The organism is Shewanella sp. GD03713 (assembly GCF_029843705.1).
In the GTDB taxonomy this organism is placed as follows: domain Bacteria; phylum Pseudomonadota; class Gammaproteobacteria; order Enterobacterales; family Shewanellaceae; genus Shewanella.
The window spans coordinates 3,284,598-4,207,343 of the sequence record NZ_JAOCIW010000001.1 but is presented as its reverse complement, the minus strand read 5'-3'; the positions used below and the strand labels follow the sequence as shown (position 1 = coordinate 4,207,343).

General features: G+C 48.2%; 765 protein-coding genes, 4 tRNA genes, 3 rRNA genes, 2 other RNA genes, 12 pseudogenes, 4 riboswitches and 1 other annotated feature (2 of these 791 running past the window's edge). Of the genes and pseudogenes, 441 read left to right on the top strand and 345 right to left on the bottom strand.

Translation table 11 applies throughout. The annotated features are described in order from the left end of the window. The 7 genes from N5E87_RS18425 to N5E87_RS18395 form a co-directional block, all read left to right on the top strand. Positions 1 to 276, top strand: the end of a protein-coding gene (locus tag N5E87_RS18425) for a bifunctional aspartate kinase/homoserine dehydrogenase II (RefSeq protein WP_279775656.1). It extends 2,118 nt beyond the left edge of the window; only the last 276 of its 2,394 coding nucleotides appear in the window; its start codon lies off the left edge, out of view; its stop codon occupies positions 274 to 276. A gap of 303 nt (positions 277 to 579) precedes the next feature. Next, entirely contained in the window at positions 580 to 1,473 is an 894-nt protein-coding gene (metF, locus tag N5E87_RS18420; protein WP_279775655.1) for a methylenetetrahydrofolate reductase, read from the top strand. Between the two features lie 370 nt (positions 1,474 to 1,843). Then, complete coding sequence (slyA, locus tag N5E87_RS18415; RefSeq protein WP_086902296.1) at positions 1,844 to 2,317, top strand: transcriptional regulator SlyA; 474 nt, start codon at positions 1,844 to 1,846, stop codon at positions 2,315 to 2,317. A gap of 8 nt (positions 2,318 to 2,325) precedes the next feature. Further along, a complete protein-coding gene (locus N5E87_RS18410) occupies positions 2,326 to 3,384 on the top strand; it encodes an HlyD family secretion protein (protein ID WP_086902212.1) in 1,059 nt (352 codons plus the stop codon). A gap of 16 nt (positions 3,385 to 3,400) precedes the next feature. After that, the gene (locus N5E87_RS18405; protein ID WP_279775654.1) at positions 3,401 to 4,429 is read left to right on the top strand and encodes a DUF2955 domain-containing protein; all 1,029 of its coding nucleotides are present in this window, start codon (positions 3,401 to 3,403) and stop codon (positions 4,427 to 4,429) included. A gap of 187 nt (positions 4,430 to 4,616) precedes the next feature. After that, positions 4,617 to 5,243 (top strand): c-type cytochrome, encoded by a 627-nt coding sequence (locus N5E87_RS18400; RefSeq protein ID WP_086902210.1) that lies wholly within the window; start codon positions 4,617 to 4,619, stop codon positions 5,241 to 5,243. Positions 5,244 to 5,253: 10 nt separating this feature from the next. Next, positions 5,254 to 6,309 carry a c-type cytochrome gene (locus tag N5E87_RS18395; RefSeq protein ID WP_279775653.1) on the top strand — a complete coding sequence of 352 codons (1,056 nt, stop codon included), beginning with the start codon at positions 5,254 to 5,256 and terminating at the stop codon, positions 6,307 to 6,309. Between the two features lie 572 nt (positions 6,310 to 6,881). On the opposite strand, the gene N5E87_RS18390 is transcribed toward N5E87_RS18395, so the two are convergent. Then, positions 6,882 to 8,437, bottom strand: a protein-coding gene (locus tag N5E87_RS18390) for an IS3-like element ISSpu6 family transposase (protein WP_086937296.1) whose coding sequence is annotated in 2 segments (ribosomal slippage) — positions 6,882 to 7,975 and positions 7,975 to 8,437 — 1,557 coding nt in all. Because the reading frame shifts where the segments join, the coding sequence is not laid out codon by codon here. A 139-nt stretch (positions 8,438 to 8,576) separates the two neighbouring features. Here N5E87_RS18390 and N5E87_RS18385 point away from each other — a divergent pair. Both N5E87_RS18385 and N5E87_RS18380 read left to right on the top strand, forming a co-directional pair. Further along, a protein-coding gene (locus N5E87_RS18385; RefSeq protein ID WP_126512564.1) for an IS3 family transposase occupies positions 8,577 to 9,688 on the top strand; the annotation gives its coding sequence in 2 pieces (ribosomal slippage) (positions 8,577 to 8,829 and positions 8,829 to 9,688; 1,113 coding nt in all). A gap of 7 nt (positions 9,689 to 9,695) precedes the next feature. Continuing rightward, positions 9,696 to 9,893: a hypothetical protein gene (locus tag N5E87_RS18380; protein WP_279775652.1), complete on the top strand. Its 198-nt coding sequence runs from the start codon at positions 9,696 to 9,698 to the stop codon at positions 9,891 to 9,893. A 24-nt stretch (positions 9,894 to 9,917) separates the two neighbouring features. Here the strand turns inward: N5E87_RS18380 and N5E87_RS18375 are convergent, their stop codons facing one another. Further along, positions 9,918 to 11,033 (bottom strand): energy transducer TonB, encoded by a 1,116-nt coding sequence (locus N5E87_RS18375; RefSeq protein WP_279775651.1) that lies wholly within the window; start codon positions 11,031 to 11,033, stop codon positions 9,918 to 9,920. Between the two features lie 157 nt (positions 11,034 to 11,190). Beyond that, entirely contained in the window at positions 11,191 to 12,000 is an 810-nt protein-coding gene (locus N5E87_RS18370; protein ID WP_279775650.1) for a hydratase, read from the bottom strand. Between the two features lie 318 nt (positions 12,001 to 12,318). Between N5E87_RS18370 and N5E87_RS18365 the strand changes: the two genes are divergently transcribed. Both N5E87_RS18365 and N5E87_RS18360 read left to right on the top strand, forming a co-directional pair. After that, entirely contained in the window at positions 12,319 to 13,308 is a 990-nt protein-coding gene (locus tag N5E87_RS18365; protein ID WP_279775649.1) for a DMT family transporter, read from the top strand. Positions 13,309 to 13,316: 8 nt separating this feature from the next. After that, positions 13,317 to 13,937, top strand: coding sequence for an HAD family hydrolase (locus N5E87_RS18360; RefSeq protein WP_279775648.1), 621 nt, complete (start codon positions 13,317 to 13,319; stop codon positions 13,935 to 13,937). A 16-nt stretch (positions 13,938 to 13,953) separates the two neighbouring features. Here the strand turns inward: N5E87_RS18360 and dkgB are convergent, their stop codons facing one another. Continuing rightward, positions 13,954 to 14,796 (bottom strand): 2,5-didehydrogluconate reductase DkgB, encoded by an 843-nt coding sequence (dkgB, locus tag N5E87_RS18355; RefSeq protein WP_279775647.1) that lies wholly within the window; start codon positions 14,794 to 14,796, stop codon positions 13,954 to 13,956. 132 nt (positions 14,797 to 14,928) lie between these two features. Then, positions 14,929 to 15,810 carry a LysR family transcriptional regulator gene (locus tag N5E87_RS18350; protein ID WP_279775646.1) on the bottom strand — a complete coding sequence of 294 codons (882 nt, stop codon included), beginning with the start codon at positions 15,808 to 15,810 and terminating at the stop codon, positions 14,929 to 14,931. A gap of 182 nt (positions 15,811 to 15,992) precedes the next feature. Between N5E87_RS18350 and N5E87_RS18345 the strand changes: the two genes are divergently transcribed. Continuing rightward, the gene (locus N5E87_RS18345; protein ID WP_279775645.1) at positions 15,993 to 17,189 is read left to right on the top strand and encodes an MFS transporter; all 1,197 of its coding nucleotides are present in this window, start codon (positions 15,993 to 15,995) and stop codon (positions 17,187 to 17,189) included. 67 nt (positions 17,190 to 17,256) lie between these two features. On the opposite strand, the gene N5E87_RS18340 is transcribed toward N5E87_RS18345, so the two are convergent. The 6 genes from N5E87_RS18340 to uvrA form a co-directional block, all read right to left on the bottom strand. Further along, positions 17,257 to 17,628 (bottom strand): DUF6677 family protein, encoded by a 372-nt coding sequence (locus tag N5E87_RS18340; RefSeq protein ID WP_279775644.1) that lies wholly within the window; start codon positions 17,626 to 17,628, stop codon positions 17,257 to 17,259. Positions 17,629 to 17,695: 67 nt separating this feature from the next. Beyond that, positions 17,696 to 17,851 (bottom strand): hypothetical protein, encoded by a 156-nt coding sequence (locus tag N5E87_RS18335; protein ID WP_279775642.1) that lies wholly within the window; start codon positions 17,849 to 17,851, stop codon positions 17,696 to 17,698. Between the two features lie 168 nt (positions 17,852 to 18,019). After that, on the bottom strand, positions 18,020 to 19,879 hold the full coding sequence (locus N5E87_RS18330; RefSeq protein WP_279775641.1) for a DEAD/DEAH box helicase: 1,860 nt from the start codon (positions 19,877 to 19,879) through the stop codon (positions 18,020 to 18,022). 197 nt (positions 19,880 to 20,076) lie between these two features. Then, positions 20,077 to 21,117, bottom strand: a complete 1,041-nt coding sequence (locus N5E87_RS18325; protein WP_279775640.1) for a M28 family peptidase — start codon at positions 21,115 to 21,117, stop codon at positions 20,077 to 20,079. A gap of 83 nt (positions 21,118 to 21,200) precedes the next feature. Beyond that, entirely contained in the window at positions 21,201 to 21,542 is a 342-nt protein-coding gene (locus N5E87_RS18320) for a hypothetical protein (protein ID WP_220053949.1), read from the bottom strand. A 108-nt stretch (positions 21,543 to 21,650) separates the two neighbouring features. Next, on the bottom strand, positions 21,651 to 24,503 hold the full coding sequence (uvrA, locus tag N5E87_RS18315; protein WP_011718372.1) for an excinuclease ABC subunit UvrA: 2,853 nt from the start codon (positions 24,501 to 24,503) through the stop codon (positions 21,651 to 21,653). Positions 24,504 to 24,913: 410 nt separating this feature from the next. On the opposite strand from uvrA, the gene N5E87_RS18310 reads away from it, so the two are divergent. From N5E87_RS18310 to N5E87_RS18250, 13 genes are all read left to right on the top strand, one after another. Next, the gene (locus tag N5E87_RS18310) at positions 24,914 to 26,281 is read left to right on the top strand and encodes an MFS transporter (RefSeq protein ID WP_088210090.1); all 1,368 of its coding nucleotides are present in this window, start codon (positions 24,914 to 24,916) and stop codon (positions 26,279 to 26,281) included. 107 nt (positions 26,282 to 26,388) lie between these two features. Beyond that, positions 26,389 to 27,096 carry a single-stranded DNA-binding protein gene (gene ssb / locus N5E87_RS18305; RefSeq protein WP_011718370.1) on the top strand — a complete coding sequence of 236 codons (708 nt, stop codon included), beginning with the start codon at positions 26,389 to 26,391 and terminating at the stop codon, positions 27,094 to 27,096. 219 nt (positions 27,097 to 27,315) lie between these two features. Then, complete coding sequence (locus N5E87_RS18300) at positions 27,316 to 28,488, top strand: site-specific integrase (protein ID WP_113601976.1); 1,173 nt, start codon at positions 27,316 to 27,318, stop codon at positions 28,486 to 28,488. A gap of 5 nt (positions 28,489 to 28,493) precedes the next feature. Then, the gene (locus N5E87_RS18295; RefSeq protein WP_279775638.1) at positions 28,494 to 30,077 is read left to right on the top strand and encodes a site-specific integrase; all 1,584 of its coding nucleotides are present in this window, start codon (positions 28,494 to 28,496) and stop codon (positions 30,075 to 30,077) included. Beyond that, positions 30,070 to 32,079, top strand: a complete 2,010-nt coding sequence (locus tag N5E87_RS18290) for a hypothetical protein (RefSeq protein WP_279775637.1) — start codon at positions 30,070 to 30,072, stop codon at positions 32,077 to 32,079. The genes N5E87_RS18295 and N5E87_RS18290 overlap by 8 nt, the downstream gene beginning before the upstream one ends. After that, on the top strand, positions 32,072 to 32,548 hold the full coding sequence (locus tag N5E87_RS18285) for a protein kinase (RefSeq protein ID WP_113601979.1): 477 nt from the start codon (positions 32,072 to 32,074) through the stop codon (positions 32,546 to 32,548). Before N5E87_RS18290 ends, N5E87_RS18285 begins: the two co-directional genes overlap by 8 nt. Before the next feature lie 349 nt (positions 32,549 to 32,897). After that, on the top strand, positions 32,898 to 33,674 hold the full coding sequence (locus N5E87_RS18280) for a hypothetical protein (RefSeq protein ID WP_217894846.1): 777 nt from the start codon (positions 32,898 to 32,900) through the stop codon (positions 33,672 to 33,674). After that, a complete protein-coding gene (locus N5E87_RS18275) occupies positions 33,674 to 34,252 on the top strand; it encodes a hypothetical protein (RefSeq protein ID WP_220125469.1) in 579 nt (192 codons plus the stop codon). Before N5E87_RS18280 ends, N5E87_RS18275 begins: the two co-directional genes overlap by 1 nt. Before the next feature lies 1 nt (position 34,253). Further along, entirely contained in the window at positions 34,254 to 37,652 is a 3,399-nt protein-coding gene (locus N5E87_RS18270) for a UvrD-helicase domain-containing protein (RefSeq protein ID WP_113601981.1), read from the top strand. Between the two features lie 84 nt (positions 37,653 to 37,736). Next, positions 37,737 to 38,492, top strand: coding sequence for a multiubiquitin domain-containing protein (locus tag N5E87_RS18265; protein ID WP_113601982.1), 756 nt, complete (start codon positions 37,737 to 37,739; stop codon positions 38,490 to 38,492). After that, positions 38,467 to 39,642, top strand: a complete 1,176-nt coding sequence (locus N5E87_RS18260) for a ThiF family adenylyltransferase (RefSeq protein ID WP_088132040.1) — start codon at positions 38,467 to 38,469, stop codon at positions 39,640 to 39,642. Before N5E87_RS18265 ends, N5E87_RS18260 begins: the two co-directional genes overlap by 26 nt. A 77-nt stretch (positions 39,643 to 39,719) precedes the next feature. Next, on the top strand, positions 39,720 to 40,097 hold the full coding sequence (locus N5E87_RS18255) for a DUF6527 family protein (protein ID WP_347881488.1): 378 nt from the start codon (positions 39,720 to 39,722) through the stop codon (positions 40,095 to 40,097). A 618-nt stretch (positions 40,098 to 40,715) separates the two neighbouring features. Beyond that, positions 40,716 to 41,228 (top strand): DUF6037 family protein, encoded by a 513-nt coding sequence (locus tag N5E87_RS18250; RefSeq protein WP_279775631.1) that lies wholly within the window; start codon positions 40,716 to 40,718, stop codon positions 41,226 to 41,228. Between the two features lie 9 nt (positions 41,229 to 41,237). On the opposite strand, the gene N5E87_RS18245 is transcribed toward N5E87_RS18250, so the two are convergent. The 3 genes from N5E87_RS18245 to N5E87_RS18235 all read right to left on the bottom strand — a co-directional run bounded on the left by N5E87_RS18245 (position 41,238) and on the right by N5E87_RS18235 (position 43,760). Next, on the bottom strand, positions 41,238 to 42,446 hold the full coding sequence (locus tag N5E87_RS18245) for an IS4-like element IS10A family transposase (RefSeq protein ID WP_088585397.1): 1,209 nt from the start codon (positions 42,444 to 42,446) through the stop codon (positions 41,238 to 41,240). Between the two features lie 515 nt (positions 42,447 to 42,961). Then, positions 42,962 to 43,222, bottom strand: a complete 261-nt coding sequence (locus N5E87_RS18240; RefSeq protein WP_088132037.1) for a hypothetical protein — start codon at positions 43,220 to 43,222, stop codon at positions 42,962 to 42,964. Positions 43,223 to 43,517: 295 nt separating this feature from the next. Then, positions 43,518 to 43,760: a hypothetical protein gene (locus N5E87_RS18235; protein WP_000268227.1), complete on the bottom strand. Its 243-nt coding sequence runs from the start codon at positions 43,758 to 43,760 to the stop codon at positions 43,518 to 43,520. Between the two features lie 226 nt (positions 43,761 to 43,986). Between N5E87_RS18235 and N5E87_RS18230 the strand changes: the two genes are divergently transcribed. The 5 genes from N5E87_RS18230 to N5E87_RS18210 all read left to right on the top strand — a co-directional run bounded on the left by N5E87_RS18230 (position 43,987) and on the right by N5E87_RS18210 (position 51,844). Continuing rightward, positions 43,987 to 44,580: a hypothetical protein gene (locus N5E87_RS18230; RefSeq protein ID WP_279775628.1), complete on the top strand. Its 594-nt coding sequence runs from the start codon at positions 43,987 to 43,989 to the stop codon at positions 44,578 to 44,580. Positions 44,581 to 44,870: 290 nt separating this feature from the next. After that, positions 44,871 to 47,702 carry a M16 family metallopeptidase gene (locus tag N5E87_RS18225; protein WP_279775627.1) on the top strand — a complete coding sequence of 944 codons (2,832 nt, stop codon included), beginning with the start codon at positions 44,871 to 44,873 and terminating at the stop codon, positions 47,700 to 47,702. Positions 47,703 to 47,888: 186 nt separating this feature from the next. Then, a complete protein-coding gene (locus N5E87_RS18220; RefSeq protein WP_279775626.1) occupies positions 47,889 to 49,079 on the top strand; it encodes an MFS transporter in 1,191 nt (396 codons plus the stop codon). Then, positions 49,054 to 50,001, top strand: a complete 948-nt coding sequence (yidZ, locus tag N5E87_RS18215; protein ID WP_279775625.1) for an HTH-type transcriptional regulator YidZ — start codon at positions 49,054 to 49,056, stop codon at positions 49,999 to 50,001. Before N5E87_RS18220 ends, yidZ begins: the two co-directional genes overlap by 26 nt. A gap of 472 nt (positions 50,002 to 50,473) precedes the next feature. Beyond that, a complete protein-coding gene (locus N5E87_RS18210) occupies positions 50,474 to 51,844 on the top strand; it encodes a DUF4397 domain-containing protein (RefSeq protein WP_279775624.1) in 1,371 nt (456 codons plus the stop codon). 64 nt (positions 51,845 to 51,908) lie between these two features. On the opposite strand, the gene N5E87_RS18205 is transcribed toward N5E87_RS18210, so the two are convergent. Beyond that, positions 51,909 to 53,333: a LysM peptidoglycan-binding domain-containing protein gene (locus N5E87_RS18205; protein ID WP_279775623.1), complete on the bottom strand. Its 1,425-nt coding sequence runs from the start codon at positions 53,331 to 53,333 to the stop codon at positions 51,909 to 51,911. 168 nt (positions 53,334 to 53,501) lie between these two features. Here N5E87_RS18205 and N5E87_RS18200 point away from each other — a divergent pair, with 168 nt between their 5' ends. The 4 genes from N5E87_RS18200 to N5E87_RS18185 all read left to right on the top strand — a co-directional run bounded on the left by N5E87_RS18200 (position 53,502) and on the right by N5E87_RS18185 (position 58,608). Continuing rightward, complete coding sequence (locus tag N5E87_RS18200) at positions 53,502 to 54,851, top strand: leucine-rich repeat-containing protein kinase family protein (protein ID WP_279775622.1); 1,350 nt, start codon at positions 53,502 to 53,504, stop codon at positions 54,849 to 54,851. 93 nt (positions 54,852 to 54,944) lie between these two features. Further along, on the top strand, positions 54,945 to 56,720 hold the full coding sequence (locus N5E87_RS18195) for a sel1 repeat family protein (RefSeq protein WP_279775621.1): 1,776 nt from the start codon (positions 54,945 to 54,947) through the stop codon (positions 56,718 to 56,720). A gap of 162 nt (positions 56,721 to 56,882) precedes the next feature. Further along, complete coding sequence (locus tag N5E87_RS18190) at positions 56,883 to 57,881, top strand: NAD(P)H-quinone oxidoreductase (RefSeq protein WP_279770288.1); 999 nt, start codon at positions 56,883 to 56,885, stop codon at positions 57,879 to 57,881. A 322-nt stretch (positions 57,882 to 58,203) separates the two neighbouring features. Further along, complete coding sequence (locus N5E87_RS18185; protein WP_011718360.1) at positions 58,204 to 58,608, top strand: hypothetical protein; 405 nt, start codon at positions 58,204 to 58,206, stop codon at positions 58,606 to 58,608. Between the two features lie 109 nt (positions 58,609 to 58,717). Here N5E87_RS18185 and N5E87_RS18180 read toward each other — a convergent pair whose 3' ends face one another. The 5 genes from N5E87_RS18180 to cutA form a co-directional block, all read right to left on the bottom strand. Next, on the bottom strand, positions 58,718 to 59,749 hold the full coding sequence (locus N5E87_RS18180; RefSeq protein ID WP_279770286.1) for a galactose mutarotase: 1,032 nt from the start codon (positions 59,747 to 59,749) through the stop codon (positions 58,718 to 58,720). 125 nt (positions 59,750 to 59,874) lie between these two features. Beyond that, positions 59,875 to 61,020 (bottom strand): galactokinase, encoded by a 1,146-nt coding sequence (galK, locus tag N5E87_RS18175; protein WP_279775620.1) that lies wholly within the window; start codon positions 61,018 to 61,020, stop codon positions 59,875 to 59,877. Between the two features lie 285 nt (positions 61,021 to 61,305). Further along, complete coding sequence (locus N5E87_RS18170) at positions 61,306 to 62,961, bottom strand: cation:proton antiporter family protein (RefSeq protein WP_086902167.1); 1,656 nt, start codon at positions 62,959 to 62,961, stop codon at positions 61,306 to 61,308. A 152-nt stretch (positions 62,962 to 63,113) separates the two neighbouring features. After that, positions 63,114 to 64,955, bottom strand: coding sequence for a protein-disulfide reductase DsbD (locus N5E87_RS18165; protein WP_279770282.1), 1,842 nt, complete (start codon positions 64,953 to 64,955; stop codon positions 63,114 to 63,116). Beyond that, positions 64,952 to 65,275 (bottom strand): divalent-cation tolerance protein CutA, encoded by a 324-nt coding sequence (cutA, locus tag N5E87_RS18160; protein ID WP_088210103.1) that lies wholly within the window; start codon positions 65,273 to 65,275, stop codon positions 64,952 to 64,954. Before cutA ends, N5E87_RS18165 begins: the two co-directional genes overlap by 4 nt. 223 nt (positions 65,276 to 65,498) lie before the next feature. Here cutA and N5E87_RS18155 point away from each other — a divergent pair, with 223 nt between their 5' ends. Both N5E87_RS18155 and N5E87_RS18150 read left to right on the top strand, forming a co-directional pair. After that, on the top strand, positions 65,499 to 66,119 hold the full coding sequence (locus tag N5E87_RS18155) for an FxsA family protein (protein WP_088210104.1): 621 nt from the start codon (positions 65,499 to 65,501) through the stop codon (positions 66,117 to 66,119). 187 nt (positions 66,120 to 66,306) lie between these two features. Then, on the top strand, positions 66,307 to 66,702 hold the full coding sequence (locus tag N5E87_RS18150) for a hypothetical protein (RefSeq protein WP_088210105.1): 396 nt from the start codon (positions 66,307 to 66,309) through the stop codon (positions 66,700 to 66,702). A 175-nt stretch (positions 66,703 to 66,877) separates the two neighbouring features. On the opposite strand, the gene N5E87_RS18145 is transcribed toward N5E87_RS18150, so the two are convergent. Both N5E87_RS18145 and N5E87_RS18140 read right to left on the bottom strand, forming a co-directional pair. Further along, complete coding sequence (locus N5E87_RS18145; protein WP_088210106.1) at positions 66,878 to 69,958, bottom strand: efflux RND transporter permease subunit; 3,081 nt, start codon at positions 69,956 to 69,958, stop codon at positions 66,878 to 66,880. Between the two features lie 3 nt (positions 69,959 to 69,961). Further along, positions 69,962 to 71,044: an efflux RND transporter periplasmic adaptor subunit gene (locus tag N5E87_RS18140; RefSeq protein WP_086902162.1), complete on the bottom strand. Its 1,083-nt coding sequence runs from the start codon at positions 71,042 to 71,044 to the stop codon at positions 69,962 to 69,964. 129 nt (positions 71,045 to 71,173) lie between these two features. On the opposite strand from N5E87_RS18140, the gene N5E87_RS18135 reads away from it, so the two are divergent. Further along, a complete protein-coding gene (locus N5E87_RS18135) occupies positions 71,174 to 72,169 on the top strand; it encodes a LysR family transcriptional regulator (RefSeq protein WP_086902161.1) in 996 nt (331 codons plus the stop codon). A 218-nt stretch (positions 72,170 to 72,387) separates the two neighbouring features. On the opposite strand, the gene N5E87_RS18130 is transcribed toward N5E87_RS18135, so the two are convergent. After that, positions 72,388 to 73,746 carry an MATE family efflux transporter gene (locus tag N5E87_RS18130; RefSeq protein WP_086902160.1) on the bottom strand — a complete coding sequence of 453 codons (1,359 nt, stop codon included), beginning with the start codon at positions 73,744 to 73,746 and terminating at the stop codon, positions 72,388 to 72,390. Between the two features lie 226 nt (positions 73,747 to 73,972). On the opposite strand from N5E87_RS18130, the gene N5E87_RS18125 reads away from it, so the two are divergent. Beyond that, a complete protein-coding gene (locus tag N5E87_RS18125) occupies positions 73,973 to 74,263 on the top strand; it encodes a co-chaperone GroES (RefSeq protein WP_011071021.1) in 291 nt (96 codons plus the stop codon). A gap of 57 nt (positions 74,264 to 74,320) precedes the next feature. Next, positions 74,321 to 75,958, top strand: coding sequence for a chaperonin GroEL (gene groL / locus N5E87_RS18120; RefSeq protein ID WP_089066912.1), 1,638 nt, complete (start codon positions 74,321 to 74,323; stop codon positions 75,956 to 75,958). A gap of 674 nt (positions 75,959 to 76,632) precedes the next feature. Here groL and N5E87_RS18115 read toward each other — a convergent pair. From N5E87_RS18115 to N5E87_RS18100, 4 genes and pseudogenes are all read right to left on the bottom strand, one after another. After that, positions 76,633 to 77,298: a hypothetical protein gene (locus N5E87_RS18115; RefSeq protein ID WP_279775619.1), complete on the bottom strand. Its 666-nt coding sequence runs from the start codon at positions 77,296 to 77,298 to the stop codon at positions 76,633 to 76,635. Further along, the gene (locus N5E87_RS18110; protein ID WP_279775618.1) at positions 77,279 to 78,370 is read right to left on the bottom strand and encodes a hypothetical protein; all 1,092 of its coding nucleotides are present in this window, start codon (positions 78,368 to 78,370) and stop codon (positions 77,279 to 77,281) included. Before N5E87_RS18110 ends, N5E87_RS18115 begins: the two co-directional genes overlap by 20 nt. Further along, complete coding sequence (locus tag N5E87_RS18105) at positions 78,367 to 79,443, bottom strand: hypothetical protein (protein ID WP_279775617.1); 1,077 nt, start codon at positions 79,441 to 79,443, stop codon at positions 78,367 to 78,369. Before N5E87_RS18105 ends, N5E87_RS18110 begins: the two co-directional genes overlap by 4 nt. 203 nt (positions 79,444 to 79,646) lie before the next feature. Further along, positions 79,647 to 80,183, bottom strand: a pseudogene (locus N5E87_RS18100) (OST-HTH/LOTUS domain-containing protein); the annotation flags it as partial. 88 nt (positions 80,184 to 80,271) lie between these two features. On the opposite strand from N5E87_RS18100, the gene N5E87_RS18095 reads away from it, so the two are divergent. Further along, positions 80,272 to 81,885 carry an IS1634 family transposase gene (locus N5E87_RS18095; RefSeq protein WP_218558478.1) on the top strand — a complete coding sequence of 538 codons (1,614 nt, stop codon included), beginning with the start codon at positions 80,272 to 80,274 and terminating at the stop codon, positions 81,883 to 81,885. Between the two features lie 20 nt (positions 81,886 to 81,905). Here the strand turns inward: N5E87_RS18095 and N5E87_RS18090 are convergent. From N5E87_RS18090 to N5E87_RS18080, 3 genes and pseudogenes are all read right to left on the bottom strand, one after another. Continuing rightward, positions 81,906 to 82,181 (bottom strand): annotated as a pseudogene (locus N5E87_RS18090) (NYN domain-containing protein); the annotation flags it as partial. A gap of 584 nt (positions 82,182 to 82,765) precedes the next feature. After that, positions 82,766 to 84,052, bottom strand: a complete 1,287-nt coding sequence (locus tag N5E87_RS18085; protein WP_279775616.1) for a hypothetical protein — start codon at positions 84,050 to 84,052, stop codon at positions 82,766 to 82,768. Positions 84,053 to 84,397: 345 nt separating this feature from the next. Next, complete coding sequence (locus N5E87_RS18080) at positions 84,398 to 85,243, bottom strand: LysR family transcriptional regulator (RefSeq protein WP_279775615.1); 846 nt, start codon at positions 85,241 to 85,243, stop codon at positions 84,398 to 84,400. A 152-nt stretch (positions 85,244 to 85,395) separates the two neighbouring features. On the opposite strand from N5E87_RS18080, the pseudogene N5E87_RS18075 reads away from it, so the two are divergent. The 10 genes and pseudogenes from N5E87_RS18075 to N5E87_RS18030 all read left to right on the top strand — a co-directional run bounded on the left by N5E87_RS18075 (position 85,396) and on the right by N5E87_RS18030 (position 96,532). After that, positions 85,396 to 86,912 (top strand): annotated as a pseudogene (locus N5E87_RS18075) (arylsulfatase). 68 nt (positions 86,913 to 86,980) lie between these two features. Then, the gene (locus N5E87_RS18070; protein WP_279775614.1) at positions 86,981 to 88,288 is read left to right on the top strand and encodes an anaerobic sulfatase maturase; all 1,308 of its coding nucleotides are present in this window, start codon (positions 86,981 to 86,983) and stop codon (positions 88,286 to 88,288) included. Continuing rightward, entirely contained in the window at positions 88,272 to 89,273 is a 1,002-nt protein-coding gene (locus N5E87_RS18065) for a MoxR family ATPase (RefSeq protein ID WP_279775613.1), read from the top strand. Before N5E87_RS18070 ends, N5E87_RS18065 begins: the two co-directional genes overlap by 17 nt. Before the next feature lie 5 nt (positions 89,274 to 89,278). Next, positions 89,279 to 90,271 (top strand): DUF58 domain-containing protein, encoded by a 993-nt coding sequence (locus N5E87_RS18060; RefSeq protein ID WP_279775612.1) that lies wholly within the window; start codon positions 89,279 to 89,281, stop codon positions 90,269 to 90,271. Beyond that, a complete protein-coding gene (locus N5E87_RS18055; RefSeq protein ID WP_279775611.1) occupies positions 90,268 to 90,786 on the top strand; it encodes a DUF4381 domain-containing protein in 519 nt (172 codons plus the stop codon). The genes N5E87_RS18060 and N5E87_RS18055 overlap by 4 nt, the downstream gene beginning before the upstream one ends. Beyond that, positions 90,773 to 91,780 carry a VWA domain-containing protein gene (locus tag N5E87_RS18050; protein ID WP_279775610.1) on the top strand — a complete coding sequence of 336 codons (1,008 nt, stop codon included), beginning with the start codon at positions 90,773 to 90,775 and terminating at the stop codon, positions 91,778 to 91,780. The genes N5E87_RS18055 and N5E87_RS18050 overlap by 14 nt, the downstream gene beginning before the upstream one ends. Further along, positions 91,773 to 93,494 carry a VWA domain-containing protein gene (locus N5E87_RS18045; RefSeq protein ID WP_279775608.1) on the top strand — a complete coding sequence of 574 codons (1,722 nt, stop codon included), beginning with the start codon at positions 91,773 to 91,775 and terminating at the stop codon, positions 93,492 to 93,494. The genes N5E87_RS18050 and N5E87_RS18045 overlap by 8 nt, the downstream gene beginning before the upstream one ends. Continuing rightward, complete coding sequence (locus N5E87_RS18040) at positions 93,491 to 94,921, top strand: hypothetical protein (RefSeq protein ID WP_279775607.1); 1,431 nt, start codon at positions 93,491 to 93,493, stop codon at positions 94,919 to 94,921. The genes N5E87_RS18045 and N5E87_RS18040 overlap by 4 nt, the downstream gene beginning before the upstream one ends. A 34-nt stretch (positions 94,922 to 94,955) precedes the next feature. Continuing rightward, complete coding sequence (locus N5E87_RS18035; RefSeq protein WP_279775606.1) at positions 94,956 to 95,939, top strand: HAD family hydrolase; 984 nt, start codon at positions 94,956 to 94,958, stop codon at positions 95,937 to 95,939. Positions 95,940 to 96,127: 188 nt separating this feature from the next. Next, positions 96,128 to 96,532 (top strand): carboxymuconolactone decarboxylase family protein, encoded by a 405-nt coding sequence (locus tag N5E87_RS18030; RefSeq protein WP_088210119.1) that lies wholly within the window; start codon positions 96,128 to 96,130, stop codon positions 96,530 to 96,532. Between the two features lie 176 nt (positions 96,533 to 96,708). Here the strand turns inward: N5E87_RS18030 and N5E87_RS18025 are convergent, their stop codons facing one another. Both N5E87_RS18025 and N5E87_RS18020 read right to left on the bottom strand, forming a co-directional pair. Continuing rightward, positions 96,709 to 97,245: a hypothetical protein gene (locus N5E87_RS18025; protein ID WP_279775605.1), complete on the bottom strand. Its 537-nt coding sequence runs from the start codon at positions 97,243 to 97,245 to the stop codon at positions 96,709 to 96,711. A 169-nt stretch (positions 97,246 to 97,414) separates the two neighbouring features. Further along, positions 97,415 to 97,666, bottom strand: a complete 252-nt coding sequence (locus tag N5E87_RS18020) for a DUF2999 family protein (protein ID WP_007650566.1) — start codon at positions 97,664 to 97,666, stop codon at positions 97,415 to 97,417. A 382-nt stretch (positions 97,667 to 98,048) separates the two neighbouring features. Here N5E87_RS18020 and katG point away from each other — a divergent pair, with 382 nt between their 5' ends. From katG to N5E87_RS17995, 5 genes are all read left to right on the top strand, one after another. Next, on the top strand, positions 98,049 to 100,268 hold the full coding sequence (gene katG / locus N5E87_RS18015) for a catalase/peroxidase HPI (RefSeq protein WP_279775604.1): 2,220 nt from the start codon (positions 98,049 to 98,051) through the stop codon (positions 100,266 to 100,268). Positions 100,269 to 100,472: 204 nt separating this feature from the next. Further along, on the top strand, positions 100,473 to 101,213 hold the full coding sequence (locus N5E87_RS18010) for an arginine N-succinyltransferase (RefSeq protein WP_279775603.1): 741 nt from the start codon (positions 100,473 to 100,475) through the stop codon (positions 101,211 to 101,213). 96 nt (positions 101,214 to 101,309) lie between these two features. Next, positions 101,310 to 102,800: an ATP-binding cassette domain-containing protein gene (locus N5E87_RS18005; protein ID WP_220053905.1), complete on the top strand. Its 1,491-nt coding sequence runs from the start codon at positions 101,310 to 101,312 to the stop codon at positions 102,798 to 102,800. 175 nt (positions 102,801 to 102,975) lie between these two features. Continuing rightward, a complete protein-coding gene (locus N5E87_RS18000) occupies positions 102,976 to 103,272 on the top strand; it encodes a DUF134 domain-containing protein (RefSeq protein WP_279770237.1) in 297 nt (98 codons plus the stop codon). Further along, positions 103,269 to 103,781, top strand: a complete 513-nt coding sequence (locus tag N5E87_RS17995) for a NifB/NifX family molybdenum-iron cluster-binding protein (protein ID WP_279775602.1) — start codon at positions 103,269 to 103,271, stop codon at positions 103,779 to 103,781. Before N5E87_RS18000 ends, N5E87_RS17995 begins: the two co-directional genes overlap by 4 nt. 7 nt (positions 103,782 to 103,788) lie before the next feature. Here the strand turns inward: N5E87_RS17995 and N5E87_RS17990 are convergent, their stop codons facing one another. The 4 genes from N5E87_RS17990 to N5E87_RS17975 form a co-directional block, all read right to left on the bottom strand. Further along, on the bottom strand, positions 103,789 to 104,142 hold the full coding sequence (locus N5E87_RS17990) for a thioredoxin family protein (protein WP_279770233.1): 354 nt from the start codon (positions 104,140 to 104,142) through the stop codon (positions 103,789 to 103,791). A 183-nt stretch (positions 104,143 to 104,325) separates the two neighbouring features. Next, positions 104,326 to 104,910, bottom strand: coding sequence for an excalibur calcium-binding domain-containing protein (locus N5E87_RS17985; RefSeq protein WP_279770232.1), 585 nt, complete (start codon positions 104,908 to 104,910; stop codon positions 104,326 to 104,328). An 85-nt stretch (positions 104,911 to 104,995) separates the two neighbouring features. Further along, on the bottom strand, positions 104,996 to 106,975 hold the full coding sequence (locus N5E87_RS17980; protein ID WP_279775601.1) for a sensor domain-containing diguanylate cyclase: 1,980 nt from the start codon (positions 106,973 to 106,975) through the stop codon (positions 104,996 to 104,998). A gap of 245 nt (positions 106,976 to 107,220) precedes the next feature. Next, entirely contained in the window at positions 107,221 to 108,051 is an 831-nt protein-coding gene (locus N5E87_RS17975) for a hypothetical protein (protein ID WP_279775600.1), read from the bottom strand. A gap of 405 nt (positions 108,052 to 108,456) precedes the next feature. Between N5E87_RS17975 and N5E87_RS17970 the strand changes: the two genes are divergently transcribed. The 8 genes from N5E87_RS17970 (at position 108,457) to N5E87_RS17935 (ending at position 118,284) form a co-directional block, all read left to right on the top strand. Continuing rightward, positions 108,457 to 110,442 (top strand): TonB-dependent receptor, encoded by a 1,986-nt coding sequence (locus N5E87_RS17970; protein ID WP_347881492.1) that lies wholly within the window; start codon positions 108,457 to 108,459, stop codon positions 110,440 to 110,442. 235 nt (positions 110,443 to 110,677) lie between these two features. Then, positions 110,678 to 112,174: an alkaline phosphatase gene (locus N5E87_RS17965; RefSeq protein WP_279775598.1), complete on the top strand. Its 1,497-nt coding sequence runs from the start codon at positions 110,678 to 110,680 to the stop codon at positions 112,172 to 112,174. Between the two features lie 42 nt (positions 112,175 to 112,216). After that, positions 112,217 to 113,857, top strand: coding sequence for an alkaline phosphatase (locus N5E87_RS17960; protein WP_279775597.1), 1,641 nt, complete (start codon positions 112,217 to 112,219; stop codon positions 113,855 to 113,857). A gap of 108 nt (positions 113,858 to 113,965) precedes the next feature. Beyond that, positions 113,966 to 114,712 (top strand): hypothetical protein, encoded by a 747-nt coding sequence (locus N5E87_RS17955; protein ID WP_279775596.1) that lies wholly within the window; start codon positions 113,966 to 113,968, stop codon positions 114,710 to 114,712. 153 nt (positions 114,713 to 114,865) lie between these two features. After that, complete coding sequence (locus tag N5E87_RS17950; RefSeq protein ID WP_279775595.1) at positions 114,866 to 115,696, top strand: AraC family transcriptional regulator; 831 nt, start codon at positions 114,866 to 114,868, stop codon at positions 115,694 to 115,696. A gap of 111 nt (positions 115,697 to 115,807) precedes the next feature. Next, positions 115,808 to 116,512, top strand: a complete 705-nt coding sequence (locus N5E87_RS17945; RefSeq protein WP_279775594.1) for a LysE family transporter — start codon at positions 115,808 to 115,810, stop codon at positions 116,510 to 116,512. A gap of 134 nt (positions 116,513 to 116,646) precedes the next feature. Beyond that, positions 116,647 to 117,456, top strand: coding sequence for a hypothetical protein (locus N5E87_RS17940; protein WP_279775593.1), 810 nt, complete (start codon positions 116,647 to 116,649; stop codon positions 117,454 to 117,456). 93 nt (positions 117,457 to 117,549) lie between these two features. Further along, positions 117,550 to 118,284, top strand: coding sequence for a DUF1566 domain-containing protein (locus tag N5E87_RS17935; RefSeq protein WP_279775592.1), 735 nt, complete (start codon positions 117,550 to 117,552; stop codon positions 118,282 to 118,284). A gap of 50 nt (positions 118,285 to 118,334) precedes the next feature. Here the strand turns inward: N5E87_RS17935 and N5E87_RS17930 are convergent, their stop codons facing one another. Then, on the bottom strand, positions 118,335 to 118,877 hold the full coding sequence (locus N5E87_RS17930) for a hydrolase (RefSeq protein WP_220053894.1): 543 nt from the start codon (positions 118,875 to 118,877) through the stop codon (positions 118,335 to 118,337). A 309-nt stretch (positions 118,878 to 119,186) separates the two neighbouring features. Here N5E87_RS17930 and N5E87_RS17925 point away from each other — a divergent pair, with 309 nt between their 5' ends. The 5 genes from N5E87_RS17925 to aroG all read left to right on the top strand — a co-directional run bounded on the left by N5E87_RS17925 (position 119,187) and on the right by aroG (position 123,922). Next, positions 119,187 to 119,525: a P-II family nitrogen regulator gene (locus tag N5E87_RS17925; protein WP_011624095.1), complete on the top strand. Its 339-nt coding sequence runs from the start codon at positions 119,187 to 119,189 to the stop codon at positions 119,523 to 119,525. Between the two features lie 10 nt (positions 119,526 to 119,535). Further along, positions 119,536 to 120,786 (top strand): ammonium transporter, encoded by a 1,251-nt coding sequence (locus N5E87_RS17920; RefSeq protein WP_279775591.1) that lies wholly within the window; start codon positions 119,536 to 119,538, stop codon positions 120,784 to 120,786. A gap of 116 nt (positions 120,787 to 120,902) precedes the next feature. Then, entirely contained in the window at positions 120,903 to 121,250 is a 348-nt protein-coding gene (locus N5E87_RS17915) for a hypothetical protein (RefSeq protein WP_279775867.1), read from the top strand. A gap of 118 nt (positions 121,251 to 121,368) precedes the next feature. Continuing rightward, positions 121,369 to 122,556, top strand: a complete 1,188-nt coding sequence (locus N5E87_RS17910; RefSeq protein WP_279775590.1) for a hypothetical protein — start codon at positions 121,369 to 121,371, stop codon at positions 122,554 to 122,556. A 307-nt stretch (positions 122,557 to 122,863) separates the two neighbouring features. Continuing rightward, the gene (aroG, locus tag N5E87_RS17905) at positions 122,864 to 123,922 is read left to right on the top strand and encodes a 3-deoxy-7-phosphoheptulonate synthase AroG (protein WP_249556233.1); all 1,059 of its coding nucleotides are present in this window, start codon (positions 122,864 to 122,866) and stop codon (positions 123,920 to 123,922) included. A 50-nt stretch (positions 123,923 to 123,972) separates the two neighbouring features. Here the strand turns inward: aroG and N5E87_RS17900 are convergent, their stop codons facing one another. Beyond that, a complete protein-coding gene (locus N5E87_RS17900; protein WP_279775589.1) occupies positions 123,973 to 124,149 on the bottom strand; it encodes a hypothetical protein in 177 nt (58 codons plus the stop codon). Positions 124,150 to 124,598: 449 nt separating this feature from the next. Between N5E87_RS17900 and N5E87_RS17895 the strand changes: the two genes are divergently transcribed. Together N5E87_RS17895 and N5E87_RS17890 are read left to right on the top strand one after the other, a co-directional pair. Further along, the gene (locus N5E87_RS17895) at positions 124,599 to 126,395 is read left to right on the top strand and encodes an ABC transporter ATP-binding protein/permease (RefSeq protein WP_088210142.1); all 1,797 of its coding nucleotides are present in this window, start codon (positions 124,599 to 124,601) and stop codon (positions 126,393 to 126,395) included. Positions 126,396 to 126,477: 82 nt separating this feature from the next. Next, positions 126,478 to 126,735, top strand: coding sequence for a hypothetical protein (locus N5E87_RS17890; RefSeq protein ID WP_279775588.1), 258 nt, complete (start codon positions 126,478 to 126,480; stop codon positions 126,733 to 126,735). 34 nt (positions 126,736 to 126,769) lie between these two features. On the opposite strand, the gene N5E87_RS17885 is transcribed toward N5E87_RS17890, so the two are convergent. The 3 genes from N5E87_RS17885 to N5E87_RS17875 all read right to left on the bottom strand — a co-directional run bounded on the left by N5E87_RS17885 (position 126,770) and on the right by N5E87_RS17875 (position 129,216). Next, on the bottom strand, positions 126,770 to 126,976 hold the full coding sequence (locus N5E87_RS17885) for a hypothetical protein (RefSeq protein WP_011718310.1): 207 nt from the start codon (positions 126,974 to 126,976) through the stop codon (positions 126,770 to 126,772). A 144-nt stretch (positions 126,977 to 127,120) separates the two neighbouring features. After that, positions 127,121 to 128,611, bottom strand: coding sequence for an FMN-binding glutamate synthase family protein (locus N5E87_RS17880; RefSeq protein ID WP_279775587.1), 1,491 nt, complete (start codon positions 128,609 to 128,611; stop codon positions 127,121 to 127,123). Positions 128,612 to 128,622: 11 nt separating this feature from the next. After that, complete coding sequence (locus tag N5E87_RS17875; RefSeq protein WP_279775586.1) at positions 128,623 to 129,216, bottom strand: phosphoglycerate mutase family protein; 594 nt, start codon at positions 129,214 to 129,216, stop codon at positions 128,623 to 128,625. A gap of 170 nt (positions 129,217 to 129,386) precedes the next feature. Between N5E87_RS17875 and N5E87_RS17870 the strand changes: the two genes are divergently transcribed. The 3 genes from N5E87_RS17870 to N5E87_RS17860 all read left to right on the top strand — a co-directional run bounded on the left by N5E87_RS17870 (position 129,387) and on the right by N5E87_RS17860 (position 131,526). Then, positions 129,387 to 129,995, top strand: a complete 609-nt coding sequence (locus tag N5E87_RS17870; RefSeq protein WP_279775585.1) for a DUF5610 domain-containing protein — start codon at positions 129,387 to 129,389, stop codon at positions 129,993 to 129,995. 114 nt (positions 129,996 to 130,109) lie between these two features. Beyond that, on the top strand, positions 130,110 to 130,859 hold the full coding sequence (locus N5E87_RS17865; protein WP_279775584.1) for a ferredoxin--NADP reductase: 750 nt from the start codon (positions 130,110 to 130,112) through the stop codon (positions 130,857 to 130,859). A gap of 70 nt (positions 130,860 to 130,929) precedes the next feature. Next, entirely contained in the window at positions 130,930 to 131,526 is a 597-nt protein-coding gene (locus N5E87_RS17860; RefSeq protein ID WP_279775583.1) for a glutathione S-transferase N-terminal domain-containing protein, read from the top strand. A gap of 6 nt (positions 131,527 to 131,532) precedes the next feature. On the opposite strand, the gene N5E87_RS17855 is transcribed toward N5E87_RS17860, so the two are convergent. Continuing rightward, positions 131,533 to 131,955 carry a hypothetical protein gene (locus N5E87_RS17855; protein ID WP_220053885.1) on the bottom strand — a complete coding sequence of 141 codons (423 nt, stop codon included), beginning with the start codon at positions 131,953 to 131,955 and terminating at the stop codon, positions 131,533 to 131,535. A gap of 218 nt (positions 131,956 to 132,173) precedes the next feature. On the opposite strand from N5E87_RS17855, the gene N5E87_RS17850 reads away from it, so the two are divergent. The 5 genes from N5E87_RS17850 (at position 132,174) to N5E87_RS17830 (ending at position 138,938) form a co-directional block, all read left to right on the top strand. Further along, entirely contained in the window at positions 132,174 to 133,181 is a 1,008-nt protein-coding gene (locus tag N5E87_RS17850; RefSeq protein ID WP_279775582.1) for a Fe(3+) ABC transporter substrate-binding protein, read from the top strand. A 76-nt stretch (positions 133,182 to 133,257) separates the two neighbouring features. Then, positions 133,258 to 134,892, top strand: coding sequence for an iron ABC transporter permease (locus N5E87_RS17845; protein WP_279775581.1), 1,635 nt, complete (start codon positions 133,258 to 133,260; stop codon positions 134,890 to 134,892). Then, positions 134,889 to 135,938, top strand: coding sequence for an ABC transporter ATP-binding protein (locus N5E87_RS17840; protein WP_279775580.1), 1,050 nt, complete (start codon positions 134,889 to 134,891; stop codon positions 135,936 to 135,938). Before N5E87_RS17845 ends, N5E87_RS17840 begins: the two co-directional genes overlap by 4 nt. Before the next feature lie 139 nt (positions 135,939 to 136,077). After that, positions 136,078 to 137,790 carry a gamma-glutamyltransferase gene (gene ggt / locus N5E87_RS17835; RefSeq protein ID WP_279775579.1) on the top strand — a complete coding sequence of 571 codons (1,713 nt, stop codon included), beginning with the start codon at positions 136,078 to 136,080 and terminating at the stop codon, positions 137,788 to 137,790. Positions 137,791 to 137,996: 206 nt separating this feature from the next. Then, complete coding sequence (locus tag N5E87_RS17830; RefSeq protein ID WP_279775578.1) at positions 137,997 to 138,938, top strand: Dyp-type peroxidase; 942 nt, start codon at positions 137,997 to 137,999, stop codon at positions 138,936 to 138,938. 64 nt (positions 138,939 to 139,002) lie between these two features. Here N5E87_RS17830 and N5E87_RS17825 read toward each other — a convergent pair whose 3' ends face one another. Further along, positions 139,003 to 139,905 carry a LysR family transcriptional regulator gene (locus tag N5E87_RS17825; RefSeq protein ID WP_011718298.1) on the bottom strand — a complete coding sequence of 301 codons (903 nt, stop codon included), beginning with the start codon at positions 139,903 to 139,905 and terminating at the stop codon, positions 139,003 to 139,005. A gap of 103 nt (positions 139,906 to 140,008) precedes the next feature. Between N5E87_RS17825 and N5E87_RS17820 the strand changes: the two genes are divergently transcribed. After that, complete coding sequence (locus N5E87_RS17820; protein ID WP_279775577.1) at positions 140,009 to 140,641, top strand: NAD(P)-dependent oxidoreductase; 633 nt, start codon at positions 140,009 to 140,011, stop codon at positions 140,639 to 140,641. A gap of 223 nt (positions 140,642 to 140,864) precedes the next feature. Here N5E87_RS17820 and argR read toward each other — a convergent pair whose 3' ends face one another. After that, complete coding sequence (gene argR / locus N5E87_RS17815) at positions 140,865 to 141,335, bottom strand: transcriptional regulator ArgR (protein WP_011624073.1); 471 nt, start codon at positions 141,333 to 141,335, stop codon at positions 140,865 to 140,867. 290 nt (positions 141,336 to 141,625) lie between these two features. Here argR and mdh point away from each other — a divergent pair, with 290 nt between their 5' ends. Further along, a complete protein-coding gene (mdh, locus tag N5E87_RS17810) occupies positions 141,626 to 142,561 on the top strand; it encodes a malate dehydrogenase (RefSeq protein WP_011718296.1) in 936 nt (311 codons plus the stop codon). Between the two features lie 344 nt (positions 142,562 to 142,905). Here the strand turns inward: mdh and N5E87_RS17805 are convergent, their stop codons facing one another. After that, on the bottom strand, positions 142,906 to 143,295 hold the full coding sequence (locus tag N5E87_RS17805) for a DUF393 domain-containing protein (protein ID WP_279775576.1): 390 nt from the start codon (positions 143,293 to 143,295) through the stop codon (positions 142,906 to 142,908). A gap of 210 nt (positions 143,296 to 143,505) precedes the next feature. On the opposite strand from N5E87_RS17805, the gene folM reads away from it, so the two are divergent. Then, entirely contained in the window at positions 143,506 to 144,225 is a 720-nt protein-coding gene (folM, locus tag N5E87_RS17800) for a dihydromonapterin reductase (RefSeq protein ID WP_279775575.1), read from the top strand. 91 nt (positions 144,226 to 144,316) lie between these two features. Here the strand turns inward: folM and N5E87_RS17795 are convergent, their stop codons facing one another. The 3 genes from N5E87_RS17795 to N5E87_RS17785 all read right to left on the bottom strand — a co-directional run bounded on the left by N5E87_RS17795 (position 144,317) and on the right by N5E87_RS17785 (position 145,600). Further along, positions 144,317 to 144,994 (bottom strand): 5-formyltetrahydrofolate cyclo-ligase, encoded by a 678-nt coding sequence (locus N5E87_RS17795; RefSeq protein WP_279775574.1) that lies wholly within the window; start codon positions 144,992 to 144,994, stop codon positions 144,317 to 144,319. 7 nt (positions 144,995 to 145,001) lie between these two features. Beyond that, positions 145,002 to 145,182: non-coding RNA, 6S RNA (ssrS, locus tag N5E87_RS17790), on the bottom strand. A gap of 115 nt (positions 145,183 to 145,297) precedes the next feature. Then, positions 145,298 to 145,600: a cell division protein ZapA gene (locus N5E87_RS17785; RefSeq protein ID WP_279775573.1), complete on the bottom strand. Its 303-nt coding sequence runs from the start codon at positions 145,598 to 145,600 to the stop codon at positions 145,298 to 145,300. A gap of 225 nt (positions 145,601 to 145,825) precedes the next feature. Here N5E87_RS17785 and N5E87_RS17780 point away from each other — a divergent pair, with 225 nt between their 5' ends. The 6 genes from N5E87_RS17780 to gcvP all read left to right on the top strand — a co-directional run bounded on the left by N5E87_RS17780 (position 145,826) and on the right by gcvP (position 154,173). Then, positions 145,826 to 146,401, top strand: a complete 576-nt coding sequence (locus tag N5E87_RS17780) for a UPF0149 family protein (RefSeq protein ID WP_011718291.1) — start codon at positions 145,826 to 145,828, stop codon at positions 146,399 to 146,401. A gap of 104 nt (positions 146,402 to 146,505) precedes the next feature. After that, positions 146,506 to 147,729, top strand: a complete 1,224-nt coding sequence (ubiH, locus tag N5E87_RS17775) for a 2-octaprenyl-6-methoxyphenyl hydroxylase (protein ID WP_279775572.1) — start codon at positions 146,506 to 146,508, stop codon at positions 147,727 to 147,729. A 36-nt stretch (positions 147,730 to 147,765) separates the two neighbouring features. Beyond that, the gene (locus N5E87_RS17770; protein WP_279775571.1) at positions 147,766 to 148,989 is read left to right on the top strand and encodes an FAD-dependent oxidoreductase; all 1,224 of its coding nucleotides are present in this window, start codon (positions 147,766 to 147,768) and stop codon (positions 148,987 to 148,989) included. 663 nt (positions 148,990 to 149,652) lie between these two features. Then, positions 149,653 to 150,747 carry a glycine cleavage system aminomethyltransferase GcvT gene (gene gcvT / locus N5E87_RS17765; RefSeq protein ID WP_037428462.1) on the top strand — a complete coding sequence of 365 codons (1,095 nt, stop codon included), beginning with the start codon at positions 149,653 to 149,655 and terminating at the stop codon, positions 150,745 to 150,747. Positions 150,748 to 150,772: 25 nt separating this feature from the next. After that, positions 150,773 to 151,162 (top strand): glycine cleavage system protein GcvH, encoded by a 390-nt coding sequence (gcvH, locus tag N5E87_RS17760; RefSeq protein ID WP_099457001.1) that lies wholly within the window; start codon positions 150,773 to 150,775, stop codon positions 151,160 to 151,162. A 122-nt stretch (positions 151,163 to 151,284) separates the two neighbouring features. Next, complete coding sequence (gcvP, locus tag N5E87_RS17755; protein ID WP_279775570.1) at positions 151,285 to 154,173, top strand: aminomethyl-transferring glycine dehydrogenase; 2,889 nt, start codon at positions 151,285 to 151,287, stop codon at positions 154,171 to 154,173. Positions 154,174 to 154,493: 320 nt separating this feature from the next. Here the strand turns inward: gcvP and N5E87_RS17750 are convergent, their stop codons facing one another. Beyond that, positions 154,494 to 154,814 carry a hypothetical protein gene (locus N5E87_RS17750; RefSeq protein WP_279775569.1) on the bottom strand — a complete coding sequence of 107 codons (321 nt, stop codon included), beginning with the start codon at positions 154,812 to 154,814 and terminating at the stop codon, positions 154,494 to 154,496. 826 nt (positions 154,815 to 155,640) lie between these two features. Between N5E87_RS17750 and N5E87_RS17745 the strand changes: the two genes are divergently transcribed. Then, positions 155,641 to 156,972: an IS4 family transposase gene (locus tag N5E87_RS17745; protein WP_043015601.1), complete on the top strand. Its 1,332-nt coding sequence runs from the start codon at positions 155,641 to 155,643 to the stop codon at positions 156,970 to 156,972. A gap of 79 nt (positions 156,973 to 157,051) precedes the next feature. Here the strand turns inward: N5E87_RS17745 and N5E87_RS17740 are convergent, their stop codons facing one another. From N5E87_RS17740 to N5E87_RS17720, 5 genes are all read right to left on the bottom strand, one after another. Next, positions 157,052 to 157,762: a hypothetical protein gene (locus N5E87_RS17740; RefSeq protein ID WP_279775568.1), complete on the bottom strand. Its 711-nt coding sequence runs from the start codon at positions 157,760 to 157,762 to the stop codon at positions 157,052 to 157,054. A gap of 427 nt (positions 157,763 to 158,189) precedes the next feature. Next, positions 158,190 to 159,068, bottom strand: a complete 879-nt coding sequence (locus tag N5E87_RS17735; protein ID WP_279775567.1) for a RelA/SpoT domain-containing protein — start codon at positions 159,066 to 159,068, stop codon at positions 158,190 to 158,192. Next, on the bottom strand, positions 159,065 to 161,263 hold the full coding sequence (locus N5E87_RS17730; RefSeq protein ID WP_279775566.1) for a hypothetical protein: 2,199 nt from the start codon (positions 161,261 to 161,263) through the stop codon (positions 159,065 to 159,067). The genes N5E87_RS17735 and N5E87_RS17730 overlap by 4 nt, the downstream gene beginning before the upstream one ends. Beyond that, positions 161,242 to 162,153, bottom strand: coding sequence for a nuclease-related domain-containing protein (locus tag N5E87_RS17725; protein WP_279775565.1), 912 nt, complete (start codon positions 162,151 to 162,153; stop codon positions 161,242 to 161,244). Before N5E87_RS17725 ends, N5E87_RS17730 begins: the two co-directional genes overlap by 22 nt. Before the next feature lie 357 nt (positions 162,154 to 162,510). Continuing rightward, complete coding sequence (locus N5E87_RS17720; RefSeq protein WP_023268625.1) at positions 162,511 to 162,756, bottom strand: DUF3297 family protein; 246 nt, start codon at positions 162,754 to 162,756, stop codon at positions 162,511 to 162,513. 343 nt (positions 162,757 to 163,099) lie between these two features. Between N5E87_RS17720 and N5E87_RS17715 the strand changes: the two genes are divergently transcribed. From N5E87_RS17715 to N5E87_RS17705, 3 genes are all read left to right on the top strand, one after another. Continuing rightward, positions 163,100 to 163,489: a ribosome recycling factor family protein gene (locus N5E87_RS17715; protein WP_279775563.1), complete on the top strand. Its 390-nt coding sequence runs from the start codon at positions 163,100 to 163,102 to the stop codon at positions 163,487 to 163,489. A 102-nt stretch (positions 163,490 to 163,591) separates the two neighbouring features. Next, complete coding sequence (locus tag N5E87_RS17710; RefSeq protein ID WP_279775562.1) at positions 163,592 to 163,831, top strand: hypothetical protein; 240 nt, start codon at positions 163,592 to 163,594, stop codon at positions 163,829 to 163,831. Positions 163,832 to 164,044: 213 nt separating this feature from the next. Continuing rightward, complete coding sequence (locus tag N5E87_RS17705; RefSeq protein ID WP_279775560.1) at positions 164,045 to 166,231, top strand: OsmC domain/YcaO domain-containing protein; 2,187 nt, start codon at positions 164,045 to 164,047, stop codon at positions 166,229 to 166,231. 79 nt (positions 166,232 to 166,310) lie between these two features. Here the strand turns inward: N5E87_RS17705 and N5E87_RS17700 are convergent, their stop codons facing one another. Further along, a complete protein-coding gene (locus N5E87_RS17700) occupies positions 166,311 to 167,219 on the bottom strand; it encodes a GGDEF domain-containing protein (RefSeq protein WP_279775866.1) in 909 nt (302 codons plus the stop codon). Between the two features lie 246 nt (positions 167,220 to 167,465). Here N5E87_RS17700 and N5E87_RS17695 point away from each other — a divergent pair, with 246 nt between their 5' ends. Next, positions 167,466 to 167,948: a cupin domain-containing protein gene (locus N5E87_RS17695; RefSeq protein WP_279775559.1), complete on the top strand. Its 483-nt coding sequence runs from the start codon at positions 167,466 to 167,468 to the stop codon at positions 167,946 to 167,948. Between the two features lie 94 nt (positions 167,949 to 168,042). On the opposite strand, the gene N5E87_RS17690 is transcribed toward N5E87_RS17695, so the two are convergent. Further along, a complete protein-coding gene (locus N5E87_RS17690; protein ID WP_279775558.1) occupies positions 168,043 to 168,957 on the bottom strand; it encodes an alpha/beta hydrolase in 915 nt (304 codons plus the stop codon). 302 nt (positions 168,958 to 169,259) lie between these two features. Between N5E87_RS17690 and N5E87_RS17685 the strand changes: the two genes are divergently transcribed. Then, positions 169,260 to 170,630, top strand: a complete 1,371-nt coding sequence (locus tag N5E87_RS17685; protein WP_011625137.1) for an MATE family efflux transporter — start codon at positions 169,260 to 169,262, stop codon at positions 170,628 to 170,630. Between the two features lie 44 nt (positions 170,631 to 170,674). Here the strand turns inward: N5E87_RS17685 and N5E87_RS17680 are convergent, their stop codons facing one another. Next, positions 170,675 to 171,277: a DUF4274 domain-containing protein gene (locus tag N5E87_RS17680; RefSeq protein WP_279775557.1), complete on the bottom strand. Its 603-nt coding sequence runs from the start codon at positions 171,275 to 171,277 to the stop codon at positions 170,675 to 170,677. A gap of 83 nt (positions 171,278 to 171,360) precedes the next feature. Then, on the bottom strand, positions 171,361 to 171,786 hold the full coding sequence (locus N5E87_RS17675; RefSeq protein WP_011624048.1) for a CBS domain-containing protein: 426 nt from the start codon (positions 171,784 to 171,786) through the stop codon (positions 171,361 to 171,363). A gap of 270 nt (positions 171,787 to 172,056) precedes the next feature. Between N5E87_RS17675 and N5E87_RS17670 the strand changes: the two genes are divergently transcribed. Together N5E87_RS17670 and N5E87_RS17665 are read left to right on the top strand one after the other, a co-directional pair. Next, a complete protein-coding gene (locus N5E87_RS17670) occupies positions 172,057 to 173,823 on the top strand; it encodes an alkaline phosphatase D family protein (protein ID WP_279775556.1) in 1,767 nt (588 codons plus the stop codon). Positions 173,824 to 174,156: 333 nt separating this feature from the next. Beyond that, positions 174,157 to 174,723: a phosphoribosyltransferase family protein gene (locus N5E87_RS17665; protein ID WP_011624046.1), complete on the top strand. Its 567-nt coding sequence runs from the start codon at positions 174,157 to 174,159 to the stop codon at positions 174,721 to 174,723. A gap of 85 nt (positions 174,724 to 174,808) precedes the next feature. On the opposite strand, the gene N5E87_RS17660 is transcribed toward N5E87_RS17665, so the two are convergent. Continuing rightward, entirely contained in the window at positions 174,809 to 176,077 is a 1,269-nt protein-coding gene (locus N5E87_RS17660; protein ID WP_279775555.1) for a glycerophosphodiester phosphodiesterase family protein, read from the bottom strand. Positions 176,078 to 176,430: 353 nt separating this feature from the next. Between N5E87_RS17660 and N5E87_RS17655 the strand changes: the two genes are divergently transcribed. After that, complete coding sequence (locus N5E87_RS17655; protein WP_011625141.1) at positions 176,431 to 176,736, top strand: DUF3622 domain-containing protein; 306 nt, start codon at positions 176,431 to 176,433, stop codon at positions 176,734 to 176,736. A gap of 148 nt (positions 176,737 to 176,884) precedes the next feature. Here the strand turns inward: N5E87_RS17655 and azu are convergent, their stop codons facing one another. From azu to rihA, 3 genes are all read right to left on the bottom strand, one after another. Then, on the bottom strand, positions 176,885 to 177,361 hold the full coding sequence (gene azu / locus N5E87_RS17650) for an azurin (protein ID WP_011718270.1): 477 nt from the start codon (positions 177,359 to 177,361) through the stop codon (positions 176,885 to 176,887). Positions 177,362 to 177,529: 168 nt separating this feature from the next. Next, positions 177,530 to 178,441, bottom strand: a complete 912-nt coding sequence (rbsK, locus tag N5E87_RS17645; protein ID WP_279775554.1) for a ribokinase — start codon at positions 178,439 to 178,441, stop codon at positions 177,530 to 177,532. A gap of 19 nt (positions 178,442 to 178,460) precedes the next feature. Continuing rightward, entirely contained in the window at positions 178,461 to 179,417 is a 957-nt protein-coding gene (gene rihA, locus N5E87_RS17640; protein ID WP_279775553.1) for a pyrimidine-specific ribonucleoside hydrolase RihA, read from the bottom strand. 207 nt (positions 179,418 to 179,624) lie between these two features. Between rihA and N5E87_RS17635 the strand changes: the two genes are divergently transcribed. From N5E87_RS17635 to N5E87_RS17615, 5 genes are all read left to right on the top strand, one after another. Next, positions 179,625 to 180,986, top strand: coding sequence for a hypothetical protein (locus tag N5E87_RS17635; protein WP_279775865.1), 1,362 nt, complete (start codon positions 179,625 to 179,627; stop codon positions 180,984 to 180,986). Between the two features lie 3 nt (positions 180,987 to 180,989). After that, the gene (locus tag N5E87_RS17630) at positions 180,990 to 182,426 is read left to right on the top strand and encodes a hypothetical protein (protein ID WP_279770133.1); all 1,437 of its coding nucleotides are present in this window, start codon (positions 180,990 to 180,992) and stop codon (positions 182,424 to 182,426) included. 244 nt (positions 182,427 to 182,670) lie between these two features. Beyond that, entirely contained in the window at positions 182,671 to 183,339 is a 669-nt protein-coding gene (locus N5E87_RS17625; RefSeq protein ID WP_279770131.1) for a hypothetical protein, read from the top strand. A gap of 127 nt (positions 183,340 to 183,466) precedes the next feature. Next, positions 183,467 to 183,697, top strand: a riboswitch (cobalamin riboswitch). Between the two features lie 108 nt (positions 183,698 to 183,805). Then, entirely contained in the window at positions 183,806 to 185,767 is a 1,962-nt protein-coding gene (locus N5E87_RS17620; RefSeq protein WP_279775552.1) for a TonB-dependent receptor, read from the top strand. 280 nt (positions 185,768 to 186,047) lie between these two features. Then, positions 186,048 to 186,776 (top strand): HDOD domain-containing protein, encoded by a 729-nt coding sequence (locus N5E87_RS17615; RefSeq protein WP_011624036.1) that lies wholly within the window; start codon positions 186,048 to 186,050, stop codon positions 186,774 to 186,776. A gap of 59 nt (positions 186,777 to 186,835) precedes the next feature. Here N5E87_RS17615 and N5E87_RS17610 read toward each other — a convergent pair whose 3' ends face one another. Then, the gene (locus N5E87_RS17610) at positions 186,836 to 187,741 is read right to left on the bottom strand and encodes a LysR family transcriptional regulator (RefSeq protein WP_011624035.1); all 906 of its coding nucleotides are present in this window, start codon (positions 187,739 to 187,741) and stop codon (positions 186,836 to 186,838) included. Between the two features lie 200 nt (positions 187,742 to 187,941). On the opposite strand from N5E87_RS17610, the gene metE reads away from it, so the two are divergent. Beyond that, the gene (gene metE / locus N5E87_RS17605; protein WP_279775551.1) at positions 187,942 to 190,224 is read left to right on the top strand and encodes a 5-methyltetrahydropteroyltriglutamate--homocysteine S-methyltransferase; all 2,283 of its coding nucleotides are present in this window, start codon (positions 187,942 to 187,944) and stop codon (positions 190,222 to 190,224) included. A gap of 141 nt (positions 190,225 to 190,365) precedes the next feature. Here the strand turns inward: metE and N5E87_RS17600 are convergent, their stop codons facing one another. Next, entirely contained in the window at positions 190,366 to 191,028 is a 663-nt protein-coding gene (locus N5E87_RS17600) for a 3-oxoacid CoA-transferase subunit B (RefSeq protein ID WP_279775550.1), read from the bottom strand. A gap of 9 nt (positions 191,029 to 191,037) precedes the next feature. Then, complete coding sequence (locus N5E87_RS17595; RefSeq protein WP_011624026.1) at positions 191,038 to 191,745, bottom strand: CoA transferase subunit A; 708 nt, start codon at positions 191,743 to 191,745, stop codon at positions 191,038 to 191,040. 218 nt (positions 191,746 to 191,963) lie between these two features. On the opposite strand from N5E87_RS17595, the gene N5E87_RS17590 reads away from it, so the two are divergent. The 5 genes from N5E87_RS17590 to N5E87_RS17570 all read left to right on the top strand — a co-directional run bounded on the left by N5E87_RS17590 (position 191,964) and on the right by N5E87_RS17570 (position 198,833). After that, positions 191,964 to 192,764 (top strand): 3-hydroxybutyrate dehydrogenase, encoded by an 801-nt coding sequence (locus N5E87_RS17590; protein ID WP_279775549.1) that lies wholly within the window; start codon positions 191,964 to 191,966, stop codon positions 192,762 to 192,764. Positions 192,765 to 192,918: 154 nt separating this feature from the next. After that, complete coding sequence (locus tag N5E87_RS17585) at positions 192,919 to 194,970, top strand: PHB depolymerase family esterase (RefSeq protein ID WP_279775548.1); 2,052 nt, start codon at positions 192,919 to 192,921, stop codon at positions 194,968 to 194,970. 384 nt (positions 194,971 to 195,354) lie between these two features. Continuing rightward, on the top strand, positions 195,355 to 196,467 hold the full coding sequence (gene aguA / locus N5E87_RS17580) for an agmatine deiminase (RefSeq protein WP_279775547.1): 1,113 nt from the start codon (positions 195,355 to 195,357) through the stop codon (positions 196,465 to 196,467). A 77-nt stretch (positions 196,468 to 196,544) separates the two neighbouring features. Then, positions 196,545 to 198,251, top strand: a complete 1,707-nt coding sequence (locus N5E87_RS17575; protein WP_279770123.1) for an amidase — start codon at positions 196,545 to 196,547, stop codon at positions 198,249 to 198,251. A gap of 126 nt (positions 198,252 to 198,377) precedes the next feature. Further along, the gene (locus N5E87_RS17570) at positions 198,378 to 198,833 is read left to right on the top strand and encodes a hypothetical protein (RefSeq protein WP_279775546.1); all 456 of its coding nucleotides are present in this window, start codon (positions 198,378 to 198,380) and stop codon (positions 198,831 to 198,833) included. 119 nt (positions 198,834 to 198,952) lie between these two features. Here the strand turns inward: N5E87_RS17570 and N5E87_RS17565 are convergent, their stop codons facing one another. After that, the gene (locus N5E87_RS17565; protein ID WP_279775545.1) at positions 198,953 to 199,942 is read right to left on the bottom strand and encodes an alpha/beta hydrolase; all 990 of its coding nucleotides are present in this window, start codon (positions 199,940 to 199,942) and stop codon (positions 198,953 to 198,955) included. Between the two features lie 2 nt (positions 199,943 to 199,944). Further along, positions 199,945 to 201,120 (bottom strand): MFS transporter, encoded by a 1,176-nt coding sequence (locus tag N5E87_RS17560; protein ID WP_089066997.1) that lies wholly within the window; start codon positions 201,118 to 201,120, stop codon positions 199,945 to 199,947. A 157-nt stretch (positions 201,121 to 201,277) separates the two neighbouring features. On the opposite strand from N5E87_RS17560, the gene N5E87_RS17555 reads away from it, so the two are divergent. Continuing rightward, the gene (locus N5E87_RS17555; protein ID WP_279775544.1) at positions 201,278 to 204,784 is read left to right on the top strand and encodes a PAS domain-containing hybrid sensor histidine kinase/response regulator; all 3,507 of its coding nucleotides are present in this window, start codon (positions 201,278 to 201,280) and stop codon (positions 204,782 to 204,784) included. A 100-nt stretch (positions 204,785 to 204,884) separates the two neighbouring features. Here the strand turns inward: N5E87_RS17555 and N5E87_RS17550 are convergent, their stop codons facing one another. From N5E87_RS17550 to N5E87_RS17540, 3 genes are all read right to left on the bottom strand, one after another. Further along, positions 204,885 to 205,556, bottom strand: a complete 672-nt coding sequence (locus N5E87_RS17550; RefSeq protein WP_279775542.1) for a response regulator transcription factor — start codon at positions 205,554 to 205,556, stop codon at positions 204,885 to 204,887. Between the two features lie 130 nt (positions 205,557 to 205,686). Beyond that, a complete protein-coding gene (locus N5E87_RS17545; RefSeq protein WP_279775541.1) occupies positions 205,687 to 207,963 on the bottom strand; it encodes a TonB-dependent receptor in 2,277 nt (758 codons plus the stop codon). A 193-nt stretch (positions 207,964 to 208,156) separates the two neighbouring features. Further along, entirely contained in the window at positions 208,157 to 209,083 is a 927-nt protein-coding gene (locus N5E87_RS17540) for a PHB depolymerase family esterase (protein WP_279775540.1), read from the bottom strand. 351 nt (positions 209,084 to 209,434) lie between these two features. On the opposite strand from N5E87_RS17540, the gene N5E87_RS17535 reads away from it, so the two are divergent. Genes N5E87_RS17535 through N5E87_RS17525 form a run of 3 tightly spaced genes read left to right on the top strand, consistent with a single transcriptional unit; the run spans position 209,435 to position 214,057 of the window. Further along, on the top strand, positions 209,435 to 210,646 hold the full coding sequence (locus N5E87_RS17535; protein WP_279775539.1) for an efflux RND transporter periplasmic adaptor subunit: 1,212 nt from the start codon (positions 209,435 to 209,437) through the stop codon (positions 210,644 to 210,646). Between the two features lie 2 nt (positions 210,647 to 210,648). Beyond that, on the top strand, positions 210,649 to 212,619 hold the full coding sequence (locus N5E87_RS17530; protein ID WP_279770113.1) for a MacB family efflux pump subunit: 1,971 nt from the start codon (positions 210,649 to 210,651) through the stop codon (positions 212,617 to 212,619). A gap of 4 nt (positions 212,620 to 212,623) precedes the next feature. Next, a complete protein-coding gene (locus tag N5E87_RS17525; RefSeq protein ID WP_279775538.1) occupies positions 212,624 to 214,057 on the top strand; it encodes an efflux transporter outer membrane subunit in 1,434 nt (477 codons plus the stop codon). Between the two features lie 86 nt (positions 214,058 to 214,143). Here N5E87_RS17525 and N5E87_RS17520 read toward each other — a convergent pair whose 3' ends face one another. From N5E87_RS17520 to N5E87_RS17460, 13 genes are all read right to left on the bottom strand, one after another. Then, the gene (locus tag N5E87_RS17520; protein ID WP_086902809.1) at positions 214,144 to 215,268 is read right to left on the bottom strand and encodes a site-2 protease family protein; all 1,125 of its coding nucleotides are present in this window, start codon (positions 215,266 to 215,268) and stop codon (positions 214,144 to 214,146) included. 189 nt (positions 215,269 to 215,457) lie between these two features. Further along, positions 215,458 to 215,835 (bottom strand): DUF4144 domain-containing protein, encoded by a 378-nt coding sequence (locus N5E87_RS17515; RefSeq protein WP_279775537.1) that lies wholly within the window; start codon positions 215,833 to 215,835, stop codon positions 215,458 to 215,460. Positions 215,836 to 216,074: 239 nt separating this feature from the next. Then, complete coding sequence (locus tag N5E87_RS17510; protein ID WP_279775536.1) at positions 216,075 to 217,766, bottom strand: FapA family protein; 1,692 nt, start codon at positions 217,764 to 217,766, stop codon at positions 216,075 to 216,077. Between the two features lie 569 nt (positions 217,767 to 218,335). Further along, positions 218,336 to 218,734: a hypothetical protein gene (locus N5E87_RS17505; RefSeq protein ID WP_279775535.1), complete on the bottom strand. Its 399-nt coding sequence runs from the start codon at positions 218,732 to 218,734 to the stop codon at positions 218,336 to 218,338. A gap of 109 nt (positions 218,735 to 218,843) precedes the next feature. Then, positions 218,844 to 219,134, bottom strand: a complete 291-nt coding sequence (locus N5E87_RS17500) for a hypothetical protein (RefSeq protein ID WP_279775534.1) — start codon at positions 219,132 to 219,134, stop codon at positions 218,844 to 218,846. 447 nt (positions 219,135 to 219,581) lie between these two features. Then, positions 219,582 to 221,249 carry a diguanylate cyclase gene (locus N5E87_RS17495; protein WP_279775533.1) on the bottom strand — a complete coding sequence of 556 codons (1,668 nt, stop codon included), beginning with the start codon at positions 221,247 to 221,249 and terminating at the stop codon, positions 219,582 to 219,584. A 186-nt stretch (positions 221,250 to 221,435) separates the two neighbouring features. Next, complete coding sequence (locus tag N5E87_RS17490) at positions 221,436 to 222,464, bottom strand: methyltransferase (protein WP_279775864.1); 1,029 nt, start codon at positions 222,462 to 222,464, stop codon at positions 221,436 to 221,438. A gap of 239 nt (positions 222,465 to 222,703) precedes the next feature. Next, entirely contained in the window at positions 222,704 to 224,086 is a 1,383-nt protein-coding gene (locus tag N5E87_RS17485) for an alkaline phosphatase (RefSeq protein WP_279775532.1), read from the bottom strand. 73 nt (positions 224,087 to 224,159) lie between these two features. Then, positions 224,160 to 225,107, bottom strand: coding sequence for a glutathione synthase (gene gshB, locus N5E87_RS17480; RefSeq protein WP_278892980.1), 948 nt, complete (start codon positions 225,105 to 225,107; stop codon positions 224,160 to 224,162). An 84-nt stretch (positions 225,108 to 225,191) separates the two neighbouring features. After that, positions 225,192 to 225,923, bottom strand: coding sequence for a 16S rRNA (uracil(1498)-N(3))-methyltransferase (gene rsmE, locus N5E87_RS17475; RefSeq protein WP_249556185.1), 732 nt, complete (start codon positions 225,921 to 225,923; stop codon positions 225,192 to 225,194). Between the two features lie 8 nt (positions 225,924 to 225,931). Next, positions 225,932 to 226,708, bottom strand: coding sequence for an endonuclease EndA (endA, locus tag N5E87_RS17470; protein ID WP_279775863.1), 777 nt, complete (start codon positions 226,706 to 226,708; stop codon positions 225,932 to 225,934). A gap of 126 nt (positions 226,709 to 226,834) precedes the next feature. Beyond that, positions 226,835 to 227,446, bottom strand: coding sequence for a SprT family zinc-dependent metalloprotease (locus N5E87_RS17465; protein ID WP_279775531.1), 612 nt, complete (start codon positions 227,444 to 227,446; stop codon positions 226,835 to 226,837). Between the two features lie 166 nt (positions 227,447 to 227,612). Further along, positions 227,613 to 228,770 carry a hypothetical protein gene (locus N5E87_RS17460; protein WP_279775530.1) on the bottom strand — a complete coding sequence of 386 codons (1,158 nt, stop codon included), beginning with the start codon at positions 228,768 to 228,770 and terminating at the stop codon, positions 227,613 to 227,615. A 370-nt stretch (positions 228,771 to 229,140) separates the two neighbouring features. On the opposite strand from N5E87_RS17460, the gene blaOXA reads away from it, so the two are divergent. Further along, complete coding sequence (gene blaOXA / locus N5E87_RS17455) at positions 229,141 to 229,938, top strand: OXA-48 family class D beta-lactamase (RefSeq protein ID WP_279775528.1); 798 nt, start codon at positions 229,141 to 229,143, stop codon at positions 229,936 to 229,938. A gap of 301 nt (positions 229,939 to 230,239) precedes the next feature. Here the strand turns inward: blaOXA and N5E87_RS17450 are convergent, their stop codons facing one another. After that, a complete protein-coding gene (locus tag N5E87_RS17450; RefSeq protein WP_011621492.1) occupies positions 230,240 to 231,151 on the bottom strand; it encodes a LysR family transcriptional regulator in 912 nt (303 codons plus the stop codon). Positions 231,152 to 231,273: 122 nt separating this feature from the next. Between N5E87_RS17450 and N5E87_RS17445 the strand changes: the two genes are divergently transcribed. The 3 genes from N5E87_RS17445 (at position 231,274) to fusA (ending at position 240,012) form a co-directional block, all read left to right on the top strand. Next, positions 231,274 to 235,827, top strand: a complete 4,554-nt coding sequence (locus tag N5E87_RS17445; RefSeq protein WP_279775527.1) for a biotin carboxylase N-terminal domain-containing protein — start codon at positions 231,274 to 231,276, stop codon at positions 235,825 to 235,827. A gap of 190 nt (positions 235,828 to 236,017) precedes the next feature. Then, the gene (locus tag N5E87_RS17440) at positions 236,018 to 237,469 is read left to right on the top strand and encodes a diguanylate cyclase (RefSeq protein ID WP_279775526.1); all 1,452 of its coding nucleotides are present in this window, start codon (positions 236,018 to 236,020) and stop codon (positions 237,467 to 237,469) included. A 449-nt stretch (positions 237,470 to 237,918) separates the two neighbouring features. Continuing rightward, positions 237,919 to 240,012 carry an elongation factor G gene (fusA, locus tag N5E87_RS17435; RefSeq protein WP_279775525.1) on the top strand — a complete coding sequence of 698 codons (2,094 nt, stop codon included), beginning with the start codon at positions 237,919 to 237,921 and terminating at the stop codon, positions 240,010 to 240,012. A gap of 136 nt (positions 240,013 to 240,148) precedes the next feature. Here fusA and N5E87_RS17430 read toward each other — a convergent pair whose 3' ends face one another. Next, entirely contained in the window at positions 240,149 to 241,036 is an 888-nt protein-coding gene (locus N5E87_RS17430) for a LysR family transcriptional regulator (protein WP_088210210.1), read from the bottom strand. 94 nt (positions 241,037 to 241,130) lie between these two features. On the opposite strand from N5E87_RS17430, the gene N5E87_RS17425 reads away from it, so the two are divergent. Next, complete coding sequence (locus N5E87_RS17425; RefSeq protein ID WP_011627178.1) at positions 241,131 to 241,283, top strand: hypothetical protein; 153 nt, start codon at positions 241,131 to 241,133, stop codon at positions 241,281 to 241,283. A 242-nt stretch (positions 241,284 to 241,525) separates the two neighbouring features. On the opposite strand, the gene napB is transcribed toward N5E87_RS17425, so the two are convergent. The 13 genes from napB to N5E87_RS17360 all read right to left on the bottom strand — a co-directional run bounded on the left by napB (position 241,526) and on the right by N5E87_RS17360 (position 254,913). Beyond that, complete coding sequence (gene napB, locus N5E87_RS17420; protein WP_086902827.1) at positions 241,526 to 241,957, bottom strand: nitrate reductase cytochrome c-type subunit NapB; 432 nt, start codon at positions 241,955 to 241,957, stop codon at positions 241,526 to 241,528. Further along, the gene (gene napH, locus N5E87_RS17415; RefSeq protein WP_279775524.1) at positions 241,954 to 242,937 is read right to left on the bottom strand and encodes a quinol dehydrogenase ferredoxin subunit NapH; all 984 of its coding nucleotides are present in this window, start codon (positions 242,935 to 242,937) and stop codon (positions 241,954 to 241,956) included. Before napH ends, napB begins: the two co-directional genes overlap by 4 nt. After that, entirely contained in the window at positions 242,934 to 243,668 is a 735-nt protein-coding gene (napG, locus tag N5E87_RS17410) for a ferredoxin-type protein NapG (protein ID WP_279775523.1), read from the bottom strand. Before napG ends, napH begins: the two co-directional genes overlap by 4 nt. Before the next feature lie 52 nt (positions 243,669 to 243,720). Continuing rightward, positions 243,721 to 246,201 (bottom strand): nitrate reductase catalytic subunit NapA, encoded by a 2,481-nt coding sequence (gene napA / locus N5E87_RS17405; RefSeq protein ID WP_279775522.1) that lies wholly within the window; start codon positions 246,199 to 246,201, stop codon positions 243,721 to 243,723. Then, positions 246,198 to 246,467: a chaperone NapD gene (locus tag N5E87_RS17400; protein WP_086902831.1), complete on the bottom strand. Its 270-nt coding sequence runs from the start codon at positions 246,465 to 246,467 to the stop codon at positions 246,198 to 246,200. The genes napA and N5E87_RS17400 overlap by 4 nt, the downstream gene beginning before the upstream one ends. Before the next feature lie 240 nt (positions 246,468 to 246,707). Next, entirely contained in the window at positions 246,708 to 248,333 is a 1,626-nt protein-coding gene (locus tag N5E87_RS17395; RefSeq protein ID WP_279775521.1) for a collagen-binding domain-containing protein, read from the bottom strand. Positions 248,334 to 248,348: 15 nt separating this feature from the next. Then, a complete protein-coding gene (locus tag N5E87_RS17390) occupies positions 248,349 to 248,891 on the bottom strand; it encodes a prepilin-type N-terminal cleavage/methylation domain-containing protein (RefSeq protein WP_279775520.1) in 543 nt (180 codons plus the stop codon). A gap of 2 nt (positions 248,892 to 248,893) precedes the next feature. Next, positions 248,894 to 249,301 (bottom strand): prepilin-type N-terminal cleavage/methylation domain-containing protein, encoded by a 408-nt coding sequence (locus tag N5E87_RS17385; RefSeq protein WP_279775519.1) that lies wholly within the window; start codon positions 249,299 to 249,301, stop codon positions 248,894 to 248,896. Beyond that, positions 249,292 to 249,726 carry a GspH/FimT family pseudopilin gene (locus tag N5E87_RS17380; protein WP_279775518.1) on the bottom strand — a complete coding sequence of 145 codons (435 nt, stop codon included), beginning with the start codon at positions 249,724 to 249,726 and terminating at the stop codon, positions 249,292 to 249,294. The genes N5E87_RS17385 and N5E87_RS17380 overlap by 10 nt, the downstream gene beginning before the upstream one ends. A gap of 1 nt (position 249,727) precedes the next feature. Next, positions 249,728 to 250,099 carry a type IV pilin protein gene (locus tag N5E87_RS17375; RefSeq protein WP_279775517.1) on the bottom strand — a complete coding sequence of 124 codons (372 nt, stop codon included), beginning with the start codon at positions 250,097 to 250,099 and terminating at the stop codon, positions 249,728 to 249,730. Between the two features lie 221 nt (positions 250,100 to 250,320). After that, entirely contained in the window at positions 250,321 to 251,571 is a 1,251-nt protein-coding gene (locus N5E87_RS17370; protein ID WP_279775516.1) for a lipocalin-like domain-containing protein, read from the bottom strand. Beyond that, complete coding sequence (locus N5E87_RS17365; protein WP_279775862.1) at positions 251,568 to 254,234, bottom strand: ABC transporter permease; 2,667 nt, start codon at positions 254,232 to 254,234, stop codon at positions 251,568 to 251,570. Before N5E87_RS17365 ends, N5E87_RS17370 begins: the two co-directional genes overlap by 4 nt. A gap of 7 nt (positions 254,235 to 254,241) precedes the next feature. Then, complete coding sequence (locus N5E87_RS17360; protein ID WP_279775515.1) at positions 254,242 to 254,913, bottom strand: ABC transporter ATP-binding protein; 672 nt, start codon at positions 254,911 to 254,913, stop codon at positions 254,242 to 254,244. Between the two features lie 368 nt (positions 254,914 to 255,281). Then, positions 255,282 to 255,407: riboswitch (glycine riboswitch) on the top strand. Positions 255,408 to 255,558: 151 nt separating this feature from the next. Between N5E87_RS17360 and N5E87_RS17355 the strand changes: the two genes are divergently transcribed. The 3 genes and pseudogenes from N5E87_RS17355 to N5E87_RS17345 form a co-directional block, all read left to right on the top strand. Further along, positions 255,559 to 256,917 carry a sodium:alanine symporter family protein gene (locus tag N5E87_RS17355; protein WP_279775514.1) on the top strand — a complete coding sequence of 453 codons (1,359 nt, stop codon included), beginning with the start codon at positions 255,559 to 255,561 and terminating at the stop codon, positions 256,915 to 256,917. Between the two features lie 128 nt (positions 256,918 to 257,045). Then, positions 257,046 to 262,349 (top strand): PAS domain S-box protein, encoded by a 5,304-nt coding sequence (locus tag N5E87_RS17350; RefSeq protein ID WP_279775513.1) that lies wholly within the window; start codon positions 257,046 to 257,048, stop codon positions 262,347 to 262,349. A 62-nt stretch (positions 262,350 to 262,411) separates the two neighbouring features. Continuing rightward, positions 262,412 to 262,789, top strand: a pseudogene (locus N5E87_RS17345) (response regulator); the annotation flags it as partial. Between the two features lie 115 nt (positions 262,790 to 262,904). On the opposite strand, the gene N5E87_RS17340 reads toward N5E87_RS17345, so the two are convergent. From N5E87_RS17340 to N5E87_RS17330, 3 genes are all read right to left on the bottom strand, one after another. Then, positions 262,905 to 264,431, bottom strand: a complete 1,527-nt coding sequence (locus tag N5E87_RS17340) for an IS66 family transposase (RefSeq protein WP_279768420.1) — start codon at positions 264,429 to 264,431, stop codon at positions 262,905 to 262,907. A gap of 131 nt (positions 264,432 to 264,562) precedes the next feature. Beyond that, positions 264,563 to 264,880 carry an IS66 family insertion sequence element accessory protein TnpB gene (gene tnpB / locus N5E87_RS17335; RefSeq protein ID WP_086904928.1) on the bottom strand — a complete coding sequence of 106 codons (318 nt, stop codon included), beginning with the start codon at positions 264,878 to 264,880 and terminating at the stop codon, positions 264,563 to 264,565. Further along, on the bottom strand, positions 264,877 to 265,233 hold the full coding sequence (locus N5E87_RS17330) for a hypothetical protein (RefSeq protein WP_140374535.1): 357 nt from the start codon (positions 265,231 to 265,233) through the stop codon (positions 264,877 to 264,879). The genes tnpB and N5E87_RS17330 overlap by 4 nt, the downstream gene beginning before the upstream one ends. 81 nt (positions 265,234 to 265,314) lie before the next feature. Between N5E87_RS17330 and N5E87_RS17325 the strand changes: the two are divergent. Next, positions 265,315 to 265,965, top strand: a pseudogene (locus N5E87_RS17325) (HD domain-containing phosphohydrolase); the annotation flags it as partial. Between the two features lie 48 nt (positions 265,966 to 266,013). On the opposite strand, the gene ygfZ reads toward N5E87_RS17325, so the two are convergent. Both ygfZ and serA read right to left on the bottom strand, forming a co-directional pair. After that, positions 266,014 to 266,970, bottom strand: coding sequence for a tRNA-modifying protein YgfZ (gene ygfZ / locus N5E87_RS17320; protein WP_279775512.1), 957 nt, complete (start codon positions 266,968 to 266,970; stop codon positions 266,014 to 266,016). Between the two features lie 137 nt (positions 266,971 to 267,107). After that, complete coding sequence (gene serA, locus N5E87_RS17315) at positions 267,108 to 268,337, bottom strand: phosphoglycerate dehydrogenase (RefSeq protein ID WP_023266825.1); 1,230 nt, start codon at positions 268,335 to 268,337, stop codon at positions 267,108 to 267,110. A 155-nt stretch (positions 268,338 to 268,492) separates the two neighbouring features. Between serA and N5E87_RS17310 the strand changes: the two genes are divergently transcribed. Beyond that, on the top strand, positions 268,493 to 269,101 hold the full coding sequence (locus tag N5E87_RS17310) for a DUF2238 domain-containing protein (RefSeq protein ID WP_279775510.1): 609 nt from the start codon (positions 268,493 to 268,495) through the stop codon (positions 269,099 to 269,101). A 341-nt stretch (positions 269,102 to 269,442) separates the two neighbouring features. Here N5E87_RS17310 and N5E87_RS17305 read toward each other — a convergent pair whose 3' ends face one another. The 8 genes from N5E87_RS17305 to sfsA form a co-directional block, all read right to left on the bottom strand. Beyond that, a complete protein-coding gene (locus N5E87_RS17305) occupies positions 269,443 to 269,955 on the bottom strand; it encodes a DUF4124 domain-containing protein (RefSeq protein WP_279775509.1) in 513 nt (170 codons plus the stop codon). Between the two features lie 291 nt (positions 269,956 to 270,246). Next, a complete protein-coding gene (gene panC / locus N5E87_RS17300) occupies positions 270,247 to 271,092 on the bottom strand; it encodes a pantoate--beta-alanine ligase (RefSeq protein ID WP_279775508.1) in 846 nt (281 codons plus the stop codon). 76 nt (positions 271,093 to 271,168) lie between these two features. Then, on the bottom strand, positions 271,169 to 271,963 hold the full coding sequence (panB, locus tag N5E87_RS17295) for a 3-methyl-2-oxobutanoate hydroxymethyltransferase (protein WP_023266816.1): 795 nt from the start codon (positions 271,961 to 271,963) through the stop codon (positions 271,169 to 271,171). A gap of 56 nt (positions 271,964 to 272,019) precedes the next feature. Further along, on the bottom strand, positions 272,020 to 272,508 hold the full coding sequence (gene folK, locus N5E87_RS17290) for a 2-amino-4-hydroxy-6-hydroxymethyldihydropteridine diphosphokinase (protein ID WP_279775507.1): 489 nt from the start codon (positions 272,506 to 272,508) through the stop codon (positions 272,020 to 272,022). Further along, the gene (locus N5E87_RS17285; protein ID WP_023266814.1) at positions 272,508 to 273,815 is read right to left on the bottom strand and encodes a polynucleotide adenylyltransferase PcnB; all 1,308 of its coding nucleotides are present in this window, start codon (positions 273,813 to 273,815) and stop codon (positions 272,508 to 272,510) included. The genes folK (N5E87_RS17290) and N5E87_RS17285 overlap by 1 nt, the downstream gene beginning before the upstream one ends. 283 nt (positions 273,816 to 274,098) lie before the next feature. Continuing rightward, entirely contained in the window at positions 274,099 to 274,995 is an 897-nt protein-coding gene (gluQRS, locus tag N5E87_RS17280; RefSeq protein ID WP_279775861.1) for a tRNA glutamyl-Q(34) synthetase GluQRS, read from the bottom strand. A gap of 138 nt (positions 274,996 to 275,133) precedes the next feature. Beyond that, the gene (dksA, locus tag N5E87_RS17275; protein ID WP_011718198.1) at positions 275,134 to 275,577 is read right to left on the bottom strand and encodes an RNA polymerase-binding protein DksA; all 444 of its coding nucleotides are present in this window, start codon (positions 275,575 to 275,577) and stop codon (positions 275,134 to 275,136) included. Between the two features lie 162 nt (positions 275,578 to 275,739). Continuing rightward, positions 275,740 to 276,444: a DNA/RNA nuclease SfsA gene (sfsA, locus tag N5E87_RS17270; protein ID WP_279775506.1), complete on the bottom strand. Its 705-nt coding sequence runs from the start codon at positions 276,442 to 276,444 to the stop codon at positions 275,740 to 275,742. A 231-nt stretch (positions 276,445 to 276,675) separates the two neighbouring features. On the opposite strand from sfsA, the gene pepB reads away from it, so the two are divergent. Both pepB and N5E87_RS17260 read left to right on the top strand, forming a co-directional pair. Next, positions 276,676 to 277,968 (top strand): aminopeptidase PepB, encoded by a 1,293-nt coding sequence (gene pepB / locus N5E87_RS17265; protein ID WP_279775505.1) that lies wholly within the window; start codon positions 276,676 to 276,678, stop codon positions 277,966 to 277,968. Positions 277,969 to 278,178: 210 nt separating this feature from the next. After that, on the top strand, positions 278,179 to 278,691 hold the full coding sequence (locus tag N5E87_RS17260) for a GNAT family N-acetyltransferase (RefSeq protein ID WP_279775504.1): 513 nt from the start codon (positions 278,179 to 278,181) through the stop codon (positions 278,689 to 278,691). Positions 278,692 to 279,380: 689 nt separating this feature from the next. On the opposite strand, the gene N5E87_RS17255 is transcribed toward N5E87_RS17260, so the two are convergent. From N5E87_RS17255 to N5E87_RS17245, 3 genes are all read right to left on the bottom strand, one after another. Continuing rightward, positions 279,381 to 280,268 carry a phosphoribulokinase gene (locus N5E87_RS17255; protein WP_011621530.1) on the bottom strand — a complete coding sequence of 296 codons (888 nt, stop codon included), beginning with the start codon at positions 280,266 to 280,268 and terminating at the stop codon, positions 279,381 to 279,383. An 88-nt stretch (positions 280,269 to 280,356) separates the two neighbouring features. Beyond that, positions 280,357 to 280,602 carry a YheU family protein gene (locus tag N5E87_RS17250; RefSeq protein ID WP_011718194.1) on the bottom strand — a complete coding sequence of 82 codons (246 nt, stop codon included), beginning with the start codon at positions 280,600 to 280,602 and terminating at the stop codon, positions 280,357 to 280,359. Positions 280,603 to 280,611: 9 nt separating this feature from the next. Next, complete coding sequence (locus N5E87_RS17245) at positions 280,612 to 281,595, bottom strand: hydrolase (RefSeq protein WP_279775503.1); 984 nt, start codon at positions 281,593 to 281,595, stop codon at positions 280,612 to 280,614. 111 nt (positions 281,596 to 281,706) lie between these two features. Between N5E87_RS17245 and N5E87_RS17240 the strand changes: the two genes are divergently transcribed. From N5E87_RS17240 to N5E87_RS17230, 3 genes are read left to right on the top strand one after another with little or no spacing between them, the layout of a single operon-like run. After that, a complete protein-coding gene (locus N5E87_RS17240; RefSeq protein WP_279775502.1) occupies positions 281,707 to 282,213 on the top strand; it encodes a TAT leader-containing periplasmic protein in 507 nt (168 codons plus the stop codon). A gap of 43 nt (positions 282,214 to 282,256) precedes the next feature. After that, the gene (locus tag N5E87_RS17235) at positions 282,257 to 283,858 is read left to right on the top strand and encodes a GMC family oxidoreductase (RefSeq protein WP_279775501.1); all 1,602 of its coding nucleotides are present in this window, start codon (positions 282,257 to 282,259) and stop codon (positions 283,856 to 283,858) included. A 12-nt stretch (positions 283,859 to 283,870) separates the two neighbouring features. Continuing rightward, entirely contained in the window at positions 283,871 to 284,281 is a 411-nt protein-coding gene (locus N5E87_RS17230) for a GFA family protein (RefSeq protein WP_279775500.1), read from the top strand. A gap of 11 nt (positions 284,282 to 284,292) precedes the next feature. Here N5E87_RS17230 and N5E87_RS17225 read toward each other — a convergent pair whose 3' ends face one another. Both N5E87_RS17225 and N5E87_RS17220 read right to left on the bottom strand, forming a co-directional pair. Continuing rightward, positions 284,293 to 284,754, bottom strand: a complete 462-nt coding sequence (locus tag N5E87_RS17225) for a TIGR02444 family protein (RefSeq protein ID WP_220053808.1) — start codon at positions 284,752 to 284,754, stop codon at positions 284,293 to 284,295. 35 nt (positions 284,755 to 284,789) lie between these two features. Beyond that, the gene (locus N5E87_RS17220) at positions 284,790 to 286,703 is read right to left on the bottom strand and encodes an ABC transporter ATP-binding protein (protein ID WP_279775499.1); all 1,914 of its coding nucleotides are present in this window, start codon (positions 286,701 to 286,703) and stop codon (positions 284,790 to 284,792) included. Between the two features lie 391 nt (positions 286,704 to 287,094). Between N5E87_RS17220 and N5E87_RS17215 the strand changes: the two genes are divergently transcribed. The 5 genes from N5E87_RS17215 to dbpA all read left to right on the top strand — a co-directional run bounded on the left by N5E87_RS17215 (position 287,095) and on the right by dbpA (position 292,601). Then, complete coding sequence (locus tag N5E87_RS17215; RefSeq protein WP_011621538.1) at positions 287,095 to 287,295, top strand: YheV family putative zinc ribbon protein; 201 nt, start codon at positions 287,095 to 287,097, stop codon at positions 287,293 to 287,295. Positions 287,296 to 287,905: 610 nt separating this feature from the next. After that, positions 287,906 to 288,487 carry a hypothetical protein gene (locus tag N5E87_RS17210; RefSeq protein ID WP_279775498.1) on the top strand — a complete coding sequence of 194 codons (582 nt, stop codon included), beginning with the start codon at positions 287,906 to 287,908 and terminating at the stop codon, positions 288,485 to 288,487. 173 nt (positions 288,488 to 288,660) lie between these two features. Continuing rightward, positions 288,661 to 289,338 (top strand): DUF2971 domain-containing protein, encoded by a 678-nt coding sequence (locus N5E87_RS17205; RefSeq protein ID WP_279775497.1) that lies wholly within the window; start codon positions 288,661 to 288,663, stop codon positions 289,336 to 289,338. A gap of 612 nt (positions 289,339 to 289,950) precedes the next feature. After that, complete coding sequence (locus N5E87_RS17195) at positions 289,951 to 290,808, top strand: pirin family protein (protein ID WP_279775496.1); 858 nt, start codon at positions 289,951 to 289,953, stop codon at positions 290,806 to 290,808. A 416-nt stretch (positions 290,809 to 291,224) separates the two neighbouring features. Continuing rightward, on the top strand, positions 291,225 to 292,601 hold the full coding sequence (dbpA, locus tag N5E87_RS17190) for an ATP-dependent RNA helicase DbpA (RefSeq protein WP_279775860.1): 1,377 nt from the start codon (positions 291,225 to 291,227) through the stop codon (positions 292,599 to 292,601). 63 nt (positions 292,602 to 292,664) lie between these two features. On the opposite strand, the gene N5E87_RS17185 is transcribed toward dbpA, so the two are convergent. From N5E87_RS17185 to N5E87_RS17165, 5 genes are all read right to left on the bottom strand, one after another. Then, positions 292,665 to 294,938 (bottom strand): TonB-dependent receptor, encoded by a 2,274-nt coding sequence (locus tag N5E87_RS17185; RefSeq protein WP_279775495.1) that lies wholly within the window; start codon positions 294,936 to 294,938, stop codon positions 292,665 to 292,667. Between the two features lie 57 nt (positions 294,939 to 294,995). Then, positions 294,996 to 295,244 (bottom strand): hypothetical protein, encoded by a 249-nt coding sequence (locus N5E87_RS17180; protein ID WP_279775494.1) that lies wholly within the window; start codon positions 295,242 to 295,244, stop codon positions 294,996 to 294,998. A gap of 242 nt (positions 295,245 to 295,486) precedes the next feature. Next, complete coding sequence (locus N5E87_RS17175; protein ID WP_279775492.1) at positions 295,487 to 296,014, bottom strand: CbrC family protein; 528 nt, start codon at positions 296,012 to 296,014, stop codon at positions 295,487 to 295,489. A gap of 174 nt (positions 296,015 to 296,188) precedes the next feature. Next, positions 296,189 to 296,611: a VOC family protein gene (locus N5E87_RS17170; RefSeq protein WP_279775491.1), complete on the bottom strand. Its 423-nt coding sequence runs from the start codon at positions 296,609 to 296,611 to the stop codon at positions 296,189 to 296,191. 177 nt (positions 296,612 to 296,788) lie between these two features. Then, positions 296,789 to 297,829, bottom strand: a complete 1,041-nt coding sequence (locus N5E87_RS17165) for an NADP(H)-dependent aldo-keto reductase (RefSeq protein ID WP_279775490.1) — start codon at positions 297,827 to 297,829, stop codon at positions 296,789 to 296,791. 465 nt (positions 297,830 to 298,294) lie between these two features. Here N5E87_RS17165 and N5E87_RS17160 point away from each other — a divergent pair, with 465 nt between their 5' ends. Genes N5E87_RS17160 through nqrF form a run of 6 tightly spaced genes read left to right on the top strand, consistent with a single transcriptional unit; the run spans position 298,295 to position 304,167 of the window. Then, positions 298,295 to 299,665: a Na(+)-translocating NADH-quinone reductase subunit A gene (locus N5E87_RS17160; protein ID WP_279775489.1), complete on the top strand. Its 1,371-nt coding sequence runs from the start codon at positions 298,295 to 298,297 to the stop codon at positions 299,663 to 299,665. Further along, a complete protein-coding gene (locus N5E87_RS17155; RefSeq protein WP_220053798.1) occupies positions 299,665 to 300,879 on the top strand; it encodes an NADH:ubiquinone reductase (Na(+)-transporting) subunit B in 1,215 nt (404 codons plus the stop codon). The genes N5E87_RS17160 and N5E87_RS17155 overlap by 1 nt, the downstream gene beginning before the upstream one ends. Beyond that, positions 300,869 to 301,663, top strand: coding sequence for a Na(+)-translocating NADH-quinone reductase subunit C (locus N5E87_RS17150; protein ID WP_279775488.1), 795 nt, complete (start codon positions 300,869 to 300,871; stop codon positions 301,661 to 301,663). The genes N5E87_RS17155 and N5E87_RS17150 overlap by 11 nt, the downstream gene beginning before the upstream one ends. Beyond that, on the top strand, positions 301,660 to 302,280 hold the full coding sequence (locus N5E87_RS17145; protein WP_011621547.1) for an NADH:ubiquinone reductase (Na(+)-transporting) subunit D: 621 nt from the start codon (positions 301,660 to 301,662) through the stop codon (positions 302,278 to 302,280). The genes N5E87_RS17150 and N5E87_RS17145 overlap by 4 nt, the downstream gene beginning before the upstream one ends. 9 nt (positions 302,281 to 302,289) lie before the next feature. Next, entirely contained in the window at positions 302,290 to 302,898 is a 609-nt protein-coding gene (gene nqrE / locus N5E87_RS17140) for an NADH:ubiquinone reductase (Na(+)-transporting) subunit E (RefSeq protein ID WP_011621548.1), read from the top strand. A 51-nt stretch (positions 302,899 to 302,949) separates the two neighbouring features. Beyond that, positions 302,950 to 304,167 carry an NADH:ubiquinone reductase (Na(+)-transporting) subunit F gene (gene nqrF / locus N5E87_RS17135; RefSeq protein ID WP_011718172.1) on the top strand — a complete coding sequence of 406 codons (1,218 nt, stop codon included), beginning with the start codon at positions 302,950 to 302,952 and terminating at the stop codon, positions 304,165 to 304,167. A 357-nt stretch (positions 304,168 to 304,524) separates the two neighbouring features. Here nqrF and N5E87_RS17130 read toward each other — a convergent pair whose 3' ends face one another. The 3 genes from N5E87_RS17130 to N5E87_RS17120 form a co-directional block, all read right to left on the bottom strand. After that, positions 304,525 to 304,827 carry an ankyrin repeat domain-containing protein gene (locus N5E87_RS17130; protein WP_279775859.1) on the bottom strand — a complete coding sequence of 101 codons (303 nt, stop codon included), beginning with the start codon at positions 304,825 to 304,827 and terminating at the stop codon, positions 304,525 to 304,527. Positions 304,828 to 304,884: 57 nt separating this feature from the next. Then, on the bottom strand, positions 304,885 to 305,391 hold the full coding sequence (locus N5E87_RS17125) for a hypothetical protein (protein ID WP_279775487.1): 507 nt from the start codon (positions 305,389 to 305,391) through the stop codon (positions 304,885 to 304,887). 536 nt (positions 305,392 to 305,927) lie between these two features. Beyond that, on the bottom strand, positions 305,928 to 306,407 hold the full coding sequence (locus N5E87_RS17120) for a hypothetical protein (protein ID WP_279775486.1): 480 nt from the start codon (positions 306,405 to 306,407) through the stop codon (positions 305,928 to 305,930). A gap of 498 nt (positions 306,408 to 306,905) precedes the next feature. Between N5E87_RS17120 and N5E87_RS17115 the strand changes: the two genes are divergently transcribed. Beyond that, entirely contained in the window at positions 306,906 to 308,099 is a 1,194-nt protein-coding gene (locus N5E87_RS17115) for a serine hydrolase (RefSeq protein ID WP_279775485.1), read from the top strand. A 218-nt stretch (positions 308,100 to 308,317) separates the two neighbouring features. Here the strand turns inward: N5E87_RS17115 and N5E87_RS17110 are convergent, their stop codons facing one another. Beyond that, positions 308,318 to 309,298 carry a bifunctional helix-turn-helix transcriptional regulator/GNAT family N-acetyltransferase gene (locus tag N5E87_RS17110; protein WP_240520058.1) on the bottom strand — a complete coding sequence of 327 codons (981 nt, stop codon included), beginning with the start codon at positions 309,296 to 309,298 and terminating at the stop codon, positions 308,318 to 308,320. Positions 309,299 to 309,405: 107 nt separating this feature from the next. Continuing rightward, positions 309,406 to 309,945 (bottom strand): inosine/xanthosine triphosphatase, encoded by a 540-nt coding sequence (gene yjjX, locus N5E87_RS17105; protein WP_089067046.1) that lies wholly within the window; start codon positions 309,943 to 309,945, stop codon positions 309,406 to 309,408. Between the two features lie 255 nt (positions 309,946 to 310,200). Here yjjX and N5E87_RS17100 point away from each other — a divergent pair, with 255 nt between their 5' ends. Continuing rightward, positions 310,201 to 312,768, top strand: coding sequence for an acylase (locus N5E87_RS17100; RefSeq protein ID WP_279775484.1), 2,568 nt, complete (start codon positions 310,201 to 310,203; stop codon positions 312,766 to 312,768). Positions 312,769 to 313,211: 443 nt separating this feature from the next. Continuing rightward, positions 313,212 to 314,504 (top strand): serine/threonine transporter, encoded by a 1,293-nt coding sequence (locus N5E87_RS17095; RefSeq protein WP_086903754.1) that lies wholly within the window; start codon positions 313,212 to 313,214, stop codon positions 314,502 to 314,504. Positions 314,505 to 314,563: 59 nt separating this feature from the next. Here N5E87_RS17095 and N5E87_RS17090 read toward each other — a convergent pair whose 3' ends face one another. Then, a complete protein-coding gene (locus N5E87_RS17090; protein WP_279775483.1) occupies positions 314,564 to 315,007 on the bottom strand; it encodes a GNAT family N-acetyltransferase in 444 nt (147 codons plus the stop codon). 220 nt (positions 315,008 to 315,227) lie between these two features. Between N5E87_RS17090 and N5E87_RS17085 the strand changes: the two genes are divergently transcribed. The 4 genes and pseudogenes from N5E87_RS17085 to N5E87_RS17070 form a co-directional block, all read left to right on the top strand. Next, positions 315,228 to 315,524 carry a hypothetical protein gene (locus N5E87_RS17085; protein WP_279775482.1) on the top strand — a complete coding sequence of 99 codons (297 nt, stop codon included), beginning with the start codon at positions 315,228 to 315,230 and terminating at the stop codon, positions 315,522 to 315,524. Between the two features lie 161 nt (positions 315,525 to 315,685). Beyond that, a pseudogene (locus N5E87_RS17080) lies at positions 315,686 to 316,609 on the top strand (dicarboxylate/amino acid:cation symporter); the annotation flags it as partial. A 74-nt stretch (positions 316,610 to 316,683) separates the two neighbouring features. Then, positions 316,684 to 318,239 (top strand): IS3-like element ISSpu6 family transposase gene (locus tag N5E87_RS17075; protein ID WP_086937296.1). Its coding sequence is split into 2 segments (ribosomal slippage): positions 316,684 to 317,146 and positions 317,146 to 318,239, totalling 1,557 coding nucleotides; the frame shifts between segments, so codons are not numbered across the junction. Positions 318,240 to 318,279: 40 nt separating this feature from the next. Continuing rightward, positions 318,280 to 319,136: pseudogene (locus tag N5E87_RS17070) on the top strand (IS3-like element ISSpu6 family transposase); the annotation flags it as partial. Between the two features lie 38 nt (positions 319,137 to 319,174). Here the strand turns inward: N5E87_RS17070 and N5E87_RS17065 are convergent. Then, positions 319,175 to 319,762: pseudogene (locus N5E87_RS17065) on the bottom strand (integrase core domain-containing protein); the annotation flags it as partial. Here N5E87_RS17065 and N5E87_RS17060 point away from each other — a divergent pair. Both N5E87_RS17060 and N5E87_RS17055 read left to right on the top strand, forming a co-directional pair. Then, a pseudogene (locus N5E87_RS17060) lies at positions 319,761 to 320,042 on the top strand (IS3 family transposase); the annotation flags it as partial. The pseudogenes N5E87_RS17065 and N5E87_RS17060 overlap by 2 nt on opposite strands. Positions 320,043 to 320,077: 35 nt before the next feature. Continuing rightward, positions 320,078 to 320,485: pseudogene (locus N5E87_RS17055) on the top strand (cation:dicarboxylase symporter family transporter); the annotation flags it as partial. 55 nt (positions 320,486 to 320,540) lie between these two features. Here the strand turns inward: N5E87_RS17055 and N5E87_RS17050 are convergent. Further along, positions 320,541 to 320,957, bottom strand: coding sequence for an META domain-containing protein (locus N5E87_RS17050; protein WP_011718162.1), 417 nt, complete (start codon positions 320,955 to 320,957; stop codon positions 320,541 to 320,543). Positions 320,958 to 321,027: 70 nt separating this feature from the next. Here N5E87_RS17050 and N5E87_RS17045 point away from each other — a divergent pair, with 70 nt between their 5' ends. After that, positions 321,028 to 321,261: a hypothetical protein gene (locus N5E87_RS17045; protein ID WP_086903750.1), complete on the top strand. Its 234-nt coding sequence runs from the start codon at positions 321,028 to 321,030 to the stop codon at positions 321,259 to 321,261. Between the two features lie 13 nt (positions 321,262 to 321,274). Here the strand turns inward: N5E87_RS17045 and N5E87_RS17040 are convergent, their stop codons facing one another. Further along, entirely contained in the window at positions 321,275 to 322,288 is a 1,014-nt protein-coding gene (locus N5E87_RS17040; RefSeq protein WP_279775481.1) for a GGDEF domain-containing protein, read from the bottom strand. A 173-nt stretch (positions 322,289 to 322,461) separates the two neighbouring features. On the opposite strand from N5E87_RS17040, the gene N5E87_RS17035 reads away from it, so the two are divergent. From N5E87_RS17035 to N5E87_RS17025, 3 genes are all read left to right on the top strand, one after another. Further along, the gene (locus tag N5E87_RS17035; protein WP_279775480.1) at positions 322,462 to 323,010 is read left to right on the top strand and encodes a GNAT family N-acetyltransferase; all 549 of its coding nucleotides are present in this window, start codon (positions 322,462 to 322,464) and stop codon (positions 323,008 to 323,010) included. 117 nt (positions 323,011 to 323,127) lie between these two features. Next, positions 323,128 to 325,143: an EAL domain-containing protein gene (locus N5E87_RS17030; RefSeq protein WP_279775479.1), complete on the top strand. Its 2,016-nt coding sequence runs from the start codon at positions 323,128 to 323,130 to the stop codon at positions 325,141 to 325,143. Beyond that, positions 325,136 to 325,477, top strand: coding sequence for a hypothetical protein (locus N5E87_RS17025; RefSeq protein WP_279775478.1), 342 nt, complete (start codon positions 325,136 to 325,138; stop codon positions 325,475 to 325,477). The genes N5E87_RS17030 and N5E87_RS17025 overlap by 8 nt, the downstream gene beginning before the upstream one ends. A 6-nt stretch (positions 325,478 to 325,483) precedes the next feature. Here the strand turns inward: N5E87_RS17025 and N5E87_RS17020 are convergent, their stop codons facing one another. Both N5E87_RS17020 and metK read right to left on the bottom strand, forming a co-directional pair. Then, a complete protein-coding gene (locus N5E87_RS17020) occupies positions 325,484 to 325,933 on the bottom strand; it encodes a hypothetical protein (protein ID WP_279775477.1) in 450 nt (149 codons plus the stop codon). A 129-nt stretch (positions 325,934 to 326,062) separates the two neighbouring features. After that, positions 326,063 to 327,214, bottom strand: a complete 1,152-nt coding sequence (gene metK / locus N5E87_RS17015; protein ID WP_011621567.1) for a methionine adenosyltransferase — start codon at positions 327,212 to 327,214, stop codon at positions 326,063 to 326,065. A gap of 479 nt (positions 327,215 to 327,693) precedes the next feature. Between metK and tkt the strand changes: the two genes are divergently transcribed. The 8 genes from tkt to N5E87_RS16975 all read left to right on the top strand — a co-directional run bounded on the left by tkt (position 327,694) and on the right by N5E87_RS16975 (position 337,454). Beyond that, positions 327,694 to 329,688 carry a transketolase gene (gene tkt / locus N5E87_RS17010; RefSeq protein ID WP_279775476.1) on the top strand — a complete coding sequence of 665 codons (1,995 nt, stop codon included), beginning with the start codon at positions 327,694 to 327,696 and terminating at the stop codon, positions 329,686 to 329,688. Positions 329,689 to 329,816: 128 nt separating this feature from the next. Further along, positions 329,817 to 330,833, top strand: a complete 1,017-nt coding sequence (gene epd, locus N5E87_RS17005) for an erythrose-4-phosphate dehydrogenase (RefSeq protein WP_086902639.1) — start codon at positions 329,817 to 329,819, stop codon at positions 330,831 to 330,833. Between the two features lie 133 nt (positions 330,834 to 330,966). Then, a complete protein-coding gene (locus N5E87_RS17000) occupies positions 330,967 to 332,142 on the top strand; it encodes a phosphoglycerate kinase (protein WP_126511843.1) in 1,176 nt (391 codons plus the stop codon). Between the two features lie 199 nt (positions 332,143 to 332,341). Next, on the top strand, positions 332,342 to 333,409 hold the full coding sequence (gene fba / locus N5E87_RS16995) for a class II fructose-bisphosphate aldolase (protein ID WP_011621571.1): 1,068 nt from the start codon (positions 332,342 to 332,344) through the stop codon (positions 333,407 to 333,409). Between the two features lie 140 nt (positions 333,410 to 333,549). Beyond that, the gene (locus tag N5E87_RS16990; RefSeq protein ID WP_086902641.1) at positions 333,550 to 334,287 is read left to right on the top strand and encodes a DUF481 domain-containing protein; all 738 of its coding nucleotides are present in this window, start codon (positions 333,550 to 333,552) and stop codon (positions 334,285 to 334,287) included. 240 nt (positions 334,288 to 334,527) lie between these two features. Further along, positions 334,528 to 335,997 carry a sodium:proton antiporter NhaD gene (gene nhaD, locus N5E87_RS16985; RefSeq protein WP_086902642.1) on the top strand — a complete coding sequence of 490 codons (1,470 nt, stop codon included), beginning with the start codon at positions 334,528 to 334,530 and terminating at the stop codon, positions 335,995 to 335,997. A 166-nt stretch (positions 335,998 to 336,163) separates the two neighbouring features. Next, a complete protein-coding gene (locus tag N5E87_RS16980; RefSeq protein WP_086902643.1) occupies positions 336,164 to 336,913 on the top strand; it encodes a helix-turn-helix domain-containing protein in 750 nt (249 codons plus the stop codon). After that, complete coding sequence (locus tag N5E87_RS16975; protein WP_126511842.1) at positions 336,906 to 337,454, top strand: hypothetical protein; 549 nt, start codon at positions 336,906 to 336,908, stop codon at positions 337,452 to 337,454. Before N5E87_RS16980 ends, N5E87_RS16975 begins: the two co-directional genes overlap by 8 nt. A 67-nt stretch (positions 337,455 to 337,521) precedes the next feature. Here N5E87_RS16975 and N5E87_RS16970 read toward each other — a convergent pair whose 3' ends face one another. Together N5E87_RS16970 and N5E87_RS16965 are read right to left on the bottom strand one after the other, a co-directional pair. Then, positions 337,522 to 338,046 (bottom strand): hypothetical protein, encoded by a 525-nt coding sequence (locus N5E87_RS16970; RefSeq protein WP_126511841.1) that lies wholly within the window; start codon positions 338,044 to 338,046, stop codon positions 337,522 to 337,524. A 10-nt stretch (positions 338,047 to 338,056) separates the two neighbouring features. Continuing rightward, complete coding sequence (locus tag N5E87_RS16965; protein ID WP_164717971.1) at positions 338,057 to 338,878, bottom strand: cytochrome C; 822 nt, start codon at positions 338,876 to 338,878, stop codon at positions 338,057 to 338,059. A 444-nt stretch (positions 338,879 to 339,322) separates the two neighbouring features. On the opposite strand from N5E87_RS16965, the gene N5E87_RS16960 reads away from it, so the two are divergent. The 3 genes from N5E87_RS16960 to N5E87_RS16950 all read left to right on the top strand — a co-directional run bounded on the left by N5E87_RS16960 (position 339,323) and on the right by N5E87_RS16950 (position 342,071). Next, positions 339,323 to 340,066, top strand: a complete 744-nt coding sequence (locus N5E87_RS16960) for a helix-turn-helix domain-containing protein (RefSeq protein ID WP_089067065.1) — start codon at positions 339,323 to 339,325, stop codon at positions 340,064 to 340,066. After that, positions 340,059 to 340,589 (top strand): hypothetical protein, encoded by a 531-nt coding sequence (locus N5E87_RS16955; RefSeq protein ID WP_279775475.1) that lies wholly within the window; start codon positions 340,059 to 340,061, stop codon positions 340,587 to 340,589. The genes N5E87_RS16960 and N5E87_RS16955 overlap by 8 nt, the downstream gene beginning before the upstream one ends. A gap of 84 nt (positions 340,590 to 340,673) precedes the next feature. After that, positions 340,674 to 342,071 (top strand): hypothetical protein, encoded by a 1,398-nt coding sequence (locus N5E87_RS16950; RefSeq protein WP_055647408.1) that lies wholly within the window; start codon positions 340,674 to 340,676, stop codon positions 342,069 to 342,071. On the opposite strand, the gene N5E87_RS16945 is transcribed toward N5E87_RS16950, so the two are convergent. From N5E87_RS16945 to srmB, 5 genes are all read right to left on the bottom strand, one after another. After that, the gene (locus N5E87_RS16945) at positions 342,055 to 344,289 is read right to left on the bottom strand and encodes a PAS domain-containing protein (RefSeq protein WP_086902647.1); all 2,235 of its coding nucleotides are present in this window, start codon (positions 344,287 to 344,289) and stop codon (positions 342,055 to 342,057) included. The two genes, N5E87_RS16950 and N5E87_RS16945, sit on opposite strands and share 17 nt — an antisense overlap. Before the next feature lie 133 nt (positions 344,290 to 344,422). Beyond that, on the bottom strand, positions 344,423 to 345,127 hold the full coding sequence (locus tag N5E87_RS16940) for a TatD family nuclease-associated radical SAM protein (protein ID WP_279775858.1): 705 nt from the start codon (positions 345,125 to 345,127) through the stop codon (positions 344,423 to 344,425). Positions 345,128 to 345,314: 187 nt separating this feature from the next. Next, complete coding sequence (locus N5E87_RS16935; RefSeq protein ID WP_279775474.1) at positions 345,315 to 348,518, bottom strand: efflux RND transporter permease subunit; 3,204 nt, start codon at positions 348,516 to 348,518, stop codon at positions 345,315 to 345,317. Beyond that, positions 348,518 to 349,735: an efflux RND transporter periplasmic adaptor subunit gene (locus N5E87_RS16930; protein ID WP_037430327.1), complete on the bottom strand. Its 1,218-nt coding sequence runs from the start codon at positions 349,733 to 349,735 to the stop codon at positions 348,518 to 348,520. Before N5E87_RS16930 ends, N5E87_RS16935 begins: the two co-directional genes overlap by 1 nt. A gap of 254 nt (positions 349,736 to 349,989) precedes the next feature. Beyond that, positions 349,990 to 351,252 carry an ATP-dependent RNA helicase SrmB gene (srmB, locus tag N5E87_RS16925; protein WP_109286512.1) on the bottom strand — a complete coding sequence of 421 codons (1,263 nt, stop codon included), beginning with the start codon at positions 351,250 to 351,252 and terminating at the stop codon, positions 349,990 to 349,992. 400 nt (positions 351,253 to 351,652) lie between these two features. Here srmB and N5E87_RS16920 point away from each other — a divergent pair, with 400 nt between their 5' ends. Further along, positions 351,653 to 355,021 (top strand): MHYT domain-containing protein, encoded by a 3,369-nt coding sequence (locus N5E87_RS16920; protein WP_279775473.1) that lies wholly within the window; start codon positions 351,653 to 351,655, stop codon positions 355,019 to 355,021. A gap of 2 nt (positions 355,022 to 355,023) precedes the next feature. Further along, positions 355,024 to 356,019, top strand: coding sequence for a two-component system response regulator (locus tag N5E87_RS16915; RefSeq protein WP_279775472.1), 996 nt, complete (start codon positions 355,024 to 355,026; stop codon positions 356,017 to 356,019). Positions 356,020 to 356,076: 57 nt separating this feature from the next. On the opposite strand, the gene N5E87_RS16910 is transcribed toward N5E87_RS16915, so the two are convergent. Beyond that, positions 356,077 to 356,802 carry a methyltransferase gene (locus N5E87_RS16910; RefSeq protein ID WP_279775471.1) on the bottom strand — a complete coding sequence of 242 codons (726 nt, stop codon included), beginning with the start codon at positions 356,800 to 356,802 and terminating at the stop codon, positions 356,077 to 356,079. A 523-nt stretch (positions 356,803 to 357,325) separates the two neighbouring features. Here N5E87_RS16910 and brnQ point away from each other — a divergent pair. From brnQ to N5E87_RS16875, 7 genes are all read left to right on the top strand, one after another. After that, a complete protein-coding gene (gene brnQ / locus N5E87_RS16905; RefSeq protein WP_176399838.1) occupies positions 357,326 to 358,741 on the top strand; it encodes a branched-chain amino acid transport system II carrier protein in 1,416 nt (471 codons plus the stop codon). Between the two features lie 82 nt (positions 358,742 to 358,823). Then, positions 358,824 to 359,726: a site-specific tyrosine recombinase XerD gene (xerD, locus tag N5E87_RS16900; protein WP_279775470.1), complete on the top strand. Its 903-nt coding sequence runs from the start codon at positions 358,824 to 358,826 to the stop codon at positions 359,724 to 359,726. Positions 359,727 to 359,876: 150 nt separating this feature from the next. Then, on the top strand, positions 359,877 to 360,602 hold the full coding sequence (gene dsbC, locus N5E87_RS16895; RefSeq protein ID WP_011718133.1) for a bifunctional protein-disulfide isomerase/oxidoreductase DsbC: 726 nt from the start codon (positions 359,877 to 359,879) through the stop codon (positions 360,600 to 360,602). Positions 360,603 to 360,694: 92 nt separating this feature from the next. Then, complete coding sequence (gene recJ / locus N5E87_RS16890; protein WP_279775469.1) at positions 360,695 to 362,419, top strand: single-stranded-DNA-specific exonuclease RecJ; 1,725 nt, start codon at positions 360,695 to 360,697, stop codon at positions 362,417 to 362,419. 38 nt (positions 362,420 to 362,457) lie between these two features. Further along, positions 362,458 to 362,787: a hypothetical protein gene (locus tag N5E87_RS16885; RefSeq protein ID WP_011718131.1), complete on the top strand. Its 330-nt coding sequence runs from the start codon at positions 362,458 to 362,460 to the stop codon at positions 362,785 to 362,787. Positions 362,788 to 362,800: 13 nt separating this feature from the next. Continuing rightward, positions 362,801 to 363,220: a GNAT family N-acetyltransferase gene (locus N5E87_RS16880; protein WP_279775468.1), complete on the top strand. Its 420-nt coding sequence runs from the start codon at positions 362,801 to 362,803 to the stop codon at positions 363,218 to 363,220. Positions 363,221 to 363,279: 59 nt separating this feature from the next. Continuing rightward, a complete protein-coding gene (locus N5E87_RS16875) occupies positions 363,280 to 363,522 on the top strand; it encodes a DUF4287 domain-containing protein (RefSeq protein WP_279769952.1) in 243 nt (80 codons plus the stop codon). Between the two features lie 261 nt (positions 363,523 to 363,783). Here the strand turns inward: N5E87_RS16875 and ahpF are convergent, their stop codons facing one another. The 4 genes from ahpF to N5E87_RS16855 all read right to left on the bottom strand — a co-directional run bounded on the left by ahpF (position 363,784) and on the right by N5E87_RS16855 (position 368,856). After that, the gene (gene ahpF, locus N5E87_RS16870) at positions 363,784 to 365,361 is read right to left on the bottom strand and encodes an alkyl hydroperoxide reductase subunit F (RefSeq protein ID WP_279775467.1); all 1,578 of its coding nucleotides are present in this window, start codon (positions 365,359 to 365,361) and stop codon (positions 363,784 to 363,786) included. A gap of 234 nt (positions 365,362 to 365,595) precedes the next feature. Further along, entirely contained in the window at positions 365,596 to 366,165 is a 570-nt protein-coding gene (gene ahpC, locus N5E87_RS16865; protein ID WP_011718128.1) for an alkyl hydroperoxide reductase subunit C, read from the bottom strand. Positions 366,166 to 366,487: 322 nt separating this feature from the next. Next, positions 366,488 to 368,023, bottom strand: coding sequence for a leucyl aminopeptidase (locus N5E87_RS16860; RefSeq protein ID WP_279769947.1), 1,536 nt, complete (start codon positions 368,021 to 368,023; stop codon positions 366,488 to 366,490). Between the two features lie 89 nt (positions 368,024 to 368,112). Beyond that, positions 368,113 to 368,856 carry a methyltransferase domain-containing protein gene (locus tag N5E87_RS16855; RefSeq protein ID WP_220053770.1) on the bottom strand — a complete coding sequence of 248 codons (744 nt, stop codon included), beginning with the start codon at positions 368,854 to 368,856 and terminating at the stop codon, positions 368,113 to 368,115. A gap of 100 nt (positions 368,857 to 368,956) precedes the next feature. Between N5E87_RS16855 and N5E87_RS16850 the strand changes: the two genes are divergently transcribed. Both N5E87_RS16850 and N5E87_RS16845 read left to right on the top strand, forming a co-directional pair. Beyond that, positions 368,957 to 369,502, top strand: a complete 546-nt coding sequence (locus N5E87_RS16850; RefSeq protein WP_011718125.1) for a mechanosensitive ion channel family protein — start codon at positions 368,957 to 368,959, stop codon at positions 369,500 to 369,502. Positions 369,503 to 369,748: 246 nt separating this feature from the next. Beyond that, positions 369,749 to 370,294, top strand: coding sequence for a DUF3332 domain-containing protein (locus N5E87_RS16845; RefSeq protein WP_279769945.1), 546 nt, complete (start codon positions 369,749 to 369,751; stop codon positions 370,292 to 370,294). Between the two features lie 95 nt (positions 370,295 to 370,389). Here the strand turns inward: N5E87_RS16845 and N5E87_RS16840 are convergent, their stop codons facing one another. From N5E87_RS16840 to fccA, 3 genes are all read right to left on the bottom strand, one after another. After that, entirely contained in the window at positions 370,390 to 371,127 is a 738-nt protein-coding gene (locus tag N5E87_RS16840; RefSeq protein WP_011621601.1) for a dienelactone hydrolase family protein, read from the bottom strand. Between the two features lie 67 nt (positions 371,128 to 371,194). Continuing rightward, a complete protein-coding gene (gene ldhA / locus N5E87_RS16835) occupies positions 371,195 to 372,184 on the bottom strand; it encodes a lactate dehydrogenase LdhA (protein WP_011621602.1) in 990 nt (329 codons plus the stop codon). 245 nt (positions 372,185 to 372,429) lie between these two features. Continuing rightward, positions 372,430 to 374,220 carry a fumarate reductase flavoprotein subunit FccA gene (gene fccA / locus N5E87_RS16830; protein ID WP_089067079.1) on the bottom strand — a complete coding sequence of 597 codons (1,791 nt, stop codon included), beginning with the start codon at positions 374,218 to 374,220 and terminating at the stop codon, positions 372,430 to 372,432. Between the two features lie 504 nt (positions 374,221 to 374,724). Here fccA and N5E87_RS16825 point away from each other — a divergent pair. The 3 genes from N5E87_RS16825 (at position 374,725) to N5E87_RS16815 (ending at position 376,008) form a co-directional block, all read left to right on the top strand. Then, the gene (locus N5E87_RS16825) at positions 374,725 to 375,135 is read left to right on the top strand and encodes a hypothetical protein (protein WP_126511826.1); all 411 of its coding nucleotides are present in this window, start codon (positions 374,725 to 374,727) and stop codon (positions 375,133 to 375,135) included. Further along, a complete protein-coding gene (locus N5E87_RS16820; RefSeq protein WP_279775466.1) occupies positions 375,132 to 375,656 on the top strand; it encodes a class I SAM-dependent methyltransferase in 525 nt (174 codons plus the stop codon). Before N5E87_RS16825 ends, N5E87_RS16820 begins: the two co-directional genes overlap by 4 nt. Positions 375,657 to 375,717: 61 nt before the next feature. Next, positions 375,718 to 376,008: a hypothetical protein gene (locus N5E87_RS16815; protein ID WP_011621606.1), complete on the top strand. Its 291-nt coding sequence runs from the start codon at positions 375,718 to 375,720 to the stop codon at positions 376,006 to 376,008. A 117-nt stretch (positions 376,009 to 376,125) separates the two neighbouring features. Here N5E87_RS16815 and N5E87_RS16810 read toward each other — a convergent pair whose 3' ends face one another. The 3 genes from N5E87_RS16810 to N5E87_RS16800 all read right to left on the bottom strand — a co-directional run bounded on the left by N5E87_RS16810 (position 376,126) and on the right by N5E87_RS16800 (position 378,486). Beyond that, positions 376,126 to 376,311, bottom strand: coding sequence for a hypothetical protein (locus N5E87_RS16810; RefSeq protein ID WP_011621607.1), 186 nt, complete (start codon positions 376,309 to 376,311; stop codon positions 376,126 to 376,128). A gap of 98 nt (positions 376,312 to 376,409) precedes the next feature. Beyond that, complete coding sequence (locus N5E87_RS16805) at positions 376,410 to 377,834, bottom strand: cytochrome C biosynthesis protein (protein ID WP_279775465.1); 1,425 nt, start codon at positions 377,832 to 377,834, stop codon at positions 376,410 to 376,412. 226 nt (positions 377,835 to 378,060) lie between these two features. Next, the gene (locus N5E87_RS16800) at positions 378,061 to 378,486 is read right to left on the bottom strand and encodes an organic hydroperoxide resistance protein (protein WP_011627089.1); all 426 of its coding nucleotides are present in this window, start codon (positions 378,484 to 378,486) and stop codon (positions 378,061 to 378,063) included. Between the two features lie 128 nt (positions 378,487 to 378,614). Here N5E87_RS16800 and ohrR point away from each other — a divergent pair, with 128 nt between their 5' ends. The 3 genes from ohrR (at position 378,615) to rlmC (ending at position 381,702) form a co-directional block, all read left to right on the top strand. Then, complete coding sequence (gene ohrR / locus N5E87_RS16795; RefSeq protein WP_089067084.1) at positions 378,615 to 379,112, top strand: hydroperoxide resistance transcriptional regulator OhrR; 498 nt, start codon at positions 378,615 to 378,617, stop codon at positions 379,110 to 379,112. Between the two features lie 80 nt (positions 379,113 to 379,192). Continuing rightward, positions 379,193 to 380,368: an FAD-dependent oxidoreductase gene (locus N5E87_RS16790; protein ID WP_279775857.1), complete on the top strand. Its 1,176-nt coding sequence runs from the start codon at positions 379,193 to 379,195 to the stop codon at positions 380,366 to 380,368. Between the two features lie 179 nt (positions 380,369 to 380,547). Next, positions 380,548 to 381,702, top strand: a complete 1,155-nt coding sequence (rlmC, locus tag N5E87_RS16785; protein ID WP_279775464.1) for a 23S rRNA (uracil(747)-C(5))-methyltransferase RlmC — start codon at positions 380,548 to 380,550, stop codon at positions 381,700 to 381,702. Positions 381,703 to 381,716: 14 nt separating this feature from the next. Here the strand turns inward: rlmC and N5E87_RS16780 are convergent, their stop codons facing one another. Genes N5E87_RS16780 through N5E87_RS16765 form a run of 4 tightly spaced genes read right to left on the bottom strand, consistent with a single transcriptional unit; the run spans position 381,717 to position 384,919 of the window. Beyond that, positions 381,717 to 382,946 carry an ATP-binding protein gene (locus N5E87_RS16780; protein ID WP_279775463.1) on the bottom strand — a complete coding sequence of 410 codons (1,230 nt, stop codon included), beginning with the start codon at positions 382,944 to 382,946 and terminating at the stop codon, positions 381,717 to 381,719. Positions 382,947 to 382,957: 11 nt separating this feature from the next. Continuing rightward, positions 382,958 to 383,674 carry a response regulator transcription factor gene (locus tag N5E87_RS16775; protein ID WP_089067087.1) on the bottom strand — a complete coding sequence of 239 codons (717 nt, stop codon included), beginning with the start codon at positions 383,672 to 383,674 and terminating at the stop codon, positions 382,958 to 382,960. Beyond that, positions 383,671 to 384,090: a DUF3019 domain-containing protein gene (locus N5E87_RS16770; protein WP_089067088.1), complete on the bottom strand. Its 420-nt coding sequence runs from the start codon at positions 384,088 to 384,090 to the stop codon at positions 383,671 to 383,673. The genes N5E87_RS16775 and N5E87_RS16770 overlap by 4 nt, the downstream gene beginning before the upstream one ends. Then, complete coding sequence (locus tag N5E87_RS16765) at positions 384,080 to 384,919, bottom strand: MipA/OmpV family protein (protein ID WP_279775462.1); 840 nt, start codon at positions 384,917 to 384,919, stop codon at positions 384,080 to 384,082. Before N5E87_RS16765 ends, N5E87_RS16770 begins: the two co-directional genes overlap by 11 nt. Before the next feature lie 292 nt (positions 384,920 to 385,211). Between N5E87_RS16765 and N5E87_RS16760 the strand changes: the two genes are divergently transcribed. The 3 genes from N5E87_RS16760 (at position 385,212) to N5E87_RS16750 (ending at position 393,467) form a co-directional block, all read left to right on the top strand. Continuing rightward, positions 385,212 to 390,332, top strand: a complete 5,121-nt coding sequence (locus tag N5E87_RS16760) for a S8 family serine peptidase (protein ID WP_279775461.1) — start codon at positions 385,212 to 385,214, stop codon at positions 390,330 to 390,332. A 183-nt stretch (positions 390,333 to 390,515) separates the two neighbouring features. After that, a complete protein-coding gene (gene chrA, locus N5E87_RS16755) occupies positions 390,516 to 391,667 on the top strand; it encodes a chromate efflux transporter (RefSeq protein ID WP_279775460.1) in 1,152 nt (383 codons plus the stop codon). Positions 391,668 to 391,802: 135 nt separating this feature from the next. After that, positions 391,803 to 393,467 carry a methyl-accepting chemotaxis protein gene (locus tag N5E87_RS16750; RefSeq protein WP_086902671.1) on the top strand — a complete coding sequence of 555 codons (1,665 nt, stop codon included), beginning with the start codon at positions 391,803 to 391,805 and terminating at the stop codon, positions 393,465 to 393,467. A 119-nt stretch (positions 393,468 to 393,586) separates the two neighbouring features. Here the strand turns inward: N5E87_RS16750 and fdhF are convergent, their stop codons facing one another. Then, positions 393,587 to 397,885 carry a formate dehydrogenase subunit alpha gene (fdhF, locus tag N5E87_RS16745; RefSeq protein WP_279775459.1) on the bottom strand — a complete coding sequence of 1,433 codons (4,299 nt, stop codon included), beginning with the start codon at positions 397,883 to 397,885 and terminating at the stop codon, positions 393,587 to 393,589. Positions 397,886 to 398,412: 527 nt separating this feature from the next. Here fdhF and prfB point away from each other — a divergent pair. The 4 genes from prfB (at position 398,413) to N5E87_RS16725 (ending at position 404,104) form a co-directional block, all read left to right on the top strand. Next, positions 398,413 to 399,511, top strand: a protein-coding gene (prfB, locus tag N5E87_RS16740) for a peptide chain release factor 2 (RefSeq protein ID WP_279775458.1) whose coding sequence is annotated in 2 segments (ribosomal slippage) — positions 398,413 to 398,487 and positions 398,489 to 399,511 — 1,098 coding nt in all. Because the reading frame shifts where the segments join, the coding sequence is not laid out codon by codon here. Positions 399,512 to 399,540: 29 nt separating this feature from the next. Continuing rightward, positions 399,541 to 401,043: a lysine--tRNA ligase gene (lysS, locus tag N5E87_RS16735; RefSeq protein WP_086902673.1), complete on the top strand. Its 1,503-nt coding sequence runs from the start codon at positions 399,541 to 399,543 to the stop codon at positions 401,041 to 401,043. Between the two features lie 363 nt (positions 401,044 to 401,406). After that, positions 401,407 to 402,363, top strand: a complete 957-nt coding sequence (gene pbpG / locus N5E87_RS16730) for a D-alanyl-D-alanine endopeptidase (RefSeq protein WP_011621623.1) — start codon at positions 401,407 to 401,409, stop codon at positions 402,361 to 402,363. Between the two features lie 184 nt (positions 402,364 to 402,547). Beyond that, positions 402,548 to 404,104, top strand: a complete 1,557-nt coding sequence (locus N5E87_RS16725) for a rhomboid family intramembrane serine protease (RefSeq protein ID WP_279775457.1) — start codon at positions 402,548 to 402,550, stop codon at positions 404,102 to 404,104. A gap of 91 nt (positions 404,105 to 404,195) precedes the next feature. Here N5E87_RS16725 and N5E87_RS16720 read toward each other — a convergent pair whose 3' ends face one another. The 3 genes from N5E87_RS16720 to N5E87_RS16710 all read right to left on the bottom strand — a co-directional run bounded on the left by N5E87_RS16720 (position 404,196) and on the right by N5E87_RS16710 (position 410,696). Then, positions 404,196 to 406,505 (bottom strand): hypothetical protein, encoded by a 2,310-nt coding sequence (locus N5E87_RS16720; protein ID WP_279775455.1) that lies wholly within the window; start codon positions 406,503 to 406,505, stop codon positions 404,196 to 404,198. Positions 406,506 to 406,664: 159 nt separating this feature from the next. Beyond that, complete coding sequence (locus tag N5E87_RS16715) at positions 406,665 to 408,398, bottom strand: hypothetical protein (protein ID WP_279775454.1); 1,734 nt, start codon at positions 408,396 to 408,398, stop codon at positions 406,665 to 406,667. Positions 408,399 to 408,407: 9 nt separating this feature from the next. Further along, complete coding sequence (locus N5E87_RS16710; protein ID WP_279775453.1) at positions 408,408 to 410,696, bottom strand: hypothetical protein; 2,289 nt, start codon at positions 410,694 to 410,696, stop codon at positions 408,408 to 408,410. Between the two features lie 271 nt (positions 410,697 to 410,967). On the opposite strand from N5E87_RS16710, the gene N5E87_RS16705 reads away from it, so the two are divergent. The 3 genes from N5E87_RS16705 to N5E87_RS16695 all read left to right on the top strand — a co-directional run bounded on the left by N5E87_RS16705 (position 410,968) and on the right by N5E87_RS16695 (position 417,488). Then, positions 410,968 to 411,930 (top strand): dienelactone hydrolase family protein, encoded by a 963-nt coding sequence (locus N5E87_RS16705; protein WP_279775452.1) that lies wholly within the window; start codon positions 410,968 to 410,970, stop codon positions 411,928 to 411,930. 990 nt (positions 411,931 to 412,920) lie between these two features. Then, positions 412,921 to 413,343 carry a hypothetical protein gene (locus N5E87_RS16700; RefSeq protein WP_279775451.1) on the top strand — a complete coding sequence of 141 codons (423 nt, stop codon included), beginning with the start codon at positions 412,921 to 412,923 and terminating at the stop codon, positions 413,341 to 413,343. A 380-nt stretch (positions 413,344 to 413,723) separates the two neighbouring features. Then, positions 413,724 to 417,488 (top strand): SIR2 family protein, encoded by a 3,765-nt coding sequence (locus N5E87_RS16695; RefSeq protein WP_279775450.1) that lies wholly within the window; start codon positions 413,724 to 413,726, stop codon positions 417,486 to 417,488. Between the two features lie 597 nt (positions 417,489 to 418,085). Here N5E87_RS16695 and metH read toward each other — a convergent pair. Next, positions 418,086 to 421,820 (bottom strand): methionine synthase, encoded by a 3,735-nt coding sequence (gene metH, locus N5E87_RS16690; protein ID WP_279775449.1) that lies wholly within the window; start codon positions 421,818 to 421,820, stop codon positions 418,086 to 418,088. Positions 421,821 to 422,030: 210 nt separating this feature from the next. Between metH and N5E87_RS16685 the strand changes: the two genes are divergently transcribed. The 16 genes from N5E87_RS16685 to N5E87_RS16610 all read left to right on the top strand — a co-directional run bounded on the left by N5E87_RS16685 (position 422,031) and on the right by N5E87_RS16610 (position 435,693). Next, the gene (locus tag N5E87_RS16685; RefSeq protein ID WP_279775448.1) at positions 422,031 to 422,753 is read left to right on the top strand and encodes a histidine phosphatase family protein; all 723 of its coding nucleotides are present in this window, start codon (positions 422,031 to 422,033) and stop codon (positions 422,751 to 422,753) included. 180 nt (positions 422,754 to 422,933) lie between these two features. Beyond that, positions 422,934 to 423,093: riboswitch (cobalamin riboswitch) on the top strand. Positions 423,094 to 423,225: 132 nt separating this feature from the next. Then, the gene (locus tag N5E87_RS16680) at positions 423,226 to 424,191 is read left to right on the top strand and encodes an ABC transporter ATP-binding protein (RefSeq protein WP_279775856.1); all 966 of its coding nucleotides are present in this window, start codon (positions 423,226 to 423,228) and stop codon (positions 424,189 to 424,191) included. Further along, positions 424,188 to 425,336 carry an iron ABC transporter permease gene (locus N5E87_RS16675; protein ID WP_279775447.1) on the top strand — a complete coding sequence of 383 codons (1,149 nt, stop codon included), beginning with the start codon at positions 424,188 to 424,190 and terminating at the stop codon, positions 425,334 to 425,336. The genes N5E87_RS16680 and N5E87_RS16675 overlap by 4 nt, the downstream gene beginning before the upstream one ends. Positions 425,337 to 425,610: 274 nt before the next feature. Next, a complete protein-coding gene (cobT, locus tag N5E87_RS16670) occupies positions 425,611 to 426,663 on the top strand; it encodes a nicotinate-nucleotide--dimethylbenzimidazole phosphoribosyltransferase (RefSeq protein ID WP_279775446.1) in 1,053 nt (350 codons plus the stop codon). Between the two features lie 96 nt (positions 426,664 to 426,759). Then, positions 426,760 to 427,548 (top strand): adenosylcobinamide-GDP ribazoletransferase, encoded by a 789-nt coding sequence (locus tag N5E87_RS16665; protein ID WP_011621638.1) that lies wholly within the window; start codon positions 426,760 to 426,762, stop codon positions 427,546 to 427,548. Then, a complete protein-coding gene (cobU, locus tag N5E87_RS16660) occupies positions 427,545 to 428,147 on the top strand; it encodes a bifunctional adenosylcobinamide kinase/adenosylcobinamide-phosphate guanylyltransferase (protein ID WP_279775444.1) in 603 nt (200 codons plus the stop codon). Before N5E87_RS16665 ends, cobU begins: the two co-directional genes overlap by 4 nt. 192 nt (positions 428,148 to 428,339) lie before the next feature. Then, positions 428,340 to 429,860 carry a cobyric acid synthase gene (locus tag N5E87_RS16655; protein ID WP_279775855.1) on the top strand — a complete coding sequence of 507 codons (1,521 nt, stop codon included), beginning with the start codon at positions 428,340 to 428,342 and terminating at the stop codon, positions 429,858 to 429,860. Between the two features lie 28 nt (positions 429,861 to 429,888). After that, entirely contained in the window at positions 429,889 to 430,524 is a 636-nt protein-coding gene (cobO, locus tag N5E87_RS16650) for a cob(I)yrinic acid a,c-diamide adenosyltransferase (protein WP_011718082.1), read from the top strand. 148 nt (positions 430,525 to 430,672) lie between these two features. Further along, the gene (locus N5E87_RS16645; RefSeq protein ID WP_279775443.1) at positions 430,673 to 431,710 is read left to right on the top strand and encodes a DUF2235 domain-containing protein; all 1,038 of its coding nucleotides are present in this window, start codon (positions 430,673 to 430,675) and stop codon (positions 431,708 to 431,710) included. Positions 431,711 to 431,725: 15 nt separating this feature from the next. Beyond that, positions 431,726 to 432,550, top strand: coding sequence for a cobalamin-binding protein (locus N5E87_RS16640; RefSeq protein WP_279775442.1), 825 nt, complete (start codon positions 431,726 to 431,728; stop codon positions 432,548 to 432,550). A 71-nt stretch (positions 432,551 to 432,621) separates the two neighbouring features. After that, entirely contained in the window at positions 432,622 to 433,176 is a 555-nt protein-coding gene (locus N5E87_RS16635) for an ATP-binding protein (RefSeq protein WP_279775441.1), read from the top strand. A gap of 10 nt (positions 433,177 to 433,186) precedes the next feature. After that, a complete protein-coding gene (locus N5E87_RS16630; RefSeq protein ID WP_279775440.1) occupies positions 433,187 to 433,582 on the top strand; it encodes a GNAT family N-acetyltransferase in 396 nt (131 codons plus the stop codon). Between the two features lie 44 nt (positions 433,583 to 433,626). Beyond that, positions 433,627 to 434,010 carry an MAPEG family protein gene (locus N5E87_RS16625; RefSeq protein ID WP_279775439.1) on the top strand — a complete coding sequence of 128 codons (384 nt, stop codon included), beginning with the start codon at positions 433,627 to 433,629 and terminating at the stop codon, positions 434,008 to 434,010. A 53-nt stretch (positions 434,011 to 434,063) separates the two neighbouring features. Then, positions 434,064 to 434,378 (top strand): hypothetical protein, encoded by a 315-nt coding sequence (locus N5E87_RS16620; RefSeq protein ID WP_279775438.1) that lies wholly within the window; start codon positions 434,064 to 434,066, stop codon positions 434,376 to 434,378. 338 nt (positions 434,379 to 434,716) lie between these two features. Beyond that, the gene (locus N5E87_RS16615; RefSeq protein WP_279775437.1) at positions 434,717 to 434,941 is read left to right on the top strand and encodes a hypothetical protein; all 225 of its coding nucleotides are present in this window, start codon (positions 434,717 to 434,719) and stop codon (positions 434,939 to 434,941) included. Between the two features lie 413 nt (positions 434,942 to 435,354). Beyond that, complete coding sequence (locus N5E87_RS16610) at positions 435,355 to 435,693, top strand: carbon starvation protein CstA (protein WP_279775436.1); 339 nt, start codon at positions 435,355 to 435,357, stop codon at positions 435,691 to 435,693. 55 nt (positions 435,694 to 435,748) lie between these two features. On the opposite strand, the gene N5E87_RS16605 is transcribed toward N5E87_RS16610, so the two are convergent. The 4 genes from N5E87_RS16605 to pyrC form a co-directional block, all read right to left on the bottom strand. Continuing rightward, positions 435,749 to 436,042, bottom strand: a complete 294-nt coding sequence (locus tag N5E87_RS16605) for a DUF3144 domain-containing protein (RefSeq protein ID WP_011621652.1) — start codon at positions 436,040 to 436,042, stop codon at positions 435,749 to 435,751. Positions 436,043 to 436,287: 245 nt separating this feature from the next. Then, positions 436,288 to 436,644 (bottom strand): nuclear transport factor 2 family protein, encoded by a 357-nt coding sequence (locus N5E87_RS16600; RefSeq protein WP_279775854.1) that lies wholly within the window; start codon positions 436,642 to 436,644, stop codon positions 436,288 to 436,290. Between the two features lie 158 nt (positions 436,645 to 436,802). Beyond that, a complete protein-coding gene (locus N5E87_RS16595; protein ID WP_279769872.1) occupies positions 436,803 to 437,849 on the bottom strand; it encodes a hypothetical protein in 1,047 nt (348 codons plus the stop codon). Between the two features lie 130 nt (positions 437,850 to 437,979). After that, positions 437,980 to 439,011, bottom strand: coding sequence for a dihydroorotase (gene pyrC, locus N5E87_RS16590; protein ID WP_023269013.1), 1,032 nt, complete (start codon positions 439,009 to 439,011; stop codon positions 437,980 to 437,982). Positions 439,012 to 439,381: 370 nt separating this feature from the next. Here pyrC and N5E87_RS16585 point away from each other — a divergent pair, with 370 nt between their 5' ends. The 10 genes from N5E87_RS16585 to N5E87_RS16540 all read left to right on the top strand — a co-directional run bounded on the left by N5E87_RS16585 (position 439,382) and on the right by N5E87_RS16540 (position 449,459). Further along, positions 439,382 to 440,644, top strand: a complete 1,263-nt coding sequence (locus N5E87_RS16585) for an HlyD family efflux transporter periplasmic adaptor subunit (RefSeq protein WP_279769869.1) — start codon at positions 439,382 to 439,384, stop codon at positions 440,642 to 440,644. A 95-nt stretch (positions 440,645 to 440,739) separates the two neighbouring features. After that, positions 440,740 to 441,015, top strand: coding sequence for a hypothetical protein (locus N5E87_RS16580; RefSeq protein WP_279769867.1), 276 nt, complete (start codon positions 440,740 to 440,742; stop codon positions 441,013 to 441,015). Positions 441,016 to 441,113: 98 nt separating this feature from the next. Next, complete coding sequence (locus tag N5E87_RS16575) at positions 441,114 to 441,854, top strand: ABC transporter ATP-binding protein (RefSeq protein ID WP_011621658.1); 741 nt, start codon at positions 441,114 to 441,116, stop codon at positions 441,852 to 441,854. An 8-nt stretch (positions 441,855 to 441,862) separates the two neighbouring features. Next, the gene (locus N5E87_RS16570; RefSeq protein WP_279775435.1) at positions 441,863 to 443,167 is read left to right on the top strand and encodes an ABC transporter permease; all 1,305 of its coding nucleotides are present in this window, start codon (positions 441,863 to 441,865) and stop codon (positions 443,165 to 443,167) included. 11 nt (positions 443,168 to 443,178) lie between these two features. Beyond that, positions 443,179 to 444,378 carry an FtsX-like permease family protein gene (locus N5E87_RS16565; protein ID WP_279769864.1) on the top strand — a complete coding sequence of 400 codons (1,200 nt, stop codon included), beginning with the start codon at positions 443,179 to 443,181 and terminating at the stop codon, positions 444,376 to 444,378. A gap of 96 nt (positions 444,379 to 444,474) precedes the next feature. Beyond that, positions 444,475 to 445,911: a sigma-54 dependent transcriptional regulator gene (locus N5E87_RS16560; protein WP_279769863.1), complete on the top strand. Its 1,437-nt coding sequence runs from the start codon at positions 444,475 to 444,477 to the stop codon at positions 445,909 to 445,911. 40 nt (positions 445,912 to 445,951) lie between these two features. Next, the gene (locus N5E87_RS16555) at positions 445,952 to 447,607 is read left to right on the top strand and encodes an ATP-binding protein (protein ID WP_279769862.1); all 1,656 of its coding nucleotides are present in this window, start codon (positions 445,952 to 445,954) and stop codon (positions 447,605 to 447,607) included. A gap of 232 nt (positions 447,608 to 447,839) precedes the next feature. Next, positions 447,840 to 448,250: a curli production assembly/transport protein CsgE gene (locus N5E87_RS16550; protein ID WP_086902698.1), complete on the top strand. Its 411-nt coding sequence runs from the start codon at positions 447,840 to 447,842 to the stop codon at positions 448,248 to 448,250. A 7-nt stretch (positions 448,251 to 448,257) separates the two neighbouring features. Beyond that, positions 448,258 to 448,653 (top strand): curli assembly protein CsgF, encoded by a 396-nt coding sequence (locus N5E87_RS16545; protein ID WP_220053730.1) that lies wholly within the window; start codon positions 448,258 to 448,260, stop codon positions 448,651 to 448,653. Beyond that, positions 448,653 to 449,459: a CsgG/HfaB family protein gene (locus N5E87_RS16540; RefSeq protein WP_279769861.1), complete on the top strand. Its 807-nt coding sequence runs from the start codon at positions 448,653 to 448,655 to the stop codon at positions 449,457 to 449,459. Before N5E87_RS16545 ends, N5E87_RS16540 begins: the two co-directional genes overlap by 1 nt. A 58-nt stretch (positions 449,460 to 449,517) precedes the next feature. On the opposite strand, the gene N5E87_RS16535 is transcribed toward N5E87_RS16540, so the two are convergent. Both N5E87_RS16535 and N5E87_RS16530 read right to left on the bottom strand, forming a co-directional pair. Continuing rightward, positions 449,518 to 450,120, bottom strand: coding sequence for a TetR/AcrR family transcriptional regulator (locus N5E87_RS16535; RefSeq protein ID WP_279769860.1), 603 nt, complete (start codon positions 450,118 to 450,120; stop codon positions 449,518 to 449,520). Between the two features lie 21 nt (positions 450,121 to 450,141). Next, positions 450,142 to 451,566, bottom strand: a complete 1,425-nt coding sequence (locus N5E87_RS16530; RefSeq protein WP_279769858.1) for a coniferyl aldehyde dehydrogenase — start codon at positions 451,564 to 451,566, stop codon at positions 450,142 to 450,144. Between the two features lie 195 nt (positions 451,567 to 451,761). On the opposite strand from N5E87_RS16530, the gene N5E87_RS16525 reads away from it, so the two are divergent. The 3 genes from N5E87_RS16525 (at position 451,762) to N5E87_RS16515 (ending at position 453,212) form a co-directional block, all read left to right on the top strand. Continuing rightward, entirely contained in the window at positions 451,762 to 452,160 is a 399-nt protein-coding gene (locus N5E87_RS16525; RefSeq protein ID WP_279769857.1) for an STAS/SEC14 domain-containing protein, read from the top strand. A 19-nt stretch (positions 452,161 to 452,179) separates the two neighbouring features. Continuing rightward, on the top strand, positions 452,180 to 452,611 hold the full coding sequence (locus N5E87_RS16520; RefSeq protein WP_279769856.1) for a universal stress protein: 432 nt from the start codon (positions 452,180 to 452,182) through the stop codon (positions 452,609 to 452,611). Between the two features lie 163 nt (positions 452,612 to 452,774). Further along, a complete protein-coding gene (locus N5E87_RS16515) occupies positions 452,775 to 453,212 on the top strand; it encodes a universal stress protein (protein ID WP_279769855.1) in 438 nt (145 codons plus the stop codon). 2 nt (positions 453,213 to 453,214) lie between these two features. Here the strand turns inward: N5E87_RS16515 and N5E87_RS16510 are convergent, their stop codons facing one another. Together N5E87_RS16510 and N5E87_RS16505 are read right to left on the bottom strand one after the other, a co-directional pair. Next, positions 453,215 to 454,036, bottom strand: coding sequence for a transporter substrate-binding domain-containing protein (locus N5E87_RS16510; protein WP_279769854.1), 822 nt, complete (start codon positions 454,034 to 454,036; stop codon positions 453,215 to 453,217). Between the two features lie 160 nt (positions 454,037 to 454,196). Next, entirely contained in the window at positions 454,197 to 454,748 is a 552-nt protein-coding gene (locus tag N5E87_RS16505; protein WP_279769852.1) for a DUF924 domain-containing protein, read from the bottom strand. 198 nt (positions 454,749 to 454,946) lie between these two features. Between N5E87_RS16505 and N5E87_RS16500 the strand changes: the two genes are divergently transcribed. The 3 genes from N5E87_RS16500 (at position 454,947) to N5E87_RS16490 (ending at position 457,231) form a co-directional block, all read left to right on the top strand. Continuing rightward, positions 454,947 to 455,282 (top strand): winged helix-turn-helix domain-containing protein, encoded by a 336-nt coding sequence (locus N5E87_RS16500; protein ID WP_279775434.1) that lies wholly within the window; start codon positions 454,947 to 454,949, stop codon positions 455,280 to 455,282. Beyond that, positions 455,279 to 456,754, top strand: coding sequence for an FAD-dependent oxidoreductase (locus N5E87_RS16495; protein ID WP_279775433.1), 1,476 nt, complete (start codon positions 455,279 to 455,281; stop codon positions 456,752 to 456,754). Before N5E87_RS16500 ends, N5E87_RS16495 begins: the two co-directional genes overlap by 4 nt. A 111-nt stretch (positions 456,755 to 456,865) precedes the next feature. Beyond that, complete coding sequence (locus tag N5E87_RS16490; protein ID WP_279775432.1) at positions 456,866 to 457,231, top strand: hypothetical protein; 366 nt, start codon at positions 456,866 to 456,868, stop codon at positions 457,229 to 457,231. Here N5E87_RS16490 and N5E87_RS16485 read toward each other — a convergent pair. The 7 genes from N5E87_RS16485 to N5E87_RS16455 form a co-directional block, all read right to left on the bottom strand. Continuing rightward, the gene (locus N5E87_RS16485) at positions 457,228 to 457,569 is read right to left on the bottom strand and encodes a DUF2956 domain-containing protein (RefSeq protein WP_279775431.1); all 342 of its coding nucleotides are present in this window, start codon (positions 457,567 to 457,569) and stop codon (positions 457,228 to 457,230) included. The two genes, N5E87_RS16490 and N5E87_RS16485, sit on opposite strands and share 4 nt — an antisense overlap. Before the next feature lie 82 nt (positions 457,570 to 457,651). Next, on the bottom strand, positions 457,652 to 458,470 hold the full coding sequence (locus N5E87_RS16480; protein WP_279775430.1) for a heme ABC transporter ATP-binding protein: 819 nt from the start codon (positions 458,468 to 458,470) through the stop codon (positions 457,652 to 457,654). Positions 458,471 to 458,481: 11 nt separating this feature from the next. Beyond that, a complete protein-coding gene (locus tag N5E87_RS16475) occupies positions 458,482 to 459,498 on the bottom strand; it encodes an iron ABC transporter permease (RefSeq protein ID WP_279775429.1) in 1,017 nt (338 codons plus the stop codon). A gap of 17 nt (positions 459,499 to 459,515) precedes the next feature. Continuing rightward, the gene (locus N5E87_RS16470; RefSeq protein WP_249556094.1) at positions 459,516 to 460,439 is read right to left on the bottom strand and encodes a hemin ABC transporter substrate-binding protein; all 924 of its coding nucleotides are present in this window, start codon (positions 460,437 to 460,439) and stop codon (positions 459,516 to 459,518) included. A 92-nt stretch (positions 460,440 to 460,531) separates the two neighbouring features. Next, positions 460,532 to 460,969: a biopolymer transporter ExbD gene (locus N5E87_RS16465; protein ID WP_249556093.1), complete on the bottom strand. Its 438-nt coding sequence runs from the start codon at positions 460,967 to 460,969 to the stop codon at positions 460,532 to 460,534. Continuing rightward, positions 460,966 to 461,703: a MotA/TolQ/ExbB proton channel family protein gene (locus tag N5E87_RS16460; protein ID WP_249556092.1), complete on the bottom strand. Its 738-nt coding sequence runs from the start codon at positions 461,701 to 461,703 to the stop codon at positions 460,966 to 460,968. The genes N5E87_RS16465 and N5E87_RS16460 overlap by 4 nt, the downstream gene beginning before the upstream one ends. Positions 461,704 to 461,785: 82 nt before the next feature. Next, entirely contained in the window at positions 461,786 to 462,649 is an 864-nt protein-coding gene (locus tag N5E87_RS16455) for a TonB family protein (protein ID WP_279775428.1), read from the bottom strand. Positions 462,650 to 462,897: 248 nt separating this feature from the next. Here N5E87_RS16455 and N5E87_RS16450 point away from each other — a divergent pair, with 248 nt between their 5' ends. The 4 genes from N5E87_RS16450 (at position 462,898) to N5E87_RS16435 (ending at position 468,289) form a co-directional block, all read left to right on the top strand. After that, on the top strand, positions 462,898 to 464,985 hold the full coding sequence (locus N5E87_RS16450) for a TonB-dependent hemoglobin/transferrin/lactoferrin family receptor (protein ID WP_279775427.1): 2,088 nt from the start codon (positions 462,898 to 462,900) through the stop codon (positions 464,983 to 464,985). Between the two features lie 21 nt (positions 464,986 to 465,006). Next, on the top strand, positions 465,007 to 465,573 hold the full coding sequence (hutX, locus tag N5E87_RS16445) for a heme utilization cystosolic carrier protein HutX (RefSeq protein ID WP_279775426.1): 567 nt from the start codon (positions 465,007 to 465,009) through the stop codon (positions 465,571 to 465,573). Positions 465,574 to 465,591: 18 nt separating this feature from the next. After that, positions 465,592 to 466,149 (top strand): heme utilization protein HutZ, encoded by a 558-nt coding sequence (gene hutZ, locus N5E87_RS16440; RefSeq protein WP_279775425.1) that lies wholly within the window; start codon positions 465,592 to 465,594, stop codon positions 466,147 to 466,149. A 352-nt stretch (positions 466,150 to 466,501) separates the two neighbouring features. Further along, positions 466,502 to 468,289 (top strand): ABC transporter ATP-binding protein/permease, encoded by a 1,788-nt coding sequence (locus N5E87_RS16435; protein WP_279775424.1) that lies wholly within the window; start codon positions 466,502 to 466,504, stop codon positions 468,287 to 468,289. 101 nt (positions 468,290 to 468,390) lie between these two features. Here the strand turns inward: N5E87_RS16435 and N5E87_RS16430 are convergent, their stop codons facing one another. The 6 genes from N5E87_RS16430 to N5E87_RS16405 form a co-directional block, all read right to left on the bottom strand. After that, the gene (locus tag N5E87_RS16430; RefSeq protein ID WP_279775423.1) at positions 468,391 to 469,995 is read right to left on the bottom strand and encodes a long-chain fatty acid--CoA ligase; all 1,605 of its coding nucleotides are present in this window, start codon (positions 469,993 to 469,995) and stop codon (positions 468,391 to 468,393) included. 236 nt (positions 469,996 to 470,231) lie between these two features. Beyond that, positions 470,232 to 471,014 carry a type I methionyl aminopeptidase gene (gene map / locus N5E87_RS16425; RefSeq protein ID WP_279775422.1) on the bottom strand — a complete coding sequence of 261 codons (783 nt, stop codon included), beginning with the start codon at positions 471,012 to 471,014 and terminating at the stop codon, positions 470,232 to 470,234. Then, positions 471,007 to 471,231, bottom strand: coding sequence for a ParD-like family protein (locus tag N5E87_RS16420; protein WP_011621680.1), 225 nt, complete (start codon positions 471,229 to 471,231; stop codon positions 471,007 to 471,009). Before N5E87_RS16420 ends, map begins: the two co-directional genes overlap by 8 nt. 349 nt (positions 471,232 to 471,580) lie before the next feature. Beyond that, positions 471,581 to 473,014, bottom strand: coding sequence for a cytochrome c oxidase accessory protein CcoG (ccoG, locus tag N5E87_RS16415; protein ID WP_011718042.1), 1,434 nt, complete (start codon positions 473,012 to 473,014; stop codon positions 471,581 to 471,583). 160 nt (positions 473,015 to 473,174) lie between these two features. Further along, complete coding sequence (locus N5E87_RS16410; RefSeq protein ID WP_279775420.1) at positions 473,175 to 474,641, bottom strand: sigma 54-interacting transcriptional regulator; 1,467 nt, start codon at positions 474,639 to 474,641, stop codon at positions 473,175 to 473,177. Positions 474,642 to 475,152: 511 nt separating this feature from the next. Continuing rightward, on the bottom strand, positions 475,153 to 475,698 hold the full coding sequence (locus N5E87_RS16405; protein ID WP_088210347.1) for a thioredoxin family protein: 546 nt from the start codon (positions 475,696 to 475,698) through the stop codon (positions 475,153 to 475,155). A gap of 203 nt (positions 475,699 to 475,901) precedes the next feature. Between N5E87_RS16405 and N5E87_RS16400 the strand changes: the two genes are divergently transcribed. Further along, complete coding sequence (locus N5E87_RS16400) at positions 475,902 to 477,452, top strand: peptidase S10 (RefSeq protein WP_279775419.1); 1,551 nt, start codon at positions 475,902 to 475,904, stop codon at positions 477,450 to 477,452. A gap of 86 nt (positions 477,453 to 477,538) precedes the next feature. Continuing rightward, on the top strand, positions 477,539 to 478,153 hold the full coding sequence (locus N5E87_RS16395; RefSeq protein WP_279775418.1) for a LysE family translocator: 615 nt from the start codon (positions 477,539 to 477,541) through the stop codon (positions 478,151 to 478,153). A 121-nt stretch (positions 478,154 to 478,274) separates the two neighbouring features. Here N5E87_RS16395 and N5E87_RS16390 read toward each other — a convergent pair whose 3' ends face one another. Continuing rightward, a complete protein-coding gene (locus tag N5E87_RS16390) occupies positions 478,275 to 478,589 on the bottom strand; it encodes a DUF3144 domain-containing protein (RefSeq protein WP_088210350.1) in 315 nt (104 codons plus the stop codon). A gap of 395 nt (positions 478,590 to 478,984) precedes the next feature. Between N5E87_RS16390 and N5E87_RS16385 the strand changes: the two genes are divergently transcribed. Together N5E87_RS16385 and ung are read left to right on the top strand one after the other, a co-directional pair. Next, on the top strand, positions 478,985 to 479,419 hold the full coding sequence (locus tag N5E87_RS16385; RefSeq protein ID WP_249556081.1) for a hypothetical protein: 435 nt from the start codon (positions 478,985 to 478,987) through the stop codon (positions 479,417 to 479,419). 276 nt (positions 479,420 to 479,695) lie between these two features. Further along, entirely contained in the window at positions 479,696 to 480,361 is a 666-nt protein-coding gene (ung, locus tag N5E87_RS16380) for a uracil-DNA glycosylase (RefSeq protein ID WP_088210352.1), read from the top strand. A 76-nt stretch (positions 480,362 to 480,437) separates the two neighbouring features. Here ung and ispB read toward each other — a convergent pair whose 3' ends face one another. Beyond that, the gene (gene ispB / locus N5E87_RS16375) at positions 480,438 to 481,409 is read right to left on the bottom strand and encodes an octaprenyl diphosphate synthase (RefSeq protein WP_041413124.1); all 972 of its coding nucleotides are present in this window, start codon (positions 481,407 to 481,409) and stop codon (positions 480,438 to 480,440) included. Positions 481,410 to 481,682: 273 nt separating this feature from the next. Between ispB and rplU the strand changes: the two genes are divergently transcribed. The 7 genes from rplU to N5E87_RS16340 all read left to right on the top strand — a co-directional run bounded on the left by rplU (position 481,683) and on the right by N5E87_RS16340 (position 486,022). Next, a complete protein-coding gene (gene rplU / locus N5E87_RS16370; RefSeq protein ID WP_011073451.1) occupies positions 481,683 to 481,994 on the top strand; it encodes a 50S ribosomal protein L21 in 312 nt (103 codons plus the stop codon). Positions 481,995 to 482,008: 14 nt separating this feature from the next. Next, the gene (rpmA, locus tag N5E87_RS16365) at positions 482,009 to 482,263 is read left to right on the top strand and encodes a 50S ribosomal protein L27 (protein WP_007650346.1); all 255 of its coding nucleotides are present in this window, start codon (positions 482,009 to 482,011) and stop codon (positions 482,261 to 482,263) included. A gap of 212 nt (positions 482,264 to 482,475) precedes the next feature. After that, positions 482,476 to 483,642 (top strand): Obg family GTPase CgtA, encoded by a 1,167-nt coding sequence (gene cgtA / locus N5E87_RS16360; RefSeq protein ID WP_011621692.1) that lies wholly within the window; start codon positions 482,476 to 482,478, stop codon positions 483,640 to 483,642. A 27-nt stretch (positions 483,643 to 483,669) separates the two neighbouring features. After that, complete coding sequence (locus N5E87_RS16355; RefSeq protein WP_011718036.1) at positions 483,670 to 484,431, top strand: threonine/serine exporter family protein; 762 nt, start codon at positions 483,670 to 483,672, stop codon at positions 484,429 to 484,431. After that, entirely contained in the window at positions 484,428 to 484,901 is a 474-nt protein-coding gene (locus tag N5E87_RS16350; RefSeq protein ID WP_011621694.1) for a threonine/serine exporter family protein, read from the top strand. Before N5E87_RS16355 ends, N5E87_RS16350 begins: the two co-directional genes overlap by 4 nt. A gap of 22 nt (positions 484,902 to 484,923) precedes the next feature. Further along, complete coding sequence (gene folA, locus N5E87_RS16345; protein ID WP_279775417.1) at positions 484,924 to 485,406, top strand: type 3 dihydrofolate reductase; 483 nt, start codon at positions 484,924 to 484,926, stop codon at positions 485,404 to 485,406. 202 nt (positions 485,407 to 485,608) lie between these two features. Next, positions 485,609 to 486,022 (top strand): DUF3718 domain-containing protein, encoded by a 414-nt coding sequence (locus N5E87_RS16340; protein ID WP_011621696.1) that lies wholly within the window; start codon positions 485,609 to 485,611, stop codon positions 486,020 to 486,022. Between the two features lie 272 nt (positions 486,023 to 486,294). On the opposite strand, the gene N5E87_RS16335 is transcribed toward N5E87_RS16340, so the two are convergent. From N5E87_RS16335 to lptD, 7 genes are all read right to left on the bottom strand, one after another. Continuing rightward, positions 486,295 to 488,316, bottom strand: a complete 2,022-nt coding sequence (locus N5E87_RS16335) for a methyl-accepting chemotaxis protein (RefSeq protein WP_011718033.1) — start codon at positions 488,314 to 488,316, stop codon at positions 486,295 to 486,297. 96 nt (positions 488,317 to 488,412) lie between these two features. Continuing rightward, positions 488,413 to 489,237 (bottom strand): symmetrical bis(5'-nucleosyl)-tetraphosphatase, encoded by an 825-nt coding sequence (locus N5E87_RS16330; RefSeq protein ID WP_279775416.1) that lies wholly within the window; start codon positions 489,235 to 489,237, stop codon positions 488,413 to 488,415. A 21-nt stretch (positions 489,238 to 489,258) separates the two neighbouring features. Then, on the bottom strand, positions 489,259 to 489,639 hold the full coding sequence (apaG, locus tag N5E87_RS16325; RefSeq protein ID WP_011718031.1) for a Co2+/Mg2+ efflux protein ApaG: 381 nt from the start codon (positions 489,637 to 489,639) through the stop codon (positions 489,259 to 489,261). Positions 489,640 to 489,694: 55 nt separating this feature from the next. Then, positions 489,695 to 490,501, bottom strand: a complete 807-nt coding sequence (rsmA, locus tag N5E87_RS16320; protein ID WP_011627022.1) for a 16S rRNA (adenine(1518)-N(6)/adenine(1519)-N(6))-dimethyltransferase RsmA — start codon at positions 490,499 to 490,501, stop codon at positions 489,695 to 489,697. A 14-nt stretch (positions 490,502 to 490,515) separates the two neighbouring features. Continuing rightward, positions 490,516 to 491,502 carry a 4-hydroxythreonine-4-phosphate dehydrogenase PdxA gene (gene pdxA, locus N5E87_RS16315; protein ID WP_011718029.1) on the bottom strand — a complete coding sequence of 329 codons (987 nt, stop codon included), beginning with the start codon at positions 491,500 to 491,502 and terminating at the stop codon, positions 490,516 to 490,518. A 6-nt stretch (positions 491,503 to 491,508) separates the two neighbouring features. After that, entirely contained in the window at positions 491,509 to 492,813 is a 1,305-nt protein-coding gene (surA, locus tag N5E87_RS16310; RefSeq protein ID WP_011718028.1) for a peptidylprolyl isomerase SurA, read from the bottom strand. Positions 492,814 to 493,032: 219 nt separating this feature from the next. Further along, entirely contained in the window at positions 493,033 to 495,330 is a 2,298-nt protein-coding gene (gene lptD / locus N5E87_RS16305; protein WP_011718027.1) for an LPS assembly protein LptD, read from the bottom strand. Between the two features lie 115 nt (positions 495,331 to 495,445). Between lptD and N5E87_RS16300 the strand changes: the two genes are divergently transcribed. The 5 genes from N5E87_RS16300 to N5E87_RS16280 all read left to right on the top strand — a co-directional run bounded on the left by N5E87_RS16300 (position 495,446) and on the right by N5E87_RS16280 (position 499,789). Then, positions 495,446 to 496,537: a phosphotransferase gene (locus N5E87_RS16300; protein ID WP_279775415.1), complete on the top strand. Its 1,092-nt coding sequence runs from the start codon at positions 495,446 to 495,448 to the stop codon at positions 496,535 to 496,537. Continuing rightward, complete coding sequence (murU, locus tag N5E87_RS16295) at positions 496,534 to 497,202, top strand: N-acetylmuramate alpha-1-phosphate uridylyltransferase MurU (RefSeq protein WP_279775414.1); 669 nt, start codon at positions 496,534 to 496,536, stop codon at positions 497,200 to 497,202. The genes N5E87_RS16300 and murU overlap by 4 nt, the downstream gene beginning before the upstream one ends. Positions 497,203 to 497,300: 98 nt before the next feature. After that, positions 497,301 to 498,089 (top strand): co-chaperone DjlA, encoded by a 789-nt coding sequence (djlA, locus tag N5E87_RS16290; RefSeq protein ID WP_249556077.1) that lies wholly within the window; start codon positions 497,301 to 497,303, stop codon positions 498,087 to 498,089. A gap of 55 nt (positions 498,090 to 498,144) precedes the next feature. Next, entirely contained in the window at positions 498,145 to 498,789 is a 645-nt protein-coding gene (locus N5E87_RS16285; RefSeq protein ID WP_279775413.1) for an outer membrane beta-barrel protein, read from the top strand. Between the two features lie 46 nt (positions 498,790 to 498,835). Continuing rightward, a complete protein-coding gene (locus tag N5E87_RS16280; RefSeq protein ID WP_279775412.1) occupies positions 498,836 to 499,789 on the top strand; it encodes a D-2-hydroxyacid dehydrogenase in 954 nt (317 codons plus the stop codon). A 384-nt stretch (positions 499,790 to 500,173) separates the two neighbouring features. On the opposite strand, the gene N5E87_RS16275 is transcribed toward N5E87_RS16280, so the two are convergent. From N5E87_RS16275 to purT, 7 genes are all read right to left on the bottom strand, one after another. Further along, positions 500,174 to 500,878, bottom strand: a complete 705-nt coding sequence (locus N5E87_RS16275) for a DUF5677 domain-containing protein (RefSeq protein ID WP_279775411.1) — start codon at positions 500,876 to 500,878, stop codon at positions 500,174 to 500,176. Beyond that, positions 500,871 to 501,695 carry a hypothetical protein gene (locus N5E87_RS16270; RefSeq protein ID WP_279775410.1) on the bottom strand — a complete coding sequence of 275 codons (825 nt, stop codon included), beginning with the start codon at positions 501,693 to 501,695 and terminating at the stop codon, positions 500,871 to 500,873. The genes N5E87_RS16275 and N5E87_RS16270 overlap by 8 nt, the downstream gene beginning before the upstream one ends. 282 nt (positions 501,696 to 501,977) lie before the next feature. Beyond that, positions 501,978 to 503,533 (bottom strand): IS3-like element ISSpu6 family transposase gene (locus N5E87_RS16265; protein WP_086937296.1). Its coding sequence is split into 2 segments (ribosomal slippage): positions 501,978 to 503,071 and positions 503,071 to 503,533, totalling 1,557 coding nucleotides; the frame shifts between segments, so codons are not numbered across the junction. Between the two features lie 40 nt (positions 503,534 to 503,573). Next, positions 503,574 to 503,861, bottom strand: coding sequence for a hypothetical protein (locus tag N5E87_RS16260; RefSeq protein WP_279775408.1), 288 nt, complete (start codon positions 503,859 to 503,861; stop codon positions 503,574 to 503,576). Between the two features lie 607 nt (positions 503,862 to 504,468). Next, complete coding sequence (locus tag N5E87_RS16255; RefSeq protein WP_279775407.1) at positions 504,469 to 506,748, bottom strand: tetratricopeptide repeat protein; 2,280 nt, start codon at positions 506,746 to 506,748, stop codon at positions 504,469 to 504,471. Beyond that, positions 506,738 to 508,231 (bottom strand): DUF3142 domain-containing protein, encoded by a 1,494-nt coding sequence (locus N5E87_RS16250; RefSeq protein WP_279775406.1) that lies wholly within the window; start codon positions 508,229 to 508,231, stop codon positions 506,738 to 506,740. The genes N5E87_RS16255 and N5E87_RS16250 overlap by 11 nt, the downstream gene beginning before the upstream one ends. 238 nt (positions 508,232 to 508,469) lie before the next feature. Then, entirely contained in the window at positions 508,470 to 509,645 is a 1,176-nt protein-coding gene (gene purT, locus N5E87_RS16245) for a formate-dependent phosphoribosylglycinamide formyltransferase (protein WP_279775405.1), read from the bottom strand. Between the two features lie 217 nt (positions 509,646 to 509,862). On the opposite strand from purT, the gene N5E87_RS16240 reads away from it, so the two are divergent. The 4 genes from N5E87_RS16240 to N5E87_RS16225 all read left to right on the top strand — a co-directional run bounded on the left by N5E87_RS16240 (position 509,863) and on the right by N5E87_RS16225 (position 514,135). After that, positions 509,863 to 511,374, top strand: a complete 1,512-nt coding sequence (locus tag N5E87_RS16240; protein ID WP_279775404.1) for an AAA family ATPase — start codon at positions 509,863 to 509,865, stop codon at positions 511,372 to 511,374. 231 nt (positions 511,375 to 511,605) lie between these two features. Then, a complete protein-coding gene (locus N5E87_RS16235) occupies positions 511,606 to 512,061 on the top strand; it encodes a hypothetical protein (RefSeq protein WP_279775403.1) in 456 nt (151 codons plus the stop codon). Between the two features lie 510 nt (positions 512,062 to 512,571). After that, on the top strand, positions 512,572 to 512,988 hold the full coding sequence (locus N5E87_RS16230; protein WP_279775402.1) for a DUF3302 domain-containing protein: 417 nt from the start codon (positions 512,572 to 512,574) through the stop codon (positions 512,986 to 512,988). Position 512,989: 1 nt separating this feature from the next. Beyond that, positions 512,990 to 514,135, top strand: a complete 1,146-nt coding sequence (locus tag N5E87_RS16225; protein WP_279775401.1) for an HlyD family secretion protein — start codon at positions 512,990 to 512,992, stop codon at positions 514,133 to 514,135. Positions 514,136 to 514,258: 123 nt separating this feature from the next. Here the strand turns inward: N5E87_RS16225 and N5E87_RS16220 are convergent, their stop codons facing one another. From N5E87_RS16220 to cysP, 4 genes are all read right to left on the bottom strand, one after another. Next, positions 514,259 to 515,389 (bottom strand): TOBE-like domain-containing protein, encoded by a 1,131-nt coding sequence (locus N5E87_RS16220; RefSeq protein ID WP_279775400.1) that lies wholly within the window; start codon positions 515,387 to 515,389, stop codon positions 514,259 to 514,261. After that, positions 515,386 to 516,255: a sulfate ABC transporter permease subunit CysW gene (gene cysW / locus N5E87_RS16215; RefSeq protein ID WP_011627003.1), complete on the bottom strand. Its 870-nt coding sequence runs from the start codon at positions 516,253 to 516,255 to the stop codon at positions 515,386 to 515,388. The genes N5E87_RS16220 and cysW overlap by 4 nt, the downstream gene beginning before the upstream one ends. Before the next feature lie 9 nt (positions 516,256 to 516,264). Next, a complete protein-coding gene (cysT, locus tag N5E87_RS16210; RefSeq protein WP_011627002.1) occupies positions 516,265 to 517,110 on the bottom strand; it encodes a sulfate/thiosulfate ABC transporter permease CysT in 846 nt (281 codons plus the stop codon). A 183-nt stretch (positions 517,111 to 517,293) separates the two neighbouring features. Further along, complete coding sequence (gene cysP, locus N5E87_RS16205) at positions 517,294 to 518,301, bottom strand: thiosulfate ABC transporter substrate-binding protein CysP (RefSeq protein ID WP_086904228.1); 1,008 nt, start codon at positions 518,299 to 518,301, stop codon at positions 517,294 to 517,296. 207 nt (positions 518,302 to 518,508) lie between these two features. Between cysP and cysM the strand changes: the two genes are divergently transcribed. Further along, positions 518,509 to 519,387 (top strand): cysteine synthase CysM, encoded by an 879-nt coding sequence (cysM, locus tag N5E87_RS16200; protein WP_086904227.1) that lies wholly within the window; start codon positions 518,509 to 518,511, stop codon positions 519,385 to 519,387. 169 nt (positions 519,388 to 519,556) lie between these two features. Here cysM and N5E87_RS16195 read toward each other — a convergent pair whose 3' ends face one another. Next, positions 519,557 to 520,093: a DUF4136 domain-containing protein gene (locus N5E87_RS16195; protein WP_086904226.1), complete on the bottom strand. Its 537-nt coding sequence runs from the start codon at positions 520,091 to 520,093 to the stop codon at positions 519,557 to 519,559. A gap of 158 nt (positions 520,094 to 520,251) precedes the next feature. Between N5E87_RS16195 and N5E87_RS16190 the strand changes: the two genes are divergently transcribed. Beyond that, positions 520,252 to 520,560, top strand: coding sequence for a DUF1289 domain-containing protein (locus tag N5E87_RS16190; RefSeq protein ID WP_011626998.1), 309 nt, complete (start codon positions 520,252 to 520,254; stop codon positions 520,558 to 520,560). Positions 520,561 to 520,588: 28 nt separating this feature from the next. Here N5E87_RS16190 and N5E87_RS16185 read toward each other — a convergent pair whose 3' ends face one another. From N5E87_RS16185 to N5E87_RS16165, 5 genes are all read right to left on the bottom strand, one after another. Continuing rightward, a complete protein-coding gene (locus tag N5E87_RS16185; protein ID WP_126511763.1) occupies positions 520,589 to 521,857 on the bottom strand; it encodes an ATP-binding protein in 1,269 nt (422 codons plus the stop codon). An 8-nt stretch (positions 521,858 to 521,865) separates the two neighbouring features. Then, entirely contained in the window at positions 521,866 to 522,579 is a 714-nt protein-coding gene (locus tag N5E87_RS16180; RefSeq protein WP_011073412.1) for a winged helix-turn-helix domain-containing protein, read from the bottom strand. Beyond that, entirely contained in the window at positions 522,579 to 522,971 is a 393-nt protein-coding gene (locus N5E87_RS16175) for a DUF3019 domain-containing protein (RefSeq protein ID WP_164717969.1), read from the bottom strand. The genes N5E87_RS16180 and N5E87_RS16175 overlap by 1 nt, the downstream gene beginning before the upstream one ends. Before the next feature lie 26 nt (positions 522,972 to 522,997). Continuing rightward, positions 522,998 to 523,861, bottom strand: coding sequence for a MipA/OmpV family protein (locus N5E87_RS16170; protein ID WP_126511762.1), 864 nt, complete (start codon positions 523,859 to 523,861; stop codon positions 522,998 to 523,000). A 346-nt stretch (positions 523,862 to 524,207) separates the two neighbouring features. Continuing rightward, on the bottom strand, positions 524,208 to 524,444 hold the full coding sequence (locus N5E87_RS16165) for a hypothetical protein (RefSeq protein WP_011718003.1): 237 nt from the start codon (positions 524,442 to 524,444) through the stop codon (positions 524,208 to 524,210). 751 nt (positions 524,445 to 525,195) lie between these two features. Between N5E87_RS16165 and N5E87_RS16160 the strand changes: the two genes are divergently transcribed. Further along, positions 525,196 to 525,765 carry a GPR1/FUN34/YaaH family transporter gene (locus N5E87_RS16160; protein ID WP_089067174.1) on the top strand — a complete coding sequence of 190 codons (570 nt, stop codon included), beginning with the start codon at positions 525,196 to 525,198 and terminating at the stop codon, positions 525,763 to 525,765. Between the two features lie 73 nt (positions 525,766 to 525,838). Here N5E87_RS16160 and N5E87_RS16155 read toward each other — a convergent pair whose 3' ends face one another. The 3 genes from N5E87_RS16155 to N5E87_RS16145 form a co-directional block, all read right to left on the bottom strand. Further along, positions 525,839 to 526,309, bottom strand: coding sequence for a YcxB family protein (locus N5E87_RS16155; RefSeq protein WP_126511761.1), 471 nt, complete (start codon positions 526,307 to 526,309; stop codon positions 525,839 to 525,841). 145 nt (positions 526,310 to 526,454) lie between these two features. Further along, complete coding sequence (locus N5E87_RS16150) at positions 526,455 to 526,871, bottom strand: VOC family protein (RefSeq protein ID WP_086904221.1); 417 nt, start codon at positions 526,869 to 526,871, stop codon at positions 526,455 to 526,457. A gap of 50 nt (positions 526,872 to 526,921) precedes the next feature. Continuing rightward, entirely contained in the window at positions 526,922 to 527,536 is a 615-nt protein-coding gene (locus N5E87_RS16145; RefSeq protein WP_279775399.1) for an NAD(P)H-dependent oxidoreductase, read from the bottom strand. Positions 527,537 to 527,682: 146 nt separating this feature from the next. Here N5E87_RS16145 and N5E87_RS16140 point away from each other — a divergent pair, with 146 nt between their 5' ends. Both N5E87_RS16140 and N5E87_RS16135 read left to right on the top strand, forming a co-directional pair. Then, positions 527,683 to 528,303, top strand: a complete 621-nt coding sequence (locus tag N5E87_RS16140) for a metalloregulator ArsR/SmtB family transcription factor (protein WP_109287869.1) — start codon at positions 527,683 to 527,685, stop codon at positions 528,301 to 528,303. A gap of 14 nt (positions 528,304 to 528,317) precedes the next feature. Next, a complete protein-coding gene (locus N5E87_RS16135; protein WP_126511760.1) occupies positions 528,318 to 529,043 on the top strand; it encodes a 16S rRNA pseudouridine(516) synthase in 726 nt (241 codons plus the stop codon). A gap of 97 nt (positions 529,044 to 529,140) precedes the next feature. On the opposite strand, the gene hmpA is transcribed toward N5E87_RS16135, so the two are convergent. The 6 genes from hmpA to N5E87_RS16105 form a co-directional block, all read right to left on the bottom strand. Then, positions 529,141 to 530,334, bottom strand: a complete 1,194-nt coding sequence (hmpA, locus tag N5E87_RS16130; RefSeq protein ID WP_126511759.1) for an NO-inducible flavohemoprotein — start codon at positions 530,332 to 530,334, stop codon at positions 529,141 to 529,143. Positions 530,335 to 530,510: 176 nt separating this feature from the next. Then, complete coding sequence (locus N5E87_RS16125) at positions 530,511 to 532,136, bottom strand: methyl-accepting chemotaxis protein (RefSeq protein WP_279775397.1); 1,626 nt, start codon at positions 532,134 to 532,136, stop codon at positions 530,511 to 530,513. 163 nt (positions 532,137 to 532,299) lie between these two features. Next, positions 532,300 to 532,386, bottom strand: a tRNA-Leu gene (locus N5E87_RS16120). A 44-nt stretch (positions 532,387 to 532,430) separates the two neighbouring features. Continuing rightward, positions 532,431 to 532,517, bottom strand: a tRNA-Leu gene (locus N5E87_RS16115). 55 nt (positions 532,518 to 532,572) lie between these two features. Next, positions 532,573 to 532,648, bottom strand: a tRNA-Phe gene (locus tag N5E87_RS16110). 219 nt (positions 532,649 to 532,867) lie between these two features. Then, on the bottom strand, positions 532,868 to 533,629 hold the full coding sequence (locus N5E87_RS16105) for an outer membrane protein assembly factor BamD (protein ID WP_039978513.1): 762 nt from the start codon (positions 533,627 to 533,629) through the stop codon (positions 532,868 to 532,870). Between the two features lie 122 nt (positions 533,630 to 533,751). On the opposite strand from N5E87_RS16105, the gene rluD reads away from it, so the two are divergent. From rluD to clpB, 3 genes are all read left to right on the top strand, one after another. Beyond that, positions 533,752 to 534,723, top strand: coding sequence for a 23S rRNA pseudouridine(1911/1915/1917) synthase RluD (gene rluD / locus N5E87_RS16100; protein WP_011717993.1), 972 nt, complete (start codon positions 533,752 to 533,754; stop codon positions 534,721 to 534,723). A 3-nt stretch (positions 534,724 to 534,726) separates the two neighbouring features. Further along, positions 534,727 to 535,515 carry a peptidoglycan editing factor PgeF gene (gene pgeF / locus N5E87_RS16095; protein WP_011717992.1) on the top strand — a complete coding sequence of 263 codons (789 nt, stop codon included), beginning with the start codon at positions 534,727 to 534,729 and terminating at the stop codon, positions 535,513 to 535,515. 117 nt (positions 535,516 to 535,632) lie between these two features. Next, on the top strand, positions 535,633 to 538,206 hold the full coding sequence (gene clpB / locus N5E87_RS16090) for an ATP-dependent chaperone ClpB (RefSeq protein WP_011623737.1): 2,574 nt from the start codon (positions 535,633 to 535,635) through the stop codon (positions 538,204 to 538,206). A gap of 180 nt (positions 538,207 to 538,386) precedes the next feature. Here the strand turns inward: clpB and N5E87_RS16085 are convergent, their stop codons facing one another. Beyond that, a complete protein-coding gene (locus N5E87_RS16085) occupies positions 538,387 to 538,851 on the bottom strand; it encodes a DUF4124 domain-containing protein (RefSeq protein ID WP_279775396.1) in 465 nt (154 codons plus the stop codon). 91 nt (positions 538,852 to 538,942) lie between these two features. Here N5E87_RS16085 and pssA point away from each other — a divergent pair, with 91 nt between their 5' ends. The 7 genes from pssA (at position 538,943) to N5E87_RS16050 (ending at position 549,274) form a co-directional block, all read left to right on the top strand. Continuing rightward, positions 538,943 to 539,761, top strand: coding sequence for a CDP-diacylglycerol--serine O-phosphatidyltransferase (gene pssA / locus N5E87_RS16080; RefSeq protein WP_279775395.1), 819 nt, complete (start codon positions 538,943 to 538,945; stop codon positions 539,759 to 539,761). Between the two features lie 691 nt (positions 539,762 to 540,452). Continuing rightward, a 16S ribosomal RNA gene (locus N5E87_RS16075) occupies positions 540,453 to 541,995 on the top strand. A 305-nt stretch (positions 541,996 to 542,300) separates the two neighbouring features. Continuing rightward, positions 542,301 to 545,194, top strand: a 23S ribosomal RNA gene (locus tag N5E87_RS16070). A gap of 128 nt (positions 545,195 to 545,322) precedes the next feature. Beyond that, a 5S ribosomal RNA gene (gene rrf, locus N5E87_RS16065) occupies positions 545,323 to 545,438 on the top strand. Together the 16S, 23S and 5S rRNA genes form the textbook arrangement of a ribosomal RNA operon. Positions 545,439 to 546,075: 637 nt before the next feature. Then, positions 546,076 to 546,288, top strand: a complete 213-nt coding sequence (locus N5E87_RS16060; RefSeq protein ID WP_232015344.1) for an OadG family transporter subunit — start codon at positions 546,076 to 546,078, stop codon at positions 546,286 to 546,288. 11 nt (positions 546,289 to 546,299) lie between these two features. Further along, positions 546,300 to 548,135, top strand: a complete 1,836-nt coding sequence (oadA, locus tag N5E87_RS16055) for a sodium-extruding oxaloacetate decarboxylase subunit alpha (RefSeq protein WP_279775394.1) — start codon at positions 546,300 to 546,302, stop codon at positions 548,133 to 548,135. Positions 548,136 to 548,143: 8 nt separating this feature from the next. Further along, a complete protein-coding gene (locus N5E87_RS16050) occupies positions 548,144 to 549,274 on the top strand; it encodes a sodium ion-translocating decarboxylase subunit beta (RefSeq protein WP_011717987.1) in 1,131 nt (376 codons plus the stop codon). A gap of 48 nt (positions 549,275 to 549,322) precedes the next feature. Here N5E87_RS16050 and N5E87_RS16045 read toward each other — a convergent pair whose 3' ends face one another. Together N5E87_RS16045 and N5E87_RS16040 are read right to left on the bottom strand one after the other, a co-directional pair. Continuing rightward, a complete protein-coding gene (locus N5E87_RS16045; RefSeq protein WP_011623730.1) occupies positions 549,323 to 549,490 on the bottom strand; it encodes a hypothetical protein in 168 nt (55 codons plus the stop codon). Positions 549,491 to 549,648: 158 nt separating this feature from the next. Beyond that, the gene (locus N5E87_RS16040) at positions 549,649 to 550,902 is read right to left on the bottom strand and encodes a dicarboxylate/amino acid:cation symporter (protein ID WP_086903826.1); all 1,254 of its coding nucleotides are present in this window, start codon (positions 550,900 to 550,902) and stop codon (positions 549,649 to 549,651) included. 287 nt (positions 550,903 to 551,189) lie between these two features. On the opposite strand from N5E87_RS16040, the gene N5E87_RS16035 reads away from it, so the two are divergent. The 5 genes from N5E87_RS16035 (at position 551,190) to N5E87_RS16015 (ending at position 557,674) form a co-directional block, all read left to right on the top strand. Next, positions 551,190 to 551,615: a YqaA family protein gene (locus N5E87_RS16035; protein WP_089067188.1), complete on the top strand. Its 426-nt coding sequence runs from the start codon at positions 551,190 to 551,192 to the stop codon at positions 551,613 to 551,615. Between the two features lie 141 nt (positions 551,616 to 551,756). Continuing rightward, positions 551,757 to 554,606: a pitrilysin family protein gene (locus N5E87_RS16030; protein WP_279775393.1), complete on the top strand. Its 2,850-nt coding sequence runs from the start codon at positions 551,757 to 551,759 to the stop codon at positions 554,604 to 554,606. Between the two features lie 183 nt (positions 554,607 to 554,789). Continuing rightward, a complete protein-coding gene (gshA, locus tag N5E87_RS16025) occupies positions 554,790 to 556,439 on the top strand; it encodes a glutamate--cysteine ligase (RefSeq protein ID WP_126511753.1) in 1,650 nt (549 codons plus the stop codon). After that, positions 556,439 to 556,900, top strand: a complete 462-nt coding sequence (locus tag N5E87_RS16020; protein ID WP_011626979.1) for a hypothetical protein — start codon at positions 556,439 to 556,441, stop codon at positions 556,898 to 556,900. The genes gshA and N5E87_RS16020 overlap by 1 nt, the downstream gene beginning before the upstream one ends. A gap of 156 nt (positions 556,901 to 557,056) precedes the next feature. Beyond that, the gene (locus tag N5E87_RS16015; protein WP_126511752.1) at positions 557,057 to 557,674 is read left to right on the top strand and encodes a hypothetical protein; all 618 of its coding nucleotides are present in this window, start codon (positions 557,057 to 557,059) and stop codon (positions 557,672 to 557,674) included. A gap of 47 nt (positions 557,675 to 557,721) precedes the next feature. Here the strand turns inward: N5E87_RS16015 and N5E87_RS16010 are convergent, their stop codons facing one another. The 4 genes from N5E87_RS16010 to dauA form a co-directional block, all read right to left on the bottom strand. Beyond that, positions 557,722 to 558,984: a sensor domain-containing diguanylate cyclase gene (locus N5E87_RS16010; protein ID WP_126511751.1), complete on the bottom strand. Its 1,263-nt coding sequence runs from the start codon at positions 558,982 to 558,984 to the stop codon at positions 557,722 to 557,724. A gap of 154 nt (positions 558,985 to 559,138) precedes the next feature. After that, positions 559,139 to 560,236 (bottom strand): 5-(carboxyamino)imidazole ribonucleotide synthase, encoded by a 1,098-nt coding sequence (gene purK, locus N5E87_RS16005; protein WP_279775390.1) that lies wholly within the window; start codon positions 560,234 to 560,236, stop codon positions 559,139 to 559,141. Further along, on the bottom strand, positions 560,236 to 560,727 hold the full coding sequence (gene purE, locus N5E87_RS16000) for a 5-(carboxyamino)imidazole ribonucleotide mutase (protein ID WP_037429649.1): 492 nt from the start codon (positions 560,725 to 560,727) through the stop codon (positions 560,236 to 560,238). Before purE ends, purK begins: the two co-directional genes overlap by 1 nt. 255 nt (positions 560,728 to 560,982) lie before the next feature. Then, on the bottom strand, positions 560,983 to 562,743 hold the full coding sequence (gene dauA / locus N5E87_RS15995; protein WP_224021713.1) for a C4-dicarboxylic acid transporter DauA: 1,761 nt from the start codon (positions 562,741 to 562,743) through the stop codon (positions 560,983 to 560,985). A 225-nt stretch (positions 562,744 to 562,968) separates the two neighbouring features. On the opposite strand from dauA, the gene N5E87_RS15990 reads away from it, so the two are divergent. The 4 genes from N5E87_RS15990 to N5E87_RS15975 all read left to right on the top strand — a co-directional run bounded on the left by N5E87_RS15990 (position 562,969) and on the right by N5E87_RS15975 (position 566,965). Then, entirely contained in the window at positions 562,969 to 564,846 is a 1,878-nt protein-coding gene (locus tag N5E87_RS15990; RefSeq protein ID WP_279775388.1) for a VWA domain-containing protein, read from the top strand. Positions 564,847 to 564,890: 44 nt separating this feature from the next. Continuing rightward, positions 564,891 to 565,493 (top strand): sigma-70 family RNA polymerase sigma factor, encoded by a 603-nt coding sequence (locus N5E87_RS15985; protein ID WP_011626972.1) that lies wholly within the window; start codon positions 564,891 to 564,893, stop codon positions 565,491 to 565,493. Continuing rightward, positions 565,486 to 566,208: a hypothetical protein gene (locus tag N5E87_RS15980; protein WP_126511746.1), complete on the top strand. Its 723-nt coding sequence runs from the start codon at positions 565,486 to 565,488 to the stop codon at positions 566,206 to 566,208. The genes N5E87_RS15985 and N5E87_RS15980 overlap by 8 nt, the downstream gene beginning before the upstream one ends. Positions 566,209 to 566,428: 220 nt before the next feature. Further along, positions 566,429 to 566,965 (top strand): hemerythrin domain-containing protein, encoded by a 537-nt coding sequence (locus N5E87_RS15975; protein ID WP_109285562.1) that lies wholly within the window; start codon positions 566,429 to 566,431, stop codon positions 566,963 to 566,965. Positions 566,966 to 567,032: 67 nt separating this feature from the next. Here the strand turns inward: N5E87_RS15975 and N5E87_RS15970 are convergent, their stop codons facing one another. The 5 genes from N5E87_RS15970 to N5E87_RS15950 all read right to left on the bottom strand — a co-directional run bounded on the left by N5E87_RS15970 (position 567,033) and on the right by N5E87_RS15950 (position 574,026). Then, positions 567,033 to 567,218: a DUF3545 family protein gene (locus tag N5E87_RS15970; protein ID WP_007650190.1), complete on the bottom strand. Its 186-nt coding sequence runs from the start codon at positions 567,216 to 567,218 to the stop codon at positions 567,033 to 567,035. A 216-nt stretch (positions 567,219 to 567,434) separates the two neighbouring features. Further along, positions 567,435 to 569,072, bottom strand: coding sequence for a glucose-6-phosphate isomerase (gene pgi, locus N5E87_RS15965; protein WP_279775387.1), 1,638 nt, complete (start codon positions 569,070 to 569,072; stop codon positions 567,435 to 567,437). A gap of 20 nt (positions 569,073 to 569,092) precedes the next feature. Beyond that, positions 569,093 to 570,049, bottom strand: a complete 957-nt coding sequence (gene tal, locus N5E87_RS15960; RefSeq protein ID WP_279775386.1) for a transaldolase — start codon at positions 570,047 to 570,049, stop codon at positions 569,093 to 569,095. A 248-nt stretch (positions 570,050 to 570,297) separates the two neighbouring features. Beyond that, positions 570,298 to 571,416 (bottom strand): OmpA family protein, encoded by a 1,119-nt coding sequence (locus N5E87_RS15955; RefSeq protein ID WP_164717887.1) that lies wholly within the window; start codon positions 571,414 to 571,416, stop codon positions 570,298 to 570,300. Positions 571,417 to 571,656: 240 nt separating this feature from the next. After that, positions 571,657 to 574,026, bottom strand: coding sequence for a phosphoketolase family protein (locus N5E87_RS15950; RefSeq protein ID WP_279775385.1), 2,370 nt, complete (start codon positions 574,024 to 574,026; stop codon positions 571,657 to 571,659). A gap of 433 nt (positions 574,027 to 574,459) precedes the next feature. Here N5E87_RS15950 and N5E87_RS15945 point away from each other — a divergent pair, with 433 nt between their 5' ends. Both N5E87_RS15945 and yaaA read left to right on the top strand, forming a co-directional pair. Next, positions 574,460 to 575,926, top strand: a complete 1,467-nt coding sequence (locus N5E87_RS15945; protein ID WP_126511742.1) for a sodium:alanine symporter family protein — start codon at positions 574,460 to 574,462, stop codon at positions 575,924 to 575,926. Positions 575,927 to 576,034: 108 nt separating this feature from the next. Continuing rightward, positions 576,035 to 576,808, top strand: a complete 774-nt coding sequence (gene yaaA, locus N5E87_RS15940) for a peroxide stress protein YaaA (protein ID WP_279775384.1) — start codon at positions 576,035 to 576,037, stop codon at positions 576,806 to 576,808. A gap of 71 nt (positions 576,809 to 576,879) precedes the next feature. On the opposite strand, the gene N5E87_RS15935 is transcribed toward yaaA, so the two are convergent. Then, positions 576,880 to 578,286, bottom strand: coding sequence for a M28 family metallopeptidase (locus N5E87_RS15935; RefSeq protein ID WP_279775383.1), 1,407 nt, complete (start codon positions 578,284 to 578,286; stop codon positions 576,880 to 576,882). Between the two features lie 135 nt (positions 578,287 to 578,421). On the opposite strand from N5E87_RS15935, the gene N5E87_RS15930 reads away from it, so the two are divergent. After that, positions 578,422 to 578,718, top strand: a complete 297-nt coding sequence (locus tag N5E87_RS15930; RefSeq protein ID WP_006084975.1) for a metalloregulator ArsR/SmtB family transcription factor — start codon at positions 578,422 to 578,424, stop codon at positions 578,716 to 578,718. 60 nt (positions 578,719 to 578,778) lie between these two features. On the opposite strand, the gene rpsT is transcribed toward N5E87_RS15930, so the two are convergent. After that, positions 578,779 to 579,045 (bottom strand): 30S ribosomal protein S20, encoded by a 267-nt coding sequence (rpsT, locus tag N5E87_RS15925; RefSeq protein ID WP_011623708.1) that lies wholly within the window; start codon positions 579,043 to 579,045, stop codon positions 578,779 to 578,781. A gap of 252 nt (positions 579,046 to 579,297) precedes the next feature. On the opposite strand from rpsT, the gene murJ reads away from it, so the two are divergent. The 12 genes from murJ (at position 579,298) to N5E87_RS15865 (ending at position 593,188) form a co-directional block, all read left to right on the top strand. Then, positions 579,298 to 580,857 (top strand): murein biosynthesis integral membrane protein MurJ, encoded by a 1,560-nt coding sequence (gene murJ / locus N5E87_RS15920; protein WP_279775382.1) that lies wholly within the window; start codon positions 579,298 to 579,300, stop codon positions 580,855 to 580,857. 65 nt (positions 580,858 to 580,922) lie between these two features. Further along, positions 580,923 to 581,858, top strand: a complete 936-nt coding sequence (gene ribF / locus N5E87_RS15915; protein ID WP_011623706.1) for a bifunctional riboflavin kinase/FAD synthetase — start codon at positions 580,923 to 580,925, stop codon at positions 581,856 to 581,858. A 32-nt stretch (positions 581,859 to 581,890) separates the two neighbouring features. After that, a complete protein-coding gene (gene ileS / locus N5E87_RS15910) occupies positions 581,891 to 584,713 on the top strand; it encodes an isoleucine--tRNA ligase (protein WP_086903846.1) in 2,823 nt (940 codons plus the stop codon). Between the two features lie 9 nt (positions 584,714 to 584,722). Continuing rightward, positions 584,723 to 585,235: a signal peptidase II gene (gene lspA, locus N5E87_RS15905; RefSeq protein WP_011623704.1), complete on the top strand. Its 513-nt coding sequence runs from the start codon at positions 584,723 to 584,725 to the stop codon at positions 585,233 to 585,235. Beyond that, positions 585,235 to 585,657 carry an FKBP-type peptidyl-prolyl cis-trans isomerase gene (fkpB, locus tag N5E87_RS15900; RefSeq protein WP_011626961.1) on the top strand — a complete coding sequence of 141 codons (423 nt, stop codon included), beginning with the start codon at positions 585,235 to 585,237 and terminating at the stop codon, positions 585,655 to 585,657. The genes lspA and fkpB overlap by 1 nt, the downstream gene beginning before the upstream one ends. A gap of 1 nt (position 585,658) precedes the next feature. Further along, the gene (gene ispH, locus N5E87_RS15895) at positions 585,659 to 586,615 is read left to right on the top strand and encodes a 4-hydroxy-3-methylbut-2-enyl diphosphate reductase (RefSeq protein ID WP_011623702.1); all 957 of its coding nucleotides are present in this window, start codon (positions 585,659 to 585,661) and stop codon (positions 586,613 to 586,615) included. A 215-nt stretch (positions 586,616 to 586,830) separates the two neighbouring features. Continuing rightward, entirely contained in the window at positions 586,831 to 587,382 is a 552-nt protein-coding gene (pilV, locus tag N5E87_RS15890) for a type IV pilus modification protein PilV (RefSeq protein WP_086903847.1), read from the top strand. Continuing rightward, entirely contained in the window at positions 587,383 to 588,381 is a 999-nt protein-coding gene (locus N5E87_RS15885) for a PilW family protein (protein ID WP_086903848.1), read from the top strand. A gap of 4 nt (positions 588,382 to 588,385) precedes the next feature. Further along, positions 588,386 to 588,862: a pilus assembly PilX N-terminal domain-containing protein gene (locus N5E87_RS15880; RefSeq protein WP_086903849.1), complete on the top strand. Its 477-nt coding sequence runs from the start codon at positions 588,386 to 588,388 to the stop codon at positions 588,860 to 588,862. Further along, positions 588,859 to 592,485, top strand: a complete 3,627-nt coding sequence (locus N5E87_RS15875; RefSeq protein ID WP_086903850.1) for a PilC/PilY family type IV pilus protein — start codon at positions 588,859 to 588,861, stop codon at positions 592,483 to 592,485. The genes N5E87_RS15880 and N5E87_RS15875 overlap by 4 nt, the downstream gene beginning before the upstream one ends. Before the next feature lie 8 nt (positions 592,486 to 592,493). Then, entirely contained in the window at positions 592,494 to 592,892 is a 399-nt protein-coding gene (locus N5E87_RS15870) for a type IV pilin protein (RefSeq protein WP_086903851.1), read from the top strand. Beyond that, a complete protein-coding gene (locus N5E87_RS15865; RefSeq protein WP_086903852.1) occupies positions 592,889 to 593,188 on the top strand; it encodes a TapY2 family type IVa secretion system protein in 300 nt (99 codons plus the stop codon). Before N5E87_RS15870 ends, N5E87_RS15865 begins: the two co-directional genes overlap by 4 nt. A gap of 28 nt (positions 593,189 to 593,216) precedes the next feature. Here the strand turns inward: N5E87_RS15865 and N5E87_RS15860 are convergent, their stop codons facing one another. Next, positions 593,217 to 593,699, bottom strand: a complete 483-nt coding sequence (locus N5E87_RS15860) for a GspH/FimT family pseudopilin (protein WP_011623695.1) — start codon at positions 593,697 to 593,699, stop codon at positions 593,217 to 593,219. A gap of 152 nt (positions 593,700 to 593,851) precedes the next feature. Continuing rightward, positions 593,852 to 594,364, bottom strand: a complete 513-nt coding sequence (locus N5E87_RS15855) for a GspH/FimT family pseudopilin (protein ID WP_086903853.1) — start codon at positions 594,362 to 594,364, stop codon at positions 593,852 to 593,854. A 238-nt stretch (positions 594,365 to 594,602) separates the two neighbouring features. Here N5E87_RS15855 and glnB point away from each other — a divergent pair, with 238 nt between their 5' ends. After that, positions 594,603 to 594,941, top strand: coding sequence for a nitrogen regulatory protein P-II (glnB, locus tag N5E87_RS15850; protein ID WP_011073353.1), 339 nt, complete (start codon positions 594,603 to 594,605; stop codon positions 594,939 to 594,941). 192 nt (positions 594,942 to 595,133) lie between these two features. Next, positions 595,134 to 596,423, top strand: a complete 1,290-nt coding sequence (locus tag N5E87_RS15845) for an NAD(P)/FAD-dependent oxidoreductase (protein ID WP_086903854.1) — start codon at positions 595,134 to 595,136, stop codon at positions 596,421 to 596,423. Between the two features lie 60 nt (positions 596,424 to 596,483). Here N5E87_RS15845 and N5E87_RS15840 read toward each other — a convergent pair whose 3' ends face one another. Then, on the bottom strand, positions 596,484 to 597,500 hold the full coding sequence (locus N5E87_RS15840; RefSeq protein ID WP_086903855.1) for a LacI family DNA-binding transcriptional regulator: 1,017 nt from the start codon (positions 597,498 to 597,500) through the stop codon (positions 596,484 to 596,486). 426 nt (positions 597,501 to 597,926) lie between these two features. Between N5E87_RS15840 and N5E87_RS15835 the strand changes: the two genes are divergently transcribed. The 3 genes from N5E87_RS15835 (at position 597,927) to N5E87_RS15825 (ending at position 602,898) form a co-directional block, all read left to right on the top strand. Next, complete coding sequence (locus tag N5E87_RS15835; RefSeq protein WP_086903084.1) at positions 597,927 to 600,551, top strand: TonB-dependent receptor; 2,625 nt, start codon at positions 597,927 to 597,929, stop codon at positions 600,549 to 600,551. A 97-nt stretch (positions 600,552 to 600,648) separates the two neighbouring features. Next, complete coding sequence (locus N5E87_RS15830) at positions 600,649 to 602,172, top strand: tryptophan halogenase family protein (protein ID WP_086903085.1); 1,524 nt, start codon at positions 600,649 to 600,651, stop codon at positions 602,170 to 602,172. 36 nt (positions 602,173 to 602,208) lie between these two features. Further along, positions 602,209 to 602,898: a SapC family protein gene (locus N5E87_RS15825; protein WP_086903086.1), complete on the top strand. Its 690-nt coding sequence runs from the start codon at positions 602,209 to 602,211 to the stop codon at positions 602,896 to 602,898. Between the two features lie 18 nt (positions 602,899 to 602,916). Here N5E87_RS15825 and N5E87_RS15820 read toward each other — a convergent pair whose 3' ends face one another. After that, complete coding sequence (locus N5E87_RS15820) at positions 602,917 to 603,825, bottom strand: sulfite exporter TauE/SafE family protein (protein WP_086903087.1); 909 nt, start codon at positions 603,823 to 603,825, stop codon at positions 602,917 to 602,919. Positions 603,826 to 604,315: 490 nt separating this feature from the next. On the opposite strand from N5E87_RS15820, the gene N5E87_RS15815 reads away from it, so the two are divergent. The 8 genes from N5E87_RS15815 to N5E87_RS15780 all read left to right on the top strand — a co-directional run bounded on the left by N5E87_RS15815 (position 604,316) and on the right by N5E87_RS15780 (position 615,840). After that, positions 604,316 to 605,302 (top strand): transporter substrate-binding domain-containing protein, encoded by a 987-nt coding sequence (locus tag N5E87_RS15815; RefSeq protein WP_086903088.1) that lies wholly within the window; start codon positions 604,316 to 604,318, stop codon positions 605,300 to 605,302. Then, positions 605,302 to 606,789: a methyl-accepting chemotaxis protein gene (locus tag N5E87_RS15810; RefSeq protein ID WP_086903089.1), complete on the top strand. Its 1,488-nt coding sequence runs from the start codon at positions 605,302 to 605,304 to the stop codon at positions 606,787 to 606,789. The genes N5E87_RS15815 and N5E87_RS15810 overlap by 1 nt, the downstream gene beginning before the upstream one ends. Positions 606,790 to 606,817: 28 nt before the next feature. Then, entirely contained in the window at positions 606,818 to 609,508 is a 2,691-nt protein-coding gene (locus tag N5E87_RS15805; protein WP_086903090.1) for a family 20 glycosylhydrolase, read from the top strand. A 222-nt stretch (positions 609,509 to 609,730) separates the two neighbouring features. Then, the gene (locus N5E87_RS15800) at positions 609,731 to 610,639 is read left to right on the top strand and encodes a BadF/BadG/BcrA/BcrD ATPase family protein (RefSeq protein WP_086903091.1); all 909 of its coding nucleotides are present in this window, start codon (positions 609,731 to 609,733) and stop codon (positions 610,637 to 610,639) included. A 58-nt stretch (positions 610,640 to 610,697) separates the two neighbouring features. Beyond that, positions 610,698 to 611,696 carry an SIS domain-containing protein gene (locus N5E87_RS15795; protein ID WP_086903092.1) on the top strand — a complete coding sequence of 333 codons (999 nt, stop codon included), beginning with the start codon at positions 610,698 to 610,700 and terminating at the stop codon, positions 611,694 to 611,696. Between the two features lie 43 nt (positions 611,697 to 611,739). Continuing rightward, positions 611,740 to 612,876: an N-acetylglucosamine-6-phosphate deacetylase gene (nagA, locus tag N5E87_RS15790; RefSeq protein ID WP_086903093.1), complete on the top strand. Its 1,137-nt coding sequence runs from the start codon at positions 611,740 to 611,742 to the stop codon at positions 612,874 to 612,876. A gap of 138 nt (positions 612,877 to 613,014) precedes the next feature. Next, positions 613,015 to 614,202 (top strand): DUF5009 domain-containing protein, encoded by a 1,188-nt coding sequence (locus N5E87_RS15785; RefSeq protein WP_086903094.1) that lies wholly within the window; start codon positions 613,015 to 613,017, stop codon positions 614,200 to 614,202. 339 nt (positions 614,203 to 614,541) lie between these two features. After that, the gene (locus tag N5E87_RS15780) at positions 614,542 to 615,840 is read left to right on the top strand and encodes a sugar MFS transporter (RefSeq protein WP_086903136.1); all 1,299 of its coding nucleotides are present in this window, start codon (positions 614,542 to 614,544) and stop codon (positions 615,838 to 615,840) included. Between the two features lie 64 nt (positions 615,841 to 615,904). On the opposite strand, the gene N5E87_RS15775 is transcribed toward N5E87_RS15780, so the two are convergent. The 4 genes from N5E87_RS15775 to N5E87_RS15760 all read right to left on the bottom strand — a co-directional run bounded on the left by N5E87_RS15775 (position 615,905) and on the right by N5E87_RS15760 (position 620,078). Then, the gene (locus tag N5E87_RS15775) at positions 615,905 to 616,627 is read right to left on the bottom strand and encodes a TorF family putative porin (protein ID WP_086903095.1); all 723 of its coding nucleotides are present in this window, start codon (positions 616,625 to 616,627) and stop codon (positions 615,905 to 615,907) included. A 185-nt stretch (positions 616,628 to 616,812) separates the two neighbouring features. Then, entirely contained in the window at positions 616,813 to 617,178 is a 366-nt protein-coding gene (locus N5E87_RS15770) for a cupin domain-containing protein (RefSeq protein WP_086903096.1), read from the bottom strand. A gap of 17 nt (positions 617,179 to 617,195) precedes the next feature. Then, the gene (locus tag N5E87_RS15765; RefSeq protein ID WP_086903097.1) at positions 617,196 to 618,686 is read right to left on the bottom strand and encodes a CoA-acylating methylmalonate-semialdehyde dehydrogenase; all 1,491 of its coding nucleotides are present in this window, start codon (positions 618,684 to 618,686) and stop codon (positions 617,196 to 617,198) included. Positions 618,687 to 618,737: 51 nt separating this feature from the next. Continuing rightward, the gene (locus tag N5E87_RS15760) at positions 618,738 to 620,078 is read right to left on the bottom strand and encodes an aspartate aminotransferase family protein (RefSeq protein WP_086903098.1); all 1,341 of its coding nucleotides are present in this window, start codon (positions 620,076 to 620,078) and stop codon (positions 618,738 to 618,740) included. 280 nt (positions 620,079 to 620,358) lie between these two features. On the opposite strand from N5E87_RS15760, the gene N5E87_RS15755 reads away from it, so the two are divergent. The 4 genes from N5E87_RS15755 (at position 620,359) to N5E87_RS15740 (ending at position 624,014) form a co-directional block, all read left to right on the top strand. Then, positions 620,359 to 621,855: an aldehyde dehydrogenase gene (locus N5E87_RS15755; protein WP_086903099.1), complete on the top strand. Its 1,497-nt coding sequence runs from the start codon at positions 620,359 to 620,361 to the stop codon at positions 621,853 to 621,855. A 136-nt stretch (positions 621,856 to 621,991) separates the two neighbouring features. Next, a complete protein-coding gene (locus N5E87_RS15750; RefSeq protein WP_086903137.1) occupies positions 621,992 to 622,414 on the top strand; it encodes a septal ring lytic transglycosylase RlpA family protein in 423 nt (140 codons plus the stop codon). Between the two features lie 145 nt (positions 622,415 to 622,559). Then, positions 622,560 to 623,417 carry a sulfurtransferase gene (locus N5E87_RS15745; protein WP_086903100.1) on the top strand — a complete coding sequence of 286 codons (858 nt, stop codon included), beginning with the start codon at positions 622,560 to 622,562 and terminating at the stop codon, positions 623,415 to 623,417. An 84-nt stretch (positions 623,418 to 623,501) separates the two neighbouring features. Further along, a complete protein-coding gene (locus tag N5E87_RS15740; protein WP_086903101.1) occupies positions 623,502 to 624,014 on the top strand; it encodes a DUF2937 family protein in 513 nt (170 codons plus the stop codon). 44 nt (positions 624,015 to 624,058) lie between these two features. Here N5E87_RS15740 and N5E87_RS15735 read toward each other — a convergent pair whose 3' ends face one another. Beyond that, positions 624,059 to 625,366, bottom strand: coding sequence for an FAD-binding oxidoreductase (locus N5E87_RS15735; RefSeq protein ID WP_086903102.1), 1,308 nt, complete (start codon positions 625,364 to 625,366; stop codon positions 624,059 to 624,061). A gap of 234 nt (positions 625,367 to 625,600) precedes the next feature. On the opposite strand from N5E87_RS15735, the gene N5E87_RS15730 reads away from it, so the two are divergent. The 10 genes from N5E87_RS15730 to gabT all read left to right on the top strand — a co-directional run bounded on the left by N5E87_RS15730 (position 625,601) and on the right by gabT (position 637,800). After that, positions 625,601 to 626,149: a cupin domain-containing protein gene (locus tag N5E87_RS15730; RefSeq protein WP_039977919.1), complete on the top strand. Its 549-nt coding sequence runs from the start codon at positions 625,601 to 625,603 to the stop codon at positions 626,147 to 626,149. A gap of 392 nt (positions 626,150 to 626,541) precedes the next feature. After that, a complete protein-coding gene (locus N5E87_RS15725) occupies positions 626,542 to 627,303 on the top strand; it encodes a gamma-glutamyl-gamma-aminobutyrate hydrolase family protein (RefSeq protein ID WP_011623669.1) in 762 nt (253 codons plus the stop codon). Between the two features lies 1 nt (position 627,304). Continuing rightward, positions 627,305 to 628,660: a glutamine synthetase family protein gene (locus tag N5E87_RS15720; RefSeq protein WP_011623668.1), complete on the top strand. Its 1,356-nt coding sequence runs from the start codon at positions 627,305 to 627,307 to the stop codon at positions 628,658 to 628,660. Positions 628,661 to 629,276: 616 nt separating this feature from the next. Continuing rightward, a complete protein-coding gene (locus tag N5E87_RS15715) occupies positions 629,277 to 630,377 on the top strand; it encodes a polyamine ABC transporter substrate-binding protein (RefSeq protein WP_041408839.1) in 1,101 nt (366 codons plus the stop codon). Positions 630,378 to 630,536: 159 nt separating this feature from the next. Continuing rightward, positions 630,537 to 631,673: a polyamine ABC transporter ATP-binding protein gene (gene potA / locus N5E87_RS15710; protein ID WP_011623666.1), complete on the top strand. Its 1,137-nt coding sequence runs from the start codon at positions 630,537 to 630,539 to the stop codon at positions 631,671 to 631,673. Continuing rightward, entirely contained in the window at positions 631,670 to 632,575 is a 906-nt protein-coding gene (locus N5E87_RS15705) for an ABC transporter permease subunit (RefSeq protein WP_011623665.1), read from the top strand. Before potA ends, N5E87_RS15705 begins: the two co-directional genes overlap by 4 nt. Then, positions 632,572 to 633,387 carry an ABC transporter permease subunit gene (locus tag N5E87_RS15700; RefSeq protein WP_011623664.1) on the top strand — a complete coding sequence of 272 codons (816 nt, stop codon included), beginning with the start codon at positions 632,572 to 632,574 and terminating at the stop codon, positions 633,385 to 633,387. Before N5E87_RS15705 ends, N5E87_RS15700 begins: the two co-directional genes overlap by 4 nt. 279 nt (positions 633,388 to 633,666) lie before the next feature. Further along, entirely contained in the window at positions 633,667 to 634,953 is a 1,287-nt protein-coding gene (locus tag N5E87_RS15695) for an FAD-binding oxidoreductase (protein WP_086903103.1), read from the top strand. A 57-nt stretch (positions 634,954 to 635,010) separates the two neighbouring features. Continuing rightward, on the top strand, positions 635,011 to 636,459 hold the full coding sequence (gene gabD, locus N5E87_RS15690) for an NADP-dependent succinate-semialdehyde dehydrogenase (protein WP_086903104.1): 1,449 nt from the start codon (positions 635,011 to 635,013) through the stop codon (positions 636,457 to 636,459). Positions 636,460 to 636,522: 63 nt separating this feature from the next. Continuing rightward, entirely contained in the window at positions 636,523 to 637,800 is a 1,278-nt protein-coding gene (gabT, locus tag N5E87_RS15685) for a 4-aminobutyrate--2-oxoglutarate transaminase (RefSeq protein ID WP_086903105.1), read from the top strand. A gap of 52 nt (positions 637,801 to 637,852) precedes the next feature. Here gabT and N5E87_RS15680 read toward each other — a convergent pair whose 3' ends face one another. Together N5E87_RS15680 and N5E87_RS15675 are read right to left on the bottom strand one after the other, a co-directional pair. Then, positions 637,853 to 638,911 carry an LLM class flavin-dependent oxidoreductase gene (locus N5E87_RS15680; RefSeq protein ID WP_224020880.1) on the bottom strand — a complete coding sequence of 353 codons (1,059 nt, stop codon included), beginning with the start codon at positions 638,909 to 638,911 and terminating at the stop codon, positions 637,853 to 637,855. Between the two features lie 368 nt (positions 638,912 to 639,279). Continuing rightward, on the bottom strand, positions 639,280 to 640,830 hold the full coding sequence (locus tag N5E87_RS15675; RefSeq protein ID WP_086903106.1) for a peptide MFS transporter: 1,551 nt from the start codon (positions 640,828 to 640,830) through the stop codon (positions 639,280 to 639,282). A 419-nt stretch (positions 640,831 to 641,249) separates the two neighbouring features. Here N5E87_RS15675 and N5E87_RS15670 point away from each other — a divergent pair, with 419 nt between their 5' ends. Beyond that, positions 641,250 to 643,370 carry a methyl-accepting chemotaxis protein gene (locus tag N5E87_RS15670; protein ID WP_086903107.1) on the top strand — a complete coding sequence of 707 codons (2,121 nt, stop codon included), beginning with the start codon at positions 641,250 to 641,252 and terminating at the stop codon, positions 643,368 to 643,370. A 227-nt stretch (positions 643,371 to 643,597) separates the two neighbouring features. Here the strand turns inward: N5E87_RS15670 and N5E87_RS15665 are convergent. The 5 genes from N5E87_RS15665 to rpsU all read right to left on the bottom strand — a co-directional run bounded on the left by N5E87_RS15665 (position 643,598) and on the right by rpsU (position 648,423). Then, positions 643,598 to 643,674: transfer RNA gene (locus tag N5E87_RS15665), tRNA-Ile, on the bottom strand. A gap of 289 nt (positions 643,675 to 643,963) precedes the next feature. After that, positions 643,964 to 645,814 (bottom strand): RNA polymerase sigma factor RpoD, encoded by a 1,851-nt coding sequence (gene rpoD, locus N5E87_RS15660; RefSeq protein WP_086903108.1) that lies wholly within the window; start codon positions 645,812 to 645,814, stop codon positions 643,964 to 643,966. 135 nt (positions 645,815 to 645,949) lie between these two features. Beyond that, positions 645,950 to 647,674 (bottom strand): DNA primase, encoded by a 1,725-nt coding sequence (dnaG, locus tag N5E87_RS15655; protein ID WP_086903109.1) that lies wholly within the window; start codon positions 647,672 to 647,674, stop codon positions 645,950 to 645,952. 83 nt (positions 647,675 to 647,757) lie between these two features. Next, entirely contained in the window at positions 647,758 to 648,201 is a 444-nt protein-coding gene (locus N5E87_RS15650) for a GatB/YqeY domain-containing protein (protein ID WP_011717923.1), read from the bottom strand. Between the two features lie 6 nt (positions 648,202 to 648,207). Then, on the bottom strand, positions 648,208 to 648,423 hold the full coding sequence (gene rpsU, locus N5E87_RS15645; RefSeq protein WP_006080725.1) for a 30S ribosomal protein S21: 216 nt from the start codon (positions 648,421 to 648,423) through the stop codon (positions 648,208 to 648,210). 214 nt (positions 648,424 to 648,637) lie between these two features. On the opposite strand from rpsU, the gene tsaD reads away from it, so the two are divergent. Continuing rightward, positions 648,638 to 649,654: a tRNA (adenosine(37)-N6)-threonylcarbamoyltransferase complex transferase subunit TsaD gene (tsaD, locus tag N5E87_RS15640; protein WP_011623654.1), complete on the top strand. Its 1,017-nt coding sequence runs from the start codon at positions 648,638 to 648,640 to the stop codon at positions 649,652 to 649,654. 171 nt (positions 649,655 to 649,825) lie between these two features. Here tsaD and plsY read toward each other — a convergent pair whose 3' ends face one another. After that, positions 649,826 to 650,437, bottom strand: a complete 612-nt coding sequence (gene plsY, locus N5E87_RS15635) for a glycerol-3-phosphate 1-O-acyltransferase PlsY (RefSeq protein ID WP_086903110.1) — start codon at positions 650,435 to 650,437, stop codon at positions 649,826 to 649,828. Positions 650,438 to 650,698: 261 nt separating this feature from the next. Here plsY and folB point away from each other — a divergent pair, with 261 nt between their 5' ends. From folB to N5E87_RS15615, 4 genes are all read left to right on the top strand, one after another. Further along, positions 650,699 to 651,049: a dihydroneopterin aldolase gene (folB, locus tag N5E87_RS15630; protein WP_086903111.1), complete on the top strand. Its 351-nt coding sequence runs from the start codon at positions 650,699 to 650,701 to the stop codon at positions 651,047 to 651,049. A gap of 55 nt (positions 651,050 to 651,104) precedes the next feature. Continuing rightward, positions 651,105 to 651,608 (top strand): 2-amino-4-hydroxy-6-hydroxymethyldihydropteridine diphosphokinase, encoded by a 504-nt coding sequence (gene folK / locus N5E87_RS15625; protein ID WP_086903112.1) that lies wholly within the window; start codon positions 651,105 to 651,107, stop codon positions 651,606 to 651,608. A gap of 18 nt (positions 651,609 to 651,626) precedes the next feature. After that, a complete protein-coding gene (locus tag N5E87_RS15620) occupies positions 651,627 to 652,427 on the top strand; it encodes an undecaprenyl-diphosphate phosphatase (RefSeq protein WP_011717919.1) in 801 nt (266 codons plus the stop codon). An 84-nt stretch (positions 652,428 to 652,511) separates the two neighbouring features. Then, positions 652,512 to 653,351 carry a putative RNA methyltransferase gene (locus N5E87_RS15615; protein ID WP_086903113.1) on the top strand — a complete coding sequence of 280 codons (840 nt, stop codon included), beginning with the start codon at positions 652,512 to 652,514 and terminating at the stop codon, positions 653,349 to 653,351. Positions 653,352 to 653,974: 623 nt separating this feature from the next. Here N5E87_RS15615 and N5E87_RS15610 read toward each other — a convergent pair. Both N5E87_RS15610 and N5E87_RS15605 read right to left on the bottom strand, forming a co-directional pair. Then, entirely contained in the window at positions 653,975 to 654,241 is a 267-nt protein-coding gene (locus N5E87_RS15610) for an Lpp/OprI family alanine-zipper lipoprotein (RefSeq protein ID WP_011623648.1), read from the bottom strand. A 234-nt stretch (positions 654,242 to 654,475) separates the two neighbouring features. Further along, the gene (locus N5E87_RS15605; protein ID WP_086903114.1) at positions 654,476 to 655,726 is read right to left on the bottom strand and encodes a multifunctional CCA addition/repair protein; all 1,251 of its coding nucleotides are present in this window, start codon (positions 655,724 to 655,726) and stop codon (positions 654,476 to 654,478) included. Between the two features lie 173 nt (positions 655,727 to 655,899). Here N5E87_RS15605 and N5E87_RS15600 point away from each other — a divergent pair, with 173 nt between their 5' ends. Continuing rightward, the gene (locus N5E87_RS15600) at positions 655,900 to 657,588 is read left to right on the top strand and encodes an ExeA family protein (protein WP_086903115.1); all 1,689 of its coding nucleotides are present in this window, start codon (positions 655,900 to 655,902) and stop codon (positions 657,586 to 657,588) included. Then, a complete protein-coding gene (locus N5E87_RS15595) occupies positions 657,588 to 658,688 on the top strand; it encodes a general secretion pathway protein GspB (RefSeq protein WP_086903116.1) in 1,101 nt (366 codons plus the stop codon). Before N5E87_RS15600 ends, N5E87_RS15595 begins: the two co-directional genes overlap by 1 nt. Before the next feature lie 62 nt (positions 658,689 to 658,750). Here the strand turns inward: N5E87_RS15595 and nhaD (N5E87_RS15590) are convergent, their stop codons facing one another. Continuing rightward, entirely contained in the window at positions 658,751 to 659,998 is a 1,248-nt protein-coding gene (gene nhaD, locus N5E87_RS15590) for a sodium:proton antiporter NhaD (RefSeq protein WP_086903117.1), read from the bottom strand. A 533-nt stretch (positions 659,999 to 660,531) separates the two neighbouring features. On the opposite strand from nhaD (N5E87_RS15590), the gene N5E87_RS15585 reads away from it, so the two are divergent. Continuing rightward, on the top strand, positions 660,532 to 660,729 hold the full coding sequence (locus tag N5E87_RS15585) for a hypothetical protein (RefSeq protein WP_011717913.1): 198 nt from the start codon (positions 660,532 to 660,534) through the stop codon (positions 660,727 to 660,729). 87 nt (positions 660,730 to 660,816) lie between these two features. Here the strand turns inward: N5E87_RS15585 and hemL are convergent, their stop codons facing one another. The 3 genes from hemL to N5E87_RS15570 all read right to left on the bottom strand — a co-directional run bounded on the left by hemL (position 660,817) and on the right by N5E87_RS15570 (position 665,071). Next, positions 660,817 to 662,109 carry a glutamate-1-semialdehyde 2,1-aminomutase gene (hemL, locus tag N5E87_RS15580; protein ID WP_086903118.1) on the bottom strand — a complete coding sequence of 431 codons (1,293 nt, stop codon included), beginning with the start codon at positions 662,107 to 662,109 and terminating at the stop codon, positions 660,817 to 660,819. A gap of 26 nt (positions 662,110 to 662,135) precedes the next feature. Beyond that, a complete protein-coding gene (locus N5E87_RS15575) occupies positions 662,136 to 663,155 on the bottom strand; it encodes an aspartate carbamoyltransferase (protein WP_037427609.1) in 1,020 nt (339 codons plus the stop codon). 191 nt (positions 663,156 to 663,346) lie between these two features. Next, positions 663,347 to 665,071 carry a chloride channel protein gene (locus tag N5E87_RS15570; RefSeq protein WP_086903139.1) on the bottom strand — a complete coding sequence of 575 codons (1,725 nt, stop codon included), beginning with the start codon at positions 665,069 to 665,071 and terminating at the stop codon, positions 663,347 to 663,349. A 74-nt stretch (positions 665,072 to 665,145) separates the two neighbouring features. Between N5E87_RS15570 and N5E87_RS15565 the strand changes: the two genes are divergently transcribed. Both N5E87_RS15565 and erpA read left to right on the top strand, forming a co-directional pair. Further along, positions 665,146 to 665,952 carry a DUF6776 family protein gene (locus tag N5E87_RS15565; RefSeq protein WP_086903119.1) on the top strand — a complete coding sequence of 269 codons (807 nt, stop codon included), beginning with the start codon at positions 665,146 to 665,148 and terminating at the stop codon, positions 665,950 to 665,952. Next, a complete protein-coding gene (gene erpA / locus N5E87_RS15560; RefSeq protein WP_011623639.1) occupies positions 665,945 to 666,295 on the top strand; it encodes an iron-sulfur cluster insertion protein ErpA in 351 nt (116 codons plus the stop codon). Before N5E87_RS15565 ends, erpA begins: the two co-directional genes overlap by 8 nt. 126 nt (positions 666,296 to 666,421) lie before the next feature. Here the strand turns inward: erpA and N5E87_RS15555 are convergent, their stop codons facing one another. The 3 genes from N5E87_RS15555 to aqpZ all read right to left on the bottom strand — a co-directional run bounded on the left by N5E87_RS15555 (position 666,422) and on the right by aqpZ (position 668,129). After that, positions 666,422 to 666,877: a hypothetical protein gene (locus N5E87_RS15555; protein WP_086903120.1), complete on the bottom strand. Its 456-nt coding sequence runs from the start codon at positions 666,875 to 666,877 to the stop codon at positions 666,422 to 666,424. 19 nt (positions 666,878 to 666,896) lie between these two features. Next, positions 666,897 to 667,277, bottom strand: coding sequence for a DUF2750 domain-containing protein (locus tag N5E87_RS15550; protein WP_011717908.1), 381 nt, complete (start codon positions 667,275 to 667,277; stop codon positions 666,897 to 666,899). Between the two features lie 156 nt (positions 667,278 to 667,433). Then, complete coding sequence (aqpZ, locus tag N5E87_RS15545) at positions 667,434 to 668,129, bottom strand: aquaporin Z (RefSeq protein ID WP_086903121.1); 696 nt, start codon at positions 668,127 to 668,129, stop codon at positions 667,434 to 667,436. A 687-nt stretch (positions 668,130 to 668,816) separates the two neighbouring features. On the opposite strand from aqpZ, the gene N5E87_RS15540 reads away from it, so the two are divergent. Continuing rightward, on the top strand, positions 668,817 to 671,840 hold the full coding sequence (locus tag N5E87_RS15540; RefSeq protein ID WP_279775380.1) for a TonB-dependent receptor: 3,024 nt from the start codon (positions 668,817 to 668,819) through the stop codon (positions 671,838 to 671,840). Between the two features lie 602 nt (positions 671,841 to 672,442). Here N5E87_RS15540 and N5E87_RS15535 read toward each other — a convergent pair. Next, complete coding sequence (locus tag N5E87_RS15535) at positions 672,443 to 674,851, bottom strand: prolyl oligopeptidase family serine peptidase (protein WP_086903123.1); 2,409 nt, start codon at positions 674,849 to 674,851, stop codon at positions 672,443 to 672,445. Between the two features lie 310 nt (positions 674,852 to 675,161). Between N5E87_RS15535 and N5E87_RS15530 the strand changes: the two genes are divergently transcribed. Continuing rightward, positions 675,162 to 677,312 carry a winged helix-turn-helix domain-containing protein gene (locus N5E87_RS15530; protein WP_086903124.1) on the top strand — a complete coding sequence of 717 codons (2,151 nt, stop codon included), beginning with the start codon at positions 675,162 to 675,164 and terminating at the stop codon, positions 677,310 to 677,312. Positions 677,313 to 677,321: 9 nt separating this feature from the next. Here the strand turns inward: N5E87_RS15530 and N5E87_RS15525 are convergent, their stop codons facing one another. Both N5E87_RS15525 and N5E87_RS15520 read right to left on the bottom strand, forming a co-directional pair. Then, positions 677,322 to 678,431, bottom strand: a complete 1,110-nt coding sequence (locus N5E87_RS15525) for an anhydro-N-acetylmuramic acid kinase (protein WP_011623632.1) — start codon at positions 678,429 to 678,431, stop codon at positions 677,322 to 677,324. Positions 678,432 to 678,450: 19 nt separating this feature from the next. After that, on the bottom strand, positions 678,451 to 679,851 hold the full coding sequence (locus N5E87_RS15520) for a peptidoglycan DD-metalloendopeptidase family protein (protein WP_086903140.1): 1,401 nt from the start codon (positions 679,849 to 679,851) through the stop codon (positions 678,451 to 678,453). 127 nt (positions 679,852 to 679,978) lie between these two features. Here N5E87_RS15520 and tyrS point away from each other — a divergent pair, with 127 nt between their 5' ends. Further along, positions 679,979 to 681,175, top strand: coding sequence for a tyrosine--tRNA ligase (tyrS, locus tag N5E87_RS15515; RefSeq protein ID WP_011626902.1), 1,197 nt, complete (start codon positions 679,979 to 679,981; stop codon positions 681,173 to 681,175). A 166-nt stretch (positions 681,176 to 681,341) separates the two neighbouring features. On the opposite strand, the gene N5E87_RS15510 is transcribed toward tyrS, so the two are convergent. From N5E87_RS15510 to gltB, 8 genes are all read right to left on the bottom strand, one after another. After that, a complete protein-coding gene (locus tag N5E87_RS15510; protein WP_086903125.1) occupies positions 681,342 to 681,770 on the bottom strand; it encodes a hypothetical protein in 429 nt (142 codons plus the stop codon). A gap of 122 nt (positions 681,771 to 681,892) precedes the next feature. After that, positions 681,893 to 682,384, bottom strand: a complete 492-nt coding sequence (locus N5E87_RS15505) for a nuclear transport factor 2 family protein (protein WP_086903126.1) — start codon at positions 682,382 to 682,384, stop codon at positions 681,893 to 681,895. 1 nt (position 682,385) lies between these two features. Then, complete coding sequence (locus N5E87_RS15500) at positions 682,386 to 683,012, bottom strand: trimeric intracellular cation channel family protein (protein WP_086903127.1); 627 nt, start codon at positions 683,010 to 683,012, stop codon at positions 682,386 to 682,388. Next, positions 683,009 to 683,386 carry a DUF2721 domain-containing protein gene (locus tag N5E87_RS15495; RefSeq protein WP_011623626.1) on the bottom strand — a complete coding sequence of 126 codons (378 nt, stop codon included), beginning with the start codon at positions 683,384 to 683,386 and terminating at the stop codon, positions 683,009 to 683,011. The genes N5E87_RS15500 and N5E87_RS15495 overlap by 4 nt, the downstream gene beginning before the upstream one ends. Positions 683,387 to 683,441: 55 nt before the next feature. Then, the gene (locus tag N5E87_RS15490) at positions 683,442 to 684,431 is read right to left on the bottom strand and encodes a cobalamin biosynthesis protein (protein WP_086903128.1); all 990 of its coding nucleotides are present in this window, start codon (positions 684,429 to 684,431) and stop codon (positions 683,442 to 683,444) included. Positions 684,432 to 684,462: 31 nt separating this feature from the next. Then, on the bottom strand, positions 684,463 to 685,173 hold the full coding sequence (locus N5E87_RS15485; RefSeq protein WP_023266772.1) for a 5'-methylthioadenosine/adenosylhomocysteine nucleosidase: 711 nt from the start codon (positions 685,171 to 685,173) through the stop codon (positions 684,463 to 684,465). 247 nt (positions 685,174 to 685,420) lie between these two features. Next, positions 685,421 to 686,827, bottom strand: coding sequence for an FAD-dependent oxidoreductase (locus N5E87_RS15480; RefSeq protein WP_023266773.1), 1,407 nt, complete (start codon positions 686,825 to 686,827; stop codon positions 685,421 to 685,423). A gap of 6 nt (positions 686,828 to 686,833) precedes the next feature. Beyond that, entirely contained in the window at positions 686,834 to 691,282 is a 4,449-nt protein-coding gene (gene gltB, locus N5E87_RS15475) for a glutamate synthase large subunit (protein WP_086903130.1), read from the bottom strand. 586 nt (positions 691,283 to 691,868) lie between these two features. On the opposite strand from gltB, the gene N5E87_RS15470 reads away from it, so the two are divergent. The 3 genes from N5E87_RS15470 to oxyR all read left to right on the top strand — a co-directional run bounded on the left by N5E87_RS15470 (position 691,869) and on the right by oxyR (position 694,478). After that, positions 691,869 to 692,798, top strand: a complete 930-nt coding sequence (locus N5E87_RS15470) for a TIGR01212 family radical SAM protein (protein ID WP_086903131.1) — start codon at positions 691,869 to 691,871, stop codon at positions 692,796 to 692,798. 185 nt (positions 692,799 to 692,983) lie between these two features. Continuing rightward, positions 692,984 to 693,349, top strand: a complete 366-nt coding sequence (locus N5E87_RS15465; protein ID WP_086903132.1) for an Hpt domain-containing protein — start codon at positions 692,984 to 692,986, stop codon at positions 693,347 to 693,349. A gap of 217 nt (positions 693,350 to 693,566) precedes the next feature. Then, positions 693,567 to 694,478, top strand: coding sequence for a hydrogen peroxide-inducible genes transcriptional activator OxyR (gene oxyR, locus N5E87_RS15460; RefSeq protein ID WP_086903133.1), 912 nt, complete (start codon positions 693,567 to 693,569; stop codon positions 694,476 to 694,478). A gap of 24 nt (positions 694,479 to 694,502) precedes the next feature. Here oxyR and N5E87_RS15455 read toward each other — a convergent pair whose 3' ends face one another. After that, positions 694,503 to 695,570, bottom strand: a complete 1,068-nt coding sequence (locus tag N5E87_RS15455) for an adenylate/guanylate cyclase domain-containing protein (RefSeq protein WP_041412723.1) — start codon at positions 695,568 to 695,570, stop codon at positions 694,503 to 694,505. A 123-nt stretch (positions 695,571 to 695,693) separates the two neighbouring features. After that, positions 695,694 to 696,365 (bottom strand): DNA mismatch repair endonuclease MutH, encoded by a 672-nt coding sequence (gene mutH, locus N5E87_RS15450; RefSeq protein WP_086903134.1) that lies wholly within the window; start codon positions 696,363 to 696,365, stop codon positions 695,694 to 695,696. A 691-nt stretch (positions 696,366 to 697,056) separates the two neighbouring features. On the opposite strand from mutH, the gene rppH reads away from it, so the two are divergent. From rppH to N5E87_RS15400, 10 genes are all read left to right on the top strand, one after another. Further along, positions 697,057 to 697,581 (top strand): RNA pyrophosphohydrolase, encoded by a 525-nt coding sequence (gene rppH, locus N5E87_RS15445; RefSeq protein ID WP_086903135.1) that lies wholly within the window; start codon positions 697,057 to 697,059, stop codon positions 697,579 to 697,581. 23 nt (positions 697,582 to 697,604) lie between these two features. Continuing rightward, positions 697,605 to 699,839, top strand: coding sequence for a phosphoenolpyruvate--protein phosphotransferase (ptsP, locus tag N5E87_RS15440; protein ID WP_218558487.1), 2,235 nt, complete (start codon positions 697,605 to 697,607; stop codon positions 699,837 to 699,839). 58 nt (positions 699,840 to 699,897) lie between these two features. After that, positions 699,898 to 700,698 carry a sulfite exporter TauE/SafE family protein gene (locus N5E87_RS15435; protein ID WP_086903298.1) on the top strand — a complete coding sequence of 267 codons (801 nt, stop codon included), beginning with the start codon at positions 699,898 to 699,900 and terminating at the stop codon, positions 700,696 to 700,698. A gap of 45 nt (positions 700,699 to 700,743) precedes the next feature. Further along, a complete protein-coding gene (gene lgt, locus N5E87_RS15430; protein ID WP_011623612.1) occupies positions 700,744 to 701,550 on the top strand; it encodes a prolipoprotein diacylglyceryl transferase in 807 nt (268 codons plus the stop codon). Further along, positions 701,550 to 702,344, top strand: coding sequence for a thymidylate synthase (thyA, locus tag N5E87_RS15425; RefSeq protein WP_086903299.1), 795 nt, complete (start codon positions 701,550 to 701,552; stop codon positions 702,342 to 702,344). The genes lgt and thyA overlap by 1 nt, the downstream gene beginning before the upstream one ends. A gap of 117 nt (positions 702,345 to 702,461) precedes the next feature. Continuing rightward, a complete protein-coding gene (gene nhaA, locus N5E87_RS15420; RefSeq protein ID WP_086903300.1) occupies positions 702,462 to 703,631 on the top strand; it encodes a Na+/H+ antiporter NhaA in 1,170 nt (389 codons plus the stop codon). A gap of 2 nt (positions 703,632 to 703,633) precedes the next feature. Then, a complete protein-coding gene (locus N5E87_RS15415; RefSeq protein ID WP_086903301.1) occupies positions 703,634 to 704,020 on the top strand; it encodes a hypothetical protein in 387 nt (128 codons plus the stop codon). Between the two features lie 95 nt (positions 704,021 to 704,115). Further along, positions 704,116 to 705,024, top strand: a complete 909-nt coding sequence (gene nhaR, locus N5E87_RS15410; protein WP_086903346.1) for a transcriptional activator NhaR — start codon at positions 704,116 to 704,118, stop codon at positions 705,022 to 705,024. Between the two features lie 82 nt (positions 705,025 to 705,106). Continuing rightward, positions 705,107 to 705,355: a succinate dehydrogenase assembly factor 2 gene (locus tag N5E87_RS15405; protein ID WP_084294861.1), complete on the top strand. Its 249-nt coding sequence runs from the start codon at positions 705,107 to 705,109 to the stop codon at positions 705,353 to 705,355. After that, positions 705,336 to 705,776 carry a protein YgfX gene (locus N5E87_RS15400; RefSeq protein WP_176370316.1) on the top strand — a complete coding sequence of 147 codons (441 nt, stop codon included), beginning with the start codon at positions 705,336 to 705,338 and terminating at the stop codon, positions 705,774 to 705,776. Before N5E87_RS15405 ends, N5E87_RS15400 begins: the two co-directional genes overlap by 20 nt. Positions 705,777 to 705,880: 104 nt before the next feature. Here the strand turns inward: N5E87_RS15400 and nadB are convergent, their stop codons facing one another. Next, positions 705,881 to 707,494, bottom strand: coding sequence for an L-aspartate oxidase (gene nadB / locus N5E87_RS15395; RefSeq protein WP_086903302.1), 1,614 nt, complete (start codon positions 707,492 to 707,494; stop codon positions 705,881 to 705,883). A gap of 189 nt (positions 707,495 to 707,683) precedes the next feature. Here nadB and rpoE point away from each other — a divergent pair, with 189 nt between their 5' ends. The 12 genes from rpoE (at position 707,684) to N5E87_RS15335 (ending at position 717,762) form a co-directional block, all read left to right on the top strand. Further along, positions 707,684 to 708,262: an RNA polymerase sigma factor RpoE gene (gene rpoE, locus N5E87_RS15390; protein WP_011623604.1), complete on the top strand. Its 579-nt coding sequence runs from the start codon at positions 707,684 to 707,686 to the stop codon at positions 708,260 to 708,262. Positions 708,263 to 708,288: 26 nt separating this feature from the next. Next, positions 708,289 to 708,912 (top strand): RseA family anti-sigma factor, encoded by a 624-nt coding sequence (locus N5E87_RS15385; RefSeq protein WP_086903303.1) that lies wholly within the window; start codon positions 708,289 to 708,291, stop codon positions 708,910 to 708,912. Positions 708,913 to 708,924: 12 nt separating this feature from the next. After that, on the top strand, positions 708,925 to 709,857 hold the full coding sequence (locus N5E87_RS15380) for a MucB/RseB C-terminal domain-containing protein (protein WP_086903304.1): 933 nt from the start codon (positions 708,925 to 708,927) through the stop codon (positions 709,855 to 709,857). A gap of 11 nt (positions 709,858 to 709,868) precedes the next feature. Further along, a complete protein-coding gene (locus N5E87_RS15375; RefSeq protein ID WP_086903305.1) occupies positions 709,869 to 710,342 on the top strand; it encodes a SoxR reducing system RseC family protein in 474 nt (157 codons plus the stop codon). 167 nt (positions 710,343 to 710,509) lie between these two features. Further along, positions 710,510 to 712,300: a translation elongation factor 4 gene (gene lepA / locus N5E87_RS15370; protein WP_011717874.1), complete on the top strand. Its 1,791-nt coding sequence runs from the start codon at positions 710,510 to 710,512 to the stop codon at positions 712,298 to 712,300. Between the two features lie 179 nt (positions 712,301 to 712,479). Next, positions 712,480 to 713,397 (top strand): signal peptidase I, encoded by a 918-nt coding sequence (gene lepB, locus N5E87_RS15365; RefSeq protein WP_086903306.1) that lies wholly within the window; start codon positions 712,480 to 712,482, stop codon positions 713,395 to 713,397. Position 713,398: 1 nt separating this feature from the next. Further along, positions 713,399 to 714,079 carry a ribonuclease III gene (rnc, locus tag N5E87_RS15360; RefSeq protein ID WP_011626882.1) on the top strand — a complete coding sequence of 227 codons (681 nt, stop codon included), beginning with the start codon at positions 713,399 to 713,401 and terminating at the stop codon, positions 714,077 to 714,079. Next, on the top strand, positions 714,076 to 715,095 hold the full coding sequence (gene era / locus N5E87_RS15355) for a GTPase Era (RefSeq protein ID WP_011623597.1): 1,020 nt from the start codon (positions 714,076 to 714,078) through the stop codon (positions 715,093 to 715,095). The genes rnc and era overlap by 4 nt, the downstream gene beginning before the upstream one ends. 49 nt (positions 715,096 to 715,144) lie before the next feature. Next, a complete protein-coding gene (gene recO / locus N5E87_RS15350) occupies positions 715,145 to 715,846 on the top strand; it encodes a DNA repair protein RecO (protein WP_086903307.1) in 702 nt (233 codons plus the stop codon). An 89-nt stretch (positions 715,847 to 715,935) separates the two neighbouring features. Then, entirely contained in the window at positions 715,936 to 716,673 is a 738-nt protein-coding gene (pdxJ, locus tag N5E87_RS15345) for a pyridoxine 5'-phosphate synthase (RefSeq protein ID WP_011626880.1), read from the top strand. Then, complete coding sequence (acpS, locus tag N5E87_RS15340; RefSeq protein ID WP_011626879.1) at positions 716,673 to 717,056, top strand: holo-ACP synthase; 384 nt, start codon at positions 716,673 to 716,675, stop codon at positions 717,054 to 717,056. Before pdxJ ends, acpS begins: the two co-directional genes overlap by 1 nt. A 169-nt stretch (positions 717,057 to 717,225) precedes the next feature. Next, positions 717,226 to 717,762 carry an Mpo1-like protein gene (locus N5E87_RS15335; protein WP_086903308.1) on the top strand — a complete coding sequence of 179 codons (537 nt, stop codon included), beginning with the start codon at positions 717,226 to 717,228 and terminating at the stop codon, positions 717,760 to 717,762. A 65-nt stretch (positions 717,763 to 717,827) separates the two neighbouring features. On the opposite strand, the gene N5E87_RS15330 is transcribed toward N5E87_RS15335, so the two are convergent. Both N5E87_RS15330 and ccsA read right to left on the bottom strand, forming a co-directional pair. After that, positions 717,828 to 719,099: a CNNM domain-containing protein gene (locus N5E87_RS15330; RefSeq protein WP_011717867.1), complete on the bottom strand. Its 1,272-nt coding sequence runs from the start codon at positions 719,097 to 719,099 to the stop codon at positions 717,828 to 717,830. Positions 719,100 to 719,200: 101 nt separating this feature from the next. Continuing rightward, positions 719,201 to 719,989 carry a cytochrome c biogenesis protein CcsA gene (ccsA, locus tag N5E87_RS15325; RefSeq protein WP_011623590.1) on the bottom strand — a complete coding sequence of 263 codons (789 nt, stop codon included), beginning with the start codon at positions 719,987 to 719,989 and terminating at the stop codon, positions 719,201 to 719,203. Positions 719,990 to 720,277: 288 nt separating this feature from the next. Between ccsA and ffh the strand changes: the two genes are divergently transcribed. The 11 genes and pseudogenes from ffh (at position 720,278) to N5E87_RS15270 (ending at position 731,613) form a co-directional block, all read left to right on the top strand. Beyond that, on the top strand, positions 720,278 to 721,651 hold the full coding sequence (gene ffh / locus N5E87_RS15320) for a signal recognition particle protein (protein ID WP_011623589.1): 1,374 nt from the start codon (positions 720,278 to 720,280) through the stop codon (positions 721,649 to 721,651). A gap of 218 nt (positions 721,652 to 721,869) precedes the next feature. Beyond that, positions 721,870 to 722,118 carry a 30S ribosomal protein S16 gene (rpsP, locus tag N5E87_RS15315; protein ID WP_011071566.1) on the top strand — a complete coding sequence of 83 codons (249 nt, stop codon included), beginning with the start codon at positions 721,870 to 721,872 and terminating at the stop codon, positions 722,116 to 722,118. Between the two features lie 20 nt (positions 722,119 to 722,138). Next, positions 722,139 to 722,669, top strand: coding sequence for a ribosome maturation factor RimM (gene rimM / locus N5E87_RS15310; protein WP_086903309.1), 531 nt, complete (start codon positions 722,139 to 722,141; stop codon positions 722,667 to 722,669). Positions 722,670 to 722,684: 15 nt separating this feature from the next. Beyond that, positions 722,685 to 723,431, top strand: a complete 747-nt coding sequence (gene trmD, locus N5E87_RS15305; protein ID WP_011623586.1) for a tRNA (guanosine(37)-N1)-methyltransferase TrmD — start codon at positions 722,685 to 722,687, stop codon at positions 723,429 to 723,431. Positions 723,432 to 723,465: 34 nt separating this feature from the next. Continuing rightward, positions 723,466 to 723,819: a 50S ribosomal protein L19 gene (gene rplS, locus N5E87_RS15300; protein WP_006080791.1), complete on the top strand. Its 354-nt coding sequence runs from the start codon at positions 723,466 to 723,468 to the stop codon at positions 723,817 to 723,819. A 297-nt stretch (positions 723,820 to 724,116) separates the two neighbouring features. Further along, positions 724,117 to 725,208 carry a 3-deoxy-7-phosphoheptulonate synthase gene (locus tag N5E87_RS15295; RefSeq protein WP_011623585.1) on the top strand — a complete coding sequence of 364 codons (1,092 nt, stop codon included), beginning with the start codon at positions 724,117 to 724,119 and terminating at the stop codon, positions 725,206 to 725,208. A 62-nt stretch (positions 725,209 to 725,270) separates the two neighbouring features. Next, positions 725,271 to 726,410, top strand: coding sequence for a bifunctional chorismate mutase/prephenate dehydrogenase (gene tyrA / locus N5E87_RS15290; protein ID WP_086903310.1), 1,140 nt, complete (start codon positions 725,271 to 725,273; stop codon positions 726,408 to 726,410). A gap of 216 nt (positions 726,411 to 726,626) precedes the next feature. Beyond that, positions 726,627 to 728,291, top strand: coding sequence for a hydroxylamine reductase (gene hcp, locus N5E87_RS15285; RefSeq protein WP_086903311.1), 1,665 nt, complete (start codon positions 726,627 to 726,629; stop codon positions 728,289 to 728,291). 66 nt (positions 728,292 to 728,357) lie between these two features. After that, positions 728,358 to 729,485, top strand: coding sequence for a hybrid-cluster NAD(P)-dependent oxidoreductase (locus N5E87_RS15280; protein ID WP_256657259.1), 1,128 nt, complete (start codon positions 728,358 to 728,360; stop codon positions 729,483 to 729,485). Between the two features lie 443 nt (positions 729,486 to 729,928). Next, complete coding sequence (locus N5E87_RS15275) at positions 729,929 to 730,264, top strand: hypothetical protein (RefSeq protein ID WP_011623581.1); 336 nt, start codon at positions 729,929 to 729,931, stop codon at positions 730,262 to 730,264. 45 nt (positions 730,265 to 730,309) lie between these two features. Beyond that, positions 730,310 to 731,613 (top strand): annotated as a pseudogene (locus tag N5E87_RS15270) (sodium:proton antiporter). A gap of 148 nt (positions 731,614 to 731,761) precedes the next feature. On the opposite strand, the gene N5E87_RS15265 reads toward N5E87_RS15270, so the two are convergent. Together N5E87_RS15265 and pepA are read right to left on the bottom strand one after the other, a co-directional pair. Next, positions 731,762 to 733,765 (bottom strand): chorismate mutase, encoded by a 2,004-nt coding sequence (locus tag N5E87_RS15265; RefSeq protein WP_086903312.1) that lies wholly within the window; start codon positions 733,763 to 733,765, stop codon positions 731,762 to 731,764. A gap of 37 nt (positions 733,766 to 733,802) precedes the next feature. Beyond that, positions 733,803 to 733,921, bottom strand: a sequence feature (Phe leader region). Positions 733,922 to 734,097: 176 nt separating this feature from the next. Beyond that, a complete protein-coding gene (gene pepA / locus N5E87_RS15260; RefSeq protein WP_086903313.1) occupies positions 734,098 to 735,606 on the bottom strand; it encodes a leucyl aminopeptidase in 1,509 nt (502 codons plus the stop codon). 255 nt (positions 735,607 to 735,861) lie between these two features. Between pepA and lptF the strand changes: the two genes are divergently transcribed. Further along, positions 735,862 to 736,974, top strand: a complete 1,113-nt coding sequence (gene lptF, locus N5E87_RS15255) for an LPS export ABC transporter permease LptF (protein ID WP_086903314.1) — start codon at positions 735,862 to 735,864, stop codon at positions 736,972 to 736,974. Next, positions 736,971 to 738,029 (top strand): LPS export ABC transporter permease LptG, encoded by a 1,059-nt coding sequence (gene lptG / locus N5E87_RS15250; RefSeq protein ID WP_086903315.1) that lies wholly within the window; start codon positions 736,971 to 736,973, stop codon positions 738,027 to 738,029. Before lptF ends, lptG begins: the two co-directional genes overlap by 4 nt. Positions 738,030 to 738,137: 108 nt before the next feature. Here the strand turns inward: lptG and N5E87_RS15245 are convergent, their stop codons facing one another. From N5E87_RS15245 to N5E87_RS15225, 5 genes are all read right to left on the bottom strand, one after another. Then, positions 738,138 to 738,647 carry an RDD family protein gene (locus N5E87_RS15245; RefSeq protein ID WP_086903316.1) on the bottom strand — a complete coding sequence of 170 codons (510 nt, stop codon included), beginning with the start codon at positions 738,645 to 738,647 and terminating at the stop codon, positions 738,138 to 738,140. Between the two features lie 39 nt (positions 738,648 to 738,686). Continuing rightward, complete coding sequence (locus N5E87_RS15240) at positions 738,687 to 738,944, bottom strand: DUF2960 domain-containing protein (protein WP_011626864.1); 258 nt, start codon at positions 738,942 to 738,944, stop codon at positions 738,687 to 738,689. Positions 738,945 to 738,981: 37 nt separating this feature from the next. After that, positions 738,982 to 739,332, bottom strand: coding sequence for a DMT family protein (locus N5E87_RS15235; protein ID WP_037415674.1), 351 nt, complete (start codon positions 739,330 to 739,332; stop codon positions 738,982 to 738,984). After that, entirely contained in the window at positions 739,332 to 739,826 is a 495-nt protein-coding gene (locus tag N5E87_RS15230) for a GNAT family N-acetyltransferase (protein ID WP_086903317.1), read from the bottom strand. The genes N5E87_RS15235 and N5E87_RS15230 overlap by 1 nt, the downstream gene beginning before the upstream one ends. Positions 739,827 to 739,944: 118 nt before the next feature. Then, positions 739,945 to 741,450, bottom strand: coding sequence for a carboxypeptidase M32 (locus tag N5E87_RS15225; RefSeq protein ID WP_176370318.1), 1,506 nt, complete (start codon positions 741,448 to 741,450; stop codon positions 739,945 to 739,947). A 69-nt stretch (positions 741,451 to 741,519) separates the two neighbouring features. On the opposite strand from N5E87_RS15225, the gene N5E87_RS15220 reads away from it, so the two are divergent. The 5 genes from N5E87_RS15220 to N5E87_RS15200 all read left to right on the top strand — a co-directional run bounded on the left by N5E87_RS15220 (position 741,520) and on the right by N5E87_RS15200 (position 745,792). Further along, positions 741,520 to 742,086 (top strand): DsrE family protein, encoded by a 567-nt coding sequence (locus N5E87_RS15220; RefSeq protein WP_086903319.1) that lies wholly within the window; start codon positions 741,520 to 741,522, stop codon positions 742,084 to 742,086. 105 nt (positions 742,087 to 742,191) lie between these two features. After that, positions 742,192 to 742,827 carry a YqiJ family protein gene (locus tag N5E87_RS15215; RefSeq protein WP_011717852.1) on the top strand — a complete coding sequence of 212 codons (636 nt, stop codon included), beginning with the start codon at positions 742,192 to 742,194 and terminating at the stop codon, positions 742,825 to 742,827. Positions 742,828 to 742,860: 33 nt separating this feature from the next. After that, positions 742,861 to 744,639, top strand: coding sequence for a flotillin domain-containing protein (locus N5E87_RS15210; protein ID WP_218558488.1), 1,779 nt, complete (start codon positions 742,861 to 742,863; stop codon positions 744,637 to 744,639). A gap of 156 nt (positions 744,640 to 744,795) precedes the next feature. Beyond that, positions 744,796 to 745,356 (top strand): DJ-1/PfpI family protein, encoded by a 561-nt coding sequence (locus tag N5E87_RS15205; protein WP_086903321.1) that lies wholly within the window; start codon positions 744,796 to 744,798, stop codon positions 745,354 to 745,356. 127 nt (positions 745,357 to 745,483) lie between these two features. Then, positions 745,484 to 745,792, top strand: a complete 309-nt coding sequence (locus tag N5E87_RS15200; protein ID WP_086903349.1) for a ribbon-helix-helix domain-containing protein — start codon at positions 745,484 to 745,486, stop codon at positions 745,790 to 745,792. A 99-nt stretch (positions 745,793 to 745,891) separates the two neighbouring features. On the opposite strand, the gene N5E87_RS15195 is transcribed toward N5E87_RS15200, so the two are convergent. The 3 genes from N5E87_RS15195 to N5E87_RS15185 form a co-directional block, all read right to left on the bottom strand. Further along, on the bottom strand, positions 745,892 to 746,641 hold the full coding sequence (locus N5E87_RS15195) for a transporter substrate-binding domain-containing protein (RefSeq protein ID WP_086903322.1): 750 nt from the start codon (positions 746,639 to 746,641) through the stop codon (positions 745,892 to 745,894). A 118-nt stretch (positions 746,642 to 746,759) separates the two neighbouring features. Then, positions 746,760 to 747,395, bottom strand: a complete 636-nt coding sequence (locus N5E87_RS15190) for a DUF2913 family protein (protein ID WP_086903323.1) — start codon at positions 747,393 to 747,395, stop codon at positions 746,760 to 746,762. A gap of 128 nt (positions 747,396 to 747,523) precedes the next feature. After that, positions 747,524 to 748,171 (bottom strand): peroxiredoxin-like family protein, encoded by a 648-nt coding sequence (locus N5E87_RS15185; RefSeq protein WP_086903324.1) that lies wholly within the window; start codon positions 748,169 to 748,171, stop codon positions 747,524 to 747,526. Between the two features lie 360 nt (positions 748,172 to 748,531). Here N5E87_RS15185 and N5E87_RS15180 point away from each other — a divergent pair, with 360 nt between their 5' ends. Both N5E87_RS15180 and N5E87_RS15175 read left to right on the top strand, forming a co-directional pair. Further along, the gene (locus N5E87_RS15180) at positions 748,532 to 749,422 is read left to right on the top strand and encodes a hypothetical protein (RefSeq protein ID WP_086903325.1); all 891 of its coding nucleotides are present in this window, start codon (positions 748,532 to 748,534) and stop codon (positions 749,420 to 749,422) included. 218 nt (positions 749,423 to 749,640) lie between these two features. Continuing rightward, the gene (locus N5E87_RS15175) at positions 749,641 to 750,936 is read left to right on the top strand and encodes a DUF1254 domain-containing protein (protein ID WP_086903326.1); all 1,296 of its coding nucleotides are present in this window, start codon (positions 749,641 to 749,643) and stop codon (positions 750,934 to 750,936) included. A gap of 103 nt (positions 750,937 to 751,039) precedes the next feature. Here the strand turns inward: N5E87_RS15175 and N5E87_RS15170 are convergent, their stop codons facing one another. The 3 genes from N5E87_RS15170 to N5E87_RS15160 form a co-directional block, all read right to left on the bottom strand. Next, positions 751,040 to 752,341 carry a DEAD/DEAH box helicase gene (locus N5E87_RS15170; RefSeq protein ID WP_086903327.1) on the bottom strand — a complete coding sequence of 434 codons (1,302 nt, stop codon included), beginning with the start codon at positions 752,339 to 752,341 and terminating at the stop codon, positions 751,040 to 751,042. A gap of 305 nt (positions 752,342 to 752,646) precedes the next feature. Next, a complete protein-coding gene (locus N5E87_RS15165) occupies positions 752,647 to 754,215 on the bottom strand; it encodes a methyl-accepting chemotaxis protein (RefSeq protein ID WP_086903328.1) in 1,569 nt (522 codons plus the stop codon). 475 nt (positions 754,216 to 754,690) lie between these two features. Continuing rightward, complete coding sequence (locus tag N5E87_RS15160) at positions 754,691 to 756,508, bottom strand: aminopeptidase P family protein (RefSeq protein WP_086903329.1); 1,818 nt, start codon at positions 756,506 to 756,508, stop codon at positions 754,691 to 754,693. 361 nt (positions 756,509 to 756,869) lie between these two features. Between N5E87_RS15160 and N5E87_RS15155 the strand changes: the two genes are divergently transcribed. Next, the gene (locus N5E87_RS15155) at positions 756,870 to 757,661 is read left to right on the top strand and encodes an ROK family protein (RefSeq protein ID WP_086903330.1); all 792 of its coding nucleotides are present in this window, start codon (positions 756,870 to 756,872) and stop codon (positions 757,659 to 757,661) included. Positions 757,662 to 758,140: 479 nt separating this feature from the next. Then, positions 758,141 to 758,229, top strand: a riboswitch (cyclic di-GMP riboswitch). A gap of 108 nt (positions 758,230 to 758,337) precedes the next feature. After that, positions 758,338 to 760,944, top strand: coding sequence for a glycosyl hydrolase family 18 protein (locus N5E87_RS15150; protein WP_086903331.1), 2,607 nt, complete (start codon positions 758,338 to 758,340; stop codon positions 760,942 to 760,944). A 67-nt stretch (positions 760,945 to 761,011) separates the two neighbouring features. On the opposite strand, the gene N5E87_RS15145 is transcribed toward N5E87_RS15150, so the two are convergent. Next, positions 761,012 to 761,482: an FKBP-type peptidyl-prolyl cis-trans isomerase gene (locus N5E87_RS15145; protein WP_086903332.1), complete on the bottom strand. Its 471-nt coding sequence runs from the start codon at positions 761,480 to 761,482 to the stop codon at positions 761,012 to 761,014. A gap of 221 nt (positions 761,483 to 761,703) precedes the next feature. Here N5E87_RS15145 and N5E87_RS15140 point away from each other — a divergent pair, with 221 nt between their 5' ends. Continuing rightward, positions 761,704 to 763,032, top strand: a complete 1,329-nt coding sequence (locus N5E87_RS15140) for a short-chain fatty acid transporter (RefSeq protein ID WP_086903333.1) — start codon at positions 761,704 to 761,706, stop codon at positions 763,030 to 763,032. Between the two features lie 131 nt (positions 763,033 to 763,163). Here the strand turns inward: N5E87_RS15140 and N5E87_RS15135 are convergent, their stop codons facing one another. After that, positions 763,164 to 763,643: an HPP family protein gene (locus N5E87_RS15135; protein WP_086903334.1), complete on the bottom strand. Its 480-nt coding sequence runs from the start codon at positions 763,641 to 763,643 to the stop codon at positions 763,164 to 763,166. A gap of 252 nt (positions 763,644 to 763,895) precedes the next feature. Between N5E87_RS15135 and N5E87_RS15130 the strand changes: the two genes are divergently transcribed. Further along, positions 763,896 to 764,504, top strand: a complete 609-nt coding sequence (locus tag N5E87_RS15130) for a TetR/AcrR family transcriptional regulator (RefSeq protein WP_086903335.1) — start codon at positions 763,896 to 763,898, stop codon at positions 764,502 to 764,504. An 8-nt stretch (positions 764,505 to 764,512) separates the two neighbouring features. Here N5E87_RS15130 and N5E87_RS15125 read toward each other — a convergent pair whose 3' ends face one another. The 4 genes from N5E87_RS15125 to N5E87_RS15110 all read right to left on the bottom strand — a co-directional run bounded on the left by N5E87_RS15125 (position 764,513) and on the right by N5E87_RS15110 (position 767,399). Further along, positions 764,513 to 765,001: a DUF1294 domain-containing protein gene (locus N5E87_RS15125; protein ID WP_232015310.1), complete on the bottom strand. Its 489-nt coding sequence runs from the start codon at positions 764,999 to 765,001 to the stop codon at positions 764,513 to 764,515. Beyond that, a complete protein-coding gene (locus tag N5E87_RS15120) occupies positions 764,979 to 766,223 on the bottom strand; it encodes a DUF418 domain-containing protein (protein ID WP_164717882.1) in 1,245 nt (414 codons plus the stop codon). The genes N5E87_RS15125 and N5E87_RS15120 overlap by 23 nt, the downstream gene beginning before the upstream one ends. 144 nt (positions 766,224 to 766,367) lie before the next feature. Next, complete coding sequence (locus N5E87_RS15115) at positions 766,368 to 766,805, bottom strand: nucleoside deaminase (protein ID WP_086903337.1); 438 nt, start codon at positions 766,803 to 766,805, stop codon at positions 766,368 to 766,370. A gap of 99 nt (positions 766,806 to 766,904) precedes the next feature. Further along, complete coding sequence (locus tag N5E87_RS15110; protein WP_086903338.1) at positions 766,905 to 767,399, bottom strand: hotdog fold domain-containing protein; 495 nt, start codon at positions 767,397 to 767,399, stop codon at positions 766,905 to 766,907. 238 nt (positions 767,400 to 767,637) lie between these two features. Here N5E87_RS15110 and N5E87_RS15105 point away from each other — a divergent pair, with 238 nt between their 5' ends. Both N5E87_RS15105 and N5E87_RS15100 read left to right on the top strand, forming a co-directional pair. Beyond that, entirely contained in the window at positions 767,638 to 768,552 is a 915-nt protein-coding gene (locus N5E87_RS15105; RefSeq protein ID WP_011626843.1) for a DUF368 domain-containing protein, read from the top strand. Between the two features lie 200 nt (positions 768,553 to 768,752). Further along, the gene (locus tag N5E87_RS15100; protein WP_086903339.1) at positions 768,753 to 770,351 is read left to right on the top strand and encodes a hypothetical protein; all 1,599 of its coding nucleotides are present in this window, start codon (positions 768,753 to 768,755) and stop codon (positions 770,349 to 770,351) included. A gap of 106 nt (positions 770,352 to 770,457) precedes the next feature. On the opposite strand, the gene N5E87_RS15095 is transcribed toward N5E87_RS15100, so the two are convergent. The 4 genes from N5E87_RS15095 to N5E87_RS15080 all read right to left on the bottom strand — a co-directional run bounded on the left by N5E87_RS15095 (position 770,458) and on the right by N5E87_RS15080 (position 773,550). Beyond that, positions 770,458 to 771,081: a hypothetical protein gene (locus tag N5E87_RS15095; protein ID WP_086903340.1), complete on the bottom strand. Its 624-nt coding sequence runs from the start codon at positions 771,079 to 771,081 to the stop codon at positions 770,458 to 770,460. Between the two features lie 68 nt (positions 771,082 to 771,149). Next, a complete protein-coding gene (locus N5E87_RS15090) occupies positions 771,150 to 771,830 on the bottom strand; it encodes a PAS domain-containing protein (RefSeq protein WP_086903341.1) in 681 nt (226 codons plus the stop codon). Between the two features lie 41 nt (positions 771,831 to 771,871). Next, positions 771,872 to 773,146: an L-serine ammonia-lyase, iron-sulfur-dependent, subunit alpha gene (locus N5E87_RS15085; RefSeq protein WP_086903342.1), complete on the bottom strand. Its 1,275-nt coding sequence runs from the start codon at positions 773,144 to 773,146 to the stop codon at positions 771,872 to 771,874. Between the two features lie 20 nt (positions 773,147 to 773,166). Continuing rightward, positions 773,167 to 773,550 carry a RidA family protein gene (locus N5E87_RS15080; RefSeq protein ID WP_086903343.1) on the bottom strand — a complete coding sequence of 128 codons (384 nt, stop codon included), beginning with the start codon at positions 773,548 to 773,550 and terminating at the stop codon, positions 773,167 to 773,169. Positions 773,551 to 773,805: 255 nt separating this feature from the next. Here N5E87_RS15080 and N5E87_RS15075 point away from each other — a divergent pair, with 255 nt between their 5' ends. The 6 genes from N5E87_RS15075 (at position 773,806) to N5E87_RS15050 (ending at position 781,804) form a co-directional block, all read left to right on the top strand. Then, complete coding sequence (locus tag N5E87_RS15075; protein WP_086903345.1) at positions 773,806 to 775,077, top strand: amino acid permease; 1,272 nt, start codon at positions 773,806 to 773,808, stop codon at positions 775,075 to 775,077. Positions 775,078 to 775,325: 248 nt separating this feature from the next. Further along, positions 775,326 to 776,465, top strand: a complete 1,140-nt coding sequence (locus N5E87_RS15070; protein WP_086904591.1) for a transglutaminase domain-containing protein — start codon at positions 775,326 to 775,328, stop codon at positions 776,463 to 776,465. Positions 776,466 to 776,481: 16 nt separating this feature from the next. Continuing rightward, entirely contained in the window at positions 776,482 to 776,799 is a 318-nt protein-coding gene (locus N5E87_RS15065) for a hypothetical protein (protein ID WP_086904600.1), read from the top strand. Next, positions 776,796 to 777,098, top strand: a complete 303-nt coding sequence (locus tag N5E87_RS15060) for a heavy-metal-associated domain-containing protein (protein ID WP_086904592.1) — start codon at positions 776,796 to 776,798, stop codon at positions 777,096 to 777,098. The genes N5E87_RS15065 and N5E87_RS15060 overlap by 4 nt, the downstream gene beginning before the upstream one ends. A 761-nt stretch (positions 777,099 to 777,859) precedes the next feature. Further along, on the top strand, positions 777,860 to 780,094 hold the full coding sequence (locus tag N5E87_RS15055; protein WP_086904593.1) for a hypothetical protein: 2,235 nt from the start codon (positions 777,860 to 777,862) through the stop codon (positions 780,092 to 780,094). A 9-nt stretch (positions 780,095 to 780,103) separates the two neighbouring features. After that, the gene (locus N5E87_RS15050) at positions 780,104 to 781,804 is read left to right on the top strand and encodes a toxin-antitoxin system YwqK family antitoxin (RefSeq protein ID WP_086904594.1); all 1,701 of its coding nucleotides are present in this window, start codon (positions 780,104 to 780,106) and stop codon (positions 781,802 to 781,804) included. Positions 781,805 to 782,168: 364 nt separating this feature from the next. Here N5E87_RS15050 and ssrA read toward each other — a convergent pair. Together ssrA and smpB are read right to left on the bottom strand one after the other, a co-directional pair. Further along, positions 782,169 to 782,523, bottom strand: a transfer-messenger RNA (tmRNA) gene (gene ssrA / locus N5E87_RS15045). A 72-nt stretch (positions 782,524 to 782,595) separates the two neighbouring features. Continuing rightward, a complete protein-coding gene (gene smpB / locus N5E87_RS15040; RefSeq protein WP_011071661.1) occupies positions 782,596 to 783,087 on the bottom strand; it encodes an SsrA-binding protein SmpB in 492 nt (163 codons plus the stop codon). Between the two features lie 253 nt (positions 783,088 to 783,340). On the opposite strand from smpB, the gene N5E87_RS15035 reads away from it, so the two are divergent. Together N5E87_RS15035 and N5E87_RS15030 are read left to right on the top strand one after the other, a co-directional pair. Further along, positions 783,341 to 783,778, top strand: coding sequence for a type II toxin-antitoxin system RatA family toxin (locus N5E87_RS15035; RefSeq protein WP_011623526.1), 438 nt, complete (start codon positions 783,341 to 783,343; stop codon positions 783,776 to 783,778). Then, positions 783,768 to 784,103 (top strand): RnfH family protein, encoded by a 336-nt coding sequence (locus tag N5E87_RS15030; RefSeq protein WP_011623525.1) that lies wholly within the window; start codon positions 783,768 to 783,770, stop codon positions 784,101 to 784,103. The genes N5E87_RS15035 and N5E87_RS15030 overlap by 11 nt, the downstream gene beginning before the upstream one ends. A 75-nt stretch (positions 784,104 to 784,178) precedes the next feature. On the opposite strand, the gene bamE is transcribed toward N5E87_RS15030, so the two are convergent. Next, complete coding sequence (gene bamE / locus N5E87_RS15025) at positions 784,179 to 784,670, bottom strand: outer membrane protein assembly factor BamE (protein WP_039978606.1); 492 nt, start codon at positions 784,668 to 784,670, stop codon at positions 784,179 to 784,181. Positions 784,671 to 785,073: 403 nt separating this feature from the next. Here bamE and N5E87_RS15020 point away from each other — a divergent pair, with 403 nt between their 5' ends. From N5E87_RS15020 to N5E87_RS15005, 4 genes are all read left to right on the top strand, one after another. Next, positions 785,074 to 785,865, top strand: a complete 792-nt coding sequence (locus N5E87_RS15020; RefSeq protein ID WP_086904595.1) for an SAM-dependent methyltransferase — start codon at positions 785,074 to 785,076, stop codon at positions 785,863 to 785,865. A gap of 45 nt (positions 785,866 to 785,910) precedes the next feature. Continuing rightward, the gene (locus tag N5E87_RS15015) at positions 785,911 to 786,123 is read left to right on the top strand and encodes a hypothetical protein (protein ID WP_086904596.1); all 213 of its coding nucleotides are present in this window, start codon (positions 785,911 to 785,913) and stop codon (positions 786,121 to 786,123) included. A gap of 63 nt (positions 786,124 to 786,186) precedes the next feature. After that, the gene (locus N5E87_RS15010; protein WP_086904597.1) at positions 786,187 to 787,914 is read left to right on the top strand and encodes a GGDEF domain-containing protein; all 1,728 of its coding nucleotides are present in this window, start codon (positions 786,187 to 786,189) and stop codon (positions 787,912 to 787,914) included. A 223-nt stretch (positions 787,915 to 788,137) separates the two neighbouring features. After that, on the top strand, positions 788,138 to 789,907 hold the full coding sequence (locus N5E87_RS15005; protein WP_086904598.1) for a monovalent cation:proton antiporter-2 (CPA2) family protein: 1,770 nt from the start codon (positions 788,138 to 788,140) through the stop codon (positions 789,905 to 789,907). A 68-nt stretch (positions 789,908 to 789,975) separates the two neighbouring features. Here N5E87_RS15005 and N5E87_RS15000 read toward each other — a convergent pair whose 3' ends face one another. Beyond that, positions 789,976 to 792,423 (bottom strand): TonB-dependent receptor, encoded by a 2,448-nt coding sequence (locus N5E87_RS15000; RefSeq protein ID WP_086904599.1) that lies wholly within the window; start codon positions 792,421 to 792,423, stop codon positions 789,976 to 789,978. 835 nt (positions 792,424 to 793,258) lie between these two features. On the opposite strand from N5E87_RS15000, the gene aceB reads away from it, so the two are divergent. The 3 genes from aceB to N5E87_RS14985 all read left to right on the top strand — a co-directional run bounded on the left by aceB (position 793,259) and on the right by N5E87_RS14985 (position 797,117). Beyond that, complete coding sequence (gene aceB / locus N5E87_RS14995; RefSeq protein ID WP_011626816.1) at positions 793,259 to 794,908, top strand: malate synthase A; 1,650 nt, start codon at positions 793,259 to 793,261, stop codon at positions 794,906 to 794,908. A gap of 143 nt (positions 794,909 to 795,051) precedes the next feature. Further along, a complete protein-coding gene (gene aceA, locus N5E87_RS14990) occupies positions 795,052 to 796,374 on the top strand; it encodes an isocitrate lyase (protein ID WP_086904378.1) in 1,323 nt (440 codons plus the stop codon). Positions 796,375 to 796,748: 374 nt separating this feature from the next. Beyond that, positions 796,749 to 797,117 carry a hotdog domain-containing protein gene (locus N5E87_RS14985; RefSeq protein WP_011623516.1) on the top strand — a complete coding sequence of 123 codons (369 nt, stop codon included), beginning with the start codon at positions 796,749 to 796,751 and terminating at the stop codon, positions 797,115 to 797,117. Positions 797,118 to 797,154: 37 nt separating this feature from the next. Here the strand turns inward: N5E87_RS14985 and N5E87_RS14980 are convergent, their stop codons facing one another. The 3 genes from N5E87_RS14980 to yiaY form a co-directional block, all read right to left on the bottom strand. Continuing rightward, a complete protein-coding gene (locus N5E87_RS14980; RefSeq protein WP_086904377.1) occupies positions 797,155 to 797,367 on the bottom strand; it encodes a hypothetical protein in 213 nt (70 codons plus the stop codon). Between the two features lie 327 nt (positions 797,368 to 797,694). Next, positions 797,695 to 798,069, bottom strand: coding sequence for a cytoplasmic protein (locus N5E87_RS14975; protein ID WP_086904376.1), 375 nt, complete (start codon positions 798,067 to 798,069; stop codon positions 797,695 to 797,697). Positions 798,070 to 798,763: 694 nt separating this feature from the next. Further along, the gene (gene yiaY / locus N5E87_RS14970) at positions 798,764 to 799,912 is read right to left on the bottom strand and encodes an L-threonine dehydrogenase (protein WP_086904375.1); all 1,149 of its coding nucleotides are present in this window, start codon (positions 799,910 to 799,912) and stop codon (positions 798,764 to 798,766) included. 327 nt (positions 799,913 to 800,239) lie between these two features. Here yiaY and N5E87_RS14965 point away from each other — a divergent pair, with 327 nt between their 5' ends. After that, entirely contained in the window at positions 800,240 to 800,716 is a 477-nt protein-coding gene (locus N5E87_RS14965; protein ID WP_041408827.1) for a MarR family transcriptional regulator, read from the top strand. Between the two features lie 59 nt (positions 800,717 to 800,775). Here N5E87_RS14965 and N5E87_RS14960 read toward each other — a convergent pair whose 3' ends face one another. Next, complete coding sequence (locus N5E87_RS14960; RefSeq protein WP_086904380.1) at positions 800,776 to 801,411, bottom strand: peptidylprolyl isomerase; 636 nt, start codon at positions 801,409 to 801,411, stop codon at positions 800,776 to 800,778. 509 nt (positions 801,412 to 801,920) lie between these two features. Between N5E87_RS14960 and malQ the strand changes: the two genes are divergently transcribed. The 9 genes from malQ to N5E87_RS14915 all read left to right on the top strand — a co-directional run bounded on the left by malQ (position 801,921) and on the right by N5E87_RS14915 (position 820,406). Beyond that, entirely contained in the window at positions 801,921 to 804,326 is a 2,406-nt protein-coding gene (gene malQ, locus N5E87_RS14955; protein ID WP_086904374.1) for a 4-alpha-glucanotransferase, read from the top strand. 17 nt (positions 804,327 to 804,343) lie between these two features. Further along, positions 804,344 to 806,581 carry a 1,4-alpha-glucan branching protein GlgB gene (gene glgB / locus N5E87_RS14950; RefSeq protein WP_279775377.1) on the top strand — a complete coding sequence of 746 codons (2,238 nt, stop codon included), beginning with the start codon at positions 804,344 to 804,346 and terminating at the stop codon, positions 806,579 to 806,581. Then, the gene (gene glgX, locus N5E87_RS14945) at positions 806,578 to 808,836 is read left to right on the top strand and encodes a glycogen debranching protein GlgX (protein ID WP_086904373.1); all 2,259 of its coding nucleotides are present in this window, start codon (positions 806,578 to 806,580) and stop codon (positions 808,834 to 808,836) included. Before glgB ends, glgX begins: the two co-directional genes overlap by 4 nt. Positions 808,837 to 808,838: 2 nt before the next feature. Next, positions 808,839 to 811,352 (top strand): glycogen/starch/alpha-glucan phosphorylase, encoded by a 2,514-nt coding sequence (locus N5E87_RS14940; protein WP_086904372.1) that lies wholly within the window; start codon positions 808,839 to 808,841, stop codon positions 811,350 to 811,352. 118 nt (positions 811,353 to 811,470) lie between these two features. Next, on the top strand, positions 811,471 to 812,733 hold the full coding sequence (glgC, locus tag N5E87_RS14935; RefSeq protein WP_011623506.1) for a glucose-1-phosphate adenylyltransferase: 1,263 nt from the start codon (positions 811,471 to 811,473) through the stop codon (positions 812,731 to 812,733). Between the two features lie 67 nt (positions 812,734 to 812,800). Then, complete coding sequence (locus N5E87_RS14930; RefSeq protein WP_164717965.1) at positions 812,801 to 814,384, top strand: glycogen/starch synthase; 1,584 nt, start codon at positions 812,801 to 812,803, stop codon at positions 814,382 to 814,384. Positions 814,385 to 814,540: 156 nt separating this feature from the next. Then, a complete protein-coding gene (locus tag N5E87_RS14925) occupies positions 814,541 to 817,570 on the top strand; it encodes an EAL domain-containing protein (RefSeq protein WP_279775376.1) in 3,030 nt (1,009 codons plus the stop codon). Positions 817,571 to 817,799: 229 nt separating this feature from the next. Continuing rightward, entirely contained in the window at positions 817,800 to 819,185 is a 1,386-nt protein-coding gene (locus N5E87_RS14920; protein ID WP_279775375.1) for a DEAD/DEAH box helicase, read from the top strand. A 123-nt stretch (positions 819,186 to 819,308) separates the two neighbouring features. Further along, complete coding sequence (locus N5E87_RS14915; RefSeq protein ID WP_279775374.1) at positions 819,309 to 820,406, top strand: GTP-binding protein; 1,098 nt, start codon at positions 819,309 to 819,311, stop codon at positions 820,404 to 820,406. 36 nt (positions 820,407 to 820,442) lie between these two features. Here the strand turns inward: N5E87_RS14915 and N5E87_RS14910 are convergent, their stop codons facing one another. After that, entirely contained in the window at positions 820,443 to 821,219 is a 777-nt protein-coding gene (locus N5E87_RS14910) for a transporter substrate-binding domain-containing protein (RefSeq protein WP_086904367.1), read from the bottom strand. A 335-nt stretch (positions 821,220 to 821,554) separates the two neighbouring features. Between N5E87_RS14910 and N5E87_RS14905 the strand changes: the two genes are divergently transcribed. Next, the gene (locus tag N5E87_RS14905; protein ID WP_086904366.1) at positions 821,555 to 822,076 is read left to right on the top strand and encodes a DUF3087 domain-containing protein; all 522 of its coding nucleotides are present in this window, start codon (positions 821,555 to 821,557) and stop codon (positions 822,074 to 822,076) included. A gap of 116 nt (positions 822,077 to 822,192) precedes the next feature. On the opposite strand, the gene N5E87_RS14900 is transcribed toward N5E87_RS14905, so the two are convergent. Next, positions 822,193 to 823,737, bottom strand: coding sequence for an MFS transporter (locus tag N5E87_RS14900; RefSeq protein ID WP_086904365.1), 1,545 nt, complete (start codon positions 823,735 to 823,737; stop codon positions 822,193 to 822,195). A gap of 418 nt (positions 823,738 to 824,155) precedes the next feature. On the opposite strand from N5E87_RS14900, the gene N5E87_RS14895 reads away from it, so the two are divergent. Beyond that, complete coding sequence (locus tag N5E87_RS14895) at positions 824,156 to 825,508, top strand: MATE family efflux transporter (protein ID WP_086904364.1); 1,353 nt, start codon at positions 824,156 to 824,158, stop codon at positions 825,506 to 825,508. 228 nt (positions 825,509 to 825,736) lie between these two features. After that, on the top strand, positions 825,737 to 827,248 hold the full coding sequence (locus tag N5E87_RS14890) for a hypothetical protein (RefSeq protein WP_011717784.1): 1,512 nt from the start codon (positions 825,737 to 825,739) through the stop codon (positions 827,246 to 827,248). A 348-nt stretch (positions 827,249 to 827,596) separates the two neighbouring features. On the opposite strand, the gene N5E87_RS14885 is transcribed toward N5E87_RS14890, so the two are convergent. After that, on the bottom strand, positions 827,597 to 827,761 hold the full coding sequence (locus N5E87_RS14885; RefSeq protein ID WP_164717877.1) for a hypothetical protein: 165 nt from the start codon (positions 827,759 to 827,761) through the stop codon (positions 827,597 to 827,599). Positions 827,762 to 828,194: 433 nt separating this feature from the next. Between N5E87_RS14885 and N5E87_RS14880 the strand changes: the two genes are divergently transcribed. After that, on the top strand, positions 828,195 to 828,710 hold the full coding sequence (locus tag N5E87_RS14880) for a hypothetical protein (RefSeq protein WP_086904958.1): 516 nt from the start codon (positions 828,195 to 828,197) through the stop codon (positions 828,708 to 828,710). Between the two features lie 104 nt (positions 828,711 to 828,814). Further along, the gene (locus N5E87_RS14875; RefSeq protein ID WP_086902300.1) at positions 828,815 to 829,330 is read left to right on the top strand and encodes a DUF4145 domain-containing protein; all 516 of its coding nucleotides are present in this window, start codon (positions 828,815 to 828,817) and stop codon (positions 829,328 to 829,330) included. Between the two features lie 814 nt (positions 829,331 to 830,144). Here the strand turns inward: N5E87_RS14875 and N5E87_RS14870 are convergent. Then, complete coding sequence (locus tag N5E87_RS14870) at positions 830,145 to 831,200, bottom strand: hypothetical protein (protein WP_086902301.1); 1,056 nt, start codon at positions 831,198 to 831,200, stop codon at positions 830,145 to 830,147. Between the two features lie 425 nt (positions 831,201 to 831,625). On the opposite strand from N5E87_RS14870, the gene N5E87_RS14865 reads away from it, so the two are divergent. After that, complete coding sequence (locus tag N5E87_RS14865; RefSeq protein WP_197721453.1) at positions 831,626 to 833,059, top strand: PLP-dependent aminotransferase family protein; 1,434 nt, start codon at positions 831,626 to 831,628, stop codon at positions 833,057 to 833,059. Between the two features lie 135 nt (positions 833,060 to 833,194). On the opposite strand, the gene N5E87_RS14860 is transcribed toward N5E87_RS14865, so the two are convergent. The 6 genes from N5E87_RS14860 to nadK all read right to left on the bottom strand — a co-directional run bounded on the left by N5E87_RS14860 (position 833,195) and on the right by nadK (position 842,358). After that, positions 833,195 to 833,764: an LUD domain-containing protein gene (locus N5E87_RS14860; RefSeq protein ID WP_086902303.1), complete on the bottom strand. Its 570-nt coding sequence runs from the start codon at positions 833,762 to 833,764 to the stop codon at positions 833,195 to 833,197. Between the two features lies 1 nt (position 833,765). Beyond that, entirely contained in the window at positions 833,766 to 835,160 is a 1,395-nt protein-coding gene (locus N5E87_RS14855; protein WP_086902304.1) for a lactate utilization protein B, read from the bottom strand. A gap of 10 nt (positions 835,161 to 835,170) precedes the next feature. Continuing rightward, on the bottom strand, positions 835,171 to 835,914 hold the full coding sequence (locus tag N5E87_RS14850) for a (Fe-S)-binding protein (protein ID WP_086902305.1): 744 nt from the start codon (positions 835,912 to 835,914) through the stop codon (positions 835,171 to 835,173). Positions 835,915 to 836,216: 302 nt separating this feature from the next. Further along, positions 836,217 to 839,021, bottom strand: coding sequence for an FAD-binding and (Fe-S)-binding domain-containing protein (locus tag N5E87_RS14845; protein WP_086902306.1), 2,805 nt, complete (start codon positions 839,019 to 839,021; stop codon positions 836,217 to 836,219). Between the two features lie 62 nt (positions 839,022 to 839,083). Further along, the gene (locus N5E87_RS14840; RefSeq protein WP_086902307.1) at positions 839,084 to 840,730 is read right to left on the bottom strand and encodes an L-lactate permease; all 1,647 of its coding nucleotides are present in this window, start codon (positions 840,728 to 840,730) and stop codon (positions 839,084 to 839,086) included. Between the two features lie 749 nt (positions 840,731 to 841,479). Then, a complete protein-coding gene (gene nadK / locus N5E87_RS14835; protein WP_084789193.1) occupies positions 841,480 to 842,358 on the bottom strand; it encodes an NAD(+) kinase in 879 nt (292 codons plus the stop codon). Positions 842,359 to 842,457: 99 nt separating this feature from the next. Here nadK and grpE point away from each other — a divergent pair, with 99 nt between their 5' ends. Then, positions 842,458 to 843,069, top strand: coding sequence for a nucleotide exchange factor GrpE (gene grpE / locus N5E87_RS14830; RefSeq protein WP_086902308.1), 612 nt, complete (start codon positions 842,458 to 842,460; stop codon positions 843,067 to 843,069). Positions 843,070 to 843,195: 126 nt separating this feature from the next. Here grpE and dxs read toward each other — a convergent pair whose 3' ends face one another. From dxs to xseB, 3 genes are read right to left on the bottom strand one after another with little or no spacing between them, the layout of a single operon-like run. Beyond that, complete coding sequence (dxs, locus tag N5E87_RS14825; RefSeq protein ID WP_086902309.1) at positions 843,196 to 845,064, bottom strand: 1-deoxy-D-xylulose-5-phosphate synthase; 1,869 nt, start codon at positions 845,062 to 845,064, stop codon at positions 843,196 to 843,198. A 21-nt stretch (positions 845,065 to 845,085) separates the two neighbouring features. Next, the gene (gene ispA / locus N5E87_RS14820) at positions 845,086 to 845,967 is read right to left on the bottom strand and encodes a (2E,6E)-farnesyl diphosphate synthase (protein ID WP_086902310.1); all 882 of its coding nucleotides are present in this window, start codon (positions 845,965 to 845,967) and stop codon (positions 845,086 to 845,088) included. A gap of 2 nt (positions 845,968 to 845,969) precedes the next feature. Beyond that, entirely contained in the window at positions 845,970 to 846,209 is a 240-nt protein-coding gene (xseB, locus tag N5E87_RS14815; protein WP_011623480.1) for an exodeoxyribonuclease VII small subunit, read from the bottom strand. A 314-nt stretch (positions 846,210 to 846,523) separates the two neighbouring features. Here xseB and pomA point away from each other — a divergent pair, with 314 nt between their 5' ends. The 3 genes from pomA to thiI all read left to right on the top strand — a co-directional run bounded on the left by pomA (position 846,524) and on the right by thiI (position 849,886). Continuing rightward, positions 846,524 to 847,291 (top strand): flagellar motor protein PomA, encoded by a 768-nt coding sequence (gene pomA, locus N5E87_RS14810; RefSeq protein WP_011717762.1) that lies wholly within the window; start codon positions 846,524 to 846,526, stop codon positions 847,289 to 847,291. Positions 847,292 to 847,294: 3 nt separating this feature from the next. After that, positions 847,295 to 848,215, top strand: coding sequence for a flagellar motor protein MotB (locus N5E87_RS14805; RefSeq protein ID WP_011623478.1), 921 nt, complete (start codon positions 847,295 to 847,297; stop codon positions 848,213 to 848,215). A 216-nt stretch (positions 848,216 to 848,431) separates the two neighbouring features. Then, positions 848,432 to 849,886: a tRNA uracil 4-sulfurtransferase ThiI gene (thiI, locus tag N5E87_RS14800; RefSeq protein WP_011717761.1), complete on the top strand. Its 1,455-nt coding sequence runs from the start codon at positions 848,432 to 848,434 to the stop codon at positions 849,884 to 849,886. Between the two features lie 151 nt (positions 849,887 to 850,037). On the opposite strand, the gene N5E87_RS14795 is transcribed toward thiI, so the two are convergent. Next, a complete protein-coding gene (locus tag N5E87_RS14795; RefSeq protein ID WP_086902311.1) occupies positions 850,038 to 850,271 on the bottom strand; it encodes a hypothetical protein in 234 nt (77 codons plus the stop codon). Between the two features lie 176 nt (positions 850,272 to 850,447). Here N5E87_RS14795 and N5E87_RS14790 point away from each other — a divergent pair, with 176 nt between their 5' ends. The 4 genes from N5E87_RS14790 (at position 850,448) to rlmM (ending at position 853,730) form a co-directional block, all read left to right on the top strand. Further along, positions 850,448 to 851,359, top strand: coding sequence for a transcriptional regulator GcvA (locus N5E87_RS14790; protein ID WP_011626781.1), 912 nt, complete (start codon positions 850,448 to 850,450; stop codon positions 851,357 to 851,359). Beyond that, a complete protein-coding gene (locus N5E87_RS14785) occupies positions 851,340 to 852,011 on the top strand; it encodes an alpha/beta fold hydrolase (protein WP_086902312.1) in 672 nt (223 codons plus the stop codon). Before N5E87_RS14790 ends, N5E87_RS14785 begins: the two co-directional genes overlap by 20 nt. An 87-nt stretch (positions 852,012 to 852,098) precedes the next feature. Then, positions 852,099 to 852,491 carry a DUF423 domain-containing protein gene (locus tag N5E87_RS14780; RefSeq protein WP_011623473.1) on the top strand — a complete coding sequence of 131 codons (393 nt, stop codon included), beginning with the start codon at positions 852,099 to 852,101 and terminating at the stop codon, positions 852,489 to 852,491. Between the two features lie 153 nt (positions 852,492 to 852,644). Further along, a complete protein-coding gene (gene rlmM, locus N5E87_RS14775; protein ID WP_086902313.1) occupies positions 852,645 to 853,730 on the top strand; it encodes a 23S rRNA (cytidine(2498)-2'-O)-methyltransferase RlmM in 1,086 nt (361 codons plus the stop codon). A gap of 133 nt (positions 853,731 to 853,863) precedes the next feature. Here rlmM and N5E87_RS14770 read toward each other — a convergent pair whose 3' ends face one another. Beyond that, on the bottom strand, positions 853,864 to 854,874 hold the full coding sequence (locus N5E87_RS14770) for an isocitrate dehydrogenase (RefSeq protein ID WP_011623471.1): 1,011 nt from the start codon (positions 854,872 to 854,874) through the stop codon (positions 853,864 to 853,866). 254 nt (positions 854,875 to 855,128) lie between these two features. Here N5E87_RS14770 and N5E87_RS14765 point away from each other — a divergent pair, with 254 nt between their 5' ends. Further along, entirely contained in the window at positions 855,129 to 857,945 is a 2,817-nt protein-coding gene (locus tag N5E87_RS14765) for a prolyl oligopeptidase family serine peptidase (RefSeq protein ID WP_086902314.1), read from the top strand. A gap of 312 nt (positions 857,946 to 858,257) precedes the next feature. On the opposite strand, the gene N5E87_RS14760 is transcribed toward N5E87_RS14765, so the two are convergent. The 6 genes from N5E87_RS14760 to N5E87_RS14735 all read right to left on the bottom strand — a co-directional run bounded on the left by N5E87_RS14760 (position 858,258) and on the right by N5E87_RS14735 (position 867,409). After that, the gene (locus tag N5E87_RS14760) at positions 858,258 to 860,081 is read right to left on the bottom strand and encodes a DUF4365 domain-containing protein (RefSeq protein WP_176370282.1); all 1,824 of its coding nucleotides are present in this window, start codon (positions 860,079 to 860,081) and stop codon (positions 858,258 to 858,260) included. 711 nt (positions 860,082 to 860,792) lie between these two features. Beyond that, a complete protein-coding gene (locus tag N5E87_RS14755; protein ID WP_086902316.1) occupies positions 860,793 to 861,221 on the bottom strand; it encodes a DUF3192 domain-containing protein in 429 nt (142 codons plus the stop codon). A 110-nt stretch (positions 861,222 to 861,331) separates the two neighbouring features. Then, the gene (xni, locus tag N5E87_RS14750; RefSeq protein WP_086902317.1) at positions 861,332 to 862,114 is read right to left on the bottom strand and encodes a flap endonuclease Xni; all 783 of its coding nucleotides are present in this window, start codon (positions 862,112 to 862,114) and stop codon (positions 861,332 to 861,334) included. 14 nt (positions 862,115 to 862,128) lie between these two features. After that, the gene (ppnN, locus tag N5E87_RS14745) at positions 862,129 to 863,484 is read right to left on the bottom strand and encodes a nucleotide 5'-monophosphate nucleosidase PpnN (RefSeq protein ID WP_086902318.1); all 1,356 of its coding nucleotides are present in this window, start codon (positions 863,482 to 863,484) and stop codon (positions 862,129 to 862,131) included. 56 nt (positions 863,485 to 863,540) lie between these two features. Beyond that, entirely contained in the window at positions 863,541 to 865,097 is a 1,557-nt protein-coding gene (locus tag N5E87_RS14740) for a GGDEF domain-containing protein (RefSeq protein ID WP_086902319.1), read from the bottom strand. Between the two features lie 149 nt (positions 865,098 to 865,246). After that, positions 865,247 to 867,409, bottom strand: coding sequence for a tetratricopeptide repeat protein (locus N5E87_RS14735; protein WP_086902320.1), 2,163 nt, complete (start codon positions 867,407 to 867,409; stop codon positions 865,247 to 865,249). 140 nt (positions 867,410 to 867,549) lie between these two features. Between N5E87_RS14735 and N5E87_RS14730 the strand changes: the two genes are divergently transcribed. After that, complete coding sequence (locus N5E87_RS14730; RefSeq protein WP_279775371.1) at positions 867,550 to 869,361, top strand: PDZ domain-containing protein; 1,812 nt, start codon at positions 867,550 to 867,552, stop codon at positions 869,359 to 869,361. 212 nt (positions 869,362 to 869,573) lie between these two features. Here N5E87_RS14730 and rdgC read toward each other — a convergent pair whose 3' ends face one another. After that, positions 869,574 to 870,488, bottom strand: coding sequence for a recombination-associated protein RdgC (gene rdgC / locus N5E87_RS14725; RefSeq protein WP_086902322.1), 915 nt, complete (start codon positions 870,486 to 870,488; stop codon positions 869,574 to 869,576). Positions 870,489 to 870,780: 292 nt separating this feature from the next. On the opposite strand from rdgC, the gene N5E87_RS14720 reads away from it, so the two are divergent. The 5 genes from N5E87_RS14720 (at position 870,781) to N5E87_RS14700 (ending at position 877,493) form a co-directional block, all read left to right on the top strand. Then, entirely contained in the window at positions 870,781 to 871,755 is a 975-nt protein-coding gene (locus N5E87_RS14720; RefSeq protein ID WP_176370283.1) for a porin, read from the top strand. 185 nt (positions 871,756 to 871,940) lie between these two features. Further along, positions 871,941 to 872,630 carry a phosphate regulon transcriptional regulator PhoB gene (gene phoB / locus N5E87_RS14715; RefSeq protein WP_011623460.1) on the top strand — a complete coding sequence of 230 codons (690 nt, stop codon included), beginning with the start codon at positions 871,941 to 871,943 and terminating at the stop codon, positions 872,628 to 872,630. Positions 872,631 to 872,710: 80 nt separating this feature from the next. Next, positions 872,711 to 874,009: a phosphate regulon sensor histidine kinase PhoR gene (gene phoR, locus N5E87_RS14710; RefSeq protein WP_086902324.1), complete on the top strand. Its 1,299-nt coding sequence runs from the start codon at positions 872,711 to 872,713 to the stop codon at positions 874,007 to 874,009. A gap of 226 nt (positions 874,010 to 874,235) precedes the next feature. Beyond that, a complete protein-coding gene (locus tag N5E87_RS14705; protein WP_011626766.1) occupies positions 874,236 to 875,207 on the top strand; it encodes a phosphate ABC transporter substrate-binding protein PstS family protein in 972 nt (323 codons plus the stop codon). Between the two features lie 468 nt (positions 875,208 to 875,675). After that, positions 875,676 to 877,493 carry a M1 family metallopeptidase gene (locus tag N5E87_RS14700; RefSeq protein WP_086902325.1) on the top strand — a complete coding sequence of 606 codons (1,818 nt, stop codon included), beginning with the start codon at positions 875,676 to 875,678 and terminating at the stop codon, positions 877,491 to 877,493. 599 nt (positions 877,494 to 878,092) lie between these two features. On the opposite strand, the gene N5E87_RS14695 is transcribed toward N5E87_RS14700, so the two are convergent. Continuing rightward, positions 878,093 to 878,578 (bottom strand): glutathione peroxidase, encoded by a 486-nt coding sequence (locus N5E87_RS14695; protein WP_086902326.1) that lies wholly within the window; start codon positions 878,576 to 878,578, stop codon positions 878,093 to 878,095. A gap of 147 nt (positions 878,579 to 878,725) precedes the next feature. Between N5E87_RS14695 and N5E87_RS14690 the strand changes: the two genes are divergently transcribed. The 3 genes from N5E87_RS14690 (at position 878,726) to N5E87_RS14680 (ending at position 881,337) form a co-directional block, all read left to right on the top strand. Then, on the top strand, positions 878,726 to 880,096 hold the full coding sequence (locus tag N5E87_RS14690; RefSeq protein ID WP_011626763.1) for a magnesium transporter: 1,371 nt from the start codon (positions 878,726 to 878,728) through the stop codon (positions 880,094 to 880,096). 28 nt (positions 880,097 to 880,124) lie between these two features. Beyond that, a complete protein-coding gene (locus N5E87_RS14685) occupies positions 880,125 to 880,634 on the top strand; it encodes a GNAT family N-acetyltransferase (protein ID WP_086902327.1) in 510 nt (169 codons plus the stop codon). A gap of 163 nt (positions 880,635 to 880,797) precedes the next feature. Then, on the top strand, positions 880,798 to 881,337 hold the full coding sequence (locus N5E87_RS14680) for a YfaZ family protein (RefSeq protein ID WP_086902328.1): 540 nt from the start codon (positions 880,798 to 880,800) through the stop codon (positions 881,335 to 881,337). A gap of 57 nt (positions 881,338 to 881,394) precedes the next feature. On the opposite strand, the gene N5E87_RS14675 is transcribed toward N5E87_RS14680, so the two are convergent. Next, entirely contained in the window at positions 881,395 to 882,246 is an 852-nt protein-coding gene (locus tag N5E87_RS14675; protein ID WP_086902329.1) for a DMT family transporter, read from the bottom strand. Positions 882,247 to 882,443: 197 nt separating this feature from the next. Here N5E87_RS14675 and N5E87_RS14670 point away from each other — a divergent pair, with 197 nt between their 5' ends. Further along, a complete protein-coding gene (locus tag N5E87_RS14670) occupies positions 882,444 to 884,111 on the top strand; it encodes a diguanylate cyclase (RefSeq protein ID WP_086902330.1) in 1,668 nt (555 codons plus the stop codon). A gap of 113 nt (positions 884,112 to 884,224) precedes the next feature. Here N5E87_RS14670 and N5E87_RS14665 read toward each other — a convergent pair whose 3' ends face one another. The 5 genes from N5E87_RS14665 to N5E87_RS14645 all read right to left on the bottom strand — a co-directional run bounded on the left by N5E87_RS14665 (position 884,225) and on the right by N5E87_RS14645 (position 890,945). Beyond that, positions 884,225 to 887,350, bottom strand: coding sequence for an NAD(P)-binding protein (locus N5E87_RS14665; protein ID WP_086902331.1), 3,126 nt, complete (start codon positions 887,348 to 887,350; stop codon positions 884,225 to 884,227). A 239-nt stretch (positions 887,351 to 887,589) separates the two neighbouring features. Continuing rightward, entirely contained in the window at positions 887,590 to 887,748 is a 159-nt protein-coding gene (locus tag N5E87_RS14660) for a hypothetical protein (protein ID WP_011626757.1), read from the bottom strand. A 288-nt stretch (positions 887,749 to 888,036) separates the two neighbouring features. After that, positions 888,037 to 889,410 (bottom strand): RsmB/NOP family class I SAM-dependent RNA methyltransferase, encoded by a 1,374-nt coding sequence (locus N5E87_RS14655; protein ID WP_086902332.1) that lies wholly within the window; start codon positions 889,408 to 889,410, stop codon positions 888,037 to 888,039. A 178-nt stretch (positions 889,411 to 889,588) separates the two neighbouring features. Next, entirely contained in the window at positions 889,589 to 890,257 is a 669-nt protein-coding gene (locus N5E87_RS14650; RefSeq protein ID WP_037416621.1) for a glutathione binding-like protein, read from the bottom strand. Between the two features lie 61 nt (positions 890,258 to 890,318). Continuing rightward, positions 890,319 to 890,945 (bottom strand): glutathione S-transferase, encoded by a 627-nt coding sequence (locus tag N5E87_RS14645; RefSeq protein WP_086902333.1) that lies wholly within the window; start codon positions 890,943 to 890,945, stop codon positions 890,319 to 890,321. A 155-nt stretch (positions 890,946 to 891,100) separates the two neighbouring features. Between N5E87_RS14645 and N5E87_RS14640 the strand changes: the two genes are divergently transcribed. Then, complete coding sequence (locus N5E87_RS14640; RefSeq protein ID WP_086902334.1) at positions 891,101 to 891,712, top strand: TetR/AcrR family transcriptional regulator; 612 nt, start codon at positions 891,101 to 891,103, stop codon at positions 891,710 to 891,712. 87 nt (positions 891,713 to 891,799) lie between these two features. Here the strand turns inward: N5E87_RS14640 and N5E87_RS14635 are convergent, their stop codons facing one another. Further along, positions 891,800 to 892,507, bottom strand: a complete 708-nt coding sequence (locus N5E87_RS14635; protein WP_086902335.1) for a DUF2461 domain-containing protein — start codon at positions 892,505 to 892,507, stop codon at positions 891,800 to 891,802. Positions 892,508 to 892,737: 230 nt separating this feature from the next. Between N5E87_RS14635 and N5E87_RS14630 the strand changes: the two are divergent. The 7 genes and pseudogenes from N5E87_RS14630 (at position 892,738) to N5E87_RS14600 (ending at position 899,373) form a co-directional block, all read left to right on the top strand. Continuing rightward, a pseudogene (locus tag N5E87_RS14630) lies at positions 892,738 to 894,951 on the top strand (TonB-dependent receptor). Between the two features lie 134 nt (positions 894,952 to 895,085). Continuing rightward, the gene (locus tag N5E87_RS14625) at positions 895,086 to 895,649 is read left to right on the top strand and encodes an alkylphosphonate utilization protein (protein ID WP_011626751.1); all 564 of its coding nucleotides are present in this window, start codon (positions 895,086 to 895,088) and stop codon (positions 895,647 to 895,649) included. A 175-nt stretch (positions 895,650 to 895,824) separates the two neighbouring features. Continuing rightward, positions 895,825 to 896,361: a MarR family transcriptional regulator gene (locus N5E87_RS14620; RefSeq protein ID WP_086902336.1), complete on the top strand. Its 537-nt coding sequence runs from the start codon at positions 895,825 to 895,827 to the stop codon at positions 896,359 to 896,361. Positions 896,362 to 896,431: 70 nt separating this feature from the next. After that, entirely contained in the window at positions 896,432 to 897,445 is a 1,014-nt protein-coding gene (locus N5E87_RS14615) for a succinylglutamate desuccinylase/aspartoacylase family protein (RefSeq protein WP_086902337.1), read from the top strand. A gap of 48 nt (positions 897,446 to 897,493) precedes the next feature. Next, positions 897,494 to 898,120: a fumarylacetoacetate hydrolase family protein gene (locus N5E87_RS14610; RefSeq protein WP_086902338.1), complete on the top strand. Its 627-nt coding sequence runs from the start codon at positions 897,494 to 897,496 to the stop codon at positions 898,118 to 898,120. A 4-nt stretch (positions 898,121 to 898,124) separates the two neighbouring features. After that, positions 898,125 to 898,733, top strand: coding sequence for a Crp/Fnr family transcriptional regulator (locus N5E87_RS14605; RefSeq protein WP_086902421.1), 609 nt, complete (start codon positions 898,125 to 898,127; stop codon positions 898,731 to 898,733). Positions 898,734 to 898,866: 133 nt separating this feature from the next. Further along, positions 898,867 to 899,373, top strand: coding sequence for a YgjV family protein (locus tag N5E87_RS14600; protein WP_086902339.1), 507 nt, complete (start codon positions 898,867 to 898,869; stop codon positions 899,371 to 899,373). Positions 899,374 to 899,381: 8 nt separating this feature from the next. Here the strand turns inward: N5E87_RS14600 and N5E87_RS14595 are convergent, their stop codons facing one another. The 5 genes from N5E87_RS14595 to N5E87_RS14575 form a co-directional block, all read right to left on the bottom strand. Continuing rightward, entirely contained in the window at positions 899,382 to 899,624 is a 243-nt protein-coding gene (locus tag N5E87_RS14595) for a hypothetical protein (RefSeq protein WP_086902340.1), read from the bottom strand. 167 nt (positions 899,625 to 899,791) lie between these two features. After that, positions 899,792 to 900,562, bottom strand: coding sequence for a helix-turn-helix domain-containing protein (locus N5E87_RS14590; protein WP_256657312.1), 771 nt, complete (start codon positions 900,560 to 900,562; stop codon positions 899,792 to 899,794). Positions 900,563 to 900,569: 7 nt separating this feature from the next. After that, positions 900,570 to 901,070, bottom strand: a complete 501-nt coding sequence (locus tag N5E87_RS14585) for a sigma-54-dependent Fis family transcriptional regulator (RefSeq protein WP_256657264.1) — start codon at positions 901,068 to 901,070, stop codon at positions 900,570 to 900,572. After that, positions 901,060 to 903,384 (bottom strand): ATP-binding protein, encoded by a 2,325-nt coding sequence (locus N5E87_RS14580; protein WP_256657265.1) that lies wholly within the window; start codon positions 903,382 to 903,384, stop codon positions 901,060 to 901,062. Before N5E87_RS14580 ends, N5E87_RS14585 begins: the two co-directional genes overlap by 11 nt. A gap of 44 nt (positions 903,385 to 903,428) precedes the next feature. Beyond that, a complete protein-coding gene (locus N5E87_RS14575) occupies positions 903,429 to 904,643 on the bottom strand; it encodes an ABC transporter substrate-binding protein (protein ID WP_256657266.1) in 1,215 nt (404 codons plus the stop codon). Positions 904,644 to 905,067: 424 nt separating this feature from the next. Here N5E87_RS14575 and N5E87_RS14570 point away from each other — a divergent pair, with 424 nt between their 5' ends. The 6 genes from N5E87_RS14570 to N5E87_RS14545 all read left to right on the top strand — a co-directional run bounded on the left by N5E87_RS14570 (position 905,068) and on the right by N5E87_RS14545 (position 910,427). After that, complete coding sequence (locus N5E87_RS14570) at positions 905,068 to 906,411, top strand: MFS transporter (protein ID WP_197721452.1); 1,344 nt, start codon at positions 905,068 to 905,070, stop codon at positions 906,409 to 906,411. Between the two features lie 90 nt (positions 906,412 to 906,501). Next, the gene (locus N5E87_RS14565) at positions 906,502 to 907,545 is read left to right on the top strand and encodes a porin (RefSeq protein ID WP_086902343.1); all 1,044 of its coding nucleotides are present in this window, start codon (positions 906,502 to 906,504) and stop codon (positions 907,543 to 907,545) included. Between the two features lie 98 nt (positions 907,546 to 907,643). Next, positions 907,644 to 908,252: a hypothetical protein gene (locus N5E87_RS14560; protein WP_256657268.1), complete on the top strand. Its 609-nt coding sequence runs from the start codon at positions 907,644 to 907,646 to the stop codon at positions 908,250 to 908,252. Between the two features lie 69 nt (positions 908,253 to 908,321). Continuing rightward, on the top strand, positions 908,322 to 908,912 hold the full coding sequence (locus N5E87_RS14555; protein WP_086902345.1) for a histidine phosphatase family protein: 591 nt from the start codon (positions 908,322 to 908,324) through the stop codon (positions 908,910 to 908,912). A 164-nt stretch (positions 908,913 to 909,076) separates the two neighbouring features. Next, a complete protein-coding gene (locus N5E87_RS14550; RefSeq protein ID WP_164717874.1) occupies positions 909,077 to 909,886 on the top strand; it encodes a hypothetical protein in 810 nt (269 codons plus the stop codon). A gap of 124 nt (positions 909,887 to 910,010) precedes the next feature. Then, on the top strand, positions 910,011 to 910,427 hold the full coding sequence (locus N5E87_RS14545; protein WP_086902346.1) for a DUF3224 domain-containing protein: 417 nt from the start codon (positions 910,011 to 910,013) through the stop codon (positions 910,425 to 910,427). 148 nt (positions 910,428 to 910,575) lie between these two features. Here the strand turns inward: N5E87_RS14545 and N5E87_RS14540 are convergent, their stop codons facing one another. The 3 genes from N5E87_RS14540 to N5E87_RS14530 all read right to left on the bottom strand — a co-directional run bounded on the left by N5E87_RS14540 (position 910,576) and on the right by N5E87_RS14530 (position 911,861). Then, positions 910,576 to 911,124: a BON domain-containing protein gene (locus N5E87_RS14540; protein ID WP_011623427.1), complete on the bottom strand. Its 549-nt coding sequence runs from the start codon at positions 911,122 to 911,124 to the stop codon at positions 910,576 to 910,578. A 103-nt stretch (positions 911,125 to 911,227) separates the two neighbouring features. After that, a complete protein-coding gene (locus N5E87_RS14535; protein WP_164717873.1) occupies positions 911,228 to 911,389 on the bottom strand; it encodes a hypothetical protein in 162 nt (53 codons plus the stop codon). A gap of 7 nt (positions 911,390 to 911,396) precedes the next feature. Further along, positions 911,397 to 911,861: a hypothetical protein gene (locus N5E87_RS14530; protein WP_086902347.1), complete on the bottom strand. Its 465-nt coding sequence runs from the start codon at positions 911,859 to 911,861 to the stop codon at positions 911,397 to 911,399. Positions 911,862 to 912,114: 253 nt separating this feature from the next. On the opposite strand from N5E87_RS14530, the gene N5E87_RS14525 reads away from it, so the two are divergent. Then, complete coding sequence (locus N5E87_RS14525) at positions 912,115 to 913,527, top strand: sigma-54 dependent transcriptional regulator (protein WP_086902348.1); 1,413 nt, start codon at positions 912,115 to 912,117, stop codon at positions 913,525 to 913,527. Positions 913,528 to 913,601: 74 nt separating this feature from the next. Here the strand turns inward: N5E87_RS14525 and N5E87_RS14520 are convergent, their stop codons facing one another. The 3 genes from N5E87_RS14520 to N5E87_RS14510 all read right to left on the bottom strand — a co-directional run bounded on the left by N5E87_RS14520 (position 913,602) and on the right by N5E87_RS14510 (position 915,847). Further along, the gene (locus N5E87_RS14520) at positions 913,602 to 915,299 is read right to left on the bottom strand and encodes a diacylglycerol kinase family protein (RefSeq protein ID WP_086902349.1); all 1,698 of its coding nucleotides are present in this window, start codon (positions 915,297 to 915,299) and stop codon (positions 913,602 to 913,604) included. A 154-nt stretch (positions 915,300 to 915,453) separates the two neighbouring features. Continuing rightward, complete coding sequence (locus tag N5E87_RS14515; RefSeq protein ID WP_011623423.1) at positions 915,454 to 915,648, bottom strand: hypothetical protein; 195 nt, start codon at positions 915,646 to 915,648, stop codon at positions 915,454 to 915,456. A 22-nt stretch (positions 915,649 to 915,670) separates the two neighbouring features. Continuing rightward, a complete protein-coding gene (locus N5E87_RS14510) occupies positions 915,671 to 915,847 on the bottom strand; it encodes a DUF1328 domain-containing protein (RefSeq protein WP_011626732.1) in 177 nt (58 codons plus the stop codon). A gap of 401 nt (positions 915,848 to 916,248) precedes the next feature. Here N5E87_RS14510 and N5E87_RS14505 point away from each other — a divergent pair, with 401 nt between their 5' ends. Beyond that, a complete protein-coding gene (locus N5E87_RS14505) occupies positions 916,249 to 916,770 on the top strand; it encodes a DUF3592 domain-containing protein (protein ID WP_256657270.1) in 522 nt (173 codons plus the stop codon). A 280-nt stretch (positions 916,771 to 917,050) separates the two neighbouring features. On the opposite strand, the gene pfaD is transcribed toward N5E87_RS14505, so the two are convergent. Then, positions 917,051 to 918,718 carry an eicosapentaenoate synthase subunit PfaD gene (gene pfaD, locus N5E87_RS14500; RefSeq protein ID WP_086902351.1) on the bottom strand — a complete coding sequence of 556 codons (1,668 nt, stop codon included), beginning with the start codon at positions 918,716 to 918,718 and terminating at the stop codon, positions 917,051 to 917,053. Between the two features lie 128 nt (positions 918,719 to 918,846). Next, a protein-coding gene (locus tag N5E87_RS14495; protein WP_279775852.1) for a beta-ketoacyl synthase N-terminal-like domain-containing protein crosses the window boundary here: on the bottom strand, positions 918,847 to 922,746 show its 3' portion. Its footprint extends 2,019 nt past the window's final position; the window shows 3,900 of its 5,919 coding nt (coding positions 2,020–5,919); the start codon falls outside the window, past its right edge — the gene reads right to left on this strand; it ends in the stop codon at positions 918,847 to 918,849.

The following is a 922,746-nucleotide window of genomic DNA, read 5'->3' as shown; positions in this document are numbered from 1 at the left end:
TACGGCGCAGCGGCGGAGCAAAACAAAGTGCTGAGATATGTCGCCTCCTTGGACAATAGCGGCGCGGCCCTGAAAGCCGAGGTGGGATTACAGTGGATTGATGCGAATCATCCCTACGCTAACCTTACGCCTGGGGACAATGTGTTTGTGATCCGCTCTGCTTTCTACCAAGGTAATCCGCTGATTATCCGTGGACCGGGTGCGGGCCGTGAAGTGACGGCCGCGGCGGTGCAATCGGATCTGACGCAGATCTGTCGCGATCTGCTGCAAGAGTAGTCATAAACCCCGACACTTGAAGAACTTAACCCCCGTATCTTCAAGCTGATTCGGCCAATATTCATAGACGTAAAGGACTCATTCGAGTCCTTTTTTTATTGGCGAAGATCAGGACTAGAATCAAGGTGGTCAACGAGGGATAAGAAAATGCCAAAAAGGGGAATTTTTTGGCTTGACTTAACGGCCAGTTTCTCTAGTATATGGACATATAGACGTCCAAACGTCCATATGGATTAAATTACTGCACTTATAAGTCGTACCAGCGCGATGGAGCGTCGCACTTGGGCGGTTGAGGAAATACACATGGCTTTTCATCACGCACAACATTCACATTCGCTAAACCAAAGTTTGTCTGAACTTAATGGCGATATTAATGTTTCTTTTGAGTTTTTCCCGCCATCAACCCCCGAAATGGAACAGATCCTGTGGAACTCTATCCGCCGTTTAGAGCCGCTGAATCCTAAGTTTGTTTCAGTGACCTATGGCGCCAACTCGGGTGTGCGTGACCGCACCCATAGTGTGATTGAACGTATTCAAAAAGAAACCAATCTGGTTGCCGCGCCGCATTTAACCCTAGTGGATGCCAGCGACGAAGAATTGTTAGATCTGGCGAAGCATTACTGGAAATCGGGGATCCGCGACATAGTGGCGCTGCGTGGCGATTTACCAGCGGGCAGCCCGAAACCGACTCGCTTTGCGGCGGATTTAGTGCGCTTACTGCGCTCAGTGGCCGACTTTGATATTTCGGTTGCCGCTTACCCAGAAGTACACCCAGATGCGGCTAATGCTCAGGCCGATTTGATTAACCTCAAGCGTAAAATCGATGCGGGTGCCAGCCGTGCTATTACCCAGTTTTTCTTCGATGTTGAATCTTACCTGCGTTTTCGCGACCGCTGCGTTGCGGCGGGAATTGATGTCGAAATCGTCCCCGGCATTTTGCCTGTGACCAACTTTACCCAGTTAAAACGTTTCGCGGGCATGACCAATGTGAGTCTACCGAGCTGGTTGCATAAGCAGTTCGATGGCCTAGAGAATGATGCGGGCACGCGTCAGCTGGTGGGGGCTAACGTGGCGATCGATATGGTCAAAGTGTTATCCCGTGAAGGGGTGAAGGATTTCCACTTCTACACCCTTAACCGCGCCGAGCTGACCTATGCGATTTGCCATACCTTAGGGGTCCGCCCAAAGGCGGTATAACGCAGTAAACATCCATAAAAAACGCCGCTATTTAGCGGCGTTTTGCTTTTGGCTAGTGACTAATTCCTAAATCTTAAATTGGGAGAGCAGAGTCGTTAAGCGCATGGAAAGCTGCGCGAGTTCATCCCCCGCCCGCGCGGTTTGCACTGAAGTTACATTCGGAAAAATTGTTTTAATCTAATAGGTTAATGAGATTAATGTCACCATCTTCTGCGTCTATTCCCCCTCCCAAAGCGATATTACTACCGCCGTTTCATACCGTTTTGCGGATTTCGTGGCAGCGTGCACAGATCTTTTTTTCGTTACGAATATTTACTTAGCCTGCTAACTAAGTATAATGCTTAGCAGGCTAAGTAAATGAGTAAGCATGATGCAGAAAGAATTAGAGCGATTAAAGGAGTTATCCCTAGCGGAACATTTAGGCCGCTTGCACCGACTATGGCGCACCGTGGCGGATGTGGAATTAGCGCCACTCGGGTTAACTCATCCTCGTTGGACGGCATTGTGGAAGTTATTGCGTTTGGGCGACAACGTGAGCCAGAAGGTGTTGGCGGATGCGCTGGAAATTGAATTGGCTTCTTTGATGCGCACGTTAGGGCAGCTTGAGGAGCAAGGTTTAGTCGAGCGTCATTGCTGCACTAAAGATAAGCGCGCCCGAATCGTATCGCTAACGCCCGCGGGAAAGGATGTATTAAAGCAAGTCGAAGCGCGGATTATTCAAGTGCGCGCAGAGTTGTTGGCTGGGATCAGCGCCAGCGAGCTTGGTGAGTTTGAACGCATCATTAGCCTAATCAGTGATAACGCCTTAGCCAAGTTGGCTAAGAGCACAGAAATTCTTGAGTGAGAAATAAGATGACACCGGATCAACAATTTGCCCGCCTCGTAAAAATCGCCATGCTCGGTTTTGTGGCTGTGTTTGGCTATTTTATGTTTGCCGACGCTATGATGCCCTTGACCCCACAGGCCATGGCAACCCGTGTGGTAACTAAGGTGACCCCGCAGATCAGCGGCAAGATTCAAACCATTAATGTGAAGAATAACCAAGTGGTCGCCAAGGGCGATTTACTGTTTCAAGTCGACCCAGCACCCTTTGAGTTAGCCGTGTCTCAGGCAAAATTGGCCCTAGAGCAAGTGCGTCAGGACAATGCCGAGCTAGATGCTTCGTTGTTAGCCGCCAAGGCGGAAGTGAATGCCAGTACCACTACGGCTCAACTAAAACGCCGCGAAGCCAAACGTTTAGATGCACTGTATGCCACCCATGGTGTGTCGCAGCAGCAACGTGATCAAGCCGATAGTGATGCGGACGCCGCCGAGGCGAATCTGTTAGCCGCTAATGCTCGTCTCGATAAACTCAAAGTCAGCCGTGGCCTCTATGGCGAAGAAAACCTAAGGGTGCGCCAAGCGAAAAATGCCTTAGAGCAAGCTGAGCTGAACCTGTCTTACACCCAAATTCGTGCCGACCAAGATGGGGTGGTGACCAACCTGCAACTCGAAGTGGGCAGTTTTGCCGCAGTAGGCCAGCCGCTACTCGCCTTAGTCTCTGATAAATTAGATATTATTGCCGACTTTCGTGAAAAGACCTTACGTGGCGTTAACGCATCTTACCCTGCATTAATCGCCTTCGATGGTGAGCCAGGCCGTTTATATCGCGCCCAAGTGAGCAGTGTCGACGCCGGTGTGAGTGCGGGGCAGTTTGATGCCAATGGCCGCTTAGCGGCGCCGCAGGAGTCGGACCGTTGGGTGCGTGATGCGCAGCGCTTAAGACTGCATTTAGTGTTAGACGACGATGCGATGAATAATCTGCCTGCAGGTGCGCGTGCCACTGTGCAATTACTGCCTGACAATACGCTGTTTAGCCTGCTAGCCAAGGTGCAGATTAAGGTCATTAGCCTGCTCCATTACATCTATTAATCTCAAGGCCATTCGCATGTTGTTACGCCACAACCCTTTAACCACCAATGACTTACGCCAGTGTTTGCGCATTGCGACTGGCGGCACCATTGGCTTTACCCTGTGTAAGCTCTTTGGGTGGAGTAATGGGGTGTTTTTTACGGTAACCCCGATGTTATTGCTGGGACTCGTCCCTGTGATGAGTGGCCATGCGATGCGCCAGTTGCTGGCATCATCGGCCATGGCGGGGCTTGAAGTCGGCTTACTCGGAGGTTTCTTCGGTAGCCACCCCGGATTGATGACGCCGATTGTCTTTTTACTGTTTTTATATCGTTTTGCGGCTATGTCCCGCGGTAGCCTATTTCTGTTTGGTGCCAATGGCGTGCTGAGTTTGAGCATAATGCTGCACTTTGCCAGCTATCCGGGCACAGATCTCAATGACTTAATCTTCAGTAATTTCTGGGCGACGGGATTGTCTGTGGTTATTGCCTATCTGATGACGGCACTCTGGCCGGATGTCGAGCCTCGTCCAGCCTACAAACCCGGTCCTAAGGCGCCGCACCGTATGCGCCACGAAGCTTTACTCGGTGCCAGCATTGCCACGCTCTCTTTCTTAGTGTTTCAGATTTTCGATTTGCGTGACTCCATGTCGGCACAGGCGACCACGCTGTTACTCCTGTTCCCCATGCATTGGAACGGGGCGCTGGATTATGCCCGTAAACGTGCGCTGGGCACTCTGCTTGGGGTGTCGTTTGGGCTGATGGTGCAACTCTTCCTCTACGATTGGTCAGGATTACTGATCCTGATTGTGCCGCTGCTGTGGGTTGGGCTTATGTTGTTTGCGCAGGCCCATGTGAAGGAGGCGAGTGGCTCAGGGGTTGGCTTTGGTGCCATGACCACCTTAGGGATTTTGTTTGGCCAATACTTAACCCCTGGCAACGACCTAATTTTTAGTGCGCTGTACCGGGTGAGCAGTATTTTTGTGGCGATAGTGGCGACGTTATTCCTCTGTTACCTGCTTCATAAGTTATTGAATAGCTTCGAAGCGACTCGATTTGGTTATTAAGAACTTAATATTAGATTTTTTTAATGCTTGTTCAGTGGAGATTCGAGGAGTAAGGTACAAACTCGTTTAGTGTGGGCTAAACGTGTGAACGCACCACTCAATTATCTCTTTATAACGACCTAGGTTTAGGACTTGGCTATCACTAGAGCCGTTTAAGTTCTACTCAAGGTATGTTCAAGGATAGAAAATGAATATTAAAATTAGAACATTAGCCAAAGGCATCGCGCTGATCTACGGCTGTGCCTTGACCTCTGTAGCCATAGCCAATCCAACCGCAGTCCCGCCAGCGGGACAAATCTGTGTGACCTGTCACGGCGCCGAAGGCGAGGGCATAGAACCCCTCGGCCCCCGTCTCGCTGGACTCTCGAAAGAATACATCACCACTCAATTACAACATTTTCAGGCGGGTGTGCGCCAAAACGCGACCATGATGCCGATGGCGATGACATTGCAAGGTGATGGCATCGAGCAAGTGGCGAGTTACTTCTCCGCCAAATCACCTAAGACTGAGGTTAAGCCGGTGATCCGTGGTGAGCAGGTGACCTTTAGTGACGATACCGCGCGCTTAGCCTATCAAGGTGATTGGTCTCGCGGCTTACCGGCTTGCGTGACTTGCCATGGCCCCTCGGGTTTAGGTGGCGGCCTGTTCCCACGTTTAGCGGGTCAGCAGGCCAGTTATATCAAGACGCAACTGTTGGCGTGGCAAGCTGGCACTCGTAAGGGAGATGTGGACGGCATGATGGCCAATGTGGCTAACAAGCTGACCGCCGCCGAGGTGGATGCCTTAGCGAACTACTTTGCGAATTTGAAATAAGGAGCCGGCCATGAAATCTTCTGCCATCTTACTATTGGCCGCAATGGGCGTGCTAACCGCTCAAGTGCAGGCTGCGAATGAGTTACCCGACAAACAAGCGCCATTGCCCTCAGTCCCTAAAAATCCTGAGCAAAGTTATTTAACCCCAAGACCCTTAAGTGCGATTCCCGAAGGTGCCTTCGGCGATAAAGTACGCTTGGGTTATCAGTTATTTGTGAATACCCAGCAGCTGAGAGATAAGTATGTGGGTAACGAGCTTAACTGTGCCAACTGCCATATGGATGCGGGCCGTAAGGCGAATGCGTCACCGCTTTGGGGTGCCTATTTTGCGTATCCCGCGTATCGTAAAAAAGACGATAAAGTAAATACCTTTGAAGAAAGGGTGCAAGGCTGTTTTAACTATTCCATGAACGGTAAAGCCCCCGCTGCGGGCAGCCCCGAGCTGGTCGCGCTATCGGCCTATGCCTACTGGTTAGGGATGAGTGGTTTAATGGATGCGGCTAACCTTGATGGCCCAGTGCCAGAACTCAGCGATGCCGAATTGGTAAAAGGCGCCAAACGTGAGGATTTCCCGCTGCCTGACACGCTAGCAAAAGCCATGACAGTGGATCAACGCGCAAATCTGCCTGGCCGTGGTTATCCTGAGATCCCAAAACCTGAGCTCGCGTTCTCACCCGAGCGCGGCAAAGCCGTGTATACCGCTCACTGCCAAGCGTGCCATGGCGCCGATGGTCAAGGCCAAGCGATTGCGGGTGTTTACTCTCTGCCGCCATTATGGGGTCCTAAGAGCTACAACTGGGGCGCAGGCATGCACAGGGTCAATACGGCCGCATTCTTCATTTATGAAAACATGCCCTTCGCTAAGAGTATTCAGCTGACTAACCAACAGGCTTGGGACGTTGCGGCTTACATTAACTCCCATGAACGGCCACAGGACCCCCGCAATAAGGGTGATGTGAAACAAGCGCAGGAGAAATACCATAACGACAATGACTACTACGGTGTCGAAGTCGATGGCAAAGTACTTGGCACCGCCTCTTATCCGGTGTTTCCGAAAAAGTCTTAGTTGAGTCGCTTTGATTGACTGTTCTCGCGGTGAAATAAAGCGAGTGAATTAGTTAGGCAAAAAGCCAGCAAGTTTAAAGTTTGCTGGCTTTTTTATTGGGTAAAATGTGATGGGGTATTTTACTTAAAGCTGCTTAATATCAGAGTATTAGCCCATATAGATTTAGCTTGTGAGCATCGGGTTAGTGTCAGCAGACATGCTCAGCGTGTAGGCTTGTCATGGCATTCGCTCACCGACTCGCAGCCAGTCCATCCGTGGATGCTCGACCGCCCCGTCCTTGGGGCGGACGGTCGTCTCGCTAATCACCATGACTCGCCTTTCGGACATCAGTGTGGTCTGTTGATTTCAAAACCAATCTTGAATACATGAAACGTATCGAGGGAGTTGAACCCTCTCTACGTTTTCTAAGAAGCTGATTTACGCTGGTTTTGGTCAAAGGAAGTAAACTCTTGTTACACCATACTGTAATTTTTTATTGATAGGAATGTATTCGTAAAACCAAGTTGAATTATTAATTGTTTAGGTGCTAACCTCGGTGTTTTTCAAGATAGTTGTCACTCTTTGTTTAAATATTAAGCTGCATTTATTACGCCTTCTTCTGGTGCCTTATCTGGGTTGAGTGTTACAGCGCCAACCGCTTCACAATTTCTGATCTCTGTAGACCAACGCATCGGTTTTCTTTCCTTCGCCGCCTCAAGCACTTTCTTGCGCTTCGCTAAAATAGCGCCATCTTGCAGTGCATGACGTTGCCCTGGTGAGACAAAATTTAGCTGGCTGTGTTTATGCTCATCGTTGTACCAGGTTACAAACTTTTCCACCCATTCTCTTGCTGTTGCTAAGCAGCTAAAACCTGATGCCGGCCACTGTGGGCGGTATTTCAACGTTTTAAATAACGACTCTGAAAAGGGGTTGTCATTACTCACCCGCGGCCGACTTAATGATGCCGTAATACCAAGCTCTTCCAGCTTGGCTTTCATGGTCAGTGACTTCATCGGCGCCCCATTATCAGAATGCAGCACTAATGGCGTGTTAAAGCATTGCTCGCGTAACAGACAGCGTTGGATTAGCGCAGCGGCATATTCCCCACTTTCTTGCTCATGAACTTCGTAACCCACTATTTTTCTACTGTAAATATCTTCAAACAGGTACAAATAGTAGAACTGGCCTTTGACGATTGAGGCTAAATAAGTGATGTCCCATGACCACACTTGATTCGGCCCATCTGCCCGATAACTCAACGGTTTGCTTCGATTGACCGCAGCCTGAGTGCGGCCACGATGGTTAAGTTGACCATGAGCATTTAACACTCTGTAGAAGCTGGATTCCGAGGCGATATAAATCCCGTTATCTAATAATGTTGGCACAATTTGCGACGGGGGTAAGCTGGCGTACTCCGCTTGATTGCACACACTTAATATCTGTTGTCGCTCATGTTCTTCGAGTTTATTTGCTGGCTCTGGTCGAGCTGCTGTTGGCCTTAAATCAGCTTGCACTTGACCTTCTCGATACCAACGTCGATAGGTACGCTTACTGAGGCCCGTTTCAGCACAAGCCTTATAAAGGCGAGCACCATTGGTATAGGCCTCTTGGATTAAGGCAATCAATGCTATGCGCTCAGGCAAGGGGGTTAGCTCTCCTCGCTGTCGTCCCCCCAGAGCGCATTGAGCTTTTTTCTGAGCACCAGTAACGCAGCAGCTTCAGCCAGCGCTTTCTCCTTATAGCGCAATTCCCGTTGCAGCGATTTGATTTCGGCTTTGTCAGCCTTAGCCTGCTGTTTAATGGTTTTAGTTTGTACTTCTGAGGTTTGAAAACCAGCTAAACAATCCTGTTTCCACTGCTGTACTTGCTCGCGGAACAAGCCCTTTTCACGGCAATACTGGTTTATCTCCGCTTCCGACAGCGGCGCTGTTTCAATAATCACGGCAAGTTTTGCTTCAGCCGACCAATCATCGGCTGTTAATGTTTTACCTGGCACGGGGCGACCTTCTTTTCTGGCAATATCTCGCCAATGATACAAGGTTTGCACCGCGATGCCTTCTTCCCGAGCGACCTCTGCGACCGTTAAGTTGTGAGGAGGTAATAATTTTTTAAGGATCGCTTCTTTACGTTCTGGTGAATACCGAGCCATATCGTTCTCTTTTGCCGCACCCTGTCTTTAAACATAATGATTATTTAGGGGTGACAACAATCCTGACACAGGGGGATCCCGTAAATTAACTGGCGTCAAAAGTAGAATTTTCTCATAACATAAACGCAGGAGATTCTGCATGAAAACATCAAAATTTAGCGACAGCCAAATTCTGGCTATTTTAAAACAAGCCGAAGCGGGTGCGCCGGTTCCACAGCTGTGTCGTGAGCACGGCATCAGTTCGGCCACGTTCTACAAGTGGCGAGCAAAATTTGGCGGTATGGATGCCTCCATGATGGCACGGTTAAAAGAGCTGGAAACAGAAAATGCCCGGCTCAAAAAAATGTATGCCGAGGAGCGGCTCAAAGCCGAAATACTCAAAGAGGCTATCGAAAAAAAGTGGTAAAGCCGTCGTGCCGACGGGAGTTAGCGCAAAAGGCGGTGCGGGAGAAATCCATTTCGGTCAAATTGGCCTGTGCGGTGTTTCGTATCAGCGAAACCTGCTACCGCTATCAGACCAAACTGAATGACGAGAACGCAGAAATTGCGGACTGGCTGCTGCGCTTAACCACGACTTACCGGAATTGGGGCTTTGGCATGTGCTTCTACTACCTGCGCAATGTAAAACGTTGTGGCTGGAACCATAAGCGTGTGCTGCGCATTTACCGCGAGCTGGAGCTGAATTTAAGGATAAAACCCAAGAAACGGCTGACACGTGAAAAGCCTGAGCCTTTGGCGGTGCCACAGATGAAGAACCAGTGCTGGTCGATGGATTTTATGCATGACCAACTGGAAGATGGCCGCAGTTTCCGGCTGCTCAATATCATTGATGACTTTAACCGGGAAGGCTTGGCGATAGAGGTCGACTTCTCGCTGCCAGCTGAGCGTGTTGTCCGCACGCTTAATCACGTGATTGAATGGCGTGGCAAGCCCAAGGAAATCAGAAGCGACAATGGTCCTGAGTACATTGGCTCTGTCCTCAAAAGCTGGGCAGAAGCCAACGATGTGACACTGAAGTTTATTCAGCCAGGCAATCCACAGCAAAATGCCTATGTGGAGCGCTACAACCGTACAGTTCGCTACGAGTGGCTAAACCAATATTTATTCAGCAGTATTGCCGAGGTTCAGGAGTATGCGACAGAATGGCTGTGGTTTTACAACAATGAACGACCAAACAAAGCCTTGGGTGGGATACCACCCAAGTTTAAAGATAACTTAATAACTCAGACTTCTACTTCTGGCGTCCATTAAAAATGGGATGATTACCGCGGCAGGCTTATCGACAGGCGATACAGCGGGGCTGAGTGCTGATAAGTTAGCGCAACTATTATCGCTGCCTGCGACGGCTTGTATTTGTGAGACTTGTTTAAGCCGGATAAAGCGAGTGCTAGATACTTCTGAAGATAAAAACAGCCCATCGGGATTAGGCGATGGGCTGGGATATGAGGTGAAGTAACCTATTATAGGTGACTGAAACCAGTTAAGATTTATCGATGTAATAGTCGATGCGTACTCGGGTTTGAGCCGCGACAGGCTTACCATTTTCAAACTTAGGGGCATATCGCCATTTATCGATCATCTTGAGTGTGGATTTCTCAAATTGCATACCACCTTTGGATTCGATAACTTCAGGATTTCTGACAAATCCCATCTCATCAATAGTGAGATTTAGAGTCACAAAGCCATTTTTGCCTTGCTTAGCATAAGATACTGGGTAGTCTGGTGCAGTTCTAAAAATGGGTTGCTGTTCCTGCGTGTCCGCCCAAGGTCGCATCTTGCCGATAGCGATACAGTGAGCAGTAGATTCTTCGCGTTTTCCTTGGCGCTCATAAAGTTCGACTAGATAAGCATGGGCGCTTAACGCATAAGGGTGAGTATAGTTAAGGGCTTCAAACTGCTTAACCACCTCTAACAGTAATGGAATCGCCTTGTCATCATGCTTTTCTGCATATTCAACTGCACCAACTACATAGGTAGCTTTGACTCTGTCGAGGGCATTTTCGGGCAGGATTTCTTTGTAAGTTTCGTAGGCCTCGAAGGCATAGCTTCTTACGCTTCTTGTATATAGCTCAGTATTGGATAAGCGGTTAAAAGCGGCCATTTTTATATCGGCGATCAGTTTCTTGTTATCGGATTTTTCAGCAATTGTGATTGCATCAAGCAAATCATTTTTCGCATCTTTGGCTTCGGCGGCGGTTTGTGCTGCACCAAGTAAGGGATCGATAAGCTCAAGCGCTTCTTTACCATAATGAACTTTATAATTTGTGAGAGCGAGTTGGTATAACTCATTCGCCTTCGCTGTTTGTGGCAAATTCTTTTCTGCAAATGGGTAAGGGGCGACTTGCTTCTCTATTGCACCAGCCCAGTTCATTGCGAGGTTAGCTAAGTCGACACTGTCCTTCGCATATTGAGCTTCCCCCAGTTCGAAGGCTCTTTTGGCGCTGGCTTCTATTTGGGCGTGATCACCTTGTTTGAGTGCGGTTTGGTAGTCACTGTAGGCTTGGGAAAAAGTGTTTTCCGAGGCATTTATGGGTAACGAAGTACTTAAGGTTAAAGCAAATAGACTGGCTAAAGGCAATATTTTTCCGTCTAACATCTTGTATATCCTTATATTTAGTTCTATCGGATAGTACAAATGTTTCACTCTTGATACAAGCTTGTTTTCCCTCTGTTGGTCAGTAGGGATTGTAGAAGGTAAGCATTTGCCTACCTTCTGATTTTGCCGATTGGCTTGGCGCTCTTTAGGGGGTGACTTATTTAGCCACGAACTGCAAACCAAATTGACCTAACTCGCCGTAGTGGAATTGGCAGTGCTGATTGAGCGGCAGATCTAACACCCCTGCATAGGAGCCTGTGATCACATACTGTCCTCGGGTTAAGCCAATCCCTTGGGCAGATAAGAAGTTGACCAACCAGTAGAGTCCGGCCTTAGGGAAACCATTTGGATGAACGGCGGCTTTTTGCAGCGTCTCACTTGCTTGCTGTCCGCCAGCGGCGATTTCAACACTCAGGGCGAAATGGCCTGTTTCAGCCGAGGTTGAGATTTCTGGCCCTAACCACAAGCCTTGATTGACTAAGCCATCGGCGAGGGCATCGAAGTGGTTGGCTTCGCTTGGGTTTTGATAACGACTTTTGATCAGTTCTAAGGCGAGGCGCGTTTTACCTAGGGCGGCGTCGATTTCGGCTTCCGAATAAGGCGTGGCTCGTGGTGGTAAATCGCTGCCAATTTCAAAGGCGAGCTCGGGTTCGACACGGGCAAGCCCTTTGCTCGAAGGATAAAGTGGACACTCGGTGGTTTCGATATACACATCATGTTGATAGATAGGCGCTACCACGGTTTTTTCTGCGGTTGGGAGTAGGCACTTCCACCCCGCAATCGGGTTGCCTTGGGCGCTAAACTGCTGCGCAATGGTTTGCTGGATGGCAAAGGCCTGGGGGAAATCTTTCGGTCTTAGCGCTTCTTCCAATAGCGCGCCAGCTTCACCCTTGGCGCGGCGCTGCGCGAGTGCTTGTGCTGCTGCGTTAATGGACTCAAGCTGTGTTTTAGCGTCTGTTTGTGACATGTGTAATCCTAACTAACTTATTTAAAAGGCTTATGCAGAGTGGTTGATGCCGCAAAAACTGAGCGCATAAGGCATAACTCGACTCTGCAAATCCAATCTGAGCTAAAAGAGAAATTGCGCTCAATATACCTTTTTGTGCTGCTAAAGGCTTGATAAAACTTATCTTGAAATGCTCTACATTTATCGCTGGGCAAGATTGATTTAGTGTCAGCTTAACTATCCAATCCGGCTGAAAAGTTAATCGCTTTTTAGGCTAGATCTTAGCGCGCCGCGGTGCCAGAATGGCGTTCCTTTCTGCGGTACTACTGGGACTTTTCCGTGAATCAAAGCCACTCTGGAGCCTTGGCAACTAACCATGCTCAATTAGGATTATTGTTTATTTCTGTCGCTGTACTGTTTTGGGGCATGTTACCCATAGCGCTTAAGCTGTCGGGGAGTTTTATCGATCCTGTGACTTTGACTTGGTTCCGTTTTTTAGTGGCGCTCCTCGTCAGTATTTTGGTGCAGTGGAGTGCCGGGAGTTTGAAACAGTTTGCGGCGCTCGATGCCAAGGTTTGGCTCAGGCTTATCCTCGCCGGACTGTTTTTAATGCTCAACTATGTGTCATTCGTGTATTCCCTCGACTATCTAGCCCCCGGGGCCGCGCAGCTTAATTTTCAAACCTCGCCATTCTTTCTCGCCTTTGGCGGCGTATTGTTTTTTAAAGAACGCTTGAATGCGGTGCAGCTCAGTTGTTTTGCTAGCTTAGCTTTAGGGATGTTGATGTTTTTCCATCCCTATTTAGATTTTTCCGCCACCGATAACCATGAGATCTGGCTTGGGGTGATGATAGTGCAGTTTTCGGCATTATCATGGACTACCTATGCGCTGCTACAAAAGTCACTGTTGAACCGTTTATCCCCCGCTAACGTACTCTTAGTCATCTACGCCTTAGGGATCTTTGCGATGGCGCCCTTTAGCGACTTTAGCCAATTTGCGCAAATGGATAGCTTCGACTGGCAAGTGGCGCTGTTTTGCGCCGCCAATACCTTGATTGCCTACGGTTGTTTTGGGCAATCGATGAAGTACTGGCCGACGGCGCAGGTGAGCGCCATGCTGGCGTTAACGCCGGTATTTAGCTTTAGCGCCACAGCATTAGTGGTGAGTCTTGGTTGGTGGCCAGATGTATTTAAGGCCGATAAATTAGATGCGCTATCGCTATTCGGCATAGGTGTGATTATTGTGTCAGTGATGGTGGTGCAGTTACTGCCCATGTATCGCCAGCGCCGCGCACGACGTTTGCAACCCGCTTCACAGACTACTGAATAGGTACCCGAGTGATCACACGCCTGACTGATATTGAATTAGAACAGATCCGCGGGGTTATCTTTGATCTCGACGGCACGCTTGCCCATTCAAACCCCGATTTTAAAGGCTTAAGGGCGGCATTAGGTATTGGATCGGGTACCGATATTCTCGAGCATATCCATAGCCTCGAGACCACAATGGCCAAGATGCAGGCGCTGGAAATTGTTCATGACTACGAGCTTGAAAGTTCGCGTCAGGCGAGCTGGATTGAAGGTGCGCAGGCGTTGATTGCGTTTTTAAAGACGCGACAACTGCCGCTGGCGATTTTGACCCGCAATATGCCCGAGGCGGCGAAAATCACCATCGAAAAACTCGGTATTGATATCCCTTTAGTACTGACCCGTTACGATGCCGAGCCAAAGCCACATCCGCAGGGGATCCACTTGATTTGCGAGCAATGGCAGTTGAGTCCGGCGGATATCTTGTACGTGGGGGATTATCTATTCGATCTGCAAACCGCGCAAAATGCCGGTAGTCGCTGCGCCCTCTATTGCCCAGAAGAGGTGCCCGACTATGCCCAAGCGGCGGATTTGCTTATCGCCAATTATCAGAGCTTTATCGACGCTTGGGCATTAGAAGCTAAAGGCTAACTCAAGCGCGCTCGAGCTAATCCCAATGTGGGGCAAAGTCAGGATTGGCAACTCTATGATTGCGATCCAGTTGATTGATTTGCTCGATTTCTGCTGGCGTTAAGTTAATGCTTGCGGCCGCTAAGTTGCTGCGAACATTGTCTCTTTTGGTTGAGGAGGGAATGGTGGCAAAACCTAATTGTCGCAACCAGGCTAACACAATTTGTGCGGGAGTGGCTTGATGCACTGATGCTAAGTTGACTATGGTTTCATCCTGCAACACTGCGCCATAGGCAAATGGCATGTACCCAGTTACTAATACATTGTGTTGCCTGCAAAAATCCGTCACTTTGCGATTGATGAGATAGGGATGCACTTCTACTTGATTGGTATAAATAACGCCTTCGCCTAATATGGCAATCGCTTGCGCGAGTTGTGCATTGGTAAAGTTTGATACGCCAATGCGACGAGTCAGGCCTTTATCTAATACTGCTTTTAGCTCTGAGAGATACTCGACCATACTCGGCTCATCGCTGTTCAACGGCCAATGAATGAGTAACAAATCAAGATACTTGGTTTGTAGCGCCGTTAGGCTGTCGATAACGCTAGTCTCAAAGCGTTCCTTGGTCAGGTTTTCTGTCCACACTTTGGTCGTGATAAACAGTTCTTCACGTGGGATCCCTGAGGCGTTAATCGCATCCCCGACCGCTTGTTCATTGCCATAAATCTGCGCCGTATCGATATGACGTGAACCTTCTTCCAGTGCCATCAACACTGCATCGAACGCAGCTTTATCTTTAAGCCTGAATGTTCCTGTGCCCAGCATCGGCATGGCTGCTAGAGACTTTGGGTTTAATGCTGTGGTATTGGTTTGAGTCATATTCTTCCCCTTATTCTGTGGATGGGGTAACTGTCGCCGATCGTGCTTTGTCGATAAAGAGGCTAAAGCACAAATGATTTTTGCTATTACCGCAACAATCGACTGCACTTAACGCCCTAATCACTTGCATATTTATAGGGTTAGCCGAGGTTGAATAAAATCGATAAAGGCGGAGATCCGCCGAGCAACGGTTGAGGTCTTGTAATAGACGGCATTGACTTGTTCCCGCTCTATGTTTGCGACTCGCTCGTTTTCCAGTAAAGGCAATAAACGTCCGCTAGCAATATCATCGCTGACCATAAACCCAGATAGGCAGGCGATGCCGTTACCCGCGAGGGCTAATTGACGCACGGTTTCCCCGTTGCTCGCCCGCATAGTGGGGACGATTTGCTCCAATCCTTTGAGTGGCCATTGATTCAAGACCTTAGCGCCCGTAAAACCGATAAGGCTGTGGTGGTTTAGCTCGCTGACGCTTTTAGGTAACCCACGTTTGGCGAGGTATTCCTTAGAGGCGACGATATGCAGTTTACTCTTGCCTAAGGGCCTAGCGTGCAGGGTTGAGTCGGTGAGTTTTCCGATACGAATCGCCACATCGGTGCGCTTCTCAATCAAGTCGACAAAGCCTTCGTTCGAGGTCAGTTCTAGCTCTATCTCGGGGTAAAGCTGTTTAAACTCATGCACTAAGGGAACTATCTGGTGTAGCACAAAAGGGCTGGCAGCATCGACTCTAAGCTTACCCTTAGGTTGCTCCCCTCGGCTCATAAGCTCTTCTTCCGCTAACTGTATGGTTTGCAGCCCAAGCTTAACTGCATCGACAAATAGGCGTCCCTCATTGGTTAATTCGACTCGTCGAGTGGTGCGGTTGAGCAGGGTAACTTGTAGTTGACTCTCAAGTTTAGTCACGGCTCTTGAAACCCTCGCGACTTGAATATCGAGCGCTTCGGCCGCCGCGGAAAATCCGCCACTATCGACCACTGTGAGCAGTATCTGTAAGTCATCTGAGCGAGTCAGCATGTCAGTCTCCAATGAGGTAATTAGTTACGTTTATAGCAAAAATCATTTGTAAAAATCACTCTTTTTGACAATAAACTTTATCGTCAAGATAGCGCCATCTGAAGTTAAGCGAGCTGGTTTAACTTCAGCTCTATTAGCCCTTATCGAGCTTGCCGCTCGTTTAATACAGGATGGACGCCATCATGCCTTTAGCTTTACTCGCATTGACGCTAAGCGCCTTTGCTATTGGAACAACAGAGTTTGTCATCGTGGGATTAATTCCCACTATGGCGCAGGATTTACAGGTTTCTCTCCCTTCGGCGGGATTATTAGTGAGCCTCTATGCCCTTGGGGTAGCAGTTGGCGCTCCAGTCTTAACGGCCTTAACGGGGCATTGGAATCGTAAGCATGTATTGTTGGCGGTAATGACGCTATTCGTTGCGGGAAATGTGCTCGCATGGCAAGCCCCGAGCTATGAAACTTTGATTGCAGCGAGAGTGATTACAGGCTTAGCCCATGGGGTGTTCTTTTCGATTGGCTCAACCATTGCCACAGGATTGGTACCAAAGGAAAAAGCGGCCAGCGCCATTGCGATTATGTTTACAGGACTGACCGTCGCACTGGTAACAGGAGTGCCCCTAGGGACTTATATCGGCCAGAGTTTTGGTTGGCAGTCGACCTTTTTAGCCGTTGCTTTGCTTGGCCTTATCGCCTTGATAGGCAGTGCATTCTTAGTGCCGAACAACCTTCAGCAGACCCGTGCCGCCAGTTTACTGACCCAATCGAAAGTGTTGACCGAGCCAAGGCTGTTGTTGGTATTTGCCATTACTGCTATTGGGTATGGCGGTACTTTTGTTGCCTTTACCTTTCTCGCACCGATTTTACAGCAGATCAGTGGCTTCGATGCGAGTGCGATAGGGGGGATCATGTTGGTGTATGGTGTCTCGGTCGCTATAGGCAACATCTGGGGCGGTAAGATGGCCGATAATATGGGGCCAATCAAAGCGCTAACTTATATTTTTACTGGGTTAGCAGCAGTGCTGTTTATCTTCCACTTTACGGCGTTAAACCCGATTACCGCTGTGTTAACCATACTCGTTTGGGGCGCTTTCGCCTTTGGTAATGTCCCTGGATTACAGGTCTATGTCGTCAAACTGGCTGAAACCTATGCCCCAACCGCAGTAGATGTGGCCTCGGGACTCAATATCGCCGCCTTCAACATAGGGATTGCCTTAGGTGCCTGGGGCGGCGGACTCATTGTCGAGCAGATGGGATTAATGCAAACCCCATTGATTGGTGCGCTAGTGGTGATTGCGGCGCTGCTACTAACTCGCCTGAGTGGTTATTTGGATACTCGAACAGAGCCTGTTGATGCGTCAGTCGATGGTGTTAAGCAATAGGTTATCGTTGCAATATGGATTTGCTGGCCACACAGTGCTTGCAAGCCCATTAAAGTATCTAGTGAATCTAATGCCCTGCTGTATTCGTAGTTAAGGCATCTTGTTTATCTTGCTTGAGCCCAAGGCGAATACTGTCGAGCAATGCCACTAACCAGCAGAGCAAAAAGCCATAGAGCAGTTCATTGGCATTAGCCATGGTACTTTGGGTTTGGTGAGTGATTTCGGCGGATATCACCCCGACATCTAGGGGTAAGGTGCCATTTTGGATCTCTAAGGCGATCACTTGCGCTACTTGATAGATTTGCATAAGCAACAGCATAAGGCTGATGACAGCTAAGCAGAAAAACACCAGCGCCGAACGTTTATGTTTAAGGTAAAAGTGGCCGCTGCCGGGGGCTATAAAGGCGGATAACAGGCCAGCGGTGAGGGCTTTTTTCATCGAAATACACTAATTGTGTTGCTAAAGACTAAGCCGACACTAATAGACCTATTGGCTTAAGTGCAAGTTAATTTGCCATGGCGACTAACATTCCAATAAAGCCTGCAAACAGAGTACAACCGACAAGTACCATGATTAATAAGGTTTTATCTTGGCGGCATGATTTAGCCAGTGCAGGAAGTGTTGGGTTAAATAGGTCGGCTATCGGTACTGAAAAATCCATTTAGAGTCCTTAAGTTAGGCATCCATCTATTGACTATACCTGCTCGAAATATCAACTGGCCAGTGAAGTTTGAGCGGGAGCGATTTTAAGACAACAAAAAAGGAGCCTAGGCTCCTTTTTTAATGCGTTTGTTTAAATCTGCTTAACCTAACGGCTTAGGTTTGGCGATTACTCTTCGCGTGGTTTACGTGGTCTACGCTCGCCTGCTGGCTTGTCTGAACGTGGTTTGCGGTCAGCAAACGGCTTGTCACCAGAGGCTGCACGTGGTTTACGCTCGCCCATTGGACGATCACCACGTGGACGACGGTCGCTGCGTGCGCCACGGCCAGAGTCTACGAAGACTTGATCGCCAGCTTCACGGATGTTCAGTGGCTTGCCACATACGCGCACTTTCTTCAGGTGCTGCAGCACTTCTTTTGGCATGCCGTCTGGCAGGTCAACGGTAGTCACTGCATCATATAACTGGATGGCACCAATGTAACGGCTGTCGATGTTAGCTTCGTTTGCAATCGCGCCAACGATGTTGCCCACGCCCACGCCATTGTCACGACCTACGTCGATAACATAACGGCACATCTTCAGATCTGGGTTATCTTTTAACGCTTCAGCACTACCAAGGCTTGCTGGCATTGGACGTGATTCACGGCCACGACGTTCACCGCGCTCGCCACGTTCAGCACCACGTTCGCTGCGCTCATCGCGAGTACGTTCTTGAATCGCTGGTAATTGCAGTGGACGCTCTTGCTGAACTTGGTGCAGCAGGGCTGCGGCCAGCAGATCGGTATCCACTTCGAGTTGTTGACATAACTGGGCAACCGCTTCGCGCATAAAGTCCAGATCTTGAGTCATGGTTTGCGCTAACTGTTCACCTAAGCGAGACAAACGACGTTCTGCAACAGTCTCTGGGCTTGGTACTTTCATTGGTGAAATACGGCTGTTAGTTGCGCGCTCGATGGTGCGCAGCATACGCATTTCACGGCTGGTCACGAACAGAATCGCCATACCAGTACGGCCAGCACGGCCAGTACGACCGATACGGTGTACGTAAGCTTCAGTATCGTAAGGGATATCGTAGTTAACTACGTGGCCGATACGCTCAACGTCCAGACCACGGGCCGCAACGTCGGTCGCGATCAGAATGTCTAACTTACCGCTTTTCAGCTGTTCAACCGCACGCTCACGGGCTTGCTGGTTCATATCACCGTGCAGTGGTGATGAAGCGTAGCCGCGGGCTTCGAGTTTTTCAGCTAATTCAACGCATGAGTTACGGGTACGAACGAAGATGATGATACCTTCGGTATTTTCAACTTCTAATACGCGTACTAGGGCTTCTAACTTGTTGTGCTGAGACACTTGCACGAAACGTTGCTCGATAGAGTCAACTGTGGTGTGGCTCGCAGCGATGCTGATGTTAGTCGCATCTTTTAAGTGCTTGTTAGCAACACGCTTGATTTGTTCTGGCATAGTAGCCGAGAACAGTGCCAGTTGGCGCTGCTCAGGGGTGTGTTCCAGAATCCATTCGATATCGTCGATAAAGCCCATTTTTAACATTTCGTCGGCTTCGTCGAGTACCAGCGCTTGCAGGGTTTCCAGCTTTAAGGTGCCACGGCGCATATGGTCCATAACACGGCCCGGGGTACCCACGATAACCTGTGGACCACGCTTCAGGGCGTTTAATTGCTGATGCATGCTCTGACCGCCATAGATTGGCAGTACATGGAAACCTTTCATAAATTTCGCGTAGCTGCTGAATGCTTCTGCTACTTGCACCGCTAATTCGCGGGTTGGCGCTAATACTAAGATTTGTGGAACAGCTTGGCTGGTCACTTTGTTGAGCAGGGGCAGGGCGAAGGCGCCAGTTTTACCTGTACCTGTTTGTGCCTGACCTAAAATATCTTTGCCAGCCATTAATGGGTCGATACTGGCTGATTGGATTGGCGTTGGGTTTTCGTAACCTAGCTCGTCAAGAGCACGCAACAAATTCTCGGACAAGCCGAGTTCACGGAAAGTTCTTTCACTGGATGACATTGGGTTGTAGCCTTGTGGATGCGCCCGGATTGGCGCTTAAGTTTCACAGACAGAAAATCAACCCCGTGTCGATTTCCCGCACCGAAAACGCCAGATTATAGCAGCATTTTAGCCGCTTTACCAAGTGACTCTCGGATAAATACCGGGTTTTGCGTGGATTTTTTTGCCAAAACTGAGCAAGAAACGCGCCACTTCGCTTAATTTTTCAAAAAGTCGCCATTGAGTCGTAGGATTTCGAAGGCGGATTCCGTTACCGCTGCGAGAAACACATAATCCAAAGTGTCGGGGGTATCTTCCGGGGTATGGTATTGCGGATGAGTGGGAACGCCAAAATAGAGCCAAGGGATCTTAGCTTTATGGAAAGGATAATGATCCGAGGCTCTCAGCCAATCCGTACTCTGGATACTTCGTCCCACGGGTTTGGGATGGCTTAACTTAATACAGAGGCGATTATTCGCGTTTAGCATCGGTCTAAATTGCTGAAATTGATAGAAGTTGCGGCTACCCTCGAGGTAAATGGCGTAGGGGCGGCTCGGGTGGCCAATCATATCGAGATTGAGCATCAGTTCAAATTGCGCCTCGGGCATTCGCTGCTTGAGTTGCTCGACGAGTGCCGTACTGCCAAACAGTCCCGGCTCTTCGGCATCGGTGGCGACAAACATTAAGTTAATGTTGTGCAGAGAATCGGGGGCGGCGCTTAGTTGCGCTTGCCAGTGGGCAGCGAGAGCCAACATGGCGGCAACACCTGAGGCGTTATCATCGGCGCCGTGGTAAATCTTGCTGCCACTCATGCCGAGATGATCGTAGTGAGCCACCACAATGCGCCATCGATTTGTGGGTTGGCGTGCGGGGACTAACGCCACCATATTGCTTCCCGTCTCTTGGCTAAAAAGCGTGGCATATTCGAAGGGTACCTCGAAAGTCTCTCCCCAAGGAGTAAGCCCAAGTTGTTGAAACTGGCTGTGCAGATAGTCGCGTGTCTTGGCGGCGCCTTCCGTTTGGGTTTTACGCCCCATGAATTCTGCGGCGCTGAGTGTTGTTACTGTTTGCTTAAGATCGTCTGGTTCGGCCCAACTCAATCGAATCGCCTCAGGTGAGCAAGTGTATTCGGCGGGTTGATTGGCGCAGGCTGTAAGGCCTAAACATAAGCTAAGGATAGACAAGCGCAATAAGCTCAAGCCTCTGCGATGAGACTGGGGGCGAGTGATTGCTATGACTGGGTGCGCCAAATTGCCCATGGCTATCCTTAAGGTTGGCAATAGGATGATCAATCCTAAGCCTAACAGGGATTTAGCTTGGCTGCATGGGCCGTAATGCTGAATCAGTCTAAGACGCGGATCTCGGGGGAGAGTGTCGCTTCTTGATGGCGGCTTAAATGAAAGTGCTCCAAGCCAGAGACCAAATGGGTTCGTGAGCAAATAGTGACTTGGGCGTTTTTGGTGAGACCGCCTTGATCTAAGGTGGTGATCCGGCCATCGGGCAAGGCGAGCAGGCTACTATTGTCTGAGCTGTCTAACACTGTCACCTGTAAACGTGTGGGTTGACCGATAAGCGGATCGACCGCGGCAATAACCAGCGCCACAAGCGTTAACCCCAAGCAGGCAATCAGCAATACATTAGCGCGACTTAAGCTCGTCAAACTCGGGCGATGCGTTGGCAACATGTTCTCCTCGATTGATAACGGCGAATGGCCGACCTAGGATGGTTCTATACAGCAATAGGGCGTAATCACAGCGCCTTGGTGATGCCCAAGGCGCTGTTAAGCTTATCGCTATGACTGCTTAGCTAGCTTAGCATCCCGTTCCAGCAGCGGCTTTAAGAAGCGCGCGGTATGGGATGTCGGATGCTGCGCCACATCTTCTGGCGTACCTGTTGCGAGGATAGTACCGCCGCCACCGCCGCCTTCTGGGCCTAAGTCGATAATCCAGTCTGCGGTTTTAATCACATCCAGATTATGCTCAATCACCACAATAGTATTGCCGTGGGATTTGAGACGATGCAGTACATCGAGCAACAATTGGATATCGGCAAAGTGCAGACCCGTTGTCGGTTCATCCAGAATATACAAGGTCTTACCCGTATCGCGCTTAGAGAGTTCCTTGGCAAGTTTCACCCTTTGCGCTTCACCGCCTGACAGTGTGGTCGCACTCTGGCCTAGACGCACGTAGGACAAACCGACATCCATCAGTGTTTGCAGTTTACGGGCAATCGCTGGCACGGCATCGAAAAACTCTCGCGCATCTTCCACTGTCATTTGCAGCACTTCGTGGATGTTCTTACCTTTGTAGCGCACCTCTAAGGTTTCGCGGTTATAGCGTTTACCCTTACAGGCGTCGCAGGGCACATACACATCGGGCAGGAAGTGCATTTCGACCTTAATTAAGCCATCGCCCTGACAGGCCTCACAGCGACCGCCTTTCACGTTAAAGGAGAAGCGGCCCACCTGATAACCACGGGTGCGGGATTCCTGCGTCGCGGCAAAAATCTCCCTGATAGGCGTAAAGATGCCAGTATAAGTGGCGGGGTTAGAGCGCGGTGTGCGGCCAATCGGGCTTTGGTCGATATCGACCACTTTATCGCACTGTTCCATGCCGACAATGCGATCGTAAGGCGCGGGCTCATCGACCGTAGCACCGTTGAGTTGCTTATGGGCAATTCTAAAGAAGGTATCGTTAATCAGGGTCGATTTGCCCGATCCCGATACCCCGGTCACGCAGGTAAACAGGCCTACCGGAACCGTTAAGTCGACATTGCGCAGGTTATTGCCGCGGGCGCCGTAAAGCTCAATCACTTGTTTTGGATCGTAAGGCGTACGTGGGGTGCTGATATGAATGTTGCGTTTGCCCGAAATATATTGACCAGTGACGGACTCATCGCAGGCGACAATTTTCTCGATCGGACCGTCGCAAATCACTTCGCCGCCGTGTACGCCTGCGCCGGGGCCGATATCTATAATATGATCCGCGATGCGAATCGCATCTTCATCGTGCTCCACCACGATCACTGTGTTACCTAAATCCCGTAGGTGGATTAAGGTCTGCAACAACCGCTCGTTATCCCGTTGGTGCAAGCCGATTGATGGCTCATCGAGCACATACATTACGCCGACGAGTCCAGCGCCGATTTGGCTGGCGAGACGAATACGCTGTGCTTCACCGCCTGAAAGAGTTTCGGCTGAACGCGACAGACTTAAATAGTTGAGGCCGACGTTAACGAGGAAGCCTAAGCGATCGCGTACTTCCTTCAATACCTTCTCGGCGATCTGTGCCTTTTGGCCGCTGAACTCAAGTTTGTCGAAATATTCGAGGGCTTCACCTATCGACCAAACGGTAAGTTTCGGCAGGTTAAGATCGCCAATAAACACGTTACGGGCTTCTTCACGTAGGCGCGAGCCGCCACAGCTTTGGCAAGCTTGAGTGTTGATAAACTTGGCTAATTCTTCGCGCACCGCGTTGCTTTCGGTCTCACGGTAGCGCCGGTCCATATTATTTAAGATGCCTTCGAAGGGGTGATTACGCACCACCACATCGCCACGGTCGTTGATGTATTTGAAGGCGATGCTGTCTTTGCCTGAGCCGTAGAGGACGATTTTTCTCACCTTATCCGACAGCTGTTCGAAGGGGACTTCGACATCGAACTTATAGTGGTCGGCGAGCGAACTCAGCATCTGGAAGTAATAGAAGTTACGTCTATCCCAGCCGCGAATCGCGCCGCCCGCAAGGGATAACTCAGGATTCGTGATTACTCTGTCGGGGTCGAAAAATTGTTGTACCCCTAAACCATCACAGGTGGGGCAAGCGCCAGCCGGGTTGTTAAAGGAGAAAATCCGTGGCTCAAGTTCGGCCATCGAATAACCGCAGTGCGGACAGGCGAAGTTAGCCGAGAAGATTAATTCTTCTGTGGTGCCTTCATCCATACTGGCGACCACGGCAATCCCACCGGAGAGTTCGAGCGCGGTTTCAAAGGATTCGGCGAGACGTTGCTGAATATCGCTGCGGACTTTAAAGCGGTCTACCACTACTTCTATGGTGTGCTTAACGTGTAAGTCGAGTGCTGGTGGATCGGTTAAGTCGCAGACTTCACCGTCGATTCGGGCACGGATATAGCCCTGCGCCGATAAGCCCTCGAGTAATTTTACGTGCTCCCCCTTACGACCGTTGACTACGGGCGCCAGTAGCATTAAGCGACTGTCTTCGGGCATTTCTAACACTTTATCGACCATCTGGCTCACGGTTTGCGCCGCCAGTGGCTGGCCGTGAGTCGGGCAGCGTGGTTCGCCCACACGGGCAAACAACAGGCGCAGATAGTCATAAATTTCGGTGATCGTTCCGACGGTGGAGCGCGGGTTATGGGACGTCGATTTTTGTTCGATGGAAATTGCTGGGCTCAAGCCTTCGATATGGTCGACATCGGGCTTTTCCATCAAGCTTAAGAATTGGCGGGCATAGGCAGAAAGAGACTCAACGTAACGTCGTTGGCCTTCGGCATATAAAGTATCAAATGCTAGGGAAGATTTGCCTGAACCCGATAACCCTGTGATAACGATTAACTTATCCCTTGGGATAGTCAGGTTGATATTTTTGAGATTGTGGGTCCGTGCGCCGCGTATTTCAATCTTATCCATCTATCGCTCAAGTCTTATGCTTAAAAAAATGAGCCTAAGTATCGCACAGTTCGGCGGCCGAGTTTAGTCGATTCTGTGATCTTGCTGACATGCCGATTGGGCGCGGTTGTAGGGCTGGTATTGCTGATAAAAGGTGATGCAGTTAGCGGATTAACTAAGATTAATCCGTATAACGACTTTGAACTTACCCAACTTCTGTAAGCATCGAGTTAACTATTTGTAGCCAATGGGCTTTTAGATAAGCCTTAAAAATAAAGGCCTAAGCGTACGCTAAGGTGCGCGCATCAGCATTGGCGCGGGGCAAAATCCGCTGTTTTACACTCTTGGCGTGGGTGGTTTTTCCTTTTGAGCAAACGCTTTTGGGTGTGTTAACATGCGCCCCCTAAAAGACTTCAATCCAGGGCAAAATCATGGGTAACAACGGACTTTCAGGAACCGAGAAAAAAGTCGCGTTTTCTTTAGCCAGCGTATTTGGTTTACGTATGATGGGCTTGTTTATGATCATGCCCGTCTTTGCACTCTATGGTCAGCATTTAGAAGGTTTCTCTCCCCTTTGGGTGGGGATTGCCATTGGTGCCTATGGCTTGACTCAGGCCGTTTTGCAGATCCCGATGGGGATTTTATCCGACAAGTATGGTCGTAAACCTGTTATCCTCGCTGGATTAGTATTGTTCGCCATCGGCAGCTTAATTGCCGCCAATGCCGATACCATTTACGGCGTGGTATTTGGCCGCGCCGTGCAAGGTATGGGGGCGATTGCCGCCGCTGTGTTGGCCTTAGCGGCGGATTTAACCCGAGATGAGCAGCGTACTAAGGTGATGGCCATTATCGGCATGTGTATCGGCGGCTCCTTTGCCCTGTCGTTACTCGTCGGCCCAATTGTGGCGCAGCATTTAGGCTTATCGGGTTTATTCCTGCTAACTGCAGGCCTTGCGGTACTTGGCATGTTGATTGTGCAGCTATTAGTGCCGAATCCGATTTCCCATGCACCTAAGGGCGATACCTTAGCGGCGCCCGCCAAGCTCAAGCGTATGTTGACCGATCCGCAGCTGTTTAGGCTCGATGCGGGCATTTTTATTCTGCATTTAGTGTTAACCGCGGTGTTTGTCGCCTTGCCGCTCGACTTAGTCGATGCGGGTCTGGTGAAAGAAAAACATTGGATGCTGTATTTCCCCGCGTTTGTGGGCGCATTCTTCTTGATGGTGCCGTTAATCATCATCGGGGTGAAGCGTAAGAATACTAAGGCAATGTTCCAAATTGCGTTAGTGATCATGATGTTTGCACTGGCTGCCATGGCTATTTTTGCCAACAACCTCTGGGTATTGAGCGTGGCCGTGCTGCTGTTTTTTACCGGCTTTAACTACCTTGAGGCGTCGTTGCCGAGTTTGATTGCGAAATTCTGCCCAGTAGGTGAAAAAGGCTCGGCCATGGGCGTCTATTCGACCAGCCAATTCTTAGGCGCCTTCTGTGGCGGTATGCTCGGCGGCGGTGCGTTCCAATTAGTCGGCGCCGTGGGCGTGTTTATCGTCGCGCTGGTATTGATGGGTGTTTGGTTATTATTGACCCTAGGGATGAAAAATCCTGTGCTGCTTAAGAGTTACACCTTAGAGGCCGAAGTGAAAGACAAGGCCCAAGCGCGGGATATGGCGTCGCAGCTGTCACAATTGATGGGTGTGGTCGAAGCGATTGTGGTGCTAGACGAGAAAGTTGCTTATCTCAAAGTTGACGAGCATTTCGATTTAAGAGAAGCCCGAGCTGTGTTAGGCTCTGCTCAATAATATGTGTTATTGCCGCGAGTTTTAGGGAAGCGGATTTTCCCTTGCGGCAACAATTATAAACAACATACTGAATTAATAGATTATTTAAAGAATCGCAGGAGATTTCAATGGCCAGTCGTGGTGTTAACAAGGTAATTTTGGTTGGCAATTTGGGACAAGATCCAGAAGTACGTTACATGCCAAACGGTAACGCAGTCGCTAACATAACAGTAGCGACCAGCGAATCGTGGAAAGACCAACAAGGTCAACAGCAAGAGCGTACTGAATGGCACCGTGTGGTTCTGTTTGGCAAGTTGGCTGAAATTACGGGTGAGTACCTGCGTAAAGGTTCACAGGTTTACCTCGAAGGTAAACTGCAGACGCGTAAGTGGAAAGACCAAAGCGGTCAAGACCGTTACAGCACTGAAGTGGTTATCGACCAAAGCGGTAGCATGCAAATGTTAGGCGGCCGCAATCAAGGCCAAAGTCAAGGTCAAGGCCAAGGTGCTCCTATGGGCGGCATGCAACAAAACGCGGGTTACCAAGCGGCTCCGGCTCAAACTGCGCCAGCACAAAACCAATACGCACCAGCACAGCAAAGTTACCAAGCACCTGCACAGCAGCCACAATCTGGCTACAATCAGCAGCCTGCTCAGCAAAGCTATGGCCAGCAACAGCAATCCCATGCTCAGCCACAACAGAGTGGTTATGCGCCTAAGCCTGCTGCACCAGCGTATCAAGCGCCAGCGGCACCTGCACAACGTCCAGCGCCACAGCCACAACAAAACTTCACCCCAGATTTGGATGATGGTTGGGACGACGATATCCCGTTCTGAATGACATAAAGTAATTATTGTTAACTAATTCTTAAATTGTTCTAGTTAACTAATTGGTTTTAAAAAATATAAATGAAAATTTAAGCCCTTTAAGTGTGTAAGCATTTGAAGGGCTTTTTCGTTTTATGTGACTTTGTGTTTTTATAAAATCGTATAACTTTAAAAGTTGTGAAGATAAAAGTTTGTAGCTACTCTTATTTTGTCAATAAGGATGGTGCAATGAAAATAGAGCTAGTCACACACGAAACGGGCGAACAGATACCAATGATGCTGGATGATTCTGGTATGCCAGTTGTCTTACCTAATGAGTTTATTCTTGCCAGACGCTCCTTCAGTACAAATACATTGGTTCGGAATTTGAGAGAGCTTTCAGTGCTCTATCGCTGGCTGGATAAATCGAATTGTGACCTATCTACGAAATTGATGGCTCAGAACTCATTCAACGAAGCAGAATTAAGAGGTGGATTGGTCGAAGCGTTAAGAATTGATCAAGCCAATGGGCGTATAAATGTTGTAGCACCTAATACCTTCAATCAACGGTTAACGACTATCAGACAATTTATTAGTTGGTGCATGGATGTATTGATAAGTCAGTTGCCGTTGTCTTCCCTAGACTATGAACGTTTGAGAGAGCGAAAGTCATTTTTTCTAAAAATGCTGGATGGTAGCTTTATGTCTGCCACACCAATGAAAAAAAGTCTTCGTAAGGGGTTAAATGAGTTAGAGGTTGACTTCCTGCTTGCCGTGTTGCATCCCGATGCTGAGCAGGGATTTGGACGAGATCCTGCTGTAAAGTTTAGAAATTATGTATCTGTAGGGTTAATGTTATTTTGTGGTCTAAGGCCAGGTGAGTTGCTTAGCCTCAGGGTAGAAGATGTTCAAGTTGGTGCGATTTCGGCGATACAGGTTGAACGTAGGCCATCGGACCCCCTAGATGTAAGACGACCCAGGCCTCAAATAAAGCGTAATGGTAGACTTATTCCGATTGAGAGTCGGCAGTTTGCTTTTGCATTAAATGAGTACATTGTTACCTGGCGTGAAGTGCTTGAAAGCAAAAATAACTACGAATCAGACTATTTAATATTGAGTGATGAGGGAGCGCCCTTGTCACAATCCTCAATTACACAGTTTTTCCAGTTATTGCGAACGCAATATGTTGACCGTCTTCCCGAAAACTTAACGGCCAAGTCTCTTCGACATACATTCTCATCCCGGCTTGAGAGGGTTCTTAGAGCTTCAGGAATGGATGAGCAGCGTAGACGAGAAGCGCTGGCCTTTCTGCGTGGCGATAGTAGTTTAGATTCACAAGACATTTATATTGCCCAAGAAGTGGAGGAGCAAGCGGTTAAGTCATTGAGGCGGTATCAGGCAGATATGATGTCCGAGAGGTAGCCAAAGTGAACACGAAATTATCGAAAACACAAGCTGTAGAGCAGTCTTGGTCTGAGAAGCAGGTTCTAGTTACTCGAGAGGGGAAAACAATTGATATATCAGGCGATAAATGGTTGCTCCCCATAGTGATTCGTGCCCACTCAACTCTCGATTTTGGCAAAATCTCAAATTTACAGCTGAGAAATGCGTTGAAGCACTATGTATCTGACCAGGTTAGGCGTATTTCAACATCCGCTGGATACAGCGTTTATCAAGTTGTATGGAGGCTAGTTCTTAGGGATTGGGGAAAAGATAATCAACCGGAAAGTGCTAAAGAACATCTTATTGGTTTATTTGAGAAATCTATCAACATTCAGCGCTCTCGGCACAAACTTTGGACGATATATGAGCTAATTAGGTGGTATATCTGGTGTTCTGACAACATTTCAGATAGTACATTTTCAGATGCCTATGCGGCTGAACTTGAGGCAATGGTTATACCCGGAGGTCCAAAGGGCGAGGCAGTTAGGATGTCCGATCCCGATATGGGGCCATTACATAAATCATTAGAGCTCTCTCTTTTGATTGCTGCGCTAAAAGAGGACAAGAGTCTAGAGTTTGAGCATCTCCAACAAAAGGCTGTTATGGCTTTGTCACTAGCTTTCGGCCGAAACCCTGCAAACCTGACATACCTGAGGGAGGGTGATCTCGTTAAGCTTGATCCATTGAACGAAGACCCCTGTTATATCATTCGGATGCCGCGTATTAAGAAGAGATTTCTTAATCCCCGCGATGACCTGATAGATGAATATTTAGATCCCTATTTCGGAAGAATTCTAGAAAATCTTGTCGAGCAAAATAACTTATTGCCTCTTAGCTTTAATGGTACAGACTTCTCTACCCCAGATAATCGACCTCTTCTAATAAAAATAAGTGGTAACCGTGTTGCCATGTGTTCTCTAGATTCAGAGAATATTTTCAATATGACGAGCGGTGATATATCTCGTTTAATTACAGCCTTTATAAAACGTCATAATATCATTTCCCCTCTTACTGGTGAATTAATGCATGTCACACCAAGGAGGTTACGATATACCTTGGCAACAGGCCTGGCGACAGAGGGAATCAGCAGGCGTGAGCTAGCCAGGATATTAGATCATACGGATACTCAGTATGTAGGGGTCTATTTTGATGTTGCGGGAACTGTTGTTGAGCATCTCGACAAGTCGATGGCAAAAGGATTCTCGAAGTACCTCAATTTCTTCAAAGGTAAGCTTATTGATAATGATGAAGACGCTATCAATGGTGAGCGAGATGACAAGCACCTGACGTTTGTCGATGAGCAAAATCCAGATGATCAGTCTGATATTGGTGTGTGTGGGGAGTCTAGTGTCTGCCACCTTGATCCTCCTTATTCATGTTATTTGTGCCCTAAATTTCAGCCTTATCGTCATGCTGATCATGAGCATGTTTTGGAATGTCTTCTGGTCGATCGTGAAGAGCGTTTAAAAAAGTACGAGAATGCACGATTGGGCATACAGCTTGATGAGGTGATAGCTGCGGTTGCACAGGTGGCACAGCTTTGTGAAGAAGGAGGTAGCAATGTCTGATGGTCGCTCAAATCGTAAGGCCAAGGTTATTCCCTTCATTGATCGTCTTGAGCGCGATAGAAAGGCAAATACCCAGGCTTTGGTCGATAAAGCTAAGCTAATGAAGCAGGAAGGGTTTGAGTCGGTTTTTTGGGGTAATCCTGTGTGGCAAGTGAATGCTGGCCGCCTAGTCAAGCTTACGGGTAAAAACGCCAAAACTGCGTCGTTTGCTTTTACGCTTCCCCCTAAACTTGGCTCAGAACCTCTACGTCATGACTGGGAGGAGGTTGCCAAGGCATTACTGATTCTTCGATTCCACAGAAAACATCAATCAACACCCAATCAGCGTAACTTCATTACCGCTGTTGGGTATATCTCATTTGCAGCTAACCAACTGGGGCAGGAACTGACCAAACTCACGCCAGAAGCGCTAGACGATGCGTGTGGATTAATTTCAAAACACTACAGTGACACCACTGCCTACAACCTTCACAAGCATGTTGCAGAGTTCGCTGCACACTGTGATGCGAATGGTTTGTGCAGGGTGCTGTTGCAGTATAAATATTCGAAGATAGTACGCCCAGTGAATACAGGAGGTCTGAATCATAAAAGGCTGGATGATCCTGACGTTCTGGAGACCAAATCCGAGAAGCTTGTTGCTCCTGCCGTGTTTCGGGTTATCGGTGAGCTCTATTTGACGGTTCCAAAAGAACATAAATACAGATTGTATGTCCTGATATTGACTCTGCTTGCTTGTACTGGCCGCCGCTTTAGTGAGATTTCATTACTTCCGCTTCAAGAAGTTACGTTAGACCAAGACCAAAAAGCCTTCATAGAATATTTCCCTCGAAAGGCTAGTCTCGGTGATCTATTTACACCTAAAAGAAAACTCTACTTGCCGTCAGAGGTCGTAACAATAGTTAAAGATGTACTTGATGAGGTACGCGCGGCAACAGATTCGGTGAGAATTACCGCAGAGGAAATGCATCGTTCTCGCGGCCCCGATATTCGTTTTTTGAATAAAATTCCAGAGAAAAGAAAGTTATACATTGATGACCTGTTAAAAATGGGGATAAGCAGCAATACCATTTGTTCTACTGGATGGATTCGAAAGATTGGTCTTGTTTGGCAGGACCATGAGCGAGTGACCAAGCAAGGGAAAAAGCCTAATAACCCTATTTGCTACACAAATAAGGACGCTGTCAAAGCGTATTGTTTTAGAGACTTTTCTGAAAAACTACTACGAGCATTCCATATTGATCAATTTGGTAAAGAATACTATCTGAAAGATCTTTTATTTATTCGCTCATTGGGACTTTCTACTGGAAGCTATGCTCACTGGTTAGCTACAAGCTGTAGCCAGTCTATGTTCACCACATTTCTCCGTTATTTCCCTGCTCTTGCTGCTGAATACGCTTCCAATAGTATCGAGGTAGATTTTACCAGTCACCACTTCCGCCACACGCTCAATACTTTACTTGATGAAGGTGGGTTAAGTGATCTTCTGCAAACCGAATGGTTTGGGCGAACCAATCCCAGGGACACCAAAGCCTATCAGCATACATCCCGCGAAAAACGTGCACTGATGCTCCGCGAAGATATCAAAAAAGGCTTGGTCGGTGGTCTATTGGCTGAGCAACTCAAAGTAGTTCCGGTAGAAGTACAGGATACCATTCTTAAAGCACGCATTCAGGCTGTGCATGATGTCGGTACAGGTATCTGCGTCCACAACTTTTCTCAAACACCCTGCGAGCGCCATTTACAATGTTCGGCAGATTGTAAAGACTACGTGTGGGTCAAGGATGATAAGGGTAGGCTGGACGAGCAGAAGCGCCAATATGCCCTTACCGCATTGGCCCGAAAAAATGCTGAGAAACAGTTAAGTAGTAACAAGCCCAAAAAGAGCGCTGATTGGATAGCTGATAACGATAAAAAACTCAAAACGCTGGCTGTGCAACTGGCTGATAACGGGGTGGAGCACTTTGATCCCGAACAATATTTAAACGAGGTAGAGCATGGTTAAGCGCTTCAGACGCATGTCCGATAGTGACATCAATACAATCGTAGCTGATTTGGATCGCTGGGCACTTGGCGAGCTTGGAGCAAAACTCACCTGGGCTGTTCTAGAAGAACGTTTTGGCTTTAGTCGTCAGTCACTCCAAGCCAAATCTGAAATTAAAGCCGCTTATGACAATGCCAAACAAGCATTGTCGGGTGGTCTCGTGAAAACCAAAGCGCAGGCAACGAAAGAGGCGGAAGAGCTTCAGGTAGAGGTGGATCGCCTCAAAGCGGAACTAGAAGCCTACAAGAGAAAAGAAGCTCAATGGTTACGCCGCTGGCAGCAAATCGCCTTCCATGTGCGGCAGAAGGGCATGCAGATGATCAGCGTTGATAAAGCCCCGTTAGAGGGAGTTGAACTGCCTTCTAATACTGAAACTGCGAAAATCCTCCGGCCGTTTGATAAAGAGATTCCACCTTCTGGGAGGGGGTAGAACACCATGACCGGCGTGATATCCAGAACAGAATTGTTGCCGAGCTAAATCCCATTGCTTCAGACTGGGGCGTAGAATGATGACGATTACAATCAAGCTGATTGTCTAAAATGGAAGGCAATACTTGAGCCGGATCACCTCGTTCTCTTCAAAACTGAAAATGGACAACGGAATGAAGAACACACAGTGATGTAGTATTCATTAAAAATCCTAGGCTTACGAAAAAAGCTTCAATGCGGGATTAATTAAGATAATGTATTCTTGGATATAAATTTTCTTGGAATTGCTGTGCTAACTCTTAAAGCACAAAGCACTTTTTCTAAAAGCAAGTAATCAGATGGAGGTTGCATTGAACGTTCCTCTTCAAAAGAAAACTGAGGCTGGAGTGCTGTACACTCGTATACCTGTGATTGAATCCAGGTTAACGGAACTTAGCTCTCTTTCAGATGGAGATTTGGTAAAACTGTGTAAACAAAGTAGGGCACATCCGCAATACGTTCCCAGTGAATGCCTTCTTTACTTCGTTCGACGGTGTGTAGCAAACCCATCCCTTTTTGAACAGCTCTTCACGGTTCTTTCCGAACGAATTCTTAGGAAACTTCCGAGGCCTGAAAGCCAAGGTGGAAACACCATATCAATGACGAATAGCGATATTAGAGAGGGAGTGTATGATCGTTTCATTGAGATGCTTTTGAGCGACAAAGCTGGTTACGAGGAGCGATTGGACATGTTCGAAGTGCGTTTTGATCTGGCTTTATCGAGATTAAAAACAGATGCTCAAAGGAAATCTTATCGGGCTGAGAATCGAAATACCGATTTGGGATTTGATGATGATTCAGCCGACCTTAATTCAGAAGTTGAGACTGCATCTGAGGGGTATAATCCTTTTGAGGTAACAGATATCGATAACTATCTTTACCGTTGTAGGCTTGATGTAGCGATTGAGGCTCTACCTGGACTACAGAAAAGAATTATTGAAATGACCCGATTAGATATTCCAATAGACTCGATAGACCCAAATGAGGTGACTATTTCCAAAGCACTCAATAAGGCCGAAAAGACCATTCGTAATCAAAAAAAGAAGGCACTTGCAAGTCTTCGTATACTGCTTCAAGGGGACCTATAATGACAGGACTTTCACCTCAAGCATCCTTGGAAGAGGTACTAGAGTCATTCTCTATAGAGCATGATGTAGGTACAGCTACCTTGCAAAAATATCTTACTGCATATCCAGTATTTTCTAATGAAATCATCGATCTATCTCGCGAAATGGCAAGAACATTAGCGGAGGATGAGGAACCACTATCCGATTATGATCGCTGCTTGATCCGTTCGGCCGTCACACGCATCCAAAATGCGCCAGGAAAAGCGATAGTAGATCCATTCGCTGATCTGTCAGCTCAAAAAATGCGTGATATCTCTAAAGCACTAAACTTACCTCGACAGGTACTCATGGCATTTAGGGAACGAACTGTAGCTGTCGGATCTATTCCTCAGCGATTTTTGAGCAGATTAGCTGAACTGCTGCAAAGCACTGTACAGCAGCTGACAATCTCACTTGAACAGCCGCCCATGGAGGTTGCAGGAAGCTATAAGTCCGAAGGGAAACCGTGCAATGTCGAGAAGATTTCTTTCGAACAGACCCTTCGAGATGCTGATCTGTCTGAAGAGGATATCACTACCATAATGGAAGAGGACATTTAACGTGCAAGCCGTGGAATTAGCACGCGAGGCCGCTGCTGCTCTACATGATCAAGCTGTAGCTGCCGGACATGACCCATGGAAACCATACGAGTTTGCTGTTGCAGAGGCGGACAGAAGAGGCTTTGACGTAGAGAGCACAAAGAAAGGCTCACCCAGCCTCAGAGGCGCGCGAGCACGTTTCTTCCCAATGGAGAAGTTCATTCTCCACGAAAAATGCACAACCCGTTTTGAACAAGCGTTCCTAGTTGCCCATGAAATCGGTCACGCTGAACTTGGCGACGGCATTGAAGAGGAGGAAGACCAAGGTTATACTATAGACCCAACAAGAACCTCAGAAGCTTCTCCAATGGGGGCTGAGCGGGTTGTAGACTATAGTCGCAGGCAGCGTCGAGAGGTCCAAATGGATCTATTTGCGCGTGAGTTTCTGCTTCCCCGGCATGTAGTTAAAACGCTTTATCTGAACGGGATGAGTGCGTTAAGTATTGCAGAGAAGCTTGGTGCGCCATTCGATGTGGTTGCGCAACAGATCTTTGATGCATTGTTACTACCCCCACCTTTACCTGAAGATACAGAGCCCGCGATTGAATACCCATTGAATGCAGAGCAGGATAAAGCTGCCGCCCATCGAGGCCCCGCCTTTCTGCTTGAGGCCGGGCCTGGTACGGGTAAGACTCAGACTCTAGTGGGACGGGTAAAAGGATTGCTTTCCGATGGCGTAGATCCACGAAAAATTCTTTTGCTGACGTTCTCTAACAAAGCTGCGGGAGAAATGGCTGAAAGGATCGCTCGTATTGACAGGAAAGCTGCGGCTGCAATGTGGATTGGCACTTTCCACTCATTCGGCCTCGATCTGATTCGTCGATTTCACGACGAAATGAATTTGCCACTCGACCCTCGACTGCTGGACCGGACGGAAGCAGTAGAACTGCTAGAACATGAGTTTCCTGTATTAGATCTGGTTCATTATCGCAATCTTTACGATCCAACCCGGGTGATTGCTGACATCCTCACCGGCATCTCTCGTGCCAAGGACGAGGTAGTCGATGCAAATACCTACCTCGCGTTGGCACAGGCCATGCGCGATAGAGCTGTTGGTATTGAAGATATAGCAACGGCAGAAAAAGCCATTGAAGTCGCCAAAGTATACGCCACTTACGAAACCCTCAAAAGGCAGGCTCGATGCATTGACTTTGGGGACTTGGTTTCATTGCCAGTGACGCTTCTTGAAGAAAATGAAGCCATTCGATCTCACATCCAATCCACTTATGAGCACGTTCTAGTCGATGAATATCAGGATGTGAACCATAGCAGCGTAAGACTGCTAAAAGCCCTTTGTGGCGATGGCGAAAACTTGTGGGTGGTTGGAGACGCTAAGCAGTCAATCTATCGCTTCAGAGGCGCTTCGTCATTCAACATGACTCGTTTTGGGAATGAGGATTTCCCAGGCGGGTTGCGATATCGTTTAAAAACGAACTACCGGTCCGTACCCGAAATAGTGTCGGCATTTTCAAATTTTGCGCTGAATATGGCTGTGGGGAATGCTGACAGTGGCTTAAATGCAGAACGGGCAAGCGATGCCCATAAACCTGAGCTGCGTTGCGTAGATCAAGGATTTCTTCAAACGCCTTCTATTGCGGACGCGATAAAGGAGATGCAGAACTTCGGTTACAAATACAGTGATCAGGCAATCCTGTGCACAGGCAATGAGAAGCTTTCAGAAATCGGGCAACAACTCGAGCACTTAGGCATCCCTGTGCTTTACTTGGGAAGTGTATTTGAGCGCCCCGAGATTAAGGATTGGCTGACACTGCTCTCCCTCTTAGTAGACCGTCGTGCAATGGGCTTGGTGCGAATAGCTTGCCTGCCTGAGTTTACAATGTCACTAGATGATGTTGGCAGTATTCTTACACATCTGCATGAAGATGAAACCGGAAGTGACTGGAAAACCAAAATCGATGACTTCCAGATCTCAGACGATGGGCGCACAGCGTTAGTTCGGCTTGTCAAAACACTGAGCGGCTTTAGCGCAAATGACTCTCCCTGGAGCGTGCTGGCGACTGTACTTTTAGACAGGACGAGAATCGCGGCCCGCATGGCAATATCAACGGACTGCAATATCCGTTCCCAATGCATAGCAACTTGGCAGTTGCTCAATTTTTTACGAGCACAACCCTCCAGTGGTGAAGGGGCATTTATCACTCGTACATTAGATCGTATCCGCCGTTTGGTTCGGCTAGGGGATGATCGCGATCTTCGGCAGCTTCCGGCGGCAGCACAAAGCATTGATGCCGTGCGCCTCATGACCATTCATGGAGCAAAGGGGCTCGAATTCCCTGTAATTCACTTACCCGGCATGAACGCAGACACTTTACCAGGTAATACGCAGAAGCAGGTTTGCCCACCACCCAATGGCATGATTGCGGGGGGGGGGGAATCCAACGCCAAGGAACAATTTAATCTGGAGTATAAGGCGGAGAGAGAATGCTTATTCTACGTTGCCTTATCCAGAGCTGAAGATCGGGTATTTCTCTATGCTACTACGCGGAACGCTGCTGGTAGCGCCAGAAAGTTATCCGACTTTTTAAACCGTATTGGACCCAGCTTGGTTCAAAATAACGTGAAACCTCTACATGCGGTAACCGAAAAAACCGAATCATTACCAGTGGACTGGGTTGTCAGCGGAGACCTAGTTCTAAGTGGTGCTCAGATTTCCCTATATGAGTCCTGTCCTCGCCGTTTCTTCTATACACACATTCTCCAAATCGGAGGACGACGTACTCAAACGCCATTCCTAAAGATGCACGATGCAGTTCGTAATGTATTCCAAGAGTTGGTCAACACCGCCTCTATAAAAATGACTGACATAGAAGACCGAGTCACGCAGGCATTTGCTGTCGAAGGCCTAGCTGAACACGGTTACGCTTCTGAATTTAAGTCACTGGCTATTGGTATGGTTAGTTATTTCGCTTCGATTAGGGAAGGCCACAGCTCTGAAGCAACTTGTGCCTTTACAATGAAGTTTGGGGAAACCACTATCACCGTACAACCTGACGATGTTTTGGTTTATCCAGATGGACGCAAAACATTTCGCCGAGTGAGAACTGGACATAAAAGAGATAAAGAAGAATTTGACCTAGGCGCGGCTGCCTTTGTACTCGCAGCACGACAGGCTTTCCCTGATGCAATAGTGGAGCTAGTACATCTTTCTGACCAAACAGTCACCCCAATCGTTCTGACAGCTAAGCAGTTGGATAATAGGCATAAAAAAATCATTAACACCCTTGACTCAATAACTAAAGGAGTCTTTCCCGCAGAATCATCATCTCGAGTATGCCCCTCCTGCCCGGCATTTTTTGTATGCGGATTAACTCCTGCGGGTGTGTTTCAAAAAAAATCTTAAAAAAATTTACCGGTCTGATTGACCTGCATCGATTTAGTAGTAGAGCCAGACACCGTCTGGTCAAACTCAAAAGGTGATGCAAAAATGAATACTGGAAATATATACGATATTGACGATGTTGGAGAAGCAATTCGCGAAGGACGTGCGCTGCGTTCGGCACGTGCCTACCGCATCATGTTTGCACAAGAAAATCTGACTTTTCGCGCAATTGAGGTTAATGATCCTGTCCCCCTTGGTCGTCAAATCCTTATTGCTGCAGGTTTACGTGCAAACGATGATTATAGCCTGTTTGCCATTCTGGAAACGGGGGATTTCGAAGACTTACGTCTTGATGAACCTTTCGATTTACGAGGTCGTGGCGCAGAGCGTTTCGTGGCCTTCCAGACCGATCGCGATTTCAAACTTACAATCAATGAGAGTCAAGTATCATGGGGCAAGCCCGCAATTTCAGGCTCCGCGTTATACGACCTCGCGAAACCCAGTGACGGAGATGCCGTTTTCATGGTTATTCGTGGCGGAAACGATCGCCAGATTGAACCAAACGAGGCCGTAGACCTTACCACCCCTGGAGTTGAGCACTTCATCACTGCGCCAAAGCGCAAACCGAAGATTGACATCGTAGTTAATGGTCGCGAAGTCCAGGTATGTGATAGTCACCAAACTTTCGAGCAGTTAGTCGCTATCGCTTACCCAGGTGAAGCTCCAGCACCTGAGATTGTGTACTCAATTACATATCGCTGCGTGGCCTCAAAACCACATAGTGGTGAATTGGCCTCTGGTGGTTTTGTTGAAGTAAAAAATGGGAGCGTGATCAATGTCAGCCGCACTATTCAATCTTAATAGCGACCTTAAGCGTTTGCGCGAGGAAGGATACTACGTACAAATCGTGGGTGGCTTCTTGGTGATGCGTGAAGTGCCGTATGTTAACGCGCAGTTAGAAATTAAGACTGGCACACTCATCTCAAGCCTTTGCATGTCTGGAAACGTAACTCAAAAGCCAGAACCACACACGATTCACTTCGATGGAGACTATCCGTGTACATCCCAGGGTACACCTATCCAAGCTATTGCACATCAGAGCGTAGCGGTGGATCTGGGACATGGGTTGAGTGCTCAGCACATGTTCTCCAGTAAGCCCGGGCCTGAGGGTTACAGAGATTATCATCAGAAGATGACGACGTACGCGACAATCATTTCTGGCCATGCAGCTAATCTCAGACCTGACGCTACTCCGCGTGTGTTTAAAAATCCCGACGATGAGGATGGCTGCGCATTTAACTATCTGGAAACTGCTTCAGACCGGGTGGGAATAGGGGCGTTGGCCGCACGACTTGAAGGTCAGCGTATCGCTATTCTTGGTACTGGTGGAACAGGATCCTATGTGCTGGACCAGTTGGCGAAAACGCCAGTGAGCGAGATACGTCTCATCGACGGTGATGATTTCCTTCAACATAATGCTTTTCGTGCCCCTGGCGCACCGTCGATCGATATTCTCCGTGAGGTACCAAAGAAGGTGGATTACCTAGCGGGTATCTACAGTAAGATGCACCGCCATATCGTGCCACATGCGGTGCAGATGAACACAGATAACCTTCACCTTCTGGATGGAATCAACTTCGCTTTCCTTTGCATGGACGCAGGCGAGCCGAAGCGCCTAGCGGTACAGAAGCTAGAGGATATGGGAGCATCCTTCATAGACGTGGGAATGGGTCTCGAGCTGGTAAACGGCTCGCTTGGTGGTATTCTCCGTGTGACGGCAAGTACTCCCAATAAGCGCGATCACATTCGTAAGCGCGTGTCTTTCGACGGTGGGGGAGCAGAAAATCTTTACGCTTCAAATATCCAAGTCGCTGAACTAAATATGATGAATGCGGCACTTGCCGTAATTAAATGGAAGAAACTCCTCGGATTTTATCGTGACCTAGAAAACGAACATCACTGTTCCTATACGACCGACGGCAATATGCTGCTGAATGGTGACTCGCTATGATTCGTCATAACCAGCTTACCCCCTGCTTTGTAAAGGGGGTACCGCGTATACTTGAACCTGGCATTTTGTACGTTTCAATGGAATACGGTACTGTGGTGCACAGTTGCTGCTGTGGGTGTGGCCTTGAAGTAGTGACGCCTCTGACCCCAACAGACTGGAGACTTACCTATGATGGCGAAGCAATTTCGCTTTGGCCATCGGTCGGCAACTGGAATCTGCCCTGCCGCTCACACTATGTGATTCAAGGTAATCGAGTCATAGAGGCTGGGCCTTGGAACAAGGCTCAGATTGATGCGGAGAGGCGTCGCGACAAAGCGGCGAAGGCGAGCTACTACTCACAAGTTGAATCGATTAGAGGTGCTGAAGAGTTGAAACAGAAGCCTATCAACGTCCCCGCAAGAATGATGGCCATTAAGGTAACCATTTGGGCTAAGTTACGTCGATGGTTGGGTTAGGGCGTTAAAATTCGTTCAGTCGCAAGGACTGTATACTCGGGACGTTTCGATTACCGCATTTGTCACGTAGTGGTAATTTTGTAATTTATTGAAATGTATGGATAAAAAGTTGATCGTATTAAAAAAGTTAAAAATTTTGGACGAGTAATACGCACCCAAAAATAGAAGCTGATCAACCTTGCTGGACAAGTAGGAGAACCGGCTGCCGACACGCACTGGTCGAAACTTTCAGCTTTCAGGTTCAACCCTTTTATTAGAAACATGGCTAAAAATTACAGATGAGCCGCCATGATTTTCTAGAAGCAGGAGTTAGGAACTTAACGCTGATAAAACTGAACCTTGGATAGTTACTACTTGTTTAGATATAGTTCTGCGCTTCTAGCGAACCACTATAAAACATTAAATTTCATATGTGAAAGCTATAGATTCACAGCTTAAGCGTCTGTAGCGAGCTAGTACATGTGATCCGCATGGGAGATGATCAGAAAGGCAAGATGGAGTTTTACTAAGAAGTCTACATATTGACTGTTATAGCCTATGTGAAATTTAGTACCTAATAGCGGTATGCTAACTATTTATTTTTTCCTTTTAACATACTGAATATCAAGAGTTAAAGAAATGAGTGTATTTGAGAACTTCAAGTTATTAAAATCGGATATGGTTGCAAGCGGCTGGATTATAGAAGCATTCCCTTTCAATTACAAAAACCGTGATTACATTGTGTTGGCTAAACTGTACGAAGATGGAGAAAGAAAACCGAAATACGCTTTGATGAAAGTAGAGATATTGAAAAGTGAAAAAATTAATGAGCGACTAGTTTCTGCTGTAAACGTAAATGGATTCATTATCGAGGCGAAGCTGTTAAGGGCTTTTTTTGATATAGAGTATAGCGAAAACCTTGGAGATTTGTTGAGTCAGTTTAATGAGTATTTTTCTCTGTTTATTCCAACTCATGTTACTTTAGGTAAAAGCCCACATATTGAGGAAGCAATGGTGGCATCTCTATCGAAGAGTGATAGCCAAGATCCTAATAAGCGCTTCTGTTATGGTGTTATGAGGAATTCAGATGGGCGCCAAAGAACTCCTTTCAATGACAATAAAACTAGATTGTTAAGGCCCACTTTGTACTGAAGGATCCCCTCATAAATCAGCCATAGCATAGCCATATTTGAGCAACTGATTGGCGAATAATACCCAGGCCGCCAGCAATTCTTTCTCCGTGATTTGATAATCAGGCCGCCTGAGTACCTCCAATCCCAAGCGAATCGTTGAGAGTACCGTTCGATGCCCAATGGTATTGGCCTGAAAATGCTTATCCCAGCCCTGTTGCTGTGCGTGTAAACCAACTAGCCACAACAGGCATTGAACCATCAACGCTATCAGTAGGATGATGTCGAATCGCTCTGGACTGTTGGTACGACTTTGGCGTAAGCCAAAGCCGTATGCCGGGCTTTTGAGGTCACGAAAGGTTTCCTCTATTTGCATACGTTTGGCGTACAGGTTTACCAGCTGCTTTGGGCTCCGAGATTCTGGTGGTAAATTGCTGGCTAACACCCAAGGCTCTTTCGCCGATGTTGAGTACGTTTTTGCCGATGGATGGTGGCAATTAGTCCTCGTTGAACGCTGATTTGTACGCCCCTTAGGTTTGCTACGATAAAGCGTGAGATGGCAATTGATAGGGTTAGTTTTGGTCAAGGTCTTACAACCCAGGCTCTTCGCTTGACCGTTGGCCAAGTCATGTGTACTGCGAACTGCACGCCAATTTTCAGCGCCAATATCTGCAAATTGAACTGTACCGCGAATACGGCTTAGCCAAAACCAACCATGCGCCTCAACCTCTTTGTACCAAGGCACTTTGAACCCCGCGTCAGTCACGATGAGAGGGGTAACATGCAAAGGTAAAATCTTGGCTAAGTCCGCTAAAAAACCGTTGTGGGAGGCCTTAGAGCATTGTTCTGATAGGGGATAGGACTTCTCATACAGGGTAATAGAGCGGCCATTGAAGGCTATTGAGGCGCGCAGAGCCATGATGCGTTTATGCTCTCGGATGTCTGACCAATCGACGAGCACAATCGGCATAGGGTTACCAGAACAGATGAGGCGGGCATGCCATTGGTAGACAGCTAACCGTTCTTGATGCAGATGCGTGTTGCCGAGCAAACGATCAATGCGCTTGATGTTGTGCTTGGTTCGGGCCGTGGTTGGTAAATTTCGACCTAACTCAGTCAAGGTCAGTGTCTTACATTCAATCAGTGCCTTAGAGGCCAGCATCAAGCTGTTTAATCGTTTTAGGTGAAGTTCTGGGCAGTATTGGTGTAAAGAATGTTGTAGGATATTGGCTTCGCGCATCTTGTTGTCCAAGTGTAGTTTTTAGCGAAACCATTTGATCATGCAACAAGATGCGCTTCCACTCTAATTTGATGATTTATTTGTAAATCATCAGGGGATTCTTCAGCACTTTGTACCCAGAGTTCCGTAGTGATCTATCGATAAGCTTTTGCTACTCAACTGATGCTAATGATCACAAATCTGATGCAGTAATAATTCAAAATTTTTCTAATAGATGAACTTGGATAATTTATTGCGGGGAATATAACAAAATGCTTAGCTGTACTAGCTCGTTCCCTTCTGTCATTGGGACCGCAACGCAGAGGAATTCGTGATTAAGCTGCAACACCACTACCTGTTAGCTTAGCATTATAATTTTAAGGGGGCTATGTGAAGACTTTGGTACTAGATCAAGTGCCCAATCTATAAATGTCTGATCGTGTATGAGTCTGTGCATTCCATGTGATAGTTACATACGTACACTTTTGGGATTTAGAACAACGTTACCTTAACTTTCACATGTGAAAGTTAGCGAGTCACAGCTTAAAACCGTGATTTGAACCATCCGGCAGATCGATATGAAGGCGAAGTTTTCCTCCTGATGATTCAACAAGCTGTTTCAGTCTCTGTAGGCTATCGATCGTGCAGTTATCAATGTGGCAGTCTGCATCAGCCCCGATACGTTCTAGTAACTCGATTAAATGGATATGTATTAGCTGCTTTGAAGCTATTTTCTGAGCAGATTCAACAAGATTTTGAGGCTGTTCTGCAATAATATCTTCCAGTGTTCTACCCATCTTTTTCTCCTTAGGGGGCTAGCTGAAAAACTTTCACATGTGAAAGTTCTTCTTAGAACCTCATGTTTGGATAGTTTAACCCACTCATAAGTGAATAATCATACTTCTCATCTTATCCTTTGTTCAGGAAAACTTGTCTTTTGCACCTTAAAAGGGCAATTACAGAGTTTTATCCTTTTTGGTCCCTGTCATACTCTTTACTCACTGTCAGCGCTCGCTGGCTATAGCGGTAGCTGGCCCTAAACAGCAATACCCTTACCCTCGGGAGGCTATCTCTCAAGGTACTCCTCCATAATCACAGGAGATAATCATGGCCAACTGGATATTCCAAGATCCAGTTGGCGTTTTGTTGATTAGGTGCTGTCGCCGAAAGTGTCAAGATGCTATCTTTACGCTCAGCGGCGAACACTCCATAGTTCTTGCTCAAATCGTTGACAATATTTGAGTTTAACTTAACAAAATTGGCTTTTTTTACAATAAAAGGCAATACTTTTAATAGCTTGAATGGCTTTTGGCATAACTTTATGTGAACTGCCATTCTAATTTTCCTACTTTTACAGTGTAAATAATCGTTTTTTAAAAGCCCTGCCATATTGTGCAGGGCTTTTTGTTTATATATGCCTTGTCTGTCCTTGAATAATTTTCTTTGCGTAGTTGTTAACAGTTGTTATGATTTAGGGTGGATTGTTTGGGTTCACTAAAGGACTCTAACTTTTGAAAATAAATTAACGTTATGACAATTACTAAAAGAAAGGAATTCTTCCATGGAAGATGTAATAAGTCAGGAAAGTAATCCATTAAAAAGTGATGAAAAACAAATAACAGTAGATAACAATATTCAGAGAATTCCACTGTTTCACGTTTCTCTTGCTAAATTGACAATTATGTTTGTTGCCACCTTTGGTCTATATCAAATTTATTGGTTTTATAAGCAATGGCAGGCATTAAAAGAGTATTATGATTTAGATGCATGGCCTATTGCTCGATGCATTTTTACGGTATTTTTTACACACTCTTTGTTCGTTTATGTTAATGAATATATTAAAGAAGATAATAGAAGCTATCGTTGGAATCATTCAGCTTTAGCGACAGCTTACGTTTTACTTATCGTAGTCTCTAGTATTCTTAATAAAATTGAAGTTTTACCAACATTTTTTATTTTAATTTCTATTTTTATACCTTTAGCAGTTTTGTATCCATTGTATGAAGCTCAAAAAGCAATTAACTTTGCGCTTGAACCTTTAGACTATGAGGATAATTCAAGTTTAACTTGGTTGAATTGGATCTGGATTGCTCTTTTGGGTTTCTATTGGGCTATGGTTATCTATGCATTAACTGTGTTAGTCAGACTTGCTTAATTTAGAATAAAACAGGCTTTAATTAAGCCTGTTCTGAATTGCCAATGTGTGGCAGTGTGACAGAGGAATATTTTTATAAAGTTAACAACGAGTTTTCCCTCATATACTTTCAAGCTCTAATATTATTTTTTCTTATTGATTCATGGTTTTGATATTTTTGGTACGGTGTAAGGTATTGATTTTGTGACTTAAAGCCTTTTAGCGGCTATAGTAAAAAGTCAATTTATCAGTACTGAGGTAAGCATTTTCTCCGGTTAATGAACCCAATTGGGGGGAGAAAATGAATTTTTATGAATAATTTCAAGCGAATCCAGTTTAAACCCCTGTGGCTATGGCTGCTATTTATCAGCGTGGCCTTACCCCTAAGGGCGGTTGAAGCGCCGCTGTGGCCTGAGTCGGCCGATTTACCCTTAAGTCCGCGAGTACACACAGGCACCCTGGCTAATGGGGTGCACTATCTGTTGGTGAACAACAAAACTCCTGAACAGGCGGTTATCGTCCGTATGCGGGTAGATGTAGGCTCTGTGATGGAAACGGATGCCGAACAAGGTCTAGTGCATTTTTTAGAGCATATGGCATTTAATGGCTCTACCGGACTCGCGGCGGGGGAGATGATCCCGACCTTACAACGCTTAGGTTTAAGTTTTGGGGCCGACACCAATGCGGTGACTGAATTCCAGCAGACGGTTTATCAGTTTAATTTACCGAGCAATAGCCAAGATAAAGTCGATACCGCTTTGTTTTTAATGCGCGAAATCGCCAGTAATCTGTTGCTGGATCCCGCCCTTATCGAGCGTGAAAAGGCGGTGGTCTTGTCTGAATTGCGTGAGCGCAGTAGCGCCGATTTAGAAAACTATCGCCATCAGTTAACCTTTTTAATGCCGCAAACCTTGCTGTCGCAGCGCTTTCCCGTGGGAGAGGCGACGAGCATTCAAAATGCGAATCGTGACAAGTTATTGTCCCTCTATCAGCGTTTTTATACGCCATCCCGTACCAGCTTAATTGTGGTGGGGGATATTGATGTTGATCGTATCGAACAAAAGATCAAACAGCAATTTACCGACTGGCAAGCCGCGCCGCAGGCTGTTGGGGTGAAGGCACAATCCATAGGCACGGTACAGGCTAAAACCACTGTTGAGGCGGCGGCATTTTTTGACCCAAGCCTGCAAACCTCGGTTTCCCTCGGGCTGTTAAAACCGCAACCCCCTAAGCCAGATACGATTGCACTGCGTGAGCAGGAGATTTTATTAGAGCTTGCCCATGGTATTTTGTATCGCCGCCTAGAATCACAGTTGCTACACAGCCAAGGTTTATACGGCGTAAGCTTACAAATCGGCCCACAATACGATATTGCCTACGGCACGCAAATGACCTTGGGGACGCAGGAAAACAACTGGCAGCAAGGACTTGCACTATTAGAGCAAACCCTGCGTCAGGCGCTGGAATTTGGTTTTAGTCAACAGGAAATCGATCAGCAACTTAAGCGGATGCACAAGGGCTATCAGCTCAGTGCCGCTGGCAGTAACACCATCCACAGTGTCAATATTGCCGAAAGCCTAGTGAATACAGTGGCGAGCCGACGTGTGCCTGTGGAACCCGCATGGCAATTGGCGCTGTTTGAAAAGCTGATGCCAAGCATCACGCCGCAAAAACTGCAGCAGTCGTTTAAACAGGCTTGGGAAGGGATACCTTATCTGTATCTCACCAATAACAAACCCATTGAGCATATTGAAAAACAACTCTTAGCCGCCTACGACGCGAGCCGAAAGCAAGCCGTAAAAGCCCCCGAAACCAAGAACATTGCCGAGTTTGCCTATAGTCAATTTGGTGAGGCTGGGCGGATTGTTGCCGATCAGCGCGATACCGCAACTGGGATCCGTAAGCTAGAGTTTGCTAACGGTGTGCGCCTCAATGTAAAACCCACCCCCTTTAATCAGGGGATGACGCTGGTAAGTCTCAATATCGGCTTTGGCGAGGTGTCATTCCCTGAGCTAGATGGTTTGTCTTACCTGTTTAATAGCGCCTTTGTGCAGGGCGGTTTAGGGCTGCACGATTGGGACAGTTTGCAGGATATTTTGGCTGGGCAAGATATCTCGGTGGGCTTGAGTCTGCGTGAACAGAGTTTTGGCGGCGAGATCAGCACCAATGCTGCCGAACTTCGCACCCAATTAGGCGTGCTAACGGCTTACCTAGTCGATCCCGGTATGGATAAGCAAGCCGAGCAGTTATTCCGTGAGCAAGTGATTGCTGAGCAGCAGAGCATTCATAGCAATCCGCAACTGGAGTTTTCGAATCAGTTTGCCCGTATTGCTCACAATGGCGACAAACGTTATGGCTACGGTAATCCTGATGAAATCCTCAAGCGGCAGTTTGCCGAACTCGCGCCTAGCTTCCATTCTGCCGTTCAGCAGGGGGCGATTGAACTGGCGATTGTTGGGGATTTTGATGAAGACAAAGCGATTGCCGAGGTTGCACAAACCCTAGGAGCCATTGCGCGACAGCCGATCCCTAAGGGGCAGACGATTGTGCCTGTATTTCCCAAAGTGCCGGCACAAATAAGCCTGACCCATTATGGTCAAGTCGATATGGCGGCACTAGCGCAGGTATGGCCGACGACGGATATGAGCAATCCCCGTGAACTAGTGGGTTTAGGTTTGCTCGAGCAGGTACTAAACATCCTACTCACTGAAAATGTTCGCGAAAAAGCGGGGGCGAGTTATTCACCCTCGGCATTTTCATACAGTGACTTAAACCCAACGGGTTATGGTTATCTTGGCTTATTTAGCGTGACAACTAAGGCCATGTTGCCAGAGGTGGCTAAGTATTACGCCGTCGCAGTTAAGCAAGTCAAAACGCCTTCGGGGATCAGTGAGGATTTACTCAATCGCGCCCGCCAACCTGTGTTGGAGTGGATGCATATGGCGCCGCAAAGCAATAACTTTTGGTTAGATTTGGCCTCAACCGCCCAAAGCCAACCGGAGCGTTTTGCGGGCTTTAACCAACGATTGGCGCTGGTGCAGCAGATCACGCCTGCCGAGTTAAGCCAATTGGCGCAGAAATACCTCAAGGATGATAAGCGTTTAACCATCGAAACCTTACCTGCACCCATCACGGCTCAGTGAGCGATTAAATCATAATCCCTTTGAAGATCTCCCTCCTGTGATAGTCGTGTCACAGGAGGGTTGGTTTTATTGATCATTGCAATACCTCTCAGTCGCAATTGGAAATCGCTGTTGTCGAAAATGCCACTCACGTTTAAGCCACGCTCACATTAGGCTAAACGCAACTTTTTGCAGGGTGTTCATGTCATGTTTCGATATCTTTTGTGTTGCTTTGGTTTGGTCCTAATGTACCCGACAGGGATAGATATGTACTTGGTGGGATTGCCACAAATCGCCAATCAACTTGGGGCGACTGAGGCGCAGCTGCACATTGCGTTTTCTGTGTATCTTGCGGGCATGGCGACGACTATGCTGTTTGCGGGCAGTTTAGCAGATAGGATTGGGCGTAAACCTATCACGCTCTTTGGTACCTTACTGTTTGCGTTAGCTTCCTATTTTGCGGCGCGCTCGCAAAGCAGTGATCTGTTTTTAATCGCTCGCTTTGTGCAAGGAGTCGGGGCGGGTTGTTGTTATGTCGTCGCGTTCGCGATTTTGCGTGATGTCTTAGACGATAAGCGCCGCGCTAAAGTGCTCTCAATGGTGAATGGCGTGACCTGTATTATCCCTGTGATCGCGCCTGTCATTGGGCATTTAATTATGCTTAGGTTTCCGTGGCCGAGTTTGTTTTACACTATGGCGGTAATGGGATTGCTGGTGTTTGGACTATGTCTGTTCGTCTTGCGTGAGACTTATTCTAAAGCGTCATTTCACAGTCAAACTTTGCCTAGAGTACAAACTGAATCCTTTAAACAAGGCTTTTTTATCAGCCGCGTGGTTATAACGACCTTAGGCGTAACCACGATTTTAAGCTATGTGAATGTGTCTCCCATGCTGATTATGGGGCAGATGGGGTTTGACCGAGGCCAATATTCCAACACTATGGCGATGACTGCATTGGTAAGTATGCTGGCCTCATTTTCGACGCCCTTTTTGCTTAACCAGTTTAAAGAAAAATCGCTAATTTTGTTCTCTCAGACATTATTTGCCGCAGCAGTGCTGGTGTTCATCTTGACCCAATTGGGCTGGTTGGGTCAGTTATTCAATCTGCTCGGTTTTGGTTTGGTATGTTCAGGGTTTGCGATTGGATTTGGGGTGACCATGAGTCAGGCGCTCAGCCCATTTGTGGCGAGGGCTGGGGTGGCTAGCTCATTACTGGGGATAGCCCAAGTCTGTACTTCGGCCTTGTATATTTGGGTGATGGGGCTGCTCGAAGTGAGTGCGATTAATATATTATTAGTTATCCTCACCGTTGGAGCGCTGATAAGTATCACGCTAATGTTAGCTGTGCCTAAATTGTCGGAAATGGTAGCGAATGAGCAAATCCCTGAGTCGGCTTGACCTCAATCTGTTGTTTACTTTTCAGCTGTTATCGCAGGAGCGGAGCGTATCTAAGGCCGCCAAAAAGCTCAATGTTACGCCATCGACCGTGAGTAAATCGTTGGCGAAGTTGCGCGATTGGTTTGACGATCCGTTATTCATTAAAACACCTCAAGGATTGCAGCTCACGCCATTAGCCCAAAGCATGGAGCAGGACTTAGCCGATTGGTTGCAAATGGGCAAACAGCTTATGGGCAAGCGCGGGGACGATATGGCGAAAGGGCTTAGCTTCGAGCTGATGCTTGAGTCCCCTTTATCGCTCATTATGCTTAATCAATTAACGCAGGCCATTTACCAGCACTACCCAGATGCAAAAGTGAAGGTGCGTAATTGGGATTATGATTCACTCGAGGCCATTGTTCGCGGTGAGGCCGACATGGGGTTTACTGGCCGAGAGAGTCATCCCCGCTCGAAGGAATCCCTTGATTTACTGCCTTATTTTATCGATTTTGAGGTTTTATTTACCGATCTCCCTCGGGTGTACTTACGCCGCGATCATCCCGCCTTGCAAGAAGAGTGGAACATAGACACTTTTCTTAAATATCCGCATATCAATATCTTGTGGGAAAAGAGTGAAACTTGGGCCTTGGATGATGTGCTTATCGAACTTGGGTTAACTCGCAATATAGTGCTGACCTTAGCCAGTTTTGAGCAGTCTCTGTTTGTCGCGGCAGAGCCTCACCACAGCATGATGGCAATTGCACCGCAATATTGTGAGCAATATGCTCGTCAACTACACCCTGATTTAGTGAGTCGCCCAATCCCGATAAGTGGCGAATATCTTGATAAACTCGCCATTCCTTTTACCTTAATTTGGCATAAAAGAAACAGCTATAACCCCAAAATCACTTGGCTGCGAAACAGGATAAAAGCCATTTTTTAGCCACAGACGCAGGATTAAAGCTGATATTTACCGTGTTTACTTTATTGTGCAATGTCTAACTGCGGGCACAAAGGTTGTTTGGAGAGCATTAATTGTTGGTGCCGCAGACGGGGATAAATACTATCTCGGTATGCAGCAGGCGTTTATAGATATCAATATCGAAAGTTCGCCCACGGCCCTGATTGCTCGATTAAATATTGTTCAATAGTGGCTAGCATCACAGCATATTCAATTCACATGCTGAAATAACATAGGTACATCAGACGATACCGCCTTTGTCTTCAATCTTATTTGTATCAATTAAGCGCCTAAAAAATGTGATTTGTATCAACTTTGATATTGTTATTGAAATGTTTGTTAAGCTATTGAGTTTGTGAAATATTTGTTTGAGTTTTAAGTGGAAATTGCCGTTGTTGTCATTGTATAACTGCGTAGACTTAACTGAATTTTTTGTCTGCTAATGAGGGATACGATGCTCAACAATAAACTAAAAGGATTCGCGGTTTTAACCTTCGCCTGTTTGGGGGTGACCGCTTGTGGTGGCTCCGATAACAAGGATGAGGACACCTCGAAGACCGATACCTATGTGCAATTTTACAATGCCTCTGTGGGGAGCACGGCAACTGCACTGAAGATTGGCGATAAAACCTATGAGAGTGTGAATTACGCCGATGCCATGCCAAGGTTCATGTCGACACCCGGCGTGAGTGCCGTCGAGGTAATGGGTAAGGATGCGTCGAACAAAGATATTTCGCTCTATAAAGAGGATATCGATTTAAAAACCGCAACCGATCACTTCTTCATCTTACATGGGGATTTTGCCTCGCCATCGCTGCTGAATATCAATTACTCCCGCACTGAGTTAGATAAGCAAAATGCCGAAGCGGACAAGAGCAAAATGCAATTATTTATCGCCCATACGGCGATGGATGCGCCTGCCTACGATGCCTATATTGCCAAAGCCGATCAAAGCTTTGCCGATGCTGTGATGCTAGGCAGTGTAGCCTACGGTGAAGTTTCGACACCGCAGATTTTAGACACTGGGGATTACAAGGTTTACCTCGCCCCTGCGGGAACGGCCAACGTGAGCTACACCACGGCAAGCATTAACTTTAAGACTAAGGTGCCCTATAAGTTGATTTTACGGGAAAGCTTTGGCGCTTCGGATGCCAAAATCAGCTTAGATAGCGTGGATTCGACCACCAATGTGCGTAACCATGTAGCCCTCGAAAGCAGTGTCGATTTTAGGGTATTCAATGGCTTGGCTGAACATAATGTCGATGTCAAAGTCGTGAGCAACAAGCAAGAAGCCCTATTTAGCAATGTGGCTCCCTTTGGCGTGACGGCTTATCAAGGCGCTGAGTTTAATGACTTTGGCGTGAGCGTGTTTGACCATACTAGCCAAGCTAAACTGCTTGATAATGTGCTGATTACCCTTAATCAGGATGAGATCAAAACCATCTTTATCTATGAGCAAGCTACCGAAGAAGGTAGCCAAGTGAAAGCGATGGAGATGAAGCAAACGCAAACGCCGAGTCCCTACAGCTTCAAGTGTGATATCGTCAGTTTTGCCGACAAGAGTAACCTGACGCTGTACTTCTTAAAGGCGAACGACACTATTGAAACCGCAGCCTATAAGATCAGTGCGGTTAACCCTACTGCGCCGCAATCCTTAGTGGTACCAAAAGGGGAGTATTCTATCAAGGTGATTGCGGTGGAAAATGGCACTAAGACAGTGGTTTATGCATCAGAAATGATGGATTTTAATAACGAAGATAATGTCACTATGGTGCTGAATAAGGACGCTTCAACCAGCTTTGGCTATAACCTTGTTAAGCTTTAATCGCTAAATAGATTAGGCAATAAAAAAGCACTACCTTGGTAGTGCTTTTTCATCTTCACCGTTTTTATTCCGACAGTTTTAGCTCTTGGCCAGGCTTAATAATGCTCTTGGCATTGAGCTGGTTCCACTTCATTAAATCCGCGAGCTTCACTTTGTTTTTGCGCGCGATTTTATCTAACGAGTCACCGGACTTTACCTTATAAGTGCTGGCTTTCGCCGCGGGCTTGTCAGCGGTATTACTGCTGGTTTTAGCCTTAGCCGCTTGAGACGTTGTTTGAGCTTTGCTCTGTTTTGGCGTCTCGCTCGAGGCGTTATCTTCGCTTGTCATCGGCGTTAACAAGGTTAACTCTTGGCCGATTTTAATTCTATCGGAGCTGAGGTTGTTTGCCTGCTTTAACTCTTTGACTGAGATATCAAATTTCGCAGCAATTGTGCCTAGGCTATCGCCGGATTTCACAATATAGCTTTGGCTGTCGTAATGTTTTTGCGCGGACAACTGGTGCTGATTCTCTTGATATTGGCCGATGTTTTCAATCGGCAGGGCGATTTGGTATTTGCCCTTACTTGGGATCACGCTTTGGCGATAACCAGGGTTATAGGTTTTAAACTCCGCCTTAGTGAGTCCCGCAGCATTGGCGATTTGGCTGAGTTCAACGCCGTTAGGTGCAGGTAAACGCTCCAAAAATGGGCGATTGGCAATCGGCATCACCTTGAGATTGTAATGGCTAGGTGCGCGGATAATTTGAATAAAGGCCAGCCATTTAGGCACGGTTTGCACTTGGCGAGCTGGAATATTCAGCGACCAGAAATCCGTGGGTTTGCCCTTAGCTTTGTTTCTATCGATAGCGGCTTTGATCACTAGCTCGCCACTGTTATAACCCGCAACGGCGTTGATCCAGTCGTTACCTAAGGTGTCGTGTAAGTGCTGTAAATAGTCGAGTACGGCATCGGTCGAGGCCAGCGCATCTTTACGGCCATCGTAGGCCGAGTTGATGGTCAGGCCAAAATTACGTCCCGTGGCAGGGATCATTTGCCAGAGCCCTGCGGGGCCATTTGCCTGAGCGAGCGGGTTATAACCACTCTCAACAATCGGCAGGAGTGCCAGTTCGAGCGGCATGTTGCGGGCTTCGAGTTGGCTGACAATATAGTATAAAAATGGCTCGGCGCGCTGGGTCACCTGAGTCATAAACTTTTGCTTATCATCGAAAAAGTTACGCTGTTTGCGGACTTCGGCATCGTCATGCACATCAATGGTGCGGGCGTGTTGAATTTTTTCCCACACATCGGCGTAACGCTCGTCGATAACTTCCGTTTCAACATGCTGAGGTTGTGCAGTGTGTTCGCTATTGCCTTCGGCTTCTGGCAAGGCTGCGGCGTATTCCGTAGGCGACGTTTGCGCCGACGTGGTTGCGCAGCCGCTTAGCTGGCCCATCAAGATGGCGACCACGAGCGCAGCTAAGGCATGGGGTTGGCGAAAGGTTTTCCGCATGATTGTCCTGTAATCTGTGATGACTTGGTATTCCATGATTTGGCACATGCTAATCTGTTTTCGCATTTGTGAATAGCTTTGCTGGAAATTTGACCACCTAGGTCTCATTTAGATTTAGCCTCAAATGGGCTAAGATAGCGGTGATTTTTCATAGCAGTGGATTACAGAGTGCAGACGTTAGCGCAGTTAAAAGCGGGACAATTACAAGGGATTACTCGTTTACAATTGGTTGAAAATTTAACCGAGTTCCCGCGGGAGATCTTCGATTTAGCCGATACCCTTGAGATCCTCGACTTATCCAATAACCAGCTCAGTTCACTGCCTGAAGATTTACATCGCTTAACTCATTTGAAGATCTTGTTTGCTTCCAATAACCGCTTTGAAGTGTTGCCCGAAGTGTTAGGTCAGTGCCCTAAACTGGAGATGATTGGCTTTAAGGCGAATCAAATTCGTTCGGTTCCTGAGGCGTCATTGCCCTTGCATACCCGCTGGTTGATCTTAACGGATAACCAAATAACCGCCTTGCCCGAACGTATGGGGCAGTTGTATCGCCTGCAAAAATTAGCCTTAGCGGGCAATCGGTTAACCTCGCTGCCAGCATCCATGGCCCAATGCCATAACCTAGAGCTAGTGCGTTTGTCGGCAAATGCTTTAGCCGCGCTGCCGAATTGGTTGCTTAAGCTGCCTAAACTCACTTGGCTGGCGTTTGCGGGCAATCCCTTTAGTCATACGCTAGTCGACCCCCATGCCGATGTGGCCAGTGTACCCAATGTGTCATTAGCGGATATTGCCCTCGGTGACAAATTGGGTGAGGGCGCCTCGGGTATTATTTATCAGGGGCGTTGGTTAAATCCTGCGATGGTTGCCACCACGGGGACTGAGCAGATCGCGGTTAAGCTATTTAAGGGTGAGGTGACCAGTGACGGTTACCCTGCCGATGAATTGGATTGTTGTTTAACCACGGGCGAGCATCCAAATCTCATCAAGGTTTTAGCGCATATCAGCCAGAAGGATCAGCTAGGGCTAGTGATGGCGTTAATCCCCCAAGGGTTTTATAACTTAGGTTTACCGCCCTCCCTCGAAACCTGCACCCGCGATACCTTTAAGGCGGGGACCGAATTCAGCCTTAAGGACATAGTTAAGATAGCCTTGCAGTTGTCTGAGACTCTCGCGCATATGCACGCCCAGCATATCAGCCATGGTGATGTGTATGCGCACAATATGATGATTAATCAGCAAATGTCACTGCTGTTCGGTGACTTCGGTGCCGCCTCAAACTTAGCAAAATTATCTACATCGGAGCGTAGTGCCATGCAGGCCATTGAGGTGCGGGCGCTGGGTTGTTTGATTGAAGATTTATTGCCCTTTGCTGGTGCTGATAGAGCCGACGCGCTGCGAGCTCAATTGCGGCAGTTAACAGAGCTATGTATGCAACCTGAGTTATCTTGCCGTCCATCTTTTAGGGATATCGCGAAGTTATTAGCCAGATTGTGGCAAGCTCAAGCATGCGAAGTGTAGGAAAACTCAAGGGGTGGTTCCATTGGTGAAAACCGATGCAGAGACATTACAGCAAGAGCGACTAAATCTCATCAGCAATGGAGAGCTGGCATTATGAGTTCGATTTCAAAACTGTTTTGGCTAAGCCTCTGCTTAAGCGCGTTGCTCTCTGTATCTGTTTGGTTGGGATTTTCGGATAAGTTATGGCAGCGGGAACAGCCCGTCGACCAAACTACGCCGCCCAACACAGCGCAGCGTTTCGAGTTTACAGGGACTTTACCCGCCCACACTCAGCTCGAATTAGTGGGTTATTACACTTCCTCCGTGTGTACCCGCAAAGAAATCCGTTTTCCGAGTGGTGATATTGCCAACCCCTATCGCGCCACGCTGAATAAGAGTTCGGTTCTGCGACAGGCCATTGATACGACCGACAATGCCAAACCTTTTAACCTGACGTTAGCCCTGCAAGGGGGTGGAGATTGCGATTGGCAATTAGAGGATTTAGTCCTCGACCTTACCCTGCAGCCAAGTCATCCCATCTGGCAAAAGGTTAAGTCATTAAAAGATGACTATTTACATACGTCACCGCTATTAACATCGAGCGAACCAGCGACCAAAGCCTCGCCCCATGATGGCTTTTATTTGAGTCAGGAGCTGACTATCGAGCCCGTGCTTGCTGGCAGCGAAGAAGATACCAATCTGGTAGCGGCGTTGCCGCTTAGTCTCAATCCCGTGTATTACCCTGTGGTGATTTACAGCCCTAAGACCGATAGCCCCTTTGAGGTAAAGCTTAAGAGTAATCTGCAATCGAGCAGCCGTTTATGGTCAAGCGCGGCGACACAAATGGTGCGTTTTGATAAACAGCCAGTGCTGCGGGTGCAGTTTAATCCCGAAATTCTGCCAGATTATCAAGTGAATGTGTGGCGTCAGCCTGAGCATATCTCGGTTCATTATCCCGATGGCACTGAGTATCGTTATCCGCGCGGGGATGTTCATCTGTATGCCTATGGCAAGCCTGAATCTATGCTCAATACCTTAAGTAAGAGCAGCAAGGCCGAAGATAAGCGATTGTTAGCACATATCTATTGGGCTGGTCATGCGCTGGCGAAGGATGAAGAAAAAGCGCGCAAATACTACCGAGAGGCGGCCGAGGGCGATGACTTGATTGCGATTCAGTGGATGCAATCACAGGCAGCCTATGCGGGCGAGGTTGAGCAGAGCCGTTATTGGCTACAACGCGCGGCAAGGCTTGGGGATGTCGAGGCCAAGTTGGAACTGATTCGTCAGCCATTTGAGACCATACTGCAAGGCAAACCGAATACGGCCGAGGCGAAAAGCGTCCAAGACAGCGCTTGGGAGCAGTTAAATCAGTTGGTTAATCAAGGTGTTCCCGAGGCCATGAGTATGATGGCGCTGTACCAAGCATTGCCTTGGTCGCCCTACCATGATGCAACGGCAGCGTTAACTCACTATCGTATGAGCGTGCAGGCTGATCCAGCCTTAGCCCATAGCGCGGCCAGTGATTACTATTATTTGCTCGAGGATTTTGCACAAAGCCAAGAGTTTTGGCAGATTGCCGCCGAGCGCGACCTCTATGTTGCCGCTGAGTATGCGGATATTCTGTTAAAACCCGACACGCGTGATGCGCACCAAGCGCGCATCTGGCTCGAAAAAGTGGTTTCGCAGGGCGATAAACAAGGCATGCAGCGGGATGTGTTGGGGCGTGCCTATTTTCAGCTTGCGAGCCTACTCGATACGGGCGAAGGTGGCAGTGTTGAGCCAGAGAGCGCCCTTGCGCTCTATCAGCACAGCATTGAACTGGCTAAATCCTTTACGAATGATTACGAAGCTAAGGCCAAGGCAAGAGTACAAGCGCTTGAAAAGCTTTGAGAGTCATGCCAGTTTTAGTGTTTGAACTTGGGATAGTCTAGCCCTATCGTCGCTATGATTATCGATTTATCCCCATATCCAGCTATGCCTTAAATGGCTGCTAACGAGCAATGAAGACTGCCTTGTTAGCGGCAGTACTCTGTATTCTCCTAGGAGCACGTTATGTCCGAATTACCCCATGATTACACGCATATTTATCTTGAGCAGCCCGGCGAGCCTGAGGTGATGCAGCTGACACGCTCGCCATTGCCCGTACCGAGTGCTGGCCAAGTCTTGATTCGTAACCGCGCAGCCGGGGTGAATGGACCCGATATCAAACAAAGGATGGGAATGTATCCACCACCACCTGGGGCATCGCCGATTATTGGGCTGGAAGTCGCGGGGGAGATCTGCGCCTTGGGCGACGGCGTGACTCAATGGCAGTTAGGAGATAAGGTTTGTGCTTTAGTGCCCGGCGGTGGCTACGGTGAGTACACCTTAACCTATGCTGAGCATTGTTTACCTATTCCACAGGGCTTTTCTGAGGTGCAAGCGGCGGCGCTGCCCGAAACCTTTTTCACTGTGTGGGGCAACCTCTTTATGCGCGCGGGACTCAAGGCGGGTGAAACCGTGTTGATCCACGGTGGCTCGGGTGGCATTGGCAGCACGGCGATTTCCCTCGCTAAGCATCTTGGTGCGACCGTGATTGCGACCACGGGGCAGGATGCTAAGCGCGACTATTGCGCCGGATTAGGCGCCCATCTAGTGGTGAACTACAACACCCAGAACTTCGTGGAAGAAGTCATGGCCTTTACCCAAGGCAAGGGCGTCAATGTGGTGTTTGATATTGCTGGTGGCGACTTTATCAACTTGAATCTTCAAGCATTAGCGCTAGATGGCCGCATGGTGTCAGTGTCGACCCAACGTAGCGGTAAGGCAGAGGTGAACATTCTGCAGTTGATGGCCAAACGTATTGTGTGGACGGGATCAACCTTAAGACCGCAGAGCGTTGCGGCAAAAGCCGAAATCGCCAAGCAATTAAGTGAGCAGGTTTGGCCTTTGCTCGATAGTCAGCAAATCGTGCCGCATATCTGTGCCACCTTTCCACTGGCCGAGGCGGCCAAGGCCCATGCGCTGATGCAGTCGGGAGAACATAGAGGCAAAGTCGTATTAACCTTGTGATCCTACCTGGCTACATCTGTGTAAACGCACTCGCCTCAATCCTTTGATGGAGGCGGGCTGCCGAATTAAAACTTGCTGTGATGTTTTTTTAGACTAAAGTCGTTAATGACAAAATTTTTTAGAGACTTTGGCCGAAATTAATGCGTAATAAGTGAAAATTTCATGGTATGAGGCATTGATTATCGGAAATATTCTGTAAAAATACCCAGTTGAAAACGTCAGAGACTTTCCGGCGCGATTCGTGGATCAAAGCAAGCGACGCTTCGCTTATTCAGACTAAAAAACTCATAGTGTATGTGTTGATTTAAGGGTATTGGCATATATGTATAACACAGCAAAGAAACAGGTTTGGTATGGTGAGCTGAGAACATCGAAGGGCACCGCGATTGTCGTCCATGACAACCAGCTGCCAGAGGCTTCCCCTGGACGAATCTACCTCTACAATACCGAACGTGATGCTATTGTTGAGTATGTAGAAGACATCGTAAAAGTGAACCTACATGACTTAGATGATGCAGCGGTAAAAGCGGCTGAAGCTAAGTTTAGCGGCGCATGGAAAGCAGCTCGAGCTCAATTTATGGGCAAGCATCAAGCTCGTATCGACCTGAACAATGTCAAAGATTCAGGCCCTGTTCGTAAGGCTAAAGCTGAAGTTGAGCCTGAAATTGAAACCGATGCCATTGGCGCCGATTTTGATGAAGATTGGGGCGATGATTTCGACGATTAACACTGAGTTTGCCTAGGGCAAATTTGGTTAAGGTAAGGAATAAATCACTTTATTCCTTACCAGCTTTTCCTTCCTTTATTCGAAAAACCTATCCCAAAACGCATTCATTTTAGCCTTCAATATCAAATTGATAGCGGCTGATATGATGGTAGATTTTCCCCGGTACTAACCAAGCGTCATCACCCAGTAGGGGTTGATTAGGCGAGTCAGGTAATTTTTGCGGTTCAATACACACGCCCTGATAGGCATTCAAACTTTGTTGGTTTCGCCCTAGGGTTCCCGCTAAAAAGTTCGCGCAGTAGAGCTGCACGCCGGGCTGATTGGTAAAGACTGTCATGGCGCGACCACTGACGGGGCTCGATAGGCAGCCAAAGCGGCGCAGCGCGCCATCGGGATTGTCCAAGAGATAACAATGATCATAACCTTGGGTGCTGGCCAGCGCCGGATCTTGGAGTTTGTCCCCAAGAGTAACGCCTTGAGTTAAATCGAAAATACTGTTTTTGACCTCGGCAATTCCCGTAGGCACGCCCACCTCATTCATGGTGAGGTAGCGCGTCGCATCGATTTGCATCCGATGTTGATGATTATTCGGCAGGCCGTCGAGGTTGAAGTAGGAATGCTGCGTCAGACTGACGGGGCAAGGTTTATCCACCGAGGCGAGGATTTCCACATAGAGATTATTGGCTGCGAGGCGATAGTCTAACTGGACAGTGCAATTGCCGGGGAACCCCATGTCGCCATCAGGGCTGACTAACGATAAACGCACACCGTCGGGAAGTTGGCCTAAGTGCCAGTTTTTTCGATTAAAACCTTCGCGGCCGCCGTGCAAGCAGTTGCTGGCCTGATTGATATCCAGTTGATATTCATGCCCTTGATATTGCATCTTGCCCATCGCAATTCGGTTGGCAAAGCGCCCTGCGATAGCGCCAAGGTGGGCGTTTTGGGTTAGATAGTCTTCGGCACTGTCGCAGCCAAGCACGATATTGGCGCGTTGGCCCTGTTTATCGGGCGTCCAAAGTGAGCGAATAATGCCACCTAAGCTGAGCACTTCTAAGGCGATGATGCCATTGTCTATCCGCACACGTTCGATTTCACCGCCGCGGGGATCGGTCCAAGGATCGAGTACACTGAAACGCACCATTTAGTTTCCCTCTAATGTGATTTAACCGCTTGATTTTGCCTCTTAAAAACAACAAATACCATAGGATTCAAGGTTGAATTCGTATGGTATTTGTCTGGAAGAATGGATTGAGCGTGATTGACGGACTAGCTGTCGATGCGACCCGCGCCCGCGCTCGCCGAGCAGAGATACACAGTGGCATCGATTCCAGTCTGCTCATAAAATGCATGCTCGACCGCCGAGACTACGGCATCGGTGAGTTCGTGATCCACTAGGGCGACAACACAACCGTCGGTCATGCGAATGCCGCCACGCTCTCCAATCACTTGGCCGACTATGTCCACCAAAGTGTCAAATTCGGGCAGTGTCACCTCAAAATCATCCCGCAGAGATTGATGGGACTGTACCATTAACAAACTGAATTTAGATAGATTATTTTGCTCTAGCGCCCGAGCTGCACTCTGGGTGCGTTTGTTTTCGGTGACGACGTGTTTGGCTCGGCGATACAGGGTGTCATCCAATTGATCTTTAGCACTTTCGAGTTGGCGCAGGTCGAGGTGGCGCAGGGCATCGAGGCCAAAAAAGTCGGCAGCCTGTGCGCATTCTTCACGGCGTTGTTGATTTATCGCCGCCAGACGTTGTTTCTCGATATGGGCATCGATAATGATAAGGCTGAGGTTTTCAGGGATCGCAATAGGCTCGCTATCCAGATCCAGACAATCGATGAGCAGGGCATGATCCGGTTCGCCCATGGCGCAGATCATATGGTCCATGATGCTGCAAGCCGATGAGACATAACGATATTCACCGCGCTGAGCGAGTTGTGCTACCGCCATAGGAGATAAATGCAGTTGGCTGCTGTCGCTAATGGCGGTGCCAAAGGCGACGACTAAGGCGCCGGAGGAAGACAGGCCCGCGGCTAATGGCACATCGCCGACAACCGCTAAGTCTAAACCTTTGGCGATAAGCCCAGTGTTGGCCATGGCCACAGTTAGGCCTTTGAGATAATTGACCCAACCATCTTCGTGATTGATTTCGGTGTCTTTACCGAAGCTCCATTCCTTGATTTGTCCCGGAAAGGCGTCGGCAACGGCGCGAAACTTATTGTCCTCTCGGCGCTTAACGGCAATCACAGTATGAAAATTAATGGCGGCGGGTAACACGAAGCCGTCGTTGTAATCCGTATATTCACCGATCAAATTAACCCGACCTGGGGCTTGGTATAAATCATCGGCTTTAGTGCCAAAGGTTTGGACAAATAACTTAGTGGCGCGCTGCGCAGGGTTCGACATGCTGAGAAGACTTCCAAAAAAGCTGAGCTAAATTGCGTTCTTGTCTTCGATTTATATCACGACTAACTCGGCCTTGTAACTGAGATTTTGTAGGGTATAGACGATAGTCTCGTTAGGGAAAATCGATACAGAACAAGCAACCGATTAGTTTTGCCTAACGCATCACTGCAATTAGTTGATTTTGATTGTTTTTAACATTTTAAGGGGAGAGGTAAGTTGGCTCAGGAGGTTTAATTTCCTGAGCCAACATCAGCCTAAATAAGATGATTTTTATTCAAGGCTAGATTAGACCGAACCAGAGGTCGCGTTAGCGTTGATTGGTGACTTGTCGGCATTGGCTTCGGCCTCTGCGCGGGTTTCTGAATCGGGTAATAATTCATGGATCACATGGTCGACAAAACCCGCACCCGCCGCTTCGTACAAGTTATACACGCTGTGTACGCCAGAGGTTCTCAGTGAGGCGGCATCATCGCCATATTGTACGATGGCGCTGAGTTTACCTTGATAGTTCAGCTTCTTAAGCTGTTCAACGGCGAACAGATTACCCGCATGGTGCGGCATGGCCAGTAGCACTAACTCAAGATTTGGCGCTCTGTCGAGCTTCTCCCAAAAGTCGGTATCCGCGGCGTCACCTTGCACTACGTTGCGGCCATTGGCACGGTGTAAATCCACCAGTTCCTGCTTGTGTTCAATCCCGAGGATTTCACCATCGAAACGCGCGCGCAGTTCATCGTAGGCTCCGCTACCAATGCGGCCCATACCTAAGATCAAGAAGCGGGGATTACCAATGGCAATCGGTCGGTCTTCGGGGTGCAACGGGGGCTTCTCGAGTCGAATCAGACGTTGTTGGAAACGTTGATAAATATTGCCCACGGTAGCGTTGAGTGGCGCCGCAAATAAGAAGCTGAAACTTAAGGCGACCGCGATAATCACCAGCCATTGTGGTGGTAGCCAACCTTTGCTGGTGGCAACGGCGGCCACGATAAGGCCGAACTCAGAGAAGTTACCTAAGTTGAATGAGGCCAGCATAGAGGTGCGTGAACGCAGCTTGAATCGTGTCAGTAAGTAGACGAATAACAGGATTTTTAACGGCACTAATAGCACTAATAAGGCCGCGAGTACTACATCAGATACTGTGGGTAAGCCGTTGAGGCCAATGGTTAAGAAGAAGGCGACAAGGAAGAGTTCTTTAAAGTAGAACAAGGATTTGGCCAGCTCAGAGGCCTTTTTATGCCCCGCGAGTAAAATCCCGATGATCAGCGCGCCGAGATCCGGTTTGAGGCCGACGGATTCAAATAACCAAGCGCCGACAACCAGCGCCATCACTAATCCAAATAGCACTAAGAGTTCGCCGTGACCGACACGGTCGAAGGCTTTGTAAATTAGCGGTTTTGCCAGAGGCAACAGCAATAATGCCAGCGCCCAGACAGACGGAATTGCGCCCTTAGAAATAGTTAAGAAAACGACGGCAAAAATATCCTGCATAATCAGGATACCAATGGCGACACGGCCATAGAGGGACTGCACATCGCCTTTATCTTCCAATACCTTAATCGCGAATACCGTACTGGAGAAGCTGAGCGCAAAGGCGATTAATGACAGCTGTGCCACGCTCAAACCGTCGAGCTGGCTTAAGCCAATCAGGCCGAGGATTTTGAGGATGGGAATAAACAGCACCATGGAGAGCACTAAATGTATGCTCGAGCCCGCCCACACTTCGGCCTTAAAGAGGCTACGAATATCGAGTTTAAGACCAATGGCAAACAATAATAAGGTGACACCGAGATTAGCGAGTTCTTGCAGCAGCGGCAGGCTTTCTTTCTCAATACCAAAAACAAAGAGTACAAAGCCTGCCACTAAGTAGCCGATCAGGGGAGGCAGCCCTATGCGGCTAACCAGCATGCCGCAAATAAGTGTAATGATAAGAATAGCCGGTTCCATAATGCTCCAATCTAAAAAGTCCACGTTAAACAGGGATTGTATAAGAAATCGATGACAGCGTGATAAAAAAGCGGACTTTTAATGAAAAAAGTCCGCTTTTTATTGGTTTTACGCTAAAACGGCGCAGTGATAAATTGGCGTTTTAGCTGAGATTATTTCACTAAGTGATCTAAATGGGCGGCAAATTCCTTCGGTCCCATAAAGCCAGTCACTCTTAGATCTTCCCTCTGCTCACCTTGCTCGTTAAACATCAGCAGTGTAGGTAGGCCCAGCACGTTGTATTTCTCTAGCAGTGCGACATCTATGGCATCGCTCTTAGTCACGTCGGCCTGCAATAACACTATCTTGTTCATCCGTGCTAATACTTCGGCGTCCTTAAAGGTGATGGCCTCAAACTCTTTACAGGCCACACACCAATCGGCATAAAGATCCAGCATCACAGGTTTGCCCGCCGCTGTTGCTGCGGCGATTTCACGGTCTAAATCTTCAATAGATTTAATGCGTTTAAAGCCGTGCTCCTGCTCGGTTGTCGCCACTGTGCCCATTGACGTATGGGTAAAGCCAAACTGGCCCATGACAGCTTGGAAACCGTAGGAGAAACTGGCCAACAGCGTGAGTGTCAGTAGCACTGAGCGCACGGTTTGTTTCCAGTTGAAGGCGCTGAGTTTGTTTTGGTGCATCAGGTAACCGGTGAAGCTAATGCCCCAGAGTGACCAGAGCACATCGGAAACCACACCAGTCCAAATGCGGCCAAGCATCACAATCGATACCGCAATCAGGAGGAAACCGAACACGGTTTTAATGATGTTCATCCAAGCGCCAGCGCGTGGCAGTAACTTACCACCCGAGGTACCAATGATGAGTAGCGGCACACCCATACCCATACTCAGTACGTAGAGCGCGAGGAAACCTTGTAATAAATCGCCGGTTTGTGCCACATAGACTAAGGCGCCTGAGAGCGGGGCCGTTGTGCAAGGTGAGGCCACTAATCCTGAGATCACCCCCATCAAAAACACGCCAACTAAATTGCCGCCCTTTTGATTGTTGGAAATTGAGTTCATCTTCTCCTGCCAACTAGAAGGCAGTTTGAGATCGTACAAGCCAAACATGGATAAACTGAGTACAAAGAACAGGATAGCTAAAAAGATCAGCACGGCGGGATGCTGTAGCGCCGCTTGGTATTTCATCCCCGCAGAGGCAACCACTAGACCTAAAATCGAGTAGGTGATCGCCATACCTTGCACATAGGCCATCGACAGGGTGAAGGCCTTAGCGGTTGATAGTTTTTGCCCTTGGCCTACAATAATGCCCGATAGGATAGGGTACATAGGGAAGACGCAAGGCGTGAGCGCCAGACCAATCCCTAGGCCGAAGAAGATCACTAAGGTCCAGAGTAAACTGTCGTTAGACAGCATCTGGCTTAGGCTGTCCTGCTGAGTAATAGGTTGGCTTGGGGCGCTGCTAGTTTGCTTAGCGTCAGCAGAGGCGGCAGGTTCAGTCGTTTCGTTGCTGTCTGCGCCAGTTGCAATATTCCCATCATTGGCCGCGACAGCCTTTAGGGTCACGTCCCGCTTGGTCGGTGGATAACAGAGTTTACCCTCGGCGCAGCCCATAAAGGTCACGGTTAAGGTGCCGTTATCATCGGCTTGTTTCAGGCCAACGGGAATATCGATATAGGTGTAGTAAACCTCTTGCTCACCGAAATATTCGTCGTTGTGGGGCTTACCCTTTGGCAGGTCGATGGTGCCAAGTTCGGCGCCATTGACGCTAAATTTGAGCTTATCCCGATACATATAGTAGCCGTCGGCAATGACCCAATTGAGGGTGACCTTATTACCTTCTTGCTTAAAATCGAAGGCAAAGGCTTGATCGACAGGCATTAACTCGGGTTCGCTTTTTAGAAAACCAAAGCTATTGGCGAAGGCGTTGCCACTTAGGGTGAGAGGCGTAAAGAGCAGTAACGCGGTGAAAACAAGGCTAAGTAGTTTTTTCATGGCTGAGTGTTATCTTTTATCCAATCTAAGTAGGCTGGTAGCCCGTGAGTCACGGGTACGGCAATAATTTCAGGCACTTGATAAGGGTGGAGTTGAAGCACAAGCTGTTCTAACTCGGCATAGCGGCTTTGTAAACATTTAATGTGTAAGCTAATTTCTTGCTCCTCACAGATTTTTCCTTCCCATGCATAAATGGAGCGGATCGGCGCCGAAATATGTACACAGGCGGCGATGCGCGCTTCCACTAAGGCACGTGCAATGCGCTTTGCTTGAACTTCATCTGGGCAACTGGTGCTGACCACAAGATATTGAGCTTGCATGGTGTGAGGTATCGTCCCTTAACAATCTTAAACTTCGCTTAAGCCTATTAGGCTAAGCTACTTTACGTGTTTTTATGGTCTCATACATTAACCGGGTAATAAAAGAGTGAGCTAAATATCAGAAGTTTCACTCCCTTACCGACAGCGCCAGCCAAGAGACTTGAATTAAGACCGGATAGCCCCCATTTAGTTTTCAAGTAAGCGAGATAAATCTGAGGTCGGTATGTTTTTAATCCTGTTTTTATTATTTGTGCTGATCCCAGTTATCGAACTGTCAGTGTTAATTCGCGTGGGCGAGGTGCTCGGCACTTGGACCACTATTGGTCTGGTGTTATTTACCGCCGTGTTGGGTGTGTCCCTCGTGCGTAGCCAAGGGCTGAGCACGCTGATGCAAGTGCAGCAAAAACTCACGCGAGGCGAGGCGCCAGGGCAGGAAATTGTCGAAGGCATGATGTTAGCCATGGCGGGTGTATTGCTGGTTATCCCTGGCTTTGTGACTGATTTTATTGGCCTATTATTACTCACACCCTTAACGCGCCGCCCGATTGCCGCCTTAGTGTTTAAGCGTATGCAGCTGCGCGTGGTGTCTGGTTTACAGGGCGGAATGCGCGGCGGTTTTGGTACGGGTCCATTTGGACCTCATTCAGGCTCACAGTCGAATCCATTTGGCCAATCCCCCTTTGAGCAACATACTCACTCCGACGGCAATGTGTATGAAGGGGACTTTGAGCATAAGGCTGATCCGAGCGATAAACGCCCCGAGAGTCATCAATTGATCGACCAAGACCTTGATGCGAAAGCGAATGAGCCTAAAGACGCTCAGCCAAAAGATCCAAAACCTTAGTTACATATCCCGACAGCTAAGCTGTACTCAGGCATTATTCTGCAAGCTCCCATGGGTAACCCTCTGGGAGCTTGTTTTTATTTGGGCTTTGTCGCAATAGTCTGCGGTGGATCACTTGCCTCACCTTTGCTTCGATTTAGGGGCGTACTATAGTAAACCTCGAACATATTATTCATGGAGGTTGAATATGCACTTAACTAAGTTAAAGCTGATGTCGGGATTGTTGTCCGTCGTAACTTGCTCGCTGATCACCTATAGCGCCGTGGCAGGGCCTTTAGATCCAAATTGCGACCCTGAAAAAGTTGCCAAGAATGCCGCGGTCAAGGCTACTACTGGCGTGAGTGGTCGCTGTACTCCCGAGAAAGCCGCCGAGCGTACGGCGAAAGATGCCAAGGATGCCGTTGGGGATGCTAAGGATAAAGTGACGGATTCGGTCAGTGATAAGGTCGATGATATTAAACCCGACGATAAGCTATCCGACAAAGCCTCCGATGCGCTAAAGCAAGATAAGCACGAACACGACAAGCACGATAAGAAAGAGGGTGTCGATGCTAAGAAAGTCGTGAAAAAGGTCGTCAATTAACGCCGGGCTCGATAGTCATTCACTCTTACCGCGCCTAGATTTTATGCTAACCAAGCTGAAATCTAGGCGTTTTTGTATTCGGCTTAAGTGGATAATCAAGAGAAGGAAAGGGCCAATCGATGAGCAATACTACATCGATCGGCCACGCCGGGAAGCGTTTAGGGAGAGTGACGTGCTAGTTGGTGCTCGCCACTGCATTCGGTTTGATGTTAAAGGCCAAACTGTACATCACTGGCAGCACTATCAGGGTCAGTAATGAGGCAAAACCTAAACCAAAGATGATAGTGATCGCCATCGAGCCGAAAAAGGCGTCGGGGATCAGCGGGATCATCCCGAGCATAGTAGTGATCGCCGCCATTAATACGGGGCGCACACGACTCACACTCGAATCGACAAGGGCGGCATAGGCGGGTTTACCTTCACCGAGCTCGAGGTTGATTTGATCAACCAACACAATGCCGTTTTTAATCACCATGCCCGAGAGGCTCAGCAGGCCTAGCAGCGCCATAAAGCTAAAGGGGGCATCGAAAATCAATAATCCCGCCGAGACACCAATCAAGGCCAGTGGCACGGTAAACCAAATCACTAAGGGCTGACGCACAGAGTTAAACAGGAACACTGTGATTAAAAACATCGCCAAGTAACCCATAGGAATCGAGCTAAATACCGCGGTTTGGGCTTCGCCTGCAGTCTCATACTCGCCGCCCCATTCGAGGTGGTAACCAGCGGGAAGACTGATGGCTTCAACCTTATCCTTCACTTTACGCAGCACAGAATCGGCTGTCTCATCGCTGCCAAGCTTTGGATCGGCCAGAACCGCTAACATCCGCATCCGGTCGCGACGCTTCACCAACGGGTTTTCCCACTGGGTTTCGAACTGGCTCACCACTTGGGTGGCTGGCACGAAGGTGTTGTGCTCGGTACTCCAAATTTGCAGTTTCCACAGGCTGTCGGCCTGTAAGCGCTCTTCGGCGGGCGCACGGGCAACGATAGGCAGCAAATGGCTGGTTTCACGGTACAGGCCAATCTGTTTGCCGCTAAAGTTGATGAGCAGTGCGTTATCCAGATCTTGCTTACTGATCCCGGTTTCCCTCGCCTGAGCATTTTGCAGCTGCGGGCGGATCAGCGGCACTTGATTGCGCCAGTCATGGCGAACACCGTCCATCGTTGGTTCTGCATGGAAAATCGCTTCGGCCTGCGCGCCTAATGCACGCAGCACTTCGGGGTCATCACCGTAGAAACGAGCCTCAATCTTCGCGGCGGGAGACGGGCCGTTTTCCATATTCTTGAATCGATATTGCGCCTGCGGGAATCGTTTATTTAACTGTCCTTCTAACTCAGACATATAGACTTTGAGCGACGCTAAATCCTCCATCTCGATGATCAACTGGGCAAAGGCGGGGTAGCCTTTCTCGGGTTGATAGGGCAGGACGAAACGCTGCGCACCTTGGCCAATCACTGTGGTTAAGTGTTTTAGGCCGCTGTGTTGTTCCTCGGCTTGCTTGAGTAGCATCTGCTCAATATCGGCGGTAAAGCGTTCTGTGCCTTTGATATCCGTGCCTTCAGGCATCCAAATATCCACAAAGAAGATTGGCGTATTTGACGCTGGGAAGAACACATTTTTGATATGCCCAAAGCCAATTACCGCAGTAACGAGCATGGCACCGACCAAGAGAATACTGGTGAGCCTAAAACGCAGGGCAAAGGTTAAACTCGCGCGGTATAAGCTAAAGAACCAGCCCTTGTATGGGTCCTGTTCTTCATCGTCTGCTGGTGCATCTTTAAAGAGCAAGTGGCAGAAGAAAGGTGTCAGGGTGATCGCAGTAATCCAACTGATAAATAAAGAGATCATTAACACTTGGAACAGGGAGCGACAAAACTCACCGGCGGCATTTTGTGATAAACCAATCGGCGCAAAGGCGATAATCGCGATCACTGTGGCGCCAAGTAGCGGCCACTGGGTTTGCGACACAATTTGTTTTGCGGCTTCGAGGCGAGTCTTACCCCGGCGCAGGCCAATCAGAATACCTTCCGTCACCACAATGGCGTTATCGACCAGCATACCAAGCGCGATGATCAGGGCGCCGAGGGAGATGAGTTGCAGCTCAATGCCCAGTACTTTCATCACGATAAAAGTGCCGAGAATGGTCAGCAGCAGGATTAATCCCATCAGTAAGCCAGAGCGTAAGCCCATAAACAGCAATAGCACGGCAATAACGATGGCAATCGATTCTAATAGGTTGATTAAAAAGCCATTAACTGTGTCATCTACCGCCAGACTCTGGTTATAAACCGTGTCTAGGTTCATCCCAATCGGCCGCTGTGATTCTAGCTCGGAAAGGCGCTGGCTAACGCTTTTACCCACTTCAACCACGTTAACGCCGCTTGAGAAGGAAATCCCCAGTGATAAAGCTGTCTCGCCACGGTTGTGATAGAGCACACTCGGGGTCTCGTCGTAATCTTTCTCAATATTGGCAATATCCCCTAAATAAATGAGTTCGGTGCTACCCGGTGGGCTGACAATCAGACGCGCCAGATCCTGCACACTGCTGAATTCACCCGTAGGGTGGATACGAATGCGATTATCGCCAACGACTAAACTCCCGGCGTTGGATACTACGTTTTGGTTGTTGATAAGACCGTAGATATAGTTTTGATCTAGCCCCAGTGCCGAGAGTTTTTGCTGTGATATTTCAATCACCACTTGCTCGGTTACACTGCCCGCGACTGAGACTTTTTTCACCCCTGGCACTAGCACTAATTCGCGGCGCAAATAGTCGGCATAGTTGGTTAATTCGCGGTTGCTGTAATCCGGGCCTGAGAGGTTAAACAAAATCCCATAGACGTCGCCAAAGTCGTCATAGACCTTGGGCGAGGTGCTGCCGGGGGGCAGTTGTCCTGCGGTATCGTTAACCTTACGGCGCACTTCATCCCACACCTGTGGCAGGCTGGTTTTGTCGTAGGTTTCTTTAATCTCAATTTGGATCTGCGACAGGCCTGCACTGTTGATTGAGGTCACGTGCTTAACCGCATCGAGCTGCTGTAATGCATCTTCGAGGGGCAGGGTCACCTCCTCTTCGACTTGCTCGGGGGATGCGCCCGGGTAAGCGGTGATCACTAGGGCTTCTTTAATGGTAAATTCGGGAAATTCTAATTGCCCAAGGCCCGTAAAACTGACGCCGCCACCCACGAGTAGCAGCAACACAAACATCCAGCTGATGACTTTGTGGCGAATGGAATACTCAGCAATATTCATGAATTACACTCCGCGCTGCCAGCGTAGTGGTTTGACTTTCATCCCGTCGGATAACTGGGAAACTCCTGCACTCACAATCAAGTCGCCCTTGTTGATGCCGCCTAAGACTTCGATGCCTTGAGTAGTGACACGCCCTAAGGTGACGGCTGTGGGTTTCACTTCACCCGACTGAGACTGATACACCCACACTTGAACTTGGCCGTCTTGGTCGCGTTTATCGATGGCGGTGACTGGCACTATGGCCGACGCGGTTTGATCTGGTGTTTTTACTAAGGCGAGGGTTAACTCGGCGCTCATGCCAGGAAGTAACTGAATATCTTTAGGTTGCGGTAACGAAAACACCACTTCATAGGCCTGAGTACCCGGGGTCACTTGGGTCGAGTATTCTTTGAATTTCGCATCAAACTCCATGTCTGCTAATGCGCTAAAACGCACCTTAGCGGTAAAGTTTTGCTGCTGAATATAGTTGTTTAGGCTCGCCGCCATCGCTTCGGGGACTTGAATGCTGACATCAAGCAAACTGTTGTTTTGCAGCGTTAAAATCCCTTGGTTGGCCTGCACAATTTGGTGGTTATCCACTAAACGTTTGGCCACAGTGCCACTAAAGGGAGCGATAAGCTTGGTATAACTTAACTGGTCACGGGCGGCGGCTAAGGCGGCTTTGGCCGATTTAAGTTGCGCTTGGGCGCTATCAAACTCGGCTTGAGAGATTAATTTGCGTTTGAGGAGTTCGGTTTTACGCTGAAAATCCGCCTCTAAGAGCTCATGATCCGCTTCGCGGGTCATTAAATTGTTATAGGCATCCCTGTCATCGAGTTTAGCCAACAGGCTACCTTGACGGATCTGTTGTCCTTCCACTAATGCCAGAACCGTCAGTTCGCCGGAAATTCTAAAGGATAATTCAGCGCGGCTATTAGCACTGACGCGCGCCGGAAACGTCCTTAAATTTCCCCCTTCGAGTTGCTCAACTTCAAAGAGTTTTACTGGACGAATGGCACTCGCCTGTACCGAGCTTTCCGCTGGAGTGCAAGCTGTGAGCACGGCTGGCAATAAAGCCGCTAGGGGAAGCAGTCGATATGATTTCATGGTCAGGGAGTCCTCGATAACAATTTATCAGCATTTTAGGGACGCGAAGATAACAGCTAAATTTGTTGCAATAAACGGGATACTTTGGGATTATGAGTCCCACATAATGAGATTGAAATTAAGTTAAAAATGAAGACAGAGGACTTAGCGTTATTTCACCGCATAGCCGAAACTGGTAGTTTGATCGAAGCTGCTGATTTGCTTAACTTACCTAAATCGACCGTGAGCCGCCGTTTACAGGCGTTGGAAGATGAACTGAATATCAAGCTATTCCACCGCCAGAGTCGCTCGATGACGCTGACCTCAGCGGGAAGCCATTTTTACCATAGATCGCAAAACATTTTGGCGCAGCTCGACGAAACCCTGTTTGAGATGACTAACGAAGATGCTGAGATCAGTGGCCATCTTCGCATTCAAATGTTTCCTATCCACAGCATGAATGTACTGATGCACGCCATTTTCCGCTTTATGGATCTGCACCCTAAGTTGACCGTTGAAGTGATCAACAGCGCTGAATCCGTGGATATGGTGAAGAATAACCTCGATGTGGCCTTTGTGGTCGAGCCTGCATTGGACACCTTAGACCTAGTAGTGCGCCCCATCTTCACCACAGATCTGCGCTTTTATGCCAGTCCCCAATACCTCGCCGAGCACGGTACGCCGCGGACGCCACAGGAGATTGAGTCCCATAACGTGGCCTTGTTTAGGCTATCGAACGGCAAAATCTTCAATGAGTTATGGATTGGTGCCGAAGAAGAAGTGCGGGTCAGAGGCAATTTCTGCTCTAACAGTGTCGAAGTGGCGGTGGAGTTTGCTCTACAAGGCCGAGGCATAGTGTATGCCCCGACCGAAGTGGTGGTCGAGCATGTGTCTAACGGCCAATTAGTCACCCTGTTACCCGAGATTGACCCACATCCCGGGGAATGTTATTTGGCTTATCCTTCAAGACGTTATGTTAGTCTTGCCTGTCGCCGGTTTATCGACTTTATCATGCAAGAGTTGGCGCCAGAGGGCGTGCCGACCAATATGAGTGCCGAAGGTAATTTGGGGCGTCGCTCCTGCAAACCCTCGGAAGAACCGTTCCCGCCGAATGATGTCCGTTTTCGCCTGAAACACGCGGTGTAATCAGGCGTCTCTCAATGGCTAAGTTACCGCGGATACTGTGGCAGTGTGTGCAGTATGTGTGGCCACTTAGCCAGCGCCAGTGGCGCAGCAAATCGTCGCCGTTTGTGCCTTGATATGAGCCTGTTTTTCTTAACTTTCCTTAACGGCCGCGACCTTAGCTGCGGCCTTTTACGCTAAATCTTGCAGAGTTAGATCTTGCAGAGTTAGATCTTGCAGAGTTAGATTGCGTCGGCGGTTGTGACCTTGGTCGGCTCGCAAATACGCTGCGCAAGATAGTAACAGGCAATCCCCATCAAGAGATTCGTTATCGGCAGCGCCAGCAATAAGCCTTTCACGCCATCGATATAGGATCCCAGCGCCGCCAGTGGCAGCATCAGCAGCACTAAACGGCACAGGTTAATCACTAACGAACTCATGGGTCTGTGGTACGCATTGAGCGCCGTGGCAAAGATAATCACTATGCCCAAGGGGCCGTATGCGCAGGGCAGCACCAGAATATAAAAGCTTAACCACTCTAGTACCTGCGGATCAGTGCTGAATAAATGGGCGATAGGCTGAGCCAAAAACGCCAGCGGAATATAGAGTAAGGTTTGGAATACTAAGATAAATTTCAGCGATAACAGCAGTGCCTGTTTGGCCCTTTGCGGCTGCCCAGCACCGAGGTTTTGCGCGATAAACGGCATTAAGCTCGACGAGAGCGCCATCACTACAATCAAGAGCACCGACTCTAAGCGCGTGCCCGCACCAAAGGCAGCGACGGCGCTGTGGTCGATATGCGCCAGCATTGCCATAATCACCGCATTGGCGAGTGGATTGATTAAATTCATCAGAGCCGCTGGCTGGGCGATATGGGCGAGCTTACTCCAGTTGGCGCGCATTCTATCGATATCAAATGCCGCCCACTCCAACATATTGCGCTTAATAATCAACAAATAACCCGAGAGCGATAGGGCTACCAGCCAGGAGCACAGTGTCGCTATTGCTGCGCCTTGGATCTCTAAGCGCGGAAAAGGCCCGATACCGAAGATTAATAAAGGGTCGAGAATTAAGTTGATGATCGCCGCCAGCGCCATAATCATCGCGGGGGAGCGGGTATCTCCGGTCGAGCGTAATCCCTGATTCCCCACCATCAATAACACTAACAGTGGCGCACCCACATACCAATACACCATATAGTCGTGGATCAGCGGCAGGCTGGTGTCATTGGCGCCAAGCAAGCTAAACAGTGGCTTAATAAAAATGCTACCCAGGGCGGATAAACTGGCGATCAGGATAAAGGTCAGCAGAAGCGCATCGTGCAAAAACACTTTGGCACGTGGGGCATTGCCCGAGCCAATCAGCCTGCCAAGGTTGGTCGATACGCCAGCGCCAATCCCAATCGCAATGCTGGAAATAATCAAGGTCACTGGAAAGGTAAAACTGATCGCCGCTAAGGCTTCTGTTCCTAACTGGCTGATAAAAAAAGTGTCAGCGAGGCTAAAACCCAGAATGGTCATAATGCCAATCAAGTTAGGGAGGCTCATGTTGAGCAGTACACGACCAATTGGCGCGCTAAGCAGCCCGTGTCTGTCTTGCATGGGGAAATGGTGCCTTGTTTGCGAGCGGAGGCGGAATTCTAGCAGGATTGTGCTCGCTTGAAAAAACTGACATCAAAAAAATGAATTTTTTTTTGTAAAGGCACTTGGATCTGGCGAGGGCTAACCCCATATCACAGACATCAAAGGGGACGGCGAATACGCTTCCTCTTTTTCATCACAAAATCGCCTCGATTGTTGGGCATTAAATCATTAGGAGAGTTCATAGATGAATATTCGTCCATTACATGACCGCGTAATCGTTAAGCGTTTAGAAGTTGAATCAACTTCAGCGGGTGGCATTGTATTAACCGGTAGCGCCGCTGAAAAATCGACTCGCGGAGAAGTACTGGCAGTAGGCAACGGCCGTATTCTCGAAAATGGCACTGTAAGACCACTGGATGTGAAAGTAGGTGATGTAGTGATCTTCAATGAAGGTTACGGTGTGAAGAAAGAAAAAATCGACGGTCAAGAAGTCTTGATCCTGTCAGAAGCTGACCTGATGGCCATCGTAGGTTAATCCACGACATCAATTCGACATTCCAATTAATCATCAAAAATTTAAAGGATACTCAATATGGCAGCTAAAGAAGTTGTATTTGGTAATGACGCACGCGTAAAAATGCTGGCTGGTGTAAACATTCTGGCTAACGCAGTGAAAGTGACCTTAGGCCCTAAAGGCCGTAACGTGGTATTAGACAAGAGCTTTGGCTCACCACTGATCACTAAAGACGGTGTGTCTGTTGCAAAAGAAATCGAATTAGAAGACAAATTCGAAAACATGGGCGCGCAAATGGTGAAAGAAGTTGCTTCTAAAGCCAACGACGCCGCCGGTGACGGTACCACTACTGCAACCGTTCTGGCGCAAGCCATTGTAACTGAAGGCTTAAAAGCCGTTGCAGCGGGTATGAACCCAATGGACTTAAAGCGCGGTATCGATAAAGCCGTTGCTGCAGCCGTTATCGAGCTGAAAAACCTTTCTCAAGATTGCGCCGACTCAAAAGCTATCGCTCAAGTAGGTACTATCTCTGCTAACTCTGACGAGTCAATCGGCCAAATCATTGCCACTGCAATGGAAAAAGTCGGTAAAGAAGGTGTGATCACCGTTGAAGAAGGTCAAGCACTGGAAAACGAACTGGACGTAGTAGAAGGTATGCAGTTCGACCGTGGCTACCTGTCTCCATACTTCATCAACAAACCAGAAACTGGCAGCGTTGAATTAGATCACCCATTCGTACTGTTAGTAGACAAGAAAATCTCTAACATTCGCGAACTGTTGCCAATCCTTGAAGGTCTGGCAAAAACCGGTAAGCCATTACTGATCGTTGCCGAAGACGTTGAAGGCGAAGCCTTAGCAACGCTAGTTGTGAACAACATGCGCGGTATCGTGAAAGTGGCTGCGGTTAAAGCCCCAGGCTTTGGTGACCGTCGTAAGGCAATGCTGCAAGACGTAGCGATTTTAACTGGCGGTACTGTAATCGCTGAAGAAATCGGTTTAGAGCTTGAAAAAGCAACCTTAGAAGATTTAGGTACTGCTAAGCGTGTTGTGATCACTAAAGACAACACCACCATCATCGATGGTAACGGCGAACAAGCGCAAATCGAAGCGCGCGTTAGCCAAATCAAGCAACAAATCGAAGAATCAACTTCAGACTACGACAAAGAAAAACTGCAAGAGCGTATGGCTAAATTAGCTGGCGGTGTTGCGGTAATCAAAGTCGGTGCAGCTACCGAAGTTGAAATGAAAGAGAAAAAAGCTCGCGTAGAAGACGCGCTGCACGCAACCCGTGCTGCGGTTGAAGAAGGCGTGGTACCTGGCGGCGGTGTTGCTCTGGTACGTGTTGCTTCTAAGATTGCTGACGTTGAAGTGGCTAACGAAGACCAAAAACACGGTGTGGTTATCGCCCTGCGTGCAATGGAAGCGCCACTGCGTCAAATCGCAACCAACGCAGGCGAAGAAGCCTCTGTTGTAGCGAACAACGTGAAACACGGCAGCGGTAACTACGGTTACAACGCGGGCAACGACACCTACGGTGACATGTTAGAAATGGGTATCCTTGACCCAACTAAAGTGACCCGTAGCGCACTGCAATTCGCAGCGTCTATCGCAGGCCTGATGATCACCACCGAAGCAATGGTAGCTGAACTGCCAAAGGCTGATGCGCCAGATATGGGCGGTATGGGTGGAATGGGCGGAATGGGCGGCATGATGTGATCCTAGCTGGTTAAAATCGTTTATAGCTGCGTTACTTTGTTACTCGTGTAGAAAAACACTACACGTCGCAACAAAAAGCCTTGCTCTAAAACGATTTTTCCTGCGCTAGATTAGCAAAAACATCAGCGGTCTTTAGCTTAATCGCTAAACCCAAATTCATATAAATGAAAACCCCGATACTGGCAACAGTATCGGGGTTTTGTTTTTGGCGCTGATTGCGCCAGAGTGCCTGATAGTTTCTTTTTGTATTTGTGTTGCTAATAACGTGCAGCATCGCTGCTAAGGTCTGTGTCCCCTAATTGCTTGCCGCAGACTCTCGCACTGTTACACCAGTGATGGGTTTGGATTAGTTAATTCAAGTTGGAATAAGATTTAAATCAAAGTCGTGGGGCTTCACCCCACACCCGACCAAGGAGGACTGCTCGTCCTATCCTCCTTGGATGCTCCAAGACGCCCCAACGGAGTTGAAAGCCCCTTGGGCATTAAGCGTTCTTATGCTATCGCGTCAGACGCTCGTCCCTGATTCGACTGACGCTATCTCGGCATCCATGCCTCGCTCACGCAACGAACGCAAATGCCCAGCGGCAACTCCGAGGGGAGGGTGAACTTCTGGCATATTTGTATTGGCCGTGAATCACTAAAAGAGTGATACCTGCCCCATCATTCTATTTCATCTAAATTTGAGTATCTTTAAGAAATACATTTAGTATAAAATCGAAATAATCTTCGCTATACGAAATAAGTCCGATATTGTTTATTTCGAAATCAAACTTATCTCCTTGATGAAATATTGAACCTGCTACTTTGTCTAGTTTATATTGGGAATGTTTCGAGACTGCTTTTATTTCTGCTATAGCATCAAATGTTGACTTTACCTCAATGTTAGCAACGCCATTTTCACTAACTCTCACACCGCTAGCTTTTGCTCTTTTCAAAATTATATTGTTAAACTTTATTTTTACTCTATTAATTACATCTTCAATATTTATTTTAAGAGAACTTATATATAGTCTGTGATTGAATATTTCAGTTATATATTTTACTAGGCTTTTAATTGAACGAGGTGGAGAGGTAATCTCTATTAATTTATTACCTATAAATTTTAACTCAATGTGATTGTAAGTTTCTATGACTTGTTCTGACTCATTTCCGAATGGGTCTACAATGTATTGTGTTAACTTTATCTTTTCTACAAATGTTGTTTCAATAATGGCATCGGAATAAATTATGTTAATAAATCCAATTTCATTGTAATACTTGTTTTTTGATATTGTTGAGAATATTTCACTGATATCATAATCTGTTTTTATAGAAAGCCATCTACTCTTCACTATGTTCATTTTGGCTAACTCCCTTATATTCACTATGAATGGCTTTCATTATATCAAGGGCTGCATTTTCAAAAAGTGTAATGAATTTTGAGTTTTGATTGTTGTCCAACTGAGATTTACCCTTGTTATACTCACCATTTCCTTTGTATTTCCAGTAACCTTTTGATATATATGATAGGCCGCAGCAGTGTACTATATCGCTAAATTGAGCTTCAAATTCGAAAATATCAGGATCTGCTAATCTTTCTTCAACAGTCCATCTTATTCTCCAAATATAAAATCCTTTATCAAAAAGATCTTTTAGTTCTTGAGAATCTAGTACACTCTTTCCTTTGAGTGATACTCTCTTTATTTCTGGTATGTCATAGTTATCAAAGTCATTAATATCATCTACATCAACAGAGTTAGGATTGAATACAAATACATCTGAAACATCTCTAAGTTTATAATCATTCAAGATACTCACGAAATCAATAAAGAATTTCGATCTTAGGTTATGATCTGGAACACTAAAAAGACTAACTTCTTTTTTCTCTATCTTTCCATTTTTACCAATTTCTTCCACTATTTGGCTTACATAATCATCGAATTGATCATTATCAGGTCTTCTAATAATATAGGAGTTATCTTTACTTTTAACTATCTCAATATTGGCATTCTTTTTTACTACTTGATTAAATTCACTTTTGTCATAATGAAGTGATGAATAGGTAATATCAATAATGATCTTATCTGAATCTATATAGACATTACACTGATCGTTATCTGCAATTATTGATTCTTTTAGTATTTCTGCTGCATTCCAGAAATCATCTTTTGACGAATTACTTTCAATAAAGCTTGAGGTAATTTTCTCTTTTCTTGGATGTATACCTAGATGTTCTGCAATAACTTGATGATCATAATAATCGTGATGATATCTACAAAAGTTTCTTGCTAGTACTTTTTTATTCGTTTGCTTGCTAACTATTACACCACGTTTTAGAAACATATCAACAATATGATTAGATGTAATTTTGTACTGATTTAACGCATCATATAAAGCTTTATCTGTTACGCTATATAAATAATTATTTTTCATTCTATATCCCAACTCATTTCTTCTGGGCACATAAATTTCTTCACGGTATTGACGGATTCAATCTGTATATTAAATTGATTCATAATATCTTTGCTTTCATCATACTCAAGACCCCACGCATTTGCATAATTTTTTAATGCTCGAATAAATGTAGATTTAAGGCTAGGATTTCTATTTTCGCTTGTTACACGTATTCTTATGAGATTCCTTCCATCAAAAATTTGAAAATTAGATAGTGCATCTAAAAGATATAAGAACTCCATATCTTCATTACCTTCTCTATTGTAGTAGATGAGATAACCTTCGCAATAGTGAACTTGTTCTTTACCTTCTCTATCGTATGTCTTTGTTTTTTTGTGTTTTATTATTAAGTATGGCGAGGTGATTAACTCAATTGTTGCTGGTTTATTTAAGTGATTTTGGGATGATTTATGAAGTGTTAGTTGAGGGTAGTAAAAACCGTATTCATTATATTCACTGGGAAACTTCTTATTGGATATTAGATGTTCAATGTCTGCATTAATAGTTATCATATAATTGATTGCTTTAGGTTCTATTATATGAATCTGTATGTCTCTTTCGATACCTAGTTTATCTATTTTTATAGCAGCAGCTCTTTTTCCTTTAATAGGCTTAGGAGGGAAAAAGAAATCATAAAAATCTTTGTTTGATTGATTGTCGTGATTATATACAAAAAGAAGGCCTCGGATATCATAGCTTTCATCATCAATAATATATTTTCCTTTCCATTCTTGACTTCTTTTTGCACATGCAATTGTTTGACCTAAAGACTTCAGAGTCTTCTCTACCATCTCTTTCTTAATACTACTTTTACCGTAACTTTTTAAGTCCGTATTTAAATAGATAGTTTTGTTTAGGTATGGATCTTTATAGTAAAAAACAACATCCACAGGGTGTTGATGGGATTGTTCCTTTTCAGCAGGTTTGTGTTGCTCTTGCTTTTCACAGTGGAAGTCTTGATCTGCGGGTCCGTTTCTTCCCCACTTGAATCTGGTTAGAAGTTCTGCTGATATCTGTTTTGCAACGTCTTCTATTGGGCCATTCTCTGCCATCTTGTTACCTTTTCTTCTATTGTGAATAAACGAGAAGTTATGAATGATTTTTTACTTCCGCTTATTAATTGATATTGCGTTCAATTGATCTGAATGTTACAGCCCTTCAGTTTGGTTAAGTTAAGCAGGTTTATGTTTTGCACCTTACTGCTCTGGTTGAATATCTTTCTATAGAATCAGTATGGGCATAACTTTTCGGATGCCTACCTCCCATTCTTCTTTGCTCGCTTGATATCCCTAACCAACACTAATGTTTTGTTAGGTTTACGAATTTCAAAAAGATCTATGGCGGCAAATAAATCTATTAGTTTCTTAAAACCATAATTTCGTTGATCGAATGAGCTGTGATTGGAGATATGAGACCCAATTGGGCCGAGTTGTGCCCAGCCATCTTCCTCTTCGGTTGCTTCTATGGCTTGACGCAAAAGGTTGATCAGTTTGGTGTCACTTTTTAAATTACATTTTTGCGGTGTGGCGGTTTTGGGCTGAGTTTGCTCGGTTTTACTGACGGAGTCAGGTGTCGTTGGTGGAGGCTGAGTGGCTTCTGATATCACCTCAATTTCTTCTGCGACGACTACAGGTTCAGCGTCGAGGTAGAGGAAGCGAGAGCAACTATTCACGAAAGCGGCTGGTGCTTTACGTTCACCGAAACCAAAAACGGTTTTACCGTCGGCTAAGGCTCTGGTCACAAGGGGAGTAAAGTCGCAATCCGACGAGATTAAGCAAATAATGTCTATATCCGTCATTCCGCACCTAATTTTCGATTTAAAAAAACTTGACGGCGATCGGCCATTCTGATCTATTACTACTTTTTGCAGGTAGATCATTATGGCCACTCCCGCTATCGCTATTCGTAACCTCGACCACCTTGGTTTGGTCGCTGCACTCTGCCAAGAACTCGGCATTGCTCGCATGATTGATGCGGTGCTCCCCAAAACGCCGCCCTACAAAGTTTCACATGGTGAAGCCTTGGTGGCGATGATTCTGAATGGTCTTGGCTTTCATAGCTCCACCTTGCACATGTTCCCGCAATTCTTTGCCAACAAGCCTGTAGAGCGTCTGATTGGCCCTGGGATCTGTGCCGATGACCTAAATGATGACGTGCTCGGCCGCTGCCTTGATGCCCTCTTTGAGGCCGATGTCAGCACGCTTTATCAGGTGATGGCGGAACAGGTCGTCGAGCGATTGGAGCTCAAAAGTACCGCAGTACACCTCGATATCACCAGTTTCCACGTCGATGGTGCCTATGACCAAGTCGATGGCGAACAGCTCGGTAAGTTGCAATTGGTACGGGGCTACAGCCGCGACCACCGGCCAGAGCTAAACCAGGTTATCCTGGAACTTATCTGCGAAAATCAAGCCGGCCTGCCCATTTATATGCAAGCCTTGAGTGGCAATAGTAATGATACCAAGGCCTTTGCCCAGACCGTACGGCGCCACTTGAGCAGTCTCAAGGCCGCGCAGGAGAGTCGTTATCTGGTCGGCGATGCGGCGCTGTATTGCACCGACACCTTGCAACTACTGGCACAACAGCAACAGTTGTTCGTGACTCGTGTGCCTGTCACCCTCAATGAGGCCAAGCGAGCCGTGGCAACCATTGGCACCCAGTCGCTGGTTGCGCTGGGCAATGGCTATCATGGCTGTTGGCAAAGCGCCAATTATGCCGACGTCGCGCAGCGTTGGTTGCTGGTGCGCAGCGAACAGGCTAGCCACCGTGAGCAGCAAACATTAGCCAAAAACCTACTGAAAGACAGCACGCGTGAGCTGAAAGCCTTTGGCAAATTATGTGCTCAGCGTTTTGCCTGCGAGGCCGATGCGCAGGCTGAATTAGCCCGTTTTGCAGCCAACTTAAATCTGCTGCAACTGGAAGCAGAGGTCGTGAGTGAACCTCTCTATGCTGGGCGCGGAAGGCCGCAAAAGGGTGAAGTGCCGGTGAGCTACCAATTTCACATCAAGGGGTTAGCCGCAAGTAGCTTGGCGCGGGTAGCAGAGGCACGCAACCAGACTGGGGTGTTCATCCTCGCGACCAATGATCACAGTGAAACGCTCACCATGGCTGAGCTGTTGGCAATCTATAAAGCCCAGCAGAACGTCGAGCGTGGGTTTCGCTTTCTGAAAAGTCCCGAATTTTTAACCTCGTCGTTGTATCTTAAAAAACCAGAACGTATCGAAGCATTACTGATGGTGATGACCTGTAGCCTGATGATTTATGCGGCGCTGGAGCACCGTATCCGGCAGGGCTTAGTAGAGCAGAATCGCAGTGTGGCGGACATGAAAAAGAAACCCACGCAAAAACCAACTGCGCGCTGGATCTTTTTACGCTTTGGCGGGGTACACGAGTACCAGTTAGGAGAGGCGCCACCTCAGGTCACGGGGCTAACGGCCGACCAGCAGATCATTCTCGACGTGTTAGGTGAACGCTATCGGCAAATTTATTCCTAAATCAGGTGCGGAATGTCGGCTATATCCTTTGTGTAAAGAATATCCATAACATCAATAACTAAAGCGATATCGCTGGCATTTTTACCCTTGGTTAAATCGAATTGTTGAATAGGCTGAATGGCATATTCATGGAGAATTTCTTCCCATGGCTTTAGATTCGGACTCTTCCAATTCCCATAGGCCTTTCGAATACTGATGAGACCGTGTTTTGCAAGCTCAGCGAGTACCACGTCAAACTTTCTGGCTGGCGCATTATCGGCATCAATAAACACCGCAATTTTTTCTTTATTCTGCATGTGGGTTCCAACGAATGTAGTTGTTTTACTCGTTCATAAGCAGGGAGGTCGGTTTTAGCTTTGAAGTTAATGGCGGTGCTTTTATCCAAGTATGTAAGCACGCTACCGCCCATGGCACTTGCTACCAGACAGCAAATACAGACAATAAATTTTAAGAAAAACAATAATAAAGCTATCAGTTAATCGTCGAATGAACTTTAGCCAGAATCACAATTGTTTGAGAGGAGAGCATTGTTAAGGTGGGGATTGAAAACTTATCCTTGCATAGCTCACTTTTGATGAGCTGCTCTTCCCTGACTCATTTCATCGCTATTTTGATTAACGAAATTTAGCGTTAACACTAAATCGATATTGATTAAGTAACATCTTAACTACTGTTTGTTAATCAAAATTTAACCCAGCGTACAGCATGTGGTGAATAGCGGCAAGAGAGATTCAAGAGGAACTGTTATCACTTCTCTTAGGCAAGTTTCAGGTGTGGGTGTTCGCATTTTAAGTGGATATAAGTTTAGGCTTATATCCACTGATAAATAAAACCGAACGTTTTAAGTTCACCTGCCCTAGAGGATTACTAACAATCGCTCCTAAAGCTCATAGTGATTCATTGGTACTTGGCTTAGGTTGTCCAGTCGCCATGCGCCTTGTTCATAAATAAAGCTTAGGCTCTGTAGATCATCTTTAAAGTCATAGCGCTCGTTGGAAGGACTGAGTCTGTCATTAAACTCAATTTGGATATTTTTATAACCATCGGCCAATTTCTGCTGACCTAAGTGATTGGGGAGTGTGATAAGGCGAGAGAGGGCGCTATCCAGTGCCTTATCTTGTATTGGCAACCGTTCTTGTTTAAAGCGCTCGCTAAAAAGGGCGGAGAACTTTGGTTTATCTTTGCTATGACTGTAGGCGGCTAGCGTCCAGTTGGCGAGCACGAGTTCAAACGTACTGTCGGCTTGGTTTAGCGCTGCAAAGGGCGTTTTATCCTTGTTCGACAAATAATCTTGGAAGATAGGGGATGCATTTTGGTAGCTGTCTTTAAGGATTTTGATGATTTCGTCGAGTTTCGGCTGATTGTAGGTTTTAAACTGTGCGGCCAGCGCGTCGATAGCCTCACCTTTTTGCTCCCAGCTTAAGCGGCCTTCTGCAATTACTCTTAAATCTTTCTTGTGGGGGGTGACTAGTGGTTTGAGATCGGGGTTTTGATTCATGATGTTGCGGATGTTGTCACCAATCCCTTCCATAAAGGCAGTAGATTGTAAGTTGGCTTTACTCTCAAAGAATAATCCCGCGCCGCTATAAGGGTCGACCCAGAGATCTGGATTGTTGATTTCGGTCATGCGGTTTGCATCGAGCGTTTTTATATCAGCCACCTTAGTATACAGCTGGCTGAGTGCAGCTTGATGTTTAAGGGTGAAAGCGGAGCGTTCGGCTTTGGCTTTTGCATCAATTTGGCTGTATTGCTGAGCGAGTGATATTAGTGCTGCATCATCTTGGATCCGTTGGTGCGAGTAGTAACCGCAGCGGCTATCGCAGGCGTAGTTAGCCAGTGTTGAAATGCTGTCTAACTCTATATGCTTGGTTTGCACAAACACTAGGCTGCTATAAAGGTAAAGTGGTGTATCCATGCTCTTATCGAGCAGATAAACCTTATTATTGGGGTTATGTTGGCCTGTGACATTGAGATCTTTCTTGGTGGCACAGACACTAAATTGATGTGCACTTACGGGAATATCCCGCTGATAGACTGAGACAAACAGTTTATCTAGGCTGATGTGAGCCGGAACTTCACCTTTGATCTCGACATCGCATGTTTGTGCGAGGGCCAAGTGAGAAGAGCTGCCAAGGAGTATGGCTGAGAGAATCAGTCCTTTGTTCATAGAAAGCATCCTTATTTCTACCAATTTACTGTGTATCGGCGAGTGTAATGTCGCGTTGTTAAAAATGGTTCGTATCTTGTTAATCGCATCCCAATCAAGACCGGGACTAGGTGGAAACTGAGGCTATTGTGCGGGGGCGTTATCAGCAGAATCCATTCATAACTTGATAATAAACAGTCCCATAGTACCTAAGTAACAGCAAAAAGTTAAACTTGAGATTGAATTTGTGTAAACGGTAGCGTTATAGATTCATCTGCGACGCTCATACTGCAACTGTATTTCTGGGAAGTGTTTTACGGGTGCAATGGTTACATTGACACCCATTGTTGAAGCTCGAATTAGCAATTATTGCCTATATAAAGCCTTTATCTTGGCTTTTATTTCTTCTCTGATTTTTTTATGCAGGGGATTTTTAATTTGTCGTTTGTGATACACCAAATGATAGGGAATTAAATCGGTATTAATGGGGCAAGTTAATATTTGCAGATTTAATTTCGCTGCCCATTGTTCGGCAAAGGAGCGAGCGATAACGGCAATTGAATCACTCTGAGAAATATTCAAGGCAATGCTGGCAATCGAATGACAGATTAATGCCATTTTGCGTTCTTCAATGGGTTCGTTGGCAAAGAGTTCGAAGCCGCGGATCTTTTCCCACGTGCCGCTGTAAAACACATGCTCTTCACGATAAAAGGCGTCTTTGGTGATGCTTTGCTGAATCCGTGGATGGTCTTTTCGGCAAATCACTACTAAGGGCTCTAAGAGAATTTCCTCCACCATAAATGCACTGTCTCGGGTCAACATACTATCGACAATTATGTCGGTTTTCTCTTGGCGCAGGTGTTCAAACAGCTGGTTTTTCTCTGGTGGAGATTCTTGCAAGCTAATGTTTTCAATTGGAAATAGTGCGCTTATCAGCGACTCGTTGCAGCAAACATTAAATTGGGTACGCATGTTCATCGCATTTTCGATGATGCTGAGGGCTTGGCGAAATGCGGGGATCAATTGTTGCCCTTTACTGGAGAGTTCGATTCCTCGTCCTTGCTTGATAAAAAGGTTTTCGCCATAGCGATTTTCTAAGCGTTTAATTGCGGCGCTGATTGCGGGTTGCGTTAATTGTAAATGTTCAGCGGCTTTAGTGTAGGACTGGCATTCGGCCACGACTAAAAAGGTGCGCACTAAATTTAAATCCATAAATTTAAACCCATAATCTTCAATTCATAAATTTGATTTATGTATCTTAAAACATTTTGATGATTGTTTCTTGTACAAATTGGGTCTAGCCTGAGTGGGATGTTTATTTTTTGTGAGATGAGATCACCACCCACCGTAAAAATGGAGTCTTTATGAGTACAGGAAAAAAACCGCGCTCAAATAAGTTTGTGCTAAATGCCTGCACACTTGCCTTGGGCGCCGCGTCAGTGACAGCCTATGCTGCAGATAAACCAAATATTCTGGTAATTTTTGGTGATGATGTGGGTTACTGGAACTTAAGTACCTACAACAATGGAATGTTGGCATATAGCACGCCCAATATTGACAGTATTGCCGCAGAAGGAACTAAGTTTACTAACTTTTATGCTCAGCAGAGTTCTACCGCGGGTCGTAGTGCCTTTATTACTGGCCAGATGCCTAAGCGTACAGGTCTATCTAAAGTCGGTATGCCAGGCGCCCCCGAAGGGATTAGCGAAAAAGATCCCACCATTGCCACTATGTTAAAAAATTTTGGTTATGCAACGGGTCAATTTGGTAAAAACCATTTAGGCGACCGCGACGAGCATTTGCCGACTAACCATGGTTTCGACGAATTCTTTGGTAACTTGTACCACCTCAATGCCGAAGAAGAGCCTGAAAACGTCGATTATCCTAAAGATCCCGCCTTCCGTAAGAAGTTTGGCCACGCGGCGTCATCCATTCCTATGCCGATGGCAAAATCGAAGATACAGGTCCACTAACCCGTAAGCGTATGGAAACCGTCGATGGCGAGTTCCTCGATGCGGCCGAAACCTTTATCGAGAAGCAAGTTAAGGCGGATAAACCCTTCTTCACTTGGTTTAACACCACGCGTATGCACAACTATACCCACGTGCCTGACTCCTATGCCGGTAAAACCGGTGCCGGATTCTATGCCGATGGTATGAAGCAGCACGACGATGAGGTGGGTAAGTTACTGAAGAAGATCAAAGATCTGGGTATTGATGATAACACTATCATCATCTACACCTCGGATAACGGTCCAATGGTCGACATGTGGCCTGATGCGGGTGTGACGCCCTTCCGCAGTGAGAAAAACACTGGCTGGGAAGGTGCATTCCGTGTGCCTGGCATGATCAAATGGCCTGGACACATTAAGCCTGGAACTACTAAAAACGGTATGGTCTCTTTGGAAGACTTTTTCCCAACCTTAGTCGCCGCAGCGGGCGGTGAAGGGGTTGAGAAAGAATTACTCAAGGGTAAAAAGGTCGGTAAACAAACCTACAAAGTGCACCTCGATGGTTACAACCAACTGCCTTACTTCACCGATAAAACCCAAGAGTCGGCTCGTAAAGAGTTCGTCTACTGGAGTGACGACGGTGACTTATTGGCATTGCGTTACAACCAATTCAAGTTCCACTTCATGATCCAAGAACACGAAACGGGCTTTGCGGTTTGGCAATATCCATTCACTAAGCTGCGTGTACCTTTGATTTTCGACCTCAGTGTCGATCCATTCGAGAAGGGTGACAAAGGTATGGGCTACAACACTTGGATGTACGAACGTGCATTCTTGTTAGGCCCCGCCATGGCTAAGGTTGCTGAAGTCATGGAAAGCTTTAAAGAGTTCCCACCGCGGATGGAAGCTGGTACGTTTGTTCCTAGATAAACAAGCTGTTTTTTAAATAGAAATTGGCTGACGTTCATGTGAACGTCAGCCAATACAAGGAAGTCTGCATGGCGAAAACTTCAATGCGAGCATCAACGATACTCGATGTTGTACCGTTAAAATCAGCTGCAAAAGCGCTTGGAGAGCATCCCGATTACCAACGTCGTTTCCACGTGATGGCTAAACCCGGTGGGGCGAAATGTAACATCGATTGCCAATATTGTTTTTATCTGCACAAAGAAGGCTTATTGCATCAACCTAAGCAACCTGAGATGGATGATGCGACTCTCGAAGCCTTTGTTAAAGGTTATATCGAAAGCCAAGATGGCGACGAAATCGTATTCTCATGGCAGGGTGGCGAGCCGACCCTGTTAGGCGTGGACTACTTTCGTAAGGTAGTTCAGCTACAGAAAAAATATCAGCCACTAGGCGTTAAGATTGAAAACGATCTGCAAACCAATGGCATTCTATTAAACGATGAATGGTGCCAGTTTCTTGCCGAGCATAATTTCCTCGTGGGGTTATCCATCGACGGTCCCGAAGAACTCCATAACAAATATCGTGTGACCCGCAGCGGCAAGCCTACCTTTCATTTAGTGATGGCCGCAGTCGAAAAACTAAAACAATACAAGGTGCGTTTTAACGCTTTAGTGACGGTTAACCGCCACAATGTGAAGTACCCGCTCGAAGTTTACCGCTTTGTCACCAAAGAGTTGGGGGCGACCTATATCCAGTTCAATCCTGTGGTCGAACCTAGCGATTTTAAAACCACGGCGCCACAGTTTTGGAACTGCAGCATGATACCCACGGTCGGTAGCGAGCTGGCAAAGCCCGGGCATCCTATGTCTGTGGTGACGGATTGGTCAGTCGATGCCGATGATTGGGGCAAGTTCCTAATCGTCACCTTTGAAGAGTGGATTAACAACGATCTTGGCCGAGTACTGGTTAACCTGTTTGAGACGGCGGTCGCCCAAGTGATGGGTAAACCGGCGCAGCTTTGTATTACCGCTGAATTTTGCGGTAAGGGCTTAGCCATTGAACATAATGGCGATGTCTTTAGCTGTGACCATTATGTTTACCCCGAATATAAGATTGCCAATGTGCGCGAGCGTCCCTTAAATGAAATGGCGTTCTCAACCCGGCAATTAACCTTTGGTATGGCGAAGCGCGACTCGTTACCCCAATACTGTAAAGATTGCCCTTATCTCAAACTCTGCTGGGGCGAATGCCCTAAAAATCGCCTGCTGAAAACCCCAGATGGGGAGGACGGGCTCAATTATCTGTGTCCAGGGATTAAAGCATTTTTCGATTATTCGTTGCCAATTCTGACGGGATTGGCCGTATTGCTAGGACAACCACATGGAACCAATGGCTAACACACAAACGCGTGCCCACGGGGATATTCTCGCCTTAATTGAACAGGTTGAATCTCAAGTCGTTGGGCAACGCACAGTGATCCGCAGTCTGATTTTGGGCTTACTTTGCAGCGGCCATGTGCTGCTCGAAGGTTTGCCCGGAACGGCCAAAACCCGCTCGGTTAAAGCCTTGGCCAATGCCTTGGCGATTTCCTTTGGGCGGATCCAGTTTACGCCGGATCTCTTGCCCTCCGATGTGACTGGCACTGAGGTGCTCCACGAGGCTGAGGGTAAATCGACACTCAGGTTTCAGCAGGGGCCAGTATTTAACCAAATTGTGCTGGCCGATGAAATTAACCGTGCCCCAGCCAAAGTGCAGGCGGCGCTGTTAGAGGCCATGGCCGAAGGCACTATTACCGTGGCGGGGCAAACCCATGTGCTGCCTGAACTCTTTATGGTACTGGCGACACAAAACCCCATCGAGCAGGAAGGCACTTATCCGCTGCCCGAAGCGCAGATGGACCGTTTTCTGATCAAAGCGTCGGTGGAATATCCTACAAAAGAAGCCGAGCGTGACATAGTACGCCTCGTCCGCAGTGAGGAAAACGGCGTTTTTAGCGCCGACAAACCACAAACTATCACCATAGATCCCGCCAGTATTCTCAAGGCGCGGCAGCAAATTGCGGCCGTGACGTTATCGGAGATGGTGGAGAACTATATTATCGATTTAGTGATGGCGACGCGCCAGCCGGAGCAATATCCCCAGTCTAAGTTAGCCAGTTGGCTGATGATTGGCGCCAGCCCACGGGCATCGATTGCGTTGGACAAATGTGCCCGCGCCTTGGCTTGGCTCAATGGCCGTGACCATGTGCTGGTGGACGATGTGCGTGAGGTGGCGATTTTAGTGTTGAGCCATAGGTTGAGCCTCTCCTACGAGGCATTAGCGGACGGGGTCAATCAGCGCGATCTGGTGCATGAACTGCTCGATGTGGTCAGTATTGGATAACGGCTATGGCGCTCGCATCTCTGGCCGCATCCTCTCGATCTCAGTCGTCCCTATCTTCAGCTAAGCAAGAGGATCCCCGTATCTATGCCAGTTTACCGCAACTGGTGCGATTGCAGGGACAGACGACGCAAATCAAACTGCTTAGCCTGCGTTACTCTCGGGCGCACCTTTCTGGCCGTTATCAATCGCACCAACGGGGACGCGGGCTGAACTTTGAGGAGCTGCGCCACTACCAACTGGGTGATGATATTCGCCAAATGGATTGGAAGGTTACCCAGCGCACGGGTAAGCCCCATGTGCGCAGTTACACCGAAGAGAAAGATCGCCAGGTGATCCTTTGCGTTGACCAACGTAGCTCCATGTACTTTGGCTCGGTGAGCCATATGAAATCCGTCGTGGCCGCTGAAATTGCAGCCTTAATGGGCTGGCTCGCACTGGCCAATAACGACAGGGTCGGGCTGTTGATATCCGCGACTCAGCAGCTGCATTGGTGCTCGGCAAAGCGTGGTACGGCGCATTTTTTAATGGGATTAGATAGGCTTATCCAAGCCAATCATTCCCTGAGTGCGGCGAGTCGAGATAGCAAACGGGTAAGCTTCGCCCAGTGGATGCAAATATTAAGTCAGCGCCGCCTCAAGGCCGCAACGCTAGTGATTGTCAGCGACTTTGCCGATGCCGATAACCAATCCCTCAAACAGTTAAAGTACCTGCAGCAGCATAATGATGTGCTGTGTATTTTTATCTCAGATCCGATGGAAACCCATGTGCCCGAGGACAGTGTTAGCAGCACTTGGGTGGTGGGTGATGGCCAATATCAGCTGGTATTACAGAAGGGGAAACAAACGGCCGAGGTGAATAAGGCGCTGCAAAAACAATATCTTGAGAAACAAACCCAACTCAAAAATCTGATGGCAATGCAGCGTATGCCTTTTATTGAAATCGGCACTCAAGGCGATCATCTGCTGCAACTGGCTCGTACCTTGAGTGATATCCAATGACGGAAATCTTACTGCTTGGCGCAACTCAGTCTCCTCCTAGCAGCTACATGCTGAGGGAGTTAAAAGATGTGGCTCAGCCCGATCCTGTGAGCTGGTGGCCACAGACTCTAGGTTGGCAGATATTACTGCTGATGTTGCTGCTGTATCTGGGTTATCGACTGTATCTCAAGGGGATTTTCTGGTGGCGAAACCGTTACCGCCAAGAGGCGACAACGGCCTTGCTGAGTCTGTCGGCGGAGGACCCACATTGGCCGACGCAGATGATGAAGATTATTAAAATCGTGATGGTCTACTTAGAGCCGAAAAACGCCTCCCTCTACGGTGCTTCCTTGCTCGAGCAGATGGGGCGCTACCATGCAAAAGCTCACTTAGCGAATGATGAATCGTTTCAGCAGTGGCTAAAATGCCTTGAAGATCCTCATGCCGCTCGTCCCGATTTTAGCGCTATGCGCCAAGGGCTAAGCCAGTGGTTAAGCGGGCATCAATTGCCGGAGGCTCGCCATGGATCAGCTTGAGTTTGCCTATCCTTGGGCGTTTATCCTGTTGCCGCTGCCCGTGCTGGTGTACTGGTTTGTGCCCGCGTACCGCAGCCGTGAAGACGCGATCAAAGTGCCGTTCTTTACCGAAATCCTTCGGGCATTGAACGAGACTCCCAAAGTTGCCGCTGGTCTGCTTAGCCCGAAACATTGGCAGCGGGGCATGCTGATCCTCTCTTGGCTATTGATTGTCACCGCATTGGCTAAGCCCAGTATCCTCGGCGAAGTGCAAACCCGCGAAGCCTTCGGGCGGGACGTCCTGATGTTGGTGGACTTGTCTGGCTCCATGGATGAGGCGGATTTTACCACCGCCGATGGCAATACTTTAACCCGCTTAAATGCGGCTAAAAACGTCTTAAAAACATTTATCGCCAAACGCAGTGGCGATAGGTTTGGACTGATTTTGTTTGGGGATGCCGCCTTTATCCAAACGCCATTTACCGCCGATCAGCAGGTGTGGTTAAGCTTGCTAGAGGAGGCGCAAACGGGGATGGCGGGGCAGAGTACCCATCTTGGCGATGCGATTGGTCTTGGCATTAAAGTGTTCGAGCAAAATCCGCTGCCATCGGAGCAGCAGGTGATGATAGTGCTGACCGATGGTAACGATACTGGCAGTTTTGTCGAACCCGTGGATGCCGCCAAGATTGCCGCCGAAAGGGGCATCAAGATTTACACTATCGCCATGGGCGATCCAACCCATGTGGGCGAGCAGCCAATGGATATGGAGGTGGTCCAAAGGGTGTCGCAGCTCACTCAGGCGCGCGCCTTTATCGCCATCGACCAAGCGGAATTGGATAAGGCGTATCAGCTGATCGATAAGCTGGAGCCGCAGCAATACAGCAGTGCCAGTTTCCGCCCGAAAATTACCCTGCATTACTACCTGATTGCCATCGTACTCGCCTTACACTTGTTGATTTTCAGTTGGATGACGCTGCGGCAAATGTTCAGCCGCGCCGAGGTGGCCAATGAGTGATTGGCATTTAGAGCTGCAAATGTTGGCGCAATTTCATTTTATTCGGCCGCTCTGGTTATTAACCCTTATTCCACTCGCCGTTGTGCTGATGCTGCGTTGGCGCCGGGATGATGTGCAGCAGCGGCTGGTGTTTTTCCCCAATCATTTACGCAGTGCGCTTACACTCAATCAAGGCGGTTGGCGCAGTCAATTACCTTTGAAAATCTTAATGTTATTGCTGTTATTGGCAGTGATTATCTGTGCGGGACCGACCTGGGAGCGCGAAGCGTCGCCCTTCGGCGAGGACGATGCCGCGCTGATGGTGTTACTCGACAGCAGTGAGAGTATGAAACAGCAGGACGTGGCGCCGGATAGACTCAGTCGCGCTAAACATAAGATCTTGGATTTAATCGCAGCGCGAAGCGGCGGTAAGACGGGGTTGATGGTGTTTGCGGGGAGCGCCCATGTGGCTATGCCCGTCACCAGCGACGCTAAGGTGTTGCAGCCTTACCTTGAGGCGATCAGCCCTGAGGTGATGCCGTTATCGGGCAAGGCGGCGCAAACAGCACTGAGTCAGCTCGCTGAGCAATTACCCGCAAATGCGGGCAACAGTGTCTTACTGCTCACGGACGGCGTTGACCAACTCACTATCGATGCGTTTGAGCGGTATTTTACTGAGCAGTTTGAACAGCCTCCCTATCAACTGTTGATCTTGGCGATCGGCGATCCCGATATTCAATCACAGGTGCCGGTGGACTTTGACTCCTTGGCCAACTTGGCCGATAGCACGGGCGGTAGCCTGTATCCCATGACAATAGATGATACGGATATTCAGGCACTTGAGCGCAAAATTGAACGCTTTAGCATGCTCAATAATGACTCCAGCATGCCTTGGTTAGATGAGGGCTATTGGTTACTTTGGCCCTTAGCTTTGCTCAGTTTGTTGTGGTTTCGTCGGGGCTGGTTGGTGAAGTGGAGCCTAGTGTTAGCCTTAACGCTACCAAGTATTGCGCCGCAACAGGCCTATGCCGAAATCACCGTTTCTAAGGCGGCCACCGAGATCCAAGTGACACAAGTCAGCTTTGCCGAGCGGAGTTGGCAATGGTGGTTGGATCTGTGGCTAACGCCGGATCAACAAGGCGCATTCTGGTTTAATCAGGGCGAATTTGCTAAGGCGGCAGCGGCTTACCATTCGGTGCTCAACAAGGGCATCGCCTACTACTATGGCGGTGAGTATAAGCTCGCCCATTCGGCCTTTATGCAGGTCCAAACCGATCTTGGCGCCTATTACGCCGCCAGCGCATTAGCGCGGCAGCGGGAATATATTGCGGCGCGTAAGCTATTGAGGACGCTGGCGAAAAAGCAGGATATTGCTCCCGAGCTAAAAGCCGATATCGAACATAATCTTAAGGTTATTGAGGGGCTTATTGATGAAATCAATCAAGCGAGTGCCTCCCAAGCCAACAGTATGGACGATCAGGAAACCTCCATCGAGTTGCCGGACGATAAGCCGCAAACCGCCGAAGGCGCCGATGAACAAACCTCACAGGATAAAATGCAGTCGCAAAACCTGACGGCGGAGCAGATGTTGGGCGATCCTAAATTGGCTGAAGTCTGGCTTAAGCGAGTCGAGGCCAATCCCGAACAATTTTTGCGGGCGAAGTTTCAGCTGCAAAATCTGCAACCTAAGGGCGAACAAGGTACCGATAACGCCAAGGGAGGATTGCAGCCATGAGTTATGCAATCAGTGCACTGAGCTGCGTCAAAATATTATCTGGCGGCAGAGTGCTAGTGCCGATAAAGCCAGTCATCGACGGTGCGAGATTGATGGTCAGAAGAGTCATCGCTTTGATGTTCATCAGCTTGATACTGAATGGTTTGCTGCTTGCAACCCATGCCCATGCGCAGACGGACTATGCCCCACCAACCGAGCCCGCCAGCGCGGTCAAAGTGAAGGCGTGGTTGGGTGAAAAGCCGGATGCAAATCCCGATGGGGCTGAAAAGCTATGGGCGCCGACGGAGCAGATCTTGTTGCAGATTGAGGTGTCGACCAATCGCTGGTTTACCTCGGGCACTCAGATAAAGGGCATTGAAATTCCCAATGTGTTAGTGAAGCAACGCAATACCTTTGCCGTTAACTATACCGAGCAGGAAAACGGCCAAACTTGGTCGCGGCAGCGCTGGGAAATCGCCCTCTATCCACAAACCAGCGGTGACTTTTCCGTGCCAGAAGCCACAGTGATCACTCAGGTGGCTGGCGTCAATGGCGACAAACAAGCCGTCACGCTCACAACCCCTGCGATGGGATTTCGGGTGGCTCTGCCCAGTGCCGAGCTTGCCAGCACAAAGGCTTGGTTTGCGGCATCGGACGTCAAAGTGCAGCAGGAGTGGAGCCCAAATGAGGCTGAGGTACTCAAGGTGGGGGATAGCCTAGTGCGCACCATTAATATTGAGGCCAATGATTCCCTTTCGGTGCTGCTGCCCAATCTTATACCGGCGCAAGCTTCTTCCGATTGGAAGCTGTATCCCACTTCGCCCGAGCTGGTGGATAAACAAAGCCGTGAAGGTTATGTGTCGAGCCGAATCGATAGCCAAACCTATGTACTGCAACATGGCGGCGATGTGAGCTGGCCCGAGTATCGACTCTGGTGGTGGAACACTCAAAGCGGCCAGTTGGAGCAGATAGTGCTGGAAGGGAAGACGATTAAGGTCAAGCATACCCTGAGTTCTTGGTTGAAGTACCACGCATGGACACTGTTCACCTTGCTGTTAAGTGCGGCGATATTGGGGTTATTGATGCGCTGGGGGAAAGCGTATTACCAAACCCATCCCATTCCCGTGTGGTTAGTGTTTTACCGCGCTCTGCGCCGCGGTGAATGGCAAACCTGTCGAGTACTCTTGTACCGACGCTTACGTCGGCGCAAACAATTACTGTCGATGACAGCGGCATCCACAGAGCCCGATTGGCAGGCTGCTGCCCTGAGGTTACAAGCCCATTCGACTCCTCGAGCGGATTTTATCTATCTCTGGAAGCGCATTAAGCGAGTCCGAATGGGGTTGGTCTTACCTAAGGCCCTCGTCGCATTAGAGAAACAACCCTTACTAACCGAAAAAGTAGCCGCTGAAAAAGTGTTATCCGAACCCAAAGCCTCTGAGTCATAGAGGGACATTACAGATCGTAATAAGGAGATACCCTGTGAGAATCATACGACTATACCGCAATTGGATGTTGTTACTCGTTAGTATGTTGCTGGTGGGGCAAGCTTACGCCGCCCAGATTGACCCGTTGGCATCCTGGAACGATGGTAAGGCCAAGGCGGCGATTACCCAGTTTGTGCAGCAAGTGACGGATAAAAACTCCCCACATTTTGTGCCAGAGACCGAGCGGATCGCGACCTTCGACAACGACGGCACCCTATGGTCAGAGCAACCTATGTATTTTCAGGTGTTGTTTTCTCTCGACCGCCTCAAAACGCTGGCCCCAAGCCATCCCGAATGGCAAACCGAGGAGCCTTACGCCAGTGTGCTTAAGGGCGATGTGAGTAAGCTGCATACCGAAGATCTGATCAAGATCCTCTATGCGACTCATACGGGCATGACTACGGATGAGTTTGATGCAATAGTGAAGGACTGGATTGCCACGGCCAAGCACCCCACCACAGGGAAAAAGTACACCGAAATGGTGTTCCAACCTATGTTAGAGCTGCTGGATTACCTGCGCGCTAACGGCTTTAAGACCTTTATCGTCTCCGGCGGCGGCACTGGTTTTATGCGGGCCTGGGTGGAAGGCGTTTACCATATTCCCCCAGAGCAAGTGGTGGGCAGCACCTTTGAGACCGAGTTCAGCTTGGTTGATGGTAAGCCAACATTAAAACGCATGCCAAATTTCTTGGTGAACGACGATAAAGAAATGAAAGTGCAGGAAATATATGAACGTATAGGCCGCAGACCCATAGCCGCTTTTGGTAACTCGGATGGCGACCTAGCCATGTTGCAATGGACCGCCGCTGGTGACGGCCTACGCTTACCTATGTACATCCACCATACCGATGACAAGCGTGAGTGGAAATATGACCGTGACTCCCATATTGGTCAGTTAAACAAAGGTTTAGATGAGGCTGCGGCCAAAGGCTGGCCCATGGTCGATATGAAAGCCGATTGGAAGCGTATTTATCCCTAACGCCTCACATTGGCAGATGGGCTTTTAAACTCATCGTTTGAAAAAAGTTCGTCGTGAATGGGTTTATCCAATCGGAATAAACCCATTGTTATTTTTGCGCCCTAGCATCCACCTAAGGAGTATGGCGTGAACGCGCTATCTTCCATAGAGTAGGCTAACTGAGATTGGATAACACAGGGATTGAATTGATGAATGATGAACAATACGAGAAAGGGTTAGAGGTGCGCCGCGCAGTGATGGGCGATAGCTTCGTCGATAAGGCCTTGAGCAGCGCGACGGATTTTACGCGTCCATTACAGGAGTTGGTGACGGCGAACTGTTGGGGCGAGGTTTGGGTGCGTGAGGGGCTCTCTCGGCAAACTCGCAGTCTCGTGACCATAGCGACGCTTGCCGCATTAAAGGCATCGACTGAATTAAAAGGCCATGTGCGCGGCGCATTGCGTAACGGTTGCACTGTGGAAGAAATCCAAGAAGTACTTTTACATTCAACCCTGTATTGCGGTATGCCATCGGGCATTGAGGCCTTTCGGGCGGCAAAAGAAGTGATTGAAGAGTGGCAGGCTGAGCAGGCCAAGGTGTCGGGTCAGTCTTAGTATTTAACCCGTTTGGCATGTATCTTTCAATCGGGTGTGAATCCATCTTCTTCTCTGTGCGTACTTAAGCTGCCTTGTCTGAACGAGGGGATGCTATTTGTTGGATGTTGGATGTTCAATACGTTTGGCCTGAGTTTTTGGGTGTCGATTGCGACTCAGGCTCAGACCATGGCTTGTTAGAGTCGTGGATCCGCCGATTGACTCTCCACTTGGCCGATAACCGTGATGTCACTCAAACTCGACAGTGTGCCCCACTGCTGAATGGTCATCATGCCTGTGATTTCCTGCGCGGTGAAACTGAGGCGTAGCCCATCTTTGCGATAATCCTGCTGCAGATTTTTCGGCAAGATTTTTTGACCGTCGTCGGCGATGATGCCCCAGAATCCACCTTCTAAATTCATATATCTCACAGTGCCTTGCAGCATTACGCCTTCTCCTTGTGGTGAAATACTTGGCTTGATAAAACCTTTGTCGGCAGAACTATGAAGCTGCGGACTATCGCGCTTATCCACAGTGACCGCCTTTTCTTCGGTGGTCACTTTTTGGGGCGTGTCAGTTTGAGCTGCGCTTGTTTGTGCTGTGTCTGTTTTGGCAGAGCTTTGCGCGGCGGGTTCCACACTCGGCGGATTTTGCGCCTGAGTTTGCTCTTGGCAACCGAGCAACAATACGGGCAATAGTAATAGTAGTGCTAATAGGGGAGTATGTGGGCGCATCTTGCTTCCTCGTTGTCACTTTTAACCACTATGGCATGTCACAACACTCTAGCAAAGATTGTCCGCGAGGGGCGATAAGGTTTTTATATCTTTATGTAACAGGGTGGGATAGGAGATAAAGGTAAAGCGAACATCGCTTTACCTTTTTAAGCCATAGGCTGGAGCAGCATTATTTTTGTAGCTGCGCCTTGGCGGCTTCAACCTTAGCGAAATCAAGACCTAACTCGAGTACGGCTTCTTTGATTAACGCCGGATTTTGCATTACCAACGCCATCAGTTGCTGCAGTTTTTCGGGCGGGATCCCAAGCTGACCAATAATGCCCATCGCCATGAGAGGATTATCGGTTAATGCTTGAAAAAGCTCGTTAATTTTTGCATCAGTGACATTGTGTTCTTTTAAGATGGCAATAATGGGATTCATTGCAATACCTTGTCGAAGTTAACAGAAAACGGCGGCCATTTTATCACAGTTACGCCTAAGTGGTGGTACGGCCGTGAAGTAACGGCTTAATCGCTGTTTACCCCGATACCGTATGGATTGCCGTAAGTCGGGATTTTGATAATCCTTTCATAAATTAACAATCGTTAATCTATTTTGGCGATTCCAATCATCGATTTTAATCATTTCATATAGTTAGCACGCATCACTACACTTTCTGACATCGATTGTGGTGACGGTTTCATGCATTACCCGAGATTTACACAACGAGACATGGGGTTGATGTTTGCCCTAATGCAGCAAACAAACGACACACATCTGTGCAGGCAGATATGTCCTTAACGAGAAGAAATAGGTAATTATCATGAAGAAAAGCACTATTCCAAGCTTGTCAGCGCTGACTTTGGCTATGTCGTTGGCATTTGGTGGCACCGCTATCGCACAAGAGCAAGTCACGGGTAATCAATTTTGGTGGCCTGAACAGCTAAACTTAAGCCCGCTACGTCAAAATGCAGTTGAATCAAATCCTTATGGTAGTGATTACCACTACGCCGAAGCTTTTAAATCCTTAGATCTCGACGCCGTTAAAAAAGACATCAAAGCTCTGATGACTGAATCTCAGGATTGGTGGCCATCAGACTATGGTCATTATGGTCCTTTCTTTATTCGTATGGCGTGGCACAGCGCGGGTGTTTACCGGATTTTTGATGGCCGTGGTGGTGCCGCCGGTGGTCAGCAACGTTTCGAGCCATTAAACAGCTGGCCGGATAACGTGAACTTAGATAAGGCGCGTCGCCTGCTGTGGCCTATCAAACAAAAATACGGCAGCAAGATTTCGTGGGGCGACTTAATGGTGCTTACGGGTAACGTGGCGCTGGAGTCTATGGGCTTTAAAACCTTTGGTTTTGCCGGTGGTCGTGTCGACGACTGGGAAGCGGAACAGGTGAACTGGGGTTCAGAGAAAGCGTGGCTCGATAGCAAACGCCGCAATGAAAAGGGCGAACTGGCTAAGCCAATGGGCGCGACCCAAATGGGCTTAATTTATGTAAACCCTGAAGGCCCGAATGGTGTGCCAGATCCATTAGCCTCGGCGAAGGAAATCCGTGACACCTTTGGCCGTATGGCGATGAATGATGAAGAAACCGTGGCGCTGATCGCGGGTGGTCACACCTTTGGTAAGGCACACGGCGCGCATGATCCCTCTAAATGTGTCGGTGCCGATCCCGCCGCTTCCGGTGTTGAGGCACAAGGTTTAGGTTGGAAAAACAAGTGCGGTAAAGGCCACTCGGAAGATACAGTTACCAGTGGTTTAGAAGGCGCTTGGTCTGTTAATCCAACGGCGTGGACCATGCAGTATTTAGAAAACCTCTATGGTTTCGATTGGGTACAAACTAAGAGCCCAGCAGGCCATATTCAGTGGATCCCTAAAGATGGCAAAGGGGCTAACTTAGTACCGGATGCCCACGATAAATCCAAGCGCCATGCGCCAATTATGTTCACTAGCGATATCGCGCTGAAGGAAGATCCAAGCTATCGCGAAATCACTACCCGTTTCCTTAAAAATCCAAAAGAGTTTGAGCTTGCCTTTGCTAAGGCGTGGTTTAAGCTTACTCACCGCGATATGGGACCCAAGGCAAGATACTTAGGTGCCGATGTACCAGCAGAAATGTTGATTTGGCAGGATCCGATCCCAGCCCTTGATCACCCAGTAATCGATAACGCCGATATTAAAGCCTTAGGTAACAAAATCTTGGCTTCTGGCTTAACGGTCCCCGAATTAGTGAGAACCGCATGGGCTTCGGCCAGTAGCTTCCGGGGTACCGATATGCGTGGTGGTGCAAACGGCGCGCGTATTCGTTTAGAGCCTATGATGAACTGGCAGGCGAACAATCCTAAAGAGTTAGCTAAGGTGCTGGCTAAATTGGAAAAAGTCAAAAAAGACTTCAACGGCTCACTGAAAGGTGGCAAGAAGGTTTCGCTGGCCGATGTGATTGTGCTCGGTGGTAGCGTGGCGGTAGAAAAGGCTGCGAAAGAGGCGGGTGTGACTGTCTCTGTGCCATTTACTCCAGGACGTATGGATGCGACTCAGGCACAAACCGATGTGTCATCCTTTGCGGTTCTTGAGCCAACGGCCGATGGTTTCCGTAACTACTACTCCAAGGACAGCAGCCATTCTCCGGCCGAGATGCTGATTGAACGTGCGAACATGCTCAATCTGACCGTGCCAGAAATGACCGTGCTGGTTGGTGGTCTGCGCGCCTTAGATGCCAACAGTGCTGGCGTGAAACATGGGGTGTTTACCGATAAACCTGGCACCTTAAGTAATGACTTCTTCGTTAACTTGCTCGATATGTCGACCAAGTGGAGCAAGTCAGAGAAGCAAGAGGGCATCTACGAAGGGCAAGATCGTAAGAGCGGTAAACTGAAATGGACCGCGACCCCCGTCGATTTAGTCTTCGGTTCGCACTCAGAGCTGCGCGCCGTGTCTGAAGTGTACGGCGCCCAAGATGGACAAGACAGATTCGTGCAAGACTTTATCAAAGCCTGGAATAAGGTGATGAACGCCGATCGCTTCGATATCTAAGCGGCATTGACTCTGGGTTTCTTGCCCGCGAGTTCAGCTCTTATAAGTCCATCCGTGCCCTGTGCATGGGTGGACTTTTATCTTTCTATCCTCACTTAACTTGAAATGAGTTTTCGCTGAAGACCTCGCTTGTTGGCCTTAGGCGTTTCCTTATGCCGCTTAGCCAAGTAGTATCGGGGGAAATTTCTTTACAGCGAAACGAATATGCTCTCAACATCTCGCCCCCATTTGGCAAGGCCACAGCGCCGCTCACGTAAGCCCGTTAATGTGGGGCTGCGGCAACAGGGTTTTACCGGTGTTCAAGTCTTGTTGATGATACTGGTGACTATAGTGCTCACCGTGGGGATTACCTTTTTTGTAGTTCGCAGTTATATCTTCCCTAAACCGTTGACGCCTGTGAGTTTATCAACCAAAGAAGAGGCCAAGCTTGAGGATAAACTGAGTCAATTAGGTTGGCAGCCAGAGCGTAAGGCCTCGACTCAGGCAAAGGCTCCGACTAAGTCGTCCTCGAGTGACGATTTACAACCCGAGCCCTACCGCGAGCGGCCTGAAGATCGGCAAGTGAGTTTTAGCGAGCGTGAAGTCAATGCCATCATTGGCCGCAACCCTGACTTTGCCCAGCGTTTTGCCATTGATTTTTCAGATAATTTAGCCAGTGCCAAAATCCTCGTGCCGATCCCAAGGGACTTTCCTGTGATGGCGGGGGAGATTTTACGGGTCAATGCTGGGCTCGATATCCATCTCGATGCCAATCGCCGCCCGAGTGTGTCTTTGGTGGGCGTTAGCTTGATGGGTGTGCCTATTCCTAACGCTTGGCTAGGCAATATGAAGAATGTCAATCTTGTCAGTGAGTTCGGCGACAGAGGCTTTTGGAATGCCTTTGCCGATGGCGTCGAAGATATTCAAATTCGCGAGGGCGAGTTGTATATCAAATTACGCCCCTAAACCGTTTTATATCTGTCCCTTTGCATAAAGTCGAAGGGACAAAAACGATAACAGCTTGTTAGACTTGGATAAAAATCATCCCAAAGGACGTATTCAATGCAGCATCACACCACAGACTCTCAGGCGATAGCCGTTAAGGGATTACGCTACGGCCGCGGTAATGAATTGTTAGTGGTTGAAGATTGGCAGTTAATGCCTGGGCAGCATTGGGCGATTTTTGCGACCGACAGCTATAGCGGCTCACTGCTTGGGCGAATATTGGCGGGGGATATTCAGCCCGATGCGGGGCAAATTACCGGCTTGCCCGCGCGAATTGGCTGGGTGTCACTCGGTTTGCAACAGGCGCTGCTGGAGCGGGAATTAGAAAAGGATGAACTCGATTACGGTTCGACGGTCGAGTCACTGGTGCTGGAATGCTGCCTTCACGATGAACACTTGGCACTTATTTTACAGAAAGTCGAATTAACGCATTTAAAGCATCGCGGGTTTCGGCAGTTATCGACCGGTGAAACCCGGCGGGTGATGTTGGCGCGGGCGCTGGCAACTGAGCCCAACTTACTGATTTTAGATGACCCCTACGCAGGGCTTGATATAGAACATCAACTTAGCCTGTCGCAGCTGTTGGTAGAGGTTGCTAAACATACGCAGCTACTCATTATCACCTCACGCCAAGAAGAATTGCCGCCCTGTATTAGCCATGTGGCGCTGTTTAATAGCGATATGCTCAAATCGGGTCAGCATGTGCATCAACTGAGCGCGCCCATGTCGATTGAGCAGTGGCATACACATCCTGTGATGGCGCAGCTTAATGCGCTTTCGGCCAGCCGCAGCGCCGAACTTTTGGCATTGATGGAGCGTCAACGCCACAATGCCGAGGCCTTTGATCCCATAGTCGACATTAAAAACGGCAAGGTCGAATATGTCAGCGGCTTGATTTTTAAAGGAGTGAATTGGCAGATTCGTGCGGGTCAGCATTGGCAAGTAAGAGGCCCCAATGGCTGTGGCAAGAGCACTCTGCTCGGGCTGATTTTGGGCGACCACCCCCAGTGCTACAGCAATGACATTACCCTCTTTGGCCGACCCCGTGGCAGCGGTGAGAGCATTTGGCAAATTAAACAACGGATTGGCATAGTGTCGTCGGCATTGCATTTACAGTACCGCGTCAGTTGCTCGGCGCTCGATGTCTTGTTGTCGGGCTTTTACGATTCCATTGGCTTGTATCACAAGCCCACTAAACCCCAATTGGATCTGGCCAAGGAATGGTTGGCGATATTGCATATGAGCGAGTTTGCCAGCACGGGCTTTAAAAAACTGGATTACGGCCAACAGCGGCTATTGCTCATAGGTCGTGCCTTGATTAAACAGCCGTTATTGTTGATTTTGGATGAGCCATATCAAGGGCTCGACTTTATCAATCGCACCTTAGTGATGCGGGCTTTGGACATGATTGCCGAGCACCATCTTAGTCAATTGCTCTATGTCTCCCACCATAGGGAAGATGCTTTACCCGCCATCAAGAACTTTGTCGATTTTATCAAGCAGGATGAAGGTTATTCGGTGGAGGTGAGTTATGGAGCTGATTCATAAGCGATTTCATCTTTCGAACTAAAACTTATCATTTCTATAAACAAAACTGTGATGACTCCCTCGGTTTAGATGCCCTAAATGACAATAATAGTTTTTGGCGTACGCCAAAAACTATTCGAGGTGAACAGACTATTACTTTCTGTGCACCGACATTTGCCCTGAGGTGCAATCATAGATGCCAAGACCCAAAAAGTGCCGTCAATTATCGAGTTGCGTGCCCTGTAGCTTATTTAAACCTAATGGCATACCGGCGGCTAACTTACCTCAGATCCTCCTCGCCGCCGACGAGTTCGAAGCCCTAGAACTTGGCGATGTTCAGCGTCTGAGTCAGCTTGAGGCCGCCGCTCAAATGGGGATCTCACGGCAAACCTTTGGTTATCTACTTGCCAGTGCCCGTAAAAAAGTGGCGACCGCTGTCACCCAAGGGCTGGTGCTGAAGTTACCTGTTTCAAACGATAAGGACCCAGTATGATTATCGCCCTTCCTATTAGTCGTGGACGGCTTGCCAGCCATTTTACTAAGGCGCAGCAAGTGAGCTTTTACGATGAAAATCATCAGCTTTTACTTTCTATCCCTAATCCCGCCCTTGGCGGCAATTGCCAAGATAAAAAAGCCTTGTTAGATGCCATTCGCGCCCAGAAAACCGATATTGTGGTGGTGCAACATATTGGCGAGCGGATGTTAGGTAAATTGCTTGATGCCGGGATTAGCGTTAGCCAAGGGGATAATCAACTCTCGATAGTGGCTCTGCTCGCCCAGAGTCGGGACGTGAACTTGCGTTTAACTGCGGCATCACAGGGGCGTGCATCCCTAAAACATCTAGCCAAGGGTGGATGCTGTGGTACTAAAGGGGGCTGTGGTTGCAGCGGTAAAACCACTAACGCTAAGTTAAGTCCGGCAACGATGGGATTATCTTGCTTTACGCCGCCAATCTCTGGCTCGCCCATTCAGTACAGTGGCTTTAGACAGTTACAAAAATAGCGCTAACCTAAGGCTGGTTCTCATCGATTAATCCATAGGGGCGGGTAATCGCCCCTTTGAGCTCGCCGAGGGAAAACACCTTCGAAAAACGCCCAAAGCTTTTGCCGTAAAATACCGTTTCTACCACTGGCAAACTAAAGACATGGTAGCTGGCGGCAATCTCACCTTGGGCTTCACAATCGATATACGCCAGCACCATTTGGGGAAACTCCCTCGCCAACAAATCCGCAATCTGAGGCTTAAGGGCCTGACACACACCACAGCTTGGCGCCCCAAAGAGGAGTAAAACAGCCGCATAATGCTTTAGTAGAGTGTCGAGTTGCTCGGACGTTTCAATGGTATGGATTTGGGCGTTAGGCATGGAGTGTCCTGTGGAATACGGCTTACAAACTGATGGGGATAACCATCCCAAGCTTACTACACTGCAACGGCTAAATGTACTCAGAGCTGACAGGTGAAGCATAAGCCGTGCTGAGCTTTTCAACTCAGCGACTTAGTTTTTATTTGGTGTTGAGTCAGAGCCGGTATATCGCCTTCATGCATATTAAAACAAAGACTGACTGCACCATTGGCGCTCGCAGGGGATCCCATCGCCATCACCATCCATTTGGGTATTCGGACAGTTATTGATGTAAAACGTGGCTTCGGCGCAGGAACTCATTTGGCTGCAATGGGTTTTACCTGCCTCGCAGCGAAATTGAGTTTTAGGCGCTGATAGCGGCTGGGTTTGAGGCTCATACAGGGGCGTTGTTTCTATCTCTGTGTTATTAGGGCTCTGAGCTATCTCAAATTCGGTATATTTTTTAAAACCAAATATCCCGATGCCAAAGATTAATAACAGTGGCAGCAGGGTATTTGATAGGGAGCGACTCGGGGGATTTGAATTGCGGCGTGGGCTTTTACTGGTGTTAGCTAATACGGCGACCCCTTCGATAGAGGCCTTGATGGCTTTCACTTTGCCATCGTTTTGTACTTCGGTGCGATACAGAATGCTATCGCCAACCTGAGGTTTTCTCGCCATGTGCTTAAGCACGGTAATATGGATAAAGACGTCTTTACCCTGTTGTTCCGGTTGAATAAACCCGAACCCTTTTTCATCGTTCCAACGAACTAAAATGCCTCTTTCCATGAGTTTGCTCTAAGTGCTTTATTTGCGTTCTTTATATGTGGGATTGACCTTAAGGTCAATGATGATATTTGAGATGAGACAGAGATTATTGCACCAGCTTGTTGGCTTTTTTAACCACATACATGGCTTGATCCGCATAGTTGATCAGGCTCTTGGCATCGGTGCCGTGGCAGGGATAAATGGCCGAGCCTATGCTCACTCCAATATGCAATTTATGTTTATGGATAATGTAAGGTGCCGTGAGTGCTTGGGTGATTTTGCGGATCAAAATGGGCACACTTTCCTCATTGGGTAAGTGTTCCAACAGAATCACAAACTCATCACCGCCGAGACGAGTGATGGTATCTATTTGCCGAATGCTGCCTGTGAGCCGTTTCGCCACTTCCTGCAATAACTTATCGCCGACATCGTGGCCAAACTCATCGTTGACTGGTTTGAAGTTATCTAAGTCGAGAAACAGAATGGCAAAGATCCCATCGGATCGCTGCGCATGGACGATCGCCTGCTCCAATTTGGTATGGAATAACACCCGATTCGGAAGATTGGTGAGGGCATCATGGTGGGCAATGTGGCGTAAATGTTCTTCTTCGGCTTTGCGCTCCGAAATATCGGTTATCACAATCACGAAGTGAGTCAGTCGGTTATGCTCATTCCTTACCGTGTTTATCCGCATACTTAAGGGCAGATAACCCGATGCGGTTTCCTTGATAAGCTCACCCTGCCATTGCTCCCCCTGTTGTAACAGATTGCACATGGCCTGATAGGCATCTTCGTTCGGATGCCCCGTATTAATAAAGCGTGAGGCATCTTGATGTAAACTCAGCTCAGTCAATCCGGTTATATCGGTAAATGCCTGATTGATAGAGATAATGCTCATCAGCGGATCTGTGATTATGATACCGTCCGTGCTGGCATTAAACACGGTTGCAGCCAGTCTCAGTTTATCTTCGGCCTGCTTACTGCTGGTCAAATCCATAAAATAGGCGACCCCTTCCTGGGTGCTGCTATTTAAAAAGCTTGCACCAAGCATGACTGGCACATGGGCACCCGTTTTACTAATAAGCTGTTTTTCATACTGATGACAGTGGCCAAGTTCGATAAGCTCGGCGATTGCGATGTTATCCCTCGCCTCAAACTCAGGTGGCGTGAGTGAGCGCCAGTTGATCAGACCCGCGGCTAAGTCTTCACGGTCAAAACCTAACATATTGAGAAAATGATCATTGGCATCGTGGATGGTGCCATCGAGCTGCCATGAAATAATGCCTATAGTGTCGGAGTTTTTAAGACTGCTAAATCGTGACTCACTGATTAATAGCTGTTTTTCAGATTTTGCAATGTTACGGATGATCTGCCTGCTGGCCAAAATACCTATGCTGATAAAGAGTAAGACGACTCCTAAGCTGATTAGCCAGGTAATGCGTTTTACCCAGCGAGCGCCTTCGCTAAGCACTAAGGAGAATTCAATTTCTAAACTGAGTAGTTCTTCATTTAACTGGATAAGCTGCTGGCGATATTGGCTAAGGTCTGGTGGACTGCCACCAAATTGGGAAACCTCATCGTGCATCGAGTCTGCCAATAACATCATAGTGTTAAATCTTTCGTCGGCGAGGGTCCAAATCTCTACTGCCCGTTGCATATAGTGAGTGCGGTTAAAATGCCGAAAAAACCAAATTAAAGATTCAGTATCTCTTTCATCATTCAAACCTTGGATAAAGCCTTCTTTGGCCTTTAACTCATCTATTGGCGAGGCGAGTAAGGCCTCGCGAGCTTGTCTGTCACCTAGCATCACAGCAGTTGCTGCAAGATAACGTTGATAGTCGACTTCGTTTTTGTTGTAGGAATAGTGGATAAGGTAAAACGTGGCATCTTTTTGCGCTTTGGCCCAGAGTCCTTCGCCCCTGACATAGGTGCGCACACCATCGAAAATATTGCCCTGAATATAGACGAGGACGACGAGGGTGATACAGATCCCGATAAACATGCCAATAATCAACAGTACCTTAGCGACGGTAGAGCGCGACTGTTGCTGCAATGTACCTATGAGTTGCCTTAACTTGCCGCTCATCCTGAACTCCTAGCGCCACGGCTAGGTTGGCGAGGAAAAGATAGACGCATGTTAAGTTGAAGATGGTTATTAACCTGTTGGTTTTTCATCTGTTCCTTGGATAGTCTTTATCGCAGTAGGCGATAGTGGTCCCCATAATTAACTAATTTGGTCTCCCTATTTCGCAGAATTAAGTATGACTGTAGCAAAGGCTAAAGCACTTTCAAGTTAACTAGATGAAATACTGTAATTTATAAGCGAGTTACCTATTGTTCGTGGGCAATGCTTTGGTCGATTTCAGTATGGGCCTGCCGTTTGTAGCGTTCGAACAGACCTTCCTGCTTCATTTTTTTGAGGGTCGCGCTGAGTTTCACTGCCAGTGCTTTATGGCGTTTATGCAGGTAACCGAAGCTGATGAGTTCCTCCAGCTCACCCACGGGATGAATTTTACTGTGTTGGAATTCAGCATGTTGCAAGACGTTTTCCCCAATCGCTTCGGTATCTATGTAGATATCGATTCTGTCTCGCTGCATCCGGCGAAAGGAATTGATGGGGGAAGAGGAAGTGGTTAGCCGATCCGCTGGCACCAGTCCCTCAAGTTTCTGCTCGATATAGAAAATTCCTCGATAATATTCAATTCGGTAAGGATGATTGAGCAGTGACTCCCAGTCCGTTAGTTGGATATTGGGGTTGATGGCATAGGCGGTGAGTTTACTTTCAAGTATGGGTTCTTCTACACGAATTAAATTCTTATATTTCAACCCGTAGGCAAATACTCTGGCGGGTTCCCCATCGACTTTCCCTGTATCGGCCATCATGCTGGCGCGTATGGGCGGAACCACTTGATAACGAAATTGATAACCTAGGCGAGCAAAGGCCTCGGTATAAATTAATTCGCCCCAGCGAAAATACAGGTTATCGGAGGGATCTTCATAAAACGCCATGGTGATAGTGGGCAGATTGCCTGTGGTGAGTGTCTCGGCACTGGTGTTGTCGTTCGCCTTAATTGGCAAGCACAAGGCTAGACTCAATGATATCCCCAGCAGCATCTTTAACAGATAAGCCATGTTTCCCTCGGCGTGACTAGGTGTCTCCATACGGCATCCTTAACCTTTTTAATTGCTTAAAGTATAGCTAGTCCTACTTTTTCGGTTCAGGGATTTTTACCTCTTGTCGATTGCCTCCATGGCCGAAGCAATGGCGCGAGTGGCGCGAAGCAGGTAATAACTGTGATCTAGATACGGACATTTTGTCCTTTTGCTCATAATAACGTGCGATGTGGCACATAAATTTGAAACATAACTGCTGGTGGTGATTTTTTATTCAGCAGAGTTTGAGCTCGATCCGCTTTTTATCTGTGAAGACAGCGTTAAATCCGCGTCATCAATTCGTTGACTCGGGAAGGAAAAATGAAGTCGCTCCAGACAGTAGCAGGAAAGCGAGCCAAGGTTTATTTATCAGGTATTTGGTTATTACCCCTCTGTGGTTTATCAAACCTAGCCATGGCCGACAGCGCGGATAATATTGAGCGTTTAGAAGTGCGTGGCAGGCAAATTAATACCTTAGGCCATAGTACTTCGGCATCGGAAGGGATAGTGGGTGCGGCGGAAATCGAGAGTCGCCCGCTGCTGCGCACGGGGGAGATCCTCGAGTTTGTCCCCGGGATGATAGTCACTCAGCACAGTGGTTCGGGTAAGGCGAATCAGTATTTTCTGCGCGGCTTTAACTTAGACCATGGCACAGATTTTAATACCCGTGTCGAAGGTATGCCGGTCAATATGCGGACTCACGGCCATGGTCAAGGTTATACGGATCTTAACTTTTTAATCCCCGAGCTATTAGGGGAAATCCGTTACGCCAAAGGAGCTTATTATCCTGAAGTTGCGGACTTTTCCGGCGCGGGTGCGGCGCAAATTCAGCTCGCCGATGAACTCGCTTATCGCCAAGTTGGGCTGACCTTAGGGGAATACGGTTATCAACGGCTGGTGGCGACTCAGGATATGAAGACTGAAGTTGGCCGATTTATTTTAGGAACAGAATTACAGGCTTACGATGGCCCTTGGGGCGATATTAAGGAAGATGTCTGCAAAATCAATGTGGTAGGCCGCTATCTAACTAAGCTTAATGGCGGGAACTTTAGCCTCACCATGATGGCCTACGACAATAGCTGGAATTCGGCGGATCAAATTCCGGCGAGGGCGGTGGAGTCTGGACTGATTGATTTTTACGGTTCACTCGATACCGATGTGGGCGGTGATGCCAGTCGTTACAGCATTTCAGCCAATTATGACGCCGGCAACTGGCAGGCCAATGCCTACGCCATACGCTCGACCATGGATCTGTTTTCAAACTTTACTTACTTCTTAAACGATCCCGTCAATGGCGATGAATTTGAGCAGGTCGATGAGCGCACCATTTGGGGCGGCGATATTAAACGCGACTGGCAGATGAGTCTGGCGGGGACACAAATCAATTACAGTCTAGGTGCCGATGTGCGCTACGACGATATTGGTGCCGTGGGTTTATATAACACTAAAGCACGGGAACGCCTTAGCACTGTGAGGCTCGATGAAGTGCAGGAACTCTCTACGGGATTGTTTGGCAAGCTGGAGTGGTTGCCTGCTGACCAATGGCGTTTAAATTTAGGCTTGAGATACGACTATTTCGATGTGCAGGTCGATAGTGATAATCCCCTCAACAGCGGTGATGCTTCCGATGGCATGTTGAGCTTAAAGGCGGGCGCTTCCTATCTAGTAAACGATAATCTGGAACTCTACATGAATGCGGGGCAGGGATTGCATTCTAACGATGCCCGCGGTGCAACCATTAAGGTCGACCCTGTCACGGGCGATCCGGTTGAAAAGGTCGATTTGTTAGTGCGCTCCAATGGCGGTGAGTTCGGGGTCAAATACTATGATCGCGACTTTATTAACTTCTCGGCGGCGCTTTGGTATTTGGAACTCGACTCTGAACTACTCTTCGTTGGCGATGCGGGCAATACTGAACCCAGCCGCGCCTCTGAGCGTTACGGCGTTGAAGTCACGGCCTATTATTGGCTTAACGATGATTTGAGTTTAGATATGGAACTGGCCTGGACCCGTGCCCGTTTTACCGAAAATGAACTCGATGAAGGCAAATATGTCGATGGTGCAGTGCCCTTTGTTGGCAGTGCGGGCATTACCTATCGTCCCGATGGCGATGGTTGGTATACCAGTGTCAGGCTGAGATATTTAGGTGAGCGGATCCTCGATAGTTTTGATGAGCATAAAGCCGATGACACTACCTTAGTGAACCTTGCCCTTGGTTATCAGTTATCGGGCTTCGATACTAAGCTCGAGCTATTGAATATATTTGATAGTAAAGACCACGATATCGATTATTTCTACGAGTCTCGCCTAGCGGGTGAGCCTGCTGAAGGCGTGGAAGACTTGCATTATCATCCTGTTGAGCCGCGCATGGTGCGGGTGAGTGTCAGTTATCGTTTCTAACTTGAGTGACCATTCTTGAGTGACTATTGCTAGCACCAGCCGATACGCTAAGTTTATTCCGTCACTTGGATAAACTTAGCGTTTTCTATTCTGTTTACTGCAATCATTTCGACATCTTGCTGCAATAAAAACGCCATTAAAATCACGCCAGTTCGTCATATAAAGCATTGAAAATGTGGGCGCCTCTTAAGGGAATACCCTCATACACTCAATAATAAAATCGGTGATGAACGTGATGAATATTAAACGGATCGCTGCAGCTATCTCCTGCAGTTTAATGACGGTTGTAGCCCACGCTGCAGTCTTACCCGCAACCCAAACTGACAGTCAGTGGTTTAAAGACAGTGCAGCCAATGTTGCGGCTAAAGCGCAGGTTGAAACCAAGAAAACAGCTAAAAACGTGATTCTTTTTGTCGGCGACGGCATGAGTATTTCAACCTTAACAGCCGCCCGTATTCTGCAAGGACAGCAGCAAACGGGTAATCAAGGCGGTGAAGAAAACTTCTTAAGTTTCGAGCAGTTTCCTCACACGGCGTTAGTGAAAACCTACAACACTAACCAGCAAACGCCCGACTCGGCAGGTACCATGACCGCCATGGCGACTGGGGTAAAAACCAAAGCCGGTATCATCTCGATTTCTGACACCAGTTTACGTGGTAATTGTTTGTCTTCTAAAGGTAATGAGTTAGTTTCTCTGGTTGACCTTGCCAATGCTAAAGGCTTATCGACTGGGATTGTGACTACCGCCCGTTTAACTCACGCGACGCCTGCCGCGACTTACGCTAAATCGCCAGAGCGTGACTGGGAAGGCGATTTTAACCTGCCAGCCGAAGCCGTTGCGAATGGCTGTACCGATATCGCCAGCCAACTGGTAATGCGCGATGAAGCAAACTCCCTCAGCGTGGCACTGGGTGGTGGTCGCAGCTACTTCTTACCGAAAGAAGTCACTGACGGTGAGAACAAAGCTGGTAAACGTAAAGACGGCAAAGACCTGACTAAAATGTGGGTGGAAAACTTCAGCAAAGCGGCTTACGTGTGGGACAAAAAAGGCTTCGATGCTATCGATGCCGCCAATACCGATCACTTACTTGGCCTCTTTAACCCATCCCATATGGAATACGAAGCAGACCGCGCCGATGACGTTGGTGGTGAGCCATCACTTTCTGAAATGACCTCGAAATCCCTCGATATTTTAAAGAAAAACGATAAGGGCTTCCTGCTGATCGTGGAATCTGGTCGTATCGACCATGGTCACCATGCGGGCAACGCTAGCCGCGCCTTGAACGATGCGGTTGAGTTATCTAACGCCGTGAAAGCCGCAGTAGATGCAACCAGCAGCGATGACACCCTGATCATGGTAACAGCTGACCACAGCCATGTATTTACCATTGCAGGCTACCCAAAACGCGGTAACCCGATTTTAGGTTTAGTCCACGATGTGGATGGTTCGTTAGCCCTCGCTAACGACGGCAAGCCTTACACCACGCTGGCCTACACTAACGGCCCAGGCGCAGTGGTTGGCGTGCGTGACGACTTAACCTCAGTCGATACTCAAGACAAAGACTTCATGCAACAAGCACTTATCCCAATGGAAAGTGAGACACACGCCGGTGAAGACATCAGCTTACACGCAATGGGACCAGGTTCGAATCTGGTGCAGGGCGTGATTGAGCAGAACGTGATCTTCCACATTATCAACCAAGCCCAGCAGCTTGGCGGCACTAAGTACTAATAGGTCGGCTGCGACCTACAGTTCTCACTTTTGGAGTTAAAAATGAATAAGAAATTACTGGTACTCGCAATCTCTGCCATGCTGGGTTTAGCCGCATGCGGTAGCGATGGTGATAACGGCGCGGCAGGTACGCCGGGTTCGAATGGTTCTAACGGTTCCAATGGCAGCGACGGTAAAGACTGGACCGCTGTCAACCAATGGTATGTCGATGCACAGGCTCGTGTGACTAAGGCCGATGGCCTGAGCGTTAACAACGATGTGGGCGCGGCGAAAAACGTGATCCTGTTTGTCGGCGACGGCATGGGTGTCTCGACTATCACTGCAGCGCGTATTTTAGAAGGTCAATTAAAGGGCAAGACGGGTGAAGAAAACTCTTTATCTTTCGAAACCTTGCCTTACGTCGGTTTATCTAAGACCTATAACGTCGATGGTCAAACACCAGATTCTGCGGGCACTATGTCGGCGATGATGACTGGGGTGAAAACCGATGTGGGCGTGATTTCACAGGCAGAAGGCGTAGTGCGTGCTAACTGCGCATCGACTAAAGATCAAAACTTAGTGACATCACTGGAACTGGCCGCCATGGCGGGTATGTCGACTGGTGTGGTGACTACGGCGCGCTTAACCCACGCCACACCTGCGGCAACCTATGCCCACGTACCTGAACGTGACTGGGAAGCTGACTCAAACCTGCCTGCCGAAGCCGTGACCAATGGTTGTAAAGATATCGCCGCGCAAATGCTCGACTTTAACTATGGCAATGGCTTAAACGTGATGATGGGCGGTGGTCGTCGCAGCTTTATTCCAAAAACCTTAATTGATCCAGAAGGTAAAGCGGGCAAGCGTAATGATGGTCGCGATCTGACTGCCGAATGGTTAGCTAAGTACACTAATGCGGCCTACGTTCAGGACAGAGATGGTTTCCTCAATGTGGATGTTGCCAGCACTGACCATTTATTGGGCCTGTTCAACTCATCCCATATGGAATACGACTATGACCGCACCGAAGCGGGCGTGAAGGGCGAGCCATCACTTGCTGAGATGACAGCCAAGTCGATTGATATTCTGAAGAAAAACACCAAAGGCTATGTGCTGATTGTCGAAGCGGGTCGTATCGACCATGCGCACCATGCCGGTAACGCCGCCCGTGCCCTGTACGACACAGTTGCGCTTTCAGAAGCAGTCCGTGTTGCGATGGAAAAAACCTCGGCAAACGACACTCTGTTAATGGTGACGGCTGACCACAGCCATGTGTTCACCATCGCAGGTTATCCGACCCGTGGTAACCCAATCCTAGGTCTGGTGAAGAGTAACGATGCTAACGGTATCGCCGAAGTGACTAACTCAACCGACGCTAACGGTTTACCTTACACAACAGTTGGTTATGCCAACGGCATGGGGTATGCGTCATTAACAACGGGTGGCGATGAGCGTTATAACTTCCCTGTGGATGCTGGTCGTAAGGACTTGAACTTTGTGGATACCCAAGACGTTGGATTCCATCAAGAAGCCCTAGTGCCATTAAGCGATGAAACCCATGCGGGTGAAGACGTGGCGATTTTTGCCCGTGGCCCAAGCTCGGATCTGGTTCAAGGTACGGTTGAACAAAACCATATCTTCCACGTGATGAACCGTGCGGCAGACTTAGTCGTGAAAGCGGAAGCTGCAATGGCGGCGAAGTAAGCCAAATGCCGATGGCGGGCTGTCCTGCCATCGGCTTTTATCTAACTGTCAGTAAAGACGTTAGTCAGTAATGCGAGTCATAAAATTAGCGTGTAAGTGAGAAATAACATGAACAAACTCCTCTTAGTCACTCTGGTATCGACGTTAGCCTCCCCTGTGATGGCCTTAGCCACTCCCGTTAGCGCAGCTTCTGCCAATCAGGCCAATGCACAATGCGCAACACTTGAGGCCAGCCATATAAAAGCCCAATACCAAGTCACCAATGCTAAGGGGCAAAGCTGGCAGATGACACTGCTAAGAGACGGACAAGATTTTATTATTCAACGGGATAACACCACCTTTGAACAATGGGCACCCAATGGCGAATATGTGCGTTATTTCCCCGTTGAAAAACGCTCAGTCACCTATCGCAAGGGCGACTTAAGGGCGCTAAATATTCAGCACGACCGCGAGCAGTTGTACCATGTAGTGTCTCCGGCATTGCCCGCTAACTTGGCAAAAACTGAGCTAAAACAATTGCCTTGTTTTGCGGCTCAAGGCTTCGAAGGTAAGGTGAATGGCATGGACAGCCAGCTCGACTGGATTGCCAGCATTGAGCTGCCACAGCAATTTAATTTAGGTGAAGTTTTAAGTTACCAGTTGCTCAAGGTTGAGCCCTACAGCCACGAAGCATTTGCTGCTTTAACACAGAATTATCAAGACATTGACTTTGCCGATGTAGGCGACAGTGAGTCCGACCCCTTTATCGCTAAGATGATCAACCAAGGCTTTATCGAACACGGTAGCAGTGGTTTTTATAACAGTGAAGGTCATGCCATTGAGGCGCAAGGCGGCCACGGCAGTCATACGCACTAATCCAGCATGTTGGTTTTCACAAAACGCCCGCATTCGGGCGTTTTGTATTTTTGGGGAGTACGCTGCAATAATTTACTATTCGAGCCAAGATCTCGGCGGCTAGAATGAGTAGTATCTAAAGTTGCGTTTACCCTGTGAGATTAAGCTTGCCCTATGAGCCGTGTGACTCCCGTTGAAAATATCAATTACTGGCGCCATCCCAGCCTCTCGGGCATAGAACTGAGTCAGGCCGAATTTACGCATTTCAGTTTTGATAAACACGTGCATCTGGATTACCACTTAGGCGTGGTGACCCAAGGGGCGCAGCAATTTATCAATAAGGGCAGTCGTTATCAGTTAGGGCAACATGGGCTATCGACCCTCAATCCCGATGAAACCCACGATGGACAAAGCCGCGACGCCGAAGGTTATCGGGTTAAGGTGATGTCGATCCCTGTGGAGTATATGAACAGCATTAGCCAAGAGATGGGGCTCAAGGCCCATTTCTTTAATGCGCCCATGGTGGATGATCCTGCTTTATATCAATACTTTATCCAGTTACATGATGTGCTTATCCAAGGTCAATGCTCTGAGCTGGCGGCCGAGTCGCACCTGCTGAACTTTATGCAGCTGTTATTGACGCGCCACCCCACGGGAATGCTGAATTTACGGCAGGATAGGGGGTTATCATGGCAACAGTTAAATCGCATCAAACAGAAAATTCACGATGAGCCGTGGCAAAACACTCAGCTCGAGGCGTTGGCCGACGAGGTTAACCTGAGTAAGTTCCAGTTTTTACGCCAATTTAAACTGGCGACTGGAATGACACCCCACGCCTATCTAAAGCGAGTGCGATTAGAGTTAGCTAAAAAGTCCTTAACCCATGGCGCCTTAGTGGCGGATGTGGCGCAGCAGTTAGGCTTTTTCGACCAGAGTCATTTAAATAAGGCGTTTAAGCAGGCCTTTTTACTCTCTCCCATCCAATTCCAACGGCGTATGCTTTAATACCATTGGTATAATTTGTCTCGGTAAATTAGCCGCGTGCAATTTCTTACAATGCAGTTGCAGCAGGCTTGGGCATACTGGCGTTCTTATCTGTTTTGCGGAGCCCTATTGATGGATGTATCCCTGTTAGTCACTTTAGCCGTTATTCATTGTGTAGCCTTAGTCAGCCCTGGGCCGGATTTTGCCATTATGGTGAAGATTGCTACGTCGCAGCCGCGAAACACCGCAATTGCCACGGCGGCTGGGATATCGGTAGCGATTTTAGCCCATACCATTTTGAGTTTAACTGGCGTCAGCTTCGTGATTAAAAGCTCCCATACCTTGTATCTTTTAGTGCAATTGCTGGGCGCTTCGTATTTGGCGTGGATGGGATTTAGTGCGCTTAAGGCTGCGGTCGCCTTTTTCAGTAAACCCAAAACTGTATTGAACGGCGAGGGCGCTGGTCCCTCTGAATTCACTACGACGGCTGATACTAGCACTGATACACCCATGGCGGGTGCGGCAAACGCCTTATCACCTAAACAGGGTTTTATGAGGGGGCTTTATACCAATTTATTGAATCCCAAAGCCTTAGTGTTTTTCTTAACCTTGTTCTCCGCCTTGATCACCCCGGGCGTGACACCCGTGACTAAATTTGTCGCCGCGTTAATGTTATTTGCGTTGTCACTGCTCTGGTTTGGCTTTCTGGCGCTGATGCTCTCTAAAGCCAAGGTGCAGCAAAAGCTGCAACGACTCACGCCTATCATCGATGGTGTGATTGGGGTGATCTTTATGTCGGTGGCGGTGGCGATAGTCTCGAGTTTGCTGTTGGCTTAAGGTGCTGCTAGCGAGGCTGTGATTCGACTTTTAACACATTGGCTTGGGTGGGATTGTTTGTGTTTATCCCTCCTTAGCTATGGTATCCTTGCCAAGTCTTAATTTGGATGTTTTTGACTTTAAAGGAATAAATCATGTCTTGTCACCCGTTTTATCAAGGTTTTTCAGCGGTTAATCGACTTTCGCGTTTAGGGCTTTATGCGAGCTTGCTGCTGGGGAGTCTTAGCACTGCACCCCAGGCTCTGGCTGCCTTAGAGGCGGAATACGTGCCGCAGGTGCAAGCCTTGATTGATGCGGCCAAGGCGGGTGATCGTCAGGCGATTGCCGAGCAAATCTCTTATCCCCTCCAGCGGGAATACCCGCTCCCCGATGTGCAAAATCCACAGCAATTGCTGACGAGATTTCAGCAAGTCTTTGATAGCAAGTTGCTGAGTCAAATCGCCAATTCGACCACAGAGAGTAACTGGGAGACTATGGGCTGGCGCGGCATCATGCTCGATCACGGCAGTGTCTGGTTGGATTTTGATGGCAAAATCTCGGGCATTAATTACCAAAGCCCAGAGGAAGCCAAGTTAAGGGATGAACTGATCGCGCAGCAAAAAGCGATGCTACACGAGAGTGTACGCGAGTTTGCTAGCCCTGAGCTGGCGTGGGAAACCGCGCGATTCATCATTCGTGTCGATGCCCTCGACCGTCAGCAATACCGTTATGCCGCCTGGGCAAAGGGCAAATCCATGAGCGAGAAACCTGATTTAGTCCTCAAAAAGGGGAAGTTAGTTCTCGATGGTAACGGCGGTAATCATTCCTTCCAGTTTAAAAGCGGCCCCTATCTCTATGTCTGCGATGTAATAGTGCTGAGCGCCGAAGAAAGACCCATAGGTGAGCTGTTGGTTTACAAGAACGACCAACTGCTGGTGCAGGAAGCCGTGGTTAAAGCGCTATAGTCTAATCGAGCCAATCAGTTAAGGCTGATCTGGGAGGGAATTCTGGATTAGCTGTACTGTCTTTTTATCAACACTGGATTAAGGTTTGTTGTCATGATTAATCCCACTAAAATCGCCATGTTCAGCAGTGCCATAGTGCTGTTGTTTTTACTGACAGAATGTCGCCAAAATGAGCAAATTCCCCTATGTGGCCACGTCGAAGGTACGCCAATCGATACTAGCTTTGATGGTGGCCTCGATAATAACGACCGTACTCTTGCATCAACCTATTGCTTAAAAATCAAAGCGCTTTACGATAAAAGTGATCGCCAGACGAAATGGTTTAGCAGTTCACCTTCCATCGCCGTGATGAACGCCTTGGGTTATCTTAAGCAAGATGATGCCAACAACAGTGGCGATAGCTATGCGATGACGTTTAACGTGCAGGAGGAGTTTGTATTTGGCCCGAGCCGAGGGGAATATGCCCTGTTTCGTCAGGACGGTAAAGGCGTCATCTTACCCGGCACCGAAGCAGCAAAGGGTCATGAGGCCAAGGTTGGCGTCGACGGTCAGTTTGACCGCTGGTGCCAAAAATTGGCTTCACTCGAGTTTGCCGGTAAAGATAATTGGCGCAGGCCAACTGAGCAGGAGTTAAATACCCTCTACGGCTATGGCGTGAATCGCGCAGCCTATCAACGTGCGCAGTGGAGCTCGACGATTGACTCTTGGTCTAGTACTGTCAATGAGACCGAATTCTTGGCCGGCATTATCTCTGTCGCCCCCAGCGGCTATAGTTCTCGCAGCTATGCTAATAGTGCCAACTATGCCGTTTGTGTTGCCGCGTTTTGATTACGAAAGAGAGCTTGAACAAGCTCTCTTCTCACCTTATTTAATCAACCTTATTTAATCAATTTAATCAGCGCCTTAAATCTATCGCCCTGAGCTTCATGTTGCAGTTCAAACAACAGTGATTCCACATTGGTGAGGGTTGCCCCCTTGGCGGTCATCATTTGAATGCCCAACTGCTTATTGTCAACGCTGCGGGAAGAAACAGCATCGGCGACAAGATGCACCGAGTAGTGCTGGTCGAGCAGATCGCGGCAGGTTTGGTACACGCAAACATGGGTTTCTATCCCCGCCAGCAAGACCTGTTTACGCCGAGTTTGGGTTAATGCATTGGCAAATTCATCACAATACCAACCGCTAAAGTGCTGCTTGGCAATGGGCGAGCCAGTTCTTTCGAGCAAGGTTTTTAGCTCTTCGGTGGTCGAGCCAAGTTTGGCGGGTAATTGCTCGAGCCAGAGGATGGGGATTTCAAACAGCTGTGCGCCTTGGATAAGCGTACTCAACTGCTGATGAAGCTTGGCTGAGTTATCCATGATCTGAGCGAGCTTTCCCTGCACATCGACGATAACGAGTACACATTCTTCAGGTTTTAACATCGGGCGTTCCTTCTGCGCGGGTGGAATAAAGGCATCGTTTAGCGATTGCTCTGCTTGTTTTCTGCACTGTCAGTAAACCCTAATTGGGCAGCCTGACCAATAGGGCAAAGGTCGAATATGGCGTGCACTTAAATTGCTCACTAAAAGAGTGCGTCGCCCTCACGCTTGCACAAGTCTGGTGCATTTTTAATCGGTTAATTCAGGCGGATTCTTTATTATTTATTTAAAATCAAAGAATTAAAATTCTGGCCTAATGATTGAATTATCTTGGCTACAAGTTAATAACAATCGCGTTTTTTGGAGGTCAGGATGAAACTAGTCAGCGCTATCATCAAGCCATTTAAATTGGATGATGTCCGTGAAGCTATCGCCGGTATTGGTATTGAGGGGATGACGGTGACCGAGGTTAAAGGTTTTGGCCGTCAAAAGGGGCACACAGAGTTGTATCGTGGCGCCGAGTATCAGGTGGATTTTTTGCCAAAAGTAAAACTAGAAATTGCCACTAAAGCAGAAAATCTCGACATGCTGATTGAGGCGATTACCAGTGCGGCTCATACGGGAAAAATTGGTGACGGAAAGATTTTCGTTATCGACTTAGAACATGCCATCCGTATTCGTACGGGTGAACTCGACACTGAAGCGCTATAGGGGGCGGAAGATGGAAGAACTAACAAAATTAGGCGTGACAGTCTCTGAACTGCGCTTTGCACTCGACACCTTTTATTTTTTGATTTCAGGCGCTTTGGTTATGTGGATGGCGGCGGGTTTTGCCATGCTCGAAGCCGGCCTAGTGCGCTCTAAAAATACCACCGAAATTTTAACTAAAAACGTGGTGTTATACGCGATTGCCTGTGTGATGTACCTATTGGTTGGCTACAACATTATGTACGTCGACAATGCCGAAGGCGGTTGGTTGCCTTCACTCGGTACGCTGATTGGCTCACAAGCCGAAGATGCAAACCATGCTTTAGAATCTGACTTCTTCTTCCAAGTGGTGTTTGTGGCAACGGCGATGTCGATTGTCTCTGGCGCCGTGGCGGAGCGGATGAAGTTATGGGCTTTCCTGTTCTTCTCCGTGGTGATGACAGGCATTATCTACCCTGTTGAAGGCTACTGGACTTGGGGTAAAGGCTTTATCTCTAGCTTAGGTTTTGTGGACTTTGCGGGTAGCGGTATTGTGCATATGACAGGTGCCGCGGCGGCTATCGCTGGGGTGTTATTGCTCGGTGCTCGTAAGGGTAAATACGGCCCTAACGGCCAAGTGAATCCAATCCCAGGCTCTAACCTGCCAATGGCGACTTTAGGGATGTTTATTCTGTGGATGGGCTGGTTTGGTTTCAACGGTGGCTCACAATTAATGGTTTCAGATGCGGCCAACGCTAGCTCTGTCGCTAAGGTTTTCGTAAACACCAACACCGCGGCCGCTTTTGGTGCTATCTCTGCCCTAGTTGTGTGCAAAATGATTTGGGGTAAAGCGGACTTAACCATGATCTTAAACGGCATTCTGGCGGGCTTAGTGGCGATTACTGCGGATCCGCTGTCACCTTCGCTGCTGATGGCAGGGGTGATTGGTGTGGTGGCTGGTGGTTTAGTCGTGTTCTCTATCGTGGGTCTGGACAGAATCAAGATTGACGACCCAGTGGGCGCGATTTCTGTGCACGGTGTTGCGGGTTTCCTCGGTTTGATGTGTGTACCCTTATCGAATGCCGACGCGACTATCACAGCGCAATTAACTGGCGCAGCGATTATCTTCGCATGGGTATTTAGCGCATCGTTTGCGGTGTGGTTTGTACTCAAGATGACCATGGGCATCCGTGTTACAGAGGAAGAAGAATATAACGGTATGGATGCGTCTGACTGTGGTATCGACGCTTACCCAGAGTTTGTGACTGTCAAAAGTGCAGGCTAACTGGTGTTGATATGACTTGATGCCTCTCAGGGATAAGAGGATAGTAAAGCAGGGCCAAGTGCTCTGCTTTTTTTATGGGTCTTCGACTGCCACGCTGATACCACAAGGAGCGAATGATGCGCTTAATCTCTAATCTCACAGTAAAAATCAGACGTACCTGCTTGCTTGGGGGCATTTTGAGTACACTCTTAGCCTTGCCCGTTTTTGCGGGGCAAGTCGTAGTGACTCGTTCGGATGAGCCTTTCGATGCCTTTGCCGTGCGCGACCAAGTGCTAAAAGATTATGAATGGCAGGAATCCTTGAGGAGGCAGGAGCAAATTCAAATTTTGCAGGCTCTGCCACTCGGTTGTATCGCCCAGGTAAAGCCTTACCGCTACTTTACCTGCGGTCAGGATAACTACCGGCCTTATCGTTATCAGCAGCAGGATGTGTATATCAAGGTTGACCCTCCGGCGCAGCGTTAACTCTCAAGCTGCCGCAATCCTTTGTGGCAGGCCGTTATTTTTTGTAACCATTTTATGACGTCTTTTTGGCCAGGTGTAATAAGCTCAAATAGGAGCCTTATGGTCTGGGGGACATCTCATGATACAACTGCGCACCATCTCTAGCGGCATTATCTGCTCATTATTACTTTTACTCTTATGGGGTTGCAGCTCGACAGCCCCAAAACCTAGTGATGATGAGATAGATGCCCTATTTGCAGATTCGTTATTTAAATCTGTCAGCAATATTCCTAGCGTCGAGGATATTTTCAGCCTTCCGCCCTCGGTCGCAGCCGATGTCCGGCGCGCCTACGACCGCTACAGTTTATCGACTAAAAACCCCGTCGCGGTGCATGAATGGTTAGCCAGTTATATCAATGCCAATCAGCTCGGTGGTCACAGCGATTTTCACTATCAAGATAATTTGACTCAAACCGCCAGCGAAACCTACGCCCAGCGCGCGGGGAATTGTATGTCGCTGGTGGTGATGACATCGGCACTCGCGGATGTGTTTAAAATTGGCACTGAGTTTCAGGATATTGCGATTGAACCTGTATGGGACAAACAGGGCGAGTTTTATCTGATCAACGGCCATGTCAATCTACGCTTGCTACCCGCCGAGAGCGTGCACACTGTGTATCTGTCGGCCCATGCAATTCTGGTCGACTTTATGCCCGAGCGCGCCCTGCGAGGCTACAACAAAGTGCAAATTAATCGCCAGACCTTAACCAGTATGTTCTATAACAATATGGCCGCCGAATCCTTGGTCGAAGGGGATTTAGACCGCGCCTATGCGCTGATTAAAGCGGGCTTAAAATCAGGACACTTTATTCCAGCGCTCAACACCTTAGCCGTGATTTATCGCCACAAGGGCGATGAAAAGCGGGCCGAGCAAGTCTATCGCTATGCACTCAAATATGATGCCGATGATATGACGACGCTCTATAACTTGGCGGTGATTTTAGGTGAGCAGGGCCGTTTGGAAGAGTGGGCACAGGTCAATAAAGTGCTGGAGTTAGCGCGTATTCGTAATCCTTATTACTACTACGATATGGGTGAGCAGGCCTATGACGAGCACCAATACAGCGAGGCGCTCGCTTGGTATCAAAGGGCAGTGGATAAAGCCGATTATCGCCATGAGTTTTTCTTTGGCCTGTCACGCACCTATTGGGCGCTGGGGGATGAAAAGCGCGCCAAACTCAATATGGAAAAAGCCATGGCTCTAAGCCGCGAAGCCACAGATAAACATCGCTATCAGGCAAAACTGCAGGCCATGCAACAACATTAATCCTTTACTCAACCTCCTTTGTTTGCGTCTGACTAATGGCAAAAGAGGTTTTTTATTTCCGCTTTCACCACCGTTTGCTTCCAACCCCAACACTCGTTTGGCTTTAGTTTGCATATCACATTGAAATATTTGAATTTGTATTTTTTAAAAATATGTTAAAACAATACGTTATATTTGATTTCTTGAAATGGAGACAACTTGGTTGCATTAGCGGCGCAGACTGGATAAATTGAACTCAGTATTGCAGTTGAGATCCCCTATTGCAGCGATAAAAATAGCCTAAACACGAGAGTTGGAGCAGTAAATTATGTATTACCAAAATGATGACGTTCGCATTAATGAAGTCAAAGAGTTACTTCCACCGATTGCGATTCTAGAACGATTTCCTGCTTCCGAAAACGCTGCTGCAACTGTGTTTAACGCCCGTCAAAGTATCCATAACATTCTCGCTCGCCAAGATGATCGTTTGTTAGTCGTCATTGGTCCTTGCTCAATCCATGATCCTAAGGCCGCATTGGAATACGGCCAGCGACTGGTTGCGCTAAGAGAACGTTATCGAGATCAGCTCGAAGTGGTGATGCGTGTTTATTTTGAAAAGCCACGTACCACAGTGGGTTGGAAGGGACTCATCAACGATCCTTATATGGATAACAGCTTCAAACTGAACGATGGTTTGCGTACCGCGCGTAAACTCTTGGTCGATTTGAATGACTCAGGCATGCCTACCGCGGGTGAATTCCTCGATATGATCACCCCGCAGTATGTGGCGGATATGATGTGCTGGGGCGCCATCGGCGCGCGCACCACAGAATCGCAGGTACACCGCGAATTGGCTTCTGGGCTGTCTTGCCCTGTAGGCTTTAAAAATGGTACCGACGGCACTATTAAGGTGGCAATCGATGCTATTGGCGCCGCGAATGCGCCGCACCACTTCTTATCGGTAACCAAATTTGGCCATTCGGCGATTGTGTCGACCAAAGGTAATCCCGATTGCCATATCATTCTGCGTGGCGGCCGTGAGCCTAATTACAGTGCCAGCCATGTGGCGCAGATCAGCGAACAACTGAAAAAGGCCAAGCTGGTCGACAACATAATGATCGATTTCAGCCATGCCAACAGCAGCAAACAATATCAACGCCAAATGGAAGTCGCGAACGATGTGGCCGAACAATTGGCTGCGGGTAATAAGGCGATTTTCGGTGTGATGGTCGAAAGCCACTTAGTGGAAGGGCGTCAGGATCTGATTGAAGGTCAAGCGTTATGCTACGGTCAGAGCATCACAGATGCCTGTATTGGTTGGGACGATACCGAGCGTTTACTCGCAGTGTTAAATCAGAGTGTTATCGAACGTCGTCAGCGGGTTTAATCGGGTTTAAGACCAAAAATAAAGGCGCTATCCCGGCGCCTTTATTTTTATTATTTCTTGCTCATTTCGGCTAAGTATTCGTTAGCTTTGGCCAAGCTACCAAAAGCAGCAATCAGGTTATTTCTGCCTTTGTCCTGAATTTGTGGATTGCCTGATTCGATCATCATCCACACCCAAGTTTGGATCAGTGGTAATGGCGGGTATTGAACTTTAGCTGAATCCAACATAAAGCATCCTTTGATCTTGATTTATTTGAGTTATCTTTAATGTTATCGCAGAACGAGTGCGGAATTTGTTTGTACACACGGATCTGCGGCCAGATGTTTGCAAATCCTGCTGCTTGAAATCTTTAGTCCGAGGGACATTTTGGGTAAAACCGACAAAATAATCAACAGTCGAACCCTTGATGTTCTGGCCTATTTTAACGGTTACTGTTCTGATAAAGCCAAGCTTGTTTCAGAATTTTTTCACCTTAATATTCGCTTTGCGAACTCTCTGAGCGTAAGTCGTTAGCATGACACTTTTATTTCGGTAAGCCAGAGATATTTTGCCAAGCGGGCCGCTTTTTGTCTGTCAGATAAATCTGATTGATTTTATTCAAACTTTCCCTCTTTGCTTTCGCCTTAACGTGCGCCATGCTGCTACAATTGAGCGACTTTGGCAAAGGTTTAGACATATGCGCCCAACACTGTATTTTGAAGGTCCCATCGATAAGCTCAATTGGCACGTAGTTAAGTTGCTCTGGCCTTATTTGCTCGAATACAAGGGCCGGGTGGCATTGGCCATGTCTTGCCTTATCGTCGCTAAGCTTGCCAGCGTGGGTTTACCTTTTATTCTGAAAGACTTAGTCGATACCTTAGATGCCAATAAAACCGCGCAGGCCTTGAGTGTGCCCATCGGTTTAGTTTTAGCCTACGGCGCAGTGCGGCTATTAACAGTGATCACGGGTGAAATCCGCGACACCCTATTTGGCCGTGTCACAGAGCGGGCCATTCGCCGATTGGGCCTCGCGGTGTTCGACCACCTGCATCGACTCGATTTGGATTTTCACCTTGAGCGGCGTACGGGCGGCTTATCGCGAGATATTGAACGCGGTACCAGTGGTGTGAGCTTCTTGATGCGCTTTATGGTGTTTAACATAGTGCCGACCCTGCTAGAAATCGCCATGGTTATTGGTATTTTCTTTTTTAATTATGGCATTGCCTTTGCCGCTATCACCTTCACCTCTGTGATGGCCTACATTTGGTTTTCGGTAGTGGCGACTGAGTGGCGCACCGAATACGTCCGCGATGCGGCCAAGGCCGACTCCCTCTCCAACACCCGCGCTATCGACAGCCTGCTCAACTATGAAACCGTGAAGTATTTTAATAATGAGAAATATGAATCGGATCGTTATGACCAAGCCTTAGACCAATGGGAAGTGGCTAAACGTAAGAATCGTTTATCACTATTTGCCCTCAACGGTGGCCAAGCGCTGATTATCGCGTTGGCGATGACGGCGATGATGGCGTTAGCCGCCTATAAAGTGACCAATAATGAGATGACCTTAGGTGACTTTGTACTGATCAATGCCTTTATGATGCAGCTCTTTATGCCGCTCAACTTTTTGGGATTTGTCTACCGTGAAATCCGCGGAGCTTTAGCCAATATTGAGCGGATGTTCAGTTTGCTCGATAAGCACCCTCGCATAGTGGATAAACCCGATGCCTTAGACTTTGAGCCTAAGCGCGGCGAGCTCAGTTTTGAGCATGTGAGTTTTAGCTACGATGACAGGCCGATACTGCGCAACGTCAGCTTTAAGGTGGCGGCGGGGAAAAAAGTCGCGGTGGTTGGAGATAGCGGCGCAGGTAAATCTACACTCATCAAATTGCTATTCCGTTTTTACGATGTGGAGCAAGGGCGCATTTTGATTGATGGGCAAGATATTCGCCAATTAACCCAAGATGCACTGCGCCGCGCCATTGCGATAGTGCCGCAGGATACAGTGTTATTTAATGATTCCTTAGTGGAGAACATTCGTTATGGCCGTCCCGATGCGACGGATGAAGAAGTGCGCCATGCCATCAAACTTGCACATTTAGAGCATTTTATTGCGTCGCTCTCCCAAGGTTGGGATACCAAAGTGGGTGAGCGGGGCTTAAAGCTCTCGGGTGGGGAGAAGCAACGCGTGGCCATTGCGCGGGCGATTTTAAAAGGCTCTCCAGTGCTAGTGTTTGATGAGGCTACATCCTCCCTCGACAGCCGTTCGGAACAGGCGATTTTGTCAGCACTGCGTGAGGTCGCCAAAGGGCATACCAGTTTAGTGGTGGCGCATCGGTTATCGACCATAGTCGACGCCGACCAGATCGTGGTCTTAAGCCAAGGGGAAATTGTCGAGCAGGGGAATCATCAGTCTTTACTGGCTCAGGATGGTCTCTACGCTAAGTTGTGGCGCATACAAAATGAGCAACAACAGCTTTCGGTAGAAGTGTAACAGCGTTGGGACAATTCAGTTTTTATTCAGGTTCGGCTCTCTATACTCGAATCCAAGCAAATAACGATAAGAGGTGCTTGGCATGGAAAATATGGCATTAAGAGTCAATATTGAAGGCAGAGAAGAGAAAGTAAGCACAGATTGGTTTGCGATTATGGCAACCCTTAAAAAGCGCGGTGTAGATTATGATTCGCTACAACGCATTCACGCAGAGTTAAACGCAGGCCTTAAAGTGACCACAAGACGTTTAACGCTAGCAAAAATGAATCAAGAACTTGAATTGGCAGGGATTATTCGTAGAACTAATGAATATAACGCGGATGTTCGTGGTATGAATTAAGCGATGAGACAAACGAAATAGGGAATATAAGAAATTATATTCCCTTTGGTTTTCCAGCCTTCCAACCTTCACATAACAGATTGAATTTGGTGGTCGATTCGTCAATTTTAGTGAGTCGAATTACTTGGCCTTCACGAAAACACACTAATTCGCCTTCGATCTCAGTCAAGCGATTACAGCTCTTACAGCTTGTGCTGGCAGTTTTACTGTCTGGCATATGGCTTACAAAGCTTGCTTTCACAGTGTTTCCTTAACTTAATATGCAGTTGTTTAATCTCAAGCGTGTATCACGGATCTTACCCCTTTTGTGATACGCGTTCAAATTACCTTTTGCTAAATTAACTTTAGACGAAAGTCGTACGAAATGCATACAGTGTCAAGTTAACTATTGATTGATATGGGAATAGTACTTATCCAGCGAAACCGACAAGCCACTCTCGAGCACAATCCTCACATGGGACGGCTTGAGTTGCCTTGGCTCTGTCACGCCACAGGAGTGGGCGATCAGGGCTAAATCGTGGTGTAGGTTATGATTATAATTTGCGACGCGAGTCGATTTGTCTCTAGGATCAAGACCTTGTTGCAACTTCTTATTGTGAGTCGTGATGCCCGTCGGACAGGTATCCTTGTTGCATTGCAGCGCTTGAATACATCCGAGGGCAAACATGTTGCCACGGGCCGAGGCGATAAAGTCCGCACCCAAGGCCAGTGCCCAAGCAACCCTCGATGGCACTATAAGTTTGCCTGAGGCGATCACTTTAATGCGTTTACGCAGCCCTCGCTGAATTAAGATATTGACTAATATGGGTAAACTCTCTTTAAGGGGCAAGCCCACATAATCCATTAAGGGTTGAGGGGCGGCGCCCGTGCCGCCGTCAGCACTGTCTAAGGTAAAAAAGTCGGGGGCAGAGGCTTCGCCACGGCGCTCAATTTCATCGCAAAAATCTTCGAGCCATTGAACGTCCCCAAGTACAGCTTTAATGCCTGTGGGTTTACCCGTGACCTCACGTACTCTGGCAATCATATCCAGAATATCGCCCACATTTTTAAACTCGATATGACCATTGGGGCTAATGGAATCATGGCCCTGCGGGATACCGCGAATTTTGGCGATCTCCTCGGTGACTTTTATCCCCGGCAAGATACCGCCCTTGCCTGGTTTGGCTCCTTGGCTCATTTTGATTTCAAACATTTTAACTTCGGGGTGGGCGGCGATTTCTTTGAGCTTGTCATCGTCTAAATGGCCGTGCTCATTACGTACACCGTATTTAGCGGTACCAATTTGAAAGACTAAGTCGCAGCCACCTTTTAAATGGTAAGGGCTTAAGCCACCTTCTCCGGTATTTAACCAACATCCCGCCTGCGCTGCGCCGTGGGATAAGGCGGTGACTGCAGGGCGTGACAGGGCACCGAAGCTCATGGCGGAGATATGGCAAATGGCCTTAGTGGTGTAGGGTTCACGGCAATGGGGGCCAATGGTTTGAGGCAGAATTGGCGTAATATCTTCATCTTGAGTAGGAAAGGCGGTATTCATAAACATGATGGCACCCGTGCTGTCTAGTGGGCGTGTCGAGCCAAAGGCAATGGTTCTGTCGACGTTTTTCGCGGCTCGATATACCCAGCTCCGCTCGGCGCGGTTAAAGGGCAATTCTTCCCTGTCCTGTGCGAAAAAGTATTGTCTAAAAAATTCGCCTTGTTTCTCAAATAAATACCTAAAGCGACCTATCACAGGGTAGTTGTGGCGCACGGCCTGTTTGGTTTGTAGCTTGTCGGCGATATACATATACACAATCGCCAGAACGACAAAGCCCGCTAGGATTAAAAACAGCCCTGAGAAGAGATCCAGTCCCCACATAAACCAATTCAATTCTTGCATCTTGTTATCCTCTATTCGTGTCCATAACGGGTGGAGATAAGGCTCGCTGGCTGTCCATCATGGATGGAGAGTAAAAACAGCTGGCTGTAATCATCTTCTGCTATGGTGGGGATTTCTGGGCCGCCAAGAGCTTTGATGATCAGTGGGACGGTATTGGAATGCCCCGCAATTAAGCTGTTACCTTTAACAGCATGTACTTGTGCAACAATTTGCTGGATATGGGCTTCGAGTGGTTTTTCGGCCGCGACCACGGTAATAGGTAAATGCCGCTCCGAAGACATAGGCAACAAGGTTTGCTGGGTTCTTTGATATTGGGTCGCGATCAGTTGCGAAATCTGCGTCCTTTGCAAGGCGCCAATCAGCGCGAGGGCACGTGCATGGCCATCATCTGAAAGGGACGGATCGCCTGCTGGAGCGTCGGCTTTTTCGGAATGCCTCACCAAAATAATCAATCGATTATCGGCAAAAGCTTGATTGATGGGGCTGAGTCCCATGCTAGTAAAGAGCAACAGGCCTAATAGCAGAGTGTGTAATAGCCGAAGTTTATTTAAGCGGATGGTTCGCAAGGAGTGAGTAACCACTGCTAGCCATTGGGGAGTTGCCATGCCGTATATCCTTATCTGATGGGCGCATGCAAGTGCGACGCTGAGGCGAATAGATTCATTATGAGTATCATTGCCTTAGATTGTGATGGTACTGCAATTGAGAAAAATACTAAAGTTGCTCAAATTTTGGTCGATAATAGAGTCATCCCAAATTGAATGGATTTTGCATCATGGAAATCAACAACCCTGCGCAGGTACAGAACGCTTCTTCGTCCCACCGCAAGTATGCCGAAAACGTGCCTGCCAATGCTGAAAAGATGAAAAATGTGGAAGCGCCCGGCAAACAAACTGCGTATCAAACCAGTAAGCAGTTAATGAATCAGGCGATTCTGTCGGCGCAGGAGGAAGTGAGTTTAAAGTCCGGTGATCAATCCATGGCGTTACTTTATCGCGCGGCAATTGAAGCGATAGATAAAGAATTAGCGCCTTCGATGGGGCCAAATTCGACTCAAGCTAACTATGACAATCAGGTCGATTATTCCCCCGAGGCGACGGCTGGTCGGATTGTGAGTTTTGCGACCCAGTTTTTTAGCATTCACCAACAGCAGAATTCGAATATGAGTTTGGACGAGCAGCTCGACAGTTTTATGAGCATTATCGGCGGCGCTATCGACAATGGTTTTAAGGAGGCTCGAGATATTTTGTCCGGCCTTAAAGTGTTGCAAGGGGATATTGCCGATGGCGTCGATAAAACCTATGGCTTAGTACAAGAAGGATTGCAGGCCTTTAGGGATAGCTTCAATAAGAAACCTGATGAGGCGCAAACGGCTAGCGCATAATGCCCAATGTAGTTCCATCCTTCTTGTTTTAAGCCCCTTGCAATAAGGGGTTTTTGTTGTGCAGATAACAGTCTATGCTAGGGATCTATTTAACGTTGTGCTTGAGGACGAGTTATGTGGACTAGGGGACGGGTTATCGAACGTATTGATTGGAGTGATAAATTATTTTCGCTGCGGATAGCGGCCGAACTGGCGCCCTTTATTCCGGGTCAATTTATTAAACTCAGCCAAGTGCAAGATGATAAGCGTGTCGCCAGAGCCTATTCCCTCGTAAATTCCCCCGATAAACCCTATGCCGAAATCTTGGCTGTCGCCGTAGAAGAAGGGCTGTTATCCCCGCAATTACAAAATCTTGCCATAGGCGATGAAATTGAGATCACCCCAACCGCCACAGGCTTTATGACCTTGGATGAGATCCCTAAGGGAGCAGGGCAAGGCCGGCACTTATGGCTGTTAGCCACGGGGACGGCCGTGGGGCCATTCTTATCTATGTTAGATACGCCAGAGCCTTGGCAGCGTTTCGAAAAAGTCGTGCTTATCTATGGTGTCCGCGAAGCTAAAGACTTAGCCTACCTCGATAAAATAAAGGCTTATGCCACGCAATATCCTGATCAGTTTATCCTGTGTTTAACCGTCACCCGTGAAAAGGTCGACGATGCACTGCAATGCCGTATTCCCGATGGTCTCGTCTCGGGCGAAATTGAGCGTAAAGTGGGGTTAACTATCAATGCAGCGGATTCGCAGGTGATGATTTGTGGTAATCCGGGGATGATCAGCGGCGCGCAGGCTGCGCTGCTCGACAAAGGATTAGCTAAAAACCTACGCCGCGCTCCGGGACAAATTACCGTCGAGAAATATTGGTAATCGGTTGAGTGTTAATGATAAATAATTAGTCTTAATCGTTTTAATGTCAGTCATATAGAAGGATTTTTTGATGAAGTTGCTCTGCTCCCTCGCTTCACCCTATGCTCGCTGTGTTCGCACATTAATCCGTTATTTAGGGATTAAGGATATCGAAGAAGTCTTAGTCAATCCGATGGAAAACACCGCCGAGCTGCTCGATGTTAACCCGCTTGGGCAGATCCCTTGCCTCATCACCAACGATGGTGTGCCTATCTTAGATAGCGAAGTGATTATGCGTTATTTAGACGCCGAGTTAGGTGAGCAGCAGATGTTTGGCGGCCAAGTAAATAATTGGGTGTTGCAGTGCCAATATTCGATGATCAAAGGGCTGATCGACAGTGCGGTAAAATTGCGCCAAGAACAAATGCGTGAAGAGGAAGGGGTGAGATCGGCCTTTTGGACATCGCGTTTTGAGCAAGCGCTGCTGCGCGGTTTGATGCAAATGGAACATCAGAGTGTGATTACTCAAGCAACGATTCAGGCACCGCAATTAGCCTTAATCTGCTTATTAGATTATGTGGATTTCAGACATCCAGAACTCGATTGGCGTAAAGTGGCTCCCGCGACCTCGCTCTGGTTTAGTGAGATGCGCGATCTCCCCGCGTTTGTGGAAACTCGTCCAGCATAAAAGACATTAGTGGTCTGTTGAGCGGCGGCCTCTATGGGTCTCACGGCGATTATGTTCACCAAACGCGCCGTAGAGATCCTTAGTTATGCCGTAATCGACTCTACGGTCGTTACCCGTTTGGCGTCTATCATCATAGTGTTGATAGCGGCACTGACAATTGGCCATAGTGCATTCTTCCATTGGGAGTTCAGGGGCTTCCTTTGAAAGGAAACGTTTTCCTTTGAGCTCATCTACCTGCTCACAACAACTGCCGTCATTTTCGATGCTGACGCAATGGAAGCGCCTTTCTTGCCCTGCAAGCCGTTGATTTTTCTTTTTCGCGTTATCCATGAGTTTGACAAAATGCTTGCGCTTTTTAGGCCCCCGTTTGAGCACCATAAACGCGAGTAGCGCTATCACGACGACAAGCAGCAGTAACGCGCCTAACATAACGCCTCCTCATGTATTTTAAGCGAATTAAGGTTCAGTTTAGTTTGGTTTGAGATAATCTCCAGTTTTAAGTTTAATTTCATTAAAAACAAAAAGTTAATCAATCTATTGCCCTAGTTCATTTGATCTATTACTCTTGCGCAACTGATAACTATTATCATTAATAGTCTTGAGAATTGACTCACGCTTGCTGTCATCATTTTGAGGAGAAATCGCTAATGAAATGGGTAACTTGTGCCGCTTTACTTGGGTTAATGTCGGTTGCGCAGTCTGCACATGCGGATGAAAAATTAACGGTTTATTCCTATCGCCAAGCGTTTTTGGTTGAGCCTATTCTGAAGCGCTTCACCGATGAAACCGGCATTGCTGTGAATGTGGTATTTGCGAAAGACGGTATTGCCGAGCGGATCGCCCGTGAAGGACGCTTATCCCCTGCGGATTTAGTGTTAACTTCGGATTTCTCTCGCTTGGTCGAATTAGTCGACAAAGACCTGACTTCTCCCGTGAAAAGTGAGCAGCTCAATAGCAATATTCCCGCGCAATACCGCGATCCCGATGGACAATGGTATGCCTTAACGATGCGTGTGCGTAATCTCTATACGGCAAAAGATCGCCTCGGCCCACAAGCCATCAGCTACGAAGAGCTGGCCGATCCTAAGTACAAAGGCAAGATCTGTACGCGCAGTGGTAAGCATCCTTACAATATCGCCTTAGTCGCGTCGATGATCGCCCACCACGGTGAGGCCGATACTAAGACTTGGTTGCAAGGCGTGAAAACCAACTTAGCACGTAAGCCTCAAGGTAACGATAGGGCGCAGGTGAAGGCGGTTAAAGAAGGCTTGTGTGATATCGCTATCGGCAATAGCTACTACTACGGCAATATGCTGCAAGATCCTGAGCAAAAGAGCTGGACAGAGGCTGTGGCGATTAACTTCCCGAATCAAGCCGATCGCGGTGCCCATGTGAACGTTTCTGGTATGGTACTGACTCGCCATGCGCCGAATAAAGACAATGCCATCAAGTTGATGGAGTTCTTGTCTGCGGATGTGGCACAAAAAGCCTATGCCGAAGTGAATATGGAATATCCTGTCAAAGCCGATGTCGCGCCTTCAACCTTGGTTGCCTCGTGGGGCGAGTTTAAATCCGACCAATTACCGATTTTCAAGCTGGCGGAATACCACCAAGCGGCGGTGAAATTGTTAGATGAAGTTCAGTTCGATCTCTAGTTGAGCGGTTATAGCGACTAGAAATAGTAAAAGTGAAAGTGCGCCTTAAATGGCGCACTTAGGTTAAAGGATCCACATGATTTTAGGATTAGCCAGAAGCTGGTCGCTTACTGGTTATGCCATAGCCGCGCTACTGGTGTTACCCCTCTTTGCGTTAATTCTTCAGGCGGCGCAGCCCGATGAGGCCGTCTTTGGTCATCTGTTCTCCACCGTACTACCCACCTATATCTCCAACAGCCTATGGTTGATCCTGTGGGTGAGTATTGGCTCACTCTTGCTGGCATTGCCCTGCGCTTGGTTGATGGCGCGTTGTGAGTTTGTCGCTAGGCGTTATCTGCAATGGGCTTTATTGCTGCCCTTGGCCATGCCAGCCTACATAGTCGCCTACGTGTATACCGATTTACTCGATTACGCAGGTCCTGTGCAAACCTGGCTTCGCTCAGTGTTTGGTTGGAGTTCGCCGCAGGATTACTTTTTCCCCGATATCCGTACCTTAGGCGGCGCGGCGTGTGTGTTGTCGCTGGTGCTCTTTCCCTATATTTATCTGTTGGCGCGCACCGCGTTTATGGAGCAATCCTTAAGCTTGGCCCACGCATCGAGGATTATGGGCTGCTCGCCGTGGCAGAGTTTTTGGCGTTTATCCTTACCTATGGCAAGGCCCGCTTTGGCCGTGGGCGTGGCCTTAGTGGCGATGGAGACGGCGGCTGATTTTGCCACGGTTAACTACTTTGCCGTACCCACCCTGACCACGGCCGTGTACGACACTTGGCTGGGTTATGGCAATTTGACGGCGGCGGCTAAGCTCTCGGCCATTATCCTCTTGGTCGTGTTTAGCTTGATTGGGGTAGAGCGTTTTGCCCGCCGTAAACTGCAGTTATTCCAAAAGCAGTCCCGTATTCAAGCGAGCGATTTATATCGGCTCTCACCGATGCAAACCCTGCTTGCCCTCGGCTATTGCATCACCTTGCTCGTGCTGGCCTTTGTACTGCCAAGCGGGATTTTACTCTCCTATGCCATCGATTATTTTGAGCAGAGCTGGGATCCGATTTTCTGGCAATTGAGTGTGAATAGCTTGAGCCTTGCGCTTATTACTAGCCTAGTGTGCTGCGCGATTGCATTGATATTGATGTTCATCCGCCGCGTGAGCCCAAGGTCGAGCGATGCGCTGCCATCACGCTTGGCCTCGACTGGCTATGCCTTGCCTGGCACTGTGCTGGCGATTGGCGTGCTGGTGCCGTTAACCCTGCTCGATTTTGCGATCAATGATGTAGCCGATTGGTTGGGGATGACAGGCCCAGGGCTGTTGCTTACGGGCAGTACGGTCGCACTGGTTTTTGCCTTTTGTGTGCGCTTTGTGGCTATCGCCATCGGCAGTGTCGAGACTAGCTATAAACGTATTTCGCCGTCACTGGACATGGTGAGCCTGACCCTGGGGCAGAGCCCAAGACGACTATTGCAAAGAGTGCATCTGCCGCTGCTCACTAAGGGCTTATTTGCTGGGGCGCTACTGGTGTTTATCGAAAGCATGAAAGAATTACCGGCGGCATTGTTGCTGCGGCCCATAGGGTTTGAGAATCTCGCCACCTATGTATTTCAGTTTGTCTCAGACGAAAAGCTTGAACATGGCGCCTTGCCCGCCATTGTGATTGTGCTCGTGGGCTTAGTCCCGCTGATTTATTTAAACCGTTCCTTGGAGCAAGATAGCCGATGACCAGCACCCTCAATCTTCATCAAGTTCATAGCGATTATCAGGGCCAACAGGTACTCAAAGGCTTAGATTTAACCCTTGCTCAAGGGGAAATCCTTGCGCTGTTAGGCCCAAGTGGCTGCGGCAAAACCACTTTGCTCAGGACGGTGGCAGGATTGCAGGCTATCAGCCAAGGTGAAATTCAAATTAATGGCAAGACGGTCAGCGGTGCAGGACAATTTGTGCCGAGTGAGCAGCGGGGAATTGGGATGATTTTCCAAGACTACGCTTTATTCCCCCATTTGACCGTCGCCGAGAATATTCTCTTTGGCGTAGCAAAATTAACGGCTACGCAGCGCAAGGCGCGCTTGGATGACATGCTTGCCCTAGTGAAACTCGAAGGTTTAGCCAAGCGTTATCCCCATGAGTTGTCCGGCGGGCAGCAGCAGCGGGTGTCTATTGCCCGCGCGCTTGCCTATGAGCCGCAATTACTGTTACTCGATGAGCCTTTTTCGAATATCGATGCCCAAGTGCGCCACAGCATGATGGCGGAGATCCGCAGCATTCTCAAACAACGTAATGTCAGCGCGGTATTTGTGACTCACAGTAAGGACGAGGCCTTCGTCTTTGCCGATACCTTGGCCATTTTTAACCAAGGTGTGATAGTGCAGCATGGCCGCGCCGAAGACTTATATGCCGCGCCTAATAGCCGCTATGTGGCGGATTTTCTGGGCAGTGGTAACTACTTACCCGCTGAAGTGCTCGATGGTCATAGCGTTGTCACTCCGATTGGCGAGCTGCGCAGCCTGACCCCCTTGTCGCAATCCCATGCTTTCAATGGCCAAGTGTTTTTGCGGCCACAGCAATTGGCGCTCAGCGCCGATGATGCGGGTGTGGGGACGATTACCGAGCGGCGTTTCCTCGGGGCATTTTGCCATTACTGGGTGAAAGTCGAGGCGGCGTCCCACGCCCATTATGTTGAAGTGCGCAGTCAAATCATGCAGTTGAATGTCGGACAGCGAGTGGGATTAAGCACTGAGCCACATTCTCTGGTGCTATTTGAGTCTTAAGCAGGTCGCAGAGGATATGTCACTGTGTCAGCATAAAGTATGACATTTTTGCTTACGTTTAACTTGGTCAAAAAAACGCTAGATTGATGATATTTTCAGCCTTCCTTGTTACCTTAATTCCTCCAGAGTGGGAGGAATTATGATAAAAACAATAAAATCAATTTGTACCTTAGTCACAGTGGCGACAGCAATGTCGTCATCAGGAGTGTTGGCCATGGATAGGATCACGGGTAAAGCCTTTGCGACGCGCTCAGAAGTGTATGCCACCCATGGGATGGCGGCGACCAGCCAACCGCTAGCGACTCAGGTGGCGATTGATGTATTAAAACAGGGCGGCAGTGCTGTGGATGCGGCGATTGCCGCCAATGCCATGCTGGGCTTAGTCGAGCCTACTGGCGCTGGGGTTGGTGGCGATTTATTTGCCATTGTCTGGAGCGCTAAAGATAAAAAGCTTTATGGCCTCAATGCTTCGGGTCGTAGCCCCAAATCCTTAACCCTAGAGAAGCTCAAATCCCTCGGATTAGATTATTTACCTCCCTTTGGGCCGCTGCCCGTGTCGGTTCCCGGTGCGGTGGATGGATGGTACGAGCTGCACGATAAGTTCGGCAAACTGCCAATGGCCGATAATTTAGCCCCAGCCATTCGTTATGCCCGCGAAGGTTGCCCCGTTTCTGAGCTGATTGCCTATTACCTTAATGGCAGTGGTAAAAAACTCGCTAAATTCCCCGGTTTTAAAGAAACCTATATGCCCAATGGCAAAATGCCTGCGATGGGCGAAATCTTCAAAAATCCTGCATTAGCGAACACCTATGAGAAAATTGCCAAAGGCGGCCGCGATGCCTTTTACAAGGGTGATATTGCCAAAAGTATTGATAAATACATCAAGGCTCAAGGTGGCTATTTAAGTTATGAAGACTTAGCCAGCCATACTAGCGACTGGATTGAACCCGTATCGGCCAACTACCGTGGCTACGATGTGTGGGAACTGCCGCCCAATGGGCAGGGGATTGCTGCACTACAGATCTTAAAAACCATGGAGCCCTTCGATGTTGCGGCCATGGGCTTTAACAGCCCCGAATATGTGCATTTATTCGTAGAGGCCAAAAAACTCGCCTTTGCTGACCGTGCTAAATTCTATGCCGATATGGCTTTTAACAAAGTGCCTGTAAAAGAGTTGATTTCGCAGCAATACAATTACGAGCGCGCCAAACTTATCGACTTAAACAAGGCGGCTAAGAGTGTCGATGCTGGGAATCCTGCGCTGCAACATGGGGATACTGTATATCTCACCACTGCTGATAAAGACGGCAATATGGTGTCGCTGATCCAGAGTAACTACCGCGGCATGGGCTCGGGTATGACGCCACCGGATCTCGGCTTTGTATTGCAGGATCGCGGGCAGATGTTCGATCTCACCGAAGGTCGTTTCAACACCTACGCGCCGGGTAAGCGTCCCTTCCATACCATTATTCCCGCTTTTGTGACTAAAGACGGTAAACCTTGGTTGAGTTTTGGGGTGATGGGCGGTGCAACGCAGCCGCAAATGCACGCGCAGATTATTGTTAATCTGATTGATTTTAAAATGAACTTGCAAGAAGCGGGCGATGCCCCCAGAATTTTGCACACAGGTTCGACCGAGCCTACGGGCGAGGTGATGAATGACGGCGGCTATGTGAGCTTAGAATCAGGCTTCCCCGTTGAAACCCGCCGTGAGCTAATTAAGAAAGGCCATGTGCTACGCGATGGTCTCGGTGATTTTGGCGGATACCAAGCCATTGGTTTTAATGCCGAAACGGGCGTTTACCGCGGCGCATCAGAGAGCCGTAAAGATGGTTATGCCGCAGGTTACTAAGGCATAATTCGCCTTTGGCGTAATGAACGCCGAAGCTTGCGTAAGACGAATTGACGAGGCGTAATGGCCTCGTCAATTTTTATATTCCAGTCTACAAACGTGTTTACATTACAAAGACGGACAAACTGTGCGTTACTTAATGTCATTTTCAGGTAAAGTTGCGGATAATATTGCCGAAAATGAATCGACAAAAGGGTGATAACCAGATGGATATTCAAAATATGCCGCGTGAACAGTTGGGTGTGTGTGCAGAGGGAAACTTACATAGCGTCTATTTGATGTTTAATGCGAGCGACAACGATAACGTTGAATCGCAATTGCGTCCCTGTATTGCCAACGTTGCGCAGTATATTTATGAGTTGACGGATCAATACTCCGACAGCGCATTCAATGGTTTTGTGGGCATAGGCGCCAACTATTGGGACAGCCTCTATCCCGATGCTCGCCCCGAGATGCTCAAACCATTCCCAGCGATGCAAGCGGGTAACCGTGAGGCGCCAGCGATCGAATACGATCTGTTTGTGCATATTCGCTGCGACCGCTACGACATTTTGCATTTAGTCGCCAACGAAATCAGCCAAATGTTCGAAGACTTAGTCGAGTTAGTCGAAGAGGAACGCGGCTTTAGATTTATGGATAGTCGCGACTTAACAGGCTTTGTCGATGGCACTGAAAATCCGAAAGGGCGCCATCGTCAAGAGGTTGCCTTGGTCGGGGATGAAGAGCCTGAATTTAAGGGCGGCAGCTACATTCATGTGCAAAAGTACGCCCATAACTTGAGTAAGTGGCATAGATTACCGCTTAAAAAGCAAGAAGATATTATCGGTCGTACTAAGCAAGACAACATCGAATACGAGTCGGAAGATAAGCCATTAACCAGCCATATCAAGCGGGTCAACCTCAAGGATGACAACGGCAAGTCGATTGAGATTTTGCGCCAGAGCATGCCTTACGGTTCGCTCAAGGAGCAAGGGCTGATGTTTATTTCAACCTGTCGCACCCCAGAGCACTTTGAGAAGATGCTCCACAGCATGGTGTTTGGCGATGGTGCGGGTAACCACGATCACTTGATGCACTTTACCAGTGCCTTGACGGGGTCTTCTTTCTTCGCCCCAAGCTTAGATTTTTTGATGCAGTTCGATAATTAAGCCTTTGTAAACCGCGACTCAACGCACTGAGCCTTAAAGCCTCAGTGCGTTTTTGTTTGTGGGCTTAACTCGCCGTCGTCCACTTGCTGAGATCCTGCTGCCACTGCTGGGCGGTAAAATCGATAAAGGCGCGCACCAGCGCTTGTTGATAACTGCGGGAGAGGTACACCGCCCAGAGGGTTTGCCCTGGCGCCGTGTATTCGGGGAGCACTTCTTGCAGTTGGCCACTGGCGAGATAGGGATTAGCTAAGTCACAGGGCAAGTAGGCAATGCCATGCCCGCGCAATGCGGCGCTAACCAGCACTCCCATTTCATTCGCCATCAGATTCCCCATTGGTTTAATCAGCTCACTCTGTTGCTCCTTGAGTAGCTGCCAGTGTTGCTGCGAGCTATGAATAAGGCAATTATGGCTGAGTAGATCGTTAGGGACGGTTAGCGGCTCGGCTTGAGCCAAGTAACTGGGCGCGGCGCACAGCACGGCATCTATGCTCATCAGTTTGCGGGCAATCAAATTCTCATCGGGCTGCTCGGTATAGCGCAGTGCCACGTCCACCCGCTCATCCACCAACTGGGCAAAACTGTCCGACATTAACAGCTGAATATTGACCTTAGGGTGCAATTTTATAAAGCGATCGACCACATCAAACAGACTGTGCTGCCCAAGCCCGACGGGCGTAGCGATGCGAATACTGCCAACTAATTCGGTGTTATGACTATGGGCGCGGCTTTCCATTGCGGCGACTTCGCTCAGCACCCGCTGACAATATTGCAGGGCTTCTTCCCCCTGCAGAGTGAGGCTGACGCTGCGGGTCGTGCGGTGCAATAAACGTAAACTCAGCCATTGCTCAATTTCTTGAATATGACGTGAAACCTGTAGGCGACTGAGATCGAGGTGTTCTGCGGCCTTAGTAAAGCTGCCACAGTTGGCCACTTCGATAAAGCTGCGCATGGCGGCGATTTTATCCATTAGTATCTCAATCTGAAATAATCATGCTCATTTATCGATATTTATCACGTGAAGTGTCGCAAGTAAACTGGTCTCAATTTAAATCAGTAGCGAGACTTATCAAATGAAAATTGCAGTATTAGGTGCATCAGGTTGGATTGGCGGAACCATTTTTAACGAGGCGCTGAGCCGTGGTCATGAAGTGGTTGCCTTAGTGCGTGACCCAAGCAAGCTTGGCGAAACAGCAGCAGAAGTGCGTAGTGTTGACCTGACTCAGCCATTGGAAGCCGACACATTTGCGGGTGTCGATTTAGTGATTGCCGCAGTGGGTGCGCGCGCCGAGCAGAATCACGGCTTAGTGGCAAAAACGGTCAATAATCTATTAGCCGTGTTGCCACAGGCAAAAGTGCCACGTCTACTTTGGGTCGGTGGTGCGGGGAGTTTAGAAGTGGCACCGGGAGTGACCTTGGTTTCAAGTCCAGACTTCCCGCCTGCCTATAAGGATGAAGCCTTGGCTCAAGGTGAGGCATTGAAGGCATTTCGCGCCGCCAATACTATGGTTAACTGGACTTTTGTCAGTCCAGCGGCAGAAATTTACCCAGGCGCCAGCGAAGGTCCTTACCGTTTAGGCGGAGATAGCTTCTTTACCGATGCGAATGGTCAGAGCAAGATTTCAGTGGCCGACTACGCCAAAGCGATGCTCGATGAAGCGGAAAACGTGGCGCATCCTAATCAAAGGATCAGTGTGGCTTACTAAGGCTATAGACTCTGGTCGACGACTAATGTCGATGAGTTAAGGTCAATAAGCTAAGGTTTGTGAGCTCGGGGTGACGAGTCTTTGTTCCAAGCAAGCGTCATTCAAGCCAACAGATAGGTCTTATGCTGTAACGTAATCGGGACACTAGCCCTGAAATGAGGGCAATGTTGGACTGAAAAGCGTACAGATAAAAGAGAACAGGTCAGCAAGCTGACCTGTTTTTTTATTCTGCGTAGTTGAATAAAGATTTGATGGTTTCCAAGGTATCGGCGATATCTTGGATGCTGGATGGACAAATAAAGATAGTATCGTCTCCGGCAATGGTCCCCAAAATCCCTTCTGGCTTACCGATGGAATCCAATAAACGGGCAATTAATTGCGCGGCGCCAGGGCTGGTGCGAACGACAATCATGGCTTGGTTATGGTCAACATCGAGCACTAAGTTCTTTAACGGGCTGCCTGCGGTAGGCACGCCTAGTTCAGCGGGTAAGCAATAAACCATCTCCTGCTTAGCGTTGCGGGTGCGTACTGCACCGAACTTGCTGAGCATCCGAGACACTTTCGATTGGTTAATATTGCTAAAGCCTTCTGCTTGTAAAGCGGCGACAATTTCACTCTGGGAGCCAAAGCGCTCCTCTTTTAAAATCGCCTTAAAAATTCTAACAAGGTCATCCTGATTCTTGGTCGTTTGCATAGTCTTATTCTTTATTCAAAAAAACAGGCGTATTTTGAATAGTTTTGGTCAAACTGTCAACAAATAACCATTATGACTGAATAAAAATGCAATTAACGGATGGCTGGATAGCCGTGTTGTCGGTATTGATATTGAACTAGAGTAAATATTCAACATTGGAATGCTCAGTTTCGCTAAAACTTTGTCTCCACGACTAAGGGATAATTGAAATTAACGTGACATTCCAGTAATGTGACGCCAACGGAAATTAGATCCATGTCACACATATCCGAGAAATAACGGAGATAACTATGAAAGTTGCTGTACTTGGTGCTGCTGGTGGTATCGGCCAGGCTCTCGCCCTACTGTTAAAAACTCAATTACCTGCGGGTTCTAAACTGTCTCTATACGATATCGCACCGGTTACTCCGGGTGTTGCGGTTGACTTGAGCCACATCCCTACTGCGGTTGAAATCAAAGGTTTTGCTGGTGAAGATCCAACGCCTGCACTGGAAGGTGCTGACGTTGTTCTAATTTCTGCTGGTGTTGCGCGTAAGCCTGGTATGGATCGTTCAGATCTGTTCAACATCAACGCAGGTATCGTTCGTAACCTGATCGAAAAAGTGGCAGTGACTTGCCCTAAAGCCTTAGTGGGTATCATCACTAACCCAGTAAACACCACTGTTGCTATCGCAGCAGAAGTGTTGAAGAAAGCGGGTGTTTACGACAAGAATCGTCTGTTCGGTGTGACGACTCTGGACGTTATCCGTTCTGAAACTTTCATCGCTGAGTTAAAAGGCTTAAACGTTGCTGACGTTAAAGTGAACGTCATCGGCGGCCACAGCGGCGTGACTATTCTGCCATTACTGTCTCAAGTGGAAGGCGTGACTTTCTCTGATGAAGAAGTCGCTTCTCTGACCAAGCGTATCCAAAACGCGGGTACAGAAGTGGTTGAAGCTAAAGCTGGTGGCGGAAGCGCGACTCTGTCTATGGGTCAAGCGGCTTGCCGTTTCGGTATGTCTCTGGTTCGTGGTCTACAAGGCGAAGCTAACATCGTTGAATGTGCTTACGTTGACGGCGGCAGCGAGCACGCAGAATTCTTCGCTCAACCAGTGCTGTTAGGCAAAAACGGTATCGAAAAAGTACTGCCTTACGGTGAAGTGAGCGCATTCGAAGCTAACGCCCGTGATTCTATGTTAGATACGCTGAAAGGCGATATCAAACTAGGCGTTGATTTCGTTAAGTAATCCATCTGGATTATCAAAAACGGAGCCCAATGGCTCCGTTTTTTTATGGGCAGAATTTGAGTCTTTACTTGAGGCTAATACCAATCACATTAAATATCTAATCAGTTCAGAGCCTCACAGGCATTTCAATCCAAGGCGCATTGACGCAGAAATGGTCATTCCCTTTTAAGTCAATGCAACACCGGAGTGGGATGCCTGTGAGGCTCCCGAAGGGCGGGTTTCAACGCGCTTTATACTGCGTTTAAGGCTTTCGACAGAGCACCACTATGCCTTCAAGCCTTCGCCTTGTCTAAAGCGCGTTGAACTCCCGCTGAATGAACAGATATTTAATACGATTGGTATAACTACTTAGGCAGTTGGCATTGATTGTCGCAGCGCGCCTTGCCCGTCAGTAAGTAAGAGATGCGGTATCTGTGCTTGGCGAATCTCAGGTAGCACCAATCCGCGATAGGTTTGATAAGCGGTAAGCGTAGCACTTGTACCCAAGGGCGAGTGCCAGTTAGTGCCCATGCTTTGCAGGTGACATCTAGCCCTAGCAGCACGTCGCCAGAGGCGGTTTCGCCATGGAGAATGGTATTGGCGTAGTCTTTATCGATATAGCTGAATCGAGAGCTGAAATTGTCAGCATTAAGATCCACAAGTTCGATGCGATCATCGGGATCGCGCGCTTTAAGCTGACGCATTTCGGCGCAACATAAAGGGCAATTGCCGTCGTAAAAAATTCGCAGTTCCATAGGGCTTCCTCGATTAAACTCGCCTCGAGTATACGCAGGCGCCATCATTTTAGATCTAAATCGCGCAGCCTTTCATACCTTAATAATTAGGCGCAAGACAATAAAGACAGTAACATTCTGCGTATTACACTGCTTTATTGATAATTTAGCTAACTAGATTTGCCCTGCATTGAACGCACAAGCCCGTACTCGGCAAATAACAGGATGAATATGACAGCTCCCATTATTATCACTGGCGTGGGTAAACGCATTGGCTACGCCCTCGCGAAACACTTGCTCGCCCAAGGGCACAAGGTGATTGGCACCTATCGCAGCCATTATCCCAGCATCGATGAGTTGCAGTCTTTGGGCGCGACCTTAATCCAATGCGATTTTTACGATAATGCGCAGCTGCAAACCCTGATTGAGCAATTGAGCCAATACCCCAAAATCCGCGCCATTATCCATAATGCCTCTGACTGGCTGCCAGACAACAGCCCAAGCCTTGCCGCCCATGAAGTCATGCAGCGCATGATGCAGGTGCATGTGAGCGTGCCCTATCAAATGAACTTGGCCTTAGCCCCGCAGCTGCGAGCGGGAGCCGAGGGCGAGATTGGCGCCAGCGATATTATCCATTTCACCGATTATGTGGCCGAAAAGGGCAGTGCCAAGCACATGGCTTACGCGGCCAGCAAGGCGGCGCTGGATAACTTAACCTTATCCTTTGCGGCGCAATTGGCACCCGAGGTCAAAGTTAATGCGATTGCTCCGGCGATGATCCTTTTTAATCCGAGCGATGATGAAGCCTATCGGCAAAAGACCTTGGCTAAGGCCATCTTGCCAAAAGAAGCTGGAAATCAAGAGATTATCACCTTAGTGGATTATCTGTTGGCGAGCCGCTACGTTACAGGGCGTAACCACAATGTCGATGGTGGGCGGCATTTAAAGTAAAGCTGCGTGATAGCAGTGAACTTAATCAAGTTCTGGGTTTAAAAAAGTAACTGGATTTAAAAAAGTAGCTGGATTTAAAGGAATAAACGGCCTAGTCGAACCGCCATTCTCTGCTTGGGGTGATGATAAAGGGTAAAGGCACATCCCAATGCTCGCAGGGCAGGGCTGTCACTTGCTGGCAATCATGGGCGTAACCCATGGGCAGAGGTTTACCTTTGTTGTGCCAATTGGCAAGCGTTCTGTCGTAATAGCCGCCGCCCATGCCCATGCGATTACCTTTGATATCAAAGGCAACCAGCGGGGTGATCACCACATCGAGCCGTTCAATCGGCATCACGGCGCGCACATCCAATTTCGGCTCTAAAATGCCAAATTGATTCGGCTGCATTGGCGAGTCGGCTTGGTAATGCAAAAACAATAATTGCCCTGCATTAAAGGGGTGGAGCCGTGGCAGATAGGTGTGAATCCCCTGTTGCCAAAGCGCTTCGATAAGCGGGGCGGTTGCCAGTTCACCATCGTGGGTGAGGTAAAGTGCGACATGCTGGGCATTCAGCGTGCTGAGTTTTTCGAGCATTCGCTGACCTGCGGCAAGGCTTGCCTCTGCCTGCTGCTCTGTCGAAAGCGAGCGGCGAGCCAAGCGGATCTGTTTGCGTAATTCGTCGCGGCTTAGAGTTGGGTTTAGCGATTGGGTATCAATTTCAGACTGAGTGCCGTGTGGCCCCTTGACTGTTGGGGCTGATGTGTTCGAGACAGGTGAAGTGATAGACATAAATAAGATGCTCCCCAGAATGCCGCTACCGGTGTAGCCCTTGAACCGTAGGTTCAAGGCGGGTAAATGATTACCTCCTAAGGCTTCTCGGTACGAGCCGAGCATGCTCAATGTCAGTAAAGCATTCACCCTGAGATCAAAATTATCGGCACAGGGACATTACCAGTTGGCCTGCACCCCAGGGAGCAAAAACGGTATTGAATCGCTAAAATCTTGGCATAAAAAGTATAGGCCAGTTTAGCCATTCACTGTGCAACTCTTATCAGATAGATGGTGCTTGGCACCGAGTGGCACAGTCTAAATCTATTTGGTTGAACGCTCAACTAAGGCGTTTTCCAAGGTTGACTGCAACAGGCTGATGCGGTCATCCATTTGTTTCATATAGTGCTTATTCTTTTGCTTTTCTTGGAACAACTCGTGTCCAATATTCAGCGCCGCCATAATGGCAATTTCTTCGCGGCTTAAGCTATTAGTGCGATTTTTTAAGGTGGTTAGCTGTTGCTCAACCCCTTGCGCCACAACACGTAAGGCATCTTCCTGACCTTTCGGGCAGGCGATAGAGTAGGTGCGCCCTAGCAGGGTGATTTCAACTGCACTATTACTCATTCGAAGATGATCCTTTTGTTGGCATCGATAGGGCGGACTATATAGGGCTGATATTAAAAGTGCAAGGTGAGCCGCCGATGGATTGCACATTCGCCGTTTTGTTTGCTGCTTGTGTGAGCAGTTGCCGGAATTTTTATCTTCGCCCCCAAGAATGCCGGATCAGAGTTGGTTCAAGTCTTTATCTCTGCTAGCATTGCTGCTGGAAAATTCTGATTGGAATCTGATATGGCGACCCCTCCTTCGTTACGCATCGACAGCTTAAAAATCGCCCTCGATGCGGCTGAAATTGGTCAGCATCCCGTGGAAGTGCACGGTGCCCTTGTGGGTTTAATCTGCGGTGGCGTAGAGCAAACTGGTGATCTGTGGATTAAACCTTTATTTGACCTGATGAATGATGGTCAGCCTTTACCGGCGCCTCTGCATCAATTGGTGTGTGAGCTATTCCAAGACTCGGTTGCCCGTTTAGGTGATTTTGAGTTTGGCTTTATGCCACTGCTTCCAGAAGAGGAAGAACCGTTAAGTCAACGGGTTGAGGCCTTATCCCTGTGGACGCAGAGCTTCTTAACGGGCATCGCGATTATCCAGCCTAAGCTGAATAAAGCCTCGGCCGAAGTGCGTGAAGTGATTAAAGATCTGGCCGAGATCGCTCAGGTCGAATTCGATGTGGCCGACGATGAAGAATCGGAAACGGCTTATATCGAGTTACTGGAATTTGTGCGTATCGCCGCCATTATGTGCTATTCCGAGTTCGGCCCTGAGCCAAGCCACGGTGAAGGCGACGATCCAGCGGTGATCCATTAATCACTAACGAGAGAGGCGGAATCATTCCGCCTTTAATGAGTTTCAAATCTAACATCCTGATGGCGAAACGCTTTTAGCCATGCCATAGCTTGAATGAGAACCCCATGACGGTAGCAGAGCACATGGATAATTCAGTTCAAAATGTCGATATTGCCATTGTTGGTGGCGCCATGGCGGGGGCGACCCTGGCGCTGGCCTTAGCGCGTTTGTCTGGCACTGAAAAACCTTTATCTATTGCCTTAATCGAGGCGCATCTTCCCGATAACAGCCATCCCGGCTTTGACGCTCGCTCCATCGCCATTGCCCATGGTTCCATCTTCGAGTTATCCCGTTTAGGTTTATGGCCGAAACTGGCGCATTTAGGCACGGCGATTAAGGATATCCACGTATCCGATCGCGGCCATTTTGGCATGACGGAACTCAACGCCAGTCAGTTTCACTTAGATGCGCTGGGGCAAGTCGTCGAGCTTGAAAGAGTCGGCCAAGTGCTGTTTAGCGAGCTGCACAAGACTCAGGTTAAGCTCTATTGCCCTGCAAAACTGTCAGAGTTAATTCCTGCTAACGAGAGCCACACCCTAGTGCTCGATTCTGGCGAGCGCATTTGCGCTAAGTTGGTGGTCGCCGCCGATGGCTTGCTGTCTAAGGTGCGCAGCAGTTTTAATTTGCCCATCACCCAAGTGGCGTTTGAGCAAACCGCGATTATCGCTAATCTGCAAACCGATAAGCCGCACCAGCACTGGGCCTACGAACGCTTTACCGAGACGGGCCCACTGGCATTATTACCGATGGCAGATAGCCAAGGCCAACCGCGTTTATCCCTCGTTTGGGCACTCGACGATAGCCGTGCCCAAGCGATGCTCACAGCGCCCAAGGCCGAGTTTTTAGCGGCGCTGCAGCATGCCTTTGGCTATCGCGCCGGCCAGTTTATCGACGTCAGCGAGCGCCATGCTTATCCGTTAAACCTGTCCTACATGCCAAGGCCGATTCACCATAGATGCGTGTTTATCGGTAATGCCTCCCAGACTCTGCACCCGATAGCGGGGCAGGGGTTTAACTTGGGTCTTCGGGATGTCGTCAGCCTGCTCGAGGTGCTGCAACGCGCGCTGGCGCAGGGTGAGGATATTGGCGGTGTCGCCGTCACCCATAGCTATTTGCAGGCCCGTGAGGCGGATAGAAACAGCACTATTCGCAATATTGAATTTTTAGTCCGTGGCTTCTCTAACCAATACTGGCCCTTGGCCCTTGGGCGTAATCTGGGATTGCGTCTGTTATCTTGGTTCCCGCCACTGAAAACCCCCGTCGCGCAGAAGGCGATGGGCTGGAAATAATCATTACTGGTATCGCAACGCGAAAAGGATGTACCCATGTTAAGTTCACAAGCCTATGACATTGCCATTGTGGGTGGCGGCATGGTGGGACTCGCCACCGCGATAGGATTGGCGCAGGCCAACTTGAATGTCGTCGTGATCGATGCCCAAAGCACCCAAGCCGTGAGCGGTGAGCCAAGGCTTAGGGTCAGCGCCATCAATAAGGCGAGCCAACGTTTGCTCGAGCACCTCGGCGCTTGGCACTATTTAGATGCCAGCCGCGCGACGCCTTATCAAAAAATGGCGGTTTGGGATAAAGACGGCTTTGGCAAAATTGCCTTCGATGCCAGCAGCATCAGTGAACCTAGCCTTGGCGCCATTATCGAAAATGATGCCATCAGCTACGCCCTCGCCAAGCGTGCCAGTGAATTTGACAATATCACCCATATCGAAAACCAACGCATAGAGCGTATCGCCTTTGGTGAACGTGAAGCTTGGTTGACCTTAGCCAATGGCACCGATGCCGAAATCGAAAGTGTGAGCGCCGCACTCGTGATTGCCGCCGATGGTGCTAATTCTTGGGTGCGCGAACAATGTAAGATCCCATTAACTTTCTGGGATTATGGCCACCATGCGATCGTGGCGACCATTCGCAGCGAAATGCCGCACCTTGCCACCGCCCGCCAAGTCTTTTTGCAGGACGGCCCGCTGGCCTTCCTGCCGTTATATGAAGAAAACCTCTGCTCCATTGTCTGGTCAGTGCCGCCTGAGCGCGCTAACGAGTTACTCGAGATGGCGCCGGAGCAGTTCGAGCGTAATCTCACCGCCGCCTTCGATGGCCGCCTCGGGATCTGTAAGCTTGAAAGTGAACGTCACGCCTTCCCGCTGCGGATGCGCTACGCCCGTCATTTTGCCCGCCACCGTTTAGTGCTCGCGGGGGATGCGGCCCACACCATCCATCCATTAGCTGGCCAAGGGGTAAACTTAGGCTTCCTCGATGCCGCCAGCATTATCGAAGTCATCGGCGAGTTGCACGATGCGGGTAAAGATATCGGTGATTATGCCCAGCTGCGCGCCCTTGAGCGTTGGCGCAAGGCCGATGCGATGGAGATGATTGCGGCAATGGAAGGCTTTAAGCGTCTGTTCGAGGGTAGCAATCCCCTTAAAAAAGCCATTCGCGATCTGGGACTCAACCTCGTTGATAATGTCGCTGGGCTGAAAACAGTGTTCATGCAACAGGCCATGGGTAATAAGTCCTCACTCCCCAAGTTATGTCGCTAGCCTAGGTTGCGCTAATGTGATCAGAATTGCTGATAATATCCGTATACCCAAATAACCAGCAGATACGAGTTTCAGAGCGCCTAAGGTGCGCCAATTCAAGGCGCATCAATGAGAAAATGTCGGGCACCTTTTGAATTGATGCAACGCAGAAGTGGCGCGCCCTAGACGCTCCGTCCCGGCGGGTTTTAACGCACTTTATGCTGTGTTGGTTATTCTTAACTTAGCCCACTAGGTCCTCAAATAACCGCCTTGCCTAAAGTGCGTTAAATTCCCGCTGAATCCGGCATCTTCTGGTTATTTGGGTATATCTTTTGGTGGCAAGCTGCGCAAATCTCGCTTTCGTATGTAAAAAAATTACATGTTGAAGATGAGAAAATCTAATGACACTGGCTTCGGATTAGAAAAATCTCCTGTATACAAATTTGTGACGCAAGGTATAATTTCGCCGCATTTTAGACCCTAGTACTTATACCAATCACGATAAATATCTGATCAATTCAGAGCGAATCAGGCGTTGCAGTGACAGACGCATTGAGACCGAAAGAACCCCTTTCAAATTGATGCATCGTGGAAGTGAAATGCCGATTAGCCAGATATTTAGCCGGATTTGTATCACCCTACGCTAGGCAGAGACCTGAAAAAGGCCGCAAAAAAGGGATAACAATGGCTAATAAAACTGTTCTGTTTAACAAGCACTTAGAATCAAACGCTAAGATGGTCGACTTCCACGGTTGGGATATGCCCCTCAACTATGGTTCACAAATCGAAGAACACCACGCCGTGCGTCAAGACGCAGGTATGTTCGACGTGTCCCACATGACTGTGGTTGATGTGACCGGAACCGACGCTTGTGCATTCCTCCGTAAGTTGCTCGCCAACGATGTGGCCAAACTTAAAGTTCCTGGTAAAGCCTTATACGGCGGCATGTTAGATGACAATGCCGGCATCATCGACGACCTAATCACTTACTACCTCACCGACACTTTCTACCGTGTTGTTGTTAACAGCGCGACCCGCGAAAAAGACTTAGCCTGGATCGCCAAACAATCCCAAGGTTTTGATGTCACAGTGACCGAGCGTCCTGAGCTGGCGATGATCGCCGTTCAAGGTCCTAACGCTAAGGCCAAAGCCGCCGCCGTATTCAGTAGCGAGCAAAATGCCGCCATCGAAGGTATGAAACCTTTCTTCGGTAAGCAAGCGGGTTCTCTGTTCATTGCGACCACAGGTTACACTGGTGAAGCGGGCTACGAGATCATCGTGCCAGAAGCGGAAGCCGAAGCTCTGTGGCAAGCTCTGTTAGATCAAGGCGTTAAACCCTGTGGTTTAGGCGCCCGCGATACATTACGTCTCGAAGCCGGTATGAACCTCTACGGCTTAGATATGGACGAAACCATCAACCCGCTGGCCGCCAACATGGGCTGGACCATTGCATGGGAGCCAACCGACCGTGACTTTATTGGTCGTAAGGCGCTTGAAGCCCTGCGCGATGCGGGAACCGACAAATTAGTCGGCCTGGTGATGGAAGAAAAAGGCGTGTTACGCCATGATATGCCAGTATTTTTCACCGATGCAGCGGGTGTTGAGCAGCAAGGCGTGATCACTAGCGGTACTTTCTCACCTACATTGGGCTATTCTATTGCGATGGCGCGTGTTCCTAGTTCAATTGGGGATACGGCGGAAGTCGAGATGCGTAAAAAGCGCGTGGCTGTTAGAGTAGTAGCGCCAAACTTTGTGCGCAACGGTAAACAAGCATTTTAAAAAAACGGAACAAGGAACAAGAACAATGAGCAATATTCCGACAGAACTGAAATACGCCTCTTCACACGAATGGATCCGCAAGGAAGAAGACGGTAGCTACACTGTGGGTATCACTGAGCACGCTCAAGAGCTGTTAGGTGACATGGTTTTCGTTGAGCTGCCAGAAGTGGGTGACACTGTCACGGCGGGCGACGACTGTGCAGTGGCGGAATCAGTGAAAGCGGCTTCTGACATCTACGCGCCAATCTCTGGTGAAGTGATTGCCGTCAACGAAGCACTGGAAGATTCTCCAGAGCTGGTAAACAGCGACGCTTACGGCGAAGGCTGGTTCTTCCGCGTTATGCCTTCTGATGAATCAGAAATTGACGCTCTGCTCGATGCAGAAGGTTACCAAGCTGTAATCGACGAAGAATAATCGTCGACGCTAACGAAGCCCTCAGGGGCTTCGTTTGTTTTAGCGCAAGTTTGACATAACAATAGCCCGTTTATCAGTACCCTACAGTCCTGAGCGACGGCAAATCTGGAACAAGGTTTATCATGACCAAGCAAACCCTCACTCAGTTAGAACAGCACGATTTATTCTTACGTCGCCATATCGGCCCGGATAGCAGCCAACAACAAGAAATGTTGAACTACGTTGGTGCTGAGTCTTTGGACGATCTGACCGCGCAAATCGTGCCTGAGTCGATCCGTTTAAGCCAAGAGTTGAGTATTGGTGATTCCTGCGGCGAAGCCGAAGGCATTGCCTACATTCGTGGTTTAGCCAAACAAAACCAAGTCTTCAAAAGCTACATTGGTATGGGTTACTACGGTACCCAAGTGCCTAATGTGATTTTGCGTAACGTCTTAGAAAATCCAGGTTGGTACACGGCGTACACGCCCTATCAGCCAGAGATCGCCCAAGGCCGTTTAGAAGCCATTCTAAACTTCCAACAAGTGTCGATGGATTTAACCGGTTTAGATTTAGCCTCAGCTTCACTGCTGGACGAAGCGACTGCTGCCGCCGAAGCGATGGCGCTGGCTAAGCGTGTGTCTAAAGCCAAAAAAGCGAACATTTTCTTTGTAGCCGATGACGTATTCCCACAAACCTTAGACGTAGTGAAGACTCGTGCTGAGTGTTTTGGTTTTGAAGTGGTGGTAGGTCCTGCCCATGAAGCAGTAAACCACGAACTGTTTGGTGCTTTGTTCCAATATTCAAACCGTTTCGGTCAAATCACTGACTTCACCGACTTATTCGCCGAATTACGCGCGAAAAACGTGATTGTGACAGTGGCTGCCGACATCATGGCATTAGTGTTACTCAAGTCACCGGGTGCCATGGGCGCCGACGTGGTCTTCGGTAGCGCGCAGCGTTTCGGTGTGCCGATGGGCTTTGGTGGCCCACACGCGGCCTTCTTCGTGGCCCGTGACGAGCACAAACGCTCTATGCCTGGCCGTATCATCGGTGTGTCAAAGGACACTCGTGGTAACCGCGCACTGCGTATGGCGATGCAAACTCGTGAGCAACATATCCGCCGCGAAAAAGCCAACTCAAACATTTGTACCGCGCAAATTCTGTTAGCGAACATGGCGTCTTTCTACGCCGTATTCCACGGCCCACAAGGCCTGAAAACTATCGCATCACGCATCAACCGCTTTGCTGATATCTTAGCCGCGGGCTTACAAGCTAAAGGCGTGAGCTTAGTGAACAGCACTTGGTTCGATACCATCAGCATCAAAGGCTTAGACGTTGCAGCAGTCAATGCTCGCGCACTGGCCGCTGAAATGAACCTGCGTTTCGATGCTGACGGCATTGTCGGCGTGAGCTTAGATGAAACCACTATCCGCACCGATATCGAAGCGCTGTTCGATGTGATTTTAGGTGCAGGCCATGGCTTAGACGTTGCCGCATTAGATGCGCAAATCGTGGCGCAAGGTAGCCAATCGATTCCTGCCTCTTTAGTGCGTCAAGATGCCATCCTGAGCCACCCAACCTTCAATCGCTACCAAAGCGAAACCGAGATGATGCGTTATATCAAGCGTCTCGAAAGCAAAGACTTAGCATTGAACTACTCAATGATTTCATTGGGTTCATGCACCATGAAGTTAAACGCTGCGGTTGAAATGATCCCAGTCAGCTGGCCAGAATTTGCCAACATGCACCCATTCTGCCCACTGGATCAAGCCAAGGGTTACACCCAACTGATTGAAGAACTGTCTTCATGGTTAGTGAATGTCACAGGTTACGATGCCGTGTGTATCCAACCTAACTCTGGCGCACAGGGTGAATACGCGGGTCTGCTGGCGATTCGTAAATACCACGAGTCTCGCGGCGAAGCCCACAGAAACATCTGCTTAATCCCACAATCTGCCCACGGTACTAACCCCGCATCGGCGCAATTAGCCGGTATGCAAGTCGTGGTGACTGCCTGTGACAAGCAAGGTAACGTGGATTTAGAAGATCTGAAGGCCAAAGCGGCTGAAGTGGCAGAAAACCTGTCATGTATCATGATCACTTACCCATCGACCCACGGTGTGTACGAAGAATCTATCCGCGAGATCTGCAATATTGTGCACCAGCACGGTGGTCAAGTGTACTTGGACGGCGCCAACATGAACGCCCAAGTTGGCTTAACCTCACCAGGCTTTATCGGTGCCGACGTATCGCACCTTAACCTGCACAAAACCTTCGCCATTCCACACGGCGGCGGTGGTCCAGGTATGGGCCCAATCGGCGTGAAAGCGCACTTAGCGCCGTTCGTCGCGGGTCACGTAGTGGTGAAACCAGGCCGCGAAAGCGATAACAACGGTGCAGTATCGGCTGCGCCATACGGCAGTGCTGGCATTCTGCCAATCAGCTGGATGTACATTAAGCTGCTCGGTTCAAAGGGCCTGAAAAAGTCGACTCAAACTGCGCTGTTAAACGCTAACTACGTTATGAAGAAGCTGTCTGAACACTACCCAGTACTGTTCCGCGGCCGTAACGATCGCGTCGCGCACGAATGTATTATCGACCTGCGCCCCATCAAAGAAGCCTCTGGCGTGACCGAAATGGATATCGCTAAGCGTCTGAACGACTACGGTTTCCACGCGCCAACCATGAGCTTCCCTGTAGCGGGCACGCTGATGATTGAGCCAACCGAATCTGAGTCTAAGGTTGAACTGGACCGCTTTATCGACGCTATGGTGTCAATCCGCGCCGAAATCGCTAAGGTTGAAGCAGGCGAGTGGCCAGCGGACAACAACCCGCTGCACAACGCACCACACACTATGGCCGATATTATGGACCCAGCATTCGATTCACGCCCATACAGCCGTGAAGTGGCCGTGTTCCCAAGTGCCGCAGTGCGTACTAACAAGTTCTGGCCAACCGTTAATCGTATTGATGACGTGTACGGCGACCGGAATTTGTTCTGTGCGTGTGTGCCGTTATCAGACTATGAATAATAATTGCTGCTTAGGCTCGCTACTGCGGCGTTGAATCTCAGCTTTCGTGCTCATTGACAGGAGTCAACTCCGCGCGAAAGCTTTCAATCCGCCTTGCATTAGCTTCGCCAGCAACGCAATTATGGACATACAAAAGCGAACCCTTAGCGGTTCGCTTTTTTATTGGTTAGTTATTCATTCTGCCGAGATTGAGCAGCTAATTAGCTTTATAAGTCGCTGATAATGCGGTGTTGCTCATTGCCTGCCGCAGGCTTTAGCACTGTTACACCAGTGACTCGCCGTAAATACTTCCCTGTAGGCTCTGCTAAAACATCCATGTTTTAGAAGGTCACTGGTGCAACAATGCCAGTTCTGGTGTAACCGTTGAGTGGAGAGTTATGCCTGTCCTGTTTTTCGCTTACTGAGCTATTTAGAAGAAGCGAATTAATACCAATTGTCTTGTTGATCTTGGTTAGAACAAAAATTGCTTTGAACGAATTGCCCATTCTTTGTGTCTCTGCAGCGATACTCTCCACTGCCAGGGAGAAAATCCCACGCACTATCATAGTCGCAATAATACCCCTTGCATGACACGTCCGAGTAATTTGACCTGCTTTGAGAAGCGCCAGAGTAGTTTGAACCACCACCTTGCGATGCATCATAAGCGATTGCAACTACTCCTAATACAACTACTGGGAGCATAACTGTATTGAAGATACTGAACTCTTCGTTGTAAGCAAGGTCTTCCTCGCCAGTATAAAAGTTGCGACTGGTAGTACATCCTGAAATAACAAGTGCGAAAGCAATCCCAGCAACTAAGATCCTAATTCGATGCAAAACAAAATACTCCATAGTAAACGATACGGCATTCTATCGTCGGTTTAAATGTAGCTATTTGATTTAAAACAAAGAAAATGACTTATTGGGTGGGTTTGAGTTTTAATTCGACAGATCTCAATAGATCGACAAATATATCGGATATTCTAAATATATCATTATTAGACGATGATTATTTTTGCTCAATTTTAAAGCAAGTAAAAGTCCACATTTATGTTTTATGTGTATTATCTCTGACGAGTTGAGTCGTGCGAATTGGCTATTTTGTGGCTTCTGGCAACTGTATTCCCCAATTGCCTGCCGCAGGCTTTTGCATTCTCTTATATAAGCTACACCAGTGACACGCCGCCCATGATGTAAACATTAGTCGTCCCTGTAGGCTCTACTAAAACATCCTGTTTTAGAAGGTCACTGGTGCAACAATGCCAGTTCTGGTGTAACCATTAAGTGTTGAGTTATGCCTGTCCTGTCATTCTGTATTGCATTAGCTTCGCCAGCAACGCAATTATGGAATAGTTAGCTTCATCTGAATTTGAAGCATTAAAAAGCGACCGAAAGGTTAACACCGATCAGTTAAGGCATTGATCAGTTGAACGATCCTACGGATGGTTAACAATACCCTCAGTACACTAATTGCTGAGGGTATTTTTTATGTTGGCTCACTGGCTGATTGATGTCGATACGTTTGCTGCACCAGAATCACTGGCTCTCTTCCAAAAAGAACTCCCGCTCGAATGGATAGAGCAAGCCCTTGATTCTACCAATAAAGCCAGCATGAGACGGCGTAAGTTACCCGCCGAACTTGTCGTTTGGCTAATTGTCGGTATTGGCTTGTATCGGGATAAACCCATCACGGAAGTTTTAGATAAACTAGACCTCAAGCTTTCCAACCACTTAGGGGATTCTGTTGCACCAAGTGCTATTCCTCAAGCGAGAAAGCGCCTCACCGCCCAACCTTTGGAAGCGCTTTTTAAACTGACAGCAGCCCATTGGACCCAGCAGGAAGATAGCGATGACAAATGGTTTGGACTGAGTTTACTTTCTGTCGACGGCACTCAGTTCCGCACCCATGATACCGCCTGTCTTGCAGAGCACTTCCAATACATCAAGTACAATGAAAACCACCATACTGAATACCCGATTGTTCGATTATGTGCCCTCACATCGCTGCGAAGTCGTTTATTACATGATGTTGTCTTTGGGCCCAGCTCGACAGGAGAGGTCTCTTATGCCAAACAGCTGGCCGCTTCAGCCCCCGCTCACTCCCTGACGATTTTTGACCGCTGTTACCTCAGTGCCGAGTTGATGATTAATTGGCAACGGCAACATACGACGAGTCACTGGATGACGCCGATAAAATCCAACACGCAATATGAAGTGGTTGAGCAACTGGATAAGGAAGGGCGAGACCTTTTAGTGGAAATGAAAGTGTCAGCCCATGCTCGGAAACAAGACCCAAGCTTGCCGGAGAAATGGCAAGCCCGCCTTGTCCTGTACCCTAAGCCAGAACAACCTAATCACGTCATAGGTGTTCTCACCTCCTTAACGAGTCTGGAATATGGTACGCAGTCATTACTGGATGTGTATTTTGAACGATGGGAAATAGAGAACAGCTACGGAGAGATAAAGCACAATATGCTCGAAGATGAAGTGCTGCTACGAAGTCAGTCTGTGGAGGGGGTAATACAAGAAATCTGGGGAATATTGATAGCTTACAATTTGGTTCGCCTGGAAATCAGTCGTATTGCGAGAGAGGCGCAGGTATCGCCATTGCGTATAAGTTTTATGATGGCATTGAGAGATATTCAGGATGAGCTGATGTGGTGTGCGATAGCCTCCCCCGGCTCCATCCCGAGAAAGCTAAGGGCCATGCGGGAGAGAGTTAAACGCTACATACTGCCCCAAAAAAGAAAACGGCCCAAAGCAAGGACCGTTCGTATCAATAAAACTCGCTACCCTGTTCGCTCTAAACACCTTAAGTGATAGGTGTTAACCGAAAGGTCGCTTTTTTATTGCCTACCGCAGGTTATTTTGCGCTAGTGATACATATGACTTAAATAAATTAGCTATTAGCAAAAATACGATGCATTAATGCTGGAGAGTCAAGCGTAATTTTGTCGTCGTACATATATGCTTCATAATCAACACTTTCTTCTATGTCATCTTCGATAGTATTACAAACAGATACATAGGAATTTAACCAAAGCTTCTTCATGCCTGCACTAATACGAAAATAGCTATGATTTGAACATTCGATGAGATCTGGCAATGCCCAGCCAGTTTTTTGTAACTGAGCGACGGTCAAAATCAGATGTGCTAATAATGGTTGTTCTGGAACAATTTTTTTGTGGAAATCAGGCCAATATTCAGTATCACCATATTCGCCAGTCTCCTCTTCACTAGATGCTTCCCACCCCTTAATTCTATTTACATCATCCAATGAATCATAAGGATGAGAATGAAAAGTTCCGACCAACTCTAAGTGTGGCCAGTATTGTTGAATCAACGCTTTCTTAGTTTCAATACTTTCAACATCTGGTTGAACATAGTTCTCATGTCTAATGGCGGAGGTTTCTATAGTAGCAGAAGTAATAATAATCTTATCTTCACCATTTTCACCTTTTGCCGGAACAGAGTAGCCCCACAGCAAACCATATGTTTCAATTTTGTTTTTTCCTTTTGAACGTTCGGTCGCTTTATGAACAATATCGTATGCTTCAATTGCAGCCGACATCAGTACTGGCATGACGTGATCTTCAATTACTACCCTCATGAGTTAACTCCTTGTGTAAAAATCCATTGCATTGATTTTTAGTTTATACGTATTAGCGATTGAATATTATTAACTTGCTTTTATGTAATAGGCAATTTTATCTTAGATACTTAAATTTTTTGTAATGGCTAAATTGTGTCACTCATCTTAAATGGCTTTTCGATTTTTATATCTGTGATTTTTGGTTTTAACTTTTCTTCGGCTAAGTTCAGTGGTGCGAAATAGTTTGAGCATGGCTTTTAGTAAAGGTGTTTCTTAATTGCCTGCCGCAGGCTCTCGCACTGTTACACCAGTGACTCGCTGTAAATACATCCCTGTAAGCTCTGCTAAAACATCCATGTTTTAGAAGGTCACTGGTGCAACAATGCCAGTTCTGGTGCAACCATTGAGTGAAGAGTAATGATGCCTACCCTGTTTTACACTATGATTATGTCATTGCTTCGACCATTATGTCAGGAGTTAAAATATTAATTCTTTCGTCTTTTATTTTTGTAATATTTGCAAAGAATATTAAGTTTTGGAGGCTTAAAGGGAAGAAAAAACCTCTTTTGTTCATATCTATAATTAGCTCTGTTCTGTCAAGCCTGAAAAATGATTTCCCTAAAAGATTGTCAGAGTCAAAGATGGTTTTAATTTCTTCTGGTAAAGTATCGTTCGTGAATCTAAGCCTAAACTTTTGACGTAACATAGCAGACCATTCTTTATTTAAATAGTGAGCATAAGATATTTCATCAAATATCTTGATCATAGTCCACTCACTTGTTTCTAACGTTGCGTATACTCCATTTAATCGCCTGCTTTCATTATCTAATTTTAGCCAGTCATTTTTACACTTATATCTTAGGTCATGCTCAACTTCATGCCAACCCTCTGAAAAAATAGTTCTAATTTGTAGCTCGAATGTGTTATCAATTAAATGCTTGCAATCGTTTCTGTTTAGTGTTTTTGTTAGATTTTCATTTAGTTCATAAACTATATTAAAACGAGTTGCCTTGAACTCATCATTTTTATTTTTATCAATGCTTACATCATTTTCTCTTTCTTTAAACTCTGTAGATATAATATGACGAACAGTGTCTATGTCATCGTTAAAGTAAAGGACAACTCTTATTCCTATGATGTCCTGTATTTTTTTATTTATGCCATACTCGCTGTCTGACTTTAGTTTTTTATTCAGAGATTCTTCGCTCTTTGTCCTGGAAAATATTCTAAACATTAATCCGACATCGGATAATTTTGACGAAATTATATCTGTAACTTCTCTCATTACAGCTTCTGAATTCATTGATGCGTGTATTGAGTTCACGTACAATTCCTTCCTAATATTTCTTTTATTTCAGCAATTTTAGTTTTGTTGATAGTTATAAAACTGGCGTCATTTGCGCCTAAAATAAAATCTTCTTGTTTAAGCCTTCTAATTTCTTTGCTAATTTCCTTTTTACTAAACTCATCAGTTTTAAATAGATTGTTTGTAAAATAATGAAGTCTATCGATTGATGGGCTTCCAATCGGCCATATTTTTGAGAATATATAGTGTGCTATATTGGGTTGAGGGATTAACTCGTCAGTTTCCTCGAGACTTTCAATGTCCTCGATGAAATTGTTGTTGTCTTTACAATTGTAAAAGTTAATTTGAGGTTGCTCATCAAAGATATATGTGCAATCCCAAAATAAACAATTTAAAAAAGTAACATCTTCAAAATTATCTAAATTAAAATTAACATGGTTGAATGTGCATTCATTAAATATGCTGGAGCTAATTTTCCCAGATTTGAAAATATTTAATTTTTTGATGTTAATAGATGTTATGTCAGCTTTGGAGTATACATTATCTTCAATATGTTCCGTTAAAATTGCTTCAAATTTCATTCTTGTAGATAAGTCAAGGAACTCTTTCATTGTAGAAAGCTTGCTCCATAGAATACTTTTTTGATTACTGCTTCTCGGCATATACGATAATACTGCTGGCTCGACAAATCTCTCATCACTTGCAATCCAATCTTCACTCGATGATATGATGCTTTCGGCTATATAGTTACCGAAAACAAATTCATTAATGAATTGAATATTGTTTTCACCCTGATTACTTCGGTCAAAAAAAGCATGGTTTGATAATGTGGTTGCTAATTTGTCAATAGTGGGTCTATCCTTAGGGGAGTATAGTGTTCTAACGCTGTTTAATAATTCTGCTCCTCTTTCTTTTATTACTTTTATTATTTTTTCTTTACTATCAGCTGTGTAATTGTTATCACACATATCTTCTGCGACAAGTTTGAGCAATTCCATTTGCTGATCTGGATTCATTCTTAATTCTTGCCGATCCATCTCTCGATTTAACATTGATGAAAAATATTGTTCAACAATTTTTGATGGTTCTTGGCATAATGATTCGAACTTACTATCATTAACAAATCGTAAAAAGCTTAGGAGCACAGGGTTTGATAAGTTATTTATATCAATAGTTGTGTTTTTTAGTTTTTCTAGTCGTGTAGTTGTTATCCAATCTTGGACTTCTGGTTTTTCTAATTTGTATCGATTAATTGAGAATTTGTTCTCATATCTATTTATCCAATCGTTAAACATTTCACCATCAAAAATTGCTGATCTTCTTGATGTTAAAATTATTTTTGCGTTGTTTGTTAAAAGTTCTCCGATAGTTTCGAGCATAGGTTCTGCATTTTCAAACTTAATCGTTTCATCACGAGAATCACCTTTGTCGTGTAATAATTCATCAAAGCCATCTAATACAACAACAATTTTACCTTGTTTTACTTCATCAATGACAACATCTGAGTTTACCGAGTTAAAAGAACGATCGACTTCTCTTACAAATATATGGCTGAAAACCCGTGCTTGTCTGTCCCTTGAAAATTCTGTAAAGAATGGTATGGGGGCATTTTTATAGTTATTAACTAGGTTGTTTATAATTTCGTATGAAGTGCATGTTTTTCCAAATCCAGCTGGAGCCTCGATAATATTTAGTTGCGGGCCAGTAATTAGCAGGCTTTCACAAATGTCTTTTATTAAATCTTCATTTTCTTTTTTATTGTTCTTTAAATATGGAACCTTTATATATGAGTAGTTTTCAGCATCATCTGGTAGTACACTTAATGTTCTTTCGCAATGGCTTTTATATTCTAGCTGTATTTTTTTCTTCCACTCTGAAACATTGAAAAAGCCGTCGAATAGTGTTTTTTCTATTTCTTCAATATTTTTATAAAATGCTTTTTTAGTTGAAAATCCTAATGCTTCAAGTTGAGATGATACATTATCCATCTCATGTTCAATGTTCTCTTTTTCTTTTGTATTTAGAGATACTATTTCGGCGTTGTGAAAAAAACCTGATTTGAAAGTGAATGCTAAAAATTTTCCGTTTGATACATTTTTTCTAAATTCGAATCCATACTTTTTGTATAGTTGTATAATTTTCTCTTTTTCATTCATTTTATTATTTGTCTCTATTTTTTGTGTTTTTGATATTATTTTATAATGCTTAGGCATCTTTGGGCGACTTGGTAGATGATGGTGTCGACTTGTTGCTGGGTAAGATCTTGGGTTTTCAGTTTCGGGATCGTTCCGACTAATTGTTTGTGGTTGAGGATCGGGAACGGTGGTTTTGATTGACTGGTGACATACCAGCCGGGGAATACTAGGGCTGGGGTAGCGGCGACGGGTGAGCCTGTGGTTTTGGTTAACCATTGGCTGACCCATTGGGCTTGGCGCTGCGCTTGTTCGATTGGTTTGGTTTCTGTCCACGAGGGGAAGTTTAAGCACCCGTCTTTGTAAAATACTTCATAGCCTTTCTTACCAGAACTAGGGCCAAAGCCTCCGCCATTGGTTTGGCGTAGGTCTTTATTGCGCTTATGGCGGCCTTTGGTTTCAATCGCGAATACACCATTTTTGCCGATTACGAGGTGGTCGATATTAAAGCCGTCGGCTTGTACATCGTGAAACACTTGATAACCCAAGGCTTGTAGGCCGATAAGTTCATTAGCGGTGGCGATTTCGGCCGTATGCCCTAGGCGTAATTTGGTAAGTTTGGAGAAGAGTTTCCACGTTTTAAATCCAAAGTAAGTGGCGCCTACAGAACCTATTAGTGCGTAAGCCCAAGGGAATTTTCCGACAGTGATGTAGGCATGGACACTGCTAGCCGCAAATGGGAGGCATACCACCAGTATTCCCATCATCACACAGCCCATTAAATCTAATTGCAGATCATGGATTTGCAGTTGTAAGCCATAGGCGGGAATGCGGGTTAACTGCTCACGATCCACGGGCAGGGTGACTGTGGCATCACGGTGTTTTAGTAACGCATACATCACACCAATAGTGATAATAAAGCCTGAGAGAAGTATCCCGTAAGATAACAGGCCGTTAGTAAAATCTGCCATTTACATCCTTGAAGTAAAAAGGTTTTTTATTCCATAACGCACATATAACGAATGTGCTTTATACCTTGGTGACAGAGGTGGCTTTAAGAGGGGTGAGGCGGATAACTGAGTTGCTGCTTCATCCCTAAATAGCGTGCTCGATAGTGGTGTTCGAGTGTGGCTCTGCATTTCCCTTAGTGGTCACACTTTAACCCGCGTTATGCGGTTTAATCAATGCGTTTTATCACAAATACTTATTTTAAATAACAACTTGTGAATATTGGGGGAGATGAATTGGTGGGCGTTTTGGGGTTATACAGGGCAAATAAAAACGGCCAATCGAATTGGCCGTTATTATTTTCCGTTAGCAGTGGCTGCTTAACGATAAAATGCTTCTACTGTGCCTTTGATGGTTAGCAGCAGAGGTTGACCGCGACGGTCTAAAGATTTGCTTGGTACTTTAACCCAGCCTTCGCTGATGCAGTATTCTTCAACATCGAAACGTTCTTTACCGTTTACGCGAATACCCACATCGTATTGGAAGATTTCAGCCACATGGTGGCGGCTGCGTGGGTTAACCGAAAGACGATCCGGTAATGCGGGTTGTGAAGTTGTGTCAGTCATGGTCGTTATCTGTAGTGAACAAAAAGTGCGTTATTGTAGGCAATCCCGCCGCCTTGCTCAAGGACTGTTGTTGTCAGTCTGTGACGCCTGAGCCGCTATCTTGGGCGAGCGGCACTTAGTGTGTGTGGTTGCATAAGCCTGTATCGTCTTTTGTTCGCACCCGCCGCAGGGTAAACTCTGGCGGCGTTGGCTATAGGTTTCGCGCCTAAGGCATCGCACATAAGGCGTTACGCTTAAAGCTTAGTGCTCTTAGCGCTTACAACTTAGCATTTATGACTTATTACTTAGTGCTGCGCTCCGTTATTCACCCATATTCGACCCAAGGCACAATAGTTAACTTGCCATGCATGAAGATATCAGTATTCCCTTGCCATCCCTTATCCATCGCATCGGCCGCGAGGCGGTTAAGCGGGCGCAGGCGATTGCCGTGCAAAAGGGCTGCGAGCTTAAGCGGATTCGCCGTTCCCGCAATTGGAGCATCACTGGGCAGGCTATCGCCATTCAAAGCTGCTGCGCCGAGTTAACAGCCCAGAGTGATACTGCCGAATTTGCCTTTCTGATCAAAAAGATCGATACCGCTTTATTACAACACGCCGATAAGCTTGAACCACTCGGCGCAAAACTGGTTCGCCTGATCAACCAAAACCCCGCCATCACCTTAGGTGAGCTTATGCAGCAAACCCAATGCAGTATCAGCGAGGCGCGCCTTGCTCGCTTCGAGGCCGAACTCTAGCGCTTTACTTGCGAGAGTGAGCCGCCTTTGATTTGCATCAACACAGGCGCCTGCTAAAGCGGTCACTATATTAGCCAAATTTTATAAATGGCAGCGTAAACCATGACGGATGTTAGGCTGATTACCCTGTTAAAAATCTGTATTAGCATAGGGCTGTGCCTGATTGTGCTTGGCATTTATCTGCATAACTTTAATGAAACCGTCGAAGCCATGGGCGTTAAGGGGATTATTATCAGCGCCGTTTGCGTTGCCGTTGGCATGGCGTTATCTCTGCCGACAAAGATGTACCTCACCTTTTTACTGGTGAAACGCGAAGCGGATAAGCAAGGCAGTTCTGAGTAACCTTAGCCAAACCTCAGTGAATGTCGCAATAAATCCCACTTTTTGCTTGTTGCTCAAGGCATAAACTCCCGCTGGTGTTTTTTAACATAATTAACCCAAGACTAATGGGCGAAAAACACCGATAATTCCCCCCAGACGATAGCGCCCAAGGGCAATGCTGTGCGGTAACGAATGCGATTACCGCGTTTGAGCATATTGAGTGGAAAAATTCTAATGGAAATCAAAGTTAATTTTCTCGACAACCTGAGACTCGAAGCCAAGTTCGACGATTTTACGGTCACGGCCGATCAGCCCATCCGTTATAAGGGCGACGGCTCGGCGCCGAGTCCCTTCGATTATTTCTTAGCTTCTTCGGCGCTGTGTGCAGCCTACTTTGTGAAGGTATATTGTAAATCCCGCGATATTCCAACGGACAATATCCGCCTGTCGCAAAACAATATTGTCGACCCTGAAGATCGCTACAACCAGATTTTCCAGATCAATGTCGAATTACCCGATGATATTTCGGATAAAGATCGCGAAGGTATTTTGCGCTCTATCGACCGCTGCACAGTAAAGAAAGTAGTGCAGACTGGCCCAGAGTTTAGAATCGAAACTGTTGAAAACCTCGATGCCGACGCCAATGCCATGCTGATGGGCCACCCTGGCGATGACAGCAGCACCTATATTTTGGGTAAAGACTTACCGCTAGAGCAGACCATTGCCAATATGACCGGCATTTTGGCTGAGCTGGGGATGAAGATTGAGATCTCCTCGTGGCGCAATATCGTGCCCAATGTGTGGTCACTGCATATCCGTGACGCCGCATCGCCCATGTGTTTTACCAATGGCAAAGGCGCAACCAAAGAGAGCGCGTTGTGCTCGGCCCTCGGTGAGTTTATCGAGCGTTTAAACAATAACTTCTTCTATAACGACCAGTTCTTTGGCGTTGAGATCGCTAACAGCGAGTTTGTCCATTACCCGAATGAAAAGTGGTTTGCCCTCGAGGAAGACGACGCCCTGCCAGCGGGCCTGTTAGATGACTACTGCCTCGAGATTTATAACCCCGATGAGGAGCTTTGCGGTTCGCACCTTATCGACACAAACTCGGGCAATCGTGAACGCGGTATTTGTGCGATTCCTTATACCCGTAAATCCGATGGCGAGACTGTATACTTCCCATCAAACCTGATTGAAAACCTGTTCTTAAGCAATGGCATGAGCGCGGGTAACAATATCAAAGAAGCCGAAGTGCAGTGTCTGTCTGAAATCTTCGAGCGCGCGGTGAAACGCCAAATTATCGAGCAAGAAATCGTTCTGCCAGATGTGCCTATGTCGGTGTTAGAAAAATACCCCAGCATTCTTGCGGGCATTAAGGGCTTAGAAGAACAGGGCTTCCCTGTGGTAGTGAAAGACGCCTCCTTAGGCGGTCAGTTCCCGGTCATGTGCGTGACGCTGATGAACCCGAAAACCGGCGGGGTATTCGCCTCCTTCGGTGCCCACCCAAGCTTTGAAGTGGCATTGGAGCGCAGCCTGACCGAATTGCTCCAAGGTCGCAGCTTCGAAGGCTTAAACGATGTGCCAAAACCAACCTTTAACAGCATGGCGGTGAGCGAGCCTGAAAACTTTGTCGAGCACTTTATCGACTCAACGGGTGTGATCTCCTGGCGCTTCTTTAGCAGCAAGCATGACTATGAGTTCTGCGAATGGGATTTCTCTGGTACCAACGAAGAGGAAGCGGACCGCTTATTCGGCATTTTAGAAGAGCTGGGTAAAGAGGTGTATGTCGCCGAGTTTACCGAATTAGGCGCATCGGCTTGCCGTATTTTAGTGCCAGATTACTCTGAAGTTTATCCAGTAGAAGACCTGATTTGGGATAACACCAACAAGGCGCTGGATTACCGTGAAGATATTCTAAATCTGCATTCCTTAAGCACTAAGCAATTGGTCAACCTAGTCAATCGCTTAGAGGAAAGTCAGCTCGATAACTACACCGATATTCGTACCCTGATTGGTATTGTGTTTGATGAAAACACCGTTTGGGGTAAGTTAACGATTATCGAACTTAAGATCCTGATTTATCTGGCACTCGGCGCGCATGAAGAGGCACTGGAATTAGTCGGTGAGTTCCTGCAATTTAACGACAACACAGTGAAGCGCAATCTGTTCTTCCAAGCCATGAGCGCGGTTCTGGAAGTGACGCTGGATGAAGACCTTGAACTCGAAGACTTTAGCCATAACTTTACCCGCATGTTTGGCGCGGAAGTAATGGAACAAGTGGTCGGCAGCGTTACTGGTAAAATCCGTTTCAGCGGTTTAACTAAGACCAGCATGCAGCTCGAAGGGATTGAGCCACATTTACGCTTAATCGAGAGCTATAAGAAACTGCACGCCGCCCGCAAGGCCAAAGCGGCGCAATAATCGTGACACGTGTGATGTTTATAAAAAAGCGAACCTAGGTTCGCTTTTTTATTGGTGATTTGTCTGGGGGGAGGCGGCATCAAGCACTATTGGCGATAACGCGGTTTTTGCCATCTCGCTTGGCTTGATAGAGCGCGGCATCGGCGCGTTTTAGTGTGTCTTCATAGGATTTATCGCCCGCTTCTATGCTGGCGACACCTATGCTGACGGTGGCAAATAATCCCTTTACTGAGAGTTGCTGCAATGCCTTAAAGCAGCAGTCACAGAGATATTCGGCAAACACTATGGCTTGGTCATGGTCAACCCCGGGCAGGGCAATCACAAATTCATCGCCACCAAAACGGTAGGCGCTGTCGGTTTTGCGAAATTGCTGTTGGCAGGCTTCGGCGACCGCCATGATGACGCGATCGCCCGCTTGGTGACCCAGTTGATCGTTGATCCGTTTTAGGTGGTCCAGATCTAAGACTAAGATCGATGCCGGAATGCGGTGGCGGCTAAAAGTGTCGAAGAGTAGCTGTAAATCACGGTCTAAGCGACGGCGGTTATAGAGCCCTGTCAGTTGGTCGGTATCACTTAACTGTCGCAGTTGTAATTCCAGTTTATGACGTTTTGAAATATTACTGGCGACCCAGAGGACGACGGGTTCGTTATTCACCAGAAAATCTAACGCCTGAATGCGCCCCTCAAACCAGATGGGTTGCGATGGTCCTTCATCGGGTAAGCCTTTGACATCCTTGTTACTGAGCTCATATTCCTCGATCAGTAATTTACGGCTATCTAAGGCTTGCTGAATAATGTTGAGGTAGTAAGTGGTTTTTTCGTCGTTGAGTACATCGCTCAGGTAAAGGCCGACTAATCCACTGCCGTCGTGGTAATAACGCGCATCTTTACCGCCAAACACGGCAACATAGCGGCCGCTTTGGGACAGGATAAACGCCGGATCGGGTAGCGCGTCTAGCACTAAAGCCATTTGCTCAATACTGACCATCAAACAAGCTCCCCACAAAGGTTATCTGACTTATTCAAGGCTTTGACACTTGCTAAGAATGTCATCATTCGCCATTCAGTCTATGGTAAGAATTTAGCTTTTTTTATGGCGAAAACAAACCTTAACCACATAGTATTCGTGTTTATGTTCGACTGGCCGGTGAGAAGCAAGCAGGGCACGAGAGGATTAATTAAATTGGACTTAGGGTGTAGACTCTAGCCCGTATCAATTTAATGAGGGATGAGTATGCGCACGGCTGATGATTTTATTCAGTATTTAGAACTTGAGCAGCATGTTGAGGGCGGTTATTACCGTTCTTCCTATCGCTCAGAATCGGCTTTTGATCCGAGTCGTCAGCTGTGGAGCAGCATTTATTTCCTACTGCGAACCGGCGAAGTGTCGCATTTTCATCGACTCACGGCCGATGAGATGTGGTATTTCCATGCGGGTCAGTCCCTGACGATTTATATGATTTCCCCCGAGGGCGAGCTGACCACGGCGCAGCTGGGGCTGGATTTAGCCGCGGGCGAAAGGCCACAGTTTTTAGTGCCTAAGGGCTGTATTTTTGGCTCGGCCATGAATCAACCAGGTTTTTCGCTGGTGGGCTGTATGGTGTCACCCGGTTTTACCTTCGATGACTTTGAATTGTTTAGCCAAGAAGCTTTGCTGGACATGTATCCACAGCATCAAGACGTGATCCACAAACTGAGTCGGCCAGAGGCGAAATAGCGTCGTTAAATCATTGCGTTATCATGCAATGAGTTGTTCGTTGAATGGATTCGATAGCCGCATACCAAGCATTAAGGCATGCGGCTTAAGCAGGTTAAGCGCGAATAATATGGGTTACCTGCACCATGGCATCCCGCGCCGATTGACTGACTCCAGCGAGTTGGAAGAAGCCGTGGATCACCCCTAAATAGCGGCGGCAATGGGCATTTACGCCCGCATCCAACAGGTTACGGAATAGCTGTTCACCCTCATCTAGCAAGGGATCGAACTCGGCGGTAATAATATGGGTTTCGGGTAAACCTTCTAACTCTTGACTGCGCAGAGGGCTGGCTTCGACATCGGTTCTGGGGTGCCAATCGAGGTACATATCAAAACCCGTGAGCAGGGTGTCGCGGGTGATGATGTACTTGTCGCCATTGTCGATATAGCTCTGACTTTTGGCGGTCGCATCCAACATAGGATAGATAAGCACTTGTTTTTTAGGTAACCATTGCCCTTGTGCTTTTAACCGCAGGCAAGTGACTAGGGCTAAATGGCCGCCTGCACTGTCGCCCATCAGAGTGATATTGGTGTTGTCACCGCCCCATTGCTGGCAATGTTGCTGCACGAGATTGGCTGCATTGAAGGCATCGTCATGGGCGGCGGGGTATACATGCTCGGGGGCGAGGCGATAGCTGACCGCCACCACTAACGCGCCGGAATCATTGGCGATTTTACGCAGTTGTTGGTTATGGGTGGCTATGCCGCCACTGACAAAACAACCGCCGTGATAGTAAATGACCACGGGTAAGTTGTTGTCCGCCGAGGGCTTAAATAGGGTTAATTCTATGCCCTCAAGGGATAAGGTTTTGACCTCAAACACAGCTTCAGGCTCGCCAGCCAATACCGTGCTGGCGATGTAACCTTGGCGACGTTCCTCAAGGCTTTGCTCGCGCACCGAAGGGCAACCTGCGGCGATAAACTCGCTCACCAATTGTTTAATTCCGTCTTCTAAATAGAGTTGGCTCATGTGCAGTTTCCCTGAATATATTCGGTGAGCGCTTATCGCCCCTTGTGGTCGGCAAAGTGTATCGGCTCAATGTTGAAAAGGGTAGTGTATTGGCTGATTTGCTATTAACTCCATTTATTTCAGTTGATTAGCACTTGTTGATAAAACTTGTTGAGGGCGGCATCGCCAATGAATACGGTTGCAGCGGTCGGTTTGGTTGTAATGAAAGATTGAGCACAATCTAAAAATGTAAGAAAATTACCGTTCGCCAACCTTGGCGTGTTATTGCTATTTCACTTGTCTTCCAGCGGTAAGGATAGAACGTGGCCAAATCAGCTAAAACCCTGCAACAACGCATGGGCATCGTCGCCCTCACTTGGCCGATTTTTATCGAAACCTTGCTGCAATCTTTACTCGGGATCAGCGATATTTTTATGCTGAGCCATTATTCCGATAATGCCGTCGCCGCCGTGGGGCTCACCACTCAATTGATGTTTTTTATGATGGTGATGTCCATGATGGTCAGCACAGGCGCCAGCATTCTGATCAGCCAAAATAATGGTGCCGGGCAGACGCAGCAAGCGACCGATATTGGTGTCGCAAGTGTGGCCTTAAGCTTAGGCTTAGCCGTGATTATGGGGGCATCGATGTTTTTCGGTGCCCACGGCATTATCGGTTTGTTTGCCCTAGAGCCTGAGGTCGCAGGCTATGGTTATGACTATCTGCTGATCTGCGGCAGTTTAAGTATTGGGCTGGTGATGAACATCGCCTTTGCCGCCATCTTACGTAGCTACGGTTTTACCCGCTCGGCCATGTTAGTCACCTCCAGCACGGGATTGATGAACGTGCTGGGTAACTATATTGCCCTCTATTCTCCCTTTGGTTTGCCGGTTTATGGAGTGACTGGGGTGGCGATTTCGACTGTAACCAGCCAGATTATCGGTGCCTTGATTATGCTGGCGGTGATCCACCGTAAAGGTATCCCGCTGCCGATGCCAAGGTTGAAGTTATTGCCGCGCAGCACCTATTGGAGTGTGATGCGCATAGGTTTGCTCAATGCGGGCGAAATGCTCTCCTACAACGTGGCGCAGATGACCATCATCTATTTTATCAGCCAGATGGGCACACTCTCGCTGACGGCCTATACCTATGGCTTGAATATCAGCCGCTTTATTTACTGTTTTGCGGTGGCGCTCGGGCAGGCATCGCAAATTCAAACCGGCTACTACGTCGGTAAACAATGGTTCGATGAGATTACTGTGCGGGTGCAAAAATATTGCCTTGTGGGCTTTATTGCTTCCCTTGCCATAGTGTTAGCCTTTTATTGGCAGCGTTTTACCATAGTGGGCTGGCTGAGTGAAAACCCTGAAGTGATTCAACTTACCGCACTCCTGCTATTGGGTTCCATTGCGCTGGAAACCGGCCGAGTCTTTAATCTGGTGATTATTTCGGCATTAAAAGGCGCGGGGGATGTGGCGTTTCCGGTGCGCGTTGGCCTGTTTAGCATGTGGGGAATTGGCGTGCTATTGGCTTGGTTCTTTGGGCTGCATTTAGGTTATGGCGTGCTGGCCGCTTGGCTTGCTGTTGCGGCCGATGAATGGGTGCGAGGCTTGATTATGGTGCACCGTTGGCGCTCGGGTCGCTGGCAGCGTTTTACCCGTATTCCGCCAGCAACGCCTGTTTCATCTCGTTAATAGCTAGGCTTTAAGCGCTCTATTTAAAGACTGCTCGGGGCTTATTACTGGCCCCATTTGCCCGATTTCAGCTGTTCATTTTTAAATTGTAGATACCTTGAATGCCCTGCATCGGTTTCGATTTCCATGGTGCTGTAGGGGGCAAAAATAGCCCCTGGAATTTGGCATCCATTCGTGAGGACGTCCTCTAATGAGGGCATAAAACATTCTTTAAACGGATCAAAATGGATTCTATAACTGGCATAGTCGCGTGCAACAAATCGTTCGGTGATGGTTTTGAATAGCTGTCCAAAAGGCGTGTCGAGCCTCTGTGGCGTGGAGTAATAAAAGCCTTGTCCGTACCAGTAAAGCAATAAAGCGGTACCCGCATCGCAGAGCGGATGTTCGATAATCGCCCTCACCATATCGGGATCATGGTCATCCCAATTCAAGTTGCCCGCGACAAAATGCAATTCCTCCATACTTTGTAAGTCACTGATACAGACGATTTGTGTCGCCGCTTTACCAAAGTAGGCGCTGTATTCATGTAAAGCGTCATAATCGGGATCGTCGAGCAATTGGGTAAGTCGTTGTTGATTGGCGATACAGCCTAATTCGGCGCATTCATAGGCGCGGATAAATTGTTCTTGGGTTAATAACTTAGCCACGGGCGTCCTTGGGATTGTTAAATAATGACATTCGCCAGCCCTGATAACTGAGGGCCAGCGAGAAAGAGTGAGGATGTTAGGCGTTAAGCTTGCTGTTGCAGCAGGGTACGACAGAGCTTAATAAAGTCGGAAGAGGTGACAATCCCTAATACTTTCTTATCGTTATCTACTACGGGTAAGCAGCCGAGTTTGTTGTCGATAAAGTATTCCACTACCACGCTTAAGGGCTCATCGGCGGTTAAGTGCTGGCAGTCTTTGTCCATCACAGTCGCTATGGGAGTGTAGCGTTCCTTGCGATCCAATGCGCCTTGGCCGTATTTGTTCAACATAGACAATACGCTGGCGATCATCTTCTTATGGGTGAGTACGCCGACTAAGGTGCCGTCGGTTTCAGATATCACAGGTAAATGGCGCACGCCGCGGGTTTGCATTAAATGGTGGGCATCTTTCAGGCTAGCACCATCGCTAATGCAGATGACCTCAGTGCTCATAATATCGCTGACTTTCATCCTATAAATTCCTTTTTTAACAAGGCTCAGGTTTGATGCTCGACGAGCCAAAATCTGAGCGATTTGCCACTGATCCGATGTTAGCAGCTTACTCATAGCTTGTGCCAGTGCTGTACAAATAAAGTACGCTATCCAGTATAAGCTTATGAATTAAAAGAAATCATAAAAGGCTGACAAAGATGTCACAAATGTGTAACAGTGATGTCTCACAATCGGGGCCTCATTAGACCTCATACCAGTGAAACCTCATCTTATAAGGGAATAATAATAATGAAACGAACCGTGACTCGTCGTGATTTTTTAGCCATGTCGGCCAAAGGCATTGGTGCAGCAGTGATCTCCTACGGCCTAATGGGGTGTAGTGACAGTGATGATGATAAATCTGTTCCTGCGCAGTTTTTACATGGGGTAGCCAGTGGCGACCCTGCGCATGACGCGGTGATCCTCTGGACCCGTGTGACGCCAGATTCTGCTGGGGATGTTAAAGTCAGCTGGCAAGTGGCCAGTGATGCGGCATTCTCACAATTAGTGACCACGGGGGAGATGGTTACCAACGCTAACCGTGATTACACGGTCAAAATCGATGCCCGTGGTTTACGTGCGGGACAAACCTACTTCTACCGCTTTATGACGGGCGGAAAAACCTCTGAGGTGGGCAAGACCCGCACTCTACCCGAGGGTGATGTGAGTTCGGTAAAACTTGCCGTCATGTCATGCGCTAACTTTCCTGCCGGCTATTTTAACGTGTATGAATTAGCTGCGGCGCAGGATGACCTCGATGCCGTGGTGCATCTGGGTGACTATATCTACGAATATGCTCGCGGCGGCTATGCCAGCGAACATGCGGCAGAGCTTGGCCGTGAAGTGTTACCCGCCAACGAACTGCTGACCCTCAACGATTACCGTACCCGTTACGGCCAATATCATACCGATGCCAGCCTGCAAAAATTGCACGCGAAAGTGCCTTTTATTACGGTATGGGACGACCACGAAGTGGCAAACGATACTTGGCGTGATGGCGCCGAGAACCACAACGAAGGCGAAGGGGATTTTGCGGTTCGTAAAGAAGCCGCACTGCAGGCTTACTTCGAATGGCTACCAATCCGCCCATGGCGTGAGGGTAACCATGAGGAGATTTATCGCAGCTTCAGTTACGGCAACTTAGTCGACTTACATATGCTGGATACGCGAGTGTTAGCCCGCGATAAGCAGCTCGATTATGCCGATTATATGGATGCCAGTACGGGCGCCTTCGATGGCGAGCGTTTCCGCGCCGATGTGACATCGACTTCGCGCACTATGTTAGGGCTGACCCAGTTACTCTGGCTACAGGGTACCTTATTGCAAGCCACGGGTACTTGGCAGGTATTAGGACAACAGATCCTCATGGGCAAAATGTCTCTACCTGCGGCGATTGCTACCCAGCAAATGAGCATTCCACAATATGCCATGCTTGGTGCGTTGGCGAAGTTAGCCGCCCGCGCGGCGGCAAATGATCCAACCCTAACGGCGGCAGAATTACAGTACTTGCAGGCTAATCAAGCCCTGTTAACGCCAGAGGTGATTGCCCTGCTGCAACTGCCATCTATTCCCTATAACTTGGATGCATGGGATGGTTATGCCTATGAAAGGGAAGTGATTTTAGGCACGGCTAAATCGAAAAATCACAACCTAGTCGTGATTGCCGGTGACACCCATAATGCCTGGGCGAATGAGCTTAAAGATGTCAACGGCGATACCGTAGGGGTCGAGTTTGCCACAAGCTCAGTGTCATCACCAGGTTTGGAATATTACTTAAATCTACCAGCAGAACAGATCCCCGCGACCGAGGCGGCGATCGTCGAGTTGGTGCCAGATCTTAAATACACCAACCTCAAAGATCGCGGCTTTATGACTTTAACCTTCACCAAGGAAGCGGTGCGTAGCGACTGGCATTATGTCAGCACGATTCTGGCGAAGGAGTTTGAAGAGTCGAGTAGCCGCAGCTACAGCGCCATGACTAAGGTCGGTGAACCTATTATCAACCCTGTGAGCTAACTTAAGCGTCAAACTTAAGCGTCACACTTTGCTTTGAGCCTGTGCTCGTTCCTTGTTGGCCACCTTTGGGTGGCCTTTTTTGTACGCTTTTTGTTAGTTCCGTCCTAAAAATGCAAAATAAACGGCCGTTCACCTGCAACTTATGACTATAACTGCAGCACGGCGGTTTTTTTTGGTATAAAATTCGCTCCCAAAATTCGGCGGCTGCCTACACTTGCTAGGACTCTTATGAAGAGAATGCTGTTCTCGTGTTTTGGACGCCGAACAGACCTTACAGGGTAAAAGCTCGCGCTTTAACTCCTAAAATCAATAATTAAGATGGGGATCGGTGTCATGTCAGAAAAATATTTCGTTACCGCACAACAACTGCTCGAAGATTCATTTCTATTAGCTTCACAGGTTTATGAGAGTGGATTCCGTCCGCAGTTTATCGTGGGTATTTGGCGTGGCGGTGCTCCAATCGGGATCGCGGTACAAGAGTTTTTCGACTTTAAGAAGGTTGAAACCGACCATATCGCCGTGCGTACCTCGTCTTACTACGGTATTGGTACCGACAAGCAAAGCAAAGAAATCAAAGTCCATGGCCTGCATTACATTGTTGAAAATGCGAATGCTAGCGATAGCTTACTGATTGTGGACGATGTGTTTGACTCTGGCCGCAGTATCCACGCGCTGAAGGAAAAGTTAAGCCAACTGATGCGCTTAAACATGCCGCAGGATATTCGTATCGCTTGTCCTTATTACAAGCCAAAAAATACCGCAGTGCCTTTAAAGCCTGATTACTATATCCATGCCTCTGAAGACTGGTTAGTGTTCCCACACGAAGTGACGGGTTTAACGCCGGAAGAAATTGCCGAAGGTAAGGGCGATTTAAAAAATATTCAGCATCTTTTTAAGTAAAAAGAACCTGTTAATAAAAAGCGTTAGCAGTTTTTGCTAACGCTTTTTTGTTTCTCGGTTTTGAAATAGAGCCTATTGTTTTGGCCTATAAATCCATGCAGTTGGCATAGTAAGTGACAGTCGCCGGCCAGTCCGAAAACACGCCAATCACGCCCACATCTTTGGCTAGCACATCGAGCAGCTCATAGGTATCGCCTTCATTATCAATGGCATCGGTAATGCTTTGATAATACCAACCGCCGCCATCTTTCAATAATCCTGAGCGCTCTAAGCTCCAAGTGATGATCTTAAGTCCCGCTGCTTTCGCGGCTTTGGCATATTCCGATGGAATGATTTTTTTATCTGCATCTAAGGTCACCAGCACCCAGAGTGGCGGCGCGACAATCTCTACGCCTTGGGCTTTAAGTTCTGCCATTGATGGCGACCAGCTGGAGGAGTCCTGTGGGTCAAAACCCGTGTGAATATCGTATCTATCATCCAGATATACCGCTTGCTTGCCAAACTCGGGATCGTTAGCAATCCAGTATTTTACATCTTCCAAATTAAAGGACTGGGGGAATACCTGTGAGGCATCGACGCCCGCCGCGGTATATTCGTCGAGCATCTTCTGGGCGTACTCCTGCTGAGTAAAGCCATCGAAGGGCATAGCCACACTGGCCGCCTTTAGCTCGGGTGTCATTTTGACGCCGGCCTTTTTAAACATCTCAATACTCTCGGCGTGGGTCATCAGGGTACCGTTGCCCGCATAGAGATCGGTGCGCCACTTAGGCGTGGCATTTATAAATTCCTCGACATTGGTGGCCTTTGGATTTTCGCCCTCCATCTTACCCTTTAACATTTTAAATTCGGCGAGGGTGATATCGCTGGTACAGCAAGTTGCTGTGGCGGCAACGCCATTGGCCGCATCGGCGGGTGTAAAGGGGACTGAGCATTTATTGGCAAGTTCGGGAATAGCCAAAATATTGGTTGTGCTGGCGAGATCGCACTGAGAATGGCGACAGACTAAGGCTTTATCCGCAGTAAAAGTCACATCACACTCGACAATACCCGCGCCAGAGTCGATGGCGGCTTGGTAGGATTCTTTAGTGTGTTCAGGGAATTGCATTGCCGCGCCGCGATGACCAATGGCAAAATCGCTACGGTAGAAATGGTCGGTTTCGCACTGGGCTAAACGGGTTTTTAAGCTGCTGTCCTGCATTTGACGCACTAAAAACAGTGGTCGCTCTCCGACTTGGGCTGGCACCAGTTTGGCGGGCGGCGGTGTAGTGTCGTTATCTTTGTTATCGCTGTTGCAGCCTGCGAGCAGAGCCGTACTGGCGAGCAGCATGCAGAGTGTTACTGAGGAGGTATTCATCATCTTTCCTAAATTATGGATTACTTATTAATGGGGTCCCTCATACTCTAAAATTGCTATATGACTAAATAAGCTCAGTTTTATGACTAAAACAAGAAAAGATACCGTCCGCCAGCCGCTTTTGCGCTAGCTTGATACTGAGCTTAGGACTAAGATTAGGGCGAAAAATTATCTCGCATGCCGCGTTACTTTTGGATTCTTACGGCTGTGTGAAAGTGCTAAGTATGAAAATTTTCTCGCAAGCGATCTTTCTGTGCCGAAATCAAGTAAACTGCGCTCCTTTTGTTTTATGATGGCGTTTGTATCGCTTGATAAGACAAACGTGGCAAGCATCATTTAGGAAATAGAGCAGAATGAGCAAGGGTAAAAAATACGATTTTCGCGTCACTCAAGCTGAAAATGGTTGGAAGACGGAAATCACCCGTCGTATGACGTCGACTAAAACAGTAGTGTCGAAAAGCCATGACGGTTTTGCGACCGAGGCCGAGGCACAAGCTTGGGGTCAAGCCGAGCTGCAAGTGTTTTTAGGCACGCTGGCTGAGCGCAACAAGCGTCGCTCAGAGAAACAGGCTAAGGCCAAATTAGCGGCGGCTTTAGCGGCAGAAGCGGCAACCGATGCCGATGATTTTGATGATGAAGACGAGTTCGGCGAAGAATAACTCGCCCGAAGAATACATCTCGAAACAAAATCCTCGAGGGCAAGCTGGCTTATAAGCCAATATGCACTCAACAAAAAAGCGGACCAGAGGTCCGCTTTTTTGTTGTCTCACTTAAGGTATTCCCTTAAGTGAGCATTAGGCAATGGGATTAGCCTTGAATTTTAAAGCTACCTTGCATAATCGCCCAGTGGCCTGGGAAGCTGCAGAAGAACTGGTAAGCTTCAGTCGCGCTCATGCCCGCAGTGCTAAAGGTCACAGAAGTTGATTCACCGCCACCCACTAAACCAGTGTGGGCGATAACACGGGTATCACCGGCTTTAACGTAAGCAGCATCGGCGCCAGCGCCCATACCATCGGTCGCAACGGCAGACATATCAGCGGCTTTAGTTAATACCCAGTTGTGGCCCATAGCTGCTTTTGGCAGAGTGCCAGTGTGCGTTAGTGTGAGGGTCACTTCCTTACACGTTGCAGGAACAGACAGCTCTTTAGTGTCAAATTGCATAGCGTCAGTCGCAGCAATCTTGAGTTCACATTCGTTAGCACTCGCTTGGCTGGCGACGAATAATCCTAGGCCGAGTAAGCTAGCGCTAGTCATATTACGTAAAGTGGTGCTTTTCGCTTTCATCTGGTACTTCCTTATTCTGAACAAGGTGGGTCGAGCCGTTTTGGCTCGAACATGCGCTTGCCAGCATAGGCTGAATTCATTAAATGGGAATGAATTCGGTATGTAAATTATGTATATAGTACTTTTGAATGAAAGAGGTCGAGTGCGACAATTTGCCGCACTCATGGGTTAACGTTGGACTTCGTGGCGATAGGGAATCGCGCGCTGGGCGCCTTCTCGGGTAACGGTAATGGCAGAGGCGGCATTGGCAAACCCTACGGCCGCTGCAATTGACATCCCTTCACTTAAACCCACCACTAAGGCGCCATTAAAGGTATCGCCCGCGGCAACCGTATCTATGGCTTGCACTGTCAGCGCCGGAATTAACCCGGTAAAACCGGCACTGCTGATAAACGCGCCTTTACTGCCTAAGGTTATGACGACAGTTGCAACGCCCTGCTGATGTAGCCACTGTGCGGCAAGTTCGGCATCTTCTTCATTCTTGACCTCAATGCCTGTAAGCGCTTCGGCCTCGGTTTCATTGGGGGTAATGATGTCGACCCATTTGAGGTAATCCAACTCCTGACTGGTTGCAGGCGCTGGATTCAGCACTGTGGTAATACCGAGGCGCTTGGCGGTTTGCAATGCGTGGTGAACCGTCTCCATAGGCGTTTCGAGCTGGATCAGTAAGAATTGGGCATTAGCAAACAGGGCGTAATGCTTCTCTAATTCGCTCGGGGTGAGATGGGCATTGGCGCCCGCGGCGATCCCGATGGAGTTCTCCCCATTATCGCCGACAAAAATCAGCGCCGTGCCCGTACTCATATTGGCGACTTGGGTAATACCTTCGGCCTTAATGCCATCCTTGAGCCAGCTTGTACGCATGTCATTGCCGACACTGTCTTGGCCGAGATGGCAGATAAATGCTACTTCCGCATCCCCTTGGCATAAACGGGCACAGGCTACCGCCTGATTGGCCCCTTTGCCACCGTGTTCCAAGCGATAGGCACGGCTCATTAAGGTTTGGCCGGGAACGGGCAAATACTCAAAGTTCATCACATGATCGGCATTCGCACTGCCGATAACGAGGATCTGGCTCATGGAAGGTTCACTCTTAAGTTTATCTGCGATTGAGATAGGTTGGTGTGTAGGCCGCTAAGCTGTCAACTAACAAGTCAACAAAGCCCAGTCTATCAATGCCGAAGAGCACTGTCGCATTCGCGGGTTTGCCCGTTAGTTGATAGCGGTCGACCACCGTCATCCCCAGTGTTAACTCGCTTTGGGTTTCAATGCCGACCCAGCAGTCTTGGGCATCAAACAGCGCGGGGTTGAGTAACCAAGCGATAGTGCAAGGGTCATGCAGCGGCGCACCGACGAAGCCCCATTTAGGATCTCTATGGTAAATCATAAAGAAATCCAACAACTCGGCGACACACTTAGCCACGGGATTCGGAATAGCGCGAATACGTTCGATATCTTCATCCATGATCTGTGCCTGATGGGTAACATCGAGGCCGCACATGGTGATGGGAATACCGGATTTAAAGACGATATCGGCCGCCTCTGGGTCGACAAAAATATTAAACTCGGCGGCGGGTGTCCAGTTACCAACCCCGGCGGCACCACCCATCAACACAATGCGCTCAATCTTGGCGTGTAACTCGCCGTGGCTGGCGAGTAGCAGCGCGATATTGGTGAGCGGCCCAGTAGGCACTAATGTTACTGGCTTATCACTTTGGCGGATTTTCTCGGCCATCAGCTCGATTGCATTCACGGCTTGAGGTTGAAAACTCGGTGCAGGCAATGCCGGGCCATCGAGCCCCGTTTCACCGTGAACGTTATCGGCAATCATCAACTCACGGCTTAAGGGTTTAACCGCGCCGCCCGCGACCGGAATATCGCTGCGATTGAGCAGGGTTAAGATCCGCAGGGCGTTATTGAGGGTTTTATCTGGGGTTTGGTTGCCGGCGCTGGTGGTCACGGCCAGTGGGTTTAGCTCAGGATGGGCGAGGGCTAAAATGAGCGCGATAGCATCGTCATGGCCGGGATCGCAATCCAAAATAATCGGACGACTCATACTGTTACTCCTTTAAACAGCGGGAATGGAAACGTAGAATAGCATGCTCAAGTTTGCAGGCTAGGATGTGGCCGAGTCTTTAGGGCAAACTGTGAGCTTTTTCTGATTTCTATCAATAAGCTGCTACAATAGCGCCCCGCTTTAGGCAGAATCAAGTTCTCTAATGCCTTACCGATCATGGAATGATAAGGAAGTTCTGGCGTGTTGATGAATCGCAGTGAATTAACCTCGAGTGCACCCACGCGTTTTTGGGGTTGGTTAACAATACTCTTGACCTGTGTCCCTCTCCTTTTGATGAGTGTTGCCGCGCTGTTCCTCTGGGAAGGGGCGCAAAAGTGGTTTCTAGTCAATCAGTTGCTAGAACGTGGTGATGTGGCCATTGGTCGAGTGATTGAGACCGCCTATCGCAGTGAGCGCAGTTCGACGGGCGTTTATAACCAAAGATTGATTTGCTTGGTTGAGTATCGCACCGCCGAGGGCAAGCTCGTCCGTCAATGGGAGCTCGATGGCGTGAATTGCCAAGCGACCTATCAATTACGGCCACCGCAGGGCGACACCCCAGGCGCATTAGTGCCCAACTACGGGCAAAGTGTTGTGCATTATCTTCCCGAGGCGCCAACACGGGCGAGCGCCGATCTCGAATTAACCCGCGATCGCGCCAAGCTAGATTTGGGCTTTGGCATCGCAGGTATATTAGGCAGTTTGCTGGTCGGTTATTTCTGTTTGACGCTATTAAGGATCCGCTGGGCCGAGTCCCGTTATGTGCCAACACTCAAGCGGTTAGGGCTGCAACAGGATTACACCGGGATTATCAGTTTGCTCGAAACCTATCGCCAGCATCCTGCTGCGAATATCCTAGTCTGGGAAGCGGCTGAGCATATAGGTCATTGCCCTGAGCTCTATCCGCGTTTGGTCGATTTATTCGAGCAAATGCAAACTTCACCAAGCAAAAAAAAGCTGGAGTCGGTAGATGAATCTATTGCGATGATAAGCTTTTATCGCTTGAGTTCATTAGGATTTCACGACTTAGCGCTGGCGATGCTCGCCCGTAATAAACAGGCGCTATCGGCTAAAACCTTAGCCAGCTTTGTGCTGATGACGCGCACTAAGCAGTTGCCCTTTGCATTGGAATTAACCGCAGAAAAGTTAGCGGCATGGAAGGCGCTGTGTGAGGCCAAAGTACTCACATTCGGCTTGACGGATGAAAAGCAATGCTCCGTCGATTTTGCGGTGCACCTCGATTATTTACTCTGCTTAGTGACATTAGTGCTAGACAATACCGCACTGAACCGCCAAGTGGGGCAGGCTATCGGCCCAGTTCAACGGTTGATCTTAACAGCCTTAAAACAGGCAATGCCATTTGACGCACTCAGCCAAGACTGTGCGCAGACACTGGATAAACAAATTCAAGTGCTCTTAACCCGTTTAAATACGACTCAGGGTTTTGAATACGAACTCAAGCCGCTACTCGAGTCGATATCAGGCAAATTAGCACAACCCAATCAGCAACCCGCGTTTTCAGTAACCAAAGTATCAGCAACCAAAATTTCAGCAAATACAGGGAAATAAGTAATGCAGTCTTATCCTATATCACGCCCCTTGGCATTGGTGGCCGCCTTAGTGGCGTTACAATTAACCGCCTGTAGCCAACCTAAGCCCGTCGCCGTAGTCGAAAATGAAAAGGAATCCTTGCTGCAATTTGATAACGGCAAGCTTATCCAGTTTAAGGAAGAGGCAAATCCGAATTACCGCCATATTCCCTGCGATTTACCCGCAGTTGAGACTGTGGTGACCAACAGCACGGCCTTCGCCGCATTAACTAACTCGGATGAGGTGATCACTTGGGGCGACAGTTTTGCCGGTGGCGATAGCCGTGAGGTGACGCCAGAGCTCAAGCAAGTGAAGCAAATTGTCCCAGTTAAAGATGGGTTTGCTGCGCTGCGCCAAGATGGCACTGTGGTCTATTGGGGTAATGCGGGCAAGTTGAGTCTGGACAAGGTATTGCAAGCGCGCATGACCAATATCACTAAGCTATTCGCCAACCGAGAGGCCATAGCCGCCCTCGACGCCAATGGTAAGGTACATACTTGGGGCTACGGGCCTTACGGCGGCAATAGTTTGCAGGTGCAGGATGAGTTAGTCGATGTGGTCGATATCTTTGCTAAAGGGCGCAGTTTTATTGCCCTGAAAAAAGACGCCAGCGCCGTAGTTTGGGGGGAGGTTGAAAGTTCGACCAATATGAAGAAGTTGCAGTCGCAGCTGACGGATATTAAACATATCGAATATTTTCAAAATACCTATGCCGCCTTAAAAAAAGATGGCTCAGTGGTGAGTTGGGGCTGGCGCAGTGATGCTTATCCTATCCGCAGCGCGCTTAAGGATGTAGCAAGTCTCACGGCAAACAGTTGCGCGTTTGCGGTGTTAAGTCCAACGGGGGATGCCCATTTCTGGGGCGATGGCATTAACTGTGGCGTCGATTGGATCAAGAAAACCGATATCACAGGCGTGAAGGATATTATCAGCGTTGGCCCGGGATTCTTGCTACTGCGTGACAACGCCACGCCGCAAATTCTCGCCGACGATACGGATTACGCCTATCTGTTTGGCTTTCATCATGCTCAAGAGATCCTCGACAAATATTGGCAGCAAGGCAGCAAAATTACCCTAGGTAAGTCCTCCTTTGCCTTTACGCGCCCCGACGGCAAAGTGGTACCCGTCGGTTATCGGGCTGACCTTAAAAATGTCGAGCAACTGATTGAACGCATTCCGCGCCTCACTTGGTTAGCGCAGGCAAATGATGGTTTTGTGGGGATCAGTGAAAAAGGAGAATGGGTCTCTTGGTCGATGAATCTGGGAATGTTTGATAAATCGCCGGTACAACCTGCCGACTCCTTGGTGGTTAAGCCGCTGGAATTTACCCCCGCTGCCCAATGTGAGACCCCAGAGCAACGGCAGGCGATTTTGAGTCAGGCAAGGCCGCAGCGTAAAATCAATTGGTCATTTGACTAACTCATTGTTGGGCATGTAGGGCATTTCTCAGCTGGTGAAGGTTCATTCACCAGCTTGTTTATCCCTCACCGACCTATCTTTGGCTGCTATTTGCTGTTTTACAGTTGTTATGACTGTATAAGTATCATTTTGTTTTGCTTTTTAACTGTTATCTTATTTACATCTTCGCTAGAATGCTGGATGTTTTCTATGCAATTTCATATGTCGTATTAACCCATAACAATGCGATACAAGGATGATAATAATGAAATGTATACCCCATATGCAGATGAGGTTATGGCAGGGCGCGAGCGTATTGATGCTATGCAGCCTAATCGGTTCTGAATCCGTTGAGGCGAAATTGGATATGCCTCGCCATGAGAGCAGTGCTTCCCATTCCCATGTGCTCCCCGTCTTTAGCCAGCAATTAGGATTTAACCTGCCAGAGGGGTGGCGCAAAGCCTACCATGAAGAACGTGCGGGCATGTTTATGGCGGAATTTGTGCCGGAGCAGGAGGCGCTCAATCAATGGAGTGCGCTGTTTTGTGTGCAAGGCTTTAAGGATATGGCCGAAAGCGTGAGCCCCGAGCAGTTTTTAGATGCGATGGCCGAGACTTACCAAGCCTCCTGTGACGGTGAGGTGGTTTACCAAAAGCTGGGGGATACCCAAGTGGATGGTCACGACGGATTTCAAGCCATTCTTGGTTGTACCACTATGCCGAATCTCCATGGCGCGACTCAATTTAATCCTACGGCCTTTACCTCTCATCCCCAGGGCGAAATTGGTTATTACACTGTAGTGAGTGGCGACAAGGATTTGTATTTGCTGCATAAATCGATGCGTGGTGAGGTGTTTTCTGCCGATAAACCTCCTCTGCAAGCCGCCAACAGTGCCGACTTTATCTCTGCCTTAGCGCCCTTTTCCTTAAAGTAGTTGTCAGTCGATAGACGGATGATCATGGACTTTCATCCGTATAGACGTCTATAATGCGCGCGCTCAGGCTTGATATGCCACGAGCCTTGTTGGGCGTTAACTGGTTTTTTCGCCCTATGAACCTCATTTTTAGTCAACCTTCTGTGGTGCTTGCGACGCATTCGTCGCGAGATAATCGGGAAGCCAGTGAAATTCTGGCACTGCCCCCGCAACGGTAAAAGGTGAGAGACGACCGCATTCGTTAGGTAGCTCAAGATGAGCCAGAGAATCGAGTGTGCAAAGGTCAGTTTCGCGTTTATCTCTCGTTGAGATAGACATAGCCTAAGTCCGGAGACCGGCCCTAAAGGTGTTTTTGAGATTTCGGTGGGCAGATCTCAAAATGCGATAGTGACTGTCAGTATTTGTTACTGAATCAACGGTATCGTGGCGCCAATGCCCCGTTTTCCTTGCAGGAGTTAAAGGTAAAATGGGAACACATCCAACTAAAATCGCGCTGCTGATCGGCAGCCTTTGCAGCTTTTCTGTTATCGCCCCCGCCGTGGCGGCCGATGATGCCAGCGTTGCCAAAGTCGATGAGCATATTGTCGTCATTGGCCGTTCAGACAAGACCCCCTTAAATATTGCCGCTAATGTGAATGTGATTGATGCCGCTGCGATTGAGCAGAGTGGCGCAACCAGCTTGACCGAAGTGTTACGTGGTCAAAGCGGTATTCAGCTATCCGACAATAACATTGGTACTAGTTTCGCGATGCGTGGCTTTAGCGCGAGCTCTGCGGTTAACAACACCTTGATTTTGCTCGATGGTCGCCGCTTAAATAATATCGATATCGCCGCGCCTAGCCTGAATGCGATTCCGCTCAATTTAATTGAGCGTGTTGAAATTCTATCGGGCAGTGCCGGCGTGCTCTATGGCGACCAAGCGGTAGGCGGGGTGATCAACATTGTAACTAAATCGCCTGAGAATACGGGCGGCAGCGTGCAATTATCCGGCGGCAGCTTTAATACCTACGAAGGTCGCGGCGATGTGTCGGGCGCCATCAATAAAGATTGGCACTATTTCCTGACCGGTAGCTACAACCAAGGCGATAACTATCGTAAGCATAATGCCAATGAAACTGGCTCTATCTTAGGCCGTATTCAATATAAAACTGCCACAGATTCTTTCTTCGTTGAAACCAGCTATTACGATGATGACCGCGAGAATCCTGGGGCGTTGACCCCTAAGCAGTTCAAAGAAAATCCACGTCAGTCTTCTAATAGCAGCGAATATGTTCATGAGATGACCACTGCGGCGCGCAGCGGTTATCAGCATCAGCTTAACCAAAACTGGGCCTTAGCGGCGGATCTGGATTACAGCGATACCTTAGTGACCTCATTAAACTGGGGCGCGGGTAGCCAAAATACTCGCTCGCTGCTCATGTTTAGCCCTAAAGCACTTGCTAATTACAGCACCCGTCAAGGTGAGCTAAACCTAGTCACTGGTTTAGACATCAGCCGCGGTAAGGCCGAGTTTGACTCTACGGCACGCAGCAACGTGCAGGAAATGCAAAGTGCTTACTTGCAAGCCACTGTGCCATTAAGCCACACCTTAAGCTATGTGGTGGGCGGCCGTTATGCGCGGGTGACCGACGATCTGGTCGATGGCAATGTGTATCCAAACGGCATCGATTTAGATGAAGATGCGACCGCATTCGAGTTCGGTTTAAATTACCGTCCGAGCGCCGAGCACAGATTCTATCTGCGTGGCGATGAAAACTTCCGCTTTGCTAAGGTCGATGAGCAAGCTTACACCCCGAAAGATGTGTATGGCTTAAAGCCGCAGACAGGCCGCTCCTATGAGGCGGGTTGGGATTGGACTGTGGCCAGCCAAAGCCTACGCGTTAGCCTATATCGCCTCGATTTAGAAGATGAAATCGTCTTCGACCCAAGTGCTGAAAAACCTGTTGGCGGCAGCTTCCAAGGTGCCAACGTCAATGCCGATGCATCACGCCGCTATGGCGCGAGTGCCGATTGGGATTGGCAGGTTACTCAAGCCCTCACCTTAGGCTTGGAATATAACTATATTGATGCTGAATTTACCGATGGGGTGAATGATGGCAAGCAATTGTCTTGGGTGGCTGAGCATACGGGACGCGGTTATGTCAGTATGGATTTTGCCGAGCATTTCCAAGTGTTTGCCGAGGCGATTTACACGGGCGATCGTTTTATCGAAGGCGATAACGGCAACGAAGGCGATAAATTATCTAGCTATGTTTTAGGTAATCTAGCCCTTAACTATACCCGTGATGCTTGGTTAGCGAGCCTGCGTATCGATAACCTGTTTGATAAAGAGTATGTTAGCTCGGGTTACTACGGTGGCATTTGGGGCGATAGCTATTACTCAGGCCGAGGCCGTGATATTCGCTTGACTGTGGGTTACCGCTTCTAAGCTTGAAATTAATGCTTAACCGAATAAAGCCAGACTCAGTCTGGCTTTATTATTTCTGTTGTTTGGTTATGCGCAGAGAAAAATCCATTTTCTCGGTGTATTCTTTATAAGTTCAGCCTATTTTGAGATGGCCTAAGTCGTTGCTTGTGCTATAGATCACTTCATCTAAAGCATAGTCACAATTATTCTGCGACTTAGGGCTGAAATTCTCAGTAGTTTGGGTATGATGTGAGCGGTATTCGAATCATCTTATAGCTAATTAACAGGTGTAAAGTGTCTTATGACAGATCTTGAGCAACAGGTTTTTACTCAAGTGAGAGCCATCATAGCGAATGAAGAGCAAGTAATCGGTCGCCGTGGGATCTTAATTCCACTCAAAAAAGCGATCCTTGCCGAAGGCGACATTCGTAATGTGATCGATATTATTTCGAGCGATCCCGCATTAGCTGCCCACATGTTGATGCGCAGCAATTCGGCGCAGGCTTCAGGTGTAGTAAATCCTAAATCTCGCTCCTTAAAAGACGCCCTAATCCGTTTAGGCCAGGTCAATATTTATCGTTATGCCTTCACCTTCTATTTGAAAGAACGCCTCGATGAATTACCCCAACCCTATAAGAAGTTGGTACAAGGTTATTGGAAACTCACGGAAAATATCGCTACCGATGCGGTCGACAGCCTAGTCGATATGCCGGATGTCGATGTCGACCCCGATGAAGTACAAACCTTGGCGCTGTTTAGTGTATTCGGGCAAATCATTGCCTTAACGGCCTTTGCTTACTTAAATGCCAGCTCTGAGCAATCTTTCCCGTTAAGCGTGATTAAGTCATTGATTGATAATCAGCAGCAGACCTTAACCATCGAAGCCTTTGAGGCCTTAGATCTCGATCAGGATCTGCGCCAAGAGTTTATGATCGCCCATAACCTGCGCCAGACCCGTAATCAAAATTCTCCCGGGTTGATTCTGCGCCGTGTGCTCTCGATGCGCGGCATGTTACTTAACCCGCTCTAAGCACTGCTCATAAAAACAAAGCCTGCAATTGCAGGCTTTTTTATGCTCTTTTTACGACATTAATTGGATTTTTGCTGACGCGCTAAGCCTTCGCTTGCCACCAGTTGCAGCCAGTTTTGCACTAAGGCCGAGTTCGCGCTGTGGCGGCGATAGGCCCCAAATAGTGGGCGCTTTAAGCCTTCTTGGCCGAGTTTGACTGACGCTAAACTCAAGCCATGTCCCTCATTGATTGACCAGTTGGGCAGGGCGGCGATACCGTCCTTACAGGCGATGCGTTGCAATAACATCATGGTCAAATCGCAGGTCTTTTGCTCGCCGGCTTCAACGCCTGCGGGTTCTAAAAAGTGGCGGTAAATATCTAAACGCGCCAGTGGCACTGGGTAGCTGATAATGGGTAAGCGGGCCAATTGCTTAGGCGTAACATAGGCTTCTTTCGCTAAGGGATGATCCTTGGCAACCACTAACTTCACTTCAAAATCAAACAAATGCTGATAGGCGAGCGAGTGTCCCGGTACGGGATCTGAGGTCAGTACTATATCGAGTTCGCCCATCTCCAAGGCATTGAGCGAATCGAATAGATGACGGCTCGACAGATCTAACTCGGCCTGCGGATGATCTTGCCTAAATTGCTCCATCACTGGCATTAACCAGCGAAAACAGCTGTGGCATTCAATCCCCACTCTGAGCTGATTGGTCTCTGTCTCTAGGCCATTTTTCAGATCCGTTTCCGTTTCTAACACCTTAGGCAGGATCTCTTCGGCGAGGTGCAACAGCCGTGCGCCTTCCTGAGTAAAGGAGAGGGGTTTGCTTTTACGCACAAAAATGGGCGAATTAATTCGTTGCTCTAACTCCTTAATTTGATGGGAGAGAGCCGATTGAGTGACAAAACGTTTTTTGGCTGCGCCCGCCAAGCTGCCACTTTCCTTCAGTGCCATTAAGGTTCGCAGATGTCTTAGTTCGATCATGATCACTCCAAGTGAATTTCGCTCATGTTGTGCTTGAAATCAATTCGGTTGCTGGCATAGAGACTATCACAATAAACTTCTAGACGTCCAGACGCCCATTGTGATTTATCAAGGCTTAAATGCGAAAAATTGCCAAGAAAACACCATCAGCTGGGTGCTAGTGCCGAATATGGCTTATCTCAAATAAAGGAAGATATGGTATGCAATTAAACAGTCTTGGTTTTCCCCGTATCGGGCGTCGTCGTGAACTGAAATTTGCCCTCGAAAAATACTGGCGTGGTGAGAGCACTCAAGCTGAGCTGCATAAGGTGGCCAAGGAGTTACGCCGCACCCATTGGCAATGGCAAGTCGCCGCGGGGATCGAGCAAGTGCCAGTGGGTGATTTTGCCTTTTACGATCAAGTGTTAACCCTGAGTGCGACCCTAAACGCCATCCCAGATCGTCACCGTGGTGAGGGCGCTATCGATCTTGATACCTTATTCCGTGTTGCCCGTGGCCGTGCGCCAACTGGCACCGATGCGCCAGCCTCGGAAATGACTAAGTATTTCAACACTAACTATCACTACTTAGTGCCAGAGCTTAAGCAAGACCAAGTGTTCTCTATCGCCTATGAGCAGTTTTTTGATGAAGTCGCCGAGGCGCAGGCGCTGGGTTATCAAGCCAAGCCAGTGCTGTTAGGCCCTGTGAGTTACTTGTATCTGGCAAAAACCGTGGGTCAGGATTTCGATAAACTCAGCCTATTACCCAATCTATTAAAGGCCTATGCCGACATTCTGGCGCGTTTTGCCGCACAGGGCGTGACTTGGGTACAACTTGAGGAGCCGATTCTGGCACTCGAATTAGCCGCCGATTGGCAAGCAGCGATTAGCGAAGCTTATCAAGCGCTTAAAACGGCTCAAGTGAAGATTTTACTCACCAGCTACTATGGCAGTATCAGTCATCATCAGGCGCTGGTTTCTGCACTGCCTGTGGCGGGTCTGCACCTCGATTTAGTGACCGCCCCTGAACAATTGGCCTTGTTTGCCAATGCCTTAAGACCAGATCAAATTCTGTCGGCTGGTGTAGTTAATGGCCGTAACGTGTGGGCTGCAGAGGTTGACCTGATTGTTGAGCGTATCGGCAGTGTTGCCCGAGACTTATGCTCACAAGACGGCGCGCGCCTATGGATTGGCACCTCCTGTTCACTGCTTCACAGCCCTGTGGATTTAGAGGTGGAGACAACGCTCACGCCGGCGCTACGTCAGCAGCTCGCATTTGCTAAGCAAAAGCTGTTGGAGCTGGCTAATGTGCGCCAATTGCTGCTGGCACCTGAGTCTGTCGCGGCCAAAGAGATAGTTAACACCTGTTTGGCACGCCGTGAGGCTAAGGCGCAGGCGGCGGATGCTAAAGTGATCGCCCGTGTCGCTGCGCTGACTCAAGCCGACTATGAACGTGTGAGCGAATTTACTGAGCGCCAAGCGGTGCAACAGCGCAAGTATCGTTTGCCATTGCTGCCAACGACCACGATTGGCTCATTCCCACAAACGCCTGCTATCCGTGGCTTACGTAGCCGCTGGCGCAAAGGGGAGCTAAGCGATGCTCAATATACCGAGCAGTTGCAGCAAGTGACCCGCGATACCATAGACCGTCAGCTCAAACTCGGTATCGATGTACTAGTTCATGGTGAGGCCGAGCGTAATGACATGGTGGAATACTTCGGCGAGCAGCTCGAAGGCGTGGGCTTTACCAAAAATGGTTGGGTGCAGAGTTATGGTTCTCGCTGCGTTAAGCCGCCGTTGATTTATGGTGATGTGAGCCGCCCTAAGGCTATGACGGTTGAGTGGGCCGAATTCGCCCAAAGCCTGACGGACAAACCCGTCAAAGGCATGCTAACGGGTCCTGTGACGATTCTACATTGGTCGTTTGCCCGTGAAGATATCAGCCGCGATACCATTGCCACCCAATTGGCGCTGGCGATTCGTGATGAAGTGGTTGATTTACAAAATGCGGGCATTGGCATTATCCAAATTGATGAGCCAGCCTTCCGCGAAGGTCTGCCATTAAAGCAAAGCGAGTGGCAAGCTTACTTAGATTGGGCGGTGAATGCTTTTAAACTGAGTGCGGCGGGTGTTGTGGATGAAACCCAAATTCACACCCATATGTGCTACAGCGAGTTTAACGATACGATTGCGGCCATTGCCGCCATGGATGCGGACGTCATCACCATTGAGACCTCGCGTTCACGCATGGAACTGCTCAACGCTTTTGAAGATTTTGAATATCCAAATGAAATTGGCCCAGGCGTTTACGACATCCACTCGCCAAATACGCCAAGTGTTGAGGCCATGGTGCACCTTATCGAAAAAGCGGCGCAAAAAGTACCTGTACGCCAACTGTGGGTTAACCCCGATTGCGGCCTTAAAACCCGCACTTGGGATGAGGTAGAACCCGCGCTGAAGAACATGGTGGATGCGACCCGCGAACTGCGTCGCCGCCTCGGCTAAGCGCTGTACTATCTGCAATGAATGCCTCTTTGGCATAGCGTAAAAAAACAGGGATACCTTAGGTACCCCTGTTTTTTTACTGGCGATTTGAAAAGGCATAGTTGAATGCGCGCTTGAACCTGCTTATTCACTGAATTGGGCTTATTCGTTAAACATCATTTCGGGGACATGCTCTGGTACCACCAATTCGCCAGCGGTGAGCTTAATAATCTCCTCGACACTCACGCCGGGGGCGCGTTCGAGCAGATGGAACTTGCCTTCTTTGATTTCGATAAAGGCCAAGTCTGTCAGTACTTTTTTGATGCAGCCCTTACCCGTTAGCGGCAGGCTACACTCGGTTAATAGCTTAGACTCACCGTGCTTTGAGGCGTGGGTCATGGTCACAATAATATTGTCGGCGCCGGCGACAAGATCCATAGCGCCGCCCATGCCCTTAATTAATTTGCCCGGGATCATATAGGAGGCGATATTACCCTGAGTATCGACCTCAAAGGCGCCTAATACGGTGAGATCCACATGGCCGCCGCGGATCATGGCAAAGGACTCGGCCGAGTCGAAGATGGCGGCGCCCCTTGCCATAGTCACAGTCTGCTTGCCGGCATTGATTAAGTCGGCATCGACCTCTTCCATCGTCGGAAAAGGCCCCATCCCTAACAAGCCGTTTTCGGATTGCAGCATCACTTCAATGCCTTCGGGAATATAGTTGGCCACCAGTGTGGGGATACCGATGCCAAGATTCACGTAATAGCCGTCTTTGAGTTCTTGGGCGACGCGCTGGGCGAGTTGTTCTCTTGAAAGTGCCATAACCAAATCCTATTTACTGGAGGGGCGGGTAGTCAGTTGCTCGATACGTTTTTCGAAGCTGCCTTGGATAAGCCTATCGACATAGATGCCGGGCGTATGGATTTCATCGGGATCTAATTGACCCGGTTCGACAATTTCCTCCACCTCCACCACGGTTATCTTGCCCGCGGTGGCGGCAAGGGGATTGAAGTTACGGGCGGTTTTGCGAAAGACTAAATTGCCGAAGGTGTCGGCCTTCCAGGCTTTGACTATGGCAAAGTCGCCTGTAATCGATTCTTCCAGAATGTAATGGCGACCATTGAATTCTTTGACTTCTTTACCTATTGCCACGTCAGTGCCATAGCCGGTTGCGGTATAAAAAGCCGGAATGCCCGCGCCCGCCGCACGCATTTTTTCCGCCAGCGTACCCTGCGGCGTGAGTTCGACTTCCAGTTCGCCAGACATCATCTGCGCCTCGAAGTTGGCATTTTCGCCCACATAGGAGGCGATCATTTTTTTAATCTGTTTATCGAGCAATAAGATCCCAAGTCCGTATTCCGTAGTGCCGCAGTTATTGGAGACGACGGTCAGGTTTTTGGTGCCCTTGTGTTTGATTTCTTTGATTAGATTTTCAGGAATACCGCAAAGGCCAAAGCCGCCCGCAATCACCGTCATCCCATCTTCGAGTCCCGCTAACGCATCGCTATAGCTGGTAACCACCTTATTCAATCCAGACATGGAGTGCTCTCTTACGCTTGCTGAAAGTGTGGCGCTTACTATTACCCAATTTTTCGAGCGCTCCTATGGTACTAAGGTGCCAAATAAAACCGCGGCCAATTGCCATATTCTAATGGCATTGAGTCTGGGGCATTGGGAATGTGTGCCCCGCCATGCCTGTGTTCAGGGCATGGATAAAGGACTGTGACTGGATTTTAAAGCATCGGGAGACAAGCAATATGGCGGTTGAACACTCAAGCTTAAAGGGCAAGGTAGGGCTGATCACTGGCTCCACCAGTGGAATTGGTTTAGCGACGGCCCATGTGCTGGCGGAGCAAGGTTGTCATCTTATCCTGCACGGATTAATGCCCGAAGCCGAGGGGCAACGCTTGGCGGCGGAGTTTGCCGAGCAATATCACATCCACACTTTCTTCAGTAACGCCGATCTGCGGGATCCCGAGAGCATTCATGCCTTTATGGACGCAGGCGTTAAGGCTCTGGGCAGTATTGATATTTTGGTGAATAACGCCGGTATTCAACATACTGAAAATGTTGCTCATTTCCCGATTGATAAATGGAATGACATTATCGCTATTAACCTGTCCTCGGCCTTCCATACCATTCAACAAGCCGTGCCTGCGATGGCCGAAAAGCGGTGGGGCCGCATTATCAATATCGCCTCGGTGCATGGTTTAGTGGCCTCGGTCAACAAGGCGGCATACTGTGCGGCTAAACACGGGATTGTCGGTTTAACCAAAGTTGTGGCTATCGAGTGCGCCGAGCAGGGGATTACCGTCAATGCTATTTGCCCTGGCTGGGTGGATACGCCGCTGATCAACAAGCAGATTGAGGCTATCGCCAGCAATAAGGGCTTAAGTTACGACGAGGCTAAGTATCAACTCGTCACGGCAAAACAACCCCTGCCAGAGATGCTCGACCCGCGTCAGATTGGTGAATTTGTACTGTTTTTATGTAGCAGCGCGGCGCGGGGGATTACGGGCGCATCGCTGGCCATGGACGGCGCCTGGACTGCGCAATAGGTTTGCATCAAAGGCTGGCACAATCGTTTTTAGCTCAACAGGTTAGTGTTACTTTAGCATCTACTTCTAAAGACCCATATCCGTTTTAAGGCGATTCACCTAGGTTTAGTTTGATGTCTATTTTCAAACAAAAATAACCTTAAAGGTGATAACAATGAAATGGAATAAATCGTGTCTCGTCGCCCAATTTCTACTCCTTGTAATTGGGCTTTTTTCATCTCTGACGTACGCCGGAAGTTGGCAACAGAATGTGGCCATTGGTGGTTTTAACAAAGTACATATCTACACTCCGGATACTGACGCTAAGGTGGGCGACGGTAAGGCATTGATGTTAGTGCTTCATGGCTGCGTGCAACCCATCAACAACTATCTCACGGCCAACCTTGAACAGGCTGCAGAGGCTCACGGCATGGTCATTGCTGTACCCGATGCGATGAATAAGGCGGGCTACAGCTGTTGGTCTTATTGGCAGGGCAGCATTAATCGGACATCGGGGGATTATAAAAATCTGATTAATTTGGCCAATGCCCTGTCGGGTGATGTAAACCGCCATATCGACCCGACTCAGGTGTATATTGCAGGACTCTCCTCGGGCGCGGCGATGGCAATGCAAACTGCTTGCGTGGCACCCGATGTGTTTGCAGGGGTGGCCTCGAGCGCGGGGCCAAGCATAGGGACGAGTTCGAATGGGGCGATCTCTACCTGTGAAACCGTATCGACATCTACCTTTAAATCACGCTGCGAATCCTACGCGGGTAGCTATAAGAGTTATTTGGGGACTCAGTTAGCCGTGATTGGTCATGGTAAGGCCGACACTACGGTCAACACTTGCTATAACCAGCAGAATGCCGATGGTTTTGCCACGGTTTATGGCGTGACTAAGTTAAGCGGAACCAATGCGTTATCTGAGGGCGCTGGACATGCGGCATCGGAAACCCTATGGAGCAACAAACGGGTGGCAATGTTGTGGTTCGATGGCTTAGACCATTCATGGTCAGGTGGGGCAGGCGCATCGGGGGATTATGTCGCCGACGACAGCATTAACTTTGCCACCTATTTAGGGAAATTTTTTGCCGACAATAATCAAAGGGTAAACCGTAATGCCTTGCCTACCCTTGCCAATGTCACTGGTGCGGATAACGCGGGCGTGCTGACTGTTTCTGGCATGGCTAATGATAGCGATGGGTATGTCGCGCAGGTAACTATGGGCATTTATTTGCTCGATGGAGCGGGCCAAAGCCTGATCGGCAATGTGAGTACCACAAGCCTTGGTAGCGACGGCAGTTTTCAGCTATCTAGCCAGAGCTTGAGTTATGGTCTGTACAAGCTGGTGGTACAAGCAAGTGATGATGTGTCTGCGCTTAGCGCGCCAGTGGAGTTAACCGTACGTGTTGGGCCAGAGCCCGCGAATGCTGCGCCAGTACTGAGTAATATTCAGGTGAGTGTTTCAGGGCAATGCGCATCGGTGACGGGCTCGGTTGTTGATGCAAACCAAAATTTAGCCTCGGTGACCGTTGGTTTTAGTTCTGGTCAGCAAGTCAGCGCGAGCATTAATGGCACTCAATATAGCGCTCAAGGCTGTAATTTACCGGGCGGTGCGAATCTTGCGACCGTGATTGCGATGGATAGCACGCAACTCTCCAGCCAAGACAGCATTAACTTTACTATCGATGCGGGCGTGACGGGGGATTACAACACCCATATTAATCTTGGCCATATCACTTGGGGTGTAGGCTATTCCGCCTGTTATCTCGCCTTCGGCACAGGGCAATTTACCATGCGTGAATATGCGGTGGGCAGCTCGCAATGTCAGTGGGTTGCCGATGGCAATACTAGCTGCGCGGGGCCTCAGCAGGCATGTACTGGTAGCACAGGTGGCACCACTGAGCCTACAGATAGCGACAATGATGGTATTAGTGACAGCATAGATAACTGCCCCAATGTCGCTAATGCGGATCAGGCGGATAACGATGGTGATGGTATCGGCAATGCCTGTGATACCACGCCCAATGGCGATACTTATCAATGTACCCAAGTCACGGCGAGCAACTATGCCCATGTCACGGCGGGGCGCGCGACCAGCAGTGGCGGTTATGCCTACGCTAAAGGGTCGGGTCAATTAATGGGGCTCTATAACACCTTCTATAGCAGTACTTTGGCCAATACTGCTGCTAATTACTATGTGGTTGGTAGCTGTCCTAACTAAGTGAAGGTTGATTAGGGGGAGGCCCTGACTGGGTTATGTAGGCTTGATAACAAAGGCGAACCTTATGGTTCGCCTTTTTGTATTGGCTGGGATGGATATCGGGCGCGACTACTGACAGCAAATAGCGCATTATCCTGTAAATTCTCACCAATGCCCTGCATAGCACTATTCAGCGAAAGCCGTCTTAAATGATAAGATAGGCGCCAGAATTTTTATGAGGTGAAAACTCACCTAGTGAAGACGTGGCAATTTTGACCTAACGCGCCGCGTGAAGAATGCGGTTATTCGATTTATTTATTTGATTATGTTAGGTGTATTTCTATTCTGTCGTCCTTAATGGGGCGTACACCCTTATAGATTTGAGCATTACTGGAGACAAAACTCATGACAAACGCGAATGTGGATGCCACGCAGTTAACGACTAAGCCATCACAAGATGGTTTTTATATGCCCGCCGAATGGGCGGCGCAGCAAGCCGTATGGATGATTTGGCCATATCGTCCTGATAACTGGCGTTCTGCAGGTGCTTATGCTCAAGCGACCTTTGCTAAGGTGGCCGATGCCATTGGTGGTGCAACTCCCGTTTATATGGGTGTACCTCAGGCCTTTTTAGCAGAAGCGCAAAAAGTGATGCCTTCCCACGTGACTCTGGTCGAAATCGACAGCAACGACTGCTGGGCTCGCGACACTGGACCTACTGTGGTGGTTAATGCCGAGGGCGAATGCCGTGGCGTGGATTGGGGCTTTAATGCTTGGGGTGGTCACAACGGTGGTCTGTATTTCCCATGGGATAAGGACGAACAAGTTGCCGCACAAATGCTCAAGCAACATGGTTTTGCCCGTTATAGTGCACCGTTGATCCTCGAAGGTGGCTCTATCCATGTCGATGGTGAAGGCACCTGTATGACTACGGTCGAATGTTTACTGAACGCTAACCGTAACCCTGACCTGACGAAAGAGCAGATCGAAGCCTTACTGCGTGACTATTTGAATGTTAAGCAGTTTATCTGGTTGGAAGAGGGCGTTTATATGGACGAAACCGACGGCCATATCGACAATATGTGCTGTTTTGCGCGTCCAGGTGAAGTGATCCTGCACTGGACCGACGATGAAACCGATCCACAATACCCACGCTCGAAGGCCGCGCTGGATGTGTTGCAAAACACAGTTGACGCCCAAGGTCGCAAGTTAAAAATTCACCTGCTGCCACAACCGGGTCCGCTGTATTGCACCGAAGAAGAATCAAAAGGCGTAACAGAAGGCACTGGCGTACCGCGCACTGCAGGCGAGCGCTTAGCGGGCTCTTATGTGAACTTTTTAATCACCAACGACCGTATCGTATTCCCACTGCTTGACCCAGCAACCGACGATATCGCTGCGCAAAAACTGCAGGACATTTTCCCTGAGCACAAGATTGTGGGTGTGCCCGCACGGGAGATTTTATTAGGTGGCGGCAATATCCACTGTATTACCCAGCAGATCCCTTCTGGCAAGTAAGTACACCAAGGAGAACAGTATGACGCTTGATGTCACTGTTATTGCACCACAATTGGTTTTCTGCGGGAGGGCGTAAGATGTTTGAAGTGACTGAAGTTTCCATTGCCGAGCTGCGTGAAGCACTCGAATCCGGCCGCACGACTGCGGTTGAGTTGGTGAAATCCTATTTGGCTCGAGTAGCGGCTTACGATGGCCCCGCCACTGAGACTAAGTTGAATGCGTTAGTGGTGCACAATCCCGATGCGCTCAAAGAAGCCGAGGCTTCCGATGCGCGCCGTGCCCGTGGCGAAACCTTAAGCCCACTCGATGGTATTCCTTACACCGCTAAGGACAGCTATTTAGTGAAGGGACTGACGGCGGCGTCTGGCAGCCCGGCATTTAAAGATTTAGTGGCCCAGTACGATGCCTTTGCCGTCGAGCGCCTACGCGCTGCGGGTGCTATTTGCTTAGGCAAAACCAATATGCCGCCCATGGCGAATGGCGGCATGCAGCGTGGTCACTATGGCCGCGCCGAAAGCCCCTACAATGCGAACTATCTGACAGCGCCCTTTGCTTCGGGTTCTTCCAACGGTGCGGGCACTGGAACCGCGGCAAGCTACTCGGCGTTCGGTCTTGCCGAAGAGACTTGGTCGAGTGGTCGTGGCCCTGCGTCCAACAACGGTTTGTGTGCCTATACACCGTCTCGCGGCGTGATTTCGGTGCGCGGCAACTGGCCATTAACCCCAACCATGGATGTGGTCGTGCCTTATACCCGCACTATGGCGGATATGCTCGAAGTGCTCGATGTGATTGTGGCCGATGACCCAATCACCCGTGGCGATCTCTGGCGCCTGCAACCTTGGGTTCAAATCCCTAAAGCTTCTAGCGTTCGCCCAGAATCCTATCTGGCACTCGCCGCTAGCGCCGACACCCTGAAGGGTAAGCGTTTTGGCGTACCACGCATGTACATCAACAAAGATGAACTCGCTGGAACCAGCGAAAATCCGGGTATCGGTGGACCAACGGGACAACGCATCCATACTCGCCAATCGGTGATCGATTTATGGGAAGCGGCGCGTAAAGCCCTCGAAGCCGCTGGTGCGGAAGTGATTGAAGTCGATTTTCCGCTGGTGTCTAACTGTGAAGGCGACCGCCCCGGCGCGCCGACCGTGTTTAACCGTGGCATAGTCACGCCGCAATTCCTCCATGATGAATTATGGGAACTGTCGGGTTGGGCGTTCGATGAATTCCTGCGGGCGAACAACGACCCTAAACTCAACAAGCTTGAAGATGTGGTGGGACATTTGATATTCCCCCATGACCTCGGCACCTTGCCAAACCGTGAGGGTGACTTAGCGGCTGGCATGGAAGAGTATGTCAACATGGCTAAACGCGGCCTGAAATCCTATGACCAGATCGACAGTATTCCCGATGGTCTGCGTGGTTTAGAGAAGACCCGTAAGCTGGATCTCGAAGACTGGATGGATGGACTTAAGCTTGATGCCGTGCTGTTCCCTACCGTGGCCGATGTCGGCCCCGCCGATGCCCATGTGAATCCGGCCTCAGCCGATATCGCTTGGAGCAACGGGGTTTGGGTCGCAAACGGTAACCTTGCGATTCGCCATTTAGGCGTGCCGACTGTGACTGTGCCTATGGGCGTAATGGCCGATATTGGCATGCCAGTGGGATTAACCTTCGCGGGCCGTGCCTACGATGATAACAATCTGCTGAAGTTTGCCGGCGCGTTCGAGTCAACGGGTAATAAGCGTATGGTTCCGCCGCGTACACCGCCGCTGAGTCAATAAGCTTAAGGCGTAAGACTGAGAAATACAAAACGGGATGGGTAACAATACCCATCCCGTTTTTTTCGCGTTAATCTCTCATGCGTTATTTATCAAACCTATTCCAGCGTTAGGATTCTACATTTAACTATGTACCGCACTATCGAACTCACGCCTTTTGGTGTACTCAGAGCTAAGGGTAAGTCCAAAGTTTGGCAAACCTCACTGCCAATTCCTTACCTCGGGGGAGACTTTCAGCTGGTTATTCATGGTGATGTTAATGGGCCTTCGGCCAGTCAACGCACGGCTCTCTCACTACTCATTGAGCCAAGCGAGGCGCTGCGCGATGAAATAGCGACTAAAGTGGTCGAGTTTATTCATGCATGTAATATCGTGCCTGTTGAGTTCAAGGTTGATGTTGCCACAGTATGGTCATTTCTCACACCTGAGCTGATTGAGGTTCACACTAGTCACGAGTACGTCTATGGTGCGTGTGAATTGGGAACTAACGCTATATCAATTGGTTACCTTACACCTTGGACGAATGAACAATTAATCCAAGTGCCATTTTTAAATGGGAAAATTGGTGTGATTTATAGCGAGTAAGTTTGGGGTATCGCTGTATTTTTAAGGATGTTTTCCCGCTAATTGCTACTTAAAAAATAAGCACCTACAAGCATATCTTGGGTGTAGGTGCTTTGAGGGAGAGAGTCTGAATAGGCGAGCTAGCGAGTGGCTGCGGTTACGGGCTCTGCTAAAAACGCGGCAATCATGCGGTAGGTCGCAAGGCATTCTTGCGAAACCAAATCCTGCAGTAGCATATAGGCGTGGATCATGTCTTCAAATTGATGGTGCTGTACCTGCACGCCAGCCGCCGTTAAGGCGTTGGCATAGGCAATGCCTTCATCCCGCAGAGGGTCGCAGCCCGCGGTAAATATCAAGGTGCTAGGCAGTTTGGCGTTGAACTCGCCATGTAAGGGGGAAGCTTGTTTGACTCGCTCGGCATCCTTAGCCATCTCTTGAAAATATTGCTCGAAGTACCATTGCACCCTCGGGGTTTCGAGCAAGAAACCTGCACCATTACTCTGATAGGAAGCGCTCGCCATAGTGTAATCCACGCTGGGATACACCAAGATCTGTTTGGTGATGTTTAGTGTGCTGTCGCTGAGGCTACGTTGGCTAAGGCTAGTGCATAGCGCGCCACCGGCACTGTCGCCCATAATGCTGACACCTTGTTGGTATTGCACCTCAGTCAGCACGCTTTGATAGTGGCGCAGGGCGTATTCGCAGTCTTCAAGTCCCGCCGGATAGGGATGTTCGGGCGCGAGGCGATACTCAACACTGATCACCACACACTGAGCGATACTGGCAAGGTGACGACAGATAGGGTCGTACAGCTCGACACTGCCGCACATATGGCCGCCGCCGTGAAAATGTAATACCACGGGCAGCGCGGTGCTGGGCGCAGGGCTATAAACTCGGCAGCTAATCTCCCTGTCGCCATGCTGTGCATCCTTAACTTGCCATGCCTTATCGGCGATATAACTCACCTCAGGCTTAGCACTCATCAGGGCGGCGAGTTTGTTCAAGTTTTCCCGCACTAGCTGTGGGCTGTATTGAATATTTTGCTGTTTCGCGAGGGCGATATTCTGGTTCGCTAACTCAAGAAAATCCGTCAGCTTTGCTGAAGCGGTACCGCGTGGGGAAACTTGCATGCTTACTCCTTAGCTTGTCCGGTTTCGGGGAGAAAATAGCTGCCAACAAACACAGTGGCGCTTAACAGGGTGATCAGCACAAACGAGGCGAAGTAACTGCCTTGGTTGATATCCACAAGCTTGCCAAACAGCCACAGCACTAAGGTCGAAATCAGATAGCTGATGGACCAAAACAGGCTAAAAATCACGGTGATTTTTTGGCTGGTCATCTTAGGTAGCTCGTGGGGAATCGAGACTAAAGCGGTGACGGGTAAAAAGATGCAAAAGCCTAAGACGATGGCACACAGGGTTTGCAGCCAAGGCGCCGAGCCAAAGGAGAGCCCTAACACGGTCAAGAAAATAAGCAGGCCGCTGAGGCGAATAATTGGCAGGCGCAGGGGCTGTTTACGGCTGTAGAGTATCCCCGCTATGGTGCCGACAATCCCAAAACCAATCACCCACTTACTCTGGCTGATGCCCGCCTGCGGATAAAAGGTGAATAGGCAAATATAAAAGGATAATAATCCTGAGTAGGTGAGGGCATAGGCCCAGTTAAAGCCGTCTTTTAAGCCATCGAGATAGGAGTATGAGTGAGTGTCGTCTTGTTGTGCATGGGCTTGATGGCTAGGGGCTTGTTCGAACTTCACCAATAACCACAGTAGCGCCAGTACCAGACTGGCAATGGAAAACACCAACAGGCTGTGTTGCCAACCGCCGCTGATGGCGTTGATGCTCGGCATACCCCAAAGCACGATAGCCGTGCCCACATTAAAGGCCACCGCGTTTAATCCATTGATCACTGGGCGTTCTTCTGGGGCGAACCAGTGCATCACAATCGGGTTGAAATAGACAATCATAAAGGCGCCGCCCAGTCCCATTAAAAAGCGGCTCACCAGCAGTAACTCATAGTTTGGGGCGTAGGGTGTCATGATGCCCGTAACTATCAATAACGCCGCGACTAAAAACGCATACTTCACCCCAAATTTGAGGGTGAGATAGGCCGCAGCAAAGGTGCCGACAATTTTTGCTAAGGTGACTGCACCGCTCAGTAAACTGGCGGAGGCATAACTCTCGATATGCATCGAGGCCATGATGTTATTCATACTCGCGGTGCCACCAACCCATGCCATTGCAAATAAGACGTAACTGGTAAAAACCAAGCCTTCTACGAGATATTTATGGGTAATTTTTATCGGCATAGTTGTTTAAAACCTCGAGTCAATATTGGCCGTAGGTTAGCCGATGGGGGGGGATAAATAAGTACTACCTTAGTGCACCGTGCTGTTATCAAGTGTTTAACAATTTGTTTGTCTAGTGTAGTTTGGCTGGGTGTATACAGGTTGATTGGGGAATATCTTGCTGGCGTGGTTGTCTGTTGATACTTGGTGGATCAGCGTTATATCGATTGCCTATTTGGCTGTGCTGTTTATTGTCGCCCAATGGGGGCAAAATCAGGCAATAGATCAATGGCGTAAACGGCCTTGGGTGTACAGTTTGTCCTTGGGGGTGTGTTGTACTTCGTGGGCGTTTTACGGCACGGTTGGGCAAGCGGCGACCACGGGCGCTTGGTTAGCGCCCATCTACATAGGTTCGATAATCTGCCTAGTATTGGCGTGGCCTATGTTGATGCGCACATTGCAGATCATCAAAAGCCAAAACCTGACCTCGATTGCCGACTTTATCGCCTGCCGCTTCGACCGCTCGCCTAAAATTGCCGCCAGCGTTGCCATGGTGTCCCTCTTTGGCACTATTCCCTATATCGCGCTGCAACTGAGGGCGATAAGCACCAGCTTCGACCTCTTAACTGGTACTTTTCAATCTGGGATCAGCACGGCGTTTATCGTTACTATCGTGTTGATTATCTTTAGTATCTTATTCGGTACTCGGCAGCTTTCGGCCAGTAAACAAAATCAAGGCTTGGTACTGGCGATTGCCTTTAGCTCAATTGTAAAGCTGTTTGCGCTCACCACGGTTGGGTTGTTCGCGACTTTCTATGTGTTTGATGGTTTTAGTGATTTGCTCGCTCGGGGTCAGCATTTACCGCCGAGCTCTGAGGGGAATTCACTCTATTTTGTGCTGTCACAAATTCTGCTGGGCGCCATTACTATCTATGCGCTGCCACAGGAATTCCACATGATGATGATTGAAAATCATCATGCCAAAGAGTTAAAAGCCGCCCGTTGGATGGTGCCACTGTATCTGCTGCTGATTAATGCCTTTGTATTGCCTATCGCGCTTGCGGGACAGATTAGCTTTCCCGGTGGCAGTGTTGATGCCGACACCTACGTGCTGACCTTACCACTCTTCTATCAGCAGGCTTGGCTTGGGGTCTTGGTGTATATTGGCGGCCTTGCGGCGGCAACGGCCATGGTCATTGTGGCGGCGATTGTACTCAGCACCATGATTTCGACCGAGATCTTGACTCCGCTGCTGCTGAGATTGCCGAAATTTAGCTCGCAACAGACGCCGCAGCTCGCGGGGATATTGCTCAATTTACGGCGGATATCGATAGCGGCGATTCTGCTATCGGCCTTTGCCTTCGAACGTTATATCGATCAGCAGAATCACTTGGCTAGCATCGGTTTATTATCCTTTGTGCTGTTGTCGCAGTTTTTCCCCGCCGCAGTGGGCGCGCTCTATTGGCGCCGCGCCACCACCCAAGGTGCCTTTTGGGGCATGTTGATGGGCAGTTTAGTCTGGCTCTATACCTTGCTGCTGCCTGCGACCTTTCCCGATGCAGTTTGGGTCAGCCAAGGGCTTTTTAACATAGCGTGGTTAACTCCGACCGCGCTATTTGGCCTGACGGGGCTGGATAATATCAGCCACGGCCTACTGTATAGTTTGCTCGCGAACGTCGGTTGTTTTGTGCTGATTTCGTTGCTGAAAGAGCAGAGTGTGGGGGAGGTGCTCCAAGCCGATGTGTTTGTTAACCGCAAACAGGTGGCGCTGGAAAGGCACCTCTCGGTTGAGGATCTGGCGAGCCTATTACACCGCTTTATCAATAAGGAAGAAGCCGATGCCCTGCAGGCTAGGGCGAAGGTACTTGGTTCGGAGTTGCAATTAGCCACACGGCGCGAGGAGCTGGTGGACTACACCCGTCTTAAGTTATCGGGAGTGTTAGGATCTGCCTCGACGCGGATGGTGATGAATGCCGCCTCACGTTCCCAGCAAGTGCCGCTGGAGGATGTGGTCAGCATAGTCGATGAGGCGAACCAGATCTTCGAGTTTAACCGCGAGCTGCTGCAATCTGGGGTCGAAAACATCGAGCAGGGGATCAGCGTGGTCGATGCCGATATGCGCCTAGTTGCATGGAACAAACGCTATATTGAATTGCTTGATTATCCTAAAGATTACGTCAAAGCTGGTATACCGATAGAGACGCTGCTGCGGTTTAATATCGAGCGCGGCATTATTGTGGGCGATGAGGCCCATGAGCTGGTGGAAAAACGCCTCGCCCATATGCGTAGCGGCAGCCCACACCATTTCCAGCGCACTATGCTCGATGGCAAGGTACTGGAGATCCGTGGTCAAGCCATGCCGGGTGGCGGCTTTGTCAGTACCTTTACCGACATTACCGCCCATATTCAGGCCGAAAAAGCCCTGCAACTGGCTAACGAAACCCTCGAAAAGCGGGTCGAAAGCCGCACAAGGGAACTCGCTAAAGCCAAGGCCGAAGCCGAGGCGGCCAATAGCAGTAAGACACGCTTCTTAGCGGCGGCGAGCCACGATTTAATGCAGCCCTTTAACGCACTCACTCTGTTTACCGAGATGCTCAAACAGCGGGTGACGTCGACCGAACTTAAGGATCTCGCCACCCATATTGAAGCCTCCTTAAATGTGGTGGAGAGCCTGTTATCCGATCTGGTGGAAATCTCTCGCCTCGATAGCAGCAGCCTTAAAACTGAGCAGAGCCAGTTTGCGCTCAATGATTTACTCTCGACCTTAGTGAATGAGTTTAAAGTGCTTTCTGCCGAGCAGGGCATCGATTTTTCCTATCAGTTTTCCTCTTGCCTAGTGCAGAGCGACCAACGTTTGCTGCGACGGATTATTCAAAACTTCCTCTCCAATGCGTTCCATTATTCCCCAGCAGGCGCGGTGAATCGGCAAACGCCGCTGCCGCTCAATGCCAGCGCGGCTTTGCCTAAGCTATCACAAGCCGATTTTGTGCCTAAGGTGCTGCTGGGCGTGAGGCGGCTCGAACACAGCCTGCTTATCCAAGTGTGGGACAATGGCCCGGGCATTCCTCAAGATAAACAGCAGGCGATTTTCGGCGAGTTTGAGCGCCTCGAACAAACGCGGGAGATCCCTGGGCTTGGGCTGGGACTGGCGATTTGCGATCGCATCGCTAAGTTACTCGGGCTTAAGATTGCCTTGCACTCCGAGGTGGGTAAGGGCACCTGTTTTAGTGTTGAAGTGCCGCGCGTATTCGCCCAGATCAAACCCAGTAATGTGGTTAAGCTACGCAGCGAAGAGGAAGGCGCAAACGATAGCTTTAATATCAGCGTGTTAGTCATAGATAACGATGAGTTAATGCTAAAGGCCATCTCCTCATTACTGTTAGGCTGGGGCTGCCATGTACTCACTGCACGGGATAAAGCCAGTGCCGAGCAGCAACTGACGCAGCAGGTGTTGCCGAAGCTTATCATTGCCGATTACCACTTGGATGATGACCAGAACGGTGTCGATCTGGTGCAAAGCTTACTCACCCATCCTGTGTTTAGCGGCCAGCGTCCGACCTGCATTATTTGCTCGGCAGATCCGTCTGAATCCGTGCGACAACATACCAGCAGTGCACAGTTCAGTTTTGTGCGTAAACCCGTTAAAGCCACCGCCTTAAAACGATTGATTAAGCAATTGTCTTAACTCAGCACTATCGTGCGTTTGGCTTAATAAATACGGATAAAAAAACAGTGGCTTAGTGCCACTGTTTTTCTTTAGGTTTGAATTCTGGTGCCTAGGTTAGTTAGGCGCTGATCTGCGGTTTATCGTTGCTGGTTATCATCAACTGTTGGAAGACTAAGCCCGCCTGAGTGCGGTTGTAGACTTCGAGTTTGACCAGTATCGCCGACACGTGTTTCTTTACCGTGGTCTCTTTAATATCAAGATCATAGGCGATCTGCTTGTTTAAGCGTCCATTGGCAATGCTGGCCAGCACTGTGTACTGCTGCGGGGTTAATTGCGCTAGCTGCTTCGCTAAACGTTGATGCTCGGCAGCGGTTTGCTGATCGACATTGATATCCGTGTGTTCCGGTAGCCAGACTTCCCCTTCGAGTACAGTAGCAATCGCGGTGGAGATCTGGGTTAAGCTGGCGGATTTGGGGATAAACGCACTGGCGCCAAAGTTAATGGCCTTACGGATAATCTCGGGCTGATCATCGGAGGACACCATGATCACCGCGATATCAGGAAAATGATTCTGTAGTAGGGTTAAGCCGGTAAAGCCCTCATTGCCAGGCATATGCAAATCGAGAAAGATCAGTTCAATATCAGGATTATTCTCAACGAGCGTAATTAATTCTTGAAAGTTTTCCGCTTCCAATACTTCCGCTGTATTCACATTCTTGAGAACAGCTTGCGTTAAGGCTGTACGAAATAATGGATGATCATCAGCAATGGCGACTTTTATCTGAGACATAATCCGTTCCCTTTATTTTTTAACCCAGTTTAATCCTATTGGAAATTAATGCTAGATAATATTTAAAGCCGTTAAATTAATAACCGACTCATGGGAGTCGGTTATTATTATGCGTCAATAACATTATATTCTAGAAATTATAGCCAACGGTGAGAGAGATAGTCTCTGGATCGCCATAATAACCAATTAATGTATTGTCACCGCCTAAACCTGGAATATATCCGCCATTACCATCTGGGGTGACGAAGGCGTAGTTACCGACCAGATATTCTTCGTTAGTAACGTTTTTCCAATGCAGACCCGCTTGCCAGTGACCGTCGTTGCTGTACCAGTTCAAGCCGAGGTTTAGCAGGCCATAACCGTCTTGGCTCAACAGGTTATTTACTACGGCTAAGTCATAGTCGCTGCGATAGTAGTAATTACCGTTGGCCACAAAGCTGCCGATATCCGTGTCGATATTGTAGCTAAATCCAACGTTTGCTGTGGTATCAGGGGTGTTGGTGATAGTGTAAGTGTCGCTGATATCGATGCGGTTTCCATCGCTATCGTAGGAGATTACTTCCTCGAAGCTGGCATCGATTAAGCCCAGAGTCGCGAACAGATTTAATGACTCAGTCGCGGCGTATTCCACTTCGAGTTCTAGACCCGTGGCCGTCGATTTACCAATGTTGCCTAGACGTTGGTTAAGATCGGACGCATTTTCACCGGGTAATACGGTCACGAACTGTCTGTCTTTATGGTCTAAGTAGAAGGCGGTTGCGTTAACTCGCAGCCTGTCAAACCATTCACTCTTCATACCCAGCTCATAGGAATCAACGACTTCTGGGTCTACTGCGGGTTCTGGACCCGTTGCCCTTGGGTTAAAGGTGCCCGACTTGAAGCCCTGTGAATAGCTGGTAAAGAGCATCATATCGTCGCTGAGTTGGTACTCTAAACCTAATCGTGGATTGAGTTTCGACCAGGTTTCTTCATCATCTAACACCTTAGGAATACTGGCGTTGATAGCATCTTCATCGCGAACATATCCTGGGACCCAGCCTGTTTCGGGATAAAGCGTCGTAAACATGATGCCGTTATAGACAGTGGCATCCTTCGTTTCGCGGGTATAACGCAAACCTGCGGTCATCGACAATTTATCAGTGATGTCGTAAGAGCCCTGAGCGTAGGCGGCATAGCTTTCACTGTTGTTGCAACCACGAACTTCACGAGTGAGACCGCCGTAAGCTTTGTAATATTCATACAGGATGGAATCGAACATCCCGCAGGAATCGCCTTTAAAGTAATAAAGGCCTGAGACGAGTTTCAAGTTATCGCCGTCGTAGTTAGCTTGGAATTCCTGACTAAATTGCTCGTCATCGTAGATGGCTGGAACGTCCAAAATACGCAGACTGGTGTTGTCAAAGTCGATGTTGGTGGGCGAATAGCTCTCGCGGGATGAGGTCACGGATTTCAGTGTCCAATCATCGTTCAAGCCGTATTCAATGGTCAGCCCCCAACCTTCGGTTTCTACTTTGTTCCAGGTTGGCATACTGGTGTAAGAGTCGTATTTGCTGTCTGGTACTGGGGCATCGGTCAGGACACTGGGGAGCATACGGTAGCCCCCCTTTGAATTCGACTCATCTGTGGTTTTATCGTAGTTGAGGCGCATAAACAGATCGTCGGTTGGCGTATATTCTAAGCTCACACGACCTGCCATAACATCTTTGTTATAGTTTTCAGTATCTTGATCAGGTAATGCTGAGGTAATGAAGTCACCATAACCATCGCGATTTAAGCTTGCGAAGGCGCCGCCAATATACAGCTTGTTATCAATTAAAGGTAATTGACCTGCTATTTTGTAGTCTTGCTGGTTGTAGCTGCCGATGGTGGCATTGAGGTTTAACTCTGCGTCACCGCTCATCTTCTTGGTCACGTATTTGACCGCGCCGCCGATGGTATTTTTACCATAGAGGGTGCCCTGTGGGCCACGCAGTACTTCGATGCGTTGCACATCGAGGATATCGAGCACCGCGCCTTGTGGGCGGGCGATATACACATCATCGATATAGATACCGACGCCGGGCTCATAGCCCCAGAGCGGATCTTCCTGGCCGACACCGCGAATAAAGGCCGTGAGGGTAGAGTTAGTGCCGCGACTGGATTGCAGTGTAGTGTTGGGTGAAAATTGCTGGATTTCAGTCATCACGCTGATGCCATTTTCCGCCAAATCGTCAGCACTGACCGAGGTCACTGCAACGGGTACGTTTTGCAGGCTCTCAATGGACTTACGAGCGGTGACTTCAATGCGTTCTAAGGTAGCTTGCTTCTCCCCGGTGCTATTTTCATCCTCGGCAACAGCATATTGTGCTGCCAATGCAGATGAGATAGCTAAAGCAATGCAACTCATTTTGATAGTATTCTGTTTCATACAGATTTCCCGTTGTAGTATTTATTTTTTAAAGGTTGGTACTTACTACTATTTTTCTGATTCACATTGACTCTATAGTAATTATTTAAAATTTAAATCGGTACTATAGTAGTATGTGTTTTTAACTCATTGTTTTTATTTTTTATACCGATACGTTGAATATCGATACTCAGGGTTTATTTATTATTAAACCCTATATTCCCCAAAGATTGATTATTTCTGGCATGCTGCTGATAGGTGCTTTTAGTAAAAAGTCTCCCGTGTTGCCGCCGTTTTTAATATCCGGATTAACGGCAATGCCATGGCCCATATTATTTATTTCGACTAACGAAATAAGGTTATTGCCACTCGTATCGGACCAAGTGCTAACACTATAGTCGGCATATTGTTCGACTCTTGGTGTTTTATTCGCTTGGGTCAGTGCGACCCACTGGGCCGAGAGTTGTTTGGCATTTTCAGGATTCACCACCACATCATTTTGCCCTGTCCACACGGTTAAGGCGGGCCAGTGTTGTTGGTTTGGGTGCACCTGTTTGGCAAAACTCACCAGTTCTTCAACAGACTCTGCTGGGCCCTTTTTCATGCAGGAAATGGCTTTGGTCAGGTTATCGGCGCAGGGGTAAGGCAGGCCTGCGATCACCGCGCCTGCGGTGAATAAATCGGGATAGTTAACCAGTGCGGCGCTGGCCATGGCGCCACCGGCGGACAGGCCAATCACATAGACGCGTTTTGCGCCGGATTGGGATTGGGCTTTGGCTATCATGTTTTTCAGCGATAGCATCTCGCCGCTATCCACCTGAGTATCCTGCGCTGAAAACCAGTTATAACAACGCTTTACATTGTTCTCAAAACTCTGTTGTGGCACCAGTAAGCTAAACTTTTTCTCTTGGGCAAGGGCGGTTAAACCGCTATTGTTGGCCAGTTCCACGCCATCCTGCACACAGCCGTGCAGCAGCACTACGAGCGCATCTTGGCTTGGGCCTTCGGGCGATAAATAGGAGGCGGTTAACTCACCGGGATTGGCGCCAAATTCGCTAAATGCCTGATATTCACTCTGGGCATAGGCTGGGGTGAATAACAGTGCGCTGAGGCAAGTGGCAATGAGTGTCAATTTGCGCATAGGAATGCTTCCAAGTTCATGATAGTGAGAACTTGCTGAATTTTGCGGCGCCTGACAATGGCACTTTAGTTCCAGTACCGAATGATGCTCTGCGCTCGTTAGCGCGTTGTGGCGAATGCCAAGAAAATTGGGAGCAATACCCATAGCAAACGAATCAGGACTCGTTTGCGGGAATTGTTACGGCCGTGATCTCTGTTTCAAACTTCTACACAGATATTTGCAAATCTTTACCTGATATCGACATTTCCTTCGTCTACTGCGCTGAGCTAACTCTATATACTGACTGCACTATTTTTCCTCCCGCAAGATACACGCTTGCGCCCATTGGCATTGATGGACACCCAGATTTAGATGAAAAAATCCTCAAAACGTAAACTGATATTGATCTTAAGCGGCTTAGTCCTCCTCGGGGGCTGCGCTTATTTTCTGCTGCATAAACCCGAGGCGGCCCCAAGCTATGTGACTGAACCCGTTAAGCGCGGCGACATTGAAAACTCGGTGCTCGCTAATGGCATGTTGCAGGCCTCCAAGTTGGTAAGTGTGGGCGCGCAAGTCTCGGGGCAAATTCAGAGTCTGCCTGTGGATCTTGGCCAAGAGGTGAAAAAGGGCGACCTTATCGCGCAAATCGACAGCCTTGCCCAGCAAAACAACCTGCAAAATGCACTGGCTTCCCTTAAAAGTATCAATGCCCAGTACCGCGCTAAGCAGGCGCAAATTCATCAGGCAAAACTCGAATATACCCGTCAGCAGGAAATGCTTGCCGATAAGGCCAGCTCCCGCGCAGACTTTGAAGCCGCCGAAGCCACGCTGACGGTTTATCAAGCTGAGCTTGAGCAGTTACAGGCGCAAAAACAACAGGCTGAGATTAATGTCGACAGTGCCAGAATCGATTTAGGTTATACCAAGATCACCGCGCCCATGGATGGCACGGTCGTTTACTCTGCGGTTGAAGTGGGCCAAACCGTTAACGCCAATCAAACTACGCCAACCATAGTTGAGATGGCGCAGCTCGATACCATGACGGTCAAGGCACAGATCTCCGAGGCGGATATAGTCAATGTGCATCCGGGGCTGGCGGTGTACTTTACGATTCTTGGTCGTCCCAACCATCCTTATCGCGGCACCCTAAGGGCGATTGAACCCGGCCCCACCTCCATGGATGGTGACGATAGTAATATGAGTTCCAGCGATTCGGACGCCATCTACTACCACGGCTTATTCGATGTCGAAAACCCCGACCGTACCCTACGTATTGGCATGACGGCGCAGATCTCGATTGTGCTCGCTAAAGCCGATGATGCGTTGTTAGTACCATCACAGGTGCTACGAGCTAAACCGCGGGATAAAGCGGCATCGGCAAGCGATCGCAAATCCCGTGGGCCGCAGTATCAAGTGCCAGTGCTGGTGAATAACCAAGTGCAATATGTGGATGTGACTGTCGGTATTAATAACAAAATCAATGCCGAAATCCTGTCTGGCCTGAACGAAGGCGATCAAGTGGTGCTCGGAATGCCCGCCGACGGTTCGACCATGAAGTTCCGTGGCCCACCAATGAGGTTTTAAGCGTGAGTAAGCCATTACTGGAAGTCTCAGCTTGTTACCGCAGTTTTCAGGCGGGTGAGCAACAACTGACTGTACTCAAAGATATTAATCTTTCCATCGCCCGTGGTGAGATGGTGGCGATTGTCGGCGCCTCGGGTTCGGGTAAGTCGACCCTGATGAATATCTTGGGCTGTTTAGATAAACCCTCAAAGGGCTCGTACTTTATCGATGGCCAAGATACCTCGCAGATGGATGTGGATGAACTGGCAAAGCTGAGGCGCGAGCATTTTGGCTTTATTTTCCAGCGATATCATTTGCTTGGCGATCTTAATGCCGTGGGTAACGTCGAAGTGCCCGCCGTGTATGCGGGTAAAGATCGCTTAGAGCGTCGGGAGCGGGCGGAAAGCTTATTATCGCGTTTGGGTTTAGGTGAGCGCCTCGACCATAAGCCGAATCAGCTCAGCGGCGGCCAGCAGCAAAGGGTGAGTGTGGCGCGGGCGTTGATGAATGGCGGCGATGTGATCCTCGCCGACGAACCGACTGGCGCCTTAGATAGTCACAGCGGCGAAGAAATGATGCGGCTGTTACAGGAGCTGCACCGCGAGGGCCAGACCATCATTATCGTGACCCACGATATGCATGTGGCCCAGCATGCCGACCGTATTATCGAGATTAAGGACGGGGTGATTATCAGCGATGAGCCTAATCCCGCCTCCAATATTGCGCCTGTGCCTAAGACCGAAGTGATCCCCGCCAAGACTAAGGCACGCACCCGCGTGGCGGCATGGGACAGATATGCCGAAGCCCTGAAAATGGCGCTGCTGGCGATGTCGACCCATAGATTGCGCACCTTTTTAACTATGCTCGGGATTATTATCGGTATAGCCTCCGTGGTGTCTGTAGTGGCGCTGGGGGAAGGCTCGCAGCGGGAAATCTTAAAGAGCATTAGTTCGATGGGCACCAATACCATAGACATTCGCCCCGGCTCAGGCTTTGGTGATAGGCGCTCGGCAAGGGTGCGAACTTTGACCGCAAGCGATGCCAACGCACTGAAAAATTTACCCTATGTCGATAGTGTCACCCCGAGCATTGGCTCGAGTGCGACTGTGCGTTATGGCAATAAGGCGGTCACGGCGACTGTGAATGGCGTGGGGCCAGAGTTCTTTCGCGTTCGAGGCTATGAGCTTGCCCAAGGACAGTTTTGGGACGATGACAGTGTTAATGCGTTAGCCCAAGATGCGGTGATCGACGAGAACACCCGTAAACAGCTGTTCCCTAACAGTAGCGGCGCTATGAATTCTGCCATCGGGGAAGTGATCTTCCTCGGAGATTTGCCGGTGCGGATTATTGGCGTCACTCAGCCTAAGGAAAGCGCCTTTGGTAATAGTGATGCCCTCAATGTGTGGGTGCCATACACGACGGTTTCTGGCCGTATGGTGGGCAAAAAATACTTAGATGGCATTACCGTGCGGCTCGATGAGTCGGTGCCGAGCAATGCGGCGGAGCAGGGCATTATTAGCCTGCTGAAGATGCGCCATGGCACCCAGGATTTCTTCACCATTAACACGGATACCATTCGCCAGAATATCGAGAAAACTACCGCGACCATGACGCTATTAATCTCGGCGATTGCGGTGATTTCACTCGTAGTGGGCGGCATTGGGGTGATGAATATCATGCTAGTGTCGGTGACCGAGCGCACCCGCGAGATTGGGGTTCGCATGGCGGTCGGGGCGCGCCAGAGCGATATTCTGCGGCAGTTTTTAATTGAGGCCGTGTTGGTTTGTCTGTGCGGCGGCGCGCTTGGGGTGGCCTTGGCCTATCTGATTGGCGTGGTGTTTGCCCAAGCGGGAGGCAGTTTCCAGATGATTTATTCGACGACTTCTATTGTTGCCGCCTTCGCCTGCTCTACCTTAATCGGGGTGTTGTTTGGCTTCCTGCCCGCTCGTAATGCGGCGCGTTTAGACCCTGTTGATGCCCTAGCTAGAGAGTAACTGAATGAATAATCGAGTTTTAACGCATCAAAACGAAGTAAGCCGCCGTGTCGGTTCAACGCTCAAGCTCAGCGTGATTGCCATCAGCATTGCGCTGCTGTCAGGTTGTGGCGCGCTGATGCGCTCCGACTTTGAACCGCCTGCTTTACAGGTGCCTGAGCAGTGGCAGCACACCCAAGTGAATGGTCAAGTGAGCCTAGACCCTTGGTGGCAGAAGTTTAATCAACCCGAATTGAACCAGCTGATTAGCCAAGTGCTCAGCAGTAATAATGACCTGACGCTCGCCACCTTAACCTTGCAAAAGGCGCGTTTACAGGCGGGGTTAGCGCGGGATGATCTGTATCCACAGCTCAGCTCCAATAATACGGCCTCGGTGAATAAACCACTGGAGGGCGGCAGTTCGAGCAAGGCATTTCAGGCGAACCTGTCGGTAAGCTATGAGGTGGATCTCTGGGGCAAAGTGTCGGCCAATATCGACCAAGCTCAATGGACTGCGCTGGCAAGTCTCGAAGATAGGGAGAGCACGGCGCAGAGTCTCGTCGCGACGACGGCGTCACTCTATTGGCAGATTGGCTATTTGCATCAGCGGATTGAACTGAGCAATAAGAGTATTGAACACAGTCGGCAAACGCTGGCGTTAACCCAGCGCCAATATGCCTCGGGCGCTGTGACAGAGCTGAATGTGCTCGAATCCCAACGCAGTTTAGCGGGGCAAGAGGCCTCCCACAGCCAACTGCTGCAACAGTTGGTTGAAGCCGAGAATGCTCTGGCGATCTTACTCAATCGTGCCCCGGGGCAAGTGGCGGTTGAGATCAAGCAATTGCCGGACAGTGCGGTGCCTGAGGTTGGCGTCGGCATTCCCGCCGACTTGGTCGGCCGTCGTCCCGATGTGAAGGCGGCCCTGTATCAATTGCGCTCGGCGCTCGCCAGTAAGGATGCGACCTATGCCAGTTACTTCCCAAGCTTGAGTTTGACTGGCAGCGTAGGGGAGTCGACCTCAGAGCTAAAAGAGCTATTGCGTAATCCCGTGGGGAGTTTAGGTGCGGGCTTAGTGCTGCCTTTTTTGCAATGGAATCAAATGCAAATCAACAATGATATTGCCGATATCGACTATCAATCGGCCATCGTCAGCTATCGTAAAACCCTCTACAGCGCCTTCGAGGATGTGGATAACGCCATCTCGGCCAAGCAGCAATACGCTTACCAAGGTGAGAAGCTTGAGCTGCAATTTAGCGCCGCCGCCCAGGCCGAAGCCATTTATGAGAGCCAATATCGCCATGGTGCTATCGGCATTCAAAATTGGATCGATGCGCAGGAGAATCGCCGCAGCGCCGAGGCCGCATTGCTGGAGAATCGCTATAACCAATTAACGGCCCAAGCGACACTCTACCAAGCCTTAGGTGGGGGCGATATAGCGCCGCCATTAGCGGATAACTAATTGAATCATTCATAAATAAAAAACCGCGATGCCTAAGGCTATAGCGGTTTTTTATTATCTCGCTTTTATCTTAATGCGAGTCGTGATTAGCTGCGCAGAATATGCAGTGGCAGGCTTAACATATCATCGCCCGTGCCCGCTAAGTGCCAGATAATGCCGACGAGGGCGGCAACGGTGACCAGATACCAAATGGTCGAGAAAATCTGCCCATATCTATCTAGCGGCAATAGGTGGCTTTGATGGCGAGTGCGCCACTCGAACACTATCTCTAGGCTACCGATAAGCAATAGAAAACCGAGCAGGGCAAGTCCCAAGGTATAGCTGATATACACCCCAAAGGCGGCGCCAATCACACAGGCGATTAAGCCCATGATGCTGTTCATCGAGAAGCTAATGCTCTTTAAAATATGGCCGCCATCGAGGGGTAAAATCGGCAATAAATTAAATAGGTTAAGTAGCGCGTTAAAGGCCGCAAGCCCCGCAAAGAAGACATTGTCCGTCATGTGGTAAGCGATAAGCGAGCCTACCGACATCAACAGGCCAAAGGTCGGTCCCATAATCGAGATGACCACATCCTGCCAGCGGGTGTTAATCTTTTCATCGCTCAGCGCGAGTCCGCCCATAAAGGGGATGAGATAAATCCCTTTGGTTTTCATCCCAAAATACTTCATCGCGCGGATATGGCCGTATTCGTGGAAGACCAAACAGGCGATAAGCGCCAAGGCAAATTGGAAGGAAAACAGCCAAGAATAGGCCGCCACACTCGCGCCTGCGAGCACCACTTTAATTACTTTGGCACTCTTGAGCAGCTTAAAGCCGAGGGAGGCTAAGCCGACAAAACTGATTTTTTGTGGATTAGTCACGGGGACTTCAGGGGTTTGACGCTCGATATCTTTCTCGGTGCGAGTGCCTTGGGCAATCACTTCTTCATCGACCAACAGGCGGTAATCGAATCGAAACGGCTGCCAAACCACGTCGGTCTCGAGGCGTACTTGGATTTTGTGTTCTAAAACCTGTGTTTCGCCGGTATCGCTGGCCAATTGGCTCTGGTGCTGGGTGAGTTCAAATTCATGGACTTTGAGGCCGCCATTTTCGACCGATGCGGCTTTTTGTGAGACTAAGGTATTGTCCCAAAAGAGTTGTTGCCAACCTGCGAGTGAGCCTTCCAAACGCAGCGATTTGCCTAAGCAGTCAATCTTAAGTAGTTCCAATTTAGGGTCCGTTTGTATGTGTATCCGAATGATGCCCAGCGATAATTTGGCATATAAATATCAATCGCTTTGGGCAAAACGGCCTGCGCCGTGTATGACAAATTATGCCTGTGAAATGTGACTGAGGATATTAGCTTTTAGGATCATCTTAATTTTTATTGTGATCGCTCGCGATTTCTTTGAGCTGGGTTAGTCATCTAAGCTGCGAACGATTTCCATCCCTTGGGCCAAGGTGGTGAAGGCTAACTTAGCAACGCAGCACTGGCCTATGGCATTGGCGTGCTTTTGTACCCATTTGATAAAGTCGGTAAGCGGCAATTTTTGCTCTTGTTTGAGGAGCTTAGGTAGCTCGCCTATGGGATCTTCATGAATGGTGCTTGGAGTGGCGCGGATCAGATATTGGTTACCGAGACTGTCGAGTAATAAATCCGAGTCAACAAATTGATGTTGATACAGGCAGGCAAGTTCTAACCAATCCCGTTGATGGGCGAGGTAGAGTAGTTCGTCATTTTGAGTGAGTTTGACTACCGCAGGCCATTCAATGTCTGCCATTTTCACTTGAGTCATGCGCAATCCCGTAGGCTTTTTATGTGCTTAGCCTTTTAGCCGACAGAGTCTGTGCTAAAGGGCTGTATTGAGGTCAGTATGCCACCGACCTAGGCGAAGATGAAAGGCGTTGGGGGATTTTCTCTGGCAAGTCGCCTAAATGGGGGAGCATGGCGGGCAGCAAAGCATTCAGGCTAAGCATTCGCGCTAAGAGTTCACTCAATGGAATGAACCCTTAGCGGGTGTTGATGATTGCCCTGTTAATGGCTTGCCGCTTGCGCCTTAGGTTTAGCGTTGTAATCGAAGTTAATCTCTTGATTCAGATTGGTGATTGAGCAGGTACCGTGTTCGCGGGTGGTTCTGTGATTGGCTTGACCAATATGGAACTTGGCATTGAGGAATACGTGCTTAATCACATCGATACGATACTTGTCGTAATAGGTTTCGACTTCTTGCTTGAGGCTATCGAACTCTAATTCTTCGCGAGAACGTTCAGCTAAGATGCGATTCTTCTCATCGAGCATCATCTTGATCTGTTCGATCATGATAGGGTCGCTCTGCCATTCGGATTTCGGCGGCAGTTTTTTCAGGCGAGCCTCGATATCCAGCGTCGCCACCACCATAGCATGCACGCTCTCCTCCAGCTGCTTGAGATTCTGTTTGAGTTCGCCCTGTTCCATGGCACAGTACACTTCGGTTTTGGTGCCTGCGGTTGCGCCTATCACGACGGCGGTGAGGCCCTTTTCGGCATGCACGACACCACCCACTAAGTCACCACGGCGGCCGCTCTGATCGCTTACAGTGAGCGTGCCTGCGGTTTTGGTATTACTGTGGAGTAATTGCTTAGTGATCAGGATATTACCCTTAGCCGTTAACTGGGAATATTGCACGAACTGGGCGCTGATCTGCCCCTGAGCCGTGATATTGGTGGAGAACTCATTCACTCTGACTTGGCGACCAATCACGCCCTTGCTCACCGTAATATCGCCATCGGCCTCGAGAGTTGCCGAATCGACAAAGCCCATCACGGTAATATCGCCTGAGCTTTTAACCATCATGCCTTCGTGCACATCGCCTGTGATTAAAATACTGCCTTTAAAGTTGATATGGCCGGTACTGATATCCACATCTTTAAGTTGCAACACATCGTCGACATTCATGCCAGTACGGGTTTCAACGGGTTGGCCTGCCACTGTGGCGATGAGTTTATTGGGGTCTTTCGGGTGGAAGTCGGTACCAGTACCCGGTTGTAATACCAGATCTTTCCCCGGTTTTTGCTTAAGGACTTCGCCTTTAATGTTATAGCCGGGAGACCCTTCGGTCGCGGGATGCTTAATCATTAGCAGATCGTTGGGCTTGACCATGATCATCGCCCCGAGATTACGCATATCCACAGTACCGTCTTCCCGCTCCTGCGGCTGCAATAGGCGTTCACGGGCGAGGGAGACTTTACGCTCCAGCACCGCATTTTGACCATTGATCGCGGCCTTACCCTGAGCGATTTCACTCTGGCAGCTTTCACCCGGTTTTAACTTGGTCATTTTTTGCAGCAAGGTTTGGATTTTAAGCTTACTTAAGCCCATGCAAACATTGTCTTTTTTTAGCTGCGTGAGGATTTCGGGTAAATCGACGGCTTTACCTCCCCAAGGGGCGGTTAAGATCATGGTGGCTTGCATTTTATCTTGGCTGAGCTCGATTTTTACGCTGCCATCGCGGCGCTCTGCTAGTACGGCAAATAGCTCGTATTTACCATCTTCTTGATGGCATAGGGAATTGGTTTGCGCGATAACTTTATCTATTGCAGGCTCGAGGGGGAATAGGGTGGCGAACTCTGGCACGGACAATAAACGCATCACATCATCACGGGTAATGGGACCGTGTTCATTCGGAATCAAGCGTAATTCCGCCTTGGTTTTATCGCTGCTTAGCTCAAGAAGTTCAGGGGCCAACATAGAGCACTTCCTATCCATTTGTTTTATTTTTGTTTTAGTAGCCACCTGAGTATAACAGTAGAAACTTTGCTCAAAGAAGCCTTTTCGTCGCGAAAAAACGTAAATGTTGATGTTTTGTGGTGTGCTGTCTATTTGTTGATTTTTAAATAGATTTTTATTTGAGATATTACCGATAACTTAGTGTTATCTTTGGTTTTTTGCGGAGGATTTAGCACGGGGATAAAATTAGCTGACTTTTAATTTTAACAAAAAATCAAACTTTACAACTGTGCTCACTATGCTAGGGAAGGGGGCTAAAAGGTAAAGCACTCGGTAATTCAGCGCTTACTGCATTTGATACCGTTCACAAAACCATAAAAATCCTATCCACTCAGCGGCATATGATTGGCTGCGATGAGGCGTTCTTAAGGGGATAAGGCTTCTATCCCGGCGGGGGCTAATTAAAAGCTTCGAGTAATCTAAGTTTGGGCAAAGGTAAGCTAGGTGCTTTGCTTTAATTTGTGGGGGTTAGGATTAAATCGTGGAGTTAGGATTCAAAATTCTATGGCTTAACATTTGATTCCCCTTTTCTACTCACAGATTACACCCCCATGAGTCAGCTCAAATTGGGGTTCTTTATTGCTTGGCCATGTCGGCTTTTCTATGGGAGATTCAAAAGTCGTCAGCCAAACTTCAGGCTCACCTGAGTCTGATAAACATCCCATGTAGGAGAAACACATGCCGCTATCTATCATGTTATTGGCAAATTGAATTGCCTCTTCAAGAGAGCCTTCTTCCTTGTTATGGCTGAAGGTTTCATCGTCCCACACCCAGTTAATAGCTGCCCCATTTTCATCACAAGCAAAGTATCTTACGTTCTTATAACCTTCGCTTGCAGTTCTTAATGAATCCAAAAAGGATTCTCTGATTTCTGAGAATCTCTTTTTAAATTCTTCAATGCCTAAATCTTTACTAATAATGTGCTTCATACTTGCTCTAGAGGTTAACGCTTAGCTAACAGGCAAAATTGAATAAGCTAAAATCGAGCGAAGCGACGAGCTTATTTAACTTTGTCCTAGTTTAGCGCCTTGTTATATTTTAATTACGCTTAGCACGGATTAACGCACTATTTACTAAGACTGAACAAAAAGATATGACGTCAGTTACACTGCGTAATGAATATACAGCTCGATTATACTCTTCTCTATTTTCGTCCCACTGTTTGCATTGAATATATCCAGATGAATTAGCGCTTACTTCGAAATCAACTCCATGAAATTTACTTAAATGAAGTTGATATTTTTCATCACTAATTTTATCAACCGTAAATTCATTTTCTTCTGCAACATTTTTAATGATCCAGAATGCATTTTTTAATTTAAGTGCCACAATTACTCCTTAAAATATAACATTTTATTCATGCGCATGCGCATGCGCATGCGCGTTTGTCTCGTTGGAACAGTGAAAACGCGAACAGTTAACTATCTGTATGCAAAGAACTTATCAGCTTTCCATCAAATACACCATCTGTAAAAACGCGAAAAGCGACTTAAATTTGAATATGACTGTATACCCATCTGATTTGCTCATTCATGAAGAAACGCAAAACATAGGAATCGATGAACTGTTAAGGCAATTAAAGCGTCAGTTTTCGGTTAACTAAATGAGTGCTAGCAAGCTTTAAAGCAATATCTTTTAGCTGAACTAACAGCTAGAGGATAGTTAGGATTGGCATTATTGCCAACGCGACTATTAGTGCCATGGCCGCTTTTTAATATCTATATAAATGCCGTATTCGAATCTATTGGACTCCACCTTCTGCTTTAGCTGCGTTAATTAAGTACAAACCTTATTTCTGCCGGTGGTTTTGGCTAAGTAAAGGGCGGTGTCGGCTCGTCTTACGACATCGTAGGCGGTTTCATCCGCTTGCTCGACAGTCGATAAGCCAATGCTGGCGGTGACATTTTTTACGACAGAGAATTCGGTCGTATTAATGGATGCTCTTATTTTTTCTGCAAGGGTTAATGCATCACCACTGTCTGTGCCAGTCAGTATAATTAAAAACTCTTCACCGCCGTAACGAGCGACTAAATCGGCTTTACGTACCGATTGCGCTAATAACTTAGCGACTTCGACTAACACAATATCGCCCGTCTCATGCCCATAGGTATCGTTAATCTTTTTGAAATGGTCGATATCCACCATCAGGATCGAATAAGCCAATCCAAAGCGTTTGAGTCTCGTAAATTCGCTGTCGATATGTTCGGCGGCCGAACGACGATTGTGGAGATCCGTCAAGGGATCTCGTCTGCTTAATCGTTCAAGCTCTTGATTGGCCGATTCGAGTTCTTTGGTGCGCTCTAAGACTTTATTTTCTAAGGTCTGATTCATTTCCATTAAGCTCTTCTCATGGCTCAATAGCGAGAAGGTCATCTTTTGAATGGCATCAATTAAGAATGAAATTTCAATCAAACCATTCGATTTGGGGAATTTGACTTGCTCTTTGCCTGCTTGGATCTCTCTGGTGACGGTAATTAATCGCTCGAGCGGTAAGCTCATTGAAATCGACATGCGGTAGACAAACCACAGGCACAGCAAGACCGCAATGACGCTCACCCAGAGAAGTTGGCGTTGTAGTTCGGTGATCTCTTGCAGGGCAATATTTTTCGGGATGCGAACGACAATGCGCCAGCCCAATTGATCCATCAAGGTTGATTTTAGTGTGGTCACACCCGTTAAATATTCATGACCATCAGGCCATTGAATAAGCTGACTGCTGTTGTCTTTGGGGAGTAAATCCTGAGGAAGGTGCTGATCCGCCGAGGCTTGCGGGTACAAAATCCCATCGTCACGGCTTACGATTTGCACATCTATCCCTGTCTGTTGCTGGCTTCTTGCCAGCGCCGATTCAATCACAGTGTTAACCCATTTCCAGTTTGAATGGGTGGCAACGACGCCAAGCAAGTTGTTATTGGTATCAAACACTGGGGCGGCAAAATCGATTAGGCGCAGAGGATCATTTTTATCGATATTTAACACCTTGGCGAGCAATACGGCATCGTGTACATCGCCAATAAACACGCCTGTCTTGCCATTAATAAACCATGGGCGTTTGGATACGTCATGGCCTTCAAGCGTGCCATCGGCCGCGTATTGGACGACGCCATTGATATCGGCAAACCCAAGCCATGAGTAGTATTCGTAGGAGGCTTTTATATTATCGAGGTTTTGGCGGATCTGTGGATAGTTAGCGCTAGCGCCTGAAAAGAGCGCGCGTTTACTCAATAGCGATATTTCTCGGGCACGTTCGTCAATGTTGTTCGAGATGGTGGTTTCAATTGAACGGCCAATCATGGTTAATTGATTGGCATAGGCATTAAGCAGTTTGTCTGAGGTAATGGTAGATAAATAGCTGGTAAAACCAAGACAGAAAATAAGACTGATCCCACCGAAGAAAAAGGTTAATCGGTATCTGAGTGAGTTGAACCAGTTAAATTTGCTCAAAATGCTTAGCCTCATACTCATATTGGGAGTCGAGACTTATCATATCGAGGCTGCCCCAAAAATTCCAAATAATTGATTGTATTGGCAGCAATTTACCATGGCTAAGTTGAGGCTTAACCATAAAGGATATTGGAAGGTATAGAGGCGAAGGGTGTTGCCCCACTCACAATCGAGCGGGGCTTAAGATTAGGCCTGTTGGAAATAATAGAGTTTGTACTTGTTATTCTCCGCCGGCACGGTTAATTGGCCAAACTCGGCGGCGATGGTGTCCGAATAGGGCAAATGGCGGTTAGCGACGATTTGCCAAATCCCTTTTGATTGTAATTGCTTGGCGCTATCGGCAACAAAACCTTGGGCAATGCTGGTGGTGCTGGCAAGGCCATCGTGGAACGGTGGGTTGGAGATAATACCGTCGAATTTACCACTGGTTTGCGCCAGTCCATCTGAGGGGTAAACCTTGGCCGTCATGCCGTTTGCCGCCAGTGTAAGTTCGCAAGACGCCAGCGCCATGGCATTGATATCAATACATTCTAGCGACAGAGTCGGTTGTGCCTTTAACAGTGCAGCGGCAATCACACCGGCGCCGCAGCCAAAATCCAGTACTCGGCCAGAAAGCGTTGGCAAATGCGATAGCAATAGCTCTGTGCCTTGGTCTAAATGCTTTTCACTGAACACGCCGACTAAGTTGCAGATGGTGATATCGCCCTGCGGGGTGGCGAGTTGATACTGGCTAGTCCAATCGCGGAGTTTAATCTCAGGCGCGGTATCGATTAGGCTGCTGCCAAAGAGTAGGCAATGGCGCGCGTTATCGAGTTTAACGCCGGTGGCAAAGTATTTGGGTAGCAGTTTGACTAAGGATTTAACCCCGCCTTTGTTCTCTCCCACGACTAAGAGTTGACCATCGGCCACTAAGTGCTTAGCGGCTAGATTAAACAAGTAGGGCGCTAATGCCTTCGCCTTAGGAAAGTACACAATCACAGTGTCGTACTTATCCTGGTGGGGTAACTGATGGCCAAAATAGCAACGCAGTTTGGCATTGGCCTGCGGCGCTAAATGCAGGTAATGGTGGTAATCCAAGGCGAGGGCATCGACGGACTGGGCAACATCGAGCAGTGCTTTGGGCAATGAGTCTGCCTCATGGTTTAGCACTAAGACTTTATGTTGGCTCAGGGTTTCCTGATTGCGGATAATGACTTGCGATGGATTCGTTAACACTGCATGGCTACCGTAAAAAATAAGTGCGGGCATTATACCCCTTATTCGGCTACGAGCCAGCCTGCAAGCCGCCGACTTAAGGGATGCTGCAACACTGCGCTCACTTTAACAGTGCGGAGTGAAAGCCAATAAAAAAGGCAACTGTGTAAACACGGTTGCCTTTTATCTGTTAGCCAGCGTGATATTCGCGTGGGCTAACTCTTATCCCTTATCCCTTATCCCTAGCCAATAGCAGCAAATTAGCCCTGTGGCTGAACTGGTATAGGTGCTGGAGTCGATACCTGTGCGGGGGCTTTTGGCTTTTTAGGCTTAGGTAACAGGCTAAAAATCTTATTGGCGATATCTGTGTTGTCTTGATGACCGTTAAACAACTCAGAGGCAGGGCCTGCGGCAAAGACTTGCACGTCGGTCCCCGTGTGGCCGCCGGTAGTCCAACCCGTATCAGTACGTTTATCAATCACATGTCGAATCGCAACGGCCATGGTTTCTAAACCCTGCATTCTGGCAACATTTAACTTAGCCACTTCTTCTTCGGTCAATTCAAAGCCTAACCCGCGGGATAGGTCGGCTTGCCAAGTATCACCGCCAAGGGCTGCTTGAGCTAAGGTATCTGAGCTTGCCGAGATATTACGTAGGATCTCGGGATTCCAGTTGTAGTTGCCATCGGCGCCAATCGATAACCCGCCGGTGTTATGGTCGGCGGTGATCACCATTAAGGTATCGGGATTTTGGCGTACGAATTGCTCGACGACTTCAATCGTATTGGCAAATTCATCCATTTCGCCCATGGCGGCGGCGATATCATTGTTGTGTCCCGCCCAGTCGATAAGGCTACCCTCGACCAGTAGCACAAAGCCTTGCTCATTTTGCGACAGTAAACTAAGAGCTTTTTGAGTCAAGGTGCTGAGTTTTTTAGCATCTTTTTCATCTATAGCCCAAGGTAGTTGCACTTCGGCAAACAAACCTAAGACCTTAGGCTGGGTAATGCTGGCCAGATCATCAAAGCGGGTAATATGTTGGTAGCCCTTGGCGGTAAATTGGGCTAACAGCTCGGGTGGAAAGTACTTTTGCCCACCACCTAAAAACACATCTGCGTTGGTGTCGAGATAACTTAATGCCAGTGCATCATAATTTTTACGGCTCTCGTTATGGGATAAAAAGGCCGCTGGCGTGGCATGGTTGATTTGCGACGTGACTGCCACACCCGTGCTCAAGCCTAAGGATTTGGCTTTTTCAAGAATGGTGGGCAGTGGCTGTTTTTGGGTATCAACCGAGATGGCGCCGTTATAGGATTTGACTCCTGTCGCGAGGGCGGTTGCGGCGGCGGCCGAGTCGGTCACATAACCACTGACACTGGCGGGATACGTGCTTGCCATGCCAACCAATAAACGGTCAAAGACGGTTTGTTCGACTTCTTCGGTATCTGGATTGTCCTTGTAATAGCGATAGGCACTGGTATAGGAAGGCCCCATGCCGTCGCCAATCATAATCACAATATTTTTGGGGCGTGATGGCGCCTTGGCTGGGCCCGTCTCATTCGCCCCAGCTTCCGCTGCAAATACGGGGCTTGAGAGCCATAAACTCATACCAAGCAGTAACAGTGGCGCTTTGGTGAAACTCATATCAGATCCCTAGAAGTCGTAGGCGCTCTTAAGGCGCCTTCAATGAATATTATTATCTTGTAGGTGTACAAGCTTACTGGGCGAGATGGGCTTCGATGGCATCGAACAGCATGCCAGTAATGTCCACATCAAATGCCGCTTGGATTTCGCGGATACAAGTCGGGCTAGTGACGTTAATCTCGGTCAGCTTGTCACCAATCACATCCAGACCCACAAAAATCAGCCCGCGTTTTTTAAGCTCTGGGCCAATGGCGCGCGCGATTTTCCAATCTGAGTCAGATAACGGCTGGGCAACACCGCTGCCGCCTGCGGCCAAGTTACCGCGGGTTTCGCCTTTTTTCGGAATGCGCGCCAAGGCGTAGGGCACGGGCTCACCATCCACCACCAGAATGCGCTTGTCGCCCTTGGTGATTTCAGGAATAAAGGCCTGCGCCATTGCGTATTGGTTGCCGTATTGGGTTAAGGTTTCGATGATCACCCCAAGGTTAGGGTCGTCCTGCTTGACGCGGAAAATCGAGGTGCCGCCCATGCCATCTAGTGGCTTGAGGATAATATCGCCCTTGGCTTGGTGGAACGCGCGGATCCGGTTGGCATCGCGAGTCACAATGGTCTCTGGAGTAAATTCGCTAAACCATGCGGTGAATAGTTTTTCGTTGGCATCGCGCAAGCTTTGTGGCTTGTTGACGATTAATACACCTTGTTCTTCGGCGCGCTCTAACATGTAAGTGGCATAGATATATTCGGTATCGAACGGCGGGTCTTTACGCATTAACACCACGTTCAGATCGCTCAGCGGCGTGTCTTGGGCATCGCCCAGTTCAAACCATTTATTGGCATCGTTGATGACTTTTAATGGACGCATATTACCCATGGCAACGCCGTTGACCATAGCGAGGTCGGCCATTTCCATATAAAACAGTTGGTAACCCCTTTCCTGCGCCGCCATCAGCATGGCAAAACTGGAGTCTTTCTTAATGTTGATCTCACTGATGGGGTCCATCACTATGCCGAGTTTTATCATTAATCTGTTCCTTATTGATTGCCGTTGCAGGCAAAAACATTTATGGATTAGCCTGTAATCGATTTGCTAGTTAGCGGTTAACCTTTACCCTAAGTCACCGAATCTAAGTTGCAGCGCGGTAATCGCCGTGAGTGAGGCGGTTTCGGTGCGCAACACTCGGGGGCCGAGTAACACATCGGTAAACTGGTAGGTTTCCGTCATGGCGATTTCTTCCGCCGATAATCCCCCTTCGGGGCCGATCAGCAGGCGTACACGGGTATGGGATAAATCTAAGCCATTGATACCGTGTGCCGCCCTTGGGTGCAAGTTGAGTTTGAGCGCGCTGGTCGGTTCGCTGCACCATTCCTGTAATTCCATGGCGGGGCGAACGATAGGCACTTGGCTACGGCCGGATTGCTCACAGGCGCTGATCACAATCTTTTGCCATTGCTGGATTTTCTTTTCGAGACGCTCACCATTGAGCTTGACGCCACAGCGGTCAGAAAACAGTGGCGTAATGGTATTCACCCCTAGCTCAACGGATTTTTGAATGGTGAACTCCATCCGATCGCCACGGGAAATCACTTGGCCTAAATGCAGGTTGAGGGGCGACTCCGAGGGATTAGCCTCACAGGACAGCACTTTTACCGTGACCGACTTTTTACCCGCATCGACAATTTCGGCAAGATAATCATGACCATCGCCATTAAACAGGCTAATGTGTTCGCCACTGCCCATACGCAACACTTTGCCAATATGGGCTGCGCCATCCTCATCTAAATTCAGCTGTTGATTTACGGCTAATGGTTGAGGTTGATAAATTCTTGGAACTCTCATTGTCGACCTTATTCGGCTAATTGTTGGCGCAGTGGCGGCGCATTGCAGGCATTCTGCACAAAGGGATTATGATTACCTTGGATCTGCGCTATGGCGTTATCGCGTTTGCATTCAATAGTATCAACTGGATAGCTTTTATCCCATGCTTTGAACAATTTTAATTGCTGCGAGGCGATTTTAAGGCCGTAGGTTTGCTGCATATACAGGTAAGTGCGGGCTATTTTGCCTCGGGCATTAGCGGGCGGCTGGGCTTGGCGATTCTTAAAGTCGATGACCATAGTGCATTGACCATATTGCTCGGCCTTACCGTTCCATTGGCTAAAACGGAAGTTGCTGCGATCGCCGTTCACTTCACCAATCGCGGGCACCAGATTGTGCATGTCCGCTTCCATTTTATTGAATTCTTTGCTGTTATCAGCGCAGTTTTTACGGCCGCCCTTTTGCCAGCATTGTAATTGGTGACCAAATTCCCACGCCGGGACTATATGCTCCCACTCTATGCGGTTGGCGCGGGTTTCTTGTTTACGCACTTGATAGCCGCAGCTGTTGAGATCGGGCTTCCAGGATTTGCCCTTTATTTGAATATCACAACCACAATAAAAACTAACCGCGGGCAAGGTGCCCTGACGGCTGCCTTGATATAAGGATTGGGACAAGACCTTGGCTTGGCTGAAACTATTGGGGTGCGAAGGAGAGGCATTGACCGAGGCCGAAACCGCCAGCCAACTGAATAGGCACAGCAAGGCTTGCCGAGACCTTAAGGCTATCTTGGAGTTGTTCAATATTTATCCCAAAAAGTAATCTGTACTACGCGAGCCTGTGGCTCGTCTCTTATGCCTGAATGGTAAGGGAAATACCGCGCCTTATGCAAATCGCTCGTACTTTTGGCCAAGGATTTTGTGTATTGCGGATTATTCGGCGGCTTCGATAAAGGTGAGTTGGGTATGGCAGCGTTTGCATAGATAACGGGTTTCACCACGCAGCACTTTATTATGACGACGGATGCTCAGCCAAACTGGGCCGCAGGCGCAGCGGTACTCAAAGTCTTTCCCTTTAACCGACTGAGTATCGAAACTGTGGGTGGTATTGGGGCTCACCTTAAACAGCTTGAGCATGATGGATTGCCACTCGCGGCCATGGGGTTTGGTTTTACCAAAGAGTTGAAAGCAGAGTAAATGACTGATTTCGTGGGGCACCACTTCGGCTAAGAAGGCTTCGCTATTTTCCTTGAGTAATACGGGATTAAAGCGCAGGCGATTCTGTTGCAAATGGGCCGTGCCAGCACTCCGTCCTCGCAGGGTAAATTGGGTCAACGGCCGTGTAAATGGGCGCTTAAAGTAGATTTCCGCCTGCTGATAACAGTCTTCGATACGTACCAGGATTTGTTGCTGCAGTGGTGTCAGTGGCTTTGGCTGGCGTTGGGGCGTGCTGGCTTTCGCCGTATTGGCCACAGTAGGTGTGATACTCGCGGGTGAGATGGCTTTACGGCGCAGGCTATTGAGTAGGGATCTCGGGTTAAACATAGACTTAGGCGTTAACTCATTATTCGGCAAAGCATCAAGTAAACAATATCTCTCGCTATCGCAAGGCATCGATTAGGATTTCACGAGTCCAAATCCCTATTTAAGACGACTCGGCAAGCGTTTGCATCATAACCAACGCTTGCCGACAATGCCAGTATTGCGCCTGTTACAGGCTTGCTGCGGCCTGCATCACCATAGTGCGTACTTGCTCGACAATCGCTTGTTCGGTGGCGTTGTCGTAGCCCTTAACTCGTGGTGTGTGGATATGGCCAACCTTGGCAGGGCTGTTGAACTTTTGCTGTAACACAATGGCGCGGTAGGAAATCTCATTAGAGAGATAACCACCGCCAGAGCCTTCGACCGAGGTTTCATTTTGCAGCTCGCTTAGGGAGCTGGAATTAAATTCGCCGCGCGCTAGGGTCGTCACTGTATGGTTGTCGTTAACTTTCCATTGGCCGTCTTTGACCTGCATGGCCGCGACGGGCAGTGAAAACTCAACAAATTCTGGGCCGATAAAGTCTTTACCGTTGAGTTTGGGGGCGACAGGCGCAGTTTTGCTCCCGCCTGTGTAAAGATTTTGGTTATCCGGCGCGGCGGCGCTACGGTTACGGCCCGGGAAGCGTTCAATATCAAAGTCATTTCGACCCATGCTGACGGTAAAAACAAACTGGGTTTTAGGATCGCGATAAATCGGGCTGAGTAGCGACTCGATAATGCCTTGGTCAAAATCCTCGAAGCGCACTGGGATCATCGCGGTTTCGATTTGGGCTTTTTTGCCGTTGATATCAAACCTAAAACCATCGAAGGCGAGGGCAACCAAACCTGAAGGATTACTCTGGCTGATGTCTTTATCGAGGAAGAAAGGGTCGAATCCCGTCAGGAAGATTTTTATCTGTACATCGTCATCGTATTGAATATCACTGAAGCCTCGCGATGCTTTTTCGACGGCGCTGGCTAAAATCTGCTGTTGCCAATCGGCCATTTTGAAATTGGCACTATTACTCTTGATGCTATTTAACATTGAAAGTCGTGCCCAGTAGAGGGATCTGTCGTCAACGTGCCCTGACTGCACATCACGCACCGCCTGTTGCCACAGTCTGTGTCCCTGGCGAGCGGCAAGTTGGGTTGCATCGCGCTCATTCTTCTGTGCAGATAATTGATTAGCCAAGCCTTCATCCAAGGCTTGATAGCGATTGACTACCTCAGCCATGGCTTTTTCAGCGGTGGGAATGCGGGAAACTTCCACATCTCCTAGGAGTTGTACGGCAGCTGCGGTTTGCACCACTGTGCTGGCGAGGATAAAAGCGAGACTGGGCTTTAACATTGGCGTTTCCTTTTTATTTTAATCACTTATTTTGCTGGAAAAGGGCGATGTTCCTAAGGCGTTTTGGTTTGCTTCATCCTAGAGCGGATGTAACTTATGCCAAAAAGTCACAATGATTGCTTTGAGTATAAGAGTTTACCTAAAGTGATTCGAGGATCTTATTCCTGTTTTGTATATAGATGTTATCTAAGTGGCGTTTTTAGGTTGTGAGTTCGTTTCGTTGACTGCAAGCATTGGCAATCTCTCGCTTTAGCTGCGTGCCTTTTTTCTGCCACAATTGGTCAGCAGTTTGCTAGGGAAAGCGGGCCGAGACAGTGGTAACCTTAACGTCTTATTTTTATGGATTTATTGCCTTGAGCAAGGGGACGTTATGCGTGCATTAGCCTTATCGGCTGTGTTGTTAGTGGCATCGATTATCGGAATGCCTGCGGAAGCAAAGGAGTGGCAAGAAACTCAGAGTTGGAATACTCACTTTACGGAACATAAAACCCAAGGCGTGGTTGTACTCTGGAACGAGAATAAACAGCAGGGATATACCAACGATTTTAAACGGGCGAACCAAGCATTTTTACCCGCATCGACCTTTAAAATTCCCAATAGCTTGATTGCACTCGATTTAGGTGTGGTTAAGGATGAGCATCAAGTCTTTAAATGGGACGGGCAGACGCGCGAAATCGCCGCCTGGAACCGCGACCATGACTTAATTACCGCAATGAAATATTCGGTTGTGCCTGTTTATCAAGAATTTGCTCGCAAAATCGGCCAAGCACGTATGAATAAGATGCTGCATGCCTTCGATTATGGCAATGAGGATATTTCGGGCAATTTAGACAGTTTTTGGCTCGATGGTGGCATTCGGATTTCGGCCATCCAGCAAATCGAATTTTTACGCAAGCTGTACCATAACAAGTTGCATGTCTCGGAGCGTAGTCAGCGTATCGTTAAACAAGCCATGCTGACCGAGGCGAATGCCGATTATATTATTCGGGCTAAAACTGGTTATTCGGTCAGAATTGAGCCGAAAATCGGTTGGTGGGTGGGTTGGGTTGAACTCGATGATAATGTGTGGTTCTTCGCGACCAATATGGATATGCCAACCTCGGATGGTTTAGGGCTGCGCCAAACCATTACGAAAGAAGTGTTGAAACAGGAAAAAATTATTCCCTAGAAGTGGTTAGCGGCGCACTTTAGTGAAATAGCCGTCATATAAGCTGTAAAGTTATATGGACAAAATGCTCATGCTCGATGCGCTTATACCTAATGGCTCATATTTCATTCAGTCAGGCCAAATCGACTTAAGCTCTGTGCGTTAACCTTCAGCCTGAGCACTAGCATTTTATTTCTAAACGTAAAAAGCCTAGCCAATTCGCTAGGCTTTTTTGTTATCCCTGAAAATAGCTGTTCGCAATGGTGGTGTGAGTAAAGGCGTGGCGATGTAAGGAAAGGAGAAGACCGCTGCGATAAAGCGTCTAGCCCATCAAGGATTGCAGGCTTTCTTGGCTACTAAAGCGTTTGACGAAAAAGTCCAAGAAGGCACTGATATTAGTGGCTAATTGGCGGCGGCTGGAATACACCCCGTAGACCTTAAAGGGTTCGATTGGCCATTCTTGCAGTATGGGCACCAGTTGACCATTCGCCAATTCTGTCTTGCAGGCGGAGTTAGACAGCATGGCAATACCAAAGTCATCGAGGGCTAACTGTTTGACCATTATCGGGCTATTAACCCTGACCTTACGTTGAAAATTTACCATGGTCTTACGCGCGCCTTTACCTAGGGGCCAAATGGGCGCGGAGCGTGATGTCCCGAGTAAGATGCCGCTGTGCTCGCTTAATTCCTTTGGGGTTGCAGGTGTGCCTCGGGCTTTTAAATAGGCTGGGCTTGCCACGAGAATCGGTTGGCGCTCAAACAGTAATCTTGCAACAAGATCAGAGGATTGCAGTGGCCCATATTTGATAGCTATGTCATATCCTTCACCCACTAAACCGATATCGTTGTCGGTAAACTGGACATCCAATTCCACATTGGGATATAAACGCATGAATCCGCTACAGAGGTTAGCGATTAATTCTTGGCTAAAAGAGACTGGAATAGCTATCCGTAATGATCCTGACACATCATCATGGGTACTCTCGATAACCGCCTTGGCCGCTTCCACCTCATTGCGAATGGAATCACAGTGTTGATAAAAGAGGGCCCCGACTTGAGTCAGGCTTAAGTTGCGGGTGTCGCGTTGTAATAATCGCACGCCAAGTTCTTCTTCGAGCTGCGCGATTTTGCGACTTATGGTGGATTTTGGGTGGCCGGTTTCACGTGCAGCTTGGGAGAATCCCTTCGCTCTAACTACGGCTGCAAATAGCATCATACCGTTTAAATCTGGCATGTTTTTCCCACTGTCTCATATTTGGAACATAGCGTCTTATGCAGTTTAATGGCATTTGGCGGGATAACAAAGTTATATTTATTGGCTAAAAATTTTCAGAGGCTAAAGCAGAGGATCTTTTGATGACCAGCAATAATCAGCCCACACACATGACTCAAGCCCAAACGCCCGATCCGCTTTTTTTACAAGCCGAGCATTTGGCAAAAGATTTTTCTCTGTTTCCTAAACACAGTAAACAGAGCTTATCAGAAGAAATTAAAGGTCTTTTAAACGATGATGCCATTCAGGCAAATTTAAAAGACTTGGCATCGTTAGATGTCGATGGTTACGTCGCAAAAGTGATCCAGCCGACCCAAGATAAAGGTCGTCCTGGTGCAAAACGTATCATTGCTGACCTGAAAGGTCGCTTGGTTACCGAAACTCACTTGGGCTCTTTCTACAGCGCTGAGGTCGAGCTGAATTTCGGTTCACGTACTCGTCGTATCGGTTTTATTGCCCAAGAGCGTACTACGGCTAACGGCGCCTGGATGCCTGAGCATCACTACGCGGCCTGTAAAGCAATTCGTCACTTTGCCGAATTGTCTATGCCTATCGTTTACCTTATCGACACCCCAGGGGCCGATGCGGGCGAAGTGGCCAACAGCCAAAACCAAGCACATTCTATTTCTAAGGCGATCGCTGAGAGTGCTAACGTTGACGTACCAACAGTCGGTATCGTTATCGGTGCGGGTTACTCGGGCGGCGCGATCCCATTAGCTGCGGCTAACATCCTGTTATCGCTGCGCGATGGTATTTTCAACACCATTCAGCCACAAGGTCTGCAAAGTATTGCACGTAAGTACAACCTGTCATGGCAGGAATGTGCTAAGTCTGTGGGCGTGTCTCCAGAAGAGCTTTACACTGCGGGTTGTATCGATGGCATCATCGATTTCTCTCCAGGTGACCGTGACGAGCGTCAGCACAATTTACGCCGCGCTATCATCAGCAGTATCGAAGCTGTTGAACGTGCAGCTATCAACTTTGTGCGTGAATCTAAAGATTTACGTGAGCACTATGACCGCAGTTTAGCGCGTTTCCTTAACCCATCTAAAAACCTGATGGCGTTAGAGTTAAACGCAGAGTTGGCTGTGGCAACTAGCCCAACTAACCATCACAACCTGTTTGGTAGTGCTTACCGTTACCTACGTTATTTAACGCTGCGTAGCCGTATTCATTCAATCTCTCAGGAGCAATACGGACGTTTGTCACGTGTTAGCGTGCCTGAAGGTGACTTGTTAGCACGTATCCAGCAAGAGCAAGACCGTGTATTCCAAGCTTGGTTATCAAGCCCTGATAAGCTGGTTTACGATGAAGATCTAAACAAACTGTGGGCGAACTTTATTGCTAAGCGCGATGAAGTGTCTACCGAGCGTAACATGCTGACGCGTTTGATTTTGGGTGAACCAAAAGAGAACTACAAAAAAGCACGTAAGGCGCTGTTATTTAACATCGGTTGGTCTTTATATCACCGCTGGAAGAGCAACGCGGCAAACAACTTCAAGGGCTTAATCCAGCACCTTGAAAATCTGCCAAAGTCAGTGACTCAAGCCAAGTGGCCTGAACTGAATCAACTGACTGTGCTCGATGTGGTTGTGAACGACGAGCTGCGTGAAGACTTTATTTGGCAATGTCATAACATCCTGATCTTTAACTCTCTGTACGACAACGTTGTGGGCAGCTTAGCGTCTATCGCGAAAGAAGCCATGATGGCGAAGAGCTTGTCGCGCAACTCAGTGAACAATCTGCTGCACAAGTCAATTGACCATGCGCTGTCGACTCAGGATACCGCTAACGACAAGGCGAAATTCTACAAGTGGCTTAAGTACTTTATGGGCCAATCTAACCGTGCTGACTTGTTGGTGCGTGTCGAGCAGTGGAAGAGTGTGGGCTTCCCACAACTTAACGACAGTTTATTCGTTATCCTGACTTACTTCTTCGAGCGTTTACTGCCTGAATACTTCGACAGTGAAAGCGATAACAGCAAGTACACTGGCGCGATTAACCCTGTGCGTATCGGTCGTCGTAAGGACTTCTGGAACCGCTTGACCATGGGTTATCAGGACTTACTGATCCAAAAAGTATTACGTGACGAAAAACGTACCGGCAAGATGACGTGGGAAAATGTGATTAAGCAATTCTTCACTCACTTTGAAGAAATCAATGGCGACAAAATGTCGGCCAACTTGCTTAACTTCCCTGGTTTCCGTCTCTCAATCGAAGATGCGTTAGATAAAGGCATTCGTCCTTGCGGTCTGATCACCGGTATTGCTGACTTTAAAGAAAAAGGTCAAAAAGTCCGTGTGGGTGTGGCTGTGTCTAACACCGCATTCCAAGCGGGAGCCTTCGATATGGCGAGTGCTGAGAAATTCTCTGCGCTGCTGATCGAGTGTGCTAAGCGTAAGCTACCTGTGGTTTGCTTTATCAGCTCAGGCGGTATGCAAACGAAAGAAGGTGCAGCGGCACTGTTCTCAATGGCTGTTGTGAACGACCGTATCACTCGTTTCATCCGTGATAACGAATTGCCAGTACTGATGTTCGGTTTTGGTGACTGTACTGGCGGTGCGCAGGCGAGTTTCGTGACTCACCCATTAGTGCAAACCTATTACCTGTCTGGTACTAACATGCCATTCGCGGGTCAAATGGTGGTTCCAGCTTACTTGCCTTCGACTTCGACACTGTCTAACTACTTGTCGAAAGTACCAGGTGCAATGGCGGGCTTAGTTCACAACCCATTCAGCGAAACCTTAGATAATCAATTGGCGAGCATCGATCCTCTGATGCCAATGCCAACGGCGAAGATCAATGACGTGATCATCAACGCCCTATCAACACTGGTTGTTGAAGCGCCTGTTGAAGAAGAAGTGATTGTTCAAAACGATCCACGTAAGTTAATGAAACCAATTAACAAAGTATTGGTTCATGCCCGTGGTTGTACCGCTGTTAAGTTGATCCGTAAGGCTCACGATAACGATATCAATGTGGTATTAGTGGCGTCAGATCCTGACATGACCGCCGTACCTGCGGATATGCTGAAAGATTCAGACAAGTTAGTCTGCTTAGGGGGTAACACCTCTGACGAAAGTTACCTGAACGCTTACTCAGTACTGAAAGTTGCCGAATACGAGCAAGTTGACGCACTGCACCCAGGTATCGGCTTCCTGTCTGAAAGCCCACAATTTGCGGCATTGTGTGTGAACAACGGTGTTAACTTCGTTGGTCCTAGCGTGCATTCAATGACGACTATGGGTAACAAGTCGAACGCAATTAAGACTTCACAAAGCCAAAACGTACCAGTAGTACCAGGTTCACACGGTATTCTGACGAACGCAGAGCAAGCGGTGAACGTGGCCAATGAAATTGGTTACCCAGTGCTGCTCAAAGCGGTACAAGGCGGTGGCGGTAAAGGTATCCAGGTCGTTAAACGTCCTGAGGATATGATTGGTTTATTCCAAAAAACCTCTACCGAAGCGGCTGCGGCCTTTGGTAACGGCGACCTGTACTTAGAGAAATATGTAACCTCACTGCGTCATATCGAAGTGCAGTTACTGCGTGACAAGTTCGGCAACGCTAAGGTGTTGGGTTTACGTGACTGTTCGGTTCAACGTAACAACCAGAAAGTGGTCGAAGAATCTGGCTCAACTATGCTGCCAGAAGAACTGAAGAAACAAGTGCTGGATTACACCCGTGCTTTAGGTGATGCGACCGATTACATGGGCGCAGGTACAGTTGAGTTCATCTATAACTTAGATGCGAACGAAGTGTACTTCATGGAAATGAACACCCGTCTGCAGGTAGAGCATCCAGTAACGGAAGCGACTTCTGGTATCGATATCGTGAGCGCGCAATTTGATATCGCTGCGGGCCGTTCAATCGAGAACCTCGAGCCGAAAGAAATCGGTTATGCGATGGAAGTGCGTGTGACTGCAGAAAAAGCAGCACTGGACAGCCATGGTGTACTCCAACTGATCCCAAATCCTGGCAAGATCACTGAGTGTGTATTCCCAGACCATCCAGATGTGGAAATCATCTCGATTGCCGCAGCGGGTAAAGAAGTATCGCCATACTACGACAGCTTAATCGCTCAGGTGATTATGCGCGGTGAAAACCGTGAAGACGTTATCGCGAAACTGCACGCTTACTTAGATAGCGTAGTACTCAAAGGTATCGCGACTAACATTCCATTGCTGAAGCTAATCCTAAGCGATGGCACCTTCAAAGAGGGCGTATACGACACTAACTACCTGCCACGCTTTATGGCTGAGCTCGACATTCCAGCGCTGATCGCTGAAATGGAAGCCGCTGCCGAAACTGTGGGTGTAGACACTGAGTCACTGCGTGTGGGTGAAAGTAACGAACTGAAAGTATTAGCCCAAGGCGCAGGTATCTTCTATACCTCTCCAGCGCCAGGCGAACCTGATTTCGTGAAAGAAGGTGATATTGTGACTGCAGATCAGACGCTTGCGTTAACTGAAGCGATGAAGATGTTCTCACAAGTGAACTTAGCCGGCTTCAACCGTCAAGGCGCTGTGCTGTACTCAGAAGATAAGAAGTATCGCATCGAGCGTATTCTGAACAGCAATGGTCAGCAAGTATCGCAAGGTGACTTACTCTTCGTGGTATCGCCCGTAGAAGACTAATCAGTAAAGCAGACCGCTTAAACGAAATACCCGCCCATTGGCGGGTATTTTTTTATCCTAATGAATGTCACATAGACAAACCCTTAGGCTATTTCCATACTCAAATCAGGGCTTATTGGTATTATCTTAATATCGCGTATACACTTTTTTGACTTTGTCTGATTGCTAGCGGGTCGAATCGAGAGGTGCCATGGGTTGCAGATACTGGATTTTACTCCTCGGTTTATGCTCTCCATTATCTGGAAATGCCGAGCGTTTGGCCTCAACTTACCTCAATGCTGCTGAAGACGCTAACCATGCGACTCAGTTGGTGCGTTATTGCGTCGACCCCGATTGGTTGCCCTACGAAGCGATTCGTGATGGCCAGCACGTGGGGATTTCGTCGGATTATATTCGTTATATCGAAGCTCACTCGTCGTTAAAGTTCAGCTTGGTTCCCACGACATCTTGGACACAAACCTTGCATTTTCTGCAAACGGGGCGCTGCGATTTAACCCCGTTACTCAATAAGACGGCGACTCGAGAGCAGTTTTTACATTTCAGCCATGTGTATTTTCGCTCCCCCAATGTTTTAGTGTCGCTAAAGGAGCAACCCTTTTTACAGGGCTTTGAAAACATCGGTTCACGCACCTTGGCTGTGCCCGATGGCTATCGTCTTGCCGAGTATATTCAGCATTACTATCCCAATGTTCACACCATTAAAGTGGCGAGCGAGCCAGCAGGACTTGAGGCCGTGCTTGAGAAAAAAGTTGACCTCTTTGTCGGCTCGATGTTTTCGGTCAATGCCTATATTCAACAGACGGGCTTTAATCATCTTAAAATTGCCGGTTGGGGCGGCCCTGAGGATGAACTGCGGGTCGGAGTGAGCTTGGGGCATGAGGCGTTGCTGCCGATCATCAATCAGGTATTGGATAATGTGGACGAACTGGAGCGGATCCGGATATATCAGAAGTGGAACAATATCACCATTATCGATGAAACTAACTATCTGCTTATCTATCAGGTTATTGCCGGTACTCTGTTGGTGATATTTTTACTCGCGACTCGCACTTATGTTATCAGCCGTTATAATCGCCGTTTAACCGATAAAAACCAGCAACTTGAGGTTTTACGTTTGCAATTAGAGCAGAGTAATGCCGAGCTTGAATTTTTATCCACCCATGACCCACTCACTAAACTCTACAATCGGCATTACTTTAACCGCCAGTTTGTTCACGAACATCGCGCCGCTGTCTCCATGGATGGCGCTATTTGCTTGGTGATGTTAGATATCGATTTTTTTAAAGAGATCAATGACACCTTAGGTCATGCGATTGGGGATAAAATTTTAATGGAGTTGTCCTCGGTGTTGCAGCACTGCGTGCGCGAAAGCGATGTGGTGGCGCGCTGGGGCGGGGAAGAGTTTGTGATCCTCTGCCATCAAACATCACTCGATGCCGTTAAATCATTGTGTCAGCGAATAGCTCACGCCATCAAAGATTATCATTTCAGTGGTGATGTGCGGCTCACCTGTAGTTTTGGGATTGCCAAACTTGCGGTCAATGAGCCCATGCAGTCATGTTTTGAACGGGCAGATAAGGCGCTATACCAGGCAAAAGCGTTGGGACGGGACCAAATTTGTGTGGATGAGACGCACCTCTAGTCCGTGCCGAGCGTGATGAATAGACGGTATTCCTCAGTACATAGCGGATTTCATTCAGAAATCGGCTATTTATCCTAGAAAACCAGCGTCATCGAATCGATTTTAACGGGAATATTGCCCATAGGCGCATCGTCTGAGGGCTGGTTTTTTGCGATTAATGAACCGTTAAAGCATGGAAAAACATCAATATCAGCAAAAACACGCTTATTTTTAAGGTTTTTGGTAATTGATTGATAAATGAACTGAAAATTTTTATTTAATTGTTTTCACATATTTTTCTTATTTTTTTTTAATTTTTTCCGCGACTTTATCGTGAAAAATTGCAAGAGCCATTTGCGAAGAGCGGGGTTCCAATTTACAATATGCGCCTAAAATAATCTGATGTGCGGTGTGTCGGTGGTTTGTCGCATACTCCGTCTACTTCTTAAACTAATCATTAAAGTTGAATCATGACCGAATTATCCAAATACAGAAACATTGGTATCTTCGCTCACGTTGACGCGGGTAAAACCACGACCACCGAGCGTATTCTTAAGCTAACCGGTAAAATCCATAAGTTAGGTGAAGTTCACGACGGTGAATCAACAACAGACTTCATGGTTCAGGAAGCTGAGCGCGGTATTACTATTCAATCAGCTGCAGTTAGCTGTTTCTGGAAAGATCACCGTTTCAACGTTATTGACACCCCTGGACACGTTGACTTCACTGTTGAAGTTTACCGTTCTCTGAAGGTTCTTGACGGCGGTATCGCTGTATTCTGTGGTTCTGGTGGTGTTGAGCCGCAATCAGAAACTAACTGGCGTTATGCTAACGAATCTGAAGTTGCTCGTATCATCTTCGTAAACAAGTTAGACCGTATGGGTGCTGACTTCTTACGTGTTGTTAAGCAAACTAAAGACGTTTTAGCTGCTAACCCACTGGTTATGGTTCTGCCAATCGGTATCGAAGACGAGTTCAAAGGTGTTGTTGACCTGTTAACTCGCAAAGCTTACGTGTGGGACGATTCTGGTATTCCAGAAAACTTCACTGTAACTGACGTTCCAGCAGACATGGTTGATCTGGTTGAAGAATACCGTGAAATGCTGATCGAATCTGCTGTTGAGCAAGAAGACGATCTGCTGGAAGCTTACATGGAAGGCGAAGAGCCATCTATTGAAGACCTGAAGCGTTGTATCCGTAAGGGTACTCGTACTATGGCATTCTTCCCAACATTCTGTGGTTCTGCGTTCAAGAACAAAGGTATGCAACTGGTTCTAGACGCGGTTGTTGACTACCTGCCAGCTCCAGACGAAGTTGATCCACAACCTTTAACTGACGAAGAAGGTAACGAAACTGGCGAATACGCTATCGTTTCTGCTGACGAGTCATTAAAAGCATTAGCGTTCAAGATCATGGACGACCGTTTCGGCGCCCTGACTTTCGTACGTATCTATGCTGGCCGCCTGAAGAAAGGTGACACCATTCTTAACAGTGCAACTGGTAAGACTGAGCGTATCGGCCGTATGTGCGAAATGTATGCAAACGATCGTATCGAAATTGAATCAGCTGAAGCTGGTGACATTATCGCTATCGTGGGTATGAAGAACGTACAAACTGGTCACACTCTGTGTGATGTTAAGCACCCATGTACTCTGGAAGCCATGGTGTTCCCAGAGCCAGTTATCTCTATCGCAGTAGCGCCAAAAGATAAAGGCGGCAGCGAGAAGATGGCTATCGCTATCGGTAAGATGATCGCTGAAGATCCATCATTCCGCGTAGAAACTGACGAAGATTCAGGTGAAACCATCCTTAAAGGTATGGGTGAACTGCACTTAGATATTAAAGTGGACATCCTGAAGCGTACTTACGGTGTTGAGCTGATCGTGGGTGAACCACAAGTAGCATACCGTGAAACCATTACTCAAATGGTTGAAGACCAATACACCCACAAGAAACAATCTGGTGGTTCTGGTCAATTCGGTAAGATCGAATACATCATCCGCCCAGGTGAGCCAAACTCTGGCTTCGTGTTCAAGTCTTCAGTTGTTGGTGGTAACGTTCCTAAGGAATACTGGCCAGCAGTTGAGAAAGGCTTCGCGAGCATGATGAACACTGGTACTATCGCTGGCTTCCCAGTGTTAGACGTTGAGTTCGAACTGACTGACGGTGCTTACCACGCAGTTGACTCTTCAGCAATCGCGTTCGAAATCGCTGCTAAAGCGGCATTCCGTCAGTCTATTGCTAAAGCTAAACCACAACTGCTTGAGCCAATCATGAAAGTTGACGTGTTCAGCCCAGAAGACAACGTGGGTGACGTAATCGGTGACTTAAACCGTCGTCGCGGTATGATCAAAGACCAAGTTGCTGGTGTAACTGGTGTTCGCGTTAAGGCTGACGTTCCGTTATCTGAAATGTTCGGTTACATCGGTTCTCTACGTACAATGACTTCAGGCCGTGGTCAGTTCTCTATGGAGTTCTCACACTACAGCCCATGTCCAAACAGCGTTTCGGACAAAGTTGTTGAGCAAGTTAAAGAGCGTAAAGCTGCTGAAGCTAAGAAGTAATTCTTAACTTCCTCTAAATAGAAACCGCTGCTAAGCCTAGGCTAGCAGCGGTTTTTTTATGGGTGAAATTTAAGAATAAATGCAGGGTTAGTGGGACAGACTAAGGCTTAACCCTAGTTCAAACTTAGGGGCAGATTTAGCGCAGTGCTTTCTGTTTACTCAATTCCAATAACGCATTGGCCGCAGGGGTTAAAGGCAGATTTTGTCGCCAGATGAGGGCTAAATCCCAGGTCATAGCTGGTTGCATGGGTCTAAACACTAGCTTGCTGGTGCTGAGTTTTTGGCAAATAGGTTCGGGTAAAATCGCCAGTCCCATATCGGCCTCGACCATGGCGGCGAGAAAATCCCATTGACCGCTACGAAACGCGATATTGAGTTGTACTCCCGCCTTACGACTCAGGCGATTGATTAGCTTAGCCAAGGAAAAATCTTCGTTATAGAGAATAAAGGGATAGGGCTCAAAATCCTGCCAGCTGAGGTGTGATTTAGCGGTAAGTGGATGCCCATCGGGCAAACAAGCGAGCAGGGGATACTTGGTGAGCGGTTGGTTAACCAACTCGGTCTCATGGGTGGTTGGCAGCGCGGTAAAGGCGATGTCTAAGCTGTTATTCAGCAGCGCTTGTTCACAACCAAACCCGCCGTATTCATACATTTGCAGCTCAACGCCGGGATAGCGTTTCCGGTAACTGGTCAGCAGCCCGATAATTAAACTGCTCATCATAGGGCAGACACCTAATCTTAACCGTCCCGTCTTAAGTCCGCTTAAGTTGCTCATGTCCTCCTGCAATCTATGCCATTGCCCGAGAATTTCCCGTGCGCTGTGCTCAAACAGTTGTCCCGCTTGGGTCAGCTCGACTTTCTGATTGTTACGTATCAGCAGCGTCTCTCCTAAGCTCTCTTCGAGCCTTTGGATGATCTTGCTGAGCGTCGGCTGGGTGATAAAGCATTTTTCCGCGGCTCGAGTGAAGTTTTCCGTTTCGACGAGGATCAGAAAACATTGCAAGGTCTTGATTGGAATATTCATGCTTAAATGGAATCCATTGTATGGCGTTAATTCATTTTACTGATGATGGCCTAAGTATTACTTTGAGCTCGTTAACAGAAAAGGGGAATAACCAATGAAATCCACATCGAGTTTATGGGTAGGTGCTTTGTGGCAGGCGGCGATGCCTGAAGCAAAGAATGTGCAAACAGCTAAAGCGGTGCAAACTAGATTAACGGCTCCAGCGGGTGATTTGCATAAAGCAAAACAACAAGTAAACCCAGCCTAGGCTGGGTTTTTACTTTTCAATAGTTCGCGCTCTCTTCCCACTCATTTTCTTTCCCTCATCTCCTATCTTATTGCATGATTGTTTAGTCCTTGCATTGCACTCTCTGTGTCTGAATCTTCAGTTTTAGAAGCGCTCTTAACACAATGCTTTAAACACTTAGCGGGCAAAGCTTTGAGGTGTTATTGCTGAAAATAAAAAGCCACTGGCTTAGCAGTGGCTTTTGTGGGCAGGGAAGTGCTGTGTTATTGATTTGAGAACTTGTTCTCGACTAAAGGCGCCTTGTTCTCTGCCTGTGCCACGTGGCACTGGGTGCAGAAATAGTTATGGCCATTGAGCGTGCCCTTATCGTCGATAACGTGGGATTTCGCCACTGGCGTAGCCTTCATCCGTGGGGCTTTATCCCAGCTGTGGCAGGTTAAACAGCCATTCTTATCCATAGTGATTTTGTAATCATCCTTATGGGGAATGAGTGGCGGTTGGTCGGTAAAGCTGCGCTCTAACGCCTTGCCACGGCTTGGGTAGACTGGCATGGCATCTGCGGGGCGAATATCGGTTACCGCGCTATCGCCGGCGAGGGATTTAATGTTTACGGGTGTGGCTTGCGTGTCTGCTTGTTGGCCTGAGCAGCCGCCGATGGCTAATACAATCGCAGCTAAGGTGAGTATTTTTTTCATTGGTCATTCTCCGCCTTGGGGGCAATGTGTTGACGAATTGATGAAGTGGTTGATGGCGACTGACAATCGGTCGAATCGCCTGTACTGAGTTGAGCCTGAGAGGCCGTAAAGCGTGTTTGATAGCGAAATACGCGTTGTGCGCAGACATCGATACAGCGGCCGCATTGGGTGCAGTCTGTGCTAGTGATCACTGGGTTTTGCCCTTTTAACGCCGGCTTTAATACCTGGCGCTCTGGGCAAACGGCAAAGCAGTCCATGCAGTTATCACAGGCACTGGCTTTGCTGGCGACGATTTTGATGGGGCTCCATTTGCCGATTAAGCCAAACAGGGCGCCTGTTGGACACAGGTGACCACACCATGCGCGCTCGGCGATAAACAGATCCAGCAGAAATATCGCCGCTAAGATCCATACACCACTGAGACTGCCAAATAACACGGCGCGATAGACTAAGGGTACTGGGTTAATCCATTCCCAAATCAAGTTGCCCGTGAGCAGTGGCAATAACAGCACGAGTGCCAGCAGGTAATAACGTAAATTACGCGGTAACTCGCTAGTGCGAGGAAGGTTCAATTTACGTCTGAGCCAGCTTGCGGCATCGGTAACCAGATTGACTGGACACACCCAACTGCAAAACACCCGGCCACCGGCGAGGGCATAAAACAGTATGATCAAAGCTGCGCCTATCAATAGGCTAAGCTCGGGAATATGCCCGCTAATGAGCATTTGTAAGCTCACCAGTGGATCGGCAAAGGGAATGGTATCGAGCAGTAAACTGGCCGATAAATTACCTTTAAATAGCCAAACTCCCAGAAGTGGCCCCAGTGCAAATAGGCCTAATAAGCCTAATTGCACTGCGCGGCGTAGCAGCAAATATTTGTGTGCGCCAAACCATCCGAGTTCAGCAATGGCTGCGGCATGCTCGCCTTGCATGCGGGCTTTTGAGTTCATGGTCTGGTTATTCATAGACTTGTTACTCATAGCGTTAGCCCCTTATTCAACATCTCTAAGGTGGTTTCCTCGGTGTTGATATAAGTGTCATGCGCAGCCGCTTTACCGAGCGCCAGAGCGGTAGGTAACACCTTAATCGCGGCCGTGTCGAGCACGCAGGCATGCTCGCATTTACCGCAACCCGTGCAGGTATCGCTGTTGACTGTGGGTAGAAACATGGCGTGGTGATCGCTATGTTGATTGCGTTGGCGTTCTAAGGTGATGGCATTGTCGATTAACGGACAAACCCGATAACAAACATCACAACGTAATCCCTTAAAGTTTAGGCAGTTTTTCTCATCTATCAGTACCGCAACACCCATCTTAGCATCGCTAATTTGCTCAAGTTGAGGATCAAGCGCGCCCGAAGGGCAGGCTTTAATGCAGGGAATATCCTCACACATTTCGCAGGGAATGTGTCTTGCGGTAAAGAATGGCGTGCCAGTGGCGGTGCCATCAAACCAACGTGCCAGCGATAGAGTGTCGTAGGGACAAGCCTCGACACACAAACCGCAACGCACACAGGCGGAGAGAAAATCGCTTTCTTCAAGGGCGCCCGGCGGTCTGCAAGCTTGGGGGGCGAGTTGGCCTTGGCTTTTTGCCGTGGCCGTCAAGCCTAATCCTACGAGCCCCATCACGCAGCCAGCCTTAGCCGTCGTTGCCAAAAACTGGCGACGGTTGACTTGCTTGACTGTGAATGGACTCTTCACTTGCTGACTCACCTTAGCACTCCTTAATCGCTTTCAAATACGCTTATCGCTATCAAATGAGGGCTTAGGCCTTCATCACTTTTACGGGACACTTCTTAAAGTCAGTTTCTTTTGACAGTGGATCGGTCGCATCCAGAATCAACTTGTTAACTAACTGACGCGCATCGAAGAAGGGCATAAACACCACGCCGCGTGGCGGTTTGTTACGGCCTTTGGTTTCGACACGGGTTTTGACCTCACCACGGGGAGATGCGACTAGCACTTCATCACCACGTTGCAGACCACGGGCCTTAGCGTCTTCAGGATGCATAAAGATTTGTGCATCGGGGTAAGCGCGGTATAGCTCAGGTACACGGGCGGTCATCGAACCTGTATGCCAGTGTTCGAGTACACGGCCAGTAGACATCCACAGATCGTATTCTTCATTTGGTTCTTCTGCCGCAGGCTCGTAGGGCAGGGCGAAAATCACCGCTTTGCCATCGGGTTTACCGTAGAACTTGTAGCCTTCTCCCGACTTCACATAAGGATCGCTACCTTCAACGAAGCGGCGCAGGGTTTCTTTACCTTCGACCACTGGCCAGCGTAGGCCGCGGGTTTCGTGGTAACGGTCAAAGTCGGCTAAGTCATGGCCATGGCCGCGACCGAAGGCGGCGTATTCTTCGAAAATGCCTTTTTGTAGATAGAAACCAAAGTGCGCGCTTTCATCGTTTAAGTCGCCCTTACAATCTGTGGTCGGGAACTTGTTGATGACACCGTTGGCAAACAGCACTTCATAAAGTGTTTTGTCAGCGTATTCAGGCTGTTTGGCGATAAGCTCAGCAGGCCATACTTCAGACACTTTAAAGCGTTTTGAGAATTCGACTAATTGCCACAGATCCGACTTAGCCCCTTCTGGCGCTTTGACCTGTTGATGCCACATATGGGTGCGGCGCTCGGCGTTACCGTAGGCACCTTCTTTCTCAACCCACATGGCCGTGGGCAGAATTAAGTCGGCAGCCATGGCGGTGACGGTTGGGTATGGATCGGATACCACGATAAAGTTTTCTGGGTTACGGAAACCGGGGTAAATTTCATCGTTGATATTCGGGCCCGCCTGCATATTGTTGGTACACATGGTCCAATAGCAGTTGAGCTTACCGTCTTTGAGCATGCGGCTTTGCAGCACGGCATGGAAGCCAGGTTTTGGCGGAATCGTGCCTTCTGGTACCTGCCACAGTTTTTCTGTAATGGCGCGGTGTTTATCGTTAGCCACTTCCATATCCGCAGGTAAGCGGTGGGCGAAGGTGCCGACTTCACGGGCGGTACCACAGGCCGACGGTTGACCCGTTAATGAGAATGGGCTGTTACCTGGGGTGGCGATTTTACCTGTGAGTAAGTGGATGTTGTAGAGCATGTTGTTTGCCCACACGCCACGAACGTGCTGGTTGATCCCCATGGTCCACAGACTCATAACTTTGACCTTAGGATCGGCATAGGCCTTAGCTAAGGTTTCTAATTTTTCAGGCTCTACCCCACTCATTTTCGCCGCATATTCCAGCGTATAAGTGCTGACGAACTTAGCGTATTCTTCGAAGCTGATAGGACTGGACTTACCATTGCCTGGGTTTTTGGCTTTCTTCTCTAACGGATGATCTGGGCGCAGACCATAACCGATATCATCCACTCCGAGGGCAAACTTAGTATGTTTAGTCACAAAGTCGGTATTCACGGCTTTGTGTTGGATGATGTAGTTAGCGATAAAGTTGAGGATCACTAAGTCTGACTGTGGGCGGAACACCATAGGGTTGTCCGCTAAGTCGAAGCTGCGGTTCTCGAAGGTGGATAGCACATGTACGCGGCAGTCTTTGTGGCTTAAGCGGCGGTCGGATAAGCGCGCCCACAGGATCGGGTGCATCTCGGCCATGTTGGCGCCCCAGAGCACAAATTGGTCGGCGGCTTCTAAGTCATCGTAACAGCCCATTGGCTCGTCGATACCGAAGGTACGCATAAAGCCACCCACGGCCGATGCCATACAGTGACGGGCGTTAGGGTCGATATTGTTGGTTAAGAATCCGGCCTTATGTAATTTAGAGGCGGCATAACCTTCCCAGATGGTCCATTGGCCCGAGCCGAACATACCCACAGAGGTTGGGCCCTTAGTGGCGATGCTGTGTTTCCACTTAGCGGCCATAGTATCGAAGGCAACATCCCAGCTTACTGGGGTAAACTCGCCTTCTTTGTTGTATTTACCGTCTTTCATCCGCAGCAGTGGCGTGGTTAATCTGTCCTTGCCGTACATGATTTTCGACAGGAAGTAACCCTTAATACAGTTCAAACCGCGGTTAACTGGGCTTTCAGGGTCGCCCTTAGTGGCGACGACTTTACCCGCTTTAGTTCCGACTAATACGCTACAACCCACACCGCAAAAACGGCAGGGGGCTTTATCCCACTTAATGCTATCTGACTCGGCGGCTTCGACCATTTTCACGGGAAGCGTGACGCCAACGGCCGTGGCAGCGGCAACCGCTGCGTTAGCCTTGAGAAACTCGCGGCGGCTAATGCTCATAGTGTTTCCTCACTCTCTTGTTCTAAGGGTTCTACTTGGTGGTAAATCAAACTGGCGGATAACACGCCGGACAGGGCATTGATGGCTTCAACATTGTCGAGAATGGCTTTTTGGCTATTCCCTTCGAGGGTAATAACGAACTTGCCCTCGGGTGAAATGGCGTGGATATCGCAGCCCTTTAACGCGGCAATATCGGCCTCAACCTGTTGTAAGGCATTAGGGGCGGCATGTACCACAAGGCTGGTGACATGGTATTCCTGACTCATAGCGGTACCTTTATCTTGAGATTCACTCAGTTGCCGCGATAACAATCGCTACAACTAAATGTGGATAACTGTGAGTCTAGACCTGATAAAAAATGTGGGTATACCTCACAAGAGGTATTGGCGGGGATAGTCGATCGGGATCAAAGTTTTGCGCGTGATCTAACTCTCAGTTTGAAATTTACACAATCCCTATCCCTTTGGAGAGGGAGTCTGCAAGTGAGTTAGGAGGGGGGATTAGCTCTATAAGTATTGCCATTGTTTGAGCAGGATGAGCGCGGGATTAGCATTACCTTCGCCGAAGTCGGCAGCGCCTAAGGCATTGTCATAGTGGATTTTTCCATTACCTGTCGCCGTGATGGATTTACCCCTCACCGAGCCGAAAATTTCAGGGCCGCCGGGGAGGTTGACCTTAGATTTGGGCGCGTAGAGCGCGGCATAAATCGGCACATTACCGCTAACGGTGACATCTTTATCCGAGCCAGAAAAAATAGACAGTGGCGGCTTGTTGCTGTCGGTCAGGGTTTGCCCTTTAATGTTGTTACCGTTGTTTGTCCCCGCCGTAAAGGCGACTTCACCGCCCACAAACAGCGTAAGGCTTGAGCCCGGGGCAATATTCAGCTGATTCGAGCCGCTCATCTTAAAGTCACCATTGACTATCAGGGTGACATCGCCGCCACTGATATTCAGCACCCCATCGCTGCTCATGACTAAGCTGTCGAGGTTAAATACAGGGGTGTCACTGCCGAAGATGTTTTCTGACGTGGGGGTTAGGCTCGGGAAATAATCACCTTTCCAGCCGAGTTCGGTCTTACTCGACCCCGATGGCGTGATAGTGACATTGGCGTTGGAATCAATCCTGCGCGCGCCATTATTTGGCATCTTAAAGCTGCCCATTACAGCGCCAATATCCAATGGGTCACAGGATTTTGCTGGCACGGGCGGTACATTGGGGCGCGCGTTGACTAAGTTGCCAATCTGGCTGTCCCGATGAAAGTTGCCGTCGCCGCCATATTGCAGTGTGCCATTCACTTGGGCCTTGGGCGCCGTGGCGGCATTGTTATTGGCTTTGACCGAACCTTCCACCGTGCCGCTATTGGCCAAGTGAAAGTTATTGCCCGCCGCAACATTGCCGCTAATGGTGCCTGTGCCAAGGGTGACATCATTATTAGCTTGAATGCTGCCGTGGATATCCGACGACCCCGTGAGAGTGACACTGCCCGTGGCGCTAACATCGCCGTAAATTGGTGCGTTGCCCGTGAGCGTAATATTGGCATTGGGCTCAATGGTGGTGACATTGCCTTTGCCATGTTGATTAAGTTCACTGCCACCTTGGCCATTACTGATGCTATCGCCATAGGCACCTTTGCGGGAGTCATAGCCATCGATGCTACTGCTGCCGGTAAAATTTAAGCTCTCGCAGGACACAATCGCATCATTGAAAATCGTGTTTCCGTGACTGCCCTGCAGTGTGAACTGGGCGTTGAGTTTGGCCTCGCCTTCTAAATGATTGCCACGACTGTCAAGGCTAAGATCGGCTCCGGCGATTTGACCATTTTCGAGGGCATAACTGCTGCCTTCGAGGCTGCCATCGGCTTCGGCGGGGAGTTGCTCATAAAGTGTTTGCAGACCTTGATTAGGCGCGCGCTGCAGCTGAGCCTTAAGTTGGTTGTAGCTCTCGTGCATTCCCTGTTCGGCGAGTAGCTGCGCATTGACCTGCTTTTGAAAGTTGCCACTCAGTCGCTCTTGCACGAGATTATCCCTGAGCGATGTGACCACCAGTAAACTCGCTAACAGACTGAAGACCAAGACGATAAGTAATACCGCGCCATGTTCCTTATTGCCTAGAGCAGGTCTTAGATTGTCCATTATGGCTTCCTTGCTTTATGGGTTCTGTTGGCTGTTGAGGGCTTGCTGCCATAGGGGTTTACGCAGGGCGATATCGAGCTGGATCCCTTGGCCATATTGCGCGGGGAGTTTTTCGGGCTTGAGTATTACAGTCACCAGTTCGCCATTAAGTGCAAAACGGGTCGATTCTAGCCCTGTGAGTAACACCTGGGCGCCATCGCCGTCGTCACAGCTCAGATTAGGGGCGTCAAAACGGTAGGTTTCGTTGTAATCGCTGGTTTTGCTGGTACCTAGGCAAGTTAAACTCGGCTGGGCAGGGGATGCTGCAACTGCGAGCACTAATTCATTGGCGCTGAGGGATACGATATTTGATGCACGTTTGACGCTCTTGCTGAGGCTAAGGGTGGCGTACCTCAGCGCATCGGCAGCGTTTTCGAGGCGCTTACTTTCTTCTACCGTGGCCTTGAGTGGAGCGAAAAAATTGACCACGGCCAGCATAATAATCAGCCCAAGCACCATAGCGATCATCAGCTCAGATAAGCTAAAGCCCGCTTGCCGTTTCTTCGCGCTTAAAGACATTGCTACACCTGACATAAGTGCGGAAAGCTGGCGTTGAGGCTCACACTGTTATTGTCCTCAATGCGGCCGTCCTGCCAAGTGACTGTGATGGGCATAGTGTCTTGATAAGTGTTGGGTAGCACTAAGGTGTAACCGCTGGGCATATCTTGGCTGAGGCTGGCCCTAAAATTGACATCCTCAAAGCGTGCGGGTTGGCGCTGAATATCGCAGATCCTCGGCCAGATCCTTTCAATGGCATTCTGCGCTTGAATGGTGGCGACCGTATATTGGAAGCTATTGGTCGCATGCTGCAATGAAGATAACTGAGCTTTGCCGAGCGCCAGTAGCGAAGTGACCGAAACCACTAACGAAATCAGCACTTCGGTCATGGTAAAGCCTTGTTGTTTATTACTCTGTGCCACTATGCGCATGCCGCCTCCTGTAGGTAACTTTGCCCGCTTGGCAAGATGCACAGATTGAGCGTTTCACCTTGGGTGTTTTCGAGGCTAATCTGGGTTTTAGTGGTGTTGCCTGTCGCATTGATATTGAGGGTGTTAAAGCCATCGATGCTGACGCCGCGGTTAGATGGGCTAAAGACCTTGAGTTGTTCCTGATTGCTGATGACCAGCCAGCGCCCATCTTCTGTAGCTTCGAGTGTCACCGCTTGATTGCGCTTGATGGCTTCGCCACGGGCGAATTTATAACTGGAGATCAGTTCATTCGCCGTGCTGGTGAGGCTTTCTCTGGCGATCAGATCCCGATAGGAAGGCAGGGCGATGCTCGCCAAGATGCCGATGATGGCGATAGCGACCAGCAATTCGACTAAGGTGAACCCCGCTGTCGTGCGATTTGCCATCTTAGTGGGTCCAGCAATGGGTTGCGGGGGCGCGTACGCCTTTATGGTCGAGACTTAAGGTGCCGCAGGTATCTGACTGACGGCTTGTGGGCACGGCCTTGAGGCTAAAACCTAATTTATCTGCCGTGGGGGTGTAGCTGAAACTGTAATAGGCACTGTTGGTTAAACTCTGCGAAGCGGGATACAGGCCGTTGCGGGAATAATGGCGCTCTAGCGCTTGGGCGCTACTGACGAGATATTGCTGCGCATCGAAGCGTCGACCCTGTTTTAAGTACTCATTAAACGAAGGAATCGCAATGGCGGCAAGAATGCCAATAATGGCGACGGCGATCATCAGTTCAATCAGGGTAAACCCTTTACGTAAAGCGCTCATCCACCCCTCCCTGTGTTATTGAACTGAATAGAATCGTCCGTGATTACGATGGCTATCTTGTTGTTTTAATTATTTTGACAACGTTGTCATATTAATTTATTGGGATTTTCATCGAAATGCAATCACTGAGTGAAAATTCAGCAGCATTTGCAATCGATAGTATGAGAACAAAGAGTATTAAGTGCAGTATTTTGATATGGAGATCACATTTGAGCTGGAGATTAATACCCCGTCAGCTCCATATAACCTGTGCCGCTATGGCTACCTTTAAGCTCAATCGGGCCTTCCCAATACTGGGTGGATAACGCCATGGCACTATTGGGATTTAAGGGGGAAATGCGGATATCGATTTGCTCGCTTGGGATTTGCACTTGCCAGCGAATTGGGTATTTACCCGTGCTGGTGGTTTGCCACTCGAGTGGGGTCATTTTTATCCCATCTGGGGTATCGCGGGAATTGATGTTGCGTCCAGTGCCATCGGCAAACATTCGTCTGGCGCTGTAAAAGGCGGATTGTGCTTTATCGGAGGATTGTTCCCTGAGCTGAAATAACATCAGCGCCGAACCATCATCTAACCTAAGGGCAAACCAATCCCAGCCCTGCTGACTTTTGGTTAAAAACTGCGAGCTCCATTCTCTATCTAGCCAGCCTTGGCCTGTGACTTTTTCGACGCGGTTCTCCACTTGGCCATTGGTCTTGATATGGCGGGTGATTTCGCCATGAATCGTGATAAAGGGTTGGCTGTAGTAGTAAGAGGCGACTTTGCCGTCGCGACTCTTAATGCTGTAACCCTTATCTCCTTGATATTGCAGTGGCGCTTGACTGTTAAGCTCGAGTTGATAACTAAAGTCGTCGGTTGCAACGCTTAAGGTTGCTGGGAATAACTCATGCGATTGACTGCGCCATTGCCAATTATCGAGGTGAATTTGGTAGGGATCTGCACTTACCCCTGCAAGTGATGGATGCGCCCGCGACCATTTCTCATGGGCGAGGTGAGAAGTGCTGGAGGTGAGTGCGCTATGGGCAAAATAAAGCTGCTCAGACGCCCAAGTAGATTTAGGATTAGATCCCACATTTTGCGATTCAGTGTGCTTAGGTTTTAGCGCTACCCTAAATTGCGTCCATTGGGCACCAAGTTGCTCGCCATTCTCTGTGGTTAAATTGGCGGTGAGATACCACCATTCCTGACGAAAATCCTGATGGGCGAGGTGATCTTGAGGAAATTGAAAGTGGTTTCCCGGCGTTACCTTAGCAAAGCTTTGGCTATCTGCACTTGCTTGCCCCAGTAAAGTCCCCATGGATTGAGGCTCGGTCGTTGAAGGCGCATTATCGCAGCCGCTTATTGTCGCAAACAGTAAGCCACCTATGACACTCTTCAAAATAATGCCTGCGCTTGTGCTGATCTTAAATCGCGTTGCAGACGCTAATGCATTAACGCGCCAAGCCTTGGTTTGATGTACGCGTGCGGTCATAGGGTTTCCTGCTGCAAACTGGCGATTAAGGGCCTGCGGGTTTGCCAGTAAAGCGGTAAGAGTACGGCTAAGGTGCAAGTCACTAGGGCGATGAGGATAGCTTTTCCATAGGCAAACCAATCCCAGATCATCTTGATTGTCCAGCCGAAGGCCTGCAGGGTGATTTTATCAATCAATAAATATCCGAGCAGTGCGCCTGTGGGCATGGCCATCAGACAAGTGATGACCACGACCAGCAGCATTTGGCTGAACACCATAGTCCGCAGCTTACTGCGACTCACCCCGAGGGAATACAGCCTCGCCAATGGCGCTTGTCGAGATTGAGTTAGCATCAAGCAGGCGCTAAATAGCCCTATGGCTGCCACCAGCAAAGTTAAGCTATTGAGCACTAAGGTGATTGAGAATGTGCGTTTAAACATGGCAATGGCCTGAGCCTTGAGCTTGGCTTGGCTGTAAATTTGCGCCTGCGCTAAGCCTAATGTAACGGCCAATTGCCCTTGCAGCTCATCTAGCTCCGCCTCGCTGAGTTTGCGCTGAGTCGCTGTGGTTTGAACTCCCGGCTCGACAGAGTGGAAACTGGCCGCAAGGCTAATGGGTAACACGGGTAGCTGCGCCTGTCGCCACAGCTTATGGCTGATGATGAGCTCATTGCGGGTATTGCCGTGGTCGTAATAAATCCCCGCGATTACCACGGGATTGTTGGCGGTTTTGTCCAGCACGTTTAACGCCACAGTATCCCCGAGTTGCAGCTGATACTTAATGGCCATGGGTTCGCTGACTAACACGTAATGTCCGTCAAAGTAGGTTTGCCAGAGATCCGGCAAGCTTTGTTTGAGCGTGCTGGTGTGTTGAATCGATGCATCATCGCGGCTAATCAGGTTGACTGGTATGGTTTGCGCTGCCCCTTGGGTAGAGACTTCGGCCTCCACTTGCCATTGTTGATACAGGCCACTCAGACGAGGATCTTGGCTTAATTTATCGCGCACTTCGGCCATATGGTTGGCGCTGGGGCGCAGGTATAAATCGGCATGCAGACGGGTTTCTAACCAGCTTCTTAAGGTTTGCTCGAAGCTACCGACTAAGGTGTTCATCGACACATTGGCGCTTAGTGCCAGCAGTATCGCCATCATGGCGAGGGACAATGGTGCGATAAGCTCACGGGTTTCGGCGAGGAGATATTGCTTAAGCCCTGGGCGAGTCAATGGCAGCAGCAAGCTGACGCCCCAATGCAATACTTGCGGTAATAACAATGGAATCGCGACGGCGACCATACCCAACAATACCAAACTGGTGTTATAGCTTTGGCTGAAGGGCATGAGTATTGCGGCGAGCGTGAGCAGGCCGCAGGCTAAGATAAACTGCCTGCCATGGGTTTTGTTGTGGGCCTGCGTTTGTTGGTAACGATTAGCGCCTTGGGCGAGGGATTGGCGGGTTAAATCAAAATACAAGGGTAAACAGGCGGCTAGGGCGGCGACTAAGGTGAGGGTTATCGCTTCGGCCAACCAACGCCATTGCCAAATCCCCGGCAACAAGTGGGCGCCGTAGAGCTGCTCTAAGGTCATAGCAACCATAGGTTGCAACCAGTGACTGAGCTGTAATCCTAGGATAAATCCCATTAGCGAGCCCAACACCACCAACAGCAGCAACTCGCCAAGCAGGGCAAGCATAACTTCGCGCCGTGCTAAGCCCTGTTGCAGCAATTGGATTAATAGACGTTGGCGTTTCATCAGGCTGTAACGCACGCCGTTATAGGCAATAAACAGCCCGACCACAAAGGCTAACATGCTCATCGCATTGAGGTTTAAATGAAAACTGCGGGTAAGCGCCATCAAGGCTTGGCCTTGGTCCTGTTGACTGTAACTGGCGCGAAGCGGCGTAATCCCTTGGGTATCGAGCCGCTGCTTTAAGGCGGGGAGCGTATCCCTGTCACTAAATAGAGCGATATAGCTGAGTTTGCCTTGCATTCCGAGTAACGTTTGGGCGAGGGAAATGTCGGTCAGAATTGCACTGCCCAGTCCCCAGCTATCATCGATACTAATGACTTTAAGTTTGTCCGGCGCAAAAGACGCTGGCGCGAGGACGAGCTGGCCATTGGGCGCAATTTTATTGGCAAGGCTCTGACTCATGACCACTATCGGCTCGCCACTCATTAAATCGGCGAGCGGTAGCGCTCCCATCGACATCCTTGGATTGGCTTCTTGTTTTGTGCTGGTATCGTGCTTTTGTCCCTCTTTTGCGCTTAGGCTCGCCGTCAACGCGGCGACGATATCGCTGCCTTCTATTTGCCAGAACTGACCGTTCAGGCCTGCCACTCTGCCACTGACAACCGCAAGGCTTTGGCTGATGCCCGCTTGCCTTAGGCTGAAATACACTGATTCGTCTAGGGTTTCTTGGCCTATGGGCGCGCTGAGGAGCACATCGGCCCGCTGGCTCAATAGCTCAGTGGCCTCACTGTAGCTGCGAATAGCATTATCATTGGTGGCTTTAACCCCGATAAGCAAAGTCACGGCGAGGGCAAGCCCAAGCAAAATAGCGCCCGCTTGCAGCGGCGCGTGGCGATAATGGGCGAGAAAGACCCGTAATACCCAATAGATCCGCAGCCATGGGCGGTTTCTGCTTGGGGTTTTGTTGTCACTTGCCTTAGGGGTTAATGCTGGACTCATCATCGAGTTAACCGGAGATAGACACAGCGGCGTGGGAAAGATGCCAGCGTTTGTGCATAAAGGCGGCGCATTCTTCACTGTGGGTGACCATGAGTATGCTGGTTTGGCTTTCTTTGGCCAGTTCACACAGCAGTGACATCACCTGTTTACCCGATTCATCATCGAGGTTGCCTGTGGGTTCGTCGGCCAGCAGTAAACTCGGGTTGTGGGCTAAGGCTCTGGCGATAGCGACCCTTTGTTGTTGCCCGCCTGAAAGTGCCTCGACCTGCCGATTGAGCAGCGAAGCCAGCCCCAATTTGTCGACGAGATAATCGCACCAAGGATTCCAACTGGCGCCGTTGAGATTGAGTGAAAAACCTATGTTGTTTCTCACATTGAGTGGCGTCAGTAGATTAAATTGTTGAAACACGACGCCTAAGTGGTTGCGCCGGAACTCACTCCAGTGTTTGTCTTGCCAATCTTGGGTGGGTTGATGATTCAGCACTATCTGGCCGCTGTCTGGCGTTTCAAAGCCTGCGATCAAATTTAACAGTGTGCTTTTGCCGCTGCCGCTGGGGCCGGTGAGTGCGATGGTTTCGCCACGATGCAAGGTTAAATCGACGGCTTGTAGTACGGTATGGCGCTGCTCGCCGTCGCGAAAACTTTTACTCACTTGGATAAGTTTGGCTACTTCTGACATTTATCCTTCCACTCTGGCAACATTTAGCCCGACTAAAGATAAAACATTTTATCTTCTGATAGATACTGCTATTTGGCCCTTAAGGTTCACTTTGCATCGATTCAGACTTAGGTTTTATGCTGTTTAAATTTTCTGCAATTGTGGCGTTTAGCTCGCATTCTGTGAGCGAATGGGCTTGAGCTATTTTTGTGTTTGTTGCATGCTGTGCGCCCTGTTAAATCGATAGCGGACTATCGATTTAACAATCCGTTCGGATGAAGGTAGCAGGAGAGTGGGGAATTAACCCCACACCGACGAGGCAACTTTGTTTTGGGATGTGTCCCGAACCAAAGCACTCTTTCAGGTGCCGCAAGGCGTGGACTGTTACTGGACGAGCCTCTGGAGAGACTACCGATTGCGTTAAGTCGCGATAATAGGTGGCGCCGAAGGCGAAAGTAGGTGCATCGATGAATGCATTCTGCGAAACGCTCAGGCAAAAGGACAGAGGAGAGGATGACTGCACGGTCCCTGTCGTTTGTCTTTTGGACGCTTTCCCTGCCTTTATTGGCTGGGTGAGAGTCTTTCTTTAGGCTGGCAGCGGTGTGTCACAGCCATTTCTTTTCCTCCTCCTTTATTAATTTAGTTGTTTAATAATTGAGGAATATCATGAGTTTTCAAGCTTTACTCAGCAGCCTTAACGGTATCGTTTGGGGACCCATTACCCTGTGTTTACTTGTGGGTACGGGCATCTATCTCACCTTGCGTTTGCGGCTTATCCAAGTGTTTCGTTTGCCTATGGCGCTTAGCTTATTGTTTAAACCTGCGAAAGGACACGGAGATCTCTCTTCCTTCGCCGCCTTGTGTACGGCGCTCTCCGCCACCATAGGGACGGGCAATATTGTTGGGGTGGCAACTGCCATTAAGATGGGCGGCCCTGGGGCATTATTTTGGATGTGGCTGGCGGCCTTCTTCGGCATGGCAACCAAGTATGCCGAATGTATGTTGGCGGTAAAATACCGCACCACCGATGAGCGCGGGCAAATTGCGGGCGGCCCTATGTATTACATCGAGCGGGGTCTGGGCATACATTGGATGGCGAAGTTGTTTGCCCTGTTTGGCGTGGGGGTGGCGTTCTTCGGGATTGGTACTTTTGCCCAAGTGAATGCGATTAGCGATGCCCTGACCATTGCCTTTGAGGTGCCGACCTGGGCGACGGCACTGGTGCTCACCCTGTTAGTCGCGGCGGTAACCTTAGGTGGGGTGAAGCGGATTTCCAACGTGGCGCAAAAGTTAGTGCCAGCGATGTCGATTGGTTATGTGCTGGCTTGTGTATGGATTTTAGTGAGTTTTGCCGAATCGATTTTACCAGCATTGCAGTTAGTGGTGGAGTCGGCCTTTACGCCTGTTTCGGCGGCGGGTGGATTCTTAGGGGCGACCGTGGCGCAGGCGATTCAAATGGGGATTGCCCGCGGGGTGTTTTCGAACGAGTCTGGCCTCGGTAGCGCGCCAATTGCCGCCGCGGCGGCGAAAACCAATGAGCCGGTCGAGCAGGGTTTAGTGAGCATGACGGGCACCTTTTTCGATACCATTATCATCTGTACTATGACGGGACTGGTACTGATTATTACGGGTGTCTGGAGCGGCGATACCGCTGGCGCAGCCATGACCAGCGCGGCCTTTAGCTTAGGCGGTTCGGCGGCTATCGGTCAGTATTTAGTGACTATCGCCTTAGTCTGTTTTGCATTCACCACCATTTTAGGTTGGCACTACTATGGCGAACGCTGCTGGTATTACTTAGTGGGCGAACGTGGGCTGCGTGCCTATCAAATGCTGTTTTTAGGCCTGATTGCGGTCGGCGCCTTTATCAAGCTGGATGTGATCTGGTTATTGGCCGATACGGTAAATGGTTTAATGGCGATCCCTAACTTGATTGCCATTATTGGATTAAGGCACGTCATTATTGCCGAAACCCAAAGCTATTTTGTTCGGACACTCTCAAACCGTACATTAGACCCAATTTATTAATGTTGTGAAAACAATATATTAGTTCACATTATTTTAACTTTAAGATTGTCGCCACAAGGTTCTTCGTTTACTTTATAAGGGCTACCCAAAAATGGGTGGATTAAAAACGGGGGCTTTGAGGCGACGCCATGGATAAAAGTAAACTTCGTACCTTCCGCAGCAAAATTCTATCCCATATTGCGCTGCCTTTAATTCTTATCATGACGGCCGTTTACGGCATTAATGCTTGGTTTAATTATCTTTCTGCCGAGCGAAAGCTATACGATTCCTTAGCCCAGGAGTCCAATCATTCCGCCTATCGCCTACAGTTGCTACTCGAACATGCGCAGGCGAATACGCAAGGTGTTGCCGATTTTATTGGGTTTATCTCCAATAAGGAGGGCATTAATGATAGTGAGAAAATCAAACGGGTACTCACTAATCGCATTGAACGCAATCCCGATTTTTATGGCTCAGCCGTTGCCTTTAAACCCTATACCTTCCCCGATAAAAAACTCTTTTCCCCCTATGTTTACCGCGATGGCAACAACTTCCATTACCTAGATATTGGCGCCGAGGGTTATGACTATACCGATGGCTCTTGGGATTGGTGGTCAAAGGCCATTAATCAACCCGGAGGCTATTGGTCTAAGGCTTATTTTGATGAGGGCGCAGGAAACACTTTGATGGTGACTTATTCGGTGCCTTTTGGTCCTGAAAATGATTACTTTGGGGTGGCGACCGTTGATTTGGCGCTCGATAAATTGCCTGAACAACTGGGTGTGCAGCCAAGCCAATTAGTGGTACTCGATGATCAAGGGCGGCTGATCTTCCACAGCGATAAAGAGAAAGTGCTCGCCGTGACCTCCGCCGAATGGCTCGATAGAAATACCCGTCGAAACAGTGACTTTTGGACATTATTAGATAAGGGGTTAAACGGACAAGCGCGCTTTATCGATGATAAGAGCACAGTGTATCTCGCCAGTGTTGCTTCAGTGGCTAAGCTCAAATGGCGCGTTATTGTCATGGTGCCCGAACATCAGCTGTTTGCAACGCTGCTGGATGATGTGGCGTCCGTGGTGCTTAACCTAAGTTTATTAACCCTATTGTTATTACTCACTTGCTACATCGCCGCTAAACGTTTGACTCGGCCGCTTGAGGCGCTGGAGTCGGGCATTTTGGCCTTCGGTCAGGGTAAAGCCCAGCAATTGGCGATCCCCAAAGGCGCGGTGAGTGAGATAGTTACCTTAAGCAGTACCTTTAACCAGATGGCGGAACTCCTCGCCGAGCGTGAGCAGGCGATTTTAGATTCCCGCGGTAACCGTTTCGCGCGGCTGATCGATGGCATGAGTGATAAGTCCTTCTATTGCTCGCTCGACCCTTCAGGGCAGTTGGCGCAGGTGAGTGAGGGCGTCACTAAGGTCTTGGGTATGTCACCTGAGCTACTCAAGCGTAAGTATCAAAGACTGTTTACCGCCAATCCGTTAAATGAAAAAAACTGGGAATACACGGATTTAGCCCTGAAGGGGGAGAACGTTCCTTCCCATCAAGTCGAGCTGCTCGACGCGAGTGGCCATCCACGTATGCTCGACCTCTTTATGCAGCCCTTGGTTTCGGATACGGGCGAGCTGATGTCGGTGGAGATGTTATTCACCGATGTGACCGAACAGTTCTCCGCTGCCACTTGGTCTAATGCCGTACTCGAAGCGGCGCCAGAGGCGATGCTGATCGTCGATCAGATGGGCTCAATTGTATTCACTAATACTCGCTGCCAAATTCTCTTTGGTTACGATGCCAACAGCATGTTGGGGCTACAGGTGGAGTCACTCTTGCCTGAAGCCATGCGTAGCAACCATGCCCGCGACCGCCTGCAATTTTTGCGTGAAGGCCGCGATCGCCCCATGGCCAATGCGCGCCATGTTAGGGCGCTTAAGGCCGATGGCGGGGAGTTTGTCGCCGAAATCGCCTTGAGTATTTTACCTGCCGATCATGAAGGTCGCAGACAAGTGGCGGCATCGATTCGGGATATGACCCAGAAATTAGCCGTAGAGCAAAAAATCCGTGACAGTGAACTAAGGTTCCGCGGCCTAGTGACCAATATTCCTGGCGCCGTCTATCGTACGCGCATCGGCGATGTCTGGGTGATGGAATATGTCAGTGACAACATTGCCGATATTACGGGGTTTGCGGCGAGCCAGTTTATTGAAAACCGCCAACGCACCTTTGCCTCACTAATCGTGGAAGAAGATCGTGAGCTATGCCATCAACATATCGATAGGGCGCTGGCGCAGCAAGAAACCTTTGAGGTGGAATACCGCATCCGCCATCGTGATGGCAGCATTCGCTGGGTGCATGAAAAGGGCAAGGCGAGTTATACCGAAGAAGGATTCCCGCTGTGGTTTGACGGCAGTATTGACGATATCACCGAGAGCAAACTGGCCATGGTTGAGCTTGAGGCATCGCGCCTGCAACTCACCAATATTACCGAATCCATCCCTTGTACCGTGTATCAGTTGCGCTGGGTTTCTCCTGCGGAACGCACCTTTACTTTCCTCTCCGGCGCTGCATTCCATATGCTGGGCTTACACCGCGAAGATTTACTGAAAGACTTTAATATCATTGCCGAGCGGATATTTGATGAGGAACGTCCCGAGGTGGTGCGAGCCTTAGCGGGTAAGAGTGAGGACAAGTTGCAATGGGTGCGAGAGTTCCGTTATCGCCATCCTAACGGCAGCATTCGTTGGATGGAGGCGGGTGCGAGCGGTCACTACAACGACGATGGCGCCATTATTTGGAATGGCTACGTGATGGATATTACCGAGCGTAAAGCCATTGAAGAAGAGTTGGCGGTCAGCGAGGCGCACTTTAAGGCGCTATTTGATGGCTCGACCATTGGCATTGTGAACGTCGATGCCAAAGGCGTGATCCTCGACTGTAACGACCAATATTGCGAAGACATGGGCCAGACCCGAGAGTCACTCTGCGGCGTGCCTATTTTCGATGTCTTAAGCCTGCAGGATAAAGAAACCGCTAAGGCTCAGTTTAGAGAATTGGCCGAAGGTAAAGTCGACCACTATCGCGGTGAACGTAGCTTTATTCGCCCCAATGGTGAGCCGTTATGGATGACGGTCAATGTGTCGGCACTGTTTGATAGCCAGAAGCAGTTCGAGTCGGCCGTGGTCAGTATGGTCGATATGACAGAGTTGAAACTGCTGTCTGACGAACTGTTAGTGGCGAAAGAGGAAGCGGACGCGGCGAGTAAGGCTAAGGGCGATTTCCTCGCGAATATGTCCCATGAAATCCGCACGCCAATGAATGCCATTATCGGTATGTCGCAACTTTGTTTGCAGACGGCGCTGGATAAGAAGCAGAAGAACTATGTGGAGAAAATTGAGCGCGCCTCAAAATCCTTACTTTCCATCATTAACGACATTCTCGACTTCTCTAAAATTGAAGCCGGCAAGTTAGATATCGAATCTGTGCCCTTCCAGCTCGATACTATGCTCGAAGATCTCAGCGATATGTTTTCCGAGAAGGCAGCCCATAAACAGCTTGAACTGCTGTTTGCTGTGGCGCCCAATGTGCCTAGGCACTTGTTCGGTGATTCGCTGCGTTTAGGGCAAGTGCTGATCAACTTGATGAACAACGCGATTAAGTTTACCGAGCGCGGTGAAGTCTTGTTATCGCTCAACTTAGTTGAGCAGCAAAATGACGATGTGGTGCTGCGCTTTAGTGTGCGCGACAGCGGTATTGGTTTAACCGCAGATCAGCAGGCCAAACTGTTTAAATCCTTTAGTCAGGCCGACACCTCTACAACGCGCAAGTACGGCGGTACGGGCTTAGGGTTGGCGATTTGTAAACAGCTCGTCGAACTGATGGGCGGCACCATTGGGGTTGAAAGTCAGTTCGGCCACGGCAGTACCTTCTATTTTACCGTTAAGTTGCAGATTTCCAGCGGTCAAAAGCTAACGGTCGCCCAAGAGCTTGAAGGCATGCCGATTCTGGTTGCCGATGACAATGCCACCGCCCGCGACATTATGCGTACTACCTTAGAAAGCATGGGCTTTAGGGTGGATACTGTGCGCTCCGGCGAAGAGGCTGTGACCCGTTGTATCCAGCAGGAATATGCCGTCGCCCTGATCGACTGGAAGATGCCGAATCTCGATGGCATTGAAACGGCTAAACAAATCAAGCAGCAGGCGAAGAAAGCGCCGCGGATCTTGATGGTGTCGGCCCACGCCAACCAAGACTTCTTAAGCCAAATTGAAGAACTTGGCTTGGCCGGATATATCAGTAAACCCATTAGCGCATCTAGGTTACTCGACGGCATTATGAACTCCCTCGGCCGGGCTGGGGTTCTCCCCGTGAGACGCCAGAGCGAGAGCATCGATCCTAAGCTGTTATTGCCACTTAAGGGCAAGCGTATTCTCTTGGTTGAAGACAATGAGATGAACCTTGAGGTGGCCACCGAGTTTTTAGAGCAGGTGGGGATTATCTTATCCATTGCCACTAACGGCCAGATTGCGCTCGATAAGCTGGAACAGCAGAGCTTCGATCTGGTGTTGATGGACTGCCAAATGCCAGTGATGGACGGTTATCAGGCCACGCAGGCTCTTAGAAAGCGGCCCGAACTCACCGAGCTGCCCGTGGTCGCGATGACAGCAAATGCGATGGCTGGCGATAAGGAAATGTGTTTAAGAGCTGGGATGAACGACCATATCGCTAAGCCGATTGAGGTCAATCTACTGTATCAAACCCTGTTGAAATATTTAGGTGGCAGCGCGTCGCTGGTCGATAACACAGAGCCGAGTCAACTGGTTGATATTCCAGTTAAACCGATCAACTTAGATTCTGAATCTGTGGTGAAATGGCCCGAGCATCCAGAGCTGGATATCGATAGGGGCTTACAATTAGTTCAAAACTCTACCCGTTTGTACCAAAGGATCTTCGATCGTTTCGTTACCAGTCAGCGTAATGTGGTGGATCTCATCAATAAAGCGCTCGCCAATGACAAACGTGACGATGCCGTGCGGATGGCGCATACCTTGAAGGGGCTCGCGGGCAACTTAAGCTCCAGCAAGCTGGTGGAATTAGCCCGCCAACTAGAGCTGCACTTAAGCGAGAAGAGCGAATACCAAACTGAGTTAGACCAAATCCAAGCGCTAGTGGCGTCGATTTGTGATGCCATTGAGCGGGTAAAACCCCAGTTTGAGGAGTCGACCACATCGACGAGCGAACAACTCTCGCCAGAGGCGCTAGTCACCGCCTTAAAACAGCTGCGACAAAGCCTAGAGGATGCTGACTCAGATGCGGTGGCGCAAATCGATGCGCTAAAACCTCAGGTCAGTAGCAAGTTATGGCTGCAGCTCAGCCCAGCCCTGACTATGATTAATCAGTATCAGTTTGATGAAGCTGTGGATTTGATTGATGAAGTGCTTGCGGCATTAACCTAAAAACCGGTCAAGAGAGTGCGGTATTGGCCATTGATAAGCCACAGGATAAGGTGAAAGTGTTGATGGATAAGGCAACAATATTGGTCGTCGATGATACACCGGAAAATATCGATATTTTAGTGGGCATCCTCGGTGAGGATTATAAGGTCAAGGTGGCGATTGATGGACCAAGAGCACTCGCCCTTGTCGCCAAAACCCTGCCGGATTTGATTTTACTCGACGTAATGATGCCTGGCATGAACGGCTATGAAGTCTGTAAGCTGCTTAAGCAGGAGCCTTTAACTTGCCATATTCCGGTGATTTTTGTGACCGCCTTGTCCGAGGTGGCCGACGAGACTCAAGGGTTTGAACTCGGCGCCGTCGATTACATCACTAAGCCTGTGAGTGCCCCCGTGGTAAAAGCACGGGTGCGAACCCATCTGGCGCTGTACGATCGTGAGCTTACGGCAGCATGGCGTGACATAAGTAATAAAGCAAAAAATCTGGTTTCTTAAATTTCAGGCACGGCAATACTTAGGCCACTGGCCCAAGCATTGCTTGATTATGAGCGGTTTATTATTGGTATTGGTCGAGATAATTCCAAGGTAGGTATTTTTCAGGATGCTTTTTTGCATCATCCGCATCTCGTTGCAGTCGCGTAAAGTAATCAAATACATTGATGCCTGCTTCATTGCCTGTTGCTATCATCGACGTGATAACATCGCCAATGTTCGCACCGAGTAAGCTTTTACGAAACATCGCATTTTTTCTATCTCGCACCACTATTTTTAACATCGATTCTATGCGGTTATTATCTATTTTTACCCCTTCGTGATGGCAAAATAAACTCAGCCCGTCATAGTGTTTTAAAAAATAACGGATAGCTTTGCCTAGACCGCTATTTTCTTCAATGCTTTCATTAGTAAAGTGCTTTTCACCCCAACTTTTAATCGCTTCAAGTATGGGTAATGAATGTTGCTGATGGTACTCAAGTCGCTCGCGTGCGGTGAGTTCACGTTCAATGGTTGTCTGTTCATTGCGCCAAACTTCACCATAGAGTGTGAGTATATTTTCAACCTCTTCGGGGAAATGATTAATGACATCGACAAACTGGCGCCTTGCATGGCTATTACAAAGTGATGTTTCAACCTCGCAAGTACTTGGCTGATTACTGGCGAGCGCATCACTCATTAATATCGGTGCGACAGTGACTTGTCGTTTGTAGAGTATGCGGTCGATAAACTCACCTGCGTGCCCAATATTGGTTTCAAATAACACAATATCATGGCCCGTTTTTAAGCTGGCAATCACTCCTGATGTATAAACACCTGAGCGCAAGCGTGTTTTCTCGCTATTACGTACTTTCTTTTCAACTGGCTTGGCGTCAAGAATACGGTGGGTGGTGTCATCTAAGTAATAGTGCTTAGCATCGCCAGCCAACTCAAACAAGTGCTGGTAAACAGGATAAATCGCATCACAGACAAGCTCTACTTGGTCAAACACCGTCGACGCAGTGATGTTGACGCCCAATAGCTTTTGGATGTTGCCTTGACGATAAAAAGGTAGCCCTGCAAAGTATTTATAAATCGCCATTAACGCACGCGCAGAGTAACCATATTTTTGATGACTATTACCGTCATGTAATACTTCATCGGGCAGGTTTGCCGTGAAATAGGCACCACACGCATTGCAACGCAAGCGCTCCATAATATGTTGCTCTGGGGTAAAAGGCGTTTGCCCTGTAATGCGCAACAAACTGCCAGGCTCGACTTTATAGGCCTTACCTTTCAAACATTCTGGGCAGCTATCCCCTTTATTTACTTCGTTTAACGCATGTTTGATGATAACCGGTTTGACCTGTGTAAAGTCTTCATCCTGTGTTTTTGGTTTTTTACTTTTCTTGCTGGTTTTTTTCTGTGCTTTACACAGGTCGCTTTGTTTTTCTGATGATTTTTCAATCCCAAGTAACTTACGTAATTTATGCACGGTGATACCGTGGTCAGCTAGCTTGTTTTGTGTTGTTGTTAATGTCAGTAACGCATCAAGCAATAACTGATAATCATCAGCGCTAAGCGCAAGATTATTTTCTTTGGCTTCAATCACTCGCTTGATTAAATCATCGAGAGATTGTGCATCGATATCGTTAAAAGGTTTTGCCACAATAAGCCTTTTGCCTGCGGGAATAAAAAAGAGGATGGAGTATGATCCCATTTAAAATGAAATCAAGCGGTTATTTATAATGGGTGGTAATTCCCGCTGAGCAATTGCCGTAAATGTTTGGCGTCCACGGACGTCATGGCACTATTAATGGTTGGCCAGCCAGAGAACTTGCCCTTAGATAAACGCTTTGTCATCAACCAAAAACCGTTATTTTCATAAGCGAGTGCGCGCACCATGGTTTTGTTACGATTAATAAAAACAAACAAGGTACCAGAGCGAGGCTCACAATGAAGGCGTTGTTTACACAGCGTAGCTAACCCATCAATGCCTTGACGAAAATCAGCGGGCTGGGTAGCAATCAAAATGTCGCTATGACGGGTTAAATGGATCATGATTTTATGGCCTCAATTAACTGAGCAAACCGTGTTTCGCTGACTTCGCCAGATACGGCTAAAGAATTGCCATTGTTGAACTTCAGGGAGATAGAAAGCGACTCGGTTATCGGCGTTGCATTGGGTAGTGAAATAAAGTGATTGGATACATCACTTGATGAGTTGGCGGTAAGCCAAGTATTGAATTGCTCATGACTAATACGCAACTTTTTAACAATGGTTGTTTTTGAATAATGCGGTAAAAGGGCGATCGCTTGCTGGCGCAAATTTTCAGGGATTGCACTACCTCGAGAAGGTTTATTGCTTCGCCACTGTTCAAAGTTAGCGAGGGTGTTAAGGAGTTTATCTGGCATCATTGTGACCGGGTTGATTTAGTTACAATGATTAAATCAGGTTAATTGAAATAAGTTGAGCTACGCTGCCGTAAGCTCACGTACGATCAAAAACGCCTGCTAGAGCAACAAGTCAAAGAGCGCACCCAAGAGTTAGAAGAAACTCGTTTCGAAATTATCCGCCGTTTAGGCCGCGCCGCCGAATACAAAGACAACGAAACGGGCCTACACGTTGTGCGCATGAGCCATTATGCGCGGCTTCTGGCAATAAAATTAGGCTTACCGAGTACCTTCTGCGAACTGTTGTATAATGCGGCGCCTATGCATGACATTGGTAAAATCGGCACGCCCGATGCGGTACTGAAAAAGCCAGGTAAGCTCGATGCCGAAGAGTGGAAAATCATGCAGCAACATGCCGCTATTGGTGCCGAGATCATTGGCGAACATGGCGATCCACTGCTGCAAATGGCGCGGCGCATTGCCTTAACCCACCATGAGAAATGGGATGGTTCGGGTTATCCTAATGGTTTGTCGGGGGAAAATATTCCTATCGAAGGTCGGATTGTGGCGATAGCGGATGTTTTCGATGCCTTGACTTCGCGCCGTCCTTACAAGGAGCCTTGGACAATAGAGGCCACGCTCGAGTTACTCGAAAGCCAAGCAGGGCAACACTTTGACCCTAAGCTGGTGGCCGAATTTAAGCAAATTTTGCCCGAAGTGGTGGCGATTCGAGACACTTATATCGAGCATTAAAAGCAAAAGGCGCCATTGGCGCCTTTTTCAATACGACTCGCTTAGCAGCTAGGCTTCTTCGAGTGAGTAAGGTAATGCTTGAATGCGTAAACTGGATTGCTCATCGTCGGCAAAGCGCAGCTTGGCATCGTTCTCGGTATCGTTAGCGAGAACAGCGGTGAGTAAAACTTGATTACCGCGTTGAACAAATTCAATGATTTGTCCACCCTTGCGATAACCGTCTTCCAATTCTATCTCGATACTAGTTTCTAAATTGATATTTAATGAAGTGCTGCCGTGAAGAATGTAAAGCGCGCGCTTGTTACCGCCACGGTATTTCATCCGCGCCACAGTTTCTTGGCCCATGTAGCAGCCTTTGTTAAAGCTAATGCCGTTAATAGCCTGTAGGTTACACATCTGCGGTACGTACTGATTAGCATGGCTTGGTGCTAGGTTGGGGTAACCAGCTGCAATTTCTAATGCTTGCCAAGCGCTGGCATCAAACACTGTTTGCTCACTCACTAATGCTGTTGCCGCGTCCGGCTGCAGCACCAGAATAAAACGATCTGCATCCTTTAGGATGGCGCCATGTTCAACCAGCGTCAGTTCTTCAGTAACCTCACCAAAGTGTTGGGTCACAAATTGCACAGCTTGTTCGCCTGCAACACCGAGTAATGTCCACTCATCAGAGGCATTGGTCAGAGTTGCCTTGCTAAACACCGCATATTTTTGCAGTTGCGGCAGATCGACATCGATAGTAGCCCTTGGCAGCAGCATTAACAGCGCCTCTTGGATAGCAAAGGTGCGGAAGCTGGCGATCATCTTACCCTTAGGATCGCAATGTGCGCCCCAGCGCCATTGGTTGGCTGCGAGTGAGCTAATGTCCGTAGTTACTTGGCCATGGATAAAACTGCGCCCCTGTTCACCGACTACTTTGATAAGGCCGAGGTTGGATAGGTTGGCGAGCATAAGTGGAGGCATGGAGGCGTCCAGATCCCAAGTGGGTGTCGAAACTGCAATAGTCATAGCGGAGATCCTGAAAATGAAGACGATGCAAGAGGCTAGATTGTAGCGGAATTAAGCGGTGCTCAAAAGCATAAGGCGCACATATCTTGAATGAAATGTGCGCCTTATAAATTCACTCAAGCTGAGTGCTTAAAGCATTAGAACAATACGCGAGTGCGCAGTGTGCCTTCAATGGCCTTAAGTTCAACCAGTGCCTCTTCGGCTTGGTGAGTATCGACTTCCATCACCACATAACCGATTTCTGCAGTGGTTTGCAGGTACTGAGCGGCAATGTTGATGCCTTTTTCAGAGAAGGCTTTGTTGATTTTGATCAGCACGCCAGGACGGTTTTGGTGGATATGCAATAGGCGAGAGGTGCCTTTGTGCATTGGCAGCGACACTTCAGGGAAGTTAACCGCAGATACGGTAGAACCGTTGTCTGAGTATTTAGCTAACTTACCTGCTACTTCGATACCGATATTTTCCTGCGCTTCAGCTGTACTGCCGCCAACGTGTGGCGTCAGTAACACATTATCTAAGCCACGTAATGGGCTGATAAATTCATCATCATTTGATTGTGGCTCGACGGGGAATACGTCGATGGCTGCACCCGCAAGGTGACGTTCTTTAAGGGCGACAGTCAGGGCGTCAATATCAACCACAGTACCGCGTGAGGCGTTGATAAAGATGCTGCCTTTACGCATTGCCGCAAATTCGGCGGTACCAATCATGTCTTTCGTTTGCGGCGTTTCAGGAACATGTAAGCTGACTACATCGGACTGTGCCAGTAATTGTTCCATTGAATGGATTTGCTGGGCATTGCCTAATGGCAGTTTGTCTTCGATATCGAAAAACACCACACGCATGCCTAAGGTTTCTGCCAAGATCCCAAGCTGTGTACCGATATGGCCATAACCTATCACACCTAAGGTTTTGCCACGGACTTCGTAACTGCCTGCGGCCGTCTTCATCCAGCCACCACGGTGAGCGATAGCATTACGTTCAGGAATGCCGCGCATCAGCATGATGATTTCGCCTAATACCAGTTCAGCCACGCTGCGAGTATTAGAGAATGGTGCGTTAAAAACGGGGATACCGAGTAATTCGGCGGTCGCTAAATCCACTTGGTTAGTACCGATACAGAAACAACCAATCGCAATCAGTTTTTCGGCGCGTTTAAGTACATCGGCAGTTAATTGGGTACGGGAACGAATACCAACAAAGTGAGCATCTTTGATGGATTCGTGCAGGGCTTCATCACCTAAGGAAGCTTTGTGATACTCGATATTGGTATATCCAGCACGTTCAAATACATCGACCGCAGATTGGTGGACGCCTTCCAACAACAGGATCTTGATCTTATCCTTGTCCAGCGAATGTTTCGCCATGATATGGGTACCCTCTAATTAATTGAAATAGTTCTGTGTGATATGCTGACAACCTTGGCCTTCCAAAGTAGCACTTTTTTTGCTCAGTGTGGAGGGCTAGATGGCTAAAGTTAATATTCTAGAATTAGAACAATATCGCATAAGAGGAAGGAACATTGAATAACAAAATCATTTGGTGCGGTATTTACCTCTCAGTTTTAGTGTGGTCGGCGATAAAACCCGCAGATCCATTTACTTGGTGGCTTGAAGCCTTGCCCGCATTAGTTGCGGTACCGCTTTTAGTGTTTACCCGAAAGCGTTTTCCACTGACACCTTTAGTCTATTTTTTGGTGTTGGTGCATTGCTGTGTGTTGTTTGTTGGTGCGCACTATACCTATGCCGAAGTGCCACTGTTCGACACCATTGCCCAATGGATGAGCAGTGAGCGTAACAACTACGACAAGGTCGGGCACTTTGCGCAAGGTTTTATCCCAGCCATGTTAGCCCGTGAGATTATGCTACGTAATCAAGCCGTTAAACCCGGTGCTTGGTGTGCCTTTTTAGTCACCTGTTTTGTGTTGGCTTTTAGCGCCTTCTATGAACTGATTGAGTGGTGGGTGGCGGCCGCGACGGGAGAAGGCGCCGAGGCATTCTTAGGTACTCAAGGCTATGTGTGGGATACCCAATCGGATATGTTTTTAGCTTTGATAGGGGCCATTGTCGCACTAATCAGTTTGTCCCGTGTGCAGGATAAGCAAATCGCAAAACTAATCGGTCAGGCTTAGGCTCAAACACTTACCGAAAAATCCCCTCTAAGGCTTCCTTAGAGGGGATTTTTTATTTTTTAGGTGATCATATTAAGGCTAAGTCGATTTATCAACGCTATTTAGTGGTATTCATTGAGGCTACAGAGCTGAAAACTCAGATTGTCGGCATACTTCTGCGGTTGATTTAGAGAGAAGAGGGCAATTTTGTTGGGTTGCTCATAAAAGAGTCGTGTGCACGATAGAAGTATCTCACTCTTTATTTGCCATTTTCAGTCGGTTTATATCAAGCTAAGTGTCATTTTTAGGTGGGAAACGGCTATAGGATGCTTTTTGTTCTCTAAACTCGAAAGCTAAGGTTTTTATTTCACTTCATCTGGCTCGGTTTCGGCGGAAATTTGTGTTTTCCGGTCGGATAACTGCTGTATCGCCTGAGTGTTATTCGAGGTTAAGCCATTAAAATGATCGTTAATTTTATTGAGCTGGCTGATGTAATCAGGGTCATCTTTTTCTTTATGTTGCCAGTAACGTTGGCGTTCTAATTTTTGCAACTCACTGGTTCTAAGGATTTCGAAATAGCTGTTTTCCTGCTTCAGGCGGTAAAGCTCGGCATCGAGCAATTGCAGCAGTTTTTCCTTAGAAATCGTTTGGCTATTGAGCAAGGCTTGCAGCGGGTCGACAGGCGTCTCTCGCTTGTCTGAATCGGTTTCAGTGGTGATGCCAAGCTGATACTCAATCTTATGTTGGCTATAATCCTGTGGGCAGGCAGTTTGGCTAAAGACGACCTTATCGTCTTTGCGACATTTATAGACGGTATTTGCAAGCGCAGTCGTAGGGAGTAGCACGCAAATAAGAGTCACTATGAGTCTTGCCATTCGACGACAGATCCTTTGTGTACGCAATAATGAATAACGTTACTGTATTGGTGCAATGCCAGATTGTGATTGGCGCTTGCGTCCTTGTTAAACTCTAGCAGTTATCAGATTAAGAGGCTGGAATACTTGTTACTCATAGTTAACAACCGTGAATACTATGGCGTAACTTGAAGAATAAAACCAGTTTTTTGACGATGGAATTTTTTTGACGCTCAATAGATTGAGGCGAGTTTACACAGAGCTGCACAAACAAAAAAGGAGCCTAAGCTCCTTTTTCTTGCGCTAAAACGCTTAGCGGTCGAAGCGCAGGTTATCGATAAGACGCGCCTTACCTAAGTAAGCGGCGGCCAAAATCACCAGTGCTTGGTCCGTAGTTTCCGCATTGGCCAGGGTAGTGGCATGGCGAACTTCTAAATAATCCGGCGTAAAGCCTGCGGCGATAAGGCTCGCTTTAGCTTCAGCGGTGACTTGTTCGATGCTCAGGCCTTGCTTGATGCCTTGTACCATGGCATCGATAGCTTTTTTCAGCGCCGGCGCCGCGGCTTTTTCTTCCGCTGTCAGGTAGCCATTGCGTGAACTCATGGCTAAGCCCGAGGCTTCACGAATGGTATCCACACCGATAATTTCAATCGGCAGTGACAAGTCTTCAACCATAGTGCGGATCACTAACAGTTGTTGATAATCCTTATTACCAAAGAATGCCACATCGGGCTGCACTATGTTGAACAGCTTGCAGACGACAGTCGCAACGCCGCGGAAATGACCGGGACGACTGGCACCGCAGAGCACATCGGAAATTCCTGGTACTTCAACATAGGTTTGTTGCGCCAAGCCTTTAGGATAAATAACCGCAGGTGTTGGGGTAAATAGCAGCTCGGCGCCTGCGGCCGTCAGCGCTTGGCTATCGGCCTCTAAGGTGCGCGGGTAGGCATCGAGATCTTCGTTCTGCCCAAACTGCATAGGATTCACGAAAATTGATACGACCACATGGTCGCATTTCTTCGCCGCTTCTTTCACTAAGGTGATGTGTCCCTGATGGAGATTGCCCATGGTGGGCACAAAGGCGACAGTTTCGCCCTTGGCACGCCATGCTCGTACTTGAGTACGAATATCATCGATATGGGCGCTAGTGATCATTAACTCTTACCTTACTAAAACTTGAAATAATCGTCTGGGTGCTTAGCACTATTTAGCTCAATGAGTGCTAGCACGTTTAGTTGAACGTGTGATCAGCACTTGGGAAGCTGCCATTGGCCACTTCTTCAATATAAGCGCGTACCGCCGAGCGGATTTCACCCGTTTGCTTAAGGTAGTTCTTTGAAAAACGTGGAATATAACCACTCGAAATACCGAGCACGTCGTGCATTACCAGGATCTGACCATCTGTCGTGGCGCCTGCGCCGATGCCGATCACAGGGATAGTTAATGCTTGAGTGATGGCGGTGGCGAGTGATGCCGGAATACATTCAACTACTAACAGCTGCGCACCAGCGGCTTCTAAGGCCTTGGCTTCATCGAGAATGCGCTGGGCATTTTCAGCATCGCGGCCTTGTACCTTAAAACCACCAAAAACGTGTACCGATTGCGGGGTGAGGCCCAAGTGGGCGCAGACAGGAATACCGCGCTCGGTCAGTTTAGTAACGGTTTCGAGTAACCAGTGACCGCCTTCCAGCTTGACCATATTGGCACCCGCCTGCATCAGTGCAGTGGCGTTTTCCATGGCTTGTTCTGGCGTGGCGTAACTCATAAATGGCATGTCGGCGATCAGCAGTGAACGCTCGATACCGCGACGCACACAACGAGTGTGATAGGCGATGTCGGCTGTCGTGACGGGCAGGGTATCATCGTGGCCTTGCAGAACCATTCCCAAAGAATCGCCGACCAGTAGCACATCGATGCCTTCGCCGTCGAACGCACTGGCAAAGCTGGCATCATAGGCTGTCAGAGCGGTGAATTTTCTACCTTCCTGTTTGTATTTCAACAGGGTTGAGCTAGTAACTTTAGACATATGGGTGATCTTCAAACCAAATAGAAGTGGTGTTATAAGCTAACTGGGGGCTGACTTCAATGATCATTGCCCAGTAGTTGTAACTCGGCCAAGAATTTTTCACTGATAAGGCTGCGTAGCGGCGTTTTACAAGGTAACACCAGATCCGGTGCTATGGCCGCCAAAGGCACTAGCACAAAACTACGCTCCTTCATGCCGTAGTGTGGCACTTTGAGTCTGGGCTCATCGATAATGGCATCGCCATATAAGAGTAAGTCGAGATCTAAGGTTCTGGGGCCCCAACGTTCTTTACGAACACGGCCCTGAGTGTTTTCAATCTCTTGTAGTGCATCTAACAGGGCGATGGGTGCCAGAGAGGTCTCAAAGCTGGCAACGGCATTGATATAGTCGGGTTGCACTACGTCCCCCATGGGGGTGGAGCCGTAATAGGGCGATACCTTGAGACTCTGATGTTCAGCCAAGGCGGACAAGGCCGCAACGGCATTGTCCAACTGGGTTTTAGGTTCTTCGAGATTAGCCCCGAGGGCAACAAAAACCTGAGTCATTATTCGGCGGCTTTGGCTTTAGCGGCACTCGGGCGACGGCGACGGCGCTGTGGTGAATTGCGGTTACGGTTACCCGCCGCTTTGTTACCACTGCGGGCGATATTCATACGCTCGGTTTCATCCGCTTCAACAAATTGTTGCCACCAAGCGGCACTCTTAGCGACATTGCCACCTTCTACTTCGCCGCGCAGTAACAGCAAGTCGTAGGCCGCTCTAAATTTAGGGTGCTCTAACAGTTTAAAGGCGCGAGTGCCTTGGCTGCGATCGAAACGTAATTGCAATTGCCAAATGTCTTTGGCGGGCGTGCTAAAACGGCGCGGAATGCTGATGGTTTGACATTGCTGCTCAATCACATCACCCATGGCGGCAAAAAACGCATCGTATAAAGTCAGGCCGCTTTCGACCGCGATATCTTCGGCGCGTTGGCGCAGTGGATACCAGAGAATCGCCGCATAGAAGAATGACGGAGTAACAGGCTTATCTTCGTTCACGCGCGCATCCGTGCTCTTCATGATGGCTTGCACCATCTTCATCGCTGGGCCTTTTGGCGCATCTTTTAATTGGGCATCGACTTGCGGGAAGAGCGGCGCGAACAGCTTATATTCCTGCATCATTTCAAAGTTGGCCATGGCTTTGCCAGCGAAGAAGAGTTTGAGCACTTCTTCATACATGCGGGCGGCCGGAATGTCCTTAAGCAGTGGCGCTAACTGCTTAATTGGTTTAGCAGTTACTTCGTCGATTGTCATGCTGAGCTTAGTGGCAAAACGCACAGCCCTGAGCATACGCACCGGATCTTCACGGTAACGGGTTTCGGGATCGCCAATCAGCCTTAAGGTACCGGCTTTAAGATCTTCCATACCGCCGCCATAGCTGCGGATAGAGTAGTCGCTAATATCGTAGTAAAGGGCGTTGACGGTAAAATCGCGGCGCTCTGCGTCTTCATCGATTTCACCGTACACGTTATCCCTGAGCAAACGCCCTTCGGCATTGGCTTTAGAAATCTTTTCATTGCTGTCGCCGTGGTGGCCACGGAAGGTGGCAACTTCAATCACATCGCGGCCAAACACAATATGGGCGAGGCGGAAGCGGCGTCCGACTACGCGGCAATTGCGAAACAGCTTTTTAATTTCTTCCGGCGTCGCATTGGTAACAACGTCGAAGTCTTTCGGTTCGAGTCCGAGTAGTAAATCCCGTACGCCCCCACCGACTAAATAGGCCTGAAAACCTGATTTATTCAATCGGTATAATACTTTAAGTGCGTTTTCGCTGATCTGCTTACGGGAAATCGAATGCGCATCCCGAGGCACGAGCGACAAGCTTAAGCCGCCTGAAGTGAGTTCTGGCGTTTGGGGTTCAATCTGAGCTGGAGTCGGAGCGGTCGTTTTAGGCGCGTCTTCAAATAGCTGCTTGCAGAATTGGCTGATACGGCGAAAAATGGGACACCTCGGAATGTATCTGTTATGTGATTAAAAATCTGGCGGCTATGATATACCAATTGCGCACCGATGGGTATATCGCGATTTTTGAGCTATGCCACGACTTAGCACAGCTAAAATAATGCTTTTTGACCGCAACTCGCCCCTAAGGGGATTAAGGTGCTATCAAGATTTCCCGCTGCTTAGGAATGGCCGACAGTTGAAACTGCGCCACCGCTTGGGCCAGCATTTGCGGCGCCGTTGTCGGTTCCACTGGCGCTTGGCCTAAAAAGCTGAGGGCGGCATTAAGGCTCGCCTGCGGATGCTGTTTATCGATAGCCTGTGCATGGTTTTGTTTCGACAGCTTAAATCCAGGTGTCAAACAGGCTAAGGGTAAGTGCAACCACTGCGGCGCGCTTAGGCCAAAGGTTTGATACAGGCTTAATTGGCGACAACTGGCTTCGATTAAATCGTAACCGCGCACTACTTCGGTAATGCCTTGGTAGGCATCATCCAGCACTACTGCGAGTTGATAAGCGTACAGGCCATCGCTACGTTTAATAATAAAATCTTCGGCGGCAAAGGCATGGTCCACTACGACTTTTCCCATCAGATTATCGCTAAATTCGGCGACTTGTTGTCGATTGACAATGCGGATCGCGCCCGATTGATGCGGCATGGCTAACTGATGGCAGCGACCATCGTAAATCCCCCCCATGGCTTGGATCTGTTTACGACTACACTGGCAAAAGTAGGCGTTATTTTCGGCGAGTAACTCGTCGAGCTTGGCTTGATAGGCCTCGGTGCGGGCACTCTGGTACAGCACAGTGTCATCCCATTCGAAACCGTAGGCTTCTAAGGTACGTAAAATATCATCGGCTGCGCCCGCAACTTCCCTCGGGGGATCAATATCTTCAACGCGAATTAACCACTTTCCCTCTAATGAGCGTGCCCGCAGATAACTGCCAAGGGCGGCGATCAGTGAGCCAAAGTGCAGCGCGCCCGAAGGCGAAGGGGCAAAACGGCCAACATAGGGATGTAAAGCGGGAGTGGTGGAAGAGTGAGTCGCCATCATAGGAATGTGCAGGAATAACCAGTCAAAGTGGCTGTATTTTAGGGGGATACGAACAAAAAAGCGAAGTGAAACGAAGGATGTTCATGCGAGACGCACAAACAAGTAGGCGGGGAAATCCCCGCCCGAGATGGCCGATTAACCCGCCATTTGCTTCTCTTTGATCTCTGCAAGCGTTTTACAGTCGATACATTGATCGGCCGTTGGACGCGCTTCGAGACGGCGAATACCGATTTCGATACCGCAAGTTTCACAGAAGCCAAAATCGTCTTCTTCGATTTTTTGCAGGGTTTTCTCGATCTTCTTGATCAGTTTACGTTCTCTGTCACGGGCACGCAGTTCGAGACTGAACTCTTCTTCTTGCGCTGCACGGTCTACAGGATCAGGAAAGTTTGCTGCTTCGTCCTGCATGTGACTCAGAGTACGGTCGACTTCCTCACGCAACTGATTGCGCCAAGCTTCAAGAATGATCTTGAAGTGACCCAGTTGCTTAGCGTTCATATACTCCTCACCCGGCTTTTCCTGGTAGGGACTTACACCTGCGATAGCGAGTACGCCAAGTTTTTTGGTGCCTTCAGGCATAACGCATCTCCTGTCATCATTTGCGTTGTAGGGCGTCCTTAAGAACGGCCGCTATCTATATCAGAATCTTCACATTGAGGCAAATTTTTCATTTCACCTTGGCTGAATTTTTTGATTGCCTTCGCTAATTGAAATGAAAATGCATTTTACGGAATCTTAACATCATACTCGGACTGGACATGAATGGGCTAGATGTATCTCACTCGCAGAAATCTCACAGCGATAAGCTAAGACTTCTACTCCTGATAAAACTGATTTTTTCAACAAGTTAGCATATTCAGGGTCGATATGTGCCGCGGGGGCCACGCTGTGGATGTCCGTGTGTTGCACCACAAATAGCAAGACGGCTCTATGGCCAAGGCTGGCCATATGCATTAATTCTCGCAGGTGTTTTTGGCCGCGAAGACTCACCGCATCGGGGAAATAACCTTGGCCATCCTCGAGCAAAGTACAACTTTTGACTTCAATATAACAGGCGGGTTTTTGAGCAGACTCAAGCAAGATATCGATGCGACTGTTTTCATCGCCGTACTTCACTTCGCGGCTTAAGCTGTCGTAGCCTGCGAGTTCGGTGATGACACCTTTATTAAGCGCCTCCTCGACCAGGGCGTTGGCATTGCCCGAATGAATGCCGATAAGGCCGCCCGTTGGCGTGGTCATTAACTCCCAGGTATGGGCATATTTACGTTTAGGATTGTTAGACGTGGAAAACCACACGGTTTCACCGGGGAACAGGCAGTTACGCATTGAACCGGTATTGGGACAATGCAGGGTGATTTCAGTGCCGTCTTCGAGTTGAACATCGGCGAGAAAACGTTTGTAGCGCTGGAGCAATTTTCCCGATTTCAGTGCTGGACTAAAGTGCATGCTATAACCTGTAGCGAGGTGATTTGGGCGCCCAAGACTAACAAATTTCGCAAATGTTTACAGATTTTACCTCGGTAACTTAGGCCAACGGCTTTCAGTCCTTGCCTGCTAGCAGTAAACTGCCGCCAACCCCGTTGTACTTTGTATACCCCAAAAGCCTGAGGATGCAGGAGCTCTCGCCTCAACTTGCATGGGTATAAGCGCAAGAACAAATTAAAATAAGGACCCCTCATGAGTGAACTTAAAGTGACTGAAGTGATGAGAGTTGAGTTAACCAAAGATACCCCTGCCGCCCATTGGGGCAAAGCCGATGTGACCTTCAATGCCGAAGGCGCATTAGTCCACTTAGGTGGCGGTGATGAGCTGCGCCAAATTCAAATGGCGGCGCGTAAATTACGTAATCAAGGGATCAGCACTGTTGCCTTAGTGGGCACACTTTGGGATCTGAATAGCCAATGGGTCTTCGCCCAAGGTTTTGCTACAGCCAAGCCCGGCTACAAGATCCAATGGTGCGGAGATGACGCAGTACAAGCCGAGTTACAACGTCGCTTAGAAGTGGCGACATTTGCCCGTCAACTGATCAACGACACCCCTGAAAATCTGTCTCCGGTGAAACTGGCGCAGCAAGCAGCCAAATGGTTAGCCGATATCGGTGGCGCTAAGGTGAGCTACCGTATTATTGAAGGCGAAGCATTATTAGAAGAGCAGTGGATTGGGATCCATGCCGTAGGCCGTGGCAGTGAGCGTCCACCAGCGATGTTAGAGCTAGACTTTAACCCGCTGTCAGCCGATGCCCCTGTATCTGTTGCCTTAGTGGGTAAAGGGATTACCTTCGACTCTGGCGGTTACAGCATTAAAGCCTCTGAAGGCATGCTGGGCATGAAGTGCGATATGGGCGGCGCCGCCACTGTGACGGCCGCTTTAGGTTTAGCGATTAAATCGGGCCTGAACAAACGCGTTAAGTTATTCCTTTGCTGCGCTGAAAACCTGATCAGCGGCCGTGCCTATAAGCTGGGCGATATCCTCACCTACAAAAATGGTGTGACAGTTGAAGTGGTTAACACCGATGCCGAAGGGCGCTTAGTGCTGGCCGATGGTCTGCAAGCGGCTTCTGCGACGGGTGCTCCTTTTATTATCGATGCGGCAACCTTAACCGGCGCTGCAGTGATGGCGGTAGGCTCTAACTACAACGCGATTTTCTCGCCACAGACTGAAGTGTTACAACTGGCGCAGCAAAAGGCCTCGACTGTGGCCGAGCGTGTATGGCCATTGCCATTGGATCCTTGGCACAAAGACATGTGTCCATCTGCCTATGCTGACACGGCAAACAGTCGCCCTGTAAAAGGCGGTGGCGCAGGCGGCGCTTCGAATGCGGCAGGCTTCCTGTGGCGTTTCGTTTCGCCAGAAGCCAAATGGTTACACGTGGATTTAGCGGCGGCCTTCGAAGATTCGGCTTCTGCACTATGGGGCGCTGGTGCGACCACCCATGGCGTGCTGACCATCAGTGAGCTGATTAAAGGCTAAGTTTGCCTTCGCGACTGAGTTTGCCTTTGCGGCTAAGCTTACGAGTAACGCTTCTTATTGTATAAAAACCGCCTACGGGCGGTTTTTTATTGCATAAAATTAACGCATGGGCTGTATGAGTCTTTAGATGTTTGTTTTATGATTCAATCTATTAGCGGTTGGCTATGGTTATGGTCACAGCTAGGGGTAGGGCAATTTATCGGGAAGACTATGCTAAGGATACGTAAAGCGACGCAATTAGATGCCAAGGCCTGCTGGGATATCCGCAATGCGGCGATTAATAAAGGCTGCGCCGGATTTTATTCTCAAGATGACTTACAGATTTGGACTCAGGGTGAATTGACTGAATCTTTTCGTCGTATGGTGGGCGCACATTTTTATGTGGCTGAAATCCTCAATGAAACAACCCAAGAATCGACTGTGGTGGGCACCATCATGTTGGATGAACCCTATGCTCAGGTCGAGGCGCTGTTTGTTTCTCCCGAGGCGATGGGCTTAGGTGTTGGTAAGTCGTTACTGCAATTTATTGAAACAAAAGCCTTTAATCTCGGCCTTGCCCAGTTGCGATTAGAGTCGACCTTAAATGCGGTCGAATTTTATCGTCGCTGCGGCTTCGGCGGTGAAGGCCTAGAGGAAGACGCCGTCTATTGCTCACCCCGTGGCATCGCCTTGGATTGTCGGGTGATGTATAAAAACTTAGGACGCTTAACTGCTCGCCGTTAACTAAGCACAGATGAAAATCTGGGGTGAAAAGCTTTGAAGGATTATAGATGTGGAATTAACTGCTATGACTAAAAGCTTTGGTGGGGTTGCTGACATATTTAAGGGAATCAACAGATCAAGCATTGAAGTGGAATTAACTTCTAGAACTTGTTTGGAGGGTTGCTGACATACTCAAGGGAATCGACAGATCAAGCATTGAGGTGGAATTAACTGCTAAGACTTAACGCAAGATGGGGTTGCTGGCATACCCAAGGGAATCAACAGATCAAGATGGGGGAATTAACTCCCAAGAGTATGCCAACTATCGTTCTTTCGCCTGAAATCCCGATGCCAATAAGATTAACTTCAATGGCTTAAATCAAGCTTAATCTATTGCTCAAAAAGGCTTTATTTTACAGGGCGTGTTGACGTTTCAGGATTGTTTTTGCAGTCATTTGGCTGGCGTTTATGCAAGGCAAAGTCCGTGCAGTGTAGTTGCTCTACATCAATGGACGATAACGCAGCAGAAACGCTAGCCAGACACTGCCCGAAGGGTTCGTCTGGCAAGCACTTGCTCTTTGTCACTCGTCATTTGAGTAGAATGACTACACGTCATTCCTCGTTTCGCGAGCACGAGATTGCCAGAACGAACAAAATCTAATCTCGAAACGTCAATACGCCCTAGCCTTTAGTCAAACGTTAACTCTATCTCAGTTCGCTTGAGGGCTATTCAGCTGCTGGCGTTTTTCCATTAAATCTTTAATCAGTGGTGTGAGGATCAGCTCCATGGCGAGTGACATTTTGCCGCCCGGCACCACTAAGGTGTTGACCCGCGACATAAAGGAGCCTTGGATCATGCTCAAATAATAGGGGAAGTCGACGTTGTTGATACCGCGAAAACGGATCACCACAAAGCTTTCATCTAGGCTTGGAATATCTTTGGCACTAAAGGGGTTAGAGGTATCGACCGTCGGCACCCGTTGGAAGTTGATATGGGTACGCGAAAACTGCGGTGTCATATGCTTAATGTAATCGTCCATGCTGCGCACAATCGAGCCCATGACTTTTTCGCGGCTATGACCTCGCTCCGAGGTGTCACGAATGATCTTTTGGATCCACTCTAGGTTGACGATAGGCACCATGCCAATCAGCAAATCCACATGCTGTGCCACGTTGGCATCGCCCGTGACTACGCCACCATGTAAGCCTTCGTAATACAACATATCGGTGTTTTCAGGCAGTGGACGCCATTGGGTGAAGGTGCCCGGCATTTGGTTAAAGGGCACTGCCTCATCGAAGGTATGTAAATAGCTGCGGGTTTCACCTTGGCCTGTGGCACCGTAATCGCGAAAGCATTGCTCTAGGCGGGCAAAGTTATTGGCCTCGGGGCCAAAGTAACTCAGGTTACGATTCTCGGCCTGGGATTTGCGGATCATCACTTCCATCTCTGCACGGGTAAAGTGATGAAAACTATCGCCTTCTACAAAGGCGGCGTTGATCCCAAGTTGGCGAAATATATGACTAAAGGCGGTAGTAGTAGTGGTGGTTCCTGCGCCGGATGAGCCTGTAACTGCAATAATCGGATGTTTTGCTGACATTTTTTCTACCTAGCTAGGAACCTAAAGAGCCGCTCATTGGGAGCGATAAACCGTATAAGCTATTTATACGGCACAGGGATACTGGTGGTCAATCTTGCCGTTTGGCCACTTGGTCGGCGTGGCGAATGGCAAAGGATTCATCGTCCTCGCTGTATTCCAAGACGAGTTTTCCTTGTTTAAGTGCTTGTTGGCATTGCGCTATTGCTGCTGATAGCTCTTGCTCATCTAGGCTGGTAAAACTACCATCCTCCACTTGGCCTAAAAGATATTCGCGGATCAAATTGGCTAACGTCTCTTTGGGAAGCTGGAGTAAAGCATCGTAGGGGATAAGCATTCGGGTTCCTTAAAGTGCCGATAAAGCATCATTGGCGAGTAAAAAGTCTAAAATGCGCCGCTCTAGATAATAGCGTGGCTTCCAAGGCGTACCACCCTCAATAAAACCGACATGGCCGCCATGGGCATGTAATTCATATTCCACATGCTCCGAAAGCTGGCTGGAATGTGGGATAACGGCGTCCGTCATAAAGGGATCGTCCTTGGCATGCAAAATCAGCGTAGGCTTAGTGATGCACTTGATAAAGGGTAAGCCGCTGGCACGGGTGTAGTAATCTTCAACACCCAAAAATCCATGGAGCGGCGCGGTGACTTTATCGTCAAAGTCATAAAAAGTATTGAGATGAGCAACTTGGATTGGACTCAATGCCATCGCGCCCGCCAGATCAGGGTCAGCGAGTTTTTGATTGACCTTATGTTGTAACTGTTTGATTAAATGGCTTTGATACACTTTTGAAAAACCATTTTCTAAGCGTTTGGCACAGGCTGATAATTGCAGCGGCGCCGACACGACTACGGCTCGACTCAACAGGCTATGCTCTTGATATTCGCCTTGATATTTGGTCAGCACATTGCCGCCTAAGCTGTAACCCACGGCCAATAAAGGTGATTGCGGATACGTTTGTTGCAGCAGGCTTAGGCTAAACTGCAAATCGTCGGTATCGCCACTGTGGTAGCTGCGGGCGAGGCGATTGGTTTCCCCTGAGCAGCTTCTGTGGTGGTGAACTACAGCCGCTAACCCTTGTTCTTTACAGGCTTGCAGAATGCGTCTGGCATAATGGGACTGGGCACTGCCCTCTAACCCATGAATGATAACCACAATCGGTTTGCCGATTTCTGGCCTTGCTTGCCAATCTAAATCGATAAAATCGCCGTCGGGAAGCTCGAGTCGCTGCCGCTCAAGCACAGGTTTGGCCACTTTAGTAAATACGGGCAGAATAGTTTGTACATGGGGACTTTTGGCCCACCAAGGCGGATTAAAAACGTTTGGCATGGGATCTTATCTTGATATCAACTATTGCTGAAAATTAAAACGTGTGTTTAATTTAGATTCGCGGTCATTGTAGCACAATAATTTAACACTAAGCGTCTTGGGGAGACATTGATGCATAGACGTACCTTTTTACTGGGCGCGTTTGCTGGTACGGCGGCGATTGCCTTGGGCGTGAATCTCTACTCTCCCGAATTCAGCCTCCCCGATGAAGGCGAAGGAAAAGACTACCGCTTGTTATTCGGCGTGTTGCTACCTGTGATGCTCGATGGGGCCTTGCCCGATGTGGCAACCCATAAGTTGGCGGCGCAAAATCGTACCTTAGATGCTATCAAGCACTCGATTGATGTCTTGCCCGACGAGCAGCAGACTGAGCTATTCGAACTGCTGGATATGCTGGAAAATCGTCTCGGTTTACTGCTGCTGACCTCGAGTATGACGCCGCTGCTGATGCGTTCACCCAGTGAATTAACCCAAATGTTGGAAACCTGGCGCCACAGCTACTTTGCGTTATTGCAAACGGCTTATTTAGGTCTGCGAGAATTAGTGATGGCCAGCTATTACGCCTGTCCCGAGCATTGGAGCCGACTCCACTACGCCAAGCCTGAATTGTTCAAATAGGCTGAATTTATAATAACAATAATGTAAGAATGGAGTAATCCAAGTGGCAATCATAGATCCCATAGTGACAGGTTTAAATTCCGGTTGGTTACATACCGACGCCAGTCAACTGCAAGAGAATCAGCAATTTGAAGCCGATGTGGTAATTGTGGGCACGGGCGCAGGCGGCGGTGTGGCGGCGGAAATCCTTACCCAAGCTGGACTCAGTGTGATCATGATTGAAGCGGGGCCGCTTAAATCCTCCAGTGACTTTAATATGGAAGAGCGAGTCGCTTACCCGAATTTGTATCAACAGGCGGCCGCGATGAAAACCGCCGATAAGGCGATTGGTATTTTTCAAGGTCGCGCCGTAGGCGGCTCGACCACCATCAATTGGACCACCTCCATTCGTACCCCGAAGGAAGCCTTAGCCTTTTGGGCGCAGCATAAATCCGTTGCCGGACTAGACCCCGAAGCCCTTGCCCCTTGGTTCGAACAGATGGAGCAGCGGCTCAATATTCACGAATGGAATTATGAACCTAACCGCAACAATGGCGCCCTCAAGCAAGGCTGTATCAATCTAGGTTGGGATTACACCGTCATTAAGCGTAATGTGGCGGGCTGTTGGAATACCGGCTATTGCGGCATGGGCTGCCCAGTTAATGCTAAACAGTCGATGCTAGTCACGACAATTCCGACCGCATTAGAGAAGGGCGCGCAGCTTGTTAGCCGTGCCAAAGTCGTTAAGATTGAACACCATAATGGGCAAGTGTTTGCCCTCAAGGCGCAGGCGCTCGATGTTAATTTACGGCCGACGTCGGTCGAGCTGTTATTTAAAGCCAAACACTATATTTTAAGCGCTGGCGCTATCCATACGCCGACCTTGATGATGCGCTCCGAGGTGCCCGATCCCTATCAGCTGTTGGGCAAGCGTACCTTTTTACATCCCACAGTGCTGTCGGGCGGCGTATTTGCCGATGCGATTAATGCCCACAGCGGTGCGCCGCAATCTATCTATTCCGATGAGTTTGTTTGGAAAAATGGCGCCGATGGCGAGTTAGGCTACAAGCTTGAGGTGCCGCCTGTGCATCCGATTTTGATTGCCTCTAAGACGATTGGTTACGGCGTGAGCCACGCCGAATTGATGGCACAGTTTAATCAGCTACAGGTCACTATCGCCTTGATCCGTGACGGTTATCATCCCGATAGCCAAGGTGGGCAAGTGCATCTCACCTCGACAGGGTTTGCCTTGGATTATCCGCTTACCGAGGCCTTTTGGCGTGCGGCGCGGCGGGCGTATGCCAGCATGGCCGAACTGCAATTCTCGGCGGGAGCATTAAAAGTGCTGCCCATTAGTGATGGCATGCCCTATCTGTCATCATGGAAGGAGGCGAAAGAGAGCATTGCGCAAATGGATTTAGCACCGCTGCGCACAGTCGTTGCCTCGGCGCACGTGATGGGCGGTTGCCCCTTTGGTGAGGATGAAAAGCTCTCTATGGTCAATAGCTATGGTCAGTCACATTATCTGGATAATCTGTCGGTGATGGACGGCTCTATCTTCCCGACCAGTCTCGGGGCCAATCCGCAGCTGTCGATTTATGGCATTACCGCGCGCAATGCTACGGCGCTGGCACAAAAGCTCACCGATGGCCGCGAGCCGCAATAGCGTGGAGTCTTTATGGGAACTGTAGAACCCTTGGAGGGTGGCTGTTTATGTGGGGCGATTCGTTATCGGATTGAGGGCAAGCCCTTCGACGCCGATTATTGCCATTGCTGCATGTGCCAAAAAAGCATTGGGGCCGTGTTTGGTGCTTGGATGGATTTTAAGGTGCAGCAAGTGACTTGGCTGAAGGGCAAGGTGACTGAGTTTGCCTCATCAGAATATGTAAGACGTGGTTTTTGCACCCACTGCGGCTGCTCGCTGACCTACAGGCACACTGAGTATCCCGATTATCTCACCCTGACGATCGCAAGCTTAGACGATCCGAATTTAGTGCAGCCTAATTACCATATTTATACCGAGCAGCAGCCAAGTTGGCTCAAGATTGAGGATAACTGCCTACGCTATCCTCAGGCTCGTACTAAATAATGTTCGGTCTATTAAGGCGCGATAAAATCCAGCGAATTTACATCGGCTGCGGATAGGCCAAATAGGGCGAGATAATTGACCAGATTGGTTTGTTGGCCTGTCGGCGATAACCCATTGACGGCATTTAGAATCGTGCGCTGCGCCTTACGTTCCATCATCAGCTCAACATCGAGCATCTGCTGGTATTCTTCCTCATTCAGGCTTGCCTTAGCGAGACGGCGCAGACGACGATAGGGCGTGAGAAACTTTTCATCCCAATCCCAAACCGCATTGACCAGCTGCTGCCACTGCTCGGTCGAATACTCTCTCGGGCCCGCCACATCACTGGTGAGATCTAAATACTGCGCCAGCAGTAAGAGATTCACATTCACTTGGCAGTTATCCTGCAGCTCGAGGCAAAGCTGCTTATTTTGCCCGTAGCTCATATCACACCAATGCCAAATTTGACTGTCTAGCGGGGTTGCATCCGACATACTGTTTCCTTGTACGTTAGGCGATAAGGAGCCAATTACTGACCCATTAGCTCAAGTTCCATTGCATCAATTTCTTCTTGCAGCTCAAGCCATTGCATTTCACTTTCTTCTAGCGTTTGTGTCAAGCTGGTGCGCTCACTGAGTACCGATGTGAGTTTGGCTTTATTGTCCTGATCGTAGAGCTCGCTATCGGCCAGCAGATGCTCCAACTCGGCGAGCCGTTCACTGAGCTTTTGCTGATCGGTTTCAAGCTTCGCCTGCTTGCGTTTAAGTGGCGACACCTTTTGGCGCAGCTCTGCCTCTAACCGCTTTTGCTGTTTCTTATCGACGGCGGGCTTGGCATCGTCACCATTAGCGGTGGAATTTGCACTGGCGGCCTTAGCGGCATCGAGTAACCATTGATGGTAATCCTCTAAATCGCCATCGAAGGCCTGCACTTGGCCTTGATCGACCAGATAGTAATCGCTACAGGTTAAGCGCAGTAAGTGACGGTCGTGCGATACAATAACCATTGCACCTTCAAAGGTTTGCAATGCCATAGTGAGTGCATGGCGCATCTCTAGATCTAAGTGGTTGGTTGGTTCGTCAAGCAGTAACAGATTAGGGCGCTGCCACACTAATAAGGCCAACACTAAACGCGCTTTCTCGCCACCCGAGAAGGGACGAACTGGCGATAACGCCATATCGCCATGGAAGCCAAAACCACCGAGGAAGTTACGTAACTCCTGCTCACGAGCATTTGGCGCGAGGCGCACTAGATGTTGCAGCGGCGTATCGTCTAGGCGTAAAAATTCGATTTGGTGCTGGGCAAAGTAACCGATATTCAGGCCGGGATTCGGCTCATACAATCCAGTCATCGGTGACAGTTGTCCCGATAACAATTTGATTAGTGTCGATTTACCTGCACCGTTACGCCCTAAGAGGCCAATACGGGCGCCGGGGACTAAGTTCAAATGCACACGGCTTAAGATTTGCTTGTCGCCATAACCCACCGCCACTTGTTCCATTTTAATCAATGGATTGGGCAGGGCTTCAGGTGGGCGAAACTCCATATAAAACGGGCTATCGGCCTGAGATGGCAACAGTTCAGTCATTCTTTCCAGCGCCTTTAAGCGGCTCTGCGCTTGCTTGGCTTTACTGGCCTTGTAGCGGAAGCGGTCGACGAAGGACTGCATATGCGCCCGTTCTTTTTGCTGGCGCTCATAGGCGACCTGTTGCTGCGCCATACGTTCGGCACGGATGCGCTCAAAGGCACTGTAGTTACCTTTGTAATAATTGAGTTTTTGATTCTCGACATGGACGATTTCATCGACAATCTCGTCGATAAAATCCCTATCGTGGCTGATTAAAATCAGCGTGCCTTGATAGGACTTAATCCACCCTTCGAGCCAGTACATGGTATCTAAGTCTAAGTGGTTGGTCGGTTCGTCGAGCAGCAGTAAGTCGGAGCGGCACAGCAGCGCTTGGGCAAGGTTGAGGCGCATCCGCCAACCGCCCGAAAAGCTTTTCACGGGGTTATTTTGCTCGGCTTCGCTAAAGCCTAAACCTGCCAGCAAGGCACCTGCGCGGGCGCGAATGGCGTAGCCGCCAATGGCATCGATTTTTCCGTGCAGGGTGGCAATGGCATGGCCATCATTGTGTTCCTGCGCGATATGCAAATCGGCCTCAAGCTGGCGATATTCTTTATCACCATCAAGTACATACTCAAGTGCAGAGACTTCCAGCGCGGGCGTTTCTTGAGCTACGGTGGCGATTTGCCACCCCGAAGGCATACTAAACTCGCCTTTGTCTAAGCTCAGGTGACCCATAATTAATGCCAGCAGTGAGGACTTACCCGTGCCATTGGCGCCGACTAGGCCGACCTTATGGCCGGGATAGATGGTCAAAGAGGCTTCGTCGAGCAGGGTTTTGCTGCCACGGATTAATTGCGCTTGGTTGATGCTGATCATTAACTACAACTTGGTCATATCATGAATGAGTAAGGGCTGTGATGATAACGTACAAGCCGATGGCAAACCACAACTTAGGCCGAGTTGCTGAGGATTTCTTACACTTTTTACAGCATCTTTTGGGTGAATGTGGTGGCGGCTTTTAGGGCGCTCTTAGGATGAGTGCCAATGCGAGTGTACGGCCGATTTGGCAAATCCTTCTTGAGTGAATCCCGCAAGATGCTAACGCCTGCTCATATCTTATGGCATCACAACTTGGTTTAAAGGCTGGCAATAGCTGGGCACTGTGGCAAAATAGCGGCCAATTTCAGGCTCACGCTTTGGGTTTCTCAAGCGAAGCGGAGTCATCTTCTGATCCAACTGAGCTGGTCTGTGCATTAAAGGTATTAGCATGACAACCAAAATCAAAAAGCGCTTTGTAGCTGGCGCAAAATGCCCAAAATGTGGCGCCAAGGACAGCATTCTGCTGTTTAAAGAAAACGGCATCGAAACCGTAGAATGCACCGACTGTGATTACCGCGAACAACAAACCGATGTGAAAGTCACCGAAAAAGCCACTGGTGCCGTGATTGGGGTGTTTAAGCCTGACTAGGCTTGGTGTTGCTTATTACTGTAAAAAGCAAAACTTCGAAAGTCCCTCTTACTCGCTGTACAGGATTGTCATTGTTTCCCCTGTGACACGCCATAAACTCCTCCCTGAGGGCTCGACGGCGGCATCCATGCCGCCAACGGTCACAGTTGCAACAATGACAATCTTTACGACCATTGAACTGTTCATCTGGCTAAAAGCTTTTGCCCCATTCCTTGTTTCTGTTCATTAGCTTAATCGAAAATTCCTACACCTGTAGCCATACAAATTCTCATCTAGTTATCTATGTTTAGCCTTACCAGAAATCGGCTAACAATGTATGGGTATACAGTCGTATTTAAATTTAGGTTTTTTGGTATGATTTTTAGACAAAATCAGTGCGCACTAATTCCATTCTAAATAATAAAACTCTATAAAATCAGGTGAGTATAGTAACTGAATTTTAGTTAATAGGTTTGGAAAACGCGCATGCGCGTTTTTCCAGATGGTGTATTCGGCTGAAAGCTGATAAGTTCTTTGCATACAGGTAGTTAACCGTGCGCGTTTTCACTGGTCTAACAAGGTAAACGCGCATGCACACTAATAAAATGTTAGCCATCAGAGGCGCTCACCGATGCAAATAGACGAAATTGCCGAATATGTGTGGCTATATAGCAAAGAGATTGAGTTTGGAGAAATCGAAGTCTGGGATGAAAACCTGTTTACTTCGAAATGGGCCAAAGGCAAACCTATTGAACGCGCATGGAAGGACGCCGGTGCAGGGTGGTATTGGTTCTTGGTGAATATGAATTACGATGAGCTTCATGCAGTTGCGAAGCCCTCCTCACTACCGGACAAAGGTTGCAACATCGGGCTGCTTTCCCACGACAACAAAGAGGTATTCGGCGCTTCTTTGTTATGCGCTAACGAGTCAGGTGTTACTGTGATTTACAACGGACATGAAGCAAATGTCACGTCACGCATCCGTGCGCATTTTGCACTAAACAACAACAGCACCGGTGCGCTTGGTATTAAGCACTACCCACTGAGTAGTAAGAAATGGATCGTTCGTTACTTCTCATCACCTTGCTTCACTAATATCTCAGAAAGTGACAAGTCGAGAATTGAGCTGTTAATGAATTCGTACTCTGGTCGTTGTGCTGTGGAGTCAGCATGGCGCGTCAAAAATGGCTGGCCAGTCTTATGCAAGGAGTGATGGCTAACAAATCATTCCATCGGACCGCCAAAAAGCTACGCTTTTTGCCGTCCGCTGAATTCAAACGTTAGGCATACTAGTAGATATTCATTATGATTTATAAATATATTGGGACAAGCAGTCCAGAAGAGTCGATTAAGATACTAGAATTTTTTGTTAATGATGGGAACATCATGGCAAGTAATCCTAGAACTTTTAATGATCCATCAGAGTTCAAAGTTAAATATAACTTTGAAGCAGATAAAGGGACGATTCAGGAACGCTACTTTGTTGATAACCCCTCAAAGTCTATTCATGATTTTGAGAGTTGGTACAGCTCTTTTGACGAACATAGTAAATGGTATACTGGCTATCAAACACGGCAAAACCTTTTAAATGCTACAGGAGTAGTTTGTTTTACTACAGAACCTGAAAACTATTTGATGTGGTCACACTATGCAAAATCTCATGCAGGTTTTTGCATAGGGTTTGATGATGAAATCTTGGATACGATAGAGGATTATCAAGCCAAGGGACGAGTCGGATATAGTGATGACGTCCCTGAATTTAAGTATTACTCACAGACAGTTGAAGATTTTTATAAAGCCTTGTTTTTTAACAAGTCTACCTCTTGGGCATACGAAAAGGAATTTCGAGTTGTAACTGATGGGTATGGGATCAAGAAGTTCAATAAATCATTGGTTAAAGAAATTATCATAGGTTGCAAATCTCCAATTGAGTTAGATCGTTACGTTCGACAATATATCAACTCCGAGATTACTGTTTACCACATGATTGACTTACCAGGCGCATATCAATTGAAAAAAGATAAAATGAAGCACGGTCATTATGTAGAAAGGTGTGCGTTTTGATATGCCTAACAAACTGTTTAAGAGTGATTCGCAACGCGTGGCATTTTTACTATGCGTTGCGTTTAGTGTTTAAGGTGGTTTACGGTGGCATCGGCATTGCGTTGCTCACACCTTAACAGGGCGTTACCCATAGAATTTTTTATCCGAAACAGACGCGTTAGAGTTAAGTCTTGAACTCGAAAATGTCCCAAAGCGTGCAGCGTAAGGCTTTTAAATCTACAGGTTACGCTAATGTCAAAAAGGTGAGCCATGGTGATTAGCGAGACGACCGTCCGCCCCATGGACGGGGCGGTCGAGCATCCACGGACGGACTTGAACAACATCCTTGTTTAAAGGCCAGTTCGCCATCCATGGCTCTCGTTCATAAGCACAGAAACCCTAGGTTTCCATTCACCGTGACTGTGAGTGAACATCATGGCAAGCCTACATGAGTGGGTATCAGCAACCTACCGTTCCATTTTTTCGAATGTTTAGACCGTGATTTCGCGTTATTCTTTTGTAAATTTCCTTGTTATTCTGCCTCCATCAGCATTGCCACTGTTTCATTCTGTCACTTTTAACCCAAGTGACCGTGATTACACAGGCTAATGCCTTACGAGTTAGGAGCATAAAATGAAAGTCTTAGGTCAGTTTTCTGCTAAACCTGCGATGGATGGCGACGGGGTGAATATTCGCCGTGTGGCGGACTTTATCACTACCCATTTTGATCCGTTTTTGATGATGGATGAGATTAAATCCGATGATAAACAGGATTTTATCGGTGGCTTTCCGCCGCATCCGCACCGTGGAATGGAGACCTTTACCTACATCCGCAAGGGTGGGTTTGAGCATCGCGATCAGATGGGTAATGTCAAAGCGATTCGTGCTGGCGATGTGCAGTGGATGAGCACGGGTTACGGCGTGGTGCATTCCGAAATGCCGTTGGCCGATGCGCTTAATGGTCTGCATGGCTTCCAAATTTGGGTCAATATGCCTGCCAAGGACAAACTGCGCCCCGCGACGTATCAAGATACGGCTTCAACCCCTAGCGTTGAAACCACGAACGACACAGGCGCCACCCTTAAAGCCTTGGCGGGGGATTGGGCATTTTCGGGTAAGAGCGCGATCAGTGCCACCATTCAAGGATTAGCGGGCGAGGCGGCGATTGCCGACTTGATGATTAACGCCAATGGTGAGGCGCAGCTCGATTTATCCAAGCATGAGTTTGCCGCCCTCTATCTTTACCAAGGCGGCTTGAGTAAAGGTGAAGGCTCGCAGTGGTCATTCAATGAAGGCCAGTTTTTAGTGCTCGATAGCCAAACGCCATTGCAGCTCAAGGCCGATGAACGCGGTGCGGGCATGCTTCTGTTTGTGGGTCAACCGATCCGCGAAAAAATCGTTCAAATGGGGCCGTTTGTGATGAACACCCAAGCGGAAATTCAGCAGGCGATTCACGATTATCAAGAGGGCCGCTTTGGCAGCATAGCCTAAGGCTTCCTTGCTTTAAATCTTGACTCCTCGCTTGAAAAACACCGCTTGTGCCTACCTTGTTTTCCATAAGTCACGTCAACTAAGCCCTGCCAATGCAGGGCTTTTTGTTGGCGCGCTTCTTATCTATCAGATACTTCAATGCAGGCAATTAAGCCTGCTTGGATAGTTAAGCGAAAGACTTCAGGAAAAGAGCGCGCTTTATTGCTACAATAGCCGAGCTTTGGGATGGTGCGGATAAGACTGAGCACGGCAAGTTGCCGACTTAGCCTGATTGCGCGAATGGCTAAATGTCCCGAAGCGATAAGCGTATTTAATCAGTAACACAATGCAATTTCAGTGACTTGCCTGAGTTTATGCCAGCGCGGGTTACCCACCACAGGATATTCGCCTTGAGCAATTCAGACACTCAGCCTTCAATGGCTTTCTCGACTCTTAAGCTAAAACCCGAACTGCTTGAGAACCTTACCACTATGGGCTATCACGAAATGACGCCGATTCAGGCGCAGAGTCTGCCAGCCATTTTAGTGGGCGAGGATGTAATTGGTCAGGGCAAGACGGGTTCGGGTAAAACGGCGGCCTTCGGTTTAGGCTTGTTGAACAAGTTAGATGTGAAGCGTTTTCGCATTCAAACCTTAGTGCTGTGTCCAACCCGCGAACTGGCCGACCAAGTGGCGCAGGAGATCCGCACACTGGCGCGTGGTATTCACAACGTAAAAGTGCTCACCCTCTGCGGCGGCGTGCCCATGGGGCCGCAAATCGGTTCGCTCGAGCATGGCGCCCACATTATCGTCGGTACCCCAGGGCGGATTGTCGATCACTTAGAGCGTAACCGTTTAGACCTAAGCAACCTGAATATGCTTGTGCTGGACGAAGCCGACCGTATGCTGGAAATGGGCTTCCAACCACAACTCGATGCGATTATCGAGCAGTCGCCACGCGAGCGCCAAACACTGCTGTTTAGTGCGACCTTCCCCGAGCAAATTCAGTCGATTGCCAAGCAAATTATGTATGACCCAGTGATGGTGAAAGTGGCCGTGACCCACGAAAAGAGCACCATCGAGCAGCATTTCTATCATTTGGATGACGACAAGGCGCGCATGCAGGCGCTGCAATTATTGCTGCTGGATCGTAAGCCCGAGAGCGCTGTGGTGTTTTGTAATACCAAGCGCGAAACCCAAAAAGTGGCCGATGAACTGAGCGATGCAGGCTTTAGCGTTATCGCCCTGCATGGGGATTTAGAGCAGCGCGACCGGGATGAAACCCTGCTGCAATTTGCCAACAAGAGTGCCTGTGTGTTGGTGGCAACCGATGTGGCCGCCCGTGGTTTAGATATCGACGCACTGGACGCGGTATTTAACTACCACGTGGCCTATGATACCGAGGTGCATATTCACCGTATTGGCCGTACCGGCCGTGCGGGCAGCAAGGGCGCGGCTTTTACCTTCTTTAACGATCAAGATGGCTACAAAATTGCGTTATTAGAAGAGTACTTAGAGCGCGATATTCAGAGCGAAGCCTTACCATCATTAAGTTTGCTGGGCACAGCGCCCAATGCACCAACCATGATCACCCTGCAAATTGATGGCGGCAAGAAAGAGAAGCTTCGCCCCGGTGATATCCTCGGTGCCCTCACGGGAGAGAATGGTATCGAAGGCTCGCAGGTCGGCAAAATCCTTGTAACCGACTACCGTGCCTATGTGGCGGTGAATCGCAAAGTCGCTAAAAAGGCGCTGAGCAAAATCACCAGCGGCCGCATTAAAGGTAAATCCTACCGCGCGTGGTTAATGAAATAACCCGCAGTTCAGTGATTAAAAAGCGAAGCCAAATGGCTTCGCTTTTTGGTTTATGGCCTGGGGTTAGAAGTTATAGGTGACTCCTAGCATCAGGTTGCGCCCCATTAACGGTGCATAATCCTTGAGTAGGGAAGTATGGGGGCGGGCCTCCTGATTAAGCAGGTTGGTACCTTTGAGATAAACCAAAATATCGCCGCTTGAGGTGTACCAGCGATAGGTGGCGGCGTTCACTAGGGCGTAGCCTGCGGTTTCAGTCTCATTGTCGGCGGTGTCGGTTTGGCGGGCATAGCCTATGGCGCCTAACTCTGCGTGCCACTGCTGCAGATCGAAGTTTAATGTCGAGCCGACACGCATCGGCGAGATTTGCGGTAAGTTACCGCCATCGACGAGTTTGCCGCGGGTGTAGTCGCTAAAGAGCCCGAGTGACCAGAGATCATTAAATGGGATCGTTGCCTGCGCCTCGATGGAATAAAGATCCGCATCGCCTTGAGTATATTGATAAACCGGCATATCGCCTTCTTCATCGCTGTTGACTAGATCCGAGTCAACCAGTCCAGTATTGCGCTCATAGTAGAAGTTGTTGACTCGGTTATAGGCGAGGCTGAGTGAACCTGTCCATGCACCGTCCAGCTTACGCAGCGTGAGGTCGATATTGTTGGCGATTTCCTTATCGTTACTGCCGCTGTTGGCAACGATTTGGCCATTATCTAGGCTAAATTGCGACCCTAGCTCAAAGCTTTGAGTGGCATCGTGTGGCCCGTAGCTGTAAAGCTCTTCGGCGGTGGCTGAGCGTTCGGCGCGGGTGAGTGACAACCCTAGGTTGTATGATGGGCTAAAGTCCCACACCACGCCCGCAGACAGCGTCACATTATTATCAGTTAAATCATTAGGTTGATAATCTTGCTCACCATTAAGCGTGTCGAGCTGCATGCTATCGGGCGCGAGGCGGTAATGCTCGAGGCGACCGCCGAGTTCAAAGCGAAAATCCCCCAGCTTACGTTCTTGCACGATAAAGGCGGCGAGAGTGTCCGTTTTACTGTCGGGGGTCAGGGCTTCGTCGCCTTCCACCGCAAAGTCACGGTGCACCGCATGCAGCCCCAGGGTGCCTTGCCATTCGCCCCAAGGATGATTGTTTAGGCTTAAACGTGCTTCGCTCTGCTTGTTGAAAAAGGTGGTGCCAGCAACACCATCTTCTTCCTCGGCGTGTTGATAATCGCTATAGGCAGCGTCGAATTTTAACTTACTAAAACCAGCAAAGGGGTCGAGTAGCCCGCTATGTAACTGCCAAGCGGTTTTCTGTAAGTCGATGGTGATATTGGGTGCATCGGCTTCCCCACGGCTAGGGATGCCGTAGTTGGATTCGGTGCGCGCGCCGGAGACGCTTACAAAACCCGAATCCCCCGTATAGCCAACGCCTGCGGCGTAATCATCGAGTTTGAGTTGGCTATTGGCTAAGGTACCGTGGGTGGTCGGCATATCGGCAATGGCATTACCGGGAATGTCGACATCCTCAGTTTTTCTGTGGGTGCCATCCAGATGCCAGTTGAACTGGCCATTACCGCCGTTGAGTTCGCCATTGTAGGTTTGGCCATGATTGGCGCTGTCGTAGCGAGCGCCAAAGTGCCCTGTCACTTCATCGACTGGGGTTTCGCTGTAGCGGGTATCGACCACATTGACGACACCGCCGATGGCGCCGTTGCCATAGAGTAGGGTGCCTGGACCGCGAAGGATTTCAATCTGCTGCGCCGAGGCGGCCTCGGAGGTCACGGCATGGTCCGCCGATACAGTGGAGGCATCGCCAACCGACAGGCCATTTTCAAGCACTTGCACTCTGGGGCCGCCCATGCCGCGGATAATCGGCCGACTGGCGCCCGCACCAAAGTGAGAAGCCTGTACGCCGGGGAGTTTTTCTAAGGTGTCGCCCAAGGTGGGTTCGGTGTTGAGCTTGAGTTGATCCTCGGTCAATACGCTGATGGGCGTAGTGCTCTCGAGGGCTGAGCGGGCGAGGGGCGATGCGGTTACCACGATATTTTCCATCGGGGTTTGGCTCAGTGCCACATCTTGAATGAGCAAACCTTGCTTTGAACTAATCTCTTGATCGCTATGTTTAAAATTCGCATGACTCACGTGTAGGTGCAGGTGACTATTATCGGCAACCTTGAGTTGATACTGGCCTTGGGCATCCGTGGTCGTGCTGTTACCGCCGTCAACACTGACGCGGGCATTGGCAAGCGCGTTACCTTGTTGATCAGTGACTTGGCCTTGAAGCTCTGCGGCCATAGCCGATGAACACACGCTCGCGACCGCAAGCGCTATTGAAGATAGTGCAAGTTTCATTGTGCCTTTCCTTGTAGATAAGCAAAAAATTAATTTTTAAGTTTTTGAATTTGCTTTCTAAAAGGGAGGGGCGCGCGCATCAACATGGCGGATGTGGGCTAAGCTGGGGGCTTGATAGGCGACGGTGGCGCGATGATCGGCATGTTGCAAATCCAGTGGTAGCACGGGCATAGATGCCGGACTTGCACTGGTATCATGGCCAAAATCGCAGACAATACAATGGGTGTGTTCATGTTCCAGACTGTGTTCGGTGTAATGGGTCAGCGCAAAGCACTGGGTAACCAGTAGCCATACACTGAGCAGCAACCAAGGCCACTTTTTATGAGTCCGAAATTGATGATAAGCCATTATTGTTATTGGTTAAGGTTCAGCCGTTAGTCTTATCGGGAAGCGCATATCCCTGTTGAAATAAGCTAAAGCATGCGCCTGCGTCAGGCAACCTGAGTCGCTGATGCAGGTCAATTCGCTTTAGCCTTATCTAATCCACAAACTGACCTTAATTGATTTACATTGACCGAGTCTAGTTAACTTTTAGTTATAAAACTGGTTCAGTGGCAATCCAAGGTAAAAATCGCTTGCTGGCAGTGGCGGCACTTAAACTTGTAAATTGCCGGGTTGCCACCCTTTTGGTAGCTAGATAAGAGTTTTTGCCATAGGTCATGGTTTGGCAGGTATTCGGCTAAAAAGTCTTCTAAAGCTTCGCCCTGCAAGGCTTGTAAATCGGCGAGTTCGGCATCGCCATGAAACTCGCAGGCATCGTTACAATGGGACTGCCAGACTTCCTGTTGCCATGAGACATACCCCGGCGTTCTTTCCGCCACTTCCTTCACGATGGCGATATCCAGCCCCGCATCGAGCAGCGGGTAATCGTCGACAAAATGGCCATTAAATTTGTCTGCGGCGCTGCCATCGGCAACGCACCAAGGGCAAATCGCTTCAACATTGTCCCTGCAATACATTCCTGAGCTGCAGATAAATCCCCGTGCTTGGCCGCAGCATTCGCAGGTCGCATCGCTTGAGATCACGGCGCCAGTATCGAGGGGATGAGGGTGATAGGTAAACTGAGGGAAATCCATTTCAACTCCTAAGTGAAGAATAACGCGATTAAATAGCCAAGCGATTATCATCAAGTTGCGTGGTTAATTCAATTGGTTATTCAATGAGATAAGCACTTAGCTGCTACTTGCAGCGTCACTTAGTTAACGCTTCTTCTGTTTTTTACTTGGCTATCTGCTCAGTCTTTTGCACTGTTATTGGCATCTTTTTGCCATGGGATGATTAGGGCTTAATTGCAATAAATCCCAACGGTTGCCATAGAGGTCCTCGAACACGGCAACGGTGCCGTAATCCTGCTCCTGCGGCTCACGAATAAAGCGGATCCCAATGGATTGCATATAGTGATAATCGCGCCAAAAATCATCGGTATTTAAGAACAGAAACACACGGCCGCCAGCCTGATTACCGATAAAAGGTTCTTGCTCCGGCTTAGAAGCCTTGGCTAACAATAAAGCGGTGCCACTAGAATTTGGCGGAGCGACCACGACCCAACGTTTATCTTGCTCGGGTTGATAGCTGTCTTCAATCAACTCGAATTTGAGTTTATTGACATAAAAATCAATCGCTTCATCGTAATCTCTTACGACGAGCGCGATATGGACAATGGCTTGTTTCATCTTGAGTGCTCGACTTTTACTGTCTTATAAACCGCTATTGTAATGGCTATCGCTGCGGTTAGGGTACCGCTGTGATAGACAATCAGTAAGGAAGTGAGTGGCTTACTTTGGCCACTCACTTTAGAGGCTTGTTTAAAAACTCAATTTAACAGCTCATTGTTAGCGCTCTTTTAAGAGCTAAGGGCAGGGCAATCTAAATTGATCTGAGAGTGCATTTAGATGGCTGAGTAACTCGGGGGAGAGGCTGACCTTTAAGCTGTCGATATTCTCTTTCAGCTGGTATAAGTCCGTGGCGCCAATGATGTTTGAGCCAACAAATTTACGCGAGTTAACAAAGGCTAACGCCATTTGCGCGGGCGAGAGATTAAACTCGCGGGCTAAGTCTACGTAGGCTGCGGTAGCATCGAGTGCTATTTGCGATCCCGTGTAACGGGCGAAGCGTTTAAACAGGGTTAAGCGTGCGCCTTCTGGCCATTGATTATTGCAATATTTGCCACTCAAGGCGCCAAAGGCCAAGGGTGAGTAGGCCAGCAGTGGTAGCTCTTCGCGATGGCTGATTTCACTCATGCCCACTTCAAAGCTGCGATTGAGCAGGTTATAGGGGTTTTGCACGGTCACAATGCGCGGCAGGCCGTGTTTTTCCGCCAGTTGCAGATACTTCATCAGTCCCCAAGGGGTTTCGTTCGATACGCCGATATAGCGTACTTTACCTTGGCGAATGACTTCGGCGAGGGCTTCGAGGGTTTCGAGGATTGGCGTTTGCTGCTCAATCTCTTGCTCGTCGTAAAATAATTCTCCGAAGAAGTTGGTATTGCGGTCTGGCCAATGCACTTGGTAGAGATCGATAGTATCGATTTGCAGGCGTTCGAGTGAAGCATCGACCGCTTGGTGGATATTGTTCCAGTCCAGCGCCATATTCTTACGAATATAGTCACTCTTGCCACCCGGTGCGGCAATCTTAGTGGCGATCACTAGGTCATCACGGTTGCCACGGGCTTTAATGTATTGGCCCAAAATGCGCTCGGTTTCCCCTTGGGTTTCCGGCTTTGGCGGCACAGGGTACATTTCCGCAGTGTCAATAAAGTTGATGCCACTGCCGATGGCGTAGTCTAGCTGTGCGAAGGCTTCGGCTTGGGTATTTTGTTCACCCCAAGTCATAGTGCCTAAACAGATTTTGCTCACCTCGAGATTAGAATGCGGTATGCGTCTGTATTCCATCTATTTCTCCTACGGAAACTATCTTAGTCCGAGGCTATCAAGCTTTTGCTGTAAAGCAAAGGTTAATAGGGCGTCAAACATTTTACTGCAGTAAAAATAACCAATGCCTAAAAGCTGGGCGTTGCAGCAGGATTGCGGGGCGCGCAGATTGGATTGCACATGAATTCATCACTGACTCAAGGTTTTGAACCTTTGTGTTAATTCTGGGCTGAAAGGGGAGATTTTTGTCAGTTTTTATCTAGTTAAGTCAAAACTAAATCAGAAATGCAGGAATTATGAATTATTTGTTATAAAACTACATTTGCAACTTTAGGCTGTAATCGATGTGAATCTATGTCACAAAATGGCGCGAATTTACGTATATTACTTACGAAATTGCGGCGGAATGTGACGCCAATATCGGATTATCTGTTAACAAACATCTACCCTAAATTTATCTAAAAATTTTCATGGTTGATATTTGTGATGGCAGATTTTTCAAACCAAGTTATAACGATCAAAAAAGGCCTCGACTTGCCGATTTCGGGTGAGCCTCGGCAGATCATCGAACCCGGTAACAGGCCATCCCAAGTGGCTCTGTTGGGTGAGGAGTATGTTGGCTTAAAACCGACGATGTTGGTGGAAGTCGGCGATAAGGTCAAAAAAGGCCAACCTTTGTTTGAAGATAAAAAAACAAAGGGCGTGCTGTTTACCGCTCCCGCCAGTGGTGAGATTGTTGCAATCCACCGTGGTGAGCGTAGGGTGTTGCAGTCCGTGGTGATCCGCTGCAATGGCTTAGACGCCGATGAGCAGATCCGTTTCGATATTCACACCGATTTACAGGCTCTATCCGCGGATGTGGTTAAAGCGCAACTGGTTAATAGCGGCCTGTGGACTGCGCTGCGTACCCGTCCTTTCTCCCGCGTTCCCGCACTCGATAGCAAACCCGCAGGCATTTTCGTGACGGCTATGGATACCAATCCACTCGCCGCCGATCCTCGTTTGATTATTGCCGAGCAGAGCGATGCGTTTAAGGCGGGCTTAGCGGTACTGAGTCATCTAACCGAAGGCAAGGTTTACCTCTGCCAAGACAAAGGCGAAGCCTTAGTCGGTGCTGATTTGCCTAAGGTTGAAGTGCGCCGTTTTACTGGGGTGCATCCTGCCGGATTAGCCGGAACACACATTCACTTTACCTTACCCGTCAGCATTGAGCGTCAGGTGTGGCATATCGGCTATCAAGACGTAATCGCCTACGGCAAGCTGTTCCAAACCGGTGAACTTTATACCGACCGCGTGGTGGCGCTGGGTGGTCCGAGCGTGCTTAACCCGCGTTTACTGCGCACTCAGTTAGGGGCAGAGCTGAGCGCCTTAGTGGCCGACGAAGTTAAACCCGGTAACAACCGTGTGGTGTCAGGTTCAGTGTTATCAGGCCATACCGCGAGGGGCGTGCATGACTTTTTAGGTCGCTTCCACAACCAAGTATCTGTGCTCGCCGAAGATGCGCAGCACCAAGTATTGCCTTGGGTGCGTGGCGGCTCGGACAAGTTCTCTATCACCCGTGCGGTGACTTCCCGTTTATTTGGCCTGACCAAGTCCTTCGAATTTACTACGCATCAGGGCGGTTCTCACCGCGCCATGATGGCCTTTGGTCAGCTCGATCGCGTTATGCCGCTGGATATTTTACCCACTCTGCTAGTGCGTGACTTAGTAGTGCGAGATACCGACGAGGCACAGGCCTTAGGCGCATTGGAGTTAGATGAAGAAGATTTAGCCCTGTGTACCTTTGTCTGCCCCGGCAAATATGACTTCGGTAAAGAGTTACGTGCCTGTCTAGATGTTATCGAGAGGGAAGGTTAATGACGACACAACCTAAAAAACCTGATTTACAGGAAGACTACTACGCCACGGGGAAATCGATGAAGGGCTTTGTGCGCTCATTGGTGATCGCCAGTGGTCGCAGCACTAAGGGACAAGTACACGTACGTGACGCCATTGACGTAAAACGTACCATGACCTTAGTGGGCCTTTGTTTATTACCCGCCATTTTATTTGGCTTATATAACGTAGGTTTACAGGCACAGCTCGCACTAGCAAGCGGCTTAACGACGCCTGAAACTTGGAAACTCGCTCTGTTTAACGCCGTAAGCGGTGGCTTAAGTGCCGAGACGGGCGTGATTGGCCTGTTCCTCTACGGTTTAAGTTTTTATCTGCCGATTTACTTAACGGCCTTGCTGACCAGCCTATTTTGGGAAGTGGTGTTTGCTAAGGTGCGTCGCCAAGAATTGCACGAAGGCTTCTTCGTCACAGCCTTGTTATTTACGCTGATTTTACCTGTTTCGATTCCACTCTGGTTGGTGGTGATGGGGATTAGCTTTGGGGTGGTGATTGCCAAAGAGCTGTTTGGTGGCATGGGATACAACTTCCTTAACCCCGCATTAGCAGGTTTGGCGTTTATCTATTTTGCTTACCCTTCTGAAGTGTCAACCGTTAAGCAACTGGTTGCTGTAGATGGTTTTTCTGGCGCGACTGCCTTAGCGCAAGCCGCAGCCGGTAAGCTGCAATTTGCCGATTACGCTTGGTACAGTGCCTTTAGCGATCCTAACTGGTGGAATAATTTCTTCGGCTTTACCGTAGGCGCGATTGGTGAAACCAGCACGCTTGCTGTGCTGCTCGGTGGGTTATTGCTGCTTATCACCCGTTTAGCCGACTGGCGCATCGTGGTGGGGGTGATGTTGGGCATGATTGCCACTGCAACCTTGTTCAATGTTATTGGTTCAAGCACTAACCAGATGATGGCAATGCCTTGGACATGGCACTTAGTCACGGGCGGCTTTGCTATCGCGATGATGTTTATGGCGACCGATCCGGTAACGACCTCTTATACCCGCCAAGGCAAGTTTGCCTACGGCGCGCTGATTGGTTTTATGACCATCCTTATCCGTGTGGCTAACCCCAAAATGCCTGAAGGCGTGATGTTAGCCATCCTGTTCGCCAACCTGTGGGCGCCGCTGTTCGATTATCTGGTGGCCCGTGCCAACATCAAACGGAGAGTAAAACGTCATGGTATTTAAGAAAGATACAGTGGTGGGGACCATGATCTTCACCATCACGCTCTGCCTTTTGTGCTCCTTTATGATCACCGGCACCGCAGGCGTATTGAAAGAGCGTAAGCTCGCGAAAAAACGCGATGAGTTACAACGTTATGTGTTGATGGCGGCCGATGTGAGTATTGGCCAAGGCAATGAGTTTAGAGAGATTTTTGCTAAATCCGTTAAGCCATTATTGATTAATCTCGACACTGGCAAAGTGGACTCGGATGCCAACGTACTCGACTTTGACGAGCGCATGGCGGCGATTAACCCAGAAACCTCAAGTGCTCCTAAAAAGGATATAGCTAAGATTAAAACCCGTGCCAACGATGCCCGTGTGTTTAAGGTGTTCGATGATAGCGGCAAGTTATCCAGCGTGGTCGTGCCTTTCTATGGTAAAGGGTTGTGGTCGATGATCTACGGTTACGTGGCCGTCGAGCCTGACTTTAATACTATTAAAGGCATGGTGGTTTACGAGCATGGTGAAACTCCAGGTATCGGTGACTTTGTGACTGACCCACATTGGTTATCCCTGTGGAAGGGTAAACAACTCTTTGATGAAAAAGGCAAGTTTTCGATGCGCCTCGTGAAAGGCGGCGCCAAAGAGGGCGATGTGCACGGTGTTGATGCAGTGAGTGGCGCGACCATGACTGGCCGTGGCGTGCAGCGTGCAATGGAGTTTTGGTTTGGCGTCGAGGGTTTCCAAACCTTCTTCAACCAATTAAAAGCATCGGCTGAACAAGGTGAGTTGGGAGGTGCAAAATGAGCAACAGTTTATCCATGCGGGACATGTTAGCAGGCCCTGTATTTGCCAATAACCCAGTGGCGATGCAAGTGCTGGGCGTGTGTTCGGCGCTGGCGGTGAGTAACTCCATGCAGACGGCCGTGGTGATGACACTGGCGGTGACCTTCGTACTGGTGTTCTCTAACCTTATTATCTCTGCCATTCGCAACTTTATTCCTAACAGTGTGCGGATTATTGCCCAGATGACGGTGATTGCCTCCTTGGTGATTATCGTCGATATGGTGTTGCAGGATGTGGCTTACGAGCTATCTAAACAACTATCTGTATTCGTTGGGTTAATTATCACTAACTGTATCATCATGGGCCGCGCTGAAGCCTTTGCGATGAAGTATCCACCTCACTTAGCCGTGGTCGATGCCGTGGGTAACGCGGCGGGTTATGGCTTGGTGCTGATCAGTGTGGCCTTTGTGCGTGAGTTGTTAGGCACGGGCAATCTGTTTGGTCATAGCGTGTTGACTACGGTTGAAAACGGCGGCTGGTACTTACCTAACGAGATGTTTAAGTTGCCACCAAGCGCCTTCTTCCTGATTGGCCTGCTGATCTGGACCATTAACGTGATCCAGCGTAAACGCGGTTAAGGAGCGGATATGGAACACTATATTAATCTGTTTTTACAGGCCACATTCTTAGACAACATGGCGCTGTCGTTCTTCCTCGGTATGTGTACCTTCTTAGCCGTGTCTAAAAAGGTGTCGACCGCCTTCGGCTTAGGCGTTGCGGTTATCGTGGTGATGACCTTAGCCGTGCCTTTAAACCAACTGATCTATGTGAAGGTGTTAGCACCGGGCGCATTGGCGTGGGCGGGCATGCCTGGAATCGACTTAAGTTACCTGCAACTGATCACCTTTATCGGTGTGATTGCGGCCTTAGTGCAAATCCTTGAAATGTTTTTAGATAAATACATTCCAAGCCTGTATGACTCCCTCGGGATCTTCCTGCCACTGCTCACCGTAAACTGTGCAATTTTTGCCGGGGTGATCTTTATGGCTAACCGTGATTACAACTTTGCCGAATCGGCAGTGTTTGCCATGGGGTCGGGCACGGGTTGGGCGCTGGCGATTGTGATGCTGGCAGGCCTGCGTGAGCGGATGAAGTTTCATGCGATTCCTGAAGGCTTACAGGGGATTGGTATCACCTTTATTACCACAGGGTTGATGGCACTTGGCTTTATGTCTTTCTCGGGGATCTCGCTGTAACGCGTGGCTGAGAAAGTGAAACCGCATTCTGTTTAGAAAAAGGGTTATCGAATGGAAATGGCAATAGGTATAGGCATGTTCACCTTAGTGGTGTGCCTACTGGTGATAGTAATCCTTATCGCCAAAAAGAAATTAGTGACTACCGGTGAGATCACTATCGGGATTAACGACGATGCCGAGAAAAGCATTAAAGTTGCCGCGGGCGACAAACTGCTTGGCGCCTTAGCGAGTAAGAATATTTTTATTCCCTCGGCCTGTGGTGGCGGCGGTACCTGCGGCCAGTGTCGGGTGAAGGTCAAATCGGGCGGCGGTGATATTCTGCCAACAGAACAAGGGCATATCACTAAAAAAGAAGCCAAAGAAGGTTGTCGTCTCGCCTGCCAAGTGGCGGTGAAAACCGATATGGAACTTGAGCTAGAGGAAGAAATCTTCGGCGTGAAGAAGTGGCAATGTGAGGTGATCTCAAACGATAACAAGGCCACTTTTATCAAAGAGTTACTGCTAAAACTGCCCGAAGGTGAAGACGTACACTTTAAGGCGGGTGGCTATATCCAAATTGAAGCGCCAGCCCATGTGGTGAAGTATGCCGATTTTGATATTCCGGCTAAGTACCGCGACGATTGGGAAAAATACGGCCTGTTCGACTTAGTCTCCACCGTGAATGAAGACGTGCTGCGCGCCTATTCGATGGCGAACTATCCCGATGAAAAGGGCCGCATTATGCTTAACGTGCGGATTGCCACGCCACCATCGGCCAATGTGCCACCGGGTAAGATGTCTTCTTACATCTTTAACCTCAAGGCGGGGGATAAGGTGACCATTTCTGGCCCATTCGGTGAGTTCTTTGTGAAGGATACCGATGCAGAAATGGTATTTATCGGCGGTGGTGCGGGCATGGCACCGATGCGCTCACATATTTTCGATCAGCTAAAGAGTAAAAAGACCAAGCGTAAGATGAGCTTCTGGTACGGCGCCCGCTCAACCCGTGAGGTGTTTTACCAACAAGATTTCGATGCATTAGCGGCGGAAAATGACAACTTTGTTTGGCATGTGGCGCTGTCGGAGCCGCTACCAGAGGATAACTGGACGGGTTACACAGGCTTTATCCATAATGTGATTTACGAAAATTATCTTAAACATCATAAGGCTCCAGAGGATTGCGAGTACTACATGTGTGGTCCTCCAATCATGAACTCCTCGGTGATCCGTATGCTCGAAAGCCTAGGGGTCGAGCCTGAAAATATCCTGCTCGATGACTTTGGTGATTAAGCAGTAAGTGGAATAGAAAATCGCGTTAGGCACAGCTAGTACAGCTGAGTCTAACGCGATTTTTGTTTATTTTAGGGCGTGTTGACGTTTCGAGATTAAATTTTGTTCGTTCTGGCAAGTTCGTGCTCGCGAAACGAGGAATGATGTGTAGTTATTCTACTCAAATGACGAGTGACAAAGAGCAAGGGCTTGCCAGACGAACCCTTCGGGCAGTGTTTGGCTGGCATTTCTGCTGCGTTATCGCCCGTTTATGTAGAATAACTACACCGCACGGGCTTTACCTTGCATAAAAGCCAGCCAACTCGCTGCAAAAATAACCCTGAAACGTCAACACGCCCTAGTTTTAGGTTTTGATATCTAGCTAAAGGATTTACCGCCATGGCGGCTTAAATAGCTCACCATACGCTGACTCTCAGCGGTATAGCATCCCATGCGAAACTCTCCTTGCCAGTAAGCAATATCGAGCGGACGATACCCCAGCGCATTTGGATGATTCACGTTGGCCCCTGCATCCACAAGTAGTTTGAGCAGTTCAAAAGACTGTAGCTCACAGGCATGCAACAGTGCCGTCATCCCATTCTCGTCAACGCCTTCAAGATCAGCGCCATTGGCAATAATGCGCTTAACCGCAAGTGTATCCTTCGCTTTAACTGCATGGATAAGTTAAGTGCTCATAGGGATATTTAACCTGATCCTGTGAAGCAAATTTAAAGGAGATCAATCAGAAACGCCCAAGTGAATAAATACAACTCCTTTCCTGCCCTCGATAGCAAAATCAACCCATTCCATCTCGTACCATTCATCCGTTATCAATGAAACAGCTAAAACCCTTTTGACCTCTAGCAGCGCATCAAGTTGATCACTTATCTGTTTGATAAATTCGTCTCTAAAGCTTTTTATGGACATTGAAAAGGCGTTATCGACATCCTTAAGAGAAGTAAAAGCTGAGCCGCAACCGGCCTGTGTTGTAGGTAGGAGATAGGAAAAAAGCCAAGTATGAAGTGCTGCGTTGATCTCACTACGCCAGTCTATGACTTCACTAAAGCTAACCGTGGCATCCTTATAAAAACCCTTAAGATAATTTTCCGTTGCAATCTCTAATGGTTTTGATGCATCAATTTTAGTGATTTCAAACGTATAGCCGTGATTCGCTTTATTGTTTACATAGGATAGCCCCGTGAGTATCCCGTTTAACGTACCCAATTTATAGTCAAAGTTATCCATTTCAGTTACTACACGCCTTTAGCCATTGAAAATGGCAACCAATAATTATATCTGTCATTTTAAATCAACAACATAATCTGCTTTCGGCTTCCCCTCAAGCGAATAGTGATTGAGATTGCTCTAAAGATAGCTGCTGAGTGGCAGCCAAGGTTTATAAATGGGTTTGTCTTTAAAACTCAACCCATACTCTCATTGCTAATTCCAAATGCTCGACCGTGACATCTACTGCATACGGAAATGGAAATGCCGTGATCACCTGGATATGAAAGAGCGGCCATGTTACGAACGGTCGAGGTTATTCATAATTCTGTGTCAGGTTAACTTGAACATGGCTCAATTTTGTTTTTTCGTCGCAAAATTTACCAATGGGTGTCTCAATAAACTCCTTTTGTGCTTAATCCTGCTGACCACAGCGTATCCTGCTAGCTTGAATATGCCTCAAATTTGTCTTCTCGTTGTAAAATTTAATAATGGATCTCTAATTACTTTGATATTTTGATTCAAATCATTTTAGCCTCGGAAGGTTGTAGGCAAATTTAAAGCGTATTATGTTGTTCTATAATGGATGGCTTGAATATGCCTTTATCGATAGCATCATCCTGTGAGCCGATGTTGAATATATCAACATACTTAGGGTATTCATCATCTTCATAGTCAAATTGACCCAGAATAACTCCAAGTTCTAAGAAAAGAATTTCATCGTCCCACACATACTTTTTCTTATCTAACTGACTAAGAGTGTTAGCTAACAATTTAAATGAAATAGGAGCACTATCATTGACCACAAAAATATCGCTATCAAAAACATTTACATGTACATCTATAGCTGAGCCAAATTCAATTTTGTCGAAACACACAACAACTAACCTATTGGATAATAAATATTCATTCACTAAATAATTGTTGGGATTGATGCTTGAAAATGTTGGCTCCCCTAACACCTTTTCAACATCATCGGGTGACATTCCCAATTCAATACCCATAATGCTCGCGTATGAAACAATATCAATTTTCATGCTTCTAATATTCCTTGCTTGAACACTACTGATAAAATAAATCGAGCCATACATTTTAAATCAACAACATAATGCACTTTAGATTTGTCTACAACTTGTAGGGTTAAAATGGCTTAAATAAGAACCATAATAGTTGCAGGGACAGTATCTAAGACAATTAGTAGAGCTAATTCCTTAAAAAATAATGTATTTCAGATGAAGTGCTTCGTCCCATGGTGTTTGGGCGGTATTCAGCGAAATTTATTGAGACACCCATTGTTAAATTCTCCAAAAGTGGTGTTAGGAATCAATCTGTTTGTTGTGTATGACGAGCATACAGAACGAAAGCTTTCAGTAGTTTGGGTGTGAGGTGAAGCCCAACGACTTTGACTTTGTTTTTAAAAACTAAGTGTTGGCTGCCATTTCTAATCTCAAAGCGGCATCATTTAACATTCCCACTGTGATAAGCTGGCCGCTTTCTAATCTGGCAGTATTTGCTAATTAAGTTAAGGATAACCCATGCGTTTGAGTGTTATCGGCTCCCTACTATCGGGGTTGTTATTACTCCCAAGTGCCAATAGTGTTGGTGAGTCGTTTGAAACTGCGATTGTGTCAGAAAGCGCGCAAGGCGGTCAGTTAGTTAAGCTTGAAAGCCAAACTGCATCTTCAGCATCTAAGCTTGGGGAGATTAAGAGCTTAATCCAAACGGCGATAATGGATTCGCCGCAGCCATTTAGTGGTAGCGTTATTCTGCTTGAAGAGGGGAAACCACTGCTTGAATTACAAAAGGGCGAAGGTATCAATCAAGATTCGCGTTTTGTAATGGCATCGCTCTCGAAACAAATTACCGCAACGCTAGTATTGCAGGCACTTGATGCGGGAAAACTCGATTTAAATCAAACGCTAAATCATTACCTTTTTGGCGATCTTGAGGCGGAATCTAAGGCGCTAAAAGCCATTGATGCGGGCGCCAATGCGGGGGATTTGAATCCCAACCGTTATGATGAGCGCATTACTTTGCACCAACTGCTGAACCATACATCGGGTGTTGCCAGCATTGGACAGGCCAATCGCTTCGAGCCGGGTAGCCAATTTGAATACTCTAATTTGGGTTATTCATTGCTTGGGCAAGTGCTTGAGAAGGTGAATCATCAATCCTTTACCGAGCAGGTGGCGCAATTTGCTGCGCGGTACCAACTCAATGGCCTAAGTGCTGAGCTTGGCAGCCTTGAGGCGATTCATGCCAAAGTGCCTAGCTTAGCGGTGGGATTGCAGGAAAGCGAATTGATTGCGCCTTCTGAGCTGGTGATTGATGAAGCGTTATTGCCCGCAGGGGGATTAATTGCCTCAACGGCTGCTTATGCCGCCTTTCAGCAGCAATTACATGCTGGCAAGTTGTTAAGCCCTGAGAGTTATCTGCGGATGACTACTGCGTATATCGAGTTGCCATTTTTGTGGCCGAATATGCGCTATGGTTATGGGATAAGGATCAATAATGACAATGACTTAGTCGAATATAGCCATACGGGTTATGTTTCGGGTTATATGTCGATGACGCTGCATTATCCCGAATTTAATTTGGACTTGGTTATGCTGGAAAATCTCTCCTTAAACCTTAACGACCGTAACCGGGTATTTGAACTGCATAACCAGATACGTCAAATCATTCGTAGTCAGTTGCTGCTGACTACATTATCTCTGCATAAGGTTTAAGTTTGTCACTGTGTCGACTTCATAGCCGTTAAGTTGGCGGGAGTAACGCCAACGCTTTGCAGGCTCTGATGTAACCGCCAACGACCTCGAAAGAATATGGCTCCACGATTTGTTGTTAAGTGGAGCTTTATTCTGGATGCTTTCGTTGGATGGGTCGCTTTGTATTACCCAAAAAGGGGGCTTAGCGCGCCTTAACTGCTGCAAAGATTGGCATAACGCTATTCATTTAGCTCAGAGTGCAGTGGTAATAGCATTGGGATTTCACAGGCATCGTGGCCAGTATTACCAAGTGGGGCACTTAAGTAGTTAAACCCTAAGTGTTCGTAGAGCTTTAGGGCTTCTTTGAGTAATGCGGTGGTTTCGAGATAGCAGCTCTGATAACCCGCTTCACGGGCGAAATCTAGGGCCTGCAGCGCTAAACGCTTAGCTAAGCCTTTACCGCGGATCTCGGGCATAAAGTACATTTTTTGCAGCTCACAAATTCCTTCATTGTTAGCCAGTGGCGCTATGCCTGCGCCGCCAACCACTTGGCCTTCATGTTCTATCACCCAGTATTGGGCGCCCGGCTGCGAATAGATTTGGCTTAAACAATCTAAGGTTGGGTCGGCCACGCTATAGCCTTTATCCGCTGTTAAGCCGTATTCGGCGGAAACCACGCGGATCACTTGGGCAATGGCAGCATCATCGGCGGCGGTCGCTTCACGGATAAGATAACCCGATTGTTGTTTGGCTTTATGTATGGCTTGGTTGTATTGCATAAGAGCTTGCTCGATTTGTTGAATTTGCTCAGGGGTCAGCTGAGCCAAGATTTCTTGAAAGAGTTGATTTTGCTGGCTATCTAATTTTGCGAGCAGCTTTTTACCCGCTGGAGTCAGTTGAACGACGAGGCAGCGATTATCCCGCGGATGCATTTGGCTCTGGGCGAGGTTTTTATCGACTAAGTGTTTGATTGCACGGCTAGCATTGGATTTATCTATGCTCAGTTTGCAGGCGAGTTCCTTAATGGTTTGCGGTTGATTGCCTATCTCAAACAAGGCGTGGGCCTGTACTGGGGACAGAGGTAAATCGCCAAAGGCCGCATTGAGCATGCCTAAGTGTCTGACCATATAGCGGGAAAGGTGTCTCAGTTGGCTAGATGAGCCGGGATCATTTGCCATAGTCGGATTGAATGCCATCAGGGTTAACCAAAGTTGAGCCATGCAAGCACTAGTGTGGGCTGGCAGTGGCTCAGTTCGAATCATTTAGTTGCAAGTTACAACGAAATTAGCGGGCTTTGCTCGGCTTTGCAATATTTCATTAACAAAATTTAAGGGTACAACTCAGGATTTAAAAACGGCGCCATGGCGAGGATGATCGCTTGGGTGTAATTGCTCTCACGGGTGGCGTGACCGTGGGTGAGTTGGCCTATCGCGCCGCCTTTTTGTTTGATGTTAACCGTATTAAACAGTCTATCCATCACATGACCCAATTCTTCACCCGCCTCGAGTGCCTGATAAACCTGCATAGGTAGCGGCAACAAGGCGCCACGGCCAATGCTTAAACGGACTTGGTGGGCAATCGCAATATAGGCGAAGGTCGCAGGACCAAACTCGAAACAATCGACGCCGCCTTCCATCGCAAAGTAATAATCCGCTTCCACTTGTTGCTGGCAATAGTGGACACGGTTGATAGCCCCTTGGCGGGTGTCGCTATCTGTCATGGGCTGCGCGGGGACGCCCGAGGGCGCATCCATACCTTGAGTTTGGATCTCATATTCAGGGAAGAGCAGCGCCATGGCATTGGCCGCTGCGTTTATTTTGACGGGGTTTTTCGAACCGACGATTACTTTGATAATGTTTTGTTGCATATAAGTTATTTATTTTGATTTTTAATGTGGACGCTCGTTTGAATCATTGCTTAAATGGTCGGAGGTGTCTCGCCTCTGGGTTTTCTATTTTGCCATATTCATCGCCTTGGCTCAGTAAAAAGCGAATGTATGGGGAGCAAATAGCCAGAGTCGTGCATCAGGAAGCGACATACGACTATTGCTCCTTCAGTCAATTAGCTGATTTAAGCAGTAAAGCTATGTCATTGAAGGAACTAAAATTAAGAGATAATAATAATGAAATTCAACAAACTCATGATCGCGATGGGGATGGCCTGCGGCGTTATGCTCACAGGCTGTAACGACAGCGAAGATAGCACTCCACCTACCGAACCTGAAACTCAGCTACAAACCTTTGCCCCCAACGGCTTACTCAAAGCCAATATTCGTCGAACTACCTACGGTGTGCCCCATATCAAAGCCGATAACTTAGAAAGCTTAGGTTTTGGTAGCGGTTACGCGCAGGCTCAGGACAACCTCTGCGTGCTCGCCGATGGTTTTATTAAGGCCAACTCCCAACGCTCTATGTACTTTGGCCCCCATGCGTCGATTGATTTCACCACAGGGCAGCCCACCTCAGAAGACAATGGCAACTTAATCTCCGACTTTGCCTATAAAGCCTTAAAAATTCGTGAGCAAGCCGAGGCCAAATGGCCGCAGTTTAGCGAGCGCTCCCGTGCATTAATCCAAGGTTTTACCGCGGGTTATAACCAATACCTTGCCGATGTTGAGGCGGGCAAACAAACCGCCGAACCTTTCTGTGGCGGTCAGCCGTGGGTAAAGCCCATAGTGCCAGAGGATGTGGTCACTTATCTGTTTTCCATCGCACTATTACCCGGCGCGGCTAACTTCCTCGATTTGATTTTCTACGCCAACCCAGGGGATGGGCAGGAGTACATGCCACGCATCGTCGGACCTGCACCAAGCCAAGAACAAACAGCGTTTGTCAGCGATATGCAGTCTAAGTTGCTTGCCCGTGCGGCGCGCATTACCACACCCGAGACCAATCCACGGGATTTAGGCTCTAACGGTTGGGGTTTAGGTAAAGATAAGACCGAAAATGGTCGCGGCATGGTGCTTGGCAATCCGCATTTCCCACACACGGGCAACCTGCGCTTCTGGCAATCGCACATTACCATCCCTGGCCAATTGGATATGATGGGCGGCTCGCTGGTGGGCATGCCTGGCCCTATCAACATCGGGTTTAACAAAGACTTAGCTTGGACTCATACCTTCTCTACCGCTGAGCATTTTGTGATGTACAACCTCGAGTTGGTCTCGGGCGACAGATTGCAATACCTGTTTGATGGGCAGCCGATGCCGATCAATAAAGAGACTGTGTCTATCCTAGTGAACGCAGGCCCCGCTGGCATGTTAGTGGCTGAAAAGGATATTTACACCACCGCAAAAGGCCCTATGGTCGAGGCGCCACCTTCGCTCGCACCTTTTGGTTGGGACGATGGCAGTGCCTTTATGATCCAAGATGCCAACATGGCAACTATGGATCCGGTCGATCACTGGCTTGCCATGAACTTAGCGACCAATAAAGACGAATTCCAACAAGCCTTTAAAGACTACGATGGGGTGATTTTCAACAACACTATGTATGCCGATAAAGAGGGTAACGCCTTCTACATTGACGACTCGACCGTGCCCGGTCTATCCGAGGCGGCCGTGGTGGTGCTCAAGACTTCGCCCGATATTAAGGCGGCCAAGCAGCAGGCGGGCTTTACTATTCTGCCGGGGAATACCTCATTATTTAGCTTTAATGGCCCAACCCCTTATGAGCGTGCGCCTAAGCTTGAGCGCAGCGACTTTGTGCAAAACTCCAATGACTCCTTCTGGTCAACCAACTTAAACGAGCCACTGACGTACTTCTCGCCTATGTATGGTCCAGAAGCAGGGCAATTATCGCTGCGTACTCGTATGGGCTTAACCCTAATGCAGGATGCGGCGGGCAGCGATGGTAAGTTTAATCTGGAAGAGTTAGAAGCCGCGGTATTGTCGAATCGCAGTTATTTAGCTGAGTTGGTATTGCCGGATTTGATTGCCCAATGTGAGGCGCAGGGCAGTACGCCTGTGGTGGTATCTGCGAGTTTATCTAAGGATCTCACCTCGGCTTGTGCAGCGCTCAAAGCCTGGAACGGTAAGCAAGATAACGACAGTAAAGGCGGCGCTTTATTGCGTGAGTTTGCCCATCAGTTCAGCCAAAAAACCATGCTGACCAAGGGATTCGACCCCGCGAATGCGGCGACCACGCCTAACACGCTTACCACCGACGGTAGCGCATTAGTGGCGCTTGCCCATGCGGCCTTGAATCTTGAAGCCGCAGGTTTTGCCTTAGATGCACCGTTAGGTGATGTGCAGTTTGTCGAGAAGTCACTCCCCGATGGCACTGCCAGCGGCGCGCGTTTACCTTGGCCGGGCAGCCATAACGCGGAAGGTGGATTCAACGTATTTTCGACGAGCTTATCGGGAGATGACACTCTGATCCCGCAGCATAAGTACGCGCCTTTGATGGACGTTGTCACGGGTAAGGCGATGGCCTCAGGCATGACGGCCAAGGGTTACCAAGTGCGTTACGGCTCAAGCTGGATGATGGCGGTAAGCTTTACCGATGAAGGCCCTGTCGCGCGTGGCATACTCACCTATTCGGAGTCGAGCAATATACTGTCACCTTCCTTTACCGACCAAAGCAATCTGTATTCCAGCAGTAAGACTTTCCGTCCTTTACTGTTTAAGGAAGCCGATATTGCCCCTGCGGTGATTTCGACTACAGAGCTGACACTGCAAAAAGCCCAGTAATGGCTGAGTTGTCGTTAATCGATAGGCCCACTTAGGTGGGCCTTTTTTATGGGCTTTCTCTGGCGCAGCGCTCGTTGTTTCAAAATGTAAAAATTTAACAATTTGCACAGTGATCTCGATCAAGCTTTTATAGGGCTTAATTGAAGCTAGTCGCATTTAATGCATTTTTGCGACTTAATGCGGTTTTGTGGTTTTTATCGACAAACTGGCCGTGTCAACGCTTAGGTGCAGGGGTGAATTAACTGTTCGTTATTGGTGTTATTGTGTGATCTTTTTGCTGCACTATTGAAAATTTATTACGTAAATTCATGGATCTAGATCGCAAACCCAGTTTTATTTGAAATTTCATTACTTAAAATGGTGTTAGATCAACTTTTGCTTAAGCTTTTTCGCTATCCTTACGCCGAATTTTTTATGCGATATCACCGTAAGGTAATTTTAATATGCAAAAAGATGCGATCAGTGTTCTCGAAACACCTCAAAGCACGCAAGAAAGCACAACAAGACACTTACCATGGACGCGCCAAGACACCACTTGGATGCTAAGTTTATTCGGCACCGCTGTGGGGGCGGGCATTCTATTTCTTCCTATCAATGCGGGCATGGGCGGTTTTTGGCCCTTAGTCTTGATGGCCATCATCATCGGCCCAATGACCTATCTAGCCCACCGCGGCCTGTCACGCTTCGTATGTTCATCGAGTATTCCCGGCAGTGACATTACCCAAGTCGTTGAAGAACACTTTGGGATTGGCGCGGGCAAGGCGATTACGCTGCTGTATTTCTTAGCGATTTATCCCATTGTGTTGATCTACGGTGTGGGGATCACTAACACTGTCGACAGCTTTATCGTCAACCAGTTGGGCATGGCCTCACCACCACGTTTCCTGCTGTCAGGCGTGTTGATTTTCGGCATGATGGCCGTGATGGTTGCTGGTGAGCAATTTATGCTGAAGGTGACTCAGCTGCTGGTCTATCCGCTGGTGGGCATTTTGGCCTTTATGTCCATCTATCTGATCCCTGAATGGAAAATGGATGCACTGCAAGTCGTGCCAGACACCGGCGCCTTTTTAGGCACTGTATGGCTAACCATTCCTGTATTGGTGTTTGCCTTCAACCATTCTCCGGCGATTTCGCAATTTTCGGTTTCCCTTAAGCGTGACCATGGGGCGAATGCGGCCCGTAAGGCCGATGTGATCCTGCGTAATACCTCGATGATGTTAGTTGGCTTTGTGATGTTATTCGTGTTCTCCTGCGTCTTGTCGCTGTCGCCAGAACAGTTGGCCGAAGCGAAGGCGAAGAACCTGCCGATTTTATCTTACCTTGCGAACGTGCATGACAGTGGTTTTGTCAGCTATTTCGGGCCTTTCATCGCATTTGTGGCGATTGTGTCTTCTTTCTTTGGCCATTACATGGGCGCGACTGAGGGCATGAAGGGTATTATCGTTAAGCAGCTGCGCTCAAGTAACAAACAAATCAGTGAGAACAAGCTGAACAAGTTTATCTTAGTGTTTATGTTTGCCACGATTTGGGCCGTTGCGATTAAAAACCCAAGTATTTTGGGGATGATTGAGGCGCTGGGCGGCCCGATTATTGCGGCAATTTTGTACTTAATGCCAATGTATGCAGTGTACAAAGTACCGGCGCTGAAGGCTTACCGTAACCGCATCAGCAACGTGTTTGTGATTATTGCGGGCCTACTGGCGATGACCGCTATTCTGTTTGGTTTGTTAAGCTAAGCTTGGAATTAAAAGCGGTTTGAAACGAAAGGATCGGGTGATGCCCGATCCTTTTTTTATTACTTCTCTTCGTACATCAGATAGTAACTTTGCTTCATCCCTAGCGCTTGGTAGGTTTGTTGAGCGGCGGTATTTTCCTGCTCCACATAGAGACGGAAACTCGCGGCGCCACCATTGGCCTTGGCCAATTGTTTCACCTCAGCATAGAGCTTGCCATAAATCCCCTGACGGCGATTTTGCGGACGAATATAAACGCTTTGGATCCAGTAATAATCTTTGGCGCGCCAGTCGCTCCACTCGAAGGTCACCATCAGCGAACCGACAATGTCGCCATCAATCTCGGCTACCAGATAAAAGCCTTTCTCAGGGTGATTCAGTAGGGTATTGACGCCTTTAATCAGGGTCGTTTCGTCTAGGGCGAGGCCTTCGGTCTCCTGCGCCATTGCCAGATTAAATTGAACTAGGGCGGTGAGATCTTGCACTTTGGCTTTACGGATCAACATATAACAATTCCTCGGCGGTTAGTACCTCTACCGCTCTTGTGTATGGGGATGACGCTTAAGCATCGGCTTTTATTCGGCGGCACACTTTAGCACGGAACCGTTTAGAAGAACGAGTGAACAGCGTTTCAAATCCTGCGTTAATCATGGCTAATTTTTGTACGACTAAAGTCTAATCTGCTAGGCTTGAATAAGGTTTTCACCCTAAGGGAGTGGTGCGATTATGGCATTCGTAAAATCAACTCGTCGCTTTAAGCCCAAATTTTTACAAGCCTATGAAGTACAAAAAGATCTTAAGATTAATCATGGGATGCACTTTGTACTTACCTTAATCACTTTTGGGTTATGGGGGCTGGTTTGGTGGTATTTGATCCTCAAATCGCAGGGGGATAATCAGTCACTCTTCAGCGGTTTTGACGATGACTATTGGAGCTACCTTATCGAGTGCGAGCAGCCGCCCGCATCCCTTTATCGCCAACGTTTTGCCGCCTCAGTCAATTCGGTGCAATTTGAGGCCTAGGCTTTGCCTTCGCTGGATTTTGCAGCGGTTGGCATCAACGTGATATAGATCATCCTTAGAATTTTATCCCTTATGTTAGACTCGGCGGCTGGCTAAGTTAAGTTAGTCCCGCCAAGGATAAGGCTCAGCCCTATCATCATTTCAAACTCAAGGTTATAAACATGTCAAAACAAAGGTCATCAGCCCTAGGCCGGATCTGGTCTTCCTGGATGTCAGTGCCCCTGTGGCTGCAAATTTTCGTTGGTATGGTGTTAGGGATTGCGGTGGGCGTCAGCTTAGGTGAGCAGGCTTCTTACCTGAAACCTATTGGCACCCTGTTTGTGAATACCATCAAGATGCTGATCGTGCCTTTAGTGTTTTGTTCATTGATTGTCGGTGTGACCTCGATGGAAGACACCGCCAAAATGGGCCGAATTGGGTTTAAATCCTTTGCGTTTTACCTGTGCACCACCGCGATTGCGATCAGCCTAGGTTTAGCCGTGGGCTATGTGGTGCAACCCGGTGCAGGCGTGCCTTTACTGCAACACGAAGCGGTGCAAACGGCGAAAGAAGTGCCTTCGGTGATGCAAACCCTGATTGATATAGTCCCCACTAACCCCGTCGCCGCCTTGGCGAGTGGCCAAATCCTGCAAGTCATTGTATTCGCTGTGGCGCTTGGGATTGCCTTGGTCTTGATTGGCGACCATGGTAAGCCTGCGATCAAGGTATTTGAAAGCCTTGCCGAGGCCATGTACAAACTCACCGACATGGTGATGAAGCTTGCTCCTTATGGGGTATTTGGTCTGATGGCATGGGTCGCGGGCGAGTATGGCATCGATATGCTGTGGCCGCTGATTAAAGTGATTATTGCCGTATATATTGGCTGTATTATCCACGTGTTAGGCTTCTACAGCATAGTGCTGCGCCTATTTGCCAAGCTAAATCCACTGCATTTTTTCAAGGGGATCAGCAATGCGATGGCGGTGGCATTTACCACTTCGAGTTCGGCGGGTACCTTACCCGCAAGCATGAAATGTGCGAGCGAATATCTCGGGGTAAATAAGAAGATCTCTAGCTTTGTGCTGCCCTTAGGGACCACCATCAACCCCCTGTGTCAGGATTGTTGTCACCCCTAAATAATCATTATGTTTAAAGACAGGGTGCGGCAAAAGAGAACGATATGGCTCGGTATTCACCAGAACGTAAAGAAGCGATCCTTAAAAAATTATTACCTCCTCACAACTTAACGGTCGCAGAGGTCGCTCGGGAAGAAGGCATCGCGGTGCAAACCTTGTATCATTGGCGAGATATTGCCAGAAAAGAAGGTCGCCCCGTGCCAGGTAAAACATTAACAGCCGATGATTGGTCGGCTGAAGCAAAACTTGCCGTGATTATTGAAACAGCGCCGCTGTCGGAAGCGGAGATAAACCAGTATTGCCGTGAAAAGGGCTTGTTCCGCGAGCAAGTACAGCAGTGGAAACAGGATTGTTTAGCTGGTTTTCAAACCTCAGAAGTACAAACTAAAACCATTAAACAGCAGGCTAAGGCTGACAAAGCCGAAATCAAATCGCTGCAACGGGAATTGCGCTATAAGGAGAAAGCGCTGGCTGAAGCTGCTGCGTTACTGGTGCTCAGAAAAAAGCTCAATGCGCTCTGGGGGGACGACAGCGAGGAGAGCTAACCCCCTTGCCTGAGCGCATAGCATTGATTGCCTTAATCCAAGAGGCCTATACCAATGGTGCTCGCCTTTATAAGGCTTGTGCTGAAACGGGCCTCAGTAAGCGTACCTATCGACGTTGGTATCGAGAAGGTCAAGTGCAAGCTGATTTAAGGCCAACAGCAGCTCGACCAGAGCCAGCAAATAAACTCGAAGAACATGAGCGACAACAGATATTAAGTGTGTGCAATCAAGCGGAGTACGCCAGCTTACCCCCGTCGCAAATTGTGCCAACATTATTAGATAACGGGATTTATATCGCCTCGGAATCCAGCTTCTACAGAGTGTTAAATGCTCATGGTCAACTTAACCATCGTGGCCGCACTCAGGCTGCGGTCAATCGAAGCAAACCGTTGAGTTATCGGGCAGATGGGCCGAATCAAGTGTGGTCATGGGACATCACTTATTTAGCCTCAATCGTCAAAGGCCAGTTCTACTATTTGTACCTGTTTGAAGATATTTACAGTAGAAAAATAGTGGGTTACGAAGTTCATGAGCAAGAAAGTGGGGAATATGCCGCTGCGCTAATCCAACGCTGTCTGTTACGCGAGCAATGCTTTAACACGCCATTAGTGCTGCATTCTGATAATGGGGCGCCGATGAAGTCACTGACCATGAAAGCCAAGCTGGAAGAGCTTGGTATTACGGCATCATTAAGTCGGCCGCGGGTGAGTAATGACAACCCCTTTTCAGAGTCGTTATTTAAAACGTTGAAATACCGCCCACAGTGGCCGGCATCAGGTTTTAGCTGCTTAGCAACAGCAAGAGAATGGGTGGAAAAGTTTGTAACCTGGTACAACGATGAGCATAAACACAGCCAGCTAAATTTTGTCTCACCAGGGCAACGTCATGCACTGCAAGATGGCGCTATTTTAGCGAAGCGCAAGAAAGTGCTTGAGGCGGCGAAGGAAAGAAAACCGATGCGTTGGTCTACAGAGATCAGAAATTGTGAAGCGGTTGGCGCTGTAACACTCAACCCAGATAAGGCACCAGAAGAAGGCGTAATAAATGCAGCTTAATATTTAAACAAAGAGTGACAACTATCTTGAAAAACACCGGCTGGCTGAAGCTGCTGCGTTACTGGTGCTCAGAAAAAAGCTCAATGCGCTCTGGGGGGACGACAGCGAGGAGAGCTAACCCCCTTGCCTGAGCGCATAGCATTGATTGCCTTAATCCAAGAGGCCTATACCAATGGTGCTCGCCTTTATAAGGCTTGTGCTGAAACGGGCCTCAGTAAGCGTACCTATCGACGTTGGTATCGAGAAGGTCAAGTGCAAGCTGATTTAAGGCCAACAGCAGCTCGACCAGAGCCAGCAAATAAACTCGAAGAACATGAGCGACAACAGATATTAAGTGTGTGCAATCAAGCGGAGTACGCCAGCTTACCCCCGTCGCAAATTGTGCCAACATTATTAGATAACGGGATTTATATCGCCTCGGAATCCAGCTTCTACAGAGTGTTAAATGCTCATGGTCAACTTAACCATCGTGGCCGCACTCAGGCTGCGGTCAATCGAAGCAAACCGTTGAGTTATCGGGCAGATGGGCCGAATCAAGTGTGGTCATGGGACATCACTTATTTAGCCTCAATCGTCAAAGGCCAGTTCTACTATTTGTACCTGTTTGAAGATATTTACAGTAGAAAAATAGTGGGTTACGAAGTTCATGAGCAAGAAAGTGGGGAATATGCCGCTGCGCTAATCCAACGCTGTCTGTTACGCGAGCAATGCTTTAACACGCCATTAGTGCTGCATTCTGATAATGGGGCGCCGATGAAGTCACTGACCATGAAAGCCAAGCTGGAAGAGCTTGGTATTACGGCATCATTAAGTCGGCCGCGGGTGAGTAATGACAACCCCTTTTCAGAGTCGTTATTTAAAACGTTGAAATACCGCCCACAGTGGCCGGCATCAGGCGGTGTTTTTCAAGATAGTTGTCACTCTTTGTTTAAATATTAAGCTGCATTTATTACGCCTTCTTCTGGTGCCTTATCTGGGTTGAGTGTTACAGCGCCAACCGCTTCACAATTTCTGATCTCTGTAGACCAACGCATCGGTTTTCTTTCCTTCGCCGCCTCAAGCACTTTCTTGCGCTTCGCTAAAATAGCGCCATCTTGCAGTGCATGACGTTGCCCTGGTGAGACAAAATTTAGCTGGCTGTGTTTATGCTCATCGTTGTACCAGGTTACAAACTTTTCCACCCATTCTCTTGCTGTTGCTAAGCAGCTAAAACCTGATGCCGGCCACTGTGGGCGGTATTTCAACGTTTTAAATAACGACTCTGAAAAGGGGTTGTCATTACTCACCCGCGGCCGACTTAATGATGCCGTAATACCAAGCTCTTCCAGCTTGGCTTTCATGGTCAGTGACTTCATCGGCGCCCCATTATCAGAATGCAGCACTAATGGCGTGTTAAAGCATTGCTCGCGTAACAGACAGCGTTGGATTAGCGCAGCGGCATATTCCCCACTTTCTTGCTCATGAACTTCGTAACCCACTATTTTTCTACTGTAAATATCTTCAAACAGGTACAAATAGTAGAACGGTTTTAGCTGCTTAGCAACAGCAAGAGAATGGGTGGAAAAGTTTGTAACCTGGTACAACGATGAGCATAAACACAGCCAGCTAAATTTTGTCTCACCAGGGCAACGTCATGCACTGCAAGATGGCGCTATTTTAGCGAAGCGCAAGAAAGTGCTTGAGGCGGCGAAGGAAAGAAAACCGATGCGTTGGTCTACAGAGATCAGAAATTGTGAAGCGGTTGGCGCTGTAACACTCAACCCAGATAAGGCACCAGAAGAAGGCGTAATAAATGCAGCTTAATATTTAAACAAAGAGTGACAACTATCTTGAAAAACACCGTCAATATGGATGGTACGGCTTTATACCAAGGCGTGACCGCGCTGTTTGTGGCGCAGGCCTTTGGTATCGATTTAACTTGGGTCGACTATCTGACGATTATTTTAACCGCGACCTTAGCCTCAATCGGCACCGCGGGTGTGCCGGGTGCAGGCCTAGTGATGTTGACCTTAGTGCTCTCGACCGTGGGCTTACCCTTAGAAGGCGTGGCCTTGATTGCGGGGATTGACCGTATTCTCGATATGGCGCGCACCGTGGTAAACGTCTCTGGCGATTTAGTGGCGACGACTGTGATTGCTAAGTCGGAAGATGAGCTCGATGTTGAGCATTACAATGCCGACATGGTGCAGAGCGCTATGATTGCCGAACAAAATGCCGCGAGTGAAAACGCCGCGACAAAAAGCTAATTCATCGAATAATAAAAAACCGCCAACTAGGCGGTTTTTTATTATCGAAGCGAGCTTATTTAAGCTGGCTTAAGACAAGGACGGGCTTATCGTCGCTGCTAAGCAGAGTTAAACGACCTTGCACTAACTTGGCCTTAGCGACCAACGGCAGGGCTTGCATCACTTTATGCTCCTGCTGCATCAGCGCATCGACGCAGGCCTTCATCGTGCTCCCGCCAGGAATGATTTTTAGCGCCTGTCCCTGCTGGCTATATTGGCCAAAGAAGTTGTTGCAGCTGTTATTGCCAGAGAGTTTACCTTCATCAGCGAAGGTGATTTGCGCAGGGCTGTAATCCACTGTGGGTTGCCCTTGAACGGCTTCAATATGCCAGCTTCCCTGTAATGGCACTGTGTCCTGATTGGCAACGTCAGTGCTCTGACATGCGGTTAAACCAAAAAGTAATGCGCTTAATAGAAATGTTTGTTTTAACATTGTCTCAGTTCCTTTTTCCGTATTCATGGCCATAGTGTACAAGTTTAGCGGGAGATAAAAAGAGGTTTATATGACAGATACCATTAAAAGCACTATGAATTTATTGAAGTTTTTACATTGGTTGGGTGTTTTGATGTTAGTTTGTGGACTTGGGATCTATATGTTGACCCAATGGAGTCTAGAAATCAGCGGTATGTTACTGATCTCAAGCCTCATTGGTTTAGGACTCGTATTGATGTCACCCTATCCCGTGGTGCTGTTTATCCAATGGGCGAAGCGTCAGGATGAGCTTCCTAAAGATTAATCCCGCGTAAAAGCTAGAGCTCGGCCGAGTCGGCGGCGGGATTATCATACTGCTCGGCATCGAATTTGGGCGCTTGATTTGCTTGGCTTGCTTCAGGCTCTGGCTGCATGGATTTGAGTTTGCTGCGCGCGTCCTCCATCATGGGCGCTAACTTGGCCGTCGATTCGGGGGTAAAAAAGCTGTAACTGGCATCGAGCTTGAGATGGTGATTTTGCTGCTCTAATTGTTTTTCGACCCGCTTCATAATGTGCAATATATCGCGCTCACTATCGACAAAGGCTAACACCACAAACTGGGTTGCGCTGAAATGGGCGGCCACATCGGCGATGCGAATGGTATCTTGGACTAAATTGCCCAGCAGCCTGTGGTGTTTCTCTTCTAAGCTGTTTTCTGGCGTGTTTGCCTCAATCAACTCGAAAAAAAGAATTCCCGCATGGGCGCCAAAACGGCGGCCGAGATTGAGCTGTCTTGGCGCCATCATCATAAAGCCATAATGGTTGAGCATGCCGGTTTCTTGATCGCGCATCGACAGCGATTCGATTCGATGGTTTTGACATAGCAGAGACAATTCCTGCTGCAGCAGAATTTGGAAGGGCTCCAGCATGGCGCTGTTGCTCGCGGGCTCGACCATATGGGGATTTAACACGCACAGCGAGCCAAATTGGCTGCCGTCGGGCCAAGCGATAGGGCGGGAGAGAATGTGTTGAATACCATCAAAATCCCGTGGCAATTCATCGAGCATAAAACGGCCGAGATTAAGATAATCCCCTTCCGCAGGGCTATGTTTAAGTTGTTCAAACAGGGGGAAGTCACTCGCAAACAAAGTGCCTGAGGTAAACAGCGGGGTTTCGCTCACCGAACTGACTATCACTTCAAACCCAGACTGAGTCATTTGCAGCACAAACACGCTGGTGGCGCTGTAGTAGCTTTTAATCAACTCACATTGGTGCATCCAGCGACCGAGATTGACTTGCTGGTGATCGCTATCGAGTAGACTGACATTGGGGTTGATGGTTTCGGGCAACATGGTGGCGCCTAATGGGCAAAAAATATGCCTTAAGTTTGGAAAACAACAGGATAATTTGCAAATCAATGGGCTAAAAAAACACCATTTTTTGTGCATCTATTATTGGGATGATTGGTGACTCCTGTATACTGGCGCGCCGCCAACCAGATTGCTCACCAAATTGAGTGAAGATAATGACAGTGAATATACGTCCAGCTACGACGCAAGATATTGATTCCTTAGTTGTATTAGAAAGGACTTTCCTCAACGATGAATTGGCGTCTTCGGCGATGGGTTTGGAGGGGCAAGCATTCGGCCGTAATGAGCTGACCGAATTAGTCACTCGGCATTGGGTGGTAGTGGCCGAAGATAAAGGGCGAATTATCGGTTATGTGATTGCCGGGCGCTGGGCGTTTTTCACCACTTGGCCTATGTACCGTACACTCCTCAACCGCTTGACTAAGGCTGAGTGGGATGGCCCTAGATTAACGCAGCAGAACAGTTGTCAATATGGCCCGATTTGGATTGATCAACATTACCGAGGTCAGGGGATTTTTGCGGCCTTAGTGAAGGGGATTTATCAGCAAATTGCCCCTCATTTTGCCTATGCGGTGACCTTCATCGCGGAGGAAAACGAGCGTTCCTTTGCCGCCCACACCCAAAAGGCTGCAATGCAGGTGGCTGACTTTTTTACGGTTTCAGCAAGAGATTATTATTTGATGGTGGCGCGGACTCAAGCTTAATCGGCATGCAATATGAGGCTTGTTCTTGCCTGGAAACTCAGTATTTAACCCATATCGTTATGAGGAATACTGAGTATCGACTATGGTTAGTGCATACCAATCTATAAAAATAGCGCTATGAAGTTTGAGCTACGCCAATTTCTCGATAGAAGCTTTCTTATCTCGATACGTGAGTCCTTTATCGCGTTACTGCCTTTTATTTTAATTAATTCATTTCTCTCGCTGATTATTGCGTTACTCGACATCGGCATGCCGACTTGGCAGGGCTCTGTATTTCATCAGGGGATCAGTTTTTTTTCGGCACAACTTTTAAAGATTTTTCCGCTGCTGGCGTTGATTTCCCTGTCTTTCCATTTTGCTAAATATTTGCAGCTGTCGGCGATTGTGGTGTGTTCTTTGTCGCTGAGTCTCTTGCTCGCTATTAATGCCCAAGATACGGGGAATGTATTTAATCTCGATTATGTGCGCGCCATTTTAGCGGACCCACGCATTGCAGTTTTACCGATTATTTCGGCCTATTTATTACGATTTTTGACGGCGTGGGAAGGGCTAAAGTTTATTAAGGCTAAGGCGCTTAGCCGTTACTTAAAGCAACACTTAAACTTATTCTTCCCATTAGTGATTGGTTTTATTGGCCTGTTCGCCATTGTTGCTGAAGCCTCTATCTTTTTAGAATGGTTGTTTGCCCCATTCATCGATGCACTGCAGCAGGCGAGTCTTGGGGTGCAATTGTTTATGCGGATCCTAATCACTCATGTGCTTTGGTGTTTTGGGGTGCATGGCGATAATGCCTATCTGCTGTTGATCGGTGTCGATAATGGCTTAGTGGAATTGGTGCCGCACCTGACTGCGAGCCAGTTTATGGACTTGTTTATTCTCTATGGTGGCAGTGGTGCAACGCTATCCTTGATCATTGCCATCTTTATTGGTGCTAAAGACAGCGCCACTCGGCATATTGCTAAAATTGCCACGCCCTTTGCGATTTTTAACATCAATGAGATCCTGATTTACGGCCTCCCCATTATCTTTAACCCACGTTTATTAGTGCCGTTTATTCTGTCGCCACTGATTAATTTTATCCTAGCTTACAGTGCCATAAATGTTGGGATCTTAAGCTTTGAGGGGCACAGCTTTCCTTGGATCACGCCGCCACTGCTCAACGCTTACATTGCCAGCGGCCATATCAGCGCGGTGTTGTTCCAAGTGTTATTAATCGGACTTGGAGTATTGGTTTATCTTCCCTTTGTAAGGCGTTTCTCCTTGATGTCTGAGCACTATGAGTTTGATAGTGAGTTAATCAAACGCGTGCAGTTTCAAGCGGATATCGACCGCATGAGTGAGCAGCATTACTCACAGCAGCAGTCCGAATCACTAAAAGCTGAATTAAACCTCGAGAAGACCATTAAGGAAGTCTTGGCAGGGGAGTTACAGCTGCATTATCAGCCTAAAATTGCCCTCAGCAGTGACCATGTGGTGGGATTTGAGGCGCTTATTCGGTTGAAGGATGAACATGGCAACTTGAAGGGACCTTACTTTATTGATGCCTTTCAGCGTGCAGGTTATTCCCATATCATCGACCGCTTTGTGATTAATACGGTTGCAGAGGATCTGGCCCGCTGGGAATTAGAAGGCTTTTTCCCTAAAGTGAGCATCAATATCGACCCAAACAATATTACCGATCCCCAGTTGTTGGCGACGCTGCACGAAAGATTAGGCAGTGTTGCCAACCGAGTCGAAATTGAGATGTTAGAATCGGCCTTTATGTTGGATTTGAATCGCATCGATAGCAGCATGCGTCAGCTTAAGCAGCATGGCTTTACTTTCTTCTTAGATGACTTCGGTACGGGGTTTTCTAGCTTAAGTCTGCTGAGTCGGATCAATGTGGATGGTATTAAGCTCGACCGCAGTATTCTGGCCAATACCAGTGAGCCAAAAGGGCGGACCTTGTATCTGCAAATTTGTAAGCTTTGTAATAGCTTAGGTTTTAGTTTGATTGCCGAAGGGGTTGAAACCACCACAGAGGCAGAGTTTGTTAAAGCGGCGGGTGTGGGTTATGTGCAGGGCTGGTTATACGCCAAGGCGATGCCAGGCCCCGAGGCCAAAGCCTTCTGGTTGGAGAGAAATAGTGACTGATAACTTAGTCAGTACCCTGCTGACGACATACGCCAATGCGAACTTATCGGCTTGGGATAATTTGCGAGTCTTGCTATCCGAGTGTGCGTTGCAGCAATGTGAAGCCCGTGGATTTGAAGTCGATTGCGACAACAGTCGCCCCCATTATTGGCTGCAGATTGAAGATTGTTGGCTCGATTGTGGCAGAACCAATGCCTACAGCGCGGCTATCGTCCGTTTAACGCCTGAGGCCGTTAAGGGCGCAAGGATAATCAACGTGCAAGACTGTGCACTGTTATCCGCCGCGCAGATCAACCTCTTGTGTATGCAAAACGCCCACTTTGACCACTGTTAATCCGGATCACAGGATTAACCATTTCCCCGTTGGGTAATTACCTTGATAGCCAAAAGGAAGCCGTCCCTGCAAGTACCAAGCTAAACGTTCTTGTGTGAAGTCACATAGCGTGACTTCGGCTAACAATAAGGTGGCTAAGGTATCGGCATCATCTGCGACTAGCGCGCAAATCTCGGCAACGGGCATTATTTTCCACGTTTCCAGATAGGCGGTTTTCGCGATTTGAGCGACGATTTCGCTAGAGACTTGGGGCTTTAATCTGTCGGCTTGTTGATGGTCGCTAACACATAAGCTTTCATAGGGCTCAGTGTAGGTCGGTTCGAAAAAACGGTCGGGATCCCTTTCAAGGCAAGTGGCTATGTCTTCTAAGCTGCCTAAGGTGTTGGCCATGGGCTCGTAATGGCCCACATTGCTAGCCCAAGAACAGGATTGGAGTTGTGCGATTAACGGCTTCATTGAGTCTCTGTCTTTTGCCTAGAGTGAAAGCCATCTTGCTGAGAGGAATGGAGCTAGGCAATACATCCTAAGCATAAAAAAACCGCCCTCAGGCGGTTTTTTTGTGCGAAAGCGTGAGCTTAATGCAGATTATAGACCTGCATCGGCGCGCAGTGCGTCAGCTTTATCCGTCGCTTCCCATGGGAACTCGTTACGGCCAAAGTGACCATAAGCGGCGGTAGCTTGATAGATTGGGCGAGCCAGGTTCAACATTTCAGTCAGGCCGTATGGGCGCAGGTCGAAGTGTTGACGGACTAACTTGATTAAGACTTCTTCAGACACTTTACCAGTACCGAAGGTCTCAACGCTGATAGAAGTAGGTTCAGCCACACCGATAGCGTAAGACACTTGGATCTCACAACGGTCAGCCAGACCCGCAGCTACGATGTTTTTCGCTACGTAACGGGCAGCGTAGGCCGCACTACGGTCAACTTTTGATGGGTCTTTACCAGAGAAAGCACCACCACCGTGACGCGCCATACCACCGTAGGTATCTACGATGATCTTACGACCGGTTAAACCACAGTCACCCATTGGCCCACCGATAACGAAACGGCCTGTTGGGTTGATGAAGTATTTAGTGTCTTTGTTCAGCCATTGTGCTGGCAGAACTGGCTTGATGATGGTTTCCATCACGCCTTCGATCAGATCCGCTTGGGCGATGTCTGGGCTGTGCTGAGTAGACAGTACGATCGCATCGATACCAACAATCTTGTTGTCTTCGTAAGCGAAGGTGACTTGGCTTTTCGCATCTGGGCGTAACCATGGCAGAGTGCCATCTTTACGTACTTCAGATTGACGCTTCACTAATGCGTGGGCATAAGTGATAGGCGCTGGCATCAGAATGTCGGTTTCGTTGCTGGCATAACCAAACATTAAACCTTGGTCGCCGGCACCTTGTTCTTTTGGATCGGCACGGTCGACACCTTGGTTGATGTCTGGAGACTGTTTACCAATCGCATTTAATACTGCGCAAGAATCGGCATCGAAGCCCATATCTGAATGGACATAACCAATTTCACGAACCGTTTTACGGGTCAGCTCTTCAATATCAACCCAGGCAGAGGTGGTCACTTCGCCACCTACTAATACCATGCCAGTTTTGACATATGTTTCGCACGCAACACGTGCTTTAGGATCTTGGGCCAGAATCGCATCTAGCACAGCATCAGAAATCTGATCTGCAATCTTATCGGGATGACCTTCTGAGACCGACTCAGAAGTAAACAAGTGCTTTGCCATAGTAGGAAAATCTCGTCGTTAGCAATCAAACGTGTAGAAGCATCTACATCTAGACGGCTATTTTAGTGGAATTTCCCTTGGTTGACACCCCCTAAACTAAATATTTGTGTGTAAAGTGAGGTAAGCCCCAAATCGGGCTGAGTTTGTGGCGCTGGAGTTTCTGCTCTAACTCAATGAATTGATAGTGGTATGTGGTTTTTGCCTTGGATGAGTAGGGCAGGTTATCGCTGAGCTAAGCTCAAACCAAGGTTGTAGCCTGATTGCTATGGGACTCAATGTGACAAAGGATATAACATATTTGAGTTATTGTATTACAAATATGTTTAATGTGTTTTAAGATGAATTAGCCTAAACCTTCAAAGGTGTAATCCACCAGACTGGACAGTGGAATGCAATTTTCGTTTGCGTCGCTTCGCTATGTAGGGGAAAATATGCGTCCAAATTGCCCGCTAGACCCCACAAATTAAGCAGGAGAGAGCATGTCTTCCCGTAAAGTACTCGCCAACGCAATCCGTGCGTTAAGTATGGATGCAGTTCAAAAAGCAAACTCAGGCCACCCTGGCGCCCCAATGGGCATGGCAGATATTGCTGAAGTGCTGTGGAATGATTTCCTTAAGCACAATCCGAACAATCCGAAATGGGTAGATAGAGATCGTTTTATCCTCTCTAACGGTCACGGATCTATGCTGATCTACTCTTTATTACACCTGACTGGCTACGACCTGCCTATCGATGAACTGAAGCAATTCCGTCAGTTACATTCAAAAACTCCGGGTCACCCAGAATACGGTTACACCCCAGGTGTTGAAACCACCACTGGCCCATTAGGGGCGGGGATCAGCAACGCTGTGGGTATGGCGATTGCTGAAAAAACCTTAGCGGCACAGTTTAACCGTGAAGGTCACGAGATTGTTGACCACTACACATACTGTTTCCTCGGCGATGGCTGCTTGATGGAAGGTATTTCTCACGAAGCTTGTTCTCTGGCTGGTACCTTAGGCCTAGGCAAACTGATCGCATTTTGGGATGACAACGGCATCTCTATCGACGGTCATGTTGAAGGCTGGTTTACCGATGACACGCCAAAACGTTTCGAATCATACGGCTGGCATGTGATTGCTAACGTGGATGGTCACGATAGCGATGCGATTCGCGCGGCTATCGAAGCGGCAAAAGCGGTGACCGACAAGCCAACCATGATCTGCTGCAAAACCATTATCGGTTTTGGTTCACCAAACAAATCTGGTAGCCACGATTGCCACGGCGCGCCATTAGGTGATGCGGAAATCGCAGCGGCCCGTGAATTCTTAGGCTGGCCACATGCGCCATTCGACATCCCTGCCGACGTATACGCAGGTTGGGATGCTAAAGATGCCGGTAACGCCCGTGAAGCAGCATGGAACGACAAGTTTGCCGCTTACGCGAAAGCTTACCCAGAACTGGCTGCCGAATACGAGCGCCGTGTTCTGAAAGGTGAATTACCAGCAGATTTCGAAGCCAAAGCACAAGCCTTTATCCAAGAATGCCAAGCGAAAGGCGAAGGCATTGCGAGCCGTAAAGCGTCACAGAACGCGATTGCAGCCTTCGGTGCGGTTCTGCCTGAACTGTTAGGCGGCAGTGCTGACTTAGCGGGTTCTAACCTGACCCTGTGGGCAGGTTCTAAAGGTATTCAAGAAGATCCAGCGGGTAACTACGTGTACTACGGTGTGCGTGAGTTCGGTATGAGCGGCATCATGAACGGTGTGTCACTCCACGGTGGTTTCATCAACTACGGCGCGACTTTCATGATGTTCATGGAATACGCACGTAACGCAGTACGTATGTCTGCGCTGATGGGCATTCAAAACATCTTCGTTTATACCCATGACTCTATCGGTCAAGGTGAAGATGGTCCAACTCACCAACCAGTTGAGCAATTAGCTAACCTGCGTATGACGCCAAATATGGCGGTATGGCGCCCATGTGACGCGGCTGAAACCGCAGTGGCTTGGAAAGCGGCTATCGAACGTCGTCATGCACCAACATCGCTAGTATTCAGCCGTCAAAACCTGAAGGCTCAAGTTCGTACTGCTGAGCAGTTAGCGAATGTGGCAAAAGGCGCTTACGTACTGCAAGACTGTGCAGGTACGCCTGAGTACATCCTGATTGCAACCGGTAGTGAAGTGCAATTAGCGGTAGAAGCGGCTGCAGCGCTGACCGAACAAGGCAAACAAGTTCGCGTTGTTTCTATGCCATCAAACACTGAGTTTGATAAGCAAGATGCCGTTTACAAAGAATCTGTACTGCCAAAAGCTGTGACTAAGCGTATCGCTATCGAAGCGGCCCATACTGACTTCTGGTACAAGTATGTTGGTTTCGAAGGCACTGTTGTTGGCATGACTACCTTTGGTGAGTCTGCGCCGGGCAACGTGCTGCTGAAACACTTCGGTTTCACCGTTGAAAATGTGCTGAATGCTGCAAAATCACTAGGCTAATCGCTTAGGTGATGAGATTACCGACAAAAGGTTAAACTTTTGAAAGGTTAATCTGTATAATGCGGCCTGCAATCGTTTGCAGGCCGTTTTTGTATATGCAGTATTGTTAAGAGGAAATAAAGACCTCAATGATCCGAGTCGCAATCAATGGTTATGGTCGTATTGGCCGCTCAATTCTTCGCGCTTTATATGAGTCCGGAAAACGTCAGCAAATACAAATTGTCGCAATCAACGAGTTGGCTAAGCCCGAAGCCATCATCCATCTGACCCAGTACGACACTACCCACGGTCGGTTTCAGCCCAGAGTCAAATTAGTCGATGATCAGATGCTGATCGGCGATGACGTCATCAAAATTCTCCATGAACCGGATCCTGCTAAGCTGCCTTGGCGCGAGATGGACATCGATATCGTCTATGAAGCGACTGGCGCCATCTTAGATCGCAACAGCTGCGAGGCCCATATCCACGCAGGCGCCAAACAGGTCTTAATCAGTCACCCTTCTTCTGCCGATGTTGACGGCACTATCGTTTACGGTGTCAACCAAGACTTACTGCGCGCCGAGCATACCGTGGTCTCCAACGCCTCTTGTACGACCAACTGTATCGTGCCCGTTATCGATGTACTGGATAAACACTTTGGTGTGAAAAGTGGCGCGATTACGACTATCCATTCGGCGATGAACGATCAGCAAGTGATTGATGCCTATCATGATGACTTACGCCGCACCCGAGCTGCGGGTCAGTCCATCATCCCAGTCGACACTAAACTTGCCCGCGGTATCGAGCGGATTTTGCCGCACATGAAAGACAAGTTTGAGGCAATTTCGGTGCGCGTTCCCACGATCAACGTTACCGCTATCGATCTTTCGGTAACATTAGATAAAACAGTGGATATTGCGACCGTCAATCAAGTGTTAGAATTGGCCGCCAATGGACGATTTAACGGTATCTTAGGCTATACTGATGAGCCGCTCGTATCCTGTGATTTTAACCATGATCCGCGCTCAAGTATTGTCGATGGCACCCAGACTCGGGTGAGCGCAGGGCAGTTGGTTAAACTGTTGCTGTGGTGCGATAACGAGTGGGGCTTTGCAAATCGTATGCTAGATACCAGTTTGGCGATGATTGCAGCTAAACAAAGCTGAAGATAAGAATTTATACCAATGGGTTAAGCCTAGTGGCCAATTCGACGGGATGTCGAGTGCCGAGTAGCTATCTAAGCTAACCGATTGATGCAAAAACCAGTTTGTTTTTTTGATTATAAAAGGAAGCGTTACCATGGCAATTATCAATATGTCAGATTTAGATCTCCAAGGTAAGCGAGTGCTTATTCGTGAAGATCTCAATGTGCCAGTCAGCAACGGCGTGGTCACCAGTGATGCACGTCTGCGCGCCTCTCTTCCCACTATCGAATTAGCCCTTGCCAAAGGCGCAGCGGTAATGGTGATGTCTCACTTAGGTCGTCCAACCGAAGGTGAATACAACAGCGAATTCTCCATGCAACCTGTGGTCGATTACTTGGCCAAAGCCCTGTCTTGTCCAGTGCGTTTAGCGACCGACTATTTAGACGGCGTTGACGTCGCGGTAGGCGAAGTGGTTGTGTTTGAAAACGTTCGCTTTAACAAAGGCGAGAAGAAAAACGACGAAGCCCTGTCAAAGAAAATGGCGGCCTTATGTGATGTGTATGTGATGGATGCCTTCGGCACCGCTCACCGCGCAGAAGCGTCAACCAATGGTGTTGGCTTACACGCTCCTATCGCCTGTGCAGGCCCATTATTAGCACAAGAATTAGAAGCGTTAGGCAAAGCTTTAGACAACCCAGCGCGCCCATTAGTGGCCATCGTTGGCGGTTCTAAAGTGTCGACTAAGCTGACCGTATTAGAAAGCTTATCTGGTATTGTGGACCAGTTAGTCGTTGGCGGTGGTATCGCCAATACCTTTATCGCTGCGGCGGGCCACAATGTAGGTAAATCCTTATACGAAGCGGATTTAATTGATGAAGCTAAGCGCTTAGTGGCGAACGCCCAAAGCCGCGGTGGCGACATTCCTGTGCCTACCGATGTGGTTGTTGCGGGTGAGTTTAGCCCTACAGCTGCTGCGACCTTAAAAGCGGTCAACGAAGTAGGCGATAGCGACATGATTTTCGACATCGGTCCCGACAGCGCCGAAGCCTTAGCGAAAATCATCGAGTCTGCTGGCACTATCGTATGGAACGGCCCAGTGGGCGTGTTCGAATTCGACCAATTCGGTGAAGGCACTAAGCGTATCGCACAAGCTATCGCTGATTCTAAAGCCTTCTCTATCGCGGGCGGTGGTGACACCTTAGCGGCGGTCGACAAGTATGATATCGCCGATAAAGTCTCTTACATTTCTACTGGCGGTGGCGCTTTCCTTGAGTTTTTAGAAGGTAAAGAGTTACCGGCTGTAGCTATGCTAAAACAACGCGGTGCCTAACACTGAGTTAGGTATTGCGCCATCGCGGCAGGGCGCTGCGATGGCACTAAAGCTTGATAAAAAAATTATAAAAAACCGCTCATTCTCTTAAGAGCATTAACCTGTTCTTGAGTGATTGAGCATAAAAATCCATCCAAACGATAGCGACCTCGGTGACCTAACGTTGATGTGACAGTCACCCTATTATTGGAGTTAAAAAATGGCGTTAATTTCCCTACGACAACTACTCGATCACGCGGCAGAGCATGGATACGGTGTGCCAGCGTTCAACGTAAACAACCTTGAGCAAATGCGCGCCATCATGCAGGCCGCAGAAGCTACAGACAGCCCTGTTATCGTGCAAGCCTCTGCGGGTGCACGTAAATATGCGCGTCCACAATTCTTAAAATACCTGATGACGGCTGCACTTGAGCAGTATCCAGATATCCCAGTCTGTATTCACCAAGACCATGGTACCGATCCTGATATCTGTCAGCGTTCTATCCAATTAGGTATGTCATCAGTCATGATGGACGGTTCATTAATGGCCGACGGTAAAACCCCTGCTTCTTACGAGTACAACGTTGATGTGACTCGTAGAACCGTTGCATTCGCCCACGCGTGTGGTGTGTCTGTAGAGGGTGAAATCGGTTGTTTAGGCAGCTTAGAAACCGGTACTGCCGGTGAAGAAGACGGTGTGGGCGCAGAAGGCGTATTAAGCCACGACCAACTGCTGACCAGCCCAGAAGAAGCGGCACGCTTCGTTGCCGATACCCATGTTGACGCGCTGGCGATTGCGATTGGTACTAGCCACGGTGCATACAAGTTCAGCCGTAAACCAACGGGTGATGTACTGCGTATCGACCGCATCAAAGAAATCCATGCCCGCATTCCTAACACTCACTTAGTGATGCACGGTTCTTCTTCAGTACCTCAAGAATGGTTGCAGATCATCAACCAATACGGTGGTCAAATTCCTGAAACTTACGGCGTGCCATTAGAAGAAATCGTTGAAGGTATCAAACACGGCGTGCGTAAAGTGAACATCGATACCGATTTGCGCTTAGCGTCTACCGGTGCGGTACGTAAATACTTGGCCGAACACCCAAGCGAGTTCGACCCACGTAAGTTCCTGAAAGCCTCTATGGAAGCGATGGCAGATATCTGTACTGTTCGCTACGAAGCCTTCGGTTGTGCGGGTCAAGCTTCTAAGATTAAGCCATTGTCTTTACAAGCAATGTACAAAGCTTATCAGTCAGGCGCATTAGATCCTAAGATCAACCTCTAAGCCTTAACAAACTGCTCTAAAAAGCCCGCCAAAGTGCGGGCTTTTTCTATGCAAAAAATCGTTGAATTTTCATTTTCTAATCGTAAATGTTAGTATTGCCCAGATTTTCAGGGGATTAAACGGAACAGGAACGGATAAACATGAAGAAAGTACTGACCGCAGCGCTATTAATGTCTGCACCATTTATGGCAAACGCGGGAGCCGATTTTGTTAAGGGCGACAAGACATTCGCAGGTGAAGCCGAGCTAGGTGCAACCTTAACCACAGGTAACACCGACACCTCATCCTATAAGGGCCGCTTAAGCCTTAAGCACGAATTAGGTGATTGGGAAAACCAATACCTATTAGAAGGTTTGTATAAAGAAGATACGGGTGAAGTCACGGCAAAACGTTATTTAGCGGGCGCTCAAGGCAACTATAAGATGACAGACCGCAGCTATCTGTTTGCCAACGCTAACTACGAAGTCGACCCTTTCACCGGTTATGACTACACAGTATCAGGCGCGGCGGGTTATGGTCACAGACTCTATGACACCAGCAAGACTTTTCTGGATGTGGAAATCGGTCCCGGTTACATCTATCAGCGCCTCGATTCAGAGCAAGCCCTGTTAGAAGGCACAGATTCGAATGACAGCGTGGTTGCCCACGGCGTGATCAACTTCGAAACTGAAATCACTGAAACCTCAAAATTCCAGCAACGTTTTGTGGCCGACTACGGCGATAAATTAGATGCGCGTTCAGAAACCTCGCTGACAGCCAATATCATTGGCGCCTTAGCGATGAAGTTTGCGATTATTGTGCGCTACAACAGTGAGCCACTGGACGATAAAAAGAGCACTGATACCGAAACGAATATGACCTTGCTCTATTCGTTCTAATCAATGTGATTGATATCAACATAAAAGCACCGAGAGGTGCTTTTTTATTGGCTGTTTTTGGACTAACTTGAAACAAAGTTAGTTAATTCTTTATTAGTTGTATCTGTAGTTATACAAAAATTAATGTTGTAAGCCCCTTTAGTTACCGAGAAATACGTAGAAAGTTGCGTTTTGTCAAAATTTACAGAGCCCGAGCTATGGTAATTTTCGAACTAATTTCCCTTGCAGAGATCAACTTTGATGAAATTACAGCAGTGGTTTAAAAACAGTGGAGTGGCGCTATCTAGCCTATTCTGCGTTGCAATATTGAGCGGATTCTCACCAGCAGTTTGGGCAATGACCGAAGGAACAGAACGGCTCGATTTAACCGCTGCATCAGTGGGGTATATTGCTGTATGCATCTTCGTTCTCGCCTATATTTTGGTGATGGCCGAAGAGGCGCTGCACCTGCGTAAATCCAAACCCGTATTGGTCGCAGCCGGCATTATTTGGGGCATGATAGGTTTTGTATATGTGCAAAATGGCATGTCGGAGGTTTCCGAGGCAGCCTTTAAGCACAATCTACTGGAATACGCCGAGTTATTACTCTTCCTCTTAGTAGCGATGACTTATATCAACGCCATGGAGGAACGTAACTTATTCGATGCGATCCGCGGTTGGTTAGTTGGACGGGGATTTAGCCTGCGCACCGTGTTCTGGCTGACCGGGTTTATGGCGTTCTTTATCTCGCCAGTGGCCGATAACTTAACCACGGCGTTATTGATGTGTGCTGTGGTGATGAAAGTGGGCGCAGGGCAGCGCAAATTTATTACGCTGGCGTGTATTAACATTGTGGTCGCGGCGAATGCGGGCGGTGCCTTTAGTCCCTTTGGCGATATCACCACCCTGATGGTGTGGCAAAAGGGCTTAGTGCACTTTGCTGACTTCTTCCATCTGTTTATTCCTGCCTTGGTCAACTTTGCCTTGCCTGCGGCGATTATGAGCGTGTTTATCCCAAGTTATGTGCCCGAGCCTGAAAAAGAGCAGGTGTACACTAAACCCGGCGCTAAACGTATCGTGGCGTTATTCCTGTTGACCATTGCGACGGCGGTGTGTGCTCATTCCTTCTTCGGCATGCCACCTGTGCTTGGGATGATGACGGGTCTGGGCTTCCTGCAGTTCTTTGGTTATTACCTGCGTAAGACCTTCGATAAATCTGTTGCCCGTGAGCGTGCGAAGGCGGAATTACGTCAGGATAAACAACGGCTACAACAACTTGGTAGCGTAGTGCCCTTCGATGTGTTTAGCCGGATCTCCCGCGCCGAATGGGATACCTTACTGTTCTTCTACGGTGTGGTGTTATGTGTGGGCGGCCTTGGCTTTATGGGGTATTTGAGCTTAGTGTCTGAGGCGCTGTATTCCCATTGGGATGCAACCTATGCCAACGTGGCTATCGGTCTGTTGTCTTCCATTGTCGATAACATTCCAGTGATGTTCGCCGTGTTGACCATGAACCCAGAGATGGCCCTCGGTCAATGGTTACTGGTGACCTTAACTGCGGGCGTTGGGGGCAGTTTGTTATCCATCGGCAGTGCGGCAGGGGTTGCCTTGATGGGACAGGCTAGGGGGATTTACACCTTCGGCGCCCATTTACGTTGGACACCTGTGATCGCGCTTGGCTATATTGCTAGCATTTTGGTACATATGTGGCTCAATGCAGCAATGTTCTAAAAACAAATGAAACACAATGTATCGCTGTTTGTTTTTAGCATTAAATGTTTTATTGATGTGTTTCACAGATTATTCATCTGACCATGTTAGGTGGCATTAAGATCACTGCGTTGTTTTAGCTCGAATTGTATACTCGGCCTCAAGTAAGATGATGAAAGAGGCCGAGATGCAAATAGGCGCTTGTTGGTTTAATGCACAGGAACAAGTGCTGGTTGATTCGGCTTCAGGACGCAGCTGGTTATTGAGTGCGGATGAATTTCAAATACTTTCTCTGCTGAGTGCACAGCGCGGCAAAGTCGTTTCGCGCATGGAGTTGCAGCAGGCGATTCGGCCGCAACTCAAATTGTCTATGCGTGCCGATGACTTGCTCAATAGCACAATTCGTCGCTTAAGGTTATTTCTCGGTGACGATGCGGCGCATCTATTAGTTAATGTTGCTAATCAAGGTTTTATCCTTTACGCCACCCCTAGAAAACAATCTCGTACCGAGCTTAATTCGCCGCTTTTTAAACTAGGTATGCCACAGTTTATGTTGCTGATGCTCTTGACCTTGGCAACCCTGTTTTGGGTTGGCTCTCGGATCTCCCACCCTACGAGCATCGCGCCCAATTATGCGACACAATTACCTATGCATAATGGTGATTTGTCAGAGATCCAATTCTATACGGGGCAGCCGACGGACCATTCGATGAAGCCATTAGTCGAACACTTTCTGGCGCAGGTTTCGGCTTGTGCCATTTTCCCTTGGCAATCCATCGCCGCCACAATCTCAACGGACCAAAAGTTTGTGAGTCTAGTGCTAAAAAATGAAGATGCCGATGGACTGAGATTCGAAACCATCAAGATGATGTCCGAGGATTTTAATGCCGATGTGATTGATGAGTTATGGCTAAAAATGGTGGGGATCTGTGCTTAAATTTTCTGATTTAACGGCGAAAACCCATAGGTTTCGTTTATGGCATGTAGTTGGAATCATTGTCGTTTTATCCAGTATCGTGCTGGGTACTTACGCCATGAGCTTTAACAGTAAGCAACTCAATTTGAGTTGCCAAGCTAAGCTGTACCAATCACCTTTTATGGCCGAGCCACTGCCTGCCTTTAGCCAAAGTTTATCCCTCGATGTGGCGATAGAGGCTAATCACGCTAAGTTAAGTTATCGCTATGCACAGGATGGGCAAGACTTGGCTGCGCTGATTTACCGCGGCAAAGTCAGTGCCTTAGAGCCTGGCACTATGACTTATAAGCTGAATTTAGACCAAGCCAATTTAAAAATGGACCTACTGCAAACCGAAGTGCCCGACTTAATGCGTGCCGAGGTGCGAAAATCCCGCCAAGCCTTATTCGAGCAGGGTAGAATGAGTTTCGATATGCAGATTGTGGATATGGATACCTTAAATGATTTTGTGTTGATTAAGTTCTATCCCAGCGGGCATTTGTGGGCTTGTAGGAGTCATTAATGTCAGCAATAAAAAGGCATCCCATTGGATGCCTTTTTTTGGGGCGATGAAGGGGGGGACTGTGTCGCTACTGAGGTGTCACTTGAACTAATGTCAGTTCATTATTGGCCTTAGCACCATAGATCTGAATCGCGACCTTGATTTGGGACACGGCGCCGCTGGGATCCTGTTGCTGCCAATCGAGACCCGCGATTTCAAACTGATATTGGCCACCCTTGACTTCGGTCAGTTGACCCGTACATTCTCCTTGGCTCTGGCAGCGATAACTTTGGGTCACATGCCAGCGTTTCCAGGCCTTAGGATTGGACGAGGTTTTATCCTTATTAGGGAAACCAAAGTAATAAATGTCATAGCTCTTGGCGGCGGTAATCGCCGCTTGGTTAGCATCGGTTAATGAGAACACTAAGCTGCCGGTGTTGGGGTCAAACTGTTCTACCGCCAGATTAATCTGAGTGGCTTCATCGATACTCACTGTAGTTTCGACCGGCGGCGGTGGCGGCGGAGGCGTGACCTCCTCGGATTTATCATCGTCACTACCACAGCCGACAAGGGCGAGTGTACTTAGGGTTAATGCGAGTAATGGGTATTTCATCACTGCCTCCTTAATTGAAGTGGCCAGTGTGGCACGTGGTGCATTCCATATCGGTTTTAACACTTGCCGCCGAACCTAAGGTGCTGGTGCTGCCGTGGCAGACTTGGCAATCCTGCGCTTCCAGTGAGGGTTTGCTGCCGGGGAGGGCGCCAATATTCTCGCCCTGATAGGCACGGTTTAGCAGTTCCACCAAGTAATAGGCCATAGAGGCCGATAGGCGATAGCAGCGCTCACCCTTCTTGGCAAAGGGCAGGCCAGAAGCCCGTGACCAATTACTGATGGAGGAGTGGCACAGCACACTCATGGCTTTCGATGAGCTACCAACGAGGGCGGTTTTTTCCGCTGTCGAGCCGATACCTGCAACGAACTCAGGGGTCGATAGTGGCAAGGTGGTGTTTTCATAGTAACGGAAGGTATTGGCGATAACCGCGCTATTCTGGCCGTTAATATCATCTAAGATGTTGACTAACATACCGATGGCGTTGAGGTTACCACAAAGTGTGCCTTGGCCTGTGACCCCAGCAAAACCATACCCCGCAAGGGCGGTGGGAATGGTTTTAAATTTGTCGGCATCGGCACTATTAGATTGCGCTAGCATAGTGATAACCGAGTGAAACACTTGGTGCATACAGCCGCCACCCGTCTCGTAGGCAAGTTTTGCTGTTGCCATGGCATCGAGTGGCACATATTTGAGTTTTTCCCCGAGGGCTAATTGATATTGACCGTCGGCATTGGTCGCCGCAAATGCTGACGTACCCATTAAAGTTGCGCCCGCAGCCGCCGTGCTGATACCGATAATGCGAGTTAATGCTTGGCGTCGATTAATGCTCATCATGAATATCCTCTTTTATTAATTACTTTTATTTATCAATCAGTAACCATTGGTTGATGGCATCATTCTAGAAACTGCAGCAATAAATAGTGTGATTTGCGGCCGGGGATATTTGGTCTCCCCAAATCGCTGGCGGTGGGAGAAGAACAATCGTTTTAGCCGATGTTTGCTAAGTGGTTTTGTGGATATGTTCGATTTCAATGTGCATCAACGCACATTATTTGTGGCATTTATGTAAATTTATGCGGATTTATCACCAAGCTAAGCCGCTGCAAATGGCATTTATCGCTGTGAGCTAACGCAGATTTTTGTTTTATGGCGATCCGCTTGCGGGCTGGTTCACGAAATTTAACTATTTGCCGCCTTGGGTTAACGGGATCACAGTAATCATTAGCAGTCTTGCATAGACTTAATTCGATGATTTTACAGGTTGGAGTTTGAGTTATGCAGGTGGGGGGCTGTTGGTTTGACCGTGAGCGTGGCTTACTTGTCGAACAGGCTCGTGATGAATCTTGGCACCTTCCCCGTGCCGAGTTGCAAGTGTTGAGCCTGTTGGTTGAACATCAAGGCAAACTGGTCTCCAAGCATGAGCTGAAGACTGGCGATGGGGCGCATCCTCCTCTTACTGACACTTCGTTAGCGCGGGCGGTCTTTATGATCCGCTCCTTCCTCGGGCCCCAATATGAGGGGCTGATTGAAACCGTCAAAGGCCAGGGCTATCTGCTGCACAGCACCCAAGGACAAAGGTTTAAAAGTTTGCGCTACCCTAGGCTGCAATCCTTACCTTGGTGGAGTGTGTTGCTAGTTTTTGGATTTATGCTTGCGATTTCAGGCTTTTACCTTAGCCGAATCGACCACAGCGTACCGACTCAACCTTTGCTCTCTACCGATTTGCCCTTAGCCTCGGGACAACATATTCGGCTGCATTTGTATGCCAATTCGAAAACCAACAATACCCTATTGTTTGAGTTAGGCGACCGCTTGGGCCAAGGGCTGAGTCGCTGCGGCCACAGTGATTGGTCCGAAGTGTACTCCTCGCTCTCCCACGATAAACAGGTGCTCAACATTACTATGCGGGGTTATAAACTCGGGCAATCGGTGATCCGCAACTTGAAGATCAGCGACTTTAGACGGCCGAAGGAATTTATTGATGCAAACTGGCTGCAGGAGGTCGGGATCTGTGGCTAAGTGGCTCAAGTGGACGATAAATCTCACCATACTCTCGGCGCTAATCGTCGCCTGCGGGGTGATTTACCTGCAATCTGTCTCCAGTAAGGCTGTGATCTTAAATTGCAGCTCCGAGCTGTTTGACCGCCATAGCCAACAAGTGGATGAGGGAAAATTTTACCTCTTGGTCGATGTGTTGATCTCGGCGGACAATGCACAGATCAATTACCGCTACTTTAACCTCGACGGCTCAAGTGCGGGGGCGATTTTGATGCAGGGCGAGGTCAAGAGCATGGAGCTAAACCGCATGACCTACAATGTGTCGGTCAAAACCAAGACTGAGTCCGAAGACGTCGATAAAAAGTATTGGCCCGAGCACATGAAGTACCTTTCTTACATCAGCAGTTTGCACTTCAGTGAGTCTGGTCGACACAATCTCAGTATTGAAGTGCTAGACAGCGATGCCAACCAAGATTACGCGGTTGTCTTGTTTCAGCCGAGTAACACCGTTTGTGGCTGTAGAATCGTCAATAGCCGAATTTAATCAGTGAATTTGCCGCGCTTTCGGTTTAGATTATATTTTCCATGGTGTTAATGCCGACTCTTCCATCTCAATCATAAGGTTGTTGTGTTTAAGATACGTGTCAAACAAGAAGAATCCCTGTCGATTAAGTTCAGCCATCAGATGGAAAAGGGCGATAATCGTCAGCTTGATCTCTATTTCTTTTTACCAAAGGAAATGGGCATAGGCGCGCACACTTTAAACGAAGAAGAGTATTACCACAGCGCTATTGTTGGACGCCGCTCCTACTACTCCGAAGGGCTGCACTTGCCACTGGTGCAAGGGCGCTTCGCCAGTATGAATCGCCGCACGGTGGAAGAATTCCGGCTGTACTTAAACCTATTTGCCTACCAGTTTGCCGTCGCGGTTGAAAACGATGTCAAAGAACTCAATCGTATCGCCGATGTGGCGCACTTCTATCTGGCGCTCGATGAGCTGTGCGAGCAAGTGACGCAACTGCTGAAAAAGTTTCGCCGTAATGAGCCGGGCGATCCTAAATGGAAATCCTATTTCGAGAATGCCGATAACTATCTCTCTTGGTTCTGCGAGCAGCAACTGCTAAAAGTGCTCGCCCATGCCACGCGCACCAGTGATTTTGCCGACATCCAAGAACGAGTCTTGACCCTGTGCCGCAACGAATGCGCTTACCGCGATGCCAACAACTATAACTCGGCGCAGACCAAGCAAGATCCCAACCGAATTTCGAATAAGATGCTGTTATTACGGCGCTTAATTCAGCAAGGTGTGGTACTCAAAGAAGAGTTAAAACCCTTAGGCATTGGCCTTAAAAAGTTTACGACTGGACTTGCGACCGCGTTGGTTATGTTGGTGGTATCGGCGCTGATCATCGAGGCGCAGGGCGTCTTTAGCGGCTTTACCATAGCGTTGGTGCTGACGCTGGCGGTGATTTACGGATTTCGTGAAATCTTTAAGGACGATGTGCGTAATGCTCTCTGGCGCTTTATTCAGCGTGGTCGGCCGCGTTGGAGCCGTATCTTAAGGGATACCACCAGTCAGTCGGTAATCGCTAAGCAATTAGTTTGGCTCGAATTTATGCGGCAACAGGATTTGCCAGAAAAGGTTAACGAAATCCTAAAACAACGGCATAGCCAGAATAAGGTCGATGCCGAAGTCCTGCATTATAAGATTGCCACTCGGGTAAACCATGGCGAGTTTCAGGCGGGATATTCGACGATACAAGAGCAAGTGAACTTTAGTTTTGTGCCCTTTGCCCGCTACTTAGAGCGGGGCAAGGCAAAGATTTATAAGGAAATTGAGGGCAAGATCAGCCATGAGTCGGTCGAGCGTCGCTACCAAGTGAATCTGATTTTAGTGCTGCGGGATGGCCGCGAGGAGCCACAATACGCGCGCTACAAAATCACTATGAATCGCTCGGCCATTATCGAGATCACCCAAAGTCAGTTACCCGATTCCTTTAATCCTCCTGCTAAGGCTGACGAGTAAAGGCCTGGCCGATATTCTGATCGTTATTCTGCTTCGCCCGTTTGAGCGCCACCTCGGCATTGCTGAGGTATTGCTCTAGGCTTTGTCCTTCCTGATAGCTGGCAATCCCAATGCTAATCCCTTCACCTAAGCCATTGCTGTTGAGCTTTTCGATGGTATTGAGGGCGAAGTGATGTGCCGCCGTGGCATCGGTATCTGGTAGTAATAACAATAGTTTACCGAGTTGCCAATGAAGGATTTGGTAATGGGTGGGGATTTCGAGCAAGAGCTCCACTTCCACTTCCTGCTGACGCGTCTCAAGTTGGTCGATATCACTCATATGGCTGAGTAAGCCCTCAGGGTTAATATCCATCACCAGCAAGCTTGAGTGATTGCGGCTTTGGGGTGATAGCGAAGCAAAATAGCGTTCTAAATCGGATAGATGCTGCAAAATGGTGCTGCGGTGCGGCACAAAGCTGCGCGGCTCGGTGCCCCTTAGGCTATCGGCGGCTTGCTCTAAGGTACAGATGATGTAGTCAATCTCACCGTCAGAAGCCACATGGCCCTTCAAGGTGGCCTGTAAACAATTGGAATGGCGCAGATTGGGCGAGCAGAGGATCTGCCCTTGCCATTGACCCTGCATGCTGATTTGGGCGGTGATCCGCTGCCACTGGTTACCCAGATCGTTGGCGAGCAGTGAGGCTAAATCATGGTTTAAATCACCATTAAGTTGCATCAGTTGATCGAATACTGGATTGATTTTTATCAGCTTACCATTGGCATCCGTCAGCGCTGTGGCCACAGTCGTATCGCATAGTAAGTCGCTTAAGAAGGCTTGATTCTGGCAATCGATCATGGCGCTAATATCTTCAAGGGAGACTAACAGATGCGGTAAGCCGCGCCCCAATCTCGGCGCTTGGCGAACGCACACGCTAAGTCTTGAGCCCTTATCATTGTCTAGCGACAGCTTGCCTTGCCATTCACCTTGTCGATGCACTTGGTCGAGCATTTGCGCTAGGGTCAAGTCATCGAGATTAAGGGCGCGTTGCAGGCTGCGGTCTGTGAGTTCATCCTGCGGCACTTGAGTCGCCTCGGCCGCCTTAGGGTTTGCACTGATAATTCGTGCCTGCTCATTGGCGAGGATAAAGCCGATATCATTGTTAAATAATGCATTAGCCACATCAATACTGTATTGGCGCGAGCGATACTGCAGGCGGTACATATGGCTGAGTAAGATCACCCAAGCGGCCAGTAAGGTCAGGATTAGCGCGGCGACGATGACGATGTTCTGCCATTGGGAAAACTTAGAGGCGATATCATCGTTACGAATATAAGAGAGCAAAAAGTACTCGCGTCGCAGTTCGGGCTGATTAGTTAACTCGACTTTGAGGTACACGAAGGTGGCATCTTCACCATGGAATTGGCCAAAGTTGCTCATCGACATTTCCCGCCACAGCGCTGGATAACTCTGGCGCAGACTGGCGCCTAAGGTATCGGGAATATGGGTTAAGGGCGCGAGTTCACTCACGCCGGCATAGAGTAACCCTTGGGTATCTAACACTAGCATCGGTGATTTATTGCTTGAAAATGCAGGCTTTATCGCTTCTAGCATCTGCACAATCGAGTTGTAGGTAATCAAATAACCCATGGAGCTTTGATCGGGTTTCTCAAGCCAAGTCATTTGATACATATAGGGTTCGAGCATGCCATTGAGGGGCACAAACTCTAAGGGTGAGGTAAAGACTTCTTTGCCACCTAAGTTGCGGCTCGAGCCTAACAGGGCGGCAGGTAGCGCGTCCTGACTAAAGTTTGAAGGTGTCGCAAACTTATAATTACCTTGGGGATCGAACAGGGCAATCCCGAGGAGTTCGGGAATATGCTGTACTAACTCCTGCCAACTTGCCTGTAATTTCTGTTGAGACGAAGCCGTTGGATTTTTGAGGTACTGCTTGAGTAATTCGTCTTTGGCAAATAGCTGAGTGCGAAATTGCTGGAAGGCGACCTTATCTGTGATCAGCGTGCCTATGGTTTGTAGTTCGCTATATCTTTGGGTCGCCCATTCTTCCTGTAACCGACGTTCACCTAAGGTGATGATTAAGTTAGTTAAAATAATCATGCCTATCACCAGCATCGATAACTGGCTCGCGACAGCCAACAGGCGTTGGTGAGACCAATGCAGCCCTTGGGTCAATGAAAGTAATGGCGCGAGTGGGTGTAGGTTAGGGTTCTTTTTCAGCATGGGCCGATTTAGGGTTGATTAACTGTTAATTAGGCTATGTTAACACGAATGAAATGTTACGACAGTGGCAAGTTGCTCGGCGACTCTGTTATCCCGAGCAATGCATCAACCCCAAGGCGACTGAGCGAAACGGTTAGCCGAGTGCGCCTAACACTCTGTGCTTAAACTCGCAGCCCGAGGCGAGCACTTGTTCGCGGCAAAGATCGATGTCGACCCCTTCTAATCCCTCAATCGCCGAGACTTGTACCCGCTCGATATAGTGGGGGGCGAGGGCGATAAAGGCATTCACGGCGGCGTAGGAACCTGCCAGTTTTGGGCGGCAATGTTGGTTATAGGCGGCTTCATTGTCGGCGTTGAGGGAAATGGATAATCCATCTACACACTCCGCTAACTCAGGCAGAATGTTGCGTCTGTGAACTAGGTTGCCTAAGCCATCGGTATTGACCCGCACGCGGCCGCCACGGCGTTTGATTTCTTTGGCAACGGCCAGCAGGGTCGGCAGATTCATCGTCGGTTCACCGTACCCGCAGAACACATATTCCTCAAAGTCTTCCACTTTACCTAACAGCGGGATAATTTCCTCCGGCTTGGGCTGGTGGGTCAATGCCAATTGATACTCGTGAATTTGTTTACTGCCATTGTGTTTAGGACAGAAGGCACACCGCAGGGTGCAGCGACCCGTGATATTCAGATAACGACTCCTGCGAATATCATAGACTAAGGTTTCGCTGGCGCAGGTTTCATTGGTGCACACTTCCGCCGTGGTGTTGCCATTGGCTAAGGTTTCAGTGGCTTTAATGGGGGCGGGGTGGATTGGGGCAGAATGTGAGCTTGGCATCCGATCTGTTTTCATACTATCGACTTTATTGGCATCTTGGCGGTCACTTAGGTTGAGTGTAACGAATGCGATCCTTGATAACTGCCACCTAGATCGCACAACGCGCTTTACTCGTTAGGGGCGGTCAGAGATAAAAAAGAGAGCCTAGGCTCTCTTTTTATGGGTGACTATGGTGACGGAACGACCACTAATCCTGTTTATAGTCAGGTTCATTAAAGGCGTCTAAGGACACCTTGTGGCTCTCATTGGCATGTAAATGTCTCTCCTGCGATGTTTTTGGACGCCACCACCAATGGTAGAAGCGGCTTCCAACGCGTTTCGCATCATCGAGAATGATGTACAGCAAAGGCACCAAAATTAGGGTCACCACAGTCGAGAATAGGATACCGAAGGCAAGGGAAGTCGCCATAGGGATCACAATCTGCGCCTGTAGGCTGCGCTCAAGAATAATAGGCACAAGACCGACGAAGGTGGTCAATGAGGTCAAGATAATCGCCCTGAAACGATAACATCCTGAGTCCACCGCCGCTTGTCTGACCGATTGTCCTTGCTCCCGCGCACGGTTTACAAAGTCCACCAAGATCAAGGAGTCGTTTACCACTACCCCGGCGAGCGCGACGATACCACAGAGACTCAAGACGCTCATGGCAAGACCTTGGATCAAATGCCCAAACAACGCGCCGATAATCCCGAAGGGGATCACTGACATAATGATCAGTGGCTGGCTGTATGACTTAAGCGGCACCGCCATTAAGGCATAAATGGTAAACAGCGCAAAGAAGAAGCCCTGCATTAGACCGACCATAGCATTCTGTTCATCCAAACTGCCGCCATCGAGGGTGGTTTGGATTTTAGGATACTTGGCCTGTAACTGCGGCAGGAAATCCTTTTGTATTTCAGTAACAACCTTAGAAGGTTCCACCTTGTGTTTGTTGGCATTCGCAATAATGGTAATTGCCCGCTTGCCATCGACACGGGTGATTGAGGCGTAGGATTCGCCTTTTTCAACCTCGGCAACGGTAGAGAAAGGTACCGACTTGCCCTGCGGCGTGCGGATCAACATATTCTCGAGATAGCCAACGGTACGGCGCTGCTCCAAGGGGTAGCGCACCATGACCTTGATTTCTTCTTTATTACGCAAAATACGTTGTGCTTCATAACCATAGAAGCCATAACGGACTTGGCGAGCTAAATCAGACAAGGTTAAGCCAAGCGCTTCGGCCTCGGGGCGGATCTTTAAGCGGATCTCATGGCTGCCCGAAGAGAAGTTATCGGCAATATCATACACACCTTCGTAGGTGGCGAGCTTTTGCTTAAGCTCGCGGGCGGCTGCTGATAATTCTTCGAGATCGCTCGAGGTCAATCTAAAGGATATGTCACCACCGCCACCGCCGTTCCCGCTGGCGTTGAAGTCGAGCTTCTTCACCGACAGTAATTCTGGCAATTGTTCGCGCCATGCGGCGGCAATAGCCTCGCCATCCACTTCTCGGTCTTCGCCCTTGGTCAGTTCGGCAAAGATAAAGGCGGAGGTGCGCGAGCTCATGTTGATAAAGCTATGCTTCACCACTTCGCTACCGTTGTCCTTCTCCATTTTAGCGTTCATCTTGTACAGGGCTTCTTCAATATCCTGTACCACCTTGAGGGTGTTCTGCTCTGAGCTGCCTTCATCCATTTCTAGCTGTACTTGGATAAAGTCCGATGGAATGTCGGGGAAGAACACCCAGCGCACTTTGCCGCTGGCGACTAAGGCTATGGATAAAATCAATACTCCGATAAAGGCCGCGACGACGTTGTAGCGATGTTGGATACAGCGCTCGAGGAAGTTGCGGTAACTGTGGTGAATAAAGTGCTGAACACGATTGTTAAATTTGTCCTTGAAGCGACCAAAGAAACCCGTGGGTTCACCTGGTTTTCTGAACTTCATGTGGGCTAAGTGCGCTGGCAGGATAAATTTAGATTCCACCAGTGAAAATGCCAGACACATGATGACCACCATGCCGATGGATTTCCAAATAATCCCCATGGGGCCAGAAACCATCAACATAGGAATAAAGGCGGCGATAGTGGTTAATACCCCGAAGGTGGCGGGCATGGCCACTTTTTGCGCCCCGCGGATCACGTTATCAATCGAGTGTCCGTGCCGCTCGACCTCACTGTAGGCGCTTTCACCTATCACAATCGCATCGTCGACCACTATCCCCAAGACGAGAATAAAGGCGAACAATGTCAGCATGTTGATGGTCATGGAGAAAGGTTCCAACGGCATGATGAGCATAGTGCCGAGGAAACACACGGGTAATCCCATCATCACCCAAAAGGCGAGTTTGAGATCGAGGAACAGAGCTAAGATCACAAACACTAACAGGGCGCCATAAAACATGTTCGACATCATCATGTTCAAACGGCCCTTGAGGTAGTGGGTTAAATCTCCCCAAGTGTCTAATTTTGCATTGGCTGGCAGAGTGGCTCGGCGTTTCTCTACGTAGTCTTTGACCTGTTGAGCGATGTCGAGGGCGTTTTGATCGTTAACGCTGGTCACTTCAATAATGGCCGCAGGTTTGCCGTTGAAGCGGGTGTACTCTAAACGCTCTTCAAAATCGTCCTTAATGGTTGCCACCTGAGGCAACATCACTCGGCTACCATCGGCGCGGGTGGTGACGACAATATTGGCAAAATCATCGCCGGTATAGGCTTGGCCTTTAGTACGCAGCAGAATGTCGCCATCTTCGGCGCGGATCGAACCGCCCGGCAAGTCGATAGAAGAGTTTTGCACCGCCAAGGCGACTTGCGAGAAGGTTAAGCCGTATTCCCGCAGCTTATCTTCAGAGACTTCGATACCGATTTCATAGTCGCGCACGCCCGTGACTTTCGCACGGGTGACGGCGGGAAGTTGGGTCAAATCATCACGTACCGATTTGGCCAACTCCTTCATATCGTGCAGCGACATATCACCGTAGACTGACACCCAAATCACGTTGTTTTCGGGTTCGATTTTGTAGATTTGCGGTTTTTCGATGTTCACCGGAAAGGTGGAGATCGCGTCCAAACGTAACTTGGCTTCGTCGAGTACGGTTTGCACGTCGTAGTCATCTTCGACTTCGACCGTGATGGCGCCAACCCCTTCACTGGCAACCGAAGTGACTTTTTTAATCCCGTTGATGTCTTGAATGGCTTCTTCAATCTTGATGTTGATGCCTTCTTCGATTTCCTGCGGCGCAGCGCCGGGATAAGCAACGGTAATGCTCAATAAGTTAAGGTTAAAAGAGGGAAATACCTCTTTATTAATCAACACTGTGCTAAATAGACCGCCAATCAGCAGCGCCCACATTAACAGGTTGGCTGCCACGCTGTTGCGGGCAAACCAGGCTAAGATCCCTTTTTGAGTATCCATTAGTTCACCCCAGCGGCCGCAAGACTCGACTCAGGAGCATCTTCCTTAGGTGTGGGGGTCTGCACTGGCTTGGCATCTTCACCTATGATTTTGACCAACTGGCCATTCGCCATATTGCTAAAGTGAGTGATGGCAACGCGTTCACCGGTTTTTAAGCTGTCCTTGATGAACACATTTTCAAGATCGCTACGTACGACATTCACATGGCGCATCTCGACAATATTTTGCTCGTTAATCAAGGCCACATGCTCATTACGCACCACGTGGCGAGGCAGTTTAACTATGCCATCGACGGTGCGGCCCTTAATCACGGCATTCACAAAGCTGCCGTATTTCAGCGGTAAACTGCCTTGGGTTTTATGCTCACGTAGGTAAGGGTCTTTAATCTCGGCGACGAGGTAAACCATGCGGTTATCGGCATCAATCACGCCTTCGCTACGAATAATATTACCCATCCAAGTGTTTTCCTTACCCGCCAAAGAGGCGCTTAAGGTGACTTGGGTATCGGGGTGATCGACGGATTCTAAATAGGCTAAATCATCGTTAGAGATAGGTAGACGAATTTCGGCAATGCTAGTGTCGTACAGTTCACCCAAGTTAGTGCCTAATGTCACGTACTGACCTAAATCAACATTTCTGGCCTTGATAATGCCATCAAAGGGCGCGCGGATAACAGTGCGCTCTAAGTTACGCTGGGCGCGTGCCAGTGCGGCCTGGGCATATTTAACGTTGGCTTGCTCTTTTTTCAGCTGTGGGATACGTAATCCCAGCTCTGGCGGTAAGCCTTTGTCGTAGCCCTTAAATTCGATTTTAGCGACTTCGCCACGGGCGATTTCTTCATTGAGCGCCGCGGTTGCCTGAGCCAAGGTGGCTTCTGCTTGCATTAAATCGGCTTCGTAATCCGAAGGTTCGATTTGGGCTAATTGGTCGCCTTTCTTCACTATGCCACCAGCCACAAATTGCGGCGAAATGCTCAGCATCCGCCCTTGGACTTCGGTCACCAGTTGCGTCTTATATTTAGGGGTAACCACGCCGTAGGAAGGAAGATTAAGCGATACCGTTTGCTGCTCAACCTGAGTGACATCGACGATAGGTACTGGCATTTCTTCAGGTTTTTGTTCGGGGGCTTCCTTAGTTGACATCAGTGCAATCGCACCAACAACAAATAACAGCAGTATAAACAGAGGAGATAATCTCCTGAGTAAAGTTTTCATCATATGATTGTTACATCCGTGCTAAATCGCTTAATGCGCCTAAAGTATCAGAGTCGAGCGGCGCAATAAATTTATTTTTGTAAATAAAATGTGTCTAAAGGTGATGGCGCGTTTTTACGGTACGCCACCTCTTTTTTGGCCGCCGATAAGCATACGGAAGATAAGAGTGTTTGGGTCACTGCGTTTGCATTTGTTATAGCGATTTTTTGCGGCCGGCGAGCATAAAAAAAGCCGCATTATGCGGCTTTTAGGAGGATTTAAGCTTGCTTCTTGCGGGCAATTTTAGTGGCCTTTTTCGCTGCCTCTTTCTTGCTGGTTCGCTTGGCCGCTTCTTTGGCTTTCACCTTCGCTTTTTTCTTGGTCGGTACACGCGCCTCTTTGTGCTTAGGACGCAGTTCCTCAATGATACGGCGCTTAAGCGGCTGCTCGATATAACGCTCAATCTTACCGACAATGCGCATATCGTGGGCTTCGGCTAATGAAATCGCCGTTCCTTTCGCACCCGCGCGGCCAGTGCGACCAATGCGGTGGATGTAACTATCGGCAGAACGTGGCATGTCGAAGTTAATCACATGGGTGATATCATCGATATCGATACCACGAGCGGCCACATCGGTCGCCAGTAACACATTCACTTCGCCTTTGGTAAAGCGGCTTAAAGCTTGGAAGCGTTTCTTCTGCTCCATATCGCCACGCATAAAGGCGCAGGGAATACCGGCTTTCAGCAGTTGGCCTTCGAGGCTAGAAACCACATCGCGAGTCTTTACGAATACGATGGCGCGTTTAACTTCTTCCTGTTTGAGCAGATGGCACAGCAGGGCAATCTTATGTTCTTTATCATCGGCAAGGTGGATCCATTGGTGGATCTTGGCTTTTTCTTTGCGCGGTGCGTCGACATCGATTTCGATAGGATCGTTAAGCACTTCGCGGGCAAAACGGATAACGCCACTGCCTTCGAGGGTGGCCGAAAACAGCATATTTTGCTTACGACCTTGGGCTTCCATGGCAATGGCCTTCACCACGGCGGAGAAACCCATATCGAGCATGCGGTCGGCTTCGTCGATGATCAATATGTCGACCGATTCTGCGCTGAATTTGCCTCTATCTAAATATTCCATCAGACGACCAGGAGTCGCGACCAGAATATCGATATTGTCTTTTAGGGCTTCTTCCTGCGGACCATAGGGCACACCACCAGTGATGATGGCGATATTCAGCCCTTGGCCTGTGGCTAAGTGGCAGGCATAACGGTGAATTTGGCTGGCTAACTCACGGGTTGGCGTCAGGATCAAAATTCGCGCATGGCCAGAATAGCGACGGGGAAAGTCGATTAAGTGTTGTAACGCAGGCAATAAGAAACTGGCGGTTTTACCTGTACCCGTCGGGGCGCGCGCCAAAATATCCCGCTGCTCGAGGGCATGTGGCAGGGTTTCTTGCTGGATGGTGGTGGGCGACAGGTGCCCCATGGCTTTAAGTGACTCTAATAAGCTAGGGTCAAGCTGAAAATCTTCAAATTGCATGCGCGGCGTCTCGACGAATAATAGCCAAGCATTATAAAGGTTATAACCGTTAACTTAAATAATTTAATCGGGAGAGGGTTTACTTTTCCGTGCTTTGGCCGATGCAGTGCGGGTCTACTCACTTCAAGGCTAGTTGGTGGCGGCTGTTGGGAGTGGATTTTACCGTACTCTATTGCATTTGAAGGCAGACATTTTGCAAAAGATGTATAAGATAAAGAGAACATTGTAAAAAATTGGCTGTTGTTGAGAGAGTTCGAAGGATTGATGGGATGTTAGCTGGAGTCTTAACAATAAATTGTGCCTATGGTTGATGAGTGCATCCCATAGTACCCAAGCGTTAGCCCTGCTTGGATTGGCGTATTCGAATGTTGGTTACGATTAGGTTTTACGTTTCTAAAACATGGGCTTGGAACATATGGCTTTTGATTGGTTATCGCAGTTTTTTATTTCTTCCCAAGACAGCCTATTGCTGAATGTCTATTACAATCCCCTGCTGGTCACTATTTCCATTCTGATTGCGATTTTTGCCGCTTTTATGGCCTTTCAGGTCACCTCCCAAGCGGTGCAGAGTCAATCGAGAGCGCGGCAACAGATCATGTTACTGACGGGGAGCGTCGTCCTCGGCGGTGGCGTCTGGTCGATGCATTTTATCGGAATGTTGGCCTTCGATTTATGTTCGCCCGTGACCTATAACTTTGGGCTCACGGTACTATCCCTTTTGCCTAGTATTGGTGCCTCATGGGTGGCGCTGAATTTGCTCTCTAAGCCGAGTTTTCAACTTTCCCAAGTGCTGATTAGCGGCATCTTAGTGGGCGCTGGGATTGGCACTATGCACTATGTGGGGATGGCGGCCATGGAGATGGCACCATTACTGCGTTATGACCCATGGATTTTTGCGCTGTCTATCGTAGTCGCCGTGCTACTCGCCATTATTGCGCTGTGGGTGCGCACTGGGCTGAATCAGCTTATTTCCTCCAACATGAATAGCATTAGCTGTAATTTTATCGCCAGTATCGTGATGGGACTGGCGATTTCGGGCATGCATTACACTGGCATGGCGGCGGCGCGATTCGTTAAACCAGAAGGTTTGGAGCTGAGCGAGCAGACCTCGGAAATCTCATTCTATCTCGCGCTCGGCGTTTCGGTGATCACTGTTATCATCATCTGCTTAGTGCTGATCGTGAACGTGATTTTTAAATATAAAGACCTGTCTTTGCTCGCAAAATCCAACGAAGACCGTATGCGCGCCATGATGAATACTGCAGTCGATGGGATTATTACGATCGATGGGCAAGGCATCATAGTGAATGTGAACAAAGCGGTGACCACTATTTTAGGTTGGTCCCCCGGCGAGTTACTGGGCGCGAATGTGAAGAAAATTGTGCCCGACTCGATTCGGCCGAACCACGATGGTTATTTAGCCCAATACGTGAAAACCCGTGAGGCGCAGATTATTGGCACGGGGCGTGAGGTCGAGGCGCAGCATAAGGCGGGCCATTTAGTGCCAGTGCGCCTGAGTATTGGCCATGTGATGCAGGGCAAAGCCCATTACTTTGTCGGCTTTATTTCCGATCTCAGCCAACGTAATGAGATGGAACAAGAGCTTAAAAACAATGAGGCCAAGTTTCGCTCGCTGATCACTAATATTCCAGGCATTGCCTATCGCTGTAAAAGCACTGAGGGCTGGCCCATGGTGTTTATCAGCGACGCGGTGCAAAACATCACTGGCTATCCCGCTGAGGATTTCGAGCTTCCCCATCCGAAACGTTTCTTCTCGGATCTCTATCATCCGGACGATATTGAAACCATTTACGCCCAAGCGCAGCCGCCGACCTTTTCGATGGAATATCGCATTATCCGTGCAGATGGCGGGGTGCGTTGGTTGTTCGAGCACGGCAATTATATCCTCGATGAAACCAGCAAAGAGGTGTGGATTGACGGCTTCCTGATGGATATCACCGAGCGTAAGGAGATGGAGCAGGACTTAGTGACGGCGAAGAATAATGCCGAGCAGGCGGCTGCCGCCCGCGCGGCCTTCTTGGCAAACATGAGCCATGAGATCCGCACGCCAATGAATGCCATCATCGGCTTTAGCGATATTCTGTTGGAATCGGTGTTAGATGTTGAGCAGCAAAAGCAGCTCTCCACCATCAATCGCTCCGCCAAATCCTTGTTGCATCTACTCAACGATGTGCTCGACAGCGCCAAACTCGACAAGGGCAAACTCGAGTTAGAAAACCGCGTGTTTTGCTTAACCGATGAAATCGATACTGTGATTTCAACCCTGTGGTTGCAGGCGAAGAAGCAGCGTTTATCCCTCGAGGTCGATGTTGCGCCGACGATGGCGGCAAACTTTATCGGCTCTCCGGAGCGTATCCGCCAAGTGCTGATCAATTTGATTGGCAACGCGGTTAAATTTACCTGCGAGGGGACGGTGACGGTCAGAGTCTTTCCACAAGATACGACCCAAGATACGACCAAAATCACCTTCGAGATTATTGATACTGGAATTGGCATGTCGCCTGAGCAGCTTAATCGGGTATTTGAAGCGTTTGCCCAAGCCGATGCCTCCATGAGCCGCAAATACGGAGGCACTGGGCTTGGGACGACCATCAGTAAGCAGTTGGTCGAACTGATGGGCGGAGAGCTCACCGCCGAAAGTACTTTGGGCCAAGGCAGTACATTCCGCTTTACGATTCCCTTACAACCTAGCTCTGAGCCGCTATCGACCCAGCGCGCCGACAATGGCTCATTACCGCCACTGACGATGTTAGTGGTCGATGATATTCAACAGAATATCGATCTATTGTCCGTATGGTTAACCCGCCAAGGGCATAAAGTGATCACTGCCCGCGATGGCGAACAGGCGCTGCTGCGGATGCAAAAAGCCGACATCGATATCACCTTGATGGACCTGCAAATGCCGGTAATGGATGGATTAACGGCGGCGAAGATGCGCCGTGAGCAAGAGGCTGAATTCCAGTTACCCCATATGCCAATTATTGCCTTAACCGCGAGTGTGCTCGAGCAAGACAAGAGCGCCGCCGAACAGGCGGGTATGGATGGCTTTGCCAATAAACCCATCGATTTTGCGCTGCTAACGCGGGAAATTGCCAGAGTGTTGCAACTTAATCCGCCTCAAGCCGAGTTTGAATCTTTGCCGCCAGTGAGCACGTTATTAGTCGATGAAGCCAAGGGCGAGAAATTGTGGGGTTCTAAGCCCCTATTTATCAAAGAGTTGATGAAGTTTATTGCCCAATGGCCAGAGAAAAGCCAAGCGTTACAACAGGCAATGAATGAGCAAGATACGGCAACAATTAAACTCTTAAGCCATAGTTTGAAAGGAGTTAGCGGTAATCTGGGGCTGCTGCAATGGATGGCGCACTTTGGGCAGTTAGAGCAGTTGGCGCAAGCTGAGTTGCCCTCGCTTGAAGCCATGGAGACCATAGTTGCTCAGATTAGCGACTCCCTCGTCGAGATTGGGGATTATATCGAGGGCACAACAGTGCCTGCGGCAGCAGTATCCGCTGCCGTCTATGCAGGGACTGGCGATCCCGCACAATTGTTAACGCATATTGATGCCTTGCTGGCATCGATTGCGCACCATAGTTTTGAAGAGTCTGATCTTGAAGCGCTCACCGCTCGTATTGATGAGTCTCTACGTCTGAGAGTCGCCATTATTGCTGAGGCTCTAGACAACTTTGATTTTGATATTGCTCATAATGAATTGACCGAGTTACGGCGTTTTATCACCGCGAATAAGGAGTAGCAATGCAGTCTACATCTGAACATAAGAAAACCTTATTGTTGGTGGATGATGAGCCCGTTAACTTACGGGTGCTCAGGCAAGTTTTACATCAGGATTACCATCTTATCTTTGCCAAAAGTGGCGAAGAGGCCCTGCGCCTCGCGCAAACTGAGCTGCCATCGCTGATCCTACTCGACATCATGATGCCCAATATGACGGGGCTAGAAGTCTGTCAGTTATTGAAAAATATCCCTGAGACTCAGTCGATCCCAGTGATTTTTGTCACCGCCTTGAATGATGAACACGATGAAGCGGCAGGCTTTGCCGTGGGCGGAGTGGATTACATTGTGAAGCCGATTTCGGCCACCATAGTCAAAGCGCGGGTGAAAACCCATTTATCCTTAGTACAGGCCGATGAATTGCGCCGCACTCGCTTGCAAGTTATCCAACGTTTAGGTCGCGCCGCCGAATATAAAGATAATGAAACCGGCACCCATGTGCTGCGTATGAGCCATTATTCTAAAATTTTGGCCTTGGCCTACGGCCTGAGTGAGGCGCAGGCGGATGATTTATTGCACGCGGCGCCCATGCACGACATAGGTAAAATCGGTATTCCCGACAGCATTATGCTCAAACCTGGTAAGTTGACCGATGAAGAGTTCGCCATTATGAAAACTCACCCCCATATCGGTGCCGAAATTATCGGTGAGGCGGATTCCGAGCTGCTGCGACTAGCTAAATCCGTCGCGCTGACTCATCACGAGAAATGGAACGGCACAGGTTACCCTAATGGATTGAAAGGCGAAGCCATTCCATTAGAGGGGCGTATAGTCGCCCTCGCCGATGTGTTTGATGCGCTCACCAGCAAACGTCCCTATAAAGAGGCTTGGTCAGTTGATAAAACTATGAACTATATCCATGAGCAGAGCGGGGTGCATTTCGATCCTGAGTTAGTGCGGTTATTTACCGATAACTTAGACAAAGTGCTTGAGATTAAAAATAAATGGATAGATAGCTGATATTAGATCCGCGACAAAAGATAAGGCTCTTGATGCGAGCCTTATCACTCACACCAATTAAAGTTTTAGATAAAAATCTTTCGTTAGTTCAATCATTGGCTCGGTATAACGGCCATCTTCCCTACGTAGGGTGAGCTCTGTGTGTTGACAGGGTTCATCCTGACTTTGGGTTAACAGAGTCTTAGCCAACAGCAGTAACACGCGATTCGCGGCCTTATTCTCCACGCTTTTTACCCTCACTTCCTTTACGAGATGAAGTTGAGTCTGATGCAGGCAGGCCTTAAAGCGCGTCAGGCTTTGGATGGGCAGGATCAGGCTGGCTTGGCCCTCATGCGACAGGCACTGACTTATCGCCTCGAGTAAGGGCGTAAAGCCTAAGGTGTTAGTGTGGCGCGCCATCGCCCTGTGTTGCTCATTTGCCTTGGGGCCATGTTCGAAGTAGGGCGGGTTGCAGATGATATGGTCGAAATATCCTTGATACTCAGTTTGTTGGCAAACGTGTTGAATATCGCCATGGATGAGCTTACATCTATCTGCCCACGGACTTTGCGTCATATTGTATTGGCACGCCGCGGCGGCTTTTTCTTCCAACTCGACAGCGGTTATCTGCCCTTGGCTACGCTGCGCCGCCATTAAACTCAATAATCCACTTCCCGCACCAATATCGAGAATATGCTTGGCCCGCGACAGCGGAGCCCATGCGCCTAATATCACGCCGTCGGTGCTGACGGGCATGCCGCAATTAAGATCGTCAATGTGGAATTGTTTAAAGGTAAATGCCATTGGATATCAGACTATCGAGTGAATTAATGGGGGCGATTTATGATTGCCGCTATTTTAAAGGGCCGTTCGCGCTTTAGCTAAGATTTTTATGGTTAAGTGAAATAAGTCTATTCTTCCATTTAGATCTAGTTTTTGTGTTTTTTATGCTGTTTTGAGGCGAAGTTCACTTAATTAACGGTTTAATTTATTACCTCGGTAACGGATTGTTAGCAGTTAATTAGCATTGAGGTGGTTTTTTTCTTAAAAACAACCTTGATTATTGTATTGGTTTTTGAATTCTGTTATTGGTTTCGCCCCCATTTTTAATCAATTTTATGATTAACGGATAGGTGAACGGGTTTTTAGGTGAATAAATCGGCAGCGAAGCCAATTTTTAGTTCATTTATGTTTATAAACTCAGCAGATATCGCACATATTTACCACGGAATTGTGTAAACATAGATTTGCACTCCGAATGGGCTTTGTTTTAGCTATGGCTAATCGACACATAATCACTTAAGTTTATTAAAAACAATAAGACAAGATGGGGCTTTCCGTGCAAGACAATCAGATGAGTATCGGGGATACATTGGGCTTAGGTTTTATGACCTTCGCGTTTTTTTTGGGGGCGGGTAACTTAATTTTTCCACCCTTTGCGGGTATGTTGGCCGGGGAGAATATGCCCCTTGCCATGTTAGGCTTTCTCATCACTGCCGTAGGTTTACCTTTAGTCGGGCTCATTGCTGTTGCTAAGGCTCAAGGTAAGGTTATGGCAATGCTGCCAGTGTTTGCGGCAACCGCTTTGGCTATCGCAATTTATATCATTATTGGACCAGCGTTTGCGGCGCCGCGTACCGGTCTTGTGGCCTATGAAATCGGTGCTAAGCCCTTTATCGACAACACTACGGCGACCATTATGCTTGGCAGTTTGTCGCTTAATTTGTCGCAACTTATCTACACCCTGTGCTTCTTCACTGTGACTATGCTGCTGGCATTGTTCCCCGGTAAATTACTCGACAGCGTCGGTAAAGTATTAACTCCTATCCTGTTGTTATTACTGGTCGGTTTAGCCCTGTCTGTGGTGTTTTTACCCGCAGGCGATGTAGGCGTGGCCGTGGGTGACTACCAAAACCATCCGCTGACCAAAGGTATCCTCGAAGGCTATAACACCATGGATACCCTAGCGTCTTTGATGTTCGGTATGTTGATTATCGATCTGCTGCGTAAAAAGGGGATTGACCAGCCTAGCGCGCAGACTAAATACTTGATCCGCGCAGCCTTTATCGCGGCGGCAGGTTTGGCCTTTGTGTATGTGTCACTGTTCTTTTTAGGTGCGACGGCGGGTGATATTGCCGTGGGCGCGAAAAACGGTGGCGAGATTTTAACTAACTATGTGACTCGTGAGTTTGGCAGTTTAGGTACTGTATTGCTGTCTACCGTTGTGACACTAGCCTGTTTAACCACTGCGGTCGGTTTAGTGAGTGCCTGCTCAGAGTTTTTCAATGAGCTGATGCCAAAGCTGTCTTACCGTTTCTTAGTGGTTCTACTGAGCGCCATCTGTGCCTTGATCGCAAACGTTGGTCTGTCGCAGTTAATTACTATCAGTATTCCGGTGTTGATGGCGGTTTACCCTGTGGCGATTGCCTTAGTGGCGGTGACTTTCTTGACCGAATACTTCCCGCGTCCACAGTTTGCCCATCGCGCGGCACTGTCGGTAGCCTTGCTGTTTGGTATTTTCGATGGGATGAAAGTCGCGGCGAAAAGCCTCACTGGTGAAGACGGTAAAGGCGTGACGGAAGCGGCGCAGAGCTTTATCGATCTCGTCAGTGGTATGTCTCCAACGTTGTCTATCCTGCCACTGTATGAAGAGGGCATGGCGTGGTTATTACCAACGCTAGTGGTGATTGTGCTCTGTTTAATCATTCGTGGTAGCGGCGCGAAAACTGTCAGCGCGGCATAAACAAGGCGCTGCCAGAAGCAGAACAATTGAGTTAATATCAACGGCGTATCTTTAGAGTGCGCCGTTTTTTTATGGAGTTTTTGTGGCTAAAACCTATCAGTGCGATCCGCTTATCGATGCCTTTCTCGATGATCTTTGGTCCAGCAAGGGCTTAAGTGATAACACCTTGAGTGCCTACCGCACCGATTTACGCCATTTTGACCGCTATCAACAGGGCCAAGACCTGCGATTAATCGAGGTAGGGCAAGCCGATGTGCGTGCCTATTTAGCCTACCGCGTCGAGCAACAATTTGCCCGCACCAGTAGTGCACGTTTGCTGAGTAGTTTACGGCGTTTTTACACCTACTTACTGCAGACCAAACAGATTGCTGGCGATCCTATGGCGTTAATTGAGTCGCCTAAATTGAGTCGGCAGTTACCCGATTCCTTAAGTGAGTCACAGGTCGATAGATTACTGGCCGAGCCCAATGTGGATGACCCCGTCGAGTGCCGTGATAAAGCCATGCTCGAACTCTTATACGCCACTGGATTACGGGTGAGTGAGCTGGTGGGACTCACCATGGAGCAGATGAGTTTGCGCCAAGGTTTAGTGCGGATTGTGGGTAAGGGCGGTAAAGAGCGCTTAGTGCCCATGGGCGAGCTGGCCATTACCGAGGTCGAGCGTTACTTAAGCTTTGCACGGCATGAACTCTTGGGCAATATCCAGTCCGATGTGGTATTCCCTTCGAAGCGGGCACAGATGATGACAAGGCAAACCTTTTGGCATCGGATCAAGCTCTATGCGAGCCGTGCTGGCATCGAAACCGAGCTTTCGCCCCATACCCTGCGACATGCCTTTGCTACCCACTTACTTAACCATGGCGCCGACCTTAGGGTGGTGCAATTGCTCTTAGGTCACAGTGACTTATCGACCACTCAAATTTATACCCATGTGGCGCGAGCGAGATTACAAGAGTTGCATCAACAACATCATCCTCGAGGTTAAGTTAGATCCTTCACAAAACCGTGGATGGTCGAATTTAGTTACAGTATAAATTTGCATTCTATCTGGCTTGTCTGTAACTTTTTGCCCCCATACAAGGTCTAATAAGCAGACCCATATTTCGCAGTAGCGATTTACTTAATAGGAAGTCCCATGAAGTTGACCCGAGCATTATCTTTAGTTATCGCGCTTGTTGTTGCGCCTCTGGCCAGCGCCGCTACGGCGACCACTCCCGACACCGCTGCGATTAAGCAAAAACTCAGCGAGATGTTAGATGTTGAAGTGATTTCAATGCAGGACTCGCCGATTGAAGGTTTATACCAAGCCATGACCAATCGTGGTGTGCTCTATATTAGCCGTGATGGCACAAAACTGTTCCACGGTAACTTGTACGATCTCGATAAGGGGATGAAAAACCTGACGGAAGCCGCACTTGCTGGCCCGCGTCTGGAGATGATGAAGCCGCTTGAAGATCATATGTTGGTATACAAGGCCAAGGATGAAAAACACGTAGTGACGGTATTTACCGATGTAAGCTGTGGCTATTGCCGCAAATTGCATAGCCAAATGGCCGACTACAACAAGATGGGCATTACCGTGCGTTACTTAGCTTTCCCACGTGCTGGCGTACCATCTGCCAATGCCGATGAAATGCAAGCCATCTGGTGTGCTAAGGATCCATTAAAGGCCATGACAGAAGCCAAGGCGGGCCAAAAAGTGTCTGCCGCGACCTGTGATGCCAAAATTGCCGAGCAGTATGAGTTAGGTACCAGTTTTGGTGTTAACGGCACGCCTGCAATCGTATTGGAAGATGGCAGCATGATCCCTGGATATCAACCACCTGCGGATTTACTGCGTACCTTAGAAGCGCGTAAATAATCCCGTTTCGGATAAATTTATCCCATTAAAGGTGAGCTTAAGGCTCACCTTTTTGTTATCTTAGCCCCATGATTGCTTAAGAGTTTGCTCCCTTGATCCATAAGATAGTCCGTCGTCCAACCGTTGATGATAGCCATTTACCCGCTCACCTTCCGCCGTTATTAAGACAGCTTTACGCCCGCCGTGGTGTTATGCCCAACGAGTGCGAGCTAGTGCTTAAAGGCCTGTTAAGACCCGATACTATGACGGGCTTGGAGCAGGCCGCTAAGTTGATTGCCGATGCGATGCAGCAAGAGAAGTCGATACTGATCGTGGGCGATTTTGATGCCGACGGCGCCACCTCGACCAGCGTGTGTATCCTCGCGCTGCGAATGATGGGGGCGAGCAAGGTCGATTATCTGATCCCCAATCGTTTCGACTACGGTTATGGCCTAAGTCCTGAGATTGTCGCCGTGGCGGCATCCAAACAGGCAGAATTACTTATCACAGTAGATAATGGCATTTCCTCGATTGAGGGGGTAGCCGCCGCCAAAGCCTTTGGCATGCAGGTGGTGATCACCGACCATCACTTACCCGGCCATGAGTTACCGGCGGCCGATGCCATAGTGAATCCCAATCAGCCCGGTTGTCAGTTTGCCAGTAAATCCATTGCTGGCGTCGGGGTCGCCTTTTATCTGATGACGGCGCTTAGGGCAGAGCTGCGCGTTCGTCATTGGTATCAAGCCCGCGGTATTGCCGAGCCCAACCTCGGCACTCTGCTGGATATTGTTGCCCTTGGCACTGTGGCCGACGTGGTGTCGCTCGATGCCAACAATCGTATTCTGGTCGAGGCGGGATTGCAGCGGGTACGCAGTGGTCGATGCCGCGTAGGCATTACCGCCTTACTCGAAGTGGCCAAACGTAATCCTGCTCGCATTGTTGCCTCGGACTTTGGCTTTGCCGTAGGGCCTAGGCTCAATGCCGCCGGCAGACTGGATGAAATGGCGCTAGGCGTTGAAACCCTGCTGTGCGAAGACATCATGTATGCAAGGCGGATGGCGGCAGAGCTCGATAGCCTCAACCAAGAGCGACGTGAGCTTGAGGTCGGGATGCAGCAAGAGGCGCTGAAAAGTCTTGAATATCTAAAGCTTAATGAAGAGCAACTTCCGTGGGGTATTGCCCTCTTTCAAGAGGATTGGCACCAAGGGGTTATCGGTATTCTTGCCTCACGAATTAAAGATAAATACCACAGACCCGTTATCGCCTTTGCCGATGCGGGTAATGGTGAAATTAAAGGCTCGGCGCGCTCCATCAAAGGCTTGCATATGCGCGATTTGCTGGAGTTGGTTAACTCTCGCCATCCTGGGCTTATCAGCAAATTTGGCGGCCATGCGATGGCGGCGGGCTTAACTTTAAAGTCCGGTGGCTTCGCAACCTTTGCTAAAGCCTATGATGATGCGGTGCGTGAACTGTTAAAGCCTGAGCAGCTCACGGGTGAGCTTTGGTCCGATGGCGAATTAACGCCGACGGAACTTACCCTCGAAATCGCCCAGTTACTCCGTAATGCCGGACCTTGGGGTCAGTCCTTCGAGGAGCCATTATTCGATGGTTATTTTAAGATTATCCAGCAGCGGATTGTGGGGGAGCGTCACCTTAAATTAGTGCTTGAAACTCCATGCAGTACCCTGATGTTAGACGCTATTGCCTTTAATGTGGATTTACACACTTGGCCCGATGCGACGATTCAGCATGCGCGTATTGTCTATAAGCTGGATGTGAACGAATATCGCGGTAATTTCACCCTGCAGTTGATGGTCGAGCAAATCGAGCCAATGTAGTCAGTGATTGCGTGGAAGTAAGGTGAAAAGGAGTTCAGTTGAAGCCGTTATCGGATAAAAAAATTCGTCAGTTACTCAAGCGCTTTGCGTGGATATACGCGGCATGTTTGAGTATCCCCTTTCTGTCAGCGCTTTTGACGACCAAGGAACAGGGCCAAATGCTGATTATCGGCATTTGGCCTGCGGCTTCACTGCTTTATTTTTTGGCTTATCGTCATCTCGCCCATTTATTTAAATATGAAATCAATCGCCACTTGGCATTTACTAACCATGGCGGTGGCACTCTGGCGGGAGCCTTGTATTCATTAGCTAAATTAGTGTTATTTGCCATGGCTTTCATGCTATTGGTAAGCGTCAACAACAGCTAAATCGAGGCGAGTGATGAAATACCGGGTCAGTACAGCGCAAACGGAAATGGATTTTGAGCTTATCCATGGTTTTATTTCCAACAGTTATTGGGCGCAGGGTATGCCGCCAGAGCTCTTGCGAAAGGCGCTTAGTAACAGTTTATGTTTTGGGGTGTTTGATAAGGATAATCAACAGCTTGCCTTTGCACGACTGATTACCGATAAAGCCACCTTTGCCTACCTTGCCGATGTGTTTGTCCTCGAATCCCACCGCGGCTTAGGTTTAAGTAAGATGATGATGGCAGCAATTATGGAACATCCTGATCTGCAAGGATTAAGACGCATAATGCTCGCCACCCGCGATGCCCATGGACTCTACGCCCAGTTTGGTTTCAAAGCGGTCGATACACCAGAAACCTTAATGCAAATAAGGCTTGAGAGCCCCTACCTGTAGAACAGGATTGTTAGCACTATCCTCGTTGAAATAGTCATATTTAAGATAAGGAAATCCAGATGACAACAAAAACAACACCTACAACATCGCAAGATTCGGCCAAGGTAAAAGGGCCAGCTTCCTATTTTCCCTCAATCGAGAAAACCTATGGACAGCCGATCTCCTATTGGATGAGTTTACTTGAAGGACTCGAAGGCAAAAAACACATGGAAATGGTGAGCTGGCTTAAGGCGGAATATCAACTCGGTCATGGACATGCGAATGCACTAGTGGCTTATTTTATCAATGAAAAGAGTCGATAGTGGTTCCTAGCATGACACAATTACACTATGCCTATCTTGCCAGCTTTGCTGTTTCTTCCGCTTTTTTGAATGGGTTACTCGAGGGACAAGCGACTTGGGTGAAAGTGCTTTGCTTAATCTTGTTGTTTTCAACCCTCGTATTTGCCAGTTTATACCATGGTTTAAAGCGGTCGATAAAATCAAAAGACTCGAAATAAATGCTATTAAAAACAAAAAGCCAGCATCTGCTGGCTTTTAAGTCATAGGAATAATCGTTAACGATTAGGCCGCTTTAGTTTCTGTAGTCTCGGTACTGTCATCGCTATGGCGAATTAAGTAATCAAACGCACCCAATGAAGCATTCGCGCCGCTACCCATGGCGATGATGATTTGCTTGTAAGGTGAGTTAGTCACGTCACCTGCGGCAAATACACCTGGGATAGAGGTTTGGCCGCGCTCATCAACGATGATTTCGCCGCGAGGAGTCAAATCCACAGTGCCTTTTAACCATTCGGCATTGGGCACTAAACCGATTTGTACGAAGATACCAGCCAGCGCGATATGGTGGCTTTCACCCGTTGCACGGTCGGTGTAGTTCAGGCCGTTTACACGGGTACCGTCACCAGTCACTTCAGTGGTCATCGCTTGGGTAATGATATGGATATTACCCATTGACGCCGCTTTACGTTGCAATACGTCATCGGCGCGCAGTTTGCTATCAAACTCGAGTACTGTGACGTGCTCAACGATGTTCGCTAAGTCGATGGCCGCTTCGATACCCGAGTTACCGCCACCGATAACCGCAACACGTTTACCTTTGAATAAAGGACCGTCACAGTGTGGGCAGTAGGCAACACCTTTACCACGGTATTCCTTCTCGCCGGGTACGTTCATTTCGCGCCAGCGGGCGCCTGTTGCCAGTAGAACGGTACGGCTGCGCAGTTTAGCACCGCTTGCCAGTTCGAGTTCGAATAAACCATCGCTCGCCAGTTTAACGGCTTTTTGGTTATCCATGATGTCGACTTCGTAGTCACGAACGTGGGCTTCAAGGTTTGCCACCAGTTTTGGACCTTCAGTCGCTTTAACCGAAATAAAGTTTTCGATACCAACAGTCTCGCTTACTTGGCCACCGAATTTGTCGGCAACCACACCAGTGCGAAGACCTTTACGGGCAGCGTAAATCGCAGCAGCTGCGCCAGCGGGGCCACCACCGACGACTAAGACTTCGTAAGGGGCTTTTTGGCTGAGTTCTTCAGCTTTACGGCTGGCAGCGCCAGTATCGAGTTTATTTAAGATCTCACCAATGCTGATTCGACCCGCGGCAAATACTTCACCGTTTAAGTACACAGACGGTACGGCCATGATGTTGCGGCTGGCCACTTCGTCTTGGAACAGGGCGCCGTCGATCATCACGTTGGTGATGTTCGGGTTGATCGCCGCCATCATGTTCAGCGCCTGAATCACGTCAGGACAGTTTTGGCAGGTCAGTGATACATAGGTTTCAAACTCATATTTGCCTGGCAGATTACGGATCTGCTCAATGACGTCATCGCTGAGTTTGATTGGGTGCCCACCCGTGTGTAGCAGGGCTAACACGAGTGAGGTAAATTCGTGGCCCATAGGCAGACCAGCAAAGCTAATCTGAGTATTGAGATCGGTGTTAACCACTGTCATCGCTGGCGTACGAGAGCCTTGAGCTTCTTTGAGGCTCACTAAAGAGGAAAGGCTAACGATGTCATTGGCTAAGCTTTTTAATTCTTGAGACTTCTTGCTTTCATCTGCTGACACGACAAGTTCAACTGGTCTCTTGAGGTTTTGCAGATAGGTTTGCAGTTGATTTTTTAAATTCGCATCTAACATGATGACTCCAAAATCCTTGAAAATGAAATAATTGAAAACGCGAGGGGGGCCAACCTAGAACCTTGCAGGGGGCGGTTCTCTCTTCCTATTTGGCACCGCAGTAGCGTTGGCTGCATTTACTCACCCCAATCACTTAGATACTAAGCTCATGGGGATTCGTGCAATTGCCGTCTTACTGCGCTGCCAACTAGCTTGAGATACTAGGTTGGCGGGGTTGACTCTTGTTAGGCTAGATTAGATTTTGCCTACTAGGTCTAAAGATGGTGCTAAGGTTTCGTCACCTGGTTGCCATTTAGCTGGGCAAACTTCGCCATCGTGAGTTGCAACGTACTGAGCGGCTTGGATCTTACGAACCAGTTCAGACGCGCTACGGCCGATACCTAGGTCATGGATTTCAGCAACTTTCACTTGGCCTTCTGGGTTGATAACGAAAGTACCACGCAGTGCTAAACCTTCTTCTTCGATCATCACACCGAAGTTACGGCTGATCACGCCAGTTGGGTCAGCCAGCATTGGGAAGTTGATCTTCTTGATGGTGTCAGAAGTATCGTGCCATGCCTTGTGAGTGAAGTGAGTGTCAGTAGAAACTGAGTAAACTTCAACGCCCATAGATTGTAACTTAGCGTAGTGATCCGCCATGTCGCCTAATTCAGTTGGGCAAACGAAAGTGAAGTCTGCTGGATAGAAGAATACAACTGACCATTTACCTAACAGATCTTGTTCAGTTACAGGAACGAACTCACCATTGTGGTAAGCAGTGGCTTTGAATGGTTTGATTGTGCTGTTGATAATTGACTGAGTCATTTTATGCTTCCATTTAGTTGATTATGGTGAATTAAGTACGAGTCACTTAACTTGTGTCCCGTTGATGTGAAGCATATTACCCAGCCCAGAATGATAAATATAACGCATAAAAACTATCATCCTAATCGGTTTTGTCGAATTAAGCAGGTTTGAGAGGCAGGATTAATCGATTTTGCAGTACTGGCGCGCGTTGGCGGCTAATTGATTGTTTACTTTAATGAAGTGGTAAAAGAGCAGGGCAATAAAAAAGGGATATCGACGATATCCCTTAATCTAGCATTCAAACCTGCCATAGACTTGGTTTGAGCGTCACAATATCGCGTTAGTTTTGCGCCTTAGGCTGAGTTAACCAAGTGCTGAGCAGGCGCACGCCATAGCCAGTGGCGCCTGCTGGCACCACGGCGGTATCGGTGGCGGTTAAGGCATTGCCAGCGATATCGAGGTGAGCCCAAGGTTGCTCACCCGCAAAGCGTTTGAGGAACATGGCGGCAGATGATGCTCCCGCGCTGCCTTCTTTACCAGTATTCTTCAAATCGGCGATGGTGGATTTCAGCTCATCGTCGTAGGCTTGATCTAACGGCAAGCGCCAGACTTTTTCACCCACCTGTTGACCGGCAAAGGTGAGCTGCTGCACTAGCGGCTCAGAATCGGTAAATAATCCCGCATACACACTACCCAGCGCGCCCACTTTCGAGCCTGTGAGGGTCGCCACATCGACGATAATCGAAGGGCGGTAATTCTCACGGGCATACCAGAGACCGTCGGCTAACACTAAACGGCCTTCGGCGTCGGTGTTGAGCACTTCAACCGTGAGGCCTTGGGCGGTTTTAATCACATCGCCTGGGATCATTGCATGTCCCGATACCATGTTTTCCGCCATCGGCATAATCGCAACTAGGTTTACTGGCGCCTTTTGAATGGCCATGGCCTTGACAGTGCCGAGCACGGTCGCCGCGCCCGCCATATCGGACTTCATCCGTGCGATAGAGGTGCCAGTGGCCTTAATATTGTAACCGCCAGAGTCGAAGGTAATGCCTTTACCCACCAGAGCAATAGGCGCTTCTTTGCTACCGGGCCAGTGGGCGACGACCAACTTAGGTGGACGCTCGCTGCCTTTACCCACCGCGGCTAAGGCGCCGAGGTTTAAGCGTTCAATGTCTTTGGCTTCGAGTACTGTGACTTTTACACCGAGGGACTTAAGCTTACGCGCCTCGTTAGCAAAGCTTTCGGGATACATAATACCCGCTGGCGCATTGGTGAGATCCCGCGCTAAAAACACACCCGCTTCGATAGCTTGTAGATTCTTATGGTGTTTTTGGTTTTGGCTTAAGTCATCAACCCCAATTTGATAGTTCTTCTCGGTGCGATTGCTGGCTTTAAATTGAGTGTAGCGGTAGCTGCGCAGTTCAATGCCATGGGCCAGTTCGGAGCCGAACAGCGGCGCGTTACTTAAGCCTTGGGTAAGCACACGCACTGTAGCTTGGGGGACGGTTTCAAGTTTGGCGGCAATATTGCCACCTAAAGTGTTGATTTCACCCGGTGTTAAGGTCTTAGCATCGCCAATTCCAACCAGTAACACCCGCTTAGCGTCGATTTCGCTCGGGACTAGGATTTCTAAGATTTCACCGCGTTTACCCGCAAAACTGTTGTCGGCGACCGCAAGGTTGAGTTGGTCTTGAGTCGATTGAGGTAAAAAATCGAGACTATAGGTTGTCGAATCAGCGCTTTGGAACAGCACTAATGTGTCGGAATTGAGTGAGTTACGAGTGTCAAAACTAAAGGTTTCGGCGTTAGCATTGAGAGAGTTAAGGCACGCCAGCGCCATAACGCTTAACAAAAATTTATTCTTATTTTTCATGGTGACAGCTCATATCAATAGGGAGTGAGAAGCATAGCAAAGCTGAGTCTTAGGGTTAACTAATTTAAGCCATTTGACTGAGATTAATCTTAAATCCAAGGGCCAAAGCGAGTCAGTGAACGTTCAAGGGCAAAATCCAGTTGTTGTGACAGGGATTGCGCCTGACTTTTCAGCGCCGACGCGCCCAAAGATTGTGGTGTTTGGCTGGCAAAAATCACCCAGTTGCCCCCGCTGGTGAGGCAGGCATGCACGTGGGCAAAATGGTGCTGCAGATCGGCGAGCAACTCGCGATTTTGGCTGTGTTCCTTCCAGCAGTTCAGCACTAAATAACCGTTGGGTTTAATCAGTTGTGTGCACTGCTGAAGAAAAGTAGGCGAGAGCTGCCCCGTGTCGACCCCTTTGGCACTGTAGATATCGGCAAAAATCACATCGACCTTTTTATGCTCGGCCGATGCCATAAAGGCGACGGCATCTTCGTTGATTAGATTAAGCTTTTTGCCAATCGGTAATTGAAAGTAACGCTTGGCAAGTTCAATCACCGCTGGGCGAAGTTCAACCGCAGTAAGTTTGATTGCGGCATCGAAGCGGCGCAGGGCATGAATGAGGGCGCCGCCACCAAGGCCGAGTACGATGGCGCTTTTCGGTTGGCAAAATAACAACACCAGTAGCATGCCTTGCACATAGGTATGTTGTGGGATGTGCGGGGCGGTTTTAAGAATTTTGCTCTGCTCATCGTTGTCGCCAAAGGACAGCACGCGGGTATCACCATAGTCGAGCACGCGGATCGGTCCTAGGGCATCTTGGGTTTCGTGTAGCAAAGTGGCGTCGGCCATAGTACTTATTACTCTATTTGCGTTGGGCTGATTTGGGACTCTATAACTGCTGGTGCAAAAAAGTTAGAATTCAGCTGGTTTCGTTTTTTAAGTGGCTATTATGACAAATCAAATCCTGCTTGCCTGTATTTATCTTGCGGTGTTTCTCTTTTTGCAGCGTGCCTTAACTCAATGGGTGAAAAAACTCTCATTGATGAAGCAGGTGAGTGCCGCCCGCACCAGTCTTGTCACTCGGTTTATTTCCTATGTGATGTTTTTTATCACTCTGTCTTTGATGGCGGTGTCCCTCGGCTTGGGTTATCAGGACGTGTCGCTGTTTGTCTCATCTGCGTTTGCGGTGATGGGCGTCGCCTTAGTCGCTCAGTGGTCGATACTAAGTAATTTAACCGCTGGTGTGCTGATTTTCTTTGTGTTCCCGTATCGGATTGGTGAGCGTATTCGGGTAGTAGATAAGGATGAAGATATCAGTGGCGTGATTATTGAAATCGCGCTGTTTCATGTACTTATCCTTAGAGACAATGGTGATACCATCACCTATCCCAACAATTTGATGCTGCAAAAGGCGGTGTTGAAGCTGGCCGATCAGGCGCCGCTCGCCGAGCGCCAAGCGTTGCTGGATGGCAAAAAGAAACTCGACCTCGAGTAACTATTCTCCTTTATGTGCGCCGCAGCAGTACATTTATTAGCAAACTGTTGTCGGCGCGTCGCGAACTGATGAGATTTATTATCTTCCCGTGAGCTTTACTTGCTTGAAGCGCTTTTCATAACAAAATCAGCGTACTTGCTTACATTCACTCCATTTTGTTTACTTGGGTTTGTGCCCCGTCGCACGGTTTAGCCCTGTCTAATCCTTAGAATTCGTGTTTTTGTTTTTACCAAGGGAACGAATCGAATGAAATCTAAACTCTTAGCCGTGACGATTGGCGCGCTGTTAACCACACAATTAACAGGTTGTATGGGACAAATGGGTCTGAGCCAAATGGTGACTAAGGGCAACTTAAGCGCGGTGGATAACCGTTATGGCCGTGCGGGCTTATTTATTCTGTTAAGCCCTGTGTATGGTTTGGCGGCAACGGGCGATCTCTTTATCGTTAACACTATTGAGTTTTGGACGGGTAAGAACCCGATCACCGATAAATCCCCTGCGGTCGTTGATATGCCTGTGGACGCGATTTTTAAGGTAAATCCCCATGTGAGTGATGAGCTGAAATCGGCGCCCGTTAAACTGACTCAGGCGCAAATTGCCTATCCCGATGAGCACACTGTGACCATGACCTTAGCCTACGAAGATGGCAGCACTCAGTTATTGTCGGGTCGTAAATCGGGGGATGATGTGGACTTCTTCCTCGACGAGACTTTTATTGCCCGCGTGAGCAATCAAGAGCTGCTGGCCTATAGCCAAAGCCGTTTACAAGGGCAGATAAGCCCTGAGGTGTAAAGATTTAGAGGCTTAGGCTCAGAGTTAAGCATTTCGCTAAGCCAACCCATTAATTACGATTGATTAATGAGTTGGCTTTTTTCTTTCGTTTTATCTCATCTCAATACACGGTGAAAAAACGCCACGGATTGTTGATACATTTGCAGCGCCAGCGCGGGATCGTAGCGTTCACCCTCATCACGCATAAAGGCATGCTGAGCATTAACCTCTAACCAACTGAAATTGCGGTTTTTAGCCATCAATTGTTGGTGGATCAATACCCGCCCTTCGGGTGATACATGGGGATCTTGCTTGCCAAACACTAACACTAATTCCCCTTGAATATCGCCGCTGCGACTCAGTGAGTCATTGCCATAGGCGCAGGGCAGGGTATTGGAGTGAATGTCGGTCGGATAGAGGCAAAACGCCCCCAAAATCTCGGGATTGAGTGCGGCGCGGTAGGCTAAGTGGCCGCCAATACACACGCCCATACTGCCGACTTTACCGGTGCAATAACTTTGCTGGCGGGCAAAATCGATAAGGGCTTGGGTGTCGCTGTCGTGCTGCTCTAAGGGCTTGGCAAATTTATCGGCATTGCCTTTATCTTTACCCACATCATCGTAGGCCAGCACTGTGCCTATCGGATTAAGCTCATGGAAGACTTCTGGCACTAACACCACAAAACCATGGCCAGCGAGGATAGTCGCGGTGCGGGCGATGGGCGCGGTTTGCTGAAAAATCTCAGAATAGAAGAGGATACAGGGAAATTGCCCTGGGGCATCTGGGCGATAGACATAAGTGCGCATCGGCCCTGTGGGCGTGTTGATATCCTGAGTTTGCTGAGTCACTAACATATTTAGTTTCCTCTGTGAGGCTTCAATGTTGAAGCCTCACTTTAGCAGTCAGGTATGGTTCTGTCAGTTAAAACAGTTCGTTACCAGAGCGCTCGCCCGCGAGTAGCGCTTTGACATTGCTTAGGGTTGTGTGTGCAATCGCGCCCAGCGCCTCTTCGGTGAGGAAGGCTTGGTGACCGGTAAAAATCACGTTGTGGCAGGCGGATAAGCGACGGAACACATCGTCTTGAATGATTTGATTCGACTTGTCCTCGAAAAACAATTCTTTTTCGTTTTCATACACATCGAGCCCTAAGGATCCAATCTGGCCGAGCTTTAAGGCTTCCATCGCATCGAAAGCATTGAGCAGACCGCCGCGGCTGGTGTTGATCACCATGACGCCGGGTTTCATCTTGGCAAAGCTTTCTTTATTCAGCAGATGGTGGTTATCGGCGGTTAATGGGCAATGCAGGCTGATAATATCGCTGTTGGCGTAAATGGTATCCAGATCCTGATATTCCACATTGAGCGCTTCTACCGCAGGGTTTGGGTAGGGGTCAAAGGCAATCACTTTACAGCCAAAACCGAGCAATACCTTAATTGTGGCGACCCCAATCTTACCTGTGCCTATTACGCCAACGGTTTTGCCAAACATGTTAAACCCGACCAAGCCTTCGAGGGAGAAGTTTGCATCACGGGTGCGTTGGTAGGCCTTATGGATTTTCCGGTTTAAGGTCAGCATTAAGGCGACAGTATGCTCGGCCACAGATTCCGGCGAATACGCGGGTACGTTGACCACTTGCATGCCTAAGCGTTTGGCGGCGACTAAGTCGACATTGTTAAAACCAGCGCAGCGCATGGCAATGATTTTAGTGCCACCTTTGGCAAGCTCAACCAACACTTCTTCACAGAGGGAATCGTTAACAAAGGCGCACACCACCTCAAAACCTTCGGCAAGCTTAACGGTTTGCATGCAGAGGCGATAATCGAAATACTCAATTTGCGCACCAAATGCGGCATTTGTACGGTTAAAATGCTGCATGTCGTAGTGTTTTGCGCTAAAAAATCCAATTCTCATTTCAATCACCTCAGGGTTACATTGTTACTGGCACTGAGTGTATGTGACTCGGCGACGTTTGTCCTCTGGTGATGAATTTACCCCGTAAAAAGAGTGAGCTTTGTCATCAATTGTACAAAAAATCATAAAAAAAGCGAGCCCCTGACGGCTCGCTTGTACTGATAAGCTTGAAGATTCAAGCTGGGCTCAAATGGGTCGTGTTATGTGAGCCTTAGGTTAGTCCCTTAACCTAGAAACGTTTGATACTAGTGATCTTTCGCGTATTTCGCGGCAGATGCACCCGCGATACGGCCGTAGGTCACGATATCAGAGATGGCGTTACCACCTAAACGGTTAGCACCGTGAACACCACCAGTCACTTCACCAGCTGCGTATAAACCGCTGATAGGTTTACCGGTTTTATCGCTCTTCACTTCGGCTTGAGTATCGATAACGATACCACCCATAGTGTGGTGAACCGCTGGTGCGATTTCTAAGGCATAGAAAGGCGCAGTGGCGATTTCACGTGGCAGGTTTGGACGCTCGAATTGCGTGTCTTTACCTGATTTCACAAAACCGTTGTAAGAAGTGACGGTTTTCGCCAGTTCAGCGGCAGGCACATCGAGTTGTTTCGCTAAATCTTCGATGGTTTTGCCTTCTTTAACGATGTTCAAGTGAACATAGCCTTCGATGGCTTTTAAGCTCTTACGGATAGAGTCATCGAATACGAGGTAAGCGCTTTCGCCTTTCTGTTGCAGAATCGCTGCAGACGCTTTATCACGGGTCGTGATTTCGTTCATGAAGCGGTTACCGTCACGGTTAACCACGATAGCACCGTTACCACGTACCGCTTCGGTGATCATCACACCACCGGCTGGTGAGTAAGTTGGGTGAGCTTGGATGTATTCTAAGTCACGAGTTGCTGCGCCTGCTTGCAGCGCAACGTCTAAGCCGTCACCGGTTGCACCTGGGTGGTTAGTCGCTTTAAAGCCTTTTAACTTAGGATCGTACTTAGCAACGCGGTCGTTGTTTTTCGCAAAACCACCGGCAGCAATCACGACGGCATCGGCCTTGATCACATAGTAGCCAGTGTATTCACCTTTCACTAAAACACCGGTCACTTTGCCGCTTGCATCTTCAAGGATGCGGACAACACGGCTGTTTAAACGAATGTCAGTACCACGTTTAACGGCGTTGTCCCACAGCACTTGTGCGACGTGTGCACCCACACCAGCACCACCAGTTGGACGGTGACTACGGTTAACGCTTGCGCCACCCATACGACCCACGTCAGTCATGTCGGCACCCATAGAGGTTAACCAATCGATAGAGTCTGATGAGTTGTTGGCCAGTACTTTCACTAATTCAGGATCGTTGATGTTACGACCACCTTTCATGGTGTCGTCGATCATGATTTGTTTCTTATCTTCGATACCTAACTTAGCCTGTGGCTTAGTTTCTGCGGCGTTCATACCGCCGGCAGCCAGTTTAGTGTTACCACCTGGGATAGGTTCTTTTTCTAACAGGATCACATTCGCGCCAGCATCACGGGCTGAAACGGCGGCAGCAAGACCTGCACCACCCGAACCGATAACTACGACGTCTGTGGTTTCTTTCACGCCAGCGGCAATGGCTTTATCTTGAGCCGCTTTGTCTGCATCAACAGGCACAAACTTACGTTCCCACTTGCCGCCAAATGGCATATCGAAGCCGAAGCTATGGCAAGCGTCACAATAAGTCACTGATTTTTCGTGGCCTTTGTGGCAGCTGGTACAAGCGATTTCACCAATTAAGTGAGATTTGTGCGGAGAAACTTTATCTTTTGGCGTTGCAGCGGCCAGTTCTTTTAAATCACCGTGGCAGCTAACGCATTGGGCATTTTCATGGGTCAGGTTGTCGTTAGTCACGCCACCTTTGTCTGATACGTGGCAGCTATCGCAGCCACCCATTTCACCGTGAAAATCGGCTAGTACTTCTGGCGCGGCATAGGCTGTGCCTGCCATTGCACCAGAGATCAGCATGGCTAGTGCTGTTTTTTGAATCTTTCTTGTGAACATAATCGTTCCTCCGCCGTACATTTCATCTACTTAATAAGGGTTATTCATCATGGCGTGATATTTATATTTTACGTGGCTCACGCGCTTTTAGAGTATTCTCCATGAACAAAGTTACCACTATCTAAAGAGGTATATGCGTACTTAGGTCACATAACGATTGTTGCAAAAGGAATTACATATTTGAAATGTGCAACATGGCTGAAAATATTAACGAAATTGAAGTTAATCACTCAGTGAATACGGTATAACTTGCGTGAGTTAACATATTTTGATGGGCTAAATTATCATTGCTGAATTGATGTGAGAAAATAAAGTCTTGTACGGTGGGTTTATTTTAACTTTATAATTTTTATGATTTATTTTCGATTTGATTATTTAGTTTAAATATTCGAATATTTATCCTGTGAGTATTCAGTAAATAATTAAATCTCACCAGTGTTTTTTGAAAAAATAACATGTATTTTTTCAAAAATGTTACTTGAGTGGTCCTAAGGGGTTAAATTTATGGCAAGGCAGCAGATGTCTGAAAGACGCTTTTGGGTACAGCGGCTGAGTAAAACAACCCTAAGAGCCTTACATATATTGGGTATTGCCGGAGCGGGCGGTGGAATATTATTGAGCGTTGATAAATCCCTCTGGTTGAATTATTGGTATCTGGCGATGGGGACCGGCAGCATATTGATGTTGTGGGAAATTATTCGAGATTGGCGTTGGTTAATTCAACTGAAAGGCGTGTTAACTCTTGGGAAATTAGGGCTACTTTGCCTGTTTGTGCCGCTTGCCAACTACAAGCCTGAACTGTTTATCTTAGTGTTATTTTTATCTGTGATAGTATCCCATGGCCCATCGGGGCTGAGGCACTACTCGATAGTGCATCGCAAACAGATAGACACTAAAAAAGAGATAAAGGGATGACACACGCTACACTCAGCACGGCCTCGAGCTTAATTACCCTGTTTTCATGGCCTGAGCTTACAGGGCTTAAGATATTGGATTTAGCCTGCGGTTCGGGCCGAAATGGTCTGTGGTTTCTCTCCCAAGGTTGTGAAGTGACCTTTATCGACCAGGATTTGAGTGCCTTGGCTAAGCTGACACACGACAAAGCACATCAATGGCAGTGGAATTTAGAAGACGGCAGCGCGCCTCAGTTACCCCACGAGTCCTTTGATATAGTATTAGTCTTTAATTACTTACATCGACCACTGTTCCCGCAAATTGCTGCGAGCCTAAAGTCCGGCGGACTGATTGTGTATGAGACCTTTACTTGGCAACAGGCGCAAATTGGTCGACCTCGCAACCCCGATTTTTTACTCACAGAGAACGAACTGCAATCCGTATTTGCTAACTGGCAACCTTTGCATTACTTTGAAGGTCGGTTAAGCGATGCTGCTGGTACTGAAAGTGCCAAGGCGCAGCTGATCGCACGAAAACCCTAGACGTCACTCCAACGCGGGGCGACTGACCGTATCAGTATTGAAGAAGTGTAAGAGGCCAAGGATGTTCCCGTATCCAGAGCAGTATCGTGTTGCCACGCCACCTTTAACCACGGCGCTGATGGTGGCTTGGGCGCTGTTGAGTCACAGCCTATTAGCCGATGCCAGCCCTTTTGCCTTGTATCCGTTATTTATGTTGTTCCCTGTGGTGATTGGCCTGCATCTGTATTTGATTTGGCTGGCCAAGGGAATGAGTCGGTTGGATCAATGCTTCTACGCCTTAGTGCATATTCCACTCGCGTTTGTGGTGTGGACATTCACCATTATGCATGTCAATGGTAATGCCTTTTCTTAGGGCTGAACCGGGCAGAGCCTCAGGTTAGCCCGTTCAAATGGCTTAACTCCATTCAAATGCCTTAAAAAAAAGCGCCCCGATGTTCGGGGCGCTTTTTATCAATCTCTTGCGGGTGGGTTAGGCCGTAGTGTTGATATTGTGGCCGGTATTTCCCACGGGTTGAGGTGTGGCTGCGTTAATTAAATCAACGGCAATTTGACCTTCCGCCTTTTGCTGCTCTTTGGCTAACTGCGCCACTTTAACGCCAACGGCACCATTTTCTAAGTTAGGCGTGATAGCTTGGGTGTTCAGTGAAATAGACATAACTAACCTCAATTGTAAGCTGAGTCTTTGTATCGGCAAGCTCAGGTTTTACTTTAGTCCTTTATCCCAAGTTTGCCAATCCAAAACCCTGCTATTGCTTATACCGCTTTATTCGCTTTTGCCGTGAGTAACTTACGACTGAGTACTATGATGGCGGTTAAGCCCAGTGAGCCAAGAATTAATCCCAGTGCCAGCCCAACACTCTGCAGTGCCGTGGGATCTAACACTAGCGCGACACCCATACCAAACATCATCACACCTGACATCAGCTTGAGTGCTTGACCCTCTTTTTCGGTCAGTTTGCGTTTACCTAAGGTAGCGCTAAACACAATCACAATAATCGCGAGAGGGATGACATAGACAATATTGTACAAAACCAAATACATATAGCGCTCAATGTCCGGCAGATTATGCATGGATAGCACGCTGGTATAAATCATCGGGAAGCCCGCAGTACAGAGTAGCTCGTAGGCATTAGCCAAAATGGCCAGCACGGTAGAGCCGACAATCAGCGCGCCTAGGCTGCTGGAGTTTGACAGTTTGCCCATGCGTTTGATAAGGCTAGTGCGGTTTTCAGCCGACATCGACAGGGTGACATCGCCCTTTGTGAAGAAGTAATCCTTCACATTTATCGTGCCTGCGATCAAGGCTAGGATCCCCGCGGCTAGAATGATCATCCCGCCATCACTACCAGCACCTAACAGCTGGAAGATGTTTAGCCAAGCCGTCATAAACAGGAAGTAAATAAAGCCTGAGAAGAACACGAAGATACCGCCAACTAACAGCATGCGGCTGCGACTCTTAGCGTTAACCATAATCGACAGTAAAAACAGCAACACGAAGAAGGCGCAGGGGTTAAAGGCATCGACGCCCGCCAGCACTAAGGTTAGCAGGGGAAGTGACATGCTCTCGGGTGTGACTACACCCACAAGTGGTAACTCAACGGGTTGCACTTCGGCTTGATCGTTACTCGCAAGGCTGGTGGCATCACAGGTGCCTTCGCCTGAGTCGGTTCCACAGGTGCCAAACAGCGGCTCACTATTGGTTGGCGCTGTCGCGGGCGTTCCTGTGGTGGGCATATCCGCTTCACTTAGCTGACCGCCCAGGGATAAGTAACAGTTCTTCAAGCGATTCACTAAAAACTCACCTGTCACCGCCTCGCTGGAATAACCGACAATGGCCTTCTCGCAGCTTGCCATATAAGGCACAGAACGGGCTTCGGTAGTGGTTTTAGCCGCGATACCTTGCCAAATGTCCTGCACGCCAGGAGCCGAAACCATATGGGATTCGAGTTCTATCCAAGGGTATTTTTGCGGCAATGAGTCGATAAAGGGATGGGCCTCGGCGCAGTGTGGGCAGGTTTTCGACCAAAAGAAATAGAGTTTGATCTTCAGTTCACCTTGGGCGTTCACATAATGCCAAGTTTGGTCCGCATTATTGGATTCTTCGGCCCAGCTTGGTGTGCTCAGCATGGCCAATGCAAGGGTGCATAGTAGAGCGAATTTGGTTAAGTATTTAGTCATAGCGCCTCCACAATAGTGGGGTTATAGGTATTAAAACGGTTCTCTGACTACTACTCTACTGAATTCAATCCCCTTGATTAAATTAAGCATTAAGAAATGTTAGTTAACTCGCGATTAGCTGTTTTTTGGGAAGTTAGGCAGGTTTATGGGAAGGGCGATTCGCGGCAGATAACTAAAAAGCACCCTGAGGTGCTTTTTAGACGATAGTGACTGTTGTCTTATGGGCTTAGTTTAACGCCGCGCCATTAACACTCAGTTTTACATCGATATTATTGCGTGTAGCGTTGGAATAAGGACACACTTGATGGGCATGACGCACTAGGGCTTCGGCCTCAGCTTGGGGAAGGTCAAGATTAACCTCTAGGGCGACGGTTAAGGCGAAGCCACCCGCATCATTGGCGCCAATGCCAACTACTGCGCTGACTGGCGCTTCAGTAATGGCCACTTTGCCGATTTTGGCGACATGTAAAACCGCATTAGAGAAACAGGCCGCATAACCCGCTGCAAACAGTTGCTCTGGGTTGGTTGCCAATCCACTTCCGCCCATCGCCTTTGGATAGGCCAGTGCAACATCGAGTAAACCATCATCGGTACTGACTTGGCCTTGGCGACCGGCTCTGGCGGTAGCTCGAGTTTCATATAATGTTTTCATATTTCGTTCCTCATAGTGTCAAAGATAATTTAGGTTGTGCGCAATTTAATTGTGATAAACTATAATTCGATTTTTACCCTGAATGCAAGTATATTGTGCGCAATATATTTAAGTTTTTTGGATCGACTATGCCTAACTCAGAGTTATCATCCTTAGATAAAACGTCGGATACGGCGGAAAATACTCAAGCAGACAATGCCTTATGTTTAGAGAATCAGGTTTGCTTCTCTCTTTACAGCGCCGCGAATGCCATGGTGCGCGCCTATCGTCCTATGCTCGATAAGTTGGATTTAACCTATCCCCAGTATTTAGTCATGCTGGTGTTGTGGCAGGAGCAGGGGATCAGCGTGAAGACCCTAGGGGATAAATTGTTCCTCGATTCGGGGACGTTGACGCCCTTGTTAAAACGTTTAGAGTCGAAAGGACTGGTGAGTCGTGGACGCAGCGACCAAGATGAAAGGGTGCGGGTATTGTCTCTGACAACTGCTGGGCAGGCGCTAAAACTCGAGGCGAGCGAGATCCCGCATCTGATGCGCTGTAAAATCGGTGCTGAGATAGAAGATCTTAAGGCGCTAAAAGCCATGTGTGACAAAGCGTTAAAGCAATTGCACGCCAGTATCGAATAGTGTGAAAGCCAATCTGTGATAGCAAGGGAGTGGAACATGGATAAACACACCATCAAGGCGCTGGGATGGATAAAGTCGGTATGAGTTCATACGATATTGCGATTATCGGTGGTGGGATCAGCGGTGTCGGTATCGCCCAATACGCAGCAGCGGCGGGGTATTCGACCCTGCTTATCGAGAAAGGCGAGATAGGCGGCCAAACCTCGGCCAATTCCAGCAAGTTGATCCACGGTGGTTTGCGATATCTTGAAAGCGGACAAGTGAACCTAGTGCGCAAATCCTTGCAGGAGCGGCGCCATCTGCTCGACTTCGCGCCCAGCTTAGTCAAGCCCGTGCCTTTTTATATTCCCGTCTATCAAGACAGTCAGCGTAACCCTTGGACGATTCGGGCGGGCTTGAGTTTGTATGCGCTACTCAGTGAATTTGATCCGCTCGGCCGCTTTGTGTCTATTCCCGCCGTACATTGGCATCGTTTTAAAGGGCTTAAGCTCTCGGGGTTAAAGGCGGTATTCCAGTATTGGGATGCGCAAACCGATGATAAATTGCTGACCCAAGCGGTGGCGCGAAGTGCCGAGGCATTGGGTGCCCATGTGTATGCCGAGGCGGAGTTTTTACAGCTTAATCATCTGAGTGAGCAAATTGACTTAAGCTTTCGCCATCGCGGCGAAGTGCAACAGACTGAGGCTAAGTTGGTGATTAATGCCGCCGGTCCTTGGGTGAATGAGGTGCTGGCAAAGGTGTCACCACCACTGGCTGGTGTTGAGCTGGATTGGGTGCAGGGCGCGCATTTGCTACTGGATTTACCCGCCCCCGACGGCATCTTATATTTAGAATCTTGCTTCGATAAGCGGGTGATTTTTGTGATGCCTTGGTATGGTCAACTGCTAATTGGCACCACAGAAACCGAGCTGACATCTCTAGATACACCACCCCAAGTGACTGAGTCTGAAATAAATTACCTTTTAGGTATTTATCGGCACTACTTTCCTATGTCACCTTCGATTGATGAACTCAAAACTAAGATAGTGCAGACGTTTTGTGGCGTGAGGGTATTACCTAAACAGGCAAGCTCCGCCTTTGAGCGCCCAAGGGATACCCTAATGCAAACCTCGATTTCTCACCCGAGATTACTGAGTCTCTACGGTGGAAAACTCACGACCTTTAGGAGCACCTCGGCCGAAGTGCTTGAGTGGATTGAACAAAAACTCGGGAAGCGCACTCCCATCGCCGATGTAGATAGCCTGAGATTAAGTTAATCTGGGCCGGATAGTCGGCCAAGGCTGCACTTCAAGGTGATTTTTCGGCATAAAAACGCTAAAGTGTGGCGCTTTTTGACTGGAGCCTCAATCCTGTTTGTTATGCTTCAGTTGTCATCCAAATTTCACTCGCCATCTCAATAGATAAGATAGACGGGCACTGCTGTGGGTACGATGCTGTGAGTACATTAGTACAATGTGGGTATTTTGAACGAGGCCAATGCCAATCCTGTCGCCATATTAAGCTCCCTATGGCGCAGCAACTGTCGGCCAAAACCCAAGAATTGCAGCAATTGTTAGCGCCTTTTGTCGATAACGCCGAAGCGCAGTTTTTACCTCCGGTGGTAGGTGACAGCAGTGGTTTTCGCAACAAGGCGAAAATGGTCGTCTTGGGCGCGGCCCATGCTCCTGTACTGGGGATTGTCAGCCCCAGCGGCGAGGCGGTGAGCCTGTGTGACTGTCTGTTGTATCCTGCTGATATGCAAGCCTTACTCCACCGTTTAGAGCGCTTTGTGCAGCAGGCAGGTATTCCGCCTTACCGTGTCGATAAGGCCAAGGGCGAGCTTAAATTTATCCTACTGACGCGCAGCCAAGTGCGTGGCGAGTATATGCTGCGGTTTGTGCTGCGCTCGCGGGATGCCATCGCCCGTATCGAGCGTGAATTGCCAGCGCTGATGGCCGAATATCCGCAGATCAAAGTCGTCTCAGTCAATTTGCAGCCTATTCATATGGCCATCTTGGAAGGTGAGGAGGAGATTTTCCTAACCGAAAATACTCGCCTCGAAGAGCGCTTTAACGATGTGCCTTTGTTTATTCGTCCCAAGAGCTTTTTTCAAACCAACCCGCAGGTGGCGGCAAAGCTGTATCAAACCGCCCGTGAGTGGGTGGCTGACTTTGCGCCAGCTTCCCTTTGGGACTTATTTTGTGGTGTGGGCGGTTTTGGTTTGCACTGTGCAGCTAAAGATATCCCATTGACAGGGATTGAAATTGAGGCCGAAGCCATTGCCTGCGCTAAGATGTCGGCGCAGTTGATGGGGCTGGATAAAGTACAGTTTATGGCACTCGATTCCACTGACTTTGCCAAGGGCGATGCGGCGCAAACTAAGCCCGAGTTGATTATTGTCAACCCGCCGCGCCGTGGGATCGGCGAGTCTCTGTGCCATTCCTTAAGTGAGTTTGCACCTAAGGCGATTTTGTATTCCAGCTGCAATCCTAAAACCTTAGCCAAAGATCTCGGCCATATTCGAGGTTATCGGTTAACTAAGGTGCAGTTGTTCGATCTCTTTCCCCACTCGGATCATTTCGAAGTATTAGCCTTATTAGTCAAAGACTAAACCTCTACACTCAATTACTCGGCGTCAGTTTCAGCTTTAAGTGTTAAGGCATCGTCCCAGCTAATGCTGATTTCGGCGCCGCCTAAGGCCTGTGAGCGGCTTAACTCCAGCGTGCCATAATGCCAAGTGGCAATTTTCTTAACGATATATAGTCCTAAACCATAGCCACTGGTATCGCTTTGCTGGCTATCCCGCTCGAAGGCCGCCACCAGTTTTTTGCCTTTACCCTCAAACCCCGGACCATCATCCTCGACACTGAGCCGATTTATGCCACCTTGCTGATGGAAATGGACATGGATGTCATGTTGGGCGAACCGCATGGCATTTTGGATAAGGTTTTGAATCGCAATCGTCATCGCAATCGGGTCGAAGTGGGCCTGCTGCGAGTCATGGTGAAACACTATGTTGAACTTAGGTTGGTAGATGGCGTATTTGTGGGCCAGTTTTTCCATAAACAAGCTGATGGCTTGCGACTCTTGGCTGAGGGTTTCTTCCTTATGCTCTAGACGGGCAAAAGACAGATAATTTGCAGCAAGCTGTTCAATATCATCGATATCTTCATTTAAGCGATTGGCGTAATTGCTGTCTATCTGTGGCCGAATAATTTCCAGCGCAAAGCGCATCCGCGCAAGAGGTGTACGTACCTCATGGGAGATGGTGCGGGACAGCTCCTTATGCATCTGGATAAAGTCGACGATTTGGTGGCTGACGCTGTTAAAAGCCTTCGCAAGCGGGAAAATTGCCGAGTGTTTATGGACTTCGTTGGGGCGTTTGCGCGGGGCTTGGCCAAATTCGATAGCAGCCTCCTGCAAATGGTTAAGATCCCGAAATACCGGCCAGATCCACCAGAGGGCAACTAAGCAGAGTGATGAATACAACCCTAATAAAATCAAACTAGTATTACGCTCTTTTGGCGCAGAGGTTTGCAATGGGCCCAGCATCAAGATGTGCTGTTTGTCTTTATCTAAGTGGTAATAATAGAGTTCATTGCTGCTATGGCGCAGAGCGATGGTCGCCCCCTGTTGCAGCGAGTCCTCTAAGTTTTCCGGCAGTGAGAGGGCGCCGATGGGGAGGCGTTGTATCTTCGGAAGCTGCTCATCATAGTTTTGCAGCAGGTCGTCAACGTCGATTTGGTAGTTGTACTCATCGTGGGCAAAATGCTCGGCGAGTTCACCAAAGCTCCAGATCACTAATCCGCAGGACAACAATAAAAATATAAACAAGCGGTAGAACTGAAATTTCATTTCGGTTAAACCTAGCCTTTTTTGGGTAAATAATTGAATAAATAGCCTTTGCCGTGAATAGTCGTAATGGCTAATCCCGGCACATTGAGCTCATCTAAGCGTTTACGCAGGCGGCTGATTTTTAAATCTATGGCCCTGTCTAAACCGTCATATTCGCGGCCGACCAGCTGTTCGAATAAAAACTCCCGCGATAACACTTTGCCGGCGTGCAGGGCGAAGATCCACAGCAGTGAAAACTCTTTAGTGGTAAAGGAGAGGGCTTCATCCCCCAGATTCACTTGCTGGAGGTTTGGGTCTAAAAATAAGTCGTGTAGCTTAAGTTTACTGCGGCTGCTGCTGGATTGTTGTTTGCGCAGGTTGGCCTTAATCCGCGCCAGCAGTAAAGGCGGCACCACGGGTTTGAGCAAGTAATCGCAGGCGCCTAGATTTAATCCCCGAATTTGATCGGCATGATTATCGAGCGCCGTTAGGAAGATAATCGGGCAGGGATAACTCGCGGCCAACTGCGGATAGCTGCTAAAGCCATCTTGTCCTGGCAGCATGACATCGCAAATGATGAGGTCAAAATCATCGGTGTCCTGACGAATGAGTGCATCTTCGGCATTATCTAAGTGGATAAGCTTATAACCCTCTTGGGTTAAATAGGTACAGACCAAGTCTGCAAGGGGTTGGTCGTCTTCAATCAACAGGATTTGCAATTGGGGTTCGGACATTGGCGCGCTTGTCATAATAAGTTCCAGTTCAGTCCGCGACGTCTTCTGGGATTGGCGGGTTCAAACTTAGCGACTTTGACTAACGCTGTGGTCACTATGTGGTTGCTTTGCGGATCCCTGAGTTCAAATAAGGCATCTTTTTCGAGGGTCAATTGCACTTGGTATTTAAAATCGAGACTGTCCTCAAAGCAGGTGAGTGCGACCGCTTCCGTAGTGAGCCACACACAGAGTGACTGAGGGATATCCGATTGATACTCAATGAGTAAGTCTAAATGGCAGTCGGGCTTTTCGAGGGTGACCGCACAGGTGTTCGGCGTGATTTTCAGCTCGTCGGCCAGGGACGTCAGGCTGACGAAGCAGGCCAAGATTAAGCTGCAATAGGTACAATAGGTGAGCCAGAGTGAGCTTGAATGGTAGGGTTTAGAAATCATAGCTAAACCCTACAAAGCCAGACAAATAGCCGGACTTATCGATCAGCACACTGTCGGTAATTTCTTGCCCTAACCAGGTATATTCGAGGATCCCAACAAAATTCACATTATCGAAAATGGGCACATTGACCACGGTACGGGCATGGTAATTGATGGTGGCCGAGGGTTGATATTTGCTACGCAGTGGACCTTGTTCTTCCTTGGTCAGTTTGTAGTAGTAACTGACGAGGTTTTCACTTTTTCGAATCGCACCCACTTCCAAGCCGAGCGCGCCCCAAGAAAATGCCTGACTGCGTTTGAGCCTGAGCTGAATTTCATTACCTTGGTGCACCCCAGTAATATCGTGGAAGTACCCGAGACTCACATCGAGATAGGGCGTCACCCAAGTGGTATTGACTCCACCTAGGTAGGAAAGATTGCGTTCAATTTCCTCAAATTTAACGACTTTTGGATTAATGGGCTGCTTCACTGGGGTATAACCTACAATATCACTCAGTAATAGTTTATTCAGTCCATCGAATTCGTAGAAAAAACCGTCCTCATTAAAGCGTGTCTGCAGGTCAACAATAAAGTTATCCGACTCATACAGGCTATAACCTAAGGTGAAGTTCTCGACATAAAAGTTCTCACCGTAGTAATACCAAGTGGGCAATATCCAAGTGTTGACGTTATCCACCTTCGCCCTTGGGTTTTCGAGCGCGCCATAACCTGCGGCAAGGGAAATCTGCCAGTCTCCGGCGGAAACTGTTTCAATTTCTTTAGCTTGCAGCGCGGCACTCTGACTTAGTAGTGCGAGCAGTAAGAATCGTTTTTTAACCTTAACTGTCACTTCTTAGATAATCCCCAATGTTGTTCAAATACTTTGCTAAACCGCATTAAGACGAGCCTCAGCCTATCATTTTGTTCACAGAATTTAAGCATAATTATTCATAGTGCTACAAAATGCTACATCTTTGTCTGCAAAGGAATGTGTGAGTTTTGTGTTTTTCTTGTGTTATCAGATTGTACAAAATGCTACGTGAAAGTGTTGAGGTTTTCTCCAGCTTGAGTGCTTAGATGGTATGCCGCTAGGCAGCTGGCCCGTAAAAACGGCTCGCAATAACAATAATGGAGAAAGCAAAGTGAAGCTTAAAATACTAACTTGTACTATTGCTGCCGCCCTTTATGGTGCTGGTGCTATGCAGGCTGCTGCTAGCATAGGCGATGTACATCAACTTAAAGGTTTGCAGTTAACACCAGAGCAAATTGCAAAATTAAATGCCCCAGAAGCCAAGATCGATGATTCAGATATTGGGGTGGGTCTAAACCTACAAATTACTCCTCAAGCTAACAAATTCGAATTTGAGGAAGGGTTAACGGGTGAGCAGATTTACATCGTTCGTCTCAATCAAAAACCACTGGCGCAAGTTAGTACGGAACTGCTCGCCAGTTCAGCTACCAGCAAAACCTTTGGCAAATCGTCAAACTCAAAATTATTCGTTGCCGGTCAACCCGCCAGTAGCGCTGTAAAGAATTATCGCAGCCGCTTACTCGACAGCCAAAGACAAGTGATTGCAGACATTCAATCGACCGTGGGTTCACGTCAAGTACGTCAACAATTTACCAATGCGGTCAACGGTTTCTCTATCGCAATGACACAGGAAGAGGCGCAGCGCGTGTCTCAATTAGCCAATGTGTCTTCGGTTCGTCGCTCAAAAACCTATGAACTATTATCGGATGCGGGCCCTGAGCTAATCCAAGCCGACAAGATTTGGTCGGGCGAAGCCACGCCAGATGCGGGTGCCTACAAGGGTGAAGGTATTATCGTTGGTATCGTCGATACCGGGATTAACTCTGATCACCGCTCATTTGCGGCCGTTGGTGACGATGGCTATAAGCACAGCAACCCATGGGGTGCGGGTAACTATATAGGTGACTGTACTAAGAGCGGTTTTGAGACCATGTGTAACGACAAGTTAATTGGCGTTCGCTCTTATCCTGTGATTACCGACAATTTCACCAGCGGTGTTTATGGTGCGACTCGCCCAGCTGTGGGTGAAGACTATCAAGGTCACGGTTCACACGTAGCCTCTACCGCCGCGGGTAACGTGCTGCTGGATGTGGATTATGTCAGCCCTGAAGGCGGCAAAGCCGTTTCCGATGGCGCTGTGATTAAACCGAATCTGTTCCCACGCATGAGTGGTGTTGCCCCCCATGCCAACATCGTCGCTTACCAAGTGTGTCATCCTGACAACCAGCTCAATGCGGGCTGTCCGGGTGAGGCGCTGATTGCGGGTATTGAAGATGCAATTAACGATGGCGTTGACGTCATCAACTTCTCCATCGGTGGTCAAGATTCAAACCCTTGGGTTGACGATGTGGAATTGGCGTTCTTATCGGCTCGTGAAGCGGGGATTTCCGTTGCGGTTGCGGCGGGTAACTCTGGCCAACCAGCAGGTTATAAAGAATATTTTGGTCTGATTGACCACGCGTCACCATGGTTAATGAACGTAGCGGCCAGCACCCACGCTCGCGAAGTGGAAATCACCACTAAGCTGATTGACCCTATGGGTGGCAGCGAAGTGCCAAAATGGAGCGAAATTATTGGTGGTGCAATCAACGCTACATCCGTCACGGGTATGGTGGTTAACGCTAAAAACTTTGGTGATGAATACTGTGCTAAACCTTTCCCTGCGGGCACCTTCGATCTGAAAGACGGCGACGGAAACCCAACGGATGTGATCGTCGTGTGTAAGCGTAACAGCTTATCAGACACTGCCGGTGTTGCCCGTTCCGCGAAGGCGGATAACGTTAAAGCGGGCGGCGCCGATGGCATGATCATGTATAACTACGCGAACGGCGATGCGCTGGTGCCTACGGCTTCTTACTCTGTTCCAAGTATCCATATTACTAAGGAAGAGTGGGACGGTCGTTATGATAACGGCCTAGCGGGTTATGGTTTAAGTGATTGGCTGGCAAAGGGTAACTACCACATGCTGACCATTTCTGGCACGACCATCGAACGTACAATGGATCCAGAACGTGCCGATTGGTTAGCGGCATTCTCCTCTCGCGGTCCAAGCCCATCGACGCCAGAAGCGCTGATCCCTGCCGTTGCGGCGCCAGGGGTGGATATTTACGCGGCCTTCGCTGATGAACATCCATTTAGCGGTTCACCTGCATCGGGTGACTTTGCCTTCTTAAGCGGAACTTCAATGGCATCGCCACACGTGGCGGGTTCGATGGCCTTGTTACGTCAAGCTCAGCCAAGTTGGAGTGCAACTGAAATCCAATCGGCGCTGGCGATGACGGCTGAAAACAAAGTGCATTACTATCGCTTGGATGACAAGAATGGTGATGTGGCTTTAGCCTCAACTTACCGTGCGGGTACTGGCCGTATCAACGTGGCCAATGCTGTGAATGCGGGCTTTGTGATGGATGAAACCGTTGAGCGCTTTAAAGCGGCTGATCCACACAACGGCGGCGCGGTTCATAAGCTGAACATTCCACAGTTAGTGAACTTTGAATGTAAGCCTAAGTGCCAATGGATCCGTACCATTAAGGCGACTAAAGACGGTACTTGGAGTGTGACCAACGGTGATGTGATTAACTGGAGCGTCGATTCACGTTCACAGTTAGTGCAAAACGGTGTGTCTATTAAAGTATCGCCAAGCGAGTTTACGCTAGCTGCGGGTCAAACCATGGATATCGTGGTCGAAGCATCGATCATGGATACTCAAGATTGGTTCAGTAACGCGGAAGTGGAACTGCATTCAAACCTGATCTTCACCGAAGCCAACGGCAAAGCCTCTGAGGCGCATTGGCCTGTAGTCTTCAAATACGACAAAAACGGTATGCCAGGACGCTTAAGCGCAGTGGCTCACCGTAATGATGCAAACGCTGTGATCAAAGGTATCGATTTACCTGAAGGTGACAACATTCATGGTCGTATCTTTAGCCCAGTGAAAGCGGATGTGAAAACTGTTGTGCTGCCAAAAGATAACGATGGTAACTTCCCATGGAGCAGCAATGCGGATATGACCATCAGTATGGATGAGCGTATCGACGAAGCTACCCATGTGGAAATGATTGATGTGCCAGCAAATGCTCGCCGTTTAATCGTCGAATCTTTCGGTACGGCTAAGTCTGATCTCAGCGCGACGTTAGATAAAGGCAACCTGATCGTTTATGTCGGTAAGGACTATAACGGTAACGGTAAGGCCGATCCTTTCGAAGAACTGCTCTGTGTGTCTAACCACATCCAATACAACAACTTCTGTAATATTAACCAACCAGAAGAAGGTCAGTATTGGGCGTTATTCTACAACCCAAGAAAAGGCACTGCGGCGAACAACTATTACAATGCGCTGGAAGAAACCTTCCAATATGCGACGACCGTTGTAATGGACCAAGTTGCCAGCGATATGAGTGTTGAAGTACCTGCGAGCAATGGTCGCGATCCTGTCGATATCAAAGTTAACTGGGATATGCCAGAGATGAAAGAAGGTGACGTGTACTACTCGTTACTGGACTTTGGTACCTCAGAGGTTAACGCCGGTAACATTGGTAAAGTCGCCTTTAAACTCGAGCGTGGCGTAAATGATGTTCACTTAGACGCAACGCAAACTGCGGCTGTGGCTGGCGATCAAATTCCATTCACCTTCGAAGTGCAACCTAACGATACGGGTGCAGACCGTGCATTTAGCATTGTCGCGACCATTCCGTCTGGACTCAGCCTACGCCCTGAGGACGTACTGAGCTCTTCAAGCGCGATTGTGCAAGATGTGAAACTGGAAAATGGCAAGCTGACGATCAGCGGTGTTCAACCCGATACCAGCGATCTGGCGCCACGTTACAACGTCACCACTAACATTGATGACGCTATGTGCCGTACGCCAAACTTTGGTAACAAGAAGCCAGGCGGTTACGTGAACTTAGAAGAGTTCTCTATCTACCCAATCTTCAGTGGTTTTGCGCCAGTTGAGTATGGTTCTAACGGTAAGGCACTCAGCGGTAAGGATAATAACATCCTGTATCGCAACGGTATTACCTTACCAATCAGCACTGTGTTTGGTGGTGCGTTCGACAGTTTCCACCTGTATAACAACCAAGACAAGATCAACGTTTGGAAGCAGAATGCTTTGGAAATTCGTGGTCACGGTATCGTGTCCTTATTCCAAGGGCAGCCATTCTTCTACCCATACCATGACATCTTCCCATATAACAGCTTCCCATATGCCTCTATCGGTATGTTGTGGCGTGGATTTGGCCTAGGTGCGGGTGCGACTCAAGATATTCTGAGTGCGCCATTGATCAATACATCAGCTGAGCGTTCGGGTATCTCTATTGCGAGTACTCAAACCGGTTGGGGTATCTTGGAATACGATAATGCACGTTCTTATAAGTCATTAGGATACGATGCAAACCGTGTTTACCAATGGGAAGAGAAGGACGATAGATTCGACTTCGAGCTTATCTTCAACGTGAACACCCGCTTCGGCGACGGTGAATACGAAATGATGATGGCCTACGACAATATCAACTTTGGTTCTCAAGATGGTCGTGGTTCTATCGGTCTACAAGGTTTCCAAGGTGGTTTATATAGCTATGGTCCATTGCAGCAGTACCTCGGTGAGCAATACGCCTTCGATAACCTGAAGGACAAAATCAGTAATGGTTTAGTCGTGTGTTATGACTACGTTGGCCCAGAGTCGTCACAGTTTGAAGTGACTGCATGGACTACCGTGAAAAATAATGCTGCAGGCCAAGCACTGACGGTTGATGCGGTTAGCCAAGTTGAAGGTATGGCTGACATCAGCATGAGCCACACTGTGACTGTGCCATCCAATATCAGCATTGGTGCTATTGCCGACCAAACGATTGCGGAAAACACGAGCTTAGAAGGTCTGAAGGTTGTGTTTGCCGATGAGCAAAATAGCGTGAACAAGATCACCGTAACCGGTGAGCACATCAGCGCTGTAGTGAATGGCAATACTTCAGGTTCAACTATCACAATTACACCAGAAGCTAACTTCCACGGCGACGTAGAAGTCACTGTGACGGTAAGTGATGTGGAAAACCCAGCCGATGCAGCGAGCACCAGCTTTATGCTGACCGTTGAATCCGATGGTGTTGAACCGACTACACCAGAAACACCGACTACACCAGAAACACCAGCTAAAGATAGCAGCGGTGGTGCATTAGGTGGTTTATCTATGCTACTGGCTCTCGGTGCATTGATCAGAAGAAGAAAAACTCACTAATCATGGGTTTGACTTCCTAGTCAATTGATATTTATCCTGAATTTAGGATGCCGGCAAATGGATTTTGCCGGCTTTTTTGTTTATGGAATCCGCGATACTTCGAAGATTTCACATTTCACTTTCATTAAATTGTCTTTTTAGTGGCATAATCTTGCTCACTTTATGCATCGAAAGGCAAAGCTTATGCTGCAGATATTCTTACGTTTTTTTTCCCTTGGGTTGATGAGTTTTGGTGGACCGGCGGCGCATATCGGCTATTTTCGACAAACCTTTGTTAACGAACTCGGCTGGCTCGATGATAAACGCTATGCCAGCTTGGTCGCTTTAAGCCAATTTATGCCGGGACCGGGATCGAGTCAGGTGGGGTTTGCCATTGGTTATCATCGCGGTGGACTGCTCGGCGCCATCTCGGCCTTTGCCGGATTTACCTTACCTTCCTTTGTCTTGATGTATCTGCTGGCGGTGACGACTGCCGCTTGGCTCGATAACCTTTATATGCAGGGCATAGTCCATGGCTTAAAACTGTTAGCGGTCGTGGTGGTGGCAGACGCTGTGCTGGCGATGTTTAGCCAGTTTTGCCAACGTAAAACGGCGCGTTTACTCATGCTTGGCAGCGCCGCGGCTATGTTGATTTTCCCATTCTTGTGGACCCAAATTGCGCTGTTAATCCTTGCTGCGCTTTTAGGCTTGTCATTCCTCAGTGCGAGCGAGAGTGAAGTGCAAAAGTCTGAACCCATTCGCTTGAATTACCTGAGCCTCGCTATATTTATCGCCTTGTTTGCGGGGAGTTTTTTTGCGATTAACCTCGGCGCCGAGGCGGGGATCTTTGGCGAATTCTACCGTGTCGGCAGCTTAGTCTTTGGTGGCGGCCATGTGGTGCTGCCACTGCTTGAGACCACAGTTGGCGATGCGATGAGCGGTGATCGTTTCCTCACTGGTTATGCCTTTGCCCAAGCTGTGCCTGGGCCTATGTTCACCTTTGCGACCTTCCTTGGTGCCGAGATGATGTTAGACAATCCCTTTGTCGGTGCGGCTATTGCCACCATCGCTATTTTCTTACCGGGATTTTTATTGATGCTGGTGGGCTTAAAGAGTTGGCACGCGATTGCCGCCAGACCCAAGATTGCTGGCATGCTCTCGGGCGTGAATGCCTGTGTGGTGGGATTATTGGCGGCGGCGCTGTATCAACCCGTGTTTACTCAGGGCGTGTTATCTGCCGTGGATATGGCGGTGGTGTTGCTCGGTTTTGGTGCGCTAAAGCTCTTTAAACCGCAGATGTTACTGCTGGTCCTTGGCTTTAGCGTATGCGGTATCGGATTGATATTGCTTGGTTAAACTCAATTATCGACATGCTAGCTGGTGCAAATTAATACAATATTTGTTAAGTCAAACCCAAAGATGTTGCACCGTTTTGGCTATACTTCAGAAATATAAAAAAATATAAGCTCGATCACCCTGGAGTAAGCAAGCATGTCGAATTTAAGCCTGCGTAATAAATTACTGCTGTTGTCTTTGTTTCCCCTCATTTTGACCCTGTTAGTGCTCATGACCGTTTCCTACTATGTCGAACAAGAATCCCTCGCGGAAGAAGTGGTGACCTTTAGGACTAAACTGGTTGGCGAACGTAAACAACAAATCAAAGAAGCGACCGAAATTGCCGCCGGGATCGTGCAATATCAACTGTCCCTCAAGGACCAAGGCAATGTGAACCAAGCCCTGCGTGATATTCGTTTTGGCAGCGCTGGTTATTTCTTTATTTATGATTCCCAAGGTAAAAACATTTTCCACGCCTTAATGCCGAATCTCGAAGGTCAAAACAAAATCGATATGACAGACCCTCGCGGTACTAAGATCATCGTCGGTTTGTTGGATGCGGCCAAACGCGGCGACGGTAACTTTTCCTATTACTATCAAAAGCCCAATACCAACGAGCAAATCGAGAAGATTAGCTACGTGATGATGGTTCCGGGTACCGACTGGATGTTAGGTACTGGGGCCTATATCGACGATATCGAAGCCGTGGTGGAGGATTACCGCCAAACCGTGACCGAACAAATGGCCGATAAATCCTTCATGATCCTGTTAATTGCCCTCGTGCTAACAGGGATCACGGCCTTTATCATTATGGTTGCAGCCCATCGTATGGTGGTGCCGATTAAAAATATGGCGGACAGCCTGAACGATATTGCCAAGGGGGAAGGGGATTTAACTAAACGCTTAAGCGTGAAGGGCGAGGATGAAATTGCTCAGTTAGGTCAAGCCTTTAACTTATTCGTCGATAAGCTACAAACCATTATTGGCGATGTGGCCAACGCCACGGCTAAGGTGAAATCCGCCGCCAATGCGATTCATGACCAAACCAAAGTGATGTCGAGCCAACTGCTGAGCCACAATAACGAGACAGACCAAGTGGTGACGGCCATTACCGAGATGTCGTCTACCGCGAGTGAAGTCGCACAAAATACCACCCAAGTGGCCGAGGCGACCCAAGCGGCGACTGGGGATGTGGCCAATGCGCAGCGCTGCGTCGATGCCTCACTCGAAGAGATTGCAGGACTGATGGCGCAAATCAATAATGCCGCGGGCAGCATTAAGTCCCTAAGTGAGCAATCGCAAAAGATTAACAGTGTCTTGTCTGTGATTGGCGGCATCGCCGAGCAAACCAACCTGCTGGCCCTTAACGCGGCGATTGAAGCCGCCCGCGCCGGTGAGCAGGGGCGTGGCTTTGCCGTGGTGGCCGATGAAGTGCGTAATCTTGCTAGCCGTACTCAGGCAAGTACCTTAGAAATCAATGAAATGCTTTCAGAACTCCACAAGCTGGTGGCCTTGGCAGTCAAAACCATGGACGAGAGCCAGCAGAGCTGCGTGCGCTCGGTGGATTCTTCCCGCGCTATTTCGGAAAGCTTAGGCTCTGTGACCTCGGCGGTGACTGCGATTAACGATATGAGTACCCAAATTGCGACTGCGGCGACCGAGCAAAGCTCTGTGACCGAAGAAATCAACCGTAACGTTTATGCCATCCAAGAGATCGTTAACGAGCTGCTCCACTCCAGTGAAGATGCGGCCAAGGTGAGTCAAACCGTGTCTCAAGAAGGAATTAATCTGGGTAAATTGGTGGGGCAGTTTAAGATTTAACTCGGCTAATTAAGCAAGTTAATTAAGCAGTTAATTAAGTTAGCGAATAAAAACGGGAGACAGTGTCTCCCGTTTTTATGTTGATCTTTGGGCTTAAATTTTATGCTTTTTATGCAGCCCTAAGCTGGTTCACTCTTGATTGCAGTCACCTTTTCAGCCCTGACCGCACAGACCTTATATTCGGGAATATAAGCCACAGGGTCGAGCGCATTGATGGTGAGTTTATTGGCCGCTGCTTCCACAAAATGGAACGGCAGGAACAGCACGCCCGCTTGGGCGCGTTTAGTCACAAAGGCATCGATTTCAATCTCACCGCGGCGGGTGGTGAGGCGAAGTTTATCGCCGTTATGGATCCCCAGTAGCTCCGCATCATAGACAGAAATCATCACCTTAGGCGCGCCGAGTAGATCCAGCCCAGGTGTTTTACGGGTGAGTGTGCCCGTGTGGAATTGCTCCAATAGCCGTCCCGTCGACAGCGTCAGCGGATACTCGTTGCAGGGCATTTCGGCAGGTAGGCGATAACTAACGGGGGTAAATAAGCCTAAGCCTCGAGTGAATTGGCTTTGGTGCATAATCGGCGTCCCGGGATGGGTTTCATCCGGACAGGGCCATTGAATCCCTTGGGAGATTCGACCTTCTGCATTGGCACTTAATCTGTCCCAGCGAATACCGCGATACTGCGGGGTGAGCTCGTTGATCTCGCCCCAGATAGCTTCTTCGTTGGCATAATCCCAGTTAGCGCCCATGGCATTAGCGACCGCTTGCACTATCTGCCAATCGGGCAAGGCTTCACCCGGTGAGGCGAGCGCTTGCTCGAGTCGCTGCACCCGACGCTCGGTATTGGTAAAGTGACCGCGTTTTTCCACGAATGCGGCGGCGGGCAAGACCACATGGGCAAGCTCGGCAGTCTCGGTTAAAAAGATATCCTGCACCACCAGAAACTCGATTTTGCTCAATGCATTAAGTACATGGGCTTGGTCGGGATCGCTGAGCACGGGATTCTCGCCCATCACATACAAGGCTTTAATGTTGCCCTTGGCAATATCATGCATCATATGGGTTGCGGTGACGCCAATCTCTCCCGATAACGGCGTTTGCCAGTGGTCTTCAAAGCGCATTCTGGCATGAATATCCGTGACCTTTTGGTAACCGGTAAAATAGTTGGGCAGTGCGCCCATATCGCAGGCACCTTGGACATTGCTCTGGCCGCGAAGTGGGTTAATCCCCGCGCCAGACACACCAATATTGCCGCAAAGTAGCTGCAAATTAGAGATGGCCGTGACGTTATCGTGCCCAGTCGTATGCTGAGTGATTCCCATGGCGTAGTAAACTGCGGTCTTTTGCGCCGTGCCTATGGTACGCGCGAGGCGGGCAATGTCTTCGGCCTTTACGCCCGTTATTAACGCCGCGTTTTCGAGGGAGTAATCCTCCTTGGCTAACTCCGCATAGAGGGCCTCAATGCCTTCGGTACGCTGGGCGATATAGGCTTTATCCTGCCAATCGTTGCGAATAATCTCCGCCATAATGGCGTTGAGCAGCATCACATCCGTCCCCGGTCTGTGGGCGACATACAGCTCGGCCTTTTCGGCAATGCCAACGCGTTTCGGATCGGCAACCAGCAAACGCGCGCCGTGCTGCATCACCGCCTGCTGAATTTTCGAGGCGATAATCGGATGGGCGCAGGTGGTGTCTGAACCTAAGATAAAGATGACGTCCGAGTCCTTGATGCTCGGAATATCATTGGTCATTGCGCCGCTACCAATACTCTGCTGCAAGCCTGTTACCGTCGATGAGTGGCATAGGCGGGCGCAGTGATCGATATTGTTGGTGCCAAGAACACTGCGAACGAACTTTTGTAGCACAAAGTTATCTTCGTTGGTGGCCTTAGCTGAGGCGAGACTGGCGAGGGCATTGCTGCCATCTTTTTGTTTTATCTCGGTTAAGCGTTTTGCCACATAGGCGATGGCTTCGGGCCAGCTACTCGGTTGCAGCTCGCCGTTTTTACGGATCAGTGGCGTAGTGAGACGTTTGTCGCTGTGAATAAAATCGAAGCCAAAACGTCCCTTAACACACAGCATGCCTTGGTTAACGACCGAGTCCTTATTGCCTTCGATATGACGAATGCGATTGGCGTTGGAGTCGATTTTAAGGTCGAGGCGACAGCCCACGCCGCAGTAAGTACAAATCGTCGATGCGGTTTTTAACTCTGTGCTATCGCCTTGGCGTTTATCCCGGGCATCGACCAGTGCGCCCGTCGGACAAACCTGTACACAGTTACCACATTGAACACACTGGCTATCGGCCATGCTCGCACTAAAGCCGACTCTCGGCGCACGGCGCTCCATGTGTTGAGTCATTTCCTGCGGCAGCGCCTGGTAGGAATCTTGGCTAAATTGGATGGCGCAGTGGCCACTCTGCTGCTGACACACATCGACGCACTTACCGCAGCTAATACAGCGATTAGCATCGAATTGAATAAAGGGTGCGCTCTTATCAACACTGAAACGTCGCGCATTTTCAGTGGCTAAGCTTTTGGCCTCGACACCATAATCCGTGGCGTAATCCCTAAGCTTACAGTCAGTATTGGCCTGACAGGCGCACTCGAGGCAACGAGCCGCCTCTTGCATGGCGGCATCGGCGGGAAAACCTAACTCGACTTCACTGTAATTCAGTAGCCGTTGCAGCGCCGTGAGTTCGGGCATCTTCAAGCGGGGCTGACGCGGCGTATGGGGATAAAGCGTTGACCCTGCTTTTGAGCTTGTTTCGGTTTGCTTTAGGGCGTTTGGAATGAGGGCGCTTGGAATGGTTTTGACCGAGTTAAACTCATGGGCATGTAAATCGCAGCTAAGGCCAATTTTTAGCATCTTATCAATAGCGATGGCCGCTTTACGGCCATCGCCAATCGCGGCTACGGCAGTCGCTGGGCCGCGGCGGGCATCGCCCATAACAAACAGTTTTTCTACCCCCGATGACATGGTTTGCTCGCAGCCTATCAGGGTGTTCCAGCGGCTCAGCGCCAGTTCGCCATGGCTGAGTTGCCCTAAAGGATCCTGCATAAAACTCAGATCTGGCGCTTGGGAGACGGCGGCGATAACGGTATCGAAGGCCTCGCTAAAGGTTTCCCCTGTGTCCACGGGCGCGCGTCTGCCCGAGGCATCGGCTTCGCCGAGCGCCATTTTGCTGAAGGTGACAGCTTCTACCTGTCCATTGGCATCGCTATGATTTTCAATGGGATTGGTTAAGAAGTGGAATTTGACGCCTTCAACCTCGGCCTCATGTACTTCGTAAGCTTCGGCGGGCATTTCGGCGCGGGTACGGCGGTAGATTAAGGTGACATCGCAGCCTTCGCGCACGGCGGTGCGGGCGCAGTCGATGGCGGTGTTGCCGCCACCAATCACGGCGACTTTTTTGCCCAACTTCAATTGTTTGTCGAGGCAATGATCCTTAAGAAAATCTACCCCAAGGTAACTGCCCGTAAGTTCTGAGCCTTTATAGTTCATCGGCACCGCCTTTTGGGCGCCGATGGCGAGGCACACCGCATCGAAATCGGCGACCAGTTGGGATAAATGAATTTCATGGCCGAGGCGAGTATCCGTATGAATGGTTAACCCATTGCGGCACAGCAGCGCGATTTCTTTATCGAGAATCGACTTAGGTAAACGGTATTCGGGGATCCCATAGCGCAGCCAGCCGCCCGCCTTGGGCATAGCTTCAAAAATCTCAACATGATGCCCTTGGTTTGACAGGTAATAACCGGCACTTAAGCCTGCGGGGCCCGCGCCAATAATGGCAATTTTCTTGCCCGTATCAGCGAGGCGTGGTGGTTGATAACTGCCGCCTTGTTCATCGTCGGCCAAGTCTAAATCGGCGGCGTGGCGCTTAAGTTGACGAATAGCTATAGGGTCATCGACGAGGCCGCGGCGGCATTCCGTCTCGCAAAATGCGGGGCAGACTCGGCCAATCGACAGCGGCAGCGGCAGGGTGTCTTTAATGACTTTAATCGCTTGGGTGTGGTCACCTTGGGCAATGTGGTACAGGTAAGTTTGCACATCCACGCCCGCGGGGCAGGCCTGCTGGCAGGGCGCCTCACAATCGGCAAAGTGGTCACTTAAAATCGTGCTCAGTGCAGCTTGGCGCTGTTTGGTTAAATATGCCGATTGGGTGATGACCTTCATGCCCGCTTCGGCGGGCGTTTCACAGGCTTTAACACAGCGCAGGCTGGCATTGGTGTTTTCGATTTGCACTAGGCAGAGGTTGCAGTCCTGTTTATCGGCGTTAGGAGCTGCGCCCAATTGCCGTGTCGCATCCGTTGGTTCGCACAGACTCGGAATGGCAATGCCCGCCTTACGGGCCGCCTGTAGTAGGGTTTCGCTCGGCTCGGCCGTGACGCTGTGATTGTCGATGTTAAGTTCTATCATCCCAAGGCCTTTTATATTTGTAGGGTGCTTGCTGCATTGGCGTAAAGCGGCAGGCTTAAGGTGGGTTTGAGTATAACTAGAGCGCTTTAGAAGACGCTTATGGGCGGGGGAAGTTTGACGCTAAATTGCCGCTGTCATCACAAACCCGTGTCAGACTGTGCGCTGATGAAGGTTTGCTGGTGGAAAGTTGTGATTTGCTTGGTGTTTTGCATTTGATTTATCTGTATCTTGCTTAATCCTTTGAGGTTTTTAGTGATTATCACTGTTTAGCTTGCTCAAATTTATGTTTGAACGAGGCGTTAAACGGGTTATTTCATGTAGGATCACAGTCTTAACAGGGCTTTGTCTGTTAATCTGCTGGCGCCAGCGGTGCTTTTTAGGCTGATAAAATCGCCCTGAAGTGTCAACACGCCCTAGGTTTACAGCCGTTGTTAGGTTAAAATGCGCGGTTGCAAATACTGTTAATCGCCGCCTCCTTTGATGGAAAATCCATTGAAACGGCAAAAATAAAGCGAAGTTGAAAATCCATGTTTGAAGTTAATCCAGTAAAATTCAAAATTAAGGAGCTTGCCGAGCGTACGCAGCTTCTTAGGGGGTATCTTTGACTACGATGCTAAGCATGAGCGTCTAGAAGAAGTCAGCCGTGAACTTGAAAGTTCTGAGGTGTGGAACGAGCCAGAACGTGCTCAAGCCCTAGGTAAAGAGCGCGCCAGCCTCGAAGCCGTTGTCAAAACTATCGATGATATGGACGCCGGTCTAGAAGACGTTGAAGGTCTGCTAGAGCTTGCCATCGAAGAAGAAGACGAAGATACCTTCAATGAAACCACCAAAGAGCTGGATTATTTAGAGCGCCGTTTGGCCGAACTCGAATTCCGCCGTATGTTCTCTGGTCAACATGATGCCTCCGATTGTTACTTAGACATTCAATCGGGCAGTGGCGGTACTGAGGCACAAGACTGGGCCAACATGGTACTGCGTATGTACCTGCGTTGGGGCGAAGCACACGGATTCAGCCCTGAGCTGATGGAAGTTACCGACGGTGACGTCGCCGGCATTAAGGGCGCGACCATTAAATTTACCGGTGAGTATGCTTTCGGTTGGTTACGTACCGAGACGGGCGTGCATCGTTTAGTGCGTAAATCGCCATTCGACTCATCGGGTCGTCGCCATACCTCTTTCTGCTCGGTATTCGTTTACCCCGAGATTGATGACGATATCACCATCGACATCAATCCTGCTGACTTACGTATCGACGTATACCGCGCCTCGGGAGCGGGTGGTCAGCACGTTAACCGAACCGAATCTGCGGTACGTATTACCCACTTACCGACCAACACGGTAGTGCAGTGCCAGAACGACCGTTCACAGCACAAGAACAAAGATTCGGCGATGAAACAGTTAAAAGCCAAACTGTTCGAATTAGAAATGCATAAGCAAAATGCGGAAAAGCAAGCCGCCGAAGATGCCAAGTCTGACATCGGTTGGGGCAGCCAGATCCGTTCTTATGTATTAGATGATTCCCGTATTAAAGACTTACGCACTAGCGTGGAGACGCGCAATACCCAAGCGGTACTCGATGGCGATCTGGACAAGTTTATCGAAGCCAGTTTGAAATCAGGGCTGTAATTAATTCAAAGGTATAGACGAGAAATAAGATGACTGAACAAGTACAAGATGAAAACAAACTGATTGCCGAGCGTCGTGCCAAGCTAGAAAGCATTCGCCCGAACTGCAGTGCTAATGCTCACCCTAATACTTTCCGTCGCACCCACAAAGCGGCTGAGTTGCAGGAAAAATACGGTCAAAACACTAAGGAAGAACTCGAAGCCTTAGGTTTTAAAACCAGCATCGCTGGCCGTATCATGGCAAAACGTGGCCCATTCCTCGTGATCCAAGACGTGTCTGGTCGTATCCAAGCTTACGCTGAAAAGGGCGTTCAAGCGGATCTGAAGGATAAATACCAAGGTCTGGATATCGGTGACATCATCGGCGTAACTGGTCAGTTGCACTTGTCTGGTAAAGGCGATCTGTACGTGAACATGGAAGAGTACCAACTGCTGACCAAAGCACTGCGTCCTCTGCCAGAAAAATTTCACGGCCTGACCGACCAAGAAACTCGTTACCGCCAACGTTATGTGGACTTAATCGTTAACGAAGAATCTCGTCAAGCCTTCGTTATGCGTTCAAAAGTGGTTGCTGCTATCCGTAACTTCATGATCAAAAAAGAGTTCATGGAAGTTGAAACCCCAATGATGCACGTGATCCCAGGCGGCGCTTCAGCCCGTCCATTTATCACTCACCACAATGCGCTGGACATGCCAATGTACCTGCGTATCGCGCCAGAGTTATACCTCAAGCGTTTAGTGGTCGGTGGTTTTGAGCGTGTGTTCGAAATCAACCGTAACTTCCGTAACGAAGGTCTGTCGCCACGTCATAACCCAGAATTCACTATGATGGAATTCTATATGGCCTATGCAGACTACAAAGATCTGATGGACTTAACCGAAGAACTGTTAAGCTCTATCGCGATTGAACTGTTAGGCAGCGCGCAAATGCCATATGGCGAGCACACTGTTGATTTCGGTGGCCCATATGCCCGTTTAAGCATGTTAGAAGCGATTCAGAAGTACAATCCTGACAACGCAACTATCCAAGCCATGACCTATGAGCAAGTGAAAGATCTTGAATTCATGCGTGAACTGGCGATCAGCCTAGGCATCAAGATCGAGAAGTTTTGGACCTGTGGTCAGCTATTAGAAGAAATCTTCGGTGAAACCGCTGAATGGCAGTTAATGCAACCGACTTTCATCACTGGCTACCCAGCGGACATTTCGCCACTGGCACGTCGTAACGATGACAATCACTTCATCACCGACCGTTTTGAATTCTTCATCGGTGGCCGTGAAGTGGCTAACGGTTTCAGCGAGTTAAACGATGCTGAAGACCAAGACAGCCGCTTTAAGGCGCAGGTTGATGCAAAAGATGCGGGTGACGACGAAGCCATGTTCTACGATGCAGACTACATCACTGCACTGGAACACGGTTTACCACCAACAGCGGGTCAAGGCATCGGTATCGACCGTTTAGTGATGCTATTCACTAACACTCATACTATCCGTGACGTGATCCTGTTCCCAGCGATGCGCCCACAGGCCTAAGCCTGTTAGGTGTTGATTCAACACCAAGTGCATGAGCGAGTAATAAAAAACCAGCCTAATGGCTGGTTTTTTTATGGCTGTGATATTTTTACTTGCAAAGCTTTTGAATCATTTCACTATAAAAAAGCGATTTTATAGGTTTAGTCACTACTGACGATTGTGGTCATGGATCGCGCTGCTTAGTTATTCATTTATGCTAATGTTTTACGCTGTTATTTTGCATTAATTTTTTAATGTAAAAAGTGCTGATATTACTGATAAAAGTCGATGGGGATTCTATTCCTTTTTCCACAGACCTCTTATACTTAGCTTCAACCTTGTGCGTAGCACATTCGACTTATTTAACGACTCAGTGAAATCTACATGAAGATCCCTTCTCTGCTTGGTAGTTTTATCTTGGTATGCAGCAGTTTAACTGTTGCCGCGACAGCGCATTCTGCCGATTCGGCCTCTGTCACTACAAAAAGCACCGCCACGGCGAAAAAAGCCCCTGCAAAACAGCAGGAAGTGGCCGCCAATAGTGCGCTGGTGGTGGATCTAAAAACCAACGAAATTCTCTATTCCAGTAATCCAGATGCCGTAAGGCCCATTGCCTCTGTGACTAAGCTGATGACCGCCATGGTGACCTTAGATGCTAAGTTGCCTATGGATGAAAAGCTTGCCATCAATATCAACGATACTAAGGAAATGCGCGGTGTCTACTCTCGAGTGCGTATCGGCAGTGAAATTAGCCGTAAAGATATGTTATTGCTGACATTAATGTCATCAGAAAACCGTGCGGCGGCGAGTCTTGCCCACCATTATCCTGGTGGTCATAAGGCCTTTATTAAGGCGATGAACGCTAAGGCAAAAGCCCTAGGCATGAAGAATACTCGTTATGTGGAGCCGACTGGGCTGTCAGAGAAAAACGTTTCGAGTGCCCGCGATCTAGTGGTGTTACTCAAGGCCAGTGAAGGCTACCCCATGTTAGGTCAGTTAAGCTCGACCGAAAAGAAAACCGTCACCTTTGGCAAACCTAAGTACAGCCTTGACTTTAGAAACACTAACCGTTTGGTTTACAAAGATAACTGGAACATTCACCTCACTAAAACTGGCTTTACCAATGAAGCAGGCCATTGTTTAGTAATGCGTACCGAAATGGCTAAACGCCAAGTGGCCTTTGTGGTGCTCGATGCCTATGGAAAATACACCCATATGGCGGATGCCAACCGTTTACGTAACTGGTTAGAAACAGGCAAAGTGACTCCTATCCCTGCCGAAGCTAAGCAGTATAAAAAGCAGCGTAGCCAGCAGCAGTTTGCCAAAGTCAGCGAGACCTAAGCAGGCATTAATTGCTTATCCACTCAACAAAAAGGCCAGAATTGTTCTGGCCTTTTTGTTGTCATTTTTCTAGTACTTTTGTTGTAGAGGATTGATTGGTATAAAACCAATCAATCATCCCGCTAAGGGTGCGTTGTGTGGCGATACCCCGTATCATTGGCGGGATTTTTCTTTCAAGGATGATATGCGTGTGGCGTTAATCTTAAAAAAACTCCAGTTGATCTATGTGCCCTTTATACTGCTCTGCCTGCTATTTGTCTCAGGTTACAGCTTGCTCCATTGGTTGTTGATTATCGAGTTCCAACTGCTGAGCATTGACGAATCGATTATCAATTTCTGGCTGCCGCTGATATTGCCTTGGCCCTTGCTGTTTTTCTATTTAAGGCCGAGGCTTAAGTTATTCCGCTTTACCAAGAGTAATAGCCGTTTTATCTATTTTGTGATTGCCGTGCTGTTGCTGGCCGTACCCACTATCGTGGCGCAGGAATACCTTAATAGCGCAACGGGCAAGTTGACTCAACTCGAGTCCATCAATGCACTATTGCATCAGCCGCAGACCAAGTATTACCAATTAAATCAGTTTTATATCGACAAAAAACATATAGGGGTGCAGCGCAATATTGAGCCCATAGGCAAGGGCAACAGTGAGCTGCGCATGAGCCTGTATATTGCGATGCCAATTTTCGCTAAACGTAACGAGAGTTGGCGGGTCGGTGCTAAGGCCTTGGCATGGTATGGCAAAGTTTATGAGAAAACGATCAGTAATCGACTCGAACAACAGGAGAAAGAAGCGCTATTTCAAGAGTTTATTCATCATAGCCAGCAAGAGTTTAATGCTTTAAATCCTGATGACTTTGTCTATCTTGACCGTATCGGCCCGTCAAGCCGTTACACTCAGTTACTCTCCGCAGCCCAAAAAAGCTCAGTCTACTTCGAGGGGTATCAAACCGTCTTGATGCCAGTGAATCAACCCTTCGAGGCGCGTAATGGCCATAAACTGGCGTGGATTATCACTTGGTTAAGCTTTGGGGCCATTCTGTGGTTGTTGATGAGTCTGATGTTAAAGCTGGATGAGACGCAGGCGTCTAAGGCGGCACAGCTAAGCCTAGAAAAACCTAAGGCGGAGCTGTATGGCTTTTTAGCCGAATTTAAACCTCGGCAGGGCTTTGTTATCACGCCTATCTTGTTCTATATCAACAGCTTGATATTTGTATTGATGGCCTTTGCCAGTCAACACTTTATCGCTTTTCCAAACAGTGTGTTACTCGATTGGGGCGCGAACCTTCGGCAGTTGGTGCTTGAGCAGCAAGTTTGGCGTTTACTCAGTAATGTGTTTTTGCATGGCGGCCTGATGCATTTGGTTTTTAATTTATATGGGCTGTTTTTTGCGGGGATGTTTTTGGAGCCGTTGTTGGGTAAATGGCGTTTGCTCGGAGTCTATGTGTGCTGTGGCTTAGTGGCGAGCCTAGCCAGCATAGGCTGGTACGAGGCGACGATCAGTATCGGAGCCTCGGGCGCCATCATGGGGCTATTTGGCGTGTTGATTATCTGGATATGGTTGGGCTTATTGCCTTTGGCGGACAATATGCCACTCGCCCTGAATCTGGCCCTATTCGTCTCTGCCAGTCTTGTGATGGGGCTCTTTGGCGGCGTGGATAATGCCGCGCACCTTGGCGGTTTAGGCTGTGGATTATTGCTTGGGAGCCTGCTACGGCCGACGCGAAAGGCGCATACAGCATAAATAACAGTCTAAGGTGATTGCTGAAGCTGACCGTAAACAGGCAGCTTCAGCAATCTTTAAACACTGAGGGTTGAATCGAAACGGTAAGCTATTAGAAATGCTCGGTATTAATCAACTTACCGAGCTGATCGTAGTGGCTCCAATCCCCTGCTTGGCGGTCGGCGATATAGCTGCCTTCACTGCGTTTTTCGCCACTGGGCCAAAATTGCTGCCATAAGCCTTCCCTGCGATCCTTAAGATAAGTGCCTTGTTCGGCGAGTTTGCCATTGGTGTGGTAATAGCTGGCATCGCCTTCCTTCTGACCCTTAAACCAAGTTTCACTCAGTTTAGGTTTACCATTTTGGTGGTATTCCCTGCGCTCGCCGTCGAGTTCGCCTTTAGTGTATTGGGCTTCGAGTTTGAGCTGGCCATTGCTGTAATACTCTTTGCTGCTGCCATGTTGTTGGTTATCTAAAAACTCGCTGCTGGCGGCTAAAATGCCATCCTCATACCAGCTTTCCCACAGTCCCGTTTGCTTACCTTTATCCATAGTGCCGCTCAGTTTTAGCTGGCCATTATTAGGATAATATTCGGCATAGGTGCCCGTTTTATCATTGTTATCATAGGTTTCTAAACGATAAACCACTTGTTTAAAGCTGTAGTACTCGCTAGTGCCGTTACGTTTATTATCCTTCCAATGGGTTTTCTGGCTGATATTGCCCTCGGGGATCGCGCCGTAGGTTGGGTCTTTGGCTTCGTAGCGGTAATCAATCCAGAGACCGGTTTTTTGATTATCCTCATATTGGCCAGTGACGCGGCGTCGACCTTGGTAATATTCGGCATAGTCGCCATTGAGTTTGCCGTTAACAAAGGTCTGTTCTTTTTGTTTTTGCCCCTGCTGATACTGGATCCACAGTCCCTCTTTAACGCCGTTTTGATAATTCCCTTCCTCATTGAGATCGCCATTGTAGTACCAACGACTAAAGTGGCCATCGAGGGGATAGCTATTGCTGTTATCCGCTTTCGTGCGGGCATAGTGGGCGAGTTCTCTTGGCTTACCATTGTCGTACAAGGATTCGTATTTACCGACCCACGCGCCTTCGATGCGCTCACCGCGTTCATTCACCGAGCCATCCTCATAGTAGGATTCGGAGCGGCCAGTGAGTTTGCCATCGACATACACATCTAAGCTGCGGAGCTGGCCATTGGTGTGGTAACGACGGAATTCTCCGTCTCTTTGACCTAGCTTCCATACCTCTGCGGTTTGCAGTTTACCGCCGTTATAGCGTTCAAATAATCCATCTTTTAAGCCCATGTTGTAGCTGCTTTTTTCGATAAGATTACCGTCCGCATCATAGCGCTCAGAGGGGCCATGCAAGGGGTATTGACCATTATCGGCCAGTTGCGAGTCCTGATAGGTTCGCAGCTCTTTCAGTTGGCCGTTGGCGTGGAAATACTTTTGCGTGCCGGCGAGCATATCCTGCTTGTAGTTCAAATCGCTGGTCAGTACACCCTCAAGGTTAAAGTATTGCTGGCGTCCCTCTAGTACATCGTTGAGGTATTGCTCCTCCACTTGGAGTTTTCCCAGTTCATTGAATTGCTGGCATTTACCGTGGCGAAGCCCGGCCTGATAGTGGCACAGGCTTGCCAGTTCGCCACTGGGATAAAAGGTGCGTTCTTCACCCTCGAGTTTATCGAGAGTAAATTGGCTGGCACTGGCCTTAGTGCCATCGTCGAAGAAGGTTTCCCATAAACCTTGGCGGCGACCGTCGGCATCGAAGCGGCCGCTTACAACGACTTGACCCTCGGCATTTTGCTCGAGGTAGGGGCCAGAGAGTTGGTTATTAGCGTAGGTTTGGCTTTGGGATAGAGTGCCGTTCTCATAAAAGCTTTCCCATTTACCGTGGCGAAGGTTATCGAGGTAGCTTTCCTGCGCCTGTAATTTGCCACTCGGGAAGAATCGTTTTACTTGGGACTTTTGGCCATTTTTATAGAGGGTGCTTTGGGTAACATTGCCCGTGGCGTTAAATTCCTTCCATTCGCCAACCGGAACCCCCTTGGCAAATTGCTGCTCCTCGGTCATGGCGCCATCTAAGTCGAACAGTCGCCAGGTGCCATCTTGGTAACCGAGTTGATAGTTACCTTCGACAATTCTGCTGTTATTACTATGAAAAACCTGCCATTTCCCATTCGGTATCCCCTGCGAAAATTGCCCTAAGGTATAACCTTGGTTGTCGCGAACGATGGCGATATCACCATTTAAGGGCATGCCCGTGGCGAGATTGTAATAGCTGGGAATACCGTCCTGCTGGCGAATTTCGACCATCATGGAGGAGAGATTTTGCGCCGCCTGTGCATGGACGCCGACTAGGCTGATCCCGGCAATGGCAAGGCTAATAAAGCGAAATGGCGAGTTGTACATGCTGATCCCTTGCTGTGGATCTTAGGGCCGCGCAATGGGCGGCCAGTATAAGAATCCTACGTTTACACTATGTTGATGCTGTGCACTTTGGCCGAGTACACGGCGAATTAGTTTACGCGATTGGCGTTAAGCTAAACAGCTTAACGCCACCTGCTTTCGTTAATAAAAAGGAAACACGCTATCTTCAACGGGTAAGACGGGCGGCGGTGTTTCCTGATTTAAAAACTGGCCGTGATTGTAATGATTAATCACCTGTATCGAGCCATTATTCTCAAACTGGTATTGCTTACCATGCAAGTTACCTTGGTCGTCATAGTTAGCAATTTCAAGCACATAATCCTCGACTGTACGCAGTTCCCAGTGGCCGACTTGCTTACCCTTGTTGAAGCGACCATGCCAAGAGCGTCTTTCAGGATTCGGCCTTGGGCGATATTGGAATTCGTTATCGGTGAATACCCAATCGCCTTGGCGCAGTTCATTAAGGTATTCGCCTTTTTCGTACACTTGGCCATTACTGGCGTAACGCTGGACTAAACCATCGGGTTTGCCATGTTTAAAGTGCATGGATTCAAGCAACTGGCCTGAGTTGGTCTTGTTGAGGTATTCACCGTGGAGCTGGCCATTATCATCGTGACTATAGGTGATGGTGGCGTCATCTTGAAATTTCTTCCAAGTGCCTGCTTGTTTATCCTTGGCATACTGGCCTTGCTCTACCAGCTGACTTTTACCCGTGGCAGGCTCAATTTTCACCGTCTCATAGGCGCCTTCACGCTTACCCGCCTGATAATATTCACGGGTGAGGGTGATGACATCGTTGTAGTCAAAGGATTTGATTTGTAAGCCATTCAATTGCTTATTGAGTAGCTCCTGACGCTCGATTAACAAGCCTTGTTTGAAGGTTTCAGAGAGCGACCCGTTTTTGAGTTTGTCCTCTTCTTGAGTCTCAATCAATTGGCCGTCGCGATAGCGCTGCTGTTTGCGATAAACCCAGCGATTACCTTGGTATTTGCTGTCGGCGGTGCGTTTTATCACACCCTTGTCATCGTATTCGATGGACTGGATGACGTCGCCCTTATCGTTGGTCACTTCCTTTAATTTGAGCTGGCCATTTTCAAAATAAGTAAGCTGCTCACCGACCTTATAATTCTGTTGATACTGGAAGTGCTCCTCTACCTTGCCATTGTCAAAATAGCTAAAATAGTCGCCGTGTTTTTTATCTTTAAACCACTCTTGGGTCGAGATGACTTGCCCATTCAGCCCCCAAGTGGTCTCTGTGCCTTGCAGTAGGCCATCAACCTTATGTTCCTCTCGGTTGAGTTTACCTAGATTAAAATATTGGCTGACGCAGGTGGGGTCATGGCAGATTTTGGCGGTGACTTCACCTTCGGGACTAAAATTTTCGCTGATACCGACGGCTTGGCCATCTTTATAGGTGGTTTTGTTGCGGATATTGCCGCCATTCCAATAACCCGTTTCTTGGCCTTGTTTTACACCATTTTCATAGTGCGACTCAGTATACAATTGACCCGTGGCAATGTACTTTTTGATGACGCCATCGAGCTGACCTTGTGCGTTACGAAAGCCCTGTTCGTAGGGAGTTCCATCGTCGAAGTGACATTGATAAGGCCCGCGAAATTGCTCGCTAGTGAGTGCCTTACCAATATTTTTATCGGCAATGGCCGTTGAGCAGAAAAGCCTATTCTTCTCTTTGTAGTAAACCTCGATCTTGTAGTAACCATCAGTTTGATCAACGGGTTGCTCAAAATAGTACAGAGCCTTTTTTTCATCCTTGATGACATTCCAATTGGCATCGAGTAATACCTTTTCCGCATTGGCATGGGTACTGATGAGGGCGAGTGCTCCTAGGAGCAGTTTTACAGTAAATGGACGCATAACCGCTCCTTAAGGCAAAGGTTTAAAGGTGAATTCATAGGGAATATCGACGGCTTCTTGGGAGATAGTCATATAACTCACCTTAGCGGCGGCGCCTGTGACACTTAAATAGCGGCCATCTAACAGCACCTCATCAATCCTATACTCAGTCTCTTCGGGCAAACGAATCGTTAGTGGCTTGCCTTGAGCATTCTCGACTCTAATGTAATTGGGTAAATCTTTGCTCGGCTCCTTGCCATACCCCGTATCGGTCAGCCAGGTTTGCAAATCGATTAACCAAGGACGCTCGGTGACAGATTGCGGCAAGGTTTGCCAGTGGATATCGCCTTTGCAATGGATAGTGCCTTGAATGCGCTTATCGTAGAAGTACTGGCGCACGCGGTCGGGTGTCATCAAATGGTAAGCCGCGCCTTCGGGCCCATTGGGCACAAACTGCCAAGCCACCTTCTGTGTGCCTTCATTAAAGCCTTGTTCTATTTCGGGCTTACAGGCCGTCGCTAACGCGGCAGACATGGGGATATACAAGTTGTGGCCATTTTCAGTTGCCGTTTTTATATCTTTCACCGCACTGATTTCTGGCTTGGACGAGGCCAGCTTATCCGAGAAGGGGTCGCCGATGCTGACGCTGCCAAACTCGCTCAGGGGATTGGCAAGATTTTGGTTGTACTCGGCTTCGGGAACAAAACGGATCTGCTTGCTTTGGCTGAGCTCAGGTTGGGGTTGACTCGTTACTAGCACTAGGCTTTTTGGGATTTCGTCTAACTTAAGCAGCAGTGCGTTGGTGGTCAGCGGATGACTATCATTGGCACTGGTCAATTCCGTTAGCAGTTCTTTATCGGTCAGGGTGAGCCACTTAGGATATGCTGATTCGGGGCTGGCATAGGCCATTTTGCCTGTTAACTGCTGAAGACCTAAGTGGATCTTGTGGCTGTCGCTCTGCTTGATGACTACTTTAAATAGCTTAGCGTTGGCATCTAGGGGCTGAATCGTGAGGCTGGCATCGCCAAAGGTATAGGGCGTAGCGAGCAGTTCGTCCCAGGATTTATCGATGATGCTATTCGCCTCGGGAACTAAGGTGAGCTTAGCGTTGATATAACTTATCCGCTTGAGTTTATCGGCGGTGTTATCCCAACCCGTGGCGATAATATTGGTCGACGACTCAATGTTGCGGCTGAAATTGACCGCCGCCCCCGTGCTGTGTTGCCAGAAGTCGAGATTTAACGCTTTTCCGCTCTCATCAAAGGCGGTGATGTCCTCATAGCGCATGTTGCCGACCACATATTGCGGACTCATGGCATGCACAAAGCGCAGTTGGATCTCCTCTGGAGTATCGCTGCCCCAGTCGCCAATATTATCAATAATCCCTTGATGATCAGCTAATAGTGATTGGATAAATGCCTTGTCGATAGGCTTGTATTCCCGCGGCACATCGCTGATGGGATAAAGCTCTTTTTGCTTATCATCTATATCCCGCTCGGCATCGTAGTTGTCATCGGCATACCAAAGCAGGCTCATCACATCGGGGCGATCCTTAGGTGCCATAATGATGCGCTGGACAAAGGTTTTCCCCCGCTGTTCATCCTGTTTAAACAGCGCCATGCTCTCTAACCAACCGGTTTTACGGTTAAGCTCGAACTTACCGTAGACCTTAAGATGACTGTTTTCGCCCTGTTGCTGTTTAGTCTGTAACACGGCCAGCAAGCTATCGTCGCTCACTTGTTCAACCGTCCAGATTAACCGCTCATCCATGGGGGCGCTGGTGCTATAACCTACGCGGGGCTCAAGCTGCACGGGCAGGGTAGGCGATTGCTCAAGTAGGGACTTAAGGCTCGTCCAGCGGTTAAACAGCTCGGCAATATCCTTATCCCCTATCTTAGTAACGGGCGTAAGCCGATTGTTGTCACCATTTTTCAGCTCGAGATTAAAGCCCGCTTGAATGATGGAGGTGAGTTCTTTGCCGCTGTTTTTCGGATCGATATTACTGATCGGAATAGGCAGGCCGCGATCGCTTAATTGCATCAGGCTCGGCTGAACGAAGAAGTGGGCATTATTGGTTAATGGAGTGGTTAAGCTAGTCGCTCTACCCTGAGCATCCTGCAACTGGTAATTCAGTAGCACGCGCCCCTGCATGTGCTTTTGGGTTTCGATACCATCATTGATACTGAGGGTCGAAATTACCTGATATTCGCGTGCGCTGGGGATGCCCCCCGATTTATTGGAGCCAGCGCTATCGCACGCCGTTAATCCCAAGGTGAGCGTGAGACTGGTACAAATTACCCTGCATATCCCTATAGCCATTTGAACTCCATTGGCAACTTATGTTGTTGAAATGTAAATCTATTAATCTAAAAATTGGCGACATTATACACAAAAAATCCCCTAGGGAATAAAAAGCTCATGCCAATTTGGGAGCAAGATCAGTAGTAAGTTTGGCTGATGAACTTCAGCCTAAGGCGAGAAAGCCGATTGCCCTGATAAGGCTTCATCCTTTACTCTTGTTAACGCCGCTAGATAACTCACAAGCTAGGGAAGATAAACCTGTGGTAGCTTGTTCAATGGAGAAAGAACGATGAGCCCACAACCCAAGTCCGACAATAACGCGCCAGCTGCTCAACCTATCCCGCAGGAGGCCTTTGATTGGTACGATGAATATGCCCACGGCATCATCGACCGCCGCGAGTTTATGGCTCGCCTCGCTGGCCTTGTGGCACTGGGCTTTACCATGACAACGCTCACTGGCGCACTCATGCCCAACTACGCCTTAGCCGAACAAGTCTCCTTTAACGATCCCAGCATTCAAGCCAGTTATGTGAAGTTTCCCTCCCCCGAGGGCTATGGCGAAGGGCGCGGCTATTTAGTGATGCCAACTTCCATGCTTATTCCCGGCAAAGAGGCGGGCGATCCTAAGACCTTGGACCCCACTAAAAAGGCCGCAGTGGTGTTAGTGGTACATGAAAACCGTGGCCTGAATCCCTATATCGAAGATGTTGCCCGCCGCTTAGCGGCCAAGGGCTATATCGCCTTCGCTCCCGATGCGCTTTATAGCCTCGGCGGCTATCCCGGTAATGACGATGCGGGCCGCGCCATGCAAGCCAGCCTCGACAGAGCCAAAATCGAGCAGGACTTTATCGCCGCCGCGCGCTTTTTAAAGGTGCATCCCCAGTGTAATGGTAAACTCGGCGCCGTCGGTTTCTGCTTTGGCGGCTATATAGTCAATATGCTCGCCGCCAGTATTCCCGACGAACTCGCTGCTGGCGTGCCTTTTTATGGCACCCCCGCGGCAACAGAGCTACGCAGCCGAGTCACAGGCCCGCTGATGTTGCAATTTGCCGCGTTAGATCAGCGGATTAATGACACTTGGGCCGAGTACGAAACCCAATTAAAGGCTAACAAGGCCGAGTATATTGCCTACCTCTATCCCAATGTGAATCATGGTTTTCATAATGATTCCACCGCCCGCTACGATGAGCCAACCGCCGAGCTCGCATGGGCAAGAACCTTGGATTTCTTTGGGAAATACCTACAAGGTTAGGGGTTGCCGAATTGCAAAAGGGAATTTTGGGATGTGGGGGCACATTTGCTGCGGCCTTTCGGCCGAGATATGTTTAAAGTCGTGGGGCTTCACCCCACACCCGATGATATTGCTGGTTCGCTTGGTGGTGTGAATTAGCAATGTTATTGCTGTTATCTGTTAATTGCGGCCTTACGGCCGAGGTGAATCAAAGTCGTGGGGCTTCACCCCCCTGATTTTTAAACAAGAGTCGACCAAGGAGGAGGACTGCTCGTCCTATCCTCCTTGGATGCTCCAAGACGCCCCAACGGAGTTGAAAACCCCTTGGGCATTAAGCGTTCTTATGCTATCGCGTCAGACGCTCGTCCCTGATTCGACTGACGCTATCTCGGCATCGATGCCTCGCTCACGCAACGAACGCAAATGCCCTGCGGCAACTCCGAGGGGATGGTGTATTCCTTAGGCTATATAGTTGTAAGCTTGTTTTTAAAAGCTAAGTGCCCAAATTAGGTATCACTTAACTACTTAATTTGTAATGTGAAAGTGGTAGACAGATGTTAAGCACAACGTTATCTTAGGTTTTTAACAAGGATGAAACTTAATCGTGACCTCGATTCAGTTCACTTGCATCAGGAAGATGTATCTTTATTTCGCTAGAAACGCCTCCTGAACAATCCAGCCCTTACCATGATTGGCTAATGATCGTTAGCCAAGTGCGGTAGCTATGGGAAGCTTTGTCGAACGACAAAGCTAAAACGTTTTGATAGTGCTGCTTTGCTGGGCGTCGCGAATTGGCAATGTTATCGCTGCCAATTATCAGTGTAGCTAATTGCCTGCCGCAGGCTTTTGCACTGTTACACCAGTGACACGCCGTGCATACGTCCTTGTAGGCTCTACTAAAACATCCATGTTTTAGAAGGTCACTGGTGCAACAATGCCAATTCGGGTGTATCCCGTAGTATTTATGTTTTCTGATAAAAAGAGCTGTTCAGAATAGAAATGGATTTTGGAATGAAATCAGTTTTACAAATTACCTTAGGGATTTTGCTAGCGAGCTTGGTTACTTTGTTAGTTCGAATTGGCTATCTAAGCTATGTCGAATATCGGGTTAAGCAAGAAATAAACGAAATCGCGCTACAGCAGCAACAGCGAGAAAAAGCTCATCAACAAGCTGTAAAAGAGCGTCAGCTTGCTGAATACCAACAGCAACAAATTGCAATTCAGCGGGCTGCGGAACAACGACGAATAGCACAACAAAACGAAGCTGCACGCATACGTAAAGCCGAAGCATGGCGCAAATACTATATCGTCCCCGAAGACTGCAAAAACTATAAGTCAGATGAACATATGGTTAACTGCCTAAACCATAAAGCCGATGCCAAAGCAGAATTTGATAGGGTGTATGACTCTGGTGAATTGGTACTTTCGAAATAAAGTAGTCGAAATTTTTACCATAAATCAAAGTCGTGGGGCTTCACCCCTGATTTTTAAACAAGAGCCGACCAAGGAGGACTGCTCGTCCTATCCTCCTTGCCTATTGTTTTCACATCAGCCAAGACGCCCCAACGGAGTTGAAAGCCCCTTGTGCTCATTGCCAAATTTGCTATCGCTTCCGAAGGATGCGTCCCTGCACCTGCGAAAGCTAGCTCGGCATCCATTCCGAGACTCACGCAATTTGTCTATTCGCCCTGCGGCAACTCTGAGGTGATGGTGTATTCCTTTGGCTCAGGTGTTATTAGTCGATTGTTAAGGCATAAAGTGTCAGTCCGATCTTTTTAATTTCTTATCCATTATCCTCAAAATGGTGTTCGCAAATGGCTAAAAACAAGCAAGACAACTTTCCTGAAACGATTAGAGCGCATTTGGAGCAGATCGCAGTACGGCTTTGGAGTGACAGAGCGGTTGTCATGGTAGGTGCAGGTTTTAGCAAAAACGCCAGTGCCAAGTATCCAAGTTGGTTTGAATTGGGTGACATTCTCTTTGAAAAAGCTCACGGCAGAAGGCCTGATACGAACGAAAAATCCTATCTAAGCTTATTAAAAGTGGCTGAAGATGCAGAAGCCGTAATAAAGCGTCCAGCGCTCGATGCGGTTTTAATGCAACATATTCCCGATAACACTGTAGACCCATCAGTGTTGCATGAAACGCTCTTAGAATTACCTTGGGCAGACGTCCTTACCACTAATTACGATACGTTACTCGAGCGAGCACAAAGAAAGGTAATCAGTCGTCGTTACTCTACAGTTTTTCACCAAGATGATTTGTCTTATCAAAAGAAACCACGAATCATCAAATTACATGGTAGTTTCCCAAGTCATCGTCCTTTTGTTATTACTGAAGAAGATTACCGTCAATATCCGCAAAAACGAGCGCCTTTTGTAAATACAGTTCGGCAGGCTCTATTAGAGAACACCCTCTGTTTGATTGGCTTTTCAGGAGACGATCCAAACTTTCTGCATTGGATAGGCTGGATTCGTGACCAGCTTGGCAGCGAACAATGCCAACCGATTTATCTAATTGCGACTGGTAAAATATCTGTAGCCCAACAGGCAGTGTTGGCCAAGAGACAGATAATTGTTGTTGATATGACTCTTTGCAACGGTTTTGCGGTGGGTGATCACGCAGCAGCCATTGAGCGTTTTTTCAATTTCATGAAAGGCCGTAATCCATATAGCTTGGATTGGCCTAAACCGGATTACACTAGACCAGAGAATTTTCTTGTCAAAGAGAGTGATTTTACAAGCAGAATTGCTGCTTGGAGCTCTCAGCGCTTGGCATATCCGGGTTGGCGTGTGTTACCTCAAAGTAAGAGAGAAAATCTTTTAAGTTGCACTCGTTCTTGGGCTAAAGTTGATTTTACCGAAGATGCCAAAAGTACTAAAAGTGGTAATGACCTACTGTTTTTATTTGAATTGGTTTGGCGTTTAGACCGATGTTTATTGCCACTTTTTGACGATATTACTCAGAAAGTTGAAGCTGTATTGAAAAAGTATTGGCCATTTCCTTCAACGTTATATCCAACAGATTATGAAGTAACCCAAGAACTCCCAGAATTTCAGTATTTGGATTGGCCAGCGATTCGGGTCGCATGGTTAGAACTTGCCTGTGCTTTGCTGCGTTTTTATCGGGAAGATGATCAACAAGACAATTGGCAAATCCTACACACTTCGCTTGATTCACTTCGCAATTACCTTTCTGATGAGCAAAGAGAGTTTTTGCAATATCAAAGTTACTTGTTTCAGTTCTTCCAGCTGAATTTTAGTGGCGCCCGAGAGCAACTAGCGCTATGGCAGCCTGCGTTGTCAAAGCCGTATTGGCAAAGTATTCGTTTTTGTGCAGCAGCCGAATTAGGTTTGCTTTACCAATTAACGATGCAGGATAAAAGTTTTGAACTCGGTGATGGCCTACTGCAAGCGCTTTTCGATACCAAAGAGCAAGCAAAGAATACAATAGCTGGAGTTTCTTATCAGTCAGAATCAGATGAGGCTTATCAAATGGTTCATTGCAGATGGATACCAGAGGCTTTGCTTGGATGGAGAGAACGCAGTGACCGAAATGAACAAACAGAGTTAAACGAAAAGCATCGCAATCAACGATGGGATGAACTAAAAGCTGTTTGTTGTGACCCTTGGGCGGAACTGAAGTTGTTTGAGTTAATGTTGGGAAAACCTGTCGATATCCAGCAGCAAGTAGTTGAAAAGGATGCTTTCGATCTGGGTAGAAAAAATACCTCATCAAATTTTGGAACCGATGACTTAGATGCGCTGAATGCCTATGCGTTTTTGCGGTTTGCTGAGGATATTGGTTTACCATGTCGTGTATCAAATACGACGTTCGTTAAAAACACATTTATCGCAACACTTCCCCGTATCGCGAAGTACTCATCAACTTGGGCGCTAATTACCATGTTGAGGTCTGGAGAACCAAAAGTGGTTGATGAGCTTTTCAATCGGGAATCTGTGTTTCGATTAACGGTTGAGTACTGCGATCAACTGATCTTACGTTTTATAAAGATTCTGAAAAGTTATCAGCCCAGTTCATCAGATCATACGTTAGAGAAAAAGACCTTTGAGCAGAATCTGGCTTTAATTCTGCCCGAGGTTATTTCACGGTTATGTTGCAAGTGCAGTGCAGCATCGAAATCTGAGATACTGTCTTTGATAGATTTCATCTATCAATCATCACATAAGGCAAATTATGGCGGGGTGAAGAACTTATCTAAGCGATTACTGGATTCACTTACAGACACTGAGCTTTCTCAATTTCTACCTGACATTCTCAAAATTAAGCCGCCTAGAGATTTAAATTTGCGAACCAAGAATGAATTTCCAGCTTTGTTTCAGATTTTAGGGCTAACGAGAAGACAAGGAATTCCCACCACTGACTTGACTGAAATCCAACCTGAAATTGATTATTTGCTACGAGATGTGGCTTCAGACGATTCAAGTTTGAGAGATTGGACTGTAAGTACTCTTCTGTTTTTGCTTGAGATTGGTGCTTTATCCGAAAACCAAATTGAGCAGTTTGCAGAGGCATGTTGGAAGCAGGCAGATCCATTTGGATTGCCCAAGTGCGAGCTGTTCTACAAATTTGTTTTTCTAAAATATCTACCTTCAACAGTAGAGCAAGAGCGACTGTATAGGACTTACCTCAGTTCGCTTGTATTCCCTATTCAAAAATCTGGAGAAACCAGCGTTACTTTAACAAATGGCCGTTCAGTGGCGATTGATGAATTGCTCGGCTCTGTGCAGTTAACTTCAGTCGAAAGAAAAGGAAAGCCGTTTTGGACTATTAAAGAGGCCAATAAGCTTTTAAAGCAATTATCGAATTGGTGGGACTCTGACAAGCACAGGCTGGAGAGTGAACGAAATTCTAAACCTAGAGAATCCAGTATTTTTGGTGGGGATAAGGAGTTTCATTCCAGATTGCAGCGGATTTCAGCGGTGTTAGCCATTGTTATAGGACCAACTCTTAATAACAGAGCTTCAAGCACAACAAAAAAGGATTTATTAAGACTACTCGACGAAATGCGAGATCAAAAATTAAATACGTTGGAAGCTCAAGCGTCTTGCTGTCATGTTGTTGATATTGACTCTGCGTTTTTATTAGCGCAAATAACCGATGCGATCCAGAGTGCAGATTACGAGAAGGTAGTTGATGCTTTAATGGCCATATTGCTGATTATCCAGAAAGATTTGAAAGGGCTTCAATCAGAAGCAGTGCTGCTACTATGCCAGATTCTCCTTTGGGATCGCAGTAAAACTTTAATTCAAAGCCTGTGGGTTGTTATTTGGTTAGTACGTGAGATGAAAGAAAAATTGCCACCGAAACTGCAATTTGCAGCCTTAAAACTTATCGAACGATTAAAGGATGAAAGTTCTTATGACAGTGAGCGTTTAAACCTCACTTTCAATGAAAAAATAGAGTTAAGGGAAGCGGTTGTGACATTAGCTTCTGAGTTTGCTGTCCATTTGCCAAATCTTGAGATCAAATCTACATCAGTGATTGATTATTGGCGTCAAATTAGTGGGACAACAAATGAATTTGCAGAGGTAAGAGCCGCGTGGCGTAGTGTTTAAAAGGTTTAACAAGCTACCCATAGTTAAATTTCTAAAATTGGTAGTAAAGATTACTCGATTTGCTTTGCATGGCTAGAGGCAACACTAAAGCAGCAGAAGTTCATCTATCCCCTGCGAAGTTGCCGCGGGGCGTTGGAATAAATTGCGTGAGTCTCGGCATGGATGCCGAGCTAGCTTTCGGACTCTCTGTTTTACGTCAAGGGGATGCCCTGCGGAAGCGTTAGCGATTTTCGAATAAGCGCGAAATAAGTCTTTTATATGATGATTCTTTCTGAATTAGCCCATGCAATTTCTGCAGAGCCTAATGGGTACACCAGATAGGGCACTGTTGCACCAGTGACCTTCTAAAACATGGATGTTTTAGTAGAGCCTACAAGGATGTATGCACGGCGTGTCATTGGGGTAACAGTGCGAAAGCCTGCGGCAGGCAATGAGTTGCACCATTACTTTACAGCGATATTGTTGCTAGTTCGCAATGCAAAACGAACCAGCAACATAGGGTGTGGGGTGAAGCCCCACGACTTTGATTTTGACTTATAAATTCAAACGAAGTTTGAATCAGCTTTTCAAACCGCGTTAGCGTAAGCTCGATCCTGATTACTCAGGATCATAATCCAACACTGGCGCTAGCCACTTCTCCGTCTCAGCGACTGTCATCCCCTTACGCTTAGCGTAATCCTCCACCTGATCGCGACCAATATTGGTTACGCCAAAGTAGCGGGATTTCGGGTGGGCAAAGTACCAGCCGGATACTGCGGCGGTGGGGAACATGGCGTAGCTTTCGGTAATGTTTAAGTCGATGGTTTCATTCGGCTTTAACAGTTCCCACAACAGGCCTTTTTCGGTGTGATCCGGGCAAGCGGGGTAACCCGGTGCGGGGCGGATCCCTTTGTATTTCTCACGAATTAAGGCTTCGTTATCGAGCTGTTCATCGGCGGCATAACCCCAGAATTCCTTACGCACACGCTCGTGCATCCGCTCGGCAAAGGCTTCGGCTAAACGGTCGGCTAAGCACTTGAGCATAATGGCGTTGTAGTCATCGTGGTTGGCCTCAAAGCGGGCGATATGCTCATCGATACCATGGCCTGCGGTCACGGCAAAACCGCCCATATAGTCGGCAACGCCGCTGTCTTTTGGCGCCACAAAGTCGGCCAGACAGAAGTTATCATTACCCACACGCTCAAGCTGCATCCGCAGGTGATGGGTGGTCATTTCGACCTCGGTGCGAGTCTCGTCAGTATAGAGCTCAATATCATCGAAGCCGACGGTATTGGCGGGGAATAGCCCAATCACGCCCTTGGCGGTGAGCCATTTTTCATCGATGATTTTTTTAAGCATCGCCTGACCATCGGCAAACAGTTTCTGCGCCTCAACGCCCACTACATTGTCGGTTAAGATCTCGGGGTAATGGCCGTGTAGCTCCCAGGCGCGGAAGAACGGCGTCCAGTCGATACGGTCGACTAAATCGGTTAATGGATAGTCTTCAAATACTTGGCGACCCAGTACGTTAGGCTTGAACGGGGTGTAGTTTGCCCAGTCGTGCTGGCAGCGGTTTTCGCGGGCGGCTTCCAGCGAGACGATTTCCTTACGCTTAGTTTGCGATAAACGCTTAACGCGCATCTCTTCGTATTCGGCGTAGGTCTCATCGATAGTGGCTTGGCGAGTTTCATTGCTGACTAGCTTGCTGACCATAGGCACGGCGCGCGAGGCGTCGGCAATGTAAATCGCGCCATGGGGATAATGGGGCGCAATCTTCACCGCAGTATGGATTTTCGAGCAGGTGGCGCCGCCAATAATCGCCGGAATGGTAAGTCCTTCACGGTGGAAGGTTTTCACATTGTGCACCATCTCATCGAGACTTGGGGTGATAAGCCCCGACATGCCGATAATGTCGATATTGTGCTCTTTCACGGCCTCGAGAATGCGCTCTACCGACACCATCACGCCTAAATCGAACACCTCAAAGCCGTTACAGGCGAGCACCACGCCGACAATATTCTTGCCGATATCGTGCACATCGCCCTTAACCGTGACCATCAAAATTCTGCCGTTAGATTGGCCTTCGACCTTCTCTTGCTCGATAAAAGGATTGAGGTAGGCCACAGCCTTTTTCATCACCCGCGCCGACTTCACTACCTGTGGCAGGAACATTTTGCCCGAGCCAAACAGATCGCCGACGATATTCATACCGTCCATTAACGGGCCTTCAATCACATCCAGCGGACGGGAGGCGAGCTGACGAGCCGCTTCGGTATCTTCGTCGATAAATTCGGTGATGCCTTTGACCAGCGCATGGGCGAGACGTTGATTCACTGGCCATGAGCGCCATTCTAAGTCTTCTTTCTTGGCGGCACTCGAGCCATCGCCACGGAATTTTTCAGCAATCTCAAGCAATTGCTCGGTATTGTTTGAGCCTTCAACAGGGCAAGGCAGGTTGAGCACGACGTTCTCGACCTTATCCTTAAGCTCGGGATCGATATCATCGTAAATCGCTAATTGGCCCGCGTTAACGATACCCATGTCCATGCCGACTTTAATCGCGTGGTATAGGAACACCGCATGAATCGCCTCACGCACTGGGTTGTTACCGCGGAAGGAGAACGACACGTTCGACACACCGCCGGAAATCATCGCGTGGGGCAGGGTGGCCTTAATCTCTTTAATGGCTTCAATAAAATCGACGGCATAGTTATCGTGCTCATCGATACCCGTAGCAATGGCGAAGATATTCGGGTCGAAGATAATGTCTTCGGGCGGAAAGCCGACCTTATCGACCAGCACGCGATAGGCGCGGGTACAGATCTCGACTTTGCGCGCCTTAGTGTCGGCCTGACCTTGCTCGTCGAACGCCATAATAATGGCCGCAGCGCCGTAGCGTTTCACTAGGGTTGCCTGCTCGATAAATTTCTCTTCGCCTTCCTTCAAGGAGATAGAGTTTACGATTCCCTTGCCTTGAATACATTTGAGGCCCGCTTCAATCACCTCCCACTTTGAGGAGTCGATCATAATAGGCACACGGCTGATATCCGGCTCAGAGGCGATAAGATTTAAGAACTTATGCATCACCTCCACACCATCGAGCATGCCTTCATCCATGTTGATGTCGATGATCTGCGCGCCGCTTTCTACCTGTTCACGGGCGACATCGAGCGCCTGCTCGAATTTACCTTCTTTGATCAGCTTTAAGAACTTAGCCGAGCCAGTGACGTTGGTACGTTCACCCACGTTCACAAACAGGGTTTGGGCGTCGATAGTGAGCGGTTCCAAACCGGATAAACGGCAGGCGACGGGGATCTCGGGTAGTACCCGTGGCGCAAAGGGCTCAACGGATTCGCGAATGACTTTAATATGCTCGGGCGTGCTGCCACAGCAGCCGCCGATAATGTTGAGCATGCCTTCACGGGCCCATTCTTGGATAACGCTCGCCATATCTTCTGGGGTTTCATCGTAACCGCCAAACTCGTTTGGCAGACCCGCGTTAGGGTGCGCCGAGACATAACATTCGGCGATGCGCGACAGTTCTTCGACGTAGGGGCGCAGCTCCTTCGGGCCGAGGGCGCAGTTAAGGCCGATGGATAAGGGCTTGATATGGCGAAGGGAGTTATAAAAGGCTTCTGTGGTTTGTCCCGTCAGGGTTCGGCCCGAGGCATCGGTAATAGTGCCTGAGATCATCACGGGCAAACGTGCTGGCGAATTTGGCCCAAAGAGTTCATCGAACACGGTTTCGATAGCAAATAAGGCGGCCTTAGCGTTTAAGGTATCGAAGATGGTCTCGACCATAATGATATCGGCGCCGCCCTCAATTAAGGCGCGGGTCGATTCGCAGTAAGCGGTCACTAACTCATCGAAGTGGATATTGCGATATCCGGGATCGTTAACATCGGGACTGATAGAGCAAGTACGGTTAGTGGGCCCTAACACACCGGCAACATAACGGGGTTTACCCGTGGCCTTTTCGATTTCATCACAGGCCTCACGGGCGAGGCGCGCACCTTCACGGTTAATTTCGGCGGACAGTGACTGCATGTCGTAGTCGGCCATGGCGATAGTGGTGGCGTTAAAGGTGTTGGTTTCAATAATATCGGCACCGGCTAATAGGTAGTCGGTGTGAATTTGTTTGATGATGTGCGGCTGCGTGAGCACTAAAAGATCGTTATTGCCCTTAACGTCGGTATGCCAATCCTTGAAACGCTCGCCACGGTAATCGGCTTCTTCCAGCTTGTAGCCTTGGATCATAGTGCCCATGGCGCCGTCTAAAATCAGAATGCGCTTTGACAACTGGTTGCGAATGTCTGCCAGTGTTTGGCTGGCTCGATGGAGAGATATCGCCATAAAATGATTACCTTTACTACAGCTAAGTTGAGTCCAAAGTACGCAATCGGGTGACAAATTGCATTTTATTATTGAATGTCGTTCGTTATGTTTTGGACATTTATACGTATAGACGTCCATAATACGCGACATCGGATTGTCAGGGCAAGGCTAAAGTTGGTATAGCATAGGCGAGATAACCCAGATAAAAACGATAAAAGGAAAGATCAGATGAAGCAGCTCAGGTTATTACTGTTACGCCATGGAGAATGCGAGGGCGGGGCGATTTTACGTGGCCGAGTCGATGTGCCGCTGAGCGACAAAGGCTGGCGGCAGATGTCGGCGACGGTGGAGGCGCAGGCGACTGTGTGCCACGGCATTTATAGCTCGACCTCAAGGCGCTGCGCCGAGTTTGCCAAGGCCTTTGCGGCTGAATTGCATTCGAGTGCGTCCGTGGGCAGTAGTTTAGATGCGCCCGCGCCTTTGCCGCTTAAGGTCAATCTGCTGGAGGAGTTACAGGAAATAGCCTTCGGCGATTGGGATGGTTGCCTGCTCGATGATTTATATCAACGCGATGGCGAGCGGATGGCGGCCTATTGGCAGAATCCCTGGGAGGTGACACCGCCCAATGGTGAAGCCATGGCAAGTTTCGAAGCCCGTATCGATGGGGCGATAGAACAAATCCTCGATAAAGAGTTTGCTCTGCTGGCGATGGATGATGAACAGGCCCACGGCGAGTTTAATGCCAATGCTCCCGCGGCGAATATCTGGGTAGTGACCCACGGCGGGGTTATTCGCCACTTGATGTCAAGGGCGCTGGGGGCGGTGAAAACCTTAGGTTTTTACAGTCAGCTCGCCTTACCCGTGGCGGCGGTGGTGACGATTAATGTCCTCGAGGATGAGCAAGGTAAAAGATACTGGCGTTTAGACTGGCCCTCGGGTCACTGTGAGTAGCTTGAACGCATCTGCCATCGGTATGATGAAAATTTTCTGATTTAAACAGCATTGCCTAATGAGCAAGATATAGGATAATGCTTTTCCCTGACGTTTGAGCCAGATAACGAACCCAGTACGTTAAGCTCAAAGGTCGCAGAAATAGGTGTTAGGAATTTTGTGCGATTGAGTGCTATTGCTTAAAGGCAACAGTATTTAAGCGCGCCGGATAACCCAAACATAATAGGGAATCGGGGAGCTGCCCGTCAGTAGCCCGAACTGTACCCGCAACTGTGAGTAGTCGAAGCGCTTTGCTTCTTACCTACGAGTCAGGATACCTGCCTATTTCTGTTTTCGCTGCGTGCAGCCTTAGTTCTCGAGCGGGTAACTCGAGGGAGCAGAAGATGACATTAATGAGTTTCGTCCTGTTGGCCCAAGCGGCGGCAGGCACAAATAACACCAATCAATATTCATGTGGGAGCAATCGTTAGTGATGCATTCCACATCGAGCCTTGCGCCCTTAGCGCCCGCTGCGACTTCCGCCAATATGGCACTTAAGGTCAGCCAATTGAGCTGGGCGATAGAGGGAAAAACCATTCTCTCGGAGATAAGCTTTGCCCTGCCGAAGGGGGAAATGCTCGGGCTGATTGGCCCCAATGGCGCGGGTAAATCTAGTTTGTTGCGCTGTTTATACCGCTTTATTCGCCCTGCTAAAGGGCATATCAGCCTGTTTTCGCAGGATATTAGCGAGCTGTCGCCCAAGGCGTTTGCCTGTAAAGTCGCTGTGGTGCAGCAGGATACGCCGCAATATTTCGATATGACCACAGAGCAATTGGTTGCCATGGGACTCACGCCCCACAAGGGCATGTTTGATAGCCATTCCAGCGAAGACAGTGACAAGATTGCCAAGGCGCTGGAAAAGGTCGGTCTGAGCCATAAAGTGCATCAGCAATACGATCGATTATCGGGTGGTGAGAAGCAGCGCGCCCTAATCGCCCGCGCCATAGTGCAGCAGCCGCAGTTATTGATTTTAGATGAGCCGACAAACCACCTCGATATCCGCTATCAAATTCAAATCTTAGAGCTAGTGCGAAGCCTTGGGATCAGTGTCATCGCCTCGATTCATGACCTGAATTTAGCCAGCGCTCTGTGCGACCACTTATTGCTACTGGATAAAGGGCTGGTGAGTGCCATGGGCACGCCGGCTCAGGTGTTAACCGAAGAACGTATTGCCGAAGTGTTTGGGGTATGCGCCCAAGTGACGCCCCATCCACAGCATGGTAACCCCTTGATTAATTACTTTTATGGCTATCAAAAGCCTAAGAGCGATACTGCGGACGCGGCGAGTGACACCCACCCAGTTTCGGCTCAAGCGTTACCTCCTGTGGCCTGCGCCTGTCATACCTCCGGGGCGCCAACTGCGGCCTTGCACAAGCATAGCGTTGAACCCACGCCATGATAGACACACTCAAATTGGTGACCATGAATTTTTTTAGCCATATTTTTACGCCGCTCACCCGCCAGCAATGGCTGATTTTAGGCTTGGCGGGCTTTGCCCTGCTCACCCCCATCGCTGCCGCGAGTTTTGGCGCGGCAAACATTAGCTTTTTAGATGTGCTGCATGTGTTTATCAATAAACTCAGTCAGTTGTTTATGACTGATGAGGCCGTAAGCACCAGCAGCATGACAGAGCGGATTGTGATGGAGCTGCGACTGCCACGGATTTTACTCGCCTTTGTGGCGGGGGCTGGGCTGTCCTTGGCGGGGAGTGTGCTACAAACCGTGACCCGTAACCCCCTTGCCGATCCTTATTTGTTCGGCATTAGCTCCGGTGCTTCGTTTGGTGCCGTGGTCATGTTGACGCTGTTCACAGGTTCTGGCCTGTTTGGCAATGCGGGCGCGATAGCCAATTCGGGGATTTTTAGCGGAGCGGGGGGCTTTGCGGGACTCTTGTGGTTTAGTTTGCCCTTCGGCGCCTTTATTGGGGCCAGTCTGTCGGTGTTAATCGTGCTGGCGTTAGCAGGGTTAGGCCTTAAGAGCCAGGTAGAGCGCATGTTGCTCTCTGGCGTGGCAACCTCCTTTATGTTTGGCGCGTTAACCAGTTTACTGCTGTACTTTGCCAGCCCGCAGGCCACCGCATCGGTATTGTTTTGGAGCCTTGGCAGTTTTGCTAAGGCCAGTTGGTCGCTGTTGGTGCTGCCGTCCTTAGTGGTGCTGGTGAGCTTTTTGATTATTCTCGGTTGGAAGCGCCAAATCATGGCGTTGCAAGCGGGGGATGAAACGGCCCACACCTTAGGGGTGAATGTGCCTAAGCTGCGCCTCAATATGCTGCTGCTCTGCTCGCTTATCACCGCCATTTTAGTGGCGACCTGTGGCGGCATTGGCTTTGTCGGCTTGATGATCCCGCACACAGTACGTTTGTTATTCCCCGGTCGTCAGCCCATTTTATTGACGGCGCTGGTGGGCGGCCTGTTTATGGTGTGGATTGATGTGCTCGCCCGATGTTTGCTTGGCAATCAGGAATTACCCGTAGGGATTATCACCGCCGCGATTGGTAGCTTCTTCTTTTTGCTGATTTTGCGTCGGCGCAAGCTATCTAATTAGTTGTTTGCACGCTGATTTTGATAAGCAATTGTTCGATAAGTGATTGTTGAAAGAGAAATTGCCCAACTCGGATGAGCCAAATTCGTACTTAGTGCGTATAGCAAATCGCTGCCGAATGCGTCGTAGTGGTTGTTCTAGAATTGTAGTTGCGGACGCATCGTTGCGAACAAATCGTTGTGAACGAATCGTTGTGAAAGAATAGTCGTGAGCGTATTAGCCAATAAGTTATGAGTAGCGGCTCCACATGGGAGCCTAAATTGCCACTGGAGCGTGAATGTCTCAATCTACCCTGTTATTTCAAATCGAGCCTGCGAGTCGAGCGCAGGATCAGTTTATTCAACAAAAGATCGATCTGAAGACTAAGCCGCCGGGCGCTCTGGGGTTGTTAGAACCCTTGGCGCTGCAAATTGCCCGCATCCAAGGGCCGCAGCAATTACAGATAGTTAACCCAACCATGTTGGTGTTTGCTGGGGATCATGGGATTGCCGCCGAAGGCGTGTCGATAGCCCCGAGCGAAGTCACGCGGCAAATGGTGCAAAATTTTGCCCATGGCGGCGCGGCTATCAATGTGTTTTGTCGCCAATTAGGCTTCAATCTCGAGGTGATTGATTGCGGTATTTTAACCCCAGTTGAGGGTATCGAAGGCATTATCGACCAACGCCTTGGCGCCGGCACTGGCGCAATTCACTTAGAGCCAGCGATGAGTTTAGCCTGTGTGGACAAGGGCTTTGCCATGGCGCAGGCGTTAATCGAGCGCCACCATCAAGCGGGTTGTAACTTGGTCGCCTTTGGCGAGATGGGCATAGGCAACACCTCTTCCGCTGCGGCGATTATGGCGGCCATCATGCAACTCGATGTGGCCGACTGTGTTGGCCGTGGCACGGGGATCAGTAGCGAAACCTTAGAGCGTAAACAGATGCTTATCGAACTCGCACTGTTGTTACATCAGAGTGCGATGACAGGGCCAAAGCAAGTGCTGGCCTGTTTGGGCGGCTTTGAAATTGTGCAAATGACGGGGGCTATGCTCGCCGCCGCCGAGCGCAAGATGCTGGTCGTGGTGGATGGTTTTATTGCAACCGCGGCGGCGTTGGTTGCCGTGACTATCAATGCCCATGTGCGGGATTATTTGATTTTTGCCCACCGTTCCGAGGAGCAAGGTCATCAGCGGATGTTGGAACATTTAAAGGCTAAACCTTTGTTATCTTTAGGGCTGAGATTAGGCGAAGGCACGGGCGCTGCCTTGGCATTGCCGTTAATTCAAGCCGCAGTAAATTTTTACAATCAAATGGCGAGTTTTAGTGATGCCGGGATTGAGGCTGTTGTATGATGTGCCCTGCTAAGTGTCTTATTTAAAATAATAACTTTTAGCTAACCGTTTTAATCTTAAACCTTGCAGCAAGTGTTAATTCACTAAGGATGCTTTATGTCAGAACGCGAAAGCTGGCACAAAGAGATAGATTTGTTTTTAGTGGCTATGGGCTATTTTACCCGCATTCCTATGCCCAAATGGGTTGAGGTCGATGCCGACAAGCTCAATAAAGCCAGCCGTTACTTTGGGTTAGTGGGCTTGCTGGTGGGGCTACTCAGTGCCATCGTGTTTTGGCTTACCCAAAACTGGTTGCCCGCTGGCGTGTCCGTACTGCTGTCGATGGTCACAGGCGTGCTGCTCACGGGTGGTTTTCACGAGGACGGTTTAGCCGATACCTTCGATGGTTTCGGTGGCGGTTGGACGGCGGAAGACAAGCTGCGGATCATGAAAGACTCTCGCCTAGGCAGCTACGGCGCCTTGGCTTTGATGCTCGTGCTGATGCTTAAGTGGCAATTATTAGTGGAACTCGCGCTTTATGATCCTGTGGTTGCTGGCTCGGCGATGATAGTCGCCCACACTGTGAGCCGCGTCGTTGCCGCCAGCCTTATCTTTACCGAGAAATACGTGCGCGACGATGAATCCAGTAAATCCAAGCCGTTAGCGCAGCATCAAGGTATTAATGAACTGTTTATTTTGATCGCCAGCGGTGTGTTAGTGCTGTTGGTGCTTAAGGGCATTGCCGCGTTGTCGTTGTTACTGGTGATGATAGGCCTACGCCGTTTGATTGTAGTGATCTTTAGACGCCAAATCGGTGGCTACACGGGTGATACCTTAGGCGCGGCGCAGCAGATCTGCGAAATCGTCTGTTACTTCGTGCTGCTCGTTGTGGGTAGCATACTGTGATCCATTTAGTGCTAGGCGGCGCGCGTAGCGGTAAGAGCCGCTACGGCGAAGCCTTAGTGCGCCAGTATACCGCCCTCGGATTCGATGCCTGCTATCTAGCGACTGCACAGGCGCTCGATGCCGAAATGAGCAGTCGCATTCGTTTACATCAGGATGGACGTGCCAAGGATGATATCGACTGGCAACTCGTCGAAGAACCCTTGGCATTAACCGCCAAGCTCGAACACTTAGCCAAACCCGGCCGTGTGATTCTGGTGGATTGTTTAACGCTTTGGCTAACCAATCAACTACTTGCACAAAGCCCCGAGGCCGAGCCCGCTTCAACGGAATCGGACTTTGCCTTGGATTTTGCCCGCTCTCGCCATGAGCCTTTAGAGCACTGGCGGCAGCAACGCGCCGATTTTATCCAGGCCTTAAGCACTCTTGAAGGCGTGGTGATTTTAATCAGCAATGAGGTCGGCTCTGGCATTGTGCCCTTGGGCGAATTGAGTCGTCAGTTTGTCGATGAAGCGGGTTGGTTAAATCAGGCCGTTGCCGAGGTGGCGGATAATGTGACCTTAGTGGTGGCGGGTCTGCCACTGGTGCTTAAATCCAGCTAAGACAAACTGTTATCGACGCATTCTTAGTGAGGGAGCGAACCGTTTCCCCGTTAGTTTATTTTCCTCTGTTGAGTGATGTTCTTGCCCATGAATTCAAATAACGCCTCCAACTCCACTTCGGCCTTGTCGCAAGACCAGTTTCAAGGTGTTGCAAGCCAAAGCGAAGCTCAGCATTCTGGCGCAAAAGTGCTTATGGTGCAGGGGACAACCTCGGATGCGGGCAAAAGTACGCTGGTGGCGGGAATATGTCGATTGCTCGCCCGTGATGGCGTTAAGGTCGCGCCTTTTAAGCCGCAGAATATGGCGCTCAATAGTGCCGTCACTATTGATGGCGGCGAGATTGGCCGCGCGCAGGCGCTGCAAGCCGCAGCTTGTTTTCTCGCGCCGCACACGGATTTTAATCCCATCCTGCTTAAGCCAAGTTCGGACACGGGCGCGCAGATCATCGTCCACGGCAAAGCCTTAACAACCCTAGAGGCCTCGGCCTTTTTCGGGGAAAAGTCTAAGGATTATAAAGCCATGGCGCTAAATGCCGTGCTGGAATCCTTTGCGCGTTTAGGTCAGCAATACCAAACGATTGTGGTTGAAGGGGCAGGAAGCCCTGCGGAAATCAATCTGCGTGAAGGAGATATCGCCAATATGGGCTTTGCCGAGGCGGTCGACTGCCCAGTGATCATCATTGCCGACATAGATAAAGGCGGGGTGTTTGCCCATTTGGTTGGCACCTTAGCGCTGCTGTCGCCCTCCGAGCAGGCTAGGGTAAAAGGCTTTGTGATCAATCGCTTTCGTGGCGATATTAGCCTGTTGCAGTCTGGCCTCGATTGGCTCGAGGCCCATACGCAAAAGCCTGTGTTGGGGGTGTTGCCCTATTTGCATGATTTGCATTTAGACGCCGAGGATGCACTTATCGAGTCGCCGACTAAGCAGGCCAAAAGCCGTTTTAAGGTGCGGGTATTAGTGTATCCCCGCACCAGTAATCACACGGATTTTGACCCACTTAGGCTGCACCCCGATATCGATTTTGATTATGTGTCGCTCCAGACTCAGGCTTTGGCACAGACTCCGGAGATTGCCGCCGATCTGCTGATTTTACCCGGCAGTAAGAATGTTCGAGCGGACTTGGCTTTTTTGCGTGAGCAAGGTTGGGATAAGCAGATTGCCAAGCATCTACGCTACGGCGGTAAGCTGCTGGGGATCTGCGGCGGCTATCAAATGTTGGGCGAACGCATTGCCGATCCCATGGGGATCGAAGACAGGCTCGGCGTGAGCCTAGGGCTCGGATATTTACCCATTACCACCGAATTTAAGGCTGAAAAACAGTTACGTAGGGTCACAGGCCATTTAGCGCTGCAAGGGCAACAAGTAGAGGTGAAGGGCTATGAGATCCACTGCGGTGAGTCCGAATATCTCACGTCCAGTGATGCCGCCAAGAGTGCGCCATTACGCTTGAAAAGTGAGAGTGCTTGCGATCAACAGGCAGAAAAGTCTTTTGCCGATGGCTGTTTAAGTGACGACGGGCAAGTGCTCGGCAGCTATTTACATGGACTATTCGACTGCCCAGAGGCCTGCCAGCTCGTCCTTAACTGGGCTGGGTTGGAAAATGCTCAAGCGATTGATATCAATGATATTCGCGAACAACAGTTGGATCGCTTGGCCGACGTATTAGCCGAGCACCTCGATATGCAAAAGCTCGCATCCATTATAAATGCATAAGTGTTAGCAGTAGGAAGAACAAAAGATCATGACAGTAGAGAACGAAAAACAGCTCGACAACGAGCAAGCGCAAATCAAAGCCGAACGCCATAAGGCGCGTCAGCAAAAAGTGAAGGCGGGTGTGGACGCTAAAATTGCCGCCGCCCAAGAAGAAAAAGGCATTCTGCTGGTGCTCACAGGCAATGGCAAAGGCAAGTCGACCTCAGGTTTTGGCACGGTTGCCCGCGCGGTCGGGCATGGCAAAAAAGCCGCGGTAGTGCAATTCATCAAGGGCACATGGGAGTGCGGCGAGCGTAATTTGCTTGAAGGTGCGGGCGTGGCCTTTCATGTGATGGGCACTGGATTTACCTGGGAAACCCAAGACAGAGAAAAGGACACAGCCGCCGCCCTCGTGGCGTGGGAAGCCGCCGAAGCCTTGCTCCAAGACGAGAGTATTGATTGCCTGATGCTCGATGAACTGACCTATATGGTGAGTTACCATTACCTCGATGTGGAGCGGGTGCTCACGGCGCTGAAAAACCGTCCGCCGATGCAGCATGTGATTATCACTGGCCGTGCTTGCCACCGCGCGATTATCGAACTGGCGGATACGGTCAGCGAAGTGCAGCCGATTAAACATGCCTTCGAAGCGGGCATTAAAGCGCAGCCGGGATTCGACTATTAAGCAGCGCGGCTAAGGCAGATGGGTTACACCGCGAGCCGCCCTTTAAACCCAATTAGGGCTGTTGTTCCTCGGTAAAATCCGTTAGCGTCTCTATCGTTAGCGTTTTTATCGATAGCGTGAGTAGCATGGGTAACTCAAGGATGATGCGATGAATAAACGTATTGTGATTTGTGCCGACGGTACTTGGAATCGGCCAGAAAAAGACCTTAAGGTGGATTTTCCCACCAATGTGCTGCGTCTGGCGCGGGCCATCAGCCCGATGGCGGCCGATGGAAAACCCCAGCAGGTGTTTTACGACTGGGGCGTTGGTTCTTACTACGATCAAGCCATCGGCGGCGCGACGGGGCGTGGGCTGCACAAAAACATTATGGATGGTTACCGCTACATAGTACAGAACTACTCCCCCGGTGATGAGATCTATCTCTTTGGCTTTAGCCGAGGCGCTTACACAGTGCGCTGTTTATGTGGCCTTATCAATAACTGCGGCATCCTCAAGCGCCCCGATGCGAGGCTGATTCAACAAGCCTTTGACCACTATAAAAAAAGCAGCGCCCCCTTTGCCCCAAGCGGCGATAAATCCGTTGAATTTAGACAAAAGCATAGCCACGAATCGCGGGAGATTAAGTTTGTCGGCGTGTGGGATACGGTGGGCGCCATGGGGATCCCGATTTCGTTCCTCGGCTTATTCGAAGATAAAGACGAGTTTTACGACACTAAGATTGGCCGTAATGTGCGGGTTGCCCGCCATGCTTTAGCAATAGACGAACACCGCAGCGACTTCGAACCTACGATTTGGCAACTGCGCGACAATATGGATATGCAGCAGGTCTGGTTTACCGGTGCCCATAGCAATATTGGTGGCAGTTATCTGCCGGATAAGGATGGCTCGCTATTGTCGGATAATGCGCTCGCGTGGATGATGGCCGAGGCAGAGCGGTTTAATTTGAGCATAGAGCCGCACCTTGCGGCGAGTTTACACCCCAATCCTTTGGCAACCTTACACGACTCGCGCCGCAGTTTTTACCGAATTAAGCAATCCTATTTGCGCCCAATCGACCCTAACGTCGCGCCCGTGTTGCTGCATCGCTCGGTGAAAACGCGCTGGGATCGAGACCCTAAATATCGGCCTAAGAATCTGCAGACCTACCTTGAGCAGTACGGCTGGCCAGAAGAATTCATCGATTAAATCATAAGGAATATCATGTTAATGCGACGCTTTATTGCCCTCGGCCTGAGCTTTGCGCTGTTACCCGCAGTGGCGATGGCCGAGCCTGCAAAACGTATTATTGCGCTTTCGCCCCATGCGGTTGAAATGCTCTACGCCATCGGCGCAGGGGAGTCGATTGTGGCCGCGACAGATTATGCGGATTATCCCGAAGCGGCAAAAAAAATCCCCAGTATCGGTGGATATTATGGGATCCAGATTGAGCGGGTATTAGAGCTTAATCCCGATCTGATTGTGGTGTGGGACACGGGCAATAAAGCCGAGGATATCAATCAACTCAAAAACTTAGGTTTTAAACTCTATAGCAGCTCCCCAAAGACGCTTGAGGATGTCGCCAAAGAAATTGAGGAGTTAGGTGAGCTGACAGGGCACACAGAGCAGGCGAGTCGAGTGGCGGCGGATTATCGCAGTGAGCTGCTGCGATTACGTAGCGAGAATGCGGCTAAATCCGAGCCAAAGGTGTTTTATCAGCTGTGGTCGACGCCGTTAATGACGGTCGCGAAAAACAGTTGGATCCAGCAGATTATCGGTGTTTGCCATGGCAAAAACGTTTTCTACGATGCGGCGAGTTATTACCCACAGGTGAGTTTAGAGAACGTATTACTGACCTTGCCCGAGGTGATTTTACAGAGCGAAGAGGAGGGTAATGTCAAAGGGGTTGATTGGAGCCAATGGGCCGAAATCCCCGCGGTTAAAAACCAGCATATTTATCAATTAAATGCCGACTTATTGCACCGCGCGACGCCCAGAGCGTTACTCGGAGTAAAAGCCGTATGTGATGCCTTGGATAAAGCACGTTAACTAAAGCGTGTTACTAAAGTGCGTTAATAGTCTATTGCAGCAGGGAATGCGCGTAAGAGGAGGGGATAAAGATGTCGACACCAATCAATGTTAGTGTAGATATCTGTTCAGGCGCCAATTCAGAAATCAGTAATAAGGGCACACTTGTGCTGCTGTGCGGCAAGATGGGCGCGGGTAAATCGACCTTGGCTCGTGAACTGGCCAAGGGTGAACGCTGCGTGCTCATCAGTGAAGATGAATGGCTATCGACTTTATATCCTAATGAAATTAAAGACTTTGATGCCTATATTCATTACGCCGCTCGCCTAAAGCCGCTACTGAAGCGCCATATTGAGGCACTGCTGCAGGCCGGATTAACTGTGGTCATGGATTTTCCTGCCAATACCCTCAATCAAAGGCGATGGTTACTGGGCTTGAGTCTCGATACGGGGGCGGCCCATCGTCTGATTTACCTAAAGCACAGCGATGAGTTATGTCTGAATCGCCTTGCCCTGCGCCGCCAAGCAGAGCCAGAACGCGCCCAGTTCGATACCGAAGCCGTGTACTGGCATGTGAGCAGTTTCTTTCAAGCGCCCACGGAAGAAGAGGGCCTTAATATTGAAATCCTTGAGTCATCAGACTGTTGAGTAATGAACTATGTATCAAGTGATAGAGCAAGTGGCGTCGGTTGACGATTTTATCCGTTTACGGCAGATTTCGGGCCTAAGTCCTCGACCCTTGGCGGGCGTCGTTAAGGCGCTGCCAAATAGCTTATACGGCGTGCAAATTAACTGTGGAACCCAAACCGTGGGTATGGGGCGGGTTGTGGGGGATAGGGCGATTAACTTTGAGATCGTCGATGTGGCTGTGGATCCTGAGCATCAAGGCAAGGGGCTTGGCCGATTGATTATGCAGCATATTATGGCCTACCTAGACCGTGAGGCTTTTACGGGGGCTTATATCACCTTAATGGCCGATGTGCCTGAACTCTATGAAAAATTTGGTTTTAAATTCAGTCGTCCCGCCAGCGAAGGCATGTATCTGGTGAAATAGGTGCAGGCCTGCATACACAACAAAAACAATAGGATCCCTTAAAGATGAACACGTTACTGATTTGCTTATTTATCGCTATGTTATTGCCTTACTTAGCTAAAGGCCCAGTCGCATGGGCAATGGCCAAAGCCGGCGGTTATGATAATCATCATCCGCGAACTCAACAGGCGCAATTAACCGGATTTGGTGCGCGGGCACTCGCTGGGCATCAAAACGCCTTCGAATCCCTACTGATTTTTGGTTTAGCCGTAGTGACGGTTATCGCCACGGGCAAAGTCACTGCGACTGCTGAGTGGTTGGCGGTTGTGCATATTGTCGCGCGGGTGGCGTATCATATCTTGTATCTACTGAATAAAGGCACATTACGTTCACTGTCTTGGTTTGTGGCGATTTTCAGCGCCTTTGGGGTCTTCTTCCAAGCGTTTTAACGGCCAGGTGTGAGTTTATAGTGATGTGAGTCTCTAAGATCGACGGAGTTGAGATGAGAGTGGTGGATACTGAGAATCGAGCCTGGTTTTTGTTTGAATATGAGGGCGAACTTTATCTGGATGCCAACTGCAGTATGAGTGCATTTGGTTATCACTACTTGATCCCATTAAATGAACAGGAATCTGCGCGCTATCGTGAGATGGGGCGAGAATACTTAACGCAACTCGCCTACGACATTCATTATTCGGTGCCTATAGCTGAAAACAGCCGCTCAATTTATCGAGGCAGAGATAAATCCAGAGAGTTTGAACCCTTATCTCGTCGAGCTATTCAGTTATGGCGAGAAAGGGTTTCTCCAACAACTTAATACAGCACTCTAGCTTAGGCTTGCTGTGTCAAAAATCACAATTGATGAATTTATCGTCGACTTTCTGACATTAGTTAAGCAGTACATGATTTATTGTCACTTAAAAAACTATGTCAAATAATCGCTCATTTTTAATGGTTAATCGCCAATTTTGACGGCTAGAAGCTGACTTTGGTCTAAAATAGCTAAATTGATGTAATTAAAGGTTTTTGTGTTTTTGTATCCTATTGAATAATGGTGGTAATTTGACAATTTTAAGCCATTAAATTGACAGTTTTCTTTATGAAAAACCTCAGTTATATTGCAGTTGTTGATACAATTGTTGAGGTTTAAAAACCATGTTACGTCTAATGACCTATGGCATTATCGCCTTTGCATCTTGGTTTATTTATCAGGATGTTTCCGACCATTTTGGGATGGAGACCTTTGATAAGGTCTTGGTGGAGAATGTGCAACATAAGGTTGAGGCTCGAAAGGCAAAAGCAGCGGCGGAGCAATACGCACAGCAGCTTAAGCGTCAGGCCGCAGCCGACTGCCAAACGACAAACGCATGCACTCAATAACGGCGATGTATCATCTTTGTTCTTGCTGCGCATAAGTAAGAAGCTGTTCGCCACAGTGTCATAGTAGAGGGGCAAATAATCCTATTTGCCCCTCTTGGGCTTATGAGCCTTTATTTACTGAGTTTCTTTTGCAAAAACCAACCAACAATCCTCTTGATTAATCACGGTTTCTGGTTTTTACTTCCTTATTTTCCGTAAACGTTGGCACAGCCTTGAATCGATAGTAATCAAAGCGATGAAACCAAACGATCTGCGAGCTTAGTTTGCGAAAATGGTATATCTCAAATGAGTTGTAAGGGCTAACAGTAAACAGAGTGGGTTTTTAGCTATGGGGTAGAAGCCAATACCCAAATCCGCTAGATTTAGCTGCTCGTTTGGTTAAGCTTGTGCAGGTTTTATATTTAAGGATGAAGATGAGAACGCTACAGCTTTTTGGATTTATGCTGACTGTTGCAGGGATGATTCTCGCGAGTGTTATGTTCGCGCCTGTAGATAGGGAAACCTCGGGGGCATCCGCTGGTGCGAGCGGTTTAGGATTCCTATTTATGGTATTACCTATGCTGGGCTGCTCGGCATTGATGTTGGTACCTTCTTCAATGGCATTGTTTTACAACAATGTTAGAAGACACACTCATTTCACTGGCTATTTTTGGTTAAATCTCTGGAAAGTGAATCTAGTGATTTCCCTTGGATATATTGCTCTGGTGTTTTATCTAGTTTTTGTATTGCTAAAGGTTAGCGGTGGTCATTAGAAAGTCATAATAAACACGCCCCAAACACCTTTTTCATGGGGCGTATCATCACTGACTACTTTTGTGTGGCGCGGTAGTGGTCGAAGTTTTCGATATAGTCTTCGAGATTGGCGTCAATCATCTCTTTGTAGCGTTCGATATAGTAATCCATCATTTCCTGTTTTTTGGCCTGCATTTGTTCTTTGGATTCAAAGCTGGTGGAACCAAACCAAGCGTTGTAGCGGGCGACGGCCCACATAAAGGAAGCGCTGACCTCACCGGTTTGGATCTCGGTGTTTTGGTTTTGCTGGTTCGCGAGCTTAATCATCTCGGTGGCACGTTCGTAAAAGGCTTGTTGGTTATCAGACATCAGCAATTCCTATTGTTGGGCAAAGTAAAGGGGGCGTTGAGTGCATCGCCCTTTAATAACCCTAAGGTATTTTGTGGTTGAGGGACAGTCGTGCGCTTCACAGAATCCGTTGATATCACACCAAAAGGAGGCGCCGAAATGAAATATGGGATAGGCGTAACATTTTTCACAGCTTTAGCGAGCGTCTTTGCCGCAGATGCTTGTTGTTACGCCAGTCAGCTTGATATGACCATTTAGCGCGCGCCCTAGTTAGCGGCAAAGCTCCACATCGCTTGGATAAGGCCATTAGAGACTTCAAAGACCACCATGACTTCAAAGGGCTCCTCGCGGATGCCGCTGATCCGTTCGTGATCGACTACTTTATTGCCAACCACCATACGGTTGAGGATCTCGGCGTGCAGATGCGGCAAGTTAAAGCGTTCATTCTGATAGAAATCACTAAAGGCAGCCTTGCCTCGGATCACGGGCTCTGTGGCGGGTGGGCGGTAAATACAAACATCGTCGCTAAAGAGCGCGACAAAGCTTGCAAGATCGTGTTGGTTATAGGCGACTAACTGGGCTTGCACTAAGGCTTCGGCTGTTTGTTCTGCTATCTGGGGCATTTGCTGGCTCAAGCTATCTTCCTTCAAAATAGGGGCTGAATCTGACAAGAGACGTTGCCCGTCAAGGTTAACGAGAAAGGGCTTTCTAACGCAAAATGTCGTTATCTCAGCCTGCTTTCCCGCCATCGCGATTAATGATGAATTTATATTAAATTTTATTATTCCAATAGCTTAAGCTGCGTTTGCCCCCAAGGTGTGGCAAAGGGCATGGCTTCTTGTGGGGTTAAGGTAAACTCCTGTTCACAACCATCGCCACGGGGCATTTCCCAAAACTTAATCCCATTCGCCTCGAGGGTGAGTTGAAAATACCCAGAGCCGTCGGCACTTGGGCATTCAGCAGCTGGGACTGCATTGGCAAACAGCTTTTCCTTAAGTGCAGGTGGGAGCTGATAACTCATGCTTTCTGGCAAGGTTTGTGTTGGCTTATCGGCGATAAACCACTGCCACGGATGGAAGGGTTTACCATCGGCGAGGGAGAAGCTAACAAACTCTTGGCTGATCCCATTGGCGCCAAAACCCGCCGCCCAGCGATATAAGCGCACGCTGAGCCAATGCTGATTGAGGAAAATCGGTTCTGCATAGGTTTCATCGGCCACAAAATGGCCCATTTGCGACAACATTCTGCGGCGCGTGTCAAAGGTTTGTGCTAGCTGAGTATCATCGGTGAGCTTTTTCTCAAGCCACTGATTAATGGCGGGAATGCCTTTTTGTGGGCCGTTAAATTCGATGCCGACTTCTGTGCCATAGGTCAGTGGACGGTATTCAATGGTTTGAAAAGCTTGCCATTTTCCACGGCTCAGTGAAGGCTTGGTTTCAAGCAGCAAATTGTAGGCATCGGCGCTGCAGTCATCCTGATTATCGGGGCTGAGTTGGCGCTCAAGCTTTATGGGTAAGGATTTGCCTGAATTGTCTTTAAACCAATGGCCGTTGAGTTGCTGCGCCGTCGCGCTATCGAACTGCCAGTTTCCAGTATTGTTTTCTTCTTTCCAAATACCGTTTTGCAGATCGAGCTGTATTGGGGTTAGGTAGCGTTGATAGTAATAACTGCCGCTGCCGTATTGGTTAAAGCAGACTCTAATACTGCTTTTACCCAGCGTGCCCTGCCAAATCCCTGAGAGTTCATCGGCGGCAAGAGTGCTAAAAGGTAGCGTAGTGGCAAGCAATAGGCTTGAGGACAACAGCGTTAGTAACTTCCGTGTATTCATGTTTTTCTCTTAAAAGATAATCGCTTATGGAGTTATTTACTGGTTATAAAAAAGTCGCCTTAAGGCGACTCTTAACGGTGTCGAGCTTGATAAACAGCAGGCTAACCGTTTATCGCCTCAAAAGGCCTGTTTATTCGACCTGCCAATCGATTTGTTCGCCGGCGCGAATTGGCACAACGTTGTTGTCGCCAAGTGGGTAACTGACGGGCACATCCCAAGATTTTTTCACTAGGGTGATGGTATCGCTGTTGCGGGGCAGATTGTAAAAATCTGGGCCGTTGAAGCTGGCAAAGGCTTCTAATTTATCCAGCGCATTGACCGATTCAAAGGCTTCGGCGTACAGCTCAATGGCCGCATGGGCAGTATAAGAACCCGCGCAGCCACAGGCGGCTTCTTTACGATCTTTAGCGTGTGGCGCAGAGTCGGTACCGAGGAAGAACTTCTTATTGCCACTGGCCGCGGCGCCTAACAGCGCTTGCTGGTGGGTATTGCGCTTTAAAATCGGCAGGCAATAGAAATGCGGACGAATACCGCCAGCCAACATGTGGTTGCGGTTATAGAGCAAGTGGTGCGCGGTGATCGTGGCAGCAACGTTGTCAGATGCTTGAGTCACGAAATCGACCGCATCCTTAGTGGTGATATGCTCGAGAACGATTTTAAGCTTAGGGAAATCGGCCACGATCTTGCTGAGGATATTCTCAATAAATACGCGCTCACGGTCGAAAATATCAATCGATGAATCAGTCACTTCACCATGCACTAGGAACAACATGCCCACTTCCTGCATCGCTTCGAGGGCGGGGTAGATGTTCTTCAAATCGGTCACGCCAGAATCCGAGTTGGTGGTCGCGCCTGCTGGATAGAGTTTAGCGGCAACGATTTTGCCCGAGGCTTTGGCTTTACGGATTTCTTCTGGGCTGGTTTTGTCGGTGAGGTACAACACCATTAAGGGTTCAAATTGCGAGCCTGCTGGCACTTGCGCCTTGATACGATCGTAATAAGCCAAGGCGGTTTCGGTATCGATAGCGGGAGGAACCAGATTAGGCATCACGATAGCGCGGCCCATATAGCGGCTGATATCGCGAACCGTGTCTTTTAATTGTGCGCCGTCTCTTAGGTGAATGTGCCAGTCGTCAGGACGAGTAATAGTGAGTGTTGTCATAGGGCGATTCATCTTGTTGAATGTTTCTGCTGCGAGGGTGGCAGGATCTTATGTGGCAAGGATTTAGCTGTAAAGGGAAACTCAGCCATTTCACCAATAAAAGTGTTAACGCATGTTGAGTGTCCGCACTCCGTCTTACTCCTATGTTCACAAACCGCTTTTCAGCGGACACTTTCGCGAAAACCAGCGGACACTTTTTAATAAAGCCCTCGGTGTCCGCGGACACTTTTATCTTCAATTCTACCTAACATGCTGAAAATAAATGTTTTAATGAAATTGGCATAGGCGTTGCTATTACTGGATATCGATTTTTAATAGTGTCCGTAGCGATGGGCCTATCCAGCCCTCCGACAGGGAAGCGAGAAACGCCATGATTAAAGATACCAGCGGCCAAGATAAAGTCCTTGTGCCATCGACCGCAAAACGCCTCAAGTTGCCTCTGATGATTGGCGGCTGCACCTTACTCGTCAGCGCCTTAGTGTGGGCCAGTTTTGGTAGCGATAAAGTCAGCCAGTCCATCAGCCGTAGCGAGCTCACCACCGCTACTTTATATGTTGGCACACTCACTCGAGATGTGGCCACCACGGGCAAAATTGTTGCCGCCAATGCGCCGATCCTCTACAGCACCGAAGAAGGCACTGTGACGTTACTGAGCAACCCAGGGGATAGCGTCAGCAAAGGTGATGTGGTCGCAAAGCTGGAGAGTCCAAGATTAACCAATCAATTAGAGCAGGCGAAATCACTATTGGCGGGATTAGAGAGCGCCCTTGAGCGTGCCAAGCTAGACGCCAGACGTAACCAATTACAAGTCAATCAAACCTTAGACATGGCCTCGGTCGATTTGGAAGCCGCCGATCGGGAGAGCCGCCGTGGGGATTTATTGATCCAATCTAAACTGATCAGCCAAATCGACTATGAGAAGGGCAAGGACGATCTGCACAAGGCAAAACTCAAATTTAAGCATGCGGAGCAGGAAGTGGCCTTAACCAAGGATACCTTAACCTTTGAGGTGAAAAACAAGGCCTTGGAAGTTGAGCGTCAGAGTCTGGCGGTAAAAGAGCTTGAGCGTCAGGTCGATGCCTTAAATATCAAGGCGCCGGTGAGCGGCATTATTGGTAACTGGTTGACCGAGCAAAAAACGCGTTTAAGCGCCAATCAACCCATCCTGACCGTGGTCGATTTAAGTGCCTATGAGGCCGAGTTGGCAGTGCCTGAATCCTACGCCGACGAGTTAGGACTCGGAATGGAGGTCGAACTGAGCTTCGGTGAAGTCAAACTCATGGGCAAACTATCCTCGATTTCCCCCGAAGTGCGTAACCGTGAGGTGACCGCCAGAGTGCAATTTGTCCAGAGCGAAAGCTTGAAGCTGCGCCAAAATCAGCGGATCTCCGCCAGAGTCTTGCTCGAACACAGGGCGAATGTGTTGATGGTTAAACGCGGTGTCTTTATGACCAGCGGTGGTGGCGATGAGGTTTACCAAGTCGAAGGCGATATTGCTACCCGCCGCGACATTAAGCTCGGCAGCACCAGCATGAGTCAGGTGGAAGTGATCGAAGGCGGTAAAGCGGGTGACGAATGGGTGATCTCCAGTGTTGAGCCCTTCAACCATGCCGAACAGGTCAAAATGCATTGATGACCGATAGTCAAAAATTACTTATTAATCAAATTGATGTAATTAACGCCGCTCTGGCTGAAAAGTCTGCGGCTAAGGTGTACAAGGAGTTCATTATGCGTACTAAAAACGTCGATCTTGGTCTGTTGATGTCATCCAAATTGTTTGGTGTTCTGGCCTTAGCCCTACTGGTCGTGGCGGTTGAGCTGGGCATAGGTGAGGCTAATAGCTGGTTTTTCCTCGGCTTAAATATTTTGGAATGGACGAATCCCCTAGAAGAAGCGCGTCAGGTGGGTGATGTCTCGATGGAAAGTGTGAGCTTTATATTCGCCTGTCTCAATGGGTTTTTCGATGCCTTGAGTGGGTTTGTGATGGGCCGTTTTGCGGGGTAAGGGCTTTGTGTAGCCGTTACCACTTAAAGATAAAGAAATACTGGCGCGTTTTATAAGCCGTTTGCGCGCAAAGATAAAAATTAATCAAGGAAATTAAAATGTTATCAATGAAGAATATCAGTAAGGTTTTTAAAACGGACTTAGTGGAAACCCACGCGCTGCGGGATTTCAACCTTGAGGTGAACGAGGGCGAGTTTGTGGCGGTTACGGGTCCTTCTGGCTCAGGTAAAACCACCTTCTTAAATATCGCTGGCTTGCTCGAAGGCTTCACCCATGGGGATTATTTTTTAGATGGGATTAATGTCTCCAACCTCAGTGATAACAAGAGTGCCGCCGTACGTAACGAGAAGATTGGCTTTATCTTCCAAGGCTTTAACTTGATCCCCGATCTTAACCTCGCGGAAAACATTGAAGTGCCGCTGCGCTACCGTGGTTTTAGTGCCAAGGAGCGTAAACGCCGTGTGGAGCAAGCGTTAGAGCAAGTGGGCTTAGGCGCGCGGATGAAGCATTTGCCGACCCAATTATCCGGCGGTCAGCAGCAAAGGGTGGCGATTGCCCGCGCTTTAGCGGGGGAGCCTCGTTTTCTGCTCGCCGACGAACCTACGGGTAACCTCGACAGTTTAATGGCCCGCCAAGTGATGGAATTATTGGAGAATATTAACCAATCTGGCACCACGATCATCATGGTGACCCACGATCCTGAACTGGCTCGCCGAGCCCAACGCAATATCCAAATTGTCGATGGTCAAGTCTGCGACTTTACCATGTATCAACCTAATGCGGCCCGCAGTGCAAGCCACGGCAGTGTCGATAAACTGGTTGCTAACGCCCAAGGCTAGGAGCGGTTATGTTCTTCTATTACTTAGATTTAGCTTGGCGTAGCATCAAAAAAACGCCCATGTTGTCGGCATTGATGATCATGGCGATTTCCATCGGCATTGGCATCACTATCACCACACTCAATATTTATAAAATGATGTCGATTAACCCTGCGGGGGAGAAATCCGGCCAATTGTTTGCGGTGCAGCTATGGAGCCAAGGTCCAGATGCCTGGGATCGCTTCGATCAACAGATCACCTATCAAGACGGGATGAACTTACTCAAGAGTGATATTCCTAGCCTACAAACACCTATGTTTCGCACGGGCGGCGCGGTGCAAACCGAAGATCCGGCTTTTTTACCCGTGCTGCAATCTCGGGTTAGGGTAACCAATAACGACTTTTTTCCACTGTTTGGCCTTGAGTTTCAATTTGGTCAGGCGTGGGATGACAGTGTCGATAAGGATGCTCGCTACGAAGTGGTGTTGACCGATGAGCTGAATAAAACGCTGTTTGCGGGCCAAAATAGTGTCGGCAAGACGATTTATTTCAATGCTAAGCCCTATCAAGTGGTTGGAGTACTTAAGCCTTGGGAGCCGAGTCCAAACTATTACGACCTTAACAATGGCGCCTTTGGCAATGTGGATACTTTGTTTGTGCCCTACAGCTTAGCGCCGATTGAGGAATATGGCAGTTGGGGGAATACCAACGGTTGGAACTATGAAAGCATCAACAACTACGCGCAGCGTTTAACCTCTGAAAAGCATTGGACCCAGTATTGGGTGCAACTGGATACGCCTGAGCAAGTGGCTGAGTACCGTCAGTGGGTACGCCAATATATTGAACAACAAAAGAAATTAGGCCGCTTTAGCTCGCCTAAGGCCGATGTGCAGTTGTCCGATGTTGACCAATGGTTAGCCATCAATAAAGTGGTGCCGGAGGATAACAAGGTGCTGGTGGGCCTGAGTGCACTCTTCTTAATTGTCTGTTTAGTCAATATGTTAGGTCTGTTGCTGTCTAAGTTTTTACGTCGAGCTCCCGAGATTGGTGTGCGCCGCGCCATCGGGGCCAGCCAAGGGCAGATCTTTGCCCAACATATGGTGGAAGTGTCCTTGATGGGGTTATTCGGCGGTTTACTCGGCTTGGCTTGGGCCTGGGGCTCATTGATGCTGCTGACCAAGAAGTTTGATTTGGAGGCGTCTTTAACTCACCTCGATACCAGCATGTGGTTGATAGCGCCAATGATCGCGATTTTGGCGGCTGTGGTGGCTGGCATTTACCCCGCGTGGCGTGTGTGTACGACTAACCCAAGTGTTTATCTTAAGAGCCAATAATCGGGGGCAATATGTTACATATCAAACCTATTCTCAGCAGTTTATTACGCAGTAAAAGCGGCCCCTTGTTGCTGTTATTACAGATCATTTTATCTGTGGCTATCGTCGCGAATGCGAGCTTTATTATCGCCGAGCGTTTGAATTTAATGGCGCGTGATTCGGGGGTTGTTGAAAGCGAAGTTTTCGATTTCAGTATTTATCATTTTGATAAATCGACGGATTTAGTCGCGCAGGATAAACGGGATTTGGAACTTCTGCGTGCGATTCCTGGGGTGATTGATGTTGCGCCCACTTCAATGGCTCCCCTGAGCGGCGGCGGTTGGTCGAGTAACTTTACGCTGGGGCCTGAGGAGCGCGCTAAATCCACGCCCAATACGGGCATGTATATGAGTGATGAGCATTTTATCAACTCCCTAGGGCTGAAGTTAGTCGAAGGACGTAACTTCTATCCCCAGGAGATCACCACAGAGTTGCTGGAAGATGGTGGCAAGATGCTCGTCACTAAAGCCTTTGCCGATAAGGTATGGCCGAATGAAACCGCACTCGGGAAAAGCGTCTATATGGGCACGCAGCACTTTGTGGTGATTGGAGTGCTGGAGCGCTTACAAACGGCGTGGGTGGATAACAAAAACCTGGAGTTTAGCTCAGTGTTGTCGGTGAATTATCCCGCTGACTATAAACGCTATTTAGTGAGAGCTAAGTCGAGCGATATGGCTCGCCTCAAGGAAGTCATTCCCGAGCTGCTGCACAAGGAATATCCGAGCCGCGTGGTCGAAGGTTTTACGACCATGGGAGAGCGCCGTATCGAGGCGTACCGTGACCATGAGTTAATGGCAACCGTACTGACCATGATGGTGGTGTTACTGCTGCTGATCACATCCCTTGGGGTGACAGGCATGGTGATGTTTAATATCCAGCGCCGCACTAAACAGATCGGCACTCGCCGTGCGTTAGGGGCGAAAAAGCGCGATATTATCAGCTACTTCCTCGTAGAGAACTATCTGCTCTGCTTGCTCGGCGGCAGCATTGGTGTGCTGTTAGCGATTCAGCTCGGTCAGCAATTGATGAGCCTCTATAGTCTGCCGATGCTGGAGATAGTCTATCCATTATTGACTGTGGCGGGGCTGTTTGCGGTAACCACTCTTGCGGTGTACTTACCGGCTCGCAAGGCCGCTAAGATTTCTCCGGCGACAGCCACCCGCAGTGTTTAAATAAGTTGAAGGGCATTAAGTGCGATAACAGTAGGATGTTATTGCACTTTTTGTTACTTTAAGGTTAATAGTTTTACTCTGGACGCATATGCTCACATGGACACTATTCTGATTGTCGACGATAACCATGCCATCTGCCAGGCCTTAGGATTAATGCTGGAGATCAATGGTTATCAGGTCTTGACTTGTCATACGCCCGAAGATGCCCTTAGCCTAATGTCAACCCAAGATGTTGATTTGGTTATCCAAGATATGAACTTCACCCGCGATACTACCTCGGGGGAAGAAGGGCGGCAGCTGTTTTATGCCCTGCGTGAGCGTCAGCAAGATCTGCCGATCATCCTGATGACGGCGTGGACCCAGCTTGAAACAGCGGTCGAGTTAGTGAAAGCGGGCGCCGCCGATTATATGGGTAAACCGTGGGATGATGCTAAGTTACTAAACAGTATCACTAATTTAATCGCACTACATAAACTTGCCCGTGCAAACCAGCAACTCGAACGGGTGAACTCCCAGCGTCAGGTGGCGATCGCCGATGCGGATCTTTGTGGAATCGTGTTTGGCAGTGGCGCTATGCAGCGCTGTATCGACTTAGCCTTGCAACTGGCGCGTTCCGATGTGTCAGTGTTGATCACTGGCCCCAATGGTGCGGGTAAAGACAAACTTGCCGATATTATTCACGCTAATTCTCCCTTAAAAAACAAACCTTTTATCAAGGTGAATGTGGGCGCCTTGCCGATGGAGTTGCTCGAAGCAGAACTCTTTGGTGCCGAGGCGGGAGCTTTTACCGGCGCCAATAAGGCGCGCATTGGTCGCTTTGAAGCGGCCGATGGCGGCACGCTGTTTTTGGATGAAATTGGTAATTTACCCCTGTCTGGCCAAGTGAAATTGCTGCGGGTATTACAAACCGGAGAATTCGAGCGCTTAGGCAGCCATAAAACCTTAAAGGTGAAGGTGAGGGTGATCAGTGCGACCAACGCCGACCTAGCCCAAGATATTGCCGAGGGGCGTTTCCGTGAGGACTTATTCTACCGTTTGAATGTGATTGAATTGGCCTTACCGCCGCTGAATCAACGCATTGATGATATCTTGCCCTTAGTGAAGCATTTTGTCGGCGAGGGTTTTAGCCTGAGTAAACCGGCGCAGCAAGCCCTGTTGCAGCACCGCTGGCCGGGCAATGTGCGCGAGTTGGAAAACGCCTGCAAACGTGCGGCGCTGTTGGCCCAAAGCCGAGTGTTAACCGAAGCCGATTTTGGGTTACCACCCGCCCATGGAAGTCATTCAAGTGCAATAAACACTACGACATTTGGGCGAACCTTGTCCGCAATAACACCGATTGAACCGCAGGTGAAAAGTTTGCATCATGACGTACCTGCTCAATCGGACTCCAGCGACGCTATGGATGTTAGCCGTGAGCAGATTGAAATGGCCCTAAGGCAACACAAGGGCGTGATTGCGCGCGTGGCTAAATCCTTAGGCTTGAGTCGACAGGCCTTGTATCGCCGCATGGATAAGTTTGGTCTAGAAAAATAACCATAGCATGATAAACACTGAGCATTAGGCGGAATTTTAGGTGCAACTGCGAACAAAATTAATCATTTATTCAACCGTTTGTTGCGCCTTAGGTGTGCTCTTGACCTTAGGTGTTGTGAGCTATCGTCCGACTATCTCGCCCGTTGAAGTCGCTGCGCCCATCAAGATCCCCGATATAACTATACCGCCCCTCGATGTAGATAAGCTGCAAGAGACTGTCGAGGCAGCAATTAAAAATAACGAGCAATTACAGCAAGCTCTGCCATTGCAAGAGCGTTTAAGGGCGGAACAGATTAAGCATGAGCTGCAAAAGTTGGAGCAACTTAAGCAAGAACAGCTGCAAATTAAGCTCTATAAACTCGAGCAACTTAAAGACGGACTCTTTAGCCCTTCAGTCCATCCTGAAGTGCCGCCCATAGCGCCACCCGCTGAACCTATCTCGCTGCCTAAGTTGAAGTTAGAACACGAGGCAGTGTCCACACCGCCAATCACTGAATGGCTATTCATATTACTGTTTGCCTGCGGCACCTGTGCCTTGGGTGTGGCTTGGTTTACCCGCCATTTAGCTCGCAGTCTCAATGCATTAGAGGTTGGTTTACTCAACTTTAACGACAATGACTTTAGCGTCAGCATTCCGGCGAATGGTGAAGGGCAGCTGAAAGCATTGGCGGAGTTATTCAATGATTCGGCGGCTAAGCTGCGCCAAGAGCGGCAATATATTTACCAGCGGGAATTGCTGCTGGATAAGGTAATTCAAAGCTCTCCGAATGTGATGCTGCTGTTTAACGATCATCAAAAACTCATGTATGCCAACGATGCGGCGCGGCATCTTTTTCATATCAAAGGCAAGATGGAAGGCTTGAGCCTCGACGAGCTGCTGCAAGACTTACCCGAAGCGCTTGCCTTGGCCCTTAAGCAGGAAAAGAGCGGCCTGTTTACCATGGGTGAGGATGATACTGAGACTTGGTATCTGAGCCGTGGCCAGTTTTTACTGAATAACCAACAGCATAACTTAATCTTGCTTAAGCAGATGACCCGAGAGCTTAATCGTCAGGAAGTGGCGGTATGGAAGAAGGTGATCCGCATTATCAGCCATGAGCTAAATAATTCCGTTGCGCCCATCGCCTCCATGGTGAACTCGGGGCGTTTACTGACGAAAGATCTCGATAATCCCAAGCTTAAGCTGATATTCGACACCATAGAGAGTCGCACGAATCACTTGAGCCAGTTTATTTTCAATTATGCGCGCTTTGCTAAACTGCCTTTACCGCAGCGACGTGATGTGCCGTGGCAGCAGCTTATCGAGCATTTAACCCAACATTACCCTTTTACCTTAGCCAATGAGTTACCCGCTGAAATGGGCTATTTCGACCAAGGGCAAATGGAGCAAGTCCTGCTGAATTTACTGAAAAATGCCCATGAATCAGGTTCTAACCCCGATGAAGTCACGCTCTCGATTCGTCACCAAACCATGGTGGATGGGGCGGGCTTTAGTATCAAAATCGAGGACCGTGGCAGTGGTATGTCCGAGGAAGTGTTAGAGCAAGCCCTATTGCCCTTTTACTCGACTAAACAATCGGGCACGGGTTTAGGCCTGCCACTTTGCCGCGAAATTATCGAAGCCCACGATGGCAGCATTAGCATGCATAACCGCAACGACGGCGGCCTATCGGTACATTTGTGGCTGCCGCAATAAACCGCGTTTAAGTGTGTATCAAGAGGTTTCACTCCTCAGACGAATGTATTACCCAAATGGGCTATTTTGCGGTTTTTACCTTAGCTTTTCGGGCTAATTTACCCCTCCCTCTAATGACGAAAGATCGGCTGCCCTGTTACCCTGCGTAAGCGAAAATGTTGACTAAGGGCTGGCCCTTGGTTCGGCTTTGGATATCGCGCAATGGGTGGCTTTCATCAACAGGGAGAGGAAAGTGAGATCGTTAAAAAAGCGGTTGTTCGTCTGCATCTTGTGTCCCTTGCTGCTTGTCAGTTCCCCCAGTGTTTTGGCCGATGATGACATTGAAATCAGTGGATTAGTTATAGACAGAACCTTAACCCGTTTTGGTAAGGATTTTGGCTTTTACTATTCAAGTTATTGGCGCGAATTGCCCTTTACCCAAGGCTTTAACGTGACCCTATATGAAACCGTGTTTCCACAGGCGGGCACGGTTTTAACCTTAGAGGTCAACGGTACGCGTATCTATACCACGCACTTTGGCCGCCGCGCCAATCCTATTAAGGAAAGCGCAGAGCAGGCCATATTGCTGACCATTGATTACTTAGCTCAGGTTCGAGCCAATGCCATTACGGGTGATTTTTCAGGAACAACGGACGACTTTTAGGATAATAATGACTTACAGGACGTTACTTTCTCTTGCCGTGCTCAGCATGGCATGCACAAGCCAAGCAACCGAATTAATCTATACCCCAGTGAATCCCAGCTTTGGCGGTAATCCGCTTAATGGCTCCTTTCTGCTGAATAAAGCGCAGGCTCAAAACGATAACAAAGCCAGCTCGACCGAAAAGGACTTTGTTACCCGCTTTAAGGAATCCTTAGAACGTAACATCATTAACTCCATCACCCGTGGGGTGGCCGACGGGGAGATCACTGATGGGGTGTACGATACGGGTGATTTCCGTATTGAAGTGGCTTCAACTGGCACAGGGGTGATGCTGACCATCACCAATATCGAAACCGGTGAAGTGACAGTGATTGAAATGCCAACCTTCGGAGGCGGAAACTAATGACTCGTTTAGTGTTTATCGCCCTGATGCTGCTGAGTATGTCAGCCTGTAGCTTGATCCCAAAGCCAGACTTAAATATCACGCCCGCTCAAGTTAATCCGATGAGTGAGGTGATGAAAGGGCTACAGAGTCAGCCTGGGCCTAAGTTTCCTATCCCTGTGGCCGTGTATTCCTTTCGCGACCAAACGGGCCAGTATAAGCCCCAGGCTAACGTGAGTTCATTCTCTACTGCGGTTACACAAGGGGCGACATCGATGCTGATGCAAACCTTGATTGACTCTAAATGGTTTACGCCCGTCGAGCGTGAGGGCCTGCAAAACCTACTGACCGAGCGCAAAATCAGCAACAAACAAAATGGCACTAAGGGTGATGATATTCCGGTATTATCGACGGCGAGATTGCTATTAGAAGGCGGTATTATCAGCTACGAGACCAACACCAGCACCGGCGGCACTGGGGTGGAATACTATGGCATAGGCGCCTCGGAAATGTACCGTGAGGATTTAGTCACTATCTATCTGCGTGCGGTCGATGTGCACACGGGTAAAGTGATGATGTCTGTATCTACGAGTAAAAGGGTACTTTCGCAGGAAATGCGTGCAGGCCTGTTCCGCTATACCAGTTTGAATCGTTTGGCCGAGGCGGAAGTCGGTTTTACCACTAACGAGCCAGTGCAATTTTGCGTGTTGCAGGCCATCGAACTCGCGGTCGCCGAGTTGATTGATAAGGGCATTAAGCAAGGTTATTGGAGTCAGGCTCAGGTTACACAACCCGCTGAAAGACAGCAGGAATTGAGCCAAGGTTAATTCCCATTGCGATAACAAGCACCGAGCCCGCGACATGTCTGGCTCGGTTTTTTTATGGTTAATCGGCCTGTAATGCCTTCCAAAACAGTGCAAAGCTGGCATCGCGGTAATGTTTATCTTTGCCTAATGCTGGATTATCGATAAAAAAGCGCGTGGCGGCCAAGTATTGTCCGTGACAGTTTTCCAACATCAAATCAACGGGATAGTGTGCAATCAGTCCCATTAACTGCCCCTGTTTTATCAATTGCGCGATAAAGCCTAGGATGCTGTTCATCGCCTGCTCACGAATATGCAGTGCGATCTGCGGCGACATAGAATACTGCTGGAAAAACAATTGTTTGACTGGATTTTCAATCGACCAATCGATCGCACTCTGCCAGAGTGTTTCGGCATTGTGCTTAAGATCTTGCCCCTCGCCGACCTTTAACAACAAGGCATCGGCAAATTCTTGCTTGATGGTAAGAAACAGGCTTTCCATCAGTGCTTCCTTGGTCGGAAAATGATGGAAGAGGGTGCCGGTGGCGACGCCCGCCTGCTTGGCTATCGATGCGGTCGAGGTGCCATGAAACCCTTGGTCGACAAATAAGCGTAAGGCGGTCTCCAAAATGGCCTGACGTTTATCTGTCATGGGTTTAGTGTCTGTTGATAATATGGTCGACATAACTACTCCTAAGCGCCCGTATTAGCGTAAAAACAGCTTCATCAACATGCGTTGGATAAAAGTGCCATAGGGAGGATGGACAAACTTACCCGTGTTGAAGCGACCTCGGCTAAGCACGGTTTTAGTGTGGCTAAAGGTGAGGAATCCTTCTTTGCCGTGGTAATGCCCCATACCCGATGGACCGATACCGCCAAAGGGGGCATCATCGGCCGCCACATGGAACACGGTTTCGTTGATGCACACACCGCCGGAATGGGTTTGCTTGAGGATTTTTTGTTGGCTCGCTTCATCAAAGCTCATCACATAAAGGGCTAAAGGGCGGGCGCGATGGTTCACATAGCTAATGGCCTCATCTAGGTTGTCATAACCAATCACTGGCAGCAGTGGGCCAAAGATTTCTTCTTGCATCAATAGCATATCTTCAGTGGTGTCGGTAATGAGCTGAGTGGCGAGTTTACGATGCTGGCTATCAATCACGTCATTCGAGGCGGGGATTATCTTAGCGCCTTTAGCCTTGGCATCCTCAAGCACGGTTAGCAAACGCTCAAACTGACGGGCATTAATAATGCTACCGTAGTCTTTGTTATGAGTAATGGCGCCATACATGGCTTGGAATTTCGTCTGATAGGCTTGGATAAATTCTGCCACTTTCGCCTTAGGACAAAGCACATAGTCAGGTGCTACACAGATTTGTCCAGCATTCAAACACTTACCATAAATCATTCGTTCTACTGCTATCTCAAGTGGCATATCGGGGGCGATAATCACTGGCGACTTCCCACCGAGCTCGAGAGTCACTGGCGTGAGATTATTAGCGGCGGCGCGCATCACATGGCGACCGACTGTGGTTGAACCGGTGAACAGCAGATGATCGAAGGGGAGGGCGGAAAACTGCGCCGCGACATCGGCTTCCCCTTCGACCACGGCAACATGGGATTCTTCAAACACTTCGGCGAGTAATTGCTTGATGACGCTATTGGTCGCGGGAGTGAATTCCGAGAGTTTGAGCATGGCATGGTTGCCTGCGGCGATGGCCGTAACTAAGGGGCCGATGGAGAGCATGACGGGGAAGTTCCAAGGCACGATTATCCCAATCACGCCGAGTGGCTGATAATGCACTTTCACTTGGGCGGGGGCGAGTAAGATGCCCGCATGACGGCGGCTTGGCTTGAGCCATTTCTTTAGGTTTTTCAAGCTGTAATTGATGTTGTTGACCACGGGCATAATGTCGGAAATCAAGCTGTCGTCGACCGATCTGTGGCCATAGTCCTGTGACAGCGCCTCGACGAGCGGCTGTTGGAATTTCAGCAAGGCGGCCTTAAGGCGTAGTAAGCGCTCTTTACGGATAGCGTAATCGGGATTCGGGGCTGCCAAGTAACTTGCACGTTGGCGCTGGAGTAACTCGGTAAGTGGCGAGATTTTTGCTGGGTCTGTTGCCATATTCATAGTGATCCCTCGGGTGCAAGCCTTAAGCTTTGGAAGCGATTTGTGGTGTATAAAAAAACCGACTGATTAGTCGGTTTATCCTAGCGGACAGCGTGAGCATACGCAAGTGTTCTGGTGCTTTTATGAGCAAGATCACGGCCTGTTATGGGCTTAACTTCTACACTTAAAAGGTAGTTTGTTAGACAAGGAGTAGGTATGACTTTGTTAAAGCATGGTATTTCTGTTGGTATTGAGCGTTATGGCGATGATGATTTTTTTGTTGCCTTTAAAGCGGTTGGTACCTTAACTCATCAAGATTATGAGGTGATGGTGCCGGTGCTTGAGGCCGCGTTAGCAGGGGTTACAGATCCCGATATTTATGCCTTAGTCGATGTGACTGAGCTCGAAGGTTGGGAACTTCAAGCCGCTTGGGACGATCTAAAACTAGGGGTTAAGCATGTTCGTCACTTTGAGCGGATTGCCATAGTCGGTAAAACGACGTTACAGGAGGTGATGGCAAAGCTGGCAAACTGGTTCACTCCGGCCGAGGTTAAGTTTTTTGTCGATAAGCTGGATGCTATTACTTGGCTCAAAGATGAGCTTAACGATGACTAGCCATTAAGGAGAACAGATTATGCGTTCAGGTCAAATACTCTGGCCCACAGATTTTTCGGAAACTGCGGCCCATGCGCTACGTTATGCTATTGAAATGGCAAATCTATATCATGCAGGGCTAAAGATATTACACGTTGTTGAGCAACCAATTGGTGACGAGAACTATATGATCTTAGCGATCACGCCTGAGGAACTCGCTAGGAGTATGGAAGAAGCCGCCGCAACCAAGATGCAGGCTTTACTCGAGGGCCTCAAAACCGAATTACCTATTACCACCCTGATTCGCCGTGGCGATCCCGTCGATCAGATTTTAGAAGAGGCCAATGGTAAGGATGTGGGCATGGTGGTGATTGCCAGCCATGGCCGGACGGGAATCTCGCACTTTTTACACACTAATGTCGCCGAGGCCGTTGCCAATGGCGCCGCTTGCCCCGTACTGGTAGTGAAATAGCATTTAAAGCTCTGATAAGAGGGCGCTAAGGCGCCCTTTGTTTTTGATTGCTAAAGCATAATTAATTTTACGGCCTAGCTGCTTGTCCCGATTTACTGCTATAAAATACAGATTATCAGCCCCCATTTATTGGGCGAAACAACCATAAGCGATGGATAAGATTATGCGTACTCAAGAAGTGTTATGCCCGACGGACTTTTCGGCAACTGCCGCCCACGCTCTTAAATATGCGGTTGAAATGGCAAATCTTTATCAGGTGGATATCCGCTTACTGCATGTCGTTAGCCCAGCACGAAGCGCCCACTTTTACGGTGTGGCAGTGGAGACGCCTGCGACGTTAGAGCAACAGCTCGCTGAATTTGTTGAACAAAAAATGCAAAGCCTACAGCAGGATATGCAACAGGGATTAAAGTCAGGCCTTAGTATCAAACCCGTCATTCGCCATGGTGATGCCAGTGAAGAAATTCTCGCCGAAGCCACCGATGTGGGCATGGTGGTCATTGCCAGCCATGGTAGCACTAGCTTAATGGACTTTTTAAAACCCCATGTGAGTCAAGATGTGGTGCGACTCGCTAAGTGTCCGGTACTCGTCGTTAAGTAGGATCAGAGCGGATCATGCTTTAACACTGAATGATCCAGCAGGGTATTAGCCGCCTCGGCCTCATTATCTAGGGACACTAAACGTCGATATTTTTCCTGTAGCGCGTTCAGTGTTCCATCTTCGGTGATCTGCTTTAATCCTTGATTAAAGTCATCACGAATTTGTTCATTTAAGAAGGCAAATTTATATTCTGTAGGTGGGAAAATACGATTGCAAATAGCCACTTGCTTGATTTCTGCCTCGGTCAATTTCCCCTCGATAAATGCCTGCTTGAGATAGTATTTAAAGATATTCTTATCCATCACCACGACATCGGCCCTGTGCTTCATCAGCATATACACCTGTTGTATCTGTCTGGCCTGTTCCTGATAACTGGGATTGGTTTTCGCCATTTGGGTAAATTCTTCCCCAAGCAATATCGAAGCGCGTTGAAAGGCCACCACCTTCTTACCGTCTAAGTCTTTAACGCTATTGATAGTGAAATCTTTATCATCGAGGCTGATGGCGCAGTTTTGGTAGCGGATGGCGACATCGGAGTAAAAGACTTTATCAACCATGCCGTCTTTAATGTTGATAATGCCGTCGAGTTTGCCTTCCTTGAGCTCATGGAAAGTACGGGCCAAGGGCAGGTAATGAATGCTGGCGTTGTGACCTTTAACGGCTAATGCTTGATATAACAATTCAAGCTCTAAACCGCTGTTGGATTCTTGGATGACATAGGGGGGAATAGACAGGCTTACACCAATTTTCAGCTCCGCCGCCTGCATTATTTGGGGATGTATTAGGGCGGCTAAGCCCAACAATCGGTAACGAAACCGGGACATTCTGGCGGAACCTGAAGCAACTTTAGCGTGTTTTATCACTCATCAATACCTCGTTGTGAGTCACCAACCTGTATTGGCCGCTCCATGACCTACAGCAATAAGTGTAGTTTGCTAATTTATAGTCTTAGTTATTTTATTTAGCAAAAGCGCAATCAGGCTTTTAGAAGGAGGACCCTGGCTGGCTTAAAAAGGCGATTTCTTCTGTGGTAGATTCTCTGCCTAATATCTTGTTTCGATGGGGATAACGACCAAATCTGTCGATAATCTCCTTGTGCCTCAGTTCAAATTCTAAATTGGCGATAGCCGCTTCTCGGTTGAACAATTTCACCGCAACTTGGTGAATAAGCTGCGACTCGCTATGCATGTAGGGCATAAATAAAAAGGGCACTTGTTTTGGCTTAAGTACTTGGTCAACCTGCTGGGCGACGGCCTCTTGAGCAAGGACGAGGGCGATGGCATCGGCCTCAAACGCGGCGGGCGTATCGCGATAAATATTTCGGGAGAATTGATCCAGCACTATGATTTCGGCTAAACGACCTTGAGGCGTTACGCGCCAATCGGCAAGTTCACCCCGCTTGGCTTGTTTGAGTAAGTCTTCAAAGCGGGACTGGATTAAGGCATCAAATTCAGGGTCTTTGATCCACCAAGATTTAGGTGAGATTTCCTCAAACCAGAAATGTAGCACTTGCTCAGCGGTAATCATTTGGTTCATCACTTACTCCCATCGATTGACTCCTCTTAGAAATAACAGCCATGGGGGGATAAACACAAGTCAATGAGGATAATTTGTTCAATATTGGCGGGAGTAACCCTGTAAACTCTGCCTAATAATTTGCGCTGAGGCTATTTCTTATTCACTGAATATCAAGTAGTTTTATAGACTCTTGATCAATTTTTGGATCGTTCCTCTATGCCCCTAGAAGCCGCAGCCACTCAATCGATGTCGAAACAGCATAAGGCATTTTTGCGTAAGCTATATTTAGCGCATTTAATGGATGATGAACGACATAACCTATTATCACTCAATAAGTTAACTGGAATGCCGCGGCGCACGCTACAGGATTCTATCGCCGCATTTGAAGATATAGGGATTCGAGTCGAGTTTGTGCAGGACGGCAACCGTAACAATGCGGGTTATTATCGTATCGTCACTTGGGGGCCAATCAGCAGCGCTTGGGTTGATACCCATGTCGATGAAATTGCTGCAATCATTGGTGTTAATGCCTCAAGTGAAGCGTTGGCGTGAAAGAGCGCGGATTTTGGTTCGACACTGAGCCACAGTTAAATCAACGAGCCGTTTTACCGCCCTTAGAGCAGGATATCGCCGCCGATGTGGCCATTATCGGTGCTGGGTATTCCGGGCTTTGGACTGCCTATTATCTAAAGCAATACCAGCCAAATCTGTCTGTGGTTATCCTTGAGGCCGAACGCATAGGCCAAGGTGCATCCGGCCGCAATGGTGGTTGGTTGATGGGCAGTTTCAGTGGCGATGTCGCCTATCTTAATCAGCTTCAAGGCGAGCAGCGCCTTATCGCTAAAGCCATTATTCAAGCAACCATCTCTGAAGTTGCCACTGTTTGCGCCAAGCATCATATCGACTGTGATTTACACCATGGCGGTAACTTGCGGGTAGCGGCGCGTTATCCCGAGCAATTAGCCAATATTAAAGCCGAATTAGCGCAGTGGCGCGCAGAAGGTTTTGGCGAAGAAGATATACGTTGGCTGGATAAGCCTGAGCTCGATAGGCAAGTATTTATGTCCGAGGGCCAAGCGGCACTTTTTACGCCCCATTGCGCGCGAATACATCCGGCGAAACTCGTCTGTGGCTTGGCTGAACTCGTACAAAAGTTAGGGGTGAAGATCTATGAGCACACACCTGTAAATCACATGGCGCATCTTGGCGATGCACAAACCCAATTACAGACGCCACAAGGAAATGTTCGGGCGGCGATTGTGGTGCCCGCAGTGGAAGGTTATCTACGTCAGCTCAGTGGTCTGGGGCGATTTACTTTACCCGTGCAGAGTTTGCTTATCGCCACCGAGCCGTTAACGAACGCCACATGGGATACAATTGGCTTGGCTAATCGCGCGACCTTTAGTGATGCCAGTCGTATAGTGACTTATGGCCAGCGTAGCCCTGATAATCGGCTGATATTTGGTGCCCGTGGCGGCTATGGCTTTGGGGCGACAATTCGCACCGAATTTGGTTTTGACCCTAAGCTCTTTAATGCGAAATTTCCCGCCAATCAAAGCCCACCTCAGTGTGCTTTCGAGGGCGAATTTGATTTCCGTTATCAATTATTATTGGCGTTATTTCCTCAACTTAAGGGTGTCGAAATTACCCATGGTTGGGGCGGTACCTTAGCCTTGGCGAGGCGCTTTGCTCCCCATGCCATTTTTGATAAAAGTCTCGGTTTAGGTCTGATTGGCGGCTATGGTGGGGAAGGTGTCGGGGCGGCAAACCTATTTGCCCGCACGCTGGTGGACTTGATATTAGAACGTGATACACAGTTTGCATCTATGCCTTGGGCGTTTAATGCTCCAGTTCAACAGGTATTAGCACCCTGGGAGCGCGAGCCTTTACCTTGGCTCGCTTACCATGGCATGAACAAGATTTTTGCGTGGGAAGATAGGCTCTACAGCCAGCTCAAGAGTGCGGCTTGGCAAAAAGGCTTAGCTAAGTGGCTCGCGAATCGATTAGAAGGCTTAATGAGTTAATCTTTTTATAAAACAGTTAGTTAACCAGCCAGTTGCCGAGTCATTTTTATTCATACACGATTTATTCATACACGATTTTTCATACATGATAACTACTTTGATGATCCGAATATGTTAACCGAACAGTTTTTTCTACAGGGCCGCCTTAAGCTTGAGACCATTCCCCATGAAATGCGCATGTCCCATTGGGTGTATGCGCCCAGATTAACCGACACGCAAAGCGGGCAAGTGCTGCTCGATCTTGTCGGCCAATGCTGGGATTGTCAGTTTGCGATAGAGCGGGACAATACGCTTTGTCTAACACTCGATGGCTACCCCGACAGAGCCAACTGGCTTGAGTTGGCCTTTTCGCCCGAGACGGGGCGAGTCCAGCTAAAGGCTGGCAATATCAATGCTAAGGCGCTAATTGCACAAGCGTTTCTGCCACAGGAGCTTGCCGGCTACCTTGATATGTTACGCGTTAATCTCCTGAGTTAAAGGAAGATATATGCCCCAAAACCAAGCCAGCTAAGGAGTAGCAAGGCGATGGCAGCCCATGTGACAGGAGTAAATTGAGTCTGCGGCAGCGAAAAATCTTCGTCGTCATCCATCTCGTCGGCCGTGCTCGCTTGTTGGTTTCTTGCCCTTAGCTGTTGTTTTCTCAGTTTATCGCGCTCACGGGACTTGGCTTTTTGGCGTTTTTTGTATTCGGCAATGCCTTTTTCAATCCCTTGCGCGATAAGCTTAGTTTGTTCCTTTGTTTGCCCCGGTTTTTGCGTGGCTTTGGCAATGCTTAAGGCGTCTTGCTGCGTCTCGGTGGAAATTGTGTTTTTCATCTGCTCAATGTACTGGCGATATCGATTGGCACGATTATACCCTTAACCTTAAGAGAAACAGCTTAGCGGGTTTGATTTTGGATTAAAAAATCAATGGATAACCGCCCTGCGGTGCAGGAATAAACTCAGGTTCATAATCCCATACCTGCCGAATAATCTCGGCCGATAAAGCCTTGCTTGCCGAGCCTTCACTGACGATTTCACCCTGCTTGAGGACGATAACTCTATCGCTGTAACGGGCGGCCTGATTGAGATCGTGTAGTACCACAATCACAGTGTAGGCGTGCTTGTGGGCGAGATTTTTTGCCAGCGCTAATACCTTATGTTGCTGCGCCAGATCCAGTGCCGAGGTGGGTTCGTCGAGCAGTAAAATCGGCGGAAAAGGAGATTGGCTCAACTGAGTTAATACCCGCGCCAGTTGCACCCTTTGTTTTTCACCGCCCGAAAGGGTGGGGTAACTACGCTGCGCTAAGTGCACTATCTCCACCTCGGTGAGCCATTTTGTGACTAGGAGTTGTCCCGCCTGTTGGCTCAGCGTGAGGGGATACAAGCCCATAGCAACCACTTCATTCACCTTAAAGGGAAAGGTTAAACTCGCGTGCTGCGGTAACACTGCAAGCGATTTTGCCAGTTCTGCCCTTGGCCAATCGACAAGCGGGCAGTGCCCAAGCCAAATGCTGCCGCGCGCGGCGGGGATCTCTTGGCACAGCGCCTTTAACAGTGTGGACTTACCCGCGCCATTAGGTCCTAACAGTGCGGTGACACTGCCCGGTTGAAATTGCACACTAATGTCCTTTAACACCGCTTTATCGCCGATAGCGTAGCTAAGTCTATCCACGCTTAATTGGGTACGTTCAAAATGTTGTTTAGCGACGGGCGCAGCCGATAAGCTCATAGCCATGGGGTTCTCGCTTAGATTAATTTGCTGCGTTGTTGCAGGAGTAAAAAGATAAAGAATGGTGCGCCAATGAGCGCAGTCACTAAGCCAACGGGGAGTTCCGCTGGGGGTAAAAAGGCGCGCGCGCCGATATCGGCAAGTGCCAACAAGGCGGCACCTAACAGGGCGCTCATGGGGAGGAGGCGTTGATGATCTGGCCCCAGCAACATACGCACTAAATGGGGCACTACTAAGCCAATAAAACCGATAATGCCCGTTGCCGCAACACTGACGCCGACCCCTAAGGCGCAGAGCAGGATGAGTCTCAGCTTGAGTGAATCAACATCAATGCCTAAATGCCTGGCCTCGGCCTCACCGAGCAGCAGGGCATTAAGTGCCTTAGCATCACGATTAAATTGCCAACTCAGCAGGGCTAACACCACTAAACATAAGCCCACATATTGCCATTGTGCGCCGGCAATACTGCCCATTTGCCATAGAGTTAAATCCCTGAGCGCCATATCATTGGCTAAATAGGTTAATACGCCAATCCCAGCTCCGGCGAGTGCGGCAACGGCGACGCCAGATAAGAGCAATAACACGACCGATGTGCCTAAAGCGCTGCTGGCAAGACGATAGACAATAAGGGTAGTGATTAAACCAGAGCCAAAAGCACTGACAGAAATCATGACAGATTCGGCGTGAGGGAACAGCACTATGCAGATGGCCGCACCTAATGCCGCGCCGGATGACACGCCAATAATTCCAGGATCTGCCAGAGGGTTACGAAACAACCCCTGCATAACAGCACCGCATTGGGCCAACATAGCCCCAACGGCAAGGGCTAGTAAGGTGCGAGGCAAGCGGACATTGCTGACAACCAGTTGCTCGTGGGGAGCAAGATTGCCAATGTTTTGCTCCGTGGCCCAATTAAACACCGCGCTGAGGGAGTCGATAAGGCTGATATTCACCGGCCCGACACTGACGGAAAGCAGGCTGCTGAGGATAAGCAGCATTGCCATGGTGGGCCATAGCCAGCGATGTTGTAACATACTCATCAGCCCTAAAATTATTGACTTTGCTTGAGCAACGTGGCGGCTAAGGTTTCAGCCGCACCGATAGCGCTAATGCCTAACCCGCCGAGTAAGGCTTGTGGGGCAAGGGCTTGAATATGGCCATTTTTGCCTGCGGGAGTGTGGGCGAGTAACGGCATTTCCTTTAAGAGTGCTTGCGCGGTTTGTTCATCCGTTTGTGCATCGCTCTGTTCGCTGCGCTTAGAGAGTAAAATCACATCGGGCTGGAGTGAGAGTATGCCCTCTTGGGATAGACTCTTATAACCTTCAAAGTCGGCAATATTTTTCGCCCCAGAGAGCGCGATAATGGTATCGGCCGCAGTACCTTTGCCGCCGACGCGGGCGCCGCGTCCTTCCTGTAATAACATAAACAGAATTTTCGGCTGGGCCTGCTGTTGGTTCAATTGCTGTTGCTGTTTATTTAGTCCTTCAAGTCTTTGATGCAAATCTTGTTTTAACTGTGTCGCTTGGTCTGTGCGTTTCAGTAGCTGAGCTAGGGTATCAATATTGGTCATCAGCTGTTTCTCATCGGCACTGGAGGGTAACTTCACCACCTCTATCTTGGCCTGTTTGAGCACATTGAGCGTGGTTTCTGGCCCCATCACCTCAGAGCCGACAACTAGAGTTGGTGACAACGCCATAATGCCCTCGGCCGACAACATTCTGTGATACCCCAATTTGGCAATTGACGCCAAGTGCTCGGGAAGATAGCTGGTGGAGTCCACTGCAACCAGCTCGTCGGCGGCATCGAGGGCAAGCACCAACTCTGTCACCCCAGCGCCCGCGCTAACCAGTTTTATCTCCTGCGATAAGGCATTGGTCGAGAATAAGGCCGCGAATGTTGAGAGGCTGAGCGCCTGGAAAAATAGCCGCCAGTTATTGGCTGATTTATTGGCATGACGATTGGCTTGAAACAACATGGATAAACTCCTACTTCATCTGTGTGCAAGGCAGGCAAAAGGTACTGCCAAGGGAAATGGTTTCGAAAAATGTTCTGCTTTAACCTAAGCGATTAATGCTCCATCAAAATCTGCGTCTGGCTGATGGCATTGCCCTGCAAGAGCGCTAACAGCTGCATTAAGGGTTCTACTGGCGCGGCTTTATCTGCCGCGATAACAATACTGGCCTGAGGATGACGTTTTAGTCGTTCTTCAAATGCCGAATTGAAGGCGTTTAACTCGGAATAGGTCTCGCCGTTTAGCACCCAGTGGGGAGCGTTTGCCAGGATATTAATAGCGATGGATTCTTTAGGTTCGACAGCCGTGATGGCGCTGCTTGGGCTTTGCGGCACTTCCACGGGTAAACTCATCAAACGGCTATTGGCGGTGAGCAATAAAAATACTAAGACGATAAAAATAATGTCAATCAACGCCGTAAGATCGATGCTCGGAAGGGGCTCTAAGGCCGAGATCCCCGCTTGAGGTAATGAGGCTCTATCGGCACTGATCATGGCTGTGACTCGAGTTGAGTGTTAGAGGCGGGTTTCGTGCGATTAACGTCGGCAAAAGCCTGATAGTGATTCTGCTCGAGGGCGATATGTTCAACCCCAGATAGCCACAAATTGAGCTGATTCAATACATGACTCACTTTTACGCATTGACTATGGGCCCAGATCCCAAACAGATGGGCGGCAGTAATGGTCGGCACCGCGATAATTAGACCCGCTGCCGTGGTGTTCATCGCCAGCCCAAGCCCGGCGCTGAGCTGTGATGGGGTGACAGGACCTTGGGATTGCCCTAACTGGGCGAACATCTCAATCAGCCCCAATACTGTTCCCAATAGACCCAGTAACGGGCTAATAATCCCAATCACTTGCAGTAACTTGAGGCCCGCTTGTAAGTCCCTTTGCTGCTTGTTCAGCCACAGGCTGAGTAATTCTTCCCTGAGCGGCTTTGGCTTATCGGCTTGTTTTAGCAGTAAATTGGCGCCCCTTGTCAGTAAGTCCTGCTGACGACTCGTACTCTCGATAAGTGCTTGAATAGTTTCACTGCAAGCCTTGGCATCGGATTGACGCAGCGTTTTCACCCAAGCCTGTTTTTTGGGTGATATAGATGCAAAGGATTGCTGTAAAAATAAGGCACTACGTTCGAGGCAAATCATTAACGCGAGAAAGGCGCAGATAAGTAGCGGCCAAGTCAGGGCGCCGAGTTGAGCCTGTAGGGTGGAAAAGTCAGTCATGGGCAATTGAGCCTCTTAGGTCAAATTCGTTATCTAATAATGGTTATCAAGCTATCAGCGATAACTGAAATGCTGCGGTTAGGGACGTTCAATTTAAGGCGAAGCGAATAGGTACTCTCACCTTGTAATGGCTGGCCAGTTTGTTGGTGGGAGCTTGAAACTCCCAGGTCTCCACCGCCTCTAATGCCGCTTGATCTAGCAGCCCCACGCCTGAGCTTTTCACTAAGGTGAGGGCGAGCTGTTGTCCAAATTCGTTAAACAGCACTTCTACCGTCGCCGTGCCTTCAAGCCCTTTTTTACGTGCCATGCGTGGATAGGTAGGTTGCGGCGGTTTACTGGCAAAAGTTGGCGTCGCCAGTTCAATAATCTCGGGAGTGGCTTTAGTGTTCTCGCTGACACTGGTGGACGTCATATTGGTGTTGTTAATAGCGGCATTATCTTGAGCCTTGATTTCTGCCATTTGCGACAACACTAAGTCAGAAGGTTTTGTTATCTCTTCAGTTTCTTTCTGATGCTGTGTATTTGCGGCCATAAGAGGCTTTGCTGTTGTCGCATCAGCCTTAGAGGATGTGTTCGACGTTGGCTTGTTCTGCACTGCGGATTGAATCGTTCGTGGCTTATCTGTGGTTGGTGCAGGTGCTTGCCTTGTCATTTCAGTTATTGGCGTATCAGTGAGTGCTGGCGCCGTTTGGGGCTTACTGGTATTAGGCGCATGTGTTGAAATCGCATCTTCGGTAATCGTATTCGCAGGCGTATTTTTTATCGCTGATTTTTCTGCTGCACGATGGGCTGCAAAGCTTAAGGTAACCGCTTTATTTGCTTCTTTGAGTGCGGTCATTTGTGCCGATTCATTGAGACTACTTGGTAATGGCATAGCAGGCTGCGATGCAATCACACCCGTTTGGATTGCAACGGTTAATGCGCCAAAAACCAGATATCGTTTCGGTGTCACAGTACGCCTTCCAAGTTCAAAAAACAGTCGCCCATCAATCAATGCTAATTAAGATACGTTAATATAAATAAGATCGCAAATGATAATGATTTCTATTTGATCAATTTTCCAATCTCAGTTAGAGTGCCAGCAATTACGAAAATGGATGCTCAAAAATGCAGCAGCTCGACCTAGGTTCACGGACTAACCATACATGGTCGATTTGAATTCTAATCGATTAATATCATTGATGATTTAAGGATGTAACCATGCAAAAGAAGCCGTTAGTTATCGCCATTGCGATCGCATTAACGACTACGGCGCTAAGCTTCACGTTAGCGGCTGAAGAAGGTGTGACTGCGCAGCAAAAGGAAAAGAAACCGGGATTAGTCGAGACTGAGTTTGATGAAGTATTAGTCAGCGCGACACGCCTTAGTGAAAAAGTCTCCCAAACGAGTCGCAGTGTTGCCGTTGTGAGTGAAGAACAGCTCAATGTGGCTCAGGCATCATCGGTTGCTGAAGCGCTAAAAAATGAAGCCAACATCACTCTAACCAATGGGCCGAGAGCGACGTCTCAAGGGGTTGAGATCCGTGGCTTAAGCGGCGATCGTGTATTACAAACCATTGATGGTGCAAGGCAGAATACCAGTTCTGGTCACCGTGGTTCTTACTTTATGGATCCAGAATTACTCAAATCAATTGAGGTGATTCGCGGTCCTGCCAGTAGTCTCTGGGGCAGTGGTGCCATCGGTGGTGTGGTGGCGCAGAATACTAAATCGGCTCAAGACTTCTTAGCCCCTAACGAAACCTTCGGTGGCTATCTAAAGCAAGGCTATGACACGAATGGCGATCGCACTAAAACCAGCGCTGCCGTGTATGGCCAACAAGATACTATTGATTGGTTAATCAATGGATCTTACTTCGACTCCAATAATATCAATACGGGGAATGACGAAACCTTAGCGAACAGTGCTTCTTTGGGGAGCAACGGTTTAGCTAAGTTTGGTTGGCAAGCCGATGAGGCTTCACGCTTAGAGTTATCGGCAAGAGTTGGCAAGATTAATGAACTCGTGCCGAGTAATCCTTCCGCCGCGGTGAGCAGTTCAGTGCCTTTAGTACGCCGCAAAACGGACGATCAAAACGTCACCCTTAATTACAGCTTGGCGCCGGCAAATAATCCGTATTTGGACACCAAAGTCCAAGTCTATTGGAATAGCACGGATTATGACGAAGACCGAGTGACCAAAGGTCAATTCGATAGCACCGAATACCGCACCATCGGCATCAATCTCAACAACAGTTCGCAGTTAGGCAACACTAAGCTGACCTATGGTGTCGATGGTTATCGCGATACCCTTAAAACCGTCAGAGACGATAGGGGTCAAGTGGGGCAGCGCCCAGGGGATATTGATGGTGAGACCACAGTGTGGGGCGCCTTTACCCGTGCCGATATTCAATTAACGCAAACCGTCAATCTCGACGCCGCCTTACGTTACGACAGCTTCAAAAACGAGAGTCACAATCTCAATGCCTCTGCGGATGACAATGAGTTATCACCTTCGCTGGGTTTGAGTTGGCAGACTCAGCCGTGGCTGACCTTAAGTGCACGTTACGATCAGGCTTTCCGTGCGCCGACGGTTGAGGAAATGTTTTCTACCGGAACCCATTATTGCATTCCGCCGATCCCCGGTTTTTTACCCCAAGGTCTGTGTAATACCTTTGCGACGAATCCCAACTTAAAGTCTGAAGTCGCCCGCAATAAAGAACTGAAAGCCGATTTTCGTTTCAACGACTTAGCCGGAGATGATGAGCTGGCTTTCACCGTAAACATCTTCCGTAACGATGTGGACGATTTTATCGTTCAGCAAGTCTCCAATCCGTTAATGGGGATCCCAGGATTTGAGCAAACTACCTCATGGAATAACGTGGAAGATGCGCAGTTAACGGGCTTTGAGCTCAGCGGCCGTTATCGCATTGGTCAAACACGGCTGGCAATGAATTACGGTCAGACTCGCGGCGAAGACCGAAAGACTGGTGACTATATCGAAGGTATGCCCGCCAATAAGTTTAACGTCGATCTCTCCCAAGGCATCATGGAAGGCGATATGAAACTCGGCACCCGAGTGACCTATGTCGCCAGCCAATCCAATACGCCCGAAGGTTATCGCGTGGCTAAGTATGACGATTACACCCTGTGGGATGTGTACCTCGCCTGGGAACCGGCTATGGGGGCAATGTCTGGCCTGAGAGTCGACTTCGCCATCGAAAACATTGGTGATGAGAAATACCAGCAGGCATGGCAGACCCTGTATCAACCTGGTCGCAATATGAAGTTGTCAGCACGTTATATGTTCTAGGCCCAGCTTTAGGAGATGCAAATGACACAGACAATCGACACTGAAATCAGTCACCCTAGCCATCACATAGATGCCGACTCGCAGTCCATGTTAAGGCAGCGCTTTGTCAGCCAGCCCGATTTAATGCCTGCACAGTTGGCGAGTGAATTAGGGATTGCCGAGCTTGATGTGGTCGCAGCACTACCGCAAGCGCAGCGGGTGTTTTTACCTTTGACGCAAATGGACGAACTGCTGCAGAGCTTACCCGAGTGGGGACCTCTGACCACGATAGTGATGCTCTCGGGCAGCGTTTTTGAATTTAAAGGTGATTTTCCCCAAGGGAAATTTGCCCATGGATATTACAACCTCTACAGCAAAGGCGATGGCCTTCATGGTCATCTCAAGCTGGATAACATGCGAGCGATCGCGCTAATCAGCAGACCCTTTAGGGGCAGCGAGAGCCATTCGATTAACTTTTTTGGTTCTCAAGGCGAGGTGGTATTCAAAGTTTATTTAGGACGAGACAAGCAAAGAGTGCTTTTTCCTGAGCAAGTTCGCCGTTTTAAAGCGCTAGCGGGCACCTTTGCCACTCAACAGTCACCGACATAATTTATTAAGGTATCCAATATGAAGCCTGAAATCTCCGAGCAAGAACAACGTTTAAGGGACAAACTGTTACCCGAAATTGAGGCCTTTAAACAGCAGCGCCATACTTTGCAACTCGCCACTGTGGATACGGATGGGCAACCCAATGCCAGTTACGCCCCGTTTGCCTTAGCTGACGATGGGTTTTACATCTTAGTGAGCGACTTAGCGCGTCACGGCCACAACCTTAAGCAGTCGACCAAAGTGTCTGTCATGCTGGTGGAGGATGAAGCCGAAGCTAAGTCTGTATTCGCCCGTAAACGCCTCACTTTCGATGCTCTGGCTCAAGCGGTTGAGCGGGATACGCCCTCGTTTAGTAAGGGAGTCAGCCTGTTATCAAAACGCTTTGGCGACATGTCCGATAATCTCGCGGCACTGAAGGACTTTAATCTGTATAAGTTAGCGCCCCATCAGGGATTGTATGTGAAAGGTTTTGGCCAAGCCTTTAGTCTGACGGGCAGCGAATTACTCGATGTCAACTGGAAGCGTGATGGGCACCATGGCACACCTAAAGCGCCCGAAGATATGCGAGTAGCTTAAGTACTACTTGTAGCGTAAACACTGTGTCTTGAAGACTTATGTTTTGAAAATCAGCGCCTTGAGCTTGATCGACTCAAAGCAAAAGCATAAACCCGCTATCTAGGCGGGTTTATTGTTATATTCCTCGAGATATTTCGTTATGCCTTCATTCTTTGTTATTGCCCGCTTTGCAGCGACTCCTTGCGAAAGTCACTTTGTTTATCCTTAAGGCTTTCGGGTATGCTCTGTTGATACTCGCATGTGCTAAGGTTGATGGGCATATAAAGCCTAAGGATATCAATAGTGAACAAATCGCTAACTGAGCCTACAGAATCGAGTACACTTCCCCCCACGATCATTATCAGAGTCCACTATGTCTCACAACGCTGCTAATTCTTCGATCCGCCAACGGGCAGTATTGCCCTGGATTTGGCAATTTCTTAAGCCCTATCGTTTGCGAGTTGTCGCGGCGATTGTATTTTTATTGATCGGTTCTTTGGCCTGGTTATCTCTCGGCCAAGGCGTGCGGCTGATGGTGGACGAAGGTTTTATTAAGGATAATGCCCAGCGACTGAATGAAATTATTCTATTGGTGCTGCTCATCACCGCTGTGAGTGGCACAGCGGTGTTTTGCCGTTTTTATCTGATGACATGGCTTGGGGAGCGTGTCAGTGCCGATATTCGGCTTGCGGTTTATAATCAATTACTTAAATTATCTCTGGCATTTTATGCCAAGGTGCGCACTGGTGAGGTGATTTCACGTTTTACCGCCGATTCAACCTTACTTCAAACCGTTGTCGGTTCGAGTCTCTCTATGGCACTGCGCTCCGGCGTGACGGTTATTGGTGGGCTGGCGATGATGGGGATCACCAGCGTGAAGATGACGCTGCTCGTGCTACTGGCCGTGCCTTTAGTGTTGGGGCCTGTCGGTTTCTTTGGCCGAAAAGTGCGTACCTTAGCGCGCGAAAGTCAAGATAGGGTGGCGGATTTGGGTGCCTATGTGGATGAAACCTTGCATGAGATCCACACTGTGCAGGCCTATGGCCATGAGGATAAGGACCGCAGCCTGTTCAATGGCCGTGTCGAAGATGTGATGACCGCCGCCAGCGGCCGCATTCGTTACCGCGCGCTGCTGATTTCTTCAGTGATGTTCCTCAGTATTGCTGCCATTGCGCTAGTGACTTGGGTCGGCGCCCACGATGTGATGTCGGGTAAGATGACGGGCGGCGAACTCTCAGCCTTTATGTTTTATGCCGTGATGGTGGCAGGCGCGGTTGCGACCATTAGTGAAGTGGTCGGGGAAATCCAACGCGCCTCGGGCGCCGCAGAACGCTTAATCGAATTAGCCGAAACTGAGGTCGATATTCCGGCGCCGCTGGTGCCTAAAACCCTGCCAGATAAAGTATGCGGCGAGCTGCAACTGCAACAACTTAACTTCCATTATCCCGAGCAAACTCAGTTAGTGCTCAGCGACTTAAACCTTGTAATAAATGCCGGCGAGCGGGTGGCTTTGGTCGGCCCGAGTGGTGCCGGCAAGAGCACGCTATTTCAGTTATTGCAGCGGTTTTATGTGCCGTCATCTGGCAGTATCTTATTGGATGGGATTGATATTGCTGAGCTTTCACCAAAGGATTTGCGGGCGCAATTTGCGCTTGTGCCGCAGGACTCAGTGATTTTTGCCACCAGTGTGCTGGAAAATGTGCGCTATGGCCGCGTTGATGCCAGCGAGCAGGAAGTGATTGATGCCTGTATTGCGGCCCGTGCCCATGAGTTTATCAGTGAATTTAATGAAGGTTATCAAACCTATTTGGGTGAGCGCGGTGTGCGCTTATCTGGCGGGCAAAAACAACGTATTGCCATTGCGAGGGCCATTTTAGCCGACAGACCCATCCTATTACTCGATGAGGCCACCAGTGCACTCGATGCCTTGAGTGAGCAAAAAGTGAAGCTGGCGCTTGATGAGTTAATGGCGGGTAAAACTACGCTGATCATCGCCCATCGGCTTGCAACCGTAATTAATGCCGATCGAATTATTGTGTTTGATAAGGGGCGAATTGTTGCCAGTGGTAAGCATCAAACTCTAATGCAAACCAATGATCTATATCGCGAGTTTGCCAGTTTGCAGCTGCTAACGGATGAGGTTAACCCATTGAGCGAGTAAGACTTGGATTGGGTAAAGAGGCTCAAATAAAACCCCAGAGTGCTACCTGGGGTTTTATTTTGGATTTAAGACTGCTCAAATTAACTGATTTTTAGCCAAGTTTAAGGCTGATTTTTAAGCTCTCTGCGCAGAATTTTACCCACAGTACTCTTAGGTAGCTGCGGCATAAATTCAATTAACTTAGGCAGTTTGTAGGCAGTGAGTTGCTCGCGGCAGAAGTTGATGATGGTGGTTTTCATCAGTTCAGGGTCTTGGCTGTCATCTTTAAGCACAACAAAGGCTTTAACTGCTTCTCCAGAGTGTTCATCCTTTACACCAACTACGGCACATTCGATGATATTTGGGTGGCTAGCAAGCACGTTTTCGACTTCATTAGGATAGACGTTAAAGCCGGAGACAATAATCATATCCTTTTTACGATCAACGATTTGATGGAAGCCTTCCTCGTTCAGAATCGCAATATCCCCCGTTTTAAAGAAACCATCAGTCGTCATCACATTGGCCGTTTCTTGGGGATTATTCCAATAACCTAGCATCACCTGTGGGCCACGGGCGGCGAGCTCACCGGCTTCCCCTTGCGCGACTTCATTACCGTTTTCGTCTAACAGTTTGACCTCAGTGCCGAGAACGGGCTTACCGATAGTGCCAATCTTTTGATATCCCGGTGCATTGAGCGAGATCACTGGCGAGGTCTCGGATAAGCCATAACCTTCACTGATGGTATTGCCTGTGGTTTGCTGCCATAGATTGGCTGCGGCAGCGGTCAGCGCTGTACCGCCAGAAATAGTGATTTTTAAATGACTGAAATCCAGTGCCTTAAATTCTGGTTGATGACACAAGGCGACAAATAAGGTGTTAAGCCCTGCAAAACCGGTGAAGGGGTATTTCGCCAGCGTCTTGATTAAGCCATTAATATCACGGGGATTTGGGATTAATACCGAGCAACCACCACATTCAAAATACAGCACCAAGTTCACCATAAAGGCGTAGATATGGTAAATCGGCAGTGGCGCGACAAAGGTATCTTCCCCTTCGGTGATAACACTGCCGATGCGGGATTTTACCTGCGCTGCATTGGCGAGCATATTGCCGTGGGTCAGCATGGCACCCTTAGAAAGACCCGTTGTGCCACCGGTATATTGCAGCGCGGCTAAGTCATTTGCTGCGGGAACAAAACGGCTAAAGGGCAACTCTGCCCCTTGTTTTAGCACTTGGCAGAATTCGACATTTTTAAGCCCCGTTTTGGGCTGCACCTGCGGATCGATAAGATCTAACGGGTGAGTGGAAATCACTAATTCAATCGGTGTGGTCGCAACCACTTTAGCAAGGGTTGGCAGCAGATCCGACAGCACCACTAAGGCCTTAGCACCTGAGTCATTAAACTGATGAATAAGCTCTCTTTCGGTGTAGAGCGGGTTAGTGTTGACTAGGATAAGTCCCGCCCGCAGCGCACCATAGGCAGCGATAACGAACTGGGTAATATTGGGTAATTGAATCGCGATCCGATCGCCTGGTTTTAGGTTAGTGTTATTCTGCAAATAGGCGGCAAAATAGCGTGAATCACGCTCTATATCATTGAAGCTGCTGGTTTTCCCCAAACAAGCATATGCCGTTTTATCACCAAAGCGTTGGCTAGTGCGTTCGATTAAGTCTATGAGTGATGAGTATTTGCCAAGTTCGAGTTGTGACTCTTGATCGTATGCCATGCCTAACTACCTCAAATAGGTTTATCGTTGTTATTATTTTAAAATCAAACGAGTGTTTAGATTAGAAGGATTCAACCTGTCAGGTCAACGTTTATCGTTAAATTATTGTAGCAATTTGCACGGCTATCCAATTGTAAAAATAGAACTTTTACTCTAATGAAGGGCGGTGAACTGCAGTGCAAATTTACTACAGCACACCTGAATTTGAGATGAAAAAGCGAGAGTTAGCGTCGAAATTAGCGGGGAGATTGCTCATCATGGCGTAGGGTGAGCACTTCGTATCCCGTTGGGGTGACAAGTATCGTATGTTCCGATTGCGCCGAGAGTTTTTTATCGCGGGTAACAACCGTCCAACCATCTTTTTTGAGCTTTATCTTTTCAGTGCCCTGATTCACCATGGGCTCAATGGTAAATACCATGCCCGCTTTGAGCTTAAGGCCTTGATTTGGCTTTCCATAGTGAAGGACTTGTGGCTCTTCATGCATTTCTTGACCTATCCCATGGCCACAGTAATCTCTGACAATGCTATAGCCAAAGGATTGGGCATATTGTTGAATCGCATGACCGATATCGCCCAATGTGGCCCCAGGTTTTACCTGTTTGATCCCTTGCCACATGGCAAGATAGGTAACATCTGCCAGTTTCTTAGCTTCGGCGGGTGCCTGTGGCATCACATACATTTTACTGGAGTCGGCAATATAGCCGTCTTTCTCGAGGGTAATATCTAAGTTAATGATATCTTTGCTTTTTATTGCCTCATTCGGCGAGGGCACACCATGGCAGACCACCTCGTTAATAGACGAATTCAGCACATATTGATAGCCATACTGACCTTTACTCGCGGGACGCGATTTTAGCTCATTGACAATAAAGGCTTCGACCGCATCGTTGATATCCATGGTGCTGATGCCGGGGCGGACATAGGTATCAAGCATTTGAAATACTTGAGCTAGTAATTGCCCCGCGCGGCGCATCAGTGCAATTTCTTCGGCAGATTTTATCTTCACCTGATTATTCATCGGCCATTTCCTTTACTTGGGTCACGTTGGCTAGGTTCACGTCCGCAGATTTCATTAAATCGGCGACTAACTGATTAAAGGAGAGCTGTGGATGCAACTCTGCCAGCATCCCGATCCTTATCCAGAATTCCGCCTGCGAGTTGATTGAACGTGACATGACCGAACTGGCTTTTCTCAGCTCATCATGCAGTTCTTCGGAAATTTTAACTATGCCCATAAATATACTTTATATATGTTTCGTATATTTATTGTATTCGTTCTATATGGTGATTCGTCAATAATAAATCGATATTGCTTTACCGCAATGACAGCCGAGCCTCTTTTAAGCAGCAGCCGTAAGCGCAACACAGGTGCAAGATAATTGGCTATAAGGCTATTGCTTTAAATTGACGCACTTCATGTTTGTGCGGCGCGAGTTGAGGCTATTTAGCGGATTTAACGAAATAAGGTGAGTAAAAAAGCCCGGCGAACCACAGTGATCCAACGGGCATCATTCATAGAAGTGACTAACGGTCATGCAGTGTGTTCGTTTATCGGCGAGCACACTAGCACACTAGCGCATTACGCTAAGGGCTAAAGAAGCCGGTTTCTTGGCTAACGCTTTGTTCAGGTTTGCTGACATCCGTTACCGAGAATTCGATAATTTTGCGCCCCGCTGGGATTGCATCCTTATCAGCTAATACTGTCACGGGATAATCCGATTGCTCGCCCGGAGCGAGGGTAATGACAGGATCGGCAATTAAGCTGAAGGGCATTTCGCTGTTGACCGCGAGTTGATATTGCTTGGTTTGCTGAGTCTTGTTACGGATCTTCAGCTGGTAGGTATTTTCAACTTTATTATCGGCGGTTTCGCGGTATAGGCTCTGCCTGTCGCGAATGACGTTAAGTTGAATCTCACTGCGGCTGGAGAGATCTAAACCTATCACAACCAACATAATGACAACGGCGGCGCCGTAACCTAAAAAGCGTGGCGAGCGCCAGTTGGAATGAGCGATGCCCTTTAATTCACTCTCGCTGACATAGCTAATTAGGTTTTGTTTGTAGTCGAATTTTTGCATGGTTTCATTACAGGCATCGACACAGGCGCCGCAGTTAATGCACTCGTATTGGAGGCCTTGGCGAATATCAATCCCCGTCGGGCAGACTTCGACACATAAGTTACAGTCAACACAATCACCGAGTTCAGTCGGTTGTTTACGCTTACGTGGGCCGCGCGCTTCGCCGCGTGCGGCATCATAGGTCACAGTTTTGGTGTTGGCATCGAACATCACTGCCTGAAAACGCGCATAGGGGCAGCAGTGTAAGCACATTTGCTCGCGCATCCAGCCTGCATTTAAGTAAGTACAAATCGCGAAAAACCATACCCAGCAGGTCGTCCAAAAGCCGGCATTGCCGGTAAAAATATCCAAATAGAGTTCGCGGGCGGGGATGAAATAACCGATAAATCCACAGCCAGTAATTAAGGCGGCTAATCCCCACAAACCGTGTTTAAGGCTTCTTTTGCCGAGTTTATTGGCTGACCATGGCGCCTTATCGAGCAATTTACGTTTGTTGCTGTTGCCCTCAATCCGGCTCTCGAGCCAGACAAACATAAAAGTCCACGCGGTTTGCGGGCAAAGATAGCCACACCAGACGCGCCCCCAAAACACTGTGATGAAAAACAATCCAAAGGCGGCGGCAATAAACACCCAAGCGAGCAAGGTGAAATCCTGTGGCCAGAGCGTGAGGCCAAAAAAGAAGAACTGTTGCTGACTCACATCCAGCAATATCGCTTGCCGACCATCAAAGGAAATAAAGGGTAGGGCAAAAAACAGCAGTACTAATAGGCTATTCATTGTGGTTCTCAGGCGTTGAAAATAGCCCTTCTGTTCACGGAAATGAATCTGGCCACTGCTTTTATGTGCAGGCTTATCGTCCGCCTGGATATTTTTTACGGGGATAAATTGCTCGGCAGAGGAGCGCTTGGCGTTCTCACTCTGTAGGGGGTCACTCTTGGGCATATGCTGTCCTAACGGCTTAAATAAGATTCGGCTCCCTATAGCAAGCGTTAGGCCAAGATTTTTTTGTTTTAACGTATTGATATTTAATGGTTAAATCAAATGGCGATTTAACGCATGTCGCGATATATCGCTAATTGGCGATATATCGCGTTTTTTGAGGCTATTCTTCTGCAGGGGGTTGGCGTGTAATCCCGAGTTTCTTCATCCGCGATCTGAGTGTACTTGGCGGAACGCCGAGCACATTGGCCGCCCCATTGGGGCCTGAAATACGCCAGTTGAGCTGCTTTAATGTTTGTTCTATATGTTGCGCTTCCGCCTCGGCCAAGGTTTGTAACGGCGAAGCCGCGGTTTGAGTCTGCAGATGATGCGTAGGCATGGCATGGATTTGTAAAATATCCGTTTGGGATAAAATGGCCTCCCGTTCGAGGATATTTTGTAATTCGCGCACATTGCCAGGCCAGCTGTAGGCCATCAGTTTTTGCAGACCTTTTTGGCTTACGCCGCGCAGTTTCTTACCGAGTTTGCGGTTTAGGGAATGCAAAATGTGGCTGACAAGCTCGGGCATATCTTCAAGCCTTACCCTCAGCGGTGGCACTTGAATTGGGAAGACATTCAAGCGGTAATAGAGATCCATCCTGAATAAGCCCTGTTCAACGCGCTTGAGTAAATCATGGTGGCTGGCGGCGACTAAGCGAATATCGACCTTAATGGTTTCGCTGCCGCCGAGTCGTTCAAAGGATTGCTCTTGGATCACTCGCAGTAACTTAGATTGCGCCTCCAAACTTAATTCGGCCACCTCATCGAGAAACAGTGTGCCTTGATGGGCGAGTTCGAAGCGGCCCTTGCGCTGCTGAGTCGCACCCGTAAAGGCGCCTTTCTCATGGCCAAACAACTCACTCTCTAGCAGTGAGGCTGAAAATGCCGCGCAGTTTACGCTGATCATGGGTTTATCTTTACGGCGACTCAGTTGATGTAAGTTGCGGGCCACCAGTTCTTTGCCTGTGCCATTCTCGCCACAAATCAACACGGTACTGTCGGTATTGGCCACCATATGCAGTTGCTGGATCATATGGCGGATCACCGCGCTACTGCCCGAAATATCCACATCGCCGGTCTTATCGGCTAACTCGGCTTGGAGATAGTGATTCTCGCTGGCAAGTTGCTCCGACAGAGCCTGAACCTGCGCCAAAGCTTGGCGTAGCGACTGCTCGGTTTGTTTCTGAATACTAATGTCGCGAAATATCGCGACTACACCGATAAGCTTGTTATCCCGATAGACGGGCGTAGAGCTGTAATACACTGGAAAGCTGCTACCATCCTTACGCCAGAATACATCGTGGGTAATTTCCCTTGCTATCCCATCTTTTAACGTATTGTAGATGGGGCAATCTTCCTGCGGGTAATGACTACCATCCGCGTGGCTATGATGATGGCAATTATGGATATTTTTGCCGAGTAACTCTTCATTTTTCCAGCCCGTCATGCGCTCGGCGGCGGGATTGATAAAGACAGCATTACCATTTAAATCAAATCCATAAATGCCTTCACCCACGGCATTAAGCAGTAACTGATTCTCTGGCAGAAAATGTTTATCCAAGGGCATTGCGGCGGGCTGTGTTGAGGTCATTCCGTTGATTCCTTAATACGAATGAGTGCCCAGAGTATAACCCCTTGAGTCGTGTCGCGATATATCGTGAGTTATTCAGTAATGCTTGAATTGAATGGTTTAGAGATATGTTTAGAGGTCTGACCATTAACTTGTTGATAATAAAAAGCTTATATTTTAATCGTTCGAAAGTTGTATTTAGTGCTGGCGTAAAAGAGTAAATTGTTATAAAAATGTTTCATAAATATCTTTGGCTAAGTTGACCTGAACAAAGCAGGCTCGCCCTTAATACTGGGAATTCACGGCAACTCGGGGATGTTTATTGAAGTACGGTGTGAGTGCACGAACGAGTTAAATAGCGTTTTGGGGTTAGACGGTTGTTAAGAGTACGGAGTGATTTTCTGCCCACCTTTCCGGAAAATTGCTTTCTACTGATTTGAAGTGTGCAAAAAGGCTGCGATGCAGCCTTTTTTATTGCGCGAGTGTTTGAATCTTAAAGCTTTATTTTTGAAGTTTAAGCCAAATAAACCGCTTACAGTGCTTTTGCCTGAGCTAAGCCATTAAGCACGGCCTCTATGGTGAGTGTTGAAGGCAGCACTATGCCGTTAGGTGCCCTTGGGCCATAAACCTTATTGTAAGGTGTGCCCGGTACGCCTTCATGCTTCATATAACCCGCAATGGTGGAATCGGCTTCGCTCCAATTTCCCTGCATTAAAATAACCTTGTCGGCCATCAGCGCATTCACCACTTGCTCTCTGTGGGTGACTTCAGCCTTGTTGGTTTGGCAAATGCTGCACCAGTCAGAGGTGATATCCACAAACACTGTGTAGCCATCGGCGACCAGTGGCGCGATTTTTTCAGGGGCCAGCGTGTGCCACTGCAGCTTTTGATAGGCTTGATAATCTTCGCCTTTATGTACAAAACCGATAATTCCGCCTAGGCCGACGGCGAAAAATCCCAACACAAAAATTACCGCCAGTGGAATGCGTTTACCTTTGCTGCGTTGCCAGATTAACAGGCCAATTGCACCCACAAGTAATGCGAGAATGACCAGACTGATAAGAGTGATAGTGCCCATAGATGCCTACATGAGTTTTCGATAATCCAATCTATCTTAGCGGCTAACAGCTTAAATCTGCGTGAATTTATGCTTTAAAAGCCGATTAAACCTTTGACGCATTCGGTTGCAATTGTGCTTTTGCGCCGAGTGCACAGTCTTTGTAAGCTGGTGTATTAATAAAAAGACCACAAAATAATTACAACGGAAGGGAAGGACGATTAATGCGAGCGCTAACAGAGAAGCAAACGCCCTCAAGGCTGATATGGGCAAGTGTGTTGCTGCCCTTGTTATTCACTGTGTCCATGGTCGGCCATGCCGAGCCAGCTAAAAAAAGCGATGCCAAAGTGGATAAGCTAGTGCCAGAGGTGGTGACCACTAAGCACAGAATGACGATTCAAAATCAGAAGATCAGTTATCAAGCCATCAGTGGTGAGACCATTTTAGAGAATGATAAGGGCGAGCCTCAGGCGAGTATCTTCTCTATTACGTATTTACGGGATGATGTGCAAGACAGCAGTAAACGCCCGGTCACGTTTATTTTTAACGGTGGCCCAGGTTCTGCCTCGCTGTGGCTGCACATGGGACTCTTTGGGCCCAAACGCGTGATTGTGCCTGGTGATGCTAAAGATGATGGCGCGGCGCCTTATCGGATTGAGGCTAACGATTACTCATTACTCGATGAGTCTGACTTAGTGTTTATCGACCCTGTGGGCACGGGTTTTAGCCGCGCCCTCGGAGAGAAGAAAGGCGCCGATTTTTGGGGTGTGAAAGAAGATGCCCAATCGATTGCTGAGTTTATGCGCCGTTGGTTGATTGAACATAAGCGGTGGAATTCGCCCAAGTATCTTGCGGGTGAAAGCTATGGTACGACGCGAGCCGCGGCATTAGTGGATGAGCTCCAAGGCGGCTGGACCGATATCTCGGTCAATGGCGTGATGCTGATTTCATCGATTCTCGACTTTAGCCACGCCCGCTATCAACCGGGTAATAACCAACCCTACATTGGTTTTTTACCGACCATGGCGGCAACCGCGTTTTATCACAATAAAGTCAGCGATGCCGACAAGGCTTTAGGGCTCGAAGCGTTTGTCGAACAGGCGCGTCAATTCGCAATCAAGGATTACGCCTTAGCCCTATTGCAGGGTAGTCGTTTGGCGCAAAGCGATTATCAGAGTATACGCAAACAGTTGGCGCGTTTTACGGGCTTGAGTGAGTCTTACCTCGATCGAGTGAATTTACGGGTGAGTGCGAGTCGCTATACCAAGGAATTGCTCAGGGATCAGGATTTAACTGTCGGGCGGTTAGACAGCCGTTACACAGGCAAAGATTACGACAGTGGCGGTGACTCGACCGATAACGACCCTTCGGGTTATGGTATCGATGGCGCTTATACGGCGGCTATCCACCAATATCTGTATGAGGATTTAGGGGTTAAATTATCACGTCCCTTCAACGTGCTCTCCACCGATGTTAACCGTGGCTGGAACTGGAATATCAGCGGTAAGCAAATGCATTATGTGAATGTGGCACCCTATTTAGGGCAGGCACAACGCGAGAATAAGGATCTGCGCATTTTTGTCGGTAACGGTTATTTCGATTTTGCGACGCCCTTCTTCGCGACCGAAAATACCTTTGCCGATAATGGCATAGATAATAGCCGCGTCACTATGCATTACTACAAGGCGGGCCACATGATGTATATAGAGCCCGCATCGCTTGCGCAACTGGTGCAGGATATCCGCGCTTTTTATCATCCTAACGCGGCTAAATGAGAGTGACCGTATTGTTTGGCCAGTGTTAAACTGCCACTCCTGTGAAGGCCCTATTGAGGGCCTTTTTATGCTTTAAAGGATTAAAAATGAGCTTTAGTACTTGGTTAGGGCTATTGGCGATTTGTTGCTTGGGCGCTATGTCTCCCGGGCCGAGTTTGGCCATGGTGGTGCGTCATACCTTGGGCGGTGGTTGCGGCAAGGGGATTGTTTGCGCTTGGGCACACTCGATTGGTATTGGCATTTATGCGTTAGTGACGTTACTCGGCCTAGCCGTTGTATTGAAAAAAGCGCCGTTGATTTTTAATGGGATCGCGATTTTAGGCGCGCTCTATCTCGCATGGATGGGGATCCAAGCATTGCGCTCAAACGGAGGCATGCAGGCAAAACTTGCGGCGGGGGAGGCGACGGATACGCTCACTGCGGCGCGCGATGGTATCGCGATTTCCCTGTTCAATCCTAAGATTATGTTGTTCTTTTTAGCGCTGTTTAGTCAGTTTGTGATGGTGGCCGATAGCTTGACGGGGCAAGCGCTTATCGTGTTAACACCGTTGGTGGTTGATGGGCTTTGGTATACTTTGATTGCCTTACTGTTGTCCCATTCGAGCGTATTGCCTAAGTTGCGGGAAAAAGCGGGGCTTATTGATAAACTTTCTGGCGTGGTGCTGATCCTGCTCGCGATACGCGTGGTGTATACCCTCTAACGTATTGCAATACGTTTAGAACAATGCGAAGAGATAAATGCACGGAGATAAAAAAACGCCATCCTAGGATGGCGTTTTTTTATGGGATTTTGGCAGGCGATGCTTGGCGTTTAGCGTATCATCAGCCTTTAAAGATTTGTACCGAATCATCCATTGCAGCTTCTTCCTGCATAACGGGTGGATTGGCGATATGATCGTCCAGGTTGTCGTTTAGCATTTCGCGGTATTCGGCGCTAAACCAGTCGAGCGCATTGTCTTTTTCTGCGCCTAAATCGGCAGATTTAATCGCGGCTTCAAAGGCGTTAAAACGGGCCGCGGCAAAACGCAGGGCAGTGCCGACTTTACCGACATCAGCTTCCTGCTGGCTTAGCTGATTGGCTAAGGCAATAAATTGATCGGCAAGTTCAAAAATCGTGGTGTTGCTGGTATCAGTCATAGCGCTTACTCAAAATAATTTATTGGTGGGCGATTCTATCCTAAATTCTGCCAGAAGGAATCGTTAACGCGTAACTATTGGGATCTACATCTGTTGTACTCAGCCTAATACTTAGCAGGTCATCCATCGCTCAATGGCGGTTGGCTTGAAGGTTGATTTGGTTGTATTCCCTTTTATATCAAATGGTTGCGCGTTATCCGCTCAAGGCGGTAGATGCACATCAGTTCTGTCATCGTGGTTTGGATCCCTGCCGATTTTTGATGTAGATAGTCTGCCGAAGTAAAACCTCTGCATGGCGATGTGAGGGGAATAATATCCGATTTAGCCTCCTATGAGGATTCATCTTCTGTTCAGTTAGCCACTCGCATACTGCTTCCATCAACAGGAGAACCGCCATGAAAGCAATTAAACTTACTCTGTCAGCCTTACTACTCGCTGCAGCTTCATCTTCGGCCATTGCGGCAGATGTCGGAGTGTCGATTAACATCGGCGATCCAAACTTTTACGGTCAGATCAATATTGGTAATTTTCCTCGTCCACAGGTGATTTACGAACAGCCTATTATCATCGAGCAGTCGCGGGTCGTGTATGAACCCATCTATCTGCACGTACCGCCAGGTCATGCGAAAAAATGGGGACGCTATTGTGCCTCCTACGGTGCCTGTGGTCGTCCGGTCTATTTTGTGCAAGATGGCTGGTATCGTGACGAATATGTCCCTCGTTACCGCACCTATAAACAGGATAAGCATCACCACAAGCATTACGACAAACATGAGCGCCGCAAAGATTGGGATGACGACCGTGGTCATGGCCACCGTGGTCGTGATTAACAAGGATTGTTTGCACAAACGCCCCTATCACGTAGCTGATGGCTTAGCAGATCTATGTGCGAATCAAAGCGTCTAGGAGCCGCACTCTGCTTTACTCGATTGCACTCTCGCAATAAGGGGGGATTGTAATCGATTGCCTTGTGCTAAAGGACTGCGATGGATTTAGGTCACAATATGCTTGAGATATCTCAAGACTGGGGAATAAAAACCTGAGTTGGCTTGTCATGTCGCGCTATCACTTTTAAGCTAACGGCATTCTAACCAGAGGAAAAGATTGTGACTGTGGCAACTTGGCAGGAATTTATCGATTATCAACGTGCTCAACCCTATTACCAGCAGTTGATTGCATTTGTGAATCAAGAGCGTGCGTCGGGTAAGGTGATTTATCCCCCCAAGGAGGATGTGTTCAACGCCTTTAAGACAACTCCCTTGGAAAAGGTGCGTGTGGTACTTATCGGCCAAGATCCCTACCATGGTCCCGACCAAGCCCACGGCCTGTGTTTCTCGGTTAAACGAGGCATTAAACCGCCACCATCGCTGGCCAATATGTATAAAGAGTTAGTGAACGATATTCCCGGTTTCCAAATCCCTAACCATGGCGATTTAACCCAATGGGCGGAGCAGGGGATCTTAATGCTCAATACCGTGCTGACGGTGGAGCAGGGGCAAGCTCATTCACACGCCAATGCGGGCTGGGAAACTTTTACCACTGAGGCATTAAAGCTGCTTAATGCGCAGGAGCAGCCGATTATTTTCGTACTCTGGGGCAGCCATGCCATCAAAAAAGGGGCGGTGATTACTGCGCCACAGCATCAAATTTTGTCGGGGCCGCATCCGTCACCGCTGTCGGCCTATCGCGGCTTCTTCGGTTGTGGGCATTTTTCTAAAGTGAACCAACTGCTGATGGCAAGGGGCGAAGCACCGATCCAATGGCAGGTTTAAGTTCACTTTGATAAAGAACGTTAAAAATAAAAAGGCCTTGCTAAGCAAGGCCTTTTTATGGGTTTATCGCAGCCAATTAGTGGTTGCGGTCAACGGAGATTTTTGCCAGCGAAATTAATGCGGTTTTGAAATCGCTGTCGGGTAATACCGCCAATGCCGCAATCGCCTTGTTGGATTCTTCAATGGCTTTTTGCTGAGTGTAAGTGAGCGCGCCGCAGTGATGCAGAGCGGCAACAATTTTTTCAATGGCGTGGGTGCCATCACCTTGCTCAATCGCTTGGCGAATGAGTTGCTGCTCTTCTTCTGTACCATGGGCAATGGCATAGATCAGCGGTAAGGTCGGCTTACCTTCGGCGAGGTCATCACCGATGTTTTTACCTAACTCTTCACTGTCGGCGGTATAGTCGAGTAAATCGTCTGTTAACTGGAAGGCTGTACCTAAATACTTACCATAGTCACCTAATGCAGCTTCTTGCTCGGGAGTGGCGCCGGCTAATACGGCAGCCAGTAACGTGGCGGCTTCGAATAGCTTAGCGGTCTTACAATAGATCACCCGCATATAGCTTTCTTCTGTGGTATTTGGGTCATTACAGTTCATTAGCTGTAATACTTCCCCCTCGGCCAATACGTTGGTGGTATCGGCTAATACACGCAGTACGCGCATGCTGTCGAGTTCGGTCATCATTTGGAATGAGCGGGTATAAAGGAAGTCACCCACTAATACACTGGCGCTGTTACCAAAGAGAGCGTTGGCGGTTTCGCGGCCGCGTCTGAGGGTCGATTCATCGACCACATCATCGTGCAGTAATGAAGCGGTATGAATAAATTCAATAATCGCGGCAAGCTTAAGGTGAGCTTCACCTTGGTAGTCGACGGCGCGTGCTGCGAGGACGGACAGTAAAGGACGAAGACGTTTACCACCACCATTAATAATGTAGAAACCTAACTGGTTTATCAGGGCGACATCTGACTCCAGCTGTTTATAGATCAGCTGATTGACTGCTTGCATATCAGTGTCAGCCAGTTGACGAATAGCGTTTAAATCCATAATAGACTCTGGTTGTGGGGCCATTACGTACCCGGCCTCTATTTTAGGCTCACGTGTTATATAGAATGAATTTTACCTAAAATTCCGACATATGACAGTACTCACACTACTAATGTGCGAGTTATTCCGGCCTTTTTTTATTCTTTCCTAATTAGGGCTTGCCAGATAAGGATTCTTCGCGTAAACTCCGCGCCCATTGTCAATAAAGTTTTTGTAGCACCCTGCCTCCCATAGTGTGAGCCAGCGTGTTAGGAATATCGGAGTAAAATAGCTATGTACGCTGTTTTTCAAAGTGGTGGTAAACAACACCGTGTAGCCCCAGGCCACACAGTTCGTTTAGAAAAATTAGAAGTTGCTACTGGTTCAACTGTTGAATTCGATCAAGTATTACTGATCGCTGACGGTGAAAAAGTGCACGTTGGTGCTCCTTTAGTAGCTGGCGGTAAAGTCGTTGCTGAAGTAGTTAGTCATGGTCGTGGCGAGAAAGTAACTATCGTTAAGTTCCGTCGTCGTAAGCACCACGACAAGAAGTTGGGCCACCGTCAGTGGTTCACCGAAGTTAAAATTACTGCTATCAACGCATAATAGGAGTCTAACTCATGGCACATAAAAAAGCTGGCGGTTCTACTCGTAACGGCCGTGATTCAGAAAGTAAACGTCTTGGTGTTAAGCGCTTTGGCGGTGAATCAGTTCTAGCTGGTAACATTATCGTTCGTCAACGTGGTACTAAATTCCACGCTGGTGTAAACGTGGGTATTGGTCGTGACCACACTCTGTTTGCTCTGACTGACGGTAAAGTAAAATTCGAAGTTAAAGGTCCTAATAACCGTAAGTTTATTAGCATCGAAGCTTAATTTTCGAGTCTAGCTTATACTGTAAAGCCCCGCCATTGGTGGGGCTTTCTGTTTTTTATGCTTCTATTTACCTGCGTTTCTGGTGAGTTTGGTAAATCTTTATCAAATTGAGGGCGTTGGCTGGTAAGATTGGGAGCAAGTATCTCGAGTTTTTTGGCGACCGATGAAGTTAAACGGTATAATTCCTTCATTCAGTGATGCCAGGAGTAAGTATGAAGTTTGTCGATGAGGCAGTAATTAGGGTCGAAGCAGGCGACGGCGGTAGCGGTTGTGTGAGTTTCAGACGCGAAAAATATATCCCTGATGGTGGTCCTGATGGTGGTGATGGTGGCGATGGTGGCAGTGTCTATCTGCAGGCCGATGAAAACCACAACACCCTGATTGAATACCGATTTGAACGTTTTCACATGGCTGAGCGCGGTGAAAACGGTCGTGGCCGTGACTGTACCGGCCATAGCGGTAAAGATTTGATTTTAAAAGTGCCTGTGGGTACGCGTGCCATTGACGATGAAACCGAGGAAGTTCTCGGCGATTTAACCACCCATGGTCAAAAGCTATTAGTGGCTAAAGGCGGATTCCACGGCTTAGGCAACACGCGCTTTAAGAGCAGTACTAACCGTGCACCACGTCAGAAGACCTTAGGTACTCCAGGTGAAGTCCGTAGCCTGAAATTAGAGCTGCTGTTGTTAGCAGACGTAGGCTTGCTCGGTATGCCTAACGCGGGTAAGTCGACCTTTATTCGCGCAGTATCACGTGCAACACCAAAGGTTGCCGATTACCCCTTCACGACGTTAGTGCCTAACCTCGGTGTGGTTAACCCTCGCCCTGGTCAAAGCTTTGTGATCGCCGATATTCCTGGTTTGATTGAAGGCGCGGCAGAAGGTGCGGGTTTAGGTATTCGCTTTTTAAAACATTTAGAACGTTGCCGTATTCTGTTGCATATCATCGATATCGAGCCAATTGATGGCACAGATCCTGTGGATTCTGCCCGTGCGATCGTCGGTGAACTTGAAAAATATTCGCCAAAATTGGCAAGCAAGCCACGTTGGTTAGTCTTTAACAAAGCGGATCTGCTGCTCGAAGACGAGCTGAAAGAGAAGGTCGCTCGCGTAGTTAAGGAATTAGGTTGGGAAGGTGATGTTTATACCATTTCTGCCTATAGCCGCGATGGCACTAAAGAGTTAGCCACCAAGCTGCTGGACTTCATCCAAAGTCTTCCACCGGAAGATAAAGATGCGAACCCAGATGCAGAGGTTGAGTTCAAGTGGGACAATTATCATCAAGCCAACATTGATGCGATCAATGAAGACTATGACGATGAATTCGACGATGACTTTGATGATGACGACTACGATGTAGAAGTGATCTACCAAAGATAATATCCCTATCTAAGTTTTGAGAGTCCCGTGTACGCAGATACTCAAAATGATATTACTCGGCAGGTTGTGCGTGTCGCACAACTGCTACTGGCCTACGGTGCTGAATCTGATTTAGTTGAAGAAATCAGTCAGCGCCTAGGTCAGGCCTTAGGATTGGCAAGTGTTGAGCTTTCCATCTCCTCTAATTCCCTCGTGTTAACCAGTTTAGTGCATGGTCGCTGTATCACGACGACGCGTCGGATCCGCGAGCATGGCATCAATATGACCATAGTCTGCGAGTTACAGCGCATCTGTTTATTGACGGAAAAAGGTCTCTATGGCCCGAACGAAGTGCGTAAACGCCTAGCGCGGATTGAACCTAAGACCTATCCACCATATCTGGTTATCTTGATGATAGGCCTGTCCTGCGCAAGCTTCTGTCATCTATTTAATGGCGATGTCGCCGCTTCAATCATCACTTTTTTTGCCTCTGCAGTAGGGATGTCGGTGCGCCTTGCGATTGCCAAGCGGCATTTTAATTTGCTGGTTAATTTTGCGGTGACGGCATTTGTCACTAGCTTATTGGCGCAGACGGGTTATGTGTTTAACTTGAGTGAGACCCCGCAGGCGGCCATGGCGGCCAGTGTGTTGATGTTGGTGCCGGGTTTTCCGATGATCAATGCGATTTCTGATATGGTCAAAGGCCATATGAACGTGGGGATTTCCCGCTGGGGCCATGCCACCTTGCTTACGGTGTCATCCGTTATTGGTATCACCATTGCGATGCAGCTAGGGGGGATCTTCCTATGATCGCCTTACTGTGGACGCTATTGCACGATGCCTTTTTCTCGGCAATTCCCGCTGTCGGCTTTGCTATGGTGTTTAACGTGCCGAAACGTTTCTTACCCTACTGCGCGCTTGCAGGCGCCATAGGACATAGCTCACGCACGCTAATGTTGCAATTTGGCTTGCCTATCGAATGGGCGACCTTTGCCGCCGCGGCTTTAGTGGGGACTATCACTATCGGCTTTGCCAAGCGTCACCTCGCGCCGCCCTTGATGTATGCCGTTGCGGCGATTATCCCGATGATCCCTGGCACCTATGCCTTTAATACCGTAATAGCCCTAGTGCAATTAACGGCGCAGTCGCAGGTCAGCCAAGAACTGACTGGACAAGTGATCAGTAACGGCTTAAAAACCGTGTTTATCTTAGGCGCACTGTCGGTAGGCCTTGCTTTACCGAGTCTACTGTATTTTAGAACCCGCCCTGTTATTCAATAAAAACAATACCAAAGGAGTGCCCATGCGCATTGCTATGATAGCCGCGATGGCAAACAATCGAGTCATCGGAAAAGACAATAAAATGCCATGGCATCTGCCAGAAGATTTACGCCACTTTAAAGCCATGACCTTAGGCAAACCTGTGGTGATGGGGCGTAAAACCTTCGAATCCATTGGTAGACCCCTTCCTGGGCGCCACAATATTGTGATTTCTCGCCAAGCGGATTTGCAGATTGAAGGCGTGACCTGCGTGACCTCATTTGAAGACGCTAAGCTCGCGGCTGGCGATTGCGAAGAGTTGGTCGTTATCGGTGGTGGGCAATTGTATCAGCAATTACTACCTCAAGCCGACACACTCTACCTGACGCAAATTAGCTTAGATGTTGAAGGCGATACCTTTTTCCCCGCTTGGGATAGCGATAAATGGCAAGAAACCGAATCGCTCACTAGTATAAATGCTGATGGGCTGGAATATCGCTTTATCAATTTGGCAAAAAAATGTTAAATTACGTTGTTCTGTTGTGTACCCTGTGCGTATGGATTGTCAATATGTCTAAGGTATTAGATCCGATAGGCCTGACTTAGTTGAGATAGCGGTATTTTACGGCTTCCACACTAATGACTCCTAGGAGGCCAATATCCGCTAGAGATAGACGCAGCCCATATAAAACATAATAAAACTATAAGAAAGTATTAAGGAGTATCGGATGCGTCTTATGCCTGTAGCTTTGGCTGCACTAATCGGATTTAGCTATGTTTCTGTGCCAACCACGGCAAAAGCCGAAGCTGATCCACTTGTCGCGAGTATTTGTGATTACGTAAAAGCGAACGATAAAAACCGTCTACGTAAAAAACTAAAAGAAAGCCGTGTTAAGTTACGCCAAGTGTACAGCGGGATTAGCTGTGATGGTCAAAGCTTGTTGCGTACTGCCTATGCCGCGAATGCGAATGATGCCGGTGAGTTTGTGGCTAAACGTCTATCAGTTAACGAACTGAGCGTCCCAGAAGCCGATGGCATGACGATTCAAGCGTGGGCCGAAGCAAATGGTCACGGTGCTAGCCCTATCACTGCTGCAGTGAAAGAGCGTTTAGGCGCTGCTGCCGGCGGTGAAGAAGAGTAATCATCTGTTCTATCATTTTTAGTGTGCTTTAACACAAGGAAAGAATGATGCTTAAAATGCCGAACTGAGTTCGGCATTTTTTATGGGCATCGTTTAGTTAGTTGTTGCCGAATATCCGGTATTGATATTGTGTGGATGTTGATTGCCTAGTTAGAGTTTATAGTCTCTGCTCTAGCAGCGGGATAGCCTAAAAGCCAAGCGAAAGCACTGGCATAAGCGCAAGCCAAAGAAAAGGGCCGCAATCGCGACCCTGTTCATACCTGAGTGTTTGCTTAGACTCTAAATTCACCGACAGAAGCTTGCAGCTCTTCGGCGAGTTTAGCCACTTGATGGCTCGATTGCGCGGTTTGGTCGGCACCAATCGCGGTTTCTTCCGAAATTGCTGCGATATGCTCAAGTTTCTCAGACACTTGCTGACTGACCACATTCTGCTCCTGCGCGGCGTGAGCAATGTGCGTGCCCGCATCATAGGCTTTATGTACAGATTGGCTGATGGTCTCTAGGGCGAGGTTCGCTTGCTCGGTCTTATCGACACAGGCATTGGCCTGGGCACGGCCCATATCCATGGCTGCTACGGCTTGCTGTGCGCCCTGTTGCAGCACTTCGATCATTTGCTGGATCTCGCGGGTCGAGACTTGAGTTCGTGAGGCTAGGCTGCGTACTTCATCGGCCACGACCGCAAAGCCGCGACCTTGCTCACCGGCGCGTGCCGCTTCGATAGCTGCGTTTAGTGCCAGCAGGTTAGTCTGCTCGGCAATGCCACGAATAACATCGAGAATTGAGCCGATAGAAGCACTATCCGATTGCACCTTGTTGATCACTTGGCCTGCCTTAGCGACTTCGTCTGCTAGGGCTAAAATGGTGCGCTTGTTCTCTTCGGCAATAGTGCGCATATGTTTGGCTTCTTGATCGGCCTGCTTGATCTGCGCCAGTGCATCATCGGCGCTCATCGATACTTGTTGTGCACTCGAGCTTAATTCTGTGGTTGCGGTTGCTACTTGGTCGACCTGGCTCTTTTGCTCTTGGATACCCGAGGTGGTTTGCGCCGTGATAGCCGACGTTTGTTCCGCTGCTGCGGCTAATTGGTTAGAACGATCCAAAATACCGACGATTAAGCCGCGTAAGCTATCGACTAAACGGTTACAGTTTTTCGCAAGCTCGGCAAATTCATCGTGGCCAGAATCATCTAATTTGTGGGTTAAGTTGCCTGAAGCTAGGACATTCAGCGCGTTATTGACTTGATAGAGAGAGCGCTTCAAAGGTGCCACAACGGCAAAGCTGATGATAACCGCGGCGACAATGGCGATCAGCACCACAATGATAGTGCGGATACTGGCGGCATCAATCTTGGCTATGGTTTCTTGGCTCATATTGGCCGCAACCGACTCGATGTTATTGCTCACATCTTCCATATTGCGGTCGATGACTTTGACATCTTTCTCAATGGTCGCCAATTGATTCATGGCACTCTTGGCGTGATTCAATTGGGTCGCTTTCAACAACACCATAGAATCCGGGCCTTCGAGCAACGCGAGCACCTTTTTCGTGTCTTCATTGACGGATTTTAAGGTGTCAGCATCAATTATGTCCTGCGCATGACGATTCACGTATTCGAGTTTGTTTTTGGTCTCGCTCAGGATGTAGTCGAGCTCTTTGGAAATGAGTTCATGTTTACTCATCTCTTCATTAGTCACTAAATCGGCAATGGTAGTGATGATATTGCCCATGCTGGTATCAATAGCGCTGGCAGAGGCCGCGATACTCTGAGCATCGGGGTTTTGGCTGTTTTCTAAATCGATAATATCAAGCAAAACCGACGAGGCGTCATCGGCGGCATTTTCAAGCTTCTTCTTTAAGCCGATAAGCTGCTCTTGTTTGCTGAGGGCGGCTTCACGTTCAGTGAGCATGGCGAGACTATCGCGCTCGAAGGTCGAGAAGCTACCATCCAGTTGCGAGATCAATGCAGAAAGATTGGCTTGCCCTTGAACCAATTGCGTCAGATTGCTGATCTCGTTTTTAAACTGAGTGCCGTGGTCGTTAAAGACTTTACGGATATCGGGAATGTTCGAGGACTTTGGTGCGTGATAGGCGATCAGCACTTGGCGCTGTTGTTCACTCAGGGTTTCGGTTAAGTGGTTGGTCGCCTTTAGGGCTGGCAAGCTTAACTCTTGCATCATGGCCGAACTATCTTTGAGGCTAATGTTCGTCAGGTACGAGGTAAATCCTAACAACACAAGTAAAAGTGTAACAACACTAAACCCGCCAATGACTCGGGTGGCTACATTAACTTTCATAGGATACTCCGGTTATTATTATATTATTCCGAATGAAAAGATTATTAAATTCAGGGCATAGGGTACTGTCGTATATCGACCACTCTCGGGCTTAGTTTAACCCTTTTTTAACCTTTTTTGGGTAATTTTTTGGTCTTTTTCAAGATGCCATAGGGTTAGATATTCCCCCCAGCAACAGCCTGTGTCTAGTGCTTTTAGCTTAGGGTCGTTGACTTTACCCATCAATGCCGCCCAATGTCCAAACACTAAGGTGTGACTTTCACGTAACGCAGAGGTAAATTCAAACCAAGGCCGTAGCTGTGGATTAGTGCAATCCTCTGGCGGTTGTTTGCAGTCAAAGTCTAAATGGCCATCGACATACAGATAACGCATCCTGGTCAAGGCGTTAATACAAAAACGCAGGCGATTGATCCCTATAGCGCTGGGCTCCCACCGCTCGGCGGTATCGCTGTACATTTGGCTTATTAGTGCGTCGAGGTAATCACTCTGCTTAAGGGCTTGGCTGACAAGTTGCGACTCTTGCCTTAACACCTCTAATGACCATTGCGGCGGCACTCCGGCGTGGGTCATGATGAGCTTGTGCTCTGGCAATTCCCGCATCAACGGCTGTTGTCTCAGCCAGTCAATTAAACTGGCAATATCGGGCGCGTTTAACAGTGGCGCTAAGTTATCGCTGGGTTTATCCCGCTTGAGTTTGCCGTGGAGGGCGAGCAAATGCAGATCGTGATTACCGAGGACGGTTTTGCCCGCATCGCCTAAGGATTGAAAATAGCGCAATGTGGCTAGTGAATCTGGGCCTCTGGCGACCAGATCGCCCACCGCCCAGAGTTCATCGCGGGATGGATTAAAGTCGACTTTAGCAAGTAATCGTTGAAGTTCGGCAAAACAGCCTTGGACATCACCAACAAAATAATGGGCCACAATATCCTTTCTATAATTAAATCAATGTAATAAACCGGGGAGTGCTAAGCGGAAGGGCTTAATCGTTGCCTTAAAGTGCTCGCCTGATTCGCTGACCATACCATAAGTGCCATACATAATGCCAAGGGGCGTATCGAGTACGGTACCGCTAGTATATTGGTAGGCGGTATTGGGGGGAATGGTTGGGGTTTCGCCGACGACACCTGCACCTTGCACCTCACTGATTTTGCCGTTGGCGTCGGTAATAATCCAGTGGCGGGTTTCGAGTTTGGCGGCTTGTTCACCGAGGTTGATGATGGTGATAGTGTAGCTAAAGAGGTATTTCTGATCCTCGGGCGAGGACTGTTGTTCAATGTATTCGGTTTTCACTTCGACTCGGATAGAGTCATCCAATGCGCTCATGCTGCTCCCTTGAATAAGATAGGGCACCCTAAAGTGCCCATCAAACTGATATTGCTTAAGCCTGCTTATCACACACCATATTCGCCATGGCGACATATTGCTCAACACTGATTTGCTCAGGGCGCAGATTGGGATCTATGCCTAGTTGCTCAAACTCTTCATCGCTTAACACTTGCTTGAGGTTGTTACGCAGTGTTTTACGGCGCATGTTAAAGGCCGTGGTGCACAGCTGGCGCAGTACATTCACATCCTTACAGGGGAAAGGTTTTTCTGCATAGGGCAGTAGGCGTACCACGGCAGAATCCACCTTTGGCGGAGGTGCGAAGCTATGGGGTGGCACTTCGAGTACCGGAACCACTTGGCAGAAGTACTGTGCCATCACCGTTAAGCGGCCATAGGCCTTGTTACCCGGGCTTGCCGATAAACGCAGCACCACTTCTTTTTGCAGCATAAAATGCATGGTTTCAATCTGCTCGGCAAACTCGAACAGATGGAACATCAAAGGGGTTGAAATGTTATAGGGTAAGTTACCAAACACTTTGAGTTTTTTACCCGGTACCACCAACTGGCTAAAGTCGAACTGCAGCGCATCGCCTTGGTGAATCGTGAGCTTATCCTTAAGTACAGGGTGATTCTGCAAGCGCTCAACCAGATCGCGGTCTAACTCGACAACGGTCAGGTTATCTATCGCCGTGGCGACTGGTTCGGTTAAGGCGCCAAGGCCGGGGCCGATTTCGACCATCACGTGGTCATTATCGGGGGCGATCGCACCCACAATGCGGTTAATCACATTGTCGTCGGTTAAGAAGTTTTGTCCGAAACGCTTTCTGGCCGTGTGGCCTAAATGTACTTTGCTACTCATTAATATCTAATCGTTTAGTTTTTTGAGGATAACTCAATGGCTTTATTCAAGGCGCAGACAAAACTGCCAATATCGGCTTTGCCAGTTCCCGCAAGATCGAGCGCCGTACCATGGTCAACCGAGGTACGGATATAAGGTAAACCTAAGGTAATGTTTACCGATTTGCCAAATCCCTGTGACTTTAGAACGGGTAAGCCTTGGTCATGGTACATGGCCAACACGACATCCGCGTCCTGTAAATATTTAGGTTGGAACAGGGTATCGGCTGGCAGAGGGCCGACAATGTTCATTTGATATTCTTCACGCAGTTCATTCAGAGCCGGAATAATCACATCGATTTCTTCCCGGCCAAGATGGCCGTCTTCACCCGCGTGTGGGTTTAAGCCACAAACATAAATTTTAGGGGAAGCAATGGCAAACTTGCTGATAAGGTCAGCGTGTAAAATCTTGATAATATGATGCAAACGCTGGCGCGTAATGGCTTTTGCCACATAGGCCAGAGGGATATGGGTGGTCACCAGCGCCACCTGTAAGCCTTGAGTCGCTAACATCATGACCACATCGGGGCAGTTGGCCTGATGGGCAAAAAACTCGGTATGGCCGCTAAAGGAAATCCCCGCTTGATTGATGATCCCTTTATGGACTGGACCAGTAACCACGGCATCAAACTCGCCGCTCATGTTTTTCTCACCCGCATAACGCAGGGTTTCAACTACGTAGGCACTGTTTTGCTCATCGAGCTGGCCGCAAACGGCGTCGGTCACTAGTTTGAAAGGCGCAATGGTGAGCGTACCTGCTTCCTGCGGTTTAGGCGGTTGCTCGGGCAGGTAAGGGCGAAAAGTAACAGACAGGCCGAGTCGTTTTGCTCGGCTGGCTAATAATTCGGGATCCGCACAAACGACTAACTCAGCAGGCCAAGCCTGCTGAGCGAGTTGCACGACTAAATCGGGGCCGATACCCGCAGGTTCTCCGGGGGTAACGGCAATACGTTTAGTGGTCAATTTACCTTAACCTCGGTTTGACTCAGGCTGAAAGACTTCAATGTATGCGTCGGCACGCATTTCGTCTAGCCAGTTTTGCAGTTCTTCATTAAATTTGCGACGGAAGATCAGTTGGTGCGCACGGTTGGTATTAAATTGATCCGTGGCATCGGTTTTTCTGCGCTCTTCCAGCTGAGTGATATGCCAGCCGTGGGTAGTACGGAAAGGCTCACTGATTTGATCTGGGCTTAAGCTGTTAAGGGTTTGCGCAAATTCAGGCACATAAATACTTGGCTCTGCCCAGCCCAGTTCACCACCTTTAGTGGCTGAACCTGGATCTTCAGAATACTGACGGGCTAAATCTTCAAACTTGGCTTCGCCAGAGCGAATTTGCTTTAAGAACTGCTCCAACATGGCCTTAGCGCGGTCTTCCGACAGAATTGGCGATGGCTTGAGCAGGATATGACGCGCTCTCACTTCTTCAATTTCTTTGGTTTGTAAACCACGGGCATCCATGATCTTGATGATGTGGAAACCTGCACCACTCTTGATTGGGCCGATAATGTCGCCTTTCTTCGCGCCGTTGATCACTTCCGCAAACAGCGTTGGCATCTCGTTGATGTTCATGTAATCCCAGATACCGCCTTCCAGCGCCTTAGGACCCGATGATGACGCGATAGCGGTGCGGCGGAAATCCTCACCACTCTTTAAACGCTCGAGTACGGCATTCGCGCGCTTGCTGGAGGCTTCCAGTTGTTCACTGCTTGGGTTGTTCGGTACGTCAATCAGGATATGGCCGATTTGGTATTCGACGTCCTTCATACCTTGCTCTTGGATCAGTTTTACTAGGCCGGTGATTTCCTGTGGTGACACTTGGATACGGCGTTGAACTTGGATACGTTGAATTTCACCTAGGGTAATTTCTTCACGCAGTTGCTCGCGGTACTGGCTGAAGCTTAAGCCTTCGCTCTCGATTTTTTGCTGCATTTGCGCCACGGTCATTTTTTGCTCGCGGGCAATGTTTTCAATCGCTTGGTCTAATTGCAAGTCACCGATATGCAGACCGATACGGTCCGCCATCTGCAACTGCAAACGGGTGAGGATGAGTCGCTCGATAACCTGAGTACGCAGTGCACTGTCGGATGGCAACGATTGATTCGCGGCTCTCGCATTGGCTTTTACAGTGTCAATCATATTGGTGATTTCACTTTCGAGCACAATACCGTCGTTGATTTGAACGGCAACACGGTCGATTGGCTGGGGAGCGGCCATAGTAGGCTGGCTGATAGCGAGTGCAAATAAAGCAAAAATCAGATGTTTACTGGGTTTCATCCACAAAATCCTTGGCACGTTCTAAGGTCAAATTCGACGGCTTATTTAAGTTAACTTTACCATTTATATCGAAATTACAGTGAGTTGCCTAAATGTTCTTTTGTTAGTAACTCTAAAAGCGTGCGTTCCGAGACTCTTTTGGGGGGAGCACACGGCTTTCATTAACCTGTTTGGACTCTCAGTCCTTGTTGAGGTTCAGCAATCTACCACAAATCTTTGCTAATTCCTCAGATAAAGCGGTTTTCTGTAGTTAAACAGACCGTCATTGAGCATATCCGATACGCCTAATGGGCCCGAACCACCGAGTCCTTTGATGACTAAATTCAGGTAAACACCGCTTTCAAATTGCTCGCGCTCATCGATAACGGCCGAACCAATGTTGTCATCGTAATTGGTCTTAATTCGGTAGTGGTAGCTGAGACGAATTGCGTAACAGCATGATTCATACTGGAAACCTGTATAGGTTTCTATGCTGCGGCTCTCGTTGAGGTCGTAGTACCAGTTACCGACAAAATACAGGCTGTCGTTAATCGGCCAGGCACCACGCACACCCGCTTGGGAAATATTCACCAGATCGTTGGTGTTGGAGTTCAATAGATCCGGCACATAACGATAACTGAGCTGCAAGAGTTTATTGGCTTCTGGGCGGAAGTCTAAGGTGACTTCGGTCTTCTTGTTATCGCTCGAGTTGGTGTCGTATTGAATCGCGGCGCCTAAATACCAGTCATGGCTTAAGCGGGTATCTAACTCGGCGGCCAAGACTGAAGTTGATTGATTTTGCTCGAAGAGGTTATCTTCGTAACCCAGCTTACTGTCCTGCAGATAGAGGATCTGACCTAGGCTGAACTTAGTCGCCTCTTGGTTGTGATCGTCGAAGAAACGCGTGGTCACACCGAGCGTGACTTGGTTTGCATCGGCGATGCGGTCAAGGCCTGAGAAGCGGCGGTCACGGAACAGACCGAAGTAGTCGTCCTGTAACTGGGCCGTATCGTAAATGCCTATGCCACGCTGATCTTCATAGCCTACGTACAGATACTGGAACTGAGGTTCGAGTGTCTGGCGGTAGTTTTGATCGAACAGTTCGGTAAAGCGCTCGAAGTTGATTTGACCATTGATCCGCACCTGCGGAATGGTGCGACTCACAGTATCGTCTAAGCCATCGAATCCACTGTTGTTTTTTTCCTGCCAATAGTTGGTTTGCATCAGTTTGACTTGGCTGGTTAACGAACCCGAAGGACCGTGAATTGGTAGCGTCAGGCTAGGTGCCATATGCAAACGGGTGGCGGTATTCATGTCGCTGTCTTGATGGGCGAAGTTGGTCAGCTCTGAGTTAAAGCCAAAGTCCAAGTTATTCCAAAAGTCGGCGGCGCGGTAGTTAAAGTTCACCTGCGGCATCACTTGATAAGGCTTTTCGTCCTCACCCAGCACTTTAATATCTTGTACCCGAGTGCTGATATCCCAATCTCGTTCGAAGTAGCTGACTTCACCAATCCGCGATAATTGGTTATCGGTGGCGCGGTTAACATCAGACTTTAAATCGTTGAAATAGTTGTTATCAGACACTTCGGTAAAGTTAGCGAGTACCCGCCAGTTTTTATCGATGGCACCTTGGTGTTGCCAGTTATAGAGGTAACGATTTGGGCTGCCGCTGATCATCTGGTCGTTGCCCAAATACTCTAAATTCAAGCGACCACTCTGGGCCTCACCCGCGAGATAACGAAACTCTGTCTTGGTGAATAGACCACGGCTAGACATATAGTTAGGTGTAAAGGTGAGGTCGTATTCCGGCGCGATATTCCAATAATAGGGCGCGGAAACTTCAAAACCGTTGGTGGTGCTGGTGCTAAAGCTTGGGTAGAGGAAACCGGTTTTACGTTTATCGGAAACTGGCACCGTCATATAAGGAATGTAGAACACCGGAATATCGGCGACTCTCAGTTTGGCGTTCCAAATCTCGCCCCATTCTTCTTCGCTGTTAATCTTGATTTTTTCTGCTTCGAGCAGCCAAGAAACATTGTCTGGCGGACAAGTGGTGAAGTTAGTGTTGGTTAAGATCAGGTTGTTGTTCATGGTGATTTGCAGCTTTTCGGCATCGCCGTGAACCTGCTGACCATGTAGCCAATACTGGGCACCCTTTAGGGTCGCACGGTTGCTGCGCATTTGTGCCTGCAGTGAATCGGCGGTAACGGTAAAAATACTGTCTTGGAAAACGAGGTTGCCATTGGCATCGAATTGCTCGGTCGCTTGGTCGAGAATCGCTTCATCGGCGGCAATGTGTCTGTCGCCCTGACTGAAGACCACATCACCGGTAAAAATGGCTTGTTTGCCCATTTCGGCGTTGGAGCGGTCCGACACGATACGAATTTTCTCTTGATCGGCGGCGCTCAGGCCGGGTTGAGATACGATACGAGGTACTGGCGGTTCAATGACGCATTGTGACGCTGAGGCTGTGGGAGATTCGTCTGCCAGGACAACTTGCGGTAACAGGCTCAAGGCCAGAAAGTAACGGATCTGCATCTTAGGTCAATAATAATGATTTCTTTGTCTGGACAAGTATCGACGGGGAAAGTTGCAAACTACAAGTGCAACGCAGCAAATAAATCTCTCAATTTCTTAGCTGTTTCCAAATTATATGCCAGCTATAATAAAGCAATTTTTCTATAAGAGCCATGAAATGACCTTATCCGACTCGAGATTTATTTCCCTTAATCAGTGGCTGAACCGTTATTTTTCCTATGATGTGACCCCGATTCTGATTTCTGGTGATGCCAGTTTTAGGCGCTATTTCCGGGTCACGGACCGCGATACGAGCTACATTGTTGCCGATTCGCCGCCCGCCTTAGTGCCTATCGCGCCTTTTATCGCCCTCGCCAGTGCCTATGCGGCGGCGGGACTGACAGTTCCAAAAGTCATTGCCTCCGATGCCGAGCAAGGCTTTATGCTACTGAGCGATCTTGGTGATACTCAGTTGTTGTCTGTGCTGACCGAGGCAAATGTCGCGGACTACTATCGCCGTGCCTTGGCATTATTGCCTCAGGTAGCCTCAGTGGTTGAGAGCCTTGACCCTATCACTGGCAGCACGCAGCCATTGCCTTTATATGATGAGGCATTTGTGCGTCGTGAGTTGGGGATTTTTACCGAGTGGCTGTTAGAAAGACATTTACAGCTCGAACTCAGCCATGAGGAACGCTCTCTGGTTGAAAAGAGCTTTGACCTCTTGGTAGATAACGCCCTCGCGCAGCCTAAGGTAGGGATGCACCGCGATTACCACAGCCGTAACTTGATGCTCAAAGAGGGCGAGTTGTGTGTGATTGATTTTCAAGATGCGGTGCTCGGGCCTGTGACCTACGATGCCGTGTCTTTACTGCGGGATTGCTATGTGCGTTGGCCGCAAACCATGGTGCAGGAATTAATGCAGCAGCATTATCAGCAAGTGCTTGAGTTAGGGCAAATCCCCGCGCAAACAACCTTTACCCAGTATCAAACTTGGTTTGATTTAATGGGATTGCAGCGCCATATCAAGGCCGCAGGGATTTTTGCGCGTTTACACTATCGGGATAACAAGCCCGCCTATATGGCCGATATTCCGTTAACCTTGTCGTACATTGTGGATATTGCCAGCCTTTATCCAGCGCTCATGCCATTTTCCGCTTGGGTGCAATCGCGCGTTGTACCTGCGTTTGCGGCTAAGGGAAAGGGTACTCAGCAGGGAGACCAGCAATGAAGGCCATGATCCTCGCGGCAGGCAGGGGAGAGCGTTTACGCCCCTTGACCGACACGCTGCCCAAACCCTTAGTGCCCGTCCTAGGTAAACCGCTGATTGTGTACCATATCGAGAAGTTGGCCGCGGCGGGTATCGTCGATATCGTAATAAATCACGCTTGGCTCGGGCATAAGCTGGTCGAAACCTTAGGCGATGGTCACGCCTTTGGGGTCAAGATCCAATATAGCGCCGAAGCATCGGCCCTCGAGACCGGTGGCGGAATTAAACAAGCCTTACCTTTGCTAACTGATGGCGACTCGGATGCGCCGTTTTTAGTGCTCAATGGTGATGTGTTTATCGATGCCTTGCCGACGATTGCCCCCTTATTGGATACTGCTATGGCGCATCTATGGTTGGTGCTGAATCCCGAGCAACATCCGAACGGCGACTTTGCCTTGGAACAGGGCCTTGTACGTGAGCAGGGGGAGCAAAAATACACTTTCTCTGGTATGGGTTTATATCGCCCATCATTTTTTGACGGCACGCCGGATGGGGCCTTTGCCCTTGGGCCTTTGCTGCGAGCTAAAATGGCCGATGGCTTGATCACAGGTACACACTTTAACGGACTCTGGTGCGATGTTGGGACGATTGCGCGTCTGCAAGCATTAGAGTCAGCGCTGGCGTAACGGCAAGGCATATCGCCTAACGTTTGGCGTCTTGAGTGAAGGGTTTCACTCGCTATGTCGATTGAGTGACTGAATAAATTATCAAATTGGGAATTAAGATGCGCCTTTGGGGTAAGTTTTTTGGATTTGTTATCGGGTTTATGTTTGGCCGTATTTTCGGTGCGCTACTGGGTTTATGGCTTGGGCATCTCTACGACAAACGCGCCGGTGGTGGTGCCAGTTTTAGTCAGATCTTAGGTCAAGCCAAGAATCGACAGGGGATATTCTTTAACACCACCTTCGCCGTGATGGGCCATGTGGCCAAGGCGTCGGGTCGAGTGACTGAGACCGATATTCGTATCGCGACTATGTTGATGGACCAGATGCGCTTAACGGGTGAAGCCCGTAAAGAGGCGCAGCAGGCGTTCCGTGAGGGTAAAGAGCCGGGCTTTGACCTGCGCAGCAGCCTGCAAGCCTTTCGCGCCGTGACCCAGGGCCGCCAAGAACTGGTGCAAATGTTTATCGAGATCCAAATTCAAACCGCCTTATCGGACGGTGAGCTCGATCCCGCTGAGCATGCAATTCTGATGACTGTGGCCCAAGAGTTAGGTTATGGTCGTGGGCAACTCGATGAATTACTTAAACGTTGGCAAGCGGAATACCGTTTCCACCAGACCTCTAATGGGAATAAAACCTCTATTACCGACGCCTATAATTTGCTCGGTATCAATGCCGAGGCGACGGATCAAGAGGTCAAGCGGGCCTATCGCAAGTTGATGAATGAACACCATCCCGATAAGTTAATCGCTAAGGGGTTACCACCCGAGATGATGGAAATTGCCAATCGTAAAGCGCAGGATATCCAAGCTGCGTACGACAGGGTGAAATCGGAGCGCGGCATGCGCTAACGCTTCGGTTAACGTTGTCGACGCAAGGAATAATAACGACAGATAAGGGATTAAGATGAAATACGTTAACCGATTAAGTGTGATAGCAGGTTTATTACCTCTAACCCTCGCATTACCAACCTATGCCGAACCCGAGCTGTTTGTCGCCCCCTACGGTGGTTACAGCTTTGGTGGTAGCTCTTTCGATATCAATGAACTCGATGCTAACAACTCTGAAACCGATAATAAGCAGAGTGTGGGTATCGAAGAGGCGAGCCATTACGGCATCATGTTAGGGATTGGCACTAACGATCCCGGCAATATTTACCTGCTCTACAGTCGTCAATCCTCCGAGCTGAAAAGCGGCGGTCTGTTTACTCCAGACTTAGTCGCCTCCTTAGATGTGGACTATATCCACCTTGGCGGCACCTTATTCTTCCCAAGTGGCGATTTTCAGCCCTACATTACCGCCAGTGCCGGGGTGACTCGGATGATGCCCGATGATTGGTCAACGGAAACCCGTTTCTCCATGGGCATTGGTGGTGGCGCCGAATACCGCATGACGCAAAACTTCGCGCTGTTTGCGGATCTGCGTGGCTATGCCACTTTTATCGACAGTGACAGCTCACTTTTTTGTAATGAAGACCAATGCCTATGGCATGTGACATCGGATGTAATGTGGCAAGTGCAAGCCAATCTTGGGGTCAAACTCAGTTTTTAATTCTCCTGCTTGATGGGCAAGGCGCAAACGCAGTTAAGAGGTAAAGATGAAAATAGTCGTACTCGATGGTGAAACCTTAAACCCTGGGGATTTAACCTGGCAAGCGGTCAGCGCATTAGGGGACTTTAGTTGTTTTGCCCGCACGCCCTCGACCGAGATTATCCCCCGCGCTCAGAATGCCGAAATTGTGCTCACCAATAAGACGCCCCTCGATGCCAACACCTTAGCTCAATTGCCTAAGCTTAAATATATCGGCGTGCTCGCTACCGGCACTAACGTGGTGGATCTCGCCGCCGCAAAAGAGTTAGGCATAGTGGTCACCAACGTGCCCGCCTATGGCCCCGATGCCGTTGCGCAAATGGTGTTTGCCCATATTTTGCATCACACGCAAGCCGTTGCGGCGCACCATCAAGCCGTTGCCGCAGGACAATGGAGTAATTGCAGTGACTTTTGTTTTACCTTAATGCCGCTGCAATCCCTCAAAGGCAAAACCTTAGGCTTGATTGGTTATGGGGATATTGGCCAGCAGGTCGCTAAACTCGCTTTAGCCTTTGGCATGAAGGTGTTAGTAAATACTCGCACCGAACCCAGGGATTTACCCCAAGGCGTGAGTTGGACATCCCGTGATACGGTATTTAAGGAGTCCGATATTCTCTCGCTCCATTGTCCTCTCACCCCTGAGACAACCGAGCTGATTAATGCCCAAACTCTCGAATTAATGAAGCCGCAGGCGCTACTGATCAACACCGCGCGCGGCGGCTTAATCGATGAGGCTGCGTTGGCGGCGGCATTAACGCAGGGCAAAGTTTTTGCTGGCGTCGATGTTCTCTCAACCGAACCACCGAGTGCGGATAATCCGCTACTCACTGCGCCGAATATCAGTATCAGCCCACACAATGCTTGGGCGACCAAAGAAGCGCGGCAAAACCTATTAAGTATCGCGACGGCAAATCTCAGCGCCTATTTAGCTGGCGATAAAGTTAATTGGGTAAATCCCTAAGGTTTGTGGGTTAGAACGTTTCTTTTGATAAGAGATAATGCGTTTATTCCAAAGTCACTCCGTTGTGTGCTGAAGAGTGCAATATATGGAGTGGATAGTGCCGTTAACGGCATAAAATTGGGGGGAGACGATATTTAAGTGCTGAGTTATAGGTGAGCCATGGTATTCGCTCACCGACGCGCAGCGAGTCCATCCTTGGATGCTCGACCGCCCCGTCCGTGGGGCGGACGGTCGTCTCGCAAACCTCCATGGCTCACCTGCTTAGCATTGGCGTCGCATGTGAGTATTAACAAAGAAATACATTGCATGTTTTGGGACAAAAATGAGTTAGGTTATTAACTCTAACTCGTCATTTTCGGATGAAAATTTCTATGGGCTAACGCCTCAATCAGCCGACGCGTCAGAGGTTGAATGGATTGACTTGTTATGAGTTTTATTGATTTTATCTATGATTCTTTGTGCTTCTTGGATGCCTTGCTGAGATATTTCAAAGAACTCCCAAGTATCTCTTAAGCATAAAGCTAGCAAGTTCGTAGCTTGCTCAAAATATTCTATGGTTTTATCGTCATCAGAAATTGTTCCAAGATAAGCATTACTATCATTAGAGTGAAATTCAATTAATGATGACAAGTTGCCATGGCTATGCAGCGATAGGGCTTTGTAATAACCATTAAATAAGCCTGATAACCCGGCTTTACTAAAACGCTTATTAACCGACAAGTACTTTCCAATTGACTTGTAATGTTCAGCCCTTTCTGTGTTTACACCTTTACTAACTTCATGTAGTTGCCAATAAAGAGATTTCGTTAGCTGCTCCCAGTATGTAGGGTCTGTAATACATGAACTTAAATCCGCGTATGATTCCAGTGCTGTCCTTAGAATTATAGGCGCACTTGAGATTCGATTTTGATTGAGCAGCAACACTGTATCGAGGCAAAGCTCACTAATTCGTGTTGCCAGTATAAGAACATATTTTTCTTGGAGCGTGCTGTACTCGAGCCCATTAAATTCAGACTCTCTTAGCTTTAAAAGTATCACCCAATCTTCAACAGTATTCATACTCTCCCGATTGATTGAATGGTTAGCCATTTGTGAATGTTCCTGAAATTCTCCAAATAGTTGCTTGGTGGTCTTCAAATCTACCACCAAGTTCTAAGCCTGATTTTACAGCCGAAATTTTCAGACCCGCATTAATTCCAAAATCATCTTCATATGCAACTGATAGTGAGAACTCGCGAAGACCATGTTGAATTCTTCCCTTAGCAATTGATTGCCATGTTGGCTCATGTTTGTACCAAGCAAGTTGATCTGGTATTGAGGGGGTGGTATGTCCATCTAGTGTCGCCTCATATAAAATTGATGATGAGATTTTAGATGTATTGTGTGCAGTTGCACTGAGATTGCCAGTGGGTGTAGAAACTGCCAATTCTCCGCAAAATTCATGTGACCAACCACGAATATGTTCAACTTTAATTTTATTAGCACCCAAACTCATTAAAATATCAATAGCTTCTGAAAATTTGTGCTCAAAAGCCATTCTGTGAAATGATGCCATTGCATAATAGACATCGTCATCTGCTGGATGCGCAACATATAAAACACCATTGCGAGGATGCCCAGGGGGGAAAGCTAAGCCTGAAGATTCTGACTTCTTAATGTAAGTTGCATTGAATCCATTTTGTTTTAGTTTTTCCAAAGCCTTGTATGCATCTATTGCCATGGTGAAAATGTTTGTCTTAATTGCAAACTTCATTGCAAGGATGGCAGCCTCTTTTAAGCTAGTGTCCTTGTTTTCTTCGATTATCTCTTCTTCGAATTTTCGGATTGAATCAACAAAATCATCAGGCATTACAACAATTAATTGTCGTTCTGCATAATTATCAGAATTAATGCTGGTTGTACTCATTGAGTTATCCTAATTAGGGGCAAATACACGTAGGCTAAAATTGGAGCGAAGCGACTGAGCCTACGTGTATTTGTCTCAGCTCGCGGGCGACTACAGTGGTTAGTTAGAAGACGATGTTTCTACTACCTTTGGTTGCTCAAAAGCTAAAATCGAAACACACTCGTTTAAACCAATAATTAGATATTCCTTTGGCTGATATAGCTTACCCGTAACGAAGTGATCTCTAGTTTTTTCCAGAGCATTCGGTGTTTTTCAAGATAGTTGTCACTCTTTGTTTAAATATTAAGCTGCATTTATTACGCCTTCTTCTGGTGCCTTATCTGGGTTGAGTGTTACAGCGCCAACCGCTTCACAATTTCTGATCTCTGTAGACCAACGCATCGGTTTTCTTTCCTTCGCCGCCTCAAGCACTTTCTTGCGCTTCGCTAAAATAGCGCCATCTTGCAGTGCATGACGTTGCCCTGGTGAGACAAAATTTAGCTGGCTGTGTTTATGCTCATCGTTGTACCAGGTTACAAACTTTTCCACCCATTCTCTTGCTGTTGCTAAGCAGCTAAAACCTGATGCCGGCCACTGTGGGCGGTATTTCAACGTTTTAAATAACGACTCTGAAAAGGGGTTGTCATTACTCACCCGCGGCCGACTTAATGATGCCGTAATACCAAGCTCTTCCAGCTTGGCTTTCATGGTCAGTGACTTCATCGGCGCCCCATTATCAGAATGCAGCACTAATGGCGTGTTAAAGCATTGCTCGCGTAACAGACAGCGTTGGATTAGCGCAGCGGCATATTCCCCACTTTCTTGCTCATGAACTTCGTAACCCACTATTTTTCTACTGTAAATATCTTCAAACAGGTACAAATAGTAGAACTGGCCTTTGACGATTGAGGCTAAATAAGTGATGTCCCATGACCACACTTGATTCGGCCCATCTGCCCGATAACTCAACGGTTTGCTTCGATTGACCGCAGCCTGAGTGCGGCCACGATGGTTAAGTTGACCATGAGCATTTAACACTCTGTAGAAGCTGGATTCCGAGGCGATATAAATCCCGTTATCTAATAATGTTGGCACAATTTGCGACGGGGGTAAGCTGGCGTACTCCGCTTGATTGCACACACTTAATATCTGTTGTCGCTCATGTTCTTCGAGTTTATTTGCTGGCTCTGGTCGAGCTGCTGTTGGCCTTAAATCAGCTTGCACTTGACCTTCTCGATACCAACGTCGATAGGTACGCTTACTGAGGCCCGTTTCAGCACAAGCCTTATAAAGGCGAGCACCATTGGTATAGGCCTCTTGGATTAAGGCAATCAATGCTATGCGCTCAGGCAAGGGGGTTAGCTCTCCTCGCTGTCGTCCCCCCAGAGCGCATTGAGCTTTTTTCTGAGCACCAGTAACGCAGCAGCTTCAGCCAGCGCTTTCTCCTTATAGCGCAATTCCCGTTGCAGCGATTTGATTTCGGCTTTGTCAGCCTTAGCCTGCTGTTTAATGGTTTTAGTTTGTACTTCTGAGGTTTGAAAACCAGCTAAACAATCCTGTTTCCACTGCTGTACTTGCTCGCGGAACAAGCCCTTTTCACGGCAATACTGGTTTATCTCCGCTTCCGACAGCGGCGCTGTTTCAATAATCACGGCAAGTTTTGCTTCAGCCGACCAATCATCGGCTGTTAATGTTTTACCTGGCACGGGGCGACCTTCTTTTCTGGCAATATCTCGCCAATGATACAAGGTTTGCACCGCGATGCCTTCTTCCCGAGCGACCTCTGCGACCGTTAAGTTGTGAGGAGGTAATAATTTTTTAAGGATCGCTTCTTTACGTTCTGGTGAATACCGAGCCATATCGTTCTCTTTTGCCGCACCCTGTCTTTAAACATAATGATTATTTAGGGGTGACAACAATCCTGACACAGGGGGCATTCCAGCCACCGTCGATTACTTCAAAACACCAACCAGTTTTTAAGTTACATACACTCCAATACTCGCCTAAATCACCTTCATTAAGCACTCTGAAACCATAGATAGCATCGAAATGAACTTTTATACTCCAACAGTTCGATTTAACAGCAATGGTTAAGCATTCTTTGTCGAATGTAATTTCGTCAATGTCTACTGTTGTGTCTGATTCGAAATCAGTCTCTACTTTTACAACCTTAGGTTCGTATATCATCACTAGTCTTCTAACATTTTATTCGTGCACATACGCGTTTATCATGTTAGGCAAGTGAAAACGCACACAGTTAACTATCTGTATGTAATGAACTTATCAGCATTTTGCTAAATTCACCATCTGGAAAAACGCGCATGCGCGTTTCCCAAACCTGTTGTCTAACCCATTGTGTTTATAGTTTCATGATTTTAATTATATTTATTCATATTGGAATGTGAAAACGCGCACGAAGTTGGGATAAAAATCGTGATAACTTCAATATGACTGTCCAGCTTTTAGGCATTTCAAAGAAGGGCAACATTTGAGTGAAATGGATGAAAATTTGTAGGCGAGAAAGTCTGCGTTTGACTCCGCCACAGATAACGAGTTAACTCGTTTTGGGGCATTAGCTTTTTAGCCAAATGAACAGTTCGATGTTCGTAAAGATTGGCATTGTTGCAACAGTGACCGTTGGCGGCATGGATGCCGCCGTCGAGCCTATAGGGACATATTCACGGCGTGTCACTGGGGAAACAGTGGCAATTCCTCCTGCATACCTAATGACAAATTATCAGGCAGTTAGCTTTAGCACCTTTCTTTGGGCATAAAAGAAAGGCGCTTTATGTTTTTACTGTTTACGCTTTCTTCTGCGCCACGCGTAAGCGCCGAGTAGGGCGGCGATGATGGCGAAGCTAACGGCCACGGGCTTTTTCAGTTTGTGGTAAATCGCATTCCACTCGGCGATTTGGTTGGCCTTTTCCCGTTCGACGGCGCGGTCAAAGTCTGGAGTTTCACACTGCGTACCAAAATTCTCGGCCCAAGGCACAAAGGGGCCGTTGGCGACGTATTTTTTATAGTAGCGGCGAGCGAGTTCATCATCGCGATATAACACCCAACCTGTGGCTTGGCACAATAGCGCGGCATAGGCTTGGCTGTTGTGGGGCACGAGATCGGCAGCCTTGTTTGCTAGCTCGGCGGCTTGGTAACGATAGTGGAAGCGTTTGTCGGGAATCGCTTGGCTGGCACTGATGCGTTGCTGCTCTTTATCGCTGAGCTTATCCGCTGCATACCAATCCCTTAGGTCGAACATCCCAGCGTAAATCGAATAATCCGGCGCTAATTCAAAGCCTAAGATTTCCATACCTTGATGACGCGCGAGTTCGGCGGCAGACCAATAGGCGCGGGCGCTTTCAATGCCCTTGCTATTCTTGGCTGTGGTCAGCGCCTTGCCATACTCCAGCACGTTGGCGTTGAGTGTGGGATCACTGAAATAAACAGGCGCTTCGGCAATGGCGCCTTCACGCAGCAAGCGGCGACCGAGTAAGTAACGCAGGCGATTGTTGAGTGGCTCGACACTGTCGTACCAATCGCTGTCCTTGGGATACTCGAAATTCATTACCGGCACATGCTCGTCAATAAACAGCTTAAGCTCGGCGGTAGTGAGCACGCGCTCGGCCACATAGGCGATATCCTGCCAATACTCATCGCCACTGGCGAACAGTTGGCTTAGGGCATCTATATATTCGCCACGTTCGAGGGATAGCACGCCCTGCTCGGCGCGAATACGGCAATAGGTGGCTTGCTGGGCATCGGCGTCGATGGCCTGTTGTTGGGTATCCTTAGCATTTAAATGCTCAGTGCCTGAAGTCGCATCGGTTGGAAAGTGATGCACTGCTTGGGCATAGGCATTAGCCGCTTGGGCTTGATCACCCTTTTGCAGCATAAGCTTCGCCGTGAGCCACCAAGTTAAGCCGCTCGGTTTGGCGAGTGCCAGCATGCGCTCGGCGCTGGCATAGTCACCCAGTTGATAGTAAATCGCCGCTAACTTATCGCCCTGGCTCAGCACTACACCATCGGTTGGGAATACGGTGAGGATTTCGGCAACCTTTTGGCCCATGTCCATCAGTTGTCCGTCGAAGGCGAAATCATTAGCGCTGCTCTGCCAGTAGGCAATAAGCAACTGTTGCACACTCGGTTGCTGCAATAATGGTTTTAGCTCATTGATATTTTTAGACATTAAGCTGCGGCTTAACATCAGCAACGAATCATAACCGCTACTGTCACCCTGCACCGACTGGGTGGCATAGAGTTCAATAACCTTATCTAAGGTGGCAGGATTTAAGGCTACATCTATTTTAGGCGGCTCATATTCCCCACGAGTGACTTCAATTTGAGCTTGGCCTTGATGCAGCAGAATATAAGCTTGCTCGCCAAGGCCAGCTAAGCTTAAGCGCAGCGGATCGGCGGCGCCTTGGGTTACCTCAGTTTGTAGTTGCTGCAAGTAAGCATTGGCTTGAACAAAATGGCTACTATCGCTGGCGGTTTTGCTCTTTATCAGCTCGATACGAGACAAGCTATACAGCGCCCACAGGCTGCGACCTGCGCGCTCACTGTCAGGTAGGGCGATGACTTTTTTAAAGTAATCGCTGGCTTTATCGTACTCTTTGGCATCAAACGCCATGGCGCCAAGGCTGTACCAGGTTAAGGCGGGCGCTAAGGTCTCTTTTAACTGCGCGGCGATTTGCTCGGCCTCTGCTAAGCTTTGCGCATCACGCAGGCTATTGACTAGCGCGAGCTGAGCCTCGGATAACTCGCTGTTTTCATAGGCGCGAGTCTGGGAAAGATAGCGACTATGCACTTCGTCCCAGAGGTATTCCTGCGCCGCAGGTTCATCTTGAAACTGCCAAGCCAGTGGTTTAGCTAAACCGCTAAGTTGTTGGCTAAAACTGGTTTGCGGTAAATAGCTTAGGTTATTTTGCCTGTCTTGGGTTAATTGCAGCGGAAAGTCTGGGCCACAGGCTAACAGTGCGGGGGAAAACAGACTTAAGCCAATCAGACTGGTTTGTTTTAATTTGGTTTTCCAGCGAGGGAGAGGATTCGCTGATAATGAATGTGGCTTATGGCGCATAAATTCCCTGTAAATGTAATGACTCACAACGTGCCCAACCGATAACTCTACGCCCGTTTGGGCTTAGCTCGACCGCTGAGATTAAATTCGGCGCAAACTGCGAGGAGGCAGGCTCTGCTGCGCGCTCCGTTGAGGTGGCTTGCGGTAACTGCCACACTAATGTTCCTTGGGTTAATTTGGCTTGATAACCGTTTTGCGCATCATACCCGCTGCACGCCTGCGCCGCTAGGGACAACTGGCCCGGCAACTTGCCCGCAATATTGCCCTTATTGACTAACACCAGTTGAAATAAGCGGCTTCTGGTCGCCTCATGCTGGGCTGGCTCAGTATTGCTCTGGTTTAAGATTTCTAGCTCAATCTGCGGGGCGAGTGGTTGCTGCTTGGCGACCGCAATCAGGGTCGAGAGTGGCAAAACCCGTTTATCCCCTTCGAGGGGCAATCGAAACCAAATCATCCCCTTAAGCTTGGGGTCGGCAAAAGTGTGCAGTTTTTTAACGAAGGACTGCAATACCTGTGGATCGGCCATCAGTTCCTGCCGTGCGAGATGCTGTGAAGATGCCGTGTCAGCCAATGGCATTCGCATCGGCACTTCACTCTCCACCCGATAACCCGATGTCGTGCTATACACCGCCGAGCCATAAGACGGCAGGGCGATGAGATAGGGCACCTTGGCTAACCGTGACAGCTGCTCGACCCATTGCCAGCCTTGCGCAGCATCGAACAACCCTAAACGTGGGTCGCTGACACTGTGAATTTGCAGTACCAGCTCATCGATATTGTCAAATAGCGGCGGAAACTCTGGGCTGCTCAACCAAGCGGGCAATGAGGTTATACTGAGTTTAAGTGTATGGGGTAATTGGCTTTTTAACTCGCGTAAAAAAGCGTTATAGGCCGCGAGTTTACTGCTGGCGCTATCGTGGTCGATTTCAATTCCCGCAAGGTTAGTACCCTTTGCCTGCCAGTCTTGAATGAGTGCGAGGATTTTTTGGATAACTTCTTGATTATTAAAACGCGTTAGTTGGCCATCTAATCTTATTACCGCCACTTTAGGGCGAGGATCGGCCTGTAACCAAGCATGGTTGACCTGCACTTCAAACCAGATATCCGCGCCATTGGGTTTGGGATGGGCTTGTAACGCAAGAATGCGCACGCCATTAAATGTGCTTTGGCTTTCGACCAAGGCGCTTTGATTGGCATCGCGCCATTGCCGCTGCCACACATACACCTCTTGGCTTAATTCACGCGGGGCGGAGGTGTCTGTTTTTATGCTCGATGTATTTTGATTTGCTGGCTGACAGGCACTCAGGAAAACTAAGCCAAAGGATAATGCCAGTAGCTGGGATAACCTGAGCAAAAGTGAAAGGGTGCTATGTATCGCTTGCAAGGATTTAGAGCGCCTAGGCTCAAAGTGCTTGGACTGAAAGCGTCTAGAGTGAAAGCGCTTAGAGTGAAAGAGAGTGGAATAACGACTGCGTAAATCCATGGGATAAGAGTAAAAAGCCTAGCGTGGGACATGCCAAATAGAGGACTACTATGCCTCAAAACCACCTTGGATTGCATCAGGCTTTTGCATTAGACGCGAAATCAATTTGAGTAGGAGTGGTATGGCGGTTAACTCGGCTTAAACGCCTTAATAACGCGCCCAGCAATAGTGCTGGGCGCGGTGCTGATCACGGTACTAAACATTAAGGTATTGGCGACAAGTCGTTAAGCATTCATGCCTAGAAAATCACTTTTACCTTAGATGCACTATCCAACGCTTTGTTGACTGCGCTTTCGATATCCTTATCGCGGGCGAGGGCCACCCCTAAACGGCGTCGACCATCGATTTCAGGTTTAGCGAATAATCTGAGCTGAGTATTTTCCGCCGCCAATGCATCGGCAAGACCTTGATAGCGAATGTTTTTCGATTTGCCTTCCACCAATACTACCGCCGAGGCGCTGGGGCCATGTTGGTGGATATTCGGAATGGGCAAACCAAGAATCGCCCTAACATGCAGTGCAAACTCGGATAAATCTTGGCTAATTAAGGTGACTAAACCGGTATCGTGCGGACGAGGCGAGACTTCAGAGAAGTAGACATCACTCCCTTTCACAAACAGCTCGACCCCAAATAAGCCGTAGCCGCCGAGGGCTTCGACCACTTTGCTGGCGATTGCTTGGGATTTTGCTAGCACGTCGGCCGACATGGCTTGAGGTTGCCATGACTCGCGGTAGTCGCCGTCTTCTTGTCTGTGTCCAATTGGTGCGCAGAAGTGGATGCCATTCACAGCGCTAATGGTTAGCAGGGTAATTTCGTAATCGAAGGGGATAAAGCCTTCTACAATCACACGGCCACTACCCGCGCGGCCGCCTTCTTGGGCGTATTGCCAGGCTTTGGCGCTTTGGGATACATCACGGATAACACTTTGGCCCTTGCCCGATGAACTCATCACGGGTTTGACCACGCAGGGTACGCCAATCTTGCCAATGGCTTGATTAAACTCGGTTTCAGTGTCGCAGAAGAAATAGGGAGAGGTCGGTAGACCTAAGGTTTCGGCGGCGAGGCGACGAATACCTTCTCTGTCCATGGTTAGCTGAGTCGCGCGTGCGGTCGGCACGACATTGAGGCCTTCGGTTTCCATCTCGACCAAGGTCTGAGTGGCGATGGCTTCAATTTCGGGGATCACTAAGTGGGGCTTTTCTAGCTCGATAATGGCGCGAAGCGCTTTAGCGTCGAGCATATTGATCACATGGGAGCGATGGGCAATTTGCATGGCAGGGGCATTAGGATAACGATCGACGCCAATCACTTCAACACCTAAGCGTTGGAGCTCGATGGCGACTTCTTTACCTAGCTCACCGCAGCCAAGCAACATGGCGCGTCGAGCGCCCTCTGTGTAGGGAGTTCCTATCATGGTGTGGGTACCTTTTTATATTGGGATAATTGACGCCTTTAGACGTTCTTGGGCCATAGTCTACCCCGATTGGCGCTAAAGCATGAGACTGAAATTAACAACTGTGTTTTCGATCAAGCTATTTAAGAGCGATTAGTGCTTGGGCGTGGTAAAAATCCTGTTTGTGGCGGTGTTTTATGTTAACTTTTCGTTTCATAACGGATTATGGAAAACTAAGATGCAAGACATTCGCGATTTAACCGCTGTACTACGTTCTAAAACGCCCATCGTAGTGATTGAAACCTATGAGGAATACCGTGTTGTAGACATGCTTAAGCGGGTGGCGAATGTGCTTTACCAGCCCTTATTTACTTGGAGTATTACCCAAGGGCTGACGCGGGTTGATAAACCCATGGCGGCGCAGAAATTTAATACTGAACCTGGCGACATCCTAGGGCAGATTAAATCGACAACCCAGCAGGGCATCTATGTGCTCTGTGATTTTCACCCCTTTGTGGTTGATGCGCCAAAGAATGTCCGTTTGCTTAAAGAAATCGCCCTCGAATACGATGCGCTGCAACACACGCTGGTGCTGGTGAGCCATGCTTTTGAGATCCCGCCCGAAATTAAGCGTTATTGCGCCTATTTTCAGCTCACCCTGCCGAGTACCTCGCAGCTGGAGAACTTGATTTATTTAGAGGTGGATAAAGTACGCGGCCAAGGTATGCCGCTTACTGTGGATGATAAAGCCGTGGGGAAACTGGCGGAAAACCTGCGCGGTGTGACCTTAGATGATGCCAGACGGTTGATCCACAAGGCCATTGTGGATGATGGCGCCATTACCCACTCAGATGTCGATCTTATCAACAAAGCCAAATTCCAATTACTCGATCTTAACGGTGTGCTGCAATTTGAATACGACACCAGTGATTTTTCGCAGATTGCCGGATTACATAATCTCAAAAAATGGTTAAAGCAGCGAGCGCCAGCGACGCAGGCAACCACCGATGCCAAGGCTTCGGTACAACCCGATGCCAAGGCTTCGGTACAACCCGATGCACCCAAGGGCGTGTTATTACTCGGGGTGCAGGGCAGTGGTAAGAGTCTTGCGGCCAAGGCAGTCGCGGGCGTATGGCAAAGGCCCTTGCTCAGACTCGATATGGGCGCCTTATATAACAAATACATAGGCGAAACCGAAAAGAACCTGCGTAATGCTCTCGAGCTGGCCGATATGATGTCGCCCTGTATCCTTTGGATTGATGAAATAGAGAAAGGTTTAAGCGGCAGTAGCAGTGATGAGGGCACTTCGACCCGCATTCTGGGCACACTGTTAACTTGGATGGCGGAGCGTAAGTCCGAGGTGTTTGTGGTCGCTACCGCTAACGATATTCAAGCCCTGCCGCCTGAGCTGATGCGTAAGGGGCGAATGGATGAAATCTTCTTTGTCGATTTACCCGACGAAGCCATACGTAAGGCGATTTTCCTGATCCATTGCCAGCGCCGCAGTATTGATGTGACTCGGCTCGACCTTGCGCAGCTATCGCGCCACAGCCAAGGGTTTTCGGGAGCTGAAATCGAGCAAGCCGTTATCGCCGCCATGTACAGCGCCCGCAGTTTAGCGCGCAGTCTTGACCAAGACATGTTGTTAGAAGAACTGACCAAAACCAAACCTTTATCCATAGTGATGGGCGATAAGATTAATGCCCTAAGACAATGGGCCGCAGGACGCACAGTCAATGCCCATGAGTAGCAACTTAACCCACTATCACTGATTGTGTTATGGCTGCGTATGGGGCCGAGCCTTATTCGCCATAAAACGACTTTAAATTTCAGTGGTGGCTTTTGGTTGGGGAAGAGTTGGATATCAGCGCCGTCGATGTTAACTTGCTGGTCGATATGGATTATTTAGAACTTTAATGGCATTTTTTAACATAAGTAATATTCGCCGTTCCAGTCGTACCGCATGATAAGCAGGGAAGAGATGAGTTTCGAGCAAGAGTTTACAGAAAAAGTCGGTGGCTACTTAGATAAGCTCACCGATAAGTTACAACCCATTCTTAAGCAATTGATTGAGCATGACTATCCCCAAGAGGTGGTCACACTGGCATTTGAAGTCTTTGTCGATGGTTTTACATCCCAATTTCCAGTGCGGATATTTTTTATGGATATCGATGGCAAGGTTTCATACGCCTCGCCAGTTAATCCTCATTTACTCGATATAGACCATGTTTATCCAGATGAATTTGAAGAGGAATATATCGAAAAGGATGAAGATCTTGACCCTTGGCAGATTGCAACAAACGCGCTTATCGAATGGTTCTCCCAGTGCTGGATTGCCGCGGGTGGTCAAAGCTTTAAATTAAACGCCAATATCGCCCCCCATGACAGCCACTATGAGTTCAATTTAGTCGAGTGTCAGTGGCAAGAAAGAGGTTAACTCGCTTGAAGTTAAGTACTTAGCTGTTGTGGTTCTTGACGTAATACTCTGCATTGTGGAGCTGTGACATTGCTATCCTGCGCCTCTACATCGGGTGTTAACTTATGAAAACTAATAGAAACCTAAGCTGACATTAGCTTCCTACAAATCTTGTCTTTGCTTACGTTACGCGTTGCTCACTCACGCTAGCGCCTTCTCGATATAAGAAGTAAAGGCCTAGGCGTTGGAGCGTCCTTTTCCCACCGTTTGCTGCATTTGGTAAACAACAATCCCACCTTAGTTATCGCAATTCGTCGTCGCTGATAGTGCACTTTTGAGGCCATTAGTCGTATCGAAATAAACAACTGTGTTTTGGGTCAAGCTATTTAAATGGATTTGTTGCGAATTTGTTTTCATGGTGTAGAACTATATTGTGCAGCACATTGATAGGCACAGTTGGCAAAGGGCTGTTTCGGCAAGGGGATTGATTTCTAACCGAAATAAAGAGCGGGAAGGGAGTGGGAGCTGAACATGTTTTTGGATTATTTTGCCTTAGGCATTTTGTTTTTTGTCATAGTGGTGATCTTCTATGGCGTGATTGCCATTCACGACATCCCCTATGAAATTGCGAAAAAGCGCAATCATCCCCAGCAGGATGCATTGCATATCGCGGGCTGGGTCAGTTTATTTACCTTGCATGCCCTTTGGCCGTTTCTGTGGATTTGGGCGACCTTGTATCGAGAGGATAGAGGCTGGGGGTTTAGTACTGTGATGAAGCGCGAGCAGGCATTGGAGGATGATGTTAAAGCGCTAAGGGAAACGGTATTGGCCTTGCAGGCAAAGCTTGAACAACTGGAATCGACAGCCAAGCCTGCGGTGGTGAAGCAAGCCGAGGCAATACCCACAGAAGCCAGTGTGATCGAAACTAGCCAAAAAGCCGAGGTGTAACATGGATTTACTACTGATATTAACCTACGCCTCGATCTGCATTGTGATTTTTAAAGTGTTTAAGATCCCAATGAATAAATGGACAGTGCCGACCGCCGTATTAGGGGGCGTGGTGTTGATTGGGGCGCTGCTACTTATCATGAACTACAACCATCCCTATTCCCGTTTTGCGCGGGAATACTATGTCACTATCCCGATTACGCCCGCGGTAAAAGGTTTAGTGATCTCGGTGGAAGCTAAGCCAAATACGCCAATGAAACAAGGGGATGTGCTGTTTCGAATCGACCCGACTCCCTTTGAGGCCGTGGTAAAACGCAAAAGAGCGGCCTTGTTAGCGGCGGAGCAGGAAGTGCCACAACTTGCGGCCGCTTGGGAAGCTGCCAAGGCGAATGTGGTCAGAGTGGCTGCCGACAGGGAACGCAACAAATCGGCCTATGATCGCTATGAGCAAGGCCATCGTAAAGGCGGGGCGAACTCTCCTTTCACTGCGCTGGAATTAGATAATCGTCGCCAATTGTTTTTTGCCTCTGAGGCTCAGCTAACGGCTGCGCAGGCCGAAGAGTTACGCGCGCGTCTTGCCTATGAGTCCAATGTGGATGGGGTAAATTCGAAGGTCGCTGGGCTGCAGGGGGATCTTGAAAGCGCGCTCTATAATCTCGAGCAAACCGTAGTGCGGGCGCCCGCCGATGGCATTGTCACCCAAATGGCGCTGCGCCCAGGTGCGATGGCGGTGCCTTTACCTTTACGGCCGGTGATGAGTTTTATCCCCGACGAGCAGCGTTATTTTGCCGGCGCATTCTGGCAAAACTCCCTGCTGCGTTTGCAGGAAGGGGATGAGGCAGAAGTGGTATTAGATGCGGCGCCTGGGCAAGTGTTTAAGGGCAAAGTCGCTAAGGTTCTCCCCGCGATGGCCGAGGGAGAGATTCAGATGAATGGTACGCTGCAATCGTCTAATCAATTGTTCCAAAGTGGCCGGGTTATCGTATTAATCGATATTGAAGATGATGCGATACGCCGCCAATTCCCAGCGGGTGTTGCGGGACAAGTGGCTGTGTACACTGAACATTTCCATCATGTGGCCGTGATGCGTAAAGTGCTGCTGCGGATGCAGGGCTGGCTAAACTATCTGTTCTTCGATGGGCACTAGTGGAGTTTTACGCTAACGACTTCGCTCGGAGCTGGTGTTAAGCTGCCAAGAGTGAATTAAAAAAGCGCTGACAATTTTGTCAGCGCTTTTTTGTTATGTGCAGTAGGTAAATACTGGCTGCGATTAAATATCGAAGGCCAAGCTGCCTGGCGGGAGGAAGGGCCAGCTTTGGCGCACAGGCGATCCATCACCTTGTTCACCAAAGAAATAAGCCGTTCTTGGGGTGGCGTAGACCACACTGCCTTTTTGCAGTCCTAATTCTTGCAGATGATGGTGGGTAAAGGTGGCTTCCCACAGTTCTTCACTCTGCCAGCCGATAGGCGCCAGTTCGACTCGCACTTCTGCGCCAACCGGTGTAATTGCCACTATGGTAAAGGGAATATGGGCTTGGCTGTTGGGCTTATCCGCCAGTCCCAGCTCATGGCTACGCACATAGAGCGCGCCGTTTTGTTGCAGTGGCGCTTGCTCTGGCGGCACTAAGAAGGCGTCACCATTGGTCCAACGATTCTGTTGCCAGCTCGCTTCAAACCGATTGACGTTACCTAAAAAATCAAACACAAAGCGGCTATTGGGTTGGGCATACAACTCAATAGGGGTATTGACCTGCTCAATATGGCCGTTGCTCATCACCACCACCCTATCGGAAAGCTCTAAGGCTTCGTCCTGATCGTGGGTCACAAACACGCTAGTGAATTTCAGCTCATCGTGAAGACTGCGCAACCAGCGGCGCAGTTCTTTACGCACCTTGGCATCGAGGGCGCCAAAGGGTTCGTCGAGTAACAGTACTTCGGGCTGAGTCGCTAAGGCGCGGGCCAAGGCGATACGCTGTTTTTGTCCGCCCGAAAGCTGCTCAGGGTAGCGCTGGGCTAAATGGCCCAGTTGCACCATTTCGAGTAAATGGCTGACGCGCTTTTGGATTTCGGCCTTAGACGGGCGCTGATTTTTCGGAATGACTTCGAGTCCAAAGGCGACGTTGTCGGCGACCGTCATATGGCGGAACAGGGCGTAGTTTTGAAACACAAACCCCACTCTGCGGTCACGCACATGCACTTGAGTCACATCACGATTACCGAAATGGATTTGGCCGCTATCTGCGCCTTCAAGGCCGGCAATAATCCGCAATAGGGTGGTTTTACCTGAGCCGGAAGGGCCGAGAAGACCTATCATCTCGCCTTCTTGAATATCCAGATTGAGCGGCGAGAGCGCCTGAAATTGGCCAAATTTTTTGGAAATATTAGTTAAACGAATACTCATAATGATTGGCTCTGCTCTTGGTTGTCATTGGCGGATAAGCTGCGTTGTTGGCGCCACTCTACTAAGGCTTTTAGCAGTAAGGTACATAGGGCGATTAAGGCAAGCAGTGACGCGCTCGCGAAGGCGGCTTCGGCCTGATAATCTTCGTAAAGTAATTGCACATGCAAAGGTAAGGTGTTGGTTTCACCACGGATATTGCCAGATACTACGGCAACGGCACCAAACTCACCTACGGCTCTGGCGTTGGTGAGGATCACCCCATAAATCAGTGCCCACTTGATATTGGGCAGAGTCACGCGGCGAAACAGTTGCCACCATGAAGCACCAAGAATGACTGCGGCTTCTTCCTCCGATGCGCCCTGTTGCTGCATCAAGGGGATTAATTCTCGGGCAACAAAGGGGCAGGTCACGAAAATGGTGACTAACAGAATCCCCGGCCAGGCAAACATGATCTGTAAATCGTGCTCAAATAGCCAAGCGCCGAGCCAGCCACTGTTGCCGTAAAGCAGTAGATAGAGCAAGCCTGCGACCACGGGTGATACGGCAAAGGGAATATCAATCAAGGTGATGAGTAACTTACGCCCCGGAAACTCAAAGCGCGTTACGCTCCAGGCGAGCAGTACCCCAAACACTAAGTTAATCGGCACGGTCAGCGCTGCGACCATCAGGGTCAACCCGATGGCGTGGAGTGAGTCGGGTTGGCTCAGATGCTCGATATAGCGCTCCCAACCACCGACGAAGGCCTGCTGGAAAATACTGACTAAAGGCAGTAGCAACAACACCATGGCCAAAAACACGGCTAGGGTGATTAGGCTCCATTTGATGAGGGGCGCTTCACCGACTCTTAACGGTTTAAATGAGTTCATGGTGGCTCCTTATCGGCCGTGAATGCGGCGTAAATAACGCGCCTGCCACAGGTTAATTAGCAGCAGCAGCAACAGCGAGGTCAGCAGCACGACGGAGGCAATGGCGCTGGCGCCGGCAAAATCAAATTCCTGTAGGCGAACGAAAATCATCAGGGAGGTGATTTCACTGATATAGGGCATATTGCCTGCGATAAAGATCACCGCACCAAACTCACCCAGACTACGGGTAAAAGACAGCGCAGTGCCGACCACTAAGGCTGGCCAGAGGGAAGGTAAAATCACCCGCCAAAACACGGCGCCATCGGTTGCGCCTAAGGTCATGCCGGCTTCTTCTTCATCGTGGGATAACTCTTCCAGTACGGGCTGGACGGTTCGCACCACGAAGGGAATGCTGGTAAAGATCATCGCAACCACAATTCCCAATGGCGTGTAGGCCACTTTGATACCGATTTCGGCCAACAGGCTACCAATCTGGCCATTCTCGGCGTACAGGGTGGCTAAGGTGATACCCGCGACAGCTGTGGGTAAGGCAAAGGGTAAATCGACTAAGGCATCGAGGATGCGCTTACCCGGAAACTCATAACGCACCAACACCCAGGCGAGTAACAGGCCAAAAAGACAGTTAAACAGGGAGGCGACCAGTGCAGATAAAATAGTGACTTTATAACTTGCCAGCACGCGGGGATCGGCAATCACGCCCCAATATTCTGCCCAGCTCATTTGGCTGGTTTGCATAATCAGGCCTGTGGTGGGGAGTAAGAGAATCAAGCTGACAAACAGCAAAGACACACCTAGGCTGATACTAAACCCTGGCAAAACCCGCTTGTGGCGTAAGCGCCCATTATTAAATATCACTGAATAACCACCCGATAAGGTTAATGGAGTTAATCCAATATTATTATGCCATTAGCACATTATTGCTCAATCGCGATAAAGACAACTTGTGATAGCGACCTTGTTCGTTGCCGCGATATAACCACAAAACCCGGGACATTGCCCGGGTTGTGGATTTGGTGATTTAGCTACCCAAGCGGATGATCAACGTTTTAATAACTGATCCAGTTTGGCGCCATTGGCAAATTGGGTCTTCATCGCGTTGTCCCAGTTACCTATGATCTGCTCAACGGTCATTAACTCAACTGCAGGGAACTGCTTGGTAAATTCGGCAACAACTTTCTCGTTGTGAACGCGGTAGTTAAATCCGGCTAACAAACGTTGTGCTTCTTCGCTGTAAAGGTAGTTTAGATACTCGGTCGCGAGTTCTTGCGTGCCGTTACGCTTAGCGTTTTTCTCAACTACGGCAACGGGGAATTCTGCCAGAATCGAGGTTTTTGGCACGACAACTTGGTAATCATCGGCACCATATTGCTGACGAATATTGTTCACTTCAGATTCGAAGGTGATCAGCACATCGCCGATGCCACGTTCAACAAACGACGTGGTTGCACCACGGCCGCCCGTATCAAATACGGCAACGTTACCGAGGAACTTCTTCAAAAACTCATCTAATGAGACTTGATTATCTTTACCATAGTTTTTCTGGGCATAACCTAAGGCTGCTAAGTAGGTGTAACGCGCATTACCCGAGGTTTTTGGGTTCGGGAACACCAACTTAACGTCATCTTTGGCTAAATCATTCCAGTCGCTGATTTGCTTTGGATTGCCCTTACGCACTAAAAACGCGATGGTAGAGTAGTAAGGTGAGCTGGCATTAGGCAGCAGTTGTTGCCAGTTTTCTGGGATCAACTTGCCGCGGTCATGCAGAATTTGCACATCGGTGACTTGGTTAAAGGTCACGACATCGGCGGGTAAGCCCTGAAGAATCGAGCGAGCCTGGGCGGAAGAACCCGCATGGGATTGCTTGATTTCAACGGTCTTGCCAGTTTGTTCTTGCCAATGTTTAGCAAAAACAGGGTTATAGGCATTGAATAATTCCCGTGCGATATCGTACGAGGAATTTAATAGTGTCTGATCGGCGGCTGCCACATTGAGGGTGGTTCCCAGCAATAGGGTTCCCAGCAGGGCCTTAGTCAATTTTACTGGCATTTTGTACTCCTTAATCTGGCAACTGTGTCAGTGTATAGGAATAGAGTAATAGAAGATTTTATTTATAAAAAGCCACACAAATAGAACTTTTTTGAATAACTATGAGCGAATAATTGTATGCCTCGGGTGAGATTCATCGTGTTTGTTGTGGCTAACCCCCTTAAAATAACCCTATGCTGAATCGCTTTTATTAAAAGGATCATCCGAGTGTCTGACTTTCCGACTATTGAAGCCTGTATTGGGCAAACTCCGCTGGTGCGTTTGCAGCGACTTGATTGTGGTAGCTCAACGGTATTGTTAAAGCTGGAGGGGAATAATCCCGCGGGTTCGGTAAAGGATCGCGCGGCGCTGAATATGATTATTCAGGCGGAGTTTCGCCAAGAGATTGCCCCAGGGGATACCCTGATTGAAGCCACCAGTGGCAATACGGGCATCGCCCTAGCCATGGCTGCGGCGATTAAAGGCTACAAGATGATCCTGATCATGCCGTCGAATTCGACCCAAGAGCGTAAGGATGCCATGCTGGCCTATGGCGCCGAGCTGCTGCTGGTGGACAATATGGAAGCCGCGCGGGATTTAGCCTTAGAGCTTCAGGCACAAGGCAAAGGTAAGGTGTTGGATCAGTTCAATAATCAAGATAACGCCAACGCCCATTTCCAGACCACTGGCCCCGAAATTTGGCAGCAGAGCCAAGGTAAGATCACTCACTTTGTCTCCAGCATGGGCACCACAGGCACTATTATGGGCGTGTCGAAATACCTAAAGAGCCGCAACCCAGATGTCACCATTGTCGGGCTACAACCCGCCGATGGCAGTTCGATTCCGGGGATTCGTCGTTGGCCGCAGGAATACCTACCGGGTATTTTCGATGCTGCCCGTGTCGATGCCGTGATGGATATTGAGGAGCAAGATGCGAAAGCCATGGCAAGAACCTTGGCCCGTGAAGAAGGCATTTGTGCTGGTGTGAGTTCTGGCGGCGCGGTATTTGCGGCGCTCGAGATTGCGAGGCAGAATCCGGGTTCCGTTGTGGTCGCAATTGTGTGCGATAGGGGCGACCGTTATCTGTCATCTGGGTTATTTTCTTAACCCTAACTAAGATTCGCGCTTAGGATTTAACCTTCCTTTCGCAATAAAAATGGGCGTTAATCGCCCATTTTTATTGACTATTGCATAAGATACGGTGGTTTAAGCCATTGTGGTTCAAGTCATCAAGAGTTACTTACTATCAGACCAATCAATAGCAATTAGCACTGGCTTATGGTTGCGGTGGAAACTGCGCCAAAATCCGGCTAACAGCCTTGGCTGTGTCTTGGGCTTTTTTATCGCCGCCTCCGTCAAAATCGAAACTATCTGTGCCGCGCCAAATCAGCTTATTGGTTTTCGTATCGATAATATCAATTTGAATAGTCTGAATTTTTGCCGTGTCACTGCCAAGTGGTACGCCGACGCTTGTGCCTACGCCAATGCCGCCAGAACGGCCAAAACTGCCCGTGCCTAAGCCTATGGAGAGACCCGAGTCTTTAGGCTTATCTTGGGTTAATAACCCATAGGCGACTTTAAAATCGGGGGAAGTGGCAGTTTCAGTAAAGCCTTTTTGGCTTAATTGTTGGGTGATTTCGGTTTGAATGCGCTGGGCGCTGAGTGGGTCGTCGCTAGGTTGGGGGGCGAGCTGGCTGAAGCTCTGTAATGCCTTAAAGTCGTAATTGAGATCGTAATCGTTTTTCGGCTTACTGCTGCAGGCGCTGACTAAGACCAAGGCGACAAACAGACTGGCGATATTTTTGTATCCCATGATGACACTCCAAGTTGTACAAACTCTGTTCAATGTGCCTTGATTAACAACAAGACTGCAAGTAATTTAGTGAAAAGTGTTTAATTTTTGTATTGTTTTACTTGTGTATTTAAGGTCACGCATTTTAAGTGCTTAATTTGCCAGAGTAGCTCAACATCATGGAACAGTTAGCCTTTTTCGAAATACCTAGCCCTTGCATTGGTGTGTGCCAAACCGATGCCCGCGGTTATTGCAAAGGTTGCCTGCGTAGTCGTGATGAGCGATTCAATTGGTTGCACTTTACCGACGCGCAAAAGCACGATGTGATTCGTTTATGCCACCAACGTAAACGCCGGCGACAGTTGGCCTTATACAAAGCCCGTCAGCAAGCACTTGAGCAGGAGAGAGCGGCGCTTAATCCGCAACTCGATTTTGCGCCGCAAGATGCTGCCGAATTGGACCTCGGGGATTTTGATCTCGAGGAATAATCTAACTTTGAGAGCACTAATTAAGCGCTTAAATTTCCCGCTTCTTTGGCCAGCTTAAGGTAAAACGCGTTTGAGTGGGATTGCTGCTAACGCTCACTTCGCCCTGATGACGCTGCATGATCCGTTTGATAATCGCCAGCCCTAAGCCATGACCCTTGTTACCATTTTGCACCGATTGACTGCGGTAAAAGGGCTCGAACACCATAGGTAAATCCACCTCGGGGATAGGCTCTCCATCATTAGTCACACTCAACGTCACCCTTTGCGGGGTCTGGCTGACTTCAATCAGGATTTGCTGGCGAGCAAAACGCTGGGCGTTGGTCAGTAGGTTTTGTAGGGCACGTTCAATCAGTGCGGGTTCGCCGACCAAGGGGAGGCTCGTCATCTCCGCCTGTAAGCGGATGGGAGTATCACTTAGGCTGCTTAAACGTTTAATGCACTGGTTAACTAAGCTGAGCAGATCGTATTCATCCAAGGGTGTGCCTTCGCGCTGAGCCTCCAGACTGGCGTAAGTCAGCAGTTCCTGCAGCAGGTTCTCCATTTCTTTAATGTCGAGTTGCATCTCATTGAGAAAGTCCTGACGCTTTTGTTCGTCAGAATCGGGCTGGCAGTACATGGGCATTAAGGCGAGGGCGAATTTCAGTCGCGCGAGTGGTGTGCGGATCTCGTGAGAAACCGCATTGGATAAATGTTTTTGGTTTTCGATTAACGCACTGATATGGCGCGCCATTTCATTAAAGGTGTTCGCTAAGGGTTTAACCTGTGAGCGGTTTGAGAGGCTAATGCGTGTATCCCATTTGGCCTCGCCAAAATCCTTGGTGGCCTTACGTAAAATGCTTAAATCCCGCGACAGCGGGCCGACCCAAATCAGTGCAACTAACGCCAGCGAGAGATAGAAAAACAACGTAAACAGATTACGCAGCGAGGCTCTAGGGTCTATCTCGATGGGACCCGCCATTAACACTTGCTCGCCTACCTGAATAAACTGGAATTGCTCGCCCTCGCTGGTTGTGGTGGTAACCACATGATTGGGTGTGAGCTGTTGGTCTTTGGCTAGCGCGATTTGATCTGGGCTGAGCAGATTGAGGGGCAACTGATCATGGCTGGGCAGCGCCTCAAGATAGGCGTTACGATTCTCCTCTGGTAGCTGGGTTAGCAACTGGGCTAACGCAACCAGAGGAGCGTCTAACGCATTATTTTCATCCACATTTTTCTGCCACAGGCTGTCCAGTGTCCAGCCTATGCCTAGAAAACTGAGGCTCAGCAGTAAATATAAGCTGATAAAGAGACGTTTCACGGGAGCTCTTAGTTGTTCCAAGCCTCGGGGGCGAAGAGATAACCCTGTCCCCAGACGGTTTTAATTCTGAAGGGGGTTTCAATATTGTCGTTGAGCTTTTTACGCAGCCTTGAAATGCGCACGTCTATCTTTCTATCTTTACCATCAAAATCAATGTTAAGCAGTAATTGATAGATGTACTGACGGCTCAGCACTTGTCCCGCCTGCGAGGCCAGCAACCACAGGAGTTCAAACTCATGGCTGGTGAGGTCGACTTCTTTGTTGTCGAGGCGGATAGCATGGGTGTGGGGATCGATGCTCAGCTTACCAAAGGTCAGGCAGTGGGATTCGGCCTGAGGCGGTTGGTTTTGGCGACGTAATAGGTTGTTGATACGGGCAACCAATAGTGCTGGGTCGACGGGTTTCACCACGTAGTCGTCGGCGCCGAGTTCTAGCCCTTTGATTTGATCTTCGCTAGAGCCCAGAGCGCTCATCAGTAGGATGGGGCCGGCAAAGTAATCGGGCAGCTTTTCACACAGGCTTAGGCCATCGATACCTGGCAACATAATGTCTAACAGTATGATATCGGGCTTATAGTTGATTAAGCGGGTTAGGACTGTGTCACCGCGGCGCTCGACTTCTACGTGCATGCCGTGGGATTTCAAATAATCTACGATTAAATTCGCAAGACGGACATCGTCTTCAACCAATAACACTCTGTGGGGTGATTGTGGATTCGTCATTAAAATAAACTCCAAGGGTTACGGTAACGTCTGCGCACCTGAGGCTGCGAGGTTGACGTGATTTTTAATTTGGCTCCAGCCAGTGTTTGATTGGTGTCCTTACTCACTAAGACAAATTGAATATCGTTTAATGTACTAATATTCAAAGTGATTTCGTGTTGCTCTAACGATTCGCTACACCATTTGGGATAGGCGTTATTATCGGACAAGATACAGACTAGCTCGTCGTGGGCGAGTTGCCACTGTAACTCGACACGGATCTCACAGGCTTGGCTTTCATCTCCTGTGATACAAATTTCCGGGGTCAGTTTTAACTTTGACTCTTCATCCGATGCGGCAAGTACATGGCTTGGCCCCATCAAGCTCACGCTTAGGCCTAACCAGCACAGCATCCTGATATGAAGGGGAGTCACTAGTGTCAGAACCTATACGCTGCGCCAATAAAATATGTGCTGCTATAGTCTTGATCGAGCAAGGGGCTGGCGGCAATTTCGTCTGCAAGTTGTGTGTAGCGGAACGCAAACAGCAGATCCCAGTTATCAGTTAAGATATAACGGGCTGTCATTTCTATTCCTTTATTCCAACCAGCATCTGCATGGTAATGTTGGCTCCAATAAGTGTTTTCACTCGGGCGTACACCATAGTAATAGTCGACGACATTGGTACTCTTCCAATCAAATACGAGCGACATATCCATAACCCAGCGGGTTAAATGCCAACCATAGGTCCATTTTATTTGCGCTTCAGCGCCTTGATGTACGTTAAACATATCATGGGTGTAGGCTAATCTAACTACACCTAACGGGCTATAAATAAAGGCTTCAGCACCGCCCAGCATGGTAAAATTTCGCGATTCTAAGGAGTTGAATACGGGATCAGGCTCAGTGCTGAGGGCCGTATTGGTGGCGAGCATCTTGGCCTCTTCCTGTGAACTGCGCTTCAAAAAAATATTCGAGGGATCCCAGCGATAAAAATATGCCCTGTCCATGCTGTAGCTAGTGACTAAATTTAAGCTGAAATTAGGCTTCTCGAGCAGGCTATAGCCTAAGTTGCCATTATCAAAAAACCAATGTTCACCATAGTAAGCTACGGTCGGAATAAAAAAGACCGGAATATCATCAAAATCCCGCAATGGATTGGTCTTTTGTCCCCAGCCGACCGCCACGCCTAAATCCCAGTTACGCATTTCAATGCATTCATCTTTAGTGACGCACGGCTCTTTCGCCATTCCTATTGAAGGTAGGCTAAGTGCGGCGAGTAAGATAAACAGTCTTCGATACATGATTTTGCGTTCGGGTGTAATGTCGGTCGGTAATGGTCAACAGATTAGCATTTTATGCTTAAATCCACAGTGCTTTCACCTGAAGGGATGCAAAATGATACAGATATCATATAAATAGCTGATATGTAGATTACGCAATCAATTGAAAGACAAAATAAAAGCCTCAGAGGCCGTCGTTTAACACTTTTTTCGCGGTTGGATTTTTGTGTCTTATCTGTTGGCTTTTGTTGTGGTGATTGTTGGCGACTTGCTTATTGCCAATAAAAATGCCATTCAGAATGTGAATGGCATCAGGACAAGGCGCTAAAACCCGAAAGAGCTTATAGGCTAAAGGAAGTAAAAACGATCAGTTAAGTTCTTTGACGGTTTGATAACCCATTTCAGTAAGCTGGTCATTCACGCAGTCGAGCACGTATTGCTTAAGCTCGGCATTTTCGACCTGATCTTCAGAGGCCATTTGTTGGCACACTTCTGTCAGTTGAGCGATATCATTTGCAGGGGCGGGTGGAAGAGTCGATTCGTCGGCAAAGGTTGCGAAACTCATAAGTGCCGACAGTGTGATAACAGCTGATAAGGTTTTCATTTTATTTCCTTTAGTTATTGATAGTTAACAACAGCCTAACTGGTTTCCCATCATGCCGCTGCGTCAACAGATAGCAATCTATCACTGCTATTATTTTTTAGATATAAATAATTTTTCGCTAATTTGGTGAGCCATTTTTGCCAGCAAAAGTCGCCCATTTTATGGGCAATTTTATCGACGGTTGAGACCTGTTTTGCAAAGATGAATTCGCCGCACAATGCCACTCAATCGGTCGCCACTCAATCGCGTCCACTCTTGCGCCAAGCTTTGGCTGCTTCTATTAAGACTCTCTAAAATGGCTTAAGTTTCCTTGCTACACGCGTCTAAATGTTATGAATTTGTCTAAAACTAGACTTATCTCATCTTTGATAGCGTTATGGGATGAAGTTAATGTTTTTGAGGCTTTATCCCTACGCGGGCTAACGTTATTTTTAGGAGGGAAAATGGGAAGTTTGAAGCCGAGCAAAATTAACCGATAAATCAGATGTGGCGCACTCTTTGTGTCGATGTTTTGTAGTTGTTTGAATCTTATTGGATTAATTTTTAAACTTTAGGTTTAATTTGGTTTAATTTGGTTTAATTGTTTTTATCTGTATGATTTTTATCGATTAATTATTGTTTTTGTTTGGTATTGATATTTTGATTGTGATCCCTTTGGTAGTTATCTAAAATTCGCCGCTTTTTATAAAACAATAAGTATCTAGGACTAGGCTAGGTACTGAGATTAACTTATTTATTTTGGGGACTTTCTGTGTCGACTCAACTGGCGAATCCTGCTCCATTAGGTTTAATGGGCTTTGGTATGACGACTATCCTGCTGAACATTCACAATGCGGGTTATTTTCCGATTGATGCAATGATCTTAGCTATGGGCATTTTCTATGGCGGACTCGGCCAAATCATCGTCGGCATTATGTGTTTTATGCGGGGTGATACCTTTGGGACAACCGCATTCACTTCTTACGGTTTATTCTGGCTAACTTTAGTCGGGCTGATTTTAATGCCTAATGCCGGGATTGCGGCGAGCCCAACCCACTTTATGGGATGGTATTTAACCCTGTGGGGGATCTTTACCGCCTTTATGTTCGTGGGTTCGCTACGCTACCCAAGAGCGAAACAGTTTGTGTTTGCTTCGCTCACTATTTTGTTCTTCCTGTTGGCGGCAAGAGATTTCACTGGCAGCGCCTTGATTGGCACTATCGCGGGTTTTGAAGGGATTATCTGTGGTGCGAGTGCGATATACTTCGCCATGGCGCAAGTGCTTAACAATGAATATGGCCGCACGATTTTGCCGATTGGCGAGTTAAAGGCAAAGGCTTAAGCGTCTTTCTTAGTGTTTAACAAAAAGGCTGAATGATTCAGCCTTTTTGTTTTGGACGCAACTACCGTTCAGTTTAGATTTTTGCCTTAATAAACGCGCTACAGGTCTCATCTAAACTGCGATTCGAAATATAACTGGTACCGGTTTTATGGGTGATCAGAAAACCTTTTTCCGTTGGCACAATCCGGTAAATATCCGTCCAGAGGATCTGGCTTTTAACGTATTGTGATTGGGTGCTAATCCCTTGCTCATCGACAACCAGCGTGACTTCATTATTGGCGGCCTTACTCATCATCTGCCGCATCAACCACCAGGCTTTGTTATATTTCACATTCAAGGCTTCAATGACTCCAAGCCCGACAAAGAAATAGGCTAGATAGAGGCTGATATCCGCAAAAATCAGTGCAATACCAATGAATCCAAATCCCATGGCTTTATAGTAAGGCTTGAGTGTGGGATCGGGTTTAACTGACTGGGTATAACACTCGTCAAAATGCGCTTTATCTAAGATATAAGTAGTGGAATAACAATAAGGTGTTGTCATCGAGTCATCTAATATTGGAAAGCCTGATTACGCGCTAGTTTAGCGGTTTAGCCTGCCAAAGTAACGATTTTTAGGCTGGCGTCGATGGGAATAACTGGCGCGGAATACTGGTTTTATGTATCCCGCAGCCAATTAACCTTACGGCTTAATAACGATTGCGTTCGTTGGGCAGATCGCTGAGATATTCGACAAACTCGACCTCAAAGCCATGGGCATCGAAGAAGTAGATATTGCGGCGGAAGGGGTCTTCCATGCCATCTTTGGCTATCGGAAAACCGGCTTGGGTCAGCCTGGCTATCACTGCATCTAGATCACTCACCACAAAGGCAAAATGGGCTAAGCCAATTTGATGGCCCGTTAAGTCGCGGTTTTCGCCCTCACCGTTATCGCTAAAGGCAATGTATTGATAATCATCGCCAAAGTGGATCCAATTGCGCGGCTTGCCGTACCAAGTCCCTTTATCTCCGCCACGGACACGCCAATGTGGGAAAGCGGCTTGATAAAAAGTGAGTGCTTTGGGGATGTCGTCGACGACGAGGTTGATGTGTTCTAAGTGGATCATAATGCGTTCCTTGTAATGATTTTAATCAGTGTGATTCACATCCAAGCTGCTTACATACCGTAGCAGTATTCCTGCTGCTTGGGGTAGGGTTGATGAATATGGCGTTGGCGTATCGGCGCTAAGGCTTGGGCGTATTGATGCAACATAAATAGGCTGTATTGCACTCTTTCCCTGAGGTTGATATCCCGTGTGCCTTGGGGTGTAGCGTTGAGTACATTCTCGACATTACGGATGATCAAATGGTCGGGGATCGGCACCAATTTATTGTTTTTGAGTGCATTCATTTTAACTTCCACAATAGGGTAGGCGCCGCTAATGCCACTACAAACTGAAATCAGCAACACTGGCTTATGGGCGGTTTCTTGACGGCTACACATCAATAGGAAGTTTTTAAGCAGTGGCGATGCCATTCCACCCCATTCGGGCGTAATCAAAACGAGGGCATCCGCGGCATCGACTTTTCGCTCAATCTCAGGCCAATGTTCGCCCTTGTTGTCCTCTTCACCATCCCAAAATGGCAGATTGAACTGGCCAAGTTCTAAGTGATGAATAGCGTCGTAACCGACACTATGGGGCGATAAAAAACTGGTTTCGGCTATGTATTTCGCGACTTTAGCGCTTTGCGAGTTGGCTCTTTGACTGGTGCTGATGATGAGTAAGTTCATTATGTAAACCTATTTGTTTATAAATTATTTATAAGGTAATTACTTTATTTAATCTTGTAAAGGATAAAATAAATAAAAAACTTTATTTATTCTGTTAAAAGGTGGGCGATTGAGAGATAATCCGAGGTGAAGAGCGGAGAGCGCATATGAAAACCACTGATAAGATTATTCAATTACTCAAGTTGCACGGTCCATTAACGGCAAAGACCCTAGCGGAAGAACTCGCCCTGACGACCATGGGCGTCCGGCAGCATTTGCAGGCCTTAGAGGATGCGGGTGATGTTGATATTGAAGATAGGGTCGAAGGCCGTGGACGCCCAACCCGCTATTGGGGATTAACCGAGCAGAGTCGGACTCACTTTGCCGATCGCCACAGTGAGCTTAGTTTGCAATTGATTGATTCCGTTAAAATGATATTTGGCGATCAAGGCCTAGATAAGCTGATCGAGCATAGGGAACAAACGGCCTTGCAGCAGTATCGCAGCGCGATGCTCGGCATGACGGATATTGCCAGTCGTTTAACGAAACTGGTGGAGTTGCGTACCCTCGAGGGCTATATGGCGACGCAGGAACAAGCGGATGGGGTTTTCTGGTTGCTTGAGAATCACTGCCCAATTTGCAGCGCAGCGACTAAGTGCCAAAACTTTTGCCGCTCCGAACTGCAACAGTTCCAGCAATTATTTGCCGATATCGCCACAGTAAGCCGTGAAGAGCATATCATCGACGGTGCTCGTCGCTGCGCCTATCGCATTGCGCCTTTATCTTAGAGTTAGGTGGTGTGATGCAATCAAAACGCGGTCGTCTCGATAGATACCTTGCCGTTAAGTTACAAATTCACCGAAAAGCCGTGCGAGAACTCTTGCTGGCGGAGCGAGTGTATGTGGATGGTGCGCCTGCGAAAGCGCTCGATCTGCTGGTGGATGAATTTTCCCACATTGTGTTTGATGGGCAAGTCTTACAGGCCAACCAGCCAGTGTATTTGATGTTGCATAAGCCCGTTGGCGTGGTAAGTGCCACCAAAGACAAAGAGCATCGCACAGTGATTGATTTGCTCGATTGCGATGCTCGCCATGAGCTGCATATTGCAGGGCGGTTAGATTTAAACTCTTCGGGGTTATTGTTGCTGACCAATGATAGCCGTTGGTCCGAGGCGCTCATGTCGCCTGAGCAAAAAGTGGATAAAGTGTATCGGGTGACTCTGGCAAATCCTTTGAGCGAAGACTATATCGCGGCATTCGCGCAGGGCATGTATTTTGGCTTTGAAGATATCACCACTCAGCCAGCACAGCTTGTTATCCTCGCCCCCCATGTGGCAGAGGTGACCTTAAGAGAAGGAAAGTATCATCAAATCAAACGGATGTTTGGTCGTTTCCGTAATCCTGTGGTGGGATTGCATCGCCTTTCTATCGGTGAGATTACCTTGGATGAAGCCTTAAAGCCGGGCGAGAATCGTATGTTGACAGCGCAGGAGGTGGCTTCTATCTATCTTGCAGGGACGTCAGCTTAACTTTGTGCTTATGGAATAAGTTTAAGCCACCTTACCTTGCGGGAAGATGGCTTCATGCTTTCGTTATCTATCGAAGATGGATAACGAAGTTGCAGCGTTAGAGTTCCGCATGGGGGCCAAAGACTTCATAGTGCATTTGCGCGCTCGGAACACCCAGAGCGAGTAATTGCTGCTTGATCGAAGCCATAAAGCCAATGGGGCCACAGAAATAGTAATGTGCGTTGGCCACGATTTTATCGGCGACTGAGGTTAAGTTCATCGTTCCTTTAAAATCATAATCTTGGCCTAAAATGTCAGTTACTTTCGGCTCGCGGTACCACACATGACTGGCAAGATTGGCGTGTTGAGCGAGTTTAGTGTTTATCGCCGCTTTAAACCCATGTACGTCACCATGTTCGCAAGCGTGCAACCAAGTCACTGCGCTTGGGTGTTTTAGTTTTAGTAGCTGATTCAACATGCTCTTCATTGGCGTTTGTCCAACACCCGCCGAAATTAACACTACAGGTGTCTCTGGCTGAGCGGTTAGGGTGAAGTCTCCTGCTGGTGGCATAACAGCAAGGATATCGCCCACCTTTAACTCATTGTGAAGCAGGTTCGACACTTGGCCATTAGGCTCACGTTTTACACTAATGCGGTAGCTTTTGCCGTTAGGTGCGTCGGACAGCGAATACTGGCGAATCTCATCGAAATCGAGCTTAGGATGTTGCAGCTTAATGCTGAGGTATTGTCCTGGGATGAAATCTTTTACCGCTTGCCCATCGACAGGCGCTAATACGAACGAGGTAATCACGGCCGACTCGGTTGTTTTCTCACGAATAACAAACTCACGGACTCCTGACCAACCGCCATCTTGCTCTGCGCTTTCTTGGTAGATCTGCGCTTCGCGCTGGATAAAAATATTGGCTAAAAACTGATAAGCATCGCCCCATGCGGTGAGCACTTCTTCGGTAACCGCCTCTCCCCCCAACTCTTTTAGCGTGGCCAGTAGATGACCGCCGACGATGGCATATTGTTCTGGCTGAATTAAAAATCCGGTGTGCTTTTGAGCAATGCGTTCGACGGCCGTACCTAATGCACCTAGGTTATCGATGTTTTTGGCATAGGCTGCAACCGCGTTAAACAAGGCTACAGGTTGACCGCCAGAATGCTGATGAGCCAAGTTAAATACGTCTTTTAACTCAGGATTATGAGCAAACATCCGTTGGTAAAAATGCTGGGTGAGTGCAGGGCCTGCTGACTCGAGAAGGGGAATCGTGCTCTTGATGATTTGGATGGTACGGCTATCCAACATAGTGAATCCTTAACATGCTTTATTTATGAATGTTATTTGAGTTTAAAGATTCATTTGATTTAGATCAATAATAATTACAGCTAAAGCTGTTAGGTATTGGATGAATTGCAGACTGAGAGTGGTAACAGCACGAAAGGAATAGGGCTGGCACAGTAGGCCTGTGCCAGCGACATGAACTAGAGTCTGAATGCACTCACCTGATTACGCATACTGTTGGCAAGCTTGGTTAAGTTGATCACCGACTCACTCAGCTCTAAGGCCGAATTTGTGGAGTGTTCGGCAATATCGCTAATGGCAATAATGCTACGGTTGATGCTCTCGGCCACACTACTTTGCTCCTCGGCAGCTGTGGCGATATGGGTATTCAGTTCAGTAATATTGTCGACGGATGCGACAATCTCTTTCAGCGCTTGGCCTGCTTGATTCGCCTTGTCGTTGGCATCATCAACTTGATTAATCCCTACTTCCATCGCATTCACCGCTTCTTTAACCCCTTGTTGCAGAGTGGCGATCATCGCTTCAATCTCTTGGGTCGATTTTTGGGTGCGCTGTGCCAATGTCCGGACTTCGTCGGCTACGACGGCAAAGCCTCGACCCTGCTCTCCGGCGCGGGCCGCTTCAATCGCCGCATTTAATGCCAGTAGATTGGTTTGTTCGGCAATACTCTTGATCACATCCAATACTCGACCGATGTTCTGACTTTCATTGGATAAAAAGCCAATCACTTGCGCCGTTTTTTGAATTTGCTCAGAAAGTTGCGACATGCTGGTAATGGACTGCATCACAATGTGATTACCATTGGCGGCGTAATTATCGGCATCTTTAGCTGAATCCGCTGCTGCTGCTGCGCTTTGAGCCACCTCGGCGACCGTGGCTGTCATTTCATTCATGGCGGTGGCGGTTTGTTCGGTTTCAGCCTGTTGCTGCTGCATTCGTTTGTTGGTTTCTTGGGTAAAACTGCCAAGCTCGGTGGCCGAGCTATTCACAGTATTTGCCGCCTCAGCGATGGAGTGCAAAATTCCCCGTAAATGTTCAATAACCTGAGTGAGGCTAGTGGAGATCTGTCCGAGTTCATCATCGTTGAAGGTTTTAAATTTGACGGTGAGATCGGAATCTTGCCGAATGATCTTTAGATTTTGCACTATGTCGCGAATAGGATTCATCACACTACGATTGACCCAGAGTCCAATCACTATGCTGATCAGCATGGCGATACCCGCGAGAGTAATAAAAATCGAAATGGATGAATAATAGATATTGTTGACGCTGTCTTTTTCTTGCCCAGCGATCTTAATTTGCAGGTCAATCAGTTCGGAAATTTTACCGCTGATAGGGTCGATGGCGTTATATAAAGGCAGTATTTTGTCATTCAGTTTATGGACGACATCCCCATTAAAGCCCCTGAGGTAAGTGATTAATTGCTCTATCTGATCGTTGGCTGGAATAAATAAGCGTTCGGCTTGCTGGGCGAGTTGGGACTCTTCCTTGGTCAGCTCAGTGGCGAGATACTTTTGCCAGCGTTGATTGACGGTAGATTTGGCACTGCTAAGGGCATTAATGGCCTGTGAAGCACTAAACCCGCCCGCATTAGCCTTGTTTGCCGCATCAATTACATCCACGGCATATTTGTCGGCAATGACTTTAAGATCATCAAGGGGGACGACGCGGTCGTTATAGATACGTTCGACGCCATATTCGATTTTTCCCATCATATTGATAGCGATAAAACCGATAGTGAGCAGCATGACAAGTGGCACGAGAATGCCGATAAACATCTTTTGTTTTATTTGTAGACCATTCATATGGATTTCCTCGGTGAAACAAGGGAGTCCTTTAGGCAGAGCTCGAGCTGTCCCTATGATGAGTCTGTATGAATAGTTATAGCAAATTTCAGGAAGGTGATAAGTTACTTAAGGAAATTTAATCGCAGATACAAAAAAACCTCGCTAAGCGAGGTTTAAATGTTGGTACAGATGAGAGGACTTGAACCTCCACGCCCGCAAGGGCACTAGCACCTGAAGCTAGCGTGTCTACCAATTCCACCACATCTGCATTGGTATCCGACATTGTGTCGAATTTTAATTTGAATCGCAATTTGGTACAGGTGAGAGGACTTGAACCTCCACGCCCGCAAGGGCACTAGCACCTGAAGCTAGCGTGTCTACCAATTCCACCACACCTGCACTGTACTTTATTGCAATTCTTTAACACTGGTCGCTAAGGCAACCAATTTAAAGATGGTGCCCGAACCCGGAATCGAACCAGGGACACGAGGATTTTCAATCCTCTGCTCTACCGACTGAGCTATTCGGGCGACGGGCGCAATTTAAAGGCTTTTCGGCTTTTGAGTCAACTGATTTTTACGAAATAATGTAAAAAGTGGTGCGGTTGGATAAGTTTTACTCGAATAGCGTATTTATTGGCTCTTACCCAGCTGAAAAGGAACTTGGCGCGCTGTGGAACCTAAAAGGGAAGGGGCGTGAAACGCCGAACAAAAGATAAAAAAATGCCCCTTATAAAGGGGCATTTACGCTTAGTTCGATAAGATTTCGTTGTTTGGGAAGTTAGCTTGCATTACCATGAGCACGTTTTGCTTCAGTTGGTTCTGACCTAACTCGCCATAAGCTTCTGCCATAATCTCCAGTGCACGTTCTGTTGAAGGAGTGCCGGGATATGTTTCCAACACAGATTGAGCACGAACGGCCGCAGCACTCCAAGCGTTCATTTTGATATAATACTCAGCAACTTGAATGGAATATTTTGCTAAACGGTTTTTCAGCGACAACATGCGTTTTTGCGCATCGGCAGCATATTTGCTGTTGGGATAGGTTTTGATTAAACGATCAAAATCCTTAAAGGCATCTTGGGCATTTTTAGGATCGCGGTCGGTTCTATCGATATTCAACATATCGTGGAACAGATAGCTGTCCGCCTGCATATTGACGAGTCCACGCATATAGTAGACATAGTCGATATTGGGATGGGTTGGGTTTAAACGGATGAATCTGTCAATGTTGGCAATGCCAGAGGCAACATCGTCCATTTTGTAATAGGCATAAATCAGATCTAACTGAACCTGAGTTTTATGTGGTCCGAAGGGAAAGCGTGAGTCTAACGCTTCCAATGAACGGACGGCTTTAGAGTAATTGCCAAGTTCCATGGAGGTTCTTGCCTGAGAATAGAGCACATCAGGTGAGGTTTTGGCGGCAATATCGTTATCTTCAGGACTGCTGCTACAGGCTGATAACGCTAGCGAAAATAGGACTAAGGTTAAGCCTTTGGAGAATTTATACATACTTGAATTCAATTCTTTATAAGTTGTAGTTAAGAATTTTTCCATTTCACGATAAAATAGAAAGCATTCGATTGTAACAGATAGCACACATTTTTTGACCCCAAAATGGGGATACGGTTCCTATGACACAAGAGATTAATCTAAAAAGCGAGATTTCGGCAACACAAACTGGCCTGAGATTGGATCAAGCACTGGCTGAGTTGTTCCCAGATTACTCGCGCACGCGCATCAAGGAATGGATCCTATCTGATGCAGTCTATGTTGATGGCGTGATAGTGAATAAGCCGCGCGAAAAGGTATTCGAGCTGCAGCGCATTGAAATTAATGCCACGCTCGAAGAAGAAGTGCATGCGGCCGCACAAGCCATTGAGCTGGATATTGTCTACGAAGACGATGATATCTTAGTGATCAATAAACAAGCGGGCTTAGTGGTTCACCCCGGTGCTGGCAATGCCGATGGCACTTTGATGAACGCCCTGCTGCACCATTGCCCGAATATCGAGCACGTTCCACGTGCGGGTATTGTGCATCGTCTGGATAAAGACACCACAGGTTTGATGGTGGTAGCCAAAACGGTTGAAGCGCAAACCCATTTAGTGGCCGCGCTGCAAGCCCGTGAAATCACCCGTGAGTATGAGGCGATTGTCCTCGGTACTATGACGGCGGGCGGTACAGTCGATGAGCCTATTGGTCGTCATCCGACAAAACGTACCCATATGGCGGTGCATCATTCGGGTAAACCCGCAGTGACTCACTACCGTGTGGCGGAAAAATTCCGTAATCACACCCGTTTAAGATTGCGTTTAGAATCGGGCCGTACTCACCAAATCCGTGTGCATATGGCATATATTGGCCATGTGTTGGTGGGCGATCCTGTTTATGGCGGCCGTCCAAAACCACCCAAGGCAGCAAGTCCTGAGTTTTTTGAGATCCTGAAAAACTTTAAACGCCAAGCATTGCATGCGGTGCGTTTGGAGTTAGCGCATCCTGTGACTTGTGAAATCATGAGCTGGACCGCGCCTATTCCAGAAGACATGGTGATTCTGACCAAAGCGCTGCGTCAAGACACCTTAGAACACCCAGTCGAGTACTAGGCTATGCTGCTTCACGATTGGCCTGTACCGGACAATGTGGCAATTGCGATGACTGACCGCCACGGCGGTGTGAGTCTCGCGCCCTACGATAGCCTGAACTTAGGGCTACATGTGGGGGATGCGCCGCAGCAGGTATTGGCTAATCGTGGCATGTTGGCGAAGCAGTTATGCCTTGCGACTGAGCCTGTGTGGTTGGAGCAAGTTCACGGCACTCAGGTGGTTGATTTGGTCGATATCGTCCCAATCAATCTTGCCCAAAATGCTCAATCTGAGAATGTGGCCTTACAAGATTCACCACCTTTGGTGGCCGATGCCAGCTATACCGACCTCGCTGGACGTGTGTGTGTGGTGATGACCGCCGATTGTTTGCCAGTACTTCTGTGTAATCAACACGGTACGGAAGTCGCCGCTGCCCATGCCGGCTGGCGCGGACTCTGTGATGGAGTGATTGAGGCGAGTGTGGCTAAGTTTGCCTCTAAGCCAAGCGAGCTGATTGCCTATCTAGGGCCTGCCATTGGGCCAGAGACCTTTGAGGTTGGCGCCGAAGTGCGTGCTGCTTTTATGGCAACAGATCCAAACGCTGCAAACTGCTTTGTCGCTCAATGTCGGGCAACTAAGCCTGACAAATACCTTGCCGATATTATCGGATTAGCCAAATTGCGCTTAAAGAAACTGGGTATTACCCAAGTCTACAGCGCCGATATCTGCACTGTCTCTAACCCTGATTATTTCTCTTATCGCCGCGATAAAATCACTGGCCGCATGGCTTCATTGATCTGGCTTAAGTCTTAGGTTTATTCCCCTACAATTTGTATTAATTTCCCGCCGTCTTGCTTGAAATCGGTTAAATAGCCCCCATCTTTTAACTAACAAAATGTTATACCTAATTTGTGAGTTTTAGGAGGCTGTATGCGACTCGATCGTATGACCAATAAATTTCAGCTTGCCATCTCAGATGCCCAGTCGCTCGCGCTCGGGCGTGATCATCAGTTTATCGAACCGTTACATTTGATGATGGCGTTGCTCAACCAGGATTCTGGTTCTATCCATCCTTTATTAACCCAAGCTGGCATTCGGGTGAGTGCGCTGCGCTCGCTGTTGAGCCAAGAGCTTGAACGTCTACCGCAGGTCGAAGGCACTGGCGGCGATGTACAATTATCCCAAGGTTTAATTCGCTTATTAAACTTGTGCGACAAGTTGGCGCAAAAGCGCAAAGACAAATATATCTCCAGTGAGTTGTTTGTCTTAGCGGCACTCGAGGGCAGTGATGCCTTGGCGCAATGCTTAAAGAAATCCGGCGCCACCAAAGAGCTGCTCGAGCAAACCATTGAGCAAGTGCGCGGCGGTCAGAATGTGGATGATCCTAACGCGGAAGATCAACGCCAAGCGCTGAAAAAGTTTACCGTTGATCTCACTGAGCGTGCCGAGCAAGGCAAACTCGACCCTGTGATTGGTCGCGACGATGAAATCCGCCGCACCATTCAAGTGTTGCAACGCCGTAGTAAAAACAACCCAGTGCTGATTGGTGAGCCTGGCGTGGGTAAAACCGCGATTGTTGAAGGCCTCGCGCAGCGAATTGTGAACGGTGAAGTGCCTGAAGGGATTAAAAATAAACGCGTTTTATCCTTAGATATGGGCGCACTGATTGCGGGCGCTAAATATCGTGGCGAGTTTGAAGAGCGTTTAAAAGCCGTGCTTAACGAGCTGGCGCAGGAAGAAGGCCAAGTGATCCTCTTTATCGACGAGCTGCACACTATGGTGGGCGCGGGTAAAGGCGATGGCGCCATGGATGCGGGCAATATGCTAAAGCCTGCGCTGGCCCGTGGCGATCTTCACTGTGTGGGTGCGACCACTCTCGACGAATATCGTCAATATATTGAAAAGGATGCCGCCCTTGAGCGCCGCTTCCAAAAAGTATTAGTGGATGAGCCTAGCGTTGAAGATACCATAGCGATTTTGCGTGGTCTCAAAGAGCGTTACGAGTTACATCACCATGTGGAAATTACCGATCCGGCGATTGTGGCGGCGGCCACCATGTCGCACCGTTATGTGTCGGACCGTAAATTACCCGATAAAGCCATCGACTTGATTGACGAGGCGGCATCGAGCATCCGTATGCAGATGGATTCTAAGCCTGAATCCCTCGACAGATTGGAGCGCCGTGCTATCCAGTTGAAACTGGAAGAGCAGGCATTAGCCAAAGAAAACGATGAGGCGAGCCGCCGTCGACTTGAACATTTACGTGTCGAGTTGCATGAGGTTGAGGCTAAGGCGTCGGAGCTTAATGAAATCTGGCGCACCGAAAAAGCGGCGCTTGCAGGGACTCAGCATATTAAAGCCGACCTTGAGCAGGCGCGGATGGATTTAGAGGTGGCGCGCCGCGCGGGCGACTTGACCCGTATGTCCGAGCTGCAATATGGCCGTATTCCCGAGCTTGAAAAGCAACTGGACTTAGCTTCGCAAGCCGAAATGCAGGATATGACGCTGCTACGAAATAAAGTTACTGACTTAGAAATTGCCGAAGTGCTCTCAAAGGCGACGGGCATTCCGGTTTCTAAGATGCTTGAAGGCGAGCGTGAAAAACTGCTGCAAATGGAAGTGGCACTGCATGAGCGGGTGATTGGCCAAAACGAAGCCGTGGATGCGGTGGCCAATGCGATTCGCCGTAGCCGCGCAGGGCTGGCCGATCCGAATCGTCCTATTGGTTCGTTCCTGTTCTTAGGACCAACCGGTGTGGGTAAAACTGAGTTATGTAAGTCGTTGGCTAAGTTCCTCTTCGATACGGAATCGGCCTTAGTGCGCATCGACATGTCTGAATTTATGGAGAAACATGCGGTTTCCCGTTTAGTGGGGGCGCCTCCTGGCTATGTCGGTTATGAAGAGGGCGGTTACTTAACTGAAGCGGTGCGTCGTAAGCCTTATTCGGTGATATTGCTCGATGAGGTGGAAAAGGCTCACCCAGACGTGTTCAACATTTTGCTGCAGGTGCTGGATGATGGCCGCTTAACCGATGGTCAAGGTCGTACCGTCGACTTTAGAAATACGGTGATCATCATGACCTCAAACTTAGGCTCTGACATTATCCAAGAAGGATTCGGTCACCTAAGTTATAGCGAAATGAAGAGCGCGGTGATGAATGTGGTTACTCATAGCTTTAGACCCGAGTTTCTAAACCGGATCGACGAGTCAGTGGTATTCCATCCCTTGGATGCGGAAAATATCAAGCATATTGCATCTATCCAAATTGCTTCATTGCGTAAGCGTTTGGCAGAGAAAGACTATACGCTGGAGATCACCGACGAGGCATTATCGTTAATCGCCGAAATTGGTTTCGACCCAGTCTATGGCGCAAGACCGCTGAAACGTGCCTTACAGCAAGAGATGGAAAACCCATTAGCGCAAAAATTACTGCGTGGCGATTTACTGCCCGGCAAACCGATTAAGGTCAGTTGCGCCGGTGGTGAGTTGGTATTCGAACAATAATTTGCGCGGATGGTTACCCTGCTAAATGCAGCTTAACCTAAATAAAAAAACCGAAGTCTTAGACTTCGGTTTTTTATATCTACACGCTACAGATAAATGTGCTGTAACCCTAAAAGAGCAGCACGCGATAGTGTGGCGTGACTATCAAGGTTTGCATGCAGCTACAACAAACGCAGAGCATTATTTCTTATCGCAAAACAGTTTTATCCGCTGCTGATTCTCGCTAATTGCCGCTTGGCGCTCTTCTTCAGTCATTGCGACCGGCTCTTTATTACCTTCTTCTTGGCGGGTGAGCTTGGTATGAGTCGTTAACACATCTAAATTATGTTTAGCGTTTTCACAAATCGTTTCGGCTTGCTTAGCGTCTTTCTCTTTAATTAACGCTGCTGACTTTTCGGACTCGGACATTTCAGGGGGCGCATCTTTTTTAGCGGGAGCTATATAGCCAATTTTACCAGGCTCGATATCTTCGCTATAAAGTTGCTGCGTTTTGGATTGTTCCTGCTCCGGTGGCTGCTGACTGTAATGGGTGACACCATTCTCATCGACCCAAGTGTAAATCACCCCGGCGAATACGGGCTGAGTGAGCAGCATTAAGCATGCAATCCGCAGAAACATTGCGCTAACCTTGGCTTTTCTTAACATAAAAATCATCCCTAAGGGTCACCATCGACATGATAGTAAAATATGCTATCTTGAAGCCTACTTCCATTTCAGCTCATAGCTTTATAAGTGTATGCAAAATTCCTCGAATCAAACAGTAAAGAATAAAGGTATCTATTTACTGCCGAATTTATTCACCACCGCAGGCTTGTTTTCCGGTTTCTATGCTGTGATTGCCTCTATGAATGCTAACTTTGAAGCGGCGGCGATTGCGATTTTTGTGGCCATGATTTGCGATGGCTTAGACGGCAGAGTGGCAAGATTAACGAATACGCAAAGTGACTTTGGGGCCGAATATGACAGCATGGCGGATATGGTGTCCTTTGGTATGGCGCCTGCGTTACTCGCCTACAATTGGGCGCTTGCGGATTTAGGCAAAGTTGGTTGGCTCGCAGCATTTATCTATTGTGCGGGCGCCGCATTAAGGTTGGCACGTTTTAATACTCAGGTCGGCGTTGCTGATAAACGTTATTTTCAAGGCTTAGCGAGTCCCGCTGCTGCGGCAGTTATTGCCGGTAGCATTTGGCTTGGCAATCAGTACAACCTCGATGGTAAGAATATCAGTTGGATTGCCGGATTGATTACGGCCACCACGGGATTATTAATGGTGAGTAATTTCCGTTATCACTCATTTAAGGAAATTGACTGGCGCGGCAAAGTGAATTTCATTGCTATCTTATTTGTGGTTGGCGTGTTTGTGGTGGTGTCGGTGCAACCGGCATTAATACTCTGTATTGGTTTTTACCTCTACGCTATCTCGGGGCCTGTGATCACCATTCGTACCGTGAGAAAACTAAAAGTGGCGCACATTGTGGGTGATGGCGATCATGAAAAGGAACAAGACACGGGAGAGGGCACCAAGAGTTCGACAAATTCTACGGATAATCCTTAGCCCGACAGTTCCAACACTCGCAAGCTTTATTCAATGAGTCAGTTCTGCGGTTCAAGAGTCACCATTCGTTATTCTTGAACCGTTTTCCTCATTCGACACCTATACATATATATACAAAAGTTTTAAAGCATCCTTTCTTAAGGCTATTCGATCTATAGAATTCCCTGCACATCCATGCCGCATATGCCAAACTTATCAACCCGAGTGACAAAGATTGCAGCATATTTATCCGATATTTGCAGTTTTGCTGGTTATTTGCTCACTTGGCGTGATTTGTTAAAAAAGCCCTTGCGTAAAAAGTTCTGCTGCCTATAATGCGCATCCACTGACACGGTAGACAGCGAAAGCAACCGCAGTATCAGTGCGAATCGAATGCAAAATGTGCAGTTGATTCGAAAGCATCAAGAAGTTTGCAAAAACGCCTTGACGCGACAAGGGAAATGCGTAGAATACGCAGCCCTGACCCGTTGAGCGGTAACGCGAAGTGAATGGTCAAATGCTCTTTAACAATCTAAACAAGAAATCTGTGTGGACACTCACAGGTGTTGAGTTAATCGAAATTACTCTGCCGTTTGGCGAGTAATCAAAATTTACATCAATGAATGAGTGTTCATAGCAATATGTACAACGACTTATTAAGTTAAGTCGATTCAGAATTCATTGAGCCGAATCTTCGGATTCACAAAACTTTTAATTGAAGAGTTTGATCATGGCTCAGATTGAACGCTGGCGGCAGGCCTAACACATGCAAGTCGAGCGGCAGCACAAGTAAGTTTACTTATGAGGTGGCGAGCGGCGGACGGGTGAGTAATGCCTAGGGATCTGCCCAGTCGAGGGGGATAACAGTTGGAAACGACTGCTAATACCGCATACGCCCTACGGGGGAAAGAGGGGGACTTTCGGGCCTCTCGCGATTGGATGAACCTAGGTGGGATTAGCTAGTTGGTGAGGTAATGGCTCACCAAGGCGACGATCCCTAGCTGTTCTGAGAGGATGATCAGCCACACTGGGACTGAGACACGGCCCAGACTCCTACGGGAGGCAGCAGTGGGGAATATTGCACAATGGGGGAAACCCTGATGCAGCCATGCCGCGTGTGTGAAGAAGGCCTTCGGGTTGTAAAGCACTTTCAGTAGGGAGGAAAGGTTGTAAGTTAATACCTTGCAGCTGTGACGTTACCTACAGAAGAAGGACCGGCTAACTCCGTGCCAGCAGCCGCGGTAATACGGAGGGTCCAAGCGTTAATCGGAATTACTGGGCGTAAAGCGTGCGCAGGCGGTTTGTTAAGCGAGATGTGAAAGCCCCGGGCTCAACCTGGGAATTGCATTTCGAACTGGCAAACTAGAGTCTTGTAGAGGGGGGTAGAATTCCAGGTGTAGCGGTGAAATGCGTAGAGATCTGGAGGAATACCGGTGGCGAAGGCGGCCCCCTGGACAAAGACTGACGCTCAGGCACGAAAGCGTGGGGAGCAAACAGGATTAGATACCCTGGTAGTCCACGCCGTAAACGATGTCTACTCGGAGTTTGGTGTCTTGAACACTGGGCTCTCAAGCTAACGCATTAAGTAGACCGCCTGGGGAGTACGGCCGCAAGGTTAAAACTCAAATGAATTGACGGGGGCCCGCACAAGCGGTGGAGCATGTGGTTTAATTCGATGCAACGCGAAGAACCTTACCTACTCTTGACATCCAGAGAATTCGCTAGAGATAGCTTAGTGCCTTCGGGAACTCTGAGACAGGTGCTGCATGGCTGTCGTCAGCTCGTGTTGTGAAATGTTGGGTTAAGTCCCGCAACGAGCGCAACCCCTATCCTTATTTGCCAGCACGTAATGGTGGGAACTCTAGGGAGACTGCCGGTGATAAACCGGAGGAAGGTGGGGACGACGTCAAGTCATCATGGCCCTTACGAGTAGGGCTACACACGTGCTACAATGGCGAGTACAGAGGGTTGCAAAGCCGCGAGGTGGAGCTAATCTCACAAAGCTCGTCGTAGTCCGGATTGGAGTCTGCAACTCGACTCCATGAAGTCGGAATCGCTAGTAATCGTGGATCAGAATGCCACGGTGAATACGTTCCCGGGCCTTGTACACACCGCCCGTCACACCATGGGAGTGGGCTGCAAAAGAAGTGGGTAGCTTAACCTTCGGGAGGGCGCTCACCACTTTGTGGTTCATGACTGGGGTGAAGTCGTAACAAGGTAGCCCTAGGGGAACCTGGGGCTGGATCACCTCCTTACCTATACGACTAACTCGATGTTTGTTGAGTGTTCACACAGATGGCTTGTTGAACTTCTCGAAAGAGGAGGGAGAGCGAAATGCGCCGCGTGCCGGTAAGCATTGTTCTTTAACAATTTGGAAAGCTGATAGTAATTAATACAATGATGTCTGTCGTTGTGTTAATACGAAAAAATTGAGTTCTTAAAACACTTTTTAAGTGTCTTGAATATTCAAGTCTAAGGCGAGTCCATTTCCTTGGTCGGAAATGAGACAAGTAAAACCAGCTGGTCGCAACAATTCAAGTGAAACTCATTTGGGTTGTATGGTTAAGCGACTAAGCGTATACGGTGGATGCCTTGGCAGTCAGAGGCGATGAAGGACGTAGTAACTTGCGAAAAGCGTTGGCGAGCTAGTAACAAGCATTTGAGCTAACGATGTCCGAATGGGGGAACCCAGCAGCATAAGCTGTTATCACTACATGAATACATAGTGTAGTGAGGCAAACGAGGGGAACTGAAACATCTAAGTACCCTTAGGAAAAGAAATCAACCGAGATTCCCCTAGTAGCGGCGAGCGAACGGGGATTAGCCCTTAAGTCAGAGGGGTGTTAGTGGAATGGTCTGGAAAGTCCAGCGGCACAGGGTGATAGCCCCGTACACGAAAACTAACCTTTGATGAAAACGAGTAAGGCGGGACACGTGATATCCTGTTTGAATATGGGGGGACCATCCTCCAAGGCTAAATACTCCTGACTGACCGATAGTGAACCAGTACCGTGAGGGAAAGGCGAAAAGAACCCCTGTGAGGGGAGTGAAATAGAACCTGAAACCGTATACGTACAAGCAGTGGGAGCGGTTCTTGAGACCGTGACTGCGTACCTTTTGTATAATGGGTCAGCGACTTACGTTTTGTAGCGAGGTTAAGCGAATAGCGGAGCCGTAGGGAAACCGAGTGTTAACTGCGCGTTTAGTTGCAAGGCGTAGACCCGAAACCCGGTGATCTAGCCATGGGCAGGTTGAAGGTTGAGTAACATCAACTGGAGGACCGAACCGACTAATGTTGAAAAATTAGCGGATGACTTGTGGCTGGGGGTGAAAGGCCAATCAAACCGGGAGATATCTGGTTCTCCTCGAAAGCTATTTAGGTAGCGCCTCGGACGAACACCTTTGGGGGTAGAGCACTGTTAAGGCTAGGGGGTCATCCCGACTTACCAACCCTTTGCAAACTCCGAATACCAAAGAGTGCTATCCGGGAGACAGACGGCGGGTGCTAACGTCCGTCGTCAAAAGGGAAACAACCCAGACCGTCAGCTAAGGTCCCAAAGTGTATGTTAAGTGGGAAACGATGTGGGAAGGCTTAGACAGCTAGGATGTTGGCTTAGAAGCAGCCATCATTTAAAGAAAGCGTAATAGCTCACTAGTCGAGTCGGCCTGCGCGGAAGATGTAACGGGGCTAAACATACCACCGAAGCTACGGGTGCAATCCATTAGGGTTGCGCGGTAGAGGAGCGTTCTGTAAGCCGTTGAAGGTGAAGGGGTAACCCACGCTGGAGGTATCAGAAGTGCGAATGCTGACATGAGTAACGATAAAGGGGGTGAAAAACCCCCTCGCCGAAAGACCAAGGGTTCCTGTCCAACGTTAATCGGGGCAGGGTGAGTCGACCCCTAAGGCGAGGCCGAAAGGCGTAGTCGATGGGAAACAGATTAATATTTCTGTACTTCCGCTAACTGCGATGGAGAGACGGAGAAGGCTAGGCTAGCGCGGCGTTGGTAGTCCGCGTTTAAGGTGGTAGGTGGAACGCTTAGGCAAATCCGGGCGTTCTTAACACTGAGAGCTGATGACGAGTCCCCAAGGGGATGAAGTAGTTGATGCCATGCTTCCAGGAAAATCTTCTAAGCTTCAGGTTAGCGGGAATCGTACCCCAAACCGACACAGGTGGTCGGGTAGAGAATACCAAGGCGCTTGAGAGAACTCGGCTGAAGGAACTAGGCAAAATGGTACCGTAACTTCGGGAGAAGGTACGCTGCTGTTGGTGATGGGACTTGCTCCCTAAGCTGACGGCAGTCGCAGATACCAGGTGGCTGCAACTGTTTATCAAAAACACAGCACTGTGCAAAATCGCAAGATGACGTATACGGTGTGACGCCTGCCCGGTGCCGGAAGGTTAATTGATTGGGTTATCGCAAGAGAAGCTCATGATCGAAGCCCCGGTAAACGGCGGCCGTAACTATAACGGTCCTAAGGTAGCGAAATTCCTTGTCGGGTAAGTTCCGACCTGCACGAATGGCGTAATGATGGCCACGCTGTCTCCAGCCGAGACTCAGTGAAGTTGAAATTGCGGTGAAGATGCCGTATACCCGCGGCTAGACGGAAAGACCCCGTGAACCTTTACTATAGCTTGGCACTGAACATTGACCCTACATGTGTAGGATAGGTGGGAGACTTTGAAGCGGGAACGCTAGTTCTCGTGGAGTCGTCCTTGAAATACCACCCTTGTAGTGTTGATGTTCTAACTTGGGCCCCTAATCGGGGTTAAGGACAGTGCCTGGTGGGTAGTTTGACTGGGGCGGTCTCCTCCCAAAGAGTAACGGAGGAGCACGAAGGTTGGCTAAGTACGGTCGGACATCGTACGGTTAGTGCAATGGCATAAGCCAGCTTAACTGCGAGACAGACACGTCGAGCAGGTACGAAAGTAGGTCATAGTGATCCGGTGGTTCTGAATGGAAGGGCCATCGCTCAACGGATAAAAGGTACTCCGGGGATAACAGGCTGATACCGCCCAAGAGTTCATATCGACGGCGGTGTTTGGCACCTCGATGTCGGCTCATCACATCCTGGGGCTGAAGTCGGTCCCAAGGGTATGGCTGTTCGCCATTTAAAGTGGTACGCGAGCTGGGTTCAGAACGTCGTGAGACAGTTCGGTCCCTATCTGCCGTGGGCGTTGGATGATTGAGGGGAGTTGCTCCTAGTACGAGAGGACCGGAGTGAACGAACCGCTGGTGTTCGGGTTGTCATGCCAATGGCATTGCCCGGTAGCTATGTTCGGAATCGATAACCGCTGAAAGCATCTAAGCGGGAAGCGAGCCCCAAGATGAGTCATCCCTTGGACTATAAGTCCACTAAAGAGCCGTTCGAGACTAGGACGTTGATAGGTCAGGTGTGTAAGCGTTGTGAGGCGTTGAGCTAACTGATACTAATGACTCGAGAGGCTTAACCATACAACCCAGATGGGTTTTACTCAGTGATACTTAGACGAATACAAACACTTAAGAAGTGGTACTCAATCCAGCTTTCCGAATTCATTTACTGCCTGCAACAATAAGACGGGTAGTGAATAACAAATTTGCTTGGTGACAATAGCATTGTGGTCCCACCTGATCCCATCCCGAACTCAGAAGTGAAACGCAATCGCGCCGATGGTAGTGTGGGGTCTCCCCATGTGAGAGTAGGTCATCGCCAAGCGCCTAATTAAACAAAGAAGCCAGCTGAATAAGCTGGCTTTTTTGTTTTTCGTGTTTGCCATTTCAGTTTCTGTATTCTTCATAAGCCTTCTTTAATTACTAACGTTATTACTCTACGGTCTAAGATGCAGCGTTAATGGAGAACGGCTGATTATCTTGTTTTCTAGACTTTTAAACCTGTGTCCTCATTATTCCTCTAAACACCTTCTTGGCAGCTTAATGCTTTAGCGCTGTATTTTGATGCTTCTTGGATTGTGTCCTTACTCATCGTTCGATTTAAACTTGTACTCATTTAATAAAAGATTCAAGACCTCATTATCGTTAGATTGCACTTTCGGCTGCTGTTTACTTAGGCCTTAATCTTGAGAGCCAGTAACCTTTTTTTCCCCAATAAAAATATCTGCTTTGCTGTTTCATTAACGAATATTCATTTTATCGCTCGTTCACTAAGGATCCCTCAGACACTTATTGCCGATCTTATGTAAATTGGTCTTACCAATTTACAGCCATAGATTGAGTTTGATATCAATGAAGATGTTGTGAAGTTGTAAATCTAACACTTGATTGGGTTGAAAGCTGGAGGAGGTACTGACGTGAAAGGGGAGCTAACGCAGCAGCTATTAGATGCTGTTGGCATCATGTTATTGGGCATGGGGCTGGTGTATTTATTTTTAAGTGTATTGATATTAGGTGTGAATCTGGTTGCTAAGTGGTGCCGTGAAGAGCCTAAAGCAGCAGATCCGTTAAAGGTGAATGATGCGAGCTCAATCGGAGCTGCAAACACCTTAGATCCTAAATTGGTGGCTGCGATCAGCTTAGCCGTCCAGCAGTATCGTTCTCAGGCTAAATAATGGAGCGCCATATGAACCGAGTAAATTCGATTGTGGCGTCTAAGCCATTACAGTTAACCGATGTCGTCTTGAGGGATGCACATCAGTCTATTTTAGCAACGCGTTTACGCATCGATGACATGCTTCCGATTGCACCTCTGCTCGATAAAGTGGGATTTTGGTCGCTCGAGTCTTGGGGCGGAGCGACTTTCGATGCCTGTATTCGTTATTTAGGTGAGGATCCTTGGGACAGGATCCGCGAGCTGAAAAAGTTAATGCCCAATACGCCTCAACAAATGTTACTGCGCGGTCAAAACCTATTGGGTTATCGCCATTATGCCGATGATTTAGTGACACGTTTTGTTGAGCGTGCCCATGCCAATGGTGTGGATGTATTCCGTATCTTTGATGCGATGAATGATGTGCGTAACCTTGAGATGGCAGTAAAAGCGGTGCGTGACGTCGGTGGGCACGCGCAAGGCACAATTTCTTATACGACCAGCCCTGTTCATACGGTTGATACTTGGGTCGATATGGCAAAGCGCCTTGAGGACATGGGCTGCCATTCGCTGTGCATTAAAGACATGGCGGGCCTACTCAAGCCGATGGAAGCCTTTGAGCTTATTAGTCGCTTAAAATCACAAACTCAACTCATGCTCTCATTGCATTGCCACGCCACGACGGGGCTAAGTACCGCAACCTATCAAAAGGCGATAGAGGCGGGAATCGATGTGCTCGATACTGCCATTTCTTCCATGAGCCAAACCTATGGCCATACGGCAACTGAAACCGTGGTTGCTATGGTGGCCGAGACCGAGCGTGAAACTCACTATGACCTTGCCTTACTTGAAGAGATTGCCGCTTATTTCCGTGAGGTGCGGAAAAAGTACGCCAAGTTCGAAGGAGCGTTAAAAGGTATCGATTCGCGGATCCTTCGCGCTCAAGTGCCCGGTGGCATGTTGACGAATATGGAGAGTCAGCTCAAAGAACAAGGTGCAGCCGATAAGCTGGACGCAGTGCTCGAGGAGATCCCTCGGGTGCGTCAGGATTTAGGCTTTCTGCCTTTGGTTACACCAACTTCGCAAATTGTTGGCTCGCAGGCGGTTATCAACGTACTGATGGGGCAAAGATATCAATCGTTGACCAAAGAGACTGAAGGTGTGTTAAGGGGCGAATATGGTGCTACTCCGGCCCCAGTTAATCCTGAGTTGCAGGCTCGAGTGCTTAACGGTGCGGCGGCGATCACCTGCCGTCCTGCGGATTTACTCGCACCCGAGTTGGACAAACTGCGTACGGAGTTATTATCAAAGGCGCAGGAGCAAGGGATTCGTCTCGTCTCAGAGAGTAAAGAAAAGTCTCTGGACGATGATTTACTCATCTATGCGCTCTTCCCGCAGATTGGCTTACAGTTTTTAAAACACCGAGACGACCCAACCGCTTTTGAGCCAAAACCTGAACTTGCGCCAGTGTTACCTGCTACGCCGCGTGAGGCCGAGACTTATACCGTTACGGTTGAAGGGCAAACTTATGTGGTTGAGGTTGCCGAGGGCGGCGAAATTAGCCAGATCCAAACTCAGGGACAAGCCGCACTGCCGCTTGGCCAAGCTTATCCTTCTCAGCCGAGCGCTGCGCCAGTGCCTCAAACCAGTGAGGTGAAACTTAAGATGAGCGCGCCACTATCGGGCAATATCTTCAAAGTGCATGTCGGCATTGGTGACAAGGTGTGCGCCGGCGATGTTGTTATCATCCTAGAGGCCATGAAAATGGAGACCGAAATCCGCGCACAGGGGGATGGCATTATTACCCATCTCTTTGTGAAAGAAGGGGATTCGGTTGCCGTGGGTTCTCAATTACTGGCCTTAGCCTAGGAGTCGTTATGGATGGTTTACTGGCTTTCTGGGCCGAAACGGGCATAGCCCATTTTACTGCGGGGCAAGCCTTGATGATGGCGGTAGGTGCCTTGCTGTTATACCTTGCGATAGTGCGCGGCTTTGAGCCACTACTGTTGTTACCTATTGGTTTTGGCGCTGTGCTGGCGAATATTCCCAATGCGGGTTTTACCGAAGAGGGCGGTATGCTGTATTACGCCTACCATGTTGGGATTGAAACCGGGGTCTTTCCGCTGCTGATCTTTATGGGGGTTGGCGCGCTGACAGATTTTAGTGCGCTGATTGCCAATCCAAAGACCTTGCTACTCGGCGCGGCGGCGCAGTTTGGGATTTTCGCAACCTTAATTGGGGCGATAGCGCTGAATCTGGTGCCAGGCTTTGAATTTACCATGCAGGATGCCGCAGCCATTGCCATTATCGGTGGCGCGGATGGACCAACGGCGATTTTCCTTGCCTCTAAGCTTGCGCCTGAGTTGTTGGGGGCGATTGCTGTGGCGGCCTATTCCTATATGGCGCTGGTGCCGATTATTCAGCCGCCGATCATGCGTTTACTCACGACCCAAGCCGAGCGTGAGATAAAGATGGAGCAGCTCAGGGAGGTGAGTAAGAAGGAGAAGATCATTTTCCCGCTGATGGTATTGGGCTTAACGATTTTATTCTTACCCGCAGCGACTCCTTTGGTTGGTATGTTTTGCCTTGGCAATCTAATGCGTGAGTCGGGTGTGGTAGATAGATTATCGAAAACGGCGCAAAACGAGCTGATTAATATCGTCACAATTTTCTTAGGCTTGGCCGTCGGTTCTAAACTTTCTGCGGAGCAGTTCTTGCGCGTCGAAACCTTAGGGATCTTAGTTTTGGGCGCGTTGGCATTCGGCATTGGTACCGCTGCAGGGGTGCTGATGGCAAAACTGATGTGCAAATTAACTGGCGGTAAAGTCAATCCATTAATTGGCGCAGCGGGCGTATCAGCTGTGCCAATGGCGGCAAGGGTGGTGAATAAGGTGGGGTTAGAGGCTAATCACCATAACTTTTTGCTGATGCACGCCATGGGGCCAAACGTTGCAGGGGTATTAGGCTCTGCGGTTGCTGCGGGGATTTTACTGGCTGTGCTTGGCTAAGCTGCGAATTTGGAGGCTAGAGCAAAGCCTATTGTGAACCAATAGGCTTTAAGCCGTTAACCACAGGAGCAGCATAAGAAGCAAAATCACCGTGCCGCTGATGGCTATGATGTAGATAAAGCCACGTTTTCCTTGAGCCAGCGGTAAACCATTGGCTTTTAAAAACAGTATCCACAGCAAGCAAAGGATAAGCGGGAATAAAAACAGTTTAGTCATGCTTCATTCTACTTTTGGTAAATAAGTGAAGAGTTTAACAGCTTGTTTGACCGAAAGTCATGGACGTTTTATTCGCAATAAGTGAAATACGGATAATAAAAAAGACCGCATTTGCGGCCTTTTTATTGGATAAATCTTTCATGATTTACCCTGAGTGATTAATTATCGGCAATCGCAGCCGTTTGAGTCTCGTTGCTGTAGAACTGATCAACATCAAGCTCATTTTCAGATTTGCCAATCACCACGGCGGTCATCATGTCGCCTGTGACGTTGGTCGCGGTGCGGATCATATCGATAATACGGTCGATGGCGGCAATAAAGGCGATACCTTCTAGGGGCAAACCAATCACGCCTAAAGTGACGGTTAACATCACCATAGCGCTGCCTGGCACGCCAGCGGTACCGACTGAGGCCACCGTGGCTGTTACGGCAATCATCACATAATCTAAGGTATCGAGTGGAATACCGTAAATTTGAGCGATAAAAATCGCGGCAATCGCAGGGTAAATACCACCACAGCCATCCATGTTCATGGTTGCGCCGAGCGGCATAACGAAGGCGCTATAACGCTTTGAAACACCCATGGTCTCAACCGCTCTGGTACTTGCAGGCAGAGTGCCGAAGCTTGAAGAGGTACTAAAAGCCACTAATTGCGCCGGCATGGCCTTACGGAAAAATTGCACAGGGCTTAAACCCGCGGCAAATTTCACTAGTCCACCGTAGACAAAAATCATATGGATAAGGGCGGCAATATAGATAGCGGCGATAAATTTACCTAGAGGTAATAGGGTCGATAAACCATATTCACCGACCACCCAAGCCATTAAGCCAAACACGCCGATAGGGGTGAGTTTGAGCACCATGCGTGTCAGTTGGAACATGACTTCGGCGCCCGCTTCGATGGTGCGTTTTAGTGGCTCGGCTTTCTCGCCAACCTTGTTGATGGCTATCCCGACCAACGCAGCAAAGACAATGATCTGCAGTACTTTTCCATCCGCCAGTGAGGCAAAGGGATTGACTGGGATCATATCGAGCAGCACCTGCGCAAACCCTGGAATATTGCGCTCACGCACTTCCGTGGTGGCCAGTTGCATTGTGCCGCCCATATCGATAAGCGAGCCAACCGCTAAGCCAATCAGTGAGGCAACAGTGCCAGTCAGCATAAACATGCCTAAGGTCTTAAGACTTAAGCGTTTGAGATTCGTTTGAGAGCCGAGCGAGGTGATACTGACCACAATCGCACAGAAGACCAGTGGAGCAACCAGCATCTTAATGGCGCTGATAAACAAATCGCCAAGCGGTTTAAGTACAGTGGCGGTTTCACCTAAAAGTACGCCAACGAGTGCGCCTAAAATAAAACCGGCGAGGACTTTTTGCCAAAAAGGAATGCGGCTAATAGTTTGAAGAATCATGCGTTTTCCAAAAATATATCATTACAAGCCCATGGACCTGAGATGCTAGTATGAGTATCCACTTGAAGTGAGTGAACTTAAACCAAGCGACGAGTCAGGTACAGGACATTTTTTGCCATTAAAGGCATTGTATCGGCTGTGATAGGGTTATAACAAACCGATTTTCTTATAACTTATTGTGATAAATGAGTTTGTTGTGAAATGGTTAGTAGCTACATCCTTTTAACGCTGTGGTAGTTCTCTGTTCGAGAGCGTGAAAGAGCTGTAATTTCATAGAGTAAGCTTTTATGTCTGAATTAAGCATGATGTTTTCTGGGGCTTTTTTAGCCGCGACCTTGTTACCGGGAGGATCAGAAGTTTTACTGATTGCGTTGCTGAATAAAGCGCCGCAAGCTTGGGTCGAATTAGTGGTGGTGGCCAGTGTTGGCAATACCTTAGGGGCGATGACGAGTTTTTATCTAGGGCGTATCGGCCGGTTTGCAAAGTCCCCCGAGGCCCTCAGTGAGGGAAAGCATGCCAAAGCCTTAGCCCTTATTGAGCGTTACGGTGTTTGGTCGTTATTGTTGTCGTGGGCGCCAGTGATTGGCGATCTATTATGTTTATTGGCGGGATGGTTAAAGCTTAGGGCGTTCCCCGCATTAGTGATGATTTTGATCGGCAAAACCCTGCGTTACCTTATCGTGGCGGCCGCCACATTGCATTGGTTTAGTTAGTTTTTACACTCGTTGTTCGGTTAAAGGATAATAGCGCTGCAAAGGAAGTCCTTGTATTACTTGGAACTTTGTAGGGCTTAATGAGTCTGAATTCATTATTGATACCGAGCATTCTACAGGGGCTAATTTTTTAGCCTATTGATGTATAAGGGGAATACCTTGAAAAAATGGATATTAGCGGTCGCGATTTCCGCCGCACTCGCAGGTTGTGCCAGCCAAACCTCAACGCAATTACCCGCGGGCGTAAAGTTAATTGAAAATGTGCAACTGAAGGACTCAGAAGTCGGTATTCCCTTTAAAAAATATCAGCTTGCCAATGGTCTAACGGTTATTTTGCATCAAGATCATTCCGATCCCTTAGTGCATGTCGATGTGACTTATCACGTCGGCTCGGCCAGAGAACTGGCAGGCCGTTCAGGATTCGCCCATTTATTCGAACATATGATGTTCCAGGGCTCTGAGCACGTCGCCGATGAGCAACATTTTGAGGTGGTAACCGAGGCGGGGGGCACACTGAACGGCTCAACCAATACCGACAGAACGAACTACTTTGAGACTGTCCCTAGCAACCAGCTCGAAAAAATGTTGTGGCTCGAGTCTGACCGCATGGGCTTTTTGTTGCCGGCGCTAACCAGCGAAAAGTTTGAAGTACAGCGCGAGACGGTGAAAAACGAGCGCGCTCAACGCATTGATAATCAACCCTATGGCCGAATGAGCGAGCGCTTTAATCAGGCGATGTTCCCGGTCGGTCATCCCTATTCTTGGCCTGTGATCGGCTGGCCAGAGGATCTTAACCGCGCCACAGTGGATGATGTGAAACACTTTTTCCAGCGCTGGTACGGCCCGAATAACGCCACTCTGACCATTGGCGGCGATTTTGATGAGTTGCAAGCCTTAGCCTGGGTAAACAAATACTTTGGCGAAATCCCCCGTGGCCCCGAGGTTCAACCCGAGCCTAAGACCTTAGTTACGCTCGATAAGACGCGCTATATCTCGATGGAAGATAACGTGCATCTGCCGCTGATCCGTATCGGCTTTCCGACTGTGTATGCCAGCCATCCCGATGAAGCCGCGCTGGACTTATTAGCTAATATCCTCGGTGGCGGTAAAACCTCACTCGTTTACAAAAACCTTGTGAAGGATGGTTATGCCGTGCAGGCAAGCGTGAGCCAACCCTGCCAAGAGTTAGCCTGCCAGATGTCGATTTATGCCCTAGCCAATCCGCAAAAGGGCGCGACCTTAGCCGAACTTGAACAGCGCATTCTCGACTCGATTAATGAGTTTGAGCAGCGCGGCGTCACCGACGATGACCTGCAAAAAGTGAAAGTGCAGTTTGAGGCCGATACCATTTTTGGTTTGCAGAGCGTAAAAGGCAAAGTGTCTATGCTTGCCTTGAATCAAACCATGTTTGGTGAGCCGAATAAGATTGGAGTAGACCTTGCGCGCTACGCCAATGTGACCAAAGACGATGTGATGCGGGTATTTAAAAAGTACATCAAAGACAAGCCCATGGTGGTGATGAGTGTGGTACCGCAGGGAATGACGGCTTTAGTCGCTCATCCGGATAACTTCATCCCTCAAACCTTGCCCGTGGCGGATACAGCTGTAGAGGGCGATTTACCCGCCGCTAAGTTTGTGTCAAGTTTCGACCGCTCAGCAATGCCAGCCTCGGGCGCGGCGCCCGTGCTTAAAGTCCCGACAATTTGGACGACTAAGTTAGCTAATGGCATCGAAGTGATGGGCACTCAAAGCAGCGAAACCCCGACTGTGGAGTTAGTGATTTATCTTAACGGCGGACACAGATTAGTGCCCGTTGAAAAGGCGGGCCTAGCAGGCCTAACCGCTGAGATGCTGAATGAGTCGACTCAAAAGCGCTCAACCGAGCAGTTGTCGCAGGCGCTTGAGATGCTCGGCAGTACGGTGGACTTTAGTGCCTCCGAATCCCAAAGCACGATTAAGGTGTCGGCGCTCACCGAGCACTTGGATGAAACCTTAGCCATATTGGAAGAAAAGCTGTTCCAGCCTGCGTTTAACGAGGCCGACTTTGCGCGGGTGAAGCAGCAACAGTTGCAGCAAATTCAGCATATGCAGTCAGACCCAGGCTATGTCGCTAACTCTGCGCTGTATAGCTTGCTCTATGGTAAGAATAACGCTCAAGGCGTCAGCGATGCAGGGACCTTAGATTCCGTTGCCGCGCTGACACTTGCGGATGTGAAGGCGTTTTACGCTGAGCAGTACCGTGGTGCGAACGCTAAAATCATTACGGTAGCGAATCTGCCTGAAAGTGCGTTACTACCTAAGCTTGCGGGATTGAGTCAATGGCAAGGGGAGGCGAGTACATTGCCGCCACTCAAGTCATTCCCTGCGCTGAAGGGCGGGACTATCTATCTGATCGATAAACCGGGCGCGGCTCAGTCGGTAATTAACATTGCGAAACGTGCCTTACCCTATGATGCAACAGGTAATTATTTCAAATCTTACCTGATGAACTATCCGCTCGGTGGCGCCTTCAATAGCCGTATTAACCTCAATTTACGTGAGAACAAGGGGTATACCTATGGGGCTCGCAGCTCATTTACCGGTGGCGTCGAAGTCGGTGATTTTGTGGCCTCGAGTGATGTGCGTACCGATGTGACGGCCAAGGCGGTAAATGAATTTATCAAAGAGATCAAAGCCTATCAGCAGAATGGGATGACGGACACTGAGCTCGGCTTTATGCGTAACTCGGTTTCCCAAGGGCAAGCATTGGATTATGAGACGCCTTATCAGAAGGCGGGCTTTATGCGGATGATCCAGCGTTACCAGCTGAGCCAAGATTTTACTACCGAGCAGGACAAAATTATAAATACTGTAACAAAAGATGAACTCAATGCCCTCGCGGCTTCCGAGCTAGATATCTCGAAAATGATCATCTTAGTGGTGGGAGATAAGGCGAAAATTGAAGCGGATTTAGCAACTTTAGGCTATCCAATTGAAACTTTAGTATTGTAAATTAGCTTTTCGACCCAATATAAATTGCAGACAAGCTAATTGTGCAGCACAACCTCGCTGCCAGTCTAAAGTATTAACGAGTAAGACGGTGACAGCATTAGCTGTCACCGTCTGCGTTTTATCGCAGAAGAATGTAATTAGGCTTGCTCCACGGACAGGTTTAGATTTATTTTGAGGCGTATTTTGAAAGATAAGCCTCAAAATAAAGGTCTGACTGTTAACCTTGTCGCGATAGCGAATCACCAATCAGAGAAGCGCAAATTGAAGCCATTCAATGAATTAGTACAACATTTCTCGGACGCTCAAGGGCGTGCCGCACTCCTTGGCATGTTACGTGGAATTGAGCGTGAAGCGCTGCGTATCGACGAGTCAGGCTACCTTGCGTTAGATGGTCATCCATTAGAGCTCGGCTCGGCATTAACGCATTCGCGCATTACGACAGATTACAGTGAAGCACTGCTTGAATTTATCACGCCGGTAAACAATCAAGTTGGCCCGCTATTGCAAGGACTCACCGAGACCCATGCCTTTAGCGTGCGTCATTTGCATGGTCAGCGCCTGTGGCCCGTGAGCATGCCATGTTACGTGAAGGATGAGCAGAATATTCCGGTCGCCCGTTATGGCAGTTCTAACACGGGTAAGATGAAAACCTTGTATCGCAAGGGCTTAACCTACCGTTATGGCGCTCTGATGCAGATCATCTCTGGGGTGCATTTTAACTTCTCGGTATCGCAGGAGCTGTGGCAAAGCCTCTATGAGTTGAGTGATAAAAGCGTGAGCTTTGAGGATTTTATCTCCGAATCTTACTTTGGCCTCATTCGCAATTACCGCCGTTTAGTCTGGGTGTTACCTTATCTGTTTGGCGCATCACCTGCGCTGTGTAGCTCGTTTATCAAGGGGCAGAAGACCGATTTACGCTTTGAAAAATCGGGTCGAGGTACTTTGTATTTACCCTATGCGACTTCGCTGCGGATGAGCGATCTGGGTTACACCAATAAAGAGCAGGAAGATCTCAATATCAGCTATAACTCCCTACCCGAGTATCTGGCTGGGGTGAGAGCCGCGATTAAGATGCCATCGGCCAACTTTGCCAATATCGGCGTGAAGGTGGATGGTGAATATCGCCAGCTCAATGCCAATGTGCTGCAAATTGAAAACGAATTTTACTCGCCAATCCGTGCGAAGCGCGTCACCAAAAGCGGTGAGAAACCCTCAGAAGCCCTTGCCCGTGCGGGGGTTGAATATATTGAGGTGCGTGCATTAGATGTAAACCCCTTCAGCCCGATTGGGGTTGAAGAGAACCAAGTGCGTTTCCTCGACTTGTTCTTACTCTATTGCTTACTAACCGAATCGCCTAAGTCCGATGCGGCAGAAGAAGCCCGTTTAAGTGCTAACTTAAAATCTGTTGTGCTTGAAGGCCGTAAGCCTGGGCTAGAGTTATTAACCGAGACAGGTACACGCTCACTGCAAACGTGGCTTTTGGATCTGTTTGAGCATTTGGATTCATTGGCTAAGTTACTCGATGTCGATAAGCAGGATTACCAAGCGGCCTTAGCCCATTGGCGTGAAGCCGTGAATGACCCACAAAAGACCTTGTCTGGTCAAGTCATCCAGCAATTAATCACCAAAGGCCAAGACCATGGACAATGGGTGATGTCACTGGCGCAGCAATATCACCAATATTTTATGGATTACCCCTTATCAGCCGAGATTGTCAGCGATTATCAAGCCGAGGCGCAAGCATCGCTTAATAAGCAAGCGGACATCGAAGCGGCGCAAAGTGCGGTATCCTTTGATGATTATCTGACGGACTATTTCGGGACTTCATCCTAATGAGTCGCTATCTAACCGGGCACAAACTTACACTGGCTGCCAGTCTACTCGGGCTCACGGCATTCTTGTCTGGTTGCGCCTCCTCGCCTGAAGATGACTTAAGTTGCGGGACTGTGTCTGGGTATTTACAGCCCGATGCCAGCACCCATTGGTATCGCGTGGTGGTGACCCATCTCAATGGTAAGCCCGTGGTGTCTAAACCTAATTATCAACTGGCGCCTGGGGAATATGAGTTCACGGTCGCCGAGTTGATTGATGCACCTTCTTTGGGCGTATCCCTCAGTGCGCGCACTCCTAAAACCTTTAAGTTAAAGGTCGAAGGACACCAGCGTTATCATATTGGCGCCTTATTCCACACGGATAAGCGCTATATGGGCAAAGATACCAACTATTGGGAACCCGGTGTGTGGCAGCAAGAAAACCATGAATGTCAGTTTGATCTTAGCCCTGAAACAAAATAATCAGATTTAACAACGGATTGTCATTTCTGTTAATGAGTTTGACCTGATAATAGGCGCTAAGGTGATCTTAGCGCCAAAAACAGGATTGGCGCTTTGCCTCACCCTATGACTGTGCGATGATGGGCCAGTTTTATATCTTGGGAGAACAAGCGATTAATGAAATGGCTTTCGACAACTCTGTTATGTGCATCCATAGGTTTTCTCTCTGGCTGCGCCACGTCTCCGCCTAAATCTCCCGATAACCTTTGCGATATTTTTCAAGAGCATCGTTCATGGTACGAAGCCGCTAAGGACACCCGTGATAAATGGGGCGTGCCCGTGCATGTGCCGCTGGCGATGATGTATCAAGAAAGCTCCTTCAAACATAATGCTGCGCCGCCAATGGAGTACTTTTTAGGATTCATTCCCATCGGTCGCGCCAGTGATGCCTATGGTTATGCACAGGCCAAAACCATGACCTGGGATGATTATGTTCGCGAGACGGGAAACAGCTGGTCTTCGCGGAGTAATTTTGATGATGCTATGGATTTTATGGGTTGGTTTATTTACAAGACCCATAAAATTAATGGGGTGTCCAAGTGGGATGCGAGGGCGCAATACCTCAACTACCACGAAGGGTGGGGTGGCTATCGCCGTGGGACTTATAAATCTAAGGCGTGGCTGGTCAAAGTCGCGGCGAAGGTGGATGACAGGGCTAAGCGTTATGCGGCCCAGTATAAAACCTGTCAGGAGGATTTAGATTCTTCTTGGCTATGGCGCTTATTCTTCGGGTAGCCTAAATACATTTGTGGGGCTTATTGCAGATAGGCTCCTTGCTAAATTCATTGCGTCAGTTGGTTATTGGCCGCAATCGCTTCGAGTGCTTTTATCGCTTTTTTCTTACCGCGTTTTTGCTCATACATCGCATTATCCGCCTGTTTGAAAGACTTAGCCCAATCATTGTCATAGGCCGACATGCCCACGCTGAAGTTTAGATTGAGGGACGACTCTTGGTGCAGCTTGAGGCGCATGGCATCGAGGTCATTTTCGAGCTGCTCTAGCGGGCCATGGCAGAGGGCAACAAACTCATCACCCCCAAAGCGCGAGATAATGCCTTTATGCTTCCAAAAGCCGAGGATAGTCTTAGCCACTTGCTTAATCGCTAAATCGCCAACTTGGTGCCCCTGTTGGTCATTAATGCTCTTGAGATTATCCATATCGATAATCACCAAATAACTGCCTAAGTGCGCCTTGGGTTGCCAATGCTGTAGGGCATCTTCAAAATTTTTGCGGTTATAGAGTCCGGTAAGATTGTCGAAATTCGCCAATTTGGTGATTTGCAGCGATTTTTGATACAAGGCAATCGCATTGCTGGCCTCGTGGGTGAGAATGGAGACCAGATTGCGGTCGTAGTCGCTAAAGGCGCCTACGCTACTGCTATCGAGATTAAGCATGCCGTAGAGCTTGCCATCGATGCGTATCGGGCTGGACAGCGTCGAGCGGATCGGATGTTTGGCTGCTGTGAGTAAGATGTGCTGCTCTTCGGTTGTGAGCGTGCTGGCGGCATTGATGTTCTTCATATCATCGACTACCACCACACGGTCGCATTTGCCCTTAGTGAGTCGATATTCGAAGGATTGCTCGAGGGAAAAATTCAATTGCTTGAGCATGTTAAGGTCTAGCCCAACAACGGATTCGAAATGCAGTCTATGGGTCTCTTCGTTGACTTTGATGATGCTGCCCATTTCTGCACCGTTAATGATACAGACGGCTTTATTAAGCAGCGCGTCGAGAAACGCATGCTCATTTTTATATTGGCTCGACAGGTGGGCAAGTTCATAAATAGCATCGTTAATACTGACGACCTGCTCTAAGTGTTGCCATAACCGCATTAAGCGGCCCTGGTGAAGATAATAAATAAGGCTGTAGGCAATCACATAGATAAGACAGACAAACAGCAGGGGGAGGATAGTCCAACCTTCGGTGGGGGCATTAAACACAAATAATAAGACGAATAGCACTATCGGCACTATCAAGAGCAATAGATGATAACGATAGTCTAAGCGGTCTATGGTTTTACGTTTAAAATTATCCCTTAATTTCACTCGGCAGTTCCCTTATTCGTGCTCCGGTTAGTCTGTTTTAATCACTCGGTCACTAACTCATTCACGCTGAGTTTGGATAAGTATATAACGAAGATGGAGAAATCAACTGATAAGAGCACAAATATGTACTCTTATCAGTGATCTGTGCGCTCAATTAGGCTTTAGCAAACTCAGCTAAAATCCACGCGAGGGGCGCTTGATATTGGCTTGGCATCCAAGTTTGCAGCGCGCCAATGCTGTCTTTTAACACGGCCGTATTCGGCACCGAAAGGTTTAAATGCCCGACTTTACGGCCAGGACGAACCACTTTGTTGTACCAATACAGTTCGGCATTGGGCAGGCTTAACCAGCGGGGATCGTTTTCGATACCAATCAGGTTGACCATCACGCATTGAAAGTTCACTTGTGGCTGCGGAATCGCAATACCGCACAGGGCTCTTAAATGCAGTTGGAATTGATCCATATGGGTACCCGCTTGGGTCCAATGGCCTGAGTTGTGTACCCGCGGTGCTAACTCGTTAACCAGCAGCTTATCGCCCACTCGGAAACATTCCATCGCCATCACGCCGACATATTCCAGCTCATGCATAATAGCGCTCAGCATGCCTTCCGCTTGCGCTTGCAGGTGGTTCAGACGAGTCAGAGGCGAAATTGAGGCCATCAAAATGCCGTCTTGGTGCAGGTTGAGTGTTAATGGATAAAACACGCATTGACCTTCACGGGTACGTACGCCGACTAAGGACACTTCTTCATCGAAGTTAATTGCTTGCTCGGCAATGGCCAAGTTACGCCAATCTTGGGGGATCTCTCCCGCTTCGGCTTGTTTTAGCCAATGTTGGCCCTTACCGTCGTAGCCACCCGTACGGCGCTTCATCAGCACGCGAGGACCAAAGGCTTGGTATAGGTTTTCGACGTTGGTCTTATCATCGACGAGTGTCCAAGGCGCAGTTGGGACTTGGATCTGATCGAGTAAGCTTTTTTGGCTGTAACGGTCGGCCAAACGGCTAAATACTGGGCCGTTAACAAAATGCGGATGGGTGCTGAGTTGTAAGCTTAGGGCGGATTCAGGCCACTGCTCGCGTTCGGCGGTGATAATATCCTGAGGCGCCAGCGGCAGGATTTCATCGGTGGGCGTCATAATATCGACGGCGCGAACATCGATAGCTAGCGGCTCGCCAGCGTGGGTCAGCATAGCGCCGAGTTGACCATTACCTAACACCCAAACCTTTGATTTTGCATTTGCTTGGGTCATTAGGCTTCCCTCGGATCGGGATTATCTAGCACAGCGCGGGTTTGTTCTTCTCTAAAGGTTTCTAAACGTGCGGCAAGATCTGCATCGTTATTGGCGAGAATTTGGCAAGCCAGTAGACCAGCGTTAAAGGCTCCTGCGGTACCGATGGCGAGTGTGCCTACGGCGATACCCTTTGGCATCTGCACGATAGACAGTAAGCTATCCATGCCCGATAGCGCTTTGCTTTGTACTGGTACACCTAATACAGGTAAGCGAGTTTTTGAGGCAATCATACCGGGTAAATGAGCTGCACCGCCCGCGCCACCGATAATAATTTTAAAACCACGGTCAGCGGCTCCGGCTGCAAACTCCATCAGCTTATCTGGCGTTCTATGGGCTGATACAACTTCAACATGGTAAGGCACTTGCAGTTTATCCATGATCTCAGCGGCGGCTTCCATTGTGGGCCAATCACTCTTAGAACCCATAACAACAGCAACAAGGGCTTGCATGATAACTCCTTAACTCACTAATTTTAATTATATTTCGACCTTGTTTCAGGTCTGGGTACAGTCGATGTTCGCGGCTCCTGTAAGAGCAGGGAGCATCATGGCGCAGAATAATACCATGTAAAGCCCGATTTCTGGCGTTTTTTGCGCGTAAAAATAGTGCCTTTAGGATGGATAAAGTGTTCGTTGAATTGGCCTAAATAAACCCTATACCCCAACGCAGATACTGTGCGTTGGGGATAAAATATCAATTTGCAATTAGTGGGTTGCTGCTGGATTAGATTCGACGATATGCTCAAATGATGGCGCTTCGGCTAAGGCTTCCCGCAGGGTAGGATAAAACTTCAGTATCCCTTCAATCGGTTGCACTTTAGCCCTCGCAAGGGTGCGAATGGGCTGAAACTGCAAATCGGCAATAATCAACTTAGTATGGTTATGCTTACATTTTTCAATCAGTTTATTGAGTGCTGCAAGACCACCTGCATCCAGAATCGATACCCCATCTAAGTAAAGTACAATCACTTGTTTATCTTGAGTGAGGCTGGCGATTTCGGCAAAAATACGATCCGCAGCGGCAAAAAATAGTGGGCCATTAATTTTGAGCACGGCCCAGTCGGCGGGCAGAGGCTGATCGATATAACGCTTGTTGCTACTGATATCATACAGCTTGGTCATCTCCGCGATTTCTTTCATAAATAGCAGCGCGGCTAAAATAATCCCCACGCTGATGGCGATCACCATATCGAATATCACCGTGAGTGAAAAACAGCTTAAAAACACCAATATATCGCTGGTGGGGGCTGTTTTAAGTAAGTGCACCGCTTTGGGGGCTTCACTCATATTCCAAGCTACAACCAGTAATAATGCGGCCATGGCCGACATGGGTAAGTAGGCAAGTACTCCTGCGAGCGCGACTAAACCAACCAAGACCACTATGGCATGGATCATCGATGCGATCGGACTCTGAGCACCCGCTTTAACGTTTGCCGCACTGCGGGCAATGGCCGCGGTCGCTGGGATCCCGCCAAAGAAGGGGGCGATAATATTGCCTATCCCTTGGCCGAGAAGCTCGCTGTTCGCGCTATGGCGTTTTCCTGTCATGCCATCAAGCACAACTGCACATAGCAGCGATTCTATGGCACCTAACATGGCAATCGCGAAGGCGGCGGGGAGTAAGGCTTGAAAAGTGGCCAGATTAAATTCAAAGGCTTGACCATTGGCGCCAGTTTGTAACCAAGGCCATTCAAAGTGGGGGAGAACCGCAGGGATACCTGTGCCGACACTGCCGTCGCTTAATTGGTAATGGAAACGTGTTCCTATGGTCTCAATATCAGCGCCCATAGCATTTAACACTAAAGCGAGAATACTGCCCAAAACGATGGCAGGAAGGTGGGCTGGTACTGGGATTTTTAATCTAGGCCAGAGTCGCATAGTGGCTAAGGTAGCAGCAGCCACTAATAAGCTTGGTAGGTGAAGTGCAGGCAATGCCTGACCTAGTGCCATGAGTTTGGCAAAATATTGCTCTGGCATGTGCTCTATATGCAGACCGAAGAAGTCTTTTAGCTGCAAGGTTGCTATCACCACCCCAATCCCTGCGGTAAAGCCTAAGGTGACCGATTCAGGAATGTATAGGATTAATCTACCCAGTCTTAACATCGCCATGGCAACCAGCATCATGCCAGACATGACGGTAGCGATCAGCAGTCCCGCCAACCCAAATTGTTGGGCGATGGGATAGAGTAAGACGACGAAGGCGGCCGTTGGTCCCGAGACGCTATAACGGGAGCCACCTGTCATGGCGATAATAAAACCACCGACAATGGCGGTGTATAAGCCATATTGTGGGGCGACACCGCTAGCTATCGCCAGTGCCATTGCCAGTGGTATCGCAATGATCCCTACGGTCAGACCCGCCATGAGATCTTGTCCAAAACGTTTAAACGAATATTTATCTTTTACGCACGCTTCGCTAAGGGCGTGGGCAATTCTTAATGAAAACAAATGAGCAGAGTGTGACACGAGTGGGTCCATAAACGCGGCTTATTACAAGGCTCTATTCTAGAGTTCAGAAGAATGTTCTTGTGTGATCATGGTTGCAAAAGACGCTTAAATGTCTTTGTTTTTAATAAATAGTATGCTTGGTAAAGTGAGTGTGGCGATTTCTCTCATCAAATAACCCTTTTGTGCTTAGGCTGCGTTTATAGGGATATCAACCATTGGGGTCACAATCACTAGGTCACTATCATGAGATATCCATCTTCAGTCTTTCGCTATAAAACGCATTTAAGCTTTGTTGTTTCGGGATTAACAGTCGCTGTACTGCTCGGTTTGAGTGCTTGCAGTGATAAATCTGCGAAGCAGCAAAACCCTACTGAATTAGCAGTTCAAGCAAAAATTGCCGCGGAGCAACAAGCAGAGCTTAAGCAAAGCGCAGAGCTTAAGGAAAGTGCCGAGCGTCAGGCCAATCGGCAATTGGATGCTGCAATCGCCATACAGGAGCAAGCATCGTTAGCGAGGCTGCAAACAATGAATGCTGAGGGGCGAGCGTATATTGCTCAACCTGCGGCCAGTATCAGTGCGGCGCCCGCGTTAAACGGCGATTGGCCAGGGGCTGTGCAATCTGAGCGCAATCGATTCGAGAAGCAAGTGCAAAACGGCATCATGGTCGCAGGGGAGATCCCAGTATCGACTTTTGCTATCGATGTCGATACTGGCAGTTACACGACGTTAAGGCGAATGCTAAAGGAAGGGCGATTGCCACAGAAGGACACGCTGCGGGTTGAAGAAATGCTGAATTATTTTTCCTATGACTATCCACTGCCGAGTAAAAATGAGGCGCCCTTCAGTGTTACGACTGAGCTTGCTCCATCACCCTATAACGATGACATGATGTTACTTCGCATTGGTTTGAAGGGGTATGAACAGAGTAAAGCTGAACTGAGCGCCAGTAACTTAGTGTTTCTGCTGGATGTGTCAGGGTCGATGGCATCGCCCGATAAGTTACCTCTGTTGCAAACTGCCTTGAAAATGCTGACCCAGCAACTGGATGCTGAGGATAAGGTATCGATTGTCGTCTACGCCGGCGCCGCTGGAGTGGTGTTAGATGGCGCGGCGGGTAACGACAGTCAAACTCTTCATTATGCGTTAGAGCAGCTTAGTGCGGGTGGTTCAACCAATGGGGCGCAAGGTATTCAGCTTGCTTATCAGTTAGCGCAGAAACACTTTGTTAAAGGCGGCATTAATCGAGTGATACTTGCGACCGACGGTGACTTTAATGTCGGCACGAGCAATCTCGATGAGCTAATCGATTTGGTTAGCGCACAGAAACAACAAGGGATTGGGTTAACTACGCTCGGTTTTGGCATGGGTGATTACAATGACCATTTGATGGAGCAATTAGCCGATAAAGGCAATGGACAATATGCCTATATCGATTCACTCAATGAGGCGAGAAAAGTGCTGGTGGAACAATTAAGTGCAACCTTGCTCACCATAGCCAAAGAGGTGAAAGTGCAGGTCGAGTTTAATCCCGCCCTTGTGGCTGAGTATCGTCTGATTGGTTATGAGAACCGTGTCCTCGCACGTGAAGATTTTAATAATGATAAGGTGGATGCGGGCGAAATAGGCGCTGGGCATACGGTCACGGCGCTTTACGAGCTTCGCTATGTTGATGCGGGGAATTTGGCTAATGATAAACTTCGCTATGGCTATAATCCCAAGACTGGCAATGAAAAATATAGCCGCGACGAAATTGCTTTTCTTAAATTACGTTATCAGCTACCGGATGCGACTCAGAGCCAGTTACTGAGTTATCCAATCCGTGCCGACCAAAGGGTAAACTCATTAGCGCAGGCGAGTGACGATTTTCGTTTTGCCGCTGCAGTGGCAGGATTAGGACAGTTACTCAATCAAAGCAACTATTTGCATCAATTTGATTATAATAAGCTTAGTGTGCTCACACGTTCTGCGCTGGGGGATGATACCAGCGGCTACCGACATGAATTTATGCAACTTGTCGATACCGCTGCGATACTCGCACAAACACAGCGAGTGCCAATCAAAAAATCCTTTGATGCCGGAGATAAACCTTTCCCGCCCGAGGATAAACCGCATCAGCAATGAGCCAAATTATTATGTTTCAGTTAGTTAACTATTAGGGAGCTGCCATGGCTTTGGCGATACCGCAAATGCATGCCCATGAGCATACCGATGAACAGTTAATGCAACGCTATGCCAAGGGCGATGGCAAAGCGTTTGAGCAGCTTTATCTTAAACACAAAGGCGCCTTGTACCGTTACTTTGTGCGCCAACTCGGTGACAAACAGCTAGCCGAAGATTTATATCAAGAAACCTGGGGACGGGTGATCCGTGCCGCCACTAATTACGAGCCGAGCGCCAAGTTTAATACTTGGCTTTATCGGATTGCCCATAATCTGTTGATTGATCACGTCAGGGCGGTTAAGCCAGTTGATCTAGTCAGTCACGATAACGAGGAAGGGCTAGATACTTTTGTGGGAGCAGAGCAGGAACAACCCGATGTGCATTGGCAGGAAACGCAAAAAAGCTTGTTGCTGAAAACCTGTATTGCCCTGTTACCCCAAGTGCAAAAAGAGGCCTTTATTCTCAATATCGAAATGGGCTTTACCGCTGCAGTGATAAGCGATATCGCAGGGGTAACACTCGAAGCGACCAAGAGCCGCATTCGCTACGCGTATCAAAGCTTAAAAGATTGTGTCAATGCTAAATGGCAGGAGGTTGGTCATGAGTAATTCGACTCTGTCATCGGAAGAAGAGGCACTACGTCAGGAAGTTTCGGCTTGGTATCACAAGCAAGCACTGGAAATGCCACCTGAACGACTTGACCAAGATATTTTGCGCCTGTCACAGGCCCATTTGGCTGATATCAACGTTAACCAGCTCAAGCCCTCTGTCACGCCTGTGTGGCGCCGTTTTCCATGGGCGCTATCGAGCGCAGCCTCCTTAGTGCTCGTCGTCGGTTTAGTGATCCTCAACCGAGGCCATTTTGAGGAAGAGTTAGTTGCGCCAGCCGCTTTGACTATGAGTGCGCCTATGCCCGCTCAGGCTGAGCTAGATAATGCTGCACAACAAGCAGAGATGGCGCATCAAGCTAGAGAAGAAGCCGCCACACAAAATAGGCAAAGGGAAGCAATGAAGGCACAGGCTAAGATGTCTGCGCAGGAAAATCAGCAACTAGAGTCTCGAGCAGCACCACAAATGGCACGGGTACTACCGCAGCAAGATACACCTGTAATGGCTCGGGAAGAAGCTATGATGGAGTCTTTAACACGCTTACAAGCCTTGATTGAAGCCAAACAAACACAGGAGGCATCTGCCTTAGCGCAAACGCTGCTGAAGCAATATCCTGAGTTGGCAAAAGCCGAGGGAGAAGCAACCGCAGATGATACGCAAGCGATTGCGAAGTTTAAGGCATTGCAACGCCAGTTGAATCAATTAACAAAATAACATAAATAAACAGTGAGTTAGCGTTACTTTAGTTAACTCACTGTCCATTCTTTATTAGGCATTTAGGGTTAATCTGCCGATCAATTCACGCATTTTTACAGACTCTCATGTTAATTACTTGATCGTGGTCATAAAGTGAACACGAATTCGCCTGTTATATTGGAGATCGATAAACGACTTGACTAGTATCAATAGTCAGAGTCCCAGTTCAGGAGGCGATATGCTTAAAAGACTCATGCATGATCATAAACATATAGCAGTGTTGTTGAATGTCTTGAAAAACAAGCAGATGAAATTAGCTGAAGGTGAAGCCATCAATTTTATCGTGGTTCGGGACATAGTTGAGTATATGCAAGGATATGCTGAGCGCAGTCATCATCCTGTGGAAGACATTATCTATGCTTACTATTTGGCGCATAAGGCGAACGATGAAATTGATAAGTTGAGTGATGAGCACCAAGTGGTGACGGCGGCATCCTCGGCGTTAATGAATACCTTAAATCTCATTTTGAGTGATATTGTGGTCGCGAGGGATAAGTTAGTCGCTGATTTTGCCGAATATGTGGAGCTGCAAGAAAAGCATATGCAAATGGAGGAGCGGGAAATCTTCCCGTTACTGGCTAAAACCTTAACCGATAAGGATTGGCAGGTAATTGAGCAACAGTGCCAAGCGTCTTTAATCGATGATCCGTTATTCCTCGACCGCGAGCAACAGGCCTTTGATGAGCTGCGCTCTTACCTTAGAACTGCCGAATAGCGGAATGTAAAAACAGAAAAAGCGCCATTGGCGCTTTTTCTTTATATGCTGTTTATTAAACAATGGGTTACAACTGGATAGCGTCTATATCGTAATCAAAGTTGTTATCAATCTCTTGAAGTTCCTTGAGTAAACGATGTTTGTCCTTTAACGCTTCAATTTCTCGCCACTTACGCTTTTTATTGGAGCCTCGCGAGCGATCGGGTCTTTCTACGACTTCATCTAGCGCACAACCATAATCTAAACGATCCATGGTAACCTCCTGTTGTTGTATGTTTTGTCAGCGATTAAATAACATATTTTCAAAACAGGGTGCAAGAATTATGTTTCATTTGTGTTAACTTGAAATGAAGTTTGAATGATATGTCATTGATCTTCGCGGGAGTGGTAGAGGAAGTTGTGAGGGAATATCTTAAGTTTATTAATGAGATAAAATAAAAAAGCCAGCGGTTGCTGGCTTTTTGCTCGATCAGATTTTACCGTGTCGATATAGGTTAATTAACCCATTGCTCGAGGCATCTAAGGCGGTGGCATCTTGCTCTGCGCCGATACGGGCGAGGACGTCATTACCTAAGCTTTTACCGAGTTCAACACCCCATTGGTCGAAGGAGTTGATGTCCCAAATAGCGCCTTGGACAAAGGTTCTGTGCTCATAGAGCGCAATCAGTGCACCTAAGGTTTCAGGAGTCAGCTTATCCATTAACAGAGTATTGCTTGGCTTATTGCCAGGCATGACTTTATGTTTGGCGATAAGTAACTTCTCTTCATCACTTAAGTTGCTCTTGCTCAATTCGGCCAGCGCTTCATCTAAGGTGCGGCCTTGCATGAGCGCCTGAGTCTGTCCGAAGCAGTTAGAAGCTAACTGATCATGGTGTTCACCAATAGGATTATGGCTTTGCAGCGGCATAATGAAATCGGCCGGAATTAATGCAGTACCTTGATGTAGCAGCTGGTGGTAAGCGTGCTGACCATTTGTACCTTCGCCGCCCCAAATCACAGGACCCGTGCTGTAATCCACATGGGTACCATTAAGGGTGACTGACTTACCGTTACTTTCCATATCCAGTTGTTGGAAGTAAGCGGGAAGTCCGCGTAGGTAATGATCGTAGGTCAATACCACATGACTTTGAGCATTAAAGAAATTGCCATACCACAGAGACAGTAATCCCATGATCACTGGCATGTTTTCCGCTAGAGGCGCATTGGCAAAATGGGTATCCATTTGGTGCGCGCCCTTTAATAGGGAGCGGAAGTTATCCATGCCGATGAGTAAAGCGATGGGTAAACCAATGGCTGACCAAAGTGAATAACGACCACCAACCCAGTCCCACATTGGGAAAATATTGTCAGCATCGATACCAAAATCGGTCGCTTTTGCCACGTTAGAGGTCACGGCAACAAAGTGTTTCGCCACATCTGACTGTGAACCACCTTTGGCTAAGAACCACGCCTTCGCCGTTAGGGTATTGGTCAGCGTCTCTTGTGTACCAAAAGACTTAGACGACATGATAAACAGAGTGGTTTCTGGATCGAGCAGCTTGAGTTTTTCACTGATCGAGGTGCCATCGACGTTGGCAACGAAATGGCAGTTGAGACCCGTAATCCAGTAAGGGCGTAATGCTTGGGAAACAATTTTAGGGCCAAGGAACGAACCACCGATTCCGATACTGACGATATCGGTAATGGCTTTGCCAGTGAAACCTTTCCATTGTCCTGAGGTGACTGAAGTAACAAACTGCTGCATTTTGTTCAGCGTTTGCTGTACTTCAGGAACGATATCTTGACCTTCGGCAACAATGGATTGCTCGGCGGTGCTGCGCAGTGCGGTATGTAATACGGCACGTTTTTCGGTGGTGTTAATAATATCACCGGCAAACATCGCCTTGATTTTAGCGTCAAGCTTTGCCTCTTGCGCCAGTGTCAACAGCAAGTTGAGTGTCTCAGGTGTCGCTCTATTTTTTGAATAATCTAAAAATAAGCCACAGGTAGAAAGCGACATGTTGCTAAAGCGTGCCGGATCGCCTGCAAAGAGTTCCCGCATATGCGGGATCTGATGGCTATGCGCTGCTAACGCTTGCCAAGTTGTGCTTTGGGTCAAGATAGTCATCGAATCGTCTCCGAAGATACTTAGTTTGCCAGTTTTGCCTTGAGCATGACTTCGAGTTTGCCTTGGTCGATGGCGAAGTTACGGATACCTTCTGCTAACTTGTCGACAGCCATAGGATCTTGGTTGAAGTCCCAGCGGAATTGCGCTTCAGTTAAAGGCTCGTCGGCTGCAACTGTGGTGCTGGCAGGAATGAGTTTAGGTTGAATAGCAACTTGAGAGTTTGCCAGCTCTTCTAGCAATGAAGGGCCAATAGTCAGGCGGTCACAACCCGCTAATTCGATGATTTCACCGATATTACGGAAACTTGCACCCATGACGACAGTGTTATAGCCATGTTGTTTGTAGTAGTTGTAAATTTCAGTCACAGAAACGACACCTGGGTCGTTTACTGCGTCATAGTCTTTACCTGTGTCTTTTTTGTACCAGTCGAGGATGCGGCCAACGAATGGAGAAATTAAGTACACGCCAGCTTCTGCACAGGCACGTGCTTGAGCAAAGCTAAAGAGTAGGGTTAAGTTACAGTTGATGCCTTCTTGCTCTAACTCTTTGGCGGCACAAATGCCTTCCCACGTTGAGGCTAATTTGATCAGAATGCGAGATTTATCCACGCCCGCTTCTTGGTACAGACGTACTAATTTATGTGCTTTCGCAATGGATTTTTCTTTGTCGAAGGATAAGCGGGCATCCACTTCGGTTGAAATACGGCCCGGGACCAGTTTTAGGATCTCGACACCAATGTTCACTGCAAGTTTATCGCTGGCATCATCAATCTGTTGCTCAATATCAGCACTTTGTAATTTAGCCCATGCGATAGCATTGTCGATTAGAGCGCTATACTCGGGAATTTGAGCCGCTTTTAAAATGAGTGATGGGTTGGTCGTTGCGTCTTCTGGCTGATAGCGTTTGATCGCTTCAATATCGCCAGTATCGGCCACAATCGTAGTGTATGACTTGAGTTGCTCTAATGTATTTGCCATGAAAAACATCCTTCTCAGATAGCGGTCTAAACTCAGAAATGAACTGATGACTATTAGAAGCGATTTTGCCAACTTTTCCAACCATCAATGTAAAAAAATTACAAAAATGGTAAAACTATATCGAATTTAGGCGAAAAGCTGTGATTGCATTACAACAGTGAGCTAAGTGTCATCAGATTGCATAGTGTAGATGTTATAAAAACAAAAAGTCGCTGCAAGCAGCGACTTTTTTATTCTTAAGAGTGCAATTACTTCAGAACAGGTTGTTTTTCAGTAGTTGTCACGATAGCTTCGATGCGACGGTTAGCTGCATGAGCTTCTTTAGTGTCACCAGCGACTAATGGCTTAGTGATACCGTAACCGTTAGAAGTTACACGGCTTTGGCTGATACCATATTTTTCAACAAGGATCTTAGCAACAGCGTCAGCACGCTTGTCAGACAGAGTCATGTTGTAGTCTGGTTTACCTACGTTAGAAGCGTGACCAGCAATTTCAACTGTGAACTCTGGGTTCTTGTTCAGGTAGTTAGCCAGTCTTTCGATGTCTTTGTAGTACTCTTTTTTCACTACAGCAGAATCGTTAGCAAACTGGATAGAACCTACATCTTCTTGCTTCTTAACGTTTTCATAGATAGTACAGCCAACAGAGTCAACTTTGTGAGTTGCTGGAGTTGCTGGGCACTGATCTTTATCGTCGTAAACGCCATCGTTGTCAGAGTCAACTGGTGTTGCAGCAACAACTGCTGCAGCTACTGGAGCGGCAGGAGAACCGAAACGGTAGCTTAATTCTAAGCCCCAGTAGTTGCTGTCAGCATTTACAGGAACGATCGCACTGGGACCTGCGTTATCGTCTAAGTTTTCGTAGCGACGGTACTTAGCTTGTAACTTCAAGTTATCAGTGAAGTTATAACCAACGCCTGCACCGAAGTAAGGTGCAAAGTCGTTTTCGCTGTAAGAAGTAGAACCGATAACAGAACGTTGGTTGTTTTCTAAGGTGTAATACATTGCACCTGCTTCAGCAGATAGGCTCCAACGGTTACCTAGTGGCCATACACCAACTAAGCCAAGAGTTGCACCTTTAACGTCTGCATCATTGCCAATGCCTGCATAGGTCCAATCAGCACTACCTAGATCACGATAGCCGATTTCAGCACCAAAGTAGTCATTAAACATATAGCCTGCGAAGATGTCCCATGCGTATGGGTTGTCATCGCCGTTGTCAGTTGCAATGTGTTCATAGTTATTAACGCCTAAACCTGCACCAACATACCAAGGTGTTAACTCTTGAGATGCACTGGCAGCAAGTGGAAGCATTGATGTAAGCAAAACTACTTTTAATGTATTCTTCATCATTTTCTCTAAGTCCATTGTTTATGATTCTCCACCAATATGCTTTGCAGGTTTTATGCAAAACATTGCTAGCACTTAGTGTGGGGATCCTTTGGTATTGTAGCCAGCGATTAATTATCACTTCATTTGTTAAATTTTTCCAGTGCTTAGTCCAAAGTTTTTTTATGGAATAGCATATTGTTACTTTTGATTGATGTTAAAAAGGCATCCAGAAGGATGCCTTTTAATTGTATTTAATTTGTTAATTAAAATTTGGGGTTAACGGGTCCAAACCCAATTTTCAATTTCAACAGGGTCAACACCGTTTGCCTTAATATAGTTGCGATGGTCAACGAGTCGTTGCAGCATATCGGTTGTGATTGAAACGTGCTTGGTTTCATCGATGACGCCTTGTTGGAATAGTTTGTAAGCCATATCAATAACAAGGTGATAGCGAGAAGTGCCATTACGAACACCCATATCAAATGGTGTTGTAGTCGAACCTTCTTCTTCATAACCTTTAATTCTGAAACGGCGGCTTCCTTTGTAGTCAAAAATTAACTTTTTGATAGTATTTGGATAACCGTGATAGTTAAATACAACCCCTTTATCTTGGGTAAATATTTCATCCATCATCCAAGGTTTTTCTTTAAACTTACGGCTACCTAAACCATCACTGCTTAATTCGGTCACGCTGACAAAACGAATTCTCACTCTAGGTAAGAGTTCACGAATAATCACAAGTGAAGCCATGCATTCTTGAGTGACATAATCACCACAGCCGGCAAGAACGATATCTGGATTTTCATCGGAAGCAAAATCCCACACCATCACACCGTCTTTGGCTTGCTTACGTGCTTCTTCTAAACTCAACCATTGTGGCAGTTCTTTTTTACCTGCCACTAGGATGTTTAGTTTGTCACGATCTGCAAAAGCGCGTTCGGTATAAACTAAAGTGCTGTTTGCATCCGCAGGTAAATAAGCCGAAATGATTTTTGGATGTTTTTCTAGCATCGCACCCAAGAATGATGGATTTTGATGCGAGTAACCGTTGTGATCCTGACGCTCTAATAATGAAGAGAGTACGACGTTGCACGCGGGTAAGGGTTTACGGAAATGCACCCCTTGGCTGGCGTAAACGAACTTACAGTATTGGTCGGCCATGGAAGACACAACCTGTGAGAAAGACTCATAGGTTGGGAACATGCCGTGACGACCTGTCACAGTGTAGCCATGTAGCATACCAAACAGTAAGTTCTCAGAGAGTAATTCGAGTACGCGGCCATCACGAGTCATATCCTCGTCCCAACTTTCAATTGGCCATTGCCATGCGCGGTCGGTTTCTTCAAATACCGCTTGCAGTTGGTTTGAATAGGTTTCGTCTGGGCTAAAGATGCGTAAGTTACGTTGATCACGGTTCAGTTTGAATGCGTCACGCATCCATTGTCCCATTTTCAACATGGAGTAACCGCGGTGTCCACGTGGTACTTCTGGGCCGTAGCTGAGCTTTTCTAGATCTGGATTCGATAGGGCTCTGACGACTTCACCACCATAAGTAAGATGTTGACGACCACAGGCTAAATGTTTTGGTGGGATCAGAGAGCTAATATCCGCATCAAAAATCAGTTCACCCTGGGCATTGATTTGGTAAAGCTCTTGGAACTGATAGCTGGCAAGCCAGTTATCTAGTGCGCTAAGGTGACCTTTATCCGTTGCGCATTTATTGACGATAACTTGGTGCGATTCGCAGTTACCTTCTAATTTTGTACCATTATATTCGCTTACACCTGTCCAACCTTTGGCGGTGCGCATTAAAATCACTGGCCAGCGAGGTTTGACAACATCTTCACCTTTACGAGCACGGGTTTGGATATCGTTGATCATGCTGTAAGCAGTATCCATCGCGGCAGTCATTTGAACGTAGATATCTTCTTCCGCTTCACTGTCGACAATAATTGGGTGATAACCCAGACCACGGAATTCAAGATCTAGCTCTTCATGGCTCATACGTCCCATACGAGTTGGGCCCGAAATTTTATAGCCGTTGATATGCACGATTGGTAACACAGCACCGTTTGTCGCGGGGGAGACTAATCGGTTAGCATACCAAGAGGCTGCCAGAGGGCCAGTTTCAGATTCACCGTCACCGACTAATACTGTCGCGATAAGATCAGGATTGTCTAATACGGCGCCCCAACCTACAGCTAACGAGTAACCTAATTCGCCTCCTTCAAGGATTTGACCGGGTGCTTCAGGGTTTGCGTGTGATGGATAACCATAGGCCGCAGAAAACTTCTTACAGATATCTTCGATACCGGTTTCATTATAAGGAATGGTTTCTGGATAGAAGTGGCTGAGTGAGCCTTCAATAAATAAGTTAGCTTGTACTGCGGGGAAACCATGGCCTGGGCCGACGAGGTAAATGAAAGGACGATTATGCTTTACAATGAGTCGGTTGACGTTGGCATAGACAAAGTTGATACCTGGACAGGTTCCCCAGTGACCGAGCAAACGAGGCTTAATGTCCGAATGCGCAAGGGGTCGTTTGTGTAATACGTTTTGTTTTAAATAAATCTGAGACGTAGCGAGGAAGTTTGTGGCTCTTACATACTTTTTAAGAGCATTAATCTCATGTGTAGTAGTCGTCATATTAAGCCTCATTAGAGCAGACGGAAGTGAATTGTGTTTTCTTGGATTTACTATATTTGTAATTTTCTTACAAAAATGTGTTCTACATCCAAATTTTAAAACTTGTGTCTGTGGTTAACGCATGTGGCTTAAGTTTGTATTTTTGTTAATTTAATATTAACAGTGACTTATCTGAGCTTTGTCTGTGTGAGTTCACTGCTGTTTTAGTGGGCAAACGTAGGCTTGATCACATGAGTAATTTCGAATACTGTGCTATTTTGCTGCGTTGAATTCGGTAGCCGTGATGTTGTAAATTCACGGAAGGATAATTTGAAAGAATAAATCTACCGATATTCTTACCTTTATTTGGAAGGATTCATTCACCACAAATGTTGCACCTCTCCCTTAATTATAGGTAGAGGAGGGCATTTGCTACGGGAAGAAGTAAAATAATATGCTAGAAACCATTGTAAATTTTTTGAACGCACTGCTCTGGGGCAAATTGCTCGTATACGGACTGGTGGGTGCGGGTCTTTATTTCACCTTACGACTTGTTTTTATTCAACTTACGCATTTCAAACACTCTCTTAAAGTGATGACCATGAGCCGTCAAGGTTGCGAGAGTGGTCTGTCTTCATTCCAAGTCTTTTGTACCAGTATGGCGGCCCGTGTGGGGGCTGGAAACATGGCTGGGGTGGCAGTGGCTATTGGCGCAGCTGGACCTGGCGCTGTATTCTGGATGTGGCTTATTGCCATGTTGGGCATGGCAACCGCCATGGTGGAGTCGACTCTTGCGCAAGTATATAAAGTGCGTGACACCAACGGTCAATTCCGCGGCGGCCCTTCCTATTATATGGAGAAAGGGCTTGGTCAGAGATGGATGGGAGTGTTGTTTGCTTTCTTCCTGATCATTGCCTTTGGTCTGGTGTTTAACGCGGTGCAAGCGAATACCATTACGGGGGCAATGGAGCGGGTGTTTGGCTTCAATCCAACCTATGTGGGTATTGGGTTAGTGATAGCCAGTGGCTTTGTGATTGTCGGTGGGTTACGTAAAGTTGCTCGAGTGTCTGAGTTTATCGTGCCTATCATGGCGCTGGCTTATATTCTGATCGCTTTCATTATTGTGCTTTTCAACTTAGAACAGTTACCCGCTGTGATAAGTCTTATCGTAAAGAGTGCTTTCGGTTGGCAAGAGGCTGCGGCGGGCGGTGTTGCTTATACTGTCGCACAAGCCATGCAAGCGGGGATTGCCCGTGGTCTGTTCTCAAACGAGGCGGGGATGGGGAGCGCAGCAAACGTCGCGGCCAGTGCGTCACCGAATCCTAACCATCCAGCATCCCAAGGTTTTGTGCAGATGATGGGAGTGTTTGTCGATACCATCGTTATCTGTACTGCAACTGCGGCGATTATTTTACTTTCAGGCGATATCGGTTCTAGTGAAGACGGCATTCGTCTCACCATCAATGCGATGTCAAACCACGTTGGAGACTGGGGCGGCGCCTTTATCGCGATAGCTATTTTCCTATTCTGTTTTACCTCTATCATTGCTAACTATTCCTATGCGGAAACCAATGTGATGTTCTTGACGGGCAACAGCACTAAGGCGTTACCGCTATTCCGTCTGTGCGTATTGGGCATGGTGATGTTTGGTGCTGTGGCTAAAATCAGCTTAGTGTGGAACTTAGCTGACGTGTCTATGGGGCTGATGGCCACGGTCAATATCATTGCATTGCTGTTGTTATCGGGCCTCGCGATTCGGGTTATTAATGATTACTGTGAACAATTGAAAAGTGGCAAAATGCCTGAGTTCGATCGCAGTAAGTTCCCTGAGTTAATGGAACAACTCGATGATGGTATTTGGCAGGATAATAGTGCTAACGAGCAGGCGAAAACGCGTACAGAATCTGCGCTTAGTCGCTAAACTCAAGTTCACTGATTAGCGCTATCGGAAAAACCACGTCATCCGTACGTGGTTTTTTTATACCTGTTCAGTATCATAGTGGCGTATTTTATTTGTTGGAGCGTGTTAATGTTGATTTTGGTTTCACCGGCGAAAACCCTAGATTTTGAGCAACCTCCTTTGACTCAAACCCATACTCGGCCCGATTTTTTAGCTTATAGCCAAGAACTCATTCAAGTCTGCCAACGGTTAACCCCGAGTGACATTGCAACATTAATGAAGGTGAGCGATAACATCGCGGGCTTAAATGCCGCGCGTTTTGGTGAGTGGACGCCCGACTACAGTATTGCCAACGCCAAACAGGCGATTTTTGCGTTTCGGGGGGATGTGTATACGGGGTTTGATGCCGATACGTTGACGCCTGAACAGCTCGAACGTACTCAGTCACAATTGCGTATTTTATCTGGGCTCTATGGTTTACTGCGACCCTTGGATTTGATTTTACCTTACCGTTTAGAAATGGGGACTGCGCTTGCCAATCCTAAAGGTAAGAATCTCTACGATTTCTGGGGCAATATTCTCACCGAAGCGGTCAATCGTGCCGTTTCAGAGCAGGGGGATGAGCTGATAATTAACCTTGCATCAAATGAATATTTTAAAGCGGTTAAACCAAAGCAATTAACTGGGCAATTAATCACTCCAGTATTTAAAGATTTTAAAAATGGCCAATATAAAGTCATCAGTTTCTTTGCGAAAAAAGCGCGGGGAATGATGGCAAGATATATCATTGATCAGCAAGTCAGTTCGATTGATGAATTAAAAGCGTTTAATGTGGCAGGTTATTACTACAGTGAAGAATTGAGTAAACCGAATGAGCCAACATTCTTGCGTGAAGCGCAGTAACCTATTACGGTTTAAATAAAAAGAGCAGCTTAGGCTGCTCTTTTTATGAGTGAATGATTTACTTATGAGGCTTATTTCGATTCAGTGCTAATGGGGGTTAACACTAAATTCGAGTTTGCCATGATATAAGCAAATTGAGCGTACGCTGCCACATTTTGTGCCAGTGCCTTAGGGTCTATTTTATCTAAGGTATCGTTAGGTGTGTGGTGATAATCGAAGTAATCGTGGCCATCCTGTCTTAATGAAGCTACAGGTACGCCTAATGCGGGCAGCATTGAGACATCAGGCCCACCCGAGGCTTGGTTATTGCCGAGGGCAACACCGTTGTATGTCATTGGTTTTATGCTCTCTTGAACTTTGGCGAAAACGTTGTCACTTACCTTAGTGTCGATTTGATAAATCGGGCCAGCGCCAAAGTCCGATTCGGCAGCAATATAATGCAGAGGTAGCTCGGCTTTGTGCGCTTCAGCATAAGCCTTGCCTCCCACTAAACCAATTTCTTCGGCAGCGAAAAATACCACTCGCACAGTTCGCGCGGGCTTTTGCGGAAGATCTTGAATATGTTTTGCTGCTGCCGTCACAATGGCAACGCCTGCGCCATCATCAATCGCGCCTGTACCTTCGTCCCAAGAATCTAAGTGAGCACCAATCAGAACAATTTCGTTGGGTTTACTACTGCCAGTGACTTCTGCAATCACATTGTAGGATGTGTTGGTGCCTAAATCCTTTGGTGACATATGTAGTTCGAGCACCGCGTTTGGATCGCGTTTTAACATCGCATCTACTAAGTCTGCATCGGGATTAGACATCGCTGCGGCTGGGATTTTAGGCACGCCATCTTGATAACGCATCACACCAGTGTGCGCCATGCGGTCATGATCTGTGCCAATTGAGCGAATGACGATTGCTACGGCTCCCTTTTGTGCGGCTGCGACTGCGCCTTTTGAGCGGCCGCCGACACTTTTGCCATAACCTTCACCTGTTATGTGACGTTCGGTCTTTTGATCGATAAAGGCAATCTTGCCTTTTACATCTTCTGGATTTGCCGCTTGTAGTGCCGCAAGGCTATCAAAACGAGCAATTTTGGCTTGAATGCCTTCGGCTGGCGTGGCAATACTGCCCCCTAAGGCTGTTATCACTAAAGGCTGTTCTACCGGCGAGATCATCTTGGCTTTGGCTTCACCGCGTTCCCAAATCGGAACTTGTACAGGCTCTTTATAAACCTTATCAAACCCAAGACTTGTTAACTTATTCATTGCCCAGTTCACGGCAATTATGTCTTTTGGGCTACCAGCTAAGCGTGGGCCGACTTCTACAGTGAGGGATTCGACTATGTCATATCCCAAGGATGACGCTAATGCGGTTTGTTGCAATTGAGCTGGAATATCATTTTTTACGGGTGTTTCTACGTGAGTTTGGCAGGCGCTCAAACCGCCAATAAATAGCCCAGTTATTAGTGTTGTTTGGTAGGATTTCATAGGTTTCCTTTATTTTTATTAAGCATGTCCCATTTTTGAAAACAATCTAGCAAAAAGTGTGCTTTATGTCCCGACTATATCTGTAAGGCAACGCTATATTAGCGCAGGGGTTAGTTTTAGGAGAAAAAGTGCGTAATGAATATTGAATTGATGCAGGAGCGAGCCGATCATGCCGTAGTGCTATTAAAAGCACTCGCAAACGAACGCCGTTTATTTATCCTTTGTTATTTATTGAACGAAGGTGAAATGTGCGTTGGCGAAATGAATAAAAAATTAGGCTTAAGTCAATCGGCACTATCACAACACCTTGCTTGGTTGCGCAAAGATAATTTAGTAACCACACGCAAAGAAGCGCAAACCGTATTTTATTCGCTTAAGAGTGATGAAGTGCGTGAGATGATCCATCTACTGAACAATATTTATTGTCATTAATGGTAATCATCAGATATAAAAAAACCGGCAATTGCCGGTTTTTTTTATTTACTAAGACAATTAAGCAGCTAGTGCTTTGATCTTAGCGTTCAAACGAGCCTTATGACGGGCAGCTTTATTCTTGTGAATAAGGCCTTTAGTCGCCATACGGTCAACGATTGGTTGTGCAGCAGCGAAAGCTTCAGTTGCTGTTTTGTGATCGCCAGCTTTGATAGCAGCGATTACTTTTTTAACGTATGTACGTAACATTGAGCGACGGCTGGCGTTATGCTGACGACGCTTTTCAGATTGAAGCGCGCGCTTCTTTGCAGACTTGCTATTAGCCAAGGTGCAACTCCTAAAAACTGGATTTGATACTTTTAAAGGCCGAGGAATATGCCTGCATTTAGTCACTTTGTCAATGACTATGATTGAATAATCATCATAAAGATAAATTAATTCAACCCGCCTTGGCTATCTTCAACCCAACTCGTGTAATATGTGGCGCAATTCTAACAGCTATTGCCGCAGTGTGACAGAGCCTGAGTCGATTTTTTGAGATGAATCACCTAATCCATTCGATGTAGGTCTGGGGGACGTTTGAGTAAAAAATTATTGAAATCTGGCATGATTGTTAGTGCTATGACGTTGATTTCTCGTGTTTTAGGTTTGGTTCGAGATGTAGTCGTTGCCAATTTAATGGGGGCAGGGACAAGCGCCGACGTTTTTTTCTTCGCCAATAAAATTCCTAACTTTTTACGTCGATTATTTGCCGAGGGCGCTTTTGCTCAGGCATTTGTTCCCGTATTGACCGAATATCAGGAAAAACACACTTCGGATGAAACTCGAGAGTTACTCAGTAAAGTGGCGGGGACCTTAGGGCTCTTGGTGACCATTGTGACTCTTATCGGTGTCATCGCATCCCCCGTATTGTCGGCCTTATTTGGTGGCGGCTGGTTTGTGGCTTGGCTTAACAATGAGCCCGATGGTGCCAAGTTTGAGCTGGCAACCGTTGTGCTTAAAATCACCTTCCCTTATTTATGGTTTATCACCTTTACCGCGTTAGCGGGGTCCATCCTAAATACTCGTGGGCGTTTTGCGGTATCAGCCTTTACCCCAGTATTCTTAAACGTGGCCATTATTGCGGCGGCGATGTTTTTTGCGCCGACTTCTTCCCAGCCTGAAATTACCTTGGCGTGGGGTGTGTTCTGTGGCGGTTTAATTCAGTTTTTATTCCAGATCCCCTTCCTATTTAGAGAAAAGGCTCTCGTTAAACCGTCATGGGGCTGGAAACACCCTGGGGTCGTGAAGATTAGAACCCTGATGATCCCTGCGCTTTTTGGTGTGTCAGTCTCACAAATCAATCTGTTATTCGATACTTTTATCGCTAGTTTCCTGATGACGGGCTCTATTAGCTGGTTGTACTATTCGGACCGTTTATTGGAATTTCCACTCGGTTTGTTTGGTATTGCCATTGGCACAGTGATTTTACCAGCTTTATCTCGAAATCATGTGAATGCTGAAGGTGATGGCTTTGGTAAGACCATGGATTGGGGCATCAAGGCGATTCTTTTATTAGGATTACCCGCCATGATGGGGTTGATTGTGCTCGCCCAACCTATGTTGATGGTGCTGTTTATGCGCGGCGCCTTCTCTATCCAAGACGTTGAGATGGCATCCTACAGCTTGATGGCCTATGGCAGTGGTTTACTCAGCTTTATGCTAATTAAAGTGTTAGCGCCTGGATATTACTCGCGTCAAGACACTAAGACTCCTGTGCGCTACGGCATTATCGCCATGATCACCAATATGGGCTTTAACTTGATCTTTGCTATTCCCTTTGGCTATGTCGGCTTAGCGATTGCGACATCGATGTCGGCATTATTGAATGCCACTCTGTTATATCGCGGCCTACACAAGGCGGGTGTTTACCGAATTTCTAAACCAACAATGGTGTTTTTCCTTAAAGCCGTGGTTTCGACAGCCTTGATGGTGGTAGTCTTGTACTACTTCTTACCTTCACAATCTCAATGGTTGGAATGGCAGTTGGCTGGGCGTGCTAAGGCTTTGATTGGTTTGATTGCTGTTGGCGCTATGACGTATTTACTTGGCTTATTGGCGTTAGGAATTCGTCCTTGGTCAATGAAACGGGGAGTTTGATTGCTGATTCTTATCGTTAGCTGTTATATAATCAGCCGATTTGCGCTTGGCAGTTGTCTTAAGTTATGGAATTAATCCGCGGTATACATAACATTTTGTCATCTCACCATGGCTGTGTGCTGACGATAGGTAATTTTGATGGCGTGCATCGCGGCCATGCACAGGTGATTGCCAATCTGGTGCAAAAAGCCAAGCAGCTCTCATTACCTCCGACAGTGATGACATTTGAGCCTCAACCACAGGAGTTATTCCGTGGTGAGAATGCCCCCGCACGTCTGAGTTTATTGCGGGACAAAATCATCCTGTTAGATGAATTAGGCGTTGAACGGTTAGTGTGTGTTAACTTCAATCGTGCCTTTGCAGACCAACCGGCGGAGCATTTCATCGAAGAACTGCTGGTGCGCAAGCTCGGGGTTAAATACCTCGTCGTTGGCGATGACTTTTGCTTCGGTCAAGGCCGAAAAGGTAATTTTGAAATGCTGATGCAGGCGGGAGCTCGTTATGGCTTTACCGTGGTTAGCACTCAAAGTTTTATGGTGGGCTCGCAACGGGTGAGTTCGACCGCGGTAAGAGAACAATTGGCTAAAGGGAACCTTGAGCAGGCAAGACGCCTACTCGGTCATCCCTTTACCTTAAGCGGCCGCGTGGCCCATGGCCAAAAAATTGGCCGAACCATAGGTTTCCCCACCGCCAATATTGCCCTCAAACGCAATGTGGTGCCCGTGCGCGGGGTGTTTGCGGTGAAACTCTATTGGGATGAGAGCGATATTTATGAAGGGGTTGCCAACATTGGTTTCCGCCCGACCGTAAATGGTCAAGTTTGTCAGCTTGAGGTGCATCTTTTTGATTTTGAAGGTGACATTTATGGCAAGCATGTTGAGGTTGAGTTAGTGGCAAAACTTCGCGATGAACAACCCTTTGATTCATTGGATGCACTAAAACAACAGATTTTGAATGATGCAAATGAGGCCAGAGCTTTATTTGGTAACGATGCAGGCTGATATTTATCAGTTTAATTAACGGTATAGGATCAATGAGCGACTATAAATTTACTTTGAATTTGCCGGAAACTGAGTTTCCGATGCGTGGTAATTTGGCAAATCGCGAGCCAGAGATGTTAGAGCGCTGGACGAAAGACGGTCTGTATCAGCAGATCCGTGATAGCCGAATTGGCCGCACACCTTTTATTTTGCATGACGGCCCACCGTATGCGAACGGCAGTATTCATATTGGTCACTCAGTCAACAAAATTCTTAAGGACATTATTGTTAAGTCAAAAACCATGTCAGGTTTTGACGCGCCTTATGTGCCTGGTTGGGATTGCCACGGTCTGCCAATCGAACTGAAAGTTGAGCAAAAAGTCGGTAAGCCTGGTCAAAAAATTTCTGCGGCCGAATTCCGTGAAGAATGCCGTAAATATGCCGCCGAGCAAGTCGATGGCCAACGTGCCGACTTTATTCGTTTAGGCGTGCTGGGTGATTGGCAAAAGCCTTATTTGACGATGGACTTTGCTACCGAAGCCAATATCGTACGCTCTTTATCTAAAGTGATTGAAAACGGTCACTTACATAAAGGTGTTAAGCCTGTTCATTGGTGTACAGACTGTGGTTCTGCCCTTGCCGAAGCCGAAGTGGAATATGAGGATAAAACCTCTCCCGCTATCGATGTGGCCTTTACTGCGACTGATAGCAAAGCTTTAGCCGCTCAGTTTGGTGTAAGCGATTACTCACATCCTGTCGCTATGGTGATTTGGACTACCACCCCTTGGACGCTGCCAGCTAACCGCGCGTTATCTATCAGCCCTGAGCTTGATTACAGCTTGGTTGAATTTGCGAAAGAGGGCGCGACTCACGCAGTTATTCTGGCCGATGTGTTAGTTGAAGCTTGTATGACGCGTTACGGCGCCGAGAGCCACAGCGTGTTAGGTAAAGTTAAAGGTGCAGCACTTGAGCTGGTTCGCTTTAAGCATCCATTCTTAGCCTTTGACGTACCTGCGATTTTAGGTGACCACGTGACGACTGACGCTGGTACGGGTGTGGTTCACACGGCACCTGGTCATGGTCAAGACGACTTCGTGGTTGGTCAAAAATACGGCTTAGAAGTGGCAAACCCTGTTGGCGATAACGGCGTTTACAAACCAGACACTGAGTTTTTTGCCGGTCAACACGTATTTAAAGCAAACGACAATGTGGTTGCACTCCTGAAAGAAAAAGGCGCGCTATTACACCATGTTGCGTACCGTCACAGCTATCCACACTGCTGGCGCCATAAAACGCCCATTATCTTCCGTGCTACGCCGCAATGGTTTATCTCTATGGATAACCAAAATCTGCGCAAGCAAGCATTAAGCGAAATTGAGCAGACTCAGTGGATCCCTGACTGGGGCCAAAGCCGTATCGAGAAGATGGTTGAGAATCGCCCTGATTGGTGTATCTCCCGTCAACGTACTTGGGGTGTACCAATTACCTTATTCGTACACCGCGAAACTGAAGAGCTGCACCCTAACAGCGTGTCGTTAATGGCACGTGTAGCCAACCGCATTGAGCAGGAAGGCATTCAAGCTTGGTGGGATCTCGATGCTGCCGAATTACTGGGTGAAGAAGCCGAACAATACCGCAAAGTGACCGATACCTTAGACGTATGGTACGACTCAGGCTCAACCTTTGCTTCTGTGGTAGGCGCGCGCCCAGAGTTTCATGGTCATGGTGTCGATTTATACCTTGAAGGTAGCGACCAACACCGTGGTTGGTTTATGTCATCACTGATGATTTCTACCGCTATGACTGGCAAAGCACCTTATAAACAAGTGCTGACCCACGGCTTTACCGTTGATGGTAAAGGTCGCAAGATGTCTAAATCTATCGGTAACGTCATTGCGCCGCAGCAAGTGACCAACAAGTTAGGTGCGGATATTCTGCGTCTTTGGGTTGCTGCAACCGACTACAGCGGTGAAATGACAGTATCGGATGAAATCTTAAACCGTAGCGCCGATGCTTATCGCCGTATTCGTAACACTGCTCGTTTCTTACTGGCGAACCTTAATGGCTTCGACCCAGCTAAGGATTTAGTGGCTGTAGAAGATATGGTGGCGTTAGACCGCTGGGCGGTGCGACGCGCGGCAGCGCTGCAGCAAGAAATCATTGAAGCTTATGAGCAATATAACTTCCATATTGTGACGCAAAAGCTGATGCAGTTCTGCTCGGTTGAGCTGGGTAGCTTCTACTTAGACATCATCAAAGACCGTCAATATACCGCTAAGCAAGAGGGCCATGCCCGCCGTAGTTGCCAATCTGCACTGTTCCACATTGCTGAGGCGATGGTGCGTTGGATTGCGCCAATCCTGAGCTTTACTGCCGATGAAGTGTGGCAATTACTGCCAGGTCAACGTGATGCTTATGTGTTTACCCAAGAATGGTACCAAGATCTGCAATCTATCACTTTAGATACTGATTTAAGTGATGCGTACTGGGAAAATCTGCTGACTGTGCGTAACGAAGTCAACAAGGTTATCGAGCAAGCGCGCCGCGATAAACGCATTGGTGGCTCCTTAGAAGCCGAAGTCACGCTGTTTGCCGATGCTGCTTTAACTGAGCAGTTAACGCACATTGGTGATGAGCTGCGTTTCGTCCTGTTAACTTCAGAAGCCAAAGTATTGCCATTGGCAGATGCGACAAGCGATGCCGTTGAAACTGAATTGGCTTCATTGAAGTTAGTGGTAAATGCAACAACAGCAGAGAAATGCGAACGTTGTTGGCACCATAGGGAAGAAGTGGGCACGATTGAGGCTCACCCAACGCTGTGCCATCGCTGCGTAACCAACATTGAAGGTGACGGCGAAGTTCGTCTGTTTGCGTAAAGGATCTGTATGCCATTAACTTGGAAAGACAGTGGCTTACGTTGGTATTGGGTAGTTGTATTGGTGTTTTTGGCCGATCAACTATCCAAACAATGGGTCTTAGCCAATTTTGATTTGTTCGAATCGGTGAAGTTATTACCTTTTTTTAATTTCACCTACGTACGTAACTATGGCGCCGCATTTAGTTTTTTAAGTGAAGCGGGCGGTTGGCAACGTTGGTTATTTACCTTAGTGGCTGTTGGTTTCAGTACCTTGTTGACTGTGTGGCTGCGAAAGCAATCGGCATCCCTCTGGAAGTTAAACTTGGCTTACACCTTAGTGATCGGTGGCGCCCTAGGTAACTTAATCGATCGATTGATGCACGGCTTTGTGGTGGATTTTATCGATTTTTATTGGGGTAAGAGCCATTATCCTGCCTTTAATATCGCCGATTCCGCGATTTTTATCGGCGCCGTGCTGATCATTTGGGATTCGTTTTTTAACAGCAAATCCGAACAAGATAAAACCGAAGAGGTGAAGTAGTGACTGTGACACGTTCGTTATTGTGCCATATGAATATTGTGCTTGAAGATGGTTCGACCGCCGATAGTACTAAAGCCTCGGGTAAGCCAGCACGCCTTAATATCGGTGATGGTACTTTAAGCCCTGCATTTGAAGCGCAACTTGTTTCCTTGAATGAAGGTGATAAACACAGCTTTACGCTTGAAGCGGTCGATGCGTTTGGTGAGTCAAATCCCGATGCGATTCATTATATGGATAGAACCCGCTTTCCAGCCGATATGGAGCTTGAAGTTGGCGTTATCGTCAGTTTCGCAGGCCCAGGCGGCAGTGAGATCCCCGGAATTGTGCGTGAGGTTGCGGGCGATTCGATTACGGTCGATCTCAATCACCCTCTAGCGGGACGCAAAGTGACATTTGAACTCGACGTGGTGAAGGTATTGTAAGATGAAATTAGATCCTACCAGCCCAAGTTTAAATATTATGCTGGCCAATCCTCGCGGCTTTTGTGCTGGTGTGGATCGCGCCATTAGTATTGTCGAGCGCGCACTCGAGTTATTTTCGCCGCCGATTTATGTTCGCCATGAAGTCGTGCATAACCGCTATGTAGTGCAAAACCTGAAAGATCGTGGTGCCGTTTTTGTTGAAGAGTTAGACCAAGTACCGGATAACAATATTGTTATCTTCAGTGCTCATGGGGTTTCTCAGGCGGTACGTGCCGAGGCTAAGGCGCGTGGGTTGCGAGTTTTCGATGCGACTTGTCCATTAGTCACCAAAGTGCATTTGCAGGTTACTCGTGCGAGCCGCAAGGGGATTGAATGTATTTTGATTGGCCATGAGGGACATCCAGAGGTGGAAGGCACCATGGGGCAATATGATAACCCTAATGGCGGTGTTTATCTGATTGAATCTCCTGCGGATGTCGAAACTTTAGAAGTTCGTGATCCAAATAACCTCTGCTTCGTGACTCAAACGACGCTCTCGGTAGATGATACCCTCGATATTATCACCGCATTGCAAAAGCGTTTTCCTTCGATTGAAGGTCCGCGTAAGGATGATATTTGTTACGCGACGCAAAACCGTCAGGATGCAGTGCGGAACTTATCGGCCGATGTGGATTTATTGATTGTGGTCGGCTCGAAAAACAGCTCTAACTCTAACCGTTTGCGTGAATTGGCATTAAAGACGGGGACTCAGTCTTATCTAGTTGATACCGCGGATGATATCGATTCATCTTGGTTTGAAAATGTGACTAAAGTTGCGGTGACCGCTGGCGCATCGGCACCAGAAGTACTGGTTCAGCAAGTGGTTCAAGCGATCGCGAAATTAGCACCGAGTGTCGTCACCGAAGTTGAAGGGCGTAAAGAAGATACCGTCTTTGCGGTGCCTGCGGAATTACGCTAGTTCATTCTAATCAATGTGATGAATCAAAAGAGGCCAATGGCCTCTTTTTTATTATCAAAATTCACCAAATACAAACAAGGCATAATGGAATTAACGCTTATATGCTATTGTTACTGGCTACTTACATTTTACTCATCTATTATTAACTGCTAGTAATGTTTTTATCGTAAGATTAAGATTTAAAAGGGTAAATAGCTGAAAAGCTTGTCAAAAATATGACTAAATTCGAACGATTGACGCATAACAGAATTCAACGGGGCTTCTCTTTAATTGAAGTGCTTGTCGCATTGGTGATTCTAGTGATTGGCTTGATCGGTATTTTTAATTTACACATTGTGGCTAAACGCGGCAGCTTTGAATCTTTTCAACAAACACAAGCCTCCTATTACGCCAATGATATTATCAACCGCATGAAGCTAAACCGAACGCAGCTTGATAGCTATGATGGTGATTATGTTGGTTCTCAAACTGCTATTACACCTGTATCTCCTGCATGTGAAGGTGGGACTCTATGCACCCCCGCTCAATTGGTTGCTTGGGATTTGTATGAGTGGCGCTCCGCATTTTCTGGGGAGTACGAAATTGTAGGTACTCAAAATGTGGGGGGGTTGGATACCCCTACAGCATGCATAAAAGTTAATGGCAATTCAGTTTCAGTAACAATGACATGGCGTGGAATTAGTGAGACTAGCGATAATATAGGAAGCATCGAGTGTGGCACCTCGAGTAAAAGACGACGTGTGTTTACTATTCAAACGGTGATTTAGATGATTTTTAGTGCAACAAAATTTGTCGTTTTTACTAAACAGGCAGGTATGTCACTCGTTGAGTTGATGGTCGCGATGGTAATAGGACTATTTTTAACAGCGGGTGTATTCACCATGTTTAGTATGTCGTCATCAAATGTCACTACAACGAGTCAATTTAACCAGTTGCAGGAAAATGGACGTATTGCATTAGCCATTATGGAGAGGGATTTAAGCCAGTTAGCTTTTATGGGGGATATGACTGGAACGGATTTTGTTCTTGGAGCTAATGCGTTTATTTCACCTGGAACGGTTGTTAATAATGATTGTAGTGGCGGAGGTGTCAACAACGCATCACTTCCTAATAATCAACCCGCCCATTTTCGTCGTTTGTGGGGGTATGAAGAAGGAGTTAGTGGTCCGTCGTTTTCCTGCCTCAACTCGGTAAAATCTAATACGGATGTTTTACAAATCAAACGCTTTATTGGGCCTAATTTACTTCCTGCGGCACTTTCTTCTTCTAGTTATTATGCTGCAGCTACTTCGAGCCAAGTGGTTTTTTTTAATGGTGGTGGTGCAGTCCCCATACTTGATAATGCAAGGTTTTGGGAGTATCAACATCATATTTATTATATTCGAGATGATGTAGATGGCATCCCTATTTTAAGACGTAGAACGCTTACGACTGGTAATGGAATGAATAATGAAGAGCAGCTAGTCGAGGGTATTGAAAATATTCGAGTTTCATATGGATTTGATAACGACGGTGATGATGTTCCCGATAGTTTTTTACCTGCGGAAGATGTGACAAATATGATGTGGGATAATGAGTTATTTCAACGTTTAGTGGCATTGAAGATCTATGTATTAGTTCGTTCAATACAAGAGGATATGACCTACACTAACGAGACAACTTATCAATTAGGTGATAAAGAAATAGCGAAACCCAGTGATCATTTTAGGCGTAAAGTTATGTCGACTACAGTTGTTTTAGAAAACCCTGTATTAATTCGGAGTTGATAGAATGACATTCAGCAAGCAAAAAGGAGTGGTGTTATTTTTTGCTCTTATCGTATTGATACTTATGACTCTCATTGGTGTTGCTCTGGCTGTTAATTCTACACAATCATTGCGTATGTCTGGGGCTGGTTCAGAGAGGATAGAAGCAAAAGCGTTAGCTGATGGCGGTATAGCTGCAGTTTTGGACGCTAAGACTAAAGCATTTTTAGCCACTATGACAGCGATTGATTCAGGTAATAATTATTCTGGTGGACATCAAGTGTTAACACCGCTGCCGCTTGTGGATGATGGTACTGGTGCTTTGGTTGTTCAACCAAAGAATGTGTCGTGTCAGCGTAGGGTGGATGCAAGCGGTACCGATTTATTCAAATGTCGGCGAGTTGAGATAGCTAGTCAGGTTGATTTTGGTCGCGACAATTTGGGACAAATAACGGTCGTTACAGGTGTTGAGCAAGAAGTGCTTAACGGGAGCGGAATATGAAGATTAATAAACTCATTTGTATACTTTTAGTTTCAATGTTAGGTATACCGAGCCAAGGTTGGACTGATGACACAGATCTTTATTTGCTCCCGCCGCCAAACCAAGGTCGAAGTAAAGTATTAATTATATTTGATAACTCTGGCAGTATGGACACTATTGTAGAGGGAGCTCCCAGTGGATATAAGCCCAGTACTGAATATCCGCCAGTGGGAAGTTCCCATTCATATTCTGGACGAATGATATATTTTACAATTGGGACAGGAATGGATGAAAGTTCTTTACCTATTCCTGATAGCCCGTCTGAATCTCGTCGATTTAATGAATTGGTTAATGGTTGTGCAGCCGCTACTGCTGCTCTTAATACTTACGGACGTTTTACAGGTTATATTAGGGAATATAAAACAACCGGACCGGAAAAGGGGACTTGGCAACAAATAAAAGAAAACAGTGGTGCTGAGACAAATAATCCTGTTGATTGTTGGGAGGATATAGAGGCTGAAAATACCTCTAATAATAGTAATGTGACAGGTTATGCAACTGGTTACCCCCAAAACAGTGTTAAATCTGGGAGTCAATATGTGCCCTTTGGGGGGACGTTAGCGAACGCTAAAGCAATGGGGTTTAATTCAGGTGAGTTGGTCACTCTTTATACCGATAATTACCTCAGATGGTACACCTTGTATAAAGAGGGGCGTCTACCCGCTGCAGATGAACCTCAGTCGCGTTTAGAAATGGCTAAAGATGCAATAACAGGAGTGATTAGTTCAATAGGCTCTGTTGATTTTGGTATGGCAGTGTTTAATATGAATTATCCTTATGAAGGAAACAGAGATGGTGGTCGAATTATTGCTGGGATTCGGAGCCGGACCTCGGCTGAAAAAGATAATTTAATAAGTACAGTGACAGATCTTTCTGCAGAAACTAATACACCATTGTGCGAAACAATGTTTGAAGCATATCGATATTTTAGTGGTGGCCCGATTACCTTTGGCCATTCGGATGAGAACTATAATAGTGGAGGGGTACACTATACCAAAAATAATCCTCCGTATGATACGAGTATTGAAAATTCAGGTAAATACATTTCTCCAATGGATGTCTGCAGTGATGTTGCTTTTGTAATTTACATTACGGACGGCGCTCCCGTTTTAGATGAAAGCGCTAATTCATATATAACATCTTTAACTGCAACAGGTGTGCCTGCTGGTAATTATTCCCGCTATCAATATAAAGCTGCTCAAGGTAGTTCTCCTGCAAAGTCAAGTTATTTGCCTGCTTTAGCGAGTTATATGTATGAAAATGATTTGTTACCCAATACAGAGAAATACCAGCGGGTAATAACTCATACTATTGGGTTTAGTTTAGGTGATGATTCTGAGGCAGAACCTCTTTTAATCGAAACTGCAGCACGTGGCCATGGTCAGTATTTCAGTGCTGATAATACGATTAATTTACAGGCGGCAATTGCTAATATAGTTGACACCATAACTAATGTTGGGCAGCGCTTTTCTGCACCAGGGGTTGCATTTAGTAATGCGGATCCAACACGAACGCTGGATTCAGCTTATTACGCGTTATTTCGCCCATCTCAAGGCCCTAAATGGGCGGGAAACCTCAAAAAGCTTAAAGTCAATTCAGCTGGTACCCTCGTTGATGCAAATAATGCTCCTGCAATTAGTCGTACAGGAGGAATCGTAGATACCGCCTGTAGTTTTTGGAGTGATTGCTCGACAAAACCTGATGGCAATGATGTACAGGAAGGTGGTGCTGCAAGGGTAATTAATCCGAATACGAGGAAATTATTAAGTAATATTGCTAGTGATGGTGGAATTACAAATCTTACACTGAGTAACGCTTCTTTACATGCAGGAGGTGATACCCTATTAGCTAGCTATCTAGGTTTGCCGACCGATCCAACTGAAGTGCAAGCACAACTGACGAATGCATTTGAATGGATAAAAGGAAATAATGTCGACCGTGATGATACTGGAGCACTTACTTCAGATGATTATTCAGGAACTAGAGGCGATATCATGGGGGATCCTATGCATTCTCAGCCGCTAGCAATTGATTTTGGCGGTGATGGCTCGAATGTTAGAATTTTTGTAGGAACCAATCATGGGGTACTTCATTCTTTTAGGGATTCAGGTAGTACTATCAGTGAAAGTTGGGCATTTTTACCCTATGAATTATTACCCAACACAACGACTCTTAGAGCAAATAGTTATGCCAATGGCCATAGTGTATATGGTATTGACGGCTCGCCAGTTGCGTATTTAGAGCGTTCTGCTTCAGGTTCTATCACCAAAGCATGGTTATTTATTGGAATGAGACGAGGGGGGCATTCTTATTATGCCTTTGATGTAACAAGTCCTGATGAACCTATACTTATGTGGAAAATCTCCAACGAGACTCCAGGCTTTACAGACATGGGGCAGACGTGGTCTACACCAGTAGTAACTAAAATTCCTGGCGTTGATGTTCCTGTCGTTATTTTTGGTGGTGGATATAATTTGGGTTATGACGCTTCGACAGGAAATAATTCAGACGGGCGTAACGTGTACATCGTAAATGCTGCATCTGGAGCTTTAGTTCATAGTTTTGGCGCAAATGGAACAACTACTTTGCCAGGCATCGAGGAGAGTATTCCAGGCTCTATTGCTACTCTTGATAGCAATGGTGATGGATTAACCGATAGATTATATGCGGCAGATCTTGGCGGTAACGTGTGGCGGATGGACATTCCTTCTTCTAATCCTAATGAATGGAGTGGGTTTAAGTTTGCATCATTAGGCGGGAGCTTAAGTTCGGATGATCGACGTTTTTTTTATGAACCCGTAGTTGCACAGACATCTTTTACTAACCTTACAGAAATAACTACAACCACAGACACTGGGACGACTAAAACTGTTACTCATCAGAATGTACCTTATGACGCAGTCACTTTAGGTTCTGGCAACCGAGCTGCACCACTTGGTAGTGCAGTAAGCGATATGTTTTTTGTTTTACAGGATAGGAATGTAGTTAGTAAAACATTTGGAGGTAGCGGAGAGACAATTCCATCACCATTAACATTAACAAATCTTTATGATGTAACGTCAGCAGCTCCAGATACACAAGCGGAAAATATTGAGTTTGGTACTAAGCGTGGTTGGTATTATGATTTTTCATTATTAGGTGAAAAAAGTTTATCTCCTTCCGCGATTATTAAAGGTAAGGTCTACTTTACATCATTTATTCCCGCTCAATCAGGCGGGTCTTCAGGCACAAGTTGTTTAATCACATCAAATGGACGCTTATACACTTTAGATTTGCATAAAGGCGGACGATATTCTGCCGAGTACATTGATGTCTGCCAAGATTGCATACCTCAACCACCCAAAATTATTACTCCTCCTTCACCTGAAGATAAACCAATATGTGATCCAAGCTCGCAAACATGTGAACCAGAGCCTGATCCAGAGCTGCCCCCTAAACCTGCGCAAGATTCCGATTGTGAAACATCTGCTGTACTTATTATCGGTAGCGGCACATGCGATGCTACAGGTCTTAATTGCACTGGTACTGTAAATTTAGGGGCCTGCTTAAGTACTAACAAAATTTATTATCATATTGACGAGTAAGAACATTAATGAAAAAGAATAGACTGCAAGGGTTCACGTTAATTGAAGTCATGATCGCTGTTGTTATTGTGGGAATTTTGGCTTCGATAGCGTATCCATCATACATTGATTACGTGGTTAAGAGTGGACGGTCTGAAGGGGTTGCGGCGGTGATGAAGGTTGCAAATCTTCAAGAGCAGTATTATTTGGATAACCGAGCCTATGCGACTGATATGACCAAACTGGGGTTAGGAGCTAATCCTTTTGTTACAGAGCATGGGCGTTATAGCTTAGCGTCAAGTGGTACCAGTTCATTTACTATCACTGCGACTGCACAAGGTTCGCAGGCTAGTCGAGACTCAACGTGTGCGACTATTACGATGACATCTGCTGGTGTAAAGGGGCCTTCTGCGGAGTGTTGGAAATGATAAGATATTGTATTGCTTTAGCATTAGCTTTGCCTACATTTGTGTTTGCTGTGGAACCTACAGTGGTTATGCAGGATTACAAATGCCATGTCACAACGACAAATGGTGATAAAGTACTGTTCTATCGATGGAGGATTAAAGATGTCAATTTGAATATGGCGAGTCTTCCTAGTAAGCAAAAAGTAGGTGGAGATAAAAAGAAATTCTTTATTAAAGAGGTCGTAGAGTGTGTTGAGCTTAGCCAAGAGTTTACTAATGAAAACAGTAAGAAAATTGATGAGCTAACCTTGAGATAAGCTTATGTGTGCGGACATATCTTCTGGTTTATGAGCAGCTTTTACCATCTGCTCCGTAGGAGATTAGTCCGCTAGAGCTTATGTTTACACTCTTGGAGTTGGTTGCGGAGCCTCCAGGGCAATAGATGATTTCTACAGCGCTGTTTGCTGATAACATGCCTTCAGAGCTAAAGGTAAAACTCGCCGAATTACTTTTTACACTGTCATTTGTATTGAATGCGTCAATAACACGAATATCTTTATTATCAGGACTAATCACTTTAATCCCATTCCCCCAATTTGTACCACATGCACTTCCATTTGATGCACAAACTTTAATTGTTGCGCCATAACTGACGGCTTGATTTCTGGCAAACACCATAATGTCATGAATTTTGGCGATATTATTATTAACACGCACACCTTCATAGACGGATATTAAAGATGGTACTCCGATAGTTAATAATATTGCAGCCACTGCAATCGTAACCATCAGTTCAACCAGTGTGAAACCAAGCAATTTATTTAGCATGCACTCAACCCTCACTTATACAAACTAAAGTATAAGCGAGAATAAGCGGGATTTCAGTATCTAAGTTGCATCCTTTATGCTGTTTAATTTCTAAAAGATAGTCCAATCCTTTATGTTGTTAATTGATATCGCCTGCAATCAATACGCGCCATTTATCCGCAACGGATATTGGCATCAGTCGATAGTCTTGCTCTGCCAGCTTGATTTACCACAATCCCTCGTGAGTATGGGCTGGTGGGACTTGATGGGCAATACTTCAATGTTCCATTAGTACCAGAGGCAAGACCGTCTGGTTGAAAACGAATTAAGGTTCGATTGTAGATAACTGTATCTCTGGCATTAAAAGCGTTAGTGGTAAAAATAGTCGTTTCATTGCCATCGAGTTGACTATTGCTGTTAACATCGATAAATACCGTCAAACCAAGCTGCCAGTTAGATATGCACTGATTGTTGCTTAAGGCGCAGACAGTCACTTTTCGATTGAAGGAAATGGCATGATTTCGTGCGAGCATCAGTGTTTGCTGGATGACTTTGATATTACTATCAGCCCTGAATCTCGTGTTGAAATCGCTTAACGAGGGAGCACCAATCGATAACAGAATGGTCGAAATGGATACCGTAGTGATGAGTTCAATCAAGCTAAAGCCATGTGATAGAGTTTTCATAACAGTTCCTTTGTTATAAATGTCGCTCGCATCCTACGAGCCTTTGGAGCAAAACTGCTGCTGTTAAAGTATAGAAGCGCATCAATGAGCCTTTTAGATTTTTAAGGACTAAGAATTGTTTTATAGAAACTGTGTTTTATGAGGAAAGCACTGCCTATACTTCAATAATCGCCTAACCCCGTGTAAGCTAATGGCATTCTATTTTGATTATCTGTCAGCAAGTGCCGAGGAATGTTTGATGAAAAAAGTTGAAGCGATTATTAAGCCTTTTAAATTGGATGATGTACGCGAGTCACTTGCTGAGATAGGTATCACCGGGATGACAGTGCTGGAGGTTAAAGGTTTTGGCCGTCAAAAAGGGCACACCGAGCTTTACCGCGGTGCGGAGTATATGGTCGACTTTTTACCTAAAGTTAAAATTGAACTCGTGATTCAAGATGATTTAGTCGACCAAGCGATTGATGTTATTGTGGAAACAGCTCGTACCGGTAAAATCGGCGATGGTAAGATTTTCGTAACCGATGTAGAGCGCGTTATCCGCATTCGTACCGGTGAAGAAAACGAAGAAGCGGTGTGATTTATCCGTTTAAAGAGAGGGCCATTAGGCCCTTTTTTGTTGCTTAAAATTTATGTTCGATGTGACTAAGTCTTTCTGTTCCTGAAATATCTTTAATGCAAAATAGCCTCTTTAGTTAGACTAAAGTAGTTATCTCTTATCTGTTCCATGGTATAACTTAGCCACTTAAATAGGCTTGTTGAGGTTGTTATTTTGGCTACGAAACGAATCGTGATAGTAGGTGGTGGGGCGGCAGGTTTAGCGCTAGCCTCTAAATTAGGCCGCAAGATGGGCGGTAGTGATGTCGTCGATGTTTGCTTAATTGATAAAAGCCCAATCCATATTTGGAAGCCAAAATTACACGAAGTAGCTGTTGGGGTTATTGACCAGTCTATAGAGGGATTGTTGTATCGAGATCATGGTCTTAAGAATGGCTATCGCTACATTCGTGGCGAAATTGAGCAATGTGAACCTGATGCCAAAACCATCCAACTTGCTGCGGTTTATAGTGACTCTGGTGAATTGCTGCTTGAGCCCCGTCAAATTGAATACGATTACTTAGTACTAGCCTTAGGCGGGGTCTCTAATAGCTTTAATACCCTAGGTGCTGAGAAGCATTGTATTTTCCTTGATAGTTTAGATAACGCTAACTTATTCCATCAAAAATTATTAGATGCATTACTGCAACTCAATGAAACACAAGAGAAAGTCAGTATAGGTATTGTTGGTGCTGGCGCCACCGGTGTCGAATTAGCCGCAGAGCTTCACCATGTCATTGAATCGGTGAAAGAGTATGGCTACCTCAATATCTCTAAGAATCATCTTGATGTGCATCTTATTGAAGCGTCACCAAAAATTCTCCCACAGTTACCCGAACGAGTGAGCGCAAGAGCTCAAGCGGTATTGGATAAAATTGGCATCCGTTTGCATATCGGGGTGCAGGTTAAAGAAGTCACCCGCGATGGCTTTATTACACAGGATGGTGACGTTATCGAAGCGGGACTTAAAGTGTGGGCGGCTGGTGTGAAAGGTCCAAAAGCGTTTCAAAACTTCTCTAAGTTACCCATTACGCCACGCAATCAAGTGGAAGTTGATGCTTGTATGCGAGTTAAAGGCCATCAAGACATTTATGCGCTTGGGGATTGCGCTCTATTAATTTTGGAGTCCGGCCAACCTGTGCCCCCTCGCGCTCAAGCGGCAGCACAAATGGCGGATACCTTGTATGAGAATATTGTGAATCGTTTACAAGGGAAGGCGGAAAAACCTTTTGTGTATAAAGACTATGGTTCTCTGGTGTCTTTAAGTCGTTTTTCTGCGGTCGGTAATCTAATGGGGAATTTGCGTTCTGGGACTTTCTTCGTGGAAGGTCATATCGCAAGGGTCATGTATATTTCGTTATACCAAAGACACTTAGCGAGCCTATATGGCTGGTTCTCCGCAATTATTTATCGCATTGCGCAAAAGTTACTGAAATGGCAAAGGCCAAAGCTGAAATTGCATTAACTGAAAACAAAACAGAGAGCCTTGGCTCTCTGTTTTGTTTTAGCCTTGTAGGGCTGAAAATTAATGTTTGGGAGAGGCAGAAGAGTCTCGGATCACAGGCTCTGGCGTAAATGTTTTTGCAAACTTGGCATCTTGTTCACGGCGTTTCGCGATTAACAGCTCTGTTGCCACTTGGGCAATTTCAGCGTTAGGTTGATGCACTGTTGTTAGTTTTGGCCAAGTTTGGCGTGAGAATGGGCTGTCTTCGAAGCCGACAATGGATAGATCGCCAGGGATATCTAGCCCTGCTAAACGAGCTGCAAAAAGTGCCCCTGCTGCAATTTCGTCGTTACAGGCAACAATCGCTGTTGGGCGGTTCTTCTGTTTGATCAGCGTGTTAGCCCCTTCAACGCCAGACTCAAATGAGTATTTTCCTTCAATTATGTAATCTTCATTCAGAAGCAGGCGATTTTTTGTTAATGCTTGTTTATAACCAAGTAACCGCTCTTTGGTAGACTCGTGGTGTAAATCGCCACTTAAAAAGGCAATTTCTTTATGGCCTAAGTCGATCAAATGCTGAGTAATTTCTACCGCACCAAATTTGTCATTGACTAAAATCGTCAGTCCATCCTGCTCTTTATCACCTTCGCCGGCAATAATGCGCACATAGTTGGCGTCAATATCACTTAAGGCTTTAAGAACTTTAGGATCTTCAGAAAGGGGCGGTGTTAATACTAAACCTGCCAGCCGCGAATGTTTCACGAGTTGAGTCAGTTCATCACAAATGGTGTCAGATTTGGCATTACAAGGATGAATAACCAGTTCATAGCCTTTATCTTTACAGGCCGACAAAATCCCGTTTTGCATATCAATAATGTAATAAGCGTTGGGATTATCATAAATAAAACCAATGGCATAGGATTTTGTGCCAGCAAGGTTTCTGGCTGCGAGATTGGGCTGGTAGTTTAATGCTTTGATGGCCTCGTTCACTTTATCAACCGTGGCTTGTTTTACCGAAGGTTCGTTATTGGTTACGCGGGAAACTGTCTTGATTGACACTCCAGCATATTTAGCGACGTCGTTGATAGTGACTTTCATTGATCTACAAACTCTTTATTCAAATGTGCGAAGGGCTAGCTAATTGATGAACCTAAATCCTTTAGGCGCAATTTACAAGCCGACAGCGTTGTCAGCTTGCTTTTTATTATGCTTCTTATAGTGCGAGCATTTACCGCGTATAGCAATGCTGAATTGTTACAAACTGAGGCATTTTTCAACTGTTAACACTCGGTTATAAGTTGTAATTTTACATCGAAATATCTAAGTGATTATTTTTACTTGAATATATTGGTTTTTTACTTCTCAACACTTCGCTTTATGACATTTTTTTTCGTCCAGAGTTATTTTGTTGTGGCAAGGCTGTTAATTATTGTGTAATGTTTGCACTAGACATGACAGCGTTGTCATTCCATCGGAATGGTTATGAATACTAAAACGATAATAAAGTTATGGAAGGGAAACGAGATGCGACCATCATCCTTTAAGAAAAGTGTACTAGCTACAAACATTGCTATCCTACTCGGCAGCGCTGTTTCAATCGGAGCTGTTGCTGCAGAAGCTGAAGCCACTGCAGCTGCTGCTGAAAATATTGAGAAAATTGAAGTTCGTGGTATGAGAGCTTCGATGAAAGCTTCTGTTAACGACAAACGTTTTTCTGATTCTGTCGTTGATGCTGTGACTGCTGAAGATATCGGTAAATTCCCTGATGGTGACGTAGGGGAGTCCTTAGGTCGTATTCCTGGCGTTGCTGTAAACCGTCAGTTTGGTCAAGGACAACAAGTTTCTATTCGTGGCGCTTCAAGCCAATTAACGAGCACGTTACTGAACGGCCATTCAGTTGCTTCGACTGGTTGGTTTGACCAACAAGCTATCGACCGTAGCTTTAACTACAGCTTACTGCCGCCAGAAATGGTTGGTGGTATTCAAGTTTACAAATCATCTCAGGCTGATATCGCTGAAGGTGGTATCGGCGGTACTGTAATTGTTAAAACTCGTAAACCTTTAGATTTGGAAGCAAACTCAGTCTTCCTGAGTGCGAAAGGGGATTACGGAACCGTTTCAGAAGAAATTGATCCACAAACTTCAGGTTTGTACAGCTGGAAAACGGAAGATGAGAAGTTTGGTTTCCTAGTGGCTGGTTCTTTGGATCAAACACAATATCAACGTAACGGTATTGAAACTCTGTTAGGTTGGGGGGAAATTGTTCCTACTACTTTCCAGCAAGACCGTGAGCGCACAGCTTTAAATGCTGCATTCCAATACAGACCAACTGATAACCTGGAATTCGGTCTGAATTTAATGAGCTTACAGCTCGATGCTAACAACGCTAACACGTCAATTTTCTTATTCCCAACCCAGCAAGGTGAGAATACTTGTCTTAAGAAAAATGCCGCAGGCGTATGTACATTAGTTGAACACACAGATAAAGGCGGATTTGCTTGGGCACAAACATGGGCTCGTAAAGCAAGTATGTCATCAGACACTGTGGATTTAGATTTCGCTTATCAGGCTGAAAACTATAAGTTAGAAGGCCGCATCGGTAAAACTAAAGCTGAAGGTGGTACCGATCTTACTTCTAACTACGGTCAATCAATTGGTAAACCAGAAGATTTCGCAGGGACTTACGATGCAACTGGTGATGTGATTGACATCAACATTGCAAACAACTCATTTGATGCGGGTGACTTCAACGGTCAATTGGAAACTGCTGGCTGGGCGCTGAAAAAACAACCTAACACAGACGAAGAATCATTTGCGACCTTCGATATCACTGTTCCAGTTGAATTTGGCGTTATTACCTCTATTAAATCAGGTATTAGCTATGCAGACCACGATGTAACTCAAACGACTGAAGCTGCACAATCATCTAATATCGTCGCAAAAGATGCCTCTGAATATTACTCTGGCACTATGTCATCTGGCGCTGGTTTTACCTTACCTAAGCCAATTTTTGACAATATGATCAGAGATGCTTATGGTGCTATCGATGGCTTTACTTTAGATAAGTCTGGTTACGGTACACTGCAAGAGAAAAACTTAGCCCTGTACACTATGGCTACTTTTGCCGGTGAAGGTGTGCGTGGTAACTTCGGTTTAAGATATATCTCTACCGATGTTGAGTCTGACTACTACGCGTTTAGCCAAACTGGTACTTATGCTGATGATTTAAGTACTGATAAGGCAAGCTATCACGATGTATTACCAAGTATGAACATTGCGTTTGACTTGGCAAGTGACTTAATTTTAAGAGCATCAGCTGCGCAAGTTATTTCTCGTCCTAACTATGCGGATCTCTTCGCGACGTCTAAGTTACCAGGTTTCAACGATGGTACGCCAGGCAACGAGAAGAAAGTGACTGGTAGCGTGAATTTGCAGCCGTTCAAAGCCTCTCAGGCTGATCTGAGCTTAGAATGGTACTTCAGCGGTGAAGGATTATTTGCTGTTACTTACTTCATTAAAGATGTTAACTCTTTCATTTCGACAAGAGAAAAGCTGAACCAACAGATTGGTATTGATGATCCTAACTTAGTTGCTCAAGGTGGCAGTTCTTGTGGTGCAGGCATCTACGACTGCTGGACCGTGAGTGAAAACTACAATGCTAACGGTGGTTCTATCGATGGTATTGAGTTGCAGTTGCAAGACTCATTTGACAATGGTTTTGGTTACTCAGCTAACTACACTTTTGCAGATGCTTCATCTCCAGCTGAGAACTATGCGGACCGTGTAGGGGTGTTCTCTGACTCATCTAAGCATACTGTTAACTTAGTGGGTTACTATGAAATCGATGATTTCTCTGCTCGTGTAGCTTATAACTGGCGTTCTGAGTATATGATGCGCGAATTACCAGGCTTCTACGGTAACCGCGAGCATCAAGCCTACGGCACGTTAGATTTAAGTGCTAACTACGATGTAACTGATTACTTATCTGTGACATTTGAAGTGGTTAACTTACTTGAAGAAGATAGCATTCAGAAAGGTGTATCACCTGTTGATGCTGAAGGCGTTATCAGTGAGTTTAAAGATAACTACCCAGTGTGGAGCTTCGATGGTGAAGCTCGCTACAAACTTGGTGTAGCACTGCGCTTCTAATTCAATTCAGTGACCCAAAAGCCTAGCAATCGCTAGGCTTTTTATTATCAAAAACACCAACAATAAACTCAGCTTACGCAATTTTTAGAGGCGCGTTATGACAATCAGAAAAATAGCCATTATAGGGGGCGGGACTTCAGGTTGGTTAGCGGCGAATCATTTAGGGCGAGTGTTGCAGGGGCGCTCTGAGCTATCTATCACGCTGATTGAATCTCCTGATATTCCTATCATCGGAGTTGGTGAAGGTACTGTACCGTCCATTCGGAAATCACTACAGAGTTTTGGGATCAGTGAATCAGAGTTTATTCGCTCATGCGATGTGACATTTAAGCAGTCAATTAAATTTGTCAATTGGTTAGATAAAGCCCGACATGGTAAGGATAATTTCTACCACCATCTATTTGATATCATCAATTTACAAGGTGTAGACACTGTTTCTGCTTGGTTGGGCGAGAAACAAGGCGATTTTGCTGATTATGTTTCTCCCCAGCATCTTGTTTGTGAGGCCGCAAAAGCGCCAAAGCTAATCACGACACCTGAATATGCTGGAGTGTTAGGCTATGCCTATCATTTAAATGCGGCAAAATTTGCCAAATTATTGGCTAAAAATGCGATTGAGAAATTCAACGTTGAGCACATTTTTGCCACTGTGCAGGATGTTCGTTTAGGCGATGATGGTGCAATTTCATCTTTGCTGACTGAGCAAGGGACTCTCTCTTTCGATTTCTATATTGATTGCAGTGGCTTTGAATCGATTTTGTTAGCTAAGGCACTAAAAGTGCCATTTATCAGTAAAGCGCATCAACTGTTTATTGATACTGCGTTAGTCGCGCAAATTCCAACGCAACCTACGGATATCATCCCTCCTTATACTCAAGCAACGGCCCATCGAGCAGGTTGGATATGGGATATCGCATTGACCCAGCGCCGAGGCACGGGATTTGTCTATTCGTCCGCTCATATGGCGCAGTCAGAAGCAGAGCGAAAGTTTGACCATTATCTCGGTGGCAAACTTGCCGATGTTCCGCATCGTAAAATTCCAATGACAGTGGGCCATCGTCAACAGTTTTGGGTAAAAAACTGTGTAGCTTTAGGGTTAGCTCAAGGCTTTTTAGAGCCAATTGAAGCGACATCCATATTATTAACGGATTTCTCTGCACGTTTTCTGGCAGAACGTTTTCCAGTGCATACAGATGATGTTGATTACTTAGCAAAGCGATTTAATGATACCGTGGGCTACGCATGGGAGCGGGTCGTTGAATTTGCCAAACTGCATTACTGTTTATCGGATAGAACTGACTCATCATTTTGGTTAGATAATCAGGCTTCAGAGACTATTCCCGAAGGATTAAGGCAACGACTCGAACTATGGAAATCCTATAGTCCTATTGCTGAAGATTTTCCATCTAAGTTTGAAGTGTTTAACTTAGACAATTATTTATACGTGCTTTATGGCATGAAATATCAGACTAATTTGTGTGGTGGCTCATCGGCAACACAGGCCTCTTTGAACATGTATATGAACAAAATGTCGAAGGTAAAACAACAGATGCTAGATGGTTTGCCTGAGCATAGGGAATTGCTCGATAAAATCTGTACCTATGGTTTGCAATCTATTTAATCGTTTTAAATTTAATGGGTAAAAAGGAAAAATATAATGAAAACACAATTTGTACCTTTAAATGACTCGAGTCATAAGAATTTGGCTATTGGTGATAAGGTCGATTACAGCTACTTTGAAACTGTGCATATGCTACCACTGCAAGTGCAAGAGTTTATGTCGGCTGCGACAAGCTTTCCTATTGTATTTACAAAGAATAACCAAACTGGCGAGTTTGTCTCTATCGCGATTACCGCGCTAAAACCGAATACCAATAAGCTGCTAAAAAATGGGCAATGGCAATCACGATACTTACCTATTCAAGTCCAGTTGTATCCATTAGGCATGACCCATGTCGATGAGGAAAAGATTATCTTAGGTATTGACATTAACAACTCATCCGTGGCTGAAAATGAAACTCACCGATTATTTACTGAGGCTGGTGAGAAAACGGACTACTTGTCCAAGAAGCTTGAACTCGCGGGTTTACAAGCTAGCTACCAAGATATGACGAAGTACTTTATCAATGTATTGTTGGAGCATGAGTTATTACAACCAAGAACACTTACAGTGACGGCGCTGGATGGTACGAAAACCAACATCGACGGGATCTATACGATTGATGAGCCTAAACTACAGCAGCTTGATGATGCGACTTTGCTGAATTTCGCGAAACGGGGTTTCTATTCAGCCATTTATGCGCATCTTTGCTCATTAAGTTTAATTGATTTAGTGATGGATAAATAAGATAGCGGGCTTTCCATTTTAGTTTGCGAGCATGACACTCCCAGTCAAGATAATCCAACTTGAGAAAAACAGCTTTAAGGTTTTGACTGGGAGAAATAGCGCCAGTTTTCGCGCTAATAAACCGCCGATAATTGCGCCAGGGCCTGCAAACAGTACCAGTTCGAATAGGGCATGACTGCTACTTGCAAACACATGTATCGGACTTGCCGACCAGACGGTGATCGCCGAGACAACCACTCCGATGGCAACGGCCATCTTGGCACACACTCCCCGTAACATCAGATATATTACTAGCAACTCGCCCACACCAACCGATAACCAGGCGGTGATGACCCCGCCCAAATAACCAATTACTGTTAGCCAGCAATAGTCTAGGGCGTTGAGGCGATGGCTTTGAAGAGTACGCCTCTGGCTACTGATAATGATCGCTATCCCTAATAGGATGGAAAAAAGGCTAAAGCTGGTATGCAGCGAGGAAGGTGAGTTCAATTGCCATAACTGACTGCTCCAAAGGCCAAGTACTGAGCAGGTTGCCGCTAATAAAATGCTTGGAATAAAGCCTGACCAGGTTTTGTCATGGTGATGGTGTCGTCGATAGTAGCTTGACCATGAAATCGCCCCAGCCGTCATACCAAAGCATTGGATCATAAATGACGTGGAGACACTCTGAACTTCACTGAAATTTAAACTAGAGAACACCGGAATAAAGATCACTCCACCTCCCGCTCCCGTGGCGTTTGCAAAGATGGCTCCCGTTATCCCCAAAAACACAAATTGACCGTATTGTTTTATTAACTCAATGGGTTGATGAAATTGGACTAACCAACATAGCCATGCACTCAATAGCACAAGGACGATTGCTATCGGTCGATAATATTGACCGAGGTTAATATGTCTACGTTTGAAGATAAGACCATATGGCAGCATTTTGAGTTATTGAGTGGAGTGGGTGAGTTGTTGCATGCATGTTATCAGTCAAAGACAGCGTTGTCACACTGGTGTGGAAATAAAAAGTTAAAACATAATTTATTGATATTTAATGGTTAAAAGTATTTTGACTAAAAAAATACCGATAAATGTCAAAAAAATGTAGAAAACCTGTTCTTTCTTGTGTAATTTAACCAATGACAACGCTGTCATCTGCTTGTGTGATTCGTTGTTTTGTAAGGTCTGCATGAAGAGGATGAGGTCTCCTTATTCATGTACTTGGCAGAAGTATTGCTGGTCGGGCGGCGATACGTTTGTCTTTAATATTTTGATAGTCTCTCCCCAGAAACTAGCGTTGGCTGGGTACTGTAAGCAGTGCCCAGCCATTTTTTTAGGTAGAGCGACCTTGCTTAGGATAAGCAGACAAGTTAGCGGCATTAAAAAATAAAACTCGCTGGATATTCCAGTCATAAAAAAGAGGCTGCGATTCATGGTTATTCATATTGCTACACTGCTTGGCAGCGTAGTAACTACTTTTGCTAAGCGTTTGCTGATGCCCATCATTGGACTCTGGGCGAGCGTTATGGTTTGCGCTTTTAGTTTCACCGCGATAGCCGCCGTGGAGTCGGCGTCGTTTAGGTTTACAAATGCCGCTGCTGCAGGCACTTCTACGGCAAACAGTGCCGCTCCCATCAAGATAGTGACCACAATCCAACAGCAGTGGCAGTTTAATCTCCTCAAAGAGGCGCTGCGCCGTTCAGGTCAGTCCTATCAGGTCGAACAAATGTCGACGCAGATGAACCAAAAACGTAAGGTCGAAGAAGCGCTTGCTGGTACTGTCGATGTTTTTTGGAGCATGACTTCGAAGGAGCTTGAGGAAACCGTGCTCCCGGTTCGTATCCCTTTGTTTAAGGGATTACTCGGTAACCGCCTGTTAATTATCCGCAAAACGGATGAGGCTAGATTTGCCAATGTAAAAACGCTGGCGGATTTTAAGCGATTAAAAGCAGGGCAAAACCGCTATTGGCCCGATGCCAGCATCCTAGAAGCCAATGGTTTGCCTGTCGTGACTAGCTATCAATACACCAATCTGTATCCGATGTTAGAGGGGGGGCGATTCGATTACCTTGCCCTCGGCGCACAGGAAATTGGCGATGAACTCGCAAGCCACCCCGATCCTGCGCTGAAAATCGATACTCACATCCTGCTGCAATATCGCTCGCCGGCATATTTTTTTGTGTCCCCCAAACGTCCCGAGTTAGCGGCAGCAATCTTAGCCGGACTCGAAAATATGATAAGCGACGGCAGCTTCGATGAGATGTTTAATCGTGAGCTTAAGATAGACAAGCTCTACCGTGATGCCCAGTTTGAGCAGCGCGTCATTATTCGTCTCGATACGCCCGATTTAAGTCCCTTAACCCCCATTGAACGCCAAGAGTTGTGGTTAGATCTATTTAGTATGCAAGGTGCAAAATAATGAAAACATTAGCCTTAAAAGTACAAATTGGGTTAGCAGCTGCGATATTTATGATAGTCAGCGTACTGTTTGGGGTGTCCTATTGGTTGGCGAGCGATAGCTTGACCAGCAACGAAATGGCCTTTGAAGACAATACCGTTGCTAATCTTCAGGTCACCATGGCGCAGCCGATTTTTACCTACGACTACGAGCAGATCCGTGCGGTGTTGTCTGTCATGTTAAAGTCTGAGCAAATCTATCAAATCACCGTTGTGGATCATCGGGGTAAATTGCTCGCCGAAGACAAACAAACCGAGGCCGTTGCCGCAAGCGACCTACAAACAAGAGAGTTACAGTTCAGCGATCAAGGTAATCCGACAGGGCGTTTAACCATTGCCTTCTCTACTTTGCCGGTTAAGGCGCAATTATCCGACTTACTGCTGGGGTACTTTTTACAGGCGCTGCTGATTTTAGCGGGTAGTCTGTTGGTGATTTTCATCATTCTCAAACGCTTAGTGATTAGTCCTTTGGATAAGGTTGTCGCCGCGTTAGAAGAAATCGCCAATGGTGATGGCGATTTAAGCCACAGATTACCCGTGGAGAGCGAAGATGAAATCGGCAAACTTGCCAATGCTTTCAACGGTTTCGTCGAGCAAATTCATGGCACTATTACCAGAGTGCATGAAACCTCGGGCCTGCTATTGGGCGATGCTAAGGCGCTGGGGACGCTGTCGCAAAGCAACAATCAAAGGGTGCAAGCTCAGCTTAAAGAAACCGAAGCTGCGGTCACGGCCGTGACTCAATTGAGTGCCAGTGCCAACGAAGTGGCCATCAATGCAAAACGTACTGCCGATGCGGCAACCCAAGCCGATAGAGCGGTCGACGATGGCCAGCGTCAGTTTGACTCGGGCTTAGCCATTACCCGTCAATTAGCGGGGGAATTAGCGCGTTCTGCCCAATCGGTATCGCAGCTACAACAGGAAACCCAACGCATCGATGAAGTTGTGGTGGTGATCAACAGCATTGCCGAACAGACTAATCTACTCGCCCTAAATGCCGCTATTGAAGCCGCCAGAGCGGGTGAGCAGGGGCGTGGTTTTGCCGTCGTTGCCGATGAAGTGCGCTCTTTAGCGAGCCGCACCCAACAGGCGACGGGAGAAATCCAAAAAATGATCCAACAGGTGCAGAGCCGAGTTGCCGAAACCGTGAATGTGATGCAATCGAGCCAGACTCTCTCCAATCAAGGGGTCAACCGTTCGGAAGAAATTAAGCTAGTGCTGTCTAAAGTGACTGATTTAGTTTCCAATATCAGTAATATGAACATCGAAGTTTCCCATGCGGCGCAGGAGCAAACCTGCGTCACCGAAGCGATTTCTCGTACATTAAATGATCTTGCCAATGTCTCAGGTTCAGCCTCCCTCGATAGTGAGCACTTAGCACAATCGAGTGAGCGACTGTTTCACCAAGGGGAAAGACTGCGGACGTTAGTAACTTCCTTCAGATTGTAGCCATTTCTGAAGCTAGAAAAGGAATATCATGAATAAAACGATTGCCGCCACCGCGATTTTATTGGCTCTGGGCTTAACGGCCTGTAACGATGCACCTAAAACTAATGCTGTGCCTAGCCCAAGTACTGCCGAGCAGGCTAAGCATAGCCAATTAACCCAAGCGCAATTGCAGCAGTTTGGGGATTCCTTGGGCGTGAGTTATCGCGTGCTCACTAACAGGCCTGATGATAACTGCGACAAAGCCGCCGCCGAAGGACGTTGTTTTGTTGCTGAAATCGATTTTGTCCCAGAGGTTGAGCTTAATAGCCGTGATTGGGCGATTTATTTTAGCCAAATGCGACCGGTTCAAGCCGTTGAAAGCAAAGAGTTTAGTATTACGCATATCAAGGGCGATCTGTATCGCATCGCGCCCACAGAGGCATTTAGCGGTTTTAGCAAGGGCGAGAAAAAGACCCTAAGGTTCCGCGGTGAATTGTGGCAGCTCTCAGAAACCGATGCCATGCCTAACTATTATCTGGTTTCAGGCGATTTATCGCCTGTAGTGATCGCCAGTACGAAAGTAAAGCAAGATTCTGAAACGGGGATGGAAGTGCGCCCCTATGTTGAGGCGTACACCGATATGGTGAAGCAGTATCGCCGAACCGATGCGGACAAATTAGCGCCTGCGACGCCAACGCAGTTGTTTAGCAATAATCAACAGGTCAGTGAAGATGCCAACTTAGCGGTCAATACCATTATTCCCACGCCGCAAAAAGTCGCTATCCACAGCCAAGATAAAGCCGTGTCACTGACTTCTGGTATTAAACTGGATTTCGGCTCGGTCACTAACGTATCTGCCGCTCAACAATCTTTGGAGCCTAAACAGTTAGCGGCGGCACTTTCCCGTTTAGCACGCTTAGGTGTTAATGAGTCTGAACAAGGTTTGGCGGTAAAGCTAAACTGGCGTCAAGGCGCTGAGGGCAGCTATCTGCTGGATATTAAAGCGGATGCGATTGAGATTGCCGCTGCCGATGCTGCCGGGTTTTCCTATGCGTTATCGTCACTTGCCAGTTTGATTGATGTGCAGGATCTGCGCGTAAATGCTATGACGATTGAGGATAGCCCAAGGTATCCCTTCCGCGGCATGCATATCGATGTGGCCCGTAACTTCCATAGCAAGGCGTTGATCTTTGACCTGCTGGATCAAATGGCGGCGTACAAGCTCAACAAATTGCACCTACATATGGCCGACGATGAAGGTTGGCGCCTAGAGATCGATGGTCTGCCTGAACTGACCGACATCGGTAGTAAGCGTTGCCACGATCTTGAGGAAAATACCTGTCTGTTACCGCAGCTTGGCAGCGGGCCTTTTGCGGATGTGCCTGTTAACGGTTTCTATAGCAAACAAGACTATATCGATATCGTTAAATATGCCGATGCGCGCCAAATTCAAGTGATCCCTTCGATGGACATGCCAGGCCATAGCCGCGCGGCGATAAAATCGATGGAGGCGCGTTACCGTAAGCTAGTGGCCGAAGGTAAAGCTGAGGAAGCGAAAACCTATCTGTTGTCGGATGCGGCGGACACCACAGTGTATTCTTCGGTGCAGTATTACAACGATAACACCCTGAACGTCTGTATGGAGTCGACCTATCAGTTTGTCGATAAAGTCATTGATGAAATTGTAAAATTACACCAAGCAGCTGGCCAGCCATTAACTCGATACCATATCGGTGCCGACGAAACGGCAGGGGCGTGGAAGCAATCGCCAGCTTGTTTGGACTTTGTGACCAATAACGATAAAGGCGTGAAATCCATCGACGATTTAGGGGCGTACTTTATCGAGCGCATTTCGAATCAACTCGCGAGTAAAGGCATAGAAGCGGCTGGTTGGAGCGATGGTATGAGCCATGTTCGCCCAAGCAACATGCCTGCAAAAGTCCAATCTAACATTTGGGATGTGATTGCCTATAAGGGCTACGAGCATGCCAATCAACAAGTCAACAACGGCTGGGATGTGGTGCTCTCAAATCCTGAGGTGCTGTATTTTGATTTCCCTTATGAAGCCGATCCTAAGGAGCATGGCTACTACTGGGCAAGCCGCGCAACCAACGCACACAAAGTATTTAGCTTTATGCCGGACAACTTAGTGGCAAACGCGGAGCAGTGGACCGATATTCAAAATCTGCCTTTTGAGGCCGACGATAGGGCCAGAATCGATGAGAAGGGCAAACAATCCGGCCCAAGGGAACAAGGTAAAGCCTTTGCCGGATTACAGGGCCAGCTCTGGAGTGAAACCATCCGTAGCGATAACACTGTGGAATATATGATTTTCCCGCGTTTGCTAATGCTGGCGGAACGTGCTTGGCATCAAGCCGCGTGGGAAGTGTCATATCAATATCAAGGCGCTTTGTATAATCAAACTACGGGACATTTCACCGCAGCGATGCGTGAGGCTCAGGCGCAATCTTGGCAGCAAATGGCTAACACCTTAGGGCATAAGGAGTTTATCAAACTCGATAAGGCGGGTATCGATTACCGAGTGCCGACCGTCGGCGCCGAGATCCGCGACGGTAAACTGTTTGCCAACGTGGCATATCCAGGACTCAAGATTGAATGGCGCCAAGCGAGTGGGCAATGGCAATCCTATCAAGCTGGGCAGACGGTAACGGGCCCCGTTGAGATCCGCGCCATCGCGGCTGATGGAAAACGTAAAGGCCGCAGCTTAGTCGTTAATTAATAAAGGTTATATCTGGCTGTATTTTAAAATAAAAATACAGCCTTTTTCTTTTTCACTTTCAGCAATTTCTTTCGCCTGACATTTGATTAGAAATTGCTTCAAAAAGTAAATGACAACGCTGTCATTTTTGCTGTAACATTGAATTAACTAAAGTTGAGTGTCGTATTAACGGCATAAGTATAAGCAACGGTAGCGCTGCATTAAGAGATGAAGAGGGGTGTCATGGGGTTAGTCCAGACAAAAGATCAACAACTGTTTATCGGTGTTGATGGGGGCGGCAGTAAGTGCCGAGCCACTATCTATACTGCGGACGGTACCGTTTTAGGGACAGGTGTTGCTGGGCGCGCTAATCCGCTGCATGGTCTTGCACAAACATTTGAATCTATTGAAGCATCGACTCGTCAAGCTCTGCTGGATGCGGGCATGAAGGAAACCGATAGCCATTTACTGGTTGCGGGCTTAGGGCTGGCAGGAGTCAATGTGCCGCGCCTGTATCAGGATGTGATCAGCTGGCAGCATCCGTTTGCTGCCATGTATGTCACTACGGATCTTCATACGGCTTGTATCGGTGCACACCGCGGCGCGGATGGTGCGGTGATCATTACGGGCACAGGCTCCTGCGGTTATGCCCATGTAGGTGATGACAGCTTAAGCATTGGCGGACACGGTTTTGCGCTGGGCGATAAGGGCAGTGGGGCTTGGTTAGGTTTAAAAGCCGCCGAGCATGTGTTACTCGCCCTCGATGGCTTTGCCGCGCCGACAGCTTTAACCAAGATGCTGTTAAACCATTTTGGGGTAAGTGATGCCTTGGGCATAGTCGAGCATCTCGCCGGTAAGTCTTCGAGTTGCTATGCCGAATTGGCCAGAAGCGTACTCGATTGCGCAAACGCGGGTGATGAAGTCGCTCGCGGGATAGTGCAGGAAGGCGCCGATTACATCAGTGAAATGGCACGCAAGCTGTTTAGCCTTAATCCGGTGCGATTCTCTATGATCGGCGGTCTTGCCAAACCGCTACAAGCCTGGCTTGGCAGCGATGTGGTGGCCAAGATTTCTGAAACCTTAGCGCCGCCAGAATTAGGTGCCATGTACTTCGCTCAGCAGCAATTTAACTCAATCAACATTAATGAATAAGCCGTTTTAGCGCATCAGTGCTAAAGCAATACCCGTATTGATTTGTAAGGTAAATAACATGACAAACACTATTATGGAGCAAGAAGCTCGCACCGCGCCGCAGAAGATTGCGGGTCAGTTAGCCGCTAACGCCGATTTAATGCAGCAGTTAGGTGAAAAACTGCGTGCTTTCGATCCCCGTTTTGTGATGATTGTGGGCCGTGGTTCATCGGACCATGCAGGTGTATTTGCTAAATATCTTTTTGAAATCGAAGCGGGTGTACCCACCTTTGCCGCCGCGCCATCTGTGGCCAGCGTTTACGGTAAGAGCTTGAAGTTAGAGGGCGGATTAGTGATTGTGATTTCGCAATCTGGCCGCAGCCCTGATATTTTAGCCCAAGCACGTATGGCAAAAAACGCCGGCGCGTTTTGTGTGGCGTTAGTGAACGATGAAACCGCGCCAATCAAGGATATCGTCGATGTGGTGGTGCCATTACGTGCTGGCGAAGAGAAAGCCGTTGCCGCAACAAAGAGCTACCTTGCAACTCTGTCGGCGATTCTACAATTAGCCTCGGCATGGACGCAGAGGGAATCCCTCGCCGCCGCAGTTAACTCATTACCGCAAGCACTGCAAACTGCGGTCGATGCTGAGCCACAGCTGACTCCAGCATCGGTTGAAAACGTGAAAAACTTAGTCGTGTTAGGCCGTGGTTTAGGTTATGCCGTGTCTAAGGAAATCGCACTTAAGTTAAAAGAAGTGTGTTCTATCCATGCCGAAGCCTTTAGTAGCGCTGAGTTCCTCCATGGTCCTGTGACCTTAGTGGAGAAAAAACTCACGATTGTGGATGTCTGCATTGGCGATGAGTCGTACGCTAGCCATATCGAACAGATTGAAAATGTGAGCCAACGTGGCGCCGATTTAGTGCATTTAAATCAAACGTCGACGGATATTCACCCACGTGTTGCACCGTTAGCCCTGCTACAACGTTTTTATATCGACGTGGCTTCAGTCGCGATTGCCCGTGGTATTGACCCAGACCAACCCGCTGGGCTGAAAAAAGTCACTCAAACGCTGTAATGAATGGCCGTTGTCGCCGCGTTAATTTGAAAAGAGGTTTGGGATGAAATTCACCTTAATTGCCGAGCAACTGTTTGATGGTGAAGCCTTCCATCGGGATGTGCCAGTCACCATTGAAGATGGTTTGATAGCCAGCTTAGACACCGCATCGGGTGCTAAGGAAATTCGCTACCCAGGCACCCTAGTGCCAGGTTTTATCGATGTGCAAGTTAACGGCGGTGGCGGCGCGTTATTCAATAGCAGCCCAACGGTCGCTTGCATTGAGACCATAGGCAAGGCGCATGCTCGATTTGGAACCACAGGCTTTTTACCCACGCTTATCACCGATGATGTGCAGGTGATGGCTAAGGCTGCCGATGCGGTTGCCAGTGCGGTCGCGCAAAAGAGTGCAGGCGTATTAGGCGTACATTTTGAAGGCCCGCATCTTTCGGTACCTAAAAAAGGCGTGCATCCACAAGGTTTTATCCGTGAGATCACCGAGGCTGAACTGGCGATTTTTTGCCGTCAGGATTTAGGGATTCGAGTGGTGACCTTAGCGCCTGAAAATGTCTCGCCTGAGGTGATCCGCCTGTTGGTGGAGTCGGGCGTTAAAGTGTGTTTAGGCCACTCCAATGCGGACTACGATACCGTTGTCGCAGCCTTAGCGGCGGGGGCAACAGGCTTTACTCACCTCTACAATGCCATGTCACCCTTAGGTTCCCGTGAGCCTGGCGTGGTAGGCGCAGCGATTGAGAGCGAAACCGCTTGGTGTGGTTTGATTGTCGATGGCCACCACGTGCATCCGGCTGCCGCAAGGGTCGCCCTGCGCGCTAAACCCCGTGGCAAAGTGATGTTAGTCACCGATGCTATGCCGCCAGTGGGCATGGATGATGAAACCAGTTTTGAGCTGTTTGGTACTCAGGTGCTGCGTGTCGGCGATAGATTAAATGCGGTCACGGGTGAACTGGCAGGCTGTGTGTTAGACATGGCGACTGCGGTTGAGAACAGCGTGAAGATGCTCGGTTTACCGCTCGGTGAGGCCTTGCGGATGGCGTCTTTGTATCCTGCAGAGTTCCTTGGTATTGACGAGAGCGTAGGTCGGTTGGCGGTAGGGCAGCGTGCCGATTTAGTGCTGCTAGATAATCAACACAAAGTGCTGGCCAACTATATTGCTGGAAATGCGGTTTATGTTCGCCCTTAGTGTGGGTTGAGTCAGTAAAGCGTTAACCTTGGCCCTTGTCTTATTTTGATGACAGGGGCTAAGTTTTTTTATTGTACAGTCTGCATTTTGCTCAAAAGTTATAAAATAAGTGAAATAACAATAATAAAGGATAATGGTATGAGTACGACTGCGCCGGAATCTGTCGCCAATACGGGCGTGAATGCTCAGGAGGCTGCCGCGAAAAAGCGTCAGTCAAAACCGCGGTTGATGTCCCTCGATGCCTTGCGCGGCTTCGATATGTTTTGGATTTTAGGTGGCGAAGCACTATTTGGCGCCTTGCTTATCTTGACGGGCTGGGCTGGCTGGCAATGGGGTGATACCCAAATGCACCATAGCGAGTGGAATGGGTTTCGCTTCTATGATTTGATTTTTCCGCTGTTTATTTTTCTCTCTGGTGTTGCCCTTGGATTATCGCCAAAACGCTTAGATAAATTGCCTATGCATGAGCGTATGCCAGTGTATCGCCATGGGATTAAGCGGCTGTTTCTTTTGTTGTTGCTTGGCATTCTTTATAACCATGGTTGGGGGACGGGGGCGCCTGCCGATCCTGAAAAAGTCCGTTATGCCAGCGTATTAGGCCGAATCGCCTTTGCGTGGTTTTTTGCCGCCTTGCTGGTCTGGCATACCAGTTTACGGACCCAAGTGCTGGTGGCCTTGGGCATATTAGTGGCTTATGGCGCGGTGCAACTCTGGTTGCCGTTTCCTGGTGGGCAGGCTGGAGTGTTATCACCCACAGAGTCAATCAATGCTTATGTGGATAGCCTTTTATTGCCAGGTGTGAGTTATCAAGGACGAACGCCCGATCCTGAAGGCGTGTTATCGACACTACCCGCCGTAGTCAACGCCTTAGCGGGTGTATTTGTCGGTCATTTTATTGTGAAATCCCATCCTAAAGGGGAGTGGGCTAAGGTAGGCCTATTGAGCATTGCTGGTGGTGTTTGTTTGGCCCTAGGCTGGTTGCTGGATGGGGTTATTCCCGTCAATAAAGAGCTGTGGACAAGCTCTTTTGTGTTGGTCACTAGCGGTTGGAGCATGCTGCTGTTGGCGCTGTTTTATGCCCTAGTGGATGTGCTGAAATGGCAAAAACTCGCCTTTATTTTTGTGGTGATAGGTACTAACGCCATCATTATTTATCTGGCCTCTAGTCTGGTGGATTGGAAGTACATCGCCCAGAGTGTGTTCGGTGGCGTTATCGCGGCATTACCGGAAAATGCTCAGCCCTTAGGAGCCGTGATTGGTTTGCTCACCGTTCAATGGTTAGTACTGTACTGGATGTATCGTCGCAACATTTTTGTGCGGATCTAACGTCGATATCTGATTTTCCCTCAAGCCACAGACTAATCTCTGTGGCTTTTTTATTTCTAGCAAACAAAGGGCGCAGAGCATCTTTGGTTGTAAATCAGCGGTTAACTGAGTGTTTATGGCTCATTTTGGGGCAAATCTGGCCATTTTGCGGGCTAAATCGCAAATGACAGCGTTGTCTTTTTGTGTTGTTTGTTTTAACATCACTGAAACAATGGTGCGTTTGGATGATAACATTAGCCATTGCAGACGAGTTGCGATACGGATGTGCGGAATACTCAGCGGTTTTTAGTCCCGCCATCACCTTAAAAATTAATTACTATAAGAAGCAGGTTTATGGAAATGACACTCGATAAAAGCCAGCAGAAAAGCAGTTTTCTCCCCATGGCGATAGTGGCAGCACTCTTTTTCATCCTCGGATTCGCAACCTGGTTGAATGGATCCTTGATGCCCTATTTAAAACAAATTTTGCAACTCAATCCCTTCCAAGCCTCATTAATCCTGTTCTCTTTCTACATTGCGGTGACTTTTACCGCGCTGCCCTCGGCGTGGGTTATCCGTAAAGTCGGTTATAAAAATGGTATGGCACTGGGGATGGGCATCATGATGCTCGCAGGCCTATTATTTATTCCTGCGGCTAAGACCCAAATATTTGGCCTGTTTTTATGTGCGCAATTAGTGATGGGCACAGGCCAAACCCTGCTACAAACGGCAGTAAACCCCTACGTGGTTCGCCTTGGACCTGAAGAGTCTGCCGCGGCCCGCGTCAGCGTAATGGGCATTTTGAATAAAGGTGCGGGGGTGATTGCGCCCTTAGTCTTCTCTGCTTTGATTCTAGATAGCTTTAAAGACCGCATTGGCACTACGTTAACCCAAGTGCAAATTGATGAAATGGCAAACAGCTTGGTTTTCCCTTACCTCGGTATGGCAATCTTTATTGGGGTGTTGGCGCTTGCTGTTAAAAAATCGCCTCTACCAGAATTATCTAATGAAGATGAAGTGGCCGAGCACACAGATAAAGGCCAAATCAAGGCTGCTTTGTCCCATCCTAACCTCGCATTTGGGGTTATCGCGCTATTTGTGTACGTGGCCGTTGAGGTGATTGCTGGCGATACTATCGGTACCTTCGCCTTATCGCTCGGGGTTGAGCATTACGGCGTGATGACCTCCTATACAATGGTGTGTATGGTGCTGGGTTATACTTTAGGCATTATCTTGATCCCTCGCTTTATCTCTCAGCCAACGGCACTGATGATTTCGGCGATTCTTGGGCTATTACTGACCTTAGCCATACTGTTTGGGGATAATAATTCCTACGCGATTGCCAATACGCTGTTAGTGCCTTTCGGCGGTGTGGCCTTGCCTGATACCTTACTCTTCATTGCCTTCTTAGGATTAGCCAATGCGATTGTTTGGCCTGCGGTGTGGCCTCTGGCGCTGTCGGGTTTAGGTAAGCTCACCAGCACAGGTTCGGCATTACTCATCATGGGGATTGCGGGTGGTGCTTTTGGTCCACTGTTTTGGGGACTCACGAGTTCGGCCACCGATATGGGGCAGCAGGGCGGTTATATGGTGATGTTACCTTGCTACCTGTTTATTCTCTTCTATGCCGTGAAAGGCCATAAGATGCGTCACTGGTAATCGGTTATCACGCGATGTAAAAAAGCCCTCAACAGAGGGCTTTTTGCTATTTGCTGGGGATTAATTAGAAGGCGTAGCTGACTGTTGCTAATACGGTATCATCGTTTTTCCACACACCGTCAGAGACTTTCTGATCGCCGCTCAAATCGGTGCCAAGCCATGCGAGTGACAGGCCAAATCCCATAAATTCGGTGGATACGCCAACGGAATAATCCGAATAGCTATCAAAGCCTTCACCATCGTCTAAGGCATCGCCTACGTTGTAGCCGTAATGCAGATCGAGGTTCCAGTTTTCAACAAACTCATAGGAGTAATTGATTTCGCCGTAGTGATAATCTAAATCGCTGCCACCGTAATCATTGGTGTACCAATAGGCTACGCGAAAGCCGCTAAACTCGACGCCAGCAGTGACTTCGAAATAGCCGAGATCACTCTCGCCCGAATAGTTATAGCGGTTGAGGGTCACGTCGTAACTGACGTTATCATTGATGTCACCGCCGTAGGCAACATAGAAGTCGTACTCGATATCTGGACCGTTGTAACCAGGCTCATCAAAGTCGACATTACTGGCCCAAGCGCCGACCGAAAATCCCGACTCAAAACTCCAATCGACGCCGCCTTGAACAGCAGGATCGCCCGCAGTTTGCGAGATACCACGGAAGCGATAATCATTGGTTACGCCAATTTCCCCCGACACTTCTGCGGCGGCAATGCCGGAGAATAAACTGGTCGTTAGCGCGAGCCCAACAACTTGTGCCAGCCGCTTTTTATTTAGGTTGTTATTCACGGTATTTCTCCCATTTTCTTGGTTGACACGGATGTACTAAGTTCTTTTAGCTTTTAAAACAGGCTAGTACATTCGTTGCTTTGCCAAACAACAACCCAGGAAACCCCGTAGCTGTGACCTCATGGCGAGTTAAGCTAAATCGCTTTAGCTTGGTTAAACGAGGTAAAAAGCACCCCCTATGAAACTCACTTTTGTTCGAAGATGACATAAACCTTGCGACAGGGCTCAACGACTTGCCACACCCCTTGAAAACCCGCAGGAATAATAAATCGGTCGCCGACAGTGAAGGTTTGTGACTGTCCCTCAAGATCTGTGATGATGCTGGTCCCTTCGAGGATCTCGCAATACTCGTATTCAGTGTAGTTGATTTTCCAAGCACCTGATTCGCTTTGCCAAATTCCACTGTGGAATTGATTACAGGGGCTAGAGTAATGATTCTGTAATTGCTGGGTGGGATTACCAGAGATGCGCTTTTCTGGAGCGACTTGGTAACTTCCCACCGGCGATTGTGCGCTAGCAAAGCGAATGATCGACGTGATGCTCATTGTCATATTGGCTCCCACCGAGGTTATTTCATGGTGGGCATAACAAACTCAGCCTGAGTCTGTTTGCCTACGGGCCAGCGCGCCGTGATGGCTTTACGTTTGGTATAAAAACGTACCCCGTCAGGGCCATGCATATGCAGGGGACCAAAGAGCGAACGTTTCCAGCCCCCAAAGGAGTGGAAGGCCATAGGTACAGGAATGGGCACGTTAACCCCTACCATACCGACCTGCACATGGTGGCAAAAATGTCTGGCAGCCTCACCGCTTTGGGTAAAGATGGCAGTGCCATTGCCAAATTCATGTTGGTTGATAAGCGCCAGTGCGCTGGCATAGTCCTTAACCCGCACAATCGACAGTACTGGGCCGAAGATTTCTTCGCGGTAAATACGCATCTCAGGGGTGACGTTATCGAATAAACAGGCCCCTAAGAAGTAACCCTGCTGATGATCGGCCACGGTTAACTGACGACCGTCCACCACTAAGGTTGCGCCTTCTTGGACGCCAGCGTCGACAAATTCCGTGACTTTGGCGAGGTGTTGGCGGGAGATCAACGGCCCCATTTCCATCTCAGGGGTGAGGCCATTGCCCACTTTTAACTGTTGAATTTGCGGTAATAATTTATCGACTAGCTTGTCGCCCACATCTCCTACGGCCAATACCACCGAAATAGCCATGCAACGCTCGCCCGCACTGCCATAGGCTGCGCCCATGAGGGCACTAACCGCTTGATCTAAATCCGCATCCGGCATCAGTAGCATATGGTTTTTTGCGCCGCCGAGGGCCTGCACCCGTTTACCGTGTCTAGATGCGGTGCTGTAAATGTATTCCGCAATTGGGGTGGAGCCTACAAAGCTGACGGCTTGAATATCTTCATGGCTGAGCAGGGTATCGACGGCCTCTTTATCACCGTTGACCACGTTAAATACCCCCGCAGGGAGACCAGCTTCGGTGAGTAATTCCGCAATACGCATTATCGCGCTTGGGTCTTTTTCCGAAGGTTTCATAATAAAGGTGTTACCGCAGGCAATCGCGATTGGGAACATCCACATGGGAACCATCACGGGGAAGTTAAAGGGCGCTATGCCTGCGACAACACCTAAAGCTTGATTGACTGACCAAGCGTCGACACCACCGCCTACCTGCTCCGTATGCTCCCCTTTGAGCAAGTGTGGGATACCACAGGCAAATTCGACGACTTCGAGGCCGCGGATGAGTTCTCCCCGCGCATCATCGAGCACTTTACCGTGCTCTAAGGTAATCAGTCGCGCCAGCTCATCCATATGTTGCTCGACCAGCGCTTTAAACTTAAATAACACACGAGCACGATTGAGGGGCGTTACCTGTGACCAAGTGTCGAAGGCCGATTTGGCGATAGCAATGGCGGCTGAGACTTCGTCGCGACTCGCGAGGGAGACCTGACCTCGGCATTCTCCCGTAGCGGGTTCGAAAATCTCTTGGCTTCTTGTACTGGCGGCGGTGTGCTCGCCATTCACATAATGAGTCATTGTCAGCATAGGTAACCTTTCAATTGCCCCCAATTTGGGCGTTAGATTAAAAATTGTGCATCATCCTACGGCGCGAATTGCATCGCTTAGGCTGTTAACTATTTGGTCTATTTGGTGTTTCTCTACGATTAACGGTGGGGATATGGCGATAATATCGCCCGTCGCCCGCACGAGCGTGCCTTGATGGAAACAATGCTCGAACACGCTGTAACCGCGTTTACCGACGCCTTGGCTATTCGGCGAGAGTTGGAAGCCTGCGACCAATCCAGTGTTGCGGATATCAATCACATTCGGCAAACCTTTGAGGCTGTGAACGGCATCCTCGAAATAACGCTCAAGTTCGAAGCTGCGTTCAAATAGCTGTTCGTTTTCATAGATGGACAGGGTAGCGAGCGCCGCGGCCGCCGCTACTGGATGCCCTGAATAGGTATAGCCGTGGAAAAACTCGATGAGTTCGGTGGGGCCTTGCATACAGGTATCGTGAATAAAATCCTGCACAAACACGGCGCCCATTGGGATCGCACCATTATTGATGGCCTTGGCCGTAGTGATTATGTCTGGGATAACGCCCCAGCGCTGGCTGGCAAAGGCGGCGCCGACGCGACCAAAGGCAGTAATCACCTCATCAAAAATCAATAGGATGCCGTGTTTTTGGGTGATTTCCCGTAGGCGCTTTAAGTAACCCTGTGGCGGTAAAATCACCCCCGCCGAACCCGACATAGGTTCAACGATAACGGCGGCAATATTCTCAGCGCCGTGGAGTGTGACGAGTTGTTCTAGGACTTCGGCTTTTTCGGCACCAAGGCTAGGTAAGCCACGGCTAAAGGCTGAATTTTGAATATCTAAGGTGTGGGGCAGGTGATCCACGCCTTGCAGCAGTTGGCCACTGAAGGCTTTACGGTTATTGCTCAAGCCCCCCACTGAAATGCCACCAAATCCTACGCCATGATAGCCCAGCTCACGACCAATAAAGCGAGTGCGTGATGCTTGGCCATTGGCTCTGTGGTAACAGAGTGCCATTTTAAGCGCGGTATCGACGGACTCTGATCCCGAGTTGGTAAAGAAGACCTTATTGAGTCCTTCAGGGCTGAGTTCAGTTAACCGTTCGGCGAGTTCGAAGGCGAGGGGATGACCCATTTGGAAGGACGGTGCGTAATCCATCTCGCGAATTTGCTTGCTAACGGCTTCGCTGATCTCACGGCGTCCATGGCCGGCGTTACAACACCACAAGCCAGCCGTTGAGTCTAATACCTTATTGCCATTGATATCCGTGTAATACATGCCTTCTGCTTGGGCGAGCAGGCGAGGGCTGGCTTTAAACTGGCGGTTGGCGGTAAAGGGCATCCAATAATGTTCGAGAGAAGGATGCTCATGCGTTGTGTTGTAGGGTGAATCGGCCATAGTGTTTACCTTGTCCTTTTCCTTGTTAAATGAGGTCAGGTCTTCGTTAAGGGTGGCTAATATTTGCTATGCTATGTTAGAAATAATGAACATGGAAGAGGTGTGTGCAGTTATTTGTGGCAAAAATGCTATTTTTGTAAAAAATATTGAATATTAATGATTGAACAGCGTAATCTAAGCAGCAGTTAACGACTTAGGTCATCTTTGGCATTTGGCCGTCGAGATAGCCCTCATCCCAATAAAGCTAAAATAAACAAATACAAACGATTAAGAGGTCATCATGAGTACACCTAAAAAACGGAGTGATTGGGAAAGCCTCGCTGCTAGCCTAGCAATCAATGGCAAGGCTTATATCAATGGCGAATACCGCGATGCGGCAGCGGGCAGCACTTTTGATTGTGTCAGCCCAATCGACGGACGCGTATTAGCCAAGGTAGCCAGTTGCGATTTGATGGACGCCAATATCGCCGTCGCTAATGCCCGTGAGGTGTTTGAATCTGGCGTATGGTCAAAGACAGCTCCCGTTAAACGTAAGCAAGTGATGATCCGTTTTGCCGAGTTATTGGAAGAAAATGCCAATGAACTCGCCCTGTTAGAAACCTTGGACATGGGTAAGCCAATCCGTTTTTCAAAGGCGGTAGATATTGCCGGCGCCGCCCGTGCTATCCGTTGGTCGGGTGAGGCCGTTGATAAACTCTACGATGAGCTGGCACCTACGGCACATAATGAAATCGGCATGATCACCCGTGAACCGGTTGGCGTGGTGGCGGCGATTGTGCCTTGGAACTTCCCGTTATTGATGGCCTGTTGGAAGCTGGGGCCAGCGCTGGCGACGGGCAACAGCGTTATTCTTAAACCCTCGGAGAAATCCCCCTTAACTGCCATTCGTATCGCTGAACTTGCGGTACAGGCAGGGATCCCTAAGGGCGTGCTAAACGTACTGCCGGGTTATGGGCATACGGTCGGTAAGGCACTGGCGCTGCATATGGATGTCGATACCTTAGTCTTTACTGGTTCAACAAAAATCGCTAAGCAATTAATGATTTATGCGGGCGAATCGAATATGAAGCGGGTGTGGCTCGAAGCTGGCGGTAAGAGCCCGAACATTGTATTTAACGATGCGCCCGATCTCAAAGCGGCGGCGGTGGCGGCCGCCGAAGCCATTGCCTTTAACCAAGGTGAAGTCTGTACCGCAGGCTCGCGTTTGCTGGTGGAGTCTGGAGTTAAAGACCAATTGATTGCGCTGATTGCTGAAGAACTCGCCTCGTGGCAGCCTGGGCATCCTCTGGATCCCGCTACCGTTAGCGGCGCTGTGGTCGATAAGCAGCAATTAGATACCATCTTAAGCTATATCAAGGCGGGTCAAGATGAAGGCGCCAGTTTAGTCCATGGTGGACAACAAGTGCTGGCCGAAACGGGCGGCGTGTATGTGCAGCCCACTATCTTTAGCCAAGTGCACAACAAGATGAAAATCGCCAGCGAGGAAATCTTTGGCCCAGTGTTATCTGTTATTGAATTCAACGGCATGGACGAGGCGATTGCGATAGCCAATGACACCATTTACGGCTTAGCGGCTGGCGTGTGGACGGCGGATATCAGCAAGGCGCACAAAACCGCCAAGGCACTGCGTTCGGGTATGGTGTGGATTAACCATTATGATGGTGGCGATATGACGGCGCCTTTCGGTGGTTATAAACAATCGGGCAATGGCCGCGATAAATCCATGCACTCCTTCGATAAATACACCGAAATCAAGGCGACTTGGATAGTCCTCTAAATCGTTATTACACCCTCTCAAGCCTCTTTACGCCTATGCGAAAGGGGCTTTACTTTTTCTGGTTAACCCTCTAATTAAATGGATAAAGTGCCGCAAGGGTGCCTCTTGGGGATTTTTGCTGTACATTGCTCGGATGATGAACTCATTTGCTAAGGGATGTTCTGTGAGTCTCAAATACTTATCTTTGACCTTAATGCTGCTAGTCACCTTGGCCTTGTCGGGGTGTTCTTCTACCCATTCGGGAAGCTGGCAGGGGTTTACTGAGTCTGGCCAAGCCTCTTTTTACGGCGATAAACATCAAAATAAGAAAACCGCCAGCGGTGAGCGTTATAACCATAAATTAAAAACGGCCGCCCATAAGGAAATTCCTTTTGGTTCAGTGGTTAAAGTGACAAATCTTAAGAATGGTAAAGCGGTTGTGGTTAAGGTCAACGACAGAGGGCCTTTCGTGCGGGGCCGAATTATAGATTTGTCCAAATCCGCATTTAGCAGCATAGGCAATACTTCGGCGGGTTTACTGGATGTCAAAATTGAAGTGATTCAAGCGGCGAGTCAGTAATCGAGTCTCAATGATGTTGCCATGTGTGCTTTACCGAAACAGTATCGGTTCGAATCGTTTGAATAGCGCTTGGGTTTTAGCATGTGCAGCAAAACCCAGGCTGATAAGTCATTATCCCAGTTGGAAATCAGAATAAGGACAGCCAATGGAATATCCTCTCGTAAGTACTCAATGGCTCGAAGAGCACCTCACCTCGTCAGATCTCGTGTTACTCGATTCCAGCATGGCCGTGGTGTTGGGCAAAGAGCCTATCCTCTATTCCGAACCTGTGTGCATTCCGCGCTCGAGGCGCTTTGATGTCGAAACGGATTTTTGCGATAAAACCTCTTCTCAAATCCACGCCTTACCAAGGTTTGAACAGTTTGTAGAAGGCATTGCCAAGCTCGGAATAGACCCGCAAAGCGTGGTGGTTATCTATGATAATCAAGGGATTTATTCATCTCCGCGCGCTTGGTGGATATTCAAGGTGATGGGATTTCACCGTGTCTATGTGCTCGACGGTGGTTTACCCCAATGGATGGCTGAAGACAGAGTCACCTCATCTCGCTATCAGGAAGAAGGGATAGATTATGGTGCAAGCGATAGTGAGGAACTCACTGCCATTTTGGAATATCAGCCTGCCAAGGTGATGGACGCCGAGGCCGTGTTTGCCAAGCTTGATGATAGCGGCAGCGCGATTATCGATGCCCGCGGCGCCGCCCGCTTTTTAGGCCAAGTGAGTGAGCCACGCCCAGGTGTGCGTAGTGGGCATATTCCCCATTCGGTTAATTTACCTTTTGCAGAGGTGCTCGATGGCTTCAAAATCAAAAGTTCGGCCGAATTACAAACCCTGTTTCAAGGGCTTGCTGGCGATAAATCGTTAAGGATTTTCAGCTGTGGTTCGGGCATTACCGCCTGTATCTTAATCTTAGCGTCACTCGCTTCTGGCCATGCCGATGCAGTGCTCTACGATGGCTCATGGGCCGACTGGGGCAGTCGCAGCGATTTACCCATAGCGCAATAGGCGTTGATGGCTGGAGTGCTGTGCAGGATAGCCTGCAGACTCCATTGGCAGTGATATATCCTTTGCCTTATCAAGGAGTTTGCCATGATAACTCGATTGTTCGATAAGCTGATTTTCGGCTTTCTCTTAGTGATTGCGCTGCAACTTCCCCAATTAGCCGATCATTATCAGCAATTTTTGGCAGGGCTCTATACCTCGACTCAATGGCAAGTTGAGGGCTATGAGGCCACGGCGAAGGAATATCACTACGGCGATGTCGAAACCATGATTGCCCGCCATTTGCAAAACGAGGAGCCTAGCGTCAGGGCGGATGCCGAGCAAAAACGCCAGACGCTAGCCCTGTATCAAGCGCTGCAGCAGGGAATGCAGACCTTTGCGCAGGGGAATCTCTTCGAGAAAACCGCCTATATGTTTAATCCAGCTCGTTTTGAATATTTACAGCAAACCATAGTTAACTTTAAGCCCGGCATCCCGTTAACCACCAGTGGGATAGGCTTTGGCGTGCTGGTGGCGCTAATAGTCCATTATCTTGGCTCGGTGCCTTTTATTCTGTGGTCAAGGCGCCGCAAACGCCTTAACTCTGTCCGCGCCATTTAGTGTCGTTGGATAGCTTGCTCGCATATCCAACGACAGGGCAAACCTTAGAATAAGTCTTTAAACCTGTGGTACAGCATACCCGCAGCCAGCATGGGCGAGCGGAATGTGGGGCCGCCGGGGAAGGTCATATGCTTGATTTTGGCAAACACATCAAAATATCCCGCCTGCTGACATATGGCTTCGGCGAGCAGTTTGGCGGCCATATGAGTGGCATTGACGCCGTGGCCTGCGTAGGCTTGGGCGTAAAAAATATTACTCGCATCGGGGAGGCGACCGATTTGGGGCATACGGTTGGCGCCAATGCCTATCATGCCGCCCCATTCGTAATCGATGCGTACGCCTTTTAACTGTGGGAATACCTTCTCAAGGTTCGGCCTGAGCGCTGCTTCAATATCCTTAGGGTCTTTGCCTGAATAAGTACAAAGTCCGCCGAAGAGTAAGCGTCTATCCGCCGATAAGTGGAAGTAATCTAAGGCGATTCGCATGTCTGCAAAGGCCATATTTTGCGGGATAATGCTTTGGCATTGCGCTTCTGTCAGCGGCTCGGTTGCAAGCAAGTAACTCCCCGCGGGCAGTACTTTACCGCCGATGTAGCTATTCAGTTTATGGCCAATATAAGCGTTTCCCGCGAGCACCACATATTGGCAAGTCACTTCGCCTTTTGCCGTTAATACTCGCGGTTTATCCCCTGGAATAATCTTTTCTGCGGCGCTGTATTCAAATAATTGAGCGCCCAATTCTCGGGCAACACGAGCCTCGCCCAAGGCCAAATTCAGCGGATGTAAATGACCGCTGCCCATGTCGACTAGGGCGCCTTGGTAAAACTCAGAGCCGATAACTTCTCCGAGCTGAGACTGAGTTAATAGTTTGATTTCATGCTGATATCCAAGGTGTTTGAGATGGTCGAACTCTTGTTCTAGTTCGACCATATGCCGAGGTTTAACTGCAAGATCGCAATAGCCCATTTGTAAATTGCAATCGATGTGATGGGTCTGGATGCGATTTCGCACTATCTCTACCGCCTCAAACCCCATCTGCTCAATGGCGCTCACGCCTTCTTGGCCTATCTCATTGATAAATTGCGCAGGATCATGGCCAATCCCGCGGATCAGCTCGCCACCATTACGCCCTGAGGCGCCCCAGCCTATGCGCTTGGCCTCGAGTAGCACCACGTTTAGTCCCTTTTGCCGCAGTTCGATAGCTGTGTTAATACCACTGAAACCTCCGCCGATAATGCAAACGTCGGTGCTTACCTTGCCCTCAAGTTGGGGATGAGCGTAAATTTCTTTTGCAGTATCAACATAATAAGACTGGGGATATTGTTCACTATGAACGGGAGGTTTGGTGGTCATTTGAGCTCCAAAAAATTGTTTTTATTGTAAATTGGGCTTGTCCCAGTATACTCATCACACTTTTGTGATACTGCTAAAAAGTGTGCATTTTATTTAACACACTTTTTAGATAGAATACAACGGAAGCGATTAAACTCACGCTTTTAGGGCTAAAATGTGTTTGGGATGATGTTTATCCTGAACAACCTGTTCTTCATCTATCGGGGCAACCGATCCTTTGGGGAGATGCGAAATTTGGATATTGGAGCCAGTCTCAGAACTGTTCGAAAAATGAAAGGCTTATCCCAGCGTGAGCTGGCTAAGCGTGCTGGTGTGACTAACAGTACAATTTCAATGATCGAAAAAAACAGTGTTAGCCCGTCCGTCAGTTCTTTGAAAAAGGTATTGTCGGGTATCCCTATGTCTTTAGTGGATTTTTTCTCGATTGAAGCCTCGATTGAGAGTGAGCAAAAAGTGGTTTATCGCTCCGATGAACTCCTCGATATAGGTACAGGGCCGTTAGAATTTAAGTTGATTGGCCGCGACTTTCCCAATCGTGCCATGTCGGTGATGAGTGAAACCTACCCACCTGGTTCGGATACGGGCGAGGAAATGCTGAAACACGAAGGTGAAGAGGCGGCCATGGTGATCGAAGGCAAATTCGAACTGACCGTTGGCGACGAGGTATATATCTTAGAAGCGGGTGATAGTTACTATTTTAACAGTGAGTTACCCCATAGATTTCGTAACCCTTTCGATGAACCCTGTCGACTGGTCAGTGCAACAACGCCAGCGAATTTCTAATCGCATAGCTAGTCGCATAGTGCTGTCCTAGATTGTCTAGGATGGCGCTATCTTGAGATTTCCCCCTTATCTACCTCGCATCAAACTGGCTTTGGATTACAAAATATTTTTCAAAGTGTAAATAATATTTTTCAAATGACTCTAAATCAGCTCTAATTATCTTTGCCTAATTTTCATCATAAACAACCGCTATAAGCCGATTCTGTTACCCTTAGGCAACACAATACCCCCTAATCTCCTGTATTACATCCCAAAATGCTGTCTTGCAACTAAACGATCATTAACAAGTGTTTAACCTCTTGCCTGAGGTTAAAATTCGGTGTACTGTGTGAAAAAATGAACATTAAAACTTAACATGTTCATTATGCAGTCATTCAAGGTGAAGGTGAGTTATGTCTGTCGAGTTGCCCCTTATTGGTGTTATAGCGTGTAATCAACAATTGGGATCACATCCCTTTAATATTGTTGGTGAAAAATACCTCTTAGGTGTAGTGAATGGTGCTAAGGGCTGGCCCTTAGTGATCCCCTCATTAGGTGCTGAACAACCTATAGAGGCGATTCTAGCAAGTCTCGATGGCATTCTCTTTACTGGTTCGCCTTCGAATGTTGAACCCCATCTCTATGCGGGTGAACCGAGTGAAGTCGGTACTCACCACGATCCCAAACGCGATGCCACCACCTTACCGCTTATACGTGCGGCCATTGCGGCGGGTGTGCCTGTGCTTGGGATTTGTCGTGGCTTTCAAGAGATGAACGTCGCGTTTGGTGGCAGTTTGCATCAGAAGTTGCACGAAGTGGGCGGTTTTATTGAACACAGAGAAGATAAAGAGGCCTCGTTAGAGGTGCAATATGGGCCATCCCACAGTATTACTGTGGAGCCTGGGGGGGTCATTTACGAGGCCTGGGGCCGTAACTCGGCAGAGGTAAACTCTGTACATACTCAGGGCGTGGAGCGTCTTGGGATTGGGTTGCGGCCAGAAGCTTATGCTCCAGATGGTCTAGTGGAGGCCTTCTCCGTTATAGACGCAAATGAATTTGCCCTCGGTGTGCAATGGCATCCTGAATGGAAGGTGAGTGAAAACCCATTTTTCCTCTCTATATTCAATGCCTTTGGTGATGCATGCCGTCGTAGGGCTACAACTCGAGTGAAATAAAATGAATAAGCTAATCGCTTTTTTAAAAGAACGAAAAATCACAGAAGTCGAATGTGTTATCAGCGATATGACAGGTATCGCCCGCGGAAAAATTGCCCCAGTGGATAAGTTCCTCGACGAAAAAGGCATGCGCTTACCCGAAAGCGTGTTGCTGCAAACCGTAACTGGTGACTTTGTCGACGATGATATTTATTACAGTTTGCTCGACGACGCCGACATCGATTTTGTCTGTGTCCCCGATGAAAATGCCGTATTTATGTTGCCTTGGACCATTGAAGCCACAGCGCAAGTGATCCACGATTGCTACGACAGAATGGGCAATCCCATCGAATTATCGCCACGTAACGTATTGAAGAAAGTGCTCTCGCTATACGAGCAAAAAGGCTGGGAGCCAGTTATTGCACCTGAAATGGAGTTTTATCTTACCAGCCGTAGCGATGACCACGATTTACCCCTTAAGCCACCAATTGGTCGCTCGGGCAGACCCGAAGCGGGACGTCAGTCTTTCTCGATTGATGCGGCTAACGAATACGATCCGCTTTTCGAAGATATGTATGACTGGTGTGAGCTGCAAGGTTTAGATATCGATACGCTGATCCACGAAGACGGCCCAGCGCAAATGGAGATTAACTTCAGCCACGGTAATCCATTATCTCTTGCGGATCAGGTGTTTGTGTTTAAGCGCACCCTGCGTGAGGCGGCATTAAAGCACAATGTATGCGCCACCTTTATGGCCAAACCTGTGACCGATGAGCCAGGCAGTGCCATGCACATTCATCAAAGTGTGATTAATAAGGAAACAGGCAAAAATATCTTCACCAATGAAGACGGTACTCAAAGCCCATTATTCCTGAGCTATATCGCTGGTTTACAAAAGTTTATTCCTGAACTCCTGCCGTTGATGGCACCTAACGCCAACTCGTTCCGCCGTTTCTTACCGGGCACCTCTGCGCCGGTTAACTTGGAATGGGGTGTTGAGAACAGAACCTGCGGTCTGCGTATTCCTGAGTCATCACCGCAAAACCGCCGCATTGAAAACCGTATTCCTGGGGCGGATGCAAACTGCTATTTAGCCATCGCGGCGAGCTTACTCTGCGGTTACATCGGTATGGTGGAAGGGTTAAAACCTTCGACACCAGTGCAGGGTAAATCGAACGAAAGCCGTAGCAACAATCCACATTGCCTGCCGTTAACCTTAGAAGAAGCGTTAGCGGCGATGGAAGAGAGCGATGCCTGTAAGGAATATTTAGGTGAAGCCTTTACCACTGGCTTTGTGGCGGTTAAACAGGCCGAGCTTGAAAACTTCCGCCGTGTCGTGAGTTCGTGGGAGCGGGAGTTCCTGTTACTCAGTGTGTAATTTGCACTGTTTTTGTTCAAAACTGTCACGGCCTTAACGGATTTAGGGTCAAGATAGCGGGAATATTTGAACAATCAGTAAAAATGCTCTGCACCAATTCGGTGAGTTTGCTTAACTTTGGTGCAGAGTGCTTTTAAATTGAAGTGCTTACGTATGCTTTACGGTAACTGAGTCGCGCTGTGAAATCTCATTCAATGAACTCAAAGCGATGATGATTTTGTACCTTGGTTGCCAATACATAAATTCAGTTGAATAAAACGATTTGTAACTCGCTGTTAGTTAAGGTTTAAAATGGTTTTCCTGAGATGGTTTCAGCGGTTTTTCTAGGGGCTTGAGGCATTTGCCTGAATGTTGCAAGATGTAGGGCGTACAAATATCTAGTCTTTTTTTGTGCTTGTTAATGCAAGTGGATAAATCGACAAATTTGGCATGAAATCTGATACTCCCATTCATTGCAGCCACCTAGAGATGAAGGCATTATGGTGCTGTAGAGACTGCCGATGCGGTTTTTAAGGTGTAGCATTGGTCGAGAATAACAACAATAACCGAGCAGATGGTCGGTGACACAATTTCAGAATTGTTAAAGGCAATTCTGCTACCCGAGAAAGGAGAAAGCATGAAGCTATTTAATAAGATGACGACTTTGGCTTTAGTAACCGCGGGCGCCCTCGCAAGCGTTGCTGCTCAAGCTGAAGAAGTAGTGCGCGTATATAACTGGTCTGATTATATCGCCGAAGATACCTTAGAAAACTTCAAGAAAGAAACGGGCATTCGGGTGATTTACGATGTGTTTGATAGTAACGAAGTGCTGGAAGCCAAGTTACTGTCTGGCCGCAGTGGTTACGACATCGTGGTTCCATCTAACCATTTCCTCGCTAAACAAATTAAGGCTGGCGCATTCAAGCCGCTAGACCGCTCTAAACTCAGCAACTTTAAAAACCTCAATGCCGATCTGATGAAACAGTTAGAGAAGGCTGATCCTGGTAACCAATATGCTGTACCTTACCTTTGGGGTACCAATGGTATTGGTTACAACATCGATAAAGTGAAAGCCGCGGTAGGTGAAGATGCGCCATTTGATTCAATGGAGCTGATCTTTAACCCAAAATATGCTGAAAAAATCTCTAAGTGTGGCTTTGCTATGCTGGATTCGGCCGATGATATGGTGCCACAGGCGATGATCTATTTAGGTCTTGACCCTAACAGCACGAAAGCCGAAGACTATGAAAAAGCAGGTGAATTACTCGAAAAAATTCGTCCTTACGTGACTTATTTCCACTCATCACGCTATATCTCTGATCTCGCGAACGGGGATATCTGTGTGGCATTCGGCTTCTCAGGTGACGTATTCCAAGCTGCGGCCCGTGCCGATGAAGCGGGTAACGGTAACAAGATTGGTTACTCCATCCCGAAAGAGGGCGCGAACCTGTGGTTCGATATGTTAGCTATCCCTGCGGATGCGGCTAACGTTGAAAATGCTCACAAACTTATCAACTACTTACTTCGCCCTGAAGTGATTGCGCCTATCTCTAACTATGTGGCTTATGCGAACCCTAACGACCCAGCACAGCCTTTAGTTGATGAAGCGATTCGCAATGACCCTGCGATTTATCCGCCAAAAGAAGTGTTGGATAAATTGTATATTGGCGAAATCCGTCCATTGAAAATCCAACGCGTATTAACCCGCGTCTGGACCAAAGTGAAGTCTGGCCAATAATCGAGATGGGGCAAGCATTGCTTGCCCCTTTTAATAGCACAGACATTGCCTTGCTCCTTGAGCATTCGGCCTACAGATTTTATCTCTATTCATTAATTCATTGTGTAAATCTCAAGTATTGAACGCCTTGTCGCATCAATACTCGGGTGGAGAAGTACTATGGCAAGCACCTCGGGCGTCACCAACAAACCCACTACAAAGACGCAAGAAAAAGTCCTGCTTAAGATTGAGCGGGTCAGTAAATTGTTCGACGATGTACGCGCGGTTGACGACGTATCATTGACGATTAATAAAGGTGAGATTTTTGCTTTACTTGGGGGCTCTGGCTCGGGTAAGTCGACCTTATTGCGTATGCTCGCGGGGTTCGAAAGACCGACCTCTGGGCGGATTTTTCTCGATGGTGAAGATATTACCGATTTGCCACCCTACGAACGTCCCATCAACATGATGTTCCAGTCTTATGCGCTCTTTCCCCATATGACGGTCGCGCAAAATATCGCCTTCGGTTTAAAGCAAGATAAGTTACCCAAAGCGGAAATTGAGCAAAGGGTGCAAGAAATGCTCAAGTTGGTGCATATGGAGCAATATGGCAAACGTAAGCCGCATCAGCTTTCCGGCGGTCAGCGTCAACGGGTGGCGTTAGCCCGCTCCCTCGCGAAACGTCCTAAATTATTGCTACTCGATGAGCCTATGGGTGCACTGGATAAAAAGCTGCGTACTCAAATGCAGTTAGAAGTGGTTGAGATTCTTGAGCGTGTTGGCGTGACCTGTGTAATGGTGACCCATGATCAGGAAGAAGCCATGACCATGGCGGGACGCATTTCGATTATGAGCGACGGTTGGATTGCCCAAACTGGCTCACCTATGGACATTTACGAGAGTCCAAACAGCCGCATGATTGCTGAATTTATCGGTTCAGTGAATCTCTTTGGCGGCGAGATTGAAGTGGACGAAGTCGACCATCTCATCATTAAACCCAATGATTTAGCCCAGCCTTTCTATGTGGGTTACGGGGTAACGACCAGTGCCGAAGAAAAGCATGTGTGGTTAGCGGTACGCCCCGAAAAAACCATTATCAGCCGTGAGCAACCCGAGGGCGAGTACAACTGGGCCAAGGGTATAGTGCACGACATCGCCTACTTAGGTGGCATTTCGGTGTACTACATTCGCCTCGAGAATGGCCAAATAGTGCAATGCAGTATGACCAACCGTGAACGCCGTGCCGACCATGCGACATGGGACGATGAAGTGTTCATCAGCTGGGAGGACACCAGTGGCGTGGTGTTAAGATCATGAAGATGAAGTCAAAACTAAAATGGCTTAAGGGACGTTTCTGGACGATTAGCTTCCCCTATGCTTGGCTGTTGTTGTTCTTCGCCTTGCCCTTTGCCATTGTTCTTAAGATCAGTTTTTCGACGGCGGCGATTTCGATTCCGCCCTACGAGGCGACCTTCCAATATGCGGATGATGTATTAAACATCTTTCTGCATTTAGGTAACTATTTGATGTTACTTGATGATTCGCTATATTACACCGCGTATCTCAGTTCATTAAAAATGGCGCTCATTTCGACCATTGGCTGTTTGATCATTGGTTATCCCATGGCCTATGCCATTGCCCGGGCGCCAGCAAGGTTGCAAACCGTGTTGTTGTTATTGGTGATGTTACCTTCTTGGACCTCGTTCTTAATCCGCGTTTATGCTTGGATGGGGATCTTAAGTAACACGGGGATTATCAATAACACATTGATGTGGTTAGGAGTCATTTCTGAGCCATTGCAAATCTTAAACACTAACATCGCCGTCTATATCGGGATTATCTACGCCTATTTGCCCTTTATGATTTTGCCGCTGTACGCGACCTTAGTGAAGTTAGATATGAGCCTGATTGAGGCTGCATCTGACTTAGGGTCGAGCCGTTTAAATACCTTCTGGAAAATCACTTTCCCATTATCTAAGAGCGGGGTGATTGCAGGTTCTATGCTGGTGTTTATTCCTGCGGTAGGGGAGTTTGTGATCCCTGAGCTGCTCGGCGGCCCAGATTCTCTGATGATAGGTAAAGTGCTGTGGCAGGAATTCTTCAATAACCGTGACTGGCCTGTGGCCTCATCACTGGCGATTGTGATGCTGGCACTCTTGATTATTCCTATTACCTTATTCCATCGCTATCAGGCGCGTAGTTTGGAGAAAGACCTATGAAAAAGCTGAGTTTTTCTTCGGTGATGCTGTGGTTCGGCTTGTTCTTCTTGTACGCACCTATGTTGATCCTCGTGATTTATTCTTTTAACGAATCTAAGTTAGTGACAGTGTGGGGCGGGTTTTCACCTAAATGGTACGGTGAGTTATTTGCCGATCAGCAAATTCTCGATGCGGTGTGGACCAGCCTTCGGATTGCGTTTTATAGCTCAACCATGGCGGTGATTATCGGCACTATGGCTGCCTTTGTGATGACGCGGTTTAAGCGCTCTTGGGCCAAGCTCACGTTGTCGAACATGATCACTGCGCCTTTGGTTATGCCTGAGGTGATCACGGGTCTGTCATTGTTGTTGCTGTTTGTGCATATGGCGGATCTCTTAGGTTGGCCGAAAGAGCGCGGCATGGTGACCGTTTGGATTGCCCACTCGACCTTCTGTGCGGCCTATGTGGCTGTGGTGGTGTCGTCAAGATTGCGTGAGTTAGACATGTCAATCGAAGAGGCGGCAATGGATTTAGGCGCAACGCCGCTTAAGACCTTCTTCCTGATCACTGTGCCCATGATTTCACCGGCATTAGTGGCGGGCTGGTTGTTATCCTTTAGTCTGTCACTCGATGACTTAGTGATCGCAAGCTTTGCCTCAGGCCCAGGCGCGACCACCTTACCTATGGTGGTGTTCTCCTCGGTGCGTTTGGGGGTATCGCCTAAGATCAACGCCTTGGCAACTCTTATCATTCTATGTGTGTCGTTAATCGCTTTCTTGTCATGGTATATGGCAAGACGCGCCGAAAAACGTGAGCGTATGCCACTGAACTAATAAGTGGTGCTATAACACAGAGCGAACAAACACTGAGTTGTCTTCTCTCGCTAGAAGGATGGCCTTGATTGCCAAGGCCATCCTTCTCTCAGCCCTCCAAGTCTTCTTATCTGTGCCTCCACAGTAATTTTCAAATCCGTTTAAGGCATCAAGGATACTTTGTTTGAAATATCAAACATTGTGTAAATTATTGTGCTTTTATGGCTAGTGTTTCCCGATTTGAAGGTGTAGGATGTGATAGTTGTTTAAAATAATGAACATAAAAATCAAGGGAACATCATGTCAGCCATACCTCACACTGGATCATATTATGCGGCATCGGCCAACGATAAGGTTGAGCGCGCGCGTTTACAGGAATCGATTGAAGCCGATGTTTGTGTGATTGGCGCGGGGTACACAGGCCTGTCTGCCGCACTGCATTTACTCGAATTGGGTTTTAGTGTGGTGGTGCTCGAAGCGGCGCGAATTGGCTGGGGAGCCTCGGGGCGTAATGGCGGACAAATCGTCAACAGCTATAGCCGTGACATTGATACCATTGAAAAAACCGTCGGCAAAGAACAAGCCAAGCTTTTTGGACAAATGGCCTTCGAGGGCGGACGCATCATCCGTGAACGTATCGCTAAGTACAACATTGACTGCGATCTAAAGGATGGCGGTGTATTTGCGGCGATGAACGAAAAGCAAATGGGCCATTTACGCCATCAAAAGCAGTTATGGGAAAGCCATGGTCACGTGGGCAAGCTGGAGCTGCTCGATGCAAACAGCATTCGCTCTGTGGTAAATACTGAGCGCTATGTCGGCGGTATGTTAGATAAGAGCGGCGGCCATATTCATCCGCTGAATTTAGCCTTGGGTGAAGCCCGCGCGGTAGAATCCCTCGGCGGAAAGATTTTTGAAGACTCAGCTGTATTGCGGGTCGATGAAGGCGATAGCCCTGTGGTGCACACCGCTAAGGGCAGCGTAAAAGCCAAGTTTGTGGTGGTGGCGGGAAACGCTTACCTCGGTAAACTTATGCCTGAATTACAAGCTAAATCAATGCCCTGTGGCACTCAGGTGATCACTACAGAACCCTTAGACGAAGAGTTGGCTGCAAGTCTGTTGCCCCAAGACTACTGCGTCGAAGATTGTAACTATCTGCTTGATTATTTCAGGCTGTCTGGCGATAAGCGTCTGATCTACGGTGGTGGTGTTGTTTATGGTGCCCGCGACCCTGCGGATATCGAATCCCTGATTATCCCGAATATGCTCAAAACTTTCCCACAGTTAAAAGGGGTTAAGGTTGATTACGCTTGGACGGGTAACTTTTTATTGACCTTATCGCGTTTACCACAGGTCGGCCGTATTGGTAAAAATATCTATTATTCACAGGGTTGTAGTGGCCATGGCGTCACTTATACCCACTTGGCAGGCAAGTTAATTGCCGAAATGCTCAATGGTCAAGCCACGCGTTTCGATGCTTTTGCAGCGCTGCCCCATTATCCCTTCCCCGGCGGTCACGCCTTACGTGTGCCTTTTAGTGCGCTGGGGGCATGGTATTACAGTCTAAGAGATAAATTAGGTATCTAATTTATTTGAATTTTTTATACGAGGTAAGGCATTACCTCGCCGCGAGAGGAATTTCCTGTGTTGTTAAAAGACCCGAGTCTGCTGCGTCAGCAATGTTATATCAATGGTCAGTGGTGCGATGCACAGTCAAAAGAAACTGTCGCTATCGCCAATCCCGCGACGGGCGCGGTGATCGCCAGTGTCCCTGTGATGGGGCAAGCCGAAACTCAAGCGGCGATAGCGGCAGCCGAAGCAGCCTTGCCCGCATGGCGAGCGCTTACCGCAAAAGAGCGTGGTGCTAAGCTGCGTCGCTGGTTTGAATTACTCAATGAAAACAGTGATGACTTAGCGCTAATGATGACCACTGAGCAGGGCAAACCCCTCGCCGAAGCTAAGGGTGAAGTCACCTACGCCGCCTCCTTTATTGAATGGTTCGCCGAAGAGGCGAAACGCGTCTATGGCGATACGATTCCAGGGCATCAGGGCGATAAACGCATCATGGTGATCAAGCAGCCCGTGGGCGTGACTGCGGCTATTACTCCTTGGAACTTCCCTGCGGCGATGATCACCCGCAAAGCCGCGCCAGCACTGGCAGCTGGTTGTACTATGGTGGTGAAACCTGCGCCGCAAACGCCTTTTACCGCATTAGCCTTAGCCGTGCTTGCCGAGCGCGCAGGGATCCCTGCGGGTGTGTTCAGTGTGATCACTGGTGATGCTATCGGCATTGGTAATGAGATGTGTAGTAACCCAGTCGTGCGTAAGTTGTCTTTTACTGGCTCGACCCAAGTGGGTATTAAGTTAATGGAGCAATGCGCGCCGACTCTGAAGAAATTATCTTTAGAATTAGGTGGTAACGCACCATTTATCGTATTCGACGATGCCAATATCGATGCGGCGGTTGAAGGCGCCATGATCGCTAAGTATCGCAATGCGGGGCAAACCTGTGTCTGCGCTAACCGCATCTATGTCCAAGCGGGTGTGTATGACGAATTTGCTCGCAAGCTCAGCATTGCCGTGGGTAAATTAAAGGTCGGTGAGGGGATTACTGAAGGCGTCACTACAGGACCGCTTATCAATCGCGCGGCGGTCGAAAAAGTCCAGAGTCATCTTGAGGATGCGCTCAGTAAAGGGGCGACAGTAGTCGCGGGCGGTAAGCCCCATAGCTTAGGCGGCAACTTCTTCGAGCCCACGGTACTGACGCATGTCGATAGCAGTATGCGCGTGGCCCGTGAAGAAACCTTTGGCCCACTGGCGCCGCTGTTTAAGTTTACCGATGTGGACGATGTGATTAAGCAAGCCAATGATACCGAGTTTGGGTTAGCGGCTTATTTTTATGGCCGTGATATTTCCTTAGTGTGGAAAGTGGCCGAGGCATTGGAATACGGCATGGTAGGCGTCAACACTGGGTTGATCTCCACCGAAGTCGCGCCGTTTGGCGGAATGAAATCCTCAGGGCTCGGCCGAGAAGGCTCTAAGTACGGCATCGAAGAATATTTAGAAATCAAATATATCTGTATGTCTGTTTAAGTGACTGACGCTTGACAGGCAATGCGACTTCAGCAAGTTGGGAATGCAAGTAAGGAACACAAAATGAGCACAACTAATGATTCATTAATGGCACGTCGCCAAGCCGCTGTAGCTGGTGGAGTGGGTCAAATTCACCCAATTTTTACTGCCCGCGCTGAAAACGCGAGTGTGTGGGATGTTGAAGGTCGAGAGTTTATCGACTTTGCCGGTGGTATTGCTGTGCTCAACACTGGGCATTTACATCCTAAGGTTAAGGCGGCTGTTGCGGCGCAGCTTGAGGACTTCTCCCACACCTGTTTTATGGTGCTGGGTTATGAAAGCTATATTCAAGTCTGTGAAAAACTGAATCAGTTAGTGCCGGGGGATTTTGCCAAGAAGACAGCCTTATTTACCAGCGGCTCAGAAGCGGTTGAAAATGCAGTTAAAGTTGCTCGGGCATACACTAAGCGGGCGGGCGTGATTGCCTTTACCTCGGGTTACCATGGTCGTACTATGGCGGCACTGGCGTTAACGGGAAAGGTTGCGCCTTACAGTAAAGGTATGGGGTTAATGTCGGCTAATGTGTTCCGCGCTGAGTTTCCCTGTGCGCTACACGGCGTGTCCGATGATGATGCGATGGCGTCTATCGAACGCATCTTTAAAAATGATGCGGAGCCAAGTGATATTGCCGCAATTATTCTCGAACCTGTGCAGGGCGAAGGCGGGTTTTATGCCGCTTCGCCAGCCTTTATGCAACGTTTACGTGCACTTTGTGACCGCGAAGGCATTATGCTTATCGCCGATGAAGTGCAAACGGGGGCGGGTCGCACGGGGACCTTCTTCGCGATGGAGCAAATGGGCGTGAGCGCCGATATCACCACCTTTGCGAAATCCATTGCTGGTGGTTTCCCACTCTCAGGTATTACGGGTAAAGCTGAAGTCATGGATGCTATTGGTCCCGGTGGCCTTGGCGGCACCTACGGTGGTAACCCGCTGGCCTGTGTGGCGGCGCTTGCTGTACTTGAGGTGTTTGAAGAGAAAAAGCTGCTTGAGCGTGCCAATGCGATTGGCGAGCGGATTAAGTCGGCGTTAAATACCATGCAAGTCGAACATCCACAAATTGCCGATGTGCGTGGTCTAGGGGCGATGATCGCCATTGAATTAATGGAAGATGGCAAACCTGCACCTCAGTACTGTGCTCAAATCTTAGCCGAAGCAAGAAACCGAGGATTGATTCTCCTCTCCTGCGGCACCTACGGAAACGTGCTGCGGATTTTGGTGCCATTGACAGTGCCAGACGAGCAGCTTGGAGCGGGGCTGGGCATTCTTAAGGCCTGCTTCGATGCCGTGTTAAAAGGTTAACAGAGATAAAAAATCCCGCTTAGGCGGGATTTTTTATGGCGTGGTTTAACGCTTAATTTCCTTTAATTTCCATCAGGATTTGCAGTGCTCGCTCACGTTTGTCCTGATCATACAAATCGTTGGTAAAGATAAACTCATCGACACCTAGTTCTTTCACTATCATCTCTAAGCGGTGCTTGATTGTGGTGGGGCCACCGGTGACGGATAAGCCTAAGAAGTTATCGACATAGGTTTTTTCCTGCTCGCTCCATAGGCCATCCATGCTATGCACGGGGGGCTTTAACCAAAGCGCCTCACCACGGATCAGCGCAAGTACCCGTTGCTTGGAGGTGGTACTCAAGTATTCGGCTTTGGCATCTGTCTCGGCGGCGATAAGCGGCAGGCCAAGCATGACATAGGGCTTATCCGACACCTTAGATGGCTTAAAGTCGCGGCGGTAAATCTCAATCGCATCGTAGAGGAACCTTGGTGCAAAATGCCCTGCAAAGACATAGGGTAAGCCGCGCTGTGCCGCAAGCTGGGCGCTAAACAGGCTAGAGCCAAGTAGCCATATCGGCACATGGGTGCCTTCGCCGGGAATCGCTCTCACGGGATGATGGCCATTGTAGTCGCCGAGTAAGGTTTGTAACTCGCTCACCTCGGCGGGAAATTGCTCCGCGCGGCTCATATCGCGGTTAAGGGCGCGACTGGTGATTTGATCGCTCCCAGGGGCGCGGCCAAGCCCTAAATCGATACGGCCAGGATAAAGACTCTCGAGCGTACCAAACTGCTCGGCAACCACTAGGGGCGCATGGTTGGGCAGCATAATCCCACCCGCGCCGACGCGAATGCGTTTAGTATTCTCGGCAATATAGCCAATTAATACCGATGTCGCGGCGCTGGCGATACCGGGCATATTGTGGTGCTCGGCAAACCAGAAACGATTAAAGCCTAAGTCATCGGCCACCTTAGCGTATTGCAGGCTGGCGCGTAGCGTGTCTCCGATACTGGCGCCATAGCGAACAGGGGCAAGCTCTAACAGTGAAAAGGGAATCTCCGCCAGGGGAGATTTAGCCGCGGGCACAGCCTGCGATGGGATGACAGATGATGTTGAAGTAGATGATGTAGCCATAAATTAAGCGCCTCTTAGCGTGTGTCAGCCCTGTAGCAACGGCTTTATTTGTCTCCCACGGATGAATGTGGTGGGCGCTAAAGCGATTGTTCTGTCAGTGCTGATGGAGTCTTACCCTAGGATATGGTGACGTATCAACGATAAACAAGCTCAAGGCTTTAGCTTAACACTGAGTTAAAATTGGAACCGAACATCTTAGTTTTGCAAACAGGGGTGAAAGCCTTATCCCAAGCCGATGCATGAAAAATCAGCACAGAAAGTTCAGATTGTTTGGTGATGAGCAGTAACCTAAAGGTATAAAAAAACTGCCGCAAGCGGGGCTTGTCGGCAGTTTTTATTGCTCACATATGACTTATGTGAATGAAGGATTATTGCTCGGCTTTCACATCACGTAGTGAGGCCGCCGCGTTATCTTCAATACTGTTATGGGCGTGATGACTTTCGGTCAAACGGCGCATCAGTGGTAATACGGCTAAGGCGATAAAAGTACAAACCACGGCTGCAATACCTAATTTATTGAATAGATTGGTATAGACGGGCAGAGTTTGCAGTGGATCGACTAAGTCCTGTGGCACGCTGGCAAAGTTTGCCACAACGCCGCCCAAGTACTGGGAAATACCCGATGCCACGAAATACGCGCCCATCATAAAGCCGCCCATGCGAGCCGGTACGTAGCGGGCGATCATGGCTAAACCAAGACCACTCACCAGCAGTTCGCCGAGTGAGTAAGAGGCATAACCCCAGATCATTACCCAAGAAGAGGTTTTACCCTCAACGGCAAATTGTCCTGCAAATCCGTAGATAAAGAAGCCAATCGCGACAACCGCAAAACCTAAAGCGAACTTAGCGGCAATCGAAAAGTCTTTATTATTACGACCAGCCCATGAATAACTCCAAGCCAACACTGGGCTTAACACCATGATCCAGATTGGGTTAAGTGCTTGGAACTGTGCAGGAGACCAAGTCCATAAATGGGTACCAAAGACTTGGAAATCCCAATCGACGTTACGCAGCGCAAACAGGGCCAGCGAAGTCGACATTTGTTGATAGAAGATAAAGAAGAAGACGGTTTGCACTGTGAGGATAAGCGCTGCGATAAGGCCTGCACGCTCACTTGGCTCACTGGTACGAATTAAGTGGAAGAAAATCCCTAATACTGCCACACCCGCGGCATACACGAATACTCGGGCAACATCTTCATATTCAAGAATAATGGCCGAAGCAACAACGGAAAGTGCCGCTAATATCAATACGATCACAAGATTCTTTTTGTTGACGGGGCGAGTATCAGGCTCTGAACCATAGTTGGCGAGGCTCTTATACATCAGGGCATAGTTACCTAAGCCGACGATTAGGCCCACACAGCACACGGCAAAAGCGGCATGCCAGCCAAATTCGTTACCATATTGCGCGTTAACATAGTCCTTAATCCAAGGCGTTAACAGCATAGAGAAAGTTGAACCTACGTTTACCGCCATGTAGTAGATGGTAAAGGCGCTATCGATTTTAGAATCGTCACCTTCGTAAATCTTACGGACTAAGTTACCGGCATTGGGTTTAAATAGGCCGTTACCGACCACAATCACCCCAAGAGCGGAGAACATAAACCAAGTGTTTTCGGTCGGCACTGTCATCAGGGCATAGCCGACAGATAAAATCCCCGCACCGAGCAACATAGTGCGTTTGGTGCCGAGAATTTTATCCCCAACCCAACCACCTATGGCTGGCGACACGTAAATCAGCGCCGCACAGGCACTCCAAACTAAGTTTGCACGGGAGTCATCAAAGCCAAGACGCTGTACCATAAAGTACACGATCAGCGCTTGCATGCCGTAATAACCAAAACGTTCCCATAATTCGATAAGTGACACAGTCATAAACGAATGTGTCTTGCTTACCTGATTGGTACCAAGAGTCATAAAGCTTGCTTCCGTTATTGTTGTTTTGTGTTTAAGGCCAAGAGTATAAGGCGATAGCCTGCGCAAACCAATGCCACAACGCCAAAGAATAGACTTTGTTACAAATGAAATGGGTGTTTTTAATCTGGAATTAATTTTTGTAAAAAAGTGTCGGCCAGTTAACTGAGGCTGATTGTGAGTTTTGTCTTATCACCCCATGGCATTTCGCGATAAATATCAAACTTTCAGCGATGGAGATAAAAGTGAAGATTGACGCCAAATGAGTCAGTGAAAAGTTTTACTTACGCTTAACAATTCACTATCTTAAAGGCTGGTAATCTCGTGACTGAGTGCTATTTTTTAAACTGAGAAGCAAAAATAAAAATGAACTAGATCAAAATAATTAGGCTCTTGACCTTCTATCTTTTGGAGTTTACTCGATGAAGCATTTGTCCATCAGTACTAAGTTGTTGTGGATCACTTCCGCCTTATTCCTCTCAATTGTTGCCATTCTTTCCATCAGCCTCTGGTGGACCCTTTCGGACCAAAACACAGAGCTGTCTAATCAGGTTCAAGAGACATTACAAACCGAAACCCGTGACAAACTCGAAGCTCGTGCGGGCGAATATGGTGAGATGGTGGCGGGATTTATCAATGAAGCCTATCGGATCCCGTACTCTTTTTCCGGCATGTTAGAGAGCACCGCGGAAGAGTTGCCATTAAAGCGTGATCGCTTAGAGCTGGCCGTGGCGGCGGTATTAAAGAAAAATAACCAGATATCCTCCATGTACGCGCAGTTTGAGCCTAATGGTTACGACGGGCTCGACAGTGAGTTTTTAAATGTCGAGGTTAGCCATAGCGTCGCCTCATCGGGATCATTGGAGGTGTACTACACTCGCAACGATGATGGCACGGTCGAGCATAATCAAGTAGATGATTCAGCTGAAAAATATGTCACGACCTTAAACGAGTTTGGGATCCGTGAAGCCGAATGGTATCTCTGTGCTAAGGAAACCTTAAAGCCTTGTTTGATGGAGCCCTATCTCTATGAAATCACCCCAGGTAATAATGCACTGATGACCTCTTTGACCGTGCCAGTGGTCAAGCATAAGCAGTTCATTGGGGTGGTGGGTGTCGATGTGAACTTGCCCGTATTTCAGGCCCTAATCGATAAATTGTCTAAGAGTCTTTACGACGGTCAAGCCAAGGTAACCTTACTCAGTACCCGTGGGTTAGTGGTTGCCGCGAGTCATTACAGCAAAAAAGCACGCCCTCTGAGCGAATCTATTGACCCTAAACTTGCCTCGCAGATAGTCGCACTACATAAAAATGGCGGCTATATGGCAAACGATGATGAGATTATCGTGGCCTATCCGATAAAAATCCCACTGGCGAAAGCGGAATGGTCATTGGCTATCCAAGTCCCTAAGGCTCAAGCCTTTAAGAGTTCTATTGAGTTGAACGACAAAATGGATGAAATGGCCACATCCCTTGGCAGCATCTTGTTGATGGTCGGTTTAGCCGTGTCTATTCTTGCCGTGGTTACCATCAGCATAGTGATCCGCAGCATTATTGCGCCGCTCAAGATGATCCAAGGCCGTGTGGAACACTTGGCCAGTGCCGATGGTGATTTAACCCAATCCATTGTGGTCGATGCCCATGCGGAACTGATTGCACTGGGTAAAGGCTTTAACTCCTTTATCCATAAGTTGAAAGACTTGATCAGCGAGTTAAAAACACTCGCGGGACGCACTCAGGAAGAAAGCTTATCCTCGGCGCAAATTGCGGAATTGACCCGCGATAGTGTCCATCGTCAGTATGGCGAAATCGAAAGCGTGGTCACCGCGGTCAATGAGATGAGTGCTACGGCGCTTGAAGTGGCTAAAGCTTCTGAGCAAACCGCCGCGGAAACCGAAGCCATGTCGCGCAATGTACGCCTGAGCGAAGAGAGCCTGACTAAGGCCATGGAATATGTGACTACTATGTCGCAGGAGTCAATGCAGGCGAAAGTGGCGGTGAGCAAAGTGGCTGAAAGTAGCACGAATATCAGCCGTATTCTCGAGGTGATTAGCTCGATTGCTGCGCAAACTAACTTGCTGGCTTTGAACGCCGCAATTGAGGCGGCGCGGGCGGGTGAACAAGGACGGGGTTTTGCCGTGGTGGCCGATGAGGTGAGGGCGCTTGCCTCTAAAACCCAAAGTTCGACCGATGATATCAGCGTGCTGATCGATGCCCTGCAGCAAGAGGTAAATAGCGCCTCTGGCATTATTGATAAAGGTGCTGAGCGTGCGCAAATGGCCGTGTCGCAAACCGAGCAAGCGCTCACATCGCTTAATTCTATGGTCAGTCAGATAGAGGAAATCTCCTCTCAGGTGACGCATATTGCCGCCGCCGCGGAGGAACAAAGCGCGGTAACTGAAGAAGTTAATCGTAATATCACCGGAATTTCCGATTCGGCCTCGGAGCTGGCGCGCCTTGCGGGTGAAGCGCAGCAAAGCAGTGTGGTCCTTGCCGAACTGGTGAAACAGCAGCATCAACAATTAGGTAAGTTAAAGACCTAAATCGAGTACCCTTGCACAGCGTGCACAAGGGAAAGTCACCAAGGCGCTTAAGTGAATTTCATTAAGCGCCTTTGTTTTTTGGTCTTATTTTAGCAATAGCCTAAAAAGGCAAATTGAAATCACATTTGAGTGGTTATCGGAAATGAAGCTCGTGGGTATGAGTGAGTATCGACAGATGACAGACACAAAAAAGCCCATTATCAAATGGGCTTTTTTGTTGAATTGGGTGGTGGCCCCTCACGGACTTGAACCGTGGACCTAACGATTATGAGTCGTGTGCTCTAACCAACTGAGCTAAGGGGCCGACTAAAGGCAATCGTCATTACCTAAAGCGAGTGGCAGTATACTAAGCTTGTTTGCGCTTGTCACCCGTGTTTTTTGATGAAATTCACCGAATTGATTCAAGTGGTTATCTGTTAATCAACTGTGGTTTTTGCTTAGGGATTTCATATCGTCTGAATGGAGAAGTGATTTTTAACCATTTGATTTTGAAAGAGAGCTTCGCAATAGCTATTCAGGGGAATTTTAGGGGATGTTAATGGGGGCAATAAAAAGCCCCGCTAGGCGGGGCTTAGAATCGATGCTTCGGTTGACTATTCGTCTAAGAACGACTTTAAGATTTCCGAACGTGAAGGGTGGCGCAGTTTACGTAGGGCTTTCGCCTCGATTTGACGGATACGCTCACGGGTTACGTCAAATTGTTTACCCACTTCTTCCAGCGTGTGGTCGGTATTCATGTCGATACCAAAACGCATACGCAGTACTTTCGCTTCACGGGCCGTTAAGCCTGCTAATACCTCATGGGTGGCGCTCTTCAGGCTTTCGCTGGTAGCGCTGTCCAGTGGTAATTCGAGGGTGGTATCCTCGATAAAATCACCTAAATGCGAATCTTCATCGTCACCGATTGGGGTTTCCATGGAGATAGGTTCTTTAGCGATTTTCAGTACCTTACGGATCTTATCTTCCGGCATCATCATACGCTCTGCCAGTTCTTCAGGTGAGGGCTCACGACCCATTTCCTGCAGCATTTGACGAGAGATACGGTTCAGCTTGTTGATGGTTTCGATCATATGTACTGGAATACGGATAGTACGGGCTTGGTCCGCGATTGAGCGGGTGATTGCCTGACGGATCCACCAAGTCGCATAGGTCGAGAACTTGTAACCACGACGGTATTCGAACTTATCAACGGCCTTCATCAGACCGATGTTACCTTCTTGGATAAGATCCAAGAATTGCAGACCACGGTTGGTGTATTTCTTCGCGATAGAAATTACCAGACGTAAGTTTGCCTCAACCATCTCTTTCTTCGCACGGCGAGCCTTGGCTTCACCGATTGACATACGACGGTTGATGTCTTTAATGGCGGCAATCACTAAGCCGGTCTCTTCTTCGATGGCGGCCAGCTTGCTACGGCAACGCTGTACGTCTTCTTCAACCATTCTTAAGCCTTCGGCATAAGGCTTGTTTGAGTTCTTTTCTGCATCGAACCAATCGAGATTGGTTTCGTTACCGGTGAAGAATTTAACAAAGTTCTTCTTCGGCATTTTGGCCTGTTCGACACAGAGCTTCATCAGTAGACGCTCTTGAACGCGCACGCGATCCATCATAGAGCGCATGCTTTTCACTAAGCGGTCGAATTGCTTAGGTACAAGGCGGAACTCTTTGAAAATCTCACCGATTTCAAACAGTGCTTGAATCGATTCTGGGTGTTCACGACCTTTGGCATCGATGATTTTAAGCGCGTTTTCGTAGGCGGTTCTTAATTGGCTAAAGCGTTCACGCGCTTCTTCAGGATCTGGACCCTTGTTGCCATCGTCATCGCCTTCGCCATCACCGTCTTCGTCTTCGTCGTCTTCATCGTCATCTTCATCATCGAGATCTTCTTCCGATAATTCAGAACCGATATGAGTCGCTGTTGGACCTAAGTCTTCTTCGTCCGGGTTAACAAATCCAGAGATAATATCAGACAGGCGCAGTTCGTCGGCTTCGTACTGGTCGTACTGCTCAAGGATCATGGCGATCGCTTGTGGGTATTCGGCGACAGAGCTTTGAACTGTGTTGATGCCTTCTTCGATGCGTTTGGCGATAACGATTTCGCCTTCACGGGTCAGCAGTTCAACGGTACCCATTTCGCGCATGTACATACGCACTGGGTCTGTAGTGCGGCCTAGCTCACTTTCTACTGTGGCAAGGGCGGCTGCGGCTTCTTCCGCTGCATCTTCGTCTGTGTTGTCTTCCGACATCATCATGTCATCGGCATCTGGTGCTTCTTCGAACACCCGAATACCCATGTCATTTATCATCTGGATAATATCTTCGATCTGGTCAGAATCGACCATGTCTGCAGGTAAGTGATCGTTCACTTCTGCATAGGTTAAGTAACCTTGCTCTTTACCTTTGGCAAGCAACAGCTTGAGTTGCGACTGCGGAGTATGATCCATAGATATCATCCAAGTTGGGAAACTGTTACAACGACGGACAGTTAGCTTGTGCTAAGTGCCGCGCAAATCGTCAATTATAGCCATGTGCACTTACCTGTGCTAGTCACTGGGATACTGATTGAGGACATTTTTGCCTCAGTTTAGTCCTTTCATGACTGAGATCAGCTTCTGCAGCTGGATCTTCTCTTCCTTAGTATGGGTCTGTTTTAGACTCAATTCCTGATATCGTTGTTCAATATATTGATTGTTCAACCAAACCAGGGTCTGTTTAAACTTTTCGAGCAGGTTTTCATCCGCCACTTGATGGTCCCATTGGGCTAATTTATGCAGCGTCCCGCTGTGGGGGCTGTCTCTGAATTGCTCAAGTAGTTGTGCGCTGTTTAACCTATGCTCTCGTGTTAATTCCAACAGCAATGGCAGCAAGTCAATGCCTGGCATTTGCAGATGGTTTAATGCCGGTTGTGGGGATAATCCCACTCCCAGCTCGGGATGCTGCACTAACAAGGCGATGGCAAGTCGCAATGGTGTACCGCGTCCTTTGAGTCCTGTTGATGCTGTGGGCTTAGTTTGTTTGACACTAAAACCCAGTTTTTTCTTCATATCGTCTGAGCTGTTCATGCCTAACTTGTGAGCTAAGTTCTCAAGTAGCAGGTTTTGCAGCACAGTATCTTGAATTTTTTCAATTAGGCCAAAGGCTTGTTTGGCTAAGTTACCTTTATCGGTACCAAATTTCGTCGCTAATGTATCAAACAAAAATTCGGGCAGCGTGATGGCACTTACCATCATTTGCTCGAAGGCGTCTTTACCAATCTTACGAACCATTGAATCCGGATCTTCTGATTGGGGTAAAAACATAAAACGCACTTTGTCCCCAGGTTTGAGTAGGGGTAAAGCGGTTTCTAAGGCGCGCCAAGCGGCCTCATTACCGGCTCTATCGCCGTCATAACAACAAATCACTTCCTTGGCACTACGTAGCAACAATTGGAATTGTTCAGCTGTCGTCGAGGTGCCTAGTGAGGCAACCGCGTAATCCACGCCATATTGGGCGAGGGCGACCACGTCCATATAGCCTTCGACAATCAGTACCTTATCGGGATCGCGATGACGTTGTTTTAGCTCGTATAGGCCGTAGAGTTCATTGCCCTTATGAAATATGGGCGTTTCTGGCGAATTCAAGTACTTGGGGGTGCCATCTCCCAATACTCTGCCACCAAATCCAATCACACGACCACGGCGGTCGCGAATAGGAAACATCAGGCGGTCACGGAATCTGTCGTATCTTTTACCGCTGTCATTGCTGATCAGCATGCCTGCGGTCAGGAGTTTATCCTGTGCATCTTGACTGTGTCGGTAGCGGCTTAATAAGCCATCCCAACCATCGGGCGCAAAACCAATCCCAAAATGCTCAACAATATCATCGGATAATCCGCGATAGGCGAGGTAGTCGATGACTTTTTGTTTATCTTGGTGTTGTCTTAACTGAGTTTGAAAAAAGCGACTCGCTTCTTCCATTAATTGGTATAGATCACGGCTTAGGCCATCGTCTTGGCGTTTACCCGTGCCTTGTTCCCTTGGGACTTCTAAGCCCAGTTGTCCGGCAAGATCTTCGATGGCATCGACAAAGTCGAGTCTGTCGTACTCCATCACAAAATCGATGGCGTTGCCGTGGGCACCGCAGCCAAAACAATGATAAAACTGTTTATCGCGGCTAACGGTAAACGAAGGTGATTTTTCGCTATGAAAAGGACAACAGGCCGAGTAGTTTTTACCCGCCTTTTTCAAGGGCACCTTGCGGTCGATAAGTTCGACAATGTCGGTGCGAGCGATTAGCTCATTGATAAAATCACGAGGTATTGCCATTGAGTGCTTAAAATCTCGCCTTGCGCGAATTTAAACAAACAAGCCGCGCATAGGCACGGCTTGTTCATACATTGAAACGCTAATTATTGCAATTTTGCACGGATCATAGCGCCGATAGCGCCCATGTCTGCACGTCCTTGAACTTTAGGTTTTAATGCTCCCATTACTTTGCCCATATCCGCCATGGAGGATGCGCCTATTTCAGCAATAGCGGCATCGATGAACGCGGCAATTTCCGCCTCAGAGAGGGGAGTCGGCAGGAAAGTTTCAATAACTTGAATCTCTTCTGCTTCTGCTGCGGCCAACTCGCTACGACCCGCTGCTTCATATTGAGCAATCGAATCGCGACGTTGTTTCACCATTTTGGTTAAGACAGCTATAACCTGCTCATCATTCAGGGTTTCGCGGGTATCCACTTCAATCTGTTTGATGGCTGCAAGTGCCATACGAATAGTGCTCAATCTCGCCTTCTCTTTGGCGATCATGGCCTGTTTCATATGGTCTTTTAGCTGATCAATTAGGCTCATAAGAGATTAGTATAAACGTACGCGACGTGCGTTTTCGCGAGAAAGCTTTTTAGCTAAACGTTTAACTGCAGCTGCTTTAGCGCGCTTACGTGCAGTAGTTGGCTTCTCGTAGAATTCACGAGCACGCACGTCAGCTAAAATACCAGCTTTTTCACAAGAGCGCTTGAAACGACGCAGAGCTACGTCGAATGGTTCGTTTTCACGTACTTTAATAATTGGCATACGCCATCACCCCTTAGGTGTAGGTTGTGTGGTTCAATTGCTTGAACCAAGTGTATTTAAAATGGTGCGGAATTTTATACCGAGACAACTAGGCTTGTAAAGCCCTAATCCTTTGTGGCGGGTTTGGCTAGGGGAATATGATGATCGGCGACTGGAGTAATTGTCCTCATACAGGTAGAATTAGCGCCCTTTGGTAATTTGGATATGAGGCACCATGCGGGTTCTAGGTATTGAGACATCTTGTGACGAGACAGGTATTGCCGTCTATGACGATAAGCTGGGGTTACTTTCCCACGCTTTATATAGTCAGGTTAAGTTGCATGCGGATTATGGTGGGGTTGTGCCTGAACTGGCTTCCCGCGACCATGTGCGCAAAATTGTCCCGCTAATCCGCCAAGCGTTGAAAAACGCGAATACCGAAATTGCCGATTTAGATGGTATTGCCTACACCAAAGGCCCTGGCCTTATCGGTGCTTTATTAGTGGGCGCTTGTGTTGGCCGCTCACTTGCCTTTGCTTGGAACAAACCCGCCATCGGTGTGCATCATATGGAAGGGCATTTGTTGGCGCCAATGCTGGAAGACGATGCGCCTGAGTTTCCCTTTGTTGCACTGTTAGTGTCTGGCGGCCACTCTATGTTAGTAAAGGTTGATGGTATCGGCCTTTATGAAGTCTTAGGTGAGTCGGTGGATGACGCCGCCGGTGAAGCCTTCGATAAAACCGCTAAGTTGATGGGGCTGGATTATCCCGGCGGTCCACGGCTTGCAAAACTCGCAGCCAAAGGTGAGCCAGCAGGTTATCAATTTCCGCGCCCAATGACCGACAGACCCGGTCTCGATTTTAGTTTCTCAGGTCTGAAAACCTTCACCGCCAATACCATTGCCGCCGAGCCCGATGATGAGCAAACCCGAGCGAACATCGCCCGCGCCTTTGAAGAAGCGGTCGTTGATACGCTCGCGATTAAATGTCGCCGCGCGTTAAAACAAACTGGCTATAACCGTTTAGTGATCGCGGGTGGCGTGAGTGCCAACACGCGCCTACGGGAAACCTTGGCCGAGATGATGACCTCTATCGGTGGCCGAGTTTATTATCCACGTGGTGAGTTTTGTACTGACAATGGTGCCATGATTGCTTTCGCTGGACTGCAGCGTTTAAAGGCGGGGCAACAGGAAGACTTAGCGGTCAAAGGTCAGCCGAGATGGCCGCTCGATACCTTACCGCCTGTTGCGTAGGTTACGCGAGCCAAATAAGAACAATAAAAAACAGCGCATGATGCGCTGTTTTTTATTGTTCTCTTGGATTGGTCACTCGAATCTGGGTTTTCGAATGCGTTATCAAGCCATTTATCGGCGTTGCTATTGTGTTGAATCACTACGATGCTACGTGACTAAGGTGTTGCTTGCCTAAGGTGTTTTAGGACGCTTTTTACGTGACACTTTAGACTCTTCGCCTTTCAGTAGCCGCTGAATATTTTCTTTATGGCGGATGATAATCAGGGTTGAGAGCATAGCGACGGGAATCGTAAATCTGTCATCTAGCCACCAAGTATAGAGTGGTGCCAGTAGGGCGGTGATAATCGCGGCGAGGGAAGAGTAGCGACTGATCAGGACTAAGACGACCCAAGAAGCCATCAAGCAGATGGCCAAGTCATCGCCAATCGGCGCCATGGCACCAAAAGCCGTCGCCACGCCTTTGCCACCTTTAAAACCAAAAAATATCGGATAGATATGCCCAAGACAGGCGGCGATGGCGATCAGGCCGAGGGATATGGCGTCAATTCCCATTAAATAGGCAAGATAAGTGGGTAAGGCGCCCTTAAGCATATCGAAAAATAACACCATGGCAGCCGAGCTTGCGCCGCCAATGCGCAGCACGTTGGTGGCTCCGGGGTTACCAGAGCCTTGCAATCTTGGGTCGGGTAGGCCTCTCATCCTACACACTAGCACAGCACTTGAGACAGAACCGGCTAAATAGGCGGCCACAATCATCAAAAGTGTCAGTGTTAATTGACTCACATTGGTTTCCTTACACGTCTTAAGGTATTATCGCGCCACAATTAAACAGCCTCTTGGCAAGCATTCAGTCATAAGCGATAGCGATAACGCGACTTATCAAGTTGCGATAGTTTCTGAACGAACAAATCCATTTGGGCGTTATCCTACTTCGGATTGGTCCGAGTAGAAAGTAAATTAGTCGTTCCATCGAACGGCGGATTATACAGACTCTATCGCGTTTAGCTTATCAGACCTCATTGGCATGAGTTAGTAGGAATTAGTATGGATAAAGTGCTTATTCGACAATTACGTATTGATACTGTGATTGGCGTCTATGAATGGGAAAAGAAAATCCAGCAGAGCCTGTTTTTGGATCTCGACATGGCTTGGGACAATAAGGCCGCGGCGGCAACCGACGACTATCAATACGCGCTCTGCTATGAAACGGTGTCGAACCGTCTGACTCAGCTCGTCAGCGAAAAGCCCATCGAGTTAATCGAAACCGTGGCCGAACGAGTGGCCGAATGTGTGCTCAACGAGTTTAAGGTCAATTGGGTGAAAGTCGTGGTGATGAAACCCGGCGCTGTGCCTTCGGCCTCTGCCGTTGGGGTTGAGATTGAACGCTCACGCTAGTCGTTACTCTAGATTCGGGTTTTAGCTTAGTTAGGCGGACGGTTCGGACATCGGTATGGCACGTATATACATTAGTTTAGGCAGTAATATAGAACCTTCTCGCTATCTGAAGGCGGGCTTGCAGTCATTACGAGAGCACTTTGGTCCACTGCAGCTTTCCTCTATGTATGAGAGTGAAGCCGTAGGGTTTGATGGCACTAACTTTTTAAATATGGTGGCCTGTGCACAAACGAGCCTGAATATTGCTGAGGTAGTTGCGCAGTTTAAGCAAATCGAGCAAAATCACGGCCGGTTGGTGGGGGCCAAAAAGTTTAGTCCAAGAACTTTAGATATTGACCTATTGCTATACGATGATGTCGTTTGTCAGACCCCTGTGGTACTGCCCCGCGCCGAAATTGTCACTAATGCTTTTGTGCTTTGGCCTTTAGCGGAAATCGCCCCCAATTTGGTTCACCCATTGCAGCAGAAAACCTATGCCGTAATGTGGGATGAATATGATAAAGCGTCGCAAAAGCTGTGGCCGGTAGCCTTTGAATGGCCTCATGGGCTCACTTTTTAATTGATTGATAGGATTGTCATGGATACGTTTCAGGTAATTATTTTAGCGTTAATTCAAGGATTAACAGAGTTCCTCCCCATTTCTAGTTCGGCGCACCTTATCCTACCCGCACAGCTTTTAGGCTGGGAAGACCAAGGCTTATCCTTCGACGTTGCCGTGAACACGGGCTCATTATTCGCCGTGGTGATTTATTTTCGCAATGAACTCTGGGCCATGTTCAAGGCTTGGATTGCCAGCATGGTAAAAGGTCAGCATTCTGATGACAGTAAGTTAGCCTGGTGGATCATTCTTGCCACTTTACCCGCAGTGTTTTTTGGCTTTATGGCCAAAGACTTTATCGAAACCCATCTGCGCAGCGCCGGTGTTATCGCCGTGACGACTGTGGTTTTTGGTTTGCTGCTCTGGTGGGCAGATAAGATGTCGCGCCGTGACTTGACGGTTTATCAAACGGGTTGGCGCAAAGCGTTATTAATTGGTTTTGCTCAGGCGCTGGCATTAATCCCTGGTACTTCACGCTCGGGCGCGACGATGACGGCTGCGCTGATGTTAGGCCTTAGCCGCGATGCCGCAGCGCGTTTCTCGTTCTTGATGTCTGTGCCTGTTAGTCTGGGCGCGGCTATTCTAGTGGGTAAAGATTTGGCTGAAAGCCCGCTTCCCATTGATTATCAAGCACTGACACTCGGCACTGTGATTTCATTTGTAGCCGCTTATCTGTGTATTCACTATTTCTTAAAAATCATCAGCCGTATGGGTATGACGCCATTTGTGATTTACCGCCTCATCCTCGGTGCTGTGTTATGTGGATTTATCTTCCTATAATACAGAGGCGTCATGGCTAAAAAATCGGGTCTAGTACCCGATTTTTGTGTTTTTAGGCGCGGATTTTCGTTAACGGAGTAAGTTATGGGCCTTCAATTTCAATGTCCTACCTGTGGTTCGGCACTGATGCAGCATCAGGCATCCCAAGGTTTTTACTGTGCGAACAAGCACCATTTTGATAAAAGCGAAGCGGGTTATTGGATTTTTACTAAACCAGCACGGCAAAAGCCAACTGGCGACTCTCGTCAGCAAGTGCGGGCAAAGCGCTTCTTGCTTGAGTCGGGGATTTTTTCACCTTTAGTTGAAAAAATGGCGGCGATCATCGCCCCTCATCTGAAAGCGGATGATTGCCTATTGGACTATGAGTGCGCTGACGGCTTCTATTTGCGAGCTTTAGCTTCTGTACTACCTAAACTCACAAACGAGCTAAACGTCCAGTACAGTGGCGTAGCGGACGCAGAAAATACTATTTTTGCTGCGGCCAAAGCGCAAACCCCTGCCGCGCTGTGCTTAAGCACCTCAAAAGTGCTGCCGTTTGCCGACAATTGCATTGACTTTATCACTGTGGTCGATAAGCCGTTGAAGGGGAAGGAATGCGTTCGAGTCCTTAAAGATCAGGGCTTGATGTTACAGGTGATCCCGGGTGCGCGGCATTTGTGGCAAATCAGGGAGTGTATTTATCCTGAACTGACTGAAAAAACGCCCCAAATTAACTTACCTTCGGGTTTAATTGTCAAAGAACAGCAGCAATTGCAATTTAGTTTGTCCGTTACGGGTGAGCAAGCGCTGGTCTTGCTGGATATGACACCCTATGCGTGGCGAGCCTCTGAACAAGTTAAACACCTTATTCGGACGAAAGCCTTCGATACGCTGGAAATTGATTTTGTTTTGGTCTTAGCGCAAAAGTCTTTAATTGAGTCCTAATAGGCCAAAATACATAATTGAATAGGATGTTTTTTAATCTATTCATTAGCTTAGGGAATGCGTTTTTGGGTGCTTGAATAGGGCGAATTATGCAAGTCTATGATACTAATCGAGCTTTTTATGTTGTTTTAATGTAAATGCGAAACGGCGTCCCTTAAACTTTATCTTTATTACACTTTTGTCTCTCACAATTATTACCAGTTTATTGCCTTTGTTTCGCTAATAGCCTCAGTTTGTCGCGTTGCAGTTTCTTTAAAATGCCGACGATAACACTGGGGCGAAAATAAAGTTTTAAGCAAAAAGATTCGTGGGGATTAAGAAAACTTAAAATCTCAGTTTATGGATGAGATTAAAAATCAAATCCACTTAAAACAAATGAGCGATGAACTTCGGTTTTGAACTGGCATTGCCGTTAAGCCGAATGAGTTTTAAAGAGATGGTGAGTGTAAAGGGCTAGAGAGCCGAGAAAGTGTAGGTTTAAATTGGAGATGATTTTTAAAGATAAGATGGGTGCTTGGATTAACTGAGGCCATAAAAAAAGGCTTGGATGGATGTGCTATTCGCTTTCATCTCTCTCAAGCCTTTTATGCTAACCTGCTGAATTACAGGTTAATTACTTATCATTACTTCTTGTAACGAGAAGCAACGTTGTCTAGACGGTCGTTAGCGCGCTTAGCTTCTGCTTGTGCGTCCATAGCTGCTGCTTTAGCATCTTTAACGTCTGCAGACAGTTTGCTTTGCTCTGATTTCAGAGAGCTAACATCAGCTGACAATTGATCAACTTTGTTGCCCAGAGTTGCAACGCTTTCTTCCAGAGCAGTAGTGTTTGCACAACCACCTAGTAGGGCAGTCATTGCTAAACCAGCAATCATCAGTACTTTTTTGTTCATTGTAAAAAATCCCTTAAAATAGGTTGGATTTGAATGTTTCGTCACTTTGGAATCGAAACTGCCTAATTATGACATAGCTATTTTAATTTGCTACGAATATTAATGCGTTTAGCCACTATAGACATATAAATTTTTTTTAAAAGCGTTTTTTCGCGGTTATATCGGCCTTTTTCATCGAAAAATGGCACTGTATTTACCAGAAAGTGTGGTCGCATTTACAAAAATATTACAATTTTATGGCGTTTGTTTGGCTTGGGATTGCTGCCAGTTGAGTTTCACTTGCTCAACAACCTCTATCCGCTTCGAATTGAGCGCCTGTTTTATCTGTGCACCTTGAAAACCTGCCGCAATAATAGCCTTTACATCGACCGTATTGGCGGCTAAAAAACAAGCAGAAAGATAATCGCTTTGTGGATAGGCGTGATGCTCGAATCCGGTTCGGCCACGCATATCGGCGAGACAGGCTAATAGAAGTTGCTCCAGCCTTTCTGGTTTACGCCAAAAATCGGCTTTATCGAAGAGTTTGATGATGGTTTCGCTTCTTAACTCAAAAGCTTGGTGCACATTCTGATGTTGGTCGCTCACCAAGAGCGCCAGATCGCGATACTCGTTGGGGATCCGCAAGCGGTCACACAGACTTTTAATGACGGGTAAGCCTTTTTGTCCATGACCATGGTGTTTAGGCCAATGCTCTTTAGGACTTAATGCTTTACCCAAGTCATGCACTAGGGCGGCAAAGCGCACCGCTTTTTCCTCTGTCAGAGCGGTGGCTTGGGCCAACACCAACATAGTGTGCAACCCCGTGTCTATCTCTGGGTGCCATTTTTCCGGTTGTGGCACACCAAAAAGCGCCTCAATCTCAGGGAAAAGAATATTCAAGGCGCCGCATTGGCGTAGCACCTCGAAAAAGACTTCTGGGTGAGGGCCGCCAAGACTCTTATCGACTTCTTGCCAGACACGCTCTGGGGTAAGGGCGGTTAACTCCTCGGTTTGGCTCATGTGCTGCATTAACGCCATGGTTTCATCGGCAATCTCGAAGCCTAAGTCATGAAAACGTGCGGCAAAGCGGGCAACCCTTAATACTCGCAGCGGATCTTCGGCAAAGGCGGCCGAGACATGTCGCAGCTTACGCGCGTTGATATCGGCGATGCCATGGTAAGGATCGTACAAGTTACCCGTCTCATCTTGGGCGATGGCATTAATGGTTAAATCGCGTCTCAGCAGGTCTTGCTCTAGGGTGACATCCGGACTGGCGTAACAGCTGAAGCCACCATAGCCGAGGCCGACTTTGCGCTCTGTGCGTGCTAATGCATATTCTTGTTGGGTTTTAGGGTGCAAAAACACCGGGAAGTCTTTACCCACCTGGCGATAGCCTAACTGCTGCATTTGCTCCGGAGTGGCGCCGACAACCATAAAATCTTTATCTTTTATTGGGAGATTGAGCAGGCTGTCTCGTACAGCTCCGCCCACTAAATAAATTTTCACAGGAATATTTTAGCTAGTGTGTCATAAAGCTAGCTTAACATGATGAGGCGATGGCGAGTCGTATTGGGTGCAGATATTTATTGGGATGTCACATCCATGTTGCGGATGTTTTGACAATATCATTGGGACGTTTTAACGTGGGGCGTTATTTTTAGCTTAGGATGATTGGTGGTATGTACAAGGCCTTTTATGGACTCAGTGATAACCCTTTTTCGATTGCACCCAATCCCCATTATTTATTTTTGAGTGACAGGCACAGAGAGGCCTTAGCCCATTTGACCTATGGACTGGGTGAAACTGGGGGCTTTGTGTTGTTGACGGGGGAGGTCGGCACGGGGAAAACGACAGTATCTCGTTGTTTACTCGGGCAATTGCCCGATAATACCGACACTGCATTTATTTTAAATCCTTCGCTGACTGAGCTGGAGTTACTCGCCACGCTCTGTGATGAATTGAAGATTAGCTATGGTGAAAACCCAACCCTTAAACAACTCACTGACCATCTGAGTCGTTTTTTACTGGCTAATCATGAGAAAGGCCGCAATACCGTACTCATCATCGATGAGGCGCAGCATCTGCGTGCCGAAGTATTAGAGCAATTAAGGCTGCTCACCAATCTTGAGACCGACACCAAAAAACTGCTGCAGGTGATCTTAATTGGTCAGCCAGAGCTGCAATTGCTGCTTAAACGGCAAGAGCTTAGACAGTTAGCCCAGCGTATTACTGCCCGCTATCATCTATTGCCTCTGAATGAAGATGAAATCGCGCTCTATGTGTTGCACCGTTTACAGGTGGCAGGTCGTTTCGAACCGCTTTTTACTCGCAAAGCAATTAAAGTGCTGCACAAATGCAGTGGCGGCATTCCGCGGTTAATTAACTTGCTGTGCGAACGTGCTTTGATGGCGGGTTACGCACAATCTAAGGTGCCAATCGATCACCATATGGTGAGACAAGCGGCGGCTGAAGTATTAGGCGAAGAAGAACCACAGCAAAATAAATTCTTGTGGCCAAGTGCTATTGCGGCGGCATTAGTTGTGGCTTTCGGCGTGTCTTATTGGTTATTTACCGAAAGTCCAGCGGTTGCCAATGTGGCCAACTCGCCTGCGACACAAGTGAGCCAAACGACACCAGCTGCAACTCAAGCATCGACTCAAGCTAATAGTATTCAGCCGGAGCAAACACAGGCTTCGATGCCTAGTGCACCAGTGGCTAGCGAGCCGCAAACGCTTGCAGCGCCGGATCCGAGTGTGCGGGTGTTGCAGGAGGCCATCAAACAAAGCCGCAGTATCGATACCGCCTTTGCAGGCCTCTTTAATGTGTGGGGTAAAGTCCCCTTTAAAGGCTTAACCGCGTGCCAGTCGGCGCTGGAGCAGGGGCTTTCCTGCTATCAACAGCAGGGCAATTGGATGTCGCTCACACGGCTCAATTATCCCGCAGTTGTGTATTTAGTGGATGATAACCAACAAGATTTTTATGGCGCTGTGATTGCTGTCGATGCTGATCAGCTATTGATGCAGTTGGGCGAGCAGCAGCTTTGGGTCGATAGAGCCTGGTTCAATCAACACTTTAGCGGCACCTTTGAAATTCTCTGGCAGGCGCCTAATTTACCTATGTTGGAAATCAGTCAGAAGTCGAGTCCTGGGCAATTACAATGGCTTGAAAACGCCCTTGCCCATGTAGCTAACCGACCTTCGCGCCGGGTGTCTCAATTCGATCTGAAATTAGAGAACGATCTGAAAGCTTTCCAAAGCCAACATGGTTTAAAGGCCGACGGGATTGCAGGTAATCAAACCTTAGTGAGACTAAATTTGTATTTAAGTGATCAGGGACCGCGCCTCACCGATAAGGGAGCGCAGAGTTAATGTCCATTTTACTCGATGCGGTAACCCGTAATAAGCAGCAACAAACTTCACCCTTACCCGATGCGGTATTAACGCCGAGGGCAAGTTATCCTACGGCGCGTAAATCTGCATTCCCCGTGGCAAAATTATCCCTACTCGCCGTCGCGGTGGCGCTTGGTGTGGGTGTGGCGTGGGGCGTGGCGAATTGGCAACAGCAAAATGCGATGTCGATAGTGAATGCGGCGCCTAGCAGTATCAATTCAAGCACGGCTGATAGAAAGGCTGAATACACGCCGCAGGCAGCCTCTACTGTGCAGCCATCTGCCGAAGGTGTTCGCGCCTCATCAGGTGCCGTTACTCGCGCTGCGTTGCAAACAGGTGTATCAGAGCAAACCTCTGCAGAATCGTCAGGGTTTCGATTAGCGGGCAAAGTGGCACTGCCGAGGGAGCAGGTATTAAATGAGGCGCCTGCAAACGTGCAGCCTTATCAGAACCCCAATATGAGTTCGGCTCTATCTACCACAGCATCCGTTTCTGCGAGTGCGGATCCGAGCTACGATGACTATCTGGCGACGTCTGCAGCCTTAGATGAAACGACTCGAACGCAGCAACCCTCTGTTGAAGACGTTGCGCCACAGGATACGAGCGAGTCAGAGCCTATTATGTTGGGCGCTAATGCGAATCGTCAGGGCTTAGTGACACTCGAGGCACTGCGTGAGCAAGTCAATGCCGCGGCGGCTGATGTGGGCTTAGAGACGGCGCAGAGCCGCAAAGAGGATGAGTTAGTCGCGAATTTTCAGGATGCGCTCAAGGATGTGGAATATGTAAAGGCGGCTAAGACGCCGGTAACTGAGCCCAAGCTTGATCCTATTCCTAAGGTCGAAAACGACGATATTCCTAAATATGGGCAACTGCCAGCAGGGTTACAACTCCAAGTGCCTGAATTTAATATTGTTGCCCACGTTTATTCGACGGATGCGAGTCAGCGTTGGTTGAATGTCGATGGCGCCGAGTTACAGGAAGGCGACCAGATTGGAGGCAAGTTAAAGATTATTGCGATTCGCCCACGGGATGTGGTGCTCGAAATCCAAGGTACGCAGTTTAGGGTGCCTGCTATTTAACTGTGCTGTAGCAAACAAAAAAGGCGCCGAACGGCGCCTTTTTTATCGATTAAAATCAAAGGTTAAGCAAAGAAATTGTACGCCAGGAATAAGGTCAGGGCGTAACCAATGCTGTAGCACAGGAACAGGGCTGGCACATATTTTAGATAGCTTACGAAAGTCAGTTCTTTTACTTTGCTCATGGCGACGATACCCGCAGCCGAACCAATCACTAACAATGAACCACCTACGCCCACACTGTAGGTTAACCCTAACCATTCTGGGGTGTTGAGTACTGGCTCTGCTTTAAGCAGCGCAGCCGTCAATGGCACGTTATCAATCAGGGCTGAACCCATACCAGTAACGAAGTTAGAGATGTTTGGATTAAACAGGCTGTAAGCTTCGGTCAGCATATCTAAGGTGCCGATTTCTTTAAGCATACCAACCAGCAGTAAAATCCCTAAGAAGAACAACAGGGTGTCGTATTCGACTTGGCGAATATATTCGAGGATCTTGATTTCTTCTTTATCACTGCGGGTCGTGTGGCCGATAAGGAACATAATCGACAGACCGGTTAAGAAGGTCAGTACTGGTGGAATACCAAATAGAATGTTCAGCAGCATGGTCATCAGAATCGTGCAGAAGAACACTAAGGCAATTAGCAGATCCACGGTTTGATAGCTGTGCTTAATCGGGGTGGTGGTCACCACGCCTTCAGCCTTCAATGAGAACAACGTCGCCAGTAAAATCACACTCACGGCAGATGGGATAAACAGCATCAACAGTTCGGAGATATGTACGTGGCCGCCTAAGAAGATCATCAGGGTGGTGACGTCACCGGTGATCAGGGCGACACCGCCAGAGTTCACGGCGAAAATAATCAACACTGCCATTCTACGGCGCATTTGCTTTTCGAGCTTAAAGGTCGTTAACAAGCCTAAAGACACTAAGGTCGCGGTGACGTTATCACAGAAAGCCGACAGGATAAGCGCGAATAAGGCCACTTGGATCATTAACAAACGCACAGAAACCTTCTGCGGGAACAGCTTCTGCACCATAATTTGGATCATACCTTTGGCGTTTAGATAGGCCACAAAGGTCATTGTCGACATCAAAAACAGCCACAGGGTGGCAATTTCGAGCAAGTTTTCATTGAGTTGATGGGCAACCAATTTTTCATGGTTGGCGTCTCCGGCAGCCATAAACAGTGCTACCCAGGAAATACAGCCAAAGAATAAGGTGGTTTTTGCTTTATTAAGGTGGGTGACTTCTTCGAAAATAATACTGAGCAATGCGAGCACCGCCAGTATGATCAGAAAGGTATATAACATAACTGCAATTCCAACTGCTGTTTTAATGTCGTGGCAAGCCAAAGGCGAGCTATTGAGTGGCATTATCAAGGCTAAATTAAGCTTGCCGTGTTAATGCGTGCGGATCAGAACATAATGGGGTGAATAACGCAACTGTTAGCTGTAACTCGGATTTGCGTCATTTTGTGATATTGCTCTCAGTGAAAATGATTGGTTTTTAGCGTTAAACACTGTTTTATTTTTAATGCGCAGTTAATTATCTTGTTTGCTCGAGATTGCCGGAGGACTGTAAAGTAAGATCTACGATTAAAGTCTAAGCAGTTATTTTGCCGATCCCGCAATTAATTTTTCTTTATGAAGGAAATATTGCGTGAAAATGCAGTCACAGAGGTGAAGGATCGGATTTTGTGCTGTTTAGGGTGCTGAGTGCGGAATTCTTTAGTTGTGTCACAAAAATGACCAGGTCAAAATATTGACTGGACAGAAAGTGAGCTGTATCTTGTGCCACTTTAGTAGTTAAGACACTGGATGTTGTATCTTAAGGATAACGCAAAATGACATTTGTGCTCCGCAGTCTGATGTTATTAGGCTCTTTAGTTTGGTTAACATATAGTGGCAAGCAGCTGATCGCATTGGGAATATTACATAATCCTAGCCTGATGGTTGACCATATCACTTTGACCTTACAGGTCCTCGTCGCGGCGGTGGTATTTAAATCAGCTTTAGGCTCTAAACGTTCCGATAGCTATTGATGGAGCCAAGGCTCATGCAATAGCCGACGCAACCGCCAAGCAATAAAAAGGGACGCAAATGCGTCCCTTAGTGTTTTAAGCTCTCGCTTACATTGCCGCTTTCATACGAGCTAATACGCGGTCTGCCGCTTCTAGCGTGAGGCGCAGTTCTTCTTCGCCATGGGCCATCGACAGGAAGCCTGCTTCATAGGCACTCGGTGCTAAGTAAACACCTTCATCTAACATGCCGTGATAGAAAGTGCGGAAGTGTTCGATATTGCACTTAGTCACTTGGTCGAAGCGCGTGATCTGCTCTTGTTCAGTAAAGAAGAAGCCAAACATGCCACCGACATAGTTGATGGCCATTGGGATGCCGTGTTTGTCGGCAGCCGCTTTAAAGCCTTCGGCGATACGTTTGGTTTTCGCGCTCAGCGCTTCGTATAAACCTTCTTCACACAGGGCTTCCATTTGCGCTAGACCTGCTGACATCGCAATTGGGTTACCTGACAGGGTACCCGCTTGGTACACAGGACCTGTCGGAGCGATATACTGCATCACTTCTTTACGGCCACCAAATGCACCTACTGGCATGCCGCCGCCAATCACTTTACCCAGTGTGGTTAAGTCAGGAGTAACGCCATAGTGGCCTTGTGCACCGCTTCGAGATACCCGGAAACCTGTCATCACTTCGTCGATAATGAGCAGCGCACCGAACTCATCACACATAGTGCGTAGACCTTCGAGGAAGCCTGGGATCGGTGGGATACAGTTCATGTTGCCTGCCACAGGCTCGATGATGATACATGCAATCTCAGTTGGATATTGCTCGAACAGCGTACGAACAGAATCGAGATCGTTATACACCGCAGTCAAGGTGTGCTTAGCGAAATCTTCAGGAATACCTGGAGAGCTTGGTTGACCTAAAGTTAGAGCACCAGAACCAGCTTTAACCAATAGGCAGTCAGCGTGGCCATGGTAGCAGCCTTCAAACTTTAAGATCTTGTCACGATTGGTAAAACCGCGCGCTAAACGAATCGCACTCATGGTGGCTTCAGTGCCTGAGCTCACCATACGCACTTGCTCGATAGAAGGCACCATGGCGATGACTTTCTCGGCCATTTGCACTTCAAGTTCGGTTGGCGCGCCAAAAGACAGACCATTGTGCACCGCAGCTAATACGGCTTCACGGATTTTTGGATGGTTGTGGCCGAGGATCATCGGGCCCCAAGAGCCAACATAGTCGATATAAGCTTTACCATCGGCATCGTAAATATAAGCGCCATCGGCTTTTTCAATAAACAGCGGCGAACCACCTACACCGTTAAATGCACGAACCGGAGAGTTAACACCGCCGGGGATGGTTTTTTTAGCCTGTTCAAATAGCGCTTCGGAACGGGTCATGTTAAGTCCTTAAAGTAAGTAGCCGATTAGCGATCGGCTTTACGTGAATACCAATTAACGGGACACTCATATTTTTCGAGTTGCGAGTCAACCCCGAGTGTCAATGCAAACAGTGCCATACGAATTAGCAGTCCATTGTCCGCCTGTCTGAAGATAGCGAGATTAGGATGGCTGTTCAAATCATTATCTAACTCATTAGCTTGCGCACGCGAATCCCGTGGCAGCGGGTGCATGATCACAGTGTTAGATTTGCAATGTTGGGTATAAATACTGCGATTCAAACGGAATTTACCGCGGTATTTGTTCGCTTCTTCCTGGGATGGGAAGCGTTCTTCTTGAATGCGGGTCAGATAAAGAATGTCGGCTTTATCTAAGTGGCCTTCAAGCTGGTCTGTTATTTTGATGCTATGGCCAGCATTTTCAATGTCGGAGATCACATAGTCAGGCATTGCTAATTCAGCAGGCGAAATCAGTGTGAAGCTGATGTTCTTGTACATGCACAGTAGGCGCGACAGGGAATGAACGGTACGACCAAATTTTAAGTCGCCGACCATAGCGATATGCATGCCATCGATACCGCGGCCAGCATGGCCTAACTCTTTTTGAATGGTGAACAAATCGAGCAGGGCTTGGGTCGGGTGCTCGTTCGAACCATCACCACCGTTGATTACTGGAACGCGGCTACCTTCAGCAAACTCTTTCACCGAATAAGAGTCGGGGTGGCGCATCGCAATCACATCGGAATAGGTCGAGAGTACACGTGCGGTATCGTACAGTGACTCGCCCTTAGATAAGGACGAAGAGGCCATGCCTGTGGTTTCACGCACATGGCCGCCGAGTAAGTTAAAGGCACAGCCAAAACTCACGCGGGTACGGGTACTAGGCTCGAAAAACAGGTTACCTAAAATGGCGCCTTCGAGCACCTTAGTGCGCTTCTCACGAAGTGCATAGGGCATCATACGATGGGCAACATTAAAAATAGTTTGGATTGAATCAAGATCTAACTGGTTTACGGAGAGGATATGAGATCCTTCGAACTGGTTCATCAGCCTGTTTTCCAATTGCTAGGGGGCGTTAAAGTGCAATGTCGCGCTTTGTGCCCTGGTGTATATGTAGGGTGGCTGAGGCGCGATTGTAACAGATGCACAGGGGCAGCGAAATAGTCGCCGCGCCCTCCCATGGATTTTTTAAGCAGCTAATACAGGATTTTGTGAATCTAAGCCCATCTTTGCAGAACTTAGACTTGGCCGGAGCGAATTTCCTGCTGTAGGTTCGACCAACTGACCACTCCCACCACATTGTCTGGGGTGTCTTGGTAGATAAATACCTCACCACTGCGTTTGGGCGACAACAAGTTATACACCTCATCGAGGGTTTTAGTGTCACTCAGGCCTTGCATCGGATGTCGTGAGAGGGTGATGTTGTCATCGTAGGATTGCATCTCGAGGCTGAGCATTTCAATCACCCCATCGGCGTTACGCACTAACACTGGGCGACCTTCGGCGCGTTTTAACACTTCGAGCAGCAGCTCGTCGTTGTTGTTGACGATAACAAATCGTTTATCCATCAGGGCGCGCACGCCTTTTTTCTGTAGCGCCAGATTCACCGGGGCGACTTTATAACCTAAGCCCATAATCTCTAACTGCTTGAAGAAAATAGAGTTGGTTTTAAACCCTTGATAGGCAATCAAGAAGGCGGGAATGGTCACAAACATTGCCGGCAGAATGATACTGGCATCGTTGGTCATTTCAAGTAGCGCCACTAGGGCGGCGAGCGGCGCACTGAGGCAAACGCCCATCATCGCCGTAATGCCGATAACCGTGTAGAGGCCGACGTAAGGCGCAATCGAAGGGAATAGAATGGCGCTAACTAAAGCTAATATGGCACCGATCAGGGCGCCTATGCCGTAGAGTGGACCAATCAAGCCGCCCGGGATCCCAAGCCCGATTGCCGCAATGGTGGCGATAATCTTGGCTGCAAGCAGGGCGATGAGTAGCAATAAACTAGGGTGCTCGCTGATGGCTTCGCTGATCGCTAAGTCCCCAGTGCCGAGGGCTTGTGGCAAGATTAAGCCAATCAGCGTAGTGATACTGCCCGCCAGTAAGAGTCGATAAATCAGTGGCCAGTTTTGCCCCGTGGCGGTGACTTTAAGGAGCGCGTAATTGAAAAAGGCGGCGGCGCAGCCCAGTGCAATGCCGCCCAAGGCTAAAATCGGATAATGATCCAATGGAATATGGATAACCTGAATACGGTCAAACTCGTGCACATTACCAAAAACCAACTGGCTGGAAACCGCACCACAAATCGCGGACAGCATAATAGGGAAGAAGTAATGCACCTTGTACTCGCGCACTATCACTTCGAGTACAAATATCACTGCCGCTAGCGGGGCGTTAAAGGTGGCGGCAATCCCTGCTGCAATGCCGCTGGCGCACATTATCCGCACACTATTGTCGGGAAGATTAAATTTTTCGGCTAAAACACTGGCACTTACGGCGCCGAGGTGAATGGCGGGGCCTTCGCGGCCCACCGAGAAATTAGTGCCTAAGGCAAACAGCGCCTGAAAAAATTGCCCCGCAGCAGATTGCAGTGGAATTTTGCCATAGTGCAATTTAACCCTATGTAATACATAGGCAATCCCCATGCGCTTGTAACGTTTGGAGCCGAGTTTGGCGACAATCCAGATCAACAAGGCACCAAAAAGTGGCAACAGTGCTCGCCAGTCGGCGATGTTACCCGTAAAATCTAGCGTCTCGATTTGGGTGTAATGGTTCGCCCACAGGAGCAAGAGTCGAAACAACAGGATCACGCAGGAGGCGAATATGGCGAATAGCAAGGCCAGTAAGCACAACTGCGCACTGATCTTGGCTTGGGATAAATGATCACGCAGCTCGTTAGTTAAGTACTTTTTAGCTGTGCTGATGGCGTCTTGAATCGCGGCTTTATTTATCGTTAATTGCACTGCATTGGCCTGAGTTGTATTGTATCGAACTCGTTCTTGAGTTGATTGTATTTTATATAAGGGGCTGTTACCTAATGCCAAATTATCATCGTTGGCTAGATCGGCTGCAAGTCATGGATTTAAAGTATCGTCCATCGACCAAGTATTTATTGTCGTTAGTCTTAGTGGCATTTCTGTTAGGGGCGTGGGTGAGCTTTATTGTGCTCAACAGTGACGAGCCCGTCGTAAAGCATATTGGCGGCGGTAAGCTGCAACGTGTTACCGCCGAACTTGAGACGCAAACCCAGGAACTCGCGACCCGCAATTTAGAATTATCTGTCGAGCGCGAAGCAAATGCGCAAATGCAAGATATGTTTGCACAGCAGATGAAGAAACAAAAAGAGCTAGAGCACGAATTAGCCTTTTATCGCAGTATTATGTCGCCGGATGACAATGCCGAAGGGGTGGCCATTCACGGCTTAGAAATGACGCCGGGCGCCCTAGCAGATGAGTATAATTTCAAGTTGATTTTAACTCAGCTGCAAAAACGTAAGCAGGCGATTCAAGGTCGTACCGAAATCACCCTCATTGGAGTGCAAGACGGAAAATCCGTTGAGTTAAGTGTGAACAAACTCACGGGTTCTAAGCTCGAGTTTGATTTTCGCTATTTTCAGGTCATAGATACCAAAGTTACTGTGCCTGCAGGGTTTAATGTGGTGCAGGTCAAAGTCAAAGTGGTGGTGCCTTCGAGCCGCTGGACCAAAAATTCGCAGACAGAACATGTCTATAGTGTCCCTGAGCTTTTACAGGGTGAAAAAGAACCGCGGGTAATACTTGAACAAAATAGTCAGGTAACGGATAATTTGCCCCAGAAAACTGATGTAAGAGGTAGTAATGACTGATCAAGCTGACGCAGCAATGCCTATCAAATTTACCGATGCGGCAGCCGCTAAGGTGAAAGGCTTGTTGGAAGAAGAGCAAAATCCTGCACTTAAACTACGTGTGTACGTGACGGGTGGTGGTTGTTCTGGATTTCAGTACGGCTTTACCTTTGATGAAAAGGTCAACGAAGGTGACTTCACCGTTGAGAAGCAAGGCGTCCAATTGGTCGTCGATCCCATGAGCTTACAATACCTCGTTGGCGGTGAAGTGGATTACACTTCTGGCCTCGAAGGTTCGCGTTTCTTTGTGAAGAACCCGAATGCGACAACGACTTGTGGTTGTGGCGCAAGTTTCTCTGTATAAGTTTGTTCTACGAATGTAGTGAACTGATATAGAAGATAAAAAAGCCGTCGAGATGACGGCTTTTTTGTTGGTCTTTCCTGTGCTGCTAGTATTGGCAAAGCAAGGCGTAGGCGCGTTGCTTTGGAGTTAATTCATAATATTCAGATTAAGCTTGGGTTTAAACCAAGCCTTCACTTTCTTATCGAATGCCACCCACACCTGCAATAAAGATAAGACAATTAACACGATAAAAATCACGTAATCGGGGAGCTTTTCTTGCCACTCGCCAAGATGCACTGTGGTGGGCCCTGCGACTAGGTTATCAGGATCATAAAGGATCACAGGTAACATGCTAACTAGCGCCAATTGCACTAAGGTGTAACCCCTTAGCATTATCAACCCAGCCTTTTGGCGACCGATAATCCCGAGCACCATCAATAGGGTTAACAGGCAGAAGAGTACCCCTTGTTTAGCAATTAAGCCGCTTACCGATGCTGCGACATAGAGTAGCAGCAAGGCAATTAAGCGTTTAGGTAAACGGGCTTTAGCCAAGGGCGGCGTAGCCTGTGTTGCCAAAGAGGATTCTTGCTCGTTCAGCGACATTGTGGTTTGCCCTTGTGGATTAGTGGCTTTGTTTAGTGACTAAACGTTGATCTAATTCATAGGGTGGAATGACCACTCCTAAGTCATCCTGTACAGGGAATACGGCCACGAACAGATCGTCTTCTTCCATGCCAGGAACCCATCTTTCATGCCATTCATCATAGGGAATCGCTAAGGTTTGGCAGTCACTCCAGTCATCGACGGCCCATGACTCGGCCGCTTCTTCGGTTGGCCACATTGGGATGCAATCTTCATCTTCTGTGGTCAGCATGACGCAACCATCTTGGTCCTGTAGTGTCCATAACACTTTGTGTTGTTTAACTTGTTCAACGAGGTAATCGTAACGACCTTCTGGAGTCATGCCAGCGGCTTCTGCAAAGGTTTTAACAGTCTTGCTCATGAAAATATCTCTTATGCGTGAATAGGGCGAAGCCTGTCGTGCGACTCATGTATAGCGTCAGCACAGCAAAACTCACCAGTTGGCAAGATGGTAACATTAGAGCGGGGTTTGAAAAAGCACAACAGCGCCGCGAGGGCGCTGTTGCTCGCGGGGGAATTACTTAGCTGCGTTGAAATAACGGTAAATCACGCCGGCGAGAATGGCACCAAGGATAGGAGCGACCCAGAAAATCCACAGTTGCGAAACGGCCCAATCGCCGACAAACAGCGCAGGGCCAGTACTGCGGGCCGGGTTGACCGAGGTGTTTGACACGGGAATGCTGATCAAGTGGATAAGAGTTAAACACAGACCAATCGCAATGGGCGCAAAGCCTTTAGGTGCTCGCTCATCGGTCGCCCCTAAAATCACCAATAGGAAGAACAAAGTCATCACGATTTCGCAGATCAACACCGACATCATGCTGTAACCGCCGGGCGAATGTTCGCCAAAGCCGTTAGAAGCAAAGCCCGCCGCGAGACTAAAACCTTCTTGCCCTGAAGCGATGGCGTACAATATGCCTGCACCGACAATACCGCCCGCCACTTGGGCAATGATATAAGGCAGCAGTTCCGATGCCGGAAAACGCCCGCCAGCCCAGAGTCCAAAGGATACGGCGGGGTTTAAGTGGCAACCTGAAATATGACCAATGGCGAACGCCATCGTCAGAACCGTTAAACCAAAGGCTAACGCCACCCCGAGTAAGCCTATCCCAACTTCTGGAAAGGCAGCCGCCAGAACGGCGCTGCCGCAGCCGCCGAGAACGAGCCACAGAGTGCCCAAAAATTCTGCCGCCATTTTTTGTGACATATTCATTGATTGATTTCCTATTCAGACGATTTATGCCGACATGCGCATCGCATTCTTTGCATAAACCTTTGTTTATCTTGCTGGTTAAGTCGAGCTAGATAAATAACCATTCCCTTAATTGATGTGTTTGCGCGCCCAGAGTGTGCAGGCCTTGTTCGGCCCTGACAGTGAGTCTGTTGTGTATTTACTGCTTAGTTAACAATCACTTTAGCGAGTTTAGATGACACAACTGTGATCAAGCATAGATGGATTTTTACATTGTGCATTTTTGATACGTGGCTTAATGCGCCAATGAGCGGCTTATTTTGGGCACATTCGTCATTTTAGTTGGTTATTTACCAAGGTCGTATTGATGAAAAGCAGTTGGTATTGGGGGGGCTGCGATGTATCTTGAGGATTCAATAGTCGGTTTATTCTCTTTTTATGTGGTTAATTTACTGAAAATTAAAGAATAGATATTTAATAGATATAAAACGGGCAAAGAAACGAGTGGCATATCGTTGCTGCCCTTCACTCGGCAAAGTACAACGTTTTGGTTGCTGAAATGTTAATTGTGTTTTCTTGCTGTTGCTGATTGGCAAGCCTACGGGTTTGACGATACATCGCAGCGATAAATGCACTTTTGGCGATAACAAGTAACAGCTCCAAATAACAACAAGAATGGCTTGCGCTGTAAAAGTGAAGGTGGGAAGGATGAAGAAGAAATTATTGACCTTGGCAATCCAAGCTTCGATGTTTGGCATTGCTCCTTCGGTAGCATGGGCTGCCGATACGATTGAAGTGAATGCGGTGAATGAAAGCGCTAATCGAGTTGAAGTCGAGGTAGCGGATAAACAAGAAAGCATCGAAAAAGTGACAGTCACGGGCTCGCGGATTAAGCGTGACAGCTTTTCACTTAGCACTCCACTGCAGGGCCTAGATGCGAAAGATATCGCCGATAGCGGTATTGGATCATTGGCGGATATTCTAGTTGACCAAATTCCTGCATTAGCAGAAGGCGTTAGCAGTACAAATAGCCAATCGAGCGTGCAAAATACGGGTCTTTCAACCATTGATTTACGTAACCTAGGTACAGACCGCACTCTAACCTTGATCGATGGACGCCGCGTAGTATCAAACAGTTATAGCGGTAACTATGTCAGCTTAAGCACCATTCCTGCCGCTATGGTCGATAAGGTCGAAATCATTACTGGCGGGGCGTCGGCTGTCTATGGTTCCGATGCGATTGCTGGGGTGGTGAACATTATCACTCAACAGAACAAGACGGGCTTTGAGATTAACGCCCGTGGCGGCGAAACCACCGAAGGTGGTGGTCGTGAAACCACAGTCGATGTAGGTTATGGCACTGATTTTAATGGCGATAAAGGTTATATCTTCGCCAGTGCGACCTACGATAAGCAACATGGGTTATTTGCGACCGACAGGGAGAGAGCCCTGTACGAGTCAAGTTTTGCCTACGATGAAAAGCAAATGTGTAATGCCATGAACACTGTCGATGGCGACCAGTGTATGCGCGATATTACCCGAGACGATTGGCGCGAACGCAGTAATGACATCGTCGGTGGCCGCTTTAAATCAAACTCTTGGTGGTACGATGGCACTGAGCTTAAAACCGATTTTAAAGAAGAGCGTGATGGTTATAACGGTTACACCACAGGTTTATTAAAGGTCCCTGAGGATACCTTGGCCGCGGCGGTCAAAATGAACTATGACCTCAGTGACGATGTGCGCGCGAATGTGCAAGTGCAGTTTAGCCGCAATAACGCGTTTCGTCGTACCGATGCCGAAGGCCAAGACTATAACGACACTGAACTTTATATCGACCCTGTAACGGGGCTTCCTGGCACTATTGCTGCGGGCAATATTTCACCAAACAATCCTTATGTGCCAGCCGAAATTGCTGCAACAGCAGGCAAGAGCATCACTTGGGATCGCCGCTTCCAAGAAGTTGGGCCCGTTGAGAGCGATAACGAGCGTACTACTTTGCGTACTTGGGCGGGATTGCAGGGCAACTTATTTGAAACTTGGACCTGGGATGCCTCACTGGGTTACGGTAAGTTTGAACAGCGTCAGCGTCGCAGCAATGAGATCAGTATTCGTCGTCTGCAATATGCTCTGGATGCTGAATACGCCGCCGACGGTGTGACTATCCAATGTGCCAGTGAAGAGGCAAGGGCCGAGGGCTGTGTTCCCGTCAATATCTTTGGTGAAGGTTCAATCAGTAAGGAAGGGGCGGACTATATCCGTGCCAATCCCTATATCAACACGGATATCACGCAATTTAATGCCTTAGGATTTATCTCAGGCGAATTGTTTGAATTGCCCGCGGGTGGTGTGCAATCGGCATTCGGGGTCGAATATCGCCGTGATACTCAAGCCGTCGATACCGATAAAGCGATGCGTGGCGATGCGATAACGTTTAACGATGTGCCGCCCTTTGAAGGGGATGTGACCGTATGGGAAGCCTTTGGTGAAGCGAATCTTCCTTTGTTAAGGGATGAGGCTTTTGCTAATAGGCTCGACCTAGACTTGTCATTACGTCTTGCCGATTACAGTCAGAAAAACATCGACTTAATGTCGAGCTATCGTGCGGGTATCCTGTGGGAGCCTATTGCCAACTATGCACTACGTGCTAACTACTCTCGTTCGCAACGTGCGCCGAATATTACTGAGCTTATCTCTCCACCCCGTGGAGATTACGATAGTATTCGCGATATTTGTGATGGGGTAACAGCAACCTCAACAGGGGCGGGACATGATAGTTGTCGCCAAGACCCTGGTATTGCAGCCGCAATTGCGACTAACGGTATCTTTGAGGATGAGGGCGGTTCTAAATATTCGCCGAACGCCGGTAATGAAAACCTCACTGAGGAAACCGCGGATACCTATACCTTAGGCTTTACCATGGCGCCAGCCTTCCTCGAAGGCTTTAATCTGGCGGTCGATTATTACGATATCAAAGTTACCGATGCCATTGGTTCACTAAGCAACGAGGATATTCTGGCCGAATGTTATAACTCTAGTAATCCCTATGGCGCCGATAACGAGTACTGTCAGGTCATCAGCCGCGATACTGAAGGGCAAATCACCCAGGTTATCCAACAGGAACAGAACCTAAATGACATTGTCACCCGTGGTGTTGATATCGCCATGGCCTACGAGTGGCAATTAGACGGTTACGGTGAGCTCAGCTTAAAAACGAATTGGACCCATGTGTTGGAATTCAGCACTAGCTACTACGGCGCCGATGGTTTAGTTGAAGATGACTACGTGGGTGAGCTTGCCAGCGGGATTTTTGAGGACAGAGGTGCCATTTCATTAACCTGGAGCAATGATGATTGGCGTGTACGTTGGAGCGCTAAGTATAAGAGCGCCATGGTCGATAGCCACGATAGAGTTGAAGAGTGGAACGTGCTGAAAGCCGAAAACCAAGCCAAACTCGATGCTGGCGATACCAGTGCGGTAGCCAATCCAGAAACGCCGGCATTCCTATTCTACAGCTCGTATATCACCCACGATTTGTCGGTGTCTTACACTATGGACGTGAGTCAGGCTGAATTACGTTTATACGGCGGTGTGCGTAATATTTTCGACAATCAGGGTCCTTGGGTGGCCGATACTGGTGATTTAGTCGAAACAGGTAATGGTAACTACAGCAGCGCCTATGGCGGTGGTGTTGGTCGCTATGCCTACCTAGGTGCAGAGCTTAAGTTCTAATATCGTTGAATTGATACTAACCACTTAAGTTTGCTCAACCGCATGTGGCTCCCTGCATGCGGTTTTTTTATTGCCAATCACCGTTAGATGCGCATATCAATCAGTTCATCGCAATAAGTTCGACGCAATAGGTTTGGTGCACGTAGCAAGCCATAAACTGGAGAGACTGATACTCAGCTTTTACTCGTTTTAGACTACGGTAATTAACTTAAATTCTTAACTCTGGTGTTTAGATTAATTTTTAAAACAATTACTTAACAAAGGTGTTTAACACAAGAACCTTGCTCGCGTGCTACATATAAGCTCCTCACATAGGCGAATGCTCTACGGGTGCTTTGAGTGAGAAAAACAGAACATAAAGTCAATCGACTAACGGGGAATAGTCAAAAGACCTAAGAGTCAAAAGCTCTAAGAGACAAAGGCTAAAGATACAGAGGCTCAATGCATCAGTGAGGGGGAGATACTCTCTTGAATACTGAATGAACACAATATTTAGGGATAAGTGATAGCAGTAACTTGTTAAGCGATTGGCGGCTTGTTATGCCGCCAATCCTTTGATGGGATGTACATGTGGAATGCTAAGTGTTATTTAGCTTTTTGGCTCACAGGTTCGTGGACGACAGATTTGCCTTTAAGAACTGGCTTTGTTCCCAGAGCAAGTGTTCTAGGGATTCCTTAGCCGCATAACTGTGTCCTTCAAATGGCAGGATAACTAATCTTGCTTTACCGCCAAGGCCTTGAATGGCATCGAACAAACGCTCAGATTGCAGCGGGAAAGTGCCTGAGTTTTGATCCATCTCACCGTGAACTAATAGCAAGGGTGATTTGATGTTATCGGCGTAATTAAACGGTGACATTTGCTGATAAATATCATTGGCTTGCCAGTAGTAACGCTCCTCATTTTGAAACCCAAAAGGAGTGAGGCTGCGATTATAGGCACCGCTTCGGGCAATACCCGCATAAAACAAATCCGTATGGGCGAGCAAGTTTGCCACCATAAAGGCCCCGTAGGAATGCCCGCCCACGGCGATCTGTTTGCGATCGGCAATTCCTAAATCTACCAAGGTATCGATAGCCGCCTGTGCGTTGGCAACGAGTTGCTCGCGAAAGCTGTCATTGGGCTCTTTATCCCCTTGAGCGATGATGGGCATAGAGACTTTATCAAACACTGCAAAGCCTTCGGCGACTAATGGGATTGGGCCCCTTGGGCTGATGCTGGGATATTGATTGGCGCTAAAGCTAATTTGGCCCGCGACATCGGGATCGTTAAATTCCCGCGGATAGGCCCACATTAACACGGGTAGGGTGCCTTGCTCCTTGGTGTAATTGGCGGGTAAGTAGAGAGTGCCAGACAGGGGCACGCCATCGGCTCTTTTGTAGGTGATAAGCTGCTTCTGCATTCCCCTATACGCACTCAGTTCATCGGCCTGTTGGTAGAGCACACTTTCTTTAGCACCATCGATTAAGACAAGGCTTGGGGCTTCAGTCGGGCTTTCACGGTTAATAATCAGCTGTAAGGGCTCAAGATTGAGCACGTAGCGCACCGACTCTAATTGCTGGGCTGGCGATTGCCAAAGCAGTGACGACTCACCCGTCAGTAATGAGGTGCGCTTTAAGAAAGGCTTATCCCCCTGTGGCGATGCACCTTGGCCGTAGTGAATAAGCCCAGCGGTTTGCGCCTGCTGCAGGCGGATCACATGCCCTTTGCCTTGGGTATATTCTCTGGAGAATGTTCCAAGCTCTTGATATTTATCGCGCAGATTACGCTCGTTCAACGTCTGTAGGCTACTTTCTCCAAGGCGGGTATCTAGGCTACTCAGTCGCAGTAACTGTGCTTTGCTATTGCGCTGTGTCAATAAGGCGATGTTGTTCTCCGCCCAGTCGATATCGATGATCCGCCAAGGGGTTTTGGCGATGAGTTTGGCCTTTTGGGTAAAGGGGGCATCGAGTTGCCATAGACTGTCCCGTAGCGGCGACTCTTGCTGGCTATCGCCCTGATCTAGAGCCTCGGTAAAGGCTAAGGTTGCGCTTCGCCCTTGAACCCAATGGAACTGGCGTGGGCCTGGGAGCACTGAGTCTCTTCCTTGGGGCTTTGATTCTCCACTCTGGCTGTGGTGCAGTTGCGTTATGCGTTGGCCATCAAGATTATAAATCTCTGTTAAGGTTGGAAAATCATAATACTTTACTTGGGTTGAGAAGGGCGTGGTCAGCTGATGGGTTAAAATATAGCGCCCATCGGGTGACACCGAAAAATCCTCAAAAATACCCGGCGCAGCGATAGTTGTCAGCTTGCCATCTAAATCCACTCGGGCCAATTGACTGGTTGTCAGTTGGCTAAAGCGTTGTTTGTCGGCGCTGGTTTTCAATAAGTCTTGATAGGTGCGCTGTGGGCTTTGTTTGCCCGAGGTTTCCTTGGTTTTCGGTGCGTAAACGGCCTGAGCCATGCTTGTGTTGGCATTGGAGGCTAACACAAAGCGAGCGAGCAGGTTGCTATTGTTAGCCCACTGATAATCAAGGCTAATCGTGCCATTCAATCGGTTGTCTGACAGGCGCTTGTGGCTATCTTGAGCGAGGTTGTAAACATATAAGTAACCGCCCTCTGGCGTTAGGCTTACATAGGAGAGGTAGCGACTGTCAGGGGAAAATTGCAGCTCGGTGATATCGTAGCCACCGGGCAAGCTTATCAGCCGCTGCCGCTTGTCTTGAATATTAATCAGCCTGAGTTGGTGGTAGCGCTGGGTGATGCGACTCGGTAAATATTGCTCGGCGGCGATACGTAATCCTGCCAACTTTTGCTCTGGCTGGGCCAGCGTGGCAATGCTCGGCGCCGAAATCGGGCTGAGTAATGCCAGCCATTGATGATCGTTTGAGAGTCGAGTCGTGAGATTGCTACTGTGGCTGATGGTTTGCTGTAATGCGGGAGACGGTTTCTGGTAGTCCTGCGCTAAGGTTTTTGGGGCAAACAGCGGGCACAACATCATGCCGATGCAAATCAAGGCAAAGCGAAGCATATCTAGGTCCCTAAGATGTGACTCACGCCCGCACTACGCATTGGTAAACAGGTGTAAGACGTTGAGGTTTATGTTGTTATTGGTCATGCAGTTGTAATCAATCTGTTGCTTGGTCGCAATCTGCTTTGGCTCGTTTCTATATTGTTTAAATCTCTATTTTAGATTTTTTGCATGCTAATGTTTTGAATTTTAAATAGTTAGTTTAAATCATTCGTTTGCTAACCAGGCTCAGTCTTAGGTAGTATCTAGCCAAGATGTTGTACTCATTACCCTAACCATAAAAAGATGAATAACGCAGGTGTGAGAAAAAATGAAGGATAAGAGTAAGTTGAGTTTTTGCTTAGGAAGTTGTCGTATTGACCCTTCCGATAACTCAATTTCATTTCAAACGCAGGGGCAGGAAAGTGCTCAACAGGAATCGGCTAAGGTGTCACTTCAACCTAAGTTTATTGAAGTGCTTAGCTATCTCGCCCTGCGTCATCCTCATGTTGTGACCCGTGACGAGCTGATCGATAAAGTCTGGGAAGGCAATGCTTACGTTGGCACTAAGGCACTCACGAATGCTATTTGGCATTTACGTCAACAATTATCGCCACTGGAGCTTGAAGGCGGCGTGATTGAAACCGTGCGTAAAGCCGGTTATCGCTTGTTATTACCGCCGGTGTATGACATTGCCGATGAGACTGATGACGATAAACTGCAGACCACAGAGGCGAAGTTACAGCACACCACACGACGCCTGTATTGGATGGCGAGTTTGATGGGGGCGGTCATGCTAGTGGCCGGTCTCTTTATGGGTGTGCATCTGTATCAAGATAAACAGCGGATGACGGAAACCCAAATCACAGTGCTTACGCGGGATCCGGGCTCTGAGCGTTACCCTAAGCTGTCCCACGATAGGCGTTGGCTTGTGTATGGTGCGAGTCGCCCCGGAGTGACATCCAGTCTGTATCTTAAAGATTTTAAACGTGAAGATGTCCCCGCCCGCCAGTTAACGCCTTCCACATCGGCAGAGCTTCGCGCAGTGTGGAGCTTAGATGACACTAAGTTATTTTTTGCCTCCCGTACCCATGGCACGGGGAAATGTCATATCACTCAGTTGACTCTTGCGACCAACGAGACCCTTGCCTTAGCGCCCTGTAGTAGCGATATGGCGGCCATCGATATATCCCCCGACGGTCAATATCTTGCTTATATTTCCTCCCATGAGGCGGATAAAGTGGGGGGGATTTACCGTTTAGCTTTGGCAAATGCGGACGCTAAGGCTGAAAGATTATCCTGCGAAAGCCAGTGTAATTATGAGGATAGAGATTTAGCCTTTAGCCCTGATGGTCGCTGGCTCGCGATAGCGAGGCGCTTTAGTAATATCTCTGAGGATATTTTTATCCGCGACTTAGCCAGTGCCAATGAAACACGTTTAACCCATGGGCTAGAAGATATTCGCGGCTTGAGTTGGACGCCTGATAGCCAGTCGCTGGTTTTTGCCACCGAAGATTCCGGCAGTCGCAACGGCTTTACTATCGATATTGAAACGGCCCATATTCGCCCACTCGATGTGGAGGGCATGAGCTATCCCAGTAGCGTATCCGATGAGGGCGAGCTGGTTTATCACCAGTATCGTCGTCAATTCCAGATGGCGTATTTTTCTCTCGGTGAATCCGTGCCCGGCAGCTTGTTTCCGCTGCTGTATTCCGGCATTAGCCACCGCAATCCCGATTATTCCCCTGAGGCGAAACGGATAGTATTTGTCTCCAGCGATACGGACTATAACGAGATTTGGACTTCGGATGCCAAAGGGCAAAAGCTGGAGCAACACACCCAGCTTAAGTCGCGTGTCGCTTATCCGCGTTGGTCCCCCGATGGTAGCAAAATCGCTTTTATCGCCCCCGACGATCGCAACGAAGGTAATCGTATTTTTATTTTAGATTTAACCAATAAGAACATTACCGCCTTAGCCTCGAGTTATCACAATCATGGCCGCCCCAGCTGGAATTGGCAGGGGACGGCGGTGTTGGCATCAACCAGCGATGGCATCACAGAATTCCATTTGGACAATAGTGCGCCTAAGGTGATTAGTCCGCTGAGTATGGCGGTGGGCTTTGCAAAATCGGCCAACGAATTTGTATTTAGTCGCTATGGAATGAATGGACTCTGGCAGATTGACCTCACGCAGCCCGAACAGGTGCAAGAGATTATCCCGGGGAAGGTGTTTCGTGCGGGCAATAACTGGGTGCTTACTGCACACGGAGTGTATTTTAAATCGAGCAATGGTAATGAGCAGCGGCTGAATTTTTGGGATGCGAGCAGTCAGCAACTGACATCACTCCTAAGGGTTCCCCGCTCTAGCCTAAGCGGCTTTGGCTCCATGACCCATATTCCGGAGTCAAACCGCTTAATGATGACACTCGATGGCTTTCCGCAGCGGGACATCATACTGCTTAAACACAAGCTACTTAGGTAGGTTTGAGTTTTACTTAGCGCTAAAGCGTCCGCCTAATACGGCTTCGCGCGAAGCGCCTGTCACCGCAGGTAGGTTAGCGGGTAAGCCTAAATTGTGGCGCATTGCGAGCCACGCAAAGGCGATGCCTTCGGCCCATTTAGGGTCGACACCGAGTGCTGAGGTGGTATCGATGTGATAATCCGGTAGTAGCGCCGCTAAGCGCTGCATTAACTCGGTATTAAAGGCACCGCCACCGCAGACAAATAACTCTCCCACTGGGGCGAGTTTAAGGATATCGCGGGCGATACTGTGGCAGGTTAAATCGAGTAATGTCGATTGGATATCTTCTTCATCCAATTGATTAAACTCTGATAATTGCTGCTCTAACCAAGCCTGATTAAACAATTCACGCCCTGTGCTCTTGGGATAGGCGAGGGAGAAATAAGGGTGCGACAGCAATTGCGCCAATAGCTGTTGGTCGGTGTTGCCCGAAGCAGCCCATTCGCCGTCTTTGTCATAGGGCTCATTTTTCACTTGCTGGATCCAGGCATCAATCAGCGTATTGCCAGGCCCTGTGTCGAAGCCTAGGACCTCTTCACGATTCCCGGTCAGATAGGTGATATTGGCAATGCCGCCGATATTGAGGATCACGCGCTTTTTACCCACTTGGGCAAAGGTTTGCTGGTGGAAGGCGGGCACTAGCGGCGCACCTTGGCCACCTAAGGCAATGTCTTTACGGCGAAAATCGGCAATCACATCGATGCCAGTCTCGGTTGCAATGGTATTTGGGTCACCAATTTGCAGGGTAAAACCTACCTCAAGGTTTGGCATGTGGCGCACGGTTTGGCCATGGCTACCAATGGCAATGATATCTTCTTTGGCTATCTGGGCTTTGGCGAGCAGGTTATTGACGGCGAGGGCAAATAATTTACCCACACTGCGGTCAAGGCGACCAAGGCGGTTGATTTCATCATTGCCAGGCAGGCATAAGCGCTGCAATCCCTTAAGCAAATGGCTTGGAATCGCCTCGGTGTGCGTAGCGATAAGTTGCGGCTGCTCGCCCGCAAAGTCGACTAACACCGCATCAACGCCGTCCATGCTGGTGCCAGACATCAGTCCAATATAATAAGCCTTGTTCATGTAGGGGATCCGTCCGTCGTTATTGCATCGCCAATTGGGTTTGCTTGTTCTGTGAAATGCTGGCCATCAACTGTTTGCTGAGTGCATCGAATTGTGGCTTTTCTTTACGGGCAATCGATTCGGCCTTAGGTAAATCAACCGTTCTTGGATTACGGTGCACGCCATTAACGATAAATTCATAGTGTAGGTGAGCGCCGGTGACGCGTCCTGTTTTACCTAAGGTGCCGATAATTTGCCCCTGCTTAACGCTGGCCCCTTTACTGACGTTGCGTTTGGTCAAATGCAAATACTTAGTCGTGTAGGTATCGTTGTGCTTAATGAACACATAGTTACCGTTAAATTGATTGTAGCCGGATTCGATAACTCGGCCATTACCCGCCGCCTTAATGGGGGTGCCAATGGCGGCAACATAGTCAACGCCGCGGTGAGCCTTAACTTGCCCCGTCACTGGGTGTAAGCGTTTCGGGTTGAAGTTAGAGCTGACATATTTAAAGTCGACCGGTGAGCGCAGGAAGGCCTTACGCATGCTAGTGCCGTTTTCGGAGTAATAGTTGCCGTCGGTATAGCGAATCGCAGTGTAGCGCTCATCTTGGTTGATAAACTCGGCGGCGAGGATATTGCCGTTACGTAAAAACTCACCTTCGGCATACTCCTGCTCATAGATAATGGCGAAGCTGTCGCCTTCGCGTAAATCCAAGGCAAAGTCGATATCCCAGCCAAACACGGTTGAGAGCTGCATAATTTGGTTCGCGTTTAAACCCGCATCCACGGCGGCATTCCAGAAGTTACTCTTGATTTTCGCACTGGTGAATTGGGTGCGGATTTCAATGTCTTTTTCGGAGATTTTCTCGGAATACTTTTCCTGAACCTTAGTGATCACTAAAGTCGATACCGAATCGACACGATAGCGGACTTCGGTTAAATCGCCCTTAGCATCCTTTGAAATCACAATTTCTTCGCCAGGGATGATTTTTAACAGATTCTGTTTGGCGAGTGGCAACTGGGTAATTTCATACACATCTTTGCTGGTGAGTCCCGCGCGCTCAAATACCGCGGCTAAGGTATCGCCATTTTTCACATTAAAATGTTCTACGTCCCTATGGTGGGCGCTCTCTAAGGTTTCGCTGGCGGGCACATTGCCTGCGGCTAAGGCGTCGGCCGAAGATAATGGCGTGGCGTTGGTAGATGCATCTTGCGATTGGCCCTCAACACCTTCTGGGCGCTCTGGTGAGCGAAAGGCTAAAGGAACATCGTAACGGGTATTGACTTGAGCTTGGTCTGCGACACCTTGAGTTTGTCTTGAAGCTTGCGCTTCTTCAGAGGGAAAGAGCAGGGTTATCGTAGTGATAACAGAAAGAATGCTGAGGAGAATTTGATGCTTTTTAGGCAGCAATTTAAATAACGTTATAACCTTTCCCATGTGACGCCGATACCGATTACCTAAGGCTTGAATAATCCCGTTAGTGTACACACTTTCAATTGTGGTGGCTAACAAGTAACATAAGTCTCCTCATTTTATGATCATGGCCTTAGGAGTCCCCGCCGAGATGGCTGATTTAGACCAAGTATTAGCAGAAATTAGACGTGGTACCGATGAGATCCTACTCGAATCGGATCTGCTGGAAAAACTCAAAGAAGGACGTCCACTTCGTATCAAGTTAGGCGCTGATCCTACTGCACCGGATATCCATCTTGGACATACAGTAATTTTAAATAAATTAAGATTATTCCAAGAGTTAGGTCATGAAGTCATTTTCTTAATTGGTGACTTTACCGGTATGGTGGGTGATCCAAGTGGTAAAAACAGCACGCGTCCACCCCTCACCCGTGAGCAAGTATTAGCCAACGCCGAGACCTATAAAGAGCAGGTCTATAAAATTCTGGATCCTGCAAAAACCCGTATCGAGTTCAACTCGAGCTGGTTAGAGCCATTAGGGGCAGCGGGGATGATCCGTTTAGCCTCGCAGCAAACTGTTGCTCGTATGATGGAACGTGATGACTTTAAGAAGCGCTATGCTTCGGGTCAGTCGATCGCTATCCACGAATTTATGTACCCACTTTTACAGGGTTATGACTCAGTAGCCCTGAAGGCCGACGTTGAATTAGGCGGAACCGACCAGAAGTTCAACCTGTTGATGGGCCGTGAGTTACAAAAAGCCGAAGGCCAAAAACCACAAGCCGTGATCATGATGCCACTGCTTGAAGGTTTAGACGGCGTGAAGAAAATGTCTAAATCGGCGCACAACTACATTGGTGTGAGTGAGCCCGCCAATGAAATGTTTGGCAAGATCATGTCGATTTCTGACGAATTAATGTGGCGTTACTTTGAGCTACTGTCATTCCGTCCTTTGGCCGAGATTGAACAGTTCAAACAAGATATCGCCAACGGTGCTAACCCTCGTGATACCAAGATTGCGCTCGCGAAAGAAATTATCGCGCGCTTCCACGACCAAGCGGCGGCCGAGAGTGCCCATCAAGCCTTTATCGACCGTTTCCAAAAGGGCGCTATCCCAGATGATATCCCTGAGGTTGAATTAGCGGCGGGTGAAGGCTTAGCGATTGCTAACTTACTTAAAGATGCCGACTTAGTGGGGTCGACTTCCGATGCGATGCGTATGATCAAGCAAGGCGCGGTGAAGATGGACGGTGAGAAGGTTGACGATAGCCGTATGACCTTAAGCGCTGGCACGGTTGCCGTATTCCAAGTCGGTAAGCGTAAGTTCGCGAAAGTGACTCTGGTTTAAGCTGAATCGGATGTCACCATGTGACTACAGCCAGTGAGTGCTTAGAAGGTTAATAAGTACTTACCAAGCAGTAAAAAGAGCGCCTAAGGGCGCTCTTTTTATATCTGCATTTTATCTCGATAGCTTAAGAGACTGTGCTTAAGAGACTGTGCTTATGAGACAGTGCTTAAGGTGCTGTGCTGGCCTCATGCTCGCCGATATTGCATCTGTCGGTACCGAAATGCTGACCATCGCGACACTTCCACGCCAGTTGGGCGGAATCCACTTGCCAGCGTTGGGCACTCTTCTTAAGCGACAAAATTAACAGCATTTGTGGGTGCTGCTGCGACAACTCGCTCACTTGGTAGGTAAATATTCCATCCTTGGTGGGCTGAGTACGAACAAGGGTAAATTTTTTACCCGCATATTGGCTGCTGATGGTGGTGGGATCTTCGCTCCAGGCTTGATGTTGCTCCTGGGCGGCCCGCAGTTGCTGGTTGAAATGGCTTACGGGTTGCACCGCGTAGGACACAATAATCGGCTGCTGCGCCTGTGCGTGGGGCGCGAGCATTAGGCCATTCAGGGCGAGTAGGGCAATCAGTCCAAACAACTTCATACAAACCTCATTGAAACGAAACGACCCGTGGGCATAGGATGCCGCACCTCAGTCGTATTGACTCATTGCAGGTTTCGACTCGTTTTGAGGGCTCAAGTTTCAATAAAAGCTAAATTTTGTGACTACTGCATCGCTAATTGGTCTGACATGGTCTGGTAATCAATCAGATCCACATGCTCTGTGACCCTGTGATTACGCATATCGAGCTTAAGGCTGGTGACTCCAGGAATGGCGACATCAATAATTTTTCCGGGTTTACCAAACTGCTCGCCGGGCCCTTTAAAGTGATAGTTACCAATCATCACCACGAGGGAGCCTGCGTTATACATATGCTCGATATTGAAATCATATTCGAGCACACCTTCGTGGGCGCGCTCAAAGAAGTCGATAATAAACCGCCCACCCGTGTATTTACGATTAGCGGTTTTATCGAAGAAGACGGTATCACGGTTATAGAATTTGCCGAGTGTTTGATAGTCGTGCTCGGTTAGCGCGTTCATGTATTTTACGGCTAACTGCTGTTCTGCTGGCATTTCCCCTGAGTTAGCGTGTACTGACGCAGGAAACAAGGCCGGAACCCAAATAAGACAGACTAAAAGACACAATATTCGCAAACTATTCCCTCTTGGTTTTGAGATCAAAGGCGGGTAACGACAAATGCCATTTGATGGCGCATAGGCGAATGATTAAGGCACTGGTCATGGCTAAAAATAGCGCCGTTTTTTCGCCCATCCCGTAGGCAAGGCTTACGGTATAACCTATGCCGCCAATAATCGACGCAGTGGCATAGATTTCTGTGCGTAACACCATAGGGATTTGTCTGCACAGTAAGTCTCGAATAATGCCTCCTCCAACGCCCGTGATCAAGCCCATCACGACGGCAATCATGCCACTGAGTCCCATATTGAGGGCTTTTTCGGCACCAATCACAGTGAACAGGGCCAAACCTAAGGCATCGGCGACTGGCAGCGTATATTGCGGCATCTTGCGGGGACGGCGCACCAACAGCAAACAAGCTAGGACTGTGGCGAGTATGACAATGATGTAGTTAGGGTCGCGGATCCAAAACACGGGCGTCGCGCCAATCAGCGCATCGCGAATACTGCCACCGCCGACCGCAGTCACCGAGGCCAGTACGATAACGCCAAAAGGGTCCATACGGTGACGACCTGCGGCTAAAGCGCCGGAAAGGGCAAATACCGCTGTGCCACATAAATCGAAGAAGTAAATCCAGTGGCTCATTTACTCATCTCTTTGATGTGGATGTTTAGCGCGTCCACAGAGATTCGAATTTCTATCACAGACAAAATCAGTGAATAGAGCAGCAGTAGCAAGCTGGCACCGAAGATCACCGAGCCCGTCTTATTAAAACCGATATAGATAAAAATCATACAGAGCACACACAGGGCAAAGCTGGATACGCCGGCCTCCTGCATGCGGCGAATAATCCGGATCCGTTGGCTTAAGTTTTTAATCTGATCCTTATGCACGGGTTTATCGCCGTTACTAAGCTGACGAATCAGTGCTGCCAGAGCAAAGAAACGGTTGGTATAGGCCAGTAATAGCAGTGAGATTGCCGGAAATAACAAGGCGGGAGTTGTTAATGAAACATGCATGTTTTCGAACAAGATAGTCAGCCTTTAACCCAATGTTAAGATTAAAGGCATCATATCACAGGGTTTGTAGCCAGCGTAAACCCGCCCAAATGATAGGAAGTAAGGTAATAAAGCTAAACCAGATAGCACAGGCACGCGATGTGAGTTTTACCGCGGGGGCAATCATTTCTTGGTGTGGCTGTGGCCCATGGGCAATCTTAGCCACATCAATACGCTGTCCTGAAAACTTCTGTGGTCCACCCAATTCAATGCGTAAAATATTTGCCACTAAGGACACGCTCATCACATAACCCCGCAGGGCAGGATGATTTTTAGAGGTGCGAAACAGCAATGCTAAGGCCTTGGGGCCGCCCTGAATCGCAATCGACAGGCTCCATAACCAAGCGGGGATCGCCAGCAGCGCCGTAGAAATAACGTGTACCGAACTGCAAAAGTGTTGGTACTTAGGTTGAATGGGCGGCCAACTGAGTTCGAGCTGTTTAATCATTCTGACCGCCAGCACCATAGGGGCGCCTGCGATCGCAAAAAAGAAGATAGTCGATGCCGTGCCGTAAATCGGCGCGGTAGCGAGCTTTTCTATCGTGGCCTTGGTTAAACCGACTTCCGACAGACTATCCGTATCACGGACAATCCACGGCTGTAATAGTTTTTTTGCGCTGGCATTATCCTCGCGCTTCAATGCTTTAGCGATTTCGTCGGCGACTTGGCTAAAGCCTGCATCCGTCAAACACAGATACAGAACTAAAAACTCAAAGAACCAAGGGAAGGCGGCGAGTTCGAGTAAAAAAGTGATAATCGCCCAGAAGGGAAACACCAGTAGCAACATGGCTAAAAAGCCGGCGGTCGCCTGTTGACTAGGCGCGCGCCCGGGGCGATTGACTTTGGCGGCGAGCTGTTTGGCTAAGTGACTAAACCAAATCAGTGGCTGCATTTCCCTTGGCAATGGCGCTAAACGCGCCAGCAATAAAGCAAAGAAAAGTACCAAGAAGCCTTCAAACAAAGCGCCATCAATTTCGACAAGTTGTTGATAAAAAGAACTGTGCATCAGGTACTTTCCGCAATCATGCTTTAGTCAATTACTTTACTGAGTTTGGATCTAATTGCTCAAGCAGCAACATCACCATCAATGCTGAATGGTAGCCTGCCTTCACAATGTAAGAATCGAAGTCGACCGGTGAGTCGTTGTTGGCGTTGTCAGAGAGCGAGCGGATCACCACGAATGGCACGCCAAACTGGTGACAAACTTGGGCAATTGCCGCGCCTTCCATCTCACAGGCCGCCATGGTTGGGAAGTGCTCTAACATGATTTTGGTACGTACTGGGTCGCAAATAAAGCTATCGCCAGTACAGATTAAGCCTTCAATCGCTTTCACTTCGCCTAATTGTGCGATGGCCTTATTGGCCGCTTCGACTAAGTATGGCGCCGGAATAAAGGCTGCGGGTTGCTGCGCCATTTGGCCAATTTCGTAACCAAATGCGGTGACATCCACATCGTGGTGGCGCACTTCGGATGAAATCACGATATCGCCAATCGACAGTGAATCGACAAAACCACCCGCAGAACCTGTGTTGATTACCGCATCGGGGGCGTATTTCTCAATCAGCAGCGTGGTGGCAATACTAGCGGCGACTTTACCAATACCAGAGCGCGTCACTACAACGTCTTTGCCCGCTAAGGTGCCAGCGATAAATTCAATACCTGCAATCGTTTGCGAAGAGGCGTTTGTCATAGCCGCAATAAGATGGGCAACTTCTGGCTCCATTGCGCCAATAATACCAATTTTCATGGGAGACCCTTTTGATTCAACTGAATGTGTGATTCCACTAAAAGAGTGGGATAACAGAATGGCGGCTAATATATCACAGTTATGCTTTGACGTTATTGTGGGATTGCGATTGCTTGATTGGGGTGGGATAACACGCGCGGAAGGTAAAAAAATGCGCACCCTAAGGTGCGCCAAAATTCACAAGCAAATGGTGGACTCGTGGGTACGAGTCCGAGACTCACAGGTACAGCGGTACAACAAAAAACAATTAATCTAAGTAGTTAAGAATACCTTGCGCGGCATCACGTCCTTCAGCAATAGCGGTCACAACCAGATCCGAGCCACGGACCATATCGCCGCCAGCAAATACCTTTGGATTGGTGGTTTGGAATGGGTTATCGGCCTGTTTACTGGCTTTTACTCGGCCCCATTGGTCGAGTTCAATGCCGTAATCGGCAAACCAAGGCGCTGGGCTAGGTTGGAAACCGAAGGCGATAATCACCGCATCGGCATCGAGTAACTGCTCGCTGCCTTCAATTGCTTCAGCACGTTGACGGCCACTCGCATCGGCTTTACCCATTTGGGTTTCAACGCATTCCACACCCACCACTTTGCCATCCTGGGTTTTAATCGCCACGGGTTGACGGTTAAACAGGAAGTTCACTCCCTCTTCACGGGCGTTTTGCACTTCGCGGCGTGAACCTGGCATGTTGGCTTCATCACGGCGATAGGCACAAATCACACTGCTGGCACCTTGGCGAACTGCGGTGCGAACACAGTCCATGGCGGTATCACCACCACCTAAGACCACCACGCGTTTACCGGCAAGATTCAGGTAAGGGGTGTCTGGATTACTGCTGCCCATCAGGTGATGGGTATTACCAATCAAGTAGGGTAGAGCTTGGTACACGCCTTGGGCATCTTCGCCCTCAAGGCCCGCTTTCATGGCGGTGTAGGTACCCATGCCGAGGAAGACAGCATCGTATTCCTCAAGCAGTTGGTTAAAGGCAACGTCCTTACCCACAGTTACGCCCAGCTTGAACTCGATGCCCATGCCTTCTAACACTGTGCGGCGAGTTGCCATCACGGCTTTATCCAGTTTAAAGGCGGGAATACCGTAGGTCAGCAGGCCACCAATTTGGGGATACTTATCAAACACCACAGCCTTAACCCCATTACGGGCAAGAATATCGGCGCAGCCTAAACCAGCAGGGCCTGCGCCCACAATCGCGACCTTTTCCTTGCGTGGCGTGACCTTGCTCATATCCGGACGCCAGCCTTGGGCGATGGCGGTATCGGTAATATATTTCTCCACATTACCGATAGTCACGGCGCCAAAGTCGGCGTTTAGGGTACAAGCCCCTTCACAGAGTCTGTCCTGTGGACAGACGCGGCCGCAGATCTCGGGCAGGGTATTGGTCTCATGGACTAAGTCCGCCGCCTCCATGATCCGCCCCTGCTGTGCCAGCTTCAGCCAGTTGGGAATATAGTTGTGCAGCGGGCATTTCCACTCACAATAAGGGTTGCCGCAATCGAGGCAACGGTCCGCCTGTTCAGTCACCTGAGCTTGAGCAAAGGGCTGATAAATCTCAATAAACTGAGTCGAACGCTTTGCTGCAGGGTGTTTAGTTGGGTCTTTACGACCCACTTCAATAAATTGAAAATCGTTACTCATCTGCTATTACCCCGCTTTAACTGCTAGTTCCGGGCTCGATTGCTCTAATTTGAGCAGATCTGCAACGGCGATATTTTTCGGTTTCACTAAAACAAAGCAATCTAACCAGTTGGCGAAGTCGCTTAAGATCATCTTCGCGTGCTCACTGCCGGTTTCGGCCACATGCTCTTCAATCAAGCCTTTCAAATGCTGTTGATGAATAGGTGACTCGAGTTTTTGGGTATCGACAAGCTCGTTATTCACGCGGCGGTTAAAGCGGCCAAATTGGTCGAAGACATAGGCAAAGCCGCCCGTCATCCCTGCGCCGAAGTTGACCCCAGTTTTACCGAGCACGACAACGATACCGCTGGTCATGTATTCGCAGCCGTTATCGCCTAAGCCTTCAACTACGGCGATGGCGCCTGAGTTACGTACCGCGAAGCGTTCACCCGCTTGACCCGCGGCGAAGAAGCGTCCGCCAGTCGCGCCATACAGACAAGTGTTACCGACAATCGCGCTGCGCTCGCTCTGGAACGGACTCCCTAGCGGTGGATAAATCACAATCTTGCCGCCCGACATGCCTTTACCGACGTAGTCGTTGGCATCACCGCAGAGCTTGAGTTCGAGGCCTGGGCTGTTCCATACCCCAAAGCTTTGGCCAGCACTGCCATTAAAGCTGAGTTTAATCGGCGCCTTAGTGCCTTTAACGCCAAGGGTGGTCGCGATATAGCCCGACAGGCGTGCGCCCACTGAGCGGTCAGTGTTGTTGATACTGTAAGCGGCATCGAAACACTCGCCCTTATCGACCGCACTCTGGCACTCGTTGAGCAGATGTTGGTTGAGTAAGCCTAAATCCGCTGGTGGATTGGTTTCCTGCCAAGTGCGCGAGGTGCTGGCTTTGACCTTTGGCTGATACAGGATCGGCGCTAAATCGAGTCCACGTTGCTTGTCGGTCTGGCCTTCTAAGGTATGTAGCCACTCACTGCGGCCCACTAAGTCTTCGAACTTGCTGACCCCTAACGTTGCCATCCACTCGCGCACTTCCTCGGCGACAAACTCAAAGTAAGTCATCACTCGCTCAGGTAAGCCGTGGTAGTGGTTATCGCGCAGTTTCTTGTCCTGAGTTGCGACACCAGTAGCGCAGTTGTTCAGGTGGCAAATACGCAGGTACTTACAACCTAAGGCAATCATAGGCACAGTCCCAAAGCCAAAGCTTTCGGCGCCGAGTAAGGCCGCCTTGATGACGTCGGTTCCGGTTTTTAGGCCGCCATCGACCTGCAAGCGGATCTTATGGCGTAGGCCATTTTCCACCAGAGATTGATGCACTTCGGCAAGGCCGAGTTCCCATGGGCTGCCAGCGTATTTCACCGAGGTGATAGGGCTCGCGCCCGTGCCACCATCGTAGCCAGAAATAGTGATCATATCGGCGTAGGCTTTTGCTACACCTGTGGCGATAGTACCGACACCTGGCTCAGACACTAACTTCACGGAGATCAGTGCCTTGGTATTGATTTGTTTTAAATCGAAAATCAGCTGGGCTAAGTCTTCGATAGAGTAAATATCATGGTGCGGTGGTGGTGAAATCAAGGTTACACCTGGGCGCGCGTGGCGCAGTCCTGCAATTTCCACACTCACCTTATGGCCTGGCAGTTGTCCGCCTTCACCGGGTTTTGCGCCCTGTGCGACTTTAATCTGCAACACATCGGCATTGACTAGGTAATGGGCGGTTACGCCAAAACGTGCCGACGCAATTTGTTTAATCGCCGAGTTACGCTCGGTATTAAAGCGGCGAGCATCCTCACCACCTTCGCCCGAGTTGGAGCGGCCGCCTAAACGGTTCATGGCGATGGCTAATGCCTCATGGGCCTCGGGGCTTAGGGCGCCGATACTCATGGCCGCACTGTCAAAGCGCGGGAACAAGTGGCTGGCAGCCTCGACCTTATCCAGTTCAATTGCGGCTTGGTCAGCTTTAATGCCAATCAAATCCCTTAGGGTAGCAACCGGGCGGTTATCGACTAATTCGGCGAACTTCTTGTAGGTTGCAAAATTCTTGTCGATTAATGACGCCTGCAGCGTGTTGACCACATCTGGGTTGAAGCAGTGGTACTCACCGCCATCTACATATTTGAGTAAACCGCCTTGTGGCAGTGGCACATGGGCGCGGTAAGCGGCCTTATGCAGCAGCGCTTGATCTTGAGCGATATCCTCAAAGCTGGCGCCTTCGATACGGCTCACCACTCCTTTAAAGCAGAGTTCAATCACATCGCTGGCAATACCAATGGCCTCAAACTGTTGGCTACAACGGTAGGAGCCGACGGTGCTGATCCCCATTTTCGACATGATCTTACGCAGGCCCTTCTCAATGCCGTAGCGGAAGTTCAGCATCAGCGCCGTGGTATCGGTCAATTGATGGCGCTTCGCCAGATCTGAGATTGATTCATACACTAGATACGGATAAATCGCCGTAGCACCAAAGCCGAGCAGCACCGCAAAGTGGTGCGGATCCCGCGCCGATGCGGTCTCGACAATGATGTTGGTATCGCAGCGCAGGCTCTTGCTGACCAGCATTTGTTGTACTGCGCCAACTGCCATGGCCGCTGGGATCACCTGCGCCGATTTATCAATCGCGCGGTCGGATAAAATCAGCAGCGTGGTGCCACTGCGAGCTAAACGCTCGGCTTCCGAGGTGATGCGGCGGATAGCGTGCTCTAAGCCTTCCTTCGGATCGTAGTTTAAATCGACGATATTGGCGCGATAGTAAGTGCTATCCAATCCGAGTAATTGGTTGAAATCACTGAATAATAATATCGGCGAGTTGAACATCACTCGATAGGCATGACCAGTGGTTTCGTTGAAGAGGTTTTGCTCGCGGCCGATACAGGTCGCCAGAGACATCACGTGCTTTTCACGCAGCGGATCGATAGGCGGGTTAGTGACTTGAGCGAATTTCTGTCGGAAATAGTCATAGAGTGAGCGTGACTTTTTCGACAATACGGCCATTGGCGTATCGTCGCCCATGGAACCTGTCGCTTCTTCGCCTTGTTTTGCCAGCACCCAAATCACTTGTTCAAGCTCTTCTCGGGTGTAACCAAATTGCTTTTGGTATTGCAGCAGTTGCTCAGGGCTTAATTCGCTGGCGCCATGTTGCTCCGTTGCCAACTGTTCTGCTGGGATCAGAGTACGGCTGTTTTTCGCCATCCACTCTTTATAGGGGTGGCGACGCTTAAGGTCGTTATCGATTTCGAATGATTGGTACAGACGACCATTGAGCGTATCTAACACTAACAGCTCACCTGGGCCAACGCGGCCTTTTTCAATTACTTCATCGGCGGCGTAGTCCCAAATGCCCACTTCGGAGGCGAGGGTGAGGATACGATCTTTAGTGATCACATAACGTGATGGACGCAGGCCGTTACGATCCACTGCGCAAGCGGCGTGGCGACCGTTGGTCATTACGATACCCGCAGGACCATCCCAAGGTTCCATATGCATGGAGTTAAAGTCATAGAAGGCTTTTAGCTCATCATCCATCTCTGGGTTACTCTGCCACGCTGGCGGAATAAGCAAACGCATGGCTCGGTATAGGTCCATACCGCCCGAGAGCAACATCTCGAGCATATTATCGAGGGAGGATGAATCGGAGCCCGTTTCATTCACAAAGGGTGCCGCCTGTTGTAAGTCGGGCAGCAGTGGTGAATTAAACTTGTAGGCACGGGCACGGGCCCATTGGCGGTTACCGGTAATAGTGTTGATCTCGCCGTTATGGGCAAGATATCTAAAGGGCTGAGCGAGTGGCCATTTAGGTGAAGTATTGGTTGAAAAGCGTTGATGGAATAAACAAATAGAGCTCTTCAAACGGATGTCGGCAAGGTCAGGATAGAATGCGGGCAAGTCGGCTGGCATCATCAAGCCTTTGTAGACTATGACTTGGCCTGAAAGACTCGCGACATAAAAGTCTTTATCGTCAGTAATTTGTTGCTCTAAACGGCGGCGAGCCATGTAGAGGCGACGCTCAAGATCTTTCTCACGCCAGCCAATCGGGGCGTTGATCAGGACTTGATAGATTTGCGGCAGGCTCGATTTACCAATCTCACCCAATACCTCAGGATTGACGGGGACTTTACGCCAGCCGGCAATGCTTAAGGTTTCACGCTCGAGTTCGCGTTCGAGAATAAACTTGGCTTGGTCGGCCAGTTCTTCATCTTGACTTAAAAACAACATGCCCACGGCGAATTTACGGCTCAGGTGCCAGTCATTTTCCGCGGCAATGGCTTCAAAGAATTGCAATGGTAGCTGCATTAATAAACCACAGCCGTCCCCAGTTCGACCGTCAGAGGCGATACCGCCACGGTGTTTCATGCGATCGAGGCCATGGATGGCGGTGCGCACGATACGATGGCTGGCTTCGCCATCCATTTGTGCAATCAAGCCAAAACCACAATTGTCCCGCTCAAAACTGGGATGATATAAGCTCATACAAAAACCTCCCTTGACCTCAACGAAATTACTACTCGGGAGAAATGTAAAGACTTTCTATAGATATGCACCCGAACCACCCAAATTATCCTGAGATTAACTAAAGGTCAAACCAAAATTTTGCATAAAATGTGGGTATTAATTCATGTTTCATACACAAAACACAATTACTTGACGTTAACGTAAACTGATTAAAGTGCTGTATAACATTATGAATAAAAAGAATTTTAAAAAATGGAAAACGATAGAGTTACTAAAATGTAACATTGAAATCGATTGTTTTTGATTTAGAAATAGTGATTTTTATTGCAAATACAGTGGCTGTATAAAAATATAAAATAAGTGAATTGTTATTCTGTTTACCTGTGAGTGGAATCACGGAGTGTAAAGACACTGTGAGCAATGACTCAGGTTTTGAGCTTTGACGCTGTGAATCTAACGGGAGTTTGATTTACCACCAAGAAAACCATGCTCGCTTTGTTTATCATGAGTTTTTTCATCTAAACACACGTCTTTACTCCTTCTTTTTTGTGATTTTATCTTGGTTATTTTTAATGAAACGACATGAAATTTGGCGGGCGAGCTAATGGGGCTCGATGCATACGTAAACACATTCGGTGCCGTGTGTAAGGCTAAATACGGCGAGCGCTTACGCAAGCTGACTATCGATGCCAAATTCACTTGCCCTAACCGTGATGGCACTCTGGGACGTGGCGGTTGTACCTTTTGTAATGTGGCCTCCTTTAGTTATCAGCAGGCGGAAACGCTCAGCATTAGTGAGCAATTACAGCAGGGGAAAGCCCGTTATAAAGAGGCGAAACCTAAGCTGAACGCAGATAAATTTATCGCGTACTTTCAAGCCTATACGAGTACCTATGATGAGTATCAAGTGTTGATGGCTAAATACGATGAAGCGGTCAAGGACAGTGAGATTGTGGGCCTGTGTGTCGGCACTCGTCCCGACTGTGTGCCAGATAATGTGTTAGATTTATTAGCGAGTTATCAGCAAAAGGGCGTCGATGTCTGGTTGGAGCTTGGATTGCAAACCGCCAATAATCGCACTTTGCATAAAATTAACCGTGGGCACGACTTTGCCTGTTATTGCGATACAGTTGCACGGGCCAGAAGCCGAGGCCTAAAAGTTTGTACACATCTTATCTTAGGCTTACCCGGTGAAACTCACCTCGATTATATGACGACACTGCAAGCGGTGCTGGCGCAGGGCGTCGACGGCTTAAAGCTACATCCATTACATGTCGTCGAGGGTAGTACGATGGCGAAAGCTTGGCGTGCAGGACGCTTACCCTTGCTCAGTATTGAGGAGTATGCGGCTTGTGTCGGTGAACTGGTTCGGCATACACCGAAAGAGGTGATTTTTCATCGGGTGACCGCCTATGCGAAAAAGCCGATACTACTTGCGCCCGATTGGTGCGGCTATCGTTGGAATGGGTTAGTGGCAATTGTTGAGGATCTTGCGCGTAAGGGTGGACAAGGCGCGGCATTAGCGCGACCATAATGACTATATCGCTTGAAGGGATTCAGTTGATCTCGATTTATCGCTGAGAGTGTTTGAAATGGTTGAAATTTTGTTAAATAAACCGTGATTTGACCACAAATGCTGCTATAAGTTGCACTGACAATTTTAGTGGGTATCATGTCATAAACGTGTTTTAAGCATTGGACTACTTAAGGGAGGCCTAGATGGCCACAGTTGAATTAGAAACAATCCTAGATCTCAATACGTTAGAACAGTATTGCAGTGCGATTGGTGCCGGAACTCTGCTAAAGAGTGTGGTCTTGTTTGAGCAATTAATGCCTGAGTATGTAGGGAATCTAGTCAAGGCTAACGAAGCTGCCGATAAGGACACTTTATGCTCCGAGGCCCATAAATTTAAAGGTGCGGCGGGCTCAGTCGGTTTAAAACGTATTCAGCAAATTGCCCAGTTACTCCAACATGGTGAAGAAGCGCGTTGGGAAGCTGAGCATGGAACGTGGGTCGCGCAAATTGTTGAATTTGCAAGTGCCGATCTCCAGCAGTTAAAGCAATTCCTACAGGCTAAAGCTTAGTTTGTCGCCTAGAGGTGCAGCGCGATGTTGCACCTCCAAGTCTTATCTCCTGTGTTTATTCCATCCGTTTGTACGCTATAAGCGATCTCTTACCTTTTCCTTTGATTGAAAATCGATTTTGCTCACACTATTGAGCAATTCAGCCGCGTTTTAGTTGATAACTTATGCTAGAGTTGATTAAATTTATTAATTCATAACCTTAGTGGCAATCGATTAAATGAAAAATTTACCTAGCCTTAAGAATTTATTCTATTTGGTGAATCTTCACCAAGAGCAGAATTTTAACCGCGCCGCTAAGGTGTGTTTTGTCAGCCAATCAACGCTGTCGAGCGGGATCCAAAATCTTGAAGAACAACTTGGCCATCAATTGATTGAACGTGATCATAAATCCTTTATGTTCACCGCTATCGGCGAAGAAGTGGTGCAGCGTTCCCGCAAAATCCTCACGGATGTGGATGATTTAGTCGAATTGGTTAAAAACCAGGGCGAACCCATGACTGGGGATATCCGCTTGGGTTGTATTCCAACGATTGCGCCATTTTTGTTAAGCCGCGTGGTTAAGCAATGTCAGCAAGCTTATCCGGCGATGAGTTTATTACTCAAAGAGGATACTACTGAGCGTTTGCTCGATGCCTTAGGCAAAGGGGAGTTAGATTTACTGATCCTCGCCTTGCCCGTGGATACCAGTGGTTACCACAGCATGAAAGTTGGGATAGACCCCTTTAAGATGGTGATCCATAAAGACTTAGTGGGTGGCATTCATCAACCTATCGATTATCAGACCTTGCCCGATGAAAGTATCTTCCTGCTGCAGAGTGAACACTGTATTACAGGGCATGCGATTACCGCTTGTCAATTAGGTGACAGTGCTAAGGTGAATCCCTTTGCCGCAACCAGTCTGCACACTTTAGTGCAAATGGTGGATAGCAAGCTGGGCACAACCTTCTTACCGCAAATGGCGATTGATGCTGGCATCTTAAATGATACCGATCTGGTGGTGATGACTCCGCCAGGTGAAGCGCCTTACCGCGATATCGGCTTAGTTTGGCGACAAACAACCAGCCGGATTTTGACCTTCCGTACCTTAGGTTTGCTTATTCAAAAGCTGTTAACCAAAGAAATGGAATAATCGCTGTAAGTTAAAACTAGGATATTAGAGAGGGGAAACACCAAACACTTCAATCGAGTGTTGTTTCCCCTTTAATTTGACTGGACCCAAATTAGTTAAGCGGTATTCGCTATTGGGATTGTCGAGTCGGCCCGCCAATGCACCTGAAATCAACATGCGTTGCCCCAGTGGATTACACTGATCTTGAAGTCTGGCTAAGGTATTTAGCACATCACTAAAGAAGCTAATTTCTTGTTTTTGCACACCAACCACTGCAGCAACCACTTGTCCACAGTGGGCCGCCGCCTTAAATTTGGGCACAAAACCATAGTGTTCTTCAAAGTAACGTCGCTGCCAATTTAACTGTTGGCTAAATTCAAAATAGATATTCATGCAGCGGTCGTGTACCACACCTTCCTCTAACGGCCAGTGGATCAATACGGCATCACCCATATAACGGTAAATTTCGGCTTCGTTATTGGTCACAGTATCGGATAGCAAGCTAAAGCTGTCTTGAATGAGACGGCTAAAACGGTAATCCCCAAGGGATTCTGCGTGGGTTGTCGAAGCAACCATATCTAAATAAAGGAATAAACGCTGTTCGTACCTAGGTTTATGGTATTTACCTAAACCAATATTGAGCAGAATACGCGGCCCAACTAAGAGTGCCATTTGTTCGACAAAGGCTAAGCTGACCCGAACAACCACTAAATAGACGATGAGCGCTTGGAAGGACGGACTATAGAGAATATGCGCCGTGAGCATTTGTCTTAGGGTCGACATATGATTTTCAATGGCCCACATATTCAAGAACTGGGTCATATAGGCTAAGGTCGTCGCCCCAAGTAGCAGGAACAAACCTTTAAAAATCACTGAGAATACATAGGGAAGACGATTGATCGCGCTGAAGTCGGCGATCAGGTTCGACATCCAATGTAGGCTGCCAAAAATGATGCCCATGTAGACGGCAAGCGTCGCGAGATCGGCCGAACCGACAGCCCATTGTGGTAACTCTGGCGACTGTGCATATCGGAAAAACACGAACGCAGCCATGGCTATCGCCCAAGCTAATATCGCAAAAAGAAGTTTTTTCGCTTGTCTACGTGCTCTCACAACGGGTTTTGTATCCGAATACGACCATATATTTCAGGATGCCGTAGTTTATAGAAAATCATCACTAGAGTGCCAGTGATATTTGTGATCTGGATCAATCCAACGCTATATAGCTACGAAAATTTAACCAAATACCTTATTTAATAGCATGGCGGTAAAAGCGGTCTTTAAATAGAAACCCCGTGGATTGGTCATTTTAAGGCTACCATCCTCGGCAATGCTCTGGGTCAGCGCCTTACTGTTGGCGGCTTTAGGGCGCAGTTGCAACACTTCGCCATGCCTTGCGGTGAGTTTTTCCACTTTACCTAAGGCGATAAGTTCCATTATCTCCTCCCAATCCTGTTGCAGTAACCTTTGCTCTTGGAGATCGGGCTCCCACAATATGGGGGTGCCGACTCTACGATCTCCCACATGAATATGCCGCTCGCCCTCAACGGGTACCCAGAGCACACGCTGTAACTTGTGACACACTAAGCTGTCTTGCCAAGTTAAGCCTTCGATATTGGTTAGCGGGGCCACACACACATAGGTGGTTTCCAGTGGTTTGCCTTTGCTATCGATGGGAATGGTTTTTAGCTCAACGCCGAGGTGGAGAAAATCCTGCTCGGGTTTTGAGCCGGCAGTTGCACCTAACTCCATTTCAATGAGTTGTCCGACCCAACCCTTATCTCGTTTCAGATCCTTAGGCACAGTAATCCCGCGGTGGGCTGCAATTTGGGCCAAAGAGATGCCGGCCATCATATTGGCACGTTCGAGCAGTTCGCTCAGATTTTGAGGGGGGATTATCGGTTTCATAGGGCGAATTTTACTGGAAAATAGGTGCTTAGCAACAGAGGTTAAAAATTAAGCACTCAAAAAAGGATAAGATTGTACTCAAAGATAAATCTGTAAGTGCATGATTTTAATGTTAGTTGTCAGTTTGCAATCCAATACCTGCGAAAGTGTTCAAAGTTACTCTCGGTTTTCCCTTGCGTTTCTCACATATTTATCCACAGATATTATGGATAACTCACAATGCAGCGGGCTTTAACCGAATAAAAATCGTGAGTCAATGGCTAAAAGGGGCATTTTTCCACGGGAGTGTGGGTAATTTTGGGAGAGCTCTGTGTATAACATTTAGGTGTTACTCGGATGAAATCGCATAATTTGCATTAGGTCAAAAAGTGAGCTTTTTAGTTTTTAAGTCACATATTCTTACACTGATTACATGTAACTTTATGATTTTAAATTTTTTATTTTATTTAAACAAGCTGGCTGCCATGAATGATATTTGATGTTTTTTGAACGATATACCTAGTTTACCCTAGTTTCAAACAGAGATATCCACAGAAAATGTGGATATCCCCAAGGTTAAAACCCTTGGATTGTTGATAAAGTAGTAAGTTGAGGGTATTTATCCAAAAAATAGCTGTAAATAGAGGTTTGCTGAGAGACTGGCTTTGTGAAACAATCGGTTTATTAAAAGTTATCCTTATTTGGAGTCCATGTGATTGATAGCGACGGCTTTCGCGCAAATGTGGGCATAATAATTTGTAATAGATACGGCCAAGTCATGTGGGCCAGACGATTCGGACAACATTCATGGCAATTTCCTCAGGGCGGCGTCGATGATGATGAGACGGCAGAAGAGGCGATGTACCGTGAATTGTATGAGGAAGTAGGCTTAAGACCTGAGCATGTCACTATATTAACCTCGACCCGTTCTTGGTTGCGATATCGTTTACCTAAACGTTTAGTGAGGCAGGACAGCAAGCCTGTGTGTATCGGCCAAAAACAAAAATGGTTTCTGTTACAACTCAAAAGCCAAGATAGTGCGATTAATTTAAGTTCTTCAGGCCACCCTGAGTTTGACGATTGGCGTTGGGTAAGTTATTGGTATCCTGTGCGGCAAGTTGTCTCATTTAAGCGTGATGTTTATCGTAAGGTCATGAAAGAATTTGCGGTAACGGCATTGTCATTCCAAACCCAGGAAATTCCGAGGAAGCGGGTAAGACAAAGAACAACGGGCTGATTTTCAAAAGAGGATTGAAAACAGTGTTAAATACGCTCAGGGATATTACTCAAGCTGTGGCGTCCGCCCACAGCTTAGAAACCGCATTAGAAGTCCTAGTTTCATCGACCAAAGCTGCGATGGAAACCCAATGTTGCTCGGTCTACATCTTAGATCAGCAAGAACTCGTATTATCAGCCACCGATGGCCTCGAAAAGAGTGCCGTTGGGCGCGTGCGCATGCCGTTAACCCAAGGCTTGGTTGGCTTGGCTGCTGAACGCGAAGAAGCCGTAAACCTCGCCGATGCGCGTTTGCATCCACGCTTTAAACTCTTCCCCGAAGTCGCTGAAGAAGAATACCGTGCCTTTTTAGCCGTCCCCATTATTTATCAAAAAGCCGTAGTTGGCGTGATTGTGGTGCAGCAGGCCAGCGCGCGGCAGTTTAGCGAGGGGGAAGAAGCCTTCTTAATGACCTTGGCCGCGCAGCTCGCGATGGCGATTAGAGGATTAAAGCAAAAGGCACAAGTCAGTTCGCTGCATCAACAGATTTTATTCCAGGGCACCTCAGCATCAAGCGGTATCGCTATTGCCCATGCCTTAGTGCTCGGTGGCGAAATCTCCCTCGAGCAGCCCGATGTGCGCTGCGAGGATATCGCTCTCGAATCCAGCCGACTAGTAGCGGCGATGGGGCGTTGTAAAGAGGCAATCGGCGCCTTATCTCAGCGTTTTGACCGTGAGCAGGATGAAGAAGTTGCCTCGATATTCAATGCCTTGCAGCTGCTGCTCGATGATGCCAGCCTAGGGGGGGAATATGCCCGTGAAGTGCAGCAGGGCTGGGAAGCTGAATCGGCGGTCAGCCGAGTTTCGCTGCGTTATATTCAACAGTTTTTAGCGATGGAAGATCCCTACCTGAAGGAGCGGGCGAGCGATATTCGTGACCTTGGGCAGAAGGTATTAAGGCAGTTAATCGAACCCGAGCGTTTAGAACTTGAACCCGATAAGCCGGTGATTCTCGTTACCCGTGAAGCGGATGCCACATTGTTGGCGGAATTCCCTCGACAAAAATTAGCCGGTATTGTCACTGAACTGGGGGGCGTTAACTCCCATGCGGCCATTTTAGCGCGCGCACTAGGCGTGCCCGCCATTACCGGCGTTGAGCAATTGTTGTCGGCCGATATTGACCAGAAGCTGTTAGTGGTCAATGCCAGCCGTGGGCAATTGATGGTGTCGCCATCGCCCGCCATTGTGAGCGAATATCGCAGTTTGATTTCGGCGCAAAAGGCGTTGCAACGCCAATACGCGCAGGAGTTAGCCCTGCCGTCGGTCATGCTCGATGGTACGCGTATTCGTTTGTATCTTAACGCTGGCTTACTCAGTGGCGTCGCCTCTGAAATCGCCGAAGGCGCCGATGGTATCGGGCTATATCGCACCGAAATTCCCTTTATGCTGCAGCAGCGTTTTCCGAGTGAGTCTGAGCAGGTAAAAGTCTATCAACAGGTGTTATTGGCGGCATCGGGTCGCCCTGTGGTGATGCGTACCTTAGACGTGGGGGGCGATAAGCCGCTGCCTTATTTCCCGATCAAAGAAGATAACCCCTTCCTAGGCTGGCGCGGTATCCGCTTATCATTGGATCATCCCGAGCTGTTCCTCGTACAGCTAAGAGCGATGTTGCAAGCAGGCGGAGAGGGCAAACAGCTCAGTATTTTACTGCCTATGGTCAGTAACTTAGATGAAATTGATCAATCCTTGGCCTATTTAGAACAGGCCTACGTTGAACTTAAGAACGATGTGAACAGCCAGATTGAAATGCCGCGCATTGGCATTATGCTCGAAGTTCCTGCGCTGTTATATCAGTTGGATGAAGTCGCAAAACGCGTCGATTTTGTGTCGGTCGGTAGTAACGATTTGACCCAATATTTACTCGCGGTGGACCGTAACAACCCAAGGGTGAGTTCCCTGTTTGATAGTTATCATCCAGGCATTCTTCGGGCGCTGCACCAGGCTCGGCTCGATTGTGACTACCATCAACTCGATATTAGTATCTGTGGCGAGCTGGCGGGGGAACCCATGGGGGCGATTCTGTTGGTGGCGATGGGATACCAGCATTTGAGTATGAACCAAGGCAGTTTAGCGCGGATTAATTATCTGCTGCGCCGAGTGTCCCGCGCCGATTTGACGCAACTCTTGTCGCAGGCCTTGAGCCTATCAAACGGTTTTCAAGTGCGTGAGTTGGTTAAAGAATATTTAACACAGCAGGGATTGGCCTCAATTCTTAATTAACTAATCGCGCCTTTTGCTTTAAGCTAAGGCTTCACTTAATCACGCTGTAGGTACCCGTGTGGATAGTTTGCTGTCGGTGTTCTTTATTTGCTTGGCTTTAGGCGCGTTTGTCGGTTTTATGGCGGGGTTATTGGGCATTGGTGGTGGCTTAATTGTCGTGCCCGCACTGCTTTATATCTTACCTTCTGTCGGTATCACTTCGGCTCAGTTACCCCATATTGCGATTGCCACATCCCTTGCGGCGATTATTTTAACCTCGATTTCTTCTGCAAGAGCGCACCATAAACGCGGTAATGTGCCCTGGGGATTGTTTCGAACCATGTTCCCGGGGATTATTCTCGGCGCCCTCATGTCCGGCTTTATTGCCGAACAAATCCCTGCGGCGACCCTCAGACAAGGGTTTGCGGTATTTGTGATGTTAATGGCGATTCAAATGGCTTATCCCTTTAAAACCGAATCGAACCGAGAACTGCCAAACTCGATGATTTTGTTTGTGGTGGCCGTGATTGTGGCCGCGATTGCTGGATTAATGGGGATTGGCGGCGGCGTCTTGCTAGTACCATTTTTAACCTATTTTGGTTTGCAGATGCGCCTAGCGGTGGGATTTTCCGCCGCGACCGGATTATTAATCTCCTTGTCGGGCAGCTTAGGGTATATAATCGCGGGCTTTAACGCGCCGGATCTCCCCGAGGGAACCTTAGGGTATATCTATTTACCTGCGCTATTTGGCTTAATAATAACCTCAATTTTAATGGCTCCAGTAGGTGTTAAGGCGGCAAGCACTTGGCCTACCTCGGTCCTTAAAAAAATATTTGCACTTTTACTCCTGTGTGTCGGTCTCAAATTAATTCTGAGCTGATTTTTAGTGTTTAGCCCTCGATTTGAGGCTGTTGATGGATAAGTTATGGCATTGAATTTTCCCAATATCGATCCTGTGATCGTGAAGTTTGGTCCCTTTGATATTTTTGGACAAACCTTTGAACCCGCCCTGCGTTGGTATGGATTTACTTATTTAGTTGGCTTTGTCGCCGCCATGTGGTTACTCAATCGCCAGGCCGACCGCTCCAATGGTTTATGGTCAAGAGAACAGGTTTCCGATTTACTGTTTTATGGCTTCTTAGGGGTGATTTTAGGTGGCCGCATCGGTTACGTGCTCTTCTATCATTTCGATTATTTCCTCGCTAGCCCAATGTATTTGTTTAAGATTTCAGAAGGCGGTATGTCTTTCCACGGCGGTCTGATGGGGGTAATTACCGCCATGATTTATATCGCCTGGAAGCAAAAGCGTACCTTCTTTGCGGTCGCAGATATGGTGGCACCGGTTGTACCTATTGGCTTGGGTGCGGGCCGTATCGGTAACTTTATCAATGGTGAGTTGTGGGGCCGAGTCACCGATGTCCCTTGGGCCATGGTGTTCCCAAGTGGTGGACCAGAACCTCGTCACCCATCACAACTCTATCAATTCGCCCTTGAAGGGGTGGCCTTATTCCTGCTCCTCTATTGGTTCAGTAAACGAACGAAGAAAGTCGGCGCCGTGTCGGGCATGTTCTTACTCGGATACGGGATTTTCCGTGTGATTGTTGAAACCGTAAGACAACCCGATGCGCAGTTAGGCCTCTACTGGGGCTTTATGACGATGGGACAAATCTTATCTGTGCCGATGGTCCTCTTCGGTTTATATCTCATTCTTCGTCCAGAGGGTAAGCAGTAATGCAACAGTATTTAGATTTGATGAAGCACATCTTAGCCGAAGGTGTGGATAAATCAGACCGCACCGGTACCGGCACTCGCTCGGTGTTTGGCTATCAAATGCGTTTCGATTTAAGTAAGGGCTTCCCCTTAGTGACCACCAAGAAGTGCCATATGCGCTCGATTATTCATGAGCTATTGTGGTTCCTTAAGGGCGATACCAATATTGCTTATCTGCGTGAGAATAAAGTCAGTATTTGGGATGAATGGGCAGATGAAAACGGCGATTTAGGCCCAGTTTATGGCGCGCAGTGGCGCAGCTGGCCGACCCAAAGTGGCGATGCTATCGACCAAATCGCTCAGGTGATCGCACAAATCAAATCTCAACCCGATTCCCGTCGTTTAATTGTTTCGGCGTGGAACGTGGGTGAACTGGATAAAATGGCATTGGCACCTTGCCATGCCTTTTTCCAATTCTATGTTGCCGATGGCAAATTATCTTGTCAGCTGTACCAGCGTAGCTGTGATGTGTTCTTAGGCTTGCCTTTCAATATCGCCAGTTATGCGCTGCTGACCATGATGGTGGCACAGCAATGTGATTTAGCTTTGGGTGACTTTGTGTGGACGGGCGGCGATACCCACTTGTACTCCAACCATATGGAACAAACGGCGTTGCAGTTAAGTCGCGAGCCAAGACCGTTACCCACCATGACTATCCTGCGTAAACCTGCTTCTATTTTCGATTATCAATTCGAAGATTTCGAGCTAACTCACTACGATCCACACCCGCATATCAAAGCGCCTGTCGCCGTTTAACGGCGAAATAATCGACTAATACCTCGGAATTGCCGAGGTATTTTGTCGAAACTATCGATTATACTTGTCAATTTTCTTCGTCTACACTCATTTCATTATGATTTTTTGGAGTGCAAGATGGAAAAAGCAATTAGAAATTTTCTGAGCCAGGAATCGGCTGGCGGCATCCTGTTATTGGTTGCTGTTGTCTTAGCCATGCTCATGGCCAACTCTCCTCTAGCGGGACTCTATCAAGGTTTTCTCGGAACTGAAGTACAAGTGCGTGTCGGCGCGCTCGATCTGCATAAGCCGCTGTTGCTGTGGATTAACGATGGCCTGATGGCATTGTTTTTCTTACTGATTGGCTTAGAGGTAAAGCGTGAACTGTTAGAAGGCGCCTTATCCAGTGTGGCCCAGGCTTCACTGCCAACCTTTGCCGCGATTGGGGGGATGTTAGTGCCAGCAGGCATTTATCTGTTATTTAACTATGGCGATCCTGTGACCCAAGCGGGCTGGGCCATTCCTGCGGCTACCGATATTGCGTTTGCATTAGGGATCATGGCGCTGCTAGGTAGCCGCGTGCCAGTGGCATTGAAGGTCTTCCTGTTGGCACTCGCCATCATCGATGACTTAGGCGTGATTGTGATTATTGCGCTCTTCTACAGCAGCGATCTTTCAACCATTAGCTTAGTGATTGCCAGCATTGCGATTGTCGGTTTAGTCGCCTTAAACCGTAAGGGTGTGACCGCGTTAGCACCCTATGGCGTGTTGGGACTCGTCCTGTGGGTCGCGGTATTAAAGTCTGGCGTCCACGCGACTTTGGCAGGTGTGATTATTGCCTTCTGTATCCCACTGCGGGCAAAGGATGGCAGTTCACCCTCTGAGCATTTAGAGCATAGCCTGCACCCTTGGAGCACCTTCCTTATCCTGCCAGTCTTTGCCTTTGCTAATGCGGGGGTGGCCTTAGGTAATATGAGTTTGGATACCCTGATTTCCCCAGTGCCTGTCGGGATTGCATTGGGACTCATGTTAGGTAAGCCGATTGGGGTGATGCTGTTTAGTTATGTGGCCGTGAAACTGAAGTTGGCGCAATTACCCGATGGGATTGGTTGGAAGCAGATTGCGCCAGTGGCGGCAATGTGTGGTATTGGTTTTACGATGTCGATGTTTATTGCTTCGCTGGCATTTGAGCAAGCAGACCCTATGTACGGCGACTTAGCGCGCCTTGGCACCTTGATAGGCTCAATTCTGGCGGCCTTGATCGGGTATTTCTGGTTATCAAAAGTGTTACCTAAAAAAGGAGTATAACTATGATAAATATGAAATTAGTAGGAGTGGCAGCACTGTTAACACTTTCTTCAAGCGCAATGGCTTCGCAGATTGATGCCTGTAACAAGGATGTCGCATCACAAACCTGTCAAAGCTACCTTGAGGGCATAGTCGATGGCGCGTTAATGTTTAAATCTGAGGCATTAGGCGCACGGCTTGAAACCAATGGCTATGAGTCTAGGGCGCTCAAGTACCGTGGCGGTAAACGTTTCCAAGAGGCGAATCGCACCTATTGTGCCAACCGTATTCCGGATAGAGACAGCTTAGTCTCTGGTGTAACGGAAGCGGTTAGCACGGGTACCGCAGCCGATTTAGAACAGCTGCAGGGAATAGTGGTTAACTTATTGGATTGTCAGCGTTTAAAATAGCGCTATCGACTCATCATTTGTTAAGCTGAGTCACTGCGATCCGACATGCCGCAGCCCTTGAGGCTGCGGTATCCATCAGAGGAAGCTCATTGGCGATGCTGCATCTTAATTACAACCATCTGTATTATTTCTGGATGATCAAGAAGAAGGGCTCTGTGGCCAAGGCGGCTGAAGCCCTTTGTCTGACGCCCCAAACCATCACGGGGCAAATTCGCGCCCTTGAAGATCGCCTTAACGGCAGCCTATTCAAACGTGTCGGACGCAATTTAGAGGCGACAGAGCTCGGTGAGCTGGTATTTCGCTACGCCGATAAGATGTTTTCACTCAGTTATGAGATGCTCGATTTACTCAACTATCAAAAAGATGATGCCATTTTATTTGAAGTGGGCATTGCCGATGCCTTGTCTAAAGCTTTGGCGAGTCGCGTATTACTTTCTGTGGTGCCCAATGATGGCTCTATGCATCTTGCTTGTTATGAAGCGACCCACGAAAGTTTAATGACCCGTTTACGCGAGCATAAACTGGATATGATCCTCTCGGACTGTGCAGGTGAGTCATTGAAATATCCTGAGATTTTATCGAAAAAACTGGGTGAGTGTGGCGTGAGCTTTTTCTCCGCCGAAACCTACAGCGCCGATTTCCCTGCTTGTTTAGAACAAGCACAATTGCTGATCCCCGGCCGTAGAACATCGCTTGGGCAACAATTATACCGTTGGTTTGATGAGCAAAATCTAAAGGTCAGCATCCTAGGTGAGTTTGACGATGCGGCGATGATGAAGGCCTTTGGCTACCTGAAGCGCGGGATCTTCGTCACGCCGTCGGTTTATCCTCAAGAGGTGATTTCCCATGGCATGCATCTCCTAGGGGAAACCTTAGATGTGAAGGAAGAATACCATGTGATGTTTGCCGAGCGGATGATCCAACATCCCGCGGTGAAACGTTTATTAGAGACGGATTTCAGTGATTTATTTGCCGGATTAGACAGCCAAGTTCAGCGGTGTTAAACCGAGTTTCAATACGGCTTGCATCGACACTCTACGGCGTGAACTGGTAAACTAAGGCGAAATTTGTTTTGGGAGAATTAACTTGGAGTTAATGAACATTGCACGGGTCCGCTGGGCATGTCGCCGCGGAATGCTCGAATTGGACGTCTTGTTCCAGCCTTTCGTCGAAAATGTTTATCAGGATTTGTCGGATGACGACAAGGCCCTGTTTATTCGTTTACTCGAGTGTGAAGACCCTGAATTATTTGCCTGGTTTATGGGTCATGAAGCCTGTCCCGATGCAGAACTTGCCCGCATGGTAGTGCAAGTCCGTGGCAGAGCGGCGCCATAGTTTTAGCGTAAAAGCCTCTCGCGACCAGCGACTCTCGTTGGTCGTTTTTGTTTGTGTCTGCAGTACCTCTTTACTTATCTGGCCTGAAACGGACGTCGTATTTTGGCGTGTACTTAAGTTGATATTCGCCGTTTTAATCCTCGGATTCTTGGGCTATCAGTTATGGCGACTGAGAACTTGGCATTGCCGTTTTGAGCTCAATGGAAAAGGGGAAGGCTGGCTCTCAACAGGGGAGGCGTTTCATGTGCTCCCCAGAACTTGGGTAACGCCCTTTGTTTGCTTGGTTTATTATCAGTCCGCCGATAAGTTGTATCTCTTGCCCCTTTGGGCCGATATGTTTAGCGATACGGATTACCGCCACTTATGCCGACTATTACTTAAGGTTAAAACTCAGGCGGCGAGCCAGCGCGAATCTCTTTAATTCAACTCTGAATGGGTAAGTCTTATTTCTTGCGCACAGCCTAAATAAAACGGGCTAAATCTGAGTAGATTTAGCCCGTTAAACGTGTCACTTAAGCAACTCGGTTATTTTTCAGGTTGCAGAATTGTTGGTTGCGGTGAGTCAACTTTCTCTGGATGGTCGATATTGTAGTGCAGACCACGGCTCTCTTTACGATCCATAGCACAGCGGATAATCAGCTCCGCCACTTGCACTAAGTTACGCAGTTCCAGCAGGTTATTGCTGACTCTGAAGTTGCTGTAATACTCTTGGATTTCCTGTTGCAACATCAGGCAGCGGCGCAATGCACGCTCCAAGCGTTTATCCGAGCGGACGATCCCCACATAGTCCCACATAAAGAGGCGCAGTTCGTGCCAGTTGTGGGCAATCACCACTTCTTCATCGGAGTTGGATACTTTACTCTCGTCCCACGCCGGAATTTGCCCCGGTAATGGAATTTTGTGCATTTGGCTCTCAATATCCTGCGATGCAGCGCGGGCAAATACCAAGCACTCGAGCAGCGAGTTACTCGCCAAGCGGTTCGCACCATGTAAGCCGGTATAGGCTACTTCACCGATGGCATAGAGACCGTTGAGGTCGGTTTGGCCATGCAAGTCCGTCATTACACCACCACAGGTATAGTGGGCGGCAGGCACCACAGGAATGGCATCCTTAGTGATATCAATGCCCAGTTCCAAACAGCGACTGTAAATTGTTGGGAAGTGCTTGATGATAAAGTCGCTGTCTTTATGGCTGATGTCTAAATAGACGCAATCGGCACCTAAACGCTTCATCTCATAGTCGATGGCGCGGGCCACGATATCGCGGGGCGCGAGTTCGGCGCGCTCGTCAAAGTCAGGCATGAAGCGGCTGCCATCGGGGCGACGTAAATAAGCTCCTTCACCGCGCAGGGCTTCGGTCAGTAGGAAGTTACGCGCATCCGCATGGTAAAGGCAGGTAGGGTGGAATTGATTAAATTCCATGTTGGCCACACGGCAACCTGCGCGCCATGCCATGGCAATGCCATCACCACTCGCCACATCGGGGTTTGAGGTATATTGGTAGACTTTAGAACTACCACCTGTCGCTAATGCGACAAATTTTGCCTTAATGGTTTCGACCTGCTCGGCATTACGGTTCCACACATAAGCGCCTAACACGCGATTGCCTGGGCGATTTAATTTACGGGTAGTGATGAGGTCGATGGCGTTGTAACGTTCTAAAACTTGAATATTGGGGTGGGCGAGGGCGCGTTCTTGCAGCGTGGTTTGCACTTCTTTGCCCGTCGCATCTGCGGCATGCAGAATGCGTCTATGGCTGTGGCCGCCTTCGCGTGTCAAATGGTAGGGTGCGTCTTTGGCATTATCGCCAGCGGTTTCTTCTTTATCAAATGCCACGCCACATTCAATTAACCATTGCATGGCGCTCTTGGCGTTTTCTGCGGTAAAAGTTACCACTTCTTTATCGCACAAGCCGGCACCGGCCACTAACGTATCGGCCACATGGGATTCGATGGTATCACTTTCATCGAACACGGAGGCGATACCGCCTTGGGCGTAGTATGTCGACCCTTCCGAGAGTGGGCCTTTTGAGAGCAGAATTACGTTTGCTTTTTCAGCAAGATGCAAAGCTAGTGTCAGACCTGCGGCACCGCTACCTATGACTAATATGTCAGATTGGTGTTCAACTACTTGTTTCATCGGGTATCATGCTATGACTGAGAGTGCCATCTATGGTAAACCAACTCACCGATTATGGGTACTTTCCTTTTAACCTTACTTTTTTTGTATAATTCTTAGAACTTTTTCAAAGCACGCTAGTCTACATAAGTGAATATGATTCGAGCGACTGAGAAATCAGCATTTTAGATTTGGGAGAAGTCGGCTCGGATGAGTGGACAAATAAGTGATCAACAATTAGTTGAGCGCGTACAACGGGGAGATAAAAACGCTTTTAACCTGTTGGTGCTTAAATATCAGAGTAAAGTAGTGAGCTTGATTTCACGCTATGTGCGTAACCAAGCCGACGTTACCGATGTGGCACAGGAAGCGTTTATCAAAGCTTATCGAGCTTTGCCAAACTTTCGCGGAGAAAGTGCGTTTTATACCTGGTTGTACCGCATAGCCGTAAACACGGCTAAGAATTACCTCGTGTCACAGGGGCGCAGAGCGCCTGCAAATGATGTGGATGCCGAGGATGCCGAATACTACGAAGGCAGTGATGCGCTAAAGGAGTTTGCCTCCCCAGAGCGACTAATGTTATCGGACGAAATCAAAAAAGTGGTTTTCGAGACGTTAGAAACCTTGCCGGAAGAATTACGTATGGCGATTTCGCTACGCGAACTCGATGGGATGAGTTACGAGGATATTGCCATCATCATGGATTGCCCCGTGGGGACTGTAAGATCTCGTATCTTCCGCGCCCGTGAAGCAATCGATAAAAAACTCCAGCCATTACTGGAAGAGTAACACCCTTAAATTTAGACAGGTGAACAATGGATAAATTAGGTCAAGAATGGGTATCTGCCGCTGTCGATGGAGAGACAGATCTGCAGACTATGGCAGAACTTGCTGCCGATACGCATTCACATAATAAATGGCGTAACTATCATGTGATAGGTGATGCTATGCGGGGTGAATTGCCCCAGGCTATGGCGTTAGACCTTTCCGCCAGTATTGCAGCTGCAATCGAACTTGAGCCTGCCATTGTCTCGCCTCAAGTGAGCGCACCTGAAGTTACAGAGGCTCCACAGCAAGTCGCCGTCAATGCTGGCCAAAGCCGCGTTGTGCCCTTATTCAAGCAGTTTGGTCAGTATGCGATTGCCGCTACTGTGGCCATGTTCGCCATCGTAGGCGTACAGAACTTTAACCAAACAGCTGATGATGCCGCATCGCCATCGCCTGTGCTCATTACCCGTCCCCTAGTTGGTAGTGCGTCGCCTGTGAGCTTGCAGACAGGTCCAGTGCAGCAAAACCAGAGCTACACTAATGACCAAATGAATGAGCAACGTCGCCGAATTAACACTTATATTCAGGACCATATGTTGCAACAACGATTGAATACGGGTGCCGTTGTAGAAGACAATAGCGAGGTTATCCCCGTTCCTGTCAATCAGTAGTAAGGAGTTAGCTTGCGTCTAATCCTGTTGGCTTTGTTAGCCTTGGTATTCCCTGCAGTGGCGCAGGAAGATATGCCTGCCAAAGTCTGGCTTGAGAAAATGAGCCAGGCTTTAAAAGAGAAAGAGTTTAAAGCATCGATTATACAACTTCAGGCCGACCATATTCGGCCTTTGGTTTATCTTCACGGTAAGGTGAATAATCAAGAAGTTGCGTTTCTTGAGTACCTCAATGGCCCGCCAAAAAATGCGGTCAGAGTGGGCAATCGAGTCACCTTTATCGAACACGATCAACCCGCCTATAGCATCCTTTCTAATCATATTCAGGGCGTATGGCCTGCGGCTTTCTCGTCAAAGATGAGTGATTTAGAAGTGGGTTATCAGTTTGTGCTCGGTGGTCGTACGCGTATTGCGGGACGTCCCGGTCAAATGATCCGTTTATTGCCAAATGATGAATACCGTTACGGTTTCCAAATTTGGCTGGATATGGACACCTATCTGCCCCTCAGATACGACATGCTAACTCAAGATAAACAATTACTTGAACAGCTGATGGTGATTGAGCTGATTGAGTTAAATGAGCCGCCATCGATTTTACAGGAAGCCTATAAGCAAGAATGGCCAGCGGTTATCGATCAGGCTGAACGCCAAGATGGACAAAATTGGCAGTTTTCTTGGTTACCGGCAGGATTTAGTGTAGTGGTGCGTGATCACCACCGTTTGATTGGCAGTCACGAGGCGGTTGAATACATTGCCTTAACCGATGGCTTAGCCAATATTTCTGTCTATGTCGCACGAGCAGGTTCCACGCCATTACCCGAAGAGTTAATCACTCGTAATGGCTTGTCTTTGGTATCTGAAAAAGTGGGTAATGCTGAAGTAGTTGCCGTGGGTAAAGTGCCAACCGAAACCTTAGCCCGTATCGCAAAAAGTCTGATGTTAGAATAAGGCCTCTTATTATGATGGAAGAAGTTGCGCGGGTTGTCGCCTGCGATAATCAAGGTTGGCTGACCGTCGAGGTTGAGCTTAAAAGTACTTGCAAGAGCTGCAGCAGTAGCGAGTCTTGTGGTACGTCGGCGGTGGCTCAGGCTTTTTCGGCAAAGACACAACAATTCTCCATTCAAAGTGAACGAAACTGCGAGGTTGGCGAACTGCTAAAGCTCGGTTTGCCTGAGAGCGTGATCCTGAAAGCGGCGGCCTTAGTTTATTTGATGCCGCTGCTTGGTTTATTTGCTGGCGCGGTATTTGGCCAGTTTTTCGCAGGTTTGTTGGAAATCAATTCGGATCTCAGTGCGATAGCATTTGCTGCCTTAGGTGCGTTAGCCGCTTGGTTCTTTGGAAAGCACAAGGCAAAACAACTTGAAGTCGATTCGCAACCTGTCATTTTGGCTTATTTAGGCTCAGGGATCAGTTTAGAAAAATTACCCTTTTAATTTCATGTTGTTATTGATTTTAATCTGGCAATAAACTCCCGCTGAGAGCCACATTTTCCGACTTAAAGAGAAGGATGAGTGAATCTGATTGGTATTGAAACCGCAATCAGGTACAATTTCGCACCTTTGAACCGTATCCATTTTTCAGTATTAGTCATAGCAGCATAATGAAACACATTAGAAACTTCTCAATTATTGCCCATATCGACCATGGTAAATCGACGCTATCAGATCGTCTTATTCAGGTTTGTGGTGGGTTAAGCGACCGTGAAATGGATGCGCAAGTTCTTGATTCTATGGATCTAGAGCGTGAGCGCGGTATCACGATTAAGGCCCAGAGCGTTACGTTGGAATACAAAGCCAAAAATGGCGAAACTTACCAACTTAACTTTATTGATACCCCTGGCCACGTTGACTTTTCCTATGAAGTATCTCGTTCATTAGCCGCCTGTGAGGGCGCGCTGCTCGTGGTGGATGCGGGTCAAGGCGTTGAAGCTCAAACGCTCGCGAACTGTTACACCGCGCTGGATATGAATCTGGACGTGGTACCTATCCTGAACAAAATCGACTTACCCCAAGCCGATCCTGAGCGCGTAGCCGCTGAGATTGAAGACATAGTGGGTATCGATGCGATGAACGCTGTGCGTTGCTCGGCCAAAACCGGTGTGGGTATTGACGAAGTATTAGAAGTCATCGTTGATCAAATTCCGCCGCCAGAAGGCGACCCAGAGGCGCCGCTACAAGCGCTTATTATCGACTCTTGGTTTGATAGCTACTTAGGCGTTGTTTCTCTCGTACGTATTAAAAACGGCGTGCTGAAGAAAGGTGACAAGTTTAAGGTGATGTCTACCGGACAAAACCACACCGCAGACCGCGTGGGTATTTTCACACCTAAACAAACCGATAAAACTGAGCTGAAAACCGGTGAAGTAGGTTTCGTTATCGCGGGTATTAAAGAAATTCACGGCGCACCAGTGGGTGATACCTTGACACTGGCTAAGCATGGCGCTGAAAAGCCATTACCCGGCTTTAAGAAAGTTAAGCCTCAGGTTTACGCCGGTGTGTTCCCAATTTCGACCGATGAATATGAAAACTTCCGCGATGCGCTGAACAAACTCAGCCTCAACGATGCGTCATTGTTCTTCGAACCTGAAAGCTCATCAGCCCTAGGTTTTGGTTTCCGTATTGGCTATTTAGGCCTGCTCCACATGGAAATCATTCAAGAACGTTTAGAGCGTGAATACGATCTTGACCTAATCACGACTGCACCTACCGTAGTGTATGAGGTGCTGTTGACCAGTGGTGAAACCATCTATGTTGATAACCCAGCAGACTTGCCAGCGATTAACAACATCGAAGAGATGCGTGAACCTATCGTTGAAGCTAACATTCTGGTGCCAAAAGAATACTTAGGTAACGTGATTACCCTGTGTATCGAAAAACGTGGTACCCAAGTGAACATGGTTTACCACGGTAATCAAGTGGCCGTGACTTACCACCTGCCAATGGCAGAAGTGGTGATGGACTTCTTCGACCGCTTAAAATCGACCAGCCGTGGTTATGCATCGTTAGAATACAACTTCATCCGCTTCGATCCTGCGGACATGGTGCGCTTAGACATTCTGATCAACGGCGACCGCGTAGACGCATTAGCGATGATTATTCACCGTTCAAACATTCGTCACCGTGGTTTAGCGCTGGTTGAGAAGATGAAAGAGCTGATCCCACGTCAGATGTTTGATATCGCGATTCAAGCCGCTGTTGGCAGCCAAATTATTGCCCGTTCTACCGTAAAAGCCCTACGTAAAGACGTAACGGCGAAGTGTTATGGTGGTGACGTTTCCCGTAAGAAGAAACTCTTGAATAAACAAAAAGAGGGTAAGAAACGGATGAAACAAGTGGGTAACGTTGAGGTGCCACAAGAGGCGTTCTTAGCGGTACTTAAGCTAAACGAGTAACACTCGAGATAACACAATTTAGCTATTATTGCGCCGCAGTTTGCGGCGCTTTACTTAGCTTATCGTATGTTTTGTGGTGTTTTTTTAGAAATACGGTAAGTTAACTAAAGTTCGCGAGTCGAAATACAATAGTCGCTGAGTTTGGATCTTTACATTTCAAGGCAGGAGTTCAATAAGCAATGGCAGCCTATTTTTCCATTATTTTAGTGCTAGTCACCCTGATTTCAGGGCTGATCTGGTTAATCGATGTGCTGGTATTTGCGCCTAAACGCCGCGAAAGCTTAGCCTTAGCCAAGGCTTCGCAGGCTAATTTAACCGAGGAAGCCGAATATAACATCATCCGCGAACCCACAGTGGTTGAAACCGCGCATTCCATCTTCCCTGTGATTGCCTTCGTGTTGATCCTGCGCTCGTTTATTTACGAACCATTCCAAATTCCCTCAGGCTCTATGATGCCAACCCTGTTAGTGGGGGATTTTATTCTGGTTGAAAAGTTTAGCTATGGCCTAAAAGATCCCGTATGGCGCACTAAACTGATTGAAACGGGCGAGCCGAAACGTGGCGATGTGATTGTGTTTAAATACCCTGAGAACCCTCAGATTGACTACATCAAGCGCGTGGTGGGTTTACCGGGCGATAGGATTATTTACCGCAACAAGCAGTTGATGATCCAAAAAGCCTGTGGCGCAGAGCAAACCCATTGCCCAGAGCCAGAACTGGTGGCGCGTACCGAAATCAGCCGTGGTGATTTCAGCCAAGATGGTGTGCCATTAATGCGTTTTAAAGAACAACTCGGTGAAGTGGCCCACGATATTTTAATCAATCCAAGCCGCCCCGATATGCTGGGATACTTCAAGCGTGAAGCTAACTTACCCGCGGGTGAGTTCCTTGTACCCGAAGGACATTATTTTGCGATGGGTGACAACCGCGATAACAGTACCGACAGCCGTTTCTGGGGCTTTGTCCCAGAAGAGAATCTTGTCGGTAAAGCGGTCGCTATCTGGATTAGTTTCGAGTTTGACCGTTCTAAAGCCGACTTCCTGCCAACTTGGGTGCCAAGTGGGGTACGTTTTGAACGAGTAGGTGGAATTCACTAGTATGGAACCGATTAAAAATTTGCCACGTTTGTGTCGTACTTTGGGTTATGAGTTCAAGAACCTTGAGCTTCTCACCCAGGCATTGACCCACAGAAGTGCGGCAAATAAGCACAACGAGCGGTTAGAGTTTTTAGGCGATTCGATTTTATCGATTGTGATTTCTGACGCCTTATACCATCAGTTTCCTAAGGCGACTGAGGGTGACTTGAGCCGGATGCGTGCCACCTTAGTGCGTGGTGATACGCTCACCTTGATTGCTAAGGCCTTTAAGCTTGGGGATTATTTATTCTTAGGCCCCGGCGAGTTAAAGAGCGGTGGTTTTAGACGTGAGTCTATCTTAGCCGATGCGGTCGAGGCGATTATCGGCGCAATCTACTTAGATTCCGATCTCGAAGTGTGCCGTAAGCTGCTACTGCATTGGTACGCCGAGCGTTTGGCCGAGATCCAACCCGGCGTGAATCAAAAAGACGCTAAAACCTTACTGCAAGAATATTTACAAGGGTTAAAGAAGCCGCTACCCGATTACCAAGTAATCAATATAGAAGGCGATGCCCACGATCAAACATTCACCGTTGAATGTCGTATAGATGACTTGAGCGAAAGCGTGATTGGCGTAGCGAGTTCGCGCCGTAAAGCCGAGCAGATTGCCGCGGCTCAAGTATTGGAGTTACTGAAGAAATGACCAAAAAAACAGACTTGCCAGCTGTCGATGCCGCTAACGCGAGCAATGAGCCGAGCTTAGATGAATTACTGGCAAGGATGAATGCAGCGAGCGCGGCGGCGCCGTCAGTTCACTATGATGTGACCTACTGTGGCATGGTGGCCATTATTGGGCGCCCTAACGTGGGGAAATCGACCCTGCTGAACCGTTTGCTTGGGCAAAAGATCAGTATTACCTCGAAAAAGCCGCAAACGACGCGTCATCGCATCATGGGTATCCATACCGATGGTCCACGCCAAATCGTGTTTATCGACACACCGGGTCTGCATATTGAAGAGCAGCGTGCGATTAACCGTCTGATGAACCGTGCGGCGGCGAGCTCACTTGCCGATGTGTCTATGGTAATTTTTGTGGTCGATGGTATGACATGGACCGCCGATGATGAGATGGTATTAAGCAAACTTCGCCGTGGCGGTGAAGAGCGTAAAACCGTTTTAGCCATCAACAAAGTTGATAATATCAAAGACAAAGAAGCTCTTTTCCCTTATTTGGAAGAAGTGGCCAAGAAGTATCCCTTCGATGAGATCCTGCCGATTTCAGCCAGTAAGGGCACCAACGTTAAGCGCATTTTAGAGATGGCGGCGGAGTCTCTGCCCGAGAATCCCTTCTTCTTCCCCGAAGACTATGTGACCGACCGTTCGCAACGTTTTATGGCTTCTGAAATTGTCCGCGAAAAACTGATGCGCTTTTTAGGTGATGAATTACCCTATGATGCGACGGTTGAAATTGAGCAGTTTAAGATGATGGAAAACGGCGTTTATCAAATCAACGCCCTGATCTTGGTCGAGCGCGAAGGCCAAAAGCGGATGGTGATTGGTAGCAAAGGTGAGCGCATTCGTACCATCGCTACGCAAGCGCGCCTCGATATGGAAACCTTGTTTGATAACAAAGTGTTCCTCGAGGTGTGGGTGAAGGTCAAATCCGGTTGGGCCGATGATGAGCGCGCCCTGCGAAGCTTAGGTTACGGTGACGATTAATTGTTACTAATAATAGGCCGAGCCTGACCATGAACGAGCGCGCAGACCGATGAAACGGGGCTATGTTTTGCATCATCGCCCTTACCGGGAGTCTAGCGCGCTGGTCAATCTCTTGGTTGACGGTATTGGTCGTGTCGATGCTGTCGCGCGAGTCGGGAGTGGAAAACGTTCCATCAAAAGTATCCTCCAGCCCTTTCAGCCGCTGATTTTTGAATTTAGCGGTAAGTCTGAACTCAAAAACATCAGCCAAATTGAAGCGGCCGCGCCAGCCGTGCCTTTATCGGGTTATAGCCTGTATGCCGGCATGTATATCAATGAATTGCTGATGCGCACTCTGTCGGTTCACCATAATGCCGAGGCGTTATTTCTCATCTACCACCAAGCCTTAGTAGGACTTGCGGCGCAGTTTTGTGAATCGAAGCTGCGGTACCTTGAGCTGGCGCTCTTGCGGGAACTTGGGGCCATGCCATCCCTTATTCGCGATACCCAAGGCGAACCGCTGATCCCTGAACATTACTATCAACTCGTGCCAGAACTGGGTTTTCAATTTGTGCTGAACAGCAGGGCAAAGCATACCTATCAAGGCGCGATGTTAACCGCGCTTAACGATAATCAATTGTTGCAAGAGCAGTTTTTAGAGGCTAAACGGTTGATGCGCTCTATGCTGCACCCCCTGCTCGGAAATAAGCCGCTGGTGAGCAGGCAGTTGTTTATTCAAGCAACAGCCTCTAGCAGAGATGGGAATAATTAGCCCTAGCTCCTGTTTTTTACTGTCTGTCCCAGTACAATAGGGCGCAAATCAGCGTTAATTCTAGCCTTACAAACATAAAGGAGTTCCCGATGAGCCGTATCTTATTGGGTGTTAATATCGACCATATTGCGACCCTGCGTCAGGCCCGTGGCACCAGTTATCCCGATCCTGTCCATGCGGCTGCGGTTGCCGAGCATGCGGGTGCCGACGGTATCACGATTCATTTACGGGAAGATAGACGTCATATTATCGACCGCGATGTGTATCTGCTGGCAAAAACCTTAAAGACGCGGATGAACTTTGAGTGTGCAGTGACTGAAGAAATGCTCAACATCGCCTGCGAAGTCAAACCAACCTACGTTTGTTTAGTCCCTGAAAAACGTCAAGAAGTGACGACTGAGGGCGGTTTAGATGTGGCTGGTCAATTAGATAAAATCACTGTAGCTGTAAGCCGTTTAGCCGCCAATGGTATTCAAGTGTCACTGTTTATTGATGCCGATAAGACGCAAATCGATGCCGCAGTTGCCTCTGGCGCGCCACTTATCGAAATCCATACCGGTTGCTATGCCGACGCTAAAACAGCTGAGGAAGAGGCCAAAGAGCTTGCGCGTATCAGCGAAATGGCGAAATACGCCCATGGCAAAGGCTTAGTCGTGAATGCGGGCCACGGGCTGCATTATCACAATGTTAAGCCGATTGCGGCGATCCCTGAGCTGTATGAACTCAACATTGGCCATGCCATTGTCGCGCGTGCGGCCATTGATGGATTAGCGACAGCGGTTAAAGACATGAAAGCGCTGATGTTAGAAGGTCGTCGAGGCGAATAATGGCAATCGTTGGGCTTGGCACTGACATAGTTGAAATCGAGCGTATCACGGCCCATGTGGCACGTTCCGGCGATAAGCTGGCTAAACGTGTACTCACGGAGGCTGAGTTCGAAATCTATCAACAGCATAGCCAACCGAGCCGTTATTTGGCTAAACGCTTTGCCGCCAAAGAAGCCGCAGCTAAGGCCTTGGGGACGGGAATTGGTCGAGGGGTATCTTTTCAGCATATCCATATCGGGAATACGCCCGATGGTGCGCCGACGATTGATTTTACACAAGGGGCACAGCAGCGTTTAGCTTTGCTCAACGGCGTGGTTGGACACATTTCAATCGCGGATGAAAAATCCTACGCCATTGCGACGGTAATCCTCGAATCGCGCTAGTTTCTAGCCCATTAGCACAAAGGGAGCCTTAGCTCCCTTTTTTATTGTTCAAATTGCATGGCAACATTTTTGTTACTTTTTTCTGTTCAGTTTCGCATTTTTGGGCTAGGTTAGGTCAAAAGTGGTATCTAGACACTAATTTGCAGGGACACAGCAAAAGGAGCCCCAGATGAAATCCGCCGTAGAGCAGCTATCAACCTATAAGAGTGTGCATTTAAATCAGCGCAACATACTTACCCATTTCGTTGGTATTCCATTGATTATATGGTCTGCTTTCCTATTGCTGGCGACTATCCGTATTCCACTTGGCAGTGCGGGCGATGTGAGTTTAGGTGTGATTTTAGGGGCAGGTGTGCTGGTTTATTACTTTCGCTTACATGCAAAGTTAGCGATTGGCCTAGCTTTATTTATCGCCCCCGTCGTTTATACCACTGAGCTCATGGCAGACTCTCCCAACGCCTTCTGGTTGGCTATATCGGTATTTATCGTGGGATGGATTTTCCAATTGATTGGCCACCAATACGAGAAGGCTAAACCCGCTTTTGTGGACGATTTAAATCAACTACTAATAGGTCCATTTTTCTTGATGGCCGAAGTGTATTTTATCTTGGGGTTAGAAAAGGCGTTAGATGCCGAGATTACACCTATCGCTATCGAGAAGCGCAGGGCGCTCGAAGCACGTCTAAAGATGCAAAGCGTTAAATAATTTCTTGGGGGAGAAGGAAATCGGCTGATTCCATTTGGATTCAGCCGATTTTTTATCTGGGAACGTTAGCGCGGTGACTGATAATGCTGCGGAATGATACGTACTGTTTTGACCATATTGTCAGCAACTTCAATGACTTCTAATGGATAACCAGCTAGGCGAAGGCTAGTGTTTTCGGCGGGGATATCTTCTAAATACTCTAAGATCAAGCCATTGAGGGTTTTAGGGCCATCGGTTGGGAAGTCCCATTTCATTTCTTTATTCAAATCACGGATAGTGATACTGGCATCGACTAAGTAGCTTCCATCCTGCTGGGCGGTAATGTCTTCACTCGGTGTGGCGAGCATAGAGGTGGTGAAGTCACCGACAATTTCTTCGAGAATATCTTCGAGCGTCACCAATCCTTGAATATCTCCGTATTCATCAACCACTAGGCCGATACGCTCTTTATTGTGCTGAAAGTTGGCCAATTGCACATTGAGCGGTGTTCCCTCGGGAATAAAGTAGAGTTCTTTTACCGCACGGAGCAATGAGGACTTACTGAACTGCTCTTTTGATTGCAGGCGCAGTGCGTCACGCAGATGAATAAAGCCGACGGCATCGTCAATGGTATCGCGGTATACCAACACTCGAGTATGTGGGCTTTGGATCACTTGGCGATTGATAAATTTAAAATCATCGTTGACGTTAATCGCGTAGATATCCGAGCGCGGTACCATAATGTCTTCAACGGTCACCTTTTCTAAATCGAGAATCGATAACAGCATCTCTTGGTGGCGTTGGGGGATCAAGGCGCCAGCCTCATGTACAACCGTCCTTAACTCTTCTTGGCTAAGTGCATCGCTGCTGCTGATGGTTTTGATGCCAAAGAGGCGCAGTATGCCTGTGGTTATCCAGTTAACGCTGGTGACGACATAGGCAAAAATCGTTGATAGACCAATGAGTAAAATACTCGATGGGAAGGCAATGCGTTCAGGGTTTAAGGCTGCGATAGTTTTGGGGGTGACTTCGGCAAAGACCAATACGACTAAGGTCAGCACCCCTGTGGCGACCGCGACGCCTAAATCGCCCCAAAGGCGCATACCAATAATGGTCGCAATGGCCGATGCGAGAATATTAACCAGGTTATTGCCTATCAGAATTAAGCCAATTAAGCGGTCTGGTCGTTCGAGTAACTTGAGGGCACGTATGGCACCTTTATGGCCGTTTGAGGCGAGATGTCTTAACCGATAGCGGTTAAGGGTCATCATGGCGGTTTCAGAACCAGAAAAGTAGGCAGAACAAAGGATAAGCACTAGTAAAAAAATGAGGAGTGCGCTTGTCGATATAGCGTCCAAAAATAGGCTCCAATCAGGCCGATAAGTATAAGTTGATACCGAGAAATAAACGGGGTGTCAAGTCAGCTCAGGGAATAAGCGCCTAAGCTGACTTGAAATTATTAACTAAGAATTAACTCTTTGACAATCCGAGCGCCAAAATAAGCTAAGGATAACAAGGTCGCGCCGGTTAAGGTGTAAATGACCGCGGTGCGAATTTTACAGCCGACCCAATACTGCTGCCATAGCATGGCGATATACACAAACCACGCGATGATAGACAGAATCGCCTTATGGCCTTTGCCATCGGCAAACATATCATCGAGGAAGATAAAGCCTGTTGCGAGGGATAAACTCAATAAAATCACCCCAATAATTACAAGATGATAGAGCTGCTTTTCTACCGTCATCAACGGCGGAATGCCTGGGCTTAGCATTAATTGTTTTTTCTTGAGTTTATTTTGGATCATCGCCAACTGAATCGCGTACAGGGCAGCGATCATCAGGGCGCTGTATGCCATGAGAGAGAGCACAACGTGGGCCAAGACCTCAGGGTACAGCTCAAAGTGAGTAATAAACTTAGGTGGCAATAACCAGAGTAGGGCTACAGAGAGCACAGAGCAGGCGTAAACCACGGGTACAACCACAATCACTTTTAGCCTAAACATCATCACGGTAAAGGTGAAGGCGATGATCCAGTTCACTAACGAGATCACATTAGTGAGGCTGAAGTTTTGCCCATCGGTCGTAAACATCGCTTGAGAAAGGGCTGCAGCGTGCAAAATCACGGCGATGGCGGCGACACCGGCAACGGCCTTTCGATTAGGACCTTCAGGGTGGAACAGTCGACTTGTCACTAATACCAATGCAATGCAATAAAAAAACATGGCTGAGGCAGAAAAAATGACCATGGGTAATTAACCTATTCGTGTTGTTAATGGTGCCTTAAAAACGGGGCATACAGATCAATATTTTGCCTAGAATAACATGAGCCGTCGGCAAATGGGCAGTGACATAAGTTGCAAAATTTAGCAGATTCTTATTGTTAGAGGTAAATAGTCGTAGGCGAATCGCAAAATATGACCTAAAGCAGGTTAGTTGCCGAAGTTAACGCAAGTAGGGCATAGCAGTAGCATAATGCGCCCGCATCGTTATAATACAGCCCATTAATCGAGATCCTAAAGGTATAGAGCAGGACGATGTTTGAGAATCTAACCGACAGACTGTCACGCACGCTGAAGAATATCAGTGGCCGTGGTCGCTTAACCGAAGAAAACGTTAAGGAAACCCTGCGCGAAGTGCGTATGGCGCTGCTGGAGGCCGATGTTGCCCTGCCTGTGGTGCGTGAATTCGTTAACAATGTAAAAGAACGTGCCGTTGGTCAGGAAGTGGCGAAGAGCTTAAGTCCTGGTCAAGCCTTTATTAAGATTGTTCAAAGTGAACTTGAAAAATCCATGGGCGAGGCAAACCAAGCTCTGGATTTAGCCACTCAGCCGCCAGCCGTGGTGATGATGGCAGGTCTTCAAGGCGCGGGTAAAACGACCAGCGTTGCCAAACTGGGTAAATTGCTGCGTACGCGCCATAAAAAATCGGTACTCGTCGTCAGCGCCGACGTTTATCGTCCTGCGGCGATTAAACAGCTTGAAACCTTAGCGACTGAAGTCGATGTGGAGTTCTTCCCATCGGATGTGAGCCAAAAGCCAATCGATATCGCCAAGGCGGCCATTGCCCACGCTAAACTCAAATTTATCGATGTGGTGATCCTCGACACCGCGGGTCGCCTGCACGTCGATGAAGCCATGATGGATGAGATCAAGGCGCTTCACGCGGCGGTTAAACCGATTGAGACACTGTTCGTGGTCGATGCCATGACGGGTCAAGACGCGGCAAACACGGCCAAAGCCTTTAACGAAGCGCTGCCGCTCACCGGTGTGATTTTAACTAAGGTCGACGGTGATGCGCGCGGCGGTGCGGCATTATCGATTCGCCACATTACCGGCAAGCCGATTAAATTCCTCGGTGTCGGCGAGAAGACCGATGCCCTAGAGCCTTTCCATCCCGACCGTATCGCCTCACGTATTCTCGGCATGGGCGACGTATTATCGCTTATCGAAGAAGTTGAGCGCGGTGTCGATAAAGACAAGGCGATGAAGCTGGCTTCTAAAGTGAAGCAGGGCGGCAGTTTTGATCTCGAAGATTTCCGCGAGCAGCTACAGCAGATGAAAAACATGGGCGGCATGATGAGCATGATTGAAAAGCTGCCCGGTGTGGGTCAATTGCCACCGGATGCCTTAGCGCAAATCCAAGACGGTAAAATGACGCGTCAAATGGAAGCCATCATTAACTCAATGACGGCCAAAGAGCGTAAAAACCCCGATTTAATCAAGGGCTCACGTAAGCGCCGTATCGCTGCGGGTTCTGGTACGCAAATTCAAGACGTTAACCGTTTATTGAAACAGTTTACCCAAATGCAAAAGATGATGAAAAAGATGTCGGCCAAGGGCGGCATCCAGAAGATGATGCGCGGAATGCGTGGCATGATGCCTGGTGGAATGAAATTTCCTGGTCGTTAATTCTAGCGATTTTCATCAAAGTTGATGTTTTATCAGTTGGTTGATTCTATTTGAAATGAAGCGGGCAATCCTAAGGCAGGTTTAATAATCGCCAGATTTGGTTGCATTCGTTGAAAAGTCAGGTAAAATCTTCCGGCTTTCTATCTGGGACTCTTCGCGAACACGGGGTTCCAGTTTTTATTTTTGCTTCAAGCAAATCATTAGAGGATTGAAAACGCATGGTTACCATTCGTTTAGCTCGTGGTGGCGCTAAAAAGCGTCCATTTTACAACATCGTTGTTGCTGACAGCCGTAACGCTCGTGACGGTCGTTTCATTGAGCGTGTTGGTTTCTTCAACCCATTGGCTCGTGGCCAAGAAGAAACTTTACGTTTAGACCTAGCTCGCGTTGAGCACTGGGTTGCGAACGGCGCTGCGACAACTGATCGCGTAGCAAAATTGATCAAAGACGCTAAAGCAGCTGCTTAATAGCGTTAAGGTATAGATTGATGAGCAGTAACCAACAGCCAGTCGTACTGGGGAAATTAGGCTCCTGTCATGGCATTAAAGGTTGGCTGAAAATCACCGCCTATACCGATTCTGTTGAAGGTATCTTTGACTATTCACCTTGGCTTATTAAAGAAAATGGTGAATGGCGTGAAGTAAAAGTCATTCAGTGGCGTTACCAAGGCAAGGCGGTTGTCGCCGAGCTTGAAGGTGTCACCACGCGGGAGCGAGCACAAATGCTCACCAATTGCGAAATTGGGATCCTGCCAGAGCAGATGAACGCATTGCCAGAAGACGAGTTCTATTGGCGTGACCTCATCGGTTGTGAAGTGATTAATACCAATGGCTATAACATGGGTGTTGTCGATCAAATCGTGGAAACCGGTTCGAACGACGTGCTCTTAGTGAAAGCCAACGCGAAAGATAGCTTCGGCAAAGTGGAACGTATGCTTCCCTTTGTCCCAGGGCAATTCATCTTAAAGGTGGATGTCCAAGGTAAACAGATTTTAGTGGATTGGGATCCTGACTTTTAAGTCGAGGTACAACATATGTGGTTAGGGGTAATAACCCTGTTCCCAGAAATGTTTCGTGCCGTAACAGACTTTGGGGTTACGGGTCGTGCCGTGAAGAACGGTCTGCTTGAGTTGCACACGTGGAATCCTCGCGATTTCACCCATGATAGACACAGTACGGTAGATGACAGGCCTTACGGCGGTGGTCCCGGTATGTTGATGATGGTGCAACCCTTACGCGATGCCATCCATGCTGCGAAAGCGGCGGCAGGCGAAGAGGCAAAGGTGATTTACTTGTCACCTCAAGGACGCAAGCTGGATCAGCAAGGCGTTACTGAGTTGGCTGAATCATCCCGGTTGATTTTGGTGTGTGGTCGATACGAAGGTATTGATGAACGCATCATTCAAACGGAAGTGGATGAAGAATGGTCTGTTGGGGATTACGTGCTTTCGGGCGGCGAATTACCTGCAATGACCTTGATAGATGCAGTATCGAGATTGGTTCCTGGCGTGCTAGGAAAACAAGCTTCGGCGGAGCAAGATTCTTTCTCCGACGGTTTACTGGACTGTCCTCATTACACGCGCCCTGAAAGCTTAGATGGACTCGATGTACCCGCAGTACTGCTAAGTGGCAACCACGAACAAATTAGACTCTGGCGTTTGCAGCAAAGCCTTGGTAGGACTTTTCTAAGACGGCCAGAATTATTTGAAAATCTAGCTCTGACTGACGAACAATCGACTCTTTTAGCGCAGTTCGTTGAAGCAATGGACAAGAATGCTTAGTCGTAGCTCAGTTAATTCTAGAACGGAGTAAGTTATGAACAACATCATTAAAATGCTCAACGATGAGCAAATGAAACAAGACGTACCTGCGTTTGGTGCTGGTGATACAGTAGTAGTTCAGGTTCGTGTTAAAGAAGGTGATAAAGAGCGTTTACAGGCTTTCGAAGGCGTTGTAATTGCTAAGCGTAACCGTGGTCTGCACTCTGCATTCACAGTACGTAAAATCTCTAATGGCGAAGGTGTTGAGCGTGCATTCCAAACGCACAGCCCTCTGATCGCTAGCATTGAAGTTAAGCGTCGTGGCCGCGTTCGTCGCGCCAAACTGTACTACTTACGTGATCGTTCAGGTAAATCTGCACGTATCCGTGAAAAGCTGGCTACTAAGTAATAGTACCCGCTACAGAAAACAAGACGTAGTGTTCGCACAGAAAACCGCCCTCGTGGCGGTTTTTTGTTGTCTGACGTTTATCTATTTAGCCATTTCGAGTGCGTTTCGAGTTAACTGCCGATTTTGTTAAATTCTTCCTTGATCTTCTGCCAATAAATAGGCATATTGGTCGCTCGCTGTAATGGTGTAGCGTTACAGTGTTACATGGTGGCCTCGGCTATTTATTCTTCCCCGCAGCAGTTTGAGATCCAGATTCCTGCTCACATGGGGATATGACTTCAGTTTTAGGTGGTAAGCATGCAACAGGATACGATCAATAACGTACACATCAGTTCAGAGAAAGTTCTTATTACACCGCAGGAGCTAAAAGCGGCCCTGCCACTCTCTGAGCACGCGTATCGTTACATCCTCAATGCACGCAAAACCGTGGCGGATATTGTCCATAAGCGCGATAACCGCGTGCTTATCGTCACCGGACCTTGTTCTATCCATGATATCGATGCCGCCAAGGAATACGCTTTAAAGCTTAAAAAATTACACGATGAACTCAGCGATGAGTTTTACATCCTGATGCGAGTCTACTTTGAGAAGCCACGTACCACAGTGGGTTGGAAGGGGATGATTAACGATCCTGATATGGACGAGTCCTTCGATGTTGAGAAGGGGTTAAAGATGGCCCGTGAGCTGATGATTTGGCTGGCCGAACTCGAACTGCCTGTGGCAACCGAAGCGCTCGATCCTATCAGCCCACAGTACATCTCGGAATTAGTCACTTGGTCGGCCATTGGTGCTCGCACGACTGAGTCGCAAACCCACAGAGAAATGGCGTCGGGTTTATCTATGCCCGTCGGCTTTAAAAATGGCACAGATGGAAAGCTTGATGTAGCAATTAACGCGCTGAAATCGGCGGCCAGCAGCCACAGATTTATGGGGATTAACCAGCAGGGCCAAGTGGCATTATTGCAAACCGCGGGAAATCCAGATGGACATGTGATCCTGCGTGGCGGCGCCACGCCAAACTACGATGCAAAGAGCGTTGCCGAGTGTGAAGCGCAGTTACATAAAGCCAAACTCAATGCTCGCCTTATTATCGATTGCAGCCATGGTAATTCTTCTAAGGACTACACAAGGCAAGTCCCCGTGTGTGAAGATGTATTTGCCCAGATTTACAACGGCAATAAATCCATCATTGGCGTGATGTTAGAAAGCCATTTAAATGAAGGTAATCAGAGTTGTGATAAACCATTGAGCGAATTGGCCTATGGGGTTTCTGTGACAGACTCCTGTATTAATTGGGAAAAAACCGAAAGCGTTTTACGTGCGGGCGCATCGAAGTTATCTTCGGTATTAGCAACGCGTTTCGATATGCTCAAAGTGGCCAATGCTTAAGAGTCAATCTTAAGAGCCGAATGTTTAAACACCTTATTTTAGGTGTGTAGTGGACTGATAAGATGAACGAAAAAACCACAACTGAATTAGAACACCTTCGTGGACTCATCGATGGTGTCGACCAGCAATTGCTGCATTTACTGCGTAAACGCTTAGATTTAGTCGCGCAGGTGGGCACGGTTAAGCACGCTGCAGGCCTGCCAATTTATGCGCCGCAACGTGAAGCGGCAATGTTGGCAAAACGCCGCGAAGAAGCCAAAACCATGGGCATTGCGCCGCAACTTATTGAAGATATTTTGCGCCGCTTGATGCGTGAGTCCTATCTCAACGAGAAGGATGTCGGCTTTAAGCAAGTGAAAAACGATCTCGGTTCAGTCGTGATTGTTGGTGGTAAGGGTCAGCTTGGTGGACTGTTCCAACAAATGCTGTCGCTCTCGGGTTATCAGGTCAAAGTGTTGGATAAAGACGACTGGCAGCAAGCGGAAACTTTATTTGCCGATGCCGGATTGGTATTGGTGACTGTGCCTATCGCCATCACCTGCGACATTATCCGTGAGAAACTGACCCAATTACCGCAGGAATGTATCTTAGCCGACTTAACCTCGATCAAGACTGAACCTATGAATGCCATGTTGGCCGCTCACAAGGGGCCCGTTGTCGGCTTTCATCCCATGTTTGGCCCTGATGTTGGCAGCTTGGCTAAGCAGGTGGTGGTGGTGTGCCATGGCCGCGAAGCCGATAAATACCAATGGTTGCTCGAGCAAATTGGAATTTGGGGCGCACGGATTGTCGAAGCTGAGCCTGAACGTCACGACAATGCGATGCAGCTGGTACAGGCGATGCGCCACTTCTCGACCTTTGTGTATGGCTTGAATCTTTGCAAAGAAGAAGCGGATATTGAAACCCTGCTGCAATTTAGTTCACCTATCTATCGCTTAGAGCTCGCCATGGTAGGGCGTTTGTTTGCCCAAAGCCCTGAGCTCTATGCCGATATTATTTTTGCCCAGCAGGATAGCCAGCATGCGATTGGCGATTATTTGGATAACTACCGCGAAGCATTAGAGCTACTGAAACGGGGCGATAGGGACGCGTTTATCAGCCAGTTCCAAACGGTTGCAAAATGGTTTGGTGATTTTGCTCCGCAGTTTCAGCGTGAAAGCCGCATGATGCTGCAATCGGTCAGTGATATGAAAACAAACTGATAATGAATGAGTTAGCCATAAAAATGCCCATCTTTGATGGGCATTTTTTTAGGTTTTTCAGGCTGATTTCACCCTGTTAATTAGCAATTGCTGAAGGTGATCTCTCTCTAAGATTTCGCATTCGAACCAAGAAAAGGCTATCGCTTATTTACGGTTTCGGTAGACTTATTTTAAACATGCAAAAATAAAGCATGAATTTAAATTAGGAGTCTATCCATGTTTTGTATTCAGTGTGAGCAAACTATTCGTACCCCAGCTGGCAACGGTTGTAGCTATGCCCAAGGCATGTGTGGCAAATTGGCCGCGACCTCGGATCTGCAAGATTTGTTAATCTACATGCTGCAGGGAGTTTCAGTGTATGCGACTAAGGCGCGTGAACTGGGCGTCATTAACCCTGAGGTGGATACCTTTGTTCCTAAAGCTTTTTTCTCGACCTTAACCAACGTCAACTTCGATGATGAGCGCATCATCGCCTATGCCAAGCAGGCCAGTGAGTACCGTGAAAGTTTAAAGAATGCCTATGAAGCGGCGTGTGAAATTGCGGGTAAACGGGCTGAATCGCTCCCTCCTGTGGCGCAATTTGTACTGGGTACCAGCAAGCCTGAAATGTTGTCTCAAGCACCAGTCGCCTTACTCAATAAAGATAAAAATGAGATCCACGAAGATATCCTTGGGCTGAGACTACTTTGCTTATATGGCCTTAAAGGGGCGGCGGCTTACATGGAGCATGCCCGTGTATTAGGTAAAACCGATGCTGAGATTGCAGGTCGCTTCCATGAGATCATGGCGTTTCTTGGTGAGCCGAGTGTCGATGCCGATAAACTGTTCACTACAGCCATGGATATTGGTCAGCTGAACTACCGTATCATGGCCATGCTCGATGCGGGCGAGACCGAAGCCTTTGGTCATCCTGAACCGACGGTCGTCAACACTAAACCCGTTAAAGGAAAAGCGATTCTGGTTTCTGGCCATGATATGAAGGACTTAGAGCTTATCCTCGAGCAAACTGCAGGTAAGGGCATTAATGTTTATACCCATGGTGAAATGCTGCCTGCGCTTGCGTATCCTGCCTTTAAAAAATATGCCCATTTAGTGGGTAACTACGGCAGTGCATGGCAGAACCAGCAAAAAGAATTCGCTAATTTCCCCGGCGCTGTAGTGATGACCTCAAACTGTATTATCGACCCTAATGTGGGCCAATATAGCGACCGTATCTTTACCCGCAGTATCGTGGGTTGGCCTGGTGTGACCCATGTAATTGGGGATGATTTTTCAGTTGTAATCGACAAGGCGCTCGCACTCGATGGCTTCCAATACGATGAAATTCCACACAATATCACCATAGGTTTTGCCCGTAATGCCTTAATGGCCGCAGCGCCGACTGTGGTGGAAAACGTCAAAAACGGTTCTATCAAACACTTCTTCTTAGTCGGAGGTTGTGATGGTGATAAGTCGGAGCGGAGTTATTTCACCGATTTAGCGAAATCGGCGCCAAAGGATTCCGTCATCCTGACCTTGGGTTGTGGTAAGTACAAATTCAACAAGCTGGAATTTGGCGATATCAACGGTATTCCGCGCTTACTCGACATTGGCCAATGTAACGATGCCTATTCGGCTATTCAGTTAGCTATTGCACTATCACAAATCTTTGAATGCGATATCAATGAATTACCATTGAACCTCGTGCTTTCATGGTTTGAGCAAAAAGCCATTGTCGTGCTACTGACGCTGTTGTCGCTCGGGGTGAAAAACATCCGCACCGGCCCAACACCGCCGGCGTTTTTAACGGCTAATCTTGCCAAAATTTTGGAAGAAAAATTTGGCCTGCGTAACACCACCACAGTTGAAGCCGATCTGAAGACCATGTTGAACGTGGCCTAGGCCGATTTATGCATGGAGTCACTGCGGCTTTCGCGCTAAAGCCGCAGTGTTATGGATACAAAGACGATGAATATCAGTACTATGCAAAATATCATGCCAAGTCCCGCTTTATCTTCTGCGCCTGCAAGTGTTGTGGGTTTTAGCCAGTTAGTGTGTGTGGAGCGCTGGAACGAAACCGCCGATGTGGTGAGTTTTCGCTTTCAAGCCGGTGAGCCGATGAAGTTTGATTATAAGCCGGGGCAATTTATGACCTTAGTGCTAGAGATCAACGGTGAGCAGGCTTGCCGCAGTTACACCTTGTCCTCAACCCCTTCGAGACCTTACTCCTTAATGTTAACCATTAAGCGAGTCGATGGTGGACTGGTGTCGAATTACTTGATTGATCATTTACAGCCGGGGCAAACGGTACGCGTCTTACCGCCAACGGGGCAGTTTAATCTGTTTGATATTCCTGCCAAAAAATACCTATTTTTGAGTGCAGGCTGTGGGATCACGCCCATGTATTCGATGTCGCGTTATTTGACCGACAGCCAAATGAATGCCGACATTGCCTTTGTGCACAGCGCTCGCACCCAGGCCGATATTATTTTTAAAACCTCATTAGAGACCATGGCAACGCGCCATCGAGATTTTAAGTTGCGTTATATTGTTGAGGATGTCACCGCTGACACGGCTTGGCATCCCGAGGCGGTATTACATGATGTCGGCCGTTTAAGTGCCGATAATCTACGAGATTTAGTGCCCGATTTTGCCGAGCGAACCGTGTTTTTGTGCGGCCCAGAGCCTTATATGCAGGCGGTCAAAACGATTCTAGCTGAGCTTAACTTCGATATGACTCAGCTGTATCACGAGAGTTTTGCCACTGCGGTGAAAGAGGCGCAATCCCGCGTAAAACAGGCAGAAATGCAGACTGAAGCGGCAGTGAGTGGCAGTAACAGCTTTATGTTATCCATTGGCGATAAAAAGCGGGCTTTAACGGCCGAGCAAACCTTGCTTGAGGGGATTGAAGCCGAAGGCTTACCGATTATTGCGGCCTGCCGTTCGGGCGTATGCGGCGCGTGCAAATGCCAAGTGCTCGAAGGGGAGACTGAGTCCACAAGCAGTATGACCTTAACACCTAACGAAATCGAAGCTGGATATGTGTTAGCTTGCTCGACTAAACTCAAATCGGATGTGACGCTGTCTCTGACCTGACATTAGGGCGTGTTGACGTTTCAGGGTTATTTTTGCGGCAATTTGGCTAGCTTTTATGCAAGGCAAAGTCCGTGCAGTGTAGTTATTCTACATAAACGGACGATAACGCCGCAGAAACGTCAGTCAAATGCTGCCCGAAGGGTTTGTCTGGCAAGCCCTTGCTCTTACTTTCTGTCATAAGAGCTGCTCGTCATTTGAGTAGAATAACGACACATCATTCCTCGTTTCGCGAGCAGGTGCTTGCCAGAACGAACAAAATCTAATCTCGAAACGTCAATAGGCCCTAGTCTTTGAAGGGCATAGGTTGATTCAAAAATCGGTGGTTTAAAAGATCTTGCGTGGAAATATTTTTGCGCCTTAGTTGCGATTATGTCTGCGAGAACGTAAGGTTAAAGACGAGGGCGGAGTAACGCCCTGTCCCATCGTCTGGCTGGAGTCTCTCAATGACAACGACAACCACATATGCCGCAAAAATTGAAGATCGCAGCTTAGGCCATTTGCTTTACGCCTTAATGTCAGGCTTCCCGCTGTTACTGCTGCCGGTGTTGTTGAGTCTATTTATCAACTTGTCTCAACGACATACGCAAGGTAATGCCTTGCTGGCATCACATCTACGCTGGCAACGTCACTCCAATGTGATATTTCTTGGTCTGTTAGTATTGGGCTATTGTCTGCCCATCACTTGGCTCAGTCTTTCGATTTATCTCTTTGGTATTATTTGGTTTTGCCATCGGATTATTAAAGGCTGGTTAAGTCTGTTGGATGGTTTAGAAGTCTAAAACTTGTGCTAGAGTCTCTTCATCTTAGGGTGATTAGAGACTCTTATGACTAGTTATCAAATTCTCTGTATTCTCTGTGCGTTAGCCTTAGTCACGTCTGTGGCATCCTCGCGTTTACATAAGCTGCAAGAAACCGTCGCCATTACCGCATTGGCGTTGGGCATGAGCCTGTTGCTTTTACTGGGGGGTAAAGCGCTTGGCGGCCATGTTTATGGTTACTTTGTGGCGGGGTTGGAGAAGCTCGACTTTCAGGCGCTATTGCTCAATGGCATGTTAGGATTTCTCTTATTTGCCGGGGCATTGCAGATCCGCTTAAAAATCTTAAGGCATCAGAAATGGGAAATTCTCATTCTTGCCTTTGTCAGTACCTTGCTCTCGACTTTTATCGTCGGTGGTTTGCTTTATTACATCGCTCCCATGCTGGGATTACCCTTGGCCTTAAGCCATTGCTTGCTCTTTGGTGCCTTGATTTCACCCACAGATCCGATTGCCGTGTTAGCCATTCTGAAGAAGATGGCGCGCCCGAAGATATTGCTATTCAGGTAGAAGGGGAGTCGCTCTTTAACGATGGCATAGGGCTGGTGATTTTTGTGGCCATCTCCCATCTGGCTTTTTCTACTGAGCCACTGACCTTTTCGCAAATCTCGCTATTGTTTGTCCAAGAAGCGCTCGGGGGCGTCGTTTATGGCGCGGTGCTCGGCGTATTGTTGCACCATTTCTTTCGCTACTGTGAGGAAGAAACCCAGTTGATGCTGGTCACTTTGCTGATCCCGACGGCGGGTTATGTCATCGCCGAAGTGTTAGGGGTATCGGGGCCTCTGGCGATGGTGAGTGCGGGGATGATTATCGGTAACTACAGTGTGCCTAAGTATTTTGTGCGCCATGAGCGGGTAAAGCTCTACACTTTTTGGTCGCTGATTGAATCCTTCTTTAATGCGCTGCTGTTCCTTCTGCTGGGATTATTACTCTTGCTCGTCACCTTTAAGGCGCCATTATGGTGGTTTATGTTAGTGGCTATTCCTCTGGTATTGATGGCGCGGGCGGTGAGTGTATTTTTGCCCTATATCGGATTTAGGTTGGTGAAGTCTTACAATCCCTATGCCGAGTCGATACTTATCTGGGGTGGGCTCAGAGGCGGTTTAGCCTTAGCTATGGCGATGAGTTTACCCGAGGGCGTTATTATCGATTCACAAAGCGGTGTCGAGCTGCGTGAGCTACTGCTCGTGATGACCTATGCTGTGGTGGTATTTTCAATCCTAGTGCAGGGCTCGAGTATGACGGGGTTAATTCGTCGCAGTAATGCGGTGGCAACAGAGGCTAATCATCAGATTGCACCTGAGCGGACCTAGGTTAGCTGGATTTAACCTTTAGGGTAAAACCAAACCCTAAGCGCTAAATCTACAGTCCTAAATACACAGCTATAAATCCTAAGTTCTAAACAAAACAGCCACGATATTCGTGGCTGTATATGTTCCTCAGTATCGTTATACGCTCAAATTAACGATACAACTCCCTCACGACTTCGGCCATCAATGCTAATGAATCATTTGCTTTATCTTCTTCGAGGGGGCAATTCAGCACTAGGCCATCGGCTTTCAGCTGTTTAATCCCTTGAGTTTGCAGTGGCAGCGCATCTTCGCTGATGGCATAACAAGGGTTAATCACTATGGGGAGATGACTATTGGCCTTAATTTGGATAAGGCTTGCTAAATCCAAGGTGGGTAAGTTGGCATTGTTATAGGTACGAATGCCAGAGTCACATAGGATAAGCTGTTGGTTACCTTGACTTAAAATCGTTTCCGTTGCCGCCATAAACTCCTCATAACTTGCCATATCGTTACGTTCGAGGAATAGCGGGATCGGCAAGGTTCCTGCCTGAGTCAGCAAAGCCTGATTAAACATTTGTTTGCCCGTTAAGAACAGCATGTCGGCATTATCAGTCGCCAATGGCATATTCGTCGCCTGTTCGATGGCGATAACACAAAGCAAATCATACTGATGCAGGGTTTGGCGCAGCTTAGGGATGATAGCTTCGGCCGAGGCGAGTGAGTGGCATCCGTCTAAAATTACCGCTTGAAACCCCGCTTCTTTTAGCTGTTTTACTCTGCGCTCAAAGGCGGATAAGGCGGCCTGTGACGACTCTTGCTGCAGCAGGCTTTTGCTCAGCGTGATCTTGGCAATCGCACCAATATGGCCAGCGCCAATGGTAAAGGGGCCGCAGTGAATTTCACTCGCCTGCGCCTTGTACGCCCTACTGAAGCGATAGGGCGACGGTTCAAGGCTTACCGTGCTTATCACCTCAGCTTTTGAGGTGTTCGGCTCTATGAGTAATTGGCTATTACTGAGTTGTGTCGGTTTGACGGTTTCGCAGGGGTAACATCCTAATACTTTGATAAACCGCGTGATCCTCTCGAGCTGCTTTAGCCCTTGCTGCATGGCTTCGCTGGAGATATTGGCATCGATATCCAGATAGAACATTTCTTCCCACGGCGTACCAGGAATAGGGCGAGATTCGAGTTTGCTCATATTCAGTTGATGCGCTTTAAGTACCAATAGGGCTTCTACCAACGCCCCCGCCTTTTGGCCAGTGGCCATGATCAGGGTGGTTTTAGCGGGCAATTGCTCGGGTACGGCTACGGCTTTTCGAGCCACCACGATAAAGCGGCTCTGGTTAATCTTTTGATTGGCAAGGCCTGACTCAATCGACTCGAGTTGGTACAGCGCGCCACCTTCGGTGCTACCAATCGCAGCGGCACTATTGTCGGCAGATTGATTGACCTTCTCCATCGCTTCGGCGCTGCTTGAGCAATATTCCAGTCTTAAGTCCTTGTGCTGGCTCAGATAACGGCTGCACTGACTAATTGGCTGCGGATGGGCATAAACAGTTTTGATATCGCTCAGTTTGCTGCCCGGTTTACCCAACAGGCAATGGCTGACTTCGATAGTCGTCTCGCCTACGATGGACAGACTCGTATGTTGCAGCACATCATATACTTCGTTGATTGAGCCAGACGAAGTATTTTCAATCGGCAAAAAGCCATAGTCGGCGTGGCCTGACTCAACGGCTTGGACAATCTCATCGAAACTTTGGCAGCCTAAGTCGAGCATCTCAACCTGACGACGTTGGCAATAGCGAGAGGCGGCTAAGTAAGAGTAGGAGCCGCGGGCGCCAAGGTAAGCAATACAGTACTGCTGTTTTTGGGTTTCTGGATTAGCGCGGCCGTGGAGATAAGCCTGTTGATTAAGGACTGAGTCTTCGATAATGCTTTGATACAGTGAGATCACGTAATGGGCATCTAAGCCTTTTTCTCGACCAGCTGTGACTAATCTTGCCAGCAGTTCTTTTTCCCTTTGGGTGTCGCGAATGGGTCTCACATCCACTTCTTTACTGCGGGCCACTTCAAGGCTTAGGCGTCGACGTTCGGCGAGTAACGAGAGAAGCTCATTGTCGAGGTGAGTAATTTGTTCTCGCGTTTGATTTAAAGGCTGTGGTTTTTGCATTCTGACCTCATTTGCCACCGTATTATCGAGCGTTTAAGACGAAAAAGCCTCCCAGTGGGAGGCTTTGGATTTTTACTTTCGTTTTTACACAGTAAATCCGCCTCCTAGAGTGGGGGTGTAAAAAAGAAAGTAAAAAAAGCTGCGGTATTTGTTTTCATAGGGAGTAAAACTAAAGGGCGAGGGCGTGGCTGTCAATCAAAAATTATTCAATCGCGATTTTCTTTCATCTTCGCGTTGCTAGGCTGCAATTATGCCTGAGCCAATCGTCATTTCGCCTTCGAGCCAAATAAAAAAGGCGAAGAAATTCTTCGCCTTTTCAGTGTTGTTAGCGATTATTCGCCTAATTCTACGCCAGCACGATTGATCAGGAACTGAGTCAGAATGGGCACAGGGCGACCAGTTGAACCTTTATTCGCGCCGCTGTTCCAGGCAGTACCCGCCACATCTAAGTGAGCCCAGTTGTACTTCTTGGCGAAACGAGACAGGAAACAAGCCGCGGTAATCGCGCCCGCTGGACGACCACCTAAGTTGGTCATGTCGGCAAATGGGCTATCGAGCATATCCTGGTATTCATCCCACAGTGGCATGCGCCATGCGCGGTCACCACTCTGCTCACCTGCATTGAGTAGCTCGTGTGCCAGAGGGTTGTGTGATGAGAACAGGCCTGAGGCATGTTTGCCTAAGGCAATCACACAGGCGCCTGTCAGTGTTGCCGTGTCGATAACCAGCTCTGGGTCGAAACGCTCAACATAGGTTAATACGTCACACAGTACCAGACGGCCTTCTGCGTCGGTGTTGAGGACTTCAACGGTCTGACCTGACATTGTGGTTAAAATGTCACCTGGGCGGTAAGCATTGCCCGATGGCATGTTTTCACAGCCCGCGAGAATACCAACGACGTTGACTGGCAGCTTCATCTCACAGATGGCTTTCATGGTGCCGATAACACCAGCTGCGCCGCCCATGTCGTATTTCATTTCGTCCATGGCTTCGCCTGGTTTTAATGAAATACCACCGGAGTCGAAGGTTAAGCCTTTACCAATCAATACGATAGGTTTCTCAGTGCTGTCAACGGCACCCTTGTATTCCATTACTGTCATAATGGATTCATTGGCACTGGCACGGCCGACGGCAAGGTAAGAGTTCATGCCGAGTTTTGCCATTTGCTCTTCGCCCACAGTCGTGACATGCAGGTTTTCGTGAACTTCGGCCAATTGGCGAGCTTGAGAGGCTAAATAGGCTGGATTACAGATATTTGGCGGCATGTTAGCCACATCGCGACATAAATGCATACCGGCAGAAACGGCCATGCCGTGCTCAATCGCACGCTCACCTAAAGTCAGTTCGCGGCGAGTTGGGACATTAAATACTAACTTGCGTAGCGGACGACGGGTCTCACCTTTACGGGTTTTAAGCGCATCGAAGCTATATAAACTGCTATTGGTCGTTTCAACCGCTTGGCGAACTTTCCAATAGGTATCGCGACCTTTTACGTGTAACTCGGTCAAGAAGCACACGGCTTCCATTGAACCTGTTTCATTTAAGGTGTTGATGGTTTTAGTGATGATCTGCTTGTACTGGCGTTCGTCTAGTTCTCGTTCTTTGCCGCAACCGACTAACAGCACTCGTTCACTCAATACGTTAGGAACGTGGTGCAGTAATAACATTTGGCCTGGCTTACCTTCTAAATCGCCGCGACGCAGTAGATTACTGATATAACCTTCGCTAATCTTGTCTAATTGCTCGGCGATGCCGGATAGACGGCGGGGTTCATAAACACCGACAACGATGCAGGCTGAGCGTTGTTTTTCGGGGCTACCGCTCTTTACGCTAAACTCCATGAGCACTCCTAGATTCTTAAAGACAAATTTTTATATTTATTGGATAATGTCTGCTTGTCCCGAAAAGGGCCTAAGTTATTACTCCAAAGGTGATTTATTCTCGGCACTTGAGTCACGTTTTTGTGAAAAATCCGTGACATTTATTGTTTGCCAGGAACCCCTGAAGCTGGTCAGAAAACTATCAAAAGTAAACAGTTTACATGAAAGTTAGTCTGTTACCAGCAAAAAGATAAGTTTAGAGACCGGATCCTACCTGTGATTGTATTTAGATACCTTATTCGAGAAGTTTTAAAGGCGCAAATTGCAGTACTTTTCGTACTGTTAACTATTTTTATTAGCCAGCATTTCGTGCGCATATTGGCCGACGCCTCAGACGGTGAATTTCCTGCTTCTCTTATCGCCACCTTGATAGGCCTCAACTTACCCTATCTTGTTGTTCTCGTTTTACCTTTAAGTTTGTTCCTTGGGATCCTCATGGCCCACGGCCGCATGTATGCCGAGAATGAAATGGTCATTCTCCACGGTGTTGGCGTAAGTGAATGGTATGTTACCCGAGTAACTTTGATCCTCGCCGTTATCAACATGTTGTTTACTGGCTATTTATCCCTCTATGTCGCGCCTTGGGCCGAGGAGCAGCAAAACCAAGTGCTCGAGAAAGCTCAATCCGAGGCGGGCCTTGCTGCATTAGTGCAGGGGCGTTTTCAGGCGAGTCCTAACGGCCGTGCAGTGCTGTTTGTCGAGCGTATCGGCAAGGATAACGATCTGGATAAAGTGTTTGTGGCTCAGTTGCCAGACCCAAATGACGAAATTGGTTTAACCAACGTGGTCGTGGCTAAGAGCGGACGGGTACTGGAAGATCAGAATGGCTCGCAGCAGTTACAGCTCAATGATGGGGTGCGCTATCAGGGCAGCCCACAACAGAAAGACTACCAAATGATTGAATTTGGTGGTTATAAAATGCAAATCAAAGAGCAACAGGTCGATGAGCGTCGTCGTAAACTCTCTGCCTTACCGCTGACGGAATTGATGAAAGTTGAAGGGCCTGAAGCCGTGGCCGAGTTCCATTGGCGTTTAGCGATTCCGTTGGCGATTCCTATCATGACACTCATTGCCGTACCGCTGGCGAGAGTCAATGTACGCCAGGGTAAGTTTGCCAAAATGCTCCCCGCAGTACTGTTATATCTTGGCTACTTTGGCCTGATGGTCGCGGGGCGTAAAGCGTTGCAGGATGGGGTGATCCCACAGTATTTAGGCATGTGGTGGATCCATTTGTCGGCACTCATTATGGGGATTTTACTCCTCGGTAAAGACAGACCCTTATTTGCTCGTTTATCGACGGCAATGGCGCGTAAAAAGGTGGCCGCATGAAGATTTTAGACCTTTATATCGCCAGAGTTTTATTAAGCACTTCGGCGCTGTGTTTGCTAGTGCTGACGGGCTTGTCGGGCATCATCAAGTGGGTTGACCAGCTGCGTTTAGTTGGTCGAGGTTCCTACTCCATGATGGATGCGGGCATTTATGTGTTATTTCTCGTGCCTCGCGATATTGAAATGTTTTTTCCGATGGCGGTGCTGTTAGGCGCGCTGATCGGCATGGGGATGCTGGCCTCGAACTCTGAGCTGGTGGTGATGCAAGCCTCGGGGATGTCGCGGTTGCAAATCACCTTATCTGCGATGAAAACCGCAGTGCCATTGATGTTGATGGTGATGGCATTGGGAGAGTGGGGCGCGCCAGTGGCCGAGCAAAAGGCCAATGAACTCCAAGCCATTAAACTCTCCGGCGGCAGTTTGATTAAATCCCACCGAGGCATTTGGGCAAAGGATGGTGATTTGTTCGTGAATATTGGTGAAGTCGCCGATATTGATAAGCTGAATAATATTACTTTGTATAAGTTTAACAGTGAGTTAAAGCTTACGAATGTTGTGCATGCCAAGAGTGCCTTGTTCAGTAAGGACAGCTGGCATCTTATGGATGTAAAGCGTACCGACCTAAGCTACGACGAAGTGAAGCTCGAACACTTAGATGAAGATATTTGGCGCTCAAGTCTCACGCCCGACAAGCTTAGCGTCGTATCGGTCAAGCCCGAGGCTTTATCGATTCGCGGCTTAATGGGGTACTTAGATTACCTTAAAAATAACAGCCAAGACCCAAGCCGTTACGAATTAGCCCTGTGGCGCAAGGTGATGCAGCCTGTGACGGTCGGGGTGATGATGCTGGTGGCCTTATCCTTTGTGTTTGGCCCGCTGCGGACCGTGACTATGGGGGCGCGGGTGTTGCTCGGTGTGGTGGCAGGGTTTAGCTTCTATATCAGTAACGAGATCTTTGGCCCCATGAGTATGGTATATGAGTTGCCGGCCTACGTGGGGGCCATTGCGCCGAGTCTGTTGTTTACAGGCATAGCCTTCTACTTTATCCGGCGGTGATAAAACGCGGGTAATAAAAAACGACGCCATATGGCGTCGTTTTTTATTGGGGCAAGGTTAGCTCAGTCACGGTTGTGAGGCTTAGGTGCTAGCTTTAAGCGCCACGCTTTATGCACCATGCCAATTGCGCATTTGGTTGGCTTCCTTGGATAACACAACCACTTCTGAGCGGGTCATCATATCCTGTAGTGCGAGTTTATCGTCGTTGATCAGCACCCACAGATTACCAATGCCGAGTAATGACCAGACGATGCGTGCATAGGCGGTGATAAGGCTTAGGTTTTGGCCATTAGGATGTTGGATCTTAAGGCGCCAAGCGCGCATCCCGAGGGTTTGACCGCCCTTACTCCAAAAAAGCGCATAAAAAGTACCTACGCAGAGCACTAACCAGAGTTGATAAATTCCATGGTATATCGGTATCCCATTGAGGGCGTCGGACACATGTTCAAAGCCATTCATGCTAATCAGGCCGGAGGATGTGAGTCCGAAGAAAATACCAAAGCCGATGGCGCCAGCAAACATATACACGGCTACAGCGAGCAGCAGGTCATAGATCATTGCCCCTAAGCGGCGGAAGAATCCTGCACGGGGGAAGTTAGCATGTTCAGCATTTAACATCTGCAATCCTAATTCTAAATGGATAAATGACGATAAGGCTTAGGCCTCGGGTTCTTCATCGCGTACAAAGTGGATATTGCTAAACCCAAAGCGCGCAAACTCGACCTTACGATAGTCTTTTTCGGCCTTGGCACCTTTGCGTGAGGTCATGGCAATTTGTTGTTCCATCGCGAGAAACTTGGTTAAGTCTATGCCTTCGGCTTCGGCCACGGCTTCGTATAAATCGCGGTGTTTATCATAACTAAAGGCGATGGTTTTCGTCTCACCTTTGAAGGTGTAAGTCACTTGACGCGCCATGGTTCTCTCCTGAAAAAGTCCTGAAATAAGTCTGGAATTAGTTAAATTCGCTTCTAAAAATAAAATACACCGCACCGAGGATACACAGGCCAGCCCAGAGATAGTCGAGTTTGAGCGGTTCCTTCATGTAGAAATAGGCGAAGGGCACAAACAAGCTTAAGGTGATGACTTCCTGCAGGATTTTTAATTGGCCGACATTCATCACTGTGTAGCCGATGCGGTTAGCGGGCACTTGCAGTAGGTATTCAAATAAGGCGATGCCCCAACTGACTAAGGCGGCAATAATCCAAGGCTTTGAGCCTAGGGATTTTAAATGCCCATACCATGCAAAGGTCATAAAAATATTGCTAAGACAGAGTAAACCAATAGTCGTTAGGGTGGGGTTCATCATTCTTCTCGATGATTAAGCTTATAAATCATATACATTGCATCGTCGGTATAGCTGCCAAGGCATTTCTCAATGGCTTTAGGTTTAAAGCCCATTTTACGCCAGTAGCTATCGGCACCTTGTACCGCGACCAGGGAGAGGGAGCTTAAGTTAAAGCGATCCGCGAGTTGCTTTAAGCGCATTAGGGCTTTGGAGCCTGCGCCTAAACCTTGGGCCTTTACCGAGATGGCAATATCGTGCAGATACAAGGTATCGGCTTTAGGTAACTCAGTGATGGGCTCATACAGTGCGGGAGGCATATTGGTGGTCCAAGGATGGGCGAGGCAATAGCCCACCACCGCCTCATTCACCTCAAACACAAAGCAGGATTGAGGTGAGACGTGCCACTTGCTTTGCAATACATGCAGGGGTTCAGGATCCAGTTGGGAGTAACATTCTTCCTGGATCTGTAAAATAGCATCCCAATCCTCTGGGGTGATTGCACGCAGTAACATGGTCGACCTTTTTCCGTCCAAAACAGTGTGAATAAATAAGTTGGGGATTATATACCCAAATCGCAGCAAAAGCTTTGAAACTCGGCAGTGCTGCGATTATCTAGACTGCTTACCACGCTTAGCCCAAATAACGTTGCTTCAAATGTTTAGCAAGATATTGGCTATTGAGCGGTTCGCCAGTGGCTTGAATGATGAGCTCATCCGTTGTCAGTAATGATCCTTTGGACCAAATGTGGCTGCCAAGCCAGTCAAATACTTGGGATAACTGCCCATTATCGATGAGGTTTTCAATCGGGCCTAAGTTTCGCTCCAGCGCAAAACGGCATTGGGCGGCATACATGGCGCCTAAGGTATAACTTGGGAAATATCCCAATTCACCCACGGCCCAATGGATATCCTGCATACAACCATCGCGATAGTTACCATCGGTATTGATCCCAAGCAGTTGTTGCATCTGGCTTGACCAAAAATCGGGAAGGTCATCCACACTCAGGCTACCGTCGATAAAGGCTTTTTCGGCTTCAAAGCGCAATAGAATGTGGCAAGGGTAAGTGACTTCATCGGCATCGACACGGATAAGCCCGGGATTGACTCGGGTATAGTGTCTTGCTAAGTCTTGGGCGCTGAACTCGCAGCCCAAATGCTGTTTAATCAGTGGTTGCAGTTGGCGTAAAAACGCGGGATTGGCACCGAGCTGCATTTCACAAAATAAGCTTTGGCTCTCATGGACGCCCATGGAGCGAGCCAATCCTGCGGGCTGACCACGCCATGGTTTCGGTAAGCCCTGTTCATAACGGGCGTGACCAGTTTCATGCACTATGCCCATGATAGCGCTGCTAAAATCGGCTTCATTATAACGCGTCGTGATGCGCACATCGCTAGGCACTCCACCACAAAATGGGTGGCTGCTGATATCGAGCCTGCCATGGTTAAAATCAAACCCTAAATAGGCCATCACGGCTTGGCCAAGGGCTTGCTGGGCCTTGATTTCGAAGGGGCCATTAAGGGTAAGCTTGGGTTCACTGGCTTGTTTTGCCAGCACATCTTGAATAAGAGAGGGTAACCAAGTTTTTAAGTCGCCAAAGGTTTGTTCGAGCTTTGCCGTGCTCATGCCGGGCTCAAATTTATCGAGCAGGGCATCGTAGGGGGAAATGTTAAGCGCCTGCGCGCGAATTAAGGCTTCTTCCCTCGCGAGGGAGATCACTGCTTTTAGATTCGGTTTAAAACCTTGCCAATCATTGTTTTTGCGTTGCTCGCGCCACGCATTCTCACACTGGTAGGCCATTTTGGTTTTGGCCTGTACTAGCTCGCCGGGTACTAAGGTCGCCTGTTGATACTGATATTGCATTTCCCTCAGATTGGCCTGTTGCTCTGGGCTCAGCGCCTCTTGTGAGGCTCGAGCGAGGTTATCGCCAAGCTCTGGGGCCGTTTTAAGGCTATGGATATGTAATGCCAGTTCTGCCATCGCATCACCACGTTCACTGCCGCCACCGAGGGGCATCATGGCGGCCTGATCCCAATCACCAAGCGCACTAAAATGTTCAAAATGTGAAATTTTCTGGAAATGCGCCGTGAGTTTGTCGTAACTTGGCGTAGGTTCTTTGGTGTTCATAGCGGTATCCATAGACTCAATCTTAAGGTGCTGTCGTTATCTATTAGCACGAAAAAATAACAATAACAGGATGATAATATCATGCAGCCAAAATCACATCACACTAAAACCCTTAAAGCCATGACCATAGCGCTGTTGGTCGGGTTATCCAGTGCCGCCCATGCCGGAGCCGACAGCTTTGCGCCTGGAACCGCCATCCCCGAGTTTGGCCAAGTGGCTAAGGTCGAAAGTACTCTTGCTATCCCCGCTGGGATGAAGTTTAAGGTGGCATTTGATATGAGTAAGGCGGCCGATGTCGGCCAAGTGAATCGTCAGCTCGATAGCCTTGCCCGTTTTATCAATATGCACGTGGCTGCTGGCGTGAAAGAAAGCGATATTGAGCTAGCGATGGTGGTGCATGGCAGTGCCGTTGGCGATTTAGCCGACGATAGTTTTTATGCCAAGCAGCATAACGGGGCGCCAAACCCCAATAAAGCCTTAGTGAAAACCTTAGTAGCCCATGGGGTAAAATTTTATATCTGTGGTCAGAGCGCCGCTTATTTTGACTTACACAACGCCTCTTTGTTACCGGGTGTCGATATGGCCCTGTCCGCGATGACGGCCCATGCGATTCTAGCGCAGCAGGGATTTAGTCAAAATCCGTTTTAGGGTAAATTTTTGTTTGGAAACTAGGCTCGCCTTGCTATTCTGTCACTCGTAAGTTGATAATTACAGTGAAATAAATGGAATGCTGTATCGTTCAAGGAGATGACTATGTGGGCGTTTTTAGTTGAACAGCCTAACCTACCTTACACTATTGCCTTCGCCTGCGTGCTTGTCCTTGGTGTGTTTGAAGCCTTAGCCCTAGTGATAGGGTTAAGCATGATGAGTGCGCTCGACCAATGGGTACCCGCCGATGTGGATTATGATGCCGAGATTGGCGGTACTGGCCTGACGGGGATTGCGGGCTGGTTGTGTCTAAATCGATTACCCTTACTTATCTGGTTTGTGCTGGCACTGACCAGCTTTGCGATTGTCGGTTATATTGCAAATTACCTGAGCCTGCTTTTCACGGGCGTCTTGTTACCCCAACTCTTTACCTTACCAATTGCCGTGGTTGGTAGTGCGTTTGCCTGTCGCTATCTCGGGCGGATCTTGGCCGATCTGCTCCCTAAGAATGAGTCAACCGCCATATCCCTTGATGATTTAAGCGGTTATGTCGGCACTATCACCTTAGGCTGTGCCATGAAGGGCATGCCATCGGAAGCCGTGGTGCGCGATAAACATCAACAAAAACATTATGTATTAGTCGAACCCGAAACCTCGGGTATCGAGTTTGCCAGCGGCACGCAAGTGGTGCTGCTAAAACGAGAAGGAAGAGTCTGGTCTGCGACTCGCTTTGATAATTAATTTTCCAAAGCCATTAACGAAAAAGGAAAGCAAATGGATGTGTTAAACGATGTAACCAGTTCGAGCAACTTCGTGTTGTTAGTTGCCGGAATGGTATTGATTGGCCTGATTGTGATTGGTCTGATTTTCGCCAAGTTATATAAACGTGCGACGAAGGAAATGGCCTTTGTACGTACGGGTTTTGGTGGTGAAAAAATTATTAAGGACGGCGGCGCAATCGTCTTACCCGTGCTGCATGAAACCATCGCAGTAAATATGAATACCCTGCGTATCGAAGTGGAGAAAACCCAAAAAGATGCGCTGATCACTAAGGATAGAATGCGCGTCGATGTGAAGGCCGACTTCTATCTGCGTGTGGCGCCCAATGCTGAAGGCATTTCAATGGCGGCACAAACCTTAGGTACCCGTACCACGCGTGTGGAAGAGCTGAAAAAGCTGATGGAATCTAAGTTTGTTGACGTGTTACGTGCGGTCGCGGCGGAAATGACCATGACAGAAATGCACGAGCAGCGCGCCGATTTTGTGCAGCGGGTACAGAATAACGTCGCCAACGATCTCGAGAAAAACGGGCTAGAACTCGAATCCGTTTCGTTAACGGGTTTTGACCAGACTGATCTGCAATTCTTTAATGAAAATAACGCATTCGACGCCGAAGGTCGTGCGCGTTTAGCCAAGATCATCGAAGAAAAACGTAAAGAGACCAACGATATTCAGCAGGAAAACCGCATCAAGATCGAGCAGCGTAACCTAGAGGCTGAAAAAGAATCGCTGGAGATTGAAAAGGCCGAAGAAGAAGCGCGTCTGGTGCAGCAGCAGTCACTCGAATTTAAGCGTGCCGAGCAGAAAGCGGAAATTATTAAGCAAAAAGAAAACAAGTCCCGTGAAGAACGTGAAGCTGAGATTGCCAAAGAGCGCGCAATCGAAACTGCTCAAATCGAAAAGACTAAAGACATCGAAACCCGCGAGATTGAAAAGCGCAAATCTATCGAACAGGCCCGTATTCAACAGCAACGTGATATCGAAGTTGCCGAGCAGGAAAAACACATCGCGGTAGCCGCGAAGTCGGAAGAAGAGTCTGCCGCCCGTGCCCGCGCCGCCGAAGCGGAAAAAACCAAGGTAGAGAAAGAAGAAGCGGTTATTACGGTGCGCCAAGTGGCTGAGGCGAATCGTCGTAAAGAGATTGAAGTCATCGATGCGCGCAAAGAAGCGGAGCGCGATGCGGTAGGCGTGACAGTACAAGCCGAGGCGGAAAAACGTGCCGCCGAAGACAGATCGAGCGCAATTCTGATTGAAGCTCGCGCCAGTGCCGATGCCAAGAAACTGCAAGCCGAGGCCGACGAGAAGGTCTATGCCGTTGAAGCGGCGGGTAAACAAGCTCTGTATGAAGCCGAAAACGTGCTGCGTGATGAGCAGATTGCGCTGCAAAAATCCCTCGCTATCTTAAAAGCACTGCCTGAGATTGTCGCGCAGGCGGTTAAACCGCTGGAAAACATTGAAGGCATTAAAATTCTTCAAGGTTATGGCGCCGGTAATCAACTGGCATCGGGAGCCGATGGCGCAGTTGCACATCAAGGCGGTATCGCCGAGCAAGTCACAAGCGCCGCGTTAAACTACCGCGCCAATGCGCCAGTGGTGGATGCCATGCTGCGAGAGTTAGGCTTAGTGCAATCTGAGTCTGGCACCTTAAATGACTTACTCAATGGCAATAATGCCTTAACCACCGAAGCCTTGAATGTCGTGAAGTCGGCCAATAGCGGATTAAATGGTTATAGCCAGCAACATACAGTGGTAGAGCCAAAGATAAGTAATTGATATTAACGGTTTAGATTAAAGCGCCTGCGGGCGCTTTTTTTATGCCTGAAACCTCAGTGCCAATTTGTAGTATTCCACTATTACCCTAAATTTAATGGTCGGAGTAGAGTGAAATCCGATGTTGCGTTTTCCCTTATCGAATAAAAGGAGTTTCTCATGGCCAATATTTTGATCATCGCCGGTGATTTTGTTGAAGATTATGAGTTAATGGTGCCGTTCCAAGCCCTCCAAATGGTGGGGCACAGCGTAACGGTTGTCTGCCCTGATAAAGTGGCGGGACAAACCATTAAAACGGCAATCCATGACTTTGAAGGCGACCAAACCTATACCGAAAAACCAGGGCACTTATTTGCCCTAAATGGCAACTTTGTCGGTACCAACGCCAGTGATTTTGATGCGCTGCTGCTTCCCGGTGGCCGTGCACCTGAGTATTTACGCCTAAACCCTACGGTGATTGCCTTGGTGGCGGAATTTGCCGCCCAAGATAAACCCATTGCCGCCATTTGCCATGGCGCGCAGTTACTGACGGCGGCCGATGTGGTACGCGGTAAGAAAGTGTCAGCCTATCCAGCTTGCGCGCCCGAAGTGAAACAAGCGGGCGCCGAGTACTGTGATATTGAAGTGACGGCGGCAATCACCGATGGCAAGTTAGTCACTGCGCCCGCATGGCCTGCGCATCCTGCATGGTTGGCGCAGTTTAACAAGTTACTGAATTAACGATATTCATCTAGCATTATTTATGGCATAACAGTTCAGGTAGAGGCTTAAGTTGAGTATTTGCTAAGGGCTTAAGCAAGACGCAATGGCTAGAGCTAAGCGCAATAGCTGCTTGGGGAGTAATATTGTGTGTGAAATCTATTCCGGTGCCGAACCCGAACTGTTTGAACTCAAAACCCGCTCCATTCGAATCGATGGGGTCGTGACGAGCGTGCGGCTCGAGGCGATTTTTTGGCAGATTATTGAAGAGATTGCCGAAGATGCTGAGCTGAGTGTGGCGGTGTTTTTAACCCGTATTTACCGTGAAGTGTTAACTCGGCAGGGCGAAGTGGCTAACTTTGCCTCTTTGCTGCGGGTTGCCTGCACCACCCATCTGAATCAGGGGCAGCGTTTGGTGTTAAAACCTAAGGTTGCGCTAAACGCGGCATCCTCTTAACTATCCATTTCATCTTTGCTATTTGAAAAAGACAAAGCTTGCCGCGTTATTGCAGAGCCATTTTCTGGTGAGCACTTGGAAACATGCGCTTTTATCGGTTTAGCTGGCAAAGGCTTGGGTGTATTTCTGGATAATCTGTTCCACTTTTCCATCGGCTTTTAGCTGTGCTATCGCGTGATTGAGTGCTGGCAGTAGATCGGCATGCTCCTTACGTAGCCTTAACACCAATACGCCATCGGAATGCACCGTGGCCAATCCAACGGGGATCTTAAGCTTGTTCGACCAATATAAGGCGGGATAGTTACCTGCGATAATGGCCGTGATGCGGTGTTTATCCAATGCCTTAATCAGCTCTTGCTCCGAGGTAAAATCGACACGGATAAACTCTTTGTCGTCGTGGTACAAATATCCCCTGACGGTACCGATTTGTTTGCCTTTAATTTCAGCGACTTCCTTAAAGGATTCGACATTCTCGGGTCTGGTCACTACGTATTCTGTGATGGGCATAATGGGATCGGATTTAACGAACGAGGGGCCAAAGTCTTGATCCGCAAACCAACTTGGGCTGACCACATCAAAGTCTAACTGGCCGGTTTCAAGGGCGTTGTTCGTCCGTTTCGGTGGCAAGGACAGGTTTTCGCCCTCGATATTGGCTAAGGATAAAATCAGTGGGATTAACTCAGACACCATGCCAGGGGCTTCGGGTTGGTTAGCAATAAAATAGGGATACCAAGAATAGGAGCCGGTGATGTTGTACTTGAGTAATTGGGCAAAGGAGGGGGGAGTAAATAATAGAAGTAATAACACGGCGTGCGCTCGCCAACGATAGAAAATACTTCCTTTACCCATCTTGTCCTTCACTCCTTGGTTGAACGAGCTTCGTGGTGACTGCGCTACATCTTACCTAGCCATTGTGAAAAATTTGTTATCCGTAGCGCAGTTTCCCTATTCAAGCAGCTTTTTAGGCTTAAGCCAAGAGTTGGCACAAGGCCGGCAGCTGATTTTGCGGGTAAATTTGATAGGTTTTATGGTGCTTAATCAGGCTGGTCTTTTTATTGCCTTGGCTTATCAGCAAACCATGGGAGAGGGCGATTTGAGTCAACAGCTGCTCATCGGCGCGAACATACAAGTTGATCGGCTTGATGAGCTGATTATCTTGGATGTGTTGAGTAAACTCTTTTACATCAATTACTAAGCTCGATTGGCCATCGGCATCCAGCTTGAGTTTGGTGTTAATTTCGGTGTCAGTAAACACTAGCCATTCGAGCTGAGTTAACTCGGCAATCATAGCGTTTAATGCTGTACCTAACTCCACGTGCGAGTTTTCAACGCTCAGATATTGATGAACAATTCTTTCCAATAACCGCTTAAGTTCGGCGCCAGCACCTTGGCTGCGCGCCATACGGATCCAAGCCGTGAGATCGTCGGCCACCAGTTTCGAGAAACGCTTTTCTTTGAGCGCCTCAACCATCCAGTTACACAGAAAATGACTCTCCTGCGCAGGCGTGCGTTGGGCTTTTTTAGCTTGGGCTGAGGCGGTTAAATCGGCAAGACCCGCGCGGGCGAGTTCGAGTACGGCTTGGTTATAGGTTTGAGAATTCATTGTGGCTCCGCCGCGGGCTAAAGGATTGATCTAATGGAACGTGTCGTATCGATTGCGGCCAAGCTAGTTTAGCAAAGCAGCCGCTAAATCGATAACGATTCTTAGCGGCTGTTTGGACAGGGGATGGATTATTCTGGTGCTCCGACGAGGCTGGCGGCCGTCAGAATCAACTTAGGTGCGGGTCTCACCTTATAGTTGGGATTCACATATTGGAAATGGATTAATCCTTGAGTGTCAGCGATATAAATTGCCGGAACAGGCAGAACTAAGCGCTTATCGCCTTCGGGCGTTGTCCACAGTGGCTTATCCAGTTTTAAGCGACTCAAATAAGTATCAGTGACTTGTTTGCTAGTGTAAAAGGCAAGACCAAAGGCTTGCGATGCCTGCATTTTTTCATCGGAAAGTAGCTGGTATTTAAGCTCGTTTTTTGCGGCCGATGCCTTTAACTGTGCGGGCGTATCAGGGGAAATCCCCACCAGTTGAAAGCCCATGTCGATTAGTTTAGGTTCAATGGCTTTTAGTTGCCCCATTTGGTTGTTGCAAAACGGGCACCAGCCGCCACGGTAAAAGAAGAAAATGGTTGGTTTTTGTGCGATTAATTTTGCTAAATCAACGCTTTGGCCATTCATATCTTGCAAAGTAATTGCGGGGATTTGCTCGCCATTGAGCAGTGGGCTAACCGAATATTCATCCTTAGCAATAGGTTGAGCTAGCGTGGTAACACTACCAAGCAGTAGGCTGGTGGTGAGTAAAAAACGCTGTAGTAGGGACGGCATAAGTAATCTCTCTGTGTTATGGGTTATTCTATCAATTCAAGCGATTGGCTCTGGTTTGTACGCTTGTTGGTCCGTGAATGGGGTTGACAGTTATAAGAACGGCGAATGCAGCAATTTATTACAGTGTGTATCCAGATTTTGTGGAGTGTTTAAAGCAATGATGCTTAATCACCCAAGAGCTCGTTTTAATCTCATATGAGTCAATGGTGTGAGCCGATAATGTGGGCTAATTGAGTGAGCTAATGGAGTCAGCAGCTCGAGTGAGCTAAGGTGGGGCGCCGAACGCGAAAGTGGTAATATTGCCACAGCCTTGAAAGGCAGAAGTAATATTTGGTAATTTTTTCAATAGGAAAGCCGTAAATGGATAAGGGATTATTTAACGCATTAAAGAAAGTCTATGTTAAAAAGTCGTACCGCAAAGACGAGCATGGTTATCAACAAAGAATCGATAATGGCGATGTGTTTGATGTCGATACGGGAACTTATATCTACTCCTATCAAGGCCTAACTGATGCCGAAATCGCATTGATTGAACAGAGTGGCTATCCGGTCAACGACAGGGTTAACCTGAGCCATGATGATGTGGTGCTCGGTTATAAAGCGATACTAAAGCAGCCGAATCTTTCCCTCGAAAATGTACTTGCGGCCTATTTATGTGGTTTTTCAAGCTTCCCTCGCGGTCGTCAACCCATTCTCAGCTATCTGTTTGCGAAGGCGCTACCAGAACATTCGATGGCAACCGATAGTGACATTTGTCCTGTGTGTTCCATCAAGCGCGTTAACTGGATTGAGCAGGGGCAAAAAATCTTTTCCTGTTACGCTGGCAGTGTGTGGAACGAGCGCTGGGCGCACAACCTTATAGAATTACAAGAATTTTGTACGCTATCGCCTTGTAAACCCAGTGTAGAGGATGTGGCCATCTTCAGTGCGTTAATTGAAGCTATCCGTCAGGCTCCTTTAGATGAAACACCCGGAAAACTCGAGCAAAGGGTGAAGAAAGCCAAGATTATCCCCAAATTTAATCAGTACAGTTTCCGTGGCCAACTGATGGTGTTAGCTGAGCTTGGCATTATGCCAAATTCCTATGTTACGCCGCTTTATGAAGCATTTACGCCATTTGAGGCGATCTGCAATATCAAATACCCCGGCAGTATTCGCTCTGACATCATCTTACCGCTTGCGGGCTGGCGCGGCGAAAACCCCATTGATGAGCACAGGCTTAAACAGATATTTGGCCTGTTTATATCCTAGAGCCTGAGCCATGTTGGGTGTTAAGCACTCGGTTGGAGTTGAGTTGTCAATTGAGCAACTTATTCAATCTTGTGGTCGAGCATAAATGGCTTTAGGATGAGTCACGAGTCCTATGTGCTCATATTTGTTGGCATCTTTATCGGTAGAACACTGCACTATTGATGTTGAACGATGAGTTTGGGTTTTTGGCTATTTTCAATCTATACAAGGAGTTGTTGATGAAAAAAGTACTGTTATCCCTCACCGCAATCATGACGAGCCAAGTTGTTTTTGCACAATCTATTTCGGATAAAAATGCACAGGATGCATTTATTTATGGTTATTCCATAGATGAAGCCTATAAGTTTTTCTACGAAACAGCAGTTAAAACCGATACTCCGCTAAATCGTTTCCAAAATATTCGCCATATTGCCGATGATACTTACACCGCGCATCCCACAATCAACAACGATACCCTGCACTTAATGGGATGGTTGGATGTGGCGACCGAACCTGTGATCGTAAGCGTGCCCGATATGGATAAAGGACGCTATTGGATCCTCCATACGATGGATATGGGCCATTACACAACCTCTATGATTGGTTCTCGTCTGAGGGGAAATGAAGGTGGGCGCTTTATGTTTGCAGCCCGCTCATGGAAGGGGGATGTCCCCGCGAGTGTAGACGAAGTGATTTATGTGGATTCGAATCTGATCAAGCTGATGGGGCGTATTATGGCCGTTGGCAAAGAGGATGAGAAAATCGCGTTAAATTATATGGATGATTGGAATATCCGTACTTTGTCTGCCTATCTTGGTGTGGCAGGTCCTAAACCTAAGGTGCGTACCTACCTCGATCCAGAGAAGACTAATTGGTTGCAAAGGGTCAATTATATGCTCTGCGATGGTGATATGGGGACTGCAGATAAGCAATGGTTGGCCCAGTTTAAGGATATTGGTCTGGCCCCTTGTAAGGAAGACTTCACGGCCGCCCAAATTGCTGCCGCTAAGGTCGGCGAAAAGTTAGGTATGAAACACATTATTGATTTAGCGCCTAAAATGACCAATGCGGGTAAGTTATTAGGTACTCGTGAGCAGTTGAGTGATGGTGCTCGTGACCTTTTCGCCGAAGGCACTTATCTTGGTCAGTGGGGATTGCCACCCGATGAGTCCGTTTATCTGAAGGAGGAAAAGGGCGATGACGGTAAATCTCTCAATGGTTCAAATGGCAAAAAATACGTGATGCATTTTAAAGCACCAGAGGTGAGTCAATTCTGGTCATTTACGGTTTATGGTTCAGATAACCGCTTGATGGCACACAACGCAATTAATCGTCATAGCCGTGGTGATCGCAACCTTAAACCCGATGCCAATGGTATGTATACCATTGAACTGAGTGCTAAGGGGGATGAGAGTAACAGTAATTGGTTGCCTATCCCGGAGAAGGACGCTTACATCATTATGCGGATGTACGGCCCGAATAAAGACATCCAAGAGGGAAAATATCCGTTCCCTAAAATTCAAGTTGTTAAGTAATTTTAAGCCCATTGTTGGCTCAATAAAAAAGCGTCCCTTGGGACGCTTTTTTGCTTTTTATGACTAGACACTTTGGTGAGGTTTAGTTGCCTATGTCAGTTGTTTATTTGAGCTTTTTTGCCTTACTTGGGGCTTGGCCAACTTTCATTTTCACGCGGCGGCCCTGCATGCTTTTTTCGGCAATGATCTGCTCGCTGACGTTGTCGAGTCGCTGTTGTTTCTTGGCAAAACTGCGGCGGGTTTGGAGCTGCTTTAACAGCAAGTCGCGGCTACCAACTTCGTATCCGGGAACGGTAATACGACGAATTTTTTGGCCGATAAGCTTTTCAATATCCGCCAAGGTGCGCTCTTCTTCACGGCTCACAAATGAAATTGCGACCCCAGATTTACCCGCGCGGCCAGTACGGCCAATACGGTGCACATAGTCTTCGGCGAGGAAGGGTAAGTCGAAGTTGACCACATACTCAAGGCTTGGAATGTCTAAGCCACGGGCGGCGACTTCGGTCGCGACTAAGACGCGTACCTTACCCGACATAAACTCACGCAATGCGCGGCGACGGCTACCTTGCGCCTTTTCACCATGGACGACTTCAGAGGGAATGCCGTCTAAATTCAATTCTTTCACTAAGGTGTCGGCCGCATCGCGCGTCGCGGTAAAGACCAACACTTGTTGCCAGTTCTTTTTACCAATTAGTTCGGATAAGAGTTCGCGCTTACGGCGCTGTTCAACCGGATACACCACTTGGCTCACGGTATCTGCGGTGGTGTTTTGCTTGTCGGCGCTGATGACTTGAGGCTTGACCATCATGTCGTTGGCCAGTTTTTTCACCGCACTCGAGAAGGTGGCCGAGAACAATAGGTTTTGACGCTTCTTATTCACCGCTTGGAGGATTTTTTGAATATCCGCATTAAAGCCCATGTCTAACATACGGTCGGCTTCATCGAGCACTAAAAAGTCGATGCTAGAGAGACTTAAATTACAGGCGGTAAGGTGCTCGAGCAAACGCCCTGGCGTCGCGACAATAATATCGGCACCGCGTTTAAGTTTTTGCGCCTGAGTCTCAACCTTTACACCGCCGTAAATGGTTAACACGCTGAAATTTAAATACTTGCTGTAGGCTTCAACATTGTCGGCGACTTGAGCTGCGAGCTCGCGAGTCGGCGTTAAGATTAATACCCGCGCGTTCGATTTTAAGGTCTCGCTGGGATTTTCTGCCATCTTTTGCAGTATAGGTAATGCGAATGCCGCCGTTTTACCCGTGCCCGTTTGCGCGCTGGCGAGCACATCTTGCCCGCGGCGGATGGCGGGGATCGCTTGCTGCTGAATAGGTGTCATTTTTTGATAACCGCAATCTGAGATAGCGCGTAAAATCTCGGGGCAAAAACTAAAAGATTCAAATCTCATTTTGGATTCCTGTTGTTCACTTATTCAATCACTCAAACGCTTAGACTCGAATGCAATCACTTTAACATCTGAGTCAAACTATCATGCGCTTGGTCACGCATTTCCTCATCCAGTTTTACTGCACGGTGAGCATAAAAATGGCGGGCGCGGAGTATAGCAAAATTTTCGGTTAAAACCTGTACTTTTTAACCTTTTGGGCTTTTATGACGCAGTGTTAGCAGGTTTTGATATGGATAAAGGCGTTGGAAAGGCTGAGGAGAGCGATTCGCACCATTGCCTGCATCGACAATGGTGCGATAGGCATGTTAACCAAAGGCGCGGCGCAGACCGAGTGCCTTTTCGGCGTTTTGCTTGAGGTGATTGGCGGCATCACCAATTTGATGGGTTGCCGCGAGGTTTTCGCTGCTGGTTTGGGTGATAGAGTGAATGTTGTTAGTGATTTCATGCACCACTTGACGCTGCTGATCGGCGGCCACCGCGTTTTGCTGGGCAAAGGTGTGGATCTCACTCACCTCTTGGTAAATGGTATTGACGTTCTCGGCAGAAGTTTGGATATCGTTAGCGCATAACTCGGCATGTTGACGACTTTGTTCCATCTCCTTCGCCCAGGCATTTAGCATGCTGAACATCTTGTCGACGCTTTGGGAAATACTGTTGGTCGATAATTGGGTACGGCTCGACAGCGCGCGCACTTCGTCGGCGACAACTGCAAACCCGCGGCCTTGCTCGCCCGCGCGAGCCGCCTCAATCGCGGCATTGAGCGCGAGCAGGTTAGTCTGCTCGGCAATCGAGTCAATCTCGCCCATGGCACTGGCCACCCGTTCGGCTTCTTTATTGAGTTGATGGGCATTATTGGCTGCATCGGCCACGGATTTGGCTAATTGCTCAACTTTTTGGGTGTTGGCCTTCATATTGGCGCTGCTTTTCAGGCAGAGATCGTAGGCTGTGTTGATGCTGGTCGAGGTCAGTTGGGTATTTTGTGCGACCTCGGCAATGGTTGAGCTCATTTCTTCCATCGCGCTGGCGAGTTGTTCTAGCTGGTTTTTTTCTTGGTCTAGGCTGACATAGGTCTGTTCTGTCGTCACCACCAGCTGGTCGGCAATCGCATGTAAGTGGTGGGCCTGATCTTGGGTGCGGCCAAGCACGCCGTTCATCTTGGCTTGCAATAGGATCAATTGGAAATCGAGAATCGATGAAGTGTCGGCGCCCGAGTAGATGTAGCGACTGATTGAGTCATATTTCTCTTGCATTTCAATCAATTTGGCTGGAATACGGAAGGCTTCATCGTAGAAAATGGCCAGATTGAGGCTCATTAAAATCGCCCCTGCGAAAATCACTCCCCAACCCCAAAAGTAACCAGCAATCAGTAACCCTGTAGTGGCCACCACGGCTGACACAAATCGTTTTTGCATCAAACTCAGCGGTTTAGGTATGGGCTTGTTTTGCACTAGTCTGCGGTATATATCCGTGGCTTTACTGACATAGGCCGCCTGCGGCTGGATACGCACCGACTGATAGCCGACGATAGTCCCATTCTCAAACAGCGGAGAGACGAAGGCATCGACCCAATAGAAACCGCCATTCTTACAGCGGTTTTTGACTATGCCTCGCCAGGATTGGCCGGATTTCAGCTTTTCCCACATTTCTTTGAAGGCGGCGCTGGGCATATCTGGATGGCGCACTTTGTTGTGGGGTTGGCCGATTAACTCTTCGGCACTGTAACCCGATACTTCGGCAAAACGTTGATTAACATAGGTAATAATCCCACGGGTGTCCGTTGTGGAAATCAATTCGTCTTGTGGTGTGAGGCGGACTTCTTGTGCGTTACTGTGGAGTTGACTGGTGTTACTGCGGCTAGGGTTACTCTGGCTCATTTAGTGTGTCCATTCAGGGCCGATACGACTTTTTGGGTAAATGTAACTGGTAAAACAGGTGCCAGCTCTCATTGGAGTCGGCTTATTATGTGACAATGGTATCATTTTTGTGTGGTTATTGGAGAGCGGTTTTTCGCTTTACCCGCAACAAAAGTAATGATTTTTAAATTTTGTAAGTTTCTGCAAATATTGCATTTTTAATTCGCTTTCAAACGAGTGTTTATCCTGTTTAAAAGCAAATTTCAGAGTTTTGTATAAGGTCTGTTTTTAGCTTATGCCGGGCTAAGGCTGTTATAGATTCATTTGCCTAAATAGTGGTAGGAGCTTAGGTGAAAAACATCAGCCCGACTATTGGACTAATGTCGTGATTTAGCTTGTCAGAACAGTAACATCATAGGTGGAACGGGTCTTGAAGCGACTCTCAATAAAAAGCCCAAGCATTGGCTTGGGCTTTAGTGTTTGTTGCCACTTAATGCTAAATGGCTTTTGTTGCCTTTGTCAGCCACTCAAGCTCACTACCCGACATTAATGGCGATAAGGTGTTAAACACTTTCTGATGGTAAGCATTAAACCAGTCGATTTCGCCTTGGGTTAACAGGCTCTTATCAATAAGGCGAGCATCCATTGGGATCAGCGTTAAGGCATCGAATTCATACATTTCACGCTCTGCGCCCTTTAAGGCTTCGCAGTGTTGCACTACCACTAGGTTTTCTAAACGGATCCCAAAACTGTCGGCGCGGTAATAACCTGGCTCGTTAGATAACACCATGCCTGGCATTAAGGCGATGGCATTGAGGTTTTTACCGATGCGCTGCGGACCTTCGTGCACGCTGAGGAAATGACCAACACCGTGGCCTGTGCCGTGGTCGTAATCAAAGCCATGTTGCCACAGATATTGACGGGCGAAGGCATCGAGTTGTTGCCCTGTGGTGCCTTTAGGATAGCGGGCCTGATCTAAGGCGATATGGCCTTTTAATACCAAGGTGACCATTTTCTTCTGTTCATCGGTCACGTTACCAATGGCGATGGTACGGGTGACATCCGTGGTGCCGTCCAGATACTGAGCGCCAGAATCCACAAGATAAATGCTGTCCATCGTCATCATGGCAGGCGTGCCATTGTTATGGTTGTAGTGGCACATGGCCGCATTAGCGCCAGCGGCGGAAATGGTATCGAAACTGGGCTCGCGATACTGTGGATCTTCGAGGCGGAAGCTTTCTAATTTGTCGGCGAGGGTTGCTTCATCGTGCAGACGATTGGCCGCGACCTCGGCATCGAGCCAAGCAAGGAAACGACTCACGGCCACACCATCACGGATATGGCTGGCGCGCATGCCCGCTAATTCGGCGGCATTTTTCTGTGCTTTAGGCAGGGAGACCGGGTCAATTCCGGCAATTAACTTGGCGCCTGCATCGCGGGCGATATTTTGTGCCCAAGCGTTGGCAGAATTTGGATCGGCGAGCAGTTTCACGCCCTGTAAGCTTGCCAAGGTATCGGCAAGCGAAGCTTCGCTCTTAAAGCTCACACCCGCTCCAACGTGTTCTTCAATGCCTTCTGGGAGTTTGCTTAAATCGGTAAACAGCTCCATATCGCCATTGGCGTGAAGTAGCGCGCAGCCGAGCACGACAGGCAGACGCGGCACGTCATTACCTCGGATATTGAGCAGCCAGCAGAAGGAGTCTAAAGCGGCGATTAACGCTACATCGGCGCCGGCTTTTTTGACTAGTGCGCCAATCTCGGTGCGTTTTTGCAGGCTGGTCTTACCCGCGCTCTCATTACTAAATAACGTGATAGCTGCGCTCGATGGTGCAGGTCGATTTTGCCAGTGCTTATCAATCGGATTCTGTTCGACGGCAACCAATTCAATTTGGGCTTTTGCTAACGTCGCTTTGGCGTTTTCAAACCAAGCTAAGGTGTGTAAACGGGCATCGAAGCCTACACGTGAACCAGCGGCAAGCGTATCGCATAGCCATTCGATTTGCGGTGTGTCAGTTAGGCTTTCATAACTAAAGAGATTTGCATCCACTTGCAGACGCACTTGCACCGTGTAACGACCATCGGTAAAGATGGCGGCTTTGTCTTTTAAGACAATGGCCATGCCCGCTGAGCCAGTAAAATCCGTTGCCCAGTATAGACGCTCGTTATGCTCAGGCACATATTCGCCTAAGTACTCGTCCGCGCGCGGGATGATAAAGGCATCTAAATTGGCACTGGTGAGTTCGCTACGAATGGCGGCAAGACGGTTAGCAATCTTATTCGGTTGTAGGGATTGTGGTGACGATGGTAACGACATAGGGGCTCCAAATATTGGCATTGGCGGCTGACGTAGGCGGCCAAATTATAATGCGTAATGCTGGCGAAAAGGATGCGAATTGGCGGCGATTATCGCAAGCTCAACGGCTAAGATGCAAGGGGATGGAATAAAGGATTTTGTATACAATTTTGTTTTTTCGGCATCACTTTGCGGTAACAAGGGTTGTGATCTTAGACTAATTTCCAAATTGAAATGTTATCTTTATCACTCAGTTCTTCCGACTAATTCTTACAAATTAGCTACTTAAGTTTTATTCAATCGCTAATATTTACCCATTATGCTAACATTCGCCATCTCCGCTCGGGGTCAGAGGGGAGCACATGTATCAGTGGAGTTGGCGATGCAAACATTAACAATAGACGTGGGCGGTAGCAAAGCCCTGTTCGAACTTCAACTCAAGGGGCATACAGAACAATATAAAATCCCCACGGGTGAAGGCTTTAAAATTGAAGATTTAAATGATCAAATCGCGGCGCTGGAACGGGATTATGATTTACAGCACTACCATTTAGCGATCGCTGTACCTGGACTCGTACAACAGAATCGTTTGGTGTCCTGTAAATCGCTGCCCGGTCTCAATGGGCTAAGCTTTGAAACCTTGAAAACTCAAGGTGAACTTAAGTTTATCTGCAATGATATCGACGCCGGTATGCAGGCAACCTGTGATGAAAAATATGCCTGTGAGTTGTTAGTCATGTGTGGCACTGGGATTGGCATGTCGATCGCGTTGAGCGGCAAGGCTTTTACGGGGGCTACGGGAGTGGCGGGGGAGCTTGGGCATTGCCGAGTGATGACGGAGGCGGGGGAGTTTAGTCTCGAACAGCTCGCCAGCGGCGATTCTATCCGCAGCCGTAAGATTTCCACCGCCGATGATTTATATCTCGCCGGCACTTATCTGGGAATGGGGCTAGCGTGGGCGGTTAATCTGTTTAATCCTAATCGGATTTGGTTAGCGGGCGGCATGATGAACAGCGCGCCGTACTATAAGGGGTGTCTGGATAGTTTAAGACGCATGGCTCTCAGTGCACCGTTAGCCGAAATGAAGATTAATCGTGTCGATGATATGGAGACCTTAGTCTGCCGTGGCTTATCGGTGATCTTGGCAAGGGATTACTCGAAGGACGCCGCCTAACGGCTTTCGATTGAGATGCGAATAGGTCAAGATTGAGGCGTGATAAGTTCGTTCAGGTTATCAATCTTGGCTTACTGACGCTGATATTGATTCAGATATTGGTTCAGATTAGGTCGAGAACAACAGCATGCGGCCATCGGATTTGTGTGTTTGCAGTGCACTCTGCATATCACCTCATTCGATGACCGCATTTTTGTTTGCATGAGTTATCAAGTTGCGTCTTGCATAATCGCTTTCTTAAGACTTTCGATTTATTTTTATTGCCTTTCCTATTGACGATACGAGTCGATGATAGGAGCCATAGCTTAAGCAATCCTTTTAAATACAATTCATTGCTCATTTTTTGCACTCAATGGTTTTACTTTTCCTTTAAGCGAATCCTGTGTTGGTAATCGGTACAACGGCCCGTTTGTTAATATTTAGTTGCAATTTAACGCTATAGCGGCATATGCTAATTAACGCAATGACAACGTTGTCATTAGTGATAAAGGCAAACCAATCGAAAGATTGGGACGCAAAGCCTCCGGTCTAAGGGTTCGTTTGTACCTATGATAGCGGGGATACCACAGGTTGTTTCTTCATGCTGCCGTTGTACGCACATGGTTTTAAGAGTGTTGTTTCCTGTCTACGCTTTGTTTGCCTTATTGATGCATAACTTACTCAATAGGGAAATCTCATGTTTAAGACTCAAATCTCCACCTCGGCGATGTTGGTGGCCTCGGTGCTGGCATCCGCTGCCAGTTTTCAAGCCTTTGCTGCGCTCCCCGGTAAACCGACTTTAGGTTGGGGGGAAACTAAGTTTGCCATTATCGAGGTGAATCAAGCCGCCTCAGCTTATAACCAATTAGTGACGGTTAAAGATGCCGCCGATGTGTCGGTGACCTGGAACTTGTATAACGGCGATATCGGCAATAAGGCGCAGGTGTTACTCAACGGAAATGTGGCATGGGAAGGTCCATCGAGTGCGGCGGGTACGGCCAATTTCAAGGTCAATAAGGGCGGGCGCTATCAAATGCGCGTGCAGCTTTGTAATAACGAAGGTTGCAGCGCCAGTGATGCGAGGGAAATCTTAGTCGCCGATACCGATGGCAGTCATTTACTGCCACTCAATGCGCCTTTGAAAGAAAACAATCGTCCCTATGCGAACAAATCCGGCAAAGTGGTGGGAAGTTACTTTGTGGAGTGGGGGGGTTATGGACGTAAATTCCCCGTTGATAAGATCCCAGCACAAAACTTAACCCATATTTTATATGGCTTTACCCCGATTTGTGGTGGCAATGGCATCAACGACAGCTTAAAGGAAATCGAAGGCAGCTTTGAGGCATTGCAGCGCGCCTGTGCTGGCCGTGCCGATTTTAAAGTGGCGATCCACGACCCTTGGGCGGCGGTGCAAATGCCGCAGGCGGGGGTGAGTGAGTATTCCGATCCCTACAAGGGCAACTTCGGCCAATTGATGGCGTTAAAACAAGCCTATCCCGATCTGAAGATCCTCCCCTCCGTTGGTGGCTGGACGCTCTCCGATCCCTTCTACTTTTTAGGGGATAAAACCAAGCGCGACACCTTTGTCGCCTCAGTGAAGGAGTTTTTACAAACCTGGAAGTTCTTCGATGGTGTCGATATCGACTGGGAATTCCCGGGCGGCAGTGGCGCTAATCCAAGCTTAGGAAATGCCAATGACGGACAAACCTATGTCACCCTGATGCGTGAACTGCGGGCGATGCTCGATGAGCTCAGCGCCGAAACCGGACGCACCTATGAGCTGACGTCGGCCATCAGTGCGGGCGGCGATAAGATTGCTAAGGTCGATTATCAGGCGGCGCAGCAATATATGGATTACATCTTCCTGATGAGTTACGACTTTAACGGCGGCTGGACCAACACTGAGCTGGGACATCAAACCAATCTCTATGAGGCTAGCTGGGATCCTAATACCCGATACACCACGGACAAAGGCGTAAAAGCCCTGCTCTCTCAAGGGGTGACTCCGGGTAAGATTGTGGTCGGCGCAGCGATGTACGGCCGCGGCTGGACTGGGGTCAATGGCTATAGCGGTAACAATCCTTTCACGGGCACTGCAACGGGCAAAGTGAAGGGCACTTGGGAAGCTGGCGTAGTGGATTATCGCCAGATCGCCAAGGATTATATGGGCGCAGGTTGGAACTATGCCTATGATGAAACCGCCGAAGCGCCATCTGTCTTTAATGCATCAACGGGTGATTTAATTACCTTCGACGATGCTCGCTCTGTTAAAGCCAAGGGCCAATACGTGCTGGCCAATCAGCTCGGTGGTCTGTTCGCCTGGGAAATTGATGCCGATAATGGCGACATTCTCAATGCCATGCACGAAGGTCTAGGCCATGGTGAGGGCACGACGCCACCAGCGAATAAAGCGCCGATTGCCAACGCGGGAGCGGATATCACGGTAACCGGTACTGCGGATGTCACGTTAAATGGCAGCGCGTCGCGGGATCCTGAAAATGGCGCCTTAAGTTATCAATGGAGCCAAGTCTCGGGCCCAAGCTTAAGTATCAGTAATGCGGATATGGCCAATGCTATGGTGCAACTGAGCGCGACGGCGTCGGATGTGGTGTATGTGTTTAGCCTGCGAGTTACAGATCCTGAGGGATTATCTTCAACCGACACTGTGACTCTCACCCATAAGGCCGAGACGGCAAACCAAGCGCCAGTGGTGACTGTGCCTGCGACTGTAACGCTTGAAGCGGGGCAATCGGTGAGCATCAATGCGACGGCGACAGATGCCGATGGCGACAGCCTCACCTACGCATGGACAGTGCCAAGCGGCGTAGCGGCGAGTGGACAAAACACTGCCACATTGGTGGTGACTGCACCGACGGTTACTCAATCGACCCAATACAGTTTGAGTGTATTAGTCTCCGATGGCGCCTTAGATGCCAGTGCTGCCTTGACCTTAACCGTGACGCCTAAGGTGACGGGCGGTCAATGTGACGCAACTGACCCCAATGCGGCCAACTATCCTGCTTGGAATGCGACAAGCATTTACAACACTGGTGATACAGTGAGTTATAACCAACTGGTTTGGAAGGCGAAATACTGGACTCAAGGTAACACACCTTCAAGAACCGCCGACCAATGGCAATTGTTGAGTCAGGTTGAGTTAGGCTGGGATGCGGGCGTTGCCTACAACGGCGGAGCAACGACTAGCTATAACGGTCGTCAGTGGCAAGCCAAATACTGGACTAAGGGAGATGTCCCCGGTGTCGCAGCAGTATGGACGGATATTGGCGCGGCGTCTTGCCCTTAGTCGATATGGATTAAAGACAAAAAAGCCCTGCAATGCAGGGCTTTTTATTAAGGAATACAGCGTAAGATTAATTTATCTTCAGCAGCTCAACATCAAAAATCAGTACCGAACCGCCGCCAATTTTGCCTGTGCTGCGGTTGCCATAGGCCAGTTCGCTAGGAATAAAGAAGCGATACTTGTCGCCCTCGACCATCAGTTGCACGCCTTCAGTCCAACCTTTAATCACACGATTGAGTGGGAAGGCTATGGGTTCGCCGCGCTCGACCGAGCTATCGAACACTGTGCCATCAATTAAGGTGCCGTGGTAATGCACTGTCACTGTATCACTCGCCTTAGGATGAACTGTGCCAGTGCCTTGCTGTAACACTTGATATTGCAACCCAGAGACGGTGGTTTTCACCCCTTCTTGGGTTTTGTTTTGCGCTAAAAACTCATTACCTAAACGGATATTTTCTTGGGCCGCTTTTTGGTTATTCATCGAGGTAAAGAAGTAAAAAATCACCCCAGCAATCACAACAACGGCAAGTAACATTTTCATTTTAAGGAGCACCTCAGTCAATTTTGGTCATGTTATCAGTTTTTTAGCCGAAGTGGCTAGCGCCTCGATTTGGCGCGGTGTTGGATGATTCGCGTTACATTTTCTCACTTTTTTAAAATGGTTAAAGGCTTTATCCCGTTTTAGAGATCGCTTAACCTGTGACATTAGACTCTACAAAAACTCAATAAAAACAGATAAGAAGAATAAACAAGGACAGTCTTATGTTAACCAAAGCGGCAAAACCTCTGGTCAAGCTCGTCGACCGATATTTACCCGATCCTTATATCTTTGTCTTGCTCTTAACCTTAGTGGTGCTGATTTCGGCCGTGGTAGCCGAGCAGAAAACCCCACTCGAAGTCATCAATTACTGGGGCGATGGCTTTTGGGCGCTGCTGAGTTTTTCGATGCAGATGCTATTAGTGCTGGTGGCGGGATTTATGCTCGCCAGCTCGCCACCGATTAAGAAATTACTCGATGGCATCGCAGGATTTGCCAAGTCGGCGCCTCAGGCCATTATCTTAGTGACCTTGGTTTCCCTCGCCGCCAGTTGGATTAACTGGGGATTTGGTTTAGTGGTCGGCGCCTTATTCGCTAAGGCCTTAGCGCGTAAAGTACGTGTGGATTACCGTTTATTGGTCGCCAGTGCTTACTCGGGATTTGTGGTTTGGCACGGCGGCCTAGCGGGCTCTATTCCGTTAACTATTGCCACTGCGGGGCATTTCTCTGAATCACAAATCGGTATTATCCCCACCAGCGAGACCATCTTCGCTAGCTTTAACCTGCTGTTAGTGCTGATTTTATTTGTGGTTATGCCATTGGTGAACCGCTTTATGTTGCCCGAAGACAAAGACAGCATTTATGTCGACCCTAAGGCGCTTGAGGATGGAGGCGCAGACGATAAAGCGGTACAGTTAACGGCCAATACGACTCGTCCTGCGGATAAATTAGAAAACAGTCGCTTGCTTGGTTGGAGTGTCGGCGGCGCGGGACTCGTTTACTTAGGCTATTACTTTGCGGTGCAGGGCGGCAGCTTAAACCTTAACTTAGTCAACTTCTTATTTTTATTCCTCGCCATAGTGCTACATCAAACGCCACGCAGTTTATTGCAGAGCCTCAACGAAGCCATTAAAGGCGGCGCGGGTATCGTTATCCAGTTTCCTTTTTACGCAGGCATTATGGCGGTGATGGTGCAATCGGGGTTAGCCCAGAGTATTTCCGAAGGTTTTGTGGCCATCGCCAGTGCCGAAAGTCTGCCATTTTGGAGCTTTATCAGTGCAGGGATTGTGAATATTTTCGTGCCTTCGGGGGGCGGACAATGGGCTGTGCAGGCGCCGATTATGTTGCCTGCGGCCGAAGCCTTGGGCGCCGATGTGGCACGTGTTGCTATGGCTGTGGCTTGGGGTGATGCGTGGACCAATCTTATTCAGCCTTTCTGGGCGCTGCCAGTGCTGGCAATCGCCGGATTAAAGGCGAGGGATATCATGGGGTTCTGTTTAATGCAGCTGCTGATAACCGGGGTGATTATCAGTATCGCCCTAAGCTGGTTTTAAGCGAAAGCTTACGGTTTTGATAAAGGGCAATCTCACTTGCCCTTTATTTTTATCCTCTTCTTTATTCTCTTTTTTAGCCACTTCACGCCTAAATGCGTTAACACGCTAAGGTTTTAGTGTTTTGACGCAGCTTAAAACCATTTCTGTGGATAGGGGCGTCGACACAGCAGATTATGATACAGCCAGCCAAAGGATAGGATCAGCACCAGACCACTGGCGACCGGCGAATATAAAAAGTCCCACCCTTGCGCGGTCAGCATAATAACTAGCGGGTTTGCTCCAGCAGGAGGATGCACTGTGTGGGTCAGCAGCATCAATGCGATTCCCGCCCCTACGGCCAACCCTAAACTCAGCGGTGAGACGCCCACACTGTGAAGGATAATAAGTCCCATCAGACTAGTGAGTAGGTGGCCGCAGACAATGTTTCTTGGCTGCGCCAATGGGCTATCGGGAAGGGCAAATAAAATTACCATAGTGGCGCCAAAGGGTGCCATCAGCCACAACAGGTGCGAGCTCATTTGCTCTAAGCTTGCTAAGGCACTGATACATAACATGGCACCTACGCCTGCGAGCAGTGCCGGTTTTAATTGCTGTTGGCTTATCACTTTCATTATGTGTCCTTTGAGCCCAACTTGGCTATTGCGCAAGGGCTGTGGTTTATATGGTGAATATCAATGGCTGCGGCTTGGGGAGGGCAGTGTTGAGTTGCCCGTTGACTCGAATCCCAGTGGCCGCGTTGCACTTAATTGTGTTGAATCTTTAAAGGGTAGACCAGTCTGTCTACCTGATATCATTGCATGAGTAGACTGAGTTGTCTACCTGTGGGAAGATACGTTTAAATCCTAATTGCAGAGGAAGGCGATATGCCGCAACCCGAAGTGTTGTCAGATATGCCCTTGGATAAACGTCAACAGCTCATCAGCACGGCATTTAAACTGTTTTATTTTCAGAGCGTACATGGGGTGGGCATTAACCAGATTTTGCAGGAGTCGGCGATTGCCAAAAAAACCTTGTACCATCATTTTGCCAGTAAGGATGAGTTGGTCGAAGCTGTGGTCCTGTACCGCGACCAAGTGTTTTATCAATGGTTAAGCGAGCGAGTGCTAGCAGTTGAGACGGGCAAGGCGGGGATCCGCGCGTTATTTATGGCGCTCGATGACTGGTTTAATCAAAGAGTGCCGCAGCTGTGTGAGTTTCGGGGCTGTTTTTTTATCAATGTGAGTGCCGAATTTACCGATGCCAGCCATCCAGTGCATCGTTTGTGCGCCGAGCATAAACAGCGGGTGGTAGATTTAATCGGTCAGCAAGTGGCAGCCTTGGGCTTGTCCGAGGCAAAAGCGGCTTATCTTGTCGATACCCTATGCCTATTGAAGGAAGGTGCTATAGTGTCGGCGCAGCTGCGCGGCGACACAGGTGCTGCCATGCAAGCGTTAAAAGCTATCGAGCAATTGATTGAAATAGAAACGAATTAGGGTGATGGTTAAATCAATCTGTCCATGAAACCCGTTTGGATCCCATAACCCAGCAGGGCTAAGTTGGTCACGACCGTGAGCCAAAACAGTTGGCGAAAGGCGGCTTTGACCGATTTATGCCGAAGTAGCTGCTGGGCAAACAGTGCGCCGGGCCAACCACCGAGGAGAGACATTAGATGCAGGGTGCTTTCCTTGGTGCGCCAGCGGCCTTTACGCGCCGCCGATTTGTCGAAGGCGTAGGCGATAAAGGTGGATAAACTCAGCAGCAGATATAAACCCACAATCGCGAGGGGCAGCATATGCCAGCAAGCGGCGCCGATTAACATCGCCAGAAAAACCAGTGCTAATAATAAAGGCATCGAACTCTGACGCGAGCGCGCGGCTCTGGGCTTAGCGGCTCTTGATTTTGTGGTTCTAGATTGAGTCACTCTTCTTTGAGTCGCTTTTCGTTCATGTACTGGAGCGGACGGCGTTTTATTGGCTCTTTTGTTGTTCATTGTTCGAGTTCAAATGGCTACTAGCGTTGATGGACTTAAAGGCGAGCTGGCGCCAGAGTTTTTCGAGTGGCCCTTGGTGAAAGTAGCGTAAATACAAGCTTGCCAGTAGCAATTGTAGCAGCGAGTAACCCAGCGCCATCGCCATATAACCGCCCCTGTCGAGCGTTAATAGTAACTCGGGGGCAAAGTGGCGAAAGATAAACACCCCGACAATGGATTGCAATATATACAGGCTAAAGGCGAGTTTGCCGACATTTTGCAAAGGCCTTAGCACTGTCGAGCGATTTTGGCAGATTTTAACCAATATATGGATGTAAATCAGTGCAGTCGGGATTGCACTTAGCATGACTATGATGTCCGAAAACATCACCAATGTCGGGTTTTGAGTTAATCCCAGCAGGGTATCTAGCGCTGAGAGCACTAAGCTGGCTAAAACTAGCTTGATTAAGGTGTTTCGCTCAAACCCCTGCTCGAAGCTACCTTGGCGATAGAGTGCCATCCCGAGCAGCATCAGGCCACCCGTGAACCACATTAGCGTGAAGGGAATGACCAGCGCCATGTAACCGACCTGCATTACATGCAGCAGCAGTTGATTAGGGTAACTCGCTGTCCAAGCACTGTATTGCTCGGCGAATAAGGGCGATTCGCGGGTAAAGAGTTCGTCACTGCCCATGATGCTGATTAAGCAGATAACCACTAACGAACTGAAAATAAAAATATTGGCCTTACGTTTTAACTCGGCGATGCTGGCATCTCGGTAGCAGAGTGCTAAAAAACCGCTGATCCCATAGGTCAGTAAAATATCACCGGGCCAGATAATGATGCCGTGGATCAGGCCAAAGACAATCAACCATTTCAAGCGTGAGCGCAGCAGCGAATAGGCCGCTAAGCCTTTATCGCTAAATCGTTGGTATTGAATATAAAGACCGACACCAAATAAGATGGAAAACAAGCTGATAAAGCGCCCTTCAATAAAGAAATTGCTAAAGGCTTCGAGCACTTGGTCTGAGAGCAATGGGATTTGATGGGGCGCATAGCCATAAAAGCTTATCCCCATAAAATAGATATTCATAAAAAATATCCCCAATACCGCTAGCCCACGTATGGCATCGAGGTTGGCATTACGTTCAGTTGGGATAGGCTGATGGGGCGTGTGAGTCGCATCGACGGGATTTCCCCAAGGATCCTGGGCAGCTTGAGTGATAGGTTTGATAGCAGGCATCCTTTTGCTATTAGGGATAATAAACCGAGTCAGCTCGGCGAGATTGAGTTGATAATACAAGGCGCTAGCTTAACAGGCGCTCAAACCAAAGAACACTCAACGACATAAAGCGTTAGGCGCGTGAACCGCTTCGGAAGATATTGGCTATTCGCCAATATCTTCGTTCCATAGCTGTGGCTTGGCGGCGATAAAATCGCGCATTAACTGTTTGCACTCGTGATTGTCTACCACAGTCACTTCTACACCGCGGGACTGCACATAGGCTTCTGGCCCTTGAAAGGTGATATTTTCACCGACCACCACTTTAGGGATGCCGTAGAGTAGTATCGCGCCGCTGCACATATCGCAGGGGGAGAGAGTCGAATAGAGTGTGGCCTTTTGATAATCGGCGGCGGTTAGTCTGCCAGCATTTTCGAGGCAATCCATTTCGGCATGCAGCACGGCGCTACCTTGCTGCACGCGTTTGTTATGGCCGCGGGCGACAATTTTCCCGTCGATCACTAATACTGAGCCAATGGGGATCCCGCCTTCGGCTAATCCTTGTTTGGCCTCATCAATGGCGGCCTGTAAAAATTCATCCATTTTGAACCCCTGTCTTAGGTTGTTTGGCTTAGCATAGCAGCCTGCAAGCGTTGAGCAAGACAACCTAAGTGGTGATTTCGATTGATGATTAAGCTTGGTTTACTTCTGCGGCTTTTCTGAAATCCATAACTTGATATGCCCCTTCACGACCACCACTCCTTGGGTGTCGTAGGCGGTAACGGGCACCAACATATCGCCGGGTGTCCACTGCTCTGGCGTGACTTCGGCAACACATAAAATATCACTGCCCGCCTTGGCGGTGTAATCTAGGCTCATGCCCTTAGGGATCCAACGCAGGTGAGCCGGAATCGATGCTTCGGCCATCACGCCCATCGCCATTTCTAAGCCGTTACAGATGGCGATAACATGCACGGTTTTTATATGGTTATGAACGGCATGACGTTTTTTAATCAGGCAAGCGCAGCGGTTAAGGCGTAATTCAGTGATCAGTGGTTTGATGGTGCCAAAATAAGGCGCCATGCGTGATACCATGATGGAGAAGATTTTTTGGCCAAAGGGTAAGCCTTGGGTTTTATGGTAGAGCGCGAGAACCTTATTGGGCTTAGCGTTTGGGGTTTGTGCGTTAGGGGTCATGGTTATCCTTCATCGGAGTGCAAACTTAAGGTGTTAGTCTTGGGCCACTGATATTTTTTAATGCTTAGCGGCGTGCCTGTTTCTTTCTGGTCGGATGAGTGTAACATTGGGATAACATTAAATGCCAGTCGGCCGAATTAAGTAAACTTCATTTCGCGGTTTTTACGCTAACACCGTATAATCACGACAAATTTGTCATCAATGACACGTCATAATGATTTAACTACAAGGACTCACAGTGAAATATTTGCTGACCTATTTTAAGGGAATGGCCATGGGGGCCGCCGATGTGGTGCCTGGGGTTTCGGGTGGCACTATCGCCTTTATCACCGGTATTCTCGATACCCTGCTCGAAAGCGTTAAACGTATTAATCCGTCCCTTTGGGGCGTGATTAAGTCGCAGGGGATTAAAGGCGCCTTTGAACATATTAATGGTGGATTTTTACTGAGCCTATTAGCGGGCATCCTGACCAGTATTTTTACCTTCGCTAAACTGATTTCTTGGTTGCTGGTGGCACATCCCATTCCGATTTGGTCATTCTTCTTTGGCCTCATCATCATCTCTGTGGTGCACATGCTTAAACAGGTGAGCGGTTTTACGCTGGCGCGTTTGGGATTATTTGCCTTAGGGGTTCTGGCTGCCTGGGTGATCACTGTACTGAACCCTGTATCGGTCGAGGCCAGCTATTTAAATATTTTCTTCGGCGGTGCGATTGCCATTTGTGCCATGGTATTACCGGGGATTTCGGGCAGTTTTATCTTATTGCTGCTCGGCTTATATCCAGTGGTACTCGCGGCGGCAAAAAATATCCAAATCGATATCTTGGCCTGTTTTGCCGTTGGCGCTTTACTGGGAATTTTAAGCTTTAGCCATTTACTCTCGGCCTTGCTGCGTAAATACCATGATGCGACCGTAGTATTTCTCACGGGCTTGATGCTCGGCACCTTAGGTAAAATTTGGCCTTGGAAACAAACCTTAACCTGGCGTACTAACTCCCACGGTGAACAAGTGCCGTTATTGGAGCAAAATATTTCGCCGCTGAATTTTGAACAAGTGACGGGCCAACCTTCACAGCTGATGTTAGCTGTTGTGTGTATGTTGGCGGCCATCGCCTTAGTTTGGGGTTTAGAGAAGGTCGGCAAACGGGATTAAGCCAATCCTGTGGATGATATAAATAAAAGCAGCGATATTCGCTGCTTTTATGTTTTAAGGCCGATGGAATGTACTCGACTTTTGGGCAATGTTATTTTGCTGGTCCGTTAAGTTACAATCGCGCCTCAGAGTGCAAGCAGTCGATGTTGTGCATCCGTTTAAACTCAGTGAGAGTTTGCAGTTACGATAAGGATATAGTTGTGGAAAAAAAACAGGTCCCCTGGGTTGGCGTGGCGCTAGCCATTTTTGCCTTAGGTCATGTGGTTAACTTAATCATAGATAAGCAAGATTCTGAAATATCCCCAGAGTTAAAGCAGCAAATTTCTGACACTATTCAGGCTCACAGAACGCCCGCTTTCGCGAATAATGTCTTGATTCATGAGCCAAACACCCCTGAGATTGCTGAGACTTCGCCCAAAATCCCTATGCCTGCAGAATTAGCCGATGTGAGTCAAATCTACAGCAATCTCAATGCATTTGCGGCGCTCAAACGAGACGGTACTGTAGTCACATGGGGTGATGGCGAGTGTGGTGGCGATAGCAATAACGCCGCCGAGCCTCTACTTAATGTAAAACAGCTGTATGCGGCAGAGGATACCTGCGGCTTTGCCGCGTTAACCCATGACCACAAACTGATCCCTTGGGGAATGGGGGATGAAACTATGCCTTGGACTCGAGGAGTGAGACCTGTACTGCATGATGTGCGCGATTTTGTTGTGGCTAAGGGGCTCTATGCCGCCATTAAGCAAGATGGAAGTGTCGTCAGTTGGTCTTTTGAAGATGCATCAACTGCCGAGCTAAGCTCTGGTAAGCACGCCGCGCCTGCGATGACTAACGTCGTGTCTGTATCTGTTAACTATCGGGCTTTTGCCGCCTTAAAACGGGATGGAACAGTAGTGACATGGGGGCAGGCTAATTATGGTGGCGATAGTCGCGAAGTCGCCTCAGCGCTTAACAATGTGAAACTACTCTATGCTAATGATGATGCTTTTACCGCGATGACAGCGACGGGCAGATTGGTGTCATGGGGTAAGGTAAGAGAGGATCAAAAAGGCCGTGAGCAAGTGGCAAAGCTTAGCCAGCTTGCGCCTGCCGTGAAAGTTGTTGCTTCCAAAAATGGCTTTGCGGCGTTACTGGCTGATGGCAGCATTTATGCGTGGGGGGAAGGGGAGTTAACTGAGTATGATGTGCCATTCCCTGCTCGTTTATCTCGCCCAAATCGCGCCAATAAAGTGATTGATATTTTTGCCAATAATGACGCGTTTGCCGCCTTAACCATAGGTCGTCAACTTATCGTTTGGGGCAGTAAATACCATGGTGCTGATACGTCAGTCCTTAAGGATAAGTTACAAAGCGTGCATAAGGTTTATCCCATTGATGAAGGATTTGTCGCGCTACGTAGGGATAATACGGCTATCGCTTGGGAAGGATGGGAATTGGCAGAAAACCAGCCGCGTTATCAAGAGGTCACTCAGGTAAGTAAAGTGGTGACCTATGAACGCGAGTTTGCCTTTTTAAAGCAAGATGGCACTGTGGTTGATGGCCACTCTGGCCCCAAAACTGACATAACTCAAGCAACGGATATTTTCCCTACGGGGTTAGGCTTTACGGTTAAACGCCAAGATGGCTCGATTGCAGTATGGATGCGGGAAGATCCCGCGGTGACGCTAGATAAGCAAGCCGTTGATTTGAGTCATATGCGCGATATTCGCAGTAATTTACTGGATGTGATTGCCCTTATGGACGATGGCACGGTACAGGCTTGGGATGTAACAGGTAGAACGAGCAATGTGCTCTAAGCCAATGAGCAATCCCATTTGAAGCTAGCAAGCTGATAAAACGTTTACTTAAATGGCGGCACCTAGTGCCGTCCAGTTTCAAGTTTTTGTTATGTTAATGGTCAGGTTAATTGCTGTTGAGAATATTCATTAAATTATTTATTAGTTGCCATTCTGTAAAATATGGCTGTTCTGGTTTTATTGTTAGCTCTGAAAATGGTAACAACTCTAACTTTTCAATAATTTTAAATTTTTCATCACCCCATTTTTTAGTCTTAAGTTTATTGGGTGCTATATAAATAAGATTTGCTTGGTTGATTATCGACCATTCTTGAGGGCAGATTCTCGAATCGATAACTTTTTTGAGATATTTGAATTTTTTATTATCTAGTGAGTCAAGAAAGTCATATAAAAAAGTGGCGGAATCAGTTTTGATTTTCTGAATTGTATTTTGGTATATATTAACTTGTTCAGTTTCGAATGAATTGCTACAGGTCTTTAGTTCAACGAATGATAAATTATTATTTCTTGTGTTAAGTAATAAAAAATCAACGCTCTTTGATTTTTTATCTTTTCCTATTGGTATAGGAAATTCTGAAGAAATAAGCTTGATAGTGTTTTCTTCGTCATAGTAGTTGTTAATAATATTTTCGATGAAGATCTCGATTATTGGCATAAGCTGTCTTTCAACTTGCGCTCGCGGAAGTTTAATATTTTCTGTGATATTTTGAATGATTTTTTCAATAAACATTTATACTGTCACCACATTGATGTCGATCAAGCAAAAAGGGCTAAGATGAACATCTTAGCCCTTTGTTTTTAAGCGAGGCTTTTCTCGCTTTCCGCCTGATTGGCTTTAATTTCACGCAAATAGCGGTAAATGGAATGCACTGAAATCCCTAATCGCGTGGCGGCCACTTGGGCGCTATCCTTGAGTTCGAAAATCCCTAACTCATGGAGTTGATTGACAATTTCACGACTCTTTTGTGAAGGGGAAATCGCAGGATTCGCACGCACCTCGTGGTTAACACTATCGATAGTGCTGTGCAGCGCCTCATCAATATTGCGCGCAAACACCTCGGGCGAACTGGTTAATTCGCTGCCGAGGAGCTGCTCTGGCATCATAGTGCGCAGCACAGATTGCAGCGGCGCGTCCATATCGGTATTGATGCACAGCAGCCCAATTGGCAGGTTTTTAGGATTACGGATCACTGTGGTTATCGAGCGTAATGTCTTACCGTTGGCACACTTGGTAAGGTAAGAGTTGGAAATATCTTGACCCGTTTTGAGCTTAAGCAAGGCCAGGTTAGTGATGGGCGCACCGACCTCACGGCCAGTGACATGACCATTGGCAATTTTGATCACCGAAGGGTGCTTAGCATCTAAGCTGTGCAGCACGACCTCTGTATGTTGGCCATACATGGCGGCAATCCCATCGACGATATTTTCGATGGACTTGAGTATATCCAGATCGCTTTGGGTTAAGTCTTGCAATTTCACAATATTCGGCCTTTTTCAGCAGCTTATCAGGAATAACCATCTTATTCAGACATGATGTTAATGATAGTGACATCCGTAGATGACATGCCATTGAGTACCATCTTGCCTATGTTCTTAATGGTTTTCTCAACATCTTTGGCGATGATACCTTGGCCTGAAACGTTTTGGCTGTTGAGCGCCATTAAGAAGGAGCGAACCGCCGCACTCGATGAGGTACTGACCTTCATGGCGCAGGAGGCTTTAGCACCATCACAGACCATGCCCGAGCTGTCACTGATGACGTTTTGAATCGCAAAGCAAGATTGCTCGAAACTGCCGCCCGCTAAATACACCATGGCCATAGAGGCGGCGGCGCTGGTGACCGTATTGCCACAGAATGCCGATAACGGTGGATAGTGAGACTTGATATAAATCGCCCCGAGGTGGCTCATGATTAGCGCGCGAGCTAGCTTCTCTTCGCTGACTTTATAACACTGAGCGGTGATCACCACTGGAATCGTCGCCGCAATCCCTTGGTTACCACTGCCTAAATTGCTCATGGCGGGCAGATTGGCACCGCCCATACGCGCATCCGAAGCTGCCGCGGTGAGCATCACAATCTTATTGAGTAAGTCCTCACCGATGATCCCTGCGGCAATGCCGTTTTTCATGGTACGGCCGACTTCTAAGCCATAGGGTTTGGACATGCCTTCATCGGATAATTTACTGTTTAATTCCGAGGCTTTAAGAATAAATTGGATTTCTTCGAAGGGCACTTCTTGGGCGAAGCGGTAAATCGATTCAATATTGATATCGACGCCGTCGCAGATTGAGCCTGTGGCCTTGGTTTGGGCGCTATCGGCGGTAAAGACTAACTCACCATTTAAGCGCTTCTCGGCAATTAAGGTATGGCCGCCGCAGATTTTCACCATGGCTTCTTGTTCGCCAGCGGTTAAGCTCACGCAGCAATAGATAAATTCGTCGGTCTCGGTACGCTCAACCTTCACTTTACCCGCATCAATAAGGGTTTGCGCCTGTGCCACTTGTTCAGGTGTCACGTTGGCCAAGACTTCTAATCCCGCATCGGCATTGCCTGCAAGCGCGCCTGCGGCAGCGGCGATAGCAAGACCGATTTTTCCTGTACCGGGGACATAAACGCCCATCGAGTTTTTATATAAGTTATCAGAAACTTGCACCGCAATTGACTCAGGTTCAACTGGTAACAAGGTGCGTGCTACGGCCGCCGCATAGGCCGCGGCAATCGGCTCGGTACAGCCTAAGGCGGGTTTAACCACTTGGTTAATGATCTGAATGTATTGCTGCCATAGAGGTTTCATCGGGCTACAACCTTACCAATTTATGCGTGAACGTGGGCGATGGCTTCTACTTCCACTTTGACACCCAGTGGAAGATCTTTTACCGCAAAACAGCTGCGGGCAGGGCAGTCGGTTTTGAAATAGGTTTTATAGACTTCATTAAAGGCGGCAAAGTCACTGATCTCACTCAAGTAACAGGTGGTTTTAAGCACGGTTTCTAGGCTGCCACCACCGGCTTCAATCACGTATTTCAGATTCTCAAGGCATTGCACAGATTGTTCGCTGATCCCGCCATCGACAACGCCGCCTTTCTCTTTACATACAGGCAGTTGTCCAGAGGTAAAAATCAGGTTGCCATAACTGGTGCCGTGGGAATAAGGGCCAATCGCGGCTGGGGCACGTTCTGCATGAATGATGCTTTTCATTATCTCTCCAATCTGCAAATAAAATTGAATGCTATCGAAATTCTATGTGCAATATTATTTGCATATTTTAGTTTGGTTGCAATTATTTTTTAATATTTCATGCCGTAAAGACGAGTTTATGCGTCTTTCGGCGGGTTTTGGACTGAATTGTGAGCGATGGCACTTTGTTCAACAAAAGTTGAGTATTTTGTTTGCTGAGTTTGTTTTGTTCAAATATATTTGCAAAAAATAACATCAACTCGGTTAGGATGAGATATGGATGCAAGGCTAACGGCGGCACAATGGAAAGAAGATACCCGCTTCGATAGTACGGATTGGGGCTGGATCATTATGAGTATTGGCATGGCGATTGGCGCCGGGATCGTATTTTTGCCAGTGCAGGTGGGGTTGATGGGCTTGTGGGTATTTTTGCTCTCCAGCGTGATTGGTTATCCAGCCATGTATTTGTTTCAACGATTATTTATCAATACCTTGGCCGAGTCGCCCGAATGTAAGGATTATCCGAGTGTGATTTCGGGGTATCTGGGTAAAAACTGGGGCATCTTACTCGGCGGCTTGTACTTCATTATGTTGGTGATTTGGGTGTTTGTGTATTCCACTGCCATCACCAATGATAGCGCCTCCTTTTTACAAAGCTTTGGCGCGACTAAGTCATTGTTGTCTGAAAATCCCTTCTATGGCCTAGCGCTGATCTGCGGTTTAGTCGCATTGGCCTCCCGTGGTGAAAACCTGTTATTTAAGATCTCCACCTTTATGGTGCTGACTAAGCTTGGGGTAGTAGCAGTGCTCGGGCTGATGATGGTCGATAAGTGGGATATCAATAATATCGGTAGCGTACCCAGCGCCGGCGATTGGCTAAAGGATGCAATTGTGATGTTGCCCTTTACGCTGACATCGATTCTATTTATCCAAAGTTTAAGCCCTATGGTGATCTCTTACCGCTCGCGGGAAAAATCCCTTGCCGTTGCCCGCTTTAAGGCGATGCGTGCGATGAACATTGCCTTTGGGGTGTTGTTTGTGGTGGTGTTTTTCTACGCAGTGTCTTTTACCTTAGCCATGGGGCATGAGCAGGCGGTGCGCGCTTCCCATGAAAATATCTCCGCTTTAGCCATGGTGGCCCAAGGCATGCCAGGACAAACCTTAAAACTGCTTAGCCTCACCTTAAATATCTTTGCGGTAATGACGGCATATTTTGGTGTGTATTTAGGGTTTAGAGAGGCGTGTCAGGGATTGACCATGAATATGCTGCGCCGAGTGATGCCCGAAGAGCGGATCAATAAGTCGTTAGTGGGTTACGGCATTATGATCTTTACCATTTTACTGTCGTGGGGTGCGATTGTATTAAATGCTCCAGTGCTGAGTTTTACCTCTATCTGCAGTCCAATCTTCGGTTTAGTGGGATGTTTGATCCCGGCCTATTTGGTCTATCAAGTGCCTGCGCTGCATAAATATAAAGGGGGGGCGCTGTATATCATTATCGTCACCGGCTTACTGTTATGCGTCTCTCCTCTGCTTGCCTTTAGTTAATGATTTACCTCCTTTACAAACAGGTATGGCAGTCGTGCAGTGCCTGTTTTTTTGTCTGCGATTGGGACAAATTGTCTTAGTCTTCCCCTTGGCAATGGGGAACTCTGTGCGCTGGTAGTGGTTTTTGTCATGCTGTTCGCGCTGGATGAAATTTGGTGATTGTGCCCGATCGATAACTTTCTATAATCCTTGGCAACTACTTTAGTGGTATCTTTTTTTCTAATGCTTATCAAACTAAGGAATGCCTAATGCAAAGACGTGATTTTTTAAAGGGTGCAGCCATTCTGTCGGCGGCAGGAACCGTGATGCCAGTGTTGGCGGCGTCGACGCAAGCCCTTGCAGTGGCCGATAAAACCTGTGGTCGCCGCCGTTTTACCTTAACCAATACCTATCAGCTCGTCGCGCCAGAAGGCTCTGCGGGCGTGGTGAAGTTATGGGTGCCACTCCCCGAAAACACGGCTTTCCAGCAGGTTGAAAAACTTAACTTTAGCGGGACTTATCAAGATGCCTATATCAGTGCCAATAACCACTATGGCGCTAAAACCCTGTTTGCTACTTGGCCCGATGCCAAGGGCAAGATGACCCTAACGCTCGAATTAGTGATAGAAACCCAAGATTGGGAACCCGTTAAAAGTGGCGAGTTAACCCATTACCGTGCGCCAGCTAAGCCTGAGTATCCTGCCGACGTCGCCATTTACCTAAAGCCAACCAAGCATATGCCTGTAGACGGCATTGTGAAGCAAACGGCGGATAAGATTGTGGGTAAAGAAACCGAGCCGCTCAAGCAAGCACAGTTAATTTACAACTGGGTGAGCGCCAACATGTATCGTGATAACGATGTCATAGGTTGTGGCAGTGGCGATGTAGCCGCCATTCTTGAAAGTGGCAAACTCGGTGGTAAGTGTACCGATATCAACTCAGTATTTGTGGCGCTGATGCGCGCTGTCGGTGTGCCTGCCCGTGAAATGTTTGGTATTCGTTTAGGCCAAGCCATCAAAATGGGCCATTATTCCAAAAAAGCCTTTGGTAGTGCCGATGATAAGGGCTTTGCCGATGTGACGGGTGGTCAACATTGCCGTGCCATGTTCTATTTAGCGGGTTATGGCTGGTTGCCCGCCGATCCTGCGGATGTGACTAAGATGCGCCTCACCGAGAAGAAGGAACATAGCGACCCTGCGGTACAAGCGGTGAATGATTACCTGTTTGGTAACTGGGAAATGAATTGGGTTGGCTTTAACTATGGCCGTGACTTTGACTTATTCCCCGTGGCGGAGCAGACTCCACTGAACAATTTTGGTTATCCCTATGCCGAAGTGGACGGCGATCCTGTTAATTACTATGAGCCAAAAGTCTTCGCCTATGACTACAAGTCAAGCGAGCAGCGCTAAACCGCTGCTTGCCACCATGGCCGCCGCCGTTGTTGCGGCGGTTGCCTCTAGCCTTTGCTGCATTGCGCCCTTAATCTATTTAGTGTTTGGCGTGTCTGCGGCGGGGCTGTCGGGGTTATCGAGCTTAGCTTGGTTACAAGTGCCCATGTTGCTCCTATCAACTGGGCTAATTTTGCTGGGTTTTTGGCGCTTGTACTTTGCGAAAAAACCGCTTTGTACCGGTACATTTAGCCGAGGACAAATGCTATTAGCCTATTGGCTGACTGTGCCTATTGTGCTGGCGTTCCAACTGTATCCCTTTGTTTTACCTTGGCTACTTGAGGTGTTCGAATGAAGCCACTATCACGTATTGCACGACTTGTACTTATCACATCGTTGGGGTTTACGCCATTCACTTGGGCGGATAACGTGCAGGTGACACTCGATGTTAAAGGCATGACCTGCCCACTGTGCGTTACCGTCGTTAATCAGGCGCTGCGCAAAACCGATGGGGTGATCAAAGCCAAGGCGAACCTCAAAACCGAGCAGGCTGTGGTCACTGTCGCCGATGATTTTAACCTCGATAAGTTGATTACCGCCGTCGATGCTACAGGCTACAAAGGCAGCATCAATAAGGTCGAAAAGCAGAGTTGATATTGGCTCAATATCGCTTCAGTAGTTAATCTAAAAGGCACAACTTAATTGGGTTGTGCTTTTTTATTATCGGCTATCAGGGCTGGGTTCTATCAAGCGTAACAATATTAATATTGAGTTATTTCGTTCATTCACACAGTCATGGTTGATATTAATTAAGTTAATACTTTTGACTGAATGGGATTTCTGGTTATCAATATGGCTATTTTACTGCCAACAGTCATATACGATATCGCCCATGGCCTATTATTGGCACCAATAACAGCATTGCATTATGTAGAGCCAGAGGCTTGTCGATGCTGCTTAGTGAATATGCTTGGATGAGGAAAGAATCTACTAGCATGCGTACAAAATGAACATTTGCGACTGATAAGTATAGTTTTGATTTTATAGTATTTTTGTCATATCTGGCTGCGGGTTGAGCTTGTGATGGATATTATTAAATAATTTCAAAAAATATATGTCATTATCTTTTTTACAACCTTTCTATTACCTTGTTCAATCGCTTTAGTCGCTAGCGTCGTCATCGAATATTATCCGTAAGTTGCTGCAATCCTATTTGGGGATGCTTGATATAGTTCTTTTTACTGTTGAACTTCTACCGCAGCACAGAGCAAATTCAATTCGAAATCGCGCTCACTTTCCATCAATAATATGCTTCGCTCAAATAGAGAACCCGATAAAAATCGCCTCAAAAATGTATTTATGTTGGATTAACAGGCATAATGCGGCGTTTTAATATTCAGTTACAGGGAATAACCATGAAGTATTTGGTTAGCGTAGTTACATGTTTTCTCTTATCAGCCTGCTCATTTGGCGATGCCGATGTGGAGTTTAAGCCACAAAAAGGCGATGAGCGCGCGTATCAAGTCTATAGCACTGCCCGCATCTCGGTCGAGGCAGGTGGCCGTAATGAAACGGTGGAGACCACATCCCATCAATTACTGCGTTATAAGGTGCTCGAGGCAGGTAAAAATAGCCGCTTCGAAGTGCATGTCGATTATATGAAAATGCAAGATGGCCAAGGGAGTGGCGTGAGCAGCGGCGAACGGGCTGAGCGAAATCCCGAAATGCATGCCATTTTCTCTCAGGGCTTTGAATTTTCATTAGATTTAGACGATGGCAGCGTTAAAGAATTTAGCGCGTTAAATAAACCAGCCTGGCAAGCCATGCTGGCAGAGCGCGGCCTTGAGCTTGAGCAGGAACTTAAAAAGCTTTTTAGCTCATCGGTTTTTATTAATTCGATACCCGCTGAAGTGGGGGCTGTGGTGATGCTTCCGGCCTATCAAGGCCATGCTAACTCAAAGCTTACCGTGTTAAAGGTCACTGACACCCATGTTCTGGCTCAGGTGGAAAGCGAAGGTGAGCAAGCCAAAATATACGGCCAACTGATGCTCGAGCGCGACCGAGGATGGCTTGTGCAGATGGGGTTAGTGGCTGAGGTGCCCTTTGAGCGTTACGGCTTTAAGGGGACGATGCGCAGCAATGTGATTATGGTGCCCAAGGAGCGTGAGCTGGGCGACCTGTCGCAGCGAGTGGCTTTTGATTATGACTTCCCACCGGGTGAGTATGAAAAACAGCCCGAATTATCACTTGAAGAGGCCAATAAATCTTTAACCCAAGACGCGGTATTTGCCTACGATGCGGGTTACTTTGACCTTTATGATGACCAACTCAGCCTTACCTATCAACATGATTTCTCAGGTTTAAAAGCATCGGGAGAGTTTCATCTAACCGATATTACCGCGCACAGTGCCGATGGCAGTGTTTTACCGATACAACTCAGTAAAATTTATCGCTTTAATTTCGCTGAAAAGGATGGTTTTTATAAATCCGTAGAGCAACATTTACTCGTCGGTTGGAATGAACCCTCCGAGCTGTTTTCCCAAGTGACTGAGTTTCGTGCTAAGGCCCACTATCAGGGCGCCAAGCTGGTTAAACTGGCATTAACACCCGATCCAAACAAAACGGTGTCCCTACAGTATAAAGATTTACAGCTGGAATTTGCTCCGATCCCCGATAAGCCCTTCTCTTATGTGCTCACATCGCGCGACCCAACCCATAAATCTTGGTTAGCGGGGCGATTTGACGGTGCCGAAGGCGCCATGATGAAGTACCAATCGCCGTCGGTAGAAGGGCCTGCTTGGTTAACCTCAGCCGAACGCAATATGTTGGGGTTAGCTGCATCGATGCAATTTGAACCCACTACCTTGTTTAGTTTTCCGGCCGAGCCACAGGCGCTAACCATCTATGTGAATACACCGGATGAGAGTAGCGAGCTGACCCAAGATGTTCGTTTTATTCCAATGGGGGATTACATGAAGAACGTCGCTTATCCCCCTGTGGATCAGCGCACGCTTTACCGTGATGATATGTATGCGCGCTACGATAAGCCGCAAGAGACATTAGTCGCCGATCCCGCCTTGCTCGAACCCCAAATGGTAGCTAAGTATGGTGTGAGCCTACAGTTAAGCGCCGAGCAAGCCGCCGTGTGCTCGCTAACTGTGGTGGATGCGCCCCAAGTGGACGGCCACAGCTTGCAATGGACGCAGATTAAATCCGAAAACAGTATGACGGAACATCTTGATAAGACGGTTCTATATCAACTCACCAGTGCCGATGGGATCCGTCGTAATTTTTACGATATTAAAGTCAGTAGCGCCTTGAGCTGTACGGGTACGCCCGAATGGCAAGCGATTGCGTATCAACCTAAGCATGGTTGGCTGATTGATACCACTCAATTGCCAGAACTCGATACCACGCAAACCGTGGGTGAGGTGATGCGCCGTTATCGTTTTTTAAATACGCAGAACATTCCTCTCGCGCCTTTTATGCCGGGGGAGCGCGACGATTTTTATCAACGGCCGTTACAGCAAGTGCTTCATCAAGACCGTTGGTTTGAGCTGCAAGGGCGAGTGCAGGCGATTGAATACCTGAAAGTTAGCGGCGAGCCCGTCAATAAACAGTGGGTTACTACATTCCCAGCCTTACCTTAAGGAACTGATATGAGAGCCTTATTACTATTATCTGCACTATTTCTGTCATGTAATGTGTTGGCTGATCGCATCTTACTCGACGAACAATGGCAGCCTAGCGAGGTGCCTAGTGAGGCGATTTACTACCAGAAACAGCTAGCGACTGAGCAAAATGGCGTGTGGCCAGTAACGCTTTTTTATGTAGAGACGGATAAACCCGTTTTTAAGGGGACAGTCAACGGCCCCAATTTAGCGGAGAGTGTTATCGTCGGTGATTTCGAATTTTATCACCCCAATGGTCAACTCTCTCGCAAGGGACGTAGCGATGCACAAGGGCGTTATCAGGGAACGCATCTGTATTATTGGGAAGATGGAACACGCTCGGGTGAGTACCAATATCTGAATGGCAGGCTCCATGGGGAGCAAAAACGTTATCACCTCAATGGTCAATTACGCGACCATCAACATTATGCGAATGGTGTGGAGTCTGGATTAGCGCAAAGTTATTTTGACAATGGCCAGCTGCAAACACGGGTAACCTATGGCGCTAAGGGAATGGAAGGCTTATATGAAAGCTTCCATAGCAATGGTCAGCCAGAGCAAACCGTGAATATGGTCACGGGTAAAAGAGAAGGCGAGCGCCTTTACTGGACAAAAGAAGGCTGGTTATTCACTAAAGAATTTTACATCAAAGGAAAATTACACGGTGAAGTGTTAGTTTATCAAGCCGCTGATGTGCCTAGAGAAATTAAACATTATCAGCATGATAAGCAGGTAGGGATACAACAACGTTTTGATCCGCAAGGGCGGTTAGCCCAGCAGCAGAAATACGATGCAAAAGGCCGTGAAATTCAGGATATAACCTATGCGAGTGCGGGCCATGTAACCTCGCAAATTGACACTCAATATCTCGCGAAAGGCCATATAACCAACGAGCAGCGCTTCGATGAGAGCGGAAAGCTAACTTATCAATATCAGCGCGATACCGTAAAAGACTGGAGTCTGCGTCAGCGTTTTGATAGGGCAGGCGAGTTGCTTGAACGAGAAGAGCGAGTTAAAGGCAGCTACGAAGGGATATATGTCGGCGCAGGTTGGAATGGCTCTCTCAGGCGGATAAATTACAGTAAAGGCAAAATGCACGGCGCGTTTCGTGAAGATAACGCCGAAAATGGCAGTTTTGTCACAGGGCAATATCAATCGGATCTAAAGGTTGGTAAGTGGGTCACTCAAAATCCAGATTCGACGCGTATCGAACAGTTTAATTCACAAGGACAGCTCAACGGCGAGCAGAGCGATATCGCCGCTGACGGCACGGTAATGTATCGAGCGTTTTATCAAAACGATAAGTTGCATGGCGCTTTTTTACAGCGAGGCTTCGATAAACAACTGCAAGCCCAAGGCCGATATGTTAACGGCCAGCGTGAAGGCAAATGGTTAGTACAAGACGAGAGCAGTTACAGCGAGGTGAAGTTATGGCAGGGCCAATACCAAGCGGGGCACGAAGTGGGACCGTGGCGAGCCATGTCCGCTAACGGCCACTTATTGGGTACGATGCAATACGATAACAAAGGCCTTTTGCAAGGGAAAAGCTACAGCTTCAATGAAGACGGTAGCCTGCAGCGAAGCGAAGAGTATGTCGATAACCAGTTACACGGCAAGTTGGTTTACTACTTCAACGGCGAAGTATCATCCGAATACCATTATCAAAATGGTGTCGATGTGGGTGAATAATGTATCTGTACTCGCTCAGATCTAAACTGGCCGTGGCCCATTTTTAGGGGCGCTGTCAGTTTGGATTTGAGCTAAATTTTTCTGCCCCGGTAATTCCCCCAACTGCCTGCCCATCGAAATATATCTCTTGAGTAGTCCCATGTGCAGCTATATTGGCCACATCTTGATGCATTTGGGGTTGTTTACAAAATAAACAATCAAAGTGCATTAGTTAAACTAAAAAATGCACAAGGTCATCTTTTGGGTATAAGAAAATAATGAGCATTAAATCTTAAGAGCTAAGTGGGCAATATCTCGATGTAGCCATTTTGTGGCCACTGAAAAGAAAAAGGACTTAGCATTTCTGCTAAGTCCTTGTTTTATTTGGTGGAGGCGGCGGGACTTGAACCCGCGTCCAGAAAACCTACATCCAAGGCGCTACATGCTTAGTCTTTCTATTGTTTAACCGTTTGAACTCCGAAAGACAGGATCCCACACGGTGAGTCCGGTACTGTTTCGCGGTTCACCCCCGGACAGGGTTCCCTCGCTAGCACGATGTGAGATGACCATCAAATCCACTGCCCATGTGCGAAACGTGTGGTAGATGGCTAGCGGCATTAAGCGGCTAGAGCGTAGTTATCGTCGTTTGCAACTATAACTTTGCGGCTTTTAACGAGGCCAACCGCCCCTCGGCATGCTCCCAGGGTTTCGTGAATCCTGTCGAATCCAGAATCGCCCCCAAGAAAGTTGATTGTAACTCGTAGCGTGGCGATAACCTAGTATCATTTGCTGCAAGTTCAATCGTTTGTTCATTATCCGCGCGTTTTTTCCTTTTTCATTACGCGGGCTTTTTCCACTTCCCACTCACGCGCCTTAGTATCTTCACGCTTGTCGTGGTCTTTTTTACCTTTACCTAGGCCGATTTCCACTTTGACCCAAGCCCCTTTACGCCAGTACATGGAGATAGGGATAATCGAGTAGCCTTGGCGCTCAACAAGACCGGCTAATTTATCTAACTCTTTACGACTTAAGAGCAATTTCTTCAGTCGAATCGGGTCGCACACCACATGGGTGGAGGCGGTATTGAGCGGAATAATGGTACAGCCGTGCATAAAGGCTTCGCCATTTTTTAAGAAGACGTAGCAGTCCGATAGGTTCACTTTACCCATGCGGATAGACTTCACTTCCCATCCCATGAGGGACAGGCCGGCTTCCATTTTTTCTTCGAAACGGTATTCGAAGGTTGCGCGCTTATTACGTGCGATCGTCGCAGGCGCGGCTTTTTTTGAGTTTTTCTTTACCATAGTGGCGCCATTATACGCACGGTGAATCAATTTGAAATGGATATAAGGGTTTATTTGAGCTATTTCAAGCCCCCATCAATTTATTGCTGTTTTTTTATGCGGTTTTGCTTAGTCATCATAGGGATATGTGAGGGGTGCGTTTTTTAAGTATCGTGGTAGAATCCAAACCAATTTTGTTAGCTTCCCTAGAGATTAGGGCGCGCGGAGTTCGCTTGAGACAGCGTGTTTACTTAGATTGAGAGTGCCAAGCCCTATGCCGCAAATTTCTCGAAGTGTGTTAGTTCGTTTTAGTGCGATGCAAATGTATGATTTAGTCAATGATGTTGAGTCGTACAAAGAGTTTTTACCCGGTTGTGTTGGCGGTAAAGTGCTTGAGTTTGATGGTAAAACCATGGTGGCCTCGGTCGATGTGAGTAAGGCGGGGATCCGTAAGACCTTCACTACGCGCAATCAGGTGGTGCCGGGAAAGAGTATCGAGTTAAGACTTGAAAATGGGCCTTTTAAACACTTATTCGGTCAGTGGCGTTTTACCGAGTTAACGGAAGATGCCTGTAAGGTAGAGTTTGACTTAAATTTCGAGTTTTCCAGCTCATTGGTCGATATGGCTTTTGGTAAAGTGTTTAATGATCTTATGGTGTCTATGGTGACGGCATTTACCAGCCGCGCTAAGGTAATTTACAGTGACAAATGAAGCAGATAAGTTCGTCGTCGATGTTATTTATGCGCTGCCGACTCAGCAAAAGGTGATTTCGGTTAGCGTATTGCCCGGCACGAGCGCGATTGACATAGTGCGTCAGAGCAATATGGTGAGTTTTTTCCCTGAGATTGATTTAGAAACGGTAAAGCTTGGGGTGTTTAGCAATGTGGTTAAGCATGACCAAGTGATTTTACCGGGGCAGCGAGTGGAGATTTATCGCCCGCTGATCGCCGATCCTAAGGATGTGCGCCGTCGCCGTGCCGATAAGGCCAAGGATGAAGGTCGTGCCAATAAAGTGACCGGTGGACGGGTGTCTTAATCTGTCAGCAATACGAACAAACAAAAAGCGCCATGGGCGCTTTTTGTGTTTAAGGCAAGTGTTAAACCAGTATGCTTACTTGATTGGTTTTTGAACTTGCGCTTCGGTTTGATTTTCTTTCACTAATGGCTTTTCATCCGGGCGCTGTGCTGGCACGAGCGGCGCAGACTCAGCGGTGTTGGCCATAGGTAACTTACTCTGCTCAAGCGGCGTATTAAACTCTGGGCTTAATTCATAGTCGCCCTTCACTAAGCTTAATTTGTTACCGGTAAAGTGCAGGATCAGTTCTTTGTGGGTAATGCTCGCATCACGGCCACTCTTATAGTGGTACACATAATACCAAGTGTCATCGGCAAAGCTGTCACGCAATACTGGGCGACCAAGAATGTATTCGGCCTGCTCTTTGGTCATGTCGATACGCAACTTTTCAACCTGTTGCGGCTCCATGTAGTTGCCTTGCGGAATATCGGGCTTATAGATCAGCCAATCAAACACGCTACAGGCACTGAGCGAAACTGAGAGCGCAATGGCGCTCAGCAGGGTAAGACTTTGCTTTTTATTGATCATTGTATGCGCTACTTCTGAAAATCTGGCGGCCATCATACCCAAGCACTCCCCCTTATGACAAGGGTAATTGGGCGTTGCGGCGCTTATCGTTGCAATTGTGTGAGTTTTCGACCTAAGCGGCGCGTTTTAGTTCGCTGTGAGTGAAGATTTTTATGCTGATCATTGGGCTTAAATAAGCTGCCCCACGGTAAATTGCGCTGAAAAACCGTAAAGTTAAGCAAAGTCGAAATAGTCATGTAGCAATGTTGTGAAAACATGGGTAAAGTTGTGAAAGTGTTTTACTTTGATGGTGTTAGCATTTTTTCGCTACTTTAGGGAGTAGCATAGGGTTTAGCGGTTGCTATCAAGATGACGGTTTGAGTTCATCAATAAGCCTGCGGCAGTGCATTTTTAGGAGAGACCATTGGGATCACTCGTTTGTGTGGGTACTGGGTTACAGCTCGCGGGGCAAATTAGCGTATTAAGCCGCAGCTATATTGAACATGCCGATATTGTATTTTCACTCTTACCCGACGGTTTTTCGCAGCGTTGGTTGACGAAGCTCAACCCCAATGTCATCAATTTGCAGCAGTTTTATGCGCAAAATGGTGAAGTTAAAAATCGTCGAGACACCTACGAGCAAATGGTCAATGCCATTCTAGATGCGGTGAGAGCGGGTAAAAAAACCGTGTGTGCACTCTATGGTCATCCGGGGGTATTTGCCTGTGTATCCCATATGGCGATAACTCGCGCCAAGGCCGAAGGGTTTTCGGTCAAGATGGAGCCGGGGATTTCGGCCGAAGCTTGCCTGTGGGCCGACTTAGGGATTGATCCTGGCAACTCCGGGCATCAAAGCTTTGAAGCCAGCCAGTTTATGTTTTTCAACCATGTGCCCGATACCACCACCCACTTATTACTCTGGCAAATCGCGATTGCGGGCGAACATACCCTAACCCAATTTCATACCTCGAGTGATAGGTTGCAGATCCTCGTGGAGCAGTTGAATCAATGGTATCCCCTCGACCATGAGGTGGTCATCTACGAAGCGGCCAATTTGCCAATCCAAGCCCCCCGTATCGAGCGTTTACCCTTAGCGAATTTACCCCAAGCACACTTAACACCGATTAGTACGTTGTTAATTCCGCCAGCAAAAAAGCTAGAGTACAACTATGCTATTTTGGCTAAGTTAGGGATCGGTCCCGAAGATTTGGGCTAAATTGAAGTGTGATACTGAGTCATTATTAACAATAAGGAAAAAAACATGTCTGCATTATCGGATTTTTTTACCCAGTTAGGCCAAGATGCGCAGTTAATGGAAGATTATAAGCAGAATCCCGAGGCGGTGATGCGTGCCCATGGATTAACTGATGAAGAAATTAACGCTGTAATGACTGGGGATATGGAAAAGCTCAAAACCTTAAGTGGCGACCAAGACTATCAAGCCTTCTTATTAGTGAATCATGGTAATAATTAACTTATCTTGAAACGGTTACGTTGTGCCCTATTAGCCATCTTTGCTTTGTGTTCGACAGCATTGATGGCTAACTCTCTCGATTTTGATCAGGCACTCAATGAGCTTGATGTATTACTGCAATCTGATTTTAGCGCCGCGCAGAAAAAACTGGCCGAATATGAGACCGCATTTAGCGGATTAACCCCAACACAAAAAGGCAGACTAAGAATTGACAGAGCCATTAGTTATATTTTTGTCAGTGAATATGCCAAAGCGTTAGACGATCTGCGTCAGGCCGAAACCTTAATCACAAGTCCTGAATTATTAGCGTCGATTTATAGTTATCAAGCCACGGTCTATATAGGGATGCGCGACTATGACAAAGCCTTGTCGGCTGTTGCCAAAGCATTAGCCTTAGTGGTGAATATCGATGATGTTACGATTAAACGTCACTCCTATCTAAGAATTGCCAATATTTATTCTGAAATGGACGCTTATAGCGATATGGGCCTCTATGCCAATAAGGTGTTACAACTCGCTCAGGAAGCCGATGTCCGCGATATTTGCCATGCCAAATTGCTGCGGGCGATTTACTTGCTCGGAGTGAAAAGTCCCGATGCCTTCGACGCCTTCGAAGATAGCCGTCAATATTGTGATGCGAAGCAATTTCCCCTTTTGGCGACTATGTCGATGAAAGGCAAAGGGATGGTTTTGCAGGAGCGAGGTGACTATTTAGGCGCGAGAGCGATTTTGCTATTAGCGTTAAAAGGGTATGAAGCTTTTCAATTTCAATTAGAAATCAGCCATGTGCATGCACTACTTGCCGAGAATTACTTTGCAACGGGTGAGCTGGTGCAAGCGAAAAGTCACGCTGTTAAAGTGCTCACATTTCCCGATGATAATAGTTATATCGAACATAAGCATATTGCCTACAAAGTGTTTGCCGAGTTGATGGCGGCGGACAAACAATTTGAACAAGCCTATGAATACTCCAGAAAAGAGCAACATTATAATCAACTGATTTTTGATGAGTCGAAGATGAAAACCCTTGCTTATCAGGCGGCTAAGTTTAATGCTGATGAGCAGGCGCGTGAAATCAACTTGCTAAATAAAGAGCGCGAACTTTACATCGCTCAGCAAACGGTAAAAGAGCGCGAGTACACTAATATGCTGATGTTTATCACGATATTAGTGGGCGGGCTGTTTTTCCTCGCGATTTTGTTAGTCGTGGGCAATTTGCAAAAACGGCGTTTTATGCGTATGGCCAGAATGGATGCTTTGACGGGCGTGCTTAACCGTGGTGCAGGGCAAGACCTGGGTGAAAATCTGTTTGTGCAAGCCGCTGCCCGAGGGGGCGATTTTTGCGTGATTTTATTCGACTTAGATCATTTTAAACGGATTAATGATTCCTACGGCCATGGTACGGGTGACTGGGCGCTGAAAAAAGTCGTTGAGGCGTTAAAACCCCATGTGCGCAATGGTGATGTGTTTGCTCGGATTGGCGGTGAGGAATTTGCGCTATTCTTGCCTTACGCCAATGAATCTAAGGGGATGGAAGTTGCCGAACAATGCCGAAGCCGAATCGAAGCCATTGATACGCATCTGTCGGGGCATAAATTTACTATCACCGCGAGCTTTGGGGTTAGCGGTATGACAAAAGAAGACTTAAGCCTAGATCCTCTGCTGCACCGTGCCGATATGGCGCTGTATGCCGCAAAATCGAATGGCCGTAACAGTGTATTCTGTTATGAGGACGCTTTAGCCTCCGATAAACGCGCCACCAATATTACCAGCCAGTTGGCAAGGCAGTAGGATACGAGTTGTATTGTCTGTGTAACTGACTGTTTAGGTTAATGTAACGCGGTTTTCTTCTTTCGCTTTTTCGGTTATTTCTTGCGTTTGCTCGATGATTTTTAGGTCAATTTTTCACACTTTTTCCTGCATAACTAGAGTATGATTGCCAGCGGTAGCCGAAGCTTTTTTCGCTTAAGGACATACCCCTATTTTTGCCTTTCGCTAACGTTGTGGAGCCCTAATGGAAGAGTCGAGTCTGCTCACTTCTGTACTGTTATTTTTATTGGCCGCGGTGATTTTTGTACCCTTGGGCAAACGTTTTGGCGCAGGACCGATTCTGTCTTACCTCGCTGCTGGGGTGATTTTAGGGCCTGGCGGCATGGCGCTGGTGTCTGATCCCGCAGCCGTGTTGCATTTTGCCGAGCTGGGTGTGGTATTGATGCTGTTTGTGCTCGGGCTTGAACTCAATCCGAGCAAGTTATGGGAGCTGCGCAGCGCCATCTTTGGTCTCGGCAGTGGTCAGTTACTCCTTTCTTGGGCGGCAATTGGCGGTTTAGCTTGGGGATTTGGCTTATCCATTGAGGCTGCATTAGTGGTTGGCGCGGCGTTATCCTTGTCATCGACGGCTTTTGCGGTGCAGTTGATGAGCGAACATAGACTACTGACCACCCCGCTTGGCCGCGATGCCTTTGGGGTGTTGTTAATGCAAGATCTCGCCGTGATCCCCATGTTGCTATTAACCGCTTACCTTGCGCCTAATTCGGCCCAGATTGAGCACCATGCGGTGCCTTGGTATTGGACCTGTGTGGCATTAGTGGGCTTTGTGTTGGTGGGCAAATATTTGTTGCCGCGGTTACTTAAACTCGTTGCCAGCAGCGGGGTTCGCGAAGTGTTAACCGCCTTTGCACTATTGCTGGTGATGGGCAGTGCCGAATTGATGGAGTGGCTGGGGCTATCGGCGGGTATGGGGGCGTTTTTAGCCGGAATTATGCTGGCGAACTCCAGCTACCGACATCAGCTCGAAACCGATATCGAACCTTTTAAGGGCTTACTGCTTGGACTGTTTTTTATGGCGGTCGGCATGAGTATGGATCTCAAGCTGTTTTTAACCGATCCCTTACTTATCCTCGCGATTTTGCTGGGCATGTTATTGATTAAGACCCTAGTGCTGATGCTGCTTGGCCGAGTGCGTCACCATACATGGCGCCCGAGTATTGCCCTAGGGCTTATCTTGGCAGAGGGCGGTGAGTTTGCCTTTGTGCTGCTGTCGCAGGCGCAATTATCCAGCATAGTGGATGATAAAATCGCCCAAATCTTAGTGCTCGCCATTGGCTTATCCATGGCTGTCACACCGATGATTTTCACACTATTTAGAGCCACTAAGCCTAAGGTGGTAGATACACGTTTGCCTGATACCATTAATGTGACTGAATCTGAGGTGGTGATCGCCGGATTTGGGCGGGTAGGGCAGATCACTGGGCGTATTTTAGCGTCATCGGGCATTCCGTTTGTGGCCTTAGATAAAGATGCCAGCCATGTGGATGTGATCCGCAAATACGGCGGTGAGGTCTATTTTGGTGATGCCAGACGCTTGGATATGTTGATGTCGGCCGGGATTGCGCGCTCTCGCTTGTTGCTTCTGGCCGTTGATAATGTTGAGGATTCGATTGAAATTGCCCAGCAGGTGAAAACCCATTTCCCCCATATCAATATTGTCGCTCGGGCGCGGGACCGTAACCACGCCTATCGATTAATGAGCCTTGGGGTGACCGATGTGTTCCGTGAAACCTTTGGTTCGGCTTTGTCTGCCAGTGAGAAGATTTTGCAGGGCTTAGGCTTATCACAGGTACAAGCCAATGAAAGGGTGAAGATTTTTGCCGAGCACGATAAAAAGCTGGTGATCGCCAGTGCTGCCCATCAGCATGATTTAGCCAAGCTGATTGATTTATCCACTAAGGGGAAAGCCGAGTTGGAGTCGCTGATGCGTGGCGACCGGGAAAACGTCAGTTAAGTCTGCCAGCTAAAACAAACAAGAGAGCCAACGGGCTCTCTTGTTGTTTATGGGTTTAAGGAAAACGCTTAGAAACTGTAGCTATATTGCAGCTTCACATTACGCTCTTCGCCTGGCATGCCACCGAGGAACATCGCCTTGCTGTAATAGTCTTTATTGAATAGGTTATTGATATTCAATTGTAACTTCCAAGAGTCGGTGGCGTAGCTGATGGCAGAATCCACTAAGGTGTAGCTCGGCACATAACCATCTGGAATGCCAAATGAGCTTGAGTGTGTGCTTCTATCATCCACATACTTGGCGCCTAAACTGAGCTCAATAGGGCTTGTTAAGGCAAACCAGTCTGCACCATAGGTTACCCAAGCACTGGCGGTCACATAGGGCACACCTTTTTGACGGCTGTCGTAGTTGGCTTTGTCATTCGGGTTTTGTTTATCCCTAGCGTCTTGATACATGCCGTTAAGGTTGATGCGCCAGTTATCGTTTAAGTGGGCATTGAGATCCAACTCGACCCCTTGGGTATCTTCGCTGCCATCGTAAAAGTACACGGGCACCTCGGCACCTGACACACCAGCGTTATAGTCTGGGTTGTTGTAAGGCACATTAGTGCGTGAGCTTTTAAAGAACACCAGCGATGCTAGCATCTGATCGTCAAAGGCTTTAAAGCGCATGCCGAGATCGTTACTAACGGATTCTGAGTCTTCGCGGTCGGTATTTTCCCCCGTGATTGAGCCTAAGATGCTATAGGCGGTGCGGCCCTTTGAGTGATTGACGAAAAATGATAAATCATCAATGGGCATATAAGTTAAGCCCAAGTTGTAGGTCACGCCGTTATCTTTGCTATCTTCCTCTGGAGTGGGGCTCGCTTGACTTGCGCTGTAGCGCTCATCCACACCTAAGTGCTCATAGCTCTGTTTGATTTCGTTAAAGGCCACGCCAACACGGGTGGTAAAGCCATAACCTAAATAACCCACATGTTGCACGCCTAAGCCCCAAGCGCTGACTTTTTTGTTGTAGTTGGCGGTTTTGAGTGGATCGTAGTCGGCAAATTTACCCGTTCCCCAATTTGGATTGCGGATATCGTAAATGTACGGCAGCGAACCACGGTAAATCACTTCGCCTTGTTTGTTTTTAATCACCTGATCCGCATCGTAAATCGAGAATTGCTCGAGGCGAATATCGCGGTCTTCGTAGTTAGCGTTAACCAGTAATTCGTTGTCGATATTGCCGATTTGGAAGTCATAGCGCAGATCGGCAAAATACTGCCATGAGGTTTCTTCGGCATCGAGTTGGCGGTATTCCTGACGTCTGGCGGCGAAGGGATAGAGCACGCCATTTTCAACCAGTGGCGCGCGGGGATCGGCGTTTATCTTGCCTTTGTTATTCCAGTACACATAGTTGTAAGCCCCTGTTTGACGGGCAAAACCTGTAGTGTAGTCGCGATATTGCAACTGCTGGTTGAGGAACAGATTATCGGTAAAGTAGATATTGTGGGTCAGCTTGAACCTTAATTCTTCACCTTCGTTATCTTTTGCCATGGGAGAAATTAATCCCGCGTCACCAAAGGAATAAGGAGTTAAACCATCACCACTGGCGAGTGACGCCGCTAATTGCTGACGCTGCTCGTCGGTCAGTTGTATGCCTTGACCTTTAGGATCGTTAATCAAATCTTGCCAAGTGACTTCGCCCGCGGTTTTGCCACCGACAGAATCGGCATTGTAGATACGGATTGGATGGCCGATGGAGTCAACGGCAATGGCGTCTTTGATATACGCGCCGGATAGCATCAGATCTTGGCTATCACTTAATACCCATTTGAGTGAGCCGAACACTTCATCACGGTCGGCGCCTAAATCACGGTAGCCTTCACTGCGGGCGGTTTTGGCGACTAAGCGGTACGCAAGATCATCGGTAATTCCACCTGTACTGTCGATGGCGAGCGAGTAGGTATCCCACTGACCAACTTCTGTGGTTATTTTGTGTTTGGATTCAAATTGCGGTTTCTTTTCAATCAGGTTGATCACGCCGCCCGCGCTGCCCATGCCATAGAGTCCAGTCGCAGGCCCTTTTAAAACCTCCACGGATTCCACATTCGTTAGGGAGCGAGTGGGGTTAAAGGTATTGCCAAGGCCAGCACCGCCATACATGCCGTCATAGGTGTAGTTTGCGCCGAGGCCGCGAATCACTAAGTTATCTCCAATGCCGTAGTTATTGCCCGCTTGAGTCACCCCGCTGATATTGCGAATTAAGTCCTGCAGATTGTCGACTCCTTGGCTGTTAATCAACTCCTGGTCAACGATAACAACCGCCGCAGGGGTTTCCATCAAGGACATATCTGACTTAGTCGCAAGTCCTGAGTTTTTCACCACAGAGTTTTGTCTGCCGTATACCGTTATACGCTCGACGTTTTCATCGCGAGCTGAAGGTGTGTCATCGGCATAGGTTGTGTGTGGTAAAGCACTGAGGCAGGCGAGTGCAATAAGCGATAAGCGAAATACAGGCTGTAATACTGGCATTGAAAGTCCCCCAATCAGAAAGGTCGCGAATGATAATGATTTTCATCTAGTTTGCAACCCCTTGTTTGGCACTTAAAAGACCATGAACCTTGGTTATCTTTACATATGAAATACGGTTAACTGTGTTGGGGATAAAGACCTTCACTATCACTTGCTGCCCTCATATGAAGCAACACGTGGTCAGAATTCTAATTTGTTTCATTTTTTTTATAAAAAAGTGATTTATTTTTTGGGTTAACCATATCGACTCGGGTTTTTGATCGAGAAACATAACCCGTGATCCCTGTCACTCTTCCCTTTCTTATTCGACTGTTTACGTAAACGTAACAGTTAAACGAGTGTTTAAATTTTTAATCTGTTTCTATTTTGTTAATTGATTGGTTTTGTTGATTTTTACCGCTTTCCTCCGGGTGGAGTTCAAAACGCACACAGGTTTCTACTTAGGTCGAATAGGTTAAAAATGCTGTATATTTAAATTTTCAATAGGTAATTAAATTACGTATAAAATTACATTGCGCTTGTAGTGGTAAAGTTGTCTGACAAATTTCACGATAAGAAAAATCTTATTTAGTTAACATTTTTAAAGTTGTTATTTATCATCTGCTTGTATTTGACTTTGTGTCTTGGTCAGACCAATTTTGAGAGGTTTTTTGGTCAAATTTTTTAGCGGTTATGGCACTTTTGGATAGTTGCAAATACAAATGTTTGTCTGTAAGTTTTGGTTCTAAACGAACATTTGAATGTTTTGTGGTGAATGTTTGTACATGTTACTCATGTCTTTGCTGGTAACGGGTCGTAAACGAGCAAAAGGTTAGCCTCTTGGGAGGGCGAGAAGATGACGGAACACACTTTAAGTGAACAGCAATTGAATTCGACACAGAATAAGGCCACTGCGAATGGCACTCTGGCCTTAGTGGGAAATACCATCCCGGGGCAGGAGGTGATTTTTACCGAAGGCGCGCTGGCGTTGCTTGAGTCACTTTGCCGTGAATTTGCGACAGAAGTGCCCACCTTACTCGCCAAACGTAAAGATAGACAGGCGCGTATCGATAAAGGGGCTTTGCCTGACTTTTTACCCGAGACTCGTGCAATTCGTGACGGCGCATGGAAGATCCGCGGCATTCCGAATGACTTACTCGACCGCCGTGTCGAAATCACCGGTCCCGTCGAACGTAAGATGGTGATCAATGCACTTAATGCCAATGCCAAAGTGTTTATGGCGGATTTTGAAGACTCCTTAGCACCGAGCTGGCAGAAAGTCGTGGAAGGTCAGATTAACCTGCGTGATGCCGTGCGCGGTGAGATTGAGTACACAGCGCCTGAAACCGGTAAACACTATAAGTTAGGCCCAAATCCTGCGGTATTAATCTGCCGTGTGCGTGGCCTGCACTTAAAAGAGAAGCACGTTGAATTTAACCAGCAGTCCATTCCCGGCGCGTTATTCGACTTTGCGATGTACTTTTACCATAACTATCGCCAATTGCTGGCGAAGGGCAGTGGTCCTTACTTCTATATTCCTAAACTTGAGAGCCATATTGAAGCGCGTTGGTGGGCAAAAGTGTTTGCTTTTGTTGAAGAAAGATTTTGCCTTCAGCCTGGGACAATCAAATGTACCTGTTTGATTGAGACCTTACCCGCGGTGTTTGAAATGGACGAAATTCTCTATGAATTACGCTCAAACATTGTCGCGCTGAACTGTGGTCGTTGGGATTATATCTTCAGCTATATCAAAACATTAAAGCGTCATAGCGACCGTGTATTACCGGATCGCCAAGCGGTGACCATGGATACGCCTTTCTTAAGCGCCTATTCAAGACTGCTGATCAAAACCTGCCATAAACGTGGCGCACTGGCGATGGGCGGCATGGCGGCCTTTATTCCAGCGAAGGATCCCGCTCAAAACGAAACCGTGTTGCAACGGGTACGTAAGGACAAAGAGCTTGAGGCTCGCAATGGTCACGATGGGACTTGGGTCGCTCACCCTGGTCTTGCGGACACGGCAATGGGGATCTTTAACGAATACATAGGCCAAGATCATCAAAATCAATTGCATATCACCCGTGATGTGGATGCACCGATCCTTGCTGCAGAGTTATTAAAACCCTGTGATGGTGAGCGTACAGAGCAAGGAATGCGCCTGAATATTCGCATCGCTCTGCAATACCTTGAGGCGTGGATTAGTGGCAACGGTTGTGTGCCGATTTACGGATTAATGGAAGATGCGGCAACGGCGGAAATCTCCCGCGCCTCGATTTGGCAATGGATCCAACATGGCAAGTCACTCTCAAACGGCAAACCCGTCACTAAACAATTGTTTAAAGACATGCTGGTGGAAGAGTTAGCAAATGTGAAAAAAGAAGTGGGCGGTGACAGATTCACCCACGGCAAATTTACCCAAGCGGCTGTATTGCTTGAGGATATTACCACTTCGGATGAGTTGGTCGATTTCTTAACCTTACCCGGTTACGAGATGCTAACGGCTTAATGATTAGCGTTTTAATGCTGTAACACTGAATGCGTTTACATGGAATGCGTTATGGCGGCCAAGCCGCCAATTAAACCAATGGGCAGGGTGAGGCTGTGGGGCAGCTTCACTTGCTACAACATCACAGAGAAAGGAGTGACACTATGACTAAGGCAACACAGACTTCACGTCAGGCACAGATTGACGCGATCAAAAAAGATTGGGCTGAGAATCCTCGTTGGAAAAACGTCCGTCGCCCATACACTGCAGAGGAAGTTGTGGCACTTCGTGGTTCTATCGTACCCGAAAACACCATTGCCAAACGCGGTGCCGCTAAACTGTGGGATTTAGTCAACGGTGGCGCAAAAAAAGGTTATGTGAACTCGTTAGGTGCACTGACTGGCGGCCAAGCGGTACAACAGGCTAAAGCCGGTATCGAAGCGATTTACCTGTCTGGTTGGCAAGTGGCGGCCGACGCTAACTTAGCGGGCACTATGTACCCAGACCAATCTTTATACCCAGCAAACTCAGTGCCAGCGGTCGTGGCCCGTATTAACAACTCCTTCCGCCGTGCTGACCAAATTCAGTGGAGCAATGGGGTTAATCCGGAAGAAGAAAACTTTGTCGATTACTTCCTGCCGATTATTGCCGATGCGGAAGCGGGTTTTGGTGGCGTACTGAATGCGTTCGAGTTGATGAAGTCGATGATCGACGCTGGCGCAGCCGGTGTGCACTTTGAAGACCAATTAGCCTCAGTGAAAAAGTGTGGCCATATGGGTGGTAAAGTATTAGTGCCGACCCAAGAAGCAGTACAAAAGTTAGTTGCGGCGCGCCTTGCCGCCGACGTGAGCGGTGTTGAAACCTTAGTTATCGCTCGTACCGATGCGAACGCGGCGGATTTATTGACCTCCGATTGTGACCCATACGATCGTGACTTCGTAACTGGCGAGCGCACCAGTGAAGGTTTCTACCGCGTGAAGGCGGGTCTGGATCAAGCAATTTCTCGCGGTCTTGCCTACGCACCATATGCGGATTTAATTTGGTGTGAAACCGCTAAGCCTGACTTAGAAGAAGCACGCCGCTTTGCTGAGGCAATCCATGCTCAGTACCCAGACCAATTACTGGCCTACAACTGTTCACCTTCGTTCAACTGGAAGAAAAACTTGGACGACGCGACGATTGCGCGCTTCCAACAAGAGTTGTCGGACATGGGCTACAAGTACCAGTTCATCACTTTAGCGGGTATCCATAACATGTGGTACAACATGTTTGACCTGGCTTACGACTACGCTCGTGGTGAAGGTATGAAGCATTATGTTGAGAAAGTTCAAGAAGTTGAGTTTGCAGCAGCGAAGAAAGGCTATACCTTCGTCGCGCATCAACAGGAAGTAGGCACTGGTTACTTCGACCAAGTCACCACAGTGATCCAAGGCGGTCATTCATCGGTGACGGCGCTGACTGGCTCGACCGAAGAAGAGCAGTTTTAAGCGAAGTCTGTTGTATCGCGAATAGGTTCTACCCGTAAGATGTTGTACCCGTAAACCCTGTGTTTAGCTGCATTGCAGCTGTTGTCCCCCGTGCAGTTCGCCTACATGTGCTGCACGGGTTTTTAAGTCAAACCTTGTGACTTAACTTCCTACCCAGTCAATACATTGCTTGCCTGAGCTTGGCGACTCTTTGAGTCGCTATTTTTTTATCTAATTGATTATTCTGGTGCAACCCTGACTCGAGTTGGTGCAAATTTTTAACAGTTTTACAAAGACTTAACGCTATCTCATTGTTATTCAATGGCTATTTATCTTGGCCTAAATAATGCTGTGAATTGGCTGTAAAACTTGGCATTCACAGTGAGGTCACCGTCATGAAATATTACAGTCGTCGTTTAGTCAAACCTGAACATTTAAATCCTGCAAATACCCTATTTGGCGGCCAGTTATTGAGTTGGATTGACGAGGAGGCGGCCATCTTTGCTGCGTGCCAGATGAAGAGCTCCAGCCATGTGACTAAGCTGATTTCTGAAATCAATTTTATGACGCCGGCGCGCCAAGGGGATGTGTTGGAATTTGGTTTGGAGCTTGTCAGCCTTGGGCATAGTTCCATTACGGTCAGTTGCCAAGTGCGTAATAAGATGACGCAAGCGCCTGTGGTTAGTATCGATAAGATGGTGTTTGTAAATGTGAATGCCCAGGGCTTACCCGTGCCCCATGGTATTCGAGCCAACGCGGCCTAAGGATTGAGCCCCGATAAAGCAGAGTGACGCATGGGCGTCACTCTGAATCTTTAGTGAGATCTTCTTTGACCGATTTCACCGCATCCCGTGAGGCATGACCAATGGCTTTGGTGGTGTCGCGGGTGGCGTGACCAATCTCTTTCGTCACATCTTTAGTGGTGGTGCCAATGGCGCGACCCGCATCCTTTAAATCGGCGCAGGCTGTGGTGGCCAGTAGCAGTGGTAGTATTAACAGCATCGCTTTTTTCATTTTAGTCATCCTGATAACGCACGTTTGTTAGGCAAGATACCAAATACTGCTGTACCGCGCCTTAATAATCTGAAAATCCAATCATCGGAGCTCCAATCTTTGTAGCCCAATTATTAGATTAGGGATAATGCATCAGTTTGCTTGAGTGAAGATGAAATGTCTTCATCCAAGTTAACGGGGTGTGGTTCAGTGGCGGATTAGCGACGGTTTAAGAATGAATTGATTAGCAAGGTGAGTAAAACAAAATGCCAGAGTATTAACTCTGGCATTGTTGCTATTTCACTTAGCGATTAAGCGCTTATGTGACAGTCACTCCCAAGCAAAACATTATGAGGCTTGGTCGAGTTTCGCTAAACGCTGCTGATAGTCATCAATCAGGTGCTGCATAATTTCTTCTGGGGCGGCATCGTCGCAGCAGGTATCGAGGAAGATTTTAAAGGTGACCAGCGCATGACCATCATTTTTAAGCCTATCGCTCTGCATGGAGAAGTAGGCTTCTTCATTATCGGCTTTGCGGACAACAAACTTACTGGTTTCGAAGGATTTACTGCCTGAGAGTTCGTGCCATTTGGTGATACGGTTTAAGGCAATTTCACTGGATTGGTTTAATTCGATGTGGTTTAACCAACTCACTGGATGTTCGGGATCTTTGTAATGCGGACATCTAACTGTGTAGTTATATACATGAGTAATTGCTGTCATAGCGTACCTACCTGTTGAGGATGTTGCTGCCATCATAGGCATCGTTTTTGAATTCGGTCAATCATTAATTGCGCTGATATCGCCCGAGTTAAATCACAGTTTTTACAAGTATTTTTGTTTAAAAATGAGTCAGTTAATTCATTTCCATTCAGTGTTATTTAGCATGAGTTTTTAACGAATATCTATGTGCTATCTCTCAGTTTTGCACTCAAATTCGTTTTTGCTTAATTACTGCGCAATAAAGCAGCAAATAAGCGACAGGATCTGAATGGTGCAGTGAGCCATTAAACAGTAGCAAATTATTGGGAAGGTGTAGGGGCGGGCGCTAAAAGGGACAGAGGCCCATTCCTTAGAATGGGCCTCTGAGCTGGCTTCATCTTTTGCAGGGAAAAAGCGAACTGGAGCCAGTCTAGCGGATTTGTAACAGCATGTAACCCACCAAGATCACGTTTTTACGCTATTGGGACGATTTTTCGATCTATGGGATCCCAACTGCCGAAGATTAAGGCGCTACGGCGGTTTTTTACATTATGGCGTAGTGCAAAATTGGCTGATTCAGCCCAAAAGAAAGGCCCAAACAAGATCCCTTGTTTGGGCCGATTCTCATGTCGTTAGCTTGCGCTAGCCGAACAACATCCTGTCAATTAGCGCCCGACAGACGACTGCGTTAATGCAAGCGCTCTATAACGCGGGTTTATAAGGCGTTAGTGAAGATCTGGCAGATCTCTTCATGGGTTGCCTGTTTAGGGTTAGTGAAACCACAGGCATCCTTTAAGGCGTTTTCGGCCAGCGTTGGAATATCTTCCGCTTTAACCCCGAGTAACGTCAGGTTTTCTGGAATGTTTACCGCAACCGATAGGGCCTTAATCGCGGCGATCGCCGCCGCAGCACCTTGTTCATCGGTCATATTGGCTACATCGACACCCATCGCCTTCGCAATATCTTTTAAGCGATCTGGTACCACTTTGGCGTTGTATTCTTGCACATGGGGTAATAACAGGGCGTTACATACACCGTGGGGCAGATCGTAGAAACCGCCTAATTGGTGCGCCATCGCATGCACATAACCTAAGCTGGCGTTGTTGAAGGCCATCCCCGCTAAGAATTGCGCATAGGCCATCTGCTCACGGGCTTCAATATCTTGGCCTTGTTTTACCGCATTCACTAAGTTGCCTTGGATAAGTTCAATGGCTTTAATGGCGCAGGCATCGGTGATCGGGTTCGCAGCGATAGACACATAGGCTTCAACCGCGTGGGTCAGCGCGTCCATACCTGTTGCAGCTGTGAGGCTCGCTGGTTTTTTCAGCATCAGCTCAGGGTCATTCACAGACAATATTGGCGTGGTGTGTTTATCGACAATCGCCATTTTGATATGGCGAGCTTCGTCAGTGATGATACAAAAACGGGTCATTTCACTGGCGGTGCCAGCGGTAGTGTTAATGGCCACTAATGGCAGTTGTGGCTTAGCGGATTGGTCTAACCCTTCATAGTCTTTGATGCTGCCGCCGTTGGTGGCAACTAGGGCGATACCCTTAGCGCAATCGTGGGGTGAGCCACCGCCTAATGAAATCACAAAATCACATTGATTGGCTTTTAATAGCGCAAGACCGGCTTCGACGTTACCGACGGTTGGGTTGGGTTGCACGCCATCGAACACAGTTGAAGTAATGCCATTCTGACCGAGTTTTTCGGCCACTTCACCGACTAGACCAATCTTGACGAGAGGCTTATCCGTCACGATTAACGCGCGTTTAAAGCCTAAGGTTTTGATATCTCCGATAGCATCATCGACGGCGCCTTTGCCTAATACGTTGACGGAAGGGATAAAAAATTTAGCAGCCATAAGTCCACCTATTTGCTTGTAAATTAAATTTGTTTCTTTCTGGTGACCAAGCTACCAATTAAGGGGTATGCAAGATGTGATCTAGATCGGCTTAGGCAGTTTATTGAGGTGAAATTCCCACTAAAGTTGGAACTAGATAACTAAATAATGAACTTTTATGACAGGGATCAGGCTTGATATACGCTATGTTTTTTAAGGTTTTTTTCAGCTTTTACTTGTTTAGTTAAACTCAGATTATTGCGCGATAAATTCGCCCTTCGAGGTGAGTTGTGGCTGAGTTTCTGGTAAGGTGCGGCCGTTGGGTTGATGAGGAGCACGCGAAGCACGATGGAAAAATACGAACAACTGCTGATTTCACTGCGCAGGGTGATCCGCGCTATCGACATTCATTCCCGGCAACTCAATAAACATTCAGGCCTGACGGGGCCGCAGTTGATGGTAATGCAGAAAATTGCCCAGCTCGGCGCTCCCTTAGCCAAGCAGGTGGCCGAAGAAATTACCCTCAGCCCAGCCACTGTGACGACAATTATTGATAGGCTCGAAGGGCGGGGATTAGTGATCCGCAAGCGCAGCGAGTCCGATAAGCGCAAGGTGCATTTACATTTAAGTGAGGCGGGGCGGGCATTATTGCAAGAGTCGCCTAAACCACTTCAAGAGCACTTTATAAAGCAATATCAAAATCTTGAAGAGTGGGAGCAGAGTCAGTTGCTCTCATCGGTGGAGCGTATTGCCGCCATGATGGACGCCGATAAAATTGATGCCGCGCCTATGCTGTTGGTGGGTAAAATTCAAGGGGACGAATAATCCCCTTTCGGTGCTAAATAATACAAAAGCACTGTATCTACAGTGCTTTGTTATTTTTGCTAGGCGGCAGGGCAGTTCGTTTCCGTCACGCTATTGATCAAAATTTCATTCACAGGTGTGTCGCTAAAACCGTTGCTGGTTTTGGTCGGCACAATGCTTATCTGATCGACCACATCCATTCCTTCGACGACTTTACCAAACACGGCATAACCATAGCTGCTCGCCGAAGCATCAAGCTGCGGATTGTCTAACACATTGATAAAGAACTGTGATGTCGCTGAGTCTGGCACTGTGGTACGTGCCATAGCGATCGTGCCACGTTTATTGCTGATGCCGACTGCGGCTTCGTTTTTAATCGGCGCACTGGTCGGCTTGCTTTGTAATCCCGTGGTGAAACCACCGCCTTGGATCACAAAGTTGTTGATGGTTCTGTGGAATAAAGTGCCATTATAGAATGACTTATCGACATATTGTTTAAAGTTCTTACCCGTGATCGGCATATGGGTGAGGTCGATAGCTAAGGTCAAATCCCCCTTTGTGGTGCTCATTAAATAACAGACATCGGCGCTTAAGCTCGGTGGGGTTGGATCGGGAGTTGGGATCGTTGGTGTTAATTCATCGTCGCCACTGCCGCCGCAGGCGCCAAGGGCTAAGCTCAAACTGCTGGCGAGTAAAAGTCCCGTGATTCTTTTCATATCAATTTCCTTATTTTGCATCGTTCGCCATTTATTCCTGCCACTTTGAATGATGTAAGTAGCTGTAGGTAAATGTTGCGATTAGGTGTTGTTTTTGTTTTGAACGCGCATAGTGACAGAGCGATGAACTGGAGTTCAAGATGAAAAATGCAATTGATACAAAGTGTTGCAGCTAGCTGCTGATACGGGATTTGTTGTTTGCGCTGGGGATTCAACCGCTGCGATGCTTCTGGAAATACTGCTCCAAGATAAGACGCTGTTTTGCTTGCGCCATTTAAGCGCGTTGCACCTTTTTTAATCACTCCCTGCTTCAAACTAGTGCGTTTACGAGATGGCCCCGTGGGCCAAGGCTTGGGCGATAAAGGCACACATTTTATTCAAGATGCTGATTTATAAGTTTTCTTTGTTGTCACTTGGCTGACACAAATCTGTCTTCATGCTGTTATTTTGCGCTGGCATGGTTACTGCCTATCTAAGGCTATGGATGAGCAGTCGCGGGGGCGACAAATATGGGGCTGGAGAAGTTGCTGTATTTGCGGGGCGTAGGAGCAGACTTTACCGACTGCTTCGGCCAGTATATCCGCATTCCCGAGGCTGACAGGCAAGGGATTTTGACCTGTATGTTGCAGGAGAAAAATACTCAGGCCTGCGAGGCAAAGGATGAACCATTAACGAGTTTACCCTGTGGCGACGAGCTTGACGCTCAGGTGTATCAACTCGATGCACAGCATTGGACACAAGTGTTGCCGGCGTTTCATTGGTGCTATGTCGACGAACCTTGGGTCTGTCTGTATTTACCTCAATCTTACCGTGGCGATCTGCTGCTCACCTTTACCTGTGAGCAAGGGGAGAGGGTTATCCTCGAGGTGCCGTTTTCGGCGCTAAAACCGATTGGGGATTATCGGATTCAGGCGCAGGAGTTGGCACAGTTTGGCAATAGTCCCTTTGCCAATGAGTGTCAGTTCCTGCAATACCGCCTCGACCTCTTAGGTCATGAGTTTCATTGCCGTGATGCGGGCGATGCCGCTGAGCAAGATAGCAATTCTGAGCCGCGCCGTTCATGGGAAAATGTCAGCGCCGCGCCAAACACATCTAACAATAAAGACAACTTAAGTGATTTATCTTGCTTGGGATTGGGGTACCACACTCTGAGCGTCAGTTTGCTTGGGCTGGCAGATGATCATCAAGCTGTAGCATCGGCAAGCACCTCAGCAGCAAGCAACTCATCAGTAAGCATTTCTGCAGCAAGTAAGACGACTGAGTTCCATGGCACTTTTATGGTGGCACCGAGAACCGCCTATCAAGGGGTGATGAGCGCTGTGGCTCAAGGAAAGCGCCATAAACCGTGGGGCGTGAGTCTTCAGCTCTATAGTCTGCGTAGCGAAAGCCAATGGGGTATGGGCGACTTTGGCGATTTAGAGCAACTTATCGGTTTAGTGGCTGAATATGGCGCCGATTTCATTCAACTTAATCCATTACATGCCTTAGATATTGCCGCGCCGGAACATCCGAGTCCCTATAGTCCCTGCGATCGTAGAAGGCTGAATCCGCTGTATATTCATTTACCTAGCGTGCCTGAATTTGAGCCTTTAAAGATGGAGTTTGCGGCGAAGGAGTGGCAAGAAATCATTGCCCTACTCAACGCGGAGAACTGGCTCGATTACCCCAAAGTCAGCGAGCTTAAGTACCGCGCCTTTGCACGTTTATATACTGTCTTTTGCGAACACCATTTACAGCCAAACACACCCAGGGCGCAGCGATTTGAGGATTTTGTTGCAGAGCAGGGCGCGCCGCTCAGGGAATTTGCCCAAGCCGAATCGCTACGCAGCCCAAGGGCCATCGCACAGGACGAAGGTTTTTATTTATACCTGCAGTTTGTGGCTGAAGATCAACTGCAATTGTGCCAACTCAAAGCCAAAGAAGCGGGGATGGGCATAGGGCTTATTCGCGATTTGGCCGTAGGCGCCGCGTTGCAAGGCGTTGAGGTTCAAGCCAATTCGCAGCAGTTTTGCTTAAACGCCAGCATAGGCGCACCGCCGGATCCCTTCGCGCCGCAGGGACAAAACTGGGGACTTACTCCCCTCGATCCCGTCAAGCTAAAACAGCATCAATATCGCCATTTTATTGAACTGACTCGCGCCAACATGACCCACTGCGGTGCGCTGCGAATCGACCATGTGATGGGGCTGCTGCGACTCTGGTGGTGGCCTCTGGACAAGCGCCTCGGCCATGGCGCCTATGTGTATTACCCGGTCGAAACCCTGTTGGCGATTCTCTGCCTTGAGAGTCAACGCGCCCGCTGTGTGGTGATTGGTGAAGATTTGGGCCTAGTGCCGCCTGATATTATTCATCGCCTGTATCAGGCGGGGGTTTACTCCAACGAGTTGTTCTACTTCTGCAAAGACCATCAAGGCTTTAAGCCGCCGAGCCACTATAAGTTCCAGAGTTTGATGATGCTGGCAAACCACGATGTGCCGACGTTAGTCGCCTGGTGGACGGGCAGCGATTTGCACCTGAGGCGACAACTCGAACTGTTCAATACCGACGAGCAATTAGGTGAGGCCTTAGCCGGACGTGAGCAGGAAAAACACCAGCTGGCGCAGTGCTTAATCTCCCAGGGCCTATTGCCGGAGACGGATATTCAACAGATTGATATTGAAGATTTATTAACGGCGTGGATGCCATTTGGCGCCTCGGGCAATAGCGCACTTTACAGCGTGCAGTGGTGCGATCTGCTCGGGGACCGCCATGCGGTGAATATCCCCGGCACTTGGCTCGAGTACCCGAATTGGCAGCGGCGATTGCCCATCAGCCTAAGTGAAGCTGCAGCTAGGCCTGCGCTGGTTGAGCGTTTGCAACGCATTGCTGCGGCAAGGCATTTGCCAGAAACGGCTGCGCATACAGATACCCTTTGACTAAAAATGGAAGCCAAATGATGACTCAAGCCCAGACTTACTTCTATGACGGTAGCGATGTCGCACTGTTAAATGGTCAATATACGGATGTGTTTTCCCTGCTCGGTATGCACAGCATCAACGAGGGTAAGGCCTTGGTGGTACGCTGTTTTTTACGCAACGCCCAAAAAGTTGATGTGATAAGTCTTAAGGATGGCCGTAAGGTGGCGAGCCTTGAGCGCGTCAATGAGGCGGGGCTGTTTGCGGGCACGCTTGGCAGACGGGTTAAGCCTTTTTTGTATGCGCTACGGGTGACTTATCCCCTCTGTGAGCTGGATATTATCGATCCTTATCAGTTTGGTTCTCTCCTCGATAGTCAGGACTTATACCTCTTTGGCGAAGGAAGTTCTGAGCAGGCCTATCGCTTTTTAGGTGCGAACTGGCGCCAAGTCGATAGCGTCGAAGGCGTGCATTTTTGCGTATGGGCCCCCAATGCTAAGCGGGTTTCTGTGGTGGGGGATTTTAATCACTGGGACGATACTCGCCATGTGATGCGCCAACATATGGCCAACGGCTTATGGGAGATTTTTCTGCCAGATGCTGCCGAAGGCGCGCACTATAAGTTTGATTTGCTTTATCAAAATGGCGAGCGCCACGCCAAATCCGACCCCATGGCGACCCAAATGGAATGTGCACCGCACAATGCCTCCATAGTGCCGAAAAAACACCAACACCCGTGGGCAGATTCACAATGGATGCACAAACGGGCGACCACGGCTTGGCATCGCGCCGCGATGTCTATCTACGAGGTGCAGCTAGGCTCTTGGCGCCGAAAAGGTGAGTTTGGTGAGCAATATTTTGATTATCAAGACTTAATTGAGCAATTAATTCCCTATGTGAAGGAGCAAGGTTTTACCCATATCGAGTTGATGCCTGTCAGCGAGTATCCCTTCGACGGCTCTTGGGGGTATCAACCCGTTGGCCTGTACGCGCCGACCCATCGTTTTGGCGATGCCAATGGCTTAAAAGCCTTTATCGATGCCTGCCATCAGGCCGAGATTGGCGTGTTACTCGATTGGGTGGCGGCGCATTTCCCTAAGGATCCCCATGGCCTTGTGCGTTTTGATGGCACTTGCCTCTATGAACATGAAGACCCGCGCAAAGGCACGCACCCCGATTGGGATACGCTGATCTATAACTACGACCGCGGTGAGGTGCGCAGCTTTCTGCTCAGCAATGCCTGCTATTGGCTGCGGGAATTTCACCTCGATGGGCTCAGGCTTGATGCGGTGTCATCCATGTTGTACCTCGACTACAGCCGCGAACCTAGGCAATGGCTGCCCAATGCCTATGGCGGACGGGAGAATTTAGAGGCGATTCATTTCCTGCAAATGTTGAATCAACGTTTGTATCAAGCCTTCCCCGGCATTTGCATGATAGCCGAAGAGTCAACCGCCTTTGCGGGGGTGACTAAGCCGACGGATAGCGGCGGGCTGGGGTTTGGTTTTAAGTGGAATATGGGCTGGATGAACGACAGCCTAAGCTACTTGAGCCGCGATCCCATCTATCGCCAGTATCACCATAACCAGCTGACCTTTAGTTTGATGTATGCCTATTCGGAGCAATTTATGCTGTCGATAAGCCACGATGAAGTGGTGCACGGCAAGGGCTCTTTGCTGCATAAAATTCCCGGCGATGATTGGCAAAAATTCGCCACCCTCAGGGCCTATTACGGCTTTATGTGGGGGCATCCGGGCAAAAAACTGCTGTTTATGGGCAGCGAGTTCGCCCAGCGTGACGAATGGAACCATAACCATAGCCTCGATTGGCATTTGCTCGCCTTCGAGCCTCACCAAGGCGTGCAGCGCTGGCTTCGTGATCTGAATCAGCTATATCGCCAATTCCCCGCCTTATCCGTGCTCGACTATGAGTCGCAGGGTTTTCGCTGGCTCGATTGTGACAATGGTCGTGACAGTATTTTTAGCTTTGTGCGCTATGGCGAGGGCAGTGATGTGCCCTTAGTGTTTGTGGTGAATATGACGCCCACTCTGCACCAAGGATTTCGTATCGGCTTGCCCCAAGGCGGGGATTTCTGTGAGTACCTCAATAGCGACAGCCATCTCTATGGTGGCAGCAATCAGGGGAATGCGGGCAAGGTGATTGCCGAAGATTTACCTTGGCAGGGCATGGCATCGAGCGCGTTGATCACTGTGCCGCCTCTGGGTTGCTTAATCCTCGGGCCTGCGACGGATACGCCAAGAGATACCAGCCTATGACGAATCCTGTGCCTGTAAATGCTGGTGGCTCAACCGCCTATAATCTGAGCGCGGGGCAGCCCTTTCCCTTGGGGGCGACGGTCGATGATGGCGGGGTGAATTTCGCCCTGTTTTCGGCCCATGCCACTGGGGTGGAGTTATGTCTGTTTGATGCTCAAGGCGAGGTGGAAATTCAACGCATCGCCTTGACGGAGCAGACCCAGCAAATCTGGCATTTGTATGTGCATGGACTGAGTGTCGGCCAGCTTTATGGCTACCGTGTTTATGGTCCCTACGAGCCGCAATTAGGCCACAGATTTAATCCGCATAAGTTGCTATTAGACCCCTACGCGCGCCAGCTCGTGGGACGCTATCACCACCATATCGCTAATTTTGGTTATGAGATTGATAACCCCAACGAGGACTTATCTTTCAGCACCTTAGATAACGCGGATTTTGTACCTAAGTGCAAAGTGGTCGATACTCGGCCCCTTTTTGATGCCGCTAAGGCGCATGCTATTCGGCCACTCTCAAGCAAGCGTGAGCCACTAGCGCTTGAGCAGTGCATTATCTATGAGATGCACTTAAAGGGATTTACCGCGCTGCACCCTGAGATAGATGCGCCGCTGCGTGGCACCTTTGCCGGGCTGGCATCGAATGCCGCGATAGATTACTTAGTCAATCTCGGAGTGAATTGTGTCGAGTTACTGCCAGTTCAGGCATTTTTCTCCGAGCCCTTTCTGCTTGAAAAGCAGCTATCTAACTATTGGGGGTATAACAGCATAGGCTTTTTTGCGCCTGAGCCGAGTTATCTCTCGAGTGAGGATATTGGCGAGTTTCGCACTATGGTGGATGCGCTACACGGCGCGGGTATCGAAGTCATTCTCGATGTGGTCTATAACCACAGCGCCGAGGGCAGTCGCCTCGGACCGACCTTTAGCTTTCGCGGTATCGACAATCTGAGCTATTACCGCCTGCATCCAAACGATAAACGCTTTTATATCAACGATACCGGTTGTGGTAATACCTTAAACCTCAATCATCCACGCATGTTGCAGTTAGTGCTAGATTCGCTGCGTTATTGGGTCGAAGTGATGGGCGTCGATGGCTTTCGCTTTGATTTAGCCGCTTGTCTTGGCCGTGAAGCCTATGGATTTGACCCCGGAAGTGGTTTTTTTGATGCGTTGCTGCAAGACCCCGTGTTGTGCCGGGTGAAGCTGATTGCCGAGCCTTGGGATATTGGCCCGGGTGGGTATCAATTGGGTAATTTCCCGGTGGCCTTTAGCGAGTGGAATGACAGATACCGCGACACCATGCGGCGTTTCTGGCGGGGCGATCACGGCATGCTGCCCGAGTTTGCGCGGCGATTTCATGGCTCGGGGGATTTCTTTGAGCATAGCGGCCGCCCTCCCGCCGCCAGTATCAACTTTTTAACCAGTCACGATGGTTTTACCCTCAAAGATTTAGTGAGTTATTGCGAGCGGCACAATTGGGCCAACGGTGAAGAAAACCGCGACGGCCACCATGAGAACTTCAGTCATCACTATGGGGTAGAGGGCGACACTGACGACGCCTCCATTCTCGCGCTGCGCGCCCGCCAGCAACGCAATCTATTGACCACATTATTCTTATCCCAAGGGGTGCCCATGTTACTCAGCGGCGATGAGGCGGGCCGCACCCAAGGCGGGAATAATAACGCCTATTGCCAAGATAATCCCTTGAATTGGTTAGATTGGTCATCGGATGGCATGGATAGCTCATTGCTGAGTTTCACCTCGCAGTTGATTGCTTTACGCAAACGCTTCCCGCTCTTGTGTTCCAAACGTTTTATCCATGAGCAGTTAGTGGCCAATGCCTTCGATTGGTCTTCTGAGTCATCTTCAAGCCATGCTGTAAACCCTGTCTCAACTCCAACGGGGGCGAGGCTGGATTGGTTTAGCCGCCAAGGTGAGCCGATGAGCAAAAGCCTGTGGAGCGAGTCCATGGGCCGCAGCCTCTGCGTGGTGTTATCGGGCAATTTAACCGCTACTCAAGCACAGACTCAGGGTGACAACCTTCAAGCGCTGCTATTGATGGTGAATGCCGATGAGCATCCCTTGGCCTTTACTCTGCCAGTTTTTGACGGTTTAGGGCCTTGGCAATGCCTGCTGCATACCCAAACCGACCCACAATTTTTAACTCCCACTGAGCCGCTGGATGCTCAGTCCTCACCGACGCGGTACTTGTTACAGGATCGCAGTCTTATGCTGTTTCATGCTGATTTTATAAGGAATTAACTATGAGTCATAACAGTGAACTGAGCCCAAATACCAGCGGTGTTCCCCCAAAAAAACGTGCCACTAAGGCCGCGCCGACTAAGCCAAAAGCGACTCTCGAACCCTGCGAGCCCTGTGATGCCCTGCCCGCGACCTTTAATCGCCATGTGCGTTACGGTTTAAGCCGCGGCGAAGTGGCTCACGGTGAGTTATTTCAATCTCTGGCACTCAGCGTTAAAGAGCAAATGTTGGATGAGTGGCGTGAGACGCGGATAAAAGATAGCTGCTATGACAACAAGCAAGTAGCCTACTTATCGCTGGAGTTTCTTATGGGCAGGGCATTAGGTAATGCCTTGTTAAATTTAGATTTAGAGCAAGACAGCCGCGAGGCGCTTAGCCAATATTCGGTGTCTCTTGAGGAGCTTGAGGAGGCCGAACACGATGCAGGTTTAGGCAATGGTGGCCTTGGGCGACTCGCCGCGTGTTTTCTCGATAGCTGTGCCAGCATGGATTTATCTGTCACGGGTTATGGCATTCGTTACGAATACGGCATGTTCGCCCAGAAGATCGTCGATGGTTATCAAGTCGAGCGCCCAGATCGTTGGCTGCGTGAGGGCAACCCCTGGGAGGTGCGCGTTCCGCACCATAATGTGACGGTAAAGTTCTTCGGTCACACCGAATCCTATGTCGATAAACAAGGGCGCAGGCACATGATTTGGGTCGATAGTCAAGATGTGCTCGCCGTGGCCTATGACATGCCCGTGCCCGGTTATCGCAATGGTCGGGTGAATAGCCTTAGACTCTGGAAGGCCGAAGCGACGGATGACTTTGATTTAGCAGAGTTTAACCAAGGGGATTACACAGAAGCGGTGGCGTGCAAGAACCTCGCTGAACAAATCACTATGGTGCTGTACCCCAACGATGCCAGCGAAAATGGTAAAGAGCTGCGCCTGCGTCAGCAGTACTTTTTGTCTTCCGCCAGCCTGCAGGCCATTTTGAAGCGTTGGGTGCATCACCACGGCCATGACTTCAGCGATTTTGCCGCGAAAAATGTGATCCAACTGAATGACACTCACCCCAGTATTGCCGTCCCCGAATTAATGCGGCTGCTGGTGGATGAATATGGCCTCGAATGGGACGCCGCCTGGGCGATTACCAGTAAGACTATGGCCTATACCAATCACACATTGTTGCCCGAGGCGTTAGAGCGCTGGCCCGTGCGTATGATGGCGCTGATGTTGCCGCGAATTTTAGAAATCATCTATGAAATCAACGCCAGATACCTCGATTTAGTTGCCCACCACTGGCCGGGAGATGGCGCCAAACTGGCCAGCATGTCGATCATTCAAGATGGCCCCGATCCCCATGTGCGCATGGCGTACCTAGCCATAGTGGCGAGCTTTTCGGTAAACGGTGTGGCAGCGCTGCATACCCAGTTATTAAAGTCGGGCCTATTTAAGGATTTTTATAGCCTGTGGCCGGAGAAATTTAACAATCGCACCAATGGCGTGACCCCAAGACGTTGGTTAGCCCACTGCAATCCCGCGCTCGCCAAACTGTTAACTAGCCATTTAGGCAAGGGCTGGGTGACGGACTTAAGCCAGCTGACGGCGCTCAATGCCTTAACCCAAGACACCAGCTTTATTCAAAAGTGGCGTGAGGTGAAACAAGCCAACAAGGTGCAACTCGCCAAGATGATCGCCAAGGAATGTGGCGTCGAGTTTGACCCTGCAATGCTGTTTGATGTGCAGGTTAAGCGGATCCACGAGTACAAGCGTCAGCTACTCAATATTCTGCATGTGATCCATCTCTACCATCAAATCCAGCAGGGACACACAGAGCACTTAGTGCCACGCTGCGTGCTGATCGGCGGTAAAGCGGCGCCCGGTTACTTTATGGCGAAGCTCATCATCAAACTCGCCAGTAATGTTGCCCATATGGTCAACTGCGATCCTGTGGTGGCGCCTTATCTGCGCTTTGCATTTCTGCCCAATTACAACGTCAGTGCCATGGAAAAAATCTGCCCCGGTACCGATGTCTCCGAACAAATCTCCACCGCGGGTAAGGAGGCCTCGGGTACGGGCAATATGAAGTTCATGATGAACGGCGCACTCACCATAGGCACCTTAGATGGCGCCAATATCGAGATGCTCGAAGAGGTGGGCGAGGATAACTTTTTCCTCTTTGGCCTCAACGCCGAGCAAGTGGTCCAAATGCGCTGTGATTACCAACCGCAGCGGATTATCGCCGAGTCCCATGCCTTATCTGAAGTTATGGCCTTACTCAAGAGCGGCCATTTCAACCTGCTGGAACCGGGTATTTTCGACCCCATTATCGCCTCGATTGAAAGCCCGGATGATCAGTGGATGACGGCGGCGGATTTTGACAGTTATCGCCTCGCCCAAGAGGCTGTGGCTAAGGCCTATAAAGATCCGAAAAAGTGGACGCAAATGAGTATTCGCAACACGGCGGCCAGTGGTCGCTTCTCCAGTGATGTGACGATTGCTGGCTATCGAGATGATATTTGGAAACTGTAACGGAGAGGTTGATGAGCAAAGGAATGCACAGTTGTATGCAATCCTGCGGCCTAAGGGCGGCAGGGAAGAGTGGTTGTGAAGCAATCGGCACTGATGTGCTATTTGGGGAGTAGAGCCTATGTCTAATGTACGTTATATCAGTAATTTAACTCGTGAAACCTATGCATTGATTCTGGCTGGTGGCCGAGGCTCGCGTTTACATGAACTCACCGACTGGCGCGCCAAACCCGCGCTGTATTTCGGGGGCAAGTTTAGGATCATCGATTTTCCGCTGTCGAATTGCATCAACTCGGGGATCCGCCGCGTTGGGGTAGTGACCCAATATAAGTCGCACTCGTTAATTCGCCACGTGATGCGCGGTTGGGGCCACTTTAAAAAGGAATTAGGTGAGTCGGTGGAGATTCTGCCTGCCTCACAACGTTACTCTGAGAATTGGTATCAAGGCACGGCCGACGCGGTATTCCAAAATATCGACATCATTCGCCATGAGCTGCCAAAGTACGTGATGGTGCTCTCGGGTGACCATGTGTATCGCATGGATTACGCAGGCTTACTGGCGGCCCATGCCGAATCCGGCGCCGATATGACAGTCTCCTGCCTCGAGGTGCCAGTGGCCGAAGCGGCGGGCGCGTTTGGGGTGATGGAAGTCGATGACGAGATGCGCATCCTAGGATTTGAAGAAAAACCTAAGCATCCTAAACACTCCCCAGGCAATCCTGAGAAGTGCCTCGCCTCGATGGGCAACTATGTGTTTAACACTGAGTTTTTGTTCGATCAGTTGAAGAAAGACGCGCAAAATGCCAATTCCGATCGGGATTTTGGTAAAGATATTATTCCCTCGATCATCGAAAAACATAAAGTGTTTGCCTACCCCTTTAAGAGTGCTTTCCCCAACGAGCAAGCCTACTGGCGCGATGTGGGCACCTTGGATTCCTTCTGGCAGGCCAATATGGAATTGTTATCGCCCACGCCCGCCTTAAACCTCTACGATGCCAAATGGCCGATTTGGACCTATCAGGAGCAATTGCCTCCCGCCAAGTTTGTGTTCGACGATGACGATAGACGCGGCATGGCGGTGGATTCGATTATATCCGGCGGCTGTATTATCTCGGGGGCGACCGTGCGCCGCAGCGTGTTGTTTAACGAGGTACGGGTTTGTTCCTACTCAGTGGTTGAGGACTCGGTTGTGCTACCCGATGTGGTGGTGCTGCGCCACTGTAAGATTAAAAACGCCATCATCGACAGGGGCTGCATCATCCCCGAAGGTACAGTGATTGGTTACAACCACGACCATGACAGGGCAAAAGGCTTTAGGGTGTCCGAGAAGGGCATCACCTTAGTCACCCGCGATATGTTAGGGCTGCCCGTGGGCTATGAGTAAGGCCAAGTTAATAATTTGCATGAATATTAACCCTGTTGGAGTATGAAGTTAGGTGAAACGCATATTAATGGTCGCGGCAGAAAATGGGGCGCTGAAAGGGGCGAAAGTGGGCGGGATGGCGGATGTGATCCGTGACTTGCCCCAAGCCCTCGCGGGTGTTGAAATCCAAGCCGATGTAATTATGCCAAGCTACGGATTTTTAACCGGCCTTGGGGCCAAACTTATCCATGAGTTTGAGGTGAGTTTTGCCGGGCGACAGGAGCCGATTAAGTTGTATTGGCTAGCGCATCCCAAGGTGCAGGGCGCCAATATTTACTTGCTCGAGCATGGGCTGTGGCAATCCAGCCCCGGGCAGATTTATAGCCAAGGCTCGAGTGACCGCCCCTTTGCCGATGATGCGACTAAGTTTGCGCTGTTGTGTGCAAGCGTAGCCAAAGCCTTAGTGGCGGGGCTTGTGCCTATGCCTCAGCTTTTACATCTGCACGACTGGCACACGGGATGTTTAGCCATGCTGCGGGCGCTGGCGCCTGAGTATCAAGCATTGCAAAGCATAGAATGTGTGTTTTCGATTCATAATCTTGCGCTGCAGGGGATTAGGCCGCTGAGCCATGATACCTCAAGCTTGGCGGCTTGGTTTCCTCACTTATTCGCCCAGTTGGATGAGGGCCAGCGCGCCCAGATTATCGACCCCCGTTATCCCCATTGCATCAATCCGATGCGGATGGGAATTACGCTGGCGGGTAAGGTGCATCTCGTCTCACCCACCTACGCCAGGGAAGTGTTGCTTCCCTCTCGCCCAGAGTTTGGGTTCTTCGGTGGTGAAGGTTTAGAGGCGGATTTACAACGCAAAGCCGAGCAGGGGCGAGTGCTTGGCATTTTAAACGGTTGCGAATACCCAGAGGCTTTAGCGCAAAGCTCCCTCGAACGTATGGGATTAACCGAGTTTAAGGAACTACTGAGTTGCATCGAGTCGGCCTTAGTGCAGTGGCAGGGCGGACGAAGTCAGGTGAGTGGCGTCGATATGATTGCTTTTACGCGGCTGCAAGCCTTGTGGCGCCAAGCCTCTGCGGAGGTGTTTCCGGACTTTCTGTTGACCTCGGTTGGCCGGCTTACCGATCAAAAGGTGCTGATCCTGCGCCATATTTTACCTTCTGGCTTATCGGTATTAGAGACATTGCTGCAACAGTTGCAGCAAACGCAGCCTAAGGCACTGTTTGTGCTGCTTGGCAGCGGTGATACTGAGATAGGGCAATTTTTTCAAACTCTTGCGGCTAAGTATGCCCATTTTGTATTTCTGCAGGGATACCATGAGGAGCTATCCCAAAGTCTTTACCAAATGGGTGACTTGTTCCTGATGCCAAGCTCCTTCGAACCCTGTGGAATTAGCCAAATGCTCGCCATGCGTAGCGGTCAGCCTTGCCTTGTGCATGGGGTTGGCGGATTGCGGGATACGGTCGAGGATAATGTCGATGGCTTTGTGTTCTATGGCGACGATATCAAGGCGCAGGGTGAGGCTTTGCTAGCAAAGCTTGGCGCCGCGCTGGAGACATTTGGCGGTAATGATTGGATGCAACTCAAACGTCAGGCGAAAGCACGACGCTTTGACTGGCATAGCATTGCCCTCGAATACCAGACTCGGCTCTACGCTTAAGCTTGCCTGCACGGGATTTTGGCCGCGTACCAAGGCAAGATTTTGTCGGCAAGCCACTGTAATTAGATCATGATTTGTAAGCAATTCTGCTACACTTGTGAGGGAGAGTTTTCGTAAGATAATCCGTTCCTTCATTTTGGAGTTGCTTCCACATCCATGGATAAAAGCATTTTCTTACCCTTAGTACAAAATGCGGCGTTACTGCTAGCCTTGGTATTTTTGTACGATGCGATTCCTAAAAAGCATCAGCGGCAGTATTTTCTTCTGTGGCGGCTGGGGATCGGATTACTCATAGGTGGCATAGGCGTCACGATTATGAGTACCCCATGGATGTACGAACCCGGCATTATCTTCGACACTCGCTCAGTACTCTTATGTGTTACCGGCCTCTTTTTTGGTGGTTTGCCTACTGCGGTGGCGGTGATTATCACCGGAATTTATCGTTACAGTATTGGCGGCGCCGCCATGTGGGTGGGGTTAGGCGTGATTATGTCCTCGGGCTTGATTGGCGTGCTCTGGCGTCAACAGCGTAAATCTTACCTTGCCAATATCTCGGGCAGAGAAATCTTCAGTTTTGCCTTTGTTGTCCACATCGTTATGTTGTTGTGGTTCTTTTTGCTGCCGGACAAGATTGCCATTCCCGTGCTGCAAAAAATCATGCTGCCCGTGCTAACCATTTATCCCCTTGCGACTTGGTTACTGAGCCGTTTGCTATCTCGCCGTTTTGAGCTGGAGCGTGACGAGCAGATCCGTTTGCAGGATGATTTTTTATTCCGCAGCCAATTTAACGTTGGCAACATAGGGATTGCTATTACCGGCGTTGACCAAAAGTGGATCAAGGTGAATCCAAGGCTGTGCCAGATGCTGAAATACTCAGAGGATGAGTTGCTGCATATGACCTGGAAACAGCTCACTCATCCCGATGATGTCGAGGCTGATATCGTCAAGTTTGAACTCATGCTCGCGGGCAAAATTGATAACTATGAGATGGATAAACGCTTTATCGCCAAAGATAATTCGATTGTGTATACCCATATGACGGTCGCCTGTAAGCGCGCGAACCATCAGGTGTTATTGGTGATTGCGGGTTATTTGGATGTCACTGCACAGACTCTAGCCGATAGGGAAGTGCTCGCCAGTCGTGAGCAACTTGAATTGGTGTTAAGCAGTAGCGACTTGGGTGTTTGGGACTGGGATATCCGTAATGACCATATCGAACGTAATGCCCGCAGCGCCGATATCCTAGGTTGCGATATCGACATGCTCAATGCCAATAGCCGCCAATGGATGGACTCGATTGTCGCCGAAGATAGGCCCAAGGTGCTGCACTCCATCGAGGCCCATATTCGCGGAGAAACGCCGCAGCATAAGATGGAATATCGCTTAAAAACCCTCAACCGCGATATTCGCTGGATTTTAGATACTGGCAAAGTGGTGAGCCGTGATGCCAATAATAATGCCTTAAGGATGTGTGGTACCTATACGGATATCACCGAGGCCAAGCTTATCGAAGAATCTCTAAAGCTATCTGCACTGGTGTATGACAACAGCTCAGAGGCCATGAGCGTGCTCGATGAAACCGGTATTATCATCACAGTCAACGCCGCCTTTACCGCGATTACAGGTTACAGCGAGTCAGAAATTCGCGGCCAGCATATTCGCATGCTCTACTGCGATCTCAACGGTCACGGCTTTTATACCGAGATGAATAATGAAATTCGCGAAAAAGGCGAGTGGCAGGGGGAAATGCGCCAGCGACGTAAGAACAACGAAGAGTACGTCATTTGGCTCACCATCAACACCATCAAAGATAAAGATGGCCAACCTTACCGCCGTGTGGCGCTGTTTTCCGATATCACAGATAAAAAACAGAGCGAACATTTGATCTGGAAACAGGCCAACTACGACACGCTCACGGGCCTACCGAATCGGCGCATGTTGCTCGAATATTTGGGCGCCGAAATCAAGAGTGCCGACCGCAATCGCAATCACTTTGCCTTGATGTTCCTCGATCTGGATTACTTTAAAGAAGTGAACGACACCTTAGGCCATGCCATGGGGGATCTATTGCTGATTGAAACCGCCAGTCGCTTAAAATCCTGTGTGCGGGATACCGATGTGGTGGCTCGCCTCGGTGGGGATGAGTTTACTGTGGTGCTCAGCGCCATGGAGGATCACAAGGGCATTGAGCGGGTTGCCGAACACATTTTACGCCGCATTGCAGAGCCCTATGTGCTGGGGGAAGAAACCGCCTATATCAGCGCCAGTATTGGCATCACCCTTTATCCCGATGATGCGACTAGCATTGAAGGCTTGCTCAAACATGCGGATCAGGCCATGTATGCGGCGAAAGACCAGGGCCGCAATCGCTTCAATTATTTCACCCCTTCAATGCAGGAATACGCCAAATATCGGATGCGCTTAATCCAAGATTTGCGCCAGGCCGTGGTGAATAAAGAATTTGAACTGCACTACCAGCCCATAGTGGCTATGACCACGGGCGAAGTGCTTAAGGCCGAAGCGCTATTGCGTTGGTTCCATCCGGAGCGAGGTTATGTATCCCCTGCGGAATTTATTCCCGTCGCCGAAGATACCGGGTTGATTGTTGAGATTGGCAACTGGGTCTTTGAGCAGGCGGCGCGTCAAAGCGCTCAGTGGCGTAAGACTCTGGGGGTTGAAATTCAAATCAGCGTCAACAAATCACCCATCCAGTTTCGCGATGAAGGCACGCTGTTGCACAATTGGCTCGAGTTACTACAGGAATTGGATGTGACAGGCACAGGGGTGTGCGTCGAGATCACCGAAGGGTTGCTCCTCGATGCCAGTATGGGCGTGACCGAAAAACTCTTGGCCTATCGGGATGCAGGCGTACAAGTCTCCTTGGACGACTTTGGTACGGGCTATTCCTCCTTGGCGTATTTGAAGAAGTTCGATATCGATTATTTAAAAATCGATCAATCTTTTACCCGCAATATCGACACTGATGAAAGCGACCAAACCCTGTGCGAGGCGATTATCGTTATGGCCCATAAACTCGGGATGAAAGTGATCGCCGAAGGGGTCGAAACCGAGGCGCAGCGCCAAGTGCTGCTCAATGCGGGCTGTGACTATGGCCAAGGCTATTTATTTTCTAAGCCCGTGAGTGCCAGCGAATTTGCGCGTCAGCATTTGGTGAAAGAGGCCTAGGCGAGTATAGCGTGAACGCTGGCTTGAGTTTATGCCTATCTTTTGCCTATAAATGCGTCGCAAATTTTGCTAGACTCCGCGGCCCCGTAAAGGGCATATGGCGGCTGATTCGAATGGCAGTTAATCAGAGTAGTGCTTGATAAAGCCTGCTAACGACGTCGCACTTTATGGAACCAAGCTGTATTTATCGGTTTTGCATTAACACTTCGCACTCACAAAAAGAGCTTTTATGAAATTTGACACACTCGGCTTATCTTCCCCTATTTTGAATGCGATAGCTGAGTGTGGCTATCAGCAGCTCACGCAAGTGCAGCAGCAGGTGATCCCCCTCGCGCTCGAAGGAAAAGACATTATGGCCTGCGCCCAAACGGGCACGGGCAAAACCGCATCCTTTGCCTTACCCCTGCTTGAGCAACTGTCAAAGCAGCCAAATGATAAACCTTTGCTTAGGGCGTTGGTGATGACGCCGACCCGGGAACTGGCAATTCAAGTTTGCGCTAATATTCAGAAATACAGTCAGTTTTTACCCCTGAAAACCTTAGCCGTTTATGGCGGAGCGAACATGAATCCGCAGCGTAAAGGGGTGGAGCAGGGCGTGGATATCCTGGTGGCGACGCCGGGGCGACTCTTCGACATTATTGGCCAGTTCCATTTAGATCTCTCGAGTGTGACCACCTTAGTGATCGACGAAGCGGACCGCATGCTCGATTTAGGCTTTGTGCGCGACATTGAAAAGGTAAAACGTCTTATTGCCACTGAGCATCAAACCATGTTGTTTTCAGCCACCTACAGCGATGCGGTCAAGCAGCTTTCCCATAAGATGCTCAATCAACCCGAGTGGGTCAATGTGGCCGAAAATACCACGGCATCTACGGTTGAGCAGCTGGTCTATCGAGTCGATAAACGCCGCAAGGCCGAATTATTGTCAGAGCTTGTCGGGCGCAACAATTGGCGTCAGGTGCTGGTGTTTGCCAGCACTAAGGAATGCGCCGAACATCTATTGCAGGAACTCACCCTCGATGGGATCAGCGCGGGCGTGTTCCACGGCGATAAAACCCAAGGCGCGCGTAATCGCGTGCTCGATGATTTCAAAGCGGGTAAACTGCGAGTGCTGGTGGCGACCGATGTGGCGGCGCGCGGCTTAGATATTCAGGCGTTGCCCTTAGTGATTAACCTCGAATTACCATTCCTTGCGGAAGACTATGTTCACCGTATTGGCCGCACTGGCCGTGCGGGGCTCTCGGGCCGCGCGATATCATTTGTGTCTCCAGCAGATGATGAGATGTTAGCTGAGATTGAGGCCCTAATTGGCCAAACTCTGCCAGTGACGGTACAGCCCGGTTACGAGGAAGGCACACCGCTGCCTGCGCGTTACCGTGAGGCGCCGACGGCAACCACTAAGACCGCTAAGTGGAATTACAAGAGCAGTCGCAATACGGGGGCCAAAGGTGCGGGCGGCAGTGGCACTAAAGCTAATGGTGCGAGGGGCAAGGGCGGCTTTGGCGGCAACGCCGGATTTGGTCAATCGAGCGAAAGCCAAGCACGGGCGCGTAAATCGCCAGCCCGTGAAGGTAAATACGCTAAAAATAAGCCGAATACTCAAAAGGGTAAATAATCCCTCTGTATCGGTTTATCCATTTATCAGCGCGCCATTGGCGCGCTTTTTGTTGAGCTTTAAAGGGATAATCCCTACACTCGAGTGCCCTCAATTCTGTTCGTTGCCATGAGAGTGTCGTCCATGATAATCAAAGCCATTCCCACCAATATCATCACAGGTTTTTTAGGCGTAGGAAAAACTAGCCTAATTAAACAGCTGCTTAAGACCAAACCCGAAGGCGAAACCTGGGCAGTCTTAGTGAATGAGTTTGGTGAAGTCGGGATTGATGCAGGGTTGATGGATGCCAGCGACAGCGGGGTGCAAATTCGTGAGGTGGCGGGTGGCTGCATGTGCTGCGCCGCAGGTGTGCCGACTCAAGTGGCCATTAATCAACTGATCGCCCGTGCTAAGCCCGACAGATTGTTAATTGAGCCGACGGGGCTTGGGCATCCCAACGAGATTATCAAAGTGCTTAGCGCGCCCCATTATCAAAATGTCATCAGTTTGCAGAGCACTTTATGCCTTATCGATGCCCGCAAATTACGGGATGAACGCTACCGTAGACATGACAATTTTATCCAGCAGTTGCACGTCGCCGATATGATAGTCACCACGAAAACCGATTTATACCCCGAATTTGAAGCGGCTGAGGGCGGGCACTTGGCGGACGACTTAAGCCAATATTTGAATGAGTTACAGCTGAGTGATACCCGTGTGATTGAACACAGTGCGACTAAGGGATTATCCGCAGCCTTGCTCGACGGCCTTAGACAGCCACGGCGTCAAAATGCCTCGAATGGCAAATCCGCCGCTTTTCGACCCGTGACAACATCCGCAAGTCTTTTGCGAAATACTCGCGACAGTTTAGGGTTGCAGGGCGTTTTTGCCGAGGATACGAGCGAGCAAACCTTTCAATTCGATGCGCGCGGCTTAGTGCGTAAACACAATCAGGGTGAAGGCTGCTTTAGCTGCGGCTGGGTTGTTGAGCCAATGCAAGAGTTTGATTTTGATAAACTCATGCAGTTTATCTCGGCGCAGACTCAAGGCCATTCTGCACTTTTGCGGCTAAAAGCTGTGATGATCACCAGCGATGGTATTGCCGGGATCAATTGGAGTGATGGTGATATGGCGGTGACTGAGCTGGACGATAGCCTAGATTCACGCTTAGAAATGATCGCGACCCAAGCGCTCAATTGGGATGAGATTGAGCAAGGTTTGTTGGGCTGTTTAGCGCGCTAGGCTAAGTACGCCATTTCATCTTCAGTGTGAGTCGTGCTACTCGGTCAGCATAGTATCTGGGATAGACACGCCCCTCGCCTTAGCGAGGTTTGCTAATTCACCGCTTTGTACCATGTCTTGCAGAAATAGATCGAAACTCTCCAGAAGCGGTTGAAATTGGGCGTATTTTGGAAAAGCCATAAAGCCATCTTGAGTATCAATCGCGGGCGAAAGTGGCATGATGTTCTGTGGAAGCTTGATTTGTGCCAGTAGCGACTCAGTGTTGCGGACATTGCTGGCGAGCAGATCGAGATCCCCACGGGATAAGCGTTCAATGCCACTTTTAAGATCGGCAAATTCATTGATGGTGAGCGACTTAGTGCGCTCGTTAAACAGATAGCCGTAACTCCAACCCTGCATTTTACCAATTCTTAGGCCACGGATACTGGCATAATTGCCATCCCAAGGCGTGGGATGATGGGTTCTGGCGTAAAAGACAATGTCGTCACGGTAAAAGGCGAGGGACGAAAAGGCTAAGACTTTCTGACGAGCTTCTGAAATGTAGGGGCCAATTAGGATATCCGCTTGCCCTCGTTCGACCATAGATTGGGCGCGGCGCCAGGGCGCAAGTTGATAGTGAATCGTCACTTTTTGGCGTTCGGCAAAGCGATTCAGAATATCTACAGCTAGACCGTTGTATTCGCCCTTAGCGTTTTGTTCAAAAATCTGGCTAAACGAGGTACCGACGGCAAGCAACTCCTCCGCCTGTGCGGGTGGGCACAGGCTCGAGAGGATAAAAAGGCTGCAAGCGATAAGCACTCTTTTACATGCCATTGACGGTTCCTTTATGACGACTATAGGAATTTAGTTCAATTTCGAGGTAGTTATTAGGTAAATGTTCTTTTTCCTCAATATTGGCAAATTGTACACCGATTTTTATGCTTACTCGCAGTTTACAAAGTGACTATACGGGATAAGAGTGTTTCTTTAAATGGAAGATAAGCGGATAAATTGATTGGCATTTTACTTATTTTGCTTATCTGGCTAAGCCTGTTTCAATTTGTATCACATTGAGTTGGCTATAGATGAAAGACGCGGATATTCAGGCAGATTCAAGCAATCTGAGGTATGCTGCGCCGTCATGCGTTTTTTCGATAAGAAGTGAGCCGATGAAGTTACAGCAAGTAGATAAAACGATTTACCGCAGCAATATGAACCTGTTTATGGTGGCCTTGGTATTAGGCTTGATTGTGTTATCCCTAAGCTTTGGGGCGGGATTGATTGCGCTCTTTGGCGTAGAGGCTGTGCCCGGTGAGCCGACGGGGAATTTCCATTGGAATCTACTCGGGGTGATTCTGGCGGTATTGCTCTGTAGCGCCGTAGTGTATCAGTTTAAGACTCTGCCCTTTTTTAAAGAGATTTATTACGTGTGGCAGTTAAAGCAGTTACAAAATCGCATTTACCGTAAGTTGAATAAGATCCGAGCAGCGGCGGCGACTAATGATGTAAATGCGTTGATTACATTGCTGTTTTACTTCACCAGTTTACGCCAAGTCTATCTGCTCGATGATAATACCTTGACCTTATCCAGCGTCGATAAGGAATTAAATCAACTGCAAGAGCAGTGCAACGCCTTGGGATTAACCCTGTCGGCCGAGCAATTCGAAGTCGAGCTGTTAGCGGGCTTTTAGTGACATTTCAGTCAAACATCCAATAAAAAAGTGAGTGCCTACACACTCACTTTTTACATAAGCCTATTGGAGCGAGAACTTACGCCTCATATTGCGCCCCTAAAGACCTCAATCCATTAGTGCGTGGCTTGCTGCGCCCGTTGTAGCGACAGTAACCACTTACCATAGATATAGATCCCCACAGCCGAAATGGTGCCGATCGCGGCGATAATATACCAAGCCATACCGATATTGTGGCTGTGGTAGAGCAGCTGAGTCAGGTCGTGGGCGTTTTCGCCAGTAAAGCTGACTAAGGTAGTAAAGGCTTCGCCTTGCGGGATGGCATTCACATCCGTTGAACTCATGCCGCGCTCGAGTAATAACTCGCGTGAGAACAACTCCTTAGAGGCGAAAATTTCATAGAGTTTGGGGCCAAAATACCCTTCTAAGCCCCAACCAATTCCTTGCGGTAGCATCACAAAACCAAGATACATGGCTTTTTTACCTTCGGGAGCAATGTTACCCATAAATTCGTTCTTCTTCGGGCTTATCATCATCTCGCCGATAGAGAACATGGCAATGGCGAACACGATAAACCAAGCGGCATGGAAGGCACCGATAAACACAAAGGCCAAGATACTGAGTAAACAGCCAATCAGCATCGCCGTGGTGATGCGGTATTTGGCGGTCAGCGCGGCAATTAAAAAGCAGCTGGTCATAATCAGGCCGGCGTTGAGGTTCAGCATGCCTTCTGGCATCACCTTAGTGCCTTCGTTATTTAACCCAAGCCAGAACTGTAAAATGCCGTTGCTGGTGCCTTCGCTACCAAACAGACTGGTGACAATCACGCTGGTATCGACCCACTCGGAGATGTGGATCGGCAGTACGTCGAACAGGGCGTTAAAGAGGAACCAAAAGCCTGAAAACACTAGCATGTAATAAATCACGATAGGTTTTTTAAGCTCATGCCAAGCGTCGCGCCAGAGCGCTTCTTGCTTAATTTCGCCGGATTTAATTTGCTGATTGCGCGCAACGCGCTCGGCCTTGCCCGGCTCGGTATACGTCAATAGGAACAAGAAGTTTAGCGAGATAATCGCGGCACAGGCATAAAACACATTATCCCAAGAAAGCTGGCGCATATGCACGGCAACCAATGGCCCTAAGAAACCACCGATATTCACGACTTGATAAAATATCCCCCAGGCCATGGAGGTGTTATTGCGATTGGTGGAGAGCACTAAAGTGCCTTGAATACCGGGTTTAAATATCCCAGTGCCGATGGCGAGTAACAGTGCCCCCGATAAGAAGCCCCAAAAAGTGGGGAAAAACGCCATGGTCAGGTAGCCCATGATTTTAATCACGGTTGAGCCGAAAATTGTTTCCTTGTAACCGACTCTATCGGAAATCCCGCCGGTAAACACGGGCACAAAGGTCTGCATAATGGCCCAGAGCGAGATGATGATGCCATAGTCGCTGAGGCTGATCCCCAGACCGCCCGCCGACTCGGGGGCTTTGGCGTATAAGCCCGCACTGGCTTTGACACCGTAATAGGCGATACGCTCGACCAGCTCCATACCGCCCACTAACCAAAAAATATAACTTAGGCTAGTGATCGAGGCCCACATGCCTAACTGCTTGACTTCGCGCAGATCATTCTCTGCATTTGGACTGCTGTGACTCATGTCCTTCCCTTTATTATTGTTATTGAATTTAATTCCACTAATTCATTATTAATTAAATGGTTAACGCAATTGCTTGGGCAAATAACGCCGCAATAATTAACCGATTTTGGGCAATTTAAGCCTACACTTTACCTAATTAAGGGTTAAATACCAAAAAAGTAGTGAAAAATGATGACTTTCACCACATCTGTTATTAAGTGATGCTTGCTTGTTGCAATCACGGAATAAATATGTGCTAGCAGTAAGGTATTGTGCTGATTAGTTTTTGTTACAAGTTTCTCCCGTTAAACGCGATTGGTATTAAGGTAAAATTTAGGTACAATCCACTGCCGCATTTTTGTTCATCCTTTATTTCTCTGTGTAATACCGCCAGAACAAGCTGAGTGCGCGCCCGCCTTTATTTTTGTGAGATTAGGTTATGACTGCTATTTCCGCTGCCGCAACGGACCAACGCCTGTTGCAAGAGCCGATTTCAAAGCTTTTTTGGCGCTACACCATTCCAACGATCGCCTCCATGCTGGTGACTGGGGTGTATGTCACCATTGATGGTATCTTCGTTGGTCATTATCTCGGTGAAACTGGATTGGCGGGCATGATGTTGGCCTATCCCGTGGGTGCGATTCTCTATGCAGTTGGCGCCATGATAGGCATGGGTAGCGCGGCGTTAGTCTCGATTAACTTAGGGCAAGGTAATGTCGCCAAGGCGCGCAAGTTGCTCGGCAACGCCTTTAGCTTGTGTTTACTGGCGGGGGTATTTTTTGCCTTAGTCGGCGGGATCTTTTCTCGGGATATTTTAATTGTCCTCGGCGCCGAGGGGGAAATACTCGAAAACGCTAACGAATACCTGTTCTGGTATTTTGCCTTATGTCATTTCCCTATTATCTCAATGGCATTCACCACCTTGCTGCGTAACGACGGTCGCCCATCTATGGTGACCTTTGTGCTGATTTTAGGTGGTGTGCTGAACACCTTTTTAGATTGGCTGTTTATTGTGGTGTTTCCCTTCGGTTTGGCCGGGGCGGCGATTGCCACCATGTTGTCCCAGGCCGTGACTGGTTTACTCTGCCTGCAGCATTTCTTTGGGACGCGCACACAGCTCAACATCAATCTTGAACAGATGAAGCTAAAGCTCGACAACTGCCTCAATATTGCCCGTGTTGGCCTGCCAAGCTTTTTGATGAACCTGTATTTGTCGATTGTATTGACCCTGCATAACACCGCATTTTTATGGGTCGGTGGCCCTCTGCATGTGGCGGCATACGGGGTTGTGAGTTACACCGAAGCGTTTTTCTATCTGATTTTTGAAGGCATTGCCCTCGGTACTCAGCCGATTTATAGCTTTAATGCGGGGGCAGGGCGCTTCGACAGAGTTAAGCAGGCACGCAATATCGCCTTTGGCATGACCCTACTCACCGCCGCACTTGGCTTAGTGTTGATTTATTCCCGCCCCGAATGGTTGGTGTACCTGTTTGCCGGTGACAATCCAAGCTTAACGCCGGTCGCGATTGAAGGAATGCGTTGGTATTTCTGGGGCTTACCTATGGAAGGCTTGATTCTTGTGGGCGCCAGTTTCTTCCAAGCGATTAATTGTTCTAAGCAGGCATCAATACTCACTGGGGCGAAGCTGCTGCTTATCGCCGCCATTATCTATTGTTTTGCCTGGGCCTTTGGCGTGATTGGCGTGTGGGTGTCGCTCGCGACCTGTAGCACTATGCTGGTGATTTGGATGTTTATCGCGATGGGGCGGCTCCAAGTGAACGCCAAAGTCTGATGTTGTTTACGCATTATCTTTACCTTCGAAACCGACTTAGTACTGGCGTGTCGGCATGCGCTCTGTTACATTTCGCTGGTTTAATCCCAGCTTAAATTTAGCGCAGTTTTTAGCGTGTTTTTTATCACTAAAATACGGCTGCCGACTGACGGTAAAAGCGTGCGGATAGGATAGAATTCTGGGCCTTTTCAGGCTCGTCGTTTGTTATTTATGTTTTATGAGGCTCTTATGCGCACCGCTGCAGTCATCTCTATGCTGTTGTTTGGCGTGTTAACCAGTGTTAATGCCAGTGCCAAGGATAATGAGCTAGTGTTTGCTAGCGATTTTGAGGGTAACCGCTTATCCCAACCTTGGTCTTGGATCATGGGCTGCCAATTTGAGGGCGCAGAGCCCCACAGTGGTGAGAGCGCATTGTTATGTGCCGAAGGCAATAGCAGTATTGTCAGTAAATTCCCTGTCTCCGAAGCGGGCCTATTGGAGTTTTGGGTGAAGACCCAAAATATCCAAACCCAATATCGGATTAATGTACTCACATCGCCGGTATTAAAGCTGGATGCCCAGTGGCAGCATGTGGCGCTGATTGATATCACCCCAGCAACAACCGAATATTTGGCCCACAGGGTGTCGATTGACGATCCGAGCCGCCAATATATTCGCCTCGATATCGAAGCCATTAATGGCCCCATCAGTTTGGATGACTTAACCCTAGATAAAATTCGCCTCGATATCGCACTGCAAAAGAACGAGCAAAAAATCATTGGTGGCATTTTAGATAAGCTTAAAGAAGACAAAAACTACGAGGTTCAGGCTGAATCCTTTAGAACCCTAGGTAAAAACTACGCCGCCCAGCTCGAAAGCCAAAGACAGTACCTCGAATATTCCAATGCGATTTACTCGAGCATCACCTTTGTATTGGCGACCTCTGAGCGTAACAAAATGTCTAACCCATTGGGTTATAACACCTTTAGGTCGGTATTAACCGATGCTAAGCGGGTGGCATCGCCGATCCAACAGGCGCGTTTAGGCTCTATGGTTAAGCCCTTTGGTGACTTAGCCACCGCCACTTTAAATGTGGTGAGTGCGGGCGCTTATTCGGCATTTGCCGAACCCTTTAAATCCTTCCTCGCGGCCACCTTTGATCGCTCAAACTATGACAACAGCGACTTAAGCCGCAGTGATAAAAAGTTTGCCGAGGAAAATGGCCTTAAGATCTATCAGCAGGCCGAGCGCTTTATGGCTGAAATCGAAAAAGAGCTGCAACAGGTCACGGCGCTCGATAACGATTTAGTCAATATGCAGAAGAACTTAGATACGTTCCGCAAGGATTTAGATAAGCATCTGCGTAGCTACCTGCAACATGCCAGCATTGCCCGCACCCCCGAAAATTACAGCAAGGTGATGAGCAAAGATGAGCAAACGCGGGCGCAGATTATGGCCGATGTAAATGCCAACATCAGCGCTAAGGCCGATGCCTTATTAGCCGCAAACAGCAATGCTGAATTAGTACAGTACATGATTAAAACCACTGAAAAGATGGATGAGTTTCAGGAGTTTAAAGAGCGTTTCAATCAAATCACTTCGGCGATGTTAACCTTCTACGATCGCTTCGAGCGCTCGATTGCCGCCGAGCAAAACCCCTTCACCGACCCAAGCGATAGGGCGGTATGGGAACAACATGCCCAAAGTGCACGCAACTATATTCGCCAATCGAAGGAAGCCTTTACTAAGGCCTTTATGTAGCGGCTTGTAGTAGAGACATAGATTGAGCTTTTTCATAAAAATGGCGGAGAAATAATTTTTCTCTGCCATTTTTATATGCGTAATTTACTGAAGTGATCGTTTAATCGGCCATATTAATCTGACAGTGTTGTATGCACACAGAAAGTGTATTATCTACTTGATTTTAAATGAGTGGCTGAATTTACTAGTCGTCAGGTGTGTAGGATGAATTGCCACTGTTTCCCCAGTGACACATCACCCTTTAATTTAATAAAAACCGTCCCTGAGGCTCTACTAGAACATCCTTTTTTTAGAAGGTCACTGGTACAACATTGCCAATCCTAAGTATCCCTCTAACTGTTCGTGTAACTAAAAAGCTTTTGCCCCAAAGCGAGATAAGTTTGTCGTCAGGTGTGTAGGATGAATTGCCATTGTTTCCCCTGTGACACGCCATAAACTCATCCCTGAGGGCTCGACGGCGGCATCCATGCCGCCAACGGTCACAGTTGCAACAATGGCAATCTTTACGATCATTGAACTGTTCATTGGCTAAAAGCTTTTTGCCCCATTCCTTGTTTCGGCTCTTTAGCTCAACCGAAAATTCCCACACATGCAGCCATAAATATTCTTATCTATTTGCCTATGTTTGGCCTTACCAGAAATCGACTAACAATGTATGGGTATACAGTCGTATTTAAATTTAGGTATTTTTGTATGATTTTTAGACAAAATTAGTGCGCACTAATTCCATCCGAAATAAATAAAACTCTATAAAATCAGGTGAATATAGTAACTGAATTTTAGTTAATAGGTTTGGAAAACGCGCATGCGCGTTTTTCCAGATGGTGAATTCGGCTGAAAGCTGATAAGTTCTTTGCATACAGGTAGTTAACCGTGCGCGTTTTCACTGATCAAACGAGGTAAACGCGCATGCGCACTAATCAAATGTTAAGTTACCAAGGAAGATATGCGTAAATTTCTGGCATTGGATAAAAAATCTCAAATAGACTTGCGAGAAAAGTATCCAGATCTTGATAAGTTGTATGCTGTAGAAGATACAGATGCATATACTTACATGGCGGTTTCGGTTTTCGACCGTTGGTTGGGAGAAGAAGACTCAATTAAATACTTATCTGACGTTTCTGATGAGGAGCAACAAAGTAGAGATGCAAAATTCGTTAAATTTGCGAAAAAATTAATCGATAACACTGAGGTTCTAAACTTTACATTTAAAGGTCGTTGGAGTTCAGCTAAACCACAATTTCGAAAATTTACCTCGGATGCTGCTAAAGAAGCTTACTTAATGTGCGCTCCACATAATGTAGATAGTAGTCATTTTTATAAAGTGGTGCTGCCTGAGTTGGAGGCTGTATATTTTGAAAGCTGGGACGACACTAATGTTTTCTACTTACGTAATCCTAAACACGCAGAAAAAATTGAAAAATGGGCTAATGAATGTGGCTTATACCGTCTAAATAGGTAACTTAACAAGCGCATCAAAAATGACGTCAAACGCTTGGCTGGCGCTCATTCTTCGCTAATTTTAGCCAAGCATTATCCGCATTTTATGCGGGCGTTAGGCACGGAATGATGAAAAATACATGGGAAGGTAGGCAGCGGCCACATATCGAACACATAACCTCGCTGTTCGAAAATGAGGTGCTTGGTGCATTTATATCAGGCCACCTGGTCCTTGAGGCAATTCTAGTGCAGATGCTTGAGACCAAACCGAGTGCTGATGACAACGGAAAATATTTTGACTGGAGCTTTCGTAGAAAAATTGATTCCGCAGAAGCACGAAATCTAATAGATGCTGGTATGGCGACGTTTCTTCGGGGTGTGAATGATATTCGTAACCGTATGGCACACAAACTCGATATGCCTCTGACTTTTGAAGATGCATTCGAGTTGGTAAGGCTCGCAGCAAGTGGCGGGGTCGACTTTTCAGATGACTCTATTCATTCTGATAGGGAAGCTTCGCTGCAGTGCTATGGTATCGAGGGTATTATTCAAGAGGTTTTTCAGAATGCCTCACAAGATTTACTCTTTACCCTAGACGACGATAACTACCTCCATCAATTTATCGGGATTCGTAATGCCTAACCAAGCCAAGCAGCGCGACCCATTTTACGCTTCGCCTTTTGCTCCACTTCAAATGGTCGCCTGTTGGCGGCGTTAAACCCATAGAAATTTTAATCCGAAACTCAATAATTAGAGATTGGGAATCTAGCATGCTTTTGTCCCAAAGCATGCAGTGTTTCTTTAAAACATACAGGCTACGCTGATGCCAAACAGGTGAGCCATGGTGATTAGCGAGACGACCGTCCGCCCCATGGCCGCTTTTTGGCATCCATGCCATCCCGGCATTCGTGAATCCATTCACATCAGACGGGAGGTCGAGCATCCACGGATGGACTTGCTGCGTGTCGGTGAGTGAACACCATGGCAAGCCTGAGTTAGTATAACTTTCAACAAAAAAAACAATAGATTAGTTAGGGTTGGCATGGTCGTCATAACTTTCTTAATGTTATTTTCGATCTTTAGTGCATTAAATCCAAGGCGCTTTTGTCCCAAAGCATGCTGTGTTTCTTTAAAACCAATAGGCTACGACGATGCTAAACAGGTGAGCCATGGTGAATAGCGAGACGACCGTTCGCCCCATTGCCGCTTTGGGTATTCATACCATCGCGGCATTCGTGGTTCCATTCACATAAGATGGGGCGACCTTGCATCAAAGGAGGGAGTCGCTGCGCGTTGTCGAGTAAATGTCATGGTTCATCCATCTGTGGACATCGGTTTTTAAGTGGCTTTACAAGTGATTTAGCCGTACTAGCGCTCCTGTCACTAATCGATTTACTGATACATAGACGCGATAACAGGGGCAAAATCTAAGAGTGTTTACCCCTGTTGTTGAGGCTTAGTCTATTCTGACGCCTACCAGTGCTGAGATAATGGCTACGGCGGTTAATGTGCTGAGTAATATTCCGCACCACCAAATTCTATTGGCCGTAGCAAGCTTCACTTGATGCGCCAACATCACTACCCGTAATCCCGAAAACAAGTGTGCGAGTGAGAAAAATACACCCAGCGCATAATGAGGGAGTAAACGAATATTCCAAGGATCATTAATCAAGCCCGTTGGTAGGCCCGCGGCAAATGCCCAATCTGTTGGAATGCCAAGATAAGTCCGCGCAAAGATAAACACTGAGTTCATATGTCCTAGGATAAAGATGGCCATAAAAATCCCCGAGGCTAATTGGAACACGCGGTAGCCATCGATGTTGGATTCACTCCATCCCCACAGTAAGCGCAGGCCACTTACTATCTGAAACAGCATCATCGCGACCAATATTGGTTCTATCACAGGGGAGCGATAAATGCTGCGCCCAAGTTCCATAAAGGCGGCGTGAGCCTCAGGCCCAAAGAGGCCAACCAAATGATTAACAATGTGAAAGAGCAAAAATAAGGCCGTTACTGAGCCAACGATGCCGTGTGCGACTCTCAGCTTGGCTGACATCGCGGTGCTTTTAGGCTGCGCCACTAACTGGCCGCGAGTGGACAGCCAATAACCCAGCACTAACCAAGCTGGGGTCCATAACCAAGGATCGGGAATGGTCACGCCCGCCATGTAAGTCACTACGCCAAAAAAGACGTATAAAGTCGGTGCGGCTACCGCTAACAGCGCAAAGCGGCGACTGCGAATATCGGTTTCGAGGGCGGCATCATTTGGCTGGCTCGCCATGCTTAAATTGATCAGGGGCACAATAAACGCAGCCAGTAAGATCAATGCGGCCAAAACGGTCGAGCCATCAATCTTTGTTGGCGTTTGTAAATCGAATCCATTAATGGAAATCGCCCAATGGAAGGCCGCTAATATCCAGGGATACAGTGCAACGCTTATTACTGATATCCACAGCATGGATTTAGGCTTTAATGGCGGCAAAAGGCCGCGTTTTTTGTCTGAATTAGTCATAGTTTCCCACATTCAATTGTTGAACAAAATGCATGTTCTTGGCCGTTGTTTTTCAAGCAATATCAATGCTTTTAGCCAAGCTTACGTGTCATACATGTCTAGTGGTTGTCATGCCGTCAATAGTCAGCGGCATGTGCTGGGGTGTGACCTTGATGGTTAAGAACGAAAGTGGTTATTGTCGAATTGGCAAGCTCCAATCCACAGTGCAAATGCCACTGGCGCTGATGCGTGACTCCTAGTCGATATATAGTTATTGATAATGGCGTAACAGTTTGTTTTTAAATGTATTTAAGCACATTCTTAAGCAGTGGCTTGTCCTCTTTTTACATTAAATGGTGATTTGCTTAAGAAAGTGCGCTCACTATACAAGCCTTATGGCATACACTAATAGAGCCAAAAAAGGTGAAAATGACTAGGACATGGCCTTGAGTAACACCACAGACAATCAACCCCAACCCGTGCAACTCTATCGACAGATTTATCAACGTTTTCGTGATGCGATTGCCAATGGCAACCTTGAGCCGGGTGACCGCGTGCCCTCGATAAGGGCGTTGGCATCGGAAATGAATCTGGCGAGAGGGACAGTTGAAACCGCATACCAGTTGTTAATCAGCGAAGGTTATTTTGTCGCGCGAGGGCCTGCCGGCACTATTGTTTGCCCCCGGATTAAACCTGCTGAATTAACCCCGCAGCCGATAACACCGCCAGTCGTGCAAACGGCTTTATTGCATACGGGCGAGCTGCCAAAGCCTTTACAGCTTGGTTTACCAGCATTGGATGCGTTTCCGAGCAAGTTATGGCATCGCCTTGCGGCGCGGGCGATGAGACAGTCGCAAGTGCAAGGGTTAATCTGCGCCGATGCGCGCGGTGATGCCTCGCTAAGAGCCGCGATTGCGGGCTATTTAGGGATTTCACGTGGGATATCTTGCTCACCCGAGCAAGTGTTTGTGGTCGCAGGTTACCGTGCAGGATTGGATTTAATTTGCCGTAGCCTGCTAAACGTAGGGGACAGTTGCTTAGTCGAAAATCCCGGCTACTTTGCCGCGCATGATTTTATGCGCGAAGCGGGGGCAAACTTAGTCCCAGTGCCAGTGGACCAAGACGGCATGGTAGTCGATGAGGGGCTTAAATCCGCGCCCGATGCGCGTTTTGCGATTGTTACGCCAGCCCATCAAAGTCCACTGTGTGTGTCATTATCCATGGCCCGTCGGCAAGCCTTATTGGCCTGGGCGAAGGCTCAAGAAAGCTGGATTATTGAAGATGACTACGACGGCGAATATCGCTACCAAGGCCGGCCGCTGGCGCCCTTGAAAAGCTTAGATGCGTACGATCGGGTGTTATATTGCGGCACCTTTAGTAAGGTACTCGTACCCGGTTTGAGATTGGCTTATCTAGTTGTGCCCGTGGCGCAAATCCCACGATTTACTGAAGTGATTGGCAAAATGCACAGCCATTGCCCGCCATTATGGCAAGTCACCACAGCCCAATTTATCGAGCAAGGCCATTTCGCTCGCCATTTGAAAAAGATGCGCAGTCTTTACTCGACCCGCAGAAGCTTACTTATCGATGCGCTGACCGAGACCTTTGGTGAGCGACTGAGGATTGACCGGCGCACTGGGGGCATGCATATCGTGGTACGTTTGGCTGATGGCACTAATGATAAAGCCGTATCCCTTCGGGCAAAGAGTGCGGGATTGTCGATGCAGGCATTATCCAATTGGTATATCAGCGATGAGGTCGAGCAGGGATGGTTACTGGGGTTCACTAATGTGAATGACAGGACGCAGGCGCTTGCGCTCGCGCAGCAACTGGCGTTGATTATCGATGAGCAACCAAGCATTAATACAGACGTGGGTTGAGCTAAGTCACTTATATTATAGTTTTTAATCGAATCTGGCTTTGCAGTGATGCAGGGCTAAAACGAGAAGTAGTATCTTTGTGCCAATAAAAAGCCGCCAGTTAAGGCGGCTTTTAAAGGTTTAGTGCGCTAGCAATTAAACCAGATACACATTTAAGCTACAGGCACCGTGGGCGCCGACGACGAGGGCTTGCTCGATATCGGCGGTTTTTGAAGGGCCCGCGATAAATACACCAAACTCACCCGCATCTAAGGTGATGTCCTTGGCGGCTTGATGCATGTTCGGCACAATCTTAGTGCTAGGTAGCGCTAAGATCAGGTTTTCACAGATAAAAGGCGTGACCCTGTGGCCGAGGTTTTTGTTGTTGACCCAAATAGCGCCATTTTCGGCAACACCAACATCCCCAGGAATGACCGCATAATCGATATCCCTAAGTTCGTGTGCCGTTGGTGGCACGTCACGGTTTGCCGTGATGCCTTCAACGAGTGAGATGACCTGCAAGCCTTGGGCGACAAGTTCATCTACTTTGGCTTGCAGTGCCGTGAGTCCGCCTTCGCGGTGCAGTGTGCCCGCCACGGTTTTTAGATTGGTTTCAAACTGACCAACCAGATCTTCTACCCTCGGGGCGACATCGATGCTTGGCATAGGATGGTTTGTTAAAGCCGACAGTTTGAGCGCATTGAGAATTTCGTGCTTACTAGACATCTTATAGGCTCCTGTGTTTCTTAAACCAAGCTTCGAAGCTGGAGTTGGGGGCGACGGGCAGTTCACGGTATTTACCCCAAGCGCCGCTAAATGGCTTGAGCAGACTGCCCGGCAGAATGCGCAGTGCGGTACGGGCCGCGCCCATTGAGCAATTGAGCATGGTCGGGCTTGCCATAAATTTACCCACTAATGGCATATAACTGTTTTTGCCGTAAGGGAGTTTTCCGGCTTCGGCCTTAAGGCGTCTGTGGTGGAAAATAATCTTATCGAGCGGCACTTTAGTCGGGCAAACATAGGTACAGCTTCCACACAGGGTACAAGCCCAAGCGATGGAGTTAGTGTCATCGCTCTTGGCACCCACGGCAATCCCAATCGGGCCGGGGATAGTGTAGTTGTAGCTGTAACCACCGGAGCGGCGATACACAGGACAAGTATTTAAACAGCCACCGCAGCGAATACATTTTAAAGATTCGGCAAGGATTTTATCCTTCAGCATCTCAGTGCGGCCGTTATCGACGATGATGACGTGCATCTCACCATCGACCTGTGGTCCACGGTAGAAGGCGCTATAGGTGGTGACGGGTTGGCCGGTTGCGTTACGGGCGAGGGTGCGCAGTAACACGGCGGCGCTGTCGATATCGGGGACAATTTTGTCGATACCCATTGAATGCAACTGCAACTTGGGTAGGTTTGCCCCCATGTCGGCGTTACCTTCGTTAGTACAAACGACCACGGCGCCCTTGTCTGCAATCGCCATGTTTACCCCTGTCATAGCGGCATCGGCGCTGAGGAATTGCTCACGCAGGTGGGCACGGGCGGCGCGGGTCAAATAGAGTGGATCGGACTCGCCTGCTTTAGTGCCTAATTTGTCATGGAACAGATCGCCCACTTCTTCTTTCTTCATGTGGATGGCGGGCACCACAATGTGCGAAGGTGGCATTTTCGCCAGCTGAATAATACGTTCGCCCAAGTCGGTGTCGATAACTTCAATCCCGTGTTGCTCTAAGTAAGGATTGAGGTGACATTCCTCGGTCAGCATGGATTTTGACTTAACTAGCTTCTTCACCTGATGACTGGCTAAGATGCCGTGTACGATACGGTTGTGCTCGGCGCCATCTTTTGCCCAGTGGACTTTGATACCGTTTGCTAGGCAATTTTGCTCAAAGGTTTCAAGGTATTGGGCAAGGTTGGTTAAGGTATGCAATTTGATTTCGGAGCCTAGCTGACGCAGTTGTTCCCACTCGGGTAAGCTACCTGCGGCGCGGTCACGTTTTTCCCGCAGCACCCAAAGGGCCTTAGAGTGCCAGTCAACACGGGTTTCATCACGGCAGAAAATATCAGCCTTGTGGGCGTGAACCTGTGAGCCCGTTGCCTCGTGATTATGTTGATATGCCATAGTGGGTCTCCTAGAGCGCGGCGTTAAGTACTTGCGCTATGTGGCGAATTTCAATTGGCAATTGTTGTCTGCGGATCATGCCATCGAGGTGTAATAGGCATGAAGGGTCGAAGCCAACCACATATTGCGCGCCCGTTGCCGCGTGGGCTTGGGCCTTGTCTTTACCCATCTTGGCCGATACGGCGCCTTCATCGACGGCAAAAGTCCCACCAAAGCCACAGCATTCGTCGCGACGGTCTGGATAGACAATGCCGATTCCGGCGATATTGGCGAGTACGGCTTCAACCTTGTTGAATCGTGGGCCCATTTGCTCACTTGGTGTGGCAAGGCTCAACATACGAATGCCGTGGCAGCTCAGTTGCAGGCTGATCTTATGGGCAAACGGCTTGTTGAAGGCAGGGATTGGGGCGACATCGTGGAGGAACTCGGTCAGTTCATAGAGTTTGTCGATAACGGCTTGGGCTTCTGGGCTATTGTCAAACTCGTGGAAGTTTTCTTTGGCGGCCACTAAACAAGACGCGGCAGGGCAAACAATGGCATCACATTCCACACCCTTGAAAGCATTGAGTAATTTCAAGGTAGTACTGCGTGCTGCATCGAAGCAACCCGAGTTGGTCATAGGTTGGCCACAGCATGTTTGGCCTGCGGGTAGAATCACTTGGTGTCCGAGTTTTTCCAGTAATTCCAGGGTGGCAATCGCCACGTCTGGCATCATTTGGTTAACGAGACACGGGATGAAAAGAGCGATTTTCATTGTGTTTTTCTCTTTCTTGTTAGTGAACGACATTGCCTTGCACTGTGACCCCAAAGTCCACACAAATGCTAAGGTAGTTGATCAAATATAGGCTTATCTTAAGTAAATAAGTAGCGCTAATTTAGTAAATGATCTTGTTGATTTTTGCAAAAATGAGAATATTTTAATGCGTTGATTTTAATATATTAAATATGGTTTTTGTTTTGTGATTCACCTCTCCGCTCAATAGTGTTTAACGATAAATGAGAATAGTTTTCTTCTGATAAAAAAACGGGGCCATTTCTAGCCCCGTTGAGTACTTTTTAGCGGCTGCACTCTTCGAGCAGATACGCTAAGTGGCGGTAGGAAATGCCACTGTGCTGGGTTAAGCCGACCTCACACATACGGTTGGCGTAATAGCCTTCCTTAATCTCGACAGGAATGAGCTTTTTAATATTACGCAGGGCGCTGGCGTTGATTTCTGGCTTATAAAGGCCTTTTTCACCGGCGTAACCACAGCAGTCAATGCCCGCAGGTTTGAGCACTTGGCTCGAACAAGCATCGGCAATGGCTTGCATCTTAGGCTCTAACTTCATCTTACGAGCGCTACAACCTAAGTGCAGAGCCACATTGACCTTTTTGTTGATGCTCAGCTTATCCAGCAGCTTGTCGTGCATAAACTCAACTAAGTCGGTGATTTGCACCTGAGGGTTACCCGTGAGGGTACGGTAGGTACAAGACAGGGCATCGACTAATACTGGGATTTTGCCGCCATTACTCATCTTGCTGACCACATCGATAAGCTCTTGGCGTTTGGCGTCGGCGTTTTTAAAGTCGCCTTTAGATTCCCACATTTGGCCGCAGCATAAATCGCGGGTCTTCTCTGGGGTAATAACGTTATAGCCCGCACGCTCGAGCAGGGTGACAACCACCTCTGGCAAGGTGCGATTATCGGGATCCTTAGGTGTTGGACCAAAGGTGCGGCCACCGCAGGCGGGGAAGTAAACCACAGTTTCTTGGCCCGCTTTGGCTGGTGATGGTTTAGGCAATTTGCCACCTTTGGGGAAGTCTGGATTCCAATAGGGCACTTCTTTGGAGAGTAAACGGCCAGTTTTCATCAGCGCGTTGGTGATACCATCGCCGGTGATTTTATGGATGACTCCCAATACGTCAAAGCCTGTGCTGATCACTTGGTTGACGGCGCCAAAGTGTTTGGCTTGGAAATCCAACACTTTTTGCTCAGTGGTGCTGATATAGGGTGTGCGTAGCTTACGGACTAACTGACCCATGCTGTTATCGACTGGGCAGGCAATAGTACAGAGCTGACAAGCCGCGCAGGTATCAATCACATCATACTTGGCATCGGCACGCATTTTATCGGCGGCGGCTTTATCGCCAGATTGCTCTAAGCGCTCGATTTCACGCAGGGTGGCGATCCGCTGACGTGGCGAGAAGTTCAGTGCCGAAGTCGGGCAGGTTTTTTCGCAGAAACCACACTCGATACACTTATCGACAAAATCATCGACAACAGGGCAAGGCTTGATGTTTTTCACGTGCACTGTGCTGTCGTCGTTTAAGATAACGCCGGGGTTGAGCAGGCCTTCTGGATCGAAGATATGCTTGATGCGTTTCATGAGGGTGTAAGCATCTGCGCCCCATTCCATTTCAACGAAAGGTGCAACGGCGCGGCCAGTGCCGTGCTCGGCCTTCATCGAACCATCGTATTTATGGATCACCATCTCGGCCACATCTTGCATAAAGCCTTGGAAGCGCTCGATGTCGGCTTGGGAGGCGAAGGTCGGGGTGATAATAAAGTGGAAGTTACCCGCCAGCGCATGGCCGTAAATCACGCCTTCGGGATAGCCGTGCTTATGGAATAGCTCGGTTAAATCGGCGGCGGCCGCGGCTAAATGTTCGACGTTAAAGGCCACGTCTTCGATGATGACTGAGCTGCCTTTTGGTCGCTCACCACCAATAATCGGGAACAGACCAGAGCGCATTGCCCAGTATTTGCTGTACACATTGGCGTCGCTACTGAAGCTAATTGGACGCTCGGTTTTGATGTGCGCGAGTTTGGCAATCACATCTTGGGTATAGCTTTCTAAGGTTTGGGCATCGTTAGCGCGGGACTCAATCAATAAAATTGCCGCGCCTTCTGGCAGTTCATTAAGCCAATCTGGCATGCCTTTTTTACCGGTGACGGCCTTGATGGATGCCCAGTCGAGTAATTCGGCGGCGGCAACGCTATCGCCAATAATCGGTGGAATGGCACTCGCCGCATCCACCATATTGAAAAATACCGCCATAGCCGAGGCTTTAAATTTGGCTTCATCGACCGTGTGGTAAGTGACTTCTTCGACAAAGGCTAAGGTGCCCTCGGCGCCGACGATCAAGTGGTTAATCAGATCGAACGGGTCTTCAAAATCCACTAGAGCATTGATGCTATAACCCGTAGTGTTTTTGATGGAGTATTTCTTGCGAATACGCTGCGAGAGCACATCATTGCTGCGGGTTAATTTAGCCAGTGAGGCCAGTGAGTCGAGCAACTCGCCGTGGCTTTGGGTAAAGGCGGCCTTAGACTTATCGCAACCCGTGTTGAGCTCGGTACCATCGGCAAACAGCAGTTTAGCAGAGGCGATGGTCTGGTAACTGTTTTGCGCCGTACCACAGCACATACCCGAGGCGTTGTTAGACACAATACCGCCGACCATGGCCGAGGCAAGGGTCGCCGGATCGGGGCCGATTTTCTTATTGAGAGGCTTGAGCGCCGCGTTGGCATCGGCACCAATCACCGCCGCGCCTAAGGTGATCTTATTGCTGTCGGAACTGATTTCAATGGTTCTAAAACCGTCATGGCCCAAGATCAATAAAATCCCTTCGCCAATGGCTTGTCCAGATAAACTGGTCCCCGCCGCACGGAAGGTTACTGGCACTTTATGGGCACGGGCGATGGCTAAGGTCTGTTTGGCCTGTTCGAGGTTATCCGCGTGGACCACAATTTCAGGCACGATACGGAAATAACTGGCGTCGGTTGACCACGCAAAGCGGCGCACAGGGTCATTTGAGACGGCTGACTCGCCGAGTTGTTGAATAAGCTCTTTATAAACAGCGTCATAATTAATAGACATAAGTTACTCTCTCAACGCTAAAAATGACTAAGGCCGCCAAGCGGCCTTAGGTTTCGATTGGCTTAGAAGCCACCCCAAAGGGTTGCGATGGTGCCTGCAAGTAGCGCATAACCAATCGCCACAGGCATAGTTTTACGAATAATTTCTGATTCTCTACCCGCCATACCTACAACGGTCGCGGCGGCTACGACGTTCATCACACACATCATGTTACCCGCGTTCGCACCGATACCTTGTAGTGCTAATACTAGCGCGTGGTTCATGCCAATGTTGTCGGCCACACTGTATTGCAGACCGGAGAACATCATGTTGGAGAAGGTAGCCGAACCTGAAAGGAAGGCGCCGAAGATCCCCACAATCGGTGCCATCCATGCCCACACTGCGCCCATTGAATGGGCCAGCATGTCGGCTAAGGCAACAGGCATAGACGCGAGGCCCGCACCGTTAGCACCAGAGTTTAAGAAGATTTTCACCATAGGCACGGATGCGCCTAATGAGATGATAGTCGGTAACATCGACTTGCATGACACGCCGATGGATTGCTTAATCGCAGGGCTTTTCATCTTGAATAGGAAGAAACCTAAGATACACACGGCCACGAAGAAGGCGCCTGGTGCGTACAGGGTCGCAAAGCTGGCTTTAAGTTCAGTCCCCAATAAACCAGTCCAGCTGATGTTGAAACCCGATAACCAGGCTTTGAGTGGCGCAACCGTACGTGATAACACTAATAGTGCTGCCATGATGATATAAGGTGTCCAAGCGGCGATTTGTGAGAACTTAGTGGTGGTCTCAATTTTGGCGCTTTCCTCTTGGTTATCATTTTCGGCAAAATCATTCCAAGGCGTTTTTGGCAATAAGTAACCCTTACGGGCAACGGGGATAACCATCGCCATACCGATGAGAGAACCAATCACGGATGGGAACTCAGGGCCCGCAATATAGTTGATGATCCAAGCGGGAACGGTAAAGGCAAGACCCGCGAAAATCGCAAACTTCCAAATGGCTAAGCCTTCTTTAAATGACTTATTACGGCCGAAGAAGCCCGTCAGAATCGACACCATCACCAGTGGAATTAAGGTACCTGTGATTAAGTCGATAGTGATCATATGCATTGCAATGAACTGGGCAAAGTCAGGATAAGTGCCACCGTGCTCGGCAATTTGCGCCGCAGCCATGCTCACACCACCTTGGGTTAAACCTTGCTCCATACCAAACAGCACGGGTAAACCAATTGCACCGAAGGATACGCAGGCCGAGTCGGCGATCAGCGCCACAACGGCGGCGGCAACGGGCGGAACCCCCAGCAATACCAGCAGCGGCGCACCAATCGCGGCTGGTGTTCCAAAGCCCGCACTCCCTTCGATAAAGGCACCGAATAACCAACAGATAATAATCACTTGCACACGGGCATCGGCACTGATGTTAGTGAAACCCGCGCGAATGGTATCCATGGCCCCTGAGTATTTCAGGGTGTTGAGCAGGAATACTGCGCCGAAGATGATGGTTAAGGGAGTGATGGCTGACAGCAGTCCTTCGAGAACCGATGCGGCTAACAGTGTGGTATCCATTTGCCAAATAAACACGGCGGCAAGCGCCGTAACTATCATGGAGATGGGCATAGCTTTGGATGCTGGCATTCTGAGTAATACGAGAAAGATCATTACACTGATCACTGGCGTCAAGCTGGCGAGGAGTTGAAGTATTGTCATGCTTGCCTCTACATAAAGTGGTCTGTCTTATTATTTATATTTGGATCTTGCTAGTGTTTTCCTGTTTAACCCTCGGCGGGTAAATCAGCAGTTTCAACTGCCAATGCCAAGAGTCACAACATTCTGTGGTGTGTACTAGACGCTATTCGGGGCTTAACTAATATGATCTAGATCATTTTGACTGCTGTATAAAATGCTAATTTACAGTGCTGTGGGAGGCTTCTCTCAGAGGATTTTCCTAACTGTGATCCATGTCACTCGAAGGTGATTTTTTATATTTCGATAATGGGATGTTTCACTGATTTCTATTCCTTAAGGTTATAAAAATCGAGATATCCGCTAAATTAGCTATCAGTATTGCAATTAACTGATCCATTTATTTCATTAATGAGTACTTAATGGATTTTTAAGACAATATTAAGATGTGATCCATGTCTCGTTTTTGTGCGGCGATGAAAATCACTCCGCTAAATTGAATTGAGTAAGGTAATGAATAAATAGGTATTTATTGAGTTTTGCACCGCAGGGAATAATGAGAGCGAGATCAAGTTTTAGTGATGGCTAAATTTCGCGTGATGAATATCACTTAATGAATTTTGTTTTAATCTGAAATCTAATAACGGTTAATAAAGCTGTTTACAGCTACGCAGCCGCAACACACCATTCTGTTAACAACTGGAGTGGAGATTAACCTGAGTGATTAATGATGGCGTGCCTTTGTGGCCATTATGCCTTCGTCTTATGTGGGCTTAAAACAGCTTACTGCCCCAGCCGAGTTTACTGCGTAACACATGGAAGTAATTATGGCCTTTAGGGTGGATAAGCCTGAGCTGCTCAGAGCTTCGGCGCACTATGATTTCATCGCCGGGTAAAACGGCTAAATGCACGTGACCATCGCAGCTTACTTCGAGATTTTCGCCATTTTCAGGGGAGACGACCATCTTAATGGTGCTGCAGGCATCGACCACTATGGGGCGACACGACAGTGTATGCGGAAACATAGGCACTAGGATTAATGCCTGTAAATTGGGGGTAAGAATAGCGCCTCCTGCCGACAGGGCATAGGCGGTAGATCCCGTCGGGGTTGAGACTATCATGCCATCGGCGCGTTGGCTGTACATGAATTGATTGTCTATATAGACTTCAAATTCAATCATATGGGCAATTTTACCCGGATGGAGTACCGCTTCATTAACGGCGGTATTGCTCGCTTTTAACATGCCATGGCGATAGACCTCGGCCTCGAGTAAAAAGCGGTGCTCGGTATCAAATTCCCCATCGAGCACTTTGGCGAGGGCTTCTTCAAAGGCATCGGGCGGTAAATCCGTTAAAAAGCCGAGATTGCCACGGTTTACCCCAATCACACCGACATCGAAGCGCGCCAGTACTCTGGCGGCACCGAGCATATTGCCATCACCACCCACGACTATGGCTAAATCGCAGCGTGCGCCAATCTCTAATAAATCGACCGCGACGATATTTGTCCCTAACTCGCTGGCAACACGCTCTTCCACGAGGACTTCATACCCTTGCACCGTCAGCCAGTGGTGCAGACGTTTGAGGGTTTGATTTGTCCCTGGGTGGTGTGGCTTGCCAATCAGGCCAATGGTGTGGAACTTTGTGGTCATATTTATGCTAGATCTGGCCTTAGGCCTTGAAACGTCAAAATTGATCCCCATAATATGCCCAGAGTATTTAGAAACAAAGCATTTTTAGCTGGAGTGAAAATGAGCAACGAGTCGATTAAAGCAGAACAGGATCTGATCCAAGAGGGTGTAGAGTCTGAAGTTTCTACCGAAGAAGCGAGTCTGATTGACGAGCTTACCCAAGCCAATTTCCGTATTGAAGAGCTGGAACAGTTACTCGCTGACGCTTTGGCGAAAGTTGAAGAGCAAAAAGATTCAGTTATCCGTGCTGCTGCCGAAGTAGACAACATTCGTCGCCGCGCGGCGATGGATGTGGAAAAGGCTAACAAATTTGCATTGGAAAAATTCGCCAACGAATTACTGCCAGTGTTAGACAATATGGAACGTGCACTGCAAGGTACTAATCCACAGGATGAAACCACGAAAGCATTGTTCGAAGGTGTTGAGCTCACGCAAAAGAGCTTCTTAACCGCCGTGGCTAAGTTTGGGGTAAAACCTATCGATCCACAGGGGCAAGCCTTCAATCCTGACCAACATCAAGCCATTGGTATGCAGCCAAGTGCTGAGTATCCAGCCAATACTGTGATGTTAGTGATGCAAAAGGGTTATGAGCTAAACAGCCGTTTACTGCGTCCAGCCATGGTGATGGTGTCACAGGGCGGCCCTAGCCAAGAAATCAACATTGAAGCCTAAGCTAACGCTTAGCGCTAACTAATAAAAAGGACTGCCGATGCAGTCCTTTTTGTTTGTCTGTTGTTTTTCTATTTGCCATTAATCGTGATTCATTACGATTAATGGGAGCTTAGCTCCCATCAACACTCAATCGGCAAGAAAGGCATTAATTTGCGCCAACATACCTTCGGCATCGAGTTGTAAATCATGGGTCACTTCTTCTGGAGAGCCATGTTTAATAAACTCATCGGGTAGGCCGATTTGCAGCACAGGTTTTGGCATTTTAAGCTTTTGCAGTAGCTCTAAAACGCCAGAGCCTGCGCCGCCCATAATGGCGTTTTCTTCCACTGTGACAAGCACATCGTGGGTTTGCGCCATCTCTTTAACCAAATCCACATCCAACGGCTTCACAAAGCGCATATCGACGACGGTGGCGTCTAAGCTTTCTGCGGCGGTTAAGGCGGCGGCTAAGGTGGTACCAAAGTTCAGCATAGCGATACGCTTGCCTAAACGCTTAATAACGCCTTTACCGATTGGCAATGCCGTCATGGCTTCTACCTGAGTCGCGCCGGTGGCGCTGCCCCTTGGATAACGCACCGCACTCGGACCTGCATCATAGCAATAACCGGTATAGAGCATTTGGCGACATTCATTTTCATCCGATGGCGCCATGATCACCATATTCGGGATGCAGCGCATAAAGCTTAAATCGAATGCCCCTTGGTGAGTTGGGCCGTCGGCACCGACGATACCGCCACGATCAATGGCGAATAATACAGGCAAACGCTGTAGTGCCACATCGTGGATCAGTTGATCATAACCCCGTTGCAGGAAGGTCGAGTAAATGGCGACCACAGGCTTAAAGCCTTCACAGGCAAATCCGGCACCTAAAGTCACCGCATGTTGCTCGGCAATGGCGGCATCGAAATATTGTTTCGGGAAGCGCTGTGAAAATTCCACCATGCCCGAACCTTCACGCATGGCAGGGGTAATGCCTAAGACTTTTTCGTCCTGCTCGGCAATATCACATAACCATTTGCCAAACACTTGGGAGAAGGTCGGCAGGCCCGGCTTAGTGGCTGGCTTCTTAAACTGTGAAGGATCAAATTTAGGTACCGCGTGCCAACCGATAGGATCTTTCTCGGCTGGTTCATAACCACGACCTTTTTTGGTCATGATGTGCAGTACTTGTGGGCCCTTTAGAGAGCGCATATTGCGCAGGGTTTCCACTAGGGCGTCGACATCGTGGCCATCGATCGGGCCGATATAGTTAAAGCCTAACTCTTCAAACAGAGTGCCAGGCACGACCATGCCTTTAAGGTGTTCTTCGGTGCGCTTGGCCATTTCTTTGATGACAGGCATGCCCTTGAGCACTTTCTTGCTGCTTTCACGAATCGTGGTGTAGAGGCGGCCCGACATCAGTTGCGCTAAGTGATTGTTGAGCGCGCCGACGTTTTCTGAAATCGACATTTCGTTATCGTTCAGCACCATCAGCATATCGTTGTGCAAATCACCCGCGTGATTCATGGCCTCGAACACCATACCGCCCGTCATGGCGCCATCGCCAATGACGGCGACCACTTTACGTCCTGCCTGTTCTTTTTCGGCGGCAACGGCCATGGCTAATGCGGCACTGATGGATGTGCCTGAGTGTCCGACGCTAAAGGTGTCGTATTCACTTTCTTCCCGCCAAGGGAAAGGGTGTAAACCGTTCTTTTGCCTAATGGTGTGCATTCTGTGGCGGCGACCGGTGAGGATTTTATGGGGATAGGCTTGGTGGCCAACGTCCCAAATCAAACGATCAAACGGGGTGTTATAGACATAATGCAGGGCAACAGTCAGTTCGACTGTGCCGAGTCCAGAGGCAAAATGTCCGCTGGACATGCCAACGGACTTAAGAAGAAACTCCCGCAACTCATCGGCCAATTGAGGTAACAGGGCCTGAGGAAGCTGGCGGAGTTCATTAGGAGTGTTGGCCTGAGCCAACACGGGAAACTGTGAAATGTCCAAACTCATAGCGAGATACTTCGTCTCTTATTATATTCTTCGCTCAATGATATAGCGGGCGAAGTCTGCGATTAACTGGCTATTGTATGGCAATTTAGCCAGCGCTGATAGTGCCTCTTGGATCAGTTGCGCGGCGGTATCTTTGGCGCCTTGCAGTCCAAGTAGTTGCGGAAAAGTACTCTTATTGGACTCGGCGTCAGAGCCTTGGGGTTTGCCGAGTTCTTCCGTGGTGGCAATGATGTCCAGAATATCGTCTTGCACTTGGAAGGCAAGTCCTACCGCATGGGCAAATTCCATCATAGTCTGATATTCATCTTTTGGCGCATTAGCGGCAATCAAGGCTAACTCAACGGCGCAGCTGATAAGGGCGCCCGTTTTCATATTGTGGAGTTGAGTTAGGGCCTTAAGGTCGATGAGCTTATCGGTTGAGGCTAAGTCAATCGCTTGGCCGCCGCACATACCACGGTAACCCGAGGCTTTCGCCAGCGCTCTCACCATGGCGATATGTTGCTCGCTGCTGATCCCTGGTACTGCTTCGGTAACAATTTCAAAGGCTAAGGTTTGCAGAGCATCCCCAGCAAGGATGGCGGTCGCCTCATCGAAGGCGATATGCACTGTGGGCTGACCACGACGAAGGTCGTCATCGTCCATGGCGGGTAAATCGTCATGAATTAACGAATAAGCATGAATACACTCAATGGCGGCGGCGCAGGCGTCGAGCTTTTCAAGCGACACGCCAAACATTTGTCCCACACTGTAAACCAAGAAGGGACGAATACGTTTACCGCCTAACAGCGCGCCGTGGGTCATGGCGGCCTTTAATTGTGGCGCAGTGTCTTCGAGTGTGCTGAAACGTTGTTTTAATTGGTCATCAACCCGTAGTTGATATTCTTTTATTGCATTGACTAACACGCTTATTCGCCCTCAACGGCATAGGGAGAGAGGGGCGCATTTTCATCCTGCTTGAGTAAAATGGCCACTTTTTGCTGAGCTTGCTCGAGTTTTGCTTGGCTGTTACGCACCAGATTGATGCCACGTTCAAATTGTTTTAACGCATCATCCAGAGAGACATCGCCCTGTTCTAATTCGGCAACGATGCGCTCGAGTTCACCAAGGGATTCTTCAAAACTGAGATTTTCGGGTTTCTTCGCCACGTTAATAATTCCTTTGAAAGAGCGGACACAAGGTATATCAGGGCGACTCAAGGGTCAAATTCAGTCGACGGATATTTGCTCAATAGCACGCTTTGTTGCTGAATTTTTTTCAGAAAATAGAAATTGTCGCTAAACTTGCTTAGTGCTTGTCCGATAAATGACAATAATAGCATTATGCTTATAATCATCCTTTGACATCATAGAGTAAGGCTCAGGTTAAAACCAAAGTGTAATCCCTATGCGGATGACATTTTGTATTATTTTGCGAATAGAGTCAGTATCATGTCGTTTATACCGAATATTGAGGAGCCGTTGTGGATTTAGCTACAGTTATAGGACTAGTCGGGGGCTTTGGTTTTATCCTTTGGGCTATGATGACCAGCGGCGGCCTGGCAATCTTTATCGACGTCCCCTCAGTGTTTATCGTGTTCGGTGGTTCATTCTTCGTCGTAATGATGAAATTCAATCTCAAGCAGTTTTTGGGGGCGGTAAAAATCGCCGTCAAAGCCTTTATGTTTAAGATTGATAAGCCTGAAGATCTTATCGAGCAGTCCGTGACTATGGCGGATGCTGCCCGTAAAGGCGGATTCCTTGCCCTCGAAGAAGCGCAAATTTCCAACAGTTTTATGCAAAAAGCCGTCGATATGTTGGTCGATGGTCACGATGGTGAAGTGGTGCGCGCCGCACTTGAAAAAGACATAGCCCTTACAGAAGAGCGCCATCGCAACGGCATTGCGATTTTTAGGGCCTTTGGTGACGTTGGCCCCGCGATGGGGATGATTGGTACCTTAGTGGGCTTGGTGGCGATGTTATCCAACATGTCAGATCCTAAATCGATTGGTCCGTCGATGGCGGTGGCCTTGTTAACGACGCTGTACGGCGCCGTGGTCGCCAACATGGTGTGTATTCCCATTGCCGATAAACTCACCCTACGCATGGGTGAAGAAATGCTTAACCGCAACCTGATTATGGATGCGGTATTAGCCATTCAAGATGGCCAAAACCCACGGGTGATTGAAGGTTTCTTGAAGAATTATCTTGCTGAAAAACAGCGGAAAATCGATACAACGGACGGAGAGTAGCCCATGGCTAAGTGCAACTGTCCACCGCCCGGAGCGCCGCTCTGGTTGGCAACATTTGCCGATTTGATGTCCCTCTTGATGTGTTTCTTCGTGCTGCTGCTGTCATTCTCCGAAATGGACGTGATGAAGTTTAAGCAGATCGCAGGCTCGATGAAGTATGCCTTCGGGGTGCAAAACAAGGTCGAAGTCAAAGACATTCCTAAGGGGACGTCTGTGATCGCATTGGAGTTTCGTCCTGGTCGTCCCGATCCCACGCCGATTGAAATCATTAACCAACAAACCAACGAAATGACCGAGCCCGTATTGGATTATCAAGCGGGCGAAGACGATAGCGCGGGTGGTGTGCAGCAGCAAAATGGTTCGCAGCGGGGCGGTGAAGCCTCGGCGACGGCCCAAGAAACGGCGGATGCGGTAAAAGCCGAAGCCGCGGCGGCGCAGGATAAAATCAATCAGCAAGTGAAGAAAATGGCACAGGAACTCAATAATGAGATCACCGATGGGGCGATCGAAATTGAGTCACTTGGGCAGCAAATCATTATCCGTATCCGTGAGAAGGGCTCGTTTGCCTCAGGATCTGGCTTCCTGCAGCCGCGATTTAAACCCGTGGTGCGCTCGGTCGGTGAATTGCTAAAAGATGTGCCGGGGATCATCACGGTATCGGGTTACACCGATGATATGCAGATAAGTGATGAGCTCTATAGCTCGAATTGGGATCTCTCCAGCAAACGTGCTGTGGCGGTGGCCGATGTGCTGCTGCAAGTGAAGGGCTTCGATCCTAAGCGGATGAAAGTGGTCGGTATGGCGTCGAATAATCCAATCGTGCCCAATGACTCACCTGAAAATCGCGCACGAAATCGTCGAGTTGAGATTGCCATTGAACAGGGTAAAGCCAAAGAATCCGAAGAAATTCAAGTAGGTAAATAGCTTTTAATCCAAACCTGTGATTCGATAAAAACGCCGTGACTTGCTCACGGCTTTTTTATTTGTGATTTTTTGACTATAAGTTCAACTGTGCATAAGCGCACGCCACGAGCAGTCCGAGTGTGGAAACAGGTGCGCCAATCGCCGTGAGTTTGTTATAATCCGGCGATTATTCTTTTAACCAATTTTGCTGTTTACAAAATTGCCCGCGGAAATCCCATGAAGTTTATTGTAAAGCTGTATCCAGAAATCATGATGAAGAGCAAGCCCGTGCGCATGCGCTTCACCAAAATGCTTGAAACCAACATCCGTAACGTGCTCAAAAAAGTTGATGAAGATGCCAAAGTGCAACGTCAATGGGACCGTATTTGGGTAAAGGTGCCAAATGATAAACCTGAATTAGCTCAGGCCTTTGGTGAGCGTTTAGCCTGTATTCCTGGGATCGCCCATGTGGTGCAAGTGGATGAATACAGCTTTACCTCAGTTGATGATATCTACCAGCAAGTTTTACCCGTATATCGTGACCAAATTGCCGGTAAAACCTTTTGTGTGCGCGTCAAACGTACTGGCTCCCACGATTTTAACTCTATCGAAGTTGAGCGTTATGTTGGTGGTGGTTTAAACCAGTTTACCGATGCGATTGGTGTGCGTTTAAAGAACCCAGAAGTGACAGTTAACCTCGAAATCGAGGGCGATAAACTGTATATGGTGACCAAGCGTATCGAAGGCTTAGGCGGTTTCCCAATGGCGACACAGGAAGATGTGTTGTCCTTGATTTCGGGCGGTTTTGACTCTGGCGTGTCGAGCTACCAATTTATTAAGAAGGGCGCTCGTACCCATTACTGTTTCTTCAACCTCGGCGGCGCGCAGCATGAAATTGGCGTGAAACAAGTCGCTTACCATTTGTGGAAAACCTATGGTGAATCCCACAAGGTGAAGTTTGTGTCTGTGCCGTTCGAGCCTGTAGTAGCCGAGATTTTAGAGAAAATCGACAACGGTCAAATGGGCGTGGTGCTCAAGCGTATGATGATGCGTACCGCGGCGCGTATTGCAGAGCGTATGGGCATTCAGGCTATTGTCACAGGTGAGAGTTTAGGCCAAGTATCGAGCCAAACCTTAACCAACTTAAACGTGATTGACCGCTGCACCGATATGCTGATCCTGCGCCCGCTGATCGCCATGGACAAGCAGGACATCATCAACGAATGTCGCCGTATTGGCACCGAAGATTTTGCTAAATCTATGCCTGAATATTGCGGCGTGATTTCGCAAAAGCCAACCGTGAAGGCGGTACTGGCTAAGGTTGAGGCCGAGGAGACTAAATTCTCTGAGGACTTGATTGACCGTATCGTTGAGCAGGCCGTGGCCATTGATATCAGGGAGATAGCAGAACAAATGAATACGCGTATCACTGAAACTGAAACCGTTGTTGCTATCGACACCAATGAAGTGGTGATTGATATTCGCGCCCCAGAGGAAGAAGAGAACAAGCCGCTGGAGATTGAAGGCGTGGAAATCAAGCGCATTCCTTTCTTCAAATTAGCGACTCAGTTTGCCGATCTCGATAAGCAGAAGACTTACCTGTTGTACTGTGAGCGTGGTGTGATGAGTAAATTACAGGCGCTATACCTGATTGAGCAAGGTTATCACAATGTTAAGGTTTACCGCCCTTAAGCGATAGCCAGTAATGCATGTGCGAAGGCCAAACATCAACTTTGGCCTTAATGCACATGAATTGGTGCCTTAATCCGCCAATAAGCAGGTAAACGAATACAAAAAAGCCGCATTGGAATGCGGCTTTTGTTTTACTGTTCAGCCGTGCAATTTATTCGGTCTTCACCACTTGCTGGGCCGGTAACACTTCATCGGCAAGCAATAAGGTAGGATCCTGCAGCGCTTCTTGATGCATTTTTTCCATCGTCGCAGTTAGTTCAGCATTGATGCTTGCCTGTAAGTCACTGGTGTCGATGATAATTTCTGCATCGATAACATTTGCGCTGACATTGGCACTGAGTGCGCTGACTAACACTAACGCAAAAGCAGGTTTTAAATTGAACATAGTCGCCTCCGGGCTGACAAAGTATTGCTGTCAGACATTCCCATCACCCGTTCGAGATTGTCCAACTCATGTGTTTCGTTGGCGCAAAATTTAATCAAAAACGCTGGCCTTTACAAACGATTAAATGTAACAATACGGATTAGAAAAACTAATTAAAAATTGAGATAGAGATCACTATGTCAAGACGCTTACCACCACTGAATGCGGTTAAAGCATTTGAGGCCGCCGCACGGCATTTGAGCTTTACTCGAGCGGCTGAAGAATTGTTTGTGACTCAGGCTGCGGTGAGTCACCAAATTAAGGCGCTGGAAGATTTCCTCGGATTAAAATTATTTCGCCGAAAGAATCGTTCGCTGCTACTGACCGAAGAAGGTCAGAGCTATTTTCTCGATATTAAAGACATCTTCACTCAACTGGCGGATGCGACCGACAGGCTGCTCGCACGTAGTGCCATTGGTTCGTTAACCGTGAGCATGTCGCCAAGCTTTGCGATTCAGTGGCTGGTGCCGCGACTGTCGAAGTTTAGTGAAAAAAATCCCGATATTGACGTACGAATTAAAGCGGTTGACACAGAGGCCAGCTCCTTAACCGACGATGTCGACGTCGCCATTTATTATGGTTTAGGCAATTGGCCGGGACTGCGCGCCGATAAACTCCGCAATGAAGTGCTGATCCCCGTATGTTCGCCCATGCTGTTAAATGGCCCTAAACCGCTATCAAAGCCGGAAGATTTAAAATACCACACCCTGCTGCACGATATGAGTCGCCACGATTGGCAGGCTTGGTTTAGACAATGTGGAATAAGTGATATCAACGTCAACCAAGGGCCGATTTTCAGTCATTCTTCCCTCGTTTTGCAGGCTGCGGCCCACGGCCAAGGTGTGGCCTTAGGTTATAGCGTACTCGCTCGCCCCGATATTAAGGCGGGGCGACTGGTGTGCCCATTCCAAGAGGTGTTAGTGAGCAAAGATGCCTATTACCTCGTCTGCCAACAGAATCATGCCGAGCTGGGGAAAGTGGTCGCGTTTCGTGAGTGGATGTTAGATATGTTTGCCGAGGAGTCACGCAGTGAGTTGTTGCCCGGATAATCCCTCGGTTAACGAGGATGTTGCGTCAAGTGCCTATGTGTTAGCAGGCGAGCCATCAGAAACCTTAATTTTATTTGCCCACGGCGCGGGAGCGAATCGAGACTCCGACTTTATGTGCCAAATGGCCGCAGGTCTTGTCGCCAAGGGCTTTCAAGTGATGCGCTTTAACTTTCCCTACATGCAGGCCAATGCCGTGGATGGTAAAAAGCGCCCCCCTGACAGAGCGCCAAAGTTGCTTGCCCGTTTTAGCGAGATGCTCGATGTGGCGCACGCTCAGTCTATGGTTAAGCGTGTGGTCTTGATGGGCAAATCCATGGGCGGACGCATGGCGGCGTTACTGGCCTGCGATAGTGCGCAAGCGAGCCGTATCGACAGCGTCATTTGTTTAGGTTATCCCTTTATTCCGCTTAAGGGCGGTGAACCTAGGTTAGAACCCCTAAACGACTGCCAAGTGCCGGTGTTAGTGCTCCAAGGGGAGCGGGATAAGTTTGGCGGTAAGATGCAAATCCCTAGCTGGCCGCTTAAGCGCGATATCCAAATTGAATACTTAGCCGATGGGGATCATAGTTTTGTCCCAAGAAAGTCGTCAGGCACGACCGAAGCGGCTAACCTTGCATTGGCTGTTGATTTATCAGCAAAATTTATTGGTTAGTGCTTATTCTTAATGTGGCCTAAAGCGCTCAGGCATGACTGCTAGAGCGTCGTCTGTCGTAAAGCCTATTGGTTTTTGGAGGTAAAAATGCGTAAAGGATTGTTGTTACTCGCCGCGGTAAGCGGATTTTTTGCGGTCGCGCTAGGCGCCTTTGGCGCCCATGGACTCAAGGCTGTCGCGCCGCCTGAGCTGATTGAGGTGTTTAATCTGGGGGTGCAATATCACTTCTACCATACCTTTGCGCTGATTGCCGTGGCCTTTGCCGGGCAGTGGTTAACCTCGCGTTTGCTAGACTGGGCGGCGTACCTGTTTATGGCCGGTATTGTGCTGTTTTCTGGCTCGCTTTACGGTTTAGCGCTGGTCGGTAGTAAATGGTTTGGCCCTATCACGCCGATGGGCGGTGGCTGTTTCCTCTTAGGTTGGTTATTACTGGCCGCCGCCGTATGGCGCCATAAAGTGGTGGATGGTAACGAGTCATAATGCTCGTATGGCGCAGCCACTGCGCCATGGGTTCATCCAGCCAATCACACAAAAGCCCGATAGCAAATCGGGCTTTTGTGTATTGAAATTGCTATACTGGCGCCCAAATCGATAGTCGGCCATGTTTATGGCTTGGATTTCTTAAGGATCTCCATGAAAAACCTATTTTTATTTTGCCGTGCAGGCTATGAGAAAGAATGCGCAGCAGAAATCCAACAGCGAGCCGCCGAGCTCAATGTGGGTGGCTTTGTTAAGGCCAACAACAACGATGCCTACGTGGTATATCAATGTTTTGAAGAAGACGGCGGCGATACCTTAGTGAAGCAACTGCCGTTAGATTCACTGATTTTTGCCCGTCAGATGTTTGCCGCAAGCGAACTGTTGGCGGATTTACCCGAGTCTGATCGTGTCAGCCCGATTGTGGCGGCGCTCAGTGACGTGAGTAAAGCGGGTGAGTTGAGGGTTGAAACTCCTGATACCAACGAAGCGAAAGAGCTGTCGGCATTTTGCCGTAAGTTTACCGTGCCTTTGCGCCAGCATTTGAAAAAATCCGGCAGTTTACTCGCGCAAGAAAATCCTAAGCGTCCGATTATCCACGTGTGTTTTATCGGCCCAGGTCGCGCCTACGCCGGTTATTCCTTCAGTAACAACAGTTCACCCTATTTTATGGGGATCCCGCGCCTGAAAATGGCTGCCGATGCGCCGAGCCGCTCAAGCTTGAAACTCGATGAAGCCTTCGCGCAGTTTGTGCCTAAAGAAGAGCAAGAAGTGCGGGTTCGCAGCGGCATGAATGCGGTGGACCTAGGTGCTTGCCCTGGCGGCTGGACCTATCAATTAGTGCGTCGTGGCATGATGGTCTCCGCGGTCGATAATGGCCCAATGAATGAAAAGCTGATGGAAACCGGACAAGTGAAACATTTCCGCGAGGATGGTTTCCGCTTCGAGCCACAGCGTAAAAATATTTATTGGTTAGTGTGCGACATGGTCGAAAAACCCGCACGCGTGGCTGAGCTGATTGAAGCTTGGGCCATCAATGGCTGGTTTAAAGAAGCCATTTTCAACCTCAAACTGCCGATGAAGAGCCGTTATAAAGAAGTGATGGCGATTTTGAATACCATGCAGGAAATCCTCAAGGAAAACGGCATCAACGAATTCCAGTTGCAGTGTAAGCACTTATACCATGACCGTGATGAAGTGACTGTTCACCTGTGGATTAGACCGAGCCAGGCTTGGAACTAATCAGCGGTTTTTCACCGTTCTTTTAATGAGTGAAGCCCCAAGTGATGTTTGGGGCTTTTTATTTGGCAATTCCGCTAAATGGCGGCCATAAAAAAACGCACCCAGGGTGCGTTTTTTGTTTCGCGCAAAGCGATTATGACAGACGGTCAAGCACCGCTTGAGTGAAGTCAGTCGTACCGTGGGTGCCACCTAAATCGCGAGTCGTACGGTCGCCTTCTTCAATCACTGCCGATACGGCTTTACGGATCATGTCGGCTTTATCAGCCATGCCTAAGTATTCCAGCATTTGGATAGAGGCTAAGATCACTGAGGTTGGGTTTGCGAGGTTTTTACCAGCGATATCTGGCGCGCTGCCATGAACCGCTTCGAAAATCGCTGCATCACGACCAATGTTGGCGCCAGGTGCCATACCTAAACCGCCGACTAAACCTGCACACAGATCCGACAGAATGTCACCGAACAGGTTGGTGGTCACTATAACGTCAAAGTTTTCTGGGTTCATCACTAGCTTCATGCAAGTCGCATCGACGATCATTTCTTCAGTTTTGATGTCTGGGTAGCGTTGGCTCACTTCACGGGCCACTTTCAGGAACAGACCTGAAGTTGACTTCATGATGTTTGCTTTGTGTACGATAGTGACTTTCTTACGGTTTTCTTTGCGGGCCAGTTCGTAGGCGAATGTCGCGATCTGCTCTGCGCCTTGGCGAGTGACGATACTGGTCGCTTCTGCTGTGGTGCCGTCTTCAGAAACCTTTTGACCGTGGCCTGAGTACATGCCTTCGGTATTTTCACGCACTGTGATGATATCAATGTTTTCATAACGGGCTTGAGTGCCTTTGAAAGATAACACTGGACGCACGTTCGCGTACAGGCCGAATTTCTTACGTAATGTCACGTTGATAGAGGTGAAGCCTTCGCCTACTGGTGTAGTTAGCGGGCCTTTGAGGGTGATGCGGTTTTTTTCGATCAGTTCTAAAGTACGCTGCGGAAGTAGTTCGCCTTGCTTCTCGAGAGCAGTTAAGCCGGCATCGGCAAATTCATATTCAAAATCACAACCTGCTTTATCAAGAATTTTTAAGGCTGAATCAATAATACTTGGGCCAATTCCATCACCTGGAATTACGGTTATCGTTCTTTTTGACATGGAGAAGTCCTTCCACGGTTCGTCGTTACTGCAATTGTCCGACCCGGGATTAGCCGGGTAACATGACTATGAATTTGGTGTTTTTTCTCCCCATTATTTTAACCGTCTTTGGTCAAACTTCACAGGAAATAGTGAGCAATATCACGATTTTTTATCGGGTATAACTTGTAAAAATACTGGGTTATAACGATGATGGAGGACCAATGGTTAAAAAAGTCTACTTTAGTCTAACAACTACATAAAAGAGGAAGACATTGAAGTTATTACCTATCACATCGCTAGTGCTTTTATCCCTCGGAATACTGCCCAATGCCCATGCAGAAACCAGCACTAAACCGCTTACCCTGACCGACATTATGCATTTTGAGTCCCTCGAAAAACCCGTTATCGCTGACAATGGTCAAGTGCTCGCGGTGGAGGTGGCACCGGATCGTGGCGATAGCCATGGTTTGATTAAGAATCTACAGACAGGTAAAGCGTTTCAGATTGAAGGTGGCTCGGATCCTATCGTGAGTCACACAGGCCGTTATGTAGCGATGGCGGTTAAGCCCAGTTTACTCACCGTTGAAACCAGCGATGCTAAAGCGAAGAAAAAGCTTAAGGCCGATATGGTGCTGCTCGACACTGAAACGGGCACGCAAACCAAATTTGAACGGGTAAAAGAATTTGTCTTTAGCGATGATGGCGCGCATTTAGCCATTTGGTTTGAAGCCGACGAAGAGGCCAAGAAAGACGCCAAAGAGAAGACCGAAGGCATTGATGATAAGCCCAAAGCCGAGAAGGTGAAGGTCGATAAGTTCGACCAAGGCCGTCGTTTGAGTTTAGTGAATTTGTCTTCACCATCGCAGCGGGTGGATCTGGAGCATGTGACCGCCTATCAGTTTGATAAAGATAGTCGCCGCTTGGCCGTTGCTGTCAATGATATCGAGGCGAAACAACATCAACTGCAACTGATTGATTTGAAAGACTACAAAAAATCAACGGCATTTGAATCTCAAACTCAGCAAATCGGTGCGGTTTCACTGTCGAAAAATGGTCGCTGGCTGGCCTTTACTCAAGGGGATGCGAGTGAATTACCCTATGGCCGCAGTTATCAGCTAAGCCTAGTCGATATCGCTTCTGGCAAAATTCGCCCTGTGCCAAACACCAAAGAGTGGACGTTAAACCGTTACGCCAGTTTAAACTTCTCCCTAGACAGTGAACGACTGTTCTTTGGCCGCGTGCCCGAGGTGAGCCAGCAGCTTAGCTTGAAGAAAATTGCTGAAGAAAAAGATCTTTACGACAAAGAGATAGTCACAGGCCTACGTGGACTTAAGGTTTGGCATGGGGACGATCCACGGATTAAACCCCATGAAATCAAACAATATGATAAAGAGCAAAAGCGCACTTACTTAGCCGTGCTGCATTTAGGCTCAAATAATGTGGTGCAGCTTGGCGATAAAACGGTGCCAGATGTGACCTTGTCGCAGCACAAGCGTTATATGCTGGCAAGCTCTGACTTACCCTATCGCAAGATGATCACTTGGGCGGGTTTTTATCAAGATTATTACTTGGTGGATATCAACACGGGGCGCAAGTTGCCACTGTTAACCCAACAGCCAAGTGATGCTGAGCCGAGCTTATCGGGCGACGGTAAATATGTGGCCTATTATCAGCAAGGTAATGTGTACTTATACGACATTGCCGAAGGGCGCCGTACTAATCTGACCAAGTCTTTAAAAGTGAGTTTTGCCGATGAAGACCATGATTATCCTTCCAATGCGCCGGGTTATGGTTTTGGCCCTTGGCTGAAGGATGATGCTGGTTTCCTCGTCTACGACAAATACGATGTGTGGCAGTTTAATACTGCATCGAAAAGCGGATTTGCCTTAACCGAAGGGCAGGGACGCGCTCAAAAAATCCAATATCGTGTTGAAGGTTTAGTCGATAATCCCGATGAGCCAACCACACTGGCTTACAATGCCACTGTGCTGCTGCATGGTTACAGCGACAAGACTAAGGCCGACGGTTTTTATCAAGCGACTTTAGGCGAAGCGGGCGTTAAGACCTTGATGGAAGGCGAGTATAAATTAACTGTGCTTGGTCGCAGTAAAGATGCCGATACCTTAGTGTTTTCTAAGGAGCGCTTCGATCTGTTCCCCGATTTATACACCGCAAGTTATCAGGCTCCACAAAATGCCGTGAAGCAAACCGATTTAGATAAGCAGCGCCAAGCCTTTAATTGGAGCCAAGCCGAATTAGTGCATTGGACCAATGGTGATGGCAAGCCGCTCGATGGCGTGTTGATTAAGCCGACGAACTATCAAGCGGGCGAGCGTTATCCTGTGCTGGTTTACTACTATCGCTTTATGACCGACAGACTGCATGCCTTCCCGCAAATGAAGGTCAACCACAGACCAAACTTTGCTTGGTATGTGAATAATGGTTATGCGGTATTCTTGCCGGATATTCGTTTCGATATAGGTTATCCCGGCGCCAGTTCTGTTCAAGCACTGACCTCGGGCGTGCAAAAGCTTATCGACATGGGCGTTGCCGATGCTAACGCCATTGGTTTACAAGGACACTCTTGGAGCGGTTATCAAACGGCATTTGCCATCACTCAAACCAAGATGTTTAAAGCTGCGGTGGCGGGTGCACCAGTGGCCAACATGACCAGCGCTTACAGCGGTATTCGCCATGGCACAGGGCTTGCGCGCCAATTCCAATACGAAACCGGCCAAAGCCGCATTGGTGAAAGCCTCTTCGCTGCGCCGCAAAAGTATATTGAGAACTCGCCAGTCTTCTATGCCGATCGCATTCAAACACCGTTGATGATCATGTTTGGCGATAAAGACGATGCGGTGCCTTGGGAGCAAGGTGTCGAAATGTACTTAGCGATGCGCCGTGCGGGTAAGGATGTGGTGTTTTTACAATATGAAGATGAACCCCATCATCTGAAGAAATACCCTAATAAACTCGATTACAGCATTCGGATGATGGAATACTTCGACCATTATCTTAAAGGTAAACCCGCGCCAACTTGGTTAAGCCAAGGCGAAGCCTATGTCGAATATAAAGCCGATGATGAGTAGTCTTCTGTTTTAGGTTTATCCATAAAAACGCCACCGAAAGGTGGCGTTTTTTATGGCAATAAGGGCGCGAGCTAGCTCATTGAAATAGTCCTTTTGTACTCTTGGAATTACCATGGCTCACCTGTTTAGCATTAGCGTAGTCTGTAAGTTTTAAAGAAATACAAAGCATGCTTTGGGACATTTTCGAGTTAAAGCCTTAACTCTATCTCGACCGTTTCGGATAAAAAAATTTATGGGTTAACTCCGTGTTCTAGGGCAAATTTTGGCGCGCAGTGAAAAATTTTTCCGCCAGCAGCGCCTTGTTAACTGCAATTACATCGAATCGATTTCGGTAATGATATCTTTATGCTTCTTAATCTCTTCATTCTGCCACTTGCTATTCCAGCTCCAATCATCAGAACGCGGTTTCTTATATTCACAACCTTTACAATACTGGTTTTCAAAGCCATATTCTTTAATTGGAGACTTATAGATATTATCCAAAGCCCAGCCACCCATAGCATGACCGAATTTGCTACAGTATATCCATTTCATGGCGGCAGACGGTAACCCGACCATTCTAGCTGGTATGCCCCGTGAACCAGAAGGAAAGACAACTATATGTTCACAATCCCTCAAAACTCTCTCTGGATTATAATCTTTTAGACCTTGATTAATTATCTGACCCATTTCGTCATCAGGATCATCATAATTGAATCCAAGTGCCTTAGCCCTTTCCCGATAGAATTTTAACTCTTCTTCTGGCGTAGCATCCTCATTGGTTCTTTTTATGTCTAATTTTATCCTTGCAATCGTATCTGTAACACTGGCCCTTATTGATTCATGTCTAATACTCTTTGCCAGCTCGTTGGATTCATCCAAGAGAAAATCAGCATCACTTGTGTGCAATTTAAAAGTAGAATTCAAAATAATTATTTCTGCAATAAAATTTTCTTTTTCTAATTCCCTTGCCAGATTAACAGCTAGGTCTATGCAAAATTTTAACCACGAATATAAATAGTGGGCTTGCTGCTCTAGACCATCAAGCGACAGCCTATGTGCAAATATGGCTATTTTTGAACCAACTCTCGGGAGAGTTTCTAGCAATAAGTATTTATTCCCAGACAAAATTATTCTGTTAGTCAGATGGATAACTTTTTCCACTTCTCTTGCTGCTTTCAACACTACTTGAGATCTTGAAAAGTCAACTACCCACCTTGTCAAATCATCATTTTCTGTCATTTTGGCTGACAGATAATAATGATAGTCGGCATCTACTGAAAAATTTAACTTAATACTACGAAGCAATAAAATTGAATATAATCTGATATGTTCAGCTGCTTTGTTGTCTCTAACAAGATTGAGAAGTAATACATATAGATTTAAACAAAGGCTTTGGTATTCCTCAGACCTTGGATCCACTTTTTGCAAATAGACACGTTCGATATAGAGTCCAGCACAAAACCTGGTTTCTAATTTTTCAGTTGCTGAGATTAGAACATCTTTAGCGCTATCAAACAAAGCATCAAAATCTCCACTGACATATAGTCTTTCAAAAGACTCACTAAACAAATGGAAGTTCAATTGCTTTGACTTTTCGAGCATTTCTGCAATGAGGTCATTTGGAGATTTTTTAACTATCGCATCGATTGGCGATGTCATCCGACTTAAAGCACTTACCCGCAGCCAGTTCATATTGGCATCAACCGCGGCCAAAAGTTCTCCATATTTATCAGGAAGACAATCAGTAACGGGAATGTGAACAGAAACAGTCTTTTGATTACTACTCAAAGCCGATGACATTATTTCTCTTAGTTGTGCATCATCTTGTAAACTCTTCCAGAAAATCTGCTCTTTTGTCACATCCACTACAATTAGAATTACTGGAATCTCAACTTCTTGCATGTAATACTTCAATCTTTCAAGCTTGAGGCTGAATGAAACCATGCTTCCGTTTTCAATAAATGAAACTGATTCTTGGCCTTTTATCTGTGCCTTAAATATGAATCCTGTTACTTGGTCAGATTCGTTCGCTAGTTCGATCTCCCCGTCAATTCCGTAGTCTTCTTGATCTTCCTGCGACCGAAATATCCAATGGTCCGGTAAGTGATACTCAAATATTCTGCCAGCTTTTCGTCCTATTTCTTTAGCGTTCAATAGCACTCTCCTTTTCTGGGCAGTTAACGTCTTAGTATTTATGCACTATTTATCATATTACATCAGTTAAAACGCGCACGGTTAACTACTTGTATACAAAGAACTTATCAGTTTTTTATTAAATACACCATCAGAAAAAAAGCGCATGGGCGTTTTCTAAACCTATTAGGTAAAATTCTGTTACTATATTCACCTGATTTTATAGGGTTTTATTTATTGCGGATGGAATTAGTGCGCACTGATTTTGTCTTAAAATCATACTAAAATACTTAAATTTAAATATGACTGTATACCCATACATTGTTAGCCAATTTCTGGTAAGGCTAAACATAGGCAAATAGATAAGAATATTTATGGGAGCAGGAGTGGGAATTTTCGATTGAGCTAACGAGCCGAAAATCGGAATGGGGCAATTGCTTTTTAGCTGAACAACCGCTAGAGGGGTAGTTAGGATTGACATTGTTGTGCCTGTGACCTTTTAAAACATCTAGGTTTTAGTCGAGCCTCAGAGACGGTTTTTAATAAATTAAAGGATGGCGTGTCACAGGGGAAAATAACAATTCATCCTACACACCTAGCGATAAAGTTATCTCGCCTCCAAGCAGTTCTGGAACATAAATGGCAATATATTGATTTACATTGCCATTTTTGGAGATAGCTTAATAAGCTTTGGATATTTAGCTTAGGGATGATGGCGATATCAGAACCAAATCAATTTTTGCTTGAGCTTTCAGCTTCTTTGGCGGTGCGGTTAACGATATCGGTGCCAGCTTCGAGATACTGTTTATAGGTATCATCACCCCAGGCCACGAGTTTATCGTCTTTAAAAATCAGTGGTGTGCATTCTTCTTTGGTGGTCACGCCATCGGATTTTTCATGGTGAGTACGATAAAACAGCACTTGTAGCTGGCCATCCTTAAGGGATTTGGCTTCCGTAAAGTCGGCCTTGCCAAATAGGGTTTTGACGGCGGAAATATCCTGCCCTAGGGTTAACTCGTTTAATTTCTGGCTGTTATAAACTTGCCTGTCTTTCCAATCCATTTCATCAGGGGTGGGCTCATATACCAGCACCACAACCGCGACGAAGGCGACATACGCGGCAAATATACTACCAATAATGACCGAAGTTTTTGATTTCATTGAATCTAATTCCTTTGCATATCCAATGTACTATCTGGCAAGTCAATAAAATACGCCTTTGATGGCCTAAGGTAAACGGCTTTATTGCAACTTAGTGTTAACAAGAGGCGCTAATCGACCTGCGGCGTATTAGCGGGGCTGTTAACCCTATAATCCTTGAGGTTGATGTTTAAGGGTAAATCAGTTTGTAGCTGGGCTAATTTATAACTAAGGCGCGCCATATCTCGGCCTTCAGCCAGTTTCTTGGCTTGTTTAGCGCCAAGATTGGGCAGCGAAGAAAACAACGCCGCTAGGGTTCTGAAGGTTCGCAGTAATTCTGCCGCCGATTTTGGGCCTATGCCTGCGATGCCAGGGATTTTATTGCCGCTATCACCCGCCAGTGCCATTAAATCAAGGAATTGGCTGCGATCGACGCCCAATTTTTGCTCAAGCTCAGCGATGTTGAGGTACTGCTGATTAAAATGATCCCATTGGCTGATACGCGGGTGATTGAGTTGGCTGAAGCCTTTATCGGTCGACACGATAACGGCCTCACCTTGGGCTTTGGCGGTTTTCATCGCAAGGGTAGCTATAACATCATCGGCCTCGGCTGCGGCATAAATCGATTGGATTGGTAAGCTTTTCAGGTGTTCCTGCAGTGCTGGTAAGCCCGCTGCCAGAGGCTCGGGCATAGGTTTACGGCCCTTTTTATAATCGGGGTAAAGCTGTTTACGCCAGGAGATCTCATCACCATCCCAGACAATGGCGACATGGGTCGGGTGGTGAATGCGCAGCAGTTTAGTGCAGGCGACACTCACACGCTCCGTTAAACTGTCCATATCGTTCTCATCTGGGATCGCCGCATAAATCCGGCGAACTAAGTTGAGACCATCGATAATTAAAAACTTATTCATTGGCGGTTATTGTTTTACTTCACTATTTGATAGCAGGGAACATAAGCGCTTCCCGGCAGTTTCATCCGATGTTGGGCGACAAAAGCGCCCAGCAAATTGTCCATCAGCTCCATTAAATGTGGATCCCCTTTAATGTGGAAGGGGCCTAGTTGTTCAATCTGCTTGATGGTGTCTGATTTTACATTACCCGCCACGATACCCGAAAACGCTTTACGCAAATTGGCGGCCAGTTCGGCTTTATTGGCCTGATAATGTAAATCCAAGTTGGCCATCACCTCGTGGCTAGGGATAAATGGCAATTGGAACTCCGGTTCTATCTTTAGTCCCCATTGATATTGATAGGCATCGCCAGTGGCGCGGCGATGGGTTTTCACTTGCTCCATGCCTTGCTTCATCACCCGCGCGACTTCGGCGGGATTATCTATGATGATTTGATATTTTTGCTGCGCCTGAGGCCCCAATGTGGCGGCGATAAACTCATCAATTTTAATAAAATAATCCGCGCTCTCACTGGGCCCCGTTAGCACCAGTGGGAAGGGGGTTTCCTGATTTTCTTTATTCAGCAAAATACCCAAAATATACAGTAGCTCTTCGGCGGTACCCGCCCCGCCGGGGAAGATAATAATGCCGTGGCCTAGACGCACAAAGGCTTCGAGGCGTTTTTCGATATCGGGTAAAATCACCAGCTCGTTAACAATTTGGTTAGGCGGCTCGGCGGCAATAATACTGGGCTCAGTGAGACCAATATAACGGGCATTCTTAATCCGCTGTTTCGCATGACCAATTGCCGCGCCCTTCATTGGGCCTTCCATCGCGCCAGGGCCACAGCCAGTGCAAATATCGAGTTCTCTTAGGCCAAGCTGATAGCCCACCTCGCGGGTGTATTGATATTCGACGGCATTAATACTGTGGCCACCCCAACAGACGACCACATTGGGGTCTTTCATCGGTGCGATGGCGCGGGCGTTACGCAAAATATCGAACACTACGTTAGTTATGTGGCTCGCGTTAGTGAGATTGATATGTTTAAGGGTGTCGTACTTGTCGCTGATGTAAAGGATATCCCGCAACACCGAAAACAAGTGTTCTTGGATCCCCGTGATAATTTGGCCGTCGACAAAGGCTTGCTCGGGGGGATTGATAAGCTCTAGCTTAACCCCACGTTCACGTTGCAACACATTGATATCGAAGCTCTGGTATTGCTCGAAAAGCGCTTTAGAGTTGTCGGTCTTGAGGCCGGCTGCGAGGACGGCGAGTGAGCAGTTACGATACAGTTGATATAGGGCGCTCTTGGCACTATTTTTGAGGCGATCAACTTCGAGTTGTGAAAGCTGATCCATGCTGCCCTTAGGGCTGACTTTTACTATCATTTATCACTCCTTCGTCTCGACAGGAGTGATAAGAGGCGACGTATAGGCGGACTTTGTTATACGTCAATCACAACCCTGTCTCTGCTTTCATGTTTTGCTTTGTAGAGTGCTGCATCGGCGCGCTCGAAGGTTTCATGTATGAGCTCGTTCCCCATAACCTGCGCAGCCCCTATAGATACTGTAACTGTAATTCGCTGATTTTTAAATTTAAATGGAATATTTTTTACTTTTTCACGGACTCTGTTTAAAAGTTGAGCAATATCACCACCGTCAATATCGGGCAGGATGAGCACAAACTCTTCACCGCCGTAGCGGGCGACAAACTCGGTATCCCGTAGGGAGTTCTTTAATGCCATGGCGATGACCTGCAGGGTTTTATCGCCCGTGCTGTGGCCAAAGCTGTCATTGATACTCTTAAAGTGGTCGATATCGGCCACCGCAATCCACAGTGGGCTTTTATGGCGCTGATAATTGCGATACTCAAGTTCCATACGCTCTTCGAGGGCTGCACGGTTAGGGAGCTGGGTTAAGCTGTCCAATAGATTGAGTTTTTGTTGCTCGAAGAGTCGCTCTTTATAGGTGTTAGCTTCGTTGCTCAGCTCGTTAAGCTCTTTGCGCATGGTTTCCATCGACTTGCGCAGCAAGGCTTGTTCACGCTGCTCTAAGGCTTCTTTGCGGGCGAGGGCGGAGCGAATCGAGCTAAGCTGCTCGGTCAACTGGGCTTTAAGATCGACAATATCGTCGGTGTCGATAATGGCTTCACCCACATTATCGACGCGCGAATTGATTTCACGGTTGAGCTGGGTTTTTAGCTGAAAACTGCGCTGGTTGTGATTATAGGATTCACTCACCACTTCACGTACCGCGGCTAATGCATCGTTTAGGGCGTATAAAAACTCTTGTGAGGCCGATTTTTCGCGGGCGATGTTATCGAGCAGCAGAGATAAAATGGTTTGATAAGCTTCGAGCAAGGTATCGATTTCGACTTCCGATGCCAGCAGCTCTTTAATCACCAGCACTTGGTCGCGTTGATCTTTACGAAACTCGATTTCCGAAATCATCTGCGCCAGTTCGTGGGCGAGTTGCCTGTGCTTAGGCAAGACATCGAGCTTTTCAGTTTCGTTGAACTGCTGCTGCAGGATGGTATCGTAGAAGCCAATGATTTGTTTAACTTTAGGAATATATTCCCACACAGTGTGGAACGGTTTAGAGAGATCTTGCTTGAAGTAGTTAACTTCTTTTTTGAGTTTTTCTGGCGCCGAATTAACCCGTTGGATTTGGCGAATGACTTGAGCAAGCCCTGTGCGGCTTTCTTCCAGTTGCACCATCACGTGGTTGTACTGACCCTTTAACAAGCGTTCAACATCAACCAACTCCGGTAATGCTTCATCGACTCGCTCAAAGGTATTTAGATTGTGGCGAAGTTTGGCAAGTTTATTATCCAGTTCTAAATTCTGCCCTTTGCAGGCAAGACTTAAATGGCCAATAAATTGGAGTAGTGTTTGTAACTTAGCATTCCTGTCTTCGTTTACTTCATCAAGGGCCAATTTTGCCGAGTGAAGTTTTTGCTGAAGCAATGCCAGCTGTGTCACTGTCGCGTTGGAATCCTTCATCCGGAGTATTTTCCTAACTCTGTAGGGCTAACAAGCATGACGTCCTCTGTCCAGATTAGCGGTAAACTCATATGCTTCTAATGTTATAACAATGGCGGTAGAGTGCAAATTGCTTTCCCCATGCCACGATGATTAATTGTCGATATTGATCAAATATTTTCTAATAAATGTCGATCTTGGTTATTTTCCCAGCATGGCCAAATGATGTCGTCTTTGGTTGCGCTGGTGTCGACCCTTATCAGGCCGCGTTCAATCCCTTTTTCGAGGTGCAAAAATAGCGGATCGGCAAAGAGTGTCGGTGGCACAAAATCTAAGGCTCTAAGGCTCACATAATGGCTAGTGTCATTTGGTAAACTGCGCGCGCCTGCGAGTGCCATTTGCAGGGTTTCAAACAGTAATTTAGGGGCTATTTTGATTTCTGCTTTAGTCAACAGCGGTAAGCTTATCCAGCCTAAATTAAAATGATAGCCCATGCCTTTGGTATCCAGCTGTGCCCGCAGTGTTTGTAACGCCCGCTGTGGTTCTTCTGCCTCGGTAAATCTTACGGCAAACAAGCCCTGACGGATCACATACACGGGCATCGACAATGCATTAGTGATATGGCCAGTTAATTGGCGTGTAATGGCATTGGCAAAATATTGGCCGTGATTCAGATCGGTACTGACATGCTCGCGAAATTCAATTAAGGCGAGGGCGGTTGTGGGCGCATTCGCTGTGCTTTGGGCGAGATCCTTTAATAGCGCGGCATATCCCTGATGGTGGGTAAAAGGCTCTTCGAGGCTTAACTGCTGCAGCATGGCGTTTTGGCGTTTGTGTTTACGGCGCTGATTGAGCAGTATGATGATCCCCACTAAGAGTACCGTCGCAATCAGGCCACTAAAGGCGAGCAATTTGTTAGTATTTTTAGTGGTTTCAACCGCATCATTCAGTTTGCCTTGCAACATGCTGAGTTCGAGCTTGAGTTGCTGCTCGGCCAGCACTGAGGCGGAAACCGATGGATCTTTGGCTGTGCTTTCAAGTGCTTCGCTCAATTCGATAATGCGCTTTTGTGTGCTAATCACTTTAGCTTGGTCGTTGAGCTTTTCCGCAGACAGGGCGATTTGTGTCAGCGCCGATTTTTGCTCATCTTGCAGTTTTAAATCACTGGCGAGAGCCAAAGCATTCTCGGCGTGGCTCATCATCAGCGGCCAATCTTCCTTCGATTGGGCAATCTCACCGATAAGCAGTTCGTTATAGACTAAATAGTGATGGCTTTGTTTTTCTTGAAATATCTGATTCGCCATCAATAAGTATTTGAGGGCGTTTACCTCATCATGTAGGTGCGAATAGGCTTGGCCGAGATTGTGAAAATTTAGCCCTTGCGCGATGTAGTTACCGCGTTTGGCGTCGAGCTGCTGGGCATTCAGGTAGTAATCGATGGCGCGGTTCCAATCACCTTGTTCGCCATACACCATGGCGATGACCGTCATACAGCTTGATAAATAAGTGTCGTTGCCCAGTTTTTTGAAACCTGCGGCAGCCTCATGGGCATTCTTTAAGGCTTCATCCCATTGTTTTAAATCCCGATACACCTTCGCCAGTTGCAGCTGCAGGTGGGTTTTCATCGAAGGATAATTGGAGCGATTAGACAGGCGAATCGCTTCGCTATAGTGCTGCAATGACTTAGTGAGTTGTTGATTTTTATTGTAATAATGCCCAAGTTTCGATTCGGCCGCTGCGATAAGGTAGTCGTTTCTAAGCTTGTAGGCGATATCACGGTAGGTATGAAAATGCATTAATGCGGGCACATCTTGGCGGATAACGAGGTGCAAACCGCCTAAATGTTCATGAATGGTGTGCTTTAGCAGCATGGATTCCACATCATAACTGTCGTTAATCCGTGTTAGCGCCTCATTATAAAATGCGATGGCCTCTTGGTATTTTTGTTCGGTACGGCCGATATAACGCCCCTTGAGCATAGCGACTGTGGCTTGTTCGAAGGGACTCTGCGCTATGCTTGCCAGTAATTCAATCAGGCTATTGGCGTCTTGAAAGCCAACCTTGGATTTCACATTTGGTTCGAGATTTAACCGCGCAAGCAGTTGCAGAATATGCTCGAATTCATCACTGCTGTAGCCTTGCTCTTGGGCGGCACGTTCAAATTGTTGACGATTCTTAAAGGCAATAGGAAAAGAGATGGACTGGTTAAGTCTGTCATACATCTTCTGCGGCGTTTCACGCAATTCTATTTCTTCGGCCTCAAGATCGGCAGCCAAGGTTTGAAAAGAAATAGACATCAACAAGGTCACGAAAATAACAATGAGTTTATGCATGTGTAGGTGGCCCTATATTCCCTAAGTCAAGGAACTTATTTTGTTAGCTTTTGTTAGCGCCTAATGAGGATGCTACATCGACTTGTTATACTTGGAAAAAATATAAGAAGCATAATAACAGAAGACGGAAGGAAGTCAGAGTGAAACCCAGTAGATTATCTATTTTGGTATTAAGTGTATTAGGGTCGGCTAACGTATTTGCCGATGTCGATTACAAAATTGATTTAAGCCAACCAGAACATCACCTTGCGAAGGTGAGTGTGGCCTTCCCCGAGGCTAAAGCGGGTGAGTTCAATGTCAATCTTCCCGTGTGGCGTACGGGCAAATACCAAGTGTTACCTTTATCTGACGGTGTGCGTTTATTTAGCGCCACCGACGCACGAGGCAACGCGCTGCCATGGAAGCGCACCGCCAGTGGTGAATGGCAAATTGTCCTCGATAAGCCCACAAGTGTGACAGTGAATTATCAGCTCTATGCCAATGAATTAGGTCAACGTGTGCGTCATATCGATGCTACCCACGCCTATTTAGATGCCAGTGGCGTATTTATGTATAGCCCGCAATTTCGAGCCGATGCTGTCGCAGTACAGTTAACGGTTCCCGAGAACTGGCAAAGTTATTCGGGTATGTCGTCAGGCAACGCGGCGCATTCCTTTGTGGCGCCTAATTATGATGTGTTGATTGATTCGCCCATCGAAACCGGCGTGAGCACCCACAAAACCTTCAGTGCCAATGGTAAAGACTATGAGTTAGTACTGTGGGGCGAAGGCAACTACGATGCCGACAAGGTGGTGAAAGATTTAACCGCGCTGAGTGGTCAAGCCAAGGCGATTTGGGATGGTTATCCCTTTGATCGTTATGTGTATATGGTACATGCCACTAGCGGCGCGAGTGGCGCAACCGAACATTTGAACTCGACGGTCATCCAACTGCCTCGGTTTAGTTTTCGCGAGCGTAAGGACTACCTACGCTTTATCAGCACAGCCTCCCATGAGTTTATCCATACCTGGAACGTTAAAGCCTATCGTCCAGCGGGTTTGGTCCCTTACGATTATCAGCATGAAAACATGACCGAACTTTTGTGGATTGCCGAGGGCTCGACCAGTTATTTCCAAGGTCAGTTACTGCTGCGTGCAGGAGTGATGACGCCTAAGGAGTTTTTAGAAGATCTCGCTAAACGCATTGAGAAGAGTGAGCTGACTCCCGGACGCGAAATTCAATCTGTGGCCGAGGCCAGTTTAGGAGAGTGGAGCAGCACGGGTGGTGATTATGCCATTAACCATAGTGTGAATATTTACTCTGAAGGTTATCTAGCCTCACTGGCGCTGGATTTCTCCCTGCTGACTGACTCGAATCTTGCCCACTCATATCGCGATGTTCATCGTAAACTCTATCAGGATTACCGCGTGCCTAAGGGTTACACTGTGGCCGATGTGCAGCAAATACTGAAGGACTTATCGGGTAAGGATTATGGCCCCTGGTGGCAGAGCCATGTGAATAGTCCTCTAAGTCTTGAGTTTTCAGGCCTGTTGTCTCAGGCAGGTTTAGTGATGTCCTATGGTAAAGACTCTAAAGCTGAGCCTTTTACGGGCATGACCTTAAGTAGCGAGCATGGCTCTTTAGTGCTTTCTCAAGTCTTGCGTAATGGCCCCGCTTGGCAGGCCGGTATTGTGGCAGGAGATGAGATCCTCGCGATTAATGGCTTAAAGGTCACGGCACAAGGTTTTGATAAACGCATTAAAGACTTTAAAGTGGGTGATAAAGTTGAAATCACCTTATTTAACAACGACAAAATCAAGCAAGTGGCGTTAACCTTAGGTGAGAAACAAAGCGGTAAGCTAGTGCTAAAAGGCGATGCAAAGGCGACTAAGCAGCAAAAAGCCTTCTTCAAAGCCTGGCTTGGCATTGATTGGCCGTTCGATAATAAGGGTGAGCTGCTGACGAAAAGCTAGTTCGTTTGCGATTTGAGTGAGTGGCCATAGAGGTTGGTTCACTCGAATCGCTGCCAACGTGTTATTTCTGTCATAGAGACTAAAAAGGCGCCGCAGTGAACTGAGTCCACTGCGGCGCCTTTTTAGATTATTTCGCTTAATTTCACTTAAGCTCGTTTGGCGCTTTCGCTAAATATGGTTGTGTGCTTTATCAGCTTGCTTAAGCGTTAAGGCTAAGCTTGAGTCTCTTCAAGGCCACCTAATGCCGAAACCAGTGCGTGCATCAGCGCCACTAACTCACTGCCCATTAAGGCAAAGTCGGCATCGAGACGCGCCATTGGATCTTCATTCCCTAGCTCATCATTACCCGCTCTAAATTCTTCGGAGAATTTTAAGCGTTTTACGCTGGCATCGGATTGCAGCAGTAGCGCAATCGATTGGCCAAAGTGCAGGGCGAGTTTATGCACTTCTTTGCCGGTTTCAAGGTGGGCAAGTACTTCATCTTCTTTTAGATCTTGCTGCTTAAAGCGCACGATACCGCCTTCATCGGCGGCCGATTTCAACTCGGCTTCATCTTGCATTTCAAAGGGTAAGGGCGCGCTGCCGTCCTTTAACCATTGAGTGAGGTTGGATTCAACTGGCGCTTTAAAGCTTAATGGGATCACAGGCAAGCTGCCTAAGGCCTTACGTAATAAAGCTAATAATTCTTCGGCCTTAGTGGCACTAGAGCTGTCAACGAGGATCATTTCCAACTCAGGTAAAATCAGCGCGCGAGTTTGGCTGCGACGCGAAAAGGCGCGTGGCAATAGGCTAGTGATGATTTCATCTTTCAGCGCATCTTTTTCTTTTTTAGCGAGTTTACGATTTTCTTCGTCTTCAATTTGTGCCACTTTTTCTTCTAATGATTCTTTAATCACTTGACCAGGAAGAATTTTTTCTTCTTTAGTGACACAGATTAGATGACGATTGTTGGCGCTGTGCACTAAGGTGCTGCCCTGTTTACCTAAGGCATTGGAAAACCCAAATTTGCTGACGTCTTGGCTGCCGCACGGGGAAAATGTGAAATCGGCAAGTGCGGTTTCAAGTGCTTCTGTCTCGATGGAAAAAGGTTTATTGAAACGATAAAGAGTAAGATTTTTAAACCACATAAGATGCGCTCATTGGAAAAATAAAGTCGCAGTTTACGGCATAGTTGCGGCGGGGTAAACCTACCTGAAATCGTTAAATTTTGCCTTAGTTGCAGAATTCATCAAAATGTAACATTGAGAAAAACTCAGCTATAACCCTTGGTGTTAATGGGTTTTGTCTTTTGTAGGTGGTGCGGTTTTATGGTGGTAGTCCTAAGTTGTCACAATTGAAATAAAACTGAAACAGATTCATTGCAAACTTTCGGTCGTTCCAAACCAATAACCAAGACGAACATAACGTCGAAAGGATTAAATGATGAACGTTTTTTGTAAAACTCTACTTGCTTCTGCGCTAGCCTCTGCAACTCTGGCTTCTGCTTATGCCGCTGAGCCACTGACTGTTTATGGTAAGTTGAATGTTAGCGCTCAATCAAACGATGAGAATGGTGACGCTACAACAACTATTCAAAGTAATGCTTCTCGTTTTGGTGTGAAGGGTGATTTCGAATTATCAAGTTCACTTACCGCTTTCTATACTGTTGAGTATCAAGTAGATACTGGTAATGCATCAAGCGACAACTTTACTGCGCGTAATCAATTTGTTGGTTTAAAAGGCGACTTTGGTTCGTTCTCTGTTGGTCGTAACGATACTTTGCTGAAGATTTCTCAAGGTGGTGTTGACCAATTCAATGACTTTATGAATTCTGGTGACCTGGCTAAATTGTTTAAAGGTGAAGTTCGTGCTGCGCAAACGGCAACTTACTTAACCCCTTCCTTTGGTGACTTTGTGTTTGGTGTCACTTATGTTGCGGAAGGTAATGATGTTAAAAGTCAATTTGCTCAAGATGGTTTCAGTGCTGCCGCCATGTATGGTGACGCTAAGTTAAAGAAAACCGCTGTCTATGCAGCCCTTGCCTACGATTCTGATGTGTCTGGATATGAAATCGTGCGCGCTAGCTTACAAACCAAGTTAGCAGGCATCACATTGGGTGGTATGTATCAGCAGCAGGAACAAACGTACAAATACAATGCAACAACGGGCCAACCAGTTGAGGTGTCTGCAGACAGTGCGACTGGCTACCTGTTAAGTGCTGCTTATGATATCAATGCTGTGACATTAAAAGCCCAATACCAAGACATGGAAGACTTAGGTGATTCATGGTCAGTGGGTGCGGACTACAGCTTAGGTAAGCCAACGAAAGTGTTTGCTTTCTATACTAACCGCTCTATGGAAGCGTCTAACGACGATGACAAATACATCGGTGTTGGCTTAGAACACAAGTTCTAATCTCAGCATTAAGGTTGAATTAAGGAGGCTTAGGCCTCCTTTTTTATTGCGATAAACAAACAGTTATATAAACTTAATATGACAATTATCGCGACTATATCGCTTAAGTAGTACGCTAATTCATAAATCTGTAATAAAAATGACTAATAATAGCCGTGTTGACATTCACTGACAGAAAATCACTTATGACTGCAAGGATATTGATAGTAGAAGACGAGTTAGCCATCCGTGAGATGCTGACTTTTGTAATGGAACAGCATGGGTTTACAACCTCTGCGGCGGAAGATTTTGATTCGGCCATTGCGCTGCTAAAGGAGCCTTACCCCGATCTGATTTTGTTGGATTGGATGTTTCCTGGTGGAAGTGGTATTCAATTGGCCAAACGCCTCAAGCAGGATGAGTTTACCCGTCAGATCCCCATTATTATGTTAACCGCTCGCGGTGAAGAGGAAGATAAGGTTAAGGGCCTCGAAGTGGGCGCCGATGACTATATCACTAAACCTTTCTCACCCAAGGAGCTGGTGGCGCGTATCAAGGCAGTGTTGCGCCGTAGCGCTCCGACCCGCCTCGAAGAAACCATCGATGTACAAGGATTGTTACTCGACCCCGTGAGCCACAGGGTGAGTGTTGGCGATACCGTACTCGATATGGGGCCAACGGAATTCCGTTTATTACACTTCTTTATGACACACCCTGAACGTGTTTACAGCCGCGAACAGCTGCTCGATAACGTCTGGGGAACCAATGTGTATGTAGAAGACAGAACCGTCGATGTGCACATCCGTCGCCTGCGTAAAGCGGTCGAAGAGTCGGGTCATGACCGTCTCATTCAAACGGTTCGTGGGGCTGGTTATCGTTTCTCTACACGCATTTAGTGCCAAATAAGAGATAGGCACAGGTTAGCTTTTAAGCTATCTTGTGCTCCTCTTATTTAGCCTGATGTCTGGGTTTACTTATGTTCGACTCTTATTCAGGGTACCGGTTGTTTTCGCGCTTAGCGGTGTTCTTACTGCTTTGTTTGCTAATTGGTTTATTGGTAGGGAAACCCCTCTGGATACTTATCATTGGATTGCTAGGACTGGTGTTCTGGCATTACCGTCAGTTAGCTCGTCTCAATTATTGGTTATGGCGTGATAGAAAATTAACACCTCCCCAGGGCAGTGGCAGTTGGGAAGGGGTGTTTAACGGCATATACCGTTTGCAGGGTAAAAATCGTCGCCGAGTCGGCCAATTAGCCGCCTTACTCGGACGTTTTCGCCAAGGCGCCGAGGCCTTGCCCGATGCGGCAGTCGTGCTTGACTCAGAGCACAATATCTTATGGTGTAACAAGTTAGCGCAGCTGATTTTAGGCTTTGTCTGGCCACAGGATAATGGTCAACGGATTGATAACTTGATCCGTCACCCAGATTTTTCTGCCTACCTTAAGGCGGGGAAATATAAAGATCCATTAGAGTTGGCCTCACCTGTATCGGATAGGCGACTGCTCGAAATTCGCATCATGTCCTATGGTGATAGGCAGCTGCTGTTGATCGCCCGTGATATTACGCGGATAAGACAACTCGAGGGCATGCGTAAAGAATTTGTCGCCAATGTGTCACACGAACTGAAAACCCCGCTTACTGTATTGCAGGGTTATTTAGAGATGATGCAAAGCATGGCCGAACCCGATTCGATGAACGCCAAGCCTTTAGCCCTAATGCAGCAACAGACACGGCGAATGCAGTCGATGGTGGAGCAGCTGTTGGTGTTATCGCGCATCGAAGATGCGGTCGATATTAACCTTGAGAATACGGTGAATATGGCGCAGTTGATGGAGGTCTTGAAGGAAGAGGCCAAGGCACTGGCGCAGGATAAGTACGAACTGAGTTTCCATTGCGAGGCGGGACTCAACTCCCATGGCAATGAGTTACAGCTTAGAAGTGCTTGTTCTAATTTGATTTCGAATGCGATTCGCTACACAGAGCCCGGCGGCAAAATTACCGTGCAATGGCGCAGTGTGGCAACTGGAGGCCTCTTTAGTGTGACGGATACGGGCGAGGGAATTGCGCCGCAGCATATTAGTCGCTTAACCGAACGCTTTTATCGCGTCGACAGTGCGCGCTCAAGGCAAACCGGTGGCAGTGGCCTTGGTTTAGCTATTGTGAAACATGCCCTGAGTCACCACCACAGTGAGCTCAATATCAGTAGTGAATTAGGTAAAGGCAGCACCTTTAGCTTTGTGATCCCACACCATTTAATCGTCCGTAAAAAATAACGGCTGCGCAGACTTAATTTATTTTTATATTTAAAACAGGCCATTAGGGCCTGTTTTGTTTTTATCAGTACTGGGTGATGACCTTTTTTGCAAAAAAATACGAAAAATGTGTTTTGTCATCTAAGTGTCACATCTTGGACATAGAATTGTCATTGTAGCGATTGATACTGGCTGCGTCTGAAGAAACTTAAGTTAGAAATTAGTTAGCTTATTACTGGAGCACATAATGAAACTGAAAAAGCTTGTCGGCGCGATGACCCTCACAGCCGCTGGTGTATTCTCTGCCACTGCAATGGCATCTGTTGATCAATCTCTGCCAACTTACGAGAAAGCAAGTGGTGTATCAGGCAACCTTTCGTCTGTAGGTTCAGATACTTTAGCCAATATGATGACACTGTGGGCTGAAGAATTTAAACAGATGTATCCTAACGTCAACATCCAAATTCAAGCTGCTGGTTCTTCTACTGCGCCACCAGCGTTAACCGAAGGTACTTCACAATTCGGCCCAATGAGCCGCAAGATGAAGCCTAACGAAGAAGAAGCCTTCGAAAAGCACTATGGTTACAAGCCAACAGCAGTTCGTGTTGCGATTGACGCTTTAGCGGTATTCGTACACAAAGATAACCCAATCAAAGGGTTAACTGTTGAACAAGTTGACGGCATTTTCTCTTCTACTCACAAGTGTGGTAGCAGCGATATCCAACGTTGGGGCGAGTTAGGTCTTGACGGTAACTGGTCAGCAAAAGACGTACAACTGTACGGTCGTAACTCAGTATCTGGTACTTACGGTTACTTCAAAGAGCACGCTCTGTGTAAAGGTGACTTCAAGGCCAACGTAAACGAGCAACCAGGTTCTGCTTCTGTAGTTCAGTCAGTTTCTCAATCACTGAACGCTATCGGTTACTCTGGTATCGGTTACAAAACTGCTGGCGTGAAAGCCGTTGCCATCGCGAAGAAAGGTAACGAGTTTATCGAAGCGACTGCAGAAAACGCTGCTAACGGTACTTACCCATTATCACGTTACTTATATGTCTACGTGAACAAGCAACCAAACAAAGACTTAGCACCAATGGAAAAAGAATTCATCCGTTATGTGCTGTCTAAGCAAGGTCAGCAAGTGGTAGAAAAAGACGGTTATGTGACTCTGCCTAAGAGCGTAGTTGCTAAAGATTTAGAACAGTTAGGCATCCGCCTCTAATTCTTAATCGCTAAACCATTAAGGGTCTCTTCGGAGGCCCTTTTTGTTTTGGGAAGATTCATTGCAGCTCAAGACTGAAAAAATGGCATAAAAAAAGCAACCTAATAAGGTTGCTGTAAATTCCAATTCGGAATCCGGGGACGGTCGCGCTAGAAACCATCTAAAGGAGAATGATGATGAACGAAGAAACTCATTGCAAAGATTCGGTTCATAATATCTGACTCAAGGGCGTGAAATTAGTTCAGCAAAAATAGAAAATTTTCGAAAATATTTTTCCTTATAACCTTTATGCATTGAAAAATATGTAAATTTTATTTTTACAGCTTAACTCAAGTCGATGATGGCACGTTATCGACTCAAGCAATGTTACAAAATGCGGATGCGGGAAAGGTTTATTCGATTGCGCAGGAGTAAATCAGCGACCGATAATAGGATTAGCTCATTTACCGATAACAGGTCGCTTAACAAATGCCGCCAGAAAACCAACCAGTCCCAATTGAACCCCAAAACTGGGATCACAACCAAGATTACCATTCATTTGCTAATAGCGACCAAGTACAGGTCACGCACTTATCCCTCGCGCTTAAAGCCGATTTTGTGACTCGTCGTTTGCAGGGGAAGGCAACGCTGTCGCTGCGCTATCTAGAATCACAGGTTGGCGAGTTATGGCTCGATAGTCGCGACTTACACATTTTATCGGTCACGACTGAGGATGAAACGGCGCTGGCATTTCATCTTGAAGCGGCTGATGAGATTCTCGGGCAGAAATTAGTCATCCAGTTACCCCAAGAGCTGTGCGAACAAGTTTGCATTCGCTACCACACCTCGCCGGAGGCTGAAGGGCTGCAGTGGCTTACACCTGAACAAACAGCGGGCAAAGCATTACCTTATCTCTTTAGTCAGTCTCAGCCCATTAATGCTCGCAGTTGGATCCCTCTGCAAGATACGCCAAAGGTGCGAATAACCTTCGATGCGCACCTTGAGGTGCCAAAGGGCATGCGTGCCGTGATGAGTGCAATGAACGACCCGGATACACCGCTCGAGGGGCAATTCCAATTCGAGATGGAAAAGCCCATTCCCACCCATTTGCTGGCTTTAGCGGTGGGCGACTTAGCCTTTCAAGCCATAGGTCCGCGCAGCGGCGTGTATACCGAACCTTGCATGTTAGAGGCCGCGGCTACTGAGTTTGCCGATACTGAGCATATGCTGGATGTGGCGCAATCGCTCTTAGGCCCTTATGCATGGGGGCGTTATGACATGATCATCTTGCCACCGAGCTTTCCCTTTGGTGGCATGGAAAACCCGCGTTTAGCCTTTTTAACCCCAACCCTGATTGCGGGGGATAAAAGCTTAGTGTCGACCGTGGCCCATGAGTTGGCACACTCGTGGACGGGCAATTTGGTGAGCAATGCCACATGGCGCGATCTCTGGTTGAATGAAGGCTTTACAACCTATTTCACCAATCGAATTGTCGAAGCCGTTTATGGTAAGGAGCAGGCCGAGCTGGAATGGGTCATTGAATTTGGCCGATTAATCGAAGAAATGGCCATGTTACCGCGCCACAGGCAAACCCTGCCCGCGAATGTGCAGCAGGCCGATCCTAATTTGGCCTTTAACCGTTTTACCTACGATAAGGCATCGATGTTCGTCCATGAGCTAGAGCATCGCCTCGGTCGCGTCGAATTTGATAAGTTTCTGTTTGCCTATGTGCAGCACTTTGCCTTTAAGGCGATCACCACAGAAGTGTTTGTGGAATATGCGAAAGTCGCTTTAGTTGAAGCCTATCCCGATAAAATTAGCGAAGCTGAGCTGCTGGAATGGATTTATGGCGAAGGGTTACCGCAAGGTTATGTGGGGCCCACATCACGAAGTTTAGATAAGGTCGATAGCGCCTTGGATGACTTCTTACAGGGCAAAGCGGCCAGCGAGCTTAAAGTTAAGGGCTGGCGAGTCCACCATTGGCAATACTTTTTGACTCAATTGCCCGAAGTGGTGTCGCAGGTACAACTCATGGATTTGGACGATACCTTTAAGTTCACCGAGTCTAGTAACGCTGAAATTGCCTGCGATTGGTTTAGGGTCGCTATCCGCAATCATTATGATCCAGTGCTGCCCGCCTTAAGTGCGTATTTACAGCGCATTGGCCGCGGTAAGTTTGTCCGTCCACTTTATGCTGAATTGCAGGTTGCGGGATACCACGCGGAGTTACAACAAATCTATGCCAATGCGCGGGCGGGATACCATCCTTCGATTCAAGTGCAACTGGATAGAATGCTGAAGGGGTAAAATACAGATAAAAAAATGGCAACCTAAGGTTGCCATAAAAGAATCAAAGTAGGAGACAAAGGAATGCAGTGCGCTAGCGTGTATTCGATTGTTTCCCAAAAGGGAGATGATGATGAACGACCAACCAATTCGACTCTATGCAATAACTTGAAACTGTTTCATTGAATTAAACGGCGGGTTTTATCCATTTAATCCTTTGCTAAACTTTTCATTTAGCAATCAATTCTGCATCAAAGCGGATTTGTTAATCCTTACATATAGTCAGACTAAGACCTTTTGATAAAGTTCAGTTGGCGGCTAAAAAATTTTAAATTTATTTTTGGGCTTGCTGACATCAGCAAATTGAGTCGCTGGGTAGCAGCTACATTTATTTTACATATAAAACATAGACATAAAAAAAGGCAACCAATTGGTTGCCTAGTGACCTATTCCTAGGTCAAGGGGGCTGCGCTAGAAGCCCCAGGGAGAATGATGAACATGAAAAAGACATTCGCTGTTCAATATGTTTGAGGGGCTTATAGAATTAAAGTTCCATTGAAAATAAAAAATAACTTAAATTTTTTATTTAATAATAAAATTTCAATGGGATAGCGTGCGGATTATTTTAAAAGTGCTTCTATCTTGTCACTAATGGCCTCTGGTTTTGTGGTTGGCGCAAAGCGAGCGACCACTTCGCCCTGGCGATTAATTAAGAATTTAGTGAAATTCCACTTAATGCGTTCCGTGCCTAATACGCCTGGAGCCGCTTTTTTGAGGTACTGGTATAAAGGGTGAGTGTGCTCACCGTTTACCTCGATTTTCGAAAACAGTGGAAAGCTCACGCCAAAGTTGAGTTCACAAAAACTTTGGATGCCTTTCTCGTCGGCTTTTTCTTGGGCGCCAAACTGATTGCATGGGAAGCCTAAAACCATCAATCCCTGCGCTTTATATTTTTGATAGAGCGCTTCTAAGCCCTTGTACTGTGGTGTAAAACCGCACTCACTGGCGGTATTCACAATTAAGATCACTTTGCCTTGATATTGCGCTAGTGCCGTTGGATTGCCTTGAATGTCGTTTGCGCTATGGCTATAGATAGTCGATGTCATCATTACCTCCTTAGGTGTGGTGATTAGCATAAATAATAGTTTGATTGTTATCAATTGATTTGTGTGCAATTTATTTTGTGGGTTTGCTAATCTTCTTCAATATCAATATAGTTACGCTAATTTTTATCTCAGCAGAAGGGCGTTTATGTGACTGAACATGAAGCCGAATACGAAACAAACACACAGGCCGATGTCGGGCAGGTTGTTCAGCAACTCACTGAAGTTGAAGGTGAAGAACAGGCTGAAGTGTTCAGTGAAATCTTAAATGAAGCTGAGCCTGGCACAGTTGCCTTAGTGCTGGAGTCTTTACCCTTAGACGAGCGTTACGAGCGTTGGCAACAGGTTGAGTTTAGTGACCGTGTGACAGTGCTGAGTTTAATGCGCGCCGATCCGCGTATGGGGATCCTAAAGCAGATGCCCGACAATGAGGTGGATCTGCTGTTTGCGCAGCTCAGTCCCGAGGATTTGATTGAGTGGAGTGATTATCTCCCTGAAAGTTTTACCGACCGCGCCTTGGCACAAATGGGCGAACGCCAGCGTCAGCGCTTCGAGTTGTACGACCAATATTCGGAAAACGAGATTGGTCGTTATACCGATCATCAAATGTTAGTGCTCAGCGATAAGGCGACTGTGGCCCAAGCGCAGCGATTTTTCAGACGAATCGAACTCGACTGTAACGACAACTTATTTATCGTCGATGAGGCGGATAAATACCTAGGTACGGTCAGGCGTTATGATATTTTCAAGCATGATCCCTCTGAACCGCTGATTTCACTGTTATCGGAAGATAGCCGCGCCTTAACCGCAGATACGACGCTACTCGATGCCGCCGAGGCAATTGAACACAGCCGCGAAATTGAGTTACCGGTTATTGATGAGGCTGGGGAGCTGATTGGCCGTGTCACCCTGAGGGCCGCTACCGCCTTAGTGCGTGAACATTACGAAGCGCAATTAATGGCAACCGCGGGTATGGATGAGTCCGACGACTTATTCGCCCCGATCATCAAAGGTGCGCAGCGCCGCGCCGTATGGTTAGGGATTAACTTACTCACGGCATTTTTAGCCTCGGCAACCATTGGGTTATTTGAGAACGTCTTATCGCAAGTGGTGGCACTTGCGGTGTTGATGCCGATAGTGGCGTCCATGGGCGGGATTGCGGGGAGTCAGTCGCTCACCTTGATGATCCGCGGTATGGCGATGGGGCAGATCTCTGCGGGTAACTTATTCTCGTTAATGAAGAACGAGTTAGGCATTGGCTTAGTCAATGGTACCCTCTGGGCAATTGTGATTGGACTCGTGGCGGGCTGGTGGTTTGCCGACAGCACCATAGGCATAGTGATAGGTTGCGCGATTTTGATCAATATGGCGGTCGCGGCGCTGGCAGGGGTGTTTGTCCCTATGGTGTTGCAGCGTTTTAACCAAGATGCGGCGCTCTCAGGCTCAGTGATTTTAACCACAGTGACCGACGTGGTGGGTTTTTTCACTTTCCTCGGCATGGCGACGATACTGTATCTCTAAGTGGATGTTGGTTGTTTAACTCAATTGTATGAATCAAAACGATATTCAATTTGTCCTTTGCCAAAGCGCAGCCGAATTAGCGGCTGCGGCGGCTTTAATTGATCAACGGGATGACAACGCGCATCCCCTCGACCATCAGGCCTTTGCTCTGTCCCGCGCTGTAATATTGGCGAAAACCCTTGAGGGTGAGATGGTTGGCTGCGCGGCGATTAAGGCGGGGGCTGGCCCTGTAGGGGAGTTAGGCTATCTGGTGGTCTCGCCTTTGTACCGCCGCCGTGGCATAGCCCAAGGGCTTACCCTTAAGCGGATTGAAGTGGCTAAAGCGCTGGGGATTGCCCTATTATTTGCCACCATTCGAGATGAAAACAACGCTAGCCGAGTGAATTTACTCAAGGCCGGATTTCACTTTTGGAGGAATTATTTAAGTATTAGAGGAACGGGGAATACCGTCGGTTGGTATTACTTAGCCCTCGAAGATAAGCTGGATATCGATGGCATAATGCAATCCCTCGTTGGAGATCGGGTTCCAGTAAGTTAAATGTTTCTAAATTGTTTGCTTTAAGTTTTGCTTGTGTTTTTTACCGGTTTTCGTTTGGTTTCAAATTCAAAAATCTTTGCGACTCTCTGCTAAATATGCAGATTTTCTTTTTTTATTCGGTATGATTCGCGCCATTACCCACAGTCATTATTGAGGTGTTTTTATGGCTAAGTTCAGAGTAGCAAGTGTCTTATTATTGAGTGCAGCCGCGCTGCAGGTGAATGCGTCAGAATTTAATCTTGGGTTAAACAACGATGTGGTTTCTACCGAGTTAGAGCTGCAAGTGAATAAAGATGTCAATGCAGTATTAGGATATATTTATTCAGACGATAGCGGTCATATTGCCCAAGGCGCAATGCACATGACCCATGATGCGGGTGTGCATCATTTTGAAGTTGGCGCTAAGTTAAGCCAGTTATGGGCAGATGATGCGCCAAATGGTAGCACTGTGTCAGTGGGTGGTCGTTATGCCTTGGCGTTAGGGCCAAACATCTCTTTGCATGCCGCGGCTTACTATGCGCCATCGGTATTGTCTTTCGGTAATGTCGATGGTCAATACGAATTGGATTCAAAGGTACAGTACCGTGTGAACCCTAATATGGCGTTCTATGTCGGTTACCGTAAGATTGCCTTCGAATATGATTACGCCCGTGATTTCACCTTCGAAGATGGCGTTTACATCGGCGGTAAGTTCCGCTTCTAATCTCGCCTTATTGAGTGGCCTATACAGAGGCCACTTCGCTGTCAAAGCCGGCCAAGGTTAACTTCGCCGGCTTTTCCATTTGGCTTTCAGTTCGCTGTAGCTTGGCAGGATGGAGGAGAAGATCACCAGTCCTATGCCAATACACACCACAATGCTTAAGTGCTCATCCAAAAACCACCAACCAAACAATGCGGCAAAAATAAGGCCTGTGTATTCCACGGGCGCCATTTGGCTGGCATCGGCGCGCCGATAGGCGTGGATGATGAAGTAGGTCATGCCGATATAAAACAGGCCTAAGGTCAAACCAACTTGGGCGACGGGTAGGCTAAAGTCGGCGCCTTCGTACCAGGTTGCCGGTATCAGAAAAACCATGGCAAAGGCATTAGACCAAAAGAGTGTTGAAAAGGGATGCTCATGGGTTGAATATGCCTTCAAAATGAGGCTGTTGGTTGCTGAGGTCATAGCTCCAAAAAAGGCTAGACCGATATAGAGGTTAAATTCTGTCGGCTGGCTTATCAGCAAAATCCCTGTAAAACCAATAATCCCCGCGACGGTGCGGCGATAACCAATACGCTCATTTAAAAAGAAGGCGGACATTAGCAACAGTAACAATGGGGAGGTATAAATGACCGCAGTCACAGTCGCCAGCGGTAAGTGCAGCACCGCTAGCATAAAGATGGCATTGCCTAAGCCGATTAACAGTGCTCGGCTCAAGTGCACCTTGTAAAAGGGGCTTAACTTAAGGTTCCCCTGTAGTCGCCAAACAAAAGGTAACACCAAGAGCGTGGCGAATAATTGGCGATACAGCACCAGTTGAAACACGGGGGCATTCGTTTCAAGCAATTTAACCAATAGGTTACCGCTGGCAATCAACAACTGGGCAGCTAGAATCATCAATAAGGGTGCCATAGGTATCCAAGTTAACGGCTGAAATGGTGGCTAAGCTTTTACGCACTAAGTGAACGACCAAAATATCATCATAAGGTACCCGATTGCCGACTAATTTAGTCTAATCAATTGTAAAAAATAAAATGTAGTCATAAAGTTAACACTCTAAAATGATTTTCTGCCTGGAACTAGACGCTGGTATATAAACCAAGATACCTATGAGCAAAACTAACTTACACAATTTCTGGTGCTTTTTGCTGCTTCTTTGGACATTTAGTCCGTTTGCCTTGAGCGCTGAAATTGCGTTGGATTCCCCCTATTTATTCCACGCCGATGATAAACAACAGCCACCGGCTGATTTTAATCAAGTGACTCAATGGATGAGCCAGCTCGAAGAGGCCAGTTCGGTGAGCCTTGCGGGGGGCGATTATTGGATGGTGTCTCCCGTGATGGTCAACAGTCGCCAAAACCATTGGGTGGTGGATGCCAGTAATTCCATTGTCGAATCGGTCGATTATTGGTTGCTCGGCAGCGATGGTTCAGTGCAGTTTGCCCAGAGTGGTTACTATGCGCCCTATGAGTTTTTATTCGATTATGGCCGTAAAGTTAAGCTCAATATGGGGACGGATTATTGGTTAGTGACTCGGCTGAGCAGCCGATATTTTTCCTCTGCACCTGAGCTAGCTATTGAGTCGGAAGAAGTACACCAACTGACCACGGATCGAATGGCCTTGGCCATAATGATTTGTTTAGGTGGATTGTTTTTTATTGCGCTGTACAATTTGCTGATTTATATCTCTATTTTTGATAAAGCCTTTCTATATTACGGCCTGTATGTGTTGACCTATTTTGGTGGTTGGGCCTTGACCTTCCATTTGCCTGCGCACCTATTCAACTTTCATCAGCTTGAGCTGCATCATCTGTTTTTTATCAGTTTGCCGATATTTAACATTCTGTTCTACAAACACTTCTTACAGCTTCCCAGCTATTCACCGCGATTATGGCGCCTTAGCAAGTACCTGTTAATCGCCTGCATTTTAGCCCTGCCAACCAGTGTGTTGTTATTGTCCTATACCGCGATTATTGCCTCAGTACTAATCATGCTGTGGATTGCACTGGCCATTACCTGCGGCAATGTCTGTTTAATGAAAGGTTTTGCTCCAGCGCGTTATTTTATTATGGCTTTTAGCTGCTTATTGCTGCCAGCGTTAATTATTCTTCCTGGCAATATGGGGATCACCCCCGATTTTATCGAACATGCCGAGTTTGCCACGCTGCTGGGCGGCACAGTGGATGCTCTGTTGTTATCTCTCGCCTTAGCGAACAAGCTTAAACTGCTATCCGAGGAACGTAAGGCGCATATCGAAGAGTTAGGAATCGCTTGGGAAAAGGCTAGGCTCGATGGCTTAACCCGAGTGGGTAATCGCTATGCCTTTGATGAGTTTATGAATTCACAATTGGCCTTTGGCAATAAAGTGGTTCAGCCAATGGCTTTGGTGTTACTCAATGTCGACAGCCTTAAAATGGTGAACGATACCTTAGGCCATCAAGAGGGCGACCGTTTACTGCAACACTTAGTACAGGTTTTGCAGGCGACTAATATTGCCCACCTTAAAATTTATCGGATCAGTGGCGATGAGTTTGTGCTGATCCTGCCCGCAAATGGTATGGCAACCTTAACGATCTGCTTGAGGGGCTTAACGACGCAATTTGCCGCTGAGGGCTTAAAGGATTGCCAGTTTAGTTTTGGTTTTGCTATCAATACCGATGTGGCCGAGCCCCACGAGTGGCTTCGCAGCGCCGATAGCAGTTTGTATCAGTCGCGGATGGAAAAGCGCCGTCAGGAATACGCCGATACCCGCGCGGGCGAGATAGTCTCGATTTAGAGTGTCTATTAAAAGAGCCTCCATTTAATCGAGCGCCTCTTTAAATTTGAACACATACAACACATACAAATAGTTGGATAAAAAAGGGGCTGCATAATGCAGCCCCTTGGCATTTAGGCGAAGTCCTTTTCGCCTTTGATAATGGCCGGATGTCCGCAGATGGCTTTGGCAGTATGCATACCCGCCATCGTTGCTGCCTCCACACAACCAGCGTTGAGCCCGGTTTTAATCCAATCTCCCGTCATATACAGATTGTCGATACCTGTACCATCCGTGGTGATCCGATATTGAGAGCTGCCTTTCACTGACAAGACATAACGCTCGGAAGGATCCACATTGGCGCGCCAATATTGACTATCGAATCGCGCCTCGCCTTGGCGCTGCTGTTCATCGTGCAACCATTCCCAGGGGAAGCTGTCGCCAACCTGCTGCCACAGCTTATGAATTTCCGTATTGAGTTGATTGATGGCGCCAGCCTTGGCTTCGGCGGTTTTGCGCTGTTGAAAACCAATATCCGTGCGCGGAGGATAAGCATCCACAGGCAACGCCGAGCAGAAATAGCTGGCATTTTTTGGCTCTATGCCCCGCCAGTCTTCTTTATCGAGCAATTGGTCCATCGATGCCCACGTATCGAAGGGCTCGGTAAAGCCTGATAAGACGGGCTGTTCGTCATCCTCTGAATAATTGGGCCAACCTATACCATTAAGATCTTGATTCATCAACAGTTGATAGGCTTGGGTTGCGACTGTCTGCACTTTATCGACACAGGTTTTGAGCGCCGGACTCTGCGCCATAACCTCGCTCGCCACATGGGGGACCGATCCTAATGACAGACCAAAAATCACTTTGTCGAAGTCCACGCCTTTTTGCAGACGTTTTTTCGGTAGTGCCTGACCAAATTGCGCCTCGTACAGATTGTCCCAATCGCTCCAGAAGTGCTCAAGATTAATATCATGGGCTTTTAGCAATGCGGCTTGATCAGGCTCTAGCTGGTCGTAATTGGGCGTGCTGGGCCAGCAGGCTAAGCCTTTGACATCCACGAGTGGATTGTAGTCTTTAACCGACGGTGCCAGTGCGACTTGCTCAGTGATTTCAATCGCTTGAATGCTGTTGTCGCGACATTCTAAATTATCAACCCGATTGAAGAAGTGGAAATTAACGCCGCGCCGTTTCAGCACTTCATAGTAGGGGGTAAAGACCACATCGCCCATACCCGCCTGCATTTTCCACATAACTCCGCCTTGATAACACAGGGCGATACGCAACATGGAGCGGATGATAGTCCCCGCTTCGACATTGGGTTTGTCGAAGTTGCCTTTTTCGTAGGCAAACACCAGATCATAAAAACCGCGTACCGGCGCGCTGTCGACCGTGTATTGTTGGCTGGCGCCGTGTTTAGTTAGCCATTCGCGGTAATCATAGTCGTTGATGGCATCGAAGCCCTTTTCAAACACATCATCGGCAAACATTCCTTTTAAGATGCTTAAGCCTAAGTCGACGGCAATATACAAATGGCGTAACTCATCGTTAGTGTCTAAATGGTCGCTAAAGCGCTTAACCAACCTTTGGTGCAGGGCATCGACGGCTGATTCGACCAAACCATCGTCACTCTCGCTGTGAACATGCTCATCGCATTCGCGGCCAATCATTTGATTAAAATGGCATTCGAGCTTGTCACCTAGGGCGTCTAGGGATTCCATCGCATCATCGACCGAATCCTCTAACTTATCCTTCAGCCGTTCAAACCAGCTGATATCGAGCCAGTTTTTCGGTGTCGCCATGGCTTTTTCATCGGCTTCCAGCAGGGAGTCCATGTCCTTTAGCCATTTTTTTATCCAAGCAAAGGCGGCCTTAACTACCTTCCAGAAGGTTAAGGTTTCGGTGCCATCTCCAGGGATCCCTGGGAGTGTGGGGAAGGTGATTGGCCAGCTAACGGAGCGGCCATTAATTTCTTCCTGAAGCACAATAAAATTATGGGGTTTAAAGGCATCGAAGAAGGTCGCCAGTGGCGCTTCGGGCGGGCGGTCTAATTCTTCATAGGCTTTACGCATCAAGGCGCAGGCATTCTGGTAAAAACCAAACCAGATATGCAGGCCATGCTCTTCAATCCGTTGTCCCATAGCGGCATTACGGCCACTTGCGCCCTTGCCGCCGATTCGCCAGCCTAATTGATAAACATCAATTTCATATTGGTTCTGCCAACCGGGTCTGTCGGTGAGATAACAGGCGGCGGTCATGGCGGCGACACCTCCGCCGAGAATGGCAATTTTTTGTTTTTTGATTTCAGAGTTATCGACCAGCACTTCGCCAGGTGGTACTTCAAAGTCAAAGTTCACATGGTAGGGCAGTAATACATGCTGCTCGCCAACCTCGACGCCTAGGGTCTCTTTGAGTGGGAAACTGGCATTATCAAAAATGGTGGCGACAAAGTCATTTTCCAGCAGGGCAACACTGTGCACTTTGTTGACCTGTGCGGGCGCCGCCGTAATCGCCTGATAAACCGCTTTTTGGCCTGACGCATCCGGAAACTGCTTTAAAAACACTTGGTCGATAGCGGGCTTAAACAGCAAGTGAAACAGTTGCTCCTCACCTAGCTTATCCAGCTCTGGAATAAAATCCGTTTGTTCTTTAAAGAGCTGCCAGGTTTGGGCTATGGCTTCTAGCGTGGTGAGCTGCGCCTCGGGCTTAGCATTGCAATTCACCTCAATCAGCGGGTGCATGGCAAGTTCAGTGTCAGGGCTAAAGTGTAAGAAGCTCTTTGTTGCCAAGGAGAGGCGAGTTAATGGCTCCCCGACCGCGGGCATAGTGTATTCACACAAATACTTGGGATAACCGAACAACTCGCGGCCATTGATCAGGGCCATCGCATCATTTACCCAAATGTGCAGCGGCTGAAAATACACATGGCTGATGGATGCGCTGTTGCTATTGTCTTGGCGACCGACCATGACCCAAGTGATGATGTCGGTTTCTTGGATCCAACCTTTGGCCCTGTCGGTCGGGTGCTCTGAATAGGCTTTCTCGATTTGGGTAAAGGTTGTCAGTACATAGGGCGACAGCACTTTAAAGTACATGACGCTTCCGGCAACTTGGTTGAGCGTTTTATCGATGGAGCGCTGCAGATTGGCGAGTTTTCCCTTGAGAAAAAAACCGTACATATCGGCTTTATTCAACACTAAGGGCGAGTGCATTAACATACTGCCAGGGGGATAGATAAAATCGGGGCGTTGTTTTTCCATGGGATCATCCTTTAAACCCGTCAAGATGTGTCAGGTGGTTTGGTCAACAAAGGGCGTAAATAAACCCTAAAGAGCATAGGGTAAATCGGCTCATTAGCCTATTGATTTTACAATTGAATCAAAACAGATAAGAGGGGAAACGCTTGGGCTAACTAGCAAGTTGGAGGTTATCCAACTTGCTCGGATTTGACTGGCTTATTAAAGCGCGAATTTGCTAAGGCAAACGGGTAGTTTATCGGTTACTTCGATTTATGCTGATAGAAATCCACCTCTGCATCATCTGAATAACGGCGCTTAGTGTCCCTGCGACGTTGTTTTACGCGTTTGTTTTTTTGCTTACCTTTGACGTTATCGCCCCATGGCGCATCATCGTCGTCAAATTCATAGGAGTGTGACATGGTCAAAATTCCAAAAATACCTGTGCCATTCTCAGCACTCGATCTTTTTACCCAAAGGCGAGATTAAGCTAAAGCGAAATATTTAATCACTGATGGTGAAAAGTTTTGTCCAAGAAGGGGGGATACGTCTCGATGGAATTGGGTTGGCGATTTTACGCCGCAATCTAGGGTTTATCTTGATGATTATTAAATGAATAAGATAAAAAGCGCCTTCATATTGTGCTGAGGCAAAAAGAATGGCACTCAAGATATGAGTGCCAAGTTCTGATAAAAAATAAGGAGTTAGTGCTAGTGATTGCGCTGCATGCGCGCCACAAACATTCCATCTGTATTGGCTTCGAAGGGCCACACGGTCAACATTTCTGTTTGTTCGCCAGTAAAGGGGTGGCGGATTGGCACTAAGTTGAACTCGGGATGTTGTTGTAAAAAGGCGGAAACTACTTGCTCATTTTCAACGGGTGACAATGAGCAAGTAGCATAGACTAAGCTTCCACCCAGTTTTACCGCCTTGCTGCTGCGGCTTAAAATATCCAGTTGGAGTGCTGTTTTATCTGTGACGGCATCTATGCTATCGAGCCAGCGCATATCGGGATTGCGGCGCCATGTGCCTGTGCAGCTACAGGGGGCGTCGACTAATACCCCATCAAAATGGTTGGCGTCGACCGGCAGGGCATCACTGCGCCAGCGTGCAATGCTGATACCATCAAACTTTGCTCGCTGGGCACGTTTGCTGAGTTCTTCTAAGGCGTGGGCACGAATATCCGATGAGACTATGCTGCCCACGAATGGATTGTGCTTAGCCGCGGCCGTTTGCATCAGTGATCGCAATTGCAGAGTTTTTCCGCCTGCGCCACTGCAGGTATCCCACCAGTGTTGCCAAGGCTCTGGTGCACAAATTTGACCTATCACTTGCGAGGCTAAATCCTGGATCTCGATTTTGCCTTCTTTATAGAGTGATATTTCATTGAGATTCATGCTCTTAGTGCCAAGGTTGATGGCATCTTCAAAATAGAGGCTGAGGCTTGCATCTATCTCAAGTGCTTGCAGTTGTTTGACTGCTGTTTGGCTGTTGATTCCCTGCGCACGTCCCCAAATCGGTGGGCGGCTAGACATGGCTTCGATGAGATTTGGACGCAGCTCTGGGGCAATCGGGCATACTTGCCAAAACCATTCGGGTAATAAATCTGTGAGTTCAAAGGACACTTGGGGAAATTGCTGCCTTACCAATGCCAATTTATCCGTTAAGCTGCTAACACTAAGGGATTGAAGTTGTTGATAATCAATCGGCGATTGGGCGAGCTCATGCCAGGCACTGGCGATATCCTGCCATGGATGGGCTTCGATTAAGGCACTCGCGCTGAGCATGGCAAAAAATTGTGGCGCCTGTTGATGGTCACCTGTGGCTTTAAACCAGCCCCACCAACGGAACAGGCTAAATAAGGATTCGCGGATCACTTTGCGATCCTTAGAACCGTGCTTTTTATGTTCCCTAAAGTAGTTCGCGAGAACTCGGTCGGCGGGTTGCTTGGTGTTTAAAATCTCATCGAACAATAACTTAATGGTATTGGCATAACTTAATCCGCGTTTTTGCGCGAGGGTTTGCGGTTCGATATTCACAGTAGATGCCATGGTTGCTGATGATAAGCCGTTTGGATTGCCCATAAAGTTAGCCTGAAAAGGGGCTCGGCCGAGTGATGTTCATCCGATGGGATGAATATGGCCAAGCAAATCAATAAGTGGCGCAGAGTGTAGCAGTTTTACGTATCGCTAGCAGTAAAAAAGCCCCAATGCTGAGTTGGGGCTTGATGGGGAAAACGAATGCGCGAGAGGATAGGATGACCTACTTAGTCACCATCTTCTGGATTTGTTTAGCACGCTCTTCGTCACTCAAGACCGAAGGCGGAGGTGTGACTATGCCTTTTTGGCAAGCGGGTCTTAGGGCTAACTCATCTAACCAACGTTGTAAGTGAGTGAGTCCTTCCATATTGATGCCGCTCCATTCATGGATGCGCACCCAAGGCCAAGTCGCGATATCGGCAATGGTGTACTCATCACCAGCCAGATACTGATGCTTGGCTAACTGGGTGTTCATTACCTCAAACAAACGTCGACCTTCTTTTTGGTAACGTTCAATAGCCGCAGGGATTTTTTCGGGGAAGTAACGGTAAAACACGTTAGCTTGACCCATCATTGGGCCAACACCGCTCATTTGGAACATCAGCCATTGAATAACCTGCGAGCGTTTTTTAGGATCGGCAGGCAAAAACTTACCCGTTTTTTCAGCCAGATACAGAAGAATCGCACCGGACTCGAACACCACAAAGTCCTCGTTATCTCGGTCGATAATGGCTGGAATACGGCCATTAGGGTTTATGGCCAGAAACTCAGGCTGCTTCTGTTCGTTAGTGTTGAAATCTAATTTATGCACTCGATAGTCGAGACCCATTTCTTCGAGCGCGATGGAAATTTTAAAACCGTTCGGGGTCGCGGCGGTATATAAATCAATCATAGTTATCCCTTAAGTCTTAACTGGTTAATGCTTAATTTGGCTGCCCAACAGGGCATCGATGTCAGTTTTTCGGGGTAAGCGACACTATCGCAGGGCGCTGGGCCACTGTCGCAAACCAAGCTTGAATATGGGGCAGAGTGCCATCCACCAGAATATCTAAGTTTTTAATAAAGCTAATAAAAACGTATGCAGAAATGTCGGCAATCGTAAAGTTATCGCCCGCAACATAACTTGATTTGGCTAATTGTTGGTCTAAGGTCGGTAGGAAGTCAATGACCCGTTGGCGTGATTCTGCGCCCCAGGCTTCGACACAATTTTCCCTGTCTTTGTAGATACCCGTTAGATTTCTAAAGGCTTGAAAACCTGCGGTAAAACCTTGTAACTCAATGATACGTTGCCACATTTCCACTTTAGCGCGCTCCAGTGGCGTGTTGCCAAATAAGGAAGTGTCACTCGGATAGATCTCGTCGAGATAACGGCAAATAGCGACAGATTCACAGATATGGTTGCCATCATCGAGTTCGAGCAGGGGAATGCGGCCGTTGACACTTTTGGCTTTGAATTCAGGGTTAAGGTTTTCACCGCCGCGAATGTCCACACTCACACGTGGAATGTCGATGCCTTTTTCTGCGAGGAAAATACTCACGCGTCTTGCGCTTGGCGTTGGGGCTAATTCATAAAGCTTCATGCTCTTTCCTTCTATTAATCTGTAAGTTTGGCCAAAAAGGGCTTTAACGGAACGATCGGTTAGGATAGAATTTACGCCATATCTAAACGGTCAGTCAAGAATGTTTTTGCCCTATGATATTCCGTTTAATGTAGGCATCTATGTAGGTTTGGACCATGGCACGCAGTTGTAATTTTGATAGACAAGAAAAGCTCATTCAGGCGATGGAGCTGTTTTGGCGAAAGGGATTTGCCGAGACCTCGATTGCGGATCTGGTCGAACACTTAGGGATTAATCGCTTCAGCTTGTATAACAGTTTTGGTGATAAGCAGAGTTTGTATCGCGAATCCCTGCGCTTTTATCTCGACCACTATTCCTTCGGCGCGAAGGAGCAAATCCTGCACGCACAGGCAGGGCTGAGTGAAATCTTGACCTATTTAGCACGATTTGTGGCCTTGCAGCGCGAGCAAGAGTACGGCTGCTTTATGCAGAATGCGGTGATGGAGAAATGCCTCGACGATGACTGCGTGCAGCAGGAATGCCAGCGCTTATTTGCCCAGTTACAGAGTAATTTCGCCGATGTATTAGGCTGCAGCCAGCGACAGGGAGAGTTGTCTCAATCGGTTCAGCCTGAGTCGCTCGCGGCATTTTTAGTGCTTCAATTACAAGGGATTAGAGTGTTAGGCAAGGCGAAGGAATACGCCCTGTTGGATAACGCATTTGAGGTCTTAAGCGAATACCTTAAGAGTTTGGCATTAACGCCACTTAAACCCGCCGATGTGAAATAGGGCGTTGGCTAAACCGATAAGCATGAGGCCAAGGCAATGCTTGGCATCATCAACTGTAAAAACTTACGCAACCACTTATACAGAAACCTAAAAGTCCAATTCGAGGGCAAAGCACAAGTAGGCCATCAATTGGCTACAGTGGGCGAATTGTTCGGCGCAATAGCGGGCGGCATCGGCTTGGCAGAGTCGCTCAAAGGGAATTGGCTTTAGTGCGATAAAGTCCTTACGTTTGAGCTCGTCCAGCATTGGGTGATGTTTATCGAATCCCTTTGGCGGGCGCGTCAAACTATCACCATCCATCACAAAGCCTTGACTGCTTAAGGTGTGCAGCGCCTTTTTATAGCCGTTGGGGTTTTCATCGATACAAGTCCGAATCGCATTCAGCACCTTGGATTCGGGATGCCAAATACCGGCGGCAATAAAACATCCATCCTCGGCAATGTGCAAATACAGCCCTGGTGCATGCACATCTTTACCCTGAAAATGCCGAAACTGGATCCCCACATTGGTCTTGTAGGGCGTCTTGTCGTTGCTAAAACGGCTATCTCGCTGCGGACGCATTAAGCTGCCACCGACTTTTTTGGCTACCGCCGTTAATCTTGGGGAAATAGCAACAATATCAGGCTGAATTTGCTCGATAAAACGCAGTGCAGGGGTTCTGACCTTATTTTCATATTCTTCCTGATGGGCTTTAAACCAGTCGCGGGAGTTATTGAGCGCCAGCTGTTTGAGAAAATCTAAGCTGGCGGCCGTAAATGCCAACTCGGTTTGGGGTTGTGCAGTTAGCTTAGTCATGTGCATAAAACCTTTGAGGTGCTTGAGACTGGAATTCCGATTGTTAATCAAAACAGGCTAGTGCGAGTTGAACAAATGCGCGTGGATATTGCAAATTCTTCGAGCATTTCTCTGCCGTGACTATCAGGTTGCGATTTACATGTAAAGCTAGGTGAGAATCATTCTCATCTTTAACTTTGATGCCTATAATGCCGCCCTATTTTTTACACTAGGTAACAGGGGATGGGGAGATGGGATATCAACCTAAGAGCAGGATAGCGAAAATAATGATGGGTTGTGCGGGTTTGACGGTATTGCCTGCGTTGCCACTCAATGCCAAGGAGGTATTGGGAGCGCCTAAGGTCGAGCCAATCGAGATATTACAAGTACATGGCCAGCAATATCGCCGAGCGACCACTATGACTAAGCCGGGTGAGGCGATCATCTCGATGGAGCAAATTGAAGAGATGCAAGCGACCACATTTGCCGAAGTCATCGATGATATGGCCGGTGCCCATGTTGATGGCGGGACTCGCAGTGGCGGTGAGCGCATTAACCTATGGGGATTTGGCGAAACCGAAGATTTTAATATTTATGTCGATAACGCCCCCGTGGGATTTGAACAGTATCGCTATGGTTCGTTCTTCTTAGATCCCGATTTAATCAAGCGAGTCGAAGTGATTAAAGGGGCCCACGATGTCCGCTCAGGTAACGGCGGTTTTGGTGGCTCCATGTATGTAGTCACAAAATCTGCAGATGATTTTTTAAATTACAATCAAAGTGTTGGAGCAAGAGTTAAAACCAGTTACGCCAGCAATAACGACGCCAAAAGTTACACAGGAACCCTTTATGGCCGAGCGAATCGACAACTTTCAGGCTTGTTGCATATCACTCGTCGTGATGCGGGGGATGTGACGCTCGCTAATGGTGATGAATTTGAATATTCAGGTTATGAGCAAAATAATTACCTCGGCAAACTGGATTATGAGCAGGGCGATCATCAATTTATGTTGAGCCTGACCCATTATCTCGACGAAGGGCGAAAGCCTTGGGCCAATCGCCGTGGTCCTATGCCCGCGATTTCTGACTACAACATCCGTAAATATGGTTCCTATGAGCAGGCGCTCTATGCCACCACGGCTTACAACACCTATGAAGACAATACTTGGTCGGCGAATTATCGCTATTCACCGAGTAATCCTTTAATTGATACCCAGATTGTGATTTCCCATTCGGCGAATGCGCGCCATTGGATCAGGCCGCCAATTGCGTGGGAGAAGATGACTGTCTCCGTCGGCAACTTCGGCCATGAATCTTGGCTGGATTACAAGCGTGACTACATTGACATCAACAACTTAAGTATTGTTGGGGATCATGAGATCACCACAGGGTTGCAGTTCCGTAGCCTCGATAGGGATTCAATGGTCTTTAATAAAAGTTATGAGAAAAATCCTGAGAAAAACTACGGTTGGTACACCCCTTACTATCAGCCAGAAGGGCGTCAGGATACCTATGCAGTGTATTTACGCGATGCGATTAGTGTGACGGATGAGCTGACCATCACCCCTTCACTACGGTATGACTTTATCTATAGCATTGGTCGCCCCAACATTGCCCCCGATTACAACGATATCGAGGCTGGGCATGACTACAGTTCGACTCACCATTCGGGCTTTTCACCGCGATTGGGTATCGACTACCAGCTAACAACTAATACCCGAGTGAATTTCGATTACGCCTACAGTTTACAGGCGCCAGTGGTCGATGAAATCTATGCGGTGCAATACGCCAAGGCGAGCATTACTGGCACGAGTCGAGATATTGATGTTGAGCGTCTGCATGCCTTTAAACTGGGCTTGATGACGCAGCAAACCCATCTTTTGGCCGCCCAAGATACGCTTTCAACCCTAGTGACCCTCTTTGCTAACTTGGGGCGGGATGATATTGCCCAGCGCCGCGGGGCAAAGTCCGACCCAAATCAAGCGATTCAAAGTGGTTACACCAATCTTGACGGCTATGAGATCTACGGCGCCGATCTCGAGTCCCAATACCGTTATCAGGATTTCTTCAGTGACTTAGCCGTTTCTTGGTTACAGGGCGAGCATCGGGGATCGCTCAGAGACAGCCAAGGTGAGGATGAATACCTTGCGAATATTGCGCCGCTGGATATTCGCCTGCGTGTGGGCATGTACATTACCGATGACATTTCAGTCGCTTGGCAAGGTACTTGGTACGATGCGCAGGATAATGTGCCTCAGGGGGATATCTTTAACGCTGAGTCCCCAAGTGAGAATTACTTCTTACAAAATATATAATTAGCCTACGAGCCTCAAGAAACACTGAAAGGGCTAAGTGTGCGCTTAATGGCAAAAAATCTGACGAACCAGCAAGTGACACCGTTTCTGTCGGATGGCATCCCCGCGCCGGGGCGAGATGTTAGACTCAGTTTAGCTTATGAATTTTAAGGATTAAATGGCTATTTGAAAGATGGGAAAACAGATAACTCATATAAAAAATAGGGTTATCTTGCCTTCCCCCCTGCCGTGAAAAGCCAATTTATGGCATAATCCGCGTTTTATTACGCATGTAGACAGAAAAAATGACTGAAAATGAATTGCTAACTCGCTGTGGCGGCAAATGTGAACTCTGCGCAAGTGACGTCGAACTCTCTATTTATGACTTACCGGCTTCCGATGGTCATGAAAACGAGATCATGATTTGTGAAAATTGCAGCAGCCAAATCGCAGCGCCGGATACCATGGACATGAACCACTGGCGTTGTCTGAACGACAGCATGTGGAGCCAAGTCCCGGCGGTTCAAGTGATGTCATATCGCATGCTGAAACGCCTAAGCAGCGAAAGCTGGGCGCAGGATTTACTGGATATGCTGTATCTGGAAGAAGATTTACGCGCTTGGGGCGATGCCGAAGCGGCTGCCGCGAGCGATGATACACCACCGACCTTAGACAGCAACGGTGCGGTACTGAACGCTGGCGATACCGTGGTTATCATTAAAGATCTCAACGTTAAAGGCACCAGCTTTGTGGCAAAACGCGGCACCGCGGTTCGCAATATCTCGTTGACCAACAATCCAGAGCATATCGAAGGCCGTGTGAATGGCACGCGCATCGTGATCCTAACCTGCTTTGTGAAAAAGTCGTAAGTCACTATCACTAAAGCTTGTTTGAACACTGAACCGCCCAATTTGTATTAATTGGGCGGTTTTTTTATGCAGAATGCAATCTTATCTCTCCACGAAAAGCCTGCGCATATACAAATCGTTTAATTAGGCGATAAAATGTGAGGCATGTGAAGAATCTTTATATAGAGATAAAGCTATGGTAAACGACTCGCAATCACCCGATGCAAAACAACAGTCGACTTGCGCTAAAGATGGATTAGATAACATCCTTGGGCAGTGGCAGGCTCAAGGGGTGACAGAGGATCTAGTGCCGATGGCGGTGTTAGGGCGCATAGCTCGCCTGACCAAATATATGGAAAACGCTATCGCCCTTTGTCACGGCGAATTTGGCTTAGGTCAGGGGGAGTTTGATGTGCTCGCGACCCTCAGACGTTCGGGCGAGCCTTATATGCTATCGCCTTCGCAGCTGTATCAGAGCATGATGTTAAGCTCTGGCGCCATGACCAGTCGCTTAGACCGGCTTGAAAATAAAGGGCTGATTGCCCGTGAGCACAGTAAGGAAGACCGCCGCGCCGTGCATGTGTCGCTCACCACCGAAGGCAAGGCGTTGATTGATGCGGCGCTGCCCAAACATATTCAATGCCAGAGCGCGTTATTGGCAGGGGTGCCGAGCGCCGAGCGCGAAATATTGCAGCAGATTTTAAAGACGTGGCTTGCTCACTTTGAACGTTAATCGACCCCGTTTTTGGGGGCGAGAGACAAACTGTCGTATAGCGTTTTAGGGATAGCATCAGGGAGTGACTATGGTAAAAAAACGCGAAGCGTTTGAAATTGAAGGCAAGCGAGTGATTGCGGGCACGCAAATGGGGATCAAACTTCCCGCCGCTAAGCTCTATACCGATACCCAACTCGATATTCACGTGGAAGTGTTCCATGGCCTTAAACCTGGCCCGACACTGTTAGTCTGCGCCGCCATCCATGGCGATGAGCTCAATGGCATAGAGATCTGCCGGCGCTTGCTTGGGCGCGTCAATCCTAAAAATCTAGCAGGCACTTTGATAGTGGTGCCTATAGTCAATGTGTTTGGTTTTATTCAACAATCCCGTTATCTCCCCGATAGACGCGATCTTAATCGTTGTTTCCCCGGCTCGAGCAAAGGTGCGCTGGCGAGTCGTTTAGCCAACCTTTTTGCTACCCAATTATTAGTGCACGCAACCCATGTGATTGATTTACATACGGGTGCTATTCATAGAGATAACTTACCGCAGATCCGCTGCGATACCAGTGATGCAACCATGTTAGCCATGGCCAATGCCTTCGGCGCGCCACTTATCATGCACTCCAAGGCGCGTAGCGTGTCGATGCGTGGCTATGCGAATCAGCAGGGTATTCCCTGTATTTTGTATGAGGCGGGCGAGGCGCTGCGCTTTAGTGAACTGGCGATTAAGTCGGGTCTTAAGGGCGTACTCAATGTGATGCGCAGCCTTGGTATGCTCAAGGGGCGAGTCAGTAACAAGGTCGCCAGCGTGAGTGCGATTCGCAGTTATTGGGTTCGCAGTGAGTCCGATGGTTTAGTGAATATGAAGCTTAAACTCGGGCAGCGGGTCAATAAGGGGTATATCATCGCCCATATTGTGAGTCCGCATGGGGGCGATAGCGTAGCCATTCGCGCGCCCACCGATGGCATTATCATTGGGATCAGCAATATACCTGTGACCAACGAAGGTGAGGGCATGTTCCACATTGCGCAGTTCGAGGGGGATGAAATTGAAATCGCCAACGAACAACTCGATGAATTTTTAATGGAATACGCCTGATATTAACTGTGCCATAGCTTTACAGCCAATAGCCCAATGAGGAGTCAAATGAAGACTGTTAACGTCGGTGATAAACAGATTTGCCCGAGTAAAATTCTTTGTATTGGGCGTAATTATGTCGACCATATCCACGAGCTGGGTAATGACATTCCCGAAGACATGGTGGTGTTTTTCAAGCCCAACTCGGCGATTAGCACAGTGCTGCATGCTGAGCATTTAGGCGAGGCGCTGCACTATGAAACTGAGCTGTGTTTTATCTATCAGCAGGGGCGTTTTAGCCACGTTGGGGTCGGGCTGGATCTCACTAAGCGAGAGTTGCAAAGCAAACTGAAAGCCAAGGGATTACCCTGGGAAAAGGCCAAAGCCTTCGATGGCGCGGCGCTCTTTAGTCCCTTTGTTGCTATCGATGATGCCAGTGCGGCATTTGAATTTAGCTTAACGATTGACGGGGCGTTAACCCAAGCGGGCCATATTGAGTTAATGATCTATAACTCGCAGACGATTCTCGAAGAATTACAAAGTTTTACTACCTTGGAAGACGGCGACATTGTAATGACAGGCACCCCAAAAGGGGTCGGCATAATTGCACCCAATCGGGTATTTAAGGTGGCCTTAGGCCTTAAGGATGCGTCACACCAAACGCCATTGGTCGAATGTGAATGGCAAAGCCAGTAATGCAATGACGGCGCCCTCTGCATCGGCCCATCAGGCGACTACTGAGCAGGCAATCAACCCCCTTTGGCAATATTTGCTCGCCTTAGGGGCAGAGCCAGAGCATTTAGCGCCGCTACTCACACAAGCAAGGGCGCTTTCATATCAGCCAGGCGAGTGCATATTACCCCAAGGCGAGCACCAAACCTTTGCCTATTTTGTGGTGGATGGCATAGTGCGCGCTTGTCACTATACCCAAGAGGGCAGTGAGCGCTGCAAGGAGTTTTACTTCGAAGGTGAGCTTTGTTTCTTATATCGCAGTTGGTTAAAGCAGGATATTGCGCCCTATCAGTTAGAAACTGTCAGTGCTTGTCGGTTAATACAAATGCCACTTGCCGTGCTAAACGAGCCATCGATGCAGCGAGTGCAACTTGCGCTACTCAAACAGCAATTATTGTATAAAGAACAAAAAGAAGCCTTTTTGCTGCTCAACACACCAGAGCAACGTTACTTACATTTACTCGAGCATTTTCCCCTCTGGGTTGAACGGTTAACTCATGCCCAACTGGCTAATTATATTGGTATTACTGCGATTAGCCTGTCTCGGATCCGTAGACGTTTGCAAGATTCAGTATAAACAGCCATCCAATTAACTTAAGTTAATGCGCTTTTAGGTCATCCCCTGCATGCTCCTCGGCTACCAGCCTGAGTCATAGCGGAATGTATCGGTTTATTTCATAGGCCGATATCGAACCCTAAAGGAGCCTATCTTGAGTGCTTTTACCCTGTCGCAACTTTTGGTGGCAATCGCCATCGTTTTCGACTTGATGTCGTTTCAATTTAAGGCGCGTGAGCGCATCGTCGCCTGCTTATTCGTGTCGGGCATCTTAATCTCCATCCATTTTTGTTTATTGGCACAATGGACGGCCGCTGGGCTAATGGGAATTGCCAGTGTGCGTTACCTCACCAGCATTTTTACGACGTCTAAAAAGGCCATGTGGGGTTTTAGTGGGGCGGCGGTGCTGATGAGCGGCTTGACCTACAGCGGGCTTGTGAGCGTGATAAGTTGTATTGGAACGCTGTTTCAAACCCGCGCCGCCTTTTGTCAGGCGGATAAAAATCTGCGCTTATTGATGATAGTCGGCACCAGTTTTTGGTTGTGCCACAATATCTTAGTTGGCTCGCCCGTGGCGGTATTGATGGAGCTGCTGTTTATTGGCAGTAATCTCGTGGGATATTACCGCCATTATTTTCGAGGACAATTACGCTCATCCTGAAGGAAGGCTTAGATACCAGCCACGGCTTCCATATCTAGCTCGATATCGGTACAGCCCTTAGGGCAGAAAACTCCAGCGGCTTGGTCGGCTTTAGCCGTCTCCGGCAAGATGACTTTGAGGGTTTGATTGCAGCTTGGACATTGCACAGGCTTGCCTTTAAAGACCCGTTTAATCAGGTTTTTCTGTTCATTAAACGAGTTTGCGGTGCTTTGGTTTAACACGGCAAAAGGGCTAGTCGATGCATTGGTCATAGGCAATTAGATCCTTAAGGATTCAACAGGGATTAACGATTTACTCTGGGGCTACGCAAAGACTTGCTCATCCACCAGTGTGGGGGATTATAGCCTGAGTTGGTGCTGGATGGAAAAGCGCAAATCGGCTTACTCATCTGAGCGATGAGCAAGCCGAGGGCGTCGATTTATGACTTAGGCTTAAACTTGTCTTTCTCCAAGTTCAGTTTTTTCATTCTTAGGTACAGCTTTTTACGTGGGATCCCTAAGTAATTGGCGGCGTCTGTTACCCTGCCTGAACACAAATACAGAATGTTCTCAATCACTTGCTTCTCATAGGCATCGACGAGTTCATCGAGCGGTGCCTCGGGGGCTTGCACTAATTTAAGGGTTTCTTCGCCGGGGAGTTTGATTATGCCAACCGCATAGAGCTCGGCGAGGTTTCGCAGTTCGCGGATGTTTCCTGGCCAATGGTGGCGCTTGAGGATCTCTATGTAATTTAAGTCAATTTTAGGGATAGGGATGTCAAAGCGCTTACAGCTTTGGCTCAGGAAGTTACGGAATAGGGGAATAATATCGCTCTTACGTTCAGCCAAGGTGGGCAATTGGATCCGAGCCTGTGAGAAGTAGTAATAGAGTTCGGGCAATAAAGCGCCGGTTTTGACCTCATTGTCGGGATTAGTATCGAAGATACAAATGGTTCTATGGCTTTTGGTGTTGAGTCTTTCTTGATCCAGCAGGCGAGTACATAGCCAGCGTTGATGGTCATGGCTCAGTTGAGTCAATGAACGCAGCACTAAGGTGCCATTTTGGACTTTGGCAATGCTGGCCTCTAACTCGGTTAAGCTGGGGTACTCTTTACAATCATGGATGATTAAGCTGTTGTTTTTATGTTGACTTAAGCTATGAAGCACGGAAGCGACTAAATGGCGGCCCGTGCCGATTTGCCCCTCAATCATCACATCTTTATCGATTCTGGCAATCTGGCCTCAGTTGCTGGCGGATCTGGTTGATTTGCTCGCTGGTGCCAAAGAGGTGCTCCTTAAAGGTGCTCGAAATCGCTTCCCGCTGTTCAATGATCCCTTGGCGGATCTGTTGTGCGCGCTTGAGTAGCTGTAAAAATTGCGCCGAATCGAGGGGTTTTTCGAGAAAATCGAATGCCCCCCGTTTAACCGCCTCGACCGCAAGAGGAATATCACCGTGGCCAGTGATCATGATGACGGGGATTTCGGGATCGATTTTTTTCACTTCGTTGAGTAAATCCATGCCATTCATCGCTGGCATATAAATGTCTGAGACGACAACGCCATTCCAATGTTCATTGAGTAGGGCAAGGGCCTTAGTCGGCGAGTGGGTTCCCTTAGCGCTGTAGCCCGAAAGCTGCAACAAATGACGGTATGCCGTCAGTACATCCTCATCATCATCGACGAGTAGCACGGTAAAGGGCGTCGAATTTTCAATCGGCATTGCGGAACTCCAAAATAATCATAGCGCCGCCATTTAAGTGTGATGCCAGATAAATGTCAGCGTTAAAACGTTCGAGAATCGAGCGGCAGATGCTCAATCCTAAGCCTAGACCAACGGCTTTGGTGGTGGTAAAGGGGGTGAAAATTTGCGGCAAAATACTTGGCGCAAATCCCGGCCCATTGTCGTAAATGGCCAGCGTCAGTTTGGCTGCGCTTTGTTCAAGCACAGTCACGTAGATATGTTTATCGGCCTGGCTTGCGGTGGCATCCATGGCATTAATCAGAATGTTGAGCAGCACTTGCTCGACTTGAACCGCATCCACTTGGATAAGATATTCTTTAGTTAACTCATTATGAATGATGATGTTTTCGTTTCGCGCGCGGGTTTCGACCAGTACCAGCGCGTTATTCACCAGTTGATTGATATCGATACTGACGCTCTCCACCTGCGTGGGTGACTTGCGCGCAAAGTTACGGATAGCCGAAATAATTTTTGCCATCCTAAGGTTCATCTTTTCCGTCTTACTTAGCATCTCGGTAAGTAACTCGAGTTGATTGGTCTCAAGCGCCAAGCGGCAACTATACAAATAGGTGCTGACGGCCGACAGCGGCTGGTTTAACTCATGGGCAAGGCTGGTCATGGTTTGGCCTACCGCCGCCATTTTGGCCGCTTGGATAAGGTCCGCCTGCGCTTGATGTAAATGCGCTTCCGCCAGTTTGCGTTGCTCAATTTCTGCGGTTAACTCTTGGTTTTTCACCGTGAGGTTTAAGGTTCTGTCCGCCACTAAGCGTTCGAGTTCTCGGGTGTTTAGCTCCTGTTTAGTGATGTCGGTAATCGTCACCATATACTTGGCTTGGCGAGCGTGTTCGAAAGCCTGCAGGTGAAAATGTAAGTACTGCGGCGCGTTATGTTTCACTAAATTGAGGATGCATTCACTTTGTCCTGTCCGGCTAAGTTCGCTATCGGCGGCGAACTGCGCCAATAATTGTGGTTGGCAAGCGGCAGGGAACGCCTGCCATAGGGTCAATTGCGGCGCGAGTGTGCTCAGACTCAATAATTGCAATGCATGGGGGTTAGCCGATTCGATTTCGCCATTGGGATGGCAGGTGATCAAGCTGGCTTGAGCGTTATTGATCAGCGTCAGCGCATTGCTTTTGACCATGGCCTGCATATCGACACAGAACTGCCGTAAACAGTCTCCCATGTGGCCGATTTCATCTTTTCCTTGGGTGGTGATTGGCCAATCTAAATGGCCGTCGGCCACATTTTTCAGGTCAATTTCGAGGGTGTTGAGGCGCTTTAATACCCGTTGGCGGATAAGCACAGCCAGCACTAATACACTGATCACTATAGAGATGATAGAGATAAGCACAATTATCAATTTGCCATTGATAATCATCGACTTAGTGTTGGTATTGAGCGAATTAAACGCTTGGCTCGATTGTTCGAGTGTCGCAATGTTTTTGAGGTGAAATTGGGTTAACACTTGGGTTAAGGGTTCGGCTAATTGGGATAAGGCCAATTGCGCCTGGGTATCCAATTTAAGTAGTCGGATCAATTCACCATTAGAGCTAATCAGGGTGATGAGATTTTTCATGATCTGTCTATGGCTGATTGTCGAAGGGAAGCTGGTGAGTTTCTCCACTAAGGTTTCGATTTCAGCGATTTTTTGATCCAGATATGAGAAGGCACTGGTTAATTCCCGGGTGTATCTCTGGTCAATAATCTCATTCACTAGGGTAAATAGCTCAGTCTCCTTGGTGGATAATTCCTGCAGAATAAAGAACTCATTCATCAGGGCATTCGGCGATAGGTTATCGACAGGGTGCGAGAGTAACCGAGTGACGTGCCACTCGACTTCCTGCATCAAAGGTGTCATCTCATCATTCAAATCCTGATGCAACCAAGTGATACGTTTCTGAAGATTATCAAGCTCTTGGCTATAGGCTATTTTTTGCTTTAACAATGTGTCCTGTTGTTCGATTAAACGGGAAAAGTGCTCGAGTGCCAGCCGTTGCTCTGGGAGTAGTTGGCGGTCGGGGTTGCTGCTGATATAGGCTTGCTTAATCGTATCGATTTCATTTTTTAAATCGTTCTCAAAATTTTGATAGCCGAGCTCATCATTTATTTTATAACTGTTCGAGATAATGCTTTGCAGGTTTCCACTAGAGCGTTCGAGCATATAAGCGCCATTTAACGGTGGCAGACTGTGCTCGACAATATGATTGATTTTATTACTCAGTTCTTCCCAAATGAGCACTGTCGTAATACCAATAAATAGATTTAAGAACGTCATGCTCGCAAAGGCGAGCATTAATTTGCCGCCTAGGGATGTGGGTATTTTAAAATAATTCGTTTTCATCGTTTTTGGGACGCTAGGCTATTCATTAAACTAATGGCTTGGTCTAATTGTGATTCACTTTTTTTACGCCATTGGTACATTATTTGTTCTATTTCGGTGGCGTGTTTATATTCATTCGCCTGCCGAATAAATTGATGTTGTAACTGTAATGATTCCGCTTCATTAATTGGCACCGCGCTGGCTAATTGCCGCGCTTGCTTGATGATATTTTGCTCATCTGGCGAAATATTATTTGTGGCTTCTGCCTGATGGATCAATTTCCAGGCGAGCTGCAGTTTAGGTAATTGATAGGTAATGACTTGATCAAATAAGGCATTAATAATAGTCGCCCGATTAAATAATAGGTCTTCATTAATCACGGGGTGGGAGCTTTGCGCTAGGCTAGCATCCGTGAGCGAGTGTTTAGCAATGGCGCTGGAGCTGATCAGGGTTTGGCCATTGTTAGAAAGAAAATATTGAATTAGCTTCGTAACATTGGCTTTATTTCGGCCGCGGGGAGTGACTGAAATATAGGTCGGTAAAATCACCGTATTGGGTAAATAGTTAAAATCCGTAAAGGGAAATTTATTTTTAGCATCAATCGCATAGCTATCAATCACCACCCCAGCCCCCACGAGTCCGCGGGAGATAGATTCACTCACCCCAAAGCTTCTGGCCGAGACTGAGGCCAAATTACCGCCCACTTCACGCAGCAAGGCCCAACCCTGTTGCCAACCTTTTTGCTGTAATACCCCTTCGACCATCATGTGTGTGGTGCCCGAATTGTTAGGGGTACTCATCATGATATGCCCAGAAAATTGTGCTGCAGCCAGGTCTTTCCAGGTGTGGGGTATGGGTAAGTTGTTTTTCTCCAGATAGCGTTGGTTATACATGATGGTGATGCCAGAGTAACCTAACGCAATGGTTTTATTGCTCTTTGTTAGGTCGTGCACAGTTAACCAAGCTGGCATCTCGTACTGCTCTAAGGGTGCGACTATCAGTCCCTCATTATCTAAGTCATGGAAGAAGGTTGGACTGGAGGAAATGATCATATCAACCGGATTGATTGATGATTGCTGCACCCATTTTAGGGCAGGGCCGGTGCGGCGGTATACCACTTGAATTGGAATATCGGGATTTAACTGTTTGAATTCTTCGAACAATGCTCCCATTGGTTCTTCAGAAAATGTGGTTAATACCACTATAGGTTCGGCCGCTCTGGCGGAATGCACAAATACGCTTAAGCAGAGGCTAGCGCACAACAATAATAGTGACCTTGAGATGTTAATTTTTATTTTCTGTCGTGGATTTTTTATCGCCACTTTAATGTCACTCATACCTTTCACACCTTAATTGGTGACTCAACTCGCATATTTTTTAAATTTTTAAATTCTTACTTTGCGACGGTTGAGTCAAATTTGACTCGATTTTTTGGGGTTTGAAATAGCTTAAGTCATCTTTATCGATTTCGCTTTGTACTAACACATAGGAATTAGCTTTCTAAGGACGAGTTTGTGTCAAAATTAACCCGTTTTTACCAATTTGTTGCGAGTCTGACTGGGTATTAGTGTGTCTGTGAAAATGATGTTACATCGGGTTTTGGTATGTGCATCGTTATTTTTTGGCTAACTAGACTTCCAACTTTTGGAGCAAGCTATGATAAAAAAATTCTTCCAAACCGGTGCCGACCGACCAATTATGGACGAAACGCCCGAAAAAATTCGTTCGATTTATAAAAAATACCAGTGGCAAGTTTTTATTGGCTTAGTGTTCGGCTATGCCATGTTTTATGTAGTGCGTATGGCGTTGAGTGTGGTGAAAAAACCTATGCTCGACTCGGGTATTGTGACCATTGAAGAATTGGGCTTAATGGGCTCTGCGTTCTTCTTTACCTATGCCATAGGTAAGTTTTCCAACGGTTTCTTAGCGGACTATGCCAACATTGGCCGCTTTATGTCTGTGTCGCTCATGCTTTCCTCCATTACCTGTATGGCCATGGGGATGGGCGTTGCCGGTTTATTCTTCGTGATCCTGTGGGGGATGAACGGCTGGTTCCAATCCGTGGGGTCTGCGCCTTCATGTGTATCAATTTTCCAATGGTATTCGCCTAAACAACGGGGCAGTGTGTACTCCATTTGGGGCGGTTCACGTAACATTGGTGAAGCCATCAGCTGGATTTTAACGGCATCATTAGTCAGTTTCTTCGGTTGGAAGATAGGTTTTATCGGCGCTGGTATTGCCGCATTTGCCGCCGCAGCCTGTATGTTAGTCCTGTTAAAAGACCGCCCACGTACCTACGGTTTACCCGATCCTGCAACGGCATATGGCGAAGAACCTGAATCAGTAAAAGGCCATGATCCCGCCGCTATTCGTAAGGCGCAATTCTTTGTATTAAGACAACCAGTGGTTTGGATTATCGCTTTAGCTTGTGCGGCGATGTATTCATCACGTTATGCCATGAGTTCGTGGGCCGTGTTGTACCTGCAGTCAGAGAAGAACTATTCCCTGATCGACGCGGGTGTGGCTATGTCTTCTTACCCCATCGCGGGATTCTTCGGCGCCATCTTATCTGGGGTGATTTCAGACAAAATCTTCAACGCTAACCGCCACATTCCGACCTTCTTATACGGTCTGGCCAATATCATAGGTATGAGCTTGTTATTCTGGGGTTCTGATAGCCGCATGATGGATGCCTTCGGCCTAGGTTTAATCGGCTTCTCTATCGGTGGTCTGGTGGTGTTCCTCGCGGGGTTAACGGCCTGTGACTTAATGCCTAAAAACGCTGTTGGTGCGGTTAAAGGCTTTATCGGACTGTTCTCTTATCTCGCAGCCTCTATACAAGAGATTGTTTCTTCTAAATTAATCCTGGTTACTGAAGTGGCTGGTGTTAAGCATTATGACTTCGGTAGTGCGCAATATTTCTGGATTGGTACTTCCGTACTCTCGATTGTGCTGGCCGCTTCGGTATGGCGCGCGAAAAAAGTCACTGTCGTTGATTGATTAGCCTGACGAGGTCATGGCTATTCACCATGACCTCTTTAAAAGCGTTTCTTCTCAATCATTAATCTCAAACTAAGTAAGAGAAACACGATGAAAAAAGTCATATTAACCGCTTCAGTGCTTGCTGTGTCTTCATTACCTGTAATGGCCGATGAGTCACCCGCAGTCTATGGTCGTCTGGATTTATCCGTGACCCATTCCGAATTAGGTTCAACCGTTTATAGCGGTACCAGTGGCGTTGATGTGGGGGAAAGCGGCACCTATCTTGAAAACAACTCCTCCAATATTGGCGTTAAGGGCAAATCGGCACTCAGTGATGGCATTAATGTCATCTACAAGATGGAGTTTGGCGTTAACAACACCTCGAATCGGGCGAACGATTCCAGCAAGGTATTCTCGGCGAGAAATACTTACCTTGGCGTCGAAACGGCCTACGGCACCTTGCTTGTCGGGCGCAATGATACGGTTTTCAAAACCGCCGAAGGCAAAGTCGATATTTTTGGAACGACCAATGCGGATATTAATCAATTGGTCTCAGGGCAGACGCGTAGTGCCGATGGTATTTGGTATTACTCGCCTAAGTTATTCGGCCTGATGGATATCAACGCAACTTATTTATTACAGGATAACTATGGCGCCGATAATGAGCTGTATGCCCTAAGTACCACGCTTGGGGATAAAGATCTTAAAAAGGCACCTTATTATGTTGCCGCCGCCATCAATAAAGGGATCGCCAATATCGATGCCTATCGGTTTGTGACCCAAGTAAAGCTTGGCGACATGAAACTGGGCGGGATTTTTCAACATACCGAAAGCTTAAAGTTTTCCAATATGGAGGGTAACTCCTATTTCATTAATGCCACCTACGACCTCTGGGGCACCACATTAAAGGCCGAGTTTGGCCAAGACAGCGCGGGTTTAGGCGGTTATTTTTCTAAACTCGTTGGCCCCAATGGGCAGATTACGGATGTGGACATCAGCCAATTAACCCTCGGCGCAGAGAAAAAATTGACCAAATCGACCCGTGTGTATACCCATTACGCTATGTATGAGGGGGAGTATCAAATGTCTGGTATTACCCAAGACATTGGCGACGATAAGGTTTTCACAGTCGGTGTTCGCTACGTTTTTTAAGCGTTTCCGTTTTTAAGCGTTTCAACTCAAGCCGAGTGCGTTAGCAAATAGGCACTCGGCTCACTTTCCAACTTAATGGCGCAGTAGAGGTGATTAAATTGGCCAATCTATATTTAATTAGTCAGGGAGACGCAGCAGTAGAAGCATTCCAACCGTCAGTACCTTCTCAGGCAACCTTGTCCAGCCTTGGGGAGGTGCATGTGAATATGCTGGCGCACTCCTTAAGGGACACACGTTTTGAGATGGTGTATGCCTGTTCTTCACCCTTATCGATGGAGACAGCTGAAATCTTAAACAGAAATAGAAAGCGCGCTATCTCTGTAATCAAACGATTAGCCTTAGCCGATTTTAAGTCTGACTTTGACATTAACGGCGAATGCTTTGATTTATCCCTGTGTATTTATACTATGATGGCGCAATCCCGCGGCTTTTGTTCTTCCATCCATGCGCAATTGAAAATAGTCGAAAAACGCCTGTTAGAGATTGTCGAAAATACCGGTGCCTTATACAAAGGCAATGTGCTTATTGTGATGGAACCCCTGATGGTGAAGTTATTAACGAACCATTTTTTAAGCGAGCAAAACGTTGAAACTAAGTGGAATTCCATCCGTCCAGCCAGTTTGAGCATCTTACATTCCGATGCCAAGGGATGCCATTTGATCCTCAATAACGATATCTCCCACTATCAATGCCAAAGTGTTGCCTAAGGCATTGGTAACATTAGACATTGGCAAAATACGCATTGACATCATTTATCTGATTTTTAGGTTATTACATTGACTAGCAAAACGATTTATTTATTACGCCATGGGCAAACACAGTTTAATGCAGAGCTACGTTTGCAGGGACATTGTAATTCGCCGCTCACCGAACTCGGTGAGTTACAGGCGAAAACCGTGGGTTATGTATTGAGTGAGTTTGTTCAAGAACCGCAGGACTGGGCATTTTATGTGAGCCCCTTAGGACGAGCGGTGCAAACCGCCGAAATCATTTGCCAACAAATCGGCTTTCCCGTTGAACGTCTACAACAAGATGAGCGTTTAAAGGAGCTTGGTCTTGGGGATTGGGAGCAGCAACGCGTGCCCGAAATCAAGCAAAACCAGCCTGAGTTAAATGCGCTGGCCGATTGGTATACCTATGCGCCGAATGCTGAGACGTTCGCCAGTATCAGTGAGCGCATTCAAGATTGGTTGCAGGATCCGACCGTACCCGAGCGAGTGATCATCGTATCCCATGCCTTGTCTGGCGCAGTGTTCCGCGGGATTTACGCTAATCTGGATTATCAGGCGCTATGGTCGCAGGAGATGCCGCAGGACGCCTTTTTTAAGCTTGAAGATGGCAAGGTGACCAAAATTCAGTGCCTATGATTGGAGCGGGCAAGATTAGCTGAACTTAACCTGACAAATTGCCAAATAGTGTTATTTTTTACACTTTTCCCGCTTCGCTTTGACTCAGTATCTGTAATACTGCTCCGACATTCACAGAGCTTGAGTTAGGTAAAAAGCGCGAGTAAAGCGCATTGGGGGAGCGGATGAGTATGTTTGTTAAATTAACGATAGCGGCGACTGTCCTTGTGCTCAGTATTCTTGCCGCGGGCATTTATCGTTTTAACATGACCAATGATGATATCTACATGGTCATGGAAGATGGACAAGTGCTGCAATATGATGAGGCCATGGCGCAGGCCGATGCGAAGGCAAAAGCCAAAGAGGAGGCATTATCTTCCAGCGAAGATGCCATCGAATCTGTGGTGCCAAGCGAGGTCAAACCGGTGGCGAATGCCTCCGAGGTGATGCTGAAACTCTTTAGTTTGAATACGGCCAATCCCTTTGAAGTAAAGCTGCCCGATAGTCAACTGCCAGTGGTATTGACGCACTTTATTAAAATCAAGCAAACGGAATTTGCGCTGGGGGATTATCAACAAGGTGAAGAAAAGGGGCGGGTATTGCTGGATTATATGCGGATTACGCCGCTTAATTTTGACCCCGCATTAGAGCCTGATACCCAAAGCGATGCGCCATTGCAGGACGATCCTAAGCAGCAAACCATGCCCTTTGTGGCGCCTTATATCGTCACGAACCAAGGTTCGGGGGTATTTTGGTACCTTGGCTTGTTTAGCTTAGATTATGCTCAAAATCGATTAGTGCACTTAGGCAGTGTGTTTATTGGCGATCGCATCGAAGTCGATAATATCGAGCCTGTGTATCCCTTTGAAGCGCCGTATAAAGTTGCGATTACCTACCGCGATAGGGCGGCGGGCCAACCTATGGCAGAGGAGCCTAAGGTGGCGAAAACCCTTGAAGTCGGTGTGAGTGAATCGGAAATTAAAGCACTGCATTAGGTTTATATCTGGGCTTATGCTAAGTTAATTTTACCTCAGCTACGGCTGAGGTATTTATTTCACCTAGCGGCTGGGAAAGCTAAGGTTTTGGCATAAAGCATAAAATTAAAACAAGGAGCGAGTCATGGAAATGACCAAAGTCACGGGCAAATTTGATGTTAAGCTCAATCCAGAGAGTGCCTATGCCACAGGTGTTGGCGGGGTGAACTTGGGCAGAATGACCTTAGATAAAAGCTTTTATGGTGAGCTTGAAGCCCGCAGCCAAGGCGAAATGCTCAGTGCCATGACAGCGGTAAAAGGCTCGGCAGGTTACGTGGCGATAGAGCAAGTCGTGGGTAAACTGTGCGGTAGACAAGGCAGTTTTGTGTTGCAACATTTTGGCATTATGACCGATGGGCAAAACCGCTTACACCTTGAGGTTGTCCCCCATTCTGGCGCGGGTGAACTGGTGGGGTTATATGGCACTATGGCGATAAGCATCGAAAATGGCCAACATTTTTATGAATTTAGCTTCTGCCTCGAACAGGAAGCCGAAGCCTAAGGCATGATGAACATAACATCGCGGCAATAAAACAAAACCAGCCGAAGCTGGTTTTGTGGTTTTTGCCCGAGTGACTAATACCAACAGCTGAGTTACCAACAGCTGAGTTACCAAGGGTTGAATTAGCAAGGGCTGAATGTCAGGGCCATTATGAGGTTTTGACTTTGATTTTATCGACGACCTTTTTCACATCATCGGTATTTTTAGCAATGGTCAGGGCTAATTGACGCTCGGCATCGCTAGCCACTTCACCCTGTAAGGTCACTACGCCATCGGCAACATCGACGTTAATTTGGGTGCCCGATACGTCGGTCGAGAACAACAGACGGGTTTTTACGACCGTTGCGACCTTAGAGTCGGTTAAGGTCTTCACCACCTCATTGGTGCCTTCGTCTTCTTTCATCACGGTTAACTTGTTATCGACCCCTTTTACACCATCTAAGCTTTTGATGAGCTCAGCGGCGAGCGCCTTATCGACACTGCTCTCCACTTGACCGGTTAAGGTGACATGGCCGTTTTTCACGTCGGTCATAATGTCAAAGGAGTTGAGGTTAGTATTGAGCAACAAAGTCGTTTCGGCCTTGCCATCTAGCCAAGCATCTTTGGCATCGTCTTTCCAATCCTGTGCGGCGGCCACATTTAAACTGATAGAACCGACAAGTAAGGTGGTTAAGGCTAAAGTTGTCGTGTTTTTCATAATGATATCCTCCGTTGTTATCTCGAAGGAACTAAAGCGTGAATCGTGCCAATGTTTTTATCCTACTGATTTTAAATATGATTAATTGGATTTGCGACCTGTTTTAGGTGTTTAGCTCAATCGGCAAATCGGCGCTTTTTACCGACAAAATGTAAATATTACCGAGGGTGATTAAGCGGTTTGGCTTAAGTGGGATAGGCGTTAAGAATCGATAGATCGCAGGCAACAAAAACGCGGCTAAGTTGGCCGCGTTATTGGATGGCATTGCTGTCTTACAGGGCTTGGCTACGCAGGTGTAGGGTATCCAAATGGATTTGTAGCCAGGCAATATCCTCGGCCAATTGGCTGATTAACCTTGGGTGATTGGCCTTTTTAATTAACTGTTTGAGGTGATTAAGGCGCTGACGCTCAAGCTCGCAGAGTACGGCGAGGGCATCGGCGAGTTGCTGTTTAATAAGTAAAGCATCGACATCGGCATAGGGCCGAGTCTGTGATGGCGGCACCGAATGCTGGCCCATTTGTTGTAATGATTGGGTGAGCAATTGCTTAAATCGCGCCAGCATCCCTTGATACGTCTTGATTTGGGCAATAAAAATGCGTTTTAGGCTGTAGTCATCGACAGTTGTATTGGCCCGAGTATAAAAATCCACGCCGGTTTGGGTCAGCTCGATTAACTCATTAACCAGCTTAATATCGGCGCTCAACTCGGTCTGATGTTGCGCAACATTAGACGTCATAACGACCTCCTGTGGTAGTTTGGGCTGCTCCGCCGACACGGATTGCCCAACATTTTATGGAAATTTCAGTTTCATTCAGCTTCTATGCATATTTCGTTCACTTTTTAATGATAAGTTAATGTATTGATTTAACTGATGATATTTATCCATTGTCGCCAGTGCCTCGCTTATTATCGGCAACTCTTACCGTTGAGATTGTTAAAATTTCACGGCTGGCATACAGTGGTGCTTCATTCACAGGGAGTGGCACAAGATGATCCGACCAACGCTTTTCTATCATCTACAGGACTTCGAGACCGAGCAGGCATTAGTACAGCTCGAGGGCGCGCAGACCTACAACAAGCTACGCAGTACCGATGATTTATCTTGGATTAGTCAGCTGGAGGCCAATCGTATCGATGTGGCGATCATTGAGCTGCCCCGTCTAAGCCGTGAAGATTATTTAGCCTTACTCGAGTCCAGCGCCATTGCGGATGTGGAGTTTATTTTTCTCTCCGATGGCCTGCCGAATCCTCACCTCGATAAACTCTTGTCCAAATACGCGGGCTACCATTTCCGTAAGCCCATCGATATGTCGTTGCTGTGCGAAACCTTAGCGGATTTTGCCCAGCATTTGGTTGCCAATACTTCGACGCGCATTCGTCCCTTTGCCAGCGAATTAGACCAATATGGTCTGCTGGTGGGCTCCTCATTACCTATGCACCGTTTGTATCGCACTATCCGCCGCGTGTCGGCCGCCGAGAGCAATGTGTTGATTATCGGCGAGAGTGGCGCGGGTAAAGAACTGGTCGCCAATACCATTCACTTAGCCAGCCCGCGGGTGAATAAGCCCTATATTGCGATTAACTGCGGCGCCTTGAGCCCAGAATTAGTTGATAGTGAACTCTTCGGCCATGTAAAAGGTTCTTTTACCGGCGCGAATCGTGATCATCAAGGGGTATTTGAGCAGGCCGAAGGTGGCACCTTATTCCTCGATGAAGTCACCGAAATGCCCCTAGAGCATCAAGTTAAGCTGTTAAGAGTGCTCGAAAATAATGAATATCGTCCCGTCGGCAGCCCTAAGGTGCTCAAGGCCAATGTGCGTATTGTGGCGGCGACAAACCGCGATCCTTTAGTGGCGATTGAGCAAGGACAACTGCGGGAAGATTTGTACTTTCGCTTAGCGCATTTTCCCATTCAAGTGCCGCCATTGCGGGAGCGTGGGGAAGATATAGTCGGACTTGCGAAGCATTTTCTGGCCTATCGCAATGCGGCGGAAAAACAGAGCAAAGTGTTCTCGCCCTCAAGTTTAGAGGCGATTGCGGCCCACACTTGGCCGGGGAATGTGCGCGAGTTAAAGCATGCTATCGAGCGCGCTTATATTCTGGCGGACCATGAGATTACCCCTGAGCATTTACAGCTTACGCCCAGTTTTGATAAGGAGGCGGCAGCGGAGGAAAATGTGGTGATCCCTCAAGGTATGCGCCTTGAGGAGCTGGAAAAAATCGCCATTTACCAAGCGCTTGAAACGAGTCAGGGCAATAAGACCGACACCGCCGAGCAGCTTGGGATCAGCGTTAAAACCCTCTATAACAAGCTCAGTAAATATGAGCAGGAGTCAGATGCTCAAACCGTTGTTGCTGATACCGTTAGCGAAGATTCCGCTAGCAATAGCATCGCCAAGTAGTAACCTACATTAAATGCCTGAAAATAAGCTAATGCATTGATTCAGCTTTTGATTCAGAGTTGATTCTGAATGTGTTAGCTTATTTGGGGCTCTAACTGCTGTTCAGCATTTGGCGCTTGATAGGGCACAAACACCTTCAAAGAGGCGGGCAGGATATCGATATTGAGTTCCTCCGGCTCACAAATCTCGCCATCAATCACATACTTGCATGGGGGCTGACTGCTGATCTTCACCTTTTTTGCGTGGGCATGTTTCACTTTGCCCGTGTTGGCCGAGGTCGCAGAGTCGCTATTGGCGGCCTCTTTAATCCAGCCAGTAAAAGCCAGTTCAGCTAGACTGATAAGCTGTTCATTCGGCTCATTGTTTGAATCTAACCAAGTGATATCCAACAAGCCGTCGGTCATATTGGGTTCACCCTTACCTTGGGCGAGTAAGCTGGTAAAAGGTGCGGCATTGGCAACCACTAGGCTGTGGGTTTGCACTGTCATTGGGGCTTGGTCATCTAAAGTCAGCTGCAACTCGAGGTTGGTGTCGGTGTTCACCGCGCGCCACAAACCATCGAGGTAGGCGAGTTGGCCGAGGGCATTTTTACGCTCGCGGCTCGCCGACTCAATCATTTGCTGCTCAAACCCAATGCCGACCAGCAGTAACACCAGCCGCTCATTACAACGCGCCGTGTCTATGGTCTGTGTCTGGCCTTGGATAATATTATCAAGGGCTTGGGAGACGGCATTGAGCTTACTGCTTAAACCAAAGAGGGCGTGTGATAGGGCATTAGTGGTGCCTAGCGGGATAATGCCTAAGGTGATATCGGTGTCGATAATCTCCGCCGCGACCTCAGTGACTGTGCCATCGCCCCCGCAAGCGATGATGATATCGGCGCCCTGAAGCCGTGCTTTTTTCGCTTGGGTTTGGGCGCTAATCTTTGGCGTGGTGAGCGCTAACTGCACCTCAAAATAGCGTTTCAGCTCAGTGCAAATTTGTTCGCCATGGCTCTGCCATTTACCCGCGCCAGAGACGGGATTGGCGATAATCCAGGCTCGCTTATGCAGTTTGATTTCCCCTTGAGTGTACATCTGCTCCAGCGCTTTAAGTTGCCAGCGATTTAACCCTGCGGTTTTACGAATGCTTTTAATCTGTTGCAGCACCTCGGCGAAGCTGAGCTCGGGGCGGCGGCACACAAGATAAGCGGCCAGCACCATTACGGAACGCCCGCGGCCGAGTGCACAGTGGATTAATACCCGCTTTTGGGCGCGTACTTGGCGATGTAACCAGTTAATCGCCTGATTTAATTGGGCGCTAGTCGGCACGCTGTGGTCAAGAATGGGAATATTCAGATAGTCGATATGATCCTCATACAGGGACACATCGAGGCCGTCGAATTCGGCGGTGACATCTAAAATGGCGGTAATGCCATAACGATTCAGTTTAGGTAAATCTGCAGCGCTTAAGCGGCTACCCAAGTACAGATATTTATCAATGGCTTGCATTGAAGGCACGCTATCGCGGCGGCGCGCCCAGAGATTATAGAGTCGGCACCCTAATAAAAACGGAATAAAGCCCCAACGAATATACCAAGGGATGGAGCCATCCTGACGTTTTCTAAAAATACTGGCGAGATTAAACCAATAGGCCGAGCCGACAAGGGCGAGGGAAAGGCTGCTCCATGCCCAAATAAAGGTGAGGATAGGGGAGTGCCCCGTTACGGCGAAATAACCAAATAACAGCGCTCCGAACAGGTAGAAATACTTAATGTGGATCCTACTCAGCATTGGCATCTCCTCCATCGATAAACGGCGAACCTCAGAGAAACCCACTTTATCGTGACCAATGACTGTCGCGATAAAGTGGTTCGGTGGTACTCAATTGAACTGTGGTTCCCCTGATTGACTCGTTTGCGGGACTCTCTACTTTCCGTCATCTGTCCTAGCAGCGGGTATCTTTCGCTTTAACGCCTTCTTTCAGTTCTTCACAGGCATCTTCAATCGCATTGCCGGTATCTGTGATGGCTTCATCGATTTTTTCGCCTGCGTCCTCGGCGTGGTTGTCGCTACAGGCTGACAGTCCAAAGGTTAATAATAAGGCTAAAAATGCAGTGGTAATCATGGTCATAGGTTTCATATCGATTCTCCTTTTATCCAATTTAAGCGCGTGGTGCCTTGCCCTTAAGGGCGTTGACCAGCAGTGAAATCACAAGTAATACAATAAATAGGAAGAAAATAATCTTTGCGATCCCCGCTGCGGCGCCAGCGATCCCCGTAAATCCAAACAGTCCGGCGATAATGGCCACAACCAGAAACATTAAGGTCCAACCTAACATAGCCACCTCCTTTGTCTTATTTCGGTTTTTCTGTCTACTTCACTCTGCACGTTTACGTCGAGCGAGCTAGTTGCTGGAGGAGTTGAATAAGCTAGCTTACGTCTTACATCCTGTTATCACTCAATCCCGCAATAAACTCACAAAGGGGATATTGCGAGCTTAATGCCAACTTTGAAATTTTTGGTTAATCTACTGATTATTAGTGTAATTTTTAAATTCTGTGTTGGCGGGAGTATTGGCTGATATAAGCGAGATAGGCAATTTTTACCTGCGATTCGGTAAGAGTTGCAGTGAGATAATTGCGAGAACAGCATAATGGCTTGAGAGTAGGTCGAAATGGCATTATGTTGTTGATTTAAAAGTGAGAGCTAATTTTTTGCAAAATCAATGCTATTAGACCCATGGAGTCACACATTCATAATATGTTAATTCATTCAAGCAACTCCTACTTCGTAAGCGAAATCGAAGCGCTCAGTTCAGGCCCTGTTAGCATAATAGGCTATGTCATTGCAGCTGTTATGTTTATTGTTGCTTATAAATATACGCCTTTCATAAAATACATTTCGGAAACCGTTAACTTAAAACCAAGCACTATTTTTGTGCTGAGTTTTAGCTTTATCCTACTCGGTTTTTTCGCGACTCTTTCTATGTATCTCGATATTTACCAAGTTCAACAATCTGTTTTGGAAAATAAAACGCAGGTGATCTCTGGATGTATAAAGGATCATCAAATCAATCAAAGCGCTAGCAGAGAGGAATCCTTTTCGGTATCGGGTGTACGCTTTGCATACAATGACTACGTTACTGCAAGTTACTTCTTTTCAAATAAAAACCACGAATCATTTATTCAAAATGGCCAGTGTGTTTCTATTCTCTATCTGCCTAACTTTAAAAATGGCATATTAAAAATCGATAAGGTGTAATTTTAGACCTGTTGCAGGCGAGCATTGTCACGGCAGTGGTCATCGGAAAAAGGGATTTTTCCGTTGAGCCCCCAAGGATGGGTTTACGGCGTGCCACTGAAGTGACAATGCGGAGCGGAAACGGAACTCCAATCGGCTTTTGGCATTATGTATTCGATTGATTGAAAGCAATTATGCAGAGCGGAAGCTGGATGAGAAATGGCTTTTAACCCAAAAAATGAACGTAAAAAAGCGGGTTAAGTTTTCACTTAACCCGCTCGATAAGGTTTCCCAAAGCGAATTAGCAGCGTTGCAGTGGTTTCCAGCGTTGCAGGCTGACTGGAATACTTACCCCTTGGGATAACAACAGGTTAATCCGTGCTTGGTAGGCCGCGCCCTGCATCAAATGTTTCGCCAAATCCACTGCATTACGCTCGCGGTAATCATCTAAATAACTGCCTTTTGCCCAAGCATTAAAGGCACCGAGGGCAGGGCCTGCCCAAATCTGGTAATCCATTTCGCGGCCAACTTCACCTGTGTTTGACCAGCGGCTCGAAAGACCCAAATACCAGCGGAAAATCAGCGCCATTTTGCGTTTAGGATTATCCAGCGCGCGTTCAATTTGCTTAGGATCGCGCTCATTAAAGTGCGCCACAGTACCTGCCCAAATCTCATCTAATGAGGCGCGAAACACTTGCTCTTCCAGCTTTTGTCTTTCCTCTGCTGGAATCGCCTCAATCGAGTCGTAGCGGGTGTAAATTTCATAGAGTTTATTGGCGCGCATTGGGAATAGAGTGCCGCGCTTAACTACTTGTAACTTAACGCCCATTTCAAACATATCGGCGGCGGGCGCCATAGTTACATCGGCCATTTCAGTGGTGGCGAGTAATTTACGGGTATGTTCGCTGGCTCCCGCCTCAACACAGGCTTGGTTGATTGAGCCAGTGACAATAAAGGCCGCGCCCATATTGAAGGTCGCCAGCGCCGCATCGGGCGTGCCGATCCCACCACCTGCGCCCACACGGATCGGTGTTTTGTACTGGTACTTGGCTTGAATGGTATCTTTGAGCGCCAAAATGGTCGGCAATAACGTGACCAGAGGGCGATTGTCGGTGTGGCCGCCAGAGTCGGCTTCGGCGGTAATGTCATCGGCCATGGGCACCGATTGCGCCATCAACATTTGATCTTCGCTGATAAGCCCTTCGTTCACTAATTGCTGCAGCATCTTAACCGGGGCTGGCTCCATAAACTTGGTCGCCACCTCGGTACGGCTGATTTTAGCAATCACTTTATTGCCAATCACAATCTCGCCGTTGGCGTCGCGACTCAGGCCTGCGGCGCGGTAATAGACGATTTGCGGTGTTAAGCCCAAGAAGGCCGAAGCCTCAACCGTACGCACTTGATGCTTGAGGAAGAGTTCGACACTGCCACGTTCAAGCGCTGGTTCGCTCGGGCTGTGGATCAAGTTAAAGGCGTAGGGGCCATTGGGCAATGCCGCTTGAATGCGTTTAATCGCGGCTTCAACGCGCGACGGAATTAACCCTGCCGCGCCAAAGGAGCACAGAATGCCCGCCTGACCTAAGGCGATAACTAACTCTTCCGAGGCGATGCCGTTGGCCATGGCGCCCGCGTAGTAGGCGTATTTCACCCCATGCACGCGGCGAAAATTACTGTCGCCCAAGCTTTGGGTGCCAAGGGCGGGGGCGAAGGCACTCACCGGATGCAAACCATTGCTTTTGTGTAAACCATTGCAGGGTTGAGCTTCTGCAAGACCGACCACCTCGGCGCTTTGGGCAATGCCTAGGCCTTTTTCGGCATGATTGACTAAGTAACAGGCTTGATTGAGATCTTTAAGTTTTTTGCCAAGGGAATCGATATCGAAACTGATGGCGGCTTCATCAACCTGCCATGGCCAAGGACTGAGTTTTTTATTATCGAGAGAGTTATTATCGAGTGTGGTATTCGTCATTTGGGCTTTTCACTTTTAGGTGTTTGGGGCCTGAATTTATTTGCCGCAGTGAGGGTATTCCCTTGCACTGCGGCTGTTGTGTACTGTTTAAGCTAACTGTTGTTAATGCCGCAAGTTAGGCGCTCGCGCTATGCCTCTTCGATGCAGATTGCGATATCGGTTACCTCATAAATGCGCAGGCCATCCTTACTCAGGTTGGCATCGCCCTTGATGATGCGTTTTCCGTTTTTATCTTCAATGCTGGTGATATGCACATCCAGCGACATCTGTTTGTTTAATGGATTAATTTGACCGCGATACTTCCATTTAATTTCTGACAGAATTTGGCCAAATTTCGGATTATTAAAGCCTGCACCTAGGTCTTGGTCTATGGCATAGGTTTGCAGTAATTCGATAATCGCTTCGACGCCGAGGGAGCCTGGCATTACAGGGTCCTGATGGAAATGGAACTGGAAGAACCAATCGCTCGGGTCAATAGTGCGCTCGGCGTATAAGTATCCCAGTCCCTTCTTACCGCCAGTTTTTACAATCTCGGCCTTATCGATAAAGTTCAGCTGACCACCCGCGAGGCGGTAGTGTGGCTTGCCCTGTGGCGCCACGAAACTGCGGCCATTTTTATCTAACAGATTGATTTGGCTGTCGGCTTTGATACCGCGCTCAATATGCCAGGCTTGGGTTGTTTTACCATTGTCGATCCCCAACTGGTTTTTAAGTGCATCGGCCTTAAAGTAACCGAAAACCGCATTACCACGGTAGAAGGGCTCGCCATCGCAGCTCAGTTCGAAACTAAAGTTTTGAATGATATTGCTGCCAGCAATCACAGTGGACAGCAGGCGCGAATCGTTGACTATGGTTTTACCGCGTAAATCCACTTCGCGCAGCAAGGTGCCACTGCCGTCGAGGTTGCGGAAGAATAATTCCTGCCCCGGGAAGCCTAAGGTCGTGCCCATATAACCCGAGATAAAGCCATTGGGCTGTAGAGATATTTCCATCAGCACAGAATAAGGCATCACGGCATGATGGCTGTTTTTAACGTAATACCAAGCGTTGCTGGGCACTTCATACTCGGCAATACAGGAGGATGGCTTTTTCAGCTCGCCACGTTTGCCCTCAATGGCCACCACGCGGGTGGTGAGTTGCAGATCGCCGCAAGGCGTGCGCGGCGGGATTAAGCCACGGTAAATACTAAAATCGGGGCCGAAGCAGTTTTCAATATCGCCAGTGGCAAACTCAAACAAATGATAAGGCGTAAACGGCAGGGTGTCGGGCACGCGGTTGGCGTACTTAGAGCCTGCTGGCGCAATCGGCGCACTTACATGCTTAAGCGGTACAACGCCTTTATTTACGGGAGCGGCCATATCCGGGATTTGCGCCATCAGCGGCGCTTGTTCCACTTGCTTGTCGATATTTGCTGCTTGGGCATCATTACTCTGTGAAGAATGGCTTTGCCAAGAACTGCTCTGCGAGTAGCGGGTACAATCCGCTTCTTCTTTAATCATCACCCCGAGGTTTTGGAAATCCACCACCACTTTACCATTGAGCAGGATATCAATATTCGCCTTGGCATAGGGGCGAGGGCTCATGCCTATTTCGGTGACTTCCATGCGATAGGTGAGCGTGCCTGATTGTGGCAATACCTGACCGCGGCAGCGTACTTTTTGCGATGTGTTTTCAAGGGGTTGGAAACGACCGTTTGTCACCCCAAGGTGCATACCAATATGCAACATAAAGAATTGCAGTAACTGACCACAACCTTCGGCCATGAGGGAGCCTGCCATCACTTGGTCGCCCTTGAAATGGCAGGGGAAATACCAATGGTCGGGGGCTAATTGCTTGTGACCTTCAATCAAGCCTAAGCCCCAGGCGCCGCCATGCACGTCGAGCTTGCTGACTTGTTCGATCATCAGGAATTTTTCCGAGGCGAAGCACAGTGAAGGCTGGAGACCAAACTTCGCCTGATGGGCCGCATGTTCACCGCCGAAACAGCCGCCAATGTCGGCGCTCAGTAGACGATGGATTTGGCCGTAGCTAAAGGCCGTTTGTGCGCAGTTTAGTAGAGGAGTGAAGCGTGGCTGATTGCCGTTTCGGGCATATTCATTGGCCAGTGCAATTTGTGCCTGCTCGCGCAGCTTAATTTCGGCCTCGGTGCGGATCACCCCTTTGCCATCGGCCAGTTCTTTATCGGTAAAGAATCCCGCGCAGCCGCCGTCCATCTTGAGGATCAGCTTATCGCCCACGAAGCATTCGTAGGAGAAGAAAAACAGCAGGGTATCGCCATTGCGGGCAAAGTGATTGATGGAGATATCGTAGCGCAGGGTATCACCGCCACGGGGCAGGTCCCCAAGGAAGGTGAGGGTGCAGTCGAGCAAGCGATAGACGCGCTCGCCTTTGTTTTCAAAATCGATACCTAAGTAGCTGATCAGCATTAAGTCGCATTGGCCCGATTCGACCGCCACCGCCCAAGGGATTTGGCCATCGACCAAGAAGGGCGCATCCACGGGAATGTCGTACTCTGTGGTCATAGTGCTCGGTTGATAGCGGTTCATTTGGGCGTTGAGCTTAGTCACCCGCGAGACCAGTAGATAATCCGAGGTTGGCAGGCGCACGCGGCGGGCGTAGCTATCGATAATGGCGTAATCGGCGCCAAAGACCTTGGCAATGTCACCCTCGGCATATTCCACCAGATCCTGATAGTTCCAAATGCAGGGCTTAGCCGCTGGGATAGGTGGTGTATAGGGTGCGACATTCGCGTGATCAGGTTTTAACTCTGGTTTTACTTCTGGGACGGGTACAGCGTGCTGCGCCGCAGCGGCATTGGCGCTGGTGGTAACATGGGGGGCAACAGACCCCATTTGTGTCGTCTGGGACAATTGCGCTTTTAACAGCGCATCGGCCAGTTTGAGCCCCTGCTCACGGCTCTGTAAAAAGGCTAAGTGCGCCTCGCGGGCCAATTTCTGGTTTTGTAACAGTGCCGCGCTATCCTGCGACGCCCTATCCTGCGCCAAGGGCGCCGCCGAATATTGGTGTGGTGCGTTAGATGACATACCGCTCTCTACTGCTATTGGTGTGGCAAATGGGGTGGCGTTTTCAGCCGTGGTATCAAGTGCAGCCTGTACTCTGGGCACAGTTTGTGTCGCCTGCGGTGCGACAGGCCGCAACTGGCGCATTTTGCCTTGGATGGCGGCAAGTGCGGGCAGCGGCGTATCCACAATATGTTGATAGATATCGCGGCCACCGAGCGTCACGGGTTTGATTAAATGTTTTTGCTCACTCAAGGTTAAATCCTGCTCAAGGCGCAGTTCTAGTTGCGCCGCCTGCGTTGCCGTTTGGCTTAACAGCAGCAGTGAGCTCACTCCTTGGCTTTGGGTAGAGACTAATGCCTGTTTTTCGGTGTTTTTATCCGTACCCGCAGACCCGTTTTTTAGGCTTAACAGGGCATTAAGAAGACTGGCCATACCCGCAGCGGCAAAGTTATGCCCAAGGGTATTGGCGACTCGATTGCATGGCGTGCCCATAAGATTAAGCTGCGCTAATAGCTGCTCTGCGGGCAGTCGCTCCTCTGGGGCAATACATTGCTCAACCATATGAATGGCAGCTGGCACTGAAGGATTGGCGATAGCCGTTTCGGTTATCAGCGAATCAAGCAGCTTGGGCAGCTGATGATGTGTGCCAAATGATTGACCACGAATTTGGCCGTAACCCTTTTGAGAACTGTTACTCGCTTGTTGACTGTTGCTCGCTTGCTGGCTGGTAAGCACGATAGCGCCCGCGCCTTCACCCACCTTCCACTGTGGATTCACGCTGTTAGCATCGAGATCAACGGCGATTTGAGCGTTTTTCAATATAACCTGTTCAACACTGCCGCTTAAATCCACGGCGGCAATCACTACGCCATCGAGGGCCTCTTGGGACAGTAAGTTTTGCGCCACATCGATACAGCGAGCGACCGATTGCTCGGCGGCTGAAATGGTAAACGCCGGGCCATTAAAGTCCCACAGCGAGGCGATGCGCGACGCCATAATATTGCC

Bases quoted from the DNA above. Each gene is read 5' to 3' on its own strand.
- N5E87_RS16535 (WP_279769860.1), bottom strand. From the start codon at position 450,120: ATGTCGACCATATTATCAACAGACACTAAACCCATGACAGATAAACGT.
- N5E87_RS17510 (WP_279775536.1), bottom strand. From the start codon at position 217,766: ATGTTGGCCCCTGAACTTCTTGAGCTAAGCAGCGATAAAACCAAGGCG.
- N5E87_RS17695 (WP_279775559.1), top strand. From the start codon at position 167,466: ATGCGCACGGCTGATGATTTTATTCAGTATTTAGAACTTGAGCAGCAT.
- N5E87_RS16515 (WP_279769855.1), top strand. From the start codon at position 452,775: ATGCGTACTCAAGAAGTGTTATGCCCGACGGACTTTTCGGCAACTGCC.
- N5E87_RS17390 (WP_279775520.1), bottom strand. From the start codon at position 248,891: ATGTCTTTAAGCGCGAAGAAACGGCAAGCGGGCTTTAGCTTATCTGAG.
- uvrA (WP_011718372.1), bottom strand. From the start codon at position 24,503: ATGGATAAGATTGAAATACGCGGCGCACGGACCCACAATCTCAAAAAT.
- N5E87_RS15620 (WP_011717919.1), top strand. From the start codon at position 651,627: ATGGATACGTTTCAGGTAATTATTTTAGCGTTAATTCAAGGATTAACA.
- N5E87_RS16260 (WP_279775408.1), bottom strand. From the start codon at position 503,861: ATGATATACGAACCTAAGGTTGTAAAAGTAGAGACTGATTTCGAATCA.
- djlA (WP_249556077.1), top strand. From the start codon at position 497,301: ATGCGCCTTTGGGGTAAGTTTTTTGGATTTGTTATCGGGTTTATGTTT.
- N5E87_RS15670 (WP_086903107.1), top strand. From the start codon at position 641,250: ATGAAGCATTTGTCCATCAGTACTAAGTTGTTGTGGATCACTTCCGCC.
- N5E87_RS16410 (WP_279775420.1), bottom strand. From the start codon at position 474,641: ATGACCTCAACACAGCCCGCCGCAATGCCCTTGGATAAACATTTTCTG.
- N5E87_RS17350 (WP_279775513.1), top strand. From the start codon at position 257,046: ATGGATAAAAGTAAACTTCGTACCTTCCGCAGCAAAATTCTATCCCAT.
- N5E87_RS16490 (WP_279775432.1), top strand. From the start codon at position 456,866: ATGTTAACCGAACAGTTTTTTCTACAGGGCCGCCTTAAGCTTGAGACC.
- katG (WP_279775604.1), top strand. From the start codon at position 98,049: ATGAAGAAAAGCACTATTCCAAGCTTGTCAGCGCTGACTTTGGCTATG.
- N5E87_RS16880 (WP_279775468.1), top strand. From the start codon at position 362,801: ATGAAATACCGGGTCAGTACAGCGCAAACGGAAATGGATTTTGAGCTT.
- N5E87_RS17840 (WP_279775580.1), top strand. From the start codon at position 134,889: ATGACCAGCACCCTCAATCTTCATCAAGTTCATAGCGATTATCAGGGC.
- N5E87_RS15610 (WP_011623648.1), bottom strand. From the start codon at position 654,241: ATGAACAAAAAAGTACTGATGATTGCTGGTTTAGCAATGACTGCCCTA.
- N5E87_RS17225 (WP_220053808.1), bottom strand. From the start codon at position 284,754: ATGTCGGATGCAACCCCGCTAGACAGTCAAATTTGGCATTGGTGTGAT.
- glnB (WP_011073353.1), top strand. From the start codon at position 594,603: ATGAAAAAAGTTGAAGCGATTATTAAGCCTTTTAAATTGGATGATGTA.
- ileS (WP_086903846.1), top strand. From the start codon at position 581,891: ATGAGCGACTATAAATTTACTTTGAATTTGCCGGAAACTGAGTTTCCG.
- N5E87_RS17355 (WP_279775514.1), top strand. From the start codon at position 255,559: ATGAGTTTTCAAGCTTTACTCAGCAGCCTTAACGGTATCGTTTGGGGA.
- N5E87_RS16485 (WP_279775431.1), bottom strand. From the start codon at position 457,569: ATGAAAAACACAATTTCCACCGAGACGCAGCAAGACGCCTTAAGCATT.
- gluQRS (WP_279775861.1), bottom strand. From the start codon at position 274,995: ATGGCGACTCACTCTTCCACCACTCCCGCTTTACATCCCTATGTTGGC.
- N5E87_RS16705 (WP_279775452.1), top strand. From the start codon at position 410,968: ATGAGCCCACAACCCAAGTCCGACAATAACGCGCCAGCTGCTCAACCT.
- N5E87_RS17575 (WP_279770123.1), top strand. From the start codon at position 196,545: ATGTTTGAAGTGACTGAAGTTTCCATTGCCGAGCTGCGTGAAGCACTC.
- N5E87_RS16855 (WP_220053770.1), bottom strand. From the start codon at position 368,856: ATGGCCGACGCCACTTTGCTACACGAAACCCAAGATGCCCTAGGACCG.
- N5E87_RS17175 (WP_279775492.1), bottom strand. From the start codon at position 296,014: ATGGATTTCCCTCAGTTTACCTATCACCCTCATCCCCTCGATACTGGC.
- N5E87_RS14805 (WP_011623478.1), top strand. From the start codon at position 847,295: ATGGCTAAGTGCAACTGTCCACCGCCCGGAGCGCCGCTCTGGTTGGCA.
- N5E87_RS17375 (WP_279775517.1), bottom strand. From the start codon at position 250,099: ATGAGCGCTTTACGTAAAGGGTTTACCCTGATTGAACTGATGATCGCC.
- N5E87_RS17880 (WP_279775587.1), bottom strand. From the start codon at position 128,611: ATGCAAGAATTGAATTGGTTTATGTGGGGACTGGATCTCTTCTCAGGG.
- ldhA (WP_011621602.1), bottom strand. From the start codon at position 372,184: ATGAGAATTGGATTTTTTAGCGCAAAACACTACGACATGCAGCATTTT.
- N5E87_RS15860 (WP_011623695.1), bottom strand. From the start codon at position 593,699: ATGCTAAATAAATTGCTTGGTTTCACACTGGTTGAACTGATGGTTACG.
- N5E87_RS15085 (WP_086903342.1), bottom strand. From the start codon at position 773,146: ATGAAACCTCTATGGCAGCAATACATTCAGATCATTAACCAAGTGGTT.
- dksA (WP_011718198.1), bottom strand. From the start codon at position 275,577: ATGCCTGAAGGCACCAAAAAACTTGGCGTACTCGCTATCGCAGGTGTA.
- rpsP (WP_011071566.1), top strand. From the start codon at position 721,870: ATGGTTACCATTCGTTTAGCTCGTGGTGGCGCTAAAAAGCGTCCATTT.
- N5E87_RS14570 (WP_197721452.1), top strand. From the start codon at position 905,068: ATGATAAAAAAATTCTTCCAAACCGGTGCCGACCGACCAATTATGGAC.
- oxyR (WP_086903133.1), top strand. From the start codon at position 693,567: ATGAAAAATTTACCTAGCCTTAAGAATTTATTCTATTTGGTGAATCTT.
- brnQ (WP_176399838.1), top strand. From the start codon at position 357,326: ATGGGGCTTTCCGTGCAAGACAATCAGATGAGTATCGGGGATACATTG.
- N5E87_RS17400 (WP_086902831.1), bottom strand. From the start codon at position 246,467: ATGAGTCAGGAATACCATGTCACCAGCCTTGTGGTACATGCCGCCCCT.
- N5E87_RS15880 (WP_086903849.1), top strand. From the start codon at position 588,386: ATGACATTCAGCAAGCAAAAAGGAGTGGTGTTATTTTTTGCTCTTATC.
- epd (WP_086902639.1), top strand. From the start codon at position 329,817: ATGATCCGAGTCGCAATCAATGGTTATGGTCGTATTGGCCGCTCAATT.
- N5E87_RS16230 (WP_279775402.1), top strand. From the start codon at position 512,572: ATGTTTTTGGATTATTTTGCCTTAGGCATTTTGTTTTTTGTCATAGTG.
- N5E87_RS16800 (WP_011627089.1), bottom strand. From the start codon at position 378,486: ATGAAAACATTATATGAAACTCGAGCTACCGCCAGAGCCGGTCGCCAA.
- ygfZ (WP_279775512.1), bottom strand. From the start codon at position 266,970: ATGACTATTGCAGTTTCGACACCCACTTGGGATCTGGACGCCTCCATG.
- N5E87_RS16625 (WP_279775439.1), top strand. From the start codon at position 433,627: ATGAACACGTTACTGATTTGCTTATTTATCGCTATGTTATTGCCTTAC.
- nhaD (WP_086902642.1), top strand. From the start codon at position 334,528: ATGAAATTACAGCAGTGGTTTAAAAACAGTGGAGTGGCGCTATCTAGC.
- N5E87_RS15615 (WP_086903113.1), top strand. From the start codon at position 652,512: ATGGGCCTTCAATTTCAATGTCCTACCTGTGGTTCGGCACTGATGCAG.
- N5E87_RS17145 (WP_011621547.1), top strand. From the start codon at position 301,660: ATGAGCAACAGTTTATCCATGCGGGACATGTTAGCAGGCCCTGTATTT.
- N5E87_RS17875 (WP_279775586.1), bottom strand. From the start codon at position 129,216: ATGGCAACTCCCCAATGGCTAGCAGTGGTTACTCACTCCTTGCGAACC.
- N5E87_RS14790 (WP_011626781.1), top strand. From the start codon at position 850,448: ATGTCAAGACGCTTACCACCACTGAATGCGGTTAAAGCATTTGAGGCC.
- N5E87_RS16155 (WP_126511761.1), bottom strand. From the start codon at position 526,309: ATGACAACACCTTATTGTTATTCCACTACTTATATCTTAGATAAAGCG.
- N5E87_RS16910 (WP_279775471.1), bottom strand. From the start codon at position 356,802: ATGGCATTTACCTTTAAACAATTCCACATTGACGATCTTAATTGCGGC.
- N5E87_RS18005 (WP_220053905.1), top strand. From the start codon at position 101,310: ATGCAGCATCACACCACAGACTCTCAGGCGATAGCCGTTAAGGGATTA.
- ccsA (WP_011623590.1), bottom strand. From the start codon at position 719,989: ATGGTCATTTTTTCTGCCTCAGCCATGTTTTTTTATTGCATTGCATTG.
- N5E87_RS16980 (WP_086902643.1), top strand. From the start codon at position 336,164: ATGCAAATAGGCGCTTGTTGGTTTAATGCACAGGAACAAGTGCTGGTT.
- fusA (WP_279775525.1), top strand. From the start codon at position 237,919: ATGACCGAATTATCCAAATACAGAAACATTGGTATCTTCGCTCACGTT.
- N5E87_RS15735 (WP_086903102.1), bottom strand. From the start codon at position 625,366: ATGACCACCAAACCTCCCGTTCATAGTGAACAATATCCCCAGTCTTAT.
- N5E87_RS15595 (WP_086903116.1), top strand. From the start codon at position 657,588: ATGTCCATTTTACTCGATGCGGTAACCCGTAATAAGCAGCAACAAACT.
- N5E87_RS18340 (WP_279775644.1), bottom strand. From the start codon at position 17,628: ATGAAAAAAGCCCTCACCGCTGGCCTGTTATCCGCCTTTATAGCCCCC.
- cysP (WP_086904228.1), bottom strand. From the start codon at position 518,301: ATGCCAGTAAAATTGACTAAGGCCCTGCTGGGAACCCTATTGCTGGGA.
- N5E87_RS15700 (WP_011623664.1), top strand. From the start codon at position 632,572: ATGAAAAAGCTGAGTTTTTCTTCGGTGATGCTGTGGTTCGGCTTGTTC.
- N5E87_RS15720 (WP_011623668.1), top strand. From the start codon at position 627,305: ATGAATAAGCTAATCGCTTTTTTAAAAGAACGAAAAATCACAGAAGTC.
- N5E87_RS14925 (WP_279775376.1), top strand. From the start codon at position 814,541: ATGGATAAAAGCATTTTCTTACCCTTAGTACAAAATGCGGCGTTACTG.
- N5E87_RS15675 (WP_086903106.1), bottom strand. From the start codon at position 640,830: ATGACTCTTGGTACCAATCAGGTAAGCAAGACACATTCGTTTATGACT.
- N5E87_RS17720 (WP_023268625.1), bottom strand. From the start codon at position 162,756: ATGACTGACACAACTTCACAACCCGCATTACCGGATCGTCTTTCGGTT.
- dkgB (WP_279775647.1), bottom strand. From the start codon at position 14,796: ATGACTCAAACCAATACCACAGCATTAAACCCAAAGTCTCTAGCAGCC.
- rdgC (WP_086902322.1), bottom strand. From the start codon at position 870,488: ATGTGGTTTAAAAATCTTACTCTTTATCGTTTCAATAAACCTTTTTCC.
- N5E87_RS15465 (WP_086903132.1), top strand. From the start codon at position 692,984: ATGGCCACAGTTGAATTAGAAACAATCCTAGATCTCAATACGTTAGAA.
- N5E87_RS15230 (WP_086903317.1), bottom strand. From the start codon at position 739,826: ATGTTACTGCGTGCAATCACCCCAGAGGATTGGGATGCTATTTTACAG.
- N5E87_RS14505 (WP_256657270.1), top strand. From the start codon at position 916,249: ATGGAGTCACACATTCATAATATGTTAATTCATTCAAGCAACTCCTAC.
- N5E87_RS14985 (WP_011623516.1), top strand. From the start codon at position 796,749: ATGAAATATTACAGTCGTCGTTTAGTCAAACCTGAACATTTAAATCCT.
- N5E87_RS15535 (WP_086903123.1), bottom strand. From the start codon at position 674,851: ATGCTTCGCTTTGCCTTGATTTGCATCGGCATGATGTTGTGCCCGCTG.
- N5E87_RS17715 (WP_279775563.1), top strand. From the start codon at position 163,100: ATGCATGAAGATATCAGTATTCCCTTGCCATCCCTTATCCATCGCATC.
- N5E87_RS17930 (WP_220053894.1), bottom strand. From the start codon at position 118,877: ATGTTAAAACCTGAAGAATGTGTACTCGTTATCGTCGATGTGCAGGGA.
- N5E87_RS16945 (WP_086902647.1), bottom strand. From the start codon at position 344,289: ATGCTGAAAAAGAACCCTAACCTACACCCACTCGCGCCATTACTTTCA.
- N5E87_RS17750 (WP_279775569.1), bottom strand. From the start codon at position 154,814: ATGATGCATCGCAAGGTGGTGGTTCAAACTACTCTGGCGCTTCTCAAA.
- N5E87_RS16450 (WP_279775427.1), top strand. From the start codon at position 462,898: ATGCAAAAGAAGCCGTTAGTTATCGCCATTGCGATCGCATTAACGACT.
- N5E87_RS14965 (WP_041408827.1), top strand. From the start codon at position 800,240: ATGGAAAAATACGAACAACTGCTGATTTCACTGCGCAGGGTGATCCGC.
- N5E87_RS16695 (WP_279775450.1), top strand. From the start codon at position 413,724: ATGGCTAAAAACAAGCAAGACAACTTTCCTGAAACGATTAGAGCGCAT.
- N5E87_RS17545 (WP_279775541.1), bottom strand. From the start codon at position 207,963: ATGAAACAGAATACTATCAAAATGAGTTGCATTGCTTTAGCTATCTCA.
- N5E87_RS15335 (WP_086903308.1), top strand. From the start codon at position 717,226: ATGAAATCCGCCGTAGAGCAGCTATCAACCTATAAGAGTGTGCATTTA.
- N5E87_RS16085 (WP_279775396.1), bottom strand. From the start codon at position 538,851: ATGTTAAGAAAAGCCAAGGTTAGCGCAATGTTTCTGCGGATTGCATGC.
- N5E87_RS17590 (WP_279775549.1), top strand. From the start codon at position 191,964: ATGGCGGTTGAACACTCAAGCTTAAAGGGCAAGGTAGGGCTGATCACT.
- N5E87_RS17240 (WP_279775502.1), top strand. From the start codon at position 281,707: ATGCATAGACGTACCTTTTTACTGGGCGCGTTTGCTGGTACGGCGGCG.
- N5E87_RS15125 (WP_232015310.1), bottom strand. From the start codon at position 765,001: ATGAACAACAAAAGAGCCAATAAAACGCCGTCCGCTCCAGTACATGAA.
- N5E87_RS14665 (WP_086902331.1), bottom strand. From the start codon at position 887,350: ATGGAAAAACAACGCCCCGATTTTATCTATCCCCCTGGCAGTATGTTA.
- N5E87_RS16395 (WP_279775418.1), top strand. From the start codon at position 477,539: ATGAGCTTTAGTACTTGGTTAGGGCTATTGGCGATTTGTTGCTTGGGC.
- N5E87_RS15780 (WP_086903136.1), top strand. From the start codon at position 614,542: ATGACACTCGATAAAAGCCAGCAGAAAAGCAGTTTTCTCCCCATGGCG.
- N5E87_RS16715 (WP_279775454.1), bottom strand. From the start codon at position 408,398: ATGCGTCCATTTACTGTAAAACTGCTCCTAGGAGCACTCGCCCTCATC.
- blaOXA (WP_279775528.1), top strand. From the start codon at position 229,141: ATGCGTGCATTAGCCTTATCGGCTGTGTTGTTAGTGGCATCGATTATC.
- N5E87_RS18310 (WP_088210090.1), top strand. From the start codon at position 24,914: ATGGGTAACAACGGACTTTCAGGAACCGAGAAAAAAGTCGCGTTTTCT.
- rpmA (WP_007650346.1), top strand. From the start codon at position 482,009: ATGGCACATAAAAAAGCTGGCGGTTCTACTCGTAACGGCCGTGATTCA.
- N5E87_RS17975 (WP_279775600.1), bottom strand. From the start codon at position 108,051: ATGGAGACACCTAGTCACGCCGAGGGAAACATGGCTTATCTGTTAAAG.
- N5E87_RS14895 (WP_086904364.1), top strand. From the start codon at position 824,156: ATGACTGCTATTTCCGCTGCCGCAACGGACCAACGCCTGTTGCAAGAG.
- N5E87_RS18245 (WP_088585397.1), bottom strand. From the start codon at position 42,446: ATGCGCGAAGCCAATATCCTACAACATTCTTTACACCAATACTGCCCA.
- N5E87_RS16500 (WP_279775434.1), top strand. From the start codon at position 454,947: ATGCCCCTAGAAGCCGCAGCCACTCAATCGATGTCGAAACAGCATAAG.
- N5E87_RS17655 (WP_011625141.1), top strand. From the start codon at position 176,431: ATGAGCAAGGGTAAAAAATACGATTTTCGCGTCACTCAAGCTGAAAAT.
- N5E87_RS14930 (WP_164717965.1), top strand. From the start codon at position 812,801: ATGGTCGCGGCAGAAAATGGGGCGCTGAAAGGGGCGAAAGTGGGCGGG.
- N5E87_RS16585 (WP_279769869.1), top strand. From the start codon at position 439,382: ATGATTAAAGATACCAGCGGCCAAGATAAAGTCCTTGTGCCATCGACC.
- N5E87_RS16570 (WP_279775435.1), top strand. From the start codon at position 441,863: ATGTTCTTCTATTACTTAGATTTAGCTTGGCGTAGCATCAAAAAAACG.
- potA (WP_011623666.1), top strand. From the start codon at position 630,537: ATGGCAAGCACCTCGGGCGTCACCAACAAACCCACTACAAAGACGCAA.
- N5E87_RS15805 (WP_086903090.1), top strand. From the start codon at position 606,818: ATGAATAAAACGATTGCCGCCACCGCGATTTTATTGGCTCTGGGCTTA.
- N5E87_RS16700 (WP_279775451.1), top strand. From the start codon at position 412,921: ATGAAATCAGTTTTACAAATTACCTTAGGGATTTTGCTAGCGAGCTTG.
- N5E87_RS15110 (WP_086903338.1), bottom strand. From the start codon at position 767,399: ATGACCCCTAACGCACAAACCCCAAACGCTAAGCCCAATAAGGTTCTC.
- N5E87_RS17625 (WP_279770131.1), top strand. From the start codon at position 182,671: ATGAAATGTATACCCCATATGCAGATGAGGTTATGGCAGGGCGCGAGC.
- N5E87_RS16150 (WP_086904221.1), bottom strand. From the start codon at position 526,871: ATGATCCACTTAGAACACATCAACCTCGTCGTCGACGACATCCCCAAA.
- N5E87_RS18380 (WP_279775652.1), top strand. From the start codon at position 9,696: ATGATTACCGCGGCAGGCTTATCGACAGGCGATACAGCGGGGCTGAGT.
- N5E87_RS16790 (WP_279775857.1), top strand. From the start codon at position 379,193: ATGAGTTCATACGATATTGCGATTATCGGTGGTGGGATCAGCGGTGTC.
- N5E87_RS15470 (WP_086903131.1), top strand. From the start codon at position 691,869: ATGGGGCTCGATGCATACGTAAACACATTCGGTGCCGTGTGTAAGGCT.
- N5E87_RS15180 (WP_086903325.1), top strand. From the start codon at position 748,532: ATGGATAAGGGATTATTTAACGCATTAAAGAAAGTCTATGTTAAAAAG.
- N5E87_RS17740 (WP_279775568.1), bottom strand. From the start codon at position 157,762: ATGAGGGTAGTAATTGAAGATCACGTCATGCCAGTACTGATGTCGGCT.
- N5E87_RS16930 (WP_037430327.1), bottom strand. From the start codon at position 349,735: ATGATGAAAACTTTACTCAGGAGATTATCTCCTCTGTTTATACTGCTG.
- pfaD (WP_086902351.1), bottom strand. From the start codon at position 918,718: ATGACGAATACCACACTCGATAATAACTCTCTCGATAATAAAAAACTC.
- N5E87_RS15185 (WP_086903324.1), bottom strand. From the start codon at position 748,171: ATGCCGTCCCTACTACAGCGTTTTTTACTCACCACCAGCCTACTGCTT.
- N5E87_RS18265 (WP_113601982.1), top strand. From the start codon at position 37,737: ATGAATACTGGAAATATATACGATATTGACGATGTTGGAGAAGCAATT.
- N5E87_RS16635 (WP_279775441.1), top strand. From the start codon at position 432,622: ATGTCGACACCAATCAATGTTAGTGTAGATATCTGTTCAGGCGCCAAT.
- N5E87_RS16525 (WP_279769857.1), top strand. From the start codon at position 451,762: ATGACTTTGTTAAAGCATGGTATTTCTGTTGGTATTGAGCGTTATGGC.
- N5E87_RS17465 (WP_279775531.1), bottom strand. From the start codon at position 227,446: ATGTTTAACCCGAGATCCCTACTCAATAGCCTGCGCCGTAAAGCCATC.
- N5E87_RS16300 (WP_279775415.1), top strand. From the start codon at position 495,446: ATGCCAGCTATAATAAAGCAATTTTTCTATAAGAGCCATGAAATGACC.
- N5E87_RS16680 (WP_279775856.1), top strand. From the start codon at position 423,226: ATGCATTCCACATCGAGCCTTGCGCCCTTAGCGCCCGCTGCGACTTCC.
- N5E87_RS17660 (WP_279775555.1), bottom strand. From the start codon at position 176,077: ATGAATACCTCCTCAGTAACACTCTGCATGCTGCTCGCCAGTACGGCT.
- pssA (WP_279775395.1), top strand. From the start codon at position 538,943: ATGCAAAATTCCTCGAATCAAACAGTAAAGAATAAAGGTATCTATTTA.
- N5E87_RS15120 (WP_164717882.1), bottom strand. From the start codon at position 766,223: ATGCCTGCTATCAAACCTATCACTCAAGCTGCCCAGGATCCTTGGGGA.
- ffh (WP_011623589.1), top strand. From the start codon at position 720,278: ATGTTTGAGAATCTAACCGACAGACTGTCACGCACGCTGAAGAATATC.
- N5E87_RS17220 (WP_279775499.1), bottom strand. From the start codon at position 286,703: ATGATCAGCATCAACCAAGCGCAATTAATCCGTGGCAGCAAAACCCTG.
- N5E87_RS16190 (WP_011626998.1), top strand. From the start codon at position 520,252: ATGGAACAGTTAGCCTTTTTCGAAATACCTAGCCCTTGCATTGGTGTG.
- N5E87_RS16175 (WP_164717969.1), bottom strand. From the start codon at position 522,971: ATGCTGTGCTGGTTAGGCCTAAGCGTGAGCTTGATGGGGCCAAGCCAT.
- N5E87_RS16250 (WP_279775406.1), bottom strand. From the start codon at position 508,231: ATGGATTTACGCAGTCGTTATTCCACTCTCTTTCACTCTAAGCGCTTT.
- N5E87_RS17950 (WP_279775595.1), top strand. From the start codon at position 114,866: ATGAGCCGTGTGACTCCCGTTGAAAATATCAATTACTGGCGCCATCCC.
- metH (WP_279775449.1), bottom strand. From the start codon at position 421,820: ATGGCGATATCTCTCCATCGAGCCAGCCAAACACTGGCAGACATTCGC.
- N5E87_RS16530 (WP_279769858.1), bottom strand. From the start codon at position 451,566: ATGAATATGGCAACAGACCCAGCAAAAATCTCGCCACTTACCGAGTTA.
- N5E87_RS15555 (WP_086903120.1), bottom strand. From the start codon at position 666,877: ATGTCGCTGAACGAGCAAGAATCCTCTTTGGCAACACAGGCTACGCCG.
- N5E87_RS16970 (WP_126511841.1), bottom strand. From the start codon at position 338,046: ATGAAATACCCATTACTCGCATTAACCCTAAGTACACTCGCCCTTGTC.
- N5E87_RS15000 (WP_086904599.1), bottom strand. From the start codon at position 792,423: ATGCCAGTATTACAGCCTGTATTTCGCTTATCGCTTATTGCACTCGCC.
- N5E87_RS17440 (WP_279775526.1), top strand. From the start codon at position 236,018: ATGGGTTGCAGATACTGGATTTTACTCCTCGGTTTATGCTCTCCATTA.
- N5E87_RS15705 (WP_011623665.1), top strand. From the start codon at position 631,670: ATGAAGATGAAGTCAAAACTAAAATGGCTTAAGGGACGTTTCTGGACG.
- N5E87_RS14980 (WP_086904377.1), bottom strand. From the start codon at position 797,367: ATGAAAAAAGCGATGCTGTTAATACTACCACTGCTACTGGCCACCACA.
- N5E87_RS16335 (WP_011718033.1), bottom strand. From the start codon at position 488,316: ATGAAAGTTAATGTAGCCACCCGAGTCATTGGCGGGTTTAGTGTTGTT.
- N5E87_RS14720 (WP_176370283.1), top strand. From the start codon at position 870,781: ATGATGAACGTTTTTTGTAAAACTCTACTTGCTTCTGCGCTAGCCTCT.
- N5E87_RS17040 (WP_279775481.1), bottom strand. From the start codon at position 322,288: ATGTTGCCCGAAACCATCAACCCCAATGTCAGTCTACTCGATAGCGAT.
- N5E87_RS14850 (WP_086902305.1), bottom strand. From the start codon at position 835,914: ATGAAAATCGCTCTTTTCATCCCGTGTCTCGTTAACCAAATGATGCCA.
- N5E87_RS15005 (WP_086904598.1), top strand. From the start codon at position 788,138: ATGGAAGAGTCGAGTCTGCTCACTTCTGTACTGTTATTTTTATTGGCC.
- N5E87_RS14740 (WP_086902319.1), bottom strand. From the start codon at position 865,097: ATGAAGGATTCCAACGCGACAGTGACACAGCTGGCATTGCTTCAGCAA.
- N5E87_RS14880 (WP_086904958.1), top strand. From the start codon at position 828,195: ATGCGTAAATTTCTGGCATTGGATAAAAAATCTCAAATAGACTTGCGA.
- ispB (WP_041413124.1), bottom strand. From the start codon at position 481,409: ATGGATTTAAACGCTATTCGTCAACTGGCTGACACTGATATGCAAGCA.
- N5E87_RS16620 (WP_279775438.1), top strand. From the start codon at position 434,064: ATGAGAGTGGTGGATACTGAGAATCGAGCCTGGTTTTTGTTTGAATAT.
- lgt (WP_011623612.1), top strand. From the start codon at position 700,744: ATGGCATTGAATTTTCCCAATATCGATCCTGTGATCGTGAAGTTTGGT.
- N5E87_RS17210 (WP_279775498.1), top strand. From the start codon at position 287,906: ATGCAAATAGACGAAATTGCCGAATATGTGTGGCTATATAGCAAAGAG.
- N5E87_RS16020 (WP_011626979.1), top strand. From the start codon at position 556,439: ATGAGTCGCTATCTAACCGGGCACAAACTTACACTGGCTGCCAGTCTA.
- N5E87_RS17125 (WP_279775487.1), bottom strand. From the start codon at position 305,391: ATGGATAACTTTGACTATAAATTGGGTACGTTAAACGGGATACTCACG.
- N5E87_RS16640 (WP_279775442.1), top strand. From the start codon at position 431,726: ATGTTAATGCGACGCTTTATTGCCCTCGGCCTGAGCTTTGCGCTGTTA.
- N5E87_RS17020 (WP_279775477.1), bottom strand. From the start codon at position 325,933: ATGAAGCCGTTAATCGCACAACTCCAATCCTGTTCTTGGGCTAGCAAT.
- panB (WP_023266816.1), bottom strand. From the start codon at position 271,963: ATGTCTAAAGTTACTAGCTCAACCCTGTTGAAATACAAACAGGAAGGT.
- folM (WP_279775575.1), top strand. From the start codon at position 143,506: ATGACAGCTCCCATTATTATCACTGGCGTGGGTAAACGCATTGGCTAC.
- N5E87_RS17120 (WP_279775486.1), bottom strand. From the start codon at position 306,407: ATGAAAATTGATATTGTTTCATACGCGAGCATTATGGGTATTGAATTG.
- N5E87_RS15215 (WP_011717852.1), top strand. From the start codon at position 742,192: ATGTGGGCGTTTTTAGTTGAACAGCCTAACCTACCTTACACTATTGCC.
- mdh (WP_011718296.1), top strand. From the start codon at position 141,626: ATGAAAGTTGCTGTACTTGGTGCTGCTGGTGGTATCGGCCAGGCTCTC.
- N5E87_RS15750 (WP_086903137.1), top strand. From the start codon at position 621,992: ATGAACTCATTTGCTAAGGGATGTTCTGTGAGTCTCAAATACTTATCT.
- N5E87_RS14550 (WP_164717874.1), top strand. From the start codon at position 909,077: ATGAGTATGTTTGTTAAATTAACGATAGCGGCGACTGTCCTTGTGCTC.
- N5E87_RS14770 (WP_011623471.1), bottom strand. From the start codon at position 854,874: ATGTCAAAAAGAACGATAACCGTAATTCCAGGTGATGGAATTGGCCCA.
- rsmA (WP_011627022.1), bottom strand. From the start codon at position 490,501: ATGAGTAGCAAAGTACATTTAGGCCACACGGCCAGAAAGCGTTTCGGA.
- apaG (WP_011718031.1), bottom strand. From the start codon at position 489,639: ATGAGCGCATTGGATGACTCTATCCGAGTCGAAGTGAAAACCGAATAC.
- pyrC (WP_023269013.1), bottom strand. From the start codon at position 439,011: ATGACAACACTCACTATTACTCGTCCTGACGACTGGCACATTCACCTA.
- fdhF (WP_279775459.1), bottom strand. From the start codon at position 397,885: ATGATAGAACTTAACATCGACAATCACAGCGTCACGGCCGAGCCGAGC.
- N5E87_RS16960 (WP_089067065.1), top strand. From the start codon at position 339,323: ATGCAGGTGGGGGGCTGTTGGTTTGACCGTGAGCGTGGCTTACTTGTC.
- N5E87_RS16605 (WP_011621652.1), bottom strand. From the start codon at position 436,042: ATGTCTGATAACCAACAAGCCTTTTACGAACGTGCCACCGAGATGATT.
- ribF (WP_011623706.1), top strand. From the start codon at position 580,923: ATGGAATTAATCCGCGGTATACATAACATTTTGTCATCTCACCATGGC.
- N5E87_RS17890 (WP_279775588.1), top strand. From the start codon at position 126,478: ATGGAAAATATGGCATTAAGAGTCAATATTGAAGGCAGAGAAGAGAAA.
- N5E87_RS18225 (WP_279775627.1), top strand. From the start codon at position 44,871: ATGAATAATTTCAAGCGAATCCAGTTTAAACCCCTGTGGCTATGGCTG.
- N5E87_RS18335 (WP_279775642.1), bottom strand. From the start codon at position 17,851: ATGGATTTTTCAGTACCGATAGCCGACCTATTTAACCCAACACTTCCT.
- N5E87_RS17870 (WP_279775585.1), top strand. From the start codon at position 129,387: ATGGAAATCAACAACCCTGCGCAGGTACAGAACGCTTCTTCGTCCCAC.
- N5E87_RS17450 (WP_011621492.1), bottom strand. From the start codon at position 231,151: ATGCCAGATTTAAACGGTATGATGCTATTTGCAGCCGTAGTTAGAGCG.
- gcvT (WP_037428462.1), top strand. From the start codon at position 149,653: ATGGCTAATAAAACTGTTCTGTTTAACAAGCACTTAGAATCAAACGCT.
- N5E87_RS15550 (WP_011717908.1), bottom strand. From the start codon at position 667,277: ATGAGCAAGACTGTTAAAACCTTTGCAGAAGCCGCTGGCATGACTCCA.
- N5E87_RS17830 (WP_279775578.1), top strand. From the start codon at position 137,997: ATGGATATTCAAAATATGCCGCGTGAACAGTTGGGTGTGTGTGCAGAG.
- N5E87_RS17910 (WP_279775590.1), top strand. From the start codon at position 121,369: ATGATACAACTGCGCACCATCTCTAGCGGCATTATCTGCTCATTATTA.
- N5E87_RS18250 (WP_279775631.1), top strand. From the start codon at position 40,716: ATGAGTGTATTTGAGAACTTCAAGTTATTAAAATCGGATATGGTTGCA.
- N5E87_RS15935 (WP_279775383.1), bottom strand. From the start codon at position 578,286: ATGAAATCCTACCAAACAACACTAATAACTGGGCTATTTATTGGCGGT.
- N5E87_RS15140 (WP_086903333.1), top strand. From the start codon at position 761,704: ATGTTAACCAAAGCGGCAAAACCTCTGGTCAAGCTCGTCGACCGATAT.
- tsaD (WP_011623654.1), top strand. From the start codon at position 648,638: ATGCGGGTTCTAGGTATTGAGACATCTTGTGACGAGACAGGTATTGCC.
- N5E87_RS17230 (WP_279775500.1), top strand. From the start codon at position 283,871: ATGGGAACTGTAGAACCCTTGGAGGGTGGCTGTTTATGTGGGGCGATT.
- N5E87_RS16180 (WP_011073412.1), bottom strand. From the start codon at position 522,579: ATGACGAATCCACAATCACCCCACAGAGTGTTATTGGTTGAAGACGAT.
- N5E87_RS15650 (WP_011717923.1), bottom strand. From the start codon at position 648,201: ATGAGCCTAATTGATCAGCTAAAAGACCATATGAAACAGGCCATGATC.
- N5E87_RS15985 (WP_011626972.1), top strand. From the start codon at position 564,891: ATGGCTTTGGCGATACCGCAAATGCATGCCCATGAGCATACCGATGAA.
- N5E87_RS17705 (WP_279775560.1), top strand. From the start codon at position 164,045: ATGGAAATCAAAGTTAATTTTCTCGACAACCTGAGACTCGAAGCCAAG.
- N5E87_RS16780 (WP_279775463.1), bottom strand. From the start codon at position 382,946: ATGAAATTTCAGTTCTACCGCTTGTTTATATTTTTATTGTTGTCCTGC.
- pepB (WP_279775505.1), top strand. From the start codon at position 276,676: ATGAGTGAACTTAAAGTGACTGAAGTGATGAGAGTTGAGTTAACCAAA.
- N5E87_RS17430 (WP_088210210.1), bottom strand. From the start codon at position 241,036: ATGAATATTCCAATCAAGACCTTGCAATGTTTTCTGATCCTCGTCGAA.
- N5E87_RS15385 (WP_086903303.1), top strand. From the start codon at position 708,289: ATGGATAAATTAGGTCAAGAATGGGTATCTGCCGCTGTCGATGGAGAG.
- N5E87_RS18230 (WP_279775628.1), top strand. From the start codon at position 43,987: ATGGAAGATGTAATAAGTCAGGAAAGTAATCCATTAAAAAGTGATGAA.
- N5E87_RS16135 (WP_126511760.1), top strand. From the start codon at position 528,318: ATGCAATCAAAACGCGGTCGTCTCGATAGATACCTTGCCGTTAAGTTA.
- xni (WP_086902317.1), bottom strand. From the start codon at position 862,114: ATGAATAAGTTTTTAATTATCGATGGTCTCAACTTAGTTCGCCGGATT.
- metK (WP_011621567.1), bottom strand. From the start codon at position 327,214: ATGGCAAAGCACTTGTTTACTTCTGAGTCGGTCTCAGAAGGTCATCCC.
- N5E87_RS18395 (WP_279775653.1), top strand. From the start codon at position 5,254: ATGAAATCTTCTGCCATCTTACTATTGGCCGCAATGGGCGTGCTAACC.
- N5E87_RS16580 (WP_279769867.1), top strand. From the start codon at position 440,740: ATGCGTACTAAAAACGTCGATCTTGGTCTGTTGATGTCATCCAAATTG.
- N5E87_RS14840 (WP_086902307.1), bottom strand. From the start codon at position 840,730: ATGACAATACTTCAACTCCTCGCCAGCTTGACGCCAGTGATCAGTGTA.
- N5E87_RS17710 (WP_279775562.1), top strand. From the start codon at position 163,592: ATGACGGATGTTAGGCTGATTACCCTGTTAAAAATCTGTATTAGCATA.
- N5E87_RS17570 (WP_279775546.1), top strand. From the start codon at position 198,378: ATGTACCGCACTATCGAACTCACGCCTTTTGGTGTACTCAGAGCTAAG.
- N5E87_RS17095 (WP_086903754.1), top strand. From the start codon at position 313,212: ATGCAAAAAGATGCGATCAGTGTTCTCGAAACACCTCAAAGCACGCAA.
- N5E87_RS18125 (WP_011071021.1), top strand. From the start codon at position 73,973: ATGAATATTCGTCCATTACATGACCGCGTAATCGTTAAGCGTTTAGAA.
- N5E87_RS15865 (WP_086903852.1), top strand. From the start codon at position 592,889: ATGATAAGATATTGTATTGCTTTAGCATTAGCTTTGCCTACATTTGTG.
- N5E87_RS17035 (WP_279775480.1), top strand. From the start codon at position 322,462: ATGACAGTGAATATACGTCCAGCTACGACGCAAGATATTGATTCCTTA.
- N5E87_RS18140 (WP_086902162.1), bottom strand. From the start codon at position 71,044: ATGAAATCATATCGACTGCTTCCCCTAGCGGCTTTATTGCCAGCCGTG.
- N5E87_RS16145 (WP_279775399.1), bottom strand. From the start codon at position 527,536: ATGAACTTACTCATCATCAGCACCAGTCAAAGAGCCAACTCGCAAAGC.
- N5E87_RS17030 (WP_279775479.1), top strand. From the start codon at position 323,128: ATGAAGTTTGAGCTACGCCAATTTCTCGATAGAAGCTTTCTTATCTCG.
- N5E87_RS16850 (WP_011718125.1), top strand. From the start codon at position 368,957: ATGACAAATCAAATCCTGCTTGCCTGTATTTATCTTGCGGTGTTTCTC.
- N5E87_RS17690 (WP_279775558.1), bottom strand. From the start codon at position 168,957: ATGAGCCAACTCTATTTAGAAGACGGAATTAAACAATTGGTGAGCGAG.
- N5E87_RS16875 (WP_279769952.1), top strand. From the start codon at position 363,280: ATGACAACAAAAACAACACCTACAACATCGCAAGATTCGGCCAAGGTA.
- N5E87_RS16280 (WP_279775412.1), top strand. From the start codon at position 498,836: ATGAAAATAGTCGTACTCGATGGTGAAACCTTAAACCCTGGGGATTTA.
- N5E87_RS15815 (WP_086903088.1), top strand. From the start codon at position 604,316: ATGGTTATTCATATTGCTACACTGCTTGGCAGCGTAGTAACTACTTTT.
- N5E87_RS15825 (WP_086903086.1), top strand. From the start codon at position 602,209: ATGAAAACACAATTTGTACCTTTAAATGACTCGAGTCATAAGAATTTG.
- tyrS (WP_011626902.1), top strand. From the start codon at position 679,979: ATGGCTGATTTAGACCAAGTATTAGCAGAAATTAGACGTGGTACCGAT.
- N5E87_RS16920 (WP_279775473.1), top strand. From the start codon at position 351,653: ATGGGCTTGGAACATATGGCTTTTGATTGGTTATCGCAGTTTTTTATT.
- N5E87_RS16035 (WP_089067188.1), top strand. From the start codon at position 551,190: ATGTCTGAATTAAGCATGATGTTTTCTGGGGCTTTTTTAGCCGCGACC.
- N5E87_RS15540 (WP_279775380.1), top strand. From the start codon at position 668,817: ATGAAGAAGAAATTATTGACCTTGGCAATCCAAGCTTCGATGTTTGGC.
- N5E87_RS17185 (WP_279775495.1), bottom strand. From the start codon at position 294,938: ATGAAACTTGCACTATCTTCAATAGCGCTTGCGGTCGCGAGCGTGTGT.
- N5E87_RS16860 (WP_279769947.1), bottom strand. From the start codon at position 368,023: ATGAAAAATAAGAATAAATTTTTGTTAAGCGTTATGGCGCTGGCGTGC.
- N5E87_RS17935 (WP_279775592.1), top strand. From the start codon at position 117,550: ATGATTAATCCCACTAAAATCGCCATGTTCAGCAGTGCCATAGTGCTG.
- N5E87_RS16990 (WP_086902641.1), top strand. From the start codon at position 333,550: ATGAAGAAAGTACTGACCGCAGCGCTATTAATGTCTGCACCATTTATG.
- N5E87_RS15885 (WP_086903848.1), top strand. From the start codon at position 587,383: ATGATTTTTAGTGCAACAAAATTTGTCGTTTTTACTAAACAGGCAGGT.
- N5E87_RS16565 (WP_279769864.1), top strand. From the start codon at position 443,179: ATGTTACATATCAAACCTATTCTCAGCAGTTTATTACGCAGTAAAAGC.
- chrA (WP_279775460.1), top strand. From the start codon at position 390,516: ATGCTGCAGATATTCTTACGTTTTTTTTCCCTTGGGTTGATGAGTTTT.
- malQ (WP_086904374.1), top strand. From the start codon at position 801,921: ATGGGGCTGGAGAAGTTGCTGTATTTGCGGGGCGTAGGAGCAGACTTT.
- N5E87_RS16050 (WP_011717987.1), top strand. From the start codon at position 548,144: ATGGATGGTTTACTGGCTTTCTGGGCCGAAACGGGCATAGCCCATTTT.
- ccoG (WP_011718042.1), bottom strand. From the start codon at position 473,014: ATGCCCAAGAGTGACCCCCTACAGAGTGAGAACGCCAAGCGCTCCTCT.
- N5E87_RS15835 (WP_086903084.1), top strand. From the start codon at position 597,927: ATGCGACCATCATCCTTTAAGAAAAGTGTACTAGCTACAAACATTGCT.
- N5E87_RS18405 (WP_279775654.1), top strand. From the start codon at position 3,401: ATGTTGTTACGCCACAACCCTTTAACCACCAATGACTTACGCCAGTGT.
- N5E87_RS17620 (WP_279775552.1), top strand. From the start codon at position 183,806: ATGGGAACACATCCAACTAAAATCGCGCTGCTGATCGGCAGCCTTTGC.
- fccA (WP_089067079.1), bottom strand. From the start codon at position 374,220: ATGTTCACAAGAAAGATTCAAAAAACAGCACTAGCCATGCTGATCTCT.
- smpB (WP_011071661.1), bottom strand. From the start codon at position 783,087: ATGGTAAAGAAAAACTCAAAAAAAGCCGCGCCTGCGACGATCGCACGT.
- hutZ (WP_279775425.1), top strand. From the start codon at position 465,592: ATGAAGCCTGAAATCTCCGAGCAAGAACAACGTTTAAGGGACAAACTG.
- N5E87_RS17215 (WP_011621538.1), top strand. From the start codon at position 287,095: ATGACAACCAAAATCAAAAAGCGCTTTGTAGCTGGCGCAAAATGCCCA.
- galK (WP_279775620.1), bottom strand. From the start codon at position 61,020: ATGTCGAACCCTGCGCAGCGCGCCACTAAGTTATTTGTCCAAACCTTT.
- N5E87_RS16540 (WP_279769861.1), top strand. From the start codon at position 448,653: ATGACTCGTTTAGTGTTTATCGCCCTGATGCTGCTGAGTATGTCAGCC.
- N5E87_RS18375 (WP_279775651.1), bottom strand. From the start codon at position 11,033: ATGTTAGACGGAAAAATATTGCCTTTAGCCAGTCTATTTGCTTTAACC.
- napH (WP_279775524.1), bottom strand. From the start codon at position 242,937: ATGAGTAACAAGTCTATGAATAACCAGACCATGAACTCAAAAGCCCGC.
- N5E87_RS18145 (WP_088210106.1), bottom strand. From the start codon at position 69,958: ATGAATATTGCTGAGTATTCCATTCGCCACAAAGTCATCAGCTGGATG.
- N5E87_RS14875 (WP_086902300.1), top strand. From the start codon at position 828,815: ATGATGAAAAATACATGGGAAGGTAGGCAGCGGCCACATATCGAACAC.
- N5E87_RS14515 (WP_011623423.1), bottom strand. From the start codon at position 915,648: ATGAAACCTATGACCATGATTACCACTGCATTTTTAGCCTTATTATTA.
- N5E87_RS18185 (WP_011718360.1), top strand. From the start codon at position 58,204: ATGTATAACACAGCAAAGAAACAGGTTTGGTATGGTGAGCTGAGAACA.
- rplU (WP_011073451.1), top strand. From the start codon at position 481,683: ATGTACGCTGTTTTTCAAAGTGGTGGTAAACAACACCGTGTAGCCCCA.
- sfsA (WP_279775506.1), bottom strand. From the start codon at position 276,444: ATGCACTTTAGTCCAGCACTGAAATCGGGAAAATTGCTCCAGCGCTAC.
- N5E87_RS17855 (WP_220053885.1), bottom strand. From the start codon at position 131,955: ATGTTAGGCGCGTTACTGCTGCTTGTCGTCGTGATAGCGCTACTCGCG.
- N5E87_RS14625 (WP_011626751.1), top strand. From the start codon at position 895,086: ATGACTGAAAATGAATTGCTAACTCGCTGTGGCGGCAAATGTGAACTC.
- map (WP_279775422.1), bottom strand. From the start codon at position 471,014: ATGAATAATCAGGTGAAGATAAAATCTGCCGAAGAAATTGCACTGATG.
- N5E87_RS15990 (WP_279775388.1), top strand. From the start codon at position 562,969: ATGAGATATCCATCTTCAGTCTTTCGCTATAAAACGCATTTAAGCTTT.
- era (WP_011623597.1), top strand. From the start codon at position 714,076: ATGACCAAAAAAACAGACTTGCCAGCTGTCGATGCCGCTAACGCGAGC.
- N5E87_RS17150 (WP_279775488.1), top strand. From the start codon at position 300,869: ATGGTATTTAAGAAAGATACAGTGGTGGGGACCATGATCTTCACCATC.
- rimM (WP_086903309.1), top strand. From the start codon at position 722,139: ATGAGCAGTAACCAACAGCCAGTCGTACTGGGGAAATTAGGCTCCTGT.
- N5E87_RS18030 (WP_088210119.1), top strand. From the start codon at position 96,128: ATGAATGATGAACAATACGAGAAAGGGTTAGAGGTGCGCCGCGCAGTG.
- tal (WP_279775386.1), bottom strand. From the start codon at position 570,049: ATGGCAAATACATTAGAGCAACTCAAGTCATACACTACGATTGTGGCC.
- gcvH (WP_099457001.1), top strand. From the start codon at position 150,773: ATGAGCAATATTCCGACAGAACTGAAATACGCCTCTTCACACGAATGG.
- gabT (WP_086903105.1), top strand. From the start codon at position 636,523: ATGAGCACAACTAATGATTCATTAATGGCACGTCGCCAAGCCGCTGTA.
- N5E87_RS15375 (WP_086903305.1), top strand. From the start codon at position 709,869: ATGATGGAAGAAGTTGCGCGGGTTGTCGCCTGCGATAATCAAGGTTGG.
- N5E87_RS15190 (WP_086903323.1), bottom strand. From the start codon at position 747,395: ATGAATTCTCAAACCTATAACCAAGCCGTACTCGAACTCGCCCGCGCG.
- hcp (WP_086903311.1), top strand. From the start codon at position 726,627: ATGTTTTGTATTCAGTGTGAGCAAACTATTCGTACCCCAGCTGGCAAC.
- N5E87_RS18130 (WP_086902160.1), bottom strand. From the start codon at position 73,746: ATGCAAGACAGACACGGGCTGCTTAGCGCGCCAATTGGTCGTGTACTG.
- folB (WP_086903111.1), top strand. From the start codon at position 650,699: ATGGATAAAGTGCTTATTCGACAATTACGTATTGATACTGTGATTGGC.
- yiaY (WP_086904375.1), bottom strand. From the start codon at position 799,912: ATGGCTGCTAAATTTTTTATCCCTTCCGTCAACGTATTAGGCAAAGGC.
- acpS (WP_011626879.1), top strand. From the start codon at position 716,673: ATGGCAATCGTTGGGCTTGGCACTGACATAGTTGAAATCGAGCGTATC.
- azu (WP_011718270.1), bottom strand. From the start codon at position 177,361: ATGAAAGCGAAAAGCACCACTTTACGTAATATGACTAGCGCTAGCTTA.
- N5E87_RS15155 (WP_086903330.1), top strand. From the start codon at position 756,870: ATGCAAACATTAACAATAGACGTGGGCGGTAGCAAAGCCCTGTTCGAA.
- N5E87_RS18400 (WP_086902210.1), top strand. From the start codon at position 4,617: ATGAATATTAAAATTAGAACATTAGCCAAAGGCATCGCGCTGATCTAC.
- rluD (WP_011717993.1), top strand. From the start codon at position 533,752: ATGACACAAGAGATTAATCTAAAAAGCGAGATTTCGGCAACACAAACT.
- lptD (WP_011718027.1), bottom strand. From the start codon at position 495,330: ATGCAGATCCGTTACTTTCTGGCCTTGAGCCTGTTACCGCAAGTTGTC.
- N5E87_RS17960 (WP_279775597.1), top strand. From the start codon at position 112,217: ATGAATAAGAAATTACTGGTACTCGCAATCTCTGCCATGCTGGGTTTA.
- N5E87_RS14640 (WP_086902334.1), top strand. From the start codon at position 891,101: ATGGCACGCAGTTGTAATTTTGATAGACAAGAAAAGCTCATTCAGGCG.
- N5E87_RS15485 (WP_023266772.1), bottom strand. From the start codon at position 685,173: ATGAAAATTGGTATTATTGGCGCAATGGAGCCAGAAGTTGCCCATCTT.
- cutA (WP_088210103.1), bottom strand. From the start codon at position 65,275: ATGCAAGCTCAATATCTTGTGGTCAGCACCAGTTGCCCAGATGAAGTT.
- nagA (WP_086903093.1), top strand. From the start codon at position 611,740: ATGAAATTCACCTTAATTGCCGAGCAACTGTTTGATGGTGAAGCCTTC.
- N5E87_RS15035 (WP_011623526.1), top strand. From the start codon at position 783,341: ATGCCGCAAATTTCTCGAAGTGTGTTAGTTCGTTTTAGTGCGATGCAA.
- serA (WP_023266825.1), bottom strand. From the start codon at position 268,337: ATGGCGAAACATTCGCTGGACAAGGATAAGATCAAGATCCTGTTGTTG.
- N5E87_RS18020 (WP_007650566.1), bottom strand. From the start codon at position 97,666: ATGAATCCCATTATTGCCATCTTAAAAGAACACAATGTCACTGATGCA.
- N5E87_RS14635 (WP_086902335.1), bottom strand. From the start codon at position 892,507: ATGACTAAGCTAACTGCACAACCCCAAACCGAGTTGGCATTTACGGCC.
- N5E87_RS17250 (WP_011718194.1), bottom strand. From the start codon at position 280,602: ATGCTTATCCCCTACGATGCTTTACTCCAGCTTCCCAAAGAGACGTTA.
- purT (WP_279775405.1), bottom strand. From the start codon at position 509,645: ATGATAGGAACTCCCTACACAGAGGGCGCTCGACGCGCCATGTTGCTT.
- N5E87_RS18165 (WP_279770282.1), bottom strand. From the start codon at position 64,955: ATGAAAAAACTACTTAGCCTTGTTTTCACCGCGTTACTGCTCTTTACG.
- N5E87_RS15740 (WP_086903101.1), top strand. From the start codon at position 623,502: ATGATAACTCGATTGTTCGATAAGCTGATTTTCGGCTTTCTCTTAGTG.
- N5E87_RS17820 (WP_279775577.1), top strand. From the start codon at position 140,009: ATGAAAATTGCAGTATTAGGTGCATCAGGTTGGATTGGCGGAACCATT.
- N5E87_RS17725 (WP_279775565.1), bottom strand. From the start codon at position 162,153: ATGGCAGATTTTACTAACGGCCTGTTATCTTACGGGATACTTCTCTCA.
- N5E87_RS17045 (WP_086903750.1), top strand. From the start codon at position 321,028: ATGACAGATACCATTAAAAGCACTATGAATTTATTGAAGTTTTTACAT.
- N5E87_RS15265 (WP_086903312.1), bottom strand. From the start codon at position 733,765: ATGCAAAAACCACAGCCTTTAAATCAAACGCGAGAACAAATTACTCAC.
- N5E87_RS15745 (WP_086903100.1), top strand. From the start codon at position 622,560: ATGGAATATCCTCTCGTAAGTACTCAATGGCTCGAAGAGCACCTCACC.
- N5E87_RS17505 (WP_279775535.1), bottom strand. From the start codon at position 218,734: ATGAAGCACATTATTAGTAAAGATTTAGGCATTGAAGAATTTAAAAAG.
- N5E87_RS18255 (WP_347881488.1), top strand. From the start codon at position 39,720: ATGGAATACGGTACTGTGGTGCACAGTTGCTGCTGTGGGTGTGGCCTT.
- N5E87_RS15295 (WP_011623585.1), top strand. From the start codon at position 724,117: ATGCAACAGGATACGATCAATAACGTACACATCAGTTCAGAGAAAGTT.
- N5E87_RS14975 (WP_086904376.1), bottom strand. From the start codon at position 798,069: ATGACAGCAATTACTCATGTATATAACTACACAGTTAGATGTCCGCAT.
- N5E87_RS15075 (WP_086903345.1), top strand. From the start codon at position 773,806: ATGGATGCAAGGCTAACGGCGGCACAATGGAAAGAAGATACCCGCTTC.
- N5E87_RS15050 (WP_086904594.1), top strand. From the start codon at position 780,104: ATGAGAGCCTTATTACTATTATCTGCACTATTTCTGTCATGTAATGTG.
- N5E87_RS14920 (WP_279775375.1), top strand. From the start codon at position 817,800: ATGAAATTTGACACACTCGGCTTATCTTCCCCTATTTTGAATGCGATA.
- N5E87_RS16030 (WP_279775393.1), top strand. From the start codon at position 551,757: ATGTATAAGGGGAATACCTTGAAAAAATGGATATTAGCGGTCGCGATT.
- N5E87_RS15955 (WP_164717887.1), bottom strand. From the start codon at position 571,416: ATGGACTTAGAGAAAATGATGAAGAATACATTAAAAGTAGTTTTGCTT.
- ahpF (WP_279775467.1), bottom strand. From the start codon at position 365,361: ATGTTAGATGCGAATTTAAAAAATCAACTGCAAACCTATCTGCAAAAC.
- N5E87_RS18050 (WP_279775610.1), top strand. From the start codon at position 90,773: ATGGATCAGCTTGAGTTTGCCTATCCTTGGGCGTTTATCCTGTTGCCG.
- N5E87_RS17525 (WP_279775538.1), top strand. From the start codon at position 212,624: ATGAATAATCGAGTTTTAACGCATCAAAACGAAGTAAGCCGCCGTGTC.
- N5E87_RS15980 (WP_126511746.1), top strand. From the start codon at position 565,486: ATGAGTAATTCGACTCTGTCATCGGAAGAAGAGGCACTACGTCAGGAA.
- N5E87_RS17090 (WP_279775483.1), bottom strand. From the start codon at position 315,007: ATGTTGATCCGTAAAGCCAAAGTGCAAGATCTCACCGCCCTAGTTCAA.
- N5E87_RS16965 (WP_164717971.1), bottom strand. From the start codon at position 338,878: ATGAGCATTAATCGACGCCAAGCATTAACTCGCATTATCGGTATCAGC.
- N5E87_RS15060 (WP_086904592.1), top strand. From the start codon at position 776,796: ATGAAGCCACTATCACGTATTGCACGACTTGTACTTATCACATCGTTG.
- dsbC (WP_011718133.1), top strand. From the start codon at position 359,877: ATGAAGTTGACCCGAGCATTATCTTTAGTTATCGCGCTTGTTGTTGCG.
- N5E87_RS17365 (WP_279775862.1), bottom strand. From the start codon at position 254,234: ATGAGTCCAGCATTAACCCCTAAGGCAAGTGACAACAAAACCCCAAGC.
- panC (WP_279775508.1), bottom strand. From the start codon at position 271,092: ATGATCACTAGCGCCCATATCGATGATATTCGTACTCAAGTACGAGCA.
- N5E87_RS18235 (WP_000268227.1), bottom strand. From the start codon at position 43,760: ATGGCAGTTCACATAAAGTTATGCCAAAAGCCATTCAAGCTATTAAAA.
- lepB (WP_086903306.1), top strand. From the start codon at position 712,480: ATGGCAGCCTATTTTTCCATTATTTTAGTGCTAGTCACCCTGATTTCA.
- N5E87_RS16510 (WP_279769854.1), bottom strand. From the start codon at position 454,036: ATGTCCCGGTTTCGTTACCGATTGTTGGGCTTAGCCGCCCTAATACAT.
- rpoE (WP_011623604.1), top strand. From the start codon at position 707,684: ATGAGTGGACAAATAAGTGATCAACAATTAGTTGAGCGCGTACAACGG.
- N5E87_RS17115 (WP_279775485.1), top strand. From the start codon at position 306,906: ATGCGTTTGAGTGTTATCGGCTCCCTACTATCGGGGTTGTTATTACTC.
- N5E87_RS17360 (WP_279775515.1), bottom strand. From the start codon at position 254,913: ATGTCAGAAGTAGCCAAACTTATCCAAGTGAGTAAAAGTTTTCGCGAC.
- N5E87_RS15800 (WP_086903091.1), top strand. From the start codon at position 609,731: ATGGGGTTAGTCCAGACAAAAGATCAACAACTGTTTATCGGTGTTGAT.
- N5E87_RS16520 (WP_279769856.1), top strand. From the start codon at position 452,180: ATGCGTTCAGGTCAAATACTCTGGCCCACAGATTTTTCGGAAACTGCG.
- nqrF (WP_011718172.1), top strand. From the start codon at position 302,950: ATGGAAATGGCAATAGGTATAGGCATGTTCACCTTAGTGGTGTGCCTA.
- N5E87_RS17780 (WP_011718291.1), top strand. From the start codon at position 145,826: ATGGCGACCCCTCCTTCGTTACGCATCGACAGCTTAAAAATCGCCCTC.
- N5E87_RS17305 (WP_279775509.1), bottom strand. From the start codon at position 269,955: ATGGCAAGACTCATAGTGACTCTTATTTGCGTGCTACTCCCTACGACT.
- tkt (WP_279775476.1), top strand. From the start codon at position 327,694: ATGTCTTCCCGTAAAGTACTCGCCAACGCAATCCGTGCGTTAAGTATG.
- N5E87_RS15975 (WP_109285562.1), top strand. From the start codon at position 566,429: ATGCTTAAAAGACTCATGCATGATCATAAACATATAGCAGTGTTGTTG.
- N5E87_RS15280 (WP_256657259.1), top strand. From the start codon at position 728,358: ATGAATATCAGTACTATGCAAAATATCATGCCAAGTCCCGCTTTATCT.
- N5E87_RS17675 (WP_011624048.1), bottom strand. From the start codon at position 171,786: ATGAAAGTCAGCGATATTATGAGCACTGAGGTCATCTGCATTAGCGAT.
- N5E87_RS14670 (WP_086902330.1), top strand. From the start codon at position 882,444: ATGAGCAAAACTAACTTACACAATTTCTGGTGCTTTTTGCTGCTTCTT.
- N5E87_RS15070 (WP_086904591.1), top strand. From the start codon at position 775,326: ATGCAAAGACGTGATTTTTTAAAGGGTGCAGCCATTCTGTCGGCGGCA.
- N5E87_RS14870 (WP_086902301.1), bottom strand. From the start codon at position 831,200: ATGACTAATTCAGACAAAAAACGCGGCCTTTTGCCGCCATTAAAGCCT.
- N5E87_RS15080 (WP_086903343.1), bottom strand. From the start codon at position 773,550: ATGAAAAGCATCATTCATGCAGAACGTGCCCCAGCCGCGATTGGCCCT.
- gltB (WP_086903130.1), bottom strand. From the start codon at position 691,282: ATGAGCTTATATCATCCCAGTTTTGAGCGGGACAATTGTGGTTTTGGC.
- N5E87_RS15065 (WP_086904600.1), top strand. From the start codon at position 776,482: ATGGCCGCCGCCGTTGTTGCGGCGGTTGCCTCTAGCCTTTGCTGCATT.
- aroG (WP_249556233.1), top strand. From the start codon at position 122,864: ATGTATTACCAAAATGATGACGTTCGCATTAATGAAGTCAAAGAGTTA.
- N5E87_RS16275 (WP_279775411.1), bottom strand. From the start codon at position 500,878: ATGGCTAACCATTCAATCAATCGGGAGAGTATGAATACTGTTGAAGAT.
- N5E87_RS17730 (WP_279775566.1), bottom strand. From the start codon at position 161,263: ATGCCTAAGCATTATAAAATAATATCAAAAACACAAAAAATAGAGACA.
- N5E87_RS18290 (WP_279775637.1), top strand. From the start codon at position 30,070: ATGTCTGATGGTCGCTCAAATCGTAAGGCCAAGGTTATTCCCTTCATT.
- N5E87_RS14680 (WP_086902328.1), top strand. From the start codon at position 880,798: ATGGCTAAGTTCAGAGTAGCAAGTGTCTTATTATTGAGTGCAGCCGCG.
- N5E87_RS16600 (WP_279775854.1), bottom strand. From the start codon at position 436,644: ATGCCCCAGATAGCAGAACAAACAGCCGAAGCCTTAGTGCAAGCCCAG.
- N5E87_RS18135 (WP_086902161.1), top strand. From the start codon at position 71,174: ATGAAGACAGAGGACTTAGCGTTATTTCACCGCATAGCCGAAACTGGT.
- aguA (WP_279775547.1), top strand. From the start codon at position 195,355: ATGACAAACGCGAATGTGGATGCCACGCAGTTAACGACTAAGCCATCA.
- N5E87_RS17630 (WP_279770133.1), top strand. From the start codon at position 180,990: ATGCAGTCTTATCCTATATCACGCCCCTTGGCATTGGTGGCCGCCTTA.
- N5E87_RS16505 (WP_279769852.1), bottom strand. From the start codon at position 454,748: ATGAACCAAATGATTACCGCTGAGCAAGTGCTACATTTCTGGTTTGAG.
- N5E87_RS18115 (WP_279775619.1), bottom strand. From the start codon at position 77,298: ATGAACATAGTGAAGAGTAGATGGCTTTCTATAAAAACAGATTATGAT.
- ssb (WP_011718370.1), top strand. From the start codon at position 26,389: ATGGCCAGTCGTGGTGTTAACAAGGTAATTTTGGTTGGCAATTTGGGA.
- N5E87_RS17540 (WP_279775540.1), bottom strand. From the start codon at position 209,083: ATGCGCAAATTGACACTCATTGCCACTTGCCTCAGCGCACTGTTATTC.
- N5E87_RS14860 (WP_086902303.1), bottom strand. From the start codon at position 833,764: ATGTCTAGTAAGCACGAAATTCTCAATGCGCTCAAACTGTCGGCTTTA.
- N5E87_RS17955 (WP_279775596.1), top strand. From the start codon at position 113,966: ATGAACAAACTCCTCTTAGTCACTCTGGTATCGACGTTAGCCTCCCCT.
- N5E87_RS14700 (WP_086902325.1), top strand. From the start codon at position 875,676: ATGCCGCCAGAAAACCAACCAGTCCCAATTGAACCCCAAAACTGGGAT.
- yaaA (WP_279775384.1), top strand. From the start codon at position 576,035: ATGTTGATTTTGGTTTCACCGGCGAAAACCCTAGATTTTGAGCAACCT.
- phoB (WP_011623460.1), top strand. From the start codon at position 871,941: ATGACTGCAAGGATATTGATAGTAGAAGACGAGTTAGCCATCCGTGAG.
- N5E87_RS14960 (WP_086904380.1), bottom strand. From the start codon at position 801,411: ATGAAAAGAATCACGGGACTTTTACTCGCCAGCAGTTTGAGCTTAGCC.
- N5E87_RS15055 (WP_086904593.1), top strand. From the start codon at position 777,860: ATGAAGTATTTGGTTAGCGTAGTTACATGTTTTCTCTTATCAGCCTGC.
- N5E87_RS16400 (WP_279775419.1), top strand. From the start codon at position 475,902: ATGCGAGCGCTAACAGAGAAGCAAACGCCCTCAAGGCTGATATGGGCA.
- N5E87_RS17945 (WP_279775594.1), top strand. From the start codon at position 115,808: ATGGATGTATCCCTGTTAGTCACTTTAGCCGTTATTCATTGTGTAGCC.
- N5E87_RS16045 (WP_011623730.1), bottom strand. From the start codon at position 549,490: ATGACTAAACTGTTTTTATTCCCGCTTATCCTTTGCTTGCTGTGGATA.
- N5E87_RS16165 (WP_011718003.1), bottom strand. From the start codon at position 524,444: ATGAAAACCTTATCAGCTGTTATCACACTGTCGGCACTTATGAGTTTC.
- N5E87_RS14645 (WP_086902333.1), bottom strand. From the start codon at position 890,945: ATGAAGCTTTATGAATTAGCCCCAACGCCAAGCGCAAGACGCGTGAGT.
- pepA (WP_086903313.1), bottom strand. From the start codon at position 735,606: ATGGAGTTTAGCGTAAAGAGCGGTAGCCCCGAAAAACAACGCTCAGCC.
- N5E87_RS16435 (WP_279775424.1), top strand. From the start codon at position 466,502: ATGTCTCACAACGCTGCTAATTCTTCGATCCGCCAACGGGCAGTATTG.
- N5E87_RS17795 (WP_279775574.1), bottom strand. From the start codon at position 144,994: ATGTCTATCACTTCACCTGTCTCGAACACATCAGCCCCAACAGTCAAG.
- N5E87_RS18240 (WP_088132037.1), bottom strand. From the start codon at position 43,222: ATGGGTAGAACACTGGAAGATATTATTGCAGAACAGCCTCAAAATCTT.
- N5E87_RS18025 (WP_279775605.1), bottom strand. From the start codon at position 97,245: ATGCGCCCACATACTCCCCTATTAGCACTACTATTACTATTGCCCGTA.
- ispH (WP_011623702.1), top strand. From the start codon at position 585,659: ATGAAATTAGATCCTACCAGCCCAAGTTTAAATATTATGCTGGCCAAT.
- N5E87_RS17330 (WP_140374535.1), bottom strand. From the start codon at position 265,233: ATGCCAGATAAACTCCTTAACACCCTCGCTAACTTTGAACAGTGGCGA.
- N5E87_RS16840 (WP_011621601.1), bottom strand. From the start codon at position 371,127: ATGTTAGTGACTCAGCAAACTCAGGATATCAACACGCCCACAGGGCCG.
- nadK (WP_084789193.1), bottom strand. From the start codon at position 842,358: ATGACCACAAAGTTCCACACCATTGGCCTGATTGGCAAGCCACACCAC.
- pgeF (WP_011717992.1), top strand. From the start codon at position 534,727: ATGCTGCTTCACGATTGGCCTGTACCGGACAATGTGGCAATTGCGATG.
- N5E87_RS15415 (WP_086903301.1), top strand. From the start codon at position 703,634: ATGATAAATATGAAATTAGTAGGAGTGGCAGCACTGTTAACACTTTCT.
- aceB (WP_011626816.1), top strand. From the start codon at position 793,259: ATGACGGAACACACTTTAAGTGAACAGCAATTGAATTCGACACAGAAT.
- N5E87_RS17940 (WP_279775593.1), top strand. From the start codon at position 116,647: ATGTCTTGTCACCCGTTTTATCAAGGTTTTTCAGCGGTTAATCGACTT.
- rplS (WP_006080791.1), top strand. From the start codon at position 723,466: ATGAACAACATCATTAAAATGCTCAACGATGAGCAAATGAAACAAGAC.
- bamE (WP_039978606.1), bottom strand. From the start codon at position 784,670: ATGATCAATAAAAAGCAAAGTCTTACCCTGCTGAGCGCCATTGCGCTC.
- N5E87_RS15680 (WP_224020880.1), bottom strand. From the start codon at position 638,911: ATGGCTACATCATCTACTTCAACATCATCTGTCATCCCATCGCAGGCT.
- N5E87_RS18330 (WP_279775641.1), bottom strand. From the start codon at position 19,879: ATGTCATCCAGTGAAAGAACTTTCCGTGAACTCGGCTTGTCCGAGAAT.
- N5E87_RS18040 (WP_279775607.1), top strand. From the start codon at position 93,491: ATGAGTTATGCAATCAGTGCACTGAGCTGCGTCAAAATATTATCTGGC.
- N5E87_RS17600 (WP_279775550.1), bottom strand. From the start codon at position 191,028: ATGGCACTTTCAAGAGAACAACTCGCCCAGCGCGTCGCCCAAGAACTC.
- N5E87_RS15015 (WP_086904596.1), top strand. From the start codon at position 785,911: ATGTCTGCATTATCGGATTTTTTTACCCAGTTAGGCCAAGATGCGCAG.
- N5E87_RS15115 (WP_086903337.1), bottom strand. From the start codon at position 766,805: ATGGATGAATTTTTACAGGCCGCCATTGATGAGGCCAAACAAGGATTA.
- N5E87_RS18060 (WP_279775612.1), top strand. From the start codon at position 89,279: ATGGCGCTCGCATCTCTGGCCGCATCCTCTCGATCTCAGTCGTCCCTA.
- N5E87_RS17550 (WP_279775542.1), bottom strand. From the start codon at position 205,556: ATGTCTCAGATAAAAGTCGCCATTGCTGATGATCATCCATTATTTCGT.
- cgtA (WP_011621692.1), top strand. From the start codon at position 482,476: ATGAAGTTTGTCGATGAGGCAGTAATTAGGGTCGAAGCAGGCGACGGC.
- N5E87_RS15755 (WP_086903099.1), top strand. From the start codon at position 620,359: ATGAGTACACCTAAAAAACGGAGTGATTGGGAAAGCCTCGCTGCTAGC.
- metF (WP_279775655.1), top strand. From the start codon at position 580: ATGGCTTTTCATCACGCACAACATTCACATTCGCTAAACCAAAGTTTG.
- N5E87_RS16475 (WP_279775429.1), bottom strand. From the start codon at position 459,498: ATGTTACAACATCGCTGGCTATGGCCCACCATGGCAATGCTGCTTATC.
- N5E87_RS17895 (WP_088210142.1), top strand. From the start codon at position 124,599: ATGCGCCCAACACTGTATTTTGAAGGTCCCATCGATAAGCTCAATTGG.
- N5E87_RS16240 (WP_279775404.1), top strand. From the start codon at position 509,863: ATGCAAGACATTCGCGATTTAACCGCTGTACTACGTTCTAAAACGCCC.
- N5E87_RS14590 (WP_256657312.1), bottom strand. From the start codon at position 900,562: ATGATTGAGGGGCAAATCGGCACGGGCCGCCATTTAGTCGCTTCCGTG.
- argR (WP_011624073.1), bottom strand. From the start codon at position 141,335: ATGCAAACGACCAAGAATCAGGATGACCTTGTTAGAATTTTTAAGGCG.
- N5E87_RS17205 (WP_279775497.1), top strand. From the start codon at position 288,661: ATGGCAAGTAATCCTAGAACTTTTAATGATCCATCAGAGTTCAAAGTT.
- N5E87_RS17385 (WP_279775519.1), bottom strand. From the start codon at position 249,301: ATGCGCATAGTGGCACAGAGTAATAAACAACAAGGCTTTACCATGACC.
- N5E87_RS18070 (WP_279775614.1), top strand. From the start codon at position 86,981: ATGGCGAAAACTTCAATGCGAGCATCAACGATACTCGATGTTGTACCG.
- trmD (WP_011623586.1), top strand. From the start codon at position 722,685: ATGTGGTTAGGGGTAATAACCCTGTTCCCAGAAATGTTTCGTGCCGTA.
- N5E87_RS15945 (WP_126511742.1), top strand. From the start codon at position 574,460: ATGCTAGAAACCATTGTAAATTTTTTGAACGCACTGCTCTGGGGCAAA.
- pilV (WP_086903847.1), top strand. From the start codon at position 586,831: ATGACTAAATTCGAACGATTGACGCATAACAGAATTCAACGGGGCTTC.
- N5E87_RS17985 (WP_279770232.1), bottom strand. From the start codon at position 104,910: ATGGAAAGAGGCATTTTAGTTCGTTGGAACGATGAAAAAGGGTTCGGG.
- N5E87_RS16465 (WP_249556093.1), bottom strand. From the start codon at position 460,969: ATGATCAGTGCCGATAGAGCCTCATTACCTCAAGCGGGGATCTCGGCC.
- N5E87_RS16815 (WP_011621606.1), top strand. From the start codon at position 375,718: ATGTTCCCGTATCCAGAGCAGTATCGTGTTGCCACGCCACCTTTAACC.
- N5E87_RS15715 (WP_041408839.1), top strand. From the start codon at position 629,277: ATGAAGCTATTTAATAAGATGACGACTTTGGCTTTAGTAACCGCGGGC.
- N5E87_RS15530 (WP_086903124.1), top strand. From the start codon at position 675,162: ATGAAGGATAAGAGTAAGTTGAGTTTTTGCTTAGGAAGTTGTCGTATT.
- N5E87_RS16710 (WP_279775453.1), bottom strand. From the start codon at position 410,696: ATGGCTATAGGGATATGCAGGGTAATTTGTACCAGTCTCACGCTCACC.
- glgX (WP_086904373.1), top strand. From the start codon at position 806,578: ATGACGAATCCTGTGCCTGTAAATGCTGGTGGCTCAACCGCCTATAAT.
- N5E87_RS15770 (WP_086903096.1), bottom strand. From the start codon at position 617,178: ATGACAATGAGCATCACGTCGATCATTCGCTTTGCTAGCGCACAATCG.
- N5E87_RS18110 (WP_279775618.1), bottom strand. From the start codon at position 78,370: ATGAAAAATAATTATTTATATAGCGTAACAGATAAAGCTTTATATGAT.
- ohrR (WP_089067084.1), top strand. From the start codon at position 378,615: ATGCCTAACTCAGAGTTATCATCCTTAGATAAAACGTCGGATACGGCG.
- N5E87_RS17920 (WP_279775591.1), top strand. From the start codon at position 119,536: ATGGAAGAACTAACAAAATTAGGCGTGACAGTCTCTGAACTGCGCTTT.
- N5E87_RS18410 (WP_086902212.1), top strand. From the start codon at position 2,326: ATGACACCGGATCAACAATTTGCCCGCCTCGTAAAAATCGCCATGCTC.
- N5E87_RS15500 (WP_086903127.1), bottom strand. From the start codon at position 683,012: ATGAGCCACTGGATTTACTTCTTCGATTTATGTGGCACAGCGGTATTT.
- N5E87_RS17850 (WP_279775582.1), top strand. From the start codon at position 132,174: ATGAAATGGGTAACTTGTGCCGCTTTACTTGGGTTAATGTCGGTTGCG.
- N5E87_RS16915 (WP_279775472.1), top strand. From the start codon at position 355,024: ATGCAGTCTACATCTGAACATAAGAAAACCTTATTGTTGGTGGATGAT.
- N5E87_RS14915 (WP_279775374.1), top strand. From the start codon at position 819,309: ATGATAATCAAAGCCATTCCCACCAATATCATCACAGGTTTTTTAGGC.
- lptG (WP_086903315.1), top strand. From the start codon at position 736,971: ATGAAGATTTTAGACCTTTATATCGCCAGAGTTTTATTAAGCACTTCG.
- N5E87_RS16560 (WP_279769863.1), top strand. From the start codon at position 444,475: ATGGACACTATTCTGATTGTCGACGATAACCATGCCATCTGCCAGGCC.
- N5E87_RS15520 (WP_086903140.1), bottom strand. From the start codon at position 679,851: ATGGGAAAGGTTATAACGTTATTTAAATTGCTGCCTAAAAAGCATCAA.
- N5E87_RS15950 (WP_279775385.1), bottom strand. From the start codon at position 574,026: ATGACGACTACTACACATGAGATTAATGCTCTTAAAAAGTATGTAAGA.
- aqpZ (WP_086903121.1), bottom strand. From the start codon at position 668,129: ATGAATATGTCACAAAAAATGGCGGCAGAATTTTTGGGCACTCTGTGG.
- N5E87_RS16385 (WP_249556081.1), top strand. From the start codon at position 478,985: ATGAAAGCAATTAAACTTACTCTGTCAGCCTTACTACTCGCTGCAGCT.
- N5E87_RS16750 (WP_086902671.1), top strand. From the start codon at position 391,803: ATGTCGAATTTAAGCCTGCGTAATAAATTACTGCTGTTGTCTTTGTTT.
- folK (WP_279775507.1), bottom strand. From the start codon at position 272,508: ATGACTCAGGTTTTTGTTGCCCTCGGGGCTAATCTCGAAGAACCTAAA.
- N5E87_RS15760 (WP_086903098.1), bottom strand. From the start codon at position 620,078: ATGGCCGATTCACCCTACAACACAACGCATGAGCATCCTTCTCTCGAA.
- erpA (WP_011623639.1), top strand. From the start codon at position 665,945: ATGACTGATCAAGCTGACGCAGCAATGCCTATCAAATTTACCGATGCG.
- N5E87_RS16340 (WP_011621696.1), top strand. From the start codon at position 485,609: ATGCGTCTTATGCCTGTAGCTTTGGCTGCACTAATCGGATTTAGCTAT.
- N5E87_RS17245 (WP_279775503.1), bottom strand. From the start codon at position 281,595: ATGCCAAACGTTTTTAATCCGCCTTGGTGGGCCAAAAGTCCCCATGTA.
- yidZ (WP_279775625.1), top strand. From the start codon at position 49,054: ATGAGCAAATCCCTGAGTCGGCTTGACCTCAATCTGTTGTTTACTTTT.
- N5E87_RS14610 (WP_086902338.1), top strand. From the start codon at position 897,494: ATGAAGACTGTTAACGTCGGTGATAAACAGATTTGCCCGAGTAAAATT.
- N5E87_RS17595 (WP_011624026.1), bottom strand. From the start codon at position 191,745: ATGTCTGGATTGAATAAGGTGGTTACCAGCTATAGCGATGCGTTAGCG.
- N5E87_RS17585 (WP_279775548.1), top strand. From the start codon at position 192,919: ATGAAATGGAATAAATCGTGTCTCGTCGCCCAATTTCTACTCCTTGTA.
- N5E87_RS17665 (WP_011624046.1), top strand. From the start codon at position 174,157: ATGTCAGAAAAATATTTCGTTACCGCACAACAACTGCTCGAAGATTCA.
- N5E87_RS16195 (WP_086904226.1), bottom strand. From the start codon at position 520,093: ATGGGATACAAAAATATCGCCAGTCTGTTTGTCGCCTTGGTCTTAGTC.
- glgB (WP_279775377.1), top strand. From the start codon at position 804,344: ATGATGACTCAAGCCCAGACTTACTTCTATGACGGTAGCGATGTCGCA.
- N5E87_RS17745 (WP_043015601.1), top strand. From the start codon at position 155,641: ATGTTGGCTCACTGGCTGATTGATGTCGATACGTTTGCTGCACCAGAA.
- N5E87_RS17610 (WP_011624035.1), bottom strand. From the start codon at position 187,741: ATGATCGAACTAAGACATCTGCGAACCTTAATGGCACTGAAGGAAAGT.
- N5E87_RS14650 (WP_037416621.1), bottom strand. From the start codon at position 890,257: ATGATTGATTTATATACCGCCGCGACCCCGAACGGTTTTAAAATTTCC.
- N5E87_RS17380 (WP_279775518.1), bottom strand. From the start codon at position 249,726: ATGGCAAATCGCACGACAGCGGGGTTCACCTTAGTCGAATTGCTGGTC.
- N5E87_RS18195 (WP_279775621.1), top strand. From the start codon at position 54,945: ATGAGTTCGATTTCAAAACTGTTTTGGCTAAGCCTCTGCTTAAGCGCG.
- N5E87_RS15785 (WP_086903094.1), top strand. From the start codon at position 613,015: ATGAGTACGACTGCGCCGGAATCTGTCGCCAATACGGGCGTGAATGCT.
- N5E87_RS17565 (WP_279775545.1), bottom strand. From the start codon at position 199,942: ATGCAAGTTTCCCCACGCGGTACCGCTTCAGCAAAGCTGACGGATTTT.
- N5E87_RS18155 (WP_088210104.1), top strand. From the start codon at position 65,499: ATGTTTTTAATCCTGTTTTTATTATTTGTGCTGATCCCAGTTATCGAA.
- N5E87_RS16610 (WP_279775436.1), top strand. From the start codon at position 435,355: ATGAGAACGCTACAGCTTTTTGGATTTATGCTGACTGTTGCAGGGATG.
- N5E87_RS15510 (WP_086903125.1), bottom strand. From the start codon at position 681,770: ATGAAGTTGTTTGGACTGATTGCCCTACTCGCCCTGAATGGCCTAATG.
- N5E87_RS16235 (WP_279775403.1), top strand. From the start codon at position 511,606: ATGAGTTTCGAGCAAGAGTTTACAGAAAAAGTCGGTGGCTACTTAGAT.
- N5E87_RS15830 (WP_086903085.1), top strand. From the start codon at position 600,649: ATGACAATCAGAAAAATAGCCATTATAGGGGGCGGGACTTCAGGTTGG.
- N5E87_RS16675 (WP_279775447.1), top strand. From the start codon at position 424,188: ATGATAGACACACTCAAATTGGTGACCATGAATTTTTTTAGCCATATT.
- pgi (WP_279775387.1), bottom strand. From the start codon at position 569,072: ATGACTATCTTGACCCAAAGCACAACTTGGCAAGCGTTAGCAGCGCAT.
- N5E87_RS16545 (WP_220053730.1), top strand. From the start codon at position 448,258: ATGACTTACAGGACGTTACTTTCTCTTGCCGTGCTCAGCATGGCATGC.
- rlmM (WP_086902313.1), top strand. From the start codon at position 852,645: ATGAAAAACCTATTTTTATTTTGCCGTGCAGGCTATGAGAAAGAATGC.
- ahpC (WP_011718128.1), bottom strand. From the start codon at position 366,165: ATGACTCAGTCAATTATCAACAGCACAATCAAACCATTCAAAGCCACT.
- thiI (WP_011717761.1), top strand. From the start codon at position 848,432: ATGAAGTTTATTGTAAAGCTGTATCCAGAAATCATGATGAAGAGCAAG.
- N5E87_RS17535 (WP_279775539.1), top strand. From the start codon at position 209,435: ATGAAAAAATCCTCAAAACGTAAACTGATATTGATCTTAAGCGGCTTA.
- N5E87_RS16140 (WP_109287869.1), top strand. From the start codon at position 527,683: ATGAAAACCACTGATAAGATTATTCAATTACTCAAGTTGCACGGTCCA.
- N5E87_RS16770 (WP_089067088.1), bottom strand. From the start codon at position 384,090: ATGATTTCTAAACCCTACCATTCAAGCTCACTCTGGCTCACCTATTGT.
- slyA (WP_086902296.1), top strand. From the start codon at position 1,844: ATGCAGAAAGAATTAGAGCGATTAAAGGAGTTATCCCTAGCGGAACAT.
- N5E87_RS18190 (WP_279770288.1), top strand. From the start codon at position 56,883: ATGTCCGAATTACCCCATGATTACACGCATATTTATCTTGAGCAGCCC.
- N5E87_RS17915 (WP_279775867.1), top strand. From the start codon at position 120,903: ATGCGCTTAATCTCTAATCTCACAGTAAAAATCAGACGTACCTGCTTG.
- pdxJ (WP_011626880.1), top strand. From the start codon at position 715,936: ATGAGCCGTATCTTATTGGGTGTTAATATCGACCATATTGCGACCCTG.
- N5E87_RS14695 (WP_086902326.1), bottom strand. From the start codon at position 878,578: ATGACATCGACTATCTATAGCCATAGCGCAAACGACATTCAAGGCAAT.
- N5E87_RS17515 (WP_279775537.1), bottom strand. From the start codon at position 215,835: ATGACTCAAGTGAAAATGGCAGACATTGAATGGCCTGCGGTAGTCAAA.
- N5E87_RS18320 (WP_220053949.1), bottom strand. From the start codon at position 21,542: ATGTTGCCAACGCATCGCCCGAGTTTGACGAGCTTAAGTCGCGCTAAT.
- rihA (WP_279775553.1), bottom strand. From the start codon at position 179,417: ATGAGTCGTCCGATTATTTTGGATTGCGATCCCGGCCATGACGATGCT.
- fba (WP_011621571.1), top strand. From the start codon at position 332,342: ATGGCGTTAATTTCCCTACGACAACTACTCGATCACGCGGCAGAGCAT.
- N5E87_RS15275 (WP_011623581.1), top strand. From the start codon at position 729,929: ATGACAACGACAACCACATATGCCGCAAAAATTGAAGATCGCAGCTTA.
- N5E87_RS18210 (WP_279775624.1), top strand. From the start codon at position 50,474: ATGCTCAACAATAAACTAAAAGGATTCGCGGTTTTAACCTTCGCCTGT.
- N5E87_RS14605 (WP_086902421.1), top strand. From the start codon at position 898,125: ATGACGGCGCCCTCTGCATCGGCCCATCAGGCGACTACTGAGCAGGCA.
- N5E87_RS16420 (WP_011621680.1), bottom strand. From the start codon at position 471,231: ATGGGCATAGTTAAAATTTCCGAAGAACTGCATGATGAGCTGAGAAAA.
- N5E87_RS14885 (WP_164717877.1), bottom strand. From the start codon at position 827,761: ATGATCGTAAAGATTGCCATTGTTGCAACTGTGACCGTTGGCGGCATG.
- N5E87_RS15160 (WP_086903329.1), bottom strand. From the start codon at position 756,508: ATGTCGTTACCATCGTCACCACAATCCCTACAACCGAATAAGATTGCT.
- N5E87_RS18085 (WP_279775616.1), bottom strand. From the start codon at position 84,052: ATGAACAAAGGACTGATTCTCTCAGCCATACTCCTTGGCAGCTCTTCT.
- N5E87_RS15870 (WP_086903851.1), top strand. From the start codon at position 592,494: ATGAAAAAGAATAGACTGCAAGGGTTCACGTTAATTGAAGTCATGATC.
- N5E87_RS17845 (WP_279775581.1), top strand. From the start codon at position 133,258: ATGATTTTAGGATTAGCCAGAAGCTGGTCGCTTACTGGTTATGCCATA.
- purE (WP_037429649.1), bottom strand. From the start codon at position 560,727: ATGCAAGCCCTTGTTGCTGTTGTTATGGGTTCTAAGAGTGATTGGCCC.
- N5E87_RS17925 (WP_011624095.1), top strand. From the start codon at position 119,187: ATGAAACTAGTCAGCGCTATCATCAAGCCATTTAAATTGGATGATGTC.
- N5E87_RS15855 (WP_086903853.1), bottom strand. From the start codon at position 594,364: ATGAAAACTCTATCACATGGCTTTAGCTTGATTGAACTCATCACTACG.
- napB (WP_086902827.1), bottom strand. From the start codon at position 241,957: ATGAAAAAAATACTCACCTTAGCTGCGATTGTATTAGCCATCGGCGGC.
- N5E87_RS16170 (WP_126511762.1), bottom strand. From the start codon at position 523,861: ATGTATCGAAGACTGTTTATCTTACTCGCCGCACTTAGCCTACCTTCA.
- N5E87_RS16940 (WP_279775858.1), bottom strand. From the start codon at position 345,127: ATGCCAAGCTCACATTCTGCCCCAATCCACCCCGCCCCCATTAAAGCC.
- lysS (WP_086902673.1), top strand. From the start codon at position 399,541: ATGACTGAACAAGTACAAGATGAAAACAAACTGATTGCCGAGCGTCGT.
- N5E87_RS16470 (WP_249556094.1), bottom strand. From the start codon at position 460,439: ATGTTGTTTCAAGCCAATCGTCATGCCAATAAATCAGCCAATAACTGG.
- N5E87_RS17635 (WP_279775865.1), top strand. From the start codon at position 179,625: ATGAATCGCAGTGAATTAACCTCGAGTGCACCCACGCGTTTTTGGGGT.
- N5E87_RS17805 (WP_279775576.1), bottom strand. From the start codon at position 143,295: ATGGAACTGCGAATTTTTTACGACGGCAATTGCCCTTTATGTTGCGCC.
- cobT (WP_279775446.1), top strand. From the start codon at position 425,611: ATGTCTCAATCTACCCTGTTATTTCAAATCGAGCCTGCGAGTCGAGCG.
- groL (WP_089066912.1), top strand. From the start codon at position 74,321: ATGGCAGCTAAAGAAGTTGTATTTGGTAATGACGCACGCGTAAAAATG.
- N5E87_RS18300 (WP_113601976.1), top strand. From the start codon at position 27,316: ATGAAAATAGAGCTAGTCACACACGAAACGGGCGAACAGATACCAATG.
- N5E87_RS15585 (WP_011717913.1), top strand. From the start codon at position 660,532: ATGACATTTGTGCTCCGCAGTCTGATGTTATTAGGCTCTTTAGTTTGG.
- surA (WP_011718028.1), bottom strand. From the start codon at position 492,813: ATGAAACCCAGTAAACATCTGATTTTTGCTTTATTTGCACTCGCTATC.
- N5E87_RS14890 (WP_011717784.1), top strand. From the start codon at position 825,737: ATGCGCACCGCTGCAGTCATCTCTATGCTGTTGTTTGGCGTGTTAACC.
- N5E87_RS16805 (WP_279775465.1), bottom strand. From the start codon at position 377,834: ATGACTAAATACTTAACCAAATTCGCTCTACTATGCACCCTTGCATTG.
- nhaD (WP_086903117.1), bottom strand. From the start codon at position 659,998: ATGTTATATACCTTTCTGATCATACTGGCGGTGCTCGCATTGCTCAGT.
- N5E87_RS14855 (WP_086902304.1), bottom strand. From the start codon at position 835,160: ATGGCATATCAACATAATCACGAGGCAACGGGCTCACAGGTTCACGCC.
- purK (WP_279775390.1), bottom strand. From the start codon at position 560,236: ATGACCCAAGCAAATGCAAAATCAAAGGTTTGGGTGTTAGGTAATGGT.
- N5E87_RS17980 (WP_279775601.1), bottom strand. From the start codon at position 106,975: ATGAGCGGCAAGTTAAGGCAACTCATAGGTACATTGCAGCAACAGTCG.
- N5E87_RS14615 (WP_086902337.1), top strand. From the start codon at position 896,432: ATGGTAAAAAAACGCGAAGCGTTTGAAATTGAAGGCAAGCGAGTGATT.
- N5E87_RS14940 (WP_086904372.1), top strand. From the start codon at position 808,839: ATGAGTCATAACAGTGAACTGAGCCCAAATACCAGCGGTGTTCCCCCA.
- N5E87_RS17460 (WP_279775530.1), bottom strand. From the start codon at position 228,770: ATGTTAAAGCCCAGTCTCGCTTTTATCCTCGCCAGCACAGTGGTGCAA.
- N5E87_RS15840 (WP_086903855.1), bottom strand. From the start codon at position 597,500: ATGAAAGTCACTATCAACGACGTCGCTAAATATGCTGGAGTGTCAATC.
- N5E87_RS16935 (WP_279775474.1), bottom strand. From the start codon at position 348,518: ATGGATACTCAAAAAGGGATCTTAGCCTGGTTTGCCCGCAACAGCGTG.
- N5E87_RS17485 (WP_279775532.1), bottom strand. From the start codon at position 224,086: ATGAGTTTCACCAAAGCGCCACTGTTACTGCTTGGTATGAGTTTATGG.
- N5E87_RS17560 (WP_089066997.1), bottom strand. From the start codon at position 201,120: ATGCCGATAAAAATTACCCATAAATATCTCGTAGAAGGCTTGGTTTTT.
- N5E87_RS16575 (WP_011621658.1), top strand. From the start codon at position 441,114: ATGTTATCAATGAAGAATATCAGTAAGGTTTTTAAAACGGACTTAGTG.
- N5E87_RS15095 (WP_086903340.1), bottom strand. From the start codon at position 771,081: ATGTTTATTGAAAAAATCATTCAAAATATCACAGAAAATATTAAACTT.
- N5E87_RS17445 (WP_279775527.1), top strand. From the start codon at position 231,274: ATGACCAGCAATAATCAGCCCACACACATGACTCAAGCCCAAACGCCC.
- yjjX (WP_089067046.1), bottom strand. From the start codon at position 309,945: ATGCAACAAAACATTATCAAAGTAATCGTCGGTTCGAAAAACCCCGTC.
- N5E87_RS17260 (WP_279775504.1), top strand. From the start codon at position 278,179: ATGCTAAGGATACGTAAAGCGACGCAATTAGATGCCAAGGCCTGCTGG.
- N5E87_RS14735 (WP_086902320.1), bottom strand. From the start codon at position 867,409: ATGCATAAACTCATTGTTATTTTCGTGACCTTGTTGATGTCTATTTCT.
- N5E87_RS15130 (WP_086903335.1), top strand. From the start codon at position 763,896: ATGCCGCAACCCGAAGTGTTGTCAGATATGCCCTTGGATAAACGTCAA.
- N5E87_RS15135 (WP_086903334.1), bottom strand. From the start codon at position 763,643: ATGAAAGTGATAAGCCAACAGCAATTAAAACCGGCACTGCTCGCAGGC.
- N5E87_RS14585 (WP_256657264.1), bottom strand. From the start codon at position 901,070: ATGCCGATTGAAAATTCGACGCCCTTTACCGTGCTACTCGTCGATGAT.
- N5E87_RS16270 (WP_279775410.1), bottom strand. From the start codon at position 501,695: ATGAGTACAACCAGCATTAATTCTGATAATTATGCAGAACGACAATTA.
- N5E87_RS18350 (WP_279775646.1), bottom strand. From the start codon at position 15,810: ATGCTGACTCGCTCAGATGACTTACAGATACTGCTCACAGTGGTCGAT.
- N5E87_RS15480 (WP_023266773.1), bottom strand. From the start codon at position 686,827: ATGAGTAACGATTTTCAATTTATTGAAGTGGGTCGTAAAGACCCAACT.
- N5E87_RS15575 (WP_037427609.1), bottom strand. From the start codon at position 663,155: ATGAACCAGTTCGAAGGATCTCATATCCTCTCCGTAAACCAGTTAGAT.
- tyrA (WP_086903310.1), top strand. From the start codon at position 725,271: ATGAACGAAAAAACCACAACTGAATTAGAACACCTTCGTGGACTCATC.
- N5E87_RS17970 (WP_347881492.1), top strand. From the start codon at position 108,457: ATGGCCGACAGCGCGGATAATATTGAGCGTTTAGAAGTGCGTGGCAGG.
- N5E87_RS17860 (WP_279775583.1), top strand. From the start codon at position 130,930: ATGAAGTTGCTCTGCTCCCTCGCTTCACCCTATGCTCGCTGTGTTCGC.
- N5E87_RS18275 (WP_220125469.1), top strand. From the start codon at position 33,674: ATGACAGGACTTTCACCTCAAGCATCCTTGGAAGAGGTACTAGAGTCA.
- N5E87_RS17965 (WP_279775598.1), top strand. From the start codon at position 110,678: ATGAATATTAAACGGATCGCTGCAGCTATCTCCTGCAGTTTAATGACG.
- oadA (WP_279775394.1), top strand. From the start codon at position 546,300: ATGAACCGAGTAAATTCGATTGTGGCGTCTAAGCCATTACAGTTAACC.
- N5E87_RS16405 (WP_088210347.1), bottom strand. From the start codon at position 475,698: ATGGGCACTATCACTCTTATCAGTCTGGTCATTCTCGCATTACTTGTG.
- N5E87_RS15235 (WP_037415674.1), bottom strand. From the start codon at position 739,332: ATGAACCCCACCCTAACGACTATTGGTTTACTCTGTCTTAGCAATATT.
- N5E87_RS18105 (WP_279775617.1), bottom strand. From the start codon at position 79,443: ATGGCAGAGAATGGCCCAATAGAAGACGTTGCAAAACAGATATCAGCA.
- N5E87_RS14705 (WP_011626766.1), top strand. From the start codon at position 874,236: ATGAAACTGAAAAAGCTTGTCGGCGCGATGACCCTCACAGCCGCTGGT.
- N5E87_RS15225 (WP_176370318.1), bottom strand. From the start codon at position 741,450: ATGGATACCGCTATGAACACCAAAGAACCTACGCCAAGTTACGACAAA.
- hutX (WP_279775426.1), top strand. From the start codon at position 465,007: ATGACACAGACAATCGACACTGAAATCAGTCACCCTAGCCATCACATA.
- nqrE (WP_011621548.1), top strand. From the start codon at position 302,290: ATGGAACACTATATTAATCTGTTTTTACAGGCCACATTCTTAGACAAC.
- N5E87_RS17155 (WP_220053798.1), top strand. From the start codon at position 299,665: ATGACGACACAACCTAAAAAACCTGATTTACAGGAAGACTACTACGCC.
- N5E87_RS14755 (WP_086902316.1), bottom strand. From the start codon at position 861,221: ATGAAATCAAAAACTTCGGTCATTATTGGTAGTATATTTGCCGCGTAT.
- metE (WP_279775551.1), top strand. From the start codon at position 187,942: ATGCAATTAAACAGTCTTGGTTTTCCCCGTATCGGGCGTCGTCGTGAA.
- N5E87_RS17995 (WP_279775602.1), top strand. From the start codon at position 103,269: ATGATTATCGCCCTTCCTATTAGTCGTGGACGGCTTGCCAGCCATTTT.
- hmpA (WP_126511759.1), bottom strand. From the start codon at position 530,334: ATGTTGGATAGCCGTACCATCCAAATCATCAAGAGCACGATTCCCCTT.
- N5E87_RS16820 (WP_279775466.1), top strand. From the start codon at position 375,132: ATGACACACGCTACACTCAGCACGGCCTCGAGCTTAATTACCCTGTTT.
- N5E87_RS14580 (WP_256657265.1), bottom strand. From the start codon at position 903,384: ATGCTCGCCTTTGCGAGCATGACGTTCTTAAATCTATTTATTGGTATT.
- N5E87_RS16015 (WP_126511752.1), top strand. From the start codon at position 557,057: ATGAAATGGCTTTCGACAACTCTGTTATGTGCATCCATAGGTTTTCTC.
- N5E87_RS18370 (WP_279775650.1), bottom strand. From the start codon at position 12,000: ATGTCACAAACAGACGCTAAAACACAGCTTGAGTCCATTAACGCAGCA.
- N5E87_RS14525 (WP_086902348.1), top strand. From the start codon at position 912,115: ATGATCCGACCAACGCTTTTCTATCATCTACAGGACTTCGAGACCGAG.
- N5E87_RS15205 (WP_086903321.1), top strand. From the start codon at position 744,796: ATGGCCAATATTTTGATCATCGCCGGTGATTTTGTTGAAGATTATGAG.
- clpB (WP_011623737.1), top strand. From the start codon at position 535,633: ATGCGACTCGATCGTATGACCAATAAATTTCAGCTTGCCATCTCAGAT.
- N5E87_RS18325 (WP_279775640.1), bottom strand. From the start codon at position 21,117: ATGGGCAATTTGGCGCACCCAGTCATAGCAATCACTCGCCCCCAGTCT.
- N5E87_RS17085 (WP_279775482.1), top strand. From the start codon at position 315,228: ATGGCATTCGTAAAATCAACTCGTCGCTTTAAGCCCAAATTTTTACAA.
- N5E87_RS18345 (WP_279775645.1), top strand. From the start codon at position 15,993: ATGCCTTTAGCTTTACTCGCATTGACGCTAAGCGCCTTTGCTATTGGA.
- N5E87_RS15875 (WP_086903850.1), top strand. From the start codon at position 588,859: ATGAAGATTAATAAACTCATTTGTATACTTTTAGTTTCAATGTTAGGT.
- pbpG (WP_011621623.1), top strand. From the start codon at position 401,407: ATGAAGATCCCTTCTCTGCTTGGTAGTTTTATCTTGGTATGCAGCAGT.
- N5E87_RS16645 (WP_279775443.1), top strand. From the start codon at position 430,673: ATGAATAAACGTATTGTGATTTGTGCCGACGGTACTTGGAATCGGCCA.
- lepA (WP_011717874.1), top strand. From the start codon at position 710,510: ATGAAACACATTAGAAACTTCTCAATTATTGCCCATATCGACCATGGT.
- N5E87_RS15170 (WP_086903327.1), bottom strand. From the start codon at position 752,341: ATGAGATTTGAATCTTTTAGTTTTTGCCCCGAGATTTTACGCGCTATC.
- N5E87_RS17700 (WP_279775866.1), bottom strand. From the start codon at position 167,219: ATGGTCAGTATTGAGCAAATGGCTTTAGTGCTAGACGCGCTACCCGAT.
- phoR (WP_086902324.1), top strand. From the start codon at position 872,711: ATGTTCGACTCTTATTCAGGGTACCGGTTGTTTTCGCGCTTAGCGGTG.
- N5E87_RS18045 (WP_279775608.1), top strand. From the start codon at position 91,773: ATGAGTGATTGGCATTTAGAGCTGCAAATGTTGGCGCAATTTCATTTT.
- N5E87_RS14675 (WP_086902329.1), bottom strand. From the start codon at position 882,246: ATGGCACCCTTATTGATGATTCTAGCTGCCCAGTTGTTGATTGCCAGC.
- N5E87_RS18065 (WP_279775613.1), top strand. From the start codon at position 88,272: ATGGAACCAATGGCTAACACACAAACGCGTGCCCACGGGGATATTCTC.
- N5E87_RS18260 (WP_088132040.1), top strand. From the start codon at position 38,467: ATGTCAGCCGCACTATTCAATCTTAATAGCGACCTTAAGCGTTTGCGC.
- N5E87_RS14620 (WP_086902336.1), top strand. From the start codon at position 895,825: ATGGTAAACGACTCGCAATCACCCGATGCAAAACAACAGTCGACTTGC.
- ggt (WP_279775579.1), top strand. From the start codon at position 136,078: ATGATAAAAACAATAAAATCAATTTGTACCTTAGTCACAGTGGCGACA.
- N5E87_RS15525 (WP_011623632.1), bottom strand. From the start codon at position 678,431: ATGAACAAGGCTTATTATATTGGACTGATGTCTGGCACCAGCATGGAC.
- N5E87_RS18055 (WP_279775611.1), top strand. From the start codon at position 90,268: ATGACGGAAATCTTACTGCTTGGCGCAACTCAGTCTCCTCCTAGCAGC.
- N5E87_RS18170 (WP_086902167.1), bottom strand. From the start codon at position 62,961: ATGGAACCGGCTATTCTTATCATTACACTTATTTGCGGCATGCTGGTT.
- N5E87_RS15175 (WP_086903326.1), top strand. From the start codon at position 749,641: ATGAAAAAAGTACTGTTATCCCTCACCGCAATCATGACGAGCCAAGTT.
- N5E87_RS16225 (WP_279775401.1), top strand. From the start codon at position 512,990: ATGGATTTACTACTGATATTAACCTACGCCTCGATCTGCATTGTGATT.
- cobO (WP_011718082.1), top strand. From the start codon at position 429,889: ATGACAGTAGAGAACGAAAAACAGCTCGACAACGAGCAAGCGCAAATC.
- N5E87_RS16725 (WP_279775457.1), top strand. From the start codon at position 402,548: ATGCGTGTGGCGTTAATCTTAAAAAAACTCCAGTTGATCTATGTGCCC.
- N5E87_RS18180 (WP_279770286.1), bottom strand. From the start codon at position 59,749: ATGGTGCGTTTCAGTGTACTCGATCCTTGGACCGATCCCCGCGGCGGT.
- N5E87_RS15210 (WP_218558488.1), top strand. From the start codon at position 742,861: ATGGATGTGTTAAACGATGTAACCAGTTCGAGCAACTTCGTGTTGTTA.
- N5E87_RS16685 (WP_279775448.1), top strand. From the start codon at position 422,031: ATGAAGCAGCTCAGGTTATTACTGTTACGCCATGGAGAATGCGAGGGC.
- N5E87_RS17425 (WP_011627178.1), top strand. From the start codon at position 241,131: ATGAAATCCACATCGAGTTTATGGGTAGGTGCTTTGTGGCAGGCGGCG.
- N5E87_RS17255 (WP_011621530.1), bottom strand. From the start codon at position 280,268: ATGTCAGCAAAACATCCGATTATTGCAGTTACAGGCTCATCCGGCGCA.
- N5E87_RS14685 (WP_086902327.1), top strand. From the start codon at position 880,125: ATGAATCAAAACGATATTCAATTTGTCCTTTGCCAAAGCGCAGCCGAA.
- N5E87_RS17615 (WP_011624036.1), top strand. From the start codon at position 186,048: ATGACAGATCTTGAGCAACAGGTTTTTACTCAAGTGAGAGCCATCATA.
- N5E87_RS14910 (WP_086904367.1), bottom strand. From the start codon at position 821,219: ATGGCATGTAAAAGAGTGCTTATCGCTTGCAGCCTTTTTATCCTCTCG.
- N5E87_RS17865 (WP_279775584.1), top strand. From the start codon at position 130,110: ATGTGGACTAGGGGACGGGTTATCGAACGTATTGATTGGAGTGATAAA.
- napA (WP_279775522.1), bottom strand. From the start codon at position 246,201: ATGAGCATTAGCCGCCGCGAGTTTCTCAAGGCTAACGCAGCGGTTGCC.
- mutH (WP_086903134.1), bottom strand. From the start codon at position 696,365: ATGAAACCGATAATCCCCCCTCAAAATCTGAGCGAACTGCTCGAACGT.
- N5E87_RS14780 (WP_011623473.1), top strand. From the start codon at position 852,099: ATGCGTAAAGGATTGTTGTTACTCGCCGCGGTAAGCGGATTTTTTGCG.
- hemL (WP_086903118.1), bottom strand. From the start codon at position 662,109: ATGACCCGTTCCGAAGCGCTATTTGAACAGGCTAAAAAAACCATCCCC.
- folK (WP_086903112.1), top strand. From the start codon at position 651,105: ATGGCACGTATATACATTAGTTTAGGCAGTAATATAGAACCTTCTCGC.
- N5E87_RS16595 (WP_279769872.1), bottom strand. From the start codon at position 437,849: ATGAATACACGGAAGTTACTAACGCTGTTGTCCTCAAGCCTATTGCTT.
- gshB (WP_278892980.1), bottom strand. From the start codon at position 225,107: ATGATAAAACTCGGCATAGTGATGGACCCCATCAGTGAGATCAACATT.
- N5E87_RS15930 (WP_006084975.1), top strand. From the start codon at position 578,422: ATGAATATTGAATTGATGCAGGAGCGAGCCGATCATGCCGTAGTGCTA.
- N5E87_RS15565 (WP_086903119.1), top strand. From the start codon at position 665,146: ATGCCAAATTATCATCGTTGGCTAGATCGGCTGCAAGTCATGGATTTA.
- N5E87_RS14545 (WP_086902346.1), top strand. From the start codon at position 910,011: ATGGAAATGACCAAAGTCACGGGCAAATTTGATGTTAAGCTCAATCCA.
- N5E87_RS14530 (WP_086902347.1), bottom strand. From the start codon at position 911,861: ATGACGTCTAATGTTGCGCAACATCAGACCGAGTTGAGCGCCGATATT.
- N5E87_RS18150 (WP_088210105.1), top strand. From the start codon at position 66,307: ATGCACTTAACTAAGTTAAAGCTGATGTCGGGATTGTTGTCCGTCGTA.
- N5E87_RS14900 (WP_086904365.1), bottom strand. From the start codon at position 823,737: ATGAGTCACAGCAGTCCAAATGCAGAGAATGATCTGCGCGAAGTCAAG.
- N5E87_RS18010 (WP_279775603.1), top strand. From the start codon at position 100,473: ATGCTCTCAACATCTCGCCCCCATTTGGCAAGGCCACAGCGCCGCTCA.
- N5E87_RS16105 (WP_039978513.1), bottom strand. From the start codon at position 533,629: ATGTATAAATTCTCCAAAGGCTTAACCTTAGTCCTATTTTCGCTAGCG.
- glgC (WP_011623506.1), top strand. From the start codon at position 811,471: ATGTCTAATGTACGTTATATCAGTAATTTAACTCGTGAAACCTATGCA.
- N5E87_RS18220 (WP_279775626.1), top strand. From the start codon at position 47,889: ATGTTTCGATATCTTTTGTGTTGCTTTGGTTTGGTCCTAATGTACCCG.
- rpoD (WP_086903108.1), bottom strand. From the start codon at position 645,814: ATGGATCATACTCCGCAGTCGCAACTCAAGCTGTTGCTTGCCAAAGGT.
- N5E87_RS15240 (WP_011626864.1), bottom strand. From the start codon at position 738,944: ATGGCGCGTCAAGTGACTTACACCTTCAAAGGTGAGACGAAAACCATC.
- rpsU (WP_006080725.1), bottom strand. From the start codon at position 648,423: ATGCCAATTATTAAAGTACGTGAAAACGAACCATTCGACGTAGCTCTG.
- srmB (WP_109286512.1), bottom strand. From the start codon at position 351,252: ATGCAATTTGAAGATTTTCAGCTTGACCCTAGCTTATTAGAGTCACTT.
- N5E87_RS15220 (WP_086903319.1), top strand. From the start codon at position 741,520: ATGCAGCCAAAATCACATCACACTAAAACCCTTAAAGCCATGACCATA.
- N5E87_RS16720 (WP_279775455.1), bottom strand. From the start codon at position 406,505: ATGTACAACTCGCCATTTCGCTTTATTAGCCTTGCCATTGCCGGGATC.
- N5E87_RS15970 (WP_007650190.1), bottom strand. From the start codon at position 567,218: ATGGATCGTTTAGATTATGGTTGTGCGCTAGATGAAGTCGTAGAAAGA.
- N5E87_RS16845 (WP_279769945.1), top strand. From the start codon at position 369,749: ATGAAATCTAAACTCTTAGCCGTGACGATTGGCGCGCTGTTAACCACA.
- N5E87_RS15145 (WP_086903332.1), bottom strand. From the start codon at position 761,482: ATGAAAATGTTACTTGCCGTTGTTGTGATTGCTGGGGTGATTTTTTAC.
- N5E87_RS15810 (WP_086903089.1), top strand. From the start codon at position 605,302: ATGAAAACATTAGCCTTAAAAGTACAAATTGGGTTAGCAGCTGCGATA.
- N5E87_RS16390 (WP_088210350.1), bottom strand. From the start codon at position 478,589: ATGACTGATACCAGCAACACCACGATTTTTGAACTTGCCGATCAATTT.
- folA (WP_279775417.1), top strand. From the start codon at position 484,924: ATGCGCATTGCTATGATAGCCGCGATGGCAAACAATCGAGTCATCGGA.
- N5E87_RS14905 (WP_086904366.1), top strand. From the start codon at position 821,555: ATGAAGTTACAGCAAGTAGATAAAACGATTTACCGCAGCAATATGAAC.
- N5E87_RS18285 (WP_113601979.1), top strand. From the start codon at position 32,072: ATGGTTAAGCGCTTCAGACGCATGTCCGATAGTGACATCAATACAATC.
- thyA (WP_086903299.1), top strand. From the start codon at position 701,550: ATGCAACAGTATTTAGATTTGATGAAGCACATCTTAGCCGAAGGTGTG.
- N5E87_RS15600 (WP_086903115.1), top strand. From the start codon at position 655,900: ATGTACAAGGCCTTTTATGGACTCAGTGATAACCCTTTTTCGATTGCA.
- N5E87_RS15765 (WP_086903097.1), bottom strand. From the start codon at position 618,686: ATGCTGACAATGACTCATTATGTGAATGGCGAGCACACCGCCGCCAGT.
- N5E87_RS18095 (WP_218558478.1), top strand. From the start codon at position 80,272: ATGGCCACTCCCGCTATCGCTATTCGTAACCTCGACCACCTTGGTTTG.
- N5E87_RS16480 (WP_279775430.1), bottom strand. From the start codon at position 458,470: ATGGCTATGAGCTTATCGGCTGCGCCCGTCGCTAAACAACATTTTGAA.
- N5E87_RS14565 (WP_086902343.1), top strand. From the start codon at position 906,502: ATGAAAAAAGTCATATTAACCGCTTCAGTGCTTGCTGTGTCTTCATTA.
- N5E87_RS15695 (WP_086903103.1), top strand. From the start codon at position 633,667: ATGTCAGCCATACCTCACACTGGATCATATTATGCGGCATCGGCCAAC.
- N5E87_RS14510 (WP_011626732.1), bottom strand. From the start codon at position 915,847: ATGTTAGGTTGGACCTTAATGTTTCTGGTTGTGGCCATTATCGCCGGA.
- N5E87_RS17370 (WP_279775516.1), bottom strand. From the start codon at position 251,571: ATGACCGCACGCGTACATCAAACCAAGGCTTGGCGCGTTAATGCATTA.
- N5E87_RS15150 (WP_086903331.1), top strand. From the start codon at position 758,338: ATGTTTAAGACTCAAATCTCCACCTCGGCGATGTTGGTGGCCTCGGTG.
- N5E87_RS17825 (WP_011718298.1), bottom strand. From the start codon at position 139,905: ATGGATAAAATCGCCGCCATGCGCAGCTTTATCGAAGTGGCCAACTGT.
- N5E87_RS17900 (WP_279775589.1), bottom strand. From the start codon at position 124,149: ATGTTGGATTCAGCTAAAGTTCAATACCCGCCATTACCACTGATCCAA.
- N5E87_RS16655 (WP_279775855.1), top strand. From the start codon at position 428,340: ATGGTGCAGGGGACAACCTCGGATGCGGGCAAAAGTACGCTGGTGGCG.
- lspA (WP_011623704.1), top strand. From the start codon at position 584,723: ATGCCATTAACTTGGAAAGACAGTGGCTTACGTTGGTATTGGGTAGTT.
- N5E87_RS17100 (WP_279775484.1), top strand. From the start codon at position 310,201: ATGAAATTCAACAAACTCATGATCGCGATGGGGATGGCCTGCGGCGTT.
- N5E87_RS16040 (WP_086903826.1), bottom strand. From the start codon at position 550,902: ATGATTCTTCAAACTATTAGCCGCATTCCTTTTTGGCAAAAAGTCCTC.
- N5E87_RS15795 (WP_086903092.1), top strand. From the start codon at position 610,698: ATGACAAACACTATTATGGAGCAAGAAGCTCGCACCGCGCCGCAGAAG.
- tnpB (WP_086904928.1), bottom strand. From the start codon at position 264,880: ATGATCCATTTAACCCGTCATAGCGACATTTTGATTGCTACCCAGCCC.
- dxs (WP_086902309.1), bottom strand. From the start codon at position 845,064: ATGAGTTTGGACATTTCACAGTTTCCCGTGTTGGCTCAGGCCAACACT.
- N5E87_RS16665 (WP_011621638.1), top strand. From the start codon at position 426,760: ATGTCAGAACGCGAAAGCTGGCACAAAGAGATAGATTTGTTTTTAGTG.
- N5E87_RS17050 (WP_011718162.1), bottom strand. From the start codon at position 320,957: ATGTTAAAACAAACATTTCTATTAAGCGCATTACTTTTTGGTTTAACC.
- N5E87_RS15245 (WP_086903316.1), bottom strand. From the start codon at position 738,647: ATGTTAAATGCTGAACATGCTAACTTCCCCCGTGCAGGATTCTTCCGC.
- rsmE (WP_249556185.1), bottom strand. From the start codon at position 225,923: ATGAGAGTTCCAAGAATTTATCAACCTCAACCATTAGCCGTAAATCAA.
- N5E87_RS16775 (WP_089067087.1), bottom strand. From the start codon at position 383,674: ATGACAAGCGCGCCAATGTCCGAACCCCAATTGCAAATCCTGTTGATT.
- ppnN (WP_086902318.1), bottom strand. From the start codon at position 863,484: ATGATAGTAAAAGTCAGCCCTAAGGGCAGCATGGATCAGCTTTCACAA.
- N5E87_RS14535 (WP_164717873.1), bottom strand. From the start codon at position 911,389: ATGCCATCCAATAACGCGGCCAACTTAGCCGCGTTTTTGTTGCCTGCG.
- N5E87_RS14655 (WP_086902332.1), bottom strand. From the start codon at position 889,410: ATGGGCAATCCAAACGGCTTATCATCAGCAACCATGGCATCTACTGTG.
- N5E87_RS17000 (WP_126511843.1), top strand. From the start codon at position 330,967: ATGGCAATTATCAATATGTCAGATTTAGATCTCCAAGGTAAGCGAGTG.
- ubiH (WP_279775572.1), top strand. From the start codon at position 146,506: ATGACGGTAGCAGAGCACATGGATAATTCAGTTCAAAATGTCGATATT.
- N5E87_RS16220 (WP_279775400.1), bottom strand. From the start codon at position 515,389: ATGAGTATTCGTTTAACTAATATTTCCAAAAAATTTGGCCAATTTCAG.
- N5E87_RS17670 (WP_279775556.1), top strand. From the start codon at position 172,057: ATGAAACGAACCGTGACTCGTCGTGATTTTTTAGCCATGTCGGCCAAA.
- grpE (WP_086902308.1), top strand. From the start codon at position 842,458: ATGAGCAACGAGTCGATTAAAGCAGAACAGGATCTGATCCAAGAGGGT.
- N5E87_RS17160 (WP_279775489.1), top strand. From the start codon at position 298,295: ATGGCAGATTTTTCAAACCAAGTTATAACGATCAAAAAAGGCCTCGAC.
- N5E87_RS17990 (WP_279770233.1), bottom strand. From the start codon at position 104,142: ATGCCTAACGCCCAAATCCATACCATTGAAACGTCCGAGCAACTCGAC.
- recO (WP_086903307.1), top strand. From the start codon at position 715,145: ATGAAACGGGGCTATGTTTTGCATCATCGCCCTTACCGGGAGTCTAGC.
- N5E87_RS17110 (WP_240520058.1), bottom strand. From the start codon at position 309,298: ATGGCTCAACTTTGGTTAACCCTGATGGCATTCAATCCGACTATGGCA.
- N5E87_RS14595 (WP_086902340.1), bottom strand. From the start codon at position 899,624: ATGACCAATGCATCGACTAGCCCTTTTGCCGTGTTAAACCAAAGCACC.
- N5E87_RS16615 (WP_279775437.1), top strand. From the start codon at position 434,717: ATGTTACGTCTAATGACCTATGGCATTATCGCCTTTGCATCTTGGTTT.
- N5E87_RS17195 (WP_279775496.1), top strand. From the start codon at position 289,951: ATGAAAGTCTTAGGTCAGTTTTCTGCTAAACCTGCGATGGATGGCGAC.
- dbpA (WP_279775860.1), top strand. From the start codon at position 291,225: ATGGCTTTCTCGACTCTTAAGCTAAAACCCGAACTGCTTGAGAACCTT.
- N5E87_RS18205 (WP_279775623.1), bottom strand. From the start codon at position 53,333: ATGCGGAAAACCTTTCGCCAACCCCATGCCTTAGCTGCGCTCGTGGTC.
- N5E87_RS14795 (WP_086902311.1), bottom strand. From the start codon at position 850,271: ATGTTCAATTTAAAACCTGCTTTTGCGTTAGTGTTAGTCAGCGCACTC.
- N5E87_RS16285 (WP_279775413.1), top strand. From the start codon at position 498,145: ATGAAATACGTTAACCGATTAAGTGTGATAGCAGGTTTATTACCTCTA.
- cysW (WP_011627003.1), bottom strand. From the start codon at position 516,255: ATGAACTCATTTAAACCGTTAAGAGTCGGTGAAGCGCCCCTCATCAAA.
- N5E87_RS15495 (WP_011623626.1), bottom strand. From the start codon at position 683,386: ATGCATGTTTCATTAACAACTCCCGCCTTGTTATTTCCGGCAATCTCA.
- N5E87_RS14540 (WP_011623427.1), bottom strand. From the start codon at position 911,124: ATGAAAAACACGACAACTTTAGCCTTAACCACCTTACTTGTCGGTTCT.
- gcvP (WP_279775570.1), top strand. From the start codon at position 151,285: ATGACCAAGCAAACCCTCACTCAGTTAGAACAGCACGATTTATTCTTA.
- N5E87_RS17770 (WP_279775571.1), top strand. From the start codon at position 147,766: ATGTTAAGTTCACAAGCCTATGACATTGCCATTGTGGGTGGCGGCATG.
- nhaA (WP_086903300.1), top strand. From the start codon at position 702,462: ATGGAAAAAGCAATTAGAAATTTTCTGAGCCAGGAATCGGCTGGCGGC.
- N5E87_RS16810 (WP_011621607.1), bottom strand. From the start codon at position 376,311: ATGTCTATTTCACTGAACACCCAAGCTATCACGCCTAACTTAGAAAAT.
- N5E87_RS15165 (WP_086903328.1), bottom strand. From the start codon at position 754,215: ATGAGCCAGAGTAACCCTAGCCGCAGTAACACCAGTCAACTCCACAGT.
- N5E87_RS18080 (WP_279775615.1), bottom strand. From the start codon at position 85,243: ATGGATTTAAATTTAGTGCGCACCTTTTTAGTCGTGGCCGAATGCCAG.
- N5E87_RS15010 (WP_086904597.1), top strand. From the start codon at position 786,187: ATGGCTAACTCTCTCGATTTTGATCAGGCACTCAATGAGCTTGATGTA.
- N5E87_RS14520 (WP_086902349.1), bottom strand. From the start codon at position 915,299: ATGCTGAGTAGGATCCACATTAAGTATTTCTACCTGTTCGGAGCGCTG.
- N5E87_RS16825 (WP_126511826.1), top strand. From the start codon at position 374,725: ATGGCAAGGCAGCAGATGTCTGAAAGACGCTTTTGGGTACAGCGGCTG.
- N5E87_RS15725 (WP_011623669.1), top strand. From the start codon at position 626,542: ATGTCTGTCGAGTTGCCCCTTATTGGTGTTATAGCGTGTAATCAACAA.
- dnaG (WP_086903109.1), bottom strand. From the start codon at position 647,674: ATGGCAATACCTCGTGATTTTATCAATGAGCTAATCGCTCGCACCGAC.
- N5E87_RS17395 (WP_279775521.1), bottom strand. From the start codon at position 248,333: ATGGACAATCTAAGACCTGCTCTAGGCAATAAGGAACATGGCGCGGTA.
- N5E87_RS17785 (WP_279775573.1), bottom strand. From the start codon at position 145,600: ATGAGTAATAGTGCAGTTGAAATCACCCTGCTAGGGCGCACCTACTCT.
- N5E87_RS15820 (WP_086903087.1), bottom strand. From the start codon at position 603,825: ATGCTGCCATATGGTCTTATCTTCAAACGTAGACATATTAACCTCGGT.
- murU (WP_279775414.1), top strand. From the start codon at position 496,534: ATGAAGGCCATGATCCTCGCGGCAGGCAGGGGAGAGCGTTTACGCCCC.
- rbsK (WP_279775554.1), bottom strand. From the start codon at position 178,441: ATGAGCCAGATCCTCGTTATCGGCAGTGCGAATGCCGATCATGTGATG.
- nadB (WP_086903302.1), bottom strand. From the start codon at position 707,494: ATGAAACAAGTAGTTGAACACCAATCTGACATATTAGTCATAGGTAGC.
- rnc (WP_011626882.1), top strand. From the start codon at position 713,399: ATGGAACCGATTAAAAATTTGCCACGTTTGTGTCGTACTTTGGGTTAT.
- aceA (WP_086904378.1), top strand. From the start codon at position 795,052: ATGACTAAGGCAACACAGACTTCACGTCAGGCACAGATTGACGCGATC.
- N5E87_RS16125 (WP_279775397.1), bottom strand. From the start codon at position 532,136: ATGAATGGTCTACAAATAAAACAAAAGATGTTTATCGGCATTCTCGTG.
- N5E87_RS14660 (WP_011626757.1), bottom strand. From the start codon at position 887,748: ATGTCACACTCCTATGAATTTGACGACGATGATGCGCCATGGGGCGAT.
- N5E87_RS16430 (WP_279775423.1), bottom strand. From the start codon at position 469,995: ATGGCATACGATCAAGAGTCACAACTCGAACTTGGCAAATACTCATCA.
- nhaR (WP_086903346.1), top strand. From the start codon at position 704,116: ATGCTGCATCTTAATTACAACCATCTGTATTATTTCTGGATGATCAAG.
- N5E87_RS16060 (WP_232015344.1), top strand. From the start codon at position 546,076: ATGTTATTGGGCATGGGGCTGGTGTATTTATTTTTAAGTGTATTGATA.
- N5E87_RS16350 (WP_011621694.1), top strand. From the start codon at position 484,428: ATGATCGCCTTACTGTGGACGCTATTGCACGATGCCTTTTTCTCGGCA.
- N5E87_RS17170 (WP_279775491.1), bottom strand. From the start codon at position 296,611: ATGAAACAAGCCATTGTCCATATCGCGCTCGTCGTAAGAGATTACGAT.
- N5E87_RS17165 (WP_279775490.1), bottom strand. From the start codon at position 297,829: ATGGAATACAGACGCATACCGCATTCTAATCTCGAGGTGAGCAAAATC.
- N5E87_RS14845 (WP_086902306.1), bottom strand. From the start codon at position 839,021: ATGTCTATTAATTATGACGCTGTTTATAAAGAGCTTATTCAACAACTC.
- N5E87_RS15490 (WP_086903128.1), bottom strand. From the start codon at position 684,431: ATGCACAGTTCTTTTTATCAACAACTTGTCGAAATTGATGGCGCTTTG.
- N5E87_RS15195 (WP_086903322.1), bottom strand. From the start codon at position 746,641: ATGGGTAAAGGAAGTATTTTCTATCGTTGGCGAGCGCACGCCGTGTTA.
- N5E87_RS16630 (WP_279775440.1), top strand. From the start codon at position 433,187: ATGTATCAAGTGATAGAGCAAGTGGCGTCGGTTGACGATTTTATCCGT.
- N5E87_RS18000 (WP_279770237.1), top strand. From the start codon at position 102,976: ATGCCAAGACCCAAAAAGTGCCGTCAATTATCGAGTTGCGTGCCCTGT.
- N5E87_RS16255 (WP_279775407.1), bottom strand. From the start codon at position 506,748: ATGCGCCATAAGCCACATTCATTATCAGCGAATCCTCTCCCTCGCTGG.